The 922746-nt window shown below is 33.7% G+C and carries 773 protein-coding genes, 4 tRNA genes, 3 rRNA genes and 6 pseudogenes (2 of these 786 cut by a window edge); 372 read left to right on the forward strand and 414 right to left on the reverse strand.

Going from position 1 to position 922746, the window contains the following annotated elements; translation table 11 throughout:
- The 6 genes from rplA to HYN86_RS09320 form a co-directional block, all read left to right on the forward strand.
- Positions 1–559: the 3' portion of a 50S ribosomal protein L1 gene (gene rplA, locus HYN86_RS09295; protein ID WP_057117055.1), read on the forward strand. The gene continues 131 nt to the left of window position 1, outside the view; the window shows 559 of its 690 coding nt (coding positions 132–690); its start codon lies beyond the left edge, outside the window; the stop codon is at positions 557–559.
- 22 nt (positions 560–581) lie between these two features.
- On the forward strand, positions 582–1085 hold the full coding sequence (gene rplJ / locus HYN86_RS09300; protein WP_057117054.1) for a 50S ribosomal protein L10: 504 nt from the start codon (positions 582–584) through the stop codon (positions 1083–1085).
- A 90-nt stretch (positions 1086–1175) separates the two neighbouring features.
- The gene (gene rplL / locus HYN86_RS09305; RefSeq protein WP_026730429.1) at positions 1176–1547 is read left to right on the forward strand and encodes a 50S ribosomal protein L7/L12; all 372 of its coding nucleotides are present in this window, start codon (positions 1176–1178) and stop codon (positions 1545–1547) included.
- 264 nt (positions 1548–1811) lie between these two features.
- On the forward strand, positions 1812–5624 hold the full coding sequence (gene rpoB, locus HYN86_RS09310) for a DNA-directed RNA polymerase subunit beta (protein WP_057117052.1): 3813 nt from the start codon (positions 1812–1814) through the stop codon (positions 5622–5624).
- Between the two features lie 257 nt (positions 5625–5881).
- A complete protein-coding gene (gene rpoC / locus HYN86_RS09315; RefSeq protein ID WP_057117051.1) occupies positions 5882–10189 on the forward strand; it encodes a DNA-directed RNA polymerase subunit beta' in 4308 nt (1435 codons plus the stop codon).
- A gap of 10 nt (positions 10190–10199) precedes the next feature.
- Positions 10200–10511, forward strand: a complete 312-nt coding sequence (locus HYN86_RS09320) for a DUF3467 domain-containing protein (RefSeq protein WP_012024017.1) — start codon at positions 10200–10202, stop codon at positions 10509–10511.
- A gap of 290 nt (positions 10512–10801) precedes the next feature.
- Here the strand turns inward: HYN86_RS09320 and HYN86_RS09325 are convergent, their stop codons facing one another.
- Together HYN86_RS09325 and HYN86_RS09330 are read right to left on the reverse strand one after the other, a co-directional pair.
- Positions 10802–12394, reverse strand: coding sequence for a peptide chain release factor 3 (locus tag HYN86_RS09325; RefSeq protein WP_113677772.1), 1593 nt, complete (start codon positions 12392–12394; stop codon positions 10802–10804).
- 145 nt (positions 12395–12539) lie between these two features.
- Entirely contained in the window at positions 12540–13979 is a 1440-nt protein-coding gene (locus tag HYN86_RS09330; protein WP_113677773.1) for an alpha-amylase, read from the reverse strand.
- Between the two features lie 496 nt (positions 13980–14475).
- On the opposite strand from HYN86_RS09330, the gene HYN86_RS09335 reads away from it, so the two are divergent.
- The 5 genes from HYN86_RS09335 (at position 14476) to HYN86_RS09355 (ending at position 23995) form a co-directional block, all read left to right on the forward strand.
- A complete protein-coding gene (locus HYN86_RS09335) occupies positions 14476–15909 on the forward strand; it encodes a peptidylprolyl isomerase (RefSeq protein ID WP_113679898.1) in 1434 nt (477 codons plus the stop codon).
- A 78-nt stretch (positions 15910–15987) separates the two neighbouring features.
- The gene (locus HYN86_RS09340; protein WP_113677774.1) at positions 15988–16941 is read left to right on the forward strand and encodes an AAA family ATPase; all 954 of its coding nucleotides are present in this window, start codon (positions 15988–15990) and stop codon (positions 16939–16941) included.
- A 410-nt stretch (positions 16942–17351) separates the two neighbouring features.
- On the forward strand, positions 17352–20123 hold the full coding sequence (locus tag HYN86_RS09345) for a bifunctional aconitate hydratase 2/2-methylisocitrate dehydratase (protein WP_113677775.1): 2772 nt from the start codon (positions 17352–17354) through the stop codon (positions 20121–20123).
- A gap of 127 nt (positions 20124–20250) precedes the next feature.
- Positions 20251–22515, forward strand: a complete 2265-nt coding sequence (locus tag HYN86_RS09350) for an aconitate hydratase (RefSeq protein ID WP_113677776.1) — start codon at positions 20251–20253, stop codon at positions 22513–22515.
- A 325-nt stretch (positions 22516–22840) separates the two neighbouring features.
- On the forward strand, positions 22841–23995 hold the full coding sequence (locus tag HYN86_RS09355) for a C40 family peptidase (protein WP_113677777.1): 1155 nt from the start codon (positions 22841–22843) through the stop codon (positions 23993–23995).
- 2 nt (positions 23996–23997) lie between these two features.
- Here the strand turns inward: HYN86_RS09355 and HYN86_RS09360 are convergent, their stop codons facing one another.
- The 4 genes from HYN86_RS09360 to HYN86_RS09375 form a co-directional block, all read right to left on the reverse strand.
- A complete protein-coding gene (locus HYN86_RS09360) occupies positions 23998–24381 on the reverse strand; it encodes a response regulator (RefSeq protein ID WP_113677778.1) in 384 nt (127 codons plus the stop codon).
- Entirely contained in the window at positions 24371–25795 is a 1425-nt protein-coding gene (locus HYN86_RS09365; RefSeq protein WP_113677779.1) for a sensor histidine kinase, read from the reverse strand. Before HYN86_RS09365 ends, HYN86_RS09360 begins: the two co-directional genes overlap by 11 nt.
- 281 nt (positions 25796–26076) lie before the next feature.
- Positions 26077–26835: a methyltransferase domain-containing protein gene (locus HYN86_RS09370; protein WP_113677780.1), complete on the reverse strand. Its 759-nt coding sequence runs from the start codon at positions 26833–26835 to the stop codon at positions 26077–26079.
- A 32-nt stretch (positions 26836–26867) separates the two neighbouring features.
- Complete coding sequence (locus HYN86_RS09375) at positions 26868–27212, reverse strand: hypothetical protein (protein WP_113677781.1); 345 nt, start codon at positions 27210–27212, stop codon at positions 26868–26870.
- Between the two features lie 235 nt (positions 27213–27447).
- Here HYN86_RS09375 and HYN86_RS09380 point away from each other — a divergent pair, with 235 nt between their 5' ends.
- Positions 27448–28860 (forward strand): APC family permease, encoded by a 1413-nt coding sequence (locus HYN86_RS09380; protein WP_113677782.1) that lies wholly within the window; start codon positions 27448–27450, stop codon positions 28858–28860.
- Positions 28861–29044: 184 nt separating this feature from the next.
- Here HYN86_RS09380 and HYN86_RS09385 read toward each other — a convergent pair whose 3' ends face one another.
- The 8 genes from HYN86_RS09385 to dinB all read right to left on the reverse strand — a co-directional run bounded on the left by HYN86_RS09385 (position 29045) and on the right by dinB (position 38296).
- Positions 29045–29788 (reverse strand): hypothetical protein, encoded by a 744-nt coding sequence (locus tag HYN86_RS09385; RefSeq protein WP_113677783.1) that lies wholly within the window; start codon positions 29786–29788, stop codon positions 29045–29047.
- 200 nt (positions 29789–29988) lie between these two features.
- Positions 29989–30393: an MFS transporter gene (locus tag HYN86_RS09390; RefSeq protein WP_113677784.1), complete on the reverse strand. Its 405-nt coding sequence runs from the start codon at positions 30391–30393 to the stop codon at positions 29989–29991.
- Positions 30394–30545: 152 nt separating this feature from the next.
- The gene (locus HYN86_RS09395; protein ID WP_113677785.1) at positions 30546–31007 is read right to left on the reverse strand and encodes a DUF1810 domain-containing protein; all 462 of its coding nucleotides are present in this window, start codon (positions 31005–31007) and stop codon (positions 30546–30548) included.
- 156 nt (positions 31008–31163) lie between these two features.
- Entirely contained in the window at positions 31164–31790 is a 627-nt protein-coding gene (locus HYN86_RS09400) for an alpha-ketoglutarate-dependent dioxygenase AlkB family protein (RefSeq protein WP_113679899.1), read from the reverse strand.
- An 8-nt stretch (positions 31791–31798) separates the two neighbouring features.
- Positions 31799–32575, reverse strand: coding sequence for an exodeoxyribonuclease III (gene xth / locus HYN86_RS09405; RefSeq protein ID WP_113677786.1), 777 nt, complete (start codon positions 32573–32575; stop codon positions 31799–31801).
- 47 nt (positions 32576–32622) lie between these two features.
- Positions 32623–34014 carry an exonuclease domain-containing protein gene (locus tag HYN86_RS09410; protein WP_113677787.1) on the reverse strand — a complete coding sequence of 464 codons (1392 nt, stop codon included), beginning with the start codon at positions 34012–34014 and terminating at the stop codon, positions 32623–32625.
- A 44-nt stretch (positions 34015–34058) separates the two neighbouring features.
- Positions 34059–37112, reverse strand: coding sequence for a DNA polymerase III subunit alpha (locus HYN86_RS09415; RefSeq protein ID WP_113677788.1), 3054 nt, complete (start codon positions 37110–37112; stop codon positions 34059–34061).
- Positions 37113–37114: 2 nt separating this feature from the next.
- The gene (dinB, locus tag HYN86_RS09420) at positions 37115–38296 is read right to left on the reverse strand and encodes a DNA polymerase IV (RefSeq protein WP_113677789.1); all 1182 of its coding nucleotides are present in this window, start codon (positions 38294–38296) and stop codon (positions 37115–37117) included.
- Positions 38297–38386: 90 nt separating this feature from the next.
- Here dinB and HYN86_RS09425 point away from each other — a divergent pair, with 90 nt between their 5' ends.
- Positions 38387–39160 carry an XRE family transcriptional regulator gene (locus HYN86_RS09425; RefSeq protein WP_113677790.1) on the forward strand — a complete coding sequence of 258 codons (774 nt, stop codon included), beginning with the start codon at positions 38387–38389 and terminating at the stop codon, positions 39158–39160.
- A gap of 90 nt (positions 39161–39250) precedes the next feature.
- On the opposite strand, the gene HYN86_RS09430 is transcribed toward HYN86_RS09425, so the two are convergent.
- The 10 genes from HYN86_RS09430 to HYN86_RS09475 all read right to left on the reverse strand — a co-directional run bounded on the left by HYN86_RS09430 (position 39251) and on the right by HYN86_RS09475 (position 53266).
- Positions 39251–40969 carry an ATP-binding protein gene (locus tag HYN86_RS09430; protein ID WP_113677791.1) on the reverse strand — a complete coding sequence of 573 codons (1719 nt, stop codon included), beginning with the start codon at positions 40967–40969 and terminating at the stop codon, positions 39251–39253.
- A gap of 80 nt (positions 40970–41049) precedes the next feature.
- On the reverse strand, positions 41050–42171 hold the full coding sequence (locus tag HYN86_RS09435) for a sensor protein KdpD (RefSeq protein WP_162789342.1): 1122 nt from the start codon (positions 42169–42171) through the stop codon (positions 41050–41052).
- Between the two features lie 85 nt (positions 42172–42256).
- Positions 42257–43333, reverse strand: a complete 1077-nt coding sequence (locus HYN86_RS09440) for a porin (RefSeq protein WP_113677793.1) — start codon at positions 43331–43333, stop codon at positions 42257–42259.
- A gap of 393 nt (positions 43334–43726) precedes the next feature.
- Positions 43727–44278 (reverse strand): K(+)-transporting ATPase subunit C, encoded by a 552-nt coding sequence (locus tag HYN86_RS09445; protein ID WP_113677794.1) that lies wholly within the window; start codon positions 44276–44278, stop codon positions 43727–43729.
- Positions 44279–44372: 94 nt separating this feature from the next.
- A complete protein-coding gene (kdpB, locus tag HYN86_RS09450) occupies positions 44373–46430 on the reverse strand; it encodes a potassium-transporting ATPase subunit KdpB (RefSeq protein WP_113677795.1) in 2058 nt (685 codons plus the stop codon).
- 272 nt (positions 46431–46702) lie between these two features.
- Positions 46703–48424 carry a potassium-transporting ATPase subunit KdpA gene (gene kdpA / locus HYN86_RS09455; protein ID WP_113677796.1) on the reverse strand — a complete coding sequence of 574 codons (1722 nt, stop codon included), beginning with the start codon at positions 48422–48424 and terminating at the stop codon, positions 46703–46705.
- Between the two features lie 83 nt (positions 48425–48507).
- Positions 48508–48585, reverse strand: a complete 78-nt coding sequence (gene kdpF / locus HYN86_RS09460; RefSeq protein WP_081909388.1) for a K(+)-transporting ATPase subunit F — start codon at positions 48583–48585, stop codon at positions 48508–48510.
- Between the two features lie 187 nt (positions 48586–48772).
- Positions 48773–49054 carry a DUF7674 family protein gene (locus HYN86_RS09465; protein ID WP_113677797.1) on the reverse strand — a complete coding sequence of 94 codons (282 nt, stop codon included), beginning with the start codon at positions 49052–49054 and terminating at the stop codon, positions 48773–48775.
- Positions 49055–49419: 365 nt separating this feature from the next.
- Entirely contained in the window at positions 49420–50775 is a 1356-nt protein-coding gene (locus HYN86_RS09470; protein ID WP_113677798.1) for a sigma-54-dependent transcriptional regulator, read from the reverse strand.
- A 49-nt stretch (positions 50776–50824) separates the two neighbouring features.
- Complete coding sequence (locus HYN86_RS09475) at positions 50825–53266, reverse strand: sensor histidine kinase (RefSeq protein WP_162789344.1); 2442 nt, start codon at positions 53264–53266, stop codon at positions 50825–50827.
- A 208-nt stretch (positions 53267–53474) separates the two neighbouring features.
- Here HYN86_RS09475 and HYN86_RS09480 point away from each other — a divergent pair, with 208 nt between their 5' ends.
- Positions 53475–55448, forward strand: a complete 1974-nt coding sequence (locus HYN86_RS09480; RefSeq protein WP_113677800.1) for a sigma 54-interacting response regulator — start codon at positions 53475–53477, stop codon at positions 55446–55448.
- Here HYN86_RS09480 and HYN86_RS09485 read toward each other — a convergent pair.
- Complete coding sequence (locus HYN86_RS09485) at positions 55445–56233, reverse strand: alpha/beta fold hydrolase (RefSeq protein ID WP_113677801.1); 789 nt, start codon at positions 56231–56233, stop codon at positions 55445–55447. The two genes, HYN86_RS09480 and HYN86_RS09485, sit on opposite strands and share 4 nt — an antisense overlap.
- Positions 56234–56514: 281 nt before the next feature.
- On the opposite strand from HYN86_RS09485, the gene HYN86_RS09490 reads away from it, so the two are divergent.
- Positions 56515–57735, forward strand: a complete 1221-nt coding sequence (locus HYN86_RS09490) for a polysaccharide deacetylase family protein (protein WP_113677802.1) — start codon at positions 56515–56517, stop codon at positions 57733–57735.
- Positions 57736–57984: 249 nt separating this feature from the next.
- Here HYN86_RS09490 and HYN86_RS09495 read toward each other — a convergent pair whose 3' ends face one another.
- The 4 genes from HYN86_RS09495 to HYN86_RS09510 all read right to left on the reverse strand — a co-directional run bounded on the left by HYN86_RS09495 (position 57985) and on the right by HYN86_RS09510 (position 63253).
- On the reverse strand, positions 57985–61524 hold the full coding sequence (locus HYN86_RS09495; RefSeq protein WP_113677803.1) for an ABC transporter permease/M1 family aminopeptidase: 3540 nt from the start codon (positions 61522–61524) through the stop codon (positions 57985–57987).
- Positions 61525–61528: 4 nt separating this feature from the next.
- Positions 61529–62413, reverse strand: coding sequence for an ABC transporter ATP-binding protein (locus HYN86_RS09500; RefSeq protein WP_113679900.1), 885 nt, complete (start codon positions 62411–62413; stop codon positions 61529–61531).
- Between the two features lie 115 nt (positions 62414–62528).
- Positions 62529–62735, reverse strand: coding sequence for a helix-turn-helix domain-containing protein (locus tag HYN86_RS09505; protein ID WP_113677804.1), 207 nt, complete (start codon positions 62733–62735; stop codon positions 62529–62531).
- A 2-nt stretch (positions 62736–62737) separates the two neighbouring features.
- The gene (locus HYN86_RS09510) at positions 62738–63253 is read right to left on the reverse strand and encodes a DUF2975 domain-containing protein (protein ID WP_113677805.1); all 516 of its coding nucleotides are present in this window, start codon (positions 63251–63253) and stop codon (positions 62738–62740) included.
- Positions 63254–63427: 174 nt separating this feature from the next.
- Here HYN86_RS09510 and HYN86_RS09515 point away from each other — a divergent pair, with 174 nt between their 5' ends.
- The 7 genes from HYN86_RS09515 to rrf all read left to right on the forward strand — a co-directional run bounded on the left by HYN86_RS09515 (position 63428) and on the right by rrf (position 70752).
- Complete coding sequence (locus tag HYN86_RS09515; protein ID WP_113677806.1) at positions 63428–64444, forward strand: LLM class flavin-dependent oxidoreductase; 1017 nt, start codon at positions 63428–63430, stop codon at positions 64442–64444.
- Positions 64445–65472: 1028 nt separating this feature from the next.
- Positions 65473–66986, forward strand: a 16S ribosomal RNA gene (locus HYN86_RS09520).
- A gap of 124 nt (positions 66987–67110) precedes the next feature.
- Positions 67111–67184 (forward strand) — tRNA-Ile (locus HYN86_RS09525).
- Between the two features lie 25 nt (positions 67185–67209).
- Positions 67210–67332: a hypothetical protein gene (locus HYN86_RS21220; RefSeq protein ID WP_262512120.1), complete on the forward strand. Its 123-nt coding sequence runs from the start codon at positions 67210–67212 to the stop codon at positions 67330–67332.
- Positions 67333–67349: 17 nt separating this feature from the next.
- Positions 67350–67423: transfer RNA gene (locus tag HYN86_RS09530), tRNA-Ala, on the forward strand.
- Positions 67424–67581: 158 nt separating this feature from the next.
- Positions 67582–70465: ribosomal RNA gene (locus tag HYN86_RS09535) — 23S ribosomal RNA — on the forward strand.
- A gap of 177 nt (positions 70466–70642) precedes the next feature.
- Positions 70643–70752: ribosomal RNA gene (gene rrf, locus HYN86_RS09540) — 5S ribosomal RNA — on the forward strand.
- Together the 16S, 23S and 5S rRNA genes with 2 tRNA genes alongside form the textbook arrangement of a ribosomal RNA operon.
- 265 nt (positions 70753–71017) lie before the next feature.
- Here rrf and HYN86_RS09545 read toward each other — a convergent pair.
- Positions 71018–72031 carry a proline iminopeptidase-family hydrolase gene (locus HYN86_RS09545; RefSeq protein WP_113677807.1) on the reverse strand — a complete coding sequence of 338 codons (1014 nt, stop codon included), beginning with the start codon at positions 72029–72031 and terminating at the stop codon, positions 71018–71020.
- 187 nt (positions 72032–72218) lie between these two features.
- On the opposite strand from HYN86_RS09545, the gene HYN86_RS09550 reads away from it, so the two are divergent.
- The 19 genes and pseudogenes from HYN86_RS09550 (at position 72219) to HYN86_RS09640 (ending at position 103089) form a co-directional block, all read left to right on the forward strand.
- Entirely contained in the window at positions 72219–72665 is a 447-nt protein-coding gene (locus HYN86_RS09550; protein ID WP_113677808.1) for a PepSY-like domain-containing protein, read from the forward strand.
- Between the two features lie 104 nt (positions 72666–72769).
- The gene (locus HYN86_RS09555) at positions 72770–73798 is read left to right on the forward strand and encodes a LacI family DNA-binding transcriptional regulator (protein ID WP_113677809.1); all 1029 of its coding nucleotides are present in this window, start codon (positions 72770–72772) and stop codon (positions 73796–73798) included.
- Between the two features lie 281 nt (positions 73799–74079).
- Positions 74080–76233, forward strand: coding sequence for an alpha-glucuronidase family glycosyl hydrolase (locus HYN86_RS09560; RefSeq protein WP_113677810.1), 2154 nt, complete (start codon positions 74080–74082; stop codon positions 76231–76233).
- 161 nt (positions 76234–76394) lie between these two features.
- Positions 76395–77132 (forward strand): SDR family NAD(P)-dependent oxidoreductase, encoded by a 738-nt coding sequence (locus HYN86_RS09565; RefSeq protein ID WP_113677811.1) that lies wholly within the window; start codon positions 76395–76397, stop codon positions 77130–77132.
- A gap of 120 nt (positions 77133–77252) precedes the next feature.
- The gene (gene uxuA, locus HYN86_RS09570; RefSeq protein ID WP_113679901.1) at positions 77253–78416 is read left to right on the forward strand and encodes a mannonate dehydratase; all 1164 of its coding nucleotides are present in this window, start codon (positions 77253–77255) and stop codon (positions 78414–78416) included.
- Positions 78417–78473: 57 nt separating this feature from the next.
- Positions 78474–81077: a glycosyl hydrolase 115 family protein gene (locus tag HYN86_RS09575; protein WP_113677812.1), complete on the forward strand. Its 2604-nt coding sequence runs from the start codon at positions 78474–78476 to the stop codon at positions 81075–81077.
- Positions 81078–81156: 79 nt separating this feature from the next.
- Positions 81157–82266: an endo-1,4-beta-xylanase gene (locus HYN86_RS09580; RefSeq protein ID WP_113677813.1), complete on the forward strand. Its 1110-nt coding sequence runs from the start codon at positions 81157–81159 to the stop codon at positions 82264–82266.
- Positions 82267–82524: 258 nt separating this feature from the next.
- On the forward strand, positions 82525–83958 hold the full coding sequence (locus tag HYN86_RS09585; protein ID WP_113677814.1) for an MFS transporter: 1434 nt from the start codon (positions 82525–82527) through the stop codon (positions 83956–83958).
- Positions 83959–83981: 23 nt separating this feature from the next.
- Positions 83982–85016: a glycoside hydrolase family 43 protein gene (locus tag HYN86_RS09590; RefSeq protein WP_113677815.1), complete on the forward strand. Its 1035-nt coding sequence runs from the start codon at positions 83982–83984 to the stop codon at positions 85014–85016.
- Positions 85017–85261: 245 nt separating this feature from the next.
- Positions 85262–86269: a GntR family transcriptional regulator gene (locus HYN86_RS09595; RefSeq protein WP_113677816.1), complete on the forward strand. Its 1008-nt coding sequence runs from the start codon at positions 85262–85264 to the stop codon at positions 86267–86269.
- A gap of 3 nt (positions 86270–86272) precedes the next feature.
- Positions 86273–87754, forward strand: a complete 1482-nt coding sequence (locus HYN86_RS09600; protein ID WP_113677817.1) for a xylulokinase — start codon at positions 86273–86275, stop codon at positions 87752–87754.
- 9 nt (positions 87755–87763) lie between these two features.
- Complete coding sequence (gene xylA, locus HYN86_RS09605; protein WP_113677818.1) at positions 87764–89089, forward strand: xylose isomerase; 1326 nt, start codon at positions 87764–87766, stop codon at positions 89087–89089.
- Between the two features lie 558 nt (positions 89090–89647).
- Positions 89648–90305: pseudogene (gene fsa / locus HYN86_RS09610) on the forward strand (fructose-6-phosphate aldolase).
- 573 nt (positions 90306–90878) lie between these two features.
- Positions 90879–94046, forward strand: coding sequence for a SusC/RagA family TonB-linked outer membrane protein (locus HYN86_RS09615; RefSeq protein WP_113677819.1), 3168 nt, complete (start codon positions 90879–90881; stop codon positions 94044–94046).
- Between the two features lie 10 nt (positions 94047–94056).
- A complete protein-coding gene (locus HYN86_RS09620) occupies positions 94057–95688 on the forward strand; it encodes a RagB/SusD family nutrient uptake outer membrane protein (RefSeq protein ID WP_113677820.1) in 1632 nt (543 codons plus the stop codon).
- A gap of 33 nt (positions 95689–95721) precedes the next feature.
- Entirely contained in the window at positions 95722–97083 is a 1362-nt protein-coding gene (locus HYN86_RS09625) for a glycan-binding surface protein (RefSeq protein WP_113677821.1), read from the forward strand.
- 12 nt (positions 97084–97095) lie between these two features.
- On the forward strand, positions 97096–99303 hold the full coding sequence (locus HYN86_RS09630; RefSeq protein ID WP_113677822.1) for an endo-1,4-beta-xylanase: 2208 nt from the start codon (positions 97096–97098) through the stop codon (positions 99301–99303).
- Positions 99304–99399: 96 nt separating this feature from the next.
- A complete protein-coding gene (locus HYN86_RS09635; protein ID WP_113679902.1) occupies positions 99400–101022 on the forward strand; it encodes a GH35 family beta-galactosidase in 1623 nt (540 codons plus the stop codon).
- Positions 101023–101181: 159 nt separating this feature from the next.
- A complete protein-coding gene (locus HYN86_RS09640) occupies positions 101182–103089 on the forward strand; it encodes a sialate O-acetylesterase (protein WP_113677823.1) in 1908 nt (635 codons plus the stop codon).
- Positions 103090–103426: 337 nt separating this feature from the next.
- Here the strand turns inward: HYN86_RS09640 and HYN86_RS09645 are convergent, their stop codons facing one another.
- Complete coding sequence (locus HYN86_RS09645) at positions 103427–104302, reverse strand: LysR substrate-binding domain-containing protein (RefSeq protein WP_113677824.1); 876 nt, start codon at positions 104300–104302, stop codon at positions 103427–103429.
- 103 nt (positions 104303–104405) lie between these two features.
- Between HYN86_RS09645 and HYN86_RS09650 the strand changes: the two genes are divergently transcribed.
- Both HYN86_RS09650 and HYN86_RS09655 read left to right on the forward strand, forming a co-directional pair.
- Positions 104406–105128 (forward strand): MBL fold metallo-hydrolase, encoded by a 723-nt coding sequence (locus HYN86_RS09650; RefSeq protein WP_113677825.1) that lies wholly within the window; start codon positions 104406–104408, stop codon positions 105126–105128.
- A 41-nt stretch (positions 105129–105169) separates the two neighbouring features.
- Positions 105170–105520 carry a gamma-glutamylcyclotransferase family protein gene (locus tag HYN86_RS09655; protein WP_113677826.1) on the forward strand — a complete coding sequence of 117 codons (351 nt, stop codon included), beginning with the start codon at positions 105170–105172 and terminating at the stop codon, positions 105518–105520.
- A gap of 9 nt (positions 105521–105529) precedes the next feature.
- Here HYN86_RS09655 and HYN86_RS09660 read toward each other — a convergent pair whose 3' ends face one another.
- A complete protein-coding gene (locus HYN86_RS09660) occupies positions 105530–106141 on the reverse strand; it encodes an RNA polymerase sigma factor (RefSeq protein WP_113677827.1) in 612 nt (203 codons plus the stop codon).
- Between the two features lie 279 nt (positions 106142–106420).
- Here HYN86_RS09660 and HYN86_RS09665 point away from each other — a divergent pair, with 279 nt between their 5' ends.
- From HYN86_RS09665 to HYN86_RS09690, 6 genes are all read left to right on the forward strand, one after another.
- Positions 106421–107569 carry a FecR family protein gene (locus HYN86_RS09665; protein WP_113677828.1) on the forward strand — a complete coding sequence of 383 codons (1149 nt, stop codon included), beginning with the start codon at positions 106421–106423 and terminating at the stop codon, positions 107567–107569.
- 216 nt (positions 107570–107785) lie between these two features.
- Complete coding sequence (locus HYN86_RS09670) at positions 107786–111373, forward strand: SusC/RagA family TonB-linked outer membrane protein (protein ID WP_113677829.1); 3588 nt, start codon at positions 107786–107788, stop codon at positions 111371–111373.
- Between the two features lie 17 nt (positions 111374–111390).
- Positions 111391–112797, forward strand: a complete 1407-nt coding sequence (locus HYN86_RS09675; protein WP_113677830.1) for a RagB/SusD family nutrient uptake outer membrane protein — start codon at positions 111391–111393, stop codon at positions 112795–112797.
- 60 nt (positions 112798–112857) lie between these two features.
- The gene (locus tag HYN86_RS09680; RefSeq protein ID WP_113677831.1) at positions 112858–114060 is read left to right on the forward strand and encodes a TlpA disulfide reductase family protein; all 1203 of its coding nucleotides are present in this window, start codon (positions 112858–112860) and stop codon (positions 114058–114060) included.
- Positions 114061–114208: 148 nt separating this feature from the next.
- Positions 114209–115345: a TlpA disulfide reductase family protein gene (locus HYN86_RS09685; RefSeq protein ID WP_113677832.1), complete on the forward strand. Its 1137-nt coding sequence runs from the start codon at positions 114209–114211 to the stop codon at positions 115343–115345.
- A gap of 65 nt (positions 115346–115410) precedes the next feature.
- On the forward strand, positions 115411–118200 hold the full coding sequence (locus HYN86_RS09690) for a M16 family metallopeptidase (protein ID WP_113677833.1): 2790 nt from the start codon (positions 115411–115413) through the stop codon (positions 118198–118200).
- A gap of 357 nt (positions 118201–118557) precedes the next feature.
- Here the strand turns inward: HYN86_RS09690 and HYN86_RS09695 are convergent.
- The 14 genes from HYN86_RS09695 to HYN86_RS09760 all read right to left on the reverse strand — a co-directional run bounded on the left by HYN86_RS09695 (position 118558) and on the right by HYN86_RS09760 (position 130244).
- Positions 118558–118645, reverse strand: a tRNA-Ser gene (locus HYN86_RS09695).
- Positions 118646–118841: 196 nt separating this feature from the next.
- Positions 118842–119339, reverse strand: a complete 498-nt coding sequence (locus HYN86_RS09700; RefSeq protein ID WP_113677834.1) for a hypothetical protein — start codon at positions 119337–119339, stop codon at positions 118842–118844.
- Between the two features lie 2 nt (positions 119340–119341).
- Complete coding sequence (locus HYN86_RS09705) at positions 119342–120295, reverse strand: hypothetical protein (RefSeq protein WP_113677835.1); 954 nt, start codon at positions 120293–120295, stop codon at positions 119342–119344.
- Positions 120279–120800 carry a hypothetical protein gene (locus HYN86_RS09710; protein ID WP_113677836.1) on the reverse strand — a complete coding sequence of 174 codons (522 nt, stop codon included), beginning with the start codon at positions 120798–120800 and terminating at the stop codon, positions 120279–120281. The genes HYN86_RS09705 and HYN86_RS09710 overlap by 17 nt, the downstream gene beginning before the upstream one ends.
- Positions 120793–121980, reverse strand: coding sequence for a hypothetical protein (locus HYN86_RS09715; RefSeq protein ID WP_113677837.1), 1188 nt, complete (start codon positions 121978–121980; stop codon positions 120793–120795). The genes HYN86_RS09710 and HYN86_RS09715 overlap by 8 nt, the downstream gene beginning before the upstream one ends.
- 1 nt (position 121981) lies before the next feature.
- Positions 121982–123886: a type II secretion system protein GspD gene (locus HYN86_RS09720; RefSeq protein ID WP_113677838.1), complete on the reverse strand. Its 1905-nt coding sequence runs from the start codon at positions 123884–123886 to the stop codon at positions 121982–121984.
- A 4-nt stretch (positions 123887–123890) separates the two neighbouring features.
- The gene (locus HYN86_RS09725; RefSeq protein ID WP_205334642.1) at positions 123891–125297 is read right to left on the reverse strand and encodes a GspE/PulE family protein; all 1407 of its coding nucleotides are present in this window, start codon (positions 125295–125297) and stop codon (positions 123891–123893) included.
- On the reverse strand, positions 125297–125779 hold the full coding sequence (locus HYN86_RS09730) for a hypothetical protein (RefSeq protein ID WP_162789346.1): 483 nt from the start codon (positions 125777–125779) through the stop codon (positions 125297–125299). The genes HYN86_RS09725 and HYN86_RS09730 overlap by 1 nt, the downstream gene beginning before the upstream one ends.
- A gap of 1 nt (position 125780) precedes the next feature.
- Positions 125781–126173 (reverse strand): type IV pilin protein, encoded by a 393-nt coding sequence (locus tag HYN86_RS09735; RefSeq protein WP_230406448.1) that lies wholly within the window; start codon positions 126171–126173, stop codon positions 125781–125783.
- A gap of 102 nt (positions 126174–126275) precedes the next feature.
- Positions 126276–127397, reverse strand: a complete 1122-nt coding sequence (locus HYN86_RS09740; RefSeq protein ID WP_113677841.1) for a type II secretion system F family protein — start codon at positions 127395–127397, stop codon at positions 126276–126278.
- Positions 127397–127894, reverse strand: a complete 498-nt coding sequence (locus tag HYN86_RS09745) for a PulJ/GspJ family protein (RefSeq protein WP_113677842.1) — start codon at positions 127892–127894, stop codon at positions 127397–127399. Before HYN86_RS09745 ends, HYN86_RS09740 begins: the two co-directional genes overlap by 1 nt.
- Entirely contained in the window at positions 127875–128216 is a 342-nt protein-coding gene (locus tag HYN86_RS09750) for a hypothetical protein (protein ID WP_113677843.1), read from the reverse strand. Before HYN86_RS09750 ends, HYN86_RS09745 begins: the two co-directional genes overlap by 20 nt.
- The gene (locus tag HYN86_RS09755) at positions 128191–129402 is read right to left on the reverse strand and encodes a hypothetical protein (RefSeq protein WP_113677844.1); all 1212 of its coding nucleotides are present in this window, start codon (positions 129400–129402) and stop codon (positions 128191–128193) included. The genes HYN86_RS09750 and HYN86_RS09755 overlap by 26 nt, the downstream gene beginning before the upstream one ends.
- Positions 129402–130244 carry a toxin-antitoxin system YwqK family antitoxin gene (locus HYN86_RS09760; protein ID WP_162789348.1) on the reverse strand — a complete coding sequence of 281 codons (843 nt, stop codon included), beginning with the start codon at positions 130242–130244 and terminating at the stop codon, positions 129402–129404. Before HYN86_RS09760 ends, HYN86_RS09755 begins: the two co-directional genes overlap by 1 nt.
- 423 nt (positions 130245–130667) lie before the next feature.
- On the opposite strand from HYN86_RS09760, the gene HYN86_RS09765 reads away from it, so the two are divergent.
- The 9 genes from HYN86_RS09765 (at position 130668) to HYN86_RS09805 (ending at position 160507) form a co-directional block, all read left to right on the forward strand.
- Entirely contained in the window at positions 130668–131171 is a 504-nt protein-coding gene (locus tag HYN86_RS09765) for an OmpH family outer membrane protein (protein ID WP_113677846.1), read from the forward strand.
- Positions 131158–131757: a hypothetical protein gene (locus HYN86_RS09770; protein WP_113677847.1), complete on the forward strand. Its 600-nt coding sequence runs from the start codon at positions 131158–131160 to the stop codon at positions 131755–131757. The genes HYN86_RS09765 and HYN86_RS09770 overlap by 14 nt, the downstream gene beginning before the upstream one ends.
- 8 nt (positions 131758–131765) lie before the next feature.
- Positions 131766–137462 (forward strand): hypothetical protein, encoded by a 5697-nt coding sequence (locus HYN86_RS09775; protein WP_162789350.1) that lies wholly within the window; start codon positions 131766–131768, stop codon positions 137460–137462.
- Between the two features lie 18 nt (positions 137463–137480).
- Entirely contained in the window at positions 137481–141695 is a 4215-nt protein-coding gene (locus tag HYN86_RS09780; RefSeq protein ID WP_113677849.1) for a beta strand repeat-containing protein, read from the forward strand.
- A 105-nt stretch (positions 141696–141800) separates the two neighbouring features.
- The gene (locus HYN86_RS09785) at positions 141801–144821 is read left to right on the forward strand and encodes a hypothetical protein (protein WP_113677850.1); all 3021 of its coding nucleotides are present in this window, start codon (positions 141801–141803) and stop codon (positions 144819–144821) included.
- A 144-nt stretch (positions 144822–144965) separates the two neighbouring features.
- Positions 144966–147173, forward strand: a complete 2208-nt coding sequence (locus HYN86_RS09790) for a vWA domain-containing protein (protein ID WP_113677851.1) — start codon at positions 144966–144968, stop codon at positions 147171–147173.
- Between the two features lie 6 nt (positions 147174–147179).
- Positions 147180–147896 (forward strand): hypothetical protein, encoded by a 717-nt coding sequence (locus HYN86_RS09795; protein ID WP_113677852.1) that lies wholly within the window; start codon positions 147180–147182, stop codon positions 147894–147896.
- A gap of 16 nt (positions 147897–147912) precedes the next feature.
- Complete coding sequence (locus HYN86_RS09800; RefSeq protein WP_230406449.1) at positions 147913–159483, forward strand: thrombospondin type 3 repeat-containing protein; 11571 nt, start codon at positions 147913–147915, stop codon at positions 159481–159483.
- On the forward strand, positions 159473–160507 hold the full coding sequence (locus HYN86_RS09805; protein WP_113677854.1) for a hypothetical protein: 1035 nt from the start codon (positions 159473–159475) through the stop codon (positions 160505–160507). The genes HYN86_RS09800 and HYN86_RS09805 overlap by 11 nt, the downstream gene beginning before the upstream one ends.
- 97 nt (positions 160508–160604) lie before the next feature.
- Here HYN86_RS09805 and HYN86_RS09810 read toward each other — a convergent pair whose 3' ends face one another.
- The 26 genes from HYN86_RS09810 to HYN86_RS09945 all read right to left on the reverse strand — a co-directional run bounded on the left by HYN86_RS09810 (position 160605) and on the right by HYN86_RS09945 (position 191510).
- Positions 160605–160826: a tyrosine-type recombinase/integrase gene (locus tag HYN86_RS09810; protein ID WP_113677855.1), complete on the reverse strand. Its 222-nt coding sequence runs from the start codon at positions 160824–160826 to the stop codon at positions 160605–160607.
- A gap of 850 nt (positions 160827–161676) precedes the next feature.
- Positions 161677–161764, reverse strand: a tRNA-Ser gene (locus tag HYN86_RS09825).
- Between the two features lie 139 nt (positions 161765–161903).
- On the reverse strand, positions 161904–162302 hold the full coding sequence (locus HYN86_RS09830) for an acyl-CoA thioesterase (RefSeq protein ID WP_113677858.1): 399 nt from the start codon (positions 162300–162302) through the stop codon (positions 161904–161906).
- Position 162303: 1 nt separating this feature from the next.
- Positions 162304–163437 carry a 3,4-dihydroxy-2-butanone-4-phosphate synthase gene (ribB, locus tag HYN86_RS09835; RefSeq protein ID WP_162789352.1) on the reverse strand — a complete coding sequence of 378 codons (1134 nt, stop codon included), beginning with the start codon at positions 163435–163437 and terminating at the stop codon, positions 162304–162306.
- 2 nt (positions 163438–163439) lie between these two features.
- On the reverse strand, positions 163440–164894 hold the full coding sequence (locus HYN86_RS09840; protein ID WP_113677860.1) for an LptF/LptG family permease: 1455 nt from the start codon (positions 164892–164894) through the stop codon (positions 163440–163442).
- A gap of 8 nt (positions 164895–164902) precedes the next feature.
- Entirely contained in the window at positions 164903–165595 is a 693-nt protein-coding gene (locus tag HYN86_RS09845; protein ID WP_230406450.1) for a LolA family protein, read from the reverse strand.
- Between the two features lie 7 nt (positions 165596–165602).
- Complete coding sequence (locus tag HYN86_RS09850) at positions 165603–168053, reverse strand: FtsK/SpoIIIE family DNA translocase (protein WP_113677862.1); 2451 nt, start codon at positions 168051–168053, stop codon at positions 165603–165605.
- An 18-nt stretch (positions 168054–168071) separates the two neighbouring features.
- A complete protein-coding gene (locus HYN86_RS09855) occupies positions 168072–168446 on the reverse strand; it encodes a diacylglycerol kinase (RefSeq protein WP_095955157.1) in 375 nt (124 codons plus the stop codon).
- Between the two features lie 13 nt (positions 168447–168459).
- Positions 168460–168957, reverse strand: a complete 498-nt coding sequence (gene tpx / locus HYN86_RS09860; protein WP_113677863.1) for a thiol peroxidase — start codon at positions 168955–168957, stop codon at positions 168460–168462.
- 405 nt (positions 168958–169362) lie between these two features.
- Positions 169363–169620: a DUF6952 family protein gene (locus tag HYN86_RS09865; RefSeq protein ID WP_113677864.1), complete on the reverse strand. Its 258-nt coding sequence runs from the start codon at positions 169618–169620 to the stop codon at positions 169363–169365.
- 110 nt (positions 169621–169730) lie between these two features.
- Positions 169731–170039 carry a thioredoxin family protein gene (locus HYN86_RS09870; protein WP_007805605.1) on the reverse strand — a complete coding sequence of 103 codons (309 nt, stop codon included), beginning with the start codon at positions 170037–170039 and terminating at the stop codon, positions 169731–169733.
- Positions 170040–170264: 225 nt separating this feature from the next.
- Positions 170265–170903, reverse strand: coding sequence for a peroxiredoxin (locus HYN86_RS09875; RefSeq protein WP_113677865.1), 639 nt, complete (start codon positions 170901–170903; stop codon positions 170265–170267).
- 125 nt (positions 170904–171028) lie between these two features.
- Positions 171029–172642 (reverse strand): glycoside hydrolase family 3 protein, encoded by a 1614-nt coding sequence (locus HYN86_RS09880; RefSeq protein ID WP_113677866.1) that lies wholly within the window; start codon positions 172640–172642, stop codon positions 171029–171031.
- A 2-nt stretch (positions 172643–172644) separates the two neighbouring features.
- Positions 172645–173094, reverse strand: coding sequence for a GNAT family N-acetyltransferase (locus HYN86_RS09885; protein ID WP_113677867.1), 450 nt, complete (start codon positions 173092–173094; stop codon positions 172645–172647).
- A 22-nt stretch (positions 173095–173116) separates the two neighbouring features.
- Positions 173117–173458 (reverse strand): hypothetical protein, encoded by a 342-nt coding sequence (locus HYN86_RS09890; RefSeq protein ID WP_113677868.1) that lies wholly within the window; start codon positions 173456–173458, stop codon positions 173117–173119.
- Between the two features lie 21 nt (positions 173459–173479).
- On the reverse strand, positions 173480–174751 hold the full coding sequence (locus tag HYN86_RS09895; RefSeq protein WP_113677869.1) for an MFS transporter: 1272 nt from the start codon (positions 174749–174751) through the stop codon (positions 173480–173482).
- On the reverse strand, positions 174738–176309 hold the full coding sequence (locus HYN86_RS09900; RefSeq protein WP_113677870.1) for a glycoside hydrolase family 10 protein: 1572 nt from the start codon (positions 176307–176309) through the stop codon (positions 174738–174740). Before HYN86_RS09900 ends, HYN86_RS09895 begins: the two co-directional genes overlap by 14 nt.
- Before the next feature lie 93 nt (positions 176310–176402).
- Positions 176403–177674: an acyltransferase family protein gene (locus HYN86_RS09905; protein ID WP_113677871.1), complete on the reverse strand. Its 1272-nt coding sequence runs from the start codon at positions 177672–177674 to the stop codon at positions 176403–176405.
- Between the two features lie 39 nt (positions 177675–177713).
- The gene (locus tag HYN86_RS09910) at positions 177714–178919 is read right to left on the reverse strand and encodes an anhydro-N-acetylmuramic acid kinase (protein ID WP_113677872.1); all 1206 of its coding nucleotides are present in this window, start codon (positions 178917–178919) and stop codon (positions 177714–177716) included.
- A 156-nt stretch (positions 178920–179075) separates the two neighbouring features.
- Complete coding sequence (locus HYN86_RS09915; protein WP_113677873.1) at positions 179076–182075, reverse strand: glycoside hydrolase family 3 N-terminal domain-containing protein; 3000 nt, start codon at positions 182073–182075, stop codon at positions 179076–179078.
- 18 nt (positions 182076–182093) lie between these two features.
- Positions 182094–183599: a sodium:solute symporter gene (locus HYN86_RS09920; RefSeq protein WP_113677874.1), complete on the reverse strand. Its 1506-nt coding sequence runs from the start codon at positions 183597–183599 to the stop codon at positions 182094–182096.
- Positions 183600–183623: 24 nt separating this feature from the next.
- The gene (gene murQ, locus HYN86_RS09925; protein ID WP_113679904.1) at positions 183624–184445 is read right to left on the reverse strand and encodes an N-acetylmuramic acid 6-phosphate etherase; all 822 of its coding nucleotides are present in this window, start codon (positions 184443–184445) and stop codon (positions 183624–183626) included.
- A gap of 129 nt (positions 184446–184574) precedes the next feature.
- Positions 184575–185771, reverse strand: a complete 1197-nt coding sequence (locus HYN86_RS09930; protein WP_113677875.1) for an exo-beta-N-acetylmuramidase NamZ family protein — start codon at positions 185769–185771, stop codon at positions 184575–184577.
- Between the two features lie 108 nt (positions 185772–185879).
- Positions 185880–186782 carry a hypothetical protein gene (locus HYN86_RS09935; RefSeq protein WP_113677876.1) on the reverse strand — a complete coding sequence of 301 codons (903 nt, stop codon included), beginning with the start codon at positions 186780–186782 and terminating at the stop codon, positions 185880–185882.
- 23 nt (positions 186783–186805) lie between these two features.
- Positions 186806–188419, reverse strand: a complete 1614-nt coding sequence (locus HYN86_RS09940) for a SusD/RagB family nutrient-binding outer membrane lipoprotein (protein ID WP_113677877.1) — start codon at positions 188417–188419, stop codon at positions 186806–186808.
- Between the two features lie 10 nt (positions 188420–188429).
- A complete protein-coding gene (locus HYN86_RS09945; protein ID WP_113677878.1) occupies positions 188430–191510 on the reverse strand; it encodes a SusC/RagA family TonB-linked outer membrane protein in 3081 nt (1026 codons plus the stop codon).
- A gap of 211 nt (positions 191511–191721) precedes the next feature.
- Between HYN86_RS09945 and HYN86_RS09950 the strand changes: the two genes are divergently transcribed.
- The 4 genes from HYN86_RS09950 to HYN86_RS09965 all read left to right on the forward strand — a co-directional run bounded on the left by HYN86_RS09950 (position 191722) and on the right by HYN86_RS09965 (position 194398).
- Entirely contained in the window at positions 191722–192471 is a 750-nt protein-coding gene (locus HYN86_RS09950) for a DeoR/GlpR family DNA-binding transcription regulator (protein ID WP_113677879.1), read from the forward strand.
- A gap of 121 nt (positions 192472–192592) precedes the next feature.
- On the forward strand, positions 192593–193147 hold the full coding sequence (locus HYN86_RS09955) for a LemA family protein (protein ID WP_113677880.1): 555 nt from the start codon (positions 192593–192595) through the stop codon (positions 193145–193147).
- Positions 193147–194103 carry a DUF3137 domain-containing protein gene (locus HYN86_RS09960; RefSeq protein ID WP_113677881.1) on the forward strand — a complete coding sequence of 319 codons (957 nt, stop codon included), beginning with the start codon at positions 193147–193149 and terminating at the stop codon, positions 194101–194103. Before HYN86_RS09955 ends, HYN86_RS09960 begins: the two co-directional genes overlap by 1 nt.
- 34 nt (positions 194104–194137) lie before the next feature.
- Positions 194138–194398, forward strand: coding sequence for a hypothetical protein (locus HYN86_RS09965; RefSeq protein ID WP_113677882.1), 261 nt, complete (start codon positions 194138–194140; stop codon positions 194396–194398).
- Between the two features lie 194 nt (positions 194399–194592).
- On the opposite strand, the gene HYN86_RS09970 is transcribed toward HYN86_RS09965, so the two are convergent.
- Together HYN86_RS09970 and HYN86_RS09975 are read right to left on the reverse strand one after the other, a co-directional pair.
- Positions 194593–194826, reverse strand: coding sequence for a hypothetical protein (locus HYN86_RS09970; protein WP_113677883.1), 234 nt, complete (start codon positions 194824–194826; stop codon positions 194593–194595).
- A gap of 483 nt (positions 194827–195309) precedes the next feature.
- On the reverse strand, positions 195310–196122 hold the full coding sequence (locus tag HYN86_RS09975; protein WP_113677884.1) for a mechanosensitive ion channel family protein: 813 nt from the start codon (positions 196120–196122) through the stop codon (positions 195310–195312).
- Positions 196123–196328: 206 nt separating this feature from the next.
- Here HYN86_RS09975 and HYN86_RS09980 point away from each other — a divergent pair, with 206 nt between their 5' ends.
- The gene (locus tag HYN86_RS09980) at positions 196329–199235 is read left to right on the forward strand and encodes an FAD-binding and (Fe-S)-binding domain-containing protein (RefSeq protein ID WP_113677885.1); all 2907 of its coding nucleotides are present in this window, start codon (positions 196329–196331) and stop codon (positions 199233–199235) included.
- A 206-nt stretch (positions 199236–199441) separates the two neighbouring features.
- Here the strand turns inward: HYN86_RS09980 and HYN86_RS09985 are convergent, their stop codons facing one another.
- The gene (locus HYN86_RS09985; RefSeq protein WP_113677886.1) at positions 199442–200602 is read right to left on the reverse strand and encodes a Gfo/Idh/MocA family protein; all 1161 of its coding nucleotides are present in this window, start codon (positions 200600–200602) and stop codon (positions 199442–199444) included.
- A 351-nt stretch (positions 200603–200953) separates the two neighbouring features.
- Between HYN86_RS09985 and HYN86_RS09990 the strand changes: the two genes are divergently transcribed.
- Together HYN86_RS09990 and HYN86_RS09995 are read left to right on the forward strand one after the other, a co-directional pair.
- Positions 200954–202882 carry an amino acid permease gene (locus HYN86_RS09990; protein WP_113677887.1) on the forward strand — a complete coding sequence of 643 codons (1929 nt, stop codon included), beginning with the start codon at positions 200954–200956 and terminating at the stop codon, positions 202880–202882.
- A 154-nt stretch (positions 202883–203036) separates the two neighbouring features.
- Positions 203037–204131, forward strand: coding sequence for a DUF695 domain-containing protein (locus HYN86_RS09995; protein ID WP_113677888.1), 1095 nt, complete (start codon positions 203037–203039; stop codon positions 204129–204131).
- A 235-nt stretch (positions 204132–204366) separates the two neighbouring features.
- Here the strand turns inward: HYN86_RS09995 and HYN86_RS10000 are convergent, their stop codons facing one another.
- A complete protein-coding gene (locus tag HYN86_RS10000) occupies positions 204367–205611 on the reverse strand; it encodes an aminotransferase class I/II-fold pyridoxal phosphate-dependent enzyme (RefSeq protein ID WP_113677889.1) in 1245 nt (414 codons plus the stop codon).
- 258 nt (positions 205612–205869) lie between these two features.
- Here HYN86_RS10000 and HYN86_RS10005 point away from each other — a divergent pair, with 258 nt between their 5' ends.
- The 3 genes from HYN86_RS10005 (at position 205870) to HYN86_RS10015 (ending at position 208769) form a co-directional block, all read left to right on the forward strand.
- A complete protein-coding gene (locus HYN86_RS10005) occupies positions 205870–206328 on the forward strand; it encodes an Lrp/AsnC family transcriptional regulator (RefSeq protein ID WP_012024199.1) in 459 nt (152 codons plus the stop codon).
- A 341-nt stretch (positions 206329–206669) separates the two neighbouring features.
- Positions 206670–208073 carry a dihydrolipoyl dehydrogenase gene (gene lpdA / locus HYN86_RS10010; protein WP_113677890.1) on the forward strand — a complete coding sequence of 468 codons (1404 nt, stop codon included), beginning with the start codon at positions 206670–206672 and terminating at the stop codon, positions 208071–208073.
- 153 nt (positions 208074–208226) lie between these two features.
- Positions 208227–208769 carry a lipocalin family protein gene (locus HYN86_RS10015; RefSeq protein WP_113677891.1) on the forward strand — a complete coding sequence of 181 codons (543 nt, stop codon included), beginning with the start codon at positions 208227–208229 and terminating at the stop codon, positions 208767–208769.
- 56 nt (positions 208770–208825) lie between these two features.
- Here HYN86_RS10015 and HYN86_RS10020 read toward each other — a convergent pair whose 3' ends face one another.
- Positions 208826–209200 (reverse strand): DoxX family membrane protein, encoded by a 375-nt coding sequence (locus HYN86_RS10020; protein ID WP_113677892.1) that lies wholly within the window; start codon positions 209198–209200, stop codon positions 208826–208828.
- Positions 209201–209489: 289 nt separating this feature from the next.
- Here HYN86_RS10020 and HYN86_RS10025 point away from each other — a divergent pair, with 289 nt between their 5' ends.
- The 3 genes from HYN86_RS10025 (at position 209490) to HYN86_RS10035 (ending at position 214396) form a co-directional block, all read left to right on the forward strand.
- Positions 209490–210776, forward strand: a complete 1287-nt coding sequence (locus HYN86_RS10025; protein WP_113677893.1) for an anthranilate synthase component I family protein — start codon at positions 209490–209492, stop codon at positions 210774–210776.
- Positions 210777–210998: 222 nt separating this feature from the next.
- Positions 210999–212309, forward strand: a complete 1311-nt coding sequence (tilS, locus tag HYN86_RS10030; protein ID WP_113679905.1) for a tRNA lysidine(34) synthetase TilS — start codon at positions 210999–211001, stop codon at positions 212307–212309.
- Positions 212309–214396 (forward strand): protein-disulfide reductase DsbD family protein, encoded by a 2088-nt coding sequence (locus HYN86_RS10035; RefSeq protein ID WP_113677894.1) that lies wholly within the window; start codon positions 212309–212311, stop codon positions 214394–214396. The genes tilS and HYN86_RS10035 overlap by 1 nt, the downstream gene beginning before the upstream one ends.
- A 353-nt stretch (positions 214397–214749) precedes the next feature.
- Here HYN86_RS10035 and HYN86_RS10040 read toward each other — a convergent pair whose 3' ends face one another.
- Entirely contained in the window at positions 214750–216066 is a 1317-nt protein-coding gene (locus HYN86_RS10040; protein ID WP_113677895.1) for an ammonium transporter, read from the reverse strand.
- Positions 216067–216382: 316 nt separating this feature from the next.
- On the opposite strand from HYN86_RS10040, the gene HYN86_RS10045 reads away from it, so the two are divergent.
- Both HYN86_RS10045 and HYN86_RS10050 read left to right on the forward strand, forming a co-directional pair.
- Entirely contained in the window at positions 216383–217357 is a 975-nt protein-coding gene (locus tag HYN86_RS10045) for a Gfo/Idh/MocA family protein (RefSeq protein WP_113677896.1), read from the forward strand.
- Between the two features lie 79 nt (positions 217358–217436).
- A complete protein-coding gene (locus tag HYN86_RS10050; protein ID WP_113677897.1) occupies positions 217437–218972 on the forward strand; it encodes a YifB family Mg chelatase-like AAA ATPase in 1536 nt (511 codons plus the stop codon).
- A 97-nt stretch (positions 218973–219069) separates the two neighbouring features.
- Here the strand turns inward: HYN86_RS10050 and HYN86_RS10055 are convergent, their stop codons facing one another.
- From HYN86_RS10055 to gltB, 14 genes and pseudogenes are all read right to left on the reverse strand, one after another.
- On the reverse strand, positions 219070–219939 hold the full coding sequence (locus HYN86_RS10055; RefSeq protein ID WP_113677898.1) for an alpha/beta hydrolase: 870 nt from the start codon (positions 219937–219939) through the stop codon (positions 219070–219072).
- Between the two features lie 81 nt (positions 219940–220020).
- Positions 220021–220518, reverse strand: coding sequence for an SRPBCC family protein (locus HYN86_RS10060; RefSeq protein WP_113677899.1), 498 nt, complete (start codon positions 220516–220518; stop codon positions 220021–220023).
- A 47-nt stretch (positions 220519–220565) separates the two neighbouring features.
- On the reverse strand, positions 220566–221063 hold the full coding sequence (locus tag HYN86_RS10065) for an SRPBCC family protein (RefSeq protein WP_113677900.1): 498 nt from the start codon (positions 221061–221063) through the stop codon (positions 220566–220568).
- On the reverse strand, positions 221053–221379 hold the full coding sequence (locus HYN86_RS10070; protein ID WP_113677901.1) for an ArsR/SmtB family transcription factor: 327 nt from the start codon (positions 221377–221379) through the stop codon (positions 221053–221055). Before HYN86_RS10070 ends, HYN86_RS10065 begins: the two co-directional genes overlap by 11 nt.
- A 153-nt stretch (positions 221380–221532) precedes the next feature.
- Positions 221533–222720: a hypothetical protein gene (locus tag HYN86_RS10075; RefSeq protein ID WP_113677902.1), complete on the reverse strand. Its 1188-nt coding sequence runs from the start codon at positions 222718–222720 to the stop codon at positions 221533–221535.
- Between the two features lie 210 nt (positions 222721–222930).
- Positions 222931–223296 (reverse strand): hypothetical protein, encoded by a 366-nt coding sequence (locus HYN86_RS10080; RefSeq protein ID WP_162789354.1) that lies wholly within the window; start codon positions 223294–223296, stop codon positions 222931–222933.
- Between the two features lie 59 nt (positions 223297–223355).
- On the reverse strand, positions 223356–224072 hold the full coding sequence (locus HYN86_RS10085) for a M949_RS01915 family surface polysaccharide biosynthesis protein (protein WP_113677904.1): 717 nt from the start codon (positions 224070–224072) through the stop codon (positions 223356–223358).
- Between the two features lie 79 nt (positions 224073–224151).
- Positions 224152–225312, reverse strand: coding sequence for a DUF1624 domain-containing protein (locus HYN86_RS10090; protein ID WP_113677905.1), 1161 nt, complete (start codon positions 225310–225312; stop codon positions 224152–224154).
- Between the two features lie 119 nt (positions 225313–225431).
- Positions 225432–225794 (reverse strand): hypothetical protein, encoded by a 363-nt coding sequence (locus HYN86_RS10095; protein ID WP_113677906.1) that lies wholly within the window; start codon positions 225792–225794, stop codon positions 225432–225434.
- Positions 225795–225851: 57 nt separating this feature from the next.
- Positions 225852–226304, reverse strand: a complete 453-nt coding sequence (locus HYN86_RS10100; RefSeq protein ID WP_113677907.1) for a hypothetical protein — start codon at positions 226302–226304, stop codon at positions 225852–225854.
- 261 nt (positions 226305–226565) lie between these two features.
- Positions 226566–227066, reverse strand: coding sequence for a DMP19 family protein (locus HYN86_RS10105; RefSeq protein ID WP_113677908.1), 501 nt, complete (start codon positions 227064–227066; stop codon positions 226566–226568).
- A 293-nt stretch (positions 227067–227359) separates the two neighbouring features.
- Positions 227360–228586 (reverse strand): annotated as a pseudogene (lysA, locus tag HYN86_RS10110) (diaminopimelate decarboxylase); the annotation flags it as partial.
- A gap of 678 nt (positions 228587–229264) precedes the next feature.
- Complete coding sequence (locus tag HYN86_RS10115; protein WP_113677910.1) at positions 229265–230719, reverse strand: glutamate synthase subunit beta; 1455 nt, start codon at positions 230717–230719, stop codon at positions 229265–229267.
- 132 nt (positions 230720–230851) lie between these two features.
- On the reverse strand, positions 230852–235369 hold the full coding sequence (gene gltB, locus HYN86_RS10120; protein ID WP_113677911.1) for a glutamate synthase large subunit: 4518 nt from the start codon (positions 235367–235369) through the stop codon (positions 230852–230854).
- A gap of 415 nt (positions 235370–235784) precedes the next feature.
- Here gltB and sucC point away from each other — a divergent pair, with 415 nt between their 5' ends.
- Positions 235785–236978 carry an ADP-forming succinate--CoA ligase subunit beta gene (gene sucC / locus HYN86_RS10125; protein ID WP_113677912.1) on the forward strand — a complete coding sequence of 398 codons (1194 nt, stop codon included), beginning with the start codon at positions 235785–235787 and terminating at the stop codon, positions 236976–236978.
- A gap of 269 nt (positions 236979–237247) precedes the next feature.
- On the opposite strand, the gene HYN86_RS10130 is transcribed toward sucC, so the two are convergent.
- Positions 237248–238045: a DUF5694 domain-containing protein gene (locus tag HYN86_RS10130; RefSeq protein WP_113677913.1), complete on the reverse strand. Its 798-nt coding sequence runs from the start codon at positions 238043–238045 to the stop codon at positions 237248–237250.
- 222 nt (positions 238046–238267) lie between these two features.
- On the opposite strand from HYN86_RS10130, the gene HYN86_RS10135 reads away from it, so the two are divergent.
- On the forward strand, positions 238268–239308 hold the full coding sequence (locus HYN86_RS10135) for a sensor histidine kinase (protein ID WP_113677914.1): 1041 nt from the start codon (positions 238268–238270) through the stop codon (positions 239306–239308).
- Positions 239309–239310: 2 nt separating this feature from the next.
- Complete coding sequence (locus tag HYN86_RS10140; RefSeq protein WP_113677915.1) at positions 239311–240024, forward strand: LytR/AlgR family response regulator transcription factor; 714 nt, start codon at positions 239311–239313, stop codon at positions 240022–240024.
- Between the two features lie 87 nt (positions 240025–240111).
- On the opposite strand, the gene HYN86_RS10145 is transcribed toward HYN86_RS10140, so the two are convergent.
- The 4 genes from HYN86_RS10145 to HYN86_RS10160 all read right to left on the reverse strand — a co-directional run bounded on the left by HYN86_RS10145 (position 240112) and on the right by HYN86_RS10160 (position 243544).
- Positions 240112–240576, reverse strand: a complete 465-nt coding sequence (locus tag HYN86_RS10145) for a DUF1456 family protein (RefSeq protein ID WP_113677916.1) — start codon at positions 240574–240576, stop codon at positions 240112–240114.
- A 101-nt stretch (positions 240577–240677) separates the two neighbouring features.
- A complete protein-coding gene (locus HYN86_RS10150; protein WP_113677917.1) occupies positions 240678–241712 on the reverse strand; it encodes an aminotransferase class I/II-fold pyridoxal phosphate-dependent enzyme in 1035 nt (344 codons plus the stop codon).
- 2 nt (positions 241713–241714) lie between these two features.
- Complete coding sequence (locus tag HYN86_RS10155; RefSeq protein WP_113677918.1) at positions 241715–242725, reverse strand: dipeptide epimerase; 1011 nt, start codon at positions 242723–242725, stop codon at positions 241715–241717.
- Positions 242726–242746: 21 nt separating this feature from the next.
- The gene (locus tag HYN86_RS10160; protein ID WP_113677919.1) at positions 242747–243544 is read right to left on the reverse strand and encodes an alpha/beta hydrolase; all 798 of its coding nucleotides are present in this window, start codon (positions 243542–243544) and stop codon (positions 242747–242749) included.
- A gap of 57 nt (positions 243545–243601) precedes the next feature.
- Between HYN86_RS10160 and HYN86_RS10165 the strand changes: the two genes are divergently transcribed.
- Positions 243602–244003: a TerB family tellurite resistance protein gene (locus HYN86_RS10165; RefSeq protein ID WP_113677920.1), complete on the forward strand. Its 402-nt coding sequence runs from the start codon at positions 243602–243604 to the stop codon at positions 244001–244003.
- On the opposite strand, the gene uvrB is transcribed toward HYN86_RS10165, so the two are convergent.
- The 14 genes from uvrB to trmD all read right to left on the reverse strand — a co-directional run bounded on the left by uvrB (position 244000) and on the right by trmD (position 257877).
- A complete protein-coding gene (gene uvrB / locus HYN86_RS10170; protein ID WP_113677921.1) occupies positions 244000–245991 on the reverse strand; it encodes an excinuclease ABC subunit UvrB in 1992 nt (663 codons plus the stop codon). The genes HYN86_RS10165 and uvrB overlap by 4 nt on opposite strands.
- 47 nt (positions 245992–246038) lie before the next feature.
- Complete coding sequence (locus HYN86_RS10175) at positions 246039–246980, reverse strand: alpha/beta fold hydrolase (RefSeq protein ID WP_113677922.1); 942 nt, start codon at positions 246978–246980, stop codon at positions 246039–246041.
- Positions 246981–247064: 84 nt separating this feature from the next.
- On the reverse strand, positions 247065–247301 hold the full coding sequence (locus HYN86_RS10180; RefSeq protein ID WP_113677923.1) for a uroporphyrinogen decarboxylase: 237 nt from the start codon (positions 247299–247301) through the stop codon (positions 247065–247067).
- Positions 247302–247415: 114 nt separating this feature from the next.
- A complete protein-coding gene (locus HYN86_RS10185; protein ID WP_113677924.1) occupies positions 247416–247718 on the reverse strand; it encodes a type II toxin-antitoxin system RelE/ParE family toxin in 303 nt (100 codons plus the stop codon).
- Positions 247703–247933: a hypothetical protein gene (locus HYN86_RS10190; RefSeq protein WP_113677925.1), complete on the reverse strand. Its 231-nt coding sequence runs from the start codon at positions 247931–247933 to the stop codon at positions 247703–247705. The genes HYN86_RS10185 and HYN86_RS10190 overlap by 16 nt, the downstream gene beginning before the upstream one ends.
- A 57-nt stretch (positions 247934–247990) precedes the next feature.
- Positions 247991–248941: a 23S rRNA (adenine(1618)-N(6))-methyltransferase RlmF gene (gene rlmF, locus HYN86_RS10195; RefSeq protein WP_113677926.1), complete on the reverse strand. Its 951-nt coding sequence runs from the start codon at positions 248939–248941 to the stop codon at positions 247991–247993.
- A 149-nt stretch (positions 248942–249090) separates the two neighbouring features.
- Positions 249091–249753: a thiamine diphosphokinase gene (locus HYN86_RS10200; protein WP_113677927.1), complete on the reverse strand. Its 663-nt coding sequence runs from the start codon at positions 249751–249753 to the stop codon at positions 249091–249093.
- A 122-nt stretch (positions 249754–249875) separates the two neighbouring features.
- Positions 249876–250322, reverse strand: a complete 447-nt coding sequence (locus tag HYN86_RS10205) for a DUF1572 family protein (protein ID WP_113677928.1) — start codon at positions 250320–250322, stop codon at positions 249876–249878.
- A 1-nt stretch (position 250323) separates the two neighbouring features.
- Positions 250324–250806, reverse strand: a complete 483-nt coding sequence (locus HYN86_RS10210; RefSeq protein WP_113677929.1) for a GyrI-like domain-containing protein — start codon at positions 250804–250806, stop codon at positions 250324–250326.
- Between the two features lie 2 nt (positions 250807–250808).
- Positions 250809–251630: a DUF4249 domain-containing protein gene (locus tag HYN86_RS10215; RefSeq protein ID WP_113677930.1), complete on the reverse strand. Its 822-nt coding sequence runs from the start codon at positions 251628–251630 to the stop codon at positions 250809–250811.
- Positions 251631–251652: 22 nt separating this feature from the next.
- Positions 251653–254034 (reverse strand): TonB-dependent receptor, encoded by a 2382-nt coding sequence (locus tag HYN86_RS10220; protein ID WP_113677931.1) that lies wholly within the window; start codon positions 254032–254034, stop codon positions 251653–251655.
- Positions 254035–254176: 142 nt separating this feature from the next.
- Positions 254177–256396, reverse strand: a complete 2220-nt coding sequence (locus HYN86_RS10225; RefSeq protein WP_113677932.1) for an NADP-dependent isocitrate dehydrogenase — start codon at positions 256394–256396, stop codon at positions 254177–254179.
- 281 nt (positions 256397–256677) lie between these two features.
- Positions 256678–257028: a 50S ribosomal protein L19 gene (rplS, locus tag HYN86_RS10230; RefSeq protein WP_057119870.1), complete on the reverse strand. Its 351-nt coding sequence runs from the start codon at positions 257026–257028 to the stop codon at positions 256678–256680.
- Between the two features lie 174 nt (positions 257029–257202).
- Complete coding sequence (gene trmD / locus HYN86_RS10235) at positions 257203–257877, reverse strand: tRNA (guanosine(37)-N1)-methyltransferase TrmD (protein ID WP_113677933.1); 675 nt, start codon at positions 257875–257877, stop codon at positions 257203–257205.
- A 258-nt stretch (positions 257878–258135) separates the two neighbouring features.
- Here trmD and HYN86_RS10240 point away from each other — a divergent pair, with 258 nt between their 5' ends.
- From HYN86_RS10240 to HYN86_RS10270, 7 genes are all read left to right on the forward strand, one after another.
- A complete protein-coding gene (locus HYN86_RS10240) occupies positions 258136–258501 on the forward strand; it encodes a hypothetical protein (protein WP_113677934.1) in 366 nt (121 codons plus the stop codon).
- Between the two features lie 104 nt (positions 258502–258605).
- Positions 258606–259526: a Zn-dependent protease gene (locus tag HYN86_RS10245; RefSeq protein WP_113677935.1), complete on the forward strand. Its 921-nt coding sequence runs from the start codon at positions 258606–258608 to the stop codon at positions 259524–259526.
- Positions 259527–259538: 12 nt separating this feature from the next.
- Positions 259539–260411 (forward strand): sugar phosphate isomerase/epimerase family protein, encoded by an 873-nt coding sequence (locus HYN86_RS10250; RefSeq protein ID WP_113677936.1) that lies wholly within the window; start codon positions 259539–259541, stop codon positions 260409–260411.
- Between the two features lie 48 nt (positions 260412–260459).
- Positions 260460–260810, forward strand: a complete 351-nt coding sequence (locus HYN86_RS10255) for a cupin domain-containing protein (protein ID WP_113677937.1) — start codon at positions 260460–260462, stop codon at positions 260808–260810.
- 112 nt (positions 260811–260922) lie between these two features.
- The gene (locus HYN86_RS10260; RefSeq protein WP_113677938.1) at positions 260923–262095 is read left to right on the forward strand and encodes an MFS transporter; all 1173 of its coding nucleotides are present in this window, start codon (positions 260923–260925) and stop codon (positions 262093–262095) included.
- Positions 262096–262162: 67 nt separating this feature from the next.
- On the forward strand, positions 262163–263095 hold the full coding sequence (locus HYN86_RS10265) for a peptidylprolyl isomerase (protein ID WP_113677939.1): 933 nt from the start codon (positions 262163–262165) through the stop codon (positions 263093–263095).
- A gap of 92 nt (positions 263096–263187) precedes the next feature.
- Complete coding sequence (locus tag HYN86_RS10270; RefSeq protein WP_113677940.1) at positions 263188–263490, forward strand: c-type cytochrome; 303 nt, start codon at positions 263188–263190, stop codon at positions 263488–263490.
- Between the two features lie 107 nt (positions 263491–263597).
- Here HYN86_RS10270 and HYN86_RS10275 read toward each other — a convergent pair whose 3' ends face one another.
- The 3 genes from HYN86_RS10275 to HYN86_RS10285 all read right to left on the reverse strand — a co-directional run bounded on the left by HYN86_RS10275 (position 263598) and on the right by HYN86_RS10285 (position 265938).
- Positions 263598–263993 (reverse strand): GreA/GreB family elongation factor, encoded by a 396-nt coding sequence (locus tag HYN86_RS10275; RefSeq protein WP_113677941.1) that lies wholly within the window; start codon positions 263991–263993, stop codon positions 263598–263600.
- A 368-nt stretch (positions 263994–264361) separates the two neighbouring features.
- Positions 264362–264916, reverse strand: a complete 555-nt coding sequence (locus tag HYN86_RS10280) for a thioredoxin family protein (RefSeq protein ID WP_113677942.1) — start codon at positions 264914–264916, stop codon at positions 264362–264364.
- A gap of 128 nt (positions 264917–265044) precedes the next feature.
- Positions 265045–265938 (reverse strand): alpha/beta fold hydrolase, encoded by an 894-nt coding sequence (locus HYN86_RS10285; protein ID WP_113677943.1) that lies wholly within the window; start codon positions 265936–265938, stop codon positions 265045–265047.
- 129 nt (positions 265939–266067) lie between these two features.
- Here HYN86_RS10285 and HYN86_RS10290 point away from each other — a divergent pair, with 129 nt between their 5' ends.
- Complete coding sequence (locus HYN86_RS10290; RefSeq protein ID WP_113677944.1) at positions 266068–266403, forward strand: tRNA-binding protein; 336 nt, start codon at positions 266068–266070, stop codon at positions 266401–266403.
- Positions 266404–266469: 66 nt separating this feature from the next.
- Here HYN86_RS10290 and HYN86_RS10295 read toward each other — a convergent pair whose 3' ends face one another.
- From HYN86_RS10295 to HYN86_RS10310, 4 genes are all read right to left on the reverse strand, one after another.
- Positions 266470–267015: an RBBP9/YdeN family alpha/beta hydrolase gene (locus HYN86_RS10295; RefSeq protein WP_113677945.1), complete on the reverse strand. Its 546-nt coding sequence runs from the start codon at positions 267013–267015 to the stop codon at positions 266470–266472.
- 21 nt (positions 267016–267036) lie between these two features.
- Positions 267037–267861, reverse strand: a complete 825-nt coding sequence (locus tag HYN86_RS10300) for an alpha/beta hydrolase (RefSeq protein ID WP_113677946.1) — start codon at positions 267859–267861, stop codon at positions 267037–267039.
- Between the two features lie 176 nt (positions 267862–268037).
- Positions 268038–268406, reverse strand: coding sequence for a PUR family DNA/RNA-binding protein (locus HYN86_RS10305; protein WP_057119174.1), 369 nt, complete (start codon positions 268404–268406; stop codon positions 268038–268040).
- Between the two features lie 68 nt (positions 268407–268474).
- Entirely contained in the window at positions 268475–270253 is a 1779-nt protein-coding gene (locus HYN86_RS10310) for an ABC transporter ATP-binding protein (RefSeq protein WP_113677947.1), read from the reverse strand.
- 204 nt (positions 270254–270457) lie between these two features.
- On the opposite strand from HYN86_RS10310, the gene HYN86_RS10315 reads away from it, so the two are divergent.
- The 3 genes from HYN86_RS10315 to yajC all read left to right on the forward strand — a co-directional run bounded on the left by HYN86_RS10315 (position 270458) and on the right by yajC (position 273172).
- A complete protein-coding gene (locus HYN86_RS10315; RefSeq protein WP_057119169.1) occupies positions 270458–271564 on the forward strand; it encodes a Glu/Leu/Phe/Val family dehydrogenase in 1107 nt (368 codons plus the stop codon).
- 311 nt (positions 271565–271875) lie between these two features.
- On the forward strand, positions 271876–272787 hold the full coding sequence (nusB, locus tag HYN86_RS10320; RefSeq protein ID WP_113679906.1) for a transcription antitermination factor NusB: 912 nt from the start codon (positions 271876–271878) through the stop codon (positions 272785–272787).
- A 109-nt stretch (positions 272788–272896) separates the two neighbouring features.
- Entirely contained in the window at positions 272897–273172 is a 276-nt protein-coding gene (gene yajC, locus HYN86_RS10325; RefSeq protein WP_113677948.1) for a preprotein translocase subunit YajC, read from the forward strand.
- A gap of 341 nt (positions 273173–273513) precedes the next feature.
- Here yajC and HYN86_RS10330 read toward each other — a convergent pair whose 3' ends face one another.
- The 5 genes from HYN86_RS10330 to HYN86_RS10350 all read right to left on the reverse strand — a co-directional run bounded on the left by HYN86_RS10330 (position 273514) and on the right by HYN86_RS10350 (position 279006).
- Positions 273514–274101 carry a YdeI/OmpD-associated family protein gene (locus tag HYN86_RS10330; RefSeq protein ID WP_113679907.1) on the reverse strand — a complete coding sequence of 196 codons (588 nt, stop codon included), beginning with the start codon at positions 274099–274101 and terminating at the stop codon, positions 273514–273516.
- Position 274102: 1 nt separating this feature from the next.
- Positions 274103–275380: a peptidase T gene (pepT, locus tag HYN86_RS10335; protein ID WP_113677949.1), complete on the reverse strand. Its 1278-nt coding sequence runs from the start codon at positions 275378–275380 to the stop codon at positions 274103–274105.
- Between the two features lie 117 nt (positions 275381–275497).
- A complete protein-coding gene (locus HYN86_RS10340) occupies positions 275498–276631 on the reverse strand; it encodes a formylglycine-generating enzyme family protein (RefSeq protein ID WP_113677950.1) in 1134 nt (377 codons plus the stop codon).
- Between the two features lie 96 nt (positions 276632–276727).
- Positions 276728–277693 (reverse strand): DUF6515 family protein, encoded by a 966-nt coding sequence (locus HYN86_RS10345; RefSeq protein ID WP_113677951.1) that lies wholly within the window; start codon positions 277691–277693, stop codon positions 276728–276730.
- A 92-nt stretch (positions 277694–277785) separates the two neighbouring features.
- The gene (locus HYN86_RS10350) at positions 277786–279006 is read right to left on the reverse strand and encodes an OprO/OprP family phosphate-selective porin (protein WP_113677952.1); all 1221 of its coding nucleotides are present in this window, start codon (positions 279004–279006) and stop codon (positions 277786–277788) included.
- 253 nt (positions 279007–279259) lie between these two features.
- On the opposite strand from HYN86_RS10350, the gene HYN86_RS10355 reads away from it, so the two are divergent.
- Positions 279260–280294 (forward strand): quinone-dependent dihydroorotate dehydrogenase, encoded by a 1035-nt coding sequence (locus tag HYN86_RS10355; protein WP_113677953.1) that lies wholly within the window; start codon positions 279260–279262, stop codon positions 280292–280294.
- Here the strand turns inward: HYN86_RS10355 and HYN86_RS10360 are convergent.
- Positions 280280–280996: a DUF3307 domain-containing protein gene (locus HYN86_RS10360; RefSeq protein WP_113677954.1), complete on the reverse strand. Its 717-nt coding sequence runs from the start codon at positions 280994–280996 to the stop codon at positions 280280–280282. The two genes, HYN86_RS10355 and HYN86_RS10360, sit on opposite strands and share 15 nt — an antisense overlap.
- Complete coding sequence (locus HYN86_RS10365) at positions 280993–281607, reverse strand: hypothetical protein (protein ID WP_113677955.1); 615 nt, start codon at positions 281605–281607, stop codon at positions 280993–280995. Before HYN86_RS10365 ends, HYN86_RS10360 begins: the two co-directional genes overlap by 4 nt.
- 209 nt (positions 281608–281816) lie before the next feature.
- Between HYN86_RS10365 and HYN86_RS10370 the strand changes: the two genes are divergently transcribed.
- The 4 genes from HYN86_RS10370 (at position 281817) to guaB (ending at position 286392) form a co-directional block, all read left to right on the forward strand.
- On the forward strand, positions 281817–282683 hold the full coding sequence (locus HYN86_RS10370) for a beta/alpha barrel domain-containing protein (RefSeq protein WP_113677956.1): 867 nt from the start codon (positions 281817–281819) through the stop codon (positions 282681–282683).
- A gap of 76 nt (positions 282684–282759) precedes the next feature.
- Complete coding sequence (locus tag HYN86_RS10375) at positions 282760–283311, forward strand: hypothetical protein (RefSeq protein ID WP_113677957.1); 552 nt, start codon at positions 282760–282762, stop codon at positions 283309–283311.
- Positions 283308–284708 carry a DUF5723 family protein gene (locus HYN86_RS10380; RefSeq protein ID WP_113677958.1) on the forward strand — a complete coding sequence of 467 codons (1401 nt, stop codon included), beginning with the start codon at positions 283308–283310 and terminating at the stop codon, positions 284706–284708. The genes HYN86_RS10375 and HYN86_RS10380 overlap by 4 nt, the downstream gene beginning before the upstream one ends.
- A 211-nt stretch (positions 284709–284919) precedes the next feature.
- Complete coding sequence (gene guaB / locus HYN86_RS10385; protein ID WP_057119143.1) at positions 284920–286392, forward strand: IMP dehydrogenase; 1473 nt, start codon at positions 284920–284922, stop codon at positions 286390–286392.
- 67 nt (positions 286393–286459) lie between these two features.
- Here the strand turns inward: guaB and HYN86_RS10390 are convergent, their stop codons facing one another.
- The 16 genes from HYN86_RS10390 to HYN86_RS10465 all read right to left on the reverse strand — a co-directional run bounded on the left by HYN86_RS10390 (position 286460) and on the right by HYN86_RS10465 (position 303426).
- Positions 286460–286744 (reverse strand): RNA polymerase alpha subunit C-terminal domain-containing protein, encoded by a 285-nt coding sequence (locus tag HYN86_RS10390; RefSeq protein WP_113677959.1) that lies wholly within the window; start codon positions 286742–286744, stop codon positions 286460–286462.
- A gap of 33 nt (positions 286745–286777) precedes the next feature.
- Positions 286778–287917: an FAD-dependent oxidoreductase gene (locus HYN86_RS10395; RefSeq protein ID WP_113677960.1), complete on the reverse strand. Its 1140-nt coding sequence runs from the start codon at positions 287915–287917 to the stop codon at positions 286778–286780.
- A 55-nt stretch (positions 287918–287972) separates the two neighbouring features.
- Positions 287973–288563, reverse strand: a complete 591-nt coding sequence (locus HYN86_RS10400) for a TetR/AcrR family transcriptional regulator (protein WP_113677961.1) — start codon at positions 288561–288563, stop codon at positions 287973–287975.
- Between the two features lie 222 nt (positions 288564–288785).
- Entirely contained in the window at positions 288786–289673 is an 888-nt protein-coding gene (locus HYN86_RS10405) for a L,D-transpeptidase (protein ID WP_113677962.1), read from the reverse strand.
- 136 nt (positions 289674–289809) lie between these two features.
- Positions 289810–290760, reverse strand: coding sequence for an alpha/beta hydrolase (locus HYN86_RS21290; protein ID WP_113677963.1), 951 nt, complete (start codon positions 290758–290760; stop codon positions 289810–289812).
- A gap of 61 nt (positions 290761–290821) precedes the next feature.
- Positions 290822–291406: an NUDIX domain-containing protein gene (locus HYN86_RS10415; RefSeq protein ID WP_113677964.1), complete on the reverse strand. Its 585-nt coding sequence runs from the start codon at positions 291404–291406 to the stop codon at positions 290822–290824.
- Between the two features lie 50 nt (positions 291407–291456).
- Positions 291457–292728, reverse strand: a complete 1272-nt coding sequence (locus HYN86_RS10420; RefSeq protein WP_113677965.1) for an adenylosuccinate synthase — start codon at positions 292726–292728, stop codon at positions 291457–291459.
- Positions 292729–292827: 99 nt separating this feature from the next.
- Positions 292828–293292: a Fur family transcriptional regulator gene (locus HYN86_RS10425; RefSeq protein ID WP_113677966.1), complete on the reverse strand. Its 465-nt coding sequence runs from the start codon at positions 293290–293292 to the stop codon at positions 292828–292830.
- Between the two features lie 88 nt (positions 293293–293380).
- On the reverse strand, positions 293381–295603 hold the full coding sequence (locus HYN86_RS10430; RefSeq protein WP_113677967.1) for a RelA/SpoT family protein: 2223 nt from the start codon (positions 295601–295603) through the stop codon (positions 293381–293383).
- A 193-nt stretch (positions 295604–295796) separates the two neighbouring features.
- A complete protein-coding gene (locus tag HYN86_RS10435; protein WP_113677968.1) occupies positions 295797–296585 on the reverse strand; it encodes a TrmH family RNA methyltransferase in 789 nt (262 codons plus the stop codon).
- Positions 296586–296722: 137 nt separating this feature from the next.
- On the reverse strand, positions 296723–297808 hold the full coding sequence (locus tag HYN86_RS10440) for an alkaline phosphatase family protein (RefSeq protein ID WP_113677969.1): 1086 nt from the start codon (positions 297806–297808) through the stop codon (positions 296723–296725).
- A gap of 117 nt (positions 297809–297925) precedes the next feature.
- Positions 297926–299257 carry a DUF58 domain-containing protein gene (locus tag HYN86_RS10445; protein ID WP_113677970.1) on the reverse strand — a complete coding sequence of 444 codons (1332 nt, stop codon included), beginning with the start codon at positions 299255–299257 and terminating at the stop codon, positions 297926–297928.
- Positions 299258–299355: 98 nt separating this feature from the next.
- A complete protein-coding gene (locus HYN86_RS10450; RefSeq protein ID WP_113677971.1) occupies positions 299356–300369 on the reverse strand; it encodes an AAA family ATPase in 1014 nt (337 codons plus the stop codon).
- A 92-nt stretch (positions 300370–300461) separates the two neighbouring features.
- A complete protein-coding gene (locus HYN86_RS10455; RefSeq protein WP_230406453.1) occupies positions 300462–301655 on the reverse strand; it encodes a DUF4350 domain-containing protein in 1194 nt (397 codons plus the stop codon).
- 4 nt (positions 301656–301659) lie between these two features.
- Entirely contained in the window at positions 301660–302436 is a 777-nt protein-coding gene (locus HYN86_RS10460; RefSeq protein WP_113677973.1) for a DUF4129 domain-containing protein, read from the reverse strand.
- Positions 302437–302445: 9 nt separating this feature from the next.
- A complete protein-coding gene (locus HYN86_RS10465) occupies positions 302446–303426 on the reverse strand; it encodes a stage II sporulation protein M (protein ID WP_113677974.1) in 981 nt (326 codons plus the stop codon).
- A 20-nt stretch (positions 303427–303446) separates the two neighbouring features.
- Between HYN86_RS10465 and HYN86_RS10470 the strand changes: the two genes are divergently transcribed.
- The 7 genes from HYN86_RS10470 to HYN86_RS10500 all read left to right on the forward strand — a co-directional run bounded on the left by HYN86_RS10470 (position 303447) and on the right by HYN86_RS10500 (position 309583).
- Positions 303447–304190 (forward strand): RDD family protein, encoded by a 744-nt coding sequence (locus HYN86_RS10470; protein WP_113677975.1) that lies wholly within the window; start codon positions 303447–303449, stop codon positions 304188–304190.
- Positions 304191–304297: 107 nt separating this feature from the next.
- Positions 304298–305146 carry a hypothetical protein gene (locus HYN86_RS10475; RefSeq protein WP_113677976.1) on the forward strand — a complete coding sequence of 283 codons (849 nt, stop codon included), beginning with the start codon at positions 304298–304300 and terminating at the stop codon, positions 305144–305146.
- A gap of 12 nt (positions 305147–305158) precedes the next feature.
- Positions 305159–305569 (forward strand): PH domain-containing protein, encoded by a 411-nt coding sequence (locus tag HYN86_RS10480; RefSeq protein ID WP_113677977.1) that lies wholly within the window; start codon positions 305159–305161, stop codon positions 305567–305569.
- A 59-nt stretch (positions 305570–305628) separates the two neighbouring features.
- Positions 305629–306231 carry a trimeric intracellular cation channel family protein gene (locus tag HYN86_RS10485; RefSeq protein WP_113677978.1) on the forward strand — a complete coding sequence of 201 codons (603 nt, stop codon included), beginning with the start codon at positions 305629–305631 and terminating at the stop codon, positions 306229–306231.
- 3 nt (positions 306232–306234) lie between these two features.
- Positions 306235–307185 (forward strand): FemAB family protein, encoded by a 951-nt coding sequence (locus tag HYN86_RS10490; protein ID WP_113677979.1) that lies wholly within the window; start codon positions 306235–306237, stop codon positions 307183–307185.
- Positions 307182–308306, forward strand: a complete 1125-nt coding sequence (locus HYN86_RS10495) for a DegT/DnrJ/EryC1/StrS family aminotransferase (protein WP_113677980.1) — start codon at positions 307182–307184, stop codon at positions 308304–308306. Before HYN86_RS10490 ends, HYN86_RS10495 begins: the two co-directional genes overlap by 4 nt.
- 2 nt (positions 308307–308308) lie before the next feature.
- The gene (locus tag HYN86_RS10500) at positions 308309–309583 is read left to right on the forward strand and encodes an O-antigen translocase (protein WP_230406454.1); all 1275 of its coding nucleotides are present in this window, start codon (positions 308309–308311) and stop codon (positions 309581–309583) included.
- Here HYN86_RS10500 and HYN86_RS10505 read toward each other — a convergent pair.
- Positions 309580–310716: a glycosyltransferase gene (locus HYN86_RS10505; RefSeq protein ID WP_113677981.1), complete on the reverse strand. Its 1137-nt coding sequence runs from the start codon at positions 310714–310716 to the stop codon at positions 309580–309582. The genes HYN86_RS10500 and HYN86_RS10505 overlap by 4 nt on opposite strands.
- 45 nt (positions 310717–310761) lie before the next feature.
- On the opposite strand from HYN86_RS10505, the gene HYN86_RS10510 reads away from it, so the two are divergent.
- Both HYN86_RS10510 and HYN86_RS10515 read left to right on the forward strand, forming a co-directional pair.
- On the forward strand, positions 310762–311847 hold the full coding sequence (locus HYN86_RS10510) for a glycosyltransferase (protein ID WP_113677982.1): 1086 nt from the start codon (positions 310762–310764) through the stop codon (positions 311845–311847).
- The gene (locus tag HYN86_RS10515; protein ID WP_113677983.1) at positions 311844–312251 is read left to right on the forward strand and encodes a sugar 3,4-ketoisomerase; all 408 of its coding nucleotides are present in this window, start codon (positions 311844–311846) and stop codon (positions 312249–312251) included. The genes HYN86_RS10510 and HYN86_RS10515 overlap by 4 nt, the downstream gene beginning before the upstream one ends.
- Here the strand turns inward: HYN86_RS10515 and HYN86_RS10520 are convergent.
- From HYN86_RS10520 to HYN86_RS10530, 3 genes are read right to left on the reverse strand one after another with little or no spacing between them, the layout of a single operon-like run.
- Positions 312234–313160: a glycosyltransferase family 2 protein gene (locus HYN86_RS10520; RefSeq protein ID WP_113677984.1), complete on the reverse strand. Its 927-nt coding sequence runs from the start codon at positions 313158–313160 to the stop codon at positions 312234–312236. The two genes, HYN86_RS10515 and HYN86_RS10520, sit on opposite strands and share 18 nt — an antisense overlap.
- A 2-nt stretch (positions 313161–313162) precedes the next feature.
- Positions 313163–314050, reverse strand: coding sequence for a glycosyltransferase family 2 protein (locus HYN86_RS10525; protein ID WP_113677985.1), 888 nt, complete (start codon positions 314048–314050; stop codon positions 313163–313165).
- A complete protein-coding gene (locus HYN86_RS10530) occupies positions 314050–314733 on the reverse strand; it encodes a cell division ATP-binding protein FtsE (protein ID WP_113677986.1) in 684 nt (227 codons plus the stop codon). The genes HYN86_RS10525 and HYN86_RS10530 overlap by 1 nt, the downstream gene beginning before the upstream one ends.
- A 323-nt stretch (positions 314734–315056) precedes the next feature.
- Here HYN86_RS10530 and HYN86_RS10535 point away from each other — a divergent pair, with 323 nt between their 5' ends.
- The 11 genes from HYN86_RS10535 (at position 315057) to HYN86_RS21135 (ending at position 333089) form a co-directional block, all read left to right on the forward strand.
- Positions 315057–318071: a tetratricopeptide repeat protein gene (locus tag HYN86_RS10535; protein WP_113677987.1), complete on the forward strand. Its 3015-nt coding sequence runs from the start codon at positions 315057–315059 to the stop codon at positions 318069–318071.
- A 69-nt stretch (positions 318072–318140) separates the two neighbouring features.
- On the forward strand, positions 318141–319004 hold the full coding sequence (locus tag HYN86_RS10540; RefSeq protein ID WP_113677988.1) for a PhzF family phenazine biosynthesis protein: 864 nt from the start codon (positions 318141–318143) through the stop codon (positions 319002–319004).
- 140 nt (positions 319005–319144) lie between these two features.
- Positions 319145–320896 (forward strand): TonB-dependent receptor, encoded by a 1752-nt coding sequence (locus tag HYN86_RS10545; protein WP_113677989.1) that lies wholly within the window; start codon positions 319145–319147, stop codon positions 320894–320896.
- 176 nt (positions 320897–321072) lie between these two features.
- Positions 321073–321522 carry a hypothetical protein gene (locus HYN86_RS10550; protein ID WP_113677990.1) on the forward strand — a complete coding sequence of 150 codons (450 nt, stop codon included), beginning with the start codon at positions 321073–321075 and terminating at the stop codon, positions 321520–321522.
- A 651-nt stretch (positions 321523–322173) separates the two neighbouring features.
- On the forward strand, positions 322174–323850 hold the full coding sequence (gene asnB, locus HYN86_RS10560; protein WP_113677992.1) for an asparagine synthase B: 1677 nt from the start codon (positions 322174–322176) through the stop codon (positions 323848–323850).
- A 315-nt stretch (positions 323851–324165) separates the two neighbouring features.
- Positions 324166–325782, forward strand: a complete 1617-nt coding sequence (gene asnB / locus HYN86_RS10565) for an asparagine synthase B (protein ID WP_113677993.1) — start codon at positions 324166–324168, stop codon at positions 325780–325782.
- 411 nt (positions 325783–326193) lie between these two features.
- Complete coding sequence (gene gyrB, locus HYN86_RS10575; RefSeq protein ID WP_113677995.1) at positions 326194–328134, forward strand: DNA topoisomerase (ATP-hydrolyzing) subunit B; 1941 nt, start codon at positions 326194–326196, stop codon at positions 328132–328134.
- A 111-nt stretch (positions 328135–328245) separates the two neighbouring features.
- A complete protein-coding gene (mdh, locus tag HYN86_RS10580) occupies positions 328246–329181 on the forward strand; it encodes a malate dehydrogenase (protein ID WP_113677996.1) in 936 nt (311 codons plus the stop codon).
- A 225-nt stretch (positions 329182–329406) separates the two neighbouring features.
- Complete coding sequence (gene secDF, locus HYN86_RS10585) at positions 329407–332397, forward strand: protein translocase subunit SecDF (protein WP_113677997.1); 2991 nt, start codon at positions 329407–329409, stop codon at positions 332395–332397.
- An 84-nt stretch (positions 332398–332481) separates the two neighbouring features.
- On the forward strand, positions 332482–332826 hold the full coding sequence (locus HYN86_RS21130; protein WP_230406455.1) for a hypothetical protein: 345 nt from the start codon (positions 332482–332484) through the stop codon (positions 332824–332826).
- 20 nt (positions 332827–332846) lie between these two features.
- Positions 332847–333089 (forward strand): acyloxyacyl hydrolase, encoded by a 243-nt coding sequence (locus HYN86_RS21135; protein WP_230406459.1) that lies wholly within the window; start codon positions 332847–332849, stop codon positions 333087–333089.
- Positions 333090–333153: 64 nt separating this feature from the next.
- Here HYN86_RS21135 and lgt read toward each other — a convergent pair whose 3' ends face one another.
- The 5 genes from lgt to HYN86_RS10615 form a co-directional block, all read right to left on the reverse strand.
- Entirely contained in the window at positions 333154–334086 is a 933-nt protein-coding gene (gene lgt, locus HYN86_RS10595; protein WP_113677998.1) for a prolipoprotein diacylglyceryl transferase, read from the reverse strand.
- Positions 334087–334147: 61 nt separating this feature from the next.
- Positions 334148–334396, reverse strand: coding sequence for a membrane protein insertion efficiency factor YidD (yidD, locus tag HYN86_RS10600; protein WP_113677999.1), 249 nt, complete (start codon positions 334394–334396; stop codon positions 334148–334150).
- Positions 334397–334480: 84 nt separating this feature from the next.
- Positions 334481–335962, reverse strand: a complete 1482-nt coding sequence (cysS, locus tag HYN86_RS10605) for a cysteine--tRNA ligase (protein ID WP_113678000.1) — start codon at positions 335960–335962, stop codon at positions 334481–334483.
- Between the two features lie 326 nt (positions 335963–336288).
- Complete coding sequence (gene folE / locus HYN86_RS10610) at positions 336289–336960, reverse strand: GTP cyclohydrolase I FolE (protein WP_113678001.1); 672 nt, start codon at positions 336958–336960, stop codon at positions 336289–336291.
- Positions 336961–337163: 203 nt separating this feature from the next.
- Positions 337164–338360, reverse strand: coding sequence for a pyridoxal phosphate-dependent aminotransferase (locus HYN86_RS10615; protein ID WP_113678002.1), 1197 nt, complete (start codon positions 338358–338360; stop codon positions 337164–337166).
- Positions 338361–338483: 123 nt separating this feature from the next.
- Between HYN86_RS10615 and HYN86_RS10620 the strand changes: the two genes are divergently transcribed.
- The 5 genes from HYN86_RS10620 (at position 338484) to HYN86_RS10640 (ending at position 346295) form a co-directional block, all read left to right on the forward strand.
- The gene (locus HYN86_RS10620) at positions 338484–339809 is read left to right on the forward strand and encodes a PDZ domain-containing protein (RefSeq protein WP_113678003.1); all 1326 of its coding nucleotides are present in this window, start codon (positions 338484–338486) and stop codon (positions 339807–339809) included.
- Between the two features lie 142 nt (positions 339810–339951).
- On the forward strand, positions 339952–342579 hold the full coding sequence (locus HYN86_RS10625) for a gliding motility-associated C-terminal domain-containing protein (RefSeq protein WP_113678004.1): 2628 nt from the start codon (positions 339952–339954) through the stop codon (positions 342577–342579).
- 32 nt (positions 342580–342611) lie between these two features.
- Positions 342612–343538, forward strand: coding sequence for a PorP/SprF family type IX secretion system membrane protein (locus HYN86_RS10630; RefSeq protein WP_113678005.1), 927 nt, complete (start codon positions 342612–342614; stop codon positions 343536–343538).
- A 10-nt stretch (positions 343539–343548) separates the two neighbouring features.
- Complete coding sequence (locus HYN86_RS10635) at positions 343549–345678, forward strand: OmpA family protein (protein ID WP_113679909.1); 2130 nt, start codon at positions 343549–343551, stop codon at positions 345676–345678.
- Between the two features lie 131 nt (positions 345679–345809).
- Positions 345810–346295 (forward strand): hypothetical protein, encoded by a 486-nt coding sequence (locus HYN86_RS10640; protein ID WP_113678006.1) that lies wholly within the window; start codon positions 345810–345812, stop codon positions 346293–346295.
- Positions 346296–346474: 179 nt separating this feature from the next.
- On the opposite strand, the gene HYN86_RS10645 is transcribed toward HYN86_RS10640, so the two are convergent.
- Positions 346475–346855 carry a DUF1573 domain-containing protein gene (locus tag HYN86_RS10645; RefSeq protein ID WP_113678007.1) on the reverse strand — a complete coding sequence of 127 codons (381 nt, stop codon included), beginning with the start codon at positions 346853–346855 and terminating at the stop codon, positions 346475–346477.
- 262 nt (positions 346856–347117) lie between these two features.
- On the opposite strand from HYN86_RS10645, the gene HYN86_RS10650 reads away from it, so the two are divergent.
- Positions 347118–349751, forward strand: a complete 2634-nt coding sequence (locus tag HYN86_RS10650; RefSeq protein WP_113678008.1) for a valine--tRNA ligase — start codon at positions 347118–347120, stop codon at positions 349749–349751.
- Between the two features lie 185 nt (positions 349752–349936).
- On the opposite strand, the gene HYN86_RS10655 is transcribed toward HYN86_RS10650, so the two are convergent.
- From HYN86_RS10655 to HYN86_RS10675, 5 genes are all read right to left on the reverse strand, one after another.
- On the reverse strand, positions 349937–351256 hold the full coding sequence (locus HYN86_RS10655) for an APC family permease (protein ID WP_113678009.1): 1320 nt from the start codon (positions 351254–351256) through the stop codon (positions 349937–349939).
- 132 nt (positions 351257–351388) lie between these two features.
- On the reverse strand, positions 351389–352114 hold the full coding sequence (locus HYN86_RS10660; RefSeq protein ID WP_113678010.1) for a hypothetical protein: 726 nt from the start codon (positions 352112–352114) through the stop codon (positions 351389–351391).
- A gap of 144 nt (positions 352115–352258) precedes the next feature.
- Positions 352259–354688 (reverse strand): TonB-dependent receptor, encoded by a 2430-nt coding sequence (locus HYN86_RS10665; RefSeq protein ID WP_113679910.1) that lies wholly within the window; start codon positions 354686–354688, stop codon positions 352259–352261.
- A gap of 146 nt (positions 354689–354834) precedes the next feature.
- On the reverse strand, positions 354835–355941 hold the full coding sequence (locus tag HYN86_RS10670; RefSeq protein WP_113678011.1) for a PepSY-associated TM helix domain-containing protein: 1107 nt from the start codon (positions 355939–355941) through the stop codon (positions 354835–354837).
- 78 nt (positions 355942–356019) lie between these two features.
- The gene (locus tag HYN86_RS10675) at positions 356020–358341 is read right to left on the reverse strand and encodes a TonB-dependent siderophore receptor (RefSeq protein ID WP_113678012.1); all 2322 of its coding nucleotides are present in this window, start codon (positions 358339–358341) and stop codon (positions 356020–356022) included.
- Positions 358342–358592: 251 nt separating this feature from the next.
- Here HYN86_RS10675 and HYN86_RS10680 point away from each other — a divergent pair, with 251 nt between their 5' ends.
- Positions 358593–359753, forward strand: a complete 1161-nt coding sequence (locus HYN86_RS10680; RefSeq protein ID WP_113678013.1) for an MFS transporter — start codon at positions 358593–358595, stop codon at positions 359751–359753.
- 96 nt (positions 359754–359849) lie between these two features.
- On the opposite strand, the gene HYN86_RS10685 is transcribed toward HYN86_RS10680, so the two are convergent.
- From HYN86_RS10685 to HYN86_RS10705, 5 genes are all read right to left on the reverse strand, one after another.
- On the reverse strand, positions 359850–360356 hold the full coding sequence (locus HYN86_RS10685) for a hypothetical protein (RefSeq protein WP_113678014.1): 507 nt from the start codon (positions 360354–360356) through the stop codon (positions 359850–359852).
- Positions 360357–360410: 54 nt separating this feature from the next.
- Positions 360411–360887, reverse strand: coding sequence for a DUF6265 family protein (locus HYN86_RS10690; RefSeq protein WP_113678015.1), 477 nt, complete (start codon positions 360885–360887; stop codon positions 360411–360413).
- A gap of 291 nt (positions 360888–361178) precedes the next feature.
- Complete coding sequence (locus tag HYN86_RS10695; RefSeq protein WP_113678016.1) at positions 361179–363482, reverse strand: type IA DNA topoisomerase; 2304 nt, start codon at positions 363480–363482, stop codon at positions 361179–361181.
- Between the two features lie 117 nt (positions 363483–363599).
- Positions 363600–363998, reverse strand: coding sequence for a DUF3997 domain-containing protein (locus tag HYN86_RS10700; protein WP_113678017.1), 399 nt, complete (start codon positions 363996–363998; stop codon positions 363600–363602).
- A 102-nt stretch (positions 363999–364100) separates the two neighbouring features.
- Positions 364101–364529 carry a hypothetical protein gene (locus HYN86_RS10705; RefSeq protein ID WP_113678018.1) on the reverse strand — a complete coding sequence of 143 codons (429 nt, stop codon included), beginning with the start codon at positions 364527–364529 and terminating at the stop codon, positions 364101–364103.
- 233 nt (positions 364530–364762) lie between these two features.
- On the opposite strand from HYN86_RS10705, the gene HYN86_RS20980 reads away from it, so the two are divergent.
- On the forward strand, positions 364763–364918 hold the full coding sequence (locus tag HYN86_RS20980) for a hypothetical protein (protein WP_162789356.1): 156 nt from the start codon (positions 364763–364765) through the stop codon (positions 364916–364918).
- A 55-nt stretch (positions 364919–364973) separates the two neighbouring features.
- Here the strand turns inward: HYN86_RS20980 and HYN86_RS10710 are convergent, their stop codons facing one another.
- Positions 364974–365468, reverse strand: coding sequence for an SRPBCC family protein (locus HYN86_RS10710; RefSeq protein WP_113678019.1), 495 nt, complete (start codon positions 365466–365468; stop codon positions 364974–364976).
- Between the two features lie 184 nt (positions 365469–365652).
- Here HYN86_RS10710 and HYN86_RS10715 point away from each other — a divergent pair, with 184 nt between their 5' ends.
- Both HYN86_RS10715 and HYN86_RS10720 read left to right on the forward strand, forming a co-directional pair.
- Positions 365653–366810, forward strand: coding sequence for an IS3 family transposase (locus HYN86_RS10715; RefSeq protein WP_113678020.1), 1158 nt, complete (start codon positions 365653–365655; stop codon positions 366808–366810).
- A complete protein-coding gene (locus tag HYN86_RS10720) occupies positions 366807–367403 on the forward strand; it encodes an IS3 family transposase (RefSeq protein WP_113678021.1) in 597 nt (198 codons plus the stop codon). The genes HYN86_RS10715 and HYN86_RS10720 overlap by 4 nt, the downstream gene beginning before the upstream one ends.
- A 26-nt stretch (positions 367404–367429) precedes the next feature.
- Here HYN86_RS10720 and HYN86_RS10725 read toward each other — a convergent pair whose 3' ends face one another.
- Positions 367430–367666 (reverse strand): helix-turn-helix domain-containing protein, encoded by a 237-nt coding sequence (locus HYN86_RS10725; RefSeq protein WP_113678022.1) that lies wholly within the window; start codon positions 367664–367666, stop codon positions 367430–367432.
- Between the two features lie 111 nt (positions 367667–367777).
- On the opposite strand from HYN86_RS10725, the gene HYN86_RS10730 reads away from it, so the two are divergent.
- Complete coding sequence (locus HYN86_RS10730) at positions 367778–368113, forward strand: hypothetical protein (protein WP_113678023.1); 336 nt, start codon at positions 367778–367780, stop codon at positions 368111–368113.
- A gap of 71 nt (positions 368114–368184) precedes the next feature.
- On the opposite strand, the gene HYN86_RS10735 is transcribed toward HYN86_RS10730, so the two are convergent.
- From HYN86_RS10735 to HYN86_RS10745, 3 genes are read right to left on the reverse strand one after another with little or no spacing between them, the layout of a single operon-like run.
- Positions 368185–368625, reverse strand: coding sequence for a hypothetical protein (locus HYN86_RS10735; RefSeq protein WP_205334593.1), 441 nt, complete (start codon positions 368623–368625; stop codon positions 368185–368187).
- A complete protein-coding gene (locus HYN86_RS10740) occupies positions 368625–369416 on the reverse strand; it encodes a hypothetical protein (RefSeq protein WP_205334594.1) in 792 nt (263 codons plus the stop codon). The genes HYN86_RS10735 and HYN86_RS10740 overlap by 1 nt, the downstream gene beginning before the upstream one ends.
- 51 nt (positions 369417–369467) lie before the next feature.
- Positions 369468–370964: a TIR domain-containing protein gene (locus HYN86_RS10745; RefSeq protein WP_205334595.1), complete on the reverse strand. Its 1497-nt coding sequence runs from the start codon at positions 370962–370964 to the stop codon at positions 369468–369470.
- Positions 370965–371414: 450 nt separating this feature from the next.
- Between HYN86_RS10745 and prfA the strand changes: the two genes are divergently transcribed.
- On the forward strand, positions 371415–372491 hold the full coding sequence (gene prfA / locus HYN86_RS10755; RefSeq protein ID WP_113678025.1) for a peptide chain release factor 1: 1077 nt from the start codon (positions 371415–371417) through the stop codon (positions 372489–372491).
- Positions 372492–373029: 538 nt separating this feature from the next.
- The gene (locus tag HYN86_RS10760) at positions 373030–374361 is read left to right on the forward strand and encodes a DUF5723 family protein (protein WP_113678026.1); all 1332 of its coding nucleotides are present in this window, start codon (positions 373030–373032) and stop codon (positions 374359–374361) included.
- A gap of 487 nt (positions 374362–374848) precedes the next feature.
- On the opposite strand, the gene HYN86_RS10765 is transcribed toward HYN86_RS10760, so the two are convergent.
- The 11 genes from HYN86_RS10765 to HYN86_RS10815 form a co-directional block, all read right to left on the reverse strand.
- Positions 374849–375232 carry a hypothetical protein gene (locus HYN86_RS10765; RefSeq protein ID WP_113678027.1) on the reverse strand — a complete coding sequence of 128 codons (384 nt, stop codon included), beginning with the start codon at positions 375230–375232 and terminating at the stop codon, positions 374849–374851.
- Positions 375233–375266: 34 nt separating this feature from the next.
- Entirely contained in the window at positions 375267–375632 is a 366-nt protein-coding gene (locus tag HYN86_RS10770) for a hypothetical protein (protein WP_113678028.1), read from the reverse strand.
- A 48-nt stretch (positions 375633–375680) separates the two neighbouring features.
- Positions 375681–375965: a YtxH domain-containing protein gene (locus tag HYN86_RS10775; protein WP_113678029.1), complete on the reverse strand. Its 285-nt coding sequence runs from the start codon at positions 375963–375965 to the stop codon at positions 375681–375683.
- Positions 375966–376015: 50 nt separating this feature from the next.
- Positions 376016–376168 (reverse strand): lmo0937 family membrane protein, encoded by a 153-nt coding sequence (locus HYN86_RS10780; RefSeq protein ID WP_109192514.1) that lies wholly within the window; start codon positions 376166–376168, stop codon positions 376016–376018.
- A gap of 35 nt (positions 376169–376203) precedes the next feature.
- On the reverse strand, positions 376204–376851 hold the full coding sequence (locus HYN86_RS10785) for a porin family protein (protein WP_113678030.1): 648 nt from the start codon (positions 376849–376851) through the stop codon (positions 376204–376206).
- Between the two features lie 37 nt (positions 376852–376888).
- Entirely contained in the window at positions 376889–377329 is a 441-nt protein-coding gene (locus tag HYN86_RS10790) for a DUF4142 domain-containing protein (RefSeq protein ID WP_230406348.1), read from the reverse strand.
- A 453-nt stretch (positions 377330–377782) separates the two neighbouring features.
- Complete coding sequence (locus HYN86_RS10795) at positions 377783–379567, reverse strand: sensor histidine kinase (RefSeq protein WP_113678032.1); 1785 nt, start codon at positions 379565–379567, stop codon at positions 377783–377785.
- 10 nt (positions 379568–379577) lie between these two features.
- Positions 379578–380027 (reverse strand): response regulator, encoded by a 450-nt coding sequence (locus HYN86_RS10800; RefSeq protein WP_095929844.1) that lies wholly within the window; start codon positions 380025–380027, stop codon positions 379578–379580.
- Between the two features lie 21 nt (positions 380028–380048).
- Positions 380049–380600, reverse strand: a complete 552-nt coding sequence (locus HYN86_RS10805; protein ID WP_113678033.1) for a helix-turn-helix domain-containing protein — start codon at positions 380598–380600, stop codon at positions 380049–380051.
- A 157-nt stretch (positions 380601–380757) separates the two neighbouring features.
- Positions 380758–380943 (reverse strand): CsbD family protein, encoded by a 186-nt coding sequence (locus HYN86_RS10810; protein WP_012024385.1) that lies wholly within the window; start codon positions 380941–380943, stop codon positions 380758–380760.
- Between the two features lie 223 nt (positions 380944–381166).
- A complete protein-coding gene (locus HYN86_RS10815) occupies positions 381167–381640 on the reverse strand; it encodes a Dps family protein (protein WP_113678034.1) in 474 nt (157 codons plus the stop codon).
- Between the two features lie 216 nt (positions 381641–381856).
- On the opposite strand from HYN86_RS10815, the gene pyrF reads away from it, so the two are divergent.
- The 3 genes from pyrF to HYN86_RS10830 all read left to right on the forward strand — a co-directional run bounded on the left by pyrF (position 381857) and on the right by HYN86_RS10830 (position 385696).
- A complete protein-coding gene (gene pyrF, locus HYN86_RS10820; RefSeq protein WP_113678035.1) occupies positions 381857–382684 on the forward strand; it encodes an orotidine-5'-phosphate decarboxylase in 828 nt (275 codons plus the stop codon).
- A 159-nt stretch (positions 382685–382843) separates the two neighbouring features.
- A complete protein-coding gene (locus tag HYN86_RS10825; protein WP_113678036.1) occupies positions 382844–383644 on the forward strand; it encodes an ABC transporter substrate-binding protein in 801 nt (266 codons plus the stop codon).
- Positions 383645–384202: 558 nt separating this feature from the next.
- On the forward strand, positions 384203–385696 hold the full coding sequence (locus HYN86_RS10830) for a catalase (RefSeq protein WP_113678037.1): 1494 nt from the start codon (positions 384203–384205) through the stop codon (positions 385694–385696).
- 267 nt (positions 385697–385963) lie between these two features.
- On the opposite strand, the gene purU is transcribed toward HYN86_RS10830, so the two are convergent.
- The 5 genes from purU to HYN86_RS10855 all read right to left on the reverse strand — a co-directional run bounded on the left by purU (position 385964) and on the right by HYN86_RS10855 (position 390910).
- Positions 385964–386818, reverse strand: a complete 855-nt coding sequence (purU, locus tag HYN86_RS10835; protein WP_113678038.1) for a formyltetrahydrofolate deformylase — start codon at positions 386816–386818, stop codon at positions 385964–385966.
- 97 nt (positions 386819–386915) lie between these two features.
- Complete coding sequence (locus tag HYN86_RS10840) at positions 386916–387635, reverse strand: DUF4197 domain-containing protein (protein ID WP_113678039.1); 720 nt, start codon at positions 387633–387635, stop codon at positions 386916–386918.
- 178 nt (positions 387636–387813) lie between these two features.
- Complete coding sequence (locus tag HYN86_RS10845; RefSeq protein ID WP_113678040.1) at positions 387814–388653, reverse strand: hypothetical protein; 840 nt, start codon at positions 388651–388653, stop codon at positions 387814–387816.
- Positions 388654–388797: 144 nt separating this feature from the next.
- Positions 388798–389139, reverse strand: a complete 342-nt coding sequence (locus tag HYN86_RS10850; RefSeq protein WP_113678041.1) for a hypothetical protein — start codon at positions 389137–389139, stop codon at positions 388798–388800.
- Between the two features lie 196 nt (positions 389140–389335).
- On the reverse strand, positions 389336–390910 hold the full coding sequence (locus HYN86_RS10855; protein ID WP_113678042.1) for a L,D-transpeptidase family protein: 1575 nt from the start codon (positions 390908–390910) through the stop codon (positions 389336–389338).
- Positions 390911–391202: 292 nt separating this feature from the next.
- On the opposite strand from HYN86_RS10855, the gene HYN86_RS10860 reads away from it, so the two are divergent.
- Positions 391203–394643 carry a methylmalonyl-CoA mutase family protein gene (locus HYN86_RS10860; protein WP_113678043.1) on the forward strand — a complete coding sequence of 1147 codons (3441 nt, stop codon included), beginning with the start codon at positions 391203–391205 and terminating at the stop codon, positions 394641–394643.
- Between the two features lie 583 nt (positions 394644–395226).
- Here the strand turns inward: HYN86_RS10860 and HYN86_RS10865 are convergent.
- Positions 395227–395544, reverse strand: coding sequence for a hypothetical protein (locus HYN86_RS10865; protein WP_113678044.1), 318 nt, complete (start codon positions 395542–395544; stop codon positions 395227–395229).
- Positions 395545–395736: 192 nt separating this feature from the next.
- Here HYN86_RS10865 and HYN86_RS10870 point away from each other — a divergent pair, with 192 nt between their 5' ends.
- Together HYN86_RS10870 and HYN86_RS10875 are read left to right on the forward strand one after the other, a co-directional pair.
- Positions 395737–396144 carry a helix-turn-helix domain-containing protein gene (locus tag HYN86_RS10870; RefSeq protein WP_113678045.1) on the forward strand — a complete coding sequence of 136 codons (408 nt, stop codon included), beginning with the start codon at positions 395737–395739 and terminating at the stop codon, positions 396142–396144.
- Positions 396145–396215: 71 nt separating this feature from the next.
- Positions 396216–396830 carry a hypothetical protein gene (locus tag HYN86_RS10875; RefSeq protein ID WP_113678046.1) on the forward strand — a complete coding sequence of 205 codons (615 nt, stop codon included), beginning with the start codon at positions 396216–396218 and terminating at the stop codon, positions 396828–396830.
- Positions 396831–396888: 58 nt separating this feature from the next.
- Here HYN86_RS10875 and HYN86_RS10880 read toward each other — a convergent pair whose 3' ends face one another.
- From HYN86_RS10880 to HYN86_RS10900, 4 genes are all read right to left on the reverse strand, one after another.
- Positions 396889–397275, reverse strand: coding sequence for a secretion protein (locus HYN86_RS10880; RefSeq protein WP_113678047.1), 387 nt, complete (start codon positions 397273–397275; stop codon positions 396889–396891).
- Between the two features lie 374 nt (positions 397276–397649).
- Complete coding sequence (locus HYN86_RS10885; RefSeq protein WP_113678048.1) at positions 397650–398051, reverse strand: FimB/Mfa2 family fimbrial subunit; 402 nt, start codon at positions 398049–398051, stop codon at positions 397650–397652.
- Between the two features lie 502 nt (positions 398052–398553).
- Positions 398554–398958, reverse strand: a complete 405-nt coding sequence (locus tag HYN86_RS10895) for a T9SS type A sorting domain-containing protein (protein ID WP_113678050.1) — start codon at positions 398956–398958, stop codon at positions 398554–398556.
- A gap of 566 nt (positions 398959–399524) precedes the next feature.
- The gene (locus HYN86_RS10900; protein WP_113678051.1) at positions 399525–399890 is read right to left on the reverse strand and encodes a DUF3244 domain-containing protein; all 366 of its coding nucleotides are present in this window, start codon (positions 399888–399890) and stop codon (positions 399525–399527) included.
- 449 nt (positions 399891–400339) lie between these two features.
- Between HYN86_RS10900 and HYN86_RS10905 the strand changes: the two genes are divergently transcribed.
- From HYN86_RS10905 to HYN86_RS10915, 3 genes are all read left to right on the forward strand, one after another.
- On the forward strand, positions 400340–401212 hold the full coding sequence (locus HYN86_RS10905; protein ID WP_057118937.1) for an AraC family transcriptional regulator: 873 nt from the start codon (positions 400340–400342) through the stop codon (positions 401210–401212).
- Between the two features lie 261 nt (positions 401213–401473).
- Positions 401474–402343, forward strand: a complete 870-nt coding sequence (locus HYN86_RS10910; RefSeq protein WP_113678052.1) for an alpha/beta hydrolase — start codon at positions 401474–401476, stop codon at positions 402341–402343.
- Between the two features lie 90 nt (positions 402344–402433).
- A complete protein-coding gene (locus HYN86_RS10915; protein WP_113678053.1) occupies positions 402434–402955 on the forward strand; it encodes a hypothetical protein in 522 nt (173 codons plus the stop codon).
- A gap of 66 nt (positions 402956–403021) precedes the next feature.
- Here HYN86_RS10915 and HYN86_RS21140 read toward each other — a convergent pair whose 3' ends face one another.
- From HYN86_RS21140 to HYN86_RS10930, 4 genes are all read right to left on the reverse strand, one after another.
- A complete protein-coding gene (locus HYN86_RS21140) occupies positions 403022–403780 on the reverse strand; it encodes a T9SS type A sorting domain-containing protein (RefSeq protein ID WP_230406349.1) in 759 nt (252 codons plus the stop codon).
- Positions 403781–404010: 230 nt separating this feature from the next.
- Positions 404011–404787 carry a hypothetical protein gene (locus tag HYN86_RS21145; RefSeq protein WP_230406350.1) on the reverse strand — a complete coding sequence of 259 codons (777 nt, stop codon included), beginning with the start codon at positions 404785–404787 and terminating at the stop codon, positions 404011–404013.
- A 202-nt stretch (positions 404788–404989) separates the two neighbouring features.
- Complete coding sequence (locus tag HYN86_RS10925; protein ID WP_113678054.1) at positions 404990–405958, reverse strand: TerC family protein; 969 nt, start codon at positions 405956–405958, stop codon at positions 404990–404992.
- 346 nt (positions 405959–406304) lie between these two features.
- The gene (locus HYN86_RS10930) at positions 406305–407321 is read right to left on the reverse strand and encodes a glutamine synthetase beta-grasp domain-containing protein (RefSeq protein ID WP_113679912.1); all 1017 of its coding nucleotides are present in this window, start codon (positions 407319–407321) and stop codon (positions 406305–406307) included.
- A gap of 429 nt (positions 407322–407750) precedes the next feature.
- Between HYN86_RS10930 and HYN86_RS10935 the strand changes: the two genes are divergently transcribed.
- The 3 genes from HYN86_RS10935 to HYN86_RS10945 all read left to right on the forward strand — a co-directional run bounded on the left by HYN86_RS10935 (position 407751) and on the right by HYN86_RS10945 (position 412004).
- Entirely contained in the window at positions 407751–409940 is a 2190-nt protein-coding gene (locus HYN86_RS10935; protein WP_113678055.1) for a glutamine synthetase III family protein, read from the forward strand.
- A 438-nt stretch (positions 409941–410378) separates the two neighbouring features.
- Positions 410379–411557 (forward strand): AIR synthase related protein, encoded by a 1179-nt coding sequence (locus HYN86_RS10940; protein ID WP_113678056.1) that lies wholly within the window; start codon positions 410379–410381, stop codon positions 411555–411557.
- 90 nt (positions 411558–411647) lie between these two features.
- Positions 411648–412004, forward strand: a complete 357-nt coding sequence (locus HYN86_RS10945; protein WP_113678057.1) for a hypothetical protein — start codon at positions 411648–411650, stop codon at positions 412002–412004.
- A gap of 105 nt (positions 412005–412109) precedes the next feature.
- On the opposite strand, the gene HYN86_RS10950 is transcribed toward HYN86_RS10945, so the two are convergent.
- Positions 412110–412733, reverse strand: a complete 624-nt coding sequence (locus HYN86_RS10950) for a M949_RS01915 family surface polysaccharide biosynthesis protein (RefSeq protein WP_113678058.1) — start codon at positions 412731–412733, stop codon at positions 412110–412112.
- 125 nt (positions 412734–412858) lie between these two features.
- Between HYN86_RS10950 and HYN86_RS10955 the strand changes: the two genes are divergently transcribed.
- The 3 genes from HYN86_RS10955 to HYN86_RS10965 all read left to right on the forward strand — a co-directional run bounded on the left by HYN86_RS10955 (position 412859) and on the right by HYN86_RS10965 (position 418228).
- Positions 412859–415144, forward strand: a complete 2286-nt coding sequence (locus HYN86_RS10955; protein WP_113678059.1) for a GH92 family glycosyl hydrolase — start codon at positions 412859–412861, stop codon at positions 415142–415144.
- A 14-nt stretch (positions 415145–415158) separates the two neighbouring features.
- Positions 415159–417498 (forward strand): GH92 family glycosyl hydrolase, encoded by a 2340-nt coding sequence (locus HYN86_RS10960; protein ID WP_113678060.1) that lies wholly within the window; start codon positions 415159–415161, stop codon positions 417496–417498.
- A 286-nt stretch (positions 417499–417784) separates the two neighbouring features.
- A complete protein-coding gene (locus HYN86_RS10965) occupies positions 417785–418228 on the forward strand; it encodes a hypothetical protein (RefSeq protein ID WP_113678061.1) in 444 nt (147 codons plus the stop codon).
- A 169-nt stretch (positions 418229–418397) separates the two neighbouring features.
- On the opposite strand, the gene HYN86_RS10970 is transcribed toward HYN86_RS10965, so the two are convergent.
- The 14 genes from HYN86_RS10970 to HYN86_RS11035 all read right to left on the reverse strand — a co-directional run bounded on the left by HYN86_RS10970 (position 418398) and on the right by HYN86_RS11035 (position 431437).
- The gene (locus HYN86_RS10970) at positions 418398–420254 is read right to left on the reverse strand and encodes a M61 family metallopeptidase (protein ID WP_113678062.1); all 1857 of its coding nucleotides are present in this window, start codon (positions 420252–420254) and stop codon (positions 418398–418400) included.
- 111 nt (positions 420255–420365) lie between these two features.
- Positions 420366–420644, reverse strand: a complete 279-nt coding sequence (locus tag HYN86_RS10975) for a DUF2805 domain-containing protein (RefSeq protein WP_113678063.1) — start codon at positions 420642–420644, stop codon at positions 420366–420368.
- Positions 420645–420765: 121 nt separating this feature from the next.
- Entirely contained in the window at positions 420766–421593 is an 828-nt protein-coding gene (locus HYN86_RS10980) for a sterol desaturase family protein (protein ID WP_113678064.1), read from the reverse strand.
- A 138-nt stretch (positions 421594–421731) separates the two neighbouring features.
- Complete coding sequence (gene aqpZ / locus HYN86_RS10985) at positions 421732–422454, reverse strand: aquaporin Z (protein ID WP_113678065.1); 723 nt, start codon at positions 422452–422454, stop codon at positions 421732–421734.
- 24 nt (positions 422455–422478) lie between these two features.
- Positions 422479–422835: a DoxX family protein gene (locus HYN86_RS10990; protein ID WP_113678066.1), complete on the reverse strand. Its 357-nt coding sequence runs from the start codon at positions 422833–422835 to the stop codon at positions 422479–422481.
- Positions 422836–422922: 87 nt separating this feature from the next.
- A complete protein-coding gene (locus HYN86_RS10995; protein ID WP_113678067.1) occupies positions 422923–423822 on the reverse strand; it encodes an EamA family transporter in 900 nt (299 codons plus the stop codon).
- Positions 423823–424039: 217 nt separating this feature from the next.
- Positions 424040–425185: a peptidylprolyl isomerase gene (locus HYN86_RS11000; protein ID WP_113678068.1), complete on the reverse strand. Its 1146-nt coding sequence runs from the start codon at positions 425183–425185 to the stop codon at positions 424040–424042.
- 33 nt (positions 425186–425218) lie between these two features.
- Positions 425219–426295, reverse strand: coding sequence for a peptidylprolyl isomerase (locus tag HYN86_RS11005; RefSeq protein WP_113678069.1), 1077 nt, complete (start codon positions 426293–426295; stop codon positions 425219–425221).
- A 16-nt stretch (positions 426296–426311) separates the two neighbouring features.
- A complete protein-coding gene (gene gldI, locus HYN86_RS11010) occupies positions 426312–426968 on the reverse strand; it encodes a gliding motility-associated peptidyl-prolyl isomerase GldI (protein ID WP_113678070.1) in 657 nt (218 codons plus the stop codon).
- A gap of 7 nt (positions 426969–426975) precedes the next feature.
- On the reverse strand, positions 426976–427980 hold the full coding sequence (locus HYN86_RS11015; RefSeq protein WP_113678071.1) for a DHH family phosphoesterase: 1005 nt from the start codon (positions 427978–427980) through the stop codon (positions 426976–426978).
- 308 nt (positions 427981–428288) lie between these two features.
- Positions 428289–429530, reverse strand: coding sequence for a voltage-gated chloride channel family protein (locus tag HYN86_RS11020; RefSeq protein WP_113678072.1), 1242 nt, complete (start codon positions 429528–429530; stop codon positions 428289–428291).
- 151 nt (positions 429531–429681) lie between these two features.
- Positions 429682–430065 carry a RidA family protein gene (locus HYN86_RS11025; protein WP_113678073.1) on the reverse strand — a complete coding sequence of 128 codons (384 nt, stop codon included), beginning with the start codon at positions 430063–430065 and terminating at the stop codon, positions 429682–429684.
- A 150-nt stretch (positions 430066–430215) separates the two neighbouring features.
- A complete protein-coding gene (locus HYN86_RS11030) occupies positions 430216–430521 on the reverse strand; it encodes a chaperone modulator CbpM (protein WP_113678074.1) in 306 nt (101 codons plus the stop codon).
- Positions 430511–431437: a DnaJ C-terminal domain-containing protein gene (locus HYN86_RS11035; protein WP_113678075.1), complete on the reverse strand. Its 927-nt coding sequence runs from the start codon at positions 431435–431437 to the stop codon at positions 430511–430513. Before HYN86_RS11035 ends, HYN86_RS11030 begins: the two co-directional genes overlap by 11 nt.
- Before the next feature lie 319 nt (positions 431438–431756).
- Between HYN86_RS11035 and HYN86_RS11040 the strand changes: the two genes are divergently transcribed.
- Positions 431757–432470, forward strand: coding sequence for a hypothetical protein (locus HYN86_RS11040; RefSeq protein WP_113678076.1), 714 nt, complete (start codon positions 431757–431759; stop codon positions 432468–432470).
- Between the two features lie 43 nt (positions 432471–432513).
- Here the strand turns inward: HYN86_RS11040 and HYN86_RS11045 are convergent, their stop codons facing one another.
- From HYN86_RS11045 to HYN86_RS11055, 3 genes are all read right to left on the reverse strand, one after another.
- On the reverse strand, positions 432514–433776 hold the full coding sequence (locus HYN86_RS11045; RefSeq protein WP_113678077.1) for an MFS transporter: 1263 nt from the start codon (positions 433774–433776) through the stop codon (positions 432514–432516).
- A 16-nt stretch (positions 433777–433792) separates the two neighbouring features.
- A complete protein-coding gene (locus HYN86_RS11050) occupies positions 433793–435529 on the reverse strand; it encodes a thiamine pyrophosphate-dependent enzyme (RefSeq protein WP_113678078.1) in 1737 nt (578 codons plus the stop codon).
- Between the two features lie 284 nt (positions 435530–435813).
- Complete coding sequence (locus tag HYN86_RS11055; RefSeq protein ID WP_113678079.1) at positions 435814–436341, reverse strand: hypothetical protein; 528 nt, start codon at positions 436339–436341, stop codon at positions 435814–435816.
- A gap of 222 nt (positions 436342–436563) precedes the next feature.
- Between HYN86_RS11055 and guaA the strand changes: the two genes are divergently transcribed.
- The 4 genes from guaA (at position 436564) to HYN86_RS11075 (ending at position 442634) form a co-directional block, all read left to right on the forward strand.
- Positions 436564–438093: a glutamine-hydrolyzing GMP synthase gene (gene guaA, locus HYN86_RS11060; protein ID WP_113678080.1), complete on the forward strand. Its 1530-nt coding sequence runs from the start codon at positions 436564–436566 to the stop codon at positions 438091–438093.
- 63 nt (positions 438094–438156) lie between these two features.
- Complete coding sequence (locus HYN86_RS11065) at positions 438157–440073, forward strand: lytic transglycosylase (protein ID WP_113678081.1); 1917 nt, start codon at positions 438157–438159, stop codon at positions 440071–440073.
- A gap of 96 nt (positions 440074–440169) precedes the next feature.
- A complete protein-coding gene (locus HYN86_RS11070) occupies positions 440170–442233 on the forward strand; it encodes a LysM peptidoglycan-binding domain-containing protein (protein ID WP_113679913.1) in 2064 nt (687 codons plus the stop codon).
- The gene (locus HYN86_RS11075; protein ID WP_113678082.1) at positions 442233–442634 is read left to right on the forward strand and encodes an OsmC family protein; all 402 of its coding nucleotides are present in this window, start codon (positions 442233–442235) and stop codon (positions 442632–442634) included. The genes HYN86_RS11070 and HYN86_RS11075 overlap by 1 nt, the downstream gene beginning before the upstream one ends.
- A gap of 128 nt (positions 442635–442762) precedes the next feature.
- On the opposite strand, the gene HYN86_RS11080 is transcribed toward HYN86_RS11075, so the two are convergent.
- The 4 genes from HYN86_RS11080 to HYN86_RS11095 form a co-directional block, all read right to left on the reverse strand.
- On the reverse strand, positions 442763–444100 hold the full coding sequence (locus tag HYN86_RS11080; RefSeq protein WP_230406460.1) for a Gfo/Idh/MocA family protein: 1338 nt from the start codon (positions 444098–444100) through the stop codon (positions 442763–442765).
- A 116-nt stretch (positions 444101–444216) separates the two neighbouring features.
- Entirely contained in the window at positions 444217–445539 is a 1323-nt protein-coding gene (locus HYN86_RS11085) for a DUF3472 domain-containing protein (RefSeq protein ID WP_113678084.1), read from the reverse strand.
- An 89-nt stretch (positions 445540–445628) separates the two neighbouring features.
- Complete coding sequence (locus HYN86_RS11090; RefSeq protein WP_113678085.1) at positions 445629–447326, reverse strand: RagB/SusD family nutrient uptake outer membrane protein; 1698 nt, start codon at positions 447324–447326, stop codon at positions 445629–445631.
- Between the two features lie 10 nt (positions 447327–447336).
- Complete coding sequence (locus HYN86_RS11095; RefSeq protein ID WP_113678086.1) at positions 447337–450399, reverse strand: SusC/RagA family TonB-linked outer membrane protein; 3063 nt, start codon at positions 450397–450399, stop codon at positions 447337–447339.
- A gap of 640 nt (positions 450400–451039) precedes the next feature.
- On the opposite strand from HYN86_RS11095, the gene HYN86_RS11100 reads away from it, so the two are divergent.
- The gene (locus HYN86_RS11100; RefSeq protein WP_113679914.1) at positions 451040–451690 is read left to right on the forward strand and encodes a sugar-binding protein; all 651 of its coding nucleotides are present in this window, start codon (positions 451040–451042) and stop codon (positions 451688–451690) included.
- An 8-nt stretch (positions 451691–451698) separates the two neighbouring features.
- Here the strand turns inward: HYN86_RS11100 and HYN86_RS11105 are convergent, their stop codons facing one another.
- Complete coding sequence (locus HYN86_RS11105; RefSeq protein WP_113678087.1) at positions 451699–452739, reverse strand: LacI family DNA-binding transcriptional regulator; 1041 nt, start codon at positions 452737–452739, stop codon at positions 451699–451701.
- Between the two features lie 228 nt (positions 452740–452967).
- On the opposite strand from HYN86_RS11105, the gene HYN86_RS11110 reads away from it, so the two are divergent.
- The 7 genes from HYN86_RS11110 to yidC all read left to right on the forward strand — a co-directional run bounded on the left by HYN86_RS11110 (position 452968) and on the right by yidC (position 462823).
- A complete protein-coding gene (locus tag HYN86_RS11110; RefSeq protein ID WP_113678088.1) occupies positions 452968–454059 on the forward strand; it encodes a mevalonate kinase family protein in 1092 nt (363 codons plus the stop codon).
- A gap of 5 nt (positions 454060–454064) precedes the next feature.
- Positions 454065–454946 (forward strand): sugar phosphate nucleotidyltransferase, encoded by an 882-nt coding sequence (locus HYN86_RS11115; protein WP_113678089.1) that lies wholly within the window; start codon positions 454065–454067, stop codon positions 454944–454946.
- Positions 454947–455110: 164 nt separating this feature from the next.
- Positions 455111–456487 (forward strand): sugar MFS transporter, encoded by a 1377-nt coding sequence (locus HYN86_RS11120; protein WP_113678090.1) that lies wholly within the window; start codon positions 455111–455113, stop codon positions 456485–456487.
- Positions 456488–456513: 26 nt separating this feature from the next.
- Positions 456514–458442, forward strand: coding sequence for a glucosamine-6-phosphate deaminase (gene nagB, locus HYN86_RS11125; RefSeq protein WP_113678091.1), 1929 nt, complete (start codon positions 456514–456516; stop codon positions 458440–458442).
- A gap of 297 nt (positions 458443–458739) precedes the next feature.
- Complete coding sequence (locus tag HYN86_RS11130) at positions 458740–458973, forward strand: DUF3820 family protein (protein WP_113678092.1); 234 nt, start codon at positions 458740–458742, stop codon at positions 458971–458973.
- Positions 458974–459213: 240 nt separating this feature from the next.
- Positions 459214–460830: a CTP synthase gene (locus tag HYN86_RS11135; protein WP_113678093.1), complete on the forward strand. Its 1617-nt coding sequence runs from the start codon at positions 459214–459216 to the stop codon at positions 460828–460830.
- Between the two features lie 79 nt (positions 460831–460909).
- Complete coding sequence (gene yidC, locus HYN86_RS11140; protein WP_113678094.1) at positions 460910–462823, forward strand: membrane protein insertase YidC; 1914 nt, start codon at positions 460910–460912, stop codon at positions 462821–462823.
- A gap of 72 nt (positions 462824–462895) precedes the next feature.
- Here the strand turns inward: yidC and HYN86_RS11145 are convergent, their stop codons facing one another.
- Positions 462896–463876, reverse strand: coding sequence for a fasciclin domain-containing protein (locus HYN86_RS11145; protein ID WP_113678095.1), 981 nt, complete (start codon positions 463874–463876; stop codon positions 462896–462898).
- A gap of 276 nt (positions 463877–464152) precedes the next feature.
- Between HYN86_RS11145 and HYN86_RS11150 the strand changes: the two genes are divergently transcribed.
- Together HYN86_RS11150 and HYN86_RS11155 are read left to right on the forward strand one after the other, a co-directional pair.
- The gene (locus HYN86_RS11150; protein WP_113678096.1) at positions 464153–464863 is read left to right on the forward strand and encodes a toxin-antitoxin system YwqK family antitoxin; all 711 of its coding nucleotides are present in this window, start codon (positions 464153–464155) and stop codon (positions 464861–464863) included.
- 89 nt (positions 464864–464952) lie between these two features.
- Positions 464953–465510: a DUF4956 domain-containing protein gene (locus tag HYN86_RS11155; RefSeq protein ID WP_113678097.1), complete on the forward strand. Its 558-nt coding sequence runs from the start codon at positions 464953–464955 to the stop codon at positions 465508–465510.
- Here HYN86_RS11155 and HYN86_RS11160 read toward each other — a convergent pair.
- Positions 465507–467384 (reverse strand): PEP/pyruvate-binding domain-containing protein, encoded by a 1878-nt coding sequence (locus tag HYN86_RS11160; RefSeq protein ID WP_113678098.1) that lies wholly within the window; start codon positions 467382–467384, stop codon positions 465507–465509. The genes HYN86_RS11155 and HYN86_RS11160 overlap by 4 nt on opposite strands.
- A 142-nt stretch (positions 467385–467526) precedes the next feature.
- Here HYN86_RS11160 and mnmA point away from each other — a divergent pair, with 142 nt between their 5' ends.
- Genes mnmA through HYN86_RS11180 form a run of 4 tightly spaced genes read left to right on the forward strand, consistent with a single transcriptional unit; the run spans position 467527 to position 471746 of the window.
- Positions 467527–468714, forward strand: a complete 1188-nt coding sequence (gene mnmA / locus HYN86_RS11165; protein WP_113678099.1) for a tRNA 2-thiouridine(34) synthase MnmA — start codon at positions 467527–467529, stop codon at positions 468712–468714.
- Between the two features lie 40 nt (positions 468715–468754).
- Positions 468755–470362, forward strand: coding sequence for a S8 family serine peptidase (locus HYN86_RS11170; protein WP_113678100.1), 1608 nt, complete (start codon positions 468755–468757; stop codon positions 470360–470362).
- Between the two features lie 9 nt (positions 470363–470371).
- A complete protein-coding gene (locus HYN86_RS11175; protein ID WP_113678101.1) occupies positions 470372–471316 on the forward strand; it encodes an NAD(P)H-dependent flavin oxidoreductase in 945 nt (314 codons plus the stop codon).
- A gap of 19 nt (positions 471317–471335) precedes the next feature.
- The gene (locus HYN86_RS11180; RefSeq protein ID WP_113679915.1) at positions 471336–471746 is read left to right on the forward strand and encodes a hypothetical protein; all 411 of its coding nucleotides are present in this window, start codon (positions 471336–471338) and stop codon (positions 471744–471746) included.
- A gap of 95 nt (positions 471747–471841) precedes the next feature.
- Here HYN86_RS11180 and HYN86_RS11185 read toward each other — a convergent pair whose 3' ends face one another.
- The gene (locus HYN86_RS11185; RefSeq protein WP_113678102.1) at positions 471842–472282 is read right to left on the reverse strand and encodes a DUF4268 domain-containing protein; all 441 of its coding nucleotides are present in this window, start codon (positions 472280–472282) and stop codon (positions 471842–471844) included.
- 92 nt (positions 472283–472374) lie between these two features.
- Here HYN86_RS11185 and HYN86_RS11190 point away from each other — a divergent pair, with 92 nt between their 5' ends.
- Positions 472375–473025: an NUDIX hydrolase gene (locus tag HYN86_RS11190; RefSeq protein WP_113678103.1), complete on the forward strand. Its 651-nt coding sequence runs from the start codon at positions 472375–472377 to the stop codon at positions 473023–473025.
- A gap of 125 nt (positions 473026–473150) precedes the next feature.
- The gene (locus HYN86_RS11195) at positions 473151–473960 is read left to right on the forward strand and encodes a lysophospholipid acyltransferase family protein (RefSeq protein WP_113678104.1); all 810 of its coding nucleotides are present in this window, start codon (positions 473151–473153) and stop codon (positions 473958–473960) included.
- A 114-nt stretch (positions 473961–474074) separates the two neighbouring features.
- On the opposite strand, the gene HYN86_RS11200 is transcribed toward HYN86_RS11195, so the two are convergent.
- Genes HYN86_RS11200 through HYN86_RS11210 form a run of 3 tightly spaced genes read right to left on the reverse strand, consistent with a single transcriptional unit; the run spans position 474075 to position 476314 of the window.
- Positions 474075–474707, reverse strand: coding sequence for a hypothetical protein (locus HYN86_RS11200; RefSeq protein WP_113678105.1), 633 nt, complete (start codon positions 474705–474707; stop codon positions 474075–474077).
- A gap of 8 nt (positions 474708–474715) precedes the next feature.
- Entirely contained in the window at positions 474716–475210 is a 495-nt protein-coding gene (locus tag HYN86_RS11205) for an RNA polymerase sigma factor (protein ID WP_008462500.1), read from the reverse strand.
- A 42-nt stretch (positions 475211–475252) separates the two neighbouring features.
- A complete protein-coding gene (locus HYN86_RS11210) occupies positions 475253–476314 on the reverse strand; it encodes a DUF3810 domain-containing protein (RefSeq protein ID WP_113678106.1) in 1062 nt (353 codons plus the stop codon).
- A 370-nt stretch (positions 476315–476684) separates the two neighbouring features.
- On the opposite strand from HYN86_RS11210, the gene HYN86_RS11215 reads away from it, so the two are divergent.
- Positions 476685–478145 carry an aminoacyl-histidine dipeptidase gene (locus HYN86_RS11215; protein WP_113678107.1) on the forward strand — a complete coding sequence of 487 codons (1461 nt, stop codon included), beginning with the start codon at positions 476685–476687 and terminating at the stop codon, positions 478143–478145.
- Between the two features lie 304 nt (positions 478146–478449).
- Here the strand turns inward: HYN86_RS11215 and HYN86_RS11225 are convergent, their stop codons facing one another.
- The 3 genes from HYN86_RS11225 to HYN86_RS11235 form a co-directional block, all read right to left on the reverse strand.
- Positions 478450–479223, reverse strand: coding sequence for a carboxypeptidase-like regulatory domain-containing protein (locus HYN86_RS11225; protein WP_113678108.1), 774 nt, complete (start codon positions 479221–479223; stop codon positions 478450–478452).
- Positions 479224–479431: 208 nt separating this feature from the next.
- Positions 479432–481345: a DEAD/DEAH box helicase gene (locus tag HYN86_RS11230; protein ID WP_113678109.1), complete on the reverse strand. Its 1914-nt coding sequence runs from the start codon at positions 481343–481345 to the stop codon at positions 479432–479434.
- Between the two features lie 204 nt (positions 481346–481549).
- A complete protein-coding gene (locus tag HYN86_RS11235; protein WP_113678110.1) occupies positions 481550–482128 on the reverse strand; it encodes a non-canonical purine NTP diphosphatase in 579 nt (192 codons plus the stop codon).
- Positions 482129–482203: 75 nt separating this feature from the next.
- Between HYN86_RS11235 and HYN86_RS11240 the strand changes: the two genes are divergently transcribed.
- Positions 482204–483982, forward strand: coding sequence for an ABC transporter ATP-binding protein (locus HYN86_RS11240; RefSeq protein ID WP_113678111.1), 1779 nt, complete (start codon positions 482204–482206; stop codon positions 483980–483982).
- On the opposite strand, the gene HYN86_RS11245 is transcribed toward HYN86_RS11240, so the two are convergent.
- Positions 483963–484343, reverse strand: a complete 381-nt coding sequence (locus tag HYN86_RS11245) for a ribosomal maturation YjgA family protein (RefSeq protein ID WP_230406351.1) — start codon at positions 484341–484343, stop codon at positions 483963–483965. The genes HYN86_RS11240 and HYN86_RS11245 overlap by 20 nt on opposite strands.
- A 310-nt stretch (positions 484344–484653) precedes the next feature.
- Here HYN86_RS11245 and HYN86_RS11250 point away from each other — a divergent pair, with 310 nt between their 5' ends.
- The 3 genes from HYN86_RS11250 (at position 484654) to HYN86_RS11265 (ending at position 486928) form a co-directional block, all read left to right on the forward strand.
- Complete coding sequence (locus HYN86_RS11250; protein WP_113678113.1) at positions 484654–485832, forward strand: glycoside hydrolase family 88 protein; 1179 nt, start codon at positions 484654–484656, stop codon at positions 485830–485832.
- Positions 485833–485839: 7 nt separating this feature from the next.
- Positions 485840–486241 carry a hypothetical protein gene (locus HYN86_RS11255; protein WP_230406352.1) on the forward strand — a complete coding sequence of 134 codons (402 nt, stop codon included), beginning with the start codon at positions 485840–485842 and terminating at the stop codon, positions 486239–486241.
- 255 nt (positions 486242–486496) lie between these two features.
- Positions 486497–486928: a hypothetical protein gene (locus HYN86_RS11265; protein ID WP_113678116.1), complete on the forward strand. Its 432-nt coding sequence runs from the start codon at positions 486497–486499 to the stop codon at positions 486926–486928.
- A gap of 53 nt (positions 486929–486981) precedes the next feature.
- Here the strand turns inward: HYN86_RS11265 and HYN86_RS11270 are convergent, their stop codons facing one another.
- Together HYN86_RS11270 and HYN86_RS11275 are read right to left on the reverse strand one after the other, a co-directional pair.
- Entirely contained in the window at positions 486982–488496 is a 1515-nt protein-coding gene (locus tag HYN86_RS11270; RefSeq protein ID WP_113678117.1) for an FMN-binding glutamate synthase family protein, read from the reverse strand.
- 35 nt (positions 488497–488531) lie between these two features.
- Positions 488532–489317: an NYN domain-containing protein gene (locus HYN86_RS11275; protein WP_113678118.1), complete on the reverse strand. Its 786-nt coding sequence runs from the start codon at positions 489315–489317 to the stop codon at positions 488532–488534.
- A 201-nt stretch (positions 489318–489518) separates the two neighbouring features.
- Between HYN86_RS11275 and HYN86_RS11280 the strand changes: the two genes are divergently transcribed.
- The 5 genes from HYN86_RS11280 to HYN86_RS11300 all read left to right on the forward strand — a co-directional run bounded on the left by HYN86_RS11280 (position 489519) and on the right by HYN86_RS11300 (position 494999).
- A complete protein-coding gene (locus tag HYN86_RS11280; RefSeq protein WP_113678119.1) occupies positions 489519–489968 on the forward strand; it encodes an RrF2 family transcriptional regulator in 450 nt (149 codons plus the stop codon).
- Between the two features lie 22 nt (positions 489969–489990).
- A complete protein-coding gene (gene azu / locus HYN86_RS11285; protein ID WP_113678120.1) occupies positions 489991–490515 on the forward strand; it encodes an azurin in 525 nt (174 codons plus the stop codon).
- An 88-nt stretch (positions 490516–490603) separates the two neighbouring features.
- Positions 490604–492838, forward strand: a complete 2235-nt coding sequence (locus HYN86_RS11290) for a nitric-oxide reductase large subunit (protein WP_113679916.1) — start codon at positions 490604–490606, stop codon at positions 492836–492838.
- 23 nt (positions 492839–492861) lie between these two features.
- Entirely contained in the window at positions 492862–493593 is a 732-nt protein-coding gene (gene ric, locus HYN86_RS11295; protein WP_113678121.1) for an iron-sulfur cluster repair di-iron protein, read from the forward strand.
- Between the two features lie 182 nt (positions 493594–493775).
- Positions 493776–494999: a hypothetical protein gene (locus tag HYN86_RS11300; RefSeq protein WP_113679917.1), complete on the forward strand. Its 1224-nt coding sequence runs from the start codon at positions 493776–493778 to the stop codon at positions 494997–494999.
- A 521-nt stretch (positions 495000–495520) separates the two neighbouring features.
- On the opposite strand, the gene HYN86_RS11305 is transcribed toward HYN86_RS11300, so the two are convergent.
- From HYN86_RS11305 to nirK, 3 genes are read right to left on the reverse strand one after another with little or no spacing between them, the layout of a single operon-like run.
- Positions 495521–496123: an SCO family protein gene (locus tag HYN86_RS11305; RefSeq protein ID WP_113679918.1), complete on the reverse strand. Its 603-nt coding sequence runs from the start codon at positions 496121–496123 to the stop codon at positions 495521–495523.
- 16 nt (positions 496124–496139) lie between these two features.
- The gene (locus HYN86_RS11310; RefSeq protein ID WP_113678122.1) at positions 496140–496919 is read right to left on the reverse strand and encodes a formylglycine-generating enzyme family protein; all 780 of its coding nucleotides are present in this window, start codon (positions 496917–496919) and stop codon (positions 496140–496142) included.
- A 16-nt stretch (positions 496920–496935) separates the two neighbouring features.
- Entirely contained in the window at positions 496936–498351 is a 1416-nt protein-coding gene (gene nirK / locus HYN86_RS11315) for a copper-containing nitrite reductase (protein ID WP_394336095.1), read from the reverse strand.
- Positions 498352–498638: 287 nt separating this feature from the next.
- Between nirK and HYN86_RS11320 the strand changes: the two genes are divergently transcribed.
- Positions 498639–499898, forward strand: a complete 1260-nt coding sequence (locus tag HYN86_RS11320; protein ID WP_113678124.1) for an aminotransferase class I/II-fold pyridoxal phosphate-dependent enzyme — start codon at positions 498639–498641, stop codon at positions 499896–499898.
- A 118-nt stretch (positions 499899–500016) separates the two neighbouring features.
- Positions 500017–500502 carry a hypothetical protein gene (locus HYN86_RS11325; protein WP_113678125.1) on the forward strand — a complete coding sequence of 162 codons (486 nt, stop codon included), beginning with the start codon at positions 500017–500019 and terminating at the stop codon, positions 500500–500502.
- A gap of 99 nt (positions 500503–500601) precedes the next feature.
- Here the strand turns inward: HYN86_RS11325 and HYN86_RS11330 are convergent, their stop codons facing one another.
- On the reverse strand, positions 500602–501720 hold the full coding sequence (locus tag HYN86_RS11330) for a GTP cyclohydrolase (protein ID WP_113678126.1): 1119 nt from the start codon (positions 501718–501720) through the stop codon (positions 500602–500604).
- Between the two features lie 45 nt (positions 501721–501765).
- Positions 501766–502731, reverse strand: a complete 966-nt coding sequence (locus HYN86_RS11335; protein ID WP_113678127.1) for a transporter — start codon at positions 502729–502731, stop codon at positions 501766–501768.
- 123 nt (positions 502732–502854) lie between these two features.
- On the opposite strand from HYN86_RS11335, the gene HYN86_RS11340 reads away from it, so the two are divergent.
- The 5 genes from HYN86_RS11340 (at position 502855) to HYN86_RS11360 (ending at position 509202) form a co-directional block, all read left to right on the forward strand.
- A complete protein-coding gene (locus tag HYN86_RS11340; protein ID WP_113679919.1) occupies positions 502855–503136 on the forward strand; it encodes a DUF4834 family protein in 282 nt (93 codons plus the stop codon).
- Between the two features lie 49 nt (positions 503137–503185).
- Positions 503186–505639 carry a YfhO family protein gene (locus HYN86_RS11345; RefSeq protein ID WP_113678128.1) on the forward strand — a complete coding sequence of 818 codons (2454 nt, stop codon included), beginning with the start codon at positions 503186–503188 and terminating at the stop codon, positions 505637–505639.
- A 63-nt stretch (positions 505640–505702) separates the two neighbouring features.
- Positions 505703–506992, forward strand: a complete 1290-nt coding sequence (locus HYN86_RS11350; RefSeq protein WP_113678129.1) for a glycosyltransferase family 4 protein — start codon at positions 505703–505705, stop codon at positions 506990–506992.
- Positions 506993–507039: 47 nt separating this feature from the next.
- Positions 507040–508509 (forward strand): lipopolysaccharide biosynthesis protein, encoded by a 1470-nt coding sequence (locus HYN86_RS11355; RefSeq protein ID WP_113678130.1) that lies wholly within the window; start codon positions 507040–507042, stop codon positions 508507–508509.
- A gap of 393 nt (positions 508510–508902) precedes the next feature.
- The gene (locus HYN86_RS11360) at positions 508903–509202 is read left to right on the forward strand and encodes a hypothetical protein (protein WP_205334596.1); all 300 of its coding nucleotides are present in this window, start codon (positions 508903–508905) and stop codon (positions 509200–509202) included.
- 89 nt (positions 509203–509291) lie between these two features.
- On the opposite strand, the gene uvrA is transcribed toward HYN86_RS11360, so the two are convergent.
- Entirely contained in the window at positions 509292–512087 is a 2796-nt protein-coding gene (gene uvrA, locus HYN86_RS11365) for an excinuclease ABC subunit UvrA (RefSeq protein WP_113678131.1), read from the reverse strand.
- A 531-nt stretch (positions 512088–512618) separates the two neighbouring features.
- Here uvrA and HYN86_RS11370 point away from each other — a divergent pair.
- The 3 genes from HYN86_RS11370 to HYN86_RS11375 all read left to right on the forward strand — a co-directional run bounded on the left by HYN86_RS11370 (position 512619) and on the right by HYN86_RS11375 (position 515014).
- Positions 512619–513203 carry an RNA polymerase sigma factor gene (locus tag HYN86_RS11370; RefSeq protein ID WP_095953225.1) on the forward strand — a complete coding sequence of 195 codons (585 nt, stop codon included), beginning with the start codon at positions 512619–512621 and terminating at the stop codon, positions 513201–513203.
- A 50-nt stretch (positions 513204–513253) separates the two neighbouring features.
- Entirely contained in the window at positions 513254–513397 is a 144-nt protein-coding gene (locus HYN86_RS21060) for a hypothetical protein (RefSeq protein ID WP_205334597.1), read from the forward strand.
- A 552-nt stretch (positions 513398–513949) separates the two neighbouring features.
- A complete protein-coding gene (locus HYN86_RS11375) occupies positions 513950–515014 on the forward strand; it encodes a tetratricopeptide repeat protein (RefSeq protein WP_113678132.1) in 1065 nt (354 codons plus the stop codon).
- Positions 515015–515056: 42 nt separating this feature from the next.
- Here the strand turns inward: HYN86_RS11375 and HYN86_RS11380 are convergent, their stop codons facing one another.
- Positions 515057–515734 carry an endonuclease III domain-containing protein gene (locus tag HYN86_RS11380; protein WP_113678133.1) on the reverse strand — a complete coding sequence of 226 codons (678 nt, stop codon included), beginning with the start codon at positions 515732–515734 and terminating at the stop codon, positions 515057–515059.
- Between the two features lie 119 nt (positions 515735–515853).
- Here HYN86_RS11380 and bcp point away from each other — a divergent pair, with 119 nt between their 5' ends.
- Positions 515854–516306 carry a thioredoxin-dependent thiol peroxidase gene (gene bcp, locus HYN86_RS11385; RefSeq protein ID WP_113678134.1) on the forward strand — a complete coding sequence of 151 codons (453 nt, stop codon included), beginning with the start codon at positions 515854–515856 and terminating at the stop codon, positions 516304–516306.
- Between the two features lie 1178 nt (positions 516307–517484).
- Here bcp and HYN86_RS11390 read toward each other — a convergent pair.
- A complete protein-coding gene (locus tag HYN86_RS11390) occupies positions 517485–518945 on the reverse strand; it encodes a TonB-dependent receptor (protein WP_113678135.1) in 1461 nt (486 codons plus the stop codon).
- Between the two features lie 90 nt (positions 518946–519035).
- Here HYN86_RS11390 and HYN86_RS11395 point away from each other — a divergent pair, with 90 nt between their 5' ends.
- Genes HYN86_RS11395 through HYN86_RS11405 form a run of 3 tightly spaced genes read left to right on the forward strand, consistent with a single transcriptional unit; the run spans position 519036 to position 520787 of the window.
- Positions 519036–519800: an MBL fold metallo-hydrolase gene (locus HYN86_RS11395; protein ID WP_113678136.1), complete on the forward strand. Its 765-nt coding sequence runs from the start codon at positions 519036–519038 to the stop codon at positions 519798–519800.
- Positions 519801–519812: 12 nt separating this feature from the next.
- Positions 519813–520316 (forward strand): hypothetical protein, encoded by a 504-nt coding sequence (locus HYN86_RS11400; protein ID WP_113678137.1) that lies wholly within the window; start codon positions 519813–519815, stop codon positions 520314–520316.
- Between the two features lie 45 nt (positions 520317–520361).
- Positions 520362–520787 carry a hypothetical protein gene (locus HYN86_RS11405; RefSeq protein ID WP_230406353.1) on the forward strand — a complete coding sequence of 142 codons (426 nt, stop codon included), beginning with the start codon at positions 520362–520364 and terminating at the stop codon, positions 520785–520787.
- A gap of 59 nt (positions 520788–520846) precedes the next feature.
- On the opposite strand, the gene HYN86_RS11410 is transcribed toward HYN86_RS11405, so the two are convergent.
- The 5 genes from HYN86_RS11410 to HYN86_RS11430 form a co-directional block, all read right to left on the reverse strand.
- Complete coding sequence (locus HYN86_RS11410; protein WP_113678139.1) at positions 520847–521416, reverse strand: cysteine hydrolase family protein; 570 nt, start codon at positions 521414–521416, stop codon at positions 520847–520849.
- A 51-nt stretch (positions 521417–521467) separates the two neighbouring features.
- Positions 521468–522112: an alpha/beta hydrolase gene (locus tag HYN86_RS11415; protein ID WP_113678140.1), complete on the reverse strand. Its 645-nt coding sequence runs from the start codon at positions 522110–522112 to the stop codon at positions 521468–521470.
- Between the two features lie 61 nt (positions 522113–522173).
- Positions 522174–522500: a hypothetical protein gene (locus HYN86_RS11420; protein WP_113678141.1), complete on the reverse strand. Its 327-nt coding sequence runs from the start codon at positions 522498–522500 to the stop codon at positions 522174–522176.
- A gap of 4 nt (positions 522501–522504) precedes the next feature.
- Complete coding sequence (locus HYN86_RS11425) at positions 522505–523755, reverse strand: dihydroorotase (RefSeq protein ID WP_113678142.1); 1251 nt, start codon at positions 523753–523755, stop codon at positions 522505–522507.
- Between the two features lie 68 nt (positions 523756–523823).
- Positions 523824–525752 (reverse strand): vWA domain-containing protein, encoded by a 1929-nt coding sequence (locus HYN86_RS11430; protein ID WP_113678143.1) that lies wholly within the window; start codon positions 525750–525752, stop codon positions 523824–523826.
- 225 nt (positions 525753–525977) lie between these two features.
- Here HYN86_RS11430 and HYN86_RS11435 point away from each other — a divergent pair, with 225 nt between their 5' ends.
- Positions 525978–527090 (forward strand): lactonase family protein, encoded by a 1113-nt coding sequence (locus tag HYN86_RS11435; protein ID WP_113678144.1) that lies wholly within the window; start codon positions 525978–525980, stop codon positions 527088–527090.
- Between the two features lie 150 nt (positions 527091–527240).
- Here the strand turns inward: HYN86_RS11435 and HYN86_RS11440 are convergent, their stop codons facing one another.
- The 5 genes and pseudogenes from HYN86_RS11440 to HYN86_RS21275 all read right to left on the reverse strand — a co-directional run.
- Positions 527241–528593: a DEAD/DEAH box helicase gene (locus HYN86_RS11440; RefSeq protein WP_113678145.1), complete on the reverse strand. Its 1353-nt coding sequence runs from the start codon at positions 528591–528593 to the stop codon at positions 527241–527243.
- A 190-nt stretch (positions 528594–528783) separates the two neighbouring features.
- Positions 528784–529548 carry a TIGR02757 family protein gene (locus HYN86_RS11445; protein ID WP_113679921.1) on the reverse strand — a complete coding sequence of 255 codons (765 nt, stop codon included), beginning with the start codon at positions 529546–529548 and terminating at the stop codon, positions 528784–528786.
- Positions 529541–531241: an LIC_10190 family membrane protein gene (locus tag HYN86_RS11450; protein ID WP_113678146.1), complete on the reverse strand. Its 1701-nt coding sequence runs from the start codon at positions 531239–531241 to the stop codon at positions 529541–529543. The genes HYN86_RS11445 and HYN86_RS11450 overlap by 8 nt, the downstream gene beginning before the upstream one ends.
- Positions 531241–531690, reverse strand: a pseudogene (locus HYN86_RS21270) (ABC transporter ATP-binding protein); the annotation flags it as partial. The pseudogene HYN86_RS21270 and the gene HYN86_RS11450, both read right to left, overlap by 1 nt.
- Before the next feature lie 216 nt (positions 531691–531906).
- Positions 531907–532119, reverse strand: a pseudogene (locus tag HYN86_RS21275) (ATP-binding cassette domain-containing protein); the annotation flags it as partial.
- A 299-nt stretch (positions 532120–532418) separates the two neighbouring features.
- Between HYN86_RS21275 and HYN86_RS11460 the strand changes: the two are divergent.
- Positions 532419–532715, forward strand: coding sequence for a hypothetical protein (locus tag HYN86_RS11460; RefSeq protein WP_113678148.1), 297 nt, complete (start codon positions 532419–532421; stop codon positions 532713–532715).
- 21 nt (positions 532716–532736) lie between these two features.
- On the opposite strand, the gene HYN86_RS11465 is transcribed toward HYN86_RS11460, so the two are convergent.
- The 7 genes from HYN86_RS11465 to HYN86_RS11495 form a co-directional block, all read right to left on the reverse strand.
- On the reverse strand, positions 532737–535517 hold the full coding sequence (locus HYN86_RS11465) for a T9SS type A sorting domain-containing protein (protein ID WP_230406354.1): 2781 nt from the start codon (positions 535515–535517) through the stop codon (positions 532737–532739).
- 356 nt (positions 535518–535873) lie between these two features.
- Complete coding sequence (locus HYN86_RS11470) at positions 535874–536179, reverse strand: DUF6787 family protein (RefSeq protein ID WP_113678149.1); 306 nt, start codon at positions 536177–536179, stop codon at positions 535874–535876.
- Between the two features lie 33 nt (positions 536180–536212).
- Positions 536213–536647 (reverse strand): DUF6146 family protein, encoded by a 435-nt coding sequence (locus tag HYN86_RS11475; protein ID WP_113678150.1) that lies wholly within the window; start codon positions 536645–536647, stop codon positions 536213–536215.
- Positions 536648–536799: 152 nt separating this feature from the next.
- Positions 536800–537363, reverse strand: coding sequence for a hypothetical protein (locus HYN86_RS11480; protein WP_113678151.1), 564 nt, complete (start codon positions 537361–537363; stop codon positions 536800–536802).
- A gap of 103 nt (positions 537364–537466) precedes the next feature.
- Positions 537467–538417, reverse strand: a complete 951-nt coding sequence (locus HYN86_RS11485) for a D-2-hydroxyacid dehydrogenase (protein ID WP_113678152.1) — start codon at positions 538415–538417, stop codon at positions 537467–537469.
- 148 nt (positions 538418–538565) lie between these two features.
- A complete protein-coding gene (serC, locus tag HYN86_RS11490) occupies positions 538566–539636 on the reverse strand; it encodes a 3-phosphoserine/phosphohydroxythreonine transaminase (RefSeq protein WP_113678153.1) in 1071 nt (356 codons plus the stop codon).
- Between the two features lie 93 nt (positions 539637–539729).
- Entirely contained in the window at positions 539730–540803 is a 1074-nt protein-coding gene (locus HYN86_RS11495) for an acyl-CoA reductase (RefSeq protein WP_113678154.1), read from the reverse strand.
- Positions 540804–540952: 149 nt separating this feature from the next.
- Here HYN86_RS11495 and HYN86_RS11500 point away from each other — a divergent pair, with 149 nt between their 5' ends.
- Together HYN86_RS11500 and HYN86_RS11505 are read left to right on the forward strand one after the other, a co-directional pair.
- Positions 540953–541303, forward strand: coding sequence for a 4Fe-4S dicluster domain-containing protein (locus HYN86_RS11500; protein ID WP_113678155.1), 351 nt, complete (start codon positions 540953–540955; stop codon positions 541301–541303).
- Between the two features lie 171 nt (positions 541304–541474).
- Positions 541475–542632 (forward strand): peptidase associated/transthyretin-like domain-containing protein, encoded by a 1158-nt coding sequence (locus tag HYN86_RS11505; protein ID WP_113678156.1) that lies wholly within the window; start codon positions 541475–541477, stop codon positions 542630–542632.
- A 236-nt stretch (positions 542633–542868) separates the two neighbouring features.
- On the opposite strand, the gene HYN86_RS11510 is transcribed toward HYN86_RS11505, so the two are convergent.
- A complete protein-coding gene (locus HYN86_RS11510) occupies positions 542869–545502 on the reverse strand; it encodes a TonB-dependent receptor (RefSeq protein ID WP_113678157.1) in 2634 nt (877 codons plus the stop codon).
- 258 nt (positions 545503–545760) lie between these two features.
- Here HYN86_RS11510 and ychF point away from each other — a divergent pair, with 258 nt between their 5' ends.
- From ychF to HYN86_RS11555, 9 genes are all read left to right on the forward strand, one after another.
- A complete protein-coding gene (gene ychF, locus HYN86_RS11515; protein WP_113678158.1) occupies positions 545761–546855 on the forward strand; it encodes a redox-regulated ATPase YchF in 1095 nt (364 codons plus the stop codon).
- A 318-nt stretch (positions 546856–547173) separates the two neighbouring features.
- A complete protein-coding gene (locus tag HYN86_RS11520; protein ID WP_113678159.1) occupies positions 547174–547851 on the forward strand; it encodes a TIGR02117 family protein in 678 nt (225 codons plus the stop codon).
- A gap of 128 nt (positions 547852–547979) precedes the next feature.
- Complete coding sequence (locus tag HYN86_RS11525) at positions 547980–548900, forward strand: YihY/virulence factor BrkB family protein (protein WP_113679923.1); 921 nt, start codon at positions 547980–547982, stop codon at positions 548898–548900.
- Positions 548901–548968: 68 nt separating this feature from the next.
- Positions 548969–549493: an NADPH-dependent FMN reductase gene (locus tag HYN86_RS11530; protein ID WP_113678160.1), complete on the forward strand. Its 525-nt coding sequence runs from the start codon at positions 548969–548971 to the stop codon at positions 549491–549493.
- 1 nt (position 549494) lies between these two features.
- A complete protein-coding gene (locus HYN86_RS11535) occupies positions 549495–550475 on the forward strand; it encodes a transglutaminase domain-containing protein (RefSeq protein ID WP_113678161.1) in 981 nt (326 codons plus the stop codon).
- Between the two features lie 46 nt (positions 550476–550521).
- Positions 550522–551697, forward strand: coding sequence for a nicotinate phosphoribosyltransferase (gene pncB, locus HYN86_RS11540; protein WP_113678162.1), 1176 nt, complete (start codon positions 550522–550524; stop codon positions 551695–551697).
- A gap of 163 nt (positions 551698–551860) precedes the next feature.
- On the forward strand, positions 551861–553729 hold the full coding sequence (locus HYN86_RS11545) for a DNA topoisomerase IV subunit B (protein ID WP_113678163.1): 1869 nt from the start codon (positions 551861–551863) through the stop codon (positions 553727–553729).
- A gap of 19 nt (positions 553730–553748) precedes the next feature.
- Positions 553749–554816, forward strand: a complete 1068-nt coding sequence (locus HYN86_RS11550; protein WP_113678164.1) for a PDDEXK nuclease domain-containing protein — start codon at positions 553749–553751, stop codon at positions 554814–554816.
- 23 nt (positions 554817–554839) lie between these two features.
- A complete protein-coding gene (locus tag HYN86_RS11555) occupies positions 554840–557557 on the forward strand; it encodes a DNA gyrase/topoisomerase IV subunit A (RefSeq protein WP_113678165.1) in 2718 nt (905 codons plus the stop codon).
- A 49-nt stretch (positions 557558–557606) separates the two neighbouring features.
- Here HYN86_RS11555 and HYN86_RS11560 read toward each other — a convergent pair.
- Positions 557607–558269 (reverse strand): annotated as a pseudogene (locus HYN86_RS11560) (AAA family ATPase); the annotation flags it as partial.
- Here HYN86_RS11560 and HYN86_RS11565 point away from each other — a divergent pair.
- Positions 558191–558928: a hypothetical protein gene (locus tag HYN86_RS11565; protein WP_230406355.1), complete on the forward strand. Its 738-nt coding sequence runs from the start codon at positions 558191–558193 to the stop codon at positions 558926–558928. The pseudogene HYN86_RS11560 and the gene HYN86_RS11565 overlap by 79 nt on opposite strands.
- 62 nt (positions 558929–558990) lie before the next feature.
- On the opposite strand, the gene HYN86_RS11570 is transcribed toward HYN86_RS11565, so the two are convergent.
- The 10 genes from HYN86_RS11570 to murQ (HYN86_RS11615) all read right to left on the reverse strand — a co-directional run bounded on the left by HYN86_RS11570 (position 558991) and on the right by murQ (HYN86_RS11615) (position 567977).
- On the reverse strand, positions 558991–560775 hold the full coding sequence (locus tag HYN86_RS11570) for a cytochrome-c peroxidase (RefSeq protein ID WP_113678166.1): 1785 nt from the start codon (positions 560773–560775) through the stop codon (positions 558991–558993).
- A 66-nt stretch (positions 560776–560841) separates the two neighbouring features.
- A complete protein-coding gene (locus tag HYN86_RS11575) occupies positions 560842–562320 on the reverse strand; it encodes a PhoX family protein (protein WP_113678167.1) in 1479 nt (492 codons plus the stop codon).
- A 161-nt stretch (positions 562321–562481) separates the two neighbouring features.
- Positions 562482–563111, reverse strand: coding sequence for a 3'-5' exonuclease (locus HYN86_RS11580; RefSeq protein WP_113678168.1), 630 nt, complete (start codon positions 563109–563111; stop codon positions 562482–562484).
- Between the two features lie 2 nt (positions 563112–563113).
- Positions 563114–565033, reverse strand: a complete 1920-nt coding sequence (locus HYN86_RS11585) for a DUF294 nucleotidyltransferase-like domain-containing protein (protein ID WP_113678169.1) — start codon at positions 565031–565033, stop codon at positions 563114–563116.
- A gap of 157 nt (positions 565034–565190) precedes the next feature.
- Positions 565191–565562 carry a DNA topoisomerase IV gene (locus tag HYN86_RS11590; protein WP_113678170.1) on the reverse strand — a complete coding sequence of 124 codons (372 nt, stop codon included), beginning with the start codon at positions 565560–565562 and terminating at the stop codon, positions 565191–565193.
- Between the two features lie 134 nt (positions 565563–565696).
- Positions 565697–566269 (reverse strand): pentapeptide repeat-containing protein, encoded by a 573-nt coding sequence (locus HYN86_RS11595; protein WP_113678171.1) that lies wholly within the window; start codon positions 566267–566269, stop codon positions 565697–565699.
- Positions 566257–566571 carry a type II toxin-antitoxin system RelE/ParE family toxin gene (locus HYN86_RS11600; protein WP_113678172.1) on the reverse strand — a complete coding sequence of 105 codons (315 nt, stop codon included), beginning with the start codon at positions 566569–566571 and terminating at the stop codon, positions 566257–566259. The genes HYN86_RS11595 and HYN86_RS11600 overlap by 13 nt, the downstream gene beginning before the upstream one ends.
- Positions 566556–566786 (reverse strand): hypothetical protein, encoded by a 231-nt coding sequence (locus tag HYN86_RS11605; RefSeq protein ID WP_113678173.1) that lies wholly within the window; start codon positions 566784–566786, stop codon positions 566556–566558. Before HYN86_RS11605 ends, HYN86_RS11600 begins: the two co-directional genes overlap by 16 nt.
- Before the next feature lie 27 nt (positions 566787–566813).
- Positions 566814–567035, reverse strand: a complete 222-nt coding sequence (locus tag HYN86_RS11610) for a DUF6095 family protein (RefSeq protein ID WP_113678174.1) — start codon at positions 567033–567035, stop codon at positions 566814–566816.
- Positions 567036–567164: 129 nt separating this feature from the next.
- Complete coding sequence (murQ, locus tag HYN86_RS11615) at positions 567165–567977, reverse strand: N-acetylmuramic acid 6-phosphate etherase (protein WP_113678175.1); 813 nt, start codon at positions 567975–567977, stop codon at positions 567165–567167.
- Between the two features lie 178 nt (positions 567978–568155).
- On the opposite strand from murQ (HYN86_RS11615), the gene HYN86_RS11620 reads away from it, so the two are divergent.
- A complete protein-coding gene (locus tag HYN86_RS11620; RefSeq protein WP_113678176.1) occupies positions 568156–569298 on the forward strand; it encodes a helix-turn-helix domain-containing protein in 1143 nt (380 codons plus the stop codon).
- Positions 569299–569453: 155 nt separating this feature from the next.
- Positions 569454–571841 (forward strand): outer membrane beta-barrel family protein, encoded by a 2388-nt coding sequence (locus tag HYN86_RS11625; RefSeq protein WP_113678177.1) that lies wholly within the window; start codon positions 569454–569456, stop codon positions 571839–571841.
- Between the two features lie 66 nt (positions 571842–571907).
- Here HYN86_RS11625 and HYN86_RS11630 read toward each other — a convergent pair whose 3' ends face one another.
- Positions 571908–572576: a ZIP family metal transporter gene (locus HYN86_RS11630; RefSeq protein ID WP_113678178.1), complete on the reverse strand. Its 669-nt coding sequence runs from the start codon at positions 572574–572576 to the stop codon at positions 571908–571910.
- Between the two features lie 105 nt (positions 572577–572681).
- Entirely contained in the window at positions 572682–573446 is a 765-nt protein-coding gene (locus HYN86_RS11635) for a class I SAM-dependent methyltransferase (protein ID WP_113678179.1), read from the reverse strand.
- A 150-nt stretch (positions 573447–573596) separates the two neighbouring features.
- Between HYN86_RS11635 and HYN86_RS11640 the strand changes: the two genes are divergently transcribed.
- Together HYN86_RS11640 and HYN86_RS11645 are read left to right on the forward strand one after the other, a co-directional pair.
- Positions 573597–574754, forward strand: a complete 1158-nt coding sequence (locus tag HYN86_RS11640; protein WP_113679924.1) for a THUMP domain-containing class I SAM-dependent RNA methyltransferase — start codon at positions 573597–573599, stop codon at positions 574752–574754.
- A 143-nt stretch (positions 574755–574897) separates the two neighbouring features.
- A complete protein-coding gene (locus HYN86_RS11645) occupies positions 574898–575134 on the forward strand; it encodes a hypothetical protein (protein ID WP_113678180.1) in 237 nt (78 codons plus the stop codon).
- Between the two features lie 139 nt (positions 575135–575273).
- Here the strand turns inward: HYN86_RS11645 and HYN86_RS11650 are convergent, their stop codons facing one another.
- Genes HYN86_RS11650 through rlmD form a run of 3 tightly spaced genes read right to left on the reverse strand, consistent with a single transcriptional unit; the run spans position 575274 to position 578018 of the window.
- Positions 575274–576092, reverse strand: coding sequence for a DUF6048 family protein (locus tag HYN86_RS11650; RefSeq protein ID WP_113678181.1), 819 nt, complete (start codon positions 576090–576092; stop codon positions 575274–575276).
- Entirely contained in the window at positions 576064–576597 is a 534-nt protein-coding gene (locus HYN86_RS11655) for a DUF6452 family protein (protein ID WP_113678182.1), read from the reverse strand. The genes HYN86_RS11650 and HYN86_RS11655 overlap by 29 nt, the downstream gene beginning before the upstream one ends.
- A gap of 8 nt (positions 576598–576605) precedes the next feature.
- Positions 576606–578018 (reverse strand): 23S rRNA (uracil(1939)-C(5))-methyltransferase RlmD, encoded by a 1413-nt coding sequence (gene rlmD, locus HYN86_RS11660; RefSeq protein WP_113678183.1) that lies wholly within the window; start codon positions 578016–578018, stop codon positions 576606–576608.
- Positions 578019–578177: 159 nt separating this feature from the next.
- Here rlmD and HYN86_RS11665 point away from each other — a divergent pair, with 159 nt between their 5' ends.
- Complete coding sequence (locus tag HYN86_RS11665) at positions 578178–579227, forward strand: sensor histidine kinase (RefSeq protein WP_113678184.1); 1050 nt, start codon at positions 578178–578180, stop codon at positions 579225–579227.
- A gap of 51 nt (positions 579228–579278) precedes the next feature.
- Here the strand turns inward: HYN86_RS11665 and HYN86_RS11670 are convergent, their stop codons facing one another.
- From HYN86_RS11670 to epsC, 3 genes are all read right to left on the reverse strand, one after another.
- Positions 579279–580265, reverse strand: coding sequence for an aldo/keto reductase (locus HYN86_RS11670; protein WP_113678185.1), 987 nt, complete (start codon positions 580263–580265; stop codon positions 579279–579281).
- A gap of 104 nt (positions 580266–580369) precedes the next feature.
- A complete protein-coding gene (gene cysM, locus HYN86_RS11675) occupies positions 580370–581257 on the reverse strand; it encodes a cysteine synthase CysM (RefSeq protein ID WP_113678186.1) in 888 nt (295 codons plus the stop codon).
- A complete protein-coding gene (gene epsC / locus HYN86_RS11680) occupies positions 581257–582048 on the reverse strand; it encodes a serine O-acetyltransferase EpsC (protein WP_113679925.1) in 792 nt (263 codons plus the stop codon). The genes cysM and epsC overlap by 1 nt, the downstream gene beginning before the upstream one ends.
- A gap of 190 nt (positions 582049–582238) precedes the next feature.
- Here epsC and HYN86_RS11685 point away from each other — a divergent pair, with 190 nt between their 5' ends.
- Complete coding sequence (locus HYN86_RS11685) at positions 582239–582940, forward strand: DUF1003 domain-containing protein (RefSeq protein WP_113678187.1); 702 nt, start codon at positions 582239–582241, stop codon at positions 582938–582940.
- 133 nt (positions 582941–583073) lie between these two features.
- Here HYN86_RS11685 and HYN86_RS11690 read toward each other — a convergent pair whose 3' ends face one another.
- Positions 583074–583358: a DUF2752 domain-containing protein gene (locus HYN86_RS11690; RefSeq protein ID WP_113678188.1), complete on the reverse strand. Its 285-nt coding sequence runs from the start codon at positions 583356–583358 to the stop codon at positions 583074–583076.
- 106 nt (positions 583359–583464) lie between these two features.
- On the opposite strand from HYN86_RS11690, the gene HYN86_RS21065 reads away from it, so the two are divergent.
- Positions 583465–583638, forward strand: a complete 174-nt coding sequence (locus HYN86_RS21065) for a hypothetical protein (protein WP_172426676.1) — start codon at positions 583465–583467, stop codon at positions 583636–583638.
- A gap of 1 nt (position 583639) precedes the next feature.
- Positions 583640–584191, forward strand: a complete 552-nt coding sequence (locus HYN86_RS11695; RefSeq protein ID WP_095953279.1) for a Smr/MutS family protein — start codon at positions 583640–583642, stop codon at positions 584189–584191.
- Between the two features lie 144 nt (positions 584192–584335).
- On the opposite strand, the gene HYN86_RS11700 is transcribed toward HYN86_RS11695, so the two are convergent.
- Positions 584336–585325, reverse strand: a complete 990-nt coding sequence (locus tag HYN86_RS11700; RefSeq protein ID WP_113678189.1) for a hypothetical protein — start codon at positions 585323–585325, stop codon at positions 584336–584338.
- An 87-nt stretch (positions 585326–585412) separates the two neighbouring features.
- Here HYN86_RS11700 and HYN86_RS11705 point away from each other — a divergent pair, with 87 nt between their 5' ends.
- Entirely contained in the window at positions 585413–586537 is a 1125-nt protein-coding gene (locus HYN86_RS11705; protein ID WP_113678190.1) for a cysteine desulfurase family protein, read from the forward strand.
- Between the two features lie 63 nt (positions 586538–586600).
- Here HYN86_RS11705 and HYN86_RS11710 read toward each other — a convergent pair whose 3' ends face one another.
- The 3 genes from HYN86_RS11710 to HYN86_RS11720 are packed head-to-tail and all read right to left on the reverse strand — an operon-like array spanning position 586601 to position 588878.
- On the reverse strand, positions 586601–587161 hold the full coding sequence (locus HYN86_RS11710) for an L-threonylcarbamoyladenylate synthase (protein ID WP_162789358.1): 561 nt from the start codon (positions 587159–587161) through the stop codon (positions 586601–586603).
- A 2-nt stretch (positions 587162–587163) separates the two neighbouring features.
- Positions 587164–588087, reverse strand: a complete 924-nt coding sequence (locus HYN86_RS11715; RefSeq protein ID WP_317048537.1) for a glycosyltransferase family 2 protein — start codon at positions 588085–588087, stop codon at positions 587164–587166.
- Positions 588084–588878: a glycosyltransferase family 2 protein gene (locus HYN86_RS11720; RefSeq protein ID WP_113678193.1), complete on the reverse strand. Its 795-nt coding sequence runs from the start codon at positions 588876–588878 to the stop codon at positions 588084–588086. The genes HYN86_RS11715 and HYN86_RS11720 overlap by 4 nt, the downstream gene beginning before the upstream one ends.
- A 304-nt stretch (positions 588879–589182) precedes the next feature.
- Here HYN86_RS11720 and HYN86_RS11725 point away from each other — a divergent pair, with 304 nt between their 5' ends.
- Complete coding sequence (locus HYN86_RS11725) at positions 589183–589950, forward strand: Kdo domain containing protein (RefSeq protein WP_113678194.1); 768 nt, start codon at positions 589183–589185, stop codon at positions 589948–589950.
- On the opposite strand, the gene HYN86_RS11730 is transcribed toward HYN86_RS11725, so the two are convergent.
- The 3 genes from HYN86_RS11730 to HYN86_RS11740 form a co-directional block, all read right to left on the reverse strand.
- A complete protein-coding gene (locus tag HYN86_RS11730; RefSeq protein ID WP_113678195.1) occupies positions 589947–590717 on the reverse strand; it encodes a glycosyltransferase family 2 protein in 771 nt (256 codons plus the stop codon). The genes HYN86_RS11725 and HYN86_RS11730 overlap by 4 nt on opposite strands.
- On the reverse strand, positions 590714–591790 hold the full coding sequence (locus HYN86_RS11735; protein ID WP_230406356.1) for a glycosyltransferase family 9 protein: 1077 nt from the start codon (positions 591788–591790) through the stop codon (positions 590714–590716). Before HYN86_RS11735 ends, HYN86_RS11730 begins: the two co-directional genes overlap by 4 nt.
- Positions 591791–591899: 109 nt before the next feature.
- Complete coding sequence (locus HYN86_RS11740; RefSeq protein ID WP_057118644.1) at positions 591900–592715, reverse strand: 2,3,4,5-tetrahydropyridine-2,6-dicarboxylate N-succinyltransferase; 816 nt, start codon at positions 592713–592715, stop codon at positions 591900–591902.
- Positions 592716–592977: 262 nt separating this feature from the next.
- Between HYN86_RS11740 and HYN86_RS11745 the strand changes: the two genes are divergently transcribed.
- Positions 592978–593607 carry a PAS domain-containing protein gene (locus tag HYN86_RS11745; RefSeq protein WP_113678196.1) on the forward strand — a complete coding sequence of 210 codons (630 nt, stop codon included), beginning with the start codon at positions 592978–592980 and terminating at the stop codon, positions 593605–593607.
- A 69-nt stretch (positions 593608–593676) separates the two neighbouring features.
- On the opposite strand, the gene HYN86_RS11750 is transcribed toward HYN86_RS11745, so the two are convergent.
- Entirely contained in the window at positions 593677–595542 is a 1866-nt protein-coding gene (locus HYN86_RS11750) for an LTA synthase family protein (RefSeq protein WP_113678197.1), read from the reverse strand.
- 249 nt (positions 595543–595791) lie between these two features.
- Between HYN86_RS11750 and ruvX the strand changes: the two genes are divergently transcribed.
- Both ruvX and HYN86_RS11760 read left to right on the forward strand, forming a co-directional pair.
- Positions 595792–596205 carry a Holliday junction resolvase RuvX gene (gene ruvX / locus HYN86_RS11755; RefSeq protein ID WP_113678198.1) on the forward strand — a complete coding sequence of 138 codons (414 nt, stop codon included), beginning with the start codon at positions 595792–595794 and terminating at the stop codon, positions 596203–596205.
- Between the two features lie 126 nt (positions 596206–596331).
- Positions 596332–597825: a malate:quinone oxidoreductase gene (locus tag HYN86_RS11760; RefSeq protein WP_113678199.1), complete on the forward strand. Its 1494-nt coding sequence runs from the start codon at positions 596332–596334 to the stop codon at positions 597823–597825.
- Positions 597826–597865: 40 nt separating this feature from the next.
- Here HYN86_RS11760 and HYN86_RS11765 read toward each other — a convergent pair whose 3' ends face one another.
- Positions 597866–600088, reverse strand: coding sequence for an FUSC family protein (locus HYN86_RS11765; RefSeq protein ID WP_113678200.1), 2223 nt, complete (start codon positions 600086–600088; stop codon positions 597866–597868).
- Positions 600089–600290: 202 nt separating this feature from the next.
- Here HYN86_RS11765 and def point away from each other — a divergent pair, with 202 nt between their 5' ends.
- The 3 genes from def (at position 600291) to mazG (ending at position 602302) form a co-directional block, all read left to right on the forward strand.
- Entirely contained in the window at positions 600291–600881 is a 591-nt protein-coding gene (gene def, locus HYN86_RS11770; protein WP_113678201.1) for a peptide deformylase, read from the forward strand.
- A gap of 61 nt (positions 600882–600942) precedes the next feature.
- Positions 600943–601428, forward strand: a complete 486-nt coding sequence (locus HYN86_RS11775; RefSeq protein ID WP_113678202.1) for a DUF5606 family protein — start codon at positions 600943–600945, stop codon at positions 601426–601428.
- Positions 601429–601531: 103 nt separating this feature from the next.
- Positions 601532–602302, forward strand: coding sequence for a nucleoside triphosphate pyrophosphohydrolase (mazG, locus tag HYN86_RS11780; RefSeq protein ID WP_113678203.1), 771 nt, complete (start codon positions 601532–601534; stop codon positions 602300–602302).
- On the opposite strand, the gene HYN86_RS11785 is transcribed toward mazG, so the two are convergent.
- Entirely contained in the window at positions 602299–602982 is a 684-nt protein-coding gene (locus tag HYN86_RS11785) for a Crp/Fnr family transcriptional regulator (RefSeq protein WP_113678204.1), read from the reverse strand. The genes mazG and HYN86_RS11785 overlap by 4 nt on opposite strands.
- 202 nt (positions 602983–603184) lie before the next feature.
- Between HYN86_RS11785 and HYN86_RS11790 the strand changes: the two genes are divergently transcribed.
- The 8 genes from HYN86_RS11790 (at position 603185) to HYN86_RS11825 (ending at position 611881) form a co-directional block, all read left to right on the forward strand.
- Positions 603185–605572 (forward strand): heavy metal translocating P-type ATPase, encoded by a 2388-nt coding sequence (locus HYN86_RS11790; RefSeq protein WP_113678205.1) that lies wholly within the window; start codon positions 603185–603187, stop codon positions 605570–605572.
- 115 nt (positions 605573–605687) lie between these two features.
- Positions 605688–605879, forward strand: coding sequence for a cbb3-type cytochrome oxidase assembly protein CcoS (gene ccoS, locus HYN86_RS11795; RefSeq protein WP_057118633.1), 192 nt, complete (start codon positions 605688–605690; stop codon positions 605877–605879).
- 2 nt (positions 605880–605881) lie between these two features.
- A complete protein-coding gene (ccoN, locus tag HYN86_RS11800; RefSeq protein ID WP_113678206.1) occupies positions 605882–608065 on the forward strand; it encodes a cytochrome-c oxidase, cbb3-type subunit I in 2184 nt (727 codons plus the stop codon).
- A gap of 7 nt (positions 608066–608072) precedes the next feature.
- On the forward strand, positions 608073–608267 hold the full coding sequence (locus HYN86_RS11805) for a cytochrome c oxidase subunit IV (protein WP_057118631.1): 195 nt from the start codon (positions 608073–608075) through the stop codon (positions 608265–608267).
- A 2-nt stretch (positions 608268–608269) separates the two neighbouring features.
- Positions 608270–609208: a cbb3-type cytochrome c oxidase N-terminal domain-containing protein gene (locus HYN86_RS11810; protein ID WP_113678207.1), complete on the forward strand. Its 939-nt coding sequence runs from the start codon at positions 608270–608272 to the stop codon at positions 609206–609208.
- Between the two features lie 12 nt (positions 609209–609220).
- Positions 609221–610639, forward strand: coding sequence for a cytochrome c oxidase accessory protein CcoG (gene ccoG, locus HYN86_RS11815; protein ID WP_113678208.1), 1419 nt, complete (start codon positions 609221–609223; stop codon positions 610637–610639).
- Positions 610640–610652: 13 nt separating this feature from the next.
- Positions 610653–611102 (forward strand): FixH family protein, encoded by a 450-nt coding sequence (locus tag HYN86_RS11820; RefSeq protein ID WP_113678209.1) that lies wholly within the window; start codon positions 610653–610655, stop codon positions 611100–611102.
- A gap of 77 nt (positions 611103–611179) precedes the next feature.
- The gene (locus tag HYN86_RS11825) at positions 611180–611881 is read left to right on the forward strand and encodes a sulfite exporter TauE/SafE family protein (protein WP_113678210.1); all 702 of its coding nucleotides are present in this window, start codon (positions 611180–611182) and stop codon (positions 611879–611881) included.
- A 136-nt stretch (positions 611882–612017) separates the two neighbouring features.
- On the opposite strand, the gene hemN is transcribed toward HYN86_RS11825, so the two are convergent.
- The 5 genes from hemN to HYN86_RS11850 form a co-directional block, all read right to left on the reverse strand.
- Positions 612018–613382, reverse strand: coding sequence for an oxygen-independent coproporphyrinogen III oxidase (hemN, locus tag HYN86_RS11830; RefSeq protein WP_113678211.1), 1365 nt, complete (start codon positions 613380–613382; stop codon positions 612018–612020).
- A gap of 118 nt (positions 613383–613500) precedes the next feature.
- On the reverse strand, positions 613501–613977 hold the full coding sequence (locus HYN86_RS11835; RefSeq protein ID WP_113679927.1) for a hypothetical protein: 477 nt from the start codon (positions 613975–613977) through the stop codon (positions 613501–613503).
- A gap of 106 nt (positions 613978–614083) precedes the next feature.
- Positions 614084–614431, reverse strand: coding sequence for a hypothetical protein (locus HYN86_RS11840; protein ID WP_113678212.1), 348 nt, complete (start codon positions 614429–614431; stop codon positions 614084–614086).
- A 108-nt stretch (positions 614432–614539) separates the two neighbouring features.
- A complete protein-coding gene (locus HYN86_RS11845; RefSeq protein ID WP_113678213.1) occupies positions 614540–614962 on the reverse strand; it encodes a DoxX family protein in 423 nt (140 codons plus the stop codon).
- A 121-nt stretch (positions 614963–615083) separates the two neighbouring features.
- Positions 615084–616712: an acyl-CoA carboxylase subunit beta gene (locus tag HYN86_RS11850; protein WP_113678214.1), complete on the reverse strand. Its 1629-nt coding sequence runs from the start codon at positions 616710–616712 to the stop codon at positions 615084–615086.
- Between the two features lie 187 nt (positions 616713–616899).
- Here HYN86_RS11850 and HYN86_RS11855 point away from each other — a divergent pair, with 187 nt between their 5' ends.
- The 4 genes from HYN86_RS11855 to HYN86_RS11870 all read left to right on the forward strand — a co-directional run bounded on the left by HYN86_RS11855 (position 616900) and on the right by HYN86_RS11870 (position 618542).
- Positions 616900–617490 (forward strand): TetR/AcrR family transcriptional regulator, encoded by a 591-nt coding sequence (locus HYN86_RS11855; RefSeq protein WP_113678215.1) that lies wholly within the window; start codon positions 616900–616902, stop codon positions 617488–617490.
- A 69-nt stretch (positions 617491–617559) separates the two neighbouring features.
- Positions 617560–618018 (forward strand): hypothetical protein, encoded by a 459-nt coding sequence (locus HYN86_RS11860; protein ID WP_113678216.1) that lies wholly within the window; start codon positions 617560–617562, stop codon positions 618016–618018.
- A gap of 1 nt (position 618019) precedes the next feature.
- Complete coding sequence (locus HYN86_RS11865) at positions 618020–618328, forward strand: DUF3817 domain-containing protein (protein WP_113678217.1); 309 nt, start codon at positions 618020–618022, stop codon at positions 618326–618328.
- Between the two features lie 7 nt (positions 618329–618335).
- Complete coding sequence (locus tag HYN86_RS11870) at positions 618336–618542, forward strand: hypothetical protein (protein WP_113678218.1); 207 nt, start codon at positions 618336–618338, stop codon at positions 618540–618542.
- 51 nt (positions 618543–618593) lie between these two features.
- Here the strand turns inward: HYN86_RS11870 and lpxD are convergent, their stop codons facing one another.
- The 3 genes from lpxD to prfB all read right to left on the reverse strand — a co-directional run bounded on the left by lpxD (position 618594) and on the right by prfB (position 621597).
- Positions 618594–619592 (reverse strand): UDP-3-O-(3-hydroxymyristoyl)glucosamine N-acyltransferase, encoded by a 999-nt coding sequence (gene lpxD, locus HYN86_RS11875; RefSeq protein WP_113678219.1) that lies wholly within the window; start codon positions 619590–619592, stop codon positions 618594–618596.
- A gap of 328 nt (positions 619593–619920) precedes the next feature.
- Complete coding sequence (msrB, locus tag HYN86_RS11880; RefSeq protein ID WP_113678220.1) at positions 619921–620367, reverse strand: peptide-methionine (R)-S-oxide reductase MsrB; 447 nt, start codon at positions 620365–620367, stop codon at positions 619921–619923.
- A gap of 131 nt (positions 620368–620498) precedes the next feature.
- A protein-coding gene (prfB, locus tag HYN86_RS11885) for a peptide chain release factor 2 (RefSeq protein WP_113678221.1) occupies positions 620499–621597 on the reverse strand; the annotation gives its coding sequence in 2 pieces (ribosomal slippage) (positions 620499–621533 and positions 621535–621597; 1098 coding nt in all).
- Between the two features lie 151 nt (positions 621598–621748).
- On the opposite strand from prfB, the gene HYN86_RS11890 reads away from it, so the two are divergent.
- Complete coding sequence (locus tag HYN86_RS11890; protein ID WP_113678222.1) at positions 621749–622768, forward strand: threonine aldolase family protein; 1020 nt, start codon at positions 621749–621751, stop codon at positions 622766–622768.
- Positions 622769–622904: 136 nt separating this feature from the next.
- On the opposite strand, the gene HYN86_RS11895 is transcribed toward HYN86_RS11890, so the two are convergent.
- A complete protein-coding gene (locus HYN86_RS11895) occupies positions 622905–623225 on the reverse strand; it encodes a YbaB/EbfC family nucleoid-associated protein (protein ID WP_113678223.1) in 321 nt (106 codons plus the stop codon).
- Between the two features lie 69 nt (positions 623226–623294).
- Between HYN86_RS11895 and HYN86_RS11900 the strand changes: the two genes are divergently transcribed.
- The 4 genes from HYN86_RS11900 to HYN86_RS11915 all read left to right on the forward strand — a co-directional run bounded on the left by HYN86_RS11900 (position 623295) and on the right by HYN86_RS11915 (position 628994).
- A complete protein-coding gene (locus HYN86_RS11900) occupies positions 623295–625430 on the forward strand; it encodes a S9 family peptidase (protein WP_113678224.1) in 2136 nt (711 codons plus the stop codon).
- A gap of 71 nt (positions 625431–625501) precedes the next feature.
- Complete coding sequence (locus HYN86_RS11905) at positions 625502–626542, forward strand: PLP-dependent cysteine synthase family protein (protein ID WP_113678225.1); 1041 nt, start codon at positions 625502–625504, stop codon at positions 626540–626542.
- Positions 626543–626868: 326 nt separating this feature from the next.
- The gene (locus HYN86_RS11910) at positions 626869–627780 is read left to right on the forward strand and encodes a LamG domain-containing protein (RefSeq protein WP_113678226.1); all 912 of its coding nucleotides are present in this window, start codon (positions 626869–626871) and stop codon (positions 627778–627780) included.
- A gap of 341 nt (positions 627781–628121) precedes the next feature.
- The gene (locus HYN86_RS11915; RefSeq protein WP_205334598.1) at positions 628122–628994 is read left to right on the forward strand and encodes a LamG domain-containing protein; all 873 of its coding nucleotides are present in this window, start codon (positions 628122–628124) and stop codon (positions 628992–628994) included.
- 54 nt (positions 628995–629048) lie between these two features.
- Here HYN86_RS11915 and HYN86_RS11920 read toward each other — a convergent pair whose 3' ends face one another.
- The 4 genes from HYN86_RS11920 to gcvT all read right to left on the reverse strand — a co-directional run bounded on the left by HYN86_RS11920 (position 629049) and on the right by gcvT (position 634538).
- Positions 629049–629252 (reverse strand): hypothetical protein, encoded by a 204-nt coding sequence (locus HYN86_RS11920; protein ID WP_113678228.1) that lies wholly within the window; start codon positions 629250–629252, stop codon positions 629049–629051.
- 225 nt (positions 629253–629477) lie between these two features.
- Entirely contained in the window at positions 629478–630191 is a 714-nt protein-coding gene (locus HYN86_RS11925) for a YebC/PmpR family DNA-binding transcriptional regulator (RefSeq protein WP_026729302.1), read from the reverse strand.
- Positions 630192–631217: 1026 nt separating this feature from the next.
- The gene (locus HYN86_RS11930; RefSeq protein WP_113678229.1) at positions 631218–633254 is read right to left on the reverse strand and encodes a S41 family peptidase; all 2037 of its coding nucleotides are present in this window, start codon (positions 633252–633254) and stop codon (positions 631218–631220) included.
- A 201-nt stretch (positions 633255–633455) separates the two neighbouring features.
- Entirely contained in the window at positions 633456–634538 is a 1083-nt protein-coding gene (gene gcvT, locus HYN86_RS11935) for a glycine cleavage system aminomethyltransferase GcvT (protein ID WP_113678230.1), read from the reverse strand.
- Between the two features lie 234 nt (positions 634539–634772).
- Between gcvT and HYN86_RS11940 the strand changes: the two genes are divergently transcribed.
- The 3 genes from HYN86_RS11940 to HYN86_RS11950 all read left to right on the forward strand — a co-directional run bounded on the left by HYN86_RS11940 (position 634773) and on the right by HYN86_RS11950 (position 636963).
- Positions 634773–635621, forward strand: a complete 849-nt coding sequence (locus HYN86_RS11940; RefSeq protein ID WP_113678231.1) for an NAD(P)H-hydrate dehydratase — start codon at positions 634773–634775, stop codon at positions 635619–635621.
- A 186-nt stretch (positions 635622–635807) separates the two neighbouring features.
- Positions 635808–636590: a HipA family kinase gene (locus HYN86_RS11945; RefSeq protein ID WP_113678232.1), complete on the forward strand. Its 783-nt coding sequence runs from the start codon at positions 635808–635810 to the stop codon at positions 636588–636590.
- Positions 636580–636963, forward strand: a complete 384-nt coding sequence (locus tag HYN86_RS11950; RefSeq protein WP_113678233.1) for a DUF3037 domain-containing protein — start codon at positions 636580–636582, stop codon at positions 636961–636963. Before HYN86_RS11945 ends, HYN86_RS11950 begins: the two co-directional genes overlap by 11 nt.
- A gap of 390 nt (positions 636964–637353) precedes the next feature.
- Here HYN86_RS11950 and HYN86_RS11955 read toward each other — a convergent pair whose 3' ends face one another.
- Positions 637354–638463 (reverse strand): pectate lyase family protein, encoded by a 1110-nt coding sequence (locus tag HYN86_RS11955; RefSeq protein WP_113678234.1) that lies wholly within the window; start codon positions 638461–638463, stop codon positions 637354–637356.
- Between the two features lie 234 nt (positions 638464–638697).
- Here HYN86_RS11955 and HYN86_RS11960 point away from each other — a divergent pair, with 234 nt between their 5' ends.
- Positions 638698–639270, forward strand: a complete 573-nt coding sequence (locus HYN86_RS11960) for a Crp/Fnr family transcriptional regulator (RefSeq protein WP_113678235.1) — start codon at positions 638698–638700, stop codon at positions 639268–639270.
- 318 nt (positions 639271–639588) lie between these two features.
- Here HYN86_RS11960 and HYN86_RS11965 read toward each other — a convergent pair whose 3' ends face one another.
- The 8 genes from HYN86_RS11965 to thrA all read right to left on the reverse strand — a co-directional run bounded on the left by HYN86_RS11965 (position 639589) and on the right by thrA (position 648977).
- Positions 639589–640095 (reverse strand): GNAT family N-acetyltransferase, encoded by a 507-nt coding sequence (locus HYN86_RS11965; protein ID WP_113678236.1) that lies wholly within the window; start codon positions 640093–640095, stop codon positions 639589–639591.
- A gap of 270 nt (positions 640096–640365) precedes the next feature.
- Positions 640366–641043 (reverse strand): hypothetical protein, encoded by a 678-nt coding sequence (locus HYN86_RS11970; RefSeq protein ID WP_162789361.1) that lies wholly within the window; start codon positions 641041–641043, stop codon positions 640366–640368.
- A gap of 74 nt (positions 641044–641117) precedes the next feature.
- Positions 641118–641972 carry a hypothetical protein gene (locus tag HYN86_RS11975; RefSeq protein ID WP_113678238.1) on the reverse strand — a complete coding sequence of 285 codons (855 nt, stop codon included), beginning with the start codon at positions 641970–641972 and terminating at the stop codon, positions 641118–641120.
- 3 nt (positions 641973–641975) lie between these two features.
- Positions 641976–642680, reverse strand: coding sequence for a hypothetical protein (locus HYN86_RS11980; RefSeq protein WP_113678239.1), 705 nt, complete (start codon positions 642678–642680; stop codon positions 641976–641978).
- Positions 642677–643561, reverse strand: a complete 885-nt coding sequence (locus tag HYN86_RS11985) for a DUF4238 domain-containing protein (RefSeq protein WP_113678240.1) — start codon at positions 643559–643561, stop codon at positions 642677–642679. Before HYN86_RS11985 ends, HYN86_RS11980 begins: the two co-directional genes overlap by 4 nt.
- Before the next feature lie 130 nt (positions 643562–643691).
- Positions 643692–644981: a threonine synthase gene (gene thrC, locus HYN86_RS11990; RefSeq protein ID WP_113678241.1), complete on the reverse strand. Its 1290-nt coding sequence runs from the start codon at positions 644979–644981 to the stop codon at positions 643692–643694.
- Between the two features lie 477 nt (positions 644982–645458).
- Entirely contained in the window at positions 645459–646379 is a 921-nt protein-coding gene (locus HYN86_RS11995) for a homoserine kinase (protein ID WP_113678242.1), read from the reverse strand.
- A 150-nt stretch (positions 646380–646529) separates the two neighbouring features.
- Positions 646530–648977, reverse strand: coding sequence for a bifunctional aspartate kinase/homoserine dehydrogenase I (gene thrA / locus HYN86_RS12000; protein WP_113678243.1), 2448 nt, complete (start codon positions 648975–648977; stop codon positions 646530–646532).
- Positions 648978–649614: 637 nt separating this feature from the next.
- On the opposite strand from thrA, the gene hutH reads away from it, so the two are divergent.
- From hutH to HYN86_RS12035, 7 genes are all read left to right on the forward strand, one after another.
- Positions 649615–651129 (forward strand): histidine ammonia-lyase, encoded by a 1515-nt coding sequence (gene hutH / locus HYN86_RS12005; protein ID WP_113678244.1) that lies wholly within the window; start codon positions 649615–649617, stop codon positions 651127–651129.
- A 48-nt stretch (positions 651130–651177) separates the two neighbouring features.
- On the forward strand, positions 651178–651822 hold the full coding sequence (locus tag HYN86_RS12010) for a DUF47 domain-containing protein (protein ID WP_056250900.1): 645 nt from the start codon (positions 651178–651180) through the stop codon (positions 651820–651822).
- 30 nt (positions 651823–651852) lie between these two features.
- Positions 651853–653193, forward strand: a complete 1341-nt coding sequence (locus tag HYN86_RS12015; protein WP_113678245.1) for an inorganic phosphate transporter — start codon at positions 651853–651855, stop codon at positions 653191–653193.
- Between the two features lie 275 nt (positions 653194–653468).
- Positions 653469–654104, forward strand: a complete 636-nt coding sequence (locus HYN86_RS12020; RefSeq protein WP_113678246.1) for a hypothetical protein — start codon at positions 653469–653471, stop codon at positions 654102–654104.
- A 251-nt stretch (positions 654105–654355) separates the two neighbouring features.
- Positions 654356–655756: a WG repeat-containing protein gene (locus HYN86_RS12025; protein WP_113678247.1), complete on the forward strand. Its 1401-nt coding sequence runs from the start codon at positions 654356–654358 to the stop codon at positions 655754–655756.
- A 362-nt stretch (positions 655757–656118) separates the two neighbouring features.
- A complete protein-coding gene (locus tag HYN86_RS12030; RefSeq protein WP_162789363.1) occupies positions 656119–657636 on the forward strand; it encodes a WG repeat-containing protein in 1518 nt (505 codons plus the stop codon).
- Positions 657637–657897: 261 nt separating this feature from the next.
- Positions 657898–658842: a hypothetical protein gene (locus tag HYN86_RS12035; RefSeq protein ID WP_113678249.1), complete on the forward strand. Its 945-nt coding sequence runs from the start codon at positions 657898–657900 to the stop codon at positions 658840–658842.
- A 62-nt stretch (positions 658843–658904) separates the two neighbouring features.
- Here the strand turns inward: HYN86_RS12035 and HYN86_RS12040 are convergent, their stop codons facing one another.
- The 3 genes from HYN86_RS12040 to HYN86_RS12050 form a co-directional block, all read right to left on the reverse strand.
- Positions 658905–659420 carry a DUF421 domain-containing protein gene (locus HYN86_RS12040; RefSeq protein ID WP_113678250.1) on the reverse strand — a complete coding sequence of 172 codons (516 nt, stop codon included), beginning with the start codon at positions 659418–659420 and terminating at the stop codon, positions 658905–658907.
- 87 nt (positions 659421–659507) lie between these two features.
- On the reverse strand, positions 659508–660875 hold the full coding sequence (gene rimK / locus HYN86_RS12045) for a 30S ribosomal protein S6--L-glutamate ligase (RefSeq protein ID WP_057118577.1): 1368 nt from the start codon (positions 660873–660875) through the stop codon (positions 659508–659510).
- A gap of 140 nt (positions 660876–661015) precedes the next feature.
- Positions 661016–663562: an ATP-dependent Clp protease ATP-binding subunit gene (locus HYN86_RS12050; protein WP_113678251.1), complete on the reverse strand. Its 2547-nt coding sequence runs from the start codon at positions 663560–663562 to the stop codon at positions 661016–661018.
- A 257-nt stretch (positions 663563–663819) separates the two neighbouring features.
- On the opposite strand from HYN86_RS12050, the gene gyrA reads away from it, so the two are divergent.
- Positions 663820–666462, forward strand: coding sequence for a DNA gyrase subunit A (gyrA, locus tag HYN86_RS12055; RefSeq protein WP_113678252.1), 2643 nt, complete (start codon positions 663820–663822; stop codon positions 666460–666462).
- Positions 666463–666505: 43 nt separating this feature from the next.
- Positions 666506–667774: a tetratricopeptide repeat protein gene (locus tag HYN86_RS12060; protein WP_113678253.1), complete on the forward strand. Its 1269-nt coding sequence runs from the start codon at positions 666506–666508 to the stop codon at positions 667772–667774.
- 68 nt (positions 667775–667842) lie between these two features.
- On the opposite strand, the gene HYN86_RS12065 is transcribed toward HYN86_RS12060, so the two are convergent.
- The 8 genes from HYN86_RS12065 to HYN86_RS12105 all read right to left on the reverse strand — a co-directional run bounded on the left by HYN86_RS12065 (position 667843) and on the right by HYN86_RS12105 (position 678065).
- Positions 667843–668262, reverse strand: a complete 420-nt coding sequence (locus tag HYN86_RS12065; RefSeq protein WP_113679928.1) for an OsmC family protein — start codon at positions 668260–668262, stop codon at positions 667843–667845.
- Positions 668263–668998: 736 nt separating this feature from the next.
- A complete protein-coding gene (locus HYN86_RS12075; RefSeq protein ID WP_113678255.1) occupies positions 668999–670978 on the reverse strand; it encodes a DUF349 domain-containing protein in 1980 nt (659 codons plus the stop codon).
- Between the two features lie 247 nt (positions 670979–671225).
- Positions 671226–671972: a lipid A phosphoethanolamine transferase gene (locus tag HYN86_RS12080; RefSeq protein ID WP_113678256.1), complete on the reverse strand. Its 747-nt coding sequence runs from the start codon at positions 671970–671972 to the stop codon at positions 671226–671228.
- 67 nt (positions 671973–672039) lie between these two features.
- Positions 672040–672792: a shikimate dehydrogenase family protein gene (locus HYN86_RS12085; protein WP_113678257.1), complete on the reverse strand. Its 753-nt coding sequence runs from the start codon at positions 672790–672792 to the stop codon at positions 672040–672042.
- A 2-nt stretch (positions 672793–672794) separates the two neighbouring features.
- Entirely contained in the window at positions 672795–674189 is a 1395-nt protein-coding gene (locus tag HYN86_RS12090) for a tetratricopeptide repeat protein (protein WP_113678258.1), read from the reverse strand.
- Between the two features lie 261 nt (positions 674190–674450).
- Positions 674451–675644, reverse strand: coding sequence for an aspartate aminotransferase family protein (locus HYN86_RS12095; protein ID WP_113678259.1), 1194 nt, complete (start codon positions 675642–675644; stop codon positions 674451–674453).
- 242 nt (positions 675645–675886) lie between these two features.
- Positions 675887–676372: a hypothetical protein gene (locus tag HYN86_RS12100; RefSeq protein WP_113678260.1), complete on the reverse strand. Its 486-nt coding sequence runs from the start codon at positions 676370–676372 to the stop codon at positions 675887–675889.
- A gap of 10 nt (positions 676373–676382) precedes the next feature.
- On the reverse strand, positions 676383–678065 hold the full coding sequence (locus HYN86_RS12105; RefSeq protein WP_230406357.1) for an OstA-like protein: 1683 nt from the start codon (positions 678063–678065) through the stop codon (positions 676383–676385).
- A gap of 294 nt (positions 678066–678359) precedes the next feature.
- On the opposite strand from HYN86_RS12105, the gene HYN86_RS12110 reads away from it, so the two are divergent.
- Positions 678360–680231, forward strand: a complete 1872-nt coding sequence (locus HYN86_RS12110) for an alpha-amylase family protein (protein ID WP_113678261.1) — start codon at positions 678360–678362, stop codon at positions 680229–680231.
- 75 nt (positions 680232–680306) lie between these two features.
- Here HYN86_RS12110 and HYN86_RS12115 read toward each other — a convergent pair whose 3' ends face one another.
- The 8 genes from HYN86_RS12115 to rsfS all read right to left on the reverse strand — a co-directional run bounded on the left by HYN86_RS12115 (position 680307) and on the right by rsfS (position 687057).
- Positions 680307–681359 carry a glycoside hydrolase family 130 protein gene (locus HYN86_RS12115; RefSeq protein WP_113678262.1) on the reverse strand — a complete coding sequence of 351 codons (1053 nt, stop codon included), beginning with the start codon at positions 681357–681359 and terminating at the stop codon, positions 680307–680309.
- A 69-nt stretch (positions 681360–681428) separates the two neighbouring features.
- Positions 681429–682208 (reverse strand): superoxide dismutase, encoded by a 780-nt coding sequence (locus HYN86_RS12120; RefSeq protein ID WP_113678263.1) that lies wholly within the window; start codon positions 682206–682208, stop codon positions 681429–681431.
- 8 nt (positions 682209–682216) lie between these two features.
- On the reverse strand, positions 682217–682486 hold the full coding sequence (locus HYN86_RS12125) for an acyl-CoA-binding protein (RefSeq protein WP_113678264.1): 270 nt from the start codon (positions 682484–682486) through the stop codon (positions 682217–682219).
- Complete coding sequence (locus HYN86_RS12130; protein WP_113678265.1) at positions 682487–683140, reverse strand: phosphatidylserine decarboxylase family protein; 654 nt, start codon at positions 683138–683140, stop codon at positions 682487–682489.
- Positions 683130–684020, reverse strand: a complete 891-nt coding sequence (locus HYN86_RS12135) for a phosphatidate cytidylyltransferase (RefSeq protein WP_113678266.1) — start codon at positions 684018–684020, stop codon at positions 683130–683132. Before HYN86_RS12135 ends, HYN86_RS12130 begins: the two co-directional genes overlap by 11 nt.
- 1 nt (position 684021) lies before the next feature.
- Positions 684022–684627: a lactate utilization protein B/C gene (locus HYN86_RS12140; RefSeq protein ID WP_113678267.1), complete on the reverse strand. Its 606-nt coding sequence runs from the start codon at positions 684625–684627 to the stop codon at positions 684022–684024.
- A 117-nt stretch (positions 684628–684744) separates the two neighbouring features.
- The gene (ftsH, locus tag HYN86_RS12145; RefSeq protein ID WP_113678268.1) at positions 684745–686670 is read right to left on the reverse strand and encodes an ATP-dependent zinc metalloprotease FtsH; all 1926 of its coding nucleotides are present in this window, start codon (positions 686668–686670) and stop codon (positions 684745–684747) included.
- Between the two features lie 15 nt (positions 686671–686685).
- Positions 686686–687057 (reverse strand): ribosome silencing factor, encoded by a 372-nt coding sequence (gene rsfS, locus HYN86_RS12150; protein WP_007809313.1) that lies wholly within the window; start codon positions 687055–687057, stop codon positions 686686–686688.
- A gap of 94 nt (positions 687058–687151) precedes the next feature.
- On the opposite strand from rsfS, the gene HYN86_RS12155 reads away from it, so the two are divergent.
- Positions 687152–687880 (forward strand): biotin--[acetyl-CoA-carboxylase] ligase, encoded by a 729-nt coding sequence (locus tag HYN86_RS12155; protein ID WP_113678269.1) that lies wholly within the window; start codon positions 687152–687154, stop codon positions 687878–687880.
- Between the two features lie 260 nt (positions 687881–688140).
- On the opposite strand, the gene HYN86_RS12160 is transcribed toward HYN86_RS12155, so the two are convergent.
- Together HYN86_RS12160 and pyrE are read right to left on the reverse strand one after the other, a co-directional pair.
- The gene (locus HYN86_RS12160; protein WP_095954711.1) at positions 688141–688533 is read right to left on the reverse strand and encodes an orotate phosphoribosyltransferase; all 393 of its coding nucleotides are present in this window, start codon (positions 688531–688533) and stop codon (positions 688141–688143) included.
- Between the two features lie 168 nt (positions 688534–688701).
- Positions 688702–689349: an orotate phosphoribosyltransferase gene (pyrE, locus tag HYN86_RS12165; protein WP_113678270.1), complete on the reverse strand. Its 648-nt coding sequence runs from the start codon at positions 689347–689349 to the stop codon at positions 688702–688704.
- Positions 689350–689356: 7 nt separating this feature from the next.
- Here pyrE and HYN86_RS12170 point away from each other — a divergent pair, with 7 nt between their 5' ends.
- Together HYN86_RS12170 and HYN86_RS12175 are read left to right on the forward strand one after the other, a co-directional pair.
- Positions 689357–690010 (forward strand): NUDIX hydrolase, encoded by a 654-nt coding sequence (locus tag HYN86_RS12170; RefSeq protein WP_113678271.1) that lies wholly within the window; start codon positions 689357–689359, stop codon positions 690008–690010.
- Between the two features lie 532 nt (positions 690011–690542).
- Positions 690543–690962 carry a helix-turn-helix domain-containing protein gene (locus HYN86_RS12175; protein ID WP_113678272.1) on the forward strand — a complete coding sequence of 140 codons (420 nt, stop codon included), beginning with the start codon at positions 690543–690545 and terminating at the stop codon, positions 690960–690962.
- A 122-nt stretch (positions 690963–691084) separates the two neighbouring features.
- Here HYN86_RS12175 and HYN86_RS12180 read toward each other — a convergent pair whose 3' ends face one another.
- The 3 genes from HYN86_RS12180 to HYN86_RS12190 all read right to left on the reverse strand — a co-directional run bounded on the left by HYN86_RS12180 (position 691085) and on the right by HYN86_RS12190 (position 695589).
- Positions 691085–692458: a hypothetical protein gene (locus HYN86_RS12180; protein WP_113678273.1), complete on the reverse strand. Its 1374-nt coding sequence runs from the start codon at positions 692456–692458 to the stop codon at positions 691085–691087.
- 2 nt (positions 692459–692460) lie between these two features.
- Positions 692461–693741 (reverse strand): hypothetical protein, encoded by a 1281-nt coding sequence (locus HYN86_RS12185; protein ID WP_113678274.1) that lies wholly within the window; start codon positions 693739–693741, stop codon positions 692461–692463.
- 120 nt (positions 693742–693861) lie between these two features.
- Positions 693862–695589 carry a M14 family metallopeptidase gene (locus tag HYN86_RS12190; RefSeq protein ID WP_113678275.1) on the reverse strand — a complete coding sequence of 576 codons (1728 nt, stop codon included), beginning with the start codon at positions 695587–695589 and terminating at the stop codon, positions 693862–693864.
- A 236-nt stretch (positions 695590–695825) separates the two neighbouring features.
- Here HYN86_RS12190 and HYN86_RS12195 point away from each other — a divergent pair, with 236 nt between their 5' ends.
- Together HYN86_RS12195 and HYN86_RS12200 are read left to right on the forward strand one after the other, a co-directional pair.
- Positions 695826–697190, forward strand: coding sequence for a DEAD/DEAH box helicase (locus tag HYN86_RS12195; protein ID WP_113678276.1), 1365 nt, complete (start codon positions 695826–695828; stop codon positions 697188–697190).
- A 190-nt stretch (positions 697191–697380) separates the two neighbouring features.
- The gene (locus tag HYN86_RS12200; RefSeq protein ID WP_113678277.1) at positions 697381–697824 is read left to right on the forward strand and encodes a hypothetical protein; all 444 of its coding nucleotides are present in this window, start codon (positions 697381–697383) and stop codon (positions 697822–697824) included.
- A 317-nt stretch (positions 697825–698141) separates the two neighbouring features.
- On the opposite strand, the gene HYN86_RS12205 is transcribed toward HYN86_RS12200, so the two are convergent.
- The 5 genes from HYN86_RS12205 to HYN86_RS12225 form a co-directional block, all read right to left on the reverse strand.
- Positions 698142–698720 (reverse strand): PhnA domain-containing protein, encoded by a 579-nt coding sequence (locus HYN86_RS12205; protein WP_113678278.1) that lies wholly within the window; start codon positions 698718–698720, stop codon positions 698142–698144.
- 88 nt (positions 698721–698808) lie between these two features.
- Positions 698809–699315 carry a hypothetical protein gene (locus HYN86_RS12210; RefSeq protein WP_162789365.1) on the reverse strand — a complete coding sequence of 169 codons (507 nt, stop codon included), beginning with the start codon at positions 699313–699315 and terminating at the stop codon, positions 698809–698811.
- Between the two features lie 18 nt (positions 699316–699333).
- Positions 699334–699792, reverse strand: coding sequence for a pantetheine-phosphate adenylyltransferase (coaD, locus tag HYN86_RS12215; protein WP_055098044.1), 459 nt, complete (start codon positions 699790–699792; stop codon positions 699334–699336).
- Positions 699793–699810: 18 nt separating this feature from the next.
- On the reverse strand, positions 699811–700503 hold the full coding sequence (locus HYN86_RS12220) for a DUF421 domain-containing protein (protein ID WP_113678280.1): 693 nt from the start codon (positions 700501–700503) through the stop codon (positions 699811–699813).
- Positions 700504–700641: 138 nt separating this feature from the next.
- A complete protein-coding gene (locus HYN86_RS12225; RefSeq protein ID WP_113678281.1) occupies positions 700642–701613 on the reverse strand; it encodes a D-alanine--D-alanine ligase in 972 nt (323 codons plus the stop codon).
- A 274-nt stretch (positions 701614–701887) separates the two neighbouring features.
- On the opposite strand from HYN86_RS12225, the gene HYN86_RS12230 reads away from it, so the two are divergent.
- Together HYN86_RS12230 and HYN86_RS12235 are read left to right on the forward strand one after the other, a co-directional pair.
- The gene (locus HYN86_RS12230) at positions 701888–702508 is read left to right on the forward strand and encodes a PASTA domain-containing protein (protein WP_113679930.1); all 621 of its coding nucleotides are present in this window, start codon (positions 701888–701890) and stop codon (positions 702506–702508) included.
- Positions 702498–703544 carry an RluA family pseudouridine synthase gene (locus HYN86_RS12235; protein ID WP_113678282.1) on the forward strand — a complete coding sequence of 349 codons (1047 nt, stop codon included), beginning with the start codon at positions 702498–702500 and terminating at the stop codon, positions 703542–703544. The genes HYN86_RS12230 and HYN86_RS12235 overlap by 11 nt, the downstream gene beginning before the upstream one ends.
- Positions 703545–703757: 213 nt before the next feature.
- Here the strand turns inward: HYN86_RS12235 and HYN86_RS12240 are convergent, their stop codons facing one another.
- The 17 genes from HYN86_RS12240 to HYN86_RS12315 form a co-directional block, all read right to left on the reverse strand.
- Positions 703758–704369, reverse strand: a complete 612-nt coding sequence (locus HYN86_RS12240; RefSeq protein ID WP_113678283.1) for a family 16 glycoside hydrolase — start codon at positions 704367–704369, stop codon at positions 703758–703760.
- Positions 704370–705611: an ATP-binding cassette domain-containing protein gene (locus HYN86_RS12245; protein WP_113678284.1), complete on the reverse strand. Its 1242-nt coding sequence runs from the start codon at positions 705609–705611 to the stop codon at positions 704370–704372.
- A gap of 15 nt (positions 705612–705626) precedes the next feature.
- The gene (locus HYN86_RS12250; RefSeq protein WP_113678285.1) at positions 705627–706478 is read right to left on the reverse strand and encodes a sulfurtransferase; all 852 of its coding nucleotides are present in this window, start codon (positions 706476–706478) and stop codon (positions 705627–705629) included.
- Between the two features lie 6 nt (positions 706479–706484).
- A complete protein-coding gene (locus tag HYN86_RS12255) occupies positions 706485–707339 on the reverse strand; it encodes a ThuA domain-containing protein (RefSeq protein ID WP_113678286.1) in 855 nt (284 codons plus the stop codon).
- A 5-nt stretch (positions 707340–707344) separates the two neighbouring features.
- Positions 707345–707734, reverse strand: a complete 390-nt coding sequence (locus tag HYN86_RS12260; RefSeq protein ID WP_113678287.1) for a DUF1398 domain-containing protein — start codon at positions 707732–707734, stop codon at positions 707345–707347.
- 121 nt (positions 707735–707855) lie between these two features.
- The gene (locus HYN86_RS12265) at positions 707856–708848 is read right to left on the reverse strand and encodes an alpha/beta fold hydrolase (protein ID WP_113678288.1); all 993 of its coding nucleotides are present in this window, start codon (positions 708846–708848) and stop codon (positions 707856–707858) included.
- Positions 708849–708952: 104 nt separating this feature from the next.
- Complete coding sequence (locus HYN86_RS12270; RefSeq protein ID WP_113678289.1) at positions 708953–709795, reverse strand: maleylpyruvate isomerase N-terminal domain-containing protein; 843 nt, start codon at positions 709793–709795, stop codon at positions 708953–708955.
- A 7-nt stretch (positions 709796–709802) separates the two neighbouring features.
- The gene (locus tag HYN86_RS21295; protein ID WP_394336065.1) at positions 709803–709991 is read right to left on the reverse strand and encodes a hypothetical protein; all 189 of its coding nucleotides are present in this window, start codon (positions 709989–709991) and stop codon (positions 709803–709805) included.
- An 83-nt stretch (positions 709992–710074) separates the two neighbouring features.
- Positions 710075–710461 (reverse strand): hypothetical protein, encoded by a 387-nt coding sequence (locus tag HYN86_RS12280; RefSeq protein ID WP_113678290.1) that lies wholly within the window; start codon positions 710459–710461, stop codon positions 710075–710077.
- 10 nt (positions 710462–710471) lie between these two features.
- The gene (locus tag HYN86_RS12285; protein ID WP_113678291.1) at positions 710472–710909 is read right to left on the reverse strand and encodes an acyl-CoA thioesterase; all 438 of its coding nucleotides are present in this window, start codon (positions 710907–710909) and stop codon (positions 710472–710474) included.
- Positions 710910–711080: 171 nt separating this feature from the next.
- Positions 711081–712133 (reverse strand): nuclease-related domain-containing protein, encoded by a 1053-nt coding sequence (locus HYN86_RS12290; protein WP_162789367.1) that lies wholly within the window; start codon positions 712131–712133, stop codon positions 711081–711083.
- A gap of 61 nt (positions 712134–712194) precedes the next feature.
- Complete coding sequence (locus HYN86_RS12295; protein ID WP_113678293.1) at positions 712195–712656, reverse strand: SRPBCC family protein; 462 nt, start codon at positions 712654–712656, stop codon at positions 712195–712197.
- Positions 712657–712740: 84 nt separating this feature from the next.
- A complete protein-coding gene (locus HYN86_RS12300; protein ID WP_113678294.1) occupies positions 712741–713208 on the reverse strand; it encodes a hypothetical protein in 468 nt (155 codons plus the stop codon).
- A 25-nt stretch (positions 713209–713233) separates the two neighbouring features.
- A complete protein-coding gene (locus HYN86_RS21150; protein ID WP_317048549.1) occupies positions 713234–713836 on the reverse strand; it encodes a cation:proton antiporter domain-containing protein in 603 nt (200 codons plus the stop codon).
- Positions 713725–714501 (reverse strand): cation:proton antiporter, encoded by a 777-nt coding sequence (locus tag HYN86_RS21155; protein WP_230406358.1) that lies wholly within the window; start codon positions 714499–714501, stop codon positions 713725–713727. The genes HYN86_RS21150 and HYN86_RS21155 overlap by 112 nt, the downstream gene beginning before the upstream one ends.
- A gap of 53 nt (positions 714502–714554) precedes the next feature.
- On the reverse strand, positions 714555–715301 hold the full coding sequence (locus tag HYN86_RS12310; protein WP_113678295.1) for a hypothetical protein: 747 nt from the start codon (positions 715299–715301) through the stop codon (positions 714555–714557).
- Between the two features lie 68 nt (positions 715302–715369).
- A complete protein-coding gene (locus HYN86_RS12315; protein WP_113678296.1) occupies positions 715370–716857 on the reverse strand; it encodes a TlpA family protein disulfide reductase in 1488 nt (495 codons plus the stop codon).
- A gap of 235 nt (positions 716858–717092) precedes the next feature.
- Here HYN86_RS12315 and dnaK point away from each other — a divergent pair, with 235 nt between their 5' ends.
- Both dnaK and HYN86_RS12330 read left to right on the forward strand, forming a co-directional pair.
- On the forward strand, positions 717093–718979 hold the full coding sequence (gene dnaK / locus HYN86_RS12320; RefSeq protein ID WP_113678297.1) for a molecular chaperone DnaK: 1887 nt from the start codon (positions 717093–717095) through the stop codon (positions 718977–718979).
- Positions 718980–719619: 640 nt separating this feature from the next.
- A complete protein-coding gene (locus tag HYN86_RS12330) occupies positions 719620–720879 on the forward strand; it encodes a site-specific integrase (protein ID WP_113678298.1) in 1260 nt (419 codons plus the stop codon).
- 527 nt (positions 720880–721406) lie between these two features.
- Here HYN86_RS12330 and HYN86_RS12335 read toward each other — a convergent pair.
- Positions 721407–722291 carry a LysR family transcriptional regulator gene (locus HYN86_RS12335; RefSeq protein WP_113678299.1) on the reverse strand — a complete coding sequence of 295 codons (885 nt, stop codon included), beginning with the start codon at positions 722289–722291 and terminating at the stop codon, positions 721407–721409.
- A gap of 111 nt (positions 722292–722402) precedes the next feature.
- Between HYN86_RS12335 and HYN86_RS12340 the strand changes: the two genes are divergently transcribed.
- From HYN86_RS12340 to HYN86_RS12355, 3 genes are all read left to right on the forward strand, one after another.
- Complete coding sequence (locus HYN86_RS12340) at positions 722403–723641, forward strand: MFS transporter (RefSeq protein WP_230406359.1); 1239 nt, start codon at positions 722403–722405, stop codon at positions 723639–723641.
- 15 nt (positions 723642–723656) lie between these two features.
- Positions 723657–724031 (forward strand): MBL fold metallo-hydrolase, encoded by a 375-nt coding sequence (locus tag HYN86_RS12345; RefSeq protein WP_113678300.1) that lies wholly within the window; start codon positions 723657–723659, stop codon positions 724029–724031.
- 399 nt (positions 724032–724430) lie between these two features.
- Positions 724431–724916, forward strand: coding sequence for a gamma-glutamylcyclotransferase (locus HYN86_RS12355; RefSeq protein ID WP_230406360.1), 486 nt, complete (start codon positions 724431–724433; stop codon positions 724914–724916).
- 177 nt (positions 724917–725093) lie between these two features.
- On the opposite strand, the gene HYN86_RS12360 is transcribed toward HYN86_RS12355, so the two are convergent.
- Both HYN86_RS12360 and HYN86_RS12365 read right to left on the reverse strand, forming a co-directional pair.
- Complete coding sequence (locus HYN86_RS12360) at positions 725094–726614, reverse strand: aminotransferase class V-fold PLP-dependent enzyme (protein WP_113678302.1); 1521 nt, start codon at positions 726612–726614, stop codon at positions 725094–725096.
- Position 726615: 1 nt separating this feature from the next.
- Positions 726616–726894 (reverse strand): annotated as a pseudogene (locus tag HYN86_RS12365) (thiol:disulfide interchange protein); the annotation flags it as partial.
- 55 nt (positions 726895–726949) lie between these two features.
- Between HYN86_RS12365 and HYN86_RS12370 the strand changes: the two are divergent.
- The gene (locus tag HYN86_RS12370) at positions 726950–727615 is read left to right on the forward strand and encodes an IS6 family transposase (RefSeq protein WP_113678303.1); all 666 of its coding nucleotides are present in this window, start codon (positions 726950–726952) and stop codon (positions 727613–727615) included.
- A gap of 181 nt (positions 727616–727796) precedes the next feature.
- Here HYN86_RS12370 and HYN86_RS12375 read toward each other — a convergent pair whose 3' ends face one another.
- On the reverse strand, positions 727797–728450 hold the full coding sequence (locus HYN86_RS12375) for a hypothetical protein (protein ID WP_113678304.1): 654 nt from the start codon (positions 728448–728450) through the stop codon (positions 727797–727799).
- A gap of 137 nt (positions 728451–728587) precedes the next feature.
- Between HYN86_RS12375 and corA the strand changes: the two genes are divergently transcribed.
- From corA to HYN86_RS12435, 12 genes are all read left to right on the forward strand, one after another.
- Positions 728588–729661, forward strand: a complete 1074-nt coding sequence (gene corA, locus HYN86_RS12380) for a magnesium/cobalt transporter CorA (RefSeq protein ID WP_113678305.1) — start codon at positions 728588–728590, stop codon at positions 729659–729661.
- Positions 729662–729728: 67 nt separating this feature from the next.
- Positions 729729–731822, forward strand: a complete 2094-nt coding sequence (pta, locus tag HYN86_RS12385; RefSeq protein ID WP_113678306.1) for a phosphate acetyltransferase — start codon at positions 729729–729731, stop codon at positions 731820–731822.
- An 88-nt stretch (positions 731823–731910) separates the two neighbouring features.
- Positions 731911–733095: an acetate/propionate family kinase gene (locus HYN86_RS12390; protein WP_113678307.1), complete on the forward strand. Its 1185-nt coding sequence runs from the start codon at positions 731911–731913 to the stop codon at positions 733093–733095.
- Between the two features lie 99 nt (positions 733096–733194).
- A complete protein-coding gene (locus tag HYN86_RS12395; RefSeq protein WP_113679933.1) occupies positions 733195–735939 on the forward strand; it encodes a helix-turn-helix and ligand-binding sensor domain-containing protein in 2745 nt (914 codons plus the stop codon).
- A gap of 244 nt (positions 735940–736183) precedes the next feature.
- On the forward strand, positions 736184–739189 hold the full coding sequence (locus HYN86_RS12400; protein ID WP_113678308.1) for a SusC/RagA family TonB-linked outer membrane protein: 3006 nt from the start codon (positions 736184–736186) through the stop codon (positions 739187–739189).
- A gap of 4 nt (positions 739190–739193) precedes the next feature.
- Positions 739194–740657 (forward strand): RagB/SusD family nutrient uptake outer membrane protein, encoded by a 1464-nt coding sequence (locus tag HYN86_RS12405; protein WP_113678309.1) that lies wholly within the window; start codon positions 739194–739196, stop codon positions 740655–740657.
- Between the two features lie 70 nt (positions 740658–740727).
- Positions 740728–742101, forward strand: coding sequence for a glucoamylase family protein (locus HYN86_RS12410; RefSeq protein WP_113678310.1), 1374 nt, complete (start codon positions 740728–740730; stop codon positions 742099–742101).
- Positions 742102–742200: 99 nt separating this feature from the next.
- A complete protein-coding gene (locus HYN86_RS12415) occupies positions 742201–742824 on the forward strand; it encodes a carboxylesterase family protein (RefSeq protein ID WP_230406361.1) in 624 nt (207 codons plus the stop codon).
- Positions 742825–742834: 10 nt separating this feature from the next.
- Entirely contained in the window at positions 742835–745135 is a 2301-nt protein-coding gene (gene bglX, locus HYN86_RS12420) for a beta-glucosidase BglX (RefSeq protein ID WP_113679934.1), read from the forward strand.
- A 90-nt stretch (positions 745136–745225) separates the two neighbouring features.
- On the forward strand, positions 745226–746011 hold the full coding sequence (locus HYN86_RS12425; RefSeq protein WP_113678312.1) for a glycerophosphodiester phosphodiesterase family protein: 786 nt from the start codon (positions 745226–745228) through the stop codon (positions 746009–746011).
- Positions 746012–746039: 28 nt separating this feature from the next.
- A complete protein-coding gene (locus HYN86_RS12430; RefSeq protein WP_113678313.1) occupies positions 746040–747959 on the forward strand; it encodes a discoidin domain-containing protein in 1920 nt (639 codons plus the stop codon).
- Between the two features lie 169 nt (positions 747960–748128).
- Positions 748129–749523, forward strand: coding sequence for a M20/M25/M40 family metallo-hydrolase (locus HYN86_RS12435; protein ID WP_113678314.1), 1395 nt, complete (start codon positions 748129–748131; stop codon positions 749521–749523).
- 60 nt (positions 749524–749583) lie between these two features.
- Here HYN86_RS12435 and HYN86_RS12440 read toward each other — a convergent pair whose 3' ends face one another.
- The 11 genes from HYN86_RS12440 to prmA form a co-directional block, all read right to left on the reverse strand.
- Positions 749584–749889 carry a hypothetical protein gene (locus HYN86_RS12440; protein WP_113678315.1) on the reverse strand — a complete coding sequence of 102 codons (306 nt, stop codon included), beginning with the start codon at positions 749887–749889 and terminating at the stop codon, positions 749584–749586.
- 4 nt (positions 749890–749893) lie between these two features.
- Positions 749894–750346: a hypothetical protein gene (locus tag HYN86_RS12445; protein WP_113678316.1), complete on the reverse strand. Its 453-nt coding sequence runs from the start codon at positions 750344–750346 to the stop codon at positions 749894–749896.
- Between the two features lie 85 nt (positions 750347–750431).
- Positions 750432–751106 (reverse strand): YiiX family permuted papain-like enzyme, encoded by a 675-nt coding sequence (locus tag HYN86_RS12450; protein ID WP_113678317.1) that lies wholly within the window; start codon positions 751104–751106, stop codon positions 750432–750434.
- A gap of 100 nt (positions 751107–751206) precedes the next feature.
- Positions 751207–752043 carry a hypothetical protein gene (locus tag HYN86_RS12455; protein ID WP_113678318.1) on the reverse strand — a complete coding sequence of 279 codons (837 nt, stop codon included), beginning with the start codon at positions 752041–752043 and terminating at the stop codon, positions 751207–751209.
- Between the two features lie 18 nt (positions 752044–752061).
- On the reverse strand, positions 752062–752880 hold the full coding sequence (gene kdsA / locus HYN86_RS12460; protein WP_057118492.1) for a 3-deoxy-8-phosphooctulonate synthase: 819 nt from the start codon (positions 752878–752880) through the stop codon (positions 752062–752064).
- 109 nt (positions 752881–752989) lie between these two features.
- A complete protein-coding gene (locus tag HYN86_RS12465) occupies positions 752990–753370 on the reverse strand; it encodes a DUF6169 family protein (protein ID WP_205334599.1) in 381 nt (126 codons plus the stop codon).
- A gap of 97 nt (positions 753371–753467) precedes the next feature.
- On the reverse strand, positions 753468–753617 hold the full coding sequence (locus tag HYN86_RS20985) for a hypothetical protein (protein WP_162789369.1): 150 nt from the start codon (positions 753615–753617) through the stop codon (positions 753468–753470).
- A gap of 125 nt (positions 753618–753742) precedes the next feature.
- Positions 753743–754189, reverse strand: a complete 447-nt coding sequence (locus HYN86_RS12470) for a 2-dehydro-3-deoxyphosphooctonate aldolase (protein WP_113678320.1) — start codon at positions 754187–754189, stop codon at positions 753743–753745.
- 48 nt (positions 754190–754237) lie between these two features.
- A complete protein-coding gene (locus HYN86_RS12475; RefSeq protein ID WP_113678321.1) occupies positions 754238–754918 on the reverse strand; it encodes a lysoplasmalogenase in 681 nt (226 codons plus the stop codon).
- 351 nt (positions 754919–755269) lie between these two features.
- Positions 755270–755545 (reverse strand): ATP-dependent Clp protease adaptor ClpS, encoded by a 276-nt coding sequence (locus HYN86_RS12480; protein ID WP_113678322.1) that lies wholly within the window; start codon positions 755543–755545, stop codon positions 755270–755272.
- A 34-nt stretch (positions 755546–755579) separates the two neighbouring features.
- On the reverse strand, positions 755580–756413 hold the full coding sequence (gene prmA / locus HYN86_RS12485) for a 50S ribosomal protein L11 methyltransferase (RefSeq protein WP_113678323.1): 834 nt from the start codon (positions 756411–756413) through the stop codon (positions 755580–755582).
- Between the two features lie 290 nt (positions 756414–756703).
- On the opposite strand from prmA, the gene HYN86_RS12490 reads away from it, so the two are divergent.
- The 3 genes from HYN86_RS12490 to HYN86_RS12500 are packed head-to-tail and all read left to right on the forward strand — an operon-like array spanning position 756704 to position 760108.
- Complete coding sequence (locus HYN86_RS12490) at positions 756704–757753, forward strand: hypothetical protein (protein WP_113678324.1); 1050 nt, start codon at positions 756704–756706, stop codon at positions 757751–757753.
- Positions 757713–758540 (forward strand): hypothetical protein, encoded by an 828-nt coding sequence (locus tag HYN86_RS12495; RefSeq protein WP_113678325.1) that lies wholly within the window; start codon positions 757713–757715, stop codon positions 758538–758540. The genes HYN86_RS12490 and HYN86_RS12495 overlap by 41 nt, the downstream gene beginning before the upstream one ends.
- Positions 758540–760108, forward strand: a complete 1569-nt coding sequence (locus tag HYN86_RS12500) for a hypothetical protein (RefSeq protein WP_113678326.1) — start codon at positions 758540–758542, stop codon at positions 760106–760108. The genes HYN86_RS12495 and HYN86_RS12500 overlap by 1 nt, the downstream gene beginning before the upstream one ends.
- 56 nt (positions 760109–760164) lie before the next feature.
- Here the strand turns inward: HYN86_RS12500 and tpiA are convergent, their stop codons facing one another.
- The 6 genes from tpiA to HYN86_RS12530 all read right to left on the reverse strand — a co-directional run bounded on the left by tpiA (position 760165) and on the right by HYN86_RS12530 (position 764959).
- Entirely contained in the window at positions 760165–760917 is a 753-nt protein-coding gene (tpiA, locus tag HYN86_RS12505; protein ID WP_113678327.1) for a triose-phosphate isomerase, read from the reverse strand.
- 96 nt (positions 760918–761013) lie between these two features.
- A complete protein-coding gene (locus HYN86_RS12510; RefSeq protein WP_113678328.1) occupies positions 761014–761511 on the reverse strand; it encodes a TlpA family protein disulfide reductase in 498 nt (165 codons plus the stop codon).
- Positions 761512–761855: 344 nt separating this feature from the next.
- Entirely contained in the window at positions 761856–762314 is a 459-nt protein-coding gene (locus HYN86_RS12515) for a hypothetical protein (RefSeq protein ID WP_113678329.1), read from the reverse strand.
- A 100-nt stretch (positions 762315–762414) separates the two neighbouring features.
- Positions 762415–763068, reverse strand: coding sequence for a YqiA/YcfP family alpha/beta fold hydrolase (locus tag HYN86_RS12520; RefSeq protein ID WP_113678330.1), 654 nt, complete (start codon positions 763066–763068; stop codon positions 762415–762417).
- Between the two features lie 157 nt (positions 763069–763225).
- The gene (locus HYN86_RS12525; protein ID WP_113678331.1) at positions 763226–764326 is read right to left on the reverse strand and encodes a BT_3928 family protein; all 1101 of its coding nucleotides are present in this window, start codon (positions 764324–764326) and stop codon (positions 763226–763228) included.
- A 90-nt stretch (positions 764327–764416) separates the two neighbouring features.
- On the reverse strand, positions 764417–764959 hold the full coding sequence (locus HYN86_RS12530; RefSeq protein ID WP_113678332.1) for a DUF1599 domain-containing protein: 543 nt from the start codon (positions 764957–764959) through the stop codon (positions 764417–764419).
- Between the two features lie 145 nt (positions 764960–765104).
- On the opposite strand from HYN86_RS12530, the gene folP reads away from it, so the two are divergent.
- Together folP and HYN86_RS12540 are read left to right on the forward strand one after the other, a co-directional pair.
- Positions 765105–765929: a dihydropteroate synthase gene (gene folP / locus HYN86_RS12535; RefSeq protein ID WP_113678333.1), complete on the forward strand. Its 825-nt coding sequence runs from the start codon at positions 765105–765107 to the stop codon at positions 765927–765929.
- 133 nt (positions 765930–766062) lie between these two features.
- Positions 766063–766698, forward strand: coding sequence for a hypothetical protein (locus HYN86_RS12540; RefSeq protein ID WP_113678334.1), 636 nt, complete (start codon positions 766063–766065; stop codon positions 766696–766698).
- 38 nt (positions 766699–766736) lie between these two features.
- Here HYN86_RS12540 and rlmH read toward each other — a convergent pair whose 3' ends face one another.
- The 7 genes from rlmH to HYN86_RS12575 all read right to left on the reverse strand — a co-directional run bounded on the left by rlmH (position 766737) and on the right by HYN86_RS12575 (position 772395).
- The gene (rlmH, locus tag HYN86_RS12545; protein WP_026982293.1) at positions 766737–767210 is read right to left on the reverse strand and encodes a 23S rRNA (pseudouridine(1915)-N(3))-methyltransferase RlmH; all 474 of its coding nucleotides are present in this window, start codon (positions 767208–767210) and stop codon (positions 766737–766739) included.
- Between the two features lie 197 nt (positions 767211–767407).
- The gene (locus tag HYN86_RS12550; protein WP_113678335.1) at positions 767408–767710 is read right to left on the reverse strand and encodes an antibiotic biosynthesis monooxygenase family protein; all 303 of its coding nucleotides are present in this window, start codon (positions 767708–767710) and stop codon (positions 767408–767410) included.
- Positions 767711–767796: 86 nt separating this feature from the next.
- Positions 767797–769206: an amidohydrolase family protein gene (locus HYN86_RS12555; protein WP_113678336.1), complete on the reverse strand. Its 1410-nt coding sequence runs from the start codon at positions 769204–769206 to the stop codon at positions 767797–767799.
- Between the two features lie 221 nt (positions 769207–769427).
- A complete protein-coding gene (locus HYN86_RS12560; RefSeq protein ID WP_113678337.1) occupies positions 769428–769712 on the reverse strand; it encodes a GNAT family N-acetyltransferase in 285 nt (94 codons plus the stop codon).
- Positions 769713–769717: 5 nt separating this feature from the next.
- Positions 769718–770113, reverse strand: coding sequence for an OsmC family protein (locus HYN86_RS12565; RefSeq protein ID WP_113678338.1), 396 nt, complete (start codon positions 770111–770113; stop codon positions 769718–769720).
- 2 nt (positions 770114–770115) lie between these two features.
- A complete protein-coding gene (locus HYN86_RS12570; RefSeq protein WP_113678339.1) occupies positions 770116–770997 on the reverse strand; it encodes a pirin family protein in 882 nt (293 codons plus the stop codon).
- Between the two features lie 297 nt (positions 770998–771294).
- On the reverse strand, positions 771295–772395 hold the full coding sequence (locus HYN86_RS12575) for a DNA alkylation repair protein (RefSeq protein ID WP_113678340.1): 1101 nt from the start codon (positions 772393–772395) through the stop codon (positions 771295–771297).
- A gap of 321 nt (positions 772396–772716) precedes the next feature.
- On the opposite strand from HYN86_RS12575, the gene nadC reads away from it, so the two are divergent.
- The 5 genes from nadC to priA all read left to right on the forward strand — a co-directional run bounded on the left by nadC (position 772717) and on the right by priA (position 778238).
- Complete coding sequence (nadC, locus tag HYN86_RS12580; protein WP_113678341.1) at positions 772717–773574, forward strand: carboxylating nicotinate-nucleotide diphosphorylase; 858 nt, start codon at positions 772717–772719, stop codon at positions 773572–773574.
- A gap of 79 nt (positions 773575–773653) precedes the next feature.
- Entirely contained in the window at positions 773654–774577 is a 924-nt protein-coding gene (locus HYN86_RS12585; RefSeq protein ID WP_113678342.1) for a YihY/virulence factor BrkB family protein, read from the forward strand.
- 1 nt (position 774578) lies between these two features.
- Positions 774579–775007, forward strand: a complete 429-nt coding sequence (locus HYN86_RS12590; RefSeq protein WP_113678343.1) for a DUF2147 domain-containing protein — start codon at positions 774579–774581, stop codon at positions 775005–775007.
- A 13-nt stretch (positions 775008–775020) separates the two neighbouring features.
- Positions 775021–775767: a subclass B1 metallo-beta-lactamase gene (gene bla-B1-FLAV, locus HYN86_RS12595; protein ID WP_113678344.1), complete on the forward strand. Its 747-nt coding sequence runs from the start codon at positions 775021–775023 to the stop codon at positions 775765–775767.
- Positions 775768–775790: 23 nt separating this feature from the next.
- On the forward strand, positions 775791–778238 hold the full coding sequence (gene priA / locus HYN86_RS12600; protein ID WP_113678345.1) for a replication restart helicase PriA: 2448 nt from the start codon (positions 775791–775793) through the stop codon (positions 778236–778238).
- 6 nt (positions 778239–778244) lie between these two features.
- On the opposite strand, the gene HYN86_RS12605 is transcribed toward priA, so the two are convergent.
- Entirely contained in the window at positions 778245–778943 is a 699-nt protein-coding gene (locus HYN86_RS12605; RefSeq protein ID WP_057118467.1) for a LytR/AlgR family response regulator transcription factor, read from the reverse strand.
- Positions 778944–779119: 176 nt separating this feature from the next.
- Between HYN86_RS12605 and rpsF the strand changes: the two genes are divergently transcribed.
- From rpsF to HYN86_RS12650, 9 genes are all read left to right on the forward strand, one after another.
- Positions 779120–779461, forward strand: coding sequence for a 30S ribosomal protein S6 (gene rpsF, locus HYN86_RS12610; protein WP_007810575.1), 342 nt, complete (start codon positions 779120–779122; stop codon positions 779459–779461).
- Positions 779462–779466: 5 nt separating this feature from the next.
- Complete coding sequence (rpsR, locus tag HYN86_RS12615; RefSeq protein ID WP_002987043.1) at positions 779467–779763, forward strand: 30S ribosomal protein S18; 297 nt, start codon at positions 779467–779469, stop codon at positions 779761–779763.
- A 66-nt stretch (positions 779764–779829) separates the two neighbouring features.
- The gene (gene rplI, locus HYN86_RS12620; RefSeq protein ID WP_113678346.1) at positions 779830–780270 is read left to right on the forward strand and encodes a 50S ribosomal protein L9; all 441 of its coding nucleotides are present in this window, start codon (positions 779830–779832) and stop codon (positions 780268–780270) included.
- A 144-nt stretch (positions 780271–780414) separates the two neighbouring features.
- Positions 780415–780888 carry a DUF6495 family protein gene (locus tag HYN86_RS12625; RefSeq protein ID WP_113678347.1) on the forward strand — a complete coding sequence of 158 codons (474 nt, stop codon included), beginning with the start codon at positions 780415–780417 and terminating at the stop codon, positions 780886–780888.
- Between the two features lie 1218 nt (positions 780889–782106).
- Positions 782107–792552 carry an Ig-like domain-containing protein gene (locus HYN86_RS12630; RefSeq protein ID WP_113678348.1) on the forward strand — a complete coding sequence of 3482 codons (10446 nt, stop codon included), beginning with the start codon at positions 782107–782109 and terminating at the stop codon, positions 792550–792552.
- Positions 792553–792599: 47 nt separating this feature from the next.
- On the forward strand, positions 792600–793532 hold the full coding sequence (locus tag HYN86_RS12635) for a PorP/SprF family type IX secretion system membrane protein (RefSeq protein WP_113678349.1): 933 nt from the start codon (positions 792600–792602) through the stop codon (positions 793530–793532).
- 11 nt (positions 793533–793543) lie between these two features.
- Positions 793544–795481 carry an OmpA family protein gene (locus HYN86_RS12640; protein WP_113678350.1) on the forward strand — a complete coding sequence of 646 codons (1938 nt, stop codon included), beginning with the start codon at positions 793544–793546 and terminating at the stop codon, positions 795479–795481.
- A 237-nt stretch (positions 795482–795718) separates the two neighbouring features.
- Complete coding sequence (gene ligA / locus HYN86_RS12645; protein WP_113678351.1) at positions 795719–797725, forward strand: NAD-dependent DNA ligase LigA; 2007 nt, start codon at positions 795719–795721, stop codon at positions 797723–797725.
- Positions 797712–798404 (forward strand): lysoplasmalogenase family protein, encoded by a 693-nt coding sequence (locus HYN86_RS12650; protein ID WP_113678352.1) that lies wholly within the window; start codon positions 797712–797714, stop codon positions 798402–798404. Before ligA ends, HYN86_RS12650 begins: the two co-directional genes overlap by 14 nt.
- Here the strand turns inward: HYN86_RS12650 and HYN86_RS12655 are convergent.
- Both HYN86_RS12655 and HYN86_RS12660 read right to left on the reverse strand, forming a co-directional pair.
- Positions 798391–799302: a bifunctional metallophosphatase/5'-nucleotidase gene (locus HYN86_RS12655; RefSeq protein WP_113678353.1), complete on the reverse strand. Its 912-nt coding sequence runs from the start codon at positions 799300–799302 to the stop codon at positions 798391–798393. The genes HYN86_RS12650 and HYN86_RS12655 overlap by 14 nt on opposite strands.
- 43 nt (positions 799303–799345) lie before the next feature.
- Positions 799346–800125 (reverse strand): 5'-nucleotidase C-terminal domain-containing protein, encoded by a 780-nt coding sequence (locus HYN86_RS12660; RefSeq protein WP_113678354.1) that lies wholly within the window; start codon positions 800123–800125, stop codon positions 799346–799348.
- Positions 800126–800172: 47 nt separating this feature from the next.
- On the opposite strand from HYN86_RS12660, the gene HYN86_RS12665 reads away from it, so the two are divergent.
- The 16 genes from HYN86_RS12665 (at position 800173) to HYN86_RS12740 (ending at position 815741) form a co-directional block, all read left to right on the forward strand.
- On the forward strand, positions 800173–800685 hold the full coding sequence (locus HYN86_RS12665) for a DUF6913 domain-containing protein (RefSeq protein ID WP_113678355.1): 513 nt from the start codon (positions 800173–800175) through the stop codon (positions 800683–800685).
- Positions 800686–800700: 15 nt separating this feature from the next.
- Positions 800701–801582 (forward strand): 4-hydroxy-tetrahydrodipicolinate synthase, encoded by an 882-nt coding sequence (gene dapA / locus HYN86_RS12670; RefSeq protein WP_113678356.1) that lies wholly within the window; start codon positions 800701–800703, stop codon positions 801580–801582.
- A 136-nt stretch (positions 801583–801718) separates the two neighbouring features.
- Positions 801719–802513, forward strand: coding sequence for an outer membrane protein assembly factor BamD (locus HYN86_RS12675; RefSeq protein ID WP_095951614.1), 795 nt, complete (start codon positions 801719–801721; stop codon positions 802511–802513).
- Between the two features lie 9 nt (positions 802514–802522).
- Positions 802523–802840, forward strand: coding sequence for a DNA-directed RNA polymerase subunit omega (locus HYN86_RS12680; protein ID WP_008463064.1), 318 nt, complete (start codon positions 802523–802525; stop codon positions 802838–802840).
- Between the two features lie 7 nt (positions 802841–802847).
- A complete protein-coding gene (coaBC, locus tag HYN86_RS12685) occupies positions 802848–804059 on the forward strand; it encodes a bifunctional phosphopantothenoylcysteine decarboxylase/phosphopantothenate--cysteine ligase CoaBC (protein WP_113678357.1) in 1212 nt (403 codons plus the stop codon).
- Positions 804060–804131: 72 nt separating this feature from the next.
- Positions 804132–805016, forward strand: coding sequence for a type IX secretion system protein PorD (gene porD, locus HYN86_RS12690; protein ID WP_113678358.1), 885 nt, complete (start codon positions 804132–804134; stop codon positions 805014–805016).
- 52 nt (positions 805017–805068) lie between these two features.
- On the forward strand, positions 805069–806721 hold the full coding sequence (gene recN, locus HYN86_RS12695; RefSeq protein ID WP_113678359.1) for a DNA repair protein RecN: 1653 nt from the start codon (positions 805069–805071) through the stop codon (positions 806719–806721).
- Positions 806722–806731: 10 nt separating this feature from the next.
- A complete protein-coding gene (locus tag HYN86_RS12700) occupies positions 806732–807253 on the forward strand; it encodes a tetratricopeptide repeat protein (protein WP_113678360.1) in 522 nt (173 codons plus the stop codon).
- Positions 807254–807273: 20 nt separating this feature from the next.
- Positions 807274–808464, forward strand: a complete 1191-nt coding sequence (gene fabV / locus HYN86_RS12705) for an enoyl-ACP reductase FabV (RefSeq protein ID WP_113678361.1) — start codon at positions 807274–807276, stop codon at positions 808462–808464.
- Between the two features lie 126 nt (positions 808465–808590).
- On the forward strand, positions 808591–809589 hold the full coding sequence (locus tag HYN86_RS12710) for a glycosyltransferase (protein WP_113678362.1): 999 nt from the start codon (positions 808591–808593) through the stop codon (positions 809587–809589).
- A gap of 2 nt (positions 809590–809591) precedes the next feature.
- Complete coding sequence (coaE, locus tag HYN86_RS12715) at positions 809592–810188, forward strand: dephospho-CoA kinase (protein WP_113678363.1); 597 nt, start codon at positions 809592–809594, stop codon at positions 810186–810188.
- 59 nt (positions 810189–810247) lie between these two features.
- Entirely contained in the window at positions 810248–811834 is a 1587-nt protein-coding gene (locus HYN86_RS12720; protein ID WP_113678364.1) for a sensor histidine kinase, read from the forward strand.
- Between the two features lie 3 nt (positions 811835–811837).
- Positions 811838–812554, forward strand: a complete 717-nt coding sequence (locus tag HYN86_RS12725; protein ID WP_057118447.1) for a response regulator transcription factor — start codon at positions 811838–811840, stop codon at positions 812552–812554.
- A gap of 576 nt (positions 812555–813130) precedes the next feature.
- Entirely contained in the window at positions 813131–814522 is a 1392-nt protein-coding gene (locus HYN86_RS12730; RefSeq protein ID WP_113678365.1) for an RtcB family protein, read from the forward strand.
- 15 nt (positions 814523–814537) lie between these two features.
- Positions 814538–815227 carry a peptide chain release factor H gene (prfH, locus tag HYN86_RS12735; RefSeq protein ID WP_113678366.1) on the forward strand — a complete coding sequence of 230 codons (690 nt, stop codon included), beginning with the start codon at positions 814538–814540 and terminating at the stop codon, positions 815225–815227.
- Entirely contained in the window at positions 815214–815741 is a 528-nt protein-coding gene (locus tag HYN86_RS12740) for a hypothetical protein (RefSeq protein WP_113678367.1), read from the forward strand. Before prfH ends, HYN86_RS12740 begins: the two co-directional genes overlap by 14 nt.
- Before the next feature lie 225 nt (positions 815742–815966).
- Here HYN86_RS12740 and HYN86_RS12745 read toward each other — a convergent pair whose 3' ends face one another.
- The 7 genes from HYN86_RS12745 to HYN86_RS12775 form a co-directional block, all read right to left on the reverse strand.
- A complete protein-coding gene (locus tag HYN86_RS12745; RefSeq protein ID WP_113678368.1) occupies positions 815967–816713 on the reverse strand; it encodes an acyl-[acyl-carrier-protein] thioesterase in 747 nt (248 codons plus the stop codon).
- A gap of 66 nt (positions 816714–816779) precedes the next feature.
- A complete protein-coding gene (gene miaA, locus HYN86_RS12750) occupies positions 816780–817700 on the reverse strand; it encodes a tRNA (adenosine(37)-N6)-dimethylallyltransferase MiaA (protein WP_113678369.1) in 921 nt (306 codons plus the stop codon).
- Between the two features lie 153 nt (positions 817701–817853).
- Entirely contained in the window at positions 817854–818693 is an 840-nt protein-coding gene (locus tag HYN86_RS12755) for an ion transporter (RefSeq protein ID WP_113678370.1), read from the reverse strand.
- A 30-nt stretch (positions 818694–818723) separates the two neighbouring features.
- Complete coding sequence (locus tag HYN86_RS12760) at positions 818724–820085, reverse strand: exonuclease domain-containing protein (RefSeq protein WP_113678371.1); 1362 nt, start codon at positions 820083–820085, stop codon at positions 818724–818726.
- Between the two features lie 81 nt (positions 820086–820166).
- Positions 820167–820838 carry a YggS family pyridoxal phosphate-dependent enzyme gene (locus HYN86_RS12765; protein ID WP_113678372.1) on the reverse strand — a complete coding sequence of 224 codons (672 nt, stop codon included), beginning with the start codon at positions 820836–820838 and terminating at the stop codon, positions 820167–820169.
- A 12-nt stretch (positions 820839–820850) separates the two neighbouring features.
- Positions 820851–821738 carry a 3-hydroxyacyl-CoA dehydrogenase family protein gene (locus tag HYN86_RS12770; protein WP_057118437.1) on the reverse strand — a complete coding sequence of 296 codons (888 nt, stop codon included), beginning with the start codon at positions 821736–821738 and terminating at the stop codon, positions 820851–820853.
- 90 nt (positions 821739–821828) lie between these two features.
- Complete coding sequence (locus HYN86_RS12775; RefSeq protein ID WP_113678373.1) at positions 821829–822794, reverse strand: Gfo/Idh/MocA family protein; 966 nt, start codon at positions 822792–822794, stop codon at positions 821829–821831.
- A 213-nt stretch (positions 822795–823007) separates the two neighbouring features.
- Here HYN86_RS12775 and HYN86_RS12780 point away from each other — a divergent pair, with 213 nt between their 5' ends.
- Positions 823008–823649, forward strand: coding sequence for a protein-L-isoaspartate(D-aspartate) O-methyltransferase (locus HYN86_RS12780; RefSeq protein WP_113678374.1), 642 nt, complete (start codon positions 823008–823010; stop codon positions 823647–823649).
- Between the two features lie 30 nt (positions 823650–823679).
- Here the strand turns inward: HYN86_RS12780 and HYN86_RS12785 are convergent, their stop codons facing one another.
- From HYN86_RS12785 to smpB, 3 genes are all read right to left on the reverse strand, one after another.
- Positions 823680–824687 carry a helix-turn-helix domain-containing protein gene (locus tag HYN86_RS12785; protein ID WP_113678375.1) on the reverse strand — a complete coding sequence of 336 codons (1008 nt, stop codon included), beginning with the start codon at positions 824685–824687 and terminating at the stop codon, positions 823680–823682.
- Between the two features lie 83 nt (positions 824688–824770).
- Positions 824771–825412 (reverse strand): membrane lipoprotein lipid attachment site-containing protein, encoded by a 642-nt coding sequence (locus HYN86_RS12790; RefSeq protein WP_113678376.1) that lies wholly within the window; start codon positions 825410–825412, stop codon positions 824771–824773.
- An 81-nt stretch (positions 825413–825493) separates the two neighbouring features.
- Positions 825494–825949 carry an SsrA-binding protein SmpB gene (smpB, locus tag HYN86_RS12795; RefSeq protein ID WP_057119835.1) on the reverse strand — a complete coding sequence of 152 codons (456 nt, stop codon included), beginning with the start codon at positions 825947–825949 and terminating at the stop codon, positions 825494–825496.
- 140 nt (positions 825950–826089) lie between these two features.
- Between smpB and HYN86_RS12800 the strand changes: the two genes are divergently transcribed.
- Together HYN86_RS12800 and HYN86_RS12805 are read left to right on the forward strand one after the other, a co-directional pair.
- Positions 826090–826728 carry an outer membrane beta-barrel protein gene (locus tag HYN86_RS12800; protein WP_113678377.1) on the forward strand — a complete coding sequence of 213 codons (639 nt, stop codon included), beginning with the start codon at positions 826090–826092 and terminating at the stop codon, positions 826726–826728.
- 107 nt (positions 826729–826835) lie between these two features.
- On the forward strand, positions 826836–827066 hold the full coding sequence (locus HYN86_RS12805) for a VF530 family protein (protein WP_113678378.1): 231 nt from the start codon (positions 826836–826838) through the stop codon (positions 827064–827066).
- Here the strand turns inward: HYN86_RS12805 and HYN86_RS12810 are convergent.
- From HYN86_RS12810 to HYN86_RS12820, 3 genes are all read right to left on the reverse strand, one after another.
- On the reverse strand, positions 827061–827615 hold the full coding sequence (locus HYN86_RS12810; RefSeq protein WP_113678379.1) for a DUF3575 domain-containing protein: 555 nt from the start codon (positions 827613–827615) through the stop codon (positions 827061–827063). The two genes, HYN86_RS12805 and HYN86_RS12810, sit on opposite strands and share 6 nt — an antisense overlap.
- A gap of 112 nt (positions 827616–827727) precedes the next feature.
- Positions 827728–828276: a GNAT family N-acetyltransferase gene (locus tag HYN86_RS12815; RefSeq protein ID WP_113678380.1), complete on the reverse strand. Its 549-nt coding sequence runs from the start codon at positions 828274–828276 to the stop codon at positions 827728–827730.
- Positions 828276–829127, reverse strand: a complete 852-nt coding sequence (locus HYN86_RS12820; protein ID WP_113678381.1) for an aldose 1-epimerase family protein — start codon at positions 829125–829127, stop codon at positions 828276–828278. The genes HYN86_RS12815 and HYN86_RS12820 overlap by 1 nt, the downstream gene beginning before the upstream one ends.
- 185 nt (positions 829128–829312) lie before the next feature.
- Here HYN86_RS12820 and HYN86_RS12825 point away from each other — a divergent pair, with 185 nt between their 5' ends.
- Entirely contained in the window at positions 829313–831583 is a 2271-nt protein-coding gene (locus HYN86_RS12825) for a M1 family metallopeptidase (protein ID WP_113678382.1), read from the forward strand.
- A gap of 99 nt (positions 831584–831682) precedes the next feature.
- Here the strand turns inward: HYN86_RS12825 and HYN86_RS20990 are convergent, their stop codons facing one another.
- Positions 831683–831850, reverse strand: a complete 168-nt coding sequence (locus HYN86_RS20990) for a hypothetical protein (protein WP_162789371.1) — start codon at positions 831848–831850, stop codon at positions 831683–831685.
- A 201-nt stretch (positions 831851–832051) separates the two neighbouring features.
- On the opposite strand from HYN86_RS20990, the gene HYN86_RS12830 reads away from it, so the two are divergent.
- The 10 genes from HYN86_RS12830 (at position 832052) to argH (ending at position 843063) form a co-directional block, all read left to right on the forward strand.
- Positions 832052–832699 (forward strand): GNAT family N-acetyltransferase, encoded by a 648-nt coding sequence (locus tag HYN86_RS12830; protein ID WP_113678383.1) that lies wholly within the window; start codon positions 832052–832054, stop codon positions 832697–832699.
- Positions 832700–832754: 55 nt separating this feature from the next.
- On the forward strand, positions 832755–833948 hold the full coding sequence (locus tag HYN86_RS12835) for an argininosuccinate synthase (protein WP_113678384.1): 1194 nt from the start codon (positions 832755–832757) through the stop codon (positions 833946–833948).
- Complete coding sequence (gene argC, locus HYN86_RS12840) at positions 833941–834918, forward strand: N-acetyl-gamma-glutamyl-phosphate reductase (protein ID WP_113678385.1); 978 nt, start codon at positions 833941–833943, stop codon at positions 834916–834918. The genes HYN86_RS12835 and argC overlap by 8 nt, the downstream gene beginning before the upstream one ends.
- Before the next feature lie 79 nt (positions 834919–834997).
- Positions 834998–836137, forward strand: coding sequence for an aspartate aminotransferase family protein (locus tag HYN86_RS12845; protein ID WP_113678386.1), 1140 nt, complete (start codon positions 834998–835000; stop codon positions 836135–836137).
- A 150-nt stretch (positions 836138–836287) separates the two neighbouring features.
- Positions 836288–837481, forward strand: a complete 1194-nt coding sequence (locus tag HYN86_RS12850) for a glutamate-5-semialdehyde dehydrogenase (protein WP_113678387.1) — start codon at positions 836288–836290, stop codon at positions 837479–837481.
- A 225-nt stretch (positions 837482–837706) separates the two neighbouring features.
- Positions 837707–838468, forward strand: a complete 762-nt coding sequence (gene proB / locus HYN86_RS12855) for a glutamate 5-kinase (RefSeq protein WP_113679935.1) — start codon at positions 837707–837709, stop codon at positions 838466–838468.
- 87 nt (positions 838469–838555) lie between these two features.
- On the forward strand, positions 838556–839503 hold the full coding sequence (locus HYN86_RS12860; protein ID WP_113678388.1) for an N-acetylornithine carbamoyltransferase: 948 nt from the start codon (positions 838556–838558) through the stop codon (positions 839501–839503).
- Between the two features lie 103 nt (positions 839504–839606).
- A complete protein-coding gene (argB, locus tag HYN86_RS12865; RefSeq protein WP_113678389.1) occupies positions 839607–840380 on the forward strand; it encodes an acetylglutamate kinase in 774 nt (257 codons plus the stop codon).
- Positions 840381–840572: 192 nt separating this feature from the next.
- Positions 840573–841643: a M20 family metallo-hydrolase gene (locus HYN86_RS12870; protein WP_113678390.1), complete on the forward strand. Its 1071-nt coding sequence runs from the start codon at positions 840573–840575 to the stop codon at positions 841641–841643.
- Positions 841644–841782: 139 nt separating this feature from the next.
- Positions 841783–843063, forward strand: coding sequence for an argininosuccinate lyase (gene argH / locus HYN86_RS12875; protein ID WP_113678391.1), 1281 nt, complete (start codon positions 841783–841785; stop codon positions 843061–843063).
- An 81-nt stretch (positions 843064–843144) separates the two neighbouring features.
- Here argH and HYN86_RS12880 read toward each other — a convergent pair whose 3' ends face one another.
- The gene (locus HYN86_RS12880) at positions 843145–844461 is read right to left on the reverse strand and encodes a pectate lyase family protein (protein WP_113678392.1); all 1317 of its coding nucleotides are present in this window, start codon (positions 844459–844461) and stop codon (positions 843145–843147) included.
- A 265-nt stretch (positions 844462–844726) separates the two neighbouring features.
- On the opposite strand from HYN86_RS12880, the gene HYN86_RS12885 reads away from it, so the two are divergent.
- Together HYN86_RS12885 and HYN86_RS12890 are read left to right on the forward strand one after the other, a co-directional pair.
- Complete coding sequence (locus HYN86_RS12885; protein ID WP_113678393.1) at positions 844727–845725, forward strand: DUF2157 domain-containing protein; 999 nt, start codon at positions 844727–844729, stop codon at positions 845723–845725.
- The gene (locus tag HYN86_RS12890) at positions 845722–846888 is read left to right on the forward strand and encodes a hypothetical protein (RefSeq protein WP_113678394.1); all 1167 of its coding nucleotides are present in this window, start codon (positions 845722–845724) and stop codon (positions 846886–846888) included. The genes HYN86_RS12885 and HYN86_RS12890 overlap by 4 nt, the downstream gene beginning before the upstream one ends.
- A 124-nt stretch (positions 846889–847012) precedes the next feature.
- Here HYN86_RS12890 and ytxJ read toward each other — a convergent pair whose 3' ends face one another.
- On the reverse strand, positions 847013–847402 hold the full coding sequence (gene ytxJ / locus HYN86_RS12895) for a bacillithiol system redox-active protein YtxJ (protein ID WP_113678395.1): 390 nt from the start codon (positions 847400–847402) through the stop codon (positions 847013–847015).
- A gap of 206 nt (positions 847403–847608) precedes the next feature.
- Between ytxJ and clpB the strand changes: the two genes are divergently transcribed.
- From clpB to HYN86_RS12925, 6 genes are all read left to right on the forward strand, one after another.
- Positions 847609–850206: an ATP-dependent chaperone ClpB gene (clpB, locus tag HYN86_RS12900; protein WP_113679936.1), complete on the forward strand. Its 2598-nt coding sequence runs from the start codon at positions 847609–847611 to the stop codon at positions 850204–850206.
- Positions 850207–850615: 409 nt separating this feature from the next.
- Complete coding sequence (locus HYN86_RS12905) at positions 850616–851500, forward strand: DUF808 domain-containing protein (protein WP_113678396.1); 885 nt, start codon at positions 850616–850618, stop codon at positions 851498–851500.
- A gap of 338 nt (positions 851501–851838) precedes the next feature.
- Positions 851839–852249 (forward strand): hypothetical protein, encoded by a 411-nt coding sequence (locus HYN86_RS12910; protein ID WP_113678397.1) that lies wholly within the window; start codon positions 851839–851841, stop codon positions 852247–852249.
- 135 nt (positions 852250–852384) lie between these two features.
- The gene (locus tag HYN86_RS12915) at positions 852385–852630 is read left to right on the forward strand and encodes a hypothetical protein (protein ID WP_057118410.1); all 246 of its coding nucleotides are present in this window, start codon (positions 852385–852387) and stop codon (positions 852628–852630) included.
- Positions 852630–852920 carry a type II toxin-antitoxin system RelE/ParE family toxin gene (locus tag HYN86_RS12920; RefSeq protein ID WP_113678398.1) on the forward strand — a complete coding sequence of 97 codons (291 nt, stop codon included), beginning with the start codon at positions 852630–852632 and terminating at the stop codon, positions 852918–852920. The genes HYN86_RS12915 and HYN86_RS12920 overlap by 1 nt, the downstream gene beginning before the upstream one ends.
- Positions 852921–853024: 104 nt before the next feature.
- The gene (locus tag HYN86_RS12925; protein WP_113678399.1) at positions 853025–853915 is read left to right on the forward strand and encodes a carbon-nitrogen hydrolase; all 891 of its coding nucleotides are present in this window, start codon (positions 853025–853027) and stop codon (positions 853913–853915) included.
- A gap of 121 nt (positions 853916–854036) precedes the next feature.
- Here HYN86_RS12925 and HYN86_RS12930 read toward each other — a convergent pair whose 3' ends face one another.
- Together HYN86_RS12930 and HYN86_RS12935 are read right to left on the reverse strand one after the other, a co-directional pair.
- Positions 854037–855296, reverse strand: a complete 1260-nt coding sequence (locus HYN86_RS12930; protein WP_113678400.1) for an OmpA family protein — start codon at positions 855294–855296, stop codon at positions 854037–854039.
- Positions 855297–855496: 200 nt separating this feature from the next.
- The gene (locus HYN86_RS12935) at positions 855497–857014 is read right to left on the reverse strand and encodes a choice-of-anchor I family protein (protein WP_113678401.1); all 1518 of its coding nucleotides are present in this window, start codon (positions 857012–857014) and stop codon (positions 855497–855499) included.
- Between the two features lie 186 nt (positions 857015–857200).
- Here HYN86_RS12935 and HYN86_RS12940 point away from each other — a divergent pair, with 186 nt between their 5' ends.
- Positions 857201–858241 (forward strand): agmatine deiminase family protein, encoded by a 1041-nt coding sequence (locus tag HYN86_RS12940; RefSeq protein WP_113678402.1) that lies wholly within the window; start codon positions 857201–857203, stop codon positions 858239–858241.
- Positions 858242–858525: 284 nt separating this feature from the next.
- On the opposite strand, the gene fahA is transcribed toward HYN86_RS12940, so the two are convergent.
- Positions 858526–859809, reverse strand: a complete 1284-nt coding sequence (gene fahA, locus HYN86_RS12945; RefSeq protein WP_113678403.1) for a fumarylacetoacetase — start codon at positions 859807–859809, stop codon at positions 858526–858528.
- Between the two features lie 109 nt (positions 859810–859918).
- Here fahA and glyA point away from each other — a divergent pair, with 109 nt between their 5' ends.
- From glyA to HYN86_RS12965, 4 genes are all read left to right on the forward strand, one after another.
- The gene (gene glyA / locus HYN86_RS12950; protein ID WP_113679937.1) at positions 859919–861193 is read left to right on the forward strand and encodes a serine hydroxymethyltransferase; all 1275 of its coding nucleotides are present in this window, start codon (positions 859919–859921) and stop codon (positions 861191–861193) included.
- 137 nt (positions 861194–861330) lie between these two features.
- Positions 861331–861924, forward strand: a complete 594-nt coding sequence (miaE, locus tag HYN86_RS12955) for a tRNA-(ms[2]io[6]A)-hydroxylase (RefSeq protein WP_113678404.1) — start codon at positions 861331–861333, stop codon at positions 861922–861924.
- A 232-nt stretch (positions 861925–862156) separates the two neighbouring features.
- Complete coding sequence (locus tag HYN86_RS12960) at positions 862157–863197, forward strand: GMP reductase (protein WP_113678405.1); 1041 nt, start codon at positions 862157–862159, stop codon at positions 863195–863197.
- A 1-nt stretch (position 863198) separates the two neighbouring features.
- Positions 863199–863696, forward strand: coding sequence for a GNAT family N-acetyltransferase (locus tag HYN86_RS12965; RefSeq protein WP_113678406.1), 498 nt, complete (start codon positions 863199–863201; stop codon positions 863694–863696).
- Positions 863697–863858: 162 nt separating this feature from the next.
- Here the strand turns inward: HYN86_RS12965 and HYN86_RS12970 are convergent, their stop codons facing one another.
- A complete protein-coding gene (locus tag HYN86_RS12970) occupies positions 863859–864437 on the reverse strand; it encodes a pentapeptide repeat-containing protein (RefSeq protein ID WP_113678407.1) in 579 nt (192 codons plus the stop codon).
- Between the two features lie 158 nt (positions 864438–864595).
- Here HYN86_RS12970 and aspA point away from each other — a divergent pair, with 158 nt between their 5' ends.
- Positions 864596–866005, forward strand: coding sequence for an aspartate ammonia-lyase (gene aspA / locus HYN86_RS12975; protein WP_113678408.1), 1410 nt, complete (start codon positions 864596–864598; stop codon positions 866003–866005).
- 64 nt (positions 866006–866069) lie between these two features.
- Here aspA and HYN86_RS12980 read toward each other — a convergent pair whose 3' ends face one another.
- Complete coding sequence (locus HYN86_RS12980) at positions 866070–866549, reverse strand: hypothetical protein (protein ID WP_113678409.1); 480 nt, start codon at positions 866547–866549, stop codon at positions 866070–866072.
- A gap of 245 nt (positions 866550–866794) precedes the next feature.
- Here HYN86_RS12980 and HYN86_RS12985 point away from each other — a divergent pair, with 245 nt between their 5' ends.
- The 6 genes from HYN86_RS12985 to HYN86_RS13010 all read left to right on the forward strand — a co-directional run bounded on the left by HYN86_RS12985 (position 866795) and on the right by HYN86_RS13010 (position 873014).
- Entirely contained in the window at positions 866795–868066 is a 1272-nt protein-coding gene (locus tag HYN86_RS12985; RefSeq protein WP_113678410.1) for a BamA/TamA family outer membrane protein, read from the forward strand.
- A 125-nt stretch (positions 868067–868191) separates the two neighbouring features.
- A complete protein-coding gene (locus HYN86_RS12990; protein WP_113678411.1) occupies positions 868192–868812 on the forward strand; it encodes an outer membrane beta-barrel protein in 621 nt (206 codons plus the stop codon).
- 165 nt (positions 868813–868977) lie between these two features.
- Positions 868978–869652 carry a response regulator transcription factor gene (locus tag HYN86_RS12995; RefSeq protein WP_113678412.1) on the forward strand — a complete coding sequence of 225 codons (675 nt, stop codon included), beginning with the start codon at positions 868978–868980 and terminating at the stop codon, positions 869650–869652.
- Position 869653: 1 nt separating this feature from the next.
- The gene (locus tag HYN86_RS13000; protein WP_113678413.1) at positions 869654–871036 is read left to right on the forward strand and encodes a HAMP domain-containing sensor histidine kinase; all 1383 of its coding nucleotides are present in this window, start codon (positions 869654–869656) and stop codon (positions 871034–871036) included.
- Between the two features lie 83 nt (positions 871037–871119).
- Entirely contained in the window at positions 871120–871842 is a 723-nt protein-coding gene (locus HYN86_RS13005) for a hypothetical protein (RefSeq protein ID WP_113678414.1), read from the forward strand.
- Positions 871843–872066: 224 nt separating this feature from the next.
- Positions 872067–873014 (forward strand): bestrophin family protein, encoded by a 948-nt coding sequence (locus tag HYN86_RS13010; protein ID WP_113678415.1) that lies wholly within the window; start codon positions 872067–872069, stop codon positions 873012–873014.
- 129 nt (positions 873015–873143) lie between these two features.
- Here the strand turns inward: HYN86_RS13010 and HYN86_RS13015 are convergent, their stop codons facing one another.
- Positions 873144–874568 carry an aminotransferase-like domain-containing protein gene (locus HYN86_RS13015; RefSeq protein WP_113678416.1) on the reverse strand — a complete coding sequence of 475 codons (1425 nt, stop codon included), beginning with the start codon at positions 874566–874568 and terminating at the stop codon, positions 873144–873146.
- A gap of 109 nt (positions 874569–874677) precedes the next feature.
- On the opposite strand from HYN86_RS13015, the gene HYN86_RS13020 reads away from it, so the two are divergent.
- The 6 genes from HYN86_RS13020 (at position 874678) to HYN86_RS13045 (ending at position 884407) form a co-directional block, all read left to right on the forward strand.
- Entirely contained in the window at positions 874678–875592 is a 915-nt protein-coding gene (locus HYN86_RS13020; protein WP_113678417.1) for an EamA family transporter, read from the forward strand.
- A gap of 247 nt (positions 875593–875839) precedes the next feature.
- Entirely contained in the window at positions 875840–878098 is a 2259-nt protein-coding gene (locus HYN86_RS13025) for an acyl-CoA dehydrogenase family protein (RefSeq protein ID WP_113679938.1), read from the forward strand.
- Between the two features lie 217 nt (positions 878099–878315).
- Positions 878316–879965 carry a DUF6377 domain-containing protein gene (locus HYN86_RS13030; RefSeq protein WP_113678418.1) on the forward strand — a complete coding sequence of 550 codons (1650 nt, stop codon included), beginning with the start codon at positions 878316–878318 and terminating at the stop codon, positions 879963–879965.
- Positions 879966–880171: 206 nt separating this feature from the next.
- Positions 880172–882388 carry a glycoside hydrolase family 3 C-terminal domain-containing protein gene (locus HYN86_RS13035; RefSeq protein ID WP_113678419.1) on the forward strand — a complete coding sequence of 739 codons (2217 nt, stop codon included), beginning with the start codon at positions 880172–880174 and terminating at the stop codon, positions 882386–882388.
- A 147-nt stretch (positions 882389–882535) separates the two neighbouring features.
- Positions 882536–883183: a DUF1349 domain-containing protein gene (locus HYN86_RS13040; RefSeq protein ID WP_113678420.1), complete on the forward strand. Its 648-nt coding sequence runs from the start codon at positions 882536–882538 to the stop codon at positions 883181–883183.
- 87 nt (positions 883184–883270) lie between these two features.
- Positions 883271–884407: an acyltransferase family protein gene (locus HYN86_RS13045; protein WP_113678421.1), complete on the forward strand. Its 1137-nt coding sequence runs from the start codon at positions 883271–883273 to the stop codon at positions 884405–884407.
- A gap of 559 nt (positions 884408–884966) precedes the next feature.
- Here the strand turns inward: HYN86_RS13045 and HYN86_RS13050 are convergent.
- Positions 884967–886073, reverse strand: a complete 1107-nt coding sequence (locus HYN86_RS13050) for an NADH:flavin oxidoreductase (protein ID WP_113678422.1) — start codon at positions 886071–886073, stop codon at positions 884967–884969.
- A 7-nt stretch (positions 886074–886080) separates the two neighbouring features.
- Positions 886081–886383: an ArsR/SmtB family transcription factor gene (locus HYN86_RS13055; protein WP_057118383.1), complete on the reverse strand. Its 303-nt coding sequence runs from the start codon at positions 886381–886383 to the stop codon at positions 886081–886083.
- Positions 886384–886532: 149 nt separating this feature from the next.
- Between HYN86_RS13055 and HYN86_RS13060 the strand changes: the two genes are divergently transcribed.
- Together HYN86_RS13060 and HYN86_RS13065 are read left to right on the forward strand one after the other, a co-directional pair.
- Positions 886533–887024, forward strand: coding sequence for a TlpA family protein disulfide reductase (locus HYN86_RS13060; protein ID WP_113678423.1), 492 nt, complete (start codon positions 886533–886535; stop codon positions 887022–887024).
- Between the two features lie 152 nt (positions 887025–887176).
- Positions 887177–887650: a hypothetical protein gene (locus tag HYN86_RS13065; protein WP_113678424.1), complete on the forward strand. Its 474-nt coding sequence runs from the start codon at positions 887177–887179 to the stop codon at positions 887648–887650.
- A gap of 3 nt (positions 887651–887653) precedes the next feature.
- Here the strand turns inward: HYN86_RS13065 and HYN86_RS13070 are convergent, their stop codons facing one another.
- The gene (locus HYN86_RS13070; RefSeq protein ID WP_113678425.1) at positions 887654–888037 is read right to left on the reverse strand and encodes a hypothetical protein; all 384 of its coding nucleotides are present in this window, start codon (positions 888035–888037) and stop codon (positions 887654–887656) included.
- Positions 888038–888249: 212 nt separating this feature from the next.
- On the opposite strand from HYN86_RS13070, the gene galA reads away from it, so the two are divergent.
- From galA to HYN86_RS13095, 5 genes are all read left to right on the forward strand, one after another.
- Complete coding sequence (gene galA / locus HYN86_RS13075) at positions 888250–891072, forward strand: beta-galactosidase GalA (protein WP_113678426.1); 2823 nt, start codon at positions 888250–888252, stop codon at positions 891070–891072.
- Positions 891073–891257: 185 nt separating this feature from the next.
- Entirely contained in the window at positions 891258–892127 is an 870-nt protein-coding gene (locus HYN86_RS13080) for a helix-turn-helix domain-containing protein (RefSeq protein ID WP_113678427.1), read from the forward strand.
- A 194-nt stretch (positions 892128–892321) separates the two neighbouring features.
- Complete coding sequence (locus HYN86_RS13085; protein WP_113678428.1) at positions 892322–892738, forward strand: (R)-mandelonitrile lyase; 417 nt, start codon at positions 892322–892324, stop codon at positions 892736–892738.
- A gap of 27 nt (positions 892739–892765) precedes the next feature.
- Entirely contained in the window at positions 892766–893173 is a 408-nt protein-coding gene (locus tag HYN86_RS13090; protein WP_113678429.1) for a cupin domain-containing protein, read from the forward strand.
- Between the two features lie 127 nt (positions 893174–893300).
- Positions 893301–894353, forward strand: a complete 1053-nt coding sequence (locus HYN86_RS13095; RefSeq protein ID WP_113678430.1) for an NAD(P)-dependent alcohol dehydrogenase — start codon at positions 893301–893303, stop codon at positions 894351–894353.
- A 158-nt stretch (positions 894354–894511) separates the two neighbouring features.
- Here HYN86_RS13095 and HYN86_RS13100 read toward each other — a convergent pair whose 3' ends face one another.
- Entirely contained in the window at positions 894512–895099 is a 588-nt protein-coding gene (locus tag HYN86_RS13100) for a DUF4142 domain-containing protein (RefSeq protein ID WP_113678431.1), read from the reverse strand.
- A gap of 534 nt (positions 895100–895633) precedes the next feature.
- Between HYN86_RS13100 and HYN86_RS13105 the strand changes: the two genes are divergently transcribed.
- From HYN86_RS13105 to HYN86_RS13120, 4 genes are all read left to right on the forward strand, one after another.
- Positions 895634–895873, forward strand: a complete 240-nt coding sequence (locus HYN86_RS13105; RefSeq protein WP_113678432.1) for a DUF7218 family protein — start codon at positions 895634–895636, stop codon at positions 895871–895873.
- Between the two features lie 41 nt (positions 895874–895914).
- Entirely contained in the window at positions 895915–897012 is a 1098-nt protein-coding gene (locus tag HYN86_RS13110) for a DNA topoisomerase IB (RefSeq protein ID WP_113678433.1), read from the forward strand.
- An 82-nt stretch (positions 897013–897094) separates the two neighbouring features.
- Complete coding sequence (locus HYN86_RS13115; protein ID WP_082586828.1) at positions 897095–897256, forward strand: DUF1328 domain-containing protein; 162 nt, start codon at positions 897095–897097, stop codon at positions 897254–897256.
- A gap of 91 nt (positions 897257–897347) precedes the next feature.
- Positions 897348–897995 (forward strand): DUF5661 family protein, encoded by a 648-nt coding sequence (locus HYN86_RS13120; RefSeq protein ID WP_113678434.1) that lies wholly within the window; start codon positions 897348–897350, stop codon positions 897993–897995.
- Between the two features lie 152 nt (positions 897996–898147).
- Here the strand turns inward: HYN86_RS13120 and HYN86_RS13125 are convergent, their stop codons facing one another.
- Complete coding sequence (locus HYN86_RS13125) at positions 898148–898687, reverse strand: hypothetical protein (protein WP_113678435.1); 540 nt, start codon at positions 898685–898687, stop codon at positions 898148–898150.
- Between the two features lie 189 nt (positions 898688–898876).
- On the opposite strand from HYN86_RS13125, the gene HYN86_RS13130 reads away from it, so the two are divergent.
- The 3 genes from HYN86_RS13130 to HYN86_RS13140 all read left to right on the forward strand — a co-directional run bounded on the left by HYN86_RS13130 (position 898877) and on the right by HYN86_RS13140 (position 900959).
- Positions 898877–899449: a YciE/YciF ferroxidase family protein gene (locus HYN86_RS13130; protein WP_113678436.1), complete on the forward strand. Its 573-nt coding sequence runs from the start codon at positions 898877–898879 to the stop codon at positions 899447–899449.
- A gap of 64 nt (positions 899450–899513) precedes the next feature.
- The gene (locus tag HYN86_RS13135) at positions 899514–900245 is read left to right on the forward strand and encodes a DNA-formamidopyrimidine glycosylase family protein (RefSeq protein ID WP_113678437.1); all 732 of its coding nucleotides are present in this window, start codon (positions 899514–899516) and stop codon (positions 900243–900245) included.
- Complete coding sequence (locus tag HYN86_RS13140) at positions 900246–900959, forward strand: DUF72 domain-containing protein (protein ID WP_113678438.1); 714 nt, start codon at positions 900246–900248, stop codon at positions 900957–900959. It begins immediately after the preceding gene.
- A 124-nt stretch (positions 900960–901083) separates the two neighbouring features.
- Here the strand turns inward: HYN86_RS13140 and HYN86_RS13145 are convergent, their stop codons facing one another.
- A complete protein-coding gene (locus tag HYN86_RS13145) occupies positions 901084–901584 on the reverse strand; it encodes a pyridoxamine 5'-phosphate oxidase family protein (protein ID WP_113678439.1) in 501 nt (166 codons plus the stop codon).
- Positions 901585–901753: 169 nt separating this feature from the next.
- On the opposite strand from HYN86_RS13145, the gene HYN86_RS13150 reads away from it, so the two are divergent.
- A complete protein-coding gene (locus HYN86_RS13150) occupies positions 901754–902215 on the forward strand; it encodes a response regulator (protein ID WP_230406362.1) in 462 nt (153 codons plus the stop codon).
- A gap of 1 nt (position 902216) precedes the next feature.
- On the opposite strand, the gene HYN86_RS13155 is transcribed toward HYN86_RS13150, so the two are convergent.
- Complete coding sequence (locus tag HYN86_RS13155; protein ID WP_113678441.1) at positions 902217–905426, reverse strand: PAS domain-containing protein; 3210 nt, start codon at positions 905424–905426, stop codon at positions 902217–902219.
- Positions 905427–905636: 210 nt separating this feature from the next.
- Between HYN86_RS13155 and HYN86_RS13160 the strand changes: the two genes are divergently transcribed.
- Together HYN86_RS13160 and HYN86_RS13165 are read left to right on the forward strand one after the other, a co-directional pair.
- Entirely contained in the window at positions 905637–905978 is a 342-nt protein-coding gene (locus tag HYN86_RS13160; protein WP_113678442.1) for a hypothetical protein, read from the forward strand.
- 393 nt (positions 905979–906371) lie between these two features.
- Positions 906372–907202 carry a hypothetical protein gene (locus HYN86_RS13165; protein ID WP_113678443.1) on the forward strand — a complete coding sequence of 277 codons (831 nt, stop codon included), beginning with the start codon at positions 906372–906374 and terminating at the stop codon, positions 907200–907202.
- A gap of 66 nt (positions 907203–907268) precedes the next feature.
- Here HYN86_RS13165 and HYN86_RS13170 read toward each other — a convergent pair whose 3' ends face one another.
- Positions 907269–907529, reverse strand: a complete 261-nt coding sequence (locus tag HYN86_RS13170; RefSeq protein ID WP_113678444.1) for a SemiSWEET family sugar transporter — start codon at positions 907527–907529, stop codon at positions 907269–907271.
- Between the two features lie 249 nt (positions 907530–907778).
- On the reverse strand, positions 907779–908627 hold the full coding sequence (locus HYN86_RS13175; RefSeq protein WP_113678445.1) for an SDR family oxidoreductase: 849 nt from the start codon (positions 908625–908627) through the stop codon (positions 907779–907781).
- 392 nt (positions 908628–909019) lie between these two features.
- Between HYN86_RS13175 and HYN86_RS13180 the strand changes: the two genes are divergently transcribed.
- From HYN86_RS13180 to HYN86_RS13200, 5 genes are read left to right on the forward strand one after another with little or no spacing between them, the layout of a single operon-like run.
- Positions 909020–910234 carry a hybrid sensor histidine kinase/response regulator gene (locus HYN86_RS13180; RefSeq protein WP_113678446.1) on the forward strand — a complete coding sequence of 405 codons (1215 nt, stop codon included), beginning with the start codon at positions 909020–909022 and terminating at the stop codon, positions 910232–910234.
- 28 nt (positions 910235–910262) lie between these two features.
- Positions 910263–913832 carry a response regulator gene (locus HYN86_RS13185; protein WP_113678447.1) on the forward strand — a complete coding sequence of 1190 codons (3570 nt, stop codon included), beginning with the start codon at positions 910263–910265 and terminating at the stop codon, positions 913830–913832.
- A gap of 18 nt (positions 913833–913850) precedes the next feature.
- Positions 913851–914216 (forward strand): response regulator, encoded by a 366-nt coding sequence (locus HYN86_RS13190; RefSeq protein ID WP_113678448.1) that lies wholly within the window; start codon positions 913851–913853, stop codon positions 914214–914216.
- Between the two features lie 7 nt (positions 914217–914223).
- Positions 914224–915033, forward strand: a complete 810-nt coding sequence (locus HYN86_RS13195; RefSeq protein ID WP_113678449.1) for a CheR family methyltransferase — start codon at positions 914224–914226, stop codon at positions 915031–915033.
- Positions 915015–915602 carry a chemotaxis protein CheB gene (locus HYN86_RS13200; protein ID WP_113678450.1) on the forward strand — a complete coding sequence of 196 codons (588 nt, stop codon included), beginning with the start codon at positions 915015–915017 and terminating at the stop codon, positions 915600–915602. The genes HYN86_RS13195 and HYN86_RS13200 overlap by 19 nt, the downstream gene beginning before the upstream one ends.
- On the opposite strand, the gene HYN86_RS13205 is transcribed toward HYN86_RS13200, so the two are convergent.
- Together HYN86_RS13205 and HYN86_RS13210 are read right to left on the reverse strand one after the other, a co-directional pair.
- Complete coding sequence (locus HYN86_RS13205) at positions 915599–916357, reverse strand: porin family protein (protein ID WP_113678451.1); 759 nt, start codon at positions 916355–916357, stop codon at positions 915599–915601. The two genes, HYN86_RS13200 and HYN86_RS13205, sit on opposite strands and share 4 nt — an antisense overlap.
- A 9-nt stretch (positions 916358–916366) precedes the next feature.
- Positions 916367–917488: a hypothetical protein gene (locus tag HYN86_RS13210; protein ID WP_113678452.1), complete on the reverse strand. Its 1122-nt coding sequence runs from the start codon at positions 917486–917488 to the stop codon at positions 916367–916369.
- Positions 917489–917725: 237 nt separating this feature from the next.
- Here HYN86_RS13210 and HYN86_RS13215 point away from each other — a divergent pair, with 237 nt between their 5' ends.
- From HYN86_RS13215 to HYN86_RS13225, 3 genes are all read left to right on the forward strand, one after another.
- Positions 917726–918049 carry a DUF6660 family protein gene (locus HYN86_RS13215; protein WP_230406363.1) on the forward strand — a complete coding sequence of 108 codons (324 nt, stop codon included), beginning with the start codon at positions 917726–917728 and terminating at the stop codon, positions 918047–918049.
- Between the two features lie 107 nt (positions 918050–918156).
- Complete coding sequence (locus HYN86_RS13220) at positions 918157–921285, forward strand: efflux RND transporter permease subunit (protein WP_113678453.1); 3129 nt, start codon at positions 918157–918159, stop codon at positions 921283–921285.
- Between the two features lie 245 nt (positions 921286–921530).
- Positions 921531–922746, forward strand: the 5' portion of a protein-coding gene (locus tag HYN86_RS13225) for a TolC family protein (RefSeq protein WP_113678454.1). It continues 32 nt past the right edge of the window; only the first 1216 of its 1248 coding nucleotides appear in the window; the start codon lies at positions 921531–921533; its stop codon lies off the right edge, out of view.

Genomic DNA, 922746 nt, shown 5'->3' on the forward strand with positions numbered 1-922746 from the left:
CGCAGTTCGTTTGGGTGTAGATCCAAGAAAAGCGAATCAAATGGTTAGAGGTGTGGTTACATTACCTCACGGAACAGGTAAAGACGTTAAAGTATTAGCATTGGTTACTCCAGATAAAGAAGCGGAAGCTAAAGAAGCTGGGGCTGATTATGTAGGTCTTGACGATTATTTACAAAAAATTAAAGACGGTTGGACAGATGTTGATGTGATCATTACTATGCCTGCTGTTATGGGTAAATTAGGTCCGTTAGGTCGTATTTTAGGACCTAGAGGTTTAATGCCAAACCCTAAAACAGGTACAGTAACTATGGATGTTGCTAAAGCTGTTCAAGAGGTTAAAGCTGGTAAAATTGACTTTAAAGTTGACAAAACTGGTATCGTTCACGCAGGAATTGGTAAAGTTTCTTTTGGAGCTGAGCAAATTGTTGACAACGCACACGAAATTATTCAAACATTAATAAAACTTAAACCAACTGCTGCTAAAGGTACATACATTAAAGGTATTCACCTTACAAGCACTATGAGTCCAGCTATTGCATTGGATCCTAAAGCAGTATAATTGGTAGTTAAAAATTTTTAGTATGACTAGAGAAGAAAAATCAATCGCGATTGAAAATTTAACTGCGCAGTTAGCTGGTACAAATATCATTTATGTATCTGATATTTCTGGATTAAACGCAGAAACAACTTCAAACTTACGTAGAGCTTGTTTTAAAGCAGGAATCAAATTAGAAGTTGTTAAGAACACTTTGCTTGCAAAAGCAATGGAAGCTTCTGCTAATGACTATGGTGATTTACCTTCAGTATTGACTGGTAATAGTGCTATATTCATTTCTGATGTAGCTAATGCTCCTGGGAAAATTATCAAAGATTTCCGTAAGAAATCTGATAAACCAGTTTTAAAAGGTGCTTTCATCAATAATGAAGTTTATATTGGAGATAATCAATTAGATGCATTAGCAACTATTAAATCTAAAGAAGAACTTCTTGGAGAGCTTATTGGATTGTTACAATCTCCAGCTCAAAGAATTATTTCTGCTTTGCAAAACAAATTCGCTGGTAGCGAAGAAGAAGCTGAAGCATAATAATTATTGTAAGAGAGTTTTCTCTTACTGCTTAAATAGCGCACAATAAACAAAATATAATTTTACAAATCATTTTAAACGATAGAAAAAATGGCAGATTTGAAACAATTCGCAGAACAATTAGTTAACTTAACAGTTAAAGAAGTTAACGAATTAGCAACAATATTAAAAGACGAGTATGGTATCGAGCCTGCTGCTGCAGCTGTAGTAGTTGCTGCTGGTGGTGGAGAAGGTGCTGCTGAAGAAGCACAAACTGAATTTACAGTTGTATTAAAAGAAGCTGGAGCTTCTAAATTAGCAGTTGTAAAATTAGTTAAAGAACTTACAGGTTTAGGTCTTAAAGAAGCTAAAGATGTAGTTGATGGTGCTCCAAGTAACGTTAAAGAAGGTGTTTCTAAAGAAGAGGCTGAAGGTCTTAAAAAAGCATTAGAAGAAGCTGGAGCTGTTGTTGAGTTAAAATAACAAAACACAGTTTAGAACTAGGTTTAGACCTTGGATGTAACCATCCAAGGGTCTAAACCATTTTTCGTATAATAAAATAGATCAAGTTTTATTATCAAATAGTTTAAAATACGAAAAAGTTTTTGATCAATACGAAGACAAAAAATGGAACTCCTTTTTATAGTTTATTTTTAAAGATGTATTGATTATAATAAGAAAGTATATATTAAACAGTGTGTGTTTACACAAAAAATTACTTTTTTTTAATCAAAATTTTGTCCATTGATGATAACAAATCAGACTGAAAGATTGAATTTTGCCTCTACAAAAAATATTCCTGACTATCCAGATTTCTTAGATGTTCAGGTTAAATCTTTTAAAGATTTCTTTCAATTAGAAACGAAATCTGACGAAAGAGGCAACGAAGGGTTATACAACACCTTCATGGAAAACTTTCCGATCACAGATACAAGAAATAACTTTGTATTGGAGTTCCTAGATTATTTTGTAGATCCACCACGTTATACAATTCAAGAATGTATAGAGAGAGGTCTTACTTATAGTGTGCCTTTAAAAGCTAGGTTGAAACTATACTGTACAGATCCAGAACACGAAGATTTTGAAACTATTGTGCAAGATGTTTATCTTGGGACAATTCCTTATATGACTCCAAGTGGTACCTTTGTTATTAATGGTGCTGAGCGTGTAGTAGTATCTCAATTACACCGTTCTCCTGGGGTTTTCTTTGGACAATCATTCCACGCAAATGGAACAAAACTATATTCTGCCAGAGTAATTCCTTTTAAAGGTTCTTGGATAGAATTTTCTACTGATATTAATAGTGTAATGTACGCTTATATCGATAGAAAGAAAAAATTACCTGTAACAACTTTATTCCGTGCGATTGGATTCGAAAGAGATAAGGATATCCTTGAAATTTTCGACTTAGCTGAAGAAATTAAAGTTTCTAAAACAGGAATTAAAAAATATATTGGAAGAAGACTTGCTGCACGTGTTTTGAACACATGGCACGAGGATTTCGTAGATGAGGATACTGGAGAGGTAGTTTCTATCGAGCGTAACGAAATCATCCTTGATCGTGATACTATTATCGACAAAGATAATGTTGAAGAGATCATTGATTCTAATGTAAAATCTATTTTGTTGCACAAAGAGGATAACAACCAAGCAGATTATGCTATTATCCACAACACGTTACAAAAAGATCCAACAAACTCTGAAAAAGAAGCTGTAGAGCACATTTACCGTCAGTTGCGTAACGCTGAACCGCCTGATGAGGAAACTGCTCGTGGTATTATAGATAAATTGTTCTTCTCTGATCAACGTTATAACTTAGGTGAAGTTGGTCGTTACAGAATGAACAAAAAATTAGATTTAGATATCCCAATGGATAAGCAAGTGCTTACTAAAGAAGATATCATTACAATCGTAAAATATTTGATCGAATTAATTAACTCTAAAGCAGAGATTGATGATATCGATCACTTATCAAACCGTCGTGTTAGAACAGTTGGCGAACAGTTGTCTCAACAATTCGGTGTTGGTTTAGCACGTATGGCTAGAACTATTCGTGAGAGAATGAACGTTAGAGATAACGAGGTGTTTACACCAATTGATTTGATTAATGCTAAAACATTATCATCAGTTATTAACTCTTTCTTTGGTACTAACCAGTTATCTCAATTTATGGATCAAACTAATCCATTAGCTGAGATTACACACAAAAGAAGACTTTCTGCACTTGGACCAGGTGGACTTTCGAGAGAGAGAGCTGGTTTCGAGGTTCGTGACGTTCACTATACTCACTATGGTCGTTTATGTCCGATTGAAACTCCTGAGGGACCAAACATTGGTTTGATTTCATCTCTTGGTGTTTATGCAAAAGTTAACGGAATGGGATTCATTGAGACTCCTTACCGTAAAGTTACTGATGGTGTAGTTGATTTAGAAAGTACACCTATTTACTTAAGTGCTGAAGAAGAAGAAGGAAAAATGATTGCTCAGGCAAACATTGAAATGGATGCTTCTGGTAAAATTACAGCTAGCAATGTTATTGCTCGTGAGGAAGGTGACTTTCCAGTTGTTGAACCAACATCAGTACATTATACAGACGTTGCTCCTAACCAAATTGCATCGATTTCTGCATCTTTAATTCCTTTCTTGGAGCATGATGATGCGAACCGTGCGTTGATGGGATCAAACATGATGCGTCAGGCAGTTCCTTTGATCCGTCCTGAAGCACCAATCGTTGGTACAGGTTTAGAGCGTCAGGTAGCTTCAGATTCAAGAGTATTAATCAATGCTGAAGGGCATGGTACTGTTGAGTATGTTGATGCTAATATCATTACTATTAAATACGATCGTACGGAAGACGAGAGAATGGTTAGTTTTGATGCTGATGAGAAAACTTACAACTTAATTAAATTTAGAAAAACCAATCAAGGTACAAGTATCAACTTGAAACCTATCGTAAGAAAAGGTGATAGAGTTGTTCCTGGACAAGTATTGTCTGAAGGATATGCTACTCAAAATGGAGAATTAGCTTTAGGTAGAAACTTAAAAGTTGCGTTCATGCCATGGAAAGGGTATAACTTCGAGGATGCGATTGTAATTTCTGAAAAAGTAGTTCGTGATGATATTTTTACTTCTATCCACGTTGATGATTATTCATTAGAGGTTAGAGATACTAAGTTAGGAAACGAAGAGTTAACAAACGATATTCCTAACGTTTCTGAAGAAGCTACTAAAGATTTAGATGAAAACGGTATGATTAGAATTGGAGCAGAGGTTAAACCTGGCGACATTTTGATCGGAAAAATTACACCAAAAGGAGAATCAGATCCTACTCCAGAAGAGAAATTGCTTCGTGCAATCTTCGGCGATAAGGCAGGTGATGTAAAAGATGCTTCATTAAAAGCTTCTCCATCTTTACATGGTGTAGTCCTTGACAAAAAATTATTTGCAAGAGCCGTAAAAGATAAACGTAAACGTACTCAAGATAAAGATGCTTTAGGCGCTTTAGAAATGGAGTTTGAAACTAAATTTGTTGAATTAAAAGACAGATTAGTTGAAAAATTATTCTTGATTGTTAATGGAAAAACATCTCAAGGTGTAATGAATGATTTGGGTGAAGAAGTTTTACCAAAAGGTAAAAAATATACTCAGAAAATGCTTTACGCAGTAGAAGATTTTGCTCACTTAAGCAAAGGTCAATGGGTTGCTGATGACGCTACAAATAAAATGGTTAATGATTTAATCCATAACTATAAAATTAAGCTGAACGACTTACAAGGATCTTTAAGAAGAGAAAAATTCACTATTACAGTTGGAGACGAATTACCATCTGGAATCTTGAAATTAGCTAAGATTTATATTGCTAAGAAACGTAAACTGAAAGTAGGGGATAAAATGGCAGGTCGTCACGGTAACAAAGGTATTGTTGCTAGAATCGTTCGTCATGAAGATATGCCTTTCTTAGAAGACGGAACACCAGTAGATATCGTATTGAATCCACTTGGGGTACCTTCACGTATGAACATTGGTCAGATTTATGAGACTGTTCTTGGATGGGCTGGTATGAACTTGGGTAGAAAATTTGCTACTCCAATTTTTGACGGTGCTTCTCTTGATGAAATCAATGCTTTGACTGATGAGGCTAACGTACCACGTTTTGGACATACATACCTTTATGATGGTGGAACTGGAGAGCGTTTTGCACAAAAAGCAACTGTGGGTGTAATTTACATGCTTAAATTAGGGCACATGGTTGATGATAAGATGCACGCACGTTCTATCGGACCATACTCATTGATTACGCAGCAGCCACTTGGAGGTAAGGCTCAATTTGGAGGTCAGCGTTTTGGAGAGATGGAGGTTTGGGCACTTGAGGCTTATGGTGCGTCAAGTACTTTACGTGAGATCTTAACTGTTAAGTCTGATGACGTTATTGGTAGAGCTAAAACTTACGAGGCTATCGTTAAAGGAGAATCTATGCCAGAACCAGGTTTACCAGAATCATTCAATGTATTGATGCACGAATTGAAAGGTCTTGGACTAGACATTCGTTTAGAAGAATAAAAAAAGTTTTGTAATCAGTCTCATTTTTTAATGGGACTGATTACTCATTTATAAAGTTTTTAAAGATTTATACCCGTAAACCGTTCCGATTTTTTATAAAAATGCGAGGCATTTTATAACTAGCACTTCAAATTTAATTTTGAGGTTTAGAGAAGTAACCCGAGGTAGTAGCTGAATGATTAACTCTTTATTCTAAAAGAGTAGATTATAAATCTAAAATCAATTTTTTAATTGCAAATAAATCAATAGTAAAAACTATGATGAATAACAGAAACAATAAAGATAAAAATCCAGTTAAAAGATTTAATAAAATCTCAATTGGATTGGCTTCACCAGAATCTATCTTGAAAGAATCAAGAGGAGAGGTTTTAAAGCCGGAAACTATCAACTATAGAACGCACAAGCCTGAGCGTGACGGACTTTTCTGCGAAAGAATTTTCGGACCTGTTAAGGATTTTGAGTGTGCTTGTGGTAAATATAAAAGAATTCGTTACAAAGGTATCATCTGTGACCGTTGTGGTGTTGAAGTTACTGAGAAGAAAGTACGTCGTGATAGAGTAGGACACATCAACCTTGTTGTGCCAATTGCTCATATCTGGTATTTCCGTTCTCTGCCAAACAAAATTGGTTATATCCTTGGTCTTCCATCTAAGAAATTAGACATGATCATTTACTACGAAAGATACGTAGTAATCCAAGCTGGTATTGCTAAAAATGCAGATGGAGAATCTTTACAAAGATTAGATTTCTTAACTGAAGAGGAATATTTAAATATTTTAGATACTCTTCCGCAAGAAAATCAATATTTAGATGATTTAGATCCAAACAAATTTGTTGCCAAAATGGGAGCAGAGTGTATTATGGATTTATTAGCTCGTATTGACTTAGATGCTTTATCTTATGAATTAAGACACAGCGCTAACAACGAAACATCTAAACAAAGAAAAACTGAAGCTTTAAAAAGATTACAAGTTGTTGAGTCTTTCCGTGAGTCTAACGAAAACCGCGAAAACCGTCCAGAATGGATGATCATGAAAGTGGTTCCAGTTATCCCGCCAGAATTACGTCCGCTTGTACCACTTGATGGAGGTCGTTTTGCAACTTCAGATTTGAACGATTTATATCGTCGTGTAATCATCCGTAACAACCGTTTAAAAAGATTAATGGAGATCAAAGCTCCAGAAGTTATCTTAAGAAACGAGAAACGTATGTTACAAGAATCTGTTGATTCATTATTTGACAACACACGTAAAGCTTCTGCTGTAAAAACAGAATCTAACAGACCATTAAAATCATTATCTGACTCATTAAAAGGTAAGCAAGGACGTTTCCGTCAAAACCTTTTAGGAAAACGTGTGGATTATTCTGCTCGTTCGGTAATTGTCGTTGGTCCAGAGTTAAAATTATATGAGTGCGGATTGCCAAAAGATATGGCATCTGAATTATACAAACCTTTCGTTATCCGTAAATTGATTGAAAGAGGTATTGTAAAAACAGTAAAATCTGCAAAGAAAATCATTGACAAAAAAGAGCCTGTAGTTTGGGATATCCTTGAAAATGTAATTAAAGGACACCCAGTATTACTTAACCGTGCTCCTACTTTGCACAGACTTGGTATTCAAGCTTTTCAGCCAAAATTAATTGAAGGAAAAGCGATCCAATTACACCCATTAGTATGTACGGCTTTCAACGCCGATTTCGATGGTGACCAGATGGCGGTTCACTTACCATTAGGGCCAGAGGCTATTTTAGAGGCTCAATTATTAATGTTGGCTTCTCATAATATCTTGAACCCTGCAAATGGTGCGCCTATTACTGTACCTTCTCAGGACATGGTCTTGGGTCTATATTATATGACCAAAGAGCGTATTTCTACAGAAGATCACAAAATTTTAGGTCAAGATTTGACTTTCTATTCTGCTGAAGAAGTAAACATTGCATTAAACGAAGGAAGATTAGAATTAAATGCTCGTGTGAAAATTAGAGCGAAAGATTTTAATGAGGCTGGAGAATTAGTGTACCAAATTATTCAAACAACTGCAGGACGTGTATTATTTAATGAAGTAGTACCTGAGGCAGCTGGATATATCAATGACGTATTGACTAAGAAAAACCTTAGAGATATTATCGGACACATTTTAAGTGTGACTGATGTACCTACTACGGCAGCTTTCTTGGATAATATGAAAGATATGGGTTATAAATTCGCATTTAGAGGAGGTTTATCATTCTCTTTAGGTGATATTCGAATCCCAGAACAAAAAACTAAGTTAATTGCAGATGCTAGAGAGCAAGTTGAAGGTATCTCAACTAACTATAACATGGGTCTTATCACAAATAACGAGCGTTACAACCAAGTTATTGACGTATGGACTTCAGCAAATGCGCAGTTAACAGAATTAGCAATGAAAAATATTAGAGAAGACCAGCAAGGTTTCAACTCTGTATATATGATGCTTGATTCTGGGGCGAGGGGTTCTAAGGAACAGATTCGTCAGTTAACTGGTATGCGTGGTTTGATGGCTAAGCCTAAAAAATCTACTGCTGGTGGTGGTGAGATCATTGAAAACCCGATTCTTTCTAACTTTAAGGAAGGTCTTTCGATCCTTGAGTACTTTATTTCTACTCACGGTGCTCGTAAAGGTCTTGCGGATACGGCTCTTAAAACGGCCGATGCTGGTTACTTAACAAGAAGACTTCATGACGTTTCTCAAGATGTTATTGTTAACATCGAAGATTGTGGAACTCTTAGAGGTGTTGAAGTTGCTGCATTGAAGAAAAATGAGGAAATCGTTGAATCTTTAGGAGAGAGAATTTTAGGACGTGTTGCATTGCAGGATGTTATTAATCCTCTTACTAATGAAGTAATGGTTAAATCTGGAGAGCAAATTACGGAATCAATTATGAGAACGATCGAAGCTTCTCCAATTGAAAAAGTAGAAGTTAGATCTCCATTAACTTGTGAGGCTTTAAAAGGTATTTGTGCTAAATGTTACGGTAGAAACTTAGCTACTGGTAAGATGACACAAAGAGGTGAAGCTGTCGGAGTTATTGCAGCTCAGTCTATTGGAGAGCCAGGTACACAGTTAACACTTCGTACGTTCCACGTTGGAGGGGTTGCCGGAGGTATTTCTGAAGAATCTAGTATTATTACAAGATTTAACGGTAGACTTGAAATTGAAGATTTAAAAACAGTTAAAGGAGAAGACGGAGAAGGAAACTCTGTTGATATCGTAGTTTCACGTTCAACTGAATTAAAATTAGTTGATGAGAAAACTGGAATTGTTTTAAATACACATAACATCCCTTACGGATCTAGTATTTTTGTAAATGATGGTGATACTGTCGCAAAAGGAACTGTAATCTGTAAATGGGATCCATATAACGGTGTAATTGTTTCTGAATTTACTGGTAAGATTGCTTACGAAGATTTAGAACAAGGTCAATCGTTCATGGTTGAGATCGATGAGCAGACTGGTTTCCAAGAAAAAGTAATTTCTGAGGCTAGAAACAAAAAATTAATCCCAACTTTATTGGTTTACGGTAAAGAAGGAGAATTGATTCGTTCTTACAACTTGCCAGTAGGTGCACACTTAATGGTTGAAAACGGTGAGAAAATTAAAGCAGGTAAAGTATTAGTAAAAATCCCTCGTCGTTCTTCTAAAGCAGGCGATATCACGGGAGGTTTACCAAGAATTACGGAGTTGCTTGAGGCTCGTAACCCTTCCAACCCAGCAGTTGTATCTGAAATTGACGGTGTTGTATCTTTCGGAAAAATTAAAAGAGGTAACCGTGAGATCGTTATCGAGTCTAAATTTGGTGAAATTAAAAAGTATTTAGTTAAACTTTCTAGCCAGATCTTAGTACAAGAAAATGACTTCGTAAGAGCGGGAGTTCCATTGTCTGATGGTGCAATTACACCAGATGATATCTTAAGAATTCAAGGTCCAGCTGCTGTTCAGCAGTACTTGGTAAATGAAATTCAAGAGGTATACCGTTTACAAGGGGTAAAAATTAATGACAAGCACTTTGAGGTAGTTATTCGTCAAATGATGCGTAAAGTAAGAGTTCAGGATCCAGGTGATACTTTATTCTTAGAGGATCAATTAATTCATACTAAAGATTTCATCGTTCAAAACGATAAATTGTATGGTATGAAGGTAGTTGAGGATGCTGGAGATTCTTCAGTATTGAAACCAGGTCAGATTATTACACCTCGTGAATTACGTGATGAAAACTCATTATTGAAACGAAATGATAGAAATCTTGTTGTAGCAAGAGACGTAATTACTGCAACTGCAACGCCAGTTCTTCAAGGTATTACGAGAGCTTCGTTACAAACTAAATCATTCATCTCTGCTGCTTCTTTCCAAGAAACAACAAAAGTACTTAACGAAGCTGCTGTAGCTGGTAAAGTAGATGATTTAGAAGGATTAAAAGAAAATGTAATTGTTGGACACAGAATTCCTGCGGGAACTGGTATGAGAGAATACGATAATACTATTGTAGGATCTAAAGACGATTACAACGAAATGATGGCTAATAAAGAAGAATATATTTATTAATTAGGAAACTATGAGTAATCCGAAACAACAACAAGAGCAAATTAATATTGAGTTAGACGAAACTATCGCAGAAGGAATTTATTCTAATCTTGCGATTATTAATCACTCATCATCAGAGTTTGTTTTAGATTTTGTGAGCATTATGCCAGGTATTCCTAAAGCCAAGGTAAAGTCAAGAATTGTTTTGACACCACAACATGCTAAAAGATTATTAAGAGCAATAGGTGAAAATATCCATCGATTTGAAGCAGCTCATGGCGAAATCAAAGAGACAGAGCAAGCACCAATACCACTTAATTTTGGTCCTGCGGGACAAGCATAAATTTTAAAGCCCCTTTTTTAAGGGGCTTTTTTTATGAGAAATCTCATTAAATGCATTTTATCAGATTTTAATTCCTTTAATCGACTAAATTTTTTAAAATCAATGTATTGAACTAATTTGTTGGTTTTTATGAATGATTTAATTTTTGAAATATAATGACTTAGTAAGGTTGATTTAATTCAAATTAAGAAAAGCGTTAATTTTAATATTAGCGCTTTTTTTATTGCAAATAAAAAAGGCTGTCTAAAATTATTAGACAGCCTTTTGATATATTCTTTTCAAAAAAAGAATTAATCAAATTCTGATGTAAAGTATAATTTCACACTCGGATATTTACTTTGAGTCATTTGAATAGTAAAGTCAGAATCTGCTAAAAATACCAGTTGACCATATTTATCGTGAGCTAAGAATTTTTGTTTGATGCGTTTAAATTCTTTGAATTCTTCATTCTTAGCATCATCAGGTTTTACCCAGCACGCTTTATGAACAGGGAAATTCTCATATGTACATTTTGCGCCATATTCATGCTCTAAACGATATTGAATAACTTCATATTGAAGTGCTCCAACAGTTCCAATTACTTTACGATTGTTCATTTCTAAAGTAAATAACTGAGCAACACCTTCATCCATTAATTGGTCAACACCTTTATCAAGCTGTTTTGCTTTCATCGGATCAGCGTTATTGATATATCTAAAGTGCTCTGGAGAGAAACTCGGAATTCCTTTAAAACTCATTATTTCGCCCTCTGTCAAAGTATCACCAATTTTGAAATTTCCAGTATCATGTAAACCAACAATATCACCTGGGTAAGAAATATCAACGATTTCTTTTTTCTCAGCGAAAAAGGCATTCGGACTAGAGAATTTCAAATTTTTCTTCTGGCGGACATGGTAGTAAGGTTTGTTTCTTTCGAAAGTTCCCGAAACAATTTTAATAAAAGCTAAACGGTCACGGTGCTTAGGATCCATGTTGGCATGTATTTTAAATACAAAACCAGACATTTTTTCTTCGGTCGGATCAACTAAACGAGTTTCTGAATCTTTTGGTCTTGGTGATGGAGCGATTGTAACGAAACAATCCAGTAATTCACGAACTCCGAAATTATTCAAAGCAGATCCAAAAAATACAGGCTGTATTTTTCCGTCAAGATAATCTTGACGCTCAAATTTTGGATACACTTCATCAATCAATTCTAATTCCTCACGAAGTTTTTCAGCAGCTTTTTGACCAACAATTTTATCTAGTTCTGGATTGTTTTGAACATCAGAAAAAGCAATTGTTTCCTCAATATTTTTTCGGCTGTCTCCACTAAAAAGATTGATGTTTTCTTCCCACAAATTATAAATTCCTTGGAAATCATAACCCATTCCAATAGGGAAACTTAAAGGTGTAACAGTTAAACCTAATTTTTGTTCCACTTCATCCATCAAATCAAAAGCATCTTTACCTTCACGATCTAATTTATTGATGAAAACAATCATAGGAATGTTACGCATTCTACAAACAGCAACTAATTTTTCTGTCTGCTCCTCAACCCCTTTTGCAACGTCAATAACGACAATTACACTGTCAACTGCGGTTAAAGTTCTAAATGTATCTTCGGCAAAATCCTTGTGTCCTGGTGTATCAAGAATATTGATTTTTTTGTCTTTATAATTAAAAGCAAGTACAGAAGTCGAAACCGAAATACCTCTTTGGCGTTCGATTTCCATAAAGTCACTTGTTGCTCCTTTTTTAATTTTGTTATTCTTTACAGCTCCTGCTTCCTGAATAGCACCTCCAAATAACAGTAATTTTTCCGTTAATGTTGTTTTACCAGCATCGGGATGCGATATAATTCCAAATGTTCTTCTGCGTTGTATTTCTTTTAAAAAGCTCATATTTCGTATAAATAGGTTGCAAAAATACTATTAATTACCGCTTAATAAAAATATTCACTTCTTAAATTGGAACAGTTTTTCTCTTTCAAGTCTAAAAGAAAAAAATAAGGCTGTTATAAAACAGCCTTACAATAGTCATTTTAAATTACTGATTAATTGACCAAATTGAATATCCTTTTGGAGGACATTGTATTTTTACCCATTTATCGGCTTGAGTCGTTGGATACCAAGTCGAATTTCCAGTGAAATCTTTAATTTGTGTACTGGCCCAATTGGTCTGCACCCATCTTTCCTGCCAGACATCAGAATTATTAATATAGACAACCAATCCAGGATTTCCATTGTAACCATTTCTTCTCGCTACATATTCGTCATTATCAGAATATAAAATAGAAGTTGTTCCAGTTGCTTTATTATTATGAATCCAAATCAAGTTGTTTAATTTGTTTTTGTCTAGCCATTCTTCGTAATCTCTGTAGAAAATTGTGGGATAACCTTCGTGAGTTAGGATATAAGAATAAGCCAATAATTTGCTCCATATTTCATCTGTATCATGATTCGTTACAAAAGTTACCGCTTTATATGGATTACGTTTCCACATCATATCATCATTTAGGAGCGCAAGATTATTTCCATCAAAGGCATCATTCATTTTGTAGTAGCAGGCAAAATCAAATACAGAACTATTCGCGTTATTTGCCCACCATTCGAGTGTATTTACGTTAGAATCCCAATATTCACCAACAGAAAATCCGCCTACATTTGCATTCCAAGCATTTACAACCCAAGGACCAAAACCTTTAACATAGTCAAATCTCCAGCCGTCAAATTTCATAGTGTTTTTGTAGTATTTGCCAACTCCATCAGCTCTCAGCCAAAGCCAGTCCTTTACATTGGGTGCCGCATGGCATAAATCAGGGAATCCTCCAAAGGCTCCTTCATCATTATTACCATAGCTGTTTTTATAAAAGTCGTTATAAGTACGCTTAAATTTTCCTGAAGCAATTCCCGTAAAATTGGTCCAAGTATTTGTTCCTGTAAATGGATTAGCTTCTGACTGGCCTCCGCTATTGTGGTTGATTACAATATCGGCATATACTTTCATGTTTTCGTTATGTGCATTTGTAATCAAACTAACCAATTCGGTTTTCGAACCAAATCTAGTTTCTAAACTTCCATTTTGATTGTAATCTCCAAAATCGAAATAATCTGTTGGATCATATCCCATAGAAAATGCTCCATTCTGCGCTTTTGAAGCTGGCGGAAGCCAAATTGAACCGATACCGGCATTTGACCAGGCAGTTACTTTAGAACTTACAGTATTCCACCAATTACCGCCGGCAGGAACATCCCAATAGAACGCCTGCATCATAACACCGCCACCTGGATTGTCTACATATTTTCCTGTTGTAGAATTCGAAGTTCCTGTGCTAAATGGTTTTCCGTCGTGGTGCGTAACATTAATAATTTTAAATTGCTGGCTTTCAGTTTTTGAATCAATTTCACTCGGTTCATTTTGGGAACACGAATACAACAGTCCTGTAATAGCTGTAAGAACAAACAGTTTTAAAAATGGTTTTTTCATGATAGATAGGGTTTAGTTAAATAGTTGTTGTAATTATTAATGTAAAGGCTATTAAATAAAGATATCTTTATTTTTTGTGGTTATAAATTATTAATTACGCATCTAAAGTATGTATTTTTTGAATTAATTCTAATTTGTAAGAAAATAGTTTACTACGAAAACGTTGTAGTGTTGAGAACTTTTTTATTTAGCTTGTTTTGAGACATTTATTTTTGGCGAAGAATACTTATTATAAAACAAGATTAGGAAACGCTTATGTAATTGATTTGATGCGAAGTAGTGTGCGTTTTTGAATTGGTAGAACCCGATCATCATATAATTTTTTGTTAATAGTATTGCGGATAGTTGTATTATGTAATTGAATTGTTATTTTTGTTCGTTATAAGTTACGAAAGAACTATACTTTAATTATTTATGTTTTGATAAGCATTTGAAAAACATCTATAATTTGGCGGATTATCTAGAACAGGCTTACATTCAAATTAAATTTAAAATAATGTTATTAAAAAAATTACAGCTAAAAACAATTGATTACAAGTTTGCACTAACAGTTTGTTTTTTTCTTTTTTTTGCTCCAATTATTACAGCTCAAGAAATAATTCCTGATGTTGTAGCCGAAAAACCTGTTGAAGCTCCTTCAGGCGGAAAATTAAAAATTGATGGAATTATTGCAACGGTAGGAGATTACATTGTTTTAGATTCAGATATTGATAAAGGATTTTTAGAAATTACTGCTCAAGGTGGTTCTACTAAAGATATTACAAGATGCCAAATGCTTGGTAAGCTTTTGGAAGATAAATTATATGCACACCAAGCTATTCAGGATAGTATAATTGTAAGTGATGCTGAAGTTAGAGGTATGATGGAAGAGCGTCTGAACTATATGACGCAGCAAGTTGGCGGAGACATCAGCAAAGTTGTTGAGTACTATAAAAAGAGTTCTGTTGAAGAATTTAAAACTTATTTTGCGGACATCTTAAAAGAACAAAAACTTGCTTCTGAGATGAGAGACAAGATTATTAAAGATGTTGAAATTACGCCAGAAGAAGTCCGTAACTTCTTTAAGAAAATCCCAAAAGACGAATTACCTACTTTTGGTGCGGAGATGGAAGTAGCCCAAATTGTGGTTGAGCCAAAAGTTTCTAAAGAGGATAAACAAAAAGTAATTGACAGATTAAATGCTATAAGACAGGATGTACTTGATGGTTCTAGTTTTGCAACGAAAGCCGTTTTATATTCTCAAGATCCAGGTTCTTCGCCAAATGGAGGTTATTATAAAATGACTAGAAAAACTCCTTTCGTAAAAGAATTTAAAGATGTTGCTTTTAGCTTACAGGCGGGTGAAATTTCACAACCTTTTGAAACTACTTTTGGCTTCCATATTATTATGGTAGAGAAAATTAAAGGACAAGAAGTAGAATTACGTCATATTTTAATTGCTCCAACAGTTTCTGAAGCTGCTTTAAAAGAAGCAAAAGAAAGAATTACTAATATTAGAAATAAAATTGTTGGTAACGAAATATCATTTGCTGATGCTGCAAGAACAGAATCTGATGAAAAAGAAACGAGAACAAATGGAGGAACTTTAGTAAATCCAACAACTCAGGATACTCGTTTTGAATTAACAAAAATGGATCCAACATTATACAGTCAAGTTTCTAATTTAAAAGGAAATGAGATCACGCAGCCACTTTTAAATACAGATGATAAAGGGAAAAAAACATATAAATTGATTACTGTTACAAACAGAATTGACGAACATACAGCAGATTATGCTAAGGATTATACTAAAATCAAAGAATTGGCATTAAAAGAAAAACAAATCAATGCAATTGCAAAATGGTTTGATACTAAGATTAAAGATACTTATATCAAAATCATTGGAGAATACAAAGAATGTGCTTTTGCAAACAACTGGTTGAAAAAATAATTTTTATTAAATAAATAAAAAGAGTTAGTTTTATGAATTCATAGAACTAACTCTTTTTAATTTAAAATATATTCATAAATGTCTGACGTAACAGCAATTCACAATTTAGTTCAAAAAAGAAACGAATTAAAAAAAGAAATAGCGAAAATCATTGTAGGGCAGGATGCCGTTGTAGATCAAATTTTACTTTGTATATTTTCTGGAGGGCATGCGCTTTTAATAGGTGTTCCAGGTTTGGCAAAAACGTTAATGATTAATACATTATCTCAAGCTTTAGGTTTAGATTTTAAAAGAATTCAGTTTACGCCAGATTTAATGCCTTCTGATATTTTAGGAAGTGAAATTCTAGACGAAAATAGAAACTTCAAATTTATAAAAGGCCCAATTTTTTCTAACATCATTTTGGCAGATGAGATTAATAGAACACCGCCTAAAACTCAGGCAGCCCTGCTTGAAGCTATGCAGGAAAGATCGGTAACTATTGCAGGGCAGCATCATAAATTAGATTTACCATATTTTGTTTTAGCGACTCAAAACCCAATTGAACAGGAGGGGACTTATCCGCTGCCAGAAGCGCAGTTAGACCGTTTTATGTTTGCAATAAAATTAGAATATCCAAGTTTTGAAGAAGAAGTTCAAGTTGTAAAGCGCACCACTTCTGACGTTAAAACAGAAATAAATCCACTATTTACATCTCAGGAAATTATAGATTTTCAGCACTTAATTCGCAGAATTCCTGTTGCTGATAATGTTATTGAATATGCGGTAACATTAGTAAGTAAAACTCGTCCTGATAATGCTTTGACAAATGATTTTGTGAAAAATTATCTCGATTGGGGAGCAGGGCCAAGAGCTTCGCAAAACTTAATTTTAGCAGCTAAAGCCCACGCAGCTTTTAATGGTAAATTTTCTCCAGATATTGAAGATGTCCAAGCTGTTGCAACTGGAATTTTACGCCATAGAATTATTAAAAATTATAAAGCAGATGCTGAAGGAATAACGGAAGAAGTTATTATTAAAAAGCTGATGTAAAAATAGCAATGAAATTCAAAAAAAGCCTGATAATTTTATCAGGCTTTTTTATTTTTTACGTGGTTACTAAAATAGAAGAAATACTGAATTAGGGTATCTTTAAAAAATAATAAATTGATCCCTTCACGACAACTATAACGTTATAATTGTTTATTTAGAACTATTCTTTGTGAAAATAGAGGTAAAATCTCACTTCCTTTATAACATTAAATTTCGACTTTGTTAAAGAAAAGATTTTTAAATATTAATAATTCATTATTTTAATATAAAATTGAATTTTTGACAAAAACAAGCAGTGAAAATCGTTTTTTAGCAATAATAATTTTTGAAAAGGCTTGTTCTATTATATTTTTTTTAATTATCGTCTTTAATGCTTAAATTTGCCTCAAAAAAATAAATCCGCTTTTATTATGAATATTTATCAGGATTACATTCAAGAAATTGAAGAAAGAAAAAATCAAGGGTTACACCCTAAACCAATTGATGGAGCTGAATTATTAAGCGAAATCATTGCTCAAATTAAAGATGCAGATAACGCACATCGCGAAGACTCTCTTAAGTTTTTTATTTACAATACATTACCGGGTACGACAAGTGCAGCTGGTGAAAAAGCGAAGTTTTTAAAAGAGATTATTCTTGGTCAATTTGTTGTAAAAGAAATAACTCCAACTTTTGCTTTTGAATTATTATCTCACATGAAGGGTGGTCCTTCAATTGGAGTATTGCTAGATTTAGCTTTAGGAAATGATGATGCAATCGCAGCAGAAGCGGCAAAAGTTCTTAAAACTCAAGTTTTCCTTTATGAAGCGGACACAGATCGTTTAATAGAGGCGTATAAAAATAACAATGCAGTTGCAAAAGAAATCCTTGAAAGTTATGCTCAAGCTGAGTTCTTTACAAAACTTCCAGAAGTAGCTGACGAAATTAAAGTAGTTACTTATATTGCTGGTGAAGGAGATATTTCTACAGATTTACTTTCTCCAGGTAACCAAGCTCACTCACGTTCAGACCGTGAACTTCACGGTAAATGTATGATTACTCCTCAAGCACAGGACGAAATCAAAATGCTTCAAGCACAGCATCCTGATAAAAGCGTCATGCTTATTGCAGAAAAAGGAACAATGGGTGTAGGTTCTTCAAGAATGTCAGGTGTAAATAACGTGGCACTTTGGACAGGAAAACAAGCAAGTCCATATATTCCATTCGTAAATATCGCTCCAATTGTTGGTGGAACAAACGGAATTTCTCCAATTTTCCTAACAACTGTTGATGTTACTGGCGGTATTGGTTTAGATCTAAAAAACTGGGTTAAAAAACTTGATGAGAATGGGAACGTTGTTCGTAATGAAAATGATGAGCCAATTTTAGAGCAAGCATATTCTGTAGCAACTGGAACGGTTCTTACAATTAATATTAAAGAGAAAAAATTATACAACGGCGATCAGGAATTAATTGACATTTCTAAGGCATTTACACCTCAGAAAATGGAATTTATTAAAGCTGGTGGTTCGTACGCAATTGTATTTGGTAAAAAACTTCAAACATTAGCGGCTAAAGTTTTAGATATTGAAGCTCCTCTTGTATTTGCTCCATCAAAAGAAATCTCTATTGAAGGACAAGGTCTTACGGCAGTAGAAAAAATCTTTAACAGAAATGCTGTTGGTGTACCTGCAGGTAAAGTATTACACGCTGGTTCTGATGTTCGTGTAGAAGTTAATATTGTAGGTTCTCAAGATACAACTGGACTTATGACTGCTCAGGAGTTAGAATCTATGGCTGCTACAGTAATTTCTCCAATCGTAGACGGTGCTTACCAATCGGGTTGTCACACTGCTTCTGTTTGGGATAAAAAAGCTCAGGCAAACATTCCAAAATTGATGAAATTCATGAACGATTTTGGTTTAATTACAGCTCGTGATCCAAAAGGTGTTTATCACTCAATGACAGACGTAATTCATAAAGTACTTAACGATATTACTATAGATGAGTGGGCTATCATTATTGGTGGTGACTCTCATACAAGAATGTCAAAAGGTGTTGCTTTTGGGGCTGACTCGGGAACAGTTGCCCTAGCATTAGCTACAGGTGAGGCTTCTATGCCAATTCCTGAATCTGTAAAAGTAACTTTCAAAGGAGATATGAAAGGGTATATGGACTTCCGTGATGTGGTTCATGCTACTCAAGCGCAAATGCTTCATCAGTTTGGAGGAGAAAACGTATTCCAAGGTAGAATTATCGAGGTTCATATTGGAACTCTTACTGCTGACCAGGCATTTACGTTTACTGACTGGACTGCAGAGATGAAAGCTAAAGCTTCTATCTGTATTTCTGAAGATGATACTTTAATCGAATCATTGGAGATTGCAAAAGGCAGAATCCAGATCATGATCGATAAAGGTATGGATAACGATAAGCACGTTCTTCAAGGGTTAATCAATAAAGCTGATAAGAGAATCGCTGAAATTAAATCTGCTGAAAAACCAGCTTTAACTCCAGATGCAAATGCTAAATATTATGCTGAAGTTGTGGTTGATTTGGATCAAATTGCTGAGCCAATGATTGCAGATCCAGACGTAAATAATGTTGATGTTTCTAAAAGATATACTCACGATACAATTAGACCTCTTTCTTTCTACGGAGGAGAGAAAAAAGTAGATCTTGGATTTATTGGTTCTTGTATGGTTCACAAAGGAGATATGAAGATTCTTGCTCAAATGCTAAAGAATATTGAAGATCAAAAAGGTAAAGTAGAATTTTTGGCACCGCTTGTGGTAGCTCCTCCTACATATAACATTGTAGACGAACTTAAAGCAGAAGGTGACTGGGAAGTTTTACAAAAATACTCAGGTTTCGAATTTGACGATAATGCTCCAAAAGGTGCGGCGCGTACAGAATACGAAAACATGTTGTATTTAGAGCGTCCAGGATGTAACCTTTGTATGGGTAACCAAGAAAAAGCGGCAAAAGGAGATACTGTAATGGCAACATCTACTCGTCTTTTCCAAGGAAGAGTTGTAGAAGATTCTGAAGGTAAAAAAGGAGAGTCGTTACTTTCTTCTACACCAGTTGTAGTTTTATCTACAATTCTAGGTAGAACTCCAACATTAGATGAATATACATCTGCGGTTGAAGGTATCAACTTAACTAAGTTTGCGCCTTCTAACAAGCAATTAGTAATGTAATCCTTCGATTATTAATATATTAAAGCCCGAGTGATAAACTCGGGCTTTTTCTTTTATAACTCCTCTATATTTTGTAACTTGTGATGTTCAAAATAAAATAAAAAAACAAAAAATAATTATAAAACTTATGGCTTTTGATATCGAAATGATTAAAAAAGTGTACGAAAACATGCCAAGTCGTGTTGATAAAGCACGCGAGATTGTTGGTCGTCCACTTACCTTAACAGAGAAAATTTTATACAATCACCTTTGGGATGGAAATCCAACGAAGGCGTTTGGAAGAGGAGTTGATTATGTTGATTTTGCACCAGACCGTGTAGCTTGTCAAGATGCAACTGCTCAAATGGCTTTATTACAATTTATGCATGCTGGTAAATCTAAAGTAGCAGTTCCTACAACAGTGCATTGTGATCACTTGATTCAGGCGAAAGTAGATGCTAAAACAGATTTGGCTAGAGCAAAAACACAAAGTAATGAAGTTTTCGATTTCTTGTCGTCAGTTTCAAATAAATACGGAATTGGTTTCTGGAAGCCAGGAGCTGGAATTATTCACCAAGTAGTACTTGAAAATTATGCTTTCCCTGGAGGAATGATGATTGGTACCGATTCTCACACTGTAAATGCAGGTGGTTTAGGAATGGTGGCAATTGGAGTTGGTGGAGCCGATGCTGTAGACGTAATGTCTGGTATGGCTTGGGAACTTAAATTTCCTAAATTAATTGGAGTTAAATTAACTGGTAAATTATCAGGATGGACTGCTCCTAAAGATGTTATTCTTAAAGTGGCTGGTATTCTTACGGTAAAAGGTGGTACTGGTGCTATCGTTGAATATTTTGGAGAAGGTGCAACTGCAATGTCTTGTACTGGTAAAGGAACTATTTGTAACATGGGTGCTGAAATTGGAGCTACAACTTCAACTTTTGGTTATGATGATTCTATGAGTCGTTACCTGCGTTCTACAAACAGAGCTGATGTTGCCGATGCTGCGGACAAAGTAGCTTCTTATTTAACTGGAGATCCAGAAGTTTATGCTGACCCAGAAAAATACTTTGACCAAGTTATTGAAATTAACTTATCTCAATTAGAACCACACTTAAATGGTCCTTTTACTCCGGATTTAGCTACTCCAATTTCTAAAATGAAAGAGGAAGCAATTAAAAATAACTGGCCATTACAAATTCAAGTAGGTTTAATCGGTTCATGTACAAATTCATCATACGAAGATATTTCTCGTGCAGCATCACTGGCAAAACAAGTTGCGGCTAAGAATTTAAAAACTAAAGCTCAGTTTACTATTACTCCAGGTTCTGAAGTGGTACGTTCTACCATTGAGAGAGATGGTTTTATAGAAACTTTTAATAAAATCAACGCTACTGTATTTGCTAATGCCTGCGGACCATGTATTGGTATGTGGGACAGAGAAGGAGCAGAGAAAGAAGAAAGAAACACAATCGTTCACTCTTTCAACCGTAATTTCTCAAAACGTGCAGATGGTAATCCAAACACTTTAGCGTTTGTAGGTTCTCCAGAATTGGTAACAGCATTAGCCATTGCGGGAGATTTAGGTTTTAATCCATTAACAGATAAATTAATAAACGAAGATGGAGAAGAAGTGATGCTCGACGCTCCAACTGGTGACGAACTTCCTCTTAAAGGTTTCTATGCTGAAGATCCAGGATTCCAAGCTCCGGCTGAAGATGGTTCAGGAGTTCAGGTTGTAGTCAGCCCAACATCTGAACGTTTACAATTATTAGCTCCTTTTGATGCTTGGGATGGTAAAAACATTACAGGTGCTAAACTGCTGATTAAAGCATTTGGAAAATGTACAACTGACCACATTTCTATGGCTGGACCATGGCTGCGTTTCCGTGGACATTTAGATAACATTTCTAACAATATGCTGATTGGTGCTGTAAATGCATTCAACCAAAAAACAAATTCGGTTAAAAATCAATTAACAGGTACATATGATGCCGTTCCTGCTGTAGCTCGTGCATACAAGGCAGCTGGAGTTCCGTCTATAGTAATTGGAGATCATAATTACGGCGAAGGTTCTTCTCGTGAGCACGCTGCTATGGAACCTCGTTTCTTAGGAGTTAAAGCGGTATTGGTAAAATCATTTGCACGTATTCACGAAACTAACCTTAAAAAACAAGGTCTTCTAGGATTAACATTTGCCAATGAAGCAGATTACGATAAAATTCAAGAAGATGATACAATCAACTTCTTAGATTTAACTGAATTTGCTCCAGGTAAACCATTATCATTAGAGTTTGTTCATGCCGATGGTACAAAAGATATAATCTTGGCAAACCATACATACAACGCTGGTCAAATTGGCTGGTTTGTTGCTGGTTCTGCTTTAAACTTAATTGCAGCTGGAAAAGCTTAAATTTAAGTTATCATATACAAAAGAAATGCTCTGTGAAAACAGGGCATTTTTTATTTACATTTTAGGCAAGGTAAATTACTTTACATTTTTTAAATTTATAAGAAAAATAAGATTAAATATTAATTAACTGAAAATCAATAACGAAGCTTTTTTCGATATTAATTCAACTTTAAATTTGACATTTTAGAATAAATTAATTGTTAAAAACTATGGTTTTTATGCTTTTAAGAGTTAAATTCGCCTTCGACGTAATATATTTGTAATTTTTAAGTTTAATTATGTAAATAAACTTAAGAAAAAAGGAGTAGTAACTAAAATAGTAATTATGGTTTTTAGATTAATAATAGGGATGTTTTTTTTCAGTGTTGGAGTATTTGCACAAGATAATTTTGTGAAACACAAAATTTCAAAAGGAGAAAACCTTTCTGTTATTGCTAAAAAATATGGAGTAAAAGTTAAAGAGATTTCCGATGCAAATCCAAACGCTTCTAAAATCTTAAAACTAAATTCAGTTCTTTTAATTCCAAATAAAAATACTGCTAAAGTTAAAACAAAATCGGAGCCTAAATCTGATGTTGTTGCAAGTACCAGCCCAAATTCACACGAAGTAGCAGCCAAAGAAACGCTGTGGGGAATTTCAAAAAAGTATAATGTTTCTGTTGATGATTTGAAAAAAGCCAATCCGCTTTTAGAGACCGAAGGATTGAAAATTGGACAGCAGATAACAATTCCTTCTAATTCTTCTGATATTGCATTATTAAACGAAAAACCAAGGGAGAAACAACCAGAAGCAGTATCTACAGATGTTGAACTTTATAGAGAAGTAAAACCAAAAGAAACAAAATACGGTATTTCTAAAGAATATGGAATTTCTGTTGCAGAATTAGAACGCCAGAATCCTTCAATCAAAGGGAAAGTTCCTGTTGGATATCTTTTAAAAATTCGAGTTTCAAAAGAAAAAGCAGATGCCATTCAGTCTGCGAAAGTTATTGAAGATTCCCAAAATGCTGCAGTAACTTCGCCAGTACAAATAGCACAAACTGCTGAAATTAAAAAAGATTCTACATTTGTTAGATTATCATCTGGAAGTCATTCAGAATTAATAGATCAGCTGATTGCAAATGCTACAGAAAACATTGGCGTAAGATATCGATCGGGAGGTACCACAAGAGCAGGTTTTGATTGTTCGGGTTTAATGATCTGCACCTTTAATAATTTTGATATTAAATTGCCGAGAAGTTCAATTGAGCAGTCTCGTGTAGGAACAAAAGTAACTACAGACGAAGCGCAAAAAGGAGATTTGATCTTCTTTAGAACAAATGGAAGACGCCATATTAACCATGTTGGAATGATCGTAGAAGTAGCCGACGGCGAAATTAAATTTGTACACTCATCAACTCATGGCGGTGTAATGATTTCTTCTACAAAAGAACCTTACTACACAAGAGCCTTTTCACAAGTAAATCGCGTTTTAGAATAGTATTAAAGAAAAGTACTTTTTAAAAGATCCAATCGAAAAGGTTTGTTCCAAAAATCAGAAACATACTTATTTTCTTTTGCCTTTTTAATTTCATCACTATCTAAAGTGGAAGAAAGTACAAATATTTTGATTCTATTTTTTAGATCTTCTGCTAAAGTCGAAAATTCTTCTAAAAACTCAAATCCATTCATTATAGGCATTTGAATGTCTAAGATAATGACGAGTGATTTATGATCCGAATTTTTTAAAAGCCAATCAATTCCTTCTTTTCCATTGTTAGCAATAAAAAGCGGGTTGACATCTAATCCTTTTTTGAGCAATTTTTTAGTAACAAATTGATCAATTAAATTGTCCTCTATAAGTACGAACTGCGGTTTAGGCTCCATGAGAATTTGGTATAGTTACTATAAATTTACTTCCTATAGTGTTTTCAGAAATAACAGAAATATCTCCTTTTATATTTTCAACAGCTTCTTTAACAATATAAAGTCCTAATCCTGATCCTTTATTTTTGTTTGTTCCAAAATACATGTCGAATATATTTTCTTTATGGTCATCATGAATCCCGATTCCGTTATCAGTAACTTCAATTTTATTCAATCCATCGCTAAAATAAGTTTTAATGCTAATAAACATTTCTTGCTTGCTGCAATCAGCATATTTTATGGCATTGGAAAGCAGATTGTTAATTATGATTTTTAAACGAAGACCATCGCTTTCAATATGATCCACTTCCAGTTCCTGTGTAAATTTGATTTTACGTGCATTTTCAATATGCATCAATTGTGAAATAGCTTCGTTAAACAATTCTTTAAGGCTTACAGGTTCCATTATAACTTCCTTTCTTTTATTCTTAGAATAATCAATGATGTCGCTTATAAATTGATCTTGCCGAGCTAAACTTTGATGCATCATTTCAAGATAATTCCGAACCTGCGTTACATCCTCTTCTAATGCTGTAATCTCAATAAGCCCCTTTAATGAAGTTATAGGAGATCTTAAATCATGGGATGCGCTGTATACAAATCGGTCTAATTCGCGGTTTACGATAATTAGATTTTCATTTTTTACTTCAGTTTCCTTTTTTGAAACAAGAAGTCTTTTTACCATTATAGAGTAGTAAAGACAAACGCTGCAGACTATTACTAAGATAAAAAAGACATTGCTAATAATCAACAAGTCTTTTATTTTTCGGGTTCCTTCTCCTAAAATATTAGAAAAGTTTCGTTCATTACTATTTAGTTGATCGCTTAGGCTGCTAATTTGTTTTAAATAGTATTGCTGCTCTTTAGCGGTTAAAAGATTTCGATCTATTTTGGCATTAATCTGCTGACCTATAATAAATAGCCTGAAAATAAGTTTGTCACCTTTGCCCCATTCGTCTATTGCTTTAGAGAGAAAAGAAACCTGCTTGAAATTATCAAAAAGCCAAATAATATCATCTAAATCTTCTTCATGATTTCGGCCTATCAACAAACCATTTCGAGCAATTTTGTTGTCGCCTGCCTTTAAAAGCGTAATCCTGGCAATGCCATCACCTTGAGGGACTTTCAATTCTTGTAAAAATAATTTCCATTGATTTGAGTCTTTCGTATAGAGATAAGTTAAAAGATGTCTGGATGCATCTTTTTGTCCTTTGGAATAATGTGATTCTCCATTAACATAAGCTCTATTGGCGGATAATATTTTAATGGTAAAAAAATTAATACAGATAAGTAGTGCACAAGATATAAAAACTATTAAAATGAGAATAAAAACGTTCGGAAAACGAAAGTTTTTTAATGCTTGTAACTTAGACATAATCTGATAATTATTAGGTTAATTTAAATGCCTTTTTTTATGTAATTTTTCTTTCTTAGAAACAAGCTTATGGGGAAACTTATTAATGACTTCGAATTAAACACTTGTTAATTTTTTTTATCACTAAAAAATCAAAACGGAATGCTTTTTCCAAATGTAGTAAAATTTATCTTATAATATTTCGCAAAAAATAGTACGTGGAAAAAAATAATTGAAGATGTATTTCTTTTTGTTTAAGGTGGTTGTTTTGTAGTATGTTGTTTTTATTCCAGCAGATTTATTTAAAACTCAGCATGCATAATCAATCGTCTAAAAGCATAGATAGAAGGAACTATTGGGAAATGCATATCTATTCTCTTTTTAAATGCGTTTGATAGTTCTCCAAATTCACTTTCGTTTAAACGCTCCTGGTAAACTGTTAAAGCAGAACCAGAAATAAAATCAAAAAAATCGTTTGTATTAGTAGAAATCAAAGGGTAGATTTTTTCGTAAATAGTCATATTTCTGCCTCCATTTTCGAAAAGGATTTTGGCATATTCGTCTAAAGTTAGTACTGGAGAAGGGCGTGACCAATTTTTCAAATATGATTTGAAAGGTTCTTCTTTTACCAAATTGAAAAGTATCTTATTAAGAATGTTTTCATTTTGCTGCGGCATTTGAACAGCCAGCTGACCACCTGGATTTATTTGAGAAATTATTTTTGGAAAAAGATTATTATGATTATCAATCCATTGCAGTGCTGCATTCGAAAAAATTAAATCCCATTTTTCATCGACATTGAGCTGTTCTAGAATTGTTCTTTCTTTAAATTGAAGATCATTTCCTAGTGGAGTTTTTGCCAGCATTTCGGCAGAGTTATCGATTCCAAGTACGATTGGATTGGTGAGTTTTTGAGAGAGTTTCTTTGTAAGTTCACCTGTACCACAGCCTAAATCGATAACTTTTAAATTTGGTTTATCAATAATATGACTTGTTAAATCATCAAAAGGTTTTGAACGTTCATCTTTAAATTCGTTGTATTTTTTTGGATCCCAAGTCATATTATTGTTTTACTTAAAGGTAAAGAAAAATTCTAACGTTTAAAAACTAAAGGAACTGCCTGTCCCATCTGTTTAAAAGTACCAGTAATATTTTGGTCTTTGGCAAGAACTCCTTCGTACTCTATCGTTAAATTTTCTACAGTAAATTTGAGAGTTGAATTTTCAAATGTGGTCGTTGTAACTGGAAGTCCAAAAGCTTTTTGATCTGGACTGTCTAATGTAGCACTAAAACCATTGTCGGTTTTTGTAATGTGGAGAACGATATTCAATTCTGCTCCGGGTACTTTTAGTAGACCTTTCCAGTCACCTGTAATGTCTTGGGCAAATGTGCTTAACGCAGCGAAAAAGAATAGAAGTAAAAAAGTGGTTTTTTTCATGGTTTTGGATTTAGAAATAAAGAATTAATTCAGTATGAAAATTCTGAAATAAAGTTATGAAATTATTCTTACTAAAGTATAGAATTATGTTTTTACAATTTGAAGAAATTGTAAAAACTATTAATAAGAAAATAAAGGAGATGCAAAAAATATTTTTAAATAATCTAAAAGCAGCGATCTAAAATCTAAAATTTCTAAAAAAAGTATATCTTTAACCAACCCTAAACCAATAAAAATGCAAGAAAACGACCAAGAAAATTTTAAAAGAGAACTCGGATTATTAGACGGAACCATGCTTGTAGTGGGTTCTATGATTGGATCTGGGATATTTATTGTGAGTGCCGATATTGCCAGACAAGTCGGCTCAGCAGGATGGCTGACTTTAATTTGGCTGCTCTCTGGATTAATTACCATTATTGCTGCGGTAAGTTATGGCGAATTAAGTGCCATGTTTCCGAAAGCGGGAGGACAATATGTATATCTAAAAGAAGCATACAACAAATTAATAGCCTTTTTGTACGGCTGGAGTTTTTTCGCGGTCATACAAACCGGTACAATTGCTGCCGTGGGAGTTGCCTTCTCTAAATTTGCAGCTTATTTATATGAACCTTTTAGCGATGAAAATATTCTTTACGAACTAGGTTCTTTTAAACTTAATGCTGCGCAGCTTGTTTCTATTTTCACGCTTGCACTATTGACTTATATAAATAGCCGAGGTGTGAAAAACGGTAAAATTCTACAGACCGTCCTTACAATCATCAAAATTTTATCATTACTGGGATTAATTGTTTTTGGATTAACGCTGGGAGCGAAAGCTTCTGTTTGGGATGCAAATTGGGCTGATGGATGGAACACTCGTGCCTTTGATAAAGAAAGTGGATCATGGCTCCCAATTGGAGGAACAGCTTTGATTACTGGAATCTCGGCAGCAATGGTAGGCTCTTTGTTTTCGAGTGATGCTTGGAACGGTGTTACTTTTATTGCGGGGGAAATTAAAAACCCAAAGCGAAATGTTGGTTTCAGTTTGTTTCTAGGAACCTTTATTGTAACTATTATTTATGTTTTAACCAATATCATGTATTTGGCAGTTATTCCGTTAGATGAAATTGCAACCGCAAAATCTGATCGTGTAGCGGTTGTGGCATCACAATATATTTTCGGTAACATTGGAACATTGATTATCGCAATTATGATTATGATTTCGACTTTTGCCTGCAACAACGGATTAATTATGGCGGGAGCAAGGGTTTATTATACAATGGCAAACGATGGATTATTCTTTAAAAAAGCGGCTGTTTTAAATAGTTCGAGCGTTCCTGCTTGGGCACTTTGGGCGCAGTGTGTGTGGGCTTCGGCTTTATGTCTTACTGGAAAGTACGGCGATTTACTAGACTTTGTAATTATAATAGTTTTAATTTTCTACATCCTTACTATTTATGGAATTTTCATTTTGCGTAAAAAAATGCCAGATGCAGAAAGACCTTATAAAGCTTTTGGATATCCATTTTTACCAATGCTGTACATTATTATAGCAGCAGCAATTTGTGTTTCATTACTGCTTACAAAATTCTCAACTTGCGGCTGGGGAGTTTTAATTATGCTGACTGGAATCCCAGTTTATTATTTAACAAAACCAAAAGAGAATTAAAACGGGTTGAGTATCATTTTGGAAGTTTCATCATTAGAATCTTTCTTTTTAATAAACTAAAGCGCCTTGTAATTTACAAGGCGCTTTTTTGTGCAACAAATTTAAAACCAAAATTGAACAATAAAATATTTTAGATAATTTGACAAAATTTGCAGCATCTTGAGTAAGTGATAAATGAAACTTATTATTTGACCGAGTAAGGAAGAGAAAGATTCCCGCTGGCAACCGTATAAACTTTGTAAACTCCCAGCATTGGTTTTGTTCCCTCGCCTTCATGCGAGCCGCCTGCTCCAGTGCTGACTTCCATATAACAGCTTACGGCATCAAACTTAAAATTGGTTTTATTATTGATTCTAAAATCGGGAACAATGACTTTTATAGAATTTCCTTTAGCAACAATATTAAAGCCTGGGCTGTCCATATACATCGCCATTCCTGGATTTGTGGGTGGCAGTACAACATTTGGGTCTCCTTTTTTAAATTCCCTCACAGAAAGTCCGCCGCCAACGCGTTTATCTTCAACCAGTAAAACCCAGTGTGCGTGCCAAACTAAGCCATCATTGAGATAATTTCCATCTAGATTTTCGTCCCAAAGAGGGGTATCTTCAAAATCGGGGTGTGAGGTTAATGCTAAGGCGACAATTCCTTCGGCTTGACCGAAACCAATATCAGATGATTTTAGGGTTGTCGGAAAAACATAGGCTAGAACCGGTGCTCCATTGAATTGTCCAACAGGTTTAGGCATTGTCTTGCCAGCAGTTCCTTCAACTTTAATATCCCAGACTGTAATGCCTAAATCTGCCTTGTGGGTTATGGAGGCTGATTTTATTTTGAAATCACTATTATCATAATTACCGCATTTGTCGCACGCCTTTGAAACAGTATAATTTAAAACAATAAAGAATAAAATAAAGATTGATTTTTTCATAATTCATGTGGTTTAATGTTAATCGGTTATTAGAAACCAATACACGTGCCACTTAAAAAATGTACTAAAAGAAAGGGATAAGAAGTTTTTTAGTTTTTTTGGAATAGTTATATACCGCGAATTGAATTGTGTTTAGTGAAATTTCGTTATCGGCTTTTTGTAAAATAACATACAGAGAATCGAACTTTAAGAATTGAAATTTAAAGCCCGTTTAAATCATTATTAATTCTTTCTTCTGTAGGTCTTAAGAAAATAAGATAGATTATTACTAAGATTCCAAATAACAGAAAATCTGGTTTTAAGAGTAATATTAAAAATGCTGCACCTTCTAAAACAGCCCATCGCATAATAGACGCTGCTTGGTAAATTGGAAGTTTTTCTTCTAATTTTAATTTTGGATCAATTTGTTTTAATTGTGATTTAAAAAGAAAACTACTAAAAACAAAAGCAATAACAGGTATGAAAACATAAACGATTGATACAGAATCTATAACTGGCATACTTAATTTTTCAATTGAAAGCTCTCCTAAGAAGTAATAAGCAAGAATAGTCCCAGCACAAATGGCAAGATGAATAATTTGTAAAGTCTTGATTTTTTCGTTCATAATTTTGATTATTAGGGTAATGCAAGATAGAACTTTAATAGATATACAAAGATAAAACTTTGGAGGCTCAAGATTTTGTCTTTCGGCTAAAAAAAAAAAAGACACTACGCAATTGTAGTGTCTTAAGAATGTAAAAAATCTATGAGCTGGAATTATGCAATAACAGGCTCGGCAGATGATTTTATAGTTGAATTAATAATAGACAAAGTCTGTGGGTCGCATTCTCCTGAGAAAAAAGCTTCCAGAATTTCTTGAAATATCGGATTTGCATTTTCTACCAAAGAAAATAAAGTCATGCAAGAACGTAATTTTCTAGCATCTAAATCGCCAAAAATTCCATCTGCAGATTTCCTTTTGAAGGTTAATAAAAGCTCTGAAATTTCGATTAAATGTTTTCCTAAAATTGGATGTTCTAAATAATCAGATGCTTCTTTTAAATCATTAATAGCGTAAAGAATTGCAGTATCACTTTTTCCTAAACCTTTTATTTGCGGAAAAATAAACCACATCCAGTGTGTTTCTTTTTTCCCTTTACTGATTTCAGAAAGAGCGGTAAGATAAAGTTTGTTTTGCGCATCTAAGAAACGCGCTAAATCATTGTTTGAATATGCCATTACGGTATTGTATTTAAAAAAAGGTTGCAAAAATAGTAAAAAAGATAGGGTTTGCCTAATAAAACATTCATACAATCAGTAATTTAACTTTTTTCGACAGAATTTTCCTCGTCGTCATTAAGCCAAAAAACTGACTTATTTTTAGTTACTAATAACTTATACATTTCGGCGGGTCTGCCTAAATGTTAAATTGATTCTTGGTAAAACATCCCGCGCAGTTTTCGGAACCTGATGCTGCCAAAAGCTATTCGTTGTTCCAGACATCAGTAAAAAAGAACCATGATGCAGCGGAATTTCAACTTGGGGAATCTCCTTGCTGAATTTATGACGAAGCCTGAACATTCTAGTTTCCCCAAAAGTAACCGAAGCAATAATTGGGTTTGGTCCTGTATTATGTTCCTTATCGCTGTGCCAGCCCACGCCATCATTTCCATTACGGTATAAATTAAGTAAAACAGTATTGAAATCCTGTTGTGTTTCTTTTTCAACACGGCCTCTAATTGTTAATAATTCGTAATTCCAGTCAGGTCCTTTTTGGTCAGCTCCTGGATTATCCTTGTCTTCGTACCAGGCGATCATTCTGGGAACGGTATAGATTTTATCGTAAATCTCCATTTCATATTCTCTCCATTTGGTTTTACGGAGCAGTCTTTCATAAAAGCGATCAGATTCTTCTTTGGTGAAAAAATTATCGATCAAAATCAATTCAGAATCAGGAATGTCAAATACTTTTTTTCCTGCCAAACCTGGGGTAAATAATTCGGTGTCGTTAAATAATGTCATTGTTGCATTCATTTTTTATCAATTTCAATCCATACAGGAGCATGATCGCTTGTTTTTTCCCAGCCTCGCACATGACGGTCAACACCGCCAGAACGCAATTCTTTTGCAATTTGCGGACTTAGTAAAAAATGATCAATTCTCAATCCAGCATCACGTTCGTAAGCATTTCTAAAATAATCCCAAAAAGTGTAAATTTTCTCATCAGGATATAATTTTCTAATTGCATCTGTCCATCCCTGCGAAACAATAGCGGCAAAAGCTTTTCGAACTTCGGGCAGGAAAAGTGCATCTTTTACCCATTTTTCAGGTTTATAAACATCTAATTCTGTTGGCATCACATTAAAATCGCCAATAAGAATTACAGGGATTTTTAACTTCAGCAACGATTCAGCACGCTCAGCCAAACGATCAAACCATTTTAGTTTATATTCTAATTTTGGTCCCGGCGCAGGGTTTCCGTTTGGAAGATAAAGACAGGCAATCACAATTCCGTTAATCAAAGCTTCGATGTAACGACTTTGTATATCTTCCTCATCACCTGGAAGTGTTCGCGTAACTTCCTCAATTTCCATATTTCGGGCGAGAATCGCAACGCCATTCCATTGTTTTTGTCCATGCCAAATAGCATTATAACCTGCATCATTTATCGCTTTAAGCGGAAATTTATCCTGCGGTGCTTTTAATTCCTGAAGGCAGACAATATCTGGAGCAGCTTCTTCAAGCCAGCGTAGTAATACATTTAAGCGTCCGTTAACTCCGTTTACATTATAGGTTGCTATTTTCATGTTTCATTTAATTAGTTGTAATATTAAATTTACTGATAATTAAGCATTTAATTCTGTTCTTGGTTAAGGAACTGTTTCTTAAAGAATACTTTACCCGGATATTTTTCTGCGTAAGCAAAAATCAAATGCACAATGTATTGATTGCTTTTATAAGGTGTAACATAGTTTTTTACTTCTGATGGATCTATAATCGAAACATCTGTCGGAATATGTCCCATACCATAAAAATGGCCGTTTTCAATCCAAATACAGCTTCGTTCGTCTTTGGTTCTCCCTTTATCAATAATGGCAAAAGTGGGACGGTTGTTTAACAGAAAATCAATTGCATTATCGACCTGTTGGTTATGAAACAAAGCGTCTGGCAGACTTTTTATATCATTATTTTGAAAAATCTCTCCATCTTCGGGTCTGGAATATTTGCAGAATCTTTGATCAATTTCAAATTGTTCAGAAAGCTCTCTCAGTAAATTTATTGCGTTATACAAACTATTAAATTCATGAATACAAGTCTGAAATTTGGTTAGTTTTCCAACAGCTAAATATTTATATCCGTTTCTTGCTTCATATTGATAAATTCCAAATTTTGCTTCAAAACGCTTTAATGCTCGGTTGTAAGTTGGCCAGAGTTTTTTGATTTCGGTACATTCTAATAACAAAGCCATTAATTCGGTTGCGCAGACTTCAAACGAAATTCCGTGAATATCACGCAGAAAATGCTGCCTTTGCGAATTAATTTTATGTCCGCTGAAATGAGAAGCAACGCGTTTTTTTAAGTTAATCGCTTTTCCAACATAAATCACCTTTTTCTGTTGATTATAAAAATAATAAACACCAGGTTTTTCGGGTAAATTATTAAAATCTTCTGGAGGTAAATTGGGAGGTAAACGCTGATCTTCAGAAGTTTTTTTGATCATTTTGTTGATCTCTCCTGCATCATCCCATTCTAATAATAAAGAAAATAATATAGCAGTAGCATCTGCATCTCCGCCGGCGCGGTGCCTGTTTTCTAAACAGATATTTAAGGAGTTACACAGATTTCCCAAACTATAGGATCCCAATCCTGGTTTGATTTTTCTGGCTGCGCGAACGGTGCACAATTTTCTGGCAGTCCATTTAAATCCCGCTTGTTCAAGCTGATGACGCACAAATGAATAATCGAAGTTGACGTTGTGCGCGACGAAAATACGATCGGTAAGCATTTCGAGTACTTTCTCTGAAATATCATCAAAAATAGGCGCATTGGCCACCATTTCATTATTAATCCCTGTTAAACCAAAAATAGAAAGTGGTATTTCTTTTTCAGGGTTTACAAGGGTTTCATAACGGTCAATTACATTTTTACCATCATGAATAATAATGGCAATTTCTGTAATGCGGCTGCCACTGGCATTGCCGCCTGTGGTTTCGATATCTACTATGGCATATTCCGTATTTCTCATCTTTATATAACGTAAAATCTATTTCTTCATTTGTTATTTTAATGCTAAAATTTCATTCGATGTCTCGGCAGATTAATTTCATGCCCCTGCGGATAAGGCTGGCGGTGCGTTGGGCTAACATCTTCTTTAATTAATCGCTGTGTCTTAAACTGATCTTTAGCATCCATATATCGAGGATCTGGGATAAAAGGCATCTTGGCCATTTTGAGGATCGTTATGGTTGGAAAGTGATAATCAACTTCTACATTTCCTAAAAGCAAATAGCAGCCTCCGCCCTGAAAAGGATTCTCCACCAAGCTATCAGGAAAATGGGCTGTGTCAAAATAAGAGCCTTCATGATCAATCCAAGTTCCAAAATACATATTTCCTTTTTTGGTAGGAACTTGTTTTCGGGCAATTAAATAAGCCAGCATTCGAACCTGTTTTTTATGATGTGAGACAAGATCTTTTGCCATAACATCGCCGCGATATTTGGTTTGTAATAAATCAAAAACGGTACACGATACAGGAAAACTCAACAATTCGATTTCATCAAAAGCATCTTCAAAAATAGAACGTTCTAAAGTTGGAAGCTTATATTCTTTAACGGGTTCTTGTAAAAGCATTAAACTTCTGTTTTCTGGTTTAAAATTATTCAAAAGTAAACTGGCAATAACGAGAAGCTGATTTTTGGTTTTTCCTGTGAAACGGAATGCATCTATAAAAATCAAAGTTTTAATGTTTTCAATACCAATTGGAATTCGATTAATAAAATCCTCCAAAGAAATAAAGTCACCATTTTTCTCGCGATCCGATTCGATCAAATTTGCTGTTTTCGATTCTAGACCCTGCAAATGCATAAACCCTAAATAGATATCATTTCCGTAAACTGTAGTTTGATATTCACTTTTATTTACACACGGATTAAGGATCGCCGCGCCAGACATACGGGCTTCGTGTACATACACTTCGGTTCTGTAAAATCCGCCTTGATTATTGATAACCGCTGTCATAAATTCGACAGGATAATTAATCTTGAGATATAAACTTTGGTAACTTTCTACCGCATACGAAGCGGAGTGCGCTTTACAAAATGAAAACCCTGCAAACGATTCAATCTGACGGTAAATTTCCTGACTAAGCCCTTCAGGATGTCCTTTCTGGGCACACGAAGCAAAGAAATTATTTTTTACTTTTTGCAAGGCCTCTACAGAACGTCCTTTTCCAGACATGGCGCGACGCAGAATATCACCGTCTGCGGCAGGAACGCCTCCGTAATGCTGGGCAATTTTGATGACATCTTCCTGATAGACCATAATACCATAAGTTTCACCAAGATGTTCTTTGAAAACCTCATGAAAATATTGAAACTGATCTGGATTATTATGACGAAAAATATATTCTTTCATCATTCCGGATTGTGCAACGCCGGGACGAATAATAGACGAAGCCGCTACAAGAGTTTTATAATTATCACAATTTAAACGGCGCAATAATCCGCGCATTGCGGGACTTTCGATATAGAAACAGCCAATGGTTTTTCCTTGTGCCAAATGAACATTGCATTTAGCTTCATCTTTAGATATAGAAGTGTTTCGAATATCTACTTTTATACCTCGGTTTTTTTCGATTAGCTTTACGCTGTCATCGATATGCCCAATGCCGCGCTGACTTAGAATATCGAATTTTTCGAAACCAATTTCTTCGGCAATATGCATGTCAAAAAGTACGATGGGAAAACCTTTTGGAGGCATTTCCAACGGCGTATAATTGGTAATCGGTTCTTCAGAAATAATAATACCGCAGGCGTGCATACTGCGCTGATTAGGATATTTATTCATCATAAGACTATAATCCTGAACGAGCTTTACAATAGAATTTGTTTCTTGTAATGCCATCGGATTTTTGGCCAGCATATCTAATTCTTCTTTCGGAAGACCAAAAACTTTTCCAACTTCCCTGAAAATAGAACGGTGTTTGAATTCTACATTGGTACCGCAAAAAGCAACATGATCACGGCCATATTTACCAAAGATATATTCTAAAATTATATTGCGTTCTTTCCAGCTCCAATCGATGTCAAAATCAGGCGGACTTTTGCGGTTTAAATTTAAAAACCGCTCAAAGTATAAATCCAATTCTAACGGACAAATATCTGTAATTCCTAAGCAGTAGGCGATAATACTATTGGCACCGCTGCCTCGGCCAATATGCATAAAACCCTGACTATTACTGTAGCGCACAATATCCCAAGTGATTAAAAAATAACCGCTGAATTCTAATTCATCAATCACTTTTAATTCTTTCTCGACACGTTTTTTTGCCAATTCATGATTTTCGCCATAACGCCATAATAGACCTTCCTGCGCCAATTCAGTTAGTTTTGCTATATCTTCTTGACGACTTTTAGTAAAAAACTTTTTGTTTTTAGGCGTTTTAAAATCATATTCAAACTGGCAGGAATCAATTATTTGCTGTGTATTGGATATTATTTCAGGATACTTTTCATAATAAGGCAACAGCGATTCTAAAGGCAGTAATTTTTCAGAAGTTTTGCAATAATCAGTTTCTGTTAATTTTGATAAAATGATATTCGTATCAATTGCACGCAGAATTTTATGCAGATTAAATTCTCTCTTATTTCTAAAAGTTACCGATTGCAGTATAACCATTTTAGAAATTTTATCATTATGTTCTGATGTAAAAAGTCTTGAAACTTCTTCGGGACGAATGCCGATAAATTCATTTTTACGAAGAACTTTTGGAGCATTTTCTAAAGTATAAATCACATAAACTGCTTTGAACTGTGGAGCAATTAATGGTAAAGGTTCCCCGCTGAAATTATGAGTCGTTAAAAACCGATTCATTTCAGCCAATCCCTCAGCATTTTGAGCTAAACCAATATATCGAAACTGATGATTGCATCGAAATTCCATTCCAACCAATGGTTTAATCTGTTTTTCAGCACATGCTTTTATAAAATCATAAATTCCAGTTACCGTATTAATATCTGTAAGTGCCATTGCCTTTACACCGCAAGCAACAGCCTCTGTGATGAGATCATCGAGAGGAATCGTGCCGTAGCGAAGTGAATGATATGAATGACAATTGAGATACATAATTATTTACTGCGTTTTAAAATTTCATCTTTGTTATTGGGTTTAAAAGAAGCTCCTGCACAACGCATTACAGCATCAAAACCATAACGGTTTTTCATTTTATCCATGGCGGCATAAAGCGAAAGCATTTCCTGAGTATCTTCAAAAAGATCAATTTGATAGGTGCCTCGAACTAATCCGCTAAAGCGAATACCAATCAGGCGCAGGCGCATACGACGCTGATACAATTTTTCAAAAAGCTCCAGTACGTTTTTAGTTAAAATATGATCTGCAGAGGTATAGGCTATTCGACATTGTTTGGTTTCGGTATCAAAATTGGCATAACGTATTTTTACCGTAACTGTTGAGGTTAGCCATTGTTCTGACCTAAGCTGAAAAGCCAGTTTTTCGGTCATTCCTAAAAGCACTCTTTTTAGTTTTGCAATGTCAATAGTATCTTGAGAAAAAGTATGTTCGGTAGAAATTGATTTTCGTTCAGTATAAGGTTCAACAGGCGTATTATCGATTCCGTTGGCTTTTTTCCAAATATCCAAACCGTTTTTACCAATCATTTGCTGCAAAACTTCGGCAGGCATTTCGGCTAAAGTTTGAATTTTACGAACACCAATTCGGGATAAAAGCTGAAAAGTAACAGCCCCAACCATCGGAATTTTTTGAATCGATAAAGGATTTAAAAAGTCTTGTACTTTTTGTTCTGGGATTTCAAGATTTCCTACAGGTTTGCCTTCTCCGGTTGCAATTTTAGAAACGGTTTTATTAATAGATAATGAAAAACTAATTGGGAGACCAGTTTCTTTAATGACCTTTTGAGCCAATTCATTTGTCCATTTATAACTGCCATGAAATTTGTCCATTCCAGTTATATCCATATAAAACTCGTCGATACTGGCTTTTTCTAAAACAGGCGCTTTTTCCTGAAGAATTTCGGTAACATCATGAGAAAGCTGCGAATACAATTCCATGTCTCCTTTCATAACTTTTGCGTCTGGGCAAAGTTTTAATGCCATACGAATTGGCATAGCAGAACGGACTCCATATTTACGGGCTTCATAAGAACAAGAGGCTACAACGCCACGGTCGCCTCCGCCTATAATAAGCGGAATATCATTGAGTTCAGAATTGGTGCGTCGTTCACAGGATACAAAAAAGGTATCCAAATCCATATGTACAATTGCCCTTGCCATTTTTCCTTTTTGTTTTTGTATAAAGCAAAATTAGTATAGATAATAACAATTTTTTGTATATTTGCTGTTCCAAATTATAACAAATTAATTATGTCCTTATTTTCAGACAATATCAGAGCATTAAGGGTTAAGCATAAAATATCACAAGAGAAATTAGCTGGAAACCTGAAGATTACCCGAGGAAGATACGTAAAATATGAAGATGGAACTTCCGAAGCGCCGTACGACATTTTAAAGCAAATCGCCTTATATTTTCATATGAGTATCGATTTACTGTTATCTGTTGATATACGTAAAATCAATATAGAAAACTTAATCAAATTAGAAGGCAACCGACTCATTTTACCCATACAGGTAGATAGTTTTGGGGAGAATTATATCGAAATTGTATCTCAAAAAGCAAAAGCAGGTTATCTCAACGGCTATGCCGATCCTGAATATATCGAAAGTTTACAGCAGGTATCACTTCCTTTTTTAGGACCAGGAAAACACCGCGGATTTCCTGTTGAAGGAGATTCGATGCCTCCGCACGAAGACGGTTCTATCATTATTGGTCGTTATGTGGAAAGGTTAGGAGAGGTTATGGATGGAAAAACCTATATCTTGATTACCAAAAATGAGGGTATGGTCTATAAACGTCTTAATAAAAACAAAAAGAATTCTTTGGTTCTGGAATCGGATAATAGCTTTTACCCAAATTATGAAGTGAAAGCTTCTGATATTTTAGAGATTTGGGAATACGAATGCAACATCGGCCGATCTGATAAAAAACAAACCTTATCTGAAACTGAAAGTATGAAAGAACTGCTTCTTGAAGTAAAAAGAGAAGTGATGGAGATTAAGAATAATACGTCGAATACGTAATTTTCAGCCACAAATTAAAAGGATTATTTTTCGCCACGAATTCACGAATTTGATTTAAAATAATTCGTGAATTCGTGGCGAAAAAAATATCTAAACTTTCAACAAAAACCAAAACGTACTCCCCAATCCCAAATTACTCTCAACTCCAACATTTCCATTTTGGGCTTCTATAAATTCTTTACTGATCGCTAAACCCAATCCTGTTCCGGATTTTTGACTCCCAGGTACTTGAAAATATTTATCGAAAACTTTGTCTTTATATCGCGTATCAATTCCTTTTCCAGTGTCGATAACCTGAAATACGATTTGATTGTTTTCTTTTTTTAATTTGATGAAAATGGTGCTTTTTTCAGAAGAATACCGAATAGCATTCGACAAATAATTAATCAAAACCCAGCCTGTTTTTTCGCTATCGGCTTTTACATCTTCAAGATTTTCATCTGCATTAATAACCAATTTAATTTGTTTTTGATCCGCCTGAACTTTTACAGCTTCAACAGCATAATTTACAATTTCATGCGGATTGCTTTTTTCAATATTCAGCTGAATATTTCCAGTTTCCAATTGTGATAGATTCAGCAATTCTCCAGTAATTTTCAGCAATCTTTGACTGTCATCTTTTATACTTTCAACCAATTGTTTCTGGTCGTCATTCATATCGCCCGTTTTGGCATTTTCAAGCAATTGAAGACTTAATTTTATAGAGGCAATCGGCGTTTTTAATTCGTGCGAAACGGTCGCAATAAAATTGGTTTTGGCAAAATCCAATTCCTTAAAAAGTGTAATGTTTCGCAGAATAATGACATCACCAATATTGATTTCTTTTTCTTCGCCGGTTGGAATTATGGTAATGCTCAGAATTTCTTTTTCAAAATAACTTTCTTTTCCGTGGGCATAAATTTTAAGCGGTTGTTTTTTAGGTGCATCAATATCATCTTTTAAAATCAAGGAACGAATTAAATCATTCGATAAGGCCAAATTTGAAGCCGATTTCCCAACAACATCTTCCAGTTTTAAACCAATAATTTTTAACGCTTCATCATTGGCAAACAAAACAATTCCTTCATTATCCAGACCAATAATTGGATCATGCATGTTATTAATTAAAGTTTCAAGCCGTTTCTTCTCAAAGAATAATTTGTACAAATTACTATCATTATATTCCTGAAGTTTCTGCGCCATCGTATTAAACGACTTTGCAAGATCGCCAAATTCGCTATGGCTTGTAAAATGTACACGTTCTGAATAATTTTTATTGGCTATTTCTTTAATACTCAGCGTTAATTCCTTTATTGGGTTTGCAATATTATTAGGTAAATTAACGAGTAGATTAAACGCGATTAAAAAGCATAAACTTCCAACAATGGCAATCCATAAATTAGCATTTTCGGCAGTAAGTTTAGCAATGTCACTTTTCTGTTTTATAGCATCCAGATTGAGTTTCATAATAGCAAAAATGTCCTGTCTGATTTGTGTTTTCAGAACTTCATTTGCTCCATTTTTTTCTAAAAGAGCAAAGCTTTTCTCTAGGTTTGCAGTTGCTTCTTTTTCTCCAGGTTCGGTTACATTTTGAGTTTGTTTTTCCAGATATTCTTTAAAAGTCTGAATCTCATTATCTGGATTTGCTTTAATTTCATCCAAAGACAAAATCATATTTCGCGAATATTCTAATGTATTATAATTCGCTTTTAGAATATTCTCTGTATCTGCTTTTATTAAAAAAACAGAATAACCGCTTACGAGCGAAAGTATAATGATCATTAAAAATAATAATCCAACACCCAGATTTAATTTGGTTTTAATTCTCATAATTTTAATTTTTGTAAAATGTTGGCTGTGAGATATAAAATGTATTCCCAAAGATCATATCACATTTTACATCAAACATTTCACGATAATATAACAAGATCAACATTTGATAAAGACAGTTTGTTTAGCAAACGCCTGAAAATTGTTGTAGACAAAATTACTTTAAATAAATTCAAATGCGGTTTCCCGATGCAGACAGTTGTAATTTGTTTTTCTTCTGTAGTAATCAAAATCGCATCGGCAATATTTTTATGTTCTAATTTAATAACTTCTGCGCCCAATTGTACTGCTAGTTTAAAGTTATTTATTAAATGCCGCTGTTTGTCTAAAGCAATTTTTGTACTGCTTTCCTGTGGCGTTTCTACATACAAAACATACCAGGATCCGTTGTAATAACTTGCTAATCGTGCTGCTTTTCTGATCACAATTTTGGCCGTTTTATCATTACTGCTAATGCAGGCCAGCAATTTTTCATGTCGTAAAGCATGAAGATTCGGAACTTCATTCTCAACTTTTCGAACGACTTGACTCGCTACTTCTTTCAAAGCCAGTTCTCGAAGTTGAAGAATTTGTTCCGATTTAAAAAAGTTCGTTAAAGCCGTCTGAATTTTATCCGGAGTATAAATTTTTCCTTCTTTCAAACGTGCAATCAAATCTTCCGAAGTCAAATCGATATTGACAACTTCATCTGCCAATCGCAAAACATTATCTGGAATTCTTTCCTGAACATCAATGTTTGTAATTCGCTTTACATCTTCATTTAAACTCTCAATATGCTGAATATTAACGGCCGAAATTACATTAATTCCTGCATCCAGAATCTCCAAAACATCCTGCCAGCGTTTTTCGTTTTTGCTTCCTTCAACATTCGTATGCGCCAATTCATCAACAATAACCACTTCTGGTCTAAGGTTGATGATTGCCTGAACGTCAAGTTCTTCGAGTTCTTTTCCTTTATAGAAAATCGTCCGTCGCGGAATAACAGGCAAACCCGCCAATAATTCATGCGTTTCCTTTCGCATGTGCGTTTCGATGTAGCCAATTTTTACATCGATTCCGTTTTTCAATAACGAATGCGCTTCCTGAAGCATACGAAAAGTTTTGCCCACACCGGCGCTCATACCAATGTAGATTTTAAATTTTCCTTTTCGTGATTTCTGAATTAAATCGAGAAAGTGCTGTGCGTTATTTTTCTGTTCCATAAAAATATGCTTTAAGCTATAAGCTGTAGGCTTTAGGCAATAGAACTTTCGGAAAAGCTTACTGCCTAAAGCCTAAAGCCTAAAGCTAAAATGAAATCGCCAGCGAAGTCGTTACAAACGTATTCGTATTCGTTGGAGCGTTATCTTTTGTAAATATTTCATCTTTGCTTGAAAGATTTCTGGCTTCAATTCTAAACATTACATTATCAGTAACTAAGTAATCAAAGTTAGCTGAAAATCCGTAAGTTTTAAAACCGTTTGGCGTTTCAGTTGCGATAATTACACCTTTTTCATCGCTGTAATATTCACCACGCGCTGCAAGCTGAATTTTATCTGTTGGTTTGTATTGCAGAATCAAAACGGGCGAAAACCAAGTGTCGTATTTGTTACTGTTTTTAGCCGATTGCTGTGATCCAACATCAAAACCAGCCGTTATATTGGTTTTTTCCGTTACTTTAAATTGCCCGTAAAAGTTATTAAAATAACGCCATTTTTTGTCAATATCCGGCTGTTCATTTCCAACATACGTACTCCAGTTCAAAGCAACTTTATCCGATGGTTTATAAGTAATTTGCGTTCCAAAAGCTGGAGTTTCATTGCCCTCAACTTTCTCAATTCGTTGCCAGCCGTTTAAATACATTCCCGCCAAATACCATTTTCCAGATTCAGACGTATAGCCAATTTTAACTCCCGTTTCATAGTAAGGAGAATTCTCAGCCAAAATACTTCTAGTTAAAGTCTGGCAGTCCTTTCCAATTGCACTTTCAAAACCAATATGCGAAGGCATAATTCCGGCATCAATCCATAAATTGTGGTTTTTTGAAATCTTTACACCAACATTCGCCTCGTAAACATTTTTCAATAAACCCTGTTCGACAGCCATATTATATTCGGCATAAGTTCCTGCCATCAAGGCAAAATTTCCCCGAATATTTTCTTTCGAATAATTCACTTTTGCCATACCCAAATTCAGATTTACCTCGTTACTTTTATTGTAACTGTAAAAAAAGTTCGGCCGTGTATGATTTTCTGGTTTCCCGAAATCATAGCTGTAATAAGCGTCTACATATCCTGAAAACGTAAACGGACTTTTCGATTCTTCTTGTGCTTGTAAATTGCTGTAACCAAAAGCGATTAAAGCAGTAAGTATTATTTTTTTCATTTTTGTGGTATTCAATTATTTATTTGTAGATTTTTTAGGAGCTAATCCCGCTATCCGTTTCAATCTTTTGTACCGAACCCCGGCACAAAAGGATTTCCTCCCGAAGCCTCGGGACTATCAGGGCTAGGACATTTGGGGTAAAAAGGCGTTTAGTATCCTAACAGGTTTCCAAAACCTGTTAGGTATTTAATTTTACAGTTTAGTTTTTATCGGTTAGTTTGTCATTTCGACGAAGGAGAAATCTTCGCAAGAAGCTCCGCAAAGAATATCAAATCTGTGACGATCTAGCAACGAAGATTTCTCCTTTGTCGAAATGACAAGAATGCGCATAGAAAACCTTAGAATCTCAGAACCTTAGTATCTCAGAATCTCAGAATCTTAGCATCTTAGAGCTTAACGAAGCTCATCCAACCCCACATTCAGTTCCAAAACATTCACAGTTTCAGGCCCAACAATAGCCGAATTAATTTTAGATTCTACCAAAGCTTTTACTTTAGCTTCGTCCAGTTTTCGTTCTTTGGCAATTCGTTTTACCTGAATCAAGGCGCCTTGCGGAGAAACATTCGGATCTAAACCGCTTCCTGAAGCCGTAACCATATCTGACGGAATATCAGATTTTTTCAAATAGGGGTGAACCAATAAAAGCGTATCAATTCTTTTTTGAACTAAAGCCAAATATTCAGCGTTGCTTGGTCCTTTATTACTTCCGGCACTTCCAGCCGCATTATAATCTACAGCCGAAGGTCTTCCCCAGAAATAATTCGATTTGTCGAATTTCTGACCAATTTTTTGGTAACCAACCACTTTTCCGTTAACTAAAATCGTTTCTCCTTTTCCTTGATTTGGAGCAATTTGTGCGATTCCATAAATCGCTAAAGGATAAATAACTGCGAATAAGATTAAAGTAAGCGCAGTAAGTTTTAATAGTGAAAATATATTTTTCATTTTTTTTATTTTTAGAGGTTCTAAGGGACTAAGGTTCTGAGTTACTAAGAAAAAACTTAGCACCTTAGCACCTCAGAACCTTAGCAACTTTTATTTACATAAATAAAGCTACAATCAAATCAATAACTTTGATTCCGATAAAAGGAACAATTAGACCACCTAAACCATAAATCAAAAGATTTCTTTTCAAAATAGCACTGGCTCCAATTGGTCTGTAATCAACACCTTTCAGCGCAAGCGGAATCAATATTGGAATGATAATCGCATTGAAAATTACAGCAGATAAAATCGCACTTTCAGGACTGTCCAAATGCATGATATTTAAGCCTTGCAGCGCAGGAATCGCAGTAATAAAAAGAGCAGGAACAATAGCAAAATATTTCGCAACGTCATTTGCAATAGAAAAAGTAGTTAAAGTACCTCGGGTCATTAAAAGCTGTTTTCCAATTTCAACAATCTCGATTAGTTTCGTTGGATCATTGTCAAGATCGACCATGTTTCCAGCTTCTTTTGCAGCTTGAGTTCCGCTGTTCATGGCAACGCCCACATTGGCTTGCGCTAGGGCAGGAGCATCGTTAGTTCCGTCACCCATCATGGCAACCAGTCTTCCTTCGGCCTGTTCTTTTCGGATGTAGTTCATTTTATCCTCAGGTTTAGCCTCGGCAATAAAATCATCAACTCCAGCAGCTTCGGCAATAAATTTAGCCGTAAGTGGATTATCACCTGTAACCATAACCGTTTTGATTCCCATTCTGCGCAAACGCTCAAAACGCTCTTTCATTCCGGTTTTTATAATATCTTGAAGTTCGATAACACCTTGAACCACATTGTCTTTAATTACGACTAATGGTGTTCCTCCGTTAGAAGAAATTGTAATGACTTGTTGGGCAGTATCTTCAGGAAAAGCATTTCCAGCTTGCTGCGCAATGTTTTTTGCAGCGTCTTGTGCGCCTTTTCTAATATTCGTTCCGTCTTTTAATACTACTCCGGAAGTTCTGGTTTCAGCTGTAAATTTGATGGTGTGTGAAATATCAGAAGTAGTTTGCAAAAAGCTTGCTTTAACCTCATTTTTTACATCGATCATCTCGCTTAATTCCAATATACTTTTTCCTTCTGGGGTATCATCTGCAAGCGAGCTCAAAACAGCTGATTTTACAAAATCATCAAAAGAAATTCCTTTTGTTGGATAAAAATTGGTTGCTTTTCTGTTTCCAATGGTAATGGTTCCGGTTTTATCCAAAAGCAATACGTCAATATCTCCGGCAGTTTCAACCGCTTTTCCAGATTTTGTAATTACGTTGGCGCGTAACGCTCTGTCCATTCCCGCAATACCAATCGCAGAAAGCAGACCTCCAATCGTGGTTGGAATTAAACATACAAACAAAGCAATGAAAGCCGCAATCGTGATGGGTGCGTTGGCATAGTCGGCAAACGGTTTTAGCGTAACGCACACAATCACGAAGATTAAAGTAAATGCGGCTAATAGAATGGTTAAGGCAATTTCGTTTGGTGTTTTCTGACGGCTCGCACCTTCAACCAAAGCAATCATTTTATCCAAAAAGCTTTCGCCAGGTTCAGATGTTACTTTTACTTTAATTTTGTCTGATAATACTTTTGTTCCTCCGGTTACAGATGATTTGTCACCGCCTGCTTCCCGAATTACAGGAGCACTTTCTCCGGTAATGGCACTTTCGTCGATCGTAGCCAGACCTTCGATAATTTCACCATCGGCAGCAATTAAATCACCGGCTTCACAAACGAAAATATCGTCTTTTTTTAATGCCGAAGAACTAATGTTTTTAATTTCTCCGTTAGGTAAAATTTGTTTTGCAGGAGTTTCTTCACGTGTTTTTCTTAAACTGTCAGCTTGTGCTTTTCCTCTTGCTTCGGCAATTGCTTCGGCGAAATTGGCAAATAAAAGCGTCGCCAGTAAAATTAAAAATACAATTAAATTATATAGGAAACTGCCTTGATCTGTTGCTCCCATTAATATGGAAATACAAACGGCAAACATAATGGCTGTCCCTATTTCTACGGTAAACATTACCGGATTTTTGATCATCATTTTTGGATTCAGCTTGACAAAAGACTGCACTAAAGCTTCTTTTACCTGCTTACTTTCAAACAATGATGTGGATTTATTAGTTGTCATTTTCTTGTAAAAAGTTAAATGTTATTTTTTAAATGTTATGCGTTGAAAAAAAACACAGATTGTAAAACATAGCTAGCGGTTTCAACCGCTGGGACGCAACGTATATCACAATCTTTGTCCCAGCAATTCGTTTCCCGTGGTTGAAACCACGGGCTATATTGAAATGCGAATGGTAAAATCGTTTCTAACTATATGTGAAAACGAGTTTTCTTTTTATTCTTTTTTATAGATTTAAATTCTATGTTTCTATGTGTTTAAATTATCCAGCATTTTTATTTTAAAGTAAAGAATTCTGCCAATGGGCCTAAAGCCAGAGCAGGAAAGAAAGATAAAGCAGCAATAATTGCGATTACAGCAAAAGTCATGATTCCGAAAATTGAGGTATCTGTTTTTAAAGTTCCTGCACTCTCTGGAATGTATTTTTTACCTGCCAATAAACCTGCAATTGCTAATGGTCCAATGATTGGAATAAATCGGCTTAACAGTAATACAATTCCTGTTGTGATATTCCAAAACGGATTGTTATCTCCTAAACCTTCAAAACCAGAACCGTTATTGGCCGCGCTCGAAGTATATTCATATAACATTTCTGAGAATCCGTGATTTCCAGGATTGTTTAACCAGCCTGTTGCGTTACCGCTGAACCAATATCCCATTGCTGTATCATGTGCAGCAAAATAAGATGCTAATGCAGTTCCTGATAATATTAATAAAGGATGAAGAATAGCGATAAAAGCGGCTATTTTAACTTCCCGTGCTTCGATCTTCTTTCCTAAAAATTCAGGCGTTCGACCCACCATTAATCCAGAGATAAATACAGCCAGGATAATGAAAATGTAGTAGTTGAGAATACCCACGCCGCATCCGCCGTAAAAGGCATTTACCATCATCGATAATAATTGCATTGCGCCAGAAACCGGCATCGAACTATCGTGCATACTGTTGACAGAACCTGTAGAAATTACCGTTGTGGCAATACTCCAAAATCCTGAAATTGCTGGACCAAACCGAACTTCTTTTCCTTCCATCGCTCCGGTTGTTTGTGCGATTCCCATTTTTTCAATAGCAGGATTTCCGTTCATTTCGCTCATCACTGTTGGAACAACCAAGAGTAAGAATCCAACCGTCATTACACCAAAAATAATGTTTGATAGCTTTCTTTTGTTTAAGAAAAAACCAAGCGCAAAAATCATGGCAAACGGAATAATCATCTGCGCCCAAAGTTCAACTCCGTTAGTAAAATAAGTTGGATTTTCTAATGGATGCGCTGAGTTGGCTCCAAAAAAACCACCGCCGTTTGTACCAATATGTTTAATAGCAACAAATGCAGCAGCGGGCCCGCGAGAAACTTCAACTGAATCTCCCTGAAGCGTTGTAATGGCATCTTTTCCTTCAAAGGTCATTGGAGTTCCGCTAAAAAGTAAAGCGATTGCAACGATTGCTGAAAGTGGTAATAAAATACGAGTACAGCTTTTGATGAAATAATTGTAAAAATTACCCAATTGTTCTGTAGTTCTTTCTTTCATTGCTGTAAAAATCATAGCTGCAGCAGCCATTCCGATACCGGCAGAAACAAACTGAAGGAACATCAAGACGATTTGTGAAAGGTAAGAAACCCCGCTTTCGCCAGAATAATGCTGTAAGTTGCAGTTAACCAAAAATGAAATAGCAGTATTAAATGCCAAATCGGGTGTCATTGAAGGGTTGTTGTCTGGATTAAGAGGCAAAGAACCCTGAAACAATAAGACAAAAAAGCAAAGAAAGAACCAAACCATATTTATACTTAAAAGTGCTTTTAAGTGTTGTTTCCAGTTCATTTCTTCAGTGGAATTTATACCGCTGATTTTAAAAATAAATTTTTCAATTGGATTGAAAATCGGGTCAATAAGTGTCTTATCTCCCAAATAAACTTTAGCAATATATTTTCCTAAAGGAATCGCTAAAATAATAGTTAGGATAAAAATACCAATGACGCCTAATAATTCTGTGTTCATAAAAATGTGATTTGTTAATTGTAAAATGTGAGAGGTAAAAGCAGACTGACGTATAACATCTCACTTATAACTTTTTACATGATTTAAAATTTTTCGGGTTTGATTAATACATAAACCAAATACACGAAAACGGCGATTGAAATAATAAATAGTGCGGTCATGATTTAGATTTTTTCAAAGAATTCAACTGACAGAAAACAAATGGCAAATAGCATAACGGCCAATGCGAGTAAAAGAAAAGTGATCATAGGATTATTTTAGATTTGTGAAATGTGAAATGTGAGAAGTAAAATGTTATTGTGAAAAGAGATACGAACATCTAACATTTCACAAAAAACATTTCACTAATTAGACTCCCGAAGCATTAACCTGCTTGATATATTCCGCTTTAAGCGTTTGAGGAAAAAGATGTGAAATATTGCAGTGGCGCATTTCCATAAAAGAAGAAACCGAAAAAACGTACACATTAGAAATGGCATTTTTAGTTTCGATGCTTCCGCTGATAAATAAGCGTTCTGCAAGAGCCAGGCATTTTTTGGCACGAACAATATTTCCAGAAATAATAGATTTTTTAGTTATCTCGGCAAAGCGTTCTGCTTGTTTGTAGATTGATGTGACTTGATTTTTCATGAGAATGAATTTTTATGTTCTCCCTCCTTATGCCAAAATATGTTCCGAAAAAGTCAAGATGTTGCTAAAGTGCTGTCAATAAAAGAGATGTACTTATATGCCAAAAATCAGGCATAAAAAAAGCCTATCATTTTGATAAGCTTTTCTCGTTTTGATATGTTATTGCCAAGCTCCGGAGGAGCGAAATATTTATAGAAATAATGAATCATAGTCATCAGAGCCCAAGCGGGGTGAAATATTTTTTTGGATTGCGTAGGTGTCGCTCCGCTGGAGCTTTACATTATTGGCAATAAATAATTCTATAAATATTTCGCTTCTCCGAAGCTTTAAAAATTGAATTTGTTATTATATTTGGAATTTGAAATTTAAATTTTGGAATTTTCAATCCCATATTCTTCTAATTTTCTATACAAAGTCGCAATTCCAATTTCTAATAATCTTGCCGTTTCGGCTTTATTCCCTTTCGTATAATTTAATACTTTCTGAATATGCAATTTTTCAACACTCTGCATAGAGAAAGCCGACATTGATTTTGTGCTTTTTTCAGTTTGATGCTGCATTTCATACGGCAGAACATCTGATGTTAAAGTATCGCCATTACTCAAAATAACCGATCTTTCAATAATATTTTTAAGTTCACGGATATTTCCCGGCCAGGAATAATTTTCTAATTTCTGCAGAAAATCATCAGCAATATGTAATGTTTTTTTATTCGTTTTTTCAGAAAATTGTTTGACGAAATAATGCGTCAAGACAGCAATATCTTTTATTCTTTCTCTTAGAGATGGAAGTTTTATTTCGAAAATATTCAAACGAAAGTATAAATCAGAACGAAAACGATGTTCATCACTTTCTGTTTTTAAATCTCTATTTGTTGCGGCAATCAATCTGAAATTTGATTTTTTTGGAGTTGTATCGCCAACCGGAATATATTCAGAAGTTTCTAAAACGCGTAATAATTTTGCCTGAAGATCAATTGGCATTTCACCAATTTCATCCAAAAACAAAGTACCGCCGTTTGCTTCTTCAATAAAACCTTTTTTATCTTTCAGAGCTCCAGTAAAAGCGCCTTGTTTGTGACCAAAAAGTTCGCTTTCTAGAATCTCTTTGCTGAAAGTACTGCAGTTTAAAGCCACAAAAGATTTTCCGACACGATTGCTGTTTTCATGAATGGCTTGTGCAAAAACTTCTTTTCCAGTTCCGGTTTCGCCAGTCAATAAAACGGTCGAATCTGTTTTGGCAACTTTTTGTGCGAGATCTATAACCTGTTCAATTCCTTTCGATTTTCCAATTATAGTTTCAAAAGAATATTTACTTGCAATACGTTTTTCCAGTTGCTGCACTTTTTTCTGCAATTCCACTTTCTCTACAGCTTTATAAAGAAGCGGGATAATTTTATCATTATCGTCGCCTTTTACAATATAATCAAAAGCGCCATTTTTCATCGCCTGAACGCCATCTGGAATGTTCCCGAAAGCCGTTAGTAAAATAACTTCAACCAAAGGAAAACTTCCTTTTATATTTTGAAGAAAATCAACTCCGTTTCCATCAGGGAGCTTCACATCGCACAAAACAACATCAATATCCGTTTGTTCCAATTTTTTAAAACCTGATTTTAAATCCTTGGCTTCAAAAACTTCAAATCCTTCCGATTTTATAATTCGTGCCAATAGACTTCTAAGTTTTTCTTCGTCGTCTATAATTAAAATTTTGTGTGTCATTTGCAGATAGCTAAAACCAAATTGGTATTTTGATGCACAAATTTAGTTTTTAAATTACTTCCCTTTTTTGATTCAGAGGAAATTCTTGCGAAAATTCGATTTTCAAAATCGTTCCGTTATTATTTTCCATTGTCAATTTTCCGTCAAGATCATCAGTTAAACCTTTTATCAGGCTCATTCCGAAGGAGTTTGCTTTTTTACTGCTGAGATTTGTATTGAAACCAATTCCGTTATCTGAAATAGTTAGTACATATTGATTTTCGCCTATGGTTTCGAGTGTTATGTAAATCATTCCGGTTCGATCTTCTGGGAAAGCATATTTAATTGAGTTGGTAATTGCTTCATTCAAAATCAATCCAAGCGGAACTGCATGTGCCACATCTAATTCCAGCGGATCGACTTTTACTTCAAAACGAATTCTCTGTCCAAGCGAAAAAGATTCTCGTAAATATTCGACCAATTCCTTAATATAATTAGGCATATTAATGGTCGAAATATTCTCAGAATTATACAATTTTTGATGAATCAATGACATCGAATGAATTCTGTGCTGACTATTTTTTATTGCCGATAAAGCCATATCGTTTTCCAAATAAGCCGATTGCGAATTCAACAGACTAATTACAGTTTGGAGATTGTTTTTTACACGATGATGAATTTCTTTCAAAAGCCATTCTTTCTCATCTAATAAGTGTTTCAGATTGATGTTTTTCTGGTTGATTTCTCTTTCTTTGATTTCAAGTTTGGCGTGATTTCGCTGTTTTAAACGGTATCGATTAAACAATAAAGCAATGATAACCAGTAATAAAACTAAACTCCAAATGGATACGCTGTTTAAAAGTCTTGATTTTTGCAATTCGCTTTTTTGCAATTTATCCTGATCATTCAAAAGTTTTATTTTTTGTTCTTTAGAGGCCGTTTCATAATCAATTTTTAGTTCATCAATTTGTTTGTTTTTGTTGATGCCACTAGTAGAATCACTAAGTTTTTTCACATTTCTATAATGCTCTAAAGCGCCCAGATAATTGCCATTAAGCGAATCAATTTTGTATAATGAATATTGAAAGATTTCTGAATTATAACGTTTTTTGTGGATTTTAGAAAGTGCAAAAACTTTATCTGCATAAAATTTAGCCTTTTGTGCATTATTTATAAAGGAATAAAAATAGGCCATACTTGCATAACAATGAGTAACTTCTCGAAAGGTTTCGGGCGCATTTAGTTGTCGCGCATACGAATCCATTTCTATAAAATATTTTTCTGCTAAATCATATTTCTTTAATGATCCATAACAGTTGGCTCTTGCATAAGCCAGAAGCATTTTGTCAAAAATACTTTTTGGCGGATAATCAGCAGTTACAGTGTTAATATAAGCAAGAGCTTCTTCGTCCTTTTTCTTTATCGACAAAGCAGCAACAGCGCTTAAAAAGCTTTTGTACCAAGTACCTGTATCTAAAGTTTTTTGTCCAATTTTAATGCTTTTTTTATACAATTCCAGTGCTTCCTCGTTATGTCCGTAAGTATTATAAACATCCCCAAGACGGGTGTAAAAAATATCACCAAAAGTATAATCTTTTTCAGCTTCCATTCTTTTTACACTTTTTAAGGCATAATATAAGGCGGTAGGAATATTGTGCTGCCCCAGTTCAATAAAAGTTATAGTAGTTTCTGCAAATTGCTGGTGCGTAAAATTAATCTTTCGCAAATCGACTAAATTTTGATATAACCTTTTTTTTGCTTCATTTACTTTTCCTCCCCAAAAATAAATGGTAGTAATCTTCATGTAATTTTCAATTCTTTTTTCCTCCATTCCTAATGAAGCATAAAGAGAAACGGCCTCTTCGAGAATTTTTTCTTTTTTCGGGTCTAAATTAAATAAAAGAGTTCCATAAGCATCGAGAGCTTCGGCTAGTCCACGATTATCATTTTGTTTACGGCATTCACTTATAACCTGTGTAAAATATTTATTTCCTTCAGCTTGATTATTGGCCTGATAATAATATTTTCCTAAAAGCAAAAAACTTTCGTGCTGCCACTTTTTTATTTTTAATTGATTGCTAACTAGTACGGCTTGATCAATAAAAGTTTTTGCATTTTTTAAATCCTCTTCTTTGGTACCCGGCTTAAAAAGATAAAAACTTCCCAATTGTAGTAAGATTTTAATTTTATCTTCAGCTTTCGATTTACCCAAAAGTTTTTTTGCTGAATTGATGTCACCTTTCTCAATTAAATCGCTCCCTACTAGTTTTGTACCATCGTAAAAACCTTCATTATAACTTAATGAAACTGGTAATTTATAAGCTTTGCAGGCCACTACGACCGCGCTGTCTAAATCAATAGCGCCTTGATTGGCATTGTATAAATACATCGAGCAGGATTGTATCAATAATCTCTTTTTTGAAAGATCATATTTCGCAACAGCAGGAGCAAGTTGTGCAAATGAGGAGGACGTAATTAAAATAATCAAATAGAAAGCAAATGAACGTTTCATAATTTGTTTAATATTAGGTTTTTGGATTGGTTTTTGGTGGAACAAATATAAAATAAAGAGAAACTCATTTTTTGAAAAATATCAAGAAAATTCACATTAAATATGATTTTTTTTGTACAAATTTTTTAAAACGCTGAAATTACTGGTGTTATTTAACTAATTTTATGCCAGTGAATTAGGGAGTTATAATATAAATAATACTACATTTATGGAAACCTTGTCTGATAAAAGCCCTCAATCTGACGAAACTGAATTTCAAAAACAAATTTTAATTGTTGAAGATCAATTTATTGAAGCGCATGATTTGCAGTTAATTCTTGAAAAAGCAAATTATAGAGTAATTGGAATTGCGCGTTCTGTCGATCAGGCTTTGGATATAATTCAGACCCAAAAACCAGATTTGGTATTTGTTGATATTATGCTCAAAGGGGACAAAAACGGAATAGAACTCGCGCATATTTTAAAAGAAAAAAATATCGGATTTATTTTTATTTCGGCAAATTCAAGCAAGCAAATTTTAGATCAGGCCAAAACTACGCAGCCATACGGATTTATTGTAAAACCATTTCGAGAACAGGATATTTTAACCACTTTGGAAATTGCCTTTTACAGACAAGAATATAGTCTCGAATCGCAGTTGATGCAGCAATTAGAATTAAAAAGTGAGATTACGGAATTAATCAATTCAACACTTAAAAAAGAAGAGGCATTGCTGGCTTTTGCTAAGATTATTCAAACTTTCATTTGTTTTGATTATTTAGAAGCTGGATTTATAAATGCTGACGAATATTCAAATATCGGAATTGTTAGAAAGAATATGGATCAATATCAAATTATATCCGTACAAAAACTTTCTCAAATTGCCGAAATTTCTATAAGAGAGTTAAATGAAACCTACCTAAAATCGCAGATTGATCTTAAGCCGGTTATTTATAGTGAAGAATCACTGATTAATAATTTTCAGTCTGCACCTATAAAAGGAATTATTTCCCATAATTTCGGAATAAAATCTTATTTGGTTTTTCCGATTTCAATTGTTGTTTCAGAGCGTTTTTGCTTTACTTTTTACAGTCGTAATTTCAATATTTATTCAAATGAAAACCTGAAATTATTATCTAATCTTGAAAGTACATTTTCACAATTTATTTCTCGTTTCTATTCGCCTGCAGCAATAATTGCACAAACCAAAGAAATTCCTATAAAAAGAGAAAAAACAGAAAATATAAAATCTGGTTTTGAAGGAATAATTGGCGACAGTTCGCAAATGGTAACGGTTTTTAACTACATCAAAAAGGTGGCACCGTCAGATACTTCTGTTTTAATTTTAGGGGAAAGCGGTACGGGAAAAGAAAAAATAGCTAAAAGTATTCACGATTTGTCGCCTCGTAAAGACAAGCCTTTAATTATTATAAATTGCGGCGCGATTCCTGAAAACCTAGCAGAATCATTGCTTTTCGGACATGAAAAAGGTGCTTTTACGGGAGCTTCAGAAAAAAGAATCGGCAAATTTGAACTCGCCAACGGCGGCACCATTTTCCTTGATGAAATAGGAGAAATGCCATTAGAACTTCAGGTAAAATTATTACGTGTTTTGCAGGAAAGAGAAATAGAACGAGTGGGCGGACTTATGCCCATAAAAATTGATGTTAGAATTATCGCCGCAACCAATAAAAATTTAGAAGAAGAAGTTGCTGCAGGACGTTTTAGAATGGATTTATACTATCGACTTCATGTTTTTCCAATCTTGGTTCCGTCATTAAAAAAGAGAAAAGAAGATATTCCCGAACTGGCAGATCATTTTATAAAAGTATACAGCGATCGTATGAATCGAAAAACGCCAACACTTTCGGATAATGCTTTGCAGCAGATTACAAATTATGACTGGCCGGGAAATATAAGAGAACTTGAACATCTTATCCAGCGTACATTACTGCTCACAGAAGGAAATACAATTAAAACAATTGAGTTTTCGCCATCATCAAAAATCCATGCACAGCAGACTACTGATTCGTTTTCAATTAAAACTATTTTAGAAAATGAACGGGATTACATTTTATATATTCTTAAAAAATGTAACGGAAAAATCTCAGGCGCGGGTGGAGCCGCAGAAATTCTTGATATTCATCCTTCAACTTTAAATTCAAAAATTAAAAAGTTAGAAATTAAGAGAGAAATAAGTTAGCATAATTTCTCAATCCATCTTATGATATATTCTGCCACTTTTTCCCATTCAGATTGAAGAATTACAAAATGATTTTTGTTTTCAAATTCTTTGTAACAGGTTATAGAATGTAGATTTTTTTTGTGTTTTCTGAAATTCCAATGAACCAATTTAGGCGGAATAATTTCATCTTTAGAAGAAGAGATAAAAAAAAGAGGCACATGTTTTTTCTTGAAATTGATTCTTGCATTTTTTGAAAAAAGATTTCGCAAAGCTCTTTTAGATTCTGGGATAATGAAATTTTCATATTCATTTTTCTGTTTCTCAATTGATTCACTATTGAAAAAAATATCTTCCCAATTTTCGAATGGCATTATAAAAGTTTTCTTAGCAGAAAAACAAGTGCAAGAGAAGCGTAGAATAATTTTATAGAATGAAATTTTTAAAAGTGTAAATCCTTTTGGCGGAAAAGGATTGATACAAATTCCAGCTTGCGCTAAATCTTTTTGAACCAGTAACTGCACCAAAAGGCCTCCATAAGAATGTCCTATTAAAATGGGCTTTTCGGGAAGTTTTTCAATGATTTCGGTGTAATAACACAAAAGGTCAAATAAAGTAATAGATCCAATTTTTACACACGGATTCTGCTCTCTTAAATTTGCCGCAGAATCATTTTTATGAAGCCATGGGGGCGCTACCACTTTATAACCTTTATTTTCAAAAAACGTGAGCCATTTCCCCCAATAAAAATGGCTCACAAAAGCTCCCGAAATAAATACTATCGTTTTGGTACTTGAAAGATGCATAACAGGATTTTTAGTTAAACAATCAAATACAAACGACGTGCCTTTTCATGAACTACTAATTATAAAGCATTTCTTGCTATTTTGACGCCGATATACTTATTATATTTCGTTAAATACTTTTTATGTGTTGAAATATCACTTTTATTCAGATAAAAAAAAATCAGCGTCATCAGTGTTTCGCGATAGCGAATCAGTTTTATCCGTGTTTCATTACTACACTCAATGATTATCATTTTATTTTAAAGTATATGTACCTTTAGACCTCTAATTATAACCTTAAAATGAAAATACCACAGTCAAGAATAAAAATAATAGTATTCACTTTCGTCCTTTTAATTAACTCGGTTTCTTTTTGTTTTGCAAATGATTCTGATTCTTCAAAATCAAAAACTATTTCTTTTAAAATCAAATTAAAATCGGCTGATGAGGTTAAAATCAAACCTGCTCCTTTAAAATTCAACAAACATTTTGCCTATAGTTTTACGCTTGATGATGGATATCGATCTGCTTATTTAACAGCCTTTCCATTATTGAATGGTGGAAAAATCAGTAATCCTGATAAAAACGAATGGAAAATTGATCAGGGAGGAGACGGAACAACTTCAAATGGACTTTTTTATTCAGACGGTTTGGGAAATAAAATTCCTTTTAAATTGGCACTGGCTATTAATGGAGGTGCAATTCGTGATTTACCAGCAAACCGCGGACATCTTTCTTGGCAAGAAATTAAAGAAATGTATAATGCTGGCTGGGATATTTTGAATCACGGTTTTCATCATGCTACAAAACACGGCACAAATTATTTGACTGAAGTAACCGAAAATACTACATCAATAAAACAAAATCTTGATTTTACCATGTCACATTTTGTAGTTCCTGGCGGAGAAGGAGATGAGAAATATTATTTAGAATATGAAAAAGAGGCACTTAATAACGGACATTTTTCGGTAGCGTCCTATTATGGCTTTGGGCCAGTTTTTAAGGTCGACTCAAAAGTTGATTTAGATAAAATGATTACAGCCAGAACTTTTGTGCAGAGCTCAAAAGATTCAACTAGTTTTAAAACAATGGATCGTTATTTAAAGACACTAGATTCAATTGTAAAACAACCAAATGCACTTTGGTTTAACGAATTTACACATGGAACAGGCAACGGAAATTTATGGAATTTAAGCATGCGTTTTCCTGATTTTAAATATTATATGACAGCGCTTGCCAATAAATACGGAGCAAAAGGAAGTGATACAATTTGGATGGCACCGGGGCAGGAAGTTTACGAATATATTTGGTTAAGAGATAGAATAAAAGTCGATTACAAACAAAAAGATAAAGAAATAGAAGTTACGATTGTATTGCCTGAAATTCCTAAAACATTTAGAAATCGAGATATTTCTTTAACAGTTGATACTTCTTCAAAATTTGAAATCGAATCAAGTAAAGATTTAAAAATTAAAGACGACGGAAAAACAACTCACAAACAGATTTTGATTCAATTGAAATAAAAGTTTTTGCCACAGATTAAAGGATTAGAAAGATTTTTTTTTGCCACGAATTCACGAATTTCTCTAATTCCTATTTTTTTACTGGTTTTTATTTTAAACATAGCCCGTGGTTTCAACCACGGGTACACAATATATATTACACCCAATTCGTAACGTTTCCCGTGGTTGAAACCGTGAGCTGTATTTTGAGCATTTGCGAAAACTAAAATTAAAAATTAGTGGAAATTAGTGGAATTCGTGGCAAAAAAACTAATCGACTTCTTTGTCGTTATCATTTATAAAAGTATCAATATTCATTAAATAAGGATCTACAACAATTCGTTGAGGTTTTATTTTAGATTTTATTTTTCCCTCTATTTTATTATTTTTTATTGCAAATGTAAAACGCGATAACTTTCCGTTTTCATCATAAATTCCAATATCTATTTTATTGTCGTTTGGAATTTTTTTTCTTTCTTCCGTTGCATTTTCCTGATATTTTTCAGAAGAAGCTTTAAAAGAGATCTCATAAAAACCATTCTTTTTAACGCTTGAAACCGATTCTATTTTAGAAGAATAAGTGATAATCTGTTTAAACATTTCATCTAATTTTGGATATAGTTTTTTATCCGTTACAGCATAAATCTCTTTTAATAAATCTTCTGAATCAGGAGACGGATTGGGATATTTATAATGATTCAGAAAATTTTTCAAAGCCAGATTTACTTTTTCTTCACCAATTAATATTCGCAATTGATGCATAACCAGCATTCCTTTATCATAAGGTAAATGCGGTGTGTCGTAATTCGTTTTATATAAAGGTGCTTCTGGATCGTAACTTCTGCTGCTCAAGTATAAATCAAGATGGATTTTTAAAGTTTCCAAAGCTTTTTCCAAACCATGTTCTTTTTCATAAAGCATCAGCTCCGTGTATTGTGCCAAAGTTTCGGTCAAAATCCAGCTTCCTTCTTTTTGTTCTGGGCTTATCTGTGAATTTCCCCACCATTCATGCGACAATTCATGAGCTGTTAATTGATTGATTACATCTTCTTTATCTTTGTTTTTGAGATTGCTGTAAAATCCGAAATTCTCTTTCATGAAAACAGTTGACGGATAAGAAGTCGCAGCAAATCCATCCGCGAAAGCAGAAACTTCTGCATACCGAATTGTTTTATAGGGATATTTACCAAAGTTATTTTGGCAGTAATCTAAAGTATTTTTTACATCTTGAATTAGTTTTTCAACGTTTCTGAAATGTCTTTTATCATAAAAAACTTCAAGAGAAATACCTTTATAATTTGTTTTTTGAATTTGATATTCGGCAGAAGAAAAAGCAAATCGAAACGGAATCTTTCCATTAGATTTATAATGAAAATAATTGCGATCGTCTTTTTTCCAATTTCCAATTAAATCTCCAACACCAATGGCTGTTTGATTTTTAGAAGTCGAAACCACAGCATCATAATCAACAAAATTATATTTGATTTCAGATTTGTCTTCCAGTTTTTTAAGAGGTGTCTGAGGTTTCAAATGTCTTTTTGCACGCTCTTTTTTACTGCTGATTTCATTCGATTCCTGATAACCAAAAAGCGGAAAGTAACGGCTTATTCGCATAAAAGAACCATTTTCGATTATAGAATTAAAAGCCGTATGTCCTTTAAATGGTGACCAAGATGATTCAAAAGAAAAATTCATTTTAAGTTTTTGCTGTGGCATTAAAGGTTTTTCTAATCGAAACCAATAATGTTGAAAATCAGAACCATCGTCTAATTTTTTAGAATTCGGAATCTCAACAGAAGTCAGTTTCGAATTTCGATCTATATATAGGAGTAAACTATCAATTGCTTTTTCAGAATTATTGATTAATTCATAAGTGCCTTTTACTTGATAACGGTTTTCTTCTGGATATAAATCGACATTACTTTTTACCGAAACAATCGTTGGCTGAGGTAGATTTGTATATTTTTTGAATTGACTTTCATATTTCTCACTCCAATTATTCTGATCGTCTTCGGTCAAATACGGATATTCAATATTGGTTTTATAAAAAAGATAACTTCCAAAACCAATAAAAAGAATCATTCCGAATCCTAAAATTGTTTTTTGAATAATATTAAATGAATTTCTGCGAAAGGTTTTTACGATTGAAGTATTTCTTTTCCATAAAACTCCGGTCAAAGTAAGCAGAACTAGAGCCAATCCGAAATTGTACAACATCGAAATATGAAACGGGATTGTATATTTTCCGAAACCATTCAGATCAAAATATTCTGTTTTAAAAGCATTTCCAAAACGAAATAAAGGATGCGAAATTCCCAATTGCTCTCCAATTCCAGTACAAAACAAAATGCAGGCAAAAGCCGAAATCGCAAGTGCGATGTATTTATTTTTAATAAAAGTCTGAATTGCAATGATCAAAATTGAAATTAGCAGTAACGGAAATCCAATGTAATAAAACAAAGAAAGATAAAGACCAATTTCTATTGGAGCATTCGCATTCATAATTTGAAATCCGCATCCAATGAAAATACTTATCGCAATTATAATAATCGGAATGATAAAAAGCGCTGTCAATTTTGCCAGTAAAACAACAAATTGAGAATAAGGCGTTGTATTTTCGAGCATTTCAAATCTCGAATTTTCGCTTCGGTTTAATAATTCACTACTATAAAAAAGAAGAATCAGGATCAAAATAAATGGCAGGCGATCCATTATCGTGGAAATCATCAAAGCAGTATTAGTGATTTTTTCAGCCAAGCGGATTCCGCCGTCAATTTCATCTGAAATCTCAATCATTAATAATCCAGAAAACAAAAGAACAATCAGTAAAAATGGAATTCCTTTCAGAATTAAATAAATGTCCAGTTTTAAATTGCTTTTAAAAACAGCTAAATTATGTCTGAAAGATTTGATTTCGATGTTATTCGGAATTGCTGCCGAAAAGACATTTGTTTCTTTTTGAATAACTTTAGATGTTTTTACCTTTTTAGTTTTGGTTTTTCGGAATGAAAACAATCGATAAGAAACGAAAAGTAAAAGGAGAGAAACAGAAATCCACAGTATTCTATTGAATAAAAAGTTGCCTGAAAGCGAAACCAGTTCTGTATTTTTTTCAATTGCCGTCCAATATCTCGTTTGTTCCAAGAAAGCTGCCAAACCAAACGGATCTATTTTTGCAGCCAAAGACATGGCTTTCGCCGAAGACGGAGAAGCATTTGCAAATAGGGGCGAATTCGAAAAAATCGAACCTGCTATATATAAGATGTAAATTAATAATCCGCCAACATATATGAAGAGTTTACTTCTTGTCACCCAAGCCAAAGAAGTCAATATAGAAAGACACAAAAAAATATTCGGAATCACAATGACCAAATACGGCCATACATAATTTATAATTTCAGAAGGTCCAAGTTCACTTTTTTGAAGCCAGGACATTTGATGTCCAACGATCATGCCGACGATAAACATTCCAAAAGAAAGTATTGCAATTGCAAAAGCTGTAATGAATTTACTTGCCAAATAATGAAATTTAGAAATAGGAGAGGAGAAAATGATCGAATCAAATTTCGTTTCATATTCCTTTAAAAAACTTTGTGCCGCCTGAAGCGTAATCGAGAATATCGTCATTAACGAAATCAGACCAATCGCATAAGTTAAAACATACGGACTGTTTTTGTAAGCGCCCGAAAAAGAGAAGTTCGCAAACGCACTGACAAAAAATCCAAGAATCAGATAAATGATAAATGTGGCATAAAAAGTCCAGCTTCTGGTATTGTTATGCCATTCAAATTGAATTAATTTAGATAACATAACTTTAATTTTGAAGTTGATTTTGACCTAAAACACTAAAATAAACATCGCTTAAATCTGGCGAAATTAATTCAAAGCCAGAATCTGGGCGTTGATCTGAGAAAACATGAATGTTAATTTTTCCCGAATTTAAGTGTGATGAAATGATATTAAAGTTCGATTGATGATCCTTCAATTCTGTTTTCTGAATCGCTTTCATCCAGATTTTATCTTTCAGAGAATCGATTGCGTCATTCGGTTTTCCTTCCAAAATCAATTTTCCGTTGGAGATAATTGCCATTTTTGGACACAAATCTCGAACGTCTTCTACAATATGTGTTGATAAAACCACAATAATGCTTTCGCCAATTTCGCTCAGTAAATTATTAAATCGGTTTCTTTCTTCGGGATCAAGCCCAGCCGTTGGTTCATCCACAATAATAATCTTCGGATTTCCAAGCAAAGCCTGAGCAATTCCAAATCGCTGACGCATCCCGCCCGAAAAAGAATGAACCGCTTTATCTTTATGCTGTAATAAATTAGTCTGCTGTAATAAATATAAGATTTGATCTTGTCGTTCCTTTTTGTTGATAATCCCTTTCAAAACTGCCAAATGATCGAGCAGGTGATAGGCAGAAATTTTAGGATAAACGCCAAATTCCTGCGGAAGATAACCCAGATTTTGCCTTATAAACATTGGGTTTTCCAGAATATTAATTCCGTTAAATTCAATAATTCCAGAAGTGGGTTCCTGTAAAGCGGCAATAGTTCGCATTAAACTAGACTTTCCAGCGCCGTTTGGGCCAAGTAAACCAAACATGCCGTTTGTGATTTCAAGCGATAATTGGTCAATGGCTTTCGTGCCGTTCTCATACGTTTTGCTGAGATTTTTGATTGATAAACTGTTCATTTTTTGATTGATTTTGATGATTAAGTGAATTATTGATTTGAAAATTTTAGGCAATAGAATACCTGTCGGCTTCAAAAACCGATTTATATGTTTAGAAATTAAGATTAAAAGAAAGCTATTCTGCTGCGTATTCTAAAATATCGCCAGGCTGACAATCCAGAATTTTACAGATAGCTTCGAGAGTATCAAACCGAATTCCTTTTGCTTTTCCAGTTTTTAGAATCGATAAATTGGCAGGCGTAATATCTAGTTTTTCTGCCAACTCCTTACTCTGCATCTTGCGTTTGGCAAGCATTACATCAATGTTTACGATTATTGGCATAGTTATATAAATAAGTCTTGTTCGTTCTGAAGGTTTAAACCTTGTTTAAAAATAGCAGCTAAAAAGTATGCGAAAACACCAAGCATTCCGTGCAGTATAATAAAAAGCCAAACTTCATTGTCTAGTGGAATAAAAAAGAAAGCCACAAATAGTACAATTCCCGGAATCAATAAATTCGATAAATAGAAACGTCTTAAATGAGAAATTCCATTTGCGGTAAACAATTTTGGCTGATAAAAGACCTTAAAAACATTACTGCTCAATAAAAAGAAAAGACCGTATAGACTTAGTGGTGCTAAAAAATCAAAAAGAATATATGCAATATTATAATTTCCTAACATTAAAGGATGCGAAGTAAAAGGATAACAAACCTGAAAATACTTTCCGTTATCTTTAAAGGTCAAAAACAATCCCGTTACCAAAGTAAAAACAGAATATGCTGCCAAAAAGAAATAAACAATGGCTAAAAATCGGGTAAAGTAAAATAATATTCGAGATACAATATGAGTTGTCTTCATATAGGGAAAAGTTAAATTGATATTGCAAATATACAATTAATTATCGTAAAACAATAATTAATTATCAAAAAGTAATTGTTTTTTCAATAATGAGAATATTATAATTCTATTAACATTAGAAAACAAAAGGCATCCAGATAAATGAGTTAATTTTGTATACTAGCATTTTTTTATATGAAAAACCCAATTTCAGTCTCATTATTAGACCTCGCTATCATTACTCAGGATAGCAACGCCACAGAAACATTTCAAAAAACAAAAGACATAGCGCAATTAGCAGATAATTTAGGATACAAGCGATTTTGGCTCGCAGAACATCATAACATGGCACACGTTGCCAGTACAGCAACAGTTGTTTTAATTGGTTATGTAGCAAGTCAGACAAAAAATATTCGTGTAGGTTCTGGCGGAATCATGCTGCCGAATCATTCTCCTTTAGTAGTTGCAGAACAATTTGGAACCTTAGAAACGCTTTACCCAAACCGAATCGATTTAGGTTTAGGAAGAGCGCCTGGAACAGACCAGCCAACTGCCGAAGCAATTCGAAAAGACTTTTTTGAGCAGGCACAGCGTTTTCCGCAAAATGTAAGCAAGCTTCAAGAATATTTTTCTTCCGAAAATGAAACAGGAAAAGTGCGTGCATTCCCGGCAGAAGGATTAAAAGTTCCAATTTGGATTCTAGGTTCAAGTATGGACAGCGCAGCTTTGGCAGCAGCTTACGGATTGCCTTATGCTTTCGCAGGACACTTTGCTCCAAAACTTATGATTCAGGCATTTGAATTCTATCGCGAAAATTTCCAGCCATCAGAATATTTGGAAAAACCGCAAACAATGGCTTGTGTCAATATAATTGCTGCAGATACAAATGAAGAAGCAGAGTTATTATCTACAAGTTTGTATCAAATGTTTTTGAACTTAATTAGAAACGATCGTAAAGGTTTACAGCCTCCAGTTCCATCATTAGATGATATTATGAATGAAGCAGAACGTTTTCATGTCAATCAAATGACAGCAGGAACCTTCACAGGAAACAAAGAACAATTAGTTGCCGATTTAAAAAAGTTCATCGACTATGCAAGAATCGACGAACTAATGGTAACAAGTCCAATCTTTGATCATCAGGCAAAACTAAAAAGTATTCAAATCACAAAAGAAGCAATCGACAGTCTAAACGAAAGTATACATATATAAGTATACTTATATAAGAGTAGATTTTATGATCCCAACCCGATAGGTTCCAAAACCTGTCGGGTTTATTTATATATATAAGAGTAAAATACACCTGTCAGGCTGAGCGAAGTCGAAGCCTCTGCAAAGTATTACGCAATCCAGATAATTTGGAATTTAAAGTTTAGGGTTGGGATTTGAAATTTAAAATTTAAAATTTGTTTTATTAGGAGCTATTTCGCGCTATCCGTTTCAATCTTTTGCTTTTTAAAGAAAAAAGCAAAAGCTATCGGGGCTAGGGCAGCAGTTTTCAAGAAAAGATCTGGAATAAAATTGCAAGGCAAACTAAAACTTAGCGCCTTTGCGACTTTGCGCGATTAAAAAGAAGCATAAAATAAAGCTTAGCGTTCTTTGTGCATACGGCAAAATAATAATAAAACACAGTTTTGAGAACTTTGCGTATCCAATTTCCATAAGAGAACTTTGTGTTTTTGCCGTAAAATCGTCGCAAAATACCAACTCTGGAAAAAAAGACTAAAAAACTTTGCTATGTAAAAAACGTGAAACCAGCCACTTAGAAAAAAGATTGAAATTATATAAAAAAAAGTCTTGTAAATGTAAATAAAGGTGGTACTTTTGCACCCGCAGAAGCGATACACGTTCCCTGAAAGACTGGCAAGAAAAGCTGATTAAAGCTGAAAAGAAATTTTCAAAAAAGATTAGAAAAAGCTTGTGAGAATGGAAAACGGATATTAGATTTGCACCCCGCAAAACACGGAATGTTCCTTGAGATACTGAGAGAAAAAATGAAGAAAAAGAGACGAAAAAAAAGTTTCAAATTTTTTTAATTTTTTCTTGCAGGAAACAAAAATAATTTTTAGTTTTGCACCCGCTTTGAGAAACAAGCGGAATAGAAAAAGAAGACACGTTCGTAGACATATTGAATTGACAGCCGTTTTAACAGAGATGTTAGAACAGAAGAATAAGAGTAATAGAATTGCAAGATTCGAAAAGAACCGATAGATATTCACCGATATATAATATTAAAATATACGATGAAGAGTTTGATCCTGGCTCAGGATGAACGCTAGCGGCAGGCTTAACACATGCAAGTCGAGGGGTATATTTCTTCGGAGATAGAGACCGGCGCACGGGTGCGTAACGCGTATGCAATCTGCCTTTCACAGAGGGATAGCCCAGAGAAATTTGGATTAATACCTCATAGTATAATCAAACCGCATGGTTTAATTATTAAAGTCACAACGGTGAAAGATGAGCATGCGTCCCATTAGCTGGTTGGTAAGGTAACGGCTTACCAAGGCAACGATGGGTAGGGGTCCTGAGAGGGAGATCCCCCACACTGGTACTGAGACACGGACCAGACTCCTACGGGAGGCAGCAGTGAGGAATATTGGACAATGGGCGCAAGCCTGATCCAGCCATGCCGCGTGCAGGATGACGGTCCTATGGATTGTAAACTGCTTTTGTACGAGAAGAAACACTCCTATGTATAGGAGCTTGACGGTATCGTAAGAATAAGGATCGGCTAACTCCGTGCCAGCAGCCGCGGTAATACGGAGGATCCAAGCGTTATCCGGAATCATTGGGTTTAAAGGGTCCGTAGGCGGTTTAGTAAGTCAGTGGTGAAAGCCCATCGCTCAACGGTGGAACGGCCATTGATACTGCTGAACTTGAATTATTAGGAAGTAACTAGAATATGTAGTGTAGCGGTGAAATGCTTAGAGATTACATGGAATACCAATTGCGAAGGCAGGTTACTACTAATGGATTGACGCTGATGGACGAAAGCGTGGGTAGCGAACAGGATTAGATACCCTGGTAGTCCACGCCGTAAACGATGGATACTAGCTGTTGGGAGCAATTTCAGTGGCTAAGCGAAAGTGATAAGTATCCCACCTGGGGAGTACGTTCGCAAGAATGAAACTCAAAGGAATTGACGGGGGCCCGCACAAGCGGTGGAGCATGTGGTTTAATTCGATGATACGCGAGGAACCTTACCAAGGCTTAAATGTAGATTGACCGTTTTGGAAACAGAACTTTCGCAAGACAATTTACAAGGTGCTGCATGGTTGTCGTCAGCTCGTGCCGTGAGGTGTCAGGTTAAGTCCTATAACGAGCGCAACCCCTGTTGTTAGTTGCCAGCGAGTCAAGTCGGGAACTCTAACAAGACTGCCAGTGCAAACTGTGAGGAAGGTGGGGATGACGTCAAATCATCACGGCCCTTACGCCTTGGGCTACACACGTGCTACAATGGCCGGTACAGAGAGCAGCCACTGGGTGACCAGGAGCGAATCTACAAAGCCGGTCACAGTTCGGATCGGAGTCTGCAACTCGACTCCGTGAAGCTGGAATCGCTAGTAATCGGATATCAGCCATGATCCGGTGAATACGTTCCCGGGCCTTGTACACACCGCCCGTCAAGCCATGGAAGCTGGGGGTGCCTGAAGTCGGTGACCGCAAGGAGCTGCCTAGGGTAAAACTGGTAACTAGGGCTAAGTCGTAACAAGGTAGCCGTACCGGAAGGTGCGGCTGGAACACCTCCTTTCTAGAGCCTGAGTGTTAGTGCCTGCACACGCTTAGGAAAAAAGGTTTTTATTTAAAGGAATCTGAATTGGAGATTGTATTACTCTTGCTGTTAATTTAAAAGAAATGAAAATTAAGTAAAACAGAGTCTCGTAGCTCAGCTGGTTAGAGTACTACACTGATAATGTAGGGGTCGGCAGTTCGAGTCTGCCCGGGACTACTTTTTAAAATGATGCTTGTAAATTATGAATTGTAAATTACAAAAGCAGAAAAAAAAGACTGTAAGCTTGATTAAAGGAAATTCTGGAAGCTGGGATTCACCAAAGGAAATTAGAGAAGAATTAAGAAATCTAAAATCTGAATTCTAAAATCTAAGATTTAAAATGGGGGATTAGCTCAGCTGGCTAGAGCGCCTGCCTTGCACGCAGGAGGTCAACGGTTCGACTCCGTTATTCTCCACAAAAGCGAAAGCTTACAGCTTACAGCCTATGGCTTAAAGCGAAACAAAGTTCATTGACATATTGAGATAAGAAAATAATAAGAAAGTAGAAAGCGTTTTTTGTTAGCAATAACAAAGAACAAAAAAAACGGTCTTGTTTTAAGAAACAAGATTGGTACAATAAGCAAAATAAGGGCGTATGGGGGATGCCTAGGCTCTCAGAGGCGATGAAAGGCGTGATAAGCTGCGAAAAGCTGCGGGGACGGGCACACACCGATTGATCCGCAGATACCTGAATGGGGCAACCCGTTATGCTGAAGGCATAACACACCGATAGGTGGGCAAACCCGCTGAACTGAAACATCTAAGTAGGCGGAGGAGAAGAAAACAAAAGTGATTCCGTAAGTAGTGGCGAGCGAACGCGGATTAGCCCAAACCAGTGCTGTTACGGCAGTGCTGGGGTTGTAGGACCACGACATTTTATGTACAAGGAACCGGAAGTTGCTGGAAAGTAACGCCATAGAGGGTGAGAGCCCCGTATGGGTAACAAGTATAATAGATAGTGGTATCCTGAGTAGGGCGGGGCACGTGAAACCCTGTCTGAATTTGGCGGGACCATCCGCTAAGGCTAAATACTCCTGAGAGACCGATAGTGAACCAGTACCGTGAGGGAAAGGTGAAAAGAACCGTGAATAACGGAGTGAAATAGATCCTGAAACCATACGCTTACAAGCGGTCGGAGCCCTTTCGTGGGGTGACGGCGTGCCTTTTGCATAATGAGCCTACGAGTTAACGTTGCTGGCAAGGATAAGTGTTTAAGACATGGATCCGCAGCGAAAGCGAGTCTGAATAGGGCGCTTTAGTCAGTAGTGTTAGACGCGAAACCGTGTGATCTACCCATGGGCAGGTTGAAGCTGTGGTAACACACAGTGGAGGACCGAACCGGTTGACGTTGAAAAGTCTTCGGATGACCTGTGGGTAGGGGTGAAAGGCCAATCAAACTCGGAAATAGCTCGTACTCCCCGAAATGCATTTAGGTGCAGCGTTAGTTATAAAGTTATACAGAGGTAGAGCTACTGATTGGATGCGGGGGCTTCACCGCCTACCAATTCCTGACAAACTCCGAATGCTGTATAATGTTCACTAACAGTGAGGGCTTGGGTGCTAAGGTCCAAGTCCGAGAGGGAAAGAACCCAGACCATCAGCTAAGGTCCCCAAATATATGCTAAGTTGAAAGAACGAGGTTTGTCTGCCCAGACAGCTAGGATGTTGGCTTGGAAGCAGCCATTCATTTAAAGAGTGCGTAACAGCTCACTAGTCGAGCGGACGAGCATGGATAATAATCGGGCATAAGCATATTACCGAAGCTATGGATTTACAGTTTACTGTAAGTGGTAGGGGAGCATTCTGACAGGGCAGAAGGTGTATCGTAAGGTATGCTGGACCGGTCAGAAAAGAAAATGTAGGCATAAGTAACGATAATGCGGGCGAGAAACCCGCACACCGAAAAACTAAGGTTTCCACAGCTATGCTAATCAGCTGTGGGTTAGTCTGGTCCTAAGGCGAACCCGAAAGGGACAGTCGATGGCTAACGGGTTAATATTCCCGTACTTCTTATTGCTGTGATGGGGTGACGGAGTGATGAAAGCGCCGCGAACTGACGGAATAGTTCGTTAAAGTACCTAGCTATAGGCTCTATAGGCAAATCCGTAGAGCTTGGTGAAATACGATAGTACTCGGAGTCTTCGGACAAAGAGATAGTGCGCCTAAGGGCTTCCAAGAAAAACCTCTAAACTTCAGGCAGTAAGAACCAGTACCGTAAACCGACACAGGTAGTTGAGGAGAGAATCCTAAGGTGCTCGAGAGATTCATGGCTAAGGAATTAGGCAAAATAGACCTGTAACTTCGGGAGAAAGGTCGCCCCGAGCAATCGGGGCCGCAGTGAAGAGGTCCAGGCGACTGTTTATCAAAAACACAGGGCTCTGCAAAATCGTAAGATGAAGTATAGGGCCTGACACCTGCCCGGTGCTGGAAGGTTAAGAGGAGATGTTATCTTCGGAGAAGCATTGAATTGAAGCCCCAGTAAACGGCGGCCGTAACTATAACGGTCCTAAGGTAGCGAAATTCCTTGTCGGGTAAGTTCCGACCTGCACGAATGGTGTAACGATCTGGACACTGTCTCAGCCATGAGCTCGGTGAAATTGTAGTAACGGTGAAGATGCCGTTTACCCGCAGTGGGACGAAAAGACCCTGTGCACCTTTACTATAGCTTAGTATTGACCTTGGATAAATGATGTGTAGGATAGGTTGGAGACTATGAAGCGGCGTCGCCAGGCGTTGTGGAGTCATTGTTGAAATACAACCCTTTGTTTATCTGAGGCCTAACCCCGTTTTGCGGGGGACATTGCTTGGTGGGTAGTTTGACTGGGGTGGTCGCCTCCAAAAGAGTAACGGAGGCTTCTAAAGGTTCCCTCAGTACGCTTGGTAACCGTGCGTAGAGTGCAATGGCATAAGGGAGCTTGACTGAGAGACATACAGGTCGATCAGGTACGAAAGTAGAGCATAGTGATCCGGTGGTTCCGCATGGAAGGGCCATCGCTCAAAGGATAAAAGGTACGCCGGGGATAACAGGCTGATCTCCCCCAAGAGCTCATATCGACGGGGGGGTTTGGCACCTCGATGTCGGCTCGTCACATCCTGGGGCTGGAGAAGGTCCCAAGGGTTGGGCTGTTCGCCCATTAAAGTGGCACGCGAGCTGGGTTCAGAACGTCGTGAGACAGTTCGGTCTCTATCTACTGCGGGCGTTAGAAATTTGAGTGGATCTGATTCTAGTACGAGAGGACCGAATTGGACAAACCTCTAGTGTATCTGTTGTCCCGCCAGGGGCACCGCAGAGTAGCTACGTTTGGAAGGGATAAGCGCTGAAAGCATATAAGCGCGAAACCCACCACAAGATGAGATTTCTTTTAAGGATCGTGGAAGATGACCACGTTGATAGGCTATAGATGTAAAGGCAGTAATGTCATAGTCGAGTAGTACTAATAATCCGTAAGCTTATGTACACCCTTTTCCTCCCGCCGCAAGACGGGAGGAGGAAACTTTCTAAAATATATTTACTTTTCTTTATCTCAGTATGTTAAAATATTTGCTCGACGCAGAGCAGTCTTTAAGTCAAAAGATTAAAGAGTAAAATCAAAAGACTTTTATACTTTATGACCTTAGACTTTAGACTAAAAACCTAAGGTGGTTATTGCGGCGGGGCTCACCTCTTCCCATCCCGAACAGAGTAGTTAAGCCCGCCTGCGCAGATGGTACTGCAGTATTGTGGGAGAGTATGTCGTCGCCTTTCTTTAAAGAATCCTCATCATTTATTTGATGAGGATTTTTTGTTTTACAACACTTTTAATTAGTTGTTATGATTTTATTCTTAGAATTTTTATTACTTACTACTAGAAATTAAAAGAAAATTTTGTGCTCCAGCTGTGTTGGGGATGAAAGTTGTATCTCGTTTTATTCTTTGAAAAAATAAAAGATACAGCGGACAGCTCGGCTCAAAGGAACGATATGAAGATTTTTATATGTTTATGATTTAATGGTTTATGATTTATACGCCATTAAATTTTCTCGTAATTAACATCATTTATAAATTTAATTACTCCATTCATAAAGACTTTTTGGTCGTCCCACATTGCTAAATGACTTCCATTAGGACAGTATAAATAATGTCCATTTTTTACTAATTTACTTTGTTCTTCCATTGCTTTTGGATCCATTGTGTCGTATTTGGCTCCTATCATTAGGGTTGGAATTGTGATTTCATGTAATCTTTTTTTGATATCCCATTTGGCTAATCTTCCGCTGATTCCAAATTCGCTCGGGCCTTGCATCATAGTATATATTTCAGCGTTTACATGTTTGCTGGCGCGATTTAGCCCGTCTGGCCATTCTTTTAGGCGGCATAAATGCTGTTGGTAAAAATTTGGTATTAGTAATTCCATATATCTTGGATTACTAAAATCTTTTTTGGCTTCTAATGCTCTTATTTCTGCAAGAATTTCAGATTTCATTTGTTTTGCTAAAACTTCGTTGGCATATTTGCCGTATTCTGGAGCGCTTGCCATCATGTTTGCAACTAATAATCCTTTCATATTTTGCTGGTATTTTAAGGCGTATTCCATTGCAAGTATACCTCCCCAAGAATTTCCAAGAACATAAAAGTTGTTTTTATCTGCATTTATTGCTTTTCGAACCTGCTCAACTTCGTCGACAAATCTTTCGGTAGTCCATAAACTGCTGTCTTTTGGCTGATCGCTGTAATAAGATAGCTGATCGTATTCGTAAAATTCAAAGCCTTCTCTTTGGAAAAAGGTTTCAAAACATTCAATGTATTCATGTGTCATGGCTGGTCCTCCGTGTAATAACAAAATTTTTATTTTTGGATTGTTTCCAAAGCGCTTTGTCCACACTTTAAATTCTCCAACAGATGTCTTTATAGGAATCATTTTTACTCCGGCAGCTTCTACTTCGTCTATATTGTAGGTAAAATAATTAGTAAGTTCATTCGATTCGTTTTCTCTTTTACAGGAGACTGTTAGTAAAAGAAATGCAAATATTAGGATATAACGCATGGGTTTACAATTAAGTTGTTTGAACTAATTTACAAATTTATTTTTAAGATCTGTTGTTAAGCTTTATGTTGTAGTATTCTTGCATTCAGTTTTATATAGTTTTTTAAAAACTAAAAAAAATCTTAAATAGATTTGAGACCAAATTTTCTTGTAGTAAATTAGTAATACTATACTTAAATAAATAATTATGAAAATGAAAATATTTTTAGCCATAGTATTGTTAGGTTTAACAATCTCGGTCAGCGCACAGAAGAAAATTGAAGTATCAGAACTGCCAAAACCAGCGCAGGAATTTTTAAAGAAACACTTTAGTAATACCTCCGTTGAAAGTGCGAAGAAGGATGCAGAGCACGGTGAGAAAGGGTTTGAAGTGAAGTTAAAAGACGGAACAGAGGTTGAATTCTGGAAAGATGGTTCTTATCGTGAAGTAGATGGCGGAGATAAGCCTATTCCAACTGCTTTTATACCGGATAATATCAAAGCGTACGTTGCCAAAAATCATCCAAACGAGAAAATAACTCACATAGACTATGGACACAAAGACTTGGATGTTGATTTAACAAATGATATTGATTTGGAGTTTACCAAAGAAGGTAAAATTCTAAAAGATAAAAAGAATGATGTCAAAAAATAGGTAAAAGTTATGTTATAGGATCTAGTTTCCCGTTTACAAGCCAGTTGTTAAAGGTGCTTATAAACGGGAAAATAGTTTATATTTACATTTCTATTTTTTATTTCATGGAAGAAAATAAACATGTAACGATTTACGATATTGCCGAGCGACTAAATTTGGCAACATCTACTATTTCGCGAGCTTTAAAAGATCATCATACTATCAGTGATAAAACGATAAAGAAGGTGAAGAAAACTGCTGAAGAAATGGGATTTGTTCCTAATACTTTAGCTGCAGGTTTACGCGGAAATAAAACCAGAACTATTGGAGTATTAATCCCCACAGTTACACAGCCATTTTTGTCCTCTTTAATCAGCGGTATCGAAATCACGGCGCAAAAATCTGATTATACAGTAATTATCATGCAGTCGCATGACTCGTATGAAGAGGAGGTCAATATGGCCAAATCATTATATAGCAATCGTGTTAGCGGTGTAATTTGTTCGCTGGCAATGGAAACGCGTGATACAGCACATTTTCATCAATTTTCAAACAATAATATTCCTTTGGTATTTGTCGATCGTGTGCCTAAAGATTATAATACTTTTAGGGTCGTTATTGACAATTATACAGCAGGTTACAAAGCTACCAAGCACCTTATAGAGCAGGGATGCACTCGTATTGCACACATAACGGCAGGATCAGAATTGGGTAATTTATATAACGAAAGAAAAAGAGGTTATATAGAAGCATTAAAAGACCATAATGTTGATATTGACGAAAAACTGATTATCAATTTAAATTCAGTTACTTACGAAGACGGTGTCAAAGCCAGCAATGCGTTATTCGACTTAGACCCAATTCCAGACGGACTTTTTGCACCAGGGGATATTCTGGCTGTAAGTGCAGTGCAGACTGCTAAAAAGCGAGGGATCAAAGTACCCGAAGAATTTAAAGTGATTGGGTTTAATAACGATCCAATTTCACAGATTATAGATCCTAATTTATCTACCATTACGCATCCGGCTGAAAAAATGGGAAAAGCGGCGGCAGAAATTATCATCAAAAATCTGAAATCATCTAAAAACGACGATGCCAAAGAAATTACTTTTTTAAACACAGAAGTATTAGCAAGAGAATCTACGCAGAAATAAAACCTATTACAGAATCTAAATTCTAAAATCGGCTTCACCATAGGCAGGATAGTTTTTTAAATTATCCTGCCTTTATTTGTTATATGAAATTATTTTTTTGAAAAAAACAGAGCTAAAATTTTTTTCTTAAACAACAATCCTATATTTTTACGCAACCGATTGCATTTCTTTTTTTATTTTTAATAATGTATTTTTTAAATTAAAATTTTATCAATACTTTTTAATTAGAAAAATAAATTCGTCAATGTAAAACTTTAAATCGAGAATAAATTAAATTCAAAATGACTTCATTACGATTTGTTTTCCTCTTTCTTTTGACTTCCTTTTCGGCTTTAGCACAAAAGGATTATAAATTATGGCTGCAGTACAGTACTGTTGCCAATGCTTCAATTTCAAAAGAATACAAAGACAATCTGAAAGGAATTGTGGTTTTAGGAAATTCTGAAACGATTAAAATTACACAAAAAGAACTTAAGACTGGATTTTTGGAAATGCTCGAAAATGTTCCCGAAATAAAATCAGAATTAAAAGGAGAAAATAATCTAATAATAGGGTCTCGATCTAATTTGAACAGCGAAATTAGAAAAGAGCTTCAATCAGATTTTGATAAAATAAACGATGAAGGATTTTTAATCAAAACCATTAGTTTTAAAAATAAAAAACAAATCATTATCGCTGGAAAAACGGATGTCGCTGTTTTATATGGGGTTTTTAATTTTTTAAGGCTGATGCAGACTAATAAATCAATCCAAAATTTACATGTTGCTGATTCACCAAAAACTAATATTAGAATCTTAAATCACTGGGATAATCTGGATAGAACAGTTGAACGTGGTTACGCAGGATTTTCACTTTGGAACTGGCAGAAATTACCTGATTTTATAGATCAGCGTTATATTGATTACGCCAGAGCAAATGCTTCAATCGGCATTAATGGAACTGTTTTGACGAATGTAAATGCAAACGCATTAATCTTAATGCCGCAATATTTAGAAAAAGTAGAAGCTTTAGCAAATGTTTTTAGACCTTACGGAATAAAAGTATATCTGACAGCGCGTTTTTCGGCGCCAATTGAAATTGGAAAACTAAGAACCGCCGATCCAAAAGATCCGGAAGTTATAAATTGGTGGAAAAATAAAGCAGCGGAAATTTACCAACGAATTCCAGATTTTGGTGGATTTTTGGTGAAAGCCAATTCAGAAGGACAGCCTGGTCCCCAAAATTACGGACGAGATCATGTTGATGGTGCGAATATGTTAGCTGATGCAGTTGCACCTTTTAAAGGAATTGTGATGTGGAGAGCTTTTGTATATTCAGAACATGACGCAAACGATCGTGCGAAGCAAGCTTATGCTGAATTTCAGCCTTATGATGGAAAATTTATAGAAAACGTAATTGTTCAGGTAAAAAACGGAGCAATCGATTTTCAGCCGAGAGAACCCTTTCATCCTTTATTTGGCGCCATGCCAAAAACGCCTTTGATGATGGAATTTCAAATTACACAGGAATATTTGGGTTTCAGCACGCATTTGGTTTTTCTGCCTAAATTATTTCAGGAAGTTTTAGAATCAGATACCTATCAAAAAGGCAAAGGTTCAACCGTTGCCAAAGTCATTGACGGCACTTTATATCAAAATAAATTAACTGGAATTGCAGGCGTTTCTAATATTGGAAATGATTTAAACTGGACGGGACATCCTTTTGCACAAGCCAATTGGTATGGTTTCGGAAGATTGGCCTGGAACCCATATTTAGATTCTGAAACCATTGCCGATGAGTGGTTGAGATGTACTTTTTCAAACGATGAACATTTTATAAAACCAGTTAAAAAGATGATGATCGATTCGCGTGAAGCCGTTGTCAACTATATGACACCGCTTGGCCTTCATCATATTATGGACACAGGTCATCACTACGGACCAGGACCTTGGGTTTCTGATTTATCTCGTCCCGAATGGAATCCGACTTATTATCATAAAGCCGATAAAAACGGAATTGGTTTTGACCGCTCCAAATCAGGAACAAATGCTGTTTCACAATACGCACCAGAAATGGCAAAAGTTTTCAATAACTTAGAAACCTGTCCGGAGAAAGATTTATTATGGTTTCATCATGTTTCGTGGGACTATAAGTTGAAGAACGGCAAGACACTTTGGAACGGTTTGGCGCTCAAATATCAGGAAGGCGTAAATCAGGTTGCCGAGATGCAAAAGGTTTGGAATAAAGCTGAAAAGTATGTCGACATCGAACGATTTAACGAAGTAAAAATGCTCTTGGAAATGCAGCAGAAAGAAGCAAAATGGTGGCGTGATGCCTGTTTGTTGTATTTTCAACAGTTTTCAGGAAAAGAATTACCGTCAGGAGTCGAAAAACCAACAGAAACATTAGAATATTTTAAATCATTAAAATTCCCATTTGCACCAGGAAATGGATAAACTAAATTATTGAGATTAATTAGAACGCAGATGACGCGGATTCGCTTTCGCGAAAACGCAGATTTACACGGATTTTTATTTTTTTCGTTTAGAAAAAGACCCATTTTTTCCGTGTTTTCGCGAAAGCGAATCCGTATCATCCGTGTCCCAAAAAACAAATTATGAGTAAAAAAACGGCAATTGTAACCGGAGGAAATTCAGGATTAGGTTTTGCAACCGCAAAAAAACTTTGTGACAACGGAATCACAACTTACATCATCGGAAGATCAAAAGAAAAAACAGAAGATGCCTGCAGGGAAATTGGAGAAAATGCAATTCCGGTAATTTTCGATTTAAATAATCTGAACGGAATTCCAGCCATGATCGAAAACATAACCCAAAAGGGGTCAATTGATATTTTGGTAAACAATGCCGGAATTAACATGAAAAAAGAAATTCCAGACGTGACGGATGAAGATTTTCTTTCGATTATTCATACCAATTTATTAAGCGTTTTTGCCATAAGCCGCGAAGTAATTAAGAACATGAAAGCCAATGGTAGGGGTAGTATCATCAACATCAGTTCGATGGCATCGCAATACGGAATCCCGAAAGTGATTGCGTATTCGGCAAGCAAAGGCGCAATCGAATCTATGACGCGTGCTATGGCTACAGAACTGGCTCCGTCGGGCATTCGCGTAAATTGCATTGCTCCAGGATTTATAAAAACCAAAATGTCAGCAGCAGCATTGGATAACGATCCCGAAAGAAAAAATAAAGTGCTGGGAAGAACTCCAATGGGCTTTTTGGGAGAACCTTCGGACATTGCAGATGCTGTTTATTATTTCGCTCTAAGCGAATCAAAATATACTACAGGTACAGTTCTGCCGGTTGACGGTGGGAATAGTATTGGATTTTAAGGTTTATGAAATTGTTCGCAAAGACGCAGAGTCGCAAAGAGATTTTTAAGCTTTTTTTAGAGAAGACTTTGTGCCTTTGCGTCTTTGCGGAGTAAATAAAAAGTAGGTAGTATGATAAAAATGCAGCAAACCATGCGATGGTTCGGTCCTAATGACAATATCAATTTGATTGATATTAAGCAGGCTGGAGCAACGGGAATTGTAAACGCTTTGCACCAAATACCGGTGGGCAATGTCTGGAAGATTGCAGACATAAAAGAAAGACAGGAAATCATTCGGAATTACGGATTGGAATGGACTGTGGTTGAAAGTCTGCCTGTTCATGAAGAAATAAAACGAGCTTCGGGAAATTACCTGCAATACATCGAAAATTATAAAATCAGTTTGCGAAATCTGGCAGAATGTGGTATCAAAATCATTACTTATAATTTTATGCCGATTTTGGACTGGGTGCGTACGAATCATAATTTTATCAACGAAGATGGAAGTAAAGCTCTTTTATACAATCAGGATGCGTTTACGTATTTTGATGTTTTTCTTTTAAAAAGACCCGATGCTGAAAACGACTATTCAGAAGTTCAAAAACAACATGCTTTAAACTTTGGAAATAATCTTTCAGAAGAAGAAAAAGCGTTGTTGTTTAAAAATGTTTTATTGGGATTACCGGGAAGCAAAATCAATTTTACAGCAGAACAGATTTTATCGCTTTTGGACAATTATGCCGAAATCGACAATCAAAAATTAAGAGAGAACCTGATTTATTTTTTATCAGAAGTTGTTCCGGTTGCAGCAGAAAGCGGCGCGAAATTAGCGATTCATCCCGATGATCCGCCATTTTCGGTTTTAGGATTGCCCAGAATCGTTTCAACAGAAGCTGATTTAAAAGCGATTTTCAGTGCTGTTCCTTCAACAGCTAACGGATTGTGTTATTGCACAGGATCTTTAAGCGCCGATCCGAAAAACAATCTGGAAAAAATAATTGACGATTACGAAGATAGAATTCACTTTCTGCACCTTCGAAATACCATCCGCGAAAGCGAAACTATTTTCCGCGAATCAGAGCATTTAAATGGCGATGTTAAAATGGAAAAGATTGTAGAAAAGATATTAGGTGTAATGAATAAACGAAAAGTTAGCCTGCCAATGCGTCCCGATCATGGTTTTCTGCACGAAGTTGATGAAGCTAAAGAAACCTATCCTGGTTATTCTCTGACAGGAAGATTAAAAGGTTTGGCCGAATTAAGAGGTTTAGAAATGGGAATTGTTTACAAATTGAGTTTGTAAAAAGTAATGTTTGTCATTTCTCGTTCCTCGAAATGACAAAATAAAAACGATGTCTCTATGTGTTTAAAAACTAAAATAGTATACGTTTTATCACTTTTCCTCATCGGATTAAGCACAAAAACGTATGCTATAAATCCAGATAAATATGTAGTAAATCATGCTTCTGCCAAAAATTTTCCTTTGGTTTCAAAAGGAAAAGCAGCTTCTATTTTAGTTAGTGATAAAGATTTTGCGGGAGTTTTGAAAGTGGCGGGACATTTAGAAAATGATATCTTTCAGGTTTCACATTTACCTCCCAAAAGAATAAAAAAAATAGCAGAAACCGAAGACTTCGTAGTGATTATCGGAACACTCGGAAAAAGCGAAATCATCGATCAATTAGTAAAAAAAGGAAAAATTGATGCCAGTCAACTTCGTGGAAAATGGGAGAAATTTACAACGCAAATTGTTGAAAATCCGCTTAAAGGAGTTAAAAAAGCATTGGTAATTGCGGGTTCAGATAAAAGAGGAACGATTTACGGAATTTACGATTTATCCAATCAAATAGGTGTTTCGCCTTGGTATTTCTGGGCAGATGTTCCAGTGAAGAAACAATCAGAATTGCATGTTTTGCCTGGAATTCATTCGCAGGGAGAACCAAAAGTAAAATACAGAGGAATTTTTATAAATGACGAAGCTCCGGCTTTATCTGGCTGGGCATTCGAAAAGTTCGGCGGATTTAATTCGAAATTTTACGATAAAGTTTTTGAATTAATACTGCGAATGAAAGGCAATTATTTATGGCCGGCAATGTGGGGAAGAATGTTTTATGTTGAAGATCCGCAGAACGCTGTTTTAGCCGATGAATACGGAATTGTAATGGGAACTTCGCATCACGAACCGCTCACGCGAGCGCATGCCGAATGGGGGAAATCGAATGGGAAATGGGATTTTAATACCAATTCTGAAGCTTTGATTCAATTCTGGAAAGATGGAATTAAAAGAATGGGAAACAAAGAAACCATTGTAACTGTTGGAATGCGCGGTGACGGCGACGAACCCATGACGGAAGGAACGGCAATTGGATTATTAGAAAATATCGTAAAAAGCCAACGAAATATCATTGCAGAAGTCACGAAAAAACCTGCCGAAGAAACGCCTCAAATGTGGGCACTTTACAAAGAAGTTCAGGATTATTACGATAAAGGAATGCGAGTTCCCGACGATGTAACGCTTTTGTTATGCGATGACAATTGGGGAAATATCCGCAAACTTCCAGAATTGAACGCCAAACCCAGAAAAGGCGGTTATGGTATTTATTATCATTTTGATTATGTCGGAGGTCCGCGAAATTACAAGTGGATTAATACGAATCAGATCGAAAGAGTTTGGGAACAAATGGATCTGGCGTATCAATATGGCGTTGATAAAATCTGGATTGTAAATGTAGGAGATATCAAACCGATGGAATTTCCAACCGAATTTTTTCTTGATATGGCTTGGAATCCCGAAAAATTCAATGCCGGAAATTTGGAACAGTATTATGTGCATTGGGCAAAAGAAAATTTTGATAATCAGTTTGCAGAAGAAATTGCTGAGATTCTAAAATTATATACCAAATACAATTCGAGAAGAAAACCTGAATTATTAGATGCAAAAACATATAGTATCACGAATTATAACGAAGCAGAAAAAGTTGTCGAAGATTACCAAAAACTGGTTGAAAAAGCCAATTCGATAAACGAAAAATTACAACCAGAATACAAAGATGCTTTTTATCAGCTGGTTTTATTTCCGGTTTTGGTGAGTTCGAACTTAAATGAATTGTATGTTGCAGCAGCTAAAAATCATTTGTATGCAGAACAAGGAAATCCCATTGCAAATGTCTATGCTGAAAAAGTAAAAACGTTATTTGAAAAAGACGCAGAGCTCACGAATTATTATCACACTCAATTAGCAAATGGCAAATGGAATCATATAATGTCACAAACCCATATTGGTTATAACAATTGGCAGCAGCCGGACAAAAATGTGATGCCAAAAACGAAAACAATCGGAACTGTAATATATGAAAGGACAAAGATTGTTGCTCGCGATTCTTTAAAATCTAAAATAGCAATTCCTAAAAATAAAGATCTAGATCATATTCAAGGTTTTGTAGAAAACAACGGTTATATTTCAATAGAAAGTAAAAATTATTCCAAGGCAATAAATTCGGAGGCAGTAAAGTGGACTATAATTCCAAATCTTGGTAAAACAGATTCTGGAATAACGATTAAACCTTCGAATATTCAGAATATTGAAGTTTCAGAGCAATCACCAAGACTGGAATATAACGTTCATTTTTTCAGTAAAGGAAAGATAAAAGTACATGCTTATTTTTCGCCCACAATAAATTTTAAGTTTGGAGAAGGCTTAAAATATGGAATTGCATTTGATTCTGAAAAACCGCAGATTATGAATTTGAATGCTGATTCTTCAGAAAAAAGCTGGGCAGAATCTGTTGCAGATAACATTAAAATTATAATGTCCACACATCAAATAGAAAATTCTGGAAATCATGTTTTAAAGATTTATGCGATTGATCCGGCTTTGGTGCTTCAGAAAATTGTAATTGAAACTCAAGACGGAAAAGTTTTAGAGTCATATTTGGGACCGCCAGAGAGTTTTAGAACAAAGTAATTGGTTAGACCTGACAGGTTTTCAAAACCTTTCAGGTCTCTATTGACAAAAAACTATTAACTATTTAAACCAAAAATATATGAGATTTATTAACCCTTATTTGTTTGTCGTCACCACTTTGCTGGCTGTAAGCTGTACATCACAAAAAGAAACCGCTTCATTAAAAGATGTTTACAAAAATGATTTTTACATCGGAACAGCTTTAAGTGCAGATCAAATTGAAGGAAAAGATGCAAAAGTAGATTCATTGATTAAAAAAGAATTTAATGCAATTACTGCAGAAAATATCATGAAATCGATGTACACGCATCCTCAAAAAGACAAGTATGATTTTGCTTTATCGGACAAATTTGTGGCGTATGGAGAAAAAAATAAAATGTTCATTCACGGACATACATTGATCTGGCACAGCCAATTAGCGCCGTGGATGGAAAAAATTGCAGACAGCACAGAAATGAAAGCTTTTATGAAAGATCATATTACAACGATTGTTTCTAAATACAAAGGTAGAATCGATTCTTGGGATGTTGTAAATGAAGCTTTAAACGAGGATGGAACCTTAAGGCAATCAGTTTTTTTGAAAACACTGGGTGAAAAATATTTGGTTGATGCTTTTAAACTGGCTGAAAAAGCCGATCCTAAAGTGGATTTGTATTATAACGATTATAATCTTGAAGATCCCGCAAAAAGAGCTGGAGCTATAGCTTTAATCAAAAAAATAAAAGCGGCGGGCGGAAAAATTGACGGCGTCGGAAGTCAGGGACATTGGAATTTAAATAGTCCGTCGTTAGAAGAAATTGAAAAAAGCATTTTAGAATATTCTGCTTTAGGAATTAAAGTTGCTTTTACAGAATTGGATATTACTGTTTTACCAAATCCGTGGGATTTAAAAGGAGCAGATGTGAATCAGAAATTTGAAGGAAATGCGCAAATGAATCCATATCCTGAAAAATTGCCAGATTCTATTCAAAACAAATTGGCAGAACGTTACGCTTCTATTTTTAAATTATTTTTAAAACACAAAGACAAAATCAGCAGAGTTACCTTTTGGGGAGTTTATGATGGACAGTCTTGGTTAAACGATTGGCCGATAAAAGGAAGAACGAACTATCCGCTTCCTTTTGATGCCAATTTAAAGCACAAAAAAGCTTATGACAGCATTTTGAATTTGAAAAAGGCTAAAAAATAATTAGTCAAATACGTTTTTAATTGAAATAATAGCAACAATCGGTTGTTTTAAAAAATATTCTTGAAATAAAGTAAACTAAATTTGCGTAATATGTTTTTTTATCTAAATTTACACAACCGATTGTTTTATTTGTTTCAACAGTCTTTCCGCAAGTTTTTCAAAGCCTTGTAGATATATGAGAAGCATTTAAAAAAAACAATTTGGACCTGAAAGGATTTCAAAACCTTTCAGGAGAACTAACTAACCACAAACCACAAAATGAATTACATTTCACAAAAATTATCCATCAAAGAAAAAATTGGGTACAGCTTAGGAGACCTCGCTGCAAATTTAGTCTTTCAGACTTTGATGACGTATCTGGCATATTTCTACACTGATATTTACGGATTATCGCCAACTGATTCTTCTATTATAATGTTAGTGGTAGGTTTAGTTGCTGCTTTTATTTTTAACCCAATAATTGGAGTGCTTGCCGATAGAACCAGTACGAAATGGGGAAAGTTCAGACCGTGGATTTTGGCAACAGCAATTCCGCTTGGAGTTGTGGCATTATTAGCTTTTTCGACTCCAGATTTTGCCTATAAAGGAAAAGTAATTTATGCAGTTGTAACTTATACTTTGCTTTTGCTTTTTTATGCGGGAAATAATCTGCCGTATTCTGCTTTAAGCGGTGTAATTACAGGCGATATGTCCGAAAGAAACAGTATGTCGTCTTATCGCTTTGTGGCTGTTATGTTCGCGCAGTTTTTTGTTCAGGTTTTTATGCTCGGAATTATAAAAAGTGCTGGAGACGGAGATAAGGCAATTGGTATAGAAAAAGTTATGACCGTTCTGGCAATTATCGGAACTATCATGCTTTTAATTACATTTTTAACTACGAAAGAAAGGATTATTCCAAAACCAGAACAAAAATCGAGTATCAAAGAAGATTTGAGCGATTTGGTAAAAAACAGACCGTGGGTAATTATGCTTTCGCTAACGACTTTGGTTTTTGTGACTTTGGCCATGAAAGGCGGTTCGTATGTCTATTATTTTGAAAACTATGTAGATAAAGAACAGTTAGCAATTTTTATTCAGCCTATTTTAGACACTTTATCAAATATCGGATTGAATCATTTTGGTAATGATCCCGTTTCAGCTGGATTTGGATTGTTTAATGCGGGCGGCATTATCTTTATGATCATTGGAATTACTTTGTCTAAAAACCTTGCAGATAAATACGGAAAGCGAAATGTATTCAGATTGTTTTTATTCATTTCAACCTTATTTATTATTGCTTTTTATTTCTTTCCGCCGGCATCAATCAGTTTAATATTTTTCTCCCAAATTCTGCACGGATTTTTCTACGGAATCACAATCCCAATTCTTTGGGCGATGATTGCTGATGTGGCTGACTATTCAGAGTGGCTGAACAACCGCCGTGCAACTGCAATTATTTTCTCTGCAATGATGGTCGGTTTAAAAGCAGGATTGAGTATTGGCGGAGCCTTAACAACATTATTTTTAGGTTATTTTCATTACGCTGCAAATTCACCTGTACAGACAGAAACTGCCATTAACGGAATCAAATTATTGGTCAGCATCTTTCCCGCAATTCCATTTTTAATTGGAGCTGGATTATTGTTTTTCTATAAAATCAATAAACAAATGGAAATGCAGATCGAAACAGAACTTAAAGAAAGAAGAACATAATTATTTAAAAAAATAAGACCACTATGCCTGAAGATAGTATTGAACAAATTAATTTCGAGGAAATTAATAAACTGGCAATTTCAAAGCCATTAGTTTCTCACATTTACACTGCCGATCCTTCTGCGCATGTGTTTAATGGCAAGATTTACATTTATCCGTCACATGATATTGATGCGGGAATTCCGTTCAACGACAACGGAGATCATTTTGGAATGGAAGATTATCACGTTTTTTCGATGGATGACATTTCATCAAAAGCTGTTGATAATGGAGTTGCACTTCATGTAAATGATGTTGAATGGGCAGAAAAACAAATGTGGGCACCGGATGCAGCACATAAAAACGGAAAATATTATTTGTATTTCCCTGCCAAACGAGCCAATGGAATTTTCCAGATTGGAGTCGCTGTAAGCGATTCTCCTGCGGGTCCTTTTTTACCACAACCAGAAGCCATAAAAGGAAGTTATAGTATTGATCCTGCCGTTTTTGAAGACGAAGATGGAAAACATTATATCTATTTTGGCGGTATTTGGGGAGGACAATTGCAGAAATACAGAACCAATAAATACGATCAAGATAACGAAGAACCTTCTGGAAATGAACCTGCTTTAGGACCAATCGTAGCTTTGCTTTGTGATGATATGCTGGAATTTGCAGAAGAGCCAAAAGAAATTAAAATTTTGGATGAAAGTGGAGAAATTCTGCTGGCTGGCGATAACGACCGCCGTTTTTTTGAAGCGTCATGGGTTCACAAATACAATGGAAAATATTATTTCTCTTATTCTACTGGCGACACTCATTTTATTTGTTACGCGATTGGCGATAATCCATATGGACCGTTTACGTATCAAGGAAGAATTTTGAATCCAGTTGTGGGCTGGACGTCGCATCATTCAATTTGTGAAGTTGAAGGAGAATGGTATTTGTTTTATCACGATTCGAGTTTGTCAAAAGGTGTAACGCATTTAAGAAGCATGAAAGTTACCAAAATAGATTATTTAGAAGATGGTTCGATAGTAACAATTGATCCGTACGGGATAAGAAGATTGTTTGATTAAAACTATATTTTATCAATAAAAGAAAAGATGGACTTATGAAAACCGTTTGCGTGAGGGATAGAAGCGGAAAGCCCACAGCCTGACGAAGGAAGAGCGAGGACTTGCAGCGGATAGCCCGGCCCGCCTTTTTCGGCGGGACACGCCCAAATTATCTTGATTTAAAAAATTAACAATTTTAATATCGAAAAGAATTTTTTATAAAAGATTTTTATCTACTTTAGCATAACAGAACGGAACAGAACGGTATGCTAAAAGAAGAAGAAAAATTTGAATTTACAATCAATCACGATAGTGATATCCCGAAGTACCAGCAACTGGTTGACGGGATAACAAATTCGATTGCAGAGAATATTTTGCAAAAGGGAGATTTGCTTCCGTCTGTGAATGTGATTTGCAAAACGTACCAACTTTCGAGAGATACAGTTTTTAAGGCTTACTCGATTTTGAAAGAGCAGAATGTAATAGATTCGGTTCCGAATAAGGGTTATTATGTGGCAGGTGAAACGAGAAAAGTGCTTTTGGTTTTAGACACTTTTAAAGCGTATAAAGAAGTTTTGTATCATTCGGTTGTCAATAATCTGCCTGATAATGTGATTATTGATGTTCAGTTTCATCATTATAATATTGATGTTTTTAAAACGATCATAAATAACGGAATCGGAAAGTATTATAAATATGTGGTGATGAATTTTGACCACACAGCTATTGCTCCGGCGTTGTCGGCAATTTCAAATGATAAACTGCTTTTAATTGACTGGAATATTCAAGCTGGTAAAGCAAGTAATTATGTTTTTCAGGATTTTGGGAAAGCATTTTACGATTCATTGACACAAGCTGTTGATTTGTTTAAAAAGTATAAAAAAATAGATTTTGTTTATCCTGATTTTACAAATCATCCTTGGGAGACGGTTGAGTTTTTTAAGAAATTCTGTGCTGATTTCAATTTTAAATATGCAATTATTACTGACCCTAAAAAGTTCAATATCGAAAAAGAAATTGCTTATATCAGTGTGAGTGACAGGATTCTGGGATACTTTTTAGAACAGTGCAAAGAGAAAGATTTAGAGCCAGGAAAAGACGTTGGATTTTTGTCGTATAACGAAACGCCAATGAAGAAATTTATATACAAAGGAATTTCGGTTGTGTCAACTGATTTTAAAGAAATAGGAACCAAAGCAGCGGCATTTATTACGCATGACGAAGATACTCAGTGTTATGTGCCGACAAATTTAATATTAAGAGAATCATTGTAAATTATGTATTATATCGGATATGATATTGGAAGTTCTTCTGTCAAGGCAGCCTTGGTAGAAGCAGAAACTGGTAAAAAAGTAATCGTTTTGAATGAACCGCAAAACGAAATGGAAATCCTTTCGATTCACCCAGACTGGGCAGAGCAGGATCCTGAAATCTGGTGGCAGCACATTTGTACAGCAACTAAACGAGCCATTAAAGAATCAAATATCGATGCTTCTAAAATTCAGGGAATTGGTATTTCGTATCAAATGCACGGATTGGTGATTGTAGATAAAGAAAAAAATGCACTTCGAAATTCGATTATCTGGTGTGACAGCCGTGCCGTTGAAATTGGAAATAAGGCTTTCGCAGAAATTGGAGAGCAAAAATGTATGGAACATTTATTGAATTCTCCAGGAAATTTTACAGCTTCGAAACTAAAATGGGTAAAAGAAAACGAACCTGAAGTTTATAAGAAAATTGATAAATACATGCTTCCGGGAGATTACATCGCTTTAAAATTGACAGGTGAAGTAACAACAACCAAAAATGGTTTGTCTGAAGGAATGCTTTGGGATTATAAAGAAAATAAAGTAGCCGACTGGCTTTTGGATTATTACGGAATCGATCAGTCTTTGACGCCGAGAATTGTTGAAAATTTTACGAATCAAGGAGTTGTAACAGAGCAAGCTTCGGCGGCATCGGGACTTCCAGCTGGAATTCCGATTGTGTATCGAGCGGGAGATCAGCCAAATAATGCTTTATCATTAAATGTTTTAAATCCTGGAGAAGTAGCGGCAACAGGCGGCACATCTGGAGTTTTTTATGCAGTAAGCGAAATGTCTTCTGGAAAAAGCACTCGAGTAAACAATTTCGTTCACGTAAATTATGAATTAGAAACGCCTAGAGTTGGTAAACTTTTAAATATTAACGGAGCAGGAATTCAGTACAGATGGCTTCGCAATAATATGGGTAACGAAAGTTACGAAGTAATGAATGAAAAAGCTTCGAATGTCGAAGTAGGATCAGAAGGTGTTGTGGTAATTCCGTTTGGAAATGGGGCCGAACGTATGTTCAACAACAAAAATATCGGAACTCATTTTTTAAACCTCAACTTAAATATTCACAACAGTGCACATTTATTTAGAGCTTCTTTAGAAGGAATTGCCTTTTCGTTTGTGTACGGAATGGAATGTTTAAAAGAGGATAATGCGACAATTAATGTCATTAGAGCTGGAAACGATAATTTGTTCCGTTCGGAGATTTTCTCTAATACAGTGGCGACTTTAATTGGTCACGAAATTGAAATTTACAATACAACAGGAGCAGTTGGTGCAGCGAGAGCAGTGGGTTTAAAAGATGGTGATTACAGCAAATTTGGAGCTAATGTGAGCGACAACGATCATGTAATGACGTTTTTACCGTTGCACAACGCAGCCCCTTACGAAACGGCTTATCAAAAATGGAAAACAGAATTAGAATTAATATTAACAAATAAATAAAAAAATCAAATGATAGTTTTAGGAGATAAAGAATACTACAAAGGTATTGGCCAAATTAAATTTGAAGGAAAAGAATCTGATAATCCATTGGCATTTAAATATTACAATCCAGACCAAGTTGTGGCTGGAAAAACAATGCGTGAGCACTTTAAATTCGCTATCGCTTACTGGCATACTTTCTGCGGACAAGGAAGTGATCCATTCGGACCTGGAACACAGCAATTTGCTTGGGATCAGTCTTCAGATCCTTACCAAGCGGCTAAAGATAAGGCAGATGCTGCTTTTGAATTTATCAGCAAAATGGGATTCGATTACTTCTGTTTCCACGATTACGATTTGATTGCTGAAGGAGCAACTTTTGCTGAATCAGAAAAGCGTTTGGCATTTATTACAGATTACTTAAAACAGAAAAAAGCAGATTCTGGAATTAAATTGCTTTGGGGAACTTCAAACTGTTTCTCAAACCCAAGATTCATGAACGGAGCAGCTACAAATCCTGACTTTAATGTTGTGGCAAGAGCTGGAGGACAGGTAAAATTAGCTTTAGACGCAACAATCGCTTTAGGCGGAGAAAACTATGTATTCTGGGGTGGTAGAGAAGGTTATATGTCTTTACTAAACACAGACATGGGGAGAGAATTAGATCACATGGCACAATTCTTAGCAATGTCTAGAGACTATGCAAGAGCACAAGGTTTTAAAGGTACTTTCTTTATTGAGCCAAAACCAATGGAACCATCTAAACACCAATACGATTTTGACTCGGCTACAGCAATTGGATTCTTGAAAAATTATGGTTTAGATAAAGATTTCAAAATCAATATCGAGGTTAACCACGCTACATTGGCACAGCATACTTTTCAACATGAATTAGAAGTGGCTGCAAAAGCTGGAATGTTAGGAAGTATCGATGCCAACAGAGGTGATTATCAAAACGGATGGGATACAGACCAGTTCCCAAATAACATTCAGGAAACGACTGAAGCGATGTTGGTTTTCTTAAAAGCTGGCGGATTGCAAGGCGGTGGAGTTAATTTTGATGCTAAAATCAGAAGAAATTCTACAGATTTAGAAGATGTTTTCTTAGCTCATATTGGCGGTGCTGATACTTTTGCAAGAGCGTTATTGACTGCAGATAAAATTATCACTTCATCACCATACGAAAAATTAAGAACAGAAAGATACAGCTCTTTCGATTCTGGAAAAGGAAAAGATTTTGCTGACGGAAAATTAAGCTTGAAAGATCTTTACACTATCGCACACGAAAATGGAGAATTAAATCTTCAAAGCGGTAAACAGGAATTGTTTGAAAATATCATCAATCAATATATTTAATTGTTGAAATTTAAATAAAACAAACCTAACAGATTTTAAAAATCTGTTAGGTTTGTTTAAAAATATAGTGAGACAGAATACCTGAAATATTTAAAATGATAGTCTTAGAACGTTAAATCATTTTGAAATCTTTTTTTTAGATAAAATTAAAATGTGTATTACGATTATGCCTTGTTTCAAGATTGAAATTTGATAAAAATAGATTAAAGGTTTAGTTACTATTTTTTGATAATTAAAAAAAGGAATAAGTCAGTTTGATAAAATAATAAGTGAGTATTTTTTATTGAAGGTTTTTTGAAGAGCAGAATCAATCTAGATGCACATTTTTCACTCACTAGACTTTACAAGCGCTTCAGTGTACTATTAGCTTGTTTATACAAGATATATACACAATCTTGTCATTTCGACGAAGGAGAAATCTTCGTAAGAAACTCGACAAAGATTAATTCTCAGTGCGGAGCTACTTGTGGAGATTTCTCCTTCGTCGAAATGACAAACTGTATGGTTTATAATCGACGATAAATCACTTTTCGAAAATAACTAATCAAACCAAAAACTATGAAATTTTTTATTGATACTGCGAATCTAGAAGACATTCGAGAGGCCCAATCTCTAGGTGTTCTAGACGGCGTGACAACCAATCCTTCTTTAATGGCAAAAGAAGGCATTACCGGAAAAGAAAATATCCTGAAACATTATCTTGATATTTGTAACATTGTCGATGGCGATGTTTCTGCAGAGGTAATTTCAACCGATTTTGACGGAATGATAAGAGAAGGAGAAGAACTTGCAGCGCTTCATCCGCAGATTGTGGTAAAAACTTCCTATGATTGGCGATGGTATAAAAGCCTGTAAATACTTTTCTTCAAAAGGAATTAAAACCAATGTAACTTTAGTATTTTCCGCAGGTCAGGCTTTATTGGCTGCGAAGGCAGGCGCAACTTATGTTTCTCCGTTTTTAGGAAGATTAGATGATGTTTCTACAGACGGAATGCATCTAATTGAAGAAATCAGAGAAATTTATGATAATTACAACTATCAAACTCAAATATTATCAGCTTCAGTAAGACATACCATGCATATTGTAAATTGTGCAAAAGTAGGTTCAGATGTAATGACTGGACCGCTTTCGGCTATAAAAGGTTTGTTGAAACATCCTTTAACCGATATTGGTTTACAACAATTTGTTGAAGATGCTAAAAAGATGAATTTGTAAAATCAAAATTCTATTTTCCACTATTTTTAAAAGTCCTCCACAGTTAGCTGCCGAGGATTTTTTTTGCTATATGAGCAACCGATTGTTTCTGTTTTTCATTTTGTAAGAAATGTATTGTTTACCGCATAATTCTTTGGATAACAGTGAATAAATTTCTGTAAGCCTTGTTCTATAAGGACTTTTAAAGGATCGACTTTCGAGTGATTCTTCTTCTAACTACTACATCGTTTTAGTTAATTCAGAAGAAAATTTAAATTTTAACTTTTTATGTTTTTTTTAAGATTTTGAATGAAACTATTTATTATCTCTAACGTTTTCGCTGGAATAAATGCTGTTTTTGATAATTGTTTAATATTTTATAAAAATAAATATTGATTACGTTTTTTTTGATGAGTATTTTTTAGAAAATGAGAAAAAAAATTAACGCAACCGATTGTGTGTTGTTGTTTTTTGCATATATTTGTTTTGACTATAACCTATTGTTTATTTGAATTTTAAAAATCAATGGCAGCGAATTCATTCAATTAAGAAAACTAACTAAACCATACTATTAACTCATTAAACCAATTATTTATGACTAACTTTTTAATTACTAAAAGCAGATCAAAATACTTTAAGAATTTGGGATTCTTAATCCTGATGCTGGTATTTTCTGCTGCAGTAAATGCGCAAATTACTGTTTCGGGTACTGTATCTGATGGTAGCGGACCAATACCTGGGGTAAATATTATTGTAAAGGGAACAAAAACAAATACAGTTTCTAATTTTGACGGAACTTATACACTTCAATCTGTTCCTGCCAATAGTATTTTGGTTTTTAGCTTTATAGGATATAAACCATATGAAATTGCAGTAAACAATAGAACTAAAATTGATGCTGTTCTTGAAGAGGATTTAAACGACTTAAAAGAAGTTGTTGTTATTGGATACGGAACTGCGAAAAGAGCAGATTTAACAGGAGCTGTTTCTACGGTTACAAGTGCAGCTATAACTCAATCTGTTCCTACCACTTTTGATCAGGTTTTACAAGGTCGTGCGGCAGGTGTACAGATTCAGCAGAATAGTGGTACTCCGGGCGGAAGTTCTTCTGTACGTATTCGTGGAATCAGTTCGATTACAGGTTCAAATGAACCAATTTATGTAATAGACGGTGTAATTATAGATGGAAACTCAGGTTCTTTAAATTCGAATCCGCTTGCTGCGATTAACCCAAACGATATTGCTTCTATAGATATTTTGAAAGATGCATCAGCAACTGCTATTTATGGTTCTCGAGCTGCAAATGGAGTAATTATGGTAACAACCAAAACGGGAAGAAAAGGAGACTTGGTCTTAAATTTTGATAGTTATGTAGGGTGGCAGCAAATGCCCAAAGAATTACAGGTATTAAATTTAAGAGAATATGGTACTCTTAAAAATACTCGTGCTGATTTAGGAATTGTACAACGTGACAATACTTTTATCAGACCAGATTTATTAGGGGAAGGAACAAACTGGCAGGACGAGTTATTTCAAACAGCTTTAATTCAAAACTATAATTTATCTGCTTCTGGAGGATCAGAAAATACTACTTATGCATTAGGAATGAGCTATTTTGATCAGGAAGGTACTGTAATTGGTTCTTCTTTTGATCGTATGACACTTAGAGGGGTTATCGATTCTCAAGTAAAGAAATGGATGAAAGTTGGAGTAAATATGAATGTATCCAAAGTCAATCAGGTAACAACAGTTAATGATGATTCTGTGATTTTAGTAGCTCTAAAACAAACACCAAACGTTGCAGCCCGTAATGCTGATGGTACTTTTGATGGTCCAGATACAACAGAATTTGTTCAAACCAATCCGTTAGGAATAGCGTTATTGAAAGATAATCATGCTGCAAATTACAATGTTAGAGGAAATGCTTATGCTGAAATTAGTTTTACAAAAGATTTAAAACTTAGAACCCAGTATTCGATAGATTATAACTTCGGAAACAATTATACTTTTAATCCATCATATACGTTTGGAGCCTTGTCTAACGAAGTAAGAGAAGGAAGCAGAACCAAGTCTACTGGCGAAAACTGGATCTGGAATAATTTATTGACTTATAATAAGGTATTCGCAAAACATAACATTAATGCAATGTTAGGTCAGGAATTACAAGAACAAAATTGGGAAAATCTATATGGTTACCGTTCTGGATATTTAACAAACGGAGCTACAGATTTGAATGCTGGAGATCCAACAACAGCTAGAAATTCAAATGCAAGTGCTACAAGATCACTTAGTTCTTATTTCGCAAGAGCAGCTTATTCATTTGATGACAGATATTTTTTAACTGGAACGATTAGAAGAGACGGATCTTCTCAATTTGCCGATGAAAACAAATGGGATTGGTTTCCGTCTGCAGCTTTAGCATGGAAAATTTCAAGCGAAGGATTTTTAAAAGATAATCAGACTATTAACAATTTAAAATTGCGTGCAGGCTGGGGTGTTACAGGTAACTCAAGTGTGCCAAACAATGCCTATACTTCTGTTTATGGAACTTCTGCTACAAACTGGGGAAGCGGGCAAATTGCAACTAATACAGCCAATCCAGATTTGAAATGGGAAAAATCAAATCAAACCAATATTGGTTTAGATCTTGGACTTTTCAACAACAGGGTTGAAATTACTGCAGATGTTTATTATAAAAAAACAGATGATTTATTACTGCGATTATCACTTCCTGCATATGTAGGTACGACAGGGCAGGGATCAACAGCACCGCCTTATGCTAACATCGGATCTCTTGAAAATAAAGGTATTGAGTTTACAATCAACACGATCAATATGCAGAGACAAGATTTTCTTTGGAGATCAAATTTTAATATCTCGATGAATAGATTTAAAGTGTTGAAATTGAATTCAGAATCAGGTGTTTATGATCAGACTTTACAGCAAGGATCAGATGTAACAGTTGTTACCCGCAGTGCAGTTGGCGAAACGTTGGGACAATTTTATGGCTATAAAGTGATTGGGCGTTTTGAAAAAGCAACCGATTTCTATTATAAAGATGCTGCGGGAACGGTAAAACCAACTGCACTTCCAGAAGGAATGCAGATTGGAGAAAACGGAGTCTGGATTGGAGATTATATGTTTGAAGATGTAAATAAAGATGGAGTAATCAACGAAAAAGACGCAGGTTACATTGGAGATCCAAATCCAGATTTTACTTTCGGGTTTACCAACAGCTTCTCTTTCAAAGGATTTGATGTGAGTATTATGTTTACAGGTTCTTACGGAAATGATGTTTTAAATTACCAAAGACGCTGGTTAGAAAATCCTCGTGAAAATACCAATTTATTGAAATCGGCTTTAGGATACGCGCAATTAGACTTAATTGATCCGAATGGACCAAATGATTATCGTAATGTTCAAATTGTAGGCGGAGATCCTTACATGCCAAGAATTGGGGCATCATCAGCATCTTCTGCTTCCAACTATCGTTTAAGCAACAGATTCGTAGAAGATGGATCGTATGTGAGACTTAAAAATATTTCAATTGGCTACAATCTTCCAAAGGACTTATATTCTAAGTACGGAATTTCAAATATCAAAGTATATTCGAATATGCAGAACGTTTTAACCTTTACAAAATATAAAGGATACGATCCAGAAGTTGGTGCAATCAACCAAAACCAGCTTTTAAATGGTATAGATAACGGACGTTATCCTACGCCAGTAACCACTACTCTTGGAATAACTGTTAATTTCTAAAAACTGCACAATGAAAACAAAGAAAATATTTTACACGGCTTTAATTATTGCAATGCCATTTGTTTGGACAGGATGCAGCGATCTTTTAGACGTTGAACCAAATGATGTAATTACAAAGGAAAATTTTTATAAAACAGAATCTGATTTTCAGGCTGCTACGGGACCATTGTACAATAAGGTATGGTTCGATTTTAATGATAAATTTTATTACGGTTTAGGAGACGGACGCGCTGCAAATATGTATGCTCCTTTCTCAGATTACGTTTATCCGTTTACAGATCTAACAGAAACAGGATTAACTGGACCATTAGTTTCGGCTTGGGGTTCATTATATAATGTTGTTCAGCAGTCTAATAACGTAATTATTGGTATATCTGGAAGTTCGCTTAGTGATGCCGTTAAAAACAAATACATTGCAGAAGCTCGTTTTATGAGAGGAACAGCATACTGGTATTTGGCATCATTATGGGGAGATGTTATCATCTCAACAGACCCTAGAGAATTGGTAAAAAATCCACTTGTAAATAAAAATCCATTAAAAGATGTTTACGAATTCTCTATGCGCGATTTAGAATTTGCAGCAAAATATCTTCCGGAAACGGCTGGTCAGGCTGGACGTTTAACCAAATACAGCGCATTCGGAATGCTGTCTCGTGTTTATTTATCATTCTCAGGAATAAGCGATAATCCAAACAGCGGCACTCGCAGCCAGGAATATCTTGATTTAGCTAAAAAAGCAGCAGAAAAAGTAATTAGTTCTGGTCCGTACAGTTTGATGACGAATTATGAAGATTTATTCATGATTGACAATAACAACAACACAGAATCTTTATTTGCCTTACAATGGGTTCCAAACGGAGATTTTGGTGTAAATAATACACAGCAGGCTTATTTTGCATTAGGTTCTGATATTACAGGAGACGATGCGGCTTGGGGTTATTGGACACGAGCTTCTTACAATGTTCTGCAGGAATATGAATCTAAAGATCTCCGCAGAAGAGCAACCTGGATGGGAGACAACGATCATTATGCGGAAATTAATAAAGCGAACGGAGGCTATACAGTCGATCATGCAGCTGATTTTCTTACTGTTAAAAAAGGAGTTGTAGGTTCTACAAAAGACAATTCTAAAATTACCCGTATGAATTCGGCACTGAATACTTATATGCTTCGTCTGGCTGAAGTCTATCTAAACTATGCAGAAGCAGCTTTAGGAAACAATGCTTCAACAGCAGATGCAACAGCGATTATGGGAGTTAACAGACTGCGTGCCCGTGCAGGTTTAGATCCAAAAACAACATTGACTTATGCAGATATCATTCACGAAAGAAGAGTTGAATTATGTATGGAAGGACAATATTGGTATGATTTAGTGCGCAGAGCTTACTATAAACAGCAAGAAGTAATCAATTACGTTACTGCACAAAACAGAGGAACAATTACGCCGATTTTATATGATACTTCAACAAATACAGTTTCTGTGGATCCTTCAAAAAGTACAAGTCCAAGAGCAATTGGTGTAATCGATGCAACAATTTTTACACTGCCTTACCCAGAATCTGAATTAGTTCAGAATCCGTTATTGAGAGAAAATCCTGTTCCGTATCAGTTTACAGAAGAGAAAATTAAAGACTTATTCTAGTATTCAGAAATAAAAAATTAAAGAAATAGTAATATGAAATATATTTTAAATAAAAAGTATTGGGCGCCCATCGCACTTCTTGGGATGATGGTTTTCGGCATACTGTTTACCTCTTGCGATAATAACGATTCAGGAGGCAGTACAATAACAATTACAAGAGTATTTTTAGAAGATGTCAATTCAACTGTTCCTGACAGAGAAGTTAATTTTGCCCGTTTAGGACAGCTATTGCGTATTGAAGGTTCGGGATTTGCAGGCTTAAAGAAAGTTTACATTAACGGATATTCAACTTATTTTAATGTAGCATTTGTGTCTAATAACTCGATGCTGGTAAGTGTTTCTGCCGATACGCCAATTTTAGAGGCAGATACTTCAGTGAGAAATACAATTCGTTTTGTAAATGATTCTAATGAAGTAATTTTTCCTTTTGAAATTCGTTCAGGGAAACCCGCAATTTCTAATATTTCAAATACATTACCAAATCCGGGAGAAACGATTACCGTTACAGGAGATGGTTTAACAGAAGTTAGCAAAGTAGTTTTTCCAGGAAATGTAGAAGTAGCAACAGGAATTGTTTCAGATGAAGACGGCGAATTCTTTACGGTTGTCGTACCAAACGGAATATCAGATTTAGGAGGTTCTATTTTTGCAGAAACATCAAATGGAGGCGTTTATTCACCAAGATATTTCAATTTCAAAAAAGGAATATTACTCAATTTCGACGGACTAGGTTCTCAAGGTTCATGGGACAGAGCAAGTATGATACTTCCAGCAGATTTAGAATCGGCTGTTATTGGAACAGGAAATACTTCTCAAGGAAAATATGTACCGCATCGTCCGGCGAAAATTCCATCTTTTACTGCAAATGCTACTCGTCAATCAGAAGTTTGGACAGCAGGAACAGGAGTCGATAATTGGAGAACACAATTAACACCTTATATTCCAGCAAATACCTCTCTTGACCAAGTAGCCTTTCAATTTGATATTTATGTACCAGAGGCTTGGAAAGATTCAGGTTTCTTAAAAATATGTACGATCAATAATTTTAATGGCGGCGAATGGGCAGGAGCAGTTTACAATTATGTTCCTTGGATTGTTGACGGCAAATCAGTTGCTTTTCAAACGACAGGATGGACAACAGTTACTATTCCGTTAAACAAATTTTATGCTTGGTCTAAGGAACCTTTTACTTTCGAAACAGTTTTAGCATTTCGTGAAGCAGCGACTTATCAAAACTTTGGTATTTACTTCGAAAACTCCGACATAAAACTGTCAAATGTAACAGGAAATGCAAGCGAAGTCGAATTCCCAGCAAAAGCAACCTCTGTAAAAGTGTATACAGATAACTGGAGAATAGTACCATTAGACACGCCAGTTTACAATGATTTTAACTAACAAAACCAAAAAATGAAATCTAAATATATCATACCAATAATTGCTTCATCACTAATGATTTTATCATCCTGCGATGATAATTTGATGGAGTGGGGAAAAGACCCAGAACATGGAGAAGTTACGGGAGCTGAACTTCCATTAGCTTTAGTCGAAAAAATCAGTCGCTACGAACCTTTAAAAAACTATTCCGATTTTCCTTTAGGAAACGGAATAGGAATTAGTCTGTACATGAGTGATCCCGCTTATAGAAAAATCGTAAACGAAAATTTTGATGAGGTTACGCCAGGCTACGAAATGAAACATGGCGCAATGGTAAACTCAAAAGGAGAAATAAATTTTACTAATGTTGATGCTTTTATAGAAGCTACTAAAAGTGCAGGACTAAAAGTTTTTGGCCATACCTTGATTTGGCATTCTAATCAAAGCGCTGGTTATTTAAATGGAATAATTGCCCCAACAGTAATTCCAGGTTCAAGCGGTACCAATGTTTTGGATTTAACGCCAATTAAAAATGGAACTTTTACGGGCTGGGCCAGAAATAATCCAGGAAAAGGAATTACAACAGTTGCCAGTTCAGGATTAACAAGTACTTCTGCTGCAATTCAGCTGGCATCTAGTGCAAGTTCTTCCGCAGCATACAGCCTTCAATTGACTTCGCCAAACGTTCCAATCGTTGCGGGGCATAATTACGAAATTTCATTTTACATAAAGTCTGATGTTGCAGGTAAAGGGCGCATTTCATTCAATGCCTCATTAACCAACCAATACCCATACAAAGATTGGTTTAGTACAGGAGCATCTTGGACAGAAGCTTTTGCAACAACTTCTTCTTGGCAGCAGGTTAAAATTAAACTAGCTCCAGGTGATTTTAAAGCAGGAAGCACAGCGTTTCAGTTTAATTTAGACTTAGGATATCTTCCAAATGTCACTTATTTAATTGATGCCAATACACTCGCAGTTGTTGATTTAGACGCAGCAACAGGGCCAGTTAATTTGCTTTCAAATGGAAATTTTAATTCAGGTATTACAGGTTGGAGCAGAGCCAATGGAGCTGCAGATGCATTAAGTGCAGCAGGAGCATCAAATGCGTACGAAGGAAGCGGAGCAATGAAAATTGTCAATGCAGCAAATAATCCGACAGAACAATGGAGAACTCAGATTCAGTCTACTTTCACCTCTACTTTAGTAGCCGGTAAAAGTTATAAAGTATCATACATGATTCGTTCAGAAGCAGCTGGTTCTGTACGATGTTCAACAACACCATCTTCATTAGCAAATTATCAGGGAGATCAAACTACTTCGACTACTTGGAAATTAATAGAATGGCCGATCACAGCAAAAGGAGGTGAAACAGGTTTAAGTTTTGATATTGGAGGAGTTGCTGGAACGTATTATATTGATAATGTTTTAGTAACCGACGGATCTTCAGGAGGCGGAGGTCCAACAGCCCCAGTAACCATTGAAAAAACAGAAGCCGAGAAAACCAAAATTATTGGTGACGCCATGACAGATTGGATTTCTAAAATGATTACTCATTATAAAACAAGTGTTTTCTCTTGGGATGTCTTAAATGAGCCGATGAAAGAAGATGGAACTTTAAGAGATGGAAGCGAGGGCGATACAGCAGCAGATTACTTTTCTTGGGTAAAATATTTAGGAAAAGACTATGCCGTAACAGCATTCAAATTAGCACGTCAATACGGAAATCCAACAGATAAACTTTTCATAAATGATTACAACTTGGAATCGAGATTAGACAAATGCGACGGATTAATCGAATATGTAAAATATATAGAAGGAAAAGGCGCAACAGTGGATGGTATTGGAACACAAATGCACATTGGTTTAACAACAGATAAAGACAAAATTGTTCAAATGTTCCAAAAACTGGCGGCGTCCGGAAAACTAATTAAAATTTCTGAATTAGACGTGAGATTAGGAACGGCCACACCAACAGTTGCACAGCAGGCTTCACAAGCAGAAATGTATCAATACGTAATCGATATGTATAAAAAACACATTCCTGTACCGCAGCAATACGGAATTACCATATGGGGTGTTTCAGATAATTCTAAAGAACATGAATATTGGCTTCCAAACGAATCGCCAAATCTTTGGGATGCGAATTATGTTCGCAAACATGCATACAAAGGCACGGCTGATGGTCTTGCCGGAAAAGATGTAAGTTTAGGATTCTCAGGGGAATTAGTAAAACCTTAATATCCAAAAAAAACACTTCAGTTTCAAAATAGCTTTGTCAAGGTGCAACTTTGGCAAAGCTGCTTTGTTTTATTTTTAATTATTGAAATAAAAAATATGGTTAATATTCTCAGAAACAAATTTCTCCTAATTGCATTACTAACGATGCAGTTTGCATTTTGTCAAAATATAACTCATCTTCAAAAAAAAGGAAATAAAACACAATTAATTGTAAACCAAAAACCATTTTTAATACGAGGTGGAGAATTAGGAAATTCTTCTGCCACAAGTATGGAAAGCATGGAAACCATCTGGCCGAAATTGACAGATATGAACCTCAACACGGTTTTAACGCCAGTGTATTGGGAATTGATAGAACCAGAAGAAGAAAAATTTGATTTTAAATTAGTAGATGATTTAATTCTTCGTGCCCGAAAAGAAAATTTAAAATTAGTTTTTCTATGGTTTGGATCTTGGAAAAACAGCATGTCCAGCCACGCTCCGGCTTGGGTAAAATTAAACCAGAAAAAATATCCGAGAGTTAAAGACGATCAAAATAAAAGCCATGAAATTTTAACGCCTTTCAGCGAATATAATCTTCAAGCCGATTTGAATGCTTTCAAGAAATTAATGAATCATATCAAAGATTTCGACCAAAAAGAACAGACCGTTATTATGATTCAGGTTGAAAACGAAATCGGAATGCTGCCAACTGCCCGCGATTATCATCCGCTGGCAAACGAAGCTTTCAGCAAAGAAGTTCCAAAAGAATTATTGCAGTATATTCAAAAAAACAAAGAAAAACTCGTTCCAGAATTTTATGAAATCTGGAAAAAAAATGGATTTAAAACGTCAGGAAACTGGGCAGAAGTTTTTGGAAAAGGACTTCATACAGATGAAATTTTTATGGCTTGGTATTTTTCAAAATTCACCAATCAAATTGCAAAAGCAGGGAAAGACATTTATCCAATTCCGATGTTTGTAAACGCCGCTTTAAATGCTCCCGAAAAGAAACCAGGTCAATATCCAAGTGCAGGTCCGTTACCGCATCTTATGGATGTTTGGAAAGCAGGAGGAAACGCAGTCGATTTTTTAGCTCCCGATTTTTACAACCCGTCTTTTAAGCAATGGAACGATTTATTTACCCGTCAAGGCGATCCGTTGTTTATTCCCGAACATCGTTTTGACGAAACCGCACCGTTCAAAGGTTTGTATGCTATTGGACATTACGAAGCCATTGGTTTTTCGCCATTTTCGATAGAATCTGTTGCAGATGCCAAAAAAGAACCGCTTGGGAAAATTTACGATTTAGTGCAGCAATTAACACCAACTATTGAAGCCAGTAAAGGCCAAGGAAAAATGGACGGCGTTTTATTAGACAAAGAAAACAATGCGCAGATCATAAAAATGGGTGATTATGAATTTACATTCAAGCACGATTATACCTTAAATTGGTCTGACGGGGCAAAAGCTGAGGTTTGGCCAATGTCTAGCGCCATTATTATAGAAATTGCCAAAGACGAATTTTATATCGCGGGTTCTGGAATTGTTGTAACTTTTAAATCTCTAAAAGAGAATTTAAACGCAGGAATTTTAAAAACAGATCAGGGAAAATTTGAAAATGAAAAATGGAAAACAATTCGGCATTTTAACGGAGATCAAACCCATCAAGGCAGACATCTCAGAATTTCAGTCGGCGATTACGAAATTCAAAAAATAAAATTATATACGTATGATTAATGTTTTTTTTCGCCACGAATTACACGAATAGGCACTTATTTTTTTTCTAATTATCTTCAATTTCACAAATTAAAAAAATCGTGTCATTGCAGTATTATAAACTAAGCAGGAATTAGTGTAATTAGTGTAATTCGTGGCGAAAAAACAAAAACAATATATATGAAGAAAGTATTACTAGCACTTATAATCACATTTAGTGTCAATGCACAAATAAAACTGCCGAGATTAATCAGCGATGGGATGATATTACAGCGCGATACAAAAGTCAATATCTGGGGCTGGGCTTCGGCAAATGAAAATATTGAACTTGACTTTAAAGGAAAAAAATATAAAACCACAACTTCAGAAGAAGGAAAATGGTCGATTCAGCTTCCGTCACAAAAAGCGGGCGGACCTTTCGAAATGACCTTAAAAGGAACAAATACAATCGTATTGAAAAATATTCTTTTTGGAGATGTATGGCTTTGTTCAGGACAATCCAACATGGAGCTTCCGATGGAAAGATTGAAAGATAAATACAAAGATGAAATTGCAAAATCTCAAAATTCAAACGTCAGACAATTTTTGGTTCCAGATGAATATTATTTCGAAAAAGAAAGAACCGATTTTTCATCTGGATCTTGGGTTGAAGCCAATCCAGTAAATGTTTTGCAGTTTACAGGAGTGGGCTATTTTTTTGCCAATGAAATTTACGAAAAATACAAAATTCCAATTGGATTAATCAACAGCGCTTTGGGAGGTTCTCCAGCAGAATCTTGGATTAATGAAGAAGGAATAAAGAAATTCCCAGATTATTACCAAGAATATTTAAAATTCAAAGACGGAAAACTCGAAAAACAAATCGACGAAAACGACAGAAAAGTCAATTCGGACTGGTATAAACTACTAAACGAAACAGATCTTGGCCTGAAAAATAAATGGAAAAATTCAACCGATATTTCCGATTGGAAGAAAATGAATATTCCAGGTTATTGGGCAGATGGCGAACTTGGAAATCTAAACGGTTCAGTTTGGTTTAAGAAAGAATTTGTTTTAGAAAATGTAAAAGAAAATCAGGCGAAACTCATTTTAGGAAGAATTATCGATGCCGATTCTGTTTTTGTAAATGGCAATTTTGTGGGCACAACTTCCTATCAATATCCGCCGAGAATTTATTCTTTTAATACAAATATTTTAAAAGAAGGAAAAAATGAAATTACAGTTCGCGTCATCAATAATTCAGGCAGAGGAGGTTTTGTAACCGATAAGCCGTACGAATTAATTATTGGCGATAAAACAATAGATTTAAAAGGAAATTGGAATTATCAATTAGGTTCAAAAATGCTTCCTTTGCCAGGGCAGACATTTGTAAGATGGAAACCAGTGGGACTTTATAATGCCATGATTGCACCACTTAAAAATTATCCTTTAAAAGGCGTTTTATGGTATCAAGGAGAATCGAATACCAAAAATCCAGCGGAATATTTAGTATTAATGGAAACATTAATCGAAACTTGGCGTAATGAGCTGCAACAGGAAAAACTACCTTTTTTAGTAGTGCAGCTAACTAATTATATGAATCCAAAACCAGAACCTCAAGAAAGCAATTGGGCAGCTTTAAGACAACAGCAGATCAATTTACTTAAAGTTCCCAATACCGGACTGGCGGTTACAATAGATTTGGGTGAATGGAACGATATTCATCCTTTAAATAAATACGATGTTGGAAAAAGATTGGCGCTTCAGGCCAGAAAACTAGTTTATGGCGAGAAAAAGCTAATTGCTTCGGGACCTCTTTTTAAATCAGTTAAAAAGGAAGGGAACAAAGTAATTCTTCATTTTTCGGAGGTTGGAACTGGCTTGCAAATCAAAAATGGAAATGAATTAAAAGAATTTGCAATCGCAGGAAATGATGGAAAATTTGTTTGGGCAAAAGCGGTTATCGAAGGAGATAAAGTTATCGTGAGCAGTGATTTTGTAACAAATCCTGTAAAAGTGAGATATGCTTGGGCAGATAATCCAGATACAGCCAATTTATACAATAAAGAAAATTTACCAGCTTCGCCTTTTGAGGCAGAAGTTAAATAGTTTTTTAAACACATAGAGACATAGTTTTCTTGCGCTGAAAGGCGTTTCACTTATTTAAATTAACATAGCTATGTGTGAGAAACTAGTTTCTTTTTTTAGTCTTTTATACATAAAACAAAACCCATGTCTCTATGTGTTTAAAAAAAACTTTCAAAGAGCTTTGTCAAAGTTTATAGTACTGTAATTATACACAATTTTGTCATCTCGACGAAGGAGAGATCTCGGTAAGAAACGCCGCAAAGAATTAAGTTAATCAAAGGTACGAGTGCGATTTCTTATCTTCTTTAGCTTTGTCAAAGTTTCAAACTTTGACAAAGCTTTTGAATTTTAAGAAAAGCTATTTCAAATTTTCCATAAGAGTTTTCAAAAAAGCAATAACTGCCTTTTTTTCATATACTTCTTTCAGCGAAATCAGCATCGCAGTGCGCGTCATTTCTTTTCCTTTTATCGGAATTGCAAATAAATCTTTTTCGTTTTCGACTGTAGTTTTGGTTAAAATCGTATGCCATTTTCCAGTTTTGATTAATTCAAGTAAAGTTGGAATATCATTGATTTCAATCGTAACTTTCGGACTAAGATTATCTTTTTCAAAAGCTTTATTGATAAACTGAGTTGTGCTAAAACCGCTTGAAGGAAGCGCAAGCGGCAGCAAACTCACTTCTTCTAAAGAAATACTTTTTTTATGGATTAAAGGAGTTGCTGACGAAGTGACCAAAGCCATCGGCGAAGTAAATAATTCACGATATTTAAAATGCGCTTCGGCGGCAATTTCTTCAAAAGTCAGAATGACATCGAGTTCAAAATGATTGAGTTTTTGAATTAATTCCTGCGAAGTTCCAAAGACGATTTCGAATTGAATTTTCGGAAATTCAGAACTAAATAAAATTAAAGCTTTTGTAACCACATGCCGCAGTGCATACGTTACACCAATTGCAATTTTTCCCGCTTCGAGATTATTCAGATCTTTTAAAAGTTCGAAACCGTCAGAAGCTTTATTGACAGATTGCTGTGCGTAGACAGAAAATAAATCTCCAGCTTCTGTTAAAGTAATTCGTTTGCCAATTCTATTAAAAAGAGGAACTTGCAATTCATCTTCTAATTGTTTAATTTGTTGAGATAAAGTGCTTTGGCTGATGTGTAATGCCGATGCCGCTTCAGTAAAATTCAATAATTCCTTAGCTTTAAGAAAATATTTAAGCTGTCTGAGTTCCATTTGTAAATCGGTTTTATCGATTGATTTTATCGAAAAATACAGTTTTACAAATATAGAAATTATTAAGAACTTTGTATTGTTACAAAAATAGAGCAACAACAAGATGAAAATTATAGCCTTACAAGAAGGAAATTATATAGCAGATTCTAAAAAAGAATTTAAACTTATTACAGAACAAACAACCGATTCTGGACTTAAAATGGCAATTCAGCCTTTTTTGGTAATTACCGACAATGATGTTATTTTGCTCGATTTGGGTTTAGGATTTGTAAACGACGGAATTCCGTTTATTCATCAGATTCTTAGAAATAATAACATTGAACCCGAACAAATTACTAAAGTTTTAGTTTCGCATCTTCATAAAGATCATATTGAAGGAATTGGTTATTTTGAAAATGATAATTTCATTCCGAATTTCCCAAATGCAAAGATTTATATTCAAAGAAGAGAAATAGATTTTGCTTTAGAGCAAACTAACAATCCGTCTTACGTATTTGAAATATTGAAGCAGCTGGAAAAACTCCCAAACGTAGAATTTCTAAATTCTGACAGCGGCAATATTACAGATGAAATTTTCTATGAAGTTTCTGCAGGACATACCAAGTTCCACCAAGTTTTCTGGATAAAATCCCATGATGAAATTGTTTTTTATGGTGCCGATGATTTGCCTCAGAAAATATATTTAAAAATCCCCGTTGCCTACAAAACAGATTTTGACGGAAAACGAGCCATGGAATCTCGTAAAAAATGGGAACAGCAGGCAAAAGACGAAAACTGGAAAGTACTTTTGTATCATGATATGAAGACGCCGGTTTTAGAGTTTTAGTTTTTAAGTATTAAGAGAATAGAATTAAGTATTAAGACAATATGAGAGATTTAGCATCGATTCCAGCTTTGATTATTTACGGTTCGCTGGCGCCAGGCGAGTCCAACCACTCCGTTATGGATCCAATTAAAGGAGAATGGAAAAAAGCCACTATAAAAGGAAAACTGCAAGAAGGAGGCTGGGGTTCATCTTTAGGTTATAATGGATTTATTCCTGTAAGTTCTGAGGATGCTGAAACGATTAATTGTTATGTTCTTTTTTCAGAAGATCTGCCTGCAAATTGGGATTATTTAGATGAATTTGAAGGCGATGGCTACAGACGTATTCAAACAGAATATGAACTGGAAAATGATCAAAAGGGAATTGGGTTTATTTATGCTTTAAATGAATAAAAGGAAAATTCAGATTAAATTATTTAGTCTGAATTTTTTTTTAGCAGAAAACAACAAAAACAAAACGCTTCTTACTTTTTCTTCTAATGAAGAACGCAGGATGGAAAAAGCTTTAGTAATCTGAGCTTCAACCGTTTTTATAGAAACATTTAAATGTTCTGCAATTTCAATATTAGTCAGCCCTTCTTTTTTACTCAAAATGAAAACTTCCCTGCATTTTGGAGGAAGATTTTGAATCTCTTTATTTACAGCACTTAAAACTCTCTGAAAAGCTTCAGAATCATCTTCCTGAACAATTCCGTTTAAAGCGTCGTAATAAGATTTTTCTAGAGAAAATAGAGATTGATTTTTTCTATACAAATCTATAAACTCGTTGTAAGTCAATTTGTAAAGAAAACTTTTTAAAGCATGGTCAGATTTTAATCTCGTGCGCTGTTCCCAAACCTTAATAAAAACATTTTGTACAATGTCTTCGGCACTGTAAACATTTTTAACCAAGCTGTTTGCGTACACGCAAAGTTTATGATGATAAGTATCGATTAAATAAGTATATGCCATTTCATCTCCATTTCTGAGAGACTCAATTAGTATATCATTATCGTTGTAATCATCAATTTTCATAAAAACAAATATATAAATTAATAGTTTTTAGGGCTTATATTAGGATGGATTTGATGCAATTTCCCCACATTTTTGATTTTCTATTTGAAAATTATTACAAATAAAATGATCCAAAAATGCAAAGATAAAAACATTTACTCTTTTATCTCTATCAAATTAGTCGTGTTTATTGAAAGAAAAAACTTGTGAAAAGAAAAAAAATCATGAAAATGAAAAAAACTTTATCAAATTGTTAGGGTTTTGTTTTTTTGCTTCGTAATAATATTAAAAACAACTAAAATGACAGTGAAAAAATCAGAACGATTAATCGTTAAATTTATCACAAATCAGGCAAGTCAGGAAGAAATTGAGAAGCTGACGGAATGGTTAAAAGAGGATGAAAACAAAATTGTGTTTAAGGATTTTATAAAAACCAATTACGCGATAGACACTGTTATGAACACTTTTGATTCTACCGAAGTGAAAAAACAGCTTTCGCAAAGAATTCAAAAGGAAAATAATGTTTTTGGCAAAAGAAGATTTTCATCTTATTATAAATACGCAGCGATTTTAATTGTCGCTTTGGGAGGATTTTATTTTTATAAAAATTCAGAACCAGTACAGTCAAAACAAAATGTGGTGATTCCGAGAGAAGATGAAATTGTACTGCAGCTAGGAAATGATTCACAAACTCTTGATCCTAACGAAGCCAGAAATGTAACCGATAAAGATGGAAATGTAATTGGAAAACAAGAAAAAAACAGATTGGTTTATAATAAAGCTTATTCTGAAGGCAAACTGGTTTATAATATCATTAGAATTCCTTACGGTAAAAAGTTCGAAGTGCAATTATCAGACGGAACGCTGGTGCATTTAAATGCTGGAACATCGTTACGATATCCGCTTCAGTTTATCAAAAATAAAAATCGACAAGTGTATCTGCTGGGCGAAGCTTATTTTGAAGTCGAAAAAGATAAAACACATCCGTTTATAGTGAATACACAAAATATAAATGTTGAGGTTTTAGGAACTCAATTTAACGTAGATACGTATACTGAAAATATAAGTACTGATGTTGTTTTGGCAGAAGGAAAAGTATCGCTTTATAAAGATCAGAAAACTAGAGAAACCCCTGTTTACTTAAAACCAGGTGAAAAAGGTTCGGTTGTAAAAAATCATTCGGAGATAAAAATAGAGCAAGTCAATACAGATTATTATACAGCTTGGGTAAAAGGAAGTCTGGTGTTTAAAAATGCATCGTTTGAGGATATTATCAAAAAGCTGGAGCGTCATTATAATGTCACTTTTATAAACCGAAACAAAATTCTCGGGAAAGAAATTTTCAACGCCCGTTTTGATAATGAACCAATTGAAGTGGTGTTGAAATATTTCAGTGATAGTTATGCAATTGATTATATCATTGATAGAGATAGAATTACGATTAAGTAAGTTAGTTGTTAGTTGTTAGTTGTTAGTTGTTAGTTTGAATGTTAATACTCTAAAAATCTAAAATCTAAAATAAAAAAATCGCCTATGTAACAGAAATCCAAAAATGAAATGGATCGTTATTTATAAAAAAAAACCGGAAAATGCGCCAACATTTCCCGGTAGAGTAAATGCGGTCAGTTAATTAGCCAACCAACATAAAAAAAACATTTTAAAAGTATGAAAAAACTATTGAACAAAATCAGGTTCGACAAGCCTTTTTTGAAATTTGATTTGAAGATGAAATTGACCACATTATTTTTATTCACCGCCTTAACAATAATGCACGCCGGAACTACTTATTCGCAGAAAGCTAAAATTTCTTTTAGTGCAAATAATATGACTGTTGCAAAAGCTATTGAAAAGTTAGAATACACAACCAATTACAGATTTGTATATAATGTAAGATCTGTTGATCTAAACAGGATCATTACAATTAATGAGAGTAATGTTGCTATTGAGACACTCTTAAATACCATTTTTGGCAATACAGGAACCGATTATAAAGTTTCTGGAAACCATATTGTTTTAATGGCAAGAAAAGCTCCTGCAGAAAAAGCAACCGTAAAAGCGGAAGCAGACTTTATCGTAAAAGGACGCGTAACCGATGAAAAAGGCATGCCTTTAGTTGGCGCCGCAATTTCAGATAATGGTTCGGGTAGAGGAGTACAGACAGATTTTAATGGAGAATATCAAATTATCACGGTAGGCAGCGAAACTACTTTGGCATTTGCTTATTTAGGATATGTAAGACAAGAAATTAAAGTTGAAGGAAGAAGCGTTATAAATGTTGTTTTGAAAGAAGATGTTCTGGAATTAGAAGGCATAGTATTAAAAACAGGTTATCAGGAAATTACGGCTGAGAAAGCAACAGGATCTTTTTCTAGTTTAAAAGCAAAAGATTTTCAGGAGCAGCGTTTAAATAGTTTAGACAAAATTTTAGAAGGTCGTATTGTTGGGTATCAAGACGGAAAAATTCGTGGAACTACCTCTATGACAGGTGTAAGCGCCCCTTTATATGTTATTGATGGTTTTCCAGTAGAAAATACAAAATTAACTCCGTATGCTTCTATAGAAGAAAATCTGCCTAACCTGAATTTAGAAGATATTGAAACTATTACAGTTTTAAAAGATGCAGCAGCTTCTTCTATCTACGGTGCGCGCGCAGCAAATGGAGTGGTGGTTATTACAACTAAAAAAGCAAAAGCAGGAAAAACAAATATTTCATTTTCAAGTAATTTAACGGTTACGCCTTATAGAAATTATACTGGTAACCTTACCAGTTCTGCTGATATTATTGGTTTAGAAAAAGGATGGGCAGACGGAAACCCTAATTTGAAAACTGCTAATGCAAATACGTATGCACAGTCATTGTTAAATAATGCTGTATTTACAAGTTTAGGAATGCAGACTATTTTAAATGGTTATGCTGGAAATATTTCGCAGGCAGAAATGAATGGTCGTTTAGATCAACTTGGTTCTCAAGGTTATAAATACTACGATGATGTAGCAAGATATGCAAAACGCGATCAGTATTTTATGCAGCATAACCTTAGTTTAGGAAAAGCTACAGAAAGCAATTCATTTAATGCTTCTTTAACTTACAAAGACAATCAGCTTGAGGATATTTATTCTGAAAATGAAACAGTTGGTCTTAATTTAAAAAACTCCACTCAAATTAACAGCTGGTTATCTTTAGACTTAGGAACTTATGTTAATTATGGAAGAGGAGATACACAGAGTTATAATCCTATTAACACTTCTACAGGTATATTTAATGCGGGTTATAAACATCAGCCGTATAATCAGTTAGTTAATAATGATGGAACTAACTTTGTTTCTACACCAGAATCTCGCTACAATGCTTTCACGCTAAATTCTCTTAAAAACTACGGTCTTTATGATATGAATATTACGCCAATGGATGAGTTGGGGAGAAATTTAATTGAAAGTAAAAATTTCCTGAACAGAACTTATGCAAAGTTTAATGTGAAATTTAGTCATGCATTTACATATGATGCTATGTTCCAATACGAATTTGGTTCAGATCGTGCCAACCAGCTGTTTGATAAAGATTCATACTATGTAAGAAGTAAAGTAAATGGTATGGTGACACTTGCCAATAACAGAGCAGTTTATAATTTGCCTTACGGCGATATTGTAAAAAATACAGAACAGATTACAAATGCATATAATTTCCGCCAGCAGTTAAATTTCAATCAAACTTTTAACGACAAGCATGATGTGTCTGCTATTGCAGGTATGGAAATTCGTCACACTAAGTTACAATTTAATACCAATACTCGTTATGGATATGATGCTCAGACTTTAGGATTTGCAACAGTAAACCAGACAGATCTTCTTAAAGTGTACGGTAGTATTTTTAGCGGCTACATGATACAAGACGAATTTTCATTAGAAAAAGAATTATTAAACCGTTATGTTTCTGTTTATGGAACGGGAGGATATACTTATGATAAAAAGTATTCAGTATCAGGAAGTTTAAGATGGGATCGTTCTAACCTTTGGGGAACAGACAGCGAATATCAAAATAAGCCCACATGGTCAGCTGGAGCTGCATGGAATATCGATAAAGAATCATTTTTTACTGCTTCATGGATAGATGCACTTAAAGTTCGTGCTTCTTATGGTATTGGAGGAAATATTGCGAAAGACTCTGCTCCTTATTTAACAGCTTATTACAATTCTAATCCAAATGTTGGAGGAAATCAGGGAACTGTTCGATCAAGACCAAATCCAGAATTATCTTGGGAGAAAACTACAACAACTAACATTGGTTTAGATTTCTCATTCTTCAAAAACAGATTAGGAGGAACTCTGGATCTTTATAACAAAAAAGGAGAAAATTTATTAGCGAGCAGTCAAGGAATTCCAACAGAAGGATGGGGGTATTCAACTTATAAAATCAATAACGGAGAAATGACTAACAAAGGTATCGAAGTTAGTTTAAGAGGAACAATTGTGAAAACACCTTCATTCTCTTGGGACGCAGCTGTTTTATATGCGAACAACAAAAACAATGTCGATTATGTAAATGTAAAAGCGCCGGTTTATTACCTGCAGATAGATCAAGCACAATCTTTTCCGAGAGTAGGTACCAACTTTAATTCTATTTATGGTTATAAATGGGCAGGACTAAGCGCAACAGGAATTCCTCAAGTTTATGATGCTTCAGGAGCTGCAGTAAAATACAATCCGGGACAATTAGAAGCAATCGAAGATTATGGTTCAACAGTTCCTATACACAGCGGTTCTTTCCATACTTCTGCAAATTATAAAAACTTCTCGCTGTCGGCTCTTTTCATTTATGAGTTAGGACATAAAGTAAGAAATACATTCCTGCCAATGTTATCCAACAATTATAATGGAGCAGCTGGAGGTTACGTAACAGATATCACTGTAGTAAATAATCATATTGCAGACCGTTGGATGCAGCCTGGTGATGAGGCTTTTACCAATGTGCCAAGAGCTGTTTATGAGTATGATCCAGAATTTAATTCAGATTCTCGTACTATTTATTCGTATGTAGATATTAATATTTTGGATGCTTCAAACTTGAGATTGAGCAACATTTCATTGGCTTATCAAATGCCAAAAGACCTTATTAAAAGAGCAAAATTAGATGGTGTACGTTTTAACTTGAACGCAGAAAACGTTTACACCTTCGCTAAAAGCAGAGACGCGAAGTTCCTTCTAGGCGGTTTCACATCTCCAAGTTTTGTTTTGGGTGTAAATGTTAATTTCTAATTTATAAAGACTAGACGATGAAAAATATATATAAAAAAGCAGCCTTTTTATTAGCTTTAGGATTGACTTTTGCTTCTTGCGAAAATTATTTGGATGATGTTCCAAAAGGATCAAAATCGCCAACAACATTAGCAGATTATGAAGCTTTTTTACGTGACGAATACACAAACCACAGAGTAAATATAATTGGCGCTTCACTATTACTAAACGACCAATATGCAACTCTAGCTACTTTATCAAGCGATAGATTGACTAATGCTAATTACATGTGGGATGAAAATGCCGACCGTATTGCATTGAAAGTATCTGATGAAACGACTTTTTACGCAAGTTATCAAGGAATTTCAACCTTTAATTTACTTATCGAGAGTGTTCTAAATTCAACTAAAGCTACAGAAGAAGAAAAAAGAGTGGTTTGGGCAGAAGCAAAAGTACTGCGTGCCATGAACTATTTTAATTTGGTTAATTTTTATGCAGATACTTATGTCGCTTCTACAGCTGCTACAAAATTATCAGTTCCGTTAATTACCAGTGCCAATATAAATGCGCCAAGCAAGCAGGTAACCATTCAAGAATTGTATGATTTTATTTTGAATGATGTTAAAGAAGCACTTCCTTATCTGCCTAAAGTTTCACAAACAGCTTTACATCCAAATTTAGGCACTGGATATGCATTTTATTCAAGAGTTTATCTGCAAATGAATAATTACACAGAAGCCTTAAAATATGCAGACTTAGCATTGGCAGAAAACAATAAATTGTACGATTGGGTTGGATATTACAATACCAATAAAGCAATTATTGATGTTCCAAATTCATATACTGCGACAACTTCTCCTATGGGATTTAATTATGTAGAAAATTATAATTATCGTCATGGTATTACAAATAATTTATCTACAGAAAATAGTATTCCAGTAGAGCGCGCGCAGCGTTTTGAAACTGGCGATGCCCGTTTTATTTCTCGTTGGAAAATCTACACTGTTGGTGCAGAAACGTATTACAGAAGAACGTTATCTGGCTTTTTTAACTTAGGAGGAATTACAACTGTAGAAATTTATTTGATTAAAGCAGAATGTCTGGCGCGTGCAGGGCAGATCAGTGACGCTTTAGGTGTTTTAAATACGGTTCGTAAAACGCGTATTCTTCCAGCTTCTTATCAGGATATTTCAACTACAGATCAGGCGACTGCACTAAGAGCTATTTACAGAACAAAAAATAATGAACTTGTTAATACGTTGATTCCTTTTGCAGACGCACGCCGTTTAAATGCAGAAGGTGTTTATAAAGTAAGTTTTACTAAAACTGCCAACGGAAATACGTATACTTTATCATCAGATTCTCATTTATGGACAATGCCATTTCCACAGGGAGCAACGCAAAATCCAGGAAACGGAACGATAACTCAAAATGTAGATAAATAAAAATCCAAAAGCTTCCTGAATAGGATTCCGAAAAGGAAGCTTTTTTAACATCAATCAAAAATGAATACAATTAAATATAAAATAGTAGGATTGTGTATCTGCTTGTTTATGATTTCAAACAGTACGAGGGCACAAAAGAAAAAAACGACTGCACCAGCTGCAGCTTCTTACAACATTGAAGGAATTATTACCGGCGTGGCAGATGGAACAACTGTAAAATTAATTCCTGGTGCAACGCATTCTTCTGAATTGCCTGTTGCAGAGACAACTCTGAAAGAAGGTAAATTTAACTTTACAGGAAAACTAAACGAACCGCGTTTTTTTTATATCGTCTTTGGAAAAAGTAAAGGCTTTATTCCTTTAATCGTTGAAAATTCTAAGATAAAAGTTTCGGCAGATGGAGAAGTTTCAAAAAATGAAGATGAAAGAATTACATTTAAAAATGAAGTTATTTCAGGTTCTAAATCAAATGATTACTATCAAAAAGAAACTGCTTTTAAAGAAGATTTGAATAAAGATTACGCAGATTATCATAAAGGAACCGAAGAGCTTTCAAAATTATATTCAAAAGCCAGAACTACAGGCGACAAAAAAGTAATGGATTCTATTGCAAATTCTCCAGAATGGAAAGATTTTGAAGTAAAAGAAAAAGCGTTTTTTACCAAAGTAGAAAAAACAACAGTCGATCTTATTGCAAAGCATAAAACAACTTGGTGGGGACCATTTTTTATGATGACGCAGTTTAGTTATTTTACGCCAGATCAAAAACCGCTTTTCGAACAATTTTCAGAAACGGCAAAGAAAAGTTATTACGGACAATTGGTAGACAAAGATTTGAACCCGAAAACATTGGTAGGGACAAGTGTTGCTAATTTTGGGTTAAAAGATAAAGATGGAAAGGCGTATACAGCTAAAGAAATTACAGCAGGAAAAAAATACATTCTAATTGACTTTTGGGCTTCTTGGTGCGGTCCGTGCCGTAAAGAAATCCCAAACCTAAAAACCGCTTATTCAGAATATGCGGATAAAGGATTTGAAATTTTAAGTATTTCAATTGATAAAGATGAAAAAGCTTGGCAGAAAGCATTAGGAATGGAAAATATGCCATGGCACAATCTTCTAGACGATGATAAAGTAAGTAAATCATTTAATGTAAAAACAATTCCGGCGACTTATTTAGTAGATAGTAAAGGTGTAATTATCAGCGATAATTTAAGAGGTGCAGAATTGGAAGCAAAATTAAAAGAGCTTTTGAAATCTTAATTTTTAGGAATTAAAAATTGAGATTTAAAAACACTTTAATGAGAAGTTTAAATTATGTTTGTTTTAATAAATGAAATGTCTTTTTTAAAGCTTACAATATCTATGATTCTATGTATTTAAATTAAAAAATAACAACAAAAGAAATAACATGAAAAGTACAATCTTAAAATCAGGTTTGACTGCTCTGGCTTTGATAACCGCACTTTCTTCTTGTTCCAAAAAAGAAGGATTTACGATCAATGGTACAATCGCAGGATTAGATAAAGGGATGGTTTATCTGGAAAACACAGATGAAAAAGGAAATAAGAAAATAACCGATTCAGCACAAATTAGTCCTGAAGGAGCTTTTGCTTTTACGGGAAAAGTTTCAGAACCGCTTTTACATACCATTAAATTAAAAGGAGAAGAATATGGTGCTTTTTTCCTTTTAGATAATGATGAAATAAAATTTGAAGCTAAAAAAGATTCTATTTTTAAAGCTAAAATTACTGGGACATTACAAAATGATGTATACAAATCATATTATGATAATGAATTTAAAAAAATTCAGAATATCGCCGGACCAATCTATAAATTATCTGATTCATTACAGCAAAACGGAAAAGTAAAATTAACAGCAGAACAGCAAACGATGATGGATAAAAAGTGGAAAGATCTTGCCGCTTTCGCTGATGATTTAACTGATAAGTTTATCCGAAAAAATAAAGATAAAATAGCTGCCGCTTTAGTAATTAATGATCGAATTGTTTCGTACGGAACACCACAACAAGTCAAAACATATTATGCTGTATTATCACCAGAAGTACAGCAATCGGTTTATGGAAAACAGTTAAAAGAAGCCATCGATCTTAATGATAAAACGGCAATTGGCGTTACTGCTCCAGAATTTTCTCAAACAGATATAAACGGAAAAGTCGTTAAATTGTCTGATTATAAAGGGAAATATGTTTTAGTAGACTTTTGGGCAAGCTGGTGCGGTCCATGCCGAAAAGAAAATCCGAATGTGGTTTTGGCTTACAAAACTTACCACGATAAAGGATTTGATGTTTTGGGAGTTTCTCTAGACGATAAAAAGAAACTTTGGGAAAAAGCGATTGAAAGAGATGGATTAACATGGACTCATGTTTCAGATTTAAAAGGCTGGCAGAATGAAGCTGCAGTTTTATACGGTGTAAAAATGGTTCCAACCAATTACTTAATTGGACCTGACGGAAAAATTGTTGCCAAAAACTTGAGAGAAGCAGAACTACAATCGAAATTAAAGGAAATCTTCAGTAAATCTTAAATCAGTTTTGAGTTTCAGTTTACAGAAAAACTGCGGCTCAAAACTACAAAAAAACATCAAATAGAATGAAAAAACACATCTTTCTGGGCTTTTGCTCATTTGCATTCTGTACATTAGTATCGGCGCAGAATAAATCGGTCAATTTTAAGAAAATTAAAGAACTAGGCGGTATAGAAGAATATTTATACCAGCCAAACGGAATGAACATATTACTGCTTCAGGACAACGCTTCGCCAGTTGCTACGGTGCAGATTGTATATCGTGTTGGTTCAAAACATGAAGTTTTAGGAAACACCGGATCAACGCATCTTTTAGAACATTTAATGTTTAAAGGAACTCCGACTTTCAACAAAAAAAATGGAAATACAATTACTGATGTTCTTCAAAACACAGGTGCGCAGTTAAATGCGACAACTTGGTATGACCGTACGAATTATTTTGAAACACTTCCGAGTGATAAAATCGAATTGGCAATTCAGATCGAAGCCGACAGAATGCGTAATTCATTATTAACAAAAGAAGATAAAGATGCAGAAATGACTGTTGTGCGCAACGAATTTGAACGTGGCGAAAACAATCCGAATGCATTGCTAGATAAAGAAATCTGGGCTTCGGCTTACATTGCACATCCGTATCATCATTCAACTATCGGATGGAAATCAGATATTGAAAAAGCACCTATCGAAGTTTTAAAAAACTTTTATAATACTTATTACTGGCCTGATAATGCAACTTTGACAATTATTGGAGATTTCAAAAAAGAAAATGTTTTTGAATTAATCGAAAAGTATTTTGGTAAAATTACAAAAGCGCCTAAAGAAATGCCTCAGCCTTATACAGAAGAGCCTCAGCAGTATGGAGCGCGTAAAATTGTGGTAAAAAAACCGGGTGAGTTGGGTGTTGTCAATAAAGCCTATAAAATTCCTGGCGCTCTGCACGAGGATCTTCCAGCTCTAAATATTTTGGCCCAAATTATTGGTTCTGGTCCGTCAGCAATTTTAAGTAAAACTTTCGTTGATACGCGTTTAGGAATTTACGCTAGTGCACGTGCTACTAATTTTAAAGAAGTGGGACTTTTTACTATTGCCGTTGGATTTCCAACAACTTCTAAACACGAAGATATTGATGCGAAAATTAGCGAAGTGGTGGCTAAAATTCAAAAAGAAGGCGTAACTCAGGATGAGGTAAATAGAGTTGTAGCGAAAATCAGTGCACAAACTATTTTAGCACGCGATGGTTCTGGGGTGATTGCATCAGCATTAAATGAAGCAATCGCTTCTGGCGACTGGACAGATTATATTACGGGAGTTGACAGGCTTAAAAAAGTTACTCCTGCAGATGTTTTGCGTGTAGCACAGCAATATTTAGTTGAAGATCAAAGTACGACCGGGTATTTTATTCCGAAGCAGGCTGGTTCTCAAAATACTGCGACTGTTAAAGCCAGCAATTTCACAGAAGAAAATGGTCCGTTTTATTACAGACATTCTGAAGATGGACATTTACATGAAGAACGTGCAGTTAATCCAGCTTCAATAAAAAATACTTTAGAAGAAATCACTTCTGCAGAAAGTGTAATCGAGAAAACAGCTTCTGCTTTTAAAAGAGAAAAAGTAGCAGGAATTGACGTAGTTTCGGTAAAAACTTCAGCAAAAGATTTCGTTACCGTTGCCGCAAGTATTTCATTAGGAAATTATGCCAGCGAAACTAAAAATGATATTATTCCAGCGCTTACTGCCTCAATGTTGTCAAAAGGAACAACTTTAAATGATAAGTTTAAATTTTCTGAAAAGCTTCAAAAATTAGGAGTTAACTTAAATGTGAACGCTTCAACTTTTAAAATAAATATCGGATTTAAATGTTTGAAAAAGGATTTAGATCAAGTAGTCGCTTTATTGGCAGAAGAATTAAGAAATCCGTTGTTTGATGCCAAAGAGTTTGAGAATTTAAAACAACAGTTTATTGGAAATACACAACAAGATTTAAATGATCCTGGAGCGAGAGGAGATATTGCTTTATCTCAAGCGATTTATCCAAAAACGAATCCAAATTATAGTTTGAGTGTTGAGGATAATATTGCTAATATTAAAAATGCAACTTTAGATGAGGTTAAAGCTTTTCACAAAAAGTATTTTGGTACAGCATCGATGCGTTTGGTAATTGTGGGAGATACTGATGGCGCGAATTTGAATGCGTCATTAAAAAAATCATTCAAAAATTGGAACGGTGGTGTTACCGAAAAATTAAAATTTGAAGAAGCTTCGAAATCTGCTGCAAAAACAGAAGTAGTTACAATTCCGGAGAAACCAAGTGCAGAATTGTACATAGGACAGTTTACAGGATTAAAAAGAGCTGATGCAGATTATATTCCGTTTTTTATTGGAAATTATACTTTGGGAGCTGGTTTTGCAGGACGTTTAATGCAGACGGTTCGTGATAATGACGGACTTACATACAGTATTTCATCTGGTTTAGGAGGAAATATAGAAACTGGCGGATATTGGTTTGTAAACGCTTCTTTCAACCCAAATTTATTTCAAAAAGGTCTGGATGCCACAATGATTCAGGTAGACAAATGGGTGAACAACGGAATTACAGCCGAGGAATTAGAAAACAAGAAAACCAACTTGATAGGCAGTTTTAAAGTTGGAATGTCAACTACAAACGGAATGGCAAGAACGATTTTAAGTTTTATCGAAAGAGGTTTAGAACCAAACTATATCGAGCAATATCCAAATGACATTCAAAAAGCAACTTTGCAGCAAGTAAACGATGCGATTAAGAAATATGTTCAACTGGATAAAATGATTATCGTCAAATCTGGTTCTCTTGACCAAAGCGGGAACCCTTTGAAGTAGTTTTTAGCGGCAGTTTTCGGTCTCAGTTTTCAGCTAATAACCAAACTGTAAACTGAGACTGTAAACTGCGACTAAAATAATCAATCAGTAATCGTCTTTCAATATTTCATTTTAGAATCTGAATTAGTAAGCCATTTTCTATGAAAGACCTTTTAAGAGCTGTCGGCAAGCAGCTCTTTTTTATTTATATTCAAAACTCTTTTTCCAGCACTTGCAAACGCCCAGAAGCAGATACAAAAGTTAATGAATTAAAAAAACAGCAATGACTTTTTGATCTTGTGTTTGAATTTAAAAGGTAAAAAAATAAGTAAGTTTATAAAAAATAAACCCCTAACATTGTTAGGGGTTTTTCAGTACTGGCGGAGAAAGAGGGATTCGAACCCCCGGACCTGTTACAGTCAACAGTTTTCAAGACTGCCGCATTCGACCGCTCTGCCATTTCTCCAGTATGTCGCTATCAGTTCTGATTGCGGGTGCAAATATAAGATGTTTTTTTGATTGCAGAAATTTTTTTGATACTATTTATAAAGAAAATGATATGCTGTAAAAAGAAATAGTTTCTATAAAATTTATTTCTCGTCCTTATACACATGGAAATTCACAAAGTGCTAAAAAGTAAGTTCATAAAATTAATAAGATAATTAATTAATATGTATTGTTTTACGCTGTGAGTTAAAGAATACTTCAATAGAATCTTTATATTTTTTCTTTACAACTAGACCATTTACCTCGTCATTTAATTTAAGTTTATGAAGTTTTGAGTCAATTTTTAATAACACTAGTTCTTGATTATTTGATTTTAAATACCCGAAATATTTTAATTGCGGCCAATTAATATTAGAACTTGGTTTTGGAATTGATGGCGTTACTATTTTTTTTATTGGATGATAAGAAACCAATACTGCAGAAGAAACTTGTTTTTCCTCAAACTGTTTATTTAAAAAAGGATCGCGGCCAACTTTCTTCAAATCAAAAGTATCTTTATTAATTTTTTTTAAAGACACATTGTGATTTCCGATTTCTGTATTTACAGCCCCATCATTATTTCCAAAGTAATTTTTGATAGCTCTATAGCCTACGGTTCCCCATAGGCCAAGTACTACTAAAATTAGAATTATATTAATTTTCTTTTTAGCCATTGTTAATTTACTGTAATCTTAAACCCAGTACTGTTAGTTCCTATATTTCCTGCAATATCAATTGCTCTTACTCTCCAATAATATATTCCTGTATTTGAAAATGTATATTGAAGAGATGTTGTATTGCTGTTTAAAGTTTGAAATATAGAAGTAAAATCTACATCGCTGGAAATTTCAATTACATAAGATATTGGTGATTTTACAGTTCCAGTATCTGTGGCAATTGACCAAGTATAATTTATAGAAGTATTAACTGTTTGAGTCGAATTATCAGCTGGTGTTGCATTTTTTGGCTGATTCGGAGCTGTTGTGTCAATATTGAATCTTTTTGCTCCATATTGTTTGGTTTCAGTGTCAGCATTTTTGGCTTTTACCCTCCATTCATAATTTCCATCTGCAAGTGTTGGCAAATCCAATGTTATAAATGTATCTGTTACATCTGTTTGTGGATAAACTTCTTGACCAGTTGCAGTGTTTACAACTCTTACACTATAAGAAGTGGCCTTATCAAGCTCTTGCCAATTTAAAGTGATATTGGTAAAATTCAAATATTTGTCATTGTCTGGAGTCAGCAATATAACCTGTTGATTTGTTAGGTCATCAGGAATGTTTGTTGAAAAATTTGAAGGGAAAGAATAGGTAGACTGATACGCATAATTTTCTGCGCGTACACGCCACATATAACTTCCTGCTTCTAAAGGCAAAGTTAAATTTGTTTTTGTAGTTAAAGAATCTAAGATTAAAACCTGATCAAATTGGTAGATTTGAATACGATATTTGTTAGCGCCTTTAAGACTGTTCCATTTAAAATTAGCTACATTGCTTTCAATTACAGCATCTTTTGTTGGCGAAATAATTTGTACAATATCATTGGTAATATCTTCTTCCAAAATATCTTCACAAGAGAACATAAAAATTGAAAGGACGATTAGTATAATTTTATTTAGTGTTTTCATAGTTTTGAAATATCATTTTTAAATGTAAAACTTCAGATTTATTATTTTTTTTTGTTGTGTAAAAGTTCTGGCTCACAATACGGGAATAATTGAACTTTTTTTCAAAATTGTATGCCAGTTCTAATAATTGGTTTGCATTTCCAGTAACATCCAATTGATTGGTTATGATATGGTAATCTGTTTCCGGATAATCGTGAATGGGTTTTAGATCGTTTATTGAAACTCCTGAATTTGTGGTTGCAAAACTGATTATTCCCTGCTGAACCATTTCTTTTGTCACGCCCTCTTTACCAATTATTTTGTCTAAATATTCAACATCATTTTTGAGTGTTCCGTTATTTTTTGCTTTTTTATCGATGTCTTCAGCCTTTTTTGAAAGTGTCCGATATTCTGAAACAACTTCAAAAAGGGTATGAAACGATCTTTTGTATGCTGTAATTGAAAGCATAAAAAAGATTATGACCAAGGCATAAAACTTCTGCTTATAAGAGTAATTTTCAAACATTTTTTAGAATGATTTTTATTTCAAATACTGATTTGTTTTTTTTATCTTTTTTTAAACTGACAATTTCAAAATTTTTAAGCCAGTCCATTTTTTTTAAATTTTCAAGCCAATAATTAAATGATGATTCCTGAGATGTTTCTCCTTTAATGATAATGATACCGCTCTGAAACAAGGCTTTTTTATTCTCCTTATATTCTTCTTTCAGAGGCGCAATATTCAATTCAGTTAGAGAGATCGCACTTGGTATTGTTCGAATGATTTCATAACTATAAAAAGAAAAAAACTTAGATGACAATACGCCGGTTTCTTTTAAAAGATTGAGTTTTTTCTCTTTCTGAGCTTCTAAATCAAGTATTAATTGATAGGATTGATTGGAGTATACTGTCTGGAGATTTAATTCAGAATTTTTAGTGCCGTAATATTGAATCAAAAAATAACTAGCTAAAAGTGAAATTAGAAAACCTATCAGCATTGTAACGCCAAGAAAGTTGAACGCTTTTTTATAAATTAATTCCTCATTATTTAAAGCGCTGTTTATTGTTTTTGAAACTTCCTTCGGTTTTACAAAAAAATGAATGACAGAGCCGTATAATGGTAAAAAGGAATTTGAAATAGTGTCTTCACCAATTTGATAATTAGCAATATTGGTGTTTTCATTTTGTTTAGAAAACCCCGATAAAATTTCATTTTCAAATTCTAGTTTTAAATCATTAGAAAACAAAATCTCTTTTTTTAATGCACTATGTAATAATGCGCCTAAAAATGAACCAACATAAATATCTATAACTTGAAAACCGTCCTTTTGAAATCTAGAAACAGTTTCTTCTACAATGTTTTTTCTGCAGAAACTTATAAAATTTGATTTTGAAGCTTTAATATCAGTGTAATATATAGTGTTGAAATCAATGTTTTTCTGCCAGTTTAAATCGGCTTCATTTTCAAAATTTATTTCTTTATTTAAAACTCCTCTTCCTTCTATCACAATTAAGACGGGAAGTTTTTTATCTGTATTTTTTGTTAGGCTTTCAAACGTTTCAAATGTTTGTTTAGAAACAATAGAAATTTTGTTTGCCTTCTTTTTTACAGTAAGCAAATTGTAAATTTCGTAATCTTCTTTTTTGATTACACCAACAACATTTAAGTCGTTTATTTTTATGAGTTTAGATAACGTAGCAAGCATGTTAATAAATAACTGTTGGTTTAATAAAAATGTGTAGTTTAGAATCACTTTTCCCCTTTTTTCTGCTGCTAAAAAACCATTTTATTATAGGAATTCTAGAAAGTAAAGGCGTTCCTGTTCCCGAATTTTCTTTTTTCAATTCGTCAAGACCTCCCAATAAGATCATTTCGCTGTTTTTAACTCTTACTAATGATTCAAATTTTTGAGTTGCTTTTCCCGGAGGTGCATCTTCACCAACTCTAGCCAAGAATGAACTTTTTTCCACAGCAATTGTTAAGGTTACATTTTCATCTGTAGAAACGTATGGTTTGATAGAAACACTAAGATTTGCATCGGTAGATTTCCATGTTCCAGAATTTAAAATATCGTTCCCAATATTGTTGTTAATCAATCTGTTATTTTGTTCAAAGTAGTAACTTGTTTCTCCAATAGATAACTTCGCTTCATGCCCGCTGATTGTTGCAATTTTAGGAGTTGACTCTATTTTTAAAGCCGAATTGTTTTCAAGTAATTTAAGATTCAAATAAAAAGATTCGGTAACTTTTCCTAATTTGAAAAGTCCAAAACCATTAAAAGCATTTATCAAACTATTTACAGATGAACCGTTTAAAGTAACATCTGAGTTTGGAAATAATACGCCGCCAGTTTGAACCTTATTTATTTTATCTAAACCGGCTTTCATTCCTGTTTGAATGTCATAAGATTTGTTGTACTGCACAATTATAACTTCAATTTGAACCATCGGAACGACCTTATCAATTTGTTTTATATATACCTTCAATTCTTCTAAAATTGATCTTGAACCAGAAACAATCAACCCGTTTAACTCTATGAACTCCTTAATTTCTAATTTTTCTGAAAATACTTTTGGAAGCGAACCAATAACAGATTCAATCGATCTATTTTCCAATTGTATCATTTCTGTAACCCTTAATCCTTCAGTAGCTTCTTCTCCAATCAAATAAAAATTGTCTTGTTTTTTATAAGTATATTTTTTTCCTTTAAAAATATGAGCAAGAAGATCATCGAAAGTGATATTATCGGCAGAAAGCGTTGTTTTTTCGTTCTCAGGCTTATTGTATAAAAAGTAATTAATGTGAAGTTTTTCTGCTGCTTCAGTCAATAGATCTGAAGCATCTGCGATGTACGCACTAACTTGTAAAAAACCATTTTTATTGATATTCACTTCATAAAATCCAGGAACTCCAATACTGGCTTTTGGCTGTTTTGCTTTTGGTCCGGCAGTTAATGCTGCGATATTTTGAGCAGTTCCCTTTTGCAGAAAATAAATTCCATTATCATCTTTTACTGCACTTAAATCATTTGATTTTGCCATCATTTCGATAACTTGGTCAAAAGGGCGATTTAACACATAGGAAGAAACTTTAATATTTTTTACATCCTGGGCGAGAAGTAAATTTTTTCCAGATTTATCAATTATTGCTTTTGCAACTGCAGATAAAGTGTCATTTTCCAGTTTTACAGACAAAAAATCATTTTGAGGATTATAATTTACGTCTATAAATTTAGGTTGTTTTTTCTCGACAACTGCTACTATTTTTCTTTTTTTGAAGACGATAATATTGCTCATAAATGAAACATCCAGATCATATTTTTGAACAAGATGAATAAATACATCTTTTACCGTTACATCAAAAAAGTTGTTTGCAACGGGCTGGTTCAATTCGGTATCAACATCCACATTTAACTGATGTTCTTCTGCTATTGATGCAATGAAATCGTGCAGAGTAAGCCCTGAAACATCAATTTTAATGGTTTCATTTAATCCCTTTTTTTGTACTGAAAATTCATCAAATTTCCTGCTTAATTCAACAATATCCTGCTGAGCAAAAATTATATTTGAAAAAAATAACGCAGCTAGTGCGAAAACTATCTGTCTTAGCATTTTTTTATATGTTTATTAAAATTGAGTATATTTCTTCTAATGACGTTTCTCCAGAAGCTAGGATTTCAAATGCTTTTTCAGGTAATGATTTATAGTTTTTATCATTGTTGTAAAGTTTTGTAATAGTGTTATTTTTAATAGATTCAGCAATAAGATGATCGATATTTAAAATCTCATAAATTGCCGTTCTTCCTTTATATCCTGTATGAAAGCATTTATTGCATCCTACTGGTTTGTAATAAGACTTAACTTCATACGGAAATTTGAAATTAAGAGGGAAATCTTTAGGATCGCTTTGCGTTTCTTTTTTACAGCTGTCACAAAGCTTTCGAACCAGTCTTTGCGCAACAGATAAGTTTAAAGTTTCGGCAATTAAATAGGATGGGACACCCATATCTATTAATCTTGAAATAGTCCCAATAGCCGAATTGGTATGAATAGTTGACAAAACTAAATGCCCTGTCAAAGAGGCTCGAATAGCCATTAAAGCAGTTTCAGAATCACGAATCTCTCCCAGCATAATAACATCTGGATCCTGACGTAAAAATGATTTGAGGGCAGAGGCAAATGTTAAGCCAATATCTTCTTTAAGCTGTACCTGATTAATTCCTTTAAGCGTATATTCGATAGGATCTTCAACTGTCACGATATTTCTTCTGCTGTCATTTAATAACCTTAAAGTAGCATAGAGAGTGGTTGTCTTTCCTGAACCAGTCGGACCGCTTATTAGGATAATTCCGTTTGGTTTTTTAACGGCTTCTAAATATTTTTCTAATTCTTCTTTTTGCAAACCCAGCGTGCTCAAATCAATATTTGAAGCATCTTGTCCTAGAAGACGCATTACTATTTTTTCTCCAAAAAGCGTTGGCAGAATAGAAACCCTGATATCAAAAGATTCATTAGTGATTCGACCGTCTTGAGGAAGCCTTTTTTCGGTAATATTTAGTTTAGCTTTGATCTTAACTTTATTGACCAATTCAAGATAATTTTCCTGTTCAATCTTATAGCGTTCAATTAATTGTCCATCAATCCTGAAACGAATTCTAGAGGAATTTTCATAGACCTCAAAATGAATATCACTGCATTTTAAAGACTTAGCTTCAGCCAATAAATTTTCAAGGAAATCACCCTTATCAACATTCAAAGATTTGTTTGAAACCAATGCACGTTCTTTTCTATAATAAATAGACAATGCTTTCTCGATTTCTGCAGATTCTGTAGAATGGAAAACAATATTTTTTCCTAAAAAAAGCTCCAGTTCCTCTTTTGCATCGTGTTTATTGCTAGCATGGTCAACATAGATTTCTATAGTGTTTTCGTGAATTGACTTTGGAATAATCCGATATTGATTGGCCAAATCATTAGATACAGCATGTTGAATTTCTGGAAAAATTTCGATATTTTGTATCATTAGAATAAGGTTAGTTTTTGAAAGGTTAGAAAATAGTCTTTCATTAAAACAACGAATAAAAACAAAGCTGTAAATCCTGCCAATGGAACAGTGTTTTCTTTAATAATTTTTTTGAGTCCAAATTGCATTAAGATTGCAAAAACAAGAGATAAAATGAAAAACAGAACATAGTTTTTTAATAAAAATAATGGACTGACAGCAATGTAAAACAGCAAATCTCCCAATCCGAAATAATGAAGGAAAGGGTTTAAAAACTGCTTAGATTTTAAACTCATATATAGCGTAAGAAAACCTAAAGTAATTAAGAAAAAAACACTATTGTAGATTGCTATTTCAGCTAATTCTTGTTTTTTTACTGGAATTAAAAGAAAAGAAACAATGAAAATTACAAGCGGTAAAACGACATGTATTTTACGGAATTTCCAATCCTGAATAAAAACCAATACCAAACAAAGAAGCAAAATTATCGAGGCTAGTTTCAATTTATTCTTTTGTTACTTCGGTTAATATTTTTTTGCTGTCAATTTCCCAAGTATTAAAACTGCCATCGCCATCTAAATCAGAAGTTGCAGTTGCTCTTGCCAGGAATGAATCATTTGTAGCATCGATAATTTCAATTTTGTAAACAGCCTGTCCGCCTTCGTCTACTGTTTTTTCCTGTTCAAAACCAATTTCTTCAAGATTTCCAGAGTATTTTGAATGTCTGTAGAAGTAACTTTTTTCTAAACCATATACTTGATTTAGCATCGCTTGAGCTTCAATAGCTTTTGCCTGTCCGATCACTGAAGTCTGATTTGGCAAAACCATCAATAATAATATACCAATGATGCATAGTACAATTAAAATTTCCGTTAATGAATAGGCTTTAACGTACATTTTTTTATAAGACTTGTGGTATTTTTTAATAAGTTTTAACATCTTGTTTTTATTAAGTTGTATTAATTGGGAGGGGTAATATGTATTAAATTTTTATTCTGATTATTTGTTTATTATTTTACTTAAATCGAACATTGGGGCATACATCGAGACCATGATGACGCCAACAATGGCACCGATTACTATTATAATCATGGGTTCAAGTATTACTCCAATCATTTTTGTCTGATGGCTGATTTCTTCATTATATTGTTCGGTAAGCCGTTCAAACATAGTCTCTAGCTGATTGACTTGTTCTGCAACTTCGACCATTGAAACCATTTTGTTTTCAAAAACAGTATGCTTTTTTAAACTTTCGTTTAAAGAAGCCCCTCGGGTAATATCTTCTTTAATCTGATGGATTGCCATTTCAATAGGGTAGAAGCTGATCATTTTACCAGTAAGGGTTAAAGAATTAATTAAAGTGGTTTTCGACGTAATCAATAAATTCATTGCCTGGCAAAAACGCGATATGTATATTTTTCGAATTAAATTTCCAAAGTAAGGAATCTTTAAAAGCATTCCAGTAGTAAACGCTCTATAACTATCTTTAGTTTTTAATAAAAAATGAACTATTGTCAACCCAACAATAAAAGCAATTACAAAAGAAAATATCGTTCCTGAATGATTTGATATTTTTAAAATAATCTGGGTGCTTTTTGGCAGTTCGCTTCCAAATTGTTTGAAGACAGAACTAAACATTGGAACTACTTTATTTAGCATAAAATACAGAACCAAAATAGTAACCAGCATAACAATTGTCGGGTAAGTCATAACCGAAACAATTTGTCTTTTCATTTGAATTTTTCGGTTAAAATATTTTTGTAATTCACCTAAAACTTCTTCCAGTTTGCGGGTTTCTTCTCCAATTTGAATGCTATAATATTCGTAAGCAGAAAATTGATCAGTTTCACGCATCGATTCATAAATGCTTTTTCCTTCAATTACTTTTTCTTTAATTCCAATTATGAGCTCTTTTTCAAATTTATTGTCAGACTGATTACTTAGAATTTCTAAAGCTTTTTTAAAATCAACACCCGATCTCAAAAGCATGCCCAGTTCTCTGTAGAAAATTTCTTTTTTCTTATCAGAGAGCTTTTTAGAAAACTGTAAAGAACCAGTTTCTATCCTGAAATCTTTTTCCTCAGCTTTAGAAGTTTTATATGTCGATAAATCGAAACTCATTAGTTTTTAATTTTTTGTAATAGTTCATTTGGATATACTCTTTTATAAAATCGTAAATCCAGTTCTTTCTCGTTTGATGCGATATTTAGTTTAATCTTTTGAAAAACAAATTGTTCCGATTTACTTTTTACCGTATCCAAAACCATTGTTTTTAATTTGATCTGAAAAGTATCAACAAACGTTTCGCTGTTTCTTAAAATGTAATCATCAAAAAACTGATAAGTGACTCTTTCACCAGCATATCCATTAAAATAAATTTCATTTTCCGAAGCCTTCATTTTTTCTTTTTCAAAAATATCTTTGTTCAAACTGTATGTTAATCGGTTCAGGTCGTTTACCAGCTGATTTTGGTTTTTAAAATCCAGCATCCTACCGCTTACAATAGAAAAAATAACAAACAAAATACCCATAATAATAGCCGTCACAGCCATGCCTACAATTGCTTCTATTATAGAAAAAGCAGCCACCGAATGGTATTTATTTTGGAATCTGAACATAAAAACTCTTTTCAAATTTGAATTGCGTACTGTCTTTATATTGAACTGAAATTTTTTTCAGATTCTCATTAATAGCTTCTTCTTCAATCAATAAATTTTCGTTTTCATCATTCGATATGGAGTCACTTTTTATTTGCGATAAATAAAAAAGCTCATTAACTTTATTCTGAGTGCTGTAAAATTTAGCAGACGTTTTTGGCGTATAAACCGATGCAAAAATCAATACAGCAAAATACAGGCAGATCGATATAATGGTCAACGCAATAACCGATTCCAGCAAAGAATTCGCCCTTACTTTACAACACTTTTTTAATAACTCCATAATTTGTTGTTTGTGTGTTGAATAACGGAATTGAAATGAAATAATCTGGTCGTTTTGTTGTATTAATTTCAATATCGCTGATTAAATTATCGTATGATGTTGAACCCGTTTTTATAAAAAAACGATTGGTATAAACAGATCCATATACATTACTTTTGAGCATTAATTTTCCTGTACAGTATAGATCTCCAAAAACTAGACCTGCTTCATCTATTTCTATGCTGTGCTTATCAATAAGATCAATTTTATTTCCAAACAAAACTACAGCGCCCGAGATCGTGCATTCTTTTTTTATTTTTATTTTTGATTCTTGTGCACCCTCATTATAAACACAAATTACAGACGGGTAGTTTAAAGTTACTTTCTCTTCAAGTTCAATTCCTTTTGTTGCAAATACCTGAACTGTTCCTTTAAAACCTTCTTCAAAAGTGATCTTAGGAGCTATTAGAATAACATCTTCTAAAACCGTATTTTTTTTTACTCTGATTGAATCATCAGACCGCAAAATGAAGTTGCCTTTGAATATAGTATTGCTAAGATTCTGGTTTACTATAACTTCTTTTGTAGTATTTAGAAAAGAATTGTAATAAAGAGAATCTTTAGTTTTTTCAATGTCTTTTAGCTTTACCTTTTCTGACTTAATACCAAGAAATATTTTTTTAAAATCTGAATTAAGCTCTGGAAGCTGAGACTCAGAAATATTACTTTTTCCCTCAACTTTAAGCTCATTAAGACTATTGTTAATATATGAAGTCTCAATAAAAGTGCTCGGTAACTGATTATCTCCAACGAGTTTTACTTTTCCCGAATAATATAATGGCTTTGATAAATTAGTTAAATAAATAGAATTTTTATCCAGATTTCTAGCTCCCGCAAAATGTGCGGATGAAACAGTATCATTCGAGATATAAGATTTTGCTAAAATTATAGTAATCAGACCATAAGGCTTTGTTTCAAAGCTTCCTTCAATACCAGTTTTTTCATCTTTATCAATTTCGGCTGGCTGAACTTTGTTTCCTAATGCAAAATTTAAAACAGACTGGTTTTGAATATAAAGCTCTTCCTGAATATTATAATAGAGGTTGAGCTGATTGTACAAATTTGAAAAGTACAACAGCGCTCCGCAGATTATTGAAACAATTAAGCAGATATAAATGGCATATAGCAAACTATGAGCTTTAACCATTATTTTTTGGCTTTATCTTTCTTTTTGAAAATATTTTTTAAAAATCTCTCTATTTTTGAATCTTTCTTAGGTTCATTTTTAGCTTTTTCTTTTGCAGCTTTTCTGGCTTCTTTATCTGCTTCTCTTTTGGCTTTTTTATCAGCAGCAACTAATTCTCTATCTTTTTTAGCTTTTTCCTTAGCTTGTGTTTTCTCTTCTTTTGCTTTTGCTTTGTATGATTTTAATTTTAGAGCATCTGAAGTAGCCTCAAGCTCTTTTTGAGATTCTTTAGTATTTTCTGCTTTAATGTTTTCTTGTTTAAGTCTATACTTCTCCGATTTGGTAAATACTTCTTTTTTCTTAACAATTACGCCTTTTCTATAGGTAATAACTTCTTGTGTTTCTGCATTTGTCCATTTACCAGTTTTTAAGTTTGAAGAGTATTTGCCGTTTTCAACCAGATTACCGATTTCGTCATATCTAAAAAACTTACCTGCACGCAGACCATTACTATAGTGAAGAATTGATTCAAGAATTCCGTTTTTATGCCAAGTTTTCCATTCGCCAACACGAAGTCCGTTTTTAAACTGGCCTTGCTCTGCCAGCTGATTGCTATGGTACATTTTGGTAAACTTATCATTTAATAATTCACCGGCAATTCCGCCTTGGGCTTCATGAATAAGTCCGCCCTTAAACCAGAAATAAGTTTTAGCTGTTTTAGGATTAATCTTTTTATCTGTAGTGTAAAACTCATATCTAAAATCTTTATCAGAAATCCTTTTGATCATATAAGGATCGCCAAAAGAGAGTAGGGTAAGAGTAAAAATAATAAGAGTATAACGTGGTATTGTTAATGTTTTCAAGGGGCCGCTTTTATTTTTTAAACGGGGGCAATTTAGTTTTTTTTGTAAGAATACAAAAATAAATTCTCTGTTCGATAAAAGTTTTTTTTAAGAGAAAATTTGTAGGTAAATTTTAGGTATAAAATATGTAAATGTACAGTAATAAATCGCGCGAGTAACTTACGATTATAAGTTTTTACATGTTATTTATTTATGTTAAAATTATGTTAATTTGTGTTTTTTGTATTTTTTTACGGAAAGCCGTAGGTACCCTATTCTAAATCTTGATATATTATTTTTTTGATAATGGTTTTAATGGTTATATTTCTGTAAAATAATTATTTTAATGATAATTTGGTATTTCTTTATTTGCAAAATGTTTTTTTGTTGAAAAATTCATAATTAATTCTACATTTGCCTCACCAAAAACAAACTAACATATTTATGCCCCAACATAAATTCACCATTCAGCGTGTAATTAATGTAGTGTTAATATGCGCACTAATTATTTTACTATTTTTTCAATTTTTTCGTCAAAACACGAAAGTCGTGTATATTGACTCAGCAAAACTATTTGAAGGTTTTGCGATGACTAAAGAAATGAAAAGAGTAGGAGAAAAAGAATTCAATTCTCGCAAATCAGCGCTAGATTCACTTTATTCTTTCTTACAAAATCCGTCAGTTACTGCTGTTCAAAAAGAACAGTTAATGGAGGATTTTATTAGAAAAAAAGATGAGTTTGAAAAGTTCAATCAGAGCTATCCACAAGAGCAAACTTCAAAAATCTGGTCGCGAATTAAAAGTTACACTTCAGAATTTTCAAAAGACAAAAAATATCAGCTTGTAATAGGTTCAGATAACCAACAGATGGTTCTTTTTGCCGATGAAAAAATTGATGTTACAGATGAACTTCTTACTTATTTAAATAAAAAGTATGAAGGGATATAGCTGTATAATCTTTATTTTATTTCTATCTCTTCTAACTTCCTGTAAAAAAGAAGAGAATCCAAATCATGATTCTGAAATTAGAGATCGTTACTTTAATTTAGAAAAAATTGGCTGGAAATCAAGATCTTATACTCAAGTAGTAGATGATATTGGTTTTACAGCAATTGAAGTTCCTATTCAATACTTTTTGCTGAAATCTCAAGGAATAGAAAATCTCTCTCATATAGATTCTCTTTATGAAGAGAATAAAAGAGAGCGTGTTATTGAATTTATTTTTCAGCAAGATGAAGAGAAGGATCTTCTTAATCAAGATTTCACAGGGCTTGATTATACAAATTCGGTTAAATACATGTCGTTTGGTCTTGATAAAGATTTCTACGTAGTAACGTCAAAAAAAGATACAATATTGTGCTCAGGTGTAAATTATGAGCGTAATTATAAAATAGCCCCTTTTCAAAAAGTGCTCTTGTTTTTTTCAGGGATTGATCCTAATGATAAAATCCAGCTGATTTACAACGATTATCTTTTTAAAAAGGGAACATTGAAATTTAAATTTAAAGATCCTTTTACCCCAGTAGCATTATGATCCAACAAATGAAAATAAGTAAGTTTAAAAAAATAGTTGCTATTTATTTAGCTATGATGATTCTGTTGGAGACACTTCAGCCTATGCAAATGTATGCATTGACTGGAGGACCGTCTCAGCCTGAATTTGAATCATTTACACCAATAGGAACATCAGATATGGTTGACCTTGCAAGTGGTGATTTTAATTATAATATTCCAATTATGGATGTAGGGGGTTATCCGCTTAATTTGGCGTATAATTCGGGAGTTGGTATGGACCAAGAAGCCTCTTGGGTAGGTCTAGGATGGGATTTGAACGTGGGGCAAATTTCAAGACAACTTCGTGGTTTACCAGATGATTTTGATGGAGACGAAATGATATACGAAAACAGCATGAAACCTAATGTAACAGTAGGATCAAGCGCAAATGTTTTTCTTACGGCTTTTGGTATGAAAGAAGCCAAAGCAAGCTTTGGTATTGGTGTTAAGTATAATAATTATGATGGACTTGGTGTTGCTGCTAATGGGGGGTTTTCTTATCAAATCAGCAATAATCTTAGTGTTGGTGTAAACCTTGAATCGTCAGCTTCAGAAGGAGTATCGGTTTCTCCAAATGCGTCTTTTTCACAAAAATTTAAAGCTTCAAGTAATACAGATGTTAGTGTTGGAGTAAACACAGGAGTTACTTATAATAGTAGAAAAGGAGTTGAAAGTGTGACTTTAGGAGCTTCAGCTAGTACAAAAGCTACTCATACTGTAACTAAAACCAATGAAGATGGTTCGACTACCACGTCTAAACAGGAGAGTAGTTCTACTCTAGGTGGTGCCTCGGGTTCATTGTCAATGAATAATGCTTCCTATTCTCCAACTAAGCGTGTGGGGATGGTTTCTTCAAACGTTATGTTTAGTGCGAATGTTGAAGGTGAAGTATGGGGCGTTGAAGGCGGAGGAAAGTTTTCTGGTTATAGAACTTCTCAAGGCATTAAAGACTCTGAGAAAAGAAAGGTAGAAAAAGCGTATGGTTTTGAAAATACATACAATGCGCCACGATCTGCAGTTTTAGATTTTAATAGAGAAAAAGACAGAACAGTCAATAAAAATACTACTTCACTGCCTATTACAAATAATACTTATGATGTTTATAGTATTCAGGGACAGGGGATTTCAGGTATGTATCGTCCGTATAAATCTCAAGTTGGATACGTATATGACAACGAAACAAACGATGATAGTGCGGGAGGTTCACTTGGTTTAGAATTTGGTGCTGGTGGAGGTGTCCATTTTGGTGTTGACGTATCTGTAACAATAGGTGATAGTCGTAGCGCGTTATGGTCAAGTTCTAATCCAGCTTTAGGGAGATTTAAAGAAAAAAAGTCTAATAATAGACCAGATTACGAAAAAGTATTTTTTAAAAATATTGGAGGATTTCATACTGATAAAGAAATAGCTTTATTTGAGAATCAATTAGGCGGATACCAGCCAATTAAGCTGAATATTGAAGGAGGCGGCTTTGATAGAAAGACAAGTTTAAATTATTCAACAAATAAAAATGTTATTGGTAATACTGGTCAGGTTGCAAGAGTAACAAGATTAGCAAGAAATCAAACCATAGAAAAACTGACTAAAAAAGAAGCTGAAAATTTTGGATTCACTAAAAGATTTAACGAATATTCAAAAGATAACCACACTGCTGAGATTAAAATTACAAAAGAAGGTGGCGACCGCTACATTTACGGTATGGCAGCGTATAATAGTGTGAAAAAGGAAACAACATTTGATGTTAGTGAAGCGAATCAATATAGACTTGCAGGTGCTAAAAGTGGATTAATCGGGTACAACCCTGGTGTTGATAATTCGCCAAAAAATTCTAAAGGGGGAGATGAGTATTTCAATAGAGTGACTACTCCAGCTTATGCTCATACATATTTGTTAACTTCAGTATTGTCTTCAGATTACCAAGATATTAGTAATAATGGCCCATCAGATGATGATTTAGGAACGTATACTAATTTTGAGTATGAGAATAAATATGCTGATAAAGGGCATAACTATAGATGGAGAGTTCCATTTGAACAAAATCAAGCCAATTTTGATGAAGGTCTGCGTTCAAGTAAAAAGGATAATAAAGCCAATTACTTGTATGGAGAGAAAGAATTATTATACATCAAAAAAATTGTGACCAAAACGCATGTTGCCATTTTCCACCTTTCAGAAAGAAAAGATGCTTTTGGAGTTAAAGATGAGAATGGAGGATTGGATGATAAATCTCCAACTTATAAATTGGATAAAATTTCATTGTATTCAAAACCAGAATATCTTGCTAATGGAGATGCAGCAACTCCTATTAAAGAAGCGCATTTTAAATACAGTTACCGTTTATGTCAAGGAGTTGATAATAACATAAACAAAGGGAAAACAGGGGAAGGCATTGATGGACAAAAAGGAAAATTGACTTTAGAGAAAGTTTATTTTACCTATAAAAATTCAAAAATGGGAGAATATACTCCTTATGTTTTTAATTATGCCTCAGAATTTGAAATTAATACTTCAGGCTATAATTTATCGACAGATACTACTAATAACCCAGATTATGATATGAAAGCTTATGATGTTTGGGGAAATTATAAAAAAGTTGATGGTAATGTTGGTCTAGGTACTATGAGTGCTCTGTCAAATGCTGAATATGGATATGTTGACCAAAAGAATGAAGAAACAGCAGATAAAAATGCATCTGTCTGGCTGTTAAAGTCGATTCATTTGCCATCTGGTGGTATTATGGAACTAAATTATGAATCTGATGATTACAGTAAAGTGCAAAACAAGGATGTAATGCAGATGTTTAAAGTAGTGGGAAGCGGAAGCAAAGCCGAATTTACTGCTTCAAACATTAATGATTCTGCAACTCCCGGTAAAAAAGATTTAGGCGATTACATTTATGTAGAGTTAGATCATAAAATAAGTGATGGAGGTAATGCTTCTGTTGCTGAAACTTTCTATAATAAATATTTGAAGACTATAGGAGATGTAGATAACCCTATTTACTTTAGGTTCTTACTTAACATGGTAAATCCAGATCCAAAACCAGGTATCAATGAGACAGATAAGTACGATTATGTAACCGGTTATATGACTTTAAGCAAAAAGCTAGAAGATTATGCTTTTAATGAGTTTAATGGGAAGCAATATGTTGCTATTCCTCTTACAAAAGCTAGAAAAGAAGATGGTTTTAACGGTAATAAGGAAGTAAATCCAATATCTAAAGCGGGCTGGGGATTTGGTCGAAAGAATTTAAATAGATTGGTTTATAGCTTAAATAATGAGGAAGATACAAAGGATCTTAAAGGAATTATTACAGAATTGGTAGGCTGGTTGCCAACATTGCTTGATATTTTTGAAAGTCCAAATAAGATATTAGAAGAAAATGGTATTGCGAGTAATTTTATTGCTGGTAAATCGTGGGTTAGACTACATCATCCAGATAGTAAAAAGTTAGGAGGAGGAAGCAGGGTTAAGGACATAAAGATTCATGACCAATGGGATGTTATGACCAGAAATAAAAATTCTGATCTATATAAACAATCTTATGGACAGGAATATTCATATAATATGGTTGATAAAGATGGTAATCCTACTAGTAAATCTTCTGGGGTTGCAACTTATGAGCCCTTAGGATCAAAAGAAAACCCGTTTGTAAAACCTGCTTATGACAAAAATGAGCCTGAATTATTATTAGGCCCTGAGTCTGATAATTACGTAGAAGAACCATTTGGAGAATCATTTTTTCCTTCGCCAAAGGTTACTTATAGCCGTGTAACGGTAAAGAATTTGGACAGAAAAAATGATAAAGATCCTTCATATGGAACAGTTGTAAAAAAACATGCTACAGGAAATGTCGTGACAGAATTTTATACTTCTAATGATTTTCCAACAATAGTAGATAGAACAGTAATGTCTGGAGGGCACAAATCTTCAGGTGTTTTGGCAAATTTGATTAATTTAAATGTTAAAGACCATCTGACAATGTCACAAGGTTATTCTATTCATACTAATGATATGGATGGGAAAATGAAAAGCCAGCGTGTATATGGAGAGGGGCAGACAAGAGCTATATCTGGGGTTGACTACAATTATAATATTGTCTCAAATTCAGAAAGTAAAAATATAGGATTGTTAAATAATTATATTCAGACCGTAGATTCAAAAGGAAAGATTGAAACTAAGCTTGTCGGGGTCGATTATGATGTAATAAATGATTTTAGAGAAAACAAAACGATTACTTCAACAGATGGTGTAGCGGTCAATGTTGCTACCCTGCCATTTACTCTTATTGTTATCGTGGTGCCAACCATTATTCCTGCTCGTTCTAAGCATGAAACGCAACTTCGTACAGCAGTTACTACAAAAGTAATCCATACATCTGCAATACTTTCTGAGACTGTTGCTTATGATTTAGGTTCGGAAGTGTCGACTAAAAATCTTGCTTGGGATGCTGAAACAGGTGATGTATTATTAAAAGAAACGGTTAATGAGTATAAGGATAAATATTATACGTTCAATTTCCCAGCATATTGGAGTTATGACGGAATGAGTCAAGCGGCAAAGAATGCTGGATTGGAATATAATGTTTTAAAAACGGGTAATAATCAGTATCAATTTGATCAATCTAAAGGAATTGTTGCGGCATCTGATTACCTAATCAATGGAGATGAAGTTTGGTTAAGTGGAAAGGCTCCAAATAAAAAAGAAGGAGAAGAGGATGTGTTAAGTGCTCTAAAAGGATGGGTAGTAAATGTTAATGGTTCTAGTTTTCAGTTAATAGATAATAGAGGAGTTCTTATTAAAGGCGATGTTGTAACGACTGGAAAAATAAAAATAATTCGTTCTGGACACCGTAATATGCAGATGGCTTCTATGGCTAATGTTACGTCTATGCGAAATCCTTTATATAATTATGATGTAAACAATAAAATTACGGGACCAAAAGACATTCTTGGGGAATCGCCATTCTTAGCTAGTAGTCCAATTGATAGAATTGTAAATGCTGCTGCTATTGAATATAGCAACGAATGGCCTTCTCAATGTGAATGTAATTTACCAAAAATGACTTTTGTCGATGGTAAATTGAAATTTGGTTATGAAACAGAAACAGGAAATGAGGATATGGATGATGTTATTAAACGTTCGTATAATCCGTATTTGTATAATGTACTTGGAAATTGGAGAGCCAATAAATCGTATGCATATCTAACAGGTAGAAACTATACAATTGATCCTACACCTCGTAAAACTGGATACTTTACTGATTTCTCTCCATTTTATGTCTTTAAAGAGAATATTTGGAAAATTACAGCAGGAGAGGAATTTAAAAAATGGACTTTCGCTTCTCAGGTTACTCAATTTAGCCCGTATGGTCAAGAGGTCGAAAATAAAGACGCTTTAAATCGTTATTCAGCAGCCTTGTATGGATATAATAACCGTTTTCCTGTTGCAGTAGGCTCTAATACTAAATACAGTGAATTGGCTTCTGATGGATTTGAAGATTACGATTTGGCAAACTGCGGTATTTCTTCTCATTTTGACTTTCAAGGCCAATTAAAATTAAATGAAGTTAGTGTTTCAAACAAGCATTCTCATACAGGAAGAAAGAGTTTAAAAATAGAACCAAATAAAAAAGCAGTTGTAAAAAAACAAGTTGTGACTTGTAAACCAAAAAGTGCTAACTAAAAACAGAGAATAATTACAATGAAATTATTTCAATCTTACATCTATGTTGTTTTGAGTTTATTTACAGTAACAATTTTGTTTTCTCAAAATAACTCAAAATCAACTTCTGTTAATAATGGAAAAAGAAATCCAATTGGAGCTATTATTGGAGGAAATAATACGATCTGTGCTGGCTCTAAGACACAATTTACTATTGCCAATCATCCAACTCATTCGGGACACACCGGTAAATGGTCAGTTTCTAATAAATTAGTTGCTGCTGTAAATAGTGATGGGGTCGTTACGGCATTGCAGCCTGGTGTATTTGTCCTAAAATATGATTCTGATGATTCAAATTGCAAAGGTGATAGCCATAGGACGGTGGTTGTAAAATTGATTCCTAAAGCAAGTGTTATAGGACCAACTTCTATTTGTATAAATGGAACAACAAAGGTATTTCCTCTTTTGGCAGGAACTTGGACAAGCAGTAATCCTGCTGTTGCTACAGTAAACAATTTGGGAATCGTAAAAGGTATTTCTTCTGGTTCTGCAACGTTTACTTTTACATCTTTAAATGGTTGTCCATCGGAGCCGACAGTTCCAGTAACTGTTAGTTCTGGCTCGAATGCAGAGATTGTAGGATCAAGTTCTATCTGTATCAATGAAACAACGACATTGTCACCTTCTACAGGAGGAACATGGACAAGTAGTAATAAAGGAGTTGCAACAGTAACAAATTCAGGTGTCGTAAAAGGGATTTCTGCTGGTACAGCAACATTTACTTTTACAAAAACTGGAGGTTGTGCATCTTTACCAAGTCAAGCGGTAAAAGTAAATGCAAATACTGCAGTACGTATAACAGGCGCAAATGTTATTTGTGTAAAAGGAACAACAACATTATCTCCAACTTCTGGAGGAACATGGTCAAGCAGTAATTCTAGTGTAGCAACTGTAAGTAATGCAGGAATTGTTACAGGAATAGCTGCAGGAAAAGCAACATTCGTTTTCACAAAAACTGATGGATGTACTTCTTTACCAACCTCTTCAATAACAATCAATACTTGTCCTCAAGCAATTATTACAGGACCAGATAATATATGTGTGAATGGAACCACAACTTTGTCACCCACTACAGGCGGAACGTGGACTAGTAGTAATAGAGCGGTCGCAACTGTAACTAATGCAGGTATTGTAAAAGGGATTTCGACTGGTACGGTAACTTTTACTTATACAAAAACAGGAAGTTGTTCATCTGTACCAACTCCAGTGTTGACAGTAGGCAATAGTACGCCAGCTCGTATTACAGGGACGAATTCAATTTGTATAAATGGCACTACAACTTTATCACCAACAACAGGTGGAACGTGGAGCAGCAGTAATACATCTGTTGCCACAGTGAGTAACGATGGTATTGTTACAGGTATTCGTGCAGGTAGAGCGACCTTTATTTTTACAAAAACTGGAGGTTGTACTTCGCCAGCAACTTCTGCTGTAACAGTAAATGATTGCCCAGTGGCGGCTATTACAGGCCCTAGTTCGATTTGTATAAATGGAACAACAACATTATCACCAACTACAGGCGGAACTTGGACGAGTAGCAATAAAACAATTGCAACAGTTACTAATTCAGGTGTAGTAAAAGGTATTTCTGCAGGAACTGCAAAGTTTACTTTTACCAAAACAGGAAGCTGTAATTCGTTGGCAACTCCAGCAGTTACAGTTACAACAGCACCAAAGGCTAATATAACAGGTTCTAATTCTATTTGTGTAAATGCAACAACTACATTGTCTCCAACAAGTGGAGGAACATGGTCTAGTAGTAATCCTGCAGTAGCAACAGTAAATAATAATGGAATTGTAACAGGTATTTCTGCTGGTACTGCAACTTTTACTTTTACAGTTACAGGAGGAGGGTGTGTTTCAGCGCCAACTTCTGCAATAACAATTAATGCAAATCCAATAGTAAGTGCAATAACTGGCGGATCAAGTATAATTAGTATAGGATCTGCGACTCAATTTTATAACAATACATCTGGTGGAGTTTGGTCTATTGCAAATGGAACAGGAAGTGCAATAATAACAGCTTCTGGACTTGTAACAGGCACTGGAATTGGAACAGTAAAAATTAATTATACAGCAGAAAATGGCTATTGTAAAGGAATGGTTTCGCGCGAAATTACTATAAAAGCAGCTACTGTTTTACCAGCTATTACAGGTCCAGATACAATTTCGATTTCAAAACCATCAACAGCGTTTCAAAATGAAACAGCTGGAGGAGTTTGGAGTATAAAAAACGGTTCAGGCGCAGCAACAATAACACAAGGCGGAATTGTACAGGGTACTCAGGCAGGAACTGTAGAAGTTGTTTACACTTTTGTTGATTCTTACGGAGTTACTGTTACGGCCAGCAAAGAAATTACTATAAAAACAGCTACTGTTTTACCAGCTATCACTGGACCTGACACAATTTCGATTTCAAAACCATCAACAGCGTTTCAAAATGAAACAGCTGGAGGAGTTTGGAGTATAAAAAACGGTTCAGGCGCAGCAACAATAACACAAGGCGGAATTGTTCAGGGTACTCAGGCAGGAACTGTAGAAGTTGTTTACACTTTTGTTGATTCTTACGGACTTACTGTTACTGCGAGCAAAGAAATTACTATAAAAGCTGCTACTGTTTTACCATCTATCACTGGTCCAGATACAATTTCAATTTCAAAACCATCAACAGCGTTTCAAAATGAAACAGCAGGGGGAGTTTGGAGTATAAAAAACGGTTCAGGCGCAGCAACAATAACGCAAGGCGGAATTGTTCAGGGAACTCATGCAGGAACTGTAGAAGTTGTTTACACTTTTGTTGATTCTTATGGAGTTACTGTTACTGCGAGCAAAGAAATTACTATAAAAGCTGCTACTGTTTTACCATCTATCACTGGTCCAGATACAATTTCAATTTCAAAACCATCAACAGCGTTTCAAAATGAAACAGCAGGGGGAGTTTGGAGTATAAAAAACGGTTCAGGCGCAGCAACAATAACTCCAGGCGGAATTGTACAGGGTACTCATGCAGGAACTGTAGAAGTTGTTTACACTTTTGTTGATTCTTACGGGGTTACTGTTACGACCAGCAAGGAAATTACTATAAAAGCAGCCACTGTTTTACCAGCTATCACAGGTCCAGATACAATTTCAATTTCAAAACCATCAACAGCGTTTCAAAATGAAACAGCAGGGGGAGTTTGGAGTATAAAAAACGGTTCAGGCGCAGCAACAATAACGCAAGGCGGAATTGTTCAGGGAACTCATGCAGGAACTGTAGAAGTTGTTTACACTTTTGTTGATTCTTATGGAGTTACTGTTACTGCGAGCAAAGAAATTACTATAAAAGCTGCTACTGTTTTGCCAGCTATTACTGGTCCAGATACAATTTCAGTTTCAAAACCATCAACAGCGTTCCAGAATGAAACAGCAGGAGGAGTTTGGAGTATAACAAACGGTACAGGTGCAGCAACAATTACTAGTGAAGGAGTCGTAGAGGGAACTCAGGCAGGAACTGTAGAAGTTGTTTACACTTTTGTTGATGCTTACGGAGTTACTGTTACGACCAGCAAAGAAATTACGATAAAAGCAGCCACTGTTTTGCCAGCTATCACGGGACCTGATACAATTTCAGTTTCACAAAAATCATTGCCGTTCCTAAATGAAACAGCAGGAGGAGTTTGGAGTATAAAAAACGGTTCAGGTATTGCAACAATTACTAATGAAGGAGTAGTAGAAGGTATTCTGGCAGGAACTGTAAAAGTTGTTTACACTTTTGTAGATGCTTATGGTGTTACGGTTACGACCACTAAAGAAATTGAAATTGTAAGCTATACACCACTACAAGGTAAAATTATTGCCTCAATAGAAAAACCGACTACATTAGATACGATCAGTTTTTCATTTGAAACATTAACAACAACTTTTACAGCAAGAAAGACATCTTCTCAATTGGCTGTTTCTGAGAAAAGCACTGCGTCATCAACATTGGTAAATAATCTAACATATAAGTGGATTTTCCACGAACTGGATAATGTCACATTAAAGGATACCATCACAGATCCTATTGCATTGCAAAGATTTCCGATTCCAGGTAACTACCGTTTAATTCTTATAATTAAAGATCAAAATGGTATTGAAAGTACATTTTACAGAGATGTGATTGTAACCCAAACTTGTGATCCAATTATTGGTAAAATAATTATTTTGAATTAACCTCTAACAAAATATTATAAGTTGAATTGATCTATCCCTTATAATTTCATGCAAATGATTTTATAAAGAGGAAGCAAGAATATAAAAATTAACATATTAGAAAATATGACAAATTGTTTTAAAAAGCATTGGATTCTTATTATTGGAATGTTGTTATTATCAAATCTATCTATTAGCCAGTCATTTATATCTTTTGATTCGGAAAATCCGGGAGTATATAAGCCAAATGGAAGATACTTTATGGTTCATTTAAATCCAATCAGTAGTTTAGCCGCCGAATGTACTAGTCAAACTATAAAATTAGATATAGGTAATCTAACTTACCTTCCTGGTTCGAATGGTCCTTTACCACAGGGAGTAGTTATAAATCCTGTAACAGATAGTAATGGCCTTACAATATTGACAATAACTGGTATTGTCAACGATGGGAAACAAGGATCAAGTTTAGCATTTGATGTTGCAATGCAGTTTAAGCCAGGCACTTGTGATGGAGTTAAACAAATAATTACCGCTACTACGACGAATGTTGGATGTAATGTGGCTTCAAATCAGTCTGGGAGTATCGAAGCAATATCTTTATCTCCAAATAATGCTATAGTTGAAATGAATGAAAACTATGAAAAACAACCATTTTGTCCCAGAAAAATTATTAAATATACAATGCACGCTTCTAATCCTTTAAATCAAGGATTTAATATTGGAAAGGTAAAATTAAGGGTGGAAGTAGAAAAGTGTGCAACTGTGATGGGAGTATATAAAAATAATACATATGCTAGTGTAAATCCAGTGATTACATCTAATGGTAGCGTACAAATTGTAGAATTTGATGTTCCTGATATAATGTTAAGTATATATGGTAATACAAAATCATATGACATTTATATTGTGTATCCCTGTCTTAATGGTAATAATAGTGATTGTACAACAGGTAGAAAATACATCAGTGTTTCTATGACTGGAGAAAAAATGGGTTGTGGTATTCCTTTTGAAACAGAAAAAGTAACAAAATCTCACCTAATAAGTACAGAAAGTGCTACTTGTGGCAATGTGAATTGCATTCCAGGAGGAGATGTTGGTGAAATAGAGAAAATAGCCCTTTATAATAGTAGCGGAACTTTTGCATGCCCTGTCGCATGTTTAAATGCTTGGGACAGAGCTGTTGTAAGATTATCTATACCGCCTTTTAATCCGAATTTTACTAATAGAGTGGCAACTGTTGATATTCCTAACGGAATAATTATTTCTACAGCATTTGTTAATGAAGCAAATTCTTGTGGTACTCCATATATAATTAACTATATAGATGCTCAAGGAAATAAACAATCAAGACCTTTTTCTGGTACTTTAACTCGAAAGATTGAATTTATTACAGATTGTATTATCTCTACTCCACAATCACAATTTTGTATTGATTTTAATTATGATCCTGTTTCACCTCCTGCATCTGGTAGTTATTTGGGATTCTATTTTACTTACACTTCTAACGGAGCAAAGGTTATTGAGGGGGCATATGGTGCTACAATTGAACAATGTTTTTCAAATGCTTTATTAGTGAAACAAGTTAGAAAAGCTAGTCAAAAAGTATTTGAAAATAATTATAATGCTTCAGCTATACCTGGAGAGTTAATGATTTATAGACAAGAAATTTATAATTTAGGAACGGGTGATAATAATAACGTTACTATTGACAAAATTGATCCTAATTTGGTATATGCAGGCGGATTTAAATACGCTTATCAACAAGGTACTATTAATGACCCTAAAGTATTTACTCCCTTATTAGGGAAAAATAGTTTTACGCTACCTGAACTTGGTACTGTAAATGTTTCAGTACCGGCTATAGGAGAATCTGGTACAGTAACTTTATCAGGATTTAATTTTCCGTGTACTGTAAAAAAACTTTTTATTGAGTATAATGTTATAGTTAAAAATAATGTTATTGCAGGAACTAAGATACCAAATTTTGCAACTTTGACAGGATCATCACGCCCTTCTGTTACGCCAACAAATAACATTACAATAGCAGCATTTACATATGTTAAAAATAAGATGTTTGTAAAATGTTCATTAGCTAATGAATGGAATGAGAGCGGTATAAATGTGAAAAATGAAGAAGTTGTAGATTTTAAAATGCAATTTTCTAATGCAGGTTCTACTCCTGTAGTACTTTCTGAATTATTAAATTTGAAGCCTCAATTGGGAGATTTGTATGAATTAGGTTCTAATCCAAGGAAAAGCACATTTAATGTTAATTATTATTGTGATTCACCAGAAGTTTTTGTTAATGGTGTCCTAACACAAGGAGTAAGTTTTGAATATGCACTAAATTCTCCTACTATGGATAGAAGCATGCTTTGTCCTGAGTCAACTTCAGGAAATTCCCCAAATTGGATATCAACATGTGATAATGCAAATTGGTTTAAAGTTAATTTTCCTAATAATTTTAGAATTTTACCTGGTGATTATGTAGATGTAATTTATAAAGGAAAAATTTCAGGTGCAGTCGGAACTGCATATAATAGTTTTGCTTTTAGTGCTGCTGATTGTAGTATTTTGTCTGCAAACTCAAATACACTGGTGTTAACAAATGATAATACTGGTATTGGCTGTAATTCATGTACTTTGACAAATCCATACTCAGGAGATATGAAAAATCTATTTGTGAACCTACTAAAAAACATACTTACCAGAAAAATAAATGGAGAAACAGACTCTCAAATTAATGGCAGTAGTCCTGAAGAGTTAATTGCTCTTATGCCTTATATAAAAAATGGAGGGGGAAATAAAATCTACAATTTTAGCTCAACAATGAATGCTGAAAATAAAATTACTACTATAAAATTTTCTTTTACTGCAAATAGCGAAAATGATGTTACGTTTCTTGAAGAAAAAGGGTTGGATTATAATCCAGAAGTTGGCGCTATTAATCCATCTTATTTAAATATTGATTTGACCTTATTTGATTCTACAAATCAAGATCAATATTTTACCACTTGTAGAAAAACATTAGATGATCATGGAACTGTTGTTTCAGATTGTAATAGTAAGACACAAGTGAAAAATATAGATTTTTGTCCAACAAGATTTTGTCATCCGATGAATGGTGAAATTAAAACAGGTGAATAAGCTATTACTTTCAAAAGCAGATAATTTGTTCTAAAATCGAATTAAATAAAAGTCAATTAATTTTTAGTTAAGACAGAAATAAACAATAGCAGGACTTCCTGCCAAATACTTACAAGATATTAGTATCCATAAACAGAGTTAATTATGTTAAAACATTTAAAAATAAGAAAAAATTGGATAATCCTTGCTTTTTGTACGGTGCTTTGTTCTATTACTTCTGTATACTCTCAAGAAATTATTCCAGACACGTATTTGGGCATAGATGTTCCTGGATTAACTAATGCATATAAAATGAGAGGGTTGACAGATGAAATGATAGAATTGCGACTAAATACATTAAGAGATAATCAAAAAAAGATACTCTTAGAAGCAATTAAGAACCAAGAGTCTACTAAAATTTTGCAAAATAAATCTGGAATAAATAAATCATCATTATTATTAAATAGTGAAGTAGCTGCATCTATTCAATCAACAGGCATTTTTTCAAGAATAGCTGTTATTGTTCAAGACACCCTAATTATAAAAAAAGGTGTCAAGACAAAGTTTTTTCTAGAACCTACTTCACCAGATATGGCATATAAGTGGGTTTTTTATGACTTAGATAATGTGACCAAAAAAGATTCGGCTACGACACCGATAGCTTATCAAAAATATACCCTACCAGGAAAATATAAAATTACACTAGAAATAAAAGATCCAAGTGGCTGTATCTCCTATTTTACAAAAAATATTAAAGTAGAAGATTCTGAACTTTGTGTTGGAAAACCGATAAATTTTGCTTTTGAAACAACAGAAACTAATTTAACATATACTTGGACGGCTACGAATGCTGCAGGCGTTCTTGTAAATGAATTGTATAAAAGTACTGATGGTTTGTATACGTATACGCCAACTCTTCCTGGTGATTTTGTTATTAAGCTAACAGCTACAGGAACTGGAAAATGTGAAACTGTATTTGAGGAAAAAATTACTGTTTTAGATTGTGATCCTGCACCAGTCTGCGAAAATCATATTGCTATTGTGGTAGACGAATCGGGTTCAATTGATGATACCGAAGCAAAAAGAATTAGAGCACAATTAAAATCTTTTATTGCAGCTCAAATTAAGTCGAATAAGGATGGTGACGGTAAAATGACCATTTCATTAATTGGACTTTCAGACACTGATAAAGACACTCGTACGGATCATGTTCTTGAATATTCAGTATCTGAAGCTGATCTTTTAAATGGCGGGTATATATCTAGATGGATTGATAATTACGGAAGAAGATACGGACAGACAGGTATAAGCAAAGGTTCTGATTATTGGAAAAGTGGTTTGAGTGTAGTTTTAAATACAAACTTTAAAATTAAACCAAAATTAGTTTTCTTAATTACAGACGGTTGTCAGACAACTAATCCTGAAGGTCTTAAAACATTAATGCAGAAATTTGATAACTATCAAAACTCTCCTGACCAAAGCGAAAACAAGCCGCATTTATATGTTGTAGGTATTAACAACGGTTTCTATGTTGATAATGCAGAAACAAGTAAAACTATGGCTCGTAGCGCTGATCCTAATTTTGTTCCTTCATTATTGAAGACAAGTTTCGATTCTACCAATTCGGCTTATTTAGGTAAGTCACTACAATACCTGTTTAATTTCAATGAAAATAATACTAACGCATTCCCAATAGAACGTATTAATGGTTTTGACAGTGCAACGTATTTTGCTCATAATGATTTTACAATGTTAAGCGATGAGCCTTTTTATTTCTCAGATGGAATCGTAGAAGCTGGAGCAGGATGTGGAAAGTTATCTGAAAAAGATTATTGTGCTAACTGTATTTCTTTCCAACCAGAAATTAATAAAGAATATTTATTGAGTGCTTGGGTAAAAGAAGATACAAATATTCAGCTAAAAGATTATAAAAACTCAGAGATCAATATTTTGTTTTACGATGATCCGCAAGCTGCAGATCCAGATCCAAGTGATCCAGATGCGCCATCACAGATAATTGGAAGTGTTACATTAAAACCATCAGGTGCAATTATTGACGGCTGGCAGAGAATTTCAGGAAAATTTATTGTTCCAGAAAATACAATAACTGCTGGAGTGGTATTGAATAATAAGAACGTTGGTATTCCAATTTATTTTGATGATTTGAGAATTCATCCAGTGGACGGTAGTGTTAAAGCTTTTGTTTACGATCCTGAAACATTCAAATTGATGTCAGAATTAGACGAAAATAATTACAGTACTTTTTACGAGTATGATAACGAAGGAGGATTAGTGCGCGTTAAAAAAGAAACAAGTCAAGGTGTAAAAACTATTCAAGAAACACGCTCAGGTAATTTTATCAATCCAAAATAATTAGAAATGTTTTTAAGAAGATTAATAGGTGTTTTGGGTTTACTATGCTGTTCGTTTGGGTATTCGCAAGATGCAAAAGAGATATTAAAAAAAGTTGGAGAACAGTATGGTGCTGCCAAACCGCTTCAGTATAAAGTAACTTACAATTTATTTAAGGATTTTGACGCAAAAAAAGTAGAAGAAACTTATGCGGGCGTTTTCTACAAAAATGCACAAAATGATATGTACACCAAAATAGGCAATACTGAAACTTTAAATACGAAGAATGTTAACGTAAGAGTCAGTCATCCTGAAAAAGCAATTGAGATTAATAAGCCCATACCAAATTATAAAGGAGATTTGGATATAAAGGCACTATTAGAAATGTGTAAGATTGAAAAGTGCACTGATTTGAAATCGTTTTGGGAAATAACCTTAAAAACAAATTCGTTTACAGGCTTGCCTTATTCAAAAATAATAGTAAGAGTTTCTAAAACCTATTTTATACAAAAACAGGTGTTCTTTTATAATGCGCCATCTAATTTTTCTAAGGATTATCGTAAACCAGATTCACATTATCCGAGGCTAGAAGTAACGTACAGTAACTTTAGCAGAAACCCAGTAAGTGCATCAGTATTTAATAGTCAGAACTATTTTACATCTTCTGGAGGAAAAATTGTTTTGTCTCAGCAATTAAAAAAATACGAGATAGTAGATCAAAGAAATGTTGCCAATAATAATTAAGATAAATTATAGATATATGTATATCAGCAAAAATTTTATAGTAGTATTATTTTTATTTTTTAGTTTGTTTTCTTTTGGACAACACGAAGAAGGAATTGTGGCTTATAAGCAAGGTAGTGAATTGTCGACTAAGCCAAAATTAAGTGTAATTGACCCTAGATTTTCAGACTTAAATAATAAGAAATTATTTGTTTCGGTAAATGATGGTGTATCAATTCATTTTGGTTTTAACGATGATATTACTAAACCAGAGGCTTATAAAGAAATTTATGACTGTACTATAAATTTAAAAATCACTCCTTATAATAATATAGGAGATATAGATTATAGTTATATAGAAAACGGTGAGGTTAAATATCACAACAATCCTTTTATTATATCTTTAAAAATTACTCATGATAATGTAACAAAAGGAGTTAAGGTAAATGATTACCTAGTTTATAAACTTCCAGGAATTCATCAAGCAGATGTTGAAGTTAGTTCAATAACATATTCCTCTGTGGGAGTTCATACTTCTCCTTATTTAGCCGTGAAGTTTACCACAGATCGCTATTATAATTTACAAAATACAACTGCTATACCGACCGCAGAATTTGTTAAGTATAATAATGGATTAACACCTACTACAGTTTCTGCGGCGAGTCAAGCGGATGAAATTTTAATTAAATGGAAAAAAAATGAAGAGGCTCCAGCTTTGGAGTATGAATTAGAATGGGCTTGGATTGACAATTTTGGATCTGATGGTGCTAAAAAAGGAGCTGGTGATATTGCTTTGACAGAAAAAGATTTCATGTTAAACAGCACGAGAATTCAAACAAAAGAGACTTCATACAGTATTCCTCTTGTTTATTCAAGCGGTTATTTTATATATAGAGTTAGAGCAGTTGGACGATTCTTAGACGATATTACAAAAGTTTATAACGGAAAATGGTCTGTTTCTGAAGTTAGTAAGACATTAAATCTTGTTAGTGACTGGACTTTTATTGAAATAGATAAATCTCATGAGTCAGGTGAGAAAAACTGGCAGTATCAAGCCTCTTTTGCTGAAGATGGTAAGAAAAAAGAAGTTGTAAGTTATTTTGATGGTTCTTTACGTAATCGTCAGACGGTTACAAAAGTTAATTCAGATAATAAAGCAATTGTAGGAGAGGTTATTTATGACAACCAAGGTAGAGCAGCAATTGAAGTATTGCCAAGTCCATTACAGTCATCAGCGATTCACTTTTATAAAGATCTTAATAAAAATGCTGCGGGTTCATTATTTACTCATAGAGATTTTGACTGGGATTTAAAAGATACAGTTCAAGATTGTAAACCAATTATAGCTCCTGGATTAGCAAATACTTCAGGATCGGGAAAGTATTATTCATTGAATAATGCCAAAACAGATAATTTTCAAGATTATGTTCCAGATGCTCAAGGTTATCCCTTTTCTCAAATTGAATATACTCCTGATAATACAGGCCGCATTAAAAGCAAAGGAGGAGTAGGTATTGATCATCAGATTGGTAAAGGCCATGAAATGCGTTATTTTTATTCTCAGCCATCGCAAGAAGAGTTAAACCGACTTTTTGGCTACAAAGTTGGAAATAGATTGCATTATAAAAAGAATACAGTTATTGACCCGAATGGTCAGGTAAGTGTAAGCTATTTAGATCCGCAAGGAAGAACTATTGCAACAGCTCTAACGGGAGATAAAGAAGGTAGTCTGGAAGCTTTAGATGATGAAAAGGATACGAAACTTCACGCTATAATTACTTCAGATATGTTGGCAGACGGAAATACGATTTATGCATCTGGTGAAAATGGTATATTAAAAGACGGTTTGAAATTAAACACTGTTGTTCCTGTTGTACAGAGCAAAGCGGTCACGTTTCAATATTCTTTTACAAAAACGAAAAATGCATTTACAGATGCTTGTTTAAATGGTAAATTTTATCCGTACGTATATGATTGGGCAATTAGTCTTAAAGACGATTGCAGCAACGAATTATTAGTTGGAAACGATGCTTTAACAACAAAAATTGGAGAATATAGTCTAACAGCAACGAGTTCGTCTGAATTGAAACTTCCGATAAGAACTTACAATGCATTAGATCAGGAAAAATTTCTGAGAGTTGGAGCCTATTCTTTTAATAAAGATTTGCGAATTGATAGCGATGTATTAAAACGTTATGCTGACGATTACATCAAACAATTAAAGGATAATAAAATTTGCTTGCCTGATTTAACGGCATTAGAAGAAGATGTTACACTTACAGATTGTAATATTACTTGTAAAAGCTGTGAAGATAGTTTGGCTAAAAGCAATCTGACAGAAGCTCAATACAATTCTTTTAAAACCTATCTAGGTGAGACTGATAACAAATTAGGAAATGTAGACGGAAGAGCAGCATTAATAATTACTGCAGAGAATAACTATGTCGCAAAAAATATGCTTACTGTTCTTGAATTAAAAGAAACAGAAAGAGCTAGTTATGAGAATAGTTTTAGATTTGAATTTCAAAACCTATTAAAAGGTTGTAGAGAATTGTGCGAACAGCCAGTAAATGTTTGCGATCTTAATCTTGGAATGTTATTAAAAGACATGAGCCCTCATGGACAATATGGTTCTGTTCAAGGAATAGAATTAGATGTTGACGATGCTGCTGTAGAAGCAAATGAAGACATAGATGCTCCACTAGATCCTTTAAGTATTTTTAATGTTAATAATGATTTGTCATACGGTGGTTTCCATACTGAAACGTATAGAGATGAAGATACAAATCAGGATGTAACAGTAAAAATTTCAAATAATACGTGGAAAAATCCTGATGGAGGATTTTATAAAAATGACGATGGATCGGTTTCAAAAATTAAAGTAAAATTAGTAAGTACAGTTCCTGGAAAGCCAGAAGGAAATATTTACGAGCCAGCGTTAGAAGATATTATCTTAACTAATAATGATCGCGATCCAAATAGTGACGATCCAAATGATTATTTGGTAGAACCAAAATATCTAAAAGATGTTGCTTATTTTGTAAGTATCTGGCAAAGTAGCTGGGCAAATGCTCTTGTTAAGTTTCATCCGGAATATCAATATTATAAATACAATTTAGGACTTTGCATGAAGCAAAATTCTGCAGGTATAAATTCAAACGCATTTGATGCTGATTTACTTGAAAAAGAATATTACACTGAGGAAATGACTCAGCCAAATGAAGCAATCTTTGCGGCTGGAGGTGTATTAGAGCAATTGTTGAATATTAATGCTACAAATGATCCATTCTACAGTTCTAAAAATGACTTCTTGCAAGAAACAAACGAAGATTTTGCAGTTAGAAGAGATATCATGCGCGAAGGTTTAACATCAAATTATGATGGTATGAAAGCAGGAGGAAAGAGTATGAGTATGCTTCAAACAGCTTATTACTTTGCTTATTATTCTAATGGAATTGCTCATGAATCTGCTTTTGCAAATTTTTTAAGCCTTACACAATCAGGATTATTAGATAAAATCAGAACTCTTGGAAGCACAGGAAATATAGTAGAGTTAAACACCAAGCAAAGAATTTGGGCCAATTTTAAAGCTTACTACATTGGATTAAAAGATAAAACACGTACTGTTTTGGCGCATATTGATGCCATAAAACACAATAACTATAATGAGTGCATCGGAAATCCTGATAGCTCAGATAATTTTGTAACCATATTAAAAAAATATACTGGAGTTACATCAGGTTATTCCGATACAAATTATGAAAGACTTGAGAAGTTAATAGCTTTAGCGCCAGATCCTGATAAAGTAGCAATACCAACTACTCCAGCTAGTACAGGAATAAATTTAGTTTGCTCAGATGAGCTTTATACATTGTTTGCAACAAAAACAAAACGTTTTGTAGGAGCAGATTATGGCTATGATTCTAGCATGGATGATATGGATATTTTGGCAGCTGCAACAGCAGAAGCTGAAACAAAAATTTATTTAGAAACAGGAAAAAGTCCAGGATTTTTAGCACTTGAAAATTTCTTAAAAGGAATGGTAGATCCAAAGATTCAGGATCAGGGGTTAATTGTAACAAATCCGATACCAACCACAAGCATGCCATATTTGACACGCAGTCTTTTTAATGCTCAGGTATATCCTACTTTTATATTAGGAGCATCAAATGAAATTCCTGGAATTACAAGCGCAAAAGATGCATCAAATATGCTATCTATTGGTTTTGTTAGAGGAGGCGCATCAATTGCAACACCTATTATTTTACAGTTTGTAAATGAGAATGCACATGTTAATCCCTGTGGTACAGGAAGCAACAGTCTTAATTGGGCTGACGTTATAGATTTTAAGAATTTATATTACATTCCAAAGTCGTATGATAAAGATTTAGGAACATATAAATTTCAAATTATTGCTACTATAAAAAGAAAAGGAAGCAATGAAACTTGTAAAACTCCAGAAGAGGTTCTTGTACAAGGTACAACCAAAATAAATATTGCAGATTATTATCCTTTAAAAGCTGACGTTACTTGTGGAAAACAAGAAAGATTTAGTGAAGCTTTTAATAATTTAGTGTTGACTTTACAGCGTGAAAATACATTAAGAAACTCAAATTTAGATATTACAGCAAATGGAGCTTTTGCAGGAAGTTATCTTCATGATTATTTTGGTATACAGCCTGGAGATGCAGTTACATGGAATAATTCTGGAAATCAGGCTGATATTTCTGTAAATGGAGAAAAACGTATAGCGCTTAATTTTGGTTCTCATGCTTTAGGAAGCAAAGCAATTTCAAGAATTTCAGTTGGAGATTTATTAATCAATAGTCCATACAATTTAGTTAAAGTAAGACTTCGAGGATTAATTGGTTTACGCCAGATTAATGCTAGAATTTCGACAGGAAATAACAAAAGACCTTTATACTTTACTTGTTGTTCGGTATGTGGTGAAAACGACTACAATGGAGATGGAATTGGTGACGAGTGCGATGTTACTAGCCCATGTGGTGTAGTGGATAGTGACGGTGATGGTGTTTTTGATGATTGCGACAATTGTAAAAATACTCCAAATCCTGATCAAAGAGATAGTGATAATGATGGTATTGGAGATGCTTGCGATGGGAATTCTCCTAATCCTTGTGGAACTATTGATAGTGACGGTGACGGTGTTTTTGATAATTGTGATAATTGTAAAGATTTTCCAAATCCAGATCAAAAAGATACCAATAACAATGGTATAGGAGATGCTTGTGATAATCCTTGCGGTACAATAGATACTGATGGTGATGGCATTTACGATAAATGCGATAATTGTCCATTTGTTCCAAATCCTGATCAGAAAGATACAAATGGTAATAACCTAGGTGATGTTTGTGATATTACAAGAATAAATACTTGTAAAATTCCAGAAGATGTAGAACTTAAATATGAAGATAATCTAAGAGATGTTCTTAATGATGCAATAACGAAAAATTTATTTGCAACTTTTCAAAATTCTGCTAGCAATGATTTAATGAATCATTTTATTACTGAATCTGGTTTAATAGAAAAGTTTCAAGTAGCAAGAAATCTATATGTAGAATTTGAGCCAGATACTTATAATACTCCTATTGAACTAAAATCGTTTTCGGTTAATAAAAGTATGCCAGATGGAGGAGGAAATCCGTACTTTCAAATATTCTTCAAAAACAGCACTGGTCAGACAGATGCTGCGATAATCTTGCAGATGAACGCTAACTCGGTTAAAAAAATTAATTATATAGATGTATCGGGTACAGTTGGAGCAAACGTTTATTATACAGATATAAATAATATCGCTAGAACAGCCAGAGTAAGTTTGTATAATAACGTTCACTATGATGAACAACATGGTTATACAGAAGGAATTTGTGATATTCTTAATTATAAATTATACTCTCTTAGAACGGCGAGATCTTTAAAATCAAGTATTTCTTTAAAGAATAGACCATATTATGAGACAATAATTAATAGCGATGGTACTGTAACAAATATTCAGCACAACTTGTCTGTAGCTCAGGCAAACGAGGTTATGAGATTATCTGGTCCAGTAGAAGAAGTATGTCCAAAGCTTTGTGTTCCAGCAATTCCAGAACCTGTAGTTTGTGCAGAGAAGTGGAGTTTGTTTAAAGCTGATTTGAATACAATAATTCCAAGTTACGTACTTCCTGAAAAATTAAATGATAATGGGAAGTTTTTCTGTGAAGCCAATTTTGGTTACATCAGTGACGATTATATCTACTATTTAACAAAACTAAAAGAGTTTAAAAAAGGAACGATTAAAAGCAGTAATGCATTATTTGTAGACATTAATAAATTTGGAGCTACTAGATTACACTATGGTAATAAAGATACTCGTGGTGTAATTGACGAATACTTTAAATATTTAGTTCTAATTGATGTGCCAAATCCTACAGAAGAGGCATTAACATGGAATCAATTTGCTGATAAATATGTTGCTGATTACCAGAAATGTGTGCCTGCTGTAATGATTCCAAGATTTAGTTTAGTGCCTGAAAATCCAGGTACAAAAACACCTTGTGAATTATATGCAGCAACTGTAAAAGAAGCTAACAAACAACAATTAGAAGAAGCATTTTATACCGCTAAACGCGAAGAGTTTGTAAGAAACTATACTAAAGAAGCATTGGAAGGAATTACTGAAACGCTGACAAAAACAGCTTCAGATAAAGAATACCAATACACATTGTATTACTATGATCAGGCAGGTAACCTAATTCAAACAGTTCCGCCAGAAGGAGTTGATAGATTATTGCCGGGTTCAGATACCATTATTAATACGGTAAGAGCAAATGATAGCGAAAAAGTTGATTTAGCTGATGTAAACGGAGTAAAAGTTGCACCGAAAAACGAGTTGCAGACTCAATACCGTTACAATTCATTAAACCAATTGGTATGGCAGGAAACTCCAGATGGAGGAATAAGCCAGTTTGCTTATGATGAGTTAGGAAGAATTATTGCTTCTCAAAATGCGAAACAAAAATTAGCCTCTCAATTAAGCTATACACGTTATGACAAATTAGGGCGTATTATGGAGGCTGGTCAATTAACGTTAAAAACTCCTGCTGTAATTACCGAATTAGGAAGATTGGCAGTTAGTACTGCCCCAAATGCAGCTTTAATTAAAGTTAATGCTATTGATGATCATTATCCATACAATATTGCTTCAAAAACAGACCAAGTAACAAAGACTTTATATGATAATCCTCTTGAGAATTCACAAAGCTGGTTCACAGATTATAGTGTAAACAATAGTCAAAAACGAGTTACTGCTATATTGTATTTTGATCAATTGCTTTCTGAGCCTACTACAGGTCAGGCTTCAGGAGGTTACAATAATGCTATTTTGTATGATTATGATGTTCATGGAAATGTGAAGGAATTAGTGCATCATACAAACAACAGCATACTGTTAAATGGTTTAAATCAGCAAATTAAAAAAGTAGTATACGATTACGATTTAATAAGCGGAAATGTTAATAAAGTAACCTATCAGCCTGCAAAAGCAGATCAGTTTATCCATAAATATGATTACGATGCTGACAATAGAATCAAACAAGTTTATACTAGTAAAGACAATACAGTTTGGGAAAAGGAAGCCAATTATCTGTATTATGAGCATGGTCCTCTTGCTCGTGTAGAAATTGGAGATAAGCAAGTTCAAGGAATAGATTATATCTACACAATTCAAGGCTGGTTAAAAGGAGTTAATTCAGAAGAATTAAATAATAATAAAACAGATGCAGGTAAAGATGGATTGAATGTAGCAAAAGATGCTTTTGGTTTTGCTTTAAATTATTACAAAGGAGATTATCTGTCAAGATCAAACAGTACCAATTCAACTGTTTTCAGTCTAACTAAAGGAGGAAACCGTGAAAGCAATGCCAATCTATACAATGGAAATATCAAGGATATGGTAACATCGTTGTTGGATCTTAACGGAAACCCGATGGCATCTCAATACAACAGCTATACATACGATCAGCTGAACCGTATTAAGAGCATGAATAGCCAGTCTATTTTAGCGGGTGTTTCAACTCCTTCATATCGTTCAAGTTATAGCTATGATCGAAATGGAAATTTAATGGCATTAAATGCTTTTGCTCCAAAAGCAGACGGTTCTATTGCTGAAATGGATAATTTAACATACAGTTATTTAACCAAAATGCATCCAGAAAGAGATCCTGCAGCTTACAATTATAAAACGAGAACCAATCAGTTGCGACACGTAAAAGATGCGGTTGGTGCAGGAGTCTTTACAAATAATGACAAAAACGCAAATGATACATCGTTAGATATAGACAGTCAGCCAGATGATAACTACACTTATGATGAAATTGGACAGTTAACGTCTGATAAATTGGAAGGAATTGATATTGAATGGCGTGTTGACGGGAAAGTTAACAAGGTGACTAAAAAGAACGGTACTGTAATAAGTTTTGAATATGATGGATTAGGAAACAGAACGTCTAAAAAAGTTGTTACACCGACTTCTAGTACGATAACATACTATGAAAGAGATGCGCAAGGTAATGTATTGAGTACTTACGAGATGATTACCAACGGTGCAGGATCTAAGTATTATCTTGTAGAGCAGAATATTTATGGAAGCAGTCGTCTGGGTATCGAACAATATGATCGTACAAAAGAGATTTCAGGAGAAGCTTTTGCATCTTTTGCTGAAAAGGCAAGTTTAATGACTGCAAGATCTATGGTTGCAATGAAGGGTGTAGAAGAGGTTCCTCCAACCTATGGATTACAATTTGTTGATCCAAAAGGTTTTACATCTTGGTCTGATTCAAACAGTAAATTAAATTTATTTGCTAATAAGTCGACAAGAACAAAAGTGATAACATTAAGCTCTCATTTCAAAATTGATCCTGCTAACATTAAAGATCAAGAAAATGTGGTTGTGGCGTTACATGGCTCTTCTGTAGAAGGAAGTTTCCCAAAATCAAATTCATATTCTTACAGAAGCTCTATATTATTAACAGTTAAAAAGAATGAATTAACAGGTTATGTGCCAACGGTATCTTTATATAAATACCGCCGTAATCACCATGATTACAATAGAAAAGGTAAAAAGAAATACTCTTTTAGAAGTACTTTGGAAAGAACAAATTTTACAATTGACACTGAAACAGGAGCAATTCCAGAAAGTGCATTTGATTTTAATGCAGAAGTTAGGTTAAACTCAAAAAATGGAGCCTATGAGGTAGTTATTGTATTAAATGGAAACGTTTATTCTACAGTTTCAAAATCAGAAGTGCTTAAAAATGGTGAAAACTATGAAAACTTAAAGAGAAATGACGGCCGTTTAAAAATTACTCAACCGGCTAATTCATTAGGTACGGTCAAAATAGAAGATAAGCCTAATGAGTTTTTAGAGTTACCGGCTTTACGAAATGAAATGTGTGATTTCACATACAGTATCGATAACGGAAAAGGAACAGAACCTTTAAAAGTTAATGCATTCGCTTTTGATGAAGCCCCAAGCTCAGATAGAAGACCAGTTTCTTCTACAGAGTTAAAAATGACATTAAGTAATGTTTCTTACGCTTCAACATTCTGTGGCTTAACAGAAAGTGATCGTGATGCAGATGGTGTAAAAGATAAAGATGATATCTGTCCAGATGTATTTAACCCTAAACAAGAAGACACGACTGAAATCGCATTAGGATATGCTCCAGACGGAGTAGGAGATGTTTGTGACAACTGTGCTTATCCAAACCCGCTTCAAATCGACACTGATGGAGACGGACGAGGAGACGATGTTGAAGTAAACGGCGTTTTAAAACAATGTGATAACTGTCCATCAATTCCAAACTACGATCAAGTAGATACTGATGGCGATGGTATTGGAGATGCATGCGACAACTGTAAAACAATCAACAATCCATTGCAGGAAGATGCTAATAAAAACGGTATTGGCGACGCTTGTGAAGGATTAGATCAAGGAGTAGGAGAAACAACTATTGTAGCTGTTCCTGAAACGTCTACTCGTTTAGTTGGAGACAAACGTTACGAATTATCAAATCATTTAGGAAACGTATTAAGTGTAATAAGCGATAGAAAATTGTTTAAAGCTGCAAATGAACCAGGTCAAGAAACACTTAACTATTATGATTTTAACGGATGGGAAACTATTGTAGGAAATTCTAATTGGCTTAAAGCTGGTACATCTTCTGTAAATGCAGTTGTTCCTGCAGATAATAAATTGAAGATTACTACCACCGATACTAAGCAAGGGGTAGTGCTTTCAATGCTGACTACAGCAGGTAAAAAGTATACAGTATCTTATGATTTAGACTTGGTAGCTTGTCCAGAGGTTAAAGTAGAAGTGTCAAATATGGGCATTCCTTTCCAACAGCAGATTGAAAGTAATTCTGGCAGAAGAAGTGTAACATTTACAGCAGCAGGCGTAGTGAGTATTGTTCACTGGACTCGTAATAGAGCTAAAGATGATGTAGATGATGTTTACACGTTAGATAATGTAACAACAAGTGTAGAATCGACTGAAAATACAGTTGCTTTTACTACCTTTAGCCCAGATATATTTAGTTATTCAGATTACTATCCTTTTGGAATGCTGGTCCCTAACAGACATAAGTCTGCCGATAGCTACCGTTATGGCTTCCAGGGACAGGAGAAAGATGATGAAATTCGTGGCGGGGAAGGGAATTCTTTGAATTATACTTTCAGGATGCATGATCCTAGGGTTGGTAGGTTTTTTGCGATTGATAAATTAGAAAGATCATATCCATGGAATTCACCTTATGCATTTAGTGAGAATAGAGTTATTGACGGTATTGAATTTGAAGGGCTTGAGTTCAGAATAGAAACGAAACAAGATAGAGGTACTAAAAATTACACTACAATTGTAATTCCTGATGAAAGTATACAATTAGGTGTGATTAAAGCACAAGTAACAGCATTAGGTAGTGCCGGCTATAATGGAAATACATCTAAGGAAACTATCAGTTTGAATAAAAAAATTAAATTTTCGGAGTCAATCGTAGGTAACGATCAAATGACTTTTAAGGGAACTTATGGCGCTAATGAATTATCGAAAACCATTATTGATGGAAGTACTCATCAAATCAATGACAAAATTGGTAAAACTTATGAAGAGAGTTATGTTAGCAATCCATATCTTAAAGAGATTAAAATTGATACCTATGCACTCTTGAAAACATTTACTGTTGTCAAACAAAGAGATGTATTAAAAGAATATGTAAAGGAAAAAACAACAGTAATGATTCAGATTGATGCAGTCAATATTAATACTCCTTACATGAAAAATTTAGCAACTAGTTTGCAGCGAGCTGGATATATTGTAACTTTAAATGAGGGATCAATAACAAATAATGATGCTTTTATGATATCAAATCCATTAGTTAAAACTACTGATCCTCAAAATACTGAAATTAGAATTGGAATAGAAATACAAGTGGGAACTAAAGTGAAAAAAGTAATATCTGATAGAGTCATTTCGGTTACAAATGACGAAACAGGAGAGACCTTTCCAAAACCTGCCAATACTAACACGAATACTACTGATGGAAACTAAAAAAAAATATCTATTATGTTTATTTATTGTTTTGAATTGTTTTTCGCAACATAAAACAGTAAATTATTTCTTTGAAGAAGTTCCTATATCGAAGTTGCCAATTGTTTTAGATGGCATTAGTTTTGAAAATTTAGATGCTTATCAAGAAGTTTTTTATGAGAATATTAAAAACTTCTTGATAAGTAAAAATGAAGATTTTGTTATAAAAATGGGGAATCCAAACTCAAAATTTTACGTTATTGGAAAATATGAATTTTATGACAAAATTGCAGTTGTTATGCTTACTAAGTCAGAACAAAATGGTAACAATTTAACTAATTGTTTTTTGCTTATGTATGACAAAGATGGGGGATTATCAAGCTACAGAACTGTAGCTTGGATAGGAAATGAGGCAGAGTCTAAAACAGCACTAATAAATTCAAATAATATTTTAGAATTTGAAAATTCATTAGACAAAGACAATACAAGATATTTAACATATTATTCGTTAAATATGGAAAAGAATTATTTCCCCTTTTCAGATGATAAATGTAACGAAATTGAAGCCTGTGTAAATTATAGACCAAGCATTGATTCTATTCCAGAGAGAAAAATCAAAAAATATATTTTTGATAAATCCTTTTTTAGAACAGAGAAAAAGTTAATTCCTCTCAAATATTGTTCTACAGATTCGATTTCGCAAATTCTTTCATCAATTGGCAATGAAAATAAATTATCAATGAAGAATTATTTTCTAGATTCTAAGAAAATTGAAGACGGAAAAAAAATAGTATTTTTCTTAAATAAATTCAAATACAAAAACTACAAAAATGTAAGCGAAGTTGGTTATCAGGTTTTTAACAAAAATGGATCTTTAAATAAGAGGGAGCAAATCGCACAATATTATACAACAAAAGATGAAACCGAAAGTATTATATCCTCTAATGTTTTTATTGAAAAAGGGAATATCCGAATTGAAACTCAAGAAAAAGGATCTGAGAAAAAAGTTCATCTATATAAATTAGATGGCTATTCGGAAATGTAAATTTTTGAATAGTCCATTAGTGAGGAAGTATGACATTAATAAAATCTAGTGTTTACCAATAAAAAACTACAACTTTTTAAGGTTGTAGTTTTTCTATTTAATAACTTTCCAGTTTACTATGGACTTTTTCAATCTCTTTATCCATATAAGCTTGAGCATAATGTACATATCGATTAAAAAAAGTGCTGGCATGACTGTGTCCACTAATCTTACGAACTAAATGCTCTGGCATTCCTAAAATGAGTAAAGTTGTAATTGCAGTTCTTCGCATCATATGCGAACTCATTTTATCGCAAAAACGATTTTTTTGAAGTATCATTTTTCTAAGTTAATTTCTGTGTTTTACCTTGTCTTTCCCTTGAAACTTTTTTTGCAAATCTTCATTGTCGTTAAAAAACCACTGGCTTTATTGGTTAAATTCGGATATTTTTTCCATGAATCTTGACACGTCATCAATTTGTGAGGACAGTTTGACTCCAAAATATAAGGATGCATGACCGCACTCGCATCCTCCTTTTTTTAATCGGTTGATTATTAAATGGGTCATTCACATCTTTATGATAAAGGTCATGTACATTCATTGATGCCTTAATTAGAGACTTATCGGCTTCGATAGCCACCCACGAATTAGGATGTTCATCTGTAGCTCTTACTGCATCATAAGCCAAGAGCAAAGCGAATTTTAGAGATTCGAAAAAGGAGATTTGCTTTTGGAAATTACTGAAATAAAAAGTAATTCCAAGAAAAGAGTTAAATTAGAAAAACCAGATTTTTCACTACTAAAGGAGATCAATTTGCTAAAACCGGCTATGGTGTTGTTTTTATGTAAAATGGTTGCTACTAATACTTTTGATTTGATACAATTTATAACCTGCAGGGTAATAAAATGAAAACAAAGCTGTTTATTCTAAAATTAGAGAATAAGTACTTTGTAAAATCAACTAATATAGGCGCACCAAAACCTAATATTTCTACAACAAGTAGTGCTACTTTTGTAAATTTTTAAATAAATAATTCAGATCTTAGAGTAATTGAGTTTTTTTTGAGAAAAGGCATTAGATTTAACTTGTTTTTAGATAATTATTGAAATAATTGTTCAAAACAAAAAAGTCTTTAAACACTAGTGTTTAAAGACTTTTGACTTTTAAAGTTTCTTTTGAAACTTCTACTGGCGGAGAAAGAGGGATTCGAACCCCCGGACCTGTTACAGTCAACAGTTTTCAAGACTGCCGCATTCGACCGCTCTGCCATTTCTCCAGTATGTCGCTATCATTTCGTGATTGCGAGTGCAAATATAGTGTGCTTTTCCGATTATAAAAACTTTTTTCTCAGTTTTTTTAAGATAATTTTCAAGTGTCTAATTATCAGTATTTCCGAAAGGCGTTTTTTTTGAAAATTAATCCAAATCGTCCAAAATAGGTGTCGGCTTTTTGTTTTCATCAACTGCAACAAACGAAAAAGTTCCTGAAACTACTGTTTCGCGAAGCTCTGAATACATTTGTTCCATAAAAATATCAACATGGATTTTACAGCTTGTTCTTCCAACACTGTCAACTTTTGCTATTAATTCGATTAAAGTACCGGCCGGAATTGCTTTTTTAAAGTCAATTTGACCTGTAGATATTGTAACAACTTTTTTGCGGCTAAAACGGGTCGCACAAATAAAAGCAACTTCATCCATTAAATGCAGTGCAGTTCCTCCAAATAGAGTGTCATAATGATTCGTTGTGCTCGGAAAAACTGCTTTGAATATACGTGTTTCAGATTTCTGAATTCTTTCTTCTATTGTCCCCATATTAGTAATTAACGTATTCTGTAATTTCAAGACCGTAACCAATCATACCTACACGTTTTGTCTGCTCTGTATTCGAAACCAATCTAATTTTAGAAATATCAATATCATGAAGGATTTGAGCACCGATTCCGTAGTCTTTACTGTCAATGATAACTTTTGGAGCTTTTAATGTTCCTTGCGATTGGAGTGATTTAAGTTCTGAAATTCTGTTTAAAAGATTTACAGCGGTCATATCTTGATTGATAAATATAACAGCACCTTTTCCGTTTTCATTAATGACTTTAAACATGTCGTCTAACTGCTGTTCAGCATTATTAGTCAATGTTCCTAGTAAATCATTGTTTACTTGAGAAGAGTGGATTCTTGTTAATATAGGTTCTCCAGAGCTCCAAGTTCCTTTTGTTAATGCAATATGAATTTGTTTATTGGTAGTCTGCTCGTAAGCTCTCAAACGAAAAGTTCCAAAACGGGTTTCAATATCAAAATCTTCCTTTTTAACGATTAAGCTGTCGTGCTGCATTCTGTAAGCGACTAAATCTTCAATTGAAACTAATTTCAAATCAAATTTCTTTGCCACGTTTATTAATTCAGGTAAACGTGACATTGTTCCGTCTTCGTTTAAGATTTCACAAATTACACCAGCTGGTTTAAATCCTGCTAGGCGTGCAAAATCAATTGCAGCTTCAGTGTGACCAGTTCTTCTTAGAACTCCTCCTTGTTTAGCGATTAAAGGGAAAATATGACCAGGACGAGCTAAATCGTGAGGTTTTGTGTTAGGATCGACCAAAGCTTCAACTGTTTTAGAACGATCGGCAGCCGAAATTCCAGTTGTTACTCCATTACCTTTTAGATCAACAGAAACTGTAAAAGCGGTTTCCATATGATCTGTATTGTTCGTAACCATGGCACGTAGATCTAATTCTTTACAACGGCTTTCTGTTAATGGTGTACAGATTAAACCGCGTCCGTGGGTAGCCATAAAATTGATCATTTCTGGAGTTATTTTTTCAGCAGCTGCTAAAAAATCACCTTCGTTTTCACGATCTTCATCATCGACTACAATGATTACTTTACCTTGACGAATATCTTCTATAGCTTCTTCAATGGTATTCAATTGTATTTTTGTTGTTGACATAATTATTGTTGCTTTTGAGCGGGTGAGAACCGCTCAGAAATTTTCTGAAATAGTTGTGAAATTGGAGTTGTAATTGCATCAAAATTAATTAATCCATTGTCGTTTGTAGCCCTGTAAGTTAAAAGAACCGCTAACGGTAATAGAATAAACGACGACATCCATGATCCCATAAATGGAGTCATACCGCCTTCTTGTGATAATCTTTTTCCGAAAGTATTAATAAAGTGAAAAGTAATAAAAATCAAAACGGCAAAAACAATAGGAAGACCAAGTCCGCCCTTTCTAATAATCGCACCTAGCGGAGCGCCAATAAAGAACATTAAGAAGCATGCAAAAGCAATAACAAATTTTTCGTAAAATGCGCTCAAGTGCTTATTAATATCACGCTGTTTGTCTTTTAAATCTTTTTGAGTTGTTTCGATCGAATAAATGTTACTCGTAACATTGCTTCCTGCCATTTTTAAAATATCAACTTTATCTTTGTTGGAATACATTGACATAAGATCATTAGGAAGCTGTTTTTTCTTGAGATTTCTTTCTGGTCCTGACTGTATTTTTCTTATTCCAACACGCTGGTTAATGTTTTCAGAAAAAGAAAGAATTTCATTATCCAAATTTTTGTTTAACGAGTCTAAAGTATAACGTAGTTCGTTAACATTCAACATGGCATTTGTACCGGCAATACTTTCTTTGCTGTCATCGGCCTTGTTTAATGCTGCTAAATCTATATTAATGACCTGCTTTTTAAATTTTCCTTTTATGAAAGGTAATTTTGCGCGATCTTCATATTTTTTAGGTGTAACATCTTGATAATAATAACCATCATTTAAAACTAACTGTAAAATGCTGGATTTTTCACTGCTGATTAATTCTCCAGTTTTAGATTTAATTACAGTTTTATTTTCGCCCATATTATTAGGCTTTTCATGGATCGTTACTCCAGTAAGATGGTTTCCGTTTTCTCCAGTTTTTTTATTAACCTTAATATTGTAGAAACCAACGTCGTTAAACTGTCCCTCGGCGATTGCCATTGCTGGTTTGGCCTGAGCTATGTTTTTTCTGAAGTTAACAAATTTATATTCGGCGTATGGAATAACATTATTGGCAAACCAAAATGCGACAATGCTTAAAACAAAAATAAAAACTATTAATACTCGCATGGCTCTCTGAAGAGAAATTCCAGAAGATTTCATAGCAGCAAATTCGTAGTTTTCGGCTAAGTTTCCGAAAGTCATAATAGAGGCTAATAAAACCGAAAGCGGTAAAACTAAAGGTATAATGCGGGGCATAGAAAAAAGCAGGAATTTCACGACTAATAATAAGTCGAGATCTTTACCTGCTAGTTCTGATATAAATAGCCATACTGTCTGCAGTATGAATATGAAAAATAGGATTACAAATACCGTAGTAAATGTAAGTAAGAATGTTTTTAATAAGTATTTGTCTAGAATTTTCAACCTTCTGATTAATCTAATTTATTAATGTAGTATTTCGGGTATTTACTCGCTACAAAGGTAAATTGATTTTTTGATAATGGCTGATTGGTTTTAAAAGAATTAACGGTTAAAGTTGTTTTTGTTCCGTTTTTTCCAGTTTCAATCAAATTGTAGATGTGTTTTGTCTGAACATCAATACCTAAAAGAATTTCTTTTCTTTGGTCTTTTCCAGTAGTTGGTACTAGTTTAATGTATTGAATTTTTCTTCCTTTCACGTTTTGTACAATATCCATATTGTATTTATAACCAGAATTAAAGAAAGTCAGCATTTTTGAAGGAGTAATGGCATTGTCATCTTTCTCGTTCACTTTAGATACTGTAACTTCTTCGTCTTCAGGAACAATAGTGTATGTTTTTTGTCCGTCAAAAATTTTAGTAACACCCATGAAATTCAATACATATTGGTTGCCTTTCATAGTTACGTTTCCTTTACTGTCTTGATTAATATTTTCTTTGGCATTGTTCAAAGAGTATTTAAAATCAATAACGATATTGTTGTAGCTTTTTATTTTAGAAGTCACTTCGTTCAATAAATCTTTAGCTTTTTTATCTTGAGCCTGAACAGAAGTGAAACTCAAAAGCAGTATAACTGCCAATTGAAAAAACCTTTTGGTCATATTTGTGATAGAATTGTTGTTGATTTCTTGAATTTTTGCTTTCATGATTGGATTAATTTTGTTCATTGTTAAAAAATTGATCAAGAGCATTTAAATCTAAGATGTTTACGCTGCGTGCTTTACTGCCTTCGAACGGACCAACGATTCCTGCTGCTTCCAGCTGATCGATCAAACGACCGGCTCTGTTGTATCCTAATTTTAATTTTCGCTGCAATAAAGAAGCAGAACCCTGCTGTGCATTGACAATAATCTCTGCCGCTTCTCTAAATAAAGTATCTCTTTCAGAAATATCTATATCAAGATTAATGCCACTTTCTTCTCCAACGAACTCTGGAAGTAAATAAGCTGTAGCATATGCTTTCTGTCCGCCAATAAAATCTGTGATTTTTTCAACTTCAGGAGTATCAATAAATGCACATTGTACACGTACAACGTCATTTCCGTTAGTATATAATAAATCTCCACGACCAATTAACTGGTCGGCTCCTTGGGTATCAAGAATTGTTCGAGAGTCAATTTTAGAAGTTACTCTAAAAGCAATTCTCGCAGGGAAATTGGCTTTAATTAAACCTGTAATAACGTTTACGGATGGTCTTTGTGTTGCAATAATTAAGTGAATTCCAATCGCACGCGCCAATTGTGCTAAACGGGCAATAGGAATTTCGACTTCTTTTCCAGCCGTCATAATCAAATCGGCAAACTCATCGACAACTAATACGATGTAAGGTAAAAATCGGTGGCCAGCCTCAGGATTTAATTTTCTGGATTTGAATTTTTCGTTGTACTCTTTAATATTACGAACCATCGCATCTTTTAGTAAAGAATAACGATTGTCCATTTCCACACAAAGTGAATTTAAAGTATTTACAACTTTTGCATTATCAGTAATAATAGCATCTTCCGTATCTGGAAGTTTGGCTAAATAATGTCTTTCTATTTTATTAAAAAGTGTAAGCTCTACTTTTTTCGGATCGACTAAAACAAATTTTACTTCGGCTGGATGTTTTTTGTATAATAATGAAGTTAAAACTGCATTTAATCCAACAGATTTTCCTTGTCCAGTAGCACCCGCCATTAATAAGTGAGGCATTTTGGCTAAATCGACAACAAAAGTTTCATTCGAAATGGTTTTTCCTAAAGCAATTGGCAGTTCCATTTCAGCTTCTTGGAACTTAGCCGCTCCAATAACACTTTTCATAGAAACCATAGTTGGATTTTTGTTCGGAACTTCAATACCAATCGTTCCTTTTCCTGGAATTGGCGCAATAATACGAATCCCTAGTGCAGATAATGATAGGGCTATATCATCTTCTAAACTCTTAATTTTAGAAATTCTAATTCCTGCTTCGGGTACAATTTCATATAAAGTAACCGATGGTCCAACGGTTGCTTTGATTTGTGCAATTTCAATTTTGTAGTTACGAAGCGTATCTACAATTTTGTTTTTATTTTCTTCTAATTCTTCTTGATTGATTGTAATTCCGCCAGTCGAATATTCTTTTAATAAATCGATGGTTGGAAATTTGTAATTGGATAGATCTAAAGTCGGGTCAAATAATCCGAAATCGGCAACTAGACGTGAAGCTAAGTTTTCTTCAATAATATCTTCTTCTTCCGCTTTTTCAATTACAAAGGCTTCATCTGGAGAAACTAACGGTAATTCTTGTTTTGGAGCAATTGGTTTTAAAATCGGATTTAACTCAATTTCTGAAGAATGAGAAATAGTTGGTTTTAAAGCCTCTTTGTTAAGTTCGAATTGCGTGTCAACAGTTTTGATATGAATATTATCCAAATCTGGGTCATTTTCTGGTTCTTCAACAGAAAATTCCTCTAAGTTGTAAGCACTTTCCGGGTGTGGAACAGCAGGTTTTAGAGTGCTCAATTCTGATTTGAATTCTTTTTTAGTAGAATCAAAATACGATTGAATTTTTTCTGGTGATAATTTAATTTTAAAAATTAAATACACAATTAATCCGAAAAGGAGAGTAAGTAAAGTACCTGTTTTTCCGATATAATCTTGTAGAAATAAATTGAGTTCGTAACCAATTGTACCGCCTAATTCTGGCGCAGAAGTAGCAAAGAAACCAAACAAAATAGAAATAATGATGATGGCAAAAATATCCCAAAACCAAGTATTTTTTAGCTTTTGAGTCGAAAGCTCCAAAGCGAGAAACATTCCGGTAAGGAAAAATAAACGAACTAATATGAAAGAGGCAAGTCCGAAACCTTTATAGATGATCAGGTCTGCTAGATAAGCTCCGAATTTTCCGAGCCAGTTTTCAGCAGCTTCAGTTCGATCTCCCAATTGGTTTACAACACTTTGGTCAGTCTGCCATTGTCCGTTAACGTAAAAAGAGATGAATGCAACTAGTAATGCAACCGAAAAAAGAACCAAAAGACAGCCTAAAACAAATTTTTGTTGTTTGGATATCTTAAAAGATCTTTTACTTCCTTCTTGTTTTTCGTTTTTTTTATCTACAGTTTCTTTTTTATTTTTTGCCATTCTTGCGTTTTCCTTTGCCTAAATAAATTTTGGAATATAAATAATCAAGCCTATTGCTATTGCAGTCATTGCGGCAAAAAATACCGCTCCGGCAGCAATATCTTTAATAAATCCGATTCGTTTGCTGTAATCAGGATGAATAAAATCGGCAATTTTTTCAACTGCTGTATTTAGTCCTTCAACACTTAAAACTAAACCGATTGCCATTGTTTGACAAAGCCATTCGGTTTGTGAAATATGAAAATAGAACCCAGCGATGGTCATGATAATTCCTAATGAGAATTGAACCATAACGCTGTGTTCTGTTTTAATCAATTTTACAGCTCCTTTAAAAGCATAAGTAACGCTTTTTAACCGACCTGTAACAAAAGTATTATCTTTTTGAAACTCCATTTAGAGGAAAATATTATAGCGCTGCTAAAGCTGCTTCGTAATTTGGTTCGTTTGCAATTTCAGCAACTTGTTCTGTGTGAACGATTTTTCCATCTGCATCAACAACAATAATAGCTCTTGAGTGTAAACCAGCTAAAGGTCCGTCAACGATTTCTAAACCATTTGCTTTACCAAAATCACCTGATTGAAAATCTGATAAGTTTACAACATTTTCTAAACCTTCAGCACCACAAAAACGTTTTTGAGCGAAAGGTAAATCTCTAGAAATACATAAAACAGTTGTGTTCTCTAATCCGCTTGCACTTTCGTTGAATTTTCTAACAGATGCAGCACAAGTTCCAGTATCAACACTTGGGAAAATGTTTAAAACTAATTTTTTACCAGCGAAGTTACTTAATGAAGCAACAGATAAGTCATTTTGTACTAATTTAAAGTCAGCTAATTGTGATCCAACTGCTGGTAACTCGCCTGATGTATGAACTGGATTTCCTCCTAATGTGATAGATGCCATGATTTTTGTTTAAAATTAATGAGGCTCAAAAGTAAGGATTAATATTTGAATCTAAAAGTATTTGTTGAGGGTTTAAAGAGAGATTAAGGATGGTTTTTGGATAGCCTCGAATTCACGAATTTTTTTAAATATTTTAGATTTTAGAGGGTAGATTTTAGATTTGTGACGTCTGTCAGGCTGAGCGAAGTCGAGGCCAAAGTAAATTTCTCCATGATCTGATTCATTATTTTTGTTGAATTACTTTGCGCGGGCTTCGACTTCGCTCAGCCGGACAAATTTTGCGTGAAATCGAGACTGAAAGCTAACAAATGAAAACTGAGACTAAAAACCAAAAAAAAAACGTCTCTACAAAATAGAAACGCTTTCTCAGTCATGTTTTTTATTTTTTCTGATATAAAGTCCGATTTATTTATCGATTGAACCCAAAACACGTTTCATGAACGTATTTAGAGCTTCTTTTTTATCTGTTCCTTGAGCAACCAATTTTTGCACTTCAAGGGCACCGTACATATTCGAAATCAATTCGCCAATCACGTCTAATTCTTCATCTTTAAGAGAAGGAATTTCGGTCATCGCTTCCAAAACTTCGATCGTTTCAATGATATAATCCTGATCGTTTTCTTCGATAAATTGCATTAAATGCTTTATTACTGGTAATTTCATAATTTTAGACTTCTTAGATTTTTAGACATTCTTAGACTCCTTAGACTTTCTTTAATTTTTTACATCATCTAAGATGTCTAAAAATCTAAGCCAGTCTAACTAATCTAAATTTAAGCAATTGCGTTTACAAGATCGATTAAAACTTCTTGTTTATTAGTTTGCGTTTCGCCAACTAATTGTCCGTTTACGAAAGTTGCGAATGTTGGCAGGTTGCTCACATTAGCTAATTTTCTAGATTCAGGAGAGTTTTCTGCATCAACCAAAACAAAAGTGATAGCTTCATTTTCTGTTGCTAATTTTTTGAATTTTGGTTTCATAATACGGCAATTTCCACACCATGAAGCTGAATATTGTACTACTACTTTTTCGTTTTTAGCAACTAAATCTGCTAACGTATCTTCGTTTAAGTCGATTAACATAGTTTTTTATTTTAAGACACTAAGCTGCTAAGGTTCTAAGCTGCTAAGTTTGCTCTCGAACCGAATAACTTTGTGTGGATTTATTTGATTTTTTTTTAAAGTCGTTGAGATTCTAAGATCTAAGTTCAATCTTAGAATCTCTTGACTTTTATTGTAGAATTGTATTTAAGATTCAAAAGTTAAGTTAAAAAACTTAGCCTCTTAGAAACTTATTATCTTAGCAGCTTAATTAGCGCTTAAGTATTCAGCAGTACTTACTCTGTCTGCAGACATAGCTTCTTTACCAGCTTCCCAGTTTGCAGGACAAACTTCACCTTTAGTCTGGATGTGAGTGTAAGCATCAACCATTCTTAAGTATTCGTTTACGTTACGTCCTAATGGCATATCGTTTACACTTTCGTGGAAGATTTTTCCAGTTTCGTCAATAAGGTAAGTAGCTCTGTAAGTTACGTTTGAACCTTCGATGATAACTGAATCAGTATCTTCGCTGTAGCTTGTAGATTCGATATCAAGAATACCTAAAATGTTAGCTAAGTTACGGTTTGTATCAGCTAAAATTGGGTAAGTAATACCTTCGATTCCACCATTGTTTTTTGGAGTATTTAACCAAGCAAAGTGAACTTCGTTTGTGTCACAAGAAGCACCAATTACGATAGTATTTCTTTGCTCAAATTCTGGTAATGCAGCTTGAAAGGCGTGTAATTCAGTTGGACATACAAAAGTAAAATCTTTTGGGTACCAAAATAAAAGTACTTTTTTATTGTTGTTTACTGCTTCTTCAAAAATGTTGATTTTTAAATTGTCACCCATTTCTGAGATAGCATCTACTGCAATACTTGGGAATTTTTTTCCTACTAAAGACATATTTTTCGTTTTACGTTAAAAATTTATTTCTGGTGCAAAAGTAGGGCATAAGTACAGGTACTTACAATAAGATGTGATTATTAATATTTATAAGTTGATAGTATTTGGTTATTACTAACTGTAAGTTATTGGATATCAATATTTACAGGAAGAGTCCCATTGCAAGGAATATTTTCTAAAAATTGATTTCCTGCTGTTTTTTGAAATTCATCAAAATCCTGATAGGCTTGAATTAGCCCTGAAGCCTTTTTTAGATTCGGAATTATGGGCAAAACGTATGGATTTCCGAAAACATAAACGATACATTTTTTGGTTTGAAGCAAATCTGAAAGCAGCGCTAAAACTTCATCGTCAATTTCAAAATTGTTCAAAGGTTTTGCCTTTGGAACAAATAATGAAATAATAATCGTTTCGAAATTTTCAAGTTCATTTTTGATTGATGAAATATCAGAAACTTCTAAATTTTCAAAAGCAAATTCTGGTGAAGTTAATTTTGAATTTAAAGTTTTGAAAAAAGTATTTTCAGTATTTTTATATAAACTTAGTTTCGCTAATTGATTGTTTTTAAGTGCTTCAAATGCTAATTCTCTATTTGATTTATCAATGATTTTGGTAATAGCTTCTGCGGCTATTTCCAAGTTTAATTGTGACGCATTTTCGAAGTTCAATTCGCCAGCAGTAAAAGTATTTCCAGAAAGAATTCCTGCTTTTTCTTTTGCTTTCATGATTCGGTTGAAGCTTTCTTCGATTCTTTCTGGCGAAGCATTTTTTAAGATTTCTTCAATTCCTTCTGGAACATTTTCTGCGAAGCATAAAACATCATTCCCAGCCTTAAAAGCTTCCCATTCTAAATGTCCTTTTGTTTCATATAATTTTGAAACGCTGTGCATGTTTAGAGCATCAGAAATTACCAAACCATCATACCCTAATTTATTACGCAAAAGATTTTGAATAACTGCTTTTGATAATGTTGCAGAAGTATCTTTTCCATCATTTAAACTCGGAACAGCCAAATGACCAATCATAATTGAATCAACATTATTTTCAATTCCTTTGATGAATGGGTACAATTCGTTTTCTAATAATTCTTCTAAAGTTTGTTTTAAAACCGGAAGTCCTAAATGTGAATCGACATTGGTGTTTCCATGTCCAGGAAAATGTTTCAGACATCCTAAAACGCCAACTTCTGACATTCCTTTTAAATATTCAACAGCAAAATTGGCTACTTTTTCTTTGTTTTCGCCAAAAGAGCGATAGCCAATTACAGGATTGTTAGGGTTATTATTGATGTCTGCCAAAGGCGATAAATTATACTGAATTCCTGCAGCTTTTAAATCAAATCCAATTTGTTTTCCAACTTCGTAAACTAAATTTGATTTACTTTCCGGTAAAGCACCAAGCGTAATCGCATAAGGATATTGCGGAGTTTTTTCAATTCGCATTGCCAATCCCCATTCTGCATCAATACTGATTAAGAGTGGAGTAGAAGCCGCTTTTTGATAACGAACAATTAAGGCTTTAATTTTTACGTAGCTGTCATCGTTAAATACAACTTTCTTTTTGCTTTCATAATTGGTTGCAGCGCTCGCACGACTGTGAAAAAAGGTTAATCCGCCAATATTGTGTTCTTTAATAAGGCGTTCTGTTTCCTGAATGTTTTCTTCGGTATCGTTGATGAAAACAGCAGGAAAAAAGAATTGTCCCACTTTTTGTCGTAATGCTTGAGCTGTCATTTTCATTATTATAAAGTCTTTTTCATACAGACGCTGTTATCCATCTTTTCATAAGGAGGATAATTTGGAATTATGCTGTAATTTAATTTTTGATATAAGTTAATTGCTTCCGGCTGATTTTTGCCAGTTTCGAGAATGGTGTAAGTGTAACCAACTTCCTTTGCCCAGATTTCTAATGCTGCTAAAACAGCAGATGCAATTCCTTTTTTTCTGTGATCAGGATGAACGTACATTCTTTTGATTTCTGTTATTTCTGGTTCTTTTTCTCGAAAAGCGCCACAGCCAACAGGAATTCCGTTTTCGTAATAAACAATCGTATGTTTTATTTTATCGGTTTTATTAAACTGATTGTAAAATGCATGATCTTTTCCGTCTCTAATCGCTAAATCCTGATCTAATAAAACAACCAGATTTATAAAATCAATATCGTCTGAGTTTGTTCGTTTTAAGGTAATCATGATTTTGTGTAAAAAAGTAATTTTATTTCAATTTCGCTTTCTTTTGTTTAGCCAATTGTTTTTTGGTTTCAAGAGCTTTTTCCAATCTGTTTTTAAAACGGAAAAGCTTTGGCAGTCCTTCTAATCGGTCTTCAATGGTGATTTCTTCGTAAACGATAATGGCTTTTTCTAAAACTCGAATTTCATTTTCCAGATCATTTTGGTTTTTGTAAATCGTTGCTAATCGATCGTAAGGGTGATTTCCTTTAAAACCTTCTGCAGCATTTTGTTCATACAACTCAATTGCTTTGTCAAGATCTCCGTTTTTTTCGAACTCAGCTCCTTTCAGATTGCGTTCGGCCTGCAAATTTTCATTGATTTCCATATATAAAAGTTTGATTTGGGATTAAACTTCTTTTGTTTTCTTCCCAAAATCTTTCGGGAATATTAAAAAACGTGATAAAATAAGACCTGGAATTGTGGCAATTAAAACCCAAATAAAGAAGTTTTGATAGCCTAAATATTGTTGTATAAAACCGCTTACCATTCCTGGAAGCATCATTCCTAATGCCATAAACCCAGTTGCAATTGCATAGTGTGCTGTTTTTGATTCTCCTTCGGCAACATTAATCAAAAACATCATAAAAGCTGTAAATCCAAAACCGTAACCAAATTGCTCTAAAATAACAACGGCATAAATATAGTAAATAGATGAAGGGTGAAAAAATGCTAATAAAATGAATCCAATAATGGGTAAATGCATGGCTAAAAACATGGGAAGCATCCATTTCGTAAGACCTTGTTTTGAGATTGCTATTCCTCCCAGAATTCCTCCTAAAGTCAAAGCGCCAACGCCAAAGGTTCCGTAAATTATTCCAACTGCTTCAGTATCCAAACCCATTCCGCCTAATTCTTTACCATCCAATAAAAATGGGCTTAACATTTTAAGCAATTGTGATTCTCCTAATCTGAAAACCAAAATGAAAGCTAAGATCAAGCCGATTTGTTTTTTCTTAAAGAAGCTGGTAAATACAGTTGCAAAGTTTTGATGGTTATGAGTTTCTTTATTGTGGGTTGTATTAATTTCGTTTTTTGGAGTAAAGATGAAATTATAAACTGTAATAAATGTCATTAGTAAACCAACTGCAATCATAGTATAGGACCAAGCTTTGGTATTGTCGCCGTATTTGCGCTCTAAGTATCCAGCAAATAATACAACTAAACCATTTCCTGCGAGCATAGAAAGTCTGTAAAAAGTACTTCTGATTCCGATAAAGAAAGATTGTTTGTCTTCTGGTAAAACCAATAAATAAAAGCCATCGCTCGCAATATCATTTGAGGCAGAAGCAAAAGCAGCTACCCAGAATATGGACAATGACATTATGAAAAAGCCGTTGAGCGGAATTATAAATCCGACCACTAAAAATGCGATTGAAATTAATAACTGCATCGATAGAAACCATTTTCTTTTGGTTCCAACTAATTCAATTAGCGGACTCCAAAGTGGTTTTATTACCCAAGGAAGATATAATAAACTGGTGTAGACTCCAATGTCTTCATTTGAAATTCCAAGATTTTTGTACATAATTACCGAAACCGAAATAATTATGGCGTACGGTAGTCCAGAAGCAAAATTAAGAAGCGGAATCCAAAACCACGGTTTATTATCTATTTTCATTTGGCTGTGCTGGTATATAGTTTTTAAATGGTTTTTTTAGATCTATTGCTGTTGGTGTACTTTCGTTCGCGTAATAATCAATAAAAGTGACTGCACATGCTTTGAAAAGATTTAGTTTTCCGGCAGCAATTGAAAAATTAATCGTTCCATCGACTTCTTTTACAGTTACTTTTTCGACAATTTTTGTGGCATCATTAATATCGATTTTCGAAACGTGGTCGCCTCCATAAACTACCATATAACGAACTTTGGTATTCAACGGACTTTTGAAAGTGAAATTATAGCGAATACTGTCTTTATTGTATTCAATTGCTCTTGGTGTGTCAATAATTACATGTCGTAAATTAGGGACAGCAGCAGGAAGAGCTGGATATTTATATTGGTTTTCTTCTAAATGACGTACTACATCAAAGTTTTTTCCCATAAACCATTTTGAGCTGAAATACGCACTTCCAGAAACATTTTTAAAACTTCTTGCAAAGTCAATCTGCGTTGGAATTTCAGTCATAAAATTCCAGTTTTTGTCTCCGTCACCTCTAATTTTGTATGAGGCATGTCCGATGTAAACAGCAGTATTATTAGAGTTTTCTGCCCACCATTTTACCAATTTTGAATAAGATGCCCTTGGATTATTCATACTCCAATACAATTGAGGCAGAATGTAATCGATCCATTTTTGATCCATCCATAAAAGCGGATCAGCATATAAATCGTCATAATTGGATGTTGATTGTGTCTCGGAACCCCTAGGATCCTGCGATTTATTTCGCCAAACCCCAAACGGACTAATTCCGAATTGAACCCAAGGTTTACTTTCTTTTATAGTGGTTGAAATAGTGTGTACAAAATTGCTCACATTCGCGCGGCGCCAATCGGCAAGACTTAAACCAGCCCCATATTTTCTGTAGGAAGCTGTATCATTAAAAACTTTTCCAGGAACAGCGTACGGATAGAAATAATCATCAAAATGAATGGCATCAATATCGTATTTGTCTACGACTTCCTTAACTACTTTTGTTAAATGCGCCTGAACTTCTGGCAGTGCAGGATCGTAGTAAATTTTTCCTCCGTATTCAATCATCCATTCTGGATGTTTAAAAATATCGTGATTTGGACTTAAAAGATTTTTATTTAAATCGAAAGTGGCACGATATGGATTTAACCATGCGTGAAATTCAAAACCTCTGGCGTGTGCCTGTTCGATCATCCATGCCAATGTATCGTAATATGGGTTTGGAGCAATGCCCTCTTTTCCAGTTAAAAAACGAGACCAAGGTGCAAATTCAGAAGGATAAATGGCGTCACCAACACTTCTGACCTGAACAATTACTGCATTGTAATTCAGTTTTTTGTAAGCCTCTAAAATTTCAAGATAATCAGCTTTTTCTTTTTCTACATTATCTATACTTGTTTTGGGCCAGTCTATATTTACAACGGTTGCAATCCAGACACCTCTAAATTCATTTTTTGGATGTATTTTGTTTTCCTGCGCGTGAGAAATCGTCGAAAAGAAAAATATAGATAGGATAGAGAATATTAAATACTGATTTTTATGCATTTCAATGTTTTTTAACAGAAACCAAAAATAGTTTTTTTAGATGATATAAGAAATTTAAATTTTGCAATAATAATTATGGTTTTTCTTCAAAAATTAGACTTTGAAAATAATCTTATTTTTATAAAAATACCACAATACACAACTCCATAATAAGATGTAAATTACAGAATATGTTAAGGACGAAAGCATTTGATTTTCAAAAAGCGGACTAATCCAAAAATTATAAGCATAATCTCTAACGTTTATTTGTTCGGAAATATTTTCTGGGTCTTGAATTTTAATCATCGTTAAGGCACGTGGTAAAATTCCAGAAACAAAAAACACAATCATCGGATTAACGCCCCAAGTCAGTAAAAAAGTCGTCCATTTTTTATAACCTCGAACATCTATTATGTAATAAATTAGTGAAAGCAATAATAAGGCCAAACCGGCGGTGAATAAAACATAAGAACTTGTCCAGATGGATTTATTTATAGGAAAAACCAATGACCACAGCAAGCCGAGAAGAATTAATACTAAACTAATTCCAGCCATAATTTTGTTGATTTTTATTTTCGGCATTGGCTGCATTAAAAGCTGTCCGATTAATAAACCAATTAAGCCGTTTCCAATTACTGGCAAAGTGCTTAATAAACCTTCTGGATCCCAAGTCTTGGTTTCGATATACATATGGTTTTCCAGTAAAACGCTGTCTAACCAGGAAGCTAAATTTGTTCCGACTTCTAAATTTGGATGTCCAACAGCCGGCACTGGAACCAGTGTCATTAAAGCCCAATATCCTAATAAAATTGAAGCACTCAAAATAATTTGAGTTTTGATATTGGTTTTTAAATAGATAAGAGAAACAAAAAAGTAGACAATTCCAATTCGTTGTAAAACACCAAGTAATCTAATTTTGGCAAAATTCTCATGTCCGCTGTAAGCCAAACCAATTAGAATTGCAAAAATAATCAGTGCAAGAATGTTTTTTGTTTTAGGATTGAAATCTCCAATTAACGCATAACCAACGCAGAAAGTGAAAAATAAACGAATGCACAAAAGTGTAATTCCAGGCTGTAATCCCATGAAATGAATCGAATAGAAATAGCTTAAAAATAATCCTAAACAAAAAATACGTAAAGATCTCGTTATTACTTTAGTGATATTTTCGGCATTGTCTTTTTTTACTGGCATAGCCAATGGAACTGCGATCCCTACAATAAAAATGAAAAACGGAAATACTAAATCTGCAAGGGTACAGCCATTCCATTTTGCGTGGTCTAAAATCGGGTAAACGTAACTCCAGCTTCCGGGATTGTTCACTAAAGTCATTAATAAAACAGTCAGTCCTCTTAAAACATCAACTGAAATTATGCGGTCTTTCATTGTTTGTGGTTTTGTGGTTAGATTTGGTTGTTAGTATTTTTAATTGGGCATTGAAATTTTCCCCATAGTTACTGATGGAATTTTTAAAGAATTAAATTTGAAATCTCCACCCGCAACCGTTTCGTTGGCTAAAATGGCAAACAAAATTGCTTCTTTTGCATCGCTGTTAATTCCTAAATCATTGCTTTTGAAGAATGAACACGGCAGTAATTCTTTTAGCCACTGCACCAATAAAGGATTATTTGCACCGCCGCCTGACATATAAATTTTAAAATCCTCAATTTTATAAGAACTATTTTTGACAGCAAATTGGATCGCTTCGGCAATAGTTTCGGCGCTAAATCGCGTTAAGGTGGCTAATAAATCTTCAATTGAAATAGTTGTATTCCCGCTTTTTTCTAGACTATTATTGACATATTCGTACCCAAAAAGTTCCTGACCAATTGTTTTTGGGAAATCTTTTTTGAAGAAATCATTATCTTTTAAATGCTCCAAAAGCGATTGGTTTACTATTCCTTTTTTGGCTGTCTCCGCATCTTTATCATAACTTTTTTCTGGAAAATGACGCTTTACAAAAAGATCAATTAAAGTATTTCCTGGTCCTGTATCGGTTACAAAAGTGTCTTCTGTAGTTATGGCAGCTGGTAAATAAGTGAAATTAGCAATACCGCCGATATTGAGCATAATTCTGTTTTCGCCTTCTTTTCCAAATAAAAAATAATCGCCATAAACAGCCAGCGGAGCGCCTTCGCCTCCTGCAGCAACGTGTTTCTGCCTAAAATCAGATAATGTTATAATGCCTGTTTTGACCGCAATATGATCTCCGTCGCCAATTTGTAAAGTAGCATTAGGAAATTTTTCCCGCTGATGCAAAAATTTAGGCGCATGCAAAACGGTCTGTCCGTGCGAAGCAATTAAGTCGACTTCTGCGGCAGCGATATTCCATTTCTTTAAACTTGTATTAATCATTTCTGCATGAAGAATTCCGATCCATTCGTTGAGCAAAACCAAATGCTGAAAATCAATATTTTTTTGAGCAAAAACTTTACGAATTTCTGTTTTGATTTCGTCTGAGTAATCAACGGTCTCGAATTCAATCAGTTTAACTTCTGTTTTAACACCAAATCCCGAAATTTCACACAAGGCAATATCAAGTCCGTCGAGAGAAGTTCCCGACATCAGCCCAATAATTCGTCTCGTTTCTTTTTGGGCAATTTGATAAAGTGCTTTAATATTTTTGTTCATAAAAGTTCATTTAAAATGCTAAAGTTAAAGACTTGTGAGCATTATTCTAACACATAGAAGCATAGATTTAGGACCCGCAAAAAGGCGTTTCACTTGTTTTAAACAAACATAGCAGAATATAAAAGCTATGTTTCTATGTGTTTAATAGAATCTAAGTTATTTTAGTATAGATTCATAAATTATTTTCTGAATATCTTCTCTAATTTTTTCTTTGGCTAATTTATTTCCTTCTTGGCCAATTTCGGGATAAGTTCTGTTTGATAAAAACACATAAACCGTTTCATTTTCTGGATCAACCCAAGCCATATTTCCTGTAAAACCCGTGTGTCCAAAACTTGAAGCAGAAGCGCATTGACAAGTCGGGCCGTCTTTTCCTAATCTTTTATCAAAACCCAAACCTCTTTCTACGCCTTTAGCACAGTAAAAGCAAGTATTAAAAGTGTCAAATGTTGCTTCAGAAAAATAACGCTCGCCACCGTAACTTCCTTTTTGGAGAAAAAGCTGCATCATTTTAGCAACGTCCATTGCATTCGAAAAAACGCCTGCGTGACCAGCAACACCGCCTTCCATTGCGGCCGCCATATCATGCACATAACCCTGAATAAGCTGATGTCTGAAATACGTATCAATTTCGGTTGGAGCAATTTCATTTTTATCAAATTTCAATAAGGGATTGTATGTCGTGTAATTCATTCCGATAGAATTGAAAAAGTTCTTTTGGCTTAAATCTTCCAATTTTTGATGCGTCACTCTTTCTAGATATTCTTTTAAAATGATAAAAGTAAAATCGCTGTATTTGTATTCTTTTTTAAGCGAAATAGGAGAGTCGGCTATAAATTTCATGATCGTGTCGTGGTAATCATTTCGAATAAAAAGACTGTCGGCTACTTTGGTCGTGAAATTTTTCTCTGGAATTTTTCTGTAATATTTTTCCAAAGGATAACTTTTTGCATCAATTGTCGATTTGTAAAACGGACTCCACGCAATCAGTCCTGCATAGTGATTTAAGAGATCTTTAAACGAGATATCTTTTTTGTTTGATTTCGCAAACAACGGCAGCATTGTACCCAATTTTGTTTCTAAAGTGACTTTGTTTTTATCATACAACTGCATCACATTTGGCAGTGTCGAAATCATTTTTGAAATCGAAGCAACATCGTATAAATCGGTATTTGAAACTTTTACGTCCTTATCATATGTATGATATCCATATGATTTCTGAAAAACAACATTTCCTTTTCTTGCTACTAAAACCTGCATTCCCGGCGCCATTTTGCCATCAATTGCTTTTTGGGCAATGGCATCAATTTTTGAAAGAATGGCAGAACTCATTCCGAGATTTTCTGGCGTATCAAAACCTAAACGATCTATTTTCTCCGTATTAATTCCATCATTAACTTTGAAATTTTCGTTGATAGAAACTGGCAGTTTTCCTTTTGCTTCTTTCGCTCCAAACAAAATTTCGGCAGAGACAATTTGAGAAATGTTTGAATTTTGATACGAAACCACCAATCCTTCCATTTCATCAAAATTCTGGATTGGAAGCAATGTGTAAGGCTTCGCAAAAATGTCGAGAATGACTTTATTGTTTTCTGCGATTTTATTCAGAAAAAACAATTCATTTGAACTGAAATCTTGTTTTTCCCAAGCTTTATTCACTTTGTGATAACTCACAATTACCAAATCGTATTTTTTTAGTTCTTCGTTTAAAGCGTCAATATTGGTATTCGAAACCTCTGTAATATTGGTATACTTTTTTAAAGTCGTAATAAAATCACTATTTACATCTTCTCCCAATTTTACGTAAGCGATTTTTTGTTCCAGATCTTTAATTGGAAGAATCTCTTTTTCATTTTTTAAAACCGTAACGGCATTTTCATACAAAGTATATTGAAGCGCGTCTTTATCGGGACTATTCAAATCTTTTTGCAGTTTATTCAAATCAATTGGTTTGTATTTATTTAAACCAGCTTTGAATTTATAATGCAGTATTTTTTTAACCGAATGTGCCAGACGCTCCTCTGTTATTTTTCCTTTAGTAAAAAAAGTTTTTAATTTTTCTAAAGCCGCTGGAACATCATCGGGACAAAGAAAAATATCATTTCCAGCTTCTAAAACAGCCAATTCCAGATCGCCGACACCTTTAAAATTACTCGCACCTTTCATACCTAAACCATCCGTAAAAATCAGACCTTCAAAGCCTAATTGTTTTTGAAGCAGTTCTGTAACCACATTATACGAAGCAGAGGAAGGAATATTTTCTTTCGGTTCTAAACTCGGAATATTAAGATGCGCGACCATAACCGAAGCCAGACCTTCATCAAAAAGCTGTTTGTACGGATACAATTCGACTTCATCCATATGTTCTTTGGTAAAAGAAACCGTAGGAAGTGCTTTATGAGAATCGACAGCCGTATCGCCGTGACCCGGAAAATGTTTTCCCGTGCACAAAACACCTTGACTTTGAATGCCTTTCATTAATGCAGTCGCGCGGTTGGCAACGTTTGTTTTGCTTTCGCCGAAAGAACGATTTCCGATAATAGGATTCAGCGGATTGGTATTAATGTCTAAAACGGGAGCAAAATTGAAATGAATTCCCATTCTTTTGCATTCAATTCCCATATTACGGCCAACTTTTTCGATTAAATCCAAATCCTGAATGGCGCCCAAAGTCATGTTCCAAGGATAAGCGTAAGTCGAATCTAAACGCATGCTTAATCCCCATTCGGCATCAAGTCCAATAAATAAGGGAATTTTGGCTTTCGCCTGATATTCGTTAGTCAATTTCGCTTGACGAACTGGTCCGCCTTGAAAGAAAATAAGACCGCCGACTTTATAATTGGAAATTAAATCTTTTATTTTATTAACGTGAACAGAATCTTTATTGGAATAAGCCGAAACAAAAAACAACTGCCCTAATTTTTCGTCCAAAGTCATTTTGCTATAAATACTGTCTGTCCAGCGATTTTCGGCATCAGAATCTTGAAGGAAATGTTTTTTCTCGGCCTGAGTTTTGGGTATATAAGCCTCTTTATTTTCGGTAGAAACAGGCTGATTTGTAGTATCAGTAGTTTTACTTTTTTTAGAAACACCACAATTGATGATAAAAAAAAGCATAATTGTAAACAAGCCTATTTTGATAATAGCATTTTTCATGAAATAGTTTTTGGGCAATTAAAAAGAGATTCTTTCTGAGGTGCGTTTACTGGTAAAATAAATTCCGATATAAGTAAATAATCCATTGATTATGATTAATTCATTATCAAATGTATAACCGAATAATCGAGCCGAATTTTCGCTTAAAAAATAAGTCAGTATCGGCGAAATAATACAGATTATCGGAATCAATTTGTCGTTTACTAATCTTGATTTTTGTAATAATCCAAAAGCGTATAATCCTAATAACGGGCCGTAAGTGTAAGATGCTGCCCTAAAAATTAAAGCCACAACTGAGGCATCGTTAAAGGAATTCAGTACAATAATTACGAGAAAAAGTAATATCGAAAATCCGAAATGTACCCAATGTCTTGTTTTTACATTTTTGTTATTTCCTAAATTTTCAGATTTATCCATTCCTAGAAAGTCCACACAAAAAGAAGTTGTAAGTGCCGTTAAAGCCGAATCGGTTGTGGCAAAAGTCGCGGCGATAATTCCTAACAGGAAAACAAACGCTGGAATAATGGACAAATGATTTAAGGCAATTTCTGGAAAAAGTAAATCGGTTCTTGGTTTTCCTGTTGCTAAATCTAACGGAATCGCAACGCCATTTCTATCGGCGTATATATAAAGTAAAGCGCCTAAACTCAAAAATATAATATTGATTAAAACAAAAATTCCCGTAAAAGTGAACATGTTTTTTTGCGCTTCGCCGATGTTTTTACAGCTCAGGTTTTTTTGCATTAAATCCTGATCCAGTCCAACCATTGCAATTGTAACAAACATTCCTCCTAAAATTTGTTTTACGAAATGATATTTGCTTGTAAAGAAATCATCAAAGAAAAAAATCTTTGAATAATTGCTTTTTTGAATGGTTGAAACAGACTCAAGAACAGTCAGGTTAAGACTGTCACAAACAAAATAAATGGTTATAAACACGGAACTAACTAAAAAAAACGTCTGTAAAGTATCGGTAATAATAATGGTTTTTAAACCGCTTCTAAACGTATATAAAAATATAAGTGCCAGCGCTAAAAGCACGGTAACCGGAAACGGAATATTAAAATCATTAAAAACGTAACGCTGTAAAACAATAACAACCAAATACAATCTAAAAGCTGAACTGATTGTTCTGCTGACTAAAAATATAGAAGCTGCAGTTTTGTAACTTCGAACTCCCATTCTTTGCTCGATATAACTGTAAATCGAAGTCAGATTCATTCTGTAATAGAGTGGCAGCAGGACTTTTGCAATAATGACAAATCCAATCGCGTTTCCTAAAACAAATTGAAAATATTTGAATTGTTCTCCGTTTGGTGAACCAACTTCGCCGGGTACAGAAATAAATGTTACGCCCGAAAGCGCAGTTCCAATCATACCAAAAGCAACTAAATACCATTTAGAATTTTTATTTGCTTTGAAAAAAGAATCGTTGTCTTGTCCTTTCTTGCTGATTATGTTTGAAATAAAAAGCAAAAGACCAAAGTAAACAAAGATGAAAATGAGAATGGTGGTAGAAGACATTTGGTTTTGGATTTAGAAATTAGATTATTTTTTGCTGTTATGATGAAGTAGCACAGCGCGTACACTTTTATGTTTATGCAGTAATTCTTCGGCTAAATCATATTCAATTTCCAGTTCTTCCATAATCATTTTGATGCCTCGTTTTACCAGTTTTTCATTCGATAACTGCATGTCAACCATTTTGTTGCCTTTTACTTTTCCAAGTTTAATCATAACCGAAGTCGAGATCATATTCAGCGTCAGTTTTTGAGCCGTTCCTGCTTTCATTCTGGTACTTCCAGTTAAAAATTCAGGTCCTACAATTAATTCAATCGGATGATCTGCTTCTTGGGCAATAAGTCCGTTACTGATGCAGGAGATACTTCCGGTTTTAATGTTATGTTCTTTGGCTTTTTTCAAAGCGCCCAAAACATAAGGCGTATTTCCAGAAGCCGCAATTCCGATAATAAAATCCAGACTTGAAATCTCAAATTTAGCTAAATCTTTCCACGCTTGTTCGGTATCATCTTCGGCATTTTCTACCGCTTTTCTGATAGCAGTATCGCCACCCGCAATAATTCCGATAATCATATCGTGCGGAACACCAAAAGTCGGCGGACATTCAGATGCATCCAAAATTCCGATACGGCCGGAAGTTCCCGCGCCAATGTAAAATAATCGGCCGCCAAGCTGCATTTTTTTTACGATGGCTTTAACAAGTTTTTCGATTTTAGGAATCTGTTCTTCAATAATATGCGGTACTTTTTTGTCTTCTGTATTAATATTCGTCAAAAGTTCTTTCACGCTCATTTGATCCAAATCTTTGTACAAAGATTCTTGCTCAGTTTCAGGATTTATATTTTTCATTTTTTCTTTTTTTTGATTTTTGAAGTGCTGCTTTTTGCTAATTTCTGACTTCAATATTTTGCATTAGTAGTCTCTATTTTATTAAAAAATAGTTTGATTTGAGGGAAATTTAGGGATGTAATATAGTTTTTAATAAAGCAGATATGCTTTTCTCATGGTTTTAAAATCTTCTAAACCTTTTTTCCAGCTGTCTCGAATATCTTTTTCAGAAACTCCAGCTTCGATTTGCTGCTGCAGTTTTTTTGTGCCGGCCAATTTGGTAAAAAACGGAATAAAAAATTTCGATTTATCAGTGGTATTTTGATATGCTTTTAAAAGCCATTTTAATTCTAGTTGATTCACTTTTGGTGCTTTAGAAAGATCTTCGCCGTAACATTCTTTTCCGTTATAAACAGGATCTTTAGCTCCAAAATTTGGTTTTGGCGTAAATTTAAAATTGGTTTTGGTTAAATAAGGAGAACCATAAATCTGGAATTGCTTTTCTGTTCCGCGTCCAAGGCTCACATTTGTTCCTTCAAACAAACATAAACTGGCATATAAATTTATTGCCTGATCGTTTGGAAGATTTGGCGAGGGTTTTACAAGCAGACTATACGGCATGTCTCTTTTGTAATTGGTGCAAGAAATTACGGTCAGTTTACATTGTATGCCGTTTTTAAGCCATTTTTCGCCATTAATCATTTGGCCGTATTCGCCAATTGTCATTCCGTGTAAAATTGGAATTGGGTGCATGCCCACAAAACTGGTAAATTCTTTTTCCAAAATAGGTCCGTCAACGATGCTTCCGTTTGGGTTTGGACGATCTAAAATAATCAGTGGAATATTGTTTTCCGCGCAGGCTTCCATCACATAATGAAGTGAAGAAATATAAGTGTAAAATCTAGCGCCAACGTCTTGCAAATCAAAAACTAAAACATCAATTCCTGTTAATTGTTCTTTTTTAGGTTTTCTGTTTTCTCCATAAAGAGAAACAATCGAAAGTCCCGTTTTGGCATCTTTTCCGTCAACAACATGTTCGCCTGCATCGGCAGTTCCTCTAAAGCCGTGTTCTGGTGCAAAAATGGTTTGGATGTTTATTTTTTTCTCCAATAAAAAATCAACCAAATGTTTTTTATTGGATAGAATTCCGGTTTGATTGGTGACAATCCCAACTTTTTTATCTTTTAGTAAGGGGAGATATTTTTCGAAATTATCATCTCCTGTTTTAATTTCATTACTGATGCCATTGATTTTATTTTCAATTATTTCTTTTGAAGAATTGGCATTCGACGCATTTGAAATGATCAAAAATAAAATAAAAGTGATTTTTTTAAAGGATTGAAACATAACACAAAAGTTTAAATTACAATTAAAATTACGCTTAATAAAGGACAAAAACGAAGTCGGGTAATTAAATCGAACCACTTCAATCTAAAAGTGGTTCGATTTCTGAGATTATTTATTTGTGATAAAAGTAACAGACGGAGCGTTTGATGTCGCCGTTGGAAGTCCGCCGATAATTCCTCTACAATAAATTGTGTAAACTCTTCCTGCTCTAGGAATAAATGCAGTACTTGCCGGTGAATTCGCAAGATTGGCAATTGTTGTTCCAGTTGTTGTTCCAGGAACATTTGTTGGAGAACCAGCTACACGAACCTGTAATTGATATCCTCTGGTATCTTTTGGATCCTGTGGTTCAATCGGGATGTATTTTTCGTCGCCGCCTTTAAAAGTCACATTTCTATACGTGTAAACTTCTTTTGTAGTCACAGGTGTTGCGCCAGAAATTGAAGTTTCTTTTAGTAATCCTAAATCATAACCTGCTGGAGCAGAATTGCTGATGACATTTATAAAACGAATGTAAGCCTTAGTTGGGTCTAAATCTGCTACCGATAAATTGTCATTTAACTGATAAAGAGAATATACGGGAGGCGTAACAGAAGGCGGCGTTGACAGCAGGAAACTAGTATAATATTTTCCTGTTTCGGTAACGATATTTCCGTCATAAATAGTAACTGCTGGAGTTGCAGGAGTTATAATACTTAAAGGCTGTGTGCCGGGTTTCATTAAAACATAATTAATTGGAACTGGATACTGGGCACCATAACTCATACCAACAGGAACTCCAGTTGTAACACCTACAGCCGATATTTTTTCTGTTCCTGTAAAGTAATTAATTTGAAAATTAGTTCCGTTTGGCCCCACAGCGGCATGAACAAATTTTACGTTGGAAGCATTTGCAATTCCGTCCGTAGTTTGATAAGGCGTTTGGTCGTTTTCATCACCGCAGGAAGTGAACACAAGTACTCCAAAAACGGGAATGATTAACTTTTTAAAATGGTTAAATATATTTTTCATCTGATTCGATTTTTAGTTTAAAATTACGGTTGAGAAAACCACATTTCTTGTGTGTGATAATCTACTTTATCAGCTCCGATAGCTTTTAAAGCATCAAAATTCCAAACATATTCTGAGTTAAATCTCGGACGAACTCTGTAAGGTAATTTTCCATTATTGTCAACAAATAATCCTCCATTTGGCGATAAATTCATTGACTTGTAAATGTCAGTATTATAGTGATATTTACGTAAATCTGTCCAAGTTTCTAACATTCCGTAACCAAATAAAGCTACATATTTTTGAAGCATAATATGGCTGATCGTCAAATCTGCAGCAGCAGGAACAATATTTACGTTCGTTAAGAATGCTGTTTTTTCTGCAGCTGTAATTGTTGAAGTAATAGGGAAAGTTGTGCTTACAACCGTATTTGCATTTACAAAATCAATATTCGCATCAATTGCTTTTCTGTAAGCGTCTAAAGCCATGGCTTTGTCTCCTTTAATAAAGGCAGCTTCCGCTTTAATAAATTGAATTTCAGAATACGTCATCAAAGGAAAATTCGCTTTATCTCTAAAAAGATACCTACCTGGAGTTGTGATAGTTCCTGCAACATAGGTTCCGTAAATATTTGGGATTCTGCTTACGTTTGTTGCAACAGTTGAAGCCGTAGTATTTAACGGATTTCCATTAAAAGTATACTTACTCGGATCTGGATTTGCTGCAGATGCCGGCGCTAATTCAGACTGACCTACAGATGGTGCTAAAACTCTAGAAATTCTAGGATCTTTTACGTTTCCAAAAAGAGTTCCGTCCATTGTTCTTACTGCAAAATCAGTTTGACGGTAGGTGTTGAAATTGTTTCTTCCAGGACCGTAAAAATTGATATCGGCAGCTACTGTTCCGTTGTATCTAATCAACGCGTTATCTGCGTTTGAAGCCAATGATTTATCGCAGTATTCAATAACTTTATCAGGATTGTAAGAAGCTTTATTGATTTGATTGTTTAGGTTTCTAGCCAAAACTCCGTATGCAAATTTCACCCATTTCGAGCGGTCGCCGCCATACATTTTGTCGCCTGAAGCCGTGTAAGTCTGCGAAACATTTCCATCTGTACGATCTAAATCGACTAAACCTTCGTTTAATAAACGAACAACTTCAGCATAAACTTTATCCTGAGAAACATAGTCAAAAGAAAGACGTGATGTGAAAACCTGATCAAAATCAATTAATTCTGAATGATAATCTGTTGCAACCTGCCAAGACCAAGCTCTGATAACTTTTGAAATTCCAGTAATATCATGACGCTGTTCTGCAGTTGCTTTTTCCTGTAGTTTAGTTAAATTTAAACCAATAGCAAAATACGCCATTTTCCAGATTTCGCCGCCTGTATCACTGTTTGCCTGATATCCAAAACGATCCCATTCGCTTCCTACTGCACCAACCGTAGCAATACTGAAATTTTGAATGTATCGTCCTAAACAACGGTTGTCAAATTGCAGTCCAACAGCCATTTGCTGTTCAATTGGCGGCAGTAAAGCTGGAGCAGAAACATCAACGGGAAAACTAGGATTTACATTTATATCCTCTAAATCGTTGCACGAAATCATTGTAGTTACAAGACCTAATGCTGCTATATATGTTTTTATATTTTTCATGGTCAATTAATTAAAGTCCGATTTTCAATCCTAAGTTTACACCTCTTGGTGTAGAAACTACTCCAAAGTCAAAACCTGTTCCTCCAGCACCTCCAGTTGAAGCGTTTGTTCCGTTAACCGAAGGATCTGCTCCAGTATAATTGGTGATGATAAAAAGATCGGTCATTGTTAAGTATAAAGAAAGATTGTTGATGAATGTTTTTTTCAAGATTTCTGAAGGCATTTGATAGCTTAAAGTGATATCTCTCATTCGCAGCCAATTGATGTCTTTTTCAATAAAATCAGCATCGATAGCTCCAGTTCTGTAATATTCGTTTTGAACACTTGGTCTTACCGGAATATTGTTTGGTGTTGGAGTAGCCGAATTTTCTAAACCATCTCTCAATACACCTTTTACAATTCGGGTTTGATCACGATCTAAAGTTTTTGTAGACAATCCGTTTTGGTATAAATAGAACTCTGTTGCATTGTAAATATCACCGCCTTTTCTAATGTCTAACAAGAATGATAAACTAAGGTTTTTGTAGGTAAAGGTATTTTGTAAACCAAGCATAAAATCTGGATTTCTGTCTCCAACAATTTTAAAGTTTGGATCTTTTAAAGGGAAACCAGTATTGGGATCAATTAAAGGTTCTCCGGCATTATTTCGTAAATAATCATTTCCAGTTAAAGTAGTTAACGGATTTCCAACTGTCACCCCGCCGCGGACATTTCCGTAAAGCCAAGTGTCTGAAACATAATATTCTGAAACTACAGAAGGAAGATTTAATAATTCTGAACGCGTTTTGCTGAAGTTCGCACTTACATTCCAAGAAAAATTATCTTTTTGAATTGGACTTCCACTTAAAGTAATCTCTAAACCTTGGTTTTGTAAATCTCCAAAGTTTGCAGAAGTTACTACGAATCCAGTTCCGTAGCTTAAACGCATATTTTTCAAAATCGGATCGATTGTTTTGGTACTGTAAACAGCAACGTCTAATCCAACTCGGTTTTTAAAGAATTTTAATTCTGTACCAAATTCAAAAGATTTACGGAATTCAGGTTTCAAATTCGGATTCGCACCTGTAACACCATAAGCATAACCTCCATCTGTAGTCAATTGCGGCGTGAAAACCGGTTCTGCAGAATAAGGCGAAGGAATGTTAGCAGCCTCCGCATACGAAGCTCTTAATTTTCCATAAGAAAGAATTTCTTTGTCTTTCAATCCGTTTAAGTTTGTGAAAACAAAACTCGTTGAAACTGATGGATAGAAAAATGGGTCTGGTAATACAGAAGTCCAGTCTTCACGTCCAGTCAAAGTCAGGTAAACAATTTTGTCATAATCTAAACTCAGCTCAGAAAAGAAACCAATGATTCTGCTTTGGATAATTCTCTCTTGAGATCTTTGTGTTGTGGCGTCTGTATTGTTGATAGAGTAGAAGTTAGGATCGAAAAATCGGCTTCCAGTTGTAGATAAAATTCTATAATCATTATCATTAACCGAATTACCAACCATTAATTTGGTATTGAATTTTCCGAAAGATTTTTTAGCTGTAACTAATAAAGTCGTATTTAAATTACTCGTATTAGAATAATAAGATTCGATATAACCGCCAGAAGAAATTCCCGCAGCAGATTCTGGATGAATGGCTCTGTAACCTTGACCAGAATTCACATCCCAGCCCACACGGCCAGTTAAGTTTAACCAAGAAGTTGGATCGTATATTAATCCAACATTCGTGATAAAACGATTGTTGAAATCCTCAGATAAGTTTTTATTTACATCCCAATACGGGTTATCGTTTTCATTGTCCAAAGCACCGCTGGTGATTTTTCTTCTTGTTCCGTCAGGATTTAGATAAACACTCGCATCATCATTTGATGGCCATGTTAAAAGCGAAAGCAAATATCCTGCGCTTGTAACACCTGGAATCTGCACCGCAGATCCAGCTCCTTTTGCTGCTTTTTGGTTATCTGATTTCGTAAAATTAAAAGTAGCTTCTGATCTTAATTTTGAAGATAATTTTGCAGAAGCATTCAAATTTGCAGTTAAACGGCTGTATCCAGTATTTGGGACAACACCTTCCTGCTCTAAATTAGCAATCGATAAACGGTAAGAAGTAGTTTCTGTACCCGCTTCAAACGACAGATTATGATTGGTTGAAACTCCAGTTTTAAAGAAATTTTCAACATTATTGTAAAATTTAGTTCCTGGTTCGTAAGCCGTTCCAAATTGTCTTCTGTAGTCTGGATTGTTTACACCGTCAGAACCTCTTTGATATACTTTTTGAGTTTCTGGAAAACGGTATAAATTGTCAAATCTTGTATTAGTAGAATAAGTAAGTCTTCCAACTCCTTTTTTACCTTTTTTAGTTGTAATAACGATTGCACCATTTCCAGCCTGCATTCCGTAAAGCGCCGCCGCCTCTGGTCCTTTTAGGATAACTACAGATTCAATATCGTCTGGATTAATATCTGCACCTCTGTTGGTGTAATCCTGCGTTCTGTTCGGAGCATTAGAAATCGTTAAACCTTGATCCATTGTTTCGTTACTCACAGGTAATCCGTCAACTACATACAAAGGAGAGTTGCTCCCACTAAGTGAATTTACTCCTCTTAACTGAATTGCAGCAGAAGCTCCCGGCGCTCCAGAAGTGCTTGTTACTGTAAGACCCGCAACACGACCTTGTAAAGCCGTAGCAAAGTTCGGACGCTGTGTATCGGCGATTTCTTTCCCTTTTACTTCTTGAACCGCGTATCCTAAAGACGACTTGTTTCGCACAATACCCATAGAACCCACAATAGTTACATTGTTTAGGGTTTGAGCACTTTCTGAAATAACAATTTTAAGATTGCTGCCGTTTACAATAACTTCTTTGGTATTAAAACCAATGTAAGAAACAAGAAGTACCGCTCCTTGGTTTGCTTTGATCGAAAAGGTTCCATCAGCTCCTGTTGAGGTTTGATCTTTGGTTCCCTGTACTAAAATGTTTGCGCCTGGTAATGTGTTACCGCTGCCGTCTGTAACGACCCCTTTTACTAGATTGTTTTGCGAATAACTGGTTAGTATTCCAAAAATGAAAAGTAAAAGAATTAAATGCTTTTTTTTCATAAGGGTTAATTTATGGTTAGAGATGCGAAATGTATAAATTTTTTTTAAAAAATTGCAACTTTATGTCGTGTTTTTATTAATTCTATTCAATAATGCATAAAAACGCACAATTTGTTTTGAAAAAATTGGAATTATGGAAATCGTAAAAAGTTTTATTTTGAACATTTTCAAAACTGCGATGTTTTTCTAAATTTGTAGAAAAGAAGATCTTATGCTCAAAAAGGAAAGACATCAATTCATAATGAATAAATTTCAGCAAGTCGAAAAAATAAATACGATCGACTTAGCTTTAGAATTGAATATTTCTGAAGATACCATCCGCAGGGATTTTATTGAGTTAAATGATAAAGGCCTAATAAACAAAGTATATGGCGGTGCATTTTTAGTTAAAAACAATAATAAAAATGTTTTTGATATTACCATTATCAATGAGGATAAGAAAATAAGCGTGGCTAAAAAAGCGCTTTCTTTTTTAAATGAAGGTCAAGTAATTATCATGAGCGGAGGAACAACAAATTTGACTCTCTGCAAACTTATTCCACTAAATTTTACCGCTACGATTTATACCTACAGTCTTCCAATTGCGATGCAGTTATCGCAGCACCCCAATATCGAATTGATTTTTATTGGAGGAAAATTACAAAAGCAGGCAATGGTAACCGTTGGTATCGATGTGGTTCAAGTGCTCTCTAAAATTAAAGCTGATATTTGTTTTATGGGTGTCAGTAGTATCGATGTCAATCAAGGACTTACTGAAATTGGTTATGAAGTTTCGGTTATTAAAAAAGAGATGATCAGGGCGTCAGATAAGGTAATAGCGCTTTTAACTTCTGAAAAAATGAACAGCAAAATGCCCCATAAAGTTTGTGATCTTGATAAGCTTTACGCCGTTGTAACAGACCTAAATGTTGCCAGTCCCAAAATCAAGAATTTTGTCGATTCTGGAATCAAAGTATTGTAGAATTAGTTGAAAATGCATTTTTATGCGTTTTTAAAAAAATGTGGTATATCCTACAAATAAAGTATAAAACTTATGTGCTTTTCTATATATTTGCCTTCAAACCAATTAAATTTTTTAAGTTATGATTATAGTTATAATCCTTGTTGTTTTTTTAGCAGTTTGCGTATTTATTTATAATTCTCTTATCGAAAGAAGAAATCAGGTTACTAATGCTTTTTCGGCAATTGATGTCATGCTTAAAAAACGTTTTGATTTGATTCCCAATCTTGTTGAGGTTGTTAAACAATACACCAATTACGAACAAAGTACATTAACTAAAATCGTAGAACTTCGTGCAAAAGCAGGTTCGGGTTCACTTACAGAAACTGAAAAAGCAAGTTTAGATACAGAATTAAGTACAGCTGTAAAAGGTTTAATGATTACCGTTGAAAACTACCCAGACTTAAAAGCTAATACTAATTTCCTGAATTTACAATCGACTTGGACAGAAAGCGAAGAACAAATCGCGGCCGCGAGAAGAACTTATAATGCTTCGGTTACTAGTTACAATAATGCTATTATGATGTTCCCAGGCAATATGTTTGCGGGAATGCTCAATTATACTAAAATTGATGTTTTAGAAACACCAGCAGAAGAGCGTAAAAACATTAGTGCAAAAGAGCTTTTTAATAATTAATGGATTCTGAAAATATTAACCATAAAGCCTTACAAGAGGTTTTGAATGCATTAGAAATTGACCGAAAAAAAATAGCAGAAACCTATAAAACCTGCTATATCTTGTTTGGTCTTGCGGCATTAATTTTAGCTATTGGTTTATTGATTAGTTTTCCAATGTTAGCTTTTTTTGGAGCTTTAGTTCCTCTGGTTATTGGTGTTGTAATGTATTTTCAAATACAAGATGAAGTAAAAAAATACAAATTTGTTTATAAAACCAATGTTGTTTCATCAGTATTAAAAGAGATTAATGAAACTTTTTCGATTACGCCTCAAAGCGGACTTCCCGAATATGAGTTTATAAGCTCTGAGCTTTTTACGACCGAACCAGATCGTTATAAGACCCAAGATTTAATAAGCGGAACTGCGGATAAAACTTCTTTTTGGTTTGCCGAAGTTCACGCTGAATATAAAACCGAAACCCAAACCAAAAACGGAACGAAAACAACTTGGCATACAATTTTTAAAGGAATTATTTTCGTAGCCGATTTCAATAAAAACTTTGAAGTATCGACGGTCGTGCGCCCAAAAGGTGTTGGAGATGCTATTGGTGCGTGGTTTTCTAAAAACGTTTTTAGCTTTGGAAACAGTGAGTTAGTGCATTTAGAAAATACCATTTTTGACGAGATTTTTGCTACCTATTCTAGAAATCAAATTGAGGCGAGATATATTTTAACTCCAGCCATGATGGAAAGAATTTTGGAATTAAACAAAAAATCAGAAGATACTATTTCGCTCTCGTTTATAGATTCTAAAATGTATATTGCTTTTCCGCTGTCTCATAACTACTTTGAGGCGCCTATTCATTCTTCGCTTTTAGTTCCAGATTTACTTACTGATGATCTTTCGATAGTTCAGTTTATGCAGGATATTGTGCATGAACTGGATTTGAATACTAGGATTTGGGGAAAGAAGTAAAAAACAAACTTTAGTTATAACTAAAATTTAGAATTTGAGTAGATTTGAAAATATAGATTGGAAGTTAGATGAATTAGCACGAAAGCTTAAGGGAGAGCTGACTAAAGATAGACCGAGTTATCCTGAAATTCTCAGAACATTTGAAGAAAGAAGAATTGATTGGATAGATAATGGTATAATGAAAGCTATTATAATTCAACCTAATTTTGAGGTTACTGTTGCTAACTCAAATATTTGGAATTTTATTAATGTTGCCATTTTTGATGACGGTTATTCATTTTCAAGACCGAAATAGATTAACATATTAGTCGACCAAAAAGATTTTGCTTTTATTGAAGATAATATTGACGAATTACTTCTAAAATCAGAAAAAAATTATTGAATATTTCATTTAAAGATCTGATGTAATTTTAGATCTACAAATCAAAGTATATAATTTTATTATGAAAACCTCGACTTAAAAAATCGAGGTTTTTCATTTAAAATTTTTTACTCTACCTCCAAATAAGGATTTAAAGTTTCGGCTAATTCATTGACCCAGTAAAAGCTGTCTCTTATTTTAATAATTTCAGTTTGAAATGTTTCATGTTCGCTTAAAACGCATAATGCCATTGTAAAATTTACCTGCCTTAGTGTTTTAGCCATTTCTACTGGATCGATTCTGACGTTGAAGAAATTCAAAAGCTTGATTTCCGTTTCTTTTGAGATTGTGTTGGTACTCATAATCTTTGTGTTTAGGAAAAGAACCCGCACAGCTAAGGTGTCCTACGCCACAAAGTGCGTTGCAGTTGTTTCCAATACCGCCACCATACCATACGGGCAAAAGTTTTTTTGATATCATATTCTTTGTGTTTAGGACTGTAAAGATATCAAAAAATATTTTAAGAAAGAAAAAGACTACAACTATAAAAGTAAGTTGTTTCTGAAAGTAAATATAAAACGTTTATTTGAAGAAAAGATAAACTCCGCCCAGTTTCCGTACAGTTTGTCATTTCGAGGCACGAGAAATCTTCGCAAGTAACTCCGCAACTTTGCGTGCTCAACGTGCGAAGATTTCTCGTGCCTCGAAATGACAAGATTGAGGAGATTCGTTGAGGTTAGTTTAGGTTTCATAAGCCTTCTCCCGATTACTATCCGAATCGCTCAGATGATAATCGGATTTTGCGAGAAAACCTTTGTTACTTTGCGACTTTGAACCTTTTCCTATTACTTCAAAACAAACTCATTCTCCTTCAATTTTTTCAAAACTGCTGCAATAATTTTAGAACGGCATTCTGAATTTTCAGTTGTTGATGCAGTTTTCACCCAATAACGTATATTAAGCTGAATGACACCCGCACCTGCAACATCGGTAATTACGGCTGCGTTTTCGTGGTCTTTTTCGGTAACGTCTTCGCTGTTTCCAAGAACTTCTTTTACGAGTTCGATAGCACGTGTGTAATCAGAACCATATTCGAGTCCGACTGTGAAAGTTTGGAGTAGGAAACCTTCGCTGTTGTAGTTAATGAGCGTGTTTTTTATAAGAAGGGCATTTGGAATATAAATGATTTTCGAATCGCTTTTTACTTCGGTATCGCGCAGGTTGAGGTTAATGACTTCACCTTTAACGCCATTACTTTCGATAATATCACCAATATTAAAAGGTCTTTTGAAAGCCAGCAGAATTCCGGCAAGGAAATTTTCACCAATATCTTTAAGCGCAAAACCAATTACAAAAGCAGAGATTCCTGCACCAGCAAGCATACTTTGAGCGATTCCGTCAAGGCCGATAATTCGGAACATAATAAGAATCCCGATAATAATAAGGACCGACTTAATTAAACGAGCGATAAAAGTCGCCAAAAGACGATCGTGCATTCTGACTTTTAGTCGGTTGCCTGCAAAAATTCCGACACGGCTTGCAATAAACCATGAAACCAAAATAACTAAAACTGCCAGAATAAATTTTGGCGTAAGATCGACAATGCTATAATAATATCCTTCTAAATGTTTAAAAACGTCTTGCAAAAAATCTTCCATAATAAATAAATAATTGGCATAAAAAACTAAAATTTTAAAAGTAGAGATTTAGAAAGTGGAACACTTTACAAGATTCTCTCAGAATTTTATAAAATCTAATGGAGGAATCAGATAAAATCACAAATTATATCAAATTAACCTGCTATATTTTTATATTTGCTGTCTGAGTTTTTTCAGGACTATTTTTATCAAAAAGCACCATTTACATGTTGACCCAATCTCATTTAGAGCAATTAGCCGGCGAACTCGAAGGCACACTTTTATACGATGATCTTCATAAAACACTTTATTCGACAGACGCATCAGTGTATCGGATTCGGCCAAATGCGGTGGCTCTGCCTAAAACTACAGCAGATATCAGCAAGTTAATTCGCTTTGCGGCACAACATAATATTTCGGTTACGCCAAGAACTGCGGGAACTTCACTAGCTGGACAAGCAGTAGGAGACGGACTTGTGGTGGATGTTTCGAAAAATTTCACCAAAATCATTTCATATAATGCCGAAAATAAAACCGTTACCGTACAGCCCGGCGTTATTCGTGATGAACTGAATTTATTCTTAAAACCTTATGGTGTATTTTTTGCACCAATTACATCAACCTCAAACCGCGCTATGATTGGCGGAATGGTTGGAAATAATTCATCTGGAACAACTTCGATTCGTTACGGTGTGACGCGCGATAAGATTGTTGAGGTTAAAGCAATTTTGAGCGACGGTTCTGAAGTAGCTTTTGGCGAACTGACTTCGGCGGAATTTATGGAGAAAACCAAAGGAGATTCTTTAGAACATAAAATCTATAAGCGTCTTTACGACGAACTTTCGGTTAAAGAAAATCAAGAAGAAATTATAAAAGAGTTTCCGAAACCTGAAATTCACAGAAGAAATACAGGCTACGCCGTTGATATTCTGTTAAGATCAGATTTATTTGGCGGAACAGAACCTACAATTAATGTTGGAAAACTTCTTTGCGGAAGCGAAGGAACTCTAGCATTTACAACAGAAATCACTTTAAAAGCTGACGATTTACCGCCTGTACATAATATTATGGTGGTTGGACATTATCATACGATTCAGGAATCACTTGAATCTGTTGTCGTGGCAATGAAACATCATCTGTACACTTGTGAAATGATCGATGATACCATTTTGGATTGTACAAAAACTAATCGCGAACATATAAAAAACAGATTCTTTTTAGTTGGAGAACCCAAAGCAATTATGTTGTTTGAAGTAGCTTCTCATTCTCTAGAAGATGCCGAGAAACAAGCTAATGATTTAATAGCCGATTTAGAAAAACATAATTTTGGTTATGCCCGAGTAAAGATTTACGGTCCAGATATTGACAAAGCCAACGAACTTAGAAAAGCTGGTCTTGGACTTTTGGGAAGTATTGTTGGAGACAATAAAGCAGCCGATTCTATTGAAGATACGGCAGTTGAATTAAGCGATTTACCAGCTTATATTGCAGAGTTTTCGGCAATGATGCTGAGCCACGGACAGGAAGCGATTTACTATGCGCATGCCGGTGCGGGAGAACTGCATTTGCGTCCTGTTTTGAATTTGAAGAAAACAGAAGATTTAAAATTATTCAGAACCATTGCGACGGATGTGGCGCATTTGGTGAAAAAATACAGAGGTTCGCTAAGCGGTGAACACGGCGACGGAATTGTGAGAGGAGAGTTTATTCCGTTTATGATTGGCGAGAAAAATTACGAACTGCTGAAAAGAATCAAATTGGCATTTGACCCCAATTCGGTTTTTAATATCGGGAAGATTGTCAATGCCTTGAAAATGGATGAAAATCATCGTGTAATTTCCGGAAGGGTAGAACCCGATATTAAAACCTTTCAGGATTTCTCAGACAGTTTAGGAATTCTTCGTGCAGCCGAAAAATGCAACGGTTCGGGCGATTGCAGGAAAATGCCGTCGGCGGGAGGAGCGATGTGTCCGAGTTATCGTGCGACCAGAAATGAAAAAGAAACGACGCGCGCCAGAGCAAATGCTTTAAGAGAATATTTGACATATTCTGAAAAAGAAAACAAATTTGACCAGAAAGAATTATACGAAGTTTTTGAGTTGTGTGTGAGCTGTAAAGCCTGTGCAAGCGAGTGTCCAAGTAATGTGGATGTAGCAACGCTAAAAGCCGAATTTTTATACCAATATCAAAAAGCAAACGGATTTTCGACCCGAAGTAAAATTTTTGCTAACAATGCAAAATTGAACAAAATGGGAAGTTTGTTTCCGTCGATTACTAATTTTATTTCGAATCAGTCGCTTGTTAAAAGATCAATGGGAATTGCGCCCGAAAGACAAGTTCCGCTTTTGGCGAAAAAAACTTTCAGAAAATGGTATGAAAATAACAAGCCTGCAGCCAGCGATTTTCAAAACGGTCAATTGTATTTGTTTGTCGACGAATTCACCAATTATTATGATGTAAATATCGGAATCGACGCTTTCGAATTATTAACGAAGTTAGGATATCAGGTTTTAATCGTAGATCACGAAGAAAGCGGCAGAACGTATTTATCAAAAGGATTTTTGGAAGAAGCCAAAAAAATCACTGATATCAATATCAATATTTTCAAAAATTTAATTTCAAGTAATGCGCCTTTAATCGGAATAGAACCGTCGGCAATTTTAACTTTTAGAGATGAATATCTGCGATTGGCATCGAACAAAGAAAATGCAGAGAGAATTTCCCAAAACGCATTCACTATTGAAGAATTCTTCAAAAAAGAAATAATCGATGGGAAAATAACACCGGATTCATTTTCTGAAGAAATCAAAGAAATCAAAATCCACGGACATTGCCATCAAAAATCGTTGAGTTCTGTTGAAGCAACTTTCGCGATGCTGAATCTTCCTAAAAATAATACCGTTACGATTTATAATTCAGGCTGTTGCGGAATGGCAGGTTCTTTTGGATATGAAAAAGAACATTATAAAGTAAGTATGCAAATGGGAGAGGATACGCTTTTTCCAAAAGTTCGTAATACTGGTGCAAACGTAAAAATCGCCGCTGCGGGAACGAGCTGTCGTCATCAAATTTATGATGGAACGAAGAGAGAAGCACAACATCCTGTTTCTATTTTGAGAAGTTGTTTGAAATAATTTAACCGCAAAGCACGCAAAGAATTACGCAAGGGGCGTAAAGATTTTTTTGCGCAAAGTTTGTCCTTTCGACGAAGGAGAAATCTCACTAGAAGCTCGACAAAGATTCGATTTTGCGGAGTTACTTGCGAAGATTTCTCCTTCGTCGAAATGACATAAAATGAGAATAATCTTTTTAATTCTGTAAATCTGTGGCAGAAAAAAAACTATTTCAGACTCACTTTTTTTCCTGTTTCAGCTGCTTTATAAATGGCATTAATGATTCTAACGTCTTTCATGCCTTCTTCGCCTGTAATATGATTGGGAAGTTTTTTGTTTGCTAAAATCACTTTACAAATTTCATCCATTTGGGTTTGCTGTTGGTTTATCACAGGAAAATTAAATGCTTTTCCATCAGATCTTTTACCTACAAAAGGTCCATAGCTCACAGCAGGACTCATTTCAAATGTGCCTTCATCTGCGGAAGCGAAAAATCTATCAATGCCGAAACCATAGGAACTACTGCAATTAGCTACAGCACCACTCGGAAATTCCATTTGCCAGGTAATATTTTCTTCCACCTGAGCAAACATATTTTTATTATTTACAGTTCCAAATTGTGCCGTTACAGCAATCGGTTCCTCGCCTAAAACATAACGCGAAACCTGAATACAATAAACGCCTAAATTGATTAAAGTACCGCCTCCAGCTAGTTTTTTATTCAATCTCCATTGATTGCGTGCATTTAAATCTACGGGTGAATTAATATCGCGAAAATCATATGTGCTGTAGCCAAGAGAGGCTTCAATAAATCGTACCTGACCCAAAACTTTTTCCTGTCCAAGTCGCTTTACTTCCAGATGATTAGGTTCATAATGCAGACGATAACCCATTGCGAGTTGTACATTGTTTTCCTTACAGGTTTTAATCATTTCTTCGCAGTCTTCGATAGTAATTGCCATCGGTTTTTCGACAATAATATGTTTTCCAGCTTTTGCTGCCCGAACGGTAAGTTCCTTGTGCAGTGAATTGGCAGTTACAACATAAACTAAATCAATATCTTTATTTTTTACGATGGAATCGAAATTCTCATAATTGTAAATGTTCTTCTCGGGAATATTATATTTCTTTTTCCAATTTTCGGCTTTAGAAGGAGTTCCTGTCACGATTCCCGCAAGCTGGCAATATTCAGAAACCTGAAGACCTTCGGCCAGAAGTGAAGCGTAATTTCCCAAGCCGCAAAGAGCTATATTTAATTTCCTTCCCGTGTAAGGCTTTTTATTAGTTTCCGGCGCAGATAAAAAAGAAGGAAGAGATGTCATCACAACAGACGCACCAACGCCAATTCCAAATTTATTCACAAATGATCTTCTTGAAATTTTTTCCATATAATTTATCTTTTAAGTTAAATAGCAATTTATTAGTAAGCTCTTTTTGATAAATGTTACATTTGTCTTTGATATTAGTGATTTAGGATGTTTTTGTTTCCCGCAGATTCCGCAGATCGGGCAGTTTTTTTAATTTATAAATCTTTGTAATCTTTTAGTCTGTGGCAAAAGAAAATCTGCTAAATATGCGTGAAAGAAAAAATGCGAGAAAATTCGAGAAATTCGTGGCAAAAAAACACCCTCAAAAAACAAAATCGTTTTATATATTTGAAATCAGGATAATTTTTGCATTATTTGCAAAATAAAACCATAAAGTCCGAAGTAAATTAATTTTATAATAGCAAAACATATATGGCATTTTCAAGTTTATTCCGAAAGAAAACAGTACAGGATATTCTGAAGCAAGTTGCTCAGAACGAATCAGATGGTCATAATGCACTTGGAAAACATTTGACTACGAGAGACTTAACTGCATTCGGAATAGCTGCTATTGTTGGAGCTGGTATTTTTAGTACTATCGGAAAAGCCAGTGCAGACGGCGGACCAGCTGTTATTTTCTTGTTTTTGTTTACAGCTTTAGCTTGTAGTTTTGCTGCTTTTGCTTACGCTGAGTTTGCTTCGATGGTTCCGGTTTCAGGAAGTGCTTATACGTATTCTTATGTTGCTTTTGGAGAATTAATTGCCTGGATAATCGGCTGGGCATTGATTATGGAATATGCCGTCGGAAATATAACTGTCGCCATATCGTGGAGTGATTATTTTACGGGACTGCTCCAGAGCGGTGGTATACATCTCCCGCAATGGATTCAGATGGATTATTTGACTGCCTCAAACGGATATAATGATGCCGAAGCCTTAATGCGAGGCGGAAAATCCTTCGAAAATTTAAGTACAGCTTTACAGCAAGCACATACAGCGTGGACAACAGCGCCAACAATAGGATCTTTCCATTTTGTTACCGATTTACCAGCTTTATTTATCATTATTTTGATTACAGCTTTGGTTTACAGAGGGATGAAAGAATCTCGTAACGCCAGTAATCTAATGGTTGTTGTAAAACTTTGTGTGGTTCTTTTGGTAATTGCTGTCGGTGTATTTTATGTAGATACAGCAAATTGGGATCCGTTTGCTCCAAATGGAGTTGGTGGAGTTTTAAAAGGTGTTTCTGCAGTTTTCTTCGCTTATATTGGTTTTGATGCTATTTCCACAACTGCCGAAGAATGCAAAAATCCGCAGCGCGATTTACCACGCGGCATGATGTGGGCAATTATTATCTGTACGATCTTATACATTGCAATTGCGTTGGTTTTAACCGGAATGGTGAGTTATAGCGAATTGAATGTTGGAGATCCTTTGGCATTTGTTTTCGATAAATTAAATTTAAAATGGATGTCTGGAATTATTGCCGTAAGTGCAGTAGTAGCTATGGCGAGTGTTTTATTGGTTTTTCAAATGGGTCAGCCTCGTATCTGGATGAGTATGAGCCGTGATGGTTTACTCCCAAAGAAATTTTCTACAGTTCACCCAAAATTCAAAACACCTTCTTTTGCAACGATCGTAACTGGTTTCGTAGTTGCAGTTCCGGCTTTATTCTTGAATTTAACTATGGTGACTGACTTATGTAGTATCGGAACTTTATTTGCCTTTGTATTAGTTTGTGCAGGAGTTTTAGTGCTGCAAAACAAACCTGAAATTCCAAGAGGAAAATTCAAAACGCCTTATGTAAATTCTAAATATATCCTGCCGATTTTAATGATCGCTGGTTTGTATTATGCTTTTGCATTCAATAATAAAGCGACAATGGCTTTTATTAATAATGATGCTCAAATCAACGATGCAACGACAATCGTAACCTCTCTAGATAAAGAAGAATCTGAAAAGGTTTTCAATTATTTAAAGGGAATTGAAGTAAATAATAAAACTGCTGAAACATCAGATTTGGAGCATTTCTTAGGACAATATCAAGATGACGATTCAAAATATACTGAGGTAGTAAAGGGATTACCAATTAGCGATTCTTTAAAATACGAATCAGGTTTCAGTTTGTTCAAACACAAAATTCCAATGTGGATTTTCTTATTTGTTTTGGTTGGATTAGCCGTTTGGGCATTCAGAAAAAATCTATCTTTAATTCCACTTTTAGGATTAATCTGCTGTCTTTATATGATGGCCGAATTAAGCGTTTGGAACTGGATTTACTTCACCATCTGGTTGCTAATCGGATTATTGATTTACTTTACATATAGTAGAAAAAATAGTAAACTGAATACTGAAATATAGGCTAAAAGTAAAGTTATATAGCACAAAAAGCCGTTCTGAGTACTTCAGAACGGTTTTTTTTATTTTGCGGCTTTTTATAGAAATATTCTTATGTTTTAAAAGTGCTTTTCCTTAAGTTTGTTTTCAGTAAAATTTTAAAATTAATAAGTAATACATGGGTTTTCTTGATAAAATATTGGGCAGAAAAGAGGCTTCAATACAATCTAATACTGATTTCTGGAATTGGTTTTTAAAAAATGAAAAGGAGTTTTTTGCAATAGTTAAAAATAGACAAAATATACATCAAGGTTTTTTTGAAAAATTAGCACCAAAACTTGATGAAATTCATCAGGGAATTTATTTTCTAACGGGAATGTTAGATGATAATACAGTAGAATTAATCTTAACGCCAGATGGAGCAGTCAGAAATATTTATGCAATTGAAGAATTGGTAAATGCAGCGCCTCAAATTAAAGGCTGGAAAATTACGGCATTAAAACCAGCATCAGACATTCAAGATATTGGTATTGATTATGAAGGATTCCAATTTAATAAAGACAATTTAAGATTTTATCCAAACATTCATGAAGGATATCCAGATGAAATTGACTTAACAGTTATTTATGACGATTTTGTTGAAGAAAAAAAGCAAGTTATAACTAACGGTGTTTATATTTTCTTAGACAATTATTTAGGAGAACTACATTCTCTTACTTTGATTGATAACATGAAAATAGACAGTCCAAATAGTATTTCAGAAGAATTAATTCCGATCGAAAAATTAAAAGATTATTTGATTTGGAGAGAAAAAGAATTTGTAGAAAAATACGATGGCACAAGACATAATACAGAAAATGATAACTATTCAGGTTTTGAGGCAACTGCAAAAGATGGAAGTGGCATTATCGGATTAATGAACACTGATCTTTTGCAATGGGATAAAAAAGCATCGCATCCGTGGGTATTTATTATTACGATTCTTTTTGATGGAAGCCATAATAATGGGATGCCAGATAAAGAAACTTATCAGTTATTAAACGAAATAGAAGATGAGGTTGTATTAGATCTTAAAGATCTGGAAGGTTATTTAAATGTTGGAAGGGAGACATTGGCTAACAGAAGGGAAATCTTTTTTGCCTGCAAAGACTTTAGAAAACCAACAAAAGTGGCAGATGAATTAATTAAAAAATACGATGGTTCATTCGAAATAAGTTACGAAATCTACAAAGACAAATACTGGCAAACGTTTAGACATTACGAGCCGAGATAAAACACAAAAGCCGTTTTGATATATTCAAAACGGCTTTTTATATAAAAAAATCCGCTTAGAGAAATCTCCAGCGGATTCAAACAATCTAATAAAAAATGTGCAAATTTATTTATAGAGTAATGTTTGCCTTTATTGCGAGTAATTTTTCTCGCGCAGATTCCACAGACTAACCAATCTTTTTTATAACCCTAATAATAAATCGGCATAATCAGCCAAATCTGCGAGAGAAAAAGCTTTATTGAATTTCTTTAACGTCTTCTTTGTGAATCTTTACAGAGCTTAAAATTCCAAGTTCAACCATGCAATTTTTCATCATTTGGTAAGTGCGTTCAATATCATTATCCAATCCAATAGAAAAGCGAATCAACCCGTCTGTTAATCCCATTTCTTTCTGCTCATCTAACGGAATTTCGCTCGAAGTAGAGGTTCCTGGTGCGCTGAATAATGTTTTATAGAAACCTAAGCTTACTGCCAAATATCCAAGGTTTCGTTCCTGCATCAATTCCATTAATTCATTAGCTTTTTCCAAAGTTCCAACATCAATCGTTAGCATTCCTCCAAAACCATATTCGGGATTAATCATCGTTTTATATAATTCATGACTCGGATGGCTTTTCAATCCTGGATAAACCGTTTTTAAGCCATCTTTCTCAAATTGATCCGCCAAATAATGTGCATTATGACTATGCTGTTTAATTCTAATATGAAGCGTTCTCAAATTTTTCATCACACTTGCAGAACGCAAACTATCCATTGTAGGCCCTAAAAGCATACTCGCGCCAGAATTTACATTTTTCAGCGAATTAATAAATTCTTTAGACGCACAAGTCACACCGCCAACGGTGTCACTGCTTCCGTTTATGTATTTTGTCAAACTATGAATGACAATATCGGCGCCCAATTTTGCAGGAGAAACAGAAAGTGGTGAAAAAGTATTATCGACAACCAATTTCAAATTATGTTTTTTAGCAATTTTAGCCAAACCAGCAATATCGGCAACTTCCAGAAGTGGATTACTAACCGTTTCGCAATACAAAACTTTTGTTTTAGAAGTAATTGCAGCTTCTACAATATCCAGTTTTGTGATGTCAACAAAGCTTGTTTCGATCCCGAATCTTGGTGTAAAATTTTTTAAGAAAGCGTAAGTTCCGCCATAAATAGTTCGGCTTGAAACAATATGGTCGCCTGCACCGCACAATTGCAAAAGAGTAGGTGTAATCGCTCCCATTCCAGAAGCCGAAACATTTGCTGTTTCCGTTCCTTCCATTGCTGCCAAAGCCTGATCCAAATACAAATTGCTTGGCGATGAATGACGCGAATACAAGTAACAGCCTTCCATATTGCCTTCAAAAGTGTCAAACATAGTTTTAGCCGAAAGAAAAGTATAAGTCGAAGAATCAGAAATCGACGGATTGACACCGCCAAATTCACCAAAGTATTGCAAATCCTGAATTTTATCTGCTGGGTTGAAGTTTTTCATATAGATAGTTTTTATTTGTTTTGTTTCAAGTTTCAGGTTTCAAGTTGAGAGTGAGGAAGCTCATTTCTAAGAAATTCTATCCAAAATAATATCTATTTAGAATATTAATCAACTATAAAACATATAATTAGATTTTAAAACTATAAAAACTTATTTTTAATGATTTTTAAACTAAATTTGATATAGAAAATGTAGCTCAATAGATTTTCTTTCATCAACAGCACACCATCAACTATCAACCAAAAAACATTAACTATAATGACTCTAGACGCCACAGATAAAAAACTCTTAGTTTTGCTTCAAACCGACAGTAAAAAAACAACAAAAGAATTATCCTTAAAACTTGATCTTTCTGTTACAGCGGTGTATGAAAGAATTAAAAAATTAGAAAGAGAAGGAATAATTAAAAACTACGTTGCATTAGTCGATAAATCCAAAATTGAGAAAGGGTTTGTCGTTTTCTGTCACCTAAAACTCATTCAGCATACCAAAGAATTCTTAACCAAATTCGAAAGCGAAGTCATCAAACTCAATGAAGTTTTAGAATGCCATCACGTAAGCGGTGATTATGATTATATCTTAAAAGTTCTAGTGAAAGATATGGAAGCGTATCGTGAATTTTTAGTAACCAAACTGACTTCGCTACAGCACATCGGAAGTACACAAAGTATGTTTATGATTAGCGAAGTGAAGAATTCGACGGTGATTTCTTTTTAGGAGGTTCAGAGATTTTTTCAAATTTTTAGTCTCATTTTATGTCATTTCGACGAAGGAGAAATCTCCACGAGGAGCTCTACAAAGATTGGACTTTCGTTGAGGAGTTACTTGCGGAGATTTCTCCTTCGTCGAAATGACAAATAGTACGATATAATTATTGTGTTAAAAAAACTTTGCGACTCTGCGTCTTTGCGAGATTAAAAACAAAACTTTGCGTAACTCTTAGCGCCCTTTGCGGTAAAATCGTTACCCAAAATTTCACACAAAAAACATTGAAATTTAAGCCTTAAACAGAACTTTATTGCTTAATTTTGTAACCGCTAAAATAAAAACAAAATACTATGAGTTCATTTGACGTAGTCATTATAGGTTCAGGTCCTGGCGGATATGTATCAGCAATTCGTTGCGCACAATTAGGTTTCAAAACCGCAATTGTAGAAAAATATAATTCATTAGGCGGAACTTGCCTTAACGTAGGTTGTATTCCTTCAAAAGCATTATTATCTTCTTCTCATCATTATGCTGAAATTGCTCATTTCGCAGATCACGGAATCGAAGTTTCTGGAGATGTAAAAATCAATTTAGAGAAAATGATCGCACGCAAGCAAGCAGTTGTAGATCAAACCGTAGGTGGTATCAACTACTTAATGGATAAAAATAAAATTACTGTTTTCAATGGTTTAGGTTCTTTCGTAGATGCAACACACATTGCAATTGCAAAAGCTGACGGAACATCAGAAACTATCGAAGCAAAATATACTGTAATTGCTACAGGATCAAAACCATCTTCTTTGCCATTTATCAAAATTGATAAAGAAAGAATCATCACTTCTACTGAGGCTTTAGCTTTAAAAGAAGTTCCAAAACACTTAGTAATTATTGGTGGAGGGGTTATCGGAATCGAGCTTGGACAAGTTTACTTGCGTTTAGGAGCTCAGGTTTCTGTAGTTGAGTTCATGGACAGAATCATTCCAGGAATGGACGGAGCTCTTTCTAAAGAATTGACTAAAGTATTGAAAAAACAAGGAATGAAATTTTACGTTTCTCATAAAGTAAAATCAGTTGAAAGAAACGGTGATGCTGTTGTGGTTCAAGCTGAAAATGCAAAAGGAGAAACAATCACTCTTGAAGGAGATTATTCATTAGTTTCTGTTGGTCGTCGTCCTTACACAGACGGATTAAACGCTGACAAAGCTGGAGTTAAAATTTCAGACAGAGGACAAGTTGAAGTAAATGATCATTTACAAACAAATGTTCCAAATATTTATGCAATTGGCGACGTTGTTCGTGGAGCGATGTTAGCACATAAAGCAGAGGAAGAGGGAGTAATGGTCGCTGAAATTTTAGCAGGTCAAAAACCACATATCGATTACAATTTAATTCCTGGTGTAGTTTACACTTGGCCGGAAGTTGCAGCAGTTGGACAAACTGAAGAGCAATTGAAAGCTGCTGGAATTGCTTATAAATCTGGAAGTTTCCCTTTCAAAGCGTTAGGACGTGCAAGAGCAAGTGCTGACTTAGACGGATTCGTGAAAATCTTGGCTGACGAAAAAACAGATGAGGTTTTAGGAGTTCATATGATTGGTGCTCGTACAGCAGATTTAATTGCTGAAGCGGTTACTGCAATGGAATTTAAAGCTTCTGCTGAAGATATTTCAAGAATGAGCCATGCGCATCCAACTTTCGCGGAAGCGGTGAAAGAAGCAGCATTGGCTGCGACAGAAAACAGAGCTTTACACGTATAATTTACGTTAAACATATTACTAAACCGTCAGAGCAATCTGGCGGTTTTTTTATGCATCATTTTTAGCTTCGTAATAATATAATAATTCAAAATAATTTTGTAAATTAGATGTGTATTTCAGGTGCTATCTTTATGATTATTAAAAGATAACATTATGAAAAGTAAATATATAGTTCCGATTTTGATTGGAGCAGGAATAGGAATTGCTCTTTCTTCTTGTGGAGGAGGTATTCCGAAAAAAGCACAGGCTGTAACTAATTTTGACAGTAAAAAATATCTCGGAAAATGGTATGAAATCGCTAGATTAGATTACAAATGGGAAAGAGATCTTGATAATGTAACAGCCGAGTATTCTTTAAAAGATGATAAAACTATAAAAGTCGATAATAAGGGCTATAATGTCAAAAAAGACAAATGGGAACAAAGTGTCGGGAAAGCTAAATTTGTCAAAAAAGACAATGTTGGTATGCTGAAAGTCTCATTTTTTGGTCCTTTTTACTCAGGGTACAATGTTGTAGCTATTGATCCCGACTATAAGTACGCGCTTGTTGCTGGGGAAAGTTTAAAATACATGTGGATTCTTTCGCGTGAGAAAACTATTCCAGAAAGTATAAAAGCCGATTATTTAATTAAAGCTCAGGAAATTGGATACAAAGTAACCGATCTGGTTTGGGTGAAGCATGATAGAACGAATTAAATAAAGAACCCGACAATCAGGAATTGTCGGGTTTTTTATTTTGGAAAAAAGTTAAATTATGGTCTGAAAACACTTTTATAATTATCCCAATATCTGTAAATCAAAAATAAGTTTGCTAAAAACAATAAAATTGCGATTGGCAGACCTTCTGGAGCTAGGAAATAATTGATAAACAAAATATTTACCGTAATAGGCAGGATCAAAATATTAGCCAGCGTTACATATCGCCCAGTTATAAAAGCAATTCCACACAGCAATTCAATTGATTTGGCAAGTGGTATTAAATAAGTAGAAGCCATTAAACCTACATTAAAAGCTTTAAAGTTTCCTGTAGTTTCCGGTTCCGGCATTAAATGAAAAAAATAACTGATAGAGGCAAAAAGTAACAAAAGGCCAATTAAAACACGAACAATAATTGTGGCAATTTTCATAATACTTAGGATTTTTTAAGGTTAAAAAAAATTATTAAGTTATTGGAAAAGATGCAGTTTCAGTCTCAAATAGAATCACAATTCAGTTTTTTTTGCGCTTCATTTTTAAGAATTTTTCAATCAAATTAATTTGTTTTTGGGATTAATCTAAGAGTATATCAAATATAACGAATTTTTTCTTATAAAAAGCATGTGTTTTTAACACTTTTGGATCCTTGTTTTAATCAATTTGTTATTTCTTTTATGACATAATTTTGTCGTAATTTTGAGGTTTAAAATTTATTAATTTTTGAGAGTTTCCATTCATAAAAATATTGCAAATCCAGAACTGTTTAAAGAACAACTCTTAAATTGGGCGCAGCAGTTTCGCGAAGTCATTTTTTTAGACAGCAATTCCTATCCACAACAATATTCTGATTTTGATTGTTTATTGGCAGTTGATGCTTTTACTTCTTTAAAAACGGATTATTACAACGCTTTTGAAGATTTAAAACAATATCAGCAGAATACTAAAGACTGGCTTTTTGGGTACCTTTCTTATGATTTGAAAAATGATATAGAAAACCTTCAATCTCATAATTTTGACGGATTAAATTTTCCTGATTTATTTTTCTTTCAGCCTAAAAAAATATTTATTCTAAGAGGAAATGAACTTGAAATTCAATATTTAATGCTTTGTGATGACGAAGTTGAAGAAGATTTTGAGGGAATAGTCGAAAGTCGAAAGTCGAAAGTCGAAAGTGACGAAAAATTGAATATTCAACAACGTATTTCTAAAGAATTATATATTCAGAAAATAAATCAAATGCTACAGCATATTAATGTTGGTGATATGTATGAAGCTAATTTTTGTATGGAATTTTACGCTGAAAATGCCGTTATAAATCCGTTAGAAAAATTTCAAAAATTGAATGAAATTTCTAAAGCACCTTTTTCGGTTTTCTTTAAAAACTATAAACATTATTTACTTTCTGCTTCACCAGAACGTTATATTAAAAAAGTGGGTGATAAAATAATTTCACAGCCCATTAAAGGAACATCAAAACGTTTTTCGGATTTGGAAGAAGATGAAAAATCAAAAGCTATTTTGGAATCAGATGCAAAAGAACGTGCAGAAAATATCATGATAACCGATTTGGTTAGAAATGATTTGTCGCATACTGCTCAAAAAGGTTCGGTTGAGGTTGAAGAACTTTGCGGCATCTATTCGTTTTTGCAGGTACACCAAATGATTTCCACCATAACTTCAAAATTAGATGCGCAATATTCCGCTGTAGATGTTTTAAAAACAACTTTCCCAATGGGAAGCATGACCGGCGCGCCAAAAATTTCTGTTATGGAAATTATTGAAAATCTGGAAGAAACAAAAAGAGGATTGTACAGTGGAGCAATTGGATATTTTACACCTGCAGGAGATTTTGATTTCAATGTGGTTATTAGAAGCATATTGTACAATCAGGAAGAGAAATATATTTCGTTTTCTGTAGGAAGTGCGATTACGTCATTGTCCGATCCTGAAAAAGAATATGAAGAATGTTTGTTGAAAGCCAAGGCAATGCACGAAGTCTTACGATAAAGTGAATTTGCTGCGAATTATACGAATTTGGACGATTTTTTTTTTGCCACAGATTATTAAGATTTACACAGATTTAGAATCATTTTAATCCTTTAATCTGTGGCTGTATTTTTTAAAGTTTGCAAATCAACTAATGGAAATTTGTGTAATTCCCGGCAGAAAAAATACCCGCTTAACATTTCATTTAAAAATAGAACGAATTTAATTTTTTACATTTATCAAATGTTTTCAAAATTTCAAAATCATATAATTTCAAGATTTCCTTTTTTAGCAGAAAAAAAGCTTTTTCTGGCAGTAAGCGGTGGCTTAGACAGTATGGTTTTACTGCATTTGTTCAATCAATTACCTTGTGAAATCGCAGTTTTACATTGTAATTTTCAACTTCGCGGATTAGAAAGTTTTGGAGATCAGGAATTTATTCAAAACTATTGCAATCAAAATAATATTCCGTTTTTTACAACTCACTTTGATACTGAAGCTTTCGCTAAAGATTATAAATTGTCCACACAAGTCGCTGCTAGAGAATTGCGCTACAGCTGGTTTTACGAACTTTTGGAAGAAGAAAACTTTGATTTTATTTTAACGGCGCATCACGCAGATGACAATCTTGAGACTTTTATAATCAACTTGACGCGCGGAACAGGTTTAGAAGGTTTAACGGGAATTCCAGAGCAGAACGATAAAATCATTCGGCCGCTTTTGCCATTTTCCAGACCAGAAATTCTAAAATATGCAGAAGAAAATAATATAGAATGGCGCGAAGACAGCAGTAATGCATCGACTAAATATCTGCGAAATAAAATCCGTCATGATTTAATTCCTGTTTTAAAAGAAATCAATCCTAATTTTTTAGATGCATTTCAGAAAACACAATCCTATCTTCAGGAATCAAAAGAAATGGTTGAAGATGCTTCTATTATGATTTATCAGCAAGTTGCAAAAGAAGCCGGAAACGATATTCACTTTGATTTGAATCAGTTAAAAAAACTTCCAAATTATAAATCATATCTGTATCAATGGCTGAATGAATTTGGTTTTTCTGCTTGGAAAGATATTTACGATTTGGTAGAAGGACAGTCTGGAAAACAAGTTTTTGCAAATGAGTTCAGATTGCTAAAAAACAGAGAAACATTAATTTTAAGTCCGTATTCTGAGTTGTCAGAAAAAGAAGAATATGAAATTAATGCAAACGATACAGAAGTTAATTTTCCCATAAAATTAAGTCTTTGTAACGTAGGTCACACAACATTCGATTCAAATAGAGTTATATTTGTGGACGTCGATAAAATCCACTTTCCTTTGATATTGCGTAAATGGAAAGACGGTGATGTTTTTCAGCCTTTTGGCATGCATGGTAAGTCAAAAAAAGTAAGTAAGCTTTTTAAAGATGAAAAATTATCATTGATTGAAAAAGAAAAAACATGGATTTTATGTTCTAATGACCAAATAGTCTGGGTTGTCGGAATAAGGCAGGATGAACGTTTTAAAATAGAAAAAGCCACAAACAAAATACTAAAAATAGAACTACAATAATGAACTTTACTCAAAATCTTCAGACAAGCTTGTCAAAAAATATTTGGACTAAAACTATTTTACTGCTGTTGTTTTTCTTTGCTTTTGCAAAAGGTAACGCTCAAATTCTAGAGCCGGTGAAATGGACTTCAAAAATTGAAAAAAAAGGGAATAATGCCGTATTAATTTTTGATGCTGTTATCGAAAAAGACTGGCATATGTATTCGCAGTTTACTCCAGAAGGCGGACCTCTTGCTTTGGAAATTGCTTTTAAAAATCAAAAAGGGAATTACGAGTTAGTAGGAAAAGCAAAAGAAGGAAAAACTAAAACTTCTTTTAACGATGTATTTGGTGTTGATGAAACTTATTTTGAGGGAAAAGCACATATTGAACAAGAGATAAAAATTATTAACCCAAATCTAAAAACAGTTGATGTAGATTTTGATTTTCAGGTTTGTAAAGAAGTTTGTATCAATTCGAGCAAAAAGTTTTCCATTGCTGTTCCATCAACTTTTAAAATGGATGAAGTGCCTGTTTTGGCAGCGGCAGATAAAGATGAAACTAAAGTAGTAGGTTTAGCAGTTGACACTATTAAAACCGAGACAGCAGCACCTGCAGATCAAACTGTAAAAGCAGAAAAAGAAGTTACAGCAGCAGAAACTCCTGCTCCGGCGCCTGCAAGAAGCTTATGGTCAATCTTTTTTATTGCGTTTTTATCTGGGTTTGCAGCTTTGTTAACGCCTTGCGTTTTCCCAATGATCCCAATGACAGTGAGTTTCTTTACTAAGCAAAGTAAAAGCAGAGCAAAAGGAATTAGAAACGCTGTGATTTACGGACTTTCGATTATTGCTATTTATGTAATTTTAGGTCTTATTGTAACTAAAATATTTGGTGCAGATGCATTAAATGCTTTGTCTACAGATGTTTGGTTCAATCTGATTTTCTTTGTGATCTTAGTTATTTTTGCTACTTCATTTTTAGGAGCTTTTGAAATTATGCTGCCAAATTCATGGGCAAACAAAGCAGATCAGCAGGCTGATAAAGGCGGAATAATTGGAATATTATTCATGGCTTTGGCTTTGGCAATTGTATCTTTTTCTTGTACAGGGCCAATTGTTGGAACTTTATTAGTTGAAGCAGCTTCGAACGGTGGAATTGCTCCAGTTGTTGGAATGTTGGGATTCTCATCTGCATTAGCTTTACCGTTTATGTTATTTGCAATGTTCCCGGGATGGTTAAACTCATTACCAAAATCTGGAGGATGGTTGAATACAGTAAAAGTGGTTCTTGGATTTTTAGAATTGGCTTTGGCATTCAAATTTTTATCAAATGCAGATTTAGTTTTACAATTACATTTCTTAGAAAGAGAAGTTTTCATCGCGATCTGGATTGCCATTTTTGGAGCTTTGACTTTATACTTATTCGGAAAAATTACATTGCCTCACGATAGTCCGACAAACCATATTTCTGTTGGAAGATTATATTTAGGATTACTTACGCTGGTATTTACCATGTACTTAATTCCTGGACTTTGGGGAGCGCCATTAAAGTTAATTAGTGCATTCCCGCCACCGCCGCAATACAGCGAAAGTCCATTTGGAGTTGGAGGATCAGGAAATGGATCGGTTTCGGGAGAATCGATAAAAGGTCTTCCAGAAGGAGCAGAATTAGGACCGCACGGAATTATGGTTTTTCATGATTACGAAGATGGTTTAGCTTATGCGAAAGAAATCAATAAACCTATAATGCTGGATTTTACAGGCTATGCTTGTGTAAACTGCCGAAAAATGGAAAACAATGTTTGGTCTGATCCTACGGTTTTGCCAATTCTAAAAAATGATGTTGTTTTAATTTCACTTTATGTTGATGATAAACGTGAACTTCCAACAGAAGAACAATTTACAACTGCCTCTGGAGATAAAATTATTACAGTTGGAGATAAATGGACCGATTTTATGATTTCTAAATATAAAACTAATACACAGCCTTTATATGTGATTACAGATTTAGAAGGAAATAATTTAAATAGTACTAAACCAACTATCAGTTACGTTAGTACAGAAGAATATTTAAAATGGTTAAAAGAAGGTATTTCTAATTTTAAATAGACTTTTAGAATAAAGAATTTACGCAATTTCAAATCTATATTCTAGAATCAAAATATTATTGGGGTTGAAATTAATTCAAAACAAAAAGCGCTCTAAGTAATTAGGGCGTTTTTTATGGTCGAAATTTAAGCAGATCAAAGTTTTAATAAGTGTTCTTATCGAATGATTACGTTATTAATTTTACTTCTAGTGAAACTAATAAGACAAGCAAAATTCCCTACAGCAAAAACGTGTTTTAATCAGGATTTATTTGAATGTAAGCCCTTCCATTCCTGAAATATTAGGTAAACAAAAAACGCCCTAATTACTTAGAGCGTTTTTTTTATCAAGATTGAAAGTTGAAAATTAATATCTTACAAGAATTCTCCGTGTTGAGAAATATCTAATCCTAATTCTTCTTTTTCTTCACTAACTCTTAGAGGAGTAATTTTGTTTACAATAAAGAATAAAGCATAAGAAGCTACAAAAGCAAAGATTGACACAATAACAAGAGCAGTTAATTGGTTGATGAATAAAGTTGGAGTTCCGAAGATTAAACCTTGGTTATCTCCAACAGCTGGGTTGATTGCTTTTGAAGCAAAAACTCCAGTTAATAACATACCTACCATACCACCAACACCGTGACAAGCAAATACATCAAGAGCATCATCAATTTTTCCTTTAGGGAATTTACTAACTACAAGGTTACTTACAATTGCAGAGAATAAACCGATGAAAATTGCGTGGGAAATGCTAACGAAACCAGCAGCAGGTGTAATAGCTACAAGGCCTACAACAGCTCCAATACAAGCTCCAAGAGCAGATAATTTGTGTCCTAAAATTTTATCAAGGAAAACCCATGCCATTGCAGCAGCGGCAGCAGCAACAGTAGTTGTTCCTAAAGCTTGTACAGCTAAGCCATTTGCTCCTAACGCAGATCCAGCGTTGAAACCAAACCATCCAAACCAAAGTAAACCAGTACCTAATAATACGTAAGTAATTCTAGCTGGATTAACTTTTTGTACTTTTCTTTTTCCTAAGAAGATTGCTCCAGCCAATGCAGCCCATCCTGCGCTCATGTGTACTACCGTTCCACCAGCGAAATCAAGAACTCCCATTTTGAAGAAAACTCCATCAGGATGCCAAGTCATGTGAGCCAAAGGAGTATATATTAATAATATAAATAAAACCATGAATAACAAATAAGCCCAGAAACGTACACGTTCTGCAAAAGCACCTGTAATTAAAGCAGGCGTAATGATGGCGAATTTTGCTTGAAATAATGCGAATAACATAAAAGGAATTGTGGGTGCAAGGCTCCATGCAGTATTTGTTCCAACACCTTCAAAGAATAAATTATGAGAAGGATTTCCAATAATTCCTCCAATAGTTGGTCCAAAAGCTAATCCGAAAGCAACCACTGTCCATAGAATAGTAACAATTACCATTGCCATAAAACTTTGAAGCATAGTACTAATTACGTTTTTCTTACCTACCATTCCTCCGTAGAAAAATCCTAAACCAGGAGTCATTAACAATACAAATGCAGTTGCAACGATCATCCAAGCAGTATCTCCTGTGTCAAACTTAACCGCTTCAGCAGGAATTGGGTTATCTGCAATGATAAAGTTTGATATAAAGGTTAGTACCAAAATAGTGATAAGAATCACACTTAAAATAATTTTTCGCATAGTTATTTAGTTTTAAAATTTTTTATAAAAGTATAAAATGATTTCACACCCCCTAAAAAAATAGGGTTCAATGTTTAATTTTTGTTAAATTTAAAATTTGAACCCTTAATTTTTGCATGAATTTGTTAAAACAGACTTAAAATTTGTAATTTGGCAACATTTTTTTTCTCCTTACTAAGACTTTTGATAATTTTTGGGTTAATTGATTGTTACTTTTTGCGATATATTGGATATTTGTTGTTTAAAAACGTCTTAGGTTTTTTAACTACTGATGTTTTTTAATGTTTTTAACAATTTTAATGATTAAAAATCAAGAATGGAAAATAGAAAGATTAAATGGGGAATTGTTGGTCTAGGAAATATTGCAGCTCAGTTTGCAGCAGATTTACTATTAGTAGAAAACGCTGCATTAACGGCAGTTGCTTCAAGAGATATTTCTAAAGCAGAGCAGTTTGCAGAAAAGTTTGGTGCCTTAAGGATGTACAATTCGTACGATTTAATTTTTAAAGATAAAGAAGTTGATATTATCTATATAGCAACCCCTCATAATTCGCACGCAGCATTATCAATAAAAGCCCTAGAAAACGGCAAACATGTTTTATGCGAAAAACCTATGGCATTGTCGTATGAAGATTCACTAAGAATGATTGAAGCTTCTAAAAAAAATAATAAGTTTTTTATGGAAGCTTTTTGGACACGTTTTATTCCGTCCATTCAAGATATAGTACAAAAAGTAAATAGCGGAATACTAGGCGAAGTAAATTACATAAAAGCTGATTTTGCTTTTCACGGCAGTGAAACCGAAAACAAAAGACTTTTTGACAAAGAATTGGGCGGCGGAGCTTTATTTGATATTGGAGTTTATCCATTATTCCTCTCTTATATACTATTAGGAAATCCGAAGGAGATAATTGCGAAAGCCATTAAACATAAAAATGATATTGATCTACAGACTTCTATGATATTGCAATATGAATCGGCTCAATCGGTTTTGCATGCTTCCATCGTTTCCGAATCTGATATGAAAGCATCTATAAGCGGAACAAATGGCAGAATCGAATTGAACTCACCTTGGTTTGTTGCCGACGGATATTCTATATTTATAAATGAAGAAAAAGAAGCTGCTTTTACTCTGCCAACTTTAGGAAAAGGATATTCACACGAAATAATAGAATGTCACAATTGCATTCGAAATAATCAAATTGAAAGTGAGTTTTGGTCACATCAAAATAGTTTGGATTTGAGTAAGATTGTTGAGGAAATTAAAAATCAAATAAAATTGTCTTTTTAATTTAAAATATTGTAATAAAATATTTACAAATAATTATTTTTTTTCATTAGTTTTAAAACCAATTAATGAAGAGAAATTTATGTTAGTAAAAGTTTACGGAAGTGCTGTTTTTGGAGTTGAGGCTACAACTATTACTGTTGAAGTTCATATGGATAAAGGAATTGGATATCATTTAGTTGGACTTCCAGACAATGCAATAAAAGAAAGCAGTTATAGAATTGCCGCTGCACTTAAAAATAATGGTTTTAGTCTGCCGGGAAAGAAAATCACCATCAATATGGCGCCAGCAGATCTTCGAAAAGAAGGTTCTTCATATGATTTGACCCTAGCCATGGGAATTTTGGTCGGTTCAGATCAAATAAAAGCTCCAGAAATTGAGAGGTATATTATAATGGGCGAACTTTCGTTAGATGGAAGTTTACAGCCTATTCGCGGTGCTTTACCTATTGCCATTAAAGCAAAAGAAGAAGGTTATAAAGGTTTTTTTCTTCCTATTCAAAATGTAAAAGAAGCTGCCATTGTAGCAGATTTAGATGTTTATGGAGTAGAGAACTTAAAAGAAATTATTGATTTTTTTGCGGGTAAAGGCACTTTACAGCCGACAGTTATTGATACTCGTGCTGAATTCTATAAAACTTTAGATTTTCCAGAATTTGATTTTTCAGATGTTCGCGGACAAGAAAGTATAAAACGCTGTATGGAAATTGCGGCAGCCGGCGGACATAACATTATTTTGATTGGCCCTCCTGGTGCAGGAAAAACAATGCTGGCCAAACGTGTTCCGAGTATTCTGCCACCAATGACTTTGCGAGAAGCGCTTGAAACCACTAAAATTCATAGTGTTGCAGGAAAATTAAAAGAAGTTGGATTGATGAACCAGCGTCCGTTTCGAAGTCCGCATCATACGATTTCTAATGTTGCGCTGGTTGGCGGCGGCAGTTACCCACAGCCGGGAGAAATTTCTATGGCACATAACGGCGTTTTGTTTTTAGATGAATTGCCAGAATTTAAACGTGATGTTTTAGAAGTTATGCGTCAGCCGTTGGAAGATCGAGAAGTAACAATTTCCCGTGCTAAGTTTACCATTACTTATCCTTCGTCGTTTATGCTTGTGGCTAGTATGAACCCAAGTCCGAGTGGATTTTTTAATGATCCAAGCGTTCCGAATACTTCTTCACCACACGAAATGCAGCGTTATATGAGTAAAATTTCGGGTCCGCTATTAGACCGAATAGACATTCATATTGAAGTTACGCCAGTGCCGTTTGAGAAATTGGCCGATGAACGCAAAGCAGAAAGCAGTGTTGAGATTCGCAAACGTGTTACTGCAGCAAGAGAAATTCAAACCAAACGATTTGAAACGATAGAAAATGTTCATTACAACGCTCAAATGAGCAGTAAGTTAATTAGAGAATATTGCGTTTTGGATGAACCTTCAAAAGAATTATTGAAAACGGCAATGGAAAGACTAAACCTTTCGGCTCGAGCCTACGACAGGATTCTAAAAGTTTCCAGAACAATTGCCGATTTGGATAATGCGCCCAATATAGTTTCATCGCATATTGCAGAAGCAATTCAGTATAGAAGTCTGGATCGAGAAGGGTGGCTGGGATAGAATGGTAAAATGTGAAATGTGAAATGTGAAATGTGAAATGTGAAATGTGAAATGAGGACTTAGCATCTTACATTTCACATTTCACATATAACAAAATCTATTCGTTATTTTTTGGGTAAATGAATTTAAAAGAATTTGCAACAGCTGGATGAAGAATAGTTCCGTGGTTTTCTTCTGGGAAGTAATCGAAGTAAACATGGATGCTTTTGCTTTTTGATTCTTTTATTTTTTCTGCCAGTAAATTGGCGTCAACTTCCATAACTCTCGGGATTTCTGTTGGAGTTAATCCTTCTTTTCCAACAGCAATATAAATGTCTGTTTTTTGATTGAAGTTTTCTTTTAATATTTCAGAATCTAAATCCAGTAAAGAACCGTTATTCCACCATATGCTTGGACTTACAATTACATATTTATTAAACAGGAAAGGCTTTTTTAGTAAAATTTCAGTTTCTAATAACCCGCCTAAAGACTGGCCGATTATAGTTTTAGAATTGTTTGTTTTGTATTTTTTCTCAATAAATGGCTGTAATTCTTTTTCTATAAAAGCAATGAATCGATCCGAATGACCTGTAGTTGGAAATCGGGTTTTATCATATTCAATTGTTGTCGGAAATGTAAAATCTCTTTTTCTGTCTACTGTAGCAATTCCAACTACAATTGATTTAGGAACCTGATTGATCCATTCAAAACTATTAAACTGCACTAAACCAGAGATATGTATAAAATCTTCATCGGCAGAACCGTCAAGTAAATAGATTACGGGATATTTGGTTTCTTCATTGGGGTTATAACCTTCAGGAAGATAGATGTTTAGAATTCTTTTCTCGTTTAGTTCTTTCGATTGAATTTCATCAATAACACCTAAAATAAAAGGTTTTGTTATTGCAGCAGCTTTAGTTTTGTTTTTTTGACCGAATGTCAAAGTGAAAGTAAAAAGAAAAAAAGCCAGGGTAAAAAATTTGTTCATTGAAGTATGCAGTAAAAAATAAAAAACTAAAATACGAATTTAAATCCATGAGTCCATTTTTTACTCTGGCTTTGATAAAAGTTATTTATCAGCAAAAATCTCATCTAAACCTTCCATAGCAATGGTAAAGCCTTCTTTGAAGCCCATTTGGATAATCATTTCCAGATCAGATAGTTTTTCGTATTTAATTACAACATCAACAAATGTAGAACCATCTTTTTCGGAGAAAGTAACATCCCAGTCGGAACGCGGAAACTCTTTGTTTAAATTTCCTTCGCTGTCGCTAAAAGCATCTAGCCATTTTACATTTGTTTTTGGATGTATCGAAGTATAATCTGCAATAGCCCAATGTTCTTCACCTTCTGGTCCAACCATGGCATACAATCTGCGTCCGCCTTCTTTAAAATCCATGCTTTTAGTTTTTGATTTCCAAGGAGCTGGTGCCCACCATAAATCTAAAATTTGAGCTTCTGTCCAAGCAGACCAAACTTGAGATAAAGAGGCGTTAAATTCGCGTTTTACATTGACAGTATTATTTTCCTTATCAACAGTAAAATTCATTAAAAGATTTGATTTCATTTTCTTTAGATTTTTAATTCGTTAATAATAATTTGGTTGAAATGGTTTTATTTTTCCGCTAAGATTTTGTCCAAACCTTCCATAGCCGATGTAAATCCTTGTTTGAATCCCATTTCGATTATTTTTTCCAGTTCTTCAAAACTGTCTCGCGTAATTACGATATCTACAATAGTAGAATCTCCCTGTTCTGTGAATGAAACATCCCAGAAAGAACTTCCAAAAGCAGAATTTGGATTTCCTTCGGCATCGCAAAAAGTGGACGTATACTTAAAATTTGTTTTAGGAGAAATCGAAGTATAATCAAAAGTACTCCATCCTTGCGCGCCTTCAGGCCCAATCATCGCATACAATCTTCTCCCGCCTTCTTTAAACTCCATACTTTTTGTTTCAGATTTCAACGGAGCCGGTGCCCACCATAAATCTAGAATTGCAGCTTCTGTCCAAGCAGACCAAACATTTGACAACGGCGCATTGAATTCGCGTTTTACATTCACCCTTTTATTTTCCTTGTCTACAGAAAAATTCATTAATAAATCAGTTTTCATTTTCTTTAGATTTTAAGTTTAGTAATACTTGATCCAGTTGACTAAAACGCTGTTCCCAAATTTTCTTGAATTGTTCCAGCCATTGATCAATTTCTTTCATTTTATCAATTTTGAGCTGATAATAAATTTCTCTACCCATTTTTTTTTCTTCCAGTAAATCGCATTCATTCAATATTTTAATGTGTTTAGAAACGGCTTGCCTTGTAGTTTGAAACTGCTCGGCAATCGCATTTGGCGTCAATGCAGTCGAAGAAATCAAAACTAGAATCGCTCTGCGGGTCGGGTCGGCAACTGCCTGAAAAATATCTCGTTTCATTATTGTAACTATTTATTCGCAACTAATTAGTTGCAAATATACGCAACTTTTCGGTTGCGCAATATGAAATACTGATTTTTTTTTATAAATGAGGCTTATAAACAAAAAAAGACGCATAAAATTGCGCCTTTTTTTCTACTATTTTTTAGATAATTATCGTCTAAATTTATTCCTAACAATAATATCTTTGAGTTTCGCTTTTAAATCTTCGCCGGCATCAAAAACCATTTGTTCGTTGTTTGGAAACGGAACAGCACGTTTAGAAAAATAGTTTTGATAATTGTCTTCGCAGGCACTACGGTCTCCTTTATATTTGGAGTAGATATTTTCAAAGACAAATTCACTGCTAATGGGAAACGTCTGCACCAGCTGATTCGATTTTAAATCTACATAATCAATTTTTGCAGTCACCATACAGGATTTGTATTGTCTAAATTCATAAACCGTTGCGCGAAGTGTTTTATAATTATCCACTTTAATTTCTTTTCCCAAACTGTCTTTTACGGGCCTGCCTCGGCTGTCCAAAAGTGTTTTTACACCATCTTTAATCTGTCTTTCCTTCACAAATTCTTTTTCTTTAATTTGTTCTGGTGAGATTGCAATTTGTCTAAAATTGATAATCAGACTGTAATCGTAGTTCACATTTTTTTGTCTGGCGTTATGATACACTGTCCATTTATCATTTAATCCGTAAGTTTTAAAATCCAGCAGATCATCCTGAAGCATTTTCGGAATCACCATATTGGTTTCATTTTTGGCATAAACATCGACAAAATCAGTTCCTTTAAAAAGTGCATCATCCATTAATTTTTTGGTGTTTTTATAACCAGGATTGATACTTTCCAAATACGAAAAATCATCATATGCCTTTCTAAAATCCATTTTGTTGTTCGATTTTAGAAGTGCAGAAGCATTCTCACACAAATATTTTGAAAGCGCATTTTTGCTGTTTACAATTTCGTTCGAATAATTATCAAATGGAAAATTCGCATTTCGGTTTTGCTTTATTAATCTCAAAGGCAAAATCGGACTAATTTTTTCCTGACGGTTATTCAGTTGTAAATAAGTATTGTAGATACGCTCTGCATTAGCAGGATTGGCATCTTTCGACAGTATTTCAAGATCACGCAAATCTCTGTCCTTTGCTTTTGCAAAAGCCTCTTCGAGTAAATACACATAATCTTGTTTTCCTTTCGAATCCTTATTTGTTCTCAAGGCTTCAACAGCGCGGTCAATAGCACCATCGTAATTTCCGTCACTTATTAATGCCTGAGTCGTTTTTACGCCGCAGGAATAAAGAGCCAAAAAGAATATAAAAAATAGTAAAGTAGTTTTTTGCATAGTATCTCTTTTGAAGGTGTAAATATATCTTTTTTAACTTTCAACAACTATGCCTTTTTTGCGATTTATTTTTAGAAGCAGCAACAAGGTTTTCAAAAGAACTTTTAGTCCCGCTTTCGCCTTTATCTCTCCATTTCATTACGAGGATATCGGCTCTATCGGGGCTAGGATAGAACATTTGGTTTTCATAAAAGCCTTTCTTAAATGCGTTTAATCGGCTAATTTTTTATACTCAAAAGTGCCAAGTTGTGGAGTTGTAATAATTCTTTTTTGAGTATCAAAATAATCAATATTAAATTTAACAGGCATCAGGATTGCAATAATAGTAAGCTCCTTGTTGTTTTTAGACATCTTCCATTTCGCTTTGTGCGATTCGTCGCCAACCAGACTTTCAAAATCACCATTTTCTTTAAAAACCTGAAAAACCTGATCAGTTTTATAATACTGCTGAATATTTTTGTCCTTACCGTTTTTGGTCCATTTTACCAATTGCCATTTTCCTATAAGTTCTTTAGAAGTTTGCGCTGATGCAGATAAACCAATTAAAAACACAAATGCTAAGATTAATTTTCTCATTTTAAATAGATTAGGATTGAAGAATAAATTTAGTGAATTTCTGAATTGTATAACATCTTTTAATCCTCCCAATTTTCAATCAAATTATCTTTCCATAATTTTTGAGCAAATTCTCTAAAGACTTTTGGACCTTTTTTGAAATTTTCATCTAATTTATATTCACCTCCAATAAATTGTTTTTCGCCATTATCAAGAACTCCAACCTGAACTTTGCTTTCGCCGCGCACCGCATATTTCTTATTGTCTTCGTACATTATAATCTTCATATCACACGGACTCACATCACCGTGGCACGCAGTTTTGTACATCACCCAAGTTTCAGCGATTCCGTTGTTGTTTAAATCAGTTACTTGAAAAGTGTTTTTCACAAACGAAGCCACAATATCAACGGGGCAGTCTGCAATAAAATCGTAAACTTTCCAAGTTTGTTTTACTTCATTTCCAGAAACTATAAAATGATACGCAAACAATTCAGCATCAGAACTACTTTCAGATTCATGCTCGAATTTTTTATTGATATGATAGCCTGTTTCTGTCGTAATAACAATATTATCGCCTAATTTATCTTTCCATCGAACGGCATTTTTGACAAAACCTTCATATTTAATAGAAGATGGAAATTGTGTTGAATCGATTTTTTGTATGGTTAGAACAAAGTTTTCGTTTTGAGGTTGGCTTAATTCGATATTTTTGGATGACTTTAATTCTTCTTTTTTATCTTCTTTGCAGCTTGTAAAGAACATGGCAAATAATAACGCAATAGTGAAGTTTTTCATAAATAATTAATTCGGCTTTTATCTTTTTATTACAAATAGTTTCTGAGTAGAATAAAGGTCACATTATTTTTTTAAATTCTTAAATATATTTCAGCCACCAATGATTATTTTCAGCCTTATATTTTCCGAACCATTGGCAAGGTTTATAAAGCAGTGCCACAACAAAAATCCAGATGCCATAAATTGACCACAGAGGTAAACCGCTTTCAACGCTTTTAGGTCTGCCAAAAGTTCCCGAAGCAAATTCCAGTTGAGACCAATTAAAGCCTTGTGCCAAAAGCATAAAAAGCGTCAGAATATGAATAACATAAAAGTGAACGACGAAATAAAATAAAGGGACTTTTCCGTAAACCAAAGTTACTTTTTTAACTGTATTATGAAATTGTTCTGCAAAAGCGAGCAGTAAAAACATATTGCCTAAAGTAACCAAACAAAATAGGAGAGAAGGTGGATATTTGGTTACATTAATAAATGATAAAAAGGTGAAAACCGGGTCTTTTTGTGTAGCCCATAAAGCGGGATCACCGTAAATATTTACCAATCGAATTACCGTAAATAAAGCTAAAGCACTCAAACCGATTTTTAAGAATAGTCTTTTTCTTTGCCCTTCTGCTAGTTCAAAGAATTTTCCTGTGGCAAAACCAACGAGCATAATTCCCAGCCAGGGAATTGGCGGATAGCCCATAATAAATGCTTTTCCTGCAAACGGAAAAACAGCTGGCCCAAAGAGAGGAGTTAAGATGGTTTTTAAAACTGAATTTTCTACAAACGGAATTAGCGCGAGAAGATTATGGAAAAAGATAATTACAAGTCCCACAATACCTAAAGTTTGAGAACGGACTTTTAATAATAAACTCAAAAGAACAAACCCAAATCCTATCGCTGCTATGACTTCGAATAAAAGGGTATGAAATCCAATATCGAAAAACAATCCAAAATTGACAATTGTAAATTCGAGCAGGATCAACCAAAGTCCTCTTTTTAATAAAAGCTGTCTGGTTTCTGCTGTATTGTTTTTGTTTTGAAGCGAAAGATATACCGAAGTTCCAGCCAAGAAAACAAAAATAGGCGCGCACAAATGCGTAATCCAGCGTGTAAAAAACAACAAAGGAGAAGTCGTCGCTAAATCGGTTGGGCTTTGTGTAATCGAATCGACATGCATTAAATCCCGAACATGGTCAAGTGCCATAATGATCATTACAATTCCGCGTACAATGTCTATAGATGGCTGTCGTTTCATGTTTTTGATTTTTAAATACTTAAGGTAAATCTAATGATTTTTTTGAGTATTTGCAATCCAATTTATTTTCCGAGAAAAAGCGACATAATGATAAAAAAGTTTAGGTAATAAACGATTTTTTATTGCCTTCTAATTTTAACCTGATACACAATCTCCCAAAAAATAATTGAAAAAACAGCATTAGCAAAAATGGCAGTTTTAACCTGATACGGATCATAATTTACAAATAAATGTAAATTGGTAAACTGTAACGCTAAAAAGATAGCTAAAGCAGCAATTGCGGCAGCGCAAATTATATTCAGCAAAGGTTTCCACTTTAGTGCTGAAAAAGCATAAATAAGATTCAAAATTCCGAAACCAACTCCTAACGTTACAAATGCATCACCTTTAAATTTTTCGTTTAATTCAAGTAAAAAATGTGTAGAGGTGAGGTATAAAAAGAAAAGAATAGAATAAATTAAGATGCGTATTTGTGGTTTCATTTTGTATTGTTTTATCTTGCAAAATTAAGCATTTAAAATGAAGCTGTGATTAGTATTTTATTGCAAAAGTGTTTCTACTTTAGTTTCAGACTTTTCTTTTAGCGGACTATCTGCCTGCAAACTCCAAATAATTAGAAATTTTCCTTTTGCCAGATATTCTTCTGGGTGTTCAGCTGTTGGTTCGCCCGCTTTTCCCCAAAGTAAACCTTGCAAAAATCGATCGCCTTTAAAAACGTGATCGAATTCAAAATACATTATAGAACCGCGGTCTGCTTTGCTTTTAAAACTTTGAATGGCTTTACTTTTTACAGTTCCAACAATATTGCTGTAGGTTTCAATATCATTATAAAAATTGCAGGCTTGCGGCGTAATACAAATATTCCCGTCGCTTACCATATAACCGCCTTTTGGAATTTCTTTTGGTTTGAGTTTTAAATCTGCGATCGTTTGGCTGAAGGAATTTGTAGTAATTAGTAGGAGTAATGTGAGTAGGGGAATTGTAAGTTTCATTGGTTTTTGGGGTTTGGTTTATTGAGCTAAAATAGTTTTTTTTATCTGAAGTTCTTTAATTCATTTTACTATTTATGTGACTTGTTAAAAGTGAGAAGTTCGCGTTTTTTGGGTGTAGATTTATAAATCCGAAATTCCAATTGCAGTTAAGTAAACCTGACAGGTTTTTAAAACCTGTCAGGTTTTGCATACTATAAACTTGCTCCGTCGGTAAACAGTTGTTTTTTACTGTATTTGCAGATAATTTTTCGCTAAATATTCTTAAAATGAATTTAGATTTTCCTTGACAAATTTTAAATTTAATTCATTCAAATTATCTTCATATTTAAAAAAATCATTTTCAAGTTCTTCCCACACTATATTTGCCTCTTCTTCAATTTTTTCAATAATTTCTTCCCGTAAGTTACTATTTTTAGGGACTTTGTTTTCTGGGAATTGTGCAATTGCTTTCTTCAGAATTTTTGCCGTATGATTTGCATTAATGGCGATTAATGAATCTACTGTTTCATGTGCATAATCTCCGGTAGAATTAAAAAAATATTGACTAAATCCGCCGTTATTTATTTCTCTTTCTAGATTTTGATTATAGTAGAAAAATTTTTGAGCGTTAGATAAATTTTCCATTTTATCTCCCCATTCGCATAACGTACAAATATAATTGTCAATTTCAATGATAATGTCGTTAATGTTTTCTCCCTGAATTAATTTTTGAATATCAATTTTTTTAAACTGATTATCATTCTTGTTGATTTGATTAGACATAATAATTTTAGATTTATTACCAAAGTTCTTTTTAAATTAGAAATCAAAAGTAATTAAAATTGTAGTATTAGTATTATATTTTTAACTAAATGATTATTTGGAAATAACAATTCTCATAGTTACTTTGCGTGAGCTTCTCCCGACGCCTCGGGATCGCTCAGCCTGATAATCTGTTTCAGGAAAATCTGAGAAGTCTAAAATCTATCCCGAGGCTTCGGGACTAAAATCTACAATAAAAAAATCCCGCTTCAATTAAGAAACGGGATTTCGTAGATATTCTCTTTTTTTTTATTTTAAACTGTTGCAGCGATTTCTTCTGGCAGCGGAATTTGATTTTTAAGTAAATCTTCGAAAGTTTCGGCTTGGCGAATCAAGATTCCTTTTCCGTTCATCCAAAGAACTTCGGCTGGTTTGTATCTTGAATTGTAATTCGAAGACATTGAGAAACAATAAGCTCCAGCGTTTCTGAAAGCTAAAATATCTCCTTCTGTAATTTCTGAAATTCTGCGGTTGTTGGCAAAAGTATCCGTTTCGCAAATGTATCCTACAACAGAGTAAAAACGCTCTTTTCCTTTTGTGTTTGAGATGTTTTCGATATGATGTGAAGATCCGTATAACATTGGACGAATTAGGTGGTTGAAACCACTATCAACCCCAGCGAAAACGGTTGACGTTGTTTGTTTTACTACGTTTACTTTTACTAGGAAATGACCTGCTTCGCTCACCAAGAATTTTCCTGGTTCGAAAATCAAAGTTAAATCTCTGCCATATTCTGCACAGAAAGCATTGAATCTTTTAGATAATTTTTTACCTAATTCTTCGATGTCTGTCTCGATATCGTCTTTTTTGTAAGGAACTTTGAATCCGCTTCCGAAATCTAAGAATTCCAAATCTTTGAAATGTTTTGCTGTATCGAACAAAATTTCAGCAGCATACAAGAATACTTCGATATCTAAAATATCAGATCCTGTGTGCATGTGAATTCCAACAATGCTCATTTTTGTGTTTTCGACAATTCGCAATATATGCGGAATCTGGTGAACAGAGATTCCGAATTTACTGTCGATATGGCCAACAGAAATGTTAGCATTTCCACCCGCCATTACGTGCGGATTGATACGAATACATACTGGAATCTGTGGATATTTTGTTCCGAATTGCTCCAGAATAGATAAGTTATCAATATTGATTTGAACACCCATCGCGGCAACTTCTTCAATTTCTTCAAGAGAAACGCCGTTTGGTGTAAAGAAAATTTTGTCAGGATCATAGCCAGCATGAAGTCCCAATAAAACTTCTTGAATCGATACAGTATCTAAACCAGACCCCATGTTCTTTAATAACTGAAGAATCGCAACGTTTGACAATGCCTTCATGGCGTAATTAACTCTCAAGTTTTCTACCTTAGAGAAAGCTTTAGTTAACCTATTGTACTGAGATTGGATTTTTTCGGCATCATAAACATATAATGGACTTCCAAATTGGTCTGCTAACTGCAGTAAATCTTTTGCTTGCATTTTTAAATCATTTTGGGCAAAGTTATTACACTTTTATCTACTGACAAATAATTTGTAGAAAAATAACAAATTATAACAAATTGTTTGATTTTAAACAAAAAGCTGTTGTTTTTGAGATTTTGTAACTCTTTTTAAGATACTAAGGTTCTGAGATACTAAGATACTAAGTTTTTTTGCCACTAATTCACTAATTTAATTAATTCTTAAATGCTGTTGAAATTGGTTTTTTGCCACAGATTAAAATGATTTGCACAGATTATTTTCTTAGCCACGACCCGAGCGATAGCGAACTGGCGAAGCAATTATACAAATTTTCACAAATTTTTTATTTTCTCAACATCTTCTATTTCAAATATAGCCCGTGGTTTCAACCACGGGAAGGCAATATATAACAACGCCCAATCCGTAACATTTCCCGTGGTTGAAACCACGGGGTGTGTTTTTTACATATTGCGAAAAATCTAAAATCAAAAAATCATGAAAATTTGTATAATTTGTGGCTGAAAAAAATCCTTTTTAATCTGTGAAATCTGTGGCTAAAAAAAACAAAACCCCTGAATATCAATTCAAGGGTTTGTTAGTAGTTATGTTGTTTATCGGAATAAAGATTAAATAAAATGCAAGGAAAAAACTTAGTCCCGAAGTCTCGGGATAGCATCTTAGAACCTCAGAACCTTAAAATTAAAGACTCGGTAAATCTCCTTTTCCTTTAGTAGGCAAGTTTGTAGATCCCATAAGGAATAAATCTACCTCTCTTGCTGCTTCGCGACCTTCTGAAATAGCCCAAACGATTAATGATTGTCCTCTTCTCATATCACCAGCAGTGAAAATGTGAGGAACGTTTGTTTGATAGTTATGCGCTTTGTAATTGCTTCTTGCATCAGTTTCGATTCCTAATTGCTCGCTTAAAGTTTTCTCTGGACCTGTAAATCCTAAAGCTAATAATGCTAAATCGCAAGGCCAGATTTTCTCAGAACCTTCTTTTTCTATTAATTCAGGTCTTTGTCCTGGAGTCATTTTCCATTGTACTTCAACCGTTTTTAATCCAGTTAATTCTCCTTTATCGTTAGAAATGAATTCTTTCGTATTGATTAACCAGTTTCTGTTACAGCCTTCTTCGTGAGAAGATGATGTTTTCAACTGCAAAGGCCAGAAAGGCCAAGGAGTTGACTCACTTCTTCCAACTGGAGGTTTTGGTAAAATCTCAAAGTTAGTAACCGATTTTGCTCCGTGTCTGTTTGAAGTTCCAATACAGTCAGAACCAGTATCTCCACCACCAATAACGATTACATCTTTACCAGTTGCTTTAATTTGGTCAGGAATTGATTCTCCAAATAAAACTTTAGTCTGCTGTGTTAAGAAATCCATTGCCTGAACAACGCCTTTGCTTTCGATTCCTTTAGTTGGCAAGCTTCTTCTTTCTGTTGCTCCTCCGCATAAAACAATAGAATCGAATGCGTTTAATTCTTCTACGCTGAAGTTAACCCCAACGTTTACGTTTGTTTTGAAAGTGATTCCTTCTGCTTCAAGAATTACTACACGTCTGTCGATAATTTCTTTTTCTAATTTGAAATTCGGAATTCCGTAGCGTAATAAACCTCCAATAGCGTTGTCTCTTTCAAAAACAGTAACGGTGTGACCCGCTCTGTTTAATTGCTGCGCTGCTGCAAGACCCGCAGGTCCAGAGCCAATAACGGCAACTGTTTTTCCAGTTCTTGTTTTTGGTGCTTGTGGTTTAATCCAACCTTCTGCAAAACCTCTTTCAACAATGTTTTTCTCGATGTTTTCGATAGATACAGGATCTTTAATAATACCTAATACACATGCTTTTTCGCATGGAGCAGGGCATAAGCGTCCTGTAAATTCTGGAAAGTTATTAGTAGACTGTAAAATCTCTAATGCACTCTGCCATTCTTCCTGATGCACCATATCGTTGAAGTCTGGAATTAAATTTCCTAACGGACAACCGCTGTGGCAAAAAGGAATACCACAATCCATACATCTTGAACCTTGTTCTTTTATTTTATCTTTTGCTAACGGAATAGTAAATTCGTTGTAGTTAGAAACACGTTCTGCTACTGCTAAATTACTTTCGTCGGCTCTATTATATTCTTTAAATCCGCCTATTTTACCCATGACTTTTTAAATTAAATTCCAATTTCTTTAAATTCCAAATTCCAATCCTTCGACTTCGCTCAGGAAGACATTTTCATTAACATTGACATTATTGCCATTGGAATTTGGGATTTTATTTTTTGAAATTGATTTTTATCCAGCTATTAATTCTTCTATTTTTTTCTCTTCTGCAATTCGTTGTAATGCTTTCTTGTAATCAGTTGGCATTACTTTTACGAAGTGCTTTTGTTCATTTTCCCAGTCTGCTAAAATTCTTTTTGCTAATGGACTGCTTGTGTACAATGAATGATTTTTGATCAATCGTCTTAGTTTGGTAACGTCCTCTTCTTCCATCGGGTCAAATGCAACCATTTCCATGTTACATACTGTCGAATCGAATTTCTTAGTTGGATCGTAAACGTAAGCTACACCACCGCTCATACCAGCTGCGAAGTTTCTTCCTGTTTTTCCTAAGACTACCACTGTACCACCGGTCATATATTCGCATCCGTGATCTCCAATTCCTTCAACAACGGCTGTTGCTCCAGAATTTCTAACACAGAAACGCTCGCCGGCCATTCCATTAATATATGCCTCTCCGGTAATAGCTCCGTAAAGGGCAACGTTTCCAATAATGATGTTATCTTCAGGTTTGAAGGTTGCAGTAGGAGGTACTTTTACAATTAGTTTTCCTCCAGAAAGACCTTTTCCTAAGTAATCATTACAGTTTCCGTGAATTTTAAACGACAATCCGTTTGTTGCAAAAGCACCAAAACTTTGTCCGGCAGAACCTTCAAAATCAACTAAAATAGTGTCTTCAGGTAAACCTTGTGCGCCATATATTTTTGAGATTTCGTTACTCAAAATAGCACCTACAGAACGGTCTGTATTTTTAATTTTAAAGGTTACTCTTGTTTTCTCTTTTCTATAGATAGACGGAATTGCTTCTTTTATGATGTCAAAATCCAATACGTTTTCAAGTTGGTGATCTTGAGTAGTTGTATTATGATTTGGCTCTGTTTTCGCTTTTTCCGGTTTGTATAGAATTGTAGACAAGTCTAAACCATTTGCTTTATAATGTTTGATAGCTTTGTTCACATTTAATTTTTGTGACTGACCTACCATTTCTTTTAAAGTTCTGAAACCTAACTGCGCCATGATTTCTCTCAGCTCTTCAGCAATAAAATACATGAAGTTGATTACATGCTCTGGAGTTCCTTTGAAATTTTTTCTCAATTCAGGATCCTGAGTGGCAATACCAACCGGGCAGGTATTTAAGTGACAAGCTCTCATCATGATACATCCAGAAGCAACAAGAGGTGCAGTTGCAAAACCAAATTCTTCAGCACCTAATAATGCTGCAATAGCAACGTCACGACCAGTTTTCAACTGTCCGTCACATTCTAAAACTACACGGCTTCTTAAATCGTTTAAGATTAAAGTCTGCTGAGCTTCAGCTAAACCAAGCTCCCACGGAATACCAGTGTGCTGTAAAGATGTCAATGGTGCAGCACCCGTTCCTCCGTCATAACCAGAAATTAAGATTACGTCAGCTTTTGCTTTGGCAACACCAGCAGCAATAGTTCCAACTCCAACCTCAGAAACTAATTTTACGTTTACACGCGCTTCACGATTTGCATTTTTCAAATCGTAAATCAACTGAGATAAATCCTCAATAGAATAAATATCGTGGTGAGGAGGAGGCGAAATCAAACCTACATAAGGAGTAGAGTTTCTCGTTTCGGCAATCCAAGGCACAACTTTTTCTCCAGGTAACTGTCCGCCTTCGCCAGGTTTCGCTCCCTGAGCCATTTTAATCTGGATTTCTTTAGCGTTTGTCAAATAGTTGATTGAAACACCAAAACGTCCCGAAGCAACTTGTTTAATTGCAGAGTTTCTAGAATCTCCGTTAATTTCTTTCTGGAAACGTCTTGGATCTTCTCCACCTTCTCCAGAATTACTTTTTCCTCCAATTCTGTTCATTGCAATTGCCAAGTTCTCATGTGCTTCTTGACTGATAGAACCGTAAGACATTGCTCCGGTTTTGAATTTCTTTACAATTTCTGTCCAAGGCTCTACTTCATCAATAGAAATTGGATCTAAATTGTTGAATTCAAATAAACCTCTAATAGTCATTAGGTTTGAGCTTTGCTCGTTAACCGCATTAGAGTATTCTTTATAACTTTCTGGGCTGTTTAAACGAACCGCTTGTTGTAATTTAGAAATAGTGGTTGGGTTAAACATGTGTTTTTCACCACCACGTCTCCATCTGTAAATACCTCCAATTTCAAGAGAAAGCAAGTTTGCAATTTTTGAATTTGGGAAAGCTTTTTGGAAACGTTTTTTTACTTCTTTCTCTACTTCCATTAAACCAATTCCTTCAATTCTAGATGGAGTGTAAGGGAAGTATTTTGATGTAAATGTTTTGTTTAAACCTAAAATCTCGAAAATTTGGGCAGCTCTGTACGAATGTAAAGTAGAGATACCAATTTTGTTCATGATTTTAACGATTCCTTTTGCAATCGCTTTATTGTAGTTTACAATTGCATAATCAGCTTTTACACCTGTAATAAATCCTTGAGCAACTTGATCATAAATGATTTCGTTTACCATGTATGGATTGATTGCACTTGCACCGTATCCGAAAAGTAAAGCAAAATGATGAGGTTCGCGAGGCTCTGCAGATTCGATAATGATTCCGAATTTAGAACGAACCTGTAAAATGTTCAAAGAGTGGTGAATGTATGAACAAGCCAATAGCATAGGGATTGGAGCTAATTCTTCACTTACACCTCTATCTGATAAAATAATGATGTTGCATCCTTCATTAACCGCTTTAAAAGTTGCCTGAACACATTTCTCAAGCGCACGCTCTAAACCGTTTACTCCTTTTTCTATTTTGTATAAAGTAGAAATTGTAGCCGATTTGAAGTCTGCGTGATCAATGTTTCTGATTTTATCTAAATCCTCGTTAGAAATAACCGGATTTTGGATTTTTAGTTTTTTACACTGCTTTGATTCAATTTCGAAAATATTGAAATCGCCGCCAATCGCTAAACTGATATCCGTAATAATTTCTTCACGAATACCATCCAAAGGCGGGTTAGTAACCTGAGCAAATAATTGTTTGAAATAGTTATACAACAATTGAGGCTGGTCTGATAATACTGCCAAAGGTGTATCGTTACCCATAGAACTGATTGCTTCAGCTCCCTGGCCTCCCATTGGGTTGATGATTGTTTTTAAATCTTCAATAGTATAACCAAATAACTTTTGTCTAGTTACGAAATCTAATTTTTCAACAGGAGTTGGGTTATTTGTGTATGGAATTTTAGCTAAAGGCAATAAATTAGCATCTAACCATTCTTGGTAAGGACGTTTTGTTACAATTGCTTTTTTAACTTCTTCGTCTTCAATAATACGACCTTCGTTCATATCAACCAAGAACATTTTTCCTGGCTCTAAACGACCGTGCTGAATTACATCTTCTGGATCGATATCTAGGACACCAATTTCAGATGACATAATTACGAAGCCGCTTTTTGTTAATGTATAACGAGAAGGACGCAGTCCGTTTCTGTCTAGTAAAGCTCCAATAACGTTACCATCTGTAAACGGAATAGAGGCAGGACCATCCCAAGGTTCCATAATACAAGCGTTGAACTCGTAAAATGCTCTTTTTTCTGGAGACATTGTCTGGTGTTTTTCCCAAGCTTCAGGAACAACCATCATCATTGCCTCAGGAAGAGAACGGCCTGTCATTAATAAAAGTTCAACCACCATATCCATAGAAGCAGAATCTGATTTTCCTTCCAAGATAATTGGGAATAGTTTTTTGATATCATCGCCAAAAACAGCACTCTGCATAAGCTCTTCACGAGCACGCATACGGCTTACGTTTCCACGAAGTGTGTTGATCTCACCATTATGACACATGTATCTAAACGGCTGCGCTAAGTCCCAAGAAGGGAATGTATTTGTAGAGAAACGCTGATGTACAAGCGCTAAACGTGTCACCAAGTCTGGATCTTTCAAATCTATATAATAACGGCTGATGTCTTCCGGCATCAATAGACCTTTATATATTATAGTAGTTGTCGATAAACTAGTAAAATAAAACATGTGGCTTTCAGAAGTTTTAGATCCTCTTACGGCATGTTCAGCAATTTTTCTAGCTGCAAAAAGTTTTGCATTAAATTCTTGTTCAGTTAAGTTTTGTCCGTTTTTAGAAACGAATACTTGTTTAACTGTTGGTTCTTTTTCTGCGGCGATTTGCCCTAAATTTTCAACGTCAACAGGTACATCTCTCCAACCTAAGATCTTTAAGTTTTGATCTTTAATAGTTGCTTCAAATGCATTAATACAAAAAGAAACCTGGTTTTTGCTTTTTGGTAAAAAAACCATTCCTACTGCATACTCACGCGCTTCTGGGATTTCAAAGTCACAAACTTTCTTAAAAAAATCATGAGGGATGTCGAATAAAATTCCGGCCCCGTCACCAGTTCGTCCATCAGAACTAACTGCACCACGATGTTCCAATTTAATTAAGATGTCTAATGCTTTGTGAATGATATCATTTGACTTAATACCATTCAAATTACAAATAAATCCTGCACCACAATTGTCGTGTTCAAATTCAGGCAGATAAAGCCCTTGTTCTTTAACTCTCATTCTTGATATTTTTTCTACAAAAATAAAGATTTCGTTAAACATAATGTATTGAAATTATGTATTCGCTTTCATTTTTATAGTAATATTAGAAAAAGGGTTCTTAAATGATAATATTATTATATAAACGATTGCGAATTATCAAAATCATAATTGGTATTAAAATATATTAAGAAAAATCGTCGCTTAGGTCTTGAATTCAGTGAAGTTTTTGTTAAATATCAAACGTTTTAGCGGTTTTGTGTTAACATTAACAAAGTGTTTCGGTAACGATTTGTTTGCTTTGAAAAAGATTCAACGTTTAATACCTATGGTAACATTTATTTAATTGAAAAAGATTTTACTATTAAGTTGTATTTTGTTACTTTTGTCGCACTTTTATTCTGAAATAAATTCAGAACCAGACAAATTCTATATTATGAACATACACGAATATCAAGGAAAAGAAATTTTAGCGAGTTACGGAGTACGCGTACAACGCGGAATTGTGGCTAACAATGCGGTTGAAGCTGTAGCTGCTGCAAAACAATTAACTGCCGAAACTGGTACAGGATGGCATGTAATAAAAGCGCAAATTCACGCAGGTGGTCGTGGAAAAGGTGGTGGAGTTAAGCTGGCAAAAAACTTACAACAAGTTGAAGAGTTAGCAGAACAAATCATCGGAATGCAATTGATCACGCCTCAGACTCCTCCTGAAGGTAAAAAAGTAAACAAAATATTAGTTGCAGAAGATGTTTACTATCCAGGTGAAAGCGAAACTTCTGAATTTTATGTTTCTGTTTTATTGAATAGAGGTACAGGACGCAACATGATTATGTATTCTACTGAAGGTGGAATGGATATCGAAGAAGTTGCTGAGCACACACCGCACTTAATCTTTACTGAAGAAATTGATCCATCTGTTGGATTACAGGGTTTCCAAGCTAGAAGAGTTGCTTTCAACTTAGGTCTTTCTGGAAATGCTTTCAAAGAAATGGTGAAATTCATCGATGCATTATACAATGCTTACATTGGTTCTGATGCTTCTATGTTTGAAATCAACCCAGTTTTAAAAACTTCTGATAACAAAATCTTAGCTGTTGATGCTAAAGTAAATATCGACGATAACGCTTTATACAGACAACCTAAATATGCTGAAATGAGAGATGTCCGCGAGGAGAATCCAATCGAAGTTGAAGCTAAAGAAGTTGGTCTAAACTACGTTGATCTTGACGGTACTGTAGGATGTATGGTAAACGGAGCTGGTCTTGCAATGGCAACTATGGACTTAATTAAATACGCTGGTTTTGAGCCTGCTAACTTCCTTGACGTAGGAGGAACTGCTGACGCTAAGCGTGTTGAAACTGCTTTCAGAATTATCTTGAAAGATCCAAACGTAAAAGCTATTTTGATTAACATCTTTGGAGGAATCGTTCGTTGTGACCGTGTTGCTCAAGGTGTTGTTGATGCTTACAAAAACATGGGAGACGCTATCAATGTGCCAATTATCGTTCGTTTGCAAGGAACAAATGCTGAAATTGCAAAAGAATTAATTGACAACTCTGGTATGCCAATCTTATCTGCAGTTCAATTCCAAGAAGCTGCTGACCAAGTTAAAGCTGCACTTTCTTAATTAAATAAGAAATCAATTTATATAGAAAATCCCTTCGATATTCGGAGGGATTTTTTTTGTATTCAATTTAACTGCAAAGGACGCTAAGAATTTTATTTAGGATTCTAAATATAAACGCAAAGTTCGCAAAGCTGTATGTTGAAAATAGCCACGAATTCACGAATTTATTTTTTTACAATCTCTGAAAATAATTCGTGAATTCGTGGCTAAAAAAAACTTTGTGAACATTGCGTAACCTTTGTGTGCTTTGCGGTTAAAAGGCACAAGTGTTATTTCAAAACAGTGGATAATTCAATAAGTTCAAATGTAGGATCATGTGTTATGAGCTCTCTAATAATTGAAGCATGGCCGGCACCGACTAAAACCATTATCTTATTATCTTTACTTTCAGTTAATTTCTGAATTAAAGAATACATATATAAGTTCCTTTTGTACCAATTTGAAACTAAGGACGGTCCTGTAAAATCATCTGGATTTCCAGCTCTATTTGCTATTTCCAAATACCACTGAAGATTTTCATTTTCAGTTTGTTTTTTATTGTAATACAGCATCATTTCTTGTAATGAACTTTTTGCTATTTTTTCATTATGAATTTTTTCGAAGCTTTGCGTCGTCGCTTTATTTCTCTCCAGTAAGTCCTTTTGGTTTGCTTTCTCCATTGACATCATTAAACTGTCGTATGGAAAAGAAGTATAAAGGTTCATTCCATATAATTTTTTATGATTCAGTTTTTTAGCAGTTCGAAGTGCCAGCTGTGTTATTTCATTTTTACTGGCTTTAAAAAGACTGTCGGTGTTTTTATTATAAAATTTATCTAATTCGGTTTGTTTGCTAAATTCCCATTCTACAAATATTTTATCAGGGCCAAATTTTTTGATTTTGTCACTCATTATTTCAAGTTCCTTTTGGCTTTTCTCAGACATGATGTTGAAATTATTGAGTTGAGCAACATCAAGACCTGGATTCGCATAATGAAAAGTTCCAACCAATAAGATTTGTTTTTTCTTTGCTTGAGCAGAAGATAAGTTAAATGTTAAAAAAGCTAGTAATAAAATGATTTTTTGCATGGTGATTTTGTGTTTAAATTCATTGCAAATGTATCAGCAGATTTAAAGCTTTATTTTCATTTTTGATGAATGCTGCGTTTCATTTGATCAACTATCAAAATCTTCGTTTCAAAATCTTCGTATAAAGTTTTTCGCTGTTTGTCATATTAAAAGTGATGTTTCATATAAATACCATTTTCTTTTAAAGTCATAATCGTATTTTTGATGCTATAACTGATTTGTATGAAACTTAAAATACCTTTTTACTACCATATTATTCTCTTCCTCGGATTGTTTTTAACGTACTGTGTTTGGGATTACGGAATAAATAACCGAATTGCAATTTTACAGCAGACCAAACTCTATTTCTGGATTATATCTACTTTTATGCTTTCCGTTTTTGTAGTTTATATTCTTAATTTCTATACCGTCTGTGATTGGTTTCTCAATAAAAAGAGAATTCATTTTTACTTTTTAAGCATTCCTTTTTCTTTACTTCTTTTTGCTGGTGTCAGATACTTTTTTCAGGAAGTTATTATGTTTCAGTTTACGGGAGTTCATAATTATTTTGATGAAGCAAGAGAGATAACTTACTATATAAAAGACAATTTTTTCTTTGGTTTGCCTGCTGTAATTTTCAGTGCTTTGAGCTACCTGTTTTGGCAGTCTCAATATTCACAAAAGCAAAATCAGGAATTGCTTTTAGAGAATAAAAAGGCTGAATTTCAGATGCTAAAAGCGCAAGTTAGCCCGCATTTTTTATTTAATACTTTAAATTCTTTTTACAGTCAATTGATTTTAAAAGATGATAAAATGGCTGATGATGTTTTAGTACTTTCTGATTTACTTCGATATGTAATTACCGAAACAGACAAAGATGAAGCGATACTTTCAAAAGAGATTCAATTCATTCAAAATTACATTCATTTACAGAAAAAAAGATTTGAAGATCAGTTATATCTGGATTTTACAATTGAAGGAAATTATGATTCAGAAAAAATCATTTCTTCGGCATTAATTCATTTTGTTGAGAATGTTTTTAAGCATGGAAAAATTAACAGTGAAGAGGAAAGAGCTGTTATTTCGATTAAAATAAAAGAGGATTTTTTAGAGATTTCGACTTTCAATTATAATGCAGAAGGCGAAAATTATTCTTCCACAGGAATTGGTTTTGAAAACTTGACAAAGAGACTTGATTACATGTATAAAGATCAATTTATACTAGAAAAAACAGAAGAAAATAATACCTTTAAAACATACTTAAAAATACCGCTAAAAAAATAATTATGGCTTTAAAATGTATCATTGTCGATGATGAACCGCCTGCAACACGCATTCTCGAAAACTATATTGGGAAAGTGAATTTCTTGGAAAAAACCGCAGTTTTTAATGATTCAATAAAGGCATTAGAATTTTTAAACAAAGAAGATGTTGACGTTATTTTTTTGGATATTCAAATGCCTCAATTGACTGGTTTGCAGATATCAAGAATTATTTCAAAAGATATAAAAGTAATTTTTACCACTGCATATCCAGATTTTGCTTTAGAAGGATTTGAGTTAAATGCGGTTGATTATTTATTAAAACCAATTCCGTTTGAGCGATTTTATCAAGCTGTTTCTAAACTAAATTCTGAATCCAAAATAGAAGTTGCGAACACCAATAATAGCACCGCACCAGATTTTTTATTTATAAAAACCGATGGAAAAAATAAATTTCAGAAAGTCTTTTTGAAGGATGTTTTATATGTAGAAAGTCTGCAAAATTATGTTTGCATTCATACTGTAAAGCAGCAGATTATTACACATTCATCTTTAAAAAATGTAATAGAATCACTTCCAGAAAATGATTTTATCCAAATACATAAATCGTATGTGGTTTCATTGCAGCATATAGAATCGACCGATAATTTTTCTGTTTTTATAAATGGAAAAGAACTGCCAATTGGCGCAACTTTTAAAGAAGCTTTTTTTGATAAGATTGAGGAGAATAAGATTTAAAAAGATAGCCACGAATTCACGAATTTTATTTTCAAAGATTATCAAAAATAATTCGTGAATTCGTGGCCAAAAAACTTTGCGGTTAAATTATTTCTTATTTTTCCCGTTTTTGAAAACTACTTTTTCTACCACAACTGGTTTTCCATTTCCTTTTGGGAATGCTTTCTTTTTAGGTTTTCCAGCTGATGAACCTGACTTTGAAGAACTTTGATCGCCTCTGTATTTTTCTGAATCTTTTGGAGCTGCTTTAAATTCTGGTCTGTCTTTTGAAGTTTCCTTCTTCGGAATTTCAGCTTTATGTTTTGCTAAAACATCATTTGGGTTTTTAGGGTTTTCTTTCGTTCCTCGCAAATGAATGACCAATCCGTTTAAGAAATTACGCAAAACCTGATCGCCGCATTCCATGTAATTTGGGTGATCTTCGGCTCTAAAAAAAGCACCTAATTCTGATTTTGTAATTCTAAAATCTACTAGTTCTAAAATTTCAACTATTTGATCATCACGGAGCATCAAAGCCACGCGAAGTTTTTTAAGTATATCGTTATTCGTCATAATTTTTGTTTCAGGTTTTTTTGTTTCAAGTCTACGGTTTTAGCGATCCTTAATCCAAGTTAAAACTTATTATATTTTGCAAAGGTAGTTTTTTAAAATGATTAAAATCTAGAATTAAATTCATTTAAAATACTAACCAATTTGTCCAAATCTTCTTTAAGATGATTAGCGGTAACTACAATGCGATTGAGCGGTTCGGCATCTTTAGTGTATTTAAAACTGGCAATAATGATTTTTTCGGCTTTTAAATTTTCGACCAATTGATTTGATAATAAGTAGATTAATGGGTAATCTTTGTCAAATTTGATATTGTTGTTTTGGATTAAAATGGAATCTATATACTTTAAAGTATCTAATAATTTTTGATGTTGCTTAGCATAAATTCCTGAAGCATCAAAAAGCGTTTGTACAAAAGCTGGATTCATTCCAGCCGCGCTTGTAAAAACTTCCATTTCTTTTATCTGACTAATAAATGCAGTATCGCCTCCAATAACGCCGCCGGTTAAACCAAAGGCTTTTCCTAAAGAAGAAACCATGATTTTTCTTTTAATTGGAAAATGAATTGAATTGAAAATTCCCGAACCATTTTTTCCAATAAGTCCGAAAGAATGGGATTCATCAACAATTAATGTGATTTCTTTGTGATTCGGAATTTGTTTCAAGAAAGAGAAATCAACTGGTTTTGTTTCAAAAGTAGGAACTCCATCTGTTAGAATCGTTATTTTCTCAGATTTTGAATCCAGTAAACGATCATTTAATTTTTTATTTTCAAATAGAGGCAGACTGTTTTCAATCCTAATTGCAGCATGTGTATCATTAAAATGAAAGAAACAATCCGTTTGCTTTTTCATTAAATCGATGACCAATTTTCCAGCCAGCATTCCCGACGAAACCGTAACAGCATCTTCTGAGCCAATGTGCGATGCTAGAAACTTTTCACCACTATCATAAGCACTTAATTTTACATTTGCAGTTCTGGAACTTCCATATGTAGTTCCCCAAGTACGAATGTTGTGGATTACTAAATCTTGAAATTCTTTGTTTGTTGGTAATCCTAAATAGGCAGTTCCGCCAAAGTACAAATATTGTTCTTGGTCAATTTCAATGATTCGATCTGGAAATTGTTCGACTATCATTTTTATAAAAGTGTAACTCCAGTTCCGTTAAGATCAGAATAACTTACGACGCCGTCTTTAATGGTTACACCAGTTGCAATATCTTCTGCTAAAAGAAGCGCGCCATCCATATCTACATAATCCAATTGAGGCAGTAAATGTGCGATTGCAGAAATCCCGACTGTAGATTCCGTCATGCAGCCCACCATTGTTTTTAATCCCAATTTTTTAGCTTCTTCAATCATGCGTTTTCCAGGTGTGAGACCGCCGCATTTTACCAATTTAACGTTTACGCCATGAAAATGATTGAAGCACTTTGCTACATCTTCTTCAATAATACAGCTTTCGTCTGCAATAACAGGAAGAACAGAATGTTTAAAAACTTCTTTATGTGCTTCCCAATCATCTGCTTTCATGGGCTGTTCCAGAAATTCGACCCCTAATTTTTTTAATTCAACCGCATTGCCTATTGTTTCCTCAACTCCCCAGCCGCAGTTGGCATCAATTCTAAAAATGGCATTGGTATGTTTTCTTAGTTCTTTTACAATTTCGATATCTTCTTTGGTACCTAATTTAATTTTATAAATCGGCCACGGAAGTTCCTTCATTTTTGAAACCATTTTGTCGATAGAAGCAATTCCGATGGTATAATCTGTCATCGGGTTTCGTTCGGTTGTGTAGTTCCATAATTCGTGTAATTTTTTGCCTTTTTTTCGGGCATATAAATCATTATAAGCCAAATCTAAAGCGCATAAAGCAAACATATCATCTTTTAAATACGGATGAATTTTTGCCCAAAAAACTTCTGGAGTTTCGTTTTCTGTACTTTCAATAATGCTTCTTATTTTTTCTAAATCCTGCATCATCATCGGAACCGTTGTGTTGTAATAAGGATTTGAAGTTGCTTCTCCAAAACCCGAAAAACCATCGCTTTGTAATTCTACAATTAATGAAGGCTGAAAATCAATGGATTCTCTTGAAATCGTGAAAGTATGTTTTAGTTTGAGATTGTATTCTCTTAAAATTAGTTTCATTTTTATAAAAGTATTTTTTTATTAATAACCCAGCCAAATTAAAGCTTCAGCAAAATGATCGCGCCAAAGTTTTTCATTGTGTTCGCCATTTTTTACGATTTTGGTTTTTTCAAGATGAAGACAGTAACAACGTTTGGTATCTAATAAACGTTTCATTTTAGTTAAATCTTTTACCATATCGTCACTTTCTTTATCGCCGCACAAAAAATAAATTTTAGTTTTGATTTTGGATTGTTTTTCTGTGAAAGTATAAATTTCGTTAGAAAACCAAAAAGACGGAGAAAAAACGCCTGCTTTACCAAAAACTTCCGGATATTTTAAAGCTCCGTAATAAGAAACCAAACCGCCCAGTGAACTTCCAAAAAGAATGGTGTTTTTAGGTTTTGTTTTGGTTCTGTAATTTTTGTCGATATACGGTTTTAATGTCTTTACAATAAATTCTAGATAATTATCAGCATTTCCGCCGCCGTATTTTTCGTTTTTAAAAGGAGTAAGTTCATCGATGCGTTTTTCATTTCCATGTTCAATCGCCACAACAATTACAGGAGCTTTTAAGCTGTCTAATTTTTCATCGATATTCCATTCGCCAGAAAAAGAAGTTTTAGCATCAAATAAATTTTGCGCGTCGTGCATGTAAATAACACTGTATTTTTTTTGAATGTTTTTTGAATAGTTTTCAGGAAGATAAATCCAGATTTTTTTTGAAGTATGGAGTTGAGGAGCTTCAATTGTAAAAGTAGATACATTTTTTGAAGCTGTACTTTGTGCTTTTCCAATAAAAGTCAATAGAAGCAAAACCGCCATAAAAATCCTCTTCATTATCTGTGTTTTGTATTTTTATATAAAAGCAATATTTTAGCTAAAAATAATAAATTGATGAATACAGAAGCAGAAAAAAGAAGTTTACTTTTAGAAATGATTATGTTCGCTACTGTCGATGGACATTTGCATAAACGTGAGCTCGAATTTTTAAGACTTGTAGCTTTGGAATTGAGTATTAGCGAAGAAGAATTTCAAGATTTATTTCATCAGGAGACCAAAACGATTCCTATCAAATCTGAAATACAGCGTATCAACCAATTTTATAGATTGGCCTTATTGATGCATTGCGATGGTGTTTTACACGAAAGGGAATTCAAAGCAATTCAGCAGATTGCATTAGAAATGGGGCTAAATCCATCTGCCGTAAAACGCGTTTTAGAAATGATGAAAAAGGCACCAAAAACCGTTATAAATCCGACTCTTGTTTTACAAGTTTTTCAAGAACAGCATAATTAAGCCAGCTGTTCTTGAAGTTTTTTAATTTCGTCTCTCAATTTAGCTGCTTGTAAAAAGTCTAATTCTTTAGCCGCTTTTTCCATTGTTTTACGTTTTTCCCGAATCATTTTTTCCAATTCAGCTTTAGATAAATAAGCTGTTTCTGGTTCGGCTGCAACAGGGATAGGATGCCCTAATTCGTATTCAACCAAAGGATTTTTGGTGAAAGCACTTTCTATTTTTTTGTTTAAAGCCTGAGGCGTTATATTATTTTCAACGTTGAAATTAATCTGTTTTGTTCTTCGATATTCAGTTTCGTCAATTGTTCTCTGCATGCTGGCAGTAATTTTGTCGGCATACAAAATGGCTTTTCCGTTTAAGTTCCTTGCCGCACGTCCAATAGTCTGCGTTAAAGATCTATGATTTCTCAAGAAACCTTCTTTATCGGCATCTAAAATAGCAACAAGCGAAACTTCTGGTAAATCTAAACCTTCACGAAGTAAGTTTACTCCAATTAAAACATCAAAAATACCTTTACGTAAATCCTGCATGATTTCGATACGCTCTAAAGTGTCAACTTCAGAGTGGATGTAACGGCAGCGAATGCTTACTTTAGTCAAATATTTGGCTAATTCTTCAGCCATTCTTTTGGTTAGAGTAGTTACCAAGACTCTTTCGTCTAATTCGCAGCGAACCTGAATTTCTTCAATCAAATCATCAATTTGGTTTAAACTTGGTCGAACTTCAATAACAGGATCTATTAATCCAGTCGGGCGAATAATCTGCTCAACATAAATACCATCTGACTTTTGCAGTTCATAATCTGCAGGAGTTGCAGAAACGTAAATTACCTGATTTTGAAGGGCTTCGAATTCTTCAAATTTCAAAGGACGGTTGTCCATTGCTGCAGGTAGACGGAAACCATATTCTACTAAGTTTTCCTTACGCGAGCGGTCTCCTCCGTACATCGCATGAACCTGCGAAACGGTTACGTGACTTTCATCAACAACCATTAAATAATCACTTGGGAAATAATCCAGTAAGCAGAAAGGTCTTGTTCCAGGCTGTCTGCCGTCCAGATAACGAGAATAATTTTCAATTCCAGAGCAGTAGCCTAGTTCGCGAATCATTTCTAAATCGAAATTGGTTCTTTCTTCCAAACGTTTGGCTTCTAAATGTTTACCTATTTCTTTAAAGTAATCAACTTGTTTAACCAAATCCTGCTGAATTTCCCAAATTGCACCTTGCAGTACTTCTGGAGAAGTTACAAACATATTAGCTGGGTAAATAGTCAGTCTCTTGAACTTTTCAATTACTTGTGAAGTCTTAACATCAAAAGATTCAATTTCCTCAATTTCATCTCCAAAAAAGTGAATTCTGTAAGCGTCGTCGGCATAACTGGGATATACTTCAACCGTGTCGCCTTTTATTCTGAAATTTCCAGGGTTAAAATCTGCTTCTGTTCTGGCGTACAAACTTTGTACAAGGCTGTGAAGCAGTTTCGTTCTCGAAATAACCTGATCTCTGGTTACCTCAATTACATTCTTTTTAAATTCGACAGGGTTTCCAATACCATATAAACACGAAACCGAAGCAACTACCAAAACATCTCGACGCCCAGAAAGAAGGGAAGATGTAGTACTCAAACGCATTTTTTCAAGCTCTTCATTGATAGATAAATCTTTTTCAATAAAAACCCCAGTTACCGGCATAAAAGCTTCCGGCTGATAATAGTCGTAATAGGAAACGAAATATTCAACGGCATTGTTGGGGAAAAACTGCTTGAATTCAGAATACAACTGCGCTGCTAACGTTTTGTTATGCGCCAAAACCAAGGTCGGTCTTTGTACTTCTTCAATTACATTGGCCACAGTAAATGTTTTACCAGATCCTGTAACTCCCAATAAAGTTTGATATTTTTCGCCGTCGACTACACCTTGAGCCAATTTTTGTATGGCTTGCGGCTGATCTCCTTTTGGACTATATTCTGAGGAAACTTGAAATTTCATGTGTTTAAGCTGAAAATTTGGTTTTGTAAAGATACAAAGTTTGACTGCTATTCTAAAAAATTAATAATGGCGTCATTTATGATTTTAGATTGGTCGATCGATAAAAAATGTCCCGCATCTTTTATAATTCTTGTTTGGCTGTTTTTTAAATTTTTCTGAGCCCTTTCTAAGCTATCCTCAGAGTTAATCACATCTTTATCACCAATTAATACCAAAACAGGATTTTGAATTGATTGTAATTCTTTATCTGAAAACGGATGCATTTTTAGCATGCTCGAATTTGATTTTGCATATTTGTTGGCGAGATAAAACTGCCTTTTATAGATCTGGCTTATTTTTTCTGGATGCGTAGAAAATGTGGTCAATGTTTTGCCAAATTTCTTTTCACTTGGAAATAATTTCAACATCAAAGCAGAGGTTGTTTTTCCCACTTTATCAATAAATTTAAAAGTTTGTGCTGGACTCAATAAAACGATTTTGTCAATTGAGTTTGGTTTTTTTGTAGCCAATAATGTTGCAATCCAACCGCCTCGAGAAGCACCTATAATATCAAATTTCTTCAATTTATAATGGGAGAAAATTTCGTTGTACCAAATCGCAATTTCTTCGGTCGAAAGAGGTTTTGCAGTTAAGTTAGACTTACTGGGTTCCATCAAAAAATCGATGGCATAAATTCGATGTTTTTTGGCTAAGACCTGAATGTTTGGATACCACATAGTCGAGCTGGCGTCCATTCCATGCAGTAAAACTAAATCTTTACCGTTTTTTGGGCCTGCAATAACTACATGTGCTGTACCAAAAGTGGTTTGAATGTTTTCTTCTGTATAAGGGATGTTCCAAAGTTTTAAAGCTTTGTCATAAGAGCTTTGATATCTCTGCTCTTCGGTTTTGGTTTTAAAAACATAATCCTCAAATTTCACCTTCTTTGTTGAAGCACAACTTGTGATTAAAAATAGCACGACAGCTAAACGAGAATATAGTTTTAACATAGTAATAAAATTCAATTTGAGCTTAAAGTTACAAGTATCGCAGCCAAAAAGTGTATTAGAATTTTATTTTAAAGTATCATAATTTTAAGATTTATCATCTTTGGAAGTCAGATAATAAATTTGAACAAATGCTAAAATGGCATTCGGAATAATTACTGGTAAAAGCCATTTGCTAAAATCACGATAGTCTATTAAAAAAATACCATAGATTACAAAACAAATACAACCAAACATATTGATAAAACGGATAGTTCTAAGGTTTTTTAGCATGAAACCGCCAACAATAAATACTGATGCGAGATAACCAATATATTCTGCCATGATCTTGATTTTAAATTGCTTACAATAAATGTAGCGAAAGCAAATTATATAATCAAGATTTTGTTTTGGAAATCAGGTGTTTAAAATGTGTTTTTGTTTGAAGTAAAAAGTAAATTATATTTTTTTAGGATTTTGACTCGTGTGTCTAATTCTTAAAATCTGAATTTCTTTTGGGGTAATTTTATAGGTTATTCGATAATTATAAATTTCGTAAGCGCGATAATTTTTGTCACTAGGAATTTTCATTTCATCCAATTCGTAAATTTCCCAATTCGTACTTAAGATAGCAGCGGAATTATAAATGCTGTCAATTACTTTGTTAGGGATATTTTTACTTTTGGTTTCTTTGTATAAATAAGAGTAAATTTTTTCAAGCTGATTTTGAGCAGTTCTTGACCAAATTATTTCTTTTTCCATTGCTCAATTTTATCTTTAATTTCATCGTGGGAATAAAAATTTCCACTTTGAATATCCTCTTCTGCAATGTTTAGATCTTCATTATATCGCTCAGAATAATTTTTAGGTAAAGTTTTACGACTTTCCAAGATTGTTTTTAATGCAGATAAAAATGTATCATCATCAATTTTTTCGATTTCAGAAATGAGAATATTTTTGAGTTGAAGGGTGTTCATAATTGAATAATTTTATCGAAGTTACAAAACAAAAAGGATATATGAGTTTTGAAATTCTTAAAATTTCCAGGTGCTTTGATCTGCATCGGTTTTAAAACTCCAAGCCACAATGCGGCTGTTTTTTTGCCCTTGTGACATTTCAATTGTTTTTACAGAAACAGCATTTACTTTTTTTAGAATTTTATAAATAGAAGAAAGATTTTCTTTTTTAGAAACCAAGGTTGTAAACCATAAAACCTGCGAAGAAAATTTAGCACTTTCGTAAATCATCTGCGTGATGAATCCGATTTCGCCGCCATTGCACCATAATTCGGCATTTTGACCACCGAAATTTAAAACAGGATTTGTGTTTCTTTTTTCTTTGGGATTTAGATTGGAAACTTTTCTAGAAGTACTTTTATTGGCTTCTTCTGCAGAGGCATGAAAAGGCGGATTGCACATTGTAAATGTAAATCTATCTTCTGGAGTTATGATATTTTTAAATATAAAACGAGATTCTGTCTGTTGCTGCAGACTTATAGCTTCAATTAGTTTTGGATTTGCTTCAATGATTTTACTGCAGTTTTCAATAGCTTTTTGATCAATATCTGTTGCTACAAAACTCCAATTGTAAATCGAATTTCCTAATATCGGATAGATTAGATTTGCACCTGTTCCGATATCTAAACCTAATACATTTGATGTTTCTGGAATTTGATTGTTATGAGTTTCTGCCAATAAATCAGCAATATAATGAATGTAATCTGCTCGTCCGGGAATTGGAGGACAAAGGTAATTTTTCGGAATATCCCAGTTTTGAATATCGTAATATGTCTGCAGTAATGCTTTGTTTAAAGTTTTTACAGCAAGAGGATTACTGAAATCGACGGTTTCAATTCCGTGTTTGTTGATGGAAACGAAAGCTTTTAATTCGGGACAATTTGAAATCAGTAATTCAAAATCATAACGGGAACGATGAAGGTTTTTTGGATGTAAATTGTCTTTTTGTGAATTGTTTTCTGCTTTCATTTTTATTTATTTCTATGCAAAGATAGGGATTCCATTTTTACAAAAAGATATTATGAAAATGACAGCCCTAGCCCTGATGGAAGCGGCATCCTTTTGTGTCTCGTTTTTTAACGAGACACAAAAGATACAGCGGACAGCAGGATCAGCTCCTAATCAAAACACTCCATCAAAAGCAGATCACCTTCGCGATGTGTTATGGTTACAATACCGTCTTTTTCGACAGAATTGCTGCTGCCGGTTCGATAACCCATTGTGAGCGTATCGTTGTTTAATTCGTATTTTAAATTGCTGGAATTAATTCCGTTTACAACTCCAATAGGGATAAGGGAAATTGGAGTTTTAGCCGTGTACCATTTTTCAAATTTTGATGGTAAAAGAAATATTTTTGAATGATCGTCGAGAATTACAATTTTAAGTAAATTACGGTAGCGAACTATATTGGTAAGATTGGTAATCGTATGATCTGCACGTCTGCCAGTTGCCCAAACAACATTTACGGCAGGAATTTTTCTATCGATAAGATAATCAAATGCTTTTTCTAAATCTGTTTTGTTTTGATCTGGGGTGTGAACGATTTCGATAGGAAATTGAGAAGTTTTGTAAATTTCGGGATCAAAACCACGATCAAAATCGCCCAAAAGCACGTCGACTTTTATACCCAATTCAATCACTCTTTCGATAGCAGAATCTAAAACAATTACAAGCGGAGACCATTCTAACAATTGTCCTAATAATTCAGGATCGCAGGCGGCTCCATTTGCAATTATTAAAGCTGGTTCCTGATCGTCGCGAACTATGTGGTGTGATGACATGTGAGTTTTTTTGAATGTGGTGCTAAGTTACATTTAGAATTTTAGATTTCTAGTTTTTTGCCACAGATTTCACAGATTAAAAGGATTAATCTCTTTAATTCTTTTAATCTGTGGCAAAATAATTAAAAATCAAGAAGTCTTCGATGGTAATTTATTTGCCCTAAATGATAGGCAAGATGTGTTGAAAGATGCACTAGAAAGAAACCGGTTGTCATTTCTTTTTCGAAAACAATTTGCGGATAAATTGCGTTCAAATCTTTTTCATTTAAAATTTCGAGCGCATTATTTACAACTATAATAGTGTCCTCGATTTTCTGAATTAATTCTGATCTCGGAATATCTTTCGATGAAAATTCTAAAGGACGATTTCTAATGTATCCTGTTTTTCCAATTTCTGCTCCAATATAAGTATTCAAGTTTCCTATTAAATGAAGACAGAGATTACCGCCAGAATTTGAAATGTCGTTATTAACAGCCCACATTTGATTTTCGTACTCATACGATTCAATTTCGAATTTCAGTTTGTTTAAATCTCTATTGAAAAGTATTTTTAGTGTTTCGATTAGCATATCAATTTCTGTTTTTTATCGGAATCCAAATTTCTTCTTCAGAATCAGGATCGTCTTTTTTATATTTTTCATCCATAACTGCGAAATGTGGTCTTTCATCTACAACATATTCTGACTTCGGAAGCCATTCTGCAAAAATGTATTGATAGGTTTTATGCGCCTCTACAGCTGGACCAGAATGAAGAAAAACAGCATATAAACCACTTGGAACGATTAAAGTTTTCATATCTGAGGGAACATTGTCAAAATTGGAAGCTTCTACTGCTGCCCATTTCTGGAAAATGTCATTTGGATCAAAATTGTCAAAATGATTTTCAGGATAAACCTCTAAAGAATATAGATTTCCATCGACTGGATTTTTTATTTCTTTTCGTTTTGGCATAAAACCGCTCCACAATTGGAATGTTTTATTTTCTATGAAGGACATTTCAATAAAATGGCCAATGAGTTTTTTTTCAGATAAAGATTTTATTTGTGGCTGCATAATTACTGAATAGTATATTTTTTTGTTACCGTTTCGCTCAAAGAGAAATAGCCCAGCGGATAATTGCTTTTATCGGTAGTGTTAATAATGTTTCCTTTTACTGTTGCAGGAGGAGACTGAAATGGCCCTCCGATATTACTGCCGGCAATACTTACGAGAATATTCATGTAATTGTAATACTGTTTTGAAATTCCTAAATGTGTAACTTCAATTTCGTCGCCAGCTTTTAAATCGTCGTCGTCGGTGCTGCTGAAAATTTCATTTCCTTGGTAGAATTTATCTTCCGAAACATAGAAATTTGAAGTTACCTGACTAGAATAAACGTATTTGAATAAGTAATAATTGTCTTCATCAGCAGGATCTGTAAAGTAAGACCGAATTTCAATATCTTGTCCCGTAAACCCACCGTCGTTTTTTTGTTCCATTCGCGTTATTGGCGCTACAGATTTTAAGGTTTCTGATGCCGTATAAGTATTCCCGCTGCTTACAACCGTCAAAGTGTAAGTCTCGTCGATTTCAGGTTTAAAATCATTACAGATATAATTTCCCGACTTATTGAATTCAGTAAAATTAAACTGCTGATTTTGGCTGTTTTTTACAAAAACTACAGCTCCCGAAACCGTAGGCACCGAATCTTCAAAATAGCCTGTAGTTGTAGTAAGTCTAATGATCTGCTGTCTTCCAGAAGAACCTTTTTCCCAGTTTATAGCTGCTTCAATAACTAATTTTGGAGGCGCTGTATCTAAGTCAACATCAACAACATCTTCACAGCTCGTAAAGAATATGGATGTAAAAAATGCGATTAACAAAACTAACTTTTTCATACTTATATTTTAGTTTGTGAATTTAGAATTTGAAATTATAACTTACCGCAGGAACAATTCCGAAAATGGACAATTGTACAGCTTCATTTGCACCAGTATCCACATTTTGGCGGAAGTTAATTGATGCCGCATTCATACGATTGTAAAGATTATAGATGCTGAAAACCCATTCTCCTTTCCAATTTCTATCCTTATTTTTTCTTGGAGTCAAAGTTGCAGAAATATCCAAATGATGATAGGCAGGAAGTCTGCTCTCATTTCGTAATCCGTAACTAGGAACTGTAATTCCTAGATATTCATATTGTCCGTTCGGATAGGTAACCGGCTGTCCTGACTGCAAAGCAAAGTTAGCACCAAACGACCATTTTTCGTTTAAATTATAAGCCGATGTCACAGCCAAATTATGCGTTTTGTCATAAGCCGATGCATACCATTGTCCGTTATTGATTCCGATTTCTTCTGGCGTTCTGCCTGGAGTCTGCTGCTCTGATTTGGATAAAGTATAAGAAACCCAGCCATTAAATCGGCCTTTGTTTTTTTTGACCATAATTTCTAAACCATACGATCGCATTTGACCATTTAAAATTACCTGTTCAATAGCATCATTGGCAATTAAATCGGCACCATCGATATAGTCCAGTCTATTTTGAATTTCCTTATAATAAGTCTCAATTTCTAAGGAATATGCTCCGTTGCTGATATTTCTAAAATAACCTAAAGCTACCTGATCAGCAAGCTGTGGTTTGATGTAGGTATCACTTGGCATCCAGACATCTAGTGGAGTGGGAGAAGAGGTATTCGAAATTAATTGAAGATACTGCGCCATGCGATTGTAACTCGCTTTTACAGCTTGATCATCATTTAATTGGTAGGAAACGGAAAATCTTGGTTCGAAATTATTGTAATCTTTTATGACTTTATTTTGACCGAAGTATTTTGTTGAGGCTGGAGTTCCTTTTTCATAAATCTGCATATCGGTATTAAAAACAACTGCCTGATCATTATCATAATAGTTAATAGTAGAAGAACCTAATCTGTAAAAAAGACTGTAACGCAGTCCGTAAGCGACGGTGATTTTATTAGAGATCTGACTTTCGGCATCTAAATAAATAGATGGTTCAAAAGCATATTTTTTGTCCAATTGGTCTGGATTAATTCCAGAATCTGTTCCAGTTGGCTTTATGGTTCCAGGATTAAATTCATAGTAAATACCGTTTAAACCATAATTGAGTTTTAATTTATCTGACAGATAATGTTTGAAATCATATTTGATGTTGTAGTTTTTAATACCGGAATCCCATTTGAAACCCACAAAATCAAGATTTAATCCGTAATAGTAATCGCTGTAAATTAAAGAGAGATTGGAAAATAATTTATCCGAATACAAATGATTCCATCTCAAATTTAAGATTGAATTTCCGTAAGTATTGGTAAAACTTTTATTTAATCTAAAGACATCACGCCCAAAATAACCCGATAAATATAAACTGTTATTTTCGTTGAGTTTATAGCTTAATTTGGTGTTGAGATCGTAAAAATAAGCAGCATTGTCTTTATCGTCTTCCGAAAGTTTAAGGAAAAGATGCGCATAAGAAGCTCTTCCTCCAATTAAAAAAGAACCTTTGTCTTTTACAATCGGACCTTCGGCAAGGAGACGGCTTGAAATTAATCCGATACCGCCATTCATATGGAAATCCTTACTGCTTCCGTCTTTTTGGTAAATATCTAAAACAGAAGAAGCCCTTCCGCCGTAACGAGCTGGAATTCCACCTTTGTACAATTTTAAATCTTTGATTGCATCGGGATTAAAAACAGAAAAGAATCCGAAAACGTGTGAAGAGTTAAAAATTGTCGCTTCGTCCAAAAGAATTAAATTTTGATCCGCGCCTCCACCTCGGACATTAAATCCTGATGCGCCTTCTCCTGCATTGGTAACGCCTGGAAGTAATAAGATGGATTTAAGTACATCGACTTCTCCTAAAACAACCGGCATTTTTTTTATAGTGGCAATAGAAAGTTTATTGGCACTCATCTCGGGCGACTTGATGTTGATTTTGCTTTTGTTGTCTGTAATGATTACTTCTTGCAATTCTTCGCCGCCTTCGCTGATAGAAAAATTCTGTTTTGTATTCTGATTTAAAGCAATACTTTTTTGAATGGTCTGATAACCAACGTAGCTAATTTCAATTTCATATTCGCCTTTAGGAACAGAAAGAGAGTAAAAACCGTATTCGTTTGTAGTTGTTCCTATTTTTAGAGCAGGAATGTAAATATTTACACCAATTAAAGTTTCATTGTTTTTGCTGTCACTAATAGTACCGCTTAGAGTAAATTTTTCCTGCGAAAAGGAATTGAAAATCGTTAAAATAAAAAGAAAAAATGTGCCTATATTTTTTGTGATCATTATGTTGATTTTGAATTACATAGTTAATAATTCTTACTAGACATCGCCATGAAAGTTTTGTTAAAGATAAGTTAATAAAAAAAGGACAACTTTTGAGAGTTGTCCTTTTCTATTTTTTAAAAATGCAATTAATACATCTCTATTATTTGATTTTAGCAATTATAGCGTTGAATGTATCACTAGGACGCATTGCTTTGCTTACTAACTCAGGAGTTGGCTGGTAGTAACCTCCAATGTTTTGTGCTTTTCCTTGAGCCCCAATTAATTGTTCATTGATTTTAGCTTCGTTAGCTTCAAATTCAGCAGCAATTGGAGTAAAGATTGCTTTCAATTCAGCATCTTTAGTTTGAGCAGCCAAAGCTTGAGCCCAATAGAAAGCTAAATAGAAATGAGAACCACGGTTGTCAATTTGTCCAACTTTACGAGCAGGAGATTTGTCGTTGGCTAAGAATTTATCGTTTGCTTCGTCAAGAGTTTCAGCTAAAACAATTGCTTTAGAATTATCTAAAGTTTGTCCTAAATGCTCTAATGAAGCACCAAGAGCTAAAAATTCTCCTAATGAATCCCAACGTAAATATCCTTCTTCTGTAAATTGCTCAACGTGTTTTGGAGCAGAACCTCCAGCACCAGTTTCAAACAATCCGCCTCCGTTCATTAATGGAACGATAGATAACATTTTTGCAGAAGTTCCTAATTCTAAAATTGGGAATAAATCTGTTAAGTAATCACGTAAAACGTTTCCTGTTACAGAAATAGTATCTAAACCTTTGATGATTCTGTCTAAAGTAAATTCAGTAGCAGCCACTGGGTTTAAAATACGGATATCTAAGTTTGTAGTATCGTAATCTTTAAGGTATTTTTCAACTTTAACGATTAGTTCTCTGTCGTGCGCTCTGTTTTCGTCTAACCAGAAAACAGCAGGCGTTTGAGATAAACGAGCTCTGTTTACAGCCAATTTAACCCAGTCCTGAATAGGTGCATCTTTTGCCTGACACATTCTGAAAATATCGTTTGTTTCAACGTTTTGCTCCATTAAAACATTTCCATTTGTATCAACAACACGAACAACTCCGTCAGCTTTCATTTGGAAAGTTTTATCGTGAGATCCGTATTCTTCAGCTTTTTGAGCCATTAATCCAACGTTAGGAACACTTCCCATTGTTTTAGGATCAAAAGCACCGTGTTTTTTACAGAAATCTATTGTTGCAGTATAAACCCCAGCGTAAGAACGGTCTGGAATAACAGCAATTGTATCTTGTGCTTTACCATCTTTGTTCCACATTTGTCCAGAAGTACGAATCATTGCCGGCATAGAAGCATCAACAATTACGTCTGAAGGAACGTGTAAGTTTGTAATTCCTTTATCAGAATTAACCATTGCCAAAGCTGGTCCGTTTTCGATTGCTTTAGTAATGTCAGCTTCAACTTCAGCCTGCTCAGGTCTTCCTGCAATTTTAGCGTAGATGTCGCCTAAACCATTTTTAGTGTCAATGTTTAATTCACTAAATAAAGTTTCGTATTTTTTGAAAAGATCTGCAAAATATACTTCAACGATAGCGCCAAAGATAATTGGATCTGAAACTTTCATCATTGTAGCTTTTAAATGCACAGAAAGTAAAACTCCTTCTTTTTTTGCTTCAGCAATTGCATTAGCAGCAAAATCTTTTAATTTACTTACGCTTAAAACAGAGCTGTCAATAATTTCTCCAGCTTTTAATGGTGTGCTTGCTTTAAGAACAGTTGTTGTTCCGTCTTTAGCAACGAATTCGATTTTTACATCATTTGCATCTGCAACAGTCAATGATTTTTCACTTCCGTAAAAATCACCGTTTGGCATAGAAGCAACTTTAGTTTTTGAGTCAGCAGACCAAGCGCCCATTGAGTGCGGGTTTGCTTTTGCGAAGTTTTTAACTGCTCTTGGAGCTCTACGGTCAGAGTTTCCTTCACGTAAAACTGGGTTTACAGCAGAACCTAAAACCTTTGCATATTTTGCTTTAATTTCCTTTTCAGCATCGTTTTGAGGATCTTCTGGGAAATTTGGCACGTTATATCCGTGAGATTGTAATTCAGCAATGGCCGCTTTTAATTGAGGAACAGATGCTGAAATGTTTGGTAATTTAATAATGTTTGCTTCTGGCTGAGTTGCTAACTGGCCTAATTCTGCCAATGCATCTCCAGTTTTTTGAGCATCTGTCAAAGAATCTGGGAAGTTTGATAAAATTCTTCCTGCCAGCGAAATATCTCTGGTTTCGATTTCAATTCCAGCTGTTGCTGTAAAAGCTTGAACAATTGGTAACAAAGAGTAAGTTGCCAATAACGGCGCCTCATCAGTTAAGGTGTAAAAAATTTTTGATTTTGTCATTTTCTTTTTTTTTTATAATCGTATCGTTGGGAGTTAACGATGTAACAGGTATATTCGGCTCAAAATGAGCGGAGCAAATATAATAAAATCACAACGAAAACGGTTGAGTTTTCCCGAGAAAAGCAGAAATTAACAGATTGTTATTTCGAGCTCGTTAAATTGCTAATTCGATGATTTTGATATTAAAAAATTACAGTTTTGTTAGTGATGAAAATACAAGACAAAAAAAAACTCGTTTCAAAGAATATGAAACGAGTTTTTTATAACAATTCGATAAATGATTATCTTCTTTTATCTTTAATCTTAGCTTTTTTACCAGTAAGTTGTCTGAAGTAGAAAATTCTAGCTCTACGTACAGCACCTTTCTTGTTGATTTCGATTTTTTGTAAAGCTGGTAAGTTTACTGGGAAGATACGCTCAACTCCAATAGCTCCAGACATTTTACGAATAGTAAAAGTTTCTGTGTTACCAGAACCTCTTCTTTGAATTACAACTCCTTTAAAAAACTGAGTTCTAGTTTTTTCACCCTCTTTAATTTCGTAGAAAACTGTGATTGTGTCTCCAGCTCCAAATTCAGGGAAATCTTTTTTAGCAACGAATTCGTTTTGAACGAATTTTAATAAATCTGCCATGATAATTTTATTATTATAGTTTAGATAGAGTAACATTCACGGATTTCGCCAGAGGTTAGTCTAATTCGGGTGCAAAGATAAATTAAAAAAATAAAAATCCAAGAAATAAAATTCCAAATTCCAATTTTTTAATGAACTGATTATTTGGGATTTGGGATTTTTTGAGTTTGAAATTTATTCTAATAAATCCGGTCGTCTGTTTTTAGTATGTTCATACGCCATATCCTCACGCCATTTATCAATTTTTGCAAAGTGGCCGCTGGTTAAAACTTCTGGGACTTTCCATCCTTTATAATCTGCAGGTCTTGTATATATAGGTCCAGAAAGTAAATTATCTTGAAAGCTGTCTGTTAACGCTGAGGTTTCGTCGCTCAATACACCAGGAATTAATCGAATTAAAGCATCAGACAAAACCAAAGCGCCTAATTCTCCTCCAGATAAAACATAATCACCAATCGAAATTTCTTTAGTAATAAAATGATCTCTAACTCTTTGGTCCACACCTTTATAATGTCCGCATAAAATGATGATGTTTTCATACATAGACATAGTGTTGGCCATTTTTTGATTTAAAGTTTCACCATCAGGCGACATATAAATGATTTCATCATACTCACGCTGACTCTTTAAGTGGGTGATACAATCATCAATTGGCTGAATTGTCATTACCATTCCAGCACCGCCCCCAAACGGATAATCATCAACACTTTTCTGTCTGTTCGTGCTGTAGTCACGAAGATTGTGAAAATGTACTTCGACTAAACCTTTGTCAATGGCACGTTTCATAATCGAAGCCTCAAACGGACTTCTTAATAATTCTGGTAAAAGTGTAATAATGTCAATTCGCATTTTTCTGTAGTTATTCTAGGCTGCAAAGATACAAGTTAATATTTGGCAATAAAAAGAAAATTAAAATGCTTAGAAATGATTGAAGTAAAATCTATTTATTAGAAAATATTGTTTGCAACTTATTGCTTTTTAGTTTGTTAGTAATAATTATATAACACTAAAATGTAATTGTGTAATTTTTTATTTCGTAATTTTAAGTACCATTACAATACCTAATTATATATTTAAAATTTTACAAATTCCAAAAACACATCTATTATGAAAAAAATACTACTATTTACCGCAATAATGCTTTTACAGATTTCATGTTCAAGTTCGAAAAACGCAATGAACAATTCTGTTGGGGAAACCAAAGCAAAATTGATAAAAACTTGGGGAACTCCTGTTCGAACATTGGCTGACAATCAAGATGGACAAATTCTTGTTTATGCGGATCAAGTTTTTATGAATGAAGATAATCCTGACGGATCAAGAATTGCTGGTCAAAATTATTGGACTTACAATTATATATATGTAAATAAAGAAGGTAAAGTTACTTCAACAAGACAAGAAAAACAGAATTATCCTCCTCAAGCTCTTGACTCACAAAAAATGGAAGGGATGAAATTGTTAACTTCGAAGTAATTCTATCCTCTAATTGAAGTGTTTTAACGGTTTATCCAATTGTTAAAATATTTTTATTTGATTTAAATTGTAGCTGTTTTTTGAATATATTTAGCAAAAAGTATATGAAAAAAATAGCTATTATTATTTTTGTATTATTATGTTCCTGTAATAAGGAAAAATTAAAGGAGACTCCGAAAGAAATACGAAAAGAGATTCCTGAAACAGCATTATATTTTACGCAGATTAAAAGTAATGATGTCAAATTAGGAAAGCCGGGTTATGGCGATTGGCTGTCTTCTCACAAAGAAAAAGGTCAGACTTTTGAGCAATACTTTTTTTCTAAACATATTATTCCCACCAAGAAAGAAAATATTATTTATATACGCCCAATTGGAAATTTTAATTCCTTACAAAAGAAACAAATTGAATTGTTAAATGAATATTTAGCAATTTTCTTTCAATTAAAAACAAAAACTCTAAAATCCATTTCTAATGATGTAGTGCCAAATTCTGCAAGAAGAATGATGTTTGGGCACGAACAATTATTGGCTGGTTATCTTTTAGATGATGTATTAAAGAAAGAAAAGCCTGTAAATAGAATTGCGTTAATGGGACTTTCAGAACTTGATCTATATCCTAAACCAGAATGGAACTATGTTTTTGGTTTGGCTTCTTACCGCGACAAAGTTGGTGTGAGTTCAATTTACAGACTGCAGGATGGAGAACTGACTTCTGAAAACTTTAATCTTTGTCTGTCTCGATTACTCAAAATAAGTTCTCATGAAATAGGTCATATGTTTGGATTACATCATTGTATCAATGCCGATTGTGTAATGAATGGATCTAACAGCATGAGCGAAACAGACAAACATTCTATACGATTATGTTCTGTCTGCCAGCAAAAATTAAGCTCTTGTATAAAATACGATGACAGAAAGCGGCTGACAGATTTAGAGAATTATTTTAAACGAAATAATCTCACTCCTCAATTTCTTGCAATGAAAAAGGATACTGAGGCTGTTTCAACAAAAAAGAATATCTAATTGTTCTGATTTATGATCACTAGAAGAAATTTTATAATTAATACGAGTCTGGCTGCAACAGCAGTTTTGGCTTCGCCGTCATTTGCATTTTCTATGAATAAAAAAGAAATAGGTTTACAGTTATATACACTTCGTGAGGAGCTTCCGAAAGATGTAAAGGCAACTTTAGAAAAAGTAGCGAAAACAGGATTTACAACTGTCGAAACGTATGGTTTTTCGATTAAAGATCAGTTTTGGGGATTAACGCCTAAAGAATTGAAAAAGATTTTAGATGATAACGGGCTGAAAGCAGTAAGCGGCCATTATAATTTAGGGAGCTTTTTATATGATGGAAATACCGAAGAACTAATAGCTTCAATAGAAGCAGCAAAAACTCTAAAAACTGAATTTTTAACCATTCCGTGGGTCGATGAGCCTTTTAGAAGAAATATAGTAGATTATAAAAAGATCGCTGTTCGAGTGAATGAAGCGGCTATAATGTGCAAAAAAGAAGGTTTAAAATTGGCTTATCATAACCATGATTTTGAATTTCAAAAACATGACGGTATAACAGGTTTTGAAATTTTATTAAATGAAACCGATAAAAATTTAGTTTATTTTGAATTAGATTTATACTGGGTCATTCATTCTGGAAATGATCCTCTAAAATTATTTAAAGAAAATCCGGGACGTTTTAAAATGTGGCACGTAAAAGACAAGGATAAAAATAATAATGATCTAAATACCGAAGTTGGTAACGGCACTATAGATTTTAAGCCCTTGTTTGCAGCAGCAAAACAATCTGGAATGATTCATTTTTTTGTGGAACAAGAAAATAATTTTGCAGTTAATTCTTTCGATTCTATTAAGAAAAGCTGTGATTTCATTTCCCAAAAAATGCTTTAAAACAACTCGTTAAAATGCTTATTTTTGTAAAAAATCAATTTTAAAGTTATGCAGAACATAGGAACAAGCAAAGAATTTATAAAAGGAGATGATATTGAATGGGAAGTAGTTGGTGAAGGAATCAAACGGAAAATCCTAGCTTATGATGACAGAGTAATGCTCGTAAATGTGCATTTTGAAACTGGAGGAATTGGTGCTTTGCATGATCATTACCATACTCAAGTCACTTATGTGGCAAGCGGTAAATTTGATGTTACAATAAATGGTGTAACAGAAACTTTAAAAGAAGGCGATAGTTTTTATATTCCGCCTCATGCAGTACATGGAGTGGTTTGCTTGGAAAGCGGTATGCTGACAGACGTTTTTGGTCCAGCTCGAGAAGATTTTTTAAAGTTGTAACTCTTTTAAAATTAAGTTATTAGTGATCTGTAAATTCTGGTCTAATCTTAAATTTAAAAATTTTATAACTTTTTTAAAGTTTTGATTAAGATTAGATCGGTATTTTTGCAGCATGAATTTATCTAAAACAAATGTACTTTTTATGGCAGTTTGCACTGGTCTTATAGTTGCAAATCTTTACTACTGCCAGCCTTTGATTGTTTTAATTGCCAACGAATTTAAAATTCCAGAAGCCAGCGCCGGAACTATAACATACTTAACTCAGGCCGGTTATGCTATTGGATTGTTTTTTATGGTTCCTCTTGGAGATAAAATAGAAAGAAAAAGGCAGATTTTAATGACCACTTTTGCATCTGTAATTGCATTATTGATTGCAGCAACGGCAAAAAGTTTTCTGATTTTACAAATTGCTTCACTGCTAATCGGAATCACATCTATTGTACCGCAGCTTATTCTGCCTTTAGCAGCTTCTTTGAGCGCTCCTGAACAACGCGGAAAAGTTGTCGGAACGATTATGAGTGGTCTTTTGGTTGGAATCTTGCTTTCGCGTACTTTAAGCGGTTTTATTGGTGAAGTTCTAGGTTGGAGATCAATGTTTTATATCGCAGCAGGAATTTGTCTTTTGATCTTTTTTGTAATTCAAAATAAATTTCCAGTTAATAAACCACAGTTTCAAGGAACTTACGGTCAATTAATTAAATCCTTATTTACACTTATAAAAACACAGCCGGTTTTACGTGAAGCAACTGCAATTAATGTTTTCAGTTTTGCGCAGTTTGGAGCTTTCTGGACCACAATGGTTTTGCTGCTTTCTGGAGAACCGTTTGGTTTTAATAGTGCCACAATTGGATTATTCGGAATTGTAGGTGCATCTGGAGCATTGGCGGCGCCTTTGGTTGGTAAACTTGGGGATAAAGGGAATTCAAGAATTGCCGTTGGTTATGGATGTTTACTGATCTTAATAAGCTTTTTGGTTTTCTATTTTTCAATAGAAAGTGTAATCGGAATTGCGATTGGAATTGTATTTATTGATATCGGAATCCAAGGTGTTCATATTTCAAACCAAACAAGAGTTTATTCACTTATGCCAGAAGCTAGAAATAGATTAAATACCGTATTTATGTCTTTCAGTTTCTTAGGAACTGCCGCTGGATCGGCATACGGATTACTGTTATGGAAATTAGGAGGATGGCATGCAGTAGCTAGTGGCTGTATGGTTTTATCTTTAGTTTCATTAGCTATTTATGGACTGACTTATAAATCGACCCCGAAACGTCGGGACTAAAAAAGCAAAAGCACAAATTGATTAAAAAATTAATTTGTAAATTTGCGTTTAAATTAAAAATAACAAGATGGAAAACGGAATATACGCTAAATTCAACACTAGCAAAGGTTCGATTTTAGTAAAACTAACACACGATTTAACGCCTGGAACTGTAGGGAACTTTGTAGCTCTTGCAGAAGGTAATATGGAAAATAAAGTTAAACCTCAAGGACAAAAATTCTACGACGGATTAACATTCCACAGAGTAATTGCTGATTTCATGATTCAAGGTGGATGCCCAAAAGGAACTGGAACTGGAGATCCGGGTTATAAATTTGATGATGAATTTCACCCAACTTTAAAACACGATCGCCCAGGAGTTTTATCTATGGCAAACTCTGGACCTGGAAGCAATGGTTCTCAATTTTTTATCACTCACGTTCCAACTCCTTGGTTAGACGGAAAACACAGTGTTTTTGGTTATGTGGTTGAAGGACAAGATATCGTTGATGCTGTAGCTCAAGGTGATAATCTGGATTCTGTAGAAATCATCAGAGTTGGTGAAGAAGCTCAAAAATGGAATGCTATCGAAGCTTTTATTGGTTTAAAAGGTGCTCGTCTAAAACGCGAAGCAGCTTTAAAAGCAGAATCTGAAGCAAAAATGGAACAATTGGCTGCTGGTTTTGATAAAACAGAAAGCGGTTTACGTTACAAAATGATTCAAAAAGGTGATGGTAAGAGAGCTGAAGCTGGAAAAACAGTTTCTGTTCACTACGAAGGATCTTTAGAAAACGGAAAAGTTTTTGATTCATCTTATCCGCGTAAAAAACCAATTGAATTTAAATTAGGAGTTGGACAAGTTATTGAAGGATGGGACGAAGGTATTGCTTTATTGCAAGTTGGAGACAAAGCTCGTTTTGTAATTCCATCTGATTTAGGATACGGACCATCTGGTGCAGGAGGCGTTATCCCGCCAAATGCAACTTTGATTTTCGACGTTGAATTAATGGACGTAAAATAAGAATGTAAAAGCAATTTAGTATTGTTTTAAATAGTAATCCCATATACCGCGGTATATGGGATTTTTTTATATTTACTTTAAAAACAAAGACGATGAAAAATATTTTAATCCTTGCTGGATTTGCATTATTTGTAGTTTCTTGCGGAACTCAAAAAACAACCACTGTTGCAGCCACTACAACTGCTGAACCTGAAAAAAAAGTAACATTAACTCCTGAATTGGAAGCTGGTAAAAATTTGTATGATAACAATTGTGCAAAGTGCCACAAATTATACGACCCTAAGAAATTTACTAAGGAAGAATGGGCGCCAATTTTGGTAAGAATGGGGAAAAAAGCCAAATTAGATGAAGTGCAATTAGCATCAGTAACGAATTACGTTCACTCACAATTGTAACATTATATTTTGATAAAGCATAAAAAAACTGTTCAATAATTTGAACAGTTTTTTTATTTTCAAATAGATATAAAAAAACACCTTCACGTAATGAGGTGTTTAAAAAGTTAAGAATGATGCACAGCCGAATTATCTACAGCAATTACTTTTAAAGTTTTTATACCTGCCGGTAATTCCCAATCTACTTCATCATTTTCTTTAAAACCAATAATAGCAACACTTAAAGGAGCTAGAATTGAGATCTTAGATTGCTTTACATCTGCAGCAGAAGGTAAAACGATTTGAATTTTCATTTGTTTATTGGCTTTTACATCTTCTATCGTTACAAAAGAATTGATTCTGATAACTGAACCGTCAAGTTCGCTTTCTTTGCTTATTACAGCACGATCTAATTCTTGCGAAAGCTGATTAGCTTCTTTGGTATTTGTTGAATTTTTACTTTTTAAAATCAATTCTCTTAAAAATTGATAATCTGATTTACAGAAAGTGGGTGTTGGTTTCATATCTATATTGAATTTATTGTTATAATAATCGAATTATTTTTCTTCTTTTTTGAAACGAATTATTTAAGTTTTTTAAAAGAAAGGATTTAAATTTTATTCTGAAAAACAAAAAGTTATCTGAACAAAATTGATTTTGTCAAATAAATAAATGTTTAAGCTTGATGTAAATCCTCCGTCAGAAAGAAGAAAACTGAAATAGACGGAGGCCTAATAAATAAAGGCCTTGTTATGCGAAATAATTACAGCAGGAAGTGGTTCTCCAGAAAAGGAAAACAACTTGGCAGATGCTGTAAATGGTATTCTATTTCCCATAAGGATGATTAAATTGATCTGCAAAGATAGGCAATCTTTTTGAATTTAGTGAGGTTTTACTTCCATTTAATACCGCACCCAATACTTGGTTTTTGTGGTTCTTTTAAACTTCTGTTGTAAATTAAGGCATCTATTGCGCCTCTAAGGTCGCTCCCGCTGAGTGAAATTCCGTTGCCAGGTCTAGAATCGTCAAGCTGTCCGCGGTAAAATAATTTGTCTTGGTTGTCAAATAAATAGAAGTCAGGAGTGCAGGCAGCACTGTAAGCTTTAGCGGTTTCTTGAGTCTCATCATAAAGATATGGAAAGTCAATTTTATTTTCCATAGCAAAAGCCGTCATTAATTCTGGAGAATCCTCAGGGTATTTAATAATATCATTGCTGGAAATAGCGATTACTCCGATACCCTGCACACGGTAATCATTTGCAATCATTACAACTTCTGGAATAGAGTAAAGCACATATGGACAATGGTTGCAGATAAACATAACCAAAGTTCCTTTAGACCCTTTTAGGTCTTCAAATGAAAAAGTCTCGTTTGAATTGGTGTCTTTTAGATAAAAATCAGGTGCAATAGTTCCTAAAGGAAGCATTGCTGATGAAGTTTGTGCCATTTTTTGCAGATTAGAATTTCAAAAATAGCTTTAAAATTCTGTAAATAAAAGAGCACAAGAATAAAAAAATATCCAAAGAAGCAGTTAGCTGTATCAGCTTGCTTCTTTGGATGCTTTTTTATATTTTTTTATGAATTTAAAAACTGAAGTAAATCTTCATTTAATTTTTCTTTTTCCGTGTAAAATAGACCGTGAGGAGCGCCTTCGTATTCGATAAAAGTATTATTAGCAATTCCTTCTGCTGCTTTTCTTGAAGTAAGGTCTATTGGAACAATCTTGTCATCATTTCCATGAATGATCAAAGTTGGAACCTTTACAAAATCAAGTTCATCTCTAAAATCGGTAAACGAAAAAGATTCAGCACATTTTAATGTAGCACGAGGAGATGCAAGCGAACATAACGTTCTATAATATTCTAACAATGGTGTACTGATTGGTTTGTTGATGATATTGATTCCAAAGAATGTTTTCCCGAAGTTGTCTACAAAACCAATACGATCTTCCTTAATTGCTGCTGCAGTAGTTTCACTTTTTTCTTTCGGATGCCCATCTGGATTATCGTGAGTTTTCAATAGGAATGGTATGATAGACGAAATTAAGGCAGCTTTAATAACTCCTTTTCCGCCATGACGGCTGAAATAACGCACCACCTCGCCGCCACCCATTGAGAAGCCAACAAGTGTTACATTTTCTAATTCTAACTGTTCAATAATTTCCTTAAGATCATCTGTTAAAGTATCATAATCATAACCATCCCAAGGCTGAGACGATTTACCAAATCCGCGTCGGTCATATGCAATAACGCGATAATTATTTTGTACTAAATGATCGATTTGATATTCCCACATTTCATTTGAAAGAGGCCACCCATGAATAAGAATCACTGGTTTTCCCTGACCATAATCTTTTACATAGAGTCTGACATTTTGTGCTGTTTCTATATATTTATCTGTATGAACCTGTTTTAAATTAGATTCAAAATCTTTAATTGACATGCATGCATTTGGTTCAGTATGTTCCATGTTATATATTTTTTACGTGATTGTAATAATTTTCTTTACGTAAAATTAGCGGGGAAGCAAAAGAAATAGGTTATAGAATTAGGTAGATTAATTACAAAATTAATAGGTTTGTAATGCTAAATAAATATTATGGATTTAACTTGGAACGAATTTGAACGCACCGATATGCGCGTAGGAACTATTATAGAAGTAAATGATTTTCCCGAAGCAAGAAAACCTGCTTTTCAATTAACAATCGACTTTGGTCCAGAAATTGGAATTAGAAAATCATCTGCACAAATTACCAAAAGATATCAGAAAGAAGATTTAATAAACCGTCAGATTGTTGCGGTTGTAAATTTTCCGAAAAAGCAAATCGGAAAATTTATGAGCGAATGCCTAGTTCTTGGTGCAGTAGGCGAGGAGGGAGATGTAATTTTATTAGCACCCGATTTTAAAATACCGAATGGATTGCGCATCGGGTAGTTTTCAGTCTCAGTCACAGTTTTCAGTTTCGTAACTGTGACTAAAAACTGTGACTGAGACTAATTATTACCTCGTTTTTTTAATTAATTGCTGTAAAATCAGCTGTCCTTCTTCCCAATATTTTAAATCAGAATCAGAATTGATGTGTCCTTGCTGACCGACGTTTACGAAATCGCTTCCCCATTTTTCGGCGAAGTATTTTTTTCTTTCAAAAGAAGCGTAAGGATCATTTTCGCTGGCCACAACTACAGAGGGAAAAGGCAGTTTGTAGAGCGGAATTGGCGAAAAGTTTCTTATACATTCTGGTGTATGTTGAGGTGAATCTACGTCTGCAGGAGCGACTAAAAAAGCACCAATTATATTTTGGTTGTTGTATTGTTCTGCCCAATGCAAAACCAGTGAAACCGCTAAACTGTGAGCAACTAATATTGTAGGTTTATCAAGTTTTAAGATGTTCTCGTTTAATCTCGCAATCCATTCTTCTCGAATCGGTTCGTCCCAATTGTCTTGTACAACACGAATTGAGTTTGCGAATTTTTCGTGCCAAAAGGTCTGCCAGTGTTTTTCTCCAGAATCGCCAAGACCTGGAATAATTAATAGTTGTGTCTCCATTGCCGTGGATTTATTTAGTGATTATTTTTTAGTTTCTTTTATAATACGGTTTACTTCATTAACTAAAAGCGGAAAACCAGGTTCAGTCATTCCGTGATTATAACCGTCAAGTTCGTAAAGTTTTGTTTGTTTGTGTCCAGCCAGTTTCATCATTCTTGCCATATAAGCATTCTCTTCATAGCGTCCCAGCATTTCAAGTTCGCGATCTCCAGTAATTAGCAGCATTGGCGGAGCATCGGCACGAACGTGGTATAAAGGTGCAAAAGCGTCAATAGTTGGCTGTTTTTCGGGAATTCCATTTTCTCTTCTAATTTCAAAATGAGTAATACATTGTCCGCTGAACGGAATAAGTCCGGCGATTTTATCAGCATCTATATTTTCTTTTTGAAGCCATTTTTTTTCCAGACCAATCATCATTCCTAAGTAACCTCCGGCTGAATGTCCCGAAACGAAAATCTGGGATTTGTCACCGCCGTAATTTGAAATATTATTAAAAGTCCAAGCAACCGCCGCTGCCGCATCTTCAATAGCTTTTGCTGCTTTTACTTTTGGCGATAATCTGTAATTTACACCAATAATAGCAAAACCTTTATTTTTTAGAGCTTCTGGAATTTCTTTGTTTCCGCCTGTCAATCCACCGCCGTGAAACCATACGATAGTGGCAAATCCAGTTTTATTCTTTGGGTAATAAATATCTAGAACACATCTTTCATTAATATATTTATCAGATTTGTTTGTGGCAGCATTATAATATTGAATGTTACTTTTGGTTTCGTATTCTAGATTCTGCGCAGACAATGAAATTCCGTATAGAAAGAAACTTAGAAGGATAATTAATTTTTTCATTTTTAGTTTGTTAGAAGTTTTAGGTAAGATATTAAATGTGAAAAAGAAACATCTTGAAATTCGTTTGTTTCGTTTCACATTTTACAAATCACATTTCACAATAAAATAAATATATAAAAAAAGTCCAAAATGCAGAACAAATTGGACTCGTACTTTATAAAAAAGTTTATTTTGAATTAAATATCGTCAAAATCAATATCTGTAAAGCTAGATCTTTGGCTTTCAGATTTTTCAGAACTGTATTCTTTCTTAAAATCTTTTTGGTGTCTTTCAGAAATTACTTCTTCGCCTTTGTGGTTCAAAACATAAGATGTCATTTCTTCTAGTATTTCGGCAAAAGCACTAAAATCTTCTTTGTATAAATAGATTTTGTGTTTCTTGAAATGAAATGAACCATCTTCCTCAGTAAATTTTTTGCTTTCGGTAATAGTGATATAGTAATCATCAGCTTTGGTAGCTCTCACATCAAAGAAATAAGTTCTTCTTCCTGCTCGTAATACTTTAGAAAAAATCTCTTCTTTTTCTAACATGTCATTTTCTCTCATAATACGTTCTATCATTTTTGGAATTAATAGTACTCAAAAATCATAAAAAATTATCTATTACGCAACAATTAAAGTAATTCTTTTTCCGAAAGTTGTTTTAAATATAACGATGCGTAATATCCTTCCTGATTTATTAATTGATTATGAGAACCTTGTTGAATGATGCGGCCATCTTCTAGTATAATAATTTTGTCTGCATTCTTTGCAGATGATACACGATGGCTTACAATTATGGTTGTTTTATCTTTAGAAATTTCAAACAAATTATTCAAAATCATTTCTTCTGTTTCGGTATCAACGGCAGACAAACAATCGTCGAAAAGTAAAATAGCAGGGTTCTTAATTATCGCTCTTGCAATCGAAACACGCTGTTTTTGTCCGCCCGAAAGCGTAATTCCTCTTTCTCCTAAAATAGTGTCATACTGTTTGTTAAATGCAATAATATTATCATGAACAACAGCATTTTTAGCAGCTTGGAATACTTCTTCGTCAGTAGCATTTTGATTTCCGAATTTGATATTATTTTTAATAGTATCCGAAAACAGAAAAGCATCCTGAGGCACAATTCCGATATTATTTCTTAAATCATTTAAATTTAAAGTGCTGATTTCGTTTGCATCAATCCTAAGTTCACCTTCTGTTACATCATACAATCTTGAAATTAAGGAAAGAATGGTCGATTTTCCAGAACCTGTTTTTCCTAAAATGGCCAGCGTTTCTCCTTTTTTTACTGTAAATGAAACATTTTTTAAGGCTTCAATATTCGTGTCTTGATAAGTGAAAGAAACATTGTCGAAAGTTATTGTTCCTTGAATATCTGAAGAATTTTCATTGTTGTTTTTTATTTCGGGTTCGATTTTCAAAAATTCATTTAGACGTTTTTGAGAAGCTTCTGCTTCCTGCACCATTGACGAAACCCATCCTAAAGAAGCAACAGGCCAAGTCAGCATATTTACATATAAAATAAATTCTGCAATAGTTCCAATATTCGGAATGGTTCCGTTGATGTACATTACGCCTCCAAAATAGATTACAACCAAATTACTGATTCCGATTAGGGCGATCATTAAGGGACCAAATAAAGACTGCACTCTGGCTAAGCTTAAACTTTTGCGTTTGCTTTCTTCGGCAAGGTCTACCATATTATTTTGATGCTGATTTTCTAGAGAATAAGCTTTGATGACACGAATTCCAGAAAATATTTCCTGAGTAAAACTCGAAACTTTTGATAAGTATTGCTGAAAAGTAGTGCTTCGCTTATTGATTTCTGAACTTAATTTAAAAATACAATACGAAAGTATAGGAAGCGGTAATATAGTATATAAGGTAAGAAGCGGCGAAACATTATACATATATAGTATAACAATCGCGAAACGAATAAATGTATTAATAGTATACATAACTGCAGGTCCGACATACATACGAACTTTAGAAACGTCTTCGCTTATTCGGTTCATTAAATCTCCTGTTCTGTTTTGCTTGTAAAAAGTCTGAGAAAGATTTTCGTATTGTCTAAAAACTTCATTTTTTAAATCAAACTCAATATGACGCGACATAACGATTAAAGTCTGGCGCATTAAAAAAGTTAAAAATCCAGCTACGATCGTAGTGGCTATGATTAGCAATACGTTATGAATCAGATCTTGTCTGAAAGCTGCAATTACGACTTCTGATTTTTGGTCAGTCGGAGATAATTTATCAAAATTCTCAATAGCGTTTAAAGACTTACTGATTAATTTTGGAGTAAATAATGAAAATATTTGTGCGATTATGGTTATTAAAATGCCCAGCGAAAAACTGTATTTATACTTAATGAAATATTTGTTTAAATAGCTTAATTCTTTCATTTTTTTAAGAAATATGATATAGAATTGATTTTAAATTGTGAATTATTACTAATTAAAATTATAATAAATTGCAATTTAATCAAAACAATTATATTGTAAAATTGTTATTTTATAGATAAAAAATTAGCACATGTGTATTTTTTAATTATGTTTGAGAAGTCTTTTTGACAAATTCATAATTTTAACCTAATTAATACTAGCGCTATGGATGCAACTTTCGCAACTGGAAAGGAACTTCAAAAAATGGATCCTGTTTTTGGTCAATTATCTTTTGACGATCACGAACAAATTGTATTTTGCAATGACAAAGATACAGGTTTAAAAGCAATTATTGGTATTCATAATTCGGTTATGGGTCCAGCTTTGGGAGGAACTAGAATGTGGAATTATAACACAGAATGGGAAGCTTTAAATGATGTTTTACGTCTTTCAAGAGGTATGACTTTTAAATCTGCCATTACTGGACTTAATATTGGTGGAGGTAAAGCTGTTATTATTGGCGATGCTAAAACTCAAAAAACACCTGAATTAATGCGTAAGTTTGGTGAATTCGTTCATTCATTAAGCGGAAGATATATTACTGCAGAAGATGTCGGAATGGAAACAAAAGACATGGATACTGTAAGAGATGTAACACCTTATGTGACTGGTATTTCTGAAGAAAGAGGCGGGTCTGGAAATCCTTCTCCTGTAACTGCTTACGGAGTTTATTTAGGAATGAAAGCTGCTGCTAAAAGTCAGTTTGGAACTGATGTTTTAGATGGTAAAAAAGTTTTGGTTCAAGGAATTGGACACGTGGGTGAAACTTTGGTGGAGTATTTGACTAAAGAAGGAGCGCAGGTAACTATTACTGATATCAACGAAGAAAAATTATACCAAGTTGCTTCAAAATATAATGCAACAATTTATACCGGCGAAGATTTATATACAGCAGATGTTGATATCTACGCGCCGTGTGCAATGGGAGCAACAATTAATGATAATACAGTAAACAAAATTAAAGCTAAAGTTATTGCTGGTGCTGCCAACAATCAATTAGCAGACGAAAATGTTCACGGTGCGAGATTGCAGGAAAGAGGTATTTTATATGCTCCAGATTTCTTAATCAACGCGGGTGGAATTATCAATGTTTACGCTGAATTAGCAAATTACGGCAAAGCTGAAATTATGAGTAAAACTGAAAATATCTATAATACTACTTTAGAAATTATAGATTTTGCAGCTCAAAATAATATGACGACTCATAAAGCGGCTCTTACAATTGCTCAAAACCGTATTGATCAAAGAAGAATCGAGAACGCTGCGAAGTAATTTTTTATAGTTTACAGTCTCAGTCTCAGTTTTCAGTTTTTTCTGGAAGCTGGGATTTTTTTTAGTTTTCAGTCGCAGTTTACAGTTTTTTTTGAGGACTTCATTAGTTAGCTGAATACTGAATACTTAATACTGAATACTGCGACTGAGACTGAGACTGAATACTGCGACCGAGACTGAATACCGCGATTAAAACTAAATACTTTTTTACGAATTAATTTTAATATCAGGATTGAAATTCCTAATTTTGCAGACTAATTTTTAAATGTTCTTACAAGGTGGTAAATAGAAGACACATACGCGTTAAAGTAATGCAATCCATTTATGCAATGCACCAAAGCGGTTCTGATAATATGGAAAAAGAAGAAAAATTTCTTTTTTATAGTATTGATAATATTCAGGACTTATATCTTATAATGCTTTCTTCATTGATAGAAATCTGCAAAAAAGAAGCTGTCTTTTTGCATCTTTCAAGTAAAAAACACCTGGCAACTGCCGCAGAACGTAATCCGAATGAAAAGTTTGTAAAGAACAAAATTTTTCAACTTCTTGCCGAAAGCAATTCTCTTAGTATCGCTCTAGAAAATCGTAAAATCAATAACTGGTCATTAAACGATGATTATATCATTTTACTTTTAAATGATGTAAAAGCCAGCGATTTGTACAAAAACTACATGAGTAACAATGTAAATACATTCGAAGAAGACAGACAATTTATTATTGATTTGTTCGAAAATGTTATTGTTCCAAACGAAAAATTATACGAGTATTTAGAAGACGATAAATTGACTTGGGTTGATGATATTCCCGTTGTAAATACGCATATTGTAAAACAATTGAAAGCAATTAAAACAGAAGATCCAGACGATTTTAGAGTGCCGAAATTGTACAAAGATGTTGAAGATAAAGATTTTGCAAAAGACTTATTTCGAAGAACTGTTTTAAATGAAACTGCTTTTGCAAAAGAATACGACGATAAAACTCCAAATTGGGACAGCGAAAGAATTGCCGAAATTGATACAATTATCCTAAAAATGGCAATCTGCGAATTTTTAAAGTTCCCTTCAATTCCAGTAAAAGTAACTCTTAACGAATATTTAGAAATTGCTAAAGAGTATTCTACACCAAAAAGTAGTATTTTTATCAACGGAATTTTAGATAACCTTGTTAAGGAACTTACAGCCAATAAAAAAATGGTGAAAGTAGGAAGAGGGTTGATGTAATGATTTAAATAATCAAAATTTCTAAATTCCAAATTCCAAAGGCTTTGCATCTTGCTAAGTCGAAGAGCTAAAAAGGTATTAATATATAAATCAAAAATAAATTTAAATTATGGGACAATTAACTCAATTTGCGCCATTTCTATTGATGTTCGTGGTAATCTATTTCTTTATGATCAGACCACAACAAAAAAGAGCTAAAAACGAAAAAGAATTTGAAAGCAGCCTAAAAATAGGTGACAGAATAGTTACAAAAAGTGGTTTCCACGGTAAAATTGCAGAATTAGCAGAAACTACAGTTGTAATCGAAACCATGTCTGGAAAATTAAAATTAGAGCGTTCAGCTATTTCTCTTGAATTGAGTGCTGCTTTGAATAAGAAAGCATAAATTTTAAATTACAATATTTTAAATCCCAAATTCTTATAATGGAGTTTGGGATTTTTTTGTTTTTCAAAAATTCACTACAGTTTTGTCATTTCGAACGAAGAGAGAAATCTTCGCAAGGAGCTCCTCAAAGAGTTTAATTCATTTGTATGAAAAATATAGCCAGTGGTTTCAGTCAGGGGAATATGGATTGTGATTATGATTAAGTTCCCGTGGTTGAAACCATGGGCAGTGTTTAGCAGGTGGTGAATGTTCCTAAAAAAAAAAAACCTTTGTCAAAGTTTTAAACTTTGACAAAGGTCTATAATTACTTGGAATTTGGATTTTAAATATTGAAATTTAACTTACCTGTATTTATCATTCAATCCAACATTGTTCAAAATCATCGGAATCACTTTTTCGATTCTCGAAAGTTTCGTTTTTTCTTGTTTTGCTGTTTCAATATATTCTAAAAACTCATATTGTTTATAGGGCGAAAATTTGGCAAATGCTTCTTTTAAAGCTGGATTTTTAACCATTTCTTGATCTAACAATTCCGAAACAATTGCTTCTTTTTTAGAAGGTTTTATAATCTTTCCTTCTTTTTCATTTTCAATAGCTTCAACAATATATTCTAAAATAACAGCTTCGTTTACTGCGTCTTTAGAAGTAAAACGCCATTGCCGTAAAGATTTAGTTTTATCTTCCTGAGCATTTACGAGTTTGTTTTTAGTGTCTTTGAGAAAAACGCCATTGAAAAACCAAATGGCAAAATAATCTTTAAAACCGCCAATTCCGATTACATTTTTTTTGTTATAAACATAAACTGGACCGCCCCATTTTGTGGTTTCAGTTAGTTCTGTTTTGTCGATGATAGTTTTGAGGAGAATCAGTTCTTCTTCCCATTTATCACTGTACTTCCAAATGCCTTTATTATCGGATTGCGATTCCAATTTATTTTTTTGTTTTAGTTTTTTCTGATTTATCAAAAATACCTGGGATTGCAGTAAGTTCAGCAATTTTGACGATTACGTCTGTTGCTTTCTGAATGCTTTCGGCAGGAACATATTCGTATTTTCCGTGGAAGTTGTGTCCGCCCGCAAAAATGTTCGGACAAGGTAATCCCATAAAAGATAATTGCGATCCGTCAGTTCCGCCTCTGATTGGTTTGATGATCGGTTTGATATTTAATTCTTTCATTGCTTTTTCAGCGATATCAACAATATGTTTTACCGGAAGAACCTTTTCTTTCATATTGTAATATTGATCTTTTACCACCGCAATTACGATATCTTCACCAAATTTCTTAGCAAATTTTTTATTGAATTTTTTGGCAATTTTCTCTATAAGCTCTTTTCGCTTTTCGAATTTCTTTTTATTGTGATCACGAATAATCAATTCTAAAACTGTTTCTTCGATATTTCCTTTTATGTGATGAACGTGAAAAAACCCTTCGTAACCTTTTGTTTCTTCTGGGGTTTCTCCTTTTGGAAGTTCATTAATAAATTCATTTGCCAAAAGCATAGAATTAATCATTTTTCCTTTTGCATAACCAGGATGAACACTCTTTCCTTTAAAAGTAATTTTAGCTCCAGCTGCGTTGAAATTTTCATATTCTAATTCGCCAATCTGACTTCCATCCATCGTATAAGCCCATTGTGCTCCGAATTTTTCCACATCAAAATGATGCGCACCGCGTCCAATTTCTTCATCTGGAGTAAAACCAATTCTGATTTTTCCGTGTTTAATTTCTGGATGCTGAATTAGATATTCCATTGCCGAAACAATTTCTGTAATTCCCGCTTTGTCATCGGCACCAAGAAGTGTTGTTCCGTCAGTTGTAATAATGGTTTGTCCTTTATATTGCAGTAAGTCTTTGAAATAATTTGGAGATAAAACAATATTTTTTTCTGCATTCAAAACAATATCTTTTCCATCGTAATTTTCTACGATTTGAGGTTTCACATTGGCACCGCTAAAATCTGGCGAAGTATCAAAGTGAGAAACAAAACCTATTGTTGGAACTTCGTGATCTACGTTGCTTGGCAGCGTTGCCATGATATACGCTTTATCATCAATAGTTACATCTTCAAGTCCGATTGTTTTTAGTTCTTCAACTAATTTATTGGCTAAATTCCACTGCTTTTCAGTACTTGGCGTTGTTTGCGAATTTGGATCTGATTCTGTATCAATTGTTATATAACTAATAAAACGATCTATGATATGTTGCATTTCTTTGATTTTTTAGCAAATATAGAAAATTTTTCTCCTGCATAATTTAGCTTTCCATATCTGAATTAATAAAAAAAGGGATTCTGTGCAGAATCCCTTTCATTTGTTTTTTTAATATTATTTGCTTTTTACGCATCTAAAACCTACGTGGTTTGCGGCAGATCTGATTTCTCCTTTTCCTCTTGTTCCAACCATGTATCGTGTGCAATATTGGTCGGTACATAAAAAAGAACCGCCTCGATGAACTCGTTTAACTTCTGTCGGATCATTTGGATTATTATAAGCATCAGGTCCTTGCGGATTTTTTACTGTTTTGCCACTATCGGCCAATGATTTGTAATAGTCGACACTGTACCAGTCATTTACCCATTCCCATACATTTCCTGCCATATCATATAAGCCATAAGCATTTGGTGCATATTGAGCTGTAGGAGCAATTCCTTTAAATCCGTCTTCTCCAGTATCGCCATCTTTTATAGGGAAATGTCCTTGGTATATATTAGCTTGAAATTTTCCTTTAGGTTTTAAGTCATTTCCCCAAGCATATAGATTACCTGTTTTACCGCCACGAGCTGCAAATTCCCACTCTGCTTCAGTTGGAAGCCTTTTTCCAGCCCACTTTGCATAAGCTGCTGCATCTTCATATACCACATGTACAACAGGATATTTCTCTTTTCCTTTAATTGTGCTTTGAGGACCATCAGGGTGTCTCCAGTCAGCACCAGGTTCGTAACGCCACCATTGCAGAAAATTGTTTAAATTAACAGCAGATGGAGTAGGTGTAAACACAACGGAACCCGTTATAAGATCTTCTTCGCTTGCACCAGGAAATTCTTCTTTAGTTGGTTTTTGCTCCGCAACCGTTACGTAGCCAGTGGCTTTTACAAATTTTTCGAACTCTTCATTGGTGACTTCGGTTTTATCCATATAATATCCATCAACATAAACTCGGTGAATAGGAGCAGCGTCTTTCGTTACACCTTTAATACTGCATAAACTTTCATCTTCAACATTGCTTCCCATTGAGAATTCGCCGCCTGGAATCCAAACCATGCCCTCTGGAGCTTTTCCTGCAGGTTTATCTTTGTTTTCAATAGTTGGCTTAAATGCTGAAGCTTCTGAAGTGTTTGGAATTTCATGACATTCAGCAGCTATATCTTTTTTCGGCAACATTAACTTGGTATAGCTATAAGCAAGTGAAATAATAGAAATTGTCAGCACAGCAAAAATCCAAAAAGTTTTATTTTTCATGGTAAATGATTTTGATCTGATATTGGTTGTCAAATAGATGGGATAAAATTATAAAAATAATTATTAATACTATAGTAATTATATGGGATTAATAAATTATTTGTCTTTTTCAACAAGGACTACTTCGTATTTTTCTTTGCCATCAACTTGAACTGGCTGATAGTAAGTTTCTCCAAATTTGACATATTTTACATCTCCAATCGTAACTTCTTCACCGCCTTCGGGTAAATTATCTACAATTGTCCCTGCTGTTGGAGGTACTACTTTATAAGTACTGCCGTCTTTTTCATAGTAAGTTCCTCCGTAGTAATAATTATTTACCGTTCCGGTATTAACGGTTTGTGCGCCGCTTGGAATATTATTAACAGTTCCGCCGACAGGTGCAGGAACGGCAGTGTAACCTCCGTTAGAAGGTGCATACCAAACTCCTTGATCATAATGATATTGTGAACTTTCGACGCTTACTACTATTGCTGTAACCGCTAAAGTTGCTACAAAAAATCCCCAAGGATGCCATGTTGGACCATAGTAATAAGGTCTGTAAGGATGAAAATAGTATGGATTATAAGCGTGATATCTATAACCGCCATATACGTACGGAGGACGTGCATAAACAACCGTATTTCTTCTCACGACAGTATTTCTATTATTGTTTATGGTAATATCTCTGCTTCGGTCAACATTTCTTGTATTGCCGCTTATGTTTGTATTTCTATTGCCTGAATTTATGGTGTTATTAGAATTACGGTTTGTTGTATTGTTTCTGTTGTTAATCTTAGTATTGGAACTATTAGTAGGTCTTGTAACTTTAGTTCCCGAACCATTAGATCCAGGTCTAGTTACTGCTGGTTTGCTGGTAGAAGGCCTATTTACTGCTGGTCTAGATTGATTTGCAGGTCTTGTTGCCGCCGGTCTTGTCTGTGTGCCTCCGCTGGGTCTGTGTACTCCGCCACCATTTCCTCCAACTCGGCGCTGTGCTATGCTGTCAATAGAAATCAAAAAAAACGATCCAGCTAGACATGTTAGTACAACTTTATGTATTGTTTTATTTATATTTTTCATTTTCAGTATTTTAAGTTAGATAAAGTTATTAAAAAAAAGAATTTGTATGTAAGATTTGAGAAAGTATTTTTAATTTTTGGAAATGAATATTCTTACAATGAAATATCCCATTGTATGCGAAAACGCCAGCCTTGTTCAAGCGGTAAAGTTTTGTCTTCAAAACTAAAATAACTTACTTCAGAAGTCAATTTGTTTTTATGTTCTTTAAAAAACCAGTTAAAAGCCAATGTGGACTCATCTTGTCTATTTTGTCGTATAGAATTATCTGGTCTATAAGCAGCATGTCTTCCTGCCATTTCTAAATGCTTTGGCCACCAGTCGAAAACATTATGAAAGAAATATCCAGCCTGTACATAATATCCTTTTAGTGTCGTAGTATCGTTATTGTTTAATTTATCAATAATTTCTTTGGTATGCCATTCGCTCTGCCAGGAAAAACCACGGTACATAAAAGCCGTCTCTACATTCCATTGATTAACTCTATACTGACCCGGCAAACCATTTTCGTATCCTTCTAAGGAACCTCCGCCAGCTTGAGAAAAACGAGTGTATGGACTTCTATTTGTTATGGCTGAAAAAGCTGCAATTGGTGTAAGTTTATCGTGAAATTCTAAATCACAGCCTTCAAAATCCAAAAATCGACCTAAGAAATTCCATTGTGCTCTTCCAAAATACATTAAATGGCTGTCATCATTTACCGTACTTCCTCGTCCCGTTCCAGTCAAGGCCGCTGCCCAATAATTAAAATCGGCAATACCTTTGCCTTTCAAATGCCCGTAAACTTCGACTCCCAATTGTCTGTCTACTGTAAATGGACGATTAATTAAAGATCGCTCGGCCATTTGCTGTTCGCCGCTGCTAATGAAACGTTCGCGGGTAAATTCGGTTTTCCATTGTCCGACTTTAAAACTCAGCCACTCCCATTTTTCGATCATAATTCTAAAGTCAAGTAAGTTGGACTGACTTAGTTCGTATTCCCAATAGTATTTTAACCAAGGTTCAAAAGCGTGACCGCCAACTTTTAATCTGGCACGATTTATTTTAAAAACCGTCTGCGCATCTTGTGCATAATCATCGTAAGTAACAGGATCTGCATCATAAGGAGTAGAAAAACGAAACTGAAATCTGCTTTGCAATTGAAATAGAAACTTATTATCTCTTGTTTGTAATTCAATTCCTTTTTCGCCATAACGAACATTCATCAGTTTTGTAGTGTCTTTTTCATGCTGTGAAAATCCTTTAAAACCAATTAATAAAAAGAGAATTAATAATATAATGACAGCGTTTCGATTTGTTGGGTTTTCTTTATACATATAGTTGGATTGATTTGTATAAAAGATTCTTAATTGCTTCAAAATTAATTAATAAAAAATCCAGAGCAGGTAGTTTAGGAGATTGAAGTTGTTGCATATTATAACTTGCAACGTTAAAAAATGGAATTTTTGACTTATTTTTTTCCTTATGTTTTGAAGAATGAAACAAAATTGAAATTATTTGTTTTTGGAAAAAAGCACCTTTTTAAACTATAATATTTAAATTTGCACCCAAAATAACAACAACACACTTATGTATAAATTGATAATTCGTCCGATACTTTTCTGGTTTGATCCTGAAGAAGTGCATTACTTTACTTTTTCATTTGTTAAATTCATTTCAAAAATCCCAGGAGTTTCGTCAATTATAAGATCAATTTATGAAGTAAAAGATTCTCGATTAGAAAGAGAAGTTTTCGGAATTAAATTCAAAAATCCCGTTGGACTTGCAGCAGGATTTGACAAAGATGCAAAGTTGTATAAAGAGCTTTCTGATTTTGGTTTTGGTTTTATTGAAATTGGAACCGTTACGCCGGTTGGTCAGGAAGGAAATCCAAAAAAACGTTTGTTTCGCTTGAAAGAAGATAAGGCAATTATTAACCGAATGGGGTTTAATAATGGCGGCGTTTTGGAAGCTGTAGAACGTTTGAAGAAAAATTCTGGTGTTTTGATTGGAGGAAATATTGGAAAAAACAAAGTGACTCCAAACGAAAATGCCGTAGACGATTATATCATTTGTTTTGATGCTTTGTTTGATCATGTAGATTATTTTGTAGTGAATGTAAGTTCGCCAAATACACCAAATTTAAGAGCTTTACAAGACAAAGAACCTTTAACTGCTTTGCTGCAGACTTTGCAAAATAGAAACATTGAAAAGCAGAAAACAAGTACGCAGAAAGTAAAACCAATTTTATTGAAAATTGCTCCAGATCTTACAGATGAGCAGTTGTTAGATATCATAGATATTGTGAAAACTACACAGATTGCAGGAGTAATTGCAACCAATACTACAATTTCAAGAGATGGTTTACAATCTGCAAATCAGTCAGAAATGGGAGGTTTGTCTGGAAAACCATTGACAAAACGCTCTACAGAAGTAATTCGTTTTCTTTCTGAAAAAAGCAATAAAGCATTCCCAATTATTGGAGTAGGCGGCATTCATTCTGCAGATGATGCGATCGAAAAATTAAATGCAGGAGCAAGTTTAGTGCAATTGTATACAGGTTTTATTTATGAAGGTCCAGCGCTGATAAAAGCAATCAATAAAAAAGTTTTAGGGCAGTTGTAAGAGAAGTGCCTGAAGAATTAATCCGGCAATTATTGCGATTCCAAAACTAAGTAAGGTGCCAATCATCACGTATTCGGTGAGCTTGCGGTCTTTAGCTTCTTTTAAATCTCCAAATCTAAAGATAGATTTTGCAGCCAATAAAAATCCGATAGCTTCAAAATGAGCAGTTAGGATAAAACAAAGTATAAATAAACGTTCTAATATACCAATGTAATTTCCTGCATTGGCAAGAGAATTGTCTTGATGACTGTTTTGACTTTCTGGACTCCAAATCGAAATAATAGTTTTTATGAAAATAGAAGTCGGTTTGGTTACCAATAAAATTCCGGTGATTAATATCCAGAATTCATTATTTTGCCAAAAATAGATTAAGCCTTTATTTTCGTAAAGCATTACAACGGCAATTAAAATAATGATATGTGCAATTTGGTCTGCAACAAACCACGTTCGCTTTGTTTTTGCTTTTTGAAAATTGAGTTTAATTAAGTCAATGATACCGTGGGTAACAGCGATTAAAACCGCATAAGGTATAAAACTGACTTCTCCAGCCACAATTGCAGCCAAAACTCCGTGAAGTAAAATATGAACATACAAGTAAATACTTTTATGTTTTTTAATTTCTTTATCGGCTACCCAAGAATTAGGCTGCCAGATAAAATCTCCTAGTAAATGAGCTAAAAGCAGTTTTATAAATAAAATCATGAGGCTGTAATTTGTTTTATTTCTTTTCTAAAATAGCGGTCTAAATTCATAACCAAATCAAACTGAGCGCGTTTTTGTCTTCGGCTTACCGCAGCTTGGTTAATTCCTAGTTTTTGTCCTAATTCTTCTTGAGATAAAGTAGGATTTTCTATCGCGACGGCCACAAATTCTGCCGATTGTACCAGCCAGCTGTCCATAAAAGTTAAGGCTAACTGCAGCATTAAATTTAGTTTTTCGTCAAAACCATTATCTCCCGTTCGAAGCGCTAATGTGACTTTCTGTTTTTTTAAAGTCTCAAAAAGTTCTCCAGAATGTATAAAGGCAGAACCATTACTTTCTGATATTCTTTTGGCATTATGAGTTTTATCTCCAAAACCAATACTCATTCTCGCATCTGATTTTATAGCTCGTAAATGCGCTTTTACCAAAATGGCAGCTAATAAAGCATCTTCTGGATTTGGAATCTCAATTTGAAATTCATCTCCGCGATAAACCTCCCATTTATTGGGTGTTGATCCAAATGGAGCTAAGATGTTTTTTAAATCATCTACCCAATGATCTGATTTTTGCTGTCTTGAGCCAATTATATCGCCTGTAATTACGCTAGTCATAATCAAATATAATTAAAAAATAATAAACTTTGTATTACAAATATAAGTAATAAATCTATTTATTACTGTTTTCCGTAATATTTTAAATTATTACGGTTTTAAGTAATAATTATTTCTATTACGATATTAGGTAATAACTGTATTATCTAAAATTATCTTTTATTTATTTAAAAAAGAAACTAACTTAGCCTTTTACAAATGAGTAAGCTTTGAATAAAGAAATAAAAATTATTGAATGCCCTAGAGATGCTATGCAGGGCATTAGGGATTTTATTCCGACCAAAAATAAAGTATCCTACATACAAGCTTTGCTTAGAGTAGGCTTTAATACTATTGATTTTGGAAGTTTTGTTTCTCCAAAAGCTATTCCGCAGATGCAGGATACTGCCGAGGTTTTAGCGCAGCTTGATTTGTCTCAAACATCAAGTAAACTGCTTTCTATAATTGCCAATACACAGGGAGCGGTTAAAGCATCAGAATATGAGCAGATTCAATATTTAGGATTTCCTTTTTCTATTTCCGAGAATTTCCAGATGCGTAATACACATAAAACGATTACAGAATCTTTGGTTACGCTTGAAGAAATTTTAGAAGTTGCTTCTAAGAAAAACAAAGAAGTAGTCACCTATCTTTCAATGGGTTTTGGAAATCCTTACGGAGATCCTTGGAATGTTGAAATTGTAGGCGAATGGACAGAAAAACTTGCAGGAATGGGAGTAAAGATTCTATCACTTTCAGATACTGTTGGGAGTTCTACGCCAGATGTTATTACGTATTTGTTTTCGCATTTAATCCCGAAATATCCTCAAATAGAATTTGGCGCTCACCTGCATACAACACCAGAAAGCTGGTTTGAGAAAATTGACGCGGCCGCAAAAGCAGGCTGTACTCGTTTTGACGGTGCAATACAAGGTTTTGGAGGCTGTCCGATGGCAACCGATAAATTAACTGGAAATATGCCGACAGAAAAACTGGTTTCCTATTTTACTGCTAATAAGAAAATAACAGGCTTAAACTCTCTAAGTTTTGAAAGCGCTTATAATGAAGCTTCAAAATTGTTTGGAAAGTTTCATTAAAAAATAGTTATTTTTCTTACCTTAGATAATGATTGTAAGCATTAAGCGTTACATTTATTATTATATAATTTTTGTCATGAAATCGAATTCTTCGCGTAAAATTTCAAGCATAATTCTTTTGGCTTTTTTATTTTTTTCCTGTTCAAGTGATTTGGATTTTGATCAGGTAAAAGATTTGAAGTTAGAACCAGTCCTTGTAGCAAACCTTGCATATTTTGATATTCCTGCTAATCAGCTTATAGATGATGGCGGAACTAATGTTGCTTTTGATACCAGAAGCTTTGACGTTTTTAAAGAAAGCTTTTTTACCAATAGGTTGATGAAAGCAGAATTTAATTTCGAAATTGAGAATAATATTGATCGCAGTTTTGTTGTCAATCTGCTCTTGATGAATGACGCTGATGAAATACTAGAAACTATCTCTTACACCGTTCCCTCTTACCAAGGAACAACAAATATTATAAAATATCCAACAGAAGTGTTTGAAAACGAGCGATTAAATCTTTTAAAACAAACCACAAAAATCGGTTTTGTCGTTATAATCGCCGCCGGGCCGCCATTAAATAATGAAAGTTTAGGAAATTTAAAATTGAGATCAAGTGCAACAGCTTATTTAGTGATCGAATGAGAAAAATATATCTGATCTTCTGCATCGTTTTTCAGCTTTCTTGTTTTTCTCAAAATAAAGAACTGCTGTATAATTTCACTTCTATTCCGCAGTCGTCTCTCGTAAATCCTGGAGCCGATGTTTCTTATAAATACTATTTTGGTTTTCCAGTTCTATCTGGAGTTTCTGCCAATGTAGGTTCTAACAGCTTTTCGGCGTATGATTTATTTGCCGATAATGGAGTAGATTTTAATCAAAAAGTTCGAGACGTAATTAATAGATCGTCTAGTAATGATAAAGTAGTAACCAATCAGCAGTTAGAAATATTCTCTGCTGGTTTTAGAGTAGGAGGAAGAGAAAGCCGTTCGTACGTTTCGTTCGGATTGTATCAGGAATTCGATCTTTTCATGTATGTTCCAAAAGACCCTGCTTTATTGGCGTTAAACGGAAATAGAGATTACATCGGCAAATCATTTAATCTGGGAGATATAAATGCCAAAGCTGAGGTTCTTTCTGTGCTTCATATTGGCTATCATAAAAAAGTAAACGATAAATTTGTTTTTGGTGGACGTGCAAAAATCTATTCAAGTGGTGCAAATGCTACTTCTACAAAAAATTCAGGTTACATTTATACAGGACAAGATGCTGGAACTCCAAATTTGTACAATCAAATCATTTCTTCCAATTTAGAATTAAAAACTTCTGGAATTTCTAAATTCACAAAAGATGAATACGAAGGAAACGTAGCCAAAGATATCGCACATAATACTTTCTTTAACGGTAGTTTAGGACTTGGAGTAGATGCTGGAATTACCTATTACATAAAAGACAATTTACAGCTTACTGCAAGTATAATTGATCTGGGTTTTATAAGACAGTCTAAAGATATTGAGACAATTACCTACAAAGGAACCTATCAATACAATGGTGTAAATCCTGATTTTTTAGGTACTGATAATCCAGAAAATGTTTTTGACGAATTTGAAGAAGCTATTCCGAGAGATACACTTTATAATAAATATACAACTTGGCGTCCTACTAAATTTTATTCCTCTATTCAATATTCATTTGGAGAAGCGCGTCCAGATGACGAATGTAATTGCAGAGGGCAAGTCGAAAAATATTATAAAAATGCAGTAGGAGCGCAGCTTTTTGGCATGACAACTCCACGCGAACCTTTAGTTGCTTTGACCGCTTTTTACAGAAGAAATATTTTTAGAAAATTAGATGTAAAAGCCACTTATACTTTTGATACTTTTTCAAATAAAAATATAGGACTCGGACTCGCAGGAACAATTGGTCCAGTCAATATTTATGCTTTGGTGAATAATATTCTCGAATACAAAGATTTGTCCAAAGCTAGAAGCGCGGCATTTCAGATCGGAATCAATTTTGTGTTCCAGGATCGAGAGGATTAATTCAAAAAACTTTCAATTTTTTAAATTCCAAATTCCAATTAGATTGGGATTTGGGATTCAGAAAGATTGGAATTTGGGATTTCAAAAGATTGGAATTTCAAATTATAAATTTGTAAGTCTATTCTTGTAAAGTTAAATTTATGAATAAGTTAGTATTCAAGTTTCCAATTTATTCACTATATTTGCACGCAATTCAACTAGAAATTGCAACATGATAGCACACAACTCCAAGATTATCGGCGAAGGTTTAACTTACGACGATGTATTATTAGTACCTAACTACTCGAATGTGCTTCCCCGCGAAGTGAGTATCAAATCAAAATTCTCAAGAAACATCACATTAAACGTTCCGATTGTATCTGCTGCTATGGATACTGTTACAGAAAGTGCAATGGCAATTGCTATGGCGCAAGAAGGCGGAATAGGTGTTTTACATAAAAATATGACTATCGAACAACAAGCAGGAAAAGTTCGAAAAGTAAAACGTGCTGAAGCAGGAATGATTATCGATCCGGTAACATTACCAATGAACTCTACAATCGCTGACGCTAAAAATGCCATGAAAGAATTCGGAATCGGTGGTATTCCAATCGTTGACGAAAACAAAATCTTAAAAGGAATTGTTACCAATCGTGACTTACGTTTCGAAAAAAATGGGGCAAGACCAATCGCAGAGGTTATGACAAGCCAAAACTTAGTAACTGTTTCTGAAGGAACTTCTTTAGAGCAGGCAGAAGTGGTTTTGCAAGGTCATAAAATCGAAAAATTACCAGTTGTAAACGAGAAAAACGAATTAGTTGGTTTAATTACGTTTAGAGATATTACAAAACTAACTCAAAAACCAATCGCTAACAAAGATTCATTTGGTCGTTTAAGAGTTGCTGCTGCTATTGGAGTTACTGGAGATGCCGTTCAAAGAGCTGAAGCTTTGGTAAATGCCGGTGTAGATGCAATCATTATCGATACAGCGCACGGACATACTGAAGGTGTGGTAAACACATTAAAAGAAGTAAAATCTAAATTCCCTCAAATAGATGTTATTGTTGGAAACATTGCAACACCAGAAGCTGCTAAATATTTAGTAGAAAACGGTGCTGACGGTGTAAAAGTTGGAATCGGTCCTGGTTCTATCTGTACTACACGTATTGTTGCGGGTGTTGGTTTTCCTCAATTCTCAGCAGTTTTGGAAGTTGCTGCAGCTATTAAAGGAACTGGTGTTCCTGTAATTGCTGATGGTGGAATTCGTTATACAGGTGATATTCCTAAAGCAATCGCTGCAGGTGCTGACTGTGTAATGTTGGGTTCATTATTAGCGGGAACAAAAGAATCTCCAGGAGAAACTATTATTTTCGAAGGAAGAAAATTCAAATCTTACCGCGGAATGGGTTCTGTTGAAGCTATGCAGACAGGTTCTAAAGACCGTTATTTTCAAGATGTTGAAGACGATGTTAAGAAATTAGTTCCGGAAGGAATTGTTGGACGTGTTCCTTATAAAGGTGAATTAAACGAAAGTATGCTTCAATTCATTGGAGGTCTTCGTGCTGGAATGGGATACTGTGGTTCAAAAGATATTCCTACTTTACAAGAATCTGGGCGTTTCGTTAGAATTACTTCAAGTGGAATCACTGAAAGTCATCCACATAACGTAACGATCACAAAAGAAGCTCCAAATTATTCTAGATAATTTAAGTTTTGATATAAAAACAAAAGGCGTAAGATTTAGTTCTTACGCCTTTTTTAGTTGTTAATCTTTAAAAACTAAGACCATTCTTTTTTAATTCTTCTAATAATTTTGGAATGCTGCTTGGACCAATTCCATGCCAAGATAAAATTTCTTCTTGACTATACTTAGATAAATCTTCGACCGTATTTATATTTTTACTTTCTAAAGCTCTTCGAGCGGGAGCTGATAAAACAGATAAAAATCCTGATTTCGGTTTTCTTTCCGCTTCGCAGATAGGACAAGTAGGGCAGTCACTCGTTTTGGAATAATGATGCCCTTTTTTGCAAGTTCTATTATTTTCTGAAGCTGTCATTTATTTTTTTAACTAAACTACAAAATTTTAAGGTTAAAACCTGCTGTCTAAAATATCTTGTGCAACAATATCAGAATGCAGTAAATCTTCCATTTTCTTTGTCATACGCTGTGCTTCTAAAGCGTAACCAAACATTTTTTTCTCATAATCAGCAATTGCATCGTCAATTGTTTCGAATCTTCCATCAGTTAGATTTTTAGTTAAATGATAAGCATCAAATAATCCCATATTTACACCTTCGCCAGCAAATGGAGGCATTAAATGCGCTGCGTCGCCGATAAGAGTAATGTTGGAATGTTGTTTCCAAGGCTCTTCTAAAGAAAATAATCTTAAAGGTAAACCTGAAAATTCAGTAGAAGCGTTAAAGAATTTTTTATAATCGTCTCCCCAGTTTTTAAACTTTTCGTTTAAAAAAGAAATCACAGCTTGATCATCTTCGAAATTAATTCCGTGGTTCGAAATCCAATCTTCATCAGCTTTAAAAGAAACTCCAAAATGTATTGATCCGTCTCGCATGGTGTGGGTGTAAAACATTTTTTGTTCTCCCATTGCCATCGCATTTCCGTTACCGTATTTAGGTTTAAACTCTGGATAATCTTCATCTGGATTTGAGATTTCTCCTTGAATGATATAAGTTCCCGAAAGCTGGGGTTCTTGGTCGCTCACAAATTTTCTAGCATTCGATCTTCCTCCGTTTGCCAAAATTACGAAATCAGCGACTGCGGTTTTCCCATTTTTGAATTCTAAAAAATATTGATTTTCAATTTTTTCAATATTAATTAATTGACTGTTCCAGACAACTGTATTTTCTTCAAGATTATCCAGCATTATTTTTCGAAGATCGTTTCGGTCAATTTCTGGGCGTGAAAAAGCATTTGTTTCATCCGGCATTTCGTCTGATGTAATATTTCCGTCAATATCGGCCATTTTCTCGCCAGTCGGTCGGGCATATTTGAGGAATTCCTCCATTAAATCTGCTTTTTGAATTGCAAACTGTCCAGAATCTGAATGTATATCAAGCGTTCCACCCGAAGTTCGAGCCTGAGCATTTATATCTCTTTCGTAAACCGTAACATCCGCACCATTTATTTGTAAAATTCGTGCAGTTGTAAGTCCAACAGGCCCGCCGCCAATAATGGCGATTTTTTTATTTTCTATAATTGAAGTTTTCATTTTATTAAAATTGAATTTAATATGATGTTGAATTTTGAAATAAATTTTGATATTATTAAGGAGTAAGAGCTTTTAAAACTAAATTGAAAGCTTCATTTTTTAAATCATCATTAAAAACAAATGGTTTTCCAGACATCGATTTTCCTTCTCGATGAAGTTCTAAAAGAGAATAGAGAGATCCGTAAGCAATGCTCCAAAACACTTCGAAAGTAACTGGTAGAAGCTCTTTTTTTTCAATTGCTGAAAGCATAAATTGAGACATAGTTTGTTTAAAATCACCTGTAATTTCTGCTAAAATTGCATCTCCATAAGTGGAGTGTTTCAGGAGTTCGAAACAAGTTGCTTCTAAAGTAAAATTGAGCATGAAGTCAATACGATTTTCCCATTGATTTCTCAATCCGTCTTTAAAAGACATTTCTGGAGAAAATCCGTTAAGCATTTTATTGAAGAGATTACTGCCAATTTCAATTCCAATCTTCCGAATCAAATCTTCTTTATCTGAATAGTAAATATAAAGTGTTGCAACAGAAACGCCGCATTCTTTTGCCAAACGGTTCATTCCAAAGCCTTCGACGCCTTGCTTAACAATCATTTCGATTGCTTTCTGTTTTACAATTTCTTCTTTATTGGTATCTCTAGTTCTCATAATTCTAAATTAATTATGATACAAAGATATAAAAAAATAATAAATGAACGATCGCTTATTTATTATTTTTATGGGTGCAGAGGTTCAAAGATGCAGAGGGACTGAGGTTTATTGATGGTTGATAGTTGAAGTTTTATTTTTTATAATATTGAGATCATAAAAAAAAGTCAGCTGAAACGATTAAATATTGTTTCAGCTGACTTTTTTATACTTATAAATATATTATATAGTCTTAGTTGGCTCGGCTTCTCTTAGATTTTGATTTTCTAGAATTTCCTTTAGAAAAGGTTTAACCTGAGTTTCAATATCCGATTCAGATATTTTTAAAGCTTCGGGATCAGAGGCTAATTTTAGCCAAGGTTTTGGTCCGTCAAAATCATAGCTTCCAAAAACTACAACTGGAGTACCTTTTACTTTTACATTTTCTTTGTCTTTTAAAATCCACTCGTCGGCAAATTTGTAAAGATATTTAGCATCTTTCTCTAATAATCTTAGACAAGAATGCGAAGCTGGATAGCCAGGCAGTTCATATTGGTGAAAACCAACTCCAAGTTTATTTTCGATATTAAAATTCCATTTTAAATCCCATTCGTCATTAAATGTACTGGTAGTTTGTTCTGCTTTCCAATTGGTAAAAAATAATCCAGTTGGTGTCGGGTCTTTTTTTCTTCCCATATTGGTTGGGCCTGTATAAACTAATTCGCCATTTTCGTAAGCAGCAAAAGTTTGCGTCGGATATGAAAATAGAATTATTTTTGAAACTTCCTGTAAGGCGGAAACATGCAATGGAAATGGAAGGTAGTATACCAAATCACCAGTAAAATCTCCTGGAATTACAACAGAATCCAATTTTTTAAAGTTAGCTTTATCGGTTCTGTTTAAGGCATAAACAATATCCATTTTGCTGCTGTCGGCTTCGTTAATTTTCAGCCAGTCTTTAGTGTTTTCAACTTTATATGTAATAGCAGATTTGGGTTCTTTATACTCAATTGCTTTTTTAGTGGTTTTATTATTCTCAGTTAAATTGATTGTATCGCTTTTTTTGCAAGAAACTGCTAAAGTCAAAATCAAAATAAGTAACGCGTTTGCTGTGTAATATAACTTTTTCATAGGTTGTATTTTTATGAATGTAAAGTTATAAATGTGATAGCTGAAAAGGGTTACATAATTTTTTGAATTGTTTGTTTGATTTACATTTGAATAAATTTTACTTTCTTTTTGAGCGTGCTTTATTAATTTTTTAAAATTAGGGCGTTATTTCATCTATAAGAAAATCGGAAACATCCTTAGTCCACTCGACTTTGTTTTTTATTAAATAATTTTCATGACCTGTTTTTGGATAAATAGCTAGTTTTTTTACTCCTTGAAGGTTTTTATAAATTTCATTTATCTCTTTTTTGCTTACGCTTTTATCATTTTCGCCGTAAAGCAGTAATGTTGGGCATGATATATTTTTGGCATATTCAGTTGGATTGTGGCTAAATCCCCAAAAGCCATTTTGAATTCCGCCCCAAAAAAGTAGAATTCCTGCCATCGGGAAAGTTGGAGCGTTCATTTTTTTAAATCTTGCGCAAACAGTCTGATACATTGAACCAAATGGACACTCAATAATAATTGCGTTTGGTTTGATTTTATATTCATTAATACATTTCATTATAGAAACAGCTCCCATTGAAGTTCCAAATAGAATTACATTATTCTCGCCAGATTGTTTTACACAATCGAAGATAGTTTTCACTTGTTCTGCTTCTTTGTAGCCAATTGTGGTCTGATTTCCTTCTGAGTTCCCACTTCCCATAAAATCGACAAGCATAGTACTAAAACCTAATTTTATAAATTCATTAGATCTATCAATCATTGAGGATTTTTCTGATCCATATCCATGAAAGAGAATAACTGTTCCTTTAGATTTTTGATTTTTAATCAGCCAACATTCGATCCTTTTATTACTTTTTATTTGTAAAGTGTGGAATTTTTGGCTGGGAAATCTTTTGTTTTTTGGTTTCGGATTATTCACTCCAAAAAATAATGTTTTTGCTTTTTCTAGCGTGGTTAGTTTATTTGGAGTTTTTGTCTTTTCAGAAGTACTAGCACTAAAATGAGTAAACTTATACGCATGAAAAAATGCTATAATATTAATGACAAGAAAAGATATAATGAATATTTTAATATATTTCTGCTTAATAGATAATGTCATTTGTTGCTTGCGGGATTAAATTTACTATTAACTAATTTTTGAATTAAAATACTCAAAAAAATTAAACTAAACCTTTTATTTTAGCATGTTGTAAAAGCAAAATAGTCTTAGCATCTGTAATTTCTCCAGATTCAATCATTTTGTAAGCTTCATCAAAAGTATATTCTAAAACTTCAATATTTTCCTGTTCGGCATCTAATCCTCCTCCAGAACTTACTTTCATGCTTTCGTCATATTCTCCAACGAAAAGATATAAAATCTCAGTTACAGATCCTGGAGACATATAAGTTTCGATCACTTTTTGGATTTTTTTTAAGCGATATCCTGTTTCTTCTTCTGTTTCACGAATTATAGCTTGTTCAGCATTATCTTTATCCAAAAGTCCTGCGCAAACTTCGATCATCATTCCGGTTTTGTTTCCGTTAAGATAAGTTGGTAAACGAAATTGTCTGGTTAGTATAACTGTTTTTTTAGCAGAATTATATAATAAGATACCAGCGCCATTGCCGCGGTCATATACTTCTCGTATGTGCGATTCTACTTTTTCATTTTCTTTTTTATAGTTAAAAGTAACTTTATTTAATACATACCAGTTATCTGATAATAACTTGGTTTCGGTAATCTCAATTTCTGGATTTTTTCTCATGTCAGTAATATTCAAAAAAAACGCTCTGATTATCAGAGCGTTTAAATGTATTATTTTGTTATTGTTTGTTTTCTATCTGGTCCAACCGATACAATTTTGATTGGTACTTCAATTTCTTTTTCAATAAACTCAATATATTCTTTTAGCTCAACAGGCAATTGATCGTAAGTTGTAAGTCCTGTTAAATCTTGTTTCCATCCTTTAAACTCTTTGTAAACCGGAGTAACGTTTTCTGGTTCAATGTTATAAGGAAAATGCGAGATGTTTTGTCCTTTGTAGTTGTATTCAGTACAAACTTTTAAAGTTTCAAAACCAGAAAGAACATCACCCTTCATCATCATTAACTGAGTAACTCCATTTACTTGTACAGCATATTTTAAAGCAACAAGATCTAACCATCCGCAACGTCTTTGTCTTCCTGTTACAGATCCAAATTCGTTACCAACTCTTGCCATTGTAGCACCAACTTCGTCAAAAAGTTCAGTTGGGAAAGGTCCGCTTCCTACACGTGTAACGTAAGCTTTGAAAATTCCGTAAACCTCTTTGATTTTGTTAGGAGCAATTCCTAAACCTGTACAAGCTCCAGCTGCAGTAGTGTTTGATGAAGTTACGAAAGGATAAGTTCCGAAATCAACATCTAATAAAGATCCCTGGGCACCTTCACAAAGAATAGATTTACCTGCTTTTTGAGCTTGGTGCATGTATTCTTCACTGTCAATAAAGTCTAACTTTTTAAGTTCTTCAATAGCTTCGAAGAATTCTTTTTCAAGTTCAGCTAAATTATATTGAATATTAACATCGTAAAAAGCAATCATAGCTTCATGTTTGTCTGCTAATGCTCTGTAACGATCTTTGAAGTCTTCTAATTCGATATCTCCAACACGTAGACCATTTCTACCAGTTTTGTCCATGTAAGTTGGTCCAATACCTTTAAGTGTAGAACCAATTTTTGCCTTTCCTTTTGATGCTTCAGAAGCAGCGTCAAGCAAACGGTGTGTTGGTAAAATTAAATGCGCTTTTCTAGAAATGATCAATTTACTTTTGATGTCAAGGTTGAATTTCTCTAAACCTTCAATTTCTTTTTGAAAAACTACTGGATCAATTACAACACCATTTCCGATGATATTTACTGAATTTTTATGAAAAATTCCAGAAGGAATTGTTCTAAGTACGTGTTTAATTCCGTCAAATTCTAATGTATGTCCTGCATTTGGTCCTCCTTGGAAACGTGCAATAATATCGTAATTTGAGGTAAGTACGTCAACAATTTTTCCTTTACCTTCATCTCCCCATTGTAATCCTAGTAATAAATCTACGGTCATTCTGTTTTAATTTGCGTTGAGGCAATCTAAGTTGCCCTACTGATTATGTAGTTAATTTTTTCTTTTTTTTATTTTTTTTGAAAAGTCTAATTTTACAGACTATGAATTTGAGCTTTGCTTTTTGTTTCCGTAGAAATAAAGTGAGTGATTCGTGATTTCAATATCAAATATTTCTTCGATTGTTTTTTTGATGGTTTGAATTCTTGGATCACAAAATTCAATTACCTCTCCAGAATCAGTCATGATAATGTGATCGTGCTGTTTGTCGAAATATGATTTTTCGTAGTAAGCTTGATTTTGTCCAAATTGATGTTTTCTAACCAAAGCGCAGTCTAACAATAACTCAATCGTGTTGTACAAAGTAGCTCTACTCACACGATAGTTTTTGTTTTTCATTTTGATATACAAATTTTCGATGTCAAAATGTTCCTCGCTGTCGTAAATTTCCTGAAGTATAGCATAACGCTCAGGAGTTTTGCGATGCCCTTTTTGTTCAAGATACATTGTAAAAACGTTTTTTACAATTTCTTGATTTCTAGTGTTGTCAGTTGAAATGAGTGTCATATCCGGCAAAGATAAATTTTTATTTTTAATCAATAAAAGTTTCGGGTTTAAAGTTTAGTTATAAAACCCTTATAGATAGGTTAAAAAGTTAGGTTCTGTATTCTCTGGTAACTTTATCAACTCCGTCAATTTTCTTAATTGCATTAATCATTTTCTTCAAAATGGTATTATTTTTTACAATTACCGCAATCTGACCGTGAAAAATTCCTGCATCTGTACTCAGTGAAATACTTTGGATATTCACACTCATATTGTTCGAAATTACCCTTGTCAATTGGTTGGTAAGTCCTAAAACATCCATTCCGGTAATATTGATAATCGCTTTGAATTCCTCTTGCGAAGAGTCAATCCATTTGGCGCTCATGATTCGGTAAGCGTAATTAGACTGCATTCCAATTGCATTTGGGCAATCTTTTTTATGTACTTTAATTCCTTCGTTAATAGTCACAAAACCAAAAACATCGTCACCTGGAATAGGGTTGCAGCATTGCGAAAGTTTGTAATCGAGTTTGTCGTGTTCAGTTCCGAAAACCAGCATGTCGTAATTACTGCTGATAACTGGTTTATGAATATCCTCAGCTGCAGTTGTATCTTTATTTCTTTTGATTTTATTTTTAAAGAAATTGATAAACGAATTGCTTTTCTGAGCGGCATAATCTTTTAACTGCTGATTTTCAATCGCGCCGATTCCGACTCTGTAAAATAAATCTAAACTTGTTTTTAGTTTGAAGAAGTTAACTAACTCGTTTGTAACCTGTTCATTAAAAGTAATTTTTAAATGTTTTAGTTTTCTAACAAGCAATTCTTTTCCTTCTTCTGCGATCTTTTTAGTGTTCTCGTTTAGAACGTTTTTGATCTTATTTTTTGCTCTAGAAGTCGTTACGTATTCCAGCCAGTTTACTGTTGGTTTCTGATTTGGAGAAGTAATTACTTCAACCTGATCCCCACTTTTAAGTTCGTAGTTTAAAGGAACTAATCTTCCGTTTACGCGCGTTCCTCGAGTTTTAATTCCAATTTCAGAGTGAATACTGAAAGCAAAATCCAATGAAGTCGCTCCTTTAGGCAGTGATTTGATTTCTCCTTTTGGCGTAAAAATGAAAATTTCTTTTGAATATAAATTCATTTTGAAATCTTCTACAAAATCTACGGCATTGGTTTCAGGATTTTCTAATGCTTCTCTCAACAGATTCAGCCAAACATCTAAACCACTTTCTTCTGTTGCTCCATTTTTATATTTATAATGAGCAGCATATCCTTTTTCAGCAATTTCGTCCATACGTTCGCTTCGAACCTGAACTTCGACCCAGCGTCCTTTCGGGCCCATTACTGTAATGTGAAGTGCTTCGTAACCAGTAGATTTTGGAGACGAAATCCAATCACGCAAACGGCTCGGACTCGGTCTGTAATGATCCGTTACGATTGAATATATTTTCCATGCCACAAATTTTTCATCGTGTGCATCAGATTTATAAACGATTCTAAGTGCAAATTTGTCGTAAACTTCATCAAAACTAACATTTTGCGCACGCATTTTTCTACGGATAGAATAAATGGATTTTGGTCGGCCTTTGATGATATAATCAATGCCTTCATTGTCTAGCGATTTCTTTAAAACATCAGAAATATCTTTGATGTAAGCATCTTGTTCTTCCTTGGTTTCACGAATTTTACTGACAATATCATTGTAAACAGCTGGTTCGGTATATTTTAAACCTAAATCTTCAAGTTTGGTTTTAATATTATAAAGTCCCAAACGGTGGGCTAAAGGAGCATAAATATATAAAGTTTCAGATGCGATTTTGGTCTGTTTATATTCCGCCATCGAATCCATTGTCTGCATATTATGAAGACGATCGGCCAATTTGATCAGAATAACGCGGACATCATCATTCAATGTCAGAATCATTTTTCTGAAATTTTCAGCCTGCATTGAAGCATTCAAATCTTTTTGAACTAGCGAAATCTTAGTAAGGCCTTCAACCAATTGCGCTACTTTCGGATTAAATAATCGCTCAATATCTTCAACCGTAATTGGAGTATCTTCTACAACATCATGAAGTAAAGCCGCGGCAATAGAAGTCGCTCCCAGACCAATTTCTGAGGCAACAATTTTTGCAACTGCAATAGGATGAAAGATATACGCTTCTCCCGATTTGCGTCTCTGCTCTTTGTGGGCATCAACAGCAACATCAAAAGCTTTTCGAATTAATTTTTTATCAGCTGGGCTTAAAGTTTGGTAACTTATTCGAAGTAATTCCTTGTATTCCTGCGCAATAGCTTTATTTTCTTTTTCAATATCTATTTCTGTCATAACGGCATAGTTCAAGTACTAAAAATAAGAATTAGTTTCTATATACACAAGGTTTTGCGGTTGTAGATTTTAGTCCCGAAGTTTCGGGAAAGATTGTAGATTTTTGAAGGGTAAAATTCCCAAATTTTTTAACTCCCAAATTCCAAAAAGGAGCGAAGCAGCTTTTAGAAAATCAAAAATCAAAAATCAAAAATCAGAACCCTCTCTGTCTTTTTGCTTCAAAAATTAAAATCGCGGCAGCAACAGAAACATTCATACTGTCAATTTCGCCCTGCATCGGGATAATAATATTTTGAGTAGCAGCTTCACGCCATTCCTGCGTTAGACCAGTTGCTTCTGTACCCACAACCAAAGCGGTTGGAGCAGTAAAATCTTGAGTATGATAAGAAGTTGAATTTTGAAGAGTTGCGCTATAGAAATTAATCTTTTTTTCTTTTAAAAAAGCAATAATTTCAGAAGTGGTTCCGCTTGCAATTTGATTGGTAAAAAGACAGCCCACACTTGAACGCACAATATTCGGATTGTATAAATCACTTTTTGGATTGGCAATTAAAACAGCATCTAAATTGGCTGCGTCTGCAGTACGTAAAACGGCACCAATATTTCCTGGTTTTTCAAGTGATTCAACAACAAGAATTAATGGATTCTCAGATAATTTTAAATCGGATAATTGCAGCGATTTGGTTTTTGCTACAGCTAAAATTCCTTCGGTAGTATCGCGATAAGCCAGTTTTTGATAAACTTCTTTGTTGATTTCTATAATTTGAAACGGATTATTGATCAGTTTGTCGATTTCAGTTTCAGAAACTAATTCTGGTAAAAATAAAACCGTTTCAATTTCGTAACCGCCTTTTATTGCTAATGAAATTTCTCTTAAACCTTCAATTAAAAATGTTCCAGTTTGTTTTCTAGCTTTGGATTTTTCTTGAAGTAAAACCAAAGATTTTATAAACGGATTTTGAATTGAAGTGATTTGTTTCATTTTTTTAAAGGCTCAAAGTTGCAGAGGGGCAAAGGTACAGAGTTTTTTTCTTCCTGCAAGAATTTAAAATAGCCACGAATCCACGAATAATTCTTTTACAATAAAAAAAATAAAATTCGTGAATTCGTGGCTAAAAATTATTTCTTAAAAATTTCTTTAATCTCAGTTTCTACAGGATGATCAGTCTTGAAATCATATCCCATAATTTTTGCTAAAGTTTGGGCAAATTGTTTTTGATACAATTGAGATTCGGTTTTAATTTCGCCTTTTGGACCAATTTCAGGTCCCATTGCAGCAAACCAAATTTCAGATGCGCCAGGAACGTCAGAGCCATGATCTGTCCATTGTGCTTTTACTTTGTCGCCTCGGCCGTGGTCAACCGTTATAAATAAAGTAGTTTTGTTTTTGTACTGCGGGTCATTTTGAACAAAATTCCAAATTTCCTCGATCCATTTATCGACTTGGTTTGCAGCATCTAAATACGAACGATATTGTGCATGATGTGCCCACTCATCGGTTTCGCCATAGGCAATGTAAAGCACTTTAGGCTTTTTATTTTTTAATTCGTCTAATGCCTGATAATGTGTGAAAACATCTAAACATTCGTCTTGGTGAAAAGGCTTATAGGAGTTGTCACGCATTTCGTTAAGCAGTTTTTGCATTGCAGTTGGCTTATTTCCTCCTACTTTATCGAAAGCAGAAATGACAGGAAACCCGCTTCTTTCTTCGTTCAGAATTCTATCAAAAGCATCCCAAGCACCAAAAGCAGCAACTTTTCCTTTTAGCTTAGACTGCTGGTTCAAGAACTCTAATACATTTACATTGGGATTGGCTTTATAGCCGTTTGAATTTACTTTCAGGTCAACATTTCCAGTCATTATTTCGCTGTAGCCTGGATAACTAAACCAATACGGATTGGCAACATCGACCTTATTTCCTAAATCTCGATTACCGTAAATCTGACCTTTTGAAGCGATTTCGGACCAGAAAAAAGGCATTAATTTTTTACGAGCTTCTTTGATATCAGGATTGGAATATTTTTTATAAATATAGGCGCTGTCTCCCTGATTGAATTTTTTATCATTGGCAATAGCTGGGTCAATTCCTTTAAAAACTTCCTGCCATCTAAAACCATCTGTAGTAATGATGATTATGTTTTCTGTTTTTTGTGCCAGAGATTTAAAGCTTAATAAAATGAACAGAATTGGGATTAATTTTTTCATTTTTTATTAATTGAAATTACAATGAATCGTTTTGATTTTTTTTCAAAACTAATTAATTTAATCAATTAATTTTTACGTGATAAGGTAAGGTAACTTTAACTTAATAGAAGGGAAAATTTATAAAATTCCTCTAGACTTAATTTCCAAATATTTGTTAATGGCGTCAAGCGTAAGATTTTCTGGCTGTGTCAAAACCGAATGGATTCCGTATTTTTTCAGTTCGTTTACGATTAATCGTTTTTCGAACATAAATTTTTCAGCAATCACTTTGTCATAAACTTCCTGAATCGTGCTTGTTTTTTTATTGATGATCGAATTCAGTTCGGTATTTTGAAAGAAAACAACAACCAATAAATGACTTTTTGCAATTCCTTTTAAATAAGGTAACTGGCGATTCAGTCCGTCCATTGTTTCAAAGTTGGTATACAGAATAATTAAACTTCTTTGATTGATATTTTTCTTAATATCAACATATAATCGGCTGTAATCGCTTTCGAAAAAATCGGTTTTTACATTGTATAAAGTTTCTAAGATCTTTTGCATTTGAGAAGCTCTTCTTTCGGCAAAAACTCTGTTTTCTACCTTTTTAGAAAATGAAAAAAGTCCTGCTTTATCTTGTTTTTTCAGAATGACATTTGATAAAACCAAAGCCGAATTTATAGCATAATCTAATAAACTTAAGCCGTCAAAAGGCATTTGCATGACACGGCCTTTGTCAATTGCCATATAAACAGTTTGTGATTTTTCGTCTTGAAACTGATTGACCATCAAAGAATTTCTTTTGGCAGTAGCTTTCCAGTTTAATGTCCTTAAATCATCGCCTTGTACATATTCTTTAATCTGTTCAAATTCCATTGTGTGTCCAATTCGGCGGATTTTTTTAATTCCGTATTGAAAAAGATTATTAGAAAAAGCAATTAAATCGTATTTTCTTAACTGAATATAAGATGGATACGTCGGAACCATTTGGTCTTTGTCAAAAGCAAATCTTCTAGCAATTAGTTTTAAAGGAGAAGATACATAAACATTTAAAGCTCCAAAATGATATTCGCCGCGTTCTGTCGGGCGAAGTTCGTAGCTAATTTCTTTTTGCGTTGATGCTTTGATTGATTTTACAATCTTGAAATCACGAACTTGAAACTGAAACGGAATTTCATCAATTATCTTAACCGAAACAGGAAAATTATAATGATTTTTCAAGTTGATTCGAATGGTATTTAAATCTCCATTCGATAATTTTTCCGGCGTAATTCTTTCTGCTTCAAGCCCAGTTCTTGCTAAATATAAAATCAGGATATCAAGACCTAAAAAAGTCACCAAACCCAAAACAATAAGCCAAACCGCATTATAAAGATTCGGAAAAATAAAAGCACAAATAAACAATCCTATTATGCCTAAAAGCACATAGAAGAAGAAATTATTCAGATATAGACTTTTTATGAACTTCATTTTTTCGATGTTTCAAGTTTCAGGTTTCAAGTTTCAGGTTCAGGTTTCAGGTTTCAAGTTTGTCTCAACACTAACCATTAACCATTTATAATTAACAATTATCTTGGGATTTCTACAGTCTCGATAATCTGTTTAATAATTTCTGAACTCGTAATGCCTTCCATTTCACGTTCTGGCGTTACAATAACACGATGCTGTAAAACAGGAATTGCAGCTTCTTTTATATCTTCTGGCGTAACAAAATCACGCCCGCGGATGGCAGCAAAACCTTTGGAGGCATTCAAAATAGCGATTGAAGCACGAGGAGAAGCTCCTAAATATAAAAAGGCGTTTTCACGTGTGTTAACCACGATTCTTGCAATATATTCCAGTAAATTTTGCTCAACTCTAATTTGTTTTACCAAACCTTGATACTGCTTAATTTCATCAGATGAAAGGATTGTTTTTATCGCATCTAGTTTTCCGTGATCTTGTAAAGAATGTTCTCTTTGAATAATCAAAATCTCCTCATTTAATTTTGGATAATCGATAGTGATTTTGAAAAGAAAACGGTCTAACTGCGCTTCTGGAAGACGATAAGTTCCTTCTTGCTCGATTGGATTTTGGGTTGCAATTACCAAAAACGGTGTTTCTAATTGATAACCAGATCCGTCGATTGTAATTTGACGCTCTTCCATAACTTCAAAAAGCGCGGCTTGTGTTTTGGCAGGAGCACGATTTATCTCATCAATTAAAATTAAATTAGAGAAAATCGGTCCTTTTTTGAATTCAAATTCTGAAGTTTTTAGGTTAAAAATCGAAGTTCCTAAAATATCAGAAGGCATTAAATCGGGCGTAAATTGAATTCTGCTGAAATCAATGTTTAATGTTTTTGATAATAATTTGGCTGTGATCGTTTTCGCAACTCCAGGAACACCTTCTAGAAGAACATGACCGTTTGACAAAATTGCAACCAAAAGCTGGTCCACCATTTTATGCTGCCCAACAATTACAGTTTCAATCTCTTTTTTAATTGTATTTACGTGCTCTAAAAGAGGCCCTAAATTAATTCTAGTTTCAAAATTCACATTTTCATTTGTGATTTCGTTTGATGTTGTATTGATGTCGTCCATAATTTGGTCTGTTTTTTTATTTGTTTTTTCTTGCCTCAGATTAAAGGATTAAGTGATTTTGACTAATCTGTATTAATCTCTGGCTAAAATAATTAATGTAAAATCTTTTCTATTGCTGTATTTATTCGGATCAAATCTTCTTCCAGGCTTCCGTGATAACTCTTTCTGTGATGATTTATTAAGTCGATAAGTTCTTGAATGTCTTTCTCGTCTTTGCCTGTTTTATGATGCAGTTTTGCAATAAAATCATCATCTAATTTTGACGTGTCAATTAAATAATCGGTTCTTATTTTTTCTAGGAAATAAATAATCTTTTTGTCAATAATATTAGCATGATCTCCTTCCTGATAATATAAATTTCCGATGGTTTTCGTGAAATCCACCGTTAAATTCTCTAACGGTTTTATAATCGGCACAATACGCTGCTTACGTTTTGCATTAAAGATCATAAAAATCAAAATACCAATTAAGGCTAAATACCATGCCCATTTTAAAGCTGGCTGCGATAAAATATAGCGCATAGGAGAATTTGAAATTCTTTTATCATTGAAACTTTTAGTATACCAAAAAATATTTCCTTTTGTAAAATAAGACAATACATTTTCGGCATATTGGTAATGATCTTTTTTAAGCAGATTATAATTCGTAAACGCTACCGGCTGTGTGTGTAAATACACATATCCATTTTTGTACGGAACTTCAATAAAATTAATTTGTCTTTTATTTTTATTGCTGTTCTGATAACCAAGAACTTTTGTGTTTAAAGTATCTATTTTAGAAAAATAATCGCTTAAGCCAGTATTAAAAGTATATTTTTTTGTGCTTACCTTTTTATTAGCCATCCAGATCGAAACATTTTCAGACGGCATAAAATCTGTTTTCAATTCTACTTTTAAAGAATCCAGCAATAATTTTGGAAATGCTCTCATGCTTAAAAAAGCCTTATTTCCATGCGAGACAAAATATAAAATCTCTTTCATAGACTGATCGTCAATATTATTGGCTTCAGAAATATTGATGAAAGTACCTTTAATTTTGTAGTTTTCTACATTTTCATTTTCATCATATTGGGAATCTAAATATTCGTAAGGCGTTTCAGTTGAGATTTTTTTGACTTTTTGTTTCTTAAAAAAGCCATTAAATTCTTGATCTAAAATGTATAATCCAAACGGAATTTTATCATTAACAGAATACGTAGGAGTCCAGTCAATAGGTTTTGGTTTCCCCTTGTCTGTTAAAAGTACTATACCGAAAAGCAAAACCAGTATAGCAATGTATATTTTCATGTTTTTATCCATTGCCGAAGGTTTTTAAAGCTTTTTTAAATCTGTTTTCAGTTTTACTGAATATTGCATCATCAATCTCAAATTCGCCGTACCAAATATAATTGTACAAATAAGAAAGATAGGTAAACTCCTCTTTATGAGCAGGCTGTTGTAACTCGTACAAATAATCAGAATTTGTTTTCTCGATATCCCATTCAATGTAATTATGCTGCGCCATTACTTTTAAAAGCCACAGATAATAATAGCGTACGGCAGCTCTTCTTTCCCCCGTTTCGATACTTTCTTTTATTAGTTTTTCAAAATCTAAAAGATGAATATTTTTTTCAGCATCCGAATAAAAAATGGCTTTTTTATTGGCATTTTTTCCAAAAATCCATTTTCCTTCTTGTTTAGTCAACGCTCGTGCTATGAAATAAATCAAAACAATGACTATTAAGACAGCAATAATCCTAAATAATATAACGACAAAATTCAATGATGTCTTTACGCTTTTAAAGTTGAATAAACTTGAAAAGATTCCAGCCAGCCAATGTATACAGTGGTCCCACCAGCTTTTTTCTGGAGCTTTATATTCGTATACAAATTCTGGATCAGTATATTTTTTTTTGAAGTTTTTCTCAAAATGCTTGGCTTCGACAGTATTCGAATCAACCTGAATATCCTTTTCCGTATATTTAATTACAGCAATTTTTGGAGGTTCCGGAGTTGTAACAACCGAATCCTGTGCCATAGAAATACCGCAGCAAAAAAGAAAAGAAAAAATAAATAATAATCTTGTCATTACTTGGTCTTAAAGATTTTTGGCAGTTAAAGAATGTATTTTTTTGTGCACCATAAAAGGATAAATCAAGTAATAAAATGAAATAAGTGCAAGCGTCGCCAAAATAATTAAACTGCTTAACCAATTAGGCATATCGATAGAATATCGCGTAATAAAGCCTTCTAAAAATCCAGCACTTATTGTAAAAGGAAAAGTACTTAAAAATATTTTAAAACTGTTTTTAAAACCAATTTTAAAAGAATTAATTCTGGAGAAAGTTTTAGGGAATAGGATAGAAGCTCCTAAAATAAAACCGGCTGTTGTTTCGATAACAATTGCGAAAATTTCCATAGCACCGTGAATCCAAATTCCTCGAACGCTTTTCCAGAAAACACCTTGTTCGTAAAAGAAATATTGAAAAGAACCCAGCATAATACAGTTTTGAAGAAAAATGCTAAAAGTCCCAATGCCCGCAAAAATTCCGTAAAAATAACATTTGGCACCTACAAAAAGATTGTTCACCGTAATGCCGATAAAACTTCCCCAATTGCTTCCAGAGCCATATACGGCCATCGGATTGCCTTTTTTGATGTTCGCCATAGTCATATTTACATATTCGTCTCCTAAAATTAAGCGGACAAAATCTTGATCATAGCGGGCAGAAAGAACTCCAATTGAAACAGTAACAAAAAATAATGCAAAAGCATAAAGCAAATATCTTTTGTATTCGTAAACCAAAAGCGGAACATCAATTTTAAAAAAATCTATAATTTGATTGGAGTCTGTTCGTTTAGTTTTGTAAATCTTTTGGTAAATCTGAGAAGCGAGATGATTTAAGTACACAACCGTTTTACTTTTAGGATAATACGTTTGGGCATACGACAAATCATTCATCATTTGAATGTACAAATTAGCTAATTCATCAGGATTTTTTTTAGCTTTACCAAAAATTGCCAGCTCGAATTCGAGCCATTTTTCTTTGTTTTGTTTTATAAAGGCGATTTCTCTCATTGTTGGCTAAAATATAAAATATGTCAGAATTATCTATTAATACGACACAAAATGTCAAAATAAATTTTATTGCCGCTTCTATAGGCGAGCGGCTGGGTGCTTTTTTTATTGATTTGTTTATAATAATCTCATATTGTACTGCAATTTCAGTGGTTCTATTCAACTGGCTGCAATTCGATCGACTGCTTGCTAATCTAGACGGCTGGTCTAAAGGAGCAGTTTATTTAATTATCTATTCGCCGGTTATAGTTTACTCTTTATTTTTTGAAAGTATTTTTGAAGGACAGTCACTTGGGAAAAAACTAGTTAAAATTAAAGTGGTCAAAATCGACGGATATCAAGCGGGTTTTGGAGACTATTTAATACGCTGGTTTTTTAGGGTTATTGATTTTTTTAGCCTTTTTGGACTTCCAGGGCTTATTTCGATAATAACCAGCCAAAAATCACAGCGTCTAGGCGATATGGCAGCGGGTACAGCCGTTATTACTTTAAAGAATAAAATTAATATCAGTCACACTATTTTAGAAGAAATTGGAGATGCTTATGTGCCGACTTATCCGTTAGTTATAAAACTTTCGGACAACGATATGCGAATTATCAAGGAAACGTATCAAAAAGCCGAGGCTAAAAATGATCATGAAATCATTTATAAATTGGTAGCCAAAATTGAAAGCGTAACCGGAATTAAGAATCAATCTGGAAATAACAGCGATTTTATCAGGGTTATTTTAAAAGATTACAACTTCTACACGCAGCATATGTAAAATTTTTCTTTAAGGAATGAGAATTATTTTGAATGTTTTAGGTTTAAATTTTTTATATTTAACTGATTATTTAGTTATGGTATTTTTTAATTAAAAAACTTCTGAACATGAAAAGTAAAAAGTCACTCCTTGTCATATTAATGTTATTTGCCGTTGTTTTTAGTTTCGCTCAAGGCGGAAAAAAATTGGATAAAATAATAAAAAGAGATTATCAGATTATTGAATGTACGATTTCAAAAATGTCTGATAAAACCGTTGAATATTCGCTACCAGGCGAAACACTTCAAATTTCGCTTGATGTTTCACAGATTGCCAGAATTGATTTTGCCAGTGGAAGATCACAAACTTTTGATGTGAATTCTGGCAATAGCTCACCATCTTCTGGATCATCAGCAATTACAGCATCACAAATGAAGCCAAATACAATAGCTGTGCTTCCGGTTCCTTATGTGAATTCAGATACTCAGGAAAGCTCAGAAGACATGGCTAAATTTGCTCAAAACGATCTTTATAATAAACTGCTGGATAAATCTTCAAATATTTTTCCGTTAACAGTCCAAGATTTAAGAACAACAAACAGTCTGCTTCACAAAGCAGGAATAGACCACAATAATATTGATGAGACGCCAATTGATGACCTTGAAAAAATACTTGGTGTTGATAATATTGTAGCAGCTAAAGTTTCATACACAATAGGAACTGGTGCGACTGCGACAACTTATAACAGCGGAAATGCAAAAGTAAGCGACAATAATAAAAAGGTAAAAACAAGCGACATCTCGACTACAACATCAAATAATCAGACTTATTACTATTATACCGTATATTTTGATATGTATAAAAACAAAGACAAAATATACTCTCAAACTCGTAAACCTTTTCTAGCGGTGAAAGACAGCTGGATGGATTCTGTTACTTATTTATTAAAAAGAAGTCCAATTTACGTTAAAAAATAATAGAGTTAAAAAATGGAAAAATTCAAATCTAAAATTGATTTGTGGTTTGTAATTTTGGTATGCTTATTATTTACGCTGATACTAATACGATTAGCTTACGATCAAAATTGGGTTGGTTTTATTTTTATAATCGTAGTAATTAGTTATGTTATCTATTCATTTTCAACAACTGTTTATAGTATTGAAGGCGATAAGCTAAAAATAAAATGCAGTTATTTCTTTAATTTTTTGATTGAAATTAAGGACATAAAAAAAAAATCGGAAACTTTTAATATTATAAGTTCGCCTGCACTGGCATTTAACCGATTAGAAATTTTATATAATAAATTTGATACGCTTTTAATTTCACCAAAAGATAAAATCAGATTTTTAGAAGCAGTAAAAAGAATAAATCCTGAAATAAAAATAGTACTAAAAAAATAGAAACAATTAATAAAATCTCTGCACCTTTGCACTTTTAGATCTTTGTAACTTAAGAAAAAATGTTTCATCTTTTAGATATTATTGGTACAATGGCGTTTGCTATGTCTGGCGCTTTAACGGCGATGCATAAAAAACTAGATCCGTTTGGAGTTTTTATAATTGCGTTTGTTACCGCAGTAGGAGGAGGAACGCTTCGTGACGTTCTTATTGGTCGAACTCCGGTGGGCTGGATGCGTGATATGCAGTACGTATACGTGATTATTTTAGGTTTCTTTCTAGCTATTATTTTTAGAAAAAAATTCGATAAACTTAGAACTTCTTTATTTCTATTTGATACAATTGGCTTGGGAGTTTTTACTTTAATCGGTCTCGAAAAAGGAATTATGATTGGACTGCATCCCGGAATTTGTATTGCTTTAGGAACAATGACAGCTTGTTTTGGCGGTGTAATTCGAGACATTTTGTGCAACGAAATTCCGAACGTTTTTAGAGAAGAAATATATGCTACAATCTGTATTTTCGGCGGATTCGTATTCTTTGGTTTAAGAACACTAAATTTAAATGTCGATGTTTTATATTTGGTTACTTCACTCGTAATTATTGTAATTAGACTGCTGGCTGTAAAATACAAATGGCATTTAAAAGCATTTGATCATAAATAATTGATGACAAAATATACCGTAAAAAAATATAATTCGAGCAATTTTGCACTTTGGAACGATTTTGTCGCCGAGGCCAAAAATGCCACGTTTTTATTTCACCGCGATTTTATGGAATATCATAGTGACCGCTTTGAAGATTTTTCTCTTTTAGTTTTTGAAGATGAGAAACTACGTGCCATTCTTCCAGCTAATAAACGAGAAAATGCAGTGTATTCTCATCAAGGACTTACATACGGAGGATTGGTCTTTTTATCTAAACTGAAAGCAGAAAAAGCCGAAGTAATTTTAGATGAAATTTTACTTTTTTTCAAAGAAAATAAAATCGAAACCTTTTATTATAAACCGATTCCAGATTTTTATTTTTCTGAAGGAAATGCAGTAATAGATTTTTTTTTGCTGAAAAGAGGAGCCGTTTTAGAACGAAAAGAAATGAATCTGGCAGTTAATCTTACAATTCCTTTAAAAATTTCTAAAAGCAAAATGAAGCATTTTAGAAGAATTGAAAACCTTGTTTTAGATATCGTAGAAGAAGAGAATTTCGATCCATTTTGGAAAAAAATTTTAGAACCAAGATTATTAGAAAAATTTGATACAAAACCTGTTCATTCCAAAGAAGAAATCACACTTTTAAAAACGAAGTTTCCTCTAAGTATCAAACAGTTTTCTGCATATAAAGATGATGAAATCATTGCAGGAATTACGATTTTTGAAACCAAAAATGTCATTAAATCGCAGTATGGTGCTACTTCAAAAAAGGGAGAAGAATTTCGTGCCCTTGATTTTTTGTTTATTAATTTGCTTCACAAATACAAACGAAAAGGGAAACAGTTTTTTGATATGGGAATTGTGGATGAAGAAAATGACTCGGGCTATAATCATGGACTTTTAACGCAGAAACAAGAATTAGGCTGTTCCGTTTACAGCCAGGATTTTTATAAAATTGAAATAAAGTGATACCATTTTTAGACCTAAAAAAAATCAACGAACCTTATGAAACTGCTTTTCAGGAAAAACTGAAAACTGTTTTACATAACGGCTGGTATATTTTAGGGAAAGAAGTGGAAATGTTTGAAAGAAAATTTGCCGAATACTGCCAATCTAAATACTGCATTGGAGTCGGAAATGGTTTAGATGCTTTAATTCTGATTTTTAAAGGTTATATAGAACTCGGGAAACTTCAAAAAGGAGACGAAGTTATCGTTCCGGCAAATACTTATATAGCGAGTATTTTGTCCATTTTGCAAGCCGATTTAGTCCCAGTTTTGGTGGAGCCTAAATTAGAAACTTTCAATATAAATCCAGATTTAATAGAGGAAAAAATAACCTCAAAAACAAAAGCCATTTTGGCTGTTCATTTATACGGGCAGCTATCGGAAATGGATAAAATAAATAAAATTGCAGGAAAATATAATCTTATTGTTGTAGAAGATGCGGCGCAATCTCACGGAGCAGAAAACAATATAAAATCTAAAATCGATCCAGAGGCTTCGGGACTTAAATCAGCAGTCGCTTTTAGTTTTTATCCAGGAAAAAACCTTGGCTGTTTAGGCGACGGCGGTGCAATAACAACAAATGATGCTGAACTGGCGAAAGTGCTTTTTTCGCTTCGAAATTACGGCTCTGAGCAAAAATATCACAACGAATATATTGGCATTAATTCGAGATTAGATGAACTTCAAGCTGGATTTTTAAATTTGAAGCTTCCTAATTTAAATGCTGATAATGAAAAAAGAAGAAAGATTGCAAAACGCTATTTGTCTGAAATTAAAAATGATAAAATAAAATTGCCATTTTGGGATTTTTCAAATAATCATGTTTTCCATTTATTTGTTATTCGGACAGAAAATAGAAACGATTTACAGAATTATTTGGTCCAAAATAATATTCAAACATTAATTCATTATCCAATTCCGCCCCACAAACAAAAAGCTTTTTTTTCCGAAACTTTTGGATGGAATAATTTATCATTTCCTGTAACAGAAAAGATTCATAATGAAGTTTTAAGCTTGCCAATGAGTCCCGTTTTAACAGAATCTGAGGTTGATTTTATAATTGAAATTCTAAATCAATATTAAGTTTGAATTTTTATAAAAAAATAGGTCAAACCAGTTTGTTTAAGATTACTTCTTTAAACAGTTTCAGCGTTGTTTTAAAAATCGGAATTGGTTTAATTACTTCAAAAATACTTGCCGTTTTTGTCGGACCAAGCGGCATGGCTTTGGTTGGAAATCTTCGTAATTTTTTAACTTCATTAGAAAATATTTCCACTTTAGGATTTCAAAATGGCATCGTAAAATACACAGCCGAAAATGAAAAAAATAAAGTTGAACTTCAAAAAATTACAACTACCGTTATTGTAGCTTTATTGATTACTGCCGTTTTTTTAGGTAGTATTTTATTTTTTTCAGCCTCGTATTGGAATACTCAAATTTTTGGAAACAGTACAGAATATCTGATGGTTTTCAGAGTGCTGGCTTTGGCTTTGCCTTGCTATGCCGTTTCCATTTTTTTTGTCGCTTTAATCAATGGTTTAGGAAAATTTCAGAAAGTAATCTGGATCAATATCATCGGAAACACAATTGGCTTATTGGTTTCTCTCTTTTTGATTTTACAATTTCAAACAAATGGTGCATTATTAGCAATTGTAATTGCGCCGGCGTTGTTATTTTTTGTTACGTTTTATCTCGTTCAAAAAGAAATCAACTTTTTTCAAATGGTAAAACTTGATTTATTTGACTTTAAAATCATAAAAAATCTTTCCTCGTATTCCTTGATGGCATTGGTTTCTTCGGTTCTGGGACCATTTGTTTTTCTGGCAATTCGAAATCATATCATTCAGAATTTAGGAATTGAACAAGCAGGTTATTGGGAAACTATGACGAGAATTTCATCTTATTACCTCTTATTTGTCAGCACTATTTTGACCGTTTATTTTTTGCCAAAACTAGCAAAAGCATCAACTAACCAAGAAACTAAAAGTATTTTTTGGCAGTTTTATAAATTCATTCTTCCTGTTTTTATTCTAGGACTGATTTTTCTTTATTCCATAAGGTTTTTTGTAGTAAGACTTCTTTTTAGCAAAGAATTTCTGCCTGTCGCAGATTTGTTTTTGTGGCAGTTTTTGGGAGATGTTTTTAAAGTCTGCGCCTTGATTTTAGGCTATCAGTTTTTTGCAAAAAAATTGACTTCGGCTTTTATACTTACAGAATTATTTTCTTTATTTATTCTGTATACGGCTAGTGTTTATTATATTCAAATATTTCAAATAGAGGGAGTTGTAATAGCTTACGCTTTCCAGAATTTATGTTATTTGATAATCCTTGCGATCTATTTTAGGAAAAGTTTGTTTTAATTTTCGTTCCATTTCTGCACGTATTTTTGTGCAATATTTATATAATTATGATGTTCTTCTATAAAGTCTCTGGCGTGTTTTCCTATTGCTGTAATTTTTTCAGGATTTTCAATTAAAAAAGACAATTCATTTACTAAATAATCTACGTCAGGAATAGCGTTTATACATACTTTTTCAGTAAGATTGTAATATTCTGTAAACTCAGTTTCGGCATTAGTAAAAACCACTTTTCCTTTTGCCATTGATTCCAAAGCATTGTAGCCCTGATCGTATCCATAAATTTGATCTAATAAGATATGGGAACGATTGTAAAGATTAATGTATTCTGAATATGGAACACTTCGAACCGTAATTATTTCAACTTTAGAATCGTACTTTCTTTCTATTATTTCTAAAGCTTTTTCAAAATAATCATTTCCTTTTTTTAAATAATTATCATTGTTGATTCCATGAAAAATAATGATTTTACCGATGATTTTAAGAGGTTGAAATTGAAGCTTGTCGGTATTTATTGGGTTTGGAATCATCCCTAAATATTTACCGGTTCCTTTAAGAGGAAGATGATAATCTAAATCTGAAGCAATAATGCCATTACAGTTTTCGTAAATATATTGATGCAGTTTGAAGAACTCTTTCTTGCGGAATTTCAAAACATTAGCAAATGATTTTTGATCAATTTTATGATTCTGATATAACGGAATTACAGATTTAAAATCAGGGTTTTCAAAGCAATATTTTACATTTAAATAATCGTACCCAGAACTTAACAAATATAATTTTTGGTTGTTTTTTAAAAGGCTCGAAATGATCTTCTTCTCGAAATAATACGTGCAATGAAAACTGTTTTCGTTAATTAACTGCACGACATCAAACCCTGAACATTTTTTTTCGAATTTTAAAAATTGGCGGTATGTCAAATAAGAACTAATGTCGAATCCAGAAAGTTTATAAACTGCAATTTTTACTTTTTTTAAAAAACCAGAATCCCATTTTTTCTGAATAGGAAAGTCGACTGGAAAGTTTTTAAAACCGTCATTTTGACCAATAATAAAAACATCATGTCCTAATTTTTGCAAACCATCTTTCAAAGAATTGTGCAAATGACTGTATTCGCCTACCAGTAAAACTTTCATTTATGTGTATATTTGACAAATATATTTACTTTTTTGGTTAAAAACATGAATAAAAAGAAAGTTGCAATTGTTTCAAATTCTTTAGGAAAAGGAGGAGCAGAACGTTTCGCAGCTTTACTGACTTTAATGTTAGAAGAATCTGGCTTTGAAGTGCATTCTATTGTTGTAAATGACGTTGTAGATTATTCGTACACAGGAACTTTATATAATTTAGAAAAAGAAAGTTCTGGATGTTTTTCTTTCTTCAAAAAAATTAAAAAAGGAATCTTATTAAGGCGTTATTTAACCACAAATAATATAGAAATTGTAATAGACGGCAGAACTAGAAATGTATTGTTGAGAGAATTAATTACGAGATTAATTTATCGAAATACCAAAATCTATTACGTTGTGCACAGTTATAATTTTAAGAATTATTTTCCTTCGTCGGTATTTTGGTCTAGAATAATTTATAAAAACACTGAAGCTTTGATTTGTGTATCGAAAACAATTGAAGAAAAAGTAAAGCAGCTTTATAATCTTAAAAATACCATTACAATATATAATCCTTTTTTTATTGCTGATGGCGAAATCAGAAAAGAAGTTTCTGAAACCCAAAAAGTGATTTTGTTTTTTGGACGATTTGATGAAAAAGTGAAAAATTTTACATTGATGCTGGAAGCTTTTTTACAATCTGAAGTTTTTCTAAAAGGCTTTCGACTGCATCTTTTAGGAGATGGAAATGATTTAGAATTTATACAGCAAAAAATTAAAGATCTAGATTTAAGTAATTACGTTTCTATTTTTCCTTTCAAGCAAAATCCGTTTGATGAAGTTCGCAAAGCTAAATTTACTATTCTAACAAGTTATTACGAAGGTTTTCCGCTTTCGATTGTAGAGTCGCTGGCTCTAGGAACTCCTGTTGTAGCTGTCGATTGCAATTCGGGTCCTAGAGAAATTATTCAGAATGAAATTAATGGCTTACTAGTTGAAAACAACAATGTTAAAGCTTTATCCGAAGCCATAAAACGGTTTGCAGATGATAGCGAATTGTACCATTTTTGCAAAAACAATGCAGCAGAAAGTGTAAAACATTTATCGCTGAGAAATATTGCTAAACAATGGAAAAACCTTCTAATTAATCAAAAATGACAAGTATTTCAGATATTCAGTTAATCGAAATTCCTAAAATTCAGGATAGGAGGGGTAATCTATCTGTTGTTGAAGGAGATACAATTCCGTTTGTTTCTAAAAGGGTTTATTATTTATATGATGTGCCGAGCGGAAGCAAAAGAGGCGGTCATGCCCATAAGGAGCAGCAAGAATTTTTAATTCCGTTAAGCGGCAGTTTTGATGTGATTTTAAAAGACGGAAAAAATAAACAAATTATTACGCTTAACAAGCCGAATGTTGGATTGCTTATTGTGTCTGGAATTTGGAGAGAACTTCAGAATTTTTCTTCCGGAAGTGTTTGCCTGGTTCTTTCTTCAGCAGAATTTAATGAGGAAGATTACATTCGGGAATACAAAAAATTCAAGTTATTTAAAAACAGATGAACCTATTCCCATTTCTGCTGATTTTAGTTTTACTTCGATTAATATTCGCAGTAAAAAAGAAGGAAGCATTAATAAAAATCTCTTTTTTAAGCTTAGATTATCCAAATCAATTCCATTGTAATAATAATTAAAAAGTGTTTTATTTGAGGCTGTTTTACTTTTAACAGCGAGCGAAAAACGGTTCAAATCCAAAAAAAGCTTCAAGTCAGGATTTGATTTTTCAGCTTCTAAAAATTTAGTGAAATCCATTTTAGCAGTTAAAAACGCATCGTTTTTAGATAAACTTTTATCATCATAAACGTATCTTGCGAGAATTTGCCATGAAAATAATACAGGATAAACAAGTCCCATTCTAATCCATAAATCGGTGTCCTGACCGCTTTTTATTTTGGGGTCAAACAATCCAATTTCGTCAAAAATACTTTTGTGAAAAACAGCACAAGAAGTACAAATAACAGATTGTTTTAAACTTGCTTTAAAGTAATTTACAATTTCAGATTCGTTTGTTTTTTCAATAGAATACAGAGCTGGAATTGTGTTTTTAGGAGTTTCAATCTCAATCGCTCCAGTAAATATTTTATGTTTTGGAAATTGGTTTATCTTCTCAAACATAACGCTCAAGAAATCAGGATACCAATAATCATCAGCATCCAAAAAAGTGATATAAGCGGCCGATGCTTTTGTAATTCCAAAATTACGAGTTTCAGAAGCGCCTTTATTTTCTTGAAAAAAATAGTGAATTTTAGAGTTTTTAAATCCCAAAACTTTTTCTTCGCTTTTATCTGTTGATCCGTCGTTGATTATAATAATTTCAAAATCCTGAAAAGTCTGATTCAAAATGCTTTGTATCGTACTTTCGATAAAATTTTCTTTGTTGTACAGCGGAATTATTATAGAGAAAAAAGCCATTTTCAATGTGTTTTTAAAGAGCAGTAATAACCCAGTCTGTAAAGGTCAAAAAGAAAAAGAGATGGGTTTTTGCTTAATAACTGATTGATAAATAAAGGTTTGAAAATTCTGAAAGTAAAAGCAATTATGTTTTTTAAACCATATTTTTTAATAGTTTGAAAATAATAAGATAACTTGACATAATCTTGAGCAATTAAATCAGATTCGACTAAGTTTTTTAAACCTAAAACGGCTTCTTCAGATTTTCTTAAAAAGGTTTTACTATCTTCAATTCCTAAATGATAAACTGGATTTTCGATATGAATTACTTCTATTTGTTTCTGCTTTAATTCAAAAGAAAACAAAGTGTCTTCATGTCTAAGATTTGGAATACTTTCATTAAAACGAACTTTTGAAAAAACACTTTTTTTGATTAAAAAATTCAAGCTCAAAAAAGACAAATAAGTGTTTTTATTTCGGTCAGAGACTTTTAACGCTTCTCTTCTTATTCCGTAAATCCAGCGCAGCAGTTCATTTTTCGGCGGTTTTATGTTTTGATATAAAATACCTCCATAAACTACTTTTTCGCTGTTATTAATTTGTGAAATGTAACTCAAAACAAAATTTTCATGCACAGGAAAAGTATCGGCGTCAAGAAAAAGTAAATCATCGTAAACCGCTTTTTCGGCTAATAAATTCCGAATCGCGCTTCGTCCAATATTCTTTTGCAAAACGCTGTAAGAGACGTTTGTGAATTTATTAATTCTTTGGTTTTCAATTAAAAAATCCTGCGATGCATCATCTAAACAAATAATTTCAAAAGGAATATTACATTCCAAAACTTGTTTGTGCAGCGTTTCTACAAGCGAAAAAATAGAATAATTGTAAACCGGAATTAAAATCGAAAGCATTACACGCTTCTTTGCACCACTTCGAAGATTCTTTCATCTTCACATTTTAGTGTTTTAGAAGGGAATTTCATCAATAATGCATAATCGTGTGTTGCCATGATGACGGTTTTTCCAGTTGCATTAATCGCTTTTAATACTTCTAAAACTTCAGAACTCGTCTGCGGATCAAGATTTCCTGTTGGTTCATCGGCAAGAATAAATTCTGGATCATTAAGAAGCGCTCTTGCAATTGCAACACGTTGTTGTTCTCCTCCAGAAAGCTGATGCGGCATTTTGTTCACGAAATCTTTCATGCCGACTTTATCCAAAACTTCATCAATTTTGTGCAGCATTGCATCTTTTTCGTGCCAGCCGGTTGCTCTTAAAACAAAAAGCATATTGTCTTTGATAGAACGGTCTGGAAGTAATTTAAAGTCTTGGAAAACAATTCCGATTTTACGTCTCAAAAACGGAATGTCGTTTTCTTTTATCGTTGCCAAATCAAATTCAACGATATGTCCTTCTCCTTCAACTAATGGTAAATCAGCGTATAAAGTTTTTAAGAAACTACTTTTTCCAGAACCTGTTTTTCCGATGATGTAGATAAATTCACCGTGATTAACATCTAAATTAATATGAGAGATAATTTTTCTTCCTTCTTGATATATAGTGACTTCTTTAAGAGATAGTACGGTTTGTGACATAATAAATTGATTTGAATCGTAAAAGTAATAAGATAACGGTTGTATTCAAAATAAATTTCAATCATTTCTTAAGAAAAAGTTTAAATAATTGCACTGTGAGTTCTGTAAGTTCGTTTTAATAATTGCCAAGTAAAGTCTATTAATGCCTATATTGCTTAAAAGGTTTTGATTTATTTGTTTTTTTGAAAGTTTGAGAACCAATATTTTGAAGTTTTGTAACGCAGAAAATCACATCCGTTTATTAATTTGTTCATAATAAAACCTCAAAACGTTTCGTTATAAACGTTATAAAATGATACATTTGAATACTAAATATTACAAAAATGCGTAAACTTTCCTGGTTCTTTTTATTCCAAATTATCCTTATTTCGACCACAGTTTCGGCACAAAAATCAGCTATATATACTTACGATTTAAAGGATTTTGACAAAGCACTGGCTTTATATAATGACAAACAATATGCTTCGGCACAACTTATCTTTCAACACGTAAAGAGCAACGCAACAACCGAGGAAGTGCAGTCAGACTGTGCGTTTTACATTGCCAACTGTGCGATAAGAACCAATCAGGCAAATGCTGATGCTTTAGTAGAAAAATTTGTCAGCGATTATCCAACGAGCACCAAACAAAATCAGGCTTATATAGAAGCGGCGCAGTATTTTTTCGATCAGGGAAATTATCCAAAAGCTTTACAGTGGTTTGACAAAGTAGACGAAAGTTACATGAGTAAAACCGAGTCGGATAAGTTTAATTTCATGAAAGGTTACAGCTATTTTAATGCAAAAAAGAAAAAAGAAGCGACCAATTATTTTAATAAAGTAGTGAATTCTAAAGAATACGGTTCTCAAGCTAAATATTATTTAGGATTTATGGCTTATGAAGGCGACGATTATAAAGAAGCGACTAAATATTTTGATGAAGTTTCAGGCGAAGAAAAATACAAAGAAAAGCTTTCCTATTATCAGGCTGATATGAATTTCAAACTTGGAAATTTCCAAAAAGCAATTGATTTAGGGCAGACTGCAATGGCAAAATCGAATGCTTTAGAACAATCTGAGTTGAATAAAATTATTGGAGAAAGTTATTTCAATTTAAAACAGTACGGCAAAGCGATTCCGTTTTTAGAAAAATATGAAGGTAAAAAAGGGAAGTGGAATAATACCGATTTTTATCAGTTAGGTTACGCGTATTACGAGCAGAAAAATTATGAAAAAGCGATTTCTCAATTCAATAAAATTATTGAAGGAAAAGATTTCGTGGCACAAAATGCATACTACCATTTAGGGCTGAGTTATTTGAATATTGGTAAAAAGCAGGAAGCTTTAAATGCTTTTAAAAATGCTTCTGAAATGGATTTCAATGCGCAGATTCAAGAAGATGCGGCTTTAAATTACGCTAAATTGAGTTATGATATTGGAAATGCCTATCAAGCTGTTCCAGGAATTTTGTTGGATTTCCTAAAAAAATATCCAAACAATTCAAGCCGTGCAGAAGTAGAAAAATTATTGGTGGACTCTTATATTTCTTCTAAAAACTACAAAGAAGCGCTGGCTTTATTAGAAAAAAACAGAACTGCAGAAAACAAAGCTGCGTACCAAAAAGTATTATTTTACCGCGGATTAGAGTTGTATAATGAATCTAATTATCAAGAAGCTGGCAGAATGTTTAAAAGTGCTGTAAGCGAGCAAAAAACTCCTGAATTTACAGCTCGTGCTACTTTCTGGAAAGCCGAAACAGAATATCTTAATGATGATATGCAAAATGCTTTGCTGACTTACAAACAGTTTGCAGGAATGGCAGCCGCAAAATCGACAGATGAATATAAAAATATCAATTATAATATTGGTTACACTTATTTTAAACTGAAAGAATACGATCAGGCGGCTAATTCTTTTCAAGCGCAAATTGATAATTCTCCTTCAGATAAAGTTCGTTTAAACGATTCTTATTTGCGTTTGGGAGACTGTCGCTTTGTGACTTCAAAATACAGTGCAGCAAACGAAGCATACTCAAAAGCAATTGCAGCAAAAGGTGTGGATGCAGATTACGCTCAATTTCAAAAGGCACTTTCTTACGGATTCATGTCAAATAATGCGAAAAAAATTGATGAACTGAACAATTTTGTTAAGATGTACAACAAATCATCTTACCGCGATGATGCTTTGTACGAGTTAGGAAATACGTATGTTGCAGAAAAGAAAAATGATCAGGCGTTAAAAGCTTATGATCAGTTGATTTCAGAATTTAAAAACGGATCATTTACTTCAAAAGCGATCTTAAAACAAGGTTTGATTTATTACAATTCGGATCGTGATGAGCAGGCTTTAACAAAGTTCAAAAAAGTTGCAGCAGAATTTCCAAAAACTCCAGAGGCTTTAGAAGCAGTTTCTACAGCAAGATTAATTTATGTTGATACTGGAAAAGTAGATGAATACGCAACTTGGGTTCGTACACTGGATTTTGTTGCCGTTACAGATGCTGACTTAGACAATGATACATACGATGCCGCTTTCAAACAATACAATCAAAATAATGCTAAAACTGCAATAACTGGCTTTGCTGGTTATGTGAGTAAATTCCCGAATGGAATGCACGCGCTTGAAGCTAATTTCTATTTGGCACAATTGTACTACGCAGAAGGTTCTGAAACTAAATCTATTGCGAATTATCAGTTTGTGATTGATCAGCCGAGAAATGAATTTACGGAGCAGGCATTAAACAGATTAGCTCAAATTTACTTAAAAGCAAAAGACTGCGATAAAGCCATTCCAGTTTTAGTACGTCTAGATAGTGAAGCAGATTTTCCTCAGAATAAAAACTTTGCTCAAGCGAATTTGATGAAGTGTTATTATGATAAAAAAGATTATGACAATTCGGTTGTTTCTGCTGAAAAAGTACTAGAAAATCCAAAAGCTGACGCCGGTGTAAAAGCAGATGCACAAATTATCGTTGCAAGAGCAGCTATCCAGACTGGAAATGAAGATAAAGCAAAAACTGCTTATGCAAAATTAGCGACAACTTCTAAAGGAGAATTAGCAGCAGAAGCCTTGTATTACGATGCTTATTTTAAAACAAAAGAAGGAAAATTTGATGCTTCAAACACTGCCGTTCAGAAATTAGCAAAAAGCTATTCTGCTTATAAATATTATGGTGCTAAAGGTTTGGTTTTGATGGCGAAAAACTTCTACGGATTGAAAGACAGCTATCAGGCAACGTACATTTTAGATAACGTAATTAACAACTTTACCGATTATCCAGATGTGGTTGAAGAAGCGAAAAAAGAATTGAGCGCGATAAAATTAGAAGAATCTAAAACAAATTCGTCGATTAATAAATAAGTTAGAAGTTAGAAGTGAAACGTTAAATGTCTTTACATTTTACATGTCACAAAATACATTTTACAAGTTATGAGTTTACCCTTTTATATAGTTGATGTTTTTGCCGATAAAAAATATGCTGGAAATCAGCTGGCAGTTTTTATGGATGCAGAGAATCTAAGTTCTGAACAAATGCAGCAAATTGCTCATGAAATTAATTTCGCAGAAAGCACATTTGTGACCAAATTGGACAGAGAAAATAACAAAGCTGAAATTAAAATTTTTACTCCGGCGCATGAAATGCAGTTTGCAGGACATCCAATTATTGGAACTTCATGGGTTTTGATGAATAAAGTATTCGAAAATTCGCCAAACGAAATCAAACTTAAAGTTCCGATTGGAGAAATTCCAATTCATCAGACAGAAGATTTGATTTGGTTAAAAGCAGCTCAGCCAAAATTTTGGGATGTTTTTTCGAAAGAAGATTTTACGCTTTTTAGCAATTTGCAGGTCAGCGATTTTGAAAATCAATTTCCAATTCAGGAAGTTACAACCGGAAGTGCCTTTGTTATGGTTCCCTTAAGCAGTAAAAGAGCTTTAGAAAATCTAGTTTTAGATAAAGATAAAGCAGATAAATGGATGAAGCAGCACTGCAAAACCGATCATAGAGGTTTATATTTTTACTATTTCGAAGGTTCAAAAGTAATGAGCCGATTATTATATATAGAGCATAATCAGTTATTAGAAGATGCTGCAACGGGAAGTGCAAGCACATGTTTACAAGCGTCTCTGCTAAAATACAATACGAAAGAAATAGATCTAATTAATTATCAGGGAGATTTTATTAATAGACCTTCGCAGATTTATTTTAAAGGAAAATTAGTTGATGATCAATATGATATTAACATTGGAGGAAAAGCACAATTTATTGCTAAGGGAGAGTGGGAAGCTTAGTCTAAAATAACAGAATAAAGAGTAAAGAAGATAGATTTATAAAATCAAGAAATAAATAACAGTATATAGAGGAATTAGAAAAAAAGAAGAGAAGTCTATGTTCTTACTTCTGTATTCTTTTCTCTCAAAAAGAAAGAAATATGAAATTAAACTGCCGACATAAAATAATCATTTTGTTAGTGTTATTGACAGCTCAGTTTTCGATTGCGCAGAAGAAAAATGAAAGTATCGGAACGGAGACTGTAAATGTTGTAAAACCTTACTCGCCGACTATTTCTGATGCTTTTAAAGTGAAAGAAACTCCTTCGCTTGAAGACAGCGGCAATCAGCCAAAAGAAGTTATTAAATACAGTATTTTATCTGTTCCTGTGGCTTCTACTTTTACACCTTCTAAAGGAAAAGCAGAAGGTGTTGAAAAAGCTAAAAAAGAAAGATTATTTAATAATTATGCCACTTTAGGATTAGGTAATTACAGTACTTTAAACGCAGAATTATTTGTAAATCAGGATTTGGGGAATAATGATTATCTGGCAGGAATGTTTCGTCATCATTCTTCGCAGGGCGGAATAAAAGATGTAGAGTTAAACGATGAATTTTACGATACCGCAATTAATATTGGTTACGGTCAAAACAATAGAGATAATTCTTGGAATATTGATTTAGGTTATCAAAATCAGATCTATAATTGGTACGGACTTCCGTCGGATTTTGGTTCTACAATTCCAGATCAGCGTTATGATTTAGTGAATAGTATAAATCCAGATCATTCTTATAATACTTTTTGGATTGGTGGAAATGCTGAATTTACAGAAAGTATTTTTAGTAATCTTTCTACAAAATTCACTCATTTTTCAGACAGCTATTCTTCATCAGAAAATAGATTTTTTGTAAAACCTACGTTTACTGTCGATGTAATGGATCAGGCAATCAAAACAAATGTTATTGTAGATCACGTAAGCGGCTCTTTTAAAAATAATTATTTACAAGATAATACAGAAGCTTTGAAATACAGTTTTACAAATGTTGGAATTGAGCCGAGTTTTGTAATTAATGAAAACGATTGGACATTAGAATTAGGAGCTGGTGTTTTCTACAGCGCAGATTCTGAGAACAGCGGCAATAAATTCTATATTTATCCAAAAGTAAATGCTTCTTATAAATTAGTGGGTGATTTAATGATTTTCTACACCGGAGTAAATGGTGGTTTAGCTCAGAATTCTTACGCCGATTTTGTGACTGAAAATCCGTTTTTGTCTCCAACTTTAAATATGCGTCCGTCTAGTACACAATACAATGTTTTTGCAGGATTGAAAGGAAAGCTGGCAAATAATGTCAATTATAATTTGACAGGTTCTTACATGAATGAAAAAGATAAAGCGTTATTTAAAGCAAATGATTACACAGAAGTAATTACAAATGAAGATTATGCTTTTGGGAATTCATTTGGAGTAGTATACGAGGATATTAGAACTTTCCGTTTTTACGGAGAATTAAAAGCCGATTTTTCTCAGAATGTAACTTTTGGAATCAACGGAACATTTAATAGTTATAATACAGATAACGCAGTTGAAGCCTGGAATTTACCAACAATGAAATTAAGTTCGACTTTAGACGTTAATATTACTAAGCAATTATACGCTGGGCTGAATGTTTTTTATGTGGGTGAAAGAAAAGACATGCAGGTAAATTCTGGAATTATGGCAAATTATGCTCCAATAACTTTAAAAAGTTATTTTGATGCAAACGCCCATGTTGGTTATAAATTCAACGAACGTTTAACGTTTTTCTTGAAATTGAATAATATTGGAAATCAGGCTTATGAAAAATGGTTAAATTATCCTGTACAAGGATTCCAAGTTTTAGGAGGAGCAAATTATAAATTTGATTTTTAAAACATAGCCACAAAGACACCAAGGCACAAAAATTATATATAATATAAAAAGTGCCTTTTTTTTCAGCCATGAACTCATGAATTTTTTGGAGTAGATTCGTGAATTCGTGGCTGTTTTTTTTAATAAAGGAAAAACCTTTGCATCTTTGTGCCATAAAACCTCAGTACCTCAAAAAAATGACTTTTAAAGAAAAAATATATTCCCACTATATACAAATGGTTCAGGACAGAATTGATGTTTTTAAAGACATGATTTCAAACTTAACCGAAGATTCTAAAAACGATGCCAAAGGTTCTGCGGGGGATAAACACGAAACCGCGCTATCAATGATGCACATAGAACAGGAAAAGCTAACGAATAAATTGAAAGAAGCTATTGCTCAAAAAGCAATTTTAGATAAAATTGATCCGCTTAAAATAACCGAAAATATTGTTTTAGGAAGTTTAGTAAAAGCAAACGGAATCTATTTATACGTGAGCGTTGCACTTCCTAAAATTACCATTGACGGCATAAATGTGATTGCGCTTTCTCCGCAATCTCCTTTAGGAAATCATTTGATGGGGAATAAAGTGGGGTTTGAGTTTGAGATTAATAAGACACATTATACTATTGAACAAATTAGCTAGTAGATGAATTTTATGCACTTAATATGTAGTTTTTCATTCTTTGGTGCTTCTTATGCCTTTTATAAGATTCATAAATTATGGAAAAAAGATGTTACGGAAAATGATAAGCTTTATAAGTTCCAAATTAAAGGAAAAACCTTTGAGCATTGGCTGCTAATTGGGATGTTAATAATTATAGGAATAGTTTATTTTTTTAAAGCACTGCCTTAACCGCAAAGTTTCTCACCCTGAAGAAGGAGGTATTGTACTAGAAACTTGATAAAGATTGGCGAATTAGCATGCGGACTTACTTGTGTGATCTTTCCTTCGTTAAGATGAAAAGTAAGACCTAAAATCTAGACAGCGCTAGATAATAATAATTTCTGAGCACTGATTATTCTTCTTTTTGCGAATTTTTTAATGATACTGGAATAACTCAGAATTTAATTCAAAAAACTGCTTTACACTTTCATTTTTTAACTGGTTTTGTAGTCAAGATTAAAATTTTCAAGTTTCAAGCTTGTTTTTACTTCTAAATTTTACATTTTATATGTAAAAACAAAGTTATGGTTATAAAATGTAATTGAAATGCATATTTATGTTTTTCAATTGTAACTAATATTACATCTTTGCCCTATCAAATTAAAATTTAAAGAATTAAAATATAAAATTATGTGTGGAATTGTATGTGCCTTTGATCTTAAACAAAAAGCCGAAGCGTTAAGACCTCAAGTATTAGAAATGTCAAAAATCATTCGTCACCGCGGACCAGACTGGAGCGGAATTTACAGCAATGATAAAGCGATTCTTTCTCACGAGCGTTTGGCAATTGTAGATCCAGCTTCAGGAAAACAACCTTTATTTACAGAAGATAAAAAATTGGTTTTAGCTGCAAACGGTGAGATTTACAATCACAGAGATTTACGTAAACAATTTGAAGGAAAATATAACTTTCAAACTGAAAGTGACTGTGAGGTTATTTTAGCTTTATATAAAGAAAAAGGAGTAAGTTTTGTTGATGAATTAAACGGAATCTTTGGATTTGCAATTTATGATGTTGATAAAGACGAGTATTTTGTTGCTCGTGATCATATGGGAATTATTCCATTGTATATTGGATGGGATCAGCACGGAACTTTTTACGTTGCTTCTGAATTGAAAGCGTTAGAAGGATATTGTACCAAAATTGAATTATTTCCTCCAGGGCATTACTTATCAAGCAAAGATGGCGAATTTGTACAATGGTACAAAAGAGACTGGACAGAATATGATGCTGTAAAAGACAACGAAACAAGTATTCCGGAAATCAAAAAAGCGTTAGAAGCAGCGGTTCACAGACAATTAATGAGTGATGTTCCTTATGGAGTTTTACTTTCTGGAGGTTTAGATTCGTCTATTACTTCGGCTGTGGCTAAGAAATTTGCTCAAAAAAGAATTGAGTCAGACGACACTACAGATGCTTGGTATCCGCAATTGCACTCTTTTTCAGTTGGTTTAGAAGGTTCTCCAGATTTAGCTGCGGCACGTAAAGTGGCAGACCATATCGGAACGATTCACCACGAAATTAAATTCACTATCCAAGAAGGTTTGGATGCTGTTCGTGATGTAATTTATAACTTAGAAACGTATGATGTAACTACAGTTAGAGCTTCGACTCCAATGTGGTTAATGGCGAGAGTTATCAAATCAATGGGAATCAAAATGGTTCTTTCTGGAGAAGGTGCAGATGAGTTATTTGGAGGATATTTGTATTTCCATAAAGCGCCAAATGCTAGAGAATTTCACGAAGAAAACGTTCGTAAATTAGGAAAACTTCATATGTACGACTGCTTACGTGCCAACAAAAGTTTAGCAGCTTGGGGAATCGAAGGTCGTGTGCCATTTTTAGATAAAGAATTTATGGATGTTGCAATGCGCATCAACCCACAAGATAAAATGATCAACAAAGAGCATCCGATGGAAAAATGGGTAGTTCGTAAAGCTTTTGAAGATATGCTTCCAGAAAGTGTAGCTTGGAGACAAAAAGAACAATTTTCTGATGGAGTAGGATACAGCTGGATTGATACTTTAAAAGAAGTGGTAGCCAGAGAAGTTTCAGACGAGCAATTAGCAAACGCTAGATTTAAATTCCCGTTACAAACGCCAACTTCAAAAGAAGAGTATTACTATCGTTCGATCTTTACAGAACATTTCCCAAGTGATGCAGCAGCTTTATGTGTGCCTCAGGAAGCAAGTGTGGCTTGTAGTACAAAAATTGCTTTGGAGTGGGATGAGGCATTCAAAAACATGAATGATCCTTCTGGTAGAGCAGTGGCAAGTGTTCACGATGATGCTTATGCTAAAGCTTAAAAACGAGTTTAATTTTTTGAATTAGTATATATATTGCAGAAAGACGTTCTTATTAAGAACGTCTTTCTTGTCTAAAATTGTTAAAATCTCTATTTCAGTTCTTTGTAGTTTTTTTTCTAATATTGATTTGAACTTACTTTTTTATATTTGGCATTCGCCGAAATAAAGTAATTCGCTGAAATTTTAGTTTCGAAAATGTAGAAAAGCAGAAAATAATATTTAGTTTTGCTTTTAGTGAAAAATTTTAATGATTTTTTAATGTGCAGATGATGTTAAGATCTTGTACAGCAGAAAAAAATAAAAAAATAGAATAGTATGTCTGGATTATTGGCCGTTATTGGTAAAGGAAAAGACCCCAAGCTTGTAAAACAACTTTCTGAAAGAATGTCACATCGAGGACCTGATGAAAGTGATATTCATATTATGGAAAATGGCAGTATACTTTGTCATGAAAGCCTGTCGATAATAGACCTTAATTCGGGAAAGCAGCCAATTCAAGGAACTCAAAATGCCTGGATGGTGCATGATGGCGAAATTTATAACTATCAAGAACTTAAGGATACTGTTTTAAAACATCATACATTTAGAACGGCTTCTGATTCTGAGGTAATTGTACATCTTTATGAAGAGTTTGGTTATGATTTCTGTAATAAACTTGATGGTGACTTTGCTTTCGTAGTTATCGATGGTGATAAATACATAGCTGGTCGTGATCCTATAGGTGTTAAACCGCTGTATTATGGTTTAGATGAAAGAGGGAGAATTTATTTTTCTTCAGAAATGAAAGCTGTTGCAGATCAATGTAAGTCATTTTCTACTTTTCCTCCAGGACATTATTATACCGCAAAAACTGGTTTTGTAAAATATTACCACCCTGAATACGAAGATCATAAAAATGCAGATCATTCTTTGGACTTAGGTTCAATTCGTCAAAGTTTAATAAATGCAACAAGCAAACGTTTATTAGCAAATGTTTCAGTTGGTGTTATACTTTCAGGAGGATTAGATTCTTCATTAACATCATCAATTGCTTCTAGATTATTAAAAGGGAACGGAGAAAAACTGCATTCTTTTTCAATTGGATTAGACGCTGATTCACCAGATAATATTGCCGCAAGAAAAGCAGCGGAATTTTTAGGGACAGATCATCACGAAATTCACTTTTCTGTAGAGGAAGGTGTGCAGATTTTAGAAAAAGTAATTTATCATATTGAAACGTACGATATTATCTGTGTACGATCTGGAGTTCCAATGTATTTATTGTCTCAAGCAATTGCTGAACAAGGAGTTAAAGTAATTTTATCAGGAGAAGGAGCAGATGAAGTTTTTGGAGGTCATTTGTATTTTAGAAATGCACCATCTGCAGAAGAATTTCAGGATGAAACAATAGAGAGAGTTCAGAAGTTATTTACAGCTGATTTGCTGCGTGCAGATAAAACAACAATGGCACACGGACTAGAAGTGAGGTTTCCGTTTTTAGATACAGAATTTTTAGATGTAAATATCCGTATTAAAACAGAAGAAAAACAGCCTAAAACTTATGATGGAGTTGAAAAATACATTTTAAGAAAAGCTTTTGATACTCCTGAAGATCCTTACTTGCCGGCAGATGTTCTATGGCGCCAGAAAGAACAATTTTCAGATGGAGTTGGATACAATTGGGTCGATGAGTTAATTGAATATTGTGCTTCGCAGGTGACAGATGAACAATTGGCTGGTGCTAGTGTTGAATTTCCATACAATTCGCCAACAACAAAAGAAGCTTATTTATATCGATCAATTTTCCATAAATATTATCCACAGGTAAGTGCTGCACAAACAGTGCGCAAATGGATTCCAAAATGGCAGGAAAACCTTGATCCAAGTGGAAGAGCGAACGCTGCGCATTTACAAGGAAACTTTGAGAAAGTAAAATCTGGAGTTGCAGTTTAGGAGTTAAATTCGAAAGTTGAAAACTCAAATAAAATAAATTCCAAACTCCAATTTTGGATCAAAAACAAAACCGAAATGCATTCAATTGTAGTTTCGGTTTTTTTATATGTTTTAATTTTTGGAATTTGGAATTTCAAAAAATGATTTTTCTAATAATTCATTATTGCTTTTGGAATTTGAAATTTAAGCGATCGGAATTTAAAAAAGATTCATTTTTTACGTTATTTCCATTTTTGGAATTTGGAATTAAAGAAAATTTGAATTTAAATTCATTTTTGAAGTTATTTTTAGGTTTTTCAGACAATTGTGTTAATAACTTAAGTGCTTTAAGTCGTATTTTAATGGGTATATAGCCTGCGTTTTTATATATTTGCGTGTTAGACAGTAAATACATTTATTAGAATAAATTATATGAGCGAAGAAATCAAGAAGAACAATTATTCAGCAGATAGTATTCAGGCATTAGAAGGAATGGAGCACGTAAGAATGCGTCCATCGATGTATATTGGAGATGTAGGAGTTCGAGGACTGCATCATTTAGTTTATGAGGTTGTTGATAACTCTATTGATGAGGCCATGGGAGGGCATTGTGATACCATTGGTGTTGCAATAAACGAAGATGGTTCGATTACAGTTGAAGATAATGGACGTGGTATTCCAGTTGATTTACATAAAAAAGAAGGTGTTTCGGCACTTGAAGTTGTAATGACAAAAATTGGAGCCGGTGGTAAATTCGACAAAGATTCATATAAAGTTTCCGGAGGTTTACACGGGGTAGGGGTTTCAGTTGTAAATGCCCTTTCAGTTCACATGAAATCTACTGTATTTAGAGATGGTAAGATTTATGAGCAGGAATATGAAAGAGGAAAATCTTTATATCCTGTAAAACAAATTGGAGAAACAGATAAGAGAGGTACACGCCAGACTTTCTTTCCAGATAATACAATTTTTACTCAGACTACTGAATTTTCATACGATACGCTTTCAGCACGTATGCGTGAGCTTTCTTTCTTAAATAAAGGAATCACGATTACCTTTACAGATAAAAGAGAAGTTGACGAAAAAGGTGAATTTAAAAGTGAAGTATTTCATTCAGACGAAGGTCTTAAAGAATATATCCGCTACTTAGATGGAAACCGTGAGCCAATTATCTCTCACGTAATCAGCATGGATCACGATAAAGGTGAAATTCCAGTTGAAGTTGCCTTGATTTATAATACAAGTTATACTGAGAATATTTTTTCTTACGTAAATAATATTAATACACACGAAGGAGGAACGCATCTACAAGGTTTTAGAAGTGGTTTGACAAGAACACTTAAAAAATACGCAGATGCATCTGGAATGTTAGATAAATTGAAATTCGAAATCGCAGGAGATGACTTCCGTGAAGGATTAACAGCTATTATTTCGGTAAAAGTTGCAGAACCACAATTCGAAGGACAAACTAAAACTAAACTTGGAAACAGAGAAGTAGTTTCTCCAGTTTCACAAGCTGTTGGGGAAATGCTTGAGAATTATTTGGAAGAAAATCCGAATGATGCTCGTGTAATCATCCAAAAAGTAATTTTAGCGGCTCAGGCACGTCACGCAGCGAAAAAAGCACGTGAAATGGTGCAGCGTAAAACCGTTATGGGCGGTGGCGGACTTCCAGGGAAATTATCAGATTGTTCTGAGCAGGATCCTGCAAGATGTGAGGTTTACTTAGTCGAGGGAGATTCGGCTGGTGGAACAGCAAAACAAGGACGTGATCGTAACTTTCAAGCAATTCTGCCATTACGTGGTAAGATTTTGAACGTTGAAAAAGCGATGCATCATAAAGTATTCGAAAACGAAGAGATTAGAAATATATTTACTGCTTTAGGGGTAACTGTAGGAACTGCAGAAGACAGTAAAGCTCTTAATATTGAAAAATTACGTTACCATAAAGTAATCATCATGTGTGATGCCGATGTCGATGGTAGTCACATTTCTACCTTAATATTAACGTTCTTTTTCCGTTTCATGAAAGAGCTAATTGAAGAAGGTCACGTTTACATTGCAGCGCCTCCTTTGTATTTAGTTAAGAAAGGAAACAAAAAAGAATATGCTTGGAATGATGTACAGCGTGATCAAGCAAACGAGAGAATGGGTGGAAGCGCCGCAATTCAGCGTTATAAAGGTCTTGGAGAGATGAACGCGGAGCAATTGTGGGAAACTACAATGGATCCAAACTTCAGAACACTACGTCAGGTAACGATTGATAGTTTAGCAGAAGCAGATAGAGTTTTCTCTATGTTAATGGGTGACGAAGTACCGCCTCGTAGAGAATTTATCGAGAAAAATGCAGTTTACGCAAATATCGACGCATAAAATAAAAAATTAATAATTTCAATTCGTTTAATTGTTTAAATTTACTAGACAATTAAACGAATTGTCTTTTAAGGGATAGACAAATAATTAATAACCGATAAAGTATAAAATATGAAAGTTACCATTGTAGGAGCAGGAAATGTTGGAGCTACATGTGCTGATGTTATTTCTTATAGAGGAATTGCCAGCGAAGTAGTATTGTTGGATATTAAAGAAGGTTTTGCCGAAGGTAAAGCATTGGATATTACACAATGCGCGACAAATACTGGTTTTAATACTAAAGTATCTGGCGTTACCAACGATTATTCTAAAACTGCTGGAAGTGATGTAGTAGTAATTACATCAGGAATTCCAAGAAAACCAGGAATGACAAGAGAAGAATTAATTGGTATAAATGCAGGAATTGTTAAAACAGTTGCTGAAAATGTATTGAAATATTCTCCAGATACAATAATTGTTGTAGTTTCGAATCCGATGGACACTATGACTTATCTGGCTTTAAAAGCGACTGGTCTTCCAAAAAATAGAATTATAGGAATGGGTGGAGCTTTGGATAGTTCTCGTTTTAGAACGTATCTTTCATTGGCTTTAGATAAACCTGCAAATGATATTTCAGCAATGGTAATTGGAGGCCATGGTGATACAACCATGATTCCATTAACGCGTCTGGCTTCATATAACGGAATTCCAGTTTCAGAATTTCTTTCAGAAGAAGTATTACAAAAAGTAGCGGCAGATACTATGGTAGGAGGCGCAACGCTTACTGGTTTATTAGGAACTTCTGCTTGGTACGCACCTGGAGCTTCTGTAGCCTATTTAGTGGACAGTATCTTGAACGATCAAAAGAAAATGATCGCGTGTTCTGTTTTCGTAGAAGGAGAATATGGACAAAGCGATATCTGTATTGGGGTGCCATGTATAATTGGTAAAAATGGTGTAGAAGAAATTTTAGATATTAACTTAAATGATCAGGAAAAAGCATTATTTGCGAAAAGTGCAGATGCAGTTCGTAGTATGAATGATGCCTTAAAAACGATTTTAGTATAATAAAAACGGCAAAAAAGAGAAAAGGCTGCACTTTTGCAGCTTTTTTTTTGAGATTAATCAATAAATAAATTGGTTAATATTTTCGTTAATTATATATTTGCTCGGTTTAAAAAAAAATTGGTAATTCGTGATCTCGTATTTTTGTTTTAAAAAATCATGTCAGGGCTTATTTTATGGGACTTTAAAACAAAAACAAAAATAAAACATAATTAATTTTTAGTAATAATGCAGAATAAAGGACTTATTAAATTTTTCGCAATTCTATTTGCATTGGTGAGTATTTACCAACTATCATTCACTTTTGTGGCAAATGGTGTCAAAAGTGAAGCTAAAGCTTTTGCAGGAGATAATCCTGATAAGGAGCTGAAATATTTAGATTCTATTGGTAAAGAGAAAGTATTAAATCTTGGTTTTACGGATTTCACTTACAATGAAGTGAAAAACAAGCAGCTTAATAAAGGTCTTGACTTAGAAGGAGGAATCAACGTTATTCTTCAGATTTCTATTAAAGATGTTTTAAAAGGTTTAGCTAATAATTCTAAAAATCCAGTTTTTAATAAATCATTAGCTGATGCATCTGCAAATTTAGAAGGTAACAAAACATATTTAAATAAGTTTTTTGAAGCTTTTGAAGCAAATTCAAAAGGAAGCGTAAAATTAGCTTCTCCAGATATTTTCGCTAATAGAAGTCTTCAAGGAGAAGGTGGTGTAGATTTTCAAATGTCTGACGCACAGGTTCAAAAAGTTATCAAAAGAAAAGTAGATGAGTCTGTAGAAAGTGCTTTTAAAGTATTAAGAGAGCGTATCGATAAATTTGGTGTTACACAGCCAAACATCCAAAAATTAGGAGAAACAGGAAGAATCTTAGTAGAGCTTCCAGGTGCTAAAGATGTTGATAGAATTAAAAAATTATTAGGTGGAAAAGCTCAATTAGAGTTTTGGGAAACTTATAAAGTTGAAGAAATCGGGAATTTCTTAGTAGCTGCTAACGAAGCTTTAAAGAAAACTGAAGTTAAAAAAACTGAAACTAAAACTGTTGCTAAAGATTCATTAAATGCTTTATTAACAGATGCTAAAGATTCTACAGATACTAAAAAAGGAAACAATCCTTTATTTGACAAAATTTTAGGTCAAGGCGGTGGACCAGTTTTAGGTTACTTTGCTACAAAAGATACTGCTGTAATCAACAGTTATTTTAAAAGACCAGAAATTAGAGTTTTATTGGCAGCTGACCAGCATTATGCAAAATTTGTTTGGAGTAAACCAACAACTATAAAAGATCAAAAAGCAAAAGATTTAGCAAGTGCAAAAGATATTGAAGTTGTTGAATTATACGCTTTAAAAGGAAACAGAGACAATAACCCAGCAATGAGCGGTGGTGTTGTTACTGATGCAAAAGATACTTTTGACCAAATGGGTAAGCCTGCAGTTTCTATGCAGATGAACAGCCAAGGTGCTAAAGTTTGGGAAGAATTAACAGGAAGAGCATTTGCTCAAAAAAGTTACATCGCTATTGTTTTAGATGATATCGTTTATTCTGCTCCAGGTGTTACAAGTGGTCCTATTGCTGGAGGAAGATCTGAAATTACAGGTTCCTTTGATGTTGCTGAAACTAAAGATTTAGCTAACGTATTAAATGCAGGTAAATTACCAGCGTCTGCAGATATTATTCAATCAACAGTAGTTGGTCCTTCTCTAGGGCAGGCGGCTATTGATGCAGGTACAATTTCTTCTGTATTAGGATTCTTATTAGTTTGCGTTTGGATGGTATTCTATTATGGTAAAGCTGGATGGTATGCAAACCTTGCTTTATTATTAAACTTACTATTCTTATTCGGAATTATGGCAAGTTTTGGCTTTGTATTAACATTGCCAGGTATCGCAGGTATCGTGTTAACATTAGGTACAGCGGTAGATGCGAACATTATTATATACGAAAGAGCGAAAGAGGAATTACGTGAAGGAAAATCGCTTTCTGAGGCAGTTGCTGCTTCTTACGGATGGCATGGTGCAATGCGTTCTATTATTGACGCTAACGTTACTCACGTTTTAACTGGAGCTATCTTGTTTATTTTCGGAACTGGTCCTATCAAAGGTTTCGCTTTAACGTTATTAATTGGTATTGTAACTTCATTGTTTACATCAATCTTTATTGCTAGAATTTTTATTGATAGAAATATCGCTGGAAAAGGAGATTTAACTTTCTCTACAAACATTACTAAAAATTGGTTTACTAATTTCCACTTTGATTTCATTAAAGTTAAAAAATTCACTTATATATTCTCGTCTATTGTAACAGTAGTAAGTTTAACTTCTATTTTCTTTATTAATGGTTTAGATGAAGGTGTTGATTTTGTTGGAGGTAGAACTTTCCAAGTTAAATTTGAAAAACCAGTTGATGCAACTGCTGTTTCAGATGAATTATCTGCTGCTTTTGGAACTCCGGTTGAGGCTAAAATTTTAGGAGATGATGATCAGTTGAAAATCACTACTAAATATAAAATTAAAGAAGATGGTGTAGCTATTGATGAAGAAGTGAACCAAAAATTATACGCTTCATTACAGAAATATTTCCCAAATACTTCTTATGAGAAATTCATTAACTCATTTGATGGTAAAAAAGTAGGTGTATTACAAGCTTCTAAAGTTGGGGCTTCTATCTCTGAGGATATTAAAACTAACTCATACTGGGCAGTTCTTGGTGCAATGGCAGTTATTTTCTTATACTTAATGGTTTCTTTCCGTAAATGGCAGTATTCATTAGGTGCGATTGCAGCTGTTGCGCATGACGTAATCTTTGTATTAGGAATTTACTCTTTATGCTACAAATTCATGCCATTCCACATGGAAATGGATCAGCACTTTATCGCTGCGATTTTAACTGTAATTGGTTACTCTATGAACGATACTGTAATTGTATTTGACAGGGTAAGAGAGTTTATCATCGGAAACCGTAAAGGTAGCTTCGAAGATATAGTAAATGCTTCTATTAATACTACATTATCAAGAACGTTGAATACTTCATTAATGATGATTATTGTATTATTGACAATGTTTATTTTTGGTGGAGAATCAATTAGAGGATTTATCTTTGCTATGTTAATTGGTATTATCGTAGGTACTTATTCTTCATTATTTATCGCAACTCCAGTATTGGTTGATACGATTTCTAATGATGAGAAACATACAATCGAAGACAAACACAACAAAGCGTAATTAAACTTTGTTTTTATTATAAGAAAGATCCAGTGAAAACTGGATCTTTTTTTTATGTTTGTATTTGTGATCCAAATCCTATTTATGAATAGAAAAAGAATATTCTTGGCAGTCCTCTTGTTTGGAGTATGTCAGATCAATGCGCAGCGAAAAAACAGTCATTTCAGAATAGGAATGAGTTATGGTTTCGGGAGCGAATTCAATAATACGGATTATACTTTTACCAACCATTTTTATAAAGCGCAGCTTTATTATAATCTCAAGAAAACTGAAAATTTTGCTTACGATATTTTGGTACAGCCGGAAATTAATTTTGGCAGACATCAGCTATTAAATTTATACTTCGTAAAGCCAGAAACGCCAAATTTTGAAGAGAAAAGAATAGAATATATGCAACTCAAAAATGTTTACAATTTGTTCTTAATTTAGGCTTTGTAGTTAGAAAACCAATTGAAAAAACATTTTCCTATTATGCTGTAGGAAGTATAGGCCCATTGATAACAGATGCAGAAACAGAAAGAATGTCTAAAGGTTTTGCTTTTGCAGATGTTTTAGCCGTTGGTTTTACGGCTTCTTACGATATATTTCAAATTGATATTCGTCCGAGTTTGCGACATGTATCTAATGCAGGCTTAGGAAGCTCAAATGCGGGTTATAACACAAAGAATGTAGAGTTTAGTATTTTCGTATAAGCTATAAATAGAAATGCCCAATATCAAGCGATATTGGGCATTTCTTTATTTGAGAAATATATTCTTATGATTGCGCTAAAGGATTTCTTTGTGCTCTAATAATGAAAAATAATCCGATTATAATAAAGGGAATGCTTAACCATTGTCCTGTAGAAAAATAACCTAAGTTTTCTTCTATACCGCCTTGGCTTTCTTTTACAAATTCTACAATAAAACGTACTACAAATAAAAGAACTAAAAACAATCCAAATAAATAGCCGGTTTTTAGTCTTGTATTGGTTTTCCAGTATAAGAAGTACAAAATAGCAAATACAAATATATAAGAGAATGCTTCGTACAATTGGGCTGGATGTCTTGCAGGAACTTCGGCTAATACATTGGCAAATTTTGGATCTGCTGCGATTGCATTGTAGGCTTCGATTGGATCTGCAATTCCAGTTTTTTGTACAGCTTCATTTTTACTGAATGTATCGTGTAAAAAACGAACTCCGAATGAAGATGTAGTTTCGTTTCCAATGATTTCTGAATTGAAGAAATTCCCCAAACGAACAAAAATAGCACCACTGGCAACAGGAATTACGATTCTATCCAAGATCCATAAAAGTGATCGCTTTAATATTTTTTTGCTGTAAAAATACATGGCGACAATAATAGAAATCGCAGCTCCATGACTTGCTAGTCCTTGGAAACCTGTAAATTCAAATTTTGGTTCGAATCTGACAGGAAGGAAAATTTCCAATAAATGATTTCTGAAATATTCCCAATCGTAAAAGAAAACATGTCCTAGACGTGCACCAATTAAAGTTGCCAGAACTGTCCAAACAAATAGAGAATCTAATTTTTCTAGTGATTCGTTTTCTCTTTCGAAAATCTTTTTCATTAGGAACCATCCTAAAAGAAAAGCAATTACAAACATTAAGCTGTAATAGCGAATCATAAAAAATCCTAAATTAATTCCCTCTGAAGGATTCCAAACAAAATTTAAGGCGTGTGTCATGTAAAATGTTTTATATATTGTGAAAATAAATATTTAATGTAAAGTCTCGTTTTATAACAGGTTAATGTTTATGGCTGCATTTCTTTTCTGGTACAGGATCGTAACCGCTTCTTCCCCAAGGATGACAGCTTAAAATGCGTTTTACTCCTAAAAACCCGCCGTAGAATAATCCATGGGTCTGCAAAGCTTGGATCATGTAGGTCGAACAAGTAGGTTCAAATCTGCAGGATGCCGGTGTAAACGGAGAAATTGCCGTTTGATAAAAACGAACCAAGAGCACAAATGGGTATATTAGAATTTTGGATAACATTTTATCAATACTTATTGTCTAGTTTTTCAGACTTCTATTTGTTGTCTTTACAAGAATTTTGTTACATCCAAAACTTTAATTTCTTTATTGAATGCTAAATGATGTTCCTTCTTTTCCGTCTTTTAGTTGGATTCCTAAAGCAATTAATTGATCTCTAATCTGATCTGAAAGGGCAAAGTTTTTGTCTGCTCTAGCTTGATTTCTCATTCCGATAAGCATATTAACAACACCTTCTAATTTATCATTATCTCCATCGGCATTTTTCTCATCGCTAAGACCCAAAACATCAAATACAAAAGCATTTACAGCTGTTGTAAAATCTGCTAAATCATTTGCAGTAATAGTTTCTTTGCCGTCTTTTAATAAGTTGATATAGCGAACGGCTTCAAATAGCTGTGCGATTAAAATAGGCGTATTAAAATCGTCATTCATTGCATCGTAGCATAGCTGTTTCCATGCTGCAAAATCAATAGAACTGGTATTAGCTGCAGCGATATTTGGTAAAGCATCAACTGCTTCCATTAATCTTTTGTATCCTTTTTCTGCAGCAACAATTGCATCATCAGAAAAATCTAAAATACTTCTGTAATGTGCCTGCAGCATGAAGAAACGAGTAACAGAAGCCGAAAATGGTTTGCTTAGAATATTATTATCGCCGCTCAGAATTTCGCCTGGTAAAATATTATTTCCAGTCGATTTAGCCATTTTCTTTCCGTTTAAAGTCAGCATGTTAGCATGCATCCAATAGTTAACTGGAGATTGACCTGTACAGGCTTCGTTTTGTGCGATTTCACATTCGTGGTGAGGAAATTTTAAATCCATTCCGCCTCCGTGAATATCAAAATGATTTCCAAGATATTTGGTACTCATTGCAGTACATTCAAGATGCCAGCCAGGAAAACCATCGCTCCATGGTGAGGGCCATCTCATGATATGTTCTGGTTCTGCTTTTTTCCAAAGTGCAAAATCCTGCGGATTTCTTTTGTCCGACTGTCCGTCAAGATCACGTGTGTTGGCTAGCATATCTTCGATATTTCTACCGCTTAAAACACCGTAATTATTGGTTTCGTTATATTTTACAACATCAAAATATACAGATCCGTTAGCTTCGTAGCCGATTCCTGTTGCTATAATTTTTTTGATGATTTCAATTTGCTCAATAATATGCCCAGTTGCAGTTGGCTCAATGCTTGGAGGCAGAAAATTGAATGCTTTTAAGATATCATGAAAATCGACAGTGTAGCGTTGTACAACCTCCATAGGTTCTAACTGCTCTAAACGTGCTTTTTTTGCAATTTTATCTTCGCCTTCGTCAACATCGTCAACGATATGTCCTACGTCGGTAATATTTCGAACATAGCGCACCTTGTAATCTAAGTGCAGAAAATATCTAAAAATTACGTCAAAAGACATAAAAGTTCTCACATTTCCTAAGTGGACATTACTATATACGGTAGGTCCACAAACATACATTCCAACATTTCCTTCATGGATTGGTTTGAAATCTTCTTTTTCACCTGAAAGTGAATTGTATATTTTTAAGGGCTGACTGCTATATAGTGGCATATTTTTTTTATTGTTTAATCGTTTAACCGTTAGTTGTTTAATCGTTTAAATGTTGGTTTTTTTTGATTATGTAAAACGTTTAATCGTTTCTAGTAACTTTGTTTATTCTTTAGAAAGATAGTATTTTTTAACTATTTATCTGATTGCATTTTAGCTGCAAACAAGATGGATTTTCAATCATTTGATCGCTAAATAATTAAATGGGTCTTTTGAACTAAATTCAATCACCTGACAGAAATCTCTAGCCAATCTCAAAATTTGCAAATCCTCAATTCTATCTATTTTATCATCAGAACAGCAAACTCCTGTCTAAAAACAATAAACTTTTAAAATTGAGTTTCTAATTTAATATAGTCTAAGAATTCTCTCTTCGTTTGAGGGTCTTTGAATTTTCCACCAAATTCAGAAGTTACAGTGCTGCTTTCGATATCTTTAATTCCGCGTGAATTTACGCAAAGGTGTTTAGCATCAATAACACACGCAACATCTTCTGTTCCTAAAGCTTTTTGAAGTTCCTGTACAATCTGCATTGTTAAACGCTCTTGAACCTGAGGTCTTTTAGCATAATATTCAACAATACGGTTCATTTTAGATAAACCAATAACTCTTCCGCTTGAGATGTAAGCAACATGAGCACGTCCGATAATTGGAAGTAAATGGTGTTCGCAGGTAGAATAAACGGTAATGTTTTTTTCTACTAACATTTCACCGTATTTGTAATTATTGTCAAAAGTAGAAGCTTTTGGCTGTTTTGCAGGATTAAGACCTCCAAAAATCTCCTTAACAAACATCTTTGCAACTCGATTTGGAGTTCCTTTAATGCTGTCGTCTGTCAAATCCATTCCAAGAGTTTGTAGAATGTTTTCGACATCTTTTTTTATTTTTTCTATTTTTTCATCATCAGTTAAGTCAAAAGCGTCTTCTCTTAAAGGGTTTTTGGCGTTACTGCTGAAATGACTGTCACCTATTTCGTCTAAAAAATCTTCGTTATTTATCATTAAAAACTACTATTATAATGGGTATATCTTTTTAAGGCGGTAAAGATAATTAATAAATAGGAAACCTTTTCTATCGTTTTTACGATTTAATTGTTCCTTTTTGCATATAATTTAAATTAGAGTTCCAAGATCTTGACTTTAAAACACAAAAGACAATAACGAAAGGGTTATTGTCTTTTTGAAATTTGTTTTTAAAAACTTGATTATCTGTTGTTATAAACCAATAAAGCTTCTTTTAAAATATTTACGGCAGTAATTAAATCCTGTTTATTCAATACATAAGCAATTCTTACCTGATTTAATCCCATGCCAGGAGTTGAATAAAAACCTTTGGCAGGAGCAATCATTACAGTTTCGCCGTTTAAATTATAGCTTTCTAAAAGCCATTGTGCAAAATCGTCAGAATCTTTTATTGGAAGCTCGGCAATACAATAAAAAGCACCTTTAGGTTTTGTTACAATAACTCCGTCGATTTTGTTTAATTCGGCAATTAAAGTGTCGCGGCGTTCTTTGTATTCTGCAATTACTTCATCAAAATAACTTTGCGGGGTATCAATCGCAGCTTCGCAGGCAATCTGTTCAATTGTTGGCGGACTCAAACGTGCTTGCGCAAATTTCATTACGGTTGCTAAAACGTCTTTGTTTTTAGTAACCAGACAACCAATTCTTGCCCCGCACATACTGTAACGTTTAGAAACAGAATCGACCATAATTACATTTTGCTGTACATCTTCAAGATTCATTACCGAAAAATGTGAATCATTTCCATCGTACAAAAATTCACGATAAACTTCATCAGCAATTAAATAGAGGTCGTGTTTTTTGATCAAACCGGCCAATTGTCTAATTTCTTCCTCAGAGTATAAGTATCCAGTCGGATTTCCTGGGTTACAAATCAGAATGGCTTTTGTTTTTGGTGTTATTAATTTTTCAACTTCGTCTATACTTGGCAGTGCAAAAGCTGTTTCAATAGTAGAAACAAGTGGTATTACAGTTGCGCTTGTTGATGATGCAAATGCGTGATAATTAGCATAAAAAGGCTCTGGAATGATGATTTCATCTCCAGGGTCTGTAATTGTGGCCAGCGCAAATAGTAAGGCTTCAGAACCACCAGTAGTAACAATGATGTCTTCTGTATTAACGTTTACATTTTGGCGCTGGTAAAAATGAGCTAATTTTTTTCTATAGCTTTCATATCCGGCAGACGGACTGTATTCTATAAGAGTTAAATCAATATTTTTTACCGCCTCGATGGCCACTTCCGGTGTCTTGATATCCGGTTGGCCAATGTTTAAGTGATACACCTTGTGTCCTTTTTTCTTTGCTAAATCTGCAAAAGGAGCAAGCTTGCGTATCGGAGATTCGGGCATGTTTCTTCCCTTGTGTGAAATTGTAGGCATGAGTATAAATTATTGAAGTGCAAATTTGCATTTTTTTTTCGAATTTAACGTAAACAATACGAGTACTTGGAGAAATGTAACAATTATAGATATATTTAGTAATTTTATAATAAAAAATTGTCAATGAAAAAATATACGATATTGTTTTTTGGGTTATTCTTACCTTTTTTGCTTTTCAGCCAAGGCGGTTTTTTTTTACAAAACAATTCTTCTAAGGCTGTAATACCTTTTAAGTTAATTAATAATCTTGTATTTATTCCGATAAAAGTAAACGGAATCGAACTTAACTTTCTACTAGATTCAGGAGTTGAAGAAACTATTTTGTTTAGTATGGAAGACAAGCAGGAAGTTAGTTTTAATAATATTGAAAAAATTAAACTTCGTGGACTGGGAAGCGAAGACGAGATTGAAGGACTAAAATCTACTAAAAATATATTGGAAACTCATGGTTTAAAGTCCAGTGATCATATGGTATTTATTATTTTGGATCAAAGTTTTAATTTGTCTTCTCATATAGGAATTCCTGTAAATGGAATTATCGGTCATAAATTCTTTAGAAACAATTTTGTTGAAATTAATTATCAGAAAAAGAAAATTATAGTTCACGCAAGATCTGATAAGTTTCAGGAGAAATTAAACAACAAATATAAAATGATCCCTATAACTATAGAAAGATCAAAACCTTATTTGGTAACCACTGCCACGGTTAATAATGTTGAAATTCCGGCCAAACTTTTAATAGATGTTGGAAATAGTGACGCCTTTTGGATATTCGAAAATAACAGTATTAAGCTTCCATCTAAAAATTTTCCTGATTTTCTTGGAAAGGGATTTAGCGGCGATATCGAAGGCCACCGGGCTAAAATAGACAAGTTTGCTATTGACGAGTTTGAATTTAAAAAGCCTATTGTTTCTTTTCCAGATTCAATATCTATTCGTAACGTGAAGATGGTTCCAGGACGTATTGGTTCGATTGGAGGTGAAATTCTTAAAAGATTTAATGTAGTTTTTGACTATACAGATAAAAAAATGTATTTGAAGAAAAACGCTAAATACTCAGAACCTTTCACCTATAATAAAAGTGGAATTACGGTTCAGCATCACGGACTACAGTGGGTGCAGGAAACTGTGCGTTTAGAAATGGTACGTGTTTCTACTACGGTTGAAGATTTGCAGGATAAGAATAAAAACAATAACGATTTCAGATACAAATTTGCCCTTAAACCTATTTACGAAATTGTGAATGTCCGTAAAAATTCTGCAGCAGAAAAAAGCGGATTGATGAAAGGTGATATAATTGTAAGTATCAACAGAACTCAGCCGTACAGATATACACTGCAGCAGATTAATAATCTTTTAAAATCTGAAGAGGATGTTTGGATAACCCTTGAAGTAGAGCGAAATAGCGTTGTACTAAAATTTAGGTTTAAACTTGAAGATGAGCTCTAAAAATAAATATTAAATTTTTTTAAGTAACTAAAATAAGAGGATGCCAATTATTTGTAAATAATTTTTGAATATTTTCGAAAAACGTTTTCAAAAAGTAGTTTTTTACTTAGATATTTTACTATGTTTAACAAAAATTTAATCTATGGTCAAAAACTACATTAATTTCTTACAATTTTTATTTGTTTTTATTTTCTTGCTGGTTTTTCCAACAATAACCTCTGCACAATGTGCAGGTTCTGATGCGCAATTAGATTTGTGTACTACTATTTCAGATCCTGCAAATCAGCGCATTTCTTTGTTTTCCTTATTAGGAAATTCTCCAGTTCCGGGAGGGACATGGACAGCTAATACAAACCCACGTGGACTAGATGCGGTCAATGGAGTTTTAAATGCACACCTTATAAGTCAAGGAGGTACTTATGTTTATACCTATACGGCTCCAAGTACGGCAGGTTGTGTAAATAATACTGCAAGAGTAACCATAAGGATAGGTGCATACGCCGGTGTACCAGCTCCCTACGCAACGGTATGCAGCGACGAAAATTTTTTCAATCTTTTTACCGCTTTCAACGGTACTGTTATGGCGCCGCATACGAATGGAGTTTGGACGGATAGCGATGGAAAACCTTTACCAGAATCTTCTATTCCAATTAGAGAGAAAAATGGCGTCTACCAATATACCTACACCGTTCCAGCTGTACTGGCTTGTTCTACTGCTTCGCCTTCTTCAACAGTAATTGTAACAGTAGTGAAGGCACCGAAAGAAGGAAGACCTGACGACTTATTAATTTGTGCCGATACGGAGATCTCACAATATACAGATTTAGATCTACATACCAGACTTACAGACGAAGACAGTGGTGGAGAATGGAGTGGTCCAGGACTTACTTCTACTACCGATCATAATGTGAATTTGGAGGAATTATACAATGCACGCGGCCCAGGAGAATATCAGTATGAATATAAAGTATATGCTTCTCCAAATAATAAAGTTTGTCCCGACAAAACGGCAACAATTAGTATTACGATAGAAAAACGTCTGGATTTTACAGGAGCAAAAATTGATGTCATTAAGGATATTTGCGAACCCGAAATTCCAAGAGCAGTTTATTCTGCAACAATAACACAAGGGGCTCAAGCTATTCCTAACGGACAGTATGAAGTTACTTTTAATGTGTCAGGACCAAATGCAGGAACTCAAAGAATTATTTCAAGTTTTGTAAATGGAGTTCTTAATTTTCCAGTTTCGCCTTCTTATTTTAGAGAAGTTGGAAAATTTACACTTACCATTACCAATATAGTATCAACGGCAAGCAGAAGAGCCTGCGCAAATATTATTGATAATCTATCTGATGTTCTTGAAATACATCCAATTCCACGGTTAGATGGTGCAGTACTGAATTTTGACCCAACATGTCAGAATAAAGATGCCCAAGCTTATTTAACAAATGCAGTTTTATTGCCAGATGGTAATTATAACATTGTATACAATGTTACAGGCGATAATTTTGCGTTAGGGCAGATTCAGAATATAACTGTAGCTGGCGGTGAATCAAATTTTATAATTCCTGGAAACTTAAATCTAAATAGCGGTGCCTCATCTATAGTTATAACTAATATTACCAATACGGTTACAGGCTGTACCAATACAGCAAATGGAAGAGGAAATCTAATTATCAATCCGCTTCCAAATGCAGCTTCAGTTGCTGTTGCAGTAAATGATCGCTGTTTAAATGATCCAGTTTCAGCAGTGGTTTCTGGTTTAGGAAATCTTACAGATGTTACAATAAATTACGTTTTTCTTGGAGATAATGTTGCTTCAGAAACAATTATTCTGAAACCTGTTAATGGAAGAGCAGAATTTCAAATTCCTGCAGCTTTACTTTTAAATACAGGTTCGACAATTATTTCATTGACAAATTTAAAGAACAATATCACAGGCTGTGATGTTAACTTAAATAATGTCTTAGACAGTTTTATTATACATCCAATACCAGTTCCGCCCGCTGTAAATCCGCAGTCTTTTTGTAAAGTTGATGAGGCTTCAGTGGCTAATTTAGTTCCAAACGGGAATCAATATAAATGGTACAATTCGCCAACATCGACGACACCATTGGCTGGTACATTGGTTTTAGAATCTGGCAATTATTATGTAAGAGAAACATCTCCTGCAGGCTGTACTTCAGAAGCGGCCACAGTTGTAGTTACGATAGAAGATTCGCCGGCGCCGGTATTAAATTCAGATGGACAAAATTTCTGCGGATTAAATAATCCAACCATTGCAGATTTATCCAATAATACCAATATTCCTTCTACTGTAGTTTGGTATGATGCTCCCGATAATGGAAATTTATTATCTGGAACAACTCCTCTAATAGAACAAGGAAGATATTATGGATTTAATTTTCCAAGCGCAGATTGCTTCTCTTCAGAATATATTGAAGTCACAGTAACATTAACAGCGTGTGATAATGTACCAAATACCTTTTTTGTTCCCGACGGATTTTCTCCAAATGGTGATGGAACAAACGACTCATTTGTGATAAAAGATATTGAATTTTTATACCCAAATTATACACTTGAAATTTATAATAGATACGGAAACGGAATGTATAAAGGAGACAAGAATAAACCAGCCTGGGATGGAATGAACTATGAAAAGAGCGGTATCGCCGGCGGAGTAGCACCAAACGGAGTTTATTTTTATGTGCTTCATTTTAATAAAGATAATAAACCGCCGCAGCAAGGCCGTCTTTATTTAAATCGATAAATCTCTTTTTATATTTCTAATATAATTTTCAAATGAAAAAAATACTACTCTTAATAAATTTCCTTTTCTATTTATCAGCTTCTGCACAGCAGGATCCAGAATACACACATTATATGTATAATATGAGTGTCGTAAATCCCGCGTACGCAACAGGAGTTCCTGCAATGATGAATTTCGGAGGATTGTACAGAACACAATGGGTCGGTGCAGTTGGAGCCCCAAAAACATTTACATTTTTTGGACACACTGCTATAACAGATAAAATAGAAGCAGGAATCTCGTTCATCTCAGATGATATTGGAGACGGTGCCAAAAAAGAAAATAATGTCTATGCCGATTTTGCGTATGTCTTAAAATTAGGCGGACAAAACAAACTTTCATTAGGTTTAAAAGCTGGATTTTCATCTATGCAAAGCAATTTTAACGGTTTTCGTTTCACAGATCCGCAGACTGATTTTGCTTTTTCAGAGAATATAAATGCAACTAAACCAAATATTGGAGTTGGAGCTTATTATTTTAGAGACAATCTGTATGTTGGATTATCTGTTCCTAATTTGCTCAAATCTAAATATATCGAAGAAAAATCAGGAGTAAATGCTTTTGGTTCAGAAGAAATACATACTTTTTTAACGGCAGGTTATGTTTTTCAGCTTAATGATATGTTGAAATTAAAGCCCGCATTTATGTCCAAATTTGTCAAAGGAGGTCCAATAACTTTAGATGTTACCGCAAATGTTTTGTACAACGAAAAGTTTGAATTTGGAGCTGCTTATAGAATAGATGATTCGGTAAGTGCAATGTTTAATATCAATGTTACACCTACACTTAGAGTTGGTTATGCTTACGATTATACAGTTACAAACTTTGGCCAGTTTAACTCTGGAACGCATGAAATTATGCTGTTATTCGATTTAGATTTACTAGGAAAAGGATTTGATAAATCACCAAGATTCTTTTAAAATGAAAAATATGAAAAAACTACTCGTTATTATATTCGTATTTTCTATACAGTTTATAAAGGCACAAGATCTGGAATTGGCAAGAGCAAAACGATTTTTTGACAAAACGTATTACAGCGAAGCCATTGTTTTATACCAAAAATTAGCAGACGATAAACCTTCGCAAGAAGTAATAAAAAATCTAGCCGATTCTTATTTTTATACCAACGACTTGGTTAAAGCGCAGCGTTATTACCGCCTTTTAATCAATAATTACAGTAATAATTTAGATAGAGCTTATTATTTTAAATACGCGCAGACTTTAAAAGCTACCAATAGTACGGATGATGCCAGTACAGCTTTAAAAGAATATTATTCTAAATCTGCTAATGCAGAAGACGTTATTAATTTCGAAAAAGACCTTAAAACATTAGAAAATGTTACCGCAATAGGAAAACGTTTCGAGATTAAAAACCTGCCCATAAATACTCCAAATTCTGAATTCGGAGCCGTAAAATACAAGGATAATCTGGTTTTTGCAGGAGTTAAATTAAAGCCGGGCTGGTTTGATAAAAAATACAAATGGGACAATGAAACCTATTTGAATTTAGTTACCATTCCATTAGCTAATATAAATGCCTCGGATTCTATAGTGAATTATTTTGCTAAAGAATTAAAAACAGGAATGCACGAATCGAATGCCATTTTTACCAAAGATGGTAAAACAATGTATTTTACCAGAAACAATTCTAAAAACGGAAAGAAAAAGAAAGACGACAAAAAAGTATCCAATCTTCAGATTTTTAAAGCGGAATTAGTGAACGGGAAATGGACCAATATTACATCGCTTCCTTTCAATAGTGCGAACTATTCTTTTGAACATCCCGCTTTAAGTGCAGATGAAAAAATATTGTATTTTGCTTCAGATATGCCGGGTTCTTTTGGTTCGTTTGATATTTATGCTGTAAATATAAATAAAGGAGCATTTGATACGCCAAAGAATTTAGGTCCGTTAGTAAATACAGATAAAAGAGAACAATTTCCTTTCGCATCTGCAGACAATAAACTTTATTTTTCTTCGGATGGACATTTAGGATATGGATCTTTAGACGTTTTTGTATCTGAAATTAACGGAAATGAATATTCAAAACCAGTTAATATCGGATTACCATTAAATTCAAATCTAGATGATTTTGCCTTTAATATCGATTCCAATACTAAAGAAGGTTTTTTTGCATCGAATAGAGAAGGAGGAAAGGGCAGCGACGATATTTATCAATTCAAAGAAATTAAAGATTTAATTGTAGAAGATTGTAAACAATTTATCACAGGTATAATTACAGATGTCGATACAAAATTGGCTTTAGAAAATGCCACGGTAATTTTACAAGATGCGGAGAATAAAACTTTAAACACAATAACAACTGCAGCAGACGGGAAATTCAGTTTTACTGCAGCCTGCGAAGCTTCTTATAAAGTTTCGGCCTTCAAGGAAAAGTATACCAATGAATCTAAATCTTTGACTTTAGGAAAAACTAGAGATGCCGTAAACGACGCATCTTTAGCATTAAGATCTTTAGAAGCGATTAAGCAGGAAGAAAAACTAATTGCAGAAAATAAGAGAAAGCAGGAAATAATTATAGAAGAAGAAAACAAGAAAAAAGCGGAACTTGCTGCAATAGAATTAAAACAAAAAGAGAAAAAAGCGAAAGAAGCTGCGATAGTTGCTGCTGAAGTTAAAAAGCAGGAAAAAGTGAAAGAAATTCTAGCGCAGGAAAAAGATGTTGTAAGAGATAAAGACCGATTAATTATTAAAACCGATCCGATTTATTTTGATTACAACATGTGGTACATCCGTAAAGAATCGAAAGTTGTTTTAGGAAGAGTTGTTGATTTGATGAAAAAATATCCAGGAATGGTAATCGAAATTGGATCACATACCGATTCTCGAGGCAATGCTAAATTCAATGAAGATTTATCTCAAAAAAGAGCCAATTCTACACGAGAGTTTATAATTCAATCTGGAATTGATGCCAAGAGAGTTTCTGCAAAAGGGTACGGAGAATCTGTGCCAATTATCAAATGTAAAACCGACGAATCTTGTTCTGAAGAAGACCACGAGTTAAACCGAAGATCTGAGTTTGTAATTAAGAATTTATAATTTATAAATCCGACAAGTTTTTTAAACCTGTCGGATTTTGATTTTTATAGAAAAATTTGCAAAACACTTTCTGTTGATTTCTTTTTTATTTAATTTTATAAAATAACCTTGAAAAACAAAAACATTAAAATATGAAAAATCTAGTTTTACCGTGTCTTCTTGTAATCTGTATCGGATTCCAAAGTTGTAAAAATGATGAAAAAAACAAAGAAGTTGATGCAGCAAAAGCTGAGGGAGAAAAGATAGTAAGTACTGAATGCTACAAAGCCATATATGAAAAAGATACCTTAGATTTAAAATTGAATACTTTAAAAAATGGTAAATTAACTGGTGATATGGTGATGAAAGTAGCTCCTTCAACGGTAAGAACTGGAGAAGTTGCTGGTGAGTTTCATGGCGACACCTTATTTATAGACTATACATTTAAAGATTCGGCGAGCAAAGACAAAATTTTCAAAAATCCGATGGCTCTTTTAAAACGTGATAATCAGCTGATTTTAGGAAACGGAACAATGCAGACAACAATGGGGGTTACCTACTTAGTAAAAGATAAACCAATTGATTTTGACCGAGTGAAATATAAATTCTATAGTGCAGAATGTACTGAGAAAAAATAATAATTGCTGTTATGCGGAATTATTTGTCAAAGTTCAAAACTTTGACAAAGATTTGATAATGCTGCATTTTAGTCAATTTACATAATGAACCCGACAGCTTTTTAAAACTGTCGGGTTTAGTTAAAAAAAAGCCGTTCCTTATTTAAGAAACGGCTTTTACTATTTATTAAAGTTATTTTTTATAAAACTTCACCTTTAATTTTAAGGGCGACTCTTCCGTCAGGATAATTAACTGCATTTGTTTCAACAGTAATTGTTTTACGAATTGGTCCAGAAGCCATATTGTATTTTACATCGATTTTACCTTTTTTACCCGGCATAATTGCTGCTACGGGTTTAGTAACGATAATAGAACTAACAGTCGATTCTGCACCTGTAATTAATAAAGGAGCGTCTCCCGTGTTAGTAAATTCAAAAGAACGAAGCCCATTATCACTTTTAGAAATTTTTCCATAATCAATTGTATTGTCTGGGGCTGCAAATTCAATTTTTGGGCCGTTTTGTGCATAACTTATTGCGCTAAACAATAAAACTGCAATAAAAGAGGCTGCATTTTTCATATGAAATCAGTTTTTAATTGTAAGTAAATATACATTCTTTTAATTAACACACAAATTATTATTTCTCTTTTTATAGTGTACTTAATTATTTACTTTTGCTGTCAGTTATAAATACAAAAATTGAACCAATTTTGGTGTTTAATTGTTTCCTTTTTAATTCGATTAATAGAATAAGGACTAATAAAATGGTCGGAAGACCAATTAACAATTAAACAGTTAACCAAAAACGATTAAACAGTTAAACGAATAAACAACCTAATAAATGACAATTCCAGCACAATTTGACGCTAAGACGATTGAGAATAAATGGTATGATTACTGGATGAAAAATAATTATTTTCATTCAGAACCAGATCACAGAACGCCGTACACTATTGTAATTCCGCCGCCAAACGTCACTGGAGTCCTTCACATGGGACATATGTTGAATAATACGATTCAGGATGTATTAATTCGTCGTGCACGTTTAAAAGGTTTCAATGCCTGCTGGGTTCCAGGAACAGATCACGCATCTATTGCTACCGAAGCAAAAGTGGTAGCAAAACTAAAAGCAGAGGGAATCAATAAAAACGATTTAACCCGCGAAGAATTCCTAAAACACGCATGGGAATGGACAGATAAATATGGCGGAACAATCTTAGAGCAGCTTAAAAAACTGGGAGCTTCATGTGATTGGGAACGTACCAAATTTACGATGGATCCAGATATGTCTGCATCTGTAATTAAATCGTTTGTAGACTTATACAACAAAGGATTAATTTACAGAGGATACCGTATGGTGAACTGGGATCCAGAAGCTAAAACAACTTTGTCTGACGAAGAAGTAATTTATGAAGAACAACAAGGAAAATTATTTTTCTTAAAATATAAAATTGAAGGTTCAGAAGATTTCTTGACGATTGCGACAACACGTCCTGAGACTATCTTCGGAGATACTGCAATCTGCATCAACCCAAATGATGAGCGTTTTACACATTTAAAAGGTAAAAAAGCAATTGTTCCAATCTGCGGAAGAGTAATCCCGATTATCGAAGATGAATATGTAGATGTAGAATTCGGGACAGGATGTTTGAAAGTAACGCCTGCTCACGATATGAACGATAAAACGTTAGGGGAAAAACACAATCTAGAAATCGTTGATATTTTTAATGAAGATGCAACTTTAAACAGCTTCGGATTACATTATCAAGGAAAAGACCGTTTTGTAGTTCGTACTGAAATTGCAAAAGAATTAGAAGAAATTGGAGCTTTGGCGAAGACCGAAATCCATTTGAATAAAGTAGGAACATCAGAAAGAACCAAAGCTGTAATCGAACCAAGATTATCAGACCAATGGTTTTTGAAAATGGAAGATTTAGTAAAACCAGCAATTAAGTCGGTTTTAGAAACAGGAGATATTAAATTACATCCAAAACGTTTCGAAAATACTTATGCGCATTGGTTAAACAACATTCGCGATTGGAATATATCTCGTCAATTATGGTGGGGTCAACAAATCCCAGCTTATTACTACGGAGACGGAAAAGAAGATTTCGTAGTAGCTGAAAACATTGAAGACGCGCTAAAATTAGCACAAGAAAAAACTAACAATTCACAATTAACCATTAACAATTTAACACAGGATGTTGATGCATTAGATACTTGGTTTTCATCTTGGTTATGGCCAATGTCTGTTTTTGGAGGAATCATGGATCCAGAAAGTCCAGATTTTAAATACTATTATCCAACAAATGACTTGGTTACAGGTCCGGATATTTTATTTTTCTGGGTTGCGAGAATGATTATTGCAGGCTACGAATATGCAGGCGAAAAACCATTTACAAACGTATATTTAACAGGTTTAGTTCGTGATAAACAACGTCGTAAAATGTCTAAATCATTAGGAAATTCTCCTGATCCTTTAGACTTGATCGATAAATTTAGTGCAGACGGAGTTCGTGTAGGATTGCTTTTAAGCGCTTCTGCAGGAAACGACATTATGTTTGATGAAGAATTATGTAATCAAGGAAAAGCGTTCTCAAACAAAATCTGGAATGCATTTAAATTGATTAAAGGATGGGAAGTTTCAGATACTATCGCACAGCCAGAATCATCAAAAGTGGCTATTGAATGGTACGAAGCGAAATTGCAGCAGACTTTAGTTGACATTGAAGATAATTTCGAGAAATACAGAATTTCAGATTCTCTTATGGCCATTTATAAATTGGTTTGGGATGATTTCTGTTCTTGGTTTCTAGAAATGATTAAACCTGCATACCAACAGCCAATTGACAGCGTAACTTTCGCGAAAGCGATCGAAATGTTAGAAAGCAACCTGAAGTTATTGCATCCATTCATGCCTTTCTTGACTGAGGAAATCTGGCAGTTAATTGCTGAAAGAACTTCAGAAGAAGCTTTAATCGTTTCAACTTGGCCAGAATTAAAACCATTTGATGCAAAATTAATTGCTGATTTTGAAAACTCAATTGAAGTAATTTCTGGAATTAGAACGATCCGTAAGGACAAAAATATTCCGTTTAAAGATGCTATCGAATTAAAAGGAATCAACAGTGAAAATGTTTCTACTTATTTTGATTCAATCATAACGAAATTAGGAAACGTTTCTGCTTTCGAATATGTTTCTGAAAAAGTAGACGGTGCATTGTCTTTCCGTGTAAAATCAAATGAATATTTCATTCCGATTACAGGAAACATCGATGTTGAAGCAGAAATTAAAAAGCTGACAGAAGAATTAAACTATACCAAAGGATTCTTGAAATCTGTTGAAGCAAAACTTTCAAACGAGAAATTCGTAAACGGAGCTCCAGAAAAAGTTTTAAATATAGAAAAACAAAAACAAGCAGATGCTTTAGCAAAAATTGCTACAATTGAGCAGAGTTTAGCTGGTTTGAAGTAAGAATCAATTATTCTATTAATTTATAAATTAAACCCGACAGGTTTTTGAAACCTGTCGGGTTTGTTGTTTTTAACCACAATTTTGTCATTCCGAGGAACGAGGAATCACACTAGAAATTCCGCAAAGAGAATCTTCAACCTTTGTTTATTGGCGATTGTAATTTCTTGTTCCTAGAAATGATAAAATTATTTTTTATTCTTCTTTCTCAAAACCAAAAATAAAGGATAAGAAACTGCTGTAATTCCAACAATGATTATAAAACTCTTAGGATCGCTGTAAATAAAACCTGCCAATAAAGCGATAGAAGCAATAATGGCTATTATTGTGGACCACGGATACCAATAAGAACGATATGGTCTTGGTAAATTGGGTTCTGATGTTCTTAGTTTTAAAAGAGAAAAGTAGGCGAGTCCCCAAACTATAATTGAGATAAAAGCGGCAAATGAAAATAATACTTCAAAAGAACCAATGCAGATCAAAAATAAACTAACAAAAGATGAGACCAAAAGCGCAACAATTGGTGTTCCTCCTTTATTGATTTGTGTTCCTTTTTCGATAAAAAATCCATCACGGCTTAATCCGTAGAGAATTCGGGGCGGAATCATCATAAAAGCATTCAAAATACTAATTAACGAAAATATAGAAATTACCGTTACGATTACTGCGCCATTTTCTCCAAAAAGAATTTTCGCCACATCGGCTGCTGCGAGATTTGATTTAGCTAAAGTTTCGACTGGCAGTACGTGAAAAAATGCAGCATTTACCAAAACGTAAATTGACATAACAAGTAAAACACCGCTGTATAATGATTTTGGAATATTTTTACTCGGATCATCATTTTCTTCGGCAAAAAAGCAAACGCTGTTCCAGCCATTATAAGTTCCAATAATAAGTTGTAATGATTTAAAAAATCCAAATAGTAATCCGATTTGAAAGAAGCTGTTGTCTGTTTGAATCGCTGGCACTTCGACACCAGAATACATAAAACAAGCTACAACTAAAGCCACAAAACAAATCACTTTTAAAAGACTTGTAATCTGCTGAATGACACTTCCGTTTTTGACACCGCTTAAATGAATTAATACAAAGGCAGTTAATAGTGAAATGGCTATTACTGTTGAATAACTGGCCAGTGCTGGAAATAAAATAATAAGATATTCACTGATTACTATGCAGTAAAAGGCAGGCGGAATAACATTTGTAATGTAATCAAACCAGCCGGATAGAAAACCAGCATATTCTCCAAAAGCTCTTTTAATATAATTGTAAGATCCTCCTGCTTTTGGTAGCATCGTCGCCAGTTCTGCATATGAATTCGCTCCAAGCAAAACATAAAAGCCTCCAAAAAGCCATGAAGCAATAATCAGCCAATAGTTATTAAGCATTTCTGCAATTGTTCCTGGTGTTCTCAAAATTCCAACGCCGATTGTTCCTCCAATTAATACGGCAATGTTAAAACTAAGGCCTAAACTTTTCTTTAATTGGTTTTTTGTGGAATCTGACATTGCTAAAATTCGTTTTTATTTATTTTGAATGTAAAAGTAAGTAAAAAATAGAGCTTTCACAGCACAAAAAAACCTCGCTGTAAAGCAAGGTTTCCTGAATTGAAATTAAATCTAAGAATGAATTTTATAGAATTATTTTACTGCAATTTGGTACGTGGCCATTTTCCAGATTTCATCGTATTTTTTTCCGTTATGGTCTCCAGAAGCTTTTTCAGTGTGAGCATATTCTACCATATAGTTCCCAGACCAGATTGGTGTAAAAGAGAATTCTCCTTTATCATTTGTCCATAATTCTTTTTCCCAGCCATTAGGAGCAATTACTTTAATTTTTGCTTCCTTAGCGATAACGCCTTCTAAAGATGCAACACCAGTAATTTTTGTGTCTTTTTTTGCAGTGGCTGAGCTTTCTGAGAATACAGCAATTTTGTTAGTGTTTGAAGCAATAGTGTTACCCGCAGTTTTAGTTCCGACAACTACAGTCGCGCTTGAGTTGTAATCTAAAACCGTAGTTCCGTAAACGTCTTTTACTTTATGGTGCATTACGATAGTATAAACTCCGTCTTCGTCTGGTGTAAAGAAAGCTTGGTATTTATTGTCTAAAGCTTTTGAAGTAAGTTTTGTTTCTTTATTTGAAGGTGAAATTACAACCAAAGTGAAATCCTTTAAATCAGAAAACCATTTATCGGCTTTTGTAATATCGTTATCAGAAAACTCTCCAAAGTAAACTGAGATTTCCTGAGCTTTTCCTTTTGTTCCGGTCGCTTTTGTTTCGATCCACAAAGCGTGTGCAAAAATTTGAGGTGCAGCAAATAACATTAGGAATAAAAAGCTTAATGTTTTTAAAGTATTTGATTTCATAAGATCAAGTTTAAAATTAGTAAAATGATATTTTTTACAAACATAGCTCTTATTTAGAATAATTAAAAATAAAAATACAAAAAAAAGCCTCGAAACCACTTATTTTTTGTGGACATCGAGACTTTTTTGAAATTTAAAAGCGATCTAGAATTTATAAGCAAAACTCGCTGCAACATTTCTAGGTTTTTGCGGATTTACGGTAGACCATCCTCCGTTGAAATAATCTTTGTTAGTAATGTTATTTACATTTAAACTTACGCGGAATTTAGTAGAGTTGTAAAATACAGAACCATTGATAACAGTATATTCTGGAAGAATAAATTTTCCAGTAACACTGCTGTCTAAAATTGCATTGTCGCTGGCATAATTTCCTCCAAAACCAAGACCAAAATTCTCTAACGTTCCTTCATCAAATTTATATGTTGCCCAAAGATTGACTAAGTTTTTTGGACCAGCCCAAAAAGGTCTTTTTCCTTGATCCAGCCAAACGTTATTTTCATCTCCTTTTGTAATTTTACTTTCGTTATAACTATATCCAGCTATAATACTTAAACCTTTAACTGGCGAAGCATTCAAATCAAATTCAAAACCTTTACTGTTTGCTTCACCGCCTTGTGAGCTGTACATTGGGTTGCTTGTAACCAAATTAGCTACATTAATATCGTAATAGCTCAAAGTAGCTGTTAGTTTATCTGAAAATAAATCGGCTTTAATTCCTGCTTCCAGCTGATCGGCGTGCTCAGGTTCAAAGGTTTGCGAACCAATAAAATTTCCATCAGTGTCATATATTGCTGTTGGTGCAATATTTCTAAATCCATTCATGTAATTGGCAAATACAGACAGTTGATCTTTAATGGGCTGATAAACCAGTCCAAATTTTGGCGATAATGCTGTTTGTGTATAATTATCGGTATCAACTTTAATATTTCCTTCTGTGTCAAAATAATCTATTCTTAAACTGGCCATTGCTAATAAAGTTGGCGTAATGTTCAGTACGTCTGAGACGTAAGCACTATAAGTTGCATCTTTAGAATTGTAATTTGGACCAGCTTCTCCTGCCAATAATTGATCTACAGAAGTTTGAGTTAAGTTATAAGGATTTTGATCATCCAATTGTCGTACTTCGCCTTGAGCGGTAACATTGTACAATTTGCCATAACCAGAACCTCCAAACATCAGATTACGATCGAAATAGTCCAAACCAACAACCAGACGATTTCTCATATTTCCGATTTTGAAATCTCCAATAAAGTTCTGTTGAATATCGGTTGTTGCAGTTTGAGAATTTTCTTTTGTAATCCATAAAGCAAAATCGCGGTTTCCATCTTCGTTGTCATAAATATAAGAGTAGTATCCTTTTGATTTAGAAGAAGTTCTAGATAAAACTGTTTGCGAGGTCCATTGTTCAGAGATTTTATAAGTCATTTGTCCCTGTAAATTAAATCTCGGATTTTTCATCGGAAGATCATTGCTGTAGAAAGACAAATCGGTATTGTAATTTAAATCGGCTAAGTCGGTAAATTGCAAAGGCGCATCTCTTCCTAAAAACAACATAGAAGGCGTTGTTTTTTCTTCAGCCATAAATTCGGTATTAATCAAGAAAGATAATTTGTCGTTTACTTTATAAGAAAGGGAAGGAGCGACAAAAATAGAAGTTCTGAATCCTGCGTCTTGAAAACTATTTTCGGTTTGATATGCTGCATTAATTCTGAAAAGAACATCATTATTATCGTCCAATGGCGTGTTGACGTCTGCGGTAACTCTGTTTAAACCAAAACTTCCGGCAAGATAAGAAACCTCACCACCAAAACCACTGTAAGGTTTTTTAGTAACCGTATTGATAAGCCCGCCATAACTAACTAAACTGCTGCCGAATAAAGTTCCAGATGGTCCTTTAATAACTTCGATACGTTCAATATTGGCAGGATCTAATGTTCCGCTTGTTATGCCTGGTAAACCGTTAACAATATTAGCCTGAACTTCAAAACCACGTAAGGAATAATAAGAACCTCCATCACCGCCGCGACCTGTAGATTCCCATAATTTCTGAATGCCAGGAACATTTTTTAACGCATCTTCGTAATTCGTAATCGCTTGTTCTTTCATCAATTCAGACGAAACGATATTGTAAACCTGCGGATTTTCAACATTTTTAAGAGGCATTTTCGAAACATAAGTACTTTGTTTCGGGAAAGCTTTTCCTCTATTATTAGTAATAATGACTTCTTGTAATTGTTTGTTAGAAACCGTCAATTGTAAATTAAGAGAAGTAGTTTCATTTGCAGTAACAATTACTTCCTGTTCTAATGTTTCATATCCAGGTAAAGAAACTTGAACAGTATAATTGTTGGGTTTTACTCGGTTAAACTCAAATGCACCATCCTCGTTACTAATTGTGCCGTATTTTGAATTTTTAAGGATAAGGTTAACTCCAACAGCAAGTTCTCCGTCAGATGTGGTTATAACTCCTTTAATTTTTCCTGCGTTTTGCTGTGCAAATATACTACAGCTCATGAAGAGCAGCAGACAGATTTTGGTAAGGATCTGCTTAATGCCGGTTTTCGAATAATTCATGGTAATTTCTTTTTTTTGGATTAAATGGTTTTCGTTATTTAGAATAATTAAAAACAAGGCAAATGTAGAAATTATAATTATTTTAACAACAAGGAACTGAGTTTATAATTACTTGTTTATTTCTTTTTTTTGTTATTTCTTCCCCACTAGATTAAGAAACCAGTTATCGGTAAACTAGCCGAAACCAGACTGGCAAAAAAGGCTAGTACTTTTCCTGGAAATCCAAGAATACTGCCCACATGTATATCGTAATTTAAAAAGCGGAATTTTTCTCCGTTGCTTTTATCCTCATATTTTATCGTTCTAAGAGGTTTCGCAGTATAACGGTCAAAATCTATGGCTGTGTCATCAAAACGGCTTTTATATCGAATGAATGTATTGTAAGTCGCAACCGAATCATTTTCTTGCGGCATAAACAGATAATAACTTTCTGCCTTTGGATGTGATTGTTTGATGGAAGCGTAAATCTTATCAATCGAGTTGTCTGTCGTATATTGAGAAATATCGGAAACGACCTTTTCTCTTTTAAATGTTTTTCCTCCGTTAAAAAGCCATTGCAGTCCTTTATCATAAGAATCAAATGCCCAGACTAATCCTGTCAATGCAATTATTAAAGCAAAAAACATCATATAGTATCCCAGTATATTATGCAGGTCGTAATTTTTGCGTTTCCATTTCGTTGAATCTTTCCATCTAAACCAAAAGCGCTGTTTGGCTGCCTGCTTATTTTTGGGCCACCAAAGTATAAGCCCCGTAATAAGCGAAATAATAAATATTATGGTCGCTGTTCCGGTAATAGGGTCGCCAATCTTAGGATTGAGACAGAGGGTTTGATGGAGCATTCTGATAAAAACAAAAAATTCGAAATTATAATTTTCATGTTCCTTAACCTTTCCTGTATAGGGATCTATATAGATATAAATGGTCTGATATTGCTCCCAATACCAAAATCCATTTGGATTTAGTTCTTCAAAAAACCAGACAATTACAGTACGATCATCTTCATTAAGTATTCGGCATCCAGAAATAGATTGTTTCGGATTCTTGTTGGCTTTTTTGGCAATTTCAATTATCTGGCTGACAGGCAGTTTTTTTTCTTTTACCTGATCTGCATAATAATAGTCATGAACCACAGGGCGCAGTTCTTCTTCAAAAGCAAATAAACAGCCGGTAATGCCGAGTACGATTACAATTAAACCAGAAGACAAGCCGAGCCAAAGGTGAATTTTAAGAATGAGTTTTTTAAATGTCATAGAAATAACTCTAAAAAGATTATAATTAAAAGCGCCCCAATTCAAAAAATTGAGGCGCTGGTTTAGTGCATTATACTTTTAAAATTTGACTGTTAAATTTGCCAATATACTTGTTGGTGCCTGCGATGAACCCCAGAAATCCCAGTATTTTTCATTGGTTAAATTATTAAATTTTAAACCTACTCTCCAAGATGGTTTTTCGTAGTATACTGTCGCATTATAAACTGTATACGATGGAATGTAAAACGTGTTTTCTGCCGTAAAATAATTTTTGTCAACATAATTTGCGCCCGCTCCAATTCCTAAACCTTTTAATTTGTTTTGAAAAGTATAAGTTGTCCAAAAGTTAACTACATTTTCTGGAGAAGAAGTCGCCTTGTTTCCTTCAATTGCAGCAACAGAAGCTTTTACAATTCGGTTATCATTATAAGCATAACCCGAAACTATACTTAAGCCATTAAATGGAGTAGCCATTAATTCAAAATCTACACCTTTACTAACTTGTTTACCATCTTGTAAAGTAAAACCTGCAGCATCAATTCTTGTAGCATTATCAATCGTAATGTTATAATAACTTACAGATCCGCTTAATTTTTTGTTGAAAGCGTCGGCTTTAATACCTCCTTCATACTGAACCGCGTAAATTGGGTCTAGAACTAACTGTGTCGCATCTGGCTGCGTAACCGGCTGCATGTTTTGGAAACCGTTCATGTAATTTCCAAATACAGAAACCTGATCTTTTACAACTTCATAAACTAATCCTAATTTTGGAGAAAGAGCTGTCTGACTGTAACCTTCTACAGTTCCTACTTTTGCACGTTCAAAATTGTCCAAACGTAAGCTCAGCATTACAGAAAGTTTGTCTGTAAAATTCACTACATCGCTGGCATAAACACTAAAAGTTTTTTGATCTGCAATAGGTGATGTCGTAAGTACAAGACCTGCATCAACTGCTTTTCTTCTAATTGGCGTAAAAGGAGCCGTTACATCAATATTGTCGAGCGTAAAAGTTGATCCTCCAGAAAAATTAGAACTGTAAAGTCTGTAGTTTACACCTGTTAGGAATTTATGTTTGATACTTCCTGTAGAAAATTTTCCGTTGATATTTTCCTGAATGTTGGTGTAGTTGTTAAAAATTGGTCCCCATAAACCAACTCTTCTCGCGGTTTGTGTTGGTGAACTCCAAACAGCATAACTCTGATAACTGCGTTCTACATCTTCTCCTACAAATGAAAAAACCGTTGTAGATTTCCAGTTCTCTGATATTTCATATTCTGCCTGAGCGAAAAATTTTGTTGCAGTTGATTTCGCATCGTTATCATCATGAAACATTGATTTTTTGTAATCGATTTTCAAATCATTCGGATTGGTAATTCCAGATGTTGCAGCATAAGTATTGTAAGTGCGTCTTGTATTGTTAACGTTATAAAGTTCTGCATCAAAGTTAAAAGTCAATTTGTCAGAAGCCTTATAAGTAAGAGTCGGTGCAAAAAGAAGCGTGTTGTTAAAGCCATAATCTAGAAAACTCTTCTCTCTGTTTACGGCAAGATTAATTCTGAATAATACCGTTTTGTCGTCGTTTAGCGGTGTATTAACATCAGCGGTAAGTCGGTTTAAGTTGAAACTACCCGTTGTGTACGATACTTCGGCAGCTGTAGTTTCAAAAGGTTTTTTTGTAACCAGATTTACAACACCTCCAAATGAAGAAACAGATGAACCAAATAAAGTTCCAGACGGCCCTTTCATGATTTCAATACGTTCTACGTTACCCAAATCAACAGAAGAACGGCCAGAAACTGTTTCCATCCCGTTTCTTGCATTAACTCCTGTAGAAAATCCTCTAAAAATTACCCCAACGCCACCAGAAGGAAAGCTGATAGAAACGACACCTGGAGAGTTCTGTACAGCACTTTTGATATCTACAGCAACTTGTTCCATTAAAAGTTCTTTCTGAATAACACTGTAAACCTGCGGATTTTCAAGATTCGTCAATGGCATTCTGGCAACATAATCTGTTTTTTTAGATAAGATGCTTTTTTTACTGTTTACAACAACTTCTTTAAGTTCCTTGTTTGAAACTTTTAGCTGTAAATCAACAGTTGCGGTTTCGCTTTCTGAAACAACTACTTCGCTTTCTGAAGTTTCATATCCCGTTAAGGACACTTGTAAAATATAGCTGCCTGGTTTTACTCTGTTGAATTCAAAGTTTCCATTTTCATCTGAAACGGTCCAGTATTTTGAGTTTTTTAAGATGATATTGACTCCCGCTCCCAGCTCGCCATCTGAAGTGGTGATGGTTCCTTTAACTTTTCCATTTTGCTGGGCAGACATGATAAAGAACGAAAAGACAAAACTAATTGCCAGTAGAAAACGTGACGTTTTCGGATTAAAATATTTCATTGGTTTTTAAAAATTGGTTTGTAATTAATTTTATTTAGAATAAATAAAAACAGCGCAAATGTAGAAATTATTGTTTTTTTAACAAATTATATTTGATTTCATTTTGGTTTTTAGGGCCATAAGACTTGATAAGAAAGAAAAGTCTTCACTTTTTTAGAATAAAAAGCTAAAAACTGTATGAATTTATTAAAGCTAAAACCAACTATAATTCGTTTTAAAAGCCTTAATTTTGCAGTCTGAAAAATGACTTCATGATTTTATCTTTCTTCAAAAAAATTCAAAATACCCCAAGAGGATACCGTATAGCGAATACAGTGTTCTTTTTCCTTTCAGGATTTGGATATTCTTCCTGGGTATCGAGAATACCGCACATACAAGCACAATTAAAGTTATCTGAAGCTGAATTCGGAGCAGTTTTATTCGCCTTTCCGATTGGTTTAATGCTGACAATGCCTTTCACCGGAAAACTTTTAAATAAATACAGCAGCCGTTACATTATGCTTTTAGGAGCTATAATGTTCAATATTGTATTGTCTTTACCAGGTTTAGTTGCATTTGTATGGCAGCTGGTAATTGTACTTCTCATTTTTGGAGCTTCTCGTAATATTTTCAATTTATCGATAAATGCACAGTCACTCGAAGTACAGAAATTATACCCGAAATCTATTATAACGCGTTTTCATGCAGTTTGGAGTATTGCCGTTTTTTCTGGAGCTGGTTTAGGCTATGTAATGGTGACACAGAAAATTGCGCCATCGCATCATTTACTGGGAGTAAGTGTTTTCATGCTGGCGCTGACCGCTTGTTTTTATCCAATGAGTATTCATAATGAGCCTGTTCCCGTTAAAAAGAAGTTCTTCTCGATGCCTGAAAAAAACTTAATTAAGTTCGCCTTAATTTGTTTTGTTTCAATGGCATGCGAAAATACAATGTACGATTGGAGCGGAATTTATTTCGAAAATATCTTAAAGGCTTCACCAAAAATGACGAGCGCTGCGTTTGTATTTTTTGCATCGGCAGTAACTTTAGGACGTCTGTTTGGAGATTATGGCGTAATGAAATTTGGTACAAAGAAAATCCTGCTTTACAGTGGCATCTTAATCACAGTTGGTTTCGGGATCTGTTTTATACTTCCGTATGCATATCCAACTATTTTCGGGTATGTCTTAATTGGATTTGGGGTTTCCTGCGTGGTTCCGTTGGTGTTTAGTATTGCCGGAAGATCATCTAAACTCAGCAGTGGTTCTGCCTTAACATCGATATCAACTATTGGTTATCTTGGCTTTTTATTGGTGCCGCCAATGGTTGGTTTTATCTCTGAATATTTAAGTATGAAGTGGGCGTTTTTGGTTATGGCAATTTTAGGAATTCTGATGATTTTTATGGTGAATAAAATAGGGGAGAATGAGTAGATTTTTTTAAGGTGCTGAGGTGCTAAGTTACTGAGGTTATAAGTTTTTTTACAATTGTTCTACTTTCGAGATTACATTTGTGATTAAGGAGGAAATTTATTTTTTGGAATCAACTATTAAACAGAATCCTACTATTAAAATTCCAGATACTAGAAGAATTTTAGTGTACTTTTTGTCTGTAAGATCTCCGTATCTTTTTTCAAAATTACTTTTATATCGATACATATTCCCTCTTCCAGTTTCATATGGAATAAATTCTCTTTTATTTTTCTTCCAAAATATTAATCTGATTAAATGATATTGAAAGAAAGTTAGTAATGGAAGTATGGAAATAAAAGAATTGTTGATAAAAAAGGCAATTGATATTAGCAGCCAGATTATTGAAAAATAAATATTTCTAAATCTTAACCCAAAAGGAGAAGAAATAGTTGTTATGCTAATAATCCAAGAAATCAAAAATGAGGTTACAAATTTGTCTGCTGATTTGTATTTAAGTATATATATGTAGTACAATAGGGCGATTACATATAAAAATAAATATAAAATATCTGAAAGAATTAGTTTTCTAACCTCTAATTTTCCAATGATAAATTTTCTTTCCATTCTTTTATTGTAGAATATGCACAATCTGATTTGAAAATTATTTAAAAAGAAATATTATTTCTTCGTCAAAACAAACTTCTCCGAACTAGGCTTCCCATTCAATTTTCCAGAAATCTCAGCGGTTAAGGTATTATTGGCACCTTTTGTATACGTGATTTTTTGAGGATAATCGTGTTTAGGATTTTCGAAAACCAATTGTTTATCTGATTCTGCGGTTGATGGAAAGAAAACAGGTTTGTCTTCATTCTGACCTTTTACGGTTGCCTTATAAGTTAGATTTTCGCCCAATTGAGCCAAAACAATAGTTTCAAAGTGTAGAGTATCTTTTCCTTTTATAAAATAAGAAGAAGCACTGAAAGTACTATCGTTCAATTTTTGCCAGTTTTCAGTTAAAACGCCATCTGGTGAAGTATTTTCCCAATTTCCAATTAACCAATCGGCTGTTTTGATTTTGTGTTTTTCAATAGTTTCTTTTTTCTGGCAGGAAACAAATGCTATTATAAGTGTAATAAGAGTAATTTTCTGAAACATATTTTTTGAGTTTTTTGGTTTTGTAATGAGGTACTAAAGTAGGAAAAATTTTGTTGCCGTGAATTACACTAATTTTTACTAATTTTTTTTAAAATTGGAAGAGTTTACTTGCCACAGATTAAAAGGATTCAAATGATTTTTCTCCCGTAGATTCTGTCGATTTTTTGAATTATTAAATCTGCAAAATCTGCAGAATCTGCGTGAAAAAAATTAGTAAAAATTAGTGTAATTCGCCGCAAAGCACAATTCAAAAAAAATCATTTGAATCCTTTTAATCTGTGGCAAAAAAAATTAAACACTTTCCTGTAAAATCGAATAAACCAATTCCTTTGTAGGTTTTTGATCTTTCAATTTAGCACGAACTTCGTCAAAAGTTACTTTAAAATCACAGCCAGATTTGTATGCTGCGCATCCGTAAGCAGTTTTTCCTTTTAGAATTGTTCCTTTTTTACATTTCGGACAAGTTAGAGAATCAGATGTTGGAGTAGATGCAGCCTTTGGAGCTGTTTTTTTAGGTTCTAATTTCAGTTTGTAATTTTCTTCAAAACGAATTAAACCTTCAACCGTTCCAGCCTCGGTTTTAAAGCCTTTTATATTTACAGTTGAACCTTTTTGAATTAATCGTAAATACTGACTTTCGGTAATTTTTTTATCTGAAAAAACATAAGGCAATACAAAATCACAACCCGATTTATATTCGCTGCATCCAAAAGCCGATTTCCCTTTTATAAAATTTCCTTTTTGGCATTTCGGACAGGTTTCTGCTAAAATCCCTGCGGCTTTCTTTTTTTCTGTTTTTGCAGCTGGTTTTTGGACGGTTGCAGCATGCGAAATATTGGCGTGTTTTGTTTCGCTTCGAACTTCATAAACCAAAGCTTCAACCATACGCTTCATGTTTTTTATAAAGGCAGCGGCTGTAAAAGTTCCTTTTTCAATATCTTTCAACTGTTTTTCCCAAGAACCTGTAAGTTCAGCCGATTTGATCAATTCATTCTGAATCGTATCAATCAACTGAATTCCAGTTATAGTTGGTAAGACCTGTTTTTTATTTCTGACAATGTATTGCCGCTTAAAAAGCGTTTCGATAATATTCGCACGCGTTGACGGGCGACCGATTCCGTTCTCTTTCATCAATTCGCGCAAATCTTCATCATCGACTTGTTTTCCTGCTGTTTCCATGGCACGCAGTAAAGTTGCCTCGGTAAAATGATTGGGCGGTTTGGTTTCTTTTTGAAGGAAAGAAGGTTCATGCGGGCCTTTTTCGCCCACAACAAAACTCGGCAGTAAATCGGGTTCTTTTTCTTTCGCATTCGGATCTTCAAAAACCACACGGAAACCTTTTTTCAAGATTTCTTTTCCAGTGGCTTTAAAAGTCACATCGGCAGCTTTTCCAATAACTGTGGTATTTGCGACTAAACAATCATCGTAAAAAACAGCAATAAAACGTTTGGTAATAATATCATAAACCTGCTGCTGATTGTACGGCAGATTAATTTCAATTCCAGTCGGAATAATCGCGTGGTGATCGGTTACTTTTTTATCATTAAAAACCTTTGGCGATTTTTTAATTTTCTTTCCTAAAAGCGGTTCTGTTAAAGGAGCGTAATGCGTCAGTTTTTGCAGAATACCAGGCACTTTTGGGTAAATATCGCCCGGAAGAAAAGTCGTATCAACCCTCGGATATGTTATCGCTTTCTGCTCATACAAAGTCTGCGCAATTTTCAGCGTTTCCTCTGCCGAAAATCCGAATTTCTGATTGCAGTAAACTTGTAAACCTGTCAAGTCAAATAACTTTGGTGCGTATTCATTTCCGTTTTTTTTGTCAACAGAAACAATTTCGAAATCACTTTCTTTGACTTTTTCAGCCAGAACTTCTCCGTCTTCTTTGTTTAGAAAGCGACCTTCTTCGTAGCTGAAAAGTGTTTCTCTGTATAAAGTCTGTAATTCCCAATACGGCTGCGGGTTGAAGTTTTCGATTTCTTTAAATCTTTCCACAACCATTGCCAATGTCGGCGTCTGCACGCGCCCAATTGATAAAACTTGTTTGTAACCGCCGTGTTTTACGGTATACAAACGCGTTGCGTTCATTCCGAGAAGCCAGTCGCCAATTGCTCTGGAAAACCCGGCATAGAATAAATTATCATAGTTTTCAGAAGGTTTTAAGTTGTCGAAACCTTCTTTTATAGCTTCGGTTGTAAGTGACGAAATCCACAAGCGTTTTATCTCGCCTTTATAATGTGCTTCGTTCATTACCCAGCGCTGAATCAATTCTCCTTCCTGCCCGGCATCCCCGCAGTTGATAACCAATTCGGCTTTGTCGAAAAGACTTTTAATGATTTTAAACTGTTTTTGGATTCCCGAATTCTGAACCACTTTGGTTTCAAATTTTTCAGGAAGCATTGGAAGATTGTTCAAATCCCAGCTTTTCCAGTGTGGTTTGTAATCGTTGGGTTCTTTTAAGGTGCATAAATGACCAAAAGTGTAGGTTACGGCATAACCGTTTCCTTCATAATAGCCGTCGTGTTTGGTATTGGCTCCCAAAACGGATGCGATTTCACGTGCTACACTTGGTTTCTCAGCAATACAGACCTTCATTCTTTCTTTTCTTATTGAAGAGCGAAGTTAGGACTTTTTTTGGTTTGCCCCAAAGGCGCGAAGACACTAACTCTTTTAAACTTAAAATAGAATTTCTAATCGAAATCAAAATACATTTTAATTGGGAAAAGTTAATTCAAATTCGGGCTCATCAATGGCAAGCTGCTCGCATTTTTTTTCAAAATCAGCTTTATTAAAGGGACCAAAAACAGGTTTGTCCTGAAGAAAGCTTAACGTTCTTTCGATGATATAATAATTTGTTACGGAGAGATTTATTTTTTCTTTAGAGTTTTCTAAAAGAGGATGCTGTTTCGAATAAATATATTTTGAATTATATCCTACAGCAGCAATATACGCAGGGATTAAGATGTCGCCTTTTTTTAAAGATCTAGATTGCTGTAAATCAACCCAGATAACTTCATAACCATCGACAATAGTATCACTTCCGTTGTCGTACAAACTAAAGCAGGAGGAAAGTAAAATTGATGCTAAAATGCTGTAAATGAATTTTTTCATTCTTTTAATTGCAACTAAGTTCTGATTTTATATTATTTTTAGTAAAGGTTGAGAACAAATGTAGAAGAGCAAACAACTTTGAAATTGAAAAATAAAGGCTGATTAGATTTTAAAAATATCGATCCTCCTCATCCAAGTAATTTCTGAATCTAAGAACTGAAGTTTAGTCTTCACTATTTTATCGCTTTTATCTCTTGGATTTTTAGTAACAAATCTCGCAGTTGAATTAGTAAAATCTAAAGTATATTTTTCGTCAAAATCTTCTTTTTTGTTAGAAGAAAAAGTAATAAGGTTATCATTTGCGATCCATTTTCCTTTTCCATATTTATTTGTTTCGGCTGGAATACCGCCTTGTATTTTTGAATAGGAATGAAACAAAAATGTACCATTTTGATTTAAAGTCAATTTATATTCAATTATATGCTTTCCTTCATCAGAGAGAGATCGCGCATAATCGCCTGCAAACTGGTTAGATTGTGCAGTGAGAATAAAGTGGAAGATAAAAAGAAATGCGGTAATTAATAGTTTCATTGATGTGGTTTTTAATGATTAAACGTATTAAAGGCTTTTCTTTCAAAAGTAAATTGTTTAAAATTAATTTCCTTACGGAAAGACGTAACTGTCCAAAAAAGAGATTCTATGATTTCTGATAAAGTTAAGGGCACTAGAAGCAAAGCTGAAAAAAGTGATTTGTCCTATTGTATTATAAACAAAACTTTTGTAAGCTTTTTTAAATAGTGAGATGCTGTATTTTTAAACAAAAAATGACAATTAGAAAAAATAATATTGATTTTAAAAATGTAGAGAAATTGGTTCATGCCGAAGCACAAAGAAGAAAAAAACTTTTGAGAAGAAGAAGCAATAAGCTAATAGTGCTTCTAATAGCTTTTCTTTTAGTAACGACTTTATTTCTGCAATAATTTAAGATAAATTCCTAGATATTTACACTACCATTTGATGTACTCGATTAACAATTTAATTATTAATCATAGGATTCAAATTCTTATCCTTATTGCGTAAATCCAAACCACCTTCGTAAACCGATTTAAGATTGGTAAGATAAAAATGCCAGCCGTTCGAACAGCCCAGTCTGATATATTGTTTCGAATGATCATCTGTTGGAATATTATGATGGCGAAGTTCGACAATCGTGTAACCATTGCTTTCGCTCAATTTGATATCTACAAGACAATCTCCTTCAAATGTAAACTGCAATTGATCTTTTCCGTTGGCAGCAGTTATTTTTCCTTTCATTGCGTCATCATACAAATACCAAAGCCATTCATATGTATTGCCTTCAGAAACATTTTGGTCTTTACTTACCAGCTCTTGATTACTATCAAAAAAAGATACTTTTTCGAGAAACCATTTTTCAAGTTCCTCAGCCTTTGTCCAGGCGTTATAAATATCGCTGATTTTAGCTTTAACGGCTATTTTTTTGGTGAAAGATGTCCAATCGAAGTTTTGCATGATCTAAACTTTCAGTTATATGCTTCTCTTTAAAATCGAAAACGCTTGCAATTTAATGCTGCTAATATATAAAGTTATTAATAAAACATTGATATGATGATAGTTAATGTTATTTTCTATATCCTATTCGAAGGAAATTTCATAATTTAGCTTAATAGATCTGATTAATATCAAACTTCATAATATGAATGAAAATATCAGACATTACAATCCAATTTTTAAAGAAAATGCAGTTTTACTAAGTTATGTAAGAAATACGATTAGAGAAACTGCAGAAGAACTTGATATTGATCCAAAACAACTTTCCAAATGGCGTAAGATTTATGAGAAATTTGGAAAAGGAAGTTTTCCTGGTGAAGGTCGTAAAAGAGTTTATTTTGAAAATACGGAAATCTACGAATTAGAAAAGAAGCTTTCAGAATCCCAACTTCGGTTAGAAATACTGGAAGAAGGATTGAAATATATGCATCAAGGAAAGCATGTGCTTTGTAATTTCATACATAATAACAGAGATAAATATCCTTTGTATAAAATGTTCGAAGTCTTAGGAGCTTCGCATTCCACTTACGATTTATGGACAAAACAGCCTTTTTCTAAAACGGAAACGCGTGTCTATTTACTTAAAAAAGAAATAAAGTCTATATTTTTTGAATTCAAACAGTACAAAGGATGCTTATTAATTACTAGAGAACTCCATAACCGTGGATTCCAAATTTCTGATACTCAAGTATCATTTTATATGAAGCAACTTGGTTTACGTAGTAAAGTCAAAAAGAAATTTATAGCCACAACAGATTCTAAGCATAACTTATGTATCGCTCCAAATTTATTGAACAGAAAATTTAAAATAGATCAACCTTGTAGAGTGTGGGTTTCAGACATTACTTATATCCGCACAGATAAAAGGTTTTCATATTTAACTGTTGTCATGGACTTGTATGATAGAAAAATAATAGGATGGCATTTGAGTTCTGCACTTTCTACTAAGGTTACAACTTTGCCTGCTTTTGAAAAAGCAATTATTAATCGTCCCGTTACCGAAGGATTAATATTTCATTCTGATAAAGGAATTCAATATGCAAATAAATTGTTTACTAATAAATTGGTTGAACATAATTGCAAACCCAGTATGAGTCGAACGGGAGACAGTTATGATAATGCTGTTGTAGAAAGTTTTTTTAATACGTTAAAGAGAGAAGCAATTTATAAACAGACAAAATTACTCACAACACGTGAAAGTAAAAGAGTAATATTCGATTATATAGAAAACTGGTACAATAAGAAAAGAATACATTCCAGTCTTAATTACAAAACAATTGATGAATTTAATAATTACCTATGAAAAAGTGCAGAGTACATTATAACCGGGATTTCAAATTAAAAGCTATTCAACTAAGCTATGAAAATGGCAATGTAACTCAAACGGCTAGAGATTTACAAATAAGTCTTAACTCTCTGTCTTTATGGCGAAATATTTTAAAAAAGGATGGAAATGCAAGCTTTCCTGGCAAGGGAAATCCAGTGTTAAGTTGTGAAGAGAAAAAAATTAAAATTCTTAAAAAAAAGATTAAAAATATAAATCTAAAGTTTGAAATTATTAGAGATGCTAAGGATTTTATTGTTTTGGGGAAACCTTTTATTTTTCAATTTATTGCAGAAAATGAAATGAAATATTCTAAAGAATTAATGTGTAAAACATTAGGCACAAACACAGAAACTTATAATTCATGGAAAAGAGGTTTTCTCACAGAAAAACAAAAAAGTAAAATTAATTTAAAAGACAAAATCTATTCTATATTTGTTCAATCAAGAGAAACTTATGGATGTTGTCGTATCGCAGTAGAACTTGAAAAATGTGGATATTTGGTATCTTCCAACACAGTACTTAGATGTATGAGAGAATTAGGATTATATGTTTCATTGAAAAAAAAATAATCACATAATGAGAAATAAATGAAATATTACAAATCCTTAATTAACTCACTTGGATGAATTTTTAAAGCTTGTGCAATTTTAAACAAAGTTCCAATTTTCATTTCTTGCGAACCTCTTATATATTTTCTTAGACTTTCAACGTCCATTTCTGCATCATGAGCAACCTCTCGTCTCTTGAATTTCTTTTCTTCAATTATATCTTTAATCTTGATTCCTAGATCTTTTACAACTTCTGGAATTTCACTTTTTCTTTCTCTTTTCATAGAAATGAAATTACAAGTAATCGATTGTTTTTACGTGAATGTAAAAAAGGGGTTGTATGTTACTGATTTTTTCTATATTTGTTTAAAATTGTAAATTAAATCTTATATAAATTGGAATCGCAAAATAAGGAAAGAGCAGAAGAATTATTAGAATTAGTAAATAAAGGAAGATATTTCACCAAACTAAAACCAGAGCCTAAAGAAGCCAACTCGTTTACCATACCGCTAAAAGTTTCTTCTTATAACGAATTAAATCTAATGGTTACAGATTTGCTAAAAGCAAGCATTATTTTGCTTAATCCAGATGCAAACGGTTTGTCGAGTTTTACAAAAGACAATAATGTCAATGTCATGACTTTGCTTGAAATCGCCTTGCAGTTATTGCCAGAAGATGAAATGGAGTTGTTGGATGAATTGTGTAAGGTTTCTTTGCAAGGGAATTTATAAAAAAAGAAACTGCGCAAAATCAGAGACATTTGCGCAGTTTTTTTTATTAAAGCATTTTTAATGCAACAAAATTATTGAAAAAGGGATGTTAATAAATTTGTGATTTTATTTGAACTAAATTCTAGTTTTACTATGACCGTTATAACAAATAAGAAAATGTAGATAGGCCAAATTGAAGAAGCCCAAAGACATTTTCTAATACTGTTTTTTGCTCCATTATAGCTAGTAATATCCATTGAAAAATCAATCTGATTTTCAGACTTTACTCGGACATCATTATATAAAGATCTAAACTTTCTTTCCAATAATAAAAAATATGCATTTAAGTACCAAAAAACAGGAATAATAATGAACATTAAACAAATATAATTTTGATTGCTTTCTTTTTCAGCTAATACAAATATTGCAGAAAGTAATGTAATAATCCATCCTTTTATAATAAATGAATTAGTACTCATTCTTATGATTGTGTTTTGAATAAATTCTAAATGTTTTAATTTATTTTCGTGCATTACAATAAAAATTTTGTATTAATATTATGTTGTTTGTAGAGGTTATCAAGAGCTTCTTCAGGTGAATTTGCTGGTGTATTTTTCCAGTTTAAGATATCTGATGTATCTAGTGTTGTTAGATGTGAAAGTTCTAATTCATATTCTATATTTAACTTAGTGCTTTCTTTCATGGCAATTACATCGCTACTTGAAAACATTTTTGTTTTTTTCTTTAATCTTTCTGGGGTTTGTTTACGAATAATTTTTGATGTTGCTATTTCTGAAAATATCCATGGTGAGTTTGTTTTTTGATTAATTTCTGTCGAGGTTGTTATAGAATTAGGAGAATTCAGAAAAAATAAACACTCGCTATTATCAATCATCTTATTTAGGGCAGTTGAAAGCATTAAATGAACATGGGCTGTTGAATAATTTCTTTTTTCATAATCATAATTTTCTCTATTAGTATGTAAGCAATATTCATCATCAATTTTTTTTAATAATTCATTCGAATATCCCCATACAGTTGAATCAATGAAAGTTAAAATTCCAAATTCTTTAGCTAACATTCCTGCTATTGTCATTGCTTTTTCTCTGTCCTTATGAGAATGAGATAAAAATATATGTGACTCAAATTCTGGAAACCAATTTTTAATTATTTTAGTTCCATCTAAAGAGCCGTTGTCTAATAAGTAATTATTTAATGATTTTTTTACAATTTCATTGGTTAACTCTAGTATTTCTTTACCAATTTCTAATGATTTGGAAGAATTTAAATCATTAGGTATTTTTAAATCAAATCCTCTGTACATATTTTTTTTAAATTTTTAATTGTTGATAATTAAACCAAATTAAAAGTTGGCTCATTGTCTTTCTTTTCTTTTATCTTCTAGCTTTTTTGATAGTATAGAAACAATTCTTTCACTTTCTTTTTCAAAATCTTTGTCTATATGAAAAGTCAAGCCTCCATATTTTCTAGATTCATCAAATAAATTTGTATCTATATCTGAAAACCAAATTGGAATTATTGTATTCTCTCCAAATCTTTGCTTAAATTGTTCAGATTCAAATTTCGTCCATATTTTTTTTGGATAATCTTTACTAAGAATGACAACAACAAAATTTGCTTCTGAATTGTAAATAGGAGCAAGATAATCTTCAATATTAGAAGCTAAGATTCTATGTTGCTCATTTTCGTCATAAAAAACAGAAATTTCTCTTTCTAACAATTTTGAATTAATTCTTTCTGCCAGAGTTCGATTTTCTCCCGCAAAAGAAAGTGCAAAATCATACGGTTTGGTAAACTCAATGCCAACAAAGCCAATTTGTTCGGCAAACTTATTCCACAAAATATTTCTAATATAAAATAGAAATTTAGGATCTTCAATTGTAAGAACGTTAGATTGGTCGTCAAAGTGAATAACATCTTGTAATAAAGGGTTGTCTTCAATAAGTTTTTTTAAAAAGCCTTTTTCGACAACCTGATTAATACTAAGTTTCATATTAGGATTTTGATTAAGTAATTCATCTATTTGGATTGACCAATCAGAACTATATGATAGCCAATTAAGTAAATGAAGGTATGGTGCTCTTCCTTCCTTTCTTAATTTAGACCCAATTGCAAATATTCTAGCTTTAGGATAAAATAGACGTCCAAGTTCCTGATTAACTTTTGCTTTTATAGTTTCTATACTTGTGTCTGTTTCTAATTTATGTGAATGATTGTCTATAATTTCACAATTAATACATGTTTCTTTAGCAAGTAATTGCGCAATATGAAAGCTTCCTTTGGATTCATTTACAATCTCTGATTTAATATTTATTGTAATATTAAGAGCTTTCTCACCTAAAGAAAGCATTTCTTCGATTTTTTCACTTGGATTTGCTTCAAATCGTATTGTATCAATTCGATTATTTAAGTCTGGTGAAAATGACACAAGAGAATCCCCAGCTTTATTAATTCCAATTAGTATAAGCTTTGAAGATATAGAGTCTTCATCCGCTAAAGTTTTCATATAGTCTGATAAGGCTTTTTTCGTCTCATTAGGAAGTACATGAAAGTCATCAACAATCACAATTCCAAAGTCGCTAAACTCAGGTAATAATTGAATTAAGTCAATATCTTCTTTTTTTCTTGCAGAAAGGGAGGTTATTTGTGTATTAATACCCATTTCTTCAATTGCCTTATTAATACTTGTAGTTTTTCCAATTCCAGAAGGCCCCTCTATTATTAATCCTCTTCCCTTTGTTCTTAAAGAAACTAAAAGTTTTGTGTACTCTACTGGCTTTACGAATGTATAAGTAGGAGTTCCTGATGTTTTAAAAACATCTTCTAAAAATATTTTAATTTTATTTTCCACTTTTCAGTTAAGTTTTTTTTATGTTTATCATTTGGTTAAAGTTTAGTTCTTTAAAAGATATTTATTAATGATAAATCTTTTATAAAACAAACATCGTATTAAATCTAAATCCATCAACAAGTAAAAACCCCTGATTTTTTAATTTGTTAAAAATAATTCCTTTAAATATAATTGTATTACGGAAAACCGTAAACCATAAACCTTGTTTTAAAAGGAAAGCCTTAGCACTGATAGAAGAATCATCCTTTTTAGGCAAAAGAAAAGATCTTATTAAAACCGTAAACTTTCTGCCTAAAAAGATAAAGCTTCCCGAAGCTTCGGGAGCAGGAATCAGCTCCAAAAAACAATCCAAATCTCACTAAATATCCTCCTCAAAAAACACAAAAAATCAACACTAGAATAATCAATAAATATTTCGTAATTTTGCAGTCCAATAAAAGGAATTAGAAAATGTTAGATAGACTTCAATATGTAAAGCAGCGTTTTGATGAGATTTCGGATTTGATTATTCAGCCGGATGTTATTGCTGATCAAAAGCGTTATGTGCAACTCAACCAAGAATATAAAAGCATAAAAGCTTTGGTTGAAAAGAGAGAAGAATACATTCTTGTTTTAGCCAATATTGACGAAGCAAACGAAATTATTGCTGACGGAAGCGATGCAGATATGGTTGAAATGGCCAAAATGCAGTTGGATGAAGCAAAAGAACGTTTACCGCAGCTAGAGGAGGAAATCAAATTTATGTTGATTCCTAAAGATCCTGAAGATGCTAAAAATGTTATGGTGGAGATCCGCGCCGGAACGGGTGGGGACGAAGCGAGTATTTTTGCCGGGGATTTGTTTAGAATGTATACTAAATATTGTGAAGCACAAGGATGGAGAACATCTGTTGTGGATATGAACGAAGGTACTTCTGGAGGTTTCAAAGAGGTTATTTTTGAGGTTTCGGGAGAGGATGTTTACGGTACTTTAAAGTTTGAAGCGGGTGTTCACCGTGTACAGCGTGTACCGCAGACTGAAACGCAGGGTCGTGTGCATACATCAGCTGCTACTGTTATGGTTTTACCAGAAGCAGAAGAGTTTGATGTACAGATCGATATGAACGATGTTCGTGTAGATTTCTTCTGTTCGTCTGGACCTGGAGGACAATCGGTAAATACTACGAAATCGGCTGTACGTTTAACGCACATTCCAACTGGATTGGTGGCGCAATGTCAGGATCAGAAATCGCAGCATAAAAATAAAGATAAGGCGTTAACGGTTTTACGTTCTCGTTTGTACGAAATGGAATTAGCTAAGAAAGAAGCTGAAGATGCTACAAAACGTACTTCTCAGGTAAGTTCTGGCGACCGTTCTGCTAAAATTCGTACCTATAACTACGCTCAAGGTCGTGTAACCGATCACAGAGTTGGTTTGACACTTTACGATTTAGGAAACATCATGAATGGTGATATTCAGAAAATTGTTGCCGAGCTTCAATTGGTTAACAACATGGAGAAATTGAAAGAGGCTTCAGAAGTTTTTTAAACTGAGGTGCTGAGATTCTAAGATGCTAAGGTTCTAAGGTTTTTTCTCTTTGAACTTAAATTATAAAAAAGCCGAACTTGCGTTCGGCTTTTTTTATGCTTTTTTTTAAATTTCTATAATCAAATATAGCCCGCGGTTTTAACCGCGGGAGACGTATTAGGATTACGCATTTTTTATTACCTGTTGTGAATGGATTGTGTCAATACCTTTGCGTTCCCGCGGTTGAAACCGCGGGGTATATTTTGATTCTGAGAATGTTTTTTGAGCAATTTTTTTATGTGAATTGTTTTTTATTGGCGTAAAAATCTTAGCCCCTTAGCATCTTAGTCCCTCAGCACCTTAAAAAAAACTAATGACAAAAACTACACATTACTAATACCAAGTAAGATTTATAAGCGATTTTTATAAAACTTAGTCCCGAAGCCTTGGAGAGCCCCTTAGAACCTTGGTGCCTAGAAAAAAAACCTTTTTTATTCGGCTTTTTTATTAAATATTTGCAGGACTAAAACATGACAAAACATAACCAACCAATTATTTTATGAAGAAAACTTTACTCTTATTTTGCTTCTTTGGAAGCTTTTTTTGTGCACGCTCGCAATCGTATTTCGGATTTAGAGATGATAATTATGCCGGGATTCAAAGCGTGTTATTTAATCCGTCTGCTGTGGTTGATTCTAAATATAAAGCGGATGTTACTATTGGTTCTATTAGTGCAACGGGACAAAATGATTTATACGGAATTAATGTTTTAGATGCATTAGATGGAGATTATGATCTTGATACCGATGCAACTAAAAATTTCAAATCAAACAACAGAGGAAACTTGAATGTAGATATTCTAGGTCCGTCGTTTATGATGAATATCACGCCTTTACATAGTATTGCACTTTTTACAAGAGTTCGAAGCGTAACCAATCTAGTAGGGGTAAATGGTGAGCTTGTAGATGAAGTAAATAAAGATTTAGATGTCTCGAGTAGTTTTATGATTACTGGCGGTAATCCGAATGGAGTTACGAATTCTTGGGCAGAAATTGGCGCGTCGTACGGAACGGTTTTATTGGACCGAGACGACCATTTTGTAAAAGGTGGACTTACGTTGAAGTATTTGATGGCGGGAGCAAACAGCTACATTAACGGAACTGATTTGAGTGTCGCTTTTAATAGAAATGCCGTTAATCCTGCGTTGAGCGAATATTATTCTACTGGAACATTGCGAACGGCTGCAAGCTACGATTATCAAAATGGAGAAAAACAAAAATTTGATCCAACGTCTGCTGGTGTGGGCGTAGATTTAGGTTTTACTTATGAATACCGTACCAATTGCCACACTTGTGTAGGAAACCGTTATAAATTCAAAGCTGCAGCATCTGTAACGGATATTGGAAGTTTGAATTATAAAAACGTTACTGAAAACACTTATAATTTGACTGGAAGAGTTACGCAGGAAGATATAGAAGATGCAGAAGATATCTTCGAATTTTTTGATGCTAATTACACTAAAACTTCTTCAAGAAAAGCGGTAAAAGCAAGTCTGCCAACAGCTTTGCATACTAACTTTGACTGGAATATCGACAATAAATTTTACCTGAATTTAAGCGGCGATTTCGGACTGGTGAATGCCAATAAAATAAACGGAACAGCGATTGCTAATTCGGTTACTTTTACGCCAAGATACGAAACGAGACAGTTTAGTTTTTATATTCCGCTGACTTGGATGGAATACAGCGGTACTCAAATTGGAACTGGCTTAAGAGCTGGACCAATCTTTATTGGGTCGGGTTCATTAATTTCTAATTTGTTTTCAAACAACTCTAAAGCAGCAAATGTTTATGTGGGCTTAAAGCTGCCGATTTATCAAGATTATAAGTAAAAAAGGTCCTAAGGTTCTAAGGTACTGAGGTTCTAAGATTTCTGAGTTTTCTTTTTAAACTTATTTTATAATATTAAGCCGAACTTTTAGTTCGGTTTTTTTATGTTTTGAATAACTTTTTATTTATTCGATTTAGAATAGGAACTATCAGTATTTATAAAGTAAAAGAGACTGTCTACTAACGTAAACAGTCTCTTTTGTAAGGTTGAGATTTTAAGTTTCTATTTTATTAGAGACTTTATAAAATTTCGATGTATCGAATTTAAGATCTTATTAATTTAGAATCTTAGTTACTCAGAACCTTTAAAATATAGTGAAGGTCTTATCTTCATCAACCGCTTTCCCCAATAAGCGTATGATGAAAGTTAGATACCTAGAAATACTCTCGTATATTCAAAACATTTATATAGATTCGAGTAAACGTATACACCATTTTTTAATACTATTTCGCTTAACTTTTCCATAATATAAAATTTAAGTTGACAAATTACTCTCTAGATGATTCGTATTGTAATGATTCTTCTTCTGAAGATTCATGTGAAGCTCCTTCTTGTGGTTTAGAAACCAGATTGGTGACAATAAGCTGTACAACTGAACCTAAGATGCCTTTAAACATAGAGTCACCTTTTCCAACTATAAAACGTTTTGCTATGTATCCAATCCCGATACTGATGGCTGACTGCGCTAAGTGACTTTTAAAACCTACTGTTTCGTTAATTTCCTCAACAGTATTTCTAATTAAATTAAGAGGTTTCAAATTCTCCTTAATATCCTCGATATGATCTTTGATATCGCACCATTCTGTATCTTGACGAACTTCTAATTCTTTAATTTTTTGATTTAATTGATCAATAGTTAATATAGCCTCCATAAGTTAGTCTTTTATAAATTATTAATAATTAAATCTATTTCTTAGTTTCTGTTTCTTTTAAAATACTTGATATGATAGTATTTCCAATTGGTGTTTTTATCAATTTATGATGCGATTTTACAATCACAACGGCAACAATTAAATAAAAAAGTGCCATGATAAAAAAGCCGTAGTAATACTCTCCAAGCAATTTGCCTACCCATAAGCTAATCCCTATATTAAGGAACAAAGTAAAAAATGCAACAACAATTCCGATTGCGATCTTAGATGCTAATGATGAAACACCATCAGCAACTGAACATACTGTTTTTAGTTTTAATAATTCTAAACTTGTTTTAGCATAGTTTTCAGCTTTTTCATAAAGATTTAAATTCTCGTTTGTTGTTGCATTTGGTTCCATGATATAGGGTTTTATGGTTTGAAAAATTCACTTATTAATAGATGTTTATTAATAGTTTGTTTTTACAGTTTTAGCTTCATCTTTGATTGTATTGAAGTCATCTTTAACTTGGTTAAGTTTAGATTTTCCTTCTTCGATAATGTCTTTACCGTTTGAAGTAATTGTGCTTACAATACCGTCAAATTTTGTTTTAATGTTATCTCCGTAATCTTTCGATTTATCTTTGATTTTTTTTCTTGTATTTGAACCTTTATCTGGTGCAAACAATACTCCTATAAACGCTCCCGCCGCTGCGGCTCCTAAAATTCCTAAAATTGTGCTACTAGTTTTCATAATAATTGATTTAATGGATTAATATTTAAAATTTGTTGATTTAATATGATTTAAATTTCTCGACCTTTAATAAGTCTAAGCAGTACTGCGATAATGGCAATAACTAACAGAATGTGAATAATACTTCCGAAACTGTAAACAAAGAACCCTAAAGCCCAAAGAATTACCAAAATCACTGCGATTGTATATAATAAGTTTGACATGGTTTTTTATTTTAGTGGTTTATAATTAATTTCGCTTAATTCAACTTATACGAAAGGTATAATGTCAAATTGCTGTTTTTTGCGTCTGGTACAGTGTAAGTTGTTCCAGCAACAGTTCTTTCTTTACCAACAGTTGTTAAACCGTAATTGTAACGAACTCCAATACTAATAGGATCAAAGTCAACTCCAACACCTGCAGCGATACCTGCGTCAAATTTTGCTAAATCATCTCTATCAATTTCTTGGTCGAAATCAAAACTTCCGTCTCCAGTTACTTTAGAACTTACTAGGTAAGAAGCGTATCCACCAGCATGAATATTAAAGTTTTTAGTAACATTTACTCTTACTAATAAAGGAACTTCGATATAGTTTAATTTGAATTTTGTACTTCCGCTTGCAAAAGCATTGTTGTATTCAAATTCAGCACCTTTTGTGGTAAACAAAACCTCTGGCTGAATAGCTACCATATCTGAAATAGGAAGAGTAGCATAAACTCCGGCATTAAAACCGTATAAAATATTGTTGTCATCTACATCATCTCCACTTCCATATAAGTTAGACATGTTGAATCCTCCTTTTACACCGAACTCGGTATTTACATTATTGTCTTGAGCGTGCAGCATTCCAAATGAAGCTGTTAAAAAAAGTGTTAAGGCGCATAAAAAATTTGTTTGCATTTTCATAGTTAAAAATTTTAGTTAATTGATAGATAATAGGCTCTTATACGTTTTGTATTCTAATTCTCTCGGTTTCCCTTAAGAGTTTATATTGTTCAGGCAAATACCTTAAAACTATTTCTAGAATTGTTTTATCATTTGTTTCTCTAGAGATAGTCTCAAATAACTCAATCTGGCTGTTTAAAGCATCTTTCATTGTATTTAAATAAACATCGTTGAATTCTGTACCATTTGCATCAATGAGGTTGTACAGGTCTCTTTTATGCGTGGCGTTAATTTCAGTAATTACAATGAGCTTTACAGTGGCCATTTTTGTTATTTCGTCCAGAATTAAATTTTCTTGAATTTCAATTCTCTTACTCAATTCCTGAACTATGGCGTCTGAACTTTTTTGTTGTGCAATTTGACTTTTTGAAATAATAGACTTACTCGCATTTGCCGTTTTAATAAAAAAGAAAGCTTCTGTTTCTTCTTTCTCTGTCATTGAAAAAGCTTGGTTTCTTAAAGAGTTTTCAATCGGATTAATTTTTCTGCAAGACGTGATGCACAATATCATTACCAAAAAGAAAAACACTTTGAAAATTGAAGCTTTTAAAGGTGATATTGCTTTCATTATTACTTCCTAAAGTATTACATTACAAAGATGCTAACGAATGAAAGATTTTACTTTACAGCATAAAAAAGAAACGTTATATAATTCCCATAATAGAATTATTTGACTCTTTTATCCTTTAAAAATCAGGGGTTTGATTCTTTTTTTTAGATGCATAAAAAAAAGAGAAACCATAAAATTTTCTATGATTTCTCTTTTTGTTGTAAAATTACCGGCTGATTTTTTTCTTACATTTCTGTATTTAAAGATTCAGTTTCTAGAAGGTGATTTTTGGACAGAATGGCTGCAGTCTATATAATAGTATAAAAAACTTTAGTTGTAAACTTAATCAGGAAGGTAAACGGTAAACGATGAACCTTTTCCTAAAGTACTGTCTGCTGTAATATGTCCTTTATGATTTTCTACAATTTTTTTACAAATTGCTAAACCAATTCCGGTTCCTGGATAATCTGTTTTAGAATGAAGGCGCTGAAAAAGAATAAAAATAGTTTCTTTAAACTGCGGGTCAAATCCCATTCCGTTATCAGTAAAAGTTATTTTATGGAATTTCTTTATAGACTGCTCCAAAATTTCTGGATAGTCAGCAGAACTTACTTTTTCGCTTAAAATCGAAATTTCAGGTTCAACACCTGGTCGGCTGTATTTTAATGAGTTTCCAATTAAATTAATGAACAACTGCTCAATCTGATAGGGAATGACGGATAGCTTAGGAAGTTTTTCACTTCTAATAACGGCTTTCTTTTCTTCTATAATTTCTGCCAGTTCAGATTCTGCATTATCAAGAAGTTCATTTAAATTCATTTTAATAAACTCCTTCTTAGTAGTATTTGTTCTGGAGAATAAAAGAAGGTCGTCAATTAATACGCGCATTCTTTTTGCAGAGCTTTCAATTTTATGGATGTAATTTTTTGCACTTTCAGACATTACAGCTTTATCCGCATCTGAAACCCTCGAAATAAAGGTCTGGATTTTTCGCAGCGGTTCCTGCAAATCATGGCTCGCAACATGGTTGAAAGAAGCCAGCTCTTTATTGCTTTTCTCTAATTCTCTATTTCGTTCCTGAAGTTCGATATTTAATAAATGCTCATCAGTAATGTCAAAATTAATACCAAGTAAAATTTTACTACCCTGCTGATCGGTTACAATTTTACCAGTGGTCTTAAAATATCGGATTTCGTAATCTGCACGGACAATTTTATAATATACAAACGTAAGTTTCTTTTTATCGATAATTCCGTCCATATATTCAGCAAACGTTTCTTTATCGTCTGGATGAACAAATTTTAATAGAGTTGCCTTATTCGGAACAAAAGATTTAGGTTCGCAGCCCAGCAGGCGATATTGATTATCAGAATAGTCAATTTTATCAGAGTCTAAATCCCATTGCCAAGTACTGAAATTTCCAATACTTTCAGATTCAGCAATTAATCCGTTTGAAATTAAAAGTCTTTTATTAAAAATTTTTAAACGTTGAAAATCACGGCTGATTTGTCTGTAAGCCAATAAAATAAAAAGTAAGGCAGCTAAGAATAGGGAAATCGAAAAAAGCGGACTTAATGAGATTTCAGAATCATAAATTTTAAGTCTTTTTTTGAGAAAGGCTTTTTCAATATCATTCATTTCGTCAACCTTAAACCGAATATTTTCCATTAGAATTCGACCGCCAAACATATGGTTGTCTAATTTTCTTTTGTCATACGTTTTAGGGTCGCTATATTTTAGGCAATTTTCAAAAGAAACGAAACGCTGCGTAATGAGTTTGAAAAGTTTTTGAAGATTTTCCTGTTGCTGTGGATTATCGGCAGTGAGTTTTTTTAAAGTAATAAACGAGGTGTTTACTTTATCACGTGAATAAATATACGGCGTTAAAAAACGGGCGTTGCGAGTGATAATATACCCTCGCTGGCCCGTTTCTGCATCTTTAATAGCCGACATTAATTGTTCGAGCTGGATGTTGATTTCGTAAGTATGCATAACCAGTTTACTTGATTCATTCAAGTCCTGATTATGCTTATAAGCGATAGAAGAAAGAAATAACAGGATGAAAACTGCGATTACAAAAATAACTCTCAAAGAGTTTGAAGAATTAAAATTTGGGATCCACTTCATTGGTATGCTCTTATTTTAGTCGCAGCAAGAAATTATCACGGTTTAAACCTGAAGTATGATAATGCCAGTTTACGGTCACGACTTCATTAATTATTTTTTTTAGTGTATTAAAATCACTTGGTTTTTTAATGTAAATATTAGCGCCCTGAATAAAAGTGTCTTCAATGTCTTCTTCAGATGAAGAAGTAGAATAAATCGCAATGATTATGTCTTTTAGATGATCTGTTTTTTTGATTTCAATTAAACATTCTTTACCTGTTTTTTTAGGCATATTCAAATCGAGAAACAAAATATCCGGAAGTTTATTGTCTTTGTTCATTAAATGATCCATAAGCTGCATTCCATCATGTACGAAATTTACGTTCGTTTGGATTTTTATTTCTTCAAAAGCGTCTTTAAAGAAAAGACGATCATCTTCATCATCATCAGCTAGTAAAATGTGTAATGCGTTTTTCTGCATTTGATTGCGGTATTTGGGTTTTTATTTTAAATTTTCTCTTCGTTTCTTAATAATCCTCTGAAAAGCAGACGGAGTAATTCCAGTTGTGTTTTTAAACTGCGTACTTAAGTGGGCAACACTGGAGTAATTTAGTAAAAAAGCAATTTCTGTCAAACTCATTTCATTAATAATTATTAATTGTTTTGCTCTTTCAATTTTCTGTAATATAATAAAGTTTTCTATAGAAGAATATGTTACTTCTGAGAAAACATTGGATAGATAGCCGTAACTATGATTTAGCTTCTCAGCTAAAAACACAGAACTTTTGTAATTATTACTGTCGTCCATAAAAACAAGTTCGATGATAGCATCTTTTATTTTTTGGACTAATACACTTTTTTGATTTTCAACTACTTCAAAGCCGCATGGAGCTAATTTGTGTTTTAATTTCTCCAGTGCTTCAGCATCAATATTGTCTTCAATCTCAATTTCTCCAAATCCCAGAGTTGTAAAGTTAATATTGTTTTGTTCCAGGTTTTGTTTTAAATAAAGAGAGCAAATCGTGTTAATGTCAAACTTTATAAATAGTTTCATTTTATGGAAATTTGGTTAAAGATACTTAATTTATTTGGTGTTTTTGTTTAAAAATAGCTTAGAATTACAAGTTGAACGCATTTTAAAATAAAATTTTCAAAAAAATACCGTCTAATATTTTGTACTAGACGGTATTTCCTGATTGAGTTGCAAGGATTTACAAATCTGACAGGATTTGATGAAATTCTTCTTTTGTTTTTCCTAATTTTTGTTGAAGTCTTCCGTACATTTCGTCTTCTTTTCCTTCAGCAAACATCAAATCGTCATCTGTTAATTCAGCATATTTTTGTTTTAACTTTCCTTTTAACTCATTCCAGTTTCCTTTTATCTCTGTAGTATTCATGATATTCTTTGTTTGAATTTATAATACTGTAAAATTGCAAATTCTAAAAAGGGTTTTTGTTACATTAATTTTTAAGACTGCTGCATAATTTTCATCCCGACATAAAATTACACTAGAAAATATCTCGAATTAAAAATTAAAAATTAAAAATTAAATAATCTTAACATCGTACAATTCACAATTCACAATTCACAATTCACAATTTACAATTTACAATTCACAATTACCCCTGATATCTTCTTAAAACCCAAGCCATTTTTTCGTGTTCCTGCAGCAGACCCGTTACAAAGTCTGCAGAACCGGCGTCATTTGTTTCATTTTCAAAAACAGGAAGATAACCTCTAAATTCGGTTACCAGCTGCTCATGGTTTTCTAAAAGTTCAATTAACATATGTTTTTGAGAGGCATATTCTTTTGGAGATTCCTTAAGAGTAGAATTTTCAATAAACTCTTTCATAGTTCCAATTGTTTTTTCTCCAAGCTGGTTAATTCGTTCTGCAACTTCATCAATATTCGCTTCAAGAATTCGGTATTGGTCTTCAAATAGTTTATGCAATTCCATAAAACTATTTCCCGATATATTCCAGTGAAACTTTCTAGTTTTCACATATAAAGTCATTTCGTTCGATAAAATTGTGGCTAATATAGTGGCACTTTTTTTTAAGTTTTTTGGCGATATTCCGATATTTGGGCTCATAATAGTCTCTTTTTAGGATTTTTCCAAAGATAACTTTTCGGTACTTTTAATTTCTTACATAATTTTAGAGAGGAGTTATAGAAATCCAATGTTTTTTGTTAATTCAGTGCGGAAAATCAAAAAAAGAAATAAGTTTTAAAGACGTAAAACATGAGTTTTCATAAATTGGCAAACCAATTATATTATTGTAATTTTGCCCGCACTAGCAAATACAATATGACAACACAACAATTACACGAACAAATTCTTCAAAAAAAATCATTTCTATGCGTTGGTTTAGATCCAGATCTAGCTAAAATGCCACAGCATTTATTAGAAACAGAAGATCCGATTTTTGAATTTAATAAAGCAATAATCGATGCTACACACGATTTAACTGTAGGTTATAAACCAAATACAGCTTTCTTTGAGGCATACGGAATAAAAGGATGGATATCGCTGCAGAAAACAATCAATTACATCAACGAAAATTATCCTGAAATTTTTACTATTGCCGATGCAAAACGTGGTGATATCGGGAATACATCTAGTATGTATGCAAAAGCTTTTTTTGAAGATTTGAATTTTGATAGTGTAACCGTTGCTCCTTATATGGGAAAAGATTCTGTCGAGCCATTTTTAGCATTCGAAAATAAACACACTATAATGTTAGCTTTAACATCGAATGAAGGTGCATTCGATTTTCAGACTTTAAATACAAACGGAAAAGAATTGTATAAACAAGTTTTGGAAACTTCTAAAACTTGGAAAAACAGCGAAAACTTGATGTACGTTGTGGGCGCAACAAAAGCCGAATATTTTACTGAAATTAGAAAAATTGTTCCAGACAGCTTTTTATTAGTTCCAGGAATTGGCGCTCAAGGCGGAAGCTTATCTGAAGTCTGCAAATACGGAATGAATGATAAAATTGGTCTTTTGGTAAATTCTGCAAGAGCTATTATCTACGCTTCAAAGGGAACTGACTTTGCTGAAAAGGCTAGGGAAGAAGCTTTATCAGTTCAAAAAGAAATGGCTGAGATTATTGGTTTAAAGTTTCAGGTTTAAGGTTTCAAGCTGTTTTACTTTGAATATAATTTAACGGCAAAGTTCGTAAAGGTTTTACAAGTTCACAAAGAAATAACTTTGTGTTCTTAGCGTAAATCTTTGCGAACTTAGCGGTTAAAAAAACACTCCACAAACTTGAAACAAAAAAAGACTTGAAACATGAAACAAATAATAGATCAGCTGGGTACTGTTCATTCTTTTGAAACAACTCCAAAACGTATCATTTCGCTAGTTCCATCGCAAACCGAATTATTGTATGATTTAGGTTTAGAAGAGAAAATTATCGGAATTACCAAGTTTTGTGTGCATCCGTTTCATTTTAAGTCGACTAAAAAGATTGTTGGCGGAACAAAGAAAATTCATTTCGAAAAAATAAAACTTTTAGAGCCAGATATTATCATTTGCAATAAAGAAGAAAACACAGAAGAAATTGTAAATCTGTTACAGGAAATATGCCCGGTTTGGGTTACTAACATTGTTTCTGTTGAAGATAATTTTCAGATGATTTCAGATTTTGGACAACTTTTCAATTGCAGAACCGAAGCCCAAAAGTGGAATGATAAATTGACTTTCGCCTTGAGCGATTTTAAAAATTATATCAAAGATATTCCGTCTAAAAAAGCAGCGTATTTCATTTGGAAAAATCCATACATGGCTGCGGGCAATGATACCTATATAAATGAATTATTGAAATTAAATCATTTTACAAATATATACCAAGATAAGGGGCGTTATCCCGAAATCGAATTAAAAAAAATGCGCTTGGAAGGAGATCCAGATCTTGTTTTCCTTTCTTCGGAGCCTTATCCTTTTAAAGAAGAAGATGCTTTTGAAATAGGCAGATTCACACATCACGCCAAAACCATCTTCGTCGACGGCGAAATGTTCTCTTGGCACGGAAGCCGATTACTAAAGGCTTTTGCGTATTTCAAATTATTGCAAGAAAGGTTGAAGAGTTAGTTTGATTTTGTTTCAGGTTTCAGGTTTGAAGTTTCAAGTTTGAGGTTTGAGGATTGAGGTTTCAAGTTTAAGGTTTGAAGTTGTTGAGAGTTTAACCGCAAAGTTCGCAAGTTTTTACACAAAGCTTTGCGAACTTTGCGTTTTATACAAAACCTCTTAAATAAAAAACTTTGCGCCCTTTGCGGTAGAATTATGTTCAAAGTAAAGCAACCTGAAACTTTAAACCTGAAACCTGAAACCTTAAACAATTAAAACCAAGTTGATACAAAAAAAAGAATGCCGGCATCTCGAAGACGCCGGCATCATTTAACTAACCAAAACCAAAATAATAAATAACCAGTTTATTACATTACAAATGTCCGACATATATCAATCTTATGCTGTTAAGGTTTTGTTATTACTTTGTTGACCATAAGTTAAGATTTGTAAAACTTTCGTTTTGAGCTTTCTGCAGTATTACATAATTTTTGATTATTAAAATATAATAACAATCAATTTTGATTATTAAATCGATATGTTTTTGTTTGTATATTTGATAAAACATTAAAAATCAGCAATATGGAAGAAAACAAAAAATTAACAACTGCTACAGGAACTCCAGTTCCAGATAACCAAAATATTCAAACAGCAGGCCCTCGTGGACCAGTTTTACTTCAAGATTTTTGGTTCTTAGAAAAGATGGCCCATTTTGACCGCGAAGTGATTCCCGAGAGAAGAATGCATGCCAAAGGATCTGGAGCATACGGAACTTTTACAGTAACCCATGACATTACAAAATATACAAGAGCAGATTTGTTTTCTGAAATTGGAAAGAAGACAGAAATGTTTGCTCGTTTCTCTACTGTTGCAGGAGAAAGGGGAGCCGCTGATGCTGAAAGAGATATCCGTGGTTTTGCTTTGAAATTTTATACAAATGAAGGAAATTGGGATTTGGTTGGAAATAACACTCCAGTATTTTTCTTCCGTGATCCAATGAAATTTCCAGATCTGAACCACGCTGTAAAACGTGATCCTAAAACCAATTTAAGAAGTGCTGACAATAATTGGGATTTTTGGACATTACTTCCTGAAGCACTGCACCAGGTTACCATAGTAATGAGTGATAGAGGAATTCCAAGATCATACAGACAAATGCACGGATTTGGCAGTCATACTTTTAGTTTTCTGAACGCTCAAAATGAAAGACATTACGTAAAGTTTCATTTTGTTTCACAACAGGGTATTGATAATCTTTCTGATGAAGAAGCGGCATTGTTAGTTGGAGGGGATAGGGAAAGCCATCAGCGTGATTTATTTAATGCTATTGAAGAAGGAAATTTTCCAAAATGGAAATTATTTGTTCAAATTATGACAGAGGAACAAGCAGAGAATTACCGTTTTCATCCTTTTGATTTGACTAAAGTTTGGTTAAAAGGTGATTTTCCATTAATTCCTGTGGGAGAATTTGAACTAAATAAAAACCCAGAAAATTATTTTGCCGAAGTTGAGCAAGCGGCTTTTAATCCAGCTCACGTTGTACCTGGAATTAGTTTCTCTCCAGATAAAATGCTGCAAGCCCGTTTGTTTTCTTATGGTGATGCCCATAGATATCGTTTGGGAGTGAATAATTTCCAAATCCCTGTAAATTCATCAAGATGTCCTTATAATACTTTCCATAGAGATGGTGCGATGCGTGTCGATGGAAATAACGGCGGACGTAAACATTACGAGCCAAACAGCTTTGGAGAATGGCAGGAACAGCCAGAATTTAAAGAACCGCCATTAAAACTTCATGGTGATGCGTGGGCACATAATTTTAGAGATGATGATACTGATTATTTCACACAACCTGGATTATTGTTTCGTTTGCTGACAGATGAGAAAAAACAGTTGTTATTTAAAAATACGGCTGCACAAGTTGGAGGGGCTCAAAAGTTTATTCAAGTCCGTCATATTAGAAATTGTTTCAAAGCAGATCCTGCATACGGAGAAGGAGTAGCAAATGCTTTAGGAATGACAATGGAAGAAGTAAATGCTTTTGATGATCCTAGATTAGCGATTGTGGTTCGTTAGATGACGTTCTAAGATTCTGAGTTTTCAATAGTAAACCCGACAGGTTTTGGAAACCTGTCGGGTTTACTTATTTAGTGCAGAGTTGTCAGACTGAGCGAAGTCGAAGTGCTTTTAGGTAAAGCCAGCCTTCGACTATGCTCAGGATGACAGTATTTTTTTAAAAATAACAAACCCGACAAGTTTCCAAAACTCGTCGGGTTTGCTTTTTATAAGATAGAAAAGCCTTTGTATCTTTGGACCTTTGTCTCTTTGAGCCTTAAAAAAAAACTAAGAAAAAACCACCGTCTTATTACTATAAACCATTGTTTTTCTTTCGGCATGAAGTTTTATGGCTCTTGCTAGAACAATACGTTCCAAATCTCGTCCTTTCATGATAAAATCTTCGACAGAGTGAATGTGCGAAACTCTTGCAATATCCTGCTCAATAATCGGACCTTCGTCTAGTTCTTCTGTAACATAATGGCTTGTGGCACCAATGATTTTTACCCCGCGTTTAAAAGCAGAATGATATGGTTTTGCTCCTGGAAAAGCAGGTAAAAACGAATGGTGAATATTGATAATTCTATTCTCGTAAAGTGAAATCAGTTTTGGTGTAATTATCTGCATATAACGAGCCAAAACAATAAAATTGATTTCATATCTTTTTAATAATTCAATTTGTCTTGCTTCGCCTTCTTCCTTGTTGTCTTTTGTAAAAGGAACATAATGAAACGGAATATCAAAACGTTCCGCAATTGATCTTAAATCATTATGATTACTGATAATCAGAGGAATCTCAACATTAAGTTCTCCAGCACTGTAGCGGCCTAAAATATCAAATAAGCAATGATCGTATTTAGAAACAAACAAAGCCATTTTTGGTTTTTGTTCCTGACTATATAAATCCCAAGACATATTAAATTTTACGGCAAGGGTTTCGTCAAAATCCTTTTTTAACCCTTCAACAGTAATCTGCGGATTGGTAAATTCGCATTCCAATCGCATAAAGAATACATTTTGCTCTACATCAACATGCTGGTCGATATAGGTGATATTTCCCTCTACTTTAGCAATAAAAGTAGTTACCGAGGCGATAATATTTTTTTGATCTTTACAGTGAATTAGAATGGTTATTTTTTGCATTTTGGTTGTTAATTTTGGTTAGTGACAAAGTTGAAGATCCAAATTTTCAAAGGCTTTGTACCTTTGTACCTTTGAAAATTTGTAACTTCAGAAAAAACTATTTTCCGTCCTGCATCGCAAATACTTTTTGTAGTAAAGGCGTTGTTCTTGCAGAAATATTATTTCGAATTTCTTTTTCTTCAACCGCAATCATTTTAAAAACGCCGGATAAAGCCTGAGTTGTTGTATAGTCGGTCAAATCTGGGTTTACTTTTTTAACTAACGGAATTGTATTGTATTTATTGATGATTTTTGTCCAAACGGCATCAGCACCAACTTTTTCAAAAGAGCTTTTAATTACTGGATTAAATTTTCCGTATAATGCAGTAGTTGTACTTCCTTGTAAATAGCTTGTTGCTGCTGTGTCATTTCCTAATAAAATATTTTTAGCATCTGTAAAAGACATATTTTTTACTGCTGCAACAAATATTGGAGTGGCTTCTTTCACTGCATCTTCTGCTGCGCGGTTCAACATTTTGATTCCTTCATCTGCAAGGGAGCTCAAGCCTACTTTTCTTAAAGTGGCATCTACTTTTTGTAATTCTTCCGGCATTAAAATTTTCACGGCTTGGTTTTTATAAAAACCATCTACTGCGGTTAATTTGCTTACCTGTTCTGTAATTCCTTTATTTAAGGCTTCTTTTAAACCAGAAGCAATATCCACACCGCCAACTCCAGGAAGCTGAGATGATATTTGAGGTAATTGATTTAATGTCTGCTGTACCTGCGCGCAAGACGTAAGAGAAAACGTAACGGCTAATAATAAAATCTTTTTCATTTGTTGGGGATTATTAAGTTTCAAAAATACTACTTATTCAAAAATAAAGCCATAAAAATATTCTGGGACTTTAAACAATTTGTTTAATAAATAACAGTTCTATTACAATTCGTTTTAAAATAAAAAATCATCTCATAAAAACTATAAGATGATTTTTGATTTTATACAAAGTTTATTTCTATCGATTACTAAAAGCGATTTCTTGTAAAGCCCGTGGATTGCTAATTGCTTTACTAACTTCTTGTTTTCGCATATTATCATTGTTTCCTGTTCCTGTACTGAGAATAAGTTTTTTGGGAATTATCGGCTTTTTATCAAAAATAGAAGCATATAATAAAACAGCCTGCAAAAATCCGCCGTCATTTAAAAAGTGAAGCGTACTCTTTCCGTATCGAAGACGATCATTATTATCGATTAGATATTTGTAACCATTTTTGCCATTATAGGCATCTTTAACCGCGTCACCAACTCTCAATAAACCAGCATTTTTAATAAAAACTGCAGCTCTGACAGAATTTTTGCGCAGATCATCGTAATAAGTATTGTAATTGGAGTCTTTAAAAGGTACTGGAGACATTCCTTGATAAACATATACCGCAACATCTGGGCTGTTTTTGTGGATCTTTTCAACAATAAATTTTAAATTATCTCTGTATTTCGCCAGATTATTTAACGCAATGGGTGTGGCTTCTTGAAGAACAACGTAATCGTAATAATTTCCATCCTTATCTATGTTAGAAAAATTTTGGTTGGCCTCCGTTTTATTGGTTTCATATACCTTATCAAGCGGGACCCCCATCGTTACTAACTGCTGTACATTAATATGATGGTTATTGGCATTGCAAAGCTCTTGAAATAATGTAGATGTACTGACAAAATATTCCATTTGACTGTTGCCCATAAATAAAATGCGAGTTGGACTAAGAGCCTTAGGAGCCTTAGGACGACCAATCTCTAACGATTTAAGTTGATTTTCAGATGCTTTTGAATTATTGCAGCCAGAAATTAAAAGTAACATTGTCGCGGCAAATAGGAAAAAGTATTTTTGCACTTTGATTTAATTAAAAAAAAATTTTGGCAAATCTCTTTTTAATTAAAACCATTCTTAGCCCTTATTTGTTTTTAATGTATCATTTTAAGACAATATAGATAGCATGAATTTTTAAATATTGAGCTCAGGTTGATATACAGGGTTGTTTTTATTTAATTCGGTTAATATAGGCTGTGTATAATCTTTTCCACCTTTAATCAAATAATAAAAGGATTTAACGACATACACAGGCCCCCATGGAAAAGATTTCCAGCCGAGTGCTAAATTTTTAGCAAAATGTTTTAAGGCGTATTTAAAAGTTTTTTCTTCTGGACGAACAAAATAGATATTAGAGCCTTTGAATTTTTTCATGAGTTTTGAAATAGTATTGGGAAAAATTACAAATCTTCCGCCTTGCTGCACTAATACATTGATTTCAAACATTGTTAGACCTTCGATATTATTTGTTTTCATAATAATTAGATTTTAAGTATTATAAAATTTTCGTGTAATTATGGAGGCAAAAATAATGAGGTTTTAAAAATGATAGTGCCTCTAAAAGGTTTTGTAGTAATAAGTTAAGTCTTTTTTTTGGTTCATAAAAAAGACTAAAAAAGAGAGAAATTACCATAAAATGATAACTTCTCTCTAAAATTTAATAGAATTTATTTTATTGAGTTACAACTGCATTTTCGCCAGTTAACTCTTTGTCTTTTTCATAAACATCTTGAAAGAAACCAATTTCACCATTTTCATTTACTAAGGAAGTGAAATAAGTAATATAAATAGGAACTTTTTTAGTTAATTTAAAACTTTTTTCTGCTTTACCATCCATTGCTTTATCAATTTTTGCTGGTGTCCATTCTGGATAATCCTGCAGCATTGCAGCGGCTAATTCTTTTGCCATTTTTACATTGATACAACCATGGCTGAAAGTTCTTTTTTCAAAATCGAATAAAGTTTTAGATGGTGTATCGTGCATATAAATATCATCTTGGTTTGGAAACATAAATTTTACTAAACCTAAAGAATTATCTGGACCTGGTTTTTGTCTGACTTGACCGTTTATCATTTCCATGTTTTTTTCTGCAAGATAATTTGGATCTGAAGCGATTTTAGATTTTAATTCATTTTGAACAATACTTTGAGGAATTGTCCAATATGGGCTAAAAACGATTCTGTCAATTTCACTGTTAAAAATCGTTGTTTTTGTTAAAGGTGCTCCAACAAAAACGCTTGAAGTTAATGCTACTTTTCCGTTTTTCACATAAATTAATTCATAAGAAGGAACGTTTACCAAAACATATTCGTCGCTGGCAGTAATTTGAGCCGAAATAGCGCGACATCTTTCCATATTAAGTTTCAGCGTTTCCATTTTATCAGAAAGCGGTATATTCATTTCATTAATATGTTCTTCTGCTAGAATATAATTTGGTTTAAAACCGTTACGAACTTTGTATTTCATTACAGCATCCATCAATTCACGGTCGTAAACATCACTTTTAGAATCATGTTGTAAGTCTCCCATTAAATATAAACGGGTTCTTACCTGTGCAATTGTACTTGAAACTGCATCTGGACGTAATTCTTTGTATGGAGTTTCCGTAACAATTGGTTTCCATTTATGGGAACGCTCTAATCTTTTGTATTTTTTTAAAACATCTTCTAATTTATAATACTGATCATACTGTACTTTTACATCTTCTGTTGTTGTTGAAGCAGTTGCTTCTTCGATTGTGCTGTAGTTTAAAAAATCTTTCAGCATAGAATCATAAGATAATCTTTTCTTATCTGCGTTATTCTTTTTAGTATACAATACATATAAAGAACTCAAAAGCATGTCCGCATCTGTTTTAGACAATTTTGTTTGTGCTGATTGGTCAAAAAGCTGATCAATTTCTTTTTGATAAGGAATTACTAAATCATTAGTTTTTTTTGCTTTTTCGTATAAAACAGTTCCAAACTCATTAATGTCATCTTCATCAAACCAAATAGATCCTAAAGTTCTGTTTTTGTACAATGACATGACATCAGATTTATATTTTTTTAAATCTGAATATCTTTTAAAGAAATCATTTGAAACTTTGTCTACATTATCTGCATTATCATTATGCAAATTGTAAATCGCTGCAATAGTTGAAGTTTTTTTATTGTGATCTGAGAGAGTGTTTTTTTCTATTCTACTAAAAGAAGATATAAAAAAACTCAAACTTAAAATTAGGGCGAATGAATAATATGTTTTCATTTTTTTTAAATTTTTACGTTATTACTTTTTGGTAAGGTGATGGTAAAAATTTGGGGCTTTTCTACTTTGCTAAATTACTTTAGAACAGCCTGTAACATGTTTTGACATTTTATTTAAATGTTGCGAAATTGCCATGTTTTTAAGCTTTCATTAACTATATCAATTAGTTACGTAAAAAGAGGGCCTTTTGGATTCCGAAATCGATATATTTTTTGTTAAGATAAGCGAATACTGGGGATTGAATATTAAAATATTTTGTAAATTGCCCTCATAAAATTATCATATTCATAAAATGGAGCAACAAATCCCATATATTCCTAAAAATAAAGTAAGAATTGTCACAGCTGCTTCACTTTTTGACGGACATGATGCCGCAATAAACATTATGCGTCGTATTATTCAGTCAACAGGAGTAGAAGTTATTCATCTTGGGCACGACAGAAGCGTTGAGGAAGTGGTAAATACTGCTATACAAGAAGATGCTAATGCTATTGCAATGACTTCTTATCAAGGCGGGCACAATGAATACTTTAAATATATGTATGATCTGCTTCATGAAAAAGGAGCGGGACATATTAAAATATTCGGCGGCGGCGGCGGTGTAATTCTGCCAAGCGAAATTGCCGAATTGCACGAATATGGTATTACTAGAATTTATTCTCCTGACGATGGACGTTCTTTAGGTTTGCAGGGAATGATTAATGATTTGGTTGAACGTTCTGATTTTCCTATTGGAGATCAATTAAACGGAGAAGTAGATCATATCGAAAATAAAGTTCCTACTGCCATTGCGCGTTTAATTTCGGCAGCAGAAAACTTCCCCGAAATTGCAAAACCTGTTTTCGATAAAATTCACGAAAGCAATACAAGTTCTAAAATTCCAGTTTTAGGAATTACAGGAACGGGCGGTGCTGGAAAATCTTCTTTGGTTGATGAATTGGTTCGCCGATTTTTAATTGATTTTCCAGAAAAAACAATCGGATTAATTTCTGTCGATCCTTCTAAGAGAAAAACTGGAGGAGCACTTTTAGGAGACAGAATCCGTATGAATGCCATCAATAATCCGCGCGTGTATATGCGTTCGCTGGCGACACGTCAGTCAAATTTGGCCTTATCTAAATATGTAGCCGAAGCGATTCAGGTTTTGAAAGCGGCAAAATACGATTTGATTATTTTGGAAACTTCAGGAATTGGCCAGTCTGATACCGAAATTATGGATCATTCTGATGTATCCTTATATGTAATGACACCAGAATTTGGAGCTGCAACACAATTGGAAAAGATCGATATGCTTGATTTTGCCGATTTAGTAGCTTTAAACAAATTTGATAAAAGAGGAGCTCTTGATGCTTTGCGCGATGTAAAAAAACAATATCAAAGAAACCATAATCTTTGGGATAAAAATCCTGATGAAATGCCGGTTTTCGGAACAATCGCTTCTCAGTTTAACGATCCCGGAATGAATACGCTTTACAAAGCGATTATGGATAAAGTGGTGGAAAAAACCGATTCTGATTTGAAATCGACTTTTGAAATCACCAAAGAAATGAGTGAGAAAATCTTCGTGATTCCGCCGGGAAGAACACGTTATTTATCTGAAATTGCAGAGAATAACAGAAGTTATGATGAAATCGCACTTTCGCAGCAAAAAGTAGCTCAGAAATTATACGGAATTTTCAAAACCATAGAGTCGGTTTCTGGGAAAATTCCTCAGATTACAAAAGCAGGAATTGATGATTCTACAGTTTTGCCAAGTGCAGCCCAACCACACGACGAAAACAGAATCTTTTTAAATCTTTTACTGAATCAGTTTGATAAAGTAAAAATGGATTTAGATCCGTACAATTGGGAAATTATCCTGAATTGGGATGAAAAAGCAGCGAAATATAAAAATCCAGTTTATAGTTTTAAAGTTCGTGATAAAGAAATTAAGATTGCTACGCATTCTGAAAGTTTATCGCATTTACAGATTCCTAAAATTGCTTTACCAAAATACGAAGGCTGGGGCGATATTCTGCGATGGAATTTACAGGAAAATGTTCCTGGCGAATTTCCGTTTGCTTCGGGATTATATCCGTTTAAGCGTGAAGGCGAAGATCCGTCGAGAATGTTTGCAGGCGAGGGCGGACCAGAAAGAACCAATAAACGTTTTCATTATGTAAGTGCTGGAATGCCTGCAAAACGTCTTTCGACAGCTTTTGACAGTGTTACGTTATACGGAAACGATCCAGATTTGCGTCCAGATATTTATGGCAAAATTGGAAATGCAGGAGTTTCAATCTGCTGTTTAGACGATGCCAAAAAACTCTATTCAGGTTTCGATTTGGTTCACGCTTTGACTTCGGTAAGTATGACCATCAATGGGCCAGCTCCAATGCTGTTAGGTTTCTTTATGAACGCAGCAATCGATCAGCAATGCGAATTGTACATCAAAGCCAACGAATTAGAAAAAGAAGTTGAAGCCAAAATCAACAAAATATATAAGGACAAAGGAATCGAAAGACCAAAATACCAAGGCGATCTACCGGAAGGAAACAACGGTTTAGGATTAATGCTTTTGGGCGTTACGGGAGATCAGGTTTTACCTTTGGAAGTTTACAACGAAATAAAAGCCAAAACCTTATCGCAAGTTCGTGGAACGGTTCAAGCCGATATTTTAAAAGAAGATCAGGCACAGAACACTTGTATTTTCTCAACTGAATTTGCGTTGCGATTAATGGGTGATGTTCAGGAATATTTTATCACTAAAAACGTTCGTAATTTTTATTCGGTTTCGATCTCAGGATATCATATTGCAGAGGCGGGAGCAAACCCAATTACGCAATTGGCTTTCACGCTTTCAAATGGTTTCACTTACGTGGAATATTATTTGAGCCGAGGCATGAACATCAACGATTTTGGACCGAATTTATCGTTCTTCTTCTCGAACGGAGTAGATCCAGAATATTCGGTTATTGGTCGTGTGGCACGTAAAATTTGGGCAAAAGCCATGAAAAACAAATACGGAGCCAATGAAAGAGCACAAATGCTGAAATATCATATTCAGACTTCTGGACGTTCGCTGCATGCGCAGGAAATTGATTTCAACGATATTAGAACCACTTTACAGGCTTTATACGCCATTTATGACAACTGTAATTCATTGCATACCAATGCTTACGACGAAGCCATTACAACGCCAACGGAAGAATCTGTACGTCGTGCCATGGCCATTCAGCTGATTATTAATAAAGAATTAGGTTTGGCTAAAAACGAAAACCCAATTCAAGGTTCCTTCATCATCGAAGAATTAACTGATTTAGTAGAAGCAGCGGTTTTAAAAGAATTCGACAGAATTACAGAAAGAGGAGGAGTTCTAGGTGCAATGGAAACGATGTACCAAAGATCTAAAATTCAGGAAGAAAGTTTGTATTACGAAACCTTAAAACACAACGGAGATTTCCCAATTGTGGGTGTAAATACTTTCTTGAGTTCAAAAGGTTCGCCAACGGTGATTCCGGCTGAGGTTATTCGTGCTACCGAAGAGGAAAAGCAATATCAAATTACAATGCTGGATAATTTGCATCAATTTAATGAAGCAAAAGTAAACGAACATTTAAATACGTTACAGCAAGCGGCTATTAAAAACGAAAACTTATTCGACCATTTAATGGAAGCTACAAAGGTTTGTTCGTTAGGGCAGATTACTTCAGCGCTGTTTGAAGTGGGTGGGCAGTATAGAAGGAATATGTAATTTTTTATTTTTTAATGATATGGAAAAACCTCTCAAGAATTTTGAGAGGTTTTTATTAGTAAGGTACGAATAAGACACTCTCGCCAGCAAAACAATAAAATCCAATTAGCAAACATAGCCCGTGGTTTCAACCACGGGTACACAGCACGAGCAAGACAATATTACGTTCCCGTGGTTGAAACCACGGGCTATATTTATAAAGTTTTGTAATAGCAAAAAAGAAAATCGTATTATTTTGTCATTTCGACAGAAGGGAGAAATCTTCGCAAGTAACTCCGCAACGAGAATCCAATCTTTGCCGAGTTACTTGCGAAGATTTCTCCTCCGTCGAAATGACAAGATTGCGGTTAATCTTGAAGAAGTTCCAAAGGAACAAAGGATATTGTAGGGATGTATTTTAATCCATCCAAGATAAAGAAATTCCGTAATCAAAATCCGTTAGCACGAGCAACCAAAAAATCCAATTGTCAAATATAGCCCGTGGTTTCAACCACGGGAACGTAATATTATCTTGCTCGTATTGTGTACCCGTGGTTGAAACCACGGGCTATGTTTATATCGTTTTGAAGTAACAAATAGAAAATCATTCCCCAACAACCTCCCCAACATACCCCAAAAACTCCATTTCATCCATAGGAAATAAATGCAAAACTGTTTCCAAAATCAGACTTACATTAATAGTTGCACTTTTATCTTTTTTAGAAAAATTATGCATGTCATTGTCAAGCGCAAGAATACATAATTTCAGTAAATCGGTAATAAGGCAGCCGAGTTCCAAATAATTGACCACTTTAAATTGTGCGGTATAAAAATTGGCTTCATTGGTTGGTTTTAGCGTTGTAAAATACTGAGCAGTTAATTTTTGCAGCTTTTGTAAAGTTTCAGTTTCATTGGTTTCCATAAGGCGTATATTTTTAATTTCTTTACAATTGGGCTTTTATAAATTTATTATAAGAAAAATTGTACTTTTGTTTTATTCGGCGAAGGAAGAAATAGATTTTGCTGTACGAAATCATTTTTTGCTGTATCGCACTGCGTAAAATCTGTTTTTTACATTTTACCAATTTTGACACTTTATTATTATCTTTGAATTATGAGCACACTAACAAAACCAAATCATATAGGGCGAAAAATAAGCCGTATTCGTGAACTGCGAGATATGAAACAAGAAGCTTTGGCGCAGGCGTTAGGAACAAACCAGCAAGCAATTTCGGCTATGGAAAACAGCGAAACGATAGAAGAAGAAAGACTTGTTGAGGTGGCAAAAGCGCTTGGTGTATCGGTTGAAGCGATTAAGAATTTTTCAGACGAAGCAGCAATTAATTATTTCAATACTTTCAATGAAAGTCCTAATAATTATTTTGGTCTAAACAATTGCACTTTCAATCCATTAGATAAATTAATGGAAACTGTAGAAGAGAATAAAAAGCTTTACGAACGTTTGCTGAAAGCGGAACAAGATAAAATCGAATATTTAGAGAAATTGCTAAAAGAGAAATAGTAATTGTGAAAAATAAAAAAGCATTCGCCAACACGAATGCTTTTCTCATTTTAAAAACAACTATCTGATTTTTGAAAGTAGTATTAGAAAATAAAGGCATTAAAACAGACACTTATTATATACCGCCTTTTACTTTGTATGAAGGCGAGATAGTGGTTTTGTATTTGTACAACGGAAAGCATTTATATGATGCCGAGATTTTTCTCAGAGATATTTTTTGCGGTAAAACCAAACATGAAAGTGTGATTCTTTACAGAAAAATGACCTTTGTTGAGTATTTTAAAAGATCGTACTTCAGAGATACTTTTTTCCCTTTAACAGTTAAAAGGTATCTTAAACGGAATGCAAATCTTAAGAGTCCATTATCTCAAAAAATATTTGAAGATAAGTGGAAATGGATAACGCCAGAAACAAGATTGAAGAAAATTCCAGGAACGCCTAAAAAGCTTTTAACCTTATATGCGACTCTTTCTAAAAGCAATAATATAGTATTCGATTTGGGTGCGCTGGATGATGAAGGCTATGAATATTCCTTTAAAATTGTTGAAGGAATTGTAAAAGATGGAGGTTCAGCAATTTTATTGCATTGTTTTGATAATATGCAAGAATATGCATCTAAAATTGTAACCTTAGAATGGAACGCAGGGCATTCTCCGCCGGGAAATGAATTTCATTTCAATTTTTAAATAAAAAAAGCACCAGCCAATGACTGATGCTTTTTAACTTTTTGGGCAAAAAGAGTGATTAACGGCGGAATCCTGGGCTATGATTAGCAGATTCGTCTAATTTCACTGCTTTTACCTTTTTTGCAGCAACTTTAATTTCGTGTTTCGCAACTTTGTCGTTTGCTTTCACTTCTAGAACATAAGTTCCAGCTGGAAAACTTTCTAAACTAATTGTTTTTGAAACTTCCAATTTATTTGCTGCAGCGTCTCCTGCATAAAGTAAATTGTGATTCTCGTCGAAGATCGAGAAAGATGAATTCTCAACAGTGTCTAAAGTAAAGCTAACTACTTTTCCGTTTCCTGTTTTGATGTTTAAAATATAATCACCTTTCCCATCAATGGCATAGGTAAACACAGTCGCTAAAAAAAAGGCAGCAACTAAACCGGCTTTGGTAAATTTTGTCATGTTTTTTTTAATTGTTAATTACTAAATGTGGAACACGTAAAACTACAAATACAAATTTAATTTTTAGCAAAATTTTAGCATTTTTAGCGCGTTAAGTTGTTGAATTGTAATCATATCAGTATTTTGTTTGAACTATGTACGTAATTACTGGGCTTGTGGATTGCTGTTTTTTAATTTTTTTTTAACGGTTGGAAATCAAATATTTGAATTAATAAGAATATTTTTTCATATAAAATTTAGTGTAAAAATCACGTTTATTTTTCGGCACAAAAAAAACAGCTCCGTAACCAACCGCGAGCTGTTTTTCTTCTTCAACAATAAAATATTTTAATTTTTTCTAACCTTATTTTATACCGTTTGAAAGTATAAAATTTTTAACGTGCAGCAACGCTTGTATTTTTTGCAAAACCTGGTTTGTAAACTGAAGAAATTGCAGTTCTTGATAAAGCTGCATTATCAGTTATTGTAATCTCGTATTTTGCTTTTTTTACGTTGTCTTCAACTACTAAAAAATAAGTTCCTTCTGGGAATTCTTCTAAGCTGAAAGTTCTTAAAATTCCTTCTTTACCTGAAGCGCTTTCAGAATAAATTAAAGTTCCGTCTTTGTCATAAATAGCTAAATTGGCTTTCTGTACTTTATTAAGTGCGAAAGTGATCAGTTTTCCATTAGCTTTTAATACGTGAAGATTAAATTCTCCATTTCCGTCAATTGCGTAAGTGCTTATTCCTGTGAATAGCAACGCTGCTACTAAACTCAATTTTGCAATCTTTTTCATGGTACTTAGTTTTTAAATTAATAGTTCTAATTCTCTGATGCTAAATTACTTATGAAATACGTTAAAAAGCGCAACTGTGTTTTCTTATTTCTATGCTATATTCTCATTTACGAAACCGTTATAGGTTAAAACATGAATTATTTTTAACGTTTTTGTTAATTCAGTTATTTTTATTCAAAGTTTTACTAGATTTTAAGTTTACAAAGAGCTAAGAATTTATTTACATATAAAATAGTGTGTTTAAACGCAAAGCTCGCAAAGATTTACGCAAAGTGCGCTAAAAATTATTATAAGGAGGTTTATAAAACGAAAAAGTTCGCAAAGCTTTGTGAAAAAAAACTTTGCGAACTTTGCGTAAATCTTTGCGAGCTTTGCGGTAAAAAACTTTGTGATAAAAAAAAACAGCTCTATAACCACAAAGAGCTGTTTTTAAAACTTTAAAAGTTTTTAAACTTTACTAACTATCTAACCTCACTTTATACTTTATGAGAGTATAAACTTTTTAGCGTGTTGCCACACTTGTGTTTTTTTCGAAACCTGCTTTATAAACCGAAGAAACTGCATTTTGAGATAATACAGAAATGTTATCAGTTACTTTAATTTCGTATTTTGATTTTTTCATATTGTCCTCTACTTCTAAGAAGTAAGTTCCTTCTGGAAATTCTTCTAAGCTGAAAGTTCTCAAGATTCCATCTTTACCTGAAGCTGTTTCAGAATAAATAAGAGATCCATCTTTATCGTAAATAGATAAATTAGCTTTCTGAGTCTGATTAAGACCGAAAGTGATTAATTTTCCATTAGCTTTTAATACGTGAAGATTAAACTCCGCCGTTCCATCAATTGCATATGTGCTAATTCCTGTGAAAAGCAATGCAGCAACTAAACTCAATCTAACAATCTTTTTCATAGTATTTAGTTTTAAAATTAATAGTTCTAATTCTCTGATGCTAAATTACTTTAGTTGTAAGTAAAAAATCACAACTATATTTTCCTATTTCTATGCTGTATTCTCATTTACGAAACCGTTATAGGTTAAAATTTGAATTATTTTTATCGTTTTTGTTAATTCAGTTGTTATTTTTCAACGTTTTTGATGATTTTTAATTTACATTGAATTAAAGATTTCTTTAATAATTGTAGGAATGTGGGTGAGGTTGATGCTAAGGTATCGAGATGCTAAGTTTTTATTCTTGTGTATTTATACCTTAAAATCACACGAAGAAAAACACAGAGGTTCGCAAAGTTAAAAAAACTCTGAGTACCGAGGCTTCGGGGATTGCGTAAGTCTTTGCGTGCTTTGCGATTAAAAAAAAGTAAAGAGCAAAAAAAAAACAGCTCAGTAACCACAAAGAGCTGTTTTTAAAACTTTTGAAAGTTTTTAACTTACTAACTATCTAACCTCACTTTTTATACTGTATTAGAGTATAAAACTTTTAAGTGCTGTGAAGTAATGCACTTAACCTTAATATCTTCTTAGTAAATTGAAGTAGTTCCTTTTGAAGACAATACAGAACTATTTGCATTTACGTTAATGTCGTATTTTACTTTTTTGAAATTGTCAGCAACTTCTAAAATGTATTTTCCTTGTGGAAATTCTTCTAAACTGAATGTTCTTAAGATACCATCTTTACCAGAAGCATTTTCAGTGTAGATTAAATTACCATTTGTATCATATATACTAATAACTGCTTTCTGAAGTTGGTTAATACCAAATGCAATTACCTTGCCATTTCCTTTTAATACATGAAGATTTAGTGCTTCATTTCCATCAATTGCATAAGTACTCATTCCAGTAAAAAGTACTGCACATACTAAACTTAATTTCATAATCTTTTTCATATTCCTGGGTGTTTAAATTTTTAGTTCGTTTCTCTTAGGCAAAGTTATAGCAGCATGTGTGTTATTTTAACAACTATATTTTCCAATTTATGTGCTATATTCTCATTTACGAAACCGTTATAGGTTAAAATTTGAGTTTAATTAAGTGTTTTTGTTAATTTGATTATTATTTTTCAATGTTTTGCTAAAACCGAATACTTCTTAAATTTTCTGTTTTTCTTACAAATTTTAACATATTTGTATTAATTTGGGTTTTAAATATGATTATTGAAAAAAAAGTGAAGAAAAAAAATGAGACATGAAAAAATTAGCGTTTTTGTTGTAAAATTCTCAGTGTTAAGAACGTTATTTTAATGTAAAATTCGCATTTACGAAACCGTTATAGGTTAAAATTTAAATTATTTTAGGTGTTTTTGTTAAATTTGCTATTATTTTTTAAAGAAATTATCATGAAGACAATTGCCCCAGCTCTTGAAGTGATAACTAACTCATACGGAAGTTCTTTTACCTACACTAAACACGCCGAAAAGACCAATAGCAAAGCTCATTTATGGCATTATCATCCAGAGATTGAGTTGGTTTATATTAACGGCGGGGCTGGAAAAAGACAAATAGGAAGCCATGTTTCTTATTACACGAATGGTAGTTTACTTTTAATAGGAGCCAATTTGCCCCATTGCGGTTTTACAAATGAAAATACAGGTAATACAAATGAAACTGTAATTCATATTAAACCTGAATTTTTAGGAAGCGATTTTTTTGTTGCTCCTGAAATGAAAAAAGTGCAGAATATTTTGAATCAGGCTAAAGGCGGAATTGCTTTTGGAGGTGAAACAAAAAAAAGAATAGGAAAGAAAATTGAAATGATGGAGAATGAACCTCCGTTTCAACGTTTGATCACACTTTTGAGTGTTTTGGACGAATTGGAATCGGCTGAGGATTATACCATTTTAAATGCTGACGGATTTTCATTAGAGTTACAGACTCAGGATAACGACCGTATTAATGTGGTTTTTAATTTTGTGAAAGATCATTTTCAGGAATCTATTTCGATCGATGAAGTCTCAAGTTTGGTAAGTATGACAACACCATCTTTCTGTCGTTATTTTAAAAAGATATCCAATAAAACATTTACTGAATTTGTGAATGAATACCGTTTGGTTCATGCTTCAAAGCTTTTGGCAGAACAACCAATGAGTATCAATGAAGTATGCTACGAAAGCGGATTTAATAATTTCAGCCACTTTAGTAAATCATTTAAACAATATACAGGTAAAAGCGCGTCGCAATACCGACATGAGCATAAGATTATAATTAGCTAGTTTTTAGCTGGAATTTTTTTTAGCCACGAATTCACGAATTTTTTTTTGATATTAATTCGTGAATTCGTGGTTTTTATTTTTGTTCAAAGAATGTCAATAGGATTTTTGTAATTAAATAAGTAAAGTGTTTTTTAAGATTTTCAAAGTGAAATTCGTGAATTCGCGGCTATTTTTTTATCGCAAACACTAGTCGGATTTTTCATATATTTTATTCTGAAAAAAGGTATATTTACAAACCCTAATCAGAAAAAATATATCAAAATGAAGAAATTTAAAATGCTATTGTCTGCCTTTTTGCTTTGCATGACCACTATGACATACGCCGCAAAAGTAGACACTTTACAAGTTGCCAGCACCGCTATGGGTAAAACCTACAAAGCTGCGGTTGTTTTACCCAATTCTTACTCAAAAAGTAAAACGGCTTTTCCAGTCATGTATTTATTACACGGAGCTTACGGACATTTTAGTGACTGGCTTAAAAATACTCCGAACAAAAAATTAGTTCACGGTTTGGCCGATCAATACAATATCATTATTGTAATGCCCGAAGGAGAAACGTTTAGTTTTTATTTAGACAGTCCAGTAAATAAAGAAAGTCAGTTTGAGACATTTATTACGCAGGAAGTTATTCAAAAAGTAGATAAAACATACAGAACAATTAGCAATAGAAATGGAAGAGTTATTACAGGTCTTTCTATGGGCGGACACGGCGCCTTATATTTGTCTGGAAGGCATCCCGACTTATTTTGCGCTGCAGGAAGTATGAGCGGAGCGGTAGATATGAGTGTGATGCTTAACAGAGATTCATCTGCGCAAGTGGTCAAATTAATGCAGCCTGTTTTTGGAGATAAAAGCGGCAGCACAGAATTGTACGAGCAAAACTCTGTTTTAAGAATGGCTGATAAATTGAAATCTAATAAATTACCGATAATTATAGATTGTGGTGTAGACGATTTTTTAATAGAACCAAACAGAGAACTTCATAGAAGATTGGTTTATAATAAAGTTGATCATGATTACACAGAGCGTCCAGGAGCACATACTTGGGATTATTGGGAAAACTCATTGCCTTATCATGTTTTATTTTTTAATAAAATTCTACTTAAAAATCAGGTACCTGCGAAAAAATAAAGATTTTTTTGACTTAAAATTGACCGAATAACTTTTTTTGGTTTAATTTTTGGAATACCTTTATAGTATAATCCTTAAAAAAATAAAATTATGAAAAAGATACTTACCTTATTTGCAGTTATCGGTTTAATTGCATTTTCAAGCTGTGAAGGACCAGAAGGGCCTCCGGGACCTCCGGGAGAATCGGTGGCAGCAGATGTTATTGATGTTAATAATGTTTCTTTTGATGCAAATGGAAATGGTGGTGTTAGGCCTTTTGGTTTTACACTTTTTCCTGGGGATGTGGTTTTGGCTTACCGTGCAGATGGAGTAAGTGCTGGCCGCACTGTTTGGGTTCAAATCCCAGAATCGCATTATTATGATGATGGAACTTTATTTTTTACATACAAATTTAATTTTACTCTAGTTGATTATGAGCTTTATCTACAAGGGTTTGAATTAAATACTGTGCCAGCTGATTTAAGAACTGGACAAAAATTCCGTATAGTAGTTGTTCCGGGCAATGATCCTGTAAATACTAATAAATCTGTTAATAAGTCAGATTACTCTGATTACTATGCTGTAATTAAAAAGTATAACATTGATGATAGTAATGTTAAACAAGTAAATTAATTTTACAATTGATTTAGAAAAATCAAAAAAAGGAAATCGTAAGATTTCCTTTTTTTGATAAATTATTTAATTGCTTTTTATGAATGTAACTTTTATGCTTCTGCGGTCTCCAGTATCAAAATTTGCAAAATAAGTTCCAGCTGGTAAGCTGGAAACATCTACGCTGATTTTAGTAGGGCTTAATATTGAGTAATTATTTAAATTTACTACTGATCCATTTATATTGGTTATGCTTACTGTGTTTGTTTCTATTTTAAAGAAAACATCTCCCTTACTATTTTCAAAATTTATAATGGATGTAGCGGGATTTGGGTATGCAATTACGCTGGGTATCGAGTATAAGTAGCTTTCTGCAGATAATTTTATTACATTGCTGTAGGATGATTTTCCGTTGTAATACTGTGGAACGGTAATTCGTCTATAATTGTATGATGTTAAAGTTGTCCATATGTTTCCTCTCGTGCGAGAATCATAAACGGAAACAAGTACAAGTGGTACAGGTAAGTAATCTTTTGATGTTGCTCCAGTTATATTTGTCCAATTGCTAATGTTGCCAGTGTTGTTATCGATTGATTGACTTTGCCATTGATATTTTAAATATCCATTTGATTCAGGTGTTGCATCTGAGCCGATAATTAAACTTGGTTGATCGATAGTATTTGTAGGCGATATTATAAGGGTTTGGTCACAACAAATAGTGTTGTTGTTACGAATTGTTCTTATTACAATTTTTAAAGTATTGCTTGCTCTTTGAATGTTTTGATAAGTTGCAATTCGTCTAAGTAAATAATAATTATCTTCTGTTTCATCTATATCTGTGGGCATAAAGGATTCTAAATTATACGGATGATTGCTATTTATAGTTGTCCAATTATTAGTTGCAGTGTTCATTTTTTTATACTGCCATTCAAAGCTCTCAATATTTGCACTAAGATCTCCTCTTTGAGGGGTGTGGTTGGGATTTTGTAGGATATTTAAATTAACTTGACTTCCCTGCCTTGTTCCTGATATTTGTTTTGGATTACTAGTTGTAATTTCGAAATAGCCTTTTGAGTCTACAGGTGCATTGATGGAATTTCATTTGATGTTATCGGGGAAGGAACTACAGTAATTGTAATGGAATTACTTTTATTAGGAAAAGTATTTCCATAAACATAACCTAAGCTTCTTTGTACTGTGAAGTTTCCAGGCTCAGTGATATAATCTACCGATAAAGTTTGGTTTATATTATCTAATTCTATGATATTTCCTTTGTATTCCCATTTGGCATTGATGCCATAAGGTTCATTTTTATAAGGGTTTAAAAATACTGACCCTTTAAATGGTTCAGGTTTGTCTTCTAGTCTCACAGTTTGGTTACAGCATAGAGTGTTTGAAATGTTTGAAGGATTAGGAGCGTCTGCGGGAGGGTTTAGGGTTGTACCTCCTGTCATAGTTGCGTTTTTAATTATGGCTAAATTCGAACTTCTATAGGATGTTCCTGCAGGTGTCTTGTATTCAGCAAAAATGAATCCGCCTGAAGTTAAGAAATCACTCCAGAATAAGTTTATTACGATGCTTCTAGTGGCAATTTTTCCACCACCAAAAAATAGAGTACCTCTATCTCCGCCACTTGCGACATTGGCGTTTGTGACGCTTAGATTAGAATAATAAATCTTTAATGTTCCATAATCAGTAACAGCAACATTGCTTGGTATCTCAACTTTGACGTTTAATGAGATGGTTGAAGTTGGTACAGAAGCTAAATTGATTGGACCAGTATTTACATTGGTGTTATTTACTATTGTAGGTGTTAAGGTAACGGTTTGTGCAAATACTAAAGCATTCAGCATATGTTGCAATGAGAAATAAGTAATTTTTTTTCATGATAATTATTTAAATTAAAAAAGCCAAAAATAAATATATATATATATATAATTTCTTTAATTTTGAATGTTAAATTATAAGAAAAATAATAAAAAAAATAACTTATGGTTATAAAAAAAGGAAATCGCAAGATTTCCTTTTTTTTATGAATATATGTTTCAAAATATTTTATTCTTTCTCTGAATCTGTAAGTACTTTTTCTTCTCCGAATTTTAAAGAAACTAAAATCCCAACTAAAAGTGATAAAGCGATAAATCCTAAAGAAGCCCATTCTGGAACGTGGAAGAAATCATGCAACAGCATTTTTAATCCCACAAAAGCTAAAATAGCCACTAAACTGTATTCTAAATAACTGAATTTCGCCAGCATATTGGCTAAGAAGAAATACATTGAACGCAGTCCAAGAATAGCAAAAATATTAGAACTGAATACTAAAAAAGGATCTGAAGTTATCGCTAAAATTGCAGGAACACTGTCTACGGCGAAAAGAACGTCCATAACTTCAATTACAATCAAAGCAACGAAAAGCGGAGTAGCGGCTTTTTTTCCTGTTTCGGTTAAAATGAAGAATTTCTCATGCTCCATATGAGAAGTAATTGGAATAATTTTTCCTAATGTCTTGTATACGAAAGAATCTTTTGGATGAAAATCTTCGTCTTCGCCAGAAAACAGCATTTTTACAGCGGTAAATATTAAGAAAATTCCAAAGACATAGGTAGTCCAGGTAAATTTATTGATCAGCATTACGCCAAAGAAAATCATTAAACCGCGGAAAACAATGGCGCCCAAGATTCCCCAGAACAAAACACGGTGCTGGTACTTTTGCGGAATTTTAAAAGAAGCAAAAATAATGGCAATTACAAAAATGTTGTCTACGCTTAGTGATAGTTCAATTAAATAACCAGTAATAAACTTCATGGCTGCTACCGAAGGTTTTAATGCATCTGGGTTATCAATATAATCTGTTGTGTAAAGCCAATAAATTACTCCCGAAAAAAGAAATGATAAAGTGACCCAAACCAAGGTCCATTTGCTGGCTTCTTTTGTACTAATAATATGTGGCGTTTTGTTGAAGACACCTAAGTCTAACGCAAGAATAAAAACTACAGCAAGTAAAAAGAGAGTCCAGACTATCATAATGAATATTTTAAATGATTTACAAAGATAAGTTATGATGTTTAACTTAAAATTAAATTTAATCCTAAAATTAAGTAATATTTGTTATTTGTAAAATGTTAAGTGTTATAAAGTTATGATGTTTTTGAGAATGATTTGCATTGTCTCGACATTAATTTCGTTGATTTGTGGTTTTAGCATTGTCATTGAGAGGAACGAGGAATTGCACAAGGAACTCCGTATAATGAATCTTCAATCTTTGTAGATTCTCTAGTACAATTCCTCGCTCCTCTGAATGACAAGCGAACGTAAAAAAAAAAGCCGGCAAATTATGCCGGCTTTTGTAGAATATATTGTAAGCTTTGAATTATAGCGCTGAGTTAACAGTTTTGATAATTCTAGCAGCAATTTTGTATGGATCTCCGTTTGAAGCTGGTCTTCTGTCTTCCAACCATCCTTTCCATCCTTTTTGAACAGTCATCAAAGGAATTCTGATAGAACATCCTCTGTCTGAAACTCCATAAGAGAAATCGTGGATAGAGGCAGTTTCGTGCTTACCAGTTAAACGTTGGTCGTTGTAAGCTCCGTAAACAGCGATGTGTTCAGCAGTAACAGGACGGAAAGCTTCACAGATTCTTTCGTAAGTTGCTTGGTCTCCACATGTTCTTAATACATTGTTAGAGAAGTTAGCATGCATTCCAGAACCATTCCAGTCTGTATCTCCTAGAGGTTTTGGGTGATATTCAATATAGTAACCATATTTCTCAGTCAAACGATCTAATAGGTAACGAGCAACCCAGATTTCGTCTCCAGCTTTTTTAGCACCTTTAGCGAATAATTGAAATTCCCATTGTCCGCAGGCAACCTCTTGGTTAATACCTTCAAAGTTAATTCCAGCAGCGATACATAAATCAGCGTGTTCTTCAACTAATTTTCTTCCGTGAGTGTTTTTTCCACCTACAGAGCAGTAGTACATACCTTGTGGAGCAGGATAACCTCCAACAGGGAAACCTAATGGCAATAAAGTTTTAGTATCCATGATGAAATACTCTTGTTCGAATCCAAACCAAAAATCATCATTATCATCATCAATTGTAGCTCTACCGTTAGAAGGGTGTGGAGTTCCATCAGCATACATAACTTCACACATTACCAACCATCCATTGATACGAGTTGGGTCAGGATAAATTGCAACTGGAACTAATAAACAGTCAGAAGAACCTCCTTCAGCTTGTCTTGTAGATGATCCATCAAATGACCAGTTTCCAAGTTCCTCTAATGTTCCTTTGAAGTTATCATGTTCTTCAACTTTAGTTTTACTTCTAAGATTTTGAGTTGGTTCATATCCATCTAACCAAATGTACTCTAACTTAATTTTAGCCATAATAATATAAATTAATTTTTTTGTTTTTTTTCGTTGGGTCAAATATAGATTTATTTTTTTAGTCCTAAAAATTAGGGGGCTATTTTGTTTAACGAACTATAATTTTTTAGATAAGCGCAATTTTGAGAGGGGTATATTTTTAAAAAAGCAATTTTGTTTGCCTTAAAAAAATAAATTCGTAATAAACAGGCCTCTTTTTTGAATTTCTGAGTTAAGAAATTATGAAAAAATGTTTATTTAATCAATATTACCGCACAGTTTTGTTATATTTCTTTACTTTGAATTCATTATTCTCTAAAATAACGTTCATCTATTGAAAAATCAGTGACTAAATTTCTCGAAATTATGTTTAAAATAGGCTTTTTTATTGTTTATATTTGTTCCTCATTTTTTTAATGAAATTTATTACGAATTTTAAAACTTACATACATGTCAACATTACGTTTTCAAGCTTTAAAAGAAGCTTCTACAAGAAAGCCGGTACATTTTGAAGAGATTGATAGAAAATCGAATCTTTTTGGTTCAAATGTGTTTAATGAAAAAGCAATGAAGCAATATTTAACTTCGGATGCTTTAAAAGGAGTAAGAGATGCCATTCAACATGGAACGAAGATTGACAGAAAGCTGGCAGATTATATTGCGATGGGTATGAAAGAGTGGGCTCTTGCAAAAGGAGTTACACATTATACACACTGGTTTCAGCCTTTAACAGGAACGACGGCAGAAAAACATGACGCTTTTTTTGATATATCTTATGATGGAAGCGATCCTGTAGAAAAGTTTGGCGGCGCGCAGTTGGTACAACAGGAACCAGATGCATCAAGTTTTCCAAACGGCGGTATCAGAAATACATTTGAAGCTCGCGGATATACTGCCTGGGACCCAACTTCTCCTGCATTTATTTATGGAACAACATTGTGTATTCCGACAGTTTTTATTGCCTATACCGGTGAAGCTTTAGATAATAAAATACCTTTGTTAAGAGCATTATCTGCAATTGATGAAGCGGCTACAGAAGTTTGTAAATATTTTGACAAAAACGTAAAAAAAGTAACAGCAACTTTAGGCTGGGAACAGGAATATTTTTTAATTGATAAGGCTTTAGCAAATTCTCGTCCAGATTTAATGATGACTGGAAGAACTTTGTTAGGACATACTTCTGCAAAAGGACAGCAGTTAGACGATCATTATTTTGGATCTATTCCAACTCGTGCTCTTACTTATATGAGAGATTTGGAGCAGGAATGTATGTTGTTAGGAATTCCGGTAAAAACGCGTCATAACGAAGTTGCTCCCAATCAATTTGAATTGGCACCAATTTTTGAGGAAACGAATTTAGCAGTCGACCATAACTCTTTATTAATGGATGTAATGCAGAGAGTTGCAGAACGTCATGATTTTAAAGTATTATTTCACGAAAAGCCATTTAAAGGTGTAAACGGTTCTGGAAAACATAATAACTGGTCATTGGCAACAGATACTGGCGTTAATTTATTGAGTCCAAGTAAAACGCCAATGAGCAATTTACAGTTTTTGACTTTCTTTATTAATACGATAAAAGCGGTAAACGATTATGAAACTTTATTAAGAGCTTCTATCGCGACTGCTAGTAATGATCACAGATTAGGGGCAAATGAAGCGCCTCCGGCTATTATTTCTGTTTTCATTGGAGCACAATTATCAAAAGTATTATCAGAGCTTGAAAGTGTTACAACAGGAAAATTATCTCCAGAAGAAAAAACAGATCTAAAACTAAATGTTGTAGGTAAAATTCCAGACGTATTATTAGACAATACAGATCGTAATAGAACTTCGCCTTTTGCTTTTACAGGAAATAAATTTGAATTTAGAGCGGTTGGATCCAATTCAAACTGTTCGAATGCAATGACAACTTTGAATGCGATTGTGGCTAAACAATTGAAAGACTTTAAAAATGAAGTAGAAAATCTTATCGAGTCGAAAGACATGAAAAAAGATGATGCCATTTTTAATGTTTTAAGAGAGTACATTAAACAATCTAAAAAGATTCTTTTTGAAGGCGACGGTTACAGCGATGCTTGGGAAAAAGAAGCTGCAAAAAGAGGTTTGAGCAATTTTAAAACGACTCCAGAAGCGATTAAAGCTAAAGTTTCTAAGCAGGCATTAGAATTATTTGAAGAATTGGGGATTTTTAATCACATTGAAGCTGAGGCTCGTTACGAAATTGAATTAGAAGAATACACTAAAAAAATCCAGATTGAAGGAAGAGTTTTAGGAGATATTTCTAGAAATCACGTAATTCCAACTGCAATTCGTTATCAAAATACATTAATTGAAAACGTAAAAGGATTAAAAGAAATCTTCGGAAAAGAATTTGAAACTATTGCAAGTGAGCAGATTGTTTTAATTAAAGAAATTTCGGGTCATATAGAAGGTATAAATTCTAAAGTTTTGGCAATGACAAACGAAAGAAAGAAAGCAAACCAATTGACAGATGCACAAAAAATGGCAGAAGCATATTGCAATAAAGTAAAACCGTATTTTGAAGATATTCGTAATCACTGTGACAAATTAGAATTATTGGTTGATGACGAAAGCTGGACTTTAACTAAATACAGAGAATTATTATTCACTAAATAACACCTAGAAAAAACATATTTTTAAGCCTGTCCTATTTTGAGACAGGTTTTTTTTTTGATATTGATTGCATTCAAGATTAAATCGAAAGTAATTTCCTGCTTTTGTTTTATCTCAATTGCGAAGTTCATCGGGATAGTCTTACAGTTCATCGGAAAGATTGTAAGTTGTTAGAAAATAGGTGTTTATACTGCAATCTTTTTTAAATTAGTTTTCTAATTTTGGTTGAAATAAGATACTAGTTACTTTTTTTTGATTACTAATTACTAATGCTGTGAAACGCAGAAGATAGCAAGCCAAAAGCTTCATAACCAATTTTATTTAGGAAAATCGGCAGAAGATCATCTTCAGCCGATTTTTTTTGTGAATCAACTATTCAAATAAACCAAAGAATTAAAAAAAGGGATTATCTTTGCACCACATCAACACAAACTAATTTTCATGAGTTCAGATTCTAGCAAAAGGTACGCGCAAAGAGGTGTTTCGGCATCAAAAGAAGACGTGCACAACGCCATAAAAAACATTGACAAAGGTTTATTTCCGCAGGCATTTTGTAAAATTGTTCCAGATTACTTAACACAAGATTCAGAGCACTGCCTTATTATGCACGCAGACGGAGCAGGAACAAAATCCTCTTTGGCTTATATGTATTGGAGAGAAACTGGAGATCTTTCAGTTTGGAAAGGAATTGCTCAGGATGCATTAATCATGAATATTGATGATTTATTATGTGTTGGTGCTACCGATAATATTTTACTTTCTTCAACAATTGGAAGAAATAAAAACCTAATTCCAGCTGAAGTTATTTCGGCAATTATCAACGGAACAGAAGAATTAATCAACGAATTAAAATCGTTTGGTGTAACTATTCATTCAACTGGAGGAGAAACTGCAGATGTTGGAGATGTAGTTCGTACTATTATTGTAGACTCTACGGTAACAGCACGCATGAAACGCAGTGATGTTGTAGATAATGCCAATATAAAAGCAGGAGACGTTATTGTAGGTTTGGCTTCTTTTGGTCAGGCTTCTTATGAAAAAAGCTATAACGGCGGAATGGGAAGTAACGGACTTACATCAGCACGTCACGACGTTTTCGGGAAATATTTGGCTAAAAAATATCCAGAAAGTTATGATGCAGCAGTTCCAGAAGAATTAATCTATTCAGGACAAGTTAATTTGACTGATGAAGTAGAAAATAGTCCAATCAATGCTGGACAATTGGTACTTTCTCCAACAAGAACGTACGCGCCAATCATCAAGAAAATTTTAGATAAATATACACCAAAAGATATTCACGGAATGGTGCACTGCAGTGGAGGAGCGCAGACAAAAATTCTTCATTTCGTGCAGAATTTACATGTAATAAAAGACAATTTGTTTCCAGTTCCGCCATTATTCAAGTTAATTCAAGAGCAGTCAAAAACAGATTGGAAAGAAATGTATCAAGTTTTCAACTGTGGTCATAGAATGGAAATTTATGTTCCAGAAAATATTGCACAAGATATTATTGAAATCTCAAAATCATTCAATGTTGATGCGCAAATCGTTGGTAGAGTAGAAGCTTCAGAAGAGAAGAAACTTACTATTACAAGCGAATACGGAACATTTGAATATTAATTTTTTTCTGTAGAGACGCACCTCGGTGCGTCTTTCGTTATTTTAGAGGCACTGCGGTGCGTTTCTACAATTTATAAATCCCATTCTATTATGTACGAATTACTTTTTTGGAAATACCTAGATGAAATCTACTTGAATAATCAGGAAGTTTATGAAGCACTACTTGAAAAAGAAGAAGTAGAAGGTCTGGCTGTTCTTCAAATTGATGTAATCGTAAATAGAATCAATTCTGTTTTTTCTGACTGGGAAAGAGTCGATGAAAACAGCTGGAAAAATCCAAAAGGAAAAGGAGCATTTCAAGTTATTACAACACCTCAAAGCGTAAAAATTGACTGCTACGGTACAGAAGGAAAAACCATGAATAAATTAGTTGATGTCATGGAAGAATTCAAATGTCCGCTTTACGATCCACAAGTTCCAGAACGCTACGACGAAATGAATGAGTGATTTTTTAGTTGTTAGTTGTTAGTTGTTAGTTGTTAGTTATGGAATTAACCATCACTTATAACAATTCACAATTTACAATTCACCATTCACCATTCACCATTAAAACTAACCATCTTTCAACAATAAATTCTGCTCTTTTCTCAGTTTAATAACTAATTGATCTACATATGTTTTTACTTTCTGCGGAAGCGTATTCCAAGCAGTATCTTTCGTAAAACTTCTGCAATCATCTAAATCGCATTCAACCGCGCGAATAACATATTTTTTATTCTTGTAAACTGTGATAATTTTTACTCTGCGTACTTCGCCATATTCGGTTTTAGAGCCGTAAACAATTATCGGTTCAATATAACCATCGCCGTCAAGATCTTTAAGTGTACAGTATTTTGTCCAAAACCATATTGTGGTTTCTTTCGGAATATAATCTTCAAGTAAATCATTGATTCTCCATTTTTCTAAAAAACCGCCATGATCATTCATGACACAAATTGCTTGTATTTTGGTATTCAGCGTGTCTTTTTTAGAAATGTTTTTTTGATTCTCGGTGAAAACCAAATCATAAACTCCTCCTTTATCTTGATATTCAATTGCTTTGTAAATTGGGAAATCTGTAATCTGATCAAGTTCTCTTTGTATAATCTGCTCTTTTGTCAACTTATAACTTTCAATTTTTTGAGCGAAATTGAGAGTTGAATTAATAAAAACAAGGAACAAAAATATCTTTTTCATTATGGGAGCTTTAGCTTTTCAAAGATATTCAAATAGATTTTAGTTTAAAATTTTTTAGAAACTCTATTTTATTGTAATTTTCTAACCAAAAGTTACATTTTCAAATTCCTAAAACTAATCCAACTATGAGGTTATTAATATTTTTCTCGTTGTTCTTTTACAATCAGTTTATTAATGCGCAAAAAATAACTACAACAGAAATTCACGAGCCGGTAGATTTTGTAAATCCATTAATGGGGAGTGATTCTAAACCAGATCTTTCAAACGGAAATACCTATCCGGCAATTGCATTACCTTGGGGAATGAACTTTTGGACACCTCAAACAGGGAAAATGGGAGATGGATGGATTTATACGTATTCGGCAGATAAGATTCGAGGATTCAAACAAACACACGCGCCTTCTCCGTGGATGAACGATTACGGTCAATTTTCGATAATGCCGGTTACTGGTAAACCTGTTTTTAACGAAGACGAAAGATCAAGCTGGTTTTCGCATAAATCTGAAACTGTAAAACCTTATTATTACAGTGTTTATCTTGCAGATTATGATGTAACCACAGAAATAACCCCAACAGAAAGAGCAGCTTTTTTCAAATTTACTTTTCCTCAAAATGATAAATCCTACATTGTCGTTGATGCATTTAATAAAGGATCGTATATCAAGATTATTCCAGAAGAAAATAAAATAATTGGTTACTCGACTAAAAACAGCAGGGGAGTTCCTTCCAACTTCAAAAACTATTTTGTAATTCAATTTGATGTGCCTTTTGAAGAAATAAATACTTTTAGTGATAAAACTTTAAAAAAAGAGCAAGAAGTTACTGCAGACCATACGGGAGCTGTAATTGGTTTTAAAACTAAAAAAGGGCAAATTGTTACAGCAAAAGTGGCATCGTCGTTTATCAGTTTTGAACAGGCAGAATTAAATCTAAAAGAAATTGGCTCTAATAGTTTTGAAACCGTTAAAGAAAAAGGAAGAGAAGCTTGGAATAAGAAACTTGGACGTATTATTACAGAAGGCGGGACAAAAGAACAAAATCAAGTTTTTTATTCTTGTTTGTATCGAACAATGCTTTTTCCTAGAAAATTTTTCGAATATGATAAAAACGGAAATATTGTTCACTACAGTCCATACAATGGAGAAGTCTTACCAGGATATATGTTTACAGATACGGGATTTTGGGATACTTTTAGAGCATTGTTCCCTCTTTTAAACATTTTGGAGCCAGAGTTAAATTCTAATATTCAGGAAGGACTTTTAAATGCGTATCAAGAAAGCGGCTGGCTTCCAGAATGGGGAAGTCCGGGTTTACGCAATGTGATGGTTGGAAATAATTCAGCGTCAGTAGTATCAGAGGCGTATTTAAAAAATAAAGAAAAATACAAATATGATATTGAAGCGTTGTATCAAGCTTTAATTCACGGTGCAAATAACGAAGGTCCGCTAAATGCTGTTGGAAGACTTGGAGTTAATTATTATAACAAATTGGGTTATGTTCCTTATGATGTTTCGATTAACGAAAGTGCAGCCAGAACTTTAGAATATGCCTATGATGATTTTTCGATTTATCAATTGGGAAAAGCTTTAGGCAAACCAAAAAAAGAAATAGATTTATACAAAAAAAGAAGTTTAAATTATAAAAAATTATTTGATCCCGAAACTAAGCTGATGCGCGGTAAATTAGCAGACGGTAAATTTATGAGTCCGTTTAATCCTTTTAAATGGGGAGATGCTTTTACCGAAGGAAACAGCTGGCATTACACTTGGTCTGTTTTTCATGATGTTGACGGATTGATAAATCTGATGGGAGGAAAAGCTAAATTTGCTGCAAAACTGGATGAAGTTTTTTCACTAGAACCTATTTTCGATGAAGCCTATTATAAAGAAGTAATTCACGAAATTCGAGAGATGCAGATTGCCAATATGGGTCAATATGCGCATGGAAATCAGCCGATTCAACATATGATTTATCTATATCCTTACGCTGTTCAACCTTGGAAAACACAATATTGGGTTCGAGAAACAATGAACAGAATGTACAAACCAACACCAGATGGTTATTGCGGCGATGAAGATAATGGACAAACTTCTGCCTGGTATGTTTTTTCTGCATTAGGATTTTATCCTGTCTGCCCAACTTGCAGCGAATATGTTATTGGTGCTCCGTTGTTTAAAAAAGTAACGATTAGTCTTGAGAACGGAAAGCAGCTTATTATTAATGCGCCAAAAAATAGTGATCAAAATAAGTATATAGAAAAAGCATCATTAAACGGAGTTGAATATAATAAAAGCTTTTTCTCGCATCAAGATTTGATGAATGGTGCGGTGATCGATTTTGAAATGAACAATATTGAAAATAAAAACGGAAAACCTAAAACAGCTCCATTTTCACTTTCTAAAGAAAAATAAATTAAAACGTAAATATGAATAAATTTAATCTTCTAAATTTTTTGAAAAGCATTTTTTTATTGTTAGCGACAATAAACTTAGGCAATGAAATTTATGCTCAAAAAAAACAGGATAATTTAAAGAATCTAATTCAATATGTGGATCCAATGATTGGGACTGCAAAAATGGGACATACATATCCAGGCGCTACAGTTCCTTTTGGGAGTGTACAGTTAAGTCCAGAAACAGATACAATTGCTTACAGCCTGAACGGAAAGTACAACGGCGAAGTTTATAAATATTGTGCAGGATATCAATATGAAGATAAAACAATTGTAGGTTTCAGCCACACACATTTTAGCGGCACGGGACATTCAGATTTAGGTGATTTTTTGATTATGCCGACAACGGGAAAATTACAATTAAATCCCGGTGTCGCTTCTAAACCTCTGTCGGGTTACAGATCGGTATTTTCTCATTCTACAGAAAAGGCAGAACCGGCCTATTACAGCGTCTTTTTAGAAGATCATAAAATTAAAGCAGAACTTACAGCGACAACGCGTGTTGGAATGCATCAGTATACTTTTCCAAAGTCAGATGATGCGCATATTATTTTGGATTTAACTTCAGGGATTTACAATTATGATAAAAAGAATGTCTGGACTTTTGTAAGGGTTGAAAATGATACTTTAATAACAGGTTATCGCCAGACCAATGGCTGGGCAAGAACCAGAACAGTTTATTTTGCCATGTCTTTTAGCAAACCTATTAAAAGCTACGGACAGGCTGCGCAGGAAAAAAGTGTGTACAGAGGTTTCTGGGGAAGATTTGACCAGACTAAAAATTTTCCAGAAATGGCAGGTCAAAACTTGAAATTATTTTTTGATTTTGATACCAATGAAGGAGAAAAAATTAAAATAAAAATGGCTTTATCTCCTGTAAGTTCAGCAGGTGCATTAGAAAATATGAAAAAAGAAACTCCAAATTGGGATTTCGAAAAAGTTAAAAAACAAAGTCAGGAAGTTTGGAATACAGAATTGAATAAAATTCAGGTAGAAACGATTCAGAAAGAAGATTTAGTTAACTTTTATACCGCGATGTATCATGCGTTTCTTGGTCCAACAGAATACATGGATTTAGATCGAAATTATAAAGGTCTGGATATGAATGTTCACAAAGCAGAAAACTTTACGAATTATACCAGTTATTCGCTTTGGGATACTTATCGAGCTCTGCATCCTTTATTTAATATTGTACAGCCAAAACGAAATGCCGATATGGTAAGTTCCATGCTTGCACATTCAGATCAAAGTGTCCATAAAATGCTTCCAATCTGGTCGCATTATGCTAACGAAAACTGGTGTATGATTGGCTATCATTCTGTTTCTGTTGTTGCAGATGCCATTGTGAAAGGAAATATCAATTTTGATGCTGAAAAAGCACTGCAGGCTTGCGTAAATACGGCAAAAGTACCGTATTATGATGGATTGGAATATTACATGAAAAAAGGCTATGTTCCAGAAGATAAAAATGGTTCGTCGGTTTCTAAGACTTTAGAATATGCTTATGATGACTGGGCAATTGCTCAGGCAGCCAAGAAACTAGGGAAAACAGAAATTTACAATGAGTTTATCGAAAGATCTAAAAACTATAAAAATGTTTACGACGAAAAAACATGTTTTATGCGTCCTAAATTAAATGACGGAACTTTCAAAAAAGAGTTTGATCCGCTGGATACTCACGGACAAGGTTTTATTGAAGGAAATTCGTGGAATTACAGTTTGTATGTACCGCACGATCCAGCCGATATGATTAAATTAATGGGCGGAAATGACAAATTTAAAGTGCGTTTAGATTCTCTATTTAATATGCACTTACCAGACAAGTATTTTGAAAATACAGAAGATATTACAAGAGACGGGATTATTGGAAATTACGTCCACGGAAACGAACCTTCGCACCACGTTGTTTATTTGTATAATTGGACAGATTCGCCTTGGAAATCACAGGATAAAATTAGAATGATTCTTAAAAAAATGTACCGAAATGGAGCAGACGGTTTAGGCGGGAATGACGATTTCGGACAAATGAGCGCTTGGTATATTTTCAGCAGTTTAGGTTTTTACCCTGTTGCACCGGGTTCTGAAGAATATGCTTTAGGAAGTCCGTTAGTTAAAAAGGCGGTTTTCAATTTAGAAAACGGAAAAAACTTTGAAGTAGAAACCGTTAATCAATCGGATAAAAATGTTTTTGTAAGCAAAGTGCTTCTGAATGGAAAACAATTAGACAAACCGTTTTTGAAGCATGATGATGTTTTAGCCGGCGGGAAGATTACGTTTTATATGAGTTCAAAACCAAATAAGAAGAAGTATTAGTAGGTAAGGTGCTGAGAATCTAAGGTGCTAAGGTCCTAATTGTAAGGGTTTAGTAAAAATCTTGATGCATCCTAACGTGTTTTTAAAACCTTTTAGGTTTTGGCTAAAACTGTTACCCTGAGCGAAGTCGAAGGACTTTTAAATTAGTAACGGGCTTCGACTTCGCTCAGCCTGACAAATAATTTAACTCAGTCTGACAATTTACAGTAATTACTTTAATTTGTGAATTCGTGGCAAATAACAAAAAACTTCACGAAATTTGCATTTCAAATAAAGACCATTAAATATGAAAATAAATTTAAAATCAGGAATTGATAAACTGCTTTTCGGAATGAAGCAGAACGATGTAACGGCTGCTTTAGGAAAACCTGATAAAAACTATAAAGACGAAGATGATAATGTAATTTTCGTGTACAACGCACAAAAAATCAGATTGACATTTTATCAGGAAGAAGATTTAAAATTAGGGTATCTTGTTGCGTCAAGCGCAGATTTAGAAGTTTTCGGATTCAACTTAATCGGAAGAAAAATTGCTGATGTAAAGAAAGATTTTGCAACAAAAGGAATTACCAAATACAATCAGGAAACTTTTGATACTTTCGAAAATTACTTTAATGAAGACAATTGGTTTATTCTCCAGACAGAATTTGATGAGGTTGTAAAGTTCGAAATAGGAGCAATTATCAATAATAAAGACGAATTTGACTGGAAGTTTCCAGTGAAGAAATAAAGCTTTAAAAAACATACAGCATATTTATTGCGAGGAACGAAGCAACCTCATTAATATAAGTTCTAATTAAAAAACAGATATTTAGGATGAGATTGCTTCGTTCCTCGCAATGACAAAAACAAAAAAACCGACAATCACTTGTCGGTTTTTTTTATGTTTTAAAAAGAAATTATCCTTTTAACCATGCATTTTTAAGTTTCTCTTTTGAAGCATCAGTTGCTTTAAAAGTTTCAGCCTCTTCGTATGGTAATTTTACGGTTCCTTTAATTGTTTCTTCTTTTGTACCGCGTTTTACTTTTAAAGTGATTGGATCATTTTCTTTCCAGTTTTCACTTTCCGTAATCAAATCGTAGATGTTGTCTAGAGAATATGATTTGTTATTTACAGCTAAAATTTTATCGCCGCCTTTTAAATTCAAGTTTTTAAAGAATTCGATTGATTCTGATTCAGGACGAACTGCGATTTCTTTTGTTGCTTTATCAATAGTAATGTAAGGAGTTTGTCCTTTAATGAACGGATTTCCAGCTTTTTTCTCACTTGCTTTTGTAACACCAACTTTTGCTAGATAAAAATCGTAAGGAATTGGAGTAGTTCCCGCAACATATTTATTCAGGAATTCGCCCACTTCAGGGTATGTTAGTGAAGTTATTTTTGCGAATAATTCATCATCATTAAAAGGTTTTTCAACACCATATTCATCTGATAATTTATGCATTAAATCAAGAATACCTCTTTCTCCGTTGCTTTTTTCTCTAATGATAATATCAATACACATTCCGATTAGAGCTCCTTTTTGATATACATTTAAGTATTGGTCTTTATAAGGTTGTTCTAATACGTTTTTACTCATTACTGTAAATGACATTGTATCATTTAAGCCTTTTGCTTGTTCAATTTTATCAGCGATACGAGTATAAAATTCTGCCTCATCAATTAAACCTTGGTTGATTTGGAAAAGATTAGCAAAATACTCCGTTACACCTTCATACATCCACAAATGCTCAGACATTTTTGGTGCGTTATAATCAAAAAACTGGATTTCTTTTGAGTGAATAGTCAATGGTGTTACGATATGAAAAAACTCATGAGAAACAACGTCTTTCATAGATTCAACCAATTTTTCTTTCGGCATGGATTCTGGTAAAACTACAGTTGTAGCTGTAGGATGCTCTAATGCTCCAAAACCATGTGCATCATCTTTTGCCATACTAGACAAATATAATAACACTGTATATTTTTTAGTAGAATTTACTTTTCCTAAAAAGTTTTTCTGAGCAGTCATCATCGTTTTCATGTCTGGCGTGATACTTTCTGCAGTAAATTTTCCTGTCGGAGAATAAACAGCAATTAAAATATCCATTCCGTTTACATTAAATGTAGTGTAATCTGGCTTAGAATACATAATCGGATTTTCGACTAAAACTGCGTAACGAGAAGTCGTAAATACATCAGAAGTATTGCTGGCATCTTCATCTGTCATAGAAGTAGCGCCCCAAAGTGTTTCTGGATGTGTAACAGTAACTTTGTAAGGAACGTCTAATTTGTCTTGGAAATATCCAACAAAACCATGCGTGTTTAACATGAAATTTTTCCCTGCATCAATATTAGTTCCTGCTGGAGAAAAAACATCATCGTTACCAAATCCTGTTCCTTTTTCAGTATCGAAAGTATCGTTTACTAAATAAGTAATTTTTTTTAAAGTCTTCGCATTCGAAATAGACCAAGAGTTATCGTCGATTCGTTTTACAGTAAGTGCAGCCCCTTTAGCATCAAATGCTTTAAAGTCTTCTGAATACTTTCCGTAATTGTCTGTAGAATAAGTTCCAGGAACTGTTTTAGGAATGCTGTAAATAATTTCATCTGTTTTAATAGCAGGAGGCGTAACTGTTACCAAAACTTTATCATCTTTAACGTCAGTCAAATTGATGTTAACCTCTACGGTATTGCTTTTTGCGGCTCCAGTGCTACCTGTTTTACAGCTCCAAAATGTGACCGCTAGAGCTAAGGTGTAAAGTATTTTTTTCATTTCTATATGTTTAGTTATGTGTATTTGACACAAAAAGTTTAGAAAAGTTACTAAAAAAATTACATTAAATTAAAAATAAAAAAAAACTCCTGAAAAACAGGAGCTTCAAATTTAGTCTAGTTTATTTTTTATATAATATTTTCCATCCAAATCTTCATCAAAATCATCTATTTTCACTGGTTTTGGTTTTGGTTTGTTTGCAATCGCCTTCTTTTTCCACATCTCAAATTTTTCAAGAGGCATCTTCTTCTTCATGATCTCCAAGACTTCTTTTTCTGCTAATCCAAATTCTTTTTTAATAATTTCAAATGGATTTCTTTCTTCTAAAGCTAACGAAACAAGCTTTTCAGTTTGTTCCCAAGTCAATTCTTTACGGTTACTCTTTTTCATCTCGTGAAAATTAATTCAAAATAGGGTGTTAATGATTAATAGATTGATTTTCAATTTCTGTATCAATATTAAAAAAAAAAATAATAAGTTGTTGCCGTAAAGTATACTTTTTTTAGTGATTTTAACTGTTTTTGAAAGATCTTGATTTTTGAAATGGTATTTTTAGCAGATTCTTCAATTCATTGTTTTCTTTGGGCTCCATATGTGTATCTACACCATAAACAAGCTGATCTTTTGGTAAATACGTAAAAGTTCCAAAAATTCTATCCCAGATAGAAAAGATGTTTCCATAATTGCTGTCCGTATAAGGAAGAACATAGTGATGATGTACTTTATGCATATTAGGTGAAACTATAAAGTAACTCAACAAAACATCTAGTTTTTTAGGAAGCGAAATATTCGCATGGTTAAATTGTGAAGCGATAACAGATAAAGATTGATAGAGAAATACCATCCACATAGGTGTTCCGATAATTAAAACTCCCAAAGTGGTAAAAATAAACCGAACAACACTTTCACCAGGATGATGTCTATTGGCAGTTGTAGTATCAATCCAAGTATCGGTATGATGGACTATGTGAAACTGCCACAGAAATTTCACTTTATGCTCTACGAGATGTGCGAGATACGCGCCAATTAAATCAAGGAGCATTAAACCAATTATGGTATAAAGCCAGATTGGCATTTCGGGAAGCCATTGTAAAAGCCCAAAATTATTTTCAATTGTCCATGCCGCAGTTCCAATTAAAATAAATGCTAAAACAAAATTGACAACGATAGTGGTAAATGTAAAAAAGAAATTTATTCCCGCGTGCGGCCATTTTTTATACTGCATTCGCAACAGCGGAAAAGTATTTTCGATTAACCAGAAAATTGTAATTCCACCAACCAGAATCAAACTTCTGTGGGAAGATGGAATCGTACTGAAGTAAGAAATAATTTCGTTCATAATACATCAATATTTGAGTTAAAATGAAGTTTTCTTTTCGGTTGTATCCAAAGAAAAAGAGAAAATCAAATATAAATATATTGGATTTTCTCTTTGAAATTAATTAAATAGTAACTTATAATTATTATTAACTAATTTTTATAAAACTATTTTTTCGGGTTCACCCTCTTGCTTTAGTAGATTTTTATAGATGAATCCTGCTGCAATTGCACCTAAAATTGGAGCTGCCCAAAAAAGCCAGACTTGAGATAATGGTTCGCCTAACGTAAAAACTGCCTGAGAAAGTGATCTTGCAGGATTTACAGAAGTGTTTGTGATTGGAATACTAACTAAATGGATTACAGTTAGTGTTAAGCCAATCGCAATACCGCAAAAATTACTATTAGCGAATTTGTCTGTTGCACCAAGAATAATTAAAATAAAGAACAAGGTGAGAACAAATTCTGCAATAAAGGCAGCTTGTAAAGAATAACCGTCAGGAGAAAATGCTCCAAAACCATTTGATGCAAATGCTCCAGCTTTAGTGTTGTCAATTACGAAGCCAGCTTTTCCAGATGCTATAGTATACAATGTACCAGCTGCGGCTATAGCTCCAATACATTGAGCTATAATATACGGGATAAGATCTTTAGTTGGAAATTTACCTCCTGCCCATAATCCAAAAGAAACCGCAGGATTGAAATGTCCTCCAGAAATATGTCCAACAGCATATGCCATTGCTACTACTGTTAAACCAAAAGCCAATGCAACACCAGCAAATCCGATTCCTAATTCTGGATAACCCGCAGCAAATATAGCACTTCCACAGCCTCCAAAAACAAGCCAATAGGTTCCGAAGAACTCAGCAAATAATTTTTTCATGATAAAATAATTTAATGGTTAATGTTAGAATGTATATTGGTATGCCCAATAAATTAAAACAATTTGTAAGGGCAAACGTACAAATAAAATCCATCTTGGTAAACCAAAACCTGCTTTTTTATTTTTTAACATGTAAAAATTTGCGGGAAAAACAGCAGCAAGCAATGCTATGATTCCCCAGGCGGCGAAGTGAGTAGTAAAAGGCAGGGTGAGAAGGATGCCTAAAATAATTTCGGCAGCACCACTTAATGTATTTAGTAATTTAGGGTTTTTAAATATAGGAGGAATGATTTTGATGTACATTCCAGGTTTTCTAAAATGATTAATTCCAGCAAGTATATACAATAAAGCCATTAAATATAAATGCCAAGGTAAAGTCATGATCTATAATTGTTTATAACGAATTTATAAAAAAATTAACAATTATTGCATTACAGAAGATATTTTTTTAATAATGCGTATTCTGACTTATTTTTTTGACTTGAAATTTACGTTCATGATAATTATGGCAAGTATAATTAAAACAATTCCAACCCATTGAGAGAAGATTACTTTTTCATTTAATAAAACATACGCCATCATAACAGAAACTGGCAATTCGAGTGCAGAAACAATACTTCCAAGCCCAATACCAGTAAGTGGGAAACCAATATTCATTAACATTGGTGGAATTATTGTTCCAAATAAAGCCAATACGATTCCCCATTTTAAGAAAATTTCAAAATTAAATGCCGTTACCTGAGTTGCAAAGGCAAATGAAAAAACAATAATAGACCCGCCCAAAAGCATATAAAGACTTCTTTGTGCCGAGGAAATTTCGGTAGCAACACTATTTGCCGTAAACATAGTTGTAGTGAAAGATGCAGCAGCTAAGATTCCCCAAACCAAACCTCTCCAGTCTAGCTGTATGTCATTGTTGATGATATTTGTTGCTAAAACAGTTCCAAAAAGAACAATAATTACGGCAATAACTTTTTGTTTAGAAGGCAGTTTTTTTTCTAAAATCATTTCTAATAAAACTCCCATCCAAACGGTCTGCATCAATAAAACGATTCCAATAGAAACTGGGATATATTTTACAGCCAAATAGTAAAACAAACTTGTCATTCCCAATGAAGTTCCAGCAAGCATTAGGCTGAAAATATTTTTTGGAGTTGCTTTTACAGCCTGATTTTTATTTTTTATTCTCTGAAAAAGATTGATTAGCAAAATTCCTGTAATTCCGTAAATAAACTGTGAGGTTGTAACTTCTGCCGTCGTGTATCCTTCAGAATAAGCCATTTTTACAAAAGTAGCCAGCATTCCGTATGTTGTTGCTCCTAAAGCTACTAGAAAAACACCCTTTAGTACATTATTTTGCGAAGTCATAATTTATCTGTTTTAAAAAATTAAAGCCGGCAAAGGTAAGCTATTTTGTTTAGGATTTAGCAAAAGGAATGGTTAAAAACTGTTTTTACTATTGGTTAAGATTGATTTTAAAAGTCTAAATTATTAATTTCTCAATGTTTGGAGAATTTTCAAAACAAAAAAAACACCAAATTATATTTGATGTTTTTTGTATTGAATAAAAATGAATTTCTATTTATTATTTAGCTGGTTGATTTTGATAAGTTTCAATTTCAAAAACTAAAGTTGAATTTGGAGGGATCACTCCGCCTGCACCTTTTTCACCATAAGCTAAGTTAGAAGGAAGGAAGAAAATTGCTTTTTCTCCGTCAGTCATCATATCAAGAGCTTCAATAAAGCCAGGAATCATGCCTTCCTTTTTACCTACTGTAAAAGGAAAAGCTTTGTAACCGCCTTGAGCATCCCTGTTTGCATCATACGTTCCGTAAGTTTTAGTTACTTCAGCAATACTGCTGTCAAACAATTTACCATCTTCAAAATATCCAGCGTAATGGAAATAGATAGTTGAACCTTCAGCGCCTTTTACACCAGTTCCTTGCTTCGTAATAACATATTTTAAGCCAGAAGTTGTTGTTGTAGCTTTTGCCTTTGTTGTCGCAAAATAAGCAGCTTTTGCAGCTACTACTTTTTTAGCTTCTTCTTTTTTAGCAGCTTCCTTTTTTACATCATCACTTAAAACTTTTAAGGCATCAAATTTCTTTGCTGCTGGACCTTTACGTGTAATAACAATTTTTGTCATTACATCGTCCTGAACAATTTTATTTACATTATCCATTCCTGAGACAACATGACCAAAAATTGTATGTTTTCCGTTTAACCAAGGTGTATCTTTATGTGTAATGAAAAATTGACTTCCGTTTGTTGCTGGACCAGAATTTGCCATTGCAAGAACACCGCCTTTTTCGAATTTTAAATTGTCTACAAATTCATCTTTAAACGAATACCCTGGACCTCCAGAACCGTTTCCGTCAGGATCACCACCTTGAATCATGAAATCATTAATAACTCTGTGAAATTTTAGTCCGTTGTAAAATGGTTTTCCTTTAAGCGATGCTTTAACGTTAGGATTTGTACCTTCTGCCAAGGTAATAAAGTTTGCAACTGTAACAGGAGCCTTTACATATTCTAAAGAAAGAACAATATCTCCTTTTGTTGTAGAGATTGTAGCAAAAATCCCTTCGTTAGGATTTGTATTTGGTTTAGCAGCAGGTTTAGCAGCAGTTGTTGTTTTTGCTTTTGCAGCAGGTTTAGCTGCCGGCTTTTTAGTTTGTGCCTGCATATTTACAATTGCAAGGCAGAATAAAAATAGAAATTTAAACTTCATTACTTTTCAGATTTAAGTCTATGATGAACTGTCTTATTGTTTCTCTAATAATTGAACTTCGAAAATAATATTCGCATTTGGTGGAATTACACCTCCTGCACCAGTTTCTCCGTATGCTAAATGAGATGGAATAAAAAGAATAGCTTTATCGCCAAAAGAAAGCTGCTCAAGTCCTTCGATGAAACCAGGAATCATACCGTCTTTGCTTCCGGCTTTAAATGGAATTGGCTGATAAGCTTTTGCAGCAGCTCTTGCAGCATCAAATTTTCCGAATTGTTTTGCAACATCTTCTATGCTGGTGTCAAATAAAGTTCCGTCTTCAAGAAAACCAGCGTAAGCAATAAATACTTGAGTTCCTGCTGCAGGTTTTTTACCAGTTCCTTTTTCAGTAATAAAATATTCTAAACCGCTTGTTGTTTTAGTAACTTTTGGTTTTACAGAAGCATAATAAGCTGCTTTTTCTTTTTGAACTCCTGCAGATTTGCTTTGTTCTTTAGCGATTTCAGAAAAATAGTCATGAAATACTTTTACAGCGTCAAACTTTTTAGCAGCTTCACCATTTCTAATAATAGTTACAGCAATAATATTATCACCTTGAACTACTTTGTTTACTACTTCTTGATTTTTTGCATCAACAACATGACCAAAAATAGTGTGTTTATTATCTAACCAAGGAGTTTCTACATGAGTAATAAAGAACTGGCTGCTGTTTGTTCCAGGTCCGTTATTCGCCATTGCTAAAACACCAGCTTTGTCAAATTTTAAATCTGAGAATTCGTCTTTAAATTTATATCCCGTATCTCCAGAACCAGTTCCTAAAGGGTCCCCAGTTTGAATCATGAAGCTTTCTATAACTCTATGGAATTTCAAACCATCAAAAAAAGGTTTCTTTTTTAGATTTTCATGCGTTACAAATTCATTTTTTCCTTCTGCCAGCGTTACAAAGTTAGCAACCGTAATTGGTGCTTTTTTGTAATCAAGTTCTACAATGATGTGTCCTTTGTTTGTTTCGATGTCGGCATATAGACCATCTGGCAAGTTACTGTGATCGTCTTTACAAGAATAAAATGAGCTAATGGCTATTAATAATAATAAAATAATCTTTTTCATTTTAAGAGATTGTTTTTTATGGAGTTAATGTATCTTTTTTTACAGGTGCGGCAGGTTTTGGCGCTGCAGGTTTTGGGCTTGCTGTTGTTGGCGTTTGGGCTGCAGGAGCTGCAGTTTGAGCACTTGGATCTGGAACAAAATTTCTAAGTGTAACGGTAACAATTAACGATTCGTTTGGCCCAATTTTTTTGTTATCTCCATGATATCCATATGCCATATGCGATGGAAATAAGAAAGTCACGGTTTCGTTTTTATGCATTCTTTTGATTCCGTCGCGTAATCCCATCATAATGTCTTGTTTGTCTACATAATAAGTCTGCGGACCAAGATCTGATTCCGAATAAATTACACTGCCCTTAATATCTTTTACTTCTAAATTAAAGTAAGCAATATCGCCTTTTCTTGGAGATGCTGTTTCGGTTGTGTTTTTCTCCTCATAATTAAACCAATAGCCTTTTGGAGTGGCATAATATTTAACTTTTGGATTGCTTTTGATTATTTTTTTAATGACATCTTCTTCATTTGCCACTAATTTTTTGTTTCGGTCAGCAGATTTTTTCATGAATGTTCCCGAAGCGCTGGAAATAGGTCTTCTGGCTTCTTCATGATGCTTACAGCTGATTAATAAGGCAGCAAAAAGCAAACTGTAAATACTAAGTTTTAGGTAATTCATGATTCGGTTATAATGTTAGTTTTTTTACTAAATCTTCAAATTTCTTTACAGTTTCTTCCATCGAAACTTCAGATCTTCCGCCGGCGGCATTACTATGTCCGCCTCCGTTAAAATGGTCTCTTGCAAATTGGTTTACATCAAAACCTCCCTGCGAACGGAATGAAATCTTAATAATTCCCTCGTCTTTATTTTCAATAAAAATAGCAGTAAAAAAGATATCTTTTATGCTTAGGCCATAATTAACAATTCCTTCTGTATCACCTTTAACATAGTTAAAAGAATCTAGTTCTTCTTGTGTTAACGTCATATAAGAAGTTTTATGCTCTTCGAATATTTTCATATTCTGTAAAGCTCTGCCTAGTAACTGTAATCTGCTGAACGAGCTGTTGTCAAATAATAACACTGGAATCTGTGTGTTTTCTACTCCCAGATCAATTAATTCAGCGATAATTCTATGCGTATTTCCTGTTGTTCCCGGAAAACGAAATGAACCTGAATCAGTTAAAATTCCTGTGTAAATACAAGTTGCGATGTTTTTGTCAATATCTTCTTTTTTGTTTAAGAAAGTGATAAAGTTGTAAACCATTTCGCAGGTAGAACCATATGAAGGGTCAGAATAAGTATATGTGGCATAATCATCAGGTTTTTGATGATGATCGATCATTATGAAAACAGCATTGAGCTTTGCCAAAGTATGCTCCATTTCGCCTGTGCGATGAAAAGCATTAAAATCAAGCGTAAAAACGATTTCTGCTTCTTCTAAAATCTTGGTGCAGTTTTCGGTGTCTTTTTCGAAAATTTTTACAGTTTCTGATCCTGGAAGCCAAGCTAGAAAATTAGGAAAATCATTTGGAGCAATTACTGTTGCCTGATGATTATTTTTAATTAAAAAATGATATAATGCTAATGTAGAGCCCATTGCATCGCCATCCGGTCCTCTATGTGGAATGATGACAATTTTCTTTGGGGCAGCGAGTAATAATTGAATCGCTTGAATGTCTTGTATTTTCATAGTGTGCGAATTTACATTTTTTTAATGTAATGCTGAAAATATTTTTAGTCACAGTTTCTTTAGTATTCAGTTTATTTCAATATATAATAGCTTTTATTTAGAATTTAAATTTTGCGTATGAATTTTGAACGCGGATGTAACAGATTTGCTATCGCGAAAACGCAGATTTCAACGGATTTTTTTGAAACTGTTTAAGTTTCTTAAAAACGTTATATTTTGTGATGGGAAAATTTGATCCGTTGGAGATAATTAAGGTTTTATCTTTATGTTCCGTAGGAACTACACCTAGCAGATTGGAATTTGGAATTTTAAAAATTGGAATTTAACCTTTGATATAATCTATATTTAGCTCCTTTAACAATCTGAGATTTATAAATTCCGATAGAACCCGAAGAAAAATAGGCAATTGTGCAGGCTATTGCAATGAATATTCCAGGAGCAATTCCGAATAATTCCATGCCCATAATAGTGCAGGCGATAGGAGTGTGGGTTGCGCCAGAGAAAACAGCAACAAATCCGATTCCGGCTAAAAGAGCAATTGGCATCGGAATTATCAATGATAATGCGCTTCCTAAAGTTGCACCAACAAAGAATAGAGGAGTTACTTCTCCGCCTTTAAATCCGGCGCCTAAAGTAAATCCTGTGAAAAGAATTTTAAGTAGAAAATCATACCACTGGTTCGCATTTGAAAACGAGTCTACAATTACAGGAACTCCCAATCCTGAAAATTTGGTAAGTCCAAAACCTGCAAAAGCAACCGCTAAAACTACACCGCCAATAACGGGACGAAGCGGCGGATATTTAATGTTTTTGGAAAAAAGAGAACCCCAAAAATGAGTACTTCTTGCGAATAATAAAGCAGCAAATCCAGAAAGAATTCCAACAATTATGGTGAAAATAATGTTGTTGAAACTAAGTTCTGGAATAATAGGAATGCTGTAGTGAGTATGTTTTATTTCCCAAAATTCTACTGTAAAATAGGCTGCATAAGCGACTAAAAAAGAAAGTACAGTGCTTTTAAGATTAATTTTGCTAAAATATAAGACTTCTAAAGCAAAAATGGCACCTGCCAAAGGCGTTCCGAAAACAGAAGCAAAACCAGCACTGATTCCAAGAATGATAAGGATTTTGCGTTCGGAATTATGTAATTTAAAAATTTTGGTGAATTGATCAGCAATTGCACCTCCCATTTGTACTGCCGTTCCTTCTCGACCGGCAGAACCTCCAAATAAATGGGTAATTAATGTTCCTAAAAGAACCAAAGGCGCCATTCTAAAAGGAATAACTTTCTTAGGATTTTCGTACTCCTCCAGCAGTAAATTATTTCCTTTAACTACAGATTCTCCCCAGTAATAATAACTCAATCCAACTAGAAATCCGCCGAAAGGCAAAAGCCAGATAATCCAATCATGCTGCATTCTAAATTGTGTTACCCATTCTAAAGAAACCAAAAATAAGGCCGATGCAGATCCTGAAAATATACCTATTAAACTGCAGATTATAATCCATTTTGGAATAGATAATAGTGTTTCTTTTAGGTTTAAAGTCATGGATGTTTTTATGAAAAGTTTTTCAGCCACGAATTTCACAAATTTTCACGAATTAATATATTTTTAATTGAAGGAATTATAAATGAATTTAGAATCCTTTAATCTGTGGCGAAATTTTTAGTGTAAATTCGGGTAATTCGCGGCAAAAAAATTACTGCACAACAGCAGTGAATTCTATTTCCACCAAATATTCCGGTGCAACTAATTGGCTGATTCCGTAAAATCCGGTTGTTGGTTTTACATCTCTAAAGAAAGCAGAATGCGCTCTGGCTACTTCTTCAAAAGTTGAAACGTCGGTTGTGAAAATTCTTGTTCTAATGACATCTTTCATGCTGACATTTAGATCTTCTAAAACTTTTTCAACTCGCTCTAATATATTATACGTTTGAGCATAAGCATCATCTGCTTTTACCTTATCACCATCAACAATTGCCACGGTTCCAGAAACTTCAATAATATTACCAATTCTTACTGCGCGGCAATATCCCATTTTGTCTTCCCACGGAGATCCAGTTAAGATGTTTTCTCTTTTCATTTTTTATATTTTGCGAATTTGTCTGTATGGTTTTAAAAGAGCAAATTCAGGTTAATTAAGATGTCGCAATTTAAGAATTCTGCCTTTGGCATCCATTAAAAAAAGCTTGAAATCAAATCGGAAATCAAGCTTTTTTGTGATATTAAATTGTTAGTCGATATGTCTTTCCTCGTAAAGACGAAGTTTATTTTGTGCTGTATTTAAACTCTGCTGTAAGTTTTCTATTTTGTTTAATAAGTGCGCAATAGCATCTATTCCTTCAAGATTAATTTTGAGGTCGTAATGCATGCGAATCATTTTTTCGACTGTTGGCAGCTGCTCTGGCTCCAGATATTCATCGTTTTCTTCAATTATAATTTGAATTAAACCGTAGTTGTTAAGTTCTGTTATAAAGGTATTTTCAATTTCATGGTACAAACAAAACTGCTTTATTTGGATTAAATTTTTATTTTTCATGGCTTCTTAGTTTTGCTAATTCTTCAAATAATTCTTTCTCTTTATCCGACAATTTTGTTGGAACTTTTATGGTATAAGTAATGTACAAATCACCAAATTGATTCTCTTTTCTGTAAACAGGAAAACCTTTTCCTTTCAGTTTTACTTTGGTTCCCGGCTGTGTTTCTGCAGGAACTTTGATTTTTACCTTTCCGTCAAAAGTATTGATGTAGGTTTCACCTCCTAGAATCGCAGTATATAAATCAAGCGGTGCCTCGGCATACAAATTGTTGCCTTCTCTTTTAAATTCGGAATTGTTGGCAATAGAAAAAGTAATAAATAAATCACCATTTGGACCGCCGTTTACACCAGGTCCGCCATGATTTGGAATTTTTATAATCTGACCATTTTCAACTCCTGCGGGAATTGTAATTCTAATATTTTTGCCGTTTACCGTTAAACTTTGTTTGTGTGTGGTGTAAGCCGATTTGAGATCTAATTCTAACTCGGCATTAAAATCCTGACCTCTATATTTAGACTGCGATCTGCTTCTGCCTCCGCCATACATCGAATTGAAAAAATCTGAAAAATCACTTCCAGAGAAATCGCCACCTCCAAAACCTGAGAAATCACTATCAGAATATTGAGAACCGCTTTGTCGTCTGCTTTGCTGCTGATTAGGATCGTAACCTGCTTTTTCAAATTCATCAGCATGTTTCCAGTCTTTACCGTATTTGTCGTATTTTTTTCGGTTCTCAGGATTGCTTAAAACTTCATTGGCTTCATTAATTTCCTTAAACTTTTTTTCGGCTTCTTTATCATTCGGATTTAAATCAGGATGGTATTTTCTGGCCAGTTTTCTATATGCTTTTTTGATCTCTGCTTCGGTCGCAGATTTTGTAACGTCTAATACTTTGTAATAATCGATATAATCCATTTTATTGAGTTTTTGTAAATGGTAAAATAAAGTCTTGAAGTTAAGAATAAGTTGTTAATTATCAAAATGATATATTGAGGCTGAATTTTATTTTATTCTTTAAATTGAGTAATATTGGAATTTGGGATTTTTAAATTGGAAATTTAAATTTAAGTTCAAACAAATGAAATATTGGCAGGTTTTTTGATTCCAAAAATTAGCTTAATTTATTGTTATAAAAGTCCTAAAGTTGCAATGCCTAATTAAATTATGCTATTTTTGTGTTGCTGGACTATTATTTAAGACTAATTATAAAAGCCGATTCGATAATACTTTTTCAATGAAGCACATTTTATTTTTCATATTGTTTTTTACTGCTTTGTCAGTATCAGCCCAAGCCGAGTTTAATTCTAAATTCAAACCTATTCCCGCCCCAAAGTTTAACGCAAAACCAAAAAAGATTCCAGCTCCTGAGACAAAAGATCCGCAGGCAGAATTAAATGATATTCCAAGTATTAAAACGCCAAATGTTTTTGAAAATACAACGATAACTCAAAAATCTAAATTTCAGATTGGAGAAGAAAAAAGTAAATTTACCATGTCTACAGAAACTGATTTTGCCAATCCAGGCGATCGTTATGTGGCAAAAATGGAAAAAGATCTGGATAAAGCTTTAAAAGATGCCGGCTTACGAGAAGGAAGAGGTGTTTTGGTTAAGAAAAATATTTCGCTGGGAGATTTTAAAACCAAATCGGAATATTTTATTGTGAAGTTCCGTGATTTTGGAGCAATCGATGGAGATTTAGTAAAAGTTTCTTCCAATGAAGTTGTAGTGCGAGATAGACTTTTATTAGATTCTAATTTCCAACAAGTAAAAATTAATCTTAATCCAGGCTTTAATAAATTAGATTTTGAAGCGTTAAATATTGGAACTCTCGGAGGAAATACTGCCGAGATTCAAGTATATGACGATAAAGGCGCAATGGTTACCAGCGATTACTGGGATAATCTTGCTGCGGGTTTTAAAGCTTCAATTGTTGTTACAAAAGAATAAGATAAGATCAAATTATTGATCCTATCTTATTGCTGTTATCTTCTTATAAAATAACTGTTTCCGCATCTGGTTTTTTTCCACTGCCAGTTTCTTTCAATAGAAAACTTACTAAAATTGCTATTGCAATTCCGATAATCCAAAATAGTCCTGCCTGCTGAAAGTGATTTGTTTTATCCAGAGTTCCGTTAAGAGTTCTGCCGAATAAGTGACTGAATAGTGGACTTAGAAGTGTTGTTACTCCAAAAGTTATAAAATTGATGGCTCCTGTAGCACTTCCTTTTACATTGTCTGGATTGGCTTCTTTAATTATAGAATACGGAATCATAGCAGCGCCAGAAGCAACTCCTAATAAAAACATACTGTATTTTGCTGGAAACATATTTGGGAAATATAATAATTGAGTTAAAGCTACAATCATAAAGACAGCACCAAATACCAAGACGGGTTTTCGTTTATTTATTTTGTCTGTAATATATCCTATTAACGGACATCCGAAAACCCAGCCAAAAGCTACCATGGCACTGGATATTGTTGCCGTATGAAAGTCGAAAGCGCGGTCTTTTTGAAAAAAATCCACTGCCCAAGTCATCGCAAATATAGTTGTCGGCGCAAATAGCAATCCCGATATTATACCGCAAAACCAAGACTGCGGATTGCTAAAAACGATCTTATAAGGATTTAGCAGACTTTGTTTCTTTTCTGTACTTTCTATATTTTTATCTGTGATATTGGAAGGAGTTATAAACCAAAGTCCGAAAGCCACAATGATTGTGAAAATTCCAATCGAGAGCCAAAACGTATTGATATTCATTCCTTCTTCAATCAACGGCCCAACAACAAATTGTCCCGCAGAACCACCAAGCATTCCGAGGCATTGTGTAAATCCAATTGCAGTTGCAAGAGATTTTGCCGAAAATCCTTTACTGGCTAAATACACACAGCCCGGAAAAGCAAAAGCGCATCCCGCACCTTGAAACAATCGGCCAACAACACCGCTAAACTGACTCGAAATCATAAATAATAAACAGCCAATTCCTAAAATAAGTGCTCCTGCAAAAAGTGAATATTTAGCTCCAAATCGGTCCAGAGCAATTCCAGCAATTAAACTGCAGGTGGAATAGGTGTAATAATAAGTGCCGACAATTTCTACTAGTCTAATTTCATTCACAGAAAAACTCTGCGAAAGTTCTGGAAACATTACTGCTGGAGCAGAACGTATTACATAATCTAAAAAATAGAAAATCAAACCAAATACCCATGCAATAACATAGTATTTGGTGTATGATTTATTAGTATTTATATCCATGATTCTTTAATTGAGCTTAAATGCCTTCTTTTAAATGTTTATAGTTGGATTTAATAGTGTCTAAAACTTCTTCCATTTTACCGCCCAGCATTAATCGGGTCATCGATTTTGCCATTCCAATTACTTGTTCCCATTCTACTTTAGGAGGCATTGCCAGTGCATTTGGATTAGTGAAAATATTTAATAAAACGGGACCATTATGGCGGAAAGCATTTTCAATTGCACCTTGAACTTCTTCAGGTTTATGAACGTTTACACCCTGAAATCCCATTGCCTGAGCAATTAAACCAAAATCAGGATTCACCATATCTGTTTCATTATCGGGTAAACCGCTGACTTCCATTTCAAGTTTTACCATTCCTAAAGCACGGTTGTTAAAAACAATAATTTTAATCGGAATATTGTATTGATGAATGGTTGCCAAGTCACCTAAAAGCATAGAAAGACCGCCGTCGCCGCACATCGCAATAACTTGTCTTTCCGGATGTGCCAAAGCGGCTCCAATTGCCATCGGCATCGCGTTTGCCATAGAACCGTGGTTAAATGAACCTAACATTTTTCGCTGCCCCGTTCCTTTAATAAAACGAGCTCCCCAAACACAGCTCATACCAGTATCTACGGTAAAAACTGCATCTTGATCTGCCAGTTTATCAATAATGTGTGCTACATATTCAGGCTGAATAGTGTCTTCTCCGCCATTATCATTAATATAAGTATTCATGCTTTCTTTTACACTGCTGTATAATTTTAGCTGCGCTTGTAGAAAACTATCATCTGTTTTTGCTTCCAAAAGCGGCAGTAAAGCTTCAATCGTATCGGCAACATCACCGCATAAACCCTTGTAGAGGTTGGCTCTTCTTCCTAAACGTTCCGTACTTGTGTCAATTTGGATGATTTTATTATCTGAAGGCATGAATTTATCATAAGGAAAATCAGTTCCTAATAATAAAACCAAATGCGATTCGTGCATACTATGATAAGCAGAAGGCTGACCGAGTAAACCTGTCATTCCTATTTCGTTAGGATTATTCGGCTGTATGCTCATTTTTCCTCTAAAAGAATACCCAACAGGAGCTTTAATATGTTGTGACAACTGCACCACCTGATCATGCGCTTTTTCGGCTCCAATTCCGCAGAACAAAGTTATTTTAGAACTTTCATTTATGGCTTTTGCTAAATGCTGTAATTCAGTGTCAGAAGGTCGGATAACAGGATTACAATGAAAATATTGAGTAGAAATATTACTTTCAACAGCTTTTAATTCAGAAACGTCGCCCGGTAAACCAATAACAGCAACGCCTTTTTTGCCTAAAGCATGCTGTATGGCTGTTTGGATAATTCTTGGCGCTTGCTCCGCCGTCATAATCATTTGATTATAGCAGCTGCAATCGTCAAAAAGTTTAATGGTATTGGTTTCCTGAAAATAATCCACTCCCATTTCGTTGGTATTAATCGTAGAAGCAATTGCTAAAAGAGGAACATGCGAACGATGCGCATCATACAATCCATTAATTAAATGAACGTGACCAGGACCGCAGCTTCCAGCGCAAACAGCAAAACCGTCTAATTCTGCTTCGGCCGCTGCAGCATATGCGCCGACTTCTTCATGTCGCACATGAATCCATTTTATTTTTCCGCTTCTGCGAATTGCATCATTAAAATGATTTAAACTATCGCCAGTAACCGCGTAAACGCGTTTCACTCCAGCTTCTACCAACATGTCTACTAATTGTTCGGCAACTATTTTACTCATGAGTTATATTTTAAAATTAATATTTAGAAAGTGCAGCATTGGTTATGGTTTACTTCTTAATAATTAGATTTTAAAGCATTTGGGCAGTAATCTGAAGGGGTTTTATAAAATTAAGGAAAAGATCTGGTTTTTCTAGTAAGGTTCTAAGATACTTAGATGCTAAGATTCTAAGATTTTATTTTTAATTATAAAAAAAGGTTCAAAGAAAAAAGTTTTATTTTTTTCTTTGAACCTACAGCTAAGAAACTTAGTACCTTAGCATCTCAGAGCCTTAGCCCCTAAAATTAAAACGGATCCGCAGTCACTCTAAACTTCATGTCTGCTTTTACGGTAACGTCTTTTGTAAGGGTTTCTTTTAAGGTTACCTTAGTTCTAATTTTGTAGCTTTCTGCTTTTATGTACTGATCTAATTTTTTATCTGTGCAAATTAAATCAATTGTATTTGCGGTTGTGTTGATATTGTCTTGGTAAGCCAATTCAATTTCATCAGAATTGGTTGTGGAAATATATAAATGAACCGATTTTAAAAACGTAAAAGTTTTATCAGAAGGTTCGGAAATGGATAATTTAAGCGATCTAATTTTTACATCTTTTACCAAACTAGCCTTCGTTTTATTGTTTTCAAATTCTGCTGAAGAATTAGTTGTGACATCTGGAGTGATTATTTCCGATGGTAAATTGATAGGAGATGTGCTCTTGATTTTAATAGAAGTCTCATTCGAAATATTGAAACTTAATAAATCATCAACAGCATCACAAGAAGTTAAAACTAACGATAACAATAGGGTAACGGCAACAAATTTTGATTTCATAGTTAAATTGTAATTGGGTTTTTCGTTAGATACGAGATATTTTATTTTTTAGTTTTAAGGTTCAAAGGCTCAAATGGACAAAGTTTCAAAGTAAAAAAAAAATAAACCTCTGAACCTTTGCATCTTTGAGCCTTTGAACCTCAAAATCGGAACGTTGAAAAAATATTTTATTTTTTCAACGTTCCGATTTTTCAATTTCGAATATAAAAAGTATTTTTGCGCATGCAACACAACGTACTTATTTTAGATTTCGGATCGCAATATACTCAGCTTATTGCGCGTAGAGTTCGCGAATTAAATATATTCTGCGAAATTTTTCCTTACAATCACATTCCAAGTGATTTATCAAGTTATAAAGCCGTAATTTTAGGAGGAAGCCCTTTCTCTGTTAGAGGAGAAGATGCGCCACATCCTGATTTATCGCAAATTAGAGGTAAACTTCCAATGCTTGCCGTTTGTTATGGAGCGCAGTACTTAGCGCACTTCAGCGGTGGGGAAGTTGCAGCTTCAAATACCAGAGAATATGGTAGAGCAAACTTGTCTTATATTAAAGAAGGTGAAACTTTCTTTGACGGAGTTTCAGAAAACAGCCAAGTTTGGATGAGCCATAGTGATAGTATTAAATCACTTCCTTCAAACGCTGTAAAATTAGCAAGTACGCATGATGTAGAATTTGCAGCTTACAAAATTGAAGGCGAAACTACTTATGCAATTCAATACCATCCAGAGGTTTACCATTCAACAGATGGATCAAAAATGCTGGAGAACTTTTTAGTTAAAATTGCCGAAGTTCCTCAAAATTTTACACCAAATGCTTTCGTAGAAGAAATGGTGGCAGAATTAAAAGAGAAATTAGGAAATGATAAAGTTGTTTTAGGATTATCAGGCGGTGTAGATTCTACTGTTGCTGCGGTTTTATTGAATCAGGCAATTGGTAAAAACCTTTACTGTATTTTCGTAAACAACGGTCTTTTACGTAAAAACGAATTCCAAAATGTATTAGATCAATACAAAGGAATGGGATTAAACGTAAAAGGTGTAGATTCTGGAGATCGTTTTCTTTCTGAATTAGCAGGAATTAGTGATCCTGAAACTAAACGTAAAACTATTGGACGTGTTTTCATCGAAGTTTTTGATGATGAATCTCATTTAATTGAAGACGTAAAATGGTTAGCACAAGGAACTATTTACCCAGACGTTATCGAGTCTGTTTCTGTAAAAGGACCATCTGCAACTATTAAATCACACCATAATGTTGGTGGATTGCCAGATTACATGAAATTAAAAATTGTAGAACCACTTAGAATGTTGTTTAAAGACGAAGTTCGTAGAGTTGGAGCTACTTTAGGAATAGATCCAGAATTATTAGGAAGACACCCTTTCCCAGGACCAGGATTATCAATTAGAATTTTAGGAGATATTACTCCAGAGAAAGTGCAAATTTTACAAGATGTTGATTCTGTTTTTATCGAAGGATTAAAATCTTGGGGATTGTACGACAAAGTTTGGCAGGCTGGAGCAATTTTGCTTCCGGTAAACAGTGTTGGAGTTATGGGCGATGAGCGTACTTACGAAAAAGTAGTAGCGTTGAGAGCAGTAGAATCAACAGATGGTATGACTGCTGACTGGGTTCACCTACCGTATGATTTCTTGATGAAAGTATCAAACGATATTATCAATAAGGTAAAAGGTGTGAATCGTGTAGTTTATGATATTAGTTCAAAACCACCTGCAACAATTGAGTGGGAATAATAGCAGTTTTTAAAATTAAGGTCTTACATTTGTAAGGCCTTAATTTTTTATAACCTACTATTTATGAGAGAACTTTTAACAATTTCTCTTGTCTTTATTTTGTCTTTTAACAAAATAACTGCGCAAGATTCAATTATTGAGCACAAGATTCAAAAAGGAGAAACTGCTTATTTTATTGCCCAAAAGTATAAGGTTTCTATAGATGAGATTTACAAACTCAACCCCGAATCGCAAAGTGGAATCAAGGATAATCAGATTATAAAGATTCCAGTTCACAACTCCCCAAACATTATTAAAGAGCAGCAGCAAACACATATTGTTGCGCCCAAAGAAACGCTCTTCGGCTTATCCAAACAATATCATGTTTCTGTAGAAGCCATTCAAAATGCCAATCAACAAATTCTTGCCAGCGGACTTCAAATCGGTCAAGAATTAATAATTCCTCAAAATTCAGAACATTCATCTAAGCAAGAAACTTCTGTTTCATCTAAAACCACTCATCAGGTCTTGGCTAAAGAATCTTTGTTTAGCATTGCGAGACAGTACAATGTTTCGGTTCAGGATTTAGAAAACTTAAATAAAGAAATACTTCAAAACGGACTGCAGATTGGTCAGACGATTGTCATTCCAAACAAAAGAAAAACTTTAGACGGAAGAGTTCGTGTCATTAATCAAGAAACTGTTTTTCATGTGGTTGAGCCAAAAGAAACAAAGTTTTCTATTGCAAAGAAATACGGAATATCAATCGATCAGCTTGAATCTCAAAACCCAGAAATTGTAAACGGATTGGTAGTTGGCAACAAATTGGCCATCAATACAAGAGCAATACAACCAGCAAATGAAAGTGAAGAACTAATGCTGGCATTGGCAGAAAAGCAGGTTGTGGTTGAAAAAACAAAAGCAAAAACAGTTGAGATCGATGATTTAAAAGATCGTCTTATTGTTCAGAAAGAGATGAATCAGAAAATTATAAAGATTAATGATCTGAAAGTCAATCTGAATGACATGAACGGTTCCAAAGAAAATTCAGTAGAAAAACTTCGTTTGGTTTTAGAAGCCAATAAAAATGTTCAGGATATTTTAATGGCCAAATTAGATTCGTTGGTCAATTCTATGAATAATGATTTGAAAGAATTGAAGAAAATGGATATTTTAAATGTTGATGAATCTAAAAGGTTGGAAAAAAAATCATCTGAAGGAATCAATAAAACCAATGAATTATCTTCTCAATTAAAGAAAGAACTGGCAGAAAACAGAAAAGCTTATGCCGGTTTAATGAATAAAGTAGAACGAATTGCCGTTGAGGAAAATCAGGAGTATAAGAAGAAAATCCGCGAAAGCGAAAAAAGTAACAACTCAGCTTCATTACAGCAGCGTTTGTCGTTAGAAGAAATTAAACGTTATAAAATAGAGCAGGAGCAGGGCGATGCGCAAAATCAGCTTTTGATTGCAAAAATTGACTCACTTGATATTCAGAAAAAAATCGAAGTAAAAAGACACATAAGCAAAGCTGCTTATTATAGTATGGAAGCTAGAAAATTTGATGACAAGCTGGCTTTGGTTAAACTGAAAAAGTATCAGGACGAAGCGGTTAAAAAACAGAACAAAAATAATACTGCCGAAAGTGCGAAAACAATTTCATTGGAAGAAATGAAACAAGAATTGAAAGACAATCCGTTACGAACTGATAAAACAGTAAAAGTGGAAGTTTATGATAATCTTAAAGAAGTTTCGAATGGGTATTACTTAGTTTTGGGTATATTTACAGACGCAGTTGAACGTGATAAGTTTATTATGAAACTCATTGATTCTGGCAATTTTAACGCTAGTTTCTTCTTTAATATTAACAGCCTTTCGTACTATGTTTACAGTGATAAGTTCGAAAACATGGAAGAAGTGCTTTATCAATGCAAGAAAAAAGAAGAAGATGAGTTATATAAAGAAGTCATTATTGCCAAAGTAGAAATTGATTTGAGGTAATTTTTGAACGATTAAACAAACGGCGCGAATTTTGCTTTAAGGAAAATTTGTAAATTGCTTTTAGAATTAGAAATTAAATTGTTTTTAAGCCTTATTATGAAATATTATTTAACATTATTGTCTTTTGTATTCTTTATCTCTTCAAACGCTTTTTCTCAGGAAAAGGTAGTTAAGTATAAAGTTTCCAGTGGAGAAACCATTAATCAGATTGCACAGAAATTTAAGGTAACGCCTTTTGATATTTATCAATTAAATCCAGATGCAAGAACAGGTTTGACTCCTAATTCGGTATTGTTGATTCCGACGAAAACAGGTGAAGCCAAAAAAGAAGTTTCTGAAACAAAAACTCCTGCAGCTTCTGGAAAAGAAGTGATTCATGAAGTACAGCCAAAAGAAACTTTTTACAGCATTGAGAAGAAATATGGAATTTCGGACGAAGCTTTAAAAGCAGCGAATCCATTTTTAGAAAAAACTGGTGTTCAAATTGGACAAAAACTGGTAATTCCTGCTAAAGGATCTGCTCCAAAAACAGCAGCAAAACCTGCAAAAGAAAAAGGTTCTGAAAAATATGTATATCACGATGTGCAGCCAAAAGAAACTAAATTTGGTATTGCCAAACAGTATAATATGACTGTTGAAGAATTAGAAAAACGCAATCCGGATATTGTTGCCAGTCTGCCGGTTGGTTACAGATTGACAATTAAAGGAAAAGCTCCGAAAACTGAAACTACTTCGGTAGAGACAGCAAAACCTGTAGAAAGTAAAAAACCTGCTGAGACTTCTAAAAAAGCAGTGACTTATATGGAATATCAGGTAAAGCCAAAAGAAACATTTTATAGTTTAGGAAGAGTTTTTCATTTAACTCAAGAAGAATTAGTGGCATTAAATCCTTCGCTTTCTGAAGGTGTAAAAGAAGGAATGGTTCTGAAAGTTCCTGCAGGATACATTGCACCAGCTCCAATTGTGGCAGCGCAGGTTCCTGTTGATTCTTCAAGTAACAAACCAGTTGAAAATACTGGCGGAGGTATTAAGATTATTGATAAAGTAAAATCTACAGAAAATGATAATGCAGAAATTGTAGAGTTAAGTAAAAAAAGAGGTGCTAATGAACGTAAAAAAGTAGTTCTTTTACTTCCTTTCAATTTAGCGAAAGTACAAAGTGATACTTCTGGAACTGCGAACAGAATTAAAAACGATAAGTTCTTAAACATGACTTTAGATTTTTATTCTGGAGCTATGATGGCAATTGACTCTGCAAAAACATTGAAACTGCCAATTGATGTTGCTATTTATGATTCGCAGGAAACTAAAACGACTTCTAATGTTCCTAGTTTAATTAGTAAACTTCAAGATGCTGATGCGGTTATTGGGCCATTTTACCAAAATAATGCTGAATCAACTGCTAATACACTTCGCTTGTATAATGTTCCTGTTATTTCTCCATTATCAAAAGACAGCGCAAACCCGATTGATAATTTGTATCAGTCTATACCGTCAAATGATGTAATTAAAAATGCTGTTTTTGATTATATGCGTTCTAAAAACGGAAACATTGTAGCAGTTGTAGACAAGAAAAAAGAATCGGTTATAAATTATATTAAACAAAATCAGAGAGGCGTTGCATTTGCTTCGTTAACTGAAACTGGAGGTATAGATGTTGCCAATTTGAAAAGTCTGTTAATGCCAAACCGCATGAATTATGTAGTTATGGAAACAGGAAATACAGCAATGGTTAAAACTACTATTAAAGCTTTAATTGATTCTCAAAAAACGTGTCAGGTGCAGCTGGTAATTCTTGAGCCAAACAGTACACTGGATACAGATGAAATTAGTTTTGATAACTTAGTGAAATTAAAATTGATGTATCCGTCTGTAACTCGCGAAAGCGACGAGCAGGGAGTTTTAATTTATGAAAAACAATACCGCCTGAAAAATAAAGCAAATCCAACTACTTATGCAACAAGAGGTTTTGATGTTACTTTCGATACGATGATGCGTTTGGTACAGGGAAAGACTTTTCAGGAAACGGCAGATTTAATGACTACACAGCAAGTAGATAATAAATTTCAATATTATAGAAAAGAAGATGGCGGACACGCTAATAAAGGTGTTTACATCTTATACTATGACAGTGACTTAACTTTAAAAGTAGCAAATTAATGACATCAAAAGTAACCTATTTAGGAGATTTAAGAACAAAATCAATTCATGTGCAGTCGGGAAGCGAAATCATTTCTGACGCACCATTAGATAATAACGGAAAAGGCGAGGCTTTTTCTCCAACAGATACAGTTGCAAACGCTCTGGCTAGCTGTATGATGACTATTATGGGAATTAAAGCACGTGATTTAGAGGTTGATTTTGTTGGCTCAACAGCCGAAGTAACAAAAATCATGAATGCAGAACCAAGAAGAATCGGCGCAATAGAAATTGTATTTGAAATGCAGGGTGTTGCTGATCAAAAGAATAAAACTATTCTGGAGCGTGCAGCAATGACTTGTCCGGTATTTCTAAGTTTGAGCAGTGAAATCGAAAAGAATATTACTTTTAACTGGAAGTAATTTATACAGCAATAACTAGAGCCATCTGAATAAAATCAGGTGGCTTTTTTTTGGGATGGATAGACCTAAAATAAACAAGAGAGCACTTTTTGAATGATGCTCTCCTGCTTTCTTTAACTAACCAATATTTATTCTGAAAACTCCAATTTTTTCAATTTATTCCATCCGCCGCGTGTGAAATCTGGTATTTCAACTGGAGCAGAATTATTATCTAATGAAATTTCGGTTAACGGACCAAGACAAGACCATTCTGCTAAATCATAAACATCCATGTCTAACGGAAGTCCTTTTTGTAAGCAGTAAATTAATCTGTAATCCATGATGAAATCCATACCGCCGTGGCCGCCAACTTTTTTAGCCTGCTCTTCGATTCCTTTTGCGATTGGATGTTTGTATTTTTCCATCAACGCTTTTTTAACGTCAGCAGGAACAAAGGAATGTGCGCTTAATTTTTCATGATTTGGTTTAACGTCATCCCCTAATTCTTTTCCGTCCAAAGCATAACCTTCTAACGGATATTTATTGGCAAAACCTTTTGTACCGCTTAATTGGTACATTCTGCTGTATGGGCGAGGAGAAGTTACATCATGCTGAATCTGAATTGTTTTTCCATTTTCAGTACGAATCATGGTCATGGTATGATCTCCGTTTCTAAAATCTTTAATTTCTTTTCCTGATTTTTCTTTGATATAAGCAGGATTTCCAACAGCTTTTGTGTCCATAGAAACCAAGAAATTCATTTTGTCACCACGGTGGATATTCAGCGCCTGACAGGCCGGCCCCATTCCGTGTGTTGCATATACATCGCCTCTGTGTTTGATGTTGTAATCCATTCTCCAGTTGTTCCAATATTCTCCCCAAAATGGCTGTAAACCATGAATGTAAGAACCTTCAGCATGAAGAATTTCTCCAAACAAACCTTGTTGTGCCATATTTAAAGTAGTTAGTTCGAAGAAATCATAAACGCAATTTTCAAGCTGCATACAATGTTTTCTCGTTTTTTCAGAAGTATCAATCAGTTCCCAAATTTCTTTCATAGTCAATGCACCCGGAACTTCAATAGCAACGTGTTTTCCATCTTTCATTGCCTGAACTCCAATAACAGCATGATGAAGCCAGTCTGTCGCTACATATACTAAATCTACATTGGGTAGAGCGGTTACTTTTCTCCAAGCATTTTCGTCTCCGTAAAATTCTTGTGCTTTTGGAAATCCAGCTTTGGTTAAAATCTCATTTGCTTTAGAAGTATTTTCTTGAGTCATATCACATAGCGCTACAATTTCAACACCCGGAATATGTGTCATGCGTTCTACTGCTCCAGGACCGCGCATTCCAAGACCTATAAAAGCAACACGAACAGTTGGAATCGCTGGTGCTGTCAAACGTAAGACATCGGTTTGACCTTTAGCACGTGAAGGAGTTTTTGTTTTTATCATTTGAGCCGTTGCAAATGTTCCCCACAACATGATGCAAACGGCCAAAATGAATTTTAAATTACTGGTTTTCATAATTAATTGTTTTAAATGTTTTGATAGTTTTTTGACTATCGGAAATATTGATATTTTTTATTTTTTGAGATTGTCTATTGTAAGTTATTAAAATTTATTTCAGGTTTTTTATTGGTCATAGGTCTTGTAAAGTTAGTTTTTGGTGTGGTATAATTATTAAAAAAGCCTCCATTTTTTAAATAGAAAGAATCGCTTTCTGTTCCGCCAGAAAAATCCATTCGGTATTCTTTTGCACCAGTATTGTCATTGGTAAATCTAGCGGTATTAATTTCTGCCCAGTTTCCTTTTTCATCACAAATCCATTGATTGTTAAACAAAACTTTACGTGATAAATCGCCTTGTTCTGGAATGAAATTTTCTAAAAAAGAATGAAATCTTTTTAAATAAGTATTGGTTTCTGGACGGTTAAAACTTGCAATCAGCATCCATTTATTTAATTCTGGAGCAAAAAAGTACGCTGTATAAGTTGTGGTATTGTTTCCGTTTGGAGATCCTTTAAGCAGGAATTTATAAGTTGTGCCTGCTTTCCAGTTATACTTTAAATAGCTCTGACCTCCAGAACCTTCATTTCCAAATTCTCCTGTATGTACATTTTCGCCTTTCTTAAGCATTTTGATTTTATGAGATTCAGGAATGCTGTTGGGATCATCTGTAGTAAAGGGACTCCAAACCGAAAATAAAACTCTTCTTTCGGTGGCTGAGTTGACCTGAATTCCGAAATAGCCTTCGCCAAAACCATTTGCCATAAAATAAGAACCAATTTTGTCTTCGTTTTGAGGAACGGTAATTTCGTTGTAAAACCATTCGGCATTTATGTTTTCTGGAACAGGATAATTTAAGTGGACGGATGGACCGCGTCGTCCCCAATGATAAAAATTCCCTTCGTTATTTGGAACATAAGAAATTTTTCCGTCGTAATCAGCGCTGGAAATTTTTAATCGATTGATAGATGGAAAACGATCACCAGTTTTACTAATTCCCCTTATTTTCAGAGCCACATAACCTTCCTGATTAATCTTCCAGTTTCCTATTTTAAGAGCTTTTTTTGAAGTATTGAATGTAACTTTTTTTGTTTGATTATTAATTGAAAATTCAAGCTCTGATTTTCCGTAAACTTCTACAGATTCTTCTACAGAAATCTGGAAAGTTCCAGGTTTAAAAATTCTGAAATATACCGTAAAGGTTTCATCAGCATTTTTCCAGTTCTCGATGCCATTGTCTGTTATCGTATTGTTTTCGTCTAAATGTTTAGAACTGAATGCATTTCCTGCTAATGGTAAAGAAATCTCCATTTTTGGATTTTCGAGAACATTATTTTCAGTATTCGTTTCATTGTGATCAGCACAAGAAAAAGATACAAGTGAAAAAGCTAAAATCAGGTTGAGTAAATTTTTCATTAGTAAGTATTGAATGATTAACTTTTTTTAAACCTCTCTAGTTTTGCAGCTAGAGAGGCTGTTAAAAACAATAAACAAATCTAAAACGATTATGGATTTTGGGTTAACGTTCCCGGATAAGCATTAATTTCTGACTGTGGAATATATTGTACCACTCGTAAACTCGAAGCGGGAACATCGTTCATTGGTAAATGGGGACCAGGATAACGACGAGTCATTGTCTGCCCGTTTCTGTAAACATCGTAACCGCGGTGCGCTTCAAATGCAAGTTCCAATTGACGTTCTTCATCAATTCTTTGTACAGCATTTGTGCTGTTTAAAGAAGTGTAGCCGCCTCCTGCAATCGCTCTTTCGCGAACAATATTCAAATTTGTCAATGCATTGGTATAATCTCCTTTTTTGGTGTAAGCTTCAGCGAGATTCAAATACATTTCGGCCAGTCTTGAAATGATAGGAGAGTGCAAGTGGGAATCATTATCCTGAAGTGAACATTTTGTGATATAATACATTGGATAAACACGATTTAGAAGCATCATATAATCTTTTTCACCAGTATATGTTTTTCCTTCGTATACAATTGAATATTGATTTTCTGCAGCGTTTACGGTGGTCAAATTATAATTTGTACTTCCGATAGTAATAAAAAACGAACCATCAGGATTGCGTTTTAAAGGCTGCTGCATATAGTTATATCCAGTTTGAGTTCCACCAGCATTGTAGACATCGTATATAAAACGGAAAGCTTCTGTTTTGTTTCCTGCAGCGTCTGTTGCATATTGCGGATCAATAAACGCCCAGCGTGCATCGTTTTTTCCTCCCGCTTTTCTAAGCAAATCTAAATATTTGGCACTGGCATACATTTCTCCCCAGCCTTGACCTTGAATATTGGCATACATACCTCCAATTCCGTAATAATGATCGTAGCCAGAAAACTCAGATGCAACTTGCTTTACTGCAAAAATGGTTTCTGTTTGTTCAGGAGCATCAGGAGCATAAGTATTATATTTCATAAAACTTGCACGGCTTAACAAACTGTAACGGCCGCTTGAAATTACTTTGTTTGAATATTCGATAGATAATGTTGCATACTCTTGATTTGGCGTTTCATAAGTACCGCTCATATATAAGTAGATTCTCGAAAGCATTGCTTGTGCGGCTTCTTTTGTGGCATAAGCAGCTGTTTTATCTGCATTCATTAAAGCTTCTGCTTTTTTCAAATCGTTTATGGCCTGCGCATAAGTGTCTTTTACAGTAGAGCGATCTGGTAATGTCAGGTTGTTTAAATCTGCAGGAAGGCCATTTACAATGGGAACCCCTAAATTATTTTCAGGAGATTGTGCATAAGGTCGTCCGTATGTTTTGCATAAGTAGAAATAAATCATACCTCTTAAGTAATAAGCTTCTCCTAATTGCTGGTCTACAGCCTCGCTTTCACCTTCTTTAATAATTTTTATTAAATCGCTAGACTGCGAAATAATTTTATAACTATTATTCCAAAAAACAGATAAACGACCGTTATTGGTAACATGCTGATAGGAAATAAAAGAATAAAAAGCATCAGTAGAAGTTCCTCTAATCATAATATTGTCGCCTGGATATTCGCCGACTCTATGCATAACATCAGACCAGCCTTTAAGCTGTGCATAACATCCGTTTAATAAAACTTCAATAGAAGCTTCTTTATCTTCCTGAATTTTGTCTTGTGTATAGGAATCAAATGGTTCTCTGTCTAACTCACATGAAGACAGGAAACTAATTGCTGTAAGTAATAGAAATATCTTTTTCATGATTTTGTTTTTAAAGAGTTAAGTTAAGTCCCAATACCACTTTTCTTGTTGAAGGATAAACCTGTGTAGCAACCCCTGCAATGGCACCATTGATAGGTGGAATTTCGGGATCGACTCCAGAATAATGTGTGATCGTGAATAAATTCTCTCCAGCGATGTAAAGTCTTAGATTTGAAATATAAAGACTTTCGATAGGCATGTTATAGCCAAAAGTCACGCTTCTCATTTTTAAATAAGTTCCAGTTTCGAGGAAACGAGAAGAAGCTTTATTTGAGTTGCTTGGATTGTTGTAAATTGCCTGCGGATGTGTTGCAATATCTCCAGGTTTTTCCCAACGGCTCCAGCCGCTATGTAAGTTCATTTGATTACGGTCTGTATAAGCACCGTCTGAATCAAATTCAGCTCTTGCATAATTGTAAATTTCTCCGCCTACAGAATAACTGAAAATCGCTGCAAAATCGAATTTTTTATAATTTAGATTTGTAGAAAAACCACCAAAGAAGTCGGGTGTATAAGCTCCAATTACTTTTTGGTTTTTAGAAGCATCTGCATAGTCGTAGGTTTTTACACGAGCTCCGTTTGCGTCTGTTGTCATCCATTGCGGTTTTCCATTCTCTGGATCTACACCAGCCCATTCTGTTAAGTACCAGCTGTCTACATCTCTTCCTGGAGTAAGCAGTTTAGAAGCAGAACCTGCTATACCGCTCCCGTCTCCCACAATAATTTGTGTTTTGCCTCCGTAAAGACTTGTAACTTTATTTTTGTTTGTACCGATGTTCGCATCAACAGACCATTTTAAGTTATCATTTTTGATAATATCTACATTTATCGATGCTTCAAAACCTCTGTTGTTTACCGCTCCAACGTTTCTCCAAATGCTTGTTACGCCAATTACACCTGGAAGAGGCACTCTGTATAAAAGATCAGAAGTGTTTTTGTTGTAATAATCCAAAGTTATATTCACACGGTTGAATAATCCGATATCCAAACCAACATCGCCGGTATATGTTTTTTCCCAGCTTAAATCTGGATTGGCCAATTGTGAAATTAAGGCTCCAGGATTTTCATTGTAACTCTGTGAAAAAGAATATAGCGGAAGGTGAGGGTATAAGCTGTTCGGTCTATTTCCAACAGAACCGTAGCTGGCTTTCAATTTTAAGTTATTTATAAAATCAGCATGAAAAAAGCTTTCTTTATGAATGTTCCATCCACCGCTTATAGAAAAGAAATTTCCATATTGCGCATTATTTCCAAAGTTTGAAGCCCCATCACGACGAAAAGAAACTTGTCCTAAATAACGATCGTCATAAGAATAATTCAAATTTGACAGCAAAGATTGCACAGCCCATTGAGATCTTCCTCCTGCTACTTTTTCTGGAACTGCGGCTGCATCTGCAACAACAATCCCGGGCGGAATTCCAGTTGCGACTCCGTTGCTGTATTTAGAATTGTATTCGTTCCATTCGTAACCTGCAACAGCATTAATACTGTGTTTATCAATAGTGGTATTGAATCTCAAAAGCTGGTTGGTGTAAACTCTATTGTAAGTACTGAAATAATCTTCAATTCTACCTTTAACCGCTTCACCCGATGAAGATCTAGGATCTGAATAATAAGTCGAATTGTAGTTTCCGAAAATGTAATTATTTACAGAAGCAAAAGTCAGCCAGTTTGTAAATTTGATATCAAAATCCATATTTCCACGAACGGTGTAACTTTCAGATTCACCATAATTCCATTGTAAATCATACAAGTAATTGGAGCCGGTTGTGTTTACCCATGTCGGATTTGGAGCATTTCCAACTAGAGTTCCATCTTCCGAATACGGACTATCCCACGGCATGTTTCCGTATAACGCGCCTACAGAATGCTGCTGGTCAAATGTTGTTTCTTTGGTTAAATTTATTTGAGGACGCAGTGTAAACCAAGTATTGGGTTTGTACTCAAATTTCATTAAACCATTGTATTTTTTATATTCGTAACCTTTTACGGCTCCAGTTTCATCGTAATATCCTAGAGAAACGTAGCTTTTAAAATTATCACCGCCTCCGCTAATAGATAAATTATAATCGTTTGCTATTCCTGTTTGAGTACCATTGTTCCACCAGTCATAGTTTTTATTTCTTAATTCTGGAGTCCACCACCATACATTTTCAAAATCTTCTTTGTTCGCAAAAGAATCATATAAGTCATATAATTCTGCACCGTTCATAATATCAAAATTTCCGTTGTTGATTGTAGTCAATGCTGTTCTGGCAGAAAAGTTGATAGTCGGTTTTCCTTTTTTACCGCTTTTTGTGGTTACAACAATAACTCCATTTGCACCTTGAGATCCGTAAACGGCTGTAGAAGCAGCGTCTTTAAGAACAGTTAGTGTTTCGATATCTGCTGGATTCATATTTCCAGAACTGTTTCCAACAATGACACCATCGATAACCCATAACGGATCTGTACTTCCGTTTACAGTAGTTCTACCGCGGATTATAATTTTTCCCACTGATCCTGGTTGGCCTCCGCCTGTGTTTACAAAAACACCAGTAGCTTTTCCTGCAAGCATATTTTCAACAGCGGGTGTCGTAATGTCAACGATTTTTTTGTTATCTAAAGTCTGAAGTGATCCCGTTAAACTCTCTTTCTTTACTTTACTGTATCCTACAACGACAACTTCGTCCATTTGCTGGCCTAATTCTTTCATTATTATTTTTAAAGAAGAATTTCCTGCTGCAGTTTCTTGTTCCTGCATTCCAAGAAATGAAAACACTAAGATTGTTGAGGAACTTGGAACTTCGATGGCAAAACTACCGTCCATATCGGTTTGAACACCAGTTTTACTCCCCTTAATCACAACATTCACTCCAGGAATTGGAGTTCCTTTTTCGTCGACTACTTTCCCTTTTACAACTTTTTGAAATGCCAATAAACTGGTTTTGTTTGAAGCGATTTCACTAATCGGTGCTGCAGACGCTGCTTGAATACTTAAAGACAACAATGAAAACAAGGCCGTTTTTAAGCTTTTTTCAAGTACTGAATGCATTCTAAAAGTGCTGGACTTTTTAGCGAATACTTTTTTCATACTCTGGTTAGGTTTTGGTTAATACTTGAGTTTTTTGTTTAGTTGATTTTTTCTTTTTTCAATTAAAATTTTGGTTTTGTTGACGTTTTTGAATTCGTTTTTTTAGGTAAAAATGATCGAAAATGAATGAATATTTTGCCCTCAAAATTCTAATTGCTCGACGAAACTATTGATTAAAATTTTATAAAACAAGAAAAAACACAAAAAATGTGCTCGAACACACAAAATTAATGTTCTCGAGCACATAAAATTGCAGCAGTGATTTTTTTTCGCCAAAAAAGCTGCAGATATTCTAAAATAAAATGTAAAAATGACAGTTGCTAGATTTAATCGGATTCTTAGAGGGTTGTTTTCTTTTTTAAAGAATATAAGGCGCATTAGTTTTTTACTAAGAATTTCGCAATTGTCGATTTCTAATGCTAAGAATTAATCAAGTATTTTTAAGATTAAGATATGTGAGTTTTTTCTTTCTCTCTTCTTTTTATTTTGAAATTGAAAAATGAGCATTAGATTTTATGAAAAAGTTTGTCTTATTTAGCAGTTACAAAATAGATGCAAAATGCTGTTGTTCTTGAAGCGTTAAAAAGTGATCATAAAAAGCACTTTTTTTTATTTTGGAAAATTAAATAAAAGCAAAAAAATGAGTTCAGATTTAAAAGCCTATAAAGTCAATTTTGTTAAACAAAATGAAAAAGTAAATATTGAGAATTTAGATTATGATTTTTGGAAAAAAGCAGATTGTTTAACAGATTTTTGCTCGCCTTGGAAAACAGAATCATTTTCAAAAATTGAATTTCGGGCAAGATGGGATCTAGACTTTTTGTATTTTAATTTTCAAGTGTATGACTCGGAAATCTATATTGACAGAAAAGACAATTCTACAGATAGTATTTGTAATTCAGACCGAGTAGAGCTTTTTTTTAGAAAAGATGAAAAATTAAGTCCCTATTACTGTCTCGAAATGGATGTCGATACTCGTATTCTAGATTTTGAAGCTTATCCTAATTGGAACTTTGACTATAATTGGAACTGGCCAAAAGGACATTTAGAAATTTTTTCGTTTAAAAATCCCAATTCTTTTACTGTTCAAGGAATAATAAGTATGGCTTCTTTAAAAGAATTAAATTTGATTCAAGATAATACTATCGAAGCAGGTGTTTATCGAGCTAAGTTTTCACAGAATGAAAATCTAGAATATGAGCCAACCTGGATTTCATGGATTAATCCCAAAACAGAAAAGCCTAATTTTCATATCGCTTCTTCATTCGGAAAATTTATTCTTGAAGAATAATCTAGAAATCAATAGATATAGAAATCTGCATTTTCGACATTAATAATATCAATTGGCAGTAAAATCGTTTCGGGTATTTCTTTGCTGTACAAGAAATACTCTGCCAGCGTGCTCACGCCAAGATAAGCCTGTCTTTTTTGGTTTTGATGAATCAAGAAATGCAGTAATCCTTCGTTTAAATAATTCACATTTTTTTCGATTAAATCGTAACCAATCAAGGCTGTCTTTTTACCTTTTTGGGCAGCTAGAGTGGCAGCAATTTGATAAGCTTTGGAAGTTGTGATAAAAACACCGCTTAAATCTGGGTTTTCTTCTAGAAAATTTAAAAACTTACTTTCAACATTGGGATGCTTTAATTTTAGCGTTGTAAGCGAAAAAGAATCCAGTTTCTTTTCTTCAAAATAACTTCTAAAACCTTTTTCTTTTTCCTGCATATGAACAGCATTTTTCAGACTTTCATCAATGTGTACAATTGCAATTTGCCCTTTAGATGAAATTAAGTTCATTAAACTGGCAGCTACTCGTCCGCTTTTGTAAAGATCCTGACCCACAAAGCACTTTACAGAATTTGACTGTACCTGATTATTGAAAGTATTCACAATAATATTCGATTCATCATAAACCTTAAGGGCTTCGATCGTTTCTTTATGAAATACCGGAGCAATTAAAACAGCATCAGGTTCAAGGCTTAAAACAGTATTATTAGCGTTGACAAATGACTTTTTATTTTCTGGATTAAAATAATGGATAGCAATATTGACACTGTAAGGTTTAAATTCCTTAACAGCATCTTGAATACCATTTACACAAGGCAGCCAGTACGAATCTATTTCTGGATCTGGAAGCAAAACACAGATTTTGTAGATTTTAGTGTTTTTTAAGTTTCTGGCAATTAAGTTTGGCTCATAATCAATAACGTTCAAAACTTCATTAATCTTTTCGAGCGCGGCAGGAGAAACTTTTCCTCTATTGTGAAGCACACGATCGACAGTTCCTTTAGAAACTCCAGCCATTTGCGCAATATCCTTAATGGTGTACTTTTTATCCATAAAAGCAAATATAAAAACTTTGGTTTAATAAATATAAGTTTTAAGGAAATCAACTCGTGTGCTCGAGAACATAATTTTAGTGTGTTCGAGCACATTTTTATATTTTTTCTTGTTTTATAAAAATATAATATATAGTTTCGTAGAATCAAAAACGAAAATTTTAAATAAAATTATAACCTAATAATATTGTAATTATTTGAAATACAATATTTTAATAAAAGTGCTTAAGTGAGAAAAATTACTTCATTAGCTCCCGGCCGAACCTGTCTTTTTGGAGATCATCAAGATTATTTAGGCCTGCCTGTTATAGCCTGCGCCATAGATCGAAATATTAAATTAATTGCCAAAGAAAATCAATCCGCGTCATTCGTTCTAAATATGATCGATATAAATGAAATTCGGGTAATAGATATTCATGATGCTTTCGAAAAATTAGAACCCAGAGATTATTTTGGATCCGCTTTGCGAGTTTTACGCAGATATGGATGTAAGCCTGCAACAGGCTATACCATAACGATTACGGGAGATATTCCAATTAATTCAGGAACGTCCAGTTCATCAGCCTTATTAATGGCCTGGATCCGGTTTTTAATTGAAGCTTTTGGAATTGATCATGAAGTTACTCCCGAATTCCTTTCCAAAGTAGGATACGAATCCGAAGTTTTAGAACATGGAGAACCTGGCGGCATGATGGATCATTTTAGTATTGGTGTTGGAAATATTGTTTACATTAATACTAAAAAGCCTTTTTCTTTCGATGTGATCGGAAATGGATTAAAAGGTTTAATTACAGGAGTTTCTGGAGTTCCCAAAGAAACAATTGGTTTAATTGGCGAATTGAAAGGAAATGCTTTAATGGCAATTGATATCGTAAAACAAAACTATCCCGATTTCGATCTCAATACATCAGAAATTGAAGATTTAGATAATTATAGAAATTGTCTTCCAGGTCGTTTGATTCCATATTTTGAGGCGGCCATTAAAAATTTCCATTATACTAAAGAAGCATTAAAAGAATTTGAAAAACCAGTTTTAGATCTTCAAAAAATTGGCGCTTTAATGAATGGTCACCACGAAGTTTTGCGCGATCTGCTAAAAATTACAGTTCCAAGAATTGATGCTATGATTAATGCAGCTTTGAAAGCGGGAGCATACGGTGCAAAAATAGTTGGTTCTGGCGGCGGAGGCAGTATTGTGGTGATTGCAGATCCTAAAAAAGAAGACGTAGTGATTGAAGCAATATTAAACGCGGGAGCAGAAGAAGCTTACGCAGTAAATGTTGATCCAGGAGTACGAATTATTGATAATATTGAAATTTAAATAAGATGCACGACAATTTAGTGATTTTAGCAGGTGGAGCTTCTTCACGCATGAAAAAAGAAGCGGTATTGGATAATTTATCTGCTGAAGAAATAGCGCAGGCAAATGAAAGAAGCAAAGGTCTAATTGGTGTCGGCGCAAGCGGAAGACCTCTATTAGATTATCTTTTATGGAATGCGAAAAAAGCAGGTTACAAAAATATCTATATTATAATAGGTGAACAAGGCGAATTATTTAAGGAGTTTTATGGAAGTCAAATGAAAAATAATGATTTCCACGGCCTTAATATTTCATTTGCTGTACAATATATTCCAGAAGGAAGAGTAAAACCCTTTGGAACTGCAGATGCATTGTTTCAAGCTGTAGAACAATATCCAGAACTCAATTCTCAATTTTATTCAGTTTGTAATAGTGATAACTTATATTCTGCAGCAGCTCTCCGTGCTTTAAGAGAAACCAAAAGTCCGAACGCTTTTATTAGTTATGACCGCGATGCAATGGAATTTCCACAGGAACGTATTTCGCGTTTTGCAATTGCAAAATTAGACGAGAATAATCAGCTTTTGGATATTTTAGAAAAACCTTCCGAAGATGTTTTGGAACAATACAAAGACACCGAAGGAAAAATACGAGTAAGCATGAATGCTTTCAAGTTTAACGGCAAGACCTTATATATACATCTTCAAAATTGTCCTGTTCATCCAGAGCGTGACGAGAAGGAATTGCCAACGGTGCTTTTAAACTCCGTTAAGGAAAATCCGAATACTACAGTCGGAATTCCGTTTTCTGAGCATGTTCCCGACCTAACTGCAAAAGAGGATATTGCTGATGTAAAAGCGTATTTGGCAAAATATTATCCTGATTTAAATTGGAATAATAAAAATTAACAAAATATTCATATCTAAATTAGAGATTAAGGAAAATTAATGTACTACTTTTGTTTTGCAAAAAAAATGCAGATATTTGCATAAATTACGCATAAGGTAATTAAAGCGTTGATTCTAATTTAGATTTTGAAAAAACTAATCTATAACCAATCAACCCAAAAATTATGACAAAAATTCAAAGTACAGTACAGTTAGAAAAAAAGAATACCGTTGTTCCAATGGTAATTTTAACCTTGTTATTCTTTATTCTAGGATTTGTAACCTGGCTGAACGGACCTCTAATTCCGTTTTTTGAATTGGCTTGCGAACTAACTTCTTCTCAAGCCTACTTTGTGACTTTCGCATTTTATATTGCCTATTTTGTAATGGCAGTTCCTTCTTCCTATATTATTGAAAAAGTGGGGTATAAGAATGGAATTTCTTTAGGGTTATTAATCATTGCAGCTGGAGCTTTTATGTTTTATCCGGCCGCCGCAAGTCGAACATTTGTCTTCTTTTTATTAGCATTGTTTGTAATGGGAACTGGTTTAGCAGTTTTGCAGACAGCCTCAAATCCATATGTTGTGGTAATTGGACCAAGAGAAAGTGCTGCAGCTAGAATCAGCGTTTTAGGTATAGCCAATAAGCTAGCAGGATTTGTTGCTCCACTTGTGCTTACAGTTCTGGTTTTGTCTAATATGCAGGACTTCACAGCAGAGAAAATTGCTTTAATGGATGAGGTATCCAAAACAAATGCTTTAAATTCACTTGCATTGCAATTGCAAAGACCTTATCTTTATATGGGGTTGATTATAACTGTTTTGGCTTTGCTGGTTAAATTTTCTCCTTTGCCGGAAATTGATCTTGATGAAGAAGGAAATGTTTCTCATTTAAATATTTTCAAACAAATCAAAAACGCGTTTAGATATCCTCAGCTGGTTTTGGGAGTAATTACTTTAATGCTGTATTTATCCGCAGAAGTTTTAGCTGGAGATTCGATTGGAGGTTTTGGAAAACAGCTTGGAGTTTATGGTAATGATGGGAATTTTTATCTAAAGTTAACGTCTTTTACCATGTCAGCAATGGTTGTTGGGTATGTGCTTGGGATCGTTTTAATTCCTAAATATGTTTCGCAGGTAACAGCTTTAAAAGTCTCAGGAATTTTAGGAATAATACTAGTCTTGACAATTGTTTTGATTTCTCCAAAAATATTGGTTGCGCTTCCTAGAATTCCACAAATACCATTGGTAATTCTTTTAGTAGCACTTTTAGGATTAGCAAATGCTTTATGCTGGCCGGCAATCTGGCCAATGGCTTTACAGGATTTGGGCGGTTACACAAAGATTGGAAGTGCCATTTTGATTATGGGAATTATCGGTGGTGCAGTTTTTCCGTTATTTTATGGAATGATTACCGAAACTATCAATGCTGCAAATCTTGCAAAAAATATGCAAAACGTTTCGAGAAGCGGCAATCAAGTGGCTTATTTGATGTTATTGCCGTCTTATATAATGATTTTATTTTATGCTGTAAAAGGGCATAAATACAGGAAATGGAAATAGTGAACAAAAATAAAAATTAATATATCATGTTAAAAAGTAAAATCGACAAAGCAACAGGTTTCGAAAAAAGATTCGAAAACATTAATACAGTTGTTTTTGAAAACTCAACAGATGCTTCAAAAGAAGTAGCGCAGGAAATAGCGTCTTTAATTAAAGAAAAACAAAATGAAGGGAAACCTTGTATTTTAGGATTAGCAACTGGTTCTTCTCCAAAAGGATTATATGCAGAATTGGTTCGTCTGCATAAAGAAGAAGGTTTGAGTTTCAAAAATGTTATTAGTTTTAATTTGGATGAATACTATCCAATGGAGCCAAATTCAATCAATAGTTATGTTCGCTTTATGAAAGAACTTTTGTTTGACCATGTTGATATTTTACCAGAAAACGCACACGTCCCAGACGGACTTTTAACAAAAGAACAAATCGCAGATTATTGCCATCAATACGAAGCAAAAATCGAATCTTTAGGCGGGATCGATTTACAGATTCTTGGAATTGGAGGTAACGGACATATTGGTTTTAACGAATCTGGTTCGCTTCAAAACTCTAAAACTCGTTTGGTCGCACTAGACCATATTACAAGAGTTGCTGCAAGTAAAGATTTCTTTGGTTTGAATAATACACCAAGAACTGCTATTACACTTGGAGTAAAAAAAATCATGGAAGCTAAAAGAGTAATCTTATTGGCTTGGGGAGAAGGAAAAGCAAACATTGTAAAAAAATCTGTTGAAGACGAAGTGACAAACCGAGTTCCAGCTTCATTCTTGCAAGAACATAACAATGCAGTATTTGTTTTAGATAAAGAAGCTTCTTCAAAACTTACAAGAATTAACAAACCTTGGTTGGTTGAAAAAATCGTTTGGACAGATAAATTAACTCGTAAAGCGGTTTTAGGATTGGCATTAGATCTTAAAAAACCAATTTTAATGCTTACAGATGCAGATTATATCGAAAACGGTATGAGCGATTTATTGGCAGATTCAGGCCCAGCTTACGATACTAATATTAAGATATTTAATAAATTACAAAATACAATTACAGGCTGGCCAGGTGGAAAACCAAATGCAGACGACTCAAATCGTCCAGAAAGAGCGGAACCCGCTAAAAAACGTGTATTGATTTTCAGTCCGCATCCAGATGATGATATTATCAGTATGGGAGGAACTTTTATGCGTCTGCAAGAGCAGGGGCACGAAGTACACGTAGCGTACCAAACATCTGGAAACATTGCAGTTGCAGATGATGAAGCGCTTCGTTTTGCAAGATTCGTAATTGATTACAATGAAAAATTCGGAATCAAAAGTGAAGAAGCGGATAATATCTATAAAAAAGCAGAATCATTCTTAGAGAATAAAAAGAACAGTGAAATTGATATTCCTGAAGTTCGCTACATTAAAGGTTTGATTAGAAAAGGAGAGGCGAGAGCAACAAGTCATTTTGTTGGTCTGCCGGACAGCCAGATTCATTTTATGGAATTACCTTTCTATGAAACTGGTACAATCGAGAAAAAACCAATTGGTACAGAAGATATTCAATTGACAGTAGATTTAATCGAAAAAATTAAACCGCACCAGATTTACGCAGCGGGAGATTTAGCAGATCCGCACGGAACTCACAAAGTTTGTTTGGATGCGATTTTTGAAGCGGTAAAAGTTTTAAAACCAAAAGAATTCATGAACGACTGCTGGTTATGGTTGTACCGTGGAGCTTGGCAAGAATGGGGAATTGACGAAGTTGAAATGGCTGTTCCAATGAGTCCAGACCAAGTTTTAGAAAAACGTCATGGAATCTTCAAACACCAATCTCAAAAAGACGGAGTTGTTTTCCAAGGGACAGATGCAAGGGAGTTCTGGCAAAGAGCAGAAGACAGAAACCGCGAAACGGCAGAATTGTACCACCAATTAGGTCTGGCGACTTATGCGGCAATGGAGGCTTTCGTGAGATGGCACTACTAAGAGGCTAAGGTTCTGAGATGCTAAGATTCTGAGTTTTTTTAGTGTTTTTAGAAATTAGTAATAAGTCTTTAATAATATTTTTGAAGCAGGAGGAGAGAATGAAAACAAGTTCTTTTTTCTTGCTTCTTTTTTTTAAGGTTCTAAGGTACTGAGATGCTGAGGTTCTAAGTTTTTTGATCTTCGAGAATCTTTCTAATCTGTGGCAAAAGAAAAAATAAATGGTAGTTTTGCATGCAGTTGGAGTAAGAGGAAAAGCGAATAAGTCTTTCCACTTGCTTCTTTCTTCTTAAAAAAAAAATGGATCAAGATAAAAAACAACTCATCAAATTAGCACACACCAAAATGCCTTTCGGGAAATACGAAGGCAGATTTTTAATTGATCTTCCAGAATACTACGTAGTTTGGTATCATAATAAAGGTTTTCCAAAAGGAGAATTAGGGCAGCAGCTGCAATTGATATACGAATTGAAGTTAAATGGCTTAGAAGAATTGATTCGAAATATTAAGAAGCAATATCCGAAACCATTGTAATAGACTTTTAGCGATTGATATATTTTTAAATAATTAGATAAAAAGTTGGTTATAATATTTGAAAAAATCATAAAAGCTAGATAAAGAATAACATATTGAAAGGTTTTCTTTTAATTTAAAAAAGCTAAAAATCTTGCAATCTAAAATTCTAAAAATCTAAGAAGTCTAATGTTCAAATTGTCTAATTAAATTTGTACTTTTGCCAAGTTTTTTACACAACTACTTACAAACAACAACAGAATGAATCAAACAAAATATATTTTTGTTACAGGAGGTGTGACCTCTTCATTAGGAAAAGGAATTATCGCGGCATCTTTGGCAAAATTGTTACAAGGAAGAGGATACCGTACAACTATTCAAAAATTTGATCCATACATTAATGTTGATCCAGGAACACTAAATCCTTATGAGCACGGAGAATGTTATGTGACAGATGATGGAGCTGAAACAGACTTAGATTTAGGACATTACGAGCGTTTCTTAAACGTTCCTACGTCTCAGGCTAATAACGTTACTACAGGAAGAGTTTATCTTTCGGTTATTGAAAAGGAAAGAAGAGGAGAGTTTTTAGGAAAAACAGTTCAGGTTGTTCCTCACATCACAAACGAAATCAAAGACAGAATGCAGTTGCTGGGGAAATCTGGCGATTATGATATTGTAATTACTGAAATTGGTGGAACTGTTGGGGATATCGAATCTTTACCTTATATAGAATCTGTTCGTCAGCTAGTATGGGAATTAGGTGAAAATAACGGAATCGTAATTCATTTAACACTAGTTCCATATTTGGCCGCAGCAGGTGAGTTGAAAACAAAACCAACACAGCACTCTGTTAAAACTTTAATGGAAAGCGGTATAAAAGCAGATATTTTAGTTTGTAGAACGGAGCACGAATTGTCTCAGGAATTACGCCAGAAATTAGCTTTGTTCTGTAATGTGAAAAAAGAAGCGGTTATTCAGTCAATTGATGCTTCTACTATATATGAAGTTCCAAATTTAATGCTTGAAGAAGGATTAGATGTTGTGGCTTTAAAGAAATTGGATTTACCTAAAAAAGCATCTCCAGATCTTAAAAACTGGAATACTTTCTTAAAAAGATTAAAAAATCCAAAACAGACTGTAAATATTGGTTTAGTTGGAAAATATGTAGAAATGCAGGATTGTTACAAATCTATTTTAGAGGCGTTCATTCATGCAGGTGCTGCAAATGAGACTAAAGTAAATGTAATTTCTATTCACTCAGAGCATATTAATGCTGATAATGTGGAAGAGAAATTAGGAACTCTTGATGGAGTTGTAGTTGCTCCAGGTTTTGGTGAAAGAGGTATTGAAGGAAAAATTGAAGCAGTTCGTTACGTTCGTGAAAACAATATTCCTTTCTTCGGAATTTGTTTAGGAATGCAAATGTCTGTTATTGAATATTCTAGAAATATTTTAGGTTATGCCGATGCGAATTCTACAGAGATGAACGATAAAACGCCTCATCCTGTTGTGAATTTAATGGAAGAGCAAAAAACGATTACTGATAAAGGAGGAACAATGCGTTTAGGTGCTTGGAAATGTGATATTAAGCCAAACACTCTAGCACACAGAATTTACGGAGAAAAAACTATTTCAGAGCGTCACCGCCACCGTTATGAGTATAACAATAAATATGCTGATGAATTGCAAAAAGCTGGTTTAAAAGCTTCTGGAGTAAATCCTGATACCGGTTTAGTGGAGATCGTTGAGCTTGAAAACCACCCATTCTTTATTGGTGTACAATACCACCCAGAATACAAAAGTACAGTTGCAAATCCGCACCCTATATTTGTAAACTTTGTGGCAGCTGCAGTAAATGCGCATAAAAAACAGTAATTAATATTTTGAGAAGTTTGTAACTTTTGAGATAAACTCAGTACTAATAGACTTCAACGAATAACTTTTTTAAATTATAATGGAAGAAAAAAAATTTGACCTCAATTCGATCATTGGTTTTGTATTGATATTCGGAATTTTGATTTGGATAATGTACCAAAATCAGCCTTCTGATAAAGAAATTGCTGCTGAAAAAGCCAAGAAAGAATTAGTCGCAAAACAAGAAGCACAAGCAAAAGCTGATAAAGCTAAAACAGCATCATTGCCAGTTGCAGCGGTAACTCCAGGAGATACCTTACAATTGGCTCAATTGCAAAAAACTTTAGGTGGATTTGCTTACTCTGCAACGCTTCCTTCTGCTAAAGAGGCTTTTACTACAATCGAAAACGAAAAGATTAAACTTAAAATCGCCAATAAAGGTGGTTATATTGTTGAGGCTACTTTAAAAGAATTCGAAAAAATTAGAAAAGGTTCTGGTCAATTGGTTGAGTTAATCAAAAACAATAACTCGAGCTTAAATTTACAGCTTCTTACTACGGATAATAGAACTTTAAGTTCTAAAGATTTATATTTTGAGCCGACATTAGAAAAAATTGGTGCAGATCAAGTTTTATCTATGCGTTTAAAAGCAGGTGCTAACGAATTTTTAGAATATAAATACATCCTTAAGCCAAATGATTATTTAGTTGGTTTTGATATTCGTTCTCAAGGATTAAACAGAGTTTTAAATTCTGCTAAACCAGTTGATTTACAATGGGATTTGAAAACGTATAGAAATGAAAAAAGTATTTCTTACGAAAATCGTTATGCTCAAATTGATTATAAATACAACGAATCAAAATACAGCAACGTAAGTTCTCATGGGCAAGGAAAGGAGGAAACTCCTGAAAAAGTAAGTTTCGTAGCTTTCAAGCAGCACTTCTTCACGACTATTTTGGCTACAGAAAAACCATTTGAAACTTCAAAATTACAATCTGACGATTTAGTGAAAGATGAAAAGATCGACACTGTTTTTACCAAACAGTTTAGAGCTAATCTGCCTTTGGCATTCTCAAATGGTGAGATTGATTACAAAATGAGTTTGTATTTTGGTCCTGCTGATTACAAAACATTAAAATCTTACGATAAGAATTTCGAAAAAATCATTCCTTTAGGCTGGGGAATTTTTGGATGGATTAATAAATTTATCTTTATTCCGTTATTTGGGTTTTTAAGTTCAACAATTGGATTGTCTTTAGGAATCGCTATTATTATTTTTACAATTATTATCAAATTGGCTATGTCGCCAATTACGTATAAATCATTCTTGTCTCAGGCTAAAATGAAAGTTTTAAGACCTGATATTGCAGAATTGGGAGAAAAATTCAAAAAAGACCCAATGAAGAAACAACAGGAAACAATGAAACTGTACAATAAAGCAGGAGTAAACCCAATGGCAGGATGTATCCCGGCATTGATTCAGCTTCCTTTTATGTATGCGTCGTTCCAGTTTTTCCCTGCAGCATTTGAATTAAGACAAAAAAGTTTCCTTTGGGCAGACGATTTATCATCTTTTGACTCGGTTGTGAAATTACCATTTACTATTCCGATGTACGGAGATCACATCAGTTTGTTCCCAATTTTGGCGGCAATTGCAATTTTCTTCTACATGAAAATGACATCTGGAGATCAGCAAATGGCAGCGCCTCAGCAGGAAGGTATGCCGGATATGGCAAAAATGATGAAGATCATGATTTATGTTTCGCCATTAATGATGTTGATTTTCTTTAATAGTTATGGTGCAGGTTTAAGTTTATATAACTTTATCTCCAACTTAATTACTATCGGTATTATGTTTGTTATTAAAAATTACATCGTAGACAGCGAAAAAATTCACGCACAGATTCAAGAGAACAAACAAAGAGAGCCTAAAAAGCCAAGTAAGTTTCAACAACGTCTTCAAGAGGTAATGGAACAACAAGAAGCAGCAAAAGCTCAGAATAAAAAGAAGTAATTCTATTCTCAATAAAACAAAGAAACCGTCTCGTTAAAAACGAGACGGTTTCTTTTTTACAATTAGTTTTATCTAAAATTTAGGTAGTAAAACCTTGTCAATGACATGAATTATTCCATTTGAACACTGTACATCGGTTGCAATAATATTACTGATTCGATTGCTGGCATCGGTGATTTTTGCACCGCCAGTTAGGTTAACCGTAAAATTTTGGCTGGCAAAAGTATTAACTACTTGTCCGTTTGTCAAAGCAGATGATTGAACATTTGCACCAGTAACGACGTGATATTTTAAAGTAGTTTCTAAGACACTAGCTGGAATAGCAGGAAGACCTGAAAATCCAGCTTCAGTTAAGAAACTTGTAAAAGCTGTATTTGTAGGTGCAAAAACCGTGAAAGGTGAATTTGCAGTTCCAGATAATGTTGCAGCAAAACCCGATGAAGCATTATAGGTCAAAGCAGCAACCAGTGTGGCGAAATTTTTATTGGCTACTGCATGGTTTACAATAGTCGGCAGTCCGATAACGCCGTCTACGATGTGAATAACACCATTAGAAGCTTCAATATCTGCAGTTGTTACCACAGCGCCTCCATTTGTTTTTCCTCCGTTAATATCAACTCCTGTACCTTTTTCCAGATACATACTAATAGTGTTTGCAGTTGAAGCACTTCCTTTCGCTAAAGTTTTTACATATCCAGTAGCTATTTCAGAGGATTTTACTTTTGTACTTAAAACGTGATTCAGTAAAATTTCTTTTAAAGCAGGAACAGGAACAGCATTAAGATTAGCATATCCATTTGCTTGTAAAAAAGCGGTAAACGCTGTATTTGTTGGCGCAAAAACGGTAAATGTACCAGAAGAGTTCAATGTGGTCGCCAAATCTGCTTTTTCCAAAGCAGCAACCAGCGAGCTCAGATTAGGATTTGTTTTCGCGATCGCCACAATCGTTTGTGGTTGTTGTGGATCATCATCATTATCATCGTTGCTGCATGAAATACTGACGAAAGCAATTAATGCTAATAAGGCAATTAAATTAAATTTGATTGTTTTCATAATATAGTTTTTTTGTGTTTGTCACTACTAAGTTATCTAATTTTGTTTAATTAAAATTTAAAATGATTAAACATTTATTAAAATTAGTATATATTTAACTTTTGTTTATTGTTCTGGTTTTTAGTGAATTATGATTTTTATCCCTTTTTAAAAGGATTCTCTATCTTTAAAATGTTAAATTGTTTTTTTTGTTTATAAAGCTCTTGTTATACTTAAAATGGTTATATTTTTGTAATACTAAAACTCAATTTTTGTTGTTATATAGAAAAATAGATTATGAAAAAATTTTGGATTTTATTTTTAATAAGTATTGTGTCTTATTCACAAGAATCTAACAAGGTAGATGCTAACGGTAAAAAAGACGGTCTTTGGAAAGGTATTTACACCGAATCGAAGCGTCCTCGTTACGAGGGAACTTTTGATCACGGAAAAGAAACTGGTATTTTTAAATTTTTTGATGATACCAAAAAAGGAGATATTGTAGCTACAAGGGATTTTAGTGCCAATGACGGAAGTTCCTATACTATTTTTTATGACCAAAATAAAAACAAGGTAAGCGAAGGTAAAGAAGTTGGAAAGTCTCGTGAAGGCGAATGGAAATACTACCATAAAGCTTCTAAAGTTTTAATGACTGTTGAAAACTATAAAAACGGAAAGCTTGAAGGTTTGAGAACCATTTATTATCCTAATGAAAAAGTGGCAGAAGAGATGATGTATAAAAATGGTTTAAAAGAAGGAGCTTACAAAAAAATGGGTCAGGACGGAACCCTTTTGGAAGAGTCTAATTTTAAAAATAACGAATATAATGGCGACGCTGTTTTTTATGATTCAGATAAATCTGTTGCTTCTAAAGGCAAATTCGTAAATGGTAAAAAAGCAGGAATCTGGCAGTTTTATCAAAAAGGAAAATTGGTAAAAGAAGTAAATATGAGTGATCCAAAAAACACCAACAAAGCTTCTGAAAAAGGGCCGGCACCCAAAAAATAGTCACTTATTACATTTGTAATTACTTCATTCAAAATAAAAAAGAAAAAGAATAAATTGTTTACATTTGGGTAACCAATTTATTCTAACCAATGGATTTACGTGAACTTTTAGGGAGATTTCTGCTGTTGTTTCTTTCAATTTTGGTTTTATATTTTTTCTCCAATAGAAAGGATAACGCAACCATAAATCCACTAATGGTAATTGTTGGCTTGTGTACATTTTCACTGTGTTATCTTTTTACCAAAATAGAAATCGGAGTTGGAATTGGGTTTGGATTATTTGCAATTTTTTCAATACTTCGATTCAGAACGCAGTCTTTTACCGTAAATGCTGTGATCTTTCTGTTTGCGACCATTACATTATCGATTTTAGATATTATGTATCCTTTTGAAAAGATTGAATTGTTGTTGTTTTTTCAAATAATAATAATCGGATTTTATGTTATTGCTTCGATTATTGTCAATAAAAAAGCTTCTAAATACTTAAATTCGGTCGATGTCAAAATTCCGCTTGACGAGAATTTTTCTCTTAATCAGGAGTTTATTAGAAAATCTATTCAAGAAAAAATTAAAATAGAAGATTTTGATTTTAGAATTGTCTTAATCAACACCGCTGCAAACGAAATAGATTTATTGGTTTTTTATTAATCATTAAAAGGTCGAACCTGTTTAATATACAAATCTCTTTTTTCGCCGACAATCTTAAACTCAATATCTACGGGATGAAATTGGTTTTTACGCCAATAACGATACATTTTGGTTTCGATTTTTTTACTGACAGTATATAAATTACTCATTTCTTTTCTGCTCAATAAAGGCTCATTATTATTCAAATTGGAATTTGAAGTATAATCAATATCAAAATCTGTTTCGTCTTTTCCATCGTTAAAATGATAAGCAACAAACTGCTCGCATATTTCTCCTTTTTCTGGTTTTACAACTGAGTTTTCGCCTTTTTGAATATTAACGGTAATTCCAGGAAAATTTTTTCTAAAAATATTTTTTGTGATAATAACTCCATTTGACAGCTCATCAGGAAAAGAGCGATGCACTAAAACGCCCATAGCTATATTTTGCTGATCGATTCCGAAAAGTTCTCGCTCGTTGTACGATGCTTCATTCCAAGTACTTGCCCAAACTTGTTTGATCGCTTTTTCGAATGTTTTAATGCTGTCGCCAAGAATTCCAGTTTTAGAATCGTACAATCCAGCGCCATTAAAATCATCTAAATCTTCTGCATTTGTAGAAGATCTAAACCTGAAATTTTTGAATTGAGCATTTTTAAACGCCAGATTTAGTTTTGAAATTAATTCGGGATCGACAGGTTCTTTTTTAATAGCCTCTCTAATTTTTTTCAGCTGTTTAGTAATCCATACTGCTGAATCTTTGTTCGGATAAGCTAGAAGTTCTGCGATCAACGGAGAAATTGAAGTTTTTTGAATATGCTTCGTATAAAAATAGAACGGAATAGCATGCGCATCTTCTGGAGTTTTAAACGGAATTTCTTTTGAAATCGCAATTAAATAGGCCATGTTCTGAGCTTTCGAACCAATATAATTTACGCCTTTCTTAGGAATTTCGGATAGATTAACCAGCTCAGTTACACTGTTGTCAATTGTTAGTTTTTTCCTTTTTTCAGTGGTTTTTGTCGGTATTTTTTTAGTAGTTTCTTTGATATAAAAAGTATCAACTTCTATTTTTAATTCTACTTTTTTAGAAAGCTGTTTCTTGATATTATTGTCCTTTTCAATATCGGTGTACGCCATAATGGGGATCTTTCTGTTCTTTCCCAGAAGAACCAAATGACTTAAAGGAGTTTGAAGTTCGTTTACAATAATACCTCGAACGTTTGGCAGGATATCTGGTGTTCCATCCAAAATAATAATTTCATCTGGATTTGGTTTTAATGTTTCTAATTCTTTGATTTTATATTTTTTTAGAATTCCGATGTTGCTGCCGCCAACAACTTCTTGGTATTTAATTTCATTAAAAATATAATCTGATTTTACGCAGGGAATTGATAATTTTTGCTGTTGAAACCATTGCATTAGTTCGGGGTTATTCAAATAAAATTTTAAATGCTGTCCGACAAAAGTGGAGTTTTTGACTAAATTGAAAAATCGCTCAATTAGTGCAATTGGCATATGATCTGACGCGGCGAGTTCGAAAATCCATTTTTCAGTTCCTTTTATGTGATTTAGATTTCCGAGTAAAAAGTCTCGGTCTTTTTCGGTGTCGCTGTAATTTCTATTATTAAAAACATCCAGATCTTGACCATATCCCAAATAATCTGTTGCAAAATCATAATGCAGTAAAATTAGACTGCTGTTGAAATAATACATTTTCTGTTTTCGCAAGTCGTACATAACTTTAACCGATTCGATATTTGAGAATTTATCCGACAAGGGTTTTCCTCTAAATGCTTTGTAAGCTTCGTAATTAGGAAGAGACGAAACAAATCGCTGCGCACTTAAAGTTGTTAATGCGAACAAGAAAAATAGGCCGTAAATGTATTTTTTCATTCTATTGAAATTGAAGAATAAATGTACTTAAAAAAGTAATAAGTTTTATCTACTGCAGGATTGCTTAAAGTAATCAAAACCTTTGTGTAATTTTCTATTATTTGGCGTACCTTTGCAACCTTAAAAAATTAAAGATTTCAAAATGAAACGAGTAGTTGTTGGACTTTCAGGTGGAGTAGATTCTAGTGTTGCGGCGTATTTACTACAGCAGCAAGGATACGAAGTTATTGGCCTTTTTATGAAAAACTGGCACGATGATTCGGTTACTATTTCTAACGAATGTCCTTGGCTTGAAGACAGTAATGATGCTTTGCTTGTTGCTGAAAAACTTGGAATACCGTTTCAAACTGTTGATTTAAGCGAAGAGTACAAAGAAAAAATCGTTGACTATATGTTTAACGAATACGAAAAAGGAAGAACTCCAAATCCTGATGTACTTTGTAACCGCGAAATCAAATTTGATGTGTTTATGAAAATCGCTCTAAGTCTTGGAGCAGATTATGTTGCAACTGGACATTACTGCCAAAAAAGTGAAATCGAAGTTGACGGAAAAACGGTTTATCAATTAATTGCAGGAAACGACGTTAACAAAGACCAATCTTATTTTTTATGTCAGTTGTCACAAGAGCAATTATCAAAAGCTTTGTTTCCAATTGGAGCTTTAACAAAACCAGAAGTACGAGAAATCGCTGCTGAAATGGAATTGGTTACTGCAGAGAAAAAAGATTCTCAAGGATTATGTTTTATTGGAAAAGTTCGTCTTCCAGAATTTCTTCAGCAAAAATTACAGCCTAAAGAAGGTAAAATTGTGCAGGTTGATAAAAATGATTCTATTTATGTTGGTGAAAAACCAGCTGGAATTTCTTTAGAAGAAGATTTAAAATTAGAATCTCAAAAGTTAAACTACGTTCCAACAATGGGAAAAGTAGTGGGCAAACATCAGGGAGCACACTATTTTACTGTCGGGCAGAGAAAAGGTTTGAACGTTGGAGGAACTACAGATCCTTTATTTGTAATTGCTACCGATGTTGAAACGAATACTATTTATACAGGTTTGTCAAGTCTTCATCCAGGATTATTCAAAAAAGCACTTTACGTTGGAAAATCAGAAGTACACTGGGTTAGAGAAGATTTAACTTTGAAAGCTGGAGAGAAAATGGAAGTAATGGCTAGAATTCGTTACCGCCAGCCTTTGCAAAAAGCAATTCTGCATCAATTTGAAGACGGGATGTACGTTGAATTTGAAGAACCGCAGTCTGCTATTACAGAAGGACAGTTTGTTGCTTGGTATTTAGAAAATGAATTAGTTGGTTCGGGAGTAATTTCTTAGCTTTATACCTTATTTGGAAGAAATTCCTCAAAGGGTTGCTATGAAATCTAACTTTACTTACCTTTTATTACTTCTTTCGTTTGCAGTATTTGCTCAAGAAGATGCGTGGGTTTATTTTAATGGAAAACCTAATGCGCAAGTTTTTTTTGCAAATCCGTTGGCAGAGCTTTCTCAGAAATCTTTAGATCGAAGAACCAATCAGAATATCGCTTTAGATATTACAGATGCTCCTCTGGAAACTTCATATGTAAATCAAATTATATCGAGTACTGGTATAACAGTTATGGCGCAGTCTAAGTGGCTGAATGCACTTCATATTCAAGGAAATCAGGCAAACATAAATGCATTAAAGGCATTATCTTTCGTTCAAAAGATAGAGTTTGCGGATAAAACTTTAAATGTAACTAGTAAAAAAGTTTCAGAAGCAAAAACCGGCAGTTCAAAAGACAAACTAAAAACTGCAATTGATTATTCATACGGTAATTCTGCGAATCAAATTCAGATGCTGAACGGTCAAGTTTTGCATCAGCAGAATTTTACCGGAGAAGGAAAAATTATAGCAGTTTTAGACGCTGGTTTCCCAGGTGTAAACACTGCACAGCCCTTTGAAAATCTCAGAAACAATAACCGAATTTTGGGAGGTTATGATTTTACTGCAAGGAATACCAATTTTTATACCGGAGACGATCATGGAACTTTGGTACTCTCAACAATGGGAGGTTATAAAGAAAACTCTTTAATTGGAACCGCCCCAAATGCGTCCTATTATCTTTTTATTACAGAAATTGATGCTTTTGAAAATCCAGTCGAGGAGTCACTTTGGGTTGAAGCAGCAGAGAGAGCAGATGCTTTAGGAGTCGATATAATTACTACTTCATTAGGTTATTTTGGCGACCGTGACGAATCTCGATATAATCATACTTACAGCGATATGAACGGAGTTACCAATTTTATTTCGCGCGGGGCAGAAACAGCATTTAGTAAAGGTATTTTAGTTTTGGCTTCTGCGGGAAATGAGGGAAATCGGGTAGAAAAACACATTGGTTCGCCTGCCGATGCAGTTTCTGTATTGGCAATAGGATCAGTTACTGCTGCAAAAACAAGATCTAGTTTTAGTTCGATTGGGCCAAGTTATGATGGGAGAATAAAACCAGAAATTATGGCGCAGGGAACAGCTTCGGTTGTTTCTGATGCTAACGGAATTATTGGAACAGTAAATGGGACATCTTTTTCTTGTCCAATAATGTCAGGAATGGCAGCTTCTTTATGGCAGGCCTTTCCTTCTAAAACCAATCAAGAAATCAGGCAGATGATTTTGGCTTCTTCGGATAGATTTACAAACCCTGACAACAATTATGGCTATGGAATTCCGAATTTCGGTGCGACTTTAAGCGTTGATAATTTTATAGCCGAAGCTTCTTTTTCGGTCTATCCAAATCCTGTAAAAAATGAAGTGACTTTTTCTTTTTTAACAGAAAATAGCACAGCCTCTGTAACTATTTATTCGGTGTTAGGTCAGAAATTAATTCAGGAAAAAATTAATAATTCCAATCCAGTTCTTTCTTTGCAGTCATTACAAAGCGGACTCTATTTTTATAGTTTTGATGCTGATAATCTGCATAAAACAGGAAAGCTAATCAAGCAATAATTTATTTGAATGAATAAAATCACACAACTTTTTAATATAAAATATCCAATTGTTCAGGGTGGAATGATTTGGAACAGCGGATATAAATTAGCTTCGGCAGTAAGTAATGCAGGAGGTTTAGGGCTTATTGGCGCAGGTTCGATGTATCCAGAAGTTTTGAGAGAACATATTCAAAAATGTAAAAGTGCTACGGATAAACCTTTTGGGGTTAACATTCCAATGCTATACCCAAACATTGAAGAAATCATGAATATCGTGATTGAAGAAGGTGTGAAAATCGTTTTTACCTCTGCAGGAAATCCTAAAACCTGGACTTCATTTTTAAAAGAAAAAGGAATTACAGTAGTGCATGTTGTGAGCAGCAGTGTTTTTGCCTTAAAAGCACAGGATGCAGGTGTAGATGCTGTTGTGGCAGAAGGTTTTGAGGCTGGCGGACACAATGGGCGTGAAGAAACCACAACATTCACTTTGATTCCGATGGTGAAAGAAAAGATTCAGATTCCATTAATTGCCGCGGGTGGAATTGCAACGGGAAGAGGAATGCTGGCTGCAATGATTTTAGGTGCTGATGGTGTACAGGTTGGAAGTCGTTTTGCAGCTTCTGCTGAATCTTCTGCACACAATAATTTTAAAGAAACGATAGTTAATACTAAGGAAGGAGATACGCAGTTGACATTGAAAGAATTAGCACCGGTTAGATTAGTCAAAAATAAGTTTTATCAAGATGTTCAGGAATTGTATAAACAATGTCCTTCAAAAGAAGAATTAATACAGCTTTTAGGTCGTGCAAGAGCGAAAAAAGGTATGTTTGAAGGTGATCTTGATGAAGGAGAACTTGAGATTGGACAAGCAGCAGGACTAATTCATGAAATTTTACCAGTTCAAGAAATTATTCAACAAATGATCGCAGAATTTGAATTCGCATGCAAAGAAAAGACTACTTTTGAGTTTTAATTATCCGCAAGAAATATTTATGAATTCTTTACGCACCTATATATTTTTACTTTTTTTCGCTTTTGGTTTTCAACAGGCTCAAAGTCAGTCTTATCATTTTAAAACCTCAGGATTTAGCGTTTTAGAGAAAAATGAAAGAGGAAAATGGGGCGAATGGTCCAATCTTGGTTTAGTAAATCTTTCGGTTGTTTTAGATACTAACAAACACAGAATAGTTGTTTATTCTCAGGAGATTCAGCTTTTTAGTATTTTAGATTATATCGAACGTGAAGAAAATGACACCGATATTGTATACTCTTTTGTTTGTAAAGACAATGAAGGTAGAGAATGTAAATTATCGATTATAACCCGCAAAAAACAAGATTATCGTAAACAGCTTTATATCAATTACGATGACCATATTATTCTTTATAATATTTTTACGGTTTAAATACAAAACCTGCAGATTTTTTAATCTGTCAGGTTTATTTGTATATTCGCCTTAGAACCTTAGTCTCTCAGAACCTCAGGACCTCAGGACCTTTTTTACAATACATCAATATCCTTAATAAATTCATCATACTCTAAATAGAACATTTCCAGAGCATGCATGTTTTCATTAAAGAAATCAAAAATTGTATCCCAGTTATTTCGGTTGCTAAAACCAACTCCCGTTTTTTCAACCCAGATTCTGCTGATTGTTTTACCGCTTTCTAGAGTGTAATTTTTTTCAAAAACCAGATCCTTAATAAATTCTTCCTCCAGAATATTTTTTAAAGCTTCTATTTTTTCGAAGTAAGCCGTACGTTTTTCGTCGCTTCTATGTTCAATATCAATTAAAACCTGAGCCTTTTTATTATCAACAAAAAATTTAAAAGAAAAATCTTTGATCTTTGTATCATAAAGCACCCACTTACGAGGATATTTTTCGGCGAAAGCTACCCAAAATTCTCTTTTAATTCTTTGTGATTCTTCTCTGCTGTACATTTTTTAGGCTTTAATTTTAGAAAACTTGCGGTACTGCGTTTTCTAGAGTATATTTATGTTTTTATTTAAAAGTACAAAAATAAGCTTTGATTATGAATTTTCAAGATTTTTTGAAATATGTTCCCAATATAATTCCAGTAGAACTGCCAGCAGTCGAATCGCATTTAAAAATGGCTCCGAAAGAACGTATAGAGGGATTAAAAAATCTGGACATTGAAGCACTGAATGCTAGAATGGCGGGAGTAATGATGCTGTTTTACCCAAAGCAGGAAAAAACACATCTAGTTTTGATCGTAAGAAACGCTTACGATGGAGTGCATTCGGCACAGATTGCTTTTCCTGGAGGAAAATATGAAAAAGAAGATTTGAATTTTGAAACTACTGCACTTCGCGAAACCCAGGAAGAAGTTGGAGTGGCCAGCGAGAAAATAGAAATTATCAAACATTTTTCTCCCATGTATATTCCGCCCAGTAATTTTTTGGTGCATCCTTTTTTGGGAATTGCAAAAGAAGAACTTTCTTTTTATCCTGATATTAGAGAAGTTGCAGATATTATTGAATTGCCTTTATCGGTTTTTTTAAATGACGAAATAATTATCGAAGCCAGATTATCAACTTCTTACGGTGCTAATATTTTGGTGCCGGCATTTAATATTCAAAACCACGTGGTTTGGGGTGCAACGGCAATGATTTTGAGCGAATTGAGAGACGTTTTGAAAATTAGTTTGCAGCAGGAAATTTAAAAATATTTATTTAACAATTTGATATTCATTTTAATAGACGTAAATTGTAGAAAATGTTTTAAAGTATTGCTGAAAGAATAATTTTTGTATGTTTGCGACCGAACAAAAAATAAGACAAATTAGTTATGGGATTGTTTAAACGAAATCCTTTTGGACATATATTATTCATCAAGAAATGGTTAATCCGTATTTTGGGAGCCATGACACATAGAAGATATAGGGGTTTTAACGATTTGCAGATTGAAGGATCTGAAATTATTAAAACACTCCCAAATTCTAATGTCTTATTTATTTCCAATCACCAAACTTATTTTGCGGACGTGGTAGCCATGTTTCATGTGTTTAACGCAAGTTTAAGCGGACGTCAAGACACTATTAAGAATATTGGTTATTTGTGGCAGCCAAAAATGAATTTATATTATGTTGCGGCAAAAGAAACCATGCAGGCGGGTTTACTGCCAAGAATTTTAGCTTATGTGGGAGCAATTACAGTCGAAAGAACCTGGCGTGCTAAAGGTGTTGATGTTACGGAAAAGCGCGATGTAAATCCAAACGATACCGAAAACATTCGAATTGCTCTTGAAGATGGCTGGGTAATTACTTTTCCGCAGGGAACTACAAAATCTTTTAAGCCTGTACGTAAAGGAACTGCACATATTATCAAACAGCATAAACCAATTGTAATCCCTATTGTAATTGATGGTTTCCGTAGATCATTCGATAAAAAAGGACTTCGAATGAAGAAAAAAGGAATTCTGCAATCTTTCATAATCAAAGAGCCTCTTGATATTGATTATGAAAATGATACAATCGAACAAATCGTAGAAAAGGTAGAATACGCAATCGAACAGCATCCTTCATTTTTAAAAGTTATTCCGGCAGAAGAAATTAAAGCACAGGAAGAACTTAACAAACTCAGACAGTGGGAGTATTAATTATTTTAGATTTCTGACTTTAGATTTTAGATTGTTTTAGGTTTCAAGTTTCAAGTTTCAAGTTTCAAGTTTTCAAAAAAACTTAGAACCTTAGTATCTCAGAACCTTAGCAGCTTAAAAATCTATTTTCTTCAACTCCTTGTAGTTTGTATATAATCTTCTTAAAAGAGTTCCGTAGATTACTCTGTAGAAACACCAGAATAAACCGAAGAAGCCTAAAATTACCAAGAATAATATTCCAATTGTAACAAACATAGCTCTTCCGTTCAAGGCTAATTTTTCTCTCAGGAATTCCATGTCAGGATTGTAAACAAAAGCAATAAAGAAGCTTAAAATAGCCGTTATTACAATCATTCCTAAATTATACCAAACATAATACTGAACTGTTTTTCTAGTCTTTAAAATGGCACTCATTAAAGATTTCGTGGCTACAGTGGTGGAAATGGTTTTGTAGTTTTTATAGAAAATGTATACAAAAATTAGAACGACAACATAATTAAAGTACGTCAAGAATTCTAATGCCATAACAATTTCGGGATGATTGATTTTTCTTAAAACATCATCCGTATTAATAAATAAGTTTGAAAAAGTCCAAAACGAAATCTCCAAAATACTGATAATCAAAATCCATTTTACAATGGAAGATGATTTTTTGTGAATCATCTTGTAGATTTCAGTTTCAGAAATTTGTTGAAAAGAACCTGAGTTCTTCTGCCAGTCTTTTTTTAGTAAATCCAGTTCTTTCATAATAATTTTTAAGGATTCAGTATTTTTTTAAGTTTCCCTTTAATTCTGTTCATTTTCACGCGCGCATTCACTTCGCTGATTCCTAAGGTTTCAGCTATTTCTTGATAATCTTTGTCTTCTAAATACATAAAAACTAATGCTTTTTCGATGTCATTAAGCTGATAAACTGCCTTGTACATCAATTTTATCTGTTCTTCTTCTTCGTAATTGTAGTCAACATCTTTTACAAAGTGCTGATGGTTTTCATAATCTACGGTAGAAATAGTCCTTTTGGTTTTGCGGTATAATGTAATCGCGGTGTTCAAAGCCACACGATATGTCCAAGTTGAAAATTTACTGTCGCCTCTAAATTTTGGATAAGCCTTCCAAAGCTGAATAGTAATTTCCTGAAATAAATCTTTATGAGCATCTTCTCCAGCAGTATATAATCTACAAATCTTGTGGATTATATTCTGATTTGCCTGCAATTGCGCAACAAATGACTGTTCTAGATTTTCGCTCATAAAAGTATTAGTAGTTATGAAATCATTTTTGTTACAGTTGAATCAAAGTTTTCTGGTTTTATAATAATTAATCGTCAAGTCAATGAATTTGCTGTAACTGTTCATACCGTCTTTTTGATTATTTGATTTTAAGAAATTATCGTAAAGAAAATAAAATCCTTCATCCAGAAAAGTGTCATATTTTTTGTGAAATTCCTGAGTTTCCTTGTAGTTTTTTAAAATTCCCGTATGTACAGATTTCTTTAATTGATTAAAAATTTTCTCATTTTTAAACTTCCATATTCCAAGACAATAATGTAAGGTGAAACTATATCCAGCATATTTGTAATAAAGGTTTTCATTGTTTACAGTAGCTAAAAAACCAATAAAATTACATTCACTTTCGCTGGCGAAACCAATTTGATGCGCCATTTCGTGTGCCGTAGTTTGAGGAAAAGTATACATCGGCAGTAAATCATTAACCTGCGCTTCATTGGTAAAAGGATTCAAATAACCACCAAAGCCCATATAAGTCAATGGTGTGCTGAATAGTGATTTCTTAACGCTTAAAATTTCATATTTAAAATAAGGATGTTCTTTAGCTAAATTATCATAACCATTAAGAATCATTTTAAAAGATTCTTTTTGCGAATAAGGAAAAACAATTTTTGCTGTGTCACTTTTAGTAATAGCAAGCTGAGTTTCATTTGTTTTTGAAATTAATCTTTTTGTAAAAGCTAAAAGATCAGCATCTGTATATTCTCTTTTAATTTCCATTTTTTCGAAAAGCGGTTCTCGATAGTAATTGAATGCCCACAGAAGATGAAAGAAAAAATAAAAAATAGAAATTTTACCTAATATTGTTAAGAGATGATCTTTCCAGTCTGTTCTCCATGTTTTACGAATTTTCCAAAACCAGCCAATTATACCTAAAATTAGAAAAGCATAAATGCAATCTCCAATAGAAAAGGGAACTTTTCCTAGAGCGGTTCTTGAAAAATGAGAAATTCTAACAAATAAATTGTTGCTGTAAAAACCTTCAACAAAGTCTGGAAAGAAGGGGAGGATTCTTAAAAAGATAATTTGAACAATAAGAAATAATGGTAAAATGTATTTTGATTTCACTGTTTTGGTTTTTTATAAAAATAATAATTAAATAGAAGTTGAGTTTATTTTTTTTGAAATTTTATGACTCTGTAAAAAAATATGATACATAACTTTTAAGTATTGGTATTTAAATGTGCCGTCAGGCACAATTGATTGGTAGAGAATTTATTCATATTGAAGCCAAGCGTTCCTAAGGAACGCCTGATTGTTGCTTATTTATTGTTACCAACGAAATGTCGCAATGCGACATCAATGATGAAAAATATTTCTAATATCTTATAATTTTGACTTAATATAATTTGTGCTAATTCCTATAAATTGTATCGAAAAAAGCATTTAAACTTTGTAACTTTGAAGCTCATAATTGTTAAACATCAAACAAAATATAATGAGTCAAGAAGTAAGAAATCTGGAGCCAAAAGCACTTTGGAATAAATTTGCAGATTTAAATGCCGTTCCTCGTCCTTCAAAAAAAGAAGAGCGCGTAATTGAGTTTATGAAAAACTTTGGAAACAGCTTAGGTTTAGAGACTTTTGAAGATGAAATTAGAAACGTAATCATCAGAAAGCCGGCTACGCCCGGAATGGAAAATCGCAAAGCTATTGTAATGCAGGGGCATTTGGATATGGTTCACCAAAAAAATGCAGATACTATTTTTGATTTCGATACGCAGGGAATTGATATGTATGTTGATGGAGACTGGGTTCGCGCTCGCGGCACAACTCTAGGTGCAGATAACGGTTTGGGAGTTGCTACTATTATGGCAATTTTAGAAAGTAAAGACATTCCGCATCCAGCAATTGAAGCTTTGTTTACAATTGATGAAGAAACAGGAATGACTGGTGCGCTAAATCTTAAAGGCGGAATTCTTCAAGGTCAGATTTTGTTGAATTTGGATACCGAAGAAGATGATGAAATTGATATTGGATGTGCTGGTGGAATTGACGTTACGGCTACAAGAGCGTATCACGAAGAAGAAGTTCCAGAAGGTTCTGTTGGGTATACTATCACGGTAAAAGGCCTAAACGGCGGGCATTCAGGAATGGATATTCATAAAGGTTTAGGGAATGCCAATAAAATAATGAATCGTTTATTATTTGATGGATTTGAAAACTTCGGTTTACAGATTGTTGAAGTAAACGGAGGAAGTTTAAGAAATGCAATTCCGAGAGAGAGTGTTGCTAAAGTAATTATTTCTCAAATGTTTGATGAAGCTTATGTGTATGATATGCAGGAAATTATTTCTGACATCAAAGCTGAATATAAAACAACTGAGCCAAACTTATCAATTGAAATTGTAAAAGGAGAATTACCTGAAAAAGTGATGGATCTTGGTGTTCAAGAAGGAATTATCAGAGCAATTTATGCGGCACAAAATGGTGTATATAGAATGAGTGCTGATATGGCAGATTTGGTTGAAACTTCAAATAATATTGCCCGCGTAATTATTAAAGATGGAGAAATTTTGGTAGGATGTCTAACGCGTTCTTCTGTTGAATCTTCTAAATTTGATTTAGCAAATTCATTGCGTTCTGCTTTCGAATTAGTAGGATGCGAAGTTGAACTTTCTGGTTCTTACCCAGGATGGACTCCAAACGTTAATTCTGAAATATTAGAAGTTTTAAAAGAAATCTACGAAAAGCAAAATGGGGAACAGCCTAAAGTTGTAGCTTGTCACGCTGGTTTAGAGTGCGGGATTTTAGGAACAAACTATCCAGATATGGATATGATTTCTTTTGGGCCGACAATTCACGGTGCACATTCTCCAGACGAAAGAGCTAGTATTTCTTCAGCTCAAAAATATTGGAAATTTGTATTAGAAATTCTTTCGAATATTCCAGTTAAATAAAGTCACAGTATTCAGTCGCAGTCTCAGTATTCAGTTAAACAACTGTAAACTGAGACTATAAACTGATACTTTAAAACTAATCTCTCTTAGGAGTATTTTTCTTCTCTCTTTTTTCTTCTTTCTTTTCTTTAGCCGTTTTTAACGGTTCTTTTTTTGCTGTTTTTTTAGCATCTTGACCCTTTGCCATAATTTATTGATTTTGATGGTGTTTCAGTAAAAGTAAAGCTTTTAAAAACTTAAACGCCAAAAAAAATCCCCAATTTTAAAATTGAGGATTTAAATATTTTCCTTATGAAGGAGATTCTTAATTACGTTTTAATACTTTGTATTGTTCGTAGCACGCACTAATTGCATCCATAATCTGAAGATCATTTGCAGATTGAATAAAAGAATCAGAATAATTGCATCTGTGCATGATTTCAGGAATTTCGTCCTTGCTTACTCCTAATAAAACGGCAACTGTTTCACGGTCGTATTTAGATTCCAAAAGCGTTCGCACAGTATCATCTTTCTTCATTTCCTTAAGTTTCTTGAGTTCTTTACCATTTTTTCCAAAGAAATTATAGAGCATATCCGCGGGATTAAAGATCGATCCTAATACTTTTCCAAATGCATTTGGAGCATATTCTCCAGCTTCATAGCCTTGTGTAAGACCTGAGATACTGTAACGATAGTTTTCTTTTGTTGGAATTAACTTAGAATCAATTTCAAGATATCCTGTTAAAGTAAACGGAGCAATTACAACTTCTTCCAAAGCAATTGCTTTTTCGGTAAGTTGAATACGTGTTACCTTGTTTTTTATCCAGTCATTTGTAACTCTAATTCTTAGAGATTGAAAACCCAGAATAGAGAAATGCAGTGTATCATTAACTTGAACGTCAATTTCAAAATATCCTTTTTCGTCAGATTTTGCGCCTCGCACTTTATTGGTATTAATAACATTTACGCCGGCAAGTGGCTGTTTGCTGTTGTCATTAATAATATAACCTGAAACTCTTTGAGGAACAGTTGGCTGCGTATCTTGCGCGAAACCAATATTAGCTAGAAGAATAAAAAAGAAAACTGCGAAATATTTCATATCCTGATTTAAAGCTCTAAAAGTAGTAAATCGGGATTAAATATCTCATAGTCTTGGAATTTAATTATAAGAAAATTAACAAAGGACGCAGTCTTGCTTTTTGTAAGTACAAAACTCATTCATAGAGCGTAAGATTCTTAATATAAAAAAAAACCAAATTCCAATTAAGTCTGGAATTTGGGATTTTATATTTTGAGATATTAATGTATTAATCTCTTCTAGATCTTCTTGGTCTTGAGCTGTCGCCAAAGTTTTCAGAACGTCTAGGAGCTCTTTCTGAACCTCCTTCGTTTCTTGGAGCAGAACTTCTAAAACCGCCTTCTCTTTTTGGAGCAGAGTTTCTATCACTTCTAAAACCGCCTTCTCTAGATCCTCCGTCTCTCGAAGAGTTTCTGTCGCTTCTAAATCCGCCTCCAGAACCTTCACGTCTTGGAGCAAAGTTTCCTTCTCTTCTTGGTCCAGAACTTCTTCCGCCGCCACGATTGTTGTGGTCACGTCTTCCGCCTCCGTCATTTTTAGAGATCTCAACATTGATACGACGACCTTCTAATTGAATGTTGTTTAAAACATCCATTACTTTGTCAGTATGCTGTGGATCAGTGTTAAAGAAAGAGAAACCTTCTTTTACATCAACTTTAAAGATATCATCACGACCTAAATCTAATGTTTCTTTTAAGTAATCTTTTAATGACATCCAGTCAAAATTGTCTCTAGAACCGATGTTTACAAAATAACGAACTGCTCCATTATTATTGAATTCTCTTGGCTCAGAATCTCCTCTTTCACGTCTTTCTCCAGATTGAGCAGAGATATCTCTGTTCTTTTTGTAGTAAGTAATGAAACGGTTAAATTCTACAGAAACCATTTTCTTTATCAATTCTTCTTTAGATAAATCTTCAAGAACATTGTTAATTGCTGGTAAGTAGTTGTCAATTTCGTGATCAACTTCTGTATCTTTAATTTTATTTGCTAAGTGCAATAATTGGATTTCGCAGATTTCAATTCCAGATGGAATAGTTTTTTCTTCGAATTTTTGTTTGATGATTCTTTCGATAGAAGAAATTTTACGCAACTCACTTTTTGTAACAATTACAATAGAAGTTCCTAATTTTCCAGCTCTACCAGTACGTCCAGAACGGTGGTTGTACGTTTCAATTTCATCAGGTAATTGGTAGTTTACAACGTGTGTCACGTTATCAACGTCAATACCACGCGCAGCAACGTCAGTAGCAACAAGCATCTGAATTTGTCTTCCGCGGAAAGATTTCATTACACCATCACGCTGTGCTTGAGATAAATCTCCGTGTAAAGCAGCAGCACTGTATCCGTCTTCGATTAATTTTTCAGCAATAGCTTGCGTGTCTCTTTTTGTACGACAGAAAACTACAGAGAAAATATCTGGATTAGCATCAGCTAAACGTTTCAAAGCTTCATAACGGTCACGAGCATTTACTAAGTAAAATTCGTGAGAAACTGTTGCAGAACCTGAATTTTTGGCTCCAACAGTAATTTCAACTGGTTCGCTCATGAATTGTTTTGCAATTCTAGCAACCTCTTGCGGCATAGTTGCAGAGAACAACCATGTACTTTTTTCGTCTGGAGTATCTGATAAAATAGATACGATATCCTCATAGAATCCCATGTTTAACATTTCGTCAGCCTCATCAAGAATACAGTAATCTATATTTTTAATGTTAACCAAACCTCTGTTAATCATGTCTTGCATTCTTCCTGGAGTTGCAACGATAATCTGCGCTCCTCTTTTAATGTCTCTAGCTTGCTCTGTAATACTAGCCCCGCCGTAAACTGCTACCACATTAATACCTTTTTCGTATTTTGAGTAGTTTTTAAGTTCGTTGGTAATCTGTAAACAAAGTTCTCGTGTTGGCGATAAAACTAATGCTTGTGTGTTTCTGTTGTCAGCATCAATTTTTTGAATTAGCGGAAAACCGAAAGCTGCCGTTTTCCCTGTCCCTGTCTGAGCCAACGCAACCATATCTGTGTCTTTTTCCAATAATAGGGGAATCGCCTTTTCCTGTACCTCTGACGGATTTTCAAATCCTAGATCTAAAATCGCCTTCAGTAACGATTCATTCAATCCTAATTGTTCAAATTTATTCATATATGTATTTAAAATAGGGTGCAAAATTACTGTTAATTATTCAGATAAACTAATGGTAATTCAAGAATTATGTATTTGTTATGATTTGATTATCAAAAAGTTACAGTTTTATTGAAATCATTTTTTTTTAGAAATCCATAAAACACCCTAAAATAACGTCATGAAATCTAAAATTTCGCCTTTAAAATGTTGTATTTGAAACAATTATTTTGCGGCACTCAGGAAATCAATTAGTTGCTGAACTGCTTTTCCGCGGTGGCCTATTTTATTTTTTACTTCCAATGGCAATTGGGCAAAGGTCTCATCAAAATTTTCGGGTTTAAAAATAGGATCATATCCAAAACCATTTGTTCCCATTTTATGAGAGGTAATAATTCCTTTAGCAATTCCAGTAAACAAATATTGTTTGCCTTCAAGGTTTAAAGTAATAACGGTCTTGAACTGGGCGCTGCGATTTTCTTCATTTTTTAATGCCTCTAAAAGCTTGTTCATATTATCATCTGCATTTTTTTGTTCGCCGGCATATCTTGCAGAATAAACTCCTGGTTCACCATTTAGTGCACTTAATTCTAATCCAGTATCATCAGCAAAACAATCGTATCCGTATTTTTGAGTTACATAATCGGCTTTTAAAATCGCATTTCCTTCAATTGTATCTGCAGTTTCAGGAATATCTTCAAGGCAGTTAATATCTTCTAAACTTAATATTTTAATGCTTTCAGGAAGCATGCTTTGTATTTCTGCAATTTTATTTTTATTGTTTGAAGCAAAAACGAGTTTCATAGAATTATCTGTTTAAATGATTTCAACACAAATTTAGAATTCTTATATTTGATATGTTACCTAAAAATAAAATAAATGCAGTTATCAGTTCTTTATAAAAAAATAATGCCTTTTGTAAAGCCTTACAGAAAGATGGTAATTGCTACTTTACTGCTTACATTTTTGGGTTCTTTTGCGGCGCAGGTTAATGCCTTAATTTTAAAATATACTGTCGATACAATCAATAATTTAATGGTGGCACATGAGCCGTTGTCAAAAGGTTTTCATTTGTTAGGAATTATTAGTATTGTATTGTTAACTAAAGAGTTGGTTAATTCTGTTGTACAGTTTGGGCAAAAATTTTATGGAGAAAAACTTCGTATTTTTATAACCCGTGATATTTCTCAAACCATTGTCGAAAAAATCCTGAGTTATAGAATGGAATTTTATACTTCTGATGAAAATGAAAGCGGAAAACTTCAAACCAGAATCGATCTCGGAATCAGTAGTTTAACTCGATTGGTGCAAAACTTTTTTATTGATATTCTGCCTTTATTTGCAAACGCTTTTGTGGCATTGGTTATAATGTTTTATGCCAATGTCTATGTTGGTTTGGTGAGTTTGTGTATTATTCCGATTTACTTTTATATCAGTCAATTACAAGCGAGAAAATTAAGCGGATTTAGGAGACGAATGCGTAATTACCGAGAAACCAAAAACAACGGAATCATAAGTTTAATTGAATCTATTACGGTCATTAAATCTTTTGTACGAGAATCGACAGAAGCGGACCGCCACGAAAAGATTCAATATGAAATGACTGAAAATCAATTAGCAACCAGAAAAACCAGTTTTATTTTTGAAAGCGTTAAAAGTTTTGTCGAGCAGATAGGAGTGGTGATTATCATTATATTGACTGCATATTTTGTGTTGAACAACCAGATGACAATTGGTGCCATAATGTTTCATATTATGTTGTTTAATAATGTTTCGTCTCCGATTAGACAATTACACCGAATTTACGACGAAGTAAACGATGCTCTTATTTACTCTGAAGGCTTTTTTGATATTTTAGAATCAGAGCAGGAAATAGAAACAACGGGAGATTTTATTCCACAAAAAATTAGCGGATTAATAGAGGTTAAAAATGTAGATTTTGTGTATCCAAACGGAACGCAGGCATTATACAATATTAATTTTACGGTAAAACCAAACGAGACTTCGGCTTTGGTCGGACTCAGCGGTGCAGGAAAAAGTACTGTAATTAATTTGCTGGATAAATTTTATCAGCCTTCGTCGGGTCATATTTTTTTAGATGGAGTTGATTTAACAGATTATAATACAGATTTCCTTCGTAAAAATATTGGATTAGTGCTTCAGAAAAACCATATTTTTAAAGGCACAATTGCAGAGAATATTTTGTACGGAAAGCCAGAAGCTTCAAAAGAGGAAATTATTGAAGCGGCGAAACAAGCCTATATTCATGAGCAAGTAATTCAATTGCCAAAAGGATATGATTCTGATGCACATTTACTTTCTGGCGGACAACAACAGCGAATTGCCATTGCAAGATTATTTTTGAAAAATCCGCCCATAATTTTCTTAGATGAACCAACCGCGAGCCTAGATGCGATTGCTACAGAACAAATAAAAAAGTCTCTTGATGCCATAAAAAAAGATAGAACTGTAATTATAATTTCGCACAGTATTTCTCAAATTATTGACGCCTCAAATATTATAGTTTTAGAAAAAGGAAGATGTGTCGAAAAAGGAACTCATGACGAATTATATGATAATAAAGGAACGTATTATCAAATATTTATGGCAATGGCCAATAGTTTAAATATTGAGAAAATCACTCAGACTTTTGACTGATATAATTTAAAACTATTTTTTCGACAAGAAAAGCAAAAGTGATTCCGAATGTATAAGCAACAATGTCAGACCATAAAAATCCCTGTCCTAAAACATACCTGCCAAACAGCGTTTTTCTAAGTTCTATAATCCATTCTGCCTGATACAACTGCAGAAATTCAATTCCGTAGCAAATCAAAAGTGAAATAATTGCTATTAAATATGCTTTTTTGAATGGAAGAAATATTCGAACCAAAAAGTAATTCATAACTGCATACAAAAAATCGCCAATCCATAAGGGAATAAATGAGATTTTTCTAGAAAGGATTCCGAGTAAAATGATGCTTAGGAAAACGATGAAATAATAGATTCTGGATTTCAAATTAGGAATTTTAGTTTGGGCAAATTTATATTTTTTTTAGCTAAAACGGATTGTTTTTGTCATTCCGAGGAACGAGGAATCGCACAAGAAATTCCGCAAAGGAATGAGTCAATCTTTTTAGATTAGCTAGTGTGATTCTTCGTTCCTCAGAATGACAAACTGTTTTGGTTACGTTGTGTTTAAGCGTTAATAAAGCAGAAAGAAGGGACTTAAAGTACATTTTTAGGGAACGAAAAATACAAATCTCAAATTGATTGACTTTATTTCATAAATTTATCAGTTCAATTTATTTACTATCAAAAATAACCACATGAATTCAAAATTTTTTCCCCTGATTTTATCTTTATTTCTTTTCGGAAATCTAAGCTATTCTCAAAAAGACAAATCATTTAACATTCAAAAGCAGTTAGAGTATTGCGCAGCACAAGCTTCTAAAACTTTAAAAGTGATTCCGAATGACGGGACTTCTCCAAGAACAATTCCTAACGGAAGTAAAGATTGGAAATTTGTTGACTATAAAGACTGGACAAGCGGATTTTGGCCTGGCGAATTGTGGTTTTTGTATGAAGCTTCAAAAGATAAAAAATGGGAAAAAGAAGCCGATAAATTCACCCGTTTTTTAACCCCTCTATCTGTCAGTAAAGCAAATGACCACGATTTAGGTTTTCAGGTTTTTAATAGTTTTGGAAACGGATATCGATTGACTAAAAATCCAGAGTATAAACAAATTATATTGAAAACCGCCGATACGCTGGCAACACTTTTTAATCCGAAAGTAGGAACAATCCAATCTTGGCCGCATAATAAAATGGGAGGTCATAATACGATTATTGATAATATGATGAATTTGGAACTTCTGTTTTGGGCTTCAAAAAATGGAGGTAACAAAAAACTTTACGACATTGCCGTTAAACACGCAGAAACTACAATGGCAAATCATTTTAGGCCAGACAATACTTCTTACCATGTAGTAATTTATGATTACGAAACTGGGAAAAAGATCAAAGGCAGAACAGCTCAAGGTTACAGCGATGACAGTATGTGGGCGCGAGGACAAACTTGGGCAATTTATGGATTTACAATGACTTATAGAGAAACTAAAGATCCTAAATTTTTAGATTTCGCACATAAATTAGCCCGTGTTTATTTGGATAAATTAACAACTGAAGATTTAATTCCGTATTGGGATTTCAATGCGCCCAATATTCCTAACGAACCTAGAGATGCTTCTGCGGCAGCGATTGTTTCTTCGGCGCTTTTAGAATTGAGTTCTTATACAAAAGATAAAAATTTGAAAACAGAGTATTTAGCAAAAGCCAAAAAGATGATTGTTTCACTTTCAGATCATTATCAAAGCCACGAAGTTAATTCGGCATTTCTATTGCATTCTACGGGTCATAAACCTGCAGGAAGTGAAATAGATTGTTCTATAAATTACGCAGATTATTACTATCTTGAGGCATTATTAAGACTTCAAAAACTAAAATAAAATTATCATGAAGAAAATAAGCCAAATTGTATTTGCAATAATGATGGTATTGATGCTTGCCAGCTGTAAAAATACCAAACAAAAACTTCAGGAATATGTTGTTGAATATAATAAGACCGCGCCAAGTTTTAGAGCCGACCATGTAACATTAACAACGGCCAGAGGTTACATAAACGATAATAAAATTGAATTGCGTTTTGAAACCGATTTAGAACAAAATGAGGCGAACAAACTAGCATCAGGAATCTCTTTTGTGAAACTAATTAAGAAACTTATTGCCAAAGATCAGATTCCGAGACAATTGATTGAAGAAGGAGTTCAGTTTGATGTTTACTTTTTAGCTGATGACAACACAGTTCTCGGAAAAGAAATCTTAAATGGTGAATCTCTTAAATATTTTTTAAAGTAAAAAACAGTGCTTTAAGAAGTTTAAATTCCTACATATGAAAGTCTCTTTAAATAACAAATTAAAGAGACTTTTTTGTGATTATACTTCAAATAAAGGGGAAAAAAGCTTTTTGAATTCTTACATTTTTTTTCTTTTTTTAAGGTTAATCAATTTGTATTCAATCGATTATCTGTTATATTTTGTCGGCAAAATATTGTTTTTGTATTATAAATTAATTATGTTTGAGTTAAAAAATAACTATAAAACCAATAATTTATGAAAAAAATTACCCAAATCGCATTCGCGCTCTTCTTTGCATTGTTTTTAGTTAGCTGTAAAAACACCAAGCAGAAAATTCAGGAACATGTAAGTACTTATAATAATTCTTCTTCTATAAAAGGAAACGGAATTACAAGTACAACAGCAAAAGCTTTTCTGAATGACAACAAAATCGAAATCAGAATCGAAACGAATTTAGAAGAGACCGATGCCAACAGAATTGCCTACAAAGAGTCATTTCCAGATTTATTAAAGGAAATGATCAAAAACGATCAAATCTCAACAGAATTGATTAACGAAGGAGTTTCTTTTGATGTTTACTTCCTAGCTTACAATAATGCTATTTTGGCGCAGCAAGTTGTAAATAAAGAAGAATTAGCAGTATTAGAAGGAACTGCAGAACCAAATAAGGAAACTGCAAAATTGTAATTAAATAACAGAAGTAAAAAAGCCTCTTTAGAAATTAAAAGAGGCTTTTTTATTTATGAAAATTGCGTAACGTTTTTGAGGTTGTCAGGAAAATACATATCCGATAAATTAGCAAATTCGTCACCGCGCATAAAGATGTTAATATCTACATCTGCAAAACTATTTTTGCCTGCAGCGGCCAGAAGTTCATTTGCAGAATGAAGTGTGTTTTTATGAAAATGATACACACGATCAGATTTATCATTCACAACCAAACCTTTCATCAGCATTTTGTTTTGAGTTGCCACTCCAGTCGGACATTCATTATTGTGGCAGCGTAAAGCCTGAATACAGCCCAAAGAAAACATAAATCCTCTGGCGCTGTTACACATATCTGCGCCAAGTGCTACGGCATGTAGAATAGAATAACCAGAGATTATTTTTCCGCTTCCAATAATTCGCATTTTATCACGAATTCCTAAACGAACCAAAGTTTTGTTCACGAAAATTAGTGCTGGCTCAAACGGCATTCCAACTCCATCTGCAAATTCAAGTGGTGCGGCGCCAGTACCGCCTTCTGCACCGTCAACTGTGATAAAGTCGGGGTAAATATCTTCGGCAATCATTTCTTGGCAGATAGCTTCAAACTCGGCTGTGTTTCCAATACATAATTTAAATCCGATTGGTTTTCCGTTAGATAAATCACGTAATTGTTTGATGAAATGAATTAATCCTTTTGCATCAGAAAAAGCATGATGACCTGGAGGAGACAGAATCATGGTATGTGGTACCACGCCTCTAATTTTAGCAATCTGTTCCGTGTTTTTAGCGGCAGGAAGCACACCTCCATGACCCGGTTTTGCACCTTGCGAAAGTTTGATTTCGATCATTTTTACATTCGGAAGATTTGCTTTTTCTGAGAATTTTTCAGGACTAAAATTTCCTTCTGCATCACGGCATCCAAAATAACCTGTACCAATCTGCCAGGTAATATCGCCGCCACCGGCAAGATGAAATTCAGTCAATCCGCCTTCGCCTGTATTTTGGTAAAAGTTCCCTTTTTTTGCACCAATATTAATAGCACGAACTGCATGCTCGCTCAAAGAACCAAAACTCATTGCCGAAACATTAAATAAGGAAGCAGAGTAAGGCTGTTTACAATCTTTTCCGCCAACTAATACGCGAGGTAATTCTTCGTTTACTTGTGCCGGGAAAATAGAATGTTTGATTCCTTCGTAGTTTTCAGTATTTAAGTTTAACTGCGTTCCGAAAGGAGTGCTCGAATCTATATTTTTGGCTCTTTGGTAAACCAATGAACGCTGATTTCTAGAGAAAGGTTTTCCGTCTGTAGATCTTTCGATAAAATACTGCTGAATTTCTGGTGAAATCATTTCAAATAAATATCTGAAATACCCCAAAACAGGAAAGTTTCTTAAAATCGCGTGCTTTTTCTGAGAAGCATTGTAAACTCCGATAATCAATAAAAGCGGGATAATAAAAACGAGTAAATAACCTCGTCCTGTATAATAGTAAATTGCGGCAACAATTAGAAACAATAAGAATCCGTAAATAAAGAATTTCTTTCTCATGTTTTTAAAAAATTTAATAGGTAATAAATGCGTAATTAATTGAATCTTAAACGAACGTAAACGTGCTTGATTCCTTTTTTGTCTGATTCTCTTTCATCAATCTCCAGAATATCTGTCAGCGATTTTAACATTGGCGTAAGCTTGGAATAGCCATAATTTCGAGGGTCAAATTCAGGTTTTTTCTTCACAACCAAGTTGCCGACATCTCCTAAGAACGCCCATCCGTCATCATCTTCAAGATCTTCAATTGTGGCTTCTATAAGCTCAATAGTTTGTTTGTCAACTTTATGGAGTGCTTTCTCAGCTGGTTTTTCAACTGGTTTTTTAGTATCTGCAGCTGCAGTTGTGGTTTTTGGTTTTTTCTTCTGTATGGCACCGTCTAGAACTTCAATATAAATAAATCTGTCACAGGCAACAATAAACGAGCTTGGAGTTTTCTTCTCACCAATACCAATTACTTTCATACCGGATTCTCTCAAACGAATGGCCAGACGTGTAAAATCACTGTCGCTTGAAACGATACAGAAACCGTCTAATTTTCCAGAGTACAAAAGATCCATAGCATCAATAATCAAAGCCGAATCTGATGAGTTTTTTCCAACGGTATAACTGTATTGCTGAATAGGAGTAATGGCATGTTCCAATAAAACGCCTTTCCATCCGTTCGCATTAGGTTTGGTCCAGTCGGCATAAATCCTTTTAGTAGTTGGTGTTCCCAGTTTTGCGATCTCTTCCATCATGCCTTTTACATTGCTGTAAGGTACGTTGTCGGCATCTATAAGGACAGCCAGTTTTAAATCTTTTGAGTTGGTTAAAGGCATTATTTCAATATTAGAAATTAAGTATATTCAAAGTTAAAATTAAAATTGGTTTTTATAAGAATTGAATGATGAATAAGTGTTTCGAAAAGCACTAATTATTTTCATTATAAATAATATTGGATAAACTAAAAATTAATTAAAGATAAATTTGTCTTTTATTTTAAATCTCTTTACCTTTGTGTCCAATTAATAGAGAAATGTATGTTTTCAAAAGCCTGTGAGTACGGAATTAGAGCTTCAATATTTATTGCAACCAAATCTTCAAAAGGAATTAGGGTTGGAATAAAAGATGTGGCAAAAGAAATCGATTCTCCAGAACCGTTTACGGCTAAAATCATGCAGATTCTTACCAAAAATGGAATTATTCACTCTGCAAAAGGTGTAGGAGGCGGCTTTGAGGTTTCTAATGAAGCAGTAAAATCCATAAAATTAATTCAGATTGTAGATGCTATAGACGGCAGTAAAATTTACAGCGGCTGCGGTATTGGACTTAAAGAATGTTCTGAAGTGCATCCTTGTCCTGTGCATCACGAATTTAAAAAAATAAGAGGCCTGCTATTAGAAATGCTCACTAAAACAACGTTAGAACAATTAGCTTCAGATGTAAAATCTGGTGATTTCTTCCTTAAAACATTAAATACAAACGATTAATATTTTATAAATTATCTTAAAAATGAATACAAAAACCAAAATTTCAATAATGATCCTAATGGGATTTTTAGCAGTTACTTCTTGCGGTAAAAAAGAAACAGCTCCAGCTGATCAGACAGAAACGACTGAACCTTCTACTGAAGGAGAAGCTGCGCCAGTAACGTCGACAGAAGAAAATGTGCTAATTATTGAAGGAAATGATCAAATGCAGTTTAATACAAGTGAATTACACGCTGTTGCTGGAAAGCCAATCAAATTGACTTTGAAACATGTTGGGAAAATTCCAAAAGAAGCAATGGGACATAATTTAGTAATATTACAAGAGGGAACAGACCAATCTGCTTTTGCGCTTAAGGCGAATGATGCAAAAGCAACCGATTATATTCCAGAATCTGAAAAAGCTTCAGTTATCGCTCACACGAAATTGTTAGGCGGTGGAGAAGAAGATACAATCGAGTTTACAATTGATAAAAAAGGATCATACCCATTTATATGCTCTTTCCCTGGCCACGTGGCTATGATGAAAGGTGTTTTAATTGTAGAGTAAATAGAAAAGACTTCAAATTTCTTAATGGATTTGAAGTTTTTTTAAAAACCAATAAAAGATAAAATTGTCTTTTATTAATTCGAAAGAGATGAAAAGAGAAAAAAAACTATGGATCATTTTTGCATTGGTAATGAGCATATCATTTGCAGTGCTTGGTTATTATGGATATGAAATTTATCAGCAGGCACCGCCGGTTCCAAGGGAGATTATTTCAGATTCAGGAAAAATTATTTTTAGCGAAAGCGAAATTAAAGACGGACAAAATATCTGGCAGAGTATAGGAGGTCAGGAAGTGGGATCGATCTGGGGACACGGCGCCTATGTAGCCCCAGACTGGACTGCTGACTGGCTGCACCGCGAAGCTGTTTTTATACTAAATAGCTTTGCTAAAGAAGATTTTAATAAAAAGTTTGACGAATTAGATGCTGAAAAACAATCGGCTTTAAAAATTCGTTTACAGAAAGATGTGCGGACCAATCGTTACAATGCGAACACCGGTATCCTTACGATTTCTGAAAATAGGGTTGCAGCAATAGAAAGTCTAAGCGAATATTATAAAGGTCTTTTTACGAATGATCCTCAGTTTGATAAATTGAGAGAAGAATATGCAATTCCGAAAAATTCTATTACAGATGTGGAAAGAATGCATAAAATGAATGCCTTTTTCTTCTGGGCAACTTGGGCGACAGTTACGAATCGTCCTGATTCTAATATTTCATACACGCACAACTGGCCGTCAGATGAATTGGTTGGAAATACTGCAACTACAGAGCTTTTGGCTTGGTCTGGAGTAAGTATTATTTTATTGATTTTAAGTGTTGGAATCTTAGTTTTCTATCATGCAAAATCTGGTGAAGAAGAAGAATTTCCGCTTCCAAAAGAAGATCCGATTATTAAGCAGGGAAAAACAAAATCAATGGGATTGGTAACCAAATATTTCTGGATTGTAAGTCTGCTGATGGTTTTACAAATGGTTTTCGGAATTATCACCGCACATTATGGAGTGGAAGGAAATGGTTTGTATGGTATTCCAATAGATCAAATTCTGCCTTACTCTGTGACACGAACATGGCATACGCAATTGGCTATTTTCTGGATTGCAACGGCTTGGCTGGCAACAGGACTATATATTGCTCCAGCAGTTTCTGGTAAAGATCCTAAATTTCAGTGTTTTGGGATAAACTTTTTGTTCGTCGCTTTATTGATTATTGTTTTAGGATCAATGGCTGGGCAATGGTTTGGAGTAATGCAAAAACTGAATTTAGTTCAAAATTTCTGGTTTGGACATCAAGGATATGAATATGTTGATTTAGGACGCTTTTGGCAGATTTTCCTTTTAGTGGGATTGTTTTTATGGCTTGCTTTAATGATTCGTCCGCTGCTTCCTGTTTTAAAGAAAAAAACAGAAGAAAAAAACTTAATTATTTTGTTCTTAGTTTCTTGTACTGCAATTGCCATGTTCTACGGAGCTGGATTAATGTGGGGAAGACAAACCAATTTAGCAATTGCCGAATATTGGAGATGGTGGGTAGTTCATCTTTGGGTTGAAGGATTCTTTGAAGTATTTGCAACTGTTGTAATTGCGTTCTTGTTCGTTCGTCTGGGATTATTAAAAACCAAAACGGCGACATTGAATGTGCTTTTTGCAACCATTATTTTCATGTCTGGAGGTATTTTAGGAACATTCCACCACTTGTATTTCTCGGGAACGCCAACAGCAATTATGGCTTTGGGGGCAACATTCAGTGCTTTAGAAGTGGTTCCGCTGACTTTAATCGGATTTGAAGCATATCAAAACTATAAAATCTCAAAATCAACACAATGGATTGCCGATTATAAATGGCCAATTTATTTCATGATTTCTGTGGCATTTTGGAATTTCCTTGGCGCCGGAATCTTCGGATTCATTATTAATCCGCCAATCGCGCTTTATTATGTACAAGGGTTGAATACAACGCCTTTGCACGGACATACCGCTTTGTTCGGAGTTTATGGAATGTTAGGAATTGGTCTGGTTTTATTTGTATTGAGAAGTTTATATCGAACTGTTAGCTGGAATAACAAACTGCTAAAAATCACTTTCTGGTCTTTAAATATTGGTTTATTCCTAATGGCAATATTGAGTTTACTTCCAATTGGAGTTTGGCAGGCAATTGAAAGTATCAATCACGGAATGTGGTATGCGCGTTCATCAGAATTAATGCAGCAGCCAACAATGATTACTTTAAAATGGCTTCGTGCCATTGGAGATTCCATCTTTGGAATCGGATTTATTACAATGGCTTGGTTTGTATTTGAACTGACATTAAAAAACAAAAAATAAAAACATATTTAAAATTGATTATCATGGAAAATTTAAAAAACAAAACAATAGGATCTTTTGTGGCTGAAGATTTTAGAACGGCCGCAGTTTTCTCGAAATATAGAATTGATTTTTGTTGCAAAGGGAACCGAACAGTTACTGAAGTTTGCGAAAAACAAAACATTGATGCAGATATCTTATTAGAAAATGTGCTTCAGGTTGCACAATCAGAAAATAATGGCAGTATTGATTTCAACTCCTGGCCGTTAGATTTATTGGCAGATTACATTGAAAAAACACATCACCGTTATGTGGAAGAAAAAACAAATGTTCTGCTTCCATTTTTAGATAAATTATGTAAAGTTCATGGTTCAATTCATCCTGAATTGTTTAAAATAAACGAACTTTTTATTGGCTGTGCAGGTGAATTGTCGCAGCACATGAAGAAAGAAGAATTGATTTTATTTCCTTTTATAAAAAGAATGGTAAAAACTAGGGAGTCTGATGGAATTTTATCTCAGCCATCTTTCGGGACAGTTTCAAATCCGATTGCAATGATGATGCACGAACACGATAATGAAGGGCAACGTTTTAGAGAAATTGCGGCTTTAACCAATGATTATACGCCACCAGCAGATGCCTGTACTACATACAGAGTAACGTTTGCTATGTTGAGAGAGTTTGAAGCAGATTTGCACAAACACATACATTTAGAGAATAATATCTTATTTCCAAAAGCTGTTATTTTAGAAAAAGACTTTGTTGCAGTAGAATAGAGGTTAATTTTAATAGTTCGAAAAGTACCGATAAGCTATCTGACCTGATAATTATCAGTGTTTTTTATTTCAAGAAATCTTATTTTTAACGGATAACTTTTAAACCATATAAGTCATATAAGTTCATTTAAACCAAACTTATAATTTCTTATATGACTTATATAGTTATAAAACTTAATATTATGAATTCTCAAAAAGCTTGGATAGTTTGCTGTTTTTTTAATTTTCTGATTGCTTGCGTTTTCGGATTATTAATGCGTTTTATGTATCTCTTTCCGTTAGATTTTCTAAACTACAGCTTCTTGCTTCATGCGCATTCACACGTTGCAATGCTTGGCTGGGTTTATTTGATCGTTTATGTTTTGATTGTTCGTTTTTTTATTCCAAAAGAAAAAAGTCAGAAACCTATTTACAACCGCTTATTTTGGCTGACAGAGTTTTCAGTAATCGGAATGATGATTGCTTTTCCTATTCAGGGCTACGCTTTGTTTTCGATTGTATTTTCAACCATGCATATTTTGCTCAGTTATGTTTTCTGTCGTTTGGTTTGGAAAGATTGTTCTAAAGAAAAATCTCCCGCTGAAAGACTTTTACTAACTTCAATTTTGTTTATGATTTTATCGACTTTCGGAGTTTGGTGTCTTGGCCCAGCCGTGAGCACATTAGAAAAACAAAGCGCTTTTTATCAAATTGCGATTCAGTTTTTTCTTCATTTTCAATTTAGTGGCTGGTTTATATTGGCAATTTTAGCTTTGTTTTTAAAACAATTTCAAGACAAAATAGATGAGGTAAAGTTTAAGAGATTTTATTTTTTAATGATTGTTTCCACATTACTGACAGTTTGTTTTCCAGTGCGTTGGTTTATCGAAAATGCTATTTTGAGTTATATAAATGGTTTGGGAGTTTTAATTCAGTTAGCAGCTTTTATTTACTTCTATAAAATGCTAAAGCCTCAAATTCGTCACTTCAAAAGCACTTTAGATAAAACGACTAAAATCGTTTATGGTTTGGCTTTATGTTCTTTAATTCTAAAAATCGGAATTCAATTGCTGACTATTTTTCCCAATTTGGCTGAAGTTTCACATCAAATCAGAAATTTTGTAATTGGTTTTATTCACTTAACGACTTTAGGAATCATAACAGGGTTTTTGTTTGGGATTCTATTTCAAAATAAAATGCTTTCTGCCAATTCTTCAACATTAAAAATAGGAGTAAAGTGTTTTATTTTAGGATATATTTTGACAGAAGTTTTGCTATTTCTTCAAGGCTGGTTTTTCTTTTTTGGAGAAGCGAGCATTCCAGGGTATTTTCAAAGTATTTTGATATTCAGTATTCTTTTGGTTTTGGGATTGGTTTTAATGATGAGTTCGATAATTAGGCGAAATTTATATTGCCATATCAAATAAGTCCCAGTGGGACGATATATTTATAGCAGAGGAATGACATATTGTAAAACTTCGGAGAAGCGAAATATTTATAGAAAACGTTTGGCGAAGATAAAAAGCTCCAGCGGAGCGATATATTTATAGAATCATATTAGAAATATAATTCGTTAACCTAATAAATATTTCGCTCCGCTGGAACTCTCTATGTAGATGATTCAGATTTTTCTATAAATATTTCGCTTCTCCGAAGCGATACGAGTTCTAGAAAATAAGTCCCAGTGGGACGACATATTTATAAAAAACGTTTGGCGAAGATAAAAAGCTCCAGCGGAGCGATATATTTATAGAATCAGATTAGAAATATAATTCGTTAACCTGATAAATATTTCGCTCCGCTGGAGCTCTCTATGTAGATGATTTAGATTTTTCTATAAATATTTCGCTTCTCCGAAGCTTGACTTAGCTTTTTATGTAAATAAAAAACAAGAGTCAATTTATTTCTAAAGTTGCTCTTGTTTCTACTAATTAACCTATTTAAATATCTATATTTTCCCTGCTTCCAGATTTATTGCTTCAATTGTTTTCTCATTGTTTACACCTAAACCTTCCTGCTGAAAAATTAATTCTCCTTCTGGATTAAAAACACTAATAATATTGGAATGCGAAAAATCTATTGGAGAAATTTTCTTGTAATTTACTGCTAAAACCGCTGCAAATTCACGAGTGTTTTCTTCAGTTGAACGAAGGAAAATCCAAGGATCTTGATTCATTTTATTTTCAATTGCAAACGACTTTAATCTTTCGGGCGTATCAGTATTTGGATCAATGCTGACCAAAATCAATTTGACATGCTGTTTTGTCTTTTTCTCCAGTTTTGATTCTATATCCCGCATGTCGGCAACTAATCTTGGGCAAGCCGATTTGCAACTGGTATAAATCATCACCATTACCAAAACATTTCCCCTAAGCGATTTTAATTCAATATCTTTTCCATCTTGCGTTGTCCATTGAGAAGGCAGATTGTAAATTGATAAATCACTGATTTCCTTTTTTGTTTCTGCTTTGTTTTCTGATTGGGTCTCTGCTTTTTTACAACCGTAAAACGACAATGTAAGAATCAAAAAGGCAATTGTTATTTTTTTCATTTTTAAATATTTAAAATTAGATTTTCGGTTTTGTTGTGCTGGCACATCTAAATCCAAGATTTCGAGTCGAATACTGTGCTTTCAAGCTTCCTCTGAATGCATAACGCATAAATGCTGCATAATCCATTAAATCGGATGCATTTACAGATCCGCTTCCGCAAAAGAGATTTTTATCAGTGCTTTTGTCTTTTCTAGATTCTCCTGATAAAAAAATGCTATTGAAATCAGACGTCCATTCCCAAACTAAACCATGCATGTCGTAAACTCCCCAATAATTTTTGAAAGTTTTTCCAATCTCATTTTCATACGTTCTCGATTTCTCATACCAAGACAAAATGTATTCGTTGAGTTCTTTTTTGGTTCGCGCATCGATTTTTCTGGTGTCGGCCATTGCTACATATTCCCATTCATCCATTGTTGCCAGACGTTTTCCTTCGCATTCGCAGTATTTTTTTGCTGCAAACCAAGATACACTTGTTACTGGCGATTTAGGTTTGGCATTTCCAAAATCAAAATCAGTTGTCCAGTAGGACAAATAGCTTTTATCAGCAAAAATCCCTTTAATCTTTGATTTTTGATAAGAAGGATTCTTTTTGACAAACTCTAAAAACTGACTATTCGTGACAGGATAAATATCTATGTAAAAAGATTTTACTTGAATTGGATTTTTAGAAACAGCTCCATAAAGAGGGACATAAGATCCCTCTTTTATGAAAGCCATCCCTTTTTCCTGAGCCTTCACGACACTAACCGCAGAGAAAAAGAAAATTGTAAGTATGAAAATGTATTTTTTCATGCTAGAAGTTTTGCTGTTATCTTAAAGCTTTAACCATTTCTGGTGTGACTTCTGTTTTGTTATTACCCCAGCTATTATAAATGTAAGTCAATACATTTGCGATTTCGTCGTCAGATAAATTCTGAGCAGGCATTACGTTATTGTATTTTTTACCGTTAACGGTTACTTCTCCAGTCAAACCATGAAGAATTGTTTTAATTGCACGTTTAGAATCGGCATTTAAATAATCTGATTTTGCTAGAGGAGGGAAAGTGCCTGGAATTCCCTGACCTTCAGATTGATGACAAGCAAAACAAGTGGTTCCAAAAATATCTTTACCAATTTTTACTTTTTCTTCAACGGTACGTTTTGAAATTGCAGCTTTTGCAGTTGTACTTCCCGGCATTTTCTGAATGGTGCCGCCTTCAGGTAGGTAAATACCTTCTTGGATAGTTCCAGAGTAAACGTTTTTGTTTTCTTTTCCCTCGACTTTCAACATTCCCAAAGCGCCTTTATTAAATGCCCTGAAAATAGAATGGTCAACCAAGATAAAAGTTCCTGGAGTTTCTACTTTAAAATCTACAATTGCAGCACCTCCCGCTGGGATTAAAGTAGTCTGAACATTTTTATTTACTGTACTTCCGCCTTCAACATGCACATTGTCAAATATTTCTCCAATAACATGGAAAGAAGAAACTAAATTTGGACCGCCGTTTCCAACAAACAAACGAACTGTTTCGCCCACTTTTGCAGTTAATTCACCTCCATTTGTTAAAGAACCTACTTTTCCATTAAATACCACATAATCGGGAGTTTCTTTAACCGCTTTATTCATATCAAATGGCTGAAGACCTTTTGCGCCATATTCGCCTTGAGTATAAAAATCACCCTGCATTACGTAGTACTCTTTATCAACAGGAGGAAGTCCGCCTTCAGGTTCAACCAAAATTAATCCGTACATACCATTTGCAATGTGCATTCCTACGGGAGCAGTTGCGCAGTGATACACATACAATCCTGGATTAATGACTTTAAAACTGAATACTTTTTCATGTCCAGGTGCTACAAGAGAAGAAGTTGCTCCTCCGCCGGGACCCGTTACAGCGTGTAAATCTATATTGTGCGGTAATTTGTTATCGGGATGGTTTTTTAAATGAAATTCTACTTCATCTCCAACACGTGTTCTAATGAAACTTCCCGGAACAGAACCTCCAAATGTCCAGTATGTATATTTTACACCATCAGTCATTGTACCTTCCTGTTCTTTTATTTCCATGTTTAATTTCAATTTCATGGCTGTTCTATTTCCAACTGGTTTTGGAACGTGAGGAGGCGAAGTAAGCTCAGCATCCATTTCACCTTCGGTCATAATATCGGCATAATTATGCGCCTCATTTTTCTTGCAGCTTCCGAACAGAAAAAGCATAAAAAATGAACAAAATATAATGTTCATTTTAATCCAAAATTTGTAATTACTTTTCATAATACTTTGGTTTTGTTATCGTTTAAATTATGACTCAAAAATAAAAGACTGATTTGTCTTTTATTATGATAAAAATCATGTTTGGTAAGAATTGTAAGATAATTGATGAAATTTAGCAGGATGTTTCTAGAAGGTAAATCTTACTAACAAAAGCTTGTTGATTATTTTTTAATAAAAATAAATGACACTCTGAATTTTAGAATAATAATGATTAATTTTGCTCGCTGATTAAGTTAAAAAAATTACTACACTATATTATGGTAAAAGATTTATTCGAAAGAATTCAGGACAATAAAGGACCGTTAGGAAAATGGGCTTCTCAAGCAGAAGGTTATTACGTTTTCCCAAAGTTAGAAGGTGAGTTGGGTCCTAGAATGACTTTTCACGGAAAAAATATTTTAAACTGGAGTTTAAATGATTATTTAGGTTTAGCTAATCATCCAGAAGTTCGTAAAGCAGATACAGATGCAGCAGCTCAGTTTGGTGCAGCTTATCCTATGGGAGCTCGTATGATGTCTGGACACACTACTTATCATGAGCAGTTAGAAAATGAATTAGCATCTTTTGTTATGAAAGAATCTGCTTATTTATTGAATTTTGGTTACCAAGGAATGGTTTCTATCATTGATGCTTTGGTTACTAAAAATGATATTATTGTTTATGATGTAGATTCACATGCTTGTATCATTGATGGTGTTCGTTTGCACATGGGTAAGCGTTTCACATACAAACACAATGATCTTGAAAGTATGGAGAAAAACTTGCAGCGTGCTACTAAAATGGCAGAAGAAACAGGCGGTGGTATTTTATTTATTACCGAAGGTGTTTTTGGAATGCGCGGACAGCAAGGAAAACTAAAAGAGATTGTTGCCTTAAAACAAAAATACAATTTCCGTTTATTAGTAGATGATGCACACGGTTTTGGTACACTTGGTAAAACAGGTGCTGGAGCAGGTGAGGAGCAGGGAGTTCAAGACGATATTGATGTTTACTTCTCTACTTTTGCAAAATCTATGGCTAATATTGGTGCTTTCGTAGCGGCTGATAAAACAGTTATAGATTACTTAAAATACAATTTACGTTCTCAAATGTTTGCAAAAGCGTTACCAATGATCCAGACAATCGGTTCTTTGAAGCGTTTAGAATTATTGCGTAATTCTTCTGAAATTAAAGATAAACTTTGGGAAAATGTAAATGCATTACAAAGTGGTCTTAAAGAAAAAGGATTTAATATTGGAGATACAAATACTTGTATTACACCAGTTTATTTGGAAGGAAGTATTCCTGAGGCAATGGTAATGGTAAACGATTTAAGAGAAAACTACGGTATTTTCCTTTCTATTGTTGTTTATCCAGTTATTCCAAAAGGAATTATTTTATTAAGAATGATCCCAACGGCTTCTCATACTCTAGCTGATATCGATGAAACGTTAACAGCTTTCGAAGCGATTCGTGAGAAATTGGTAAACGGAACTTATAAAGAAATTGCAGAACGTACTACAGTAGACGTTTCGTAATTCATAAAAATAGATTTCCTTAGGTGGGAATTATGTAAAAAATCCATTCGTTATGCGAATGGATTTTTTTTTATTTAAGGTAACTTTATATCATAATCACAAAATAAAAATAACAATTATGAGAAGAGTATTAACACTAACGACCCTTATTTTGACGGTTCTGGTATCTTGTAAAAAAGAAACAACTACAACAGAGCCAGTACAAATAACACCAAGTCCGCCAAAAGAAGCAGAAATTGTAGAACCAGCAGGAGATCAATGTTATGCTTGGAAAGCCGGCGGCAGTATTATTGAAATGAGTTTTAATGTAAACTCACATCAAGAAGTAAACGGAAAATTAAGCTACAATTTAGTAGGAAAAGATAGAAATGAAGGAACGCTGATTGGTAACATGAAAGGCGATACTTTAATTGCCGATTATACTTTTAGTTCAGAAGGAGTTTCATCTGTTAGAGAAGTTGCTTTTTTACAAAAAGACGGTACTTTCATTGAAGGATACGGCGATGTAGTAACAGCAAATGACAAAGTTTCTTTTAAAGATAAAACAAAACTAAAATTTGACGCAAAAAATACATTAACAAAAGTAGATTGCAAAGTAGAATAAATAAGAGTGTTTAAATGTGAAAAATCCATTCGTTTTGGGGGCGAATGGATTTTTTTATGCTTAAAACTAATGACTAAGAAACTAAGTACTAAGAACTAATTAAAGATTCTTCAAATAAGTCTTTCTCTGACAGTGAATGATTGGATCGAAGTTTTTCCAAAGTAAGTGAATTGCGTTGTTCTCTAATAATTCTGGAGTTCTAATACAATTTCGAATTCCCTTTTCTGAAAATGTTTTATAATATTCATCAAAAATAATTGCCGTTACACCTTTATTCTGGTAATCAGGATGAACTCCGATGAGGTAAAAAACAACATCTTTACTGTGTTTTTTGGCTTTTAATAACTGTAAAAAACCAAACGGAAATAATTTTCCTTTAATTTTTTGCAATGCTTCTGTAAAACTTGGCATTACAATACTGAAGGCTACTAAATTATCATCTTTATCCACAACAAATTTGATGTATTCTGGATTGATAAAACTGATGTATTTCTTTTTAAAATACTCTTTTTGGATATCAGAAATTGCAACAAACGAAGCAAGTTTAGCGTAGCTTTCGTTAAACAAATCGAACATTTTATCTACGTGAGGCATAATGTCTTTTGTCTTAGTGAAATTGAGTGCTCGAAGTTCGTAGCGTTTTTTAATTAAAGCCTGCGCTTTTAAGAAAAACTCTGGTTTTACATTAGAAAAAGGAAATATACTTTCGATATATTGTTTCTCAACTTGAAAACCTAACTGCTCTAAATGCGTAACATAATACGGATGATTGTACCAAGTGATCATTGTTCCAACTTGATCGTAACCTTCTGTAAGGACACCAACTTTATCTAAATTTGAGAATCCCATTGGTCCTTCGGCATGCTCAAGATTATGTTTTCTTCCTAGTTCAAAAACCTTTTCAAGCAAAGCCTTAGTTACTTCGATATCATCAATAACATCAAACCAGCCAAAACGTACTTTCCTTTTATGTTGATTGTTGACTTCAGACCAATTAATAATAGCAGTTATACGTCCCACAACCTTGTTGTCTCTGTAAGCCATATAAAAGTATGCTTCAGCATTATCAAAAGCAGGATTTTTGGTTTTATCGAATGATTCCAATTCGTCTGCAATAATGGGCGGTACCCAATACGGATTATCCTTATATATGGAAAAAGGAAATTTAATATATTCCGTTAATTCTTTTTTGCTTTTGGCTTCTTTTATTGTAATCATTAAAGTGGTATTGAGAGTCTCTTTTTAGTTGAGTTTGGTTATTATTTATTCGTATTTGGCTTTACGTCTTCTTTCTTTTTCTTGGTAATCAACATTTTTTTCATTTTCAGGATTCTTTTTTGCTTTTTCCTGAGCTTTATTTAAATCTTGTTTTTCTTTATACCATCCATCGTAACGCCATGAAATTCCAACACCGCCGTACAAAACAGAAGGCGTATTTTTAAAGTTGGTGCTTATAGAAGCGTCAACCTGCATGTTTGGAGAGAGCAGATAAGCCGCTCCGCCGCGAACAATTGCATCGCTGTAAAAATCACTTTTATAACCCTGATTTTCTACAAATCCAGACCATTTTTCGTTAAATCCGTGTGTCAAAGTTAATACATATCCATAACTTGGATAATCAGTTCCAATGTAATCAGCAATAATATTAGTTACAAAAACCCATTTTCCTCCACCAAATAAATTTTGTGTAATTAAGGAAACTTTTGGAGAAATGGCTCCGTCCGGCGAAAAATAATAAGGATTGTCGGCACCAACAAAATTTGCTCCTGCAAATATAGAAACTGCTGGGATTAATTCACGCCAATTGAAACTATGATTGGCTTTATAGCTGTAGATGTTTACTTCTTTTTTGTTTCTGTAAGGATCGTAGATTAAATATTTGGCACCTAAAACAGTCTGCCTGAAATTATTTTTTTTGTAGCTGGTAAATGGAGTGTCAAAATTTTCCATTTGATATTGAACATCAAGAACAAATTCTAATTGTTCAAAAAAAGCGCCGTATCTAAGCGAAAAGTCGGTTCCAAAACCGCTGGCATCGTAATTTAAAAGATCATGTTTTTCTTTGATGCCGTAAACTCCTAATTCGGCTTGGATTACTGATTTTCCAACACCGTATGCGGACATAGTTTCGCCTGGGCGATTTGAGTTGATGACATCAGTATATTGTGCAAAAAACAATTGTGGAATAAAAAAAAGTACCGGGGCAAGTAAGTTTTTAATTTTGGACATATAATTTTTTTTGGATTAAAATATAATAACGCATATCAAATGTACATATTTTATTATTTATTTAAGATTCATATTTTATTTTTAAACAACGGATTTATTAATTTTGGAAAAAATTTTACAGTTATGCAAGAAGCATCATTTTCAGGTTTAAGATTAATTATTGGCATTATTGCCTTTTATTACATTTTTAAATTCTTAGCTAGAATCTTTTTACCAGTTTTGGTGAAAAAGGCTGTTGAAAACGCAAGTCAAAATTTTCAAAGACAACAGCAATATCAAAGTAATACATGGCAGAATAATAATACCAATACTAAAGACGAAATAATTATTAATACTGCAAATGCTAAAAACCCGCGCGAAACCAAAAAAGTGGGAGAGTATGTTGATTACGAAGAAATAGATTAGATTTGTGTCCTGATAATTTAGGATTCATTTTAACCCAAACCAGCCAAAATTGAAAATAATAAATAAGTTCTATCCGCACGCCCTTGTTGTACTGGGCTTTATCCTTGTTTCATTAATTTATTTTTATCCAGTTCTACAAGGAAAACAAATTTTCCAATCTGACATCGCTCAATACACCGGAATGGCAAAAGAGCAAAACGATTTTAGAGCAGTGGAAAATGCTGAACCTTATTGGACCAATTCAGCTTTTGGCGGTATGCCGACTTATCAGCTTGGAGCCAATTATCCAAATGATTTTGTTGGGAAAATAGATGATGTACTGCGTTTTCTGCCGCGTCCTGCAGATTACTTATTTTTATATTTTCTTGGATTCTACGGTTTGTTATTAGTTTTAAAAACAGATCCATTAAAGGCTTTTATTGGAGCCATTGCGTTTGGTTTTTCTACTTATTTAATCATTATTTTAGGAGTTGGACACAATGCCAAAGCTCACGCGATTGCGTATATGCCTTTGGTAATTGCGGGTTTTATACTCGTCTTTCAGAAAAAATATGTCTGGGGAGGTCTGCTCACCATGTTTGCCGTGGCGTTAGAAATTAATGCCAACCACTTTCAAATGACCTATTATCTATTGATTTTCTTATTGATACTTTCAGGTTATTATGCTTTTGACTTCATTAAAAACAAAGAATATAAGCCGCTTTTAATTTCAATTGGCACTTTGACTGTTGCAGGGATTTTTGCAATTGGCGCCAATGCCGGAAATTTATTAGCAACAAGCGAATACGCAAAATACAGTATTAGAGATAAAAGTGAGCTGACTTTTAATCCAGACGGATCTAAAAATGAGACTACTGCAGCTATGACAACAGATTATATCACAGAATATAGTTATGGTATTGCAGAAAGCTTAAATTTAATTGCACCTCGAATTTTTGGAGGTTCAAGCCACGAAAATGTAGGTACAGACAGCCGTATGTACGAATTTATGCTGGAAAAAGGAGTTCCAGCAAGTCAGGCGCAAGATTTCGTTTCAGGAATGCCAACTTATTGGGGAGATCAGCCAATAGTTTCTGCACCCGCCTATATTGGAGCAGTAGTGTTCTTTTTGGCAGTTTTAGCATTGTTTATAGACGAAAGAAAAATCAAATATGTATTTCTAACAGGAGCCTTGTTTACACTGGTGCTTTCTTGGGGAAAAAATTTCTCATTACTGACAAACTTTTTCATAGAGTATGTACCAATGTATGATAAGTTTAGAGCTGTTTCTTCTATTCAGGTTATTTTAGAACTGTGTTTTCCTGTTTTGGCTGTTATGGGATTGCAGTCATTCTTTAAAGCTAAAGATGAACCAAAATTACAGCAAAAAGCTTTAGTACAAACGGGAGTTTTTGGCTTAGGAGTAATTGCAATTTTAGTTATTGCTAAAGGATTTTTCCATTTTACAGGAGCAAGCGATCAATATTTTTTAGAAAGCTACGGGCCGGAATTTGTGGATGCACTGAAAGAAGACAGGATGACAATGTATTACGCAGATTTATTGCGATCTGGATTTTTAATCGTAATTACTTTTGTGATTTTATGGATGTTCATTAAAAATAAATTTTCTCAAAGAACAACTTTAATTGTAGTTGGAATTGTAATGATTTTTGATTTGTTTTTTGTGGACAAAAAATATGTTTCTGCAAAAGATTTTGTAAGTCCAGTTCAAATTGCAGCACCTTTTCAAGAAACACCTGCCGATTCTCAGATTTTAAAAGATACATCGATTTACCGTGTTTTTGATCTTCAAGGACAATTGCAGGGAAGATCTTCGTACTTCCATAAAACAATTGGTGGATATAGTGCTGTAAGACCTAGAAGAATGCAGCAATTGTATGATTATCAAATTGCTAAAAATAACCTTGAAATACTTAATATGCTTAACGTTAAGTATGTAATTCAAGTAGATAAAGAAGGAAGCCAGATTCCGACTCAAAATCCAGATGCTAACGGAAATGCTTGGTTTGTAAGTGCTGTAAAATTGGTTAACAAACCAGACGACGTTATGAAAGCGTTGAATACTCTGGATACCAAAAAAGTAGCGGTCTTCAATGTTCATGAGCATGAAAGTAAATTTCAAAATGCAAGATTAAAGAAAGCTTTTGATACAACTGGAACAATTAAAGTAGTTACATATAAACCAAATTATATTAAATACAAGTCTGAGAACGAGAAAGATGGTTTAGCTGTCTTCTCTGAGATGTATTATAAAAATGGATGGAACGCATATATAGACGGTAAATTGACCGATCATTTCCCTGTTGATTATGTTTTAAGAGCAATGGAAATTCCAGGAGGAAAACATACAATCGAATTTAAATTTGAGCCTCAAGTTATAAAAACTGGAGGAACAATTACGCTGATTAGTTCAATTGGAATGTTACTGCTTTTAGCTGGAGGAATTTATTTTGAAAAATTCTACCGCAAAGGTTCACAAAGTGACAACGGAGATAAAAAATAATTTAAAATCTTTGCGATACTTAGCGGATTCTTTGCGAATCTCTGTGGAACTGAATAATCTTAAATGGAACAAAAAAAACTTTTAATAATTACCTATTACTTTCCGCCTGCGGGAGGGCCGGGTGTACAGCGCTGGTTGAAATTTGTAAAATATCTGCCGGAATTTAATGTACAGCCAATCGTATATGTTCCAGAAAATCCAACATATCCCATTGTTGATGAAGGTTTAGTTAGCGAAGTATCTGATAAGGTAATTGTTCTAAAAAACAAAATTTGGGAACCTTACCAGCTGGCTTCAGTTTTTTCAAAAAATAAGACCAAAAAAATCAGTTCAGGAATTTTCCCGCAAAAGAAAAAGCAGACTTTTTTGGATAAAACTTTTCTTTGGGTTCGAGGAAATCTTTTTATTCCAGACGCGCGTGTTTTTTGGGTAAAACCTTCTGTGTCTTATCTTGAAAGATATATTAGAGAAAATAATATTGATACTATTGTCACTTCGGGACCGCCGCATAGTCTGCATTTAATTGGTTTAGAGTTACAGCAAAAATTAAAAGTAAAATGGTTTGCCGATTTTCGTGATCCTTGGACTACGATCGGCTATCACAAAGCGCTTCGTTTATCCTCATATGCTGAAAAGAAGCATAAAAGTTTAGAGCACAAAGTACTTAATTCGGCGGATGAAATTATTGTAACCAGTAAAACCACAAAAACTGAATTTGAGGCTATTACAAACAAACCAATTACGGTTATTACAAATGGCTATGATGTTGAAACTGTAGAAAAACAGACCTTAGACAGTAAATTTTCTTTAGCTCATATTGGCTCTTTTTTATCAGACAGAAACCCGCCATTTCTGTGGGAGGTTTTAGTTGAACTAGTAAAAGAAGTACCTGATTTTAAATCTCATTTAGAAATTAAACTTATTGGCGCTGTGAGTCAAGAAGTTTTAGATGCAATACAAGAACATCAATTAAAAGACTATTTGAATTTAGTAGGTTACGTTTCTCACAAAGAAGCGGTTGCGCACCAAAGAAAATCTCAAGTTTTACTTTTAATCGAGATTAATTCTGAAGATACTAAAAGCATTATTCCGGGAAAATTGTTTGAATATATGGTTTCCAACCGCCCAATTATAGCTATTGGACCTGAAGGTTCTGATTTTGCAGATATTGTGACACAAACTAATACAGGCGTATTTTTTGATTATTCTGAAAAAGCGAGGTTAAAAAGTGTAATTTTGGACTTTTTTAATCAGTTTTTGGAAGGGAAATTGCAGGCACACGGAATTGGTTTACAGCAATATTCCAGAAAAAATCTAACCAGACAACTGGCGCAGCTGATTAGTAAATCATAAGATTGTAAAAAATCTAAACTCTAAAATTTAAATTCAGAAATCCAAATATGGGTATTGTCTTAAATCAGTCTTTTAAAAATACTATAATTACCTATATTGGTTTCGGAATCGGGGCCATTAATACATTATATCTTTACCCTGTTTTTCTTGGTGCAACATATTATGCTTTAACTAATTATATCACATCTGCTGCTAACGTAATTATGCCCTTATTTGCAATTGGAATGCAAAATACACTGGTAAAATTTTATTCGCAGTATAAAACAGAAGAAGAAAGAGAGCAGTTTTTGTCTTTTACGGCATTGTTTCCAATTTTGATGTGTATTCCGCTCGGACTAATTGGAATTTTTTTCTACGATGATATAACCGATTTTGTTTCAAAGGAAAATCCTGTTGTTCGTGAATTTATGCTTTTGATTCCTTTTATCGGAATTTGTATGGCGTATTTTGAGATTTTTTACGCATGGGCTAGAGTGCATATGCATTCGGTTTTTGGGAATTTTATCAAAGAAGTAGGTTTACGACTGCTTTCTACAATTGCCTTAATTGGACTTTATTTTAAATGGATTAGCTTAATTGAATTTGTGTATGTAACCGCAGCTATTTATTTCATGGCTTTTATTGTTACAATGTTGTATGCGTTTTATATAAAGAAGCCTAATTTTCAGATTACAATACCTGAAAATGTGAAAAGTGTAATGGAGTATACTTTTTATATAATTTTATCAGGAAGCGTAGCTAATCTGCTTTTAGATGGTGATAAATTGATGCTGAATCAATACATGAAGATTGAAAATATAGCTTATTATTCTGTTGCTACTTATATTGCTTTGGTGATTTCTGTTCCGAGCCGTGCTATGCATCAAATTGTGTATCCAATTACAGCTAAATTAATGCATGAAAACAAATATGACGAATTAAATCAGTTATATAAAAAAACCTCTATCAACCTTCAAATGGTGGGTGGATTTGTTATGCTTTGTATTTTTGTAAATATCAATCAATTATATGAATTAGTTCCAAAGGAGTACAGCGGTGGAATTTCTGTTGTATTCATGATTGGCCTTTCTAAATATTTTGATTTGATTTTAGGAAACAATAATGCCATTATTTTCAACACAAAATATTACCGAATGGTGTTGTATTTAGGTTTAATGTTAGTGGTTTTAACCATTATTTTAAACATGATCTTTATTCCTATTTTAGGGATTTTCGGTTCAGCATTTGCAACACTTTTGTCTATAACTTTGTACAGTTTAGCTAAGCTGCTGTTTGTGGTTAAGAAACTTCATCTTTATCCTTTTACCAAACAAACGATTTACTCAATGCTGCTTACTTTTGCATTGTTCCTGATTTTCTACTTTTGGGAATTTCCATTTTTCCAATTGATCAGTATTGCTTTAAAATCGATTTTGGTGACTATTTTATATGTTTATTTGAATTATAAATTCGAAATTTCAAAAGATATAAATAATGTTATCGACTCGATTTTTAAGAAGATTGGAATTAGGATTTAAGTTTTATATTTAAATTTCTTTAATTAAAAACTTCGGCTATTGTATTGTTTTTAACGATTTAGAATTGCCTTAAGTTAGGCTGAAACTACTATAAAAGTTGTATGTTTTTTTAAAAGTAAAGCTGGATTTCGCATTTTTAATTTGACATCAAGGTTAAATAATTGAAATCGATTTATTAAATAAAAAATTTTAACACGTAATTATTTTGTAATTAATTTAATAAAAATTAACTTTATACTGCAAATTTAGCACAACTTTGAAGAAATTGCAGATTTATTTGTAACAAAATCACTGAATGTAGGTATTTTTTTATGTTTTTAATATCAATACCTTTGTAATAAATTGTGCAAGAAAAAGTTTATGATTAATGTAGAAATGTAGATTAGAATAATTATGAAAGACAATCATCTCAGCCAGGAACAAAGCATGCAGGTATTTTCTAATATGATATCAAATAAAGTTCATAATGGATTTACTTTAGAAGAGAGAAACGATGAATTCCTTTTTGCTGTCTTATCGAAAGGAGGAAAAGTCGTTAACCACAGTTTGAATTTCTTGATTTTTTGTTTAACTCTAGGTTTATGGTCATTTGCTTGGCTGTATTTAACCTTTGAGGCATCAAAACAAAAAAAGGTTTTAGTAGCTATAGACGAAGATGGAGTTCCTTTTGAGGAAAGATGTTTAGTAGCTTAGCATTTTTAAAGAAATAAAATAAAATAAAAGCCATAAATGCATTCTTAATCAAAATGTATTTATGGCTTATTTTTTTTAGAATGATTATTTTATAGCTTGTCTTTTAGATAAACACCTGTAACCGATTCTTTTACTTTTACAATTTCTTCAGGAGTTCCAGAAGCGAGCAGATGTCCGCCGTTTTCTCCACCTTCTGGGCCTAAATCCAAAATCCAGTCGGCACATTTTATTAAATCCAGATTATGTTCGATGACGATAATAGAATGTCCTTTATCTATTAATGCATCAAATGACGCTAGAAGCTTTTTGATGTCATGGAAATGAAGACCAGTTGTAGGCTCATCAAAAACAAATAATGCCTTATCCTTAGTTGCACCTTTTACCAAGAAAGAAGCCAGTTTAATACGCTGGGCTTCACCACCAGAAAGAGTAGAAGAAGATTGTCCTAATTGTACATAACCTAATCCAACATCTTGTAAAGGCTGTAATTTCTGCGTTATTTTCGACTGCTTGTTTTTTTCAAAGAAAGTAATAGCATCATCAATAGTCATAGTCAGAATGTCATTGATGTTTTGATTATCAAAAGTAACCTCTAAGATTTCTTTTTTGAATCTTTTTCCACCGCAAGTTTCGCAAGGAAGTGAGACATCGGCCATAAAGACCATCTCGACGTTTATAGAGCCTTCTCCTTTACAAGTTTCGCATCGGCCTCCGTCTACGTTAAAAGAAAAATGTTTGGCCTGATAGCCTCTTATTTTAGATAATTTTTCTTTTGCATACAAATCTCGAATGTCATCGTATGCTTTGATATAGGTCACAGGATTAGATCTCGAACTTCTTCCAATCGGATTCTGGTCTACATATTCAATATGTTTAATTTGAGAAAATGAACCCTTTAGTTCGCTGAATTGACCTGCTTTTTCGGCGGCGCTTTCCAGTTTTTTCTGCATTGCAGGAAACAATATCTTTTTGATCAAAGTACTTTTTCCACTTCCAGAAACCCCGGTAACAACTGTTAAGACATCTAGAGGAAAAGTAACATTGATGTTTTTTAAATTGTTTTCGCGAGCGCCAACAATATCAATATGGTTTTTAAATTTTCTTCTTTTCTTTGGAACCGAAATTTCTAAATCTCCGTTGAGATATTTAGCAGTTAACGAGTCAGATTTTAAAATTTCATCATAAGTTCCTTGCGCCACAAGATTTCCTCCAAAAGTTCCAGCTTCAGGACCAATATCAATAATCATGTCGGCAGCTTTCATAATGTCTTCATCGTGTTCCACTACAATAACCGTATTGCCTAAATCACGAAGAGAAAGTAAAACTTTTATCAGACGTTCAGAATCTTTTGGATGAAGGCCAATACTTGGCTCATCTAAAATATACATAGATCCAACTAAACTGCTCCCAAGAGAAGTAGCAAGATTAATACGCTGCGATTCACCTCCTGAAAGTGTAGCGGAATTTCGATTTAAAGTAAGATAATCTAATCCGACTTCGGTTAAGAATGACAAACGATTGTTGATTTCGACCATCAAACGTTTCGCAATCTGCTGTTCGTAAACATTTAATTCGATGTTTTTAAAGAAAGTTACCAAATGCTTTATTGGTAAATCAACTAAATCAGAAACTGTTTTACTATTAATTTTTACGTAAGAAGCTTCTTCGCGTAAGCGCTTGCCTTTACACACATGGCATTTTGTTTTGCCGCGGTAACGCGATAACATTACGCGGTTTTGAATTTTATAATTCTTTTCTTCTAATTCTCTAAAGAAATCATTAAGTCCTTGGAAATACTGATTTCCAGTCCAGATTAAATCTTTCTGTTCTTCGGTAAGTTGAAAATAAGGTTTGTGAATAGGGAAATCAAACTTATAAGCATGTTTAACCAATTCGTCTTTATACCAGCTCATACTATCGCCTCGCCAAGGATAAATGGCACTTTCAAAAACTGATAAAGAAGTATTTGGAACAACCAAATCGGCATCAATACCTATTATATTTCCATAACCTTCACAAACGGGACAAGCTCCGTAAGGATTGTTAAAACTGAATAAGTGAACATTTGGTTCTAAGAAATTAATTCCGTCCAGTTCAAATTTATTCGAGTAAGAAAATCTTTTATCAGATTCCAATTCTTGAAGATAACAAATACCTTTTCCTTCAAAAAAAGCAGTCTGCACAGCATCTGAAAGGCGGTTGTAAAATTCCTCTTCTTCCTTTACAATGATACGATCAATAACAAGCAGTATGTCTTTATTGTCAAATTTATGAAGATCCGAAGGTGTAAATTCGTCCAGACGAACCATTTCGTTATCAACCAAAATACGGGCAAAACCTTGCTGCAGTAAAACTTTTAATTTGTCTTCAAGCTGTCTTCCTTCTTCAAGATGAATCGGAGAGAGCAAAAGCCATCTGCTGTCAATTGGCAGAGTTTTCACGTCAGAAATAACATCTGTTACCGTATTTTTTTTGACTTCTTGTCCAGAGATAGGAGAGTATGTGCGGCCTATTCGGGCAAACAAAAGTTTGATGTAATCATAAATTTCTGTTGATGTTCCTACAGTCGAACGGGCGTTTGTCGTATTTACCTTCTGTTCAATAGCAATTGCGGGTGCGATACCTTTAATATATTCAACTTTAGGTTTATCCAAGCGTCCTAAAAACTGACGTGCATAAGAAGATAAACTTTCTACATAACGTCTTTGTCCTTCGGCATATAAAGTATCAAAAGCTAAACTCGATTTTCCTGATCCAGAAAGACCTGTTATAACAACAAGTTTGTTTCTCGGAATAACCACATCTACATTTTTTAGATTATGTACTTGTGCTCCTTTTATTATAATATTTGATTTTGGGTCTATTTTAGAAAGATCAATTTGCATAAAAAAGTCAATTTTTACAAAAGTAATCAATTTTGAATTGGATTTTGTTAAGGATATAGTTCCAAATTCTAACTATTTTACCATAATATAAATCAGTTTAAAGAGTTGTTTTTCCGATAATTCTGATTTTTTTTTAACATAAAATTCAAGTAAAACTGTAAAAGACAAAAAAAAGCTCTATATTGTCATCAGCTTAAATCGAAAATTATATTGATTTACGTTCAGAATTAATAAAAAGCACAATTTAATATCATTAATTGTAAGGTATTTATCGCTATTTTTTGAAAGACATGCTTTATCTTCAAATCAGAGGTTTAGTGTTGTTTCAATGTAAACTTTAAGTTTATCTTACTTTAATAAATTTTTTACTAATAATTATTAGTGGTTTTATTTGCATTTTCAAATAATAATTTGTTAAATTTGACCACAATATTAACACAACTCAACAAAAAAAAGATCGCCTATTTAGAAAAACTACTTTTTAGAAAAAATTACTCCAAATTTTAAAACAAAAACTAAAAAAGTAGTATTATGGCAGATCTGCATATTCCAGACGCTCTATTAGTTAAAAACTATGTTGAAGGCAGTGAGGCTGCTTTGGCAACATTGATAAAAAGGCATGAATCTAAGATATATGGTTTTATATATTCTAAGATTGCTGATAGAGATATTTCAAATGATATTTTTCAAGATACATTTATTAAAGTAATCAAAACTTTAAAAAGTAATTCTTATAACGAAGAGGGAAAATTCCTTCCGTGGGTAATGCGAATTTCCCATAACTTGATTGTGGATCATTTCCGTAAAACCAAGAAAATGCCAATGTATAGAGAAACAGAAGAGTTTTCTATTTTTTCTATTATGTCAGACGACGCATTGACTATTGAAGGTAAAATGATTGTAGATCAAGTTGAAATTGATTTAAAAAAGCTTATCGAAGAACTTCCTGAAGATCAAAAAGAAGTACTTGTAATGCGAATGTATCAAGATATGAGTTTCAAAGAAATCTCGGAGATTACAGGCGTAAGTATCAATACTGCACTAGGAAGAATGCGTTATGCATTAATGAATTTGAGAAAAATAATTGAGAAACATCAAATTATTTTAACCAACTAATACTATTTTGATAATTAGCTCGTTATATTGGTATAAATCATTTTTACAATATGGCGAAAATTTACTCAAAAAAAGCACTAGCTTCTAAAAATCTTAAACCTAATAAAGAAATCGTTTCTTTCTTATTGAATTATTCTCAAGCATTAACTGTAGTTAAGGTTGAAGATAAAAGTTTTGAGATTATAGCTAATTAAACAGCCCACTGCTCCTGTCGGATGTTTATAAAAATAAAAACCAAATGGTCGTTTTGGTTCAAATGCTCACTATTCGTATGTAGATACAGATAGTGAGTTTTTTTATACAAAAATGTTCAGCTCTTTTAATTTTTTTATAAGTTTTTTATATCATTTTCTGTCTAGTTTTGTTAAAATTTAATATTTTGATTGGATTTTGTGTGTTTATTTAGTTTTTAATTTTATTTTAGTTAAAAAGTAATTTTTTATTCATTAAAAAAGCTTTTATAAGGATTTTTTCTTAGTAATATTTTTATTTTAAACACTAAATCAAAAACAATAGTAAATTAATATTTAAATACTTAACCCAAAACCAGATTATTTATGAAAAAAAACTACCCTGCTTTATTTTGTTAAGTTTAATGTTCATTTGATTTTGAGCAGAAAATATTTGGACCAGAAAATATTTTTTGCCTGCAAAGTAGTCGAGATAATTTAATTCACTTTTAATTATCTGCTCCACTACGCCTCAATAAAAAGAAATCATTTAATCAACCAAAACTTAACTGTAAAATGAAAGAGAAAATAACAATGTTATCATGCCTTTTTATGATAAGCATAGGCGCATTTGCCCAAAAAGATAAAATTAAAGAAGCGCAATCTTTGTATGAGAAAGGAAAAAGCGAAGAAGCTTTATCAATTTTAACAAAAACAGAATATCTTATTTTGAATGCTCCAGATGAGGATAAATCAGATTTTTACTTCTTAAAAGGAAATGTCTTAAAAGATTTAGCTGTAAAAAATATTGATGCGGCAAATAACTTTACATTAGCATCGCAAGCCTATCAAGATGTATTTTTATACGAAAACGAATCAGGTAAATTCAAATCTACTGTCAAAGCAAACATGGCTCTAAAAGACATGAAAGCGAGTCTTGTCAATGGTGCATCTGCAGATTTTAAAGCTGGAAAATTTAAAGAGAGTGCTGAAAAAAGTTATAAAGTGTATTTGTTTGATAAAAAAGATACGCTTAATTTATTTAACGCAGCATCATCGTCATTAAACGCAAAAGACTTTAATTCTGCTGTTACTTATTATGAACTCTTGAAAAAGATTAATTTTTCTGGAAAAGGAGTTATGTACTATGCTACAAATAAGAAAACAAAAGAAGAAGATGCTTTTATTTCGCCAAAAGCAAGAGAATCGGCTATTCAGCAGGGACTCTATGAGAAACCTAGAACAGAATCGATTCCTTCTAAAAGAATTGAAGTAAATACGAATCTCGCTTATTCTTACCTTGAAAAAAAGGACTATCCGAAAGCAGAAGTAACCTATAATTATGTTCTGGAATTAGAACCTAATAATATTGAGGCCTATATTAATTTAGCTTACTTGAAGTTACAGATCAAAAAGGATTTGGCAGAAGAAATTGCGGCATTAGGAACTACGCCAGCTGAAATGCAGAAATATGATAAATTGAATGCTAGAAAGGATGATATAACTCGAAGTGCGATTCCGTATCTAAAAAAGGCGCTTAGTATTGAACCTAAAAATCAAGACGCTGCAAAAATTCTCTTAGGAGTTTATCGTTCGCTGGACATGACGGCAGAGTATAATGCTTTAAAATCAGGAATGTAATTTTAAAACACAAAGTTATAAAGAAGCAAAGGCACAAAGTTTTTATTTTGTGCCTTGTTTTTTAGAAGGTTTTGGGGTTTCCATTTCTTCAATAATAGATTTTTTTCCAATTGTTTTGGTAATGATATCTTTTTCTAAGCTCCATCCTCTTGCAGGTGAATATTCACGGCCGTACCAAATTATCTGAAGATGTAAGTCGTTCCATAATTCTCTTGGAAATAATCTTTTTGCGTCTTTTTCAGTTTGAGCCACATTTTTTCCATTCGATAAATTCCAGCGGTACATTAGTCTATGGATATGTGTATCAACAGGAAAAGCAGGAACTCCAAAAGCCTGGGACATTACCACACTTGCAGTTTTATGTCCAACAGCAGGTAAAGCTTCAAGCGCTTCAAAACTTTGCGGTACTTCGCCGTTATGCTTTTCAATTAAAATCTCTGATAAACCGTAAATCCCTTTTGATTTCATAGGTGATAAACCACAAGGACGGATTATTTCCTTAATTTCTTCTACAGACATTTTAACCATGTCATACGGATTATCAGCCTTTGCAAATAATAAAGGAGTAATTTGATTTACACGCACATCTGTACATTGAGCAGAAAGCAAAACGGCAATCAAAAGCGTGTAAGGATCTTTATGGTCTAGCGGTACAGGTATGGTAGGGTAGAGTTCTTTTAACGTATTTATAACAAATTGTACGCGAGCTTCTTTATTCATTTCCGTATTTTTAATCCCGTAAAAATAATGAATTCTAAGTTATGAGTTAAGAGTTGGCGGTATAAGTTATCTTTGAATTTTAATCTAAACTCTAAAATCAACAATCTAAAATAAGAAATATGACAACATTAAAAGCAGGGGATGAAGCACCAAATTTTTCTGGCGTAGATCAAGACGGAAAAGCACATAAACTGGCAGATTATGCTGGGAAAAAATTAGTAGTCTTCTTTTATCCAAAAGCAAGTACACCGGGATGTACCGCCGAAGCTTGTGATTTGAGAGATAATTTTGAACGTTTTAAAGCTAATAATTATGAGCTTTTAGGTGTTAGTGCTGATAATCAGAAAGCACAGTCTAAATTTAAAGATAAATACGAGTTTCCTTTTCCTTTAATTGCAGACGAAGACAAGTCGGTTATCAATGCGTTTGGAGTTTGGGGACCTAAAAAGTTCATGGGGAAAGAGTACGACGGAATCCATAGAACAACTTTTGTAATTGATGAAAAAGGAATTATTGAAGAAGTTATAGAAAAAGTAAAAACAAAAGAACACGCAGCACAGATTTTAAAATAAATTTTTTGTTTTAAGTTTTCTTTGTTTCAGGTTTCATTTTGAACATGGCGTGTGATTTTTTTAACGCAAAGTACGCTAAGTTTTTTATTCATTTGTGGCCTTTATAAACACAAAGTCCGCAAAGCTAAGTCAGTACAAAGCTTTGTGAACTTTATGGTAAATTTTTTGTTTCAAGTTTTCTTTGTTTCAGGTTTTATGTTAAACTTGGCGTGTGATTTTTTTAACGCAAAGCACGCTGAGTTTTTTATTTATTTTTCGCGTTTATAGACACAAAGTTCGCAAAGCTAAATCAACACAAAGCTTTGTGAACTTTATTTTTTTTATTACAATTAGTTTATCAAAAAATCTTAGTGCACTCTGTGGTAAATTTTTTGTTTCAAGTTTTCTTTGTTTCAGGTTTTATGTTAAACTTGGCGTGTGATTTTTTTAACGCAAAGCACGCTGAGTTTTTATTCATTCGTGGCGTTTATAAACACAAAGTCCGCAAAGCAAAGTCAGTACAAAGCTTTGTGAACTTTGTGTTTTTTTTATAAATCTAGCTTGTCAAAAATCTTAGTGCCCTCTGTGGTAAATTTTTTGTTTCAAGTTTAATTTTTTTCAGGTTTTATGTTAAACTTGGCGTGTGATTTTTTTAACGCAAAGCACGCTGAGTTTTTATTCATTCACGGCGTTTATAAACACAAAGTCCGCAAAGCTAAATCAATACAAAGCTTTGTGAACTTTGTGTTTTTTATTACAATTAGTTTATCAAAAATCTTAGTGCCCTCTGTGGTAAATTTTTTGTTTCAAGTTTAATTTTTTTTTAGGTTTTATGTTAAACTTAGCGTGTGATTTTTTTAACGCAAAGCACGCTAAGTTTTTTATTCATTTGTAGCGTTTATAAACACAAAGTCCGCAAAGCTAAATCCATACAAAGCTTTGCGAACTTTGTGTTTTTTATAAATCTAGCATATCAAAAAATCTTAGTGTACTCTGTGGTAAAAATTTTATATTTCAAGTTTTTCATCTGGTAAAGCTAAATCAACACAAAGCTTTGCGGACTTTGTATTTTTATAAAACCCAGTTTATCAAAAAATCTTAGCGTACTTTGCGTTAAAAAATTAAAATGCAAAGACCAGCATGAAACTTGAAAAAACAAAAAAAAGTCCCAAAAAGAAATTTCCTTTTGAGACTTTTTATTAAGCATTTTGCTCAAGCTCTTTCTGTGGATGATATCCAAAAAGATGATGCTCTTTTATAATTTCGGCAACTCCAGAAGGAAGCATAGGTTCCCAGCCGGTTTTACCTTGTCCAATCATTTTTAGTACTTCGCGAGAGAATACATTTAATATATTTGGGTTATAATCTTTAATGTCGACAACTTTACCGTTAAACTTAAAGAATTTATATAATTCTTTCATTCTCGGGTGAACTTTTAGATTATCAGAAGTGATAATTTCTCCATCTTCACCTAACATTGGATACAAGAATACTTTCATATCTCGGTAAAATAATTTTCCAAAAGCTTCAAGAATTCCACCGCTCAAATGACGATAATATTTCTCATCAAAAATATCAATAAGGTTGTTTACACCCATTGCCAGTCCCATACGGGCCTTGGTATAATTAGAAAAATATTCAACCACTTTATAATACTCCTGGAAATTAGAAATCATTACAGTCTGGCCCAGCGAACAGAGTAATTCGGCTCTGTCCATAAAGTCACGTTCGTCAATTTCACCATCTGAACGCAGGTTAGAAAGTGTAATTTCAAAAACAACAAGTGTATTATTTTTTTCAACTTTATTTTCTTCAAGAAACATTTTTAATGATTTCTCGTACATGTCAAGATTGACATTAGTAACCGGACGGAAACTTCCTCTAAAGGCAAGAAGATTCTTTTTGTATAAAACAGCTGCAGGCAGAATATTTTTTCCTTCTGGATTAAACATTACGGCATCTGTCATTCCGTTTTTAACCAATTGCAGACTCATCAAACGGTTGTCGACATCGGCAAAACGAGGTCCAGAAAAGTTAATGGTGTCGATTTCTAATTGGTCTTTATCTAAGTGATCGTATAAATAACGAAGTAATCGTTTAGGATCGTTGTATTTGTAAAAAGCACCGTAAATTAAGTTTACACCTAAAATCCCTAGTGTTTCTTGTTGTAATCTTGCATCGGTCTCTTTAAAACGAATGTGCAGAATAATTTCGTTATAAGCTTCGTCTGGTTCTATCTGGTATCTAATTCCAACCCATCCGTGACCTTTAAATTGTTTGGCAAAATCTATTGTGGCTACAGTGTTAGCGTAACTAAAAAAAAGTTTTGTGGGGTGTTTTTCTCGACTTAGACGTTCTTCGATGATTTGTCCTTCGTGAGTCAGCATTTTTTTTAAACGCTCTTCGGTAACATATCTTCCATCACTTTCTACTCCATAAACCGCATCACTAAAATCTTTATCATAGGCAGACATTGCTTTTGCAATTGTTCCCGATGAACCTCCAGATCTAAAAAAGTGTCTAACTGTCTCTTGTCCAGCTCCTATTTCAGCAAACGTTCCGTAAATATTCTCGTTTAAATTAATGCGTAAAGCTTTGTCTTTTATAGAAGGAATCTGTTCGATGACCTTGTCACCCTTGAGTTTTATTTCTGTACCCATTTTATTTTAAATAGATTTGTTACAAAGTTAGTAAATTAGGCTTCTAATGAAAGAGAATTAATCCTATTTTTGTAAAAAAATTAAGTTCAATTGAAGGTTTATTTTTTAGGTACAGGTACTTCCCAAGGTATTCCGATTATCGGAATCGATCATCCAGTTTGTAAAAGCACTGATGCTAAGGATAAAAGGCTTCGTGTATCCATTTGGATTACATGGGACGAGCATTCTTATGTTATCGATTGCGGCCCCGATTTTAGACAGCAGATGCTTTCTTGCGGATGCACAAAACTCGATGCAATTTTATTTACTCACGAACACGCAGATCATACCGCTGGTTTAGACGATATTCGCCCGTTTAATTTTAGACAGGGAGAAATTCCTATTTATGGGCATCAGCGTGTTTTGGATAATTTGAGACGTCGTTTTGATTATGTTTTTGAAACGGTCAATAAATATCCAGGAGCTCCAAGTGTAAAAACAATTGAGGTGAAAAATAATGTTCCGTTTGAAATCGGAGACAAAATAGCAGTTCCAATCAGCGCTATGCACGGCGATTTACAGGTTTTTGGCTATAGAATCGATGATTTTGCGTACCTGACAGATGTAAAAACAATCGAACAAGCTGAAATTGATAAACTGAAAGGCCTAAAAGTTTTGGTGGTAAATGCTTTGAGAGTTGAACCTCATGATACACATTTTAACCTGCAGGAAGCACTAGATTTTATCAATCTCGTTAAACCCGAAAAAGCGTATTTAACGCATATCAGCCACGTTTTAGGTTTTCATGAAGAAGTACAAAAAACGCTTCCGGAAAATGTTTTTCTTGCTTATGACAATTTAGATATTACAATTTAATTATACTACAAAATGAAAAAATCCTTAATGCTTTATCTTTTTATTCTAGCCATTTTAATGAATGTTTTTACGTATGCGTTCTACAGCGGTGAAGTAAAATTTGCACAGAATAGATATGATAAAACAACTAAGAAACTAAGAGACAGCATTAATCTAGTAAAAACGCAATTAGCCGAAGCTGATTATTTTTCTCTGGAACATAACGAAAATGCTCAAAATTACTTTGATAACAGTGCTTCGGGCGGAAAAGTAATTTTGTACGAAAAACTGATTCCAGTTGTAACTGAAAAATTATTAGACTACAACGCAAACCCAAAAGGGAATCCGTATACTGGTCAAGATCAGATTGGTCCGAATAAATTTATCATCAATAAAGTAAAAATTTTAAACCACAGATGGATCATTGCAGATTACAGCAATGGTGAATTATGGGGAGAAGTCTTGTTAAAATACTTTGTTGATAACGATGATAATATTACTTTTGAAGTAAATCAAACTTGGTTATATCAAAAATAGGATTTTATAATCCTATTTTTTTTGACCTTTAAATAAATTAGGATTATGAAAAAGATGTTTTTGTTTTTGATTATGGCGAGCGCGTTTTCCTGCGCCAAAAAAGTTTCTCAGGAAAATGTAAATACAACTTCAAAAGAGCCGGTAAAAGAAGCCGTTGTGGGAGCAGATGCCGATTCTCACGGTTGTAAAGCTTCTGCTGGATATACTTGGTCAACACTTAAAAAAGAATGTATCCGAATTTTCGAAGGGACAAAACTGTCACATTATGATGATGGTAAAACGTACACTACAGCATCATATGTAATCTTTGATGGAGACAAAGCGGAACTTTTTCTGGACACTCAAAAAGAATCCATCATTTTAGAAAGAAACTCCGAAGGCGATTCTTGGGTTAACGGCGATTGGCAGTTAATTCCTTGGAAAGGTTATGTGTTGAAGAAAAACGGAAAGATTCTTTATACTGGACAGTAAAAGCTTACAGTCTAGGTCGCAGTTTGCAGTTTGTTGAGACTGAAAACTGCGACTGAATACTAAACAAATTCTTTAATAGACTCGGAAGTTACTACTTGAGCAAATTCTTCATTTAAACTTGCCAATGCAGTCTGATGGATTAATTCGGCAGAGAATTCTTCTCCATTTATACCTTTTTTATTGAAAGTTGCGGTTGCATCAGAAACCAGATAAACGTTGAAGCCAAAATTTCCAGCCATTCTTGTTGTGGTAGAAACACAGTGGTCTGTAGTTAAGCCAACAATTACAAGATCAGTGATTTTAGCATTATCAAGAAGCTCCTTTAAATTCGTTCCGATAAAAGCGCTATTGACATTTTTCTTAATGATAATTTCACTTTCCAAAGGTTTTACCAAATCCTGAAATTCATTTCCTCGGTTCGTTTCGTGTAAAATCGAATTTGGATTTGAGGAACAATGCTGAACATGAAAAATAGGCAGTTTTTTACTCCTCCATATTTCCAATAATTCGCCAGCTTTTTCTTCTGCGTTAACATTATTTCGGTCTCCGCCCCAGTAAGCAACGTCTTGAAAACCTTTTTGAATATCAATTAATAGTAGTGCGGGATTGTTGAGTCTTGTAATGCTCATTTTGCAAAAGATTTTGTTCTTAAACTGCGACTTAAAACTGCAACTGAATACTTAATTTTCCAGCCAATTCTTAAAATCAAAGAAATTCTGCGGAGCAACACCATGTCCAACAGGATATTCTTTGTAAACAATAGGAATATCTAATTTCTCTAAAATTGCGGGAGTTTTTCTAGCCCATTCAATTGGAATAACTTGATCAACAGTTCCGTGAGAGGCGAATATTTTAAGGTTTTTAAAATCGTTATTTTCAAAACCTTCTTTGATGATTTCTTCGTTAAAATAACCACTCATTGCAACTACTCTCTGAATTTTTTCTGGATAAGAAAGTGCTGCTGCATAACTTAAAATAGATCCTTGGCTAAATCCAATTAAAGTTACGTTACTTGCGTCAACTGGATAATTTGCAACTAATTCGTCAATAAATTTTGCTATTAAATCTCTTGAAGTTTTAGCTTGTTCGTTATCTGAAAATTTATTTTGATCGGCATCAAAATTAATTGCGTACCAAGCGTAAGCTCCGTATTGTAAATCGTAAGGCGCTCTGGCAGAAATAATATAATAATTGTCTGGAAGTTCAGAAGCGAATGAAAATAAATCGGCTTCGTTACTGCCATATCCATGCAATAATAGCAATAGCGGATTTTTATCTAAAATTACTTTTGGTTCTTGTATTTTATATTCTAAAGATAGATTCATATTTTAATTGTGAATTGTGAATTTTCCGAATTTGGATTTTTTTTAATTGAAATTTAAAAAATTAACCAATCTTTTTAAACCATTTCTGGAATAATTCTCCAACTAACGGAATTGGTTTCATTTGTCCTTGTATGGCAGTAAAAATACCAAAAGTCCACAAAATTGAAATACAAATCCACATTGGAAAAGTGATAAAAAAGCTATCGAAATTACTAATTATTGCACCTAAGGAAATAAAGGTTAAGGATAATCCTAAAGCTTGACGGATATGAAAAGAAGCAAAAGTATTTTTGTTTTCAGAATTCATACTCATGGCGATCAAAACACCAATAATTAGAATGTAACTGGTAATGGCAATTGATTTTCCTTCTTCGACTGAATTATTCATTTTATTATTTTGTAACTAGTTGATTTTGATTGAAAATTCCATAAACAGAACCTTTTAATTCAGTTCCTAAAAAAGCAGAATTTTTAGATTTTGAAAGAATATTTTCTTTCGTAAATGTTGATTTATCTTCTGGAGTAAATAAGGTGAAATTTGCTTTTGCACCTTCTTCAATTGTATGGTTTTCCAAACCAAAAATGCTTCTTGCGGCAGTTAATTTTGCCACTACAGTTTCTAATGGTAAAACTGTTAATAAAGCTCCAAAAGCGCTTTCTAGACCAATAGTTCCGTTTTTAGCTGTATCAAATTCCATTTTCTTGAATTCAATGTCAATCGGATTGTGGTCTGAAGTTATTGTATCGATGGTGTGATCGGCAATTCCGTTTAATAAAGCTTGTCTGTCGACTTCTGTGCGTAACGGAGGCGTAACTTTAAAACGAGTATCAAATCCGTCTAGTTTTTCATCTGTTAAAACCAAATGATGTACAGATGCGCTGCAGGTTACGTTTAGACCTTTAGCTTTAGCTTCTCTAATCAATTGAACCGATTTTGCTGTCGAAATGGTTGGAATATGAAGTTTTCCGCCTGTGTATTCCAATAAAAATAAGTTTCTTGAAATCTGAAGTTCTTCGGCTAAATTTGGAATTCCTTTTAAACCTAATCTTGTAGAAACAATTCCTTCGTTTGCAACACCATTTCCTTTAATATTAGGATCTTGCGAGTAAGCAATTACCAACCCGTCAAAATCCTGTACATATTGTAAAGCGATTTTCAGGATATTAGCGTTGTCGATACTTTTGTTGTAATCTCCAAAAGCAATCGCACCGGCTTTTTTCATATCAAAAAGTTCAGCCATGTCTTTTCCTTCGCTTGCTTTAGTTAAAGCTCCAATTGGGAAAATTTCTACTGCAGAACCGTTTGCTTTATTTTTTACAAAATTTACTTGAGACTGATTGTCAATCACAGGGAAGGAGTTCGGCTGCAGGGCAATTGCAGTAAAACCGCTTTTTGCAGCAACATTTAATCCGTTTGCAATGGTTTCTCTGTCTTCGTAACCCGGCTCTCCCAGCGAGACACTGCTGTCAAACCAGCCCTGTGAAACGTGAAGATCATCGAAACGTATAATTTCTGCATCATCGTTAGGAAGTGAAAGGCCTATTTTTTCTATTAAACCATCTGCAATTAAAAGATCAACGGTCTGATTGTGAAACGGACTTTTTGAATCGATAATTTTGGCGCTTTTGATGATTATTTTCATATGTAGATATTTTTTTGTCGTAAATGATTTTTGTAAAAAGTAAAATGCCTTTAAAACAATCGCGAATTCTATTTTACAAATTTTATAATTGCCATTTCTAGTGCTAAAAATAACAGTGCAAAGATAACAAACCATTTCCAAATTTGGCTGTCGGTTCGTTCAGTTTGTAAGGTATTAAAAATGGTCGAAATGGTATCGGCGGTTTTAAAGTCAGAAACTACATTTGTGTTTACCTGACTTAAATCACTTTCTGTTCGCTTGTAATTAAAACTAATATTTTCAACCCATTCTTTTTTGTCGAAAATACCGTAATTCCCAGCAGTTTCAGGAAAATCATTAAAGGTTAATTTTACTTTATTGTTCAATATCTGCTGAATCGGAATAAAAGAATCTTCGTTTCCTTTTACTTCCAAAATCGCGTCTTTGGTCAATAAAACATCCACAAAATAAGGCTGATTATTTCCGATTGTCAATGCGTTAACTCCAGTTTTTTGATTGTTCTGCGCTATTTTATAAAAGAGAGGAACAATTAAAGGAGATTGCTGAAAATTAGAATTTGTGCTGTTTATTGGTGCTGTAAAAACAGTTATTCCTGAAACTGGATTTTGAACGGAAGTTACAAAAGGAGTCTGATCCTCAAAGGAAAGCACAGCTGGATATGAACTGGAAACGGCAAAAACACTATTTACTTTTGGATATTGAAAATTCGTTATTTTGTTCTCAAAAACTCCCGAAAATAACGGATGGTCAAAATTAATTTTTGTGATTAATTTATTGCTGGCTTCTAAATTTCCGAATTGAACTTTCCCAAAATTACTCAGTAAAGTATTTAAATTAGAAATTGAACTCTTTTCAGAAGGAATTACAACCAAATTACCGCCTTTAGAAACAAAAGCTTTTAAAGTAGTCTGCAAAGCCTGCGGAATTTCATTCAATTCGTTTAAAATAATCGTATTTTGTTTCTCTAAACTGTTGTAATCTAATGAAGTAATCGAATAGTTGTGGTAATTGAATTCGCCTGAAGTGTAAATTCTAGATAAGAAATTACTTTTTTCAGGTTCGCCGATACTGATAACGTTTGTTTTTTTGTTTTTAGAAATACTGAAAAACAATTTATTATCATACGTTAAGCCGTTATCTTCGATCGTTACATAGCCGTGAAAAGCTTCTTTTGGAATCGTAAAATTGATTTTCTTTTTTTTAGTTTCAAAATTGACAATCGTTTTGGCAATCAATTTATTTTGATTGTACAAAGCAGTCGAAACTGGTTTGAAATCTTCGCCGTAAGCTGATAAATTAATTCCGATTTCATAGAAATTCTCCAAAGTTTGATTGATGTAAACGCTGTCGACAGAAATGTTGTTTTTTTGTTCTGCTTCTGGAACTATGAAATATGGTTTTTCTTCGAAATTTACAGCTGCAATATCTTTTTCTTTTAAACCCACGGCATCTGTAATAATTACAATGTCTTTTTTATGTGCCGATTTGTGTGCTTTAATTTTTGCAGTTATTGCCGAAAGGTCAAAAGGCGCTGCACTGTACTTTAGGTTTTGTAAAGCACTTTTAGAAGATTTAATATCGGTATTCCAGAAATTTTCGGTGTTGGTTAATAAAGAAAATGAAGTGTTTTCTGGTGTATTTTCAAGCAATTCCTGAACAGCTCTTTTTAATAATTCGCCTTTTTTGCCTTTTGCCTGCATACTAAACGAATTGTCTAAAACAATATACATTTCGTTTGAAGCATTTTTGCTGTCAACTGCCTGAAAAAAAGGCTGTGCAAAAGCTAAAATTATAAAAGTCAGCAGTAATAAGCGCGTAGCCAATAAAAGACGTTTTTTAATTTTAGAACTTTTACGAGTCTGAATTGCAAGCTCTTTTAAGAATCGAACATTGGTAAAAAAAGAGGTTTTAAAACGTCTTAATTGAAATAAGTGAACCAAAATTGGAACGATCAATAAAAACAGAAAGTATAGAATTTCGGGATGTTTAAAATGCATTTCTGGCTTCGATTTACTTCACTACGTTTTGTTTTTCGCGAAGATGCTGGTCAAAAATACGAATTAAAAATTATTTTAACCCTATAAGTTTATGTAAGAGATTAACTATTGCCGGATAAATTTTATGTGGTTCGAAAAATGTAACTTTTGCCATTTCTTTTGTAACAAAGAAACTATTTCAAAACGATTTTATTCCTTATTTTAGCTGATTCAAAAAAACAAACTATGAAAAAAATATATTTATTTTTATTTTCAGCTTTATCACTGACCACGGTAAAAGCTCAAAATAAATTCAACTTATTGGTTGGAACTTATACAAATACCTGCGAGAGCAAAGGAATTTACGTTTATGAATTTGATGCTTCTTCAGGCGGTTTAAAATTAAAGAATTCTTCAGAAAATGTTATCAGTCCAAGTTATTTATCTGTTTCTGCTGATAATAAATTTATCTATGCTGTAAACGAAAACGGAACTCAAAGTGCTGTCAGCTCTTTTAGCTATAATTCGGCTTCGGGAAAAATAAAGTTATTAAATACAAATGCTTCTTTAGGTGCAGATCCTTGTCATTTAATTAATGATGATAAAAATGTAATTGTTGCCAATTATTCTGGCGGAAACATTGTAGTTTTTAAGAAAAAACCAAATGGAAGTCTTACTGAGGTGCAGCAAATAATTCAGCATGAAGGAAAAGGGCCAAACGCGGCGCGTCAGGAAAAAGCGCACGTGCATATGGTGGTTTTTTCTCCAGATAAAAAATTCGTTCTGTCTAATGATTTAGGTTTAGATAAAGTGTTTATTTATAGGTACAATCCGAATTCTACAAACGAAATGCTGACTCTTAAAGGTAGTGTTGATGTAAAGAAAGGAAGCGGGCCAAGACATTTGACTTTTAGTAAAGATGGGAAATTCGTGTATTTAGTTCAGGAATTAGACGGAACTTTAACGACTTTTAGTTATGATAAAACTGGAAATCTAAAACTAATTGCCGAAACAAGCATTCTTCCAAAAGGTTTTACTGGCGGAACAGGTGCAGCAGCAATCAAAATTTCGCCAGACGGAAACTTTTTATATGTTTCTGATCGTGTAGATGCCAATTCTATTTCGGTTTATAAAATTCTTAAAACAGGAGACATTGAATTGGTAGAGCAGCAAAGCACTTTAGGAAAAGGCCCAAGAGATTTCGCTATTGACCCAACAGGAAATTATCTTTTAGTTGGTCATCAATATACTAATGATATCATTATTTTTAAAAGAAATAAAACAACTGGAAAAATCACAGATACTGGAAAAAGAATCGAATTGTGTTCGCCGGTTGGATTGGTTTTTACGAAAATATAGCTTTTTTGGAGGGACAAAGACTCAGAGGTGCAAAGGCTCAAAGGCAAGAAAGGCTCAAAAATAAAGTTTATTTTTGAGCCTTTTTTTATCTTTAAAATAGCAAAACCTCTGAACCTTTGTCTCTTTGAACCTTTGCAACTTTTAAAAAATCTATTTATCCTTATCTTTTCTCTTCTTATCTCTAGTCTTCAGCATATTTCTGTTAACAGAACCATGTGTTTTCTTTTTTGTTTTTGAAGGACCTCCAAGATTGACTTTCTTGTTCTTTTTCGATTTTTCATGAAAAGCACCGTCTCCGTCCAATTTTGGTTTTTTCATTAAAAACTTAATGGGCTGTCTGTCTTTTTCAGGTTCTATTAATTTAGATGAAATCTCAACTTCTTCTGGGAAATCAGCGACTTTAAGTTCCTGATTCATTAAAACTTCGGCTTCGATTTTAAATTCTTCTTCACGCGGTGTAACAAAACTGATAGCCGTTCCTGTTGCATCAGCACGACCAGTACGCCCAATTCTGTGCATGTAAAGTTCTGGTAATTCTGGAAGTTCGAAGTTTATAACGTGAGAGATATTAGAAATATCCAAACCTCTCGCCATAATATCGGTAGTAATTAATCCGCGCAGATTTCCTTCTTGAAATTCTGCCATCGTGCTTAAACGATAATTCTGAGATTTATTAGAGTGAATGACTCCAAACTGACCTTCAAACATTTCTTCAATACGAGTATGAAGCATGTCTGAAATCTTTTTATTATTAACGAAAATCAGAATACGTTCCATGCTTTCGTCAGTCTCTAGTAAATGCTTTAAAAGGTTTACTTTGGTATTAAAGTTTGGAACATTATATGTAATCTGTGTAATTTTTTCTAACGGAGTTCCAGAAGCAGCTAAAGTAACTTCTTCAGGAAAATCAAAATAATCATTTAAAATCGCATCAACTTCATCTGTCATAGTTGCTGAGAATAAAATATTTTGACGTTTTGGTTTCATCATTGCCAAAAGCGCAGTCAATTGTGTACGGAAACCTAAATTCAACATTTCGTCAAACTCATCAATTACTAGTTTTTGAGTTTCGTCAAAGCGAACTACAGCATCAAGAGCTAAGTCCATGGTACGACCTGGAGTTCCCACTAAAATATCGACACCTTCGTAAACGGCTTTCTTTTGGGTATTGATGTTTACCCCGCCGTAAATTCCTAAAGTTTTAACCGACATGTATTTAGTCAGTTTCTCAACTTCTTCTACAACCTGAACTACTAATTCGCGGGTTGGAACAAGAACTACAATTTTAGGTGTATTGGTATTTGTAAATTTATATAATTTTAGAAGCGGCAGTAAATATGCAAATGTTTTACCAGTTCCGGTTTGTGCAATTCCCATCATATCTCGGCCAGAAGTAATCACTGAAAAAGATTTTTCCTGAATAGGAGTTGGTGTAACAAACCCTAAATCGTCTATTGCTTTTTGTACTGATTTTGGAAGATTAAATTTTTCGAAAGTGCTCATTTGCTTTAAATTTTGTGCAAATGTACGTTAAATTCATGGTTTTTTGTTGAATTTGTAATTTTTGATGTCGCATTACCATCTTGAATGTCACTCTGAGCGATTCGCAGATTATGAAGAAGAGCGTAACGATTGGAACGGGGACTCCTCCCGAAGTCTCTGGATCGCTAAGCCTGAGATACAGATTAAAATTTTAAAACCCTTCAAAAACTCCCAAGCCAAACAAAGCAAAGTCATATTTTACAGGATCTTGGGCATCCATTTCTCTTAATTTGGTATCCAATTCCAGCAATGCTTTGGCGTCGTTTTGCTTTCGCGAAAGAATTTCAAGTTTGCGGGCAACGTTCCCAGAATGTACATCAAGCGGACAAGATAGTGCAGCAGGAGAAATGCTTTTCCAGATTCCTAAATCGACGCCTTTTGTATCTTGGCGCACCATCCAGCGGAGATACATGTTAATTCTTTTGGCAGCCGAATTATTCAACGGATCTGAAATGTGTTTCTGTGTTCTTGCCAAATGATCAATCTCAAAGAATGTTTTTTTGAATTCATGAATGCTTTTCTGCAAACTGTTTTCTTGCTGGTTTTTAGCAAAAACAGCTTCAAGTCCGTTGTGGTTTTTATAAATGTGCTGTAAACCTTTTATAAAACCAGAAAAATCTTTTCCGTTAAAAGTTCGATGAACAAAAGTTTCAAGTCTGGCTAAATCTTCATCAGAATGTGACATGACGAAATCATAAGGCGTGTTGCCCATTAGTTCCATCATTTTATGTGAATTCTTGATGATCATTTTGCGGTTTCCCCACGCGATAGATGCGCTTAAAAAACCAGCAATTTCAATGTCTTCTTTTTGGGTAAAAAGATGCGGAATTTGTACAGGATCGCTTTCGATAAAATCCTGATTGTTATATTGAATGACTTTTTCGTCAAGAAATTCTTTTAGTTCGGATTTATTCATTTTTCGAGATTTTTTTTGCGTAAAATCCATCTTTTAATTCATTAGTACGCATTTGGGGAATGTACTGAAAGTTTTTTTCAAAAGTATCAATTTGTTTTTTATTGACACAAGGCAAATCTCCATTACCGCCTGCCCATAAAAAAGCATTTTTTTGAGGAGAATTATACTTCAAATTTCCTAATTGTATAGTCTCGAAGGACGTATTGCTTTTTGAATTTTGGTAAGGAAAAACAATATTGTTAATAGAAAATGTACTTATTTCCATCAACGATTTATGATTTGAAAGTTTACTTATATTAAAAGGGAAAAATAAAATTATTGCAATTGGGATTTGTGAAAGCACTAATACTGCATTTAATAGTTTTTTGTTCTGTATTAAACATACCAAACAAAATACAGAGAAAAATAAAACAAAATGAATGAAAAAGCGATATTGTGGAGAGGTTATTAAAAGTAAAAATATTTGCAATATCATATTGACATAAAGTAGCCAAAGAGCTTTTTCATTTTTAAACTTATATATAAAAATAGGTAAGACTAGAATCAAAAATACACTAAGTTTATTAAATAATCCATTCAGTTTTGGCAGCGTAATCCATTTTATAAATAAATCCCAAACAGACATTGAATTGTATTTCTCAGCTGTAATAAAATAGCCATAATACTTCAGATTGTCATAATAAAAAGTTTGAATTCTACTCGGGATAGCATAATCTGTTGCAATTGCTGTGAATATTTTAGATGGAAAGAGAGGAGATCCGCAGATAATTAGGTTTTTAATGAAAAAGAGCACGATTATTAATGTGCTTAATAAAATCGGTTTTAGAAGTTTTCCTGATAACGATTTGAAATTAAAGACTAATAAAATTAAAGGAAAAACTGCAAATGTTAGAGTTGTGTTTTTGATGTAGAGTAAAAAAAGTACTAAAATCAAAAGCAAACCAAATGTCTGAGAAGTTATCTGTTTGAAATTTTCTAAAAAATAAAAGAACAAAATAAACGAGAAAATGTAAACAGGAATATCTGGAGAAGGTGCGCTTACAAATTGAAAAAAGAAAATATTAAATAAAGGAAGCAATCCAACTAACAGATAATTTTTGTTGTCATTTTTGCTGTATTCATTTAGTTTCAGAATGGCAAATACATTTCCTAATAGTAAGCAAAAACCACTTAAATCATTGAAATTTTTATATAAAAATGAAAAATTAAAAACACTTTGCGTAATATGCCAGCCACTCATTTGTCCATAAAATAAATGGAGATTTGCAAGCCCTTTTACAAAGCCATATTCGTTAAGCCATTTTATAGTTTGAATATAGTAGGATTCGTTATCAATTGCAAAAGGAATTGACGCACATTGTAAAATAATCAGAACAGAAACAATACCTAGAACGATTTTCAGTCTTTTTGGCAGCTGTTTCAGTTCTAATAAAGATGACTTGTAAAGATCAATAATTGGATTGCGAAATTTTAGAAATGAAAAAATATTCAGAAGTATTAAAACAATATGAAATTCGATATTAATTCTTCCGAAAATTGCCCAAATACTCGCTAGTATAGTTGTCGAGAATAATCCAAGTACAGATGTAATTACAAAATTTTTATTGCTGAGATTCATTAATTTATCGAAGCCAACACCTAAATTAATGGTTGTGACTAAAATGTAGATCCAGCTGATTGCAATTAAAATCATTAAGAAATAATTTGTCCGTCAGACATTACGAGCTTTCTATCAGCCATATTAGCCAATTCTTCGTTGTGGGTTACAATTACAAAAGTCTGTCCGAATTCGTCTCGAAGCTGAAAAAATAGTTGGTGAAGATTTTCGGCAGAATGCGTGTCTAGATTTCCAGAAGGTTCATCGGCAAAAATAACATCTGGTTTATTGATCAACGCTCTTGCAACCGCCACACGTTGTTGTTCTCCGCCCGAAAGTTCGCTCGGTTTATGATTAATTCTGTGTGAGAGTCCTAAATAAGTAAGCAGTTTTTTAGCTTCGGCTTCTGTTTCTGAAGTTTTTTTTCCAGCAATATAAGCTGGAATACAAACGTTTTCTAAAGCTGTAAACTCAGGTAAAAGCTGATGAAACTGAAAAATAAAACCAAGGTTTAAGTTTCTAAAATCGGATAATGTTTTGTCTTGTCTGCTTTTCTTTTTAAAATATCTGTTATAATAAATAAGCATTGAAAATATTGGCAGAAAAAGAATTCCAACTACTACTAATCGAAGTGTGTCGTCGAAAACTTTGGTTCTAAAAAACATCAAATAAACAGCTAAAATAACAATGTAAAGAGAGCCAGCCCAAGTAATGATTTTAAATGTCTTTTCTTGTTTTGAATTATCGTTTTTGAGATCTTGTAATTCCAGTACATTTTTACCATTAATCGTTAATGATGAATCTGGACTATGATCTGGTTTGTCTAAAGTTCCTAAAATCTGCAGTAAAGTCGTTTTTCCCGCGCCAGAAGCACCAACGATCGAAACAATTTCGCCTTTTTTAATATGTAAATCGACTCCTTTTAAAACTTCAAGTTTGTCGTAGAATTTATGTATGTTTTTTGCGTGTATCATTTAGAAAACTCTTTTTACAAAGAAACGAAGATTATAATCAATATCAAATTACAAAAATCAATATCAAAAATCAATATCAAAAGGCAATGGTCAAATTCCAATTTTTAAAATTCCAAATTCCAAAAGAGCGAAGCGATTTTAAGAAATCTAAAATCTAAAATCTATCCCGAGGCTTCGGGACTAAAATCTAAAATCGGTACGTAAATTGATATGGGAATCTTGGAAATTAAACTAGTAAAAGAAATAATATAGTTTCATGAATTATTTTTAATTTCGAATAACTTAAAAATAAATACGTTATGCAAAATCTAGAAGTTGCAGAAGATAACAGAATGTCAAAATTAATTATAGGATTAGTTTTGGACGGAATTGGTATGATCTCATTTTCGATTCCGCTTCTTGGTGAGTTTTCAGATGTGGTCTGGGCTCCAATTGCTGGTGTAATAATGACTAGGATGTATAGAGGAAGAGTAGGTAAAGTGGCGGGTTTTTTAACTTTTCTAGAAGAATTACTGCCTTTTACTGACGTTATTCCGTCTTTTACGTTGACTTGGATTTATACTTATTTCTTTCAAAAAAGTAAAGACGGTTTGTAAAAACCGTCTTTGACTATCTTCTTATTGAACAATGATTTTTTTGATGTACTGTGTTTTCTTCGTTTGAGGATTAATAACTTTAATTAGAAAAACGCCTTTAGAATTCAAGTGAATTGTTTCGGCTGTATTGTTCCTGATTTTTTTCTGTACTAACTCTTTTCCAGAAATATCATAAATTTTAAGATCAGCACTTTCTGATTCTTCATTGTCAATAAAAACTGAAAAAGAGCCGCTGCTTGGAATCGGCCACACATTAAAAGAGTTGTTTTTTGCTTCTTTGATTACTTCTTTAGTTCCTAAAGTTAAGCTTTGTCCGCTTATAATATTAACTTTTCTTTTCATTGATCCACCTTCAGAATCAGTAACTGTAAACTCAAAAGAACAAAGTCCGTCTGCTGTTGGTGAAAATGCAACAGTATCTGTATTAAGTACTGCGTTTCCGTTAACTGCATTAGAAATAACATAAGAAACACCACTTGTGAATCCTCTTGATAATTTTTGAATATTAATATCAATTTTTGTTCCTTCTGGAGATTCGTAATGAGGCAAGGATATCCATTGCAGATAGTTGTCAAGATTAGTATATCCGTCTAAATCAGGATCTGCATTTGTATCTGAAAAATCGCCAATTGCAGAATTTATATTAGTTCCAATAATTGTTTCCCACCAATTTGGAAGACCATCTTGATCAGTATCCCAGCTGGCGTCTCTATTTATAATTGGATAAACTTCAAATCCGCCGACATCAGCTTCGTTGTCAGGAAATCCAGGTTTGCCAGTTACGCTTCCAATAGCAGAATAAGTTCCGTTTAAAGTTTCTGTGATAATTCTTTGATCGTGCTCATCAAATTCAGGCTGTGTGCATCCAACATCTGACAGTACAATTTTATAAGCATTTTTGGCAGATTGTGTAGTTACATAAGAAGGGAAAAAGGGAGTGTTGACAAAATTCTCATAAGTAACAGCATTTCCTGAAGCTTTTCGTCCTGCAGTCTGATTGCTTTCGTCGAAATAACCCGGCATTACATTTCCGTTAAAATAACATTGCTGCATTCCAGTTCCAACGCCTTCATTCTGCTGATTAAATGCTACAAATATTTTGGTACCTGCGCCTGGTTTGTAATAGTTGTTTACAAAATTTACTTCTTTAGTTCCGCCGTCGGTTGTTCTGTTTCCCCAGTTGTAAACAATATTATTCGTGATGTCCATTCTGCCGGTATAGGCGCCGCTTCCGTCTAAGCCGCCACCAAGACTCCAGTTACGACCGTAGCAGTGTGCTAGTAAATTATGATGAAAACTTCCAATATCTCCACCAATTGTAGCCGCGTAACCATGCTCTGTTCCTGCTGGATAATTTTGATGATTAGCCGCGTTGAGAGCTTCGGAAATTAGTGTTTTTTGCAGTGTTATATTTTTTCCTGATCGAGATCTGAAAGATTCGTCTATCGTCCAGCTGATAGAACAATGGTCAATAATGCTGTTGTCTGCGCCAGTTAATCCCATTCCGTCGAAAGTTGGCCCAGCCCCAATTCGAACTCTTAGATTTTGTACTATGGCATCATTTCCAGTAACTCCAAAAGGAGCAGTGCGAATGCAAATACCTTTTCCAGGTGCCGTCTGTCCTGCAACTGTAACGTAGGGCTGACTTAAAACAAGACGAGATTGTAATTGAATAATTCCAGATGTGTTAAATATGATTGTTCTTGGTCCAATATCATTTGTGACAGCTTCGCGGAAACTTCCTGGTCCACTGTCGTTTAGATTGGTTACGGCAACAACTTTGCCGCCGCGTCCGCCTCTTGCAAAACGACCATATCCTTCCGCTTCAGGAAATGCAAGCTGGGCTGGACGAAAACGCCAAGTATTTCCTTTCTCAACTCCGTTTGCCAGAACTTCATCGATACGCCAGTAATAAGTAGCTCCTGTATATAATCCGTTTACTTGATAAGAAGTATTAGCTAAAGCTTGATTTCCTTTGTATTCTGGCGAAGATGTCGAAGCATTGTCGACAGCTGCTGGATCTGTTCCGAAATAGATATTGTGAGAAACCGCATTTGCGGCCGCTGTCCACTGCAGTAATTTACCGCCAGAAATTAATTCGACGTGTTCATTATTTTGTTTCGGATTTGGATTTGTGGCCTGATAAAAAATATTAGGTGTATTAAGTTCAAAACCGTTAAGCATAATGTTTTTAATATTTTCTGTGCCTGAGGTTTCTGCAGCAATTAGAATCACAACATCTGTTCCTGTTACAGCTTGAAATTTTAGATAGGTAGATTTGGCATCGGCAGTTTTAAGAGCTCTTACGGAAGGAATTAAATTATCGACAACCAAATTTCCATTAATAGAAATGTCAATTGGGCTAAAGTTATTTCCAGATGGACTGTCAACAGCATTAAAAAAAGCTAAAAAGGAATGTTCGCCAGTTGCTAAACCGCTTATTTTAAGTTCTATCTGCGCCCCTAGATTTGCAGTTGTCCCTTTCACAGTTAAACCATCGCTTACTAATCTGGCGTAGGAGGGAGCTTGTATTCCTGTTTTGTACCAATTGGTTCCAAGAGCATCTCCATTATTTCCCACTCGTGTAATGGTAAGTGTAACTCCATTTTCGGTATAAGTACTAGTATTTCCGGAGGCTATTACCCAAGAAGTGTAATCTGGATCGTTTACTTCGGCTTTAGGTCTTCCTGCTTGATCAAAGTCAATTTTTACAATTGGATTTTGGGCCAAAATGATTGTCATCGGCGCAATGAGACAAGTAATCGTCGCCATTACGGAGCGTTTTAAGTAATTTTTCAGCATGTCAATGGTGGTTTGGTTAGTAAGTAAAATAATCTTAGCTCAAATTTTATTTTTTAAATAACTGATAATCAGATTTAAAATATGTTTTTAGCTATTGTAAAATTATTATTACTACGAAAAAAACTATCCTGCACCATCCTGTTCTGTATGCGGTTTTATTAAAAAAAATACTTCAAAAAAATGTTATACGTTTTTTTATATCGATTAATTGTAATATCAATATTTAATAAATAAAGGGAATTGTATCGCTATCAATTTTAAAAATTGCGTTTCGAAAAAAAGCTAAAAAGTTTAAGGAAAGTGAAAAGTAAAATGTTTGAACCAGAACGGTTGTTTAGAAAATGACTGCTAAAGAGTTAATCTTTAAAAAGAAATCCAAGTCCCATTCTTTTAAGCATTTTCTTTTCGAAGTTCCAAAAGAAGCGGAATTGTCCAAAAATAGCACCAATGGCAACTAATAAAACTTGGTAAATAGGAAAGATTATTAATAAACGGATTAAAGTAAACCAAACGGCGCCAAAATCTTCTTTGTAAATTCCTACCCAGTCGCAAAAGGGTCTAGAAATCCATGCAGATGCCGATCCGGTGATAGCAAATACAATAAATATGATTACGGCTTGTAGGTTGGATGTAATTCCCCAGCGTTTTTTAAGTCTCTCCATTATTTATTTATAACCATTACAAATATACTAACATTATCGTTGCGGCACATACCCTGCGAGTTTTTGTTTGTAAGTATTTTGAAAATAAATCATGTAGTTATAAATTAAATAATTCACTTCATATCCATAATGAATCTGAGGCTGATAATCTATTGTCATTTCGTATAAATTCGGGTTGTAACGATTGGGCTGCGTAGCTCTAATATTCCATTCGGTTACATATTGCTGATTTTTGTTTTCGAGATAAGCCAAAGAATAGTGGTTTCTGGGTAATGCTCTCGATGCAAGCCAGTAATTAAAACCATTGTCAATTATAATCACTTCATATTCTAAAGAATCATTGGCTATTCTTACGGTATCATTAACTTTTTTGTTTGATGCATTATCAGCACTGGCAATATTTTGCGATGTTGTAGAACAAGCAATTATTGTCAGTATTACAATTAATATGGAAATGCATTTTTTCATACTTTAAATTTACGAAATTTTTTTAAGGTTCAGAGGGGCAAATGTTCAAAGTAACAAAGCTTTAACTTATAAAAATAAAAACTGATTACAAATTTGCAATCAGTTTTTAGTGTTTTTTTAGGCCTTTGTTTCTTTGAAACTTTGTACCTAGACTATTTACTTCCAAACAATTTTCCAATAAACCCTGCAATACCGCCTTTAGTTTTGGTCACGACTAAAACATCAGCAACATCGACTTTTCCGTCATTGTTTTGGTCTAAGCCAAATTGCATTCCATATTTAGATATGGTTTCCATAATTCCTGAAGCTTGTCCGCTGTTTCCAGAAATAGAATTGATAATGTCAGAAATTTGAAAACTATTGTCATTTGGATCTTTTGCTTTATTAACTAAAGAGCCTAAAATCTGGGGGATTAAATTAGACGCAACTCCATTTGAGTCTGCACTGCTTAGTCCGAATTTTTGACCAAGACTGCCGCTTAATTGTTGCTGAATTTGCTGAACTACAGGATTTGAACTGTTAATAGCTTCTTTACCGCTAAACAATCCTGCAATTTGTTCAGTTCCTCCTTCAGAAACAATCTTTTTTAAACTTTCAAAAATAGAACTACTCGTTTCGTTGATTACGGCTTCGTTGTGTTCGTTTGGAACAGCGTTATTGTTTACAACTGCATCGCCTCCATATTGTTGTACTAATTGGGTTAATTGTTCAAACATGATTTTTAGGATTTAGATTAGAACTCAAATTTAAACAAAAAAAGAAAGGGATTTATTAAACGATGTTAATAAATCCCTTTGTAAGTGTTTTAATTATAGTTGATTAGCTCAATAAAGTAATAATTTGTGAAGCTAATTCAGTACCAATTCTATCTTGTGCCTCTCCAGTTGCAGCTCCAATGTGCGGCGTCAAAGAGATTTTAGAGTGCATTAAAATTGCCATTTCTGGTTTTGGCTCGCTTTCGAAAACATCTAATCCAGCAAAAGCAACTTTTCCAGAGTCTAATGCTTTTACTAAAGCAACCTCATCAATAACACCTCCACGAGCACAGTTAACAATTCCAACGCCGTCTTTCATAATTTCAAATTCTTTCTCACCAACGATGTAGCCATTTTGAGCAGGAACGTGTAATGTAATGAAATCAGCTTCTTTAAACAAAGATTCTAAAGATTGAGAAACTACTTTAGTTGTAATAGATTGTCCGTCGAAAAATTCAACTTTAATATCTACTTCTGGAATAAAACTATCTGCAGCGATAACTTTCATTCCTAAACCAAGAGCCATTTTCGCAGTAGCCTGACCAATACGGCCAATACCAACAATACCTAAAGTTTTTCCTCTTAATTCAGTTCCGTTAGCATAAGCTTTTTTCAAACCGTCAAAATTACTATCTCCTTCAAGAGGCATATTTCTGTTAGAATCATGTAAAAAACGCACACCATTAAATAAGTGTCCGAAAACTAATTCAGCAACAGATTCTGAAGATGAAGCAGGAGTATTGATTACATGAATTCCTTTGCTTTTAGCATAGTCAACATCAATGTTATCCATACCAACACCACCACGTCCAATAATTTTAATGCCAGGACAAGCGTCGATAATGTCTTTGCGAACTTTAGTTGCACTACGAACTAAAATTACGTCAATATTGTTTTCGTTTATATAGTTAGCTACTTGTTCTTGAGCTACTTTTGTAGTTATAACTTCAAATCCGCCTTTTTCTAAGGCTAGAATTCCACTTTTAGAAATTCCATCATTTGCTAATACTTTCATTGTGTGTTTATTGTTTATTTGGTGAATCGTGTAAAGGTTTAACTGTTTTTACGTTTAATTGTTTAATCGATGAACCAACTATTTGATTTTTCTTTTTTTTGATATTTTTAGCTGAAAACTGAGATGAGACTGAGACTGAGACTGAAAACTAAACTTTAGATTCCAACGCTTTCATTACATCAACCAAAACCTGAACGCTTTCGATTGGCATTGCGTTGTAGATAGAAGCTCTGTAACCACCAACAGAACGGTGTCCTGGCAATCCAGAAATGTTTGCAGCTTTCCATAAAGCGTCAAAAGTTTCAGTGTGTTCAGGATTGTTCAATAAGAAAGTTACATTCATATTCGAACGATCTTCAACTGCTGCTGCGCCTTTGAATAATGGATTTCTGTCGATTTCAGCGTAAAGTAATTCTGCTTTTGCGTTGTTTAATTTTTCAACAGCAGCAATTCCGCCTTTTTCTTTGATCCATTGTAAAGTTAAAAGAGAAACATAAACAGAGAAAACAGGAGGAGTATTGTACATACTTTCTGCTTTGATATGTTTAGCATAATCTAACATACTAGGAATTGTTCTTCCGTTTTTGCCTAAGATTTCTTCTTTAACCACAACAAGAGTAGTTCCGGCAGGTCCCATGTTTTTTTGAGCTCCAGCATAGATCAAATCAAATTTAGAAAAATCTAATTCGCGTGAAAAAATATCAGAACTCATATCGCAGACAACAGGAATATTTGTTGCTGGGAAATCTTTCATTTGAGTTCCAAAAATTGTGTTATTACTTGTGCAGTGGAAATAATCAGCATTAGCTGGGATTTCGTAACCTTTTGGAATATGAGTATAATTGTCGTCTTTTGAAGAACCTACGATAACAGTTTCTCCAAAAAGTTTAGCTTCTTTAATAGCAGCAGTTGCCCATGTTCCTGAGTCTAAATAAGCCGCTTTTCCATTTTCTTTCATTAAATTATATGGAGCCATTAAGAATGCTGTACTTGCACCACCTTGTAAAAATAAAGCTTGATAACCTTTTCCTTGAAGTCCTAATAATTCTAAAGCAAGGGATCGCGCTTCTTCCATAACAGCAACAAAATCTTTGCTTCTGTGCGAAATTTCAAGAATAGATAATCCTGAATCATTAAAATTTAAAATTGCTTTTGATGCTTTCTCAAAAACTTCTTGAGGTAAAATACTTGGTCCTGCGCTGTAGTTGTGTTTTTTCATGGTTGTTGTTAATAGTCGAAAATTTTAAAGACGCAAATTTCGGTAATAAGAGCCGAAAAAGAGTTAAAATATTCGAAATAATTAAACATTTTATTACTTTGTTGTTAACAAAAACGTTATAGTATCGACATTATCTGCGTAATCCCACAATTGCGGTTTTTGCGTTTCTCCGAATGCTATGCTATCTGTAGTTAATTTTTCGCTTACAATGCATTGAATATGCTCTGAGTCGTTTTCAAGGCGTTTTTGAAGTTCTTCAAGGTTTTCATAATACTCATAAAAAACACTCGAAATAGGAGAGGCGTAGCTGGAATCTTCTTTCAATGTTAGAAAACCATTATCTAACAATTTAAAATTACTCATTAAAAATACGGCTTTGTTATAATCGTAATTATTAGCGTATTTTTCATAATGAATAACGTCTTGATATTTGAAAATAGCCTGAAAAAAGGCATCAAAAGAATATCCTTTCGGGACAAAAAGCTTTGAAACGTTTCTGCACCCTAAACCAAAATATCTAAATATATCTTCGCCTAATTGCTCCAGTTCTTCATGGGTTTCTTTGCCAGTTAAAATAGCTGCCGAATTTCGGTTTTTGCGAATAATCGAAGGCTTGTCTTTAAAATAATATTCAAAATAGCGCGAAGTATTGTTGCTTCCTGTAGCAATTACAGTATCAAAATTTTCTAGTTTTCCTTCCACGAAAGTGATCTTATCCTTCAAACTTTCATCTACAGCAATTAAATATTTAGCCAAAAAAGGTAATAAGTGCTGATCATTTGATGATGTTTTGATTAAAGCTTTGTTGCCTGTAATTAAAACCGATAAGAAATCATGAAAGCCCACTAATGGAATGTTTCCAGCCAATATCAAAGCAACAGTTTTTTCCTTGCTGTCATTTTGAGCGAAGTCAGCTTCGTATTGAGAAAGCCATTTGTTGAGGTTTTCTTCTGTTAAAGCTGCTGCCCAAGACTGTAATGCGAAGTAAACCTGTTCAGGTGTATACCATCCGTTATGAGATTGGGATAAATGTATAAGTTTTTTAAAATCTTCAAAAAAGATATCATTATATAGAACGTCAGATTTTTGCACGGATTGCTCTTCAGAAAACTGACTTAAAAATTTTCCTAATTCAACAAAAACACTTTTTTTTGTTTCTAATGTCATAATGTTTGCTTATGAATTGTTTTGATTGTAATTTTGCACAAAAATAAGCATAATTAAGTCGAAAGTCAAAAGTCATCAAGTCAAAAGAAAATGTCTTTTTGTTTGTTTGACTTTATAACTTTAAGACTTTTAACTTTAAGACTAAAAAAATGGCAATTATTATAACTGACGAATGCATAAACTGCGGGGCCTGTGAACCAGAGTGCCCGAATACAGCAATATATGAAGGAGCAGATGACTGGAGATATAAAGACGGAACAAGTCTTACCGGAAAAATAGTTTTACCTGACGGAACTGAAGTTGATGCAGATGATGCCCAAACTCCAATTTCTGACGAGGTTTACTATATTGTACCAGGTAAATGTACAGAATGTAAAGGTTTCCACGATGAGCCTCAATGTGCTGCTGTTTGCCCAGTAGACTGTTGTGTGCCGGATGACAATCACGTTGAAGACGAAGAAACTTTGTTAGAAAGACAAGCGTTTTTACACGGAGAATAATTAGTTTTAATATTTCAAAATATAATCCTGAGTTCTAAAAACTCAGGATTTTTTTTTTACCCTGAAATCAGGTAATTTTAAAGGTAGTGTCTTGATAACGAATGTTTTATTTTTAGTGTGTTGCGTAATTGTTAAAAAATTAATACTTTAGTTGAAAATTTAATAACGCCTATGAAGAAATTGCTACTTTTATTTGTCGTATTACTTAACAATGTAAGCGTTTTTGCACAAAGCGAAGAGTATTCTATTCTTGTAAAAGATATCGAAACTTTACAGCCGGTTGAAAATGCTACCGTGGTTGTCTTAAAAACCAAGCAAGTTTTATTGACTAACGAAGATGGTAAAGTTACTTTTGTTTTGAGCGGCGGTTCAAATGTCCAAGTTTCAGAAATGAATTATGAAAATTTGACAATTCGCTGGACTTCTTTAAAGGAGAATGAATTTACAGTATATCTCAAAAACAAAAAAGAGAACTTAGATGAAGTGGTTGTCTCAAAAGAAAATCCTCAAAAAATCCTTCAAAAAATAGTTTCGAACTCGAAAGACAAAATAAGTATTTCGCATCGTTTGAAGGTGTATGTTCGAGAATTTTTTATGCTCGACAATCAATATTCCTATTATAATGACGGATTGGTCAATTTTCAATTCAACAAAAATAATACCCCGACTTTACTGGTAGAACAAAACCGTTCTTACGGATTATTGGAGTCTGATATAAGTTCAGATTTGAGGGGTTATAATTTGAATGATATAATGGAGAATTATTCGAGTTTTAAATATTTTGATCCTTTATTGGATTCAAAAGCTAAAAAAGAATATGATTTTACTATTAAAGGGCATGCTAAAAACAAAGATTATTATGTAATGTCCATTTATCCGTTAGATAAAGCGAAAGAAGCTATAGATAATTTCGAAATTATATATGACCCCGAGAAGAAACTTATTGTTGAATTTACAGTTGATATAACACCTCAAAATCTTGATAAAATAGAGGAAAAAACAACGGTAAATGTAAAGAATTTGACAAGGTCTTTTGTAAAAGTAAACTACAGATTTGATGGAGAAGATTATTATCTGCTGAATTCTAATGAAGAAATCGCCTATAACTTAATTCTAAAAGAAACAGTTAAAAAGATTCAGGTTAGAAACAGCTTTACAACAACAAATTTCAACAGACAAAATTTTACCTACAGCGAAAGTGATGTTTTTAAAGAAAAATCACTGTTTAATAAAAAGAATAAGATTTTGACCAATTATTGGGATATTTCTGGTTTTACCGCTACCGATGAAGAAAAAGCGATTATTGCCTCATTAGAATTTAAATTGTAATTATATAAGCAGAAAAAAAATCCTGAACTTAATTGTTCAGGATTTTTCGTTTATAAACTATTGATAATGTATCGTCAGGCTGATCGAAGTCGAAGCACTCGCTAAGATTTTTTGCTGTATGGAGCTTCTTACATGTCCTTCGACTTCGCTCAGGAGGACAAAAATGAGAGATCTGCAAAATTTGCATCAAACCAATCAAAGTTTGTCAGGCTGAGCGAAATCGAAGCCATTATGCATTAAAAATTAAATCCAAGTCTTGCATAGTAATATGCCCCGCTGAATCCCATTTGTACAGCATCCCAATAACCACCGGCTTCTGTGTTTCCTTGTTCATCTTGTTTTGTTGGATAAACATTAAATAAGTTATTGCTTCCAAGGGTTAATTTCAAACTTTTAGTGAATTGATATCCAACAGTTAAATCCGTAATTAATCTCGGATTGTATACATCGTCTTCGTCTGCGTAATCTACTAAAACGACTTTACTGAAACGTGTAAAAGCCAATCCAGCATCAAATTTATTTTTAGCATATGTAAGATTTAATCCGAATTTATTATCTGGAGCAGAAGCTAATAAAAAGGCTTTTTCGCGTTTTCCAAAGAAAGTTGCTTCGTCTAAAGCGCCATTTTTAACCTTGTCAATTTTCATGTCATTAATGTTTCCAACTAATGTTGCGCCAAACTGTCCAAAGTCAAATTGTTTCTTCCAAGAAAAAACGATATCCAAACCATGAGTGCTTGTGTCTACACCATTAGCGAAAAATTGTGCCTCAGAAACACCAAGGTTTAATGCACTTGCGTCAAAATATCCCGTAAGAACAATACGATCTTTTACTTGAATATAATAGCCATCGATTGTTGCAGTAAAATCTCCAAACGAACCTGTAAATCCTAATGAAGCATTTACTGCTTTTTCTTCGTTCAATTTATTAATTCCAAAAGCTCTTGTAACAGGACTGTCATTTGGAGCCAGTAAAACTTCAGTTGCCCCGCTGGCATTAAAATTAGTGAAACGTAAATTATAGTAAATCTGAGCTAAAGACGGTGCACGGAATCCAGTACTAACAGATCCTCTGGCATTAATATGATCTGTAATTTTAAGTCTTGAAGCCAATTTTCCGTTTACAGTACTTCCAAAGTCACTATAATTTTCAAAACGAACGGCACCGCTGAACATTAAAGCTTCTGTAACATCCAATTCTGCATCTGCATAAAGAGAAAAGTTTGTACGATCTTTATTCACTTCATTTGCCGGACTGTAGCCAGGAAAACCTTGTGAACTTCCTGGTCTTGGTTCTCCAGAGATTGGGTCAATTGGGGCACTTTGTGTAGTCGGATCTGTTATAGGCTGTCCGTTGGTGTCATAAGTAGTATAAGAACCTTCTTCACCTGCAAAAATCTCGAATTTTTCAACTCTAAATTCTGTTCCAAAAGCAATATTTAAGCCGCTTAAAACATCGCCGTAATTTTTTGAAATGTCAAAATTGGTTGTGTTTTGAAGTAAACTGTGTCCACCTGCATCAAATTGGAGCGGCGAATTTTCTTCAAGAGAAGCATTGATCGTTCCTTTTATTTCATATTGAAATTTATTCTTACCAAAAGTATTGCTTAAGTCAAATTTCCAGCCGCCAGAAGTTTCAGTTCTAATTCCTGCTGCGACAGAATTATCATTAATTTTAGAAGTAATTCGCGGAGTGTAACCGCCTGGGTAAACAGATTCTACAACTCTTTCTCCGTCATTTCTGGTAAAAGCGTACGCGTCAGTATCTCTAAAGTTACTTCCTCCAAAAGCATAAAACTCAGTTTTATCAGAAATCGGAATAGCAAGATTTGCAAACAAATTTACTCCCTGCATTTCAGCATCACCAAAACCTTTTCTAAAATCGTACGCAGGTCTTAATGTTTTGTTTTTGTTTAAAAATTCACCAGTTACGTTTACATAACCCCCTTTGCTTCCAATTGCTGTTCCGTAATTTGCCGCAACTCTTACAGAGCCTCCGTCAAAATCCTGATCTTTTCCGTATGAATTCCCGTTTCCGTTTTTGTCCAATCGATAACCTTCGGTATTTGGCGTTCCCGGCAGGAAATCACCTTTTGCATTTGTGTTAAAAACGCCATAAGTAATAGAACCTGTAAGTTCATTTACATTATCATTAGTAACAATGTTAATAACTCCGGCAATCGCATCAGAACCATATTGCGCAGATGCTCCATCGCGCAGAATCTCAATTCTTTTTATAGACGATGCAGGAATTGCATTTAAATCGGTTCCTGTATTGCCTCGGCCGCGTGTTCCAAATAAATTAATTAATGAAGATTGATGTCTTCTTTTTCCATTAATCAAAACCAAAGTCTGATCAGGCCCCATACCTCTTAAAGAAGCAGGATCAACGTGGTCGGCACCATCAGAACCAGATTGTTTATTGGCATTAAATGATGGCGCTACATATTGTAATAACTGGTTGATTTCGATTTTTCCACTTTGTGTCGTAACGTCCTTTACATTAATTACATCAATTGGAACAGCTGAATTTACAACGGTTCTTTTTGCGTTTCTAGATCCCACAACCACGACATCATTTAAAACCTGGCCATCACTTTCACCTAAAACTACGTCTATCTTGTCGCCAGAAGCTGTTTTTTCCACAGTTGAAAATCCTACATAACTAAAAACTAATGTTGCACCTTCCTTTACATTTATTCTAAAACTACCTTCAAAATCAGTAGAAACTCCATTTGATGTTCCTTTTTCAACAATATTTACGCCTGGAAGCGGTGCGCCAGTTTTGTCTTTTACAACACCCGAGACCTCTTTTTGCGCAAAGAGGAAAGCTGAATTCAGCAGAAATAAAAATAATGCAATCTTTTTCATGGTAAATGGTTTTTTTTGATTTGTTTTTTATTGATTAGTTTTATAAAAGTAATGTATTTTAACAAAATCTTAATGAAATGTTTAAAAATTTTAAAGAATGACTTTAAAATTATATTAATGAACAATTTTACTTCGCGCAAGAGCTATTAAATCTTATATTTGCAAAATTTTAAAGCCAAAAAATATCATTTTGGCAGAAACAGTAAATCATAATACATTAAATTACAACGTTTAGTGTAAAGTAATAGAAACAAACAGATGAAAGCAGGAATTGTAGGATTACCAAATGTTGGAAAATCAACATTATTTAATTGTTTATCTAATGCAAAAGCGCAAAGTGCCAACTTTCCGTTTTGTACAATCGAACCTAATATTGGTGTTGTAAACGTTCCAGATCCAAGAATCAACAAATTGGAAGAATTGGTTAAACCAGAGCGCGTTCAAATGGCAACTGTAGATATTGTAGATATTGCAGGTTTAGTAAAAGGAGCAAGTAAAGGTGAAGGTCTTGGAAACCAATTCTTAGGAAACATTAGAGAGTGTAATGCTATTATTCACGTTTTACGTTGTTTTGACAATGATAATATTGTTCACGTTGACGGAAATGTAAACCCAATTCGCGACAAAGAAACTATAGATATTGAGTTACAGCTAAAAGATTTAGAAACTGTTGAAAAACGTTTGGAAAAAGTAAATCGTGCTGCTAAAACAGGAAATAAAGAAGCTCAGACTGAAAAAGCACTTTTAGACAGAATCAGAGAAGCATTATTACAGGCTAAATCGGCTCGTACAATTACTCCTCAAAGTAATGACGAAGAAGTTTTAATGGAATCTTTTCAGTTAATTACTGCAAAACCAGTTTTATATGTTTGTAATGTTGATGAAAATTCTGCAGTAAACGGAAACAAATATGTAGATCAAGTTCGTGAGTTAGTAAAAGACGAAGAAGCTGAAGTAATTGTACTTTCAGTAGGAGCAGAGGCTGATATCACTGAATTAGAAAGCTATGAAGAGCGTCAGGTTTTCCTTGAAGATATGGGATTACAAGAGCCTGGAGCTTCTGTTTTAATTCGTGCGGCTTACAAATTGCTAAAACAACAAACTTATTTTACAGCAGGTGTAAAAGAAGTTCGTGCCTGGACAATCAATATTGGAGCTACAGCGCCTCAAGCAGCTGGAGTTATCCATACCGATTTCGAAAAAGGTTTCATTCGTGCTGAAGTTATTTCATACGATGATTACGTACAATATGGTTCTGAAGCAAAAGCAAAAGAAGCTGGAAAATTCAAAGTGGAAGGAAAAGAATATGTTGTTAAAGACGGTGATGTAATGCACTTCCGTTTCAACGTTTAATTTTTTTTTTAGATAAAATAGAAGAAAGAAACAAGAAAATAGATTAAAACTGCTGGAGAGATTCAGCAGTTTTTTTTATGTTAAAAAGGTGATTTATTTAAATTTTTCAAGTATAGTTTGTCATTTCGACTGAAAGGAGAAATCACATTAGAAACTCGACAATGATTGGCGATCTCCTTTGTGGATTTACGTGTGTGATTTCTCCTTTCAGTCGAAATGACAAAAAACTATTTGGTATTTTCAGGAAGCAAAATTTTTGGCTCAAAAATTGGTTACAGAAAAAATAACCAATTACTAATTTAAAATCAATTAATCAAAATGCTAAAAAAAACCTTCAAATTTCTGGGCTGGACACTTTTCGGAATCTTCAGTTTTCTTGCTCTTTATGTGGTTTCAGTTTATTTTATCTCTAAAATCACAGTCAATTCAGATGTTGCAAAAGTTGAGGAGCAAACCGCTATTCCCATTTATATACTTTCAAACGGCGTTCATACCGATATTGTCGTTCCGATAAAAAATGAAATTAAAGATTGGCGAAACGAAATTCAATTCAGTCAAACCCAATCTAAAGATTCATTAATGAATTTTATCGCTTTTGGTTGGGGTGACAAAGGTTTTTATTTAGATACACCAGAATGGTCAGATTTAAAAGCCAGCACAGCTTTAAAAGCAGCTTTGGGAGTAAGTTCGTCAGCTATGCACACTACATTTTTTAAACAATTAAAAGAGGGAGAAGATTGTAAACGTATTCTAGTTTCAAAAGAAAATTATCAAAGTCTGGTTAATTATATTTCAGATAGTTTCAGTGATCCAATTCACCCACAATGGATTGAAGGTCACAGCTACGGAAAAAAAGATGCTTTTTATGAAGCAAAAGGAAGTTACAGTCTTTTTTATACTTGCAATACTTGGGCAAATTCTGCTTTGAAAGCCGCCAATCAAAAAGCAAGTTTATGGACGGTTTATGATAAAGGGATTTTTTGCCATTATCAATAAATATTCGTATAAACATTTTGCTTTTTATTTTCAAACTAACATGGAAAAAATATAAGATTCTTCTAAAAAACGAGAATTTATGATTTTGATTAATGCGTAAATTTGAGAGTATCTCAAAAAATCAGCAAATGAAAATCAAAAATATATTCTCCAAGTCATGGTTTCTATTGAAAAACACCTTTTTAGAATTCAACGATGACAATGCTATCAAGCTAAGTGCCGCTTTATCTTATTATACCATATTTGCATTGCCTCCTTTGTTGATTATCATCATTACTATTTGTGGTTTTTTCTTTGGAGAAGATGCGGTGACTGGTCAATTATATGGACAAATAAATGGCATGGTTGGTAATAGTGCAGCGGGTCAAATTCAGGAAGCGATAAAAAATGTTCAATTATCTGGTGATAATATGTTTGCAACCATTTTCGGAATTGTGATGTTGTTGATAGGAGCCTCGGGGGTTTTTGCCGAAATACAAAGTTCTATTAATTTTATTTGGGGATTACGCGCCAAGCCAGATAAAGGAGTTAAGAAGTTTATTCAGAATCGATTAATGTCTTTTTCGATGATCGCATCAGTAGGTTTTTTAATGCTGGTGAGTCTTTTGGTCAATACAACTTTAGATTTAGTGAGCTCGCGCTTAAAAATATATTTTCCAGAGAGTACGGTTTACTTGTTTTATGTGGTAAATGTTGTAATTGTACTGGCGAGTATTACTCTTCTTTTTGCCATAATTTTTAGAACTCTTCCAGACGGAAAAATAAGATGGAAAGATGCCTTTATAGGTTCTGGAGTTACAGCAGTGCTTTTTATGATTGGTAAATTTGCTATCGGTTTTTATTTAGGAAGTTCTACAGTAGCCTCTGTTTACGGTGCTGCGGGATCTGTCATAATAATTCTGGTTTGGGTTTATTATTCGGCAATTATTCTGTATTTTGGAGCAGAATTTACCAAAGTATACGCAAAATCGTACGGCGGAAAAATTTATCCTAACGAATATTCAGTTGAGATTCAAAAAGAGATTTACGAGATTGATAATAATGCATAGCCGAAAATATTAAACTTTATAATATGTGGCAAGAACTTTGTTACTAAAATAAAATAAATACCACGAATATGAAAATAATAGCCTTTGGAGGAAGTAACAGCCAGCATTCAATCAATAAACGTTTAGCAACTTATGCATCAAGTTTATTTGAAAATGCTGAGGTTGAAGTTTTAGATTTAAATGATTTTGAAATGCCTATTTTCAGCGTTGATACTGAGAAAGAAATCGGTCAGCATGAACTTGCAAAAGCATTTCTTGACAAAATAGAAAGCGCAGATGTATTAGTGGTTTCATTGGCAGAAAACAATAACAATTACTCAACTGCATTTAAAAATATATTCGATTGGAGCTCGAGAATTAATAAAGAAGTCTTTCAGAAAAAACCAATGCTCTTAATGGCGACTTCGCCTGGAACGAGAGGCGGAGCATCTGTTTTAGAAATAGCTCGTAATGCTCTGCCAAGATATGGTGCAGAAATTAAAGCTTCATTTTCGCTTCCGGCATTTAATGCCAATTTTGATTTAGAGAAAAATCAAATTTCTAATGCCGAATTAGACAAAGAGTTAAGAGATATTATCAAAGATTGTTTTTAAAATGAGAATACCCAAAACTGCTTTTGTATTTCTTTTTCTGCATATCTTTTTTCTAAATTTTACTTTCGCACAAAAGCTTAGTGAAGTAGATAAAATCGTTGCAAAATATCCTAAAAGCTTTAATACCACAGAAAAGTTAGCCGATAAAATCGAGAATGATTTTAATTCGGATTATGATCGTGCACGTGCTATTTACACTTGGATTGCTCTCAATATAAGATACGATTATAATGCTTATTTGAATCCGCCAAAAATGCGCGGTTTTACTTATTCGTCAGAAGCTGAAAAGCAGCGAAAAATAAAACAGATGAATGATGATTTGATTCAGAAGGCATTTAATTCGAAAAAGGCTGTTTGTGAAGGATTTACGGCTTTGTATCAGCATTTATCTACTTTAGTGGGAATTAAATGTGAAATAGTCCGTGGAGATTCTAAAACTTCAGTTCGGGATATTGGACGAAAAACAACATCCTCCAATCATGCGTGGAATATGGTTTTGATTGATAAAAAATGGCGTTTGATTGATGTCACTTGGGGACAAGGATATTATGACAGCAGTAAAGGCAGAATGGTAAATGATTTTGCACCTATTTATTTCGATACAGATCCCGATTATTTCTTTGCCAAACATTTTCCAGATTCGGGTTCTTTTTTAGGAAGTAGACTAAGCAAAGAAGATTTTTTAAACGGACCTTTAATTTATAATAAAACCATTGAAGAAGATTATAAAATAAAAGCTCCAGATTTTGGAATTTTAGAGGTAAGAAGAGGAGATAAAATCGATTTTGAGATCAAAAATGTTTCAAAATCCAATCAGGTTTTTTATCTCAATAAAAAGAATCAGGCGGTTAAAGTTCAAAATCCAAAAGAGAAACGAGGCGGTTTAGAATTTGAAATTCTGATTGATAATAATGTAGGAGATTATATCACGATTTTTGTGGATACAAATAGTATTGTGTCTTTCAAAATACTTCCAAAATAGATTTAATTGCCGTATCTTAGCCAGTAATGATTCGAATTATAAAGCTATGGAAACAACTTTCCTGAAATCTATTTTAGACAATGATTTCTACAAATTTACAATGCAGCATGCTGTAATAAAGCTTTTTCCAAAGGCAAAAGTTCGTTACGGATTTATAAATAGGGGAAAGCATATTTTTCCAGCCGGTTTTGCAGATTTACTTCGCAGTTCTGTAGATGCAATGGCAGATCTTCGGTTAACGAAAGAAGAAAAAAGTTATCTAGCGCATTACTGCCCTTATCTTGATCCCACTTATTTAGATTTTCTACAAGGATATAGTTTTGATCCGTCTGAAGTTCATATTACTCAGGAGGGGTCAGAAATAAAAGTTACTGTTGAAGGATTTTGGTACCGGACCATTTTGTGGGAAGTGCCTTTGATGGCTCTAATCTCAGAACTTTTTTATAAGTCAAATCATTTAATTCGATTGAATGATGAAGCGATAAAAGATTTAACGAAAGAGAAAATTGACAATTACAATAAATTAGGAGTTTCGGTTTTAGAATTCGGCACAAGACGCCGTCATTCTTATGATGTGCATGATTTAATAAACGAAACTTTAAAAACATACGGTGGACAAAGTTTTATTGGCACCAGTAATGTGCATTTTGCAATGGTCAATAACCGAAGACCTTTGGGCACGCACGCCCATGAATGGTTTATGTTTCATGCCGCGCAATATGGTTTTAAAATGGCCAATTCTATAAGTTTGGAACATTGGACGCAAGTTTATGGCGGTGATCTCGGAATTGCCTTAACAGATACTTACACGACAGAGATATTTTTCAATCAATTTGATAAAAAATATTCCAAGCTTTTTGACGGTGTTCGACACGACAGCGGCGATCCAATCGAATTTGCCCAAAAAGTGATTTCGCATTACGTTAAAATGGGAATTGATCCCAAATCAAAAGCTATTGTTTTTTCAGATTCATTAAATTACGATAAGGTAAAAAAGATTGTCGATTTCTGTCAGGACAAAATCAAAATGTCATTTGGAATTGGAACAAATTTCACGAATGATGTTGGTCTTCCTGCCATGAATATGGTTATTAAATTAACCGATACAAAACCGGATAATACACATTGGCAGGGCGTAGTAAAGCTTTCTGATGAAAAAAATAAAAATACAGGAACTCCAGAAATGATTGCTTTGGCAAAACAAGTACTCGGAATCAAATAGTATTTTTGCTGAAAATGCAGTTTTTTTGATAATTTTAGCGTCCGTTTTATTTTAAAATCAATTTAAATAGATTTTTAAACTGTTATTATTCATAACAAAAAAAAAAATACGCTTTCATTTTTTACCGATAAATGGTACATTAGCCAAAAATCCAATTCACCTTATGCTAGAGCAAAATCAATATACCGAAGATAATATTCGATCACTCGACTGGAAAGAACATATTCGTATGCGTCCAGGAATGTACATCGGAAAGTTGGGAGACGGTTCTTCTCCAGACGATGGTATTTACATTCTTTTAAAAGAGGTTTTAGATAACTGTATCGATGAGTTCGTAATGGGCTCTGGAAAAACTATTGAAGTGACTATCAAGGATAAAACGGTTTCCGTTCGTGATTACGGACGTGGAATTCCTTTAGGAAAAGTTGTCGATGTAGTTTCAAAAATGAATACAGGTGGAAAATACGATTCTAAAGCTTTCCAAAAATCAGTTGGTTTGAATGGTGTCGGAACAAAAGCGGTAAATGCGCTTTCCAATTATTTCCGTGTAGAATCTGTTCGTGACGATAAACAAAAAGCGGCGGAGTTTTCTGCAGGAAATTTAGTTTCAGAAGAAGATGTAAGTGATACAACAAAACGTAAAGGAACCAAAGTGACTTTTACGCCAGATGAAACGATCTTCAAAAACTATAAATTCCGTTTAGAATATGTGATCAAAATGGTCAAAAACTATTGTTATTTGAACAATGGTTTGACGATTATTTTTAACGGAGAAAAATATTATTCAGAAAACGGACTTCGCGATTTATTAGAAGAAACAATCAGCGAAGAAGATTTAGAATACCCAATTATCCACTTAAAGGAGCATGATATCGAAGTTGCGTTAACACACAGTAAAACGCAGTACAGCGAAGAATATCACTCTTTTGTAAACGGTCAGAATACAACACAGGGAGGAACGCACTTAGCGGCCTATCGTGAAGCTGTTGTAAAAACGATTCGTGAATTTTACAATAAGAATTTCGAAGCATCAGATGTTAGAAAATCGATTGTGAGTGCGATTAGTATTAAAGTAATGGAACCTGTTTTTGAGTCTCAGACCAAAACAAAATTAGGTTCTACAGATATGGGTTCAGATGATGGAACACCTCCAGTTTCTGTTCGTACTTTCGTAAATGATTTCATTAAAACCAAATTAGATAATTATTTACATAAAAACCCGCCGACAGCCGAAGCCTTATTGCGTAAAATTCTACAGGCAGAACGTGAGCGTAAAGAATTGTCAGGAATTAGAAAACTGGCTACAGATCGTGCTAAAAAGGCCAATCTTCATAATAAAAAATTAAGAGACTGCCGTGCGCATCTTCCAGATACCAAAAACCCAAGAAACTTAGAAAGCACGCTTTTTATTACCGAGGGAGATTCGGCTTCCGGATCGATTACAAAGTCACGCGACGTGAATACGCAAGCCGTTTTCAGTTTGCGTGGTAAGCCTTTGAATTCTTACGGAATGACGAAAAAAATTGTGTATGAGAATGAAGAATTTAACTTGCTTCAAGCAGCCTTAGATATCGAAGACGGACTGGAAAAATTACGTTACAACAACATCGTAATCGCAACCGATGCCGATGTCGACGGAATGCACATTCGTTTGTTATTGATTACATTCTTTTTGCAATTTTTCCCAGAATTAATTAAAGAAGGGCATTTGTACATTTTGCAGACACCGCTTTTCAGGGTTCGAAACAAAAAAGAAACCATTTACTGTTATTCTGAAGAAGAAAGAAAAGACGCGATTGAAAAACTAAAACCAAAGCCAGAAATCACCCGATTTAAAGGTTTGGGAGAGATTTCGCCAGATGAGTTCAAAAACTTTATTGGAGAAACCATTCGCCTTGATCCGGTTATGATGGATAAAAACACTTCTATTGAGCAATTATTGTCTTTCTATATGGGTAAAAATACACCTGATAGACAAGATTTTATTATCAAGAATTTGAAAGTGGAGATTGATGAATTGGAGGAGGTATAATAAAATTATAGAATATTAAGTGTCAGACGGTCTTCATAATAAAGTTATTTTTCAGCAAGTTGCCGAGTTATTGCAAAATGCCCGACAACAGGTTTTACGTACCGTAAATTCTACAATGACAATTACCTATTTTGAAATAGGAAGAATTATTGTTGAAGAAGAACAAAATGGCAAAGATAGGGCTGAATATGGAAAACAACTCTTACAAAGTCTTTCTCAGCAGTTGACAAAAGAGTTTGGTAAAGGTTTTTCAGTTGATAATTTAAGTAATATGAGAAAGTTTTATTTGACTTTCTCAATTTCCGAGTCACTGACTCGGATTTTACAAATTAAAAAAACGCAGTCAGTGACTGCGGAATTCAATAAAGTAGATTATCAAACTTTGGCTTCATTTTTTAAATTGACATTTACCCATTATGTCTTTTTAATGCGAATTGAAGATGAAAAAGAAAGAAGCTTTTATAAAATTGAATCTGAAAAAAATAATTGGAGCGTTCGGGAGTTAAAACGTCAATACGATACGGCACTTTACACAAGATTGGCTTTAAGCAGAGATAAAGAAGGAATTTTAAAGCTTTCAGAGCAAGGTCAGATTATCGAGAAACCGAAAGATATTATTAAAGATCCTTATATTCTTGAATTTTTAGGATTGCCAGAATTACATCAATATTCAGAATCTCAGTTAGAAGAAGAAATCATTAGTAAACTAGAGCATTTTTTATTAGAATTAGGTCATGGTTTCACTTTTGTCGCAAGACAGGAAAGAATTACTTTTGATGATAAACATTTTAGAATTGATTTAGTTTTTTATAATAGAATATTACGATGTTTTGTTCTTATTGATTTGAAAATAGGTGAATTAAAACATCAGGATTTAGGCCAGATGCAAATGTATGTCAATTATTACGATAGAGAAATGCGATTGGAAGATGAAAATAAAACTATCGGAATTGTACTTTGTCAGACCAAAAGTGAAGCTGTAGTAAAATATACTTTACCAGAAAATAATGAGCAAATATTTGCCAGTAAATATAAGACCGTTTTACCAAGTGTTGAAGCTTTAAAGGAACTACTCGAAAACAAATAGAATTATAATTAGAATATAATTAAATGAAAGACGAAGAAGACGATAACATAATTCCAAACGACGACGAGAATAATTCAGATGAAAACCTGATGGATAATCAGGATGGAGATGACGATGAGATTATCGATGTAGATGCTAAGCATTTTGAAGGACAGCATTTTTACGAAAACCAAGAGGAAGAAGGAGAAGACGTTATTACCAAAGTAACGGGAATGTACAAAGACTGGTTTTTGGATTATGCTTCGTATGTAATTCTGGAACGTGCAGTTCCTGCTATCGAGGACGGATTTAAACCTGTTCAGCGTCGTATTATGCACTCTTTAAAAGAGCTGGATGATGGTCGATATAACAAAGTTGCCAATGTAGTAGGGCACACCATGCAGTATCACCCACACGGAGATGCGAGTATTGGCGACGCCATGGTGCAGATTGGACAAAAAGATTTATTAATTGACTGCCAGGGAAACTGGGGTAATATTTTAACAGGCGACGGAGCTGCAGCTTCGCGTTATATTGAAGCACGTTTATCTAAATTTGCTTTGGAGGTTTTATATTCTCCAAAAATTACAGATTGGGGTGTTTCGTATGATGGTCGTCGTGCAGAACCAAACAATCTTCCGGTAAAATTCCCATTGCTTTTGGCACAGGGTGCAGAAGGTATTGCGGTAGGACTTTCTACAAAAGTGCTGCCTCACAACTTCAACGAGTTGATTGATGCTTCGATCAAAATATTAAAAGGAAAGCCTTTTACGCTTTACCCTGATTTTATGACGGCAGGTATTGCTGATGTTTCTAATTATAACGACGGAATGCGTGGCGGGCGTGTGCGTGTGCGTGCTAAAATTTCGCAATTAGACAAAAATACATTGGTGATTACGCAAATTCCGTTTTCGACCAATACATCTAGTTTGATCGATAGTATTTTGAAAGCCAATGATAAAGGTAAAATAAAAATCAAGAAAATTGAGGATAACACAGCAGCCGATGTTGAAATTTTAATTCATCTTTTCCCAGGTGTTTCTCCAGATAAAACAATTGATGCTTTATTCGCTTTTACAGCCTGCGAAACCTCTGTTGCGCCTTTAGGATGTGTTATTGAAGATAATAAACCGTTGTTTATTGGGGTTTCTGAAATGTTGAAGATTTCAACGCACAGAACTGTGGATTTGCTTCGTCAGGAATTAGAAATTCATTTAGAAGAACTAAAAAACAAGTGGCATTTCTCTACTTTAGAAAAAATATTCATTCGCGAAGAAATGTATATTGATTTCAAGTTGTATGGAGATAGAGAATCGCTTTACAAATATTTATACGATCGTTTTGAGCCTTTCAAAAAATCATTTGTCAGAGAAATCACTGATGAAGATTTACAGCGTTTAACTCAAATCCCAATGATTCGTATTACTCGTTTTGACTCGGATAAAGCCGATGAATTGATTTCAAGGTTAGAAGAAGAAATGAAAGAAGTCGAGCATAATCTAGAGCATTTAACAGATTTTGCTATTGCTTATTTCGCCAAATTAAAAGAAAAATACGGAAAAGGACGTGAGCGTCAGACAGAGCTTCGTGTTTTTGACAACGTTGAGGCTACGAAAGTAGTGTTGCGTAACACGAAACTTTTTGTAAACCGCGAAGAAGGTTTCGTAGGAACCAGTTTAAAGAAAGATGAGTACGTTGCCGATTGTTCTGATATTGATGATGTAATTGTCTTTTTACGCGACGGTACAATGATGATTACAAAAGTTGATGCTAAAACATTTATAGGAAAAGATATAATTCACGTTGCTGTTTTTGATAAAAGCGATAAACGTACGATTTACAACATGATGTATCGTGATGGTAAATCAGGTCCTTCTTATATCAAACGTTTTAATGTGACTGGGGTAACGCGTGATAAAGCTTACGATTTAACTAATGGAACAAATGGTTCTCAAGTAGTTTATTTTTCGCATAATCCAAATGGAGAAGCTGAGGTTGTTACCATATTACTTCGTCAAATTGGAACCATTAAAAAACTGAAATTCGATATTGATTTTGCTAAGCTGGCTATTAAAGGCCGTGGATCAAAAGGAAATTTAGTAACAAAATATCCAATCAAGAAAATCGAATTAAAAGAAAAAGGAATTTCAACTTTACTCCCAAGAAAAGTTTGGTTTGATGATACTGTAAAACGTCTAAATGTTGATGGAAGAGGTGAGTTGCTTGGCGAATTTAAACCTAGTGATAAAATCTTAGTAATAAGCCAGACAGGTAAATTGAAAGTCATTATTCCAGAATTGTCAACACATTTTGAGGAAGATATGATTGTTTTGGAAAAATGGAAGCCTAAAAAACCAATTTCAGCCATTTATTATGATGGAGAAAAAGAGCGCTATTTCTTGAAACGTTTCCTTGTGGAGAATGAAGGTAAAGAGGAAAGCTTTATTACAGACCATCCAAATTCGCAATTAGAGATTGTGTCGACAGATTATCGTCCTGTGGCGCAATTGGTTTTTGCGAAAGTAAAAGGAGTTCAAAAAGAAGATTTACATATAGATGTTGAGGATTTCATAGCGGTAAAAGGTTTTAAAGCACTCGGAAATCAATTAACAACTGACAAATTAAAACAAGTTAATTTGTTAGATCCACTTCCTTATGAAGAACCTATAGAAGAACTTCCAGAGAAACCCGAACTATCAGAAGATGATCCTGTAGAGACAGAATTAGATGATGACGGGCAAATAGGCCTTGTTTTAGAATAATAACGAAAACGCTAAGATATAATCTTAGCGTTTTTTTATTTGATTTAGTCTAATTTTGAGGGATAAATTCCCCTTTAGTCCATTTTACTTCATTGTTTTCGATATGTACAGAAACAGAATCTCCATCTTTTATTTCTCCTGAGATTATTTTCTTAGCTAAAGGTCTTCTTAAATGTGTTCGAATAATACTTTTAATCGGCCTTGCCCCGTATTTAGCATTATACCCATTTTCAGCCAGATAAAGTTTAGCGTCCATTGGAATTTCAACTTTAAGGTTGATGTTTTTGAGTAAATCCATAAACTCTTTTTTGAGATGGATTTCAAATATTTTCAACGCATTTTCTTTACTGATAGGCGCAAAAGGTACAATTTCAGTTAAACGTCCTAAAAATTCTGGTCTGAAATAATTCGCCATAATTTCCATTAAAGAAGTTGAGGCAGGAATTTGACCACTATTAAAAGTTTCAACAATATGGTCTGCACCAATATTCGAAGTAAAAAGAATAATAGCATTAGAGAAATCACCTTCTTTTCCTAGTCGGTCGTGCAGTTTTCCTTCATCCATAATTTGAAGAAAAACATCAAAAACAGACGGATGCGCTTTTTCAATTTCATCAAATAAAACTATTGAATATGGCTTTTGACGAATTTTATTTACGAGCAATCCACCGGATTCATAGCCGACGTACCCTGGGGGCGCACCGTGAATTACTTCAAAACGTTCTGGATGTTTTAAAAGATGAGACTTCCTCTTTTTCCGGATTAGGGAAAGATTTTATGAACAGCTCTTTGGTTCAGATCAATCAATTGCTGGCTTCTGTAGAGCAGCAGGCAAAAGAAAGTGATTTTTCTAAGAATAGTGATCCATATTTAATGATTAAGCCTAAAAATGATGAAAGTGTCGGAAAAGATTTTTCTATCAATTATTGGTCAACCTGTGCAGAAGAAGGAAATGACATTAAAGCAGGAACAGCTTTAGATTGCAAAGATTTATTTTTTGTAAGCAATAAAGTTACCCTGATGACTAATACCGTAGGCGGTGTAAACAAGCAGAATAATAAGGACAGGATTTTAGCTTACAGAAACGCATTACTAACCCGTGGCAGAATTGTAACGTTTGCAGACATCAAAGCGTTTGGATTTAATCATTTTAAAAATTCTATTATCGATATTAAAATAGAAAAAGGAACTCGAAAAGAAATTTCTGTAAAAGCAGGTTTTAGCCGAACGGTAGATATTTTCATAAAAACAAATCCAGAAGAAAAGGAACATTTATCCAATTCGGAATGGGAGTATCTATGTGATAGCTTCATGAGAAACCTTAAGAATAGATCTTCAAATGTATTTCCATATAGAATGTTTGTCAAATAAAAGAGGAACGCCGAAAATTTATATTTTCGGCGTTTTTGTTAATCTGGAAGTTATTATTGGTTTTATTGGTGTTTTTTATCTGTAAGCGTTTTCATAAAAGCAACAAGAGCTTGTTCTTCTTTTACGGTTAAATTCAATTTATCAAACGGCAAAGTTTGATTCTCTACTGAATAACCTAAACCTTGACCGCCGCCTTTATTGTAAAAAGAAACTATTTCTTCGAGTGTTTTAAAAACTCCGTTGTGCATGTACGGAGCGGTAACTGCTGCATTTCGGACGGTTGGAGTTTTAAACGCACCAACCAATTGTGGCATTTTATTATATAAATAACGGCCTTTATCTGGACTCAAAGTTTTGCCTGATGCTTCATTTGGAGTTCCAATAACTTCATGTTCTGTTTTAGAATAGCTTGGCGGAACTGTTCCGTTAAATAAAGGCGTAAAATGACAAGTAGCACATTTTGCTTTTCCCATAAAAAGATTCATTCCTTCAATTTCTTGATTATTAAGACTGTTTTCATTTCCCCTCATGTATTCATCAAATCTGGAGTCAAAGGCATTTAATGATCTAACATAACTCGCAATAGCATTTTGAATCTGCCAGGCTTCTGGTTTTAAAGTTTTCGGATAGGCTTTTTTAAAGAGTTTTATATATTCTTCATCTAGCAGAATTTTGGCATGAATATTATCCATAGAACCATGCATTTCATCTTTATTCTGAATAACATCGACACTTTGTTTTTCTAAATCTAACTGACGCATGTCCCAAAATTGAGCATTTTGTAAAGAAGCGTAAGTTAGGGTAGGAGTGTTTCGTGCTAGATTTGAACCTGTTAAAGATAGATTTGTTTTTAATCCATCTGTAAATGCTTTTTCAGGATGGTGACAGGAAGCACAGCTTCGATCATTATTTTTAGAGAGGCTTTTATCATAAAACAGTTTTTCTCCAAGAACTGATTTGTCCTTCGTAAAATTATATTCTTGTGAAAGCACAAACGCATTTACATCAAAAGCATCTTTGTCAAATAAAGTTTCAATTGTTGGTTTTAAGGGACTGCTTTTCTTTACGTTTTTAATATGCTCTTCTTTCTGAAAAGTTTTTAATTTTTTTGAAATCGGATTTAAATATTCGCTTATAAAAACCGATCGGTTAAAGGCGTTGAAATTGCTGTTTTCTTGGCAGTACTTCTGCGCTTTAGAAACTAATTTTTTTAACTCTGCTAATGATTTATTGTCACCATTAATTTTTTCCAGCGATTCTGGAATCACAATTAAACTTTGTCCCGCTTCCGGAATTGATGATTGCAAAATCGGGCTGTCAAAACCTGTAATTCCGAGAGCGATAACACGAAATACATTTTGCTGAATAGCATCTAGAACATAATCATCACTAATAGCAATTACTTCAAAAGTACTTTTCAGCTGTTTGATGTTCGATTGAAAAATATTCAACTCTCTAATCAAATCTTCTTTACTTTCTTTCTTGTATTCAGGGAAAATCATTTCTTCTATAACCTGAAAACCATGTGGTTCAAAAGACCTATTTTCTTCCAATTCCATTTCATCCAAGGCAGGACCATTCATAAATCTTGCTGTTTCCGGAATAAAATATTCAACTGCCCATTCGACTTTTTTATAAATAAGACGAGATTTTTTGAATTGCTCTAAAATTTCTTTTTGAGAGGAATTGTTGTTTACAAGTTTTTGAAAATGAACGATTTCATTGTCTAATTTGGTTAGATCAATGAGTAAATCTTGTTTAATTGATGCTTTCTGATTTTGATTCTTTTGACATGAAAACAACAAACCAAGCGTTAGAAATAGAAATGTAAAATGCTTTAATTTCATAATGGTATTGTAATAGAAACAACCCTTATCAAAAAATAAGGGTTGTTGATAATTTTAACGATTCTATTATCGTTGTACGTTTCTAATAATTACAGTTTGTCCGCCCTCTTTGTTAGTTTGAGTACCTGAACCATCAGCATTTTTGAATGTATCACTCTGCCAAGTATGCGGGTGAATGTTTACAGTGAATGTATCTGGAACACCAATAATATCCGAAATATCTTCCATTGCTCCATATTCCCAGCTTCCAAACTTCATTTCTCCAGTTTGGTTGTATAGCGTATTCCAAGCCACATCGGTTCTTTTATGGTTCATGTTTAACCACGCTTTGTTTTGTTTTGTAGCGATATTGTACTGCCAGATGTATGAATCATGTTTAGCATCAGCGTAATAACTGTCACCATCTTCCTGAATGTATACGAAGTTTTCTGTTACACATAAGTTATCAGGATTTATGATTCCAGTTCCTGGAGTACTGTCACCTTCCACAGCCAATTCTAAAGTACCTTTTAATGGGTTTGAAGCATCTAATTTTAATTTATAAACTCTTCCCCACATCGTATATCCGTCAACAGGAGCGTTATTAGTAGCCTGACCTGTAGCAGTAAAGTAAATTTCTCTGTTGTTATCTGCGCTTCCTTTTCTGTAATCTACATCTTCAACTCTTGAAAAACGAATTGCTTTTAAGTCGTTTACGGTTGTGTTGATTACAGCACCAGTTAAGTTTTTAGCATTCGGAATTTCAACAAATTCAACTGGATATGAGTTGCTTAATGTCATAGAGGTTTCAACCTGATTTCCGTCTGTTCTTTTTAAAGCATATAATTTTCCGTTAGATAAATCGCCTACAGTACTTACATACATAATTACTTGTCCTGCACTTACGTGAGAAGTAGCGTATGATTGATCTTCTCCAATTAAAATAACAGTTTTCCCCGGATAAGCTTCTTTTGGAAGCGGAACAGCGTTTTCCATACTCGCTTTTCCTAAAGCTGGCAAAACTCGATCTTTTCTGGCTTTGTCTGTAGATAATCCTAACGGATTGATTCCGTGAACCATACTTTCTTGACCACTTTCTCCTGCAGTTAAAAAGATAGGACCAAATCCGTGGATTTCTGGAGTTGCTAAAGTTGCTGAACACAAACGAGTTAAACCTCCAATACCGTCAACTAAATAATCACCTTTTACAGGTTTGAATGTTTTATCTAAATAAACTCTCGAAACCGATTGAAGAATTTCGTGATTAGTAATCATAATATAACCATCACCATTTGGGTCTTTCATTAATCCAGCACCATCAGGCTGAGCTCCATAAATAAATGAAGGAGATTCTGGAAGCACATCTGAACTCGCAATTAAAGTACTTATTTTTAGGTTTTCGAAACCAGGCATTGCATATACAAATGCAGGAACTTTTGAGTGAGAAGTAAAATCGATGCTGGCATTTACATCGTTAGAAGATTTTTTGTCATCATCTTGACAGGAAATTACAGAAAGACCTGCAATTCCAAGCAAAGTAATTGATTTTAAGAAGTTAGCTCTCATAATTTGTTTTGTTTTTTTGATTAGAGCAAAGCTATTCTTCAAAAACAAAATACATGTTATGGCTATTTTTTCTTTTTGCTAATAATTATAAGTCTTGTATTACTAAATGGTAAATATTATTGTCTAAATGTAAATTTAAGATTGATAAAAAAAACTTAAAACTACTTAAAGAGCTGATTTAGATTAATTTCTTTCCTCTCTTTTAGTTTTTTTACAATTTTAAGAAATGCAATGGCTGTTATATAAGCATCGCCCAAAGCAGTGTGTCGGTCTTTTTTTGAAATGTCAAATTTATCAGCAAGATCATCTAAAGTATAGTGATCTTTTCTTTCGAATAAATGGGACTGAATTAAAGTCTTTTTATATAAATAGGCCGTGTCTAAAGTTTTATTGGTTAAATGCGGAAGGCCATTTCTTTCTAAAGCCTTGTTAATCATAGTAACATCAAAAATAGTATGATGTGCAATGATTATCGAATCTCCTAGAAAATCTAAAAATTGCTGCAAAGCCTCTAATTCTGTCGGACGCTTGACAAGCAAATCTTTTAAAATTCCGTGAATTTGAGCGGTAGACTTATCGTAATGATCTTGTTCAAGATATATTTCAAAGCTGTCTTGAATATTAATAATTCCATTTTGAAGCACCAATGCGCCTATGCATAACATTCGGTCATTTTCATAATCAAAACCTGTCGTTTCTGTATCTAATACAACAAAACGAGTTTCTTCGATCGTAATATTTTCATCGAATAGATTATTTTCTTCTTTTTTCCAAAAATTGAATAGACTCATGATTATACCAGATTTGATATATTAAAACGAACTGAAATTAATTCCTGAAGCTCTTTTATGGTTTTAAAAGTACGTTTCAATTTAATTTTTTCCATTTTGGTTAAAGATTCCAATTCGATAAACTGTCCAGAATCATGATGCAAAAGACCTTGTTTGGTCCTGAATTTCAATAAGGCTTTAAACGAATAGGAACACGATAAATACAATTCTCTATTATTAGGTTCCAGTTCTGCCAGTTTTTCAAAACGCTCTGCCGTATTGCTGATTGATTTTACCGAATGCGATAAAATTAAAAGACGCGCTGCATCTGTAAGTGGCATTAAAGCTCTTCGTTTAATATCAAAATTATCTTTGTTTGCACCATCTTGTTCCACTAGAAATTGTCTGAAGAAACCTGTAGGCGATGGACTTTGCAAAGCACCGCTCACTAAATGCATATAAAAAATCGGATTTGCTTTTACATTTTCAAAAATAGATTCAGACAACTGATCTACTATTTCTGCATCTCCGTAAGTCATACTGTAATCAAAGAAAATAAACGAAAGCAATACTTCATTTTTACCAGGATTTGTAATCCAATGATGTACTTGAGCTTTCCATTCGTCCAGACTCATACACCATTTTGGGTTAGAAGCCATCATTTCGGCAGGGCAGTAATCGTAACCAATTTCAAAAAGCCCTTTATTTACAAGTCCAGCAAATTTTTGAAAGTAGACTTTAGTTTCATCTCTAAAAACCTCATTTACATTTTCGTATACAATCGCATTATCTTGATCGGTATGCAGCATTTGCTCGCCTCTTCCTTGACTTCCAAGAGCGAGCCACGCAAATTTTACTGGCGGCGGACTGCTCATTTTATCAATGCAAATTTCGATAACACGTGTAGTACAGGCTTCATTAAGTTCGGTAATGATTTTGGTAATCAAAGTCATCGGAATATTTTGATCCAGATAACCTTGAAGCAATTGCATGATTCGGTTGCGAATAGGTTTTATTTCTTTAATCTTTTTAGTACGTTTCAGCGCTTTTATGAGTACAGCCGGATTATTCCCAAGCGCGACCATAACGTCATGTTTCGATAAAATTCCAACAGCTTTTGTATTTACAGTTCCATCTTTCGTCAAACATAAATGACTGATGTTACTCTTCATCATTGCCATTTGTGCCTCTGTAACTGTCATTTTTTTTGGATACGTAATAACAGGTTTTGTCATTATGGTTTCGGCAGTTGTAGTAATCGGGAAATCTCCCGTAACAATTTTATTTCGAAGATCTTTATCTGTCAAAATACCAATCGGAAGCATTTCATCAACAATTAAAATAGCGCCTACTTTTTTCTGACCCATGATTTTGGCAATATCTTTTACCGTTGTAGACGGACTGCAGGTGACAATTTTTTTAGAGTATTTTATTGGAGCTAAATCAAAAGAATGATTGCTCGAATGCAGATTTTCATTTAACTGATCATCTCCGTACAATTTATCTTTATGAATATCTGAATACGGATTTCGCGTATTCGAAGCGTAACTTTCAATTAAAAAATTACCAACGTTTCTATTTTCAAGTGCATATGGTTTAAAAACCGCAATTGGAACAGCATATAAAATAGTTTCTTCATGCGCAACGGCTTCCATAATATAGTTTTCCTGCGCCAAAAGCGGACGAAGCCCAAAAATATCACCTTCATCACACATGTCTAAAACGGTATTTTTAGTACTTTTTTTCAAAGCAACTGCACCTTTATGTACCACATAAAAAGAGTCGTGCGTTTTGTCGTTTTCAGCAAAAATCACAGCATCTTTTTCTTTATAAATAATAGAAATCTGCTCAGAGAGTTTTTCTAAATCTCTCTGATGCAAAAAATTAAACGGCGGATATCCTTTTAAAAAGTCGGCAACTCGTTGCGAAATGGTATTTTTCATTTGGTCAGATTAGAGTTCTAAAATACTATTTTAAATAGAAATGTAAAAGAAACACGTTATAATAATTTGCCACAAAGGCACAAAGTCGAAAAGAAATAAATCCTTAGCGTCTTTGTGCCTTTGTGGCAAAAAAAGCTCCAAGCTGGAACTTTATTATTTAATCAACTTTATAGACTTTACCTCGCTGTTTTTCTTCAGAACCAACCAAGCCAAATTCAAACGTATAAGAATCTTTAGAAGTATTTAAAATCTTCATGCTGATTGCTTTTTCTTCAGCCATATTCTTCGGATGTTTCTTTTGCAGCACATATTCGCAGTCACTTACCCAGCGTACAGTTGCCGTATCAGTTTTTCCTTCAAAAGTTTCGATTTCGATATCGCCTTTACGTTCAAAATAAGTTGTTTTTTTAACGCCGTTGACTTCAGTTTCAAATTTAAACTTTCCATTTTTAAAATCTTTGCAGTTATGTTCCGTATTATAGCATGATAATAAAGTCAGGAAAGGGAATAAGAATATAATTTTTTTCATTTCAAATAAGTTGTTTTTTTTGAAAGCTAATCTTTGAGCGCAGCCGAGGTTATTTTAATCCTTTTATTCGTTTTCGGTAAAGTTCTTGATTTCTTTTCCTTTGGCAAACTTTTAAGCATTATAATTTACTGATCTTAGACAATTTTAATATCATATTTATCTAACAATCCAACAATACCATCGTTAGAAAATTGCGCTTTTCGCATCGGATTAAATTCGGGATCTATTTTATAATTGTATGCGGTTTTAAAATTAACTCCCGCTAATTGGGTTTCATTAAAAATTGCGCCGTCAAGATCACAATTATCAAAAACAGAACTCGTTAAATTTGTTCCAATAAAAGTTACTTCGCGTACAGAAGAATTGATAAACTTTGTTTTAGGCATTTTTTTATTCGAAAATAAGGCATAATCTAAAGTACATTCTTCAAAATAAACTTGGAACAAAAAATCATCACATTCATTAAAAGCAATTCCTAAAAGTTTACAGTTTTTAAAAGTCACATTTTTTAAACTCGTTCCTGCCAAACTTGTCATAGAAAGATTGCTGTCAATAAATTCGCAGTCTAAAAAAGTATTGTTGGAGAAATTGCTGTTCGAAAAGTCACAATTTTTAAAAACACAATCTTCAAACTCTCGATTGCTTATTTTTTTGTCGATGTAAACAACTTTCTCGAATGTTTTCTGAATGTGAATTATGCCTTCCATGAATGTTTTTTTGATTTTCGAGCGTTATGACGAACTCGTAGAATGAAGATTGAATCTTGAGTTATTTGGTAAGAAATACTATATTCGTAAACAGAATAAACTCTAAAAGTACCATCATTACTAGCTTTTTGTTTGTCAAGTTTGTATATTTCAGGTTGTGTCTTGAGTATTTCAGTACTGTCAAAAATAGTGTTAACTACTTTATCAGCAGTTGTTATTGATTTACTTTCAAAGAAAATATAAAAATGAATATCTTCCAATTGGTTCAAAGCATCACTTGACCAAATTATTTTCTTCCCCATTTTTTTGCAATTTCTTTAGCTTCATCTTCAGAATAGAAATTGCCTTTTTTAATATTGTTTAAGGCATTTTCAATATCTAAATTATACGCTGCGTCTGAATCAATTGCGGTATTATTTATTGATTGTAAAAGATGTTTTAACTTTTCTACAAAAGAAGGATCTTTTACTTTATCAATTTCTTGGTGAATCCAGTTTATTTCTGCTTGTATATCCATAATAAAGAATTTTAGTAAAGATACAAATTAGTCATTAAATATACCTTTCATAATAATTTTCAATCCAAGAAAGATTAAAAACATAGATCCCAAACAAGCTGCAATTCCAATTCCTAAAACCAAATAGTGCCAGTTCGTATGCTGATTCATAAAAGCATTATAAATCATTGAAGGTCCAAGAAACATCAAAGGCAGGGCGCCTGTTAAGTATTTTACTCCTTTTTGCAGCAATTCTTTATTTGTAGACATTTGTATGTTTTTTGTTTCGGGTTGTTGGACTTACATTTAACCGCAAAGTGGGCTAAGATTTACGCAAAGTTCGCAAAGTTTTTTAGATAAAGCTTTACGAGCTTTGCGGTTAAATTAAAGAAAACCTATTTACTTATTATAATTGTCAACAGCATTTCTCACGCTGCCGTATTTCTTTAATAATTCTGAAGCTTCTTCATAAGAAACAGGAATTTCGTCCATAATCATTTTAACACCGCGATCAACTAGTTTAATATTACTTAACTGCATATCGACCATTTTGTTGCCTCTAACTTTTCCAAGCTGAATCATCGCTGCGGTAGAAATCATATTAAGAACTAATTTTTGTGCAGTTCCGGCTTTCATTCTAGAACTTCCGGTAATAAATTCTGGACCAACAACTACTTCAATTGGAAATTGAGCAGTCAGTGCCAGCGGACTGCCAGCGTTACAAGTAATACAGCCTGTTACAATATTATTTGCATTACAAGCTTCTAAACCGCTGATAACATATGGAGTTGTGCCAGAAGCGGCTATTCCTATTACCACATCATTAGCGTCGATATTATGATTTTGAAGATCAATCCAAGCATTTGTAGTGCTGTCCTCGGCATTTTCTACTGCACGTCTTATAGCTGTATCACCGCCTGCAATTATACCATTTACCAAATCAAAAGGAACACCAAATGTGGGTGGACATTCGGAAGCATCAACAACACCAAGGCGACCAGAAGTTCCCGCTCCAATATAAAATAATCGGCCTCCTAATTTTAGTTTGGCAACTATTTGCGGAATCAAAGCTTCTATTTGTGGTAAAGCTTTTTCAACTGCATAAGGAACAGTTTTGTCTTCTTGATTAATATTGGATAACAATTCATGAACAGACATTTTTTCTAAATGTTCATACTTTGATGCTTGCTCAGTAGTTTTCGTAAATGTCATTTTTATCGTTATTTAGACTAGTCAAAATTAATCTTTTTTCTATCAATCGCGAAATTATGTGAGCAAAGTCACAAAGAATTAAAGATCTTTTTATGTTTTATTTATGATGTTGCGAATGCTTTCTTACATCTTCATTAAATGAACTAAAATATTATATTTGTTTCATATTAAAAGATAAATGGACAAATTAGATTTATTACAAGGAATAGCTCGAATATCGGTTTTCATTTCTTTATTATTAGCATTTTTTTTGTTTACCGTGAAAACGGAAAATAAATTAGCTAACCGACTATTTGCTTGGTTTTTTATTTTTTCGGCTATTGATCTCAGCGGTTTTTTTATAGACGCCAGTACTCGTCTCGAATTGAATCTAGAAATTTTTAGAGCAACAGCCTGCTTGTTCGGAATGCCATTGTTTTATCTTTTTGTTTTAGCCGTTTGTTACTCTGATTTTAGATTAAAATGGAAACACTTAGCGCATGCAGTTCCTTTTGTAGTCGTCAATTTATCTTTTCTTCCAAGAATTTATTTAAACGATACAGATCTAGATACTTTTTTACCATCGCTTAATCGAATGCCGGAAATTTACTTTATTCAGATTTTGATCGAATTTCAGTACGTGTTTTATATCGTGAGCGTTTTTTTGATATTGAAGAAATATCGCGAAATCTATATGGAAAATTATGCGAATGCAAGTACTTCTACATATAAATGGCTTTTTCAGATTACTTGCGTATTTCTTGCGGCGCATTCTATAGTAGCGTTAAAAAATATAATTCGTTACAGCGGTTTTCGAGAAGTTTTTTTATGGGCAAATGTACTTGTTGGCAGTATAGCTTTATTTATAACTTGTTGGTTTATAATGAAGGCGCTAAAGCATCCCGAACTTTTTAGAGGAGTAAATTCCAAATTGAAATTAACCAAAGATATTCTGCCAATAGAAAATGAAAATACAATTGAAGCAAAAGAACATCAGGATGAAGCTGCAGATGTTCAAATTTCAACATTAAAACAATATATGGCAGAGAAAGAACCTTTTCTAGATCCGTCGCTTACTATTCAGGATTTGGCCAATCAAATTGATATTCCGGTTCGGGATTTATCTGTTTTGATTAATCATAAAATGGATCAGCATTTTTTTGATTTTGTGAATGAATACCGCATTCAAAAGGCTATGAGTATTTTAAAAGATCAGTCTAAAAGTCAGCTTACAGTTTTGGAAATTTTATATGAAGTGGGTTTTAATTCCAAATCTTCATTTAATACTTCTTTTAAAAAATACACCAATTTAACTCCGACAGCTTATCGAAATGCTTCATAATTAAAGATTTGTAAAAAGTCGTACTTCGCACCCTATAAAGTCGAACTGATTTCCTCAAAAGAAATTGGTTCGACTTTTTTTTGTCGGTCGAATCTGGAAAATTTCTAAGGCAACTTTGCTTCAAATTAATCGAAACAAGTTTAAAATTAGAAATCATGAAAAAAGCAAACCTCCTTATCTTTTTAGTATTGCCTTTATTTTGTTTAGCACAATCAACATTAAAATTAAAAGGAAAAATAGCAAATGAAACAACTCCGTTAGAATGGGCAGATGTTTCGATAGCCGATTCTGAAGGTAAAATTATCAATGGAACCACTTCTAAGCAAGATGGTTCTTTTGAAATTAATCTTAAAAAAGGTTCTTATAAAATTGGAATCAGTCTTTTAGGATTTGAAGATTATGAAAAAGAAATTGCCATCGAAAAAGATTCAGATTTAGGAATTATTATTTTGAAAGAAAGCGCTTCTAATTTAGTAGAAGTTGTCATTCAGTCAAAAAAGAAAACGGTGGAACAGAAAACAGATCGTTTGGTTTACAATCTCGAAAATAATGTTACAACGGTTGGGGGTGATGCCTTAAGCGCCATTAATACGGCGCCGGGAGTTGTGGTAAAAAATGATATGATTACAATATTAGGAAAAGGGACTTCTCGCGTGATGATAGACGGAAGGATAATTGAATTGGCAGGCGAAGAATTGAATAATTTTCTGAAATCTATTTCAGCAGCTGATATTAAAAACATTGAAATCATCAGTAATCCGCCGGCAAAATATGATGCAGAAGGAACTGGCGGATTGATTAATATTATTATGAAAAAAGGAATGAGAGATTCTTGGAAAAACACAATTACAGCTTCTTACGATCAGAATAAATTCGGAATTTATACTGTAAGAGATAATTTCTTTTATAACAAAAATAAGTTTAGATTTTCAGCCAGCGTTAATGCAAAAACGGGTTATTTAAACGCTACTGATGATTTAAAAATGTATTTTCCTGACGGACTTTCTCATATGTACAGTACAACAAAAGTAAAATCGGAAAATCTTTCGGGTAAGCTAGCTTTGGATTATGATCTTTCCGAGCTTACAACAATTGGTTTTCAATATCTAAACGACCGAAACAATCCTGACTTTAAATCGGATATTAGAATTGATAATTATACTATTCAAAACCAGTTGGCTAATGTGACGTTAAACAACAGTTTTACTGATAAAGGTTCTAGAAATCAAACTTATAATGTGCATTTGATTACCAAATTAGATTCTTTAAAAAGAAAGTTATCCTTTGATGTGGATTATTTTGATTATAATTCTGAGTTCGATAGAAATTTTACAGCTAATAATTATACTGCAGATATGACATTTCTTGCTGTTAATCAGTCAGGAAGAAATATATCGAATCAAGATATTGATAACTGGAGTTTTAAGGCCGATATAGAACATCCATTTGAAACCCTCAATCTCTCTTATGGTGCAAAAATGAGTTTTACAAACAGTATCAGCGATGTGTTGTATTACAATACAATTTCGGGAACTTCAGAATTAGACCCGTCACAGTCAAACCGATTTAAATACACTGAAAATAATCAGGCGTTGTATGTCAATGCAGATAAAAAATTTGGAGAAAAATGGAATTTTCAACTGGGATTACGATTAGAAAACACACAGACAAACGGAATTTCTGAAACTCTAAATCAGGAAACGGCTAATAATTATTTGAAGTTTTTTCCAACATTTTATGCTTCTTACACGAAAAATGAAAACAATACTTTTAGTTTGAATTACGGAAAAAGAATCAACAGACCCCGTTTTGATTTATTGAATCCTTTTCGTATTTACATTAATAGTAACAGTTATTCTGAAGGGAATCCGTTTTTAAGTCCTTCTTTTAGTGATAATTTTGAGATTGCGCATTCTTATAAGGAAATTTTAAGAACTACTGTTTTTGTAAATTTGGTAACGAACGGTTATGGTGTTTTATTTACATCAAATCCAGAAACAAATACGCAGATTGTAACGCGCGAAAACTATTTTAAAAACCTGAATTATGGTATTGGAGAAAGTTACTCGGCTGGTTTTACAGATTGGTGGTCAAGTGAAAATTCGCTATACTTTTTAGGAGCGAAAACAGAATTTATAAAAGATATAAATGCAGCGCCTTCCAATAGTTTACAGGTTGAATTCTCTACCAATAATACTTTTATTTTAGGTAAAACAACAAAATTGCAAATTGATTTTAGTTATAGTTCGCCTTTTAAAAGCGGTCTTTATGAAGTAGGATATGCGTCGAGTTTTGATATTGGTTTTAAACAAGATTTGTTTAATAAAACAATGCAGATTGCACTTTTAGCAAATGATATTTTTAATACTTCTTACTTAAAAGATTTTACGTCGGTTGTAAATGGCGTGAAACAGGTTTATGACCAAAAAGAAAGCAACAGATTTGTTCGTTTATCTCTCGTTTACAATTTTGGAAACAAAAAGATAAATGTAAAAGAAAGAGCTTTTGGAAATCAGGATGAGAAAAAGAGAACGGGAAATTAAATTAGATAATTAGATAATGTGTCAATTAGAAAATTATCTCATTGTCTAATGGACACATTATCTAATTTACAAAAAGAATGCTAATAAAATTCCGAGAACAATCATCGAAACTTTGGCGATATTAAATTTATGTCCTTCGCTGCTTTCAAAAATAATTGTTGATGAAATATGGAATAAAATTCCAATTACGATGGCTGTAATTTCGGTGTAATAATTACTTAAAATTGGTAAATATTCGGAAGCCACAGTTCCAAGCGGTGTCATAATGGCGAAAGTAAGCATAAAAGCAAAAATGGCTTTTTTGTTTAAATCGGCATTAATGAAAAATGTGGTTAAAATAACGGCAATAGGTAAGTGGTGAATAGCAATTCCGAGCGCCAAATCGTGATGATGACTTACGGGAAAACCTTCTAAAAAAGCATGAATGCATAAACTGATAAACAAAAGCCACGGAATCTGCGACATTTTTGCATGTCCGTGTACGTGACCGTGTTCTGCACCTTTGGAGAAAAACTCAAGAATGATTTGAAACAAAATCCCAACCATTATAAATACCCCAATTTTATGATTATGAGTGCTGTATACTTCTGGCAGCAGATGCATCACGGTTAATGACAATAAAAAAGAACCGCTGAAAGCCAGCAGTAATTTTAGATTGGTTTTGTTTTTTGGTTTAATAAACAAAGCCACACTATATCCTAAAAGTACAGAAAATAAGGGTAGTAGATAGTTCATTCGTATTTGTCTAATCGTTGATTCATTTTATCGTTTTAGCTTTTTAATCGTTGCATATGTTTAATCGATTTAACGGTTAATCAAAAAACGATTTACAAACAAAAGCTATTTAAAAATCATGATTAATCTTTCGCTTTCGGTTTTGTGGAATTTTTTGAGTTTATAATCTCCAAAAATATCCAAAAGGTAAATGCCAGCTTCATCCATTAAATCCTGAAAATCTTTTAATGTCAGCGCCTTTACTTTTTCGGTAAAGTGATATTTTCTGCCTTGGTCTTCAAAATCAATTTCTTTAAAAATATGTCCGTCTTCCACATATCTTTTTATATGGAAATCAATTTCGTCAACTGTTTTCACTTCTTCAGGAACCAAAGTTTCAATTACCTGGGTTACATTCATAAAATCGATTACAGCAAAACCATATTCTGACAAACTCTCTTTTATGGCTTTTAGTGTAGTCAGGTTGTCATCGTCATTTTCAAAATAACCAAAGCTTGTAAACAAATTAAAAATAGCATCAAATTTTTCTTCAAAAGGCTCACGCATATCATGCACCTTAAAATGAAGTGTTTCGTTACTGTTTTTACTGGCTTCGGCAATGCTGTTTTCAGACAAATCTGCGCCTAAAACATTATAACCTAACTGATTTAAGTAAATAGAATGACGGCCTTTTCCGCATGCTAAGTCAAGTACATTGGCATTTTCGGGCAAGTTTAAGTAATGCGTTAAATTGTCCATGAAAATTTGAGCTTCACGATAGTTGCGGTCCTTATAAAGAATGTGATAATAAGGAGTGTCAAACCATGAAGAATACCAATTTTGGTTGTCATCTTCTTGATTTGGGTTTGATGCGTTATGCTTTTCAGACATTTATTCTATTTCAATTAATTCAAAGTCCCGCAAATTTAGTGTATTTTTGCCGAAAAATAACTATTTAGCAACGATACATTGTTGCATTATATAGAGATGCTCTGTAATGCATCTTTTTTAAATTTTAGTTTTTTTAATTTAAAAGATAAGATGGAAGAAAATTTTAAAATGATTGCCAAGTGTTTTTTTGGCTTTGAAGAAATATTAGAACAAGAATTACGCACACTTGGAGCTCAGGATGTTGAAAAAGGAGTGAGAATGGTGAGTTTTAAGGGAGACAAAGGTTTTATGTACAAAGCCAATTTATCTCTGCGTACTGCTCTTAAAGTCTTGAAACCAATTTACTCTTTTAGAGCTAATAATGAGCAGGCATTGTATAAAGGAATTTCGGGCGTAAACTGGTCGAAATTATTAAATGCTAATCAGACTTTTGTTATTGATGCGACGGTGCATTCTACATATTTTAACCATTCTGAGTTTGTTTCACAAAAATGTAAAGATGCAATTGTAGATCAGTTTAGAGAAAGAACGGGACAGCGTCCTAGTATAGATAAACAATATCCAGATTTAAGAATTAATATTCATATCGATAAAGATCAGGTTTCTGTTGCTTTGGATACTTCTGGAAATTCACTGCATCAGCGTGGTTATAGAACAGCCACTAATATTGCTCCTATCAATGAGGTTTTAGCGGCTGGAATTTTGTTATTATCAGGCTGGGAAGGCCAAAGCCACTTTTTAGACCCAATGTGCGGCTCTGGAACATTTTTGGCAGAAGCTGCAATGATTGCGTGCAATATTCCTGCAAATATCAACAGAAAAGAATTTGCTTTTGAAAAATGGAAAGATTGGGATAATGATTTGTTCGATCAAATTATAAATAGTTTGATGAAAAAAACAAAAGAATTTCATTATACTATTAAAGGTTACGATAAAGCGCCAAGTGCGGTAAGCAAAGCTAAGGATAATATTAGAAATGCCAATCTAGAAGATTATGTAACTATTCGCGAGGATAACTTTTTTGATACGGAAAAAGAAACAGAAGGAAAACTGCATATCGTTTTCAATCCGCCTTACGATGAGCGTTTAGATATTCAAATGGAAAGATTCTACAGCAGTATTGGTGATACATTAAAGAAAAATTATCCAGGAACGAATGCATGGTTTATTACGGCGAACTTAGAAGCTTTAAAATTTGTTGGACTAAAGCCTTCAAGAAAAATTAAACTTTTCAATGCGAGCCTAGAAGCACGTTTGGTTAAATACGAAATGTACGAAGGAAGTAAGAGAGCGAAATTTCAAATTTAAGATTATAAGTTACTTAGGTTCTAAGGAGCTAAGAATTTGAACTGGACGATATTTATAAATAAAAAAACATTAAGCTTCTGAGTATTTAATTTGTTAAAGAAAACTTAGCATCTTAACCTCAGAATCTTAGCAATTCAAAAAAAATGACAAAACTACAATTAAGAGCTTTTTTATATCAGTTAGGATGTTTTGCAATCCTATTTCTTGCTTTTCGATTTTTGATTGCGGCTTATACCGGTTTAACTGGAATTTGGATTCCGCTGACTGCTTTTGTGATAGGAACTATTGTGGGACCTAAATTTCAGGCCGTTAAAACAAAAGATGGTGAAAAGCTTTTTATGAAATGGCTTTTTATAAAAGGAATTAAAGAAATAGGGTAGGTTTTAAGATGCTAAGGTTCTGAGGTTCTAAGATGCTAAGAAACTAAGGTTCTTAGCTAAGATTATTAAAAAAGCCGTCAATTTAAAAATTGACGGCTTTTTTATATTGTATAGAACCTCAGAACCTCAGAACCTCATCCTATTTTTTAGGAATTTCTTTAATTTCTGGTAATGTTACTTTTTTCTTATAAATCGGAATAAAGTAAGAAACGGTATAGTTGAATCCAACTCCAAAACTTCCATCGTAAGTTCTGTTGAAACCTGGGATATAAAGATTGTCAAAACCGCTTGGCTTTTTATTCGTTGCCAAGAGTTTTAGCTGTACTCCAAAACCAACAAAAACATTGTCAAAAACCTTTGCTTTTAATCCCATGGCAACTTCAAGCCAGCTTGCAGAAAGACCACTGTATTTTTGATTTACATCTACAGGAGGAAGTTCTCCCCAATACGGATTAGGATTGTAGATTTTATAGCTGTTTAAATCTTGACTGAAAGAACTAAAACCACCACGAAGACCAATTGTGATTAAGTTTTCCATGTCAAGCCAGTTTTCATAAAAATTATAATCAAAGCCAGCTTTAATGTAAGTCCCAGAAGCCGATGAATTTAATCGGTCGTCATCTGTTGTTTTATTTTCATAACCCAATTCTGCTGCCAGATAGTATTTTTTTGTTAATCTCCAGTCTCCAACAAATTCAATTCCTTTATAATCCTTATCATAAAGACCTCGTGTAAGTTTATACAAATCTACACCTACGCGAAGACCGTAACGATCTGTTTTGATTACGCTGTCTGTCTTAACCTCAACTTCTTTGATTGCTGGTTTGCTAACTTCCGTTTTAGGTTTTGTAAGAGTATCTTTTTTATTGGGTGATATCTCAGGTGTATCTTGAGCATGGCCTAAAAACACTGAAAAGAACAAAAAAAGACTAGAAATAAACTTCAATGTGTGTTTCATTTTCAGATTCAATGTTAGGGTTTTTTAATTGTACATCAGTCATCCATACAGAATCTCCATCTGGATCTGTACGTGTAAATGGAACATCTGGTTTTAAATCAAAAGTAGTTTTAAACCCGCAAGCTCTAGATACATATACATTTTGACTTGTATAGTTAATAGTTAATACATCTGTATTAAGGTTGGTGCTGGCTGCGTTATAAATAAACTTATAGGTAACCGTACTATCATTAACTTTTAAAGGAATTGATACTGTCGACCCGCTTGTTAAGTATCTTGTCTCGTCATCGTCAGCAGCATTTTCGTTGAAAACAATTCCCTCTTCCATGCCTTCTCCAATAACTTTTAAATTACTGACATTTCTGGTTCTTGTTGGGTTGGAACTATCATAAAATGTAATTACCAATCTTGGTGTAGTTGGCGTATTGGCATCGCAGATATCATCTTTCTCACAGCTGGATAAGCCAAAAGTAAAGAGAAGTACAAAAGAGATTATTTTTTTCATGTATATTTCTATCGAAGTTCTAAAAGTACAACATTTTCAACGTGATGTGTCTGCGGAAACATATCTACAGGTCTAACACGCGTAACTTTGTATTTTTCATCCATTAAAGCCAAGTCACGAGCCTGAGTTGCAGAATTACAGCTTACATAAACGACTCTTTTCGGAGCAATTTTTAAGATTTGTTCTACTACATCTTTGTGCATTCCGTCGCGAGGAGGATCTGTGATAATTACATCAGGTTTTCCATGCTGCGCTATAAAAGCTTCATTAAAGACTACTTTCATGTCTCCAACAAAAAACTCGCAATTGCTAATATTATTGCGTTCGGCGTTCGCTTTTGCGTCAAGGATTGCTTCGGGAACACTTTCTACACCAATTACTTTTTTTGCTTTTTTAGAAACAAATTGAGCAATAGTTCCTGTTCCTGTATATAAATCGTATACGGTTTCATTTCCGGTAAGATCAGCAAAATCACGAGTAATTTTATACAATTCGTAAGCCTGATCTGAATTAGTTTGGTAGAAAGATTTAGCATTGATACTAAATTTTAAACCTTCCATTTCTTCCAGAATATAATTTCTTCCTTTATATAGAACAACATCCTGATCGTAAATTGTATCGTTTGGTTTTCCGTTTACTACATATTGTAGCGATGTAATTTGAGGAAATTTCTCGTATAAATGGTCTAAAAGTAATTCTCTGTTAGCTTTGTCTTCTTCAAAGAACTGAATTAAAACCATAATTTCTCCTGTTGAAACAGTACGAATCATTACAGTTCTTAGTAATCCAGAATGTTCTCTCGGATTAAAAAAAGCTAAATTATGCTCATTGGCAAAAGCACGAATTTCGTTACGAATCGCATTCGACGGATCTTCTTGTAAATAACATTTATTAATGTCAAGAATTTTGTCCCACATTTTCGGGATATGAAATCCTAAAGCATTTCTATTTCCTAAATCTTCTGTGCTTTCAATTTCTTTTTCTGTCAGCCAGCGGCTGTTAGAAAAAGAAAATTCCATTTTATTTCTATAGAAAAATTGTTTTTCAGAACCTAATATAGTTTCAAATTCCGGAAGTTCAATTTTCCCTATTCTTTGTAAGTGATTTTTAACTTCATTTTGTTTGAATGCAATCTGCTGGCTGTATTTCATATTCTGCCATTTGCATCCGCCGCATACTCCAAAATGCTCGCAGATTGGATCTACTCTGTAATCAGATAATTCATGAAATTTTACGGCTTTTCCTTCGTAGTAAGCCTTTCTTTTTTTAAATGTCTGCACGTCAACCACATCTCCAGGTACCACATTCGGAATAAAGATTACTTTTCCGTCAGGCGCTTTGGCTACCGAAACTCCCTTTGCTCCAGCATCAAGAACTTGAATTTGATGAAAGACAACTTTGTCTGTATTTTTTCTTCCCATAGCGCAAAAATAAGCCTTTGAAAACTTTTACAAATTTTATTTTAAAAATATTTTATAAATTATTCAAAAAATTAGTTTGCTAAGCTTTAAAACTTAATTTTGTCTGCCTAATATTCCCATTAAAATTTAGAATTTTAACCTACAATATTATCACTTTTTATGAAGTTGTATCATAAACTCTCGCAAATCAGCTTTCTGAAAAATAGTTATGCTTTCAAATTCTTATTTGTTGCTTTTATAGGAATTCATATTCCGTTAATCGGAATATTGTTTTTTGTATTGTATTTTAAGTACAGTATTTCGCCAACTTCAGTTCTGGTTTTCTCTTTAATAATGACTCTGCTGGCCACGGCAATAACTCTTTTGGTTTTAAACAGACTTATTAAACCTATTGCAACGGCTTCAAAAGCATTAGACGATTACCGAAATTCAAGAAAATTATCTGTTTTGCCAACCGAATATACAGATGAAGCAGGACTGCTTATGCGTAATATTCAGGAATCTATTTACGAAGCTGAAAATTTTATAAATGAAAAGCAGGATTTGGTTTATATGCTTTCACATGATCTGAAGAATTTTGCTGGAAATCCGCAGGGACTTGCCAAATTAATTATAAGCGAGGATACTTCTGATTCGGTAAAAAATCTCGCAGAGCTAATTTGTGAATCGACAGATCTTCAATTTAGATATATTAATAATTTTATTAAACTGCTAAAAGAGCAAGATGAAGTTGTAAAAGTAAGTTCAGATGTAAAAACAGTACTATTTCCTAATATCCTCCCTTTTATCAATCAGCAGGTTGAACAGCGTCTCTTTGATAAAAATATAAAGTTGAATTTGGTTTTAGAATGTGTTGAAGCAAAACTTAAAATAGACGAAGGTCTCCTGATTCAGGTTTTAGTGAATTTAATCAGCAATGCGGTGAAATTCTCCTATTTTGACAGTGAAGTTAAAGTCAGAATTTTTTCAGAGGATTCAAAATTGATTTTAACAGTACAAGATTCAGGAATTGGTTTTGATAAAAATCAAATAGAAGAATTATTTAAAAAGTTTACCAAAATGAGCAGACTGGGAACTGCCAGCGAAGGTTCTACAGGAATTGGTTTGTATTTGTGCAAAAAAATTATAGAACGCAATAAAGGCCGGTTGACAGCATCGAGTGATGGAAAAAATAAAGGAGCTGAATTTAGAATTGAGTTTGATATATAAAAAAAGGTAATTAAGATTTGCGTCTTAATTACCTTTTAGTTTTTAATGAAATTACCAAAGCTGATGAACAGACGGTTTAATATATTTATTATATATTTTATTCATTTCTGAAATTTGTTCCGAAGTTAATTTCGGAGTATCATAAACGGATAAATTAGATAAAACATGATCGACTTTTGATGCACCTGGAATAATACAGCTGATTTCATTAAAACTCAAAATCCACTGCAAAGCAATAGGAGCGAGGTTCGGTGTTTTTGGAAATAATTCTTTTAAAGCCTCAACTGCTTTTAGACCTAATCCGTAATCAATTCCAGAGAAAGTTTCTCCTTTATCAAATGCCTCTCCGTTGCGGTTAAAATTACGGTGATCCTGTGAGTCAAAAGTTGTTTTTAAATCAAATTTTCCAGTTAAAAGTCCGCTTGCTAAAGGAACTCGTGCAATTATGCCAATATCTTTCTTTTTTGCTTCCGAGAAAAATAATTCTGATGGACGCTGGCGGAACAAATTAAAAATAATCTGAACCGTAGTTACATTATCATATTCAATTGCTTTTAAGGCTTCTTCAACTTTTTCTACGCTTACGCCAAGGTTAAGTATTTTTCCTTGTTCTTTTAATCGGTCGAAAAGCTCAAAAATTTCGGGCCGGTAATAAACTTCGGTAGGTGGACAGTGAAGCTGAATTAAGTCAAGCGTTTCTAATCCCGTTCTTTTCAAACTGTCTTCTACAAATTTTTGAAGCACTTTTGGAGTATATCCTTCATTCACGTGCGGATTTATCTGGCGTCCGCATTTTGTGGCAACATAAATTCTTTCAGATCGAGAACGAACCACTCTGCCCAGAGCAGTTTCACTTAATCCGTTTTCATAAACATCAGCCGTGTCAATAAAATTGATACCATTGTCGATTGCAGTATTCAAAAGTTCTTCGGCAGTTTTGTCATCAAAACCCGATCCCCATTTTCCTCCAACCTGCCAAGTGCCAAGAGAGATTTCTGATATATTAAAGTTTGTTTTACCTAGTTTTCTGTAGTTCATTTTTTTTTTAGTTACAAAGGTTCAGAGGGGCAAAGTGGCAAAGGTTTTTTTAGGGAAAGTTTAGAGGCTTTGTCCCTTTGTTCCTCTGAACCTTTGGCCCTTTTTTAATCAAATAAATCCGATGACAAATAACGATCGCCTCTATCGCATATAACGGCCACGATAACTCCAGATTCCAACTGTTCTGCTATTTTTAGGGCAACGGCAACAGAACCTCCGCTGCTCATTCCTGCAAAAACACCTTCTTCCAGCGCTAATCTTTTGGTCATTTCACGTGCATCTTCTTCGCTCACATCAATAACAGTATCTACTTTAGAGGCATCAAAAATCTTCGGAAGATATTCTTCAGGCCATTTACGAATTCCTGGAATTTGAGAACCGTCGCTTGGCTGAGCACCAATAATCTGCACATTTGGATTCTTTTCTTTTAAATAAGTCGAAGTTCCAATAATAGTTCCAGTCGTTCCCATTGCCGAAACAAAATGGGTGACAGTTCCTTCGGTATCATTCCATATTTCAGGACCGGTTGTTTTGTAATGCGCTTTCCAGTTGTCATCATTGGCAAACTGATTTAACATTAAATAACCGCCTTGTGCTACTTTTTTGTCTGCATAATCGCGAGATCCAATAATTCCTTCGCTTGCAGGAGTTAAAATAACTGTGGCGCCATAAGCACGCATTGTTTGTGTACGTTCTTTGGTAGAATCTTCAGGTAAAACCAATTCGATTTCTATGCCAAATAATTGAGCAATCATTGCTAGTGCAATTCCAGTATTTCCGCTGGTTGCTTCAATTAATTTATCTCCTTTTTTTATATCACCTCTTTCTAAAGCTGCAGCAATCATGTTGTATGCCGCTCTATCTTTTACGCTTCCGCCAGGATTATTTCCTTCCAGCTTCAGTAAAAGTTTTACATTTTTATTTTTAACCAAATTGACGGTTTCCATCAAAGGAGTATTTCCAATTAGGTTTAATAATTTCTGTGGACCCATTATTTTTTTTCTTTTATTTTAACTTCTGTTGTGGTGGTGTTTAATACGATGGAATCTTCAGGGATCGATTTTGTTACCCATGAATTTCCTCCAATAACACTGTTTTTGCCAATAATTGTGCCTCCGCCCAAAATAGTGGCATTCGCATAAATACAAACATTTGCTTCAACTGTTGGGTGTCTTTTGGCATTTTTCATTTCTTTGCTTACGCTTAATGCACCCAGCGTTACACCCTGATATATTTTGACATTCTTTTTAATTACGGTTGTTTCTCCAATTACAATTCCAGTTGCATGGTCAATGAAAAATGGAGAAGCAATATCGGCTCCTGCATGAATATCTGTTCCAGTAATCCTATGGGCGTATTCGCTCATTAATCGCGAAAATAGTAATAGGTCTAAGAGATATAATTCATGGCTTAATCTATAAATTGCGATAGCATAAAAACCAGGATATGCTAAATAAACTTCATCAATACTGTTTGAAGCAGGATCGTTTTCTAAAATATAGGCAGCATCTTGGTTGAGTTTTTCTAAAACACTAGGAAGTTTTTCTAAAAACTTATCCCAGATCGATTCGCATAAGTTTTCTGGTTTTTTGCAGGCTAAAACAGCGATTTCCTTAAAGCATTTTTCTAATTCATCAATGCTTTCGTCTAAAGCTGCATTGGAATCAAAAAGTGTGTAAAAAAGCTTTTCTGTAAAGTCTTCTGTTTTGGTTTTAATACCGTAGTTTATGTGCGAATGGCTCTTTAAAGCCTTTATATTTTGTATGATAGTGTCTTTTGTCACAATGGTAAAAATGAATGAATAATTTTGGAACGTTAAAAGTAAGGTGTTTTTTGGAAATAAAGTCACGATTTAACTAAAGAAATTTTGTGTAGAAACTTGTATTTGTGATAAAAAACGAATTCTAAACGCTTCTTTTTTATGCATTTCTTACGAAGTTAATTGCGTAAATTAGCTTTCAAAATATATCAAAATGAAAAACAATAAAACATTTAAAAGTGCAATTTCTGGGCTTTCATTTAGCGAAAATGAAAAGATTTACGGGAAATCAATTCATGATCCTATTCTGGGGTTAATCAAAAAAGAATTTCCTGATTTTAATGATAACGATTGTATTGCCGTAAATGAATTAAATGTATACCGCCAGCAATATATTTCTAATTATCTTTCTACAGAAATAGGAGCGCTGTCGGCAATGGAGAATAGCGTTATTTCATCCTTAAAGCAAGATAAATCTATTGTGAGCATTGTCGAAGATGAAGAAGAAACGAGGAATTTAGGGCAGAGAGTGGCAGACAGAGTAGCAGATTTTGGAGGAAGCTGGACTTTTATTATTTCTTTTGTCGTTTTTATTGCAATCTGGATTGGCTCTAATGTTTATATTCTTTCCAATAAAGGTTTTGATCCATATCCTTTTATTCTTTTAAATTTAATTCTTTCCTGCGTGGCCGCATTGCAGGCGCCGGTGATTATGATGAGTCAAAATCGTCAAGAAGAAAAAGATAGAAACCGAGCTAAAAAAGATTACATGATTAATCTTAAATCGGAGTTAGAGATTAGAATGATTCACGATAAAATCGATCATTTGATAATGCATCAGCAGCAAGAATTAATCGAAATCCAAAAAGTACAAATCGAGATGATGAATGATATTTTGGATCAGATTAAGAAATAAAGGTTCTTATAAATTCCAATTTTGTAAAATCTAAATTCCAAAAGAGCGCAGCGATTTTTTAAAATCTAAAATCTAAAATCTAAAATCTAAAATCTAAAATCTAAAATCTATCCCGAGGCTTCGGGACTAAAATCTAAAAATAAAAGTGCTTGAAGTAATAACCTCCAATCATAAAAATAAGATTTACAACGGCCATTTTCCAAACCAGTTTTTTGTAATTTTTAGATTTGTCTAAAAAATGAAGTGTAATAAAAACGAAAAATAAAAGACAGGAAAATATGGCCGGATACATTTTAAAAGCTGCTAAAAATTCGCCCTGAAAAAGTAAGAATAAAGAGCGTTGAAAACCACAGCCCAGACAGTCAAATCCGAAGATGGTTTTGAACAGGCATGGAATCATATATCTCTCTAAACTCATGGCAGATCTTTTTGCAATTTTACTGAAAAAATATGACAAACGTTTTAGAGAGGATAGAAGTACTACTTGAAAGTTTTATACTTTTGAAATCTTAAACTTTGAATTAATGAAAGCTTTTAAAATTATAATAATGATTCTTGCGATCTCGGTTGCGTTTTACGAACAGGTCTCGGAAGAAAAAAACATCTACATCATGATCATTGCAATTGTAGTTTTCATGTTTGGAATGATGCAGCTAAGCGCAAAAACACCAAGTAAAAATAACGATAAAGAAGAGTAGGATGCTGGTAAAAGGAGATAAGGTTTCTGTACTTGACGAAGCCATAAACGGAACGGTAGTTTCGGTTAAAAACAATGAAGTTTTAATTGAAACTGAGGATGGATTTATGATGACATTTTTTGTCAATGAATTGCTTAAAATTCAGGATTCCAGTAATTTAATGAATTCTATTAAAAGAATAGATTTAGAACAAGTTTCTAAAGAAAAAACAGAGCCAAAACCGAGAAGTTTTGTCAAAGAAAAGAAAGAAAAGCGCGATGTCGGCGTTCCAGAATTTGATTTACATATCGAAAAATTGGTTCCTAATAAACGCGGCATGTCTAATTATGATATTTTGACATTACAGACAGAAACGGCCAAAAGACATATCGAATTTGCGATTCGAAACCGCATCCCGAAAATCGTTTTTATTCACGGTGTGGGCGAAGGAATTTTAAAAGCCGAACTTGATTTTTTATTAGGCCGATATGACGGAATTGATTTTCAAGATGCCAATTATCAAAAATATGGTCTTGGTGCAACCGAAGTTTATTTTAGGCAAAACAATAAATAACTTCAATTTTGAGTGTTTAAAATGGCTCATTTTTGAGCATAAAAAAACGTCTGTTTTTCTTTCTGATTTACCTTGAAATCAGTTTCGAAAAACAGACGTTTTTTGTAAGAATTATTTTTTTTATTTTATGTAAAAATAGATCTTTTAGTTAGCGGTATTAACCTCAATTTTTCCAAGAAGGAAGCTGCTTCCTAGTTTAAAACTGCTGTTGCCTCTTTCTAAAATTACATTTTTAAGAACAATGGTATGAGTGTAAGTAGTTCCTACTAAAGCAGTACTTACCTCAATAATTCCTTTCTCTCCTGCAACTCCAAGCTGGCCTGTCCAGCTTTGAGCAACAACTGGTGATGAAGATGTAGGGGTACAAATATTTTCTTCTGTAAATACACCTGTATCTGCCTTTGCTGTTTTATAAAAAACTTTATTCATTGTTGCAGTTATCAAGCTTGTTCTTGGCTGATTGCTTGGTGTAACTTCATTTTTAAGTAACTCAGGGTCGATGTCTTCAATTGATAAATAAAAAGAGTTATTATAGTTATAAACCCTTTTTACGTTAGTACATGAGTATGCCAGCCCGCTTGTGTTGGTTCTGAAAGTCAAACTTGCAGGAGTTACTTCTGTTTTGTATGTTCCAAAGACATATCTAGCCTGAGTCTGGTCTCCAGACGGTTTGGCAAAGGTTACGTTGTTAATTATAATACTATGCTCGTAACCAGTTATTCTTGTCCCGTCGTCGTTTGTATTTTTAGGTTCAATTTGTGTGGTTTGAATCGTTATTATACCATCTGTTGCAATCCATTCTTCTGTTACTCTTGGGGTGCTTGGCGGAATTGCACCGCAGATATTGTTTTGAGTAATAGCTCCGTCAAAAGCTCTGTATACTACACGATACAATCCGTTACCTTTTGAATCAATAGGATATTCGTAAGTTCCGTTATCATTGATTATTTTATCATTAGGAAGCTGCAGTAAAAGAGCTTCCTGCGCCTTTAATTTATAAATTAAGGTATTGGTTGTGTCACAAGCAGCAGACTCAGTAACAGTTTCGAAATCTATTGTTTCTACTATCAAATCTCCATCATCGCATCCATTCAATAAAAAAGCGAATAATAAAAGAGCAGCATATTTTTTCATCGTAAAATTTATTTGGGTCAAAAATAGTGAAAAAAATGGCAAATGATATTTAAGATTAGACAATTGATATTTCTTAACTTTGCAGCAATGAAAAAAGTATATCTAGATAATGCCTCAACAACAGCAATGCGTCCTGAAGTAATTCAGGAAATGACAAAAGTAATGGTTGAGGATTTTGGTAATCCGTCGTCTACTCATAGTTTTGGGCGAAATGGCAAAACGATTTTGGAGCTTTCTAGAAAAAGTATTGCTAAGCACTTCAATTGTACGGCTCAAGAAATAATATTTACTTCTGGCGGTACTGAGGCTGATAACTGGATTCTGCGTTCTGCCGTTGAGGATTTAAAGGTAGAAAGAATAATTACTTCTAAAATTGAACATCATGCAGTTTTATATCCTGTTTTGGCACTTGAGGAAGAGTATAATATTCAAGTCGATTACGTAAAGGTACATCAGGATGGAAGTTTAGATTTAACGCATTTGTCTAATTTATTGTCTGACGAAAAAAAGACATTGGTTAGTTTAATGCATGTTAATAATGAAACTGGCGCCATATTAGATTTAGATAGAGTAAGTCTTATTTGCAAGCAGTATAATGCGTTATTTCATTCTGATACGGTTCAGTCTATCGGAAAGACAGAAATCGATCTTCAAAAAACCCCAATTGATTTTGTTGTGGCAAGTGCGCATAAATTTCACGGACCAAAAGGAATCGGATTTGCATTTGTTCGAAAAAATTCAGGTTTACAGCCATTGCTTTTTGGCGGCGAGCAGGAAAAAGGTCTTCGTGCGGGAACAGAAGCAGTGCACCAAATTGCAGGAATGGCAAAAGCGTTGTCTGTTTCTTATGAAAAATTAGAACAAGAAAGAGCTTATATTTTGGATCTGAAAAAATATCTTATTGCCCAGCTAGAAGTTCATTTTCCAGATTTTAAAATTAACGGAAAAAGAGATGATTTCTATAATATCATCAATATAATTTTGCCTTTTTCATCAGAGAAAACATCGATGCTTCTTTTTAGTTTAGACATGAAAGGAATTGCGGTTTCAAGAGGAAGCGCATGTCAATCGGGAAGTATAAAACCTTCTCATGTTTTAAAAGAAATGCTTTCTGAAGATGATTTAAAACTGCCTAATCTGAGAATTTCATTCAGTCATTACAATACAAAAGAAGATATCGACTGGCTGATAGAGAGTTTGAAAAATATTTAAGATTTTAGATTTTAGAATTCAGATTTTAAAATAATCTACAATCTGAATTCTACAATCTAAAATTTATTTTCGGATTACTTTTACCTGAGAATCGTTTGTTAATTTGATAATTGTAGAAGATTTTCCGTTGATTTTATCTTGGTTTAATTTAACAACATAATCCACCCCATTTATAATTTCAGGACTGATGTCTTTAAAAGCAAGAGGCGTAGGCTGACCAGAAATATTTGCAGAAGTTGAAACCAAAGGCTTTTTCATTCTCTCCATTAATTTGAAACAGAAGGGCTCTTTTACCAATCGAACTCCCAAAGATTTATCGGCAGCAATAATATTTGGAGCAACGTTTCTGGCATCGTCCAGAATTAAAGTAGTTGGTTTGTCTGATAAGTCCCAGATTTGCCAAGCAACTTCAGGAATGTTTTTAAACACATTGTACATCATCTTTTCGCCATTCATCAAAACTATCATGCTTTGTGTCTCTGCACGTTGTTTTAATTTATAGATTTTGGCAACAGCTTCGGGATTTGTGGCGTCACATCCAATGCCCCACACAGTATCTGTTGGATAAAGAATGATGCCCCCTTCTTTAATAACTTCGTAAGCGTTGATTATTTCTTCGTTCATTTTTATTCTGTAATTATTTGCTTCGTTTTAAGTGATTTTGATATTGGAGCTCCAGTCAAAATTAAAAAAAATAGTGACCAGTTTTTAGGTTTAAAAATGCTGCTAAAAAAATATTTTAAAACTAGAAAGTACAAAACAATTTTATATCCAAAAAAACCATAATGTTTTTGCATTATATAAAGTAACGAAATTTTTAATTCTTTTTTGATTGCCAATGATTTTTCCGTACTGCCTCCGTGAAAATGTATAAATTCTGCTTCAGGAATTAAATAAGCAAACTTTGATTTATTTGCTAATCGAATGCACAAATCAGTTTCTTCATAATAGAGAAAAATGTTTGTATCAAATCCTCCCGCATTATAAAAATCTTTAGCTCTAAGAAACATAAAACTTCCTGGGACAAAATTTACTTGCAACGGCTGTGTGTATATTTTTTTTCGATTTGGATATTTTTTTGAATTAATAGTTTCTAAAAAATTCCTTCCTAAAATTTCTCTCATTGGAGATGCGAAATGATCTAACGAACCTAAAAAATCACCATTCTCTTTATAGGCCTGAGCACCCGCAATACCTATATTAGGGTTGTTTTCTAAAGCATTTTTAAGAATTAATAAACAATCATTTTTAAATAACGTATCGTTATTAATAAAAGCTAGATATTTAGCATTAGCGAATTGAACTCCAAACATGTTTCCTGCTCCAAAACCTGTATTAATACGGTTTCTATGAAGTTTCAAATTATTTAAACCTGTTTCTTCACAAAACAATTTCAGTTTCAAATAATCCTCTTGCTTAGAGCAGTTGTCGGTTATAATGATTTGATAATTAATGTTTTTTGAAGTTTTTTCAATTATAGATCGAATGCAATTGATACTGTGGTCACTTGAATTATAATTGATTAAAATTATGGCTATGTCGAACATCATAAATATTGATTAATTCCTTTTTCTATAAAAGTAAGTTTCTTTTCGATTGTTTGTCTTTCAATTTCGGTATTAATTTCTAGACGATTTTTAGATTGTTCTTTATGGTAAATATGGTAAACAATTCCAGCATATTTCAATCTTTTTCCTTTAATCCCAATGTTATGCAATCTTTGAATCATTTCAGAATCTTCCTTTCCCCATCCCGTAAAATCTTCGTTATAACCATTAATTTTGATAAAATCATCTTTCCAGAAAGACATGTTACAACCTCTGAGTTTTTGAGAAAATTTGTCAGAACTTTTTGAAAAATTCATAAAAAATGGTATTCGGATTGTTCGGCCTCTTTTTTTTATTCCTTTGGAAAATGCATTGAAATAAATATTTTTTTTTGAAAATAATTCAGATAATAATTTTTCTTGAATATTTACACGTGAACCAAAAAGATAATGTCCTTTTTTAGCAAAAGCTAAATGGTCTTCAATAAAGTGTTTATTCATAATAATATCACCATCAATCTCTACAATATATTCATATTTTGCAACAGCAATTGCTTTGTTCATAATAATTGACTTTCTGTTTTTTATGTCTTCGTGCCAAATATGAATCAAGGGAACTGGAAATCTTTTTTGAAATCTATTAATTAATTCTTTAGTATCATCTCTTGAGCCATCATCAGCAATTATAACCTCATTAGGTAAAACAGTCTGATTTAATATGCTCAACAGCAACAATTCTAAGGCTTCTGGCCAATTATATGTTGGAGTTACTAATGTGCAGCTAGTGTAGGACATGAAAGTAGTTTTTGAGGTAAAAATACATTAAATATCTGAAGTCTAAAATGCAATGGATACATTTGTTAGACTTTAGCGGTCGTTTGATGAAATATAGTATAATTGCAAAATAATTTTATTGACTCAAAAGCCTTTTTTAAAGATGATCTAAGTACTTTAATTAAAATAGAAGCAAGAGAATATGCTCTATTATTTAATAAAATATTTCGTCTGAAAGAATTCAAAAGTTAATAAATAAAGGTTTTTATTATTAGAATGAATGCATTTAGTTATTTTTGAACTTTAAATATTACAGATATTCGCTATGCCTTTAAAAATCAACGAAAAATATAAGTCCGACGAAAATTATATATCACAGATTATCAATGATTTTCAAACATCAGGAGAACTTTTTGGTAATGGAGATCGTAATAAAATTAAATTGTTTGATTTTAATGGAAAAACGGTAAATATCAAATCGTTCAAAATTCCGAATATCGTAAACAAAATTGCTTATAAATATTTTAGAAAATCAAAGGCAAGACGATCATTTGAATATGCTACACTTTTGTTAGAAAAAGGAATTGGAACGCCTGAACCAATTGCGTTTCTTGAAAATTTTAATTTTATTGGTTTAAAAGATAGTTATTACGCTAGCGAGCATTTAGTTACCGAATTGACATATAGAGAATTGGTAGAAATTCCGACTTATCCAGATCATGACACTATTTTAAGACAGTTTACCAAATTTTCTTTTGATCTGCACGAAAAAGGAGTGGAGTTTTTAGATCATTCGCCAGGAAATACTTTAATTAAAAAAGCTGCTGAAAATAAATACGATTTTTTCTTAGTAGATTTGAATAGAATGAATTTTCATGACGCTATGAGCTTTGAACAGCGTATGGATAATTTTAGACGCTTGACGCCTAAAAAAGAAATGATTGCAGTAATGAGCAACGAATATGCTAAGTATTATACTGATAAAACGGAGTCTGAAATTTTCGAAAAAATGTGGCAGGCAACTACTCATTTTCAAGAAGAATTTGCAAGAAAGAAAAGATTGAAAAAGAAATTAAAATTTTGGAAATCTTAGTTTCTACATCTGATTTTTTTAAGCTCCTGAAAACGCACAGCAACACTCAAAGCATTTAGATAGCAAATTATAACCCCTTTTTTTCCGTCTAAAATTCCAAGTCGGAGTAAATATTGATTTAAGAATTGATAAGCCGGACGAATATAAAAATGAAAAAAGTTAGGATTGGTATTTTTTAACAGCTCTTCCTGAGCTTTTAATTTTCCGTAGAAGACCATTTTTTGCTTGTAATTTTCATAATTAGAATACGAATAATGGATCAATTTTGTTTTTAATTGACCAATTTTTCCGTTTACAATTAATTTTTCGTGAACAATTTTTTCATCATTATAAATTGCATTTTCTTTCTTAAAAAGTCGAATGATTTTATCTGTTTGCCAGCCGCTAAAACGCAGTTTTTTATTTTTGAACATAAAGTTTCTGCGTACAAAATAAGCAGAGGCACAATCTTTTTGGCTGGTTACAAAACTAATTTCTTTTTGAAGTTCCTGAGTAAGTCTTTCATCAGCATCTACAAAAAGAATCCATGAATTTGAAGCAAGACTTAAGGCAAAATTACGCTGAGAAGCAAAATTATCAAAGGCACGCTGTACTACTTTAACATTAGGAAATGATGAGGCAATCTCGTAAGTTTTATCTACGCTAAAAGAATCTACAATGATTATTTCATCGGCGAAAGCCAAATTATACAATACATCTCTGATGTTTTCTTCCTCATTATAAGTAATAATCAATGCGGTCATTCTTTGCTTTTCTGTCAAAATCATTTTACTGTAAAGCTTAGGTTTTGAGTTAGAAACAACTTAATTTTTTTTTCAAAAAATTCAGGTTTAAATTCTTGGTATAATGATAAAGCTTCTTTCTTGAGCATTTTTTCGTTTTTTTGCTCAAATAAATCAGGACGATAATCTTTTAAATGAACAGAAAGATGGTGAATTCCGTCTTCAAAAGTAGCCCAAATTTTCTTTTCAATCCATGGTGAGAAAATGATAAAGGATGGTTTTTTAAGCCCTTTTGCCATATTTATTGCACCGCCATCGTTGCCAATAATCAAATTACATTGATTCATAAGGCCAATAAAAGAACGTAAATCTCCTCCCAATAAATCAAAATAAATTTTTGATTGAGTTGAAGGTTTGCAGGCATTAAAAACGGTTTTGGCTTCTTCTAACTGTTTCGGAAAATAATTAAAAAGAATATTTACATCTGCAGTATCAGCCACATAATCTACCACTTTAGACATAAACTCTAAAGGATATGTTTTTAATTTTTCGCTTCCTAAAAGGCTGATCATAACTGTTTTTCGATTTTTTGCAACATTATGTTTTTCAAAAAGAGCAACAGCTTCCAAATTTTCTTTTTCAGAAACAAATAATTTCGGAATTGGATCAATTTTAATTTTGAGGTCTAAAGGTTCTAATAACGAAAGCCTTCTTTCGATTGCCAAACCTAAGTTCGTTTTAGGAAAAGGCTCAAACGGAACATTATCAGTATATAAAAAGTTTCTTCCTGATTTTTTATATGATATTTTTCGTTTGGCATTGCTTAACAAAACCAATGTCCAGCTTTCGAGTTTCGAATACGCATCAATTAATAAATCATACTTTTCTTTTCTGATCTGAAGTCCAAGATTTAATAATTCTTTTTTGCTTTTTCGATGTTTTTCTTCAAACAAAATAATATTGTCAATACTTGAATTGCCTTCTAAAACGGGAGTTGTTGAGGAATAGACCAAATAATCGATTTGTGAGTTAGGGTAGGCAACACGCAAATTATTGCAAATAATGCTACTGATCAGCACATCACCAATCATTTTTTGTTGAATTACAAGTATCTTCATATAAACAATTAGATCTTTTTAGGTGTGTGCAAATTGAAGCAAAAAAAATCCAAATTCCAATCTTATCAATTGAAATTTGGATTTTTTTTACTATATTTTTCTTTAAAATCTATACTGCAACATCGTATTCACGAAGAGCATTATTTAAAGAAGTTTTTAAATCTGTAGATGGTTTACGAGTACCAATAATTAAGGCGCAAGGAACTTGAAATTCTCCTGCTGCGAATTTTTTAGTGTAGCTTCCAGGAATCACTACAGAACGAGCAGGAACAAAACCTTTCATTTCTACTGGCTCATCACCTGTAACATCAATGATTTTTGTTGAAGCAGTTAAGCAAACGTTAGCACCAAGAACAGCTTCTTTTCCTACGTGAACACCTTCAACAACAATGCAACGAGAACCAATAAAAGCGCCATCTTCGATAATAACAGGAGCAGCTTGTAATGGCTCAAGAACCCCGCCAATACCAACACCACCGCTTAAGTGTACATTTTTACCAATTTGTGCACAGCTTCCAACTGTAGCCCAAGTATCAACCATAGTTCCTTCGTCAACATAAGCACCAATGTTTACATAACTTGGCATTAAGATAACACCGCTGGAAATGTAAGCTCCGTAGCGAGCAACAGCATTTGGTACAACACGAATTCCTTTTGCAGCATAATCTCTTTTAAGTAACATTTTATCATGATACTCGAAAATACCAGATTCCCATGTTTCCATTTTTTGAATTGGGAAATACATAACAACAGCTTTTTTAACCCATTCGTTAACCTGCCATTTATCGCCAACTGGTTCAGCAACGCGTAATTTTCCTGCGTCTACCAATTCGATTACTTCTCTAATAGCATCAGTCGTTGTAGTTTCTTGTAATAAAGCTCTGTTTTCCCAAGCTTGTTCAATTATAGTCTGTAAAGAATTCATACGTTTAAATTTTTGGCAAAGATAAGGTATTTGTAGAAATGCAAAAAAGTAAAGCGACTCGAAAATGTTACAGGTTTAACTTTTTGTTTCTTATTTGTAAAACTATGAAATGTTGTTTTTATCAAAATTCTAAAACTACCTCTAGAAGTTTTTTTTATGTCAAAATATGACAAAAGTCAGATTTTCTGTTTTTTCTTCTCTCTAATTTCGCATCATTGAAAAACATTCCATTCAATAAAATTAATCATATAAGCAGTAAAATATGAATCAAGAAAATCAACTTCAGAACAGAGTAATTATTGACAAAGAGGTAACTTGGGATAAAACACAAGTTATTATGAGTAAAACAAATGCCTTTGGTATTATCGAATATGCCAATGAAGTATTTGTAGATGTTTGTGGTTACGAAGATTATGAATTAATGGGACAGCCGCATAATATTATACGTCACCCAGACATGCCAAAAGTTATTTTTAAAGTGCTTTGGGAGAATCTTAAAAATGGTAAAAACTTTCATGCCATTGTAAAAAATCTGGCTAAATCTGGAAGATATTATTGGGTAATTACCGACTTTGAAATCGCTCGTGACGAAAATGATGTAATCGTAAATTATTTTGGACGAAGACAATCTGTACCGCAGGAAGTAATTGCAATGCATATAGAGCCTTTGTATAAAAAATTATTACAAATCGAAGCGGCAAGCGGAGTTGAATTCAGCGAAAAATACCTAATTGGATTTTTAGAAGAAAAAAAGAGATCTTATGTTGAATATATTAAGGAGTTGATTTACGAACACGAAAAAGCACAGTCCAAGTTTGCTAATTATGTTGAGGAAGAGGACGGAGAAGAGGAAGAACACAGAGGCTTTTTTGGTCGATTGTTCGGAAGATAATTGAAGTTATTTTTTAGGTTTGAATATTTGGATAGGTCCGTCTTGAGTTTTCGAGGCGGATTTTTTATTTTACAAAGTCAGTTGATTGTTGATTACTCTATTATTAAAAGATTGTATATAAGCTTTTATAAATTTTTCGGCTTCTTTAACTTTGAATGTATTCCGTTTCATTAAATTATTTTTTAATAAAGTATCTTCTTTCCATTTATAGAAACCAATAGTTTTATTATTACCAAATGCGAGGTAGAAATCGCCGTCTATATAATGATAAGTACCTTCAAGATAATATACAACAAAGTCATCTTTAACTTTGTAACTCTTTCCAAAGCTTACAATTTCTGCTTTTATATTTAAGTAATCTAAAATACTCGGCATAATGTCAATTTGTTGAAAGTTTTTGTCGTGTACACCAATAAGATCTGGATTTGAAGGATCAAAGAATAAGATTGGAATTCTAAACTTCCCAATATTTGTTTTATCTGTATTTCTATCACCTGATGAAGTGTGATCTGCTGAAATTACAAAAAGTGTGTTCTTGTACCAATTTTGTTTTTTAGCAGTTTCAAAAAATCTTCGAAGAGCGTAATCAGTGTAAGCAATGCTTTCTTGTATTCTTGTAGTTCCTTTTGGAAATTTTCTAATATATTTTTTTGGTATTGTATAAGGATTATGAGAAGAAATGGTAAATAAAGAACTAAAAAATGGCTCTTGAAAAGAAGAAAGTTTCGAAGAAAAGAACTGTAAAAATTCTTCGTCAAAAATGCCCCATTTTCCATCAAAAGCTTCTGGTCCAATATATTGATCCTTTCCGTAGTATTGATCAAATCCTGCCACTTTTGCATATTGATCGAAGTTCTGGCTTCCGTTAAAAGCACCATGAAAAAAAGAAGTCGAATAACCTTCTTTCTTTAAAATTTTAGGGAGACCATTTATTTTATTTACGGAATAACTGGATGATATAAAAGAATTATTCATTAAACTTGGTACACTTGAAAGTATCGACGGGACTGCATCAATAGAAACTTTTCCATTAGCAAATCCATTTTTAAAATAATATGATTTCGTAATAAGAGAATCTAGAAACGGAGTTTGACCACGTCCAATATTTTCATTTCCAAAGCTTTCTAATATTAAAACAATAACATTTTTTTTATCTGGAGTTTTGGTTGTTTTTAATGAAATAACAGGACTGTAGATCTTTTTTAATTCTATAGAATCAAAATAGCTTACTTTTTCAAGATCATCTTTTTTTATAAAAGTCTTTATAATCGTGAAGGGAGTGTTTAGAACTAAAGGGGTATTAGTAATTGAGCCAAACTTTATTCCGTCAACAATCCTTATAGGCTTCTTTTGTAAACCGCCGCGGCCTAAAATCATTAAAAGAGTTACTCCAACTGCCAGAAAAACTGTTTTCTTGTAATAGTCTTTTTTAATTAATTTCTTAGTAAATGAAGTGCCATTTAAATCTGGAATCATTTTCCATAATAGTATACTAAGAATTATAAAAACCACTGCTATGTACCAAAACTCTTGAAGAAAAGATGGAATTAGACCAATTGCTTCATGTTGCATTCCTTTTGCTGTAATCATTCCAAATGTGCTTCTCCTTCCAGTAAATCTATAATAGATAATGTCAATAAAATTTGTAGCAATAAATAACAAATTAACCAGATAATAAGCGATTTTTACGATAAGCTGGTATCTATTAGTGTACTTAAAACGACCAGGTATTAAGTGAGCAATTAGAAAAATCAGATTAATATAACTGACAGCAGTAAAATCGAATAACAGACCGCCAAGAAATGTTTGAAAAGTGAAAGTATCTAGTAGTTTAAAATTTATCAAATAGAATAAAACTCTAGATAATTGATACATCAAAATAATCAATATAAATCTTTTGAAAAACAAGGAAGTGCTTTTTTTGTAATTATTCATTTTAAACCTTTTAAAACAACAACTTTTAGTTATTATTGAAATCTATACTTTTTTAATTGTGAGATAGTTTGCAAATAAAAGTGAGTTATAGTTCATTAAATTACAGAGGAGGACATTTTTATAACGGAATAAGACATTTCTCGCCGTTATTGAATTATATAAAAAAAATAAGGGTTTTTAGAAATTACTCCTTTAATAAGGAATATAGTGTAATGTTGGTTTTTTAATTAAATTTGTCAAAAAAGAATAATGCCAAGAATCCTTTCAATAGATTACGGACAAAAACGCACAGGAATTGCTGTTACAGACGAAATGCAGATTATAGCATCTGGTCTTACAACAATTCCCACTCATACTTTGCTTGATTTTTTAAAAGATTATTTTGCAAAAGAAAAAGTCGAAGCAGTATTAATCGGTGAGCCAAAACAAATGAATGGCCAGCCTTCAGAAAGTGCTTCGGTAATTAATGGTTTTGCAGTTCATTTTTCAAATATTTTCCCAGACATGAAAGTCATTAGGGTTGATGAGCGCTTTACTTCAAAAATGGCGTTTCAAACAATGATCGACAGTGGTTTAAGTAAAAAGCAGCGACAAAACAAAGGATTAATAGACGAGATTTCTGCTACAATTTTACTTCAAGATTATCTTTCCTCAAAAAGATAACGTTGTTGGTCGTATTTTTTATTTATAATTTAATGGTTTTTAGAAAATCCTAACTTTTATCATGTAAAAATTAGTTTTTTTTTGCAATTAAAAAAGTACCTTTGCACTTTAAATAAAAATACTGTTATGCCTGACGAAACCATACGTTCAAATAGTGATGTAGTACTCATTGGCGCTGGAATAATGAGTGCCACTCTTGGAGTAATTTTGAAAGAATTACAACCGGATATAAAAATTGAAATTTACGAAAGATTAGATGTTGCTGCTGCAGAAAGCTCTGATGCTTGGAATAATGCAGGAACTGGACATTCTGCTTTTTGTGAATTAAATTATACTCCAGAAAAGGCAGACGGCAGTATCGATCCTAAAAAAGCAATAAGTATTGCTGAATCATTTGAGATTTCAAGACAGTTTTGGTCGTACTTAGTGCAGGAAAAAAAAGTGCCTTCTCCTGAAAATTTTATTAAAAGCGTACCTCATATGAGTTTTGTGTGGGGAGATAAAAACGTAAATTATTTAAAAAAGAGATTTGAAGCGCTTCAAAGCAATCCAATTTTTTCTGAAATGACTTTCAGTACCGATTTTGAGCAGCTTCAAAAATGGATGCCGCTGGTAATGGAAGGTCGTAATGCCGACGAAAAATTAGCTGCAACGCATATGGAAATTGGTACCGATGTGAATTTTGGTGCTTTAACCAGAAGTATGTTCAATTATTTAGAAAAACTAGATGGCGTTTCTTTATTTTTTAATCACGAAGTTAAAAAACTGAGACAGCGTGAAGACAAGTCTTGGAGAATTAAAATTAAAGATTTATCTACGGGAAAAACTCGTAAAGCTTATACTAAATTTGTATTCATTGGTGCTGGTGGCGGCTCTCTACCGTTATTGGAAAAAGCAAATGTACCAGAAGGACATGGTTACGGCGGTTTTCCAGTAAGCGGGCAATGGCTAAAATGTACCAACCCAGAGGTTATTGAAAAACATCAGGCAAAAGTGTACGGGAAAGCAAGCGTTGGAGCTCCTCCTATGTCTGTTCCTCATATTGACACTCGTGTCATTGATGGTGAAAAAGCACTTCTTTTTGGACCATTTGCTGGATTTTCAACTCGTTTCCTGAAAAACGGTTCCTATTTAGATTTGCCTTTATCGATTAAGCGCAATAACTTAATTCCGATGCTTGCAGCGGGATACCATAATATACCACTTACAAAATATTTGATAGAGCAGGTTCGCCAGTCTCCTAAAGACAGAATGAACGCACTTCGTGAATATTTGCCAACTGCCCGCTCTAAAGATTGGAAATTAGAAAAAGCAGGACAACGTGTTCAGGTTATCAAGAAAGATGAAAAAGAAGGCGGTGTTCTAGAATTTGGAACTGAGGTAATCAATACTCATGACGGATCTTTGGCAGTTTTATTAGGTGCTTCTCCAGGTGCATCTACTGCTGTAGCGATTATGGTTGATTTGATAAGCAGATGTTTTACAAATCAAATTAAAACACCAGAATGGGAAGCTAAATTAAAGAAAATGATTCCTTCTTATGGTCAGACTTTAAATGATAAGCCGGAGCTTTTAGCAGAGCTTAGAAAACATACAGCAGAAGTTTTAAAAATAAAATAAGCTTCTAATATTGATAGATTAAAAAACAAATCCAGATGAATTAATCTGGATTTGTTGCTTTTAGGTCGGTTGTGTTTTTTAGAATTTTTTCGGCAAGATTACTCATCCAGATTAATTGTTCTATAACCATTGAAGCTTCCTGCATTTTGGCTTGGCGCGTTTCTTTGTCAAGTTCGTCATCTTCTGCTAAGCGCGTAAAGTTTTTTCGCTTCAATTCTTCAAATTGTAATGTTACATCTTCCTTTTCAAAAAATGTATCTTTTAAAACAACTTCATTCCTTAAAATAGAAATAGAATGATCAAGATTGGCTAAAATAGTTTTGATGATATAATTAAAAGATTCAGAAGCAGAAGTTGTTTGATGGGATTGAATGTAAGTTGACAGCGATGCTAAAGCAGATAATAAAGAATGGTTTAGAACCACGAGTTTATTTACCAAAGGCATTGTTTTCTGTTTTGATTTTGGTTCCTGCATCATGCGTTGAAACGACGTCATCAAATTTCCTATTTCAACAAAAGCATTTTTTCTGGCTAATCTATAGGATGTTGGGACTTCTCCTTTTTTATTATAAAAATCAGCAATTTCCTTGAGATAATTTCGATTGGCACGAATGGCATTTTCAATATGAATGGGAGTATTAATAAATTCCCATGCCGGCCATAAAAATTGATTGGCAATAAAAGCTAGAACTGCGCCTGCGAGTGAATCTAAAATTCGGTATTGAATAACTTCATTAATATCCGGAGTTAAAATTCCGTATATAAAAACCACATACATCGTGACAAATGTTGCGCTGATCTTATAATTGATCTGCGTAAACGAAATTCCCAAAAGCATACAAATGATTGAGAAAATACTCAAAGCAACATGATTTTGAATAACAGAAACAATTCCGAAAGCTAAAATCCCTCCCAAGACCGTTCCGAACATTCTATTATAGGATCGCTCTTTTGTTAAGCCATAACCCGGACGCATGATTACAACAATTGTCAGCAAGATCCAGTAAACGTTTTGAAAAGGAAGAATCTGACCCAGAAAAAAACCAATCAGAATTGTAATAGTTAATCGCAGCGAATGCCTGAAAATAGATGAGGAATAACTTAAATTTTCGATCAAAGTTCGAAGCGGATAATATTGCGGCGTAAGGAATTTTTCAAGCTCTTTATCTTTGTCTTTTAATTTATAAGACTGCATTGCCAATGAAAATGCTCGCTGAATAATCTTGATTTTTCCAACCTGATTTTTAGCATATTTCAGCATATTCGTCAGCATTAAAACGCCTTCGGCTGCTTCATCTTTTCCTAAAGTTTTTTCGTAATCAAAAATTGCAAATTCAAGGGCATCAAGTTCGTTCTTTAAATCATGTTTGTCTACATAAACGCTGATGTGGCGAACATTTTTTGAAAGTTTTTTTAAAGTCGAAGCCAATTTATAAGCCACATTTTGATAGGTTCTTAAAACCTCTGGATGCTTCGCAAATTTGATGTGAAGTTTGCTGTGATCAAAAGAAGTATAAAGCGCAAGTTCTTGAATTTCGACTAATGTGATAAAAACCAAAAGCATTTTTCTATTCTGACTTGTAATTCCAGATGCATTCTGATTTCCGATCAGCATTTTTCTCAAATCTTCGTGAATAAGATTTAATTCTACCTGAACAGCCAGTTGTTTTTCGATAATTGCTTTTCTATTCGCTTCGGGACTCCATAAATCGCCTCTTAATTTTAAATATTTGGCAGTTAGTTTTATACCTTCAGCAATTTGTAATTCTACATATTTATAAGGCTGTACTAAATGAAAAATAAGCGAAACAATTAAGTATAAAATTCCTCCAATAAATATAAAACCAGAATATTCTAACGCCTGCCAGCCCTCGTGCAAATGCCCAAACGAAAGGGAAATAGATAATAATGCAGAAAAAGATATTAAAGTTGCACGCTGTCCGTAAACCGAAATCATAGAACAGATAAACAGTAAAAATCCTAAAAATGGATAAAATAAAACAGGATAAGGATAGACCAGATTAACCAAAAGGTTAACGCCGGAAACGATAAACGATGCAGCAATTAATCCTTTAATTTTATGACTCAGTGAACTTGGAATATCGCTGGGATAAGTATAAAAAGCTCCTAGTGCTATTGTAAAACCAATTTCAAAATGACCTAAAAAATTTAAAACTAAAACAGGAACAACAGAAGCAATGGTTACTTTAGAAGCATTGAAAAAAGAGGTACTGTTGGTAAATTTCGAAATTTTATCAAACATAAAGAGAGGTTTACTAGCAAAGGTAAGAATTGTACGAGTGATTTTGGCATAATTATAGCTGAGATTTTTAACGGTTTTGAAAAAATATGATATAAAATAGTAATAGAATTATTCATTGACTATTTTTTACTATTTTTGCCAGCTGAAATATGAGAACTTTAGTTCTGGTTTTGCAGCACATAAAAAACATAAATAAAAACAAATGATTTTACCAATTGTAGGATACGGTGATCCTGTTTTGAGAAAAGTAGGGCAGGACATTACACCAGAATATCCAAATCTAAAAGAAACGATCGCAAATATGTACGAGACTATGTATAATGCGTACGGAGTTGGGCTTGCAGCACCGCAGGTTGGACTGCCAATCCGTTTGTTTGTTATTGATACAACGCCTTTTAGTGATGATGAGGATCTTCCTTCAGAGGAACAAAAAGATTTGAAAGGTTTTAAAAGAACTTTTATCAATGCTAAAATCGTTAAGGAAGAAGGTGAAGAGTGGGGTTTTAATGAAGGCTGTTTAAGTATTCCAGATGTTCGTGAAGATGTTTACAGAAAACCAATTGTTACAATTGAATATTATGACGAGGATTTTGTAATGAAAACAGAGGTGTTCGACGGCTTAATTGCAAGAGTAATTCAACACGAATACGATCATATTGAGGGGATTTTATTTACAGATAAAATTTCGTCTCTTAAAAAACGTTTAATTCAAAAGAAACTAAAAAATATTACTGAAGGAAAAACGTTTCAGGAATATAGGATGAAGTTTTTTGCAGCCAAAAAAGGGAGATAAGTTTTCTAGATATTTAGAAACAAAAAAATAAATCAAATTCTTAATACTAATTTTAATAAAAATGAATTTAACGAAAATTTTAGCCATTTCAGGAAAACCAGGTCTATACGAATTGAAAGTTCAAACTCGTACAGGTTTTGTGGCGGAATCATTAATTGATGGGAAGAAGATTACTGTAAATCTAAAAAGCAATGTAAGTTTATTGTCTGAAATTTCGATTTATACTTATGAAGGTGAAAAACCATTAACTGAAGTAATGCAGCAAATTGCCGTTAAAGAAAACAAAGGTCAAGCGATTTCTCATAAAGAAGACAATGCTACTTTAGCCGCATATTTTAAGCAGATTCTTCCAGATTACGACGAAGAAAGAGTTTATCCATCAGACATCAAAAAAGTATTAAACTGGTATAATACGCTTCAAGCAAAAGGTTTAGTTACAGATTTAGCTCCAGCTGTTGAAGAAACTAAAGAAGAAGCTCCAGCTGCTGAAGAAAAACCTAAAAAAGCTCCAGCTGCTAAAAAAGCAAAAGCTAAAAAAGAAGAATAGTAACTTATTCTTTTAATTATATATAATATCCTGTTAAGATAGTTTTCTTGACAGGATTTTTTAATTTTACAAGATCGAGTTTTAAATTAAAAAGAGCTTCAAGATGAATAGAGAAAACCAGTTACAAGCATTTGAGAGATTATTAAATATCATGGATGAACTTCGTGAACAATGCCCGTGGGACAAAAAGCAAACCCTGCAGACATTGAGACATTTAACAATCGAAGAAACTTATGAACTAGGCGATGCTATTCTGGACAATGATTTAGATGAAGTTAAAAAAGAATTGGGAGATTTGCTATTGCACATTGTTTTTTATGCTAAAATAGGAAGCGAAACAAACGATTTTGATATTGCCGATGTCTGCAATGAAATCTGTGAAAAATTAATTCACCGTCATCCTCATATTTATGGTGATGTTAAAGTGGAGAATGAAGAAGAGGTGAAACAAAACTGGGAAAAATTAAAACTGAAAGAAGGTAAAAAATCTGTTTTAGAAGGTGTTCCAAGAAGTCTTCCAGCTTTGGTTAAAGCAAGCAGAATTCAGGATAAAGTAAAAGGAGTAGGCTTTGATTGGGAGGAACCGCATCAAGTCTGGGACAAAGTACAAGAGGAATTACAAGAATTACAAGAAGAAGTAAAATCTGGAAATCAGGATAAAATTGAAGACGAATTTGGTGATGTACTATTTTCGATGATCAATTACGCCCGTTTTTTAAATGTTAATCCAGAAGACGCTTTAGAAAGAACTAATAAAAAGTTCATCAAACGCTTTCAATACTTAGAAAGTAAAGCAAACGAATTAGGAAAACCTTTGATGGATATGACGCTTACCGAAATGGATGTTTTTTGGAACGAAGCTAAAAAACTTTAATTATCGGCCAATTTTTTTAAGGCGCGAACATTTTTAAGCATTATCTTTTTACCAACCAATTCAATCAATTCCAATTTATTAAAATCAGATAATAAACGAATACAGCTTTCTGTTGCAGTGCCAATAATTCCAGCAAGTTCTTCTCTTGTCAATTGAACTTTTAGGGTTTTATCGGTGTCTTCGCCAAACGCTTCGTGTAACTGAAGTAAGGTTTCTGCCAGTCTTTGCTTCACTGTTTTTTGGACCAAAGCAATTTTTTCATTTTCAGATTCCTTTAAATCTTCGCAGACAGACTGCATCATATTTAAAGAAAACTGATTATTGCTGTTAAAGAAGTTGATGATTTCGGTTTTAGGAATAAAACAAACTTCCATGTCTGCAATAGCCTTAGCAGTTAAATTTGCCGGCTCATTACTAATCATAGAACGCTGCCCAAGAAGTTCACCAGATTTTACCAATTTTACAATTTGGTCTTTCCCGTTTGCACTCAATTTGGATAGTTTACCAACGCCGTCTTTCACGCAAAAAACACCATTGGTTACTTCACCTTCTTCAAAAATGGCTTCACCTTTTTTAATTTTATAAGTGGTTTTGCTGTTTGCTAGTTTTATAACTTCCTCTTTATTAAGAGCTTTTAAAGAGCTTAGCTGGCGTACAATGCATTGATCACATTTATTCATGACAATATTTGTTTGCTGCAAAATTAAGGATAATTAAAGTTTTTAAGTACTATTATAGGGTAAAATTATTATAAATAAGGATTCGTAATGATTTGATAATTCTAAATATATTTTAATAATAGTGAATCTGAATATAACATGATAATTATCATTTTAATGATTCGTGTTTAATCGGAAATTTGTGCCCTATAAAAACAAGTTTATGAGGGAGCAAAGTTGTTTTCATTGTGGTTTAACTATTGAACAAAATGAAGAGATCGATTTTGATGATAAGAAGTTTTGTTGCACAGGCTGTAAAACAGTTTACGAAATTTTCAGCAGTAATGACTTAACCTCTTATTATGATTTCGAAAAATCGCCTGGTGCTACTCCGCAGGACATTGCAGGCAAATATGATTTTTTAGAAAACGATGCCATACTTTCAAAGGTTCTAGAATTTCAAGAAGGAAATACAGCCATTGTTTCTTTAAATATTCCTCATATTCACTGCAGTTCATGTATTTGGATTTTAGAAAATCTAAACCGCTTACAGCCTGGAATTAGTATTTCACAAGTTAATTTCCACGAAAAGAAAGTTAGAATTAACTTTAATTCTGATGTCGTTTCTTTAAAAGAAATCGTTAACCTTTTATGTTCAATTGGTTACGAACCTTATATAAGTTTAGAAAATTACGAAACAGCAAAAGCAAAAGTAGATAGAAGTTTAACTTATAAACTTGGTGTAGCCTTTTTTTGTTTCGGAAATATTATGCTCCTTTCTTTTCCCGAATATTTCGAAATGAAAGAATTCTGGCTAGATAGTTACAAACCTTTTTTCAGATTAGTGATTTTTCTTTTAGCTCTTCCAAGTTTTTTATATTCAGCAAGTGGTTATTATGTTTCTGCTTATCACAGCATTAAAACCAGAATGTTGAATATTGATATTCCTATTGCTTTAGGGATTATTGTAATGTTCATTCGCAGTTCATATGATATGTTAATGGATCACGGTCCAGGTTTTTTTGACAGTTTGGCAAGTTTAGTATTCTTTATGCTTCTTGGTAAAATGTTTCAAATTAAAACCTATAGTTTTTTAAGTTTCGAAAGGGATTTTAAATCTTATTTTCCAATTGCGGTTACCAAAATCCACAAAGATTCTTCTGAAGAAAATGTAGCAATCTATGATGTTTTAAAAGGAGATCGTTTATTGATTCGAAATCAAGAACTTATTCCTGTAGATGGAATCTTAATCAGCGAAAGCGCAGAAATTGATTATAGTTTTGTAACTGGAGAAGCTGTTCCGATCACTAAAAAGTCGGGAGACAAAGTATTTGCAGGCGGCAAACAGATTGGAAAAGTGATTGAAATGGAAGTACTTCATTCTGTTTCTCAAAGTTATTTGACGCAGTTGTGGAGCAATGAAATATTTCAGAAAAAAGTAGACCAAAAACACAAAACCATTACAGATGCAATAAGTCATTATTTTACCCCTATTTTGATGCTGATTGCATTTACTGGTTTTGGTTATTGGATATCTATAGATGCAAATATTGCTTTTAATGTTTTTACGGCGGTATTAATTGTGGCATGCCCATGTGCGCTGGCTCTTACGGCTCCATTTACCTTCGGAAACATTCTGAGAATTTTGGGTAAAAAGAAATTCTACTTAAAAAATGCTGTAGTAATTGAACAGCTTGCTAAAGTTGATACTATTGTTTTTGATAAAACGGGAACAATTACGACCAATAAAAAATCGAATATAGTATACGAGGGAAATGCCATTTCTGATTCAGATAATATATTAATTAAAAATGTGCTTCGCGGTTCAAACCATCCTTTAAGCCGTATGCTTTATGATTTTCTTCCAGAAACAAAACGGGTTCAAGTTGATAATTTTCAGGAAATCACAGGAAAAGGAATTTTAGCTGTTGCTGCTGATAAAGAAATTAAAATTGGTTCGGGACAATTTGTAGATGATATAGTTACAAATAGTTCAGAGATCGAAAAGACAGCTTTGCACATTAAAATTGATGGAGTTTATTTTGGAAAATTTGTTTTTCAAAATCAATATCGAGAGGGATTAGAAGATCTTTTTTCAATGTTGAGCAGAGAATATGAAATAAAAGTACTTTCTGGCGATAATGATGGAGAAAGAGGAAATTTAGAAGCTATTCTTCCAAAAGATACTGAATTAATCTTCAATCAAAAACCAGAACAAAAACTCGAATACATCAAAAAGCTCCAAGAAAAAGGGAAGAATGTTATGATGGTAGGCGATGGGTTAAACGACGCTGGAGCATTAGCGCAAAGTAATGTTGGAATATCAATTTCAGAGAACGTAAATGTTTTTTCACCAGCATGTGATGCCATATTGGATGCATCTGAATTTTCAAGGCTCAATTACTTTTTAAAACTCTCACACAAAGCAATTTTGGTAATCAAAATGAGTTTTGGTTTGTCATTGCTTTACAACGTTGTTGGACTGGCATTTGCAGTTACAGGAAATCTGCTTCCAATAGTAGCGGCTATCATTATGCCTTTGAGTACGATTACGATCGTCAGCTTCGTTACTTTAATGTCTAACTATTTTAGCAACAAGGATTTAAAATAATTTTAATTGGTGTAATAGAATAGTCTATTTTATTTTAGTATTCTTCCTTGATTATGATAATTATCATATTTTAAACGCCAATCACCTAGTAATTTTGTTAACATAAATTTACGGTATGAGTGTTATTTATCTATTAATTTCAGTGAGTATTTTCGTGGCAATTTGCTTCTTTATTGCCTTCATCGCAGCTGTCAAATCTGGCCAGTACGACGACGATTATACACCCTCAGTCAGAATTCTTTTTGACGATGAGACCAAAATTATTTCCCCAAATAATAATTCACCAATCGAAGAAAAACAAGTATAATTATGGAAATGGAACAGTTTTATTACGACAACAAAATTGTAAAAAAATTCATTTACGCCACAATCCTCTTTGGTGTTGTGGGTATGTTAGTGGGACTTACCCTTGCGGTAATGTACCTTTTTCCCAACATGACAGATGGGATTTCGTGGCTGAGTTATGGCCGTTTAAGACCATTACACACCAATGCAGTAATTTTTGCCTTTGTGGGTAATGCCTTTTTTGCAGGTATGTACTACTCGCTGCAAAGATTGCTAAAAGCCAGAATGTTTAGCGATTTTTTAAGTAATCTTCATTTCTGGGGATGGCAGCTTATTATTGTTGCCGCGGCTATTACACTTCCATTAGGTTATACTTCTTCTAAAGAATATGCAGAATTAGAATGGCCAATTGATATTGCAATCGCGTTGATTTGGGTAGTAATGGGAATCAATATGATTGGAACCATGCTGCGTCGTAGAGAACGTCACTTGTATGTTGCAATCTGGTTTTACCTTGCAACATTTGTAACAGTTGCTGTACTGCATATTTTTAATAATATTGAAATTCCGGTTTCTGCTTTAAAAAGTTACTCTGTTTATGCAGGAGTTCAAGATGCACTTGTACAATGGTGGTATGGACATAATGCAGTTGCATTTTTCCTTACAACACCGTTCTTAGGATTAATGTATTATTTCATTCCTAAAGTGGCAAACAGACCTGTTTACTCATATAGATTATCTATTATACACTTCTGGTCTTTAATCTTTATTTATATCTGGGCAGGACCACACCACCTATTATATTCTGCATTGCCAAACTGGGCACAGAATCTAGGAGTTGCATTTTCAGTAATGCTAATTGCACCATCTTGGGGAGGTATGATTAATGGACTTTTAACTTTAAGAGGAGCTTGGGATAAAGTTCGTGAAGAACCAGTTTTAAAATTCTTCGTTGTAGCAATTACAGGTTACGGAATGGCAACTTTTGAAGGTCCGATGCTTTCTTTGAAAAACGTAAATGCTATCGCACATTATACAGACTGGATCGTTGCCCACGTACACGTTGGAGCTTTAGCTTGGAATGGTTTCATGTCATTTGGTATTATTTACTGGTTAATTCCTCGAATGACAAAATCGAATTTGTTCTCTAAGAAATTAGCAAACTTCCATTTCTGGATTGGAACTTTAGGTATTATTGTCTATACCATTCCTTTATATGTTGCTGGTTTTCAACAAGCTTCTATGTGGAAACAATTTAATCCAGACGGTACATTAACTTATGGAAACTTCCTTGAAACGGTAACTGCTATTATGCCAATGTATTGGATGAGAGCTATTGGTGGTAGTTTGTACTTAATTGGTATGCTGACATTAGTTTATAATATCATAATGACAGTTAAAGCTGGAAGTCCGGTAGAAGATGAATTGGCTCAAGCACCTGCTTTACAAAGAATCAGCAGCGGACGTGTAAGAGGGGAGAAATTCCACTCTTGGTTAGAGAGAAAACCAATTCAATTAACAATCCTAGCTACAATAGCAATTTTAATTGGAGGTATTATTCAAATTGTACCAACTATAATGGTAAAATCAAATATTCCAACAATTTCGAGTGTAAAACCATATACACCGCTAGAACTTGAAGGACGTGATTTATACATCAGAGAAGGTTGTGTGGGATGTCACTCTCAATCAGTTCGTCCTTTTAGAAGTGAAGTTGAACGTTACGGAGTGCAGGCTAAAGCTGGAGAATTTGTTTACGATCATCCATTCTTATGGGGATCAAAGCGTACAGGTCCAGATCTATTAAGAGTAGGTGGCAAGTACAATGATAACTGGCACTTTAACCATATGTGGAATCCGCAAAGCACATCTGCGGGATCAATTATGCCAGGTTATAAGTGGTTATTTGATAACAAACCTATGGACATTTCTTTAACGCAAAAGAAAATGGAAGCAATGATTTCTTTAGGCGTGCCATATTCTAAAGAAGAAGTTGCAAATGCACAAAGAACTTTAAGAGAGCAGGCCGTTAAAATAGAAAAAAGCTTAGAAAGTGATCCTGACTTTGTAAAAAGTTATGAAGACAGCCGTAAAAAAGCTGCTGCAAAAGGAGAGAAATTCATTCCGATGAATGAAAGAGAAATCGTTGCTTTGATTGCTTATATTCAAAGACTTGGTACTGATATTAAAGTAAAAGAAACTAAATAACAGCATTATGTTTGAACAAATAAAACACAATATGGAAACAATATCGGGTATAGAAATTTACCCGATTCTTTCTCTCTTGATTTTCTTTTTCTTTTTCGTAGGATTGGGCTTTTGGGTGTTTTCTTATAGAAAAGATAAAATTCAGGAAATGAGTAGTATACCTTTAGATGAAGGACTTGTTGTAATTACAAAAGATAGATAAAAATGAAAAAGTTTTTCCCAGTATATGTTAGAGTACCTTTGATTTTCTTCATCGTATTTGCTTTGATGGAATATTTTGTAGACTCAGGCGACAGACCTGCTTTTATAAAATATCCAATGGTATCACTCTTTTTGTTTGTCTTCTTATTTATTTTAATTGCAATTGAAATAACACTAAGTGCTGTTAACCGAGTGATGTATCAATTATTATCACCAGAAGAAAAGGCAAAATTAGAACATGAAGAAAGTTTAAGTTTTAAAGAAAGCACTTGGTTTAAAAACCTAATGCAAAAATTGACTAAAACCTCACCAATTGAAAAAGAAGGCGAGCTGCTGATGGATCATGATTATGATGGAATCAAGGAGCTTGATAATAATTTACCGCCATGGTGGGTATATTTATTCTACATCTGTATCATTTTTGGAGTAATCTATGTCGTTCGTTACGAAGTTCTCGGAGCCGACAATCAAGAAATGGAGTTGAAAAAAGAAATGGCTCAGGCAAAAATTGATGTTGAAGAATATTTAAAAACAGCACCAGATTTAATGGATGAAAAAACAGTTGTTTTACTTACTGATGAGCCAAGTTTAGCTGCTGGAAAAGAAATTTTCACAACCAATTGTGCCGCATGCCACAGAGCTGATGCCGGAGGACAGATTGGTCCAAACTTAACAGATAATCGCTGGATTTTAGGAGGGGGAATTAAAAATTTATTCCACACAATTACGAATGGAGGTCGAGATGGAAAAGGGATGATTGCCTGGAAAGGAACCTTAAAACCTAAAGAGATTCAAAAAGTAGCAAGTTACATTTTATCTCTTCAAGGAAGTAATCCAAAAGATCCGAAAGAAGCAGAAGGTGAGGTATGGACAGATGAAAGTACCCCAGCAAATGAAGCTGAAGCAACCGCACCAGAAGCAACCGCAGCAATTAAAAAATAAAAAAATAATACCATGTCAAATTTACCAGACGAAGCTTTTAGAGATACTATTGGAACTATAGATGAAGGTGGTAAACGGAAATTTATTTTTCCGAAGAAGCCGTCTGGTAAATTTTACAATTACAGAAAAATTGTCAGCTACATTTTATTGGCAATTTTAGTTATCAATCCGTTTATTAAAATAAATGGGAATCAGTTTATGATGTTCAATATAATGGAACGTCGTTTTAATATTTTTGGATTCCCTTTTTGGCCTCAAGATTTTTATCTCTTCGTAATTTCAATGCTTATTGGCGTTGTATTTATACTCTTATTTACAGTTGTTTTTGGCCGGATATTTTGTGGCTGGATCTGCCCGCAGACTATTTTTCTTGAGATGGTTTTTCGCCGTATCGAATATTGGATAGATGGAGACCGCGGTTCGCAGTCACGTTTGGCAAGACAGGAATGGAATGCTGAAAAAATTAAAAAAAGATTAATCAAGTGGACAATTTTCTTTCTGATTTCTTTTGGTATCGCAAATGTTTTCCTAGCATATTTGGTTGGAAGTGACGCTCTGTTTTTGATGATTGAGCAAGGTCCAATTCAGCAGGCGAGTAATTTTATTGCACTTCTTATTTTTACGGGAGTTTTCTATTTTGTTTTTGTCTGGTTTCGCGAACAAGTCTGCATTATTGCTTGTCCTTACGGAAGATTGCAAGGGGTTCTTTTAGATAATAAATCAATCAATGTGGCATATGATTTTGTTAGAGGTGAAAAAGAAAAAGGAAGAGCAAAATTTAATAAAAAAGAAGATAGGGTTTTAACTGGAAAAGGAGACTGTATAGATTGTCTTCAATGTGTTAATGTCTGCCCAATGGGAATAGATATTAGAAACGGAACACAGTTAGAATGTACAAATTGTACAGCTTGTATTGATGAATGCGACCATATAATGGATTCAGTAGGTTTGCCAAAAGGCCTTATTCGTTATGCTTCTGAAGATGAAATTGCTAAAAAAGAACCTTTCAAATTCACTGCAAGAATGAAAGGTTATACCGCAGTACTATTTATTTTGTTGAGCATTTTTGTTGGGATGTTGTTCTTAAGAACCGATGTTCAGGCAGTTGTTTTACGTTTACCAGGACAGCTTTTTCAGCATAATGGAGATAAAATCAGTAATGTTTACACGTATAAAATTGTAAACAAAACAATGAAAGATTACCACGATATTCATTTCGAATTAATCGATCAAAAAGGAGAAATTAAAAATGTTGGAAAACAGTATTTTAAAGTTGCTAAAGAAGGAATTTCTCAAGGAACATTATTCATCGAAATAAATGAAGTTTTATTGGAAAGCGATAAAACAAAAGTAAAAATAGGAGTTTATAATGGTTCTGAACTCATAGAAACAACAACTACAAATTTCTTAGGACCACGCAGTTTTAATTAAAAAATTAAATAGTATGAAAATTAATTGGGGTACCGGAATTGTCATTGCATTTGGATTGTTTATGACGTTTATTTTATATTTTGTTTTTGAAGTACAATCAAATTCTAAATACGATAACGATTTGGTTGTCGAGGAATATTACAAGCATGATACGCATTTTCAGGAAGAAATGGCCCGAATTCAAAATGCGCATGATTTGCAGCATAAACCATCAATCAAATATACAGATAATGGTGTAGCAGTAACTTTTCCTGCTGGATTTGAAAGTAATAAAGTAAAAGGCAATATTCTACTATACAGACCTTCAAACAAAAAATTTGATTTTAATACTCAGATTGCCTTAACCAATTCAGAATTGATTATTCCGCAGAAAAAATTAATAAAAGGCCGCTGGGATGTCAATATGGAATGGCAGTACGAAGGCAAAAAATATTTAACAAAAGAAGTTATCTACGTAAATTAATAATGCTCCGAAAGGAGCATTTAATTGGTAGAAAAAGAGATTAATGATTAATAATGTGCAATTAAAATTCAACAAAGATGTTATTCTCAGCTTTCTTTTTAGGTCTCATCAGTAGTCTGCATTGCGTTGGAATGTGCGGACCCATTGCTATGATGCTTCCCGTAGACAGACAAAATGAAGCAAAAAAAGTGACTCAGATTATGACCTATCATTTTGGTCGTTTAGCCGCTTACGCTGCAATCGGACTGATCTTTGGATTATTAGGAAGAGGCTTCTTCCTGGCAGGATTACAGCAAAAAATGTCTATAATTGTTGGTGTAATTATGATTATCGTTGTTTTAATTCCAGAGAACAAATTTGCCGAGTATAATTTTTCTAAACCAGTCTATAAAATTATATCTAAAATTAAAACGAATTTAGGAAGTCAATTTAAAAACAAAAGTTACAAATCTCTTTTTACAATTGGTCTCTTAAATGGTTTCTTACCTTGCGGAATGGTTTATGTTGCCTTATTTGGAGCAATTGCGATGCAGAGTGCTTCTTATGGAGTTCTTTACATGTTGTTATTCGGCATAGGAACTATACCATTAATGACAATTGTTGTATATGTGAATAAACTGTTGAAATTACCATTTAGAAATAAAATTCAAAAAGCAATTCCGTATGTTGCGGTGATAATTGGAGTTTTATTTATACTTAGAGGATTAGGATTGGGAATTCCCTATATTTCTCCCTCAAATATGAGTTTATTTGTACAGCAGACTCCAAACTGCCATTAGGATAAGCAACGTTGGATGTAATTTTAGAGACATAAAGATTCCAATGTCACTTAGTTATGTGCTAGATATGTATTTCGCTTAATCTTTCTTTTATTAGCACTAAAAACTATGTTTGTATGTGTTTAATATTTTTTAATTACACAGTCATCGAAAACAAATTAGTTTCTGGTGATTTTCTTTTTAAATGTAAATCGAAAGCCATACAAATATTACGAACAAAAGGTCTTCCTTCTTCAGTGATTTTTATTTTATTATCTTCGATCACAATCAAACCGTCATTTTCTATTTCTTTCAAAGCACTCAAAACTTCAGGAAGTTCTGCAAAATTTAAAAAATCATTTTTCCAGGCAGTATGTAATTCGCAAGTTAAATTTAGAATGTGTTTTCTAATGATTAGATCTTCATCATTTAAAATATGACCTTTTACAACAGGCAATTTATCCCATTCTAATAATTGATAATAATCTTCTAAATTTTTAGTGTTCTGTGCAAAACTATACCAGCTGTCGCTAATAGAAGAAACTCCCAGACCAATCATCACCTGCGTTTTAGAAGCACCATAGCCCATAAAATTACGATGGAGATTACCATTGTGCGCCGCTTTGTACAAACTGTCACTTTCTAATGCAAAATGATCCATTCCAATTTCATGATAACCATTTTTAGTTAAAAGCTGTTTTCCAATTTCGTACAGTTTTCTTTTTTCGGCATCTTTTGGTAAATTTTCATCATTAAAACCTCGTTGTCCATTTCCTTTTATCCAAGGCACATGAGCGTAGCTGTAAAAAGCTAAGCGGTCTGGTTTTAGAGAATTTGTTTTTTCAACCGTATCAATTACATCTTCAACAGTTTGAAAAGGAAGACCAAATATTATATCATGACCAATTGAGGTGTAACCAATTTCTTTTGCCCAAAATGTTACTTTGGCAACATTATGAAAAGGCTGAATTCTATTTATAGCCTTTTGCACTTTAGCAGAATAATCCTGAACCCCAAAACTTACTCGGCGAAAGCCTAAATCATATAATTTTTTAAGCTGTTCATAAGTGGTATTGTTGGGATGTCCTTCAAAACTAAATTCATGATTTTCTGCTTTTACAGCATAACTGAAAATTCCGTTTATAAGATGCTCTAGATTTTCTTTTGAAAAAAAGGTGGGTGTTCCGCCGCCTAAGTGTATTTCTTTAATTAAAGGTCTCTCTGGAAGTATTTTACAATATAAACTCCATTCTTTTAAAAGTGCTTTTATATAAGTTTCTTCAACAGAATGATTTTTTGTAATACGCTTGTTACATCCGCAGAAAGTGCACATGCTTTCGCAAAAAGGTAAATGAATGTATAAACTAATTCCGTTCTTTGAATTACTTTCCGAAAAGGATTTTTGTAAAGAGGAGATCCATTTTTCTGTTGTAAACGCAGCTTCATTCCAATACGGAACTGTCGGATAGCTGGTATATCTTGGACCTGGGACATTGTACTTTTGAGTCAAAGAGATTTTCATAATGACGGATTTAGTTTACATCAAAATTAAAACATCACTGATAGACATAAAATGACAAATATCATGTAACAAACAAAAAAAAGAGACTCAAATTGAGCCTCTTTATTGAATTAAATAACTAACGTGAAATAGAATCTTGGATGATTTTATGCCATTTTTTTGCAAACTGATGATCTTGATAAACGCTTATCTGTTTGATGCGGTCATCATCAAAATCATAGAATGGAATTATTATTTTTTTGGATGTTTCTTTGTCTTGAAATTCAAAATCAATTTTGATTATGGTATCAGAATGTGCATCTGTCGTTGGAATAAGTTTGCATGTAGCAATCGTATTCAAATCGACAAAAGTTGATTCTTGCTGATTCGGATTGAAATTCATTAGAATGAATTTATTGTTTTTTTGATCCAGCGTTAGTGTTTTATTATTGATGGATTCAGTCAAATCAAAGCTTTCTGGGTGCGATGGATTGAAACGCTTCTTAATATTCAAAATTCTTGATTTGCTGGCAGCGCTTGAGCGGGCAGAGAAATATACTGGAATTGCGACAATAATTAAAATCACAATACCCATTATTGTTGTAGTAGTTTCCATAATGTTTTTTAATGAAATAAATAAAATGATAAACGAAACAGTTTTCAATAGAAAACGGTCTAGCTATAAATGAAGAATAAATCTTCAGGAAAAATCAAGTATTTATTTACCAGAAAAAATGGAAAGCATAGAGTATGACTAAGACTTTTTTACTTTGGGTTGTAAAGAGTTTAGTATATGCTGTTGTGTTTGTAACAGCTTGATGCTGTGGAATAAGCGGTAGGAGAGAAGCAAAACATTTTATTATTCCCAAGGGATTAGTTTTGATATTTGCTGCAAATTGATAACTGCCCTGAGGCTGAATAAAGGCAGACGAATCTGCTATGTCTTTGCAGAAATTTGAATCGGTTTTTTGCGTTTCAATTGTATGCACAGAAGCGGTGTCTGCTTGATAAGCAAACAAACCTGCAATCAAAAGTGCAATACAAATAACGGTTTTACGAATCCAATTCATGTCGGCGAATTTAAGTCATAAAACACAATTAATGAAATTTTATAGAATTAATTAACAATCAAAAATAATCCTCAACCTTTTTTAATAAAGACCTGAGGATTTAAGAGGTTATTGCTGCATTTTAAAATAGTAATCTGCAGAATGTTTGCCGCTTCCATAAAATAAGAAGAATATGCAGATTAATAAGACGACGAAAGCTAAAATTAAACTTTCAGAGTGCATTTGTCCCATGAAATTGACGAGAACTGCACCAAATAGTATTGGTAATTGAGCTGCTATTGCCCAACGTGTTAATAATCCAAAAATAATCATGATACCGCCAATCATGTGGGCAGGAGCAATGTAATGCAGCATAAACATACCTCCGCCAAATTTATCTATAGGAGAAATTAAATCATGCAGGTATTGAATATTAGTGACAAATGATACACCTTTCATAAATAAAAATCCACCCAAAACAATACGTACTAAATCAACTGGTAAATAAGTGTGCGAATTCGCCCATTTATTTAAACTTTTTACATTTTCCATGATGCTGTGTGATTAGAAATTATATACTAAGTTACTAAATTTTAGTATGATATGTATTTTTAACAGCCTGAAATTGAGTTTTTTACTATTTTTTTAACGTGTTTTGAGAATTCTTAAATGACTATACTTGTATTACACCTAAATTAAATGGTTTTTGAATAGGAGCATGGTTTGCTGCTTCGATGCCTAAGGAAATCCAATTACGAGTCTCTAAAGGGTCAATTATTGCATCTGTCCAAAGTCTTGATGCTGCATAATAAGGCGAAGTCTGCTCATCGTATCGGGCTTTTATTTTGTTGAATAATTCGGTTTCTTTTTCTTCGTCTACCAGTTCTCCTTTTGCTTTTAGCGAAGAAGCTTCAATTTGTGCCAATACCTTTGCAGCCTGTGTACCGCCCATAACGGCGAGTTCGGCACTTGGCCAGGCAAAAATTAATCGAGGGTCATAAGCTTTTCCGCACATGGCATAATTTCCTGCTCCATAAGAATTTCCGACAATAACTGTAAATTTAGGAACAACAGAATTACTTACGGCGTTTACCATCTTGGCTCCGTCTTTTATAATGCCGCCGTGCTCTGATTTTGAACCGACCATAAAACCTGTTACATCTTGAAGGAATACTAATGGAATTTTTTTCTGATTGCAATTGGCTATAAATCGGGTTGCTTTATCTGCGCTGTCTGAGTAGATCACGCCGCCAAACTGCATTTCGCCTTTTTTGGTTTTTACCACTTTTCGCTGGTTAGCAACAATACCGACTGCCCAGCCGTCTATTCTGGCGTAGCCTGTAATAAGCGATTGACCGTAGCCATCTTTATAAGCTTCAAATTCCGAATTGTCGACCAAACGTTTGATGATTTCCATCATATCATATTGTTCAGATCTTGCTTTCGGAAGGATTCCATAAATTTCATTTGGATCTAAAGCAGGTTTTTCAGCTTTAATTCGGCTGAAACCAGCTTTATCATAATCACCAATTTTGTCTACTATATTTTTGATTTTATCTAACGCATCTTTGTCATCTTTAGCCTTATAATCGGTTACTCCAGAAATTTCACAATGAGTTGTCGCTCCGCCTAAAGTCTCGTTGTCAATAGTTTCTCCAATTGCCGCTTTTACCAAATAACTTCCGGCAAGGAAAATACTGCCGGTTTTGTCTACAATTAATGCCTCATCGCTCATGATAGGAAGATAAGCGCCACCCGCAACACAGCTTCCCATTACGGCAGCAATCTGCGTAATTCCCATACTGCTCATTTGAGCATTATTTCTAAAAATGCGGCCGAAGTGTTCTTTGTCTGGAAAAATTTCATCCTGCATTGGAAGATAAACTCCAGCGCTGTCTACCAAATAAATAATAGGGAGTCTATTTTCCATTGCAATTTCCTGTGCCCGTAGGTTTTTCTTTCCTGTAATCGGAAACCATGCTCCAGCTTTTACTGTTGCATCATTGGCAACCACAATACATTGTTTCCCTTTGATGTATCCAATTTTTACGACAACGCCTCCCGAAGGGCATCCACCGTGCTCTGCATACATTCCTTCGCCGGCAAAACCACCAATTTCAATACTTTTTGAATTGTCATCCAATAAATAAGCAATTCTTTCACGAGCAGTCATTTTGCCTTCGGAATGTAATTTTTCGATTCTTTTTTCGCCTCCGCCTAGTTTTACTTTGGCAAATTTTTGTTTTAATTCAGAAAGGAGCAGTTTATTGTGATCTTCGTTTTTATTGAAGTTTAAATCCATAATATAGTATTGATTTTGTAAAATAGTGTTGGCTAATTTACAAAATCAATTGAAATAAAAGGGTTGCTTTATGAATTAAGAAATAGTTTGCAAAAGTTTTTTTTACTGCGTTTTTCAAAAGTCGCGAGAGAAGGATTACTCAATTATTTTTCTTTATTTTGTTGTTTCATACTAATTAGTATTTTTTATGTCAAAAGCAGCTAATACACGATTAAACATTCTTCATAAAGCATTTGAATTGATTTATACCAAAGGCTATCAGACCACTAGTATTGATGAAATTATTGCTACAACTCAAGTTACAAAAGGTGCATTTTATTACCATTTTAAAACTAAAGACGAAATGGGTGTTGCTATTATTGAAGAAATTCTAAAGCCAACTATGCAGGAGCATTTCATAAAACCAACAGAAGCTTCTCAGAATCCAATTGAAGATTTTTATAATATGATTTCTTATTTACTGCTCGAAGATCCTTTCTTGCAGGTAAAATATGGTTGCCCTGTTGGAAATCTTACACAGGAAATGACACCTTGGAATACCCGATTTAGTGATGCTTTAGCTGAATTGGTTTATCTATGGAAAGCAAGCATTATAAATTCAATTGAAAAAGGAAAAGAATCTGGATTGATTCGTAAAGATGTTACCGGCGAACAGGTGGCCTTTTTTATCTTGTCGGGTTATTGGGGAATACGAAATTTTGGCAAACTTCAAAATGATAATTCCTCATATCTGGTTTATTTAAAAGAACTTAAGATCTATTTGAATGGCTTGAAATAAAATTATTTTTCAAAAACATACCAATTAGTATGTTTTTAAATATATTTGCATTGTCTTAATCAAAAAACAATGTATCAAACTCTTTTAGTATTCCATTCTTTCATAAGATGGTTCGTAGTGGTAAGCTTGTTATATTCTATTTATATCGCTTACAAAGGTTATTCTCAAAAGCTTTCTTTTACCAAGAAAGACAACCTCGTCCGTCACTGGACAGCTACAATTGCTCATATTCAGCTTATTTTCGGAATATTAGTTTATGTGCAAAGTCCGATTGTGAAGTATTTCTGGAAAAATTTTAAAGAAGCAGTCCAAAATCTAGATGCAGCTTTTTTTGGAATTATTCACATTGCATTAATGCTTATTGCAATCGTCTTCATTACAATTGGATCGGCTTTAGCCAAAAGAAAACTTTCAGACGAACAGAAATTCAAAACTATGATTGTTTGGTTTTCTATCGCTTTAATCATCATTTTTATTGCCATTCCGTGGCCATTTTCACCTCTTGCCAACCGACCTTATTTAAGATAATATGAAAAACTTACTTCAAACAAATACTGGACGTTTACGAATTATTGGTTTCCTTGAAGGAACTACTCTTTTGATTTTACTTTTTATAGCAATGCCGATGAAATATGTTTTTGAAATGCCTTTTTTAACCAGACCAGTAGGAACGGTTCATGGTGCTTTATTTCTACTTTTTATTTTTAATACGATAAGTGTTGGAGTAGAGCAGAATTGGAAATTTAAAGATACCACGTGGAAAGTGCTTTTGGCTTGTATAATTCCGTTTGGCACTTTTTATATTGATGCTAAAATCCTGAGTAAAATTCAAAATTAAGGAACAGATGATTTTTATATTCAAAACAAATGTTGACAGTATTGCGAAAGTAAAGAAAGTGGCACCAAAGCTGAATAAATTGTTTCCAAATTCAAAATGGAATTTTGATCTCGAAGATTGCGATAATATTCTAAGATTTGAATCTAAAGAAGATATTATGGAAAAGGTTATTTTCTTATTGAAAGTAATTGGCTTTGAATGTGAAGCTTTATAAAACAAAAAACATCCGCAAAGGCGGATGTTTTTTATATATGTAATGTTTAATTTATTTTTTAATAGCGCAAGCCATTCTCTTTAATGTTGCCCACTGTTTTAAAGCATCACGAGCTTCAACAGCTGGATAACCAAGCATCGTTTTTCCTGCCGGCACATCACCTATAACACCAGATCCAGCGCCTACGATAGCTCCGTCTCCAATAGTTGTATGGTCTTTTATTGAAGCGCTTCCGCCAATAATAACGCCATTTCCTAAAGTTACAGAACCAGCCAAACCGCTGTTTCCTGCCATTATGCAGAACTTACCTAGTTTACTGTTGTGTCCAATCTGCACTAAATTGTCAATTTTGCAGCCATCTCCTAGAATGGTAGAACTAAATTTTCCGCGGTCAACACAAGAATTTGCTCCAATTTCAACTCCGTTGCCAATAATAACATTTCCGATTTGTGGAATTTTGACCAATCCTTTTTCTGTACAAGGACGAAATCCAAAACCGTCTGCGCCGATTGTTGCATTTGGATGAATAATACAATCGCTTCCGATATGGCAGCGTTCACGAATTACTGTTCCTGACCAAATAATAGTATTTTTTCCAATAGTTGATTCGTCTAGAATTGTAACATTTGGATAAATAACTGCATTGGCGCCAATTTCTACTTTTGGTCCGATATAACAGCCTGCACCAATTTTAGCACCTTCGCCAATGAGAGCTGTGTCATCAATAGTTGCAGTTCTGTGAATATTATTGTGAAAGATTGGAGTAGGAGGAGCAAAAAGCGCAAGAATTTGTGACATTGCCAAATCGGCATTTTTCACCTTAATAAAAGCGCGGTTTTCACCAGGTTCGATCGAAATGTCTTCATTTACGACAGCTATTGATGCATTTGATGTCGACCAGTATTTTTCGTATTTTTTATTTCCTATAAAAGAAATTTCTGAAGTTGTAGCTTTTTCTAATTGCTCTGTTGCGGTAATGCTTTGTGAAGTAGTGCCGTAAATTACGCCATTAATTACTTCATTAATTTCTTGAATTGAATACGATTTCATTGACAATTTAATAGACTAAGGGATTAATTTTTGCCAAATAAAATGAATTAGATTTTAATTACCTAATTAATTTTTTATGTTTCTTAATAAATATTTAAAATAGAAGTCTAAATATTACAAAATTAACATTTTAACTATTAAATTACTGAATGTTTTTTAATGTTTGGATTGCTGTAGATGTGTTTTTAAGGTGAAATTACGTTAGAATTCTATAAAAGAAAATAATTATTTAATTGATAAGTACTCACTTACATTTGATTTGTTAATTGTTTAAGTGGCTGATGATTAAAAAAAAGCGATTCACTTTGAAAGGAATCGCTTTTGAAAATTATTCTTTGATTTTTGATAATGAAACAGCATTTATGCAGTATCGTAAACCACTTGGAGGCGGTCCATCTGGAAAAACATGTCCTAAATGCGCATCACACACATTGCATGTTACTTCAACACGAATCATTCCGTATGATTTATCGGCATGGTAACCAATAGCATTTTCTTTAACAGGCTGTGTAAAAGAAGGCCATCCTGTTCCAGATTCGAATTTTTCGCTGGCATCAAAAAGAACCGTTCCGCAGCATTTGCATTCATAAATTCCAGGATCAAACAAACTGCATAATTCAGAACTAAAAGATCTTTCGGTTCCTTTTAAACGTGTTACCTGAAATTCTTCTGGAGTTAAAATTTGTTTCCATTCTTCCTCCGTTTTCTCCACTCTTTTATCAGGAGTTGGATTTCCTTTATTTGTAAAATGAATTACATCTGCCCATTTTATCATAATCTGTTTTTTTAGTTTCACGTTTAAAGTTTCAAGTTTCAGGTTTCAAGTTTCAGGTTTCAGGTTTCAAGTTTCAGGTTTCAAGTTTCAGGTTTCAAGTTTACTGTTACTGAAAACTGCGACTGAAAACTTTACTCTTCCTCTTTCTGTCCCATCATCATTAGATAGGCTTTAAGAAACGCATCAATATTTCCGTTCATTACGCCGTCAACATCGCTGGTTTCGTAACCTGTACGAACATCTTTTACTAATTTATAAGGCTGCATAACGTAGTTACGAATCTGCGAACCCCATTCAATTTTCATTTTTCCAGCTTCGATATCAGCACGCTGTGCTTGTTGTTTCTTCAATTCAATTTCATACAATTGAGAACGAAGCATCTGCATCGCACGCTGTCTGTTGTCTTGTTGAGATCTCGTTTCAGAACACTGAATCTGAATTCCAGTTGGTTTGTGAACCAATTGAACTTTTGTTTCAACTTTATTTACGTTCTGTCCACCAGCACCACTCGAACGAGAAGTTGTAATTTCGATATCGGCAGGATTAATGTCGATTTCGATACTATCATCAACTAATGGATAAACGTAAACCGATACGAAAGAAGTATGACGTTTTGCGTTACTGTCAAAAGGAGAAATTCGGACCAATCGGTGAACACCATTTTCGCCTTTTAGATAGCCAAAAGAATAATCACCTTCAAATTCTAACGTTACGGTTTTAATTCCAGCAACATCACCTTCCTGAAAGTTAAGCTCTTTGATTTTGTAACCATAGCTTTCTCCCCACATCATATACATACGCATCAGCATTCCTGCCCAGTCACAGCTCTCAGTTCCGCCGGCTCCTGCAGTGATTTGTACTACAGCGCTTAAGCTGTCACCTTCATCAGAAAGCATGTTTTTAAATTCGATGTTTTCAATATGCGATTGTGCCGTATTATATTGTTCATCCAACTCTTCGACAGAAAGTTCACCTTCTTTATAAAAGTCGTAAGCCAGCTGTAATTCATCTGTAAGAGATACGGCTTTGTCATAATCTTCAATCCATTTTTTCTTGTTTCGAAGATTTTTTACAATGTTTTCGGCGTCTTTAGGATTGTTCCAGAAATCTGGTGCAAAAGTTTTTTCTTCTTCGTTTGCAATTTCGATTAGCTTGGCATCAACGTCAAAGATACCTCCTCAACGCACCAAGGCGCTCCACAATACCTTTTACTTGTTCGGCTGTTGTCATAAATTAATTAATTGGTTTTATATGTTTTTTAGAATTATTACGTTAATTTGGTCTATAGAAACTAGCAAGTTAAATTTTACTAAAACTTGCTCAGAATAACTATTTGTAATACGTAATTTTGCATACAAAAATAAGATATAGTTTTTAGAATATGGAAATAAATTTAATCAGCGATACCATAACAAAGCCTACTTATGAAATGCTGCAGTATATGTTTAACGCTCATGTTGGCGATGATGTATACAAACAGGACCCTACGGTGATTGAATTGGAAAATAGAACAGCAGAATTTTTTGGTATGGAAGCTGGACTTTTCTTTCCGTCTGGAACTATGGCAAATCAAACTGCTATTAAACTGCATACACAGCCGGGCGAGCAGTTAATTGCTGATAAATATGCGCACGTGTATCATTATGAAGGTGGAGGTGTTTCTTTCAACAGCGGTGTTTCCTGCTGTTTATTAGATGGTAAACGCGGTATGATTACGGCAGCACAAGTAAAAGCAGCGATAAATGATCCAGAGTTTTATCACAGCCCATTAACAAGTTTGGTTTGTGTTGAAAATACGACCAACAAAGGAGGCGGTGCCTGCTACGAATTAGAAGATTTAAGGGAGATAAAAAAGGTTTGTGATGCCAATAACTTGAAATTCCATTTGGACGGCGCCAGAATCTGGAATGCATTGGTTGCCAAAAGACAAAATCCGAAAGAATTTGGAGCTATTTTCGACACTATTTCAGTTTGTTTATCTAAAGGTTTAGGCGCTCCGATAGGTTCAGTTTTGCTGGGTAGTAAGGCTGATATTCATAGAGCGTTGAGAATCAGAAAGATATTAGGGGGTGGAATGCGTCAGGTTGGATATTTGGCGGCAGCTGGATTATACGCTTTGGCTCATAATATCGAAAGACTGGCAGAAGATCATCGCAGAGCCAAAGAAATTGCTAAAATCCTAAGCACAAAACCTTGGATTGCATCAATTGAACCTGTGGAAACTAATATTTTGATTTTTTCGTTAGCCGAAGGTTACAGCGATCAATTATTAATCGAAAAATTAAAACAAAAAAATATACTAATAAGTTCATTAGGACATAATAAACTTAGAATTGTTACGCATTTAGATTACAAAGAAGTAATGCATACTTATGTGTTGGAAACGCTTTCGAAGTTTTAGGAGAAAGGTGCAAAGGCTCAAAGGGGCATAGGTTTAAAACAAAAAAAGACGCACAATGCGTCTTTTTTTGTTTTTATTAAAGTTGTTAGAGAAAGTAAAAAGCCTTTGAGCCTTTGCAACTCTGAACCTTTGCACCTTATTTAAACAAATTATCCATTCCAGGAATAGAAGGCATATCCATTCTCGCTACCGCGTCTAATTCTCTTTCGTTTACATCTGTAGCTTTTTCGATTGCTTTGTTTAAAGTAACAATCAAATAATCTTCTAATTGCTCTTTATCTTCTAAAAGAGAATCATCAATAGAGATCGATTTTATCTTTCTGCTAGCTGTAATAGTAATTTTCAATAATCCGTCAGCGCTTTGTTCATCAATCAAAACAGTATCTAAACGCTTTTTTGTATCTTCAATTTTTTGCTGGGTTTCTTTAAGTTTGCCCATCATTCCCATTAAATCCATTTTTGTTGATTTTTTAAATTATTTCAGACAAAATTAGTATATTGCTGTGTTAATTCAATAGAATATTTTATGAAAAAATTAATTTTGTTCTGTTGTGTTTGTAGTATTTTTGCGTCTTCATATTTAAAAATTAATGCTCAGTCAATGCAAAATGATATATCGGCTCCAAAGGCCAAAATAATTCCAAAAACATTAAAAAAACACAAAGAATCTAGAATTGACAACTACTTCTGGCTTAACGATAGAGAAAATTCAGAGGTAATTGATTACTTAAATCAAGAGAATTCTTATTACGAGAGTATGACCTCTCATACCCAAAAATTAAAAGAAAGTCTATTTGAAGAAATGAAAGCAAGAATTAAAGAAGATGATTCTTCGGTTCCTTATTTCTATAATGGATATTTTTATGTTACGCGTTTTGAAACCGGGCAGGATTATCCAATTTTTGCCAGAAAAAAAGGAAGTCTTTCTGCAGAAGAAGAAATACTGTTCAATTGCAACGAAATGGCAAAAGGACATGCGTATTTTAAATTGGGAGGTTTAAGCATTAGTCCAGATAATAAATTTGCCAGTTTTGGAGTAGATATCATTGGAAGAAGAATTTACACCATTCAAATCAAAAACTTAGAAACAGGCGAAATTTTAGCAGATAAAATAGAAAATGTTACAGGAGCTTCGGTTTGGGCAAATGATAACAATACTATTTTTTATGTAAGACAAGATCAGGTAACGCTAAGAGCAGATAAAGTTTTTAAACATAAATTAAATACAGAATCTGAAAAGGATGTTTTGGTTTTTGATGAAGTTGATGATACTTTTAATGTGTCAATCAGCAAAGAAAAATCAAGAAAATACATTGTGATTGGTTCTGGAAGTACTTTAACGACAGAATATAGAATTCTTAATTCGAATAATCCTGATGGAGAATTTACTGTTTTTCAACCACGCGTTCGCGGATTAGAGTATAGTATTTCTCATTACGAAGATTCGTTTTATATTTTGACAAATAAAGATAAAGCGACTAATTTTAAGTTGATGAAAACGCCTGAAGACAAAACAGGAAAGAAAAATTGGGTTGATCTTATTCCGCACAGAGAAGATGTTTTGTTGGAAGATATCGAAATCTTTAAAAACTATTTAGTTGTAGAAGAACGTTCAAACGGATTAAATCATATTCGAATCATGCCTTGGGGTGATGAGCCAGATTATTATCTTCCTTTTGGCAGTGAAACATATAATGCGTACACAACAACCAATGTTGATTTTGATACTGATATTTTGCGTTACAGCTATCAATCATTGGCAACACCGTCTTCTATAATTGATTTTAATATGAAGACTAAAACCAAAGAAATTTTAAAAGAGCAAGAGGTTTTAGGTGGAAAATTTGATAAAAACAATTACGTAGAAGAAAGAGTTTGGGCAACAGCCAAAGATGGTGTAAAAGTGCCAATTTCGATGGTTTACAGAAAAGGATTGGAGAAAAATGGTAAAAATCCGTTATTGCTTTACGCATATGGTTCATACGGAATTACAATGGATACTTACTTTTCTTCTACAAGATTATCGCTTTTAGACCGCGGATTTGTTTACGCGATAGCACATATTAGAGGAGGCGAGGACTTAGGAAGACAATGGTATGAAGATGGAAAACTGTTAAAAAAGAAAAATACCTTTACAGATTTCATCGATTGCTCTAAATTTGTAATAGACCAAAAGTATACTTCTCCTGAACATTTATATGCAGAAGGAGGATCTGCTGGTGGACTATTAATGGGAGTTATTGTAAATGAAGCTCCTGAATTATATAATGGCGTCATAGCTCAGGTGCCTTTTGTAGATGTAATTACAACGATGCTGGATGACAGTATTCCGCTTACAACTGGAGAGTATGATGAATGGGGAAACCCAAACAATAAAAAATATTATGATTATATGTTGTCGTATTCGCCTTACGATAATGTAAAAGCGCAAGAATATCCTAATATGTATGTTTCTACCGGCTTACACGATTCGCAGGTACAATATTGGGAGCCAGCTAAATGGGTTGCAAAATTGAGAGATTTAAAAACAAATAATAAACTTTTGTTTTTAGATACTAACATGGATGCAGGTCATGGCGGAGCTTCGGGACGTTTTGAGGCTTTAAAAGACTTAGCAAAAGAATTTAGTTTTTTATTAGATTTAGAAAAAATTAAAAGCTAATTAGAAATTTTTTGTTAAATTTGCAACCTATCAAGGTTAATTTAAAAAGGCCTTTGATTAACTATTTTTTTATGAAAGAAGAAATAACCGCTTATAATAATGTTTTAGAGTTAATAGGTAACACCCCGCTTATTAAGCTAAATAAAATCACCGAAGAGTTAGAAGGAAATTTCTACGCAAAGGTAGAAGCTTTCAACCCAGGTCATTCCTCAAAAGATAGAATAGCATTATATATTATTGAAGAAGCTGAGAAAAAAGGAATTCTTTCTCCGGGCGATACCATTATAGAAACCACATCTGGTAATACAGGATTTAGTTTAGCAATGGTAAGCATTATTAAAGGTTACAATTGTATTTTAGCTGTAAGCTCAAAATCATCCAAAGATAAAATTGACATGTTGAGAAGTTTAGGCGCCAAAGTGTATGTCTGTCCGGCTCACGTTTCTGCAGATGATGAAAGGTCATACTATAATGTAGCAAAACGTTTGCACGAAGAAACAAAAGGATCAGTCTACATTAATCAATATTTTAATCAGTTAAATATTGATGCCCACTACAACACTACAGGTCCAGAGATTTGGGAACAGACAAAAGGACAAATAACGCACTTAGTTGCTTGCAGCGGAACAGGAGGAACTATCTCAGGAACTGCAAAATTCTTAAAAGAAAAAAATCCAAATATTAGAATTCTAGGAGTTGATGCTTTTGGATCAGTATTGAAAAAATACCACGAGACAAAAGAGTTCGATACAAAAGAAATTTATCCTTATCGTATCGAAGGTTTAGGTAAAAATTTAATTCCGTCAGCAACAGATTTTGATATTATTGATAAATTCATGAAAGTAACCGACGAAGAAAGTGCTCACTCTGCAAGAGAAATCACTAGAAAAGAAGGTTTATTTGTTGGATATACTTCTGGAGCAGTAATGCAGGCCATTAAGCAATATGCTGAAGAGGGCGAATTTACAAAAGACAGTAATATTATTGCAATTTTCCCTGATCACGGTTCTCGCTACATGAGTAAAGTATTTAGTGATGACTGGATGAATGAACAAGGCTTCTTTGATAGTGTTAATGAAGAAGAAGTTCAAAAAATTGAATTCGTAAAGTAAAATTTAAATTACTTTTTTAAATATCAAACTCCATTCGTTTTGCGAATGGAGTTTTTTTTATGCCTTTATTAATATTTAAAACTTGAATATTTAGCGAAACAGCGTATTTATACGTAAGAAATTATTAAATTGGTTAAATTTAGAATAGTATTTTAAGAATATTATTAAAATTTTAAAAATGTTGTTTGACGATAAAAATGATCAAATTTGGTCATTTTAACGAGTATTTATGTAAGTTATCGGAAATATTTTTGCTCCCATTTGTAATAATCTAGTTTAGCAGTATTAAAATGACACCAGTTATTTAATCCCTAAAATCTACTATTATGAAAAAATTACTGCTCACTTTTTTGTTTGTAAGTTATTTGAATGTAAATGCACAGACACCAATTCAGGAATTTAATTTTAATGGAACTTTAAACAATACTGCTAATACCACTTCATTTATAGGTATTAATAATTTCGTTGCCGATAGGGCAGGAGATATTAAAGGAGCTCAACGATTAAATAATAAAGCGTTAGAAGCTGTAATCGACAATTTGCCGCAGGGTAAGAACCCCAGAACAATTAGTTTATGGATAAAATTCAATGATATTTCGAATGCGAATTATATTTGGGGGTACGGAAACGCGTATAATGCGCAGTATTGCGGTTTGCTGCATCAAGGAACGTCTTCTTCTAATTCGGACTTAAGTTTAGCAGCCTGGGGTGCCTCAAATGATGTGATAGTTTCTACACCGCTTGAAAAAAATGTTTGGTACAACTATACGATTACATATGAAGGAGCAACCTCCAGAATATATCGTGACGGAAAGCTATTGAAATTTTTAGAAGGAATGACACGATCTACAAATGGAAATATTTTTAGATTGGGAGAAATTAATACTACAATCGGAATTAACGCTGATATAGACGATTTAAAGATTTATGATGTAGCTTTGACAGCTAAGCAAGTGAACGAGCTTTATGAGAGCGGAAAACCAGTTGTTTCGCTTGCAGGAGCATCTGTAAAGGAAACAACAGATACAAAGTCTATAGCTAAAGGGAAAACAGGTTCTAAACCAAGTGGAGCAATCATAACTTCAGGCGAAGTTAATGGAACTTCGAAAAGTATAGAAATTTATTCTCAAGGTCAAAAGATAGTAGGAAATAATGTGATGAATATTAATGATCTTCCAGAGGGAACTTATTTATTGAAAATTACAAGTGCTCCCGCCAAGAAAATTACTTCAAAATAAATAGCTTTTATTTAGTTTTTAATGTTAGTTACTTTTTGCATTGCGTAAGCAATAGAATTTTTTGAAATAGTAAGTGAAAAGCCTTTTGAGGTATTCAGAAGGCTTTTTATGTTTTTGAATAGTTCTAATTATGTTTTTACAATAATTGCAGAAAGAAATGATTTTTTTTATTTTGTGAGAATTATGTATTTATGTGTAGGAATCATTTGGTGATGCTGAATTAAAATCATAGTTTTAACAAAATTTGTAAAAAAATAACTGAAAAATTAAAATTATAAGTTGAGGTTATTTAAAGCTTGCTATCAAATTAAATTATCTTAAACTCAAAAATATTCTGATAGATGAAAAAAATATTACTCACTTTAATGTTTGTAAGTTTTTTAAATACCAATGCACAAAATCCTGTTCAGGAATTTAATTTCAACGGAAATTTAAACAGTGCAGATAATTCAATCTCCTTTTTAGGAGCGCCTGTTTTTGTAAATGACAGAATGGGCAGTCCTAAAAGTGCTTTACGTCTTACCAATAAATCTTATCAGGCCGTTGTAGGCGATCTCCCGCAAGAGAACAAACCTAAAACTATATCTGTTTGGGTGAAATTTAATGCCATAAATACGGCAAATTATATCTTAGGGTACGGTACTGCAGCAAATGGACAGTATTTTGGGTTAATTCAGCAGCCTGCAGCCTCAGGAAGTTCTGATTTAAGCTTGGTGGGCTGGGGAGATGCAAATAATGTTGTAGTCTCTGTGCCTCTGGCAAAAGATATCTGGTATTTTTATAGTGTAACTTATGACGGGAATGTTTCAAAAATCTACCGTAATGGGGAATTATTAAAATCGATAGAAGGAATTCAGCGTTCGGCAAAAGGATATATTCTGAATATTGGAAAACTAAACACCTCTACCAGTATTAATGCTGATATTGATGATATTAGATTGTATAGTGTTGCCATGACAGATGAGCAGGTTAGGGAAGCCTACAACAGCTCGAAGGCAGCTACAGCTATTACCGTTTCACCAGGAGCTGTTAAACCTGTAAAGGCATCTGATCCCGTTGTAGCTTCTTCTTCGAATGAAATAAACAAAGCGATTAAAAACATTGAGGTTTTCTCGCAGGGTAAAAAAATAATGGACTCCAACGGATCTAATATAGCCGATCTTCCCGAAGGAACTTATTTGATTAAAGTTACCAATGGTTCTTCAAAAAAATAAATCGCATATTTTATAATAAACAAAAACCTTCTGAATTTCAGAAGGTTTTGTTTATTATCTTTTTTTCTGCTGACCAGGAGCATAAGCTTTAGCGCTTTTATCTCCATTCATTTTTTTCGCTTGTCCAGGTGGTATTTTTTTACCTGAAGTTGGACGGCCGCTAGTGTGTACATGAGTACTACAGCTGATTACACTCAATACTAAGAACAAAAGTACTAGTACTACGACAGCAATTCGGGTGATTTTTGATGTTTGCATTTTTAGTTTATTTTTTTTGAGGTCTTGCAAATATAATCCAAATGTTATATTTGGATGTATTTAAACTTAGTTTAAAATGACTTTAAATAAATTAAAACTTCTATTTGCAGAGTTTTATGTAATTTGCTCTACAATAAATTTAAAATTTTTATTGTACTAAGTTAATCAAAACAAAAAAGCTCCAGAAAAATCTAGAGCTTTAGTATCATTTACAGAAATAAAAGATTATTCCTCTTTCATTGTATGATAAACGTTCATTACGTCATCATCCTCTTCGATTTTTTCGATTAATTTTTCAACGTCAGCAATTTGAGCTTCAGTTAATTCTTTTGTGATTTGCGGAATACGCTCAAAACCAGACGAAAGAATTTCAAGACCTCTGTTTTCTAATTCTTTCTGTAAAGCACCAAAACTTCCAAAAGGAGCATAGATTAAGATTCCGTCTTCATCTTCAAAAACTTCTTCCGCACCAAAATCAATTAATTCTAATTCTAGTTCCTCAGCATCAAGACCATTATTGGCGATTCTGAAATTACAAGTGTGGTCAAACATAAACTCAACAGAACCTTGAGTTCCCATTGTTCCATTGCATTTGTTGAAATAACTGCGAATATTTGCTACAGTTCTGTTATTGTTGTCAGATGCTGTTTCAATTAAAATGGCAATTCCGTGAGGAGCGTATCCTTCAAACAAAATTTCTTTATAGTTGGCAGTATCTTTATTACTTGCATTTTTTATCGCGCGCTCCACATTGTCTTTCGGCATGTTGGCAGCTTTCGCGTTTTGTATAACAGCTCTTAATCTAGAATTGGCGTCTGGGTTCGGACCGCCTTCTTTAACAGCCATTACGATATCTTTACCAATTCTGGTAAAAGTTTTGGCCATTGCAGACCAGCGTTTCATTTTTCTTCCTTTTCTAAATTCGAATGCTCTTCCCATTTCTAATTTTTAGTTTTGAGTTGCAAAAATACGGTTATTCCTTATTTTTCCAAAAACAAAACTGTTCTTTTTTATTTCAGATTTCAAGTCCCGTGCGTTGTGCTGAATTTAACCGCAAAGTTCGCAAAGTTTTTTTCTTTAAAGCTATGTTTATAAACACAAAGTTCGCAAAGCTTTATCAACATAAAGCTTTGCGAACTCTTTTTATTTTATAATATCACTTAAAAATTTCTTTGTGTCTCGAGGCTTCGGGATTGCGTAAATCTTTGCGGACTTTGCGGTTAAAAAAAGATTCTTTAGCGGTTAACCCTGAATTTATGATGCAAAATCAAAAAACAAAATTGCGTTGCGCTGAATTTAACCGCAAAGTTCGCCAAGTTTTTTTTCTCTAAAGTTACGTTTATAAACACAAAGTTCGCAAAGCTATATCAACAAAAAGCTTTGCGAACTCTTTTTGTTTTATAATATCACTTAAAAATTTCTTTGTGCACTTTGCGTAAATCTTTGCGGACTTTGCGGTTAAAAAAAAGATTCTTTAGCGGTTAACCCTGAATTTATGATGCAAAATCAAAAAACAAAATTGCGTTGCGTTGAATTTAACCGCAAGGTTCGCAAAGTTTTTTTCTTTAAAGTTGCGTTTATAAACACAAAGTTCGCAAAGCTATATCAACAAAAAGCTTTGCGAACTCTTTTATTTTATAAAATCACTTAAAAATTTCTTTGTGTACTTTGCGTAAATCTTTGCGGACTTTGCGGTTAAAAAAAAGATTCTTTAGCGGTTAACCCTGAATTTATGATGCAAAATCAAAAAACAGAGTTGCGTTGCGTTGAATTTAACCGCAAAGTTCACCAAGTTTTTTTCTTTAAAGTTGCGTTTATAAACACAAAGTTCGCAAAGCTATATCAACAAAAAGCTTTGGGAACTCTTTTTATTTTATAATATCACTTAAAAAATTTCTTTGTGTACTTTGCGTAAATCTTTGCGGACTTTGCGGTTAAAAAAAGCGGTGAAACCTGAAACAAAAACTACTTACTCCCGCCATTAAATTCATTAATGATATTTACGGCTTCGTTCAGGTAAGGATTAGTTTTAAGATTGTCCATCTGATCTTGGTTTATCGTCTTATCCGTTGGATAAGCGCCTAGTAAAAGCTGATTAACACTAGAATTATAAACATCCAGCGGATTATTTTCGTCATTAAAAGTATTGATCTCTGTCCAAAGTGCGTCTAAATTCTTCTTTTGTTTAAAAACCGCATCTAAAGTCATCGGAATCTCAGCTTTAGGTGTGTTTACAAGTTTGTCAATTTTAAGATTAATCTTTTTTATGTTGTTAAAGAAATAATTATCGGCCAGTCTGTCAGAACTGTTTTTCGCAATTTTGTCGATTAAATTTCGTTTAACATAGGTTTTGTATTTTAAGAAAGGCTCAATACTGTCATTTTTAATCGCAGTCGGAAAGTCACTTTCTTTCTGATATATATCTTCATAGAATTCCGGCAGTACAACATCTGGTTTTACACCCATATATTGATGGCTTTTTCCCGTAATTCTGTAAAATTTATTAATAGTTATTTTTAGGAAATCTGTGTTTTTTTCTTCGTCAAGCGAAAGAATCGTCTGCATCGTTGCTTTTCCTAAAGTACTGCTTCCTAATAACAATGCACGATTATAATCCTGCATTATAGAGGAGAAAAATTCACTGGCAGAAGCCGTATTACTATTTACCAAAAGGACAATTGGACCTCTGTATATCACACCTCTAAAAGGATCGCTAATTACTGTTTTTTCTTTTTTATTGTCAACCACCACCGAAAGCGGCCCGTAATCTACAAACATACCAGCCAGTTTTATAGCCTCTTCCATAGAACCTCCACCGTTGTCAATTAAGTCAATTACAAGTCCTTTTATGTTGTCTCTTTCCAATTTTACAACCTCTCTGGCTACATCATCAGCACAGCCTTTTCGACTATTACCATCCAAATCCGCATAAAAACTTGGGATTTTTATATAGCCAATTTTACTGTCTTTGCCGATTATAAAACTAAAGACCGAATTATCCTCGTCTTTCATGACTTGTTTCTCGATGTAAACATCAAAACTTTTTCCAGAATTGCGCTTTAAAGTAAGTGTAATATTTCTATTCGTTTCCGATAAAATCATCGTAGAAATAGATTCTAACGAAGCACAAGAAACCTGCAAAGTTTCTTTTTGATTGGAAATAGAAATAATCTGATCGCCTTTTTTTATTTGTCCCGTTTGATAGGCAGGACCATTCGGATCTAATTCATCAATTATAATTTCATTCTTCTCATTCAGATTAACTGTCATTCCAAGAGACAAATGTTCTTTGGATAAAGAAGCCATGAAACTTGTCTTAGAGTCATCACTAAAATAAGCAGTATGCGGATCAAAATAAGTACAGAAAAAATTGTATAATTTCTCTTCCTGCTTTGTATTGGTGTCAAGTAAAGTATTAAAACGGCAGATTTCATTGGTAAGAATCTTGTTTTTTGAAACCAATTCGATCGATTTAAAATTCGACTTTATAGAATCTAAATTAGTACTCGTTTCGGCAATATCATCTAATATTTGATAGCGTAGTTTTTTTGTCCAGACTTTTTCTAAATCTTCTTTCTTTAAATAAAAATCAAACGATTTTTTGTAAAAACGAATCGTATCTTTTTTAGCATAATCTATTGGAGTAGTCTGAATCTTTTCTAATACTTTTTTAGTTCTTACCAGTCCGTTTACGTATTTCGCTTTAATATCGGTAAGAAAACTGCAGTCATTTTTCAGAATTAAATCATCTAAATTATAGCGGTACTTAGAAGCGAGTTCGTCATATTCAACTTTTAAGAGGATATTGCGAGAAGGGTCAAGTTCGTTTATAAGATTATCAAAAACAAACATAGAAAGACTGTCATCAACAGGTTTAGGTCTTAGATGTTCAGCTTGAATCAGCGCATTTATTTTGTTTAATATTTCACAAGTTTCTGCGCTGTTCTGACCAAAAAATACTGTTGAAGTCAGTAAAAGTAGGAGTAGTGAAATTTTTTTCATAAATGGAAATTCATCGTTTAGATTAAAGTTACACTTAATTTTTTACAAATAGTAGTCTTTTTACTAAAATATCGACGACGAAAAACTTTTATCTATGAAATGCATAAATTGGTAATTCTCAGGCATTACCTTTTAGTACTAATAAAAAAAATGCATTACCTCAAAAAGTAATGCATTTTTAAATTATTGTAGTCTAAAAAATTATTTCTTGTAAAACGGAAGTTTAACCACTTTAGCAGGAACATCATTTTTTCTAATTCTTATAAAAATATCACTGTCAACAGCGCTGTTAGGCACTGTAACGTATCCTAAACCAATTCCTTTATTCATAGAAGGAGACATAGTTCCAGAAGTCACAATTCCGATTACAGCTCCAGAACCATCTACGATTTCGTAATCGTGTCTTGGCACCGCACGCTCCTGCATTTCAAAAGCAACCAATTTTTTAGTAACACCTGCTTCTTTTTGTTTTTTCAAGCTCTCAGAATTGGTAAAATCCTTTGTAAATTTAGTGATCCATCCTAAACCAGCTTCAAGTGGAGAAGTCGTATCATTAATATCATTTCCGTACAAACAGAATCCCATTTCTAGACGCAAAGTATCACGCGCTGCAAGACCAATTGGTTTAATTCCGAAAGACGCACCAGCTTCAAAAACTTTATTCCAAACCTGTTCTACTTCGCTGTTTTTGCAGTAAATTTCAAATCCTCCAGAACCAGTATATCCTGTAGCAGAAATAATTACATGCTCAATTCCGGCAAAATCACCTACTTCAAAATGATAATAAGGAATCGATGCTAAATTTACAGAAGTCAAAGCCTGCATAGCCTCAACTGCTTTTGGCCCCTGAATAGCCAATAATGAATAATCATCAGAAAGATTTTTCATTTCAACACCCAAATCATTATGAGACGAAATCCAGTTCCAGTCTTTTTCAATATTGGAAGCATTTACAACCAATAAATATTGCTCCTCTTTCATTTTATAAATAATCAAATCGTCAACAATTCCGCCTTCATTATTAGGAAGACAAGAATATTGCGCTCTTCCAATAGTCAAAGTCGAAGCATCGTTTGAAGTCACTTTTTGAATCAGAGCCAAAGCATTTGGACCCGTTAACAAAAATTCACCCATATGCGAAACGTCAAAAACGCCCACACCATTACGAACCGTTTCGTGTTCAGCATTAACCCCTTCATAAGTAATAGGCATATTATAACCCGCAAAAGGAAGCATTTTTGCTCCTAAACCTTCATGTATGTGCGTAAGCGCAGTATTTTTCATTGTGTTGTTTTATAAAATTCAGTCGCAAATTTATTCAAAAAATATCGAAAAAAGATACTCTAAATTATAAATTTCGCAATGATTAGGAGCTATTTCCTGCTATCCGCTATATCTTTTGTTTTTTAAAGAAAAAAACAAAAGGATGCCGCTTCTATCAGGGCTAGGGCTGACAGTTTCAAAAGAACAATCATGATTTCGATTTTTTCCGTAATTTTATTATATAAAAGTATTCAAATGAAATCATCGTATTTAATTACAAAAGAAGAAATTCTGAAGTTATACAAACAAATAGATTCCAAAGCACATAAAGGAACACAAGGTCATGCGGTGATTATTGCCGGAAGTTATGGCAAAATAGGAGCAGCGGTTTTAGCTTCAAAATCCTGCCTAAAAACAGGCTGCGGACTCGTAACGACTTTTGTACCCAAATGCGGTTATCAAATTTTGCAGATTTCAATTCCAGAAGTGATGGTTGCAACCGATGAAAACGTTAATTTTATAACCAATATTCATCTGCCATTAATTCCGAAAGCAGTTGGATTCGGCCCAGGAATAGGCAAGGAACTCGGAACGCAAAAAGCTTTATTTGAGTTTTTAAGAGTCAATAAAGCGCCTTTAGTTTTAGATGCCGATGCATTGAATATCATTTCAGAAAATTTATCATGGTTAGAATTAGTTCCAGAAGACACGATTCTAACACCTCATCCAAAAGAATTAGAACGTTTGATTGGAAAATGGAATTCAGAATCGGAAAAATTTCAAAAAACGATTGCTTTTTCAGAAAAATACAAAGTCATTATCGTAATGAAAGGCGCGCCAACATTTATTATCAATAGAACTTCTGTCTACGAAAACACAACTGGCAACGCAGCACTAGCAACAGCAGGAAGCGGCGACACACTTACAGGAATCCTTACAAGTCTGCTTGCGCAAGGTTACGAACCCAAATACGCTTCAAAACTTGGAGTTTATCTTCATGGCTTAACAGCAGATCTTGCCTTACCTAAAACAGGTTATGAATCTTTTATAGCCTCAGATATTATTGAGAATTTAGGGAAAGCTTTTTTGGAGTTGCAAAAGTAGTTTAACCGCAAGGTTCGCTAAGGTTAACGCTAAGTTCGCAATAGATTCTACATAAAGCTTTGCGAACTTTGCGGTTAAATCTTGTCTGCATTGGTAAAAATCTAAAATCAAAAATTGTAAGTTTGTAATGTCAAAGATTAGGAACTTAGCAGCTCAGAACCTTAGCATCTTTGAATCTTAAAAAAAATGAAAAACAACTTCGATCTCAGAACGGTAAACGTCATGCGATATATAACGCCGCTGCGCGAAGGCGGTTCTTTACCCGCTTTGGCAGAAGCCGATGACGATTTTAAATACGTATTAAAATTCAGGGGTGCCGGACACGGCGTAAAAGCCCTTATAGCCGAATTAGTAGGCGGACAAATAGCAAAAGCTTTAAAATTGCAGCTTCCAGAATTAGTATTTGCAAATCTCGATGAAGCCTTTGGAAGAACAGAAGCCGATGAAGAAATTCAGGATTTGCTACAGGGAAGTCAGGGCTTAAATCTGGCACTCCATTTTTTATCTGGATCCATAACTTTTGATCCTGCTGTAACAACTGTCGATGCTAAATTAGCCTCGCAGATTGTATGGCTGGATGCCTATATCACTAATGTCGACAGAACTTTCAAAAATACCAATATGCTGATCTGGCATAAAGAATTATGGCTGATCGATCATGGAGCATGTTTATATTTTCATCATTCCTGGAACAATTGGGAACAACATGCTAAAAGTCCGTTTGCGTTGATCAAAGATCACGTTTTACTGCCTCAGGCTACGCTTTTAAAAGAAGTCGATGCCGAGTTTAAAGCAATTCTAATACCAGAAATTTTAGAAGAAATTGTCAATACAATTCCAGTTGACTGGCTGCAATGGGAAGATACGGATGAAACACCAGAAGGACTGCGAAATGTATATTTACAGTTTTTAAAGACAAGATTAGAGAATTCAGAAATATTTGTAAATCAGGCTCAGAATGCAAGATAATCACTTATACGAATATGCTGTAATTCGTGTTGTGCCAAGGGTAGAGCGCGAAGAATTCCTGAATATCGGAATCATTTTGTTTTGTAAAAAAGCCAAATATATAAAAGTACTTTTCCATCTCAATAAAGAAAAAATCCAAGCCCTTTCTGCCGATTTTGATATTGAACAATTAGAATGCAATCTGACCTCATTAGAAAAAATTACAAACGGAGCCAAAGACGGCGGTCCAATTGCCGAATTTGAAATTCCAGAACGTTTTAGATGGTTAACCGCGATTAGAAGTTCGGCAATTCAAACCTCAAGACCTCATCCGGGTTTGTGTCAGGATTTGGAAAAAACGATTCAGCGATTATTTGAAGAGCTCGTGTTGTAACTATTTTGAACCATATAAGTTATATAAGATAATTTAAGATTTAGCTTAAAAAGTAATCTCGCAAAGTCGCAAAGTTTTATTTTTCATGCATTATCCCCAATCTTGTCATTTCGAGGAACGAGAAATCTCCACAAGTAACTCCGTAAAGAGAATCCAATCTTTGTAGAGATTCTCGCGGAGATTTCTCGTTCCTCGAAATGACAAACTATATGGTTGCGTTATGATAAACTTCGCGACTTTGCGAGATTAAAAAAACTTAGCGTCTTTGTGCCTTCGTGGCAAACAAAAAAGCAAAACCATATAAACAATATAATACAATTTAAGACTAAAACTTAAATAACTTATATCACTTATATGGTTTAAAAAATAAAAACTAAACTAACTCATATTTTAAAATGAACCGCAGACATTACCGCCCAAAGTTGCTCCTGCATTTGCTGAAATATCAGCTTTAACAGCTGTTTTTGCCAATTTTACAATAGAATATGGCGGTGTAAATGCTGTACCACTTCCTGCTTGATTTCCTGTTGTATTAGTAAAAACATTATCACTTGCAGTTACGGCAGTAAATCCACTCATTAAATCGATTGGAGTTTTTACACCTTCAAAAACATTACTTTCTACGCGAATATTTGCTTCAAAACCAGCTGCAACGCATTTGTTGCTTACTGTACTGTTAAAGAAATTGTTTACCAAATGTACCTTTCCAAAACGAACTCTTGGCATTCTTTCTTTACAGCCTGGAGCCCACCAGCATCTTGCAAAAGTGATTCTCAACTTTCCACGGTCGCCAGTTGCACCGTCGCTAGAACCGATTAAGTTAGAATATCTGTGATCGTCTGATCCTCCAGAACCTCCTGCTTTTGGGGGTTTTAAATAATGGAATTTAGAATACGTAACCGAAATATAATCTGATTTGTTTTTGATGTCAAAGTTTCCGTCAACACCATCTCTAAATTCGCAGTGGTCAACCCATACATTGGTACATTCATCTAAGATGGCATTATCCCATCCGTCAGTATCGTAAGCGCCAGGACCTTCAAAAATTAGATTTCTAATGATGATGTTCTTGCATCTTTTAATGTTGATAATTCCAGAAGCATCTTTAGTTTGATTAGTCGAAACTAATTTTGCACCATTTGCTCCGTAAATCGTTTTTCCAGTCTGGTCTTGGAAAGACAATCTTGTTGTAATCGTAATAGTTCCAGAAACTTTGATCACTTTAACCGAAGTATTTTCAATAGCCGATTTCAACTGTGCATAGGTCGTTACAGTTGTTTCAGCAGATGATCCTCCGCCGGTTGTGCCTCCGTTTTGCGATGCCCATCCAGGAACCTCAGCGCAGTTTCCAATCTTTGCTGTTGGAGTGCTAGTTACGGCCTCGATTGTTGTTTCAGTACTTGCCTCTGTGCTTGTTGAAGCAATTTCTTCAGAATTACAGGCTGTAAATCCGAAAATCAATGTTAGTAGAAACATTGAAAGTGTTGATTTTAATTTCATAAGAGTTTGGGTTTTATAAAAATTTAATACCGCAAATCTGATTATAATTTGTAGGAAAAAAGTTGAACAAGTTCAAACTTTTAGAAAAAAATCTAATAAATATGTTTTTTTAACAGTTGTTAATTTACAAAAATGCATAAATAGCGTATTTTTACGTAATCGATTACATTCTTTAAGCCCCTAACAAAGAATGGATTGAAAACAAATTTATTCCTAAACAAAAACCACAAACGCATGTACAACCTACTACGAAAAAACATTGAGAGAAAAGTTCCGCTCACTGATGAGGAATGGAACATTATTGTTTCAAAAGCAGAGCTAATTAAACTCAAAAAAAATCAGTTTTTGCAAACTCAGGATTCCAACAACAGTTATGAAGGATTTATTTTAAAAGGCTCCTTTAAAACCTACATCTTAAATGAAAATGGAACAGAAACCGTAATTTTCTTTTCTTTTGAAAACGAATGGATGTGTGATCTCGAAAGTTTTTACCATCAAAAACCTACCACTTACAACATTAAAGCTATTGAAGACAGCGAAATTTTAGTAATCAGTAAAGTCAAGAAAGCACAATTGTTTGAAGAAGTGCCAAAAATCATGCAGTTCCATGTTCTAATGATCGAACGGGCAAATGTAGCAATTCAGCAAAGACTTTTAGATGTTTTGAATAAAACCTCAAAGCAGCGGTATCTGGATTTTAAAGACCGCTATCCGCAAAAAGTACAAAGTATTAACAATAAGAATTTGTCATCTTATTTGGGAGTTTCACATGAATTTCTCTCAAAGATTAAAAGAAAGGTATCTTAGTATAAAAGGGACAAAGGGACAGAGCTGCAAAGTTTTTTCTGTAGGGACACACTGCAGTGCGTCTAACGTTATGTGAAAATTGCGCAATTTGATAGCTTTATTCTCTTTTTATGTCATTTCGATCCCGAGGCTTCGGGAGAGAAATCTCCGCAAAGGGAATCCAATCTTTGTAGAGTTTCTCGCGGAGATTTCTCCTTCGTCGAAATGACAAACTGTACGGAAACTATATGGAAACTGCATAAAAAAAAAACTTTGCGACTCTGCGTCTTTGCGAGATTAAAATAAAAAAAAAACTTAACGCCTTCGCGGCAAAAAAACTTAAATGCTTTTCTCCAAATAGATAAACTCCAAAGGCACGTCAGAAATCGTAACGTGAATTTCACTTTCAGGAAAAGCTTCTCTTTCGCCTGTATCAACATAACCGCGACGTTTGTACCAAGCCACAAGTTCTTCACGAACCGAAATAACAGTCATAATAATACTCGACAATCCTAAAGTTTTAGCCTGATTTTCGGCTTCTGCCAAAAGCTTTTTTCCGATGCCGCTGTTCTGAAGTTCTGGCGAAACCGTAAGCATTCCTAAATACAATTGATGTCCTTTTTCAACCAATAAAACCGAACCAATAATCTTGTCATTTTCAGTAAATTTCAGAATCGTATTTTTTGGATCGAGAAAGATTTCGGTCATTTCGGCTTCGTCGGTTCTTTTTCCTTCTAATAAATGCGCTTCGGTTGTCCAGCCTTTTTTAGAAGTTTCTCCTCTGTAAGCTGAATTGATTAAGGTTGTTAATGCGGGAATATCTTCAAGTAATGCTTTTGTAATCATTATAATTTAAATGTATTTTGTATAAAATGAATTGCCTCCAGTTTGAACTGGAGAAACAAAATTACATTAGAAAATGGCTTTAGCCTAATCTTTTTATAGATCGCTGATTAAACAGATTTGCTTTCGCAAAAAACACTGATTTAAACGGATTTTTTTATTCAATAATAAATCTGTGTCTTCGTGATAACGAATCCGTAAAATCCGCGTCCAAAACTATATTTTTGAATTTCTTTGTGTTCACGAGCGGGAGACTCGCGCTAGCGAGGGGAGTTACTTGCTATTTTTTGTATATTTATAAAAGGCTTCAGAAGTATTGTTAACAAAGTCTACATGAGCATCGTAACTATTTTGATTAGAAAAATCAGAAATTAATGTTTGTGTTTTGTATGGATGAATAATTGTTCCAGGAATTCTATTATATACATTATTCAATTCCTCAACCAGAGTTTCGGATATTTTTTTTTCCTTAGAAATAAGAATATAAAAATAATACGAGTTTACAGAAACAGCCCAAATTATGAAATTTTCATTTTTAATTCCCACGTCTACGGTACCACATCTCATAGATGTAGGATATATTTTTATACCATTTGTAGTACAAGGAGTAATTATGTCTAATATTAGTATTACATTTCCCCAAGTTTCATTCCCATTAAGAATGAAATGCTTAAAATTTTCAAAATAGTTATCTTCACTATTGATTGTTCTCGAAGAATTATAAATGATTTTTAATAAATTTCTTAGAAGTAAATCGTAATTATATTCAAAAATAAACTGCTTCTTTTCTTCATGAAAGTCTTTAAAAGATTTATCATAAAGAGAACAAAAATAAGAATCGAGCTTTGATAGTTTTTCGTTATTGCATTTGGAGCAAACGTCAGAAACGACAAGTTCTGATGTAACAAATTTGTCTTGGCTACCAATATATCTAAATGTTAGGTTTGGCATTCTTGTAATTAAACATCTAGGCCAAATATGTTCCTTCGTAAGTTTGGTTTTTGTATCACAATATGCACATTTTTTCATTGAAAACTAGTTATTCTATCAAGTTTCTCTTGGATGTCAGAGATATTATTTACATCGAAATCTATTAATTTTTCTCGCAAATAATTTACTTTAATCAAATTAAATTTTGCTTTGTAAAAAATCTGTAGTTTAAGTTTTTTTTGGACTTTAGGATCGGAATTCATAATTGGTAGCCTTAAGAATAATTGTTCATAAGTATTATAAAGAGCAAAAAAATAAAATAAGGGAATACTTAATGTAGAAAGTACTACTGGTAAAATCAATGAATTCATATTATGAACTGAAAAGAAATTATGATAATCTTGAAATGATTTATAAACAGATAGTGCAAAATAAGTTAATCCTGTTATTGCGATAATGTTTGATAGAAATTTTGTTGTGATTTCATTTTTAATATCTAATTCGGAAAATGATTTTAATAAGCTTATTATTAAAAGAATGGGAAAGATCAAAAACTCAATCCAAAAATTGAAAGTATATAAATTTGATACAAACTCAAGAAATAAAGTTAGTTTGAAGATTTCATTTAAAAGTTCAATGAAAAAATTATTGTTATATGCTTTATCTATTTTAAAGAAAGTCACAATTGCGAAGGTAATGAACCATAGTATTGAATCTTTTAAAAGAGTAAAATCCCATAAGCCAAAGAAATTTAAAAAATATAAAAAACAGATAGAATATAATATCATAATTAAATAACCAGCTGAAAGTTTCGAAGCGAAAAAAGCTCCAATCAATCTTGTAAATGAATCACCTAATTTAACTTTTATAAGTAAAAATATTACAATAATTACTCCCCAAATTATTAAAGCAAGTTCTCTTGTTGAAAATATTTCTTGTAATTTTTCCATAATTTATGATGCAAAACTATTCTTTGAAATCCATTTAATCATATTTTTATAAAAATTAGAAATTACCGTCCTATGATCATCTTCAAATATAGTTCTATCTATTACTTTTATTTCTTTAGTATGATTAATTAAGCGCGCAATGATTTTGAATAATAATGGATCTACTTTTTCAAGTTTATTTAAATCCGAAGAATAATCAAAATCTTCATTAGGATCGCATAAAACACTAACTAATCTTCCAACATATGCATCAATCATTTTTAAATTAACTTTTTTTCCAACTTTGTAATAGTTATTAAATTGTGTAATTTCTTCTTGAGAACATTTATACTGATTATAATCTTTGACAAATTTTTTTCTATCAAATCCAAGCTCGAGATAAATTGGCAACATTTTTACATGATCAAGACAATTTCCAATATGTTCAATTAATTGTAATGTAAGGTTTTCTGAAAGTATTTTACTTTGAGTGAATGTTAATTTTAAAGAACTTGTAAAATATAAATCTTTGATAGTCATATAAACATGGAGCATTTCGTGAGTGAATGAATCTTTACAAAGATTACTTTTATCTATGAAAAATGTAACGGAATTATTTATGCTATATACTCCATATTCATTGTCGGAAGATTCTGCATATTCAATATTGAATTTTTGATTTATTTCATCCCACAATTTTTGATTTCTTATATCTAAAAGCTCAATCATATTTCTTCATCTTCTATAATTTCTTCACCTATACGATATTTAAACTCACCGTCAATAATTACATATTCATGAGCATTTCGCATTATTTTCTGTTGCAAATCAAAATTTTGTTCATCACTGACAAGATGAATCATATTGGATTGTAAACTTCTTAATTCGTTTGTTTTATCATCAGAATCCTTAAAATGTAAATAAATTAAATAATCAGGATTTAAGGGGAAATAAACTTCACTTTCTTTTGTCATAAATTCAAATTTTCTAGTTCTGTTTTCTAAAACTATTGGATTGTCAGTTGTGAACCACGGCTTTCCTTCTTGAGATTTTAGAATTACAATTTCATAGTTCCCTATTCTACGCAATAAATATTCTTGAAAAAATAATAGAGCTCTATTTATAATATCATCTGAAGGATTATCTGCCATTACTCTATAAAAGTCTTTTTGAATTAATTCTTCTAGACTTTCCGCTCTATGAGCACAGATCATTTTTAAAACATTTTCTTTCGCGTCTGAGTTTAATAAAAATAGCAAGTTTGAACGCCATTCATTGGAACGTGCGATAAAATTTGGAATTAATTGTAATAAAATTGCCTGTGATTTTTCACTTAATTTATTTTCTGTTTCAAGATCATTAATAATTTCCAAGTAAACATTCTCAATGTCACAATTTAAACTTTCAAATAATCGTCCAATTTCTGGATTATCGCTTTTTATGTCGAAAATATTAGTTTGGGCTAAAAAACTTTTTATACTTTTTTGGCGAGTAAATTTTTCTCCGATTTTTAAAACGGAAACTTTGTACTGATTATTTAAAACATAACCAAACTGTTTTAAATAAACTTGGGGAATTATATGCTGATTTTGATCTATTGGTTGCTTCATAAATTTTTTTTAAAAAAAGTAATACCAAACCTATTAAAATAATATCCAAAAAACTAGTTTTTATAAAACATTAAAATCCAAATATTTAAATTTAAATATTTGGATTTTAATGTTTTATAAAGTGATAAAATTACCCCAAGAAATCCTTCAACTCCTCATAAGTTCCAATCTTCACACTTACTTTATCCTCATTAATAACACTCTCAATTTGAGCAGGAATCGGAAGTGTAATTCCTAGCGCCGGTTCAACAACATCTAAAAATTTAATTGGGTGAGCGGTTTCTAAGAAAATACCAATTGCGTTAGGATATTTTTGAAGTTCTTTTTTCAAACCTAAATATCCAACAGCGCCGTGTGGTTCTGCAATGTAACCGTCTGTATTGTAAATTTTCTTTAGCGCTTCAAGCGTTTCTTCATCAGTATAACTGTAAGAAGAGAAATCTTTTTCGAAAGCTTTTAAATCGTTATTGTACAATTCCTGAATTCTAATAAAGTTACTTGGGTTTCCAACGTCCATGGCGTTAGAAATTGTGGCTTTAGAAGGTTTCGGATCGTATTTTCCGTTTTCTAAGAATCTTGGCACCGTGTCGTTTACGTTTGTAGAAGCAACGAAATGTTCAATTGGCAAACCTAATTTCTTTGCCATAATTCCGGCGCAGATATTCCCGAAGTTGCCGCTTGGGCAAGAGAAAACTAAAGGTTTGTTTTGGCTTTTCAACGCTTTGTAAGCAAAGAAGAAATAAAACATCTGCGGTAACCAGCGCGCAATATTAATCGAGTTTGCAGAAGTCAGGTTTTTATGCGCTAAAGTTTCGTCTAAAAATGCCTTTTTCACCATATCCTGACAATCGTCAAAAACACCGTCAACTTCAAGTGCTTTGATATTCTGCCCTAAAGTCGTCAATTGTTTTTCCTGAATATCGCTCACTTTTCCAGATGGATATAAAATGACAACATCAACGCCCTCAACGCCAAGAAATCCGCTTGCAACGGCTCCGCCCGTATCTCCAGAAGTCGCTACTAAAACCGTGTTTTTAGCATCTTTTTTGTCTTTATTGAAATAACCCAAACAACGAGACATAAAACGGGCTCCAACGTCTTTAAAAGCCATTGTTGGCCCGTGAAATAATTCTAACGAATAGATTCCGTCTTCGACTTTCACAACAGGAAAATCAAAAACTAAAGTTTCGGCAATAATTTCTTTTAGTTTTTCAGCAGGTATTTCATCGCCTACGAATTGTTTAATCGCTTCAAAGGCAATTTCTTCGTGGCTTAAACTTTCAATTTTATCAAAAAATGAAGGATCTAAAGCCGTGATGCTTTCTGGGAAATATAATCCTTTATCGCTCGCTAATCCTTGTATAACAGCTTCTTGAAAAGAAACTTTTGGGGCATTGTGGTTTAAACTGTAGTATTTCATTTTTTTTATTGCTTTAGGCTTTAGGCAATACGCTTTAAGCTTTTTTCCTATGCTTGTTTATAGCTTTTGTTTTTTATTTTATTTATGTCTTCGTTTTGTCAGGCTGAGCGGAGTCGAAGCTCCGTAAAGTATAGACATAAAGTAAATCCACATAGTTTTGTCATTTCGATCCCGAGACTTCGGGAGAGAAATCTCCGCAAGTAACTCCGCAATGCTAATCCAATCTTTGTCGAGCTTCTCGTGGAGATTTCTCCTCCGTCGAAATGACAAACTGGAAGTATTACTTTGTGTTAATACTTTATGTCATTACTTTGCAGGGCTTCTCCCGAAGCTTCGGGATCGCTCAGCCTGACAAGCGTTGTGTTTTTACTTTATGTCATTACTTTGCATGGGCTTCGACTACGCTCAGCCTGACAAACTTTGTCTTAATACTTAATTCTTTTTACTTAATACATTTCACATTTCACATCACACATTTTACAAAATGCGGACACCATCAGGATTAATCTTCGAAACGTGAATTTCATAGGGTAAATTCATTTTTTCGTAAACTTCGCTCATGGCTTTTGCGATTTGGTCTGCGGTTTCTTTTCCTCTGCTTAATGCGAAAATTGATGGGCCAGAACCTGAAATTCCAGAACCTAAAGCGCCGTTTTCATAAGCCGTTTGTTTGATTAAATCGAAACCCGGAATTAAAACACTTCTTAAAGGTTCTACGATTTCGTCATGAAGCGATCTTCCGATCAATTCGTAATCTTTGGTGTATAAACCTGCTATAAGTCCGCCTACATTTCCCCATTGCATAATGGCGCTTTTTAGGGAAACATTTTGTTTTAAAACCGAACGTGCATCCGAAGTCTTCAATTCAATCTGCGGGTGAACCACCGTTGCATACAATTCCTCTGGACTGTCAATTCTGATAATATCAAGCGGCGCATAACTTCTTACCAAAGTAAATCCGCCTAAAAGGGCAGGAGCAACGTTGTCGGCATGCGCGTTTCCGCTGGCTAATTTTTCACCCTGCATGGCAAACTGAACCAAATCTTTACGAGAATAAGGTCTTCCTAATAATTCATTAATTCCGAAAACCGCTCCAGCAGAACTTGCAGCGCTGCTTCCGATGCCGCTTCCGGCTTTTATGTTTTTGTAAATTTCAATTTCAAATCCGAAATCTAGTTCGTCTAAAGTTTCAAGCATGGCCAAGGCTGCAACTCCAGAAACGTTTTTCTCGGTTTCCAAAGGCAAATCGGCACCCACAATTTTTGTGATTCGAACTCCTTTTTGATCTACTTTTCGAACAATCATTTCATCGCCCGCATTGTCTAAGCAAAGTCCGAGTACGTCAAATCCGCATGAGAGGTTTGCAATTGTAGCGGGACAGAATAGTTTAATTTCCATTTTTAAGGTTCTGAGGTTCTAAGATGCTAAGATTCTAAGGTTTCTTATGCAACTTTTTATTTTTAGTTTCTAAGGTTCTGAGGCTCTAAGAGACTAAGATTAAGTTTTCAAAAAAACTCAGAACCTTAGCATCTTAGAACATTAATACCTCTAATTATTACCTATTCTAATGACATCTGCAAAAATTCCTGAAGCGGTAACTGCAGCACCGGCACCGGCTCCTTTTATCAATAATGGCTGATCTACGTAACGATCTGTGTAGAAAAGTACAATATTATCTTTTCCTTCCAGATTGTAGAAAGGATGATCTTTTGGAATGAACTGCAGACCAACACTTGCTTTTCCGTTTTCGAATTGTGCGACATATTTCAATCTTGAATCTTTGGCTAGAGCTTCGTTGTAAATACCTTCAAAATGAGAAGCGTGTTTGATTAACGATGCAAAGAAATCTTCGTTGTTTGTTGTTGCTAAACAATCTGCTGGCAAAAATGATTCGTTTGCGATGGCGTCAATATCCATTTCGTAACCGCTTTCGCGAATCAAAATCAGGATTTTACGCGCTACGTCGATTCCGCTTAAGTCAATTTTTGGATCTGGTTCAGTGAAGCCTTGAAGTCCAGCTTCTTTTACCACATCGTGGAAAGAATTGTTTTTATCGAAATTGTTGAAAATAAAGTTCAAACTTCCCGATAAAACGGCCTGAATTTTATGCACTTTATCGCCAGAAGCAATTAAGTTTTTTACGGTGTCTATAATTGGCAATCCCGCACCAACATTCGTTTCAAACAAAAACGGAGCGTTATACTGGCGAGATAAGCTTTTTAATTTTTTATAATTATCGTAAGCAGATGAACACGCAATTTTGTTGCAGGTTACAACCGCCATACTTTGTTTTAGGAATTGCTCGTAGGTTTCAGAAACGCTTGCGTTTGCTGTAATATCCACAAAAATACTGTTACGTAAATTTAGTTCTTTCGCACGAGCGATAAAATCTGCTGCGTTTGCAGTTTCGCCGTTATCTAAAGCCGACTGCCATTCCTTTAATGAAATTCCGTCTTCATCAAAAAGCATTTTTCTTGAATTTGATAATGCAATTACGCGGACATTAATCTTCAAATTATCTTTTAAGAATTTCTTCTGGCTGTGAATTTGTTCGATGAATTTTTCACCCACATTTCCAACTCCCATTACAAATAGGTTCAGCTGTTTGGTGTTTTCTTCAAAGAAGTTTTCATGCAATGTATTCAATGCTTTTTTAACGTCTCTTTCGTTAATTACAGTTGAGATATTTCTTTCAGAAGCACCTTGCGCAATGGCACGAATGTTTACGTTGTTTTTTCCTAAAGTACTGAACATTCTGCCGCTTAAACCTTGGTGGTTTTTCATGTTTTCGCCCACCAAAGCAATAATGCAAAGGTCTTTTTCTACGTAACAAGGATCGATTTTGTTCTGCGAAATTTCGATTTCAAAAGCTCTGTTAATCGCAGCTTCGGCATTATCAGCATCCGAATTTAAAATTCCGATACAAATAGAGTGCTCAGAAGATGCCTGAGTAATAAAAATGACGTTGATTTTTTCCTGAGACAATACTTCAAATAAACGTCTTGATGAACCTGCAACTCCAATCATTCCAGGACCTTCGAGAGTTAGAAGTGAAATATGATCAATATGGCTGATTCCTTTTACAACGGTGTCTTTTGTTAAAACACGATCTGAAATTAAAGTTCCTTCTGCTTCTGGTTCAAATGTATTTTTGATCAGAATCGGAATGTTTTTTCTTAAAACCGGCTGAATTGTTGGCGGATACAAAACTTTAGCACCAAAATGCGATAATTCCATCGCTTCTTGATAAGAAATGTTTGCAATTGGCTGTGCCTGCTTTACAATTTTTGGATTTGCAGTAAACATTCCGTTTACATCAGTCCAGATTTCCAATTGGTCCGCGTCTAATGCTCCCGCGATAATTGCGGCAGTATAATCAGATCCGCCACGCCCTAAAGTGGAAGTAATTCCGTCTAAAGTCTGTGCAATAAAACCAGGTAAAATATTGATATTTGATTCATTCGATGCAAAATATTCCTGAATCAGTTTATTAGAAACTTCGAAGTTAACAACTGCTTTTCCGAAATCGGCATTTGTTTTTATTAACTCACGGCTGTCTTTGTAAGCTGCATTTTTGTCAACTTGCTGATAAGCCTGAGCAATTATATAGGACGAAAGTAATTCACCAAAACTTAAAATAGTGTCAGCAGTTCTTGGAGATAATTCGCCCAATAAAAAACAACCATCTAAAAGTGTTTCTAAGTGATTGATAATTCTTTTTACGTGGCTTAGCAGACTGCTTTGTTCACTTACCGGAATAAGTTCTTTAAGTGTGTCAAGATGTTTTTTCTCAATTTCTGCAACAATATTTCTAAAATCTTCATCATTTGCAGCGGCTTTTGCGGCAGCTGACTGCAGTAAATCGGTTACTTTGCTAAGGGCAGAAACTACAACGACTAGTCTTTCGTTTTTAGCTTTTTGATTTATTATTTCGAGAACGAGTTTTATATTTTGAGCATTGGCAACCGAAGTTCCGCCAAATTTTAATACTTTCATTTTGATATTTTTTAATAAGGTGCAGAGATTTTGAGTAACAAATGTTCAAGATTATTAACTGTGAACTGAAACTGAAAACTGCGGCTTTTTTCTTTTTGTAAATGTTTTTTATGTATCCAATGTCTTTCTTCTTTCAAGAAAAAAGTATAGGTAACCTAGGATTATATGTAAAAATGTATACCCCTAAGGGGTAGTAGTTGTTGTAGTAGAAATAATCGTAGCAGCAATTGCAGCTCTAGTTGGAGCTGTCATTGTAGATTGATATTTTGTGCTGTTACTTTTCATTTTTGATTTTTCAAAAGTACAGTTTTTTAGAAGCATTAAAAACTTTTAAAGGCTTTTTGCGAATATTTTAATAATTCAAATCTCCTTAATTTAATATTGAGTATTTGTTAAAATTAAAGATGCTAAAATGATCTTTTGACATATTTCAGGCTTTCATTTTTGTTATTAGGGCATATTTAATGAACTGGTTTTTAATGCAAAAATGAGTAAAAAGAGGTAAAAGTCCGTTTTTTTTAATTGATAAAAAGATAATGGTACATAATCTCATTTGTGTGAATTTTAATTATTGTGATAAAATGTTGCTTTTTAATATTGATTTGTTGAATTTTGACATCTTAAATTGAAAAACGTCATGAGAGAAATCCATTATATAAGTACTGAAACTATAACTTTAGAAACCTTACAAGAAATTTTATCTTATAATAAAACTCTTGAATTATCTGAAGAAGCTAAAGTAAACGTTCAAAAATGCCGTGATTATCTCGATAAAAAAATGGCATTACATTCTGAACCAATTTACGGAATCAATACAGGTTTTGGATCACTTTGTAATGTAAAGATTTCTAATGAAAATTTATCTAAACTTCAGGAAAACTTAGTAAAATCGCACGCCTGCGGAACGGGAGAAGAAGTACCGTCTGAAATAGTGAAGATGATGCTTTTACTAAAAATTCAATCTTTAAGTTATGGACATTCTGGCGTTCAATTGAAAACTTTGGAGCGTTTAGTAGATTTCTACAACAATGATATTTTACCTATAATTTATACGCAGGGTTCTCTAGGAGCTTCTGGAGATTTAGCACCTTTAGCACATTTATCTTTACCTTTAATAGGAGAAGGGATTGTACTTTTTGAAGGGAAAAAGACAGCTTCAGCAGAAGTTTTGAAGCATTTTAATTGGGAACCAATTGTTTTGCAGTCAAAAGAAGGTTTGGCTTTGTTAAACGGAACCCAGTTTATGAGTGCTTATGGGGCTCATATTTTAATTAAAGCCTACAAATATTCGTATTTGGCAGATTTAATCGGAACTATATCTTTGGAAGGTTTTGATGGAAGAATTGAGCCATTCAATGAATTGATACATTATATACGTCCGCACAAAGGACAGATTATTACGGCACAGCGTATTAATGAGTTTTTAGAGGGAAGTGAAATTATCGCCCAAGAAAAGAAACACGTTCAGGATCCGTATTCTTTCCGTTGTATGCCGCAGGTTCACGGCGCTTCAAAAGATGCGATTGATTACGTTAGAAAAGTATTCAAGACCGAAATTAACTCCGTTACCGACAATCCAAATATATTTATAGAAGCTGATCAGATTATTTCCGGAGGAAATTTCCACGGTCAGCCCTTAGCTCTAGCTTTAGATTTTATGGCAATTGCTTTAGCAGAATTAGGAAGTATTTCTGAAAGAAGAACGTATCAATTAATTTCTGGACAACGTAATCTGCCGGCATTTTTGGTAGATAATCCAGGATTAAATTCAGGTTTCATGATTCCGCAATATACTGCTGCAAGTATTGCCAGTCAAAACAAACAATTGGCGACTCCATCAAGCGTTGACAGTATTGTTTCGAGCAACGGACAGGAAGATCATGTAAGCATGGGAGCCAACGGAGCGACAAAAGCTTTACGAGTTTTAGACAATTTAGAGCGCATTTTGGCAATCGAATTATTGAATGCTTCGCAGGCCATTGCGTATAGAGAGCCTTTAAAATCAAGTGATTTTATCGAAATGTTTTTAAATAGTTACAGAGAAGTTGTGCCTTTGGTAAAAGAAGACAGAATTTTACATAACGATATAGAAAACACAGCTTTATTCTTGGAGAGTTTCCAAATAGAAAACGATTTGTTAACAATGGCTTAACATTGCAAAATATTATTGAAGTAATTTTGCACTATCAAAAATAAAACAATGTCAATAAACAGTATTTTCCAATTTTTAGTGCCGAAAGACAAAAAATTCTTTCCACTTTTTGAAGAAGCTTCAAGCAATTTAATTGAATTAGCTTCTAACTTACACGAAGCTGTAAATTTACCATTAAAAGAAAGAGAAGTTCTTTTTCAAAAAATTGACGAATTAGAGCAAAGAGGTGAAGACATTACTCGTCAAACCAATTTGGAATTGAGTAGAAACTTTATTACACCATTTGATAGAGAAGATATTCACACCTTAATTACTTCTATTGACAACGTTGCAGATTACCTTCACGGTGCGGCAAGTCGTATGAGACTGTATCAAGTTGATAAGATTACAAAATCTATCAGAAAGATGACAGAAATCAATCTTGAAGCTTGTCAAAACATTGACAGTGCGGTAAAAGAACTAAGAAATTTGAAGAATTTCAAAGTTATTAAAGATGCTTGTGCTAGAATTAATAAGCTAGAAAACAAATCTGATAACGTATATAACAAAGCAGTTTTTGAAATTTTTGAAAACGAAACAGACGCTAAAAATATTATTAAGTATAAAGAGGTATTATCTGTTTTAGAATCAGCAACAGACAAATGTAAGAGTGTTGCAAACATACTAGAATCTATTTCTGTAAAACATTCTTAATTCAATTTTTCATTCTGAAGTTATAACTTTATGACGCTACTTATATTAATTATAGTATTAGCTTTAATTTTTGATTACATCAATGGTTTTCATGATGCAGCAAATGCTATAGCGACTGTTGTTGCTACAAAGGTCTTGACGCCTTTTCAGGCCGTTCTTTGGGCAGCATTTTTTAACTTTCTAGCTTATTGGGTTTTCGGATTTGGTGTTGCAGATACTGTTGCAAAAACAGCGGATACAATGCAAATTGACCTAGTAGTAATTTTAGCCGGTGTAATTGCGGCAATCTGCTGGAATTTATTGACTTGGTGGCTGGGAATTCCTTCTAGTTCTTCACATACTCTTATCGGTGGTTTTGCAGGAGCGGCGGTAGCGCATGCTATTGCAGTTCATGGTTTTTCAGGTTATGTTGGACCAGACGGAACAACACATCACTGGTATGATATAGTAAGTTGGTATAAAGCTGGAAAAGACGGCGGTATGCCTTCTGGAGTTCTGATCATTATTGCTTTTATTGTTTTAGCGCCGTTATTAGGAGCTTTGGCATCCTATTTAATTTCGATTTGGCTGTTAAATGCATCTCGTAAAAGTATTGGGCCAAAAATATTTACAGTAGCTTTAATGCTTGTAACTATTTGGTTTGTTTACACTCAAATGATTCCTTACGAAGAAATTATAAAAGATGGACATAAACCTCGTTTTGCTAATTCTGAATTTTGGAGTGTTGCACTTGAACCACATAATATAAAATGGCTTTTAGTTGCCTTTATTGTGCTGACAGTAAGTGCATTTTGCTTAATATTTAGCAGTTTAAATCTTCATCAGGCTGATGCTGCTTTGAAAAAAATGCAATTATTATCTTCTGCAGCTTTCAGTTTAGGTCACGGAGGAAACGATTCACAAAAAGTAATGGGAATTATTGCTGCTGCGGTTGTTGTGTACATTAACACAAATCCTGGTGTTCATATGGATCCTTGGTTAGACGTAGTTCTTCCATCTGAAGATGGTGCTTTTAAAATGCCTAGCTGGATTCCGCTGGCATGTTATTCTGCAATTGCGGCTGGAACTTTAAGTGGTGGATGGAAAATTGTGAAAACAATGGGTTCTAAAATCACAAAAGTAAGTTCATTTGAAGGTGTTGCTGCTGAAACTGCTGGTGCTTTAACGCTTTATTTTACAGAGCATTTAAAAATTCCAGTAAGTACAACTCATACTATTACAGGATCTATTATTGGTGTTGGATTAACAAAACGTGTATCTGCAGTTCGCTGGGGAGTTACAGTAAGCTTAATCTGGGCTTGGATCTTAACTATTCCAATTTCAGCTTTATTAGCAGGTTTGGTTTATTTTGTACTAAGCGTATTTATTTAATAAAACCGATTATGTGAGATTTAAAATTACATGATATCTAAATAGTTTAAAGCCGATTTCAATTTGAAATCGGCTTTTCTTTTTTTATACTAAAGCAGTACTAGTTGATTATTTGAAAATATATTAAGGAGAATCTAATTCTTTTATAGATAAATATTACAAGGAATATATGAAATAATGTCTTATCCTGTTGTTTTTAAAATTTCTACGAGCAAAAATGCATCAAAGTTTAAGTCATTTTTGCAAAATTATTCAAATAGAAAAAATAAACGATAATGGACGCAATTTTTAAAACCCCGCTAATTTTTAACGGAGAAGAAGAAACGGTAGTATTAATGTATGGAAATTATATAATTTCAAAAATGACGCAGGCAGATGCTGATTTTGCAATTAAAAACATTGATCAAAGAATGTTCGATGAGTCAAGTTTTGATTCTATCATTAAAGTACGTAATGTCGTTGAATATGAATTTGAACCAGAAAATGATGCTGCCATTATGTTTGGCGTTGCAAATGGCGGAATTACATCTTATGAAACAATTGATTTTAAAGATGTTGAAACAACAAAAAATGCCGAAAAATCATTTGGAGAGTGCTTTAAGCAAATAGGTTTTAGGAGGGAAGAAAAACAGTTAACGGCACTAAAAGCTGCAATTTCACCTGGAATTGTTACAGCCTTTGTGGGAGGTTTAGGAGCTATAATTACCTGGCTTTCTTATAGTTTTCAGGACTGGGAACCAAGTCGTACGCAAAGAGTAAAATGGTTTGCTTATTTATTTGTTAAAATATCAAAATCAGTGGGATATCTTCCTTTTTTAATTATTACTGCGGTGCTAACTATAATTTGTTTGTTCTGGATGATCAAAAGAATGGCTAATCCGCCATTGTTAGTAAAAGCCGTTAAAGCTTAGCTGCTATGTAAGAAACTTGCAGTAAATAAAGCCAATTAAATTTATTAAATAAGAAAAGGGTAGCTTTTATAAGAAAGCTATCCTTTTTTCGTTTATATTAAAAAGTAAGATTAAGATTACTTTTTGTGTTATAAATAAAAAAATTAAACCTTACTTTAAATAAATCAGAATGAGTAAAACCACGATTTAATTACAGTACTACATTATCATGAAGGATTTGCAATTGAAAAACAAGTAAACAAAATTTAGCAATGAAAAAAGTAATAGCTATATCCGTGTTGGTTGTAATTATGAGTATTACAGTTATAAAGATTTGCAAGTTTTATAGAAATGAAAATGATGACAAAAATAAAGAGCTAACTGTTTCTGCTGCTAATTTTAAGATGCAAAGTTATAAAGGTTGGGGACTTGTTGATATCCTCGGAAAAAATGTAACCGAGTGCAAATATGATAACATTTATCATTTGAATGATAAATTTTATGCGGTAAAATTTAAGGAAAAATGGGGGATCATTAACAATAAAGGCCGAGAAATAACCGAGTTGATCTATGATGATGTCGAATCTATAGGCGAAAACATTTTTAAAGCTGTGTCAAAAGGCACATGCAAAATTATTGGTTTATCTGACAAATACAATATTGCTCTTGCTAAAGCAGGGTTTGACAGCTGTGATCTCGTTTCTGTTTATCCATCTAGCCTGCTTAGAGTAGAACGAAACGAACAGGCAGATTTTTTAGATGATAGGGGAAATATAGTTTCTGAACGAAAATATGATAAAATAGACATTCTTGATATTGCTTACGATGCTGATTTTATTAGTTTTTCAAGTGGTATGATAGGTGTAAAATTAAATCTTAAATATGGGTTTATTGATAGTACAGGAAAAGAAGTCGTAAAATGTAAATATGATTTTGCCGAAGCTTTTAAAGGGGATGTAACAGTTGCGCTAAAAGATAAAAATTGGTTTATTATTGATAAAAAGGGTAATGAAATTAAACTTTCTAAAAAATATTCGAGAGTTACTCAGTTTGTAAATGGAATAGCTGAAGTAATTACAAATTGTAGTATTGATGATATTAATTATCAGAATGCTATTTATACAGAAAAACCAACTTGTGGTTATATCGATAAAACCGGTAAAGAAATAGTGCCGCTCATTTATTATTACGAGTGCTACGCAGACGCAAATAGCAATGCCAATTTTGCAGAAGGATTAGCATTAGTATGTAAAAATGAAAAATATGGATTTATAGAAAAAAATGGAAAACACGTAATCGCTTTGAAATATCAAGAGGCACAACCTTTTGTAGACGGTTTAGCTCTTGTAAAAAGCAATAATAAATGGGGTTTTATAAATAAAAAAGGCAAAGAAGCGATTGCTATAAAGTATGACTCTTCCACAGATTTTTTAGAAGGTTTCGCTGTGGTAGAAATAAATGACAAATGGGGTTTTGTTGATAAAACTGGCAAAGAAATAACTTCAATACAATATGATGACTGTACTTCTTTTTCAAATGGCTTAGCTGCAGTTAAACTTAACAATAAGTGGGGCTTTATAGATAAAAAAGGTAAAGTAAAAATCCCAATCATATATGATGAAACTCGTTCTTTTATTAATGGTGTTGCCTGTGTAAAACTAATCGAAGAATAGTTTTACAGAATCTTTTGATTATAAAGCACCTCTGAAAATGGTGAGTAGTTAATCTAATAAATTTAATGGATCCGAAGATTGTATAATAGAATATAATGATAGTTATAGTGAAACACAACAACATTATACACGTCCTAAATACATTTTTTAGATAAAAAAGGAGAAGAAGTAAAATTTAAAAAAATACGACCGCTTTATTGATGAGTTTTATAATTATGGCAGAACAAAAATGAACTTTTAGCCATGATAAAATCAAAAAAATCAAAATGACTTTGGTGTATCAGAAGCAATTATACATATGAAAACAAAAAAACAGCATTAACGTTTAGTTGTGGTAAAAATGTTGATTAAATAATGTAATGATGAAAAAAATAATAACAATTCTTCTCTTGGTAAGCACTGCAACTTTTTATGCACAAGAGAAAGACGCAATTGAGCAATACAAATACGGGTTTATTGATATAAAAACCGGAAAAGAGATAACCCCATTTAAATATGATAAAGTTTATAGTTTTGAGAAGGGAGGCGGAGTTGTTAAACTTGATGGCAAATACGGATTTATCAATAGAGAAGGCAAAGAAATTACGCCAATTAAATATGATAGTGTATCTAATTTTGATCGTAGAATGGCTAAGGTTATGCTTAATAAAAAATACGGAATCATTAATAGAGAAGGCAAAGAAATTACTCCAATTAAATATGATGAAATTACTTATTATAGTAATGAATTAATAGAAGTTAGAATTAATGAAAAATACGGAATAGTTAATAGAGATGGTAAAGAAATTACTCCACTTATATATGATAGAATCATTTACTCTTTGGGATCACTAGCAGTAAAAGTTAATAATAAATTTGGTTTTCTTAATCAGCAAGGAGAGGAAACAACAGAAAAAAAATATGAGCAAATTGGTAATCCTGTTAATATTGGGAAAATTTCACTTACTCCCGCCTTGCTGAATCATAAATGGAGCTTTTTTAATAATCAAGGAAAAGAAGTATTTCCAGTACAATATGACACGTATGAAGATTTAGGAGATAATTCGAAGTTGTATAAAATGATGAAGGTAGCCAGCAATAATAGATGGGGGTGTATTAATGAAAACCTCAGAGAAGTGCTGCCACCGAAATATGATGAAATCTATTTTGAACAATTAAGCTCAATTATTAATATTATTAAAGTAAGATTAAATAATAAATGGGGAGTTTTTGATATGCTGGGTAATGAGCTTGTAACAGTTGAATGTGATGAGATAGAAGTATATCTGGGTTTTATTTTTGTTAGAATAGATGGGAAATGGGGCGCAAAGTCTAGCGACGGTAAAGAAATTTTGCCACCTAAATATCAGCAAATAGCAGCTGATGGTTATAATGATTTATTAGTAAAAATAAATGATAAATGGGGTGTTGTGGTTGCAACGGGGGAAGAGATTTTAACACCTAAATATCAGGATATTAATCATCTTTATGGTAGTGAGTTCTTCGCTGTTAAAATAAATGATAAATGGGGTGTTAGCAAAGGAACAGATCAAATAGTTATTCCGGCACTGTATGATGAAGATTTCGATTACTCCGATTCAACAATTACAGCAACATTAAAAAATAAAATAATAGTTTTTGATAAAAAAGGCAAAGTAATTTCTAAAAAAAGAAAAGTGGTACGAAAAGATTTTCCAAGTAACTGGTGTAATTTTATGAATTCAAACAAGCCTAAAGAAAAACAACAACAATTTGCTTCTGATTTTATCAAAGTAAAAAAAAATGACAAATGGATTTTAACAGATAACGAAGGCGGGGAAGTAAGTTTTCCAATCAAACATACCAATTGGAAGGATTCGTACAATGAGCTTATTTGTACGGTAAAAGTAAAAATTAATTAAAAAAGTTTTTGCTGAGATGGGAAGTGTAACAAAAGAATGTTTCCTGCTAAACAACATAAAGAAGTATTCTCAATTAAAAATAAATTTCAAAAAAAGATAACCTAAAGTTATCTTTTTTTATGTTCAAAAACTGTATAACAAATGTCTTAAAGTGTTATTTTAAAAACTTTTGCTAGTTAAATAATAGTGTTGATTAAAATAATTTTGAAAAAATGTTTCATAAAGAATCAGAAATATTTTTGAACAAATAATAAATAAATTATGAAGAAAATTGTAATCACTACTATTTTTTTAAGTCTGGTAATCAGTGTAAATGCCCAAAAAAAGAAAGTTGCTTCAAAACCAGCTGCTTCGAAAACAAATGTTGAAAAAGTTAGCGCAGCAAAAGGAATTAACGAAAATAATTATGGAGCTGTAATAAAATACACGAACGAAATTGTAAGCTGTTTAAATAATCAGCATAAAGAAATTAATGATCGTGATGAATACTACAGAAGATGGTCTGATTATTTTTTAGATAATAAAGCAAATTCTAAAAACAGGGTAATTTACAGTCCTTACATTGCGTATGATTTAACCAAGAATAATGCCCGCTGCACAAAAAGTTCCGCTCCTAATTTTATGGAAGAGACAGATAGTACTTTCTATAATGAAAATTATTCTTTGTTAGTAGGGACTTTTCAAAAAATGGCTCTAGTATGGAATGATATGGCATCGTTTAGTAAGCCAAACATTCCTAATACTGATTATGGAAAGAAGAAATGCGAAGAATTAAGAGATTTACTAGCTACTTATTATGAAACCAGCGAAAAATTAAGCTTACGCAATAAGGAATTACAAAAAGAATTGTTCCCCTATTCTGTTGCGAAATCTCCGTATAAAACAGCTTATATATATCTGCGCAATGATATGGATGCTATTACTGATTTTGTCACTATATGTTCCAATGCTAATAATTTAAAAGCAGATTCTATTAAAAATGCACTAGCAGAATTAGATGCTAGTGTTACGGAACACTTACTATATGCAAATGAACACGAAACACCATCTAATTATAAAAGTTTTTATGATATGGCCAATAATAGTATTGTGTTAAGAATAAAAGCGAAACTTAACGGCAAGGGACTTGAAGTAAAAGACATAGAACAGCTGATTAATAATTATAATGATGGAGTTGTTCCTGCCTACAACAGGGCTATGAATTAATAGGGAAATTAAATACAATAAGTTGATTTTGGGAAAGGATGGCAGTTGTTGCTGTCCTTTTCCTATTTCCTCAAATTCTTATGATTGTGTTTCCTTTTATAATGCGTTTGGTTGAGCTGTTTTTTATTTCCAGAAATTATACTTATAGTGCCGTCAATTTCAAGCATGGCAAGTTTTATATCTGTTAGATGTTCTAAACCGTGTTCGCGGGCGGCTTCTTTTAATTCTTCGTGCGAAATATCTAATCTACTCAGGTTTTTGAAATCTAATATGCCATCGTGAATTAGTACTTCTGGTTTGTCCATCAGTAAATCATTCAAGCCTTTATATCTTCGAGTTAGTTTCTTAATGACAAAATTAACTACAAACAAAACCAGAGCTGCAACCAAACCGCCAATAAGGCTTGTGTCTGGACCAACCATAGCATTTTGAACCGAATTACTAATCAGTAAAATCAGGATTATGTCTGCAGTATTTAGTTGAGAAAGTTCTTTTTTTCCGAAAATCCGCAAGGCAATTGTCATGAAAAAATAAACCGCAACGCTTCTTATAATTATATCTAAATAAGGAAAATGCATTTTTTTTATTTTAAAGTTAAATAAAAAAGCTTTGCCATAGTTCTAAACTTTGACAAAGCTGCTAAAATATTTGCGTTAATGATTTAACTATAATTTGAAATTCTTCTCAATGGCTTTAATCATTTCACCTGCAACATCTTTGTTGGTTGCGCCTTCAATTCCTTCAAGGCCTGGCGAAGAGTTTACCTCAAGCAATAATGGTCCTTTAGAAGAGCGAATAATATCTACGCCGGCTACTTTTAAGTCCATTGCTTTTGCAGCCTTAATAGCGATCTTTTTTTCTTCGGCTGTAACTTTAATTACAGATGCTGTTCCGCCAAGATGAATATTAGCTCTAAATTCCCCCGGCATAGCTTCACGCTGGATAGCGGCAACCACCTTTCCGTCGATTACAAAACAACGAATATCTTTTCCGTTTGCTTCTTTAATAAATTCCTGAACTAAGATATTAGCATTTAAACTTTTAAAAGCGTTAATAACACTTTCTGCAGCTTTTTTAGTTTCGGCCAAAACAACTCCTTTTCCTTGTGTTCCTTCCAGTAATTTTACAATTAAAGGCGAACCTCCAACCATTTTAATTAAATTGTCTGTATCTAAAGGTGAATTTGCAAAACCAGTTGTTGGAATATCGATACCGCTGTTTAAAAGCAATTGCAGTGAATATAATTTATCACGTGACTGCGTTATAGCTGTCGCCGAGTTTAAAACGAAAACTTTTAAAGCCTCAAACTGACGTGTTAAAGCACAGCCGTAAAAAGTAATGCTTGGTCGAATACGCGGAATAATAGCATCAAACTGATTTAAGATTTTTCCGCCTCTATAATGAATCTCTGGAGTTTTGGCATCGAGTTTCATATAGCATTCTTTGATGTTCAAGAAATGCATTTCATGCCCGCGCATTTCACCCGCTTCCATGATTCTTTTGTTGCTGTATAATTCAGGATTACTGGCTAGAAGTCCAATACGTAAACCAGAACTAGCTTTTTCAGAATTTTGATATAATTCTTTTAAAGATTCTGCTGTAGGCTGTCCTAGAAGATATTTTTGTTCTGGATCAACCAAGACCCTTCCGCTCATGGCTTCGCGTCCCAAAAGCATTCTAAAACCCATAGAATCTCGATTGGTCAAAGTCATTTCGATTGGCCATTTGGCATCACCAATTTTTAAGCTGGTTTGAATTACGTAACGATGTTCTCTAAAACCGCTGGAACTTTTAACAATTCGTTTATCTACTAAAGGTGCTTCGCAATGGATAATCGTTTTAATATTATTCTGAATTGGATTAATATCAAATTTTACCCAATTGGCATCATTTTTTATGAAAGGAGCTATGTTTAGAGCGTGCATTGCCGAAGTTTTAGCACCAGAATCAACGCGAGCCTTGATTGTCGGGATTCCAAGTTCTGGAAATGAGCACCATTCTTCGCTGCCTAAAATGACTTTGTTTTGAAGCATATTTTGTTTTTTTGTTATAGAATTTAAATTCAAAAATAGCTATTTGCTTTTACTAAAGATACTAAATTATCCAAAAAAAATACCCGTTATGTTATGAAAACGTAACGGGTAGATTATTTTTGTTATAAATTTAAACTAATTTATTGATTAGTCGGCTCTTCGGCTTTATGGATTTCTACTGAAAGTTCTTGCGAATCATCTTTTAAATCCATCATGATTTCGTCACCTGAATGTATTTTCGAAGTGATGATTTCTTCGGCTAACAAATCTTCAACATATTTCTGAATTGCTCTTTTTAGCGGTCTAGCTCCAAACTGCTTGTCAAAACCTTTTTCAGCAATAAATGCTTTGGCTTTATCTGTTAAGCTTAGTTTGTAACCAAGTTCAGCAATACGAGAATATAGTTTTTTCAATTCGATTTCGATAATCAAATCAATATCAGATTTTTCTAAACTGTTGAATACAATTACATCATCAATTCTGTTTAAGAATTCTGGTGCAAAAGTTTTCTTCAAAGCATTTTCGATAATACTTTTAGAATTTTCATCAGCCTGCGCCACTTTCGCAGCAGTTCCGAATCCTACACCTTGTCCAAAATCTTTCAATTGACGTGCACCAACGTTAGATGTCATGATAATAATCGTGTTTTTAAAGTCAATTTTACGACCTAAACTATCTGTTAAATATCCGTCATCTAAAACTTGAAGCATCATATTAAACACATCTGGATGCGCTTTTTCGATCTCATCTAAAAGTACAACGCAATATGGTTTTCTTCGAACTTTTTCTGTCAATTGACCACCTTCTTCGTAACCAACGTATCCTGGAGGCGCTCCAACCAAACGAGAGATCGCAAATTTCTCCATGTATTCACTCATGTCAATACGAACTAAAGCATCTTCAGAATCAAATAATTCTTTAGCTAATACTTTAGCCAACTGTGTTTTACCAACCCCAGTCTGACCTAAGAAAATGAATGAGCCAATTGGTTTGTTAGGATCTTTAAGTCCAGCTCTGTTACGTTGAATAGAACGAGCGATTTTTAAAACAGCTTCATTTTGACCAATTACTTTGTTCTGAATTAATTCAGGTAATTGAGCTAATTTGTTGCTTTCTGTCTGTGCAATTCTGTTTACAGGAATTCCAGTCATCATCGAAACAACATCGGCTACATTATCTTCTGTAACTTCGATTCTGTTGTTTTTAGAATCTTCTTCCCATTGTTCTTGCGCAACAGCAAGGTCTTTTTCTATACGTTTTTCATCATCGCGAAGTTTAGCAGCTTCTTCATATTTTTGTTTTTTAACAACCATATTTTTAAGCTCGCGAACTTCTTCTAACTGACGCTCTAAATCCAAAATTTGTTTCGGAACATCAATATTTGTAATGTGCACACGTGATCCAGCCTCATCCATCGCATCGATTGCTTTGTCTGGTAAGAAACGCTCAGACATATATCTGTTCGTTAACTTCACACAAGCTTCAATAGCTTCCTGAGTATAGGTAACATTGTGGTGATCTTCGTATTTATCTTTTACGTTGTTCAAAATAGCAATTGTTTCTTCAACAGAAGTCGGTTCAACGATTACTTTTTGGAAACGTCTTTCTAAAGCACCATCTTTCTCAATATATTGTCTGTACTCGTCAAGAGTAGTAGCACCAATACATTGAATTTCTCCTCTTGCTAAAGCAGGTTTGAACATGTTTGAAGCATCAAGCGAACCTGTTGCTCCTCCAGCACCTACAATAGTATGGATTTCATCAATAAAAAGAATAATATCGTCGTTTTTCTCAAGCTCGTTCATTACGGCTTTCATTCTTTCTTCAAATTGTCCTCTATATTTTGTTCCAGCAACTAAACTTGCCAAATCTAGAGTTACAACACGTTTGTGGAAAAGAATACGTGATACTTTCTTTTGAATAATACGTAAAGCAAGTCCTTCTGCAATAGCAGATTTACCAACCCCAGGTTCTCCAATAAGAAGCGGATTATTTTTCTTTCTACGGCTTAGAATTTGCGAAACACGCTCAATTTCTTTTTCGCGTCCTACAACTGGGTCTAATTTCCCTTCTTCAGCCATTTCTGTTAAATCTCTCCCAAAATTATCTAAAACCGGAGTCTTAGATTTTTTGTTTGACTTATTGGCGGGATTATTAAAACTGCTTTCTTTAAGACTGTCATCTTGTCCTGAATCGTCATTATACGATTCGTTTCTTGGCAAGTTTTCTAAGAATTCTTCTTCGTTTGGAGTCATATTTAAATACTGTTCTTTAGCTACATCATAATCTATTTTAAGTTTATTGAGCAGCTTGGTTGTTGGATCGTTTTCGTTTCTCAAGATACATAACAGCAGGTGGGCCGTGCTAATTGATGAACTTTGAAATACTTTTGCTTCTAGAAAAGTGGTCTTCAGGGCTCTTTCGGCCTGTCGGGTAAGATGAAGGTTTTTCTTTTCTGCATTTACTTCAACGCTCAGGTTAGCAGGGCTAAGTATTTCTACCTTTCTGCGTAAATGATCTAAATCGACTGCTAGGTTATTAAGTATATGAATAGCTTTTCCGTTACCATCTCTTAAAATGCCCAGCATTAGATGTTCTGTACCAATAAAGTCGTGGCCTAAACGTAAAGCCTCTTCTTTGCTGTATGTAATAACATCTTTTACTCTTGGTGAAAAATTATCATCCATAATATATAATTGGTATTGTAAATTTAGTGAATTACAGTTTTAAAAACAAAAACCGTACCCTTCAAGATCTCCTGACAGCTAATAGACGAAAAAAAAGAGAATAAAAGCGTTAAAAAACGCTTAATTTATTAACTAAAAGGCAAAATAAAGTTGTTAATAAATCATTGAAATAAGTGTAAGGAAATAGCTGAAAAAATTTCAAAAAAACGTATCTTGGCACGCTTTGAAACTAATATAATTATTTAATATAACAACTTATGTCTGAAGGAGAAAAGTTAATTCCCATTAACATAGAAGATGAAATGAAATCAGCTTACATCGATTATTCGATGTCAGTAATCGTATCGAGAGCACTTCCTGATGTTAGAGATGGCTTGAAACCAGTGCATCGAAGAGTTCTTTATGGAATGTATGATTTAGGTGTAACTTCAAGATCTGCCCATAAAAAATCTGCAAGAATCGTAGGGGAGGTTCTGGGTAAGTACCACCCGCATGGAGATACTTCTGTTTATGACGCAATGGTACGTATGGCTCAGGAGTGGAGTATGCGATATTTATTAGTTGATGGTCAAGGTAACTTTGGTTCTGTCGATGGAGACAGCCCGGCAGCAATGCGTTATACTGAGGCCAGAATGCGCAAAATTTCTGAAGAAATTATGGCAGATATCGAAAAAGAGACAGTTGATTTTCAATTAAACTTTGACGATACTATATATGAGCCAAAAGTAATGCCTACTAGAGTTCCTACTTTATTAGTAAATGGAGCAACAGGTATTGCAGTTGGTATGGCAACCAACATGCCGCCACACAATTTAACTGAGGTTATCAATGGTACTTTAGCTTACCTTGATAATAATGATATTGAAGTTGATGAATTAATGTCTCATATTAAAGCTCCAGATTTTCCAACTGGAGGTATAATATATGGATACGAAGGTGTTCGTGAAGCTTTTAAAACGGGTAGAGGACGTATTGTAATGCGTGCAAAAGTTGGTTTTGAAGAAGTTGACGGAAGAGAATGTATTATTGTTACTGAAATTCCATACCAAGTTAACAAAGCCGAAATGATCAAACGTACGGCTGATTTAGTTAACGACAAAAAAATCGAAGGTATTGCCAACATCCGTGATGAGTCAGATAGAAATGGTATGCGTATCGTTTATATCTTAAAACGTGATGCTACACCAAACGTAGTTTTAAATACCTTATATAAGTACACTCAATTACAATCTTCATTTAGTGTAAATAACATTGCATTAGTAAAAGGACGTCCTCAATTGTTGAATCTAAAAGATATGATTCACTATTTTATTGAGCACCGTCACGATGTAGTGGTAAGAAGAACTCAATTTGAATTGCGTAAAGCAGAAGAAAGAGCACATATTTTAGAAGGATTAATCATTGCTTCTGATAATATCGACGAAGTTATTGCGTTAATAAGAGGCTCTAAAAATACAGATGAGGCAAGAGAAAAATTAATCGAAAGATTTAAATTGTCTGAAATTCAAGCTCGTGCGATTGTTGAGATGCGTCTACGTCAGTTAACAGGACTGGAGCAGGATAAATTAAGAGCTGAGTTTGAGGAATTAATGAAGTTAATTGAGCATTTGAAAGCTTTATTAGCAGATGTTAATTTAAGAACAGATTTAATTAAAGAAGAGCTTATCGAAATTCGTGACAAATACGGTGACGAAAGACGTTCTCAAATTGAATATTCTGGTGGAGATGTAAGTATCGAAGATTTAATTGCTGATGAAAATGTAGTAATTACAATTTCGCATGCAGGTTATATTAAACGTACAAATTTAACAGAATACAAAACTCAGAATAGAGGAGGAGTTGGTCAGAAAAGTGCTGGAACAAGAGATCAGGATTTCTTAGAGCACATGTTCGTGGCGACAAACCACCAATATATGATGTTCTTTACACAAAAAGGAAAATGTTTCTGGATGCGTGTTTATGAAATTCCGGAAGGAAGTAAAACAGCAAAAGGCCGCGCAATTCAGAACCTTGTGAATATTGAAAGTGATGATAAAGTAAAAGCTTTCATTTGTACGCAGGACTTAAAAGATAAAGATTATATCAATACGCATAACCTTGTAATGGTTACCAAACAAGGTCAGGTGAAGAAAACTTCTTTAGAGAAATATTCTAAACCTCGTGTAAATGGTGTTGCTGCTATTACTATTAAAGAAGGTGATGAATTACTTGGAGCACAATTAACGGATGGAGAAAGCCAAATTATCTTGGCAGTTAAATCTGGTAAATTGGTTCGTTTTGAAGAAACGAAAACGCGTCCGATGGGAAGAACAGCTTCTGGAGTTCGCGGAATTACTTTAAAAGATGAAACGGATGAAGTAATTGGTATGGTTACCGTTGGTAAAAACGATGTTAACGATTCGCAAATTCTGGTTGTAACTGAAAATGGATACGGTAAACGTACTAAATTAGTTGACGAAGATGGTGAAGATGTTTACAGAATTACAAACCGAGGAGGTAAAGGGGTTAAAACTCTTAATATCACAGAGAAAACAGGAAAACTAATCTCAATTAGCGCTGTAACTGATGCAGATGATTTAATGATTATTAATAAATCTGGATTAACAATCAGAATGGCAATTGAGGATTTACGTTTAATGGGTCGTGCAACTCAAGGAGTTAGATTGATTAACCTGAAAGGAAAAGATTCTATTGCTGCTGTAACAAAAGTAATGAAAGATGACGTAGAAGAAGTTGTCGTTGATGAAGACGGTAATGTTATCGAATCTGGAATTGAAAGAGTTAAACCTGATTTAGAAGTTCTTGAAGATGAAGGGCCAGTAGAAGATGATGACGATTCTGATGATGAAGTAATTGATGACGAAGGCGAAGATGCCGACGAAGAAGAGTCTGAAGAATAATTAGAATAGATTAAAAGAAAATTAAATACAAATAAATATCACTATGAAAAGTAAATATGTAATACTTACTTCAGCGTTATTGATCTCTGTAGCTTCTTTTGCGCAAAAAGATCAAATAAAAAGTGCTGAGAAAGCTTTAAAAAGCGGAGATGCTCAAGGAGCAATTTCAATTTTAAATGACGCTGAAAATATGGTTGCGAATGCTAAAGATACAGAGCAGGCTCAATTCTATTACGTAAAAGGAAACGCTTATTTGAATCTTGCTGATAAAAATATTGAAACGAGCAAAAACCTTTCTCTTTCTGCAGAAAGCTACAAAAAGTTAATTGAAGTGGAGAAAACTTCTGGAAAACAGAAATATTCAACAGAAGCTGCATCTTCAATCGGGCAGATTAAAGGGAAGTTAATCAACTCTGCAATTGCTGATACTCAAGCAAATAAAAATGCAGAAGGAGCAAAAAAATTATATGATGCTTATGCATTGGATAAAAAAGATACAATTAACTTGTACTACGCAGCATCTACTGCTGTAAATGCACAAGATTTTGATCTTGCTCTGCCAATGTATGAAGAGTTAAAACAGTTAAACTTTTCTGGAAAAGGAACTTTGTATTTAGCGACAAATAAAGTTAACAGTAATGAAGATAACTTTGCAACTGCTAAAGATAGAGACATGGCTGTAAAATTGGGTACTCACGAAAAACCAAGAACAGAAGCAGTTCCTTCTAAAAGAGGCGAAATTTACAAAAACTTAGCTTTAATCCTTGTTCAAAAAGGACGTACAGAAGATGCTAAAAAAGCAATCGCTGAAGCAAGAAAAGCTAATCCTGAAGACAGTTCATTACTTTTAACAGAGGCTAATTTATACCTAGAGACTAAGGATTTCGATATGTATAAAAAACTAGTGAATGAGGCTTTAGAAAAAGATCCAAAAAATGCTGATTTAGTATTCAATTTAGGTGTAATTAGTGCTGGTGCAAAAAACAATGCAGATGCAGAGAAATATTACTTAAAAGCAATCGAAATCAATCCTGAGTATACTAATGCTTACTTAAACCTGGCTGCATTAAAATTAGAAGCTGAGAAGCCAATTATCGATGAGATGAATAAATTGGGTACATCTGCTAAAGATATGAAGCGTTACGATGTTTTAAAAGCTCAAAGAGAAAGTGTTTTCAAAGGTGTAATTCCTTACCTTAAAAAAGCTAACGAGTTAGATCCTAAAAACCAAGATGTTGCTAAAACTTTATTAGGGGTTTACAGCGCTCTTGAAATGACTGCAGAAGCTAAATCTTTAAAAGCTAAAATGTAATAAATAAACTGTAGATATAAAAAAAACCATTCGCTTGCGAATGGTTTTTTTTTATATCTATTTATTGCCTAACTGATTAATTCAGCCGACAATGTAATAGTTGTATTCAGTAATTTTGAAATCGGACAGATTTCTTTTGCTTTAGCAGCTGTAGATTCAAATTCTTCTGCAGAGATTGAAGGCACTTTTCCTTTTAAATCTAAATGAATCAAAGTTATAGAACCATCTTCAAAAGTAACTGTAGCTTCTGTAGTTAAATCATCTGCTGTAAAACCAGCTTCGTTTAATAAGAAACTTAATTGCATCGTAAAACAGCCAGAATGAGCTGCAGCAATTAATTCTTCAGGGTTTGTTCCAACTCCATCTGCAAATCTTGTTTTAAATGATAGTTGTGCATTATCTAATGTGGTACTTTGTGTGCTGATTTTCCCAGTTCCTTCCATACCAGTTCCTTTCCAGTTGGCGTGTGCTTTTCTTGTAAATTTCATTTCAGTAGTTATTAAGATTATTAAATAATGTTTTTTATTTGTTTGACCATCAATTAATGATGTATCTATCAAATATAAACAATATTTTTCAGAATAGTTTTATGAATTTGTTATGTAAAGGTGAGGCTTGGAAAAAGGGTTTCATGTTTCATGCTTCATGTTTCATGTTTGAGGTTTCAGGTTTCAAGTTTAGTTGCGTCTGTCAGGCTGAGCGAAGTCGAAGCCCGTTGCTGTTGAAGATGTTAAAAAATTTTACCGCAAAGTTCGCTAAGATTTTTATTTAGTAAAGTTTTTATAAAACACAAAGATCGCAAAGCTTTGTCCTTAATAGTGATTATAGACAATGTTTTCATGCCGAGGAACGAGCGATCTATAAGAATCCAGCGCTAATTGTTTTTTAGATTGTCGAGTCACTTGTGGAGATCCCTCGTTCCTCGGGATGACAAAAATTAGCGTATCGCTTTATGTTCTTAAGTTTAATTGTCGGTCGTGTAATCTTTGTCAAAGTTTTAAACTTTGACAAAGAATCTATATCATAATATTAGGATAAAGCTCTGCGATCTTTGTGTTTTACAAAACCTAGAAGATACAAATCTTAGCGAACTTTGCGGTAAATTCGCTCCAGCAAACCACCAAATACAAAACCTTAGCGAACTTTGCGGTAAAATTCGCTCCAATAAAAAAGGAGCAATGAAAAATATCATTACTCCTTGTATAATTAATAAAAAACTAAAGTTTATTCCTGACCTAAGTTCCTTAATTGTTTCAGTTTTTCTTTCCAAACTTCAAGGCTTTCTTTATGAATCGCAATGTTTTTACGAACCTCGAGAACTATTGAATTTTCTTTTTTCGCATTTTTAGTATTTGCAAAAAACTGAATGTTATTTTCTAATTGGAAAATTTCATTTTGTACTTCCTCAATTTTACGCATTAAGAAAATCTTTTCATTGTCTAACTTACGAGTGTCGTTGCTGTCAGATAAAGAATCAATTCTATTAGAAAAACGCATCATTTCAGTTTCTTTTTTACTCAAACTTAATTTTTCAAAAAGGGCATCTAAAATTTTATTGAATTTTCCTTCTATATGGCGTCTTGAAAAGGGAACTTTTCCGAAGCCTTTCCAAGTCTCAATATGAGCTTTTATAGCATCTAAATCTGTTTTGTGATCTCCTGTCAGCTGGAAAGCTCTTAGGGTTTCTAAGTATGCTTTTTTGTTGTCAAAAGCTGCAACTTCTTCGCCGTTTTCTTCAGACTTATGCTCTTTTAACTTATCAAAATAATGGTTGCAGGCATCTTTAAATTCTTTCCAGATTTTATCGGAATATTTTTTAGGCACATGACCAATTTGTTTCCATTCTTCCTGAATCTGTTTCATTACAGGAGTTGTAGCTTGAAAATCGGTGCTTTCTTGTAGTTCTTTGGCCTTAGCAACAAGCGCTAATTTTTTGTTTAGATTGTCGTTTTGGTCTTTTTTAATATCCTTATAAAAAGAATTTTTAAAAGCATTGAAATTTCTAACGGCTGTCTTAAATGCTGCCCAAGTTTCTTCATTTACCTCTGATGGAACTTTACCAGCTGCAAAAAACTCATTTCGTAAATCCTCTACTTTTTGAATCTGTACCAGCCATTGCGAGTGAGAATTTACCTTTTCTGTTCCAAGAACTTCAATTTTTGCGATAATCTCTTTTTTCGCTTCAAGATTTTGTTGTTCGTTAGCTCTTTGGCTCTCAAACAATACTTCTCTCTTGTCGTGTATTTTCTTAGTTAATTCGCTGAATTTATTCCAAATAGCATCACGATGTTCTTTAGAAACTGGTCCGATTTCTTCTTTCCAGATTCGGTGCAAATCTTGCAATTCGCGGAATGATTTATTTACATCAGAATCTTCTACTAATTCTTCAACTCGAGCGATTATTTTTTGTTTTAATTCTAAGTTGTGTTTGAAATCTAGATCTCTAGCTTCACGATCTAAGTGAAGGTAATCGTAGAAATTCTCCACATGGAAATGGTAGTTATTCCAAACGTGATTGTACTTGTCTTTTGGAATTGCACCGGCATTTTTCCATCTTTCTCTTAATTCATTAAAATGTTTAAGAGTATCTTTAATGTTTTCCTGCGGATTGATTAACTCTTTTAATTCTTCAACAATTGCCAGACGATTCTCTAAATTACTTTTTAAATTAGTCTGTAAATGTTTAAAATGAGCATTTCTTTTCTCTCTAAAAACATTGTAATATTCATCAAATTTTAATTTAAGAGGGAGATGATATTCGAATTCTTCGTTAGGATCTGGATTAGAAGCATTGAATTCTTCTCTTTTTTCCTCTAGAAGATGGTGGTATTGTAATAGAAAAGCTTTTTTAATTTCCTCAATGTGATCTTTTACAGACATTACCTTATCTATATTAACCAATTTTTTAAGTTCATCTACGAGAGCATCCAAAGAAAATGTGTTGTAATCCTGCATAGGAATATCGTGACGCTCTTTTAATGTTTCGTCTTCACTTTCAGCTGCATTTGAATTAGTTATAACATCCAGCGCTTCTTGATGCTCATTGTCATTACTATCTAGTGAATTTTCAGTTTCTGAAGTGGAATCTTCAACTAAAGTTTCTGAATTAGATATTTCAGCCGCATCATTTGGTATAGAATCGTTAATTTCGATTCCTAATTTTCCGTCTGCTTCCTGCAGGTTGTCATTCTTTTCTTCTAACATCTTTAAAATGTGTAAGGTTTTTGTTTTTAACAGTGCGAAAGATAGTAAAGGTGTTTCTAAATACAAAATAAATCGCTTGTTTATGCTGTATTTTACGATGAAATTCTTATTCTTTGTACTTATCCGCTATAATGTTGAATCTTTTTTTATCGAATTTTTAAAGTATCTATAAATTTAAATTATATATTCTTTTTAGATTTTTATCGTATATCCGTAAAATTATAAAGGATTTAATGAATTATATTGCTTAGAAAAGAATTAGTATTCCCACTTCTAAACCAAAATTATAAGTTCGGTTAACGCCAAATCCTGCACTAGGATGTACGTAGACTAAATTTGTTGGAGTAATCTTTCTGCCAAATTCAATAAAAGCATTATTTTGAAATCCATCTAAAATAGCATTGTATCTAAATGCAGCATCGGCAGCAACCCAGTTTTTTCCAAAAAAGTAAAGTAATACATTTTCAAAAAGTGTGACACTAATATTATCTCGCTCATCATGTCCAGCAAAACTACCTTGATATTCTAAAGTCGAAAGCCAGAGAAACTTTCTAAGATTGAAATATTTTCCGTAAACAACAGCTGGCATGACCACCCACTTTCCCGTCCCAAAATTAGGATCTGCTGCGGTATTGGCGTAAACTCTTGTGCGCAAGGCTATACCGTTATTATTTTTTAAATATGGAATGTAACTCAAGCCCATGCCAATATCTCCAATTGCTGTTTTGTTAATTGAATTCGTGTTTGCAGAAATTAGTGGCAGATCGAAGCGCAGATTCCAAGCTTTATTTCCTATTGGCAGTAAAACACGCAGTTGTGTGGTATTATAAGATCCATTATCAGTATTTAAATATTCATCAAATAGAATAATTGTTTTGAGAAAATAATGATAACGAGGCTCAGAAAAAGGATTTTGCAAAGTATCTTTTTCTTGAGCGGAAAGGAGATTGTTAAATAAAAAAAATAAAATGCTAAGTAATTGTATTTTATTCATAACCACCTGTTAATAAGTGGTTTAAAAATACAAAAAATACATTAACATTTTATTTTTAATCTTTGTTTTATTTGTTCCAGATTTTCCAGGCTTTTTCTGCTTGAAAAATAAGCATGTCGAGACCATTTTTTATAACGGCTCCTTGTTCTTTTGCTTTTTTCAAAAAAGTCGTCTCTGCAGGATTGTAAATCAAATCGTATGCAATGTGTTTTTCTGTAAAGAATTCATAAGGCAGATTTGGACAAGCTTCAATATTTGGACTTGTACCAACTGGAGTACAATTGATTATAATTTGAAAATTGTCAAATGTTGTTGCATTGATCAAATCATAATCAATAATATTCTCTTTGGCTTCTCTAGAAACAAAAGTATATGGAATATCAAGTTCGTCCAAAGCAAAAGCAACACCTTTCGCAGCGCCACCAGTTCCTAAAATCAGAGCTTTTTTATGATGTGGCTCTAACAGTGGTTTTAGTGATTTTTTAAATCCATAATAGTCAGTGTTATAGCCTTTTAGTTTGCCATTTTTGGTAAACTTTATAGTGTTTACAGCACCAATTAAAGATGCTTTTTTTGATAGTTTATCTAAGAAAGGAATAACTTGTTCTTTGTATGGAATAGTGACATTTAAACCCTTTAAATCTGGATTGTTTTTAATCAATTCAGTGAAGTAATTAATCTCAGAAATGTCAAAATTTTCATAGCTGTTGCCGGCAAAAACTTCATTATTAAATTTTTCTGTAAAATAACCTTTTGAAAAAGAGTAGCTTATGTTACGGCCCAATAATCCAAAACGTCTTCTCAATAAAATATCAACCATTATTATTTACGATGTTTTTCTATATAATTTTTTACTGTTTTCTTTGCCCATACCACTGGAAACAAGTCTTCAATTAAGATATAGTTGTCAAAATTTAGACGTAAACCATTGCTTAAATGAAATTTAGCTTTTGTATTATCCTGAATCATAAAATACAAACCAGCCAAACGATATTCAATTTCATTTTCTTCAGGGAAATATTCTGAAGCTTGTAATAAAGTCTGAATAGCGCTTTCAAATTCTCCTAAAAACTGAAGAATATCAACCCAATATAACCAAGTATCTAACGCGTAATCTCCAAACTCAACCGCTTTTCTAAAACCAAATTCAGCTTCTTCAAAGAAATTCATGTGTTTATTGATAGTCGCATATCTTTTCCAGTACAAACGATTTTGATTGTCGATTGCCAAAGCTTTATTGACAAAAAACAATGCTTTTTGATAGTTTTTCTGGCGAAGATGAAAATCGGTAATCGCAATCCATCCTTTATCCAATAACGGATCTTCGTGAACCGTCTGGTTATAGTATTGAATCGCTTTCGCTAAATTTCCAAGTTTTTCATAACATTTACCAATTCGAAGCAGAGCATAAGATGTCGCATCGTCCAGTTCAATGGTCCTATTATAACTCTCAATGGCATCATTGTATTTTTTTAGACGCTCATAAGCTTTTGCTTTTTCCATGAAAGCGCCCAAAAACTCATCGTCAATAAGCGTTGCATAATCAAATGCACGAATGGCATTTTCGTACTCTTTTACACCGTAATGAAGGCGTCCAAGCTGGTGCCACGCAATTTCGCTGTAAGGATTTCTGTTGATGTATTCGTTTAAATAAGCAATAGCTTCTTGATTTTGATCTAAAAATTCAAAACAATATACCACGTTATAAAGAGCAGATTGATCTTCTAAGTCTTCTTCAAGACATTTGATAAAATTCTCTTTTGCCAATTCAAGATTATCCATAAAAAGATATTCCATTCCAATCAAGTTATACACATCAGCATAATCATCTGTGTATTGCAGCGCGATTTTTAACAGTTCAACCGCTTTTTCGTGCTGATCTCTTTTAGAACAAATATTGGCTTTTTGGATATAAATTTCCTCGTTGTTAGGTTCAATCGCATACAACTCGTTCAAAAGCTTTTCAGCAATGTCGAGTTTATCATCATAAACCAGCATTTCTACTTGTACTAATTTTAAGCCTGTAGATTTTGGATGTTGGTCTAATGCAAGTTTCAAGGCCTTTTTTGCTAAATTAGCCTTGCCTATATCTAAGTAATGAAGAATGATTTCTTCAAATTCTTCAGAATCAAAAAAGAGTACTTTGTTAGTTTTTAACATCGACTCAAATTTGGATAGGGATAGGTTATAATCTTCTTCTTCGTTGCTTAATTGCATACTTCGTATTTTTGAAATTAGCCTGTTATAAATTTAGGCAACCATATAATTGTTGTAAGGAAAGAGAATTAATTGTTTTGAACAATTTAATTAACAATATATAGCGTTTTTTATTCTATTTTGGGAAGAAATCTCCTTTAATCTTAAGGGATTAACTTCGGGTTTATTATTTTTTTATTAATGCTGGAAGATTTTTAAGAAATTTTAGCTCTTTAAAGCTAACTCATTGTTCTTCAGTGATTTAAAATATACCAGGCAATTTTATTTGTTATTCTTTTGCATGATATCATCCATAACCTCTAAAATAATTGCGCAGCCTTCTCTAATTTCTTCTTCTGAAATAGTTAATGGAGGAGTGATTCTTATCGCACATCCTTCAAACAAAAGCCAGAATAAAATAAGTCCTTTGTCTTGACAGCTTAAAATGACTTCGTTGGTAATTTCTGCGGATTCGGTCATTGCAGCCAGCATTAATCCTTTTCCTCTAACTTCTTTTATCAAAGGATGTACCAAAAGCGATCTGAAGAGTTTTTCCTTCTCCAGTGTTTCTGCCATTAAATTTGTTTCAGTTAATTCCTGCAAAGTAGCCAAACAAGCTGACGCAATGACAGGGTGGCCTCCAAAAGTGGTTATGTGTCCTAATTTTGGATTTTCGGTAAGAAGATCCATTCTTTCTGCAGAAGCAGTAAAAGCACCAACCGGCATGCCGCCGCCCATTCCTTTACCCATGACAACAATATCAGGAACAACGTCATAGTTCTGAAAACCAAATAGTTTACCCGTTCTCCCAAAACCTGGCTGAATTTCATCTACAATCATCAAAGCTCCAACTTCATCACAGCGGTTTCGAACTTTTTGCAGAAAATTATTTTCAGGCTGAATAAATCCTGCGCCTCCTTGAATGGTTTCCAGAAGAATTGCTGCAGTGCGGGTTGTTATTTTTTGTAAATCTTCTTCGTTATTAAAAGTAATAAAATCTACATCTGGAAGTAAAGGTCTAAAGGCTTGTTTGCGTTCTTCAAATCCCATAACACTCATTGAACCCATTGTGTTTCCATGATAAGCGTTATGACAAGAAATAAGCTGACTGCGTCCTGTGGTTCTTTTTGCCAGTTTTAAAGCACCTTCGATAGCCTCTGTACCCGAATTAACTAAATAAGTTTTGTTTAGTGATTCTGGCAGGAGTGAAGCCATCAATTTACAATATTGAACTGCTGGACTTTGCGAATATTCTCCGTAAACCATTACATGTGAATATTTATCCAATTGGTCTTTTATAGCCTGATTAACTCTCGGATGCTGATGTCCTAAAGTACAAGCCGAAACTCCGGCAACAAAATCTAAATATTTTTTATCGTTGGTGTCGTATATGTAAGATCCAATGGCGTGTGAAACTTCCATTCCTAGTGGGTAAGGAGAAGTTTGTGCCTGGTATTTTATAAAATCTGGATTCATTTCTTTAAGGTTCAAAGTTGCAAAGGTTTTCTAAGGTTCAAAGTAGCAAAGGTACTGAGGTTCTAAGGTTTTCTAACTTTACGCTTAGGTTAACTTTTGTGAATTGATAATTCGCAAAAGACTGTAAACTGCGACTGCGATTGAAAACTTTTTTAAGGTTCAAAGTTGCAAAGGTACTGAGGTTCTGAAGTTTTAAAGTTAATTAGATATGATCTTTAAATTTAAACTAATGAAATTTATAATTATTTATTTTTTTTTTGAAGAGATTCAATATCTAGTACATCACTCAAACGATTTAAACTTGTTTTAGATAACCTTCTAAAAGCTAATTCAATAAATATAAACCTAATCATTAAGACTTGCATTATTGCAACCGCAGTAAACAATAAAAATAAATTTGCCTCTTGCGTTAAAAATTGAGCAATAAGACCAACAGCCGGTAAACATAGAAGAATGCATAGTAAAATCTGAAACGGTTTGTTGATTTCTACGTTTACTATTCCATGTTTATTAGTAATTTCTCCATTTAGTACGCAGAAAGAGCCTTTTCCAATTTCAGATGAAATGATTCGGAATTTATTGTTATTAATTGTTCCTATAAAAGACTTATCAGTCATCTTTGAAATTAAATTCTCAGAAATTTGAGTTCTTCTTTTTAGCCGTTCTAGAGATTCTGTTGGTTCTCCAAGTATTTTGAAATTATAATTACTTGTTGGTAAAATTTTCATGTTTATGAAACTATTTATTGTCGTTTTTAGCAGTTTCTTTAGCAGCTGGCTTCTTTTTATCGTAATTCAAAGTTTCTTTTCTGACTTTCATTGGGACATTTTTGCCCTTTTCTTCTTCGTCTTTACCTTGTTTAATCAGTTTTTCATTAAGTTCATTTTCTTCTGCGGTAAAAATATCATCTTTAGATTTTATTCTTTCGTCGCCTCGCCAAACCATACCTCGGAGTTTTCGGGCGTTTTCAGGAAGTTCATCTTCAGGGAAAATATCGCCGTCAACTTTATTGAAAAAAGTAATAGTTTCAACAGCATTATTCTCTAAAATCAAATTGATTTTACTGCTTACATTTTTATTAATACCGATAAGCTCATTGGCGTCGTTCCGCATAAAATAAACGACTTCGGTATTCTTGACGACATCGACATCGTGCAGTTTTCCATCTTTGAATTTTCCAAATAAGTTGAGCCCTTTTACTTGGTTATAGCCCGTTCCGAGTGTGTCCTTAGAGATGAGAAAAGTATTATTCAGCACTTTTAGCGAATCAATTTTACGGGTTTTATTATCACCTATCAAGTGCATTACGTCTCCTGTAATCTGGCTCTCGCCATTCCATAAAATCGGCTTTCCAATTAACTTGGTCAAAGCACTTTTAGAATCAGAATGTATAGAGTCGCATTTTCCGCTCATGTCTACTTTGAAGAAACGAACATTGTTAAAAGCGCGTAAAATTCTTTCGCCTTCTTTTCCTGTAACTAATAATTTTTTTCCGTGAATGTAAACCGAATCATTTTCAACCAAATTGATTGCAACGGCTCTTTTCGTAACAAACATGGAATCTTTTAGTTTAAAAAGTTCGGCATAATGTCCTTTTACAATTCCTTTGTTAATAGAATCTGTGATTTTTACATTTCGCGTTGCCGATGCAAATTCTGTGTTTCTGTTATAAAATAAACTATCGCCTTCTATACGCCGATCATCATATTTGATATACGATTTCCTCAGAAAATGAGCTAGGTTTTTCTTTGTATCGTAAAATCCTTTTTCAGTATAAATATAATTGGCTTTACTCGTAATTGTTGAAGGACCAAAGAGATAAGTATGGCCAGAATTACTGTAATAATCCAAATGATTGGATTTGATTACATATTTTGGATTCGTAATAGTAACTTCGGTTAAAAACTGAAATTTCTTTTGTTCCACATAATATCTTCCAGATTTGCTGACCAAAGTATTGTCTTTGTTTACAATTGTTCCTTTAGTATTATAAAAAACTTCCTGAATATTTCTGTCAAAATTAATGGTATCAGTCTGCAATGTGGCATCTGGAGAAGTTAAAACAGCATTTCCTGTTGCAAAAGCTTTTTTTTCGTTACCGCTGTATTCTGCATATTTACTGTTTAAGAATAATGTATCGCCCTGTACTAATTGTACATTTCCAAAAGCTTTTAAATAATTCTCTTTTTGAAAGAAATATGCTTTATTACACGTAAGTACAACACCATCATGGTTAATTCTAACATTACCAGACAATAATAAACCATCAGGTACTAGATCCTGATTAACATCTGCATTATCTGAGTTTTCGATAATAATCTGTTTGGGAGCCTGTGCAGGTTTCTTTTTTGCTTGCGCGGAAATGAACTGAATGCTTAAGAAAGACAGACAAATAAATATGTAAAAGAGTGATTTCTTCAACTGATTAAATTTTTGTCAAATTTATAAAAAAGGTTACAACCTATGACTGTTATTAGGATTAATTTATAATAAGTCATCAACACTAAAAATGACAAATTCCACTACATTTATTTTTTCAACAAAACATAGAACTCTCACGTTGTAGTTGTGCTATTTCACCTTTAAAATGCTGCAATTCAAAAAGAGCTTGTTCTGAATTTTAAAAAATGAGTTACATTTAGGAAATAGTTTTTAATGCGTTCTATTAAGGAGCTTTAAAATTTAAAAACTATATTTAGATTAGCACAATATTATATGATAAGTAAAAGATTAATTACAGCAGGAATTACGTTAACTGTACTATTTTCGGCTTGTAAAACACAAGAATTAAGAATGAGTACAGCAAAAGAAGCGACTGCAACAGAAAAAAAGGTTGTAGTCTATCAAGTTTTTACACGCCTATTTGGGAATAAAAATAAAACGAATAAACCTTGGGGAACGATTGAAGAAAATGGTGTTGGTAAGTTTAATGACTTTACAGATAATGCGCTCCATGAGATCAAAGATTTAGGAGTTACTTATATTTGGTATACCGGTGTTCCGCATCATGCGCTGGTGCGTGATTATACAGCTTACGGAATCTCAAATGATGATCCAGAAGTAGTTAAGGGGCGTGCGGGATCTCCATACGCCGTTAAGGATTATTATAATGTAAATCCAGATCTGGCCGAAAACCCAGCAAAACGTTTAGAGGAATTTGAAGCCTTAGTTAAACGAACGCACAATGCAGGTTTAAAAGTAATTATAGATATTGTTCCTAATCATATTGCTCGTAAGTACGAAGGAAAATCAAATCCAGAAGGAGTAAAAGATTTTGGTACGGATGACAATGTGAATGTTGAATATGATAGAGATAATAATTTTTACTATATCCCAAGTCAGCATTTTGAGATTCCAGATGGTGACATTCCATTAAATGGAGAAAAACATCCGCTTATTGATGGAAAGTTTGACGAAAATCCTGCAAAATGGACAGGAAACGGATCTCGTAAAATTAAACCAGATCAAAATGACTGGTATGAAACAGTAAAAGTAAATTACGGCGTGCGCCCTGACGGAACTAAAGATTTTCCTGAGCTTCCAGCTGGTTTTGATCAAAAATCGTTTAAAGAGCATTTTGCTTTTTGGCAGGATAAAGATGTGCCGGATTCTTGGAAGAAATTCAGAGATATTGCCTTGTATTGGACAGCAAAAGGAGTTGATGGTTTCCGTTATGATATGGCAGAAATGGTTCCGTATGAATTTTGGAGTTATATGAACTCTTCCATTAAAATGAAAAATCCAAATGCATTTTTGCTGGCAGAAGTTTATAATCCGAATGAATACCGCAATTACATCCGTTTAGGAAAAATGGATTATTTATATGATAAAGTAGAGACTTATGATAAATTGAAAGATGTTAGTCGAGGAAAATCTTCGCCAGATGAATTGACAGAGATTCAAAACAGAATGTCGGATATCGAACATCATATGCTTCATTTCTTAGATAATCACGATGAGCAGCGTTTGGCAAGTCCTGATTTTGCAGGAACTCCAGAAAGAGGAAAGCCATTAATGGTTGTTTCGGCTACTATCAGCACTTCGCCTACAATGATTTATTTTGGACAAGAAGTAGGAGAGGCAGGAAATGAAGATGCTGGTTTTGGAAAACCTTCCAGAACGTCTATTTTCGATTATATCGGAGTTCCGAATCATCAGCGTTGGATGAACGACGGAAAATTTGACGGCGGACAGCTTTCTGATTCTGAAAAAAATCTTCGTGATTTTTATAAGCGTTTATTAAATTTTACAATTAACAGCAGCGCTTTGATGGGCAATTTTGAAGAAATTCAATCTGCTAACCGTCAAAACAATCCAAATTATGACCCATTATTGTATTCTTATGTTCGCTGGTCAGAAAAACAAAAATTGGTTGTAATTGCTAATTTCTCTTCTGAGAAAGAAAGTGAATTCGATTTAAAAATTCCTTCAACTGTTATTTCAAAATGGAATCTAAAAGATGGTTCTTATGTTCTTGTAGATAAATTATATTCCGAAAGCAAAACATATCTTACAGTCAAAAATGGTGAAGCTTCGGCACGAGTTAAAATAAAACCGTCTGAATCGTTTATTTATGAAGTAAATTAAAAAGTAATTAAATAGAAGTTTAAAATAAGCCTGCTTAGAGAATATATTATCTAAGCAGGTTTATTGTTTTTAATATTATTGTAGAAGCGAAATAATTTCTTTAATTGAAAATTTAGCGCCGCATACAAATTCATCAGATGCTCCATAGTAAACTGTAAGGGTATCACCATCAGGTTCTACGATATGCCCATTTGTAAAAACGACATTGCCAAAAAAGCCGCTTAATTCGTAATCTGTTTTAGGAAACATTATAGGAGTTTCTGTTCTCGAAATTACTTTTGAAGGATCTTCTAAATCCATTAAAAAAGCACCTAAACAATATTGGTGAAATTCGTTGGCTCCATGATAAATTTCCAGCCATCCAAATTCTGTTTTTATTGGTGCGGCCCCTGCACCGACTCTTTTACTATCCCAATTGCCTTTTCTGGTTTTTATAATGCATTTGTGATTTCCCCAGTGAAGACCATCGGGAGAAGAAGCAATCCAAATATAATTCCCGCCAATATCTACACTGCTCGGACGGTGTAAGGCATAGAATAAACCGTTTATTTTTTCTTCAAAAATCGCACAGTCTTTGTTGTGAGGAGGAAATATCATTCCGTGTTTTTGAAAGCTCTTCCAATCTGTTGTGGTGCGTAAACCAACTCCAACGCCATTGGAAGATACCGAAGTAAACGTTAAGTAATATTTTCCTTCAATTAAAGAAACACGGCAGTCTTCAATTCCGAAAGTTTCCAGAATTCCTTCACCAACTAAATAAGGATAGTTTTCAGGTTGGTAAAATTGTTTTCCATCATCACTGCATAGTAACCGAATGTGTGACAAAGTAGTTAAATAATCAATTCCCTGATAGTTTATAACGCGGGCATCTGTTGCAATAAGTTCGGGATGATCTTTGAGAATTTCTATAATTTCTATTAAACCTGTTTCTGTAAGTATAGGAAACGAGATAATGTTTTCTACCTGCGTTGGTCTTTCGGCAACCCTTACTGCCAGCCAGATTTTATTTTGAAATTGAAATACACCAGGATTAAGTAAACAAGTAATTTCCAATCCTTCCCTGCTTGGAGGTAAATCTGATGGCGAAATGATAGGATTTTCTGCAAAACGCTTGGCAATATCTTTCATAATGTTCGTGTATAATGAATATAAAAGATATAAAAAAAAGCTGATACTTAATTCGTACCAGCTTTTTTTCTATACTTTTTTAACCTTTTTGAGGGCTTCAACGTAATATTCATTTACTTTTTCCCAATTAATATGTTCGTAAAAAGCATCAATATAACTTCCTTTTCGGTTTTGATAATCTAGATAATAAGCATGTTCCCAAAGATCAATTCCTAAAATTGGCGTTCCCGGAATTAATGCATTTTTCATTAAAGGATTATCTTGATCTTGAGTTGTTGTAATTTGAAGTTTCCCATATCGGTCAACTACTAACCAAACCCATCCAGAACCAAACTGCTTTTCAGACTGTGCTTTAAATTGATTCGTTAAATTGTTAAAAGAACCAAATTCTTTATTAATAGAACCTGCAAGAGTATCTTTTGGAGTCTGCTCTTTAGGTGTTAGAACATTAAAATAAAGCGTATGATTGTAATATCCTCCAGCGTTTTGACGAAGTTTAGCATTATTTAAATCCATCTTTTTCAAAATATCCTCAATCGGCATATTTTCAAACTCAGTTGAAACAATTTCCTTGTTGAAGTTATTGGTGTAAGATAAATAATGTTTAGAATAATGAGTTTCTAAAGTCAAAGTTCGAATGGCGGGAGCAAGAGCGTCATAATTAAAAGGCAGTTTTGTCATTTCAAAAGAGCCGGGATCTGCTTTAACATCGTTTGGCGAACCAATAGTTATTTTCTCTTCTTTAGTGGGAAGAGGAACTTCTACAACTTCTGTCAGCTTATCTTCTTTACAAGAAAACAATAGTAAAAATGAAGCTAAAATGCTATAAAGAACAACGTTTTTCTTCATAATGTTATTTATTTTAATGTTAATGAATTAATGATCTCGATGTAATTTTCCTTGGCTTCATCTATTGACATATGGCTGATCTGCATCCAAGCGTTAGTTTTAAAAGCATTTCTCAAATCAAAATTTTCAGATTGATTGTAGATTGCTGTTCCAAAAGTAGCTTGTTTGTAAAAAGCATAAAGTCTTAACTGCACATCTTGCGGCAGTGAAGCCTGAGTCATTGTCAATGCAATTTCTACAGCTTCCGCAAAGCGAATATCTAAATCTTTTTCAGCCATTTATGCTTTCGTAGCAATAATTGTTTTTCCACCAATCGCTTTTTGATTTAACTCAACATTGATAGGTGTACCTAAAGGTAAAAATAAATCTACTCTCGATCCAAATTTAATGAAACCAGCATCTGTTCCTTGAACAACCTGTATTCCTTCTTTAGCGTAATTTACAATTCTACGAGCCAACGCTCCAGCAATTTGTCTGTATAAAATAGCGCCAAAACTGTCGTTTTCAATTACTACTGTTGTTCTTTCGTTTTCTTCACTTGCTTTTGGATGCCATGCAACAAGGAATTTTCCAGGGTGGTATTTACTAAATTTAATGATACCATCCATCGCGTAACGCGTTACGTGAACATTGATAGGCGACATAAAAATAGAAACCTGTAAACGTTTATCTTTAAAATATTCTCCTTCATAAACTTCCTCGATAACCACAACTTTTCCATCAACAGGAGCAAGGATGTGATCGGTGTTTCTAACTGCAATTCTTTTAGGATTTCTAAAGAATTGTAAAATAATGATCAAAACTACTAATGCTGCAATTTGAACAAGTGTTCTCAGCCAAGTGATATCAATAAATTTATCAGCTAATAAAACCACAACAACAGTAAAAACTACTCCTAATAAAATGGACGGGCCTCCTTCTTTATGAAACATAATATAAAATTTGATAAAATAAAAATATAATTGGTGCTACAAATATAACACTATCTAATCGATCTAAAATACCTCCGTGTCCCGGCATTATCGAGCCGCTGTCTTTTACACCTGCAATTCTTTTAAATTTGGATTCAATTAAGTCTCCGATTGTTCCAAAAATGCTTACAATTAAAGCAATTATTGTCCAGATTAAAATCGATTTGCTGCTAAATTCAGGATTTGGCTGAATGTACAGTTTGGAGATTAAAAAACCCGCAAAACCTGCAAAAACAACACCGCCAAGGAAACCTTCAATTGTTTTTTTAGGAGAAACACGCTCAAACAGTTTATGTTTTCCTATTGATTTTCCAACTAAATAAGCAAAAGTGTCATTAGTCCATATCAAAACAAATAATCCAAGAATAATTTTCGGATTATAATCATTAGTACCAAATGAAATTTTGACGATAAAAATAAAAGGAAGGGTAATATATCCCAGTAGATATAAATATTTTGAAGAAGTACTTATTTTCTGAACTGAATCATAAAACAAGAATATGATGCATTTTATAGAAACAACAAGTGTAACTGCTAAAAGAACTAAATCCAGCTGTTTAATATTGGTTTCTAAATTTATATTTGAATTGAAAGTATCGTTTAAAAATTTAGTTGTCTGCTTGTTATAATGGCTGACAAGTATAGTTACGCCATAAATTAACATTCCAAAAAGTATCGAGAATACTTTATTTAGATTTACTAGATTAGAAAATTCATAAACTGTGATAATTAAGAATACACCAAAAAGAGTAATGAAGCTTTCGGTAGAAAACAATATCGAAGTTAATAATAGAGCGATATAAACAGCACCAGAAATGGTTCTCTTCAGTGTTTCATTCATCTTAAAGATCTTCTAAAAGCAGTAAATAAAGATTTTTTGCAACACTTCCGTACTGCGTAAAGTCTTCTTCTTTGGCTTTTTCGAAATATTTTATTGTAGTGATATTAGTAGGATAGTCTCTTTCGTATTTACGCTTTATAGCGCTCAGTCCGTCACTTTTCATTGGCAGGATCTGGCTTGTGGTTGCTATAATAACAATATTTGCAGGTAATTCGTTTGGTTTGTTTTGTCTGATCTGTTTTGATGAAAATAAGATAGATCCTTCATCGGCAATAAGATTCTCGCAGCTTGCCAATAAGAATTTTGGTTTAGAAGGAGCGATGTAAAATAATTTGTTTTCTTCTAATAAGGTAAAAAGAGCTGGTTCATAACACAAAACTTCGCTTTCAAACCAATCATTTTCTTCTAGTATGTTTTCAAACTGTTCAGCAACTTCATCAGTGTTTTCACAATATAAGAACTTACCTCCATTTTTTTTAAAATTGAAAATAAATTGTTCGTCTAAAGATAAATGACTGTTCTGCGCAGATGTACCTGCATATTCGCTTTCGTTCTGTTCGTCAGAAGCGGCTTCACTTGAGCCAAATATTTTTTTGAAAAAATTCATTTTTTATATGAAATACTTTACATGTTAATTGAAAACGTTCAAAGATAAAAAAATCTTAATTCAAAAGGGTGTTTTGAATTAAGATTTTAAAAAATTATTACGTATTTCGTAATTTATTTATGAAACTACTTCTTCCAAATTTTTGTCAAAAGTTCGTTTTCCAAATATATTTTCTAGATCATCTTTAAAGATAACTTCTTTTTCAATCAGAATATCAGCTAGTTGATTTAGTTTGTCTTTGTTTTCTTCTAAGATCTGAATCGCTCTTTGGTATTGACCTTCGATTAATTCCGAAATTTCAGCATCAATAATTTTTGCTGTTTCATCAGAATATGGTTTCGAGAAGTTATACTCGCTTTGTCCAGTTGAATCGTAATAAGTAACATTTCCGATTTTATCGTTCAATCCGTAGATCGTTACCATAGCACGAGCTTGACGTGTTACTTTTTCTAAATCGCTTAATGCACCAGTAGAAATTCTGTCGAAAGTTACCTTCTCAGCCGCTCTACCACCCATAGTAGCACACATTTCGTCTAACATTTGATCTGTTCTAACGATTTGTCTCTCTTCTGGTAAATACCAAGCAGCTCCTAAACTTTGTCCGCGAGGCACAATAGTTACTTTAATAAGAGGAGCAGCATGCTCTAACATCCAGCTTACAGTTGCGTGTCCAGCTTCGTGAATAGCGATTGCTCTTTTCTCTTCTGGAGTTATAATTTTATTTTTCTTTTCTAAACCACCAATAATTCTGTCAACTGCATCAAGGAAATCTTGTCTGTCAACCGCAGCCTTATTGTTACGAGCAGCAATTAAAGCAGCTTCGTTACAAACATTTGCAATATCAGCACCAGAGAAACCTGGAGTTTGTTTAGCTAAGAAGTCTAAATCAAGACCTTCAACTTTTTTAATCGGTTTTAAGTGTACTTGGAAGATTTCCGCTCTTTCGCGAATATCTGGTAAGTCTACAAAAATTTGTCTGTCAAAACGGCCTGCACGCATTAAAGCTTTGTCAAGAACATCAGCTCTATTGGTTGCTGCTAAAACAATTACATTAGAGTTTGTACCAAAACCGTCCATTTCTGTTAGTAATTGGTTCAAAGTGTTTTCTCTTTCGTCATTTCCGCCAGACATATTGCTTTTTCCTCTCGCTCTACCAACAGCATCAATCTCATCAATGAAAATGATAGCAGGAGATTTTTCTTTTGCTTGTTTGAATAAATCACGTACACGTGAAGCACCAACTCCTACGAACATTTCAACGAAATCAGAACCTGATAAAGAGAAGAAAGGTACCTGAGCCTCACCAGCAACAGCTTTTGCTAATAAAGTTTTACCAGTTCCCGGAGGTCCTACAAGTAGAGCACCTTTTGGAATTTTACCTCCAAGATTGGTGTATTTTTCTGGGTTTTTTAGGAATTCAACAATTTCTTGAATCTCTTCTTTCGCGCCTTCTAAACCAGCAACATCTTTAAATGTAGTTTTGATATCTGTTTTTTCGTCAAAGAGTTTAGCTTTAGATTTCCCGATATTGAAAATCTGTCCGCCTCCGCCAGCGCCTCCGCCAGACATCTTACGCATGATGAAAATCCATACACCCACAATGATGATGATAGGAAGTAAGCTGATTAAAATATCGCTCCAATTATTTTTTTGAAGGAAATTAAAATCTTTCAGTTTGCCTTCGCTAACTGCTTTTTCAAGTTTTGTTTGAAATATTTGATCATTACCAATTTCCAACGTGTAGTGTGGACCTTTGTTTGGCTGTTTGAAAATATCTTCAGCAACTTTTTTATTTGCCGGGTCTTTAAGAGCCGCAGCATTTAAATATACTTCAGCTTCAGCTTTGTTGTACACAATAACCTTTTCAATCTGGCCTTTTTCTAAAAGCGTATTGAATTTAGAAGAAGTTAATTGAGCAGGTTCGCTTAAACTTGATCCTCCTGTGGCAAAACTTATGAATAAAAAAACTAAAAGTATTGCGGTATATATTAACCAAGGACTTATTTTAAATTTATTCGGATTTGGATTATTATCTTTAGCCATTTAATGAAAGTTTCTTTAGTATTTGTTCTCGATTGTAGTTATTTTGGCATCGCCCCAAAGGCTCTCGATGTTGTAATATTCGCGAATATGTTTCTGGAAAACGTGTACCACAATGTGTACATAATCCATTAAAACCCATTCTGCATTATCGGTTCCTTCAACGTGCCAAGGCTTATCTTTTAAGTCTTTTGATACTGTTTTTTGAATTGAGTTTACGATGGCGTTAACTTGGGTATTGGAGCTACCGTTGCAAATTACAAAATAGTCGCATACAGCTGTATCTATTTCTCTTAAGTCAAGAATATCGATATCATTTCCTTTTACTTCCTCAATCCCTTTGATTATGTTCGCCAGTAGAACATCATTATTAATCGTCTTTTTCGCCATGAATTATTTTATATGTGAATTTGTAAAGTTACCAAATTTTGTGATTATTTTTGAACCTTAACAAAATATTAAATTAAGTTATTTAAATTATTTAATGAAACTAATCAAACTCGATGCCATAGATTCAACAAATGATTTCCTGAAAGCATTGTCAAGTCAGGATCAACTGGAGAATTTTACGGTGGTAACAGCTGAAAATCAGACAAAAGGCAAAGGGCAAATGGGAGGAAAGTGGGAGTCTGAAGCTGGTAAAAACTTAATTATGAGTGTATTGGTAAAGGATTTTCTATTTAATAGCGAACAAGTCTTTAATTTAAGTATTGTCGTTTCACTAGCCGTTACAGAAGTTCTAAAATCGTTAAATATTCCTGATATATGCATAAAATGGCCAAACGACATTCTGTCATACAATAAGAAATTGGCTGGCATACTAATCGAAAACACCATAAAAAGCGATGGCAGGATCGTGTCAGTTGTCGGAATAGGAATGAATGTAAATCAAACCAATTACACAGATTTGCCAAACGCGTCATCTCTTGCAGTAATTTCAGGTAAATCTTTTGATAAAGAAGAATTAGTAATTTTAATTGTTGAAAGAATAAAAGATAAAATCTTATTATGGCAGACTTCTGCAAGTGATTTATGGAATGATTATTTTAATTCTTTATTCAAAAAAGGAGTTCCTATGCCTTTCAAAAACCTCAACGATCAAAATTTCATGGGAATAATTCAAGGTGTTTCTCCAATTGGAAAATTACAGGTTTTATTAGAAGATGATTCTGTTGTGGAGTTTGATATAAAGGAGGTTAAAATGCTTTATTGAGAGGTTCAAAGGGGCAAAGGTTCAAAGGAACAAAGGTTTTTTTTAGAGACGCACTGCAGTGCGTCTAACACATATTTACCACACAGTGTGATATTTTTTAGAAGAAGAAGAAATCTCCACAAGTAACTCGCTTTTAAATTGTTAATCTTTGTCGAATTTCTCGCGGAGATTTCTCATTCGTCGAAAAGACAAAAAACAAAAAAGTCCAATCGTAAGATTGAACTTTTCATTTATAATTCACCATTAATAATTCACCATTATTAAAGCTTATTCATATTATTTGCTAGAGTTTCAATGAATTTACTGATTGGTCCTTTAACCATCATTGCCATCATAGCATTAAACTCTCCTTCAAAAAACAATTGAACTGCACTTTCAGAATCAGAAATGCTGTCAATGTTCGAAGTCAAAGTAAACGGAAGTTTGTCACTTGCTGCACCCAAAACAATTTTGTTTGGAGCCACTTTGTCTTTCATTTTTAATTTGATTTCAGGCATCCCTTTCAATCCAAAAATAAAAGCGTCTTCGCCAGTCACTTCAAATTTAGCGATATTATCCGGCATTAATTTTTCAAAATTCTTAACATCAGTCAATTGATCAAATAAATCTTGAGCTGATTTCTGAACAGTAACTTTTGGACTTTCTAAGTTCATATATTTTTTGTTTTTTTATTTTTACCGCAAAGTGCGCTAAGGTTTTTTTATAGGCTAGGTTTATAAAACACTAAGATCGCAAAGTGAGATTAAATTCCCAAAAAAGAGCGAATCGATTTTTTAGAAAATCTAAAATCTATTCCGAGGCTTTGGGACTAAAATCTAAAATTACTCCTCTTGTCCCCAAGTCGATGGACTTTCGTTCCATTCCAGCAGAGTCGATTGCTGATCTTCGGTGATATATTGTTTTTGAACCGCCAAGTCTAATAAATTTTCGTAGTTGCTCAAAGTGAATAAATCAATATTAGCTTCTTTAAAATTTTCTTCAGCAACGCCAAAACCGTATGTAAAAATTGCGGCCATGCCTTTAATGTTCGCACCTTCGCTTCTTAAAGCTTCCACAGCCATCAAACTGCTTTTTCCAGTACTAATTAAATCTTCGACAACCACAACATTTTGTCCTTTTTGTAAAAAACCTTCAACTTGGTTTTGTCTTCCGTGTTTTTTAGGTTCCGGACGCACGTAAACGAATGGAAGTCCTAAACTTTCGGCAACCAAAATTCCAACTCCAATGGCTCCAGTGGCAACACCAGCGATCACATCGGGTTTTCCAAATTGTTTTTCGATGTTCTTAGCAAACTCATCACGAACATAGTTTCTGATGCTCGGAAATGAAAGAATTAACCTATTATCGCAATAAATAGGAGATTTCCAACCAGAAGCCCATGTAAAAGGATTTTCGGGATTCAATTTAATTGCATTTATTTGCAAAAGCAATTCGGCTGTTTTTTCGGCAGTATCTTTATTAAAAATCATAGTACAAATGTATAAAGTTTTTGTAAACGACAAACCACTTTTTTTGACAAATGAAATCTCGAAAGAAACAGATTTCCAATTGTTCTTGTTGGAGAGCATTGATATCGAACAGCTTATCATAAAAATTTTTCAAAATAAAATTCAAAAAGCTATTTTATATCATCCCGACGAAAGTGAAATAATGAAAACCCTTAAAGCCAAAATTCCAGTAAATAAAGCCGGCGGAGGCTTTGTGTACAACAAGAAAGGCGAGGTTTTATTCATCTTTAGAAACGGAAAATGGGATTTGCCAAAGGGCGGAATCGAGAAAGGAGAGGACATTGAAGACACTGCAATGCGCGAAGTCGAAGAAGAAACAGGTGTAGGCAAACTTAGAATTACAAATAAATTACAGAAAACCTATCATATTTTCAAACGTAACGGAAAATACAAACTTAAAATCACGCATTGGTTCGAAATGCAGTCCGATTTTGAGGGAACACCAAAAGGCCAAATCGAAGAAGGAATAGAAAAAGTAGCGTGGTTAAACCCAGAACAAATCAAAGAAGCTCTTAAAAACTCCTACGAAAACATCAAATTGTTGTTTGAAGAAGAGGAAGTTCCAGTAGAAAAAATTGCACCGCCTGTTCCATATCGATCAGGACCAAATTCAGATATTTAAAATTGGGGCGTGCCACCATCCCGATAAGAGGGCAAATATAGCATGCGCTTATACGCCCTCTTATCGGGATGCTGTCGGGCTATCCGTGCTGCTTCGGCAGCTGCCTTCTATCCCTCACGCGACAATCGGCTTTAAAAGACCTTTTCTGTTACTTTTGGGTATTCAATTTTTTTTTACTCATTCCGTAGGAATGTTTCATCGGTAGTACAAAATACGAATAACAGTTAGACGTTCCATCGGAACGTTTGATTAATTAGGTAATAGTGTCTATAACAGGTGTCCTTACAGGACACAATGCATAACGACACGGTTTTTTTCTACCAATGAGATATTCCTAAAGGAATATTGTTTTTTTAGTGGCGTGAGCTTTTCGCATGCGACCTTTTTGATTTTGATAAGTTTAACGAGCGTATGCTCTTGTTAAGGAAGAATTAAACATTCAAAAAGTTTACACCCTCAAAAACTTAGAGACTTATTTTAATTTTATGTCTCAAAAATCGTACTTTTGTTTAATAAGCAATACATTACAATTATGAGCGCATTTACAAAACCAAGCCATATAGGAAGAAAAATTAGCCGAATTCGTGAACTTCGTGACATGAAGCAAGAAGCCTTAGCACAAGCTTTAGGAACGAGCCAGCAGACCATTTCTGCTTTAGAAAATAGCGAAGAGATTGATGATGAAAAGTTAAAACAAATTGCTAAAGCCTTAGGAGTAAGTCTTGAAGCACTGAAAAACTTTTCAGACGAAGCAGCAATTAATTTTTTTAATAATTTCTATGATAATAGTGGAAGTCATGGCACTAATTTCGGAACCAATAATGTATGTAATTTCAATCCGCTTGATAAGCTAGTTGAAGCTTACGAAGAAAATAAAAAGCTTTACGAACGTTTGGTTCAAGCTGAAAAAGATAAAGTTGAGTATTTAGAAAAAATATTGAAGGATAAATAGTTATTCTTTTCACAATATAAAAAGCCTAATAAATTTTAATGTTTATTAGGCTTTTTTGTTTTTTCGGAGTATATTTTATATCATGAAAGGTCTTCGATAATTCTTGATTTCAATATATAAAATCAAATGTTATATAATAATAAATGATTTTTCTCAAACCAAACTAAATCATTTTTATTAATTATAAGATGAAAAATAATTCTTTCTAAGTTTGGAATAAAGAAATTTTCTAAAAGAAATTTGGCTCCTTCTGGAAGGTTTGTGCTTTCAAAGTGATTTTCAGAATCTTTATTATGAACAATAGCATTTCTTATTTTATAAACAATGTTTGCAAACATTGCTGCGTCTAAATTAGTTTTTAATCTATCAAATTTATATGAATTAGTATTTAGTGCCAGATCTCTTAGTAAATTGTTAATAGCAGGGATTTTAGTGTTGTCAATAACTTCTAAATTATTCCATTCATTTCTCAATAAACTTAAAAAATTATTTCCATCATAATCAAGAATAAAAACGTCATAGAAAAAATCTTGAATGCAAATAATTTCTTTAGTAGTGAATTTTTCATACAAAATTTGAAAATCTCTTATGTGAAATGGGCTTCCGTTTTTTTCTCTTTCCAATTTACAAATTCTATGTTTATACATAAAATTTTCAATCACATGATAAAGTTTTAAAAATTTATCTAGTATATAAATTTGATTATTATATTCATTAAGCACATTTGCTATGCTCTCAAATTGAATGTATTTTTCATTAAAATTAAAATTCTTTTTATTAGGCATTTGAGGTTTTAATTCATATTTTTCTAATGACTTTATATGTTTACCATTTAGTAATACCTGTAATTTTAATATCGGCTTTAAATCTTTAGATTGGGGAGGATTATCCGAATTTAATAGTACTACTTGATTAGCTATAATGCAATTATCTTTATTAATTAGATTTATCCAAATTAATAAGAGATCAACATGTCCTGAATGTATATCATCATCAATAAAAGAAGTGAAATTTGTATTTAATGAATAAATCACTAAGCTTTTCTTTATTTCAGCAATTTCATAATGTATGAAATTGCTTTCTATGATATTTTCTTCAAGGTCAATAATATCGTAATTTTGAATATCTAAAACTTGATTAAGATCAATATCACTTTCTTTTACTAAATTAATTTTTTCAGCTAATATTATCCAATATTTTATATAATCGAATATATTAAATTCAAAATCACTGAAAATGGATAAAAAATTATCATATTTTTCTAAGAATTCTTGTATAGGAACTAAGTTTTCAATTAATTCATTTTTAGAGCTATAAGTCTCTTCGATTTCAGAAATTATATCTTGCAAATTTGTTGAAAATTCAGCCAGCTTTGTCACTCTTGTCTCACTAGCAACAATTGATGCCTCATTGGATTGATAGTAAGAATCCAAACTTGATTCTATTAGTTTCAAATTAGTAAGTAAATTGCTGAAAAATAGATCTATTCTCTTCATATCTAATTTATTGCAACATTAGTAAAATATAAAACCCAGTCAATAGGTTCGTTTGGAAATAGAGCTGGTTTATCAATTGATTTTAGGATATCTGTAAATACTCTAAATACAACTTTTCTATTCACTGAACCAAAATTAATCTTGCTTAAGTCTAAAATTTTACGTCCATTATCATAATCGTTAAGATTTAAAATATAAGGATTTTTTTCTAAAAAGTTAATTACATTAGAAAAGATTTCTTTAGGATTTTCTATTTCATTATCTATTCGATAGCGCCCTAAAGCTGCAAATAAACCAACTAAAGAAGCTTCCCTACCAAACCATTTGATTTCACTTTTATAATGATTTACAAGAATTCTGTCAAAATCTAGAAGAAACTCTATAATATCATTTATAAAGTTGTAAGTTAACTCGTTTGATAAATCTTGAATTGAATAATCATTATCTTGAATCTTACTAATAAGGTTTGTGTTTGTTACAAGCGTTTTTCCTGTGTCAAAAGCAATTAAGGCAGCAATTATTTGAGAAAAATGAAATTGACCATATTCTCTATTTTTGCTAAAAGATGTTGAATTCATGTCTTTTTCTCTTATAAGAATGAATTCGTTAAACTTGTCTTTATGTTTAAATTCTTCTAATAAATCATTAATGAACAATAATTCTAACTGATGTTTTAGTTTTACTGGTTTATGTCCAGCATTTAACAATAACATTTTTTCAACTTGTTTTTTTGAGTCTAAATTTGTCCATAATTCAAACCAAATAAAATTGTCAATAAAAATTGATTCTAATTTCTTTATATTGGAATCATTATCAATATAATAATCTATTAATTTGGACAGAATTTTAAAATTTGATTTAATTAAAGATAATTCTTTTGAATATTTTTTTGATAATTGAAATTTTGAAAGACTTATAATTTCATTATTTAGATTCAATTTCTCCTTTAATAAGATATAAGTATCAAAAATTATTTTTAGTCGGTGCGTTCTCTGTAAACCATCAATTATTTTATAATCATTACTATTGAAAATAATAGATTTACCATCCTCTTTGTAATTTTGTAAAACTATAACTATTGAAGGGATATGATATTTATTTAATACTGTTTCAATAATTTTATCTAGATAGACATTAGAACTTACAACTTCCCTTTGTATGTCATATTCCCGATAGTTATTAGGTAGATTATTTAAATATTCATATAAAGTAAATTTTGATAGAAAACACCTGCTTCCATCATCTGTTCTTGAGTCTAATACTTGAGCAATAATTTCTGCCATTTGTAAAATAATTTTTGCTAATATATGGATATTTTATATTAATTTCTATTGTAATAAAAGTAGTGAAGATTTTGAATTGCAATTGTTAAAAGTAAAATTTTGTGTAATTTTGTAATAAATCTACAAAACCCGATAAACAGGATACTGCATATGCGCCTTTTCATAATAAACAGAATGCTTGTAAATCCAATCTAACTGCGCTTCTGCACTTTTAGCAAATTCGCGGTCGTTTTGTTTTTTAGCTTCTAATTCTGCTTTTAGAGCTGGGTTTTCTTTTAAGAGATTTGCCGCAGTATCTTCAAAAATATATTCAGAATAATGTTCTTTTTGCTGTAAAATAGGATCGAAGAAATTCCAGTTAAAAAACGAATCAACACCTTCTGGTTCAAAAGCTTCTAGAAGATATTTTACACCTTTTTGAGTTGTTGGAACGATGTAATCTCCTTTGGCGAAAGCCATTTTAACCATTTTAGAAGTTACGGTCGTGCTTCTGTGTAAATAATGCCCTTCGTAAGCAGACGGAACGGTTTTAAAATCGGCAATTCTGTAGCTTTCAACTTCTATAATTGTATCGTTTTTAATTTGTTTAAACGAAATATTATTGTTTTTCAAAAGGTCAATAATATTCCAATAACCACGCGGAATGATATAAGCAGACGGGATAACAACATCTTTTACCGATTTGAATTCTTTGATATACGGAACATCTTTTTTGTATGGTTTGCTTCTGTCATAATACAAACGATTTCCGGTTGTAGCGTCGCTTTTTTTGTAACCCGCTTCATAACCTAAAAAAGAAAATGTGGTCGCTTTTGTACTGTCCAATTCCCATTTTAAAGTATAGGATTTTTTAGGCTGATATTGTTCTAAATTCTTTGCTCTTAAATCTTTTATCTTTTGATAATTCGCATCGGTAAAATCCAAAGTCGATTTCATGTACTCGTAGGTCATTTTAACACGTTCGGCATATTTTTTCAGCATGTGTGTTTCAACTACAAAACCAATCGTATTAAATAGGGAAGTGTAACCCGTTGTGTATCGCGGACTATCTACAAACTGCCCAAAACCTTTGTCTGGAGTATCTTTAAACGAATCGACATAAGGCGTAGTTTCGATTTTCTTTTTCTGAAGATCTTTAACCAAAGCCGGCATCATTTCGTTATTCATAAAATCGCCCAAAACAGTTCCGAGTTTATTATGCTGTGTCATAATATAAGTCAGTTTGTATTGATAATCAGAGCCGTTACTTACGTGATTGTCAATGAAAACATCGGCATTTATCTTTTGAAAAATCTCGACAAAACTCTTAGTGTTTCTTGTGTCAGATTTCATCATGTCACGATTCAAATCGTAGTTTCTTGCATTTCCTCTGAAACCATAAATTTCTGGTCCGTCTTGATTGGCTCGAGTTGTCGAATTTCGGTTTAAAGCACCACCAATATTATAAATCGGAATGGTCACTAAAACAGTATTTTTAGGCGCTTTCAGTTTGCCAATTGCCAAATCTCTGTAGAATTGCATGGTTGCATCGATTCCGTCAGGTTCTCCAGCGTGGATTCCGTTGTTGACAAATAAAACGGCTTTGGTTTTCTGTATTTTATCAAAATCAAATTCCTTGTCAGCATTGAAAGTAATCATATGCAGAGGTTCTCCAGAATCTGTCAATCCCATTTCTTTCATTTGAATCGTTGGAAAATCGGCAGCAAGCATTTTAAAGTAAGCGATAGTTTCTGGATAAGTTGCCGATTGATTTCCGTTTCCTTTCTCAAAAAACGTATCGTATTTTTTATTGTTTTGAGCGAAAAGGGTGATGGTGAAGAGTGAAAGGATAATGGTGAAAAATTTCATAATTCTGATTTTTATGGAATCAAATATATAGTTTTTTGGCTCAAGTTTAATTTTTCATTTTTAATATGCTTTGCTGTTATTTTTCTCTCGCAGATTTTGCAGATTTCGCGGATTTTTTATTTTGATATCTAGAATTAATCTGCTTGATCTGCAAAATCTGCGAGAAACAAATCTGCGGTTAAACATGAAACAAAGAAAACCTGAAACATGAAACAACTTTTAGTTACTTTTGCAAAATGAATAAAAAACACCATTCCAACAATATACTTTCGAATTTAGGGATTCAGAGTCTGAACGAAATGCAGGAAATGGCGCAAGATGCCATTTTGAACGAAAACAATGTCTTACTACTTTCTCCAACTGGATCTGGAAAGACATTGGCTTTTTTGCTTCCAATTTTAGAATTGTTGCAGCCTGAGATTCTTTCTGTTCAATGTCTAATTTTGGTTCCTTCCCGCGAACTTGGACTTCAAATTGAACAGGTTTGGAAAAAAATGGGAACGCAGTACAAGGTAAATATCTGCTATGGCGGACATTCAATAGACACAGAAATCAAAAATTTAAGCAATCCTCCTGCGGTTTTAATTGGAACGCCAGGAAGAATTGCTGATCATATTGACAGAGATACTTTTAGAACCGATAAAATTCAGACTTTAATTTTAGATGAATTTGATAAATCGCTTCAATTAGGATTTCACGAACAAATGTCTTTCATCATTGGCAGATTACCGAAAGTGAATAAAAGAGTTTTGGTTTCGGCAACTTCCGATATTGAAATTCCGAAATACACACGCGTTGTAAATCCAACAGTTTTAGATTTTATTCCAGAGGAAGAAGAGAAAGCAAATCTTTCGATGAAAATGGTTGTTTCATCTTCTAAAGACAAATTGGGAAGTTTATTCAATTTACTTTGTTCTTTGAAATCAGAATCAGCGATTATTTTTTGCAACCATCGCGATGCTGCAGAACGTATCAGTGATACTTTAAATGAAAAAGGAATCTATTCGGTTTATTATCACGGAGGAATGGATCAGGACGAACGTGAACGTGCCTTGATTCAGTTTAGAAATGGAAGTGTCAGCTATTTGGTCACAACAGATTTAGCGGCCAGAGGTTTGGATATTCCAGAAATGAAACACGTTATTCATTATCATCTGCCTTTAAAAGAAGACGAATTTACGCATAGAAACGGGCGTACAGCGCGTATGCAGGCAATTGGAACAGCTTACATTATCATTCACGAAAGTGAAAAACAGTTGGATTATATTGATTATGAAATGGCAGTTTTAAATGTCGAAGGAAAAGTTTCGCTTCCAAATCCGCCTCAATTTCAAACTATTTATATTAGCGGCGGAAAGAAAACAAAGCTCAATAAATTTGATATTGTTGGATTCTTTTCTCAAAAAGGGAAATTAGAAAAGGACGATTTAGGTTTAATTGAAGTAAAAGATTTTGTTTCGTTTGCTGCCGTAAAATTCAATAAGGTAAAAGAGCTTTTGAAAAATATCAAAGATGAAAAGATGAAAGGCAAGAAATTCAAAATTGAAGTAGCCCGAAACGTCATAAAGAAAGAAGAAGAGGAGAAAAGAGGTAAATATTAGTGTGAAAAACGAGCGAATAATTTGATTAAGAGTTTTTTGCGACTTGGTTTTTATCTATTTGTTTTTCAATCGTTTAGATTTCTTTAACTAAGTTTTACAATTTTATGTTAAAAAAATAATGGTTTGATAGGTGTTTTTTCAATATTTCTATGTTTTTTTGCTACAGTAAAATTGTAACCCCAAATACTATATGAAAAAGATTATTACTCTTGCCGCATTGTTTTTTACTTTTGTTTCGTTTGCACAGGTTAAGGTTCTAGAAACGGTTCCTGTAGAAAAATTAGGAAAAGTAAATAACAACTACATTCAGAAAATTGGTGACGAATACACTGTGTATTACACTATTGTTCAAAGTGATGACGATTCGACTTTGAGAAAATTTTCATTCAAGAACATCGATAATGCCTATAACTCTTTATACAGCATTATCATGGGCGGATTTACAGCTTCTCCGTTGTACGATATCAAATTAGAGTTACCTAACAACTACATTTGGTTGCACTACACAGGAAATGTGGTTCCAGACAAAGCTACAGTTCAATTTATGGTTTCTGGTAAAGAAAGAGACGCAGCGACAAACAACGTTTCTGAGCCATTCGTAAAAGACCAAATCAATAAATTATTTCAAAAGTAATTTTTTTAAGGTTCAAAGACTTAAAGGTTCTAAGGGACTAAGTTTTAACCTTTATCTATAATTATAAAAAGCTGTTCTAATCGAACAGCTTTTTTTTGTTTCAAGTTTAAAGTTTCAGGCTTGACATACTTTGTGCATAGTTTTACGCAAATGTGCTAAGTTATTTTATTTATAGGCTTTTAAAAGAAAAGTTCGCAAAGCTTTGTGGAATAAAACTTTGCGAACTTTGCGTATACTTTGTGTGCTTTGCGGTTAAAATTATGCAGCATCCGAAGAAACTTTGTCTCTTTGAGCCTTTGTTCTTCTGAACCTAAAAATTAAATTTTCTTTACATACTGCGTTATAATCACAATCTGCTGTCCATCTACTTTTCCTTCAATATATTCAGCGTTTTCGTGGTCTAAACGAATATTTCTCACAGCAGTTCCTTGTTTGGCAACCATACTAGAACCTTTTACTTTAAGGTCTTTTATTAAAACAACAGAATCTCCGTGTTGTAGTACTACGCCGTTGCTGTCACGGTGAACTAATTTATTTTCGTCATCTTCGCCTTCTCCAGTTGCTTGTGCCCATGCCAGAGTATCTTCGTCTAAATACATCATGTCTAGTAATTCCTGAGGCCATCCTGCAGCGCGCAAACGGCTTAACATTCTCCAAGCTACAACCTGCACTGCAGTATTCTCATTCCACATGCTGTCGTTAAGGCATCTCCAGTGATTTAAATCTACGTTATCTGGATTTTCAATTTGGTCAATGCAAGTATTGCAGGCTAATATAGCTTCATCAATGCCGCCTTTTTGAGTTGGCAGTACTTGATAAACTTTTAGATTTTCTTCGTTTCCGCAAAGTTCACATTTAGATCCGCTTCGTTTGCTTAATTCTCTTTCGATGCTCATTATTTGGTATTTATTTTAAAAATGCGAATTTACTTATATTTTATTTCGCTTGCAAGTTATGTATTCTCTTTAATAATAAAGAAATAATTTATTTTTGTAATTCTTGTAAAAGAGAATAATGTGCGGTTTTCAATGATCTAATTAAGTTTCTTTTTTCAGAGCCACCAGTCATATTTTTGTAGATACCTACTTTTTTATAAATTTTATCTCCAATTTTATAATTAATCGTTGATACCATCGTAGCAGATGATAAATCAAACATCCAAGAAATATCAGTTATTTCCGCATCAATATTAATGTCAGAATCATTAATTGTTTGATTTTTAAAATATTTCACTTTTAAATTGATCTTTGTCTCTTTAGCTAGTTCTGCTACCGATTCATTGAAAGTTTCATTAATATCAGGACGTTTTTCCATACCTGCTCTGGGACCTGATTTTTTTATACTTTTTACACTATTTTCATTAATTGAAAAGACAACTGTTTTGCCATTAAAATAATCATGATTCAGATTATTTTTTGAAAAATTACTTTTAGTTGCGCAACCAAATAGCGTCAACACTAATAAACAGGTGACTATTCTTTTGAATTTCATATATAATTTTTTTTTTAATTATTTCTTAACCCTCACCGCATCAGGAACTAGCATTTCATACTCACCTCCATGACGTAATACGTCACGAACAATACTCGAGCTAATAAATGAAGTACTTGCAGCAGTCAATAAAAATACAGTTTCTATTTTAGAAAGTTTTCTATTCGTATGCGCGATAGCTTTTTCAAATTCGAAATCGGCTGGGTTGCGAAGACCTCTTAAAATGAAATTGGCTTTTAGTTTTTTCGCCAGATCAATTGTTAATCCTTCATAGGTGATTACTGAAATTTTTGGCTCGTCTTTAAAAGTTTCTTCAATAAAGCGCTTTCTTTCTTCTAATGAAAACATGTATTTTTTTTCGGCATTAACACCAATTGCAATTACAATTTCATCAAATAAAGGAATTCCTCTTTTGATAATGTCTTCGTGTCCAAGTGTAATAGGGTCAAATGATCCTGGGAATATGGCTTTTCGCATTTTCTTTTGAATTAAATTTTATGTTATTCTAAGCGTATCTATCGCTTCAACCCATTCCTCTTTTTGACAGACTTTACATTTTGCTGTTCCTGCATTTTTTTCTTCGGTATGACCACAGAAAGTACAAGCGTAAATTCCGTCAGTTGGAATGTTTTTGCTTTTTTGGTTAAAAAGCATCGGTAAAATAGGAAGTCCGTGTTTTACTTCTTCGTCTTCATAAAAAAAGACGCTTATTTCACCGCTTGTTTCTATAAAAGCATGTTTTACCTGCCCTAAATGCTCTATGGATCGAATACGCAGTTCTGAGAAAAATTCGTCCTGCGCCAAAGTTTCTTTTTTAAAACTTGACACAGAAAACTTTCCATCATTGATAAGGCATTCGGTTTTACCTTCTATAAATTCTTCGAATTTTTTACTCTTTCCAGTAAGCCATGTTACACCGCGATACAGGATAATGATAACCAGGAAAACAATCGCTGCGGGAACTATTCCAACATCTTCATAGAACATTGGATCGCCGGCAGCCGAACCAAGGGCAATAACAATTACGGTTTCAAAAATTGATAATTGTTTAACCCCTCTTTTACCTGCCAGCTTTAATGTAAGCAGCAAAATAGTAAACATAACCGCTGAACGAAATATTACTTCCAGAAGAAAAATCTCTGGTAATTCGTTAAATAACAATCTATTCCATTCAAAGATTTCTTTCATTTTTTTAAGGTTCTAAGGTTTTGAGATACTAAGGTTCTAAGCTTTTTTAAAGGACTTCGACTTCGCTCAGTCTGACAACAAGCGTTAAAAGCAAAAGTGCTAAAATCTTAGGATCTTAGCACCTTAGTAGCTTAGCGGCTATTTTAAAGCTAATTCTATCGCATTTGTGAATAAATCTTCTAGGGAAATTCCGGCTGCTTTTGCTTGCTGCGGAATCAAACTCTCTGTTGTTAAACCTGGAATAGTGTTCATTTCCAGCATATAAGGTTCGTTGTCTACGATAATGAATTCGCTTCTAGAGAAACCTTTCATTTTTAATACTTCGTACGCACGTTTTGCTGTTTCACCTACCTTTTGGGTTAATTCGTCTGAGATTCTCGCAGGTGTTATTTCTTGCGATTTTCCTTCGTATTTAGCTTCGTAATCAAAGAAATCATTGTCTGAAACGATTTCAGTTATTGGTAAAACTTTAATTTCACCTTTATAATTAATTACACCAACAGAAACTTCAGTTCCATCCAGGAAACTTTCTATGATGATTTCGTTGTCTTCTTTATACGCGACTTCAATTGCAATTGGCAGTTCCGCTTCGGTTTTTACTTTTGAGATTCCGAAACTTGAACCCGCTTTGTTTGGCTTAACGAAACATGGAAGTCCCACTTTTTTAACGATTTCAGCTGTATTGATTTCGTCACCTTTGTTCAAATAATAAGAGACAGCGGTTTTGATTCCGTATGGTTTTAAAACCGATAATAAATCTCTTTTATTAAAAGTCAATGCAGATTGATAATAATCGCAGGAAGATTGCGGTAATCCAATTAATTCGAAATAAGCCTGCATTAATCCGTCTTCGCCCGGAGTTCCGTGAATTGCGTTAAAAACACAATCAAAAGTGATTTTTTCTCCGTTTACTGTAACTGAAAAATCATTTCTATCGATTGGAAATTCGGCATCATTTTGGTCTACATAAACCCATTTTTCTTTGAAAATGTGAACTCGAAATCCGTTGTATTTTGTTTTATCAAGATATTGGTATACAACGTTTCCGCTGATCAGCGAAATTTTGTATTCGCTTGAATATCCGCCCATGATGATGGCAATGTTTTTCATTTTTTATTGTGTATTTGTTTAATCGATTTTATTGTTTAACCGTTATTTGGTTAATGGTCTAATTGTTTGTTTACTGCTTGCACAAGTTTTTACGAATTATTTTTATTCGTTATGTTTGTCAGACTGAGCGAAGCCGAAGTCCCGTTTGCTGTATCACTTTGCAGGTACTTCGACTTCGCTCAGTCTAACAATTTCTTGCATTCTTGTTTTAAACAAAATTATCATTTTTTTTGAAACGAAATACTTTATCTTTGTCGCTATTAAAAATAAATTTATGAGTTTACGTCAGTATTTAACAAGCCGAGTTTTTTTCTTGCAATTGCTTGCGGCCGCAGCTATAATTGCGGTTATAGGTTACTTATTTATGCATTGGTTGACTTTTACAACTGATCACGGACATGAAATAGCTGTTCCGAATTTGTCTAAACTGACTGAGGAACAAGTAGAAGAGAAATTGGATGAACTGGATTTAGACTACGTGCTCCTAGACAGTGTTGATTACAGAAGTGAATTCCCAAAATATAGTGTTGTTGAGCAGGATCCGCTGCCGGGAACTAAAGTAAAAGTGGGAAGAAAAATCTATATTAAGATTAATGCTTCAGGTTTTTCTTCTGTTAAAATTCCTGATTTGATCGAGAAAACATATCGTGAAGCGGTTCCGACTTTAAAAGCTCTAGGGCTTGAACTGGGAACGATTACCTATATTCCGAATCTTGGAAAAGATATGGTATTGGAAATGCGTTTAAAAGGCAGAAATTTAAAAGTAGGAGACCGCGTTTTGAAGGCGTCTAAGATCGATTTGGTTTTAGGTGACGGAAAAGCAAGTTATGTAGATGAAAGCCAGACAGACAGTACAGCAGCTGAGCCTGCAGAAACCCCACAAGATGAACAATAATATTGAAGAAAATTTAGATCTGGAAGACGAATTATTCGAGCATTACAGATTTGAAGTGCCTAAAGGTCAGGCGTTTTTGCGTATTGACAAATATTTAATGAATTTGATTCAGAATGCTACGCGCAACAAGATTCAGAACGCAGCAGCTGAAGGAAACATTTTTGTAAATGATATTCCAGTAAAATCAAATTATAAAGTAAAACCTTTTGATGTGATTACGGTTATGTTATCGCATCCGCCGTTTGAAAATCATATTCTTCCGGAAGATATTCCGCTGAATATTGTTTACGAAGACGATGCTCTTTTATTAATTAATAAAGAGCCGGGAATGGTTGTACACCCAGGTCACGGAAATTATACAGGAACGTTAGTAAATGCTTTGGCACATCATTTTGATAATCTGCCAATGAATAGCAGCGAACGTCCTGGTTTGGTGCACCGTATTGATAAAGATACTTCTGGACTTTTGGTTGTTGCCAAAACAGAAGCTGCTATGACGCACTTAGCGAAGCAGTTTGAAGCGAAAACTACTGAACGTGAATATATTGCCCTTGTATGGGGAAATGTTACAGCAGAAAGCGGTACCATTGAAGGAAATCTCGCAAGACATTTAAAAGACCGCATGCAAATGGCTGTTTTTGATGATCCTGAAATTGGAAAACCTGCGATTACGCATTATAAAGTTTTGGAGCGTTTTGGTTACGTAACTTTGATTTCTTGTAAACTGGAAACAGGAAGAACGCATCAGATTCGTGCACACATGAAACACATCGGACATCCGCTGTTTAATGATGAGCGTTATGGCGGACATTTGATTCTAAAAGGAACAACCTTTACAAAATACAAACAGTTTATCGAGAATTGTTTTAAAGCTTTACCGCGTCAGGCACTGCATGCCAAAACACTTGGTTTTGTTCATCCTAATACTGGTGAATTAATGCGTTTTGATACAGAATTGCCACAGGATTTTCAGGATTGTATCGAGAAATGGCGCGTTTATGTGAAGTCGCATAATGTTGAGGATGAAGATGCTTAATTAGATAAATTAGGGAATTTGTCAATTAGATAATTAGATAATTTTTCCTTAACTAAATGAAATAGAAAAAGCTCCATTTGGAGCTTTTTTGTTTTTGACCATTCCAATATTCTGTAGAGGCGCACAGCAGTGCGTCTCCTCAACTAATATTCACAATATGTTAGACGCACTGCGGTGCGTCTCTATAGTTATGCTTTGTGTTATTAATAATTCTTAAAGAGATTTGATTTTTAGACCAGTTATTTTTACTTCACCGTTGGTTATAAAACCTAGTTTTCCTTTTTGGTTTAAGCTGCTTTTTTCTAGAGAACATTCTAAAGAAGTTTTGTTGTCTATAGAAAAGAATAATTGTTTGTTTTGGACTTTAATTTTAACGGAATACCATTTATTGTTTTCTAATTCCATTGGTTTTTTAAACAACGTTTTTCCGCCTCGTTTACCATACGAATCGTCTTTTTTATCATAAACTCCATCGCCAATTACTATGTTTTGATCAATTTGGTACAAGTATGTTCTAATGTATTTTCCTTTATCCAAATTAAGCATTATTTCAAATAAAGATTCTCCTGTCATATTGACTTTTAAATCAATTTCATAATTCTCTGGAAGCTCTTTTTTCGAAACCAAGACTCCCCAAGGAGAAAGAGAACCATTTCCTGTAAGAGTGTCTTTTTTTAGAATCCATTCTTTAGAATTAATGGTCCAATCTGATTTTAGGTCCTTTGAATTGTGTAAAGTATATTCTTTTTTTACTGTTGAAATCGTGCTGGAGCAAGAAATCAAGAACAGCTGTAAAAGTAGAACTGATGCAATTTTAATTTTCATTTAATTTAATTCTGAGTGGTATTTTATTTTTCCGATTGACCCTGTTTCAGATGGTAAAAGTTCGAAGACCGAAGTAGGAGCAAGGCCTTGTTCAATTCGGTGTGAAACGTAAATGATACTTACATTAATTTCCTGTTTAATAGTGTTGATTAATTGAATTACCAAATCTACATTTTCGTCGTCTAAACCTTCTACCGGTTCGTCTAAAATTAATAAAGGCGGATGTTTTAAAACTGCACGAACAATTAAAGCCACGCGCTGCTGTCCAACAGAAAGATCGATAAAACGTTTTTTACGCAGATGTCCCATTTCTATCACTTCAAGCCATTGCGTTACAATTTGTTTTTGATGTGTTGTTGGTTCCGTATAAAGTCCTATCTGGTCAAAGAATCCAGATAAAATCATCTGTTCAAGTGTATGGCTTTTTTGAAATAAGTCGGTCATCGAAGTAGCGAAGATTCCTATTTGTTTTTTAATATCCCAAACACTTTCCCCAGTTCCTTTTTTTCTGCCAAATAAAAATAAATTCTGGCCAAAACCCTTTGGATTATCGCCTGTAATTAAGGATAAAATAGTGCTTTTTCCAGAGCCGTTTGGGCCAATAAGCTGCCAAAATTCACCTTGTTTTATGGTCCAAGAAATGTTGTTTAAAATTTTGCGTTCTTCGTAACTTACAGAAACATCTTCTAATTTAATCAGCACACTTTCGTGAAAATCATGCGGTTCTATAGCTTTTGGAATTGCAGCTGTATTTAAGGTTTTAAAGTGGTTTTCGGTTTTAACGAAGGGATGTAATTCGAAAGTATTGTCTTTGATTAAAGCCTTATTCGGAACAAAATCTAAAACGTCAACAGTACGGTTTAAAATCTGAATGATAGCGATTTCGGTTGTAAGATCTTTTAATGAATCAGCGAGAATTACTCTTGAAGGCTGATCCAAGTGATCAAACGGATTATCAAAAATGATGAAATCGGGTTTTTGTTCAATGCAATAACGTAAAAACTCTTTTTTGCGTTCGCCGGATGAAAAAGTTCTTAATTGTCTATTTGATGTTTTGGAAGCTTCAACGCTGTCATATTGAAACTCTTTTTCGATGAATTTTTCGATTGCAATATCAGAAAACAGAATTCCTTTTTGGTTGTTAAAAACCGCTAATTCTCCGTTTGCTTCACCGTTTAAGATATTGTCTATAAATGCTTTTTTATTGACCTGATTTGATAAAAGTATATCCCAATGCTGCATGGTGTATTTTTAGTATTATTTATTCTCTTTTAATGTCATTTCACGATCGTTTCTCGACCATTCACTCCAAGAACCTACATATAATTTCGGAATGGGAAGCCCAGCGTAATCCATTGCTAATAGAGTATGACAAGCAGTTACTCCAGATCCGCAATGTACGATTGTATTTTCGGTTTCTTTATCTCCAATTATAGCTTTGTATTTTTGAGCTAATTCTTCAGGAGATTTGAAAAAACCGTTTTCGTCTAAATTTTCAGTCAGCGGTACATTTACAGCTCCAGGAATATGTCCTGCAATTAGATCTAAAGGTTCTATGAGTCCGTCAAATCTGTTTTTGTCTCGAACATCAATTACTATATTTTGATCGTTTTTACGGGCTTTTTCAACTTCATCTATCTCTGCCAATGGTAATTTCCATTCTTGAACAGGATAAGTTGTTTTATCAAAAATCTCAATTCCAGAACTGGTTGGAAAACCAGATTGAATTGCAGACTGAAAACCGCCATTTAAAACCTGAATTTTTTCATGTCCGACAGCACGCATCATCCACCAAAATCGGGCTGCGAAATTAGAACTATTTTTATCATCATAAACTATAACATGGTCTGAAGATGAAATTCCGATAGCAGAAAGCGTTTCAGTAAATTCTTCCACGGTTGGCAGAGGATGTCGTCCGCCGTTTGCTGGATTTTCAGTCACGGCTGCTAAATCTCGATTTAAGTCTACAAATCGCGCTCCTTTTAAATGTTCTTTTTGATAGATTTCAAAAGCGTCTGCGCCAGTTCGCGCATCAATTAAAATGATTTCTGAAGGGTTTAATTGAATTAATTCTTCTGCTGTAATTAACGGAGAAATGGAATGAGACATTTTGTTTTATTTTTTTGAATTTCCAAGCCAAAGCAATGCATTCAAGATTAACTGGCTTTGTGTTTTATTTTCAAAAGTGTACGATAAGGTTTTGTTTGTACCTCCTTCATAATCAATATCATTGTGACCCATATTTACATACAGCATTTTATATTTTTTATTCGTCCAAACAACTGGATAATAACCGCTATGCCAAATTTCGTGCGCTTTTGGACCAGTGCCTAATGGAAAGCTGGATTCATCAATTGCGACTAAAATCTCGATGTCTGGATTTTTCGTCAAATCTTTAGACCATCGATACCATTCGTTTGGAGCGGATGTAAAAGTCTTTGGCAGATTTTTGGTAACAGGATGCTGATTCTCAATTCTAAGTACTGCCGAAGTTGGTTTCCAAGTATTGCTTCCGTATTCGCCAGATCCTAAAAAAGTATTATGATACCAATCCCAATCCTGATTATAACTGGAATCATTTAAAGCAAATGCCGAAAAATGAAATCCGATGAAACCGCCGCCATTTTCCATGTATTTTTGCAAAGCTTCGCGTTGTTCTTTCTTTTCCGGACGCGTGTCTAAGAACAAAACCACGTTATATTTCGCCAAAAACTTAGCATTCAGATTTTCCCAATTGCTGGTTGAATCATATTGAAAATGATTTTCTGCCGCTAATTTTGGAAAATACTTATTGGCTTCGTGTACAAAACTAATATGCGCCTGATCATTTTTTGCGGTGTAAAAAGCAATTACTTTAAATTTTGGATTTTCTTTTTTGCTTTGAGAAAAACTAAAGAAAGAAATTATTAAAACAAAAAGTAAAATAATTCTTTTACAAATACTCAGAGCATTCTTATTGAAAAGCAACATGAATATTAACTAGGAATCTTTTCAATTAAAATCTCATTTTCAGCTTTATCAAAATAAGTGCAAGTCATTTCGATAATATCGACACGCCATTTTGCAATACCGCATTGTGCACAATGTTTACAAAATGTCATATAATCTGTTTCACCATGCTGATGTTTTACTAAGAATTCAATAAAAAGTTCTTTGTTGGGAAAATCAGCCACTTTTATTTCGGGATATTTTTCCTCGGCTTCGGCCGTGTAATTATTTAATCCATAATAAACAACGCTTCCGTCGTGTACGTAGGTGTCGTATCCTTTTACGCCTAAAATGATTAAATCTTGTATATAATTTGGAAAATCAGCTCCAGTTTTCACTTTTGCATGAGCTTCTTTTATTTGTTCAATTGTAAACATAATTTTAGTTTTTAAGTTAGTTTTTTTGCCAATAGTTACATCAATTCACACGAATTACTTTCAGTTGTATGTACATAAAAAATTAATGCTGATTCGTGTAATTCGTGGCAGACAAAAAATATTATTGTTTCAAAAATACGATTAATGGTTTTATAAATGAATCAAAAGATTCGATATGTGGTAAATGTCCTGTATTTGCGACTTCAACCAATTTTGAGTTCGGAATTGCTTGCTGCGTTTTTTTACCCAATTCAGCATAATTTCCCATTGTTTTTTGGATTTCTTCGGCAACCAAAGGTTTTCCTAAAGCAGTTTTATCTCTTGTTCCAATGATTAAAAGCGTCGGACTTTTGATATTTTTAAATTCATATAAAACAGGCTGTGTAAAAATCATATCGTATAAAAGTGCTGAATTCCACGCCACGCGGTCATAATTTGGAGCTGTTGTCCATCCTGCGCCCAGTTCTGCCCATTTCTGGTAATCTGCATTCCACTTTCCATCATAATAATTAGCCATTTGATATTTTTTAATGGCTTCATAATTTTGTTTCAATTCAGACTCGTACCACCAATCTGCAGGTTTATATGGCACGACCAATTTCCAGTCTTCTAAACCAATTGGATTTTCCAAAACTAGTTTTTCTGTAGTTTCAGGATACATTAACGCAAAACGCGATGCCAGCATTCCGCCCATAGAATGACCTAAGATGGTTGTTTTTTCAATTCCTAAATGATCTAAAAGTTTTTTGGTATTTTGAGCTAACTGCTGAAAAGTATATTGAAAATTATCAGGTTTTGTCGATTTTCCAAAACCAATCTGGTCGGGTACAATCACTCTAAAACCTTCTTTTGTCAATGCTTTTATGGTTGTTTCCCAATAAGCTCCATTGAAATTTTTTCCGTGAAGCAGTACAATATTTTTGTTGTTGTAATTATTTGGTTTAATATCCATATAAGCCATTTTAAGTGCTTGACGCTGATTGCTTAATTCTAAAAATTGGACAGGAAACGGATATTCATAATTGGATAAATTAATATCTAATTGCTTGATTTTCTGTTCTTGTGCTAAACAAAAAACAGGAAGTAAAAGTATAAGGAGTTTTAAAGTTTTCATTTAAAAATGGTTTTTTATTAAGGATTATAAAATTACCGCTATGCATTTTTAAAACCAAAAAATCCACTCTTAAAGTTATGAGAAAAAACCGATTGAGTTAAAAATTAAGCCATTACAGCAATAATGTTGAGCGCGATTTGACCAAGATTTTGGTCTCCTATAATTTCTACTTTTTGTAACGCTTCAAACGGAGTCATTCCTTTAGAAAATAGAAGCCAGGCATCTTGTGGATCAATTTTTACGATTGAAGCTGGTTTTTCTTCAAACGAATCAATGAATTCCCACTGTTTTTCTCTTTTAATAATATTCCATTGTCCGCCAATTTCAGTAATGATAATTAAACTTACAATTGTATTTTCCGGCGCGTCAGTATTTCTGAAAGTATGTGGTAAAGCTTGAACAAAAGTTTCAATAAACGGATGGAATAATTCTTTGGTCATTAAAGCCTGTTTTCCGACAGCATCTCTAATTTGCTCTTGATGAAGAAATTTTTCTGTGTATTCCCGTGCAATATGAAACCAGTTTAGAGAAGTTTCTTCGCCAGCCCAGGCAACTGAAAAAACAGCATTATCATGAGGATTTAATGTTTGTAAATGTTCAAAATATTCTTTGCCCGTTGTTTCTAATAGATTAATGAGCACGTTGGGACTTAATCTTTTAGTAGCATTCGTCCAAGTCATATTCAGCTGATTTAGAAAATCAACCAAATCTTGGTACGAATTAATATTTTCTGTTTTATCTCCAAAATAATGATCTCTAGAAATCGACAATGCCCTTAGATTTCCGTCCAGTAAATGCGATGCAATATCTTTTACAGTCCATTTTTTCGCTACTGTTTTGGCATTCCATTCTTCTTCCGTTAACGATTTTAAGAGGTCAATTAATAAATTGTCTAAAATAGGGAAGAGGTGTAAAGTTTGAATAGGAATGGTTTTGGAAGATTTCATCGCAGACTTATTTTTGGTCGAGGTTCTTTAAATAATTGTTTTTTAGAGTTATAACGCGTTTCGGATACGGAATGTCGATATTGTTTTCGTCAAATTTCTTTTTAATGCTCTGCGGTAAATCGCAGTAAATAATAAATCCGTCAGTAGAATTTTTGGCCCAAGCCCAAGCTTTTAAATTGACACTCGCATCGGCCAATGCAACAACTCGCGCTATTACACGATAAAAATGACAATTCTAAAGTCTTTAAAGTAATCGTTCATAAACTTAGAGATTTTAGATTAATGATAAATAATAGATTCTATCAGCCATTTTGTGTTTACTTTTTTCAAGTCAAATTCAATTGGTAAATTGACATTGTCTTTAGGCGTTACAACAATTATCGCAGTCGAATCGGTCATTTCTTTTTCGTAATAAACAGCGTCTTTATATCTAACTTTAAAGGCAGTTTTGCGCTCGTCTGGAATACTTTTTTCCATCTTTTTAAGAGTTTCTAATTTGATTTTATTATCAGAATTCAAAACCAATAAATTTTCAACTTCTTGGCTGTCAAATTGATTGGAAGCAGTTATATAAGCGATAACTGTTTCTTTTGGAGTATTATGCGATTGAGATTCGCATGCCAAGAGAAGAAGTATAAAAATTAAAAAAGATGGATAATGCTTCATTTTTTATGCTTTACAATCCAACAAAATCATCGCTTTTTGGAAAAATACTCAATGCCTGAATTGCAATTTCTGGGGTTGGAGATGCTAATTTTCGCAATTTTGTGTCCATCCAAGCACCGTCGACAGTAATTGTAGCGCAAAGAGTGTCGTCTTCTCTTCTAAATTCGTGAATAATTGACCAGCGCGAAGCATCGGCTTTCATTTTTGAAGTTTTGGTATGGATGAATATTTTGTCAGAAAGTTTTAGTTCTTTTCTAAAAACACATTCTTCCCTAAATAAAACAGGACCAAAGCCTTGTGTCTGCATAACTCTTAAAGTTAAACCAAGTTCCTCAAGGATTTCTATACGATGTTGTGCGCCAAAATCGTAATAAGCACTATGACGAACATGAAAATTTGGGTCAAGATCTGACCAGCGAAAAGAAATTTCTTTAGTAAATGAAGCCATTTGTATTTTGTAATTTTAATGAGAAATCGAAATTACGAATAAAAATAAATGGAATTTCTACATATGTGAAAATTTTCAAAATTAGTTCTGTGTATTATTTGCGCACTTATTTTTGATTTTTTATGATTTAGATAAATTAGATTTTAAATTCAATTTTATTTTAAATATATTTTAGAGAACAAGTTTAGATGAGATTTTTTTCTGCTGTGAAAGTTGAAGTAAAGAATCTGTAATTATCTGTACCTCGGTTTGTGTAAAAACGGGACTAAAATATCTAATGTAAGGCAGTAATTCTTTTAAACCTAAAATTTTTGTATACTGAAACTGTTCGTGAGGTATAACATTAGTAAAAACAATGATATTTTTGATCGGGATTTTTCTGTTACCCCAATTTTGTTTGCTAAACCCCCAATTTGATTTACTTACTTTTTCAGATAGCAATCTGAACAAAGCATAATTAGTTCTAAGAACTTGCTGAACGGGAGATCGTAAATCTAAATTATTTATAGAACTGTTACTCCAATTTTTTGTTTCAATTAAAAAAACACCTGAACGAGTAATCAAAAGATGGTCGATTTGAATGGTTTTAATATAATCTCCATCGTGTTTTATGGGGTTTTGAAACGTGTAACTAAAATCATTTATCAAGATATAATCGTCAGACAGTTTTTTTAGTTCATTTTCTACTTTTTGTTCACCAAATGCACCATAAATTGTATTGTTTAGTTTTTTTATGATTTCATTTTTTACTTCAAATTTCTGCAAATCTTCAAAACTACTTTCATTTACAGCATCTTGAAAATTTTCAGAAATATAGTCAAGACGTTTTTTCTTTTTCGAAAGTAATTTTTTGGACTGATATTTAAAAAGAATAATACGAAATTCAAATAAGATTTGTACGAACCAAAATTTGATATGAATTATCAGGTTCAAATAATATTCTTCTATAACCGCAATAATTTTAGTTTTTTTTTCTGAAAGTTCTTCAATTTGTTGATTTAAGTAATCAAGTTTTTGTCTTAATTCTTTTTTTAAATCAATTATTTTTTGAGATGTTAGAATATCAAACTCAGAAACTTCATTTGTGAGAAATTCTTTTTCTTCGTTTATGAGTATGTTATGATCGGAAATAATTTTTTCTTTTTTGAAATGATAATTCTTTTGGAAATCGATTATCTCATTTAAAGAATTAAATTCATCAATATGGTTTGTGACTAATTCCAATTGTATATTATTAAGACATCCAATGGTATTATAAACTCTACACATATTCTTTCCATATTTATTAATATTTCATTTTAGAAAGTTCAACTTCCAATTTATCAAAGTTCTCTTCGTTTTTATCGACAACATACGGTTTGAGTTTTTGGCATTCTTCCTTGGTTTCAAAAAGCATTTTAAAGACGACTTTTGTTTGATTTTCTGTAATTGCTTCAAAAGTGGTTAAGATTTGAAAAAGCGGTTTCGAATGACGTTTCCAAGCGATAAGATTAGGTTTGTCTATTTTTATGAATTCGCATTCGTTGGCATAATTTCCCGCTTCGGGACCGTGCATAATGAAATTCCATTTACCGCCTTCACAAAAATTAAATTCATTAAAAGTATTTGTAAAACCTTTTGGTCCCCACCAATTTTTCAAATGTTGGGGAGTACTCCAAGCTTTAAAAACCAGTTCTTGTGGGAAATTTAAAATTCGAACAGTAACAATTTCGCAATCTGGAGTTGTCGAAAGAATATCTGAAGTCATCTCTTATGTTTTAAATTAAACAAAAAATGGGAGAGCATAAATTTAGGAATAAAATCGTAATCAATTTTAAATGTGTTGTTTATATTAAATGGTTTCTAGATTATCCCATTCATATTCTATCTTGTTAACTTTCATGTAATAAGGAATTAATAATAAAATTTCGAGCCTTAATGAAAAGTGACCGTCTCCCATGGTAAAAGGAAGTATAAACATAGATGCAATACAAATTGCAATTCCAACAACAGCATCTATTTTTGCAATATTAATCGCATTTGGTTTTTCGAACCAAAGTGAATAGGCTGCAAATCCTTTTAAAAGCATAATTGAAATGATAAAAAGACCAGTTCCAGAGTATGCTGTGTCAGTTGAAAATCCGTAAAGGGATAAATTTACATTGGGTACAAAAAGATTCGTAATAAGCGAACCAACTGCAGCGACAGCTAAAAGCATAAAGATCCAGCAGAAAGTTTTAATCCACCAAGGCAATAATTTACGTCTTATTACTGGAGGTTTGTCAAATTCTTCAAACTGGCTTTGTAATTCTGGATTCATTGTTTTCGTTTTTGGTTATTAATTTTTAAGATTCAGATTCTTTTGCATCATTCAGTTTTTTTACGATCCAAGGCAAAGTAAGCCCTTGTCCGATAAGTGTAAAAAGGACAACGGCGACAGAAATAAAGATAATAGCATTTCGTTCTGGAAACGGACTCCCATTTTCAAGAAACCTTGGTAATCCAATTGCAATGGCAAGAGATACAATACCGCGCATTCCTGACCAGCCTAAAATTATACTGTTATTAAAATCGAGAAGGGCATCTTCGCTGACTTTTCTTCTGCCTCCACGGTTTTTTTGAAATGCTTTTTGAAGATTAATCTTTTGCAGAAATATTCTAACAAATCTGATTAACAGCGCGACTATAGTGATAATGAATGCGTAGCCAATGTAAGGTAGTATCATATCGTTATCTATATCTTTTAATACATATCTAAAATTAAGTCCGATAAGGATAAAGATTAAACCATTTAATAAAAAGATGATAATATCCCAGAGACTGCGCGAACTGTTTTTTAAGCTTTCTGGAAATATTTTTTTACTAAAAGTGCAATTGCCAGCCCAGAAATAACTACTGCAATTACTCCAGAAACGTGCAGATGTTCTGCAATTAAATAAGTTACAAATGGCATTAAAAGCATAAAACTAATGGTAACATTTGCATTTTTTTTGACTTTACTCAAGATGAACGATAGAATTTTTGCCATTACAAAACCAACCAAAAAACCACCTCCCAGCAATAGAATAAATTGTAATGTTGCCTCCCAGATAATAAATGCAGATCCCATAACTGCCGCAACCGCAAATCGATAGGCTACTAGTGCCGAAGCATCGTTTATAAGGCTTTCGCCTTCAAGAATAGTGATGGTTTTATGAGATATTCCGAGTCCTTTGGTAATGCTTACGGCAGCTACAGCATCGGTTGCAGAAAGAATGGCTCCAATTACAAATGCAAGCGGCCAGGTAATATTAGGAATCATATAATGCGCTACAACGGCAATCCAAAAGGTGGTAAGGAAAACCAAAGTAATGGCTAAAGTTCCTATTGTATTAATATTAGTTTTAAAATCTTTTGGAGAAATATTAAAAGAAGCATCATACAATAAAGGCGGCAGAAACAGTAGAAAAATAATTTCAGGATTAATTTCGATTTCTGCCATTGTTGGAATAAAACCAATTGCAATTCCAACAATTACAAGGAGAATAGGGTAGGGTAATTTTGCTTTTTCAGCAAAGGCAGATAATCCTATGACAATGGCAAGTATAAATATAATGATGCTGTAATTTTCCATTTTGGCAAATATTCTAGTTTTAGGAGTTGGATAGTGTATTATCGATAAGCATCTTATCTGTTAAATACATCAGTAATAGAAGTTTTTTCGAACAAGTAAGGTTCTTTTTTTATTTTTTTGGTTTCAGATGTTGTTGGCTCATCTTCTTTCATTGTATTAGTTTCGGTTGTTGTTATTTCTGCTTTTTCTAAGTCGTAAAAAAATCCTGAACGACCACCTGCACCGGCAGAATAGATTTCCATATTGCTCAATACAAAATTGTTTTCAATATATTTAAATTGACTTAAAAATGTACCGCTGGCACCCATTCCATACAGATTGATATTTAGTTCACCTTTTTCTATGCTAATATCTTCTGTGTCATATAATTTGTAATCATGTTCGTTGTATTCAACCGGCATAGTTATATCAGAAACTTTGTCTAAACGATAAGACTTGTCTTCATTTTGCAAAAGAATCAGCATTGGTCTTTTTAATACGTTGCTTCGTTTATGCTTTAATACAACGGCAATATCATCTAAACCGTCGTTGTTTAAGTCTCCTTCTGCCTCGTATTGAATATTATAAACATCAATTTTAGGAAGGAAATCTGAAATTTTATTTCCAGTTTTTGGATAAGTAACATTTGGTTCAGAAGGAATGTCTTCTTCAGATTCATCAGCTGTTTCTTCAAATTCTTCATTAGCAGGCAGGCTGTCGGTAACTGTGGTGTTGTTTGAAGAAGATGCCACCTCTTTTTTACAAGATTGTATTGCGAAAATAAGCAATAGATAAATGGTAAATACGATTCCTTTTTTCATCAGTTTAGGTTTAATATTTTTTCAAATATAAATTATTTTCTTACAGGATTTTTAAGAATTATGATGGATTAGTTTCTGTTTAATTGTTTTTCTAAATTTTCAATTTCAGACGGACCGCTGACATGTTTTTGTTTAATATCTCCGTCATTGTCAGCTAAAAAATGCCACGGAATTCCAAAAGATTGACTGCCGTAAAGTTTCAGTAAATCGGCATATAATTTTTCATTTGCTCTAATATGATAACCTTCTAAATTGTAAAAATGAATCATTTCCTGCCATTGTTTATCTCTGTTTTCCTTGTCAATAGAGATATAAACCATTGTGATTTCTTTAGAAGCTAATAAAGAATATAATTTCGGATTCTCTTTAAATTCAGACTTGCAAGGCCCGCACCAAGTTGCCCAAATATCGACATAGAACTGTTTTTTATTTAAACTTTTTAAAACTTCCTTAACCGTATTAACTGAAGAATTATTATCGATAAACTGGATTTTTGGATTTAAAGGCTCTTTTTGTCTGGCATGAAAAGTTATAATGGGAATAATAAGAGGTTCTATAAAAGTAGTATAGGAACTCTGAGGATATTCTTTTTTGAATTGTTCAAAAAGGGCGATCAATTCTTTTTCGTAATTTTTATTCATCGTTTCATAATAAAGGTATGCGGCAAAGTAATATTCTAACTGGAGTCCAGATAGATTTTTTTTTGCATAATTAATATTATGGGTGTGAATAAGTCCTTTTTTGTGGAACTCACTTAGAGCGGCAGTGTCTGTAGAATCTAAAATAAGCTCGTTATAGCGCAGATAATTTTCGGTATAGAAATAAAACCAAGGAGAACTTAAAAGAGCAGGATTTGTAACAGGGTTCGATTTAAAAATTTCTTCCCAAAGCTTTTTATATTCAGCAGCAGGAAGTGAATTTTTGTTTTGTTTTGAAGATAAGTAGTTTATGAAAGCCACACTGCCGAGAATACCTTTATGAAAATAATCTCTGTCGGTTTTAACAAGATCGAAAAAACTCTTTGAAATGATTTTATTTTGTAACAATTTTTCAAAACCTCCAATTTCAGAGATTCTGCGCTGTTCCACTTTTTGTTTTACTTCAAAGGCGAGGCTGTCTTTTCTATAATCTTTCGTTTCCGTTTCAAAATGTCCTCCAGCGATCATACTTCGATTGACAATTTGGTTGTATAATTCCTGTCCTTTTTTATTTTTGGATTCTACACTAAAACTATTACCAGAAACTTCAGTATTAATATTGATCGTATACTGCATTCCAGGCTCGGCAATTATAGTTCCGTACGATTTATATTGATTAGCTAAATCTATAAATGAGGTTTTTTCTAAATTAATGTTGATTTTAAAATTCCCCAGTGGATCTATTTGTACAGAATTTGTGAAACCAAAGTAGTCAATGCCGTTGATGGGCAAAGTGTATTCAATTATGTCAGGAATTTTTCCAGTGATTTTTCCAGTGATTTGGATATCATTATTTTTCTTCTGCGCTGTTGCAATTACTGGAATTAAAACTGCTAAAATAAATCGAATTATCCTCATAAATTTAGATTTAATCAGGTTAAGATTATCTCAAATATAAATTAAATAGCATTACAAATGACATAATTAGAGCGATATGCCATGATTGTCAGGTTTGAAAAATGTCATGTTGTCAGAAGATTATTGTCGTGCCAATATTAAAACTGACAAATTACTTTAGTTTTTTATCTTGGCACAAAGATTGACTTATGCCACCTGAGTTATAAAATTAAATCAAAAATTAAATATATAAAAAATGGGTAAAATAATCGGAATTGACTTAGGTACGACGAACTCTTGTGTTTCTGTAATGGAAGGTAACGAAGCAGTTGTTATCCCTAACGCAGAAGGAAAAAGAACTACACCATCTATCATCGCTTTTGTTGAAGGTGGCGAAATTAAAGTAGGTGATCCTGCAAAAAGACAAGCAGTAACGAATCCTACAAAAACGATTGCTTCTATTAAACGTTTTATGGGACACACTTTTGCTGAAACTCAAGATGAGGCAAAAAGAGTTCCTTACAGTGTTGTAAAAGGTGACAACAATACGCCGCGTGTGGATATTGACGGTCGTTTATACACTGCTCAAGAATTGTCTGCAATGACACTTCAAAAAATGAAAAAAACTGCTGAAGACTATTTAGGTCAAACTGTAACTGAAGCGGTTATTACTGTTCCTGCTTACTTTAACGATGCACAGCGTCAAGCTACAAAAGAAGCTGGTGAAATCGCCGGTCTTAAAGTTATGCGTATCATCAACGAGCCAACTGCTGCTGCACTTGCTTACGGATTAGATAAAAAAGGAACTGATCAAAAAATTGCTGTTTACGATTTAGGTGGAGGTACTTTTGATATCTCTGTTCTTGAATTAGGAGACGGTGTATTTGAAGTATTATCTACAAATGGTGATACTCACTTAGGTGGTGATGATTTTGACCAAGTTATTATTGACTGGTTAGCTGACGAATTCAAATCTGAAGAAGGAATTGATTTACGTTTAGATCCAATGTCATTACAACGTTTAAAAGAAGCTGCTGAGAAAGCTAAGATTGAATTATCATCTTCTGCTGAAACAGAAATCAACTTACCATACGTAACTGCTACTGCTTCTGGACCAAAACACTTAGTGAAAAAATTATCTAGAGCTAAATTTGAGCAATTATCTGATACTTTAGTAAAACGTTCTATGGAGCCAGTTGCTAAAGCATTAAAAGATGCAGGTTTATCTACATCTGATATCGACGAAGTAATCCTTGTAGGAGGTTCTACTCGTATGCCAAGAATCGCTGACGAAGTTGAAAAATTCTTCGGTAAAAAAGCATCTAAAGGTGTTAACCCTGATGAGGTTGTTGCTATTGGAGCTGCTATTCAAGGTGGAGTTTTATCTGGAGATGTAAAAGATGTATTGTTACTTGACGTAACACCTCTTTCTTTAGGTATCGAAACTATGGGTGGTGTATTGACTAAATTAATCGAGTCTAACACAACTATCCCAACTAAAAAATCTCAAGTATTCTCTACTGCTGCTGATTCTCAACCATCTGTTGAAATCCACGTATTACAAGGAGAAAGAGCAATGGCTGTTGATAACAAAACTATCGGTCGTTTCCACTTAGATGGTATTCCACCAGCACCAAGAGGAGTTCCTCAAATCGAAGTAACTTTCGATATCGATGCTAATGGTATCATCAAAGTTTCTGCAACTGATAAAGGAACTGGAAAATCTCACGATATCCGTATCGAAGCTTCTTCTGGATTAACAGCTGAAGAAATCGAAAAAATGAAAAAAGATGCTGAAGCTAACGCTGATGCTGACAGAATTGCAAAAGAAAGAGCTGAGAAATTGAACGAAGCTGATAGTACTATTTTCCAAACTGAATCTCAATTGAAAGAGTTAGGAGATAAACTTACAGATGAGCACAAAACAGCTATCGAATATGCTTTAACTGAATTGAGAATGGCTCACCAATCTCAAGATCTTGATGCAATCCAAAAAGGATTAGACAATGTAAATGCAGCTTGGAAAACAGCTACAGAAGCAATGTACGCTCAAGGTAGTGACCAAGGTCAACAAGCTGCTCCACAACAAGAGCAGTCTTCTGGAGACAATGTTGAAGACGTTGAATTCGAAGAAGTCAAATAGGGTTAATTAACATCGGTTAATAATAAGTGCTAAACCGCTGTAAACTTTAAGTTTACAGCGGTTTTTCTTTTTTCTTTTTTATTGTTTCTGCTCTTTTTTAATCGTTTTTCATCATATATTTGTACCACATTTGCACCGGCACTTAAGTGGAGACAAAGTGTCTCTTATGTATACTTATTGTACCGTAATAAAGGGATATGGACGATGAAAAGATTAAATAAAGAATATCTTTTTCGGGGAAGAATTGTTGCCCCAAAATCGTGGCTTCTGTATACTGGTCAACTAAATGCAGCAATTTTTTGGTGTTGCCAAAAGGACTCTTTATAGGCTTGTTCGCGAGGCAAAAATTCCGTCAGTTAATCTGGGAACCTAGCTTCTAGCGATTGACCTCAAAATCATTGCCGAGATTTTTGCCATTTTCCACAGCCTGCTGGAATCTAAATACATTGAAGAAAAAATTATACAGACTTGAAAAAGAAGACTGCTATTCAATTAGCGAAATAGCTGAGAGATTTAAAATATCTGAAGGTTCTGTCGACAGCCATATCCGTAATATTCAATACCAACCAGACAGAGGGTAAAGTATCTATATGCTCCAAAAATGGGAAATGACAACTTTGTATAACGGAAATGATTTTAAATGAAACAATTAGCGAAAACCAAGGCAACTGTACGTCTTCGAAAAGCAGAAGACAAAAATGAATGGTATGTTTACATAGAAAGCTATCCTGTTGAGGTTTCGGGAAAGAAAACTCCCCAGAGAATCCGTGAATATATAAGCAGATCCGTTACAACAGTTGAGTGGGACAATAAAAGAACCGCCCGGACAGATGCAACGGGAATAAAAACCTACAAACCAAAGCGAAGCGATAACGGAATTATAATGTGCAGGAGCGAGAGCGACCGTGAAATAATGCTTTATGCTGACGGAATACGTAAAATTCGGCAGAAGGAATATGATAATAGAGATCTATACAGTGACGCTGACAACCTATTGGCTGAACAGAAAGAAAAAAGGCAGGAGAATTTTATTGAATACATTGCTACTTTGGCGGCTAAAAGACATGCTAGAAGTTCAAAATCTATTCAGATCAATTGGAAGCGGACCAGAGAATTTTTAAAAAGCTATTCAGGAGACAGCCTGATATTTTCCCAGATTGACCACAGAATGGCACAGGATTTTAAACTGTTTTTATTAGCTGCGCCACTAGAAGGAAATAGAAAAGGAACCATTTCCAGCAACAGTGCGGGAACCTATTTTTCAATATTTAAAGCTGCTTTGAAACAGGCTTTTATAGACGGATATTTAATGGTTGATTTATCTTCAAAAATAAAAGGAATTCCGGAGCAGGAATCAAGACGTGAATATCTGACCATTACAGAATTGAATGGACTGGCATCAACAGCATGTGAAAAAGACGTCCTTAAAAGAGCCACACTTTTCTCAGCGCTTACAGGACTGAGGCATTCCGACATAAAGAAGCTCCGCTGGAAAGAAGTAACTGTGGAAGGCGGCATGGCTAAACTGCATTTCAGACAGAAAAAGACAAAGGCTTTTGAATATATGCCTATTTCCCAGCAGGCTTTCCAGCTTTGCGGAGAACCGAGGCTTCCCCATCAGCTTGTTTTTGAGGACTTAACAGACATAACGTGGATTTCGCGCCCCCTAAAAAAATGGGTTGAATCGGCAGGCATTAAAAAAAATATTACCTTCCACTGCTTCCGTCATACATTTGCAACACTGCAGCTAGCGAGCGGCACAGACATTTATACGGTCAGTAAAATGCTGGGACATGCCGACGTAAGAACTACTGAAATCTATACAAAAGTAATAGATGAGAAGAAAATCAAGGCATCAGAAGCTATACAATTGGAATCTTTAAAGAAAAAAGAAGTGTAAATATATCAACTCCAAAAGCAATGAGCTGCAATTCTGATATAAAACTGAAAATAATATTCTAACTAGAAATAATCATCTCGATATAAGGAGGGGAGAAAGAGGTTCCTCCTTGATTTATTAAAACCCCAGTAAATACTAGGATTATATGCTATAAAAGAGGCAGCACAGAAAAAAAAGTGTACCTCGAAATCTTAATCAATTTCTTCATGTAAATATAGGTTAAAATCGATAAAGATTACAAATATAATTCGCTAATTTCAATAGAGTTAGAAATCTAAAATTAATGAATTTCTGTTGACTGATGCATTTTGAGCCTTTCTTTAAGGAACAATTTTGAGTACTTTTGAGTAATCATATTTGTTATGATATCAATCATTTCAAGATTTATATTCTATTTGCGAGAATCTTTCGCTAATGTCAAATATATTGGTAAGCGAATAAAAACTGGATTTCAAGTTCGAGCAATATTCTTTTCTCACTTTCCAGTATACGTTTGTATATTCATTACTAAACACACCACAAATTAGTTAGAGATTATATATGCCAGTTTGTTTAAGCATTTCGAGAAAGGTTGTTACCGATTTTTTTTCATATGCTTCTTTAATAGAAATTATAACAGCAGTTCTGATCATATCTTTACCTTCAATGGGAATAGCAGATAGACCAGGCTCTTTTTTTACAGTGGTCTGCGTTAGTATGGTATGCCATCTGCCGGTTTTTACAATTTCAAGCAAAGTTGGAATATCATTGATTTCAATGCCGATAACTGGTTTAAGGTTTTTTTTGCTAAAAGCTTCATTTATGAACTGTGTTGTATTGTAACCGCTAGATGGCAGAGCAAGGGAAAGTTTTACAATTTCTTCCAATGTGATCGATACTTTGCTTTTTAAATCCGAGTCAGCCGCGGTAACTAGGGTCATTGGGGATGTAAACAACTTTTTATAATTAAAATGGCCTCCTTCTCCGTTATCTTCAAATGTAAGGACAAAATCCAGCTCAAATCGATTTAACTTTTCAATTAGCTCTCTACTGGTTCCAAATACAATCTGAAACTTGATTTTTGGATATTGCTGTGAAAAAGAAATTACAGCCTGCGCAAGCACATTTCGCAGCGCATAGGTAACACCGATGCTTATTTTTCCGTCTGACAGATCATTCAGATCATTGAGGAGTTGCAGCCCATCATTTGCTTTTTTGACACTCTGCTGTGCAAATCCGGCAAAAAGGCTTCCTGCTTCAGTAAGTATGATTCTTTTTCCGATCCGGTTAAATAGAGGCTGGCGCAGTTCCTCCTCAAGCTGTTTTATCTGCTGGGATAAAGTGCTCTGGCTGATATTCATCTGTGCGGCAGCTTCTGTAAAATTGAGAAGTTCCTTTGCTTTGAGAAAATATTTTAACTGTCTCAGTTCCATTGTAAATCGGTTTTATCGATGGATGTTATAGAAAAATAACGTTTTACAAATATAGATGATTTCCTGAACTTTGCAGTATTAAATTATAGGAACCATTCGGCCATTTTTATTATGAATATTTTCAGAGCATTAAAATCAAGAAATTTTAAGTTGTTTTTTTACGGGCAGTCCATTTCCCTTTTAGGTACTTGGATGCAGAAGACTGCTGTTGCCTGGCTTGTTTACAGGATTACGGGATCTGCAGTTCTGCTCGGGGTGGTAACTTTCGTGAGTCTCATACCTTCACTGGTCTTGTCTCCTTACGCAGGGAGTTATATCGACAGGCATGACCGTTTTAAAGTGATGGTAAACAGTCAGATCATTTCAATGATTCAGGCAGGTGCTCTTGCTGCAATGATATATTTTAAATTTTACAGCATCACAGGTATTGTGTTGCTGAGCCTTCTGCAGGGGATTGTAAATTCATTTGATGTAATCTGCAGGCAGACCCTTATGATTGACATGGTCGACAGGCCGCAGGACTTATCAAATGCCATTGCACTAAATTCAATTATGACTAATCTTGCAAGAGTTGCGGGCCCGGCTTTGGCTGGAATTGCTCTAAGCGTTTTTGGCGAGGATTTTTGTTTCATAAGTAACTTTATGAGCTATGTGCCAGTTCTCATTTGTCTTTTCATGATGAAAATCAAATTGCAGAAAACCAGCAGAAAGAGACAGGGGCTGTGGAGTGAGTTAAGGGAGGGTTGCCAGTATCTTCTTTCGGAAAAAGATCTGATGAGCCTTATCCTGCTTTTAGCTTTAAGCAGTATGGCCGTTCTGCCTTTCAATACACTGATGCCAATTTTTGCGAAAGATTTGTTTCATGGGACCGCCAGAACGTTCAGTTTTTTTGAAAGTGCCATGGGGCTTGGCTCAGTGCTAAGCGCAGTTTATCTCGCAAATCTAGAGTCAGGAAAAAATCTGGTAAAAATTGTAATAGTTTCGACTTTTTTATTTGGTGGCAGTGTGCTGCTGCTTTCACTCTCCAATATGCTTTCCTTTTCTCTTTTCTTTATGGGGTTAAGCGGGATGGGTATGATGGCGCAGTCTGCAGCAATAAACACTTATATTCAGCTTCATGCGGCACCTGTTATGAGAGGCAGGGTGATAAGCTATTACATTATGGCATTTCAGGGCGTGATGCCAATTGGGAGCCTATTAATCGGCTTTCTTGCAGAGATAGCTGGTCCTAAATCTGCAGTGGCAGCTTCAGGCTGTGCAGGCATTGTTTCGATTTTAGTATTTTTATACCATAAAAAGAAAATTTTCACAAGACGCGATAACGCATCAATCGAACATCAAAGCATCTAAAAATATCTTTTAAAAATGGAAATAATCGCACTGCAGCATGGTGTTTACTGCGTAGACAGCAATAAGAACTTTAAATTTGTCTCTGAGAATGCTGATGCCCAAATTTCAGATCTAGGTCTCATGATGCAGGTCTGCCCGTTTCTAATTCAGACGAATCGTGACTTAATACTGTTCGATGGTGGGCTAAGCGATGAGCAGGGAAATTTTCCACTGATTTTAAAATTAATAAAGAATGCCGGATTCTCTGCCCAGAACGTTTCAAAGATTTTGATTTCTCCCCTTCACAAAGACCATATCGGGGGGCTGGCGTATGGCAACGGCAGTGAGTTTTCATGCACATTTCCAAATGCAGAAATTTACCTGCAGAATAGGGAGCTTGATTTCGCCTGAGACCAGAAAACAGCAGATCTTACGATATCAATCTGTTAAATGCTTTAAGATCGTTTTCCAATGTCAATTACCTATCGGATGATAAGGGAAAAATTGGAGTTGATATTGAGTACGAAGTTTCGGGAGGGCATACTCCTTACCACCAAGTGTTCTGGATTAGAGATAACGGCGTGACTGCTTTCTACGGTGCGGATAACCTTCCCAACCAATCTTATTTGAAGCTTAATGCAGCCTATAAGACAGATTATGACGGCAGGAAAGCTATGGAGCAAAGGAAAAGATGGGAGACGCAGGCAAAGGAACAAAAGTGGAAAATTCTACTTTATCATGATATAAAAACAAATATAGTTACACATTATTAAAGGCCGTTTATTAGGATATAACAAAACAAAAATTGCAATGAAGTATAAGAGTATAAGAGAAATTATAGAAATTCTTAATTCTCCGATCACTGAAGATATGACCGTCCACTGGGCAGAACTTTTAGATCACAATGAAGCAGAAGGTAATTTTGAGGGCATCTGCAACCCCCATCAAGCACTGATCATTTATGGTACACTAAGCCCAGGAGGACCCAACCATCACATAATGGAAAAAATCCAGGGCGAATGGAAAAAAGGGATTGTCAAGGGAAATCTAATAAATGAAGGCTGGGGAGCTGCTTTAGGGTATAATGCTTTTACTCCATGTCCAGTTGCATGGGAAAGGGAAATTCCCTGCCATGTTCTTTTTTCGGAATCGCTTGAGGAACATCTTGCTTACCTTGACGATTTCGAAGGAGAAGATTACAGAAGGATTTTTGCGGAGTATAAGCTGGATGACGGAAGGGGCGGAGCAGCCTATATTTATGCGGTAAAGCCTTCCAGCTCGGGCTTTGATTCCTGATTGCCTGCCGATACTTCACTTGTAAAAGCTAAACCCCTGTCCGTTACGGCAGGGGTTTTTTAAATAATCGGTTATTCTTTTATTTTCATTACGCTGTTTGTCCGGTGCTATCCTGCTGCGGAATAATTTTTTATATGCATAACTTGGTAGATTATTTAATTTGTCATGATTTGCTGTTTAAAGGACAAACCATTGCTCCACATCTTTAGAAATTGTTTCTTCCTTCCAAATGTTTTCAAATTCGTTTGTTTTAGAGTTATATTGGTATGCTTTCTGCCATTCGTCAATATTTTCAACTATGCAGCTTACTGCACCAATAATCAATAGCAGTTCTTTATCTGACATTGTCGGATGTAGCGAGATCCTTACCCAGCCTGGTTTATCAGTTAGGTTACCGCCCAGTATGCCAGCAGTAATAGCTTCTGATTTCTCCTGGTTTATATTGAAAAGAAAATGCGCGTATGTGCTTGCACAGGACCAGCCTCCTCTAACTTGGATTCCAAAGCGGTCATTTAAAAGCCTTACAATCAGATTATAGTGGATGTTTTGAATTGTAAAGGAAACACAGCCTATTCTTTCAGTTTTTAGATCCCCTAAGATTGTTAAACCTTTAATCTCCTGTAACCCTGCGAAACAGAGGTCCAGTAATTCTCTTTCTCTATATCTGATTTTCTCAATGTCCATTTTTTCTTTCAGTTCAAGGCATAAAGCCGTACGCATTACCTGCAGGAAACCTGGAGTGCCTCCGTCTTCTTTAACTTCTATTGAATCGCTGTAGTGAAAACCGCCCCACGGGTCGGTGCATTTAACGTTTCCGCCTCTAGGATTGTCCGGAAAATTGGATTTGTAAAGTTTTTCATTGAAAATCAATATGCCGCAGCTTCCCGGTCCTCCCAGAAATTTATGAGGCGAAAAGAAAACAGCATCCAACCGCTTCTGTGGATCTTCGGGATGCATATCGATTTTGACATAGGGTGCTGAAGCTGCAAAATCAACAAAACAGTAGCCGTCATGCTGATGCATTATTTTAGCCAATTCATAATATGGCGTAATAATACCAGTGACGTTAGAGCAGGCAGTAAATGAACCTATTTTTAAGCTTCTGTCCTTGTACTTTTTAAGTTCTGCGTTAAGGACTTCAGGATCAACCAGATTATCTGCCCCGCAGGGCAGCACCACAACATCAGCGTCCGTTTCGTACCAGGGCACCTGATTGGAGTGGTGTTCCATATGGGTAATAAAAACAACCGGACGGTAATTTTTAGAATTTACCTCTTGGCTGTAAATGCTGCTCTGGTAACACAGGCCTATTATACGCTGGAGTTTGTTTAGAGTGGCGGTCATTCCTGTTCCAGTGGCCACCAGACAGTCTGATTCAGCTGCATTTACATGTTTTTTAATTAACTGTCTTGCAAATTGATAGGCGTAGGTGGAAGCCTTGCCTGTCTGGCTTGAAAAAGAGTGCGTATTGGCAATCATAGGGCCTATTTTATTGAGCATTATTTCTTCAATAGGTCCGTATAATCTTCCGCTCGCAATCCAGTCAGCGTACAATAAATTCTGGGAGCCGTAAATGGATTCAAAATGTTGATTGAAACCTATTGTGTTTTCTCTGAATTCAGAAAAATACTGCTCTAATGCCCCAGGCTCTTTTTTATTCAAAATAATATTAATTTTATTGATCGGTGATTGCACCATTTTAATTTTTATAATTTTCGATACCGCTCTGCAGCCAGTTAAAATATGCTTCTATATCTGGATTATAAGCAGAAGGTTCTGCCAGATTTTTACTTTTTTGATCCACCATTACATAATAAGGCTGCGCATTTGCTTTGTAAGTTTTGATCTGCATATCACTCCATTTATTTCCAATTGTTTTAATTTTTTTACCAGTGGTTTCAGATATATACTGCTCGTTCTCCGGCAGCTCTTTTTTATCATCAACATAAAGCGAAATCAGGACTATATCATTATTTAAGGTTCTGTCGCATCTGTTTAATAACTATTATCTTTAGACGTTCAAAATATATTTTATGAATACGAAAGGTCATTGTTATCCCAAAGCCATTATTTTGCAGGCTGTTTATTTCAAATTGAGATTTACATTGAGTTACAGGGATATTGAGGAAATAATGAAAATGCGTGGAATAGGAGTTGATCATGCGACGATTCAACGTTGGGTATTTAAATTTACTCCAATGGTTGAATCTCAGATGAAAAAAGGAAAGAGCAGAGTAGGGGCCAGCTGGCGAATGGATGAAACTTATATAAAAGTAAAAGGTATCTGGTGTTATTTGTATCGGGCTGTTGATAAATGTGGTAATACGGTGGATTTTCTTTTGACTAGAAGAAGACAGAGGATGAGTGCACAGTCATTCCTAATAAAAGCGATAAAAAATAATTACCGGCCAACAGTAATAAATATAGACAAAAGCGGCTCTAACACCAGCGCAATACGGGTTTATAACAAACGGTCATTTTCGAATATAAAGATTAGGCAATGTAAATATCTCAACAATATTGTGGAACAGGACCATCGTTTCATAAAGTGGCGGATACAAAACGGTTTGGGTTTTAAAAGTTTTGCGTCTGCCAGAAGAACCTTGGCAGGAATTGAAGTTGTGCACATGTTAAGAAAAAATCAGATGCTTAACCCAGGAACAAGTATGTTCAAATCATTTTGTAAATTGGCTGCATAATTTTCGGGTTTCTGATTTCTTACTGATTTACATGGCAGATGCGACAGAACCATAAGTGTCATACTCTTTGAAATTTTTTTTACATATTATTGTATAAATCATTTTAAATAAAAAGATAAATACAACAAAGTTTTGAATTGTAGTATATTATAGAATAAGAAAACCCAAAAAAGACGTAAATTTAATTATCTTCATACTCTTTCCTTCTATTACTCATTATGGTTATAGTGATTATCGCATCTTCCATAATGTCATAATTATTATAAGTATCAAGACATATTAATGTGTCATTATTTTCTTCAAGGGAGATCGAGAAATTACCCATTTCATTTGTTTTTACGACTTTTTTATTCCTTTCATTTAAGATTAAAACTCCTGATAGAGGTACATTGTTTTTATTGTGAACTATGCCTGAACATATTTTATTCTGATTTAATTTATTCGTTGAACCTATCGAATCAGATGAACTAAAGATTTTACGAACATGTATCTTTTTCAGCTTAGGTTCCAGTGTAGCTATTCCCATTACTACTTGAGCTTTTACAATATGATTTCCTATTCCAAAAAAGGTCGTTAATGATGCGACAACAGTAATCCAAAAAGTTTTTTTTTGTTTTGTAACTTCTAAATTCTTATTCAATTGAGAAGGATTAAAACGACCACATAGATTTTGATTTTTATTAAATATGTTTATGATTTCTAAATTTGATGCTTTGGTAAAATCAAAAACATTTTTCTGACAAACGTTGCAAAACTTGTTCTTTTCATTTGTAGTCATCTTAGACCAACTTTCGTGACAAGGTTTTATAAGTGATATTTTTATTTCTTTATTCATTATTTTTATTTAAAAATATTCTTACAAAATTAATTATTTTCTTTTGATTTTTGTTCTAAAATATTGTTTCCTAAATGACAATTATCATTTCCCATTCGAATTCTTTTTCGTAATATTACTATTGTAAATTTTTTTGAATGAGAAAGATTAAATACAAGAAAGGCCGCAAGCTGCAGCACATTACACTAGAGTATACAGGATCGCATAAAGAGCATGAAAGCGAAATGCAGCTTTTTGTATATGATGATAATGATGTTGTTGAATATGATAAGTTTACGGTTCTTGCTCTGAATTCCTGCTTTGATTATACTAAAAACAATTGGCTGAACATTCATGGTTTAAACGATATTAATCTCATTAAAACAATCGGAACTCATTTTAAACTAGACGATTTTCTCCTTGCCGATATTTTAAATACAACCAAAAGAACGAAATTAGAGGAACAGCATAATGTTTTGTTTTTTAATATAAAATCCCTTCTTCCTTCTGAATATTCGGATAATCTAAGTGTCGAACAAATTAGTTTTATTTTAAAAGACGGAATTCTGATTTCTTTTCAGGAAAAACGAAGTGATTTCTTTACACACATCCGCGAGCGTCTTCGTACACATGCGGGGATCGTTAGAACTAAAAAAGTAGATTATCTTTTGTATTTGCTTTTAGATGCTGTAATGGAAAATTTCTACATTACAATTGAAGATGAGGAAGATAAAATTGAAGAATTAATCAATTTGACCAAAAAAGGGGCAGATCCTGTTATTCTGGAAAAAATTGAAAACCATAGAGATAATTTTAATTTCTTAAAACGTTCAATTGTTCCGCTTCGAGATTCTTTGTATTATCTTAAAACAATTAAAGATGATGATGAAAATAACGGCCTCATTCAGAAGGAAACATTTAATTTCTTTGTCAGACTTCATCAAAAAAGTTTAGAGCTTTTGGAGCAGATAGAATCAGATATGAGTGCATTAGAAAGTGCTTCTAATTTTTATTTTTCAGAACAAAGCCGAAAAATGAATGAGATCATGAAAACCCTCACGATAATTTCCGCAGTATTTATTCCGCTTACATTTATCGTTGGAGTATACGGAATGAACTTTGAAAACATGCCGGAACTTAAAACAAAAAACGGCTATTTTGTAGTTATGGGCGTGATGTTTTTGCTGGTTGTAGCCTTAATTATTTATTTTAAGAAAAGAAGATGGTTTTAACGTTTGTTACAGTGTAAAAAGAATTGAATTGTATAATTTTGTTATTTAGAATTAATATAAATAAATCATGAGTAAAGCAATATATATAGCGACTAGTGACCACAATAGCGGTAAATCGATTATTACTCTCGGTTTAATGAGTATCTTAATTGGTAAAACAGCCAAAGTAGGGTATTTTAGGCCTATAATCGAAGATTTTGTTGATGGAGAGGTAGATAATCATATCGAAACAGTTTTGTCTTATTTTAATCTAGATATTCAATTTGAAGATGCCTATGCGATTACCAAAAGCAGATTAATCAAAAAAAAGAACAAAGGTAAAATAGGAGAGGTTTTAGATTTAATTATCGAAAAATATAAAAAACTCGAAGAACGTTTTGATTTTGTTTTGGTTGAAGGTACAAGTTTTACTGGTGAAGGAACTTCTATCGAATTAGATTTGAACGTTTTAATTGCTAAAAACCTTGGAATTCCAACAATTATTATCGGTTCTGGAGTTGGTAAAACTTTAGAAGAATTAGTAGATAGTTTGTACTTGGTTTATGATTCTTTCAAAATAAAAGAGGTTGAGGTTTTATCTGTTTTCGCCAATAAAGTACAGCCTGAAAATATAGAATTAGTTACTAAAAGTCTGCAGAAGAGCTTACCATCTAACGTTTTAGTAAATACTATTCCGTTAATTTCAAGTTTAAATAATCCGACCATGCAGGAAATTGTTAACGAATTAGGAGCTAAGGTCCTGTTTGGAGAAAATTACCTGAATAATGAAATTGGTCATTTCAGCGTTGGTGCCATGCAGCTTCATAATTATTTGGTTCATTTGGACAATAATGCATTGGTGATTACGCCTGGAGATCGCTCGGATATTATATTAGGAGCTTTACAAGCAAATGAATCTGCGAATTATCCAACGATTTCTGGAATTATTCTAACAGGAAATATAGTGCCAGAGGAAAGTATTTTAAAACTAATCGAAGGACTTTCTGCAATTGTTCCAATTATTGCCGTTGATGGTGGTACGTATCACATTACCAATAAAATAGGTTCTATTAAATCTGAAATTTATGCCAATAACACGCATAAAATTGAAACTTCAATAACAACATTCGAAAAATACGTTGATAATGATGCTTTATCTGAAAGATTAATCACTTTTGAAGCAGAAGGCATGACGCCAAAAATGTTTCAATATAACATGGTTAAAAGAGCCAAACAGTACCGCAAGCACATTGTACTGCCAGAAGGAAATGACGATCGAATTATCACCGCAGCATCGAGACTATTAGATATGGATGTAGTTGATATTTCAATTATTGGAGATAAAAAGCAAATTGAAAATAAAGTGACAGAACTTGGTATTTCTTTTGATTTCTCAAAAGTGAATATTATAAATCCAATAGAATCAGAATTTTACGAAGACTACGCCAACACGTATTACGAGCTTAGAAAAGCTAAAAACGTAAGTATCACAATGGCAAGGGATTTAATGGAAGATGTGTCGTATTTTGGAACCATGATGGTTTACAAAGGCCATGCAGACGGAATGGTTTCCGGTGCGGCTCACACAACACAGCACACTATTCTTCCCGCACTTCAATTTATTAAAACCAAACCAAATTCATCTGTAGTTTCCTCTGTGTTTTTTATGTGTTTAGAAGACCGAGTTTCGGTGTTTGGAGACTGTGCCATCAATCCAAACCCAACGGCAGAACAATTGGCTGAAATAGCAATTTCATCTGCAGAATCTAGTGCGGCTTTCGGAATTGAACCAAAAATTGCCATGCTGTCTTATTCTTCCGGGGCTTCTGGAAAAGGAGATGAAGTTGATAAAGTGAGAACAGCAACAGCAATTGTAAAAGAAAAAAGACCAGATCTAAAAATTGAAGGTCCAATTCAGTATGACGCTGCAGTTGATTTAAGCGTTGGGAAAAGTAAAATGCCAGACTCAGAAGTAGCAGGGCAGGCGAGCGTGCTTATCTTCCCTGATTTGAATACGGGAAATAATACGTATAAAGCTGTTCAAAGAGAAACAGGAGCTTTAGCAATCGGTCCAATGTTACAAGGATTAAATAAACCTGTAAACGACTTGAGCCGTGGCTGTACCGTTGATGATATTATCAATACAGTTGTAATTACGGCGATTCAAGCACAGGGAATGTAATCAATTAAAAATTGAGAATTAAAAATTAAATAATAAACTAAAAAACCTTAGAATCTTAGCTTCTTAGAACCTTAGCAACTTAAAAAGAATGAAAATACTAATTATAAATTCAGGAAGTTCTTCAATTAAATATCAACTAATGGTTATGCCGGCCAACGAAGTAATTTGTAGCGGTATGATTGATCGAATTGGTTTAGAAACTTCAAATATTACTTTTAAAACGGCTTCAAATTCGTATGAAGAAATATTACCGATTCCAACGCATAAAGTAGGATTACAAAAGGTTGCAGATTTACTTTTGGATCCTGAAACCGGCGTAATCAAAACGACATCGGAAATTGCGGCGGTTGGACATCGTGTTGTTCACGGAGGAAGTTATTTCTCTGATACAACAATTATAACAGATGAAGTTAAAGAGAAAATCAAAGAACTTTCAGAATTAGCGCCGCTTCACAATCCGGCACATTTAGTTGGGATTAATGTTGCAGAAGAAATTTTTGCAGATGCTAAACAAGTGGCAGTTTTTGACACTGCTTTCCATCAAACAATTCCAGTTGAAGCGCACAAATATGCAATTCCAAATTTCCTTTTAACAGAACATAAAGTTCGTGTCTATGGCTTTCATGGAACAAGTCATAAATATGTTTCAGAAAAAGCGATTAGTTATTTAGAGCAGCATTCCAAGATAATCACCATTCACTTAGGAAATGGCTGCAGTATGACCGCTGTAAAAGACGGAAAAAGTATTGATACCACAATGGGCTTTTCACCGGCAAATGGTTTAATTATGGGAACGCGCGCCGGAGATATTGATCAATCTGTTATCTTTTATATGGTTAAAAGTCTTGGATATACACCAGATGAAGTAAATTCGATTCTATTGAAACAAAGCGGAATGCTGGGTTTAACGGGCTACAGTGATTTAAGAGATATTGAATCAAAAGCGGAAGAAGGAAATAAAGACTGTGAATTGGCTTTATTGATGAATGCCTACAGAATTAGAAAAACAATCGGAGCATACGCAGCAGCTTTAAACGGATTGGATGCTATTGTTTTTACTGCTGGAATTGGAGAAAATTCCTCATTTATGCGTAATTTAATCTGTACAGATATGGATTATTTTGGCATTCAAATTGACGCAGAAAAAAATAAAATCCGTTCAAAAGAATTGAGAGAAATTAATACAGCAGATTCAACTGTAAAAGTTCTAGTTGTTCCAACAGACGAAGAATATGAAATTGCAAATCAGGTTTTTCAATTACTAGAGAATTAAAAAACAAGATCAATTACCAAAAGAGCTTCTCAATAGAGAAGCTTTTTGCATTTATAAATTAAATTTTTGTCAGTATCTTTGAATATAAATCCGAATATCTTGAAATCGATACTTTTAAAATCAGTTTTCTTCTTTTTCATCGCTTTACAACTTCAAGCACAAGAATTACTTCCTTTTGTCGAAAATTACAGTAAATCAGATTATCAGGGTGATAATCAAATCTGGAATGTAGCGCAGGGAAATGATGATGCTATGTATTTTGCAAACAACCACTATTTACTTCGTTACGATGGAGTGAAGTGGGAAAAATATACCCTTCCAAATAAAACTATTATTCGATCTATTTTGATTGAGGGAGACAAAATTTATTCTGGCTCTTACAAAGAATTTGGTTATTGGTATAGAAAAGACGGAACAATGCATTATGTTTCGATCACCAAAAATTTGAGATTATTTGATGAAAAAGATAACGAAGAAATTTGGAAAATCTTTAGATTCAATGGTTCGCTTTATTTTCAATCTTTTAATGATGTTTTTATTTATGATGGAAAAACGATTAAGAAGATTAAATTTCCTTTCCTTATCTCGTATTGTTTTGCTGTAGATAAAAATCTTTACGTAGCTTCTGTTAAGGACGGAATTTTTAAAATGAACGGTAAGTATATTTCCAATCCAAAAGGCTGGAATGTTCTTAAGAAAACTGTTGTTCATGCCATTGAAAAGCACCAAAATAAAACCTACATCTTTACACAGAAAAAAGGTGTTTTTGTTGTTAGTAAAGAGGGATTAAAAAGCTGGGATAATCCGATAAATGAGACCTTAAAATCGGCTACAATTAACGTAGCAAAATTTATAAAGGGTGAAAAATTGGTTATAGGAACAGGAAATCGCGGGATTTTCATTTTAGATCTAAAAAACAATTCCTATAAAATTATTGAGCGTGATAATGTTTTAATGAATAATTCAGTTTTAAGCCTTGGGTTTGATAAGGAAAATGATCTTTGGCTTGGTTTAGATAATGGAATTGCCCATGTTGAAGTCAATTCGCCAATATCTTTCTTTTATGATAATTCAGGAATCTTAGGTTCTGTTTATGCTGTGGCAACAATTAATAAAGGTTATTTAATTGCTTCTAATCATGGTATTTTCGAATATAGTTCTGGAAAATTTAATATGATGCCAAATACGCAGGGGCAAGGATGGAACATTTCTTTAATAGACGGGAAATACATTATTGGACATAATGACGGCACCTTCTCTTATGAAAATAATGCTCTTAAAAAAATAAACGGAGTCAGCGGTGGTTGGAATATGTCAAAAAGCAGTATTAATGACACTTATTTTCAATCGACTTACAGCGGTATTTTAGTTTATGATAATCCTGCGGATCTTTCACAATATAAAATTATAAAAGACCTTGCCAAACCAATAAAATATGTAGCGCAGAATAAAAAAAATGAAATCTGGGCTGCAGATAATTATCGCGGTTTATATCGTGTCCTGTTAGATGATAATTATAATACGCTCAAAGTTGAAAATGTCACACAGCAAAGCAAAATACAAAATGATTTCGGAATCAAAATTTTTGAATTTAGGAAAGAGATACTCTTTCTAATTAATAATACTTGGTATACTTATAATTCTATTTCTAATAAACTGGAAGAAAATGCATTGTTTAATGCCAGTTTTAAAAATGTAACAGACGTTGTTTCAATAGATGAAGATCATTTTATGGTTTTGCAAAACGATATATTATATCATATTTATGCCGAAGGAAATAAGTTTGTTTGGAATATCATTCAAGAAAAATATTATAAAGGAAAACTCATAAATGAAAATTTAAGAATCTTTAAAAAAGATAATTACTATTTGTTCAATCTGGACGATGGATTTATTTCGCTTAAGCTTGAGTATGAAAACAAACAAAATTCAAAAGTTGAAATAGAAGCCTTCAGCAATGATGTTTTAATTCCGAGTCAGTCAAAAATTAAATTTAATACAGAATTAAAGATAAATGTAATTTCAGGAATTTATGGCGCAAGTAAACCTAATCTGTTTTATAAGCTCGATAAAGAGAAAGATTTTGTTTCTATTTCAGATGGATTAATTATTCTAAACAATCTTAGCAGTGGTTATCATTCTGTAGAAATATTTAAGCACGATGGCGCTACTTATGATAAAGTTTCAACTTATAAATTTAAAGTTGCAGAACCGTGGTATTTTTCTTTTTGGATGATTCTCTTGTATCTACTAATTGTGGGAGCGGTTTTATTTTTCTATTACAAATGGAATAAACTGCGCTACATGCAAAAACTAAAATTGCAGGCAGAAGAATTAAAACATCAAAGAGAGATTCTTGAAATGGAGTTGAAGAAAGAAAACGAGATTAATCTTCAAGAATACGAAAAACACATTCTAGAACTTGAACTGCAGACAAAATCTTCCGAAGTTGCAGGCAAATCATTATCGATTGCTAAGCAGACTGAGATGATTGATAAAATTCAAGAAATTTTAGAGAAAGAAAAAGATTTCAGTAAGCTTAAAAGTGAAATTAAAAAAGCAATAAAGATTAATGAAGTTAATAAACACGAATGGGAAATATTTGAAACCAATTTGAATCAAATCCATAATGAGTTTATTATTAACTTATCAAAAAAATATCCGCACCTAACTCCAAAAGATATAAAACTGTGTGTTTATCTTAAAATGAACCTATCTTCAAAGGAAATTGCGCCTATGATGAACATCTCTTTTAGGGGAGTTGAATTGCACAGATACCGCCTTAGAAAGAAGTTAAGCCTAACCCAAGACGAAAACCTGTCCAAGTTTTTATTAAGTCTGTAAGATTTGATTTTGATTTTTACAGAATTTATATTTTTGCATACCAATTTTTGCATAATTCCAATACATCATTACTACATCATAAGGTTATGTTAACAAAATTTATTTAACATTTATTATGTTGATTTTCATTAGAATATGCTTGAATTTTAACACAATGATGTAGCTGTGTTGTAGTGGTAATTGATGTACTACAACGTTGTAATTGTTTAATTTGGCTCTACTAACTTAAACGATTACGTACTGTATGAAAAATTTTATTTTTAGCTTTTTAGCGCTCTTGTTGCTGCCATCATATATGATGGGGCAGGCACAAGCAATCAAAGGGAAGGTAGTAGACAGTAGTGGAATGGGAATTCCAGGAGCAATTATTAGCGCTCCAGAATCCAAAGCCTCTGCAGATGCTGACTTTGACGGTAATTTTACCATTAATGCTAAAGTTGGAGAAACTCTTAAGATCTCTATGCTTGGCTTCGATGCAGTTTCTGTGCCGGCAGCTGCAGGTGTAATGTCTATTACTTTAAAAGAAGCAGGCGATACTGCTTTAAAAGAAGTAGTTGTTATAGGATATGGTACCAGAAAGAAAATTGATAATACTTCTGCTGTAAGCTCATTAAAATCAGAAGAAATTACCAAAATGAAGGTAGCAAATGCAACTCAAGCTATTCAAGGTAAAGCGGCGGGGGTTCAGGTAACTGCTTCAAACACTCCTGGTGGAACACCTTCTGTTGTTATTAGAGGGGTTGGAACTGCATTAGGAGGAAGAAATCCTTTATATGTTGTTGATGGTATGCCAACTGACAATATAAATAACATTAATACTAATGACATTACTTCTTATGAAGTTTTAAAAGATGCTTCTGCTCTTGCTATTTATGGTACAAGGGGTGCAAATGGGGTTATCATGATTACTACTAAAGCAGGAAAAGGAAAATTGACTGTAGATGTTGATAGTTACAGTGGTTTTAAAACTGCTTTGAAAAAAGTAAAAATGGCTAACAGCGAGGAGTTTGCTCGTTATAGTAATGCCGCTTTTAATGATCCAAACAAATTTTCTTTAAATCAGCCAGTTAATACAAATTGGTATGATGCAATTACAAGAACAGGTACATTTACAGAAAATAATATTGCTATCTCTGGATCATCAGAAAGTGTTAAGTATTTTTTAAGTGCTGCCAACTACGAAGAGAAAGGAATTTTAAATGGAACAGATTATTCTCGTACAACTATTAGAAATAATAATGAGTATAAAATTTCAGACAAACTTAAATTAAGTCAAAATTTCAGTGTTACGTCTATTAAAAACACACCGAAACCATTATCTGCATTTACTACAGCTTATAGACAATCGCCTATAATTCCTGTACGTTTTGCTGATGGAAAATATGGTGTTCCATTTGTTAATAATGGAGTAGCTGCAGAAACGGGTTCACAATTCAATTCAGTTGGAAATCCAGTAAGTGCAGTAGATTTCAACGATGAAAAACAACAAACGGTTATTCTTCAAGGTGGTTTAAAATTAGATTATGATATTACAAAATCATTAAAATTTACATCTCAATTTAACGGAGAATTTTATACGTATAAACAATATAACTACGTAGATAATTTAGCTATTTGGTTAGCAGCAGATCCAAATAGAGTTGAATCAGGTTACGATACAAATAGTTTAAATATAAATACTTTAACTAGAAATAGAGATCAATATTTCAACTGGAATTTATCTAACTATTTAACTTACAATAAAGTATTTGCAGAAATTCACGATGTAGAAGTTACAGCAGGTATAGAAACGAATGTAATTGGTACAAGAGAAAAATTAACAGTTACCAGAAAAAATGTAGAAGCTAATTCTAACTACTGGGCACTAGACAATGTTCCTTACGGACCAAGTGTTGTAGGGTATGGTGATGTAGCATTAAGCCAAAAGAAATTATCATCTTATTTTGCCCGTTTCCAATATAAATTAATGGACAAATATCTATTGACTGGAACTGTAAGACGTGATGGATCATCTCAGTTTTCTGATGGAAATCGCTGGGGAACATTCCCGTCATTAGGTGCTGGGTGGATCGTATCTAAAGAAAACTTTTTGAAAGACTCTAAAACAATTAATTTATTAAAAATTAGAGGTTCTTGGGGTAAATTAGGAAATCAAAATGTTCCATTAAATAATCAAACATTTACATCAGGTTTAAATTATGGACCAGATTCAGGTCAGGGAATCAGTGTAGATTCATCTATTGATCCTAACTTATCTTGGGAAGTTGTAGAAGAACTTTCTGCAGGTTTTGATATTGAAATGTTTAACAACAGATTAAAAGGATCTTTCGATGTTTATGATAAAAATACTGAAAATGCAATTTTATATGTTATTCCTCTTTCAACTTCAGGATTGACACAAAGAACTGCTACTCACGTTGGGGAAGTATCTAATAAAGGTTATGAGATTTCTTTGCGTTGGGATGATAAAATTAATGACAATTTAAGCTACTGGGTAGGGGGTAACTTCTCTCATAATCAAAATAAATTGTCTAGTTTAAATAATCCATCGATTGCACAGATTATTGGGGGTAATTTAGGAAATGGACAAAATACTAAATTATTATATAATACATCTGTAGGACAGCCATTGGGTAGTTTCTTCATGTACGAATATGCGGGAGTTGATCCTGCAAATGGTCAAATGTTGTACTATAATGCAAGTGGAGACAAAGTTCCTCAAGGGTCATTAAATGAAGTTAATGATAAAAAATATTTTGGATCGGTTCTTCCAACTCTAAATTACGGAGTTACTTTAGGTTTAAATTATAAAAATATTGATTTCTCTGTTGATGGTTATGGAACAGGTGGAGCAAAAGTTTATAATGGTAAAAAAGCACAACGTTTTTCAGGTGAAAATATAGAAGCTTCTTTAACTAGAGATTTCTGGACTCCAACTAATACCACAGCTTCAAATCCAGCACCATTTAATTACGTTCCAGTTGCTTCAACTTATTACTTAGAATCAGCGGATTTCTTTAGAATTAACAACATTACTGTAGGATATAAACTTCCTTTAAAAGAAGATGGCTTTATCAGTTTCTGTAGACTATATGTGAATGCGGTTAATCCGTTTATTACTCAGAAATTCTCAGGATTTTCGCCAGAAGCGTTAGGGGATGGAGAATTAGTAACAGGTACTCAGGGTGTTGAGCTTGATGCTTACCCTTCATTGAGATCATTTGTTATTGGAGCAAATTTAAAATTTTAATATTATGAAAAGACTTTATATATCACTTTTACTTGCTGGGCTTCTCTTTTCAGGATGTTCAGATGATTTTTTAGATGTGGATCAAACGGATAAAATTCCAGTTGATATAGAATACCTTAATACAGATAGTAAAGCTACTGAATTGGTTACATCTATTTATAACCAGTTTTTATCTTGGGACATGTCATCTTTTGGATGGAACGCTGTTACAAGTATAATTTCAGATGATGCTGATAAAGGATCTGACCCTGGAGATACAGGAACAGATAAAGACGTTATTGATGCTTTAACTTACAATGCTTCAACTCCATCATTTGAAAGTGTTTGGAAAGCAAATTATGCAGGAATTAATAGATGTAATCAAGCATTAACATACCTTCCTCAATTAGATAAAGTTACGCCAGCATTAAAAAACAGATTAATTGGTGAAGCAAAATTTATGAGAGCTTTCATGTATTTTACATTAGTAAAAGGTTATGGAGGTGTTCCAATTGTAGACCGCTTAGCAAATACACCATTATCTGAAGAGGATAAAGTAATGCAGTTAACTCGAAAAACAGCTGCAGAAGTGTATACTTTTATTGAAAAAGATTTAGCTGAAGCAGCTGAATTATTACCAGAAAAAGGAACTTATTCTGGTAACGACAAACAAAGAGTTTCTAAAGGTTCTGCATATGCATTGTTAGCAAAAGTTAGCTTATACCAAAAGAAATGGCAGGAAGTAATTGATAACTGTGATAAAGTAACAGGTTATTCGTTAGTTTCAGATTATTCTTTGCAGTTTAAAAAAGAAGGAGAGTTTGGTTCTGAATCTATTTTTGAAATTAATGGTGTTGGTTCACCAACTTCAGATTTAAAATTAGGAATTGGTAATTATACTGTTTCTCAAGCGCCTAGAGGTGCTGGAGGATGGGGATGGGGTTTCAATACGCCATCACAAGGTTTAGCAGATGCTTATGAAGCAGGTGATGTTAGAAGAGCGGCTACAATTATCTTTAGAGGATCAGTTTTATATGATGGACGTGTAGTTGCATCAACTGTAACCAATCCAATGTATAACTATAAAGCTTATTCGTCTGATTTTTACAATGTTGAGTTTACAGATACTAATCTTAGATACTTAAGATATGCTGAAGTTTTATTAATGAAAGCAGAAGCATTAAATGAGTTAGGCCAAACAGGTGCAGCGACTCCTTTATTGAATCAAGTAAGACACAGAGCTAATTTAGGTGATACTCCTGCAGTTTCTCAAGCAGACGCTAGAACTGCTATCTGGAAAGAAAGAAGAGTAGAATTAGCTTTCGAACATGACAGATGGTTTGATCTTGTTAGAACTGGTCAGGCTCCTGCTGCAATGGCTGCTGACGGAAAAACTTTTATAGTTGGTAAACACGAATTGTTTCCAATACCAACATTCTTCATTAGAGAATCAGTAGGATACTCAAGTCAAAACCCTGGTGGTTATTAATTAATATTTTTTAATCACTCCCTTCAAACTTTTGAAGGGAGTGATTATTATTAAATTTTAAACTTTTATAATGATTAGAATTTCAGTTTTATTTTTAGCTTTTACTTTTTTTGGTTGTGGATCGAATGCGGATAAGGCAAAAGAAAATGCAGAAGAAAATACTTCTGGCGTTGCATTAACAGATGAGCAGCTATTGGATGCTGTACAAAAACAAACTTTTAAATATTTCTGGGATTACGCAGAACCCAATTCTGGTTTAGCCAGAGAGCGCTATCATCCAGACGGAAATTATCCTGAAAATGATTCAAATATTGTAACAACAGGGGGTTCTGGTTTTGGTTTAATGGCTTTGGTTTCAGGTATGTCTCAAGGTTATATTACCAAAGAACAAGGTGTAGAAAGACTGAACAAAATTGCAGATTTTTTAGGCAAAGCAGATCGTTTTCATGGAGCATGGTCTCATTGGATCGATGGAAATACAGGAAAAGTAAAACCTTTTGGAACCAAGGATAATGGCGGCGATTTAGTCGAAACTTCATTTTTGGTTGCAGGGATGATTACAGTTCGTGAATATCTTAAAGATGGTTCAGAAAAAGAAAAAGCAGTTGCTCAAAAATACGATGCACTTTGGAAAGGCGTGGAGTGGAATTGGTATACTAACAACAAAAATGTACTATACTGGCATTGGTCGCCTAATTACGCATGGCAAATGGATTTTCCATTAAAAGGATATAATGAATGTTTAATTACTTATGTAATGGCAGCATCTTCGCCGACATATTCTATTGATGCTAAAGCATATCATGAAGGATGGGCGAGAGGCGGGGACATCGTTTCTCCTAAAACAAAATATAACATTCCTTTAATTTTAAAACATAACGGTGCAGAAGAATTCGGTGGTCCTTTATTCTGGGCGCATTATTCTTATGTAGGTTTAGATCCAAATCAATTGAGCGATCAATATGCAAATTACTGGGATTTAAACGTAAATCAAACTAAAATAAATTATCAATATTGTGTTGAAAATCCAAACAAGGTTGAGGGATATGGTGCTGATTATTGGGGACTAACAGCGTCATATTCCAGAAACCCTGATGGTTCTATTGGATACAATGCACATATGCCAAGCAATGATCAAGGTGTAATTTCTCCAACCGCCGCAATAAGTTCAATTGTATATACGCCGAAAGAATCAATGGCTTTCATACGCAATCTATACGAAAACCATAAACAAGAAACTTGGGGCAATGCAGGTTTTTATGATGCTTTAAGTTTAGGAAATAAATGGGTTGCAAAACGTTATTTAGCAATCGATCAAGGTCCTGAAGTGGTGATGATAGAAAACTACAGAACTGGTCTATTATGGAAATTATTCATGAATGCTCCTGAAGTAAAACAAGGTTTGACAAAACTTGGATTTAAATCAGGAAAATATGGGATTTAAAAAACAAGCATGAAGTATAAATTAGTTTTTTTATCCCTGTTGATTTCGACATTTTGTTTTAGCCAAAGTGAAACAAGTGGAAAAATTAACACCGTCATAATGGCAAAGTATGAGTTGGGCTATGTGTTACATAAACCTGCAAATACAAAAGAAAAAAAGCCTTTAATAGTTTTTATCTCTGGAGATGGGGAAAAAGGAACTGATCTTGAAAAAGTAAAAATTAATGGTCCTTTAAAATATCTAAAAACGCATCAATTAGAAACATACGTTTTGGCTCCTCAATGTAAAGAAGATGAAAACTGGGATATAGAATCGATTTATCAGCTGATTTTAAAAATCCAGAAAGAAAACAAAATTGATTCAGAAAGAATATATGTTACTGGTTTGAGCTCAGGCGGCTGGGCTTCATGGAATTTGGCTTTTGCACATCCGGATCTATTTGCAGCAAACGTACCTGTCGCTGGTTTTGTAGATTTAATTCAGTTAGAGCACGCTTGTGAAATAGCCAATATTCCAACCAGAATTTATCACGGATTATTGGATGATGTTGTAAACGTGAACTATGCGATCACGATTTACAAAGAATTGAAAAAATGTAATGCAAAAGATGTAAAGCTGACCATTTTTGATGATGCCAATCACGACAGCTGGACAAGAGTTTATGATAATGCAGCAATCTATGACTGGATGTTACAGCAGAGAAAAACGAATACAAACAAATAAATTAAATAGAATGAAAAACAAATTAGTCTTACTTTTTTTAGGATGTGCTGTTTTGGGTTACGCTCAAAAAAAGAACACTAAAAATACAGTGAAAATTAAACCAAAGTCTGAATTTGTAGCAGAGTTAATGTCAAAAATGACTCTAGACGAGAAATTGGGTCAGTTAAACTTGCCAACATCCGGTGATATCACTACAGGGCAGGCAAACAGCTCAAATGTGGCAAAAAATATTGCTGAAGGTAAAGTGGGAGGTTTGTTTAACATTAAATCAGTTCAAAAAATTAAAGAGGTACAGAAAATCGCGGTTGAAAAAAGCCGTTTGAAAATTCCGCTGCTTTTTGGTATGGACGTTATTCACGGTTACGAAACAACATTTCCAATTCCTTTAGGACTTTCTTGTACTTGGGATATGGGATTAATTGAAAGAAGTGCACAGATTGCTGCAAAAGAAGCAAGTGCAGACGGAATTAACTGGACATTCTCTCCAATGGTTGACGTTTCTCGCGATCCTCGCTGGGGAAGAGTTTCTGAAGGTTCAGGAGAAGATCCATATTTAGGAAGCCAGATTGCAAAAGCAATGGTTAATGGTTACCAGCAGCATGATCTTTCTAAAAATAATTCAATTTTAGCTTGTGTAAAACACTTTGCTTTATACGGTGCACCAGAAGGCGGACGTGATTATAACACGGTAGACATGAGCCACATTAGAATGTTTAATGATTATTTTCCTCCTTACAAAGCAGCAGTTGATGCTGGTGTAGGATCGGTTATGGCATCTTTCAACGAAATTGACGGAATACCAGCAACAGGAAATAAATGGTTAATGACAGATGTTCTTAGAAAACAATGGGGGTTCAAAGGTTTCGTGGTAACAGACTTTACTGGTATTCCTGAAATGATCGAGCACGGAATGGGAGATTTACAACAAGTTTCGGCTTTATCATTAAACGCTGGTGTTGAGATGGATATGGTTGGAGAAGGTTTCTTAGGAACGTTAAAAAAATCTTTAGATGAAGGAAAAGTAAAAATCGAAACAATCGATAACGCTGTAAAACTTATTTTAGAAGCAAAATATGATTTAGGATTGTTCCAAGATCCGTATAAATATTGTGACGAAAAAAGAGCTAAAACTGAAATCTTTACAATGGATAGCAGAAAAGAAGCACGTCAAATTGCCTCACAATCATTGGTTTTATTAAAAAATCAAAACCAATTATTACCTCTTAAAAAATCAGGTACTATTGCACTTATCGGACCATTAGCTGATGCTAAAGAAAATATGCCTGGAACTTGGAGTGTAGCTACTAAAATGGAAAATGCCGTTTCATTACTAGCAGGAATCAAAGAAGTTGCAGGAGCTGGTACTAAAGTTTTATACGCTAAAGGAGGTAATTTAGATTATGATGAAACTTTTGAAACAAACGCTACAATGTTTGGAAAAACATTACACCGTGATGCACGTTCAAAAGAAGATTTGTTAGCAGAAGCTTTAAAAGTTGCTCAACAATCAGATGTAATTGTTGCTGCTCTTGGAGAATCTGCAGAAATGAGCGGGGAATCTAGCAGCCGTACAAACTTGGAAATTCCACAAGCACAAAAAGACTTATTAAACGCTTTATTAAAAACAGGAAAACCAGTTGTTTTAGTTTTATTTGACGGACGTCCACTAGTGATTACTGAAGAAGAAAAAACAGTTCCAGCGATTTTAAACGCTTGGTTTGCGGGGACAGAAGCTGGTTATGCTATTGCTGATGTTTTATTTGGAGATGTAAATCCTTCTGGGAAATTGACTTCAACTTTCCCAAGAAGTGTTGGACAATTACCAATTTACTACGCACACAAAAATACAGGAAGACCACTTTCTAATTCTGAAGGAAAATTCGAAAAATTTAGATCAAACTATATTGACGAAAGAAACGAGCCTCTATTCCCATTCGGATTTGGTTTAAGTTATACAACTTTTGATTATTCAAACTTGAAAATTTCTTCTGATAAAATGAATTTCAGCGGGAAATTAAAAGTAACAGTTGACGTAACAAACACTGGAAATTTTGACGGAAAAGAGACGGTTCAATTATACATTAGAGATTTAGTGGGTTCAGTAACAAGACCAGTTAGAGAACTAAAAGGTTTCCAAAAAATAACACTTAAAAAAGGTGAAAAACAAACAGTAAGTTTCGACATTACTGTTGAAGATTTAAAATTTTATAACTCTGATTTGCAATTTGCGGCAGAGCCTGGACAGTTTGATATTTTCGTTGGAGGAAATTCAAATTCCGATAAGAAAGTTAGTTTTGAGTTAACTAAATAGTTGGTTTATTGATTAGTGAGAAGCCCTTCATTTGGAGGGCTTTTTTTTAAACTGAAAAACCTTTTTTGTAATTTTTTAACTACGTTTATGATGAATACGTTTAAAATATCCCGCTCGATTTTTTTATTAGCAATGCTATTTGCTTTTTTTTCTTGCAATGCACAAAAAAATGCAATTGTAGCACATCGCGGTGCGTGGAAAAATAATAACCTGCCAGAAAACTCTATTGCCGCACTTAGACACGCAATTGATTTAAAACTCCCAGGTTCAGAATTCGATGTTTGGAGAACTGCAGATGATTCTCTCGTTATCAATCATGATGCACATTACAACAAGATGCTGATTGAAGAAACCAATTATGCAGATTTGATCAAATTTAAACTTTCCAATGGAGAGAAACTTCCAACATTGCATGAATATATTTCAGAAGGTAAAAGAAACAACAAACAGACTCTTTTGGTCTGCGAAATAAAACCTTCAGAAATAAGTAAGGAAAGAGGAAAAAAGACTGCGTTAATGGCAGTTGAAACTATTAAAAAACTCAAAGCAGATAAAAACACTTGTTACATAAGCTTTGATTACGATATTCTAAAGCAGATTAGAATCGTTGATGCCGAAACTTCTTTGCAATATTTAGAAGGAAATAAATCGCCGAAAGAAGTAAAAGCAGATAAAATTAATGGTGTAGATTATCATTATTCTGTATTTCAAAAACATCCAGAATGGATACAAGAAGCCAAAGACAACAAAATTATCCTAAACGCTTGGACAGTGAATGAAGCTGCAGATATGGATTGGATTATTAATCAAAAATTCAATTACATAACAACGAATGAACCTGAACTTTTAAAGGAAAGATTAAATCTTAAAAAATAATCTTGGAACTTACCAAACAAATCTAAAAATGAAAAAGATACATAAACTGATGACCTTGCCGATTTTATTTGTGATAGTATTTAGTCACAATTTATTGGCGCAGAATTTAGGTAAAACAGAATGGTTTGATCCTAGCAGACCAGCAACAACTTATTGTAATCCCATTAATATTGGGTACAATTATACAACTCATAATCATAACAGAATTCCAGAATCGCGTCGTTCAAGTGCAGATCCTGTGATTATTACCTATAAAGGCGAATATTATTTATTTGCGACCAATCAGGCAGGTTTCTTTTGGAGTAAAGATATGTCTGACTGGAATTTTGTTTACGGAAGTTTCCAAAGAGAACCAGGCGACGATGACCAATGTGCGCCTGCAGCTTGGGTTGTAAACGACACACTATTTTACGTTGGTTCTACTTGGAAAAGAGATCATCCAATCTGGAAAACTGCCGATCCAAAATCAGGAAGATGGACACGTCACGTCGACAAAGCAATGCTGCCAACTTGGGATCCAGCGATTTTTCAGGATGATGATAAAAAAGTGTATATGTATTACGGTTCCAGCGGGAAACTGCCTCTTGTAGGTGTTGAAGTTGACTATAATACATGGCTTCCAAAAGGAAATCAGGCTGATTATGCTCAGTTATACAAAGCAACAGAAGTAGAAGATATTCAGCGTCCGTATGGGCAAATAAAAGAAGTTGCAGTTTTAGAACCTTCAGCTCACGGCTGGGAACGTTTCGGACCCAATAATGATATGGAACCTGCACCTTGGGGAAATTTTATTGAAGGAGCGTGGATGACCAAACATAACGGAAAATACTACATGCAGTATGGCGCGCCTGCAACAGAATTTAAAGGCTATGCAAATGGAGTTCATGTTGGAGATAATCCGCTTGGACCATTTACGTATCAAAAACACAATCCGATGTCTTATAAACCAGGCGGATTTGTAATTGGAGCTGGGCACGGAAATACTTTTGCTGATAATTTTGGTAATTACTGGAACACGGGAACTTGTAAAATCTCTATTAAAGATCGTTTTGAACGCCGTATAGATATGTTTCCAGCAGGATTCGATAAAGATGATGTCATGTATTCGATTACTTCTTACGGAGATTTTCCAATTGTCTTACCAACAAATCAGCGTGATCAAACGAAAGGAGCTTCATCAGGATGGATGTTACTTTCGTACAAGAAACCAGTAAAAGTTTCTTCTTCAGAAGAATGCATGGAAGTGGAAACACACAGAATGGATAACGGAGGCAAAAAAGTGTATGAGAAATTCTGTTACGGACCTGATAATCTGACAGATGAAAATATTCAAACCTATTGGTCTGCTAAAACGAGTAACCCTGGAGAATGGCTTCAAATGGATTTAGGAAGACAAATGGAAATTAATGCTTTGCAGATTAATTATGCAGATCATAAAGCAACCCAGTTTAATAAAGCAATGGATATTTATTACCAATACAAGATATTCATGTCTGATGATGCTGTTAATTGGACTTTGGTTGTAGATAAATCTAAAAATGATAAAGATGTACCACATGATTATGTAGAGCTTACAAAAGCGATTAAAGCACGTTACATCAAAATGGAAAACATTCACAACGCTTCTGGTTTATTCGCAATTTCTGATTTCAGGGTTTTTGGAAACGGATTAGCAGCAAAACCAAAAGCAGCTGCCTCTTTTAAAGTGGATAGAAATAAAGCAGATTCTAGAAACGCAATGATTTCTTGGAAAAAACAAAATGATGCCATTGGATATAATATTTATTATGGAATTTCTCCAGATAAATTATACAACAGTATCATGGTTTATGGAGACAGCTCATACGATTTTAGAGGTTTAGATAAAGGCACAAAATATTATTTTACCATAGAACCTTTTAATGAAAACGGAATTGGAATAAAAAATAAGATTATAGAAGTAAAATAATCTTTATTTATGAAATGTTTAAAAGCTCTAATTGCAAATTGAAGAATTTGTAATTAGGGCTTTTTTTCATAAAAAGGATCATGAAAAAATCTGACACTTCTAGAGAATTTTTGTTTCTTTGTGAGATAAGCCAAAAACGGAACATAACCCCAAAAATGTTATAGAAATTATGAAAAGAACGATTCTTTTAACTGCTTTAGTTTTAAACGGATTGACTTCATCTTTTGCTCAGACAAACGATGAAAAAAACATTAAATTATTTTATAAAAAAGCCTTAACCGAGTCAAAATGCTACACTTGGTTAGAATATTTGTCTAATGATATTGGAGCCCGTCTATCTGGTTCTAAAGGAGCTGAACTGGCTGTCGATTACACAAAAAGACAATTAGAATCACTTGGATTAGATAAAGTATATCTTCAGGAAGTTATGGTGCCGCATTGGGTTAGAGGTGAAAAGGAAACAGCTTATATCTTAGACGGAAAAACAAAAACTGTAGTGCCAATCTGCGCTTTAGGAGGTTCTGTCGCAACTCCAAAAACCGGAATTACTGCAGAGATAGTTGAAGTGCAGGGAATTAAAGAATTAGCTGAATTAGGAGCAGATAAAGTAAAAGGAAAAATTGTGTTTTACAACAGACCAATGAATCCTGAAAATATTGAAACGTTTACTTCTTATGGAGCATGTGTTGACCAAAGATATGCAGGAGCAAAAGAAGCTGCAAAACTAGGAGCGGTGGGAACGATCGTTCGTTCAATGAATTTAAGATTAGACGATTTTCCTCATACAGGTGCGCAAAGTTATGGTGACTTACCAAAAGAGCAATATATTCCAACCGCAGCAATAAGTACAAACGGAGCAGAATTGTTGAGTAAATCTTTAAGGGTAAATCCAGCTTTAAAGTTTTATTTCAAACAATCTTGTGAAACTTTACCAGATGCATTGTCTTATAACGTAATTGGAGAATTGACAGGAACGGTTAGTCCAGAAAATATCATGGTAGTTGGCGGACATTTAGATTCTTGGGATTTGGCAGATGGTTCTCATGATGATGGAGCAGGAGTAGTGCAAAGTATGGAGGTAATTAGAATTTTGAAAAATTTGAATTACAAACCTAAAAATACGATTCGTGTTGTTTTGTTTATGAATGAAGAAAATGGCGGAAAAGGCGGTGCTAAGTATGAGGAAGTTTCGAAACAAAAGAAAGAAAATCACATTTTTGCATTAGAAAGCGATTCAGGCGGATTTACTCCACGTGGATTCTCGATTGAAGCTGATGATGCTAATTTGAAAAAAATTCAAGGATACAAAGATCTTTTTGAACCTTATTTAGTGCATAGTTTTACGATTGGCCACGCAGGTTCAGATATTAGTCATTTAACTTCGCAGGCAATTGTTAAAGCAGGATTAAAGCCAGATTCACAACGTTATTTCGATTATCATCATGCGGCAAACGATACCTTTGATGCGATTAACAAAAGAGAATTAGAATTAGGTGCGGCAACAATGACTACTTTGATGTATTTATTAGATCAAAACGGAATTGATATTAAAAAAGCAAATTAAGATTTTAAAAAATATATCGTTTAGAAAGCTGTGAGTTAAACTTACAGCTTTTTTTTTGTCTCAAGATTTCATCACAATCAAATAGTACAAAAAAGTTATCGGAATATTAGAAAGCAGCAATAAGATTTTAAAACCAATCTCTTTTCGCTGCTGCCGTAAAAGAAGAAATTTTTCTGCCAAATGAACAAACATGATTGTATTAACAAGTATCGCAGCTAAAGCAAATGGCCATGCAATAACGAGAATGGCTGTATCTCCATTTGAAATAATATATGATGCGAACAGCAATGTAGTAATGACAAATGATCCAATCGTTAATTCGAGAGATTGTTTTTCCTTGAATGGTTGTTCGTTAATTGTTTTCATTTTGCTAAATATTAAAAGTTTGTTGAATCGATTGAACTGGCATAAACAGCATTTTTGAAAAATCCAAGTAATGAAACGGCAGCGCTTTTTTACCTCGATTGTATTGCTGAAAGAAATAGTTTAGTCGCTTTGGATAAAATATAGTGCCCGATAAGATTACCATATACAGATACAAGCTTCTTTTTCCATTTCCGAATAAATAATACTGCATTCCGATTTCTTCATAAACTGAAATTCCTGTATTGGTCAAAACATGAATAATATCGTGATCTTCCAGCTTTTCTTGAATATCAAAATGATTGTTATGAAGGAAACTGCCTAAGCCATAACCCAAACTGTCTTTAGGAAAATCCATCAATGCTGTTTTATCAATTTTCCAAGGTTCATTTTTCTTGAAATATTTTTGATACGGCTTTTTAGAACATTCATACAATTTTTCGATTAAATAATCTCTCATAAATGAAATTTTAAAAGTTCTTTGAAATTCAAAGCTTATTAATAAATAAAGAAGCTAGAAATAAAATAAACTAGCTTTTTTCTAATTAGTAGTTATCTATTACCGTTTTTAGTAAATTAGAAGCAGCAAGGTCAGAAGGAGCAACGACTTTCTCCTGTAACGGAATCTCATCGCCATAACGCTCTTTCAATACTTTTTGAACTCTTGTTTCGGTTAGGTTAAAGTCATTCAGTTCTCTTAGTTGGGACAATTCAATTCCGGCTGCATTTTTATAAATTTTCCAAACTAATTCAGAGCAGTAAATCCTATTGTCTGTCCACTCAAAATAAGCATCATATTCTTTACCATCAAACTGCTGACTGTAGTCCTTCATTTTTTGTAAAACTTCAGGCTTCAAAACAGTGTCATTTTTTAATCTTTTCACCACATATTTGCTGTCTTTTCCGTGGTTAATCCAATCTTCAAGCGGTGTAAGTTTTACAGGTTGAACAGCTTCAAAAACAAACCATTTTCCGTTTATGTCATAGATAATGCCACAGTGCGAAAATTTCGAATTAGTGGCTATACGAACAGCTTCGCATTGTTTCGATTCCGAAGTTTGAAAAATAATATCACCATCTTTAAACTTACTAGATATAGTTTTTTCCTGACTATTTCCAGTAAAAGGATTGTTGGGAAAAACTTTGATCGAAACAAACAGCGCACAGCCAAAACTGATGAGTAACGTTATTAGCGGGAGTATGATTTTTTTGCTTTTCATAAAGTATAATTTAAAGTACTTTGAGATGCAAAGTAAATGATAAAAAAAATAGCTGCCAAATAAATTGACAGCTATTTGCTAAATATATTTTACTAAAATATTAGATTCTAAAAATACCTCCAACAGCAATAATTCGCTGGAAGAAGAAAAAGTCCTGAGAAGCTTTGTCCTCGCTGCTTGTGGTAGTTCTAATATCCTGCATGTTGATATAACCGCCTTTAAGCTCTCCCTGAATATAGAAGTGTTTGAAGAACGTAATATTGATACCAGCTTTTGCAGAAACTCCATAACCAGAAATGTGAAAATCATCATGGCGTTCTTTTCCTAAAAGCATAGTATTAGTTTTTGGATATAAAACACCAGCACCAAGACCTTCAGTTAAGTTTATTTGAACTTTATCTGTATTTGGAAGGCTGAACCATTTCGAAATATCATCAAATCTAGAAACTTCAGTATTGATGTAATTCAATCCGTCTGTATGCTCGTACGTTAAGAAAGTTTCATCTGTAAAGTTTACAGGAGTATTATTATAAACACCGTTGTGCACAGGTCCATCAATATAACCCGTAACATTTGCAGTCTGATCCTGAGTCATCACATATTTCATGTGGTCAACTCCGATGGCTACACTGTAATGATCACTGAAAAAATAACCCAATCTCAAATTTGTTTGAGGTATCGTCATGTTCGCAGGATTAATGTAATCAATATGCCAGCCTTTTGGTTTATCGTGAGCTGTCATATTATTAACTGTAAAGTTGTAATCTTTACCTCTGAAATTCACATCAGAGTTAGAATAACTTTCTCTATTTCCACCCCACATTACAAAGAATTTACCTTTGTTATGAGCAGTGTATTTTTGTACTGGAATTTCTTCCTGAGCAAAAGTGCTTAATGAAACACAAATCAGAAAGAAAAACAAAATTTTTGTTTTCAAAGAACTTAAATATTATAATTAAAAGGTATTAACTGTTTTTCTGATGGCAACTAATTTATTCATTAAACCTTCGAAATAGTCTAAATGAAGCATATTAGCACCATCACTTTTAGCGTTAGCAGGATCAAAATGCGTTTCAATAAAGATTCCGTCAACACCTACTGCGATACCAGCTTTAGCAACGGTTTCAATCATATCAGGTCTTCCTCCTGTAACACCAGCGGTTTGATTTGGCTGCTGCAAAGAATGCGTCACATCCAAAACCGTAGAAGCATATTGCTGCATAGTGGGAATACCTCTAAAATCAACAATCATGTCTTGGTATCCAAACATAGTACCACGATCTGTAACCATAACATTCTCATTATTACAGTCTAGTACTTTTTGTACAGCATGTTTCATGCTTTCTGGACTCATAAATTGTCCTTTTTTCAAATTAACGACTTTTCCTGTATTTGCTGCAGCAACCACAAGATCAGTCTGGCGCACCAAGAACGCTGGAATCTGCAAAACATCTACGTATTGCGCAGCCATGTCAGCATCTTCGTTAGTATGAATATCTGTAACTGTTGGAACATGAAAAGTTTCAGAAACTTTTCTTAAGATTTTTAAAGCTTTTTCGTCTCCAATTCCAGAAAAACTATCAATTCTCGAACGGTTTGCTTTTTTAAAAGATCCCTTGAAAACGTAAGGAATCTGAAGTTTGTCGGTAATACCAACTAATTTTTCAGCAATTCTAAGAGCCATTTCTTCTCCTTCAATAGCGCAAGGTCCCGCCAATAAAAAGAAGTTACCACTGTCAGTATGCTTAATTTGTGGAATATGTTGTAAATTCATAATATGATTTTTTGACAGTGCAAAGGTAGTCATGATTTATGAATACAGGATGAAGATTTAAGATTATTTTATGAATGCTCAGATAGGCTCTAACTTTCGAAATCACTAATTATTTCTCGTCAAGTATTTCCTGCATCGTATTATAAATTTCTATAATTGTCTTTTGATTTCTATTTTCTTTGTGGTATAGCAAAGATGAATAGATAATAGTATTGTGGCTGTTAGACTTACAATTAATTACATTATCTTTTTTTAAAATTTCACTTTCAATGCTGCTTGTAGCATACCATCTATTAAAAACTTTAAATCGTTTAAGACTTTTATCGTCTTTATAGTCACAAACATAAAGCATTGAATTTTGTGAGTTTTTGAAAAATGCAATAATAATCGCTTGTATAGTTATGGAAACTTGAGTATCTAATTTTTCTATTTTATCACTAACTTTTTCAATAATTATTTGAAAAATATTATTGATATCGAGCCCTGACACTGCACTAAAAGTTTCATCGACAATAAATGCGACACGATACTCTATTTTGTTTTTTGTAATAAAATAATAGAACTGTGGATTTTCGTTTAAAAAATAATTATAGGGGACTAGCAAGTTTAATTCCTTTTTGTTTTAAAGTTTCAATGCTGGTTTTATCTTTCAAAAACGATTGCACAACATTTTTATCAGTAATCATTTTTGCTACTGATTCTAAAACCTTTTGCTTATTTGTTGTAATCTTTTTCATACTGCAAATTTAGGAAATCTTTTTAATTATAAAAATCAATATTTCATTTAAAAAAAAACTTAATAATGAAAAAATTAAGAAAGCATAATGATTTTTAATAATAAATAATACATAATTATGTTTCCCTACTTCAATCTCAATCCCACCGGAACCATTAGAATTCCTTTTTCATAAATATTCAAATACAATTTAATTGGCTTTTTTTGACCTTCCCATTTCAATTCGTACACATTTAAAAAACCAGCTCCCATATTGCTCCTTTTCGTTGGAAACGGACAGCAAGTTTCTAATTTGCTATAAGTAATTTTTTCACCATTTGGTCCTGCTAAGGCATTCAAAAAACGGGATTCATTTAAAGTTTCATTATTGGTGTTTTGAAAGAAAATATTAATCGGATAATCAGGATTGTAACCGTATTTTTTATCTTTTGCAAATTCGGTAATTACAAACGTGTTATTTTTATTCAAAACTAAATCTGGAGCGTAATCATCTACATTTTTTAAAGTCGATTTTGAACTCACACACGATGAGACAGTGATTAATAAAACAATTAAAAGAGTTATTTTTTTCATGGTTGTAATTTTGTAGTAACAGTTAGCTGGTCTCGTAAGAGAGATTAATTATTCTTCTGCTTTCTTTTTGTTTAGTTTTAAAATACCAATCACAATCAGATATTGTGCCAGAAGATAGGTAAGCATTATAAAAAATGAGCTTTTCGGAAGTGGAGCATAAAATTTGTTTATCGCCAAAATACTATCCGATACTACAAAGAAAAACGCACCTAAAAAAACTAGTAAATTGCCTGGCTTTTCCCAGACTAAGAATCCATTAAAAGCAAATAGGAGCATTATCGAAATTATCGATGCGTAAATAGTAACGGGAATTTCTAAGTTTCCTAAAAAGGGCATTAGAAAAGAGACCATGCCAATGAGGTACAAGGCAATTAAAATACTTCCAAAAATAAAGAGTGATCTATTCTGTTTTTTTCTAACCTTACGCTGCTTATTAAATAAGACACAATAAATAATATGAGCTGTCAAAAATGACAATAGACCCAGAATAAAATAAATCTCGCCAAGGTCTGTAAATAATAGAATAACATCTCCAATCCACGAAAAAATAAGACCGCTTAGTAGTGTGTTTTTGGTCGGAAATTTTCTGTGAAAATAAACGCCGAACCCTATAATTGGTATTAAAATGGGCTTCAGGAAAAGGTCAAAACGTTCGTAACCTGATAAGAGAATGATCAGGTATAATATGCTGAACGCTGTATAAATTTTATAAAATGATGAGTTTCTCATAATAGGGGATTATGAATTATTGATGGTTTTGGTTGGTTTTTAAATTTAAAACTAACAAAATATACTGTGACTATAAATGATAGTATTAAGTATGTAAAAATAATATAATTAGTAATTGGAATTACATCATTTAAACCAAACTAGTCTCCGTAATAATTAATAATGCAGTTTATTATAACAAAATGCAGGGCTTCCCATAAAATAGAGAATTTCTTTATCCATTAATCCTGAGTAGCTGTATATGGTAACAAAAATAGAAAGCCAAAATATCTTTCCATTTCCTCCATAAAAAAAACATTCTATTGAATTCAAATATAGAATAAAATAGAATGTTTTCTAAAATATTTTCAATTAAACGATTTCAGCGCTGAGTCCTGCTTCTAAAAGTTGTGTACATTGAGGTTTTAATTTGTCCAGCGGACCTGTTTTTACAGTGCATTTTCCGTTGTAATGTACAATTAATGAGCATTGCTCAGCTTGTTCAGCCGTGTGGCTGCATACACGCATAAGAGTATCAATTACGTGGTCAAAAGTGTTTACATCATCATTGTAAACTATAATTTCGTTATTGAAACCCGTTGCTTCTTTTTCGCGAATTCTTTCTCTAACTTTTTCTTTAGTACTCATTTTTTTTAAGTTTTTGTACTGATGTTACTATTATCTAATTTACGTATTTTAATGATACCCAGTTGTTTCTTTGAAACTTTTTAACATACGTTAATCCTTTTTCAACGCACGAAGCATCGATAAACGGAACATCTTCTTCGTAGAAACCACTAAAAAGAATTATTCCTTTTGGATTTAAACAGTCAACGTAAGCCTGCATATCATTCAACAAAATATTTCTATTAATGTTTGCGATAATTAAATCATATTTTTTGCCTGCTAATAAGGCAGCATCGCCCTCATAAACGCTGATATGTTTACAATTATTGCGTTCAGCATTTTCGATAGAATTCAAATAGCACCAGTTGTCAATATCAATGGCATCGATTGGTTCAGCACCTTTCATTTCAGCCAAAATTGCCAAAATTGCTGTTCCGCATCCCATGTCTAAAGTTTTAAGACCTTTAACATCCATTTCCAGTAAATGCTGGATCATCATATGAGTTGTTTCATGATGACCAGTTCCAAAGCTCATTTTTGGTTCTATTACAATATCAAATTCGGCATTAGTTTTTGGGTGAAAAGGAGCGCGAACGTGGCATTTTCCGTCAACATCAATAGGTTCAAAATTCTTTTCCCATTCCTCGTTCCAGTTTACCTGATCGATTTCTTCAATAGTATATTCAATTTTAAACTCTTCAGATTGTAAAATATAAATATCGTCTAGAATATTTTCGTCCCATAAATCTTTCTTCACAAAAGCCGAAATTCCGTTTTCTGTTTCTGTAAAACTTTCAAACGCTTTTTCGCCTAATTCAGCAACTAAAATCTCTGAACCAAGTTCTTTTGGTTCGATTGTAAAATGATATCCTAAATAGATGTTCGACATAAATAATTTTTTTGCAAAGGTAATTCTTAAATTATAAACTTCAATTCAAAAATTCCAAATTCCAAAACAAAAAAACCATTCGCACCGCGCATGGTTTTTTGTAAATCTAAAATCTAAAATCTAAAATCTAAAATCTAAAATCTAAAATCTATCCCGAGGCTTCGGGACTAAAATTTAAAATCTAAAGCTGAAGTTCCTAAAAAAAAAAGGAAACAATATATTCAATTTTTTAATTATTAAAATATAATATTTGTAAGAATTTTATGTTATTTATATAAATAAAAGAATAAATGAAAAATATAAGTTTTACAATACTGCTTTTGATTTTTTTAGGAATTTCATGTGCTAAAAAAGAAGAAGGAATCCGTTCTTTTTGTTATTGGAAAACTGATTTAAATTTTGATGCTAAAGATGATTCATTAATCAAAAAATTAAAAGTAAAACATCTTTATGTTCGTTTTTTTGATGTCGACTGGGGAGCAAACGATGATGAAGCAGTGCCAGTTGCAGATATTAAAACTATTAATTTCAATAAAAGTAAAACTGAAATTACACCCTGTGTTTTTATAAAAAACGAGGTCTTTTTACAAACTAACAAAGAACAATTAGATACTCTAGCCATTCGAATAATTAATAGGGTAGAGGCAATAGCAGACAACAGCATTGAATTTAAGCGTAATAAAACAACTTACTCAAAAGTAGATTTTAAAGAAGTTTTGATCGATTGTGACTGGTCTCCAAAAACAAAAGACAATTATTTTTATTTATTAAAAAAGATTAAAGACAATTACCCAAAGATAAAAATAGCCGCTACAATTAGGCTCTGGCAGTATAAATATGCTACAAAAGCAGGAGTGCCGCCAGTAGATCGAGGGCTTTTAATGTGTTATAATATCAGTAAACCAACAGATATTAATACAGAAAATTCTATAGGGACCATCCGTGAATTAGCGCAATATATTACCCATGATAAATATAAACTCAAACTTGATATTGCTCTGCCAATATACAGTTGGGCAGTTGTTTTTAGAGGAAATCGGTTTAAAGGAATTTTGTCAGATTACAGCAAACTTATAAGCGATAGTATCGAATTAAAGCGACTAAGTGCTAACAACTACATTTTGAAAAATGATATCCTGATTGGAAAGAAATATTTGAGAAACGGAGACCTGATACGGATCGAAAAAATTTCAGATGACGAGCTTGAAAAAATGATTTCGATTGTAAAAAATAAAATTAAAATAGATAACCAAACAAAAGTTACATTTTTCGCTTTTGATAAAAAATATATAAGTGATTATGGAATTCAAAAAATATCAAAATATTATGCGCACTTTTAGTCTTTTAGTTTTACTATTTAGTTTTCAGGTCTCTTTTGCTTGTATCGGAGACGATTTTGGTGATGAAAGAACGAGAGTGGCAATTTTTATGGCAAAGCGAAGTGGTTTCGCGGGACTTAGTCCGTTTAATTATACTTCATATAATTATACATCTACATATTCGTTTTACACTGGACAGGATATCTGGCCTTACGACACGAATGAGGCTTCTAACATAGATCTTAGTGAAAAAGAATTAAACTGCTTGGAATGGAAAAAAAAATTAGGCAATAAAATCAATGTCGATGATATTTATGATATTCTGTATCATAGAAAAACAGGTGAATTTGTAAACGCATATGAGTCGAAATCATTAAGAACTGCTTTTAAGGGAAATACCTTTATTAATAGTTTGTTAATGCCAAAAAATAAAGGTTTTTTAGATTGTGTTTTATTAGCAAAGAAAATAGAACATAATATTCGAACTTGGCAGATAAATAATTATTCAATCGATATTAATGATTATAAAAAGAAGCTTTTAAATACTAAAGATGCATTCTTGAGAAAGCGATATGCCTTTTTAATTTTGAGATATTATTTTTATAAAGATAACTCGAAAGAAGTGATCCGTTTATATAATACTTATTTTGGAAACGGTTTAAATTCAATCATAGAATTATGGGCTTTAGATTATAGAGGATCGTATTTTACTAATAATGGTTCCAGCAGTTATGCACTACACAATTTTTTAGCTGGTTTTGGTTATAAAACATCGTTAATATTGCACAATAAGATCTACAATTACTAATGAACGCAATGCGTTTACCCGAAAATAGAAATGCAAAAAGCATTGCTCTAGCAACTCAGAATTTCCATAATCCCAAGCCATGTCTGGATGTGATTAAAAAAATAGGAAAAGCAAGTCCTAATAATATACTTTTAGCTTTTTTAATTGGAAGAGAAATTAATAAAATAGAAGACTGGACTTTTTCCATTAAATATACAGGATTTACCCCATCGGTACTTTGTCATGGCAATTGGGATGATAGTTTTGAAAAATGTATTAAAGAAAATTATAAAAATGACATTTCCTATTTAAGAAATTTTAGAGGGTTTTTAATTAATATGCACCAAGAAACTTTTGGAGAACAAAGAGACTTTGTAGCAGCTGCAATTGCTCATCTTTATTTAATGGATAATGAGGCTGATTTGGCAAAAAAATATATAGATATGATTTCTGATAAGTCTAATGAATCTATACAAGTTCAAAAGAATATTCTATTAGCCATGGCATCTTTAAAAACAGAGAATCTTAAAAGTAAAAAAGTTCGATACCAACTTCTTACATATTTTAATTCGGTTGAAAATTTAGCCAAAAAGGAGAAAGCATTGCAAAAGTGTTTATACAGTTTGTATTTGGTTGCGAGTGACGAATTTCATAAAAAAGGAGATGAAGCTGTCGCTGCTTTATTTTTGATAAAATCGAATTATGCTGAAGAATATAAAATGGAAGATAGAGAAATGAGTGATTTTGATTATATTAAATATTTAGACAGGCATGCAAAAATAAAAGATATAGATTATTTAATCGGATTAAAAGAAAAACAAAACACAACGTTTTTTGAAAAATTTATTTCATTAAAAACATTAGCTCCCAATGTAAATATTTACAAAAATTTAAAAGGAACAATGGCTTTTAGAGATGATGATTTAGATTTAGCGTATACAGCTTTTTCAACTATACCCAATGGTTTTTGGAATAATGAGGAAAAGGAGGATTGTGAAAGCAGTTTAAAACAAGATCCATTTATACCAAAAGACTTAACAAGATCGGAAGACCGAAAATATGATTATTATTTTAATAAAGCCGATTTTATTGCCAAACTTATTCAATTAAAAAAGCAAAATACAGCAGCCAGTAATTTGCAATTAGGACATGCTTATTTTAATGTTTCTTCTATAGGTAATTCCTGGGCTATGGTCTGTTATTATAAATCAGGAGATAATAAAAATGAAAAATACCAAAATGATAATTACTGTAATTTGAAAATGGCAAAAATGTATTATGAAAAAGCATTGAAGTTAGCTAAAAATGATGAAGAAAAAGCATTAGCAAACCTAATGATCTTTGAGTGTAATTATTATAGATATGAGTTTTCAGGTTTCAATTCGTATGCATTAGATTACTTTCCTTATAAATATTCAGGTTTTTACATTGACCCGGTTTATTATATATTCTACCCATTTTACAATTATGATTTTGGTATTGGAAAATTTAAAGGAGTTAGGGAACTTACTAATTTTTATACAGTGTATAGATCAACTGAAACTTTTAAAAAATACAATTGTCCAACAATTGAAAATTTCATAAATTAAAGCATAAAAAAAGCGTTCGCTTAGCGAACGCTTTTTTTATAAGGTAAAATCTAAAATTAGATAGCCGTTACAATAGCTAAAAAGTCATCAGCTTTTAGAGCAGCACCTCCAATTAAACCACCATCTACGTCTGGTTTACCAAAGATTTCTTTAGCGTTTTCTGGTTTAACAGAACCACCGTATAAAATAGAAACTTCATCAGCAATATCAGCTCCAAAAGCTTTACGGATAGTTTCTCTAATAAATTCGTGCATTTCCTGCGCTTGCTCTGGCGAAGCAGTTTCTCCAGTTCCGATAGCCCAAACAGGTTCGTAAGCCAATACAATTTTAGACCAAGATTCTTTAGCAATATGGAAAACACCATCACGCAATTGATTCTCAACAATATTAAAATGATTGTCAGATTGACGGTCTTTTAATTCTTCTCCAAAACAGAAAATAACTGTCATGTCATGTTTTAAAGCTGTATCAACTTTATTAGCAATTAAAGCGTCAGTTTCGTTGAAAATTGCTCTACGCTCAGAGTGACCTAATATAACTGTGTTAACGCCAATGCTTGTTAACATATCTGCAGAAATTTCTCCTGTAAAAGCACCGCCTTCAGCTTGGTGAACATTTTGAGCAGAAACTCCGATAGTTGTATTTTTTAATTTTGCAGCAGCAGCTTGTAAGTTTACAAATGTTGGAGCTACAATAACTTGTGCATTCGTTTTTGCTGGAATTTTAGCAATTAACTCGTTTAATAATTCTTCAGTTTGAGCAGCATTTTTATGCATTTTCCAGTTTCCTGCAACAATCGATTTTCTCATTTTGGTAGTTTTATATTATTTTTTTGTTTTTTGTTTTTTGTTTTATGAAGTAAGGTCAAAGACAAATTGAAATTGATTTTTGAAATTGCTATTGAATTATTTCAATCCTTTTAAAGTTTCGTCTATTTTAGCAAAATCAGTTTCTATAGCGCGGTAAAGCACAATTTTTCCTGTTTTGTCCACAACGATATATCTCGGAATCCAATCTAAGTCAATCGCTTTTCCAAAAAGCCCTTTCATGCCATCGTTCATCATATAATGATCACCTTTATTTAACTCGTGTTTTTCGATTCCAGCTTTCCATTTTTCAGCAGTTTTATCAGCCGAGATAAATAAGTAAGAAACATCGGGATTGTTGGCTTGCAATTCTTTTAATTTCGGCATTGCTTTTACACAGTCACCACACCAAGAAGCCCAAACTTCAATAACCAAAGTTTTTCCTTTGTATTTTTTTAATATGTTTTTGAATGCAACCTGACTTCCGTCTGTTGCTAATAATTTTTCAGATAAAGCTTCTTTAGAAAAATTTGTTTTCTGAGCTTGAGAACAAGAAAAAGTAATAAATGCAATTACAATTAGTGCAATTTGTTTCATATTTAAATTAAATTAATTTTTTATTGAGTACTGAATTCACAAAGTTAAACAAACAAATCGAATGCCAATTGTAGATTAACAAAATTTGAAGAGTCGTTTATTTTGTAACAAAACAACGATTTTGGGTTAGAAAAAGGCGAATGAAATCGTAATAGTTACTGTTAAATCCCTATGCTTATTTGATAGTTTGCATCTAACCACATTAAATGGATAAAAAAAACATATTCTAAATAGTATTTTTGAATGTAAAAAACGTCAGATTTTAATCAATAAGGATTTAATATGAGTCTTTTTTTGGAAAAAAAGAGCTTAAAAATTAAGCTCTTTATCAATTGTATTATACTTTAAATTTTGGGATCAACAAAAATTTTGTAGACTCCGTTGGTTTTATCGAATTCGTAGGCTGCATTTCCGATTTTAAAATCCTTGTATTCCGTATAAGAACATTTATTATTGACTCTAGTAGCTTTTACATGAAAGTCATAAATGTTTTTTCCATGTATGCTTACAGAGTAGTTTATATTTTCTGTTTCCCAACCAATATAGCCAAAACGAATAACATTTAAGTTATTTTCTGAAATGATGTCGAATTTTACGTTTTTGCTAGAATCATCCAAATCTTTTACAACAATATCTGTGCTTTTGAATGTCCCGTTGGTTAATAAATTTTTTCCAGTAGTCTTATCTACAAGTTCAAAAGAATACGGTGCAGGCTCTGTAAAACATAGTATGCCTTCGTCATTATTGCATCCGTAATTAATAATAAACAAGAAAAATAAAAAGAATTTTAAAGTTGTTTTCATGTTGATTTTTTTTTGTTTTTGGTTGGGTTAAATGTAGGAATATTATTTTAAAATTTAAATTTTCATTGTAAAAACTTAAAGGTTAAAACTTTAGTTCAAATCATAAATTTCCATTTGCCCATTTTTTACTTGGAACGATCCATTCGTCTAAAGCTTTATAAAGAAAACCATGTTTGAGATTGGTATTCAATTCTATCTCTTTAAAATGATCTATTTTGCATTTCGAAGTTTCTTTTCGCTTTATCGCAGAAACTCCGTAGATATCTGATTTTTCATAGATGGTTAAAATATTACCACAGAAATTAATATCGGGAATTTCTTGAATATCGACATCTCTAAAGCATCCAATGAATACAAAATTCACATCGGGATTAGAAAGATAAGTCGATACATATTGTGCAATATAACCGCCTTTTGAAGTTCCTATTACGGTTATTTTGTTAGGAGCAATTCCTTTTTTGAGTAATTTTTTTATTTCTTTGACAACCTTTTGGGCATACTTAGCTGCATTGGTGTTTTTGCTTCTGATTTCGCTTAAAACGATAAAATTGTCTTTTCTGAAAGAATTTAAAATTTCATTGTATTCTGCTTTGCCATATTCGGGATGTGGAGTATTTAAATCATTTTCTTCAACAAATTTATTGTGGAGAAAAAATATATATCGCTGCTCATTTATAGTTTTTGATTGACTAAAAACGGTGTGACTAAAAATAAGAAGTAAGATGGTAAATAAAAACTTAGGTATTCGTTTCATAAATAAGTTTTGTTCTTGGAATAGTTTAAAACAAATATATAAAACAAAATGTCTGCCCGGTATTTTTCTTACGAAATTTAAAATTCTAAAAAAGCGCCACTTTTCTATATGAGATATAAAAAGTGGCGCTTTTTTAGAATGAAATAACCTGAAAATTTTACAGTTTCAAGTCATCAACATCATTGTAATGAACTTTCTGAACAATCGTTCCGTTTTGTACCACTACAATACTTGGGTTTGCTCTTTCAACTGTTTTTAATGCTGTTGCATCGCAGAAATAAAATTCGGTATCTAAATTATATAGTTTTTTAGCTTTTGCAATTTCATCAGCTCCAGAAGCCGTCATTGCAATTACTTTGTATCCTTTTGCATTTGCATTTGCGCTTACTTTTGCTAACTTTTTCATTCCCTCAGGATTAGATAAGGTTAAATCGTAAGTTACAAAAATCAATAATTTTGGTTCTTTTAATAACTCTTCTTTGTAATCAGAATCATCTTTTGTCATTGTAAAATCGTGAATTGGCGGAACATAGCCTTCTGTAATCACCTTGTCTTTTCTATCCACAAACGTTGCACCTTCCGGAATATTCATTAAATCTTTCTCAGTAAATTCTTTGTCAACACCATTTACTTTGTAAATAAAAATCATTTCAACCACAGATTTTGGTGCGCCTTCCGGAATTTCCATTCCTTTCTCAATATTCGTTCCTACTTTATAAGGGCGGAAGTCTTTTATAGGATTATGGTTTAAAACCCAAACAGCCATTAAAACACATAATACAATACTAACTAGAGTAATTAAATTGGTAACTAATTTTGAAAATAAAGGTTTAACTAATTTTTTATTGATGAATAAAATTAAGATAAAGAAAAGTAAAAAAACATCTTTTGTAAATGACTGCCAAGGAGTTAAGTGTAAAGCATCTCCAAAGCAACCGCAATCTTTTACCACATCAAAATAAGCAGAGTAGAAGGTAAGGAATGTAAAGAAAATAATTAAAAGCAATAAAGCCCAAATTGTCAATTTTGATTTATAACCAACTAACAGCATTACTCCTAAAACCACTTCTAAAATTACCAAGAAAATTGCCAGACCTAAAGCTAATGGCTCTAAAAAGGGCATATTGAAAACTGGTTCACTAAAATATTCAGCTAATTTATAAGAGAAACCAACCGGGTCGTTTAGTTTTATTAATCCGGAAATGATAAATAGTACACCGACAAATAATCGGGAGAATTGGGTAATGATGTTTTTCATAAAATATTAAATTTAAAATTCAATTTTTTAAAAACCCAAATTCCAAAATCATGTTAAAAAGTTGGAATTTGGAATTTATTTTTTGGAATTTTATTGATTGATTGGGTTTAAAATTAAAGCAAAAACAGAATAATTAATCATATCCTGATAATTAGCATCGATTCCTTCAGAAACTAAAGTCAGACCCTTATTATCTTCAATTTGCTTAACGCGAAGTAATTTTTGTAAAATCAAATCTGTTAAAGAACTCACTCGCATGTCACGCCACGCTTCGCCGTAATCGTGATTTTTAGCTTCCATTAAGTCTTTGGTTAACTTAACTTTAGCATCATATAATTCGGTTGCTTTTTCAACGTCAAGATCTGGCTGATCGACAACGCCTAATTCCAATTGAATCAAAGCCATAATAGAATAATTGATGATTCCGATAAATTCTCCTTTTTCATCTTCATCTACTTTACGAACATCATTTTCCTGTAAACTTCTGATTCTTTGTGCTTTTATGAAAATTTGATCGGTCAATGACGGAAGTCTTAAAATTCTCCACGCACTGCCGTAATCTTTCATTTTATTGATAAATAAGGTTCTGCAAACCGTAATTACATTATCAAATTCAAGGGAAGTATTCTTCATTTATTGCTGTATATTTGCTAAAATTTCTTCAAAAATAAGGATAATTTTTTAAGAGTTTCAAGTTTAAGGTTCGCTTTGTTTCAAGTTTTTTCTAAACAAAGTGTTAACGCTAACTTGAAACCTGAAACCTGAAACAAAATAAACAATGACAATTAATTGCAAAGGTGAACTTATAGATTTATCGATTCCCAAAGTAATGGGGATTTTGAATGTTACGCCAAATTCTTTCTTTGACGGAGGAAAATATAAAAATGAAGACGAGATTATTTCTCAGGTAGATAAAATGCTTTCTGAAGGAGCAGCTTTTATTGATCTTGGAGCTTATTCTAGTAAGCCAAGTGCCGAATTTATCTCTGAACAAGAAGAAATTAATCGAATTGTTCCCGCCATAGAATTGATTTTAAAGCATTTTCCAAAAGCATTATTATCAATTGACACCTTTAGAGCCGAAGTTGCAAAAGCAAGCATAGAAAGCGGCGCTGCGATTATAAATGATATTGCAGCTGGCGAACTCGATGATAAAATGTTTGAGGTAATTGCAAAATACAATGTGCCTTATATTATGATGCATATGCGCGGCAATCCGCAGACGATGCAGAGTTTAACGCAGTATGATGATCTCATTAAAGAAATGCTTTTTTATTTTTCTGAAAAAGTTAAAAAAGCAAGAGCTTTAGGTATCAACGATTTGATCATAGATCCAGGTTTCGGTTTTGCCAAAACTACCGATCAGAATTATGAAGTGATGCAAAAAATGGAACTTTTTAACTTATTAGAACTGCCTGTTTTAGTTGGAATCTCAAGAAAATCTATGATTTATAAAACACTAAATAATACAGCACAAGAAGCCTTAAACGGAACAACTTTTCTCAATACAATAGCTCTAACAAAAGGAGCAAAGATTCTTCGCGTTCATGATGTGAAAGAAGCGGTGGAGTGTGTTACTTTGTTTGAGAAAATGAATTTATAATCTCGTCATTTTGTCATTTCGACGGAGGAGAAATCACACTAGGAACTCGACAAAGATTGGCGATTCACTTTGAGGAATTACTCGTGTGATTTCTCCTCCGTCGAAATGACAACTTTGCATTAAAATAAAAAACATGAAATACATTACTTTAATTATTGCCTTCCTTCTTTTCTCCTGCGGAAAAAAAGAAGACGTTCTACTTCCAAAATCAAACGTAACAATTGTAAAAGACGTACAGGATCTTTCGCCTATTTATATCTTTTTTAAAACCGAAGGAAAAGATACAATTGCAGATGTAAATAGAAAAAGCAGTATCATTTCCACCAATTGGATTTTCAATATTGATAAGCGCCTGCCTTTAAAGTTGGTAATTCCCGAAGTAATGAAACTTCAGGAAAAAAAGCGAGCCGACAGTGCGCACAAAAACGAGAATGCTGAAAATTATTATTCTTATGCTGATTCTGTTGGAAAAAATTTAGCTTTTCTGCCTTTCACGAAAGTGCATTATAAAAATAAAAAACCAATGGATCAACCAGGTTTTGTATTTGAATTCAGAAAAGGAAATGATTTAGTTTTGTTAAACAATCACTTTGAAGTTAAGAAAGATAACATTCTGAAAGAACTTTATAAAATTAATTTTGCTATTAATCCTAAAATTGTTTTCATTTTTGATGAGAACATGAGTTACGAAGAGTATATCCAAAATAAAATTTTAGTTCGTGATCTTGATACTTTTAATGATGAAATTCCAAGTGAATTCATTTTCTAAAAACTTGAAATCTGAAACAAATAAAACCTGAAAAAAAACTACTGATGATGGTAAGGTTCATTGCGTAAAATAGTAAATCCTCTATACAACTGTTCAATAAAAAATAAACGAACCATTTGATGCGAAAATGTCATTAGAGAAAGCGAAATTTTTCCCTGTGCTTTGCTGTAAACAGTATCTGAAAATCCATAAGGGCCGCCAATTACAAAAACCAAAGTTTTAATTCCCGAATTCATTTTCTTTTGTAACTCTTCAGAAAAACCAACACTAGAGAAGTTTTTTCCGTTTTCATCCAATAAAATCAATTGATCGGTTGGCGAAAGTTTGGACAGAATCAATTCGCCTTCTTTTTCTTTTTGCTGACTTTCGGATAAATTCTTCACGTTTTTGATATCGGGAATAATCTCTAAATCAAATTTGATGTAAAATGACAAACGTTTGGTATAATCGTCAATCAAAGTCTGCAGTGATTTATTGTCTGTTTTGCCTATGGCGATAAGTTTGATATTCATTAATTTAGTTTTTTGCAGTCAAATTAAAAGGTTAAACACATAGAAACATAGTTTTTCTTTGTCGTTAAAAAGGCGTTTCACTTATTTCAACAAACATAGCTATGTGTGAAAGCTTGCTTTTTTTGTAATCTTAATTAAGCAGCATAAAAATCTATGGTTTATGTGTTTAATTTAAGTACAATTCTTTAATCAGTATACTATTTTTTATTTTCAAAAACGTTTTCAAAATGTTCTACAATCGGAAATGGTTCGTAATAATGGTGTAAAATATTTTTCCATTCTAAATACGCTTCAGAAGTTCTAAAACCCACTGTGTGATCCTCCAATGTATTCCAATCAACCAATAAAAGGTATTTGTTTTCTACTTCGAGACATTTCTCTAAACGATGCCCTAAATAACCTTCGATTGATGAAATATACTGACTAGCTTTTGCAAAATCAGCTTCAAATTGATGTGCCAATTCTGGTTTAACGAAAAGAAATGCTGCTTCTAAAATCATAACAATAAATTTTATCTGTTTAATCTGCTAAATCTGCGAGAGTATATTCTTACCTCAGGTAGCAGATCTGGCAGATTTTATTTTTACTAGTTTTTGGAGAACTTCGCTTCAAAAGTTTTAAATCTATTATCAAGATCTTTTACCAATTGCTTTTTTACGGCTTCATCCTGAATAAAACTGAAATTGATGCTGTTGTAAACATATTGTTTTATTGTAGCGTACGAAACATCTGGATATCTTTTAGCTAATAAAACATATTGCTCTGTCATATTGCTTCTTAGAATTCCGGCATCGTCTGTACTGATTACAATTGGCACATTGAACTCTTTGTAAAGTGTAAACGGATGTCTGTTTTCTTTTACTTTCAAAATGAACTCATTACTCACTAAATTGATCTCGATCGGAATATTGTTTTTAGACATGTATTTCAATAAATCATACGAATTTGCTTCGTAAGCGATATCAACTCCATGACCAATTCTTTTAGCGCCAGCAATATAAATGGCGTCATTAATATGCCATGTTAAATCTTCTGGCTGAACCAAACCTAAAGTCAGTTCGCCTGCATGAAGCGTATATTTTACGTCTGGAAATTTAGAATTGCAGTATTTAAACATCACCATATGCAGCCAATAATCTTTCATGGAATTTTCACCATGTTCCGGAGAAACGATATTTACGCCTGCAGTTAGTTTACTTTCGTTTGATGAAATAAAAGCGATAATCAGATTTTTAAATAAATCAACTGGTTCCATAAAACGCAGTACAAAGTTTTGATAACGCATTGTAAAGCGCTCATCATCAATTTTTAGATCTTTATGAAGTTTTGCAAGGAAATTATTATTGAAATCTTCAGCATATTTTTTAGCGTCTTTTTTCTGAATTGATTTATACAATTCGTCTAAAAGTTTTAAAACTGCTTTTTCATCTTTTTGAGCAGAAGCCTGACGAAGTCTCGCATTGAAATCTGTCAAATCTGAAACATTCATATCGCATGGAATTGTTGATAATTGCGTTTCGATGTAAGAAACATTTTCAGCAATAGCTCGTTTTTTTAATTCGAGCATTCCTTCGGCAAAATGACCTTTAATAGTAGGTTCGAATTTCATAAAAGAATCAAAAAACTGATCATCAGAAGGTACAGAACCATTATAATCTTTAACCGACCATGTCTGCATAATTTGTTGTTCGTAAAATGGCAGTTTGTCTTTAAGAGATGAAAAGCGTTCCCAATTTCCTTTTTCCGGTTTGGTTTTCGAAACCGCCAAAGTTTCCAAATTCAAATAAAAGTCTTCTGCAATGGCTCTTTCTAAAAGCGGTTCTGCATAAATTGATCCTGAAAAATGGTGGTGTAAATCGCCTCCTTTTGGCATTTGTTGAAAAAAAGCTGTTAAGAGCGCTTCATTATTTCTGATTTTTTCTAAATAACTTTCAGCCGATTGAGAAAAGCCGATTTGTGCTATAAAAATACAGAAAAGCGTAATTATCCTTGTCATACTCTAAGTTTAAATTACATGCAAATATACGAGTTTTCGAGGAGATTTGAAAATTTGTTTTTTTGAGGTTCAAAGGTTCAGAGTGGCAAAGGGACAAAGTTTAATTGAAATGGATGATATTATAAAAAAGAAAAGACGAACCAAAGTCCGTCTCAGTATTAAAAATTATTAGGTATTAAGAGAAACCTCTGAACCTTTGTAACTTTGTTTCTTTGTTCCTTTTAAGAAAACAATACATCCCTAATATCTTCATTCTTATCAAAAACACTTTTTGCAAAAGGACAAAGCGGAATAATTTTTAGGTTGTTATTTCTGGCATAATCAACGATAGCCATAAGCAGTTTTTTTCCAACGCCTTTTCCGCCGAATTCATCGCTGACTTCTGTGTGGTCGATTATAAATTTTGAATCTCCAGCCCAGGTATAGCTCATTTTTCCAGCTTCTTTCCCGTCTTCTATTGCTTCAAAGTAGCCTTTTTTTGTGTCGTTTATTTGTTGAATTTCCATATTTTTTATACTAAAGAGGTTTCTATTTTAATTGTATTTATAAGTGTTTTATGAACAGGACAACTGTTTGCAATTTTCAAAATTCGTTGTTTTTGTGCATCGTCTACATTTCCTGTAATAAGGATTTTTGTTGAAAATAATGAAACGGAATGTTCTTCATTTTTGTCAAAATCAACCCAAATACTAAGTTCTGGAACATCCCAGCCTTTGCGGTCAATATACATTCGCAGTGTAATTAAGGTGCAGGAAGCAAGAGAAGAAGCCAAAAGCTCAAACGGACTAAATCCTAAATTTTTGCCACCTATTTCTTGTGGTTCATCAGAAATAAGGATGTTTCCTGATTTAGAAGTTATTTCAGTACGATATTTACGTGTATCGATTGTGGCTTTAATGGTATCCATATTTATTTGATTCTTGGTTGAGGTAATGGCACAAATTCGGTTTCGCCTGGAACTTTTGGGAAAGTTTGGTTTGTCCATTCAGTTTTTGCTTTTTCGATTAATTCTTTATCCGAAGAAACAAAATTCCAAAAGATAAAATGTTCTTCAGGAAAAGGCTGTCCGCCAAAGATGTAAACTGTAGAGTTTTCAGCAATTTCAAACTCACAAAGTGTACTGTCGTTTGTAATCAGGATTTGTTTCGGATCGTAAACGTATTCACCGCTTTTAATGCTTCCTTCTAAAATATACAAACCGCTTTCGCCGAATAAATGATTTCCAATATTAATTTTCTTAGCTTCCTTACTTTTAATTTCAATAAAATACAGTGGACTATAAACAGGAACCGGCGATTTTTTGCCAAAAGCTTCTCCCGCAATTAATTTATAGGAAACACCGTCTTCTTCCCAAGCCGGAATTTCATCTGCTTCAACATGCGTAAAATTTGGGTTCATTTGTTCCAATTCTTTTGGAAGCGCCACCCAAATCTGCAACCCGTGAAGCATTTTGTCTGAATGTCTTAAATATTCGGGAGTTCTTTCGGAGTGAACTATTCCTTTTCCAGCTGTCATCCAGTTTACAGCACCTGGTTTTATTTCCAATTCTGTTCCTAAACTATCGCGGTGCATAATGCTTCCTTCAAACAAAAATGTCAAAGTAGAAAGTCCGATATGCGGATGCGGAGGAACATCCATATTTTCATGATCACTTAAATGTGCAGGTCCCATGTGATCGATAAAAACAAATGGACCAACAGCTCTTTTCTCGCGAAAAGGCAATAAACGGCCTACCATAAAGTTGCCAATATTGGCAGCACGTTCTTCGATAATTAAACTGATATTTGACATGTGGTATCTTGATTTGATTTGAAAACAAAATTACAGTTGTGATAGAAATCTGTAACTTAATTTAGGTTAAGAAAAGTTGTTTTTGGATTATGTATAAAAGTAGTGAAAATGTGCAATTATTCAAATTGTTGATTTTGATGTTTTTACGTTTTTGTGTCATTTCGACGAAGGAGAAATCTTCGCAAGAAACTCGACAAAGATTGAATTCTCGTTGCGGAGCTGCTTGTGGAGATTTCTTCTTCGTCGAAATGACAAACTAGACGATTACAACTTTTATTATTTACGAAATTTGTATTTTTAATCAATCAATTCAAACTCCAAGACCTCGCTTTCCGTTCCATTAATTATAATCGATAGCTGATGATTTCCCGTATGAAAAACGCGAGTTGTAATTAACTTAAAAGATTGATTTCTTTCAATTTTAATTAATTGATTTGGATGATAGACCTTTTCACTGATTTTAAAGACTTTTTTAGCCAAATGCCCTTTTGCTTTTTTATAATGGACAGCATATTCTAAACGAATCGTTTTTGGTTCTTCGTTTTTATTATTGAGATGAAATTGAAACTGCAGATAATCTCCAATTTTTACAGTTGGCGTTTTGATTTCGAAAGCCGAAAGTTCAATATTCGTACTTTCTAAACCGTAATGGCTTAAAATTTCTGGATGACCTTGTTTTAATAATGTTCTGGATCCGTGTTTGATAATTGCGTCGGTTTCTTTGGTGTGGCCTTTCCATCTTGAAGCAATTTCGAGCACAATCTGCGGATTATCTTTTGCAATATCATTTATATTATTGGCAACACTTCTGCGCACATATTCTGAAGGATCGTTTTTTAGATTTTCTAAAATAGGCAGAATAGAAGTGGGATCTTTTTTAAGAAACGGAATTGCCATTGCCCATGGTAATCGCGGACGAGAACCTTCACTGGCTAATCTTCGAACATGATGATTTTCGTGCAAAGACCATTTTACCATTTCGTCAATCATTTGTTCTTTGTACTTTAAAATAAAAGGACGAACAGCAAATTCACAGCTTATAAACTGTGTTATGGAAACGAAGGCCTTCGCCGAAGTTTTAAAATCGTCCAAACCGTACATCTCTACATAATCGGCAAAAAATATGAAAGCCAGATTTCCTTCTGTAAATTTATTTTTCTTGAGATTTTCGATTATTTTATCAATTAAAGAGACGGCTTCTGGAAAGTTTTGAGGCATAAACTGATGCAGTACAACCGTGGTATGTTTCATTCTTTCTTTCCATTCTTTTTGAGCAAAATCACCTTCGTAAATTGCTTCAATAAATTTTTGTTTGTTGAATAAAGGATGCACTTCGGCGACAGCCTGACTGAATTTTTCGTAAAAAGAAACCGAATAAATGTCTTTAATTAACCCCATAAATTTTTCATGATTGAACCTCAAAGATATTTAATGTTTGTAATTAAATTATGGTTTCGCTATGAAGTTTTAAACACATGAAACATAGAATTTAAAATTAAGTATAAAGATCATTTAAAAAATCAGATAGCTAGTCGCTTAAGCTATGTGAATAAAAGCAGGTGAAACGCCTTTTTAAGAAAGATAATTTCTATGTTTCTATGTGTTTAAAAAAATAGATGTGTTAAGTATAAAATTAAGTTAATAAGAAACTTTTTGCAGAAAGTAAACTTTTAAATCCATAAAATATATCCTAATTTAGCATATTATAAAAATAGAAAAATGATTAGTCAAGCCCAATTTCAAGCAGAATTACAACTTTTAATAAGCAATGCCATTAGGGAAGATGTTGGTACAGGCGATTATAGTTCGCTTGCCTGTATTCCAGATAGTGCGCATGGTCAGGCCAAATTATTGGTAAAAGACCAGGGAATAATTGCCGGTGTTGAAGTTGCCAAAATGATATTTGAACATGTAGATCCAAAATTAAAAGTGAAAACTTTTATCGAAGATGGAACACACGTAGAATATGGCGAAGTTGTTTTTGAAGTTTCAGGAAGTTCACAATCTATTTTAAAAGCCGAAAGAGTAGTTTTAAATACCATGCAGCGTATGTCTGCTATTGCAACAAAAACCAATCACTATGTTAGGCTTTTAGAAGGAACTGGCGCAAAAATATTAGATACTCGTAAAACAACTCCAAATTTTAGAGCAGCAGAAAAATGGGCTGTAAAAATAGGAGGAGGCGAAAATCACCGATATGCGCTTTACGATATGGTTATGTTAAAAGACAATCATATTGATTTTGCAGGCGGAATCACGCGTGCAATTTCTAAAACAAAAGAATATTTAAAAGAAAATAATCTCGATTTAAAAATTATTGTTGAAGCCCGTAATTTAGATGAAATCAGAGAAATTTTATTGAGCGACGGCGTTCACAGAATCCTGATTGATAACTTTAATTATGAAGATACCAAAACGGCAGTAAAATTGATTGGTACAAAATGCCAGACAGAATCTTCGGGAAATATAAATGAAAAAACAATTCGTGAATATGCGCTGTGCGGCGTAAATTATATTTCATCTGGAGCATTAACGCATTCGGTTTACAACATGGATTTGAGCTTAAAAGCCTTTTAAATTGTTAATTGTAAATGATCAATTATTAATTTAAAAATCTAAGAAGTCTCACCTGTAAGAAGTCTTAAAATCTAAAAATATGTCGAAAGAGATAGAAGCTCGGATTGAAAAACTGCCTGTAATACGCAACTTGGCTCGATTTTTAAAGAGAATAAAACTCCCTTGGTTAGAGGGGTTTTCTTTGTATGATTTACTTGAGATGTATACTTTAGGAATTCTTGAAGGAGCATTTTCGTATCATGCCAGTGCGGTTTCTTTCAGTTTTTTTATGGCTTTGTTTCCTTTTGCCTTATTTATTTTAAACTTAATTCCGTTTATTCCGATAGATAATTTTCAGGAAGATTTTTTACAGTTTGTACAGCAGGGAGTACCGCCAAATACTTATGATGCAATTAGTAAAATTATCAGCGATATCTTAAATAACAGTCACTCGGGATTATTGTCATCGGGATTTTTGCTTTCCATTTTTTTAATGGCAAATGGCATAAACGGGATTTTAAGCGGTTTTGAATCGTCGAAACACGTTTTTGATAAAAGGGGCTGGTTTAGTCAATATTTAGCGGCGCTTGCTATTTCACTTGTAATGACCATTATATTGTTTGTAACAGTGGCTACAATTGTTGTTTTCGAGGTTTTTATCCAAAAAACAATTATTCAGGATGTATTGAGCGACAGGATTCCGCTGATTATTTTAGGAAGGTATTTGTTTGTGATATTAATGATTTTGATAACATCCTCAATATTATTACGTTATGGTACAAAACAATATAATAAAGTTCCTTTTATAAGTATTGGGTCTGTTTTTACGACGATCTTAATTGTTATATCTTCGTTCTTTTTTGGAATTTGGGTTATAAAATTCTCAAAATATAACGAACTTTATGGTTCTATTGGAACATTATTAATTCTAATGTTTTATATTTGGATAAACTGTATGATTCTGCTTTTAGGGTTCGAATTGAATGCTTCTATCAGAAAATTAAAACAAAAAAAAGAAAAATAATATGAAAAATTTGATGCTAACTATCGGAGTGTTCTTCTTTGCCTTAACCATGCAAAGTCAAAGTGTAATTGGAAAATGGAAGACAATTGATGACGAAACAGGTGAAGCAAAATCTATTGTAGAAATCTATGAAAAGTCAGGTAAAGTTTATGGTAAGGTTATAGAGATCCTTCGCGAAAGCCACAAAAAAGATGCGTGTGTAAAATGTGAAGGTGCAGATAAAAACAAGCCGATTCAAGGAATGGTAATTATAAATGGTCTTAAAAAAGATGGTTCAGAATATAACGGAGGAACAATTTTAGATCCTACAAGTGGAAAAAAATACAAATGTTATATCACACTAGAATCTGCAGATAAATTAAAAGTTCGTGGTTATGTGGGAGTTTCTATAATGGGAAGAACACAATACTGGACACGTGTGAAAAATTAATTAAAAATAATACATGCGAAAATTAGCTTCGATAATTTTATTCTTAGTCATAGCTTCAAGTAGTTTTGGACAATCTAAGAACTCGCCATTACAAATAAGTCATCTTACAGGTGACTTTTATGTTTATAGAACTTTTAGTGATTACAAAGGAGCAAAGATTTCTGCAAATGCCATGTATCTGGTTACAGAAAAAGGTGTTGTGTTATTTGATGCTCCTTGGGATGCAACGCAGTTTCAGCCGTTATTAGATAGTATAAAAACAAAGCATCATAAGGAAGTGATAATGCTTTTTGCAACGCATTCTCATGATGATCGTGCCGGCGGGTTAGATTTTTACAGAAAAAAGGGAATCAAAACGTATACTATAAAATTAACGGATGATATTCTTAAAAAAGAAAACAAACCAAGAGCCGAATTTATAATTCCGAATGATAAAACTTTTACAGTCGGACAGTATACTTTTGAGGTATATTATCCAGGCAAAGGTCATGCGTCAGACAATATTATAGCTTGGTTTGATAAAGAAAAAGTACTTTACGGAGGTTGTTTTATTAAGAGCGCCGATGCAAAAGATTTAGGTTATTTGGCAGATTCTGACGTAAAAGAATGGAAAAAATCTATTGGTAGAGTAAAGGCAAAATTTAAAAATCCAATTTATATTATTTCAGGTCACGAAGATTGGACTAATACAGAATCTTTAAATCATACTTTGGAATTAGTTAATGCGTATTTGGCTCAAAAATCTTCAGGAAAAAAGTAACTTTGCTCTTATATATTTAGTACATGTTTTTTATCGAAGTTATTTTACCGCTTTCTTTAGCAAAAACCTTTACGTATCGTGTTTCTGAGGCCGAATTCCATTTTATTAAAAAAGGAATGCGGGTTGCGGTGCCTTTTGGTAAAAATAAAATCTATACAGCGCTTGTATTAGATATTCACGAGAATGCGCCAACATTATATGACGCAAAAGAAATTCACCAAATTTTAGATGAAAAGCCCATTGCAACCGAAACGCAGATTAAGCATTGGCTTTGGGTTGCCAACTATTATATGTGTGGTATTGGTGATGTATATCGCGGAGCTTTTCCAACCGGATTATTGTTAGAAAGTGAAACTATTGTTTCTCATAAACCAGAAGTTATTGTAAATGATTCTGAACTTTCTGATGATGAATTTTTAATTTATGAAGCACTGCAGCATCAGAGTTCACTTAAAGTGCAGGAGATTGCTTCTATTTTAAATCGAAAAAACATTCTGCCAATTCTTCAAAAATTAATAGCAAGAGATATTATAGTTTTAGAAGAAGAAATAAAAGAGACTTATAAACCTAAATTGGTTCGTTATGTAAAATTGCATGCTCAATATGAAACAGATCGAGGTTTACAAGAATTGCTCGAAGTTTTGAAAAGAGATAAACAAAAAGAAATTGTTTTGGCTTATTTTCAAATCAGCGCTTCGGAAAAGAAACCTATAACTGAGAAAAAATTGGTTGAAGTTTCAGGATGCACTTCGGCTGTTATTAAAACTCTGGTTAAGAATGAAATCTTTGAGGAGTATTATTTACAGCATGACCGTGTTTCTTTTAACGGAGAAAAATCAGAAAAAGAGCTTCAGTTAAGTGAAGCGCAGCAAAATGCCTTTACAGCAATTAAAGAGAGTTTTTCTGAAAAAGAAGTTTGTCTGCTTCACGGCGTTACTTCAAGTGGAAAAACGGAAATTTATATTAAATTAATTGAGGAATACCTGCAGACAGGAAGACAGGTTTTGTATCTGCTTCCAGAAATTGCGCTTACAACACAATTAGTTTCTCGTTTACGACTTCATTTTGGAGATAAAGTTGCAGTTTTTCATTCGAAATATAGCAACAATGAAAGAGTTGAGGTTTGGAAACAAACCCTTGAAAATTCAGAAAAAGCACAAATTGTAATAGGAGCAAGGTCGGCTTTGTTTCTGCCCTTTAATGATTTGGGGCTGCTTATTGTTGATGAAGAACACGAACAGACTTTTAAACAGACTGATCCTGCGCCGAGATATCATGCGAGAGATGCAGCAATAGTTTTGGCAAATTTTCATGATGCTAAAGTTCTTTTAGGTTCTGCAACTCCAAGTATTGAGACGTATTTTAATGCTCAAAATGAAAAGTACGGTTTGGTTACGCTTGCAGAACGTTATAAAAATGTTCGTATGCCCGAAGTTGTTTTGGTTGACTTAAAAGACAAACATTTCAGAAAAAGAATGACAGGGCATTTTAGTGACCTTTTAGTAGAGGAAATTGCAGAAGCTTTATCTTTGGGCGAACAAGTCATTTTGTTTCAAAACAGAAGAGGATACTCTCCTATAATCGAATGTTTGACTTGCGGTCACGTACCGCATTGCCAGCAGTGCGATGTAAGTTTGACGTATCATAAACATAAAAACCAGCTTCGTTGTCATTACTGCGGGTACTCTATCGCAAAACCTACCAATTGTCACAGCTGTTCCAGTATCGATTTGACTACAAAAGGATTTGGTACCGAGCAGATAGAGCAGGAGTTGATCTCTCTTTTTCCGAAGGCTAAAACTGCTAGAATGGATCAAGATACTACTCGAGGCAAGTACGGTTTTGAAAAGATTATTGATACTTTTAAGAATCGAGAAATTGATATTTTAGTAGGAACTCAAATGCTGGCCAAAGGTTTGGATTTTGATAATGTAAGTCTGGTTGGAATAATGAATGCAGATAATATGCTGCATCATCCAGATTTTAGGGCTTTTGAACGCAGTTTTCAAATGATGACGCAAGTTGCCGGAAGAGCCGGAAGGTCTGAAAAACAAGGAAAAGTAGTTATTCAAACCTACAATCCAAACCATAATACAATTCAGCAAGTTACAAACCATAATTATATGGGTATGTATAAAGAGCAATTGTATGATAGACAGATTTATAAATATCCGCCTTATTTCAGGATTATAAAACTGACTTTAAAACATAAAGATTTTGATAAACTGAAAGAAGGCTCAATGTGGCTGTATCAGGTTTTAAGCCAAAATTTGGGAATGCCTGTTTTAGGGCCAGAAGAACCTGCCATCAGCAGAATTCGAAATGAATATATAAGGACTATATTAATTAAAATTCCGCAAAACCTGCATCTTGGAAACACAAAAAAAACTATTCAGAAAATGTTGAATAGTTTTGAGGCTGTGGCTCAATACAGAGCTATAAAAGTTGTGATTAATGTAGATTTCTATTAATAATAATTAAGAAGAAGTAGAAAGTGCTCGTACTAAATCTTCTTTTTTGTTGCGGCTTAATGGTATTTTGGTAATCCCAATTTCGGCAAACTTGCTGTTAAAGCGCTCTACCTTATCTATATTAATAATGTACGATTTGTGAACACGAATAAATTTATCTTTTGACAAATCATTTTCAAAAGACTTCATTGTTGAAAGAACAAGATTACTGTCGTCCTCTGTCACAACTCTTACATAATCTCCAAAAGCTTCAATCCACTTAATTTTAGAAGTAAAAATTTTAAGTTTTTTAAGATTACTTTTGATGAAAATATGCTCGCCTTCTTCTTCTTTAACGTCTTTCTTGAGAAGATGCATGTCGATTGCTCTTTTTACAGAAGCATTAAAGCGATCTACCGCAATTGGTTTTTGCAGATAATCTGTTGCATCATAGTCAAAAGCTTTTAAAGCATATTCAGCTTTAGAAGTAATGAAAATAATTTGAGGTTTCGATTTTAATCCGTCTAGGAAGTCAAAACCATTAATAACAGGCATTTCTATATCAAGGAAAATTAAGTCAATATTATTTAATGAGATACAACTTTTTGCTTCAATAGCATTAGAGAAGTCGCCAATTAAATGCAAGCCTGGGTGATTATTAACCAATTTGGCAATAATTGTCCTTTGTATAGAACTATCATCTACAACAACACAGTTTAGTTTCATAACTTTAAATTTAGAATAAATTCAGGATAGCAGTAGTAAATGTATTATTTTTTTGGAAAAAAAACTAAAATGAGCGCACATTTTTTGCGTTATGACGAATAAAAGGAAAAAAGTGTTGTATATATAAATATAATGATTACTTTTGCACCCAATTTTAACAAATAAAATTTTTATTTATGAATCATTATGAAACTGTTTTCATTTTAAATCCCGTTTTATCTGAGGTTCAGGTGAAGGAAACAGTAACGAAATTTGAAGAATTTCTTACTAGTAGAGGAGCTGAAATGGTATCGAAAGAGGATTGGGGTCTGAAAAAAATGGCTTACGAAATCCAAAACAAAAAAAGTGGTTTTTACCATTTATTCGAATTCAAAGTAGCTGGAGAAGTTCTAATTGCTTTTGAAACTGAATTTAGACGTGACGAAAGAGTTATGCGTTTCTTAACTGTAAGTTTAGACAAGCATGCTATTTCATGGGCGGAAAGAAGAAGAGCAAAATTAAAATCTACTAAAGCTTAATTATTATGTCTACAATAGAGCAATCTGCAAAAGGAAAAAAAGACGGAGATATCAGATATTTAACGCCTTTAAACATTGAAACTAACAAAACTAAAAAGTATTGCCGTTTCAAAAAATCAGGAATCAAATATATTGATTATAAAGATGCTGATTTCTTATTGAAATTCGTTAATGAGCAAGGAAAAATTCTTCCTCGTCGTTTAACTGGAACTTCATTAAAATACCAAAGAAAAGTTTCTGTAGCTGTAAAAAGAGCTCGTCACTTAGCTTTAATGCCATACGTGGCCGATTTATTAAAATAATTAAAAACTCTAGTCGCTGGTTTCTGTTAAAGCAGAACCTAACTTCTAAAATATAAGGACAACAACATGGAACTTATTTTAAAACAAGACGTACAAAACTTAGGATTTAAAGATGATGTAGTATCTGTAAAACCTGGTTACGGTCGTAACTTTTTAATTCCTCAAGGTTTTGCTATTTTAGCAACTCCTTCTGCTAAAAAAGTTTTAGCTGAAAATCTAAAACAAAGAGCGCACAAAGAAGCTAAAGTTGTTGCTGATGCTAAAGCATTAGCTGAAACTTTAAAAGCTCTTGAAATTAAACTTACTGCAAAAGCTGGTGGAGAGAAACTTTTTGGTTCTATCACTAATATCGATATTGCTGAAGCTTTAGAGAAATCTGGAAATGCTATCGATAGAAAATTCATCACTAGCGGTATCGTTAAACGTACTGGAAAATACAACGCAAGCATCCGTTTACACAGAGATGTAATCGTTGACTTACCATACGAAATTATTGCTGAAAAGTAATAGTTTTAAAATCTATACTAAAATCCCGATGCAAATCGGGATTTTTTTGTTTAATGAAACGATTATTAATTATTAGACTTGATGTTGTTGGTTAAAGCATATTGCTTTTAGCGTACAGCGTAAAGCATAAAGCCTAAAAAAGAAATGAAATACGCAAGATTAACAAAAGAACAATTTGATGAACTGCATGCAGAATTTGCAAGTTTTTTAGCAACGCAGGCAATTGATAGAAAAGAATGGGAAGAGCTTAAAGTGAATAAACCTGAAGTTGCTGAGCAGGAACTGGATGTTTTTTCAGATTTAATTTGGGAAGGCGTGTTAAGTAGAGCAGAATATTTGGAACATTTTTCAAAAAACCACATCTTTTTGTTTCATTGTTTTGATACTTACATACAATCGATTGTTTTAAAATCGCTTTCTCCTGAGACTGATTTCTTAACTAAAGAAGGTCTTCAATGGTTAAGCGATAATATGTTTACTGATAATATCGAAATGAAAGTAGGTAAGAAAGTGTTTACGGAAGAAAGAAATAGCTCAATCTTTGAGTTGATTAAACAGGGTGCATTTTTAAGTGACGGCCAATTATTTAATCAGATAAATACAATTATCGAGTCATAATTGGCTCAAAACTGATTTTTTCAGCTTTCAAAAAGACAAACGATTGAGTGTTAATTGTTTGTCTTTTTTTTATTTTTTTAACTTTTGTTTAAAGTTTACTTTGGCTTTTACTCCGTATTTCTACTCGTTTTTTTTGAATCCTTCAATATTTTAAATAAAAATTACTATCATTTATTTTTCTGATGTATTTGGTCTGGATTACGGATAATTTCGTCGATAAAATTTATATTAATGTAGGATTATGCTTATTTTTGTTCTATTTAACATTTTTTGTTGAACTTTTATTTAAGAATTTATTTACGTCATAATTTTGTTAAAATTGTAGGTTTTTCTGATATTTTCAAGGGTTTGAAAGTCTGCCCTTTTTCGTTAAGAAATAAATTATAGGAATTTTATCCTTGTTTTGTGTTTCTGTTTTTTCTAATTTTAAAATACAAAAGTTAAACAAAGTTTGGCTTAAGTATCTTTCAGAAACATAAATGGTTTAATAGATTATTTGGATTTCCAAAACTATTACCTCAAAGTATGTTATTGAGATAGAAATTTTAAATTATTATAACTTAATAAATCTGCTTATGGAATTGACAATTACTTTCTTCATTAAGTTTATCCTAGTTGTTCATTTTATATTAGCTATATTTTTTATTCTATTAAGCTTCTTAAGTCTTAATGATCAACTAAATCGTTCAACGATTTTTAAACCTATCTTTTTACTTAAAACTCCAGATATTATATTGCATTTATTTATCAGTCCATTTCGATGGCATGAGAAGAGATGTGATCTTCTATGATTTAAATAAATCTGTTCAAGTCTTTAGCGGTGCTAATGAAGTTTTAAAGAACGACTAATCAACTTTCTTTACAATATTGAACATCGAAATACAAAAGAGAGAATTCCCCCGATTCTACTTTCACTAAAAATTTTCATTATGAAAATTAGACCTGCATCAAATCACTCCTCTGGGAAAATTGACTACAATCATTTTTTCTCACAAAAATTAGAACGCTTTTTATCTCTTAGAGATAAGATTTGTTCTCGGGCATATTTCGATATGCCGAATTCAACATAATTTTTTTTATAAAACATTATTACAAGCTTTTTTTTAAGTTTCTAATATTTGTTTTAACTATTTGATTTTTAACTGATTGTTTAATTGCGTAGGTGCTTGCACTTACTGCGAGAGGTGTTTTATTGTCCATTTTCTAATCTTCCAAATTATGAAAAAAAATTTTACTTTTTGTAATCTCAAACTTCAAAAGAGATTATTGGGACTTTTAACTTTATTCTTTATATGTGCTAATGCATTTTCTCAGACTATTTGTAGACCTGTGTCTCATACAAATAGTACTGGGGGAGGTCTTATATGTATAGGAGTAGGTGTTAATAGTCCAGCCAATGCTTATGATAGTGCTGGATTGTCCACTTATGCAACATTAACAAATGGTGTTGCTATTGGTGATTGTTTTGCAGAAGAAACAATAACATTAAATCAAACGGCCCGAGCCGGTGACCAAGTAGCAATATACTTTGGTACAGGAAACGGATTACTTGATTTAAGTTTGTTATCAAATGCAACAGTTCAAGCTAAAAATTCAGGAACCAATGTAGGTTCAAGAATGGATTTAAATAATCCGCTTTTGAATTTGAATTTGTTAAACGGTAATACTATTGCTGTTGCGAAAGTACCTATAACAGGTGATACCAACCAAATTCAAGTTCAAGTAGGAGGAGGTCTGGTAGCTCTTTTAGTAAGCTTGAGAGTTTATGATGTTAGGTTAGAATTTGCACAGCCAACAGTATCTGGTGGTTTAACGCAGAGTATTTGTGCTGGAATTCCAACGACTCTTACGGCAACACCAGCTGCGGGTACAACACTTGCTTGGTATGGTTCTGAATTTTCGACAACAGCTTTGGCAGTAGGAAATACTTATACAACCCCTGCTCTAACAGCTAATACAACATATTATATAGCAATAGCTCGAGCTGGAGGCTGTGAAGGAAATGTTCGCGTACCAGTGGTTTTGAATGTTTCTAATCCAATTGCACCTGCTTACAGTAACGTAGGAACCACAGTTTGTTCTACAGGTGCAGCACAACAAACTACATTATCGTTAGTAAATCCCGTACCTGGGACAACTTATAACTGGTATTCCTCGCAAACTGGCGGAGTGTCTTTAGCTAGTGGAACTACTTATTCTCCAACAGTACCTTTGGGTACAACTTCATTTTTTGTAGAAGCTTCTATTGGAGGTTGTGTTAGCCCAACTCGTACTAGGATAGACGTTGTTTCGACAGCGGTTCCAGCTACTCCGACAGTTCTTACTCAAAGTGTAACTATACAATCTGGACAGAATGCAACTTTAAGCGCGGCAACTACAGATGTAGGAGCGCAATTAAATTGGTATGAAGCGGCTTCTGGAGGAACAGCGGTTGCAACGAATACAGCTGCTTTTACTACACCAATTTTAACTGCTACAAAAACATATTATGTTGAAGCACAAAGTCCAAATGGAAATTGTGTTAGTGCAGCTAGAGTTCCTGTCACAGTAACAGTTCAGCCAGCAGCTTTAGGAGGATGTCTTGAAGCCAGCAGTCAGGTAACTACTCAAGTTGGCATATGTTTATTGTGTAATGCAACAAATCCGAATTTTTCTGTAGACGGAAATCCTGCAACAGCGGCAAGACTTACTATTCCTGCCAATGTATTGGGATCTATGCAGCAAACATTACAATTTACAAATCCAGGAAAGGCTGGTGATATTGTTGATGTTGACTTAGAATTGCCTGGAGGTTTGGCAGATCTTCAGTTGTTAAGCGTGATTAGTTTAGCAACTTATAATGGTGCGACTTATAATAATGATAGAGTTACGATTAATAATTCTCTTATTACTTTACAGTTATTAAGCGGTACTAGATATAGAGCAAGTGTTACAGCTGGTGCTAATTTTGACCGTGTAGAAGTTCGTTTAGGAGGTGTACTTGGTCTTATAACTAATTTAGATATTTATCAGGCAGCTTATAGATATAAAGCTCCTGTGATTACTGGAGATACAAATATTTGCAGCGGCCAGACAGCAACTTTAACAGCTTCACTGGCGGTTGGGGAAACTATTAATTGGTACAGTGCAGCAAGCGGCGGAGCTTCGTTAGCTTCTACAGCGACCTTTACAACTCCAGCTTTGACAGCTGATACCACTTATTATGTTGAAATAACCAGAAATGGATGTGTTAATGGGGAGAGAAACCCGGTTCAGGTTCTAATTACCAGTCCAGTTGAACCAGTTGTGGTTGCAACTCCTTTAAACCTATGCGCTGGACGTACATCTACAATTACAGTTCAATCACCAGTAACGGGAACAACTTATAATTGGTACGATGCAAATTCTGGAGGAAATTTACTTTTTACAGGAACTTCGTTTTCAACGCCGGCTTTATCAACTACGACAACTTATTATGTTGAAGCAGCGATCGGTAGTTGTGTATCAGCGAGAACACCTATACTCTTAAATGTTACTCCTGTACCAGATGCACCAACTGCCTTATCTTCTACGGTGATTATCCAATCAGGTCAAAATGTAACTTTACAAGTGAGTCCTGTTTCTGGTGTGGATAATGATTGGTATGATGCACCAATTGGCGGAAACCTAGTAGCTGTTGATACTGACAATTTTACACCTCCAACTCCTTTAACTTCTAATACAACCTATTACGTTCAGGCTAGAAATATTGCAGGAGATTGTTTAAGCAGTACTAGAACTGCTATCAATGTAGTGGTGATTAATGCTGTCAGTTCCTGCTTACAACCAAATGGACAGTCAGTAAATATAGGCTCGGGAGTTGCATGTGTTTTTTGTTCTTCTAGTAATGAAGGTGCAGCAACTGATTTAGATATTAATACAGCCTCTAGACTTACACTAGGAGTTTCTTTAATTGGATCTTACATTGAACAAATATTAACGTTTGGTACTCCGGGAGAGGCAGGTGATATAATCGATGTAGAATTAAATTTACCAGGAGGACTTGCCGATGTTAATTTGTTAGCATCTGTTAGTTTGGCGACTTTTAACAACACCGTTTATAATAATGATAGAACACCAATTAGCAGTAGTTTATTAAATCTTCAATTACTATCAGGTACTAGATATAAAGCTAGTTTTAAAACAAACGCTGTTTTTGATAGAGTAGAAATTCGATTGGCTGGAGGATTACTTACTGCTTTAACTAGTTTAGATATTTACGGAGCATCGTATAGATTTCCAGATGCTGTCATAACAGGAAATACTGCACCAATTTGTGCTAATCAAGCTGCTTTATTAACAGCCTCATCTACAGGATCAGAAGTATATTCATGGTATAGTACACCAACTGGAGGACTGCCTCTGACAACTACTCTTATTAATGGTGTAGAAACCCTAAATACAGGACCTTTAGCAGCAACAGCTACCTATTATTTAGAAGCTGCGCGTGGAGGATGTCTTAATATTGCTCGTCAGCTTGTCACTGTAAACGTAAACCCATATTCAGTTGCGTCTGATATAATTGTTCCAAGTTCTTTAGAAGCTTCTTGTTCTGGTGAAGAGGTAATAGTACCCACTTCAGCTTTAGTAGGAGCACAATTTAGATACTATACTTCTCAAAATAAAGATGTTGAAATTGTAGACGGTACTGTTATTGGTTCAGCATCCTTTTCTAAAGATGCGGTAACTGGGGCGCTTACAATAACAAATTTAAATGCGGCTGGATCTCCTTACACTTATTTTGTTTCTGTTTCAAGTCCTACAACTTGTGAAAATCAGTTTAATACCTTACAGCCGGTTACAGTAACTTTTCCTTCAACTACGGCTTTAAATGTAATTGCAACCCCGCTAGAAGGTTGTGGAAGTGCTAGTTTGAGAAATGCTATTACTAACTTTGATTCATCAGGAAATACAACTTATACTTTCTATGATTCTTCAAATAATGTTATAACTGCTGATGCTGCGGCTAATATCACCGTTAGCGGAAATTACTCAGTTGAAGCTCAGTTGACCACTGACACATGTCCATCTGCTAGGGCTACTATAGCAGTAGTTATTAGAGCATTACCTAGTTTGGTTGTAACTAATCCGCAAGAATCTGTGAACATTGGTTCAAATGTTACTTTAACGGCAGTTTCAACTGGAACAATCACTTGGTTTGATCCGCAAGGAAATGCATTAACAGGACCTGCATTTACAACTGGAGTTTTAAATACACCAGGAGTTTATACGTACACTGCTGTTGCAAGCGATGGTTTTTGTACAGCAACAGCAACAAAAATAATCAACGTTATAGATCTTAGCAGTTGTCAATCATTAGCTGAGAGAGTATATGCAAATGCTCAGTCAACTGGAAATATACTTACAGGAACAGTTTCTAATCCTGCAAATGCTGTTGATGGAAATCCACAAACATTTTCAACAATTACTACTGGATTAGGTCTTTTAGGAATTGGTACAACATGGCAAAATTTAACTTGGCCAAGTGTTGTAACAAAAGGAACACCAGTTACCGTTAAACTCGGATCTGAATACAGTTTATTGGCTGTAGGTCAAAATCTATCTGTAGTTGGAACTATTGGAGGAGTTGATATCGGAGCAATGCAGTCGGTATCTGGATCTTTACTTAATTTAATTTCAGGAGATAATACGTATGAATTTACTTTTGTACCTTCAGATGTATCAGGTCCACAAGATTATGATGGAATTCGTATCCAATCAGCTTCACTTGTAAGTGTTGCCCAAAATACAAAAGTTTTTGATGCGCATTATAATAGACAAGTTTCAACTTTAGCTTGTACACCAGGAGATATTCAAGATATTTTTTACGGTACAACAGATTTAGGACTTCCTGTGGGAGCTGTAACAGCTGCAGTAGGAGTAAGTGATGCGTGGAATATCGCTGATAATGACATTACAACTTTTGCAACTATGTACAGCGGGGTTGGCGCTTTGGCAGCGGCTGATTTAACAGTGCAATTTAAAACGCCATCTGTTTTAAGTGACTCTCTAAGAATCGTGGTCTCTAAACCAGGAGCACTTTTAGATGTTACTTTACTTACTGGATTTACAATTCAGCGTTATTTAGGTAATGTTGCTGTTGGAGCTCCAATTCAGAACACAAGTAATTTATTAAGTATAAGATTGCTGCCAGGAAATTCTTTAGCAATGGTTCTGGTATCTTCACCAACAGAAATCTACGACCGAGTAAGAATTCGTTTAGGTGGTGTTGTTGGAGTATTAGATTTCCTAAGAGTTCATACTGTAGAAAGAACAGCAAATACAACAGTTATTGGAGCAGATCCTCAAAATAAAATTACAGTCTGTCCAGGAGCTGCCATTACACTTCAAATTCCTGAAGAAGCGTGTTCAACTTATATTTGGTACGATGCTGCAACAGGCGGAAATTCAGTTGCAACAGGTCTTACCTATACAATACCAGCAAATTTACCAGCAGGAATTTATAAATACTACGTACAGCCAGTACGTTATGGTTGTGAAAGTTTTGCTAGGGGAGAAGTAACAGTTGAAGTAAAAGCTTCAGCTCCAGTTAATGCTTTAACAGATATCACTTTAAACGGAGGAACTGTAACTTCAGTTTGTTCTGCTTCAGGAACTTTAACTTTAGCAACTGGCTTAAGCGGAACACCTGTTTTAACAAATCCAGTTTATGCTTGGTACAGTTTTGATGGTACAACAGGCGTCTTAATTCCTGGAGAAACAACAGCTCAGTTAGTAGTAAACGGATTAGCTCCGGGAACATATACATACTATGTTGGAGTGAGTTCAGATGAATTTTGTGAAACTGCAGCAGTAGATAGAAAACAAATTACTTTCACAATTTTACCTCCTTCAATAGTAAATGATATTACAGTAGATGATGTTACGGTTTGCGATGGCTTACCAGCGTTATTGACTCCGACTGCACCAGCATTGTCAAGTCCAGTATTTACTTGGTACTTAGATGCTAATAAAACACAGCCAATTATAAACGGAGCTGTAATAGCGGGAGTTACTTATGCAATAGATTCAGCAGGTGTTTTAACTGCTACGGGTTTAACAAAAGCCGTAAGTCCTATAACGTATTATGTTGCTGTATCCAGCACTAATACTTGCGAAAATTTAGCAGGTACATTACAAGATGCAGTAATTATTGTTAGTGATCCAAACACACCAACAACTACAGATACAACTCAAGATTTCTGTTTATCTGCAGCACCAACAGTTGCTAATATTCAAGTAAATGAAAGTAATGTTGTTTGGTACGATGCAGCTACAGGAGGAAATGTAATTGCCTCAACTACACCATTAGTAAACAGAATTTACTATGGATCAGCGACTGATGCAGTTACTAGCTGTGGAAGTTCAGTAAGATTGGAAGTAGCAGTAACAGTAAATGACCCAGCAACACCAACATTAGTAACAGCGGGAACGCAAAACTTCTGTCAGGTTAATGCACCAACGTTTGCAAGCATTCAGACAAATGAAACAAATATTGTATGGTACACGGCTTCAACAGGCGGAACAGTTATTCCATCTACGACAGCTTTAACAACTGGACAGTATTTTGCAGCAATTTCAGATCCAGTTTCTGGCTGTGAAAGCTCTGTAAGATTAACAGTTGATGTAATTGTAAGTGATCCAGCGACACCAACATTGGTAACAGCAGGAACGCAAAACTTCTGTCAGGTAAATGCACCGACATTTGCAAGCATTCAAATGAATCAAGCGAATATTGTGTGGTACACAGCTTTAACAGGAGGAACAGTTATTCCATCTGCGACAGCTTTAACAACAGGACAGTATTTTGCGGCAATTTCAGATCCAGCTTCTGGATGTGAAAGCTCTGTAAGATTAACAGTTGATGTAATTGTAAGTGATCCAGCTACACCAACATTGGTATCAGCAGGAACACAAAATTTCTGTCAGGAAGATGCACCAACATTTGCAAGCATTCAGACAAATGAAACAAATATTGTGTGGTATACAGCTTTAACAGGCGGAACAGTTATTCCATCGACAACAGCTTTAACAACAGGACAATATTTTGCAGCTATTTTAGATGCATCTTCTGGCTGTGAAAGCTCTGTAAGATTAACAGTTGATGTAATTTTAAGTGATCCAGCGACACCAACATTGGTAACAGCGGGAACGCAAAATTTCTGTCAGGTAAATGCTCCTACTTTTGCAAGCATTCAGACAAATGAAACAAATATTGTATGGTATACAGCTTTAACAGGCGGAACTTTAATTCCATCTACAACAGCTTTAACAACAGGACAGTATTTTGCAGCGATTTCTGATCCAGCTTCTGGCTGTGAAAGCTCTGTAAGATTAACAGTTGATGTAATTGTAAGTGATCCAGCGACACCAACATTGGTAACAGCAGGAACGCAAAACTTCTGTCAGGTAAATGCACCAACATTTGCAAGCATTCAGACAAATGAAACAAATATTGTGTGGTATACAGCATTAACAGGCGGAACAGTTATTCCATCAACGACAGCATTAACAACAGGGCAGTATTTTGCAGCAATTTCAGATCCAGCTTCTGGATGTGAAAGCTCTGTAAGATTAACAGTTGATATAATCGTAAATGATCCGGGAACACCGACATTGGTAACAGCAGGAACACAAAACTTCTGTCAGGTAAATGCACCGACATTTGCAAGTATTCAGACAAATGAAACAAATATTGTGTGGTATACAGCTTTAACAGGCGGAACTTTAATTCCATCTATAACAGCTTTGACAACAGGACAATATTTTGCAGCAATTTCTGATCCAATTACTGGCTGTGAAAGTGCTTCTAGATTAACAGTTGATGTAATTGTAAGTGATCCAGCGACACCAACATTGGTAACAGCAGGAACGCAAAACTTCTGTCAGGAAAATGCACCAACATTTGCAAGTATTCAGACTAATGAAACAAATATTGTGTGGTATACAGCATTAACAGGCGGAACAGTTATTCCATCGACAACAGCTTTAACAACAGGACAATATTTTGCAGCGATTTCTGATCCAGCTTCTGGCTGTGAAAGCTCTGTAAGATTAACAGTTGATGTAATTGTAAGTGATCCAGCGACACCAACATTGGTAACAGCAGGAACGCAAAACTTCTGTCAGGTAAATGCACCAACATTTGCAAGCATTCAGACAAATGAAACAAATATTGTGTGGTATACAGCATTAACAGGCGGAACAGTTATTCCATCAACGACAGCATTAACAACAGGGCAGTATTTTGCAGCAATTTCAGATCCAGTTTCTGGATGTGAAAGCTCTGTAAGATTAACAGTTGATATAATCGTAAATGATCCGGGAACACCGACATTGGTAACAGCAGGAACGCAAAACTTCTGTCAGGTAAATGCACCGACATTTGCAAGCATTCAAACGAATCAAGCGAATATTGTGTGGTATACAGCTTTAACAGGAGGAACAGTTATTCCATCTGCGACAGCTTTAACAACAGGGCAGTATTTTGCAGCAATTTCAGATCCAGTTTCTGGCTGTGAAAGCTCTGTAAGATTAACAGTTGATGTAATTGTAAGTGATCCAGCTACACCAACATTGGTAACAGCAGGAACACAAAACTTCTGTCAGGTAAATGCTCCGACTTTTGCAAGTATTCAGACAAATGAAACAAATATTGTGTGGTACACAGCTTTAACAGGCGGAACAGTTATTCCATCAACAACAGCTTTAACAACAGGGCAGTATTTTGCAGCAATTTTAGATCCAGCTTCTGGATGTGAAAGCTCTGTAAGATTAACAGTTGATGTAATTGTGAATGATCCAGCAACACCAACAACAACTGCTGCAACACAAGCTTTCTGTTCAGGAACAAATCCAACAGTGGCTAACATTCAAGTGAATGAAAGTAATGTAGTTTGGTATACAACCCAAACAGGAGGAACTGCATTAGCTTCAACAACTGCTTTAACAACTGCAGCTTACTTTGGAGCTATACAAGATCTAGCAACAGGATGCGAAAGCAGTGTGAGATTACAAGTAGCAGTTACAGTTGGAAACACACTAAATCCAACAACTAACAACGCAGCTCAAAATTTCTGCTCTGCAAATGCACCAACAGTTGCCAGCATTCAAGTAAATGAAAGCAATGTAACTTGGTTCTCATCTGCTACAGGCGGAACTGCAATACCAGCTGGTACAGCTCTCACATCTGGAATTTATTTCGGAAACATTGTAGATGCTGTAACAGGATGCGAAAGTACAACACGTTTACAAGTAACAGTTACAGTTGTAGATCCAAGTGCGACACCTACAACAACTAGTACAACGCAAAATTTCTGTACTCTGAATTCACCAACAGTTGCCAGCATTCAAGTAAATGAAGCAAATGTAGTGTGGTATACTACTGCAACAGGCGGAACAGCACTTCCACCTGCGACAGCCTTGACAACTGGTACTTATTATGGGGCAGTTGCTAGCGCTATTGGTTGCGAAAACCCTGCTAGATTGGCTGTAACGGTAAATGTAAATACACCAAGTGTAGTTACAACGCCAAGAACAACCCAAACATTCTGTTTGAGTGCCGCTCCAACGTTAGCCAATATTTTAGTAAACGAAGCAAATGTAGCTTTCTACACTAGTGCAACAGGAGGAACGCCATTAGCAGCAAATACACCGCTTACAGCGACAACGTATTACGCAAGTTCATTGACAAATACATTTAATGGATGTGATAACGGACCAAGATTAGGAATTACCATTGCATTCGAAAATGACGCTGCTGTTCAAATAGCGACTACAGATGATACTCCATGTGTATTCAAAGGAGTAACCTATTCAATTGCAAATGGAAAATCTAATTATGTTTGGACAGTTAATGGAGGAACAATAGTTACTGGTGGAGGTACATCTGACGGATCTGTTACAGTTTCTTGGTCTGATGTTGGACCTGGAACAATTACAGTTGCTTATGTCAACAATTGTGATGAAAGAACTGTTAAAACATTAAATGTAAATGTTACAAGCTGTTCAGATTTAACAATTACGCATACCGTAGATAACCCAACTCCAAATTTTGGCGATCAAGTAACCTTTACTATAACGGTTAACAATGTTGGAGAAGGTGATTTCATAAATACTATTGTGAGTAATTTACTTCCAAGCGGTTTAGAATTAGTAAGTTCAACTGCAACTTCAGGAATCTACGATCCGAATACACAACTTTGGACAATACCAAGCTTAAATGCTGGTCAAAGCGTTGTATTGACAATTGTTGCAGAAGTACTGCCTAACGGAAATTACACAAGCGTTGCAGCTGTAGAAATTTCAACTCCTTTAGATGTTGACGCATCAAACAACTCGGCTTCGGTTACATTAGTACCAATTTGTTTAACAGTTTACAATGAGTTTACTCCAAACAATGACGGGAAAAATGATCTATTCAGAATTGATTGTATCGAATCTTATCCAAATAATGAGTTGAAAGTATTCAACAGATGGGGAGCATTAGTGTACAGCAAAGTACATTATGAAAATGATTGGAACGGAACTGCAAATGTATCCGGAGTTGTTAATAGAGGAGATATGCTGCCAACAGGTACTTATTTTTATGTGATAACCATTGGAGATGGAACGGTTAAAAAAGGCTGGTTGTCTATTATGAGATAATCCACTTCTATTAATCATCTAATTAATTAAACTAAATAAGTATCGTTATGAAACTATATATAAAACCACTAGAAACGTATTTCATTTTAATATGTTCTTTTATTACGTTTTGTGCCACAGCGCAACAAGATCCTCAGTATACACAGTATATGTATAATACTATGGCGGTAAATCCAGCATATGCTGGGTCTACCGGAACCATAGAAGCAGCACTTTTATATCGTTCACAATGGATTGGAATTGATGGAGCTCCAGAAACACAATCTTTCTCCATTCATTCTCCTCTTCGAAATGAAAAGATAGGTTTAGGTCTGAGTGTTGTAAATGATAAAATTGGTCCTTCTGATGAACTATATATGGATGGAAATTTCTCTTATTCAATACCACTAGGTTATGAAAAAAGACTTGCTTTTGGATTAAAAGCAGGTGTGAGAATGTTAAACATTGATTGGTCTAAAGGAAGGTACTACGATAATGATGATGTTTTGTTAAATCAGAACATCAATAACCAAATGAAGTTAGCAGTCGGAGCTGGAATTTATTATTATACTGATAAATGGTATGTAGGGCTTTCTGTTCCAAGTTTTATTAGAAGTGATTACTATGATGATGTTCAAGAATCTATTGATTATGATCGTCTGCATTACTTTTTAATGGGAGGTTATGTTTTTGATTTGAATCCAAATTTGAAATTTAAACCAGCATTTTTAGTAAAAGCAGTAAGCGGAGCACCACTTACGGCAGATGTATCAGCAAATTTTATGATTCAGGAAAAGTTTGTTATAGGAGGAGCGTATCGAACAGATGATTCTGTGAGTATACTGGCAGGTTTTCAGATTTCACCAAGTTTTTATCTCGGATATGCTTTTGATTACACTGTAAGCCAATTGAATAAATACAATGATGGTTCGCATGAAATCATCCTGCGTTATCAATTTGTCAAAAATCAAAGCAAAATTAAATCTCCTCGATTCTTCTAAAAATAAAACCTATGAGAAAACTATATATCCTATGTTTAATTTTGAGCGTTACGTTTAGTTTCGCTCAAAAAACAAACTTAAAGAAAGCGGATGCTTTGTTTAGAAACTTTTCTTATCTAGATGCTTCTAAAGCCTATGAGGAATGTTTGCAGAACATAAAAGACCCTTCAGCCCAGACATTGAAAAATGCTGCAGATTCCTACTATTTCATTTCAGATTCTAGAAATGCACTTAAATGGTATAAAAAACTGTATGAAGTCCAAGGAAATAATTTGACTGATATTTATTATCTGCGCTATATCCAATCCATGAAAGCCGTTATGGATTATGAGGATGCAGATAGAGTTACAAGAGAATATCTGGATAAAAAAGGCGATAAAAAAGAGATCAACAGATATGTTGTCCAAAAAAAATATATGGACAGCGTAGCAAAAGCAAAATCTCTCTACACCGTTAAAAATTTAGATATTAATACTAGTAAATCAGATTTTGGTGCGACTTTTTTCAAAGATAATGTTGTATTTACTTCAGCACGTGATACAACAAAGTTTGGTGATAAACTATATACTTGGAACAATCAGCCATTTTTGAATTTATATCTTGCTGAGAGAAATCCTGCAGATGGAAGTTTGTTTAATGAAACAGTATTTCTTCCAAATGTAATGACTAAATATCACGAGGCAACGGCAAGTTTTGATACTCAGGGAAAAACGATTTATTATTCAACAAATATTGTAAAGAAAAACAAATTGGTTGTTGATGATGCAAAAGTCAATAATTTCCAAATTATCAAAGGTTCAATTGTTGATAATAAATTAGAGAATCCACAGAAAGTATTTTTTGACAGTGATGATTATTCCGTAGGACATCCATCATTAAGCGAAGACGGACAATGGCTTTTCTTTGCGTCAGATATGCCAGGAGGATTTGGTGAAACAGATTTGTACGTTGTAAAAATTGCAGCTGACGGAACTATGAGTTCGCCTCAAAATTTAGGACCTAATATTAATACAATTGGAAACGAGGTATTTCCGTTTTATCAAAATGGGACTTTGTATTTCTCTTCTGACGGGCATTATGGCTGGGGAGATTTAGATATTTATGAAAGTAAATTCCTGTCAGACGGAAATTTCACAACTCCAAAAAATCTTGGAGCACCAGTTAATAGTAACAAAGACGACTTTTCATTTATAATTGACAGAACAAATGGTTATGGTTATTTTTCTTCCAATAGAGCAGGGGGAAAAGGTGATGATGATATTTATTCTTTTGTGAAAGGAAAACCAGTCTGTAATCAGAGTATTTCTGGAATGGCATTAGATCATAAAAGCAAAAAACCTCTGACGGATGTTACCATAATGGCATACAATTCTTTCAGCGAAGTTATTGGAGAAACCAAGACAAATTTTGACGGAAAATATGCTATTGAAGTTCCTTGTAACAAAGTAATTAAAATGATTGCTGCAAAACCAAATTACAGCAGTGATGATAAAACCGTTGAAACAACTAAGGAAAATGGAGGCGAAATAAGAGATGTTAATTTTGAATTGAGCAACTATGATGACTTAGTTGTCAAAAAACAAGGTGTTGAAAAAGTCGATGTAAATCCAATTTATTTCGATTATAATAAATACGATATTACACCAAAAGCTGTAGAAGAGCTTTCTAAAGTAGTTTTTATTATGAGAAAATTTCCAAACATAAAAATCAAGATCGAATCTCATACAGATTCTAGAGGAAAAGACTCTTATAATTTAAAACTTTCAGACAATAGAGCTAAGTCAACAAGGGATTACCTTCTGTCTCAAGACATAGATCCTTCCCGTATTGAAAGCGCAATTGGTTATGGCGAAAGCCGATTAATAAATAAATGTAAAAATGGTGTAAAATGTACAGAAGAAGAGCATCTATTAAATAGACGTTCAGATTTTATCATTATTCAAAAATAGTTTTATATTTGTGCTGTAATTTATTGATTATCAGTTTAAAATATATAACGTCGAAACCATTTGGAAGTTGGTTTTTATTAATTCTTTTTTAAGAATAATGGACAAGGAGAAAATCAGACTGCATGAATTTGCAGTCTGATTTTTGATTTTTTAAAACTTTCAATTTTTATGCTTTTGAACAAAAATAAATTCTAATTTTGATATTCAGTTTATCACAATTATAATTTGCAAAATTTTATGAGCATTCAAGAAACCATTCAAACATTACGAAATGAACTTAATCAACACAATTACAACTATTATGTGTTAGATAATGCCACAATTTCAGATTATGATTTTGATATAAAACTGAAAGAACTTCAAGATTTAGAAAGCAAGCATCCAGAATTTTTTGATGAAAACTCACCAACGCAAAGAGTCGGTGGTGCTATTACCAAAAATTTTAAAACAATAGCACATCAATATAGAATGTATTCTTTGGATAATTCTTATTCTAAAGAAGACCTTCTGGATTGGGAAAATCGTATTCAAAGAGTTCTCGGAAACGTTAAGCTGCAATATACCTGCGAATTAAAATATGATGGAGCCTCTATCAGTATAACATATGAAAACGGAAAATTAGTTCAGGCTTTAACGCGTGGAGACGGCTTTCAAGGTGATGAGGTAACTAATAATATTAAAACTATAAAATCAATCCCGCTTCATTTAAAAGGTAATTATCCTGAAAAATTTGATATTCGAGGAGAAATAATTCTGCCATTCAAAGGTTTTGAAAAGATGAATCAGGAATTAATCGAAATTGGCGAAACTCCTTACTCAAACCCAAGAAATACCGCTTCAGGAAGTTTAAAATTACAAGATAGTGCTGAGGTTGCCAAACGTCCATTAGAATGTCTTCTTTATTTTGTGACTGGAAATAATTTGCCATTTTCATCACAATTTGAAGGATTGGAATCTGCTAGAAACTGGGGATTCAAAGTCCCTAAAGAAGCAAAATTAGTCAATAATATGCAAGAAGTTTTTGACTTTATCGATTATTGGGATGTTCACAGACACAATCTTCCTTACGAAACAGATGGTGTTGTAATTAAAGTAAATAGCATTCAGCATCAGGAGGAATTAGGTTATACCGCAAAATCACCGCGCTGGGCAATAGCTTACAAATTCAAATCAGAACAAGTTTCAACTAAGTTAAAGTCAATTTCTTATCAGGTAGGAAGAACTGGCGCTATTACACCTGTTGCTAATTTAGAGCCTGTGCAATTGGCAGGAACAATTGTAAAAAGAGCGTCTCTCCATAATGCAGACCAAATCGAGAAATTAGATATTAGAGTAAATGATACTGTTTTTGTTGAAAAAGGCGGCGAAATTATTCCAAAAATCATTGCAGTAGATTTGGCCAAGCGTCCAGAAAATTCAGAAGTAACTCATTATATTTCATATTGTCCAGAATGCCAGACTGAATTGGTACGAAATGTTGGTGAAGCCAATCATTATTGTCCTAATTTCTACGGTTGTCCACCGCAGATTATAGGCAGAGTTCAACATTTCATTTCTAGAAAAGCTATGGATATTGAAGGTCTTGGCGGAGAAACTGTTGCACTTCTTTTTAAAAATGATTTAGTGCACAATTACGCAGATTTGTACGAATTGAAAGTAGAAGATATTCTGCATTTAGAAAGAATGGCTCAAAAATCAGCTGAAAATCTGGTAAATGGAGTTCAGAAATCAAAAGAAATTCCGTTCGAAAGTGTATTATTTGCACTAGGAATTCGTTTTGTTGGAGAAACTGTGGCCAAAAAATTAGCCAAGCATTATAAAAATATTGACGCTTTAAGCCGAGCTTCGTTAATGGATTTAATTTTAGTTGATGAAATTGGAGAAAGAATTGCCAGAAGCGTTGTTGAATTTTTTGAAAATGAAGAAAATCAAAAAATTATTGAGCGCTTAAAAAATTACGGAGTTCAATTTCAAATTGAAGAAAGAGTAAATCCAAACGCGACAGAAAAATTTGTTGGAAAAACCTTTGTGGTTTCTGGCGTATTTAGTCAGTTTTCAAGAGATGAATTGAAAAAAGCCATTGAAGATAATGGTGGAAAAGTGGGAAGCTCAATTTCTGCAAAGACAGATTTTGTTGTAGCAGGAGATAATATGGGACCGGCGAAATTAGAAAAAGCAACTAAATTAAATATCACTATATTATCAGAAGAAGATTTTATTAACAAATTAAATGACAGCGAATAAACCATCATTAATTTTGTTTTTTCTGGCTTTGTTATGTACAATCATTTTTGATTATACAGAGCAGGAATTCTTTGCGACTTATGCCAAAGCCATCGTTCTTCCAGCTATTTTTATTTATTTTCTAATCAGCAGTGAATTCAAAATTGGAAAATCAGAAGGTGTAATTTTCTTTTTTTGTTTCGTAGGACAAGTTTATGACCTCATGGAGATTGACAGCTCTGAGATAGGAGGCGTAATAAGTTTTCTAATTGTTTATCTACTAATAGTAAGAATCTTTTTTCGAGAACACGAGCGAATAAAATTAAGGAAGCGCGATATTCTTCCTATTTCAATTGTAGTCATTCTTATCGTTTATCTTCTTGTTTCTGTTTTGAGTTTACAGCTCGATAACATGAAAAGATTTAATTTTTTATACACCTTTTACGGAATCGTTTTAAGTACATTAAGCTGCTATTGTTTTGTTAGCTATATTACAAAAGGAACACATATAACTTTATTAATGTCATTAATGGCGGTAAGCTATATCTTTTCAGATATCTTCTATATTTTTAACCAATATTTTTCCTATTCTATTGTTTTGGTATTAATCCGAGATACAACTCAAATTCTAGCTTATTTCTTTATGGTAGAATACTTTTTAGAAAAAGCTAGAATTCAAAATAAACCTATACAACAATAGTGGTTCCTTGGTTTGTATGTGCTTTGTCTTTATCAAAATAAAAATCAATACGGCCTAAATTGATTCCGTAACAACCAACCTGATTTACCAATACATCTTTACCCGCTTTGTTTTTTACAATCGTAGGTTTGTCTAAGAAAGTATGAGTATGCCCGCCAATAATTAAATCAATATCTTGAGTTTGTTCAGCAAATTTCAAATCGCTGATTTTAGTGGCATCATCTTTATATTTATATCCTAAATGTGAAAGACAAATTACCAAATCACATTTTTGTTCCTTTTTCAAAAGCTGCGTCATGTCCTGTGCCGTTTCAACAGGATTATTGTAAACAGTTTCTTTGTATAATTGTTTGTCTACCAAACCTTGTAATTCAATTCCAACTCCAAAAACACCAACTTTAATTCCGTTTTTATTAAAGATTTTATATGGCTTTACATGTCCGTCCATAACTGTATTTTTAAAATCATAGTTAGAACAGATAAAGTCAAAACTTGCATGCGGAAGCTGTGCATATAAACCATCAAGACCATTATCAAAATCATGATTTCCAATGGTTGAAGCATCATACTTCATCATACTCATTAACTTAAACTCCAATTCACCCCCATAATAATTAAAATATGGAGTTCCTTGAAAAATATCTCCTGCATCCAGAAGAAGCACATTTGGATTTTCTTGACGAATAGTTTCTATTAATGCTGCACGGCGAGAGACACCGCCCTTGTTAGGATTACGAGGATCGTCTGCTGGAAAAGGATCAATGTGACTGTGCACATCATTAGTATGTAGAATTGTTAAATGCTTAACTTCGTTAGTTTCAAAACTGCTAAGAGACAAGCCTAAACTTAATAAGGCGGTACTTGCTGCTGTTTTTTCGATAAACTCTCTTCTTTTCATTTTATATTTTTTTTGCAGGAATGCTTACTTGTTTTTTGATTTTTTATTCTTCTGTAATTCTGATATTTTTCGGAGCCACAACTGTGTCTACATCTTTAAAATAATCAATCAATACATTTCTAAGTTTATAGTTTAAGTCAAACTTTTGGGTGCCTTTAGCAAAGAAAGTCATGCTGTCACCACCATTGGCCAAATAATCATTTGTAGCTACGTAATACGTTTTGTTCAGATCTAACGGTTTTCCCTGCACTAGGATATTTTTCGCAGTATTATCCTTTGAAATTGTAAAAGTCATTCCAGACAAAGGCTGAGGTTTTTTCTCCTTAATAATATAGGCAGCAATTTCTAAAATTTGTTCCCCTTTTAGAGCTATAACAACCAGATTATTTTCAAAAGGCATAATTTCAAAAGCAGTTCTCGTAGTTACATTTCCTTTAGGAAGAATAGCGCGGATACCGCCATGATTTAAAAGACACATATCTATATCTTTATTTTCACGAGATTTAAAAACGGTGTTTCCTCTTTGCAGGCAAACATCAGCTAATAAACTTCCAATGCTGGTCTGCCATTTTCCTGTACTCTTATCTAAAGTTTCGGGAGCATAAGCCAAAACATTGTCCAAATCTTGATTGATATGATCGCGATAAGGCTTAATAAAGCTTTCAATTGCTGGAGTTTCAGCCGCTTTTTCGGTAATAGGAAGTTGTTTTCCTTCTATTTTTGTTAAATTGTAGTTTTTGTCACTACAGGAAGATATAAAAAAAAGTGTTAAGAATATAACAAAAAGTTTCAAAAATCCGTTATACTTTTTTAGTTTTACCATTTTAAATGCAACTTAAATAATTAATTTTGTAATCTAGTAAAAGTACTATGTTTTTAAATTATACAAAGGAATTTTTTGTAAAAAAATCATTAAAAAATAACTTAGGTAACGATAAAAACGAAGTCTTTTCAAAGAACGTTCAAACGGTTGGTTTATTGATAGATGAAAGTAATTTTACACAGTCAGAAGTACTTATTAAAGAGTTAGAACTTCATGGAATTGCTTCAGAAAACATAAAAATTGCCGCGTACGCAGGAAAATTTGACAAAAAGGAAACGTATTTAAGACCTACTTTTGGTAAAAAACATATCAATTGGAAAGGAGAAATTACAGAAGATTTTTTGAATGATTTTATAAATACAGAATTTGATATTTTGTTAAGTTATTATAATGTCGAGAATATATTTTTGATGATGATAACTAAGCAGTCAAAAGCTAAATTTAAAGTTGGTTTTTCTAGTGTAGACAATAACCTGAACCGTTGGATGATTCATACCGAATTAGAAAACTATAAACTATTCGTTTCAGAATTGTTTAGGTATTTAAAAAATTTAAAATAAATTATAATTTAAAATATGCAATCATTAATAGGAACTGGTGTTGCACTTGTAACTCCATTTAAAAAAGATTTCTCAGTTGACATTGAGGCTTTACAACGAATCGTAAACTTTTCTATAGATGGAGGAGTGGAGTATCTTGTGGTTATGGGAACAACAGCAGAAAATGCAACCCTTACAACAGAAGAGAAAGAATTGGTTATAAAGACGGTAATCGATGTAAATAAAGGAAGACTGCCTCTAGTTTTAGGAGTTGGAGGAAATAATACTATGCAGATTGTTGAAGAATTAAAAACAAGAGATTTTTCTGCTTTTGAAGCAATCTTATCTGTTTCACCATATTATAATAAGCCAACACAGGAAGGAATTTATCAGCATTTTAAAGCAATTGCTGAAGCTTCTCCAATTCCTGTAATCCTATATAATGTTCCAGGAAGAACATCGAGCAATATGCTTCCTTCAACAGTAATTCGTCTTGCAAATGATTTTGAAAATGTAGTAGCGATTAAAGAGGCAGCAGGAGATATGGCTCAAGCGATGCAGATTATTAAGAATGCACCGAAAGATTTTCTTGTAATTTCTGGAGATGATATGCTGGCACTGCCAATTGTTTTAGCTGGCGGAGCTGGTGTAATTTCTGTAATTGGGCAAGGTTTTCCTAAAGAATTTTCAGAAATGATTCGTTTAGGATTGAATAAAAAAGCAGCCGATGCATTCAAAACACATTATTTCTTGTCAGACAGTATTGATATGATTTTTGAGCAGGGCAACCCTGCTGGAATCAAACAAATCTTCCAAGCACTTGGAATTGCTGACAATACTGTTCGTCTTCCTTTAGTGAGTGTAGATGATTCGCTGGCAGAAAGATTAAATGAATTTGTAAAAAATAGTATAAAATAAACGTCTGTTTTACGGTATTTTATTATACTAAAAAATATTTTGTAGTAGCTAAATTAATAACTAAATTTGCCACCGAAACTTCGGTGTGATTTTGCTTTGGCATAATTGTCTGAGAGATCATAATAAAAGTAAGAAAATGAAAAGAATAGTATCGCTGTTAATTGTTGTGGCCCTTTTTTGTTCTTGTGGAGAATATCAAAAAGCATTAAAAAATGAAGATGTTGCAGCTAAATTTGATATGGCAACAAAAATGTATGATGCTGGTAAATATTCAAAAGCCATTCGTCTTTTCGAACAATTAGCAACATCTTATAGAGGAAAACCTCAGGCAGAAAAGCTGTTTTACATGTTTTCACAGTCTTATTATAAAACAAAACAATATTATTTAGCAGGTTATCAGTTTGAATCTTTTGTTTCGGGATACCCTCGAAGTGAAAAAGTGCAGGAAGCAGCTTTCTTAGGTGCTTATAGTTATTCAAAATTAGCTCCTGTTTACAGCTTAGATCAGACAGATACATTAAAAGCATTAGAAAAATTACAAGCTTTTATTGATAATTATCCAAACTCAGAATATGTGGCGCAGGCAAATGAAACTGTGCAGCTGTTAAATGGTAAATTAGAGAAAAAAGCATACGAAAATGCTAAAGGTTACAATACAATTTCAGATTATAAATCAGCTTTAGTTGCTTTTGATAATTTTATCGCTGATTATCCTGGGACACCTTTTAAAGAAGATGCGTTGTTTTATAAATATGATTCAGCATATCAATTGGCAATTAATAGTGTTCCTTCTAAAATGGAAGAGCGTTTAAATGTTGCTAAAGCTGCTTATGGTAACTTGATTAAGTTTAAAAGCGATACAAAATACAAAGTTAAGGCAGAAGAAATGAATGCCAGAGTTGAAACAGATTTACAAAAATTTACTAAATAAAATAAAGTCATGGATTTAAAAAAGACGAATGCTCCTGTTAACACAATAACTTACAACAAAACAGTTATTGAAGAGCCAACAGGAAATGTGTATGAGGCAATTACCATTATGGCTAAGAGAGCAAATCAAATTAATTCTGAGATTAAAAAAGAATTGACTGAAAAATTAGAAGAGTTTGCTACTTATAATGATAGTCTAGAAGAAGTTTTTGAAAATAAAGAACAAATCGAAGTTTCTAAATTTTACGAAAAATTACCAAAACCACACGCTTTAGCTGTTCAAGAATGGTTAGACGGTAAAACTTACCACAGAAGTTCAAACAAATAATAGTACCATGTCAGTTTTAAACGGGAAAAATATTTTACTGGGTGTTTCTGGTGGAATAGCAGCGTATAAAACAGCCACATTAGTACGACTTTTTATAAAAGCAGGTGCACATGTCCAAGTGATAATGACACCTGCTTCTAAGGATTTTGTAACCCCTCTTACATTATCTACCTTATCAAAAAATCCTGTACATTCTAGTTTCTTTAATCAAGATGATGAAGAAGCAGTTTGGAACAATCACGTAGAATTAGCTTTATGGGCTGATATTATGCTGATTGCGCCTGCAACTGCAAATACATTATCTAAAATGACAACCGGAAACTGTGACAATCTTTTAATTTCAGCATATTTATCAGCTAAATGTCCAGTCTATTTTGCGCCAGCAATGGATTTGGATATGTATAAGCACCCATCAACCGTATCAAGCTTTACAGCTTTAAAACAGTTTGGGAACATTATGATTCCAGCAGAAAACGGTGAATTGGCGAGTGGCTTATCTGGTGAGGGCCGAATGGCTGAACCTGAAAATATAATCGCTTTCTTAGAAGCTGATTTAGAAAGTAAACTGCCCTTAAAAGGAAAAAAAATACTAGTTACTGCAGGTCCAACATACGAAGCAATAGATCCCGTGCGTTTTATAGGAAATCATTCTTCAGGGAAAATGGGTTTTGATATTGCTAATGAGGCAGCGAATTTAGGTGCAGATGTAATTCTAATTGCCGGCCCAACACATTACAAAGCTAAAAATACTTTAGTAAAAGTTATAGATGTTGTTTCTGCTCAGGAAATGTACGATGCTTGTCATCTGTATTTTAATGATGTTGATGCAGCTATTGCCGCAGCAGCAGTTGCAGATTACAGACCAAAATTTGTTGCAGACCAAAAGATTAAAAAAACTGCAGCTGAGTTTTCGATAGAACTTGAAAAGACAAAAGATATATTGTCTTCTTTAGGGGCTATCAAAAAAAATCAGTTTTTAATTGGATTTGCATTAGAAACTGAAAATGAAATTGAGAATGCTAAGTTGAAAATTCAGAAAAAAAACTTAGATTTGATTGTTTTAAATTCCTTACAAGATAAAGGGGCAGGTTTTAAAAAAGAAACTAATAAAGTAACATTTATTGATAAAAATTTTGAAATTGAGCCAATGGAATTAAAATCGAAAGAATCTGTAGCGGCTGATATTTTGAATAAAGTTATTCTGCATTTTTCAAAATAATAGAATAAAAAATATACGCCGAAATATAGATTGTTTACAATCTATATTATAAAATTTAAATGTTTAGAGATTATGAATAAGATAGTTACGCTATTAGTGTTTTTAAGCTTTGGTTTTGTGCAGGCACAACAGCTAAATTGTACAGTAACTATTAATACAGAACGACTTACGAACCCAAATAATCAGGTTTTTAAGACGCTTCAGACTTCCTTGTCTGAGTTTGTAAATAAAACAGACTGGACAGGATCGATTTTAAAGCAGAACGAAAGAATTAACTGTTCGATGTATATTACTTTATCATCAAATAGTTCAGATCAATTTACAGGAACCATCCAGATTCAGTCTTCAAGATTGATTTTTAATTCTACTTATTCTTCACCGGTTTTAAATTACAACGACAAAGATTTTAATTTTAGATATACAGAATACGAACCATTGTTATTCAATCCAACGACTTACGATTCTAATTTGGTTTCTGTGGTATCTTTTTATTGCTATTTGATTTTAGGTATGGATGCCGATACTTTCCAAATGGGAGCGGGTAATCAATATTTTCAAACAGCACAAAATATTGCCAATGTAGCGCAGCAGGGGGGATTTAAAGGCTGGAGTCAGGCAGACGGAATTCAGAATCGTTATTATTTAATTAATGATATGATTGCGCCTACTTACAGTGATTTACGCCAGACTATGTACGCTTATCATACTGGATTAGATGGTATGAGCACGGATCTAAAAACTTCAAAAGAAAAAATAAAATCATCATTACTGCTTATAGGTAAATTAAATTCGGTTAAGCCAAATGCGTTTATAACCAGAGTTTTCTTTGATGCAAAATCAGATGAAATTGTTTCTATTTTTTCTGGCGGACCAAGCATTACAATTACAGATTTAACAGATGTCTTGAATAAAGTGTCTCCGTTAAATTCTACTAAATGGTCACAGATTAAATATTAATCTGTTTCATTATTAAAACTTACTTTAATCTTTATTTTTACAAAATTGCTCTATGATCACGTCACTGTCAATTAAAAATTATGCTCTTATTGAAAAGTTAGCAATTGATTTTTCTAAAGGTTTTTCTATAATTACAGGTGAGACAGGTGCGGGAAAATCAATTATTTTAGGCGCTATTGGTCTTGTTTTGGGTAAAAGAGCAGATCTTACTTCTTTAAAAAACAAAGAAGAGAAGTGCGTTATCGAAGCACAATTTGAAATTTCTAAATATAATTTAAAAGATTTTTTTGAAGCTAATGATTTGGATTATGAAGATGAAACAATCATTAGACGCGAAATCTTGCCATCTGGAAAATCTCGGGCTTTTATAAACGATAGTCCTGTTAATCTTCAAGAACTGCAGGATTTAAGTCTATATTTAATAGATATTCACTCGCAGCAGCAAACTCAGGAATTGTCAGATGAAAATGTTCAATTTAAGATTATAGATGCTATTGCAAACAATACAGATCTTATTTTAGAATATCAAAAACTACTTAAATCTTATAGAGCAGATAAATCAAAATGGACCGCTTTGATAAAAAAGCAAAGTGATTCTGGAAAAGAGCAGGAATACAATACATTTTTGCTGAATGAATTGGTTGCTGCACAATTAAAATCTGGTGAACAGGAAGAACTTGAAACTGATTATGAAAAGCTGAACAATGTTGAAATAATCAAAGAATCTCTAGATAAATCGCTGTTAATTGCAAATGAGGAGCAGTTTGGTGTTTTTCATAATTTAAATGAAATTAAAAATGCATTGCAGAAAGTTGCGCCATTTTCTGCAGAATATCAAAATTTATTCGAAAGAATAACGAGTCTGGCAATTGAATTTGATGATATTTCTAAAGAATTGGAAAATTCTTCAGAGAAGCTATTAAATGACCCAGCACAGCTGGAATTGGTTAATCAAAAATTACAGTTAATTTATAACCTTCAGAAAAAACATCAAGTAGATTCTGTTGATGCATTGCTTCAAATTCAGGCTGAGTTGGGAAATAGTTTATTGGAACTTGATAATATGGATGAAGAAATAGCTTCTTTGTCTAAAATTATAGAGGAAAAAGCTATGGAGCTTGATCAATATGCTCTTCAGATTCATCAAAATAGATTTGATGCAATTCCGAAACTTTCAGAGCAATTAATTTCTATTTTAGAAACATTAGGAATGCCAAATGTTCGTTTTAAAATGGAATTATTACCTTCTGAAACGTACTTTCAAAACGGAAAAGACGAATTGCAATTTTTGTTTTCTGCCAATAAAGGAACGGATTTTGGGTTATTGAAGAAAGTAGCTTCTGGTGGAGAAATGTCACGTATTATGCTGGCAGTGAAGGCTATTCTGGCTAAATATTCTAAGTTGCCAACATTAATTTTTGATGAAATTGATACTGGTGTTTCTGGAGAAATTGCAATTAGAATGGGAGAGATCATGAAAGAGATGAGTAATACGATGCAGATTTTTGCGATTACGCATTTACCGCAGATTGCAGCAAAAGGAGATTCTCATTTTAAAGTTTCAAAATCTACAGTTGGAGATGATACGCAGTCTGAGTTAAAACTTTTATCTCAAGAAGATCGAATTTTAGAAATTGCGCAGATGTTATCTGGAGCTAATATTTCTGATTCGGCGTTAAACCATGCAAAACAATTACTGAATTAAAAACAACACAATGGAAAGTTTAAGTTTTTACGAAAATCAATTTATAAAAGCAGATGCGTTAATTTCTGAAGGAAATTCAGCAGACGCAAAAGAATTACTTGAAGAAATTTTAGCTCAGTATCCTGATTTTGGAAAAGCTCACAACCATTTAGGATGGATTTATTATAATAAATTGAGCGATTATGATAAAGGAATTTATCATTATAAACTAGCAATGAAATTCGATACTAAATATCCTGCACCATATTTAAATTATACCTATTTATTAATTGATATTGGCCGTTATGCTGAAGCAAAAGAACATATCCGCTTTACTTTAGCTAATTTAGAAAATGCGGATAATTCTTCGTATAACAGCGAATTAGGGAGAATGGCAGAATATGAAAATCAATATATTGACTCATATAATTACTATAAAGAAGCAACCAAAAATGCTTTAAACCCAAATTTTATTGACAATATGAATGCCAATATGAAAAGGGTTAAGGATAAAATGTCTATTTTTGAAAAATTAAAATTGAAATTGAAATAATACAAAAAAATAATTACAAGATGATTATAGAACCTAGAATGAGAGGATTTATTTGTTTGACTGCCCACCCAACGGGAGCTGAACAAAATGTTAAAAATCAAATTGAATATGTAAAATCTAAAGGAGAAATTGCTGGACCTAAAAAAGTTTTAGTAATTGGTGCTTCAACAGGTTTCGGATTAGCTTCAAGAATTACTAGTGCTTTTGGTTCTGGTGCTGCGACAATTGGAGTATTTTTTGAAAAACCACCGGTTGAGGGAAAAACTGCTTCTCCAGGATGGTACAATTCTGCGGCATTTGAAAAAGAAGCTCATAAAGCAGGTTTGTATGCAAAAAGCATCAACGGAGATGCGTTTTCAAACGAAATTAAGAGAGAAACTCTTGATTTAATCAAAGCTGATTTAGGGCAAGTAGATCTTATTATTTATAGTTTAGCTTCTCCAGTGCGTACAAATCCAAATACTGGAGTTACGCACCGTTCAGTTTTAAAACCAATTGGACAAACTTTTACAAACAAAACTGTTGATTTTCATACGGGAAAAGTTTCTGAAGTTTCTATCGCTCCAGCAAATGAAGAAGATATTGAAAATACAGTTGCTGTTATGGGAGGTGAAGACTGGGCAATGTGGATCGATTCTTTGAAAAATGAAAATTTATTAGCAGAAGGAGCTACAACTGTTGCTTATTCTTATATCGGACCATCTTTAACAGAAGCGGTTTACCGTAAAGGAACTATAGGGCGTGCAAAAGATCATTTAGAAGCTACGGCATTTACTATTGGAGATTCTTTAAAATCTATTGGAGGAAAAGCTTATGTTTCTGTAAACAAAGCTTTAGTGACTCAAGCGAGTTCTGCAATTCCTGTAATTCCGTTATATATTTCTCTTTTATACAAAATAATGAAAGAAGAAGGAATTCACGAAGGCTGTATCGAGCAGATTCAGCGTTTATTCCAAGACAGATTGTACAATGGTTCTGATGTTCCTGTAGACGAAAAAGGAAGAATTAGAATTGATGACTGGGAAATGCGTGAAGATGTTCAGGCTAAAGTGGCTCAACTTTGGTTAGAAGCAACTACAGAAACATTACCAGAAATTGGTGATCTTGCAGGTTATAGAAATGATTTCTTAAATTTATTCGGATTCGAATTTGCTGGTGTTGATTATAATGCAGAAGCAAATGAAGTTGTTGAAATTGAAAGTATCAAATAACAATATTTACTTACTAGTAAGGAAAAACCATCAACCAAAAGTTGATGGTTTTTTTGTTAATATACCATATCTTTGTTAAAATTTTGAAACCTAAAAAATATACCCTTTAATAACGCGCATTCTGCTATGATTTTTTCCTTAATTATACCCGTGTATAATCGTCCAGATGAAGTTGATGAACTTTTAGAAAGTCTCTCAAAATCTGATTATAATGAAGCTTTTGAAATTGTTCTTGTCGAAGATGGATCTTCAATACCATGCAGAGATGTGGTGATGAATTATCAGGGAAAATTAAATATATCCTACTATTTTAAACAAAATTCGGGACCAGGAGATTCTAGAAATTTTGGAATGCAAAAGGCGAGGGGAGATTATTTTATAATTTTTGATTCGGATTGTATAATTCCTTCCAACTATTTGACGGAAGTACGTAAAGCATTAAATGAAAAATATGTCGATTGCTTTGGAGGACCAGATAAAGCGCTTGATAGTTTTTCGGATATTCAGAAAGCAATCAATTTTGCAATGACTTCTTTTTTGACCACAGGTGGAATTAGAGGTGGTTCTGAAAAGATAAATAAATTTCAGCCGAGAAGTTTCAATATGGGAATTTCTAAGAAAGCTTTTGAAGCTTCAAAAGGTTTTGGAAACATTCATCCAGGCGAAGATCCCGATTTATCTATACGTTTATGGAATTTAGGATTTGAAACTAGACTGTTTTCTGAGGCTTATGTGTATCATAAACGTCGAATTGACTGGGAAAAATTCTCTCTCCAAGTAAAAAAATTCGGTATCGCAAGACCGATTTTAAACAGTTGGTATCCAGAACATAATAAGCTCACATTCTTCTTTCCAACTGTCTTTATAATAGGATTATTATTAGCTTTTTTATTGTTAATTTTCAATATTGATATTTTATTACAATTATATTTCGTATATTTCGTTATAATTTTTCTTACAGCGAGTATTCAAAATAAAAGTATCAAAATTGGATATCTTTCTGTAATAGCGGTCTGGAAACAATTCTATGGTTACGGAACAGGATTTTTAAAATCTTATATAAAAGTAATTTTATTAAAAAAGAAACCTCAAGAAGCTTTTCCTCGTATGTTTTTTAAAGTATAAGAATGACAAAAGTTATTGGTCTTACAGGTGGAATTGGGAGTGGTAAAACGACTATCGCAAACTATTTTGCATCATTGGGCGTTCCCGTTTACATTGCAGATGATGGAGCCAAAAGAGTAATGCAGTCAGCCCTTATTATTGATCAAGTAAAAAATACTTTTGGCCGCGATATTTTTGACGGAGAAGTTTTAAATAGAGCAAAATTAGCCCAGATAGTTTTTAATGATAAAGAACAGCTGGCAAAATTAAATGCGATTGTGCATCCTGCAGTTAAGCAAGATTTTGAATTATGGGTCCAGGAATATAAAAGTTTTGATTATGTGATTTATGAAGCTGCTATTTTATTTGAAAGCGGCCGTTATAAAGAATGCGATGTAATTATAACAGTTACAGCTCCAGAAGAAGTCAGAATCGAACGAGTGATACAGCGGGATAAAACAACTAGAGAGCAAGTTTTAAGCAGGATGAAAATGCAGTGGAATGACGAAAAACGAATTTCTAAGAGTAATTTCGTGATTAATAACGATAATCTTAAAATTGCTAAAGAAGAAGTTGTTAAAATTCTTAAAATTTTGAATATAAAACAAAATCAGTCTTAAATGTTAATATTTGGTTAATGTATTATTTAGTATATTGTTAAAATATTAATTTTGTTTCGATGAATAAATTATTTTTTAGAATACTTGTTTTATTGATGAGTTTGTCCTTAATCGGGATAATTCTGGTACAGGTATTTTGGTTCAATTCTTCGTTCAAGAATAATGAAGAACAATTTAAATACCACGTTACTCAAGTAATTGGAAATGTTGCAGACAAACTGGAACAACAAGAAGAGTATAGTTTCTACGACAAATACAACCGTATAAAAGATAGTACGGGTAAAATTCCAAAAAAAGAAGATTTACTTGAAGTACTTTATGTACAAAGAAACACAAAGACGAATAAAACAATTGTTTATTCGAATACATTGACATCGGAAGATTATGATATCAGCGGCTCTCTTTTTAACAAAAAATTCAGCAGTGAACGTTTTAAAAATTTTAGTTCAAAAAGAGTAACTGAAATTTATAATAACAATGGGATTGATAATAATAGTCTAGGACAAAGTATTATTCCAGATATAAGGAGTGAAAAATCTGGAAGTTTAGATATTTTAAATAAAGTTCAACAGCAGATCCAATATAAAGATATTGCCTCCTTAACTCCAATTGAAGGAAGAATAACAAGAGACAAGCTTTATAAGTTATTAAAAAAAGAGCTGGGTGAATACGAGGTTAAAACTAAATTTGAATTTGCAATATACAGTGATGGAATTCCGACCAAGATTAAATCTGATGGATTTCATTCTTTAGATAAAGAAGCAACTTACAGTATTCCAGTTTTTACAGATAATGAAGGAAATAGTAAATATGAGTTATCAGTTACTTTTCCTCATAAAAAGAAATTCCTATTATCTGAATTATTAAGTATCACTATTTTATCTATAGTTTTTACTTTAATTATAATTGTTGCTTACACGAGTGCGTTAAATCAATTACTGCGTCAAAAACATATTTCTGAAATCAAGACAGATTTTATAAATAATATGACACATGAGTTTAAAACTCCTATTGCGACTATAAATTTAGCACTTGATGCTATTAAAAATCCAAGGATTATAGAAGATAAAGAAAAAGTGTATCGTTATCTTCAAATGATTCGAGATGAGAATAAAAGAATGCATGCACAGGTGGAGAATGTTCTTCGTATTTCTAAATTAGAAAAAAGAGAACTGGATATCACCAAAGAACCGACTGTTATTCATGATATTATTGATGATGCAATTGAGCACGTCAATTTAATTCTAGAAGACAAAAAAGGAACTGTTGTGAAGCATTATAATGCAGCAAGGACAACCTGTCTGATAAATGAAGTTCATTTTACTAATGTTTTGGTTAATATTTTGGAAAATGCCATTAAATATTCACCAGATATACCAGAAATCGAAATCTTTACAGAGAATGTAAAAGATATGATTTTGATAAAAGTAAGAGATCATGGGTTGGGAATGAGTAAGATAGCTCAAAAGCGAGTTTTTGAGAAATTTTACAGAGAGCATACTGGAGATCTGCACAATGTAAAAGGCCACGGTTTAGGTTTGGCCTATGTTAAGAGAATTGTTGAAGACCATAACGGTCAAGTATATGTAGAAAGCGAAAAAGGAAAAGGTAGCACCTTTATAATAAAAATACCATTAATAAATTAAAATATGGAAAATACTAACAAAAGAATACTTTTAGTAGAAGATGACCTAAATTTTGGGGCAGTTCTTAAAGATTATCTAATGTTAAATGACTTTGAAGTTACTTTAGCTAAAAACGGTATGGAAGGTTTCGAGAAATTCAAGAAGGATGTATATGATTTATGTATTCTTGATGTAATGATGCCTTATAAAGATGGTTACACTTTGGCAAAAGAAATTAGAGAAAAAAATAGTGAAGTGCCAATTATCTTCTTGACAGCTAAGTCTATGAAAGAAGATGTTTTAAAAGGATATAAAGCAGGTGCGGATGATTATTTAAATAAGCCTTTTGATTCAGAGGTTCTTTTAATGAAAATTAAAGCAATCATTCAAAGAAAGTCTGCTGATACAAAAGCGGAACAAGTGCAATTTGAATTTAATATCGGTAAATTCCATTTAAATTCAAAATTGAGATTCTTGACTTTCCAAGACGAAGAGCCAATCAAATTATCTCCAAAAGAGAATGAATTGCTTAAAATGCTTATTCTTCATGAAAATGACTTAATGCCAAGAGAGTTAGCTTTAACAAAAATTTGGAGAGATGACAACTACTTTACTTCAAGAAGTATGGATGTTTACATCGCTAAACTAAGAAAATATCTAAAAGCAGATGAAGATGTTGAAATCTTAAACATTCACGGTGAAGGTTTTAGATTAGTGGTTAAAAGTAAAGTTACAGAATAACAAATTCACACTAAAAAATATAAGCTCTGAGAAATCAGGGCTTTTTTTATGCCCAATTTTTAATTGCTTTAATTCTCAATTTCGGATTCACTTGTTTTTTTCTGTATAAAAGCATGAAAAACGAATAGAACTATTGCTAGAGTTAGAGTTTTGATTTTTAGATAGATACTATGATTTTTGTATATTTCAGAATTCATCAATTATTTTTTTAGATGAATTTTCTTTAAAATAAATTTGGAAAATCAAAAAACAATTCTGAATATTTGCAGACGAAAAAAATAATAACCCTTTAAAACGAAGAAAAATGTTTGTACTTACATCGACATCACAAAGCTTCACACCAAACAGATTTGGTGCAGCACTTCTTCGTGGCTTATTTCAATCTTAGAAATACATTTTTAGATATATAAAAGCCCGAAGACATTTAGTTCGGGCTTTTTTTATTCTAGACACTTCAAATTTTCCCGAAATAACAATTTAACATTAATCCACAAAAGGATAAGAATTTCGCACGCTAATTTCATTTTGAATTGTCAATTTGAATGGAGCTTGCACAACCAACAATTAAAACGATTTATGGGAAATAAATTATCTGGAAAAGACCTGATCAAATTAGGCTTTCCAAAGAACAATTCAATAAACATTGCTCTAGGGCAAATAAACAGATATAGAAAAAAAGAAAAAAAGGAATCTATTCTAACAGAAGCAAAAGATGTGTTGCTAAATCCTGAAAAATATGAGGGAAATGGAACTTGGGGAAAAGTTGCCGAAGGTTTGATAAAGCCAGTTCAAGTAAGAATGCATCAGTTGAAAACAACGAGAGCTCCATTCACTATTTTCGGTGAAAATGAAATTGACCAGCAGGCAAAATTTCAATTGTATGATTCATTAAAATTACCAATTTCAGTAGCCGGGGCTTTAATGCCAGACGCACATTCAGGTTACGGATTGCCAATTGGAGGCGTTTTAGCAACAGATAATGCTGTGATTCCATACGGAGTAGGAGTTGATATTGGATGCCGAATGAGTCTCTCAATATTCGATTTGCCAGCTTCTCATTTTAAAGGAAGAGAACATCAGCTTGAAGCTATTTTAAAAGACAATACCAAGTTTGGAATGTATGAGACGCATGCATCAAGAGTAGATCATGACGTTTTTTATAAAAGCGAATTTCAAGATATTCCGTTGCTGAAGAATCTTTTACCTAAAGCTTACAAACAGTTAGGAAGTTCTGGCGGCGGAAACCATTTTGTAGAATTTGGAATTGCTAAAATCGATAATCCGGAAAACGAGTGGAAGCTCGAAAAAGGAGAGTATTTCGCTGTTCTTTCGCATAGTGGTTCACGTGGTTTAGGGGCAAAAATTGCGAAACATTACACTTATTTAGCGACTAAGCAATGTCCGCTGCCAAAAAATGTACAGCATTTGGCTTGGCTGGATTTGAATACACATGACGGTCAAGAATATTGGCTGGCAATGAATTTAGCAGGAGAATATGCCAAAGCCTGTCATGATGATATTCATAGACGAATTGGTAAAGCAATTGGAAAAAGAGTAGTGGCTACGATAGAAAATCACCACAATTTTGCTTGGAAAGAAATGGTAAACGGTCAAGAATGTATTGTCCACCGAAAAGGTGCAACTCCAGCAGCAGAAGGTCAATTGGGAATTATTCCGGGTTCAATGACTGCACCAGGTTACATTGTAAAAGGAAAAGGAAATGCAGAAAGTTTAAACTCTGCCTCTCATGGAGCTGGCCGTTTATTTTCGAGAGCAAAATGTAAAAGTACGTTTACGCAAAGTGAAATCAAAAAGGTTTTGAAAGCGAATGATGTAACCTTGATTGGAGGAAATATTGACGAAGCTCCAATGGCGTACAAAGACATTACAAAAGTAATGACCAACCAAACTGACTTAGTTGAAGTTTTGGGAACTTTTACACCAAAGATTGTTAGAATGGATCGATAAAAAGAGATTTAAAAAATGGAAAAAATAATTCAAATAACAGCGGGTCGCGGACCTGCAGAATGCAGTTGGGTTGTCGTCCAAGTGCTTAAAAAAGTTTTGGAAGAGGCGCAGGATCAACAATTAGAAACCGTTTTACTGCAGCGAGAAGCAGGTCAAGAAAATGGAACGGTTGAAACTGCTTCAATTGCTGTAAAAGGAAAAAATGCCGACAGCTTTGTAAAATCTTGGATTGGAACGATTCAATGGATTGGACAGAGTCAGTTTAGAAAAATGCACAAACGCAAGAACTGGTTTATTGGAATTTTTGAAATTGAACCGCAGAAGAACGTATCAATTTCTGAAAATGATATTCAATATCAGGCCATGCGGAGTTCTGGAGCTGGCGGCCAGCATGTAAACAAAGTGAGTTCAGCAATCCGGGCTACTCATGTTCCAACAGGAATTGCAGTTGTAGCAATGGACAGTCGTTCGCAGCACCAAAACAAAAAGCTGGCAACAGAAAGATTATTAAAAAAATTAGAAGACGAAAAACTAATTCAGCTTAAAAATCATGTGGGTAGACAATGGGAAAATCAGCTTAATATTGAGCGTGGAAATCCTGTTAGAATTTTTACCGGAAGTGATTTTAAAAAGAATAAAGTGGAGAAGAGTTACAAAGGAACACGTCAGAAATTAAAACAAGATTTACGAAATGAAAACAACTGATAAATATCTTTTTCAAGCTTTGGATAATTATCCGTTTTGGCTTGAAGGTACAATTGAGTCTTTGGATTATGCTTTTTCTTACGATGATAAAAATACTATGGTTTTGTGTTTGTATGGAAGAATTCAAGCGGAACAATTACTGAATTACGAAGAAGCGAAATCGTACTTTCAGCAAGCTTTGGCGATTAATATTCATGCTCTTGAAGTATATCCGTATTATTTAAAAACATTGATTTTAAATGAAGACTATGATGAAGCACAAAAGCTAATTGATTTTGCTCTGACGGTTAAAGGAATCAATAAATCAGAGATTTATATAAAGAAAGCTATTCTTTTGGAAGCGAAACAAGAATTTAAAAAAGCTTTGAATGAAATTAAGAATGCAAAACTTTATTCATTACAGTTTGCATTTGATTCTGATGTTACGGATGTAGAGAAAAGGATTCGAGGAAAAATTGATTTATTGAAAAAAAGCAAAAAATCTAAAAATGATTCAAAAAAGAAATCGAAATGATTTGGTAAAACAATAATCGATGCAAAATTGCATCGATTATTGTTTTTTATATGTATGTCATAAATTTTAAAATACTCAAAGTTTGTCATTTGACGAAGGAGAAATCTTCGCGAGTAGCTCGGCAACTATAGTCAGTCTGTATTGAGCTTCTTGCGAAGATTTCTCCTTCGTGAAATGACAGTATTGAGGAAAGTCAGATTCAAAAGAAGATTTTATTGATCTTTTTTATTTCCAATGTAATTCCAAAGCGAAACATGTTTTTTCGTCTTTTGTAATACTGAATGTTGCTTTTGTATGATCGTCATCTTCACTTTCGTGAATGACAACATTATCTTGTAATGAAAGCTCTTTCATAAAATTCATTTCGAAGCTTTTTACTTCTTGTTTTAAGATTCTTTTTGGATCAACGTGATCTAGGCACCATTCCACATATTTTACATTATTGACGTGATTTACAATGTCTAAATCTGATAAATAAACAGTTTTTTCAAAAACGGCTTCTTTTTCGTGGTTGATATTTATTTTAGAAAAGCCTTCTTCTGTGGCTCTATTTTCGGGAAATAATTCAAAGTGTTCATATGGTAAAGCCAATGCCTCTGGACGGCGCGCTTGTGTATTGAAAACAGCCCAATAGGTTTCGCAGCCTACAATTTTCTTTCCGTTTACGTACATTTCAAGAGCACGAACTGAACGTGAATTTTCTAAACTATTAATCCAAGTTTTTACCGTAACAATATCCTGCCATTTTGGTAAAGCATGAACTTCAACGCGCATTCGGCTTAAAACCCACGCTTGGTGAAATTCCTGCATATCATAAAAACTAATGCCGCCAACTTCTGAATGTGCTGCAGCAGTCAATTGTAAAATATTACACAAATCGGTGTATTTTAAATAACCTGCAGGCGTGCATTGTGTGAAATTGATTTCCCAGTCTTTACTTAAAACTGATGTGAAATTTGGAGATATTGGCATTTTTAATTTTAAATTTTTGTTTTTTAGAGAATAGAAAAAAGAATAAAGAAAATTAGATTTTGATCTTTACTTTAGAAGACTTTCTATATAATTTATAATTTCTTTTCTATCTATCGCGTAATCAAACCATTTTGTATTTTCATTTCGTTTGAACCACGTTAATTGTCTCTTGGAGAATCTTCTAGTGTTTTTTTTGATTTCTTCTATTGCAAAAGGCAATGTAAATTCTCCGTCAAAATAACTAAATAATTCTCTATAACCGACCGTTTGAAGCGCATTTAACGCTTTATTAGGATACAATGTTTTAGCTTCTTCCAGCAAACCTTCGTTTATCATAATGTCAACACGCTGGTTGATTCGGTTGTAAATGATTTCTCTTTCGGCATCTAAACCAATTAAAATAGGAGTGAAGTCTCGATTGTTTTTCTTCTGATTTAAGAATGAAGAATAAGGTTTTCCTGTTCCAATGCAAACTTCTACAAAACGCATCATTCGCTGCGGGTTTTGTAATGTCTGAGGATTTTCGATAGTTGTTTTTTGGTAATAATCTGGATCTAGATTTTTTAGTTGTTCCTGAAGATATTCAATTCCGAGTTTTTCGTAATTTAAATTTACTTCTGAACGAACTTCTGGACTGATTTCTGGAAATTCATCAAAACCTTTTAAAATAGCATCTACATATAGTCCTGAACCTCCAATAAGAATAACATAATCGTTGTTTTGAAAAAGTTCTTCGATTTTGGCTAAAGCTTCTTTTTCGTAATCGCCAACGGTGTAATTTTCAAAAATAGATTTATTTTGAATGAAATGATGTTTGGCAGAATTCAATTCTTCTTGATTGGGAACGGCTGTACCAATAGTCATTTCTTTGAAAAACTGACGGCTGTCGCAAGAAACGATCTCGCATTTAAAATGTTGTGCCAAAGCAATACTTAAGGCTGTTTTGCCTATGGCTGTTGGTCCGACAATGGTTATTAGGTATTTCATATTTTTTAGCCCAGATGGAAATGAAAACCCCGGACTTATATTTGTTCGTTTTTTTTGGTGTAAAAGAGCGACCAGCGGAAGCTCCTTTTATGCCTTAAAAAAACAACAAAGATAAGGAGGAGTTGCAATGTACAGCTGGATTAGCTTCTAAAATTAATTATTTGGCAATTCGCTTCCACATTCGTAACAATATTTTGCGCTGTCAAAATGGACTTGGGAATTGCAGTTTTTGCATGTTTTTTTGGTGCTTACTGCACTGTTTCTCAAACTGCTTTTGGCAAATTCGGCAGTTACAATTCCGGTTGGAACCGCAATTATTCCATATCCTAAAATCATTACTAATGCTGCAATAAATTGTCCTAAAGGAGTTTGTGGTGAAATGTCTCCATAACCAACTGTTGTTAAAGTTACAATTGTCCAGTAAATTCCCATTGGGATGCTTGTAAAACCAGATTCTTGGCCTTCGACTAAGTACATAATTGTACCGATAATTACAGTACTGATGAGCACAAAATATATAAAAACTAGAATCTTTTCTTTGCTAGCTTCTATTGCCTCTTTTAATTGCAGGGATTGATGTGAAATTTGCGGAATATGTAAGATTTTGAATAATCGTAAAAAACGTAAAGCTCTTACGATTGATAAAATACTTGCGCCAGGGAAAAATATTGATAGATACATGGGTAGGACCGCAAGCAAGTCTATAATTCCGTAAAAACTGAAGATATATTTAACAGGTTTTTGAATGGATATTATTCTTAAAATATATTCGATTGTAAAAAAAACGGTGATAACCCATTCGCAAATAAGGAGCTGTTCGTGGTACTTTGAACTGATTCCTTTAACTGTGTCCAGCATAATTAAAAGAACGCTCAATAAAATCAATCCTAAAAGAACCAAATCAAACATACGTCCTAAAATGGTATTGGTGCCATATAGGATTATCTTAACTTTTTCTCGAAAGATTTCGTATTGTGATTTTTTATTTTTCATATCCACTAAGATAATGAAAGTTTTATATTGTTAAAAATTTAAAATCTTGATAGATTTACTTTTTCGAAGGTAGCTTTGAAGAATGTTTTTTACATCGCGGTTGTGCTCCATCGGAATCAAAATGGTTTTAAGGATCTCAATATTAGTAATTTGATAATTAAGATCATAGTAAGCATAACCCTTATAAATTCCATTTTCGATTAAAATAGCACTTCGTTCGTTTATATTACGGCCTTTGTCAATCAGGATCATGCTTTTATTTTCAAAACTATTCTCGGAAATAAATTGCTGAACTCTTAAATTGTAAACTTCAGGAGTTATTTCGCCAATGCAGGCGCCGTCACATTCTTTGATTGAATATTGAAAACACTCTTTCTTGCTATGATACAATCCTGTTAATTTTTGACATAAATGGTATTTTGCCGTGAATTTAAAAAGTGCATTTTTGCCTTCTTGCAAAGAAACAAACGATGTGATGTCTTTCTTACGTCCGTCAGCTTTTTCAAGTTTTAAATTGAGATAACCATTCGAGTCTTTCTCGGCATATAATGCAAAAGGAAATACTGTCTTTTTCTGAGAACGATTATGTCTCGGACGATTAATTTTTACTTCCTGACTTTCTTTTAAAAGTGCAATCAATTCACTTCCAGTTTCATCATAAGTTATGGTAAAAACTTCAGCCTGGATTCTTTTGCTTTTAGTTGTAATTCCCGTAAAATGCTGATTGACTCTCTTTTTTATGTTATGGCTTTTACCAATATAAATTAAGGTGCCGCTTTCATTATAAATATAATAAACACCAGTTTTAGCCGGCATTTGACTTAAAAGATCTAAGAATTTAGGAGCAATTCCTTTTTCGACTTCGAGTTTTATAAAATCTTTTACGATTGTTTTTTCTACGTCTTTTTCTAAGAGCATTTTAAACAATTTTGTCGTAGCCATTGCGTCTCCGCTGGCACGATGTCTGTCTGCCATTGGAATTCCCAATGCACGAACCAATTTTCCTAAACTGTAAGAAGGCTGTTCTGGAATTAGTTTTTTGGCCAATTCTACAGTACAAAGAGTTCTGGCTTCAAAATCGTAGCCTAAACGTCTAAATTCTGTTCTTAAAATTCGATAATCGAAAGAGGCATTGTGAGCCACAATAACGCAGTTGGATGTTATTTCGATAATGCGTTTGGCGACTTCATAAAACTTTGGTGCAGAACGCAGCATAGCATTATTGATTCCAGTTAGCTTTACGACGAAAGGCTGAATCGGAATTTCAGGATTGACAAGGCTTATGAATTGGTCAACTACTTCGTGTCCATCAAATTTATAGATGGCGATTTCAGTAATTCCTTCTTCGTTAAACTGCCCTCCAGTTGTTTCTATGTCTAGTATTGCGTACAAATTTAGTATTCGTTCTCAGTTTTTAGTATTCAGTTGTTGTATAGGCGCGTATCCGTCCTTACGAAATGTGGTTTTTGATAATCAACGTCCTCCAAAAATGCTGCTTCCAATGCGAACCATTGTGCTGCCACATTCTATTGCAAGCTGATAATCTCCAGACATTCCCATAGAAATTGTAGAGACGCATTGCAATGCATCTTTACCATATCCGTCAATGTTTTTTAATGAGTCAAAAATGGATTTTAAATGGGTAAATTCTTTTTTAATTTGGTTTTGATCTTCTGTGAAAGTTGCCATTCCCATTAAACCTAAGATACGAATATTTTTTAACTCTTTGAATGCTGAAGAAGTTAAAAGTTCGTTTAATTCGTTTTCGTCAAGACCAAATTTAGTTTCTTCTTCGGCAATATACATTTCAAGAAGACAATCTATTGTTCTATTGTTTTTTAAAGCTTGTTTGTTGATTTCTTGTAATAATTTCAAACTATCTACACCATGAATTAAACTCACAAATGGTGCCATAAATTTTACTTTATTCGTTTGCACATGACCAATCATGTGCCATTGAATATCTTTTGGCATTTCTTCCCATTTTTCAGTCATTTCTTGGATTTTGTTTTCTCCAAAAATGCGCTGGCCAGCTTCATAGGCTTGCATTAAGTCTGAAACTGGTTTTGTTTTAGAAACGGCAACAAGAGTTACATGTTCAGGTAAACTTGCTTTGATTGTATTTAAATTCGATGGAATCGACATGATATTTATTTTTTATAAAAATTGCTTAGAAATTTTCTCTGCTTTTTTACTTTCGCTGTAATCGTAAAAACCTTCTCCAGATTTAACGCCTAGTTTTCCAGCTCTTACCATATTAACCAATAATGGGCAAGGAGCATATTTTGGGTTTTTGAAACCTTCGTACATTACATTTAAAATGGCAAGACAAACATCAAGCCCAATAAAATCAGCTAATTGAAGCGGTCCCATTGGATGTCCCATGCCTAATTTCATTACCGTGTCAATCTCATAAACTCCCGCAACTTTATTGTATAACGTTTCAATTGCTTCGTTTAGCATAGGCATTAAAATTCTATTGGCTACGAAACCAGGATAATCGTTTACTTCAACAGGAACTTTTCCTAATTTCTCAGATAAATCCATTATGATTTTTGTGACTTCATCGCTTGTGTTATAACCGCGGATGATTTCAACTAATTTCATAATTGGCACCGGATTCATAAAATGCATTCCGATAACACGCTCAGGATGTGCAACAACAGAACCAATTTGTGTAATGGATATTGAAGAAGTATTAGTTGCTAAAATAGTATTATGAGAACAAGCTTCGTTTAATTGCTTGAAAATATTCAGTTTTAATTCTACGTTTTCTGTTGCGGCTTCTACCACTAAATCAACACCAACAACACCATCTTTAATGTCTGTATAGGTAATAATATTGGTAATAGTTTTGGCAACGTCTTCTTGTGTAATTGTACCTTTTGCAAGCATACGGTCTAAATTGGCCGCAATAGTTGCCATTCCTTTATCTAATGATTTTTCTGAAACGTCGATTAGTTTTACGGTAAAACCGCTTTGTGCAAATGTATGAGCAATTCCGTTACCCATTGTTCCTGCACCAATTACAGCTATAGTTTTCATTTAATTTTGGTATTTAAATTTTAAAAGTTAAGGTTTAAAGTGACTTTTCCGCCAGCTTTAAACCTTAAAAATAATGAGTTGTATTTTTTATTATTTATCGAAACAATCAATAATCTGGTAGGCTACACGTAAAGCATCTGTCGCTTGTTCTAATGTTACAACCGGCGTTGTATCTGTGTTAATTGCATTTGCAAAAGATTCTAACTCGTCCAGGATTGCATTATTTTGCTCAACATCTGGATTAGTAAAATAGATTTGTTTTTTTACGCCTTCTGCATTTTGCAGAATCATATCAAAATCTCCAGGAACTTCTGGCGCATCTTTCATACGAACTACTTCGCATTTTTTTTCTAAAAAGTCAACTGAAATGTAAGCATCTTTTTGGAAAAAACGAGATTTTCTCATATTCTTCATTGAGATTCTGCTGGCTGTTAAGTTGGCAACACAGCCATTTTCAAATTCAATTCTAGCATTGGCAATATCTGGCGTATCACTGATAACAGAAACTCCGCTTGCATGAATGTCTTTTACTTTTGAATTAACAACACTCAAAATGGCATCAATATCATGAATCATTAAATCCAAAACCACAGGAACGTCCGTACCACGCGGATTAAACTCTGCCAAACGGTGCGTTTCTATAAACATCGGGTTTTCGATCATGTTTTTTGTTGCGATAAAAGCAGGGTTAAAACGCTCCACATGACCAACTTGACCTTTTACATTGTATTCTTTGGCTAAAGCGATAATTTCTTCGGCTTCTTCTACAGTATTGGCAATTGGTTTTTCTATAAAGATATGTTTTCCTGATTTGATTGCAACTTTTGCACATTTATAGTGTGAAAGTGTTGGAGTTACAATATCGATTACATCGACAGCATGAATAAGTTTTGCAATTGTGCTGAAGTTTTTATAGCCAAATTCCTTAGAGATTCTTTCGGCATTTTCTTGATTTTCGTCGTAAAATCCAACTAATTCGTATTTGTCAGATTGTTGTAATAAGCGTAAATGTATTTTACCAAGATGACCAGCACCTAAAACTCCTACTTTTAACATGAGAATGTATTTTAAACAAAAATATAATTTATTTGTTTACCGTGAAAATGAATTTAACTAATTGTGAGTTGTGATTTATGAATTGTAAATTTATCATCTGTGGCTTTTGACTTTCGGCTTTTGACTTTCGATATTATTAATTTAATAATTAAAAATCAATATTTGATTTCCTTTTTAGATTCTTTACTTTTGCGAAAATAAAACCTACCCATTTTGAAAGACACTGCCAAACATCAAGGACTTCGTAATCAATTAGTAAGCACTTTAGAACAAAAGGGAATTACTGATAGAGCGGTTTTAGAGGCGATAAAAAAAATCCCAAGACACCTTTTTTTGAATTCAAGTTTTGAAGATTATGCTTATCAAGATAAGGCTTTTCCTATTGGAGCGGGACAAACTATTTCGCAGCCTTATACGGTTGCCTTTCAATCGCAGTTATTAGAGGTTAAAAAAGACCACAAAATTCTAGAAATTGGAACTGGTTCTGGATATCAAACTGCTGTTTTGTTTAATCTTGGAGCAAAAGTTTATACTGTAGAAAGACAAAAAGAACTGTTTAAACAGACTTCTATTTTGTTTCCAAAATTGAATATTCGCCCAAAACATGTTTCTTTTGGCGATGGCTATAAAGGATTACCAAATTATGCTCCTTTCGACAGTATTATAGTTACAGCTGGTGCACCATTTATTCCACAGCCGTTAATGGCGCAGCTTAAAATAGGAGGAAGGCTTGTGATTCCACTTGGAGAAGATGTTCAGATTATGACTTTATTAATTAGAAAGAACGAAACGCAATTTGAAAAACATGAGTTTGGAGAATTTAGATTTGTTCCTTTATTAGAAGATAAAAATTAAAGAGAAAGCCCAGTTTATACTGGGCTTCTTTTATTTTTCGACTAATTGTATAGCCTTTTGTAGATTTTCCTTTTCAATTTTCAAGATATGATTAATAAAGATAGATTTATCGTTCTTAATTTTGCTTTCTTCTATTATAGATAAATATTCATCTATAGCATTTTGATTCTCTTCAACTGAAGCATACACATAATCATGTTGAAGCAAAATCCAATTTAATATCAAATTTGATATTTGTAGATTTCCGTTTTCAAAAGGACTAATTTCGAGTACTTTTAAATGTGCTTCAGATGCAAGAATTATTGGATGAAGGTTATTTTTATGTGATTCATACCAATTAAAAAATAAATTCATTTCTCTTATAATCAACGAATCATTTTTATATTTTCCTGAATTTTCATTTCCAATTCCTTTAAATATTAGATTATGAATAAAGATCAATTCCTTTTCGTTTATTGATGTTTTCTTTTGACTTAAATCTTTAATGTACAATGTTGTTTCTGAAAAATTAATTGCTTCAAGATGATTCTGTATACTTTTTCCAGCAATAGTTGATCCATCATTTATAACAGATTTAGTTTCTTCTAATGTTAAACTGTTTCCGTTTAAACGAATGCTCTTAAAAATAAAATCTAATTCTAAAGTTTTTGAAATTTTGCGTAATTCAAAATGATTAAAAGATTGAATTTTATTTTTTAATATTTCGATCTCATCTAAAGTTGTTCGAATCGAAGGTGATAGAATAGTGTTAATTTCCTTTTCATTATTATGAATTTCTTGTTCAGCTAAAAGTAGAGCCTTCAAAGCAAATTCTTCATCACCAATTTCATAAAGTATTTTTTCTTTAAGCCAGGCAATCATTAAAGTTTCATAATCAATTTCTAAAAGTTGCGCTAATTTTGAAATCTGCTCTTTGGTCGGTTTTCGGGTTCCCGACTCAAATTTACTGATTAATGCTTGATCTATTTCAGCAAGCTGAGCCAGTTCACGGGTTTTTAAACCTTTTTGTTCTCTTGCATTTTTTAAAAGCGATTTCATTTATGAATTATTTAGTCTTGACAGATTTGGTCATTTTTTTGTTTGTAATAAAAGCGACTTTAAAGGTCGCTTTTATTAATCTTTTATTTTGGAGGTAAAGAACCGTCTTTTCTCATTTCTTTTACTACAGCCTGCATAATTGCATCAACCGTTTGTCCTAAATCTGTAACATACTGCGATTCTGTCGTTCCTGTCCAGATTAATTTATTTTCTTTTAATGAAAAAATATTGGTTTCTACCATATAAGATGTTGTTTCCTGATAGTACCCTGGATCGTAAAAGGTTGGCGAATACATTCCGTACCAATTCCCAAAACCATAGCCATACATTCCTGTATACATTCCATCAAAACCTCCGTAATACATTCCGGTATAAGTTCCTGGAACATAATTTGTTTCCTTTTCTTTGCTTACCAATCGCATTGTTATTACTCCGTCGAAATTTTCATCTTGAAGGATTTTTAACTTCTGCTCCTTTGTGAGGTCTTTTGTACTTTCGTTTAAATATTGGTATGAAGTTTTAAAAATTTCGTTACCAGCCGCAATTCTGTTTTCTGTAACTCTTCGCGAAGCTTCATCTTTTACTAAAGCTACGACCAAAACTTTTTTGAAATTTTCTTGAGAAACGGTGATTTTAGGATCTCTCCAGCTGTTTACGATTGAAGTATTACTTGAACAACTTGAAAGTATAACTACAGCGAAAAACAAACATAAGTACTTTTTCATATTTTACAGTTAAATTGGTTACAAGTAAAAATAACGATAAAATATTAATAAATAGGAATGTACGTAAATTAAAAAAGCTTTTTAGTTAAAAGCTTTTTTAATACGGTCTAAATCACGCTTAGTATCTTGTTCTTTCAGCGATTCTCGCTTGTCGTAATTTTTCTTTCCCTTACAAAGACCAATCTGAAGTTTTGCTAAGCCTTTTTCATTTGTGAACAATTTCAGTGGCACAATAGTAAGTCCTTTTGCCTGAACACTTTTGTGAAGTGTTTTTAGTTCTTTTTTATTCAGAAGCAGTTTTCTTTCGCTTCTAGATTTATGATTGAATTGATTTCCAAATGAATACTCTTCTATGTAAGTATTGATTGCAAAAAGCTCCATACCGCTAAACTCGCAAAAGCTTTCTGTAATGTTCGCTTTTCCTAAACGTATTGATTTGATTTCGGTACCCGCTAAAACAATTCCAGCAGTATACGTGTCGATTATTTCATAATCAAATCGGGCTCTTTTATTTAATATATTGACTGATTTTAACATAAGTGCAAATGTAAGACAAAATTGAAAAACTTTATGAAGAGCTAAGATAATTAAAGTTTTTTTTTAATCTATGATTTTAATCAGCTGCGACAAAAATGCTTCCTTTTAAGTTTGCTTTATAATTCAAAAACAAAATTAAAATGAAAAAAATTGTAACACTGGCAAGTATTGTATTAATTAGTTTAACTGCTAAAGCTCAAGATTCATCTCAGGGATTAAAAGGAGCTTGGTTTGCGACTTCTCAGTTTGGTTATCAGCAGACTAAAACGGCTGATTCAAAAAATACAACTTTATCTGTACTGCCAATCGTTGGAACATTTGTAACGCCATCTGTTGCCGTGGGTGCTGGAGTTGGATATATTAATATCAAGGCAGATTCTGATGCAGGAACAGCTGCGAAAACAGATTTGTTTGTTGCGCAGCCTTTAGTGAGAAAGTATTGGAATGTTGCGGGTTCTCTTTATTTCTTCGGACAGTTGGCAGTTCCAATCATTACTGGTAAAGAAAAAGAAAGTGAATTAAAAGTAAATCAGGTTGGTGTATCGTTATCAGGAGGTTTCGATTATTTTGTAACTAAAAATTTCTCTGTTGAGTTTTCTTATGACTTAGCCAACTTTACATCGACAACTATTGATCCAAAAACAGGAGATAAAACGACAGTTACTAATTTTGGTTTAGCGCACGCAGCAAATGTTGATCCGTTTTATAATACAGCTTTAGGAGGAAGTAATCCTAATTTAACGTCTCCAATTTCTGTTGGATTTAAATTCTTATTCTAATTTATTCTTTATTTGATTATCGTAAAATTCTATTTTAGTAATTTTGCAAAAAAGAAAGACCGTACTTTTTTATAGTACGGTCTTTTTATATAATTTAAAGATATAAAATGCAAAATCAGTCCAAAGATCCTTTACACGGAATCACACTTCAAAAAATTGTAGAAACTTTAGTAGATCATTATGGTTTTGACACTTTAGGAGAACTAATTCCAATTAAATGTTTTCAATCAAATCCTAGCATCAAATCAAGTCTTACTTTTTTAAGAAAAACAGACTGGGCGCGAAAAAAAGTCGAAGATCTTTACGTAAAATCGTTACCTAAATTCTCTAATTTATAATTTATACGAAATCATTACTCCGCCGCGGTAAGGAAGCCATTCGCCGCTCTTATTGTAGTTAGGTGCTTTATCGTATCTTCCAGGAGTTCCATCATTATAATAACCATGGTAAAAACCTTGATGCCAGCCTCCGCCAACGAAGAAGTCAAGTAAAAATTTATCACTTAATTTGAGATTGTAACCTATAGTGGCACCAAGTCTATAACCAAAACCATCTTCATATTTATTAGTATCCCAATAATTCCATTTTTGTAATTCATATTTGTCAGCACCTATATGGGCTCCAACATAGAAACCATTATATTTTTCTTTAAAATGGTAACGAACTTCTGGAGTTACAGTAACAAATTTCATAGGATTGTTTCCATTAAAAGATTCCCAAAAAGAAGCCATAACGTCAACACTAAAGGTTGTTTTTTCTCCAATGCTAGTTTCGATTCCTACATTAGGGATGGCAAGTAAAGCGGTTGCTCCATTAAATTTTACAAAAGTCTGACTTTGTAACTGCAGACAAAATAAAAGAACAAATAAGGCAGGTATTTTTTTCATAAAGATGTTTTCAGGTTCAAAACGAGCTTTTTTTAGCCAATTTCGAGCGCAAATATAACGTATAATGATAAAGAACTATTGTGTAATAAGTTACTTTAACACGAATAAAAGTTTATCTTTCTAGTAATGAATAAATTACCTTATCTAGAAATTTTCCTTCATAAAATTCAGATTCTTTAAGATGCGCTTCTTTAGTAAATCCACACTTTTGAAGTACTTTTTCTGAAGCATAATTTTCTGGATCGATAACTGCTTCAATTGAATGTAGTTTTAAATTTTCAAAACCATATTTTATCAATATGTTTACAGCTTCGGGAATAATTCCTTTTCCATGAAATTCAGGCAGCAGCATGTAGCCAATTTCGGCACGATAATTTTCTGGCTGCATTCTGTAATAACCAATTATACCTAAAAGTTTCGGATTGTCTTTTAATGTAATTCCCCAGTTGATTCCCGTATTGTTTTCTATTTTTTCTTCTATCATGGCAATATGCGCCAAGGCATCTTCATTGTTTTTAACCAATGGTCTTGGGATATACTTCATGGTTTCTGGATTCGAACGTAATTCGAATACTTCATTAACGTCATCGTTTGTGATTCTTCTCAAAACTAAACGCTCTGTTTCGATTACAGGAAATGGATGGAAGTTGAACTCTAACATTATAATACTTTTATGCTAAATTGTGAACGAAAGTTTTGGCCGGCATCTAAAACCAAAATACCTTCTTTTTTAAATAAATCAACCGAATTGTGTGCCGTATCAGAATAACCAAACCAAGGTTCAATACAAATAAAAGGAGCATTTTCTTTTGTCCAAATACCCAAGCTTGGAAAATCTTTATAATCTACTTGAATGTAAGGATTAGCATTTTTTAAAATAGTTAAAGATTTTGATTCTACTGTTTTAAACACTAAAGCATCGTTTTTAAATAATTCGTAATTTAATGGTATAATGCCATCGCTGGTTTCCAGTACTTTGGTTTTAGATGAAATTAAATCATTTTCTAGAAGATTATATTTTAGGTTTTCTTCTTTTTCAAATTTAATAGCATAATCTTCAAAATTATCTGGCAGTGCAATTGCAGGGTGCGCACCAATTGAAAAAGGCATTTTTTCTTCTCCCTTATTTATTACTTTATACTCTAAATCCAATGAATTTTCATTTAGCGTATAAATAATCTGTAACTCAAATTCAAAAGGGTATTTTTTTAAGGTTTCCTCAGAAGACTTCAGCGAGAAAACAGCCTTGTTTTCAGTTTTATCAATTAACTCAAATTCCATATCACGAGCAAAACCGTGACGGGACAAGTTGTATTCTTGGTCTTTTATTTTGTAAGTGTTATTTTTTAAAGTACCTACTATTGGGAAAAGAACAGGTGAGTGTTTTCCCCAAAAATCTGGGTTTCCTTCCCAGATATATTCATTGTTTTGATTGTCTTTTATAGAGAATAGTTCAGCTCCAGAATGTTTTACGGAAGCTGTTAGTGCTGAATTTGAGATAGTTGTCGTCAAAATATATGGTGTAAAATAATTGTTTTTTAAAGAGATGTAAATATATTTTATAAAATTTAGTTTTCTTATAAAATGAGCTAAATTATTTTATTGATAAAATTTTGCTAAAATTGAATTTATGTTTGGAATTTTCTCTGTAAATAGCTTTTTTTTTCATTAATTTGCTACATAAACAGCTAAAAAATATGAAAAAGCAATGTGCAAAAGCCATTTTAACCGCGGCTTTATTTTTTGGGATTTCATCGGTCTGGGCGCAGCAAACTCCGTCAGCGACAGCAGCAAATCCGGTAAATAATTATAATTATCATGATGCGTTTGGTCCGCATTTTTACACAAAAAATGCAACTACAACCCGTGCAGCAAGTGGTCAGCCAGGACCAGAATATTGGCAGAATAGAGCCGATTATCAAATCACAGCAAAATTAAATGCTACTACAAATGAAATTGTAGGAACAGATGAAATTACCTATACAAATAATAGTCCGGATAAATTGTCATTTGTGTGGTTGAATTTAGATCAGAACTTGTTTAAAGAGGATTCTAGAGGAAATGCTGTTGTGCCTTTGACAGGAAGCCGTAATGGAGCTCAAGGTCAAGTTTTTGACGGTGGAAATAAAATTAAGTCAGTAAAAGTAACGGCTGTTGGAAAAAAGAAAACAGAAGTTGACGCGAAATATATTGTTACAGATACAAGAATGCAGATTTTTCTTCCAGAAGAATTGGCTGCAAAAGGAGCTTCTGTAAAAATTAAAATCGAATTTTCATTTATTGCGCCTTTTGAAGGTTCAGACAGAATGGGGGTTTTAGAAACTAAAAACGGAAAAATCTTTACAATCGCACAATGGTATCCTCGTATGTGTGTTTATGATGACGTAAGAGGCTGGAATACAGCGCCATATTTGGGGGCTTCTGAGTTCTATTTAGAATATGGTGATTTTGATGTGAAATTAACAGTTCCTGGAAATCATTATGTTGTAGCTTCTGGAGAATTATTAAATGGTCAGGAAGTATTTTCTAGTGATCAATTCAAAAAATATAAAGAAGCATCTGACAGCGATAAAACAGTTACAATTCGTTCTGAACAAGATGTAAATGCTACAGCAAATACAAACGCTGGAACAGAAAAAACATGGCATTATAAAATAAAAAATGCACGTGATTTTTCTTGGGCATCGTCTCCAGCTTTCATTTTAGATGGAGCAAAAATAAACTTACCTAGCGGTAAAAAATCTTTAGCATTATCTGCTTATCCGGTAGAAAGTGCAGGCCAGGCTGCTTACGGACGTTCGACAGAATACGTAAAGGCTTCGATCGAGCATTACTCTAAACAATGGTTCGAATATCCTTATCCAGCTGCGACAAACGTTGCAGGAAATGAAGGCGGAATGGAATATCCTGGAATTGTTTTCTGTGGATGGAAATCGAAAGGAGCAGATTTATGGGGAGTTACAGATCACGAATTTGGTCATATCTGGTTTCCAATGATTGTTGGTTCAAACGAAAGATTGTTCGGCTGGATGGACGAAGGATTTAATACTTTTATCAATTCATTGAGTACTGCAGCATTTAATAATGGAGAATACAAAGAACCTGCAACAGATTTACATGAATCGGCAGAATCTTTTACGCGTCCTGATTTAGAAACTATTATGAGTTCACCTGATAACATGAAAGAAAAGAATATCGGAATGTTATGTTACTTTAAACCAAGTGCAGGTCTTATTCTTTTAAGAGAGCAGGTTTTAGGAAAAGAACGTTTTGATATTGCTTTTAGAACTTATATCGAACGCTGGGCTTACAAACATCCGCAGCCAGATGATTTCTTTAGGTCAATGGAAAATGTTGCCGGAGAAGACTTAAGCTGGTTCTGGAGAAGCTGGTACGTAAATAACTGGAGATTTGATCAAGGAATCAATTCTATTAAATATTTAAAAAACGATCCTGCACAAGGAGCAGTTATTACTGTTGAAAATTTTGATAAAATGCCAATGCCGATTGTTTTAGATGTTAAAACAAAAAGCGGAAAAGTTACAAGAGTAAATCTGCCTGTAGAAATATGGCAGCGTAATAAAAGCTGGTCTTTCAAACATAATTCGACAGAAGAAATTGAAAGTATAACTCTTGATCCTGATCATGTTTTCCCAGATAATAATGAATCAAATAATGTATGGACTGCTGGAAAAGGTAAAATCGAAAAAGCTATTATAATCGATGGATTTTTAGGAAGCTATGTTACAGCTAAATCGCCTTTAACTATTAATTTGGTAGATAAAAACAGTGTTTTAACTGCTGAACTTCCAAACTATCCTAGTTTTGCTTTAGATCCTGTTCCAAATGAAAAAGATACTTTTGAATCGCCTAGAGCGGGATTAAGATTCAAATTTAACGCAGCTAAAACTGGTTTCGACATGACAATTTTAGGAAATGGACAAGTAATGCAGTTTACTAAAAAATAATATTTAAGGTTTTAAAATATTAAGAACCCGATAATTAGAAATAATTATCGGGTTTTATTTTGTGGTATATTAACAAAACCAAAAAAAAATGTTAGTTTTTTATTTTTTTGTTTTGAAAATAAAAAAATAATGTACTTTTGCACCGATGAATAAAATAAGTTTACATATAACTTCTTTGTCACGGACAAACTCACCGATTACTTCTCCCGAAGTACGGACATTATCTCTATAGTATCCACTGAGTTTTATAGCCGTATATTTATTCATATCCATTTTTCATTTTGAAATCACATAATTTGTCCATTGGACAAACATATCCTAAAAGTATTTATTATTTTGTAAATTTTCTGAATCAACTTTTTGATTTTGAAGATGTTACTTCTATTTTGCTTAATTTTATTGGATTCAATTCTGGATTTCAAACCAAACAATATTCTTTAATTTTTAACTCTAACTTCAATTATTGAAATGAAGATCTCTATTGTTGTTACCCAGGAAGAACACTTCAAATTCGCACAAGAAATCTGCGATACGATAGAATCATCGGCCTTGTTAAGAGGTACGGGGATTGCTAAAAGAACTCCTGAGTATATTCAGAAAAAAATGTCGAATGGTGATGCAATGATTGCTCTGGCAGACGGGAAATTTGCAGGTTTTTGTTATATCGAAAGCTGGCAGCACGGAAAATTCGTGGCACATTCGGGATTAATTGTACATCCTGACTATAGAAGTTTAGGTTTGGCAAAAAAAATTAAGTCGAAAGTTTTTGACTATTCTTTGAAGAGATTCCCAGATGCTAAAATATTTGGTATTACAACTGGTTTGGCGGTTATGAAAATCAATTCTGAATTGGGCTATAAACCAGTTCCTTTCTCTGAATTGACTACAGATCCAAGTTTTTGGGCCGGCTGTAAAACCTGTACCAATTTCCCTATTTTACAAAGCAAAGAAAACAAAATGTGTCTTTGTACTGGAATGTTGTACGATCCAAAAGAAAAACAAAAAACACCGCCAAGACACCCTTTTAATGAGGCTGTTTTAAGCAGACTTAAAAAAATCAAACAGGCTTTATTCTTAAACAAAATATTGTCATTTGTTTTTTTATTCAAAATTTAATTAAAAAGAAATCTCAAACTGCTATATACGAAAGTATTAGCCTAAATTATAAAAAATGAAAAAAGTAGTATTAGCTTATAGCGGAGGATTAGATACCTCGTATTGTTTGAAATATTTAAAAAATGAAAAAGGATACGAAGTTCACACTGTACTTGTTGACACAGGAGGATTCGACGCAGAAGAATTATCAGCCATTGAAAAAAGAGCTTACGAGTTAGGAAGTGCACAACACGCAAATCTTACAATCGTAGATAAATATTATGATAAAGCTATAAAATATTTGATTTTCGGAAATGTATTAAAAAACAATACCTATCCACTATCAGTAAGTGCTGAACGTGTTTTTCAAGCAATTGAAGCTATAAAATATGCTAAAAAAGTTGGTGCAAGCGCCATCGCACACGGAAGTACGGGTGCAGGAAATGATCAAATTCGTTTTGATTTGATTTTCCAGACTATTGCTCCGGAAATTGAAATCATCACTCCAATTAGAGATTTAAAGTTGTCAAGACAAGAAGAAGTTGATTATTTGTCTAAAAACGGAGTTCATTATTCTTGGGAAAAAGCACAGTATTCTATCAATAAAGGACTTTGGGGAACAAGTGTTGGAGGAAAAGAAACTTTAACTTCAAGCCAGCCATTGCCAAGTGACGCTTATCCTTCGCAATTACAAAAAGAGGGAGAAGAAAAAGTAAGACTGCATTTTGAAAAAGGAGAATTGGTTGGACTAAACGGTCAGTTTGATAAACCTTCAAATAATATTGTAGCACTTGAAAAACTAGCAAACGCTTATGCAATTGGTAGAGATATTCACGTTGGAGATACGATTATCGGAATTAAAGGAAGAGTTGGTTTTGAAGCTGCAGCTCCGTTAATTATCATCAAAGCGCACCATTTATTAGAGAAACACACTCTTGGTAAATGGCAGCAATACTGGAAAGAACAATTAGGAAACTGGTACGGAATGTTATTTCACGAAGGTCAGTTTTTAGATCCGGTTATGAGAAATATCGAAACGTTTTTGCAAGACACACAAAATACTGTAAATGGTGTTGTTACAGTTTCTTTAAAACCATATCATTTTTCACTTGACGGAATTGAATCAGATAATGATTTAATGAACACAGGTTTCGGTCAATACGGAGAAATGAACAATGCCTGGACATCTGATGATGCAAAAGGATTTATCAAGATTTTAGGAAATGCACAAAACATATTTTCATCTGTAAACAAATTAGATCATGATTAATGTCGGAATTATTGGTGGTTCGGGCTACACGGCCGGAGAACTCATCAGAATTTTAATGTATCACCCAAAAGTAAACATCGATTTTGTTTACAGCACAACAAATGCGGGAAAACCACTTTCAGTGGCGCACCACGATTTGATGGGTGATATCGAAATGAATTTCACAGATGAAATAAATCCAAATGTGAATGTTGTTTTCTTGTGTTTAGGTCATGGAAAGTCAATTTCATTTTTGAAAGAAAATCAGTTTGCAAGTCACACTAAAATCATTGATTTAGGAAATGATTTCAGATTGAACAAAGACGCTCATTTTGAAGGAAAAGACTTTGTTTACGGTTTGCCTGAAATTAATAAAGCGGAAATCAAAAAAGCAAATTATATCGCAAATCCAGGTTGTTTTGCAACCGCTATTCAGTTGGCATTATTGCCTTTAGCGAAGCATAATTTGTTGAATAACGACGTTCATATTAACGCTACAACTGGAAGTACTGGCGCAGGCGTAAGTCTTTCCGAAACTTCGCACTTTAGCTGGAGAAATAATAATATGTCGCATTACAAAGCTTTTGAGCATCAACATTTAGGAGAAATCGGAGAAAGTTTGGTGCAGCTGCAAGATGATTTTTACAGTGAGTTGCTTTTTATTCCGAACAGAGGAGATTTTCCAAGAGGAATTTTTGCAACGCTATATACGTTATGTGATGATAGTTTGGAACAATTAGTAGCAAAATACGAAGAGTTTTATAAAAATGAGCCTTTCGTAACGGTTACCACAACAAACATCAACATGAAACAGGTGGTGCAAACGAATAAATGTATCATTAGTTTATTGAAAAAAGGAAACCGGGTTCTCATAACATCAATTATCGATAACTTAACCAAAGGTGCTTCAGGACAAGCAATTCAAAACATGAATTTAATGTTCGGATTAGAAGAAACCACAGGTTTACATTTGAAACCAAGCGGATTTTAATAATAGTTTAAAGTTTCAGGTTACACGTTCTGCGAGCAACTTGAAACCTGAAACCTGAAACAAAATAAACAAAACAAAAATGAACTTATTCAACGTTTACCCATTATATGACATAACTCCAGTAAAAGCAATTGATTGTACAATTATTGACGACAAAGGAGTAGAATACTTAGATTTATACAGCGGACATGGTGTGATTTCTATCGGACACACACAGCCGGATTATGTAGCAAAATTGAAGAATCAATTAGACCATTTAGGATTTTATTCCAATGCAATTCAAAATCCTTTACAGGTTGAATTGGCTCAGAAATTAGGAAAGCTTTCAGGTTTAGAAGATTATGAATTGTTTTTATGCAGTTCTGGTGCTGAAGCGAATGAAAATGCTTTAAAATTAGCTTCTTTCCATAACGGAAAATCAAGAGTGGTAGCTTTTGATAATTCATTTCATGGAAGAACTTCTGCAGCTGTCGCAGTTACTGACAATAAAAAAATTGTTGCGCCAATAAATGCACAGCAAGTTGTTACCTTTTTACCTTTAAACCAAATCGAATTAGTTGAAGCTGAATTGGCCAAAGGGGATGTTACAGCAGTAATTATTGAAGGGATTCAAGGAGTTGGAGGTTTGGACCAAGGAACAACGGAATTTTTTCAGGCTTTAGAAAAAGCATGTAAAAAACATGATGTGGTTTTGATTTTAGACGAAGTACAATCAGGATACGGAAGAAGCGGGAAATTCTTTGCTTTTCAACATCACGGAATCAACGCTGATATTATTTCAGTTGCAAAAGGAATGGGGAACGGATTTCCAGTTGGAGCCATTTTGATTTCTCCAAAATTTGAAGCAAGTTTCGGATTATTAGGAACTACTTTCGGCGGAAGCCATTTATCTTGTGCGGCAGGAATCGCAGTTTTGGATGTAATTGAGAAACTGGATTTACAAAAGAATGTAAATGAAGTTTATGAATATTTCTTAGAAAAAATCAAAGAAGTTGAGGGCATCAAACAAGTAAAAGGAAAAGGATTAATGCTTGGTGTTGAATTTGATTTTGATGTTGCAGCTTTAAGAAAAAAACTAATTATCGAAAAACACATTTTTACAGGAAGTGCCAACAATAAAAACCTGTTAAGAATTTTACCGCCATTGACTGTGAAAAAAGCTGATATTGATACGTTTGTAAAAGCTTTAAAAGAAAGTTTAGAAGAATTAAAAAACTAATTCTTACTACGTTAAACCTGATGTGTTTTTAAAACCCGTCAGGTTTCGAAAGACAAAGTATAGTATCCTAACAGGTTTTTAAAACCTGTTAGGTATCAACAAAGTTTCGATAAAAAGAAACAACCAAAAAACAACCAACCACTAGAAATTATGAATCCATTATCAATTGAAAAACGCAATCTCGTTTTGCGCTCTATGTCAAAACTGGTCGAGCAGGAGCGGAATGAGATAATCCTAACTAATCAGGAAGATCTTGCTGATTACGACGGCTCAGATTTAGCGATGGAAGAACGCTTAAAAGTAGATGATAAAAAAGTCGATGAGATGATTTTATCATTAAACCAATTGGCTTCTCAGGAAGATCCGGTTGGGGTAGAGGGCTTTCATTTTATTCACGATAATGGAATTAAAGTCATTAATAAAACAGCCGCTTTTGGAACGATTTTAATTATTTACGAATCACGTCCGGATGTTACAATCGAAGCAGGAGGAATTGCTTTTAAATCTGGAAATAAGATTTTATTAAAAGGCGGAAAAGAGTCTTTAAAATCCAATTTAAAAATTGTAAGTCTTTGGCATAAAGCTTTAGAAGAAAATGGAGTTTCGAAAGATTGGGTGGAATATCTGAATTATAATCGTGCAGAAACTCAGGCTTTCTTAGAAAAACCAACTCAAAAAGTCGATTTAATCGTTCCAAGAGGAGGAGAAAAATTAATTGAGTTTGTAAAAGCACACGCAACTTGTCCGGTAATTGTAAGCGGACGCGGTAATAATTTTGTTTACGTTCACGAAAAAGCAGATACTGATTTGGCTTTAAAGGTAATTTTAAATGCTAAAACAGCTAAAATTTCAGCTTGTAATGCGGTTGATAAAGTTTTAATACATTCTAAGCTTCCTAATTTTGAAGGTTTTACAGCCATTTTAATAGAAACATTAAAAGAAAATAATGTTGAAATTATCGTCGACAAATCTTTAGAAAATTTTGAAGATACTGAAACCCTTCAAAACGAAGATATCTGGTACGAAGAGTTTTTGGATTATAAAATTGTAATCGGAACAATTGATTCTGAGGAACATGCAATTGATAAAATTAACAAATATTGCGGCGGACATTCAGCTGTAATTATTACCAGAGACGATCAAGCAGCAAAAGAATTTATGGATGCAGTTGATGCTGCTGCTGTTTATCAAAATGCTTCAAGCCGTTTTACAGACGGAGGACAATTTGGTTTAGGTGGAGAATTAGCCATAAGCACTGATAAACTTCACCAAAGAGGACCAATTGGTTTACAGCATCTTGTAACAAACAAATGGTACGTTTACGGAGAAGGACAGATTAGATAATTTTAGAGTTCAGATTTTAGAGTTCAGATTTTAGATTTTAGATTGATGATTAACGATTTTTAATTTCAGATTTATTGGAATTTGGAATTTAAAATTTGGAATTTATATAAAGATTTAGCTTTGCGAACTTAACATTTGTAAACACAAACAATATAAAAAAACCTTGCGCTCTTTGCGTTAAAAATAACTTAGTGCCTTAGCGCCTTCGTGGCAAAAACAAAAGACATGGCAAAAAAACGGATTTTATTAAAAATAGGAAGTAATACTTTAACCAAAGAAACCAATCATATTTCGCGGGGAAAGATTGAAGACCTCGGAATACAGATTGCGGCTCTAAACGATGAATACGAATTTATTATAGTAAGTTCTGGAGCAATTGCGGCGGCCAAGCAGTTTGTAAAGCTGGATAATCAAGATAAAGATGTTTTTGTAAAGCAGGCTTTAGCTTCTATAGGTCAGCCTCATTTAATGCGGATTTACAATGAAAATTTCAAGGATTTAGGATTAAATACCTCACAGTGTTTACTTTCTTATTCTGATTTCGAAAAAGAACAAACCAAAAAAAACATTGTAAATACAATTAATGTATTGGTTAAAAACAATTACATTCCGATTATCAATGAAAACGATACTGTTGCAACAGATGAGATTCGGTTTGGGGATAATGACAAATTAGCAGCTTTAACAGCGGTGCTGCTAAATGTTGATATTCTGATAATTGCCACTAATACAAACGGAATTTATACCAAAGATTCAATTCACGATGAAAATCCAGAAACGATAAAATTGGTAACTGATTTAAAAACGCTGGAAAAAGAAATCGGAGAATCGAAATCATCACACGGAACGGGAGGAATGCAATCTAAAATAGAAGCAGCTGCAATTTCAAAAGCAGCTAACATAGAAACTTGGATTGTGAATGGATTAAATGATAATTTTATTCTAAAAGCATTAAAAGACGAAATTCCTTTCACGAAAATAATCTAATGAGTCAATTAGAAAATTAGTTAATTAGATAATGAGCAATTATCCAATTTTCTAATTATCACATTATCTAAATTAATAAAAAAACAAATGAACTATATCTCAATAAAAGACATCAACTCATTATCAAAATGGGTAAAAAGTGCGATTAAAATCAAAAAGAATCCGCTTAAAAATCAAAGTTTAGGAAAGAATAAGACTCTTGGAATGTTATTCTTCAATCCGAGTTTAAGAACGCGTTTGAGTACACAAAAAGCGGCTTTAAACTTAGGAATGAACGTAATGGTAATGAATTTTACTAACGAAGGATGGACATTAGAATTTGAAGATGGAGCAATAATGAATTCCGGCGCTTCAGAACATATTAAAGAAGCGGCAGAAGTAGTTTCACAATACTGTGATATTATCGCAATCCGTGCCTTTGCAGGTTTGGTTGATAAAGAAAAAGATTACCAAGAAACAGTAATTTCAGGATTCTTGAAATATGCTACAGTGCCAATTGTAAATATGGAAAGTGCTGTTCGCCACCCGTTACAATCTTTGGCAGACGCCATTACAATGGAAGAATTCAAAACGAAACACAAACCAAAAGTAGTGCTTTCATGGGCTCCACATCCAAAAGCCTTACCTCAAGCCGTTGCTAATTCATTCGTAGAAATGATGCAAATGCAAAAAGACATGGATTTTGTAATCACACATCCAGAAGGTTACGAGCTAAGTCCGGAAATTACAAAAGACTGCACAATCGAATATGATCAAGATAAAGCTTTCGAAAATGCCGATTTCGTTTACGTAAAAAACTGGAGTAACTTCAACGACTACGGAAAAGTAACCAACAGCGATCCAAACTGGACCGTTACAGCTGAAAAAATGGCTTTAACAAATAATGGAAAATTCATGCACTGTCTTCCAGTTCGTCGTAACGTAATTGTTAGCGATGAAGTTTTAGACGGAGAAAATTCAATTGTAATTGAACAAGCGAATAATAGAACGTATTCGGCACAATTAGTTTTACAAAAGATTCTTAAGAAATTGTAAATTTAGGTGCAAAGGCTCAAAGCGGCAAAGGTTCAAAGGTTTTACAGCCTTGAGAAAAAAACTTTGTTGCTTTGAACCTTTGTCCCTTTGAACCTTGAAAGAAATGAACGTATCAGTAATAAAAATAGGTGGAAACATCATCGACAACCCAGCAGAACTAGAACAATTCTTAACCGATTTTTCTAAAATTGAAGGATATAAAGTTCTAGTTCACGGCGGTGGAAAATCTGCTACAAAAATGGCGCAGAGTATTGGTTTGGTTCCGCAAATGATTGACGGACGCCGAATTACAGATGCTCCAATGCTTGATGTTGTGGTAATGATTTATGCCGGACAAATCAACAAACATATTGTGGCGCAATTGCAAGCCAAAGACAATAATGCAATTGGTTTTTCAGGAGCTGATGGGAATTTAATTCAATCGGTAAAAAGAAACCACCCGACAATCGATTATGGATTTGTAGGTGATGTAAAACAAGTCAACACCAAATTATTGGCAACTTTATTACAAGCTGGAGTTGTTCCTGTTTTCTGTGCCATTACACACGATAAAAACGGACAATTACTAAACACAAATGCAGATACTATTGCAAGCGAATTATCAATTGCATTATCTGAAGTTTTTGATGTTACGCTGACATATTGTTTGGAAAAACAGGGCGTTTTGCAAGATTCCGAAGACGATTCCTCTGTAATTACTGAAATCAACGAAACATTATACAATAAACTAAAAGAAGAAAAAGTAATCCATTCTGGAATGATTCCGAAATTGGATAACTGTTTCAATAGTTTGTCAAGAGGCGTGCAGAAAATCAAAATTGGACATCACAGAATGCTTCAAAATCCAGATGTTCTGCATACCACAATTACATTATAAAAAGATATAGCCACAGATTCAAAGGATTAGAAGGATTAAAAAATCTGTGAAAATTCTTTTAATCTGTGGCAAAAAATTAGAGTTGTGCGGAGCATTTTAAATATTAATTTAAGAAATTTGCGCAAATTAAAAATGTCACAGTTTTAATTAAACTTTGTGACTTCGTGCCTTTGCGGCAAAGAAACCATAACTATGAAAAATATTGCAACGCTTACCCAGGAAGCAATTAGTTTATTAAAAAGCTTAATCGAAACCCCTTCATTTTCAAGTGAAGAAGACCAAACGGCTCTTTTAATCGAAAATTGGTTCAATCAAAACGAGATTCCTTTTCAAAGAGAAAACAATAATGTGTGGGCTTTCAATAAGTATTTCGACGAAAATAAACCAACACTTTTACTAAACTCACATCATGATACTGTAAGACCTAATCAAGCTTACACTAACGATCCGTTTAAAGCGATCGAAAAAGACGGAAAATTATTTGGATTAGGAAGTAATGATGCGGGAGGATGCTTGGTTTCCTTATTAGCAACGTTTGTGCATTTTTACGAAAACCAAAATCTATCGCATAATATTGTTATTGTGGCTTCCGCCGAAGAAGAAAGCAGCGGAAAAAATGGTTTAAACAGCGTTTTAAAACATTTACCAGAATTAGATTGTGCGATTGTCGGGGAACCAACTTTAATGCAATTAGCAGTAGCGGAAAAAGGTTTATTGGTTTTGGATGTAAAAGTAAAAGGAACTGCAAGCCATGCCGCACATCAAAACGACGATAATGCTTTATATAAATCAATTCCGGTAATGGAATGGTTTAAAAACTATAAGTTCGACAAAATATCAGACGTTTTAGGTCCTGTAAAAATGACCGTAACGCAAATCAATGCAGGGAAACAGCATAATGTTGTGCCGTCAGAATGTGACTTGGTTGTCGATATTCGCGTAACAGACCGTTATACCAACGCTGAAATTTTGGAAGTTGTAAGAGCAAACGTAAATGCCGAAGTAACGCCAAGATCCATGCATTTAAATGCTTCTTCTATTCCTGTTACGCACGGTTTAGTGCAGGCTGGAATTGCTTTAGGAAGAACAACCTACGGATCTCCAACACTTTCAGATCAATCGGTTTTAAGCTGTCAGTCACTAAAATTAGGACCAGGAGAAACACTTCGTTCGCATTCAGCAGACGAATTTATTTTTGTAAATGAAATTGAAGAAGGAGTCGATTTGTATATCAAAATACTAACCGATTTTTTTAAATTATAAGAAAAGAAAACCGCCACGAATTCACGAATTGTTTTTTTACTATCTAGACGAAATATTAATTCGAATTAATTGGAAAAAAATAATCGCAAAGATTTGAGAAAAACAATTCGTGAATTAGTGGCGAAAAAAAATAAAGCCTATGAAACTTTGGGAAAAAGGAATACCAACAGATAAACAAATCGAACAATTTACCGTTGGAAACGACCGTGAACTGGATTTGGTTCTGGCAAAATACGATGCTTTAGGTTCAATCGCTCACGCCAAAATGTTGGGACAGATTGGCTTATTGACTGAAGAAGAAACTACTTCATTGGTTGATGCATTAAACGATATCATTGCTGATATTGTAGTGGGTAATTTTGAAATCGAAGACAGTTTCGAAGATGTGCATTCTAAAATCGAATATCTGCTAACTGAAAAATTGGGAGACGCAGGAAAGAAAATCCACACCGCGCGTTCTCGTAATGATCAGGTTTTGGTAGACGTTCATTTGTATCTAAAAGACGAATTAAAAGCCATAAAAGAACAAGTAAAAACATTGTTTGATTTATTAATGGAATCGGCAGAAAAACATCAAAACGTTCTATTGCCAGGTTATACGCATTTACAAATTGCTATGCCATCGTCTTTCGGAATGTGGTTTTCTGCTTACGCTGAGAGTTTGATTGACGATATTGTAATGTTGAACGCAGCTTCAAAAATCGTAGACCAGAATCCCCTAGGTTCTGCTGCAGGTTACGGAAGTTCATTCCCAATCAACAGAACCTTTACAACAAAAGAATTAGGATTTGAAACCTTAAAGTACAATGCCGTTGCTGCACAAATGAGCCGCGGAAAAGCAGAGAAAACCGTTGCTTTCGCGATGACAAGCGTGGCTGGAACGCTATCAAAATTTGCAATGGACGTTTGTTTGTATATGAGCCAAAATTTTGATTTTATTGGTTTACCAGCACATCTTACAACAGGGTCTAGTATTATGCCCCACAAAAAGAATCCGGATGTTTTCGAATTAATCAGAGGAAAATGCAATAAGATTCAGGCGCTTCCATACGAAATCACTTTAATCACTAATAATTTACCAAGCGGTTATCATAGAGATTTACAGCTTTTAAAAGAAGGTTTGTTTCCAGCAATTCAAAACCTAAAAGCTTGTTTGGATATTGCCATATTTTCAATAAAAGATATTACGGTTAAAGATCATATTTTAGAAGATAAAAAATACGATTATTTGTTTACGGTAGATACTTTAAACGAAATGGTTGTAGCAGGAATGCCGTTTAGAGATGCTTACAAAGCTGTTGCTGAACAATTAGAAGCAGGAACATATAAATCTCCAAAAGAAACCAAACACACGCACGAAGGCAGTATTAACAATTTATGCTTAGATGCAATTAAAGATAAAATGAAAGCTGCTTTTTAGTTTTGTTAAATGTGTAAAGTGAGCTGTAAAAAAGTAAAAAGGTCATTGATTTGTTTCAATGACCTTTTTTATGGATTAAATTTAGTTTTTTACCAGTTTAAAAGTTTTACTACGGTTTTCTATTTGTACTTTACAGATATAAAATCCTTTCGCAAGATTGCCGACATTTAATTCTAATTTTTCATCAGCAGAAATATTTTTTGACTTCGAATATACTTTTGCACCGTTTGAAGAAAAAAGATCGACCTGAGCCAAACCATTATCTGCACTCGAAAAATCTATATTTAAAAGGCGATTTATAACTGATGGATAATATTTTAGTTCTAAGTTATTTGTGGTTTCATTCAATCCTAAATTATTGCAGCTTGTAGATAAAGCGCCTTGAGCAGTAACTTGAAGTGTTGCTCCAGCACCACAAGAAGAATTCGAAACGAATCCTGCAACATTTGCTATTGGTAAAGTACTGTAAGTGTAAGAAGGTTTAGTTACAGCAGTTCCTGAACTTGCAGGAGCGTTTAAACAATCTGTAAAAGCAACGCCAATTGTACCGCCATCCGTACTAACATAATTTTTAAAGGCAGTTCCAATTTTTGCAAAATCAGTTCCTTCAACATAACAAGTTGTATTATTGTTTCCACCGCCCAAACCAATTGCAAGCGCCCCAGAAACAGAAGTATTGTAATAGCAGTTTAAAATATGTAATTCTGCATTTCTGGCTCTTGGCATTCTTTCTCTGCATCCTTCTGCCCAATAACAATTTTTGAAAGTAATGCTGTAATGACCATCGGCAGGAGCATCTGTTTTAGAAGAGCCTACCAGATTTGTAAATCTATGATCATCTGCACCGCCGGATCCGCCAGCTTTTGGAGTTTTTAAATACGTAAACTTACACCAGGAAACAGTCACATTATCGGCCGTACCTTTGTTGTCAAAGTTGCCATCCATTCCATCTTGAAATTCACAGTGATCAACCCACATATTTGTAGCTTCTGAGGTTAAATTATCATGTCCGTCTACATCGTAAGCACCTGGTCCTTCAAAAATTAAATTTCTAATAATGATATTGTTAGACCCTGGTTTCAAATTAAAAATTCCAGACCCTGAGGATGTTTGATCCAAATTTACTAATCGGGCTCCTGGGAGTCCAATAATGGTTTTATCATTTACTAACAAACTTGTATAGGAGCAATTAATAGTTCCCGAGACCAATATTACCTGCTGAGTGGTTAATTTTAATTTAGCTGTTAAATCAGCATAGGTAGAAACTGTTACAGGAGAAACACTTCCTCCGCCTGTCGCAGACGCTCCAAATCCTTCGGGCGAACTCATGTAGTAATTTTGAGCGAAAAGGAAGGAGTAAGGCAGTAAAAATGCCAATAGTAAAAATTTTGTTTTCATTTAAAGTGTGGTTTTTTGTGGTTTTATAGCAAATGTAATCGATTGCACAAATGTAAAAGAATTAAAATAATTTCAAATTATTTTATTGATTTTTTATGCTTAAAGTTTTGATAATAAGAATTATAAGTGTCTTTTTTACACTATTGATGAAGCTATTATATTAGTGCTCAGTGTTCAATGCTGTCTTATTTTCAAAAGCTTTTGAAGTAAAAGGAGAAAATTCATGCTAAATACATATATTTGATGATCACTTTAAAGAATTCGAATGAGAAAATTTGACGAACAGTCTACTTTAAGTCTTTATGAAAAAGGTTTAATTACAGAAAATCAGTTTGAAGAAGTTAAAGCATATCGAAATTTGAATATATTTTCGGTAAATGCAGAATTAAAGTTATTTCTTTATTTGTCTGTTTTATTATTTACTTCAGGAATAGGAATTCTGATTTATGAAAACATAGACACAATTGGTCATATTGCTATTCTTTCGATTCTTTTACTTGTAATAGCGGTATGTTTTTATTACTGCTTTAAAAATTCTAAAGGTTTTCAAAAAGCAGAAACAACCTTCGAACATCCTGTTCTGGAATATCTTGTTCTATTAGCAAATATTTTAACCTGTATTTTTATTGGTTATCTTCAATTTCAGTACAAACCTTTTGGAGAACATTACGGACTGGCAACTTTAGTTCCAACCATTGTCAGTTTTTTTTGTGCTTACTATTTCGACAATAAAAGCGTATTAACAATTGCCATAACCGGTTTAGCGGCTTATATCGGACTTTCGGTAACGCCTCAGGATTTATTAAACGGTAATGATTTTTATGCCAGCGACAGTTTGAGCTATTCTGCTGTTATGCTGGGGGTTTTACTCATTGTATGGACTATTTACAGCAATCGAATTTCACTTAAAACTCATTTTAGTTTGATCTTTCTCACTTTTGCTCTGCACATTATCAGTATTGCGGCAATAAGTAATTTACTGCATCATTACGTTTTAATTTGGCTGATTTTCGCAGGTGTTTTAATTGGTTCAACATTTTATTTTTATAAAGTTAGTTACGAATTCAAAGCAATGTCGATTTATGTATTTATGATTGTGTACGGTTATGTTGGAATAAATATAGTAATATTTAGAATTTTTGAAAATGTTGATTTCTCCAACATTTGGGAATTGTTTGTTTTCTTATTGCCGGCTTATTTTGTAGCTTCAATTGTAGTGTTCATTAAATTAATTAAAAACTTTCATAAAGAAATTACAGAATGATAGTATACGACAAACAAATATTAAATAATGATACATTAGTTGATGAAGCCAATACTTTGTATAAAGGAGGTTTTATAAGCAAAGAGCAAAAGAGATTTATAAAAAAAGAATTACCCATTTTTAAGAGTCAAGACAATATACTGGTTAGAATTGGTTTCTTTTTATTGGGTAGTTTATTATTCGGTTCTATTTGCGGTGCAATTTCTGTTTTAGGAATAAGTGCTGAACGTATCTTTGAAGAAATCTGCTGTTATATTTTTGCGGCTGTGGGATTTGTGGGAGCAGAATTGTCGGCAAAACAAAATTTTCACAACCACGGACTAGACGATGCATTTATACTAGGAGCACTTTTAAATATAGGATTTGCTATTGGAATCACCACAGAAGGCTATGAAATGGTTATAGCATTTTTTGTAGCTGCCGGGGCGCTTTTTACGTTTTTAAGATATTTACATTTACTATCAATGTTGGTATTTTGTCTTGCTGTAACGGCTTTTTTATTTTTCGGAATGTTTGAATTTGGCGATATAGGCAAAACGATACTTCCGTTTACAGCCATGATTTTTGCAGCTGTTTTTTATTTTCTAACGAAGAAACTCATCAATAATTTAAAGGAAAGCTATTACTACAATGGACTTTTACTGGCCAATAGTTTTTGTTTAGTGCTATTTTATCTTTCGTGTAATTATTTGGTGGTTAGAGAACTTTCTGTAGAACTTTTAGGAACAGAAGTTGAACCTGGAAAAGACATTCCGTTTGCATATTTCTTCTATGGATTTACTTTTGTTGTTCCAATTGTGTATTTGGTTCAGGCTTTAAAAACAAAAGACAGAATAATGCTTTGGATCAGCTTTTTAGCTATTGCATTTTCCATCTATACAGTTCGTTTTTATTATGCAGTTTTGCCTATAGAGGTTGCGCTGACTCTTGGCGGTCTTGTTTTATTTGCAGTGGCTTATTTCTCTATAAAAATATTAAAAGAAAAAGAAAGCGGTTTAACTTTTAAACCAGATAGAATCAATCACTCAGATGCTATTTTAAATGCTGAAGCTTTAGTAGTTGCTTCTACTTTTGGAATGAAGCCAGAAGTAAAACCACAAGCTTCTCCAATGGAATTTGGAGGCGGAGGATTTAGTGGCGGCGGTTCTGATGGAAGCTTTTAACTTAATTTTTAATTATAAATTGTTAATGGTTAGTTTTAAAAAAGTAAAATGTTAGATGTGAGGTGTTTATTTTTTTTTTTTTTTTTTTTTCACATCTAACATTTTAAGTATATCAATTTATAAATTACACTTTACTTTTTAAAGCTTGTGCATCAATATCGCTGTGCGAAACATTATAAACAGCTTTTCCATTTTTAATTAAAATTAATTGCGGAGATTCGTGATATACACCGAATCGCGCAGCAATTTCATTTGAAATATCGCGATGCGCAATCAAATCTAAGAAATAGGCGTCGACAACTCCTTCAAGATCATAATCTCTTTCAAATTGTTTTAATGCCATTCGGCTGATACTGCATCTCGTACTATGTTTAAAAATTACAACTGGCTTTTCAATAGAAATCTCTTGTACTTCCATTAACTGAATTATATCTGTTAATTCTGTCCAGTTTACTTTACTTTTTGGAGCTTCTGAGTTCTCTGAACTTCCGAAGATTGAATTAAAAAAACTCATATTTGACTTGTTTTATGACTTTTTGACATCTAAAAATGATAAAAAACACTTTAAAAATGCCATTTTGTCTTTATTTCTACTATGGAATATAATTTGTCTATTCCAGTACAAAGTTAGATTATTTGAGTCAAAAATGTATCTCAATAAATTGTAACTTTAATCTTATTGAATATCAAACAAATAAATCAATCAAATCGATAAAAAATATGAATATTAACAAGTTTACTATTAAATCGCAGGAAGCCATTCAGTTGTCACAGCAGTTAGCACAGCGAAATGGTCAGCAGCAAATTGAAAATGAACACATTTTCAAAGCAATTTTTGAAGTTGATGAAAACGTGGCGCCGTTTATTTTGAAAAAATTAAATGTAAACGTGCCTTTGTTTTTACAAGTTCTTGACAGTACAATTCAGAGTTTTCCAAAAGTTTCAGGAGGCGACATTTTGCTTTCGAGAGACGCCAATAAAGCTTTGAATGAAGCTGAAATTATTGCACAAAAAATGAACGACGAATACGTTTCGATCGAACATTTAATTTTGGCAATTTTCGACTCAAAAAGTAAAGTTTCTCAGATTTTAAAAGATCAGGGTGTTACTGGTAAAGGTCTTAAAGCAGCAATTGAAGAATTGCGTAAAGGAGAAAGAGTAACTTCGGCTTCAGCTGAAGAAACGTATAATTCATTAAACAAATACGCTAAAAACTTAAATGAGTTAGCACGCACAGGAAAACTAGATCCGGTAATTGGCCGTGACGAAGAAATTCGTCGTGTTTTGCAGATTCTGACTCGTAGAACAAAAAACAACCCAATGCTTATTGGGGAACCTGGAGTTGGTAAAACCGCAATTGCAGAAGGTTTAGCACACAGAATTGTGGATGGAGACGTTCCAGAAAACTTAAAAGACAAGATCGTTTTCTCATTAGATATGGGAGCTTTGATCGCCGGCGCAAAATTCAAAGGAGAGTTTGAAGAGCGTTTAAAATCAGTTGTAAAAGAAGTAACTTCTGCAGAAGGAGATATTGTTCTTTTTATTGATGAGATTCACACGCTTGTAGGTGCTGGTGGTGGAGAAGGAGCGATGGATGCGGCTAATATTTTGAAACCAGCTTTGGCTCGTGGTGAGTTAAGAGCAATTGGAGCAACGACTTTAGATGAATATCAAAAATATTTTGAAAAAGATAAAGCGTTAGAAAGACGTTTCCAAAAAGTTCTAATCGACGAACCAGATACAGAAAGTGCTATTTCAATCTTACGTGGAATCAAAGAAAAATACGAAACACATCATAAAGTTCAGATTAAGGATGAGGCAATTATTGCAGCAGTCGAACTTTCGCAGCGTTATATTACAAACCGTTTTTTACCAGATAAAGCGATTGACTTAATGGACGAGGCGGCTTCTAAACTGCGTATGGAAATCAATTCAAAACCAGAAGAATTAGATGTTTTGGATCGTAAAATAATGCAGCTTGAAATTGAAATCGAAGCCATTAAACGCGAGAAAGAAGAAAGTAAGTTGAAGATTCTGCACATGGAATTGGCGAATCTAAAAGAAGAACGCAACGAAATCTACGCAAGATGGAAATCTGAAAAAGATATTGTTGACGGAATTCAGGCTGTAAAACTAGAAATAGAAGACTTTAAGTATGAAGCAGAACGTGCAGAACGTGACGGCGATTATGGAAAAGTAGCTGAAATTCGTTACGGAAAAATAAAAGAAGCACAAGAACGCCAGGAAACACTGCAAAAACAATTGCAGGAATTTCAATCGGGTACATCTTTAATTAAAGAAGAAGTTACCAGAGAAGATATTGCTGAAGTTGTAGCAAAATGGACAGGAATTCCAGTTATGAAAATGCTTCAAACCGAAAGAGAAAAATTATTACATCTTGAGGATGAGTTACACAAGCGCGTAGTAGGGCAGGAAGAAGCGATTGAAGCCGTAAGTGATGCCGTTCGAAGAAGTCGTGCCGGTTTACAGGATATGAAAAAACCAGTTGGAACATTCTTATTTTTAGGAACAACCGGAGTGGGTAAAACAGAGCTTGCAAAAGCATTGGCCGAATATCTTTTTGATGACGAAAATGCCATGACGCGTATCGATATGAGTGAATACCAAGAACGCCACAGTGTGAGCCGTTTGGTTGGTGCGCCTCCTGGATATGTTGGTTATGATGAAGGAGGTCAATTGACCGAAGCTGTTCGTAGAAAACCATATTCTGTGATTTTGCTGGACGAGATCGAAAAAGCACATCCAGATACCTTCAATATCTTATTGCAGGTTTTAGATGAAGGGCGTTTAACCGACAATAAAGGTCGTCTGGCTGATTTTAAAAACACAATTATTATCATGACTTCTAACATGGGAAGTCAGATTATACAAGAAAAGTTTGAGAATCTAAAAGGCGGTGTCGAAGCAGCAACAGAAGCGGCCAAAAACGAAGTTTTAGGCTTATTAAAACAAACTGTTCGTCCGGAGTTTATCAACCGTATCGATGAAATCGTAATGTTTACGCCGCTTACAGTTGATAATATTTCTAAAATTGTAAGCCTGCAGCTTAAGAGCGTTACAAAAATGCTGGCTTTACAAGGAATTACGATGGATGCAACTCCAGAAGCAATTGCTTATTTATCAGACAAAGGATTTGATCCTCAATTTGGAGCAAGACCAGTAAAACGTGTGGTGCAGAGAGAGGTTTTAAATCAACTGTCAAAAGAAATTCTGGCAGGAAATATAACAACAGAGAGCATTGTTTTATTAGACGCTTTCGATGGCAAATTGGTTTTTAGAAACCAGACAGCTAATTAATTTTTTTATGTTAATCTTAAAAAAGCATCAGTATTTAACTGATGCTTTTTTTTTATCCGTGAATTCTGAAACTTTTATCCTCATTTGTGTAACAGCAGATTTATTAAAAACATAGAATTTTATAATTAATATAAATCAAACAAATTCAAATAATTAATTTAAAAAAGAAAGCTATGAATAATATATTTAGAGGTTTAATCGCAGGATATGGTGCAAAAAAGTTAGGTGGCGGATGTTTCGGAACTATTTTAGTTTTTATTATTATCTGGGTTATTTTAGGTCAGTGCAGCTAATTTTTTTGGAAAACTCCAATTCAGAAAATTACGAATAAAAAGATGAATTTTGATGCGATATTGTTGGGAAGATTAAGGCAAAATGTCTAGATTCGCATCATTAAAATAAATTTAAAATGGCTTCAGGTTTTTTCGTTCTATTAGATGATATCGCAGCAATTATGGATGATGTTGCAGTAATGAGTAAAGTTGCAGCAAAAAAAACAGCTGGAATTTTAGGAGATGATTTAGCAGTAAATGCCGAAAAAGCTTCAGGCTTCGCATCATCAAGAGAACTACCCGTTTTATGGGCGATCAGTAAAGGTTCGTTGCTTAACAAAATTATTATCCTGCCAATTGCATTTTTACTAAGCGCCTTCTTACCGGTCGCTATTATTGTAATTCTAGTTTTAGGAGGATTATTTCTAGCATACGAAGGAGCCGAAAAAATATACGAGTTTGTATTTCCGCACAAACACCACGAATCTGAAGGAATTACAGACGAAGTTTTAACAGAAGAACAAATATTAGCAGTTGAAAAAGAAAAAATAAAATCTGCAATTGTAACCGATTTTATTCTTTCTGTAGAAATTGTAATTATCGCTTTAGGAACTGTGATAGGCGAACCTATTACACAGCAAATACTTGTAACTTCGATAATTGCATTAATTGCAACGGTTGGTGTTTACGGTATTGTTGCCCTTATTGTAAGAATGGATGAAGCAGGTTATAAACTAATTAAGTTTAGCAAAAACGAAAAAAGCATATCAAAATTTATTGGTAACCTCTTGGTAAAAGCTTTACCGCTGGTTATAAAAAGCTTAACAGTAATTGGTACAATAGCTTTAATTTTAGTTGCAGGCGGCATATTTGTACATTACATACCATTTTTTCACCATTTATCAGAAGAAATAAAAATGCCTTCAATTGTAAAAGAATTTACAGTTGGATTAGTTTTAGGATTTGTAGTTCTAGCTTTTGTCAACCTGTTTAAAAAGCTTTTTAAGAAGAAAACAGCTTAATAAAATAAAAATAAATTATTAAAAACATCAGTTAGCGCTGGTGTTTTTTTTTGTTTAAAAGCAGATTATTTCGATTTCAAAAGTACTTCCTGTCCCGCTATTCGCTATATCCTTTCCCCGCTAAAGAAGTGGGAAAAAGGATGTCGCTTCTATCGGGGCTAAATAAGAATTTTTCATTTTCATAAGAAAATGCGATAATGGATAAACTTTTTTTTGATTAATAAGTTTTTGATTTATAACTATTTAATAGTTTAGTCAAACTTTTTAACATTTCGTCCAAGCAACCATTCAAACTAAGCAGCATCTTGATAGTAATTAACAATTAATTATTATTTTATATGAAAAGTTTTAGCTTAAAATCAATTTTGGTAGTATTATTTTTATCAATTGCATTAATTTCGTGCAGTAATGACGACGACAATCCAACACCAAGTCCAGTTACAAAAAGTGCATTAGTAACTGCCATTACAGGACCAGCAACAGGAAAAGTAAATGAAGAACTTTCTTTGGATGTTACTTTTGTAGCCGATAATGCTTGCGGGCAATTTGACAGAATTAGTGAAGTAATGATTAATAAAGTTAAAGGTTTACAAGTTGAAGTAAAATATCCGTCAGAAGTTTGTACGCAACAAGTTCCAGAACCTAAGAAAACAATTTATAAATTTAAATCGGCAGAAAAAGGAACTTTTGAAATTAAATTCAAAAAATCAGAAACAGAATTCTTAATTCATAAAGTAGTTATAGAGTAACAACCAATCTTAGTTGAATTTTTTTAGGTTGTCAAACCATTTCGCAAATGTTTAATTAAACTGCTGTGAAATGGTTTTTATAATTAAAAAACTGAACCAAAATACTTATCTTTGAAAGATTAAAATAATATGATTATGGGAGCTTTAGAGTTGAGAGAAAGTGTTTTAGAATATATTAATACAGCTGATGAGCGTCTTTTAAAAGTTGTAAAAGCAGTTATTGAAAGTTATCAGGAAGAAGAAATAGTCGCATTTTCAGTAGAAGGAAAACCAATTACAAGAAGTGAATATAAAAGCCAACTAGCAGAAACGAAATTAGAAATTGAAAAAGGAGATTATATTTCACAAGATGATTTAGAAAAGGAATCTGAGAATTGGTAATGGAAAAGTTTATAAAGGTAGTGTGGACTTATACTGCCAAGAATCAGTTGCAAACAATTTTTAATTATTATAAAGAAAAATCGATTCAGGGTGCCAACAATATTAAAAATGAAATTCTGAATTCTACTAAAAATATACATTTTATTGATCAGTATCAAAAAGATGAAATTGAATCACAATATCGAAGAATTATAGTTAGAGATTATAAGATATTATATTTTGTTGAAGATGAAGTAATTTATATTTCTAAAATATTTTCTACAAAACGAAATTTTACAAAACAATTATAGAAAGAGCTTGAGGAGCTCTTTTTGTATATCATATAGTTAAGTAAACTAAACTCTCTTTGCCATTCCTTTAAAAAGTGTTATTTTTGCACTCTAAATTTTATGTCATGCCGAAAAGAAAATATAAAATATCAGTAATTCAGTTAAACCTGAATGATGTTGCTGAAAATAATCTTAAAAAATGTATCAGCTGGGTAAGAGACGCTGCAAGTCAAGGAGCAGAAGTTATTTTACTTCCTGAATTATATAGCAGTCATTATTTCTGCCAAAGCGAAGATGTAGATAATTTTGCATTAGCTGAACCACTTTACAGTACTTCATTTATTGCTTTTAGCGAATTGGCAAAAGAATTAGGAGTGGTAATTATCGTTCCTTTCTTCGAAAAAAGAATGGCTGGAATTTACCACAATAGTGCTTATATTATTGATGCTGATGGAACTGAAGCAGGTCTTTACCGTAAAATGCATATCCCAGACGATCCGCATTTCTATGAGAAATTCTATTTTACGCCAGGTGATTTAGGTTTTCAAGCAATTGAAACTAAAAAAGGAACAGTTGGAACTTTAATCTGCTGGGATCAATGGTATCCAGAAGCTGCACGTATTACAGCTTTAAAAGGAGCGGAGGTTTTATTTTACCCAACTGCAATTGGATGGCATCCTAAGGAAAAAGAACAATACGGAGAAAACCAATATGGAGCTTGGATGAATGTAATGAAAGGTCATGCCGTTGCAAATGGTGTTTTTGTTGCTGCAGCTAACAGAATTGGTTTAGAACAATATATTGAAGGAACAGAAGGAATTCAATTTTGGGGAGCTTCTTTTATTGCTGGGCCTCAAGGTGAAATTTTAGCTCAAGCTTCTCATGACAAAGAAGAAATCTTAATTGCAGAAGTTGATTTGGATTTACAAGAAAATGTTCGTCAAAACTGGCCGTTCTTTAGAGATAGAAGAATTGATGCTTTTGGAGATATTACTAAAAGAGCAATTGATAAATAATTAAAATTTATCTTTTATAAATAGAAAAGGACAAAGCTTAAACTTTGTCTTTTTTTGTGTGCAAATAAAAAGGCGGTTTCAATAACTTGAAACCGCCTTTTCTATATTCAATTCTTTAGAATTATTTTACTTGGAAAGTAACTCTTCTCACGATTTGACGTGCTTCTTTAGAATTTTTGTTAACAGAAGTATCTTCTCCGTTAGCAATTACATTTAATCTTGAAGCATCGATTCCAGCGTTAACAGCTACTTTTTTAACAGCCTCAGCTCTTTTTCTAGATAATTCTGTGTTGTAGTTTGAACTTCCAATTTCGTCAGAATAACCAATGATATCTGCAGATTTTCCTGGATTGTTTTTCAAGTATTTCACTAAGAAATCAACACCAGATAAAGAAGCGTTTGTTGGTTTAGACGAATTGAAATCGAAATAAACGTTTACATAACCTCCGTTGATTAACTCTTCAACAGTATTGTTTGTAGCAGTTCCACTTCCTTTCTTTTCGTAAGTTTTATCTAAATAGCTTTCTAATTCATCCGGCACACCATTTTGATTTGTATCAATAGATTGTCCTTTTGTATTAACAGCTACTCCTGCAATTGAATTTGGTTCTAAATCGTATAAATCAGCAACTCCATCTTTGTCTGAATCGATAAGACCAGTTTCGATTAAGTCCACTCTTTTTTCCAATTCACCAATTCTATCCTCTTCGCCAACCCAGTCAGCATGTTTTTCATTTTTACCTAGGTAGAAAGTTAAACCAACAGAAGCATTTAATAAAACACCGTCAAAAGATCCAGTTGTTGTATTACCCATTCCGTCGAAGTTCCAGTTTTGTCTTCCATTAACAATTCCTGTAAGATCTCCAGTCAATGCAACTCTGTTGCTTAATTTGATTTGTCCAGTTAAACCAGCGATTCCGTGAGCCATGTAATCTTGACCTCCAAATCCTGTTTCTGTACTAATTTGAGAAACTCCAAAACCACCATGAGCCAAAAGACCAATTGTATTTGTCCAAGTTTCAAAATTTAATGCACGTCCAACATTCACAACTCCTTGTAAACTTGCTCTTACGTAGCGGCTTTCAAAATCTGGAGTATCTTTTTTCTCTTTAAATTGATCGTATCCAACATCTAATTTCAAACCAAACTTAGGATTAAACATATATCTAACACCTAAATCTCCGTGGAAAAAATTTGCAGATTCTGTAGTGTAACCTGGAGTCATTGTTCTCGTAGGTTTGTTAACACCACCGTTAAGTTCGATAGACCATTTGTTGTATTCTTGATCTACGCTCGGTGTTGTAGAAGTCGGAGCCATATTTTGTGCGCCTGCCGCAAAGGATAGTAATAATAAGGATACTGATACTAATTTCTTTTTCATGATATCAAAAATTAAATTGTTTTTATTTTAAACTCATGACAAAATTAGAGGACGTGTTTCAGAATCTGTTCTATATGCTCTTACATAATTCCCATATTTTGGCTTTTAATTGTGTAAATACGTTAATATTAGCCTAATAGAAACCAAAAAAAAAGAACAAAATTCACATTTTGTTCTTTTAAGTATTTGTTAAAATACTATTATTTTAGATCTGGCTGGTAAATTTTAACTGTTCCATCGCCTTCGCTGCTAACTACAAGTAAGCTTCTTTTTGTAGGACTTTTCGATGCTGGAATAAATAATAATCCTTCAGGGGCATCTCCTGTTTTTACCGTTTGCAAATATTGCGGGGCGTTAGGATTAGTTACATCATAAGTCATAAATGCATCAGATCTCTCAAGTCCAACAAACAAAATATTTTGATTTCCCATTTTTGCGACATAAACAGCTTCTGGTTCAGAACCTTTATCGTCGCTTCGTTTGTCATCGTAGGTTCCCAGCTCATTAGCTTTTTTATCCAAATCATTTTTACTGTCATAAACGATTTTTCCAGTGTTTCCGTTCCAAATAGAGAATGATCTTGCGCCAAAGCTTATCATTTCATCTAAATCCCCGTCACCATCTGTATCGCCCATATCAGCAATAAGATTTAATCTTCCTAAATTAGTATCTAGTTTTAAAGTAGCGGCATCAGGGAAAACCGAAGCATCAAGTTTTAAACTTTTCATACGTTTAATATCTGTATTGGCAGTATATTCTCTTGCGTCACCTTCATTTGCAGTAACAAAATAGGGAACATTATTAGCAGAAAAATGACTAATAGCATCTGGCATAAACATTCCTTTTACTTTCCATGGATTAAAAGCAATTTTATCGTCGCTGTCGCTTACATCAATTGCATTTTCGGCAGTATTGAAATCTTTAAAACCTAAAGGATAAATAGCAGTTATAGTTTTTGAAGTTAAATCAACTTTTGCAACACCATTGTTTTCTTGTAAGGTAACCCAGGCAGTTTTAGAATCATCAGAAATTGTGATATATTCTGGTTCAATATCTTGAGCGAAGCTCTTAGCCGATTTTGAAATTCTAAATCCGTCTTTTGTTAATGTTGCAGCTTGACCGCTGAAAGAAGCGAAATCTAAAGTTGTTACATTATAAGTGCTAGTTTCGATGATAGAAATCGTTCCGTTAGGATCTTGAGAATAATCTGTATTTGGTTCCCCTTCATTAGCAGTCATAATATATTTTCCGTCTGGAGAAAAAGTAATCATGTCTGGCAAAGCTCCAACTGTAACTTGTTTGATTAAACTGTAATCTGAAGTATTAAAAACAACAACTTTACCATTTCCTTGTTTATTTGCTGTAGATTCTAAAGCAACAGCTAATTTTCCGTCAAAAACAGAAACACTGTTTGCAGCTCCTTCATAAGATGTTAAATCAATTTTTCCAATTTTTGTCGGTTTTGTTGGATCTGTAATATCAATAATGTCAATTTGGTTTACACCACTGTTGTTTACCGTAAACAATCTTTTTGTCTTTTCGCAGTAAGCAGAAATTTCAGCAGCAGCTTCACCGCCAATAGTAATAGAGCCAATTTCTTTAAAAGCTGCAGGGTTCTCGTTTACCACAACCTCAGGTTCGTTGTTTGTGTTCTCGTCATTATTACAGCCGGCCATTATTAAAAGCGCTGTAAGTAAAGAAATAGATAATTTTTTCATGTGTTAGTTTTTAGTTCCGGCAAAAGTAATTACAGCATTTCTGTTCAAGATTAAGGATGTATTATTTAATCTTTAACTTAATTTTTGCAAGATATTTTTTGTGAAATATCAATCAATTTTAATCTACTGTTTTATAATCCTATCGAATGTTTATCTTTGTACACTTTCAAAAATTAGAACCTTTTTATGTCAACAAATAATAGAAGATTTCCAGCAGAGTGGGAAAAGCAGCAAGGAATTGTATTATGTTTTCCGCATAATGGCAATGACTGGCCGGGAAAATATGAAGCTGTTCAATGGGCTTTTGTAGAATTCATTAAAAAAGTAGCCGCTTTTGAAACCGTTTTTTTGGTCGTAGCCGATGAAAAGCTAAAAGAAAAAGTTGCCGAAATGCTTGAAAGAGCTCGTGTTAATCTTCAAAATGTTTCTTTTATAATTCATAAAACCAACAGAAGCTGGATGCGTGATTCAGGACCAATTATCGTAAAAAATGGTCCTAAAAGAGAAGCTTTAAATTTCAATTTCAACGGTTGGGCAAAATATAAAAACTATCAGCTGGATAAATTTGTTCCAGGTAAAGTTGCTGATTTTATTGATGTTCCATTAACTCAGGTTACTTACAAAGGAAAACCAGTAATTGTAGAAGGAGGAGCTATTGATGTAAACGGAAGAGGAACTCTATTGACTTCTGAAGAATGCTTAATGCATCCAACAATCCAAGTTAGAAATCCTGGCTTTACTAAAGAAGATTACGAAGCAGTTTTTAAAGAATATCTCGGAGTTACCAATGTAATATGGCTTGGAGACGGAATAGAAGGTGACGATACACATGGACATATAGATGATTTATGCCGATTTGTAAACGAGGACACAATCGTCACTATAGTAGAAACAGATAAAAATGATTCTAACTATAAACCTTTGCAAGATAACTTAAAACGTCTGCAAAATGCAAAATTAGAAAACGGAAAATCACCAGTTATTGTAGCATTACCAATGCCAAAACGTGTTGATTTTGAAGATTTAAGACTGCCTGCGAGTTACGCTAATTTCTTGATCCTGAATAATTGCGTTTTAGTTCCAACGTTTAACGACAGCAACGATCGTGTAGCTTTGAATATACTTTCGGAATGTTTTCCAGACAGAGAAGTAATCGGAATCAGCTGTATCGATTTTATCTGGGGATTTGGAACTTTACATTGCTTAAGTCAGCAGATTCCTTTATAGGAACAATTTTCTCAAAGGCACTGAGACGCAAAGTTGATTAGTTTTTGTCAGGCTGAGCGAAGTCGAAGCCCGCGCAAAGTTTGTACTCAAAGTGAAATAACATAATAATCTAACCCGACAGGTTTTTAAAACGTGTCGGGTTTCTTTATGTTTAATATTAAATGAAACATCAATAAATTATCGCGATATTCAAATAAAAAAAGCTTGTTAGAGCAAACTAACAAGCTTTTCTATATTATAGATGCGATCAACCATCAACCATTAACAATCAATGAGTTTTCTCTTCATGGTCTGATAAATGGAGGTAAAAGCTGACTGCAAACTTCTCCGAAGCCAATTCTCACTTCTGCATTTTCGCAGAAACCTCTAATGATTACAGTATCATTGTCTTCAATAAATTTACGCTCACTTCCGTCATTTAATTTCAACGGATTTTTGCCGCCCCATGTTAATTCCAACATAGAACCAAAACTATCAGGAGTTGGTCCAGAAATCGTTCCAGAGCCCATCATGTCACCAGAATTTACTCGGCATCCGTTAGACGTGTGGTGCGCCAGCTGCTGACTCATTGACCAGTATAAATATTTGAAATTTGATCTTGAAATAACAGTTTCTTCTTGATCTTCAGGTTTTAGAGATACTTCTAAATGGATATCAAAAGCCTTTTTACCTTTAGTCTGTAAATAAGGAAGCGGTGATGGATCTTGTTTAGGTCCCTTTGTTCTAAAAGGTTCTAAAGCGTCCATAGTAACAATCCATGGAGAAATAGAAGTTGCAAAGTTTTTAGCCAAGAATGGCCCAAGCGGTACATACTCCCATTTCTGAATGTCACGTGCGCTCCAGTCGTTTAGTAAAACCATTCCGAAAATATAATCCTCAGCTTCGTAAGTGGGGATATTTTCTCCCATTACATTTACATCTGTAGTAATAAAAGCAGTTTCAAGCTCAAAATCTACTAAACGAGACGGACCAAAAACTGGATATTTTTCTCCAGCCGGCAGTGTTTGTCCCATTGGTCTGTGTACAGGAATTCCTGATGGGACAATCGTAGAACTTCTTCCGTGATATCCAACTGGAATATGAAGCCAGTTTGGCAATAAAGCATTTTCTGGATCGCGGAACATTTTTCCTACGTTTGTAGCATGTTCTTTACTAGAGTAGAAATCAGTATAATCACCAATTAAAACTGGTAATTGCATCTCTACATCTTCGATTTTAAATATAACAATATCTCGGTGTTTTGTTGAATCTCTTAGCTGTGGATTGTTTTCGTCGAAAATATCTGCGATGCGATTTCGCACTAGACGCCATGTTTTTTTTCCGTCAGAAATAAAATCATTCAGCGTATCCTGCATAAACATATCATCGGTTAAATCTATTCCTTCAAAATAGTTTAATTGTTGTAAAGCCCCTAAATCTATAGCGTAGTCGCCGATTCTTGTTCCTACTGTAACGACATTTTCTTTGGTAAGAAACACGCCAAAAGGAATATTCTGAATTGGGAAGTCGCTATTTTCTGGCACTTCTAACCATGATTTTCTACTGGTGTCGTTGGCGGTTATAGGCATGTTTAATGTTAATTATTTGTTGAAAAATTACATGTCAAATATATCATAATCTAGCAGTTTGACAAACGTTTTTTTGTATTTTTGCGTGAAATTAACGAAAAACAAAGAAATGCAACGCGACGAACAAATTTTTGATCTTATCCAAGAGGAGAAAGAAAGACAAATTCACGGACTAGAACTTATCGCTTCAGAAAATTTTGTAAGTGATGAAGTAATGCAGGCAGCTGGGTCTGTTTTAACTAATAAATATGCAGAGGGTTATCCTGGTAAAAGATACTACGGCGGTTGTGAAGTAGTTGACGTTATTGAGCAGATTGCTATTGACAGAGCCAAAGAATTATTTGGAGCTGAATATGCAAACGTACAGCCTCATTCTGGTTCTCAGGCAAATACTGCTGTTTACCATGCGTGTCTAAATCCTGGTGATACTATTCTAGGTTTCGATTTATCTCACGGAGGTCACTTAACTCACGGTTCTCCTGTAAACTTCTCAGGTCGTTTATACCGTCCTGTTTTTTACGGAGTAGATGCTGAGACTGGTCGTTTAGATTATGATAAAATTCAAGAAATTGCAACAAAAGAACAGCCAAAATTAATTATCGCTGGAGCTTCGGCTTATTCTCGTGATATGGATTTTGCTCGTTTCAGACAAATTGCTGACAGCGTAGGAGCAATCTTATTTGCTGATATTTCTCACCCAGCAGGTCTTATTGCAAAAGGATTATTAAGCGATCCAATTCCACATTGTCATATTGTTTCTACAACAACTCACAAAACATTACGTGGGCCACGCGGAGGTTTGATCTTAATGGGGAAAGATTTTGAAAACCCACAAGGGTTAAAAACTCCAAAAGGAGAAATCAGAATGATGTCTTCATTGTTAGATTTAGCTGTTTTCCCAGGAAACCAAGGTGGACCTTTAATGCATATTATTGCTGCTAAAGCGGTTGCTTTTGGTGAAGCGCTTAAAGATGAGTTCTTTACTTACGCAATGCAATTACAAAAAAATGCAAATGCAATGGCTGATGCTTTCGTAAAAAGAGGTTATAATATTATCTCTGGCGGAACAGATAACCATATGATGCTTATTGACTTAAGAAATAAAAATATTTCTGGTAAAGAAGCTGAAAACGCATTAGTAAAAGCAGAAATTACAGTAAATAAAAACATGGTTCCTTTTGACGATAAATCTCCATTTATCACTTCTGGAATTCGTGTTGGAACAGCTGCAATCACAACTCGTGGTTTAGTTGAAAAAGATATGGAAACTATTGTAGCGCTTATCGATAAAGTTCTTACTGATCATACAAACGAGGATCTTATCGAAGAAGTTGCTGAAGAAGTAAACGAATTAATGAGCGAAAGACCAATTTTTGCATATTAATTAGTTTAAAGTTTAAGGTTTCAAGTTTAAAGTTTTGTAATGCGTAAATAAACGTATTATGAAACTTTAAACTTTTTTTCGTTTAGATAAGAAACTTGAAACCTGAAACAAAATAAACCTGAAACAAATTAAAAAAAATGGGCGTACTAAGATTACAACTGCCAACTGACCCAAGATGGGTAAATATTGTTGAGAAAAACATAGAAGAAATCTTGACAGATCACGCGTGGTGCGAGCAGAAAGCAGCAACAAACGCGATTACAATTATTACAAACAATTCTGAACATCAAGATCTTGTTCAGGATTTATTGGCTTTAGCCAAAGAAGAAATCGATCATTTTGAACAGGTTCATAATATCATTATCAAAAGAGGATTAAAACTTGGTCGTGAGCGTAAAGATGATTACGTAAACGAATTATATCAATACATGAAAAGAAGCGGTGACGGAAGCCGTGTTTCTGGATTGGTAGAAAGATTATTATTCTCAGCAATGATCGAAGCTAGAAGCTGTGAACGTTTCAAAGTTCTTTCTGAGAATATTAAAGATGAAGAACTTGCGGTTTTCTATAGAGAATTAATGGAAAGCGAAGCCGGACATTATACAACTTTCATCACATACGCCCGTAAATACGGAAAAGGAATCGATGTTGAAAAACGCTGGAGAGAATGGCTGGAATTTGAAGAATCTATCATTACCAATTACGGAAAGGGAGAGACGATACACGGGTAGAGTTTTTTTGTTTCAGGTTTATTTTTGTTTCAAGTTTCAGGTTGATAAGCTTTGTGAATCTTTGTGAAATCTTAGAGGATCTCTGAAATAAAAAAAAACCGTGAAAATCAGCTTTTTCGCGATAGCGAATCAGTTTTATCCGCGTAGTAATTTATGCGTTTAGATTTAATCTAAAACCTACAATCTAAATTCTAAAATTCCTTACATTTGAGAGTAACCAAAATCTTGAAATATGAGAATAGAAATGGATTTAAAGCTAGGCTTTAAAGATGTAATGTTTAGACCTAAAAGATCAACGCTCAAAAGCCGTTCTGAAGTTTCTTTAGAGCAAAATTTCAAGTTTTTGCACAGCACAGCATCTTGGACAGGAATTCCGATCATGGGTGCCAATATGGATACCGTTGGAACTTTTGAAATAGCGAAAGTCTTAGCAGGAGAAAAGCTATTTACTGCAATTCATAAACACTATTCTCTGCAAGAATGGAATGAATTTTTGAAAAACGTAAATCCAGATTTCTACGATTATATTGCTGTAAGCACAGGAACAGGAAAAGAAGATTTTGAAAAGATTGGAAAAGTAATAACAGCTAATCCGTTACTGAAATTTATTTGCATCGATGTTGCAAACGGTTACTCGGAACATTTTGTTCAGTTTTTAAAGAAAACCCGTAAACAATATCTAGATAAAATCATTATTGCAGGAAATGTAGTGACGGGAGAAATGACCGAGGAACTACTTTTGGCAGGAGCTGATATTGTAAAAGTTGGAATTGGACCTGGTTCTGTTTGTACAACTCGTGTCAAAACTGGTGTTGGATACCCACAGTTATCGGCAATTATTGAATGTGCAGATGCGGCCCACGGTTTAGGCGGACATATTATCAGCGATGGCGGATGCACGACTCCCGGCGATGTTGCCAAAGCTTTTGGTGCTGGTGCTGACTTTGTAATGTTAGGAGGAATGCTTGCAGGACATAGTGAAAGCGGCGGAGAACTGATCGAAGTAAAAGGTGAAAAGTTCAAACAATTTTACGGAATGAGCTCTAAAACTGCAATGGATAAACATGCTGGTGGTGTAGCAGAATATAGAGCGAGTGAAGGAAAAACAGTTCAGGTTCCGTTTAAAGGAGACGTTATTCATACTGTTTTAGATATATTGGGAGGAATAAGAAGTACCTGTACTTACGTAGGAGCTTCAAGATTAAAAGAATTGACCAAACGAACGACTTTCATCCGCGTAAGCGAGCAAGAAAATCAAGTTTTTACAAAATAATATGATTACAATTACCGAAGCATTTGTTGAAGATATAGCGAAAATTCAAGAGATTGCAAATATAACTTGGCCAATTACTTATGGCGAAATTCTAACAAAAGAGCAGTTGGATTATATGCTTGATTTGATTTATTCTGATGAAGCATTATCAAAACAAATCCAGAATAAAGAGCAATTGTTTTATTTAATTTCAGATTCAGAATCCGTAATTGGTTTTATTGGAATTGAGCATAATTATAAAAGCGAAGCGATTACCAAAATTCATAAAATCTATCTTCTACCAGAAACGCAAGGAAAAGGTTATGGTAAAATTGTTTTTGAAGAAATTGGAAAAATGGCTTTAGAAAATAATTCTAATGAACTTTTATTAAATGTAAACCGATTTAATACGGCGTTGAATTTCTATAAAAAACTAGGTTTCGAAATCAAAGAAACGGTTGATATAGAAATTGGAAATGGATATTTAATGGAGGATTATGTGATGGGGAAATTAATATAGAGTTGATTTTCAACTTTTTTGTCTTTCCGATCCCGAGGCTTCGGGAGAGAAATAACACAAGTATTTCCGCAAAGTAAATAGCCAATCTTTGTCGAGTTTCGAGTGTGATTCCTCTACCGAAGCCTCGGGATAGGAATGACAAACTGTATATATTTGGCTCATTCAACTCACAATCACATCATGTTTAAACAATAACCCTTTAACTTCTTTCAAAGAAAAAACAGCTTTTTTCAGTTTCGTTTTTGATGGATCAATCGTATAATTATAGCTTGTTTTAAAATCTGCTTTGTTGGCGATTGCTTTGTTGAATTCAGCGCGGTACAAATCGCAATTGTCAAAAATTACGCTAGTTAGATCTGCAGCCATAAAATCGACAGCAATTAAACTGCAATTGGTAAATGGAGTTCCTTTTAGTTTTAAAGTGTAGAATTTCGAGAAATCCAAAATGCAGTCATTAAAGCGAACTTCAAAAATTAATTTATCGCACATCGCAAAATTGACATCTTTAATTTCGCAGTGATTGAAAGTTACGGTTCTAAAGGCAACGTAATTAATTTTGGCTTCAGTAAAAATGCAGTCGTTAAAAACGCAGTCAATAAAAGTTACTGCTAGAAAAGTGCAAGCAGAGAAGTTACAATTATTAAAAACACAGCATTCAAAATCCTTAAAATTAAGATCGTCTTTGGCGTAAATAATCGTATTGTATTCTTTATCAAGAAAATATTCGCTTTCTTTTTTCAACTCTTTTCTATAATTATTTGAGAGTGAAAAGATAATAATTTAGAATAAAATATTCTGAATAAATCATAAATCATTTTGATTTCAATTCCATTTTTAATCCATAATTTGATGTAGCTTTACGCTTAATTTTTTAAGTAAAAACAGATCAATTTTATTATATGGAACCAACAAGAAAGGAACATGATTTTTTAGGAGAATTAGAAATTCCGAATCATCTATACTACGGAATCCAGACTTTTAGAGCTGTAGAGAATTTCAATATTACCGGAATTCCAATTTCAAAAGAACCTTTATTCATCAAAGCTTTAGGATATGTAAAAAAAGCGGCAGCTTTAGCCAATAAAGACTGTGGCGCAATTGATCCTAAAATTGCCGAAGCAATCTGTTATGGAAGCGATCAGGTAATTGCTGGTAAATTTGATCAGGAATTTGTGAGCGATTTAATCCAAGGAGGCGCGGGAACTTCTGTAAACATGAATGCAAACGAAGTTATTGCGAATATTGGACTAGAATATTTAGGTCATAAAAAAGGAGAATACAATTTTCTTCATCCAAACAATCATGTCAACTGTTCACAGTCTACAAACGACGCTTACCCTTCTGCTTTTAGAATTGCTTTGTATTTGAAAATGGAGAGCTTTATTAAAACTTTTGCAGGTCTTGAAGTTGCTTTTGCTAAAAAAGGAGAGGAGTTTAAAGAAGTCTTAAAAATGGGAAGAACGCAACTGCAAGATGCAGTTCCAATGACTTTAGGACAAGAATTTAAAGCTTATGCGACAACAATTGGCGAGGATATTCAACGTTTAAAAAATGCTCAGGAATTATTGCTAGAAATCAATATGGGCGCAACAGCTATTGGAACAAAAGTAAATGCTCCCGAAGGTTATCCTGAAATCTGCGTAAAATATTTAGCAGATGAAGTTGGAATTCCATTAACGCTTTCACCGGATTTAATTGAGGCAACGGTAGATACTGGAGCTTATGTACAAATTATGGGAACATTAAAACGTTCTGCGGTTAAGATTTCTAAAATCTGTAATGATTTACGTTTATTAAGTTCTGGACCGAGAACGGGTTTAAATGAGATTAATCTTCCCGCACGTCAGCCGGGTTCGTCTATTATGCCAGGAAAAGTAAATCCGGTAATTCCAGAAGTCGTAAATCAGACTTGTTTTTATGTAATTGGTCAGGATTTAACAGTTACAATGGCAGCAGAGGCAGGACAATTGCAATTGAATGTAATGGAACCAGTTATTGCTTTTGCGATGTTTACTTCTTTAGATTATCTTTCAAATGCGATTCAGACCTTAATTGATAAATGTATCAACGGAATCACTGCAAATGTTGACCATTGCTATAATATGGTTATGAATAGTATCGGAATCGTAACGCAATTGAACCCGATTATTGGATATGAAGAAAGTGCCAGTATTGCTGGAGAAGCTTTAAAAACAAATAAAAGTGTGCATCAAATTGCTGTTTTAGAGCGAAAATTAATTACACAGGAAAAATGGGATGAAATTTATTCGTTAGAAAATTTAATTCATCCAAAGTTCATTACGAAATAAAGTTTAAAATAAGAGAAGCCGTCATTGTAGACGGCTTCTTTTTTATCTGTTAATATGACTATTTTTAATGTATTAAATTATAAAATAAACCAGCCATAAACATGAATAATATTATACATAGAACGTTAACTCCCAAAACTTTTAAGTATTTGTTTACAGTTTTATCCTCTCCTCTAAAAAAAGTATAGTTGATAACAGTTGCGGCGCCGCCTATCATACCGCCTATAATTCCTCCGCCAAATATAATAAGGATTGGTAATCCTCCAATTATATATTCGTACCATTTCAATTTCTCTGCCATACGATGTTTCTGATTGTTTATGCTTAAAGATTGTGCAGAAATATCAGGAATATTGGCTTTAGGAAAAGCTTTAACTATTTCGTCATTAGCTCTTTTTATTAAAAATGGTTTTCCTTTTTCTTTGCTTTGTTCAACAAGGATTCCATTTTGCTTTAAAGTAGCTTTCCCTGAAAAGATATTATTTTCAAACTCAAATTTGTCATTTGGAAAATCTGGCAGGGTAAATTCAAATTTATTTTTCATTTTATATTTTTTTTATTTTGAAATGTTCTCAAAACGAGACTACTAGTTTTGTTCTATATTTTGCAAAAGTAACGTAGATAGCTTGATATTTTTTATTACCAAAAGTCAAAAAAACAATAAAATAAGATTTTTTTTTTCATCACTAATAAATCTTAAACCAAACAATTGAAATAGCCTAAAATATTGAAAATAAATATTATATTTACAGTAGGTTGCTGATTTTTAATAAAATAAACTTTTCTTAAATGGTGAATTTTTTAAAAAATAATAACTTTCTGTACAAGTATAAGATCTTAGGATTATTGTTTTTCATTTCATGTCATTTATTTTCTCAAGAAGAAATAACGAATCGAGAAATTTGCCCGCCTAAAACCATTTTTGATATTTTTAAAAAACAAGACGATGCATTAGTCGTTAAACCTGCCAAAAATAATTTCTTTTTAGTAATTCCAGCTATTGGCTCACAGCCGGCAACTGGATTTTTCTTTGGTGCTGTTGCGCAGTATACTTTTAAAGGAAAAGAAGAAAAAGATAAATACTCCATTGCAAATGTTGGAGTTACGTACACATTAAAAGATCAGTGGCTGGTTAATATCAAAAACAATATTCTGCTAAAAAATAATAAAATCTTTTTGAGCGGCGATTATCGTCTTTATTTGTTTTCTCAGCCTAATTATGGACTTGGAACAGATATTATTCCGCCAAGACGCGATAGAAGTCCTAGTTTTAGTATCGATTCCATAGCTCAGGATATGGATTATAATTATTTGAAATTTCACCAGACCGTTTCATTTGAAGTAAAAGAAAACTACTACATAGGCGGAGGAATTAATATTGACTGGTATTCAAGTATTAACGATAAAAAATTGGATGTTGAAAATGGCAGCTTAACCTATCATTATAATTATAGCCAAAAATACGGATTTGATAATTTAGAGTATTTTTTAAATGGAGTAAGTTTGAATTTGGTTCACGATTCTCGTGATAATCAGGTAAATGCCTCGCGTGGTTGGTTTGCGAATGTTAATTACAGATTTAATCCCGTTTTGTTTAATAATCAGGATTACAGCAGTGTTTTATTTGCAGAGTATAAGCATTTTATACCTGTTTCACATAAAAATCCAAATTACATTTTAGCTATTTGGACTTATGGACAATTTGTAACCAGAGGAAAAGTTCCATACTTAAATTTACCTGCAATAGGCTGGGATCAGCGAAGCAGGAGCGGGGAGGGTTATACGCAAGGGCTTTTTAGAGGAAATGGATTGGTGTATTTATCAACAGAATTTCGGTTTCCTATAACCTGTAATCAATTATTAAGCGGTACTGTTTTTACCAATTTTGTTACCGCCAGTAATTCAGATTCAAATCTCTCACTTTTTAAATCGATTCAGCCCGCTGCAGGTGTTGGGTTGCGTCTTTTAATTGATAAAGCCACCAAGACCAATCTAATTTTAGATTATGCCTGGGGCAATAATTCGAAAGGTTTTTATTTAAATGCTGGAGAAACTTTTTGATTATAAGTTTTTAAAATTCAAGTTATTATGTTTTTGTAATTAAGTTTTTTCTTTCTAAAAAACATCATTTTTTGAAAGAAAAAAGCTAAATTTGATTATCCATTTAACAATCAAAATCAAAAATTATGAAACAGTACACTTTATTATTAGTTGTATTTCTATCGGCAATAGGAATGCAGGCTCAAGATGCGAGGTCTTTTTCGCTTAATTTATATGGCGGTTATAATTTTTCAGATCAGCTCGATTACGACGGTTATTCTGCAACAATTGAAGACGGTTTTCAATACGGGGCAGGACTTGAATACTTTTTTACAACAAACAATTCAATTGAATTAAAGTATTTAAGATCAGACGTTAAAATTCCATTATATGGCCCTGCTGGAGCGCAGTTAAACGCAGATGGCGACAAGGGAGCTTTCAATTTCATTCTCGCAGATTATACCTATTATTTTGATACAGGCTCAAATCTGCTTCCTTTTCTCGGTGCAGGTGCAGGTGTTGGAATTGTAGAATCGCCTCAGGGGGGAAGCGGTACTTATTTTGCATGGGATGTAAAAGGCGGTGTAAAAATTAAAACTGCTTCAGTGGTATCTGTAAATATTAATGCCTATCTTCAATCAATGTCAGCAGCAGTGGGTGAAAGCTATTATTGGTCTTACTGGGTCGGGCCAGTTGCAGTTGAAGATTATATTTCGACTTTTCAATTTGGTTTGGGCGCAACTTTGAGTTTTAATTTTAAAAATTAAAAATTACAGGTTTAAATCTAAAATAAGTAATAATAAGCAGACTATATGGTCTGCTTTTTTTATGTTTTGACTGAATTGTTCATAATTAAATCATAATTTCTATCCGTAATAAGTACTATTTTTGAACTCAATTCTTATTTTTGTTGTATATACAACCTTCCTAATATGAAATTACTGATAGTCGAAGACGAACCAAATCTATTATCTATACTGCGTAAAGGATTTGCCGAAAATAATAATGAAGTTAGTGTGGCGCTAGACGGTAAAACCGCTCTGGAGATGATTCATAATTATACTTTTGACGTTGTAATTTTAGATGTAATGCTTCCAGATATTAATGGAATTGAAATCTGCCGAAGACTTCGCGCCAGCAAGAATTTTGTGCCAATCTTGCTTTTAACAGCTTTAGGAACTTCAGAAAACATTGTTACCGGACTTAACGCTGGTGCCGATGATTATTTGGTGAAACCTTTTAAATTTGGAGAACTGGATGCCCGAGTAAATGCACTTTACAGAAGATCACATCAGGAAACGGAAAAAATTGATACCATTGTTATTGGAGATCTTGAAATAAACGGACGTGCAAAATCTGTAAAAAGAGGCAGTGAAAACATTGTTTTAACCGCAAAAGAGTTTAAACTTTTGTATTATCTGGCAAAAAACACAGGCCGAATTGTTTCTCGCGATCAGATCTTAGATAATGTCTGGGACATTAATTTTGATATGAATACTAATGTTGTCGATGTATATATTACTTATTTAAGAAGAAAGATTGATAAGCCTTTTGATTCCAAACTCATTCATACCATGAAGGGATTGGGCTATGTTATAAAACCATAAAATGGATATTAGAAAAAAAATTACTTTTAACTACGTTGCCCTTTCAACCTTTAGTACATCGTTATTGTGTATTATTGTTTTTTTCTTGTTCAGAGAAAACAATCGTTACCACTTTTTAAAACGGTTAGATGACAGGTCAAAAATTGTAGCGTCAATTCATTTTCAAAAAGATCCAGAAAAAATTAAGTATTACAAAAATCTTCAAAAAAATGGTCTCGAAGAATTAATTGAAGAGGAAGAGTATGTACTAAAAATAAATAGTCATAATAGTTTTGATTATAATACTAATTTAAACCTTCCAAATACTTTTTATACCAATATTTTAAGTACAGGAAAAGATTCTTACGAGAGAGATAATAAATATTATTTAGGTCAGATTTTTGAAGAAAACGGACAAAAGTATATTGTAATTGTTGGAGCACGAGACCGTAAAGGAAAAGATACAACAGTTTACATTGTAAAAATCATGCTTTTTGGCGGTATTGGTTTTGTAATTTTGGCTTTTCTTTTAGGACGTTTTTTGGCAAAAAGAGTAATTAATCCTGTGGCAAGAATTACAAAAGAAGTAAAACGAATCAGCGCTTCTAATCTTCATAATCGTCTGCCCGAAGTTAAAAATTCAGATGAAATATCCGATTTGACCAACACTTTTAATAATATGCTGGACAGACTGGAAACTTCTTTTGAAATCCAGGCCAATTTTATTAATAATGCCTCTCACGAATTAAAAACGCCTATAACTACAATTATTGCCGAGGCAGAGATAATGCTGCTCAAAGAGCGTGAAGTATACGAATATGTAGAGTCCTTAGAAAATATTTACAGTCAGGCATCAAGACTAGGAAATTTAACCGAAAGCTTACTGAAACTTACACAGACTGGATATGATGGGCAAAAGCAAGTATCTGATATTGCTCGAATAGACGAGCTGCTGCTGGATGTAAAATCTGATTTGGATAAAATATTCCCAGGCAACCGAGTAAGTATCATACTTAATTTTGCACCAAAAGATTCTAATTTTCTATTACTGCCTTGTAATAAACCATTATTAGAATTGGCAATTAATAATATTATTACCAATGGTGTAAAATATTCTGATAATAATGAAGTGTTCGTAAATCTTTCGGCAAACGAGGAGATGATAAAAATTACGATTAATGATATTGGTATCGGAATTCCGCCAGAAGATATTCCGCACTTATACGAACCTTTCTTTAGAGGTAAAATTGCAGCGAAATACATTGGTTATGGTTTAGGATTACCTTTGGCATCTAAAATCATCAGGATGCACGAAGGAGAACTGCAGGTACAGTCTGAACAAGATAAGGGTACAATTGTTACAATAATCTTTAAAAAGTTAAAGATTAAAAATTCTAATGTTTAATCTTAGAAAATTCTAATTTTAAATTAAGAAGGGTCTAATTAGCGGATAGTTATTTTGTAGGTATAAACTAAACGATTATACTTATGAAAAACTTTCTTATACCTACGACTTTAAAAGATGATACAATTTCGGCTGTAAAATCGGCGGTGAATCAGTCCAAAAATACTGAATCAGAAATTATTTTAGTATTAGTTTCAGAAGCGCCAGACACATTTTCCTCTTCCAGCTTTTTGCGAGAAATGAGATCCGGACTAACAAAAAGTCAGGAAGAAGTACTGGAAACCTGCAGATATATCATCGATCATACTCCAAACACAAAACTGAAAGTTCATAACCAATACGGACTTTCGGCTCCAATTTTCAAACGTCTTATAGAAGCTTTTTCTGTAAAATTGGTTATCCTGACACATTCTTATAAACAAGAAACCAAAAGAATTCATCAATATTTGATTCAATTGGCTGGAAATCAAAAATGTCCAATTCTGCATTTAAGTACAGAAATTAATAAAGAAGTTTTCAGCAAGGCTCTTTATGTTGAAAATTCAAGCAAAAGTATTCATGTTAAAGATGTACAGCAGTATTTAAGTGAAAATTTCTCGTTCGAAATAGTAAGTCAGACTGCCAATTTTGAAGATAATTACGAGAATATTGCTCCATTTTTATCAGAAGCCATTTCAAAACATAATATCGATATGCTGGTAGAAACTCGAAAAGGAGAAAAAATCAAATTTAAAAAAGTCAAAAAAGAAAATGTCAATGAAAAGCTGGGACTTCCGGTGCTTTCATTGTACGAAGAGATTGTTTAAGTCTTTAGTTGTTAGTCCTTTAGTCCTTAGTCCTTAGTTCTTAGTGATTAGTTGTTAGTTCTTAGTTACTAATTTTAACGGAATCCTTATAATTACTCGATTTTGCAATGTAATTATAAATAAATATTAGTCTAAACTATCTAACTAACAACTAACAACTAATCACTAAGTACTAATTCACTGAGTACTAAAAAACTATAAATATTTAATTTAAAACCGAAAATATGTTATTAAAGAAAAGAATACCAATGAAGTACGTTCTCGGGAAAATTAAAGTCGAAATTGTTCTGGTATTAGCGTATACCGTAGTATTTGAAATATTTCACCATTACTTTGTTACACTTCCTGTAGATATTCCAATTGCGATTCCAACTATGATTGGAACGATTATTTCACTTTTGCTTGCGTTTAAGTCCAATCAGGCATACGATAGATGGTGGGAAGCAAGAATTGTTTGGGGAGCCGTTGTCAACGATTCCAGAACATTAATTCGTCAGGTTTTGACGTTTTACAAAGATCCAGATTTTTCTGTTGAAGCCAGTGAATTCAAAGAAAATTTTGCCAAAAGACAGATTGCATGGTGTTATAGTTTAGGGCAGTCACTGCGAAATAAAGACGCCGTAGAACCATTGGAAGGATTAATGAGTGATGAAGAAATACGATACATTAAAAATCATCAAAATGTTCCTAATGCAATTTTAATGCTTCATGCAAGAGATCTTAGAAATGCTAAAAATGACAAGAAAATCAATACTTACCAACAGGTAGAAATCGATAATACTCTGTCTAGACTATGTGATGAAATGGGAAAATGTGAAAGAATTAAAAACACCATATTTCCAACAACATACAGTATGTACATTCGATTGACATTGTGTTTGTTTATTTTATTACTGCCTTTCGGGCTAACAAGTGTTTTGAGCTGGTTTGCGATTCCGTTGATCACAGCAATTGGAGGAGCTTTCTTTTTGATCGAAAGAATGGCGATTCATTTGCAGGATCCATTTGAAAACAGACCAACAGATACGCCTGTTACCACTATTGCAAATACAATAGAAAAAAATATAAAACAAATGCTGAATGAATACCAAAGCGAATTTGATATTCTAAACGAATTTGAATTGAACGACGAACCTAAAATAGTCGAAAAAGGCGCTTATTTCGTCTTATAGAAATTTAATTTTGGTCTTCTTTTAATTGTTGGCTGGACAGTGTGTAGTTGCGCTGTCCAGTTTTTTTATTTTATATAGGTGTAGTTTGCATCCCATGTTTATGCATATATATGATTACAAAAACTTAATCTATAATTGTGTTTTTGCCAGTCTGCCGAGAGTTTGTATAGCCGTTCGCAGCTCGTTTGACCAAGGAAGTCCAAAACTCAAGCGCATACAATTCGAAAATTGATTTTGAAAAGAAAAAATTCTCCCAGGCGCAATGCTGATATTGTGTTTCAAAGCAAGATGATAAAAAGCCGCAGTATCTATTTTTTTGTCTAATTCTACCCAAAGAAAAAAACCGCCTTGAGGCTGGCTCACCTTTGTTCCAGCAGGAAAAGATTCTAAAATGGTATTGATATAATTGGTACAGTTACGATTTAAAATCTGGCGTATTTTGCGAAGATGATTCTCGTATCGGCCATTTTTTAGAAAATCGCCGACAACTTCGTGGGTTATGGTAGGATTAGAAATGGTGTGATACAGCTTGGTTCTTAGAATTTCTTTTTTAAATTTCCCAGGAGAAACCCATCCCACACGATAGCCCGGCGCCAAAGTTTTAGAAACCGAACTGCAGCAAAGTACAATACCGCTCTCATCATACGTCTTACAGCTCGAAGGTCGGCTTGCGCCAAAATACAAATCACTGTGAAGATCATCTTCTATTAAAGGAACATTATAAAAATCCATTAAACGAACAATCTCCTGTTTATGCTCATTCGGCATCATACTGCCAGACGGATTACTAAAATTACTCATTAGTACACACGCTTTAACCTTATTAGATGCAAGTGTTTTTTTTACGGCTTCCAGTTCAATTCCAGTTGTCATGTTGGTTGGAAGCTCCATTACATACAATCCTAAAGATCTCGCCAGCTGCAGAATACCAAAATATACGGGACTTTCTGTAATAATTGTATCTCCAGGTTTAGTCAAAGTTAGTAAACAATCTGAAATAGCTGAAATACAGCCAGGAGTTGTAATAATATCATCTTCTGTCAAAGAACCGCCCCAAGTAAAAGACCATCGTGCGATTTCTTTACGCAAATTACTATTTCCCTGAATTTCCTCATAACTAGTGCCGCTGTTAGGCAGCTGACGCATTGCTTGAACCATTCCTTTATTCAGTTTTGCAATGGGCAGCAATTCATTTGATGGAAATCCGAGTGAAAGCATTGTAAGATCTTTTTTACGCATGTCTCCATAAACCAGATCGACCAAATCTTCACGCTCAATGTTTTCAACGCTCAGGATTGGTGAACTCGAAGAAGGTTCTGCAATAATTCTTGCCGAAATGTTACTCACATAATAACCAGACTGGGGTCTTGATTCAATTAAAGAACGGCTTTCAACCTCATAATAAGCTTTGCTTACTGTGCTCATGCTGTAGCCAGTTTCGGCGCAGACTTCTCGAATAGAAGGCAGTTTATCACCAACACTTAAAACGCCAGATTTTATTTGTTTTTCAATTCGGTCAGCAAACTGCAGGTATAAGTAATTGGAGTTTTTCATAAAAAAAATAAAACTGTTATGCTGCAATTTACAAAAACTGTATCTGTATTGCTGTTTTATTTTTTAGAAATTTGCTTCATCAAAAGAAAACAATTCAAAAAGAGAATTTGTGAAAACAACAAAATATTACATAGCAGCTATTACCGCTTATACTATATGGGGATTTTTTAGTTTGGTTTTAAGACCAATACATGATTATCCTTCATTAGATATTCTTTTCTTCCGCGTTTTCAGCTGTAGTATTTTGATGCTTTTAATTGCTTTATTATTTAAAAGAAAGAAAATTAAAGAGACGATTGAAATCTTTAAGGCAATGCCGAAATCAGAAAAAAGAAAATCGATTTTACTGAATATCGGAGGGAGTGCATTTTTAATGGGTAATTGGTTTACATTCATTTACGTAATGAATCATGTAAGTGTAAAAGCAACTTCTCTGGCGTATTTGGTTTGTCCTATTTTGACAACATTGCTCGCGTATTTTATCCTGCACGAAAAGCTGTCAAAGACACAATGGATTTCGGTTGGATTAAGTATTTCGGGCTGTTTAATACTGTCTTATGCCGATATTATGGATATGTTTTTCAGCATCATTATTGGTTTAACATATGCTGCTTATTTAGTCAGCCAGCGCGCTAATAAAGGTTTTGATAAATTTGTTGTATTAACGTTTCATATTACATTGGCTGCCTTGTTTTTAGTGCCATTTTATCCAAGTTATGGAGGACCGATTCCAACAGAATTTAAATTTTATTTCTGTATAGAAACAATCGCAATCTTATTTACAATTGTACCGCTTTTCCTGAATTTGTACGCACTTTCTGGAATCAATTCTTCAACAGTTGGAATGTTGCTAAACATCAATCCGATGATTGCATTTGGATTGGCAGCCTTTGTTTTTAAAGAAAATATTACTGCTTTGCAAATTACATCTTATGCAATTATTTTTATTGCAGTGTTAGTTTTTAATTCACATCATATTTTTGCAATAAAGCAAAAATGGACCGCAATATCCAAAGGCTCTTAATAATTAGTTTTCATATTTTTTATTGGTTTAAAATCGAAAATTACCAGAATCTTAACAGGATGTTTAAACAGGAATGATTATTTTTCATTCCTGTTTTTTTGTGCGATAAAGCGTAAAAATAGTTAGCCTCAGATTTAACAGATGAACAAGATTATTTTCTTTGTATGAAAAATTCAATTCAATTCAAATCCTTTTAATCTGTCTATTCTGTGGCAAAAAAAATCTAATACAAACCGAACCTATTGATATGAAAAATACCAAACTTCAAGCCTTTGCACCATTATTTTACTTAGTATGGTCAGATGATTTACTGACACAAAAAGAATTTTCAAAACTTCAGGAATTTATTAATTCACTGGCAGTTTTATCAGAAGAAGAAAAACAATATCTTCTTTCTAAAGCAGATATTTCAAATCCGCCTTCGCGAAATGAACTCAAACAATGGAAATTGGACATTGAAAAAAGTATTCAGGATAAATCTTCTATCAAATCGATTTTCGATATTGCAAAGGCATTATCTGGTGGTGAATTAGATTTGACGCCAATTGAATCTGATGTTGTAAAACTAGAAAATGATTTAGGAATTTTAGGCGAAGAAGCACTTCAGAATTTCAAAACCAAAGCAGGTTCTTTTACCGCAGATACTCATACCAATGCCACTTTCGATATTCAGAAAATTACCAAAATTTTAGACGGAAAAGAGGCTGCAATTATAGAGAAAGTAAAGTCAGTTATTTCTAGACCTGAATTTGCGTATGAAACTTCTACCGATATCAATGTTTTTAGGGAGACGGTTTATAAATGGTGCAAAATTCTAGCCGATGAAAATCTGGGAAATATGGCTTACCCCAAAAGATATGGCGGAGGCGAAAATATAGCCGATTATTTTGCAATTATGGAAACGCTGAGTTATCATGATTTAAGTTTGGTCATAAAATTTGGTGTTCAGTTTGGATTGTGGGGAATGAGTGTTCAGTCGTTAGGAACAGAAAAACATTACGCCAAATATTTACAAGACATTGGTTCACTAAAACTTCCAGGATGTTTTGCCATGACCGAAACACATCATGGATCGAACGTAAAGGGATTGGAAACAACAGCCACTTACAATCATAACGATCAGACTTTTACAATTCATACGCCTTATAAAAATGCACAAAAAGAATATATTGGCAACGCAGCAGTTCACGGACAAATGGCAACTGTTTTTGCAAAACTAATTATTGATGATCATGATTATGGTGTAAATGCATTTGTTGTTCCATTACGCGATCCAAATGGAAAGGTTGTAGAAGGTGTTACGATTGGCGATTGCGGTCATAAAATGGGATTAAATGGTGTTGATAACGGAACCATTAGTTTCGACAACGTTGTAATTCCGAAAGAAAATATGCTCGATCGTTTTGCTTCTGTAAATGAAAAAGGAGAATTCGAAAGTCCGATTCCAAGTGATAACAGAAGATTTTTCACCATGTTAGGAACTTTGGTAGGAGGAAGAATAGGAATTCCGCGTTCGGCTTTGGCGGCAGCTAAATCTGGGTTAACAATTGCCATTCGCTATAGCGATCAAAGAAGACAATTTGGACCAGAAGGCGGATCTGAAGTGTCAATTTTAAACTACAGAATGCATCAGCGCAGATTGTTGCCTCATTTAGCTAAAACTTATGCAGTTCATTTTGCACTTCAATATTTGACGAAAAGGTTTTTAAACAAAACAGAAAACGAAATGCAGGAAATCGAAGCACTTGCTGCAGGGATGAAATCGTATTCGACTTGGAGTACCAGAGATATTCTGCAAGAATGCCGTGAAGCCTGTGGTGGAAAAGGATATTTGTCTGAAAATCGAATTGATGCCTTAAAAAATGATACTGAAATTTATACAACTTTTGAAGGTGATAATACAGTTTTAATGCAGTTGGTAGCCAAAAATCGTTTGTCTGAATTCAGAAAAACATTTGGCGAAATGGGTTCTCTGGGCATTATTAATTATGTTTATGAAAATGCCAGAACAGCAATTACAGAGAAAAATCCGATTGCAACTCGCAAAACAGATGACGAACATCTGCTGGACGGCGAATTTCATTTGCAGGCTTTTGTCCATCGGGAAAAAACAATTCTGGCGTCTGCGGCCCGACGTATTAAAAAATTAGTTGATGGAGGCTTAGAAGCTTATGATGCGTTTAATGTCGTACAGCATCAAATGATAGATGTTGCTCAAGCCTATCTAGAAAGAGTAGTTCTGGAACAATTTCAACTTGCAATAAATGAAATTGAAGATGAAGAGTCTAAAACAATTTTAACAAAATTGAGTCAATTATTTGCACTTTCGCAGATTGAAAAAAATAAAGCTTGGTATTTAGAAGACGGTTATATGGAAGCAGTAAAAACAAAAGCTGTCCGTAAAATGGTTAATCAGCTTTGCTGGGACATTCGTCCAGATGCTGTAGCTTTGGTTAATGCATTTGATATTCCTGAAAGCTGTTTAGCGGCGCCAATCGCTGTATAATTTAAAGGGAGCTCTGCCTGAGAATAAAACTCAGACAGAGCTTTATTTTTTCGCTAAATGAAATCGATTTATTTATAGGAATTACAATTTTGTGATTTTATTTTTTATAACAAAAACAAAAAACACCTCTTGTTTCGTACATTTTACCCCTTTTAAATAATTCATATTATATATTTTTGCTTTTCTATATTTGTAATTCCCTTTATACTAAATCGACTTGAAAAAATATTTTTTATTTCTCTTAATTTTTACAGTAAGCTTTCCAATTTCTGCATTGGAGAAAGATACAGATGCCATTCTAAAGGAACTGAATGATGCAATAAAAAATAAGCAGCAGTATGTTAAAATTAAGGAAGAAAGAATCCTTAACTTCAAGAAATTAAAGTCTGAAAATCTTAGTAAAGAGCAGCAGTACAATTACAATAAAACGCTATATTTTGAATATCAAAAATTAAACTCAGATTCGGCGATTCAATATGTAAAAAAGAATCTTAAAATCGCAGAAGAACTTCAAGATCAAGAACTGTTTAATTTGGCGCAACTGCAATTGGTAACACTTTATTCATCTTCAGGAAAATACCGCGAATCCGAAGCCCTTTTAAAAAGTATAAACAAAAAGAATCTGACAGTTTCATTGCTTCCCAATTACTATATTTCGTATAGGGAGTTTTTTGAACATTACGCGGCGAATAGTGACAATCGCGAATATAGAAAACAGATTGGAAAATATAGAGATTCGCTGTTAAGTGTTTTAAATCCAAATACTTTAGAATATCAAATTAATAGAATTCAGCAGGATATTTTTATCAATAAAAAGTCAGAAAAGCCCAAAAAGGAATTACTCAGTTTGCTTCATAAAATAAAAGAAGAAGATCCGCAATATGCAATGATTACTTATTTGCTGGGCAAAATTTCTGAAGCTCATAATCAATTAGAAGAAAGAAAAAAATACTACGCACTTTCTGCCACTTCCGATATAAAAAATGCCAATAAAGATAATGCTTCACTGCAGGAATTGGCTTTGGTTTTTTATGAAATTGGAGATGTTGACATGGCATATAAATTGACACAATCTGCTATTGAAGATGCTCTTTATTGTAATGTTCAATTTAGAACGCTCTTAATGTCAGAAGTGTATTCGATCATTAATACGGTTTATTTAGAGCGCGAGGCACAACGAAAAAGCGATTTGCAAATTTATCTGCTTTGCATAAGTCTGCTTTCATTGTTTTTATTGGTTGCCATTATTTACGTTTACAAGCAGATGAAGAAGGTTTCGAGAATTCGAACAGAGCTTTACGAAACGAGTCAGAAATTAGCAGAATTAAACAAAGATATTACCGAAACAAACAGTCAGCTTCAAGAAAGTAATCTGCAGTTATCTGAATCTAATTTAGTTAAAGAAGAATATATTGCACATTTCTTTAATCTTTGCTCGACTTACATTAATAAACTGGAAAATTATCGCATTATCCTCAACAAGAAAGCAACTGCGAAACAGTTTGATGAAATTTATAAAATTTTAAAGTCAACTACTTTGGTTGATAATGAGTTAGAAGAATTATACAAGAATTTCGATATTATTTTCCTAAACCTATATCCAACATTTGTAAAAGATTTTAATGCGTTATTAATTCCAGAAGAGCAGATTGTTCTCAAACAAAATGAATTATTAAATACCGAACTTCGAATTTTTGCACTTATAAGACTCGGAATCACTGATAGTGTAAAAATCGCCGCATTTCTTCGTTACTCTTTAAGCACAATTTACAACTACAGAACTCGTGCGCGAAATAAAGCCGCCGTTTCACGAAACGATTTCGAAGAAATGGTTATGAAAATTGGTTCAATATCATTGAAAGTATAGCTTTTTATTTTAAATCTACTACTTTTTTTGAATTACATTTTTTGTTAATTAACTGTTAATCAATGTTTTAATTTTTTAATTTACTACTTTTTTCTATCTAAAAATGTAACGTGTACGATAACGTTTTAGTTTTACCATATGATAAAAAATACTTTTGATCAAGAAGGTGTTTTATATTATAAACTAATGCTTTAATAAATACTGTTATGTTTAAAAACGTTAAAACAATTGTTGTTTTACTTTTACTAAGTTCTTTGGGTGTAAATGCCCAAAGCAAAGTGCCAGTTTATCTAGATGATAAAAAGCCAATGAATGAACGTGTAGAGGATGCACTTAAAAGAATGACAACTGAAGAGAAAATTGCCATGATTCATGCGCAGTCTAAATTTAGCTCGCCAGGTGTAAAACGACTTGGAATTCCAGAAAACTGGATGACCGATGGACCACACGGAATTCGTACAGAAGTTAAGTGGGACGAATGGGATCAGGCGGGATGGACAAATGATTCTTGTATTGCTTTTCCAGCTCTTACAGCACTTTCTTCAACTTGGAACAAGGAATTGGCTTCTTTATATGGTAAATCAATTGGAGAAGAAGCACGTTTTCGTAACAAAAATGTATTATTAGGTCCAGGTGTAAATATCTACAGAAGCCCATTAAACGGTCGTAACTTCGAATATATGGGAGAAGATCCGTTTTTAGCTTCTAAAATGGTTGTTCCTTATATTAAAGGAGTGCAATCGAATGGAATTGCTGCCTGTGTAAAACATTTCGCTTTAAATAATCAAGAAACCAATCGTAATTCAGTAAACGTAGTTGTTGATGATCGTGCATTGTACGAAATTTACCTTCCTGCTTTTAAAGCTGCTGTTCAAGAAGGAGATGTTTGGTCTATTATGGGATCTTACAATAAATATAAAGGACAGCAATGCTGCCATAACGAATATTTGTTAAATGATATTCTACGTGGAGAGTGGGGCTTTAAAGGTGTTGTAGTTTCAGACTGGGGCGGTGTTAATGATACCAAACAAGCAATCCACAATGGTTTGGACATGGAGTTTGGTTCTTGGACAAACGGACTTTCTTGGGGAACAAGCAATGCTTACGACAATTATTATTTAGCAAAACCATATTCTGAAATGATCAGAAAGGGAGAAATTGGAACTAAGGAATTAGACGAAAAAGTACGTCGTATTCTTCGTTTGTCTTTCTTGACTACAATGGACAGAAATCGTCCTTTTGGCTCTTTTGGAACAGAAGAGCACGCTTTAGCAGGTCGTAAAATCGCTGAAGAAGGAATTGTATTACTTCAAAACAACAATAATATCCTTCCAATCAATCTTTCTAAAACAAAAAAGATTGCTGTAATTGGAGAAAATGCAATCAAAATGATGACTGTTGGAGGTGGAAGTTCTTCACTTAAAGCAAGATACGAAATTACACCGCTTGAAGGCTTAAAGAAAAGAATTGGAAATCAAGCTGAAATTGTTTACGCAAGAGGTTATGTGGGAGATCCTACTAGCAACTATAACGGCGTTGTAGCTAAAGTTAGTTTAGAAGAAAAACGCCCGCAGGCAGAACTAACTGCAGAGGCTTTAAAAATTGCAAAAGATGCTGATATTGTTCTTTTTATTGGCGGTTTAAATAAAAGTGAAAACCAAGATGATGAAGGACACGATCGTAAACATTTAGAACTGCCTTATGCTCAGGATAAATTGATCAGCGAATTAGCGAAAGTAAATAAAAACATTGTTTTCGTAAATATCTCTGGAAATGCTGTCGCAATGCCTTGGATTAAAGAAGTTCCGGGAGTTGTTCAAGGATGGTTTTTAGGAACTGAAGCTGGAAATGCTTTAGCAAATGTTTTGGTTGGAGATGTGAATCCGTCTGGAAAATTATCTTTCACTTTCCCTGTAAAATTAGCTGATAATGGCGCTCACGCTTTAGGAGAATTTCCAGGCGGCGATGAAGTAAAATACAATGAAGGTATTTTTGTTGGATACCGCTGGGTTGATAAGAATAAAATTAAACCTTTATTTTCTTTTGGCCACGGTTTAAGCTATACAACTTTTGCTTACGGAAAAGTAACAGCAGATAAAAAACAAATTAATGCAGGAGACAAAATTACGTTCTCGGTAAATGTAAAAAATACAGGAAGCAGAGAAGGAGCAGAAGTAGTACAATTGTACATTACAGATGTAAAATCTTCTTTAGCACGTCCGATAAAAGAATTAAAAGGTTTTGAAAAAGTTGCGCTTAAAGCAGGTGAAGAAAAAACAGTAACTTTTACAATTGATAAAACAGCTTTGAGTTTCTTCGATGATAAAAAACATGACTGGGTGGCTGAACCTGGTGATTTCGAAGCAATTATTGGAGCATCTTCAACAGACCTAAAATCTAAAGTGAATTTCTCACTTAAATAAGTTTTTTATTTCTAAAAATTGGTTGGTTTGTAAAGCTGCAAGTGTCAAAATTTGCAGCTTTGCTTTTGTCTTAAAAGTTAGATGTAAAATGTTAAATGTAAAACGTTAGAAGTTTTGCTTTTTTTTAAAATAAAGAATCAAATTAAAATGAAAAGAATATTATTTTTTACGATTGGTTTTGTCTTGTTTCAGAATCTTTCCGCTCAGAATTTGAATAAAATGCAATGGTTTAATGAACCTGAAAAATGGGAAATTAAAAACAATGCCCTAATTATGAATGTTACAGCAAACAGCGATTATTGGAGAATTTCTCACTACGGATTCACAGTTGATGATGCACCTTTTTACTACGCTAATTACGGAGGTGAATTTGAAGCCAAAGTAAAATTAACTGGAAATTACATTGCCCGTTTTGATCAAATGGGATTAATGATTCGTATTGATGAAAAAAATTATATTAAAACAGGGGTAGAGTTTGTTGACGGAAAATTTAATGTAAGTACCGTTGTAACACACGATAAAAGTGATTGGAGCGTAACAACTTTAGAAAAAGTGCCTCCTTTTATTTGGATTAAAGCCGTACGACGATTAGATGCTGTCGAAATATTCTATTCTTTTGATGATAAAAATTATATCATGACTAGAAATGCGCCTTTGCAAGACAATACGCCAGTTATGATTGGTTTAATGGCAGCTTCGCCAGACGGAAAAGGCTTTGAAGCCAAATTTGAGAACTTTACGGTAAAACATTTACCAGATCAGAGAAGAGCGGAATGGTTGAAAAACCACCAATAAATTAAAATTCAATTTAAAAAATCCAAATTCCAAATCTGCAATCTAAAATCTAAAATTTAAACCTAACCTAACTTAAACCAAAAGCAAATGAGTTCAATTTCATCTGATATTAAACCAAAAAAACATTACGAAATTCTTGATGGACTGCGTGGAGTTGCGGCTATTTTAGTAGTTGCTTTTCATATTTTTGAAGCTTTCGCAGGTGGAAATCGTTTTGTGCAGATTATCAATCACGGATATCTTGCTGTTGATTTTTTCTTCCTTTTATCTGGATTTGTCGTGGCTTACGCTTATGACGACCGTTGGGGAAAAATGGGGCAGTGGGAATTTTACAAACGCCGATTAATCCGTCTCCAGCCAATGGTAATTATGGGGATGATTATAGGTGCCATATTTTACTATTTCCAAGCATCAGACATATTGTTTCCAATGATTGGAGGTATGGAAGTCTGGAAAGTTATTTTGACAATGGTCATCGGATTTACATTATTGCCAATTCCGCCTTCATTAGAAATTAGAGGCTGGGGAGAAATGCATCCTTTAAATGGTCCGGCATGGTCGCTTTTTTTCGAATATATTGCCAATATCTTGTACGCCTTAATCTTTCGTAAATTTTCGAATAAAGTGCTGTCAGTTTTTGTATTGATATTTGCCGGACTGTTAATTAATTATACTGTTTTTGGACCAAAAGGAGACGTAATCGGCGGATGGTCATTGAATTGGGAACAAATGAATGTTGGTTTCACAAGATTGCTGTATCCATTTTTTGCTGGGGTTTTATTATGCCGTTTAGGAAAATTAATTCATGTAAAGAATGCTTTTTGGATTTGCAGTATCTTAATCACAATCGTTTTAGCTTTACCAAGATTTGGAGACGAAAACAGTCTTTGGATCAATGGTCTATATGAATCTTTCTGTATTATTTTGGTTTTTCCAATTATCGTTGCCATTGGTGCAGGCGGAGAAATTAAAAATGAATTTTCGCTTAAAATCTGCAAACTTCTAGGTGATATTTCGTATCCAATTTACATTACACATTATCCGTTAATTTATTGGTTTACGGCATGGGTTGTAGATAATAAAGTTTCAATGGAAAATGGATATTTGGAAGGTATTGGAGTTTTAATAGCCAGCATCGTGATGGCATTTGTATGTTTGAAATTATACGACGAACCTGTTAGAAACTGGCTTCAGAATAAATTCCAAAAGAAAAAAGTTTTTTAGAGTGGCAAAGAGGCAAAGGGACAAAGGCTCAAAGGAAAAACTTTGTCCCTTTGAACCTTTGTTTCTCTGAGCCTTAAATAAAAATATTGAATCTCTTAATTTTGTTAGTTATAGATATTCAAAAAAGGGATGAAGTTTTATTTTTTCATCCCTTTATTTTTATAATTTGATTTTGAAATTAAAATTCTAATTTATTCTCTGTCGATATACTTTGTGTAGACGCACTGCTGTGCGTCTCTACGATTTTATTATGGTATAGATTTTTTTATAAATTTTATAAAAACTAATTCTGGTAGAGGTTTAGGAATAAACAATCAAATTATTCACATTCGTAAATTGTAGAGATGCACTGCAGTGCATCTACGTACAGTATGTCAAAATAGATATTGCGGTAATCAGATATTTTTCAATCTGATAACAATAGTTTTAAAAAAAAAGGATGAAACATTATTATAATGTTTCATCCCTTTTAAATTCTTTTCTATTCCCAACATACTTTTTGTAGATGCACTGCAGTGCGTCTCTACAATATCTGGTTTATAAAGATTTCAAAAAAAACTTATTCTAAAACCAATTCCCCTAAAGCCTCTTTACTAAAACCTTTCAATTGATCTGTTTTCCCAGCTTTAATTTTAGCAACCCAATTCGGATCAGATAGAAGAGGTCTTCCAACAGCAACTAAATCAAAATCGCCTCTATCGAAACGTCTGTTTAATTCTTCTAAAGAAGTCGGCTGAGAACTTTCTCCAGCAAAAGCGCCAAAGAAATCACCAGAAAGACCAACAGAACCAACAGTAATAGTTGTTGCTCCTGTTACTTTTTTAGCCCATCCTGCAAAGTTCAAATCAGAATCTTCAAATTCAGGTTCCCAGAAACGGCGTTGCGAAGCGTGAATAATATCAACACCAGCATCAACAAGAGGAGTAAGCCAAGCTTCTAATTCCTGCGGATTTTTAGCTAATTTATAATTGTAATCAGAAGGTTTAAATTGAGAAAAACGCATGATAACAGCAAAGTCGTTTCCAACTTGTTTTCTCACTTCTTTTACAACTTCAATAGCAAAACGATTACGTTCCGGCAATGTTTTTCCACCGTAAATATCTTCACGCAAATTGGTTTCAGCTCTAAAAAACTGGTCGATTAAATAACCGTGTGCACCGTGAATTTCGATAGTATCAAAACCTAATCTTTTAGCGTCGGCAGCTGCTTTACCAAAAGCAAGAATAGTATCTTCAATATCTTTTTCAGTCATAGAAACTCCGTTTCTAAAGTCAGGACGATTTAATCCAGACGGACCTTCAAAAGGAACTGGCGGCACCCATCCTGATTGATGATTGTCCATAATTCCCATATGCCAGATCTGCGGTCCCATAGAACCTCCCGCAGCGTGAACTTCGTCTATAACTTTTTTCCATCCGTTTAAAGCTAAATCTCCGTAAAAATGCGGCACATTAGCATCGTTTGAAGAAGAAGGTCTGTCAATTACAGTTCCTTCAGATAATATTAAACCAACTTCGCCTTCAGCTCTTTTTTGGTAGTAAGCGGCTACTTCGTCAGTTGGAACTCCGTTTGGAGAAAATGAGCGCGTCATTGGCGCCATTACGATTCGGTTTTTCAGATTTAACGATTTTAGTTTAAATTCTGAAAACAGGTTGTTTGTACTCATAGTAATTTTACAAATTAGATTGAATTAATTTACTGAGTGCTTCAAAGGCACCTTCGTTGCGTTTATAGTAAGTCCATTGTCCAACACGTTTCGACTCGATAAAGCCGGCGCGCTGTAAAATAGACAGATATTCAGATACTGTAGATTGTGTTAAACCCGCCTTGGCTTGAATTTGGCCAACACAAACACCATGTTCAAATCCAGCATGCTGTAATTGATCAGGAAAATTGATTTCGGGTTCTTTAAGCCATTCCAGCATTTGCAGTCTGGACTTGTTTGATAAAGCTTTAAATATTTCTATCGTTTCCATGCTGCAAATATATCGACTTTTCCCGATATACCAATTAAGTGAAAAATATTTAGCATAATTTTATGATGGAGGAGAAGATTGATGAAGAAGTATTTATATTTGTTTGCAGATTTAAAAAAGCCCCAAAAACAAATTAAACTTAATCAATTATGAAAAAAACTTTACTCATTTTAGCACTTTTATTTTGCATTATAACGAGTTCAAAAGCACAAGTTGTTGGAACAGACATTGGTGATATAGCTCCAGAAATTGATCTTCCGAATCCAAAAGGTGAAAATGTTGCACTTTCTTCTTTAAGAGGTTCCTTAGTTTTAGTAGATTTTTGGGCTTCTTGGTGCGGACCATGTATTAAAGAACAGCCATTACTGTTGAAAATGCATAATGCTTATCCAGACAAATTATCAATCTACGGCGTTTCTATGGATACCAAAAAACCGCTTTGGCTGGGAGCAATTGCAAAAGGAAAATTACCTTGGACAAATGTAAGTGACTTAAAATATTGGACTTCTCCTGTTGTAGGAGATTATATGCTGCAATCTGTTCCATTGAATTTTTTAGTGGATAAAAACGGAATTATAGTTGCAAAAAACATTCACGGCAAAGCGCTGGAGGATATGGTTAAAAGTATTTTGGAACAATAAATGATTTTGTTTCAAGTTTCAAGTTTCAAGTTTCAAGTTGTTTTACTTTGTTATTAGACCTGAAACGTGACACTCGAAGAACTTATTCTAAAAAAATAAAATAATATTTAATAACATAAAGGTTTGCAAATCAAACTTCAAATTCGGAATTAATGGAATCAAAATTAAGTATCGCTGAATTCCGAACACGATTAAAAGATAATACAGAAATTGGTTCTCCACAAGTACATTTAGGACAAGCGAGAATATTTCCTATCTCTGGACCAATAAAACCATTTTATGGATTTTTTGATGATAGAAGTTTTAGTTTAACTATAAACTCTGCAAAGTCATCAGCAGTTTTTCTTGTAAAAGGACACTACGAGAATATTGATAATAGACTTCTGGTAAATTGCAGTGTCGAACCCATTAATAAACTGCAGCACGCTTGGGTCAAATTTGGTCCAATATTGTTGATAGTGGCAATCAATATATTTTTTCTTTTTTTCGCAAAAGGACTTAGGCGCGCCTCCACAATCGTTAATTTATTTTTACTTTTTATGGCTTTCTATTCCCGATGGAAAGAAGACAGGAAAAGAAAAAAATTAGAAGAAAAATTCATGCGTATTTTTGAGATTAAAACTTAAGAATCAGTTCAATCGATCTTCAAGATTTCTCACTCCTCCAAAATTGCTTTTTAGTAATTCCCTAATCTGAAATTGTGTTTTATTCCGGCTAAAATTCTGCCATTCCTTAAAATCAAAAATGTGAATTTCTTTCGCATTCGGATTTGTAACAAATGAAAGCCTTGCAATTGAATATTTATAATACTTTAATTGATGCGATATATGGCGGTCTGGAACAACGATAAGTATCGTTTCCCATTCCAGAAAATTTTTCGGTACATCAGCCCTTTCGGTTAAACCCAAAGCTTCCATAAAGGCAATGATCTTTTGATCATTAAGCTTGTCAATTTTTTGATCAACGCGTTTAATGGTGCTAATAAGTTTATTTTCATCTTTAATAACACTCATAGTAATCTCTGTTTTTTTTAAATTTTTACATAAAATTACATCAAATCAAAATCATTTCGAAAAGTAAAGCCAATAGAATGATTCTAAATTTTAAATACTATTTTAGAACTCTTTAAGAAGCCGATTTGTTTATCATTTGATAAAATACTATTAAAGGGTTGTATAGAAAAGCATTATTTTTATCGCTTCTGATTTTACTAACTACCACTTTTATGAAAACCAAATTTACCCAAAAAGCAATTTTTTACTTTTTTGTCCTAATTTCTATTCCTGCATTCACACAAAATAAAATAGGCAGGGAATTAATTTTAATAGATAAAGACTGGAGATTTTCATTTGGACATTTACACGATACAAAAAAAGATTTCGGACATGCCGAGGGCTATTTTTCTTATTTAACCAAAACAGGATTTGGCGATGGTCCTGCTGCAAAAGATTTTGATGATCGTGCTTGGAGAAAACTCGATTTACCTCACGATTGGGCGGTAGAACAGCCTTTTAGCGAAAGCGCGAGTTTCAGTCATGGATTTAAAGCGGCGGGTAAAAATTTCCCTGAAAAAAGCATTGGCTGGTACAGGAAAAAAATAACGATTCCAAATGAAGATCTTGGAAAAATAATTTCATTAAAATTTGACGGCGTTTTTAGAAATTCAAAAGTGTTTTTTAACGGGTTTTATTTAGGAACGGAACAAAGCGGTTACAATGGTTTTGAATATGATGTAACGGCTTACGTTAATTATGGCGGAGAGAATACGATTGTGGTTCGAGCAGATGCTTCAATGGAAGAAGGCTGGTTTTATGAAGGCGCAGGTATTTATAGACATGTTTATCTCCAGAAGACGAATCCAGTTCGTGTCGTTTCAAACGGAACTTACGTAACTTCCGAACTCAAAAATAACGATGCCTCAGTTACTGCTGATGTAACAATTGAGAATAAAGGAAATTATAAAGGATCAATAGAGATTTCTCAAACCATTTTTAATAAAGAAAATAAACAGATTACCGCTTTTTCAGAAAGTATAGCAGCACCTGAATTTTACAAAACAATCACACATAGTTCCAAACTGTATGTCCAGAATCCGCTTTTGTGGGATATTGATTCACCGAATTTATATCGTTTAGTAACTCAAATCAAGCAACATGGAAAAATTATAGATAGTTATGAAACGCCTTTCGGAATCAGAACTATTGAATTTAATGCAGAAAACGGATTTTTTCTAAATGGGAAACCATTAAAATTAAAAGGAACAAACAATCATCAAGATCATGCAGGAATAGGGACGGCGCTTCCAAATGAAATTCAGTATTATAGAATTAAAAAACTGAAAGAAATGGGATCTAATGCGTATCGTTGTTCGCATCATCCGCCAACTCCTGAATTACTCAAAGCTTGTGATGAACTAGGAATGCTGGTCATTGATGAAACCCGTTTAATGGGAATTAACGATTATCATTTGAATGATTTAAAGCGAATGATCGAACGTGACCGTAATCATCCGAGTATTTTCTGCTGGTCGGTTGGAAATGAAGAATGGAATATTGAAGGCGGTATAGTTGGGGAAAGAATAACAAATGTGATGCAGGATTTTGCCAAAAGCATCGATCCAACAAGACCTGTAACGGTTGGAATTAGCAGCGGTTTTAAAAGCGGTATTTCTTCTGTAGTGGAAATTATGGGTTACAATTATCTCGGAAACGGCGATATTGACGCACATAGAAATCAGTTTAAGCAGCAGTCTGGAATGGGTACAGAGGAAGGTTCGACCTTTGCAACCCGAGGAATTTATTTTACTGATGATGCCAAACATTACCAAAGTGCTTACGATAAAAAACCGCGTCCGACTTTTTACAGTATCGAAGAGGGCTGGAAATTTTATGCGGAAAGACCTTATTTGGCTGGAGTATTTTTTTGGACAGGCTTTGATTACCGCGGTGAACCAACTCCTTACGGCTGGCCCTCTGTGACTTCGTATTTCGGAATGATGGATGTCTGCGGTTTCCCAAAAGATAATGTTTTTTATCTGAAATCATGGTGGGGAAAAGAACCTGTTTTGCACCTATTGCCACATTGGAACTGGACTGGGATGGAAGGAAAAGAAATTGATGTCTGGGCATATTCAAATTGCGATGAAGTAGAACTTTTTCTAAACAAAAAAAGTCTTGGCAAAAAGAAAATGGAGCAAAACGGACATCTGGAATGGAAGGTAAAATACACGCCTGGAACTCTGGAAGCAATTGGTTACAAAAACGGAAAAAAAATAATAACAGAAATCAAAAAAACTACTGGAAAGGCAGAAAATGTAAAATTGTCTTTAGATAAAGAAAACATTTTGAAAGGAAATGTATCTGTTATATCTGTCGAAGTTACCGATAAAAACGGCTTACATATTCCAACAGCAAATGATGAAATTAATTTTTCTGTAAAGGGCGGAAAAATTTTGGGTGTAGGAAACGGTGACCCAACTTCTTTAGAAAGCGATCAATTTATTGATGACATTTCTTTTTCTGTCATAACTAATTTTATGGAGCAGAAAAGTGAAAGTGCATCTGTGCCTAAAGAAATGACTAACTATGACGAAAGTAAATGGACAGAAGCTTTTAAAGAACGTGATTATAAAAAACAGGCGCCATCGTATATTTATAAAGGAGAATTTGAATTAAAAAATAATGCATCTGCAAATGTTGTGAGTTTCTTTTACAAGAAAATAGGAGTAGAGACAGTAGTTTTTGTTAATGGAAAGAAAGTAGAACCAAGCTCAGAAGATCCTCAAAAATATATTTTGAATACAGCTATTTTGAAAGAAGGAAAAAACACTATTCATATTGCGGCGACACCGTTACAAAAAGTAAAAGATTGGGACGTTATGAACACAGATCCTGGAATTATTCAAGTAAGTACGCCAGCAGCATCTTGGAAAAGAAAACTTTTCAACGGATATGCACAAATCATTATCCAGAAAGACGAAAATGCCAAAGAAGTTATTTTATCTGCTTCCGCGAAGGATTTACGCGCAGTAAGTTTGAGTGTAAAATAATTCTCTCGCAGATTTTGGAGACTGGGCAGATATTAAAAAATTAATTGAAATCTCCTGAATCAGCAAAATCTGCGAGCAAAAAAACTTAGCGAAACTCTTCGTAAATTTTTAAACTTGAAACAAAGAAACCTGAAACCTGAAACAAAATAAATAAAAATATTGTTTGATTTTCATAACTTTGCAAAATGAATAATCAGACAGAAACTCAGAATTGCGATTTTACTTCAGATTTAAAACTAAAAGGTTTTAAAGTATATCAGATAAACGGAGATCAAAGTAAAATTCCCGTTTACAGCCGCAGGGATTTTTATAAAATCTGCATCAATACGAGTAAAAGTGTCATACAGTATGCTGACCGCGGTATAGAAACCGACGGAACGATTCTTTTTTTCGGAAATCCGATTATTCCTTATTCTTGGGAAACGCTTTCTGAAGGATACGAAGGTTACGCCTGTGTTTTTACAGAAGAATTTCTGAAAGCAAAAGACCGATCAGAGACACTACACGAATCACCTTTATTCAAAATAGGAGGTACGCCAATTTTCTCTTTAAATGCTGAACAAAAGCTGTTTATAGATTCTTTATTTCAAAAAATGATTAAGGAATATGAAACCGATTATGTCTTTAAAGACGATCTAATGCGCAATTACGTCAATTTGATTATTCACGAATCGATGAAAATGCAGCCATCTGAGAATTTCTTTAAACATAAAAATGCATCTTCTAGAATTACCTCTTTGTTTTTAGAATTGCTAGAAAGACAATTTCCCATAGAAACTAAAAACGAACCTTTGGCATTAAAAACACCGCAGGATTATGCGCAAAGTCTTGCTGTGCATGTTAATCACTTAAATCGTTCTGTAAAAGAAGTTACAGGAAAACCAACAACAGCTCATATTACCGAGAGGATTATCAACGAAGCAAAAGCATTATTACAGCATACAGACTGGAGTATTTCGGATATTGGCTACTCGCTGGGATTTGAATATCCAAGCTATTTTAATAATTACTTTAAAAGACTTACAGGAACAGTTCCTAAATCTCTTCGCATGTAAATTGTTTCAATTTCATAATTTTTTGTTTGAATATTGTTATTTCTCAAAAGCATTGTTATCCTAATTTTGCCTTTGAAAATAACAGTATTAATCATTTATCAGTTTTAACGACTAAATAAATACTTCATAAAGCGTCTTCTAGCTTTTCAAAATTTAGTTTCCTGATTCTGATAATTCCAAAAACAAAGAAATTTATGAAAACATCAGATAATCAATATAATGACGCCATTTTTCCTAAAGGAGATTTAGCACCTTCAGAATATTTTACAGGAAACGCATGGGTTAAAATGCTCGTTACAAATGATCAGGCGTTAAATACAGCGGTTGGAAATGTTGTTTTCGAAGCTGGTGCAAGAAACAATTGGCACACACATCCCGGCGGACAAATTCTTATTGTTACACACGGAACAGGATATTATCAGGAAATTGGAAAACCAATTCAATTGTTACAGGTTGGAGACGTTGTAAACATTCAGCCCGAAATAAAACACTGGCATGGCGCGTCTCCCCAAAGTGAATTTACACATATCGCCATCAGCACCAATACAGCAAAAGGAATTGTAGACTGGCTAGAATCCGTTACAGATGAAGAATATAACAGTTATCAATAAAATCAATCTCAAAAAATAACTAAATTTATGTCAACAAATTATGCAGCCGTTATCGAAGAAGGAAAAGTCCCGAGCACATATATGACGGGTGACGTTTCCTATAAAAAACAAACTAGTGATATTCATCCAGAAAACACTATTATTAAGGAAGTGACTTTTGAGGCCTGCGCCAGAAGTAATTGGCACAGCAACGCAGGTCTGCAAATGCTGATTGTAAATGGAGGAGCAGGGTATTACCAAGAAAGAGGAAATGCCGTTCGCAAACTTCAAAAAGACGAGGTAGTTACAATTTTACCAGGAGTAGAACATTGGTACGGCGCAACTCCGTTTGAGAAGTTCTCATACGTTGCAATCATTACAGAAGTAGATAAAGGCCACGGAGTATGGTTAGAAAAAGTAACCGATGGAGAGTATTTTCTGCTAAGCAGTCATTAGGTTAAGGTTCTAAGTTTTTTAGCTTGGGAAGAATTTCCTCAATTACCTCTGTGTTTAAACCTGAAACCTGAAACCTGAAACCTCAAACAAAAAACAAAAAACAAACAAACTTGAAACAAATATAAAAATGGAAACGAAAAACATAAAAGCCTTTGGTACTGAAGCTGCCGATGCACCTTTGCAGACGCTTGATATTAAACGCCGCGAAGTACTTGCGCACGATGTAGAAATTGAAATTTTATACTGTGGCATCTGTCATTCAGATTTACATTCGGCTAGAAACGAATGGCACGGAACTATTTACCCGATTGTTCCCGGTCACGAAATTGTAGGACGCGTAACTAAAGTGGGTGATCACGTAAAGAATTTTAAAGTCGGTCAATTGGCTGGAGTAGGCTGTATGGTTGATTCTTGCAGAGAATGCGAACATTGTAAAGAAGGATTGGAACAATTTTGCGAGCCAGGAAATACGCTGACTTTCAATTCACCTGACGTTCATTTGGGCGGACAAACTTTTGGAGGTTATTCGCAAAGTATTGTTGTCGATGAAAATTATGTATTGCATATTTCAGATAAACTAGATCTTGCTGGAGTTGCACCTTTATTGTGCGCTGGAATTACAACTTATTCTCCATTGAAACACTGGAAAGTTGGTCCTGGTCAAAAAGTAGGAATCGTTGGTATTGGCGGTTTAGGCCATATGGGAATCAAATTGGCAAAAGCTATGGGTGCTCATGTGGTTGTTTTTACTACTTCATTATCTAAAACAGAAGATGCAAAACGTCTTGGAGCAGATGAAGTTGTTTTATCAACAGACGAAGAACAAATGGCACAGCATGCGAAAAGTTTAAACTTTATTTTAGACTGCGTTTCTGCAGAACATAATATTGATGCTTACTTAAATTTATTGAAGGTTGACGGAACGCTTACTTTGGTTGGTGCTCCTATGGAACCGCTTCCTGTAACTTCGTTTAGTCTTTTAATGGGAAGAAGAAGTTTCGCAGGTTCCAATATTGGCGGTATTGCCGAAACTCAGGAAATGCTTGATTTCTGTGCAGAGCATAATATTACTGCAGATATCGAATTAATCGGTGTAAACGAAGTAAATAATGCTTACGAAAGATTATTAAAAGGAGATATCAAATATCGTTTTGTGATTGATATGGGTTCTTTAAAATAAATAAGTTGCTAAGGTTCTAAGATTCTAAGGCGCTAAGTTTTTTTCTTAGAACCTTAGAATCTTAGTCTCTTAGCAACTTAAATAAAGCGCAAAACCCCTTAAGCAATTCAACTCTTAAGGGGTTTCTTAAAAATAAATAATAACCAATTAAATTTATTTTACTTTTTGTCTAGGTTTTGTTTCAACAATTTAGCATGTTCTAAATGTGCAGTTAAACCCGCAATATTGTTTGATGCCCAAGTTTTTACATCTTGGTCGTGAGCATCTTTAGAAGCGTCTTGAAGTTTTTTAATCGCTTTTTCGTGACCATCGATCATCATGTCTGCGAATTTTTTATCAAAATCAACTCCTGTTTTTTCGTTTAATTTATTGTACTCTTCTTGACCTTCTTCAGTTAAAGAAGTTGGTAAAGTAAAGTTTTTAGCTTTTGCTAATGCACTTACTTCAGAAGCAGATTTAGTGTGCTCATCAACAAGCATTTTACCAAATTTTTTCACCTCTGCATTAGTACTTTTAGTTTGTGCTAGTTTCCCTATTTCGATTTCAGCTAGATTAATTTCTGCTTGATCTACTAAGAACTCAGAATCATCTTCTTTGCTGTCAATAGAATCAAATTTAGCCTCATTTGCATCTTCTGCTACTTCTTTTGGATCTTCTTGTTTAGTTTCATTTTTACAAGATTGTAGGAATAAAATAAGTAATCCTGCTCCTAAAATTGTTTTTCCGGCTAATAGTAACTTTTTCATGATTTTAATAGTTTAAATGTTATAATGTAAAATTATTAAGAAGTTACAGGAATGTCTTACACGATTTTTGAAGATTGTTATATGATTTGGATGCTAGTGTATTTCTTTAAAATTTCTGGTAATTTAACTAAAGATGAATTGCTGTAAGTTTTTGATAGACTAACGTGTGGAAAATTAAATAACAAGAGAAAGTGTCTTTTGCAGATACTAGCAGCTAATTGTAGATTTATTTTCTTTAGGAAATATTTACTTTAGTAAATATGTCAAACATAATTGAGTTTATACTATATATATGTAGAAAATAATTATCTCATAAAAATCAAAAATGCTAAATCCCAATTCCCCAAGAATTGGGATTTTTTCTTGAAAATTAAATCAAATCCAACAATTAACAACTTATAATTAATAATTCACAATTATACATAACCTTAATTATGAAATTTCTAACGAAAATTCTATAACAATTTTCTTTCACTTTTGGAAGAACTTTGAATTATCAGATTTTAGAAATGTCAAACCTTAAAATTTAAAGTCATGCCAGATCCAAGAATTAAAAATGAAGAACAGTATGAGGCGCTTGTAAAAAAAGGTTACAGCAAAGAGAAATCTGCTCGAATTGCCAATACACCTGATGCAGGAAAAAAAGGCGGAAAAGCAAAACCTTATGAGGAATGGACAAAGGAAGAACTTCAAAAGCAAGCAGCGAAAGTTGGCGTAAAAGGAAGATCTTATATGAATAAAAAGAGCCTTATAGAGTCTTTAAGAGATAATTAAAATTAGAACAAAACAATATCAGCGATAAATAAGTAAATACCATGAATGCAGCGGCCAAAAAAGAAGTTTTAATGAATCAGCTGATTAAGACTCCTCATTTAGTGATTGAAAAGCTGGATTTAGAATACATCAACGATCATCAGCTGACAATTGTTCGTTGTCGTGAAGGAGAAAATTTCGTTTATAAAAAAAATGGAAGATTTTTAAAAAGTAAAAACGAGATAAAACGAATTAATAGTCTGGTCCTTCCGCCGGCTTGGGAAAATGTTCGAATTACAGATGTTACTAACGGACATTTGCAGGCAGTTGGAATAGATCTTAAAAATAGAAAACAATATCGCTATCATCCAAAATGGAATCTGCTTAGAAACCAAACTAAATTTTACAAAATTGCCGAGTTTGGATCTAAACTTCCAGCGATCAGAAAGCAAGTTGATATTGATTTGGAACAAAAAGAATGGTCGAAAGAAAAAGTTACGGCGCTTGTCATTCGTTTAATGGAAGAGACACATATTAGAATTGGAAATGAAAAATATGCTAAAGACAACAAATCGTATGGACTTTCAACTTTAAGAAAACGTCATATCAACATCAATAGAAATTCACTTCGATTTGAATTTGTTGGAAAAAAAGGCAAGCAGCATACGATTACAACAAGAAACAAACAATTGATAAAACTGGTAAGCCGCTGTGAAGAAATTCCAGGCTGGGAAGTTTTTAAATATTACGATAAAAACGGAGAAAGAAAAGTACTTGACAGTCATATGGTAAATGAATATCTGCACAATATTTCAGGCGAATATTTCAGCGCGAAAGACTTTAGAACTTGGGCAGCATCCATTATTTTCTTTGAAAGTCTAATGGAAATTGGAGTCACTTCTGATGAAAAAGAAGCTAAAAAAAATGTGGTCACAGCATTTGATTTAACAGCAGAAGCATTAGGAAACACTCGAAAAGTCTGCAAAGATTATTATGTTCATCCGCTTTTAATTTCGACTTACGAAGACAGTTCTATTCAAAAATATTTTGATTTAGCCCAAAAAAGCCGAAGTACAAGAAAGTATTTTACGAAATCAGAAATTGCATTTTCTGAATTGATCCAAAATTATGAGATCAATCTAGAAGCATCTTGCAGTTAAAAAAATAGAGTTACAGCTTCTCTTAAAAAGCTGAAAAAGTTTGAAATCAAACAAAATCATTATTAACTAAAAAACTATTATTATGTTACGTTGGACAGTCACATTCATTATTCTAGCCATAGTGGCGGGAATATTTGGTTTTGGTGGAATCGCCGCTGGAGCCGCAAGTATAGCTAAAATTTTATTCTTTATATTTTTAGTCTTATTCGTTATTTCATTAATCAGCGGAAGAACGAGAGTTTAATAAAAATAGCAATAATAAAAGAACAAAAAAACGACACGTTTATTTTATAACGTGTCGTTTTTTGTAGTTTCAATAAAAAAAAACAGCAGTCATGGGAACAAAAAGCGGTGCTTATCAAGACGTTTATATAAAAAGAGAAAACGAAATGGTAAGCTTGAAAAATGATGTTACAGATTTTTGTGAAAAGTATATAAAACCAGTTCATCCAGAAAATTGGGACTGGTCAACTAGGGATTTTGACAATCCTGAAAATGATCCTACGGTTGCAGAGGCGAGAGCAATTGCAAATGTAGTTTATAAAGATTTGAGTGAAAATACACCAACTGATGTGGATCTTTCGACTATGAATAATGTTCATGCCATAAAAGCATATTTAGATCCGAATAGTAAACATGAGGCTTTTAACATGGAAGAATTTGCTTTTGCCTTAAAAGTAGAATTGGAACATGGTAAAATAAAAGATGTAAATGTTACGAATAATCACCCATTTTTAACGGCAATGATTGCGCTTGCACACATGACCGAAAGTTTAACTTACTACAAGAGGTTAAAAGTAATGGAAGCTGAAGGGGAAATCTATGAAATTTTAAGAAAATTGGAACATTCGACAGTGGAGAAAGAAAAATGGTATAAAGAATTGGGTAAAGCTGAAGAAGAACTCAATGAAGCGAGAGCCGGACTAGCAGAACGTCTGGCAAAAATGGATGATATTCCAGTATTGAAAATTATTGGAGATTAGTTGAATTTTAAACTCGAGAAAAAGAGGCTGTCTACATAGTAGACAGGCTCTTTTTTGATTTTTATGCCTTTACCATATTTGGCTTAAACCCAACAAAAAAGAGACTGTTTATTTAAACAGTCTCTTTTTTGCTTTCTAAAGCTTTTAAAAAATTATAATCTACGTGGGTCAGTATCAGGATAATCTTCTTTATCATCATTTTCCTGAACATCATCTTCGATATAATCATTTTCAATTTCATCTTCTTCTTCATCTTCATCGTCGATATCTTCTAGAACATCTTCCGTTTCATTAAAATCATTTTCGAAGGTATCTGCCGGATTATCAAATTCGTCATTTTCTACTTCTTCATCAAGATCTTCTTCAATGTATTCATCCTCGTCTTCATCATCTTCCAAATCATTTTCATCTTCTAGTACAACTTCAAAAACGTCATCATTCTCTTCAAGATCTCTGTCTGTATGAAAATCATCATTTAGATCATCTAAATCATCGTCATCATAAGCTTCTTGATTTGGATTGTGACTATCTCTAACAGTATAGCCGCGTTCTGCATCTTCTGCTCGGCTTTTCTGGGTTTCAGTAGTGTTTAAGTCATAAAGTTCCTCATTCATTACAGTATTTATGTCTGAAGTATTCGGGTTCCCTGGATCTCTAGGAAAAGTACCGTTTGTTTTATCTGTAGTATTCATGATATTGAATTTTTAGTAATTTATATATACAAAACTAACTCCTTATACCTTGGCATCTTTTATAGGATTATTTAATGTAATTGTATAATTAACAGATGTTTAGAATGAAATTTAATCTTAAAATAGTATAACCCTTCCAAATGTTGAGGCACTACTTTTACCGTGTTATTAATTATAAAAAAACACACCATGAAAACTACTGAAAATACAAAGACCACGTCTTCTAGAGAGACTGCTAAAAAAGGAGTAACAAAAGCTAAGTCGAATGCTGCATCTGGATTAACAGAGTTATTTGAAGATGGCTTAAAAGATATTTACTGGGCAGAGAAAGCGCTGACCAAAGCACTTCCAACAATGGTAAAAAATGCCTCTTCTGTAGAATTGAAAGATGCAATTGACAATCATTTAACGGAAACAGAAAATCAAATTAAACGTCTAGAAGAAGTATTTGATATTATTGGAAAAAAAGCCACAGCCAAAAAATGCGATGCAATGGAAGGCTTAATTGAAGAAGCTAAAGGAATGCTTGAAGAAACCGAAGTTGGTGTAGTAAGAGATGCTGCAATTATTGCTGCGAGTCAGAAAATTGAGCATTATGAAATTGCAACTTATGGTACTTTAAGACAATTTGCTGAAACACTTGGACTTCCAGAAGCGGCCAGCATACTTGAACTAACTCTTGACGAAGAAAAAGGAGCAGATAAAATATTGACTGAAGTTGCTGTAAATGCTGTAAATCTTGAAGCAGCAGAAGTTGAATAAGGATTTAAAAATGTAGTAAAAGTGCAGTTTTCGGGCTGCACTTTTTAATTTAAAAAGATATCTTATGCCCGAAGGTCCATCCATAGTAATCTTAAAAGAAGAAGTACAACAATTTACAGGACATAAAGTGATTGCTGTATCTGGAACTACCAGTATTGATATTTCTCGCCTAAAGGATAAAACCATAATCGCATTTAAAACTTGGGGAAAGCACTTTTTAATTTGTTTCGACACCTTTACAGTGAAAATTCATTTACTGATGTTTGGAACGTATAGAATTAATGAACGAAAGGAGACCAAACCCAGATTAAGCTTAGTTTTTGAAGCAGGCGAACTGAATTTTTACACCTGTTCTATCAAAATATTAGAAGGCGATATCAATACCCATTACGATTGGAGTGTAGATGTTATGAATGACGACTGGAATCCGAAGAAAGCACAAAAAAGTTTAGAAGAAATGCCGGAAAAAATGATTTGCGATGTGATTCTAGACCAAAATGTTTTTGCAGGAGTTGGGAATATCATAAAAAATGAAGTATTGTATCGTTGTTATGTTCATCCAGAATCGATTGTAGAGAAAATTCCTCGTGACGATCTCAGCCAGATTATTGCAGAATGTTCAACATACAGCTTTGAATTTTTATACTGGAAAAAGAAATTTGAACTCAAACAACATTGGGAGGCTTATACCAAACCACTTTGTTTAAGATGTAATCTTCCATTTGTGAAAAAACAGACGGGAGATTTAAAAAGAAGAAGTTTCTTCTGCACTAACTGTCAAAAATTATATAAATAAATGAAAAATCAAGTATTAATAGGTTGCTCCAGTTTTTATAACAGCTTTTGGAAAAATATTTTTTATCCAAAGAATCTGCCTTCCAAAAATTGGTTTGATTTTTACTGCCAGCATTTTAATACCTATGAGTTTAATGGCAGTTTTTATAAATTTCCGACCATTAGAGTTTTTGAAAACTGGTATAATAAAACACCGGAATCTTTTTTGTTTTCGATTAAAGTTCCGAAAGAAATAACCCATATCAAAAAACTGCACGATTGTGAAAGTCTTTTAAATGACTTTTATACGGTCTGCAAGTTAGGATTGAAAGAAAAACTTGCAGCTATTTTATTTCAGTTTCCGCCAAGCTATACTTTTAGCAGTGAAAAATTAGGAGATATAATAGCATGCTTAAATTACAATTTTCAAAACGTTATCGAATTTCGACATGAAAGCTGGTGGAATGAGGAAGTATGGACGACCTTCAAAGAAAATAATATTACGTTTTGCAGTGTGAGTCATCCAGACCTTCCGCAGACTATTTTTAAAGATTTTCCGCTTATTTATCTTCGATTTCACGGCGTTCCCAGAATGTTTTATTCCAGTTATTCTCGAGAAGAATTGATTGATGTAAACCATAAAATTAATTCTCAAAAAGGATTTGCTTATTTTAATAATACCGCAAGTGAAGCTGGAATTTTGAATGCTTTAGAATTAAAAAGGATGAATATTTAGGTTTTGTTTTTTTTAACCACAAAGTCCGCAAAGATTTACACAGAGTTGCCAAGATTATTTTCTTGCGTCCCTTGCGTAAATCTTTGCGGACTTTACGGTTAAACTTTTTTAGGTTAACTTGAAATTATAATTTCAAAGTTCCTTCAATTCCGTCATCCATTGTTTTTCCAGTTACATATGCGGCAGTCATCTTAGCAATTGCTACGATTTTTCCGTTTTTGTTGTTCCAGTAATAACCATCTTCTGGAACTACTTTAATAACACTTAAATTCGGATCATCTTCGCCGCCTGGCATCCATACTTTTACAATTGGATCGTATAGTTCTTTGATAGTTTCTTTATCATATTGAATTGATGCTGTTCCATGAAGCGTTAAAAACTTGTCGTGTGGTTCAGAAAAAAATAATTCAACCATTGGATTTAAAGAAATTTCAGCATTGTGACTGCTGTTTCGGTCTGATAAAAACCAAAGATTTCCCTGGTCATCAATTTTTTGAACAGACATTGGTCTTGATTGAAGTCTGTATTCATTATAAGTACAAAACATGCATGTTTTAATATTCTCTGCAAGATCTTTTATTTTATCTACTGCAAATTCATCTGTAAGGTCTTTATGATCTCCCATAACATTATATTTTTAAGTTTTTATTTGTCTAATATTCTTAGTAGTAAAATTGGTTATTTTAATCTTTTTCGGCTTATATAATTCAGCTTATAAATTATGAGATTTCAATTTGTAAGTTTTGTAAGAATTTAGACTGATATTGACCGTGTTATGTAAAAATATTTTATATTTGAATACAAAAACGACACTCGAAAAATCCATGATGAACTATACTATATTTTATACTGATGACGATGAAGATGATTTGAGCATTTTTGCCGACGCGGTAGAGTCAATACCACAAAAAATTACACTTCAAACTTATTCAGCAGGAGATAAGCTGCTTGATGCTATTTTTAATCCGCCGCCAACGCCGCATGTCGTTTTTCTAGATTTAAATATGCCTGGAAAAAATGGTTATGATGTTTTAGAAGAAATACGAAATTCTGAGGATAAAAAAGATATTCCAGTTGTAATATATTCTACATCAAGCGAGCCTGGTATTATCGAAAAATGCCGCAGCCTTGGAGCTAACTGCTTTATTACCAAACCCGTTTTAATGAGCGATATTATTAAATCGATAGAACACGCCATTACTATAAACTGGAATCAATTTGTACCAAACAAATCTAATTTTGTCTACAAATACTAATTTAGCACGATAAATCGGGAATATAAATATTAAAGACAGAACCTTTATCTTTTTCGCTGGAAACCATAATAATACCTTTATGGTTTTCAACGATTTTTTTAACTATCGCAAGGCCAATTCCAGTTCCTCTATATTCACTTTCTGTGTTCAAACGCTGAAATACCTCAAAGATTTTATCTTTATAAAGCAGGTCAAAACCAATTCCATTGTCCGAAACTTTAAAGTGATGGTACATTTTATCCTTGTATTCAGCATTCGGCAAAGTACTTCCTTTAATTAAAGCTGACGAAATTTCTACCTTTGGAGCAACGCCTTTTCGAGAAAATTTAAGTGCATTTTCAACTAAATTATGCAGCAGTTGTCTAAATTGAAATTGAATTAGAGTTGCTTCTCCTAAATTATGATATTTAATTTCAGCCTTTTTTTCTTCAATTCTATCCGAAAAGTCGCTTATAACTTCTTCTGCAATTTCATCTATATTAACTACTGTAAAAACACGATCTGCCGAGTTTGCTCGTGAATAAGCAAGTAAATCTTGAATTAAATTCTGCATTCTTTTTGCCGAAAGTTCAATTCTTGTCAAATAAGTTCGGGCATTGTCAGAGATATTTTTTTCATCCAAATCTGCCAGTCGGCTGGCGAACGTTTGTATTTTTCGCAGCGGTTCCTGAAGGTCATGACTGGAAATATAAGCAAACGACTGGAGTTCGATATTCATATTTACTAAATCCCTGTTGGTGAGTTCGAGTTGTGTTGTACGCTCGATAATCTGCTCTTCCAATTGATTGGTAAAGTTTTTCTGATCTTCAATATCTGTACTAGAACCTACCCACATCTGAATATTCCCTTTTTCGTCCAATTGGGCAATTGCACGGCTCAGCTGCCATCTATATTCTCCATCGTAACGTTTAAAACGATGCACGAATAAATAATCATTTCCTGTTTTAACAGAATTCATCCAAAGCTTGACATTTTCTTCACGATCGTCGGGATGTACAATTTGAAGCCACCCATTTTTATCAATTTCTTCTTTAGATAAACCACAGAATTTATAAAACGTTTCGTTAAAATAATTCAAATTACCCAAAGTATCACTTGTCCAAATAAGCTGCGGCATAGAATCGGCCAGAAGTCTGAATTTTGCCTCATTTTTCATTAATATTTCCTGACTGTTTTTCTCATCAGTAATATCCATGAGTGTTCCCAGCATTTTTGAAGGATCATTATTTTCATCAAAAAATATTCTTCCATGCACTTTTATCCAGCTGATAGAATTATCTAACTTGTGTATACGTGCTTCATACTTGTAAATGCTGGTTTGTAAAGCCTTTTCAAAAGCTTCTACAATAATATGATCATCTTCAGCAAGAACTCGGCTTCGAACATCCTGATGCGTTATTTTAGCGTTTTTTTCAAAGCCAAAAACATCCAAAAGATTATCGCTGTAAATTAATTTTTTGTTTTGAAGATCTAAATCCCATGTAGCAATTTCTCCAATTTCGGCGGCCAGACGAGCTCTTTCTTCGGCATTTTCTACTTTTTTTCTGGCCTTAACCTTCGAGGTTACATCGTTTACAGTTACCATAACACCAGATGGCTGTCCATTTTTTTCGAAGAGGGCAGTGTATTCATAATCGAGGTAGAATTTTTTTAATTTCCCTTTTATGTCAACATAAGCTATTGCCTCATACTCTCGGATCGTTTTTCCGTTAGAAACCACTTCATTCAGTAACTCCGGATATTTTTGATTTTCTAATTCTGGAAAAACCTCTAATAACGGCTTTCCAATAGTATCTTTTTCTTCTTTCTGCCAGATATTATGCATCATGGTAAGATTGGCCATTTCGATGATTTGATCTTTACCTCTAAAGATAGCCATTGCAATAGGAGATTCCATTACAATTTTTCGAAATGCTTTTTCACTTTCGGTCAGTAAATGCCTTGATTTTACTTCTTCAGTAACTTCGTACGAAACCACAATCACGCCAGAAATAGAATTGTTTTCTTCTTTTAAAGGATAAAATACGAGGTTAAAATAACCCAATTCCTCTTTGTTATAACGATTTAATCTAACCGGAAGCTCATCTGTATAATAGGGAACACCTGTTTCAAAAACGTTTTTTAATAAAGGAAGAACGGTTTCTTTTGCCTCTGGAACCGATTCAAAAATAGGTCTGTTTAAAACGTCTTCCTCGTTCTTATCAATAATATGCAGATAGGTGCTATTGGCCATTTCAACAATCAGATCTGGACCTTTTAAAATACCAATTCCTAACGGAAGCTGTTTTACAATATTCCTGAAACGCTTTTCACTATCTTCAACGGCTGTGCGGGACAAAACCTGAAGTGTGACATCATTTGCAACAGCCAGAATACCAGAAATTTTACCGTCAGATTCTTTTAAAGCTTCGTAGGTAACATTTATATAATTAGTAACTGGTGTGCCTTTTCGATTTAATGTTACAGGAAGCTCGTTTGCTGTAAATGTTTCGCCCGTAGTGTAAACATTTTTTATGATTTCTTCTAAACCTTGATTTCCTACTTCTGGAAGTGCTTCAAAAACAGGTTTGTTTAGAACTTCTTCTTCCGTTCTTTCCCAAATTTCAAGCATTAGTTTGTTAGCAATTTCAATAGTATATTCTGGACCTCTAAAAATACACATCGCATTTGGAGCCTGAAGAATATTATTGAGAGAGCGCACATTACTTTCTTCCAGTTTTTTATGAATATTTACCTGATTTGTGGTTTCATTGCAAATTACCAGAACGCCATTTATTTTTCCGTCGTCGTCGTTTACAGGACTGTAGCTGAAGGTCCAGTAAACATCTTCCATCTGCCCATTTCTATAGATGGGAAGCAGCTGATCTTCATGCCATGTAGCTTCTCCCTTGGTAAGTACCTGATCTATTAAAGGTTTAATAAAATCCCAGATTTCCGGCCAGAAATCAGCACCTTTTTCACCAAGAATTGAGGGGTGTTTGCCATCATTTCCAAGACTTGGACGGTAAGCATCATTATAAAAACAAATATGATCTGGTCCCCAGAATAAAAACATAGGGAACTTGGAGTTCAGTAGAATTCCTATAGTAGTACGAAGGCTTTGAGGCCAAGATTCTACAGCGCCAATGGCAGTTTTACTCCAATCCTTAGCACGTGTAAGCTCTCCCATTTCTCCTCCATTGGCCAGAAAATAATAATTATTATTAAGCATTAACTGTGATATTTTTATATAGAAATAAACGAATGTTTATTAATTATTAAATGTAGTGATTATAGCTTAAACTTAAGCTTTGCTAAAATTAAGAAAAAATAAATATTCCTTTCAAGGCTATTTTTGAATGAGGCAAGATTAAAATCATTTGAGTTAACTTTATCTGGTTTCAATGCTGAAATTTGATAAACAGATTAAAAACAAAAAGCCATGAAACGAGAAGATTCAAAACACGAAACCGACTATATAAAAAGATATCAAGAAGAAGGATATACAGTAAATTATTTATTCGTTAATGATCAGCTAATAGATTCTGAGACAAAAACGGCATATAAGCCTGAAGATATTTTTATTGTGGCACACCATCGTTACGAGGGCATGAGCGATCCAGATGATATGTCTATTTTATACGTAATAGAAACTAAAGATAATAGAAAAGGAACGCATTTATTAGGATACGGACCTACTGCAGATTTAGAAGAAGCTGAGTTCTTTAAAGACATTCCGAAACAGAATTACTCTAACAACGCAGACGTAAGCGAATTAACTTAAAAGAGTAATATAGATTAAAGAGTAAAAATAGATTGGTATTTTTATTTTGCTGATGAGCAGTTGTTTCAAATTTATTTGGAGCAGCTGCTTTTTTTTTTAAGGGGCAAAGGTTCAGAGGTACAGAGAGGCAAAGGTTTTTGTTTTTGAGGTGTGAAAGTTTAAAAAGAGTTTTTAAAACTCAATCCTTACCCCTCTGAACCTTTGTACCTCTGAACCTTTGTCCCTATTTATAAAAAAAAACTACAAAATAATAATTATGAAATATCTCTCCAAAATTGTATAAAGATTTGAGTAGCAATATAAACGAAATTTGAAATAAGAAATTAAGTTAAAAACAAAAGTTAGTTTTTGTAAGTAAATAAGCTAATCAATTAAATTATACCAAATCATACAATGAAAAAACTTTACATAAATACTGGAGGCTTTGATGCTGTTTTTAATAACCTTAAAGAGAGTTTTGGCGGTGACTTATTGGTAACTGCTAATGAATACAAATTGACATTTAAATCTAGATGGGCTACAGGAAGTATTTCCGGCGTTCGTTTTGAAAAAGAAATGACCTATTTAAACTTTGATTTAACTTTTAATCAAGATGTTAATTTAAGTATAGAATCAAATCCGCTTTCACCAGTATTTTTTGTGTATTGTGAAAAAGGAAATGTAGTCCATAGTTTTGGTGCAAACGGCGAAATTAAGTCGTTAAAGAAACAACAGTCTGGAATTATGAGTAATTCCTCATCTATCAACAGCGTGCTTTATTTCCAGAGCCACCAGCATATTCAGTTTTCATTAATTGGCATGCCGACAGTTGTCAATAGTTCTGAAAATGCTATAGATTATGCTTCTCAAGTGAGAAGAATTTTCACGCATGAGTCTGGAAATTATATTTATATCGGAGACGAAAATCAAAAAATAGGAGAGAAGTTCCAAGAACTTAAAAGCATTCCGCAGCAAGGAACAGTTCGTTATTTATTAATGAAAAGTATTTTAAGAGAAATATTAGAACTGGAGATAGCACAGCATAGTTACAATTATTTAACTACGTTTCAGCCTATTGTAAATTTTGCTGTTAAACAGTTAAGCGAAATTAAAAAGCTTTCAAATGTAAATTTAACAACGATAATGGCGCCTGCATTATTTTTCAAACGAATAGTACAAGCAAAAACATTAAAAGGGAAATACCATATCGAATTAGAACCATTCAACCAAAAATTAGCTAGCTAGTAAGCCTCACATATTCTTCATTTTCAAAAAAACAGCTTCGTCAAAGCTGTTTTTTTCTTTTTATAATTATTCTTTTTCATAATAAATTATGAAGTAAACCATTATTAGGTTTAGAAGTAATGAAATACTGTTCGTAATTATTATGGGTAGATCGTTTTTCAAAATACCATATACAACCCAAATCGCAATTCCGAAAGTAAGGGTGCCAAACATTTTAAGTGAAATCTCTTTTACTTTTTTTGTTTTCCAAACTTTCAGAATCTGCGGAATCGTTGCGAGTGTAACGCAGGTTCCGGCAAAAAGACCAAGAATATCTAAGTAGTTCATTTTTTTAAGGTTCTAAGATTCTGAGATTCTAAGGTTCTGAGTTTTTTTTTTTTTTTTTTTTGACTGATTGCTATACTTGAGATACTTTGATGCTGAAAGCTTCTCTCACGGTGTGTCATTTCCGATCCCGAGGCTTCGGGAGAGAAATCTCCGCAAGTAAATTTTTACAGTATTTCAGATTTGGTACCGCTTAGAGATTTGCTGTGTCAGTTGCTAATCTGCTTCGTCGAAATGCATGAAAATCCTAAATTACCCGCCAACTAATTCACCTCCGTTAATATGGATAAACTGTCCAGTAATGTAACTGCTGTCTTCGCAGGCTAGAAACACATACGCAGGAGCAACTTCAGACGGCTGTCCAGCTCTTTCCATCGGATTGTCTTTTCCAAAATCTGATAATTTATCAAAACTTGCCACAATGAGCGGTGTCCAGATAGGACCAGGTGCAACACCATTTACACGTATTTTTCTTTTAGCCAGCATGCTCGAAAGCGATCTTGTAAAACTTACAATTGCGCCCTTTGTACTCGCGTAGTCCGCTAGATGCTCGCTGCCTCGAAAAGCAGTTACCGACGTAGTGTTGATTATTGCGTCTCCTTCTTTTAAAAATGAAAGTGCTGCTTTTGTAATATAAAAATAGGGGTAAATATTGGTCTCAAAAGTTTTCTGAAGCTGCGCTGCAGTTATTTTTTCCAATTCGTTTTGAGGAAACTGCACGGCTGCATTATTCACAATTATATTAATATCCTTAAAAGTCGTATGGCACTTTTTTATTGCAGCTTTGCAAAACTTCTCATCTTTTAAATCACCGCTTAGTAAAAGGCATTCTCTGCCTTCATTTTCAATCATCTTTTTAGTTTCGAGTGCATCTTTGTCTTCTTTTAAATAAACGATCGCTATATTGGCGCCTTCTCTAGCAAAATGTACGGCAACGCTTCGGCCTATTCCGCTGTCACCGCCGGTAATAAAAGCAGTTTTGCCCAATAATTTACCGCTTCCAACATAATTTTCTCTAATAATTTCTGGTTCAGGCGTCATCATGTGTTCATTACCGGGAAGATTTTGTTTTTGTTCAGGGAATGTTTTCGTTTTTTTCATGATTATTCTTCTTTTAGTGATTTTTATGCTTCTTAAAATTAGAGCATAGAAGTAAAAATCATTGCTTTAAAAGGCATTTTATTTGCCTCAATAAAACAAAATTGGACTTATTGTATGAAAATACATTCAATAACTAAACAAATCAAAATAACAAGAAAATTCTAATTACTTCATAATCATCTATAAAACTAAAAATGAAAACCAAAAGTGGGAATTTTGTAACGATTTTCGATTTAGATAAAAAAGCTTCTCCTAATTTTTTTTATACATTTGAGAATTTACACGTAGTTTTTAATAATTACTCGTAGAATTCAACAAAAAAATAAGAAAATTTTTAAATTCATTTTAAATTCAAGAATTTTGATTCACAACCAATTTAGCTTCAAAACGGCATGGTATTAATTGTAGACGATATAAGGGCCAATATCATTGCCTTAAAAAAAACATTAGAGCTGCATAATATCGATGTCGATAGTGCCGAATCTGGAGAAGAAGCGTTAAAGAAAATTCTAAAAACAGACTACTGTCTGATTATCATGGATGTTCAAATGCCTGGACTTGACGGCTTTGAAGTTGTTAAAATTCTCTCTGGAAATAAACGAACAAAAGACATTCCGGTTATATTTCTTTCGGCTCTTAATACCGAAAAAAAGTATATTTTTAAAGGATACGAAACTGGTGCAGTTGAATATATCACCAAACCAGTCGATTCTGATTTACTGATTTTAAAGGTAAAAACATTCATAAAAATCTACGAACAGCAGCACGAACTTAAAGCGATTAAAGATCTTCTTTCCAAAGAAATCAAAATTCGAAAAGAAGCTCAGGATAATCTCGAAATCAAAATCGCTGAAAGGACAAAAGAACTAGTCCAAAAAAATGAGGAATTAGAACTTCGGAATCATGAATTGCAGCAGTTTTCGTGGGTAGTATCGCACGATTTAAATGAACCTATACGGAAGATCCAAATCTTCATTAAAATTATAAAAGACCTGTATTTAAAAAGCGATGATAAGGCTGTCGATTACGTAAATAGAACGATAAAATCGGCAGAGAGAATGCAGACTTTAATTACAGATCTGCTGGCATATTCTAGACTTTCGGCTCAGGTGAAACCAGAAAAAACAGATTTAAATGAGGTTTTACAAGAAGTGCTTTCAGATTTCGATTACCTGATCGAAAACAAAGACGCTGAAATAAAAACCAATGAACTTCCAACTGTAGATAGTATTCCAAGCCAGATGCGTCAGGTTTTTCAGAATTTGATTGGAAATGCACTCAAGTTTTCCGGTAATGAACAAAAACCTGTAATTGAAATAACTTCTGAATTAATTTTAGAAAAGTCATTTGATAGTGTAACTTCTCCAGAAGGTAATTTTTGCAGAATTACTGTAAAAGATAACGGAATTGGCTTTGATGAAATTTATTTAGATAGAATTTTTATTATCTTTCAAAGTTTAAACGACCGCCAGACCTACGAAGGAACTGGAATCGGACTGGCAATAGCCAAGAAAATTATTGAAAAACATAATGGATTAATTACCGCTAAAAGTAAACAAGGCGAGGGTGCAAGTTTTATAATTGTACTTCCGTTAACCAATAAATAACCAATAAACAAAATAGTACAGAATCTATATGGACAGTAATTTTAAAAGAAATTTACTAATCAGTTCCTCGGTTTCCCTGCTGATATTAATGATTAGTTCGACTGCATCTTTTTTAAGTATTAAAAATCTTCTTGACAGTAATACCTGGGTCAACCATACACAGGATGTTATTTATAATTTGAATAACGCTTCATCTATTCTTACCGATGCGCAGACTAGTATGCGCGGTTATTTAATAACTGGAAACAGAGATTTCCTTCAGGAACATTATAACGCCGAAAAAGAGTCTGCTGCTTATTTTGAAAAGCTTGATGAGTTAACAATAGACAATCCTTCGCAGCAAAAAAGACTTAGTGAGTTAAAACCGCTGCGTTCTAATTTTTTCAAATATCTTCATAACCAAGTTGTAAAAAAACAACTGGGAGGAAAAGATCTTACTTTTGATCTTGAAGAAGGTAAAAAGATGATGGATGAACTTCGCTCTAAATTCAAAAGTATTGAGAACAACGAGCAGATTCTTTTGAAAGAACGTATTGCAAATTCTGAAAAATATGGTAATTATAGTTTTGTCTTAATTATCGTCGCATTTATAATTGCAATGATTATAACAGTTGTCTTTTTTGCCAGAATCTTACGTGATCATAATGAGCGTGCATTACTGCAAAAAGAATTACAGCGTAAAGATATTGAAACAGCCGAGCGCTTGGAAGTAATCAGCGGCATCGCAACACAGATTTCAAAAGGAAATTATGATGTTCAGATCGATGATCGAAAATCGGATACCTTGGGGGCTTTGGGAGCTTCGATTCACAATATGAAAGATTCACTAAAAGATTCTTTCGATTTATTGTCTCAAAAAGAATGGCTGCAATCTGGTGTCGCTTCTTTAAATGATAAAATGCTGGGCGAAAAAACGATTCAGAAATTATCAAAAGATGTAATCGAATTTTTGTGCCAGTACACCAATAGCAGCGCGGGAGTTTTATATGTTATTGATGGTGAAGAATTAACAGTTACTGGCGGTTACAGCTATATTCCGAGTAAAAATCGTGAAAGAATTAAAAAAGGAGAAGGACTAATTGGTCAGGCAATTGTTTCGGGCAAAATGCTGGAATTAAAATCATTGTCTTCAGAAGATATTCAGATCAACTATGCTTTGGGAGAAATCAAGCCGACGCATATTGTAGCAGTTCCGTTGTTGGATTTCAAAGTAGAAGGCGCTGTAGAATTAGCCAGCATTTATGGATTTTCTGAATTACAATTAGAATTTTTAAATGTAGTTGCCAATAATATCGGAATTGCCTTAAAAGCAACTCAGAACCGTAAAAGAGTAATGGAACTCTTAGAAGAAACCAAATCGCAGTCTGAAGAACTTCAAATTCAGCATAGCGAATTGGAAGCAATCAATGCCGAATTAGAAGCGCAGACTGAAAAATTACAAGCCTCTGAAGAAGAGCTTCGTGTACAGCAGGAAGAATTAGAACAAACCAATGAAGAACTGTCTGAAAGAAGTGTTTTATTAGAAGAAAAAAATACAGAAATTCAGAAAAAATCTGAAGCTTTAGAACTAACAACTCGTTACAAATCAGAGTTTTTGGCGAATATGTCGCACGAATTAAGAACTCCGTTAAATTCGATCTTATTGTTGAGCCGTTTATTGTCTGAAAACAATAACAAAAACATGAACAATGAAGAAATTGAATTTGCAAAAGTAATTCAGAGTTCAGGAAACAGCTTATTAGGATTAATCGATGAAATTCTGGATTTGTCTAAAATTGAGGCTGGTAAAATGGACTTGGAATTCTTGGATGTTTCTACTAAAGAAATCACAGACAACCTTTATAATTTATTTTATCTTGTTGCCAAAGAGAAAGGTATCAATTTTGAGATCATAACGAAAGACGCGCCAATTGTCATTAAAACAGACAAAATGCGTCTGGAACAAATTCTGAAAAACTTGATTTCAAACGCTATTAAATTTACCGAAAAAGGTACAGTAAGCCTTGAAATTAAGGTAAATAGTGATGATGATAAAATTATCTGTTTTATCGTAAAAGATACCGGAATTGGTATTCCGTTAGAAAAACAGCCATTAATATTCGAAGCATTCCAGCAAGCCGATGGTTCAACTAAACGTAAATACGGAGGAACAGGTTTAGGATTGTCAATCAGTCGAGAATTAGCTAAACTTTTGAGAGGAGAAATTACCCTTAATAGTAAAGTAAATGATGGAAGTACGTTTACATTATGTCTTCCAGTATTAGGTATTGCCATTAGTAAAATTTCGGTAAATAAAATACTAGAAACAGAAGTAATAGAAGAAGAAACAGAAGAAACAGAGGTAAGACCAAAATATATCAGCGAAGTTATTCCTGCTGAAATCGAAGACGACCGTGATTCTATAGTTGAAGGCGATAAAGTGATTTTGATCGTAGAAGACGATATTAATTTTGCAAAATCACTATTGGCTTTTACACAGAAAAAAGGATATAAAGGAGTTGTTGCGGTAAGAGGAGATTACGCTTTAAATTTCGCCTTAATTTACAGACCAATTGGAATTTTATTGGATATTGAACTTCCAATTAAAAGCGGCTGGGAAGTTTTAGAAGAATTGAAGAATCATTCTCATACCAAACATATTTCGGTGCACATTATGTCTTCTCATAAATTAAAACAAGAAAGTCTGTTAAAAGGAGCTGTGGATTTCTTAGACAAACCAGTTGCTTTTGATAGAATTCCAGAAGTATTTATGCGCATTGAACATATCATCAATAATGAATCTCAAAAAGTTTTAATTATTGAAGATAACCCGCAGCACGCCAAAGCACTTGCTTATTTCTTAGAAACGTACAATATCAATTCTGAAATTAAGAGTGATGTTTCAGAAGGATTGACTGTTTTAAACCAAAACGACGTAGACTGCGTAATTCTAGATATGGGAATTCCAGATAAACAAGCTTATGAAATTCTAGACGGAGTGAAGAAAAATCCAGGTTTAGAGAATCTTCCGGTGATCGTATTTACAGGAAAAAGTTTGTCTATTAAAGAAGAACTGAAAATTAGAAAATATGCCGATTCTATTATTGTAAAAACTGCTCATTCATATCAGAGAATGCTTGATGAGGTTTCACTTTTCCTTCATTTAGTAGAAAGCAAGAAAAAAGAAGGAAATGACAAAAAAGAAAGCACTAAAAAACTGAATTCATTAAACAATATTTTATTTGAAAAGAAAGTATTAATTGTTGATGATGATGTTCGTAATATTTATTCGCTTTCTAAAGCTCTAGAAGCTTTTAGAATGACTGTTATTACGGCTTTTGATGGAAAAGAAGCTATTAAGATTTTAGAAGAGAATCCAGATACAGATGTAGTATTGTTAGATATGATGATGCCAAATATGGACGGGTATGAAACAGCAGAAAAGATAAGAAGTAATCCTAAATTTCTTAACTTAGCAGTAATTGCTGTAACTGCCAAAGCTATGACCGGCGACAGAGAAAAATGTATCAAAGCAGGTGCTTCAGATTACATTACAAAACCTGTCGATGTAGATCAGCTGTTATCGTTATTGCGAGTTTGGTTATACGATAAAATCTAATCTTTAAAAATACTGTAAATGGAAAAGAAAAAAGTATTGATTGTAGATGACGATTCTAGAAATATTTTTGCTTTAGTAAATACTTTAAAGGCAAAATCTTTTGAATGTTTGTCTTGTTTAAGTGCTGAAGAAGCTTTAAGGATATTAGCAGGAGACAGTTCAATAGATGCTGTTTTAATGGATATGATGATGCCGGAAATGGATGGTTATGAAGCAATTCCGCTTATAAAAGCAATTCCGTCACAAGAATCTACTTTTGTAGTTGCCGTAACCGCACAGGCTATGGCAGGAGATCGAGAAAAATGTATAGAGGCCGGAGCAGATGCTTATATCTCAAAACCCGTAGATGTTGATAAATTATTGCAGATCTTGGGTGAAATTTAAATGAATTATGATTGAAGATATTGAATTAGAAACTCTTATAAATGAAATTTACGAATATTATGGTTTTGATTTTGGAAGTTATTCCAGAGCCTCACTTAAAAGACGCGTAAACAGGGTTTTTTATTTGGATGGCTTTAAACATTTTCATGAGTTCTTGTCAAAAGTTCGAAGAGATCCAGAATATTGCAAAAGAATGATCGATGAAATAACGGTTAACGTAACAGAAATGTTTCGTGATCCGTCTTTTTATATGACACTTCGAAAAGAGATTCTTCCGTTATTGGGAACAAAACCCTTTATACGCATATGGCATGCAGGCTGTTCTACAGGCGAAGAAGTATATTCTATGGCTATTATGTTGAAAGAAGCAGGATTACTGCATAAATCGATATTGTACGCAACAGACATTAATACAACGGTTTTAGAAACGGCAAAAAGCGGTATTTTTCCGTTGCGAATGATAAAAGATTATGCCGATAATTACAGAGATTCTGGCGGACAAGAGGATTTCTCAGATTATTATATCGCCAATTATGGTTTTGCGAAGTTTAATGAAAACCTTTCTGAAAAAATGGTTTTCTCTCAGCATAATTTGGTTTCAGACACTTCGTTTAATGAATTTGACCTTATTTTATGCCGTAATGTTTTAATTTATTTTGATAATAATCTGCAGAAAAGAGTTATAAATCTTTTTGATGACAGTCTTGCTCCATTAGGTTTTCTGGCACTCGGGACAAAAGAAACAATCAAATATTCTATTTCTCAAACCAAATACAAACAATTTGATAAAGAGAAAATATGGAGAAAAATAAAATAATAAATCATTGTAAAGTAGTTATTATTGGAGGTTCAGCAGGAAGTCTGCAGGCATTATTGCAGATTTTGCCTTTTATAGAAAGTCCAATATCCTTTGCAATTGTAATTGTAGTTCACAGAAAAAATACAGATGAACAAACCTTAGAAGATTTAATTGCTCTAAGATCAAATATAAAAGTAAAAATAGTTGAAGATAAGGTAAAACTGCAGACAGGATTCATATTCATTGCACCTTCAAATTACCATTTGCTGTTTGAAAAAGACGAAACATTATCTTTAGATACTTCAGAAAAAATAAATTACAGCAGGCCAAGTATTGATGTGTCTTTTGAATCGGCAGCTGAAATATTCGGACCAGAACTGATTGGAATATTACTTTCCGGCTCTAATTCTGATGGAACTCTTGGTTTAAAAGCAATTCAGGCAGCTGGTGGATTAATTGTAGTTCAAAATCCGCTTTCGGCAGAAATGTCTTTTATGCCTAATAATGCGATTTTACATACCACTCCAGATTTTATTTTGAAAACAGAAGAAATTCTTGAATTGATAAAAGAAATAAACCAAATTTAATCTTGGTCTTCCGGCAGGATAACTTTATTCATTTCAGCATCTTTCTCAGCGCGTCTTTGTGCGGCTTTTCCTTTTCCAATAGGGATTCCTGCTGTCAGATATAAAGATCTGTTGTAGACATTTGGGCCGTCTCCTTTCATGACAGGAACTAATCCATAATAGTATTGAATGGTTATATTTAATCCGTTGCCGACATTCATATGATAGCCGGTTCCAAAAGCGATCCCAGCATCTATAACACGAATTTGATCCCTGATTTTCTTTTTATAAGTAACATCGTTTTCATTAATCTCGTTGGTAAACTCATCAAATGCTGAGGCGAGAAGTCCTAATTGAGGTCCGGTTTTGAGATAAATTCTATTTTTAAATTGGTATTTAATTAAAATTGGAACATTAAAATACCGTATTTCCCGATTGACACTTCCGCCTGCAAAAGTATTGTCCAAGTTTACATCATCTAAAGAATAAACTGGAATATGTCTTGCGCCCATCGGCGATTTTACTATTACACCAGTATTAATCATCCACGCTGGATTTTGCTTTGATCTGATATCAAAATAAAAACCAAGATTAAAACCAGCATTCATTCCTGAACTATTAAGGTCAGAAATATCAGAAAGATTAATACCGCCTTCAAGACCAAATTCTAAAAAAGGCGAATTCAGTTTATCTCCAAAAATCAAGGAAATTAAAACTTGTGATCTTGCGGGAGACATGCACAAAAGCATGAAAAGTAATAATAAACCTTTTTTCATATAGAAAGATTAAAGTCCAAAACGATATTGTATTCCTCCTAAAGCTTGTGTTCGAGTTCCGAGAAAACCAGCTTCTACCCTGAACATAATATGTTTATTAAGTTGATATTGAGAACCAATAATGAAATTCCACATATCTTTTGGTCTCTTTTGAAGCGAATATTGGACAGAAGAAGAGCTGGCAGTACTTAAAGCGCCGTCTAAAGTCGTAAGAAGATTTCCAGCACTTTCCAGAGCTCGGTTCGCTGTATTATGTTTGGCAATATTAGCAGGACTTTTTTGCTCTGCAGGTGTTAGACCGCTCCACCAAGCATCTACTTTTCCCTGATTTTCAGAAACTTTGGTTAATCCACTATCAACCTTTGCCTGTGCTGTAGATAAATCTATCACATCCGATAAATTGATATTTCCATTCGTATTTCCAGCAATGTGGACTCTGAAACCTCCAACCCACAAAGCAATATTCTGATCTGGTTTAGGAAGTTTAAAGGTTTTACCTAATCGGGGGCCAAATACATACGAAAAAGCGGGCTTATCTAACGCACTTACATCTGTCCAAGCCATATTCATATCAAGTGCCAGCCATCCGCCTCCAATTCCTATAGTTGGTGTCATTCCAAAACCAAAAGTAGTTGCGCTAAAATTAGCTTTTGTACTGAAATTGGCAATTTCTGACCAATTGTTATCTGCATCAGGAATGTAAATTCCTGCATTAATTTTTGTTGAAGGATTTGATTTACCAAAAATACCGTAGATATTTAAAAAAGGAAGAAGCCATATATCTGGACGAATAGTAAGTGCTCCGGCTTCGACAGAAGATTTATCAAAACGTACAATTTCATCTAAATTGTACATAGGACCATTATTAAAACCAACTTGAAGATTACTGATGACAATTTCAGAATCCTGCCAAAAATAATTTAAGGAAAGCCCGGCAGAGTAGGGAAGTTTGTATCCTTTTTTAGCGACTTTATCACCCCAGATGGGAAGGGCATAAGGATAATCCGCTACTTTAAGGCTGTCTTTTAATTCCTGATTTTTTTCTCCTACAATTTTTTCGGTGTATACCTGAGCGAAAAATGGAATAGTAAATAATAAGAAAAAGGCTGATATTAGTTTTTTACATTTCATTGACTTGAGTATTGATTTGATTAAAATAAAACTGCGTGAAATAATGATGTACTAATGTATTCTGAGGGAATTTCGGCTTATCTTTTGATTTATCGGAGTATAGAATATGTGTTTATTAGTGTTAAAGTTAACTAAAAATTCTTTTGACAATAATAAAATTTAAAGAAATATGATTAAAAGTCAGTTGATTATGTTTTTTTTCTAAAGTGAATTAAATAAAGTATTATTTTTACATTCATGAAATGGATAGCAATTCTAATGTCAATTTATTTGATGGCACTTTCAAATATGCCTTGTGCAGATATGGAAGTGAACAGCGCTATGCATAAAACAGCCCAATTTTCATCTGAGGATAATCATTCGCACGACAAAGACAACGATTTATGTTCTCCTTTTTGTGCCTGCAACTGCTGCGGTGCACAAGTTTTAAGCTATCAATCTGCTGTAAGTTTTGAATTTCCTGCTGCGTGCAGTATTATTTCTATTCCTTTACCCAATTATCGATCTGTTTTTGCTTCTAATTTCTATGGAAGCATATGGCAGCCCCCTCAAATAGCATAATGATGCCTGTTTCCGAAAATTCGGAATTCGGGTTAGAGCGTTGTGGACTTACCACAAATTGATACGGCAGATTCCTGCCTAATTTCTCATGTCATTATTTTATTCAAATGCTAGATAAAATCATTCAATTTAGTATACGAAACAAATTCGTAATACTATTATTTACCCTTGTTTTAATAGCTTGGGGAAGCTATTCGCTCAAAAAATTACCGCTCGATGCTTTGCCGGATGTAACCAATAATCAAGTTCAGATTATTACAACAGCTCCAACTTTGGCAAGTCAGGAAGTAGAGCAGTTAATTACCTATCCGTTAGAGCGGGCGGTCAAAACAGTTCCAGATATTATCGAACTCCGCAGTATTTCCCGTTTCGGATTATCTGTTGTAACGGTTGTTTTTGAAGACGATGTTGATATTTACTGGGCTCGCGAACAAATTTTCCAGCGTTTAAAACAAGCCGAAGAAAACATTCCAGATTATGTTGATACTCCCGAATTAGCGCCTATTACAACTGGTCTAGGCGAAATTTACCAATATGATGTTTACGCCAAAAAAGGTTACGAAAACAAATACAGCGCAGTCGAATTACGAACTATTCAGGATTGGATTATCATTCCGCAATTGCAGGGAATTCGTGGTGTTGCCGATGTAAGTACCTGGGGCGGAAAACTGAAACAATACGAAATTGCAGTTAATCCTAACATGCTGAATAGTTTAGGCGTTACAATTACCGAAATTTTTGAAGCCCTAGAAAAAAACAATCAAAATACAGGAGGCGCTTATATTGAAAAGGATCAATATACTTATTTCATCCGCGGTGTAGGAATGGCAAAAGGTGTAAAAGACCTTGAAAATGTAGTAGTGAAAAACCGTAACGGTTCGCCAGTATTGGTGCGCAATGTGGCGCAGGTTCGCGAAGGTGTTGCTTTGCGTTACGGCGCATCTACCAAAGACGGAAAAGGCGAAATCGTTTCGGGTTTGGTATTAATGCTGAAAGGAGAAAACTCAAGCGCAGTTGTCAGCCGCATTCACGACAAAATGGCTCAAATTAACAAAAGTCTTCCCGAAGGAGTTGTTGCAGAAGCCTTTATTGACAGAGGAAAACTCGTTGACAATTCCATAAAAACGGTCGCAAAGAATTTACTAGAAGGTGCTTTAATTGTAATTTTTGTACTGATTTTATTTCTAGGAAATCTTCGCGCAGGGCTTATAGTGGCATCTGTTATTCCGCTGGCAATGTTATTTGCGGTGATTTTAATGAATGCCTTTGGCGTAAGCGGGAATTTAATGAGTTTGGGGGCAATAGATTTCGGAATCATTGTCGATGGTGCCGTTATTATTGTCGAAGCAACCATGCATCATCTTCAGAAAATCAAAAATAAAAAAGAATTGACGCAGGAAGAAATGGATGATGAAGTGTATAATTCGGCTTCAAAAATCAGGAATAGCGCAGCTTTTGGAGAAATCATTATTTTGATCGTTTATCTGCCCATTTTAGCCTTGATTGGAACGGAAGGAAAGATGTTTAAACCAATGGCAATGACGGTTAGTTTTGCTATTATTGGAGCTTTTATTCTTTCCCTGACCTACATTCCGATGATGAGTGCTTTATTTCTATCCAAAAAAACAGACCACAAAACCAATTTTAGTGATAGAATGATTGCATGGCTCGAAAATCGTTATACGCCTTTGCTTAATAAAGCTTTAAAATTTAAAAAAGTGGTCCTGACAACCGCAGTGGCATTATTTGCTTTAGCATTTATTATTTTCCAAAATATGGGAGGCGAATTTATCCCGACAATTGAAGAAGGAGATCTGGCTATAAATGCCACGATTATGACCGGAAGTTCGCTTACGCAGATGGTCGAAACTGCTACCAAATACGAACAACTGCTAAAGGCAAAATTTCCTGAAATAAAAACGATCGTAACAAAAATAGGAAGCGGCGAAATCCCAACCGACCCAATGCCCATTGAAAGCGGTGATTTAATTATTGTTTTGAAAGACAAAAGAGAATGGAGAAGCAAATACCGCAATTGGGAAAAATTGGCAAATGCCATGAAGGAAGAGATGGAAGTGATTCCGGGAGCTAATATTGAAATTTCTCAGCCCATTCAGATGCGTTTTAACGAATTAATGACTGGAAGCCGATCTGATATTGCCATCAAGATTTTTGGTGACGATTTAGACATTCTAGACGCGAAAGCAGCAGAATTAATTTCGAAAATAAAAAGCATTGACGGGATCGGTGATTTAAAGGCCGATAAAGTTACCGGACTGCCTCAGATTACGGTTAAATACGATTATGATAAGATTGCACTTTACGGACTCAATATTTCAGATATCAATCAAATCATCCGTTCGTCTTTTGCCGGAGAAAGTGCTGGAAAAATCTACGACGAAAGCAAAAGATTTGATGTAGTGGTGAGAATGGATGAAAACAACCGCGCCGATATTACAGATGTCAGCAATTTGTTTATTCCGCTTCCAAACAGCCAGCAGGTACCGCTTTCTCAAGTCGCTTCTGTTGAATACGAACAAGGCCCTGTGCAGGTCATCCGCGAAGACGGAAAAAGAAGAATTACCGTTGGCTTAAATGTTCGCGGAAGAGATATTAAAAGTGTGGTTGAAGAAATTCAGGCAAAACTCGATCAAAACTTTAAGCTTCCGGTGGGATATTATGTAACCTATGGCGGGCAGTTTGAGAATTTAATCGAAGCGACACAAAGGCTTTCTGTTGCTTTGCCAATTGCTTTAGGGCTGATTTTGGTGTTGCTTTACTTCACATTCAAAAGTATCAAACAAGCTCTTTTAATTTTTACCGCAATTCCGTTAGCTGCGATCGGAGGTGTTTTTGCGCTTTCGCTGAGAGGAATGCCTTTTAGTATTTCGGCAGGAATTGGTTTTATTGCCCTGTTCGGAATCGCAGTTTTAAACGGAATCGTATTGATTTCATATTTCAATCAATTAAAATCAGAGGGAATTTTAGAGCCGCTTCAAAGAGTTTTAATCGGAACCAAAACCAGATTACGTCCCGTTTTAATGACGGCTGCAGTAGCTTCTTTAGGATTTCTGCCAATGGCATTATCAACAAGCGGCGGGGCAGAGGTGCAGAAACCTTTGGCAACCGTGGTAATCGGAGGATTATTCTCAGCAACATTATTGACATTAATCGTTTTACCGATTTTGTACTTAATGCTGGAGAAGTTTAATCGTAATAAGGAATTAGAGAATTAGAGAATTAGAGAATTAGAGAATGAGATAATTGTTACTAGCTCTAAAATATACTCTCGCAGATTTAGCAGATTAAAAGTGAATAAAAAAATCCCCTAAATCTGCATAATCTGCGGGAGACAAAAAAAATCTGATTTTTCACGCAGATTTAGCAGATTTAGCAGATTTAATTTTTGATTCTGATAAATAATAATCTGCTTCTATCTGCTTAAATCTTTTTGAATCTGCGTGAAATAAAAACAAATAAAATGAAAAAACTACTATACAATCTAATAAAAATGACCTTTGCCAACTTCGCGCATCCTTTGCGAACTTTGCGGTTAATTGCATTCCTATTAGCAAGCACGCTGATATCAGCTCAAACCAAAATATCTTTAGAAAAAGCTATAGAACTCGCCAAATCAAACAACATCGACTTAAAAATTGCTGATAAAGAAATTGAAAAACAAACCGTTTTAAAGAAAACGGCTTTTCAGCCAGATCCGTTACAAGTGCAATATCAAGGAGGACAATTCAATAGCGTAGATTTCGATCACAATTTTTCTGTACAGCAGTTTTTTCCGTTGGGAAACATTACAAAAGCCAACAGACAATTACAGGAAGAACTGGCGAAATTGGCTGAAAAGCGAAAGGCTTTATCTTCTTATGAAGTTGAAAAAGCAGTCACCTTGGCGTATTATCAATATTTGTATGGTGTTTCAGTTCAGAAATTAAACTCAGAATTAAACGAAATTTACACCAAATTTTTAAAGAACGCCGAACTCCGTTTTAAAACGGGAGAAAGCGGTAATATCGAAGTTATCAGCGCCAAAGCGAAAGTAAAAGAAATCGAAACCCAAAAAGCACAGTTAGAATACGACTTGGTGATGTACCAGAAGCAACTTCAGTTTTTTATTCAGACCAATGAAAACATTATTCCTGATGAAAATACAGCTTTGCAATATACATTCATAGAAAATCAGGAAACCTCACACGCAGAACTTCTCATGACCGATTTCTATCAACAGCAAATTTCGGTTTATCAAAAAGAAGCTGGAACTTTTAAAGCACTGCGAACTCCGAAAGTCGGTTTAGGTTATTTTGCGCAGACTATTAATACTGAATCGCTGTTTCAAGGTTTTACGGCAGGATTGCAGATTCCGTTGTTTGGAGGCGTGAATACGACAAAAGCTAAAGCGGCTGCAATTAATATTTCGCAGTCTCAAATGGCTTTGGATAAAAATAAAATGATTTTAAATCTGCAAAAAGAAGAATTACAGAATAATTTCCTAAAGCAGCAAAAGAATGTCGCCTATTATCAAAATGAAGGACTCCAATATGCGAATCAGATTATTGATACAGCGCAAAAAAGTTATGCCAATGGCGATATGAGTTACTGGTCGTACATCAGTTTTTTAAATCAGGCAATTGATATTAAAAAACAATTTGCAGAAGCCACGCACAGTTACAATCAAAGCGCCATCG

Source organism: Flavobacterium fluviale, assembly GCF_003312915.1.
GTDB classification, from domain to species: domain Bacteria; phylum Bacteroidota; class Bacteroidia; order Flavobacteriales; family Flavobacteriaceae; genus Flavobacterium; species Flavobacterium fluviale.

Excerpts from the sequence above, each read along its gene's own strand:
- HYN86_RS11340 (WP_113679919.1), top strand. The coding sequence starts at position 502,855 with ATGCAAGAAGCATCATTTTCAGGTTTAAGATTAATTATTGGCATTATT.
- HYN86_RS09470 (WP_113677798.1), bottom strand. The coding sequence starts at position 50,775 with ATGACACACAAAATTTTAATTATAGACGACGAAGAAAAACTTAGAAGT.
- HYN86_RS13100 (WP_113678431.1), bottom strand. The coding sequence starts at position 895,099 with ATGAAAAAGTTACTATTAGCCGGAAAAACAATTTTAGGAGCAGGATTA.
- HYN86_RS11005 (WP_113678069.1), bottom strand. The coding sequence starts at position 426,295 with ATGAAAAAGATTATTTTATTATTATTAATAGCCATTAGCTCATTTTAT.
- HYN86_RS12400 (WP_113678308.1), top strand. The coding sequence starts at position 736,184 with ATGAAAAATTTTATTTTTAGCTTTTTAGCGCTCTTGTTGCTGCCATCA.
- trmD (WP_113677933.1), bottom strand. The coding sequence starts at position 257,877 with ATGCGAATTGACATTATTACACTTTTACCAGAATTATTAAGAAGTCCG.
- pyrE (WP_113678270.1), bottom strand. The coding sequence starts at position 689,349 with ATGATTTTTAATAAAGATACTGCCGAAAAAACAGCCGAATTGCTTTTG.
- murQ (WP_113679904.1), bottom strand. The coding sequence starts at position 184,445 with ATGAAAAATATAAATCCTGAAACTGAGCAAGAATCTTTGTACAAAGAT.
- HYN86_RS10470 (WP_113677975.1), top strand. The coding sequence starts at position 303,447 with ATGTCAGAATTATCTATTAATACGACACAAAATGTCAAAATAAATTTT.
- HYN86_RS09395 (WP_113677785.1), bottom strand. The coding sequence starts at position 31,007 with ATGGCATATTCAAACAATGATTTAGCGCGTTTCTTAGATGCGCAAAAC.
- HYN86_RS11635 (WP_113678179.1), bottom strand. The coding sequence starts at position 573,446 with ATGTCTGAAAAGCATAACGCATCAAACCCAAATCAAGAAGATGACAAC.
- HYN86_RS11410 (WP_113678139.1), bottom strand. The coding sequence starts at position 521,416 with ATGAGCATTACAAGACTCAACAATCCCGCACTACTATTAATTGATATT.
- HYN86_RS12440 (WP_113678315.1), bottom strand. The coding sequence starts at position 749,889 with ATGAAAACAATTAACGAACAACCATTCAAGGAAAAACAATCTCTCGAA.
- HYN86_RS12660 (WP_113678354.1), bottom strand. The coding sequence starts at position 800,125 with ATGGTAAAACTAAAAAAGTATAACGGATTTTTGAAACTTTTTGTTATA.
- HYN86_RS10830 (WP_113678037.1), top strand. The coding sequence starts at position 384,203 with ATGGAAGAAAACAAAAAATTAACAACTGCTACAGGAACTCCAGTTCCA.
- murQ (WP_113678175.1), bottom strand. The coding sequence starts at position 567,977 with ATGACATTTACGAAAACTACTGAGCAAGCATCAAAGTATGAACATTTA.
- HYN86_RS09985 (WP_113677886.1), bottom strand. The coding sequence starts at position 200,602 with ATGGAAAAAATTTCAAGAAGATCATTTGTGAATAAATTTGGAATTGGC.
- ccoN (WP_113678206.1), top strand. The coding sequence starts at position 605,882 with ATGGAAATGGAACAGTTTTATTACGACAACAAAATTGTAAAAAAATTC.
- HYN86_RS10155 (WP_113677918.1), bottom strand. The coding sequence starts at position 242,725 with ATGAAACTAATTTTAAGAGAATACAATCTCAAACTAAAACATACTTTC.
- HYN86_RS10215 (WP_113677930.1), bottom strand. The coding sequence starts at position 251,630 with ATGAAAAAGTTAGTTTTGTTAATCGCATTTTTTACATCCATATTCTTT.
- HYN86_RS09440 (WP_113677793.1), bottom strand. The coding sequence starts at position 43,333 with ATGAAAAAAATAATACTTACTGCTTTAATCGCTTTTGGTTACAGCAAT.
- HYN86_RS10735 (WP_205334593.1), bottom strand. The coding sequence starts at position 368,625 with ATGCACGAAAATAAATTAAAACATTTAGAATTTATTCAAAACACAATC.
- HYN86_RS10695 (WP_113678016.1), bottom strand. The coding sequence starts at position 363,482 with ATGAAGGTCTGTATTGCTGAGAAACCAAGTGTAGCACGTGAAATCGCA.
- HYN86_RS11575 (WP_113678167.1), bottom strand. The coding sequence starts at position 562,320 with ATGAGAGCTAACTTCTTAAAATCAATTACTTTGCTTGGAATTGCAGGT.
- HYN86_RS13180 (WP_113678446.1), top strand. The coding sequence starts at position 909,020 with ATGGTATTAATTGTAGACGATATAAGGGCCAATATCATTGCCTTAAAA.
- HYN86_RS09780 (WP_113677849.1), top strand. The coding sequence starts at position 137,481 with ATGAAATTATTTCAATCTTACATCTATGTTGTTTTGAGTTTATTTACA.
- HYN86_RS09600 (WP_113677817.1), top strand. The coding sequence starts at position 86,273 with ATGTATTATATCGGATATGATATTGGAAGTTCTTCTGTCAAGGCAGCC.
- HYN86_RS12790 (WP_113678376.1), bottom strand. The coding sequence starts at position 825,412 with ATGAAAAAGTACTTATGTTTGTTTTTCGCTGTAGTTATACTTTCAAGT.
- rplL (WP_026730429.1), top strand. The coding sequence starts at position 1,176 with ATGGCAGATTTGAAACAATTCGCAGAACAATTAGTTAACTTAACAGTT.
- tilS (WP_113679905.1), top strand. The coding sequence starts at position 210,999 with ATGTTTTCAAAATTTCAAAATCATATAATTTCAAGATTTCCTTTTTTA.
- HYN86_RS10965 (WP_113678061.1), top strand. The coding sequence starts at position 417,785 with ATGAAAATAAATTTAAAATCAGGAATTGATAAACTGCTTTTCGGAATG.
- HYN86_RS09565 (WP_113677811.1), top strand. The coding sequence starts at position 76,395 with ATGAGTAAAAAAACGGCAATTGTAACCGGAGGAAATTCAGGATTAGGT.
- HYN86_RS10165 (WP_113677920.1), top strand. The coding sequence starts at position 243,602 with ATGAATACAGAAGCAGAAAAAAGAAGTTTACTTTTAGAAATGATTATG.
- HYN86_RS09870 (WP_007805605.1), bottom strand. The coding sequence starts at position 170,039 with ATGTTAATCGACTTAAACGAAGATACGTTAGCAGATTTAGTTGCTAAA.
- lgt (WP_113677998.1), bottom strand. The coding sequence starts at position 334,086 with ATGACACACGCCTTAAATTTTGTTTGGAATCCTTCAGAGGGAATTAAT.
- lpxD (WP_113678219.1), bottom strand. The coding sequence starts at position 619,592 with ATGAAATCGTATTCAATTCAAGAAATTAATGAAGTAATTAATGGCGTA.
- HYN86_RS11630 (WP_113678178.1), bottom strand. The coding sequence starts at position 572,576 with ATGAACTATCTACTACCCTTATTTTCTGTACTTTTAGGATATAGTGTG.
- HYN86_RS12910 (WP_113678397.1), top strand. The coding sequence starts at position 851,839 with ATGAAAAGTTTTAGCTTAAAATCAATTTTGGTAGTATTATTTTTATCA.
- HYN86_RS10945 (WP_113678057.1), top strand. The coding sequence starts at position 411,648 with ATGTACGAATTACTTTTTTGGAAATACCTAGATGAAATCTACTTGAAT.
- HYN86_RS10850 (WP_113678041.1), bottom strand. The coding sequence starts at position 389,139 with ATGAAAACAAATAATATCGAAGGTCTAACAATGTTTGAAATCAATGTA.
- HYN86_RS12025 (WP_113678247.1), top strand. The coding sequence starts at position 654,356 with ATGAAAAAAGTAATAGCTATATCCGTGTTGGTTGTAATTATGAGTATT.
- HYN86_RS09380 (WP_113677782.1), top strand. The coding sequence starts at position 27,448 with ATGCAAGAAAACGACCAAGAAAATTTTAAAAGAGAACTCGGATTATTA.
- HYN86_RS11270 (WP_113678117.1), bottom strand. The coding sequence starts at position 488,496 with ATGAGAAAGAAATTCTTTATTTACGGATTCTTATTGTTTCTAATTGTT.
- HYN86_RS10315 (WP_057119169.1), top strand. The coding sequence starts at position 270,458 with ATGGATGCAACTTTCGCAACTGGAAAGGAACTTCAAAAAATGGATCCT.
- HYN86_RS09335 (WP_113679898.1), top strand. The coding sequence starts at position 14,476 with ATGTTATTAAAAAAATTACAGCTAAAAACAATTGATTACAAGTTTGCA.
- HYN86_RS11890 (WP_113678222.1), top strand. The coding sequence starts at position 621,749 with ATGGAAATAAATTTAATCAGCGATACCATAACAAAGCCTACTTATGAA.
- HYN86_RS13050 (WP_113678422.1), bottom strand. The coding sequence starts at position 886,073 with ATGAGTACAAACAACCTGTTTTCAGAATTTAAACTAAAATCGTTAAAT.
- HYN86_RS10665 (WP_113679910.1), bottom strand. The coding sequence starts at position 354,688 with ATGAATTATTCGAAAACCGGCATTAAGCAGATCCTTACCAAAATCTGT.
- HYN86_RS12720 (WP_113678364.1), top strand. The coding sequence starts at position 810,248 with ATGAATAAATTATTTTTTAGAATACTTGTTTTATTGATGAGTTTGTCC.
- miaE (WP_113678404.1), top strand. The coding sequence starts at position 861,331 with ATGGGCGTACTAAGATTACAACTGCCAACTGACCCAAGATGGGTAAAT.
- rlmD (WP_113678183.1), bottom strand. The coding sequence starts at position 578,018 with ATGGGAAGAAAAAATACAGACAAAGTTGTCTTTCATCAAATTCAAGTT.
- xth (WP_113677786.1), bottom strand. The coding sequence starts at position 32,575 with ATGAAAATAGCAACCTATAATGTAAACGGAGTTAACGGACGCTTAAAT.
- HYN86_RS11360 (WP_205334596.1), top strand. The coding sequence starts at position 508,903 with ATGAAAGACAATCATCTCAGCCAGGAACAAAGCATGCAGGTATTTTCT.
- HYN86_RS12120 (WP_113678263.1), bottom strand. The coding sequence starts at position 682,208 with ATGAAGAAAAACGTTGTTCTTTATAGCATTTTAGCTTCATTTTTACTA.
- HYN86_RS10545 (WP_113677989.1), top strand. The coding sequence starts at position 319,145 with ATGAAATTAAACTGCCGACATAAAATAATCATTTTGTTAGTGTTATTG.
- HYN86_RS11430 (WP_113678143.1), bottom strand. The coding sequence starts at position 525,752 with ATGCATTTTAAACATCCCGAAATTCTATACTTTCTGTTTTTATTGATC.
- fabV (WP_113678361.1), top strand. The coding sequence starts at position 807,274 with ATGATTATAGAACCTAGAATGAGAGGATTTATTTGTTTGACTGCCCAC.
- gyrA (WP_113678252.1), top strand. The coding sequence starts at position 663,820 with ATGTCTGAAGGAGAAAAGTTAATTCCCATTAACATAGAAGATGAAATG.
- HYN86_RS09865 (WP_113677864.1), bottom strand. The coding sequence starts at position 169,620 with ATGAAATTACCAGTAATAAAGCATTTAATGCAATTTATCGAAGAAAAC.
- HYN86_RS13165 (WP_113678443.1), top strand. The coding sequence starts at position 906,372 with ATGAAAAAACTTTACATAAATACTGGAGGCTTTGATGCTGTTTTTAAT.
- HYN86_RS10090 (WP_113677905.1), bottom strand. The coding sequence starts at position 225,312 with ATGAAACGACAGCCATCTATAGACATTGTACGCGGAATTGTAATGATC.
- HYN86_RS10930 (WP_113679912.1), bottom strand. The coding sequence starts at position 407,321 with ATGGCTAAAATTAAGTTAGAGTACATTTGGTTAGATGGATATGAACCA.
- HYN86_RS12140 (WP_113678267.1), bottom strand. The coding sequence starts at position 684,627 with ATGAATTTTTTCAAAAAAATATTTGGCTCAAGTGAAGCCGCTTCTGAC.
- HYN86_RS13060 (WP_113678423.1), top strand. The coding sequence starts at position 886,533 with ATGAAAAAAACTTTACTCATTTTAGCACTTTTATTTTGCATTATAACG.
- HYN86_RS10840 (WP_113678039.1), bottom strand. The coding sequence starts at position 387,635 with ATGAAAAAGATTTTATTATTAGCCGTTACGTTTTCTCTTACGTCTTGC.
- HYN86_RS12280 (WP_113678290.1), bottom strand. The coding sequence starts at position 710,461 with ATGAAGCATTATCCATCTTTTTTAATTTTTATACTTCTTCTCTTGGCA.
- HYN86_RS12160 (WP_095954711.1), bottom strand. The coding sequence starts at position 688,533 with ATGAACTTAGAAAGTCCAAAAGTTACTGTTCAGAAATCAGCTCAAGAT.
- msrB (WP_113678220.1), bottom strand. The coding sequence starts at position 620,367 with ATGATAAAATGGGCAGATGTAATTCATTTTACAAATAAAGGAAATCCA.
- HYN86_RS10480 (WP_113677977.1), top strand. The coding sequence starts at position 305,159 with ATGGAAAAATTCAAATCTAAAATTGATTTGTGGTTTGTAATTTTGGTA.
- HYN86_RS11145 (WP_113678095.1), bottom strand. The coding sequence starts at position 463,876 with ATGAAAACAATCAAATTTAATTTAATTGCCTTATTAGCATTAATTGCT.
- HYN86_RS13125 (WP_113678435.1), bottom strand. The coding sequence starts at position 898,687 with ATGAATACTACAGATAAAACAAACGGTACTTTTCCTAGAGATCCAGGG.
- HYN86_RS10405 (WP_113677962.1), bottom strand. The coding sequence starts at position 289,673 with ATGAAAAAGTTATATTACACAGCAAACGCGTTACTTATTTTGATTTTG.
- HYN86_RS12330 (WP_113678298.1), top strand. The coding sequence starts at position 719,620 with ATGAAACAATTAGCGAAAACCAAGGCAACTGTACGTCTTCGAAAAGCA.
- HYN86_RS10300 (WP_113677946.1), bottom strand. The coding sequence starts at position 267,861 with ATGAAAAAATTAATTATCCTTCTAAGTTTCTTTCTATACGGAATTTCA.
- HYN86_RS10740 (WP_205334594.1), bottom strand. The coding sequence starts at position 369,416 with ATGTACAGAGGATTTGATTTAAAAATACCTAATGATTTAAATTCTTCC.
- HYN86_RS12130 (WP_113678265.1), bottom strand. The coding sequence starts at position 683,140 with ATGTTTCATAAAGAAGGAGGCCCGTCCATTTTATTAGGAGTAGTTTTT.
- HYN86_RS10625 (WP_113678004.1), top strand. The coding sequence starts at position 339,952 with ATGGTCAAAAACTACATTAATTTCTTACAATTTTTATTTGTTTTTATT.
- HYN86_RS13145 (WP_113678439.1), bottom strand. The coding sequence starts at position 901,584 with ATGGGAGATCATAAAGACCTTACAGATGAATTTGCAGTAGATAAAATA.
- gltB (WP_113677911.1), bottom strand. The coding sequence starts at position 235,369 with ATGAGAGTTAAAGAACAAGGGCTTTATCTGCCTGAATTTGAACACGAC.
- HYN86_RS12100 (WP_113678260.1), bottom strand. The coding sequence starts at position 676,372 with ATGAAAATTTTACCAACAAGTAATTATAATTTCAAAATACTTGGAGAA.
- HYN86_RS10905 (WP_057118937.1), top strand. The coding sequence starts at position 400,340 with ATGAAGACAATTGCCCCAGCTCTTGAAGTGATAACTAACTCATACGGA.
- HYN86_RS12410 (WP_113678310.1), top strand. The coding sequence starts at position 740,728 with ATGATTAGAATTTCAGTTTTATTTTTAGCTTTTACTTTTTTTGGTTGT.
- HYN86_RS12375 (WP_113678304.1), bottom strand. The coding sequence starts at position 728,450 with ATGAATAAAGAAATAAAAATATCACTTATAAAACCTTGTCACGAAAGT.
- HYN86_RS09490 (WP_113677802.1), top strand. The coding sequence starts at position 56,515 with ATGAAAATACCACAGTCAAGAATAAAAATAATAGTATTCACTTTCGTC.
- HYN86_RS12075 (WP_113678255.1), bottom strand. The coding sequence starts at position 670,978 with ATGTTAGAAGAAAAGAATGACAACCTGCAGGAAGCAGACGGAAAATTA.
- HYN86_RS12450 (WP_113678317.1), bottom strand. The coding sequence starts at position 751,106 with ATGAAAAGCAAAAAAATCATACTCCCGCTAATAACGTTACTCATCAGT.
- HYN86_RS09900 (WP_113677870.1), bottom strand. The coding sequence starts at position 176,309 with ATGCATAAAAATCAGTATTTAATATTCTCTATCCTATCTATATTTTTC.
- HYN86_RS12170 (WP_113678271.1), top strand. The coding sequence starts at position 689,357 with ATGTATAAAGTTTTTGTAAACGACAAACCACTTTTTTTGACAAATGAA.
- HYN86_RS10140 (WP_113677915.1), top strand. The coding sequence starts at position 239,311 with ATGGCTTTAAAATGTATCATTGTCGATGATGAACCGCCTGCAACACGC.
- HYN86_RS12680 (WP_008463064.1), top strand. The coding sequence starts at position 802,523 with ATGGATTTAAAAAAGACGAATGCTCCTGTTAACACAATAACTTACAAC.
- HYN86_RS13105 (WP_113678432.1), top strand. The coding sequence starts at position 895,634 with ATGCCAGATCCAAGAATTAAAAATGAAGAACAGTATGAGGCGCTTGTA.
- HYN86_RS12390 (WP_113678307.1), top strand. The coding sequence starts at position 731,911 with ATGAAAATACTAATTATAAATTCAGGAAGTTCTTCAATTAAATATCAA.
- HYN86_RS11415 (WP_113678140.1), bottom strand. The coding sequence starts at position 522,112 with ATGAATCTATCTTTAGAATATAAAATACAAGAACCAAAAGTAATTTTA.
- HYN86_RS11700 (WP_113678189.1), bottom strand. The coding sequence starts at position 585,325 with ATGAAAAAATATGCTGCTCTTTTATTATTCGCTTTTTTATTGAATGGA.
- HYN86_RS10880 (WP_113678047.1), bottom strand. The coding sequence starts at position 397,275 with ATGACAAAATTTACCAAAGCCGGTTTAGTTGCTGCCTTTTTTTTAGCG.
- HYN86_RS09500 (WP_113679900.1), bottom strand. The coding sequence starts at position 62,413 with ATGAACAGTTTATCAATCAAAAATCTCAGCAAAACGTATGAGAACGGC.
- HYN86_RS10180 (WP_113677923.1), bottom strand. The coding sequence starts at position 247,301 with ATGGCAGAATATATTGGTTATCTCGCATCAGTATTTATTGTTGGCGGT.
- rsfS (WP_007809313.1), bottom strand. The coding sequence starts at position 687,057 with ATGGCGAAAAAGACGATTAATAATGATGTTCTACTGGCGAACATAATC.
- HYN86_RS10075 (WP_113677902.1), bottom strand. The coding sequence starts at position 222,720 with ATGCAAAAAACTACTTTACTATTTTTTATATTCTTTTTGGCTCTTTAT.
- HYN86_RS10675 (WP_113678012.1), bottom strand. The coding sequence starts at position 358,341 with ATGAAATATTTTAATCCGAAAACGTCACGTTTTCTACTGGCAATTAGT.
- HYN86_RS10620 (WP_113678003.1), top strand. The coding sequence starts at position 338,484 with ATGAAAAAATATACGATATTGTTTTTTGGGTTATTCTTACCTTTTTTG.
- HYN86_RS09775 (WP_162789350.1), top strand. The coding sequence starts at position 131,766 with ATGAAAATAAGTAAGTTTAAAAAAATAGTTGCTATTTATTTAGCTATG.
- sucC (WP_113677912.1), top strand. The coding sequence starts at position 235,785 with ATGAACATACACGAATATCAAGGAAAAGAAATTTTAGCGAGTTACGGA.
- HYN86_RS09805 (WP_113677854.1), top strand. The coding sequence starts at position 159,473 with ATGGAAACTAAAAAAAAATATCTATTATGTTTATTTATTGTTTTGAAT.
- HYN86_RS11250 (WP_113678113.1), top strand. The coding sequence starts at position 484,654 with ATGAATTCAAAATTTTTTCCCCTGATTTTATCTTTATTTCTTTTCGGA.
- HYN86_RS11725 (WP_113678194.1), top strand. The coding sequence starts at position 589,183 with ATGCCTTTAAAAATCAACGAAAAATATAAGTCCGACGAAAATTATATA.
- HYN86_RS10845 (WP_113678040.1), bottom strand. The coding sequence starts at position 388,653 with ATGTTACTTTTAATTTCTGGCTGCAATAATTCAAAAGCATCTGAAAAT.
- aspA (WP_113678408.1), top strand. The coding sequence starts at position 864,596 with ATGGAACCAACAAGAAAGGAACATGATTTTTTAGGAGAATTAGAAATT.
- dnaK (WP_113678297.1), top strand. The coding sequence starts at position 717,093 with ATGGGTAAAATAATCGGAATTGACTTAGGTACGACGAACTCTTGTGTT.
- def (WP_113678201.1), top strand. The coding sequence starts at position 600,291 with ATGATTTTACCAATTGTAGGATACGGTGATCCTGTTTTGAGAAAAGTA.
- HYN86_RS12355 (WP_230406360.1), top strand. The coding sequence starts at position 724,431 with ATGAAGTATAAGAGTATAAGAGAAATTATAGAAATTCTTAATTCTCCG.
- rlmF (WP_113677926.1), bottom strand. The coding sequence starts at position 248,941 with ATGAAAGCAGAAAACAATTCACAAAAAGACAATTTACATCCAAAAAAC.
- HYN86_RS12550 (WP_113678335.1), bottom strand. The coding sequence starts at position 767,710 with ATGATTTTAGAAGCAGCATTTCTTTTCGTTAAACCAGAATTGGCACAT.
- HYN86_RS09795 (WP_113677852.1), top strand. The coding sequence starts at position 147,180 with ATGTTTTTAAGAAGATTAATAGGTGTTTTGGGTTTACTATGCTGTTCG.
- HYN86_RS11845 (WP_113678213.1), bottom strand. The coding sequence starts at position 614,962 with ATGGAAAATGTAAAAAGTTTAAATAAATGGGCGAATTCGCACACTTAT.
- HYN86_RS12930 (WP_113678400.1), bottom strand. The coding sequence starts at position 855,296 with ATGAAAAAGAAATTAGTATCAGTATCCTTATTATTACTATCCTTTGCG.
- HYN86_RS11670 (WP_113678185.1), bottom strand. The coding sequence starts at position 580,265 with ATGAACTACAGAAAACTAGGTAAAACAAACTTTAATATATCAGAAATC.
- HYN86_RS10970 (WP_113678062.1), bottom strand. The coding sequence starts at position 420,254 with ATGAAAAAAATACTTTACACCTTAGCTCTAGCGGTCACATTTTGGAGC.
- HYN86_RS10995 (WP_113678067.1), bottom strand. The coding sequence starts at position 423,822 with ATGACTTCGCAAAATAATGTACTAAAGGGTGTTTTTCTAGTAGCTTTA.
- HYN86_RS11625 (WP_113678177.1), top strand. The coding sequence starts at position 569,454 with ATGAAAAAAGCAAACCTCCTTATCTTTTTAGTATTGCCTTTATTTTGT.
- HYN86_RS10660 (WP_113678010.1), bottom strand. The coding sequence starts at position 352,114 with ATGAAATCAAATACTTTAAAAACATTAAGCTTTTTATTCCTAATGTTA.
- HYN86_RS10210 (WP_113677929.1), bottom strand. The coding sequence starts at position 250,806 with ATGCAGCCACAAATAAAATCTTTATCTGAAAAAAAACTCATTGGCCAT.
- HYN86_RS11695 (WP_095953279.1), top strand. The coding sequence starts at position 583,640 with ATGCTGGTAAAAGGAGATAAGGTTTCTGTACTTGACGAAGCCATAAAC.
- cysM (WP_113678186.1), bottom strand. The coding sequence starts at position 581,257 with ATGGGTCCACAGAAATTATTAAACCTAATTGGAAATACTCCTTTGATG.
- HYN86_RS10365 (WP_113677955.1), bottom strand. The coding sequence starts at position 281,607 with ATGACTAGCGTAATTACAGGCGATATAATTGGCTCAAGACAGCAAAAA.
- HYN86_RS12965 (WP_113678406.1), top strand. The coding sequence starts at position 863,199 with ATGATTACAATTACCGAAGCATTTGTTGAAGATATAGCGAAAATTCAA.
- HYN86_RS09710 (WP_113677836.1), bottom strand. The coding sequence starts at position 120,800 with ATGTTTGAAAATTACTCTTATAAGCAGAAGTTTTATGCCTTGGTCATA.
- HYN86_RS09855 (WP_095955157.1), bottom strand. The coding sequence starts at position 168,446 with ATGGAGTTTCAAAAAGATAATACTTTTGTTACAGGTCGGTTAAAAAGC.
- HYN86_RS10550 (WP_113677990.1), top strand. The coding sequence starts at position 321,073 with ATGACTTTTAAAGAAAAAATATATTCCCACTATATACAAATGGTTCAG.
- HYN86_RS12430 (WP_113678313.1), top strand. The coding sequence starts at position 746,040 with ATGAAAAAGATACATAAACTGATGACCTTGCCGATTTTATTTGTGATA.
- HYN86_RS13205 (WP_113678451.1), bottom strand. The coding sequence starts at position 916,357 with ATGAAAAAAGGTTTATTATTACTTTTCATGCTTTTGTGCATGTCTCCC.
- HYN86_RS12240 (WP_113678283.1), bottom strand. The coding sequence starts at position 704,369 with ATGAAAATTAAAATTGCATCAGTTCTACTTTTACAGCTGTTCTTGATT.
- HYN86_RS11275 (WP_113678118.1), bottom strand. The coding sequence starts at position 489,317 with ATGCCTTTAACCAACTCAAAAGATTTAAAACTGGCTGTCCTTATAGAT.
- kdpA (WP_113677796.1), bottom strand. The coding sequence starts at position 48,424 with ATGAACACAGAATTATTAGGCGTCATTGGTATTTTTATCCTAACTATT.
- asnB (WP_113677993.1), top strand. The coding sequence starts at position 324,166 with ATGTCTGGATTATTGGCCGTTATTGGTAAAGGAAAAGACCCCAAGCTT.
- lpdA (WP_113677890.1), top strand. The coding sequence starts at position 206,670 with ATGAGTTCATTTGACGTAGTCATTATAGGTTCAGGTCCTGGCGGATAT.
- ribB (WP_162789352.1), bottom strand. The coding sequence starts at position 163,437 with ATGTCAACAACAAAAATACAATTGAATACCATTGAAGAAGCTATAGAA.
- HYN86_RS10390 (WP_113677959.1), bottom strand. The coding sequence starts at position 286,744 with ATGACAGCTTCAGAAAATAATAGAACTTGCAAAAAAGGGCATCATTAT.
- HYN86_RS12605 (WP_057118467.1), bottom strand. The coding sequence starts at position 778,943 with ATGAAACTAAACTGTGTTGTTGTAGATGATAGTTCTATACAAAGGACA.
- HYN86_RS12940 (WP_113678402.1), top strand. The coding sequence starts at position 857,201 with ATGTCAACAAATAATAGAAGATTTCCAGCAGAGTGGGAAAAGCAGCAA.
- HYN86_RS09920 (WP_113677874.1), bottom strand. The coding sequence starts at position 183,599 with ATGTCTTCTACCACCATTCTCATTTTCATCTTTGTTTACTTTGGTCTT.
- HYN86_RS09390 (WP_113677784.1), bottom strand. The coding sequence starts at position 30,393 with ATGAACGAAAAAATCAAGACTTTACAAATTATTCATCTTGCCATTTGT.
- HYN86_RS11610 (WP_113678174.1), bottom strand. The coding sequence starts at position 567,035 with ATGTCTACAAATAAAGAATTGCTGCAAAAAGGAGTAAAATACTTAACA.
- HYN86_RS09650 (WP_113677825.1), top strand. The coding sequence starts at position 104,406 with ATGAAAATTATAGCCTTACAAGAAGGAAATTATATAGCAGATTCTAAA.
- HYN86_RS11710 (WP_162789358.1), bottom strand. The coding sequence starts at position 587,161 with ATGAACGAAGAAATAATCAACGCTTACGAAGTTATTAAAGAAGGGGGC.
- HYN86_RS12510 (WP_113678328.1), bottom strand. The coding sequence starts at position 761,511 with ATGAAACAAATTGCACTAATTGTAATTGCATTTATTACTTTTTCTTGT.
- HYN86_RS11450 (WP_113678146.1), bottom strand. The coding sequence starts at position 531,241 with ATGATTTTAATTGCAATCAGCTGGATCTACATTTTAGTCACAACCATT.
- HYN86_RS12725 (WP_057118447.1), top strand. The coding sequence starts at position 811,838 with ATGGAAAATACTAACAAAAGAATACTTTTAGTAGAAGATGACCTAAAT.
- HYN86_RS12205 (WP_113678278.1), bottom strand. The coding sequence starts at position 698,720 with ATGAGCATCGAAAGAGAATTAAGCAAACGAAGCGGATCTAAATGTGAA.
- HYN86_RS12935 (WP_113678401.1), bottom strand. The coding sequence starts at position 857,014 with ATGAAAAAATTATCTATTTCTTTACTTACAGCGCTTTTAATAATGGCC.
- HYN86_RS12470 (WP_113678320.1), bottom strand. The coding sequence starts at position 754,189 with ATGAAAAAAATAACTCTTTTAATTGTTTTATTAATCACTGTCTCATCG.
- prmA (WP_113678323.1), bottom strand. The coding sequence starts at position 756,413 with ATGTCGAACATCTATTTAGGATATCATTTTACAATCGAACCAAAAGAA.
- HYN86_RS11805 (WP_057118631.1), top strand. The coding sequence starts at position 608,073 with ATGTTTGAACAAATAAAACACAATATGGAAACAATATCGGGTATAGAA.
- ytxJ (WP_113678395.1), bottom strand. The coding sequence starts at position 847,402 with ATGAGTTTTTTTAATTCAATCTTCGGAAGTTCAGAGAACTCAGAAGCT.
- guaB (WP_057119143.1), top strand. The coding sequence starts at position 284,920 with ATGATAGCACACAACTCCAAGATTATCGGCGAAGGTTTAACTTACGAC.
- HYN86_RS09670 (WP_113677829.1), top strand. The coding sequence starts at position 107,786 with ATGAAAAAACTATTGAACAAAATCAGGTTCGACAAGCCTTTTTTGAAA.
- HYN86_RS12035 (WP_113678249.1), top strand. The coding sequence starts at position 657,898 with ATGAAGAAAATTGTAATCACTACTATTTTTTTAAGTCTGGTAATCAGT.
- HYN86_RS10810 (WP_012024385.1), bottom strand. The coding sequence starts at position 380,943 with ATGAATACTACAGAGATAAAAGGAAACTGGAATGAGTTAAAAGGAAAG.
- HYN86_RS10270 (WP_113677940.1), top strand. The coding sequence starts at position 263,188 with ATGAAAAATATTTTAATCCTTGCTGGATTTGCATTATTTGTAGTTTCT.
- yidC (WP_113678094.1), top strand. The coding sequence starts at position 460,910 with ATGGAAGAAAAAAAATTTGACCTCAATTCGATCATTGGTTTTGTATTG.
- HYN86_RS11225 (WP_113678108.1), bottom strand. The coding sequence starts at position 479,223 with ATGAAATATTTCGCAGTTTTCTTTTTTATTCTTCTAGCTAATATTGGT.
- HYN86_RS09430 (WP_113677791.1), bottom strand. The coding sequence starts at position 40,969 with ATGAGAATTAAAACCAAATTAAATCTGGGTGTTGGATTATTATTTTTA.
- HYN86_RS11155 (WP_113678097.1), top strand. The coding sequence starts at position 464,953 with ATGGATTTACGTGAACTTTTAGGGAGATTTCTGCTGTTGTTTCTTTCA.
- ychF (WP_113678158.1), top strand. The coding sequence starts at position 545,761 with ATGAAAGCAGGAATTGTAGGATTACCAAATGTTGGAAAATCAACATTA.
- HYN86_RS12185 (WP_113678274.1), bottom strand. The coding sequence starts at position 693,741 with ATGGCAGAAATTATTGCTCAAGTATTAGACTCAAGAACAGATGATGGA.
- HYN86_RS09740 (WP_113677841.1), bottom strand. The coding sequence starts at position 127,397 with ATGAGTTTCGATTTATCGACATATAAAACTTCTAAAGCTGAGGAAAAA.
- HYN86_RS10975 (WP_113678063.1), bottom strand. The coding sequence starts at position 420,644 with ATGAAAAAGAGTAACCGTAAAGAATTGACTTGGGAACAAACTGAAAAG.
- HYN86_RS11855 (WP_113678215.1), top strand. The coding sequence starts at position 616,900 with ATGTCAAAAGCAGCTAATACACGATTAAACATTCTTCATAAAGCATTT.
- HYN86_RS11790 (WP_113678205.1), top strand. The coding sequence starts at position 603,185 with ATGAGGGAGCAAAGTTGTTTTCATTGTGGTTTAACTATTGAACAAAAT.
- HYN86_RS10795 (WP_113678032.1), bottom strand. The coding sequence starts at position 379,567 with ATGAAGTGGATCCCAAATTTTAATTCTTCAAACTCTTTGAGAGTTATT.
- rlmH (WP_026982293.1), bottom strand. The coding sequence starts at position 767,210 with ATGAATATCAAACTTATCGCCATAGGCAAAACAGACAATAAATCACTG.
- smpB (WP_057119835.1), bottom strand. The coding sequence starts at position 825,949 with ATGTTAAAATCAGTCAATATATTAAATAAAAGAGCCCGATTTGATTAT.
- rpsR (WP_002987043.1), top strand. The coding sequence starts at position 779,467 with ATGTCTACAATAGAGCAATCTGCAAAAGGAAAAAAAGACGGAGATATC.
- HYN86_RS09325 (WP_113677772.1), bottom strand. The coding sequence starts at position 12,394 with ATGAGCTTTTTAAAAGAAATACAACGCAGAAGAACATTTGGAATTATA.
- HYN86_RS11735 (WP_230406356.1), bottom strand. The coding sequence starts at position 591,790 with ATGAAGATACTTGTAATTCAACAAAAAATGATTGGTGATGTGCTGATC.
- HYN86_RS21155 (WP_230406358.1), bottom strand. The coding sequence starts at position 714,501 with ATGGAAAATTACAGCATCATTATATTTATACTTGCCATTGTCATAGGA.
- HYN86_RS10020 (WP_113677892.1), bottom strand. The coding sequence starts at position 209,200 with ATGAAAATTGCCACAATTATTGTTCGTGTTTTAATTGGCCTTTTGTTA.
- HYN86_RS12700 (WP_113678360.1), top strand. The coding sequence starts at position 806,732 with ATGGAAAGTTTAAGTTTTTACGAAAATCAATTTATAAAAGCAGATGCG.
- fahA (WP_113678403.1), bottom strand. The coding sequence starts at position 859,809 with ATGCCTATAACCGCCAACGACACCAGTAGAAAATCATGGTTAGAAGTG.
- HYN86_RS10095 (WP_113677906.1), bottom strand. The coding sequence starts at position 225,794 with ATGAAACCACAAATACGCATCTTAATTTATTCTATTCTTTTCTTTTTA.
- HYN86_RS11090 (WP_113678085.1), bottom strand. The coding sequence starts at position 447,326 with ATGAAAAAGATATTTCTATTACTTACAGCAATTAGTTTCCTGTCTTCA.
- HYN86_RS11405 (WP_230406353.1), top strand. The coding sequence starts at position 520,362 with ATGAAAAAGATGTTTTTGTTTTTGATTATGGCGAGCGCGTTTTCCTGC.
- HYN86_RS10710 (WP_113678019.1), bottom strand. The coding sequence starts at position 365,468 with ATGCAAAACTTCGATTGGACATCTTTCACCAAAAAAATAGCCGTTAAA.
- HYN86_RS09810 (WP_113677855.1), bottom strand. The coding sequence starts at position 160,826 with ATGATACTTCAAAAAAATCGTTTTTGCGATAAAATGAGTTCGCATATG.
- HYN86_RS11485 (WP_113678152.1), bottom strand. The coding sequence starts at position 538,417 with ATGAAAGTATTAGCAAATGATGGAATTTCTAAAAGTGGAATTCTAGCC.
- HYN86_RS12445 (WP_113678316.1), bottom strand. The coding sequence starts at position 750,346 with ATGAGAGATTATTTAATCGAAAAATTGTATGAATGTTCTAAAAAGCCG.
- ruvX (WP_113678198.1), top strand. The coding sequence starts at position 595,792 with ATGCCAAGAATCCTTTCAATAGATTACGGACAAAAACGCACAGGAATT.
- HYN86_RS11765 (WP_113678200.1), bottom strand. The coding sequence starts at position 600,088 with ATGTTTGATAAAATTTCGAAATTTACCAACAGTACCTCTTTTTTCAAT.
- HYN86_RS12755 (WP_113678370.1), bottom strand. The coding sequence starts at position 818,693 with ATGAAAAATAAAAAATCACAATACGAAATCTTTCGAGAAAAAGTTAAG.
- HYN86_RS12880 (WP_113678392.1), bottom strand. The coding sequence starts at position 844,461 with ATGAAAACAAAATTTTTACTATTGGCATTTTTACTGCCTTACTCCTTC.
- HYN86_RS11865 (WP_113678217.1), top strand. The coding sequence starts at position 618,020 with ATGAAAAACTTACTTCAAACAAATACTGGACGTTTACGAATTATTGGT.
- HYN86_RS21290 (WP_113677963.1), bottom strand. The coding sequence starts at position 290,760 with ATGACATTATCTATTAAGCAGAAATATATTAAAATATTCATTATATCT.
- HYN86_RS10705 (WP_113678018.1), bottom strand. The coding sequence starts at position 364,529 with ATGAAACTATTAATTACCGCATTTCTTTTTATCTTCCACTTTATTCTC.
- HYN86_RS09935 (WP_113677876.1), bottom strand. The coding sequence starts at position 186,782 with ATGAAAAATATATTTAACCATTTTAAAAAGTTAATCATTCCCGTTTTT.
- HYN86_RS10420 (WP_113677965.1), bottom strand. The coding sequence starts at position 292,728 with ATGACCGTAGATTTATTACTAGGATTACAATGGGGAGATGAAGGTAAA.
- HYN86_RS11685 (WP_113678187.1), top strand. The coding sequence starts at position 582,239 with ATGAAAAACAATAAAACATTTAAAAGTGCAATTTCTGGGCTTTCATTT.
- HYN86_RS12655 (WP_113678353.1), bottom strand. The coding sequence starts at position 799,302 with ATGAAAAGAAGAGAGTTTATCGAAAAAACAGCAGCAAGTACCGCCTTA.
- rplI (WP_113678346.1), top strand. The coding sequence starts at position 779,830 with ATGGAACTTATTTTAAAACAAGACGTACAAAACTTAGGATTTAAAGAT.
- asnB (WP_113677992.1), top strand. The coding sequence starts at position 322,174 with ATGTGTGGAATTGTATGTGCCTTTGATCTTAAACAAAAAGCCGAAGCG.
- HYN86_RS10175 (WP_113677922.1), bottom strand. The coding sequence starts at position 246,980 with ATGTTAAAACTATATTCTCGTTTAGCTGTCGTGCTATTTTTAATCACA.
- HYN86_RS10950 (WP_113678058.1), bottom strand. The coding sequence starts at position 412,733 with ATGAAAAAGATATTTTTGTTCCTTGTTTTTATTAATTCAACTCTCAAT.
- HYN86_RS10990 (WP_113678066.1), bottom strand. The coding sequence starts at position 422,835 with ATGACTTTACCTTGGCATTTATATTTAATGGCTTTATTGTATATACTT.
- HYN86_RS11835 (WP_113679927.1), bottom strand. The coding sequence starts at position 613,977 with ATGGAAACTACTACAACAATAATGGGTATTGTGATTTTAATTATTGTC.
- HYN86_RS13070 (WP_113678425.1), bottom strand. The coding sequence starts at position 888,037 with ATGAGTGTTATTAAAGATGAAAATAAACTTATTAGCACCATTAAACGC.
- HYN86_RS10450 (WP_113677971.1), bottom strand. The coding sequence starts at position 300,369 with ATGGACGACATCAATACAACATCAAACGAAATCACAAATGAAAATGTG.
- rimK (WP_057118577.1), bottom strand. The coding sequence starts at position 660,875 with ATGCTTCAAAACAAAGTCATTTTAGGCAGCGAAGAATGGTGCTCATTT.
- HYN86_RS10900 (WP_113678051.1), bottom strand. The coding sequence starts at position 399,890 with ATGAAAAAGATTATGAAATTAAGTTTAGTATGTGCAGTACTTTTTACT.
- kdpF (WP_081909388.1), bottom strand. The coding sequence starts at position 48,585 with ATGACCGCACTATTTATTATTTCAATCGCCGTTTTCGTGTATTTGGTT.
- HYN86_RS13055 (WP_057118383.1), bottom strand. The coding sequence starts at position 886,383 with ATGGAAACGATAGAAATATTTAAAGCTTTATCAAACAAGTCCAGACTG.
- HYN86_RS09750 (WP_113677843.1), bottom strand. The coding sequence starts at position 128,216 with ATGGAGTTATTAAAAAAGTGTTGTAAAGTAAGGGCGAATTCTTTGCTG.
- HYN86_RS09720 (WP_113677838.1), bottom strand. The coding sequence starts at position 123,886 with ATGCTAAGACAGATAGTTTTCGCACTAGCTGCGTTATTTTTTTCAAAT.
- HYN86_RS09480 (WP_113677800.1), top strand. The coding sequence starts at position 53,475 with ATGGAAACCTTGTCTGATAAAAGCCCTCAATCTGACGAAACTGAATTT.
- HYN86_RS10340 (WP_113677950.1), bottom strand. The coding sequence starts at position 276,631 with ATGAAAAATAAAACTTTTTGGATTTTTGCTGTGCTGACAATTTCTATT.
- kdsA (WP_057118492.1), bottom strand. The coding sequence starts at position 752,880 with ATGAATTTACAACATATTCCACAAATTAAGCATACTGACAGTGGTAAC.
- tpx (WP_113677863.1), bottom strand. The coding sequence starts at position 168,957 with ATGGCATCTATCACATTAGGAGGAAATCCAGTTCATACATCAGGCGAG.
- HYN86_RS11870 (WP_113678218.1), top strand. The coding sequence starts at position 618,336 with ATGATTTTTATATTCAAAACAAATGTTGACAGTATTGCGAAAGTAAAG.
- HYN86_RS13135 (WP_113678437.1), top strand. The coding sequence starts at position 899,514 with ATGCCCGAAGGTCCATCCATAGTAATCTTAAAAGAAGAAGTACAACAA.
- HYN86_RS09515 (WP_113677806.1), top strand. The coding sequence starts at position 63,428 with ATGAAAAACCCAATTTCAGTCTCATTATTAGACCTCGCTATCATTACT.
- HYN86_RS12245 (WP_113678284.1), bottom strand. The coding sequence starts at position 705,611 with ATGCAGCATTGGGATATACTTTTATCAAATCAGGTCAATAAAAAAGCA.
- HYN86_RS11030 (WP_113678074.1), bottom strand. The coding sequence starts at position 430,521 with ATGAAAAATAAAAATTTAATCCAAATAAAGCAGTTTTGTTTGTACCAT.
- HYN86_RS10760 (WP_113678026.1), top strand. The coding sequence starts at position 373,030 with ATGAAGAAAACTTTACTCTTATTTTGCTTCTTTGGAAGCTTTTTTTGT.
- HYN86_RS09990 (WP_113677887.1), top strand. The coding sequence starts at position 200,954 with ATGGCATTTTCAAGTTTATTCCGAAAGAAAACAGTACAGGATATTCTG.
- HYN86_RS10160 (WP_113677919.1), bottom strand. The coding sequence starts at position 243,544 with ATGAAGAGGATTTTTATGGCGGTTTTGCTTCTATTGACTTTTATTGGA.
- HYN86_RS21145 (WP_230406350.1), bottom strand. The coding sequence starts at position 404,787 with ATGCTGAATGCTTTAGTATTTGCACAAACCGTTACCTTAACACCTACA.
- HYN86_RS12010 (WP_056250900.1), top strand. The coding sequence starts at position 651,178 with ATGTCAATAAACAGTATTTTCCAATTTTTAGTGCCGAAAGACAAAAAA.
- HYN86_RS12060 (WP_113678253.1), top strand. The coding sequence starts at position 666,506 with ATGAAAAGTAAATATGTAATACTTACTTCAGCGTTATTGATCTCTGTA.
- HYN86_RS09665 (WP_113677828.1), top strand. The coding sequence starts at position 106,421 with ATGACAGTGAAAAAATCAGAACGATTAATCGTTAAATTTATCACAAAT.
- HYN86_RS09495 (WP_113677803.1), bottom strand. The coding sequence starts at position 61,524 with ATGTTATCTAAATTAATTCAATTTGAATGGCATAACAATACCAGAAGC.
- HYN86_RS12850 (WP_113678387.1), top strand. The coding sequence starts at position 836,288 with ATGAATCCATTATCAATTGAAAAACGCAATCTCGTTTTGCGCTCTATG.
- HYN86_RS11195 (WP_113678104.1), top strand. The coding sequence starts at position 473,151 with ATGGGATTGTTTAAACGAAATCCTTTTGGACATATATTATTCATCAAG.
- HYN86_RS12225 (WP_113678281.1), bottom strand. The coding sequence starts at position 701,613 with ATGAAAAACATTGCCATCATCATGGGCGGATATTCAAGCGAATACAAA.
- HYN86_RS09410 (WP_113677787.1), bottom strand. The coding sequence starts at position 34,014 with ATGAGAAATACGGAATATGCCATAGTAGATATCGAAACCACAGGCGGC.
- HYN86_RS13120 (WP_113678434.1), top strand. The coding sequence starts at position 897,348 with ATGGGAACAAAAAGCGGTGCTTATCAAGACGTTTATATAAAAAGAGAA.
- HYN86_RS11960 (WP_113678235.1), top strand. The coding sequence starts at position 638,698 with ATGTACAACCTACTACGAAAAAACATTGAGAGAAAAGTTCCGCTCACT.
- HYN86_RS10000 (WP_113677889.1), bottom strand. The coding sequence starts at position 205,611 with ATGAAAAACTTCAACCCAGCAGATAAAATTCAGGATTTGCAATACTTT.
- HYN86_RS09655 (WP_113677826.1), top strand. The coding sequence starts at position 105,170 with ATGAGAGATTTAGCATCGATTCCAGCTTTGATTATTTACGGTTCGCTG.
- HYN86_RS21060 (WP_205334597.1), top strand. The coding sequence starts at position 513,254 with ATGGCGAAAATTTACTCAAAAAAAGCACTAGCTTCTAAAAATCTTAAA.
- HYN86_RS11645 (WP_113678180.1), top strand. The coding sequence starts at position 574,898 with ATGACAAAACTACAATTAAGAGCTTTTTTATATCAGTTAGGATGTTTT.
- HYN86_RS10290 (WP_113677944.1), top strand. The coding sequence starts at position 266,068 with ATGGATTTAACTTGGAACGAATTTGAACGCACCGATATGCGCGTAGGA.
- HYN86_RS09445 (WP_113677794.1), bottom strand. The coding sequence starts at position 44,278 with ATGAAAAATATATTTTCACTATTAAAACTTACTGCGCTTACTTTAATC.
- ric (WP_113678121.1), top strand. The coding sequence starts at position 492,862 with ATGGAAAATTTAAAAAACAAAACAATAGGATCTTTTGTGGCTGAAGAT.
- HYN86_RS11105 (WP_113678087.1), bottom strand. The coding sequence starts at position 452,739 with ATGGATAAAAAGTACACCATTAAGGATATTGCGCAAATGGCTGGAGTT.
- HYN86_RS10260 (WP_113677938.1), top strand. The coding sequence starts at position 260,923 with ATGAATTTATCTAAAACAAATGTACTTTTTATGGCAGTTTGCACTGGT.
- bglX (WP_113679934.1), top strand. The coding sequence starts at position 742,835 with ATGAAAAACAAATTAGTCTTACTTTTTTTAGGATGTGCTGTTTTGGGT.
- HYN86_RS10925 (WP_113678054.1), bottom strand. The coding sequence starts at position 405,958 with ATGATAGTCTGGACTCTCTTTTTACTTGCTGTAGTTTTTATTCTTGCG.
- HYN86_RS12135 (WP_113678266.1), bottom strand. The coding sequence starts at position 684,020 with ATGAATGAAACACTGAAGAGAACCATTTCTGGTGCTGTTTATATCGCT.
- HYN86_RS10295 (WP_113677945.1), bottom strand. The coding sequence starts at position 267,015 with ATGGAGACACAACTATTAATTATTCCAGGTCTTGGCGATTCTGGAGAA.
- HYN86_RS10130 (WP_113677913.1), bottom strand. The coding sequence starts at position 238,045 with ATGCAAAAAATCATTTTATTACTAGCTTTTTTAACATTTAACTTATCT.
- HYN86_RS11570 (WP_113678166.1), bottom strand. The coding sequence starts at position 560,775 with ATGAAATTAAAGCATTTTACATTTCTATTTCTAACGCTTGGTTTGTTG.
- HYN86_RS10395 (WP_113677960.1), bottom strand. The coding sequence starts at position 287,917 with ATGAAAACTTCAATTATAGAAAATAAAAAAATCGCCATTATTGGCGGC.
- clpB (WP_113679936.1), top strand. The coding sequence starts at position 847,609 with ATGAATATTAACAAGTTTACTATTAAATCGCAGGAAGCCATTCAGTTG.
- HYN86_RS10200 (WP_113677927.1), bottom strand. The coding sequence starts at position 249,753 with ATGTCATCACACCACATAGTTCGCGACGATCAGGAACCAGCTTTAATA.
- HYN86_RS10440 (WP_113677969.1), bottom strand. The coding sequence starts at position 297,808 with ATGAAAAAATTAATCCCAATTCTGTTCATTTTATTAAGCTTTAAATCT.
- HYN86_RS09340 (WP_113677774.1), top strand. The coding sequence starts at position 15,988 with ATGTCTGACGTAACAGCAATTCACAATTTAGTTCAAAAAAGAAACGAA.
- porD (WP_113678358.1), top strand. The coding sequence starts at position 804,132 with ATGAATAAGATAGTTACGCTATTAGTGTTTTTAAGCTTTGGTTTTGTG.
- HYN86_RS12085 (WP_113678257.1), bottom strand. The coding sequence starts at position 672,792 with ATGGTTGATATTTTATTGAGAAGACGTTTTGGATTATTGGGCCGTAAC.
- HYN86_RS11620 (WP_113678176.1), top strand. The coding sequence starts at position 568,156 with ATGGACAAATTAGATTTATTACAAGGAATAGCTCGAATATCGGTTTTC.
- HYN86_RS12530 (WP_113678332.1), bottom strand. The coding sequence starts at position 764,959 with ATGAAGAATACTTCCCTTGAATTTGATAATGTAATTACGGTTTGCAGA.
- HYN86_RS10245 (WP_113677935.1), top strand. The coding sequence starts at position 258,606 with ATGAAAAAAATAGCTATTATTATTTTTGTATTATTATGTTCCTGTAAT.
- HYN86_RS12915 (WP_057118410.1), top strand. The coding sequence starts at position 852,385 with ATGGGAGCTTTAGAGTTGAGAGAAAGTGTTTTAGAATATATTAATACA.
- gldI (WP_113678070.1), bottom strand. The coding sequence starts at position 426,968 with ATGAATTACCTAAAACTTAGTATTTACAGTTTGCTTTTTGCTGCCTTA.
- HYN86_RS11975 (WP_113678238.1), bottom strand. The coding sequence starts at position 641,972 with ATGGAAAAATTACAAGAAATATTTTCAACAAGAGAACTTGCTTTAATA.
- HYN86_RS12990 (WP_113678411.1), top strand. The coding sequence starts at position 868,192 with ATGAAACAGTACACTTTATTATTAGTTGTATTTCTATCGGCAATAGGA.
- yajC (WP_113677948.1), top strand. The coding sequence starts at position 272,897 with ATGGGACAATTAACTCAATTTGCGCCATTTCTATTGATGTTCGTGGTA.
- uxuA (WP_113679901.1), top strand. The coding sequence starts at position 77,253 with ATGCAGCAAACCATGCGATGGTTCGGTCCTAATGACAATATCAATTTG.
- HYN86_RS12220 (WP_113678280.1), bottom strand. The coding sequence starts at position 700,503 with ATGAAAGAAATCTTTGAATGGAATAGATTGTTATTTAACGAATTACCA.
- HYN86_RS11470 (WP_113678149.1), bottom strand. The coding sequence starts at position 536,179 with ATGGAGAGACTTAAAAAACGCTGGGGAATTACATCCAACCTACAAGCC.
- HYN86_RS12190 (WP_113678275.1), bottom strand. The coding sequence starts at position 695,589 with ATGAAATTTTTCACCATTATCCTTTCACTCTTCACCATCACCCTTTTC.
- HYN86_RS09875 (WP_113677865.1), bottom strand. The coding sequence starts at position 170,903 with ATGTCTTTAGTAGGAAAAAAATTCCCAAGTATTGCAGTAGATGCTATC.
- HYN86_RS13195 (WP_113678449.1), top strand. The coding sequence starts at position 914,224 with ATGATTGAAGATATTGAATTAGAAACTCTTATAAATGAAATTTACGAA.
- HYN86_RS11555 (WP_113678165.1), top strand. The coding sequence starts at position 554,840 with ATGAAAGACGAAGAAGACGATAACATAATTCCAAACGACGACGAGAAT.
- HYN86_RS11445 (WP_113679921.1), bottom strand. The coding sequence starts at position 529,548 with ATGAATAAATCCGAACTAAAAGAATTTCTTGACGAAAAAGTCATTCAA.
- HYN86_RS09640 (WP_113677823.1), top strand. The coding sequence starts at position 101,182 with ATGAAGAAAGTATTACTAGCACTTATAATCACATTTAGTGTCAATGCA.
- HYN86_RS12835 (WP_113678384.1), top strand. The coding sequence starts at position 832,755 with ATGAAAAAAGTAGTATTAGCTTATAGCGGAGGATTAGATACCTCGTAT.
- HYN86_RS12295 (WP_113678293.1), bottom strand. The coding sequence starts at position 712,656 with ATGACTTCAGATATTCTTTCGACAACTCCAGATTGCGAAATTGTTACT.
- HYN86_RS11045 (WP_113678077.1), bottom strand. The coding sequence starts at position 433,776 with ATGGATATAAATACTAATAAATCATACACCAAATACTATGTTATTGCA.
- HYN86_RS11820 (WP_113678209.1), top strand. The coding sequence starts at position 610,653 with ATGAAAATTAATTGGGGTACCGGAATTGTCATTGCATTTGGATTGTTT.
- HYN86_RS10265 (WP_113677939.1), top strand. The coding sequence starts at position 262,163 with ATGGAAAACGGAATATACGCTAAATTCAACACTAGCAAAGGTTCGATT.
- HYN86_RS10765 (WP_113678027.1), bottom strand. The coding sequence starts at position 375,232 with ATGGAGGCTATATTAACTATTGATCAATTAAATCAAAAAATTAAAGAA.
- HYN86_RS12860 (WP_113678388.1), top strand. The coding sequence starts at position 838,556 with ATGAACTATATCTCAATAAAAGACATCAACTCATTATCAAAATGGGTA.
- HYN86_RS10255 (WP_113677937.1), top strand. The coding sequence starts at position 260,460 with ATGCAGAACATAGGAACAAGCAAAGAATTTATAAAAGGAGATGATATT.
- HYN86_RS11850 (WP_113678214.1), bottom strand. The coding sequence starts at position 616,712 with ATGGATTTAAACTTCAATAAAAACGAAGATCACAATAAACTGCTCCTT.
- HYN86_RS13010 (WP_113678415.1), top strand. The coding sequence starts at position 872,067 with ATGTTATTAAAGAAAAGAATACCAATGAAGTACGTTCTCGGGAAAATT.
- HYN86_RS10955 (WP_113678059.1), top strand. The coding sequence starts at position 412,859 with ATGAGGTTATTAATATTTTTCTCGTTGTTCTTTTACAATCAGTTTATT.
- HYN86_RS11825 (WP_113678210.1), top strand. The coding sequence starts at position 611,180 with ATGTTATTCTCAGCTTTCTTTTTAGGTCTCATCAGTAGTCTGCATTGC.
- nusB (WP_113679906.1), top strand. The coding sequence starts at position 271,876 with ATGCAATCCATTTATGCAATGCACCAAAGCGGTTCTGATAATATGGAA.
- coaD (WP_055098044.1), bottom strand. The coding sequence starts at position 699,792 with ATGCGAAAAGCCATATTCCCAGGATCATTTGACCCTATTACACTTGGA.
- HYN86_RS09370 (WP_113677780.1), bottom strand. The coding sequence starts at position 26,835 with ATGACTTGGGATCCAAAAAAATACAACGAATTTAAAGATGAACGTTCA.
- HYN86_RS11160 (WP_113678098.1), bottom strand. The coding sequence starts at position 467,384 with ATGAAAAAATACATTTACGGCCTATTTTTCTTGTTCGCATTAACAACT.
- HYN86_RS10630 (WP_113678005.1), top strand. The coding sequence starts at position 342,612 with ATGAAAAAAATACTACTCTTAATAAATTTCCTTTTCTATTTATCAGCT.
- HYN86_RS12265 (WP_113678288.1), bottom strand. The coding sequence starts at position 708,848 with ATGAAAACTTTAAAACTCCTTATACTTTTACTTCCTGTTTTTTGTTTA.
- mnmA (WP_113678099.1), top strand. The coding sequence starts at position 467,527 with ATGAAACGAGTAGTTGTTGGACTTTCAGGTGGAGTAGATTCTAGTGTT.
- HYN86_RS09685 (WP_113677832.1), top strand. The coding sequence starts at position 114,209 with ATGAAAAGTACAATCTTAAAATCAGGTTTGACTGCTCTGGCTTTGATA.
- HYN86_RS12630 (WP_113678348.1), top strand. The coding sequence starts at position 782,107 with ATGAAAAAAAATTTTACTTTTTGTAATCTCAAACTTCAAAAGAGATTA.
- HYN86_RS09950 (WP_113677879.1), top strand. The coding sequence starts at position 191,722 with ATGCTCAAAAAGGAAAGACATCAATTCATAATGAATAAATTTCAGCAA.
- HYN86_RS11810 (WP_113678207.1), top strand. The coding sequence starts at position 608,270 with ATGAAAAAGTTTTTCCCAGTATATGTTAGAGTACCTTTGATTTTCTTC.
- HYN86_RS12815 (WP_113678380.1), bottom strand. The coding sequence starts at position 828,276 with ATGTTAGAGTTCAACTTCCATCCATTTCCTGTAATCGAAACAGAGCGT.
- guaA (WP_113678080.1), top strand. The coding sequence starts at position 436,564 with ATGCAACACAACGTACTTATTTTAGATTTCGGATCGCAATATACTCAG.
- mazG (WP_113678203.1), top strand. The coding sequence starts at position 601,532 with ATGAATAGAGAAAACCAGTTACAAGCATTTGAGAGATTATTAAATATC.
- HYN86_RS11420 (WP_113678141.1), bottom strand. The coding sequence starts at position 522,500 with ATGAATAATTCAGTCGAAGAAGGAAAATCAATTGCCATTACCAGTTAC.
- HYN86_RS12180 (WP_113678273.1), bottom strand. The coding sequence starts at position 692,458 with ATGAAGAGAATAGATCTATTTTTCAGCAATTTACTTACTAATTTGAAA.
- HYN86_RS12980 (WP_113678409.1), bottom strand. The coding sequence starts at position 866,549 with ATGAAAAATAAATTTGAATTTACCCTGCCAGATTTTCCAAATGACAAA.
- HYN86_RS09930 (WP_113677875.1), bottom strand. The coding sequence starts at position 185,771 with ATGTTTCAATCCTTTAAAAAAATCACTTTTATTTTATTTTTGATCATT.
- HYN86_RS10855 (WP_113678042.1), bottom strand. The coding sequence starts at position 390,910 with ATGAAAACATATTATTCATTCGCCCTAATTTTAAGTTTGAGTTTTTTT.
- HYN86_RS09645 (WP_113677824.1), bottom strand. The coding sequence starts at position 104,302 with ATGGAACTCAGACAGCTTAAATATTTTCTTAAAGCTAAGGAATTATTG.
- uvrB (WP_113677921.1), bottom strand. The coding sequence starts at position 245,991 with ATGAAATTTCAAGTTTCCTCAGAATATAGTCCAAAAGGAGATCAGCCG.
- HYN86_RS09770 (WP_113677847.1), top strand. The coding sequence starts at position 131,158 with ATGAAGGGATATAGCTGTATAATCTTTATTTTATTTCTATCTCTTCTA.
- HYN86_RS11900 (WP_113678224.1), top strand. The coding sequence starts at position 623,295 with ATGAAAAAATTAATTTTGTTCTGTTGTGTTTGTAGTATTTTTGCGTCT.
- HYN86_RS11100 (WP_113679914.1), top strand. The coding sequence starts at position 451,040 with ATGAGTTCAGATTTAAAAGCCTATAAAGTCAATTTTGTTAAACAAAAT.
- HYN86_RS09915 (WP_113677873.1), bottom strand. The coding sequence starts at position 182,075 with ATGAAAAATGCTATTATCAAAATAGGCTTGTTTACAATTATGCTTTTT.
- HYN86_RS12650 (WP_113678352.1), top strand. The coding sequence starts at position 797,712 with ATGACAGCGAATAAACCATCATTAATTTTGTTTTTTCTGGCTTTGTTA.
- HYN86_RS11375 (WP_113678132.1), top strand. The coding sequence starts at position 513,950 with ATGAAAGAGAAAATAACAATGTTATCATGCCTTTTTATGATAAGCATA.
- HYN86_RS12310 (WP_113678295.1), bottom strand. The coding sequence starts at position 715,301 with ATGAAAAAAGGAATCGTATTTACCATTTATCTATTGCTTATTTTCGCA.
- HYN86_RS10060 (WP_113677899.1), bottom strand. The coding sequence starts at position 220,518 with ATGAAATCAAATCTTTTAATGAATTTTACTGTTGATAAGGAAAATAAT.
- HYN86_RS10800 (WP_095929844.1), bottom strand. The coding sequence starts at position 380,027 with ATGCAGAAAAACGCATTACACATTTTACTAGCTGATGATGATGAAGAT.
- HYN86_RS10275 (WP_113677941.1), bottom strand. The coding sequence starts at position 263,993 with ATGAAACCAACACCCACTTTCTGTAAATCAGATTATCAATTTTTAAGA.
- HYN86_RS12665 (WP_113678355.1), top strand. The coding sequence starts at position 800,173 with ATGTTTTTAAATTATACAAAGGAATTTTTTGTAAAAAAATCATTAAAA.
- HYN86_RS11130 (WP_113678092.1), top strand. The coding sequence starts at position 458,740 with ATGGATCAAGATAAAAAACAACTCATCAAATTAGCACACACCAAAATG.
- HYN86_RS11665 (WP_113678184.1), top strand. The coding sequence starts at position 578,178 with ATGAAGTTGTATCATAAACTCTCGCAAATCAGCTTTCTGAAAAATAGT.
- HYN86_RS09485 (WP_113677801.1), bottom strand. The coding sequence starts at position 56,233 with ATGCATCTTTCAAGTACCAAAACGATAGTATTTATTTCGGGAGCTTTT.
- HYN86_RS13095 (WP_113678430.1), top strand. The coding sequence starts at position 893,301 with ATGGAAACGAAAAACATAAAAGCCTTTGGTACTGAAGCTGCCGATGCA.
- bcp (WP_113678134.1), top strand. The coding sequence starts at position 515,854 with ATGACAACATTAAAAGCAGGGGATGAAGCACCAAATTTTTCTGGCGTA.
- HYN86_RS12370 (WP_113678303.1), top strand. The coding sequence starts at position 726,950 with ATGAATACGAAAGGTCATTGTTATCCCAAAGCCATTATTTTGCAGGCT.
- HYN86_RS20985 (WP_162789369.1), bottom strand. The coding sequence starts at position 753,617 with ATGAAAAAGATTACAACAAATAAGCAAAAGGTTTTAGAATCAGTAGCA.
- HYN86_RS10035 (WP_113677894.1), top strand. The coding sequence starts at position 212,309 with ATGAACTTTACTCAAAATCTTCAGACAAGCTTGTCAAAAAATATTTGG.
- HYN86_RS11910 (WP_113678226.1), top strand. The coding sequence starts at position 626,869 with ATGAAAAAATTACTGCTCACTTTTTTGTTTGTAAGTTATTTGAATGTA.
- HYN86_RS12740 (WP_113678367.1), top strand. The coding sequence starts at position 815,214 with ATGAAAACAACTGATAAATATCTTTTTCAAGCTTTGGATAATTATCCG.
- HYN86_RS12210 (WP_162789365.1), bottom strand. The coding sequence starts at position 699,315 with ATGAAATTCAAAAGAATAGTCACCTGTTTATTAGTGTTGACGCTATTT.
- miaA (WP_113678369.1), bottom strand. The coding sequence starts at position 817,700 with ATGAAATACCTAATAACCATTGTCGGACCAACAGCCATAGGCAAAACA.
- HYN86_RS10345 (WP_113677951.1), bottom strand. The coding sequence starts at position 277,693 with ATGAAAAATATAAATAAAACAATACATAAAGTTGTACTAACATGTCTA.
- HYN86_RS12495 (WP_113678325.1), top strand. The coding sequence starts at position 757,713 with ATGGAATTCAAAAAATATCAAAATATTATGCGCACTTTTAGTCTTTTA.
- HYN86_RS09975 (WP_113677884.1), bottom strand. The coding sequence starts at position 196,122 with ATGGAAGATTTTTTGCAAGACGTTTTTAAACATTTAGAAGGATATTAT.
- HYN86_RS13220 (WP_113678453.1), top strand. The coding sequence starts at position 918,157 with ATGCTAGATAAAATCATTCAATTTAGTATACGAAACAAATTCGTAATA.
- HYN86_RS11520 (WP_113678159.1), top strand. The coding sequence starts at position 547,174 with ATGCTAAAAAAAACCTTCAAATTTCTGGGCTGGACACTTTTCGGAATC.
- folE (WP_113678001.1), bottom strand. The coding sequence starts at position 336,960 with ATGATAAATAACGAAGATTTTTTAGACGAAATAGGTGACAGTCATTTC.
- HYN86_RS20980 (WP_162789356.1), top strand. The coding sequence starts at position 364,763 with ATGACAATTAGAAAAAATAATATTGATTTTAAAAATGTAGAGAAATTG.
- HYN86_RS10150 (WP_113677917.1), bottom strand. The coding sequence starts at position 241,712 with ATGATAGTCGAACAATTTCCAGATCGAATCATTGAAATTGACCAAGAA.
- HYN86_RS13130 (WP_113678436.1), top strand. The coding sequence starts at position 898,877 with ATGAAAACTACTGAAAATACAAAGACCACGTCTTCTAGAGAGACTGCT.
- azu (WP_113678120.1), top strand. The coding sequence starts at position 489,991 with ATGAATACAAAAACCAAAATTTCAATAATGATCCTAATGGGATTTTTA.
- HYN86_RS11080 (WP_230406460.1), bottom strand. The coding sequence starts at position 444,100 with ATGTTGTGGGGAACATTTGCAACGGCTCAAATGATAAAAACAAAAACT.
- HYN86_RS10490 (WP_113677979.1), top strand. The coding sequence starts at position 306,235 with ATGACAAAATATACCGTAAAAAAATATAATTCGAGCAATTTTGCACTT.
- argH (WP_113678391.1), top strand. The coding sequence starts at position 841,783 with ATGAAACTTTGGGAAAAAGGAATACCAACAGATAAACAAATCGAACAA.
- HYN86_RS12920 (WP_113678398.1), top strand. The coding sequence starts at position 852,630 with ATGGAAAAGTTTATAAAGGTAGTGTGGACTTATACTGCCAAGAATCAG.
- HYN86_RS10285 (WP_113677943.1), bottom strand. The coding sequence starts at position 265,938 with ATGGAACATACTGAACCAAATGCATGCATGTCAATTAAAGATTTTGAA.
- HYN86_RS10445 (WP_113677970.1), bottom strand. The coding sequence starts at position 299,257 with ATGAAGTTCATAAAAAGTCTATATCTGAATAATTTCTTCTTCTATGTG.
- HYN86_RS11380 (WP_113678133.1), bottom strand. The coding sequence starts at position 515,734 with ATGAATAAAGAAGCTCGCGTACAATTTGTTATAAATACGTTAAAAGAA.
- HYN86_RS11135 (WP_113678093.1), top strand. The coding sequence starts at position 459,214 with ATGAATCAAACAAAATATATTTTTGTTACAGGAGGTGTGACCTCTTCA.
- HYN86_RS11000 (WP_113678068.1), bottom strand. The coding sequence starts at position 425,185 with ATGAAGTTTAAATTTCTATTTTTATTCTGCCTTGCAATTGTAAATATG.
- coaBC (WP_113678357.1), top strand. The coding sequence starts at position 802,848 with ATGTCAGTTTTAAACGGGAAAAATATTTTACTGGGTGTTTCTGGTGGA.
- HYN86_RS11240 (WP_113678111.1), top strand. The coding sequence starts at position 482,204 with ATGCAGTTATCAGTTCTTTATAAAAAAATAATGCCTTTTGTAAAGCCT.
- gcvT (WP_113678230.1), bottom strand. The coding sequence starts at position 634,538 with ATGAAAAATACTGCGCTTACGCACATACATGAAGGTTTAGGAGCAAAA.
- HYN86_RS09910 (WP_113677872.1), bottom strand. The coding sequence starts at position 178,919 with ATGAACAAAAATATTAAAGCACTTTATCAAATTGCCCAAAAAGAAACG.
- HYN86_RS12515 (WP_113678329.1), bottom strand. The coding sequence starts at position 762,314 with ATGAAAACAACTTTAAAATTCTTTTTATTTTTCTTGTTTATTATTAAT.
- HYN86_RS10305 (WP_057119174.1), bottom strand. The coding sequence starts at position 268,406 with ATGAGAGAAAATGACATGTTAGAAAAAGAAGAGATTTTTTCTAAAGTA.
- HYN86_RS10815 (WP_113678034.1), bottom strand. The coding sequence starts at position 381,640 with ATGAGCCCAAATATCGGAATATCGCCAAAAAACTTAAAAAAAAGTGCC.
- HYN86_RS10355 (WP_113677953.1), top strand. The coding sequence starts at position 279,260 with ATGTATAAATTGATAATTCGTCCGATACTTTTCTGGTTTGATCCTGAA.
- HYN86_RS11905 (WP_113678225.1), top strand. The coding sequence starts at position 625,502 with ATGAAAGAAGAAATAACCGCTTATAATAATGTTTTAGAGTTAATAGGT.
- glyA (WP_113679937.1), top strand. The coding sequence starts at position 859,919 with ATGCAACGCGACGAACAAATTTTTGATCTTATCCAAGAGGAGAAAGAA.
- HYN86_RS10015 (WP_113677891.1), top strand. The coding sequence starts at position 208,227 with ATGAAAAGTAAATATATAGTTCCGATTTTGATTGGAGCAGGAATAGGA.
- HYN86_RS11310 (WP_113678122.1), bottom strand. The coding sequence starts at position 496,919 with ATGAAAAAATACATTTTCATACTTACAATTTTCTTTTTCTCTGCGGTT.
- HYN86_RS11205 (WP_008462500.1), bottom strand. The coding sequence starts at position 475,210 with ATGAGCGAAAATCTAGAACAGTCATTTGTTGCGCAATTGCAGGCAAAT.
- rplJ (WP_057117054.1), top strand. The coding sequence starts at position 582 with ATGACTAGAGAAGAAAAATCAATCGCGATTGAAAATTTAACTGCGCAG.
- HYN86_RS09575 (WP_113677812.1), top strand. The coding sequence starts at position 78,474 with ATGTGTTTAAAAACTAAAATAGTATACGTTTTATCACTTTTCCTCATC.
- pta (WP_113678306.1), top strand. The coding sequence starts at position 729,729 with ATGAGTAAAGCAATATATATAGCGACTAGTGACCACAATAGCGGTAAA.
- HYN86_RS09890 (WP_113677868.1), bottom strand. The coding sequence starts at position 173,458 with ATGGAAATCAATGAAAATTTGCAGGCCGAACGCAATCTGAAAGGAGCT.
- HYN86_RS12255 (WP_113678286.1), bottom strand. The coding sequence starts at position 707,339 with ATGTTGCTTTTCAATAAGAATGCTCTGAGTATTTGTAAAAGAATTATT.
- HYN86_RS13170 (WP_113678444.1), bottom strand. The coding sequence starts at position 907,529 with ATGAACTACTTAGATATTCTTGGTCTTTTTGCCGGAACCTGCGTTACA.
- HYN86_RS12095 (WP_113678259.1), bottom strand. The coding sequence starts at position 675,644 with ATGAATCCAGATTTTATAAAATACCAGGCACAAACTTCTCCTTACCCA.
- HYN86_RS09385 (WP_113677783.1), bottom strand. The coding sequence starts at position 29,788 with ATGAAAAAATCAATCTTTATTTTATTCTTTATTGTTTTAAATTATACT.
- HYN86_RS10980 (WP_113678064.1), bottom strand. The coding sequence starts at position 421,593 with ATGAACGAAATTATTTCTTACTTCAGTACGATTCCATCTTCCCACAGA.
- HYN86_RS09350 (WP_113677776.1), top strand. The coding sequence starts at position 20,251 with ATGGCTTTTGATATCGAAATGATTAAAAAAGTGTACGAAAACATGCCA.
- HYN86_RS10425 (WP_113677966.1), bottom strand. The coding sequence starts at position 293,292 with ATGACACTCATTTCAACTGACAACACTAGAAATCAAGAAATTGTAAAA.
- HYN86_RS09755 (WP_113677844.1), bottom strand. The coding sequence starts at position 129,402 with ATGGTTAAAGCTCATAGTTTGCTATATGCCATTTATATCTGCTTAATT.
- HYN86_RS09790 (WP_113677851.1), top strand. The coding sequence starts at position 144,966 with ATGTTAAAACATTTAAAAATAAGAAAAAATTGGATAATCCTTGCTTTT.
- priA (WP_113678345.1), top strand. The coding sequence starts at position 775,791 with ATGTTTTTTATCGAAGTTATTTTACCGCTTTCTTTAGCAAAAACCTTT.
- HYN86_RS11180 (WP_113679915.1), top strand. The coding sequence starts at position 471,336 with ATGAATTCTTTACGCACCTATATATTTTTACTTTTTTTCGCTTTTGGT.
- HYN86_RS11580 (WP_113678168.1), bottom strand. The coding sequence starts at position 563,111 with ATGAGTCTATTCAATTTTTGGAAAAAAGAAGAAAATAATCTATTCGAT.
- HYN86_RS11595 (WP_113678171.1), bottom strand. The coding sequence starts at position 566,269 with ATGGAAGGCATAATTCACATTCAGAAAACATTCGAGAAAGTTGTTTAC.
- HYN86_RS11925 (WP_026729302.1), bottom strand. The coding sequence starts at position 630,191 with ATGGGAAGAGCATTCGAATTTAGAAAAGGAAGAAAAATGAAACGCTGG.
- HYN86_RS11425 (WP_113678142.1), bottom strand. The coding sequence starts at position 523,755 with ATGAAAATAATCATCAAAAGCGCCAAAATTATCGATTCAAAAAGTCCG.
- HYN86_RS09510 (WP_113677805.1), bottom strand. The coding sequence starts at position 63,253 with ATGAAGACAACTCATATTGTATCTCGAATATTATTTTACTTTACCCGA.
- HYN86_RS12635 (WP_113678349.1), top strand. The coding sequence starts at position 792,600 with ATGAAACTATATATAAAACCACTAGAAACGTATTTCATTTTAATATGT.
- HYN86_RS12425 (WP_113678312.1), top strand. The coding sequence starts at position 745,226 with ATGAATACGTTTAAAATATCCCGCTCGATTTTTTTATTAGCAATGCTA.
- argC (WP_113678385.1), top strand. The coding sequence starts at position 833,941 with ATGATTAATGTCGGAATTATTGGTGGTTCGGGCTACACGGCCGGAGAA.
- rpsF (WP_007810575.1), top strand. The coding sequence starts at position 779,120 with ATGAATCATTATGAAACTGTTTTCATTTTAAATCCCGTTTTATCTGAG.
- HYN86_RS11970 (WP_162789361.1), bottom strand. The coding sequence starts at position 641,043 with ATGCCAAACCTAACATTTAGATATATTGGTAGCCAAGACAAATTTGTT.
- HYN86_RS12845 (WP_113678386.1), top strand. The coding sequence starts at position 834,998 with ATGAACTTATTCAACGTTTACCCATTATATGACATAACTCCAGTAAAA.
- HYN86_RS11230 (WP_113678109.1), bottom strand. The coding sequence starts at position 481,345 with ATGAATAAATTTGAACAATTAGGATTGAATGAATCGTTACTGAAGGCG.
- HYN86_RS11025 (WP_113678073.1), bottom strand. The coding sequence starts at position 430,065 with ATGAAAAGAGAAAACATCTTAACTGGATCTCCGTGGGAAGACAAAATG.
- HYN86_RS09375 (WP_113677781.1), bottom strand. The coding sequence starts at position 27,212 with ATGAAAAAAACCACTTTTTTACTTCTATTCTTTTTCGCTGCGTTAAGC.
- HYN86_RS12785 (WP_113678375.1), bottom strand. The coding sequence starts at position 824,687 with ATGAAATCGCTTTTAAAAAATGCAAGAGAACAAAAAGGTTTAAAAACC.
- HYN86_RS21220 (WP_262512120.1), top strand. The coding sequence starts at position 67,210 with ATGAATTGTAAATTACAAAAGCAGAAAAAAAAGACTGTAAGCTTGATT.
- HYN86_RS11965 (WP_113678236.1), bottom strand. The coding sequence starts at position 640,095 with ATGATTACAAAAGCATTACTTGAAGATATTCCCGCATTAACAACCTTA.
- HYN86_RS13085 (WP_113678428.1), top strand. The coding sequence starts at position 892,322 with ATGAAAACATCAGATAATCAATATAATGACGCCATTTTTCCTAAAGGA.
- HYN86_RS09955 (WP_113677880.1), top strand. The coding sequence starts at position 192,593 with ATGATTATAGTTATAATCCTTGTTGTTTTTTTAGCAGTTTGCGTATTT.
- HYN86_RS11335 (WP_113678127.1), bottom strand. The coding sequence starts at position 502,731 with ATGTCCAAAATTAAAAACTTACTTGCCCCGGTACTTTTTTTTATTCCA.
- HYN86_RS12345 (WP_113678300.1), top strand. The coding sequence starts at position 723,657 with ATGGAAATAATCGCACTGCAGCATGGTGTTTACTGCGTAGACAGCAAT.
- HYN86_RS12995 (WP_113678412.1), top strand. The coding sequence starts at position 868,978 with ATGAAATTACTGATAGTCGAAGACGAACCAAATCTATTATCTATACTG.
- ligA (WP_113678351.1), top strand. The coding sequence starts at position 795,719 with ATGAGCATTCAAGAAACCATTCAAACATTACGAAATGAACTTAATCAA.
- HYN86_RS11590 (WP_113678170.1), bottom strand. The coding sequence starts at position 565,562 with ATGAAAAAAATTATATTCTTATTCCCTTTCCTGACTTTATTATCATGC.
- HYN86_RS11070 (WP_113679913.1), top strand. The coding sequence starts at position 440,170 with ATGAAATATTATTTAACATTATTGTCTTTTGTATTCTTTATCTCTTCA.
- HYN86_RS11530 (WP_113678160.1), top strand. The coding sequence starts at position 548,969 with ATGAAAATAATAGCCTTTGGAGGAAGTAACAGCCAGCATTCAATCAAT.
- dapA (WP_113678356.1), top strand. The coding sequence starts at position 800,701 with ATGCAATCATTAATAGGAACTGGTGTTGCACTTGTAACTCCATTTAAA.
- HYN86_RS09880 (WP_113677866.1), bottom strand. The coding sequence starts at position 172,642 with ATGAAAATGACAGCTCAAGCATTACGACAAAAAGTGGGACAATTCTTT.
- HYN86_RS21130 (WP_230406455.1), top strand. The coding sequence starts at position 332,482 with ATGAATAGAAAAAGAATATTCTTGGCAGTCCTCTTGTTTGGAGTATGT.
- HYN86_RS10715 (WP_113678020.1), top strand. The coding sequence starts at position 365,653 with ATGAATGAAAATATCAGACATTACAATCCAATTTTTAAAGAAAATGCA.
- HYN86_RS11510 (WP_113678157.1), bottom strand. The coding sequence starts at position 545,502 with ATGAAAAAGATTGCATTATTTTTATTTCTGCTGAATTCAGCTTTCCTC.
- HYN86_RS09360 (WP_113677778.1), bottom strand. The coding sequence starts at position 24,381 with ATGGAGCCTAAACCGCAGTTCGTACTTATAGAGGACAATTTAATTGAT.
- rpoB (WP_057117052.1), top strand. The coding sequence starts at position 1,812 with ATGATAACAAATCAGACTGAAAGATTGAATTTTGCCTCTACAAAAAAT.
- HYN86_RS09345 (WP_113677775.1), top strand. The coding sequence starts at position 17,352 with ATGAATATTTATCAGGATTACATTCAAGAAATTGAAGAAAGAAAAAAT.
- HYN86_RS10785 (WP_113678030.1), bottom strand. The coding sequence starts at position 376,851 with ATGAAAATGCAAACAAATTTTTTATGCGCCTTAACACTTTTTTTAACA.
- HYN86_RS09945 (WP_113677878.1), bottom strand. The coding sequence starts at position 191,510 with ATGAAAAAAAAGCATTTAATTCTTTTACTTTTCATTTTTGGAATACTA.
- HYN86_RS12730 (WP_113678365.1), top strand. The coding sequence starts at position 813,131 with ATGGGAAATAAATTATCTGGAAAAGACCTGATCAAATTAGGCTTTCCA.
- HYN86_RS12800 (WP_113678377.1), top strand. The coding sequence starts at position 826,090 with ATGAAAAAAATTGTAACACTGGCAAGTATTGTATTAATTAGTTTAACT.
- HYN86_RS10415 (WP_113677964.1), bottom strand. The coding sequence starts at position 291,406 with ATGAGAAAAAATCCAGAAATTGAGATTACCGAAACCAAGTTATTATCA.
- HYN86_RS10400 (WP_113677961.1), bottom strand. The coding sequence starts at position 288,563 with ATGAGAACTAGAGATACCAATAAAGAAGAAATTGTAAAACAGAAAGCA.
- HYN86_RS11035 (WP_113678075.1), bottom strand. The coding sequence starts at position 431,437 with ATGGATTATATCGATTATTACAAAGTATTAGACGTTACAAAATCTGCG.
- HYN86_RS10510 (WP_113677982.1), top strand. The coding sequence starts at position 310,762 with ATGAATAAAAAGAAAGTTGCAATTGTTTCAAATTCTTTAGGAAAAGGA.
- HYN86_RS11465 (WP_230406354.1), bottom strand. The coding sequence starts at position 535,517 with ATGCTGAAAAATTACTTAAAACGCTCCGTAATGGCGACGATTACTTGT.
- HYN86_RS10145 (WP_113677916.1), bottom strand. The coding sequence starts at position 240,576 with ATGACGAATAACGATATACTTAAAAAACTTCGCGTGGCTTTGATGCTC.
- HYN86_RS10460 (WP_113677973.1), bottom strand. The coding sequence starts at position 302,436 with ATGACAAGATTATTATTTATTTTTTCTTTTCTTTTTTGCTGCGGTATT.
- HYN86_RS11305 (WP_113679918.1), bottom strand. The coding sequence starts at position 496,123 with ATGAAAAAAATAACAATTGCCTTTTTGATTCTTACATTGTCGTTTTAC.
- HYN86_RS11775 (WP_113678202.1), top strand. The coding sequence starts at position 600,943 with ATGAATTTAACGAAAATTTTAGCCATTTCAGGAAAACCAGGTCTATAC.
- HYN86_RS10670 (WP_113678011.1), bottom strand. The coding sequence starts at position 355,941 with ATGACATTTAAAAAACTCATTCTTAAAATTCACCTTTGGCTCGGCTTG.
- HYN86_RS11655 (WP_113678182.1), bottom strand. The coding sequence starts at position 576,597 with ATGAAAAAAATAATCTCTTTTGTACTTCTCTTTACTTTTGGCTTATCC.
- HYN86_RS10720 (WP_113678021.1), top strand. The coding sequence starts at position 366,807 with ATGAAAAAGTGCAGAGTACATTATAACCGGGATTTCAAATTAAAAGCT.
- HYN86_RS12175 (WP_113678272.1), top strand. The coding sequence starts at position 690,543 with ATGAGCGCATTTACAAAACCAAGCCATATAGGAAGAAAAATTAGCCGA.
- HYN86_RS12115 (WP_113678262.1), bottom strand. The coding sequence starts at position 681,359 with ATGAAAGATATTGCCAAGCGTTTTGCAGAAAATCCTATCATTTCGCCA.
- HYN86_RS11930 (WP_113678229.1), bottom strand. The coding sequence starts at position 633,254 with ATGAAAAAAATTTCACTACTCCTACTTTTACTGACTTCAACAGTATTT.
- HYN86_RS11120 (WP_113678090.1), top strand. The coding sequence starts at position 455,111 with ATGACAAAAATTCAAAGTACAGTACAGTTAGAAAAAAAGAATACCGTT.
- HYN86_RS11050 (WP_113678078.1), bottom strand. The coding sequence starts at position 435,529 with ATGAGTAAAATAGTTGCCGAACAATTAGTAGACATGTTGGTAGAAGCT.
- HYN86_RS12765 (WP_113678372.1), bottom strand. The coding sequence starts at position 820,838 with ATGTCGATTCCATCGAATTTAAATACAATCAAAGCAAGTTTACCTGAA.
- HYN86_RS09960 (WP_113677881.1), top strand. The coding sequence starts at position 193,147 with ATGGATTCTGAAAATATTAACCATAAAGCCTTACAAGAGGTTTTGAAT.
- HYN86_RS12300 (WP_113678294.1), bottom strand. The coding sequence starts at position 713,208 with ATGAATCCAGAATTACAAAGCCAGTTTGAAGAATTTGACAAACCTCCA.
- HYN86_RS13000 (WP_113678413.1), top strand. The coding sequence starts at position 869,654 with ATGGATATTAGAAAAAAAATTACTTTTAACTACGTTGCCCTTTCAACC.
- HYN86_RS11760 (WP_113678199.1), top strand. The coding sequence starts at position 596,332 with ATGCCTGACGAAACCATACGTTCAAATAGTGATGTAGTACTCATTGGC.
- HYN86_RS10525 (WP_113677985.1), bottom strand. The coding sequence starts at position 314,050 with ATGCTTTCGATTTTAATTCCGGTTTACAATTATTCTATTTTTTCGCTT.
- HYN86_RS10050 (WP_113677897.1), top strand. The coding sequence starts at position 217,437 with ATGTTAGTAAAAGTTTACGGAAGTGCTGTTTTTGGAGTTGAGGCTACA.
- HYN86_RS11020 (WP_113678072.1), bottom strand. The coding sequence starts at position 429,530 with ATGACTTTAAACCTAAAAGAAACACTATTATCTATTCCAAAATGGATT.
- HYN86_RS12960 (WP_113678405.1), top strand. The coding sequence starts at position 862,157 with ATGAGAATAGAAATGGATTTAAAGCTAGGCTTTAAAGATGTAATGTTT.
- HYN86_RS09505 (WP_113677804.1), bottom strand. The coding sequence starts at position 62,735 with ATGCCAATAATCGTAAACATTGATGTAATGCTTGCCAAACGCAAGATG.
- HYN86_RS09980 (WP_113677885.1), top strand. The coding sequence starts at position 196,329 with ATGTTGACCCAATCTCATTTAGAGCAATTAGCCGGCGAACTCGAAGGC.
- HYN86_RS10895 (WP_113678050.1), bottom strand. The coding sequence starts at position 398,958 with ATGAAAAAGATTGTTAGATTGAGTTTAGTTGCTGCATTGCTTTTCACA.
- HYN86_RS09465 (WP_113677797.1), bottom strand. The coding sequence starts at position 49,054 with ATGAAAAATCAAGTCACATCAATCTACAAACAAGCAGAACGCTTTGCC.
- HYN86_RS10065 (WP_113677900.1), bottom strand. The coding sequence starts at position 221,063 with ATGAAAACTGATTTATTAATGAATTTTTCTGTAGACAAGGAAAATAAA.
- HYN86_RS11475 (WP_113678150.1), bottom strand. The coding sequence starts at position 536,647 with ATGAAAAAATGCATTTCCATATTAATTGTAATACTGACAATAATTGCT.
- HYN86_RS09845 (WP_230406450.1), bottom strand. The coding sequence starts at position 165,595 with ATGAAAGCAAAAATTCAAGAAATCAACAACAATTCTATCACAAATATG.
- HYN86_RS11065 (WP_113678081.1), top strand. The coding sequence starts at position 438,157 with ATGAGAGAACTTTTAACAATTTCTCTTGTCTTTATTTTGTCTTTTAAC.
- HYN86_RS09625 (WP_113677821.1), top strand. The coding sequence starts at position 95,722 with ATGAAATATATTTTAAATAAAAAGTATTGGGCGCCCATCGCACTTCTT.
- HYN86_RS09400 (WP_113679899.1), bottom strand. The coding sequence starts at position 31,790 with ATGACATTATTTAACGACACCGAATTATTTACCCCAGGTTTGGCAGGA.
- HYN86_RS13185 (WP_113678447.1), top strand. The coding sequence starts at position 910,263 with ATGGACAGTAATTTTAAAAGAAATTTACTAATCAGTTCCTCGGTTTCC.
- HYN86_RS09850 (WP_113677862.1), bottom strand. The coding sequence starts at position 168,053 with ATGGCAAAAAATAAAAAAGAAACTGTAGATAAAAAAAACGAAAAACAA.
- HYN86_RS13115 (WP_082586828.1), top strand. The coding sequence starts at position 897,095 with ATGTTACGTTGGACAGTCACATTCATTATTCTAGCCATAGTGGCGGGA.
- HYN86_RS11750 (WP_113678197.1), bottom strand. The coding sequence starts at position 595,542 with ATGAATAATTACAAAAAAAGCACTTCCTTGTTTTTCAAAAGATTTATA.
- HYN86_RS09365 (WP_113677779.1), bottom strand. The coding sequence starts at position 25,795 with ATGTCTAAGTTACAAGCATTAAAAAACTTTCGTTTTCCGAACGTTTTT.
- HYN86_RS09320 (WP_012024017.1), top strand. The coding sequence starts at position 10,200 with ATGAGTAATCCGAAACAACAACAAGAGCAAATTAATATTGAGTTAGAC.
- HYN86_RS11255 (WP_230406352.1), top strand. The coding sequence starts at position 485,840 with ATGAAGAAAATAAGCCAAATTGTATTTGCAATAATGATGGTATTGATG.
- HYN86_RS09590 (WP_113677815.1), top strand. The coding sequence starts at position 83,982 with ATGCCTGAAGATAGTATTGAACAAATTAATTTCGAGGAAATTAATAAA.
- HYN86_RS09560 (WP_113677810.1), top strand. The coding sequence starts at position 74,080 with ATGACTTCATTACGATTTGTTTTCCTCTTTCTTTTGACTTCCTTTTCG.
- HYN86_RS11940 (WP_113678231.1), top strand. The coding sequence starts at position 634,773 with ATGAAATCATCGTATTTAATTACAAAAGAAGAAATTCTGAAGTTATAC.
- HYN86_RS11325 (WP_113678125.1), top strand. The coding sequence starts at position 500,017 with ATGAGAAGAGTATTAACACTAACGACCCTTATTTTGACGGTTCTGGTA.
- HYN86_RS09680 (WP_113677831.1), top strand. The coding sequence starts at position 112,858 with ATGAATACAATTAAATATAAAATAGTAGGATTGTGTATCTGCTTGTTT.
- HYN86_RS11460 (WP_113678148.1), top strand. The coding sequence starts at position 532,419 with ATGCAAAATCTAGAAGTTGCAGAAGATAACAGAATGTCAAAATTAATT.
- HYN86_RS09745 (WP_113677842.1), bottom strand. The coding sequence starts at position 127,894 with ATGTTCAGATTCCAAAATAAATACCATTCGGTGGCTGCTTTTTCTATA.
- HYN86_RS11265 (WP_113678116.1), top strand. The coding sequence starts at position 486,497 with ATGAAAAAAATTACCCAAATCGCATTCGCGCTCTTCTTTGCATTGTTT.
- HYN86_RS09715 (WP_113677837.1), bottom strand. The coding sequence starts at position 121,980 with ATGCTTGCTACGTTATCTAAACTCATAAAAATAAACGACTTAAATGTT.
- HYN86_RS12415 (WP_230406361.1), top strand. The coding sequence starts at position 742,201 with ATGGCAAAGTATGAGTTGGGCTATGTGTTACATAAACCTGCAAATACA.
- HYN86_RS11170 (WP_113678100.1), top strand. The coding sequence starts at position 468,755 with ATGAAATCTAACTTTACTTACCTTTTATTACTTCTTTCGTTTGCAGTA.
- HYN86_RS12575 (WP_113678340.1), bottom strand. The coding sequence starts at position 772,395 with ATGGGGTTAATTAAAGACATTTATTCGGTTTCTTTTTACGAAAAATTC.
- HYN86_RS12830 (WP_113678383.1), top strand. The coding sequence starts at position 832,052 with ATGAAGATCTCTATTGTTGTTACCCAGGAAGAACACTTCAAATTCGCA.
- HYN86_RS12405 (WP_113678309.1), top strand. The coding sequence starts at position 739,194 with ATGAAAAGACTTTATATATCACTTTTACTTGCTGGGCTTCTCTTTTCA.
- HYN86_RS10250 (WP_113677936.1), top strand. The coding sequence starts at position 259,539 with ATGATCACTAGAAGAAATTTTATAATTAATACGAGTCTGGCTGCAACA.
- xylA (WP_113677818.1), top strand. The coding sequence starts at position 87,764 with ATGATAGTTTTAGGAGATAAAGAATACTACAAAGGTATTGGCCAAATT.
- HYN86_RS12770 (WP_057118437.1), bottom strand. The coding sequence starts at position 821,738 with ATGAAAACTATAGCTGTAATTGGTGCAGGAACAATGGGTAACGGAATT.
- HYN86_RS09905 (WP_113677871.1), bottom strand. The coding sequence starts at position 177,674 with ATGAAAGACCGCATAATTTCAGTTGATGTTTTAAGAGGACTGACTGTT.
- HYN86_RS11190 (WP_113678103.1), top strand. The coding sequence starts at position 472,375 with ATGAATTTTCAAGATTTTTTGAAATATGTTCCCAATATAATTCCAGTA.
- HYN86_RS12675 (WP_095951614.1), top strand. The coding sequence starts at position 801,719 with ATGAAAAGAATAGTATCGCTGTTAATTGTTGTGGCCCTTTTTTGTTCT.
- HYN86_RS11350 (WP_113678129.1), top strand. The coding sequence starts at position 505,703 with ATGGAACAAAAAAAACTTTTAATAATTACCTATTACTTTCCGCCTGCG.
- HYN86_RS12490 (WP_113678324.1), top strand. The coding sequence starts at position 756,704 with ATGAAAAATATAAGTTTTACAATACTGCTTTTGATTTTTTTAGGAATT.
- HYN86_RS12125 (WP_113678264.1), bottom strand. The coding sequence starts at position 682,486 with ATGGCTGAAAAAGATTTAGATATTCGCTTTGCGGAAGCTGTAGAAATT.
- HYN86_RS12520 (WP_113678330.1), bottom strand. The coding sequence starts at position 763,068 with ATGAAACGAATACCTAAGTTTTTATTTACCATCTTACTTCTTATTTTT.
- HYN86_RS12560 (WP_113678337.1), bottom strand. The coding sequence starts at position 769,712 with ATGGAAATTCAACAAATAAACGACACAAAAAAAGGCTACTTTGAAGCA.
- HYN86_RS10005 (WP_012024199.1), top strand. The coding sequence starts at position 205,870 with ATGACTCTAGACGCCACAGATAAAAAACTCTTAGTTTTGCTTCAAACC.
- HYN86_RS11495 (WP_113678154.1), bottom strand. The coding sequence starts at position 540,803 with ATGACATTAGAAACAAAAAAAAGTGTTTTTGTTGAATTAGGAAAATTT.
- HYN86_RS12570 (WP_113678339.1), bottom strand. The coding sequence starts at position 770,997 with ATGTCAAATATCAGTTTAATTATCGAAGAACGTGCTGCCAATATTGGC.
- HYN86_RS09885 (WP_113677867.1), bottom strand. The coding sequence starts at position 173,094 with ATGATTACCTTAAAACGAACAAACTCAGACGATATTGATTTTATAAAT.
- uvrA (WP_113678131.1), bottom strand. The coding sequence starts at position 512,087 with ATGCAAATTGATCTTTCTAAAATAGACCCAAAATCAAATATTATAATA.
- HYN86_RS10805 (WP_113678033.1), bottom strand. The coding sequence starts at position 380,600 with ATGAAACTATTTATAAAGTTTGACATTAACACGATTTGCTCTCTTTAT.
- HYN86_RS10100 (WP_113677907.1), bottom strand. The coding sequence starts at position 226,304 with ATGAAACTTACAATTCCCCTACTCACATTACTCCTACTAATTACTACA.
- HYN86_RS12590 (WP_113678343.1), top strand. The coding sequence starts at position 774,579 with ATGAAAAATTTGATGCTAACTATCGGAGTGTTCTTCTTTGCCTTAACC.
- HYN86_RS13200 (WP_113678450.1), top strand. The coding sequence starts at position 915,015 with ATGGAGAAAAATAAAATAATAAATCATTGTAAAGTAGTTATTATTGGA.
- HYN86_RS11280 (WP_113678119.1), top strand. The coding sequence starts at position 489,519 with ATGTTTTCAAAAGCCTGTGAGTACGGAATTAGAGCTTCAATATTTATT.
- HYN86_RS11690 (WP_113678188.1), bottom strand. The coding sequence starts at position 583,358 with ATGAGTTTAGAGAGATATATGATTCCATGCCTGTTCAAAACCATCTTC.
- HYN86_RS10485 (WP_113677978.1), top strand. The coding sequence starts at position 305,629 with ATGTTTCATCTTTTAGATATTATTGGTACAATGGCGTTTGCTATGTCT.
- HYN86_RS09765 (WP_113677846.1), top strand. The coding sequence starts at position 130,668 with ATGCCCCAACATAAATTCACCATTCAGCGTGTAATTAATGTAGTGTTA.
- HYN86_RS10825 (WP_113678036.1), top strand. The coding sequence starts at position 382,844 with ATGAAACAAATAATAGATCAGCTGGGTACTGTTCATTCTTTTGAAACA.
- HYN86_RS12285 (WP_113678291.1), bottom strand. The coding sequence starts at position 710,909 with ATGGCTTCATTTACTAAAGAAATTTCTTTTCGCTGGTCAGATCTTGAC.
- HYN86_RS10430 (WP_113677967.1), bottom strand. The coding sequence starts at position 295,603 with ATGACAGAAATAGATATTGAAAAAGAAAATAAAGCTATTGCGCAGGAA.
- HYN86_RS09675 (WP_113677830.1), top strand. The coding sequence starts at position 111,391 with ATGAAAAATATATATAAAAAAGCAGCCTTTTTATTAGCTTTAGGATTG.
- HYN86_RS11600 (WP_113678172.1), bottom strand. The coding sequence starts at position 566,571 with ATGGGGAAGAAAATAATTTGGTCAAGTGATGCTTTGAACCAATTGGAA.
- HYN86_RS13015 (WP_113678416.1), bottom strand. The coding sequence starts at position 874,568 with ATGAAAAACTCCAATTACTTATACCTGCAGTTTGCTGACCGAATTGAA.
- HYN86_RS13190 (WP_113678448.1), top strand. The coding sequence starts at position 913,851 with ATGGAAAAGAAAAAAGTATTGATTGTAGATGACGATTCTAGAAATATT.
- nadC (WP_113678341.1), top strand. The coding sequence starts at position 772,717 with ATGATTAGTCAAGCCCAATTTCAAGCAGAATTACAACTTTTAATAAGC.
- HYN86_RS09630 (WP_113677822.1), top strand. The coding sequence starts at position 97,096 with ATGAAATCTAAATATATCATACCAATAATTGCTTCATCACTAATGATT.
- HYN86_RS10535 (WP_113677987.1), top strand. The coding sequence starts at position 315,057 with ATGCGTAAACTTTCCTGGTTCTTTTTATTCCAAATTATCCTTATTTCG.
- HYN86_RS13045 (WP_113678421.1), top strand. The coding sequence starts at position 883,271 with ATGAGTTCAATTTCATCTGATATTAAACCAAAAAAACATTACGAAATT.
- rplS (WP_057119870.1), bottom strand. The coding sequence starts at position 257,028 with ATGGCAGATTTATTAAAATTCGTTCAAAACGAATTCGTTGCTAAAAAA.
- corA (WP_113678305.1), top strand. The coding sequence starts at position 728,588 with ATGAGAAAGATTAAATACAAGAAAGGCCGCAAGCTGCAGCACATTACA.
- gyrB (WP_113677995.1), top strand. The coding sequence starts at position 326,194 with ATGAGCGAAGAAATCAAGAAGAACAATTATTCAGCAGATAGTATTCAG.
- HYN86_RS11650 (WP_113678181.1), bottom strand. The coding sequence starts at position 576,092 with ATGAAACACACATTGAAGTTTATTTCTAGTCTTTTTTTGTTCTTTTCA.
- HYN86_RS11840 (WP_113678212.1), bottom strand. The coding sequence starts at position 614,431 with ATGAATTGGATTCGTAAAACCGTTATTTGTATTGCACTTTTGATTGCA.
- HYN86_RS11535 (WP_113678161.1), top strand. The coding sequence starts at position 549,495 with ATGAGAATACCCAAAACTGCTTTTGTATTTCTTTTTCTGCATATCTTT.
- HYN86_RS10310 (WP_113677947.1), bottom strand. The coding sequence starts at position 270,253 with ATGAAAGAATTAAGCTATTTAAACAAATATTTCATTAAGTATAAATAC.
- HYN86_RS10465 (WP_113677974.1), bottom strand. The coding sequence starts at position 303,426 with ATGAGAGAAATCGCCTTTATAAAACAAAACAAAGAAAAATGGCTCGAA.
- HYN86_RS13175 (WP_113678445.1), bottom strand. The coding sequence starts at position 908,627 with ATGAAAAAAACGAAAACATTCCCTGAACAAAAACAAAATCTTCCCGGT.
- HYN86_RS12565 (WP_113678338.1), bottom strand. The coding sequence starts at position 770,113 with ATGGATACCATTAAAGCCACAATCGATACACGTAAATATCGTACTGAA.
- HYN86_RS09595 (WP_113677816.1), top strand. The coding sequence starts at position 85,262 with ATGCTAAAAGAAGAAGAAAAATTTGAATTTACAATCAATCACGATAGT.
- HYN86_RS10530 (WP_113677986.1), bottom strand. The coding sequence starts at position 314,733 with ATGTCACAAACCGTACTATCTCTTAAAGAAGTCACTATATATCAAGAA.
- HYN86_RS13035 (WP_113678419.1), top strand. The coding sequence starts at position 880,172 with ATGTTTAAAAACGTTAAAACAATTGTTGTTTTACTTTTACTAAGTTCT.
- HYN86_RS10770 (WP_113678028.1), bottom strand. The coding sequence starts at position 375,632 with ATGGAACCAAATGCAACAACAAACGAGAATTTAAATCTTTATGAAAAA.
- HYN86_RS12360 (WP_113678302.1), bottom strand. The coding sequence starts at position 726,614 with ATGGTGCAATCACCGATCAATAAAATTAATATTATTTTGAATAAAAAA.
- serC (WP_113678153.1), bottom strand. The coding sequence starts at position 539,636 with ATGAAAAAACACAACTACAGCGCAGGACCAAGTATTTTACCTCAAGAA.
- HYN86_RS09615 (WP_113677819.1), top strand. The coding sequence starts at position 90,879 with ATGACTAACTTTTTAATTACTAAAAGCAGATCAAAATACTTTAAGAAT.
- HYN86_RS12585 (WP_113678342.1), top strand. The coding sequence starts at position 773,654 with ATGTCGAAAGAGATAGAAGCTCGGATTGAAAAACTGCCTGTAATACGC.
- HYN86_RS09355 (WP_113677777.1), top strand. The coding sequence starts at position 22,841 with ATGGTTTTTAGATTAATAATAGGGATGTTTTTTTTCAGTGTTGGAGTA.
- HYN86_RS10360 (WP_113677954.1), bottom strand. The coding sequence starts at position 280,996 with ATGATTTTATTTATAAAACTGCTTTTAGCTCATTTACTAGGAGATTTT.
- HYN86_RS10055 (WP_113677898.1), bottom strand. The coding sequence starts at position 219,939 with ATGAACAAATTTTTTACCCTGGCTTTTTTTCTTTTTACTTTCACTTTG.
- HYN86_RS11215 (WP_113678107.1), top strand. The coding sequence starts at position 476,685 with ATGAGTCAAGAAGTAAGAAATCTGGAGCCAAAAGCACTTTGGAATAAA.
- HYN86_RS10085 (WP_113677904.1), bottom strand. The coding sequence starts at position 224,072 with ATGAAAAACTTCACTATTGCGTTATTATTTGCCATGTTCTTTACAAGC.
- HYN86_RS11740 (WP_057118644.1), bottom strand. The coding sequence starts at position 592,715 with ATGAATTCTTTACAGACTATAATTGAACAAGCTTGGGAAAACAGAGCT.
- HYN86_RS10205 (WP_113677928.1), bottom strand. The coding sequence starts at position 250,322 with ATGCTAATCGAAACACTAAAAATACTTTTCAATAGAGATTTAAACAAA.
- HYN86_RS12030 (WP_162789363.1), top strand. The coding sequence starts at position 656,119 with ATGAAAAAAATAATAACAATTCTTCTCTTGGTAAGCACTGCAACTTTT.
- HYN86_RS10635 (WP_113679909.1), top strand. The coding sequence starts at position 343,549 with ATGAAAAAACTACTCGTTATTATATTCGTATTTTCTATACAGTTTATA.
- HYN86_RS11330 (WP_113678126.1), bottom strand. The coding sequence starts at position 501,720 with ATGATTACAATAAAAGAAGCCAAAAGCAAAAAAGAATTAACGGAATAT.
- HYN86_RS13065 (WP_113678424.1), top strand. The coding sequence starts at position 887,177 with ATGGAATCAAAATTAAGTATCGCTGAATTCCGAACACGATTAAAAGAT.
- bla-B1-FLAV (WP_113678344.1), top strand. The coding sequence starts at position 775,021 with ATGCGAAAATTAGCTTCGATAATTTTATTCTTAGTCATAGCTTCAAGT.
- HYN86_RS11200 (WP_113678105.1), bottom strand. The coding sequence starts at position 474,707 with ATGAAAGAACTGGATTTACTAAAAAAAGACTGGCAGAAGAACTCAGGT.
- HYN86_RS12065 (WP_113679928.1), bottom strand. The coding sequence starts at position 668,262 with ATGAAATTTACAAGAAAAGCACACGCCAACTGGAAAGGAACTGGTATG.
- HYN86_RS11525 (WP_113679923.1), top strand. The coding sequence starts at position 547,980 with ATGAAAATCAAAAATATATTCTCCAAGTCATGGTTTCTATTGAAAAAC.
- HYN86_RS13040 (WP_113678420.1), top strand. The coding sequence starts at position 882,536 with ATGAAAAGAATATTATTTTTTACGATTGGTTTTGTCTTGTTTCAGAAT.
- nagB (WP_113678091.1), top strand. The coding sequence starts at position 456,514 with ATGTTAAAAAGTAAAATCGACAAAGCAACAGGTTTCGAAAAAAGATTC.
- HYN86_RS11300 (WP_113679917.1), top strand. The coding sequence starts at position 493,776 with ATGAATTCTCAAAAAGCTTGGATAGTTTGCTGTTTTTTTAATTTTCTG.
- HYN86_RS10105 (WP_113677908.1), bottom strand. The coding sequence starts at position 227,066 with ATGTCTAATCAAATCAACAAGAATGATAATCAGTTTAAAAAAATTGAT.
- HYN86_RS12015 (WP_113678245.1), top strand. The coding sequence starts at position 651,853 with ATGACGCTACTTATATTAATTATAGTATTAGCTTTAATTTTTGATTAC.
- HYN86_RS10375 (WP_113677957.1), top strand. The coding sequence starts at position 282,760 with ATGAAATCGAATTCTTCGCGTAAAATTTCAAGCATAATTCTTTTGGCT.
- HYN86_RS12050 (WP_113678251.1), bottom strand. The coding sequence starts at position 663,562 with ATGGATGATAATTTTTCACCAAGAGTAAAAGATGTTATTACATACAGC.
- cysS (WP_113678000.1), bottom strand. The coding sequence starts at position 335,962 with ATGCCACTATATAGCAGTCAGCCCTTAAAAATATACAATTCACTTTCA.
- HYN86_RS12040 (WP_113678250.1), bottom strand. The coding sequence starts at position 659,420 with ATGCATTTTCCTTATTTAGATATAATTATAAGAAGCGTTGCGGTTTAT.
- kdpB (WP_113677795.1), bottom strand. The coding sequence starts at position 46,430 with ATGACAACTAATAAATCCACATCATTGTTTGAAAGTAAGCAGGTAAAA.
- HYN86_RS09425 (WP_113677790.1), top strand. The coding sequence starts at position 38,387 with ATGTCCTTATTTTCAGACAATATCAGAGCATTAAGGGTTAAGCATAAA.
- HYN86_RS10380 (WP_113677958.1), top strand. The coding sequence starts at position 283,308 with ATGAGAAAAATATATCTGATCTTCTGCATCGTTTTTCAGCTTTCTTGT.
- pncB (WP_113678162.1), top strand. The coding sequence starts at position 550,522 with ATGGAAACAACTTTCCTGAAATCTATTTTAGACAATGATTTCTACAAA.
- thrC (WP_113678241.1), bottom strand. The coding sequence starts at position 644,981 with ATGAAATACTACAGTTTAAACCACAATGCCCCAAAAGTTTCTTTTCAA.
- HYN86_RS10435 (WP_113677968.1), bottom strand. The coding sequence starts at position 296,585 with ATGAAACAAATCACTTCAATTCAAAATCCGTTTATAAAATCTTTGGTT.
- HYN86_RS11985 (WP_113678240.1), bottom strand. The coding sequence starts at position 643,561 with ATGAAGCAACCAATAGATCAAAATCAGCATATAATTCCCCAAGTTTAT.
- HYN86_RS09995 (WP_113677888.1), top strand. The coding sequence starts at position 203,037 with ATGGGTTTTCTTGATAAAATATTGGGCAGAAAAGAGGCTTCAATACAA.
- mdh (WP_113677996.1), top strand. The coding sequence starts at position 328,246 with ATGAAAGTTACCATTGTAGGAGCAGGAAATGTTGGAGCTACATGTGCT.
- HYN86_RS12870 (WP_113678390.1), top strand. The coding sequence starts at position 840,573 with ATGAAAAATATTGCAACGCTTACCCAGGAAGCAATTAGTTTATTAAAA.
- HYN86_RS11015 (WP_113678071.1), bottom strand. The coding sequence starts at position 427,980 with ATGAAAATACAAGACATTCAAGCGATTCAATTATTACTCGCTGCCCCA.
- HYN86_RS10045 (WP_113677896.1), top strand. The coding sequence starts at position 216,383 with ATGGAAAATAGAAAGATTAAATGGGGAATTGTTGGTCTAGGAAATATT.
- HYN86_RS12525 (WP_113678331.1), bottom strand. The coding sequence starts at position 764,326 with ATGAAAAACATCATTACCCAATTCTCCCGATTATTTGTCGGTGTACTA.
- HYN86_RS10960 (WP_113678060.1), top strand. The coding sequence starts at position 415,159 with ATGAATAAATTTAATCTTCTAAATTTTTTGAAAAGCATTTTTTTATTG.
- HYN86_RS12080 (WP_113678256.1), bottom strand. The coding sequence starts at position 671,972 with ATGAATAAAATACAATTACTTAGCATTTTATTTTTTTTATTTAACAAT.
- HYN86_RS12230 (WP_113679930.1), top strand. The coding sequence starts at position 701,888 with ATGAGTTTACGTCAGTATTTAACAAGCCGAGTTTTTTTCTTGCAATTG.
- HYN86_RS10870 (WP_113678045.1), top strand. The coding sequence starts at position 395,737 with ATGAGCACACTAACAAAACCAAATCATATAGGGCGAAAAATAAGCCGT.
- HYN86_RS09545 (WP_113677807.1), bottom strand. The coding sequence starts at position 72,031 with ATGCGTTATATCCTAATATTTGCATTTCTTTTACTAACAGTCTCCTGT.
- HYN86_RS10350 (WP_113677952.1), bottom strand. The coding sequence starts at position 279,006 with ATGTATAAAGAAAACCCAACAAATCGAAACGCTGTCATTATATTATTA.
- yidD (WP_113677999.1), bottom strand. The coding sequence starts at position 334,396 with ATGTTATCCAAAATTCTAATATACCCATTTGTGCTCTTGGTTCGTTTT.
- HYN86_RS10505 (WP_113677981.1), bottom strand. The coding sequence starts at position 310,716 with ATGAAAGTTTTACTGGTAGGCGAATACAGTCATTTGCACAATTCTTTG.
- HYN86_RS10790 (WP_230406348.1), bottom strand. The coding sequence starts at position 377,329 with ATGACAGAGAAAGAAGAAACAGAAGCTTTCTTTTTTATTAAAACGGCA.
- HYN86_RS12555 (WP_113678336.1), bottom strand. The coding sequence starts at position 769,206 with ATGACAAGGATAATTACGCTTTTCTGTATTTTTATAGCACAAATCGGC.
- HYN86_RS21065 (WP_172426676.1), top strand. The coding sequence starts at position 583,465 with ATGAAAGCTTTTAAAATTATAATAATGATTCTTGCGATCTCGGTTGCG.
- HYN86_RS11370 (WP_095953225.1), top strand. The coding sequence starts at position 512,619 with ATGGCAGATCTGCATATTCCAGACGCTCTATTAGTTAAAAACTATGTT.
- HYN86_RS09635 (WP_113679902.1), top strand. The coding sequence starts at position 99,400 with ATGGTTAATATTCTCAGAAACAAATTTCTCCTAATTGCATTACTAACG.
- HYN86_RS11290 (WP_113679916.1), top strand. The coding sequence starts at position 490,604 with ATGAAAAGAGAAAAAAAACTATGGATCATTTTTGCATTGGTAATGAGC.
- HYN86_RS12340 (WP_230406359.1), top strand. The coding sequence starts at position 722,403 with ATGAATATTTTCAGAGCATTAAAATCAAGAAATTTTAAGTTGTTTTTT.
- HYN86_RS09895 (WP_113677869.1), bottom strand. The coding sequence starts at position 174,751 with ATGAAAATAGATAATAAACCGTGGTTTTGGATTCCGCTTCTTAATTTT.
- ftsH (WP_113678268.1), bottom strand. The coding sequence starts at position 686,670 with ATGGCTAAAGATAATAATCCAAATCCGAATAAATTTAAAATAAGTCCT.
- HYN86_RS11075 (WP_113678082.1), top strand. The coding sequence starts at position 442,233 with ATGACATCAAAAGTAACCTATTTAGGAGATTTAAGAACAAAATCAATT.
- HYN86_RS10115 (WP_113677910.1), bottom strand. The coding sequence starts at position 230,719 with ATGGGTAAAATAGGCGGATTTAAAGAATATAATAGAGCCGACGAAAGT.
- HYN86_RS10520 (WP_113677984.1), bottom strand. The coding sequence starts at position 313,160 with ATGGCTTTTTTCTCTATAATAATTCCGCTGTACAACAAAGAAAATTTT.
- HYN86_RS11435 (WP_113678144.1), top strand. The coding sequence starts at position 525,978 with ATGAAAAAAATATATTTATTTTTATTTTCAGCTTTATCACTGACCACG.
- HYN86_RS11085 (WP_113678084.1), bottom strand. The coding sequence starts at position 445,539 with ATGAAAAATTTACTCAACCTGATTTTAGCTTTTTCACTTGTATCTTTT.
- HYN86_RS10940 (WP_113678056.1), top strand. The coding sequence starts at position 410,379 with ATGAGTTCAGATTCTAGCAAAAGGTACGCGCAAAGAGGTGTTTCGGCA.
- HYN86_RS11585 (WP_113678169.1), bottom strand. The coding sequence starts at position 565,033 with ATGAAAAATACCATTTCGCAACGAGTTGCCGACTTTTTAAAAGGATAT.
- HYN86_RS10640 (WP_113678006.1), top strand. The coding sequence starts at position 345,810 with ATGAAAAATCTAGTTTTACCGTGTCTTCTTGTAATCTGTATCGGATTC.
- ccoS (WP_057118633.1), top strand. The coding sequence starts at position 605,688 with ATGAGTGTTATTTATCTATTAATTTCAGTGAGTATTTTCGTGGCAATT.
- HYN86_RS11860 (WP_113678216.1), top strand. The coding sequence starts at position 617,560 with ATGTATCAAACTCTTTTAGTATTCCATTCTTTCATAAGATGGTTCGTA.
- HYN86_RS09940 (WP_113677877.1), bottom strand. The coding sequence starts at position 188,419 with ATGAAAAATATAAAAACATATATAGCAGCATTAGGTCTTGTAACTACA.
- purU (WP_113678038.1), bottom strand. The coding sequence starts at position 386,818 with ATGCAAAAAATAACCATTCTAATTCACTGTAAAGATCAAAAAAATATT.
- HYN86_RS10455 (WP_230406453.1), bottom strand. The coding sequence starts at position 301,655 with ATGAAAATATACATTGCTATACTGGTTTTGCTTTTCGGTATAGTACTT.
- HYN86_RS10725 (WP_113678022.1), bottom strand. The coding sequence starts at position 367,666 with ATGAAAAGAGAAAGAAAAAGTGAAATTCCAGAAGTTGTAAAAGATCTA.
- dinB (WP_113677789.1), bottom strand. The coding sequence starts at position 38,296 with ATGGCAAGGGCAATTGTACATATGGATTTGGATACCTTTTTTGTATCC.
- HYN86_RS13005 (WP_113678414.1), top strand. The coding sequence starts at position 871,120 with ATGAAAAACTTTCTTATACCTACGACTTTAAAAGATGATACAATTTCG.
- HYN86_RS12540 (WP_113678334.1), top strand. The coding sequence starts at position 766,063 with ATGAAATACATTACTTTAATTATTGCCTTCCTTCTTTTCTCCTGCGGA.
- HYN86_RS13210 (WP_113678452.1), bottom strand. The coding sequence starts at position 917,488 with ATGAAATGTAAAAAACTAATATCAGCCTTTTTCTTATTATTTACTATT.
- folP (WP_113678333.1), top strand. The coding sequence starts at position 765,105 with ATGACAATTAATTGCAAAGGTGAACTTATAGATTTATCGATTCCCAAA.
- HYN86_RS11500 (WP_113678155.1), top strand. The coding sequence starts at position 540,953 with ATGGCAATTATTATAACTGACGAATGCATAAACTGCGGGGCCTGTGAA.
- HYN86_RS10780 (WP_109192514.1), bottom strand. The coding sequence starts at position 376,168 with ATGTCAAACTTATTATATACAATCGCAGTGATTTTGGTAATTCTTTGG.
- HYN86_RS11945 (WP_113678232.1), top strand. The coding sequence starts at position 635,808 with ATGAAAAACAACTTCGATCTCAGAACGGTAAACGTCATGCGATATATA.
- HYN86_RS10185 (WP_113677924.1), bottom strand. The coding sequence starts at position 247,718 with ATGGAAAAAGAAATAATTTGGTCAAGAACTGCTCAAAATCAGCTTGAA.
- HYN86_RS11040 (WP_113678076.1), top strand. The coding sequence starts at position 431,757 with ATGAAGCACATTTTATTTTTCATATTGTTTTTTACTGCTTTGTCAGTA.
- HYN86_RS09705 (WP_113677835.1), bottom strand. The coding sequence starts at position 120,295 with ATGAAAACACTAAATAAAATTATACTAATCGTCCTTTCAATTTTTATG.
- HYN86_RS12805 (WP_113678378.1), top strand. The coding sequence starts at position 826,836 with ATGCAAAATCAGTCCAAAGATCCTTTACACGGAATCACACTTCAAAAA.
- HYN86_RS12985 (WP_113678410.1), top strand. The coding sequence starts at position 866,795 with ATGGTGAATTTTTTAAAAAATAATAACTTTCTGTACAAGTATAAGATC.
- HYN86_RS12625 (WP_113678347.1), top strand. The coding sequence starts at position 780,415 with ATGAAATACGCAAGATTAACAAAAGAACAATTTGATGAACTGCATGCA.
- HYN86_RS11730 (WP_113678195.1), bottom strand. The coding sequence starts at position 590,717 with ATGATTTTGACAGAAAAGCAAAGAATGACCGCATTGATTATTACTTAT.
- hemN (WP_113678211.1), bottom strand. The coding sequence starts at position 613,382 with ATGAAAATCTCTTTGACTCAAAAGTACAATGTCCCAGGTCCAAGATAT.
- HYN86_RS12435 (WP_113678314.1), top strand. The coding sequence starts at position 748,129 with ATGAAAAGAACGATTCTTTTAACTGCTTTAGTTTTAAACGGATTGACT.
- HYN86_RS09330 (WP_113677773.1), bottom strand. The coding sequence starts at position 13,979 with ATGAAAAAACCATTTTTAAAACTGTTTGTTCTTACAGCTATTACAGGA.
- HYN86_RS09785 (WP_113677850.1), top strand. The coding sequence starts at position 141,801 with ATGACAAATTGTTTTAAAAAGCATTGGATTCTTATTATTGGAATGTTG.
- HYN86_RS12020 (WP_113678246.1), top strand. The coding sequence starts at position 653,469 with ATGGACGCAATTTTTAAAACCCCGCTAATTTTTAACGGAGAAGAAGAA.
- hutH (WP_113678244.1), top strand. The coding sequence starts at position 649,615 with ATGAGAGAAATCCATTATATAAGTACTGAAACTATAACTTTAGAAACC.
- HYN86_RS12250 (WP_113678285.1), bottom strand. The coding sequence starts at position 706,478 with ATGTCTCATTCCATTTCTCCGTTAATTACAGCAGAAGAATTAATTCAA.
- HYN86_RS12260 (WP_113678287.1), bottom strand. The coding sequence starts at position 707,734 with ATGTTTACAATTGAACAAATAAAAGAAGCTCATGCAAAAGTGAAAACT.
- HYN86_RS12270 (WP_113678289.1), bottom strand. The coding sequence starts at position 709,795 with ATGAAATCTTCCAAAACCATTCCTATTCAAACTTTACACCTCTTCCCT.
- HYN86_RS09555 (WP_113677809.1), top strand. The coding sequence starts at position 72,770 with ATGGAAGAAAATAAACATGTAACGATTTACGATATTGCCGAGCGACTA.
- HYN86_RS13090 (WP_113678429.1), top strand. The coding sequence starts at position 892,766 with ATGTCAACAAATTATGCAGCCGTTATCGAAGAAGGAAAAGTCCCGAGC.
- HYN86_RS10685 (WP_113678014.1), bottom strand. The coding sequence starts at position 360,356 with ATGGAAAGAAAATTTATCATTGGAAAATTAGAGGTTAGAAAACTAATT.
- HYN86_RS12090 (WP_113678258.1), bottom strand. The coding sequence starts at position 674,189 with ATGCAATTAAGCAACGAAGAAGAAGATTATAACCTATCCCTATCCAAA.
- HYN86_RS09660 (WP_113677827.1), bottom strand. The coding sequence starts at position 106,141 with ATGAAAATTGATGATTACAACGATAATGATATACTAATTGAGTCTCTC.
- HYN86_RS11185 (WP_113678102.1), bottom strand. The coding sequence starts at position 472,282 with ATGTACAGCAGAGAAGAATCACAAAGAATTAAAAGAGAATTTTGGGTA.
- HYN86_RS10885 (WP_113678048.1), bottom strand. The coding sequence starts at position 398,051 with ATGAAAAAGATTGCAAAATTGAGTTTAGTAGCAGCGTTGCTATTCACA.
- ccoG (WP_113678208.1), top strand. The coding sequence starts at position 609,221 with ATGTCAAATTTACCAGACGAAGCTTTTAGAGATACTATTGGAACTATA.
- HYN86_RS11895 (WP_113678223.1), bottom strand. The coding sequence starts at position 623,225 with ATGGATTTAATGGGAATGATGGGCAAACTTAAAGAAACCCAGCAAAAA.
- HYN86_RS09435 (WP_162789342.1), bottom strand. The coding sequence starts at position 42,171 with ATGGAACAGAAAAATAACGCACAGCACTTTCTCGATTTAATTCAGAAA.
- HYN86_RS12110 (WP_113678261.1), top strand. The coding sequence starts at position 678,360 with ATGATAAGTAAAAGATTAATTACAGCAGGAATTACGTTAACTGTACTA.
- HYN86_RS09830 (WP_113677858.1), bottom strand. The coding sequence starts at position 162,302 with ATGGGGACAATAGAAGAAAGAATTCAGAAATCTGAAACACGTATATTC.
- HYN86_RS10700 (WP_113678017.1), bottom strand. The coding sequence starts at position 363,998 with ATGAAAAAATTCATTTACAGCATTTTAGCATCAATTTTACTTTCCTCC.
- prfH (WP_113678366.1), top strand. The coding sequence starts at position 814,538 with ATGGAAAAAATAATTCAAATAACAGCGGGTCGCGGACCTGCAGAATGC.
- HYN86_RS12825 (WP_113678382.1), top strand. The coding sequence starts at position 829,313 with ATGAAAAAGCAATGTGCAAAAGCCATTTTAACCGCGGCTTTATTTTTT.
- HYN86_RS12480 (WP_113678322.1), bottom strand. The coding sequence starts at position 755,545 with ATGAGTACTAAAGAAAAAGTTAGAGAAAGAATTCGCGAAAAAGAAGCA.
- secDF (WP_113677997.1), top strand. The coding sequence starts at position 329,407 with ATGCAGAATAAAGGACTTATTAAATTTTTCGCAATTCTATTTGCATTG.
- thrA (WP_113678243.1), bottom strand. The coding sequence starts at position 648,977 with ATGAAAGTATTAAAATTTGGCGGAACTTCGGTTGCCAATGCTCAAAAT.
- proB (WP_113679935.1), top strand. The coding sequence starts at position 837,707 with ATGGCAAAAAAACGGATTTTATTAAAAATAGGAAGTAATACTTTAACC.
- HYN86_RS12475 (WP_113678321.1), bottom strand. The coding sequence starts at position 754,918 with ATGAGAAACTCATCATTTTATAAAATTTATACAGCGTTCAGCATATTA.
- HYN86_RS09415 (WP_113677788.1), bottom strand. The coding sequence starts at position 37,112 with ATGTATCTCAATTGTCATTCATATCATTCACTTCGCTACGGCACGATT.
- galA (WP_113678426.1), top strand. The coding sequence starts at position 888,250 with ATGAAAACCAAATTTACCCAAAAAGCAATTTTTTACTTTTTTGTCCTA.
- HYN86_RS10220 (WP_113677931.1), bottom strand. The coding sequence starts at position 254,034 with ATGATCACAAAAAATATAGGCACATTTTTTCTTTTTATTTTAACGATT.
- HYN86_RS12885 (WP_113678393.1), top strand. The coding sequence starts at position 844,727 with ATGAGAAAATTTGACGAACAGTCTACTTTAAGTCTTTATGAAAAAGGT.
- HYN86_RS10910 (WP_113678052.1), top strand. The coding sequence starts at position 401,474 with ATGAAGAAATTTAAAATGCTATTGTCTGCCTTTTTGCTTTGCATGACC.
- HYN86_RS11950 (WP_113678233.1), top strand. The coding sequence starts at position 636,580 with ATGCAAGATAATCACTTATACGAATATGCTGTAATTCGTGTTGTGCCA.
- HYN86_RS13160 (WP_113678442.1), top strand. The coding sequence starts at position 905,637 with ATGAAACGAGAAGATTCAAAACACGAAACCGACTATATAAAAAGATAT.
- HYN86_RS13025 (WP_113679938.1), top strand. The coding sequence starts at position 875,840 with ATGAAAAATACCAAACTTCAAGCCTTTGCACCATTATTTTACTTAGTA.
- HYN86_RS11920 (WP_113678228.1), bottom strand. The coding sequence starts at position 629,252 with ATGCAAACATCAAAAATCACCCGAATTGCTGTCGTAGTACTAGTACTT.
- HYN86_RS12640 (WP_113678350.1), top strand. The coding sequence starts at position 793,544 with ATGAGAAAACTATATATCCTATGTTTAATTTTGAGCGTTACGTTTAGT.
- HYN86_RS10080 (WP_162789354.1), bottom strand. The coding sequence starts at position 223,296 with ATGAGAAAATTAATCTTAGCATTTGTGTTTTTAATTGGTTTATCTGCA.
- HYN86_RS10475 (WP_113677976.1), top strand. The coding sequence starts at position 304,298 with ATGAAAAGTAAAAAGTCACTCCTTGTCATATTAATGTTATTTGCCGTT.
- recN (WP_113678359.1), top strand. The coding sequence starts at position 805,069 with ATGATCACGTCACTGTCAATTAAAAATTATGCTCTTATTGAAAAGTTA.
- HYN86_RS10240 (WP_113677934.1), top strand. The coding sequence starts at position 258,136 with ATGAAAAAAATACTACTATTTACCGCAATAATGCTTTTACAGATTTCA.
- HYN86_RS11095 (WP_113678086.1), bottom strand. The coding sequence starts at position 450,399 with ATGAAAAAAGTATTCGCTAAAAAGTCCAGCACTTTTAGAATGCATTCA.
- HYN86_RS10225 (WP_113677932.1), bottom strand. The coding sequence starts at position 256,396 with ATGACAAAATCAAAAATTTTTTACACCTTAACTGATGAGGCGCCGTTA.
- HYN86_RS11980 (WP_113678239.1), bottom strand. The coding sequence starts at position 642,680 with ATGATTGAGCTTTTAGATATAAGAAATCAAAAATTGTGGGATGAAATA.
- HYN86_RS11115 (WP_113678089.1), top strand. The coding sequence starts at position 454,065 with ATGCACGACAATTTAGTGATTTTAGCAGGTGGAGCTTCTTCACGCATG.
- HYN86_RS11745 (WP_113678196.1), top strand. The coding sequence starts at position 592,978 with ATGAATCAAGAAAATCAACTTCAGAACAGAGTAATTATTGACAAAGAG.
- HYN86_RS11955 (WP_113678234.1), bottom strand. The coding sequence starts at position 638,463 with ATGAAATTAAAATCAACACTTTCAATGTTTCTACTAACATTGATTTTC.
- pyrF (WP_113678035.1), top strand. The coding sequence starts at position 381,857 with ATGACAACACAACAATTACACGAACAAATTCTTCAAAAAAAATCATTT.
- HYN86_RS11605 (WP_113678173.1), bottom strand. The coding sequence starts at position 566,786 with ATGGATATACAAGCAGAAATAAACTGGATTCACCAAGAAATTGATAAA.
- HYN86_RS12890 (WP_113678394.1), top strand. The coding sequence starts at position 845,722 with ATGATAGTATACGACAAACAAATATTAAATAATGATACATTAGTTGAT.
- HYN86_RS11235 (WP_113678110.1), bottom strand. The coding sequence starts at position 482,128 with ATGAAACTCGTTTTTGCTTCAAACAATAAAAATAAAATTGCAGAAATA.
- HYN86_RS09585 (WP_113677814.1), top strand. The coding sequence starts at position 82,525 with ATGAATTACATTTCACAAAAATTATCCATCAAAGAAAAAATTGGGTAC.
- HYN86_RS11390 (WP_113678135.1), bottom strand. The coding sequence starts at position 518,945 with ATGGGTACAGAAATAAAACTCAAGGGTGACAAGGTCATCGAACAGATT.
- HYN86_RS10915 (WP_113678053.1), top strand. The coding sequence starts at position 402,434 with ATGAAAAAGATACTTACCTTATTTGCAGTTATCGGTTTAATTGCATTT.
- HYN86_RS12155 (WP_113678269.1), top strand. The coding sequence starts at position 687,152 with ATGAAACTAATCAAACTCGATGCCATAGATTCAACAAATGATTTCCTG.
- HYN86_RS10655 (WP_113678009.1), bottom strand. The coding sequence starts at position 351,256 with ATGTCAGATTCCACAAAAAACCAATTAAAGAAAAGTTTAGGCCTTAGT.
- HYN86_RS10690 (WP_113678015.1), bottom strand. The coding sequence starts at position 360,887 with ATGTTTCAGAAAATTACTCTTATTACACTTATAATAGCATTTGTTTCC.
- HYN86_RS12200 (WP_113678277.1), top strand. The coding sequence starts at position 697,381 with ATGAAAAAGATTATTACTCTTGCCGCATTGTTTTTTACTTTTGTTTCG.
- HYN86_RS11505 (WP_113678156.1), top strand. The coding sequence starts at position 541,475 with ATGAAGAAATTGCTACTTTTATTTGTCGTATTACTTAACAATGTAAGC.
- HYN86_RS09620 (WP_113677820.1), top strand. The coding sequence starts at position 94,057 with ATGAAAACAAAGAAAATATTTTACACGGCTTTAATTATTGCAATGCCA.
- HYN86_RS11565 (WP_230406355.1), top strand. The coding sequence starts at position 558,191 with ATGGCTTTTGACGAATTTTATTTACGAGCAATCCACCGGATTCATAGC.
- HYN86_RS10935 (WP_113678055.1), top strand. The coding sequence starts at position 407,751 with ATGTCAACATTACGTTTTCAAGCTTTAAAAGAAGCTTCTACAAGAAAG.
- HYN86_RS09550 (WP_113677808.1), top strand. The coding sequence starts at position 72,219 with ATGAAAATGAAAATATTTTTAGCCATAGTATTGTTAGGTTTAACAATC.
- rpoC (WP_057117051.1), top strand. The coding sequence starts at position 5,882 with ATGATGAATAACAGAAACAATAAAGATAAAAATCCAGTTAAAAGATTT.
- pepT (WP_113677949.1), bottom strand. The coding sequence starts at position 275,380 with ATGCAACATATCATAGATCGTTTTATTAGTTATATAACAATTGATACA.
- HYN86_RS11440 (WP_113678145.1), bottom strand. The coding sequence starts at position 528,593 with ATGAGCACTTTCGAAAAATTTAATCTTCCAAAATCAGTACAAAAAGCA.
- HYN86_RS12315 (WP_113678296.1), bottom strand. The coding sequence starts at position 716,857 with ATGAGGATAATTCGATTTATTTTAGCAGTTTTAATTCCAGTAATTGCA.
- HYN86_RS10135 (WP_113677914.1), top strand. The coding sequence starts at position 238,268 with ATGAAACTTAAAATACCTTTTTACTACCATATTATTCTCTTCCTCGGA.
- HYN86_RS11915 (WP_205334598.1), top strand. The coding sequence starts at position 628,122 with ATGAAAAAAATATTACTCACTTTAATGTTTGTAAGTTTTTTAAATACC.
- HYN86_RS10865 (WP_113678044.1), bottom strand. The coding sequence starts at position 395,544 with ATGGAAACCAATGAAACTGAAACTTTACAAAAGCTGCAAAAATTAACT.
- HYN86_RS12810 (WP_113678379.1), bottom strand. The coding sequence starts at position 827,615 with ATGAAAAAAATACCTGCCTTATTTGTTCTTTTATTTTGTCTGCAGTTA.
- HYN86_RS11715 (WP_317048537.1), bottom strand. The coding sequence starts at position 588,087 with ATGATGTTCGACATAGCCATAATTTTAATCAATTATAATTCAAGTGAC.
- HYN86_RS12335 (WP_113678299.1), bottom strand. The coding sequence starts at position 722,291 with ATGGAACTGAGACAGTTAAAATATTTTCTCAAAGCAAAGGAACTTCTC.
- HYN86_RS13140 (WP_113678438.1), top strand. The coding sequence starts at position 900,246 with ATGAAAAATCAAGTATTAATAGGTTGCTCCAGTTTTTATAACAGCTTT.
- HYN86_RS10515 (WP_113677983.1), top strand. The coding sequence starts at position 311,844 with ATGACAAGTATTTCAGATATTCAGTTAATCGAAATTCCTAAAATTCAG.
- HYN86_RS11720 (WP_113678193.1), bottom strand. The coding sequence starts at position 588,878 with ATGTCCTACACTAGCTGCACATTAGTAACTCCAACATATAATTGGCCA.
- HYN86_RS10615 (WP_113678002.1), bottom strand. The coding sequence starts at position 338,360 with ATGCCTACAATTTCACACAAGGGAAGAAACATGCCCGAATCTCCGATA.
- HYN86_RS12235 (WP_113678282.1), top strand. The coding sequence starts at position 702,498 with ATGAACAATAATATTGAAGAAAATTTAGATCTGGAAGACGAATTATTC.
- HYN86_RS10650 (WP_113678008.1), top strand. The coding sequence starts at position 347,118 with ATGACAATTCCAGCACAATTTGACGCTAAGACGATTGAGAATAAATGG.
- HYN86_RS11320 (WP_113678124.1), top strand. The coding sequence starts at position 498,639 with ATGGTAAAAGATTTATTCGAAAGAATTCAGGACAATAAAGGACCGTTA.
- HYN86_RS10190 (WP_113677925.1), bottom strand. The coding sequence starts at position 247,933 with ATGAACACCCTTCAACTCAAAAATATTCTCATTTCTGAAATCGAAAAA.
- argB (WP_113678389.1), top strand. The coding sequence starts at position 839,607 with ATGAACGTATCAGTAATAAAAATAGGTGGAAACATCATCGACAACCCA.
- HYN86_RS11545 (WP_113678163.1), top strand. The coding sequence starts at position 551,861 with ATGCTAGAGCAAAATCAATATACCGAAGATAATATTCGATCACTCGAC.
- HYN86_RS21140 (WP_230406349.1), bottom strand. The coding sequence starts at position 403,780 with ATGCCCACAGATATAGATGAAACAGAAGATAATTATTATTTACTTAGA.
- HYN86_RS13080 (WP_113678427.1), top strand. The coding sequence starts at position 891,258 with ATGAATAATCAGACAGAAACTCAGAATTGCGATTTTACTTCAGATTTA.
- HYN86_RS09580 (WP_113677813.1), top strand. The coding sequence starts at position 81,157 with ATGAGATTTATTAACCCTTATTTGTTTGTCGTCACCACTTTGCTGGCT.
- HYN86_RS13155 (WP_113678441.1), bottom strand. The coding sequence starts at position 905,426 with ATGCTTAATAATAATTATTATTTTCTGGCCAATGGAGGAGAAATGGGA.
- HYN86_RS12195 (WP_113678276.1), top strand. The coding sequence starts at position 695,826 with ATGAATAAAAAACACCATTCCAACAATATACTTTCGAATTTAGGGATT.
- HYN86_RS20990 (WP_162789371.1), bottom strand. The coding sequence starts at position 831,850 with ATGAATAAATATACGGCTATAAAACTCAGTGGATACTATAGAGATAAT.
- HYN86_RS09970 (WP_113677883.1), bottom strand. The coding sequence starts at position 194,826 with ATGAGTACCAACACAATCTCAAAAGAAACGGAAATCAAGCTTTTGAAT.
- HYN86_RS11640 (WP_113679924.1), top strand. The coding sequence starts at position 573,597 with ATGGAAGAAAATTTTAAAATGATTGCCAAGTGTTTTTTTGGCTTTGAA.
- HYN86_RS12710 (WP_113678362.1), top strand. The coding sequence starts at position 808,591 with ATGATTTTTTCCTTAATTATACCCGTGTATAATCGTCCAGATGAAGTT.
- HYN86_RS11400 (WP_113678137.1), top strand. The coding sequence starts at position 519,813 with ATGAAAAAATCCTTAATGCTTTATCTTTTTATTCTAGCCATTTTAATG.
- HYN86_RS09700 (WP_113677834.1), bottom strand. The coding sequence starts at position 119,339 with ATGGCTAAAAAGAAAATTAATATAATTCTAATTTTAGTAGTACTTGGC.
- HYN86_RS10680 (WP_113678013.1), top strand. The coding sequence starts at position 358,593 with ATGATTTTATCTTTCTTCAAAAAAATTCAAAATACCCCAAGAGGATAC.
- aqpZ (WP_113678065.1), bottom strand. The coding sequence starts at position 422,454 with ATGAAAAAATTATTTGCTGAGTTCTTCGGAACCTATTGGCTTGTTTTT.
- HYN86_RS11705 (WP_113678190.1), top strand. The coding sequence starts at position 585,413 with ATGAAAAAAGTATATCTAGATAATGCCTCAACAACAGCAATGCGTCCT.
- nirK (WP_394336095.1), bottom strand. The coding sequence starts at position 498,351 with ATGAACATTATATTTTGTTCATTTTTTATGCTTTTTCTGTTCGGAAGC.
- HYN86_RS09735 (WP_230406448.1), bottom strand. The coding sequence starts at position 126,173 with ATGTACGTTAAAGCCTATTCATTAACGGAAATTTTAATTGTACTATGC.
- HYN86_RS10280 (WP_113677942.1), bottom strand. The coding sequence starts at position 264,916 with ATGGCACAAACTTCATCAGCAATGCTTCCTTTAGGAACTATTGCACCT.
- coaE (WP_113678363.1), top strand. The coding sequence starts at position 809,592 with ATGACAAAAGTTATTGGTCTTACAGGTGGAATTGGGAGTGGTAAAACG.
- HYN86_RS09800 (WP_230406449.1), top strand. The coding sequence starts at position 147,913 with ATGTATATCAGCAAAAATTTTATAGTAGTATTATTTTTATTTTTTAGT.
- HYN86_RS12925 (WP_113678399.1), top strand. The coding sequence starts at position 853,025 with ATGCCGAAAAGAAAATATAAAATATCAGTAATTCAGTTAAACCTGAAT.
- HYN86_RS11785 (WP_113678204.1), bottom strand. The coding sequence starts at position 602,982 with ATGAATAAATGTGATCAATGCATTGTACGCCAGCTAAGCTCTTTAAAA.
- HYN86_RS11055 (WP_113678079.1), bottom strand. The coding sequence starts at position 436,341 with ATGAAATCAAAATTTGTTGCCGTTACCCTATTGTTATCGTTAGTTTTA.
- HYN86_RS12775 (WP_113678373.1), bottom strand. The coding sequence starts at position 822,794 with ATGTTAAAAGTAGGAGTTTTAGGTGCTGGTCATCTTGGTAAAATACAT.
- tpiA (WP_113678327.1), bottom strand. The coding sequence starts at position 760,917 with ATGAGAAAATCGATTGTTGCAGGAAACTGGAAAATGCATAAAAATGCT.
- HYN86_RS09475 (WP_162789344.1), bottom strand. The coding sequence starts at position 53,266 with ATGAAACGTTCATTTGCTTTCTATTTGATTATTTTAATTACGTCCTCC.
- HYN86_RS13110 (WP_113678433.1), top strand. The coding sequence starts at position 895,915 with ATGAATGCAGCGGCCAAAAAAGAAGTTTTAATGAATCAGCTGATTAAG.
- HYN86_RS10070 (WP_113677901.1), bottom strand. The coding sequence starts at position 221,379 with ATGAAACGAGATATTTTTCAGGCAGTTGCCGACCCGACCCGCAGAGCG.
- HYN86_RS10040 (WP_113677895.1), bottom strand. The coding sequence starts at position 216,066 with ATGCGAAAAATTATTTTAAGTGTGATTCTTATCACTATTTTGGTACTA.
- HYN86_RS11150 (WP_113678096.1), top strand. The coding sequence starts at position 464,153 with ATGAAAAAATTTTGGATTTTATTTTTAATAAGTATTGTGTCTTATTCA.
- HYN86_RS10775 (WP_113678029.1), bottom strand. The coding sequence starts at position 375,965 with ATGAAAACTAGTAGCACAATTTTAGGAATTTTAGGAGCCGCAGCGGCG.
- HYN86_RS11355 (WP_113678130.1), top strand. The coding sequence starts at position 507,040 with ATGGGTATTGTCTTAAATCAGTCTTTTAAAAATACTATAATTACCTAT.
- prfA (WP_113678025.1), top strand. The coding sequence starts at position 371,415 with ATGTTAGATAGACTTCAATATGTAAAGCAGCGTTTTGATGAGATTTCG.
- HYN86_RS11480 (WP_113678151.1), bottom strand. The coding sequence starts at position 537,363 with ATGTTTGAACAATTAACCCAATTAGTACAACAATATGGAGGCGATGCA.
- HYN86_RS11995 (WP_113678242.1), bottom strand. The coding sequence starts at position 646,379 with ATGGAAATTAAACTATTCTGTCCCGCTACAATTGCAAACCTCTCATGC.
- HYN86_RS10645 (WP_113678007.1), bottom strand. The coding sequence starts at position 346,855 with ATGAAAAATGCAGCCTCTTTTATTGCAGTTTTATTGTTTAGCGCAATA.
- HYN86_RS09690 (WP_113677833.1), top strand. The coding sequence starts at position 115,411 with ATGAAAAAACACATCTTTCTGGGCTTTTGCTCATTTGCATTCTGTACA.
- HYN86_RS09725 (WP_205334642.1), bottom strand. The coding sequence starts at position 125,297 with ATGATACAAAATATCGAAATTTTTCCAGAAATTCAACATGCTGTATCT.
- HYN86_RS13215 (WP_230406363.1), top strand. The coding sequence starts at position 917,726 with ATGAAATGGATAGCAATTCTAATGTCAATTTATTTGATGGCACTTTCA.
- HYN86_RS12745 (WP_113678368.1), bottom strand. The coding sequence starts at position 816,713 with ATGCCAATATCTCCAAATTTCACATCAGTTTTAAGTAAAGACTGGGAA.
- HYN86_RS10860 (WP_113678043.1), top strand. The coding sequence starts at position 391,203 with ATGGAGCAACAAATCCCATATATTCCTAAAAATAAAGTAAGAATTGTC.
- HYN86_RS10540 (WP_113677988.1), top strand. The coding sequence starts at position 318,141 with ATGAGTTTACCCTTTTATATAGTTGATGTTTTTGCCGATAAAAAATAT.
- HYN86_RS11175 (WP_113678101.1), top strand. The coding sequence starts at position 470,372 with ATGAATAAAATCACACAACTTTTTAATATAAAATATCCAATTGTTCAG.
- HYN86_RS12500 (WP_113678326.1), top strand. The coding sequence starts at position 758,540 with ATGAACGCAATGCGTTTACCCGAAAATAGAAATGCAAAAAGCATTGCT.
- HYN86_RS12905 (WP_113678396.1), top strand. The coding sequence starts at position 850,616 with ATGGCTTCAGGTTTTTTCGTTCTATTAGATGATATCGCAGCAATTATG.